The 903,187-nt window shown below is 66.8% G+C and carries 838 protein-coding genes, 13 tRNA genes, 1 other RNA gene, 5 pseudogenes and 2 riboswitches (2 of these 859 only partly in view); of the genes and pseudogenes, 476 read left to right on the top strand and 381 right to left on the bottom strand.

Translation table 11 applies throughout. From position 1 onward, the window contains the following. Positions 1-298, bottom strand: the beginning of a protein-coding gene (locus E6C72_RS06605; RefSeq protein ID WP_109443770.1) for a ribonuclease E/G. The gene continues 2,735 nt to the left of window position 1, outside the view; 298 of the gene's 3,033 nt are visible here — the first part of the coding sequence; its start codon is at positions 296-298; its stop codon lies off the left edge, out of view. A gap of 695 nt (positions 299-993) precedes the next feature. On the opposite strand from E6C72_RS06605, the gene E6C72_RS06610 reads away from it, so the two are divergent. Beyond that, positions 994-2,487 (top strand): N-acetylmuramoyl-L-alanine amidase, encoded by a 1,494-nt coding sequence (locus E6C72_RS06610; RefSeq protein WP_109443771.1) that lies wholly within the window; start codon positions 994-996, stop codon positions 2,485-2,487. A 219-nt stretch (positions 2,488-2,706) separates the two neighbouring features. Beyond that, positions 2,707-5,244, top strand: a complete 2,538-nt coding sequence (locus tag E6C72_RS06615; protein ID WP_109443772.1) for a penicillin-binding protein 1A — start codon at positions 2,707-2,709, stop codon at positions 5,242-5,244. A gap of 80 nt (positions 5,245-5,324) precedes the next feature. On the opposite strand, the gene E6C72_RS06620 is transcribed toward E6C72_RS06615, so the two are convergent. Continuing rightward, positions 5,325-6,389 (bottom strand): hypothetical protein, encoded by a 1,065-nt coding sequence (locus tag E6C72_RS06620; protein ID WP_109443773.1) that lies wholly within the window; start codon positions 6,387-6,389, stop codon positions 5,325-5,327. 18 nt (positions 6,390-6,407) lie between these two features. Continuing rightward, positions 6,408-7,844 carry an MBOAT family protein gene (locus tag E6C72_RS06625; RefSeq protein WP_109443774.1) on the bottom strand — a complete coding sequence of 479 codons (1,437 nt, stop codon included), beginning with the start codon at positions 7,842-7,844 and terminating at the stop codon, positions 6,408-6,410. 318 nt (positions 7,845-8,162) lie between these two features. Between E6C72_RS06625 and prfB the strand changes: the two genes are divergently transcribed. Both prfB and E6C72_RS06635 read left to right on the top strand, forming a co-directional pair. Continuing rightward, a protein-coding gene (gene prfB / locus E6C72_RS06630) for a peptide chain release factor 2 (RefSeq protein WP_109443775.1) occupies positions 8,163-9,294 on the top strand; the annotation gives its coding sequence in 2 pieces (ribosomal slippage) (positions 8,163-8,231 and positions 8,233-9,294; 1,131 coding nt in all). A 141-nt stretch (positions 9,295-9,435) separates the two neighbouring features. After that, on the top strand, positions 9,436-9,747 hold the full coding sequence (locus E6C72_RS06635) for a peptidoglycan-binding protein (RefSeq protein ID WP_109443776.1): 312 nt from the start codon (positions 9,436-9,438) through the stop codon (positions 9,745-9,747). Positions 9,748-9,762: 15 nt separating this feature from the next. On the opposite strand, the gene E6C72_RS06640 is transcribed toward E6C72_RS06635, so the two are convergent. Together E6C72_RS06640 and otsB are read right to left on the bottom strand one after the other, a co-directional pair. Next, on the bottom strand, positions 9,763-9,999 hold the full coding sequence (locus tag E6C72_RS06640) for a hypothetical protein (RefSeq protein WP_109443777.1): 237 nt from the start codon (positions 9,997-9,999) through the stop codon (positions 9,763-9,765). A gap of 85 nt (positions 10,000-10,084) precedes the next feature. After that, the gene (gene otsB, locus E6C72_RS06645) at positions 10,085-10,882 is read right to left on the bottom strand and encodes a trehalose-phosphatase (protein ID WP_109443778.1); all 798 of its coding nucleotides are present in this window, start codon (positions 10,880-10,882) and stop codon (positions 10,085-10,087) included. A gap of 547 nt (positions 10,883-11,429) precedes the next feature. Between otsB and E6C72_RS06650 the strand changes: the two genes are divergently transcribed. Further along, entirely contained in the window at positions 11,430-11,627 is a 198-nt protein-coding gene (locus E6C72_RS06650; RefSeq protein ID WP_136700687.1) for a hypothetical protein, read from the top strand. 126 nt (positions 11,628-11,753) lie between these two features. On the opposite strand, the gene E6C72_RS06655 is transcribed toward E6C72_RS06650, so the two are convergent. Together E6C72_RS06655 and E6C72_RS06660 are read right to left on the bottom strand one after the other, a co-directional pair. Further along, positions 11,754-11,993, bottom strand: a complete 240-nt coding sequence (locus E6C72_RS06655) for a hypothetical protein (protein ID WP_247876024.1) — start codon at positions 11,991-11,993, stop codon at positions 11,754-11,756. 221 nt (positions 11,994-12,214) lie between these two features. After that, positions 12,215-13,105, bottom strand: a complete 891-nt coding sequence (locus E6C72_RS06660; RefSeq protein ID WP_109443780.1) for an ROK family protein — start codon at positions 13,103-13,105, stop codon at positions 12,215-12,217. A 218-nt stretch (positions 13,106-13,323) separates the two neighbouring features. Here E6C72_RS06660 and E6C72_RS06665 point away from each other — a divergent pair, with 218 nt between their 5' ends. Further along, complete coding sequence (locus E6C72_RS06665) at positions 13,324-15,735, top strand: ankyrin repeat domain-containing protein (protein WP_109443799.1); 2,412 nt, start codon at positions 13,324-13,326, stop codon at positions 15,733-15,735. Positions 15,736-15,766: 31 nt separating this feature from the next. Here the strand turns inward: E6C72_RS06665 and E6C72_RS06670 are convergent, their stop codons facing one another. After that, on the bottom strand, positions 15,767-17,494 hold the full coding sequence (locus E6C72_RS06670; RefSeq protein WP_247876025.1) for a caspase family protein: 1,728 nt from the start codon (positions 17,492-17,494) through the stop codon (positions 15,767-15,769). A 293-nt stretch (positions 17,495-17,787) separates the two neighbouring features. Here E6C72_RS06670 and E6C72_RS06675 point away from each other — a divergent pair, with 293 nt between their 5' ends. Then, positions 17,788-18,051, top strand: a complete 264-nt coding sequence (locus E6C72_RS06675; RefSeq protein ID WP_083897313.1) for a DUF3126 family protein — start codon at positions 17,788-17,790, stop codon at positions 18,049-18,051. A 37-nt stretch (positions 18,052-18,088) separates the two neighbouring features. Here E6C72_RS06675 and E6C72_RS06680 read toward each other — a convergent pair whose 3' ends face one another. Then, complete coding sequence (locus E6C72_RS06680; RefSeq protein ID WP_109443782.1) at positions 18,089-18,718, bottom strand: hypothetical protein; 630 nt, start codon at positions 18,716-18,718, stop codon at positions 18,089-18,091. A gap of 622 nt (positions 18,719-19,340) precedes the next feature. Here E6C72_RS06680 and E6C72_RS06685 point away from each other — a divergent pair. The 7 genes from E6C72_RS06685 to E6C72_RS06715 all read left to right on the top strand — a co-directional run bounded on the left by E6C72_RS06685 (position 19,341) and on the right by E6C72_RS06715 (position 25,394). Continuing rightward, positions 19,341-20,117 (top strand): ABC transporter ATP-binding protein, encoded by a 777-nt coding sequence (locus tag E6C72_RS06685; protein WP_109443783.1) that lies wholly within the window; start codon positions 19,341-19,343, stop codon positions 20,115-20,117. Continuing rightward, entirely contained in the window at positions 20,110-20,973 is an 864-nt protein-coding gene (locus E6C72_RS06690) for an ABC transporter permease (RefSeq protein WP_109443784.1), read from the top strand. Before E6C72_RS06685 ends, E6C72_RS06690 begins: the two co-directional genes overlap by 8 nt. Beyond that, positions 20,970-22,130, top strand: coding sequence for an ABC transporter permease (locus tag E6C72_RS06695; RefSeq protein ID WP_247876026.1), 1,161 nt, complete (start codon positions 20,970-20,972; stop codon positions 22,128-22,130). The genes E6C72_RS06690 and E6C72_RS06695 overlap by 4 nt, the downstream gene beginning before the upstream one ends. Positions 22,131-22,189: 59 nt before the next feature. Next, on the top strand, positions 22,190-22,522 hold the full coding sequence (locus E6C72_RS06700; protein ID WP_109443785.1) for a hypothetical protein: 333 nt from the start codon (positions 22,190-22,192) through the stop codon (positions 22,520-22,522). 191 nt (positions 22,523-22,713) lie between these two features. Continuing rightward, complete coding sequence (locus E6C72_RS06705) at positions 22,714-23,487, top strand: ABC transporter ATP-binding protein (RefSeq protein WP_109443786.1); 774 nt, start codon at positions 22,714-22,716, stop codon at positions 23,485-23,487. Continuing rightward, positions 23,480-24,307 carry an ABC transporter permease gene (locus E6C72_RS06710; protein ID WP_348981191.1) on the top strand — a complete coding sequence of 276 codons (828 nt, stop codon included), beginning with the start codon at positions 23,480-23,482 and terminating at the stop codon, positions 24,305-24,307. The genes E6C72_RS06705 and E6C72_RS06710 overlap by 8 nt, the downstream gene beginning before the upstream one ends. Before the next feature lie 49 nt (positions 24,308-24,356). Beyond that, positions 24,357-25,394, top strand: a complete 1,038-nt coding sequence (locus E6C72_RS06715) for an ABC transporter substrate-binding protein (RefSeq protein WP_247876027.1) — start codon at positions 24,357-24,359, stop codon at positions 25,392-25,394. Between the two features lie 13 nt (positions 25,395-25,407). Here the strand turns inward: E6C72_RS06715 and E6C72_RS06720 are convergent, their stop codons facing one another. The 6 genes from E6C72_RS06720 to E6C72_RS31700 form a co-directional block, all read right to left on the bottom strand. Beyond that, the gene (locus E6C72_RS06720; protein WP_109443787.1) at positions 25,408-26,121 is read right to left on the bottom strand and encodes an ABC transporter ATP-binding protein; all 714 of its coding nucleotides are present in this window, start codon (positions 26,119-26,121) and stop codon (positions 25,408-25,410) included. Then, positions 26,118-26,861, bottom strand: coding sequence for an ABC transporter ATP-binding protein (locus E6C72_RS06725; RefSeq protein ID WP_109443788.1), 744 nt, complete (start codon positions 26,859-26,861; stop codon positions 26,118-26,120). The genes E6C72_RS06720 and E6C72_RS06725 overlap by 4 nt, the downstream gene beginning before the upstream one ends. 26 nt (positions 26,862-26,887) lie before the next feature. Further along, a complete protein-coding gene (locus tag E6C72_RS06730; protein ID WP_109443789.1) occupies positions 26,888-28,720 on the bottom strand; it encodes an ABC transporter permease in 1,833 nt (610 codons plus the stop codon). Positions 28,721-28,747: 27 nt separating this feature from the next. Next, complete coding sequence (locus E6C72_RS06735) at positions 28,748-30,031, bottom strand: ABC transporter substrate-binding protein (RefSeq protein WP_109443790.1); 1,284 nt, start codon at positions 30,029-30,031, stop codon at positions 28,748-28,750. A gap of 140 nt (positions 30,032-30,171) precedes the next feature. After that, complete coding sequence (locus tag E6C72_RS06740) at positions 30,172-30,612, bottom strand: MarR family winged helix-turn-helix transcriptional regulator (RefSeq protein WP_109443791.1); 441 nt, start codon at positions 30,610-30,612, stop codon at positions 30,172-30,174. Positions 30,613-30,951: 339 nt separating this feature from the next. Further along, the gene (locus E6C72_RS31700) at positions 30,952-31,125 is read right to left on the bottom strand and encodes a hypothetical protein (RefSeq protein WP_158280230.1); all 174 of its coding nucleotides are present in this window, start codon (positions 31,123-31,125) and stop codon (positions 30,952-30,954) included. 406 nt (positions 31,126-31,531) lie between these two features. Between E6C72_RS31700 and E6C72_RS06745 the strand changes: the two genes are divergently transcribed. Together E6C72_RS06745 and E6C72_RS06750 are read left to right on the top strand one after the other, a co-directional pair. Next, on the top strand, positions 31,532-32,800 hold the full coding sequence (locus E6C72_RS06745; RefSeq protein WP_109443792.1) for an outer membrane beta-barrel protein: 1,269 nt from the start codon (positions 31,532-31,534) through the stop codon (positions 32,798-32,800). A gap of 352 nt (positions 32,801-33,152) precedes the next feature. Continuing rightward, on the top strand, positions 33,153-33,746 hold the full coding sequence (locus E6C72_RS06750) for a polysaccharide biosynthesis/export family protein (protein ID WP_109443793.1): 594 nt from the start codon (positions 33,153-33,155) through the stop codon (positions 33,744-33,746). 95 nt (positions 33,747-33,841) lie between these two features. On the opposite strand, the gene E6C72_RS06755 is transcribed toward E6C72_RS06750, so the two are convergent. After that, a complete protein-coding gene (locus E6C72_RS06755) occupies positions 33,842-34,102 on the bottom strand; it encodes a hypothetical protein (protein WP_109443794.1) in 261 nt (86 codons plus the stop codon). Between the two features lie 166 nt (positions 34,103-34,268). Here E6C72_RS06755 and E6C72_RS06760 point away from each other — a divergent pair, with 166 nt between their 5' ends. Further along, on the top strand, positions 34,269-34,631 hold the full coding sequence (locus E6C72_RS06760; RefSeq protein WP_109443795.1) for a hypothetical protein: 363 nt from the start codon (positions 34,269-34,271) through the stop codon (positions 34,629-34,631). Between the two features lie 128 nt (positions 34,632-34,759). Here the strand turns inward: E6C72_RS06760 and E6C72_RS06765 are convergent, their stop codons facing one another. Further along, the gene (locus E6C72_RS06765; RefSeq protein WP_136700688.1) at positions 34,760-35,035 is read right to left on the bottom strand and encodes a hypothetical protein; all 276 of its coding nucleotides are present in this window, start codon (positions 35,033-35,035) and stop codon (positions 34,760-34,762) included. Positions 35,036-35,312: 277 nt separating this feature from the next. Here E6C72_RS06765 and E6C72_RS06770 point away from each other — a divergent pair, with 277 nt between their 5' ends. Then, on the top strand, positions 35,313-35,753 hold the full coding sequence (locus E6C72_RS06770; RefSeq protein ID WP_136700690.1) for a hypothetical protein: 441 nt from the start codon (positions 35,313-35,315) through the stop codon (positions 35,751-35,753). A gap of 178 nt (positions 35,754-35,931) precedes the next feature. Here E6C72_RS06770 and E6C72_RS06775 read toward each other — a convergent pair. Both E6C72_RS06775 and rlmB read right to left on the bottom strand, forming a co-directional pair. After that, positions 35,932-36,007 (bottom strand) — tRNA-Thr (locus E6C72_RS06775). Between the two features lie 82 nt (positions 36,008-36,089). Beyond that, a complete protein-coding gene (gene rlmB, locus E6C72_RS06780; protein WP_109443796.1) occupies positions 36,090-37,016 on the bottom strand; it encodes a 23S rRNA (guanosine(2251)-2'-O)-methyltransferase RlmB in 927 nt (308 codons plus the stop codon). A 141-nt stretch (positions 37,017-37,157) separates the two neighbouring features. On the opposite strand from rlmB, the gene E6C72_RS06785 reads away from it, so the two are divergent. From E6C72_RS06785 to E6C72_RS06975, 39 genes are all read left to right on the top strand, one after another. Continuing rightward, positions 37,158-37,243, top strand: a tRNA-Tyr gene (locus E6C72_RS06785). A gap of 64 nt (positions 37,244-37,307) precedes the next feature. Next, positions 37,308-37,381, top strand: a tRNA-Gly gene (locus E6C72_RS06790). 80 nt (positions 37,382-37,461) lie between these two features. Then, positions 37,462-38,652 (top strand): elongation factor Tu, encoded by a 1,191-nt coding sequence (tuf, locus tag E6C72_RS06795; RefSeq protein ID WP_014246875.1) that lies wholly within the window; start codon positions 37,462-37,464, stop codon positions 38,650-38,652. Positions 38,653-38,844: 192 nt separating this feature from the next. Beyond that, positions 38,845-38,920, top strand: a tRNA-Trp gene (locus tag E6C72_RS06800). A gap of 71 nt (positions 38,921-38,991) precedes the next feature. Further along, the gene (gene secE, locus E6C72_RS06805; protein WP_014246876.1) at positions 38,992-39,189 is read left to right on the top strand and encodes a preprotein translocase subunit SecE; all 198 of its coding nucleotides are present in this window, start codon (positions 38,992-38,994) and stop codon (positions 39,187-39,189) included. Positions 39,190-39,192: 3 nt separating this feature from the next. Next, positions 39,193-39,723 carry a transcription termination/antitermination protein NusG gene (gene nusG / locus E6C72_RS06810; protein WP_012973192.1) on the top strand — a complete coding sequence of 177 codons (531 nt, stop codon included), beginning with the start codon at positions 39,193-39,195 and terminating at the stop codon, positions 39,721-39,723. A 161-nt stretch (positions 39,724-39,884) separates the two neighbouring features. After that, positions 39,885-40,319, top strand: coding sequence for a 50S ribosomal protein L11 (rplK, locus tag E6C72_RS06815; protein WP_042690902.1), 435 nt, complete (start codon positions 39,885-39,887; stop codon positions 40,317-40,319). A gap of 4 nt (positions 40,320-40,323) precedes the next feature. Beyond that, positions 40,324-41,031, top strand: a complete 708-nt coding sequence (gene rplA / locus E6C72_RS06820) for a 50S ribosomal protein L1 (RefSeq protein WP_109865358.1) — start codon at positions 40,324-40,326, stop codon at positions 41,029-41,031. A gap of 309 nt (positions 41,032-41,340) precedes the next feature. Then, positions 41,341-41,865: a 50S ribosomal protein L10 gene (gene rplJ, locus E6C72_RS06825; protein WP_014246881.1), complete on the top strand. Its 525-nt coding sequence runs from the start codon at positions 41,341-41,343 to the stop codon at positions 41,863-41,865. A gap of 58 nt (positions 41,866-41,923) precedes the next feature. Then, positions 41,924-42,301: a 50S ribosomal protein L7/L12 gene (rplL, locus tag E6C72_RS06830; protein WP_014246882.1), complete on the top strand. Its 378-nt coding sequence runs from the start codon at positions 41,924-41,926 to the stop codon at positions 42,299-42,301. 247 nt (positions 42,302-42,548) lie between these two features. Beyond that, positions 42,549-46,742, top strand: a complete 4,194-nt coding sequence (gene rpoB, locus E6C72_RS06835) for a DNA-directed RNA polymerase subunit beta (protein WP_109865359.1) — start codon at positions 42,549-42,551, stop codon at positions 46,740-46,742. Positions 46,743-46,842: 100 nt separating this feature from the next. Then, entirely contained in the window at positions 46,843-51,015 is a 4,173-nt protein-coding gene (rpoC, locus tag E6C72_RS06840) for a DNA-directed RNA polymerase subunit beta' (RefSeq protein WP_109865360.1), read from the top strand. Between the two features lie 325 nt (positions 51,016-51,340). Continuing rightward, positions 51,341-51,712 (top strand): 30S ribosomal protein S12, encoded by a 372-nt coding sequence (gene rpsL / locus E6C72_RS06845; protein WP_012973201.1) that lies wholly within the window; start codon positions 51,341-51,343, stop codon positions 51,710-51,712. Between the two features lie 12 nt (positions 51,713-51,724). Beyond that, positions 51,725-52,195 (top strand): 30S ribosomal protein S7, encoded by a 471-nt coding sequence (gene rpsG, locus E6C72_RS06850; protein ID WP_012973202.1) that lies wholly within the window; start codon positions 51,725-51,727, stop codon positions 52,193-52,195. 27 nt (positions 52,196-52,222) lie between these two features. Next, positions 52,223-54,295, top strand: coding sequence for an elongation factor G (gene fusA, locus E6C72_RS06855; RefSeq protein WP_109865361.1), 2,073 nt, complete (start codon positions 52,223-52,225; stop codon positions 54,293-54,295). A 38-nt stretch (positions 54,296-54,333) separates the two neighbouring features. Then, on the top strand, positions 54,334-55,524 hold the full coding sequence (gene tuf, locus E6C72_RS06860) for an elongation factor Tu (protein ID WP_014246875.1): 1,191 nt from the start codon (positions 54,334-54,336) through the stop codon (positions 55,522-55,524). Between the two features lie 536 nt (positions 55,525-56,060). After that, positions 56,061-56,369, top strand: a complete 309-nt coding sequence (gene rpsJ / locus E6C72_RS06865; RefSeq protein WP_012973204.1) for a 30S ribosomal protein S10 — start codon at positions 56,061-56,063, stop codon at positions 56,367-56,369. Positions 56,370-56,429: 60 nt separating this feature from the next. Beyond that, entirely contained in the window at positions 56,430-57,140 is a 711-nt protein-coding gene (rplC, locus tag E6C72_RS06870; RefSeq protein WP_063633867.1) for a 50S ribosomal protein L3, read from the top strand. Positions 57,141-57,145: 5 nt separating this feature from the next. Then, positions 57,146-57,766, top strand: coding sequence for a 50S ribosomal protein L4 (rplD, locus tag E6C72_RS06875; protein WP_109154401.1), 621 nt, complete (start codon positions 57,146-57,148; stop codon positions 57,764-57,766). Continuing rightward, on the top strand, positions 57,763-58,080 hold the full coding sequence (locus E6C72_RS06880) for a 50S ribosomal protein L23 (RefSeq protein ID WP_012973207.1): 318 nt from the start codon (positions 57,763-57,765) through the stop codon (positions 58,078-58,080). The genes rplD and E6C72_RS06880 overlap by 4 nt, the downstream gene beginning before the upstream one ends. A 16-nt stretch (positions 58,081-58,096) precedes the next feature. Beyond that, a complete protein-coding gene (gene rplB, locus E6C72_RS06885) occupies positions 58,097-58,924 on the top strand; it encodes a 50S ribosomal protein L2 (RefSeq protein WP_042694104.1) in 828 nt (275 codons plus the stop codon). A 12-nt stretch (positions 58,925-58,936) separates the two neighbouring features. After that, the gene (gene rpsS / locus E6C72_RS06890) at positions 58,937-59,215 is read left to right on the top strand and encodes a 30S ribosomal protein S19 (RefSeq protein WP_012973209.1); all 279 of its coding nucleotides are present in this window, start codon (positions 58,937-58,939) and stop codon (positions 59,213-59,215) included. A gap of 3 nt (positions 59,216-59,218) precedes the next feature. Then, positions 59,219-59,614, top strand: a complete 396-nt coding sequence (gene rplV / locus E6C72_RS06895; protein WP_012973210.1) for a 50S ribosomal protein L22 — start codon at positions 59,219-59,221, stop codon at positions 59,612-59,614. Further along, positions 59,614-60,363: a 30S ribosomal protein S3 gene (gene rpsC / locus E6C72_RS06900; protein WP_012973211.1), complete on the top strand. Its 750-nt coding sequence runs from the start codon at positions 59,614-59,616 to the stop codon at positions 60,361-60,363. Before rplV ends, rpsC begins: the two co-directional genes overlap by 1 nt. 12 nt (positions 60,364-60,375) lie before the next feature. Continuing rightward, entirely contained in the window at positions 60,376-60,807 is a 432-nt protein-coding gene (gene rplP / locus E6C72_RS06905) for a 50S ribosomal protein L16 (RefSeq protein ID WP_014246894.1), read from the top strand. After that, entirely contained in the window at positions 60,804-61,010 is a 207-nt protein-coding gene (rpmC, locus tag E6C72_RS06910) for a 50S ribosomal protein L29 (RefSeq protein WP_012973213.1), read from the top strand. The genes rplP and rpmC overlap by 4 nt, the downstream gene beginning before the upstream one ends. 12 nt (positions 61,011-61,022) lie before the next feature. Then, positions 61,023-61,277 (top strand): 30S ribosomal protein S17, encoded by a 255-nt coding sequence (rpsQ, locus tag E6C72_RS06915; protein WP_042694099.1) that lies wholly within the window; start codon positions 61,023-61,025, stop codon positions 61,275-61,277. 19 nt (positions 61,278-61,296) lie between these two features. Beyond that, positions 61,297-61,665, top strand: coding sequence for a 50S ribosomal protein L14 (gene rplN, locus E6C72_RS06920; RefSeq protein ID WP_012973215.1), 369 nt, complete (start codon positions 61,297-61,299; stop codon positions 61,663-61,665). Beyond that, positions 61,665-61,982, top strand: a complete 318-nt coding sequence (gene rplX, locus E6C72_RS06925; RefSeq protein WP_014246896.1) for a 50S ribosomal protein L24 — start codon at positions 61,665-61,667, stop codon at positions 61,980-61,982. The genes rplN and rplX overlap by 1 nt, the downstream gene beginning before the upstream one ends. Before the next feature lie 10 nt (positions 61,983-61,992). Further along, on the top strand, positions 61,993-62,535 hold the full coding sequence (gene rplE / locus E6C72_RS06930) for a 50S ribosomal protein L5 (RefSeq protein ID WP_012973217.1): 543 nt from the start codon (positions 61,993-61,995) through the stop codon (positions 62,533-62,535). 15 nt (positions 62,536-62,550) lie between these two features. After that, a complete protein-coding gene (gene rpsN / locus E6C72_RS06935; RefSeq protein ID WP_012973218.1) occupies positions 62,551-62,856 on the top strand; it encodes a 30S ribosomal protein S14 in 306 nt (101 codons plus the stop codon). Positions 62,857-62,869: 13 nt separating this feature from the next. Next, a complete protein-coding gene (gene rpsH, locus E6C72_RS06940; RefSeq protein WP_042694090.1) occupies positions 62,870-63,268 on the top strand; it encodes a 30S ribosomal protein S8 in 399 nt (132 codons plus the stop codon). Positions 63,269-63,281: 13 nt separating this feature from the next. Further along, positions 63,282-63,815, top strand: coding sequence for a 50S ribosomal protein L6 (gene rplF / locus E6C72_RS06945; protein ID WP_012973220.1), 534 nt, complete (start codon positions 63,282-63,284; stop codon positions 63,813-63,815). A gap of 5 nt (positions 63,816-63,820) precedes the next feature. Next, a complete protein-coding gene (gene rplR / locus E6C72_RS06950; protein ID WP_063633870.1) occupies positions 63,821-64,183 on the top strand; it encodes a 50S ribosomal protein L18 in 363 nt (120 codons plus the stop codon). Between the two features lie 12 nt (positions 64,184-64,195). Continuing rightward, positions 64,196-64,765 carry a 30S ribosomal protein S5 gene (rpsE, locus tag E6C72_RS06955; protein WP_014246902.1) on the top strand — a complete coding sequence of 190 codons (570 nt, stop codon included), beginning with the start codon at positions 64,196-64,198 and terminating at the stop codon, positions 64,763-64,765. 2 nt (positions 64,766-64,767) lie between these two features. Beyond that, positions 64,768-64,959, top strand: a complete 192-nt coding sequence (rpmD, locus tag E6C72_RS06960; protein ID WP_014246903.1) for a 50S ribosomal protein L30 — start codon at positions 64,768-64,770, stop codon at positions 64,957-64,959. A 4-nt stretch (positions 64,960-64,963) separates the two neighbouring features. After that, positions 64,964-65,449 carry a 50S ribosomal protein L15 gene (gene rplO, locus E6C72_RS06965; RefSeq protein ID WP_109051337.1) on the top strand — a complete coding sequence of 162 codons (486 nt, stop codon included), beginning with the start codon at positions 64,964-64,966 and terminating at the stop codon, positions 65,447-65,449. Between the two features lie 123 nt (positions 65,450-65,572). Beyond that, complete coding sequence (gene secY / locus E6C72_RS06970) at positions 65,573-66,913, top strand: preprotein translocase subunit SecY (protein WP_109442514.1); 1,341 nt, start codon at positions 65,573-65,575, stop codon at positions 66,911-66,913. After that, complete coding sequence (locus E6C72_RS06975) at positions 66,913-67,560, top strand: adenylate kinase (protein ID WP_109442515.1); 648 nt, start codon at positions 66,913-66,915, stop codon at positions 67,558-67,560. Before secY ends, E6C72_RS06975 begins: the two co-directional genes overlap by 1 nt. 90 nt (positions 67,561-67,650) lie before the next feature. Here E6C72_RS06975 and E6C72_RS06980 read toward each other — a convergent pair whose 3' ends face one another. The 3 genes from E6C72_RS06980 to E6C72_RS06990 all read right to left on the bottom strand — a co-directional run bounded on the left by E6C72_RS06980 (position 67,651) and on the right by E6C72_RS06990 (position 70,338). Then, positions 67,651-68,442, bottom strand: coding sequence for a FadR/GntR family transcriptional regulator (locus E6C72_RS06980; protein WP_247882029.1), 792 nt, complete (start codon positions 68,440-68,442; stop codon positions 67,651-67,653). 161 nt (positions 68,443-68,603) lie between these two features. Further along, positions 68,604-69,461, bottom strand: coding sequence for a DMT family transporter (locus E6C72_RS06985; protein ID WP_371298436.1), 858 nt, complete (start codon positions 69,459-69,461; stop codon positions 68,604-68,606). 172 nt (positions 69,462-69,633) lie between these two features. Next, positions 69,634-70,338 carry a hypothetical protein gene (locus E6C72_RS06990; protein WP_109442516.1) on the bottom strand — a complete coding sequence of 235 codons (705 nt, stop codon included), beginning with the start codon at positions 70,336-70,338 and terminating at the stop codon, positions 69,634-69,636. A 215-nt stretch (positions 70,339-70,553) separates the two neighbouring features. Between E6C72_RS06990 and E6C72_RS06995 the strand changes: the two genes are divergently transcribed. Both E6C72_RS06995 and E6C72_RS07000 read left to right on the top strand, forming a co-directional pair. Then, positions 70,554-71,339, top strand: a complete 786-nt coding sequence (locus E6C72_RS06995; protein WP_247875884.1) for an N-formylglutamate amidohydrolase — start codon at positions 70,554-70,556, stop codon at positions 71,337-71,339. A gap of 18 nt (positions 71,340-71,357) precedes the next feature. After that, positions 71,358-72,491, top strand: coding sequence for a carboxylate-amine ligase (locus tag E6C72_RS07000; RefSeq protein ID WP_109442593.1), 1,134 nt, complete (start codon positions 71,358-71,360; stop codon positions 72,489-72,491). 18 nt (positions 72,492-72,509) lie between these two features. On the opposite strand, the gene E6C72_RS07005 is transcribed toward E6C72_RS07000, so the two are convergent. The 3 genes from E6C72_RS07005 to E6C72_RS07015 form a co-directional block, all read right to left on the bottom strand. Beyond that, positions 72,510-73,589: an ABC transporter ATP-binding protein gene (locus tag E6C72_RS07005; RefSeq protein ID WP_109442517.1), complete on the bottom strand. Its 1,080-nt coding sequence runs from the start codon at positions 73,587-73,589 to the stop codon at positions 72,510-72,512. Next, positions 73,586-75,115, bottom strand: a complete 1,530-nt coding sequence (locus tag E6C72_RS07010; protein WP_247875885.1) for an iron ABC transporter permease — start codon at positions 75,113-75,115, stop codon at positions 73,586-73,588. Before E6C72_RS07010 ends, E6C72_RS07005 begins: the two co-directional genes overlap by 4 nt. A gap of 190 nt (positions 75,116-75,305) precedes the next feature. After that, complete coding sequence (locus E6C72_RS07015) at positions 75,306-76,349, bottom strand: iron ABC transporter substrate-binding protein (protein WP_109442518.1); 1,044 nt, start codon at positions 76,347-76,349, stop codon at positions 75,306-75,308. A 312-nt stretch (positions 76,350-76,661) separates the two neighbouring features. Between E6C72_RS07015 and E6C72_RS07020 the strand changes: the two genes are divergently transcribed. From E6C72_RS07020 to queC, 4 genes are all read left to right on the top strand, one after another. Continuing rightward, positions 76,662-77,987: an O-acetylhomoserine aminocarboxypropyltransferase gene (locus E6C72_RS07020; protein ID WP_109442519.1), complete on the top strand. Its 1,326-nt coding sequence runs from the start codon at positions 76,662-76,664 to the stop codon at positions 77,985-77,987. Between the two features lie 10 nt (positions 77,988-77,997). Further along, positions 77,998-78,825 carry an alpha/beta fold hydrolase gene (locus E6C72_RS07025; RefSeq protein WP_109442520.1) on the top strand — a complete coding sequence of 276 codons (828 nt, stop codon included), beginning with the start codon at positions 77,998-78,000 and terminating at the stop codon, positions 78,823-78,825. Positions 78,826-78,999: 174 nt separating this feature from the next. Then, positions 79,000-80,874, top strand: coding sequence for a PAS domain S-box protein (locus tag E6C72_RS07030; protein WP_247875886.1), 1,875 nt, complete (start codon positions 79,000-79,002; stop codon positions 80,872-80,874). 87 nt (positions 80,875-80,961) lie between these two features. Beyond that, positions 80,962-81,690 (top strand): 7-cyano-7-deazaguanine synthase QueC, encoded by a 729-nt coding sequence (gene queC, locus E6C72_RS07035; protein ID WP_109442521.1) that lies wholly within the window; start codon positions 80,962-80,964, stop codon positions 81,688-81,690. Positions 81,691-81,730: 40 nt separating this feature from the next. On the opposite strand, the gene E6C72_RS07040 is transcribed toward queC, so the two are convergent. Further along, a complete protein-coding gene (locus E6C72_RS07040) occupies positions 81,731-82,738 on the bottom strand; it encodes a tripartite tricarboxylate transporter substrate binding protein (protein ID WP_247875887.1) in 1,008 nt (335 codons plus the stop codon). A gap of 404 nt (positions 82,739-83,142) precedes the next feature. Here E6C72_RS07040 and E6C72_RS07045 point away from each other — a divergent pair, with 404 nt between their 5' ends. The 3 genes from E6C72_RS07045 to E6C72_RS07055 all read left to right on the top strand — a co-directional run bounded on the left by E6C72_RS07045 (position 83,143) and on the right by E6C72_RS07055 (position 85,469). Next, positions 83,143-83,619 carry a tripartite tricarboxylate transporter TctB family protein gene (locus E6C72_RS07045; RefSeq protein ID WP_109442523.1) on the top strand — a complete coding sequence of 159 codons (477 nt, stop codon included), beginning with the start codon at positions 83,143-83,145 and terminating at the stop codon, positions 83,617-83,619. Then, a complete protein-coding gene (locus E6C72_RS07050) occupies positions 83,616-85,118 on the top strand; it encodes a tripartite tricarboxylate transporter permease (protein ID WP_109442524.1) in 1,503 nt (500 codons plus the stop codon). The genes E6C72_RS07045 and E6C72_RS07050 overlap by 4 nt, the downstream gene beginning before the upstream one ends. 117 nt (positions 85,119-85,235) lie before the next feature. Continuing rightward, on the top strand, positions 85,236-85,469 hold the full coding sequence (locus E6C72_RS07055) for a hypothetical protein (RefSeq protein WP_109442525.1): 234 nt from the start codon (positions 85,236-85,238) through the stop codon (positions 85,467-85,469). Positions 85,470-85,493: 24 nt separating this feature from the next. Here E6C72_RS07055 and E6C72_RS07060 read toward each other — a convergent pair whose 3' ends face one another. Both E6C72_RS07060 and E6C72_RS07065 read right to left on the bottom strand, forming a co-directional pair. Beyond that, positions 85,494-85,856: a cupin domain-containing protein gene (locus E6C72_RS07060; protein WP_109442526.1), complete on the bottom strand. Its 363-nt coding sequence runs from the start codon at positions 85,854-85,856 to the stop codon at positions 85,494-85,496. Between the two features lie 12 nt (positions 85,857-85,868). Continuing rightward, positions 85,869-86,582, bottom strand: coding sequence for an HAD family hydrolase (locus E6C72_RS07065; RefSeq protein WP_109442527.1), 714 nt, complete (start codon positions 86,580-86,582; stop codon positions 85,869-85,871). Positions 86,583-86,895: 313 nt separating this feature from the next. On the opposite strand from E6C72_RS07065, the gene E6C72_RS07070 reads away from it, so the two are divergent. Continuing rightward, positions 86,896-87,108 carry a DUF1127 domain-containing protein gene (locus E6C72_RS07070; RefSeq protein WP_109442528.1) on the top strand — a complete coding sequence of 71 codons (213 nt, stop codon included), beginning with the start codon at positions 86,896-86,898 and terminating at the stop codon, positions 87,106-87,108. Between the two features lie 215 nt (positions 87,109-87,323). Here E6C72_RS07070 and E6C72_RS07075 read toward each other — a convergent pair whose 3' ends face one another. Continuing rightward, positions 87,324-88,460, bottom strand: a complete 1,137-nt coding sequence (locus E6C72_RS07075) for a type III PLP-dependent enzyme (RefSeq protein ID WP_109442529.1) — start codon at positions 88,458-88,460, stop codon at positions 87,324-87,326. 439 nt (positions 88,461-88,899) lie between these two features. Between E6C72_RS07075 and E6C72_RS07080 the strand changes: the two genes are divergently transcribed. Beyond that, on the top strand, positions 88,900-89,481 hold the full coding sequence (locus tag E6C72_RS07080; protein WP_109442530.1) for an MgtC/SapB family protein: 582 nt from the start codon (positions 88,900-88,902) through the stop codon (positions 89,479-89,481). Here the strand turns inward: E6C72_RS07080 and E6C72_RS07085 are convergent. The 5 genes from E6C72_RS07085 to E6C72_RS07100 form a co-directional block, all read right to left on the bottom strand. Then, the gene (locus tag E6C72_RS07085; RefSeq protein WP_348981184.1) at positions 89,421-90,650 is read right to left on the bottom strand and encodes a multidrug effflux MFS transporter; all 1,230 of its coding nucleotides are present in this window, start codon (positions 90,648-90,650) and stop codon (positions 89,421-89,423) included. The two genes, E6C72_RS07080 and E6C72_RS07085, sit on opposite strands and share 61 nt — an antisense overlap. A 97-nt stretch (positions 90,651-90,747) precedes the next feature. Next, positions 90,748-90,924: a hypothetical protein gene (locus E6C72_RS31705; protein ID WP_169055133.1), complete on the bottom strand. Its 177-nt coding sequence runs from the start codon at positions 90,922-90,924 to the stop codon at positions 90,748-90,750. 16 nt (positions 90,925-90,940) lie between these two features. After that, on the bottom strand, positions 90,941-91,882 hold the full coding sequence (locus E6C72_RS07090; protein ID WP_109442531.1) for a bifunctional riboflavin kinase/FAD synthetase: 942 nt from the start codon (positions 91,880-91,882) through the stop codon (positions 90,941-90,943). Between the two features lie 130 nt (positions 91,883-92,012). Next, complete coding sequence (locus E6C72_RS07095; RefSeq protein WP_109442532.1) at positions 92,013-92,462, bottom strand: MaoC family dehydratase; 450 nt, start codon at positions 92,460-92,462, stop codon at positions 92,013-92,015. Positions 92,463-92,928: 466 nt separating this feature from the next. After that, a complete protein-coding gene (locus E6C72_RS07100; protein WP_109442533.1) occupies positions 92,929-93,558 on the bottom strand; it encodes a septal ring lytic transglycosylase RlpA family protein in 630 nt (209 codons plus the stop codon). 169 nt (positions 93,559-93,727) lie between these two features. Between E6C72_RS07100 and E6C72_RS07105 the strand changes: the two genes are divergently transcribed. Then, a complete protein-coding gene (locus E6C72_RS07105) occupies positions 93,728-94,765 on the top strand; it encodes an alpha/beta hydrolase (protein WP_109442534.1) in 1,038 nt (345 codons plus the stop codon). Between the two features lie 30 nt (positions 94,766-94,795). Then, entirely contained in the window at positions 94,796-95,809 is a 1,014-nt protein-coding gene (locus E6C72_RS07110) for a DUF6352 family protein (RefSeq protein WP_109442535.1), read from the top strand. Between the two features lie 16 nt (positions 95,810-95,825). Here E6C72_RS07110 and E6C72_RS07115 read toward each other — a convergent pair whose 3' ends face one another. Continuing rightward, positions 95,826-96,986: an AI-2E family transporter gene (locus tag E6C72_RS07115; RefSeq protein ID WP_109442536.1), complete on the bottom strand. Its 1,161-nt coding sequence runs from the start codon at positions 96,984-96,986 to the stop codon at positions 95,826-95,828. Between the two features lie 125 nt (positions 96,987-97,111). Between E6C72_RS07115 and E6C72_RS07120 the strand changes: the two genes are divergently transcribed. Further along, on the top strand, positions 97,112-97,639 hold the full coding sequence (locus tag E6C72_RS07120; RefSeq protein WP_109442537.1) for a CreA family protein: 528 nt from the start codon (positions 97,112-97,114) through the stop codon (positions 97,637-97,639). Between the two features lie 24 nt (positions 97,640-97,663). Here the strand turns inward: E6C72_RS07120 and E6C72_RS07125 are convergent, their stop codons facing one another. Then, positions 97,664-98,617, bottom strand: a complete 954-nt coding sequence (locus E6C72_RS07125) for a succinylglutamate desuccinylase/aspartoacylase family protein (protein ID WP_109442538.1) — start codon at positions 98,615-98,617, stop codon at positions 97,664-97,666. A 263-nt stretch (positions 98,618-98,880) separates the two neighbouring features. On the opposite strand from E6C72_RS07125, the gene E6C72_RS07130 reads away from it, so the two are divergent. Beyond that, positions 98,881-99,747: an N-formylglutamate amidohydrolase gene (locus E6C72_RS07130; RefSeq protein ID WP_109442539.1), complete on the top strand. Its 867-nt coding sequence runs from the start codon at positions 98,881-98,883 to the stop codon at positions 99,745-99,747. A gap of 82 nt (positions 99,748-99,829) precedes the next feature. Here the strand turns inward: E6C72_RS07130 and E6C72_RS07135 are convergent, their stop codons facing one another. Next, on the bottom strand, positions 99,830-100,150 hold the full coding sequence (locus E6C72_RS07135; protein ID WP_109442540.1) for a DUF1476 domain-containing protein: 321 nt from the start codon (positions 100,148-100,150) through the stop codon (positions 99,830-99,832). Between the two features lie 189 nt (positions 100,151-100,339). Between E6C72_RS07135 and E6C72_RS07140 the strand changes: the two genes are divergently transcribed. The 4 genes from E6C72_RS07140 to E6C72_RS07155 all read left to right on the top strand — a co-directional run bounded on the left by E6C72_RS07140 (position 100,340) and on the right by E6C72_RS07155 (position 102,985). Then, entirely contained in the window at positions 100,340-101,113 is a 774-nt protein-coding gene (locus E6C72_RS07140) for an NRDE family protein (RefSeq protein WP_109442541.1), read from the top strand. 133 nt (positions 101,114-101,246) lie between these two features. After that, positions 101,247-102,011 (top strand): phosphoribosylaminoimidazolesuccinocarboxamide synthase, encoded by a 765-nt coding sequence (gene purC, locus E6C72_RS07145; RefSeq protein WP_042697247.1) that lies wholly within the window; start codon positions 101,247-101,249, stop codon positions 102,009-102,011. Positions 102,012-102,065: 54 nt separating this feature from the next. Further along, positions 102,066-102,308, top strand: coding sequence for a phosphoribosylformylglycinamidine synthase subunit PurS (gene purS, locus E6C72_RS07150; protein WP_109442542.1), 243 nt, complete (start codon positions 102,066-102,068; stop codon positions 102,306-102,308). Between the two features lie 44 nt (positions 102,309-102,352). Beyond that, positions 102,353-102,985, top strand: a complete 633-nt coding sequence (locus E6C72_RS07155; protein WP_109442543.1) for a DNA-3-methyladenine glycosylase — start codon at positions 102,353-102,355, stop codon at positions 102,983-102,985. A gap of 9 nt (positions 102,986-102,994) precedes the next feature. Here E6C72_RS07155 and E6C72_RS07160 read toward each other — a convergent pair whose 3' ends face one another. Next, positions 102,995-103,966, bottom strand: a complete 972-nt coding sequence (locus tag E6C72_RS07160; RefSeq protein WP_109442595.1) for a diacylglycerol kinase family protein — start codon at positions 103,964-103,966, stop codon at positions 102,995-102,997. Positions 103,967-104,187: 221 nt separating this feature from the next. Here E6C72_RS07160 and E6C72_RS07165 point away from each other — a divergent pair, with 221 nt between their 5' ends. The 9 genes and pseudogenes from E6C72_RS07165 (at position 104,188) to E6C72_RS07200 (ending at position 112,872) form a co-directional block, all read left to right on the top strand. Beyond that, on the top strand, positions 104,188-105,009 hold the full coding sequence (locus tag E6C72_RS07165; RefSeq protein WP_109442544.1) for a UDP-2,3-diacylglucosamine diphosphatase: 822 nt from the start codon (positions 104,188-104,190) through the stop codon (positions 105,007-105,009). Then, positions 105,006-106,004 carry a glycosyltransferase family 1 protein gene (locus tag E6C72_RS07170; protein ID WP_109442545.1) on the top strand — a complete coding sequence of 333 codons (999 nt, stop codon included), beginning with the start codon at positions 105,006-105,008 and terminating at the stop codon, positions 106,002-106,004. Before E6C72_RS07165 ends, E6C72_RS07170 begins: the two co-directional genes overlap by 4 nt. Positions 106,005-106,092: 88 nt before the next feature. After that, on the top strand, positions 106,093-106,704 hold the full coding sequence (locus tag E6C72_RS07175; RefSeq protein ID WP_109442546.1) for a LysE family translocator: 612 nt from the start codon (positions 106,093-106,095) through the stop codon (positions 106,702-106,704). Between the two features lie 151 nt (positions 106,705-106,855). Continuing rightward, positions 106,856-107,041 (top strand): annotated as a pseudogene (locus E6C72_RS32160) (IS630 family transposase); the annotation flags it as partial. 35 nt (positions 107,042-107,076) lie between these two features. Next, a complete protein-coding gene (locus E6C72_RS31980; RefSeq protein WP_199228832.1) occupies positions 107,077-108,705 on the top strand; it encodes a diguanylate cyclase in 1,629 nt (542 codons plus the stop codon). A 276-nt stretch (positions 108,706-108,981) separates the two neighbouring features. Further along, positions 108,982-110,268, top strand: coding sequence for a 3-deoxy-D-manno-octulosonic acid transferase (locus E6C72_RS07185; protein ID WP_109442547.1), 1,287 nt, complete (start codon positions 108,982-108,984; stop codon positions 110,266-110,268). 14 nt (positions 110,269-110,282) lie between these two features. After that, entirely contained in the window at positions 110,283-111,281 is a 999-nt protein-coding gene (gene lpxK, locus E6C72_RS07190) for a tetraacyldisaccharide 4'-kinase (RefSeq protein ID WP_109442548.1), read from the top strand. After that, positions 111,265-112,161 carry a lauroyl acyltransferase gene (locus E6C72_RS07195; RefSeq protein WP_109442549.1) on the top strand — a complete coding sequence of 299 codons (897 nt, stop codon included), beginning with the start codon at positions 111,265-111,267 and terminating at the stop codon, positions 112,159-112,161. Before lpxK ends, E6C72_RS07195 begins: the two co-directional genes overlap by 17 nt. A 48-nt stretch (positions 112,162-112,209) precedes the next feature. Beyond that, positions 112,210-112,872, top strand: a complete 663-nt coding sequence (locus tag E6C72_RS07200) for a LysE family translocator (protein WP_109442550.1) — start codon at positions 112,210-112,212, stop codon at positions 112,870-112,872. A 22-nt stretch (positions 112,873-112,894) separates the two neighbouring features. On the opposite strand, the gene E6C72_RS07205 is transcribed toward E6C72_RS07200, so the two are convergent. Then, positions 112,895-113,740 (bottom strand): BglII/BstYI family type II restriction endonuclease, encoded by an 846-nt coding sequence (locus E6C72_RS07205; RefSeq protein WP_109442597.1) that lies wholly within the window; start codon positions 113,738-113,740, stop codon positions 112,895-112,897. 187 nt (positions 113,741-113,927) lie between these two features. Between E6C72_RS07205 and E6C72_RS07210 the strand changes: the two genes are divergently transcribed. The 5 genes from E6C72_RS07210 (at position 113,928) to E6C72_RS07230 (ending at position 120,853) form a co-directional block, all read left to right on the top strand. Continuing rightward, a complete protein-coding gene (locus E6C72_RS07210; protein WP_109442551.1) occupies positions 113,928-117,038 on the top strand; it encodes a DUF3369 domain-containing protein in 3,111 nt (1,036 codons plus the stop codon). 238 nt (positions 117,039-117,276) lie between these two features. Continuing rightward, positions 117,277-118,128, top strand: coding sequence for an electron transfer flavoprotein subunit beta/FixA family protein (locus E6C72_RS07215; RefSeq protein WP_109442552.1), 852 nt, complete (start codon positions 117,277-117,279; stop codon positions 118,126-118,128). Positions 118,129-118,153: 25 nt separating this feature from the next. Further along, positions 118,154-119,233 carry an electron transfer flavoprotein subunit alpha/FixB family protein gene (locus E6C72_RS07220; protein ID WP_109442553.1) on the top strand — a complete coding sequence of 360 codons (1,080 nt, stop codon included), beginning with the start codon at positions 118,154-118,156 and terminating at the stop codon, positions 119,231-119,233. Positions 119,234-119,261: 28 nt separating this feature from the next. After that, complete coding sequence (locus E6C72_RS07225) at positions 119,262-120,563, top strand: FAD-dependent monooxygenase (protein ID WP_109442554.1); 1,302 nt, start codon at positions 119,262-119,264, stop codon at positions 120,561-120,563. Further along, positions 120,560-120,853, top strand: coding sequence for a ferredoxin family protein (locus tag E6C72_RS07230; protein WP_083897287.1), 294 nt, complete (start codon positions 120,560-120,562; stop codon positions 120,851-120,853). Before E6C72_RS07225 ends, E6C72_RS07230 begins: the two co-directional genes overlap by 4 nt. 102 nt (positions 120,854-120,955) lie before the next feature. Here the strand turns inward: E6C72_RS07230 and E6C72_RS07235 are convergent, their stop codons facing one another. Beyond that, a complete protein-coding gene (locus E6C72_RS07235) occupies positions 120,956-121,363 on the bottom strand; it encodes a response regulator (RefSeq protein ID WP_247875889.1) in 408 nt (135 codons plus the stop codon). A 272-nt stretch (positions 121,364-121,635) separates the two neighbouring features. Here E6C72_RS07235 and E6C72_RS07240 point away from each other — a divergent pair, with 272 nt between their 5' ends. Then, positions 121,636-121,938 carry a hypothetical protein gene (locus tag E6C72_RS07240; protein ID WP_109442555.1) on the top strand — a complete coding sequence of 101 codons (303 nt, stop codon included), beginning with the start codon at positions 121,636-121,638 and terminating at the stop codon, positions 121,936-121,938. A gap of 76 nt (positions 121,939-122,014) precedes the next feature. Here the strand turns inward: E6C72_RS07240 and nifW are convergent, their stop codons facing one another. The 6 genes from nifW to E6C72_RS07270 all read right to left on the bottom strand — a co-directional run bounded on the left by nifW (position 122,015) and on the right by E6C72_RS07270 (position 127,064). Continuing rightward, a complete protein-coding gene (gene nifW / locus E6C72_RS07245) occupies positions 122,015-122,350 on the bottom strand; it encodes a nitrogenase-stabilizing/protective protein NifW (protein WP_109442556.1) in 336 nt (111 codons plus the stop codon). Between the two features lie 13 nt (positions 122,351-122,363). Then, on the bottom strand, positions 122,364-123,200 hold the full coding sequence (cysE, locus tag E6C72_RS07250; RefSeq protein WP_199228833.1) for a serine O-acetyltransferase: 837 nt from the start codon (positions 123,198-123,200) through the stop codon (positions 122,364-122,366). Further along, complete coding sequence (gene nifV / locus E6C72_RS07255) at positions 123,197-124,333, bottom strand: homocitrate synthase (RefSeq protein WP_109442557.1); 1,137 nt, start codon at positions 124,331-124,333, stop codon at positions 123,197-123,199. Before nifV ends, cysE begins: the two co-directional genes overlap by 4 nt. 133 nt (positions 124,334-124,466) lie before the next feature. Next, a complete protein-coding gene (gene nifS / locus E6C72_RS07260; protein ID WP_109442558.1) occupies positions 124,467-125,672 on the bottom strand; it encodes a cysteine desulfurase NifS in 1,206 nt (401 codons plus the stop codon). Between the two features lie 15 nt (positions 125,673-125,687). Further along, a complete protein-coding gene (gene nifU / locus E6C72_RS07265; protein WP_109442559.1) occupies positions 125,688-126,611 on the bottom strand; it encodes a Fe-S cluster assembly protein NifU in 924 nt (307 codons plus the stop codon). 57 nt (positions 126,612-126,668) lie between these two features. Then, on the bottom strand, positions 126,669-127,064 hold the full coding sequence (locus E6C72_RS07270) for an iron-sulfur cluster assembly accessory protein (RefSeq protein WP_098740434.1): 396 nt from the start codon (positions 127,062-127,064) through the stop codon (positions 126,669-126,671). A 312-nt stretch (positions 127,065-127,376) separates the two neighbouring features. Between E6C72_RS07270 and E6C72_RS07275 the strand changes: the two genes are divergently transcribed. Continuing rightward, positions 127,377-127,901 (top strand): hypothetical protein, encoded by a 525-nt coding sequence (locus tag E6C72_RS07275; protein ID WP_109442560.1) that lies wholly within the window; start codon positions 127,377-127,379, stop codon positions 127,899-127,901. 142 nt (positions 127,902-128,043) lie between these two features. Here the strand turns inward: E6C72_RS07275 and E6C72_RS07280 are convergent, their stop codons facing one another. Next, positions 128,044-129,174, bottom strand: a complete 1,131-nt coding sequence (locus E6C72_RS07280; protein WP_109442561.1) for an alkene reductase — start codon at positions 129,172-129,174, stop codon at positions 128,044-128,046. 136 nt (positions 129,175-129,310) lie between these two features. Here E6C72_RS07280 and E6C72_RS07285 point away from each other — a divergent pair, with 136 nt between their 5' ends. Beyond that, entirely contained in the window at positions 129,311-129,973 is a 663-nt protein-coding gene (locus tag E6C72_RS07285) for a TetR/AcrR family transcriptional regulator (protein ID WP_247875890.1), read from the top strand. Positions 129,974-129,990: 17 nt separating this feature from the next. On the opposite strand, the gene rarD is transcribed toward E6C72_RS07285, so the two are convergent. The 4 genes from rarD to purB form a co-directional block, all read right to left on the bottom strand. Further along, positions 129,991-130,917 (bottom strand): EamA family transporter RarD, encoded by a 927-nt coding sequence (gene rarD / locus E6C72_RS07290; protein ID WP_109442563.1) that lies wholly within the window; start codon positions 130,915-130,917, stop codon positions 129,991-129,993. 156 nt (positions 130,918-131,073) lie between these two features. Further along, entirely contained in the window at positions 131,074-131,409 is a 336-nt protein-coding gene (gene grxD / locus E6C72_RS07295; protein ID WP_042697386.1) for a Grx4 family monothiol glutaredoxin, read from the bottom strand. A gap of 62 nt (positions 131,410-131,471) precedes the next feature. Continuing rightward, positions 131,472-131,711: a BolA family protein gene (locus E6C72_RS07300; RefSeq protein ID WP_063633921.1), complete on the bottom strand. Its 240-nt coding sequence runs from the start codon at positions 131,709-131,711 to the stop codon at positions 131,472-131,474. Positions 131,712-131,874: 163 nt separating this feature from the next. Beyond that, positions 131,875-133,170: an adenylosuccinate lyase gene (gene purB, locus E6C72_RS07305; RefSeq protein ID WP_109442564.1), complete on the bottom strand. Its 1,296-nt coding sequence runs from the start codon at positions 133,168-133,170 to the stop codon at positions 131,875-131,877. 424 nt (positions 133,171-133,594) lie between these two features. On the opposite strand from purB, the gene E6C72_RS07310 reads away from it, so the two are divergent. Further along, the gene (locus E6C72_RS07310) at positions 133,595-136,852 is read left to right on the top strand and encodes an EAL domain-containing protein (protein WP_109442565.1); all 3,258 of its coding nucleotides are present in this window, start codon (positions 133,595-133,597) and stop codon (positions 136,850-136,852) included. A gap of 22 nt (positions 136,853-136,874) precedes the next feature. Here E6C72_RS07310 and E6C72_RS07315 read toward each other — a convergent pair whose 3' ends face one another. Then, positions 136,875-137,633, bottom strand: coding sequence for a M48 family metallopeptidase (locus E6C72_RS07315; RefSeq protein ID WP_109442566.1), 759 nt, complete (start codon positions 137,631-137,633; stop codon positions 136,875-136,877). A 295-nt stretch (positions 137,634-137,928) separates the two neighbouring features. Here E6C72_RS07315 and E6C72_RS07320 point away from each other — a divergent pair, with 295 nt between their 5' ends. From E6C72_RS07320 to E6C72_RS07340, 5 genes are all read left to right on the top strand, one after another. After that, positions 137,929-139,509, top strand: a complete 1,581-nt coding sequence (locus E6C72_RS07320; protein WP_109442567.1) for an ATP-binding protein — start codon at positions 137,929-137,931, stop codon at positions 139,507-139,509. Between the two features lie 284 nt (positions 139,510-139,793). Beyond that, the gene (ugpB, locus tag E6C72_RS07325; RefSeq protein ID WP_109442568.1) at positions 139,794-141,149 is read left to right on the top strand and encodes a sn-glycerol-3-phosphate ABC transporter substrate-binding protein UgpB; all 1,356 of its coding nucleotides are present in this window, start codon (positions 139,794-139,796) and stop codon (positions 141,147-141,149) included. A 205-nt stretch (positions 141,150-141,354) separates the two neighbouring features. Continuing rightward, the gene (gene ugpA, locus E6C72_RS07330; RefSeq protein ID WP_109442569.1) at positions 141,355-142,239 is read left to right on the top strand and encodes a sn-glycerol-3-phosphate ABC transporter permease UgpA; all 885 of its coding nucleotides are present in this window, start codon (positions 141,355-141,357) and stop codon (positions 142,237-142,239) included. Further along, positions 142,236-143,084, top strand: a complete 849-nt coding sequence (gene ugpE, locus E6C72_RS07335) for a sn-glycerol-3-phosphate ABC transporter permease UgpE (RefSeq protein ID WP_109442570.1) — start codon at positions 142,236-142,238, stop codon at positions 143,082-143,084. Before ugpA ends, ugpE begins: the two co-directional genes overlap by 4 nt. 24 nt (positions 143,085-143,108) lie before the next feature. After that, positions 143,109-144,173 carry a sn-glycerol-3-phosphate import ATP-binding protein UgpC gene (locus E6C72_RS07340; RefSeq protein ID WP_109442571.1) on the top strand — a complete coding sequence of 355 codons (1,065 nt, stop codon included), beginning with the start codon at positions 143,109-143,111 and terminating at the stop codon, positions 144,171-144,173. Positions 144,174-144,194: 21 nt separating this feature from the next. Here E6C72_RS07340 and E6C72_RS07345 read toward each other — a convergent pair whose 3' ends face one another. Then, positions 144,195-144,395 carry a DUF1674 domain-containing protein gene (locus E6C72_RS07345; protein WP_109442572.1) on the bottom strand — a complete coding sequence of 67 codons (201 nt, stop codon included), beginning with the start codon at positions 144,393-144,395 and terminating at the stop codon, positions 144,195-144,197. Between the two features lie 114 nt (positions 144,396-144,509). On the opposite strand from E6C72_RS07345, the gene htpX reads away from it, so the two are divergent. The 3 genes from htpX to E6C72_RS07360 all read left to right on the top strand — a co-directional run bounded on the left by htpX (position 144,510) and on the right by E6C72_RS07360 (position 147,303). Further along, positions 144,510-145,508 carry a zinc metalloprotease HtpX gene (gene htpX, locus E6C72_RS07350; RefSeq protein WP_247875891.1) on the top strand — a complete coding sequence of 333 codons (999 nt, stop codon included), beginning with the start codon at positions 144,510-144,512 and terminating at the stop codon, positions 145,506-145,508. Positions 145,509-145,607: 99 nt separating this feature from the next. Continuing rightward, entirely contained in the window at positions 145,608-146,540 is a 933-nt protein-coding gene (locus E6C72_RS07355) for an exopolyphosphatase (RefSeq protein ID WP_109442574.1), read from the top strand. Positions 146,541-146,568: 28 nt separating this feature from the next. Beyond that, positions 146,569-147,303, top strand: a complete 735-nt coding sequence (locus E6C72_RS07360; protein WP_109442575.1) for a hypothetical protein — start codon at positions 146,569-146,571, stop codon at positions 147,301-147,303. A 19-nt stretch (positions 147,304-147,322) separates the two neighbouring features. Here E6C72_RS07360 and E6C72_RS07365 read toward each other — a convergent pair whose 3' ends face one another. The 3 genes from E6C72_RS07365 to E6C72_RS07375 form a co-directional block, all read right to left on the bottom strand. Then, entirely contained in the window at positions 147,323-148,285 is a 963-nt protein-coding gene (locus E6C72_RS07365) for a DMT family transporter (RefSeq protein WP_109442576.1), read from the bottom strand. Between the two features lie 119 nt (positions 148,286-148,404). After that, entirely contained in the window at positions 148,405-149,388 is a 984-nt protein-coding gene (locus E6C72_RS07370) for a cobalamin biosynthesis protein (RefSeq protein ID WP_109442577.1), read from the bottom strand. Positions 149,389-149,416: 28 nt separating this feature from the next. Further along, positions 149,417-149,992, bottom strand: a complete 576-nt coding sequence (locus E6C72_RS07375) for an ankyrin repeat domain-containing protein (protein ID WP_109442578.1) — start codon at positions 149,990-149,992, stop codon at positions 149,417-149,419. Between the two features lie 92 nt (positions 149,993-150,084). Here E6C72_RS07375 and E6C72_RS31710 point away from each other — a divergent pair, with 92 nt between their 5' ends. Next, complete coding sequence (locus E6C72_RS31710) at positions 150,085-150,258, top strand: hypothetical protein (protein WP_158280204.1); 174 nt, start codon at positions 150,085-150,087, stop codon at positions 150,256-150,258. 72 nt (positions 150,259-150,330) lie between these two features. Further along, the gene (locus E6C72_RS07380) at positions 150,331-150,963 is read left to right on the top strand and encodes a hypothetical protein (RefSeq protein ID WP_109442579.1); all 633 of its coding nucleotides are present in this window, start codon (positions 150,331-150,333) and stop codon (positions 150,961-150,963) included. Between the two features lie 30 nt (positions 150,964-150,993). On the opposite strand, the gene E6C72_RS07385 is transcribed toward E6C72_RS07380, so the two are convergent. From E6C72_RS07385 to E6C72_RS07395, 3 genes are read right to left on the bottom strand one after another with little or no spacing between them, the layout of a single operon-like run. Then, positions 150,994-152,394 (bottom strand): DUF1329 domain-containing protein, encoded by a 1,401-nt coding sequence (locus tag E6C72_RS07385; RefSeq protein ID WP_109442580.1) that lies wholly within the window; start codon positions 152,392-152,394, stop codon positions 150,994-150,996. Next, positions 152,391-155,075 carry an ATP-binding protein gene (locus tag E6C72_RS07390; protein ID WP_109442581.1) on the bottom strand — a complete coding sequence of 895 codons (2,685 nt, stop codon included), beginning with the start codon at positions 155,073-155,075 and terminating at the stop codon, positions 152,391-152,393. Before E6C72_RS07390 ends, E6C72_RS07385 begins: the two co-directional genes overlap by 4 nt. After that, positions 155,072-157,504 carry an ATP-binding protein gene (locus tag E6C72_RS07395; protein ID WP_247875892.1) on the bottom strand — a complete coding sequence of 811 codons (2,433 nt, stop codon included), beginning with the start codon at positions 157,502-157,504 and terminating at the stop codon, positions 155,072-155,074. Before E6C72_RS07395 ends, E6C72_RS07390 begins: the two co-directional genes overlap by 4 nt. 307 nt (positions 157,505-157,811) lie before the next feature. Here E6C72_RS07395 and E6C72_RS07400 point away from each other — a divergent pair, with 307 nt between their 5' ends. From E6C72_RS07400 to E6C72_RS07410, 3 genes are read left to right on the top strand one after another with little or no spacing between them, the layout of a single operon-like run. Beyond that, complete coding sequence (locus E6C72_RS07400; protein ID WP_109442582.1) at positions 157,812-158,117, top strand: STAS domain-containing protein; 306 nt, start codon at positions 157,812-157,814, stop codon at positions 158,115-158,117. A 45-nt stretch (positions 158,118-158,162) separates the two neighbouring features. Continuing rightward, complete coding sequence (locus E6C72_RS07405; RefSeq protein WP_109442583.1) at positions 158,163-158,990, top strand: ATP-binding protein; 828 nt, start codon at positions 158,163-158,165, stop codon at positions 158,988-158,990. 10 nt (positions 158,991-159,000) lie between these two features. Continuing rightward, complete coding sequence (locus E6C72_RS07410) at positions 159,001-160,191, top strand: PP2C family protein-serine/threonine phosphatase (protein ID WP_109442584.1); 1,191 nt, start codon at positions 159,001-159,003, stop codon at positions 160,189-160,191. A 21-nt stretch (positions 160,192-160,212) separates the two neighbouring features. On the opposite strand, the gene E6C72_RS07415 is transcribed toward E6C72_RS07410, so the two are convergent. The 5 genes from E6C72_RS07415 to E6C72_RS07435 all read right to left on the bottom strand — a co-directional run bounded on the left by E6C72_RS07415 (position 160,213) and on the right by E6C72_RS07435 (position 165,601). After that, positions 160,213-161,001 (bottom strand): NAD kinase, encoded by a 789-nt coding sequence (locus E6C72_RS07415; RefSeq protein WP_109442601.1) that lies wholly within the window; start codon positions 160,999-161,001, stop codon positions 160,213-160,215. Positions 161,002-161,252: 251 nt separating this feature from the next. After that, on the bottom strand, positions 161,253-163,568 hold the full coding sequence (clpA, locus tag E6C72_RS07420; protein ID WP_109051261.1) for an ATP-dependent Clp protease ATP-binding subunit ClpA: 2,316 nt from the start codon (positions 163,566-163,568) through the stop codon (positions 161,253-161,255). Between the two features lie 8 nt (positions 163,569-163,576). Continuing rightward, positions 163,577-163,903 (bottom strand): ATP-dependent Clp protease adapter ClpS, encoded by a 327-nt coding sequence (gene clpS / locus E6C72_RS07425; protein ID WP_045581898.1) that lies wholly within the window; start codon positions 163,901-163,903, stop codon positions 163,577-163,579. A 369-nt stretch (positions 163,904-164,272) separates the two neighbouring features. Then, positions 164,273-164,752: a phasin family protein gene (locus E6C72_RS07430; protein WP_109442585.1), complete on the bottom strand. Its 480-nt coding sequence runs from the start codon at positions 164,750-164,752 to the stop codon at positions 164,273-164,275. Between the two features lie 336 nt (positions 164,753-165,088). Next, the gene (locus E6C72_RS07435) at positions 165,089-165,601 is read right to left on the bottom strand and encodes a phasin family protein (RefSeq protein ID WP_109442586.1); all 513 of its coding nucleotides are present in this window, start codon (positions 165,599-165,601) and stop codon (positions 165,089-165,091) included. 522 nt (positions 165,602-166,123) lie between these two features. Here E6C72_RS07435 and E6C72_RS07440 point away from each other — a divergent pair. After that, the gene (locus E6C72_RS07440; protein WP_109442587.1) at positions 166,124-166,885 is read left to right on the top strand and encodes a peptidase; all 762 of its coding nucleotides are present in this window, start codon (positions 166,124-166,126) and stop codon (positions 166,883-166,885) included. 7 nt (positions 166,886-166,892) lie between these two features. Here the strand turns inward: E6C72_RS07440 and E6C72_RS07445 are convergent, their stop codons facing one another. Continuing rightward, positions 166,893-167,615, bottom strand: coding sequence for a hypothetical protein (locus E6C72_RS07445; protein WP_109442588.1), 723 nt, complete (start codon positions 167,613-167,615; stop codon positions 166,893-166,895). A 499-nt stretch (positions 167,616-168,114) separates the two neighbouring features. Here E6C72_RS07445 and E6C72_RS07450 point away from each other — a divergent pair, with 499 nt between their 5' ends. Further along, positions 168,115-169,383, top strand: a complete 1,269-nt coding sequence (locus tag E6C72_RS07450) for a D-alanyl-D-alanine carboxypeptidase (RefSeq protein WP_109442589.1) — start codon at positions 168,115-168,117, stop codon at positions 169,381-169,383. Between the two features lie 31 nt (positions 169,384-169,414). On the opposite strand, the gene E6C72_RS07455 is transcribed toward E6C72_RS07450, so the two are convergent. From E6C72_RS07455 to E6C72_RS07465, 3 genes are all read right to left on the bottom strand, one after another. After that, positions 169,415-170,191, bottom strand: a complete 777-nt coding sequence (locus tag E6C72_RS07455; protein WP_169055134.1) for a response regulator — start codon at positions 170,189-170,191, stop codon at positions 169,415-169,417. A gap of 85 nt (positions 170,192-170,276) precedes the next feature. Then, positions 170,277-170,768 carry an MmcB family DNA repair protein gene (locus E6C72_RS07460; RefSeq protein ID WP_109442590.1) on the bottom strand — a complete coding sequence of 164 codons (492 nt, stop codon included), beginning with the start codon at positions 170,766-170,768 and terminating at the stop codon, positions 170,277-170,279. A 115-nt stretch (positions 170,769-170,883) separates the two neighbouring features. Then, entirely contained in the window at positions 170,884-172,491 is a 1,608-nt protein-coding gene (locus E6C72_RS07465) for an ATP-binding protein (RefSeq protein ID WP_247875893.1), read from the bottom strand. A gap of 260 nt (positions 172,492-172,751) precedes the next feature. Here E6C72_RS07465 and E6C72_RS07470 point away from each other — a divergent pair, with 260 nt between their 5' ends. From E6C72_RS07470 to E6C72_RS07490, 5 genes are all read left to right on the top strand, one after another. After that, on the top strand, positions 172,752-174,197 hold the full coding sequence (locus E6C72_RS07470; RefSeq protein WP_109442604.1) for a hybrid sensor histidine kinase/response regulator: 1,446 nt from the start codon (positions 172,752-172,754) through the stop codon (positions 174,195-174,197). 300 nt (positions 174,198-174,497) lie between these two features. Beyond that, the gene (locus tag E6C72_RS07475) at positions 174,498-176,768 is read left to right on the top strand and encodes an ATP-binding protein (RefSeq protein ID WP_136700692.1); all 2,271 of its coding nucleotides are present in this window, start codon (positions 174,498-174,500) and stop codon (positions 176,766-176,768) included. 555 nt (positions 176,769-177,323) lie between these two features. Then, positions 177,324-178,712, top strand: coding sequence for a bifunctional enoyl-CoA hydratase/phosphate acetyltransferase (locus E6C72_RS07480; RefSeq protein ID WP_109442759.1), 1,389 nt, complete (start codon positions 177,324-177,326; stop codon positions 178,710-178,712). 14 nt (positions 178,713-178,726) lie between these two features. Next, a complete protein-coding gene (locus E6C72_RS07485; RefSeq protein ID WP_109442743.1) occupies positions 178,727-179,911 on the top strand; it encodes an acetate/propionate family kinase in 1,185 nt (394 codons plus the stop codon). Positions 179,912-180,017: 106 nt separating this feature from the next. Continuing rightward, positions 180,018-180,926 carry a LysR family transcriptional regulator gene (locus tag E6C72_RS07490; protein ID WP_109442744.1) on the top strand — a complete coding sequence of 303 codons (909 nt, stop codon included), beginning with the start codon at positions 180,018-180,020 and terminating at the stop codon, positions 180,924-180,926. On the opposite strand, the gene E6C72_RS07495 is transcribed toward E6C72_RS07490, so the two are convergent. Then, positions 180,913-181,164: a hypothetical protein gene (locus E6C72_RS07495; RefSeq protein WP_109442745.1), complete on the bottom strand. Its 252-nt coding sequence runs from the start codon at positions 181,162-181,164 to the stop codon at positions 180,913-180,915. The two genes, E6C72_RS07490 and E6C72_RS07495, sit on opposite strands and share 14 nt — an antisense overlap. Before the next feature lie 151 nt (positions 181,165-181,315). Next, on the bottom strand, positions 181,316-182,968 hold the full coding sequence (pgi, locus tag E6C72_RS07500; RefSeq protein ID WP_109442746.1) for a glucose-6-phosphate isomerase: 1,653 nt from the start codon (positions 182,966-182,968) through the stop codon (positions 181,316-181,318). Positions 182,969-183,171: 203 nt separating this feature from the next. On the opposite strand from pgi, the gene E6C72_RS31715 reads away from it, so the two are divergent. Further along, positions 183,172-183,339, top strand: coding sequence for a hypothetical protein (locus tag E6C72_RS31715; protein ID WP_169055135.1), 168 nt, complete (start codon positions 183,172-183,174; stop codon positions 183,337-183,339). Between the two features lie 33 nt (positions 183,340-183,372). Here E6C72_RS31715 and E6C72_RS07505 read toward each other — a convergent pair whose 3' ends face one another. From E6C72_RS07505 to ileS, 5 genes are all read right to left on the bottom strand, one after another. Then, positions 183,373-184,644, bottom strand: coding sequence for a pitrilysin family protein (locus tag E6C72_RS07505; protein WP_247875907.1), 1,272 nt, complete (start codon positions 184,642-184,644; stop codon positions 183,373-183,375). Positions 184,645-184,892: 248 nt separating this feature from the next. Then, positions 184,893-186,290: a pitrilysin family protein gene (locus E6C72_RS07510; protein WP_109442747.1), complete on the bottom strand. Its 1,398-nt coding sequence runs from the start codon at positions 186,288-186,290 to the stop codon at positions 184,893-184,895. A gap of 122 nt (positions 186,291-186,412) precedes the next feature. After that, the gene (locus tag E6C72_RS07515) at positions 186,413-187,015 is read right to left on the bottom strand and encodes a DUF3035 domain-containing protein (RefSeq protein ID WP_109442748.1); all 603 of its coding nucleotides are present in this window, start codon (positions 187,013-187,015) and stop codon (positions 186,413-186,415) included. Positions 187,016-187,121: 106 nt separating this feature from the next. Beyond that, positions 187,122-187,625: a signal peptidase II gene (lspA, locus tag E6C72_RS07520; RefSeq protein ID WP_109442749.1), complete on the bottom strand. Its 504-nt coding sequence runs from the start codon at positions 187,623-187,625 to the stop codon at positions 187,122-187,124. A 147-nt stretch (positions 187,626-187,772) separates the two neighbouring features. After that, positions 187,773-190,616, bottom strand: coding sequence for an isoleucine--tRNA ligase (gene ileS / locus E6C72_RS07525; protein WP_109442750.1), 2,844 nt, complete (start codon positions 190,614-190,616; stop codon positions 187,773-187,775). A gap of 355 nt (positions 190,617-190,971) precedes the next feature. Between ileS and E6C72_RS07530 the strand changes: the two genes are divergently transcribed. The 5 genes from E6C72_RS07530 to E6C72_RS07550 all read left to right on the top strand — a co-directional run bounded on the left by E6C72_RS07530 (position 190,972) and on the right by E6C72_RS07550 (position 197,408). After that, positions 190,972-191,949 carry a glycosyltransferase family 10 domain-containing protein gene (locus E6C72_RS07530; RefSeq protein ID WP_109442751.1) on the top strand — a complete coding sequence of 326 codons (978 nt, stop codon included), beginning with the start codon at positions 190,972-190,974 and terminating at the stop codon, positions 191,947-191,949. An 18-nt stretch (positions 191,950-191,967) separates the two neighbouring features. After that, a complete protein-coding gene (locus tag E6C72_RS07535) occupies positions 191,968-192,690 on the top strand; it encodes a hypothetical protein (RefSeq protein WP_109442752.1) in 723 nt (240 codons plus the stop codon). Positions 192,691-192,721: 31 nt separating this feature from the next. Then, entirely contained in the window at positions 192,722-195,364 is a 2,643-nt protein-coding gene (locus E6C72_RS07540; protein WP_109442753.1) for a tetratricopeptide repeat protein, read from the top strand. Then, positions 195,361-196,179, top strand: a complete 819-nt coding sequence (locus E6C72_RS07545; protein WP_109442754.1) for a galactosyltransferase-related protein — start codon at positions 195,361-195,363, stop codon at positions 196,177-196,179. Before E6C72_RS07540 ends, E6C72_RS07545 begins: the two co-directional genes overlap by 4 nt. A gap of 125 nt (positions 196,180-196,304) precedes the next feature. Further along, positions 196,305-197,408, top strand: coding sequence for an FkbM family methyltransferase (locus E6C72_RS07550; protein WP_247875908.1), 1,104 nt, complete (start codon positions 196,305-196,307; stop codon positions 197,406-197,408). 41 nt (positions 197,409-197,449) lie between these two features. Here E6C72_RS07550 and E6C72_RS07555 read toward each other — a convergent pair whose 3' ends face one another. The 3 genes from E6C72_RS07555 to E6C72_RS07565 form a co-directional block, all read right to left on the bottom strand. Further along, positions 197,450-198,133 (bottom strand): orotate phosphoribosyltransferase, encoded by a 684-nt coding sequence (locus E6C72_RS07555; protein WP_014247028.1) that lies wholly within the window; start codon positions 198,131-198,133, stop codon positions 197,450-197,452. A gap of 111 nt (positions 198,134-198,244) precedes the next feature. After that, on the bottom strand, positions 198,245-198,742 hold the full coding sequence (locus tag E6C72_RS07560) for a bacteriohemerythrin (protein ID WP_109442756.1): 498 nt from the start codon (positions 198,740-198,742) through the stop codon (positions 198,245-198,247). A gap of 148 nt (positions 198,743-198,890) precedes the next feature. Beyond that, positions 198,891-200,543, bottom strand: coding sequence for a methyl-accepting chemotaxis protein (locus E6C72_RS07565; RefSeq protein ID WP_247875909.1), 1,653 nt, complete (start codon positions 200,541-200,543; stop codon positions 198,891-198,893). Between the two features lie 270 nt (positions 200,544-200,813). Here E6C72_RS07565 and E6C72_RS07570 point away from each other — a divergent pair, with 270 nt between their 5' ends. Next, entirely contained in the window at positions 200,814-202,436 is a 1,623-nt protein-coding gene (locus E6C72_RS07570) for a S10 family peptidase (RefSeq protein ID WP_247875910.1), read from the top strand. 105 nt (positions 202,437-202,541) lie between these two features. On the opposite strand, the gene E6C72_RS07575 is transcribed toward E6C72_RS07570, so the two are convergent. Then, the gene (locus tag E6C72_RS07575; protein WP_136700694.1) at positions 202,542-204,407 is read right to left on the bottom strand and encodes a flagellin; all 1,866 of its coding nucleotides are present in this window, start codon (positions 204,405-204,407) and stop codon (positions 202,542-202,544) included. Positions 204,408-204,772: 365 nt separating this feature from the next. On the opposite strand from E6C72_RS07575, the gene E6C72_RS07580 reads away from it, so the two are divergent. Both E6C72_RS07580 and E6C72_RS07585 read left to right on the top strand, forming a co-directional pair. After that, a complete protein-coding gene (locus tag E6C72_RS07580; protein WP_109087231.1) occupies positions 204,773-205,240 on the top strand; it encodes a RidA family protein in 468 nt (155 codons plus the stop codon). A 95-nt stretch (positions 205,241-205,335) separates the two neighbouring features. Beyond that, on the top strand, positions 205,336-206,499 hold the full coding sequence (locus E6C72_RS07585) for a GNAT family N-acetyltransferase (protein WP_109087230.1): 1,164 nt from the start codon (positions 205,336-205,338) through the stop codon (positions 206,497-206,499). A gap of 3 nt (positions 206,500-206,502) precedes the next feature. On the opposite strand, the gene E6C72_RS07590 is transcribed toward E6C72_RS07585, so the two are convergent. From E6C72_RS07590 to E6C72_RS07600, 3 genes are all read right to left on the bottom strand, one after another. Beyond that, complete coding sequence (locus tag E6C72_RS07590; RefSeq protein ID WP_109087229.1) at positions 206,503-207,615, bottom strand: CaiB/BaiF CoA-transferase family protein; 1,113 nt, start codon at positions 207,613-207,615, stop codon at positions 206,503-206,505. A 7-nt stretch (positions 207,616-207,622) separates the two neighbouring features. Continuing rightward, positions 207,623-208,663 (bottom strand): GTP 3',8-cyclase MoaA, encoded by a 1,041-nt coding sequence (gene moaA, locus E6C72_RS07595; protein WP_109087228.1) that lies wholly within the window; start codon positions 208,661-208,663, stop codon positions 207,623-207,625. Between the two features lie 133 nt (positions 208,664-208,796). Next, positions 208,797-210,863, bottom strand: a complete 2,067-nt coding sequence (locus E6C72_RS07600; RefSeq protein WP_109087227.1) for a 4Fe-4S dicluster domain-containing protein — start codon at positions 210,861-210,863, stop codon at positions 208,797-208,799. A 343-nt stretch (positions 210,864-211,206) separates the two neighbouring features. Here E6C72_RS07600 and E6C72_RS07605 point away from each other — a divergent pair, with 343 nt between their 5' ends. Then, positions 211,207-213,117, top strand: a complete 1,911-nt coding sequence (locus E6C72_RS07605) for a methyl-accepting chemotaxis protein (RefSeq protein ID WP_109087226.1) — start codon at positions 211,207-211,209, stop codon at positions 213,115-213,117. Between the two features lie 7 nt (positions 213,118-213,124). Here E6C72_RS07605 and E6C72_RS07610 read toward each other — a convergent pair whose 3' ends face one another. Further along, positions 213,125-213,982 carry a substrate-binding domain-containing protein gene (locus E6C72_RS07610; protein WP_199228823.1) on the bottom strand — a complete coding sequence of 286 codons (858 nt, stop codon included), beginning with the start codon at positions 213,980-213,982 and terminating at the stop codon, positions 213,125-213,127. 110 nt (positions 213,983-214,092) lie between these two features. Further along, positions 214,093-214,791: an ABC transporter permease gene (locus E6C72_RS07615; protein WP_109087225.1), complete on the bottom strand. Its 699-nt coding sequence runs from the start codon at positions 214,789-214,791 to the stop codon at positions 214,093-214,095. 86 nt (positions 214,792-214,877) lie between these two features. Between E6C72_RS07615 and fdhD the strand changes: the two genes are divergently transcribed. The 11 genes from fdhD to E6C72_RS07670 all read left to right on the top strand — a co-directional run bounded on the left by fdhD (position 214,878) and on the right by E6C72_RS07670 (position 224,424). After that, positions 214,878-215,759: a formate dehydrogenase accessory sulfurtransferase FdhD gene (gene fdhD, locus E6C72_RS07620; protein ID WP_109087244.1), complete on the top strand. Its 882-nt coding sequence runs from the start codon at positions 214,878-214,880 to the stop codon at positions 215,757-215,759. Beyond that, the gene (mobA, locus tag E6C72_RS07625; protein ID WP_109087224.1) at positions 215,749-216,387 is read left to right on the top strand and encodes a molybdenum cofactor guanylyltransferase MobA; all 639 of its coding nucleotides are present in this window, start codon (positions 215,749-215,751) and stop codon (positions 216,385-216,387) included. The genes fdhD and mobA overlap by 11 nt, the downstream gene beginning before the upstream one ends. Then, positions 216,384-216,893 (top strand): DUF3305 domain-containing protein, encoded by a 510-nt coding sequence (locus E6C72_RS07630; protein WP_109087223.1) that lies wholly within the window; start codon positions 216,384-216,386, stop codon positions 216,891-216,893. Before mobA ends, E6C72_RS07630 begins: the two co-directional genes overlap by 4 nt. Further along, a complete protein-coding gene (locus tag E6C72_RS07635) occupies positions 216,890-217,411 on the top strand; it encodes a DUF3306 domain-containing protein (RefSeq protein WP_109087222.1) in 522 nt (173 codons plus the stop codon). The genes E6C72_RS07630 and E6C72_RS07635 overlap by 4 nt, the downstream gene beginning before the upstream one ends. Positions 217,412-217,869: 458 nt before the next feature. Continuing rightward, complete coding sequence (locus tag E6C72_RS07640; protein WP_109087221.1) at positions 217,870-218,496, top strand: molecular chaperone; 627 nt, start codon at positions 217,870-217,872, stop codon at positions 218,494-218,496. Between the two features lie 17 nt (positions 218,497-218,513). Then, on the top strand, positions 218,514-218,765 hold the full coding sequence (locus E6C72_RS32165; protein WP_247875866.1) for a formate dehydrogenase: 252 nt from the start codon (positions 218,514-218,516) through the stop codon (positions 218,763-218,765). A gap of 13 nt (positions 218,766-218,778) precedes the next feature. Further along, positions 218,779-221,679, top strand: a complete 2,901-nt coding sequence (locus tag E6C72_RS07650) for a formate dehydrogenase subunit alpha (RefSeq protein ID WP_109087220.1) — start codon at positions 218,779-218,781, stop codon at positions 221,677-221,679. An 18-nt stretch (positions 221,680-221,697) separates the two neighbouring features. Then, positions 221,698-222,375 (top strand): formate dehydrogenase FDH3 subunit beta, encoded by a 678-nt coding sequence (fdh3B, locus tag E6C72_RS07655; protein WP_109087219.1) that lies wholly within the window; start codon positions 221,698-221,700, stop codon positions 222,373-222,375. An 8-nt stretch (positions 222,376-222,383) separates the two neighbouring features. Further along, complete coding sequence (locus E6C72_RS07660; protein ID WP_136700695.1) at positions 222,384-222,569, top strand: hypothetical protein; 186 nt, start codon at positions 222,384-222,386, stop codon at positions 222,567-222,569. 10 nt (positions 222,570-222,579) lie between these two features. Beyond that, positions 222,580-223,638 carry a formate dehydrogenase subunit gamma gene (locus tag E6C72_RS07665; protein WP_109087217.1) on the top strand — a complete coding sequence of 353 codons (1,059 nt, stop codon included), beginning with the start codon at positions 222,580-222,582 and terminating at the stop codon, positions 223,636-223,638. Between the two features lie 90 nt (positions 223,639-223,728). Then, positions 223,729-224,424 (top strand): class II aldolase/adducin family protein, encoded by a 696-nt coding sequence (locus E6C72_RS07670; RefSeq protein WP_109087216.1) that lies wholly within the window; start codon positions 223,729-223,731, stop codon positions 224,422-224,424. A 7-nt stretch (positions 224,425-224,431) separates the two neighbouring features. On the opposite strand, the gene E6C72_RS07675 is transcribed toward E6C72_RS07670, so the two are convergent. The 10 genes from E6C72_RS07675 to E6C72_RS07720 all read right to left on the bottom strand — a co-directional run bounded on the left by E6C72_RS07675 (position 224,432) and on the right by E6C72_RS07720 (position 234,399). Next, positions 224,432-226,435: a HAMP domain-containing sensor histidine kinase gene (locus tag E6C72_RS07675; RefSeq protein ID WP_247875865.1), complete on the bottom strand. Its 2,004-nt coding sequence runs from the start codon at positions 226,433-226,435 to the stop codon at positions 224,432-224,434. Between the two features lie 210 nt (positions 226,436-226,645). Then, positions 226,646-227,443: a class III extradiol ring-cleavage dioxygenase gene (locus E6C72_RS07680; RefSeq protein WP_109087214.1), complete on the bottom strand. Its 798-nt coding sequence runs from the start codon at positions 227,441-227,443 to the stop codon at positions 226,646-226,648. A gap of 176 nt (positions 227,444-227,619) precedes the next feature. Further along, the gene (locus tag E6C72_RS07685; protein ID WP_109087213.1) at positions 227,620-228,099 is read right to left on the bottom strand and encodes a F0F1 ATP synthase subunit B; all 480 of its coding nucleotides are present in this window, start codon (positions 228,097-228,099) and stop codon (positions 227,620-227,622) included. Continuing rightward, complete coding sequence (locus E6C72_RS07690; protein ID WP_109087212.1) at positions 228,096-228,746, bottom strand: ATPase; 651 nt, start codon at positions 228,744-228,746, stop codon at positions 228,096-228,098. The genes E6C72_RS07685 and E6C72_RS07690 overlap by 4 nt, the downstream gene beginning before the upstream one ends. Positions 228,747-228,839: 93 nt before the next feature. Further along, the gene (locus E6C72_RS07695; RefSeq protein WP_012973363.1) at positions 228,840-229,064 is read right to left on the bottom strand and encodes an ATP synthase subunit C family protein; all 225 of its coding nucleotides are present in this window, start codon (positions 229,062-229,064) and stop codon (positions 228,840-228,842) included. Between the two features lie 79 nt (positions 229,065-229,143). Further along, entirely contained in the window at positions 229,144-229,887 is a 744-nt protein-coding gene (locus E6C72_RS07700; protein WP_109087211.1) for a F0F1 ATP synthase subunit A, read from the bottom strand. Positions 229,888-229,899: 12 nt separating this feature from the next. Further along, positions 229,900-230,268 carry an AtpZ/AtpI family protein gene (locus tag E6C72_RS07705; RefSeq protein WP_109087210.1) on the bottom strand — a complete coding sequence of 123 codons (369 nt, stop codon included), beginning with the start codon at positions 230,266-230,268 and terminating at the stop codon, positions 229,900-229,902. A 252-nt stretch (positions 230,269-230,520) separates the two neighbouring features. After that, positions 230,521-231,135 carry an SCO family protein gene (locus tag E6C72_RS07710; RefSeq protein ID WP_109087209.1) on the bottom strand — a complete coding sequence of 205 codons (615 nt, stop codon included), beginning with the start codon at positions 231,133-231,135 and terminating at the stop codon, positions 230,521-230,523. A 90-nt stretch (positions 231,136-231,225) separates the two neighbouring features. Then, positions 231,226-233,415, bottom strand: a complete 2,190-nt coding sequence (locus E6C72_RS07715; RefSeq protein WP_109087208.1) for a bacteriohemerythrin — start codon at positions 233,413-233,415, stop codon at positions 231,226-231,228. 228 nt (positions 233,416-233,643) lie between these two features. Next, entirely contained in the window at positions 233,644-234,399 is a 756-nt protein-coding gene (locus E6C72_RS07720) for a PhoH family protein (protein ID WP_109087207.1), read from the bottom strand. Between the two features lie 818 nt (positions 234,400-235,217). On the opposite strand from E6C72_RS07720, the gene minC reads away from it, so the two are divergent. The 8 genes and pseudogenes from minC to dgcA all read left to right on the top strand — a co-directional run bounded on the left by minC (position 235,218) and on the right by dgcA (position 243,522). After that, the gene (minC, locus tag E6C72_RS07725; RefSeq protein WP_109087206.1) at positions 235,218-235,985 is read left to right on the top strand and encodes a septum site-determining protein MinC; all 768 of its coding nucleotides are present in this window, start codon (positions 235,218-235,220) and stop codon (positions 235,983-235,985) included. Between the two features lie 94 nt (positions 235,986-236,079). Continuing rightward, on the top strand, positions 236,080-236,895 hold the full coding sequence (gene minD / locus E6C72_RS07730; RefSeq protein WP_014247062.1) for a septum site-determining protein MinD: 816 nt from the start codon (positions 236,080-236,082) through the stop codon (positions 236,893-236,895). After that, a pseudogene (gene minE, locus E6C72_RS07735) lies at positions 236,892-237,140 on the top strand (cell division topological specificity factor MinE); the annotation flags it as partial. The gene minD and the pseudogene minE, both read left to right, overlap by 4 nt. A gap of 403 nt (positions 237,141-237,543) precedes the next feature. Continuing rightward, positions 237,544-238,941: a CRTAC1 family protein gene (locus E6C72_RS07740; RefSeq protein ID WP_109087204.1), complete on the top strand. Its 1,398-nt coding sequence runs from the start codon at positions 237,544-237,546 to the stop codon at positions 238,939-238,941. Between the two features lie 256 nt (positions 238,942-239,197). Beyond that, a complete protein-coding gene (locus E6C72_RS07745) occupies positions 239,198-239,722 on the top strand; it encodes a PAS domain-containing protein (RefSeq protein WP_109087203.1) in 525 nt (174 codons plus the stop codon). Beyond that, the gene (locus E6C72_RS07750; RefSeq protein ID WP_109087202.1) at positions 239,697-241,022 is read left to right on the top strand and encodes a methyl-accepting chemotaxis protein; all 1,326 of its coding nucleotides are present in this window, start codon (positions 239,697-239,699) and stop codon (positions 241,020-241,022) included. The genes E6C72_RS07745 and E6C72_RS07750 overlap by 26 nt, the downstream gene beginning before the upstream one ends. A gap of 378 nt (positions 241,023-241,400) precedes the next feature. Further along, a complete protein-coding gene (locus E6C72_RS07755; protein WP_109087201.1) occupies positions 241,401-242,447 on the top strand; it encodes a methyl-accepting chemotaxis protein in 1,047 nt (348 codons plus the stop codon). A gap of 82 nt (positions 242,448-242,529) precedes the next feature. Continuing rightward, a complete protein-coding gene (gene dgcA / locus E6C72_RS07760) occupies positions 242,530-243,522 on the top strand; it encodes an N-acetyl-D-Glu racemase DgcA (protein WP_109087200.1) in 993 nt (330 codons plus the stop codon). Between the two features lie 9 nt (positions 243,523-243,531). Here dgcA and E6C72_RS07765 read toward each other — a convergent pair whose 3' ends face one another. Further along, a complete protein-coding gene (locus E6C72_RS07765; RefSeq protein WP_109087199.1) occupies positions 243,532-243,942 on the bottom strand; it encodes a 4a-hydroxytetrahydrobiopterin dehydratase in 411 nt (136 codons plus the stop codon). 137 nt (positions 243,943-244,079) lie between these two features. Between E6C72_RS07765 and E6C72_RS07770 the strand changes: the two genes are divergently transcribed. After that, entirely contained in the window at positions 244,080-244,685 is a 606-nt protein-coding gene (locus tag E6C72_RS07770) for a uracil-DNA glycosylase (RefSeq protein ID WP_109087198.1), read from the top strand. Here E6C72_RS07770 and E6C72_RS07775 read toward each other — a convergent pair. Next, entirely contained in the window at positions 244,675-245,334 is a 660-nt protein-coding gene (locus E6C72_RS07775; protein ID WP_109087197.1) for a methyltransferase, read from the bottom strand. The genes E6C72_RS07770 and E6C72_RS07775 overlap by 11 nt on opposite strands. Before the next feature lie 142 nt (positions 245,335-245,476). On the opposite strand from E6C72_RS07775, the gene E6C72_RS07780 reads away from it, so the two are divergent. Then, entirely contained in the window at positions 245,477-246,307 is an 831-nt protein-coding gene (locus E6C72_RS07780) for a CHAP domain-containing protein (RefSeq protein ID WP_109087196.1), read from the top strand. Between the two features lie 126 nt (positions 246,308-246,433). On the opposite strand, the gene ubiA is transcribed toward E6C72_RS07780, so the two are convergent. Continuing rightward, positions 246,434-247,381 carry a 4-hydroxybenzoate octaprenyltransferase gene (gene ubiA / locus E6C72_RS07785; protein WP_109087195.1) on the bottom strand — a complete coding sequence of 316 codons (948 nt, stop codon included), beginning with the start codon at positions 247,379-247,381 and terminating at the stop codon, positions 246,434-246,436. Between the two features lie 226 nt (positions 247,382-247,607). Here ubiA and E6C72_RS07790 point away from each other — a divergent pair, with 226 nt between their 5' ends. From E6C72_RS07790 to E6C72_RS07800, 3 genes are all read left to right on the top strand, one after another. Then, the gene (locus tag E6C72_RS07790; protein WP_109087194.1) at positions 247,608-247,997 is read left to right on the top strand and encodes a response regulator; all 390 of its coding nucleotides are present in this window, start codon (positions 247,608-247,610) and stop codon (positions 247,995-247,997) included. Between the two features lie 117 nt (positions 247,998-248,114). After that, positions 248,115-248,894, top strand: coding sequence for a 16S rRNA (uracil(1498)-N(3))-methyltransferase (locus tag E6C72_RS07795; protein ID WP_109087193.1), 780 nt, complete (start codon positions 248,115-248,117; stop codon positions 248,892-248,894). A gap of 48 nt (positions 248,895-248,942) precedes the next feature. Next, positions 248,943-250,307: a glutamate--cysteine ligase gene (locus E6C72_RS07800; RefSeq protein ID WP_109087192.1), complete on the top strand. Its 1,365-nt coding sequence runs from the start codon at positions 248,943-248,945 to the stop codon at positions 250,305-250,307. 143 nt (positions 250,308-250,450) lie between these two features. On the opposite strand, the gene fdxB is transcribed toward E6C72_RS07800, so the two are convergent. Genes fdxB through nifE form a run of 6 tightly spaced genes read right to left on the bottom strand, consistent with a single transcriptional unit; the run spans position 250,451 to position 254,724 of the window. After that, positions 250,451-250,744: a ferredoxin III, nif-specific gene (fdxB, locus tag E6C72_RS07805; protein ID WP_012973385.1), complete on the bottom strand. Its 294-nt coding sequence runs from the start codon at positions 250,742-250,744 to the stop codon at positions 250,451-250,453. Positions 250,745-250,800: 56 nt separating this feature from the next. Beyond that, a complete protein-coding gene (locus tag E6C72_RS07810) occupies positions 250,801-251,001 on the bottom strand; it encodes a CCE_0567 family metalloprotein (RefSeq protein ID WP_012973386.1) in 201 nt (66 codons plus the stop codon). 18 nt (positions 251,002-251,019) lie between these two features. Then, the gene (locus E6C72_RS07815) at positions 251,020-251,487 is read right to left on the bottom strand and encodes a NifX-associated nitrogen fixation protein (protein WP_109087191.1); all 468 of its coding nucleotides are present in this window, start codon (positions 251,485-251,487) and stop codon (positions 251,020-251,022) included. Between the two features lie 2 nt (positions 251,488-251,489). Next, the gene (gene nifX / locus E6C72_RS07820) at positions 251,490-251,948 is read right to left on the bottom strand and encodes a nitrogen fixation protein NifX (RefSeq protein WP_247882032.1); all 459 of its coding nucleotides are present in this window, start codon (positions 251,946-251,948) and stop codon (positions 251,490-251,492) included. Continuing rightward, positions 251,927-253,312 (bottom strand): nitrogenase iron-molybdenum cofactor biosynthesis protein NifN, encoded by a 1,386-nt coding sequence (nifN, locus tag E6C72_RS07825; RefSeq protein ID WP_109087189.1) that lies wholly within the window; start codon positions 253,310-253,312, stop codon positions 251,927-251,929. The genes nifX and nifN overlap by 22 nt, the downstream gene beginning before the upstream one ends. Before the next feature lie 5 nt (positions 253,313-253,317). Further along, a complete protein-coding gene (nifE, locus tag E6C72_RS07830) occupies positions 253,318-254,724 on the bottom strand; it encodes a nitrogenase iron-molybdenum cofactor biosynthesis protein NifE (RefSeq protein WP_109087188.1) in 1,407 nt (468 codons plus the stop codon). Between the two features lie 219 nt (positions 254,725-254,943). On the opposite strand from nifE, the gene E6C72_RS07835 reads away from it, so the two are divergent. Next, positions 254,944-255,519 (top strand): hypothetical protein, encoded by a 576-nt coding sequence (locus tag E6C72_RS07835; protein WP_136700697.1) that lies wholly within the window; start codon positions 254,944-254,946, stop codon positions 255,517-255,519. Between the two features lie 130 nt (positions 255,520-255,649). On the opposite strand, the gene nifK is transcribed toward E6C72_RS07835, so the two are convergent. The 4 genes from nifK to E6C72_RS07855 form a co-directional block, all read right to left on the bottom strand. Further along, positions 255,650-257,209, bottom strand: a complete 1,560-nt coding sequence (gene nifK / locus E6C72_RS07840) for a nitrogenase molybdenum-iron protein subunit beta (RefSeq protein WP_109087186.1) — start codon at positions 257,207-257,209, stop codon at positions 255,650-255,652. 31 nt (positions 257,210-257,240) lie between these two features. Beyond that, positions 257,241-258,680: a nitrogenase molybdenum-iron protein alpha chain gene (gene nifD / locus E6C72_RS07845; protein WP_109087185.1), complete on the bottom strand. Its 1,440-nt coding sequence runs from the start codon at positions 258,678-258,680 to the stop codon at positions 257,241-257,243. 186 nt (positions 258,681-258,866) lie between these two features. After that, positions 258,867-259,763, bottom strand: a complete 897-nt coding sequence (nifH, locus tag E6C72_RS07850; RefSeq protein ID WP_012973395.1) for a nitrogenase iron protein — start codon at positions 259,761-259,763, stop codon at positions 258,867-258,869. A 255-nt stretch (positions 259,764-260,018) separates the two neighbouring features. Next, positions 260,019-261,311, bottom strand: coding sequence for a hypothetical protein (locus tag E6C72_RS07855; RefSeq protein ID WP_109087184.1), 1,293 nt, complete (start codon positions 261,309-261,311; stop codon positions 260,019-260,021). 215 nt (positions 261,312-261,526) lie between these two features. On the opposite strand from E6C72_RS07855, the gene E6C72_RS07860 reads away from it, so the two are divergent. The 3 genes from E6C72_RS07860 to E6C72_RS07870 all read left to right on the top strand — a co-directional run bounded on the left by E6C72_RS07860 (position 261,527) and on the right by E6C72_RS07870 (position 263,855). Beyond that, positions 261,527-262,399 (top strand): NAD(+)--dinitrogen-reductase ADP-D-ribosyltransferase, encoded by an 873-nt coding sequence (locus tag E6C72_RS07860; RefSeq protein ID WP_247875863.1) that lies wholly within the window; start codon positions 261,527-261,529, stop codon positions 262,397-262,399. 77 nt (positions 262,400-262,476) lie between these two features. Further along, positions 262,477-263,415, top strand: coding sequence for an ADP-ribosyl-[dinitrogen reductase] hydrolase (draG, locus tag E6C72_RS07865; protein WP_109087183.1), 939 nt, complete (start codon positions 262,477-262,479; stop codon positions 263,413-263,415). A 2-nt stretch (positions 263,416-263,417) separates the two neighbouring features. After that, a complete protein-coding gene (locus E6C72_RS07870; protein ID WP_109087182.1) occupies positions 263,418-263,855 on the top strand; it encodes an ArsC/Spx/MgsR family protein in 438 nt (145 codons plus the stop codon). Positions 263,856-263,953: 98 nt separating this feature from the next. On the opposite strand, the gene E6C72_RS07875 is transcribed toward E6C72_RS07870, so the two are convergent. Continuing rightward, complete coding sequence (locus E6C72_RS07875) at positions 263,954-264,781, bottom strand: hypothetical protein (RefSeq protein ID WP_109087181.1); 828 nt, start codon at positions 264,779-264,781, stop codon at positions 263,954-263,956. A gap of 263 nt (positions 264,782-265,044) precedes the next feature. Between E6C72_RS07875 and E6C72_RS07880 the strand changes: the two genes are divergently transcribed. Together E6C72_RS07880 and E6C72_RS07885 are read left to right on the top strand one after the other, a co-directional pair. Next, the gene (locus tag E6C72_RS07880) at positions 265,045-265,815 is read left to right on the top strand and encodes a class II glutamine amidotransferase (protein ID WP_109087180.1); all 771 of its coding nucleotides are present in this window, start codon (positions 265,045-265,047) and stop codon (positions 265,813-265,815) included. A gap of 146 nt (positions 265,816-265,961) precedes the next feature. Then, on the top strand, positions 265,962-266,585 hold the full coding sequence (locus tag E6C72_RS07885) for an FMN-dependent NADH-azoreductase (protein WP_109087179.1): 624 nt from the start codon (positions 265,962-265,964) through the stop codon (positions 266,583-266,585). A gap of 40 nt (positions 266,586-266,625) precedes the next feature. Here the strand turns inward: E6C72_RS07885 and E6C72_RS07890 are convergent, their stop codons facing one another. The 8 genes from E6C72_RS07890 to E6C72_RS07925 form a co-directional block, all read right to left on the bottom strand. Continuing rightward, complete coding sequence (locus E6C72_RS07890) at positions 266,626-268,134, bottom strand: AMP nucleosidase (RefSeq protein WP_109087178.1); 1,509 nt, start codon at positions 268,132-268,134, stop codon at positions 266,626-266,628. A 101-nt stretch (positions 268,135-268,235) separates the two neighbouring features. After that, positions 268,236-269,492, bottom strand: a complete 1,257-nt coding sequence (gene ftsY, locus E6C72_RS07895; RefSeq protein WP_109087177.1) for a signal recognition particle-docking protein FtsY — start codon at positions 269,490-269,492, stop codon at positions 268,236-268,238. Between the two features lie 22 nt (positions 269,493-269,514). Then, positions 269,515-270,786: a tRNA (N(6)-L-threonylcarbamoyladenosine(37)-C(2))-methylthiotransferase MtaB gene (gene mtaB / locus E6C72_RS07900; protein WP_109087176.1), complete on the bottom strand. Its 1,272-nt coding sequence runs from the start codon at positions 270,784-270,786 to the stop codon at positions 269,515-269,517. Beyond that, complete coding sequence (gene dapF, locus E6C72_RS07905; RefSeq protein WP_109087175.1) at positions 270,783-271,619, bottom strand: diaminopimelate epimerase; 837 nt, start codon at positions 271,617-271,619, stop codon at positions 270,783-270,785. The genes mtaB and dapF overlap by 4 nt, the downstream gene beginning before the upstream one ends. A gap of 91 nt (positions 271,620-271,710) precedes the next feature. After that, positions 271,711-272,139, bottom strand: coding sequence for a GtrA family protein (locus E6C72_RS07910; protein ID WP_109087174.1), 429 nt, complete (start codon positions 272,137-272,139; stop codon positions 271,711-271,713). Beyond that, positions 272,139-273,200 (bottom strand): glycosyltransferase family 2 protein, encoded by a 1,062-nt coding sequence (locus tag E6C72_RS07915; protein ID WP_109087173.1) that lies wholly within the window; start codon positions 273,198-273,200, stop codon positions 272,139-272,141. The genes E6C72_RS07910 and E6C72_RS07915 overlap by 1 nt, the downstream gene beginning before the upstream one ends. 97 nt (positions 273,201-273,297) lie before the next feature. Next, the gene (locus E6C72_RS07920; protein WP_109087241.1) at positions 273,298-274,938 is read right to left on the bottom strand and encodes a hypothetical protein; all 1,641 of its coding nucleotides are present in this window, start codon (positions 274,936-274,938) and stop codon (positions 273,298-273,300) included. Positions 274,939-275,045: 107 nt separating this feature from the next. Next, on the bottom strand, positions 275,046-275,951 hold the full coding sequence (locus E6C72_RS07925; RefSeq protein ID WP_109087172.1) for a LysR substrate-binding domain-containing protein: 906 nt from the start codon (positions 275,949-275,951) through the stop codon (positions 275,046-275,048). Positions 275,952-276,055: 104 nt separating this feature from the next. On the opposite strand from E6C72_RS07925, the gene E6C72_RS07930 reads away from it, so the two are divergent. The 3 genes from E6C72_RS07930 to leuB all read left to right on the top strand — a co-directional run bounded on the left by E6C72_RS07930 (position 276,056) and on the right by leuB (position 279,241). Further along, positions 276,056-277,258 (top strand): MFS transporter, encoded by a 1,203-nt coding sequence (locus tag E6C72_RS07930; RefSeq protein WP_247875862.1) that lies wholly within the window; start codon positions 276,056-276,058, stop codon positions 277,256-277,258. 182 nt (positions 277,259-277,440) lie between these two features. Next, entirely contained in the window at positions 277,441-278,052 is a 612-nt protein-coding gene (leuD, locus tag E6C72_RS07935) for a 3-isopropylmalate dehydratase small subunit (RefSeq protein WP_109087170.1), read from the top strand. 73 nt (positions 278,053-278,125) lie between these two features. Continuing rightward, positions 278,126-279,241 (top strand): 3-isopropylmalate dehydrogenase, encoded by a 1,116-nt coding sequence (gene leuB, locus E6C72_RS07940; protein WP_109087169.1) that lies wholly within the window; start codon positions 278,126-278,128, stop codon positions 279,239-279,241. 119 nt (positions 279,242-279,360) lie between these two features. On the opposite strand, the gene E6C72_RS07945 is transcribed toward leuB, so the two are convergent. Then, a complete protein-coding gene (locus E6C72_RS07945; protein ID WP_109087168.1) occupies positions 279,361-279,651 on the bottom strand; it encodes a general stress protein in 291 nt (96 codons plus the stop codon). A gap of 529 nt (positions 279,652-280,180) precedes the next feature. On the opposite strand from E6C72_RS07945, the gene E6C72_RS07950 reads away from it, so the two are divergent. Further along, on the top strand, positions 280,181-280,576 hold the full coding sequence (locus tag E6C72_RS07950) for a response regulator (RefSeq protein WP_109087167.1): 396 nt from the start codon (positions 280,181-280,183) through the stop codon (positions 280,574-280,576). A gap of 72 nt (positions 280,577-280,648) precedes the next feature. Then, positions 280,649-282,094, top strand: a complete 1,446-nt coding sequence (locus tag E6C72_RS07955; protein WP_247882034.1) for a hypothetical protein — start codon at positions 280,649-280,651, stop codon at positions 282,092-282,094. Between the two features lie 13 nt (positions 282,095-282,107). Here the strand turns inward: E6C72_RS07955 and E6C72_RS07960 are convergent, their stop codons facing one another. After that, positions 282,108-282,977 carry a CoA ester lyase gene (locus tag E6C72_RS07960; protein ID WP_109087166.1) on the bottom strand — a complete coding sequence of 290 codons (870 nt, stop codon included), beginning with the start codon at positions 282,975-282,977 and terminating at the stop codon, positions 282,108-282,110. Between the two features lie 225 nt (positions 282,978-283,202). Here E6C72_RS07960 and pdxY point away from each other — a divergent pair, with 225 nt between their 5' ends. Beyond that, positions 283,203-284,063 carry a pyridoxal kinase PdxY gene (gene pdxY, locus E6C72_RS07965; protein ID WP_109087165.1) on the top strand — a complete coding sequence of 287 codons (861 nt, stop codon included), beginning with the start codon at positions 283,203-283,205 and terminating at the stop codon, positions 284,061-284,063. A 19-nt stretch (positions 284,064-284,082) separates the two neighbouring features. On the opposite strand, the gene E6C72_RS07970 is transcribed toward pdxY, so the two are convergent. Beyond that, positions 284,083-286,287 (bottom strand): ATP-binding protein, encoded by a 2,205-nt coding sequence (locus tag E6C72_RS07970; RefSeq protein ID WP_109087164.1) that lies wholly within the window; start codon positions 286,285-286,287, stop codon positions 284,083-284,085. A 278-nt stretch (positions 286,288-286,565) separates the two neighbouring features. On the opposite strand from E6C72_RS07970, the gene zapE reads away from it, so the two are divergent. After that, positions 286,566-287,738: a cell division protein ZapE gene (zapE, locus tag E6C72_RS07975; protein ID WP_109087163.1), complete on the top strand. Its 1,173-nt coding sequence runs from the start codon at positions 286,566-286,568 to the stop codon at positions 287,736-287,738. A 21-nt stretch (positions 287,739-287,759) separates the two neighbouring features. On the opposite strand, the gene E6C72_RS07980 is transcribed toward zapE, so the two are convergent. Beyond that, the gene (locus E6C72_RS07980) at positions 287,760-288,236 is read right to left on the bottom strand and encodes a hypothetical protein (protein ID WP_136700699.1); all 477 of its coding nucleotides are present in this window, start codon (positions 288,234-288,236) and stop codon (positions 287,760-287,762) included. A gap of 95 nt (positions 288,237-288,331) precedes the next feature. Here E6C72_RS07980 and E6C72_RS07985 point away from each other — a divergent pair, with 95 nt between their 5' ends. Beyond that, positions 288,332-290,002 (top strand): methyl-accepting chemotaxis protein, encoded by a 1,671-nt coding sequence (locus E6C72_RS07985; RefSeq protein WP_247875860.1) that lies wholly within the window; start codon positions 288,332-288,334, stop codon positions 290,000-290,002. Positions 290,003-290,166: 164 nt separating this feature from the next. After that, on the top strand, positions 290,167-290,631 hold the full coding sequence (locus E6C72_RS07990; protein WP_109087161.1) for a hypothetical protein: 465 nt from the start codon (positions 290,167-290,169) through the stop codon (positions 290,629-290,631). Between the two features lie 38 nt (positions 290,632-290,669). Here the strand turns inward: E6C72_RS07990 and lipA (E6C72_RS07995) are convergent, their stop codons facing one another. The 7 genes from lipA (E6C72_RS07995) to E6C72_RS08025 form a co-directional block, all read right to left on the bottom strand. Continuing rightward, complete coding sequence (lipA, locus tag E6C72_RS07995) at positions 290,670-291,590, bottom strand: lipoyl synthase (RefSeq protein ID WP_109087160.1); 921 nt, start codon at positions 291,588-291,590, stop codon at positions 290,670-290,672. Next, positions 291,590-292,699: a 2,3-butanediol dehydrogenase gene (locus E6C72_RS08000; protein WP_247875859.1), complete on the bottom strand. Its 1,110-nt coding sequence runs from the start codon at positions 292,697-292,699 to the stop codon at positions 291,590-291,592. Before E6C72_RS08000 ends, lipA (E6C72_RS07995) begins: the two co-directional genes overlap by 1 nt. A gap of 47 nt (positions 292,700-292,746) precedes the next feature. Further along, positions 292,747-293,532, bottom strand: coding sequence for an SDR family NAD(P)-dependent oxidoreductase (locus tag E6C72_RS08005; protein WP_109087158.1), 786 nt, complete (start codon positions 293,530-293,532; stop codon positions 292,747-292,749). Between the two features lie 93 nt (positions 293,533-293,625). Continuing rightward, entirely contained in the window at positions 293,626-294,750 is a 1,125-nt protein-coding gene (locus E6C72_RS08010; protein ID WP_199228822.1) for an acetoin dehydrogenase dihydrolipoyllysine-residue acetyltransferase subunit, read from the bottom strand. A 120-nt stretch (positions 294,751-294,870) separates the two neighbouring features. Continuing rightward, positions 294,871-295,905: an alpha-ketoacid dehydrogenase subunit beta gene (locus tag E6C72_RS08015; RefSeq protein WP_109087157.1), complete on the bottom strand. Its 1,035-nt coding sequence runs from the start codon at positions 295,903-295,905 to the stop codon at positions 294,871-294,873. 43 nt (positions 295,906-295,948) lie between these two features. After that, positions 295,949-296,932: a thiamine pyrophosphate-dependent dehydrogenase E1 component subunit alpha gene (locus E6C72_RS08020; protein WP_109087156.1), complete on the bottom strand. Its 984-nt coding sequence runs from the start codon at positions 296,930-296,932 to the stop codon at positions 295,949-295,951. Positions 296,933-296,964: 32 nt separating this feature from the next. Further along, positions 296,965-298,032 carry an ATP-NAD kinase family protein gene (locus E6C72_RS08025; RefSeq protein WP_109087155.1) on the bottom strand — a complete coding sequence of 356 codons (1,068 nt, stop codon included), beginning with the start codon at positions 298,030-298,032 and terminating at the stop codon, positions 296,965-296,967. Between the two features lie 332 nt (positions 298,033-298,364). On the opposite strand from E6C72_RS08025, the gene E6C72_RS08030 reads away from it, so the two are divergent. Both E6C72_RS08030 and E6C72_RS08035 read left to right on the top strand, forming a co-directional pair. After that, on the top strand, positions 298,365-299,768 hold the full coding sequence (locus E6C72_RS08030) for an FAD-linked oxidase C-terminal domain-containing protein (RefSeq protein ID WP_109087154.1): 1,404 nt from the start codon (positions 298,365-298,367) through the stop codon (positions 299,766-299,768). A gap of 155 nt (positions 299,769-299,923) precedes the next feature. Beyond that, entirely contained in the window at positions 299,924-300,196 is a 273-nt protein-coding gene (locus E6C72_RS08035; RefSeq protein ID WP_109087153.1) for a hypothetical protein, read from the top strand. Positions 300,197-300,279: 83 nt separating this feature from the next. Here the strand turns inward: E6C72_RS08035 and E6C72_RS08040 are convergent, their stop codons facing one another. After that, positions 300,280-300,759, bottom strand: coding sequence for a YaiI/YqxD family protein (locus E6C72_RS08040; protein WP_109087152.1), 480 nt, complete (start codon positions 300,757-300,759; stop codon positions 300,280-300,282). Between the two features lie 162 nt (positions 300,760-300,921). Between E6C72_RS08040 and ettA the strand changes: the two genes are divergently transcribed. Beyond that, positions 300,922-302,598, top strand: coding sequence for an energy-dependent translational throttle protein EttA (gene ettA / locus E6C72_RS08045; RefSeq protein ID WP_109087151.1), 1,677 nt, complete (start codon positions 300,922-300,924; stop codon positions 302,596-302,598). A 93-nt stretch (positions 302,599-302,691) separates the two neighbouring features. Here ettA and E6C72_RS08050 read toward each other — a convergent pair whose 3' ends face one another. The 4 genes from E6C72_RS08050 to E6C72_RS08060 all read right to left on the bottom strand — a co-directional run bounded on the left by E6C72_RS08050 (position 302,692) and on the right by E6C72_RS08060 (position 306,051). Beyond that, complete coding sequence (locus E6C72_RS08050; protein WP_109087150.1) at positions 302,692-303,789, bottom strand: YsnF/AvaK domain-containing protein; 1,098 nt, start codon at positions 303,787-303,789, stop codon at positions 302,692-302,694. Between the two features lie 5 nt (positions 303,790-303,794). After that, positions 303,795-304,235 carry a YsnF/AvaK domain-containing protein gene (locus E6C72_RS08055; RefSeq protein ID WP_109087149.1) on the bottom strand — a complete coding sequence of 147 codons (441 nt, stop codon included), beginning with the start codon at positions 304,233-304,235 and terminating at the stop codon, positions 303,795-303,797. Positions 304,236-304,254: 19 nt separating this feature from the next. Continuing rightward, entirely contained in the window at positions 304,255-304,395 is a 141-nt protein-coding gene (locus E6C72_RS31720) for a hypothetical protein (RefSeq protein WP_158280202.1), read from the bottom strand. A 156-nt stretch (positions 304,396-304,551) separates the two neighbouring features. Continuing rightward, the gene (locus E6C72_RS08060; RefSeq protein WP_109087148.1) at positions 304,552-306,051 is read right to left on the bottom strand and encodes a pentapeptide repeat-containing protein; all 1,500 of its coding nucleotides are present in this window, start codon (positions 306,049-306,051) and stop codon (positions 304,552-304,554) included. A 159-nt stretch (positions 306,052-306,210) separates the two neighbouring features. Between E6C72_RS08060 and E6C72_RS08065 the strand changes: the two genes are divergently transcribed. Continuing rightward, on the top strand, positions 306,211-307,482 hold the full coding sequence (locus E6C72_RS08065; protein ID WP_109087147.1) for an MFS transporter: 1,272 nt from the start codon (positions 306,211-306,213) through the stop codon (positions 307,480-307,482). A 65-nt stretch (positions 307,483-307,547) separates the two neighbouring features. On the opposite strand, the gene E6C72_RS08070 is transcribed toward E6C72_RS08065, so the two are convergent. Continuing rightward, positions 307,548-308,225, bottom strand: a complete 678-nt coding sequence (locus tag E6C72_RS08070) for a phospholipid-binding protein MlaC (protein WP_247875858.1) — start codon at positions 308,223-308,225, stop codon at positions 307,548-307,550. A gap of 200 nt (positions 308,226-308,425) precedes the next feature. Next, complete coding sequence (locus E6C72_RS08075) at positions 308,426-309,211, bottom strand: VacJ family lipoprotein (protein ID WP_169055136.1); 786 nt, start codon at positions 309,209-309,211, stop codon at positions 308,426-308,428. 478 nt (positions 309,212-309,689) lie between these two features. On the opposite strand from E6C72_RS08075, the gene E6C72_RS08080 reads away from it, so the two are divergent. The 9 genes from E6C72_RS08080 (at position 309,690) to E6C72_RS08120 (ending at position 318,720) form a co-directional block, all read left to right on the top strand. Further along, positions 309,690-310,685 (top strand): metalloregulator ArsR/SmtB family transcription factor, encoded by a 996-nt coding sequence (locus tag E6C72_RS08080; protein WP_109087144.1) that lies wholly within the window; start codon positions 309,690-309,692, stop codon positions 310,683-310,685. After that, on the top strand, positions 310,682-311,587 hold the full coding sequence (metF, locus tag E6C72_RS08085) for a methylenetetrahydrofolate reductase [NAD(P)H] (RefSeq protein WP_109087143.1): 906 nt from the start codon (positions 310,682-310,684) through the stop codon (positions 311,585-311,587). The genes E6C72_RS08080 and metF overlap by 4 nt, the downstream gene beginning before the upstream one ends. Positions 311,588-311,649: 62 nt before the next feature. Continuing rightward, the gene (locus E6C72_RS08090) at positions 311,650-312,123 is read left to right on the top strand and encodes a DUF29 domain-containing protein (RefSeq protein WP_109087142.1); all 474 of its coding nucleotides are present in this window, start codon (positions 311,650-311,652) and stop codon (positions 312,121-312,123) included. A gap of 48 nt (positions 312,124-312,171) precedes the next feature. Further along, positions 312,172-315,663 (top strand): methionine synthase, encoded by a 3,492-nt coding sequence (metH, locus tag E6C72_RS08095; RefSeq protein WP_109087141.1) that lies wholly within the window; start codon positions 312,172-312,174, stop codon positions 315,661-315,663. A gap of 67 nt (positions 315,664-315,730) precedes the next feature. Continuing rightward, the gene (locus E6C72_RS08100) at positions 315,731-316,063 is read left to right on the top strand and encodes a nucleotidyltransferase domain-containing protein (protein ID WP_109087140.1); all 333 of its coding nucleotides are present in this window, start codon (positions 315,731-315,733) and stop codon (positions 316,061-316,063) included. Between the two features lie 37 nt (positions 316,064-316,100). Next, complete coding sequence (locus E6C72_RS08105) at positions 316,101-316,457, top strand: HEPN domain-containing protein (protein ID WP_247875857.1); 357 nt, start codon at positions 316,101-316,103, stop codon at positions 316,455-316,457. Then, complete coding sequence (locus E6C72_RS08110) at positions 316,454-316,951, top strand: thioesterase family protein (RefSeq protein ID WP_109087138.1); 498 nt, start codon at positions 316,454-316,456, stop codon at positions 316,949-316,951. The genes E6C72_RS08105 and E6C72_RS08110 overlap by 4 nt, the downstream gene beginning before the upstream one ends. A 65-nt stretch (positions 316,952-317,016) precedes the next feature. Continuing rightward, positions 317,017-317,553 carry a pentapeptide repeat-containing protein gene (locus E6C72_RS08115; RefSeq protein ID WP_109087137.1) on the top strand — a complete coding sequence of 179 codons (537 nt, stop codon included), beginning with the start codon at positions 317,017-317,019 and terminating at the stop codon, positions 317,551-317,553. A 138-nt stretch (positions 317,554-317,691) separates the two neighbouring features. Further along, positions 317,692-318,720: a GGDEF domain-containing protein gene (locus tag E6C72_RS08120; protein WP_109087136.1), complete on the top strand. Its 1,029-nt coding sequence runs from the start codon at positions 317,692-317,694 to the stop codon at positions 318,718-318,720. A 16-nt stretch (positions 318,721-318,736) separates the two neighbouring features. Here E6C72_RS08120 and E6C72_RS08125 read toward each other — a convergent pair whose 3' ends face one another. The 3 genes from E6C72_RS08125 to E6C72_RS08135 all read right to left on the bottom strand — a co-directional run bounded on the left by E6C72_RS08125 (position 318,737) and on the right by E6C72_RS08135 (position 322,549). After that, complete coding sequence (locus tag E6C72_RS08125; protein WP_109087135.1) at positions 318,737-319,828, bottom strand: nitronate monooxygenase family protein; 1,092 nt, start codon at positions 319,826-319,828, stop codon at positions 318,737-318,739. 112 nt (positions 319,829-319,940) lie between these two features. Next, on the bottom strand, positions 319,941-321,563 hold the full coding sequence (locus E6C72_RS08130; protein ID WP_109087134.1) for an ABC-F family ATP-binding cassette domain-containing protein: 1,623 nt from the start codon (positions 321,561-321,563) through the stop codon (positions 319,941-319,943). A gap of 98 nt (positions 321,564-321,661) precedes the next feature. Next, positions 321,662-322,549 carry a LysR family transcriptional regulator gene (locus E6C72_RS08135; RefSeq protein ID WP_109087133.1) on the bottom strand — a complete coding sequence of 296 codons (888 nt, stop codon included), beginning with the start codon at positions 322,547-322,549 and terminating at the stop codon, positions 321,662-321,664. Between the two features lie 170 nt (positions 322,550-322,719). Here E6C72_RS08135 and E6C72_RS08140 point away from each other — a divergent pair, with 170 nt between their 5' ends. Next, on the top strand, positions 322,720-323,886 hold the full coding sequence (locus E6C72_RS08140; protein ID WP_247875856.1) for an MFS transporter: 1,167 nt from the start codon (positions 322,720-322,722) through the stop codon (positions 323,884-323,886). A 73-nt stretch (positions 323,887-323,959) separates the two neighbouring features. Here the strand turns inward: E6C72_RS08140 and E6C72_RS31985 are convergent, their stop codons facing one another. The 5 genes from E6C72_RS31985 to E6C72_RS08165 form a co-directional block, all read right to left on the bottom strand. Then, positions 323,960-324,592, bottom strand: coding sequence for a hypothetical protein (locus tag E6C72_RS31985; RefSeq protein WP_199228821.1), 633 nt, complete (start codon positions 324,590-324,592; stop codon positions 323,960-323,962). Between the two features lie 2 nt (positions 324,593-324,594). After that, positions 324,595-324,816 carry a DUF2188 domain-containing protein gene (locus E6C72_RS08150; RefSeq protein ID WP_109087131.1) on the bottom strand — a complete coding sequence of 74 codons (222 nt, stop codon included), beginning with the start codon at positions 324,814-324,816 and terminating at the stop codon, positions 324,595-324,597. Between the two features lie 169 nt (positions 324,817-324,985). Continuing rightward, a complete protein-coding gene (gene cysC, locus E6C72_RS08155; protein ID WP_109087130.1) occupies positions 324,986-326,854 on the bottom strand; it encodes an adenylyl-sulfate kinase in 1,869 nt (622 codons plus the stop codon). A 1-nt stretch (position 326,855) separates the two neighbouring features. Next, on the bottom strand, positions 326,856-327,653 hold the full coding sequence (cysD, locus tag E6C72_RS08160; protein WP_109087129.1) for a sulfate adenylyltransferase subunit CysD: 798 nt from the start codon (positions 327,651-327,653) through the stop codon (positions 326,856-326,858). Then, positions 327,650-328,357 (bottom strand): phosphoadenylyl-sulfate reductase, encoded by a 708-nt coding sequence (locus E6C72_RS08165; protein WP_109087237.1) that lies wholly within the window; start codon positions 328,355-328,357, stop codon positions 327,650-327,652. Before E6C72_RS08165 ends, cysD begins: the two co-directional genes overlap by 4 nt. A 262-nt stretch (positions 328,358-328,619) precedes the next feature. Here E6C72_RS08165 and E6C72_RS08170 point away from each other — a divergent pair, with 262 nt between their 5' ends. The 4 genes from E6C72_RS08170 (at position 328,620) to E6C72_RS08185 (ending at position 331,819) form a co-directional block, all read left to right on the top strand. Further along, complete coding sequence (locus E6C72_RS08170; protein WP_109087128.1) at positions 328,620-329,177, top strand: bifunctional precorrin-2 dehydrogenase/sirohydrochlorin ferrochelatase; 558 nt, start codon at positions 328,620-328,622, stop codon at positions 329,175-329,177. Positions 329,178-329,306: 129 nt separating this feature from the next. After that, the gene (locus tag E6C72_RS08175; protein WP_109087236.1) at positions 329,307-329,594 is read left to right on the top strand and encodes a DUF2849 domain-containing protein; all 288 of its coding nucleotides are present in this window, start codon (positions 329,307-329,309) and stop codon (positions 329,592-329,594) included. Between the two features lie 265 nt (positions 329,595-329,859). Beyond that, positions 329,860-331,332 (top strand): nitrite/sulfite reductase, encoded by a 1,473-nt coding sequence (locus E6C72_RS08180; RefSeq protein WP_371298437.1) that lies wholly within the window; start codon positions 329,860-329,862, stop codon positions 331,330-331,332. Then, positions 331,319-331,819, top strand: coding sequence for a DUF934 domain-containing protein (locus tag E6C72_RS08185; RefSeq protein ID WP_109087126.1), 501 nt, complete (start codon positions 331,319-331,321; stop codon positions 331,817-331,819). Before E6C72_RS08180 ends, E6C72_RS08185 begins: the two co-directional genes overlap by 14 nt. Positions 331,820-331,920: 101 nt before the next feature. On the opposite strand, the gene E6C72_RS08190 is transcribed toward E6C72_RS08185, so the two are convergent. After that, entirely contained in the window at positions 331,921-332,556 is a 636-nt protein-coding gene (locus E6C72_RS08190) for a DUF882 domain-containing protein (protein ID WP_247875855.1), read from the bottom strand. 558 nt (positions 332,557-333,114) lie between these two features. On the opposite strand from E6C72_RS08190, the gene E6C72_RS08195 reads away from it, so the two are divergent. Continuing rightward, a complete protein-coding gene (locus tag E6C72_RS08195) occupies positions 333,115-334,422 on the top strand; it encodes a pentapeptide repeat-containing protein (RefSeq protein WP_109087234.1) in 1,308 nt (435 codons plus the stop codon). A gap of 34 nt (positions 334,423-334,456) precedes the next feature. Here the strand turns inward: E6C72_RS08195 and E6C72_RS08200 are convergent, their stop codons facing one another. The 3 genes from E6C72_RS08200 to E6C72_RS08210 all read right to left on the bottom strand — a co-directional run bounded on the left by E6C72_RS08200 (position 334,457) and on the right by E6C72_RS08210 (position 339,004). Further along, on the bottom strand, positions 334,457-336,130 hold the full coding sequence (locus E6C72_RS08200; protein ID WP_247875853.1) for a sensor histidine kinase: 1,674 nt from the start codon (positions 336,128-336,130) through the stop codon (positions 334,457-334,459). A 169-nt stretch (positions 336,131-336,299) separates the two neighbouring features. Beyond that, on the bottom strand, positions 336,300-336,896 hold the full coding sequence (locus tag E6C72_RS08205) for a response regulator transcription factor (RefSeq protein ID WP_109087124.1): 597 nt from the start codon (positions 336,894-336,896) through the stop codon (positions 336,300-336,302). Next, entirely contained in the window at positions 336,893-339,004 is a 2,112-nt protein-coding gene (locus E6C72_RS08210) for a nitrogen regulation protein NR(II) (protein WP_109087123.1), read from the bottom strand. Before E6C72_RS08210 ends, E6C72_RS08205 begins: the two co-directional genes overlap by 4 nt. Positions 339,005-339,180: 176 nt before the next feature. Between E6C72_RS08210 and E6C72_RS08215 the strand changes: the two genes are divergently transcribed. The 10 genes from E6C72_RS08215 to E6C72_RS08265 all read left to right on the top strand — a co-directional run bounded on the left by E6C72_RS08215 (position 339,181) and on the right by E6C72_RS08265 (position 351,579). Continuing rightward, positions 339,181-340,203 carry a TRAP transporter substrate-binding protein gene (locus tag E6C72_RS08215; protein WP_169055137.1) on the top strand — a complete coding sequence of 341 codons (1,023 nt, stop codon included), beginning with the start codon at positions 339,181-339,183 and terminating at the stop codon, positions 340,201-340,203. A 318-nt stretch (positions 340,204-340,521) separates the two neighbouring features. Beyond that, complete coding sequence (locus E6C72_RS08225; RefSeq protein ID WP_199228819.1) at positions 340,522-341,091, top strand: TRAP transporter small permease; 570 nt, start codon at positions 340,522-340,524, stop codon at positions 341,089-341,091. Next, positions 341,088-342,386, top strand: a complete 1,299-nt coding sequence (locus E6C72_RS08230) for a TRAP transporter large permease (protein ID WP_109087122.1) — start codon at positions 341,088-341,090, stop codon at positions 342,384-342,386. Before E6C72_RS08225 ends, E6C72_RS08230 begins: the two co-directional genes overlap by 4 nt. Positions 342,387-342,576: 190 nt before the next feature. Continuing rightward, positions 342,577-344,628, top strand: a complete 2,052-nt coding sequence (locus E6C72_RS08235) for a molybdopterin oxidoreductase family protein (RefSeq protein ID WP_109087121.1) — start codon at positions 342,577-342,579, stop codon at positions 344,626-344,628. A 104-nt stretch (positions 344,629-344,732) separates the two neighbouring features. Next, complete coding sequence (recJ, locus tag E6C72_RS08240) at positions 344,733-346,529, top strand: single-stranded-DNA-specific exonuclease RecJ (protein WP_109087120.1); 1,797 nt, start codon at positions 344,733-344,735, stop codon at positions 346,527-346,529. A 108-nt stretch (positions 346,530-346,637) separates the two neighbouring features. After that, positions 346,638-346,713, top strand: a tRNA-Glu gene (locus E6C72_RS08245). A 144-nt stretch (positions 346,714-346,857) separates the two neighbouring features. Continuing rightward, positions 346,858-347,874: a tRNA dihydrouridine(20/20a) synthase DusA gene (gene dusA, locus E6C72_RS08250; protein ID WP_109444215.1), complete on the top strand. Its 1,017-nt coding sequence runs from the start codon at positions 346,858-346,860 to the stop codon at positions 347,872-347,874. A gap of 346 nt (positions 347,875-348,220) precedes the next feature. Then, positions 348,221-349,642 (top strand): threonine synthase, encoded by a 1,422-nt coding sequence (gene thrC, locus E6C72_RS08255; protein WP_109444201.1) that lies wholly within the window; start codon positions 348,221-348,223, stop codon positions 349,640-349,642. Next, complete coding sequence (locus tag E6C72_RS08260; protein WP_109444202.1) at positions 349,639-350,898, top strand: pitrilysin family protein; 1,260 nt, start codon at positions 349,639-349,641, stop codon at positions 350,896-350,898. The genes thrC and E6C72_RS08260 overlap by 4 nt, the downstream gene beginning before the upstream one ends. 87 nt (positions 350,899-350,985) lie before the next feature. Continuing rightward, a complete protein-coding gene (locus tag E6C72_RS08265) occupies positions 350,986-351,579 on the top strand; it encodes a GNAT family N-acetyltransferase (protein WP_109444203.1) in 594 nt (197 codons plus the stop codon). Positions 351,580-351,616: 37 nt separating this feature from the next. Here E6C72_RS08265 and E6C72_RS08270 read toward each other — a convergent pair whose 3' ends face one another. From E6C72_RS08270 to efp, 6 genes are all read right to left on the bottom strand, one after another. Next, on the bottom strand, positions 351,617-351,793 hold the full coding sequence (locus tag E6C72_RS08270) for a hypothetical protein (RefSeq protein WP_247882036.1): 177 nt from the start codon (positions 351,791-351,793) through the stop codon (positions 351,617-351,619). Between the two features lie 157 nt (positions 351,794-351,950). Beyond that, positions 351,951-353,345, bottom strand: a complete 1,395-nt coding sequence (locus tag E6C72_RS08275) for a peptidoglycan -binding protein (RefSeq protein WP_109444204.1) — start codon at positions 353,343-353,345, stop codon at positions 351,951-351,953. A gap of 36 nt (positions 353,346-353,381) precedes the next feature. Further along, the gene (locus E6C72_RS08280; protein WP_109444205.1) at positions 353,382-354,578 is read right to left on the bottom strand and encodes a flagellar motor protein MotA; all 1,197 of its coding nucleotides are present in this window, start codon (positions 354,576-354,578) and stop codon (positions 353,382-353,384) included. 48 nt (positions 354,579-354,626) lie between these two features. Continuing rightward, a complete protein-coding gene (locus E6C72_RS08285) occupies positions 354,627-355,436 on the bottom strand; it encodes an OmpA family protein (protein ID WP_247876091.1) in 810 nt (269 codons plus the stop codon). A gap of 96 nt (positions 355,437-355,532) precedes the next feature. Further along, the gene (locus E6C72_RS08290; protein ID WP_109444206.1) at positions 355,533-356,330 is read right to left on the bottom strand and encodes an inositol monophosphatase family protein; all 798 of its coding nucleotides are present in this window, start codon (positions 356,328-356,330) and stop codon (positions 355,533-355,535) included. 100 nt (positions 356,331-356,430) lie between these two features. Further along, positions 356,431-356,997 (bottom strand): elongation factor P, encoded by a 567-nt coding sequence (gene efp / locus E6C72_RS08295; protein ID WP_042695430.1) that lies wholly within the window; start codon positions 356,995-356,997, stop codon positions 356,431-356,433. A gap of 357 nt (positions 356,998-357,354) precedes the next feature. Between efp and epmA the strand changes: the two genes are divergently transcribed. After that, positions 357,355-358,437, top strand: coding sequence for an EF-P lysine aminoacylase EpmA (gene epmA / locus E6C72_RS08300; protein ID WP_109444207.1), 1,083 nt, complete (start codon positions 357,355-357,357; stop codon positions 358,435-358,437). A 51-nt stretch (positions 358,438-358,488) separates the two neighbouring features. Here the strand turns inward: epmA and E6C72_RS08305 are convergent, their stop codons facing one another. The 6 genes from E6C72_RS08305 to E6C72_RS08330 form a co-directional block, all read right to left on the bottom strand. Then, positions 358,489-359,823 carry an OmpP1/FadL family transporter gene (locus tag E6C72_RS08305; protein WP_109444208.1) on the bottom strand — a complete coding sequence of 445 codons (1,335 nt, stop codon included), beginning with the start codon at positions 359,821-359,823 and terminating at the stop codon, positions 358,489-358,491. Positions 359,824-360,072: 249 nt separating this feature from the next. Next, positions 360,073-360,879, bottom strand: a complete 807-nt coding sequence (locus tag E6C72_RS08310; protein WP_109444209.1) for a TSUP family transporter — start codon at positions 360,877-360,879, stop codon at positions 360,073-360,075. An 84-nt stretch (positions 360,880-360,963) separates the two neighbouring features. Continuing rightward, positions 360,964-361,635 (bottom strand): thiamine phosphate synthase, encoded by a 672-nt coding sequence (gene thiE, locus E6C72_RS08315; RefSeq protein ID WP_109444210.1) that lies wholly within the window; start codon positions 361,633-361,635, stop codon positions 360,964-360,966. Positions 361,636-361,638: 3 nt separating this feature from the next. After that, positions 361,639-362,568 carry a class I fructose-bisphosphate aldolase gene (locus E6C72_RS08320; RefSeq protein ID WP_109444211.1) on the bottom strand — a complete coding sequence of 310 codons (930 nt, stop codon included), beginning with the start codon at positions 362,566-362,568 and terminating at the stop codon, positions 361,639-361,641. Between the two features lie 165 nt (positions 362,569-362,733). Continuing rightward, positions 362,734-362,970 carry a hypothetical protein gene (locus tag E6C72_RS08325; protein ID WP_247876092.1) on the bottom strand — a complete coding sequence of 79 codons (237 nt, stop codon included), beginning with the start codon at positions 362,968-362,970 and terminating at the stop codon, positions 362,734-362,736. 110 nt (positions 362,971-363,080) lie between these two features. Next, positions 363,081-363,560: a hypothetical protein gene (locus E6C72_RS08330; RefSeq protein WP_247876093.1), complete on the bottom strand. Its 480-nt coding sequence runs from the start codon at positions 363,558-363,560 to the stop codon at positions 363,081-363,083. Positions 363,561-363,750: 190 nt separating this feature from the next. Between E6C72_RS08330 and E6C72_RS08335 the strand changes: the two genes are divergently transcribed. Next, entirely contained in the window at positions 363,751-364,095 is a 345-nt protein-coding gene (locus tag E6C72_RS08335) for a type II toxin-antitoxin system HicB family antitoxin (RefSeq protein ID WP_109444213.1), read from the top strand. Between the two features lie 176 nt (positions 364,096-364,271). Beyond that, positions 364,272-365,945 carry a methyl-accepting chemotaxis protein gene (locus E6C72_RS08340; protein ID WP_247876094.1) on the top strand — a complete coding sequence of 558 codons (1,674 nt, stop codon included), beginning with the start codon at positions 364,272-364,274 and terminating at the stop codon, positions 365,943-365,945. Positions 365,946-366,022: 77 nt separating this feature from the next. On the opposite strand, the gene gap is transcribed toward E6C72_RS08340, so the two are convergent. Both gap and tkt read right to left on the bottom strand, forming a co-directional pair. After that, positions 366,023-367,045: a type I glyceraldehyde-3-phosphate dehydrogenase gene (gap, locus tag E6C72_RS08345; protein ID WP_136700701.1), complete on the bottom strand. Its 1,023-nt coding sequence runs from the start codon at positions 367,043-367,045 to the stop codon at positions 366,023-366,025. A 59-nt stretch (positions 367,046-367,104) separates the two neighbouring features. Further along, the gene (gene tkt, locus E6C72_RS08350; RefSeq protein WP_109442401.1) at positions 367,105-369,099 is read right to left on the bottom strand and encodes a transketolase; all 1,995 of its coding nucleotides are present in this window, start codon (positions 369,097-369,099) and stop codon (positions 367,105-367,107) included. A 413-nt stretch (positions 369,100-369,512) separates the two neighbouring features. Between tkt and E6C72_RS08355 the strand changes: the two genes are divergently transcribed. From E6C72_RS08355 to ftsH, 19 genes and pseudogenes are all read left to right on the top strand, one after another. Continuing rightward, the gene (locus E6C72_RS08355; RefSeq protein WP_109442402.1) at positions 369,513-369,737 is read left to right on the top strand and encodes a hypothetical protein; all 225 of its coding nucleotides are present in this window, start codon (positions 369,513-369,515) and stop codon (positions 369,735-369,737) included. Positions 369,738-369,741: 4 nt separating this feature from the next. Further along, on the top strand, positions 369,742-370,050 hold the full coding sequence (locus E6C72_RS08360) for a cell division protein ZapA (RefSeq protein ID WP_109442403.1): 309 nt from the start codon (positions 369,742-369,744) through the stop codon (positions 370,048-370,050). A gap of 14 nt (positions 370,051-370,064) precedes the next feature. Further along, positions 370,065-370,228: non-coding RNA, 6S RNA (gene ssrS, locus E6C72_RS08365), on the top strand. 32 nt (positions 370,229-370,260) lie between these two features. Further along, a complete protein-coding gene (locus tag E6C72_RS08370) occupies positions 370,261-370,845 on the top strand; it encodes a 5-formyltetrahydrofolate cyclo-ligase (protein ID WP_169055138.1) in 585 nt (194 codons plus the stop codon). A 22-nt stretch (positions 370,846-370,867) separates the two neighbouring features. Continuing rightward, entirely contained in the window at positions 370,868-371,692 is an 825-nt protein-coding gene (locus E6C72_RS08375; protein WP_109442405.1) for a TIGR00282 family metallophosphoesterase, read from the top strand. A 171-nt stretch (positions 371,693-371,863) separates the two neighbouring features. After that, on the top strand, positions 371,864-372,616 hold the full coding sequence (locus E6C72_RS08380; protein ID WP_109442406.1) for a YebC/PmpR family DNA-binding transcriptional regulator: 753 nt from the start codon (positions 371,864-371,866) through the stop codon (positions 372,614-372,616). Positions 372,617-372,697: 81 nt separating this feature from the next. Beyond that, positions 372,698-373,165: pseudogene (ruvC, locus tag E6C72_RS32170) on the top strand (crossover junction endodeoxyribonuclease RuvC); the annotation flags it as partial. A 243-nt stretch (positions 373,166-373,408) separates the two neighbouring features. Then, positions 373,409-373,750 carry an endonuclease domain-containing protein gene (locus tag E6C72_RS32175; protein ID WP_247875870.1) on the top strand — a complete coding sequence of 114 codons (342 nt, stop codon included), beginning with the start codon at positions 373,409-373,411 and terminating at the stop codon, positions 373,748-373,750. Continuing rightward, positions 373,747-374,373, top strand: a complete 627-nt coding sequence (ruvA, locus tag E6C72_RS08390) for a Holliday junction branch migration protein RuvA (protein ID WP_109442407.1) — start codon at positions 373,747-373,749, stop codon at positions 374,371-374,373. Before E6C72_RS32175 ends, ruvA begins: the two co-directional genes overlap by 4 nt. Continuing rightward, positions 374,370-375,443 (top strand): Holliday junction branch migration DNA helicase RuvB, encoded by a 1,074-nt coding sequence (gene ruvB, locus E6C72_RS08395; RefSeq protein ID WP_109442408.1) that lies wholly within the window; start codon positions 374,370-374,372, stop codon positions 375,441-375,443. Before ruvA ends, ruvB begins: the two co-directional genes overlap by 4 nt. Continuing rightward, positions 375,430-375,921 (top strand): tol-pal system-associated acyl-CoA thioesterase, encoded by a 492-nt coding sequence (ybgC, locus tag E6C72_RS08400; RefSeq protein ID WP_109442409.1) that lies wholly within the window; start codon positions 375,430-375,432, stop codon positions 375,919-375,921. The genes ruvB and ybgC overlap by 14 nt, the downstream gene beginning before the upstream one ends. Before the next feature lie 57 nt (positions 375,922-375,978). After that, positions 375,979-376,713 (top strand): protein TolQ, encoded by a 735-nt coding sequence (gene tolQ / locus E6C72_RS08405; RefSeq protein ID WP_109442410.1) that lies wholly within the window; start codon positions 375,979-375,981, stop codon positions 376,711-376,713. 3 nt (positions 376,714-376,716) lie between these two features. Further along, a complete protein-coding gene (locus tag E6C72_RS08410; RefSeq protein WP_085088826.1) occupies positions 376,717-377,199 on the top strand; it encodes a biopolymer transporter ExbD in 483 nt (160 codons plus the stop codon). A 16-nt stretch (positions 377,200-377,215) separates the two neighbouring features. Beyond that, entirely contained in the window at positions 377,216-378,394 is a 1,179-nt protein-coding gene (locus tag E6C72_RS08415) for a hypothetical protein (RefSeq protein WP_109442411.1), read from the top strand. Between the two features lie 2 nt (positions 378,395-378,396). Then, positions 378,397-379,749 carry a Tol-Pal system beta propeller repeat protein TolB gene (tolB, locus tag E6C72_RS08420; RefSeq protein ID WP_109442412.1) on the top strand — a complete coding sequence of 451 codons (1,353 nt, stop codon included), beginning with the start codon at positions 378,397-378,399 and terminating at the stop codon, positions 379,747-379,749. 149 nt (positions 379,750-379,898) lie between these two features. Further along, the gene (gene pal, locus E6C72_RS08425; RefSeq protein ID WP_109442413.1) at positions 379,899-380,366 is read left to right on the top strand and encodes a peptidoglycan-associated lipoprotein Pal; all 468 of its coding nucleotides are present in this window, start codon (positions 379,899-379,901) and stop codon (positions 380,364-380,366) included. 242 nt (positions 380,367-380,608) lie between these two features. Next, a complete protein-coding gene (gene ybgF, locus E6C72_RS08430) occupies positions 380,609-381,463 on the top strand; it encodes a tol-pal system protein YbgF (protein ID WP_109442414.1) in 855 nt (284 codons plus the stop codon). After that, complete coding sequence (gene tilS, locus E6C72_RS08435) at positions 381,451-382,830, top strand: tRNA lysidine(34) synthetase TilS (RefSeq protein ID WP_247882038.1); 1,380 nt, start codon at positions 381,451-381,453, stop codon at positions 382,828-382,830. The genes ybgF and tilS overlap by 13 nt, the downstream gene beginning before the upstream one ends. A gap of 82 nt (positions 382,831-382,912) precedes the next feature. Next, the gene (ftsH, locus tag E6C72_RS08440) at positions 382,913-384,850 is read left to right on the top strand and encodes an ATP-dependent zinc metalloprotease FtsH (protein WP_109442415.1); all 1,938 of its coding nucleotides are present in this window, start codon (positions 382,913-382,915) and stop codon (positions 384,848-384,850) included. A gap of 83 nt (positions 384,851-384,933) precedes the next feature. On the opposite strand, the gene E6C72_RS08445 is transcribed toward ftsH, so the two are convergent. Next, the gene (locus E6C72_RS08445) at positions 384,934-386,022 is read right to left on the bottom strand and encodes a hypothetical protein (RefSeq protein WP_246193782.1); all 1,089 of its coding nucleotides are present in this window, start codon (positions 386,020-386,022) and stop codon (positions 384,934-384,936) included. Positions 386,023-386,232: 210 nt separating this feature from the next. Then, entirely contained in the window at positions 386,233-387,081 is an 849-nt protein-coding gene (fabI, locus tag E6C72_RS08450; RefSeq protein WP_109442417.1) for an enoyl-ACP reductase FabI, read from the bottom strand. Between the two features lie 118 nt (positions 387,082-387,199). Here fabI and E6C72_RS08455 point away from each other — a divergent pair, with 118 nt between their 5' ends. Continuing rightward, positions 387,200-388,561 carry a YihY family inner membrane protein gene (locus E6C72_RS08455; protein WP_109442418.1) on the top strand — a complete coding sequence of 454 codons (1,362 nt, stop codon included), beginning with the start codon at positions 387,200-387,202 and terminating at the stop codon, positions 388,559-388,561. 63 nt (positions 388,562-388,624) lie between these two features. On the opposite strand, the gene E6C72_RS08460 is transcribed toward E6C72_RS08455, so the two are convergent. The 3 genes from E6C72_RS08460 to E6C72_RS08470 form a co-directional block, all read right to left on the bottom strand. After that, positions 388,625-389,968 (bottom strand): bifunctional 2-polyprenyl-6-hydroxyphenol methylase/3-demethylubiquinol 3-O-methyltransferase UbiG, encoded by a 1,344-nt coding sequence (locus E6C72_RS08460; protein ID WP_136700703.1) that lies wholly within the window; start codon positions 389,966-389,968, stop codon positions 388,625-388,627. A 122-nt stretch (positions 389,969-390,090) separates the two neighbouring features. Beyond that, complete coding sequence (locus E6C72_RS08465) at positions 390,091-391,059, bottom strand: DnaJ C-terminal domain-containing protein (protein ID WP_109442420.1); 969 nt, start codon at positions 391,057-391,059, stop codon at positions 390,091-390,093. Between the two features lie 51 nt (positions 391,060-391,110). Continuing rightward, the gene (locus tag E6C72_RS08470) at positions 391,111-391,584 is read right to left on the bottom strand and encodes an RT0821/Lpp0805 family surface protein (RefSeq protein WP_109442421.1); all 474 of its coding nucleotides are present in this window, start codon (positions 391,582-391,584) and stop codon (positions 391,111-391,113) included. Between the two features lie 187 nt (positions 391,585-391,771). Between E6C72_RS08470 and pdxH the strand changes: the two genes are divergently transcribed. The 5 genes from pdxH to E6C72_RS08495 all read left to right on the top strand — a co-directional run bounded on the left by pdxH (position 391,772) and on the right by E6C72_RS08495 (position 397,267). Further along, the gene (pdxH, locus tag E6C72_RS08475; RefSeq protein WP_109442422.1) at positions 391,772-392,380 is read left to right on the top strand and encodes a pyridoxamine 5'-phosphate oxidase; all 609 of its coding nucleotides are present in this window, start codon (positions 391,772-391,774) and stop codon (positions 392,378-392,380) included. Positions 392,381-392,494: 114 nt separating this feature from the next. Next, a complete protein-coding gene (locus E6C72_RS08480; RefSeq protein WP_109442423.1) occupies positions 392,495-393,418 on the top strand; it encodes a cation diffusion facilitator family transporter in 924 nt (307 codons plus the stop codon). Positions 393,419-393,657: 239 nt separating this feature from the next. Further along, complete coding sequence (locus E6C72_RS08485) at positions 393,658-395,061, top strand: methyl-accepting chemotaxis protein (RefSeq protein WP_247875868.1); 1,404 nt, start codon at positions 393,658-393,660, stop codon at positions 395,059-395,061. Between the two features lie 90 nt (positions 395,062-395,151). After that, positions 395,152-396,264, top strand: a complete 1,113-nt coding sequence (hypD, locus tag E6C72_RS08490; RefSeq protein ID WP_109442425.1) for a hydrogenase formation protein HypD — start codon at positions 395,152-395,154, stop codon at positions 396,262-396,264. Between the two features lie 181 nt (positions 396,265-396,445). Continuing rightward, entirely contained in the window at positions 396,446-397,267 is an 822-nt protein-coding gene (locus tag E6C72_RS08495; protein ID WP_109442426.1) for a universal stress protein, read from the top strand. A gap of 58 nt (positions 397,268-397,325) precedes the next feature. Here the strand turns inward: E6C72_RS08495 and E6C72_RS08500 are convergent, their stop codons facing one another. The 5 genes from E6C72_RS08500 to E6C72_RS08520 form a co-directional block, all read right to left on the bottom strand. Next, a complete protein-coding gene (locus E6C72_RS08500; RefSeq protein ID WP_136700704.1) occupies positions 397,326-399,011 on the bottom strand; it encodes a methyl-accepting chemotaxis protein in 1,686 nt (561 codons plus the stop codon). Positions 399,012-399,365: 354 nt separating this feature from the next. Continuing rightward, the gene (locus tag E6C72_RS08505; RefSeq protein WP_109086440.1) at positions 399,366-399,833 is read right to left on the bottom strand and encodes a GNAT family N-acetyltransferase; all 468 of its coding nucleotides are present in this window, start codon (positions 399,831-399,833) and stop codon (positions 399,366-399,368) included. 7 nt (positions 399,834-399,840) lie between these two features. Beyond that, on the bottom strand, positions 399,841-400,251 hold the full coding sequence (locus E6C72_RS08510; RefSeq protein WP_109086441.1) for a hypothetical protein: 411 nt from the start codon (positions 400,249-400,251) through the stop codon (positions 399,841-399,843). An 81-nt stretch (positions 400,252-400,332) separates the two neighbouring features. After that, positions 400,333-400,752, bottom strand: a complete 420-nt coding sequence (locus E6C72_RS08515) for a hypothetical protein (RefSeq protein ID WP_109086442.1) — start codon at positions 400,750-400,752, stop codon at positions 400,333-400,335. 126 nt (positions 400,753-400,878) lie between these two features. After that, entirely contained in the window at positions 400,879-401,391 is a 513-nt protein-coding gene (locus E6C72_RS08520) for a ferritin-like domain-containing protein (protein WP_109086443.1), read from the bottom strand. A 152-nt stretch (positions 401,392-401,543) separates the two neighbouring features. On the opposite strand from E6C72_RS08520, the gene E6C72_RS08525 reads away from it, so the two are divergent. Together E6C72_RS08525 and E6C72_RS08530 are read left to right on the top strand one after the other, a co-directional pair. Next, a complete protein-coding gene (locus tag E6C72_RS08525) occupies positions 401,544-401,774 on the top strand; it encodes a hypothetical protein (RefSeq protein ID WP_109086444.1) in 231 nt (76 codons plus the stop codon). A gap of 374 nt (positions 401,775-402,148) precedes the next feature. Next, positions 402,149-402,583: a hypothetical protein gene (locus E6C72_RS08530; RefSeq protein WP_247875796.1), complete on the top strand. Its 435-nt coding sequence runs from the start codon at positions 402,149-402,151 to the stop codon at positions 402,581-402,583. A 172-nt stretch (positions 402,584-402,755) separates the two neighbouring features. Here E6C72_RS08530 and E6C72_RS08535 read toward each other — a convergent pair whose 3' ends face one another. Next, positions 402,756-403,199, bottom strand: a complete 444-nt coding sequence (locus tag E6C72_RS08535; protein WP_042701716.1) for a MucR family transcriptional regulator — start codon at positions 403,197-403,199, stop codon at positions 402,756-402,758. 577 nt (positions 403,200-403,776) lie between these two features. On the opposite strand from E6C72_RS08535, the gene rpiB reads away from it, so the two are divergent. The 3 genes from rpiB to nrdR all read left to right on the top strand — a co-directional run bounded on the left by rpiB (position 403,777) and on the right by nrdR (position 406,141). Then, a complete protein-coding gene (gene rpiB / locus E6C72_RS08540) occupies positions 403,777-404,214 on the top strand; it encodes a ribose 5-phosphate isomerase B (protein ID WP_109086446.1) in 438 nt (145 codons plus the stop codon). Between the two features lie 137 nt (positions 404,215-404,351). Further along, positions 404,352-405,653, top strand: coding sequence for a serine hydroxymethyltransferase (gene glyA, locus E6C72_RS08545; protein WP_109086447.1), 1,302 nt, complete (start codon positions 404,352-404,354; stop codon positions 405,651-405,653). A gap of 20 nt (positions 405,654-405,673) precedes the next feature. Then, positions 405,674-406,141: a transcriptional regulator NrdR gene (gene nrdR, locus E6C72_RS08550; RefSeq protein ID WP_109086448.1), complete on the top strand. Its 468-nt coding sequence runs from the start codon at positions 405,674-405,676 to the stop codon at positions 406,139-406,141. A gap of 58 nt (positions 406,142-406,199) precedes the next feature. On the opposite strand, the gene E6C72_RS08555 is transcribed toward nrdR, so the two are convergent. The 9 genes from E6C72_RS08555 to E6C72_RS08595 all read right to left on the bottom strand — a co-directional run bounded on the left by E6C72_RS08555 (position 406,200) and on the right by E6C72_RS08595 (position 414,534). Continuing rightward, positions 406,200-408,302: a sodium-translocating pyrophosphatase gene (locus tag E6C72_RS08555; RefSeq protein WP_109086449.1), complete on the bottom strand. Its 2,103-nt coding sequence runs from the start codon at positions 408,300-408,302 to the stop codon at positions 406,200-406,202. A gap of 243 nt (positions 408,303-408,545) precedes the next feature. Then, on the bottom strand, positions 408,546-409,001 hold the full coding sequence (locus E6C72_RS08560) for a hypothetical protein (RefSeq protein WP_109086450.1): 456 nt from the start codon (positions 408,999-409,001) through the stop codon (positions 408,546-408,548). 91 nt (positions 409,002-409,092) lie between these two features. Then, the gene (gene thiL / locus E6C72_RS08565) at positions 409,093-410,091 is read right to left on the bottom strand and encodes a thiamine-phosphate kinase (protein WP_109086451.1); all 999 of its coding nucleotides are present in this window, start codon (positions 410,089-410,091) and stop codon (positions 409,093-409,095) included. Next, the gene (nusB, locus tag E6C72_RS08570) at positions 410,088-410,678 is read right to left on the bottom strand and encodes a transcription antitermination factor NusB (RefSeq protein WP_109086452.1); all 591 of its coding nucleotides are present in this window, start codon (positions 410,676-410,678) and stop codon (positions 410,088-410,090) included. The genes thiL and nusB overlap by 4 nt, the downstream gene beginning before the upstream one ends. A 35-nt stretch (positions 410,679-410,713) precedes the next feature. After that, the gene (gene ribH / locus E6C72_RS08575) at positions 410,714-411,178 is read right to left on the bottom strand and encodes a 6,7-dimethyl-8-ribityllumazine synthase (RefSeq protein WP_109086453.1); all 465 of its coding nucleotides are present in this window, start codon (positions 411,176-411,178) and stop codon (positions 410,714-410,716) included. A gap of 22 nt (positions 411,179-411,200) precedes the next feature. Then, positions 411,201-412,340: a 3,4-dihydroxy-2-butanone-4-phosphate synthase gene (ribB, locus tag E6C72_RS08580; RefSeq protein ID WP_109086454.1), complete on the bottom strand. Its 1,140-nt coding sequence runs from the start codon at positions 412,338-412,340 to the stop codon at positions 411,201-411,203. Then, the gene (locus tag E6C72_RS08585) at positions 412,337-412,924 is read right to left on the bottom strand and encodes a riboflavin synthase (RefSeq protein ID WP_109086455.1); all 588 of its coding nucleotides are present in this window, start codon (positions 412,922-412,924) and stop codon (positions 412,337-412,339) included. The genes ribB and E6C72_RS08585 overlap by 4 nt, the downstream gene beginning before the upstream one ends. Positions 412,925-413,025: 101 nt before the next feature. Then, on the bottom strand, positions 413,026-414,117 hold the full coding sequence (gene ribD / locus E6C72_RS08590; protein ID WP_109086456.1) for a bifunctional diaminohydroxyphosphoribosylaminopyrimidine deaminase/5-amino-6-(5-phosphoribosylamino)uracil reductase RibD: 1,092 nt from the start codon (positions 414,115-414,117) through the stop codon (positions 413,026-413,028). 60 nt (positions 414,118-414,177) lie between these two features. After that, positions 414,178-414,534 (bottom strand): outer membrane protein assembly factor BamE, encoded by a 357-nt coding sequence (locus tag E6C72_RS08595; RefSeq protein ID WP_247882040.1) that lies wholly within the window; start codon positions 414,532-414,534, stop codon positions 414,178-414,180. Positions 414,535-414,803: 269 nt separating this feature from the next. On the opposite strand from E6C72_RS08595, the gene E6C72_RS08600 reads away from it, so the two are divergent. The 11 genes from E6C72_RS08600 (at position 414,804) to E6C72_RS08650 (ending at position 422,452) form a co-directional block, all read left to right on the top strand. Next, complete coding sequence (locus tag E6C72_RS08600) at positions 414,804-415,370, top strand: ubiquinol-cytochrome C chaperone family protein (RefSeq protein ID WP_109086458.1); 567 nt, start codon at positions 414,804-414,806, stop codon at positions 415,368-415,370. A gap of 149 nt (positions 415,371-415,519) precedes the next feature. Beyond that, on the top strand, positions 415,520-416,107 hold the full coding sequence (locus tag E6C72_RS08605) for a DUF177 domain-containing protein (protein ID WP_109086459.1): 588 nt from the start codon (positions 415,520-415,522) through the stop codon (positions 416,105-416,107). Between the two features lie 190 nt (positions 416,108-416,297). Further along, positions 416,298-416,486, top strand: a complete 189-nt coding sequence (gene rpmF / locus E6C72_RS08610) for a 50S ribosomal protein L32 (RefSeq protein ID WP_012973646.1) — start codon at positions 416,298-416,300, stop codon at positions 416,484-416,486. Between the two features lie 82 nt (positions 416,487-416,568). Next, positions 416,569-417,621 carry a phosphate acyltransferase PlsX gene (plsX, locus tag E6C72_RS08615; protein WP_109086460.1) on the top strand — a complete coding sequence of 351 codons (1,053 nt, stop codon included), beginning with the start codon at positions 416,569-416,571 and terminating at the stop codon, positions 417,619-417,621. A gap of 3 nt (positions 417,622-417,624) precedes the next feature. Then, positions 417,625-418,596 carry a beta-ketoacyl-ACP synthase III gene (locus E6C72_RS08620; protein WP_109086461.1) on the top strand — a complete coding sequence of 324 codons (972 nt, stop codon included), beginning with the start codon at positions 417,625-417,627 and terminating at the stop codon, positions 418,594-418,596. 157 nt (positions 418,597-418,753) lie between these two features. Next, on the top strand, positions 418,754-419,086 hold the full coding sequence (locus tag E6C72_RS08625) for an integration host factor subunit alpha (protein WP_085088899.1): 333 nt from the start codon (positions 418,754-418,756) through the stop codon (positions 419,084-419,086). Between the two features lie 100 nt (positions 419,087-419,186). Beyond that, positions 419,187-419,651 carry a MerR family transcriptional regulator gene (locus tag E6C72_RS08630; protein WP_109086620.1) on the top strand — a complete coding sequence of 155 codons (465 nt, stop codon included), beginning with the start codon at positions 419,187-419,189 and terminating at the stop codon, positions 419,649-419,651. Positions 419,652-419,745: 94 nt separating this feature from the next. Continuing rightward, positions 419,746-419,822, top strand: a tRNA-Pro gene (locus tag E6C72_RS08635). A 912-nt stretch (positions 419,823-420,734) separates the two neighbouring features. Beyond that, positions 420,735-421,154, top strand: coding sequence for an organic hydroperoxide resistance protein (locus E6C72_RS08640; protein ID WP_042704450.1), 420 nt, complete (start codon positions 420,735-420,737; stop codon positions 421,152-421,154). A gap of 151 nt (positions 421,155-421,305) precedes the next feature. Further along, entirely contained in the window at positions 421,306-421,761 is a 456-nt protein-coding gene (locus E6C72_RS08645; protein WP_109086462.1) for a MarR family winged helix-turn-helix transcriptional regulator, read from the top strand. Positions 421,762-421,849: 88 nt separating this feature from the next. Further along, positions 421,850-422,452, top strand: a complete 603-nt coding sequence (locus E6C72_RS08650; RefSeq protein ID WP_109086463.1) for an N-acetyltransferase — start codon at positions 421,850-421,852, stop codon at positions 422,450-422,452. On the opposite strand, the gene E6C72_RS08655 is transcribed toward E6C72_RS08650, so the two are convergent. The 3 genes from E6C72_RS08655 to arsC form a co-directional block, all read right to left on the bottom strand. Continuing rightward, on the bottom strand, positions 422,443-423,423 hold the full coding sequence (locus tag E6C72_RS08655) for an alpha/beta fold hydrolase (RefSeq protein WP_109086464.1): 981 nt from the start codon (positions 423,421-423,423) through the stop codon (positions 422,443-422,445). The two genes, E6C72_RS08650 and E6C72_RS08655, sit on opposite strands and share 10 nt — an antisense overlap. Before the next feature lie 109 nt (positions 423,424-423,532). Next, on the bottom strand, positions 423,533-424,465 hold the full coding sequence (prmB, locus tag E6C72_RS08660) for a 50S ribosomal protein L3 N(5)-glutamine methyltransferase (protein ID WP_109086465.1): 933 nt from the start codon (positions 424,463-424,465) through the stop codon (positions 423,533-423,535). A 36-nt stretch (positions 424,466-424,501) separates the two neighbouring features. Beyond that, positions 424,502-424,843 carry an arsenate reductase (glutaredoxin) gene (arsC, locus tag E6C72_RS08665; RefSeq protein WP_109086466.1) on the bottom strand — a complete coding sequence of 114 codons (342 nt, stop codon included), beginning with the start codon at positions 424,841-424,843 and terminating at the stop codon, positions 424,502-424,504. Positions 424,844-425,069: 226 nt separating this feature from the next. Here arsC and serA point away from each other — a divergent pair, with 226 nt between their 5' ends. Then, positions 425,070-426,314: a phosphoglycerate dehydrogenase gene (gene serA, locus E6C72_RS08670; protein ID WP_109086467.1), complete on the top strand. Its 1,245-nt coding sequence runs from the start codon at positions 425,070-425,072 to the stop codon at positions 426,312-426,314. A gap of 104 nt (positions 426,315-426,418) precedes the next feature. After that, positions 426,419-427,141: a hypothetical protein gene (locus E6C72_RS08675; protein ID WP_109086468.1), complete on the top strand. Its 723-nt coding sequence runs from the start codon at positions 426,419-426,421 to the stop codon at positions 427,139-427,141. Positions 427,142-427,148: 7 nt separating this feature from the next. Here E6C72_RS08675 and E6C72_RS08680 read toward each other — a convergent pair whose 3' ends face one another. The 3 genes from E6C72_RS08680 to E6C72_RS32700 form a co-directional block, all read right to left on the bottom strand. Then, positions 427,149-427,493, bottom strand: a complete 345-nt coding sequence (locus tag E6C72_RS08680) for an HNH endonuclease (protein ID WP_109086469.1) — start codon at positions 427,491-427,493, stop codon at positions 427,149-427,151. A gap of 119 nt (positions 427,494-427,612) precedes the next feature. Continuing rightward, a complete protein-coding gene (gene carA / locus E6C72_RS08685) occupies positions 427,613-428,785 on the bottom strand; it encodes a glutamine-hydrolyzing carbamoyl-phosphate synthase small subunit (RefSeq protein ID WP_109086470.1) in 1,173 nt (390 codons plus the stop codon). Between the two features lie 65 nt (positions 428,786-428,850). Further along, positions 428,851-429,066: a TetR/AcrR family transcriptional regulator C-terminal domain-containing protein gene (locus E6C72_RS32700; RefSeq protein ID WP_158280179.1), complete on the bottom strand. Its 216-nt coding sequence runs from the start codon at positions 429,064-429,066 to the stop codon at positions 428,851-428,853. 83 nt (positions 429,067-429,149) lie between these two features. On the opposite strand from E6C72_RS32700, the gene E6C72_RS08690 reads away from it, so the two are divergent. From E6C72_RS08690 to E6C72_RS08720, 7 genes are all read left to right on the top strand, one after another. Continuing rightward, positions 429,150-429,614: a GatB/YqeY domain-containing protein gene (locus E6C72_RS08690; protein ID WP_109086471.1), complete on the top strand. Its 465-nt coding sequence runs from the start codon at positions 429,150-429,152 to the stop codon at positions 429,612-429,614. Positions 429,615-429,705: 91 nt separating this feature from the next. After that, a complete protein-coding gene (locus tag E6C72_RS08695) occupies positions 429,706-430,302 on the top strand; it encodes a Uma2 family endonuclease (protein ID WP_109086472.1) in 597 nt (198 codons plus the stop codon). A 117-nt stretch (positions 430,303-430,419) separates the two neighbouring features. Beyond that, positions 430,420-432,327, top strand: a complete 1,908-nt coding sequence (gene dnaG, locus E6C72_RS08700; RefSeq protein ID WP_109086473.1) for a DNA primase — start codon at positions 430,420-430,422, stop codon at positions 432,325-432,327. A gap of 213 nt (positions 432,328-432,540) precedes the next feature. Next, entirely contained in the window at positions 432,541-434,541 is a 2,001-nt protein-coding gene (gene rpoD / locus E6C72_RS08705) for an RNA polymerase sigma factor RpoD (protein WP_109086474.1), read from the top strand. Positions 434,542-434,686: 145 nt separating this feature from the next. Then, positions 434,687-434,762 (top strand) — tRNA-Ile (locus E6C72_RS08710). A 318-nt stretch (positions 434,763-435,080) separates the two neighbouring features. Further along, positions 435,081-435,590 carry a sigma-70 family RNA polymerase sigma factor gene (locus E6C72_RS08715; protein WP_109086475.1) on the top strand — a complete coding sequence of 170 codons (510 nt, stop codon included), beginning with the start codon at positions 435,081-435,083 and terminating at the stop codon, positions 435,588-435,590. Then, positions 435,590-436,534 (top strand): anti-sigma factor, encoded by a 945-nt coding sequence (locus E6C72_RS08720; protein WP_109086476.1) that lies wholly within the window; start codon positions 435,590-435,592, stop codon positions 436,532-436,534. The genes E6C72_RS08715 and E6C72_RS08720 overlap by 1 nt, the downstream gene beginning before the upstream one ends. A gap of 30 nt (positions 436,535-436,564) precedes the next feature. Here the strand turns inward: E6C72_RS08720 and E6C72_RS08725 are convergent, their stop codons facing one another. After that, positions 436,565-437,209, bottom strand: coding sequence for an alpha/beta hydrolase (locus tag E6C72_RS08725; protein WP_109086477.1), 645 nt, complete (start codon positions 437,207-437,209; stop codon positions 436,565-436,567). 157 nt (positions 437,210-437,366) lie between these two features. On the opposite strand from E6C72_RS08725, the gene E6C72_RS08730 reads away from it, so the two are divergent. The 8 genes from E6C72_RS08730 (at position 437,367) to E6C72_RS08765 (ending at position 446,054) form a co-directional block, all read left to right on the top strand. Next, positions 437,367-438,158, top strand: a complete 792-nt coding sequence (locus tag E6C72_RS08730; RefSeq protein WP_109086478.1) for an SRPBCC family protein — start codon at positions 437,367-437,369, stop codon at positions 438,156-438,158. Then, the gene (locus tag E6C72_RS08735) at positions 438,155-439,336 is read left to right on the top strand and encodes a zinc-dependent alcohol dehydrogenase (protein WP_109086479.1); all 1,182 of its coding nucleotides are present in this window, start codon (positions 438,155-438,157) and stop codon (positions 439,334-439,336) included. The genes E6C72_RS08730 and E6C72_RS08735 overlap by 4 nt, the downstream gene beginning before the upstream one ends. An 18-nt stretch (positions 439,337-439,354) precedes the next feature. Continuing rightward, complete coding sequence (locus tag E6C72_RS08740; protein WP_109086480.1) at positions 439,355-439,609, top strand: hypothetical protein; 255 nt, start codon at positions 439,355-439,357, stop codon at positions 439,607-439,609. Positions 439,610-439,713: 104 nt separating this feature from the next. Beyond that, on the top strand, positions 439,714-440,436 hold the full coding sequence (locus tag E6C72_RS08745) for a DUF6683 family protein (protein ID WP_109086481.1): 723 nt from the start codon (positions 439,714-439,716) through the stop codon (positions 440,434-440,436). 122 nt (positions 440,437-440,558) lie between these two features. Continuing rightward, positions 440,559-442,556, top strand: a complete 1,998-nt coding sequence (treZ, locus tag E6C72_RS08750) for a malto-oligosyltrehalose trehalohydrolase (protein WP_169055139.1) — start codon at positions 440,559-440,561, stop codon at positions 442,554-442,556. A 12-nt stretch (positions 442,557-442,568) separates the two neighbouring features. Then, on the top strand, positions 442,569-444,620 hold the full coding sequence (locus E6C72_RS08755) for an amylo-alpha-1,6-glucosidase (protein WP_109086482.1): 2,052 nt from the start codon (positions 442,569-442,571) through the stop codon (positions 444,618-444,620). A 605-nt stretch (positions 444,621-445,225) separates the two neighbouring features. Continuing rightward, positions 445,226-445,573, top strand: coding sequence for a hypothetical protein (locus E6C72_RS08760; protein ID WP_109086483.1), 348 nt, complete (start codon positions 445,226-445,228; stop codon positions 445,571-445,573). Between the two features lie 118 nt (positions 445,574-445,691). Continuing rightward, the gene (locus E6C72_RS08765) at positions 445,692-446,054 is read left to right on the top strand and encodes a hypothetical protein (protein ID WP_109086484.1); all 363 of its coding nucleotides are present in this window, start codon (positions 445,692-445,694) and stop codon (positions 446,052-446,054) included. Between the two features lie 3 nt (positions 446,055-446,057). Here the strand turns inward: E6C72_RS08765 and E6C72_RS08770 are convergent, their stop codons facing one another. Next, positions 446,058-447,650 carry a polysaccharide deacetylase family protein gene (locus E6C72_RS08770; protein WP_247875781.1) on the bottom strand — a complete coding sequence of 531 codons (1,593 nt, stop codon included), beginning with the start codon at positions 447,648-447,650 and terminating at the stop codon, positions 446,058-446,060. A gap of 423 nt (positions 447,651-448,073) precedes the next feature. On the opposite strand from E6C72_RS08770, the gene E6C72_RS08775 reads away from it, so the two are divergent. Next, a complete protein-coding gene (locus E6C72_RS08775) occupies positions 448,074-448,442 on the top strand; it encodes a DUF2934 domain-containing protein (protein ID WP_109086486.1) in 369 nt (122 codons plus the stop codon). A gap of 20 nt (positions 448,443-448,462) precedes the next feature. Here E6C72_RS08775 and E6C72_RS08780 read toward each other — a convergent pair whose 3' ends face one another. Beyond that, positions 448,463-449,785 carry a L,D-transpeptidase family protein gene (locus E6C72_RS08780; RefSeq protein ID WP_109086487.1) on the bottom strand — a complete coding sequence of 441 codons (1,323 nt, stop codon included), beginning with the start codon at positions 449,783-449,785 and terminating at the stop codon, positions 448,463-448,465. A gap of 383 nt (positions 449,786-450,168) precedes the next feature. On the opposite strand from E6C72_RS08780, the gene E6C72_RS08785 reads away from it, so the two are divergent. Beyond that, positions 450,169-450,813: a DUF882 domain-containing protein gene (locus tag E6C72_RS08785; protein ID WP_109086488.1), complete on the top strand. Its 645-nt coding sequence runs from the start codon at positions 450,169-450,171 to the stop codon at positions 450,811-450,813. 580 nt (positions 450,814-451,393) lie between these two features. On the opposite strand, the pseudogene E6C72_RS08790 reads toward E6C72_RS08785, so the two are convergent. Further along, positions 451,394-451,649: pseudogene (locus tag E6C72_RS08790) on the bottom strand (helix-turn-helix domain-containing protein); the annotation flags it as partial. 585 nt (positions 451,650-452,234) lie between these two features. After that, positions 452,235-452,849 (bottom strand): hypothetical protein, encoded by a 615-nt coding sequence (locus E6C72_RS08795; RefSeq protein ID WP_109086489.1) that lies wholly within the window; start codon positions 452,847-452,849, stop codon positions 452,235-452,237. 211 nt (positions 452,850-453,060) lie between these two features. On the opposite strand from E6C72_RS08795, the gene E6C72_RS08800 reads away from it, so the two are divergent. The 13 genes from E6C72_RS08800 to E6C72_RS08860 all read left to right on the top strand — a co-directional run bounded on the left by E6C72_RS08800 (position 453,061) and on the right by E6C72_RS08860 (position 469,617). Beyond that, positions 453,061-454,533 carry a dynamin family protein gene (locus E6C72_RS08800; RefSeq protein WP_109086490.1) on the top strand — a complete coding sequence of 491 codons (1,473 nt, stop codon included), beginning with the start codon at positions 453,061-453,063 and terminating at the stop codon, positions 454,531-454,533. Positions 454,534-454,683: 150 nt separating this feature from the next. Continuing rightward, positions 454,684-455,580 (top strand): ABC transporter substrate-binding protein, encoded by an 897-nt coding sequence (locus E6C72_RS08805; protein ID WP_109086491.1) that lies wholly within the window; start codon positions 454,684-454,686, stop codon positions 455,578-455,580. Positions 455,581-455,777: 197 nt separating this feature from the next. After that, complete coding sequence (gene aroQ / locus E6C72_RS08810; RefSeq protein ID WP_014247329.1) at positions 455,778-456,227, top strand: type II 3-dehydroquinate dehydratase; 450 nt, start codon at positions 455,778-455,780, stop codon at positions 456,225-456,227. 22 nt (positions 456,228-456,249) lie between these two features. Then, positions 456,250-456,702 carry an acetyl-CoA carboxylase biotin carboxyl carrier protein gene (accB, locus tag E6C72_RS08815; protein ID WP_109086492.1) on the top strand — a complete coding sequence of 151 codons (453 nt, stop codon included), beginning with the start codon at positions 456,250-456,252 and terminating at the stop codon, positions 456,700-456,702. Positions 456,703-456,721: 19 nt separating this feature from the next. Further along, a complete protein-coding gene (gene accC, locus E6C72_RS08820) occupies positions 456,722-458,062 on the top strand; it encodes an acetyl-CoA carboxylase biotin carboxylase subunit (RefSeq protein WP_109086622.1) in 1,341 nt (446 codons plus the stop codon). 506 nt (positions 458,063-458,568) lie between these two features. Further along, a complete protein-coding gene (locus E6C72_RS32610; RefSeq protein WP_109086493.1) occupies positions 458,569-461,052 on the top strand; it encodes a methyl-accepting chemotaxis protein in 2,484 nt (827 codons plus the stop codon). Between the two features lie 312 nt (positions 461,053-461,364). Beyond that, the gene (locus tag E6C72_RS08830; RefSeq protein WP_158280180.1) at positions 461,365-463,764 is read left to right on the top strand and encodes a PAS domain S-box protein; all 2,400 of its coding nucleotides are present in this window, start codon (positions 461,365-461,367) and stop codon (positions 463,762-463,764) included. Further along, a complete protein-coding gene (locus E6C72_RS08835) occupies positions 463,761-465,407 on the top strand; it encodes an ATP-binding protein (RefSeq protein ID WP_109086495.1) in 1,647 nt (548 codons plus the stop codon). Before E6C72_RS08830 ends, E6C72_RS08835 begins: the two co-directional genes overlap by 4 nt. Continuing rightward, positions 465,407-465,844, top strand: coding sequence for a response regulator (locus E6C72_RS08840; protein ID WP_109086496.1), 438 nt, complete (start codon positions 465,407-465,409; stop codon positions 465,842-465,844). Before E6C72_RS08835 ends, E6C72_RS08840 begins: the two co-directional genes overlap by 1 nt. Before the next feature lie 12 nt (positions 465,845-465,856). Then, positions 465,857-467,284 carry a diguanylate cyclase gene (locus E6C72_RS08845; RefSeq protein ID WP_109086497.1) on the top strand — a complete coding sequence of 476 codons (1,428 nt, stop codon included), beginning with the start codon at positions 465,857-465,859 and terminating at the stop codon, positions 467,282-467,284. 30 nt (positions 467,285-467,314) lie between these two features. Next, on the top strand, positions 467,315-468,715 hold the full coding sequence (locus tag E6C72_RS08850) for a response regulator (RefSeq protein ID WP_199228771.1): 1,401 nt from the start codon (positions 467,315-467,317) through the stop codon (positions 468,713-468,715). Positions 468,716-468,865: 150 nt separating this feature from the next. Beyond that, positions 468,866-469,270, top strand: coding sequence for a response regulator (locus E6C72_RS08855; RefSeq protein ID WP_109086499.1), 405 nt, complete (start codon positions 468,866-468,868; stop codon positions 469,268-469,270). Beyond that, entirely contained in the window at positions 469,267-469,617 is a 351-nt protein-coding gene (locus tag E6C72_RS08860) for a hypothetical protein (RefSeq protein ID WP_109086500.1), read from the top strand. Before E6C72_RS08855 ends, E6C72_RS08860 begins: the two co-directional genes overlap by 4 nt. 6 nt (positions 469,618-469,623) lie before the next feature. On the opposite strand, the gene E6C72_RS08865 is transcribed toward E6C72_RS08860, so the two are convergent. Both E6C72_RS08865 and E6C72_RS08870 read right to left on the bottom strand, forming a co-directional pair. Then, positions 469,624-470,160, bottom strand: coding sequence for a nitrogen fixation protein NifQ (locus E6C72_RS08865; protein WP_169055140.1), 537 nt, complete (start codon positions 470,158-470,160; stop codon positions 469,624-469,626). Positions 470,161-470,341: 181 nt separating this feature from the next. After that, entirely contained in the window at positions 470,342-470,791 is a 450-nt protein-coding gene (locus E6C72_RS08870; RefSeq protein ID WP_109086501.1) for a CoxG family protein, read from the bottom strand. Positions 470,792-470,957: 166 nt separating this feature from the next. On the opposite strand from E6C72_RS08870, the gene E6C72_RS08875 reads away from it, so the two are divergent. The 5 genes from E6C72_RS08875 (at position 470,958) to E6C72_RS08895 (ending at position 476,759) form a co-directional block, all read left to right on the top strand. Next, entirely contained in the window at positions 470,958-471,377 is a 420-nt protein-coding gene (locus E6C72_RS08875; protein ID WP_109086502.1) for a secondary thiamine-phosphate synthase enzyme YjbQ, read from the top strand. A 167-nt stretch (positions 471,378-471,544) separates the two neighbouring features. Then, on the top strand, positions 471,545-473,161 hold the full coding sequence (locus tag E6C72_RS08880; protein ID WP_109086503.1) for a DegQ family serine endoprotease: 1,617 nt from the start codon (positions 471,545-471,547) through the stop codon (positions 473,159-473,161). Positions 473,162-473,266: 105 nt separating this feature from the next. After that, a complete protein-coding gene (locus E6C72_RS08885) occupies positions 473,267-473,956 on the top strand; it encodes a response regulator transcription factor (protein ID WP_109086504.1) in 690 nt (229 codons plus the stop codon). 30 nt (positions 473,957-473,986) lie between these two features. Further along, positions 473,987-475,420: a HAMP domain-containing sensor histidine kinase gene (locus E6C72_RS08890; RefSeq protein ID WP_109086505.1), complete on the top strand. Its 1,434-nt coding sequence runs from the start codon at positions 473,987-473,989 to the stop codon at positions 475,418-475,420. Between the two features lie 250 nt (positions 475,421-475,670). Beyond that, positions 475,671-476,759 (top strand): AI-2E family transporter, encoded by a 1,089-nt coding sequence (locus tag E6C72_RS08895; RefSeq protein WP_109086506.1) that lies wholly within the window; start codon positions 475,671-475,673, stop codon positions 476,757-476,759. A 25-nt stretch (positions 476,760-476,784) separates the two neighbouring features. Here E6C72_RS08895 and E6C72_RS08900 read toward each other — a convergent pair whose 3' ends face one another. The 3 genes from E6C72_RS08900 to E6C72_RS08910 all read right to left on the bottom strand — a co-directional run bounded on the left by E6C72_RS08900 (position 476,785) and on the right by E6C72_RS08910 (position 480,803). After that, entirely contained in the window at positions 476,785-478,341 is a 1,557-nt protein-coding gene (locus E6C72_RS08900; protein ID WP_109086507.1) for an MDR family MFS transporter, read from the bottom strand. A gap of 65 nt (positions 478,342-478,406) precedes the next feature. Then, positions 478,407-480,158, bottom strand: coding sequence for a signal peptide peptidase SppA (gene sppA, locus E6C72_RS08905; protein ID WP_109086508.1), 1,752 nt, complete (start codon positions 480,156-480,158; stop codon positions 478,407-478,409). A gap of 72 nt (positions 480,159-480,230) precedes the next feature. Continuing rightward, entirely contained in the window at positions 480,231-480,803 is a 573-nt protein-coding gene (locus E6C72_RS08910; RefSeq protein ID WP_109086509.1) for a peroxidase-related enzyme, read from the bottom strand. Positions 480,804-480,971: 168 nt separating this feature from the next. Here E6C72_RS08910 and E6C72_RS08915 point away from each other — a divergent pair, with 168 nt between their 5' ends. After that, on the top strand, positions 480,972-482,039 hold the full coding sequence (locus E6C72_RS08915; protein WP_109086510.1) for a response regulator: 1,068 nt from the start codon (positions 480,972-480,974) through the stop codon (positions 482,037-482,039). A 33-nt stretch (positions 482,040-482,072) separates the two neighbouring features. Here the strand turns inward: E6C72_RS08915 and E6C72_RS08920 are convergent, their stop codons facing one another. Then, the gene (locus E6C72_RS08920; RefSeq protein ID WP_109086511.1) at positions 482,073-484,145 is read right to left on the bottom strand and encodes a methyl-accepting chemotaxis protein; all 2,073 of its coding nucleotides are present in this window, start codon (positions 484,143-484,145) and stop codon (positions 482,073-482,075) included. 340 nt (positions 484,146-484,485) lie between these two features. Between E6C72_RS08920 and E6C72_RS08925 the strand changes: the two genes are divergently transcribed. From E6C72_RS08925 to E6C72_RS08945, 5 genes are all read left to right on the top strand, one after another. Continuing rightward, positions 484,486-485,760, top strand: coding sequence for an LL-diaminopimelate aminotransferase (locus E6C72_RS08925; protein WP_109086512.1), 1,275 nt, complete (start codon positions 484,486-484,488; stop codon positions 485,758-485,760). Then, the gene (locus E6C72_RS08930) at positions 485,760-487,064 is read left to right on the top strand and encodes a homoserine dehydrogenase (protein ID WP_109086513.1); all 1,305 of its coding nucleotides are present in this window, start codon (positions 485,760-485,762) and stop codon (positions 487,062-487,064) included. Before E6C72_RS08925 ends, E6C72_RS08930 begins: the two co-directional genes overlap by 1 nt. A gap of 66 nt (positions 487,065-487,130) precedes the next feature. Next, entirely contained in the window at positions 487,131-488,132 is a 1,002-nt protein-coding gene (gene glpX, locus E6C72_RS08935) for a class II fructose-bisphosphatase (protein ID WP_247875782.1), read from the top strand. 208 nt (positions 488,133-488,340) lie between these two features. After that, entirely contained in the window at positions 488,341-488,553 is a 213-nt protein-coding gene (locus tag E6C72_RS08940; protein ID WP_109086515.1) for a DUF1127 domain-containing protein, read from the top strand. A gap of 283 nt (positions 488,554-488,836) precedes the next feature. Beyond that, positions 488,837-490,048 carry a hybrid sensor histidine kinase/response regulator gene (locus E6C72_RS08945; protein ID WP_109086516.1) on the top strand — a complete coding sequence of 404 codons (1,212 nt, stop codon included), beginning with the start codon at positions 488,837-488,839 and terminating at the stop codon, positions 490,046-490,048. Between the two features lie 48 nt (positions 490,049-490,096). Here the strand turns inward: E6C72_RS08945 and E6C72_RS08950 are convergent, their stop codons facing one another. Beyond that, positions 490,097-490,414, bottom strand: coding sequence for a hypothetical protein (locus E6C72_RS08950; RefSeq protein ID WP_109086517.1), 318 nt, complete (start codon positions 490,412-490,414; stop codon positions 490,097-490,099). Positions 490,415-490,540: 126 nt separating this feature from the next. Between E6C72_RS08950 and cutA the strand changes: the two genes are divergently transcribed. The 3 genes from cutA (at position 490,541) to E6C72_RS08965 (ending at position 493,164) form a co-directional block, all read left to right on the top strand. Further along, positions 490,541-490,885, top strand: a complete 345-nt coding sequence (gene cutA / locus E6C72_RS08955; protein ID WP_109086518.1) for a divalent-cation tolerance protein CutA — start codon at positions 490,541-490,543, stop codon at positions 490,883-490,885. Positions 490,886-491,023: 138 nt separating this feature from the next. Continuing rightward, positions 491,024-492,262, top strand: coding sequence for a gephyrin-like molybdotransferase Glp (gene glp / locus E6C72_RS08960; RefSeq protein ID WP_109086519.1), 1,239 nt, complete (start codon positions 491,024-491,026; stop codon positions 492,260-492,262). After that, the gene (locus tag E6C72_RS08965) at positions 492,259-493,164 is read left to right on the top strand and encodes a LysR family transcriptional regulator (protein ID WP_109086520.1); all 906 of its coding nucleotides are present in this window, start codon (positions 492,259-492,261) and stop codon (positions 493,162-493,164) included. Before glp ends, E6C72_RS08965 begins: the two co-directional genes overlap by 4 nt. A gap of 10 nt (positions 493,165-493,174) precedes the next feature. On the opposite strand, the gene E6C72_RS08970 is transcribed toward E6C72_RS08965, so the two are convergent. Further along, on the bottom strand, positions 493,175-494,545 hold the full coding sequence (locus E6C72_RS08970) for a PepSY domain-containing protein (RefSeq protein WP_109086521.1): 1,371 nt from the start codon (positions 494,543-494,545) through the stop codon (positions 493,175-493,177). 50 nt (positions 494,546-494,595) lie between these two features. After that, a complete protein-coding gene (locus E6C72_RS08975; RefSeq protein WP_109086522.1) occupies positions 494,596-495,006 on the bottom strand; it encodes a hypothetical protein in 411 nt (136 codons plus the stop codon). A 206-nt stretch (positions 495,007-495,212) separates the two neighbouring features. On the opposite strand from E6C72_RS08975, the gene E6C72_RS08980 reads away from it, so the two are divergent. Further along, complete coding sequence (locus E6C72_RS08980; RefSeq protein WP_109086523.1) at positions 495,213-500,426, top strand: alpha-2-macroglobulin; 5,214 nt, start codon at positions 495,213-495,215, stop codon at positions 500,424-500,426. A gap of 18 nt (positions 500,427-500,444) precedes the next feature. Then, on the top strand, positions 500,445-502,514 hold the full coding sequence (pbpC, locus tag E6C72_RS08985) for a penicillin-binding protein 1C (protein ID WP_247875783.1): 2,070 nt from the start codon (positions 500,445-500,447) through the stop codon (positions 502,512-502,514). A 64-nt stretch (positions 502,515-502,578) separates the two neighbouring features. Here pbpC and E6C72_RS08990 read toward each other — a convergent pair whose 3' ends face one another. Then, positions 502,579-502,788: a hypothetical protein gene (locus E6C72_RS08990; protein ID WP_109086525.1), complete on the bottom strand. Its 210-nt coding sequence runs from the start codon at positions 502,786-502,788 to the stop codon at positions 502,579-502,581. Positions 502,789-502,973: 185 nt separating this feature from the next. Between E6C72_RS08990 and E6C72_RS08995 the strand changes: the two genes are divergently transcribed. Both E6C72_RS08995 and E6C72_RS09000 read left to right on the top strand, forming a co-directional pair. Next, positions 502,974-503,378, top strand: coding sequence for a hypothetical protein (locus E6C72_RS08995; RefSeq protein WP_109086526.1), 405 nt, complete (start codon positions 502,974-502,976; stop codon positions 503,376-503,378). Between the two features lie 71 nt (positions 503,379-503,449). Next, on the top strand, positions 503,450-504,985 hold the full coding sequence (locus E6C72_RS09000; protein ID WP_109086527.1) for a multicopper oxidase family protein: 1,536 nt from the start codon (positions 503,450-503,452) through the stop codon (positions 504,983-504,985). Between the two features lie 44 nt (positions 504,986-505,029). Here E6C72_RS09000 and E6C72_RS09005 read toward each other — a convergent pair whose 3' ends face one another. The 5 genes from E6C72_RS09005 to E6C72_RS09025 all read right to left on the bottom strand — a co-directional run bounded on the left by E6C72_RS09005 (position 505,030) and on the right by E6C72_RS09025 (position 512,148). Further along, on the bottom strand, positions 505,030-505,272 hold the full coding sequence (locus E6C72_RS09005) for a SlyX family protein (protein ID WP_109086528.1): 243 nt from the start codon (positions 505,270-505,272) through the stop codon (positions 505,030-505,032). 82 nt (positions 505,273-505,354) lie between these two features. Next, entirely contained in the window at positions 505,355-506,656 is a 1,302-nt protein-coding gene (locus E6C72_RS09010; protein ID WP_109086529.1) for an Nramp family divalent metal transporter, read from the bottom strand. Positions 506,657-506,883: 227 nt separating this feature from the next. Next, positions 506,884-509,085, bottom strand: a complete 2,202-nt coding sequence (locus E6C72_RS09015; protein WP_109086530.1) for a helicase-related protein — start codon at positions 509,083-509,085, stop codon at positions 506,884-506,886. Beyond that, on the bottom strand, positions 509,082-509,891 hold the full coding sequence (locus E6C72_RS09020) for an RNA methyltransferase (protein ID WP_109086531.1): 810 nt from the start codon (positions 509,889-509,891) through the stop codon (positions 509,082-509,084). The genes E6C72_RS09015 and E6C72_RS09020 overlap by 4 nt, the downstream gene beginning before the upstream one ends. Before the next feature lie 37 nt (positions 509,892-509,928). Continuing rightward, positions 509,929-512,148 (bottom strand): glycosyltransferase family 41 protein, encoded by a 2,220-nt coding sequence (locus E6C72_RS09025; protein WP_169055141.1) that lies wholly within the window; start codon positions 512,146-512,148, stop codon positions 509,929-509,931. Between E6C72_RS09025 and E6C72_RS09030 the strand changes: the two genes are divergently transcribed. Next, the gene (locus E6C72_RS09030; RefSeq protein ID WP_109086533.1) at positions 512,147-513,232 is read left to right on the top strand and encodes a patatin-like phospholipase family protein; all 1,086 of its coding nucleotides are present in this window, start codon (positions 512,147-512,149) and stop codon (positions 513,230-513,232) included. The genes E6C72_RS09025 and E6C72_RS09030 overlap by 2 nt on opposite strands. Positions 513,233-513,235: 3 nt before the next feature. On the opposite strand, the gene E6C72_RS09035 is transcribed toward E6C72_RS09030, so the two are convergent. Together E6C72_RS09035 and E6C72_RS09040 are read right to left on the bottom strand one after the other, a co-directional pair. Then, the gene (locus E6C72_RS09035) at positions 513,236-516,361 is read right to left on the bottom strand and encodes an efflux RND transporter permease subunit (protein WP_109086534.1); all 3,126 of its coding nucleotides are present in this window, start codon (positions 516,359-516,361) and stop codon (positions 513,236-513,238) included. A 15-nt stretch (positions 516,362-516,376) separates the two neighbouring features. Beyond that, a complete protein-coding gene (locus E6C72_RS09040) occupies positions 516,377-517,600 on the bottom strand; it encodes an efflux RND transporter periplasmic adaptor subunit (protein ID WP_109086535.1) in 1,224 nt (407 codons plus the stop codon). A gap of 345 nt (positions 517,601-517,945) precedes the next feature. On the opposite strand from E6C72_RS09040, the gene E6C72_RS09045 reads away from it, so the two are divergent. Further along, positions 517,946-519,070, top strand: coding sequence for a lytic transglycosylase domain-containing protein (locus tag E6C72_RS09045; RefSeq protein WP_247875784.1), 1,125 nt, complete (start codon positions 517,946-517,948; stop codon positions 519,068-519,070). Between the two features lie 211 nt (positions 519,071-519,281). Next, positions 519,282-519,422 carry a hypothetical protein gene (locus tag E6C72_RS31730; RefSeq protein WP_169055142.1) on the top strand — a complete coding sequence of 47 codons (141 nt, stop codon included), beginning with the start codon at positions 519,282-519,284 and terminating at the stop codon, positions 519,420-519,422. Between the two features lie 78 nt (positions 519,423-519,500). On the opposite strand, the gene guaA is transcribed toward E6C72_RS31730, so the two are convergent. Continuing rightward, entirely contained in the window at positions 519,501-521,069 is a 1,569-nt protein-coding gene (guaA, locus tag E6C72_RS09050; protein ID WP_109086538.1) for a glutamine-hydrolyzing GMP synthase, read from the bottom strand. Between the two features lie 37 nt (positions 521,070-521,106). Continuing rightward, positions 521,107-521,685, bottom strand: coding sequence for a GNAT family N-acetyltransferase (locus tag E6C72_RS09055; RefSeq protein WP_109086539.1), 579 nt, complete (start codon positions 521,683-521,685; stop codon positions 521,107-521,109). Between the two features lie 248 nt (positions 521,686-521,933). On the opposite strand from E6C72_RS09055, the gene lptG reads away from it, so the two are divergent. From lptG to pdxA, 3 genes are all read left to right on the top strand, one after another. Beyond that, entirely contained in the window at positions 521,934-523,028 is a 1,095-nt protein-coding gene (gene lptG, locus E6C72_RS09060) for an LPS export ABC transporter permease LptG (RefSeq protein WP_109086540.1), read from the top strand. 167 nt (positions 523,029-523,195) lie between these two features. Beyond that, positions 523,196-524,656: a peptidylprolyl isomerase gene (locus E6C72_RS09065; protein ID WP_109086541.1), complete on the top strand. Its 1,461-nt coding sequence runs from the start codon at positions 523,196-523,198 to the stop codon at positions 524,654-524,656. A gap of 38 nt (positions 524,657-524,694) precedes the next feature. Further along, complete coding sequence (pdxA, locus tag E6C72_RS09070) at positions 524,695-525,681, top strand: 4-hydroxythreonine-4-phosphate dehydrogenase PdxA (RefSeq protein WP_371298438.1); 987 nt, start codon at positions 524,695-524,697, stop codon at positions 525,679-525,681. 69 nt (positions 525,682-525,750) lie between these two features. Here the strand turns inward: pdxA and E6C72_RS09075 are convergent, their stop codons facing one another. Next, positions 525,751-526,353 carry an NYN domain-containing protein gene (locus tag E6C72_RS09075; protein ID WP_109086624.1) on the bottom strand — a complete coding sequence of 201 codons (603 nt, stop codon included), beginning with the start codon at positions 526,351-526,353 and terminating at the stop codon, positions 525,751-525,753. Positions 526,354-526,659: 306 nt separating this feature from the next. Here E6C72_RS09075 and rpoZ point away from each other — a divergent pair, with 306 nt between their 5' ends. The 8 genes from rpoZ to era all read left to right on the top strand — a co-directional run bounded on the left by rpoZ (position 526,660) and on the right by era (position 533,989). After that, positions 526,660-527,094 carry a DNA-directed RNA polymerase subunit omega gene (gene rpoZ, locus E6C72_RS09080; protein ID WP_109086543.1) on the top strand — a complete coding sequence of 145 codons (435 nt, stop codon included), beginning with the start codon at positions 526,660-526,662 and terminating at the stop codon, positions 527,092-527,094. Between the two features lie 154 nt (positions 527,095-527,248). Continuing rightward, positions 527,249-529,408, top strand: coding sequence for a bifunctional (p)ppGpp synthetase/guanosine-3',5'-bis(diphosphate) 3'-pyrophosphohydrolase (locus tag E6C72_RS09085; RefSeq protein ID WP_109086544.1), 2,160 nt, complete (start codon positions 527,249-527,251; stop codon positions 529,406-529,408). Between the two features lie 72 nt (positions 529,409-529,480). Continuing rightward, positions 529,481-529,861 (top strand): cytochrome c, encoded by a 381-nt coding sequence (locus tag E6C72_RS09090; protein ID WP_109086545.1) that lies wholly within the window; start codon positions 529,481-529,483, stop codon positions 529,859-529,861. Between the two features lie 178 nt (positions 529,862-530,039). Beyond that, the gene (locus E6C72_RS09095; protein WP_109086546.1) at positions 530,040-530,804 is read left to right on the top strand and encodes a pyridoxine 5'-phosphate synthase; all 765 of its coding nucleotides are present in this window, start codon (positions 530,040-530,042) and stop codon (positions 530,802-530,804) included. Further along, positions 530,801-531,280 (top strand): holo-ACP synthase, encoded by a 480-nt coding sequence (gene acpS / locus E6C72_RS09100; RefSeq protein WP_109086547.1) that lies wholly within the window; start codon positions 530,801-530,803, stop codon positions 531,278-531,280. The genes E6C72_RS09095 and acpS overlap by 4 nt, the downstream gene beginning before the upstream one ends. Then, on the top strand, positions 531,277-532,044 hold the full coding sequence (gene lepB, locus E6C72_RS09105; RefSeq protein ID WP_109086548.1) for a signal peptidase I: 768 nt from the start codon (positions 531,277-531,279) through the stop codon (positions 532,042-532,044). Before acpS ends, lepB begins: the two co-directional genes overlap by 4 nt. Continuing rightward, a complete protein-coding gene (rnc, locus tag E6C72_RS09110; protein WP_109086549.1) occupies positions 532,045-532,830 on the top strand; it encodes a ribonuclease III in 786 nt (261 codons plus the stop codon). It begins immediately after the preceding gene. A 253-nt stretch (positions 532,831-533,083) separates the two neighbouring features. After that, positions 533,084-533,989, top strand: coding sequence for a GTPase Era (gene era, locus E6C72_RS09115; RefSeq protein ID WP_109086625.1), 906 nt, complete (start codon positions 533,084-533,086; stop codon positions 533,987-533,989). A gap of 60 nt (positions 533,990-534,049) precedes the next feature. Here the strand turns inward: era and E6C72_RS09120 are convergent, their stop codons facing one another. Together E6C72_RS09120 and E6C72_RS09125 are read right to left on the bottom strand one after the other, a co-directional pair. Next, on the bottom strand, positions 534,050-534,355 hold the full coding sequence (locus tag E6C72_RS09120; RefSeq protein ID WP_042442658.1) for a hypothetical protein: 306 nt from the start codon (positions 534,353-534,355) through the stop codon (positions 534,050-534,052). 491 nt (positions 534,356-534,846) lie between these two features. Next, positions 534,847-535,146: a bacterioferritin-associated ferredoxin gene (locus E6C72_RS09125; protein ID WP_109086550.1), complete on the bottom strand. Its 300-nt coding sequence runs from the start codon at positions 535,144-535,146 to the stop codon at positions 534,847-534,849. A gap of 220 nt (positions 535,147-535,366) precedes the next feature. Here E6C72_RS09125 and E6C72_RS09130 point away from each other — a divergent pair, with 220 nt between their 5' ends. Further along, on the top strand, positions 535,367-536,338 hold the full coding sequence (locus E6C72_RS09130) for an SAM-dependent methyltransferase (RefSeq protein WP_247875785.1): 972 nt from the start codon (positions 535,367-535,369) through the stop codon (positions 536,336-536,338). A 24-nt stretch (positions 536,339-536,362) separates the two neighbouring features. Here the strand turns inward: E6C72_RS09130 and E6C72_RS09135 are convergent, their stop codons facing one another. Both E6C72_RS09135 and E6C72_RS32615 read right to left on the bottom strand, forming a co-directional pair. Next, positions 536,363-537,943, bottom strand: coding sequence for a matrixin family metalloprotease (locus E6C72_RS09135; protein WP_109086552.1), 1,581 nt, complete (start codon positions 537,941-537,943; stop codon positions 536,363-536,365). 107 nt (positions 537,944-538,050) lie between these two features. Next, the gene (locus E6C72_RS32615) at positions 538,051-539,037 is read right to left on the bottom strand and encodes a patatin-like phospholipase family protein (RefSeq protein ID WP_109086553.1); all 987 of its coding nucleotides are present in this window, start codon (positions 539,035-539,037) and stop codon (positions 538,051-538,053) included. Between the two features lie 339 nt (positions 539,038-539,376). Between E6C72_RS32615 and E6C72_RS32540 the strand changes: the two genes are divergently transcribed. The 5 genes from E6C72_RS32540 to E6C72_RS09160 all read left to right on the top strand — a co-directional run bounded on the left by E6C72_RS32540 (position 539,377) and on the right by E6C72_RS09160 (position 545,693). Then, the gene (locus E6C72_RS32540; protein WP_256379110.1) at positions 539,377-539,505 is read left to right on the top strand and encodes a hypothetical protein; all 129 of its coding nucleotides are present in this window, start codon (positions 539,377-539,379) and stop codon (positions 539,503-539,505) included. Positions 539,506-539,800: 295 nt separating this feature from the next. After that, a complete protein-coding gene (locus E6C72_RS09145) occupies positions 539,801-540,508 on the top strand; it encodes a protein phosphatase CheZ (RefSeq protein ID WP_109086554.1) in 708 nt (235 codons plus the stop codon). Between the two features lie 85 nt (positions 540,509-540,593). Then, a complete protein-coding gene (locus E6C72_RS09150; protein ID WP_247875786.1) occupies positions 540,594-541,394 on the top strand; it encodes a flagellar motor protein MotB in 801 nt (266 codons plus the stop codon). Beyond that, the gene (locus E6C72_RS09155; RefSeq protein ID WP_109086556.1) at positions 541,391-542,146 is read left to right on the top strand and encodes a flagellar motor protein MotB; all 756 of its coding nucleotides are present in this window, start codon (positions 541,391-541,393) and stop codon (positions 542,144-542,146) included. Before E6C72_RS09150 ends, E6C72_RS09155 begins: the two co-directional genes overlap by 4 nt. 1 nt (position 542,147) lies before the next feature. Beyond that, positions 542,148-545,693 (top strand): lipopolysaccharide assembly protein LapB, encoded by a 3,546-nt coding sequence (locus tag E6C72_RS09160; RefSeq protein WP_109086557.1) that lies wholly within the window; start codon positions 542,148-542,150, stop codon positions 545,691-545,693. Positions 545,694-545,761: 68 nt separating this feature from the next. Here the strand turns inward: E6C72_RS09160 and E6C72_RS09165 are convergent, their stop codons facing one another. The 6 genes from E6C72_RS09165 to E6C72_RS09190 form a co-directional block, all read right to left on the bottom strand. Beyond that, positions 545,762-546,307 (bottom strand): fasciclin domain-containing protein, encoded by a 546-nt coding sequence (locus E6C72_RS09165; protein ID WP_109047435.1) that lies wholly within the window; start codon positions 546,305-546,307, stop codon positions 545,762-545,764. A gap of 162 nt (positions 546,308-546,469) precedes the next feature. Beyond that, positions 546,470-548,368 carry a potassium transporter Kup gene (locus E6C72_RS09170; protein ID WP_109086558.1) on the bottom strand — a complete coding sequence of 633 codons (1,899 nt, stop codon included), beginning with the start codon at positions 548,366-548,368 and terminating at the stop codon, positions 546,470-546,472. Between the two features lie 218 nt (positions 548,369-548,586). Next, positions 548,587-549,375: a flagellar type III secretion system pore protein FliP gene (gene fliP / locus E6C72_RS09175; protein ID WP_109086559.1), complete on the bottom strand. Its 789-nt coding sequence runs from the start codon at positions 549,373-549,375 to the stop codon at positions 548,587-548,589. After that, positions 549,372-549,710, bottom strand: a complete 339-nt coding sequence (locus tag E6C72_RS09180) for a flagellar biosynthetic protein FliO (protein WP_109086560.1) — start codon at positions 549,708-549,710, stop codon at positions 549,372-549,374. Before E6C72_RS09180 ends, fliP begins: the two co-directional genes overlap by 4 nt. A 22-nt stretch (positions 549,711-549,732) precedes the next feature. Continuing rightward, positions 549,733-550,161: a hypothetical protein gene (locus E6C72_RS09185; protein WP_136700705.1), complete on the bottom strand. Its 429-nt coding sequence runs from the start codon at positions 550,159-550,161 to the stop codon at positions 549,733-549,735. Next, entirely contained in the window at positions 550,158-550,424 is a 267-nt protein-coding gene (locus E6C72_RS09190) for an EscU/YscU/HrcU family type III secretion system export apparatus switch protein (protein ID WP_371298425.1), read from the bottom strand. The genes E6C72_RS09185 and E6C72_RS09190 overlap by 4 nt, the downstream gene beginning before the upstream one ends. A gap of 310 nt (positions 550,425-550,734) precedes the next feature. On the opposite strand from E6C72_RS09190, the gene flgB reads away from it, so the two are divergent. From flgB to E6C72_RS09235, 9 genes are all read left to right on the top strand, one after another. Then, positions 550,735-551,139, top strand: a complete 405-nt coding sequence (gene flgB, locus E6C72_RS09195) for a flagellar basal body rod protein FlgB (RefSeq protein WP_109086563.1) — start codon at positions 550,735-550,737, stop codon at positions 551,137-551,139. 68 nt (positions 551,140-551,207) lie between these two features. After that, positions 551,208-551,618: a flagellar basal body rod protein FlgC gene (gene flgC, locus E6C72_RS09200; RefSeq protein ID WP_109086564.1), complete on the top strand. Its 411-nt coding sequence runs from the start codon at positions 551,208-551,210 to the stop codon at positions 551,616-551,618. A 52-nt stretch (positions 551,619-551,670) separates the two neighbouring features. Next, positions 551,671-551,970: a flagellar hook-basal body complex protein FliE gene (fliE, locus tag E6C72_RS09205; protein WP_109086565.1), complete on the top strand. Its 300-nt coding sequence runs from the start codon at positions 551,671-551,673 to the stop codon at positions 551,968-551,970. 45 nt (positions 551,971-552,015) lie between these two features. Then, a complete protein-coding gene (locus E6C72_RS09210) occupies positions 552,016-552,375 on the top strand; it encodes a flagellar biosynthetic protein FliQ (protein WP_109086566.1) in 360 nt (119 codons plus the stop codon). Beyond that, a complete protein-coding gene (fliR, locus tag E6C72_RS09215; RefSeq protein ID WP_109086567.1) occupies positions 552,372-553,142 on the top strand; it encodes a flagellar biosynthetic protein FliR in 771 nt (256 codons plus the stop codon). Before E6C72_RS09210 ends, fliR begins: the two co-directional genes overlap by 4 nt. A 13-nt stretch (positions 553,143-553,155) precedes the next feature. Continuing rightward, the gene (gene flhB, locus E6C72_RS09220) at positions 553,156-554,232 is read left to right on the top strand and encodes a flagellar biosynthesis protein FlhB (protein WP_109086568.1); all 1,077 of its coding nucleotides are present in this window, start codon (positions 553,156-553,158) and stop codon (positions 554,230-554,232) included. Between the two features lie 146 nt (positions 554,233-554,378). Continuing rightward, positions 554,379-556,910 (top strand): ATP-binding protein, encoded by a 2,532-nt coding sequence (locus E6C72_RS09225; RefSeq protein WP_109086626.1) that lies wholly within the window; start codon positions 554,379-554,381, stop codon positions 556,908-556,910. 152 nt (positions 556,911-557,062) lie between these two features. Beyond that, entirely contained in the window at positions 557,063-558,142 is a 1,080-nt protein-coding gene (gene recA, locus E6C72_RS09230; protein ID WP_109086569.1) for a recombinase RecA, read from the top strand. 94 nt (positions 558,143-558,236) lie between these two features. Further along, a complete protein-coding gene (locus tag E6C72_RS09235; RefSeq protein ID WP_109086570.1) occupies positions 558,237-558,533 on the top strand; it encodes a cupin domain-containing protein in 297 nt (98 codons plus the stop codon). Positions 558,534-558,581: 48 nt separating this feature from the next. Here the strand turns inward: E6C72_RS09235 and E6C72_RS09240 are convergent, their stop codons facing one another. Continuing rightward, the gene (locus E6C72_RS09240; protein ID WP_109086571.1) at positions 558,582-559,157 is read right to left on the bottom strand and encodes a hypothetical protein; all 576 of its coding nucleotides are present in this window, start codon (positions 559,155-559,157) and stop codon (positions 558,582-558,584) included. 89 nt (positions 559,158-559,246) lie between these two features. Then, on the bottom strand, positions 559,247-561,859 hold the full coding sequence (locus E6C72_RS09245; protein WP_109086572.1) for a glycosyltransferase family 2 protein: 2,613 nt from the start codon (positions 561,857-561,859) through the stop codon (positions 559,247-559,249). Positions 561,860-562,115: 256 nt separating this feature from the next. Between E6C72_RS09245 and E6C72_RS09250 the strand changes: the two genes are divergently transcribed. Next, a complete protein-coding gene (locus E6C72_RS09250; RefSeq protein ID WP_109086573.1) occupies positions 562,116-562,526 on the top strand; it encodes an HIT domain-containing protein in 411 nt (136 codons plus the stop codon). Between the two features lie 43 nt (positions 562,527-562,569). Here E6C72_RS09250 and E6C72_RS09255 read toward each other — a convergent pair whose 3' ends face one another. Next, positions 562,570-564,501 (bottom strand): di-heme-cytochrome C peroxidase, encoded by a 1,932-nt coding sequence (locus tag E6C72_RS09255; RefSeq protein ID WP_109086574.1) that lies wholly within the window; start codon positions 564,499-564,501, stop codon positions 562,570-562,572. Between the two features lie 195 nt (positions 564,502-564,696). On the opposite strand from E6C72_RS09255, the gene E6C72_RS09260 reads away from it, so the two are divergent. Next, the gene (locus E6C72_RS09260; protein ID WP_109086627.1) at positions 564,697-564,894 is read left to right on the top strand and encodes a hypothetical protein; all 198 of its coding nucleotides are present in this window, start codon (positions 564,697-564,699) and stop codon (positions 564,892-564,894) included. Between the two features lie 27 nt (positions 564,895-564,921). On the opposite strand, the gene E6C72_RS09265 is transcribed toward E6C72_RS09260, so the two are convergent. The 3 genes from E6C72_RS09265 to E6C72_RS09275 form a co-directional block, all read right to left on the bottom strand. Beyond that, entirely contained in the window at positions 564,922-565,875 is a 954-nt protein-coding gene (locus tag E6C72_RS09265) for an ACT domain-containing protein (protein WP_109086575.1), read from the bottom strand. 1 nt (position 565,876) lies between these two features. Continuing rightward, positions 565,877-569,518 (bottom strand): transcription-repair coupling factor, encoded by a 3,642-nt coding sequence (gene mfd / locus E6C72_RS09270; protein WP_109086576.1) that lies wholly within the window; start codon positions 569,516-569,518, stop codon positions 565,877-565,879. A gap of 86 nt (positions 569,519-569,604) precedes the next feature. After that, entirely contained in the window at positions 569,605-569,913 is a 309-nt protein-coding gene (locus E6C72_RS09275) for a succinate dehydrogenase assembly factor 2 (RefSeq protein WP_109086577.1), read from the bottom strand. A 249-nt stretch (positions 569,914-570,162) separates the two neighbouring features. On the opposite strand from E6C72_RS09275, the gene sugE reads away from it, so the two are divergent. Next, positions 570,163-570,480 (top strand): quaternary ammonium compound efflux SMR transporter SugE, encoded by a 318-nt coding sequence (gene sugE / locus E6C72_RS09280; RefSeq protein WP_109086578.1) that lies wholly within the window; start codon positions 570,163-570,165, stop codon positions 570,478-570,480. A gap of 16 nt (positions 570,481-570,496) precedes the next feature. Here sugE and E6C72_RS09285 read toward each other — a convergent pair whose 3' ends face one another. From E6C72_RS09285 to tldD, 4 genes are all read right to left on the bottom strand, one after another. After that, positions 570,497-571,036, bottom strand: a complete 540-nt coding sequence (locus E6C72_RS09285; RefSeq protein WP_109086579.1) for a glycine cleavage system protein R — start codon at positions 571,034-571,036, stop codon at positions 570,497-570,499. Between the two features lie 119 nt (positions 571,037-571,155). Continuing rightward, complete coding sequence (locus tag E6C72_RS09290; protein WP_109086580.1) at positions 571,156-571,443, bottom strand: immunity protein Tsi6 family protein; 288 nt, start codon at positions 571,441-571,443, stop codon at positions 571,156-571,158. A 31-nt stretch (positions 571,444-571,474) separates the two neighbouring features. Next, positions 571,475-572,035, bottom strand: a complete 561-nt coding sequence (locus E6C72_RS09295) for a polymorphic toxin type 46 domain-containing protein (RefSeq protein WP_109086581.1) — start codon at positions 572,033-572,035, stop codon at positions 571,475-571,477. A 134-nt stretch (positions 572,036-572,169) separates the two neighbouring features. Then, on the bottom strand, positions 572,170-573,603 hold the full coding sequence (gene tldD / locus E6C72_RS09300; RefSeq protein WP_109086582.1) for a metalloprotease TldD: 1,434 nt from the start codon (positions 573,601-573,603) through the stop codon (positions 572,170-572,172). Between the two features lie 261 nt (positions 573,604-573,864). Between tldD and E6C72_RS09305 the strand changes: the two genes are divergently transcribed. From E6C72_RS09305 to E6C72_RS09350, 10 genes and pseudogenes are all read left to right on the top strand, one after another. Continuing rightward, positions 573,865-575,244, top strand: coding sequence for a DUF3422 family protein (locus tag E6C72_RS09305; RefSeq protein WP_247875788.1), 1,380 nt, complete (start codon positions 573,865-573,867; stop codon positions 575,242-575,244). Positions 575,245-575,816: 572 nt separating this feature from the next. Beyond that, positions 575,817-576,677: a cytochrome c oxidase subunit II gene (coxB, locus tag E6C72_RS09310; RefSeq protein WP_109086583.1), complete on the top strand. Its 861-nt coding sequence runs from the start codon at positions 575,817-575,819 to the stop codon at positions 576,675-576,677. A 118-nt stretch (positions 576,678-576,795) separates the two neighbouring features. Further along, the gene (gene ctaD / locus E6C72_RS09315; RefSeq protein ID WP_109086584.1) at positions 576,796-578,430 is read left to right on the top strand and encodes a cytochrome c oxidase subunit I; all 1,635 of its coding nucleotides are present in this window, start codon (positions 576,796-576,798) and stop codon (positions 578,428-578,430) included. A 136-nt stretch (positions 578,431-578,566) separates the two neighbouring features. Further along, complete coding sequence (gene cyoE, locus E6C72_RS09320) at positions 578,567-579,478, top strand: heme o synthase (RefSeq protein WP_109086585.1); 912 nt, start codon at positions 578,567-578,569, stop codon at positions 579,476-579,478. Further along, positions 579,475-579,660 carry a hypothetical protein gene (locus tag E6C72_RS09325; protein WP_109086586.1) on the top strand — a complete coding sequence of 62 codons (186 nt, stop codon included), beginning with the start codon at positions 579,475-579,477 and terminating at the stop codon, positions 579,658-579,660. The genes cyoE and E6C72_RS09325 overlap by 4 nt, the downstream gene beginning before the upstream one ends. Next, entirely contained in the window at positions 579,660-580,304 is a 645-nt protein-coding gene (locus E6C72_RS09330) for a cytochrome c oxidase assembly protein (protein ID WP_109086587.1), read from the top strand. The genes E6C72_RS09325 and E6C72_RS09330 overlap by 1 nt, the downstream gene beginning before the upstream one ends. 21 nt (positions 580,305-580,325) lie before the next feature. Further along, positions 580,326-581,201 carry a cytochrome c oxidase subunit 3 gene (locus E6C72_RS09335; protein WP_199228773.1) on the top strand — a complete coding sequence of 292 codons (876 nt, stop codon included), beginning with the start codon at positions 580,326-580,328 and terminating at the stop codon, positions 581,199-581,201. Positions 581,202-581,259: 58 nt separating this feature from the next. Next, on the top strand, positions 581,260-581,667 hold the full coding sequence (locus E6C72_RS09340; protein WP_109086588.1) for a DUF983 domain-containing protein: 408 nt from the start codon (positions 581,260-581,262) through the stop codon (positions 581,665-581,667). Further along, positions 581,664-582,476, top strand: coding sequence for an SURF1 family protein (locus tag E6C72_RS09345; protein WP_109086589.1), 813 nt, complete (start codon positions 581,664-581,666; stop codon positions 582,474-582,476). Before E6C72_RS09340 ends, E6C72_RS09345 begins: the two co-directional genes overlap by 4 nt. Next, positions 582,454-583,940 (top strand): annotated as a pseudogene (locus E6C72_RS09350) (carboxypeptidase M32). The gene E6C72_RS09345 and the pseudogene E6C72_RS09350 overlap by 23 nt, the downstream one beginning before the upstream one ends. An 80-nt stretch (positions 583,941-584,020) precedes the next feature. Here the strand turns inward: E6C72_RS09350 and trpE are convergent. The 5 genes from trpE to E6C72_RS09375 form a co-directional block, all read right to left on the bottom strand. Then, the gene (gene trpE / locus E6C72_RS09355; protein WP_109086591.1) at positions 584,021-585,532 is read right to left on the bottom strand and encodes an anthranilate synthase component I; all 1,512 of its coding nucleotides are present in this window, start codon (positions 585,530-585,532) and stop codon (positions 584,021-584,023) included. 41 nt (positions 585,533-585,573) lie between these two features. Next, a complete protein-coding gene (locus E6C72_RS09360) occupies positions 585,574-587,454 on the bottom strand; it encodes a peptidylprolyl isomerase (protein WP_109086592.1) in 1,881 nt (626 codons plus the stop codon). Positions 587,455-587,686: 232 nt separating this feature from the next. Beyond that, positions 587,687-587,866 carry a CsbD family protein gene (locus E6C72_RS09365; RefSeq protein WP_109086593.1) on the bottom strand — a complete coding sequence of 60 codons (180 nt, stop codon included), beginning with the start codon at positions 587,864-587,866 and terminating at the stop codon, positions 587,687-587,689. 102 nt (positions 587,867-587,968) lie between these two features. Beyond that, positions 587,969-588,298 (bottom strand): hypothetical protein, encoded by a 330-nt coding sequence (locus E6C72_RS09370; RefSeq protein ID WP_109086594.1) that lies wholly within the window; start codon positions 588,296-588,298, stop codon positions 587,969-587,971. Between the two features lie 31 nt (positions 588,299-588,329). Continuing rightward, positions 588,330-588,545 (bottom strand): hypothetical protein, encoded by a 216-nt coding sequence (locus E6C72_RS09375; RefSeq protein ID WP_109086595.1) that lies wholly within the window; start codon positions 588,543-588,545, stop codon positions 588,330-588,332. A 186-nt stretch (positions 588,546-588,731) separates the two neighbouring features. Here E6C72_RS09375 and E6C72_RS09380 point away from each other — a divergent pair, with 186 nt between their 5' ends. Then, entirely contained in the window at positions 588,732-589,073 is a 342-nt protein-coding gene (locus E6C72_RS09380) for a YnfA family protein (protein WP_169055143.1), read from the top strand. Here E6C72_RS09380 and E6C72_RS09385 read toward each other — a convergent pair. After that, positions 589,045-589,290, bottom strand: a complete 246-nt coding sequence (locus E6C72_RS09385) for a hypothetical protein (protein ID WP_109086596.1) — start codon at positions 589,288-589,290, stop codon at positions 589,045-589,047. The genes E6C72_RS09380 and E6C72_RS09385 overlap by 29 nt on opposite strands. Before the next feature lie 593 nt (positions 589,291-589,883). Here E6C72_RS09385 and E6C72_RS09390 point away from each other — a divergent pair. The 3 genes from E6C72_RS09390 (at position 589,884) to E6C72_RS09400 (ending at position 594,212) form a co-directional block, all read left to right on the top strand. Beyond that, a complete protein-coding gene (locus tag E6C72_RS09390) occupies positions 589,884-592,034 on the top strand; it encodes a bifunctional diguanylate cyclase/phosphodiesterase (protein WP_109086597.1) in 2,151 nt (716 codons plus the stop codon). Positions 592,035-592,131: 97 nt separating this feature from the next. After that, positions 592,132-593,154, top strand: a complete 1,023-nt coding sequence (locus E6C72_RS09395) for a Fe(3+) ABC transporter substrate-binding protein (protein WP_109086598.1) — start codon at positions 592,132-592,134, stop codon at positions 593,152-593,154. A 2-nt stretch (positions 593,155-593,156) separates the two neighbouring features. Further along, the gene (locus tag E6C72_RS09400) at positions 593,157-594,212 is read left to right on the top strand and encodes an ABC transporter ATP-binding protein (RefSeq protein ID WP_109086599.1); all 1,056 of its coding nucleotides are present in this window, start codon (positions 593,157-593,159) and stop codon (positions 594,210-594,212) included. A 21-nt stretch (positions 594,213-594,233) separates the two neighbouring features. Here the strand turns inward: E6C72_RS09400 and E6C72_RS09405 are convergent, their stop codons facing one another. Continuing rightward, entirely contained in the window at positions 594,234-596,021 is a 1,788-nt protein-coding gene (locus E6C72_RS09405; RefSeq protein ID WP_109086600.1) for an ABC transporter ATP-binding protein, read from the bottom strand. 191 nt (positions 596,022-596,212) lie between these two features. Between E6C72_RS09405 and E6C72_RS09410 the strand changes: the two genes are divergently transcribed. Then, positions 596,213-597,220 (top strand): patatin-like phospholipase family protein, encoded by a 1,008-nt coding sequence (locus E6C72_RS09410; protein WP_109086601.1) that lies wholly within the window; start codon positions 596,213-596,215, stop codon positions 597,218-597,220. 8 nt (positions 597,221-597,228) lie between these two features. On the opposite strand, the gene E6C72_RS09415 is transcribed toward E6C72_RS09410, so the two are convergent. Continuing rightward, a complete protein-coding gene (locus E6C72_RS09415; protein WP_042700556.1) occupies positions 597,229-597,411 on the bottom strand; it encodes a hypothetical protein in 183 nt (60 codons plus the stop codon). A gap of 161 nt (positions 597,412-597,572) precedes the next feature. On the opposite strand from E6C72_RS09415, the gene E6C72_RS09420 reads away from it, so the two are divergent. Then, complete coding sequence (locus E6C72_RS09420; protein ID WP_109086602.1) at positions 597,573-598,076, top strand: RT0821/Lpp0805 family surface protein; 504 nt, start codon at positions 597,573-597,575, stop codon at positions 598,074-598,076. Between the two features lie 119 nt (positions 598,077-598,195). Then, positions 598,196-600,079, top strand: a complete 1,884-nt coding sequence (locus E6C72_RS09425; protein WP_109086603.1) for a potassium/proton antiporter — start codon at positions 598,196-598,198, stop codon at positions 600,077-600,079. A 2-nt stretch (positions 600,080-600,081) separates the two neighbouring features. On the opposite strand, the gene E6C72_RS09430 is transcribed toward E6C72_RS09425, so the two are convergent. Both E6C72_RS09430 and typA read right to left on the bottom strand, forming a co-directional pair. Beyond that, a complete protein-coding gene (locus E6C72_RS09430) occupies positions 600,082-601,755 on the bottom strand; it encodes an iron ABC transporter permease (RefSeq protein ID WP_109086604.1) in 1,674 nt (557 codons plus the stop codon). 96 nt (positions 601,756-601,851) lie between these two features. After that, a complete protein-coding gene (typA, locus tag E6C72_RS09435) occupies positions 601,852-603,678 on the bottom strand; it encodes a translational GTPase TypA (protein WP_109086605.1) in 1,827 nt (608 codons plus the stop codon). Between the two features lie 193 nt (positions 603,679-603,871). Here typA and E6C72_RS09440 point away from each other — a divergent pair, with 193 nt between their 5' ends. Together E6C72_RS09440 and E6C72_RS09445 are read left to right on the top strand one after the other, a co-directional pair. After that, positions 603,872-605,899, top strand: coding sequence for an autotransporter assembly complex family protein (locus tag E6C72_RS09440; RefSeq protein ID WP_247875789.1), 2,028 nt, complete (start codon positions 603,872-603,874; stop codon positions 605,897-605,899). A 67-nt stretch (positions 605,900-605,966) separates the two neighbouring features. Next, entirely contained in the window at positions 605,967-610,310 is a 4,344-nt protein-coding gene (locus E6C72_RS09445) for a translocation/assembly module TamB domain-containing protein (protein ID WP_247875790.1), read from the top strand. Positions 610,311-610,328: 18 nt separating this feature from the next. On the opposite strand, the gene E6C72_RS09450 is transcribed toward E6C72_RS09445, so the two are convergent. The 4 genes from E6C72_RS09450 to E6C72_RS09465 form a co-directional block, all read right to left on the bottom strand. After that, positions 610,329-611,186, bottom strand: a complete 858-nt coding sequence (locus E6C72_RS09450; protein ID WP_109086608.1) for a class I SAM-dependent methyltransferase — start codon at positions 611,184-611,186, stop codon at positions 610,329-610,331. Continuing rightward, positions 611,183-611,494, bottom strand: coding sequence for a hypothetical protein (locus E6C72_RS09455; RefSeq protein ID WP_109086609.1), 312 nt, complete (start codon positions 611,492-611,494; stop codon positions 611,183-611,185). Before E6C72_RS09455 ends, E6C72_RS09450 begins: the two co-directional genes overlap by 4 nt. A gap of 128 nt (positions 611,495-611,622) precedes the next feature. Then, the gene (locus E6C72_RS09460; RefSeq protein ID WP_109086610.1) at positions 611,623-611,958 is read right to left on the bottom strand and encodes a hypothetical protein; all 336 of its coding nucleotides are present in this window, start codon (positions 611,956-611,958) and stop codon (positions 611,623-611,625) included. Positions 611,959-612,159: 201 nt separating this feature from the next. Then, positions 612,160-613,422 (bottom strand): lytic transglycosylase domain-containing protein, encoded by a 1,263-nt coding sequence (locus E6C72_RS09465; RefSeq protein ID WP_247875791.1) that lies wholly within the window; start codon positions 613,420-613,422, stop codon positions 612,160-612,162. Positions 613,423-613,753: 331 nt separating this feature from the next. Here E6C72_RS09465 and E6C72_RS32200 point away from each other — a divergent pair, with 331 nt between their 5' ends. Next, positions 613,754-614,545, top strand: coding sequence for an RNA polymerase sigma factor (locus E6C72_RS32200; RefSeq protein WP_247875792.1), 792 nt, complete (start codon positions 613,754-613,756; stop codon positions 614,543-614,545). Positions 614,546-614,715: 170 nt separating this feature from the next. On the opposite strand, the gene E6C72_RS09475 is transcribed toward E6C72_RS32200, so the two are convergent. Next, positions 614,716-614,880, bottom strand: a complete 165-nt coding sequence (locus tag E6C72_RS09475; RefSeq protein WP_042689062.1) for a DUF1328 domain-containing protein — start codon at positions 614,878-614,880, stop codon at positions 614,716-614,718. A 343-nt stretch (positions 614,881-615,223) separates the two neighbouring features. Here E6C72_RS09475 and E6C72_RS09480 point away from each other — a divergent pair, with 343 nt between their 5' ends. Further along, positions 615,224-615,628 carry a hypothetical protein gene (locus tag E6C72_RS09480; RefSeq protein ID WP_136700707.1) on the top strand — a complete coding sequence of 135 codons (405 nt, stop codon included), beginning with the start codon at positions 615,224-615,226 and terminating at the stop codon, positions 615,626-615,628. A gap of 2 nt (positions 615,629-615,630) precedes the next feature. On the opposite strand, the gene E6C72_RS09485 is transcribed toward E6C72_RS09480, so the two are convergent. Then, on the bottom strand, positions 615,631-617,715 hold the full coding sequence (locus tag E6C72_RS09485; RefSeq protein WP_109086612.1) for a YjbH domain-containing protein: 2,085 nt from the start codon (positions 617,713-617,715) through the stop codon (positions 615,631-615,633). A gap of 88 nt (positions 617,716-617,803) precedes the next feature. Then, positions 617,804-618,223 (bottom strand): OsmC family protein, encoded by a 420-nt coding sequence (locus tag E6C72_RS09490; RefSeq protein ID WP_098741061.1) that lies wholly within the window; start codon positions 618,221-618,223, stop codon positions 617,804-617,806. Positions 618,224-618,394: 171 nt separating this feature from the next. Between E6C72_RS09490 and E6C72_RS09495 the strand changes: the two genes are divergently transcribed. Next, on the top strand, positions 618,395-619,351 hold the full coding sequence (locus E6C72_RS09495) for a cation diffusion facilitator family transporter (RefSeq protein WP_109086613.1): 957 nt from the start codon (positions 618,395-618,397) through the stop codon (positions 619,349-619,351). 4 nt (positions 619,352-619,355) lie between these two features. Here E6C72_RS09495 and E6C72_RS09500 read toward each other — a convergent pair whose 3' ends face one another. Together E6C72_RS09500 and metZ are read right to left on the bottom strand one after the other, a co-directional pair. Continuing rightward, positions 619,356-619,871: a phasin family protein gene (locus E6C72_RS09500; RefSeq protein ID WP_109086614.1), complete on the bottom strand. Its 516-nt coding sequence runs from the start codon at positions 619,869-619,871 to the stop codon at positions 619,356-619,358. 85 nt (positions 619,872-619,956) lie between these two features. Further along, positions 619,957-621,165 carry an O-succinylhomoserine sulfhydrylase gene (gene metZ / locus E6C72_RS09505; RefSeq protein ID WP_109086615.1) on the bottom strand — a complete coding sequence of 403 codons (1,209 nt, stop codon included), beginning with the start codon at positions 621,163-621,165 and terminating at the stop codon, positions 619,957-619,959. Positions 621,166-621,244: 79 nt separating this feature from the next. Beyond that, a riboswitch (SAM riboswitch) is annotated at positions 621,245-621,324 on the bottom strand. Between the two features lie 14 nt (positions 621,325-621,338). On the opposite strand from metZ, the gene E6C72_RS09510 reads away from it, so the two are divergent. Continuing rightward, a complete protein-coding gene (locus E6C72_RS09510) occupies positions 621,339-622,355 on the top strand; it encodes a GyrI-like domain-containing protein (RefSeq protein WP_247875793.1) in 1,017 nt (338 codons plus the stop codon). Positions 622,356-622,394: 39 nt separating this feature from the next. Here E6C72_RS09510 and murJ read toward each other — a convergent pair whose 3' ends face one another. Continuing rightward, the gene (murJ, locus tag E6C72_RS09515) at positions 622,395-623,969 is read right to left on the bottom strand and encodes a murein biosynthesis integral membrane protein MurJ (RefSeq protein WP_109086617.1); all 1,575 of its coding nucleotides are present in this window, start codon (positions 623,967-623,969) and stop codon (positions 622,395-622,397) included. 309 nt (positions 623,970-624,278) lie between these two features. Here murJ and E6C72_RS09520 point away from each other — a divergent pair, with 309 nt between their 5' ends. Further along, a complete protein-coding gene (locus E6C72_RS09520) occupies positions 624,279-626,756 on the top strand; it encodes an ATP-binding protein (protein WP_247875794.1) in 2,478 nt (825 codons plus the stop codon). 30 nt (positions 626,757-626,786) lie between these two features. Here the strand turns inward: E6C72_RS09520 and E6C72_RS09525 are convergent, their stop codons facing one another. From E6C72_RS09525 to E6C72_RS09555, 7 genes are all read right to left on the bottom strand, one after another. Next, positions 626,787-628,715, bottom strand: coding sequence for a PAS domain-containing protein (locus E6C72_RS09525; RefSeq protein WP_247875795.1), 1,929 nt, complete (start codon positions 628,713-628,715; stop codon positions 626,787-626,789). A gap of 106 nt (positions 628,716-628,821) precedes the next feature. Then, positions 628,822-629,712 (bottom strand): VOC family protein, encoded by an 891-nt coding sequence (locus E6C72_RS09530; protein WP_109086619.1) that lies wholly within the window; start codon positions 629,710-629,712, stop codon positions 628,822-628,824. A gap of 113 nt (positions 629,713-629,825) precedes the next feature. Continuing rightward, the gene (locus tag E6C72_RS09535; protein ID WP_136700708.1) at positions 629,826-630,752 is read right to left on the bottom strand and encodes an electron transfer flavoprotein subunit alpha/FixB family protein; all 927 of its coding nucleotides are present in this window, start codon (positions 630,750-630,752) and stop codon (positions 629,826-629,828) included. A gap of 52 nt (positions 630,753-630,804) precedes the next feature. Next, positions 630,805-631,554, bottom strand: a complete 750-nt coding sequence (locus tag E6C72_RS09540; RefSeq protein WP_136700710.1) for an electron transfer flavoprotein subunit beta/FixA family protein — start codon at positions 631,552-631,554, stop codon at positions 630,805-630,807. Positions 631,555-631,591: 37 nt separating this feature from the next. Then, positions 631,592-632,119, bottom strand: a complete 528-nt coding sequence (locus E6C72_RS09545; protein ID WP_109443447.1) for a thioesterase family protein — start codon at positions 632,117-632,119, stop codon at positions 631,592-631,594. 114 nt (positions 632,120-632,233) lie between these two features. After that, positions 632,234-632,626, bottom strand: coding sequence for a MerR family DNA-binding transcriptional regulator (locus tag E6C72_RS09550; protein WP_109443446.1), 393 nt, complete (start codon positions 632,624-632,626; stop codon positions 632,234-632,236). A 114-nt stretch (positions 632,627-632,740) separates the two neighbouring features. After that, the gene (locus E6C72_RS09555; protein WP_109443445.1) at positions 632,741-634,486 is read right to left on the bottom strand and encodes a long-chain fatty acid--CoA ligase; all 1,746 of its coding nucleotides are present in this window, start codon (positions 634,484-634,486) and stop codon (positions 632,741-632,743) included. 170 nt (positions 634,487-634,656) lie between these two features. Here E6C72_RS09555 and E6C72_RS09560 point away from each other — a divergent pair, with 170 nt between their 5' ends. Genes E6C72_RS09560 through E6C72_RS09570 form a run of 3 tightly spaced genes read left to right on the top strand, consistent with a single transcriptional unit; the run spans position 634,657 to position 635,989 of the window. Then, the gene (locus tag E6C72_RS09560; RefSeq protein ID WP_109443444.1) at positions 634,657-634,959 is read left to right on the top strand and encodes an SCP2 sterol-binding domain-containing protein; all 303 of its coding nucleotides are present in this window, start codon (positions 634,657-634,659) and stop codon (positions 634,957-634,959) included. Positions 634,960-635,013: 54 nt separating this feature from the next. Then, on the top strand, positions 635,014-635,670 hold the full coding sequence (locus E6C72_RS09565) for a DUF6134 family protein (protein ID WP_109443443.1): 657 nt from the start codon (positions 635,014-635,016) through the stop codon (positions 635,668-635,670). Between the two features lie 34 nt (positions 635,671-635,704). Further along, the gene (locus tag E6C72_RS09570; protein ID WP_109443442.1) at positions 635,705-635,989 is read left to right on the top strand and encodes a DUF1488 domain-containing protein; all 285 of its coding nucleotides are present in this window, start codon (positions 635,705-635,707) and stop codon (positions 635,987-635,989) included. Between the two features lie 9 nt (positions 635,990-635,998). Here the strand turns inward: E6C72_RS09570 and E6C72_RS09575 are convergent, their stop codons facing one another. Continuing rightward, positions 635,999-636,490: a flavin reductase family protein gene (locus E6C72_RS09575; protein WP_109443441.1), complete on the bottom strand. Its 492-nt coding sequence runs from the start codon at positions 636,488-636,490 to the stop codon at positions 635,999-636,001. Positions 636,491-636,769: 279 nt separating this feature from the next. Here E6C72_RS09575 and E6C72_RS09580 point away from each other — a divergent pair, with 279 nt between their 5' ends. The 6 genes from E6C72_RS09580 to E6C72_RS09605 all read left to right on the top strand — a co-directional run bounded on the left by E6C72_RS09580 (position 636,770) and on the right by E6C72_RS09605 (position 643,828). Beyond that, complete coding sequence (locus tag E6C72_RS09580; RefSeq protein WP_109443440.1) at positions 636,770-637,903, top strand: flagellar motor protein MotB; 1,134 nt, start codon at positions 636,770-636,772, stop codon at positions 637,901-637,903. Positions 637,904-638,110: 207 nt separating this feature from the next. After that, positions 638,111-639,574 (top strand): circularly permuted type 2 ATP-grasp protein, encoded by a 1,464-nt coding sequence (locus E6C72_RS09585; protein WP_371298426.1) that lies wholly within the window; start codon positions 638,111-638,113, stop codon positions 639,572-639,574. Continuing rightward, positions 639,571-640,548 carry an alpha-E domain-containing protein gene (locus E6C72_RS09590; RefSeq protein ID WP_109443438.1) on the top strand — a complete coding sequence of 326 codons (978 nt, stop codon included), beginning with the start codon at positions 639,571-639,573 and terminating at the stop codon, positions 640,546-640,548. Before E6C72_RS09585 ends, E6C72_RS09590 begins: the two co-directional genes overlap by 4 nt. A gap of 70 nt (positions 640,549-640,618) precedes the next feature. Then, on the top strand, positions 640,619-641,368 hold the full coding sequence (locus E6C72_RS09595) for an arginyltransferase (protein WP_109443437.1): 750 nt from the start codon (positions 640,619-640,621) through the stop codon (positions 641,366-641,368). Between the two features lie 388 nt (positions 641,369-641,756). Continuing rightward, positions 641,757-642,296, top strand: coding sequence for a TRAP transporter small permease subunit (locus tag E6C72_RS09600; protein ID WP_109443436.1), 540 nt, complete (start codon positions 641,757-641,759; stop codon positions 642,294-642,296). Positions 642,297-642,316: 20 nt separating this feature from the next. After that, the gene (locus tag E6C72_RS09605) at positions 642,317-643,828 is read left to right on the top strand and encodes a TRAP transporter large permease subunit (protein WP_109443435.1); all 1,512 of its coding nucleotides are present in this window, start codon (positions 642,317-642,319) and stop codon (positions 643,826-643,828) included. Positions 643,829-643,919: 91 nt separating this feature from the next. Here E6C72_RS09605 and E6C72_RS09610 read toward each other — a convergent pair whose 3' ends face one another. The 4 genes from E6C72_RS09610 to metC all read right to left on the bottom strand — a co-directional run bounded on the left by E6C72_RS09610 (position 643,920) and on the right by metC (position 647,415). Continuing rightward, entirely contained in the window at positions 643,920-644,405 is a 486-nt protein-coding gene (locus tag E6C72_RS09610; protein ID WP_109443434.1) for a PRC-barrel domain-containing protein, read from the bottom strand. Positions 644,406-644,531: 126 nt separating this feature from the next. Further along, positions 644,532-645,215: a calcium-binding protein gene (locus tag E6C72_RS09615; protein ID WP_109443433.1), complete on the bottom strand. Its 684-nt coding sequence runs from the start codon at positions 645,213-645,215 to the stop codon at positions 644,532-644,534. A gap of 558 nt (positions 645,216-645,773) precedes the next feature. Then, positions 645,774-646,208, bottom strand: a complete 435-nt coding sequence (hisI, locus tag E6C72_RS09620; protein ID WP_109443432.1) for a phosphoribosyl-AMP cyclohydrolase — start codon at positions 646,206-646,208, stop codon at positions 645,774-645,776. A 28-nt stretch (positions 646,209-646,236) separates the two neighbouring features. Further along, positions 646,237-647,415, bottom strand: a complete 1,179-nt coding sequence (metC, locus tag E6C72_RS09625) for a cystathionine beta-lyase (RefSeq protein ID WP_109443431.1) — start codon at positions 647,413-647,415, stop codon at positions 646,237-646,239. A gap of 375 nt (positions 647,416-647,790) precedes the next feature. On the opposite strand from metC, the gene E6C72_RS09630 reads away from it, so the two are divergent. The 5 genes from E6C72_RS09630 (at position 647,791) to E6C72_RS09650 (ending at position 653,402) form a co-directional block, all read left to right on the top strand. After that, positions 647,791-648,810, top strand: a complete 1,020-nt coding sequence (locus tag E6C72_RS09630) for an amino acid ABC transporter substrate-binding protein (protein ID WP_109443430.1) — start codon at positions 647,791-647,793, stop codon at positions 648,808-648,810. Positions 648,811-649,026: 216 nt separating this feature from the next. Further along, a complete protein-coding gene (locus E6C72_RS09635) occupies positions 649,027-650,226 on the top strand; it encodes an amino acid ABC transporter permease (protein WP_109443429.1) in 1,200 nt (399 codons plus the stop codon). A gap of 5 nt (positions 650,227-650,231) precedes the next feature. Further along, complete coding sequence (locus tag E6C72_RS09640; RefSeq protein ID WP_109443428.1) at positions 650,232-651,338, top strand: amino acid ABC transporter permease; 1,107 nt, start codon at positions 650,232-650,234, stop codon at positions 651,336-651,338. 30 nt (positions 651,339-651,368) lie between these two features. Further along, positions 651,369-652,154 (top strand): amino acid ABC transporter ATP-binding protein, encoded by a 786-nt coding sequence (locus E6C72_RS09645; RefSeq protein WP_109443427.1) that lies wholly within the window; start codon positions 651,369-651,371, stop codon positions 652,152-652,154. 162 nt (positions 652,155-652,316) lie between these two features. Next, positions 652,317-653,402, top strand: a complete 1,086-nt coding sequence (locus E6C72_RS09650) for a histidinol-phosphate transaminase (protein WP_109443426.1) — start codon at positions 652,317-652,319, stop codon at positions 653,400-653,402. 320 nt (positions 653,403-653,722) lie between these two features. Here E6C72_RS09650 and E6C72_RS09655 read toward each other — a convergent pair whose 3' ends face one another. The 8 genes from E6C72_RS09655 to E6C72_RS09690 all read right to left on the bottom strand — a co-directional run bounded on the left by E6C72_RS09655 (position 653,723) and on the right by E6C72_RS09690 (position 659,665). After that, complete coding sequence (locus tag E6C72_RS09655) at positions 653,723-653,965, bottom strand: hypothetical protein (RefSeq protein WP_247875989.1); 243 nt, start codon at positions 653,963-653,965, stop codon at positions 653,723-653,725. A 100-nt stretch (positions 653,966-654,065) separates the two neighbouring features. Then, positions 654,066-654,683 carry a GNAT family N-acetyltransferase gene (locus tag E6C72_RS09660; protein ID WP_109443424.1) on the bottom strand — a complete coding sequence of 206 codons (618 nt, stop codon included), beginning with the start codon at positions 654,681-654,683 and terminating at the stop codon, positions 654,066-654,068. After that, positions 654,659-655,087 (bottom strand): GNAT family acetyltransferase, encoded by a 429-nt coding sequence (locus tag E6C72_RS09665; RefSeq protein ID WP_247875988.1) that lies wholly within the window; start codon positions 655,085-655,087, stop codon positions 654,659-654,661. The genes E6C72_RS09660 and E6C72_RS09665 overlap by 25 nt, the downstream gene beginning before the upstream one ends. Further along, entirely contained in the window at positions 655,084-655,971 is an 888-nt protein-coding gene (locus tag E6C72_RS09670) for a sulfurtransferase (protein WP_109443422.1), read from the bottom strand. Before E6C72_RS09670 ends, E6C72_RS09665 begins: the two co-directional genes overlap by 4 nt. 56 nt (positions 655,972-656,027) lie before the next feature. Next, a complete protein-coding gene (locus E6C72_RS09675; RefSeq protein ID WP_109443421.1) occupies positions 656,028-656,735 on the bottom strand; it encodes an alanyl-tRNA editing protein in 708 nt (235 codons plus the stop codon). Positions 656,736-656,752: 17 nt separating this feature from the next. Beyond that, on the bottom strand, positions 656,753-657,754 hold the full coding sequence (locus tag E6C72_RS09680) for a cysteine synthase A (protein WP_109443420.1): 1,002 nt from the start codon (positions 657,752-657,754) through the stop codon (positions 656,753-656,755). Between the two features lie 151 nt (positions 657,755-657,905). Next, positions 657,906-658,517 carry an NUDIX domain-containing protein gene (locus tag E6C72_RS09685; RefSeq protein ID WP_109443419.1) on the bottom strand — a complete coding sequence of 204 codons (612 nt, stop codon included), beginning with the start codon at positions 658,515-658,517 and terminating at the stop codon, positions 657,906-657,908. 107 nt (positions 658,518-658,624) lie between these two features. Beyond that, positions 658,625-659,665, bottom strand: a complete 1,041-nt coding sequence (locus tag E6C72_RS09690) for a S1C family serine protease (RefSeq protein WP_109443418.1) — start codon at positions 659,663-659,665, stop codon at positions 658,625-658,627. 238 nt (positions 659,666-659,903) lie between these two features. On the opposite strand from E6C72_RS09690, the gene E6C72_RS09695 reads away from it, so the two are divergent. Further along, positions 659,904-660,083: a hypothetical protein gene (locus tag E6C72_RS09695; RefSeq protein WP_109443417.1), complete on the top strand. Its 180-nt coding sequence runs from the start codon at positions 659,904-659,906 to the stop codon at positions 660,081-660,083. A gap of 57 nt (positions 660,084-660,140) precedes the next feature. Continuing rightward, positions 660,141-660,383 carry a hypothetical protein gene (locus tag E6C72_RS09700; protein WP_109443416.1) on the top strand — a complete coding sequence of 81 codons (243 nt, stop codon included), beginning with the start codon at positions 660,141-660,143 and terminating at the stop codon, positions 660,381-660,383. Positions 660,384-660,416: 33 nt separating this feature from the next. Here the strand turns inward: E6C72_RS09700 and E6C72_RS09705 are convergent, their stop codons facing one another. The 3 genes from E6C72_RS09705 to E6C72_RS09715 all read right to left on the bottom strand — a co-directional run bounded on the left by E6C72_RS09705 (position 660,417) and on the right by E6C72_RS09715 (position 661,303). Beyond that, a complete protein-coding gene (locus tag E6C72_RS09705; RefSeq protein ID WP_109443415.1) occupies positions 660,417-660,668 on the bottom strand; it encodes a hypothetical protein in 252 nt (83 codons plus the stop codon). Between the two features lie 264 nt (positions 660,669-660,932). Then, a tRNA-Asn gene (locus tag E6C72_RS09710) sits at positions 660,933-661,008 on the bottom strand. A 221-nt stretch (positions 661,009-661,229) separates the two neighbouring features. Further along, positions 661,230-661,303, bottom strand: a tRNA-Cys gene (locus E6C72_RS09715). 305 nt (positions 661,304-661,608) lie between these two features. Between E6C72_RS09715 and E6C72_RS09720 the strand changes: the two genes are divergently transcribed. From E6C72_RS09720 to E6C72_RS09740, 5 genes are all read left to right on the top strand, one after another. Then, a complete protein-coding gene (locus tag E6C72_RS09720; RefSeq protein ID WP_109443414.1) occupies positions 661,609-662,265 on the top strand; it encodes a protein-L-isoaspartate O-methyltransferase in 657 nt (218 codons plus the stop codon). Positions 662,266-662,367: 102 nt separating this feature from the next. Beyond that, positions 662,368-662,694: a rhodanese-like domain-containing protein gene (locus E6C72_RS09725; protein WP_109047493.1), complete on the top strand. Its 327-nt coding sequence runs from the start codon at positions 662,368-662,370 to the stop codon at positions 662,692-662,694. A 2-nt stretch (positions 662,695-662,696) separates the two neighbouring features. After that, on the top strand, positions 662,697-664,100 hold the full coding sequence (locus tag E6C72_RS09730; protein ID WP_109443413.1) for a TolC family outer membrane protein: 1,404 nt from the start codon (positions 662,697-662,699) through the stop codon (positions 664,098-664,100). Positions 664,101-664,196: 96 nt separating this feature from the next. Continuing rightward, on the top strand, positions 664,197-664,889 hold the full coding sequence (locus E6C72_RS09735; RefSeq protein ID WP_109443412.1) for a DUF2497 domain-containing protein: 693 nt from the start codon (positions 664,197-664,199) through the stop codon (positions 664,887-664,889). A 66-nt stretch (positions 664,890-664,955) separates the two neighbouring features. Continuing rightward, complete coding sequence (locus tag E6C72_RS09740; RefSeq protein ID WP_199228905.1) at positions 664,956-667,604, top strand: valine--tRNA ligase; 2,649 nt, start codon at positions 664,956-664,958, stop codon at positions 667,602-667,604. Between the two features lie 55 nt (positions 667,605-667,659). Here E6C72_RS09740 and E6C72_RS09745 read toward each other — a convergent pair whose 3' ends face one another. The 3 genes from E6C72_RS09745 to purM form a co-directional block, all read right to left on the bottom strand. Beyond that, positions 667,660-667,803, bottom strand: a complete 144-nt coding sequence (locus E6C72_RS09745) for an aa3-type cytochrome c oxidase subunit IV (protein WP_109443410.1) — start codon at positions 667,801-667,803, stop codon at positions 667,660-667,662. Between the two features lie 125 nt (positions 667,804-667,928). Next, on the bottom strand, positions 667,929-668,582 hold the full coding sequence (gene purN / locus E6C72_RS09750; protein WP_109443409.1) for a phosphoribosylglycinamide formyltransferase: 654 nt from the start codon (positions 668,580-668,582) through the stop codon (positions 667,929-667,931). A gap of 36 nt (positions 668,583-668,618) precedes the next feature. Then, positions 668,619-669,680: a phosphoribosylformylglycinamidine cyclo-ligase gene (gene purM, locus E6C72_RS09755; RefSeq protein WP_109443408.1), complete on the bottom strand. Its 1,062-nt coding sequence runs from the start codon at positions 669,678-669,680 to the stop codon at positions 668,619-668,621. A gap of 97 nt (positions 669,681-669,777) precedes the next feature. Between purM and E6C72_RS09760 the strand changes: the two genes are divergently transcribed. The 7 genes from E6C72_RS09760 to E6C72_RS09790 all read left to right on the top strand — a co-directional run bounded on the left by E6C72_RS09760 (position 669,778) and on the right by E6C72_RS09790 (position 677,177). Further along, positions 669,778-671,169 (top strand): DUF2066 domain-containing protein, encoded by a 1,392-nt coding sequence (locus E6C72_RS09760; RefSeq protein WP_169055145.1) that lies wholly within the window; start codon positions 669,778-669,780, stop codon positions 671,167-671,169. Next, entirely contained in the window at positions 671,166-671,726 is a 561-nt protein-coding gene (locus E6C72_RS09765; RefSeq protein WP_109443406.1) for a CDP-alcohol phosphatidyltransferase family protein, read from the top strand. The genes E6C72_RS09760 and E6C72_RS09765 overlap by 4 nt, the downstream gene beginning before the upstream one ends. Next, on the top strand, positions 671,723-672,790 hold the full coding sequence (locus E6C72_RS09770) for an AI-2E family transporter (RefSeq protein ID WP_109443405.1): 1,068 nt from the start codon (positions 671,723-671,725) through the stop codon (positions 672,788-672,790). The genes E6C72_RS09765 and E6C72_RS09770 overlap by 4 nt, the downstream gene beginning before the upstream one ends. Positions 672,791-672,803: 13 nt before the next feature. Beyond that, positions 672,804-673,511: a DnaA ATPase domain-containing protein gene (locus tag E6C72_RS09775; protein ID WP_109443404.1), complete on the top strand. Its 708-nt coding sequence runs from the start codon at positions 672,804-672,806 to the stop codon at positions 673,509-673,511. Positions 673,512-673,533: 22 nt separating this feature from the next. Beyond that, the gene (locus tag E6C72_RS09780) at positions 673,534-674,313 is read left to right on the top strand and encodes an SDR family oxidoreductase (RefSeq protein ID WP_109443403.1); all 780 of its coding nucleotides are present in this window, start codon (positions 673,534-673,536) and stop codon (positions 674,311-674,313) included. A gap of 221 nt (positions 674,314-674,534) precedes the next feature. Further along, complete coding sequence (locus E6C72_RS09785) at positions 674,535-675,017, top strand: MarR family winged helix-turn-helix transcriptional regulator (RefSeq protein ID WP_247875986.1); 483 nt, start codon at positions 674,535-674,537, stop codon at positions 675,015-675,017. Between the two features lie 633 nt (positions 675,018-675,650). Beyond that, on the top strand, positions 675,651-677,177 hold the full coding sequence (locus tag E6C72_RS09790) for an ATP-binding protein (RefSeq protein ID WP_247875985.1): 1,527 nt from the start codon (positions 675,651-675,653) through the stop codon (positions 677,175-677,177). 91 nt (positions 677,178-677,268) lie between these two features. On the opposite strand, the gene hutG is transcribed toward E6C72_RS09790, so the two are convergent. Then, the gene (gene hutG, locus E6C72_RS09795; RefSeq protein ID WP_109443401.1) at positions 677,269-678,093 is read right to left on the bottom strand and encodes an N-formylglutamate deformylase; all 825 of its coding nucleotides are present in this window, start codon (positions 678,091-678,093) and stop codon (positions 677,269-677,271) included. A gap of 380 nt (positions 678,094-678,473) precedes the next feature. Here hutG and E6C72_RS09800 point away from each other — a divergent pair, with 380 nt between their 5' ends. From E6C72_RS09800 to E6C72_RS09820, 5 genes are read left to right on the top strand one after another with little or no spacing between them, the layout of a single operon-like run. Then, complete coding sequence (locus tag E6C72_RS09800; protein WP_109443400.1) at positions 678,474-678,989, top strand: hypothetical protein; 516 nt, start codon at positions 678,474-678,476, stop codon at positions 678,987-678,989. A gap of 34 nt (positions 678,990-679,023) precedes the next feature. Further along, the gene (locus tag E6C72_RS09805) at positions 679,024-680,238 is read left to right on the top strand and encodes a hypothetical protein (RefSeq protein WP_109443399.1); all 1,215 of its coding nucleotides are present in this window, start codon (positions 679,024-679,026) and stop codon (positions 680,236-680,238) included. Positions 680,239-680,257: 19 nt separating this feature from the next. After that, positions 680,258-681,538, top strand: a complete 1,281-nt coding sequence (locus E6C72_RS09810) for a glycosyltransferase family 4 protein (RefSeq protein WP_109443398.1) — start codon at positions 680,258-680,260, stop codon at positions 681,536-681,538. After that, a complete protein-coding gene (locus tag E6C72_RS09815; protein WP_109443397.1) occupies positions 681,531-682,514 on the top strand; it encodes a hypothetical protein in 984 nt (327 codons plus the stop codon). The genes E6C72_RS09810 and E6C72_RS09815 overlap by 8 nt, the downstream gene beginning before the upstream one ends. Beyond that, positions 682,511-683,602 carry a glycosyltransferase family 2 protein gene (locus tag E6C72_RS09820; protein ID WP_109443396.1) on the top strand — a complete coding sequence of 364 codons (1,092 nt, stop codon included), beginning with the start codon at positions 682,511-682,513 and terminating at the stop codon, positions 683,600-683,602. Before E6C72_RS09815 ends, E6C72_RS09820 begins: the two co-directional genes overlap by 4 nt. Here E6C72_RS09820 and E6C72_RS09825 read toward each other — a convergent pair. The 3 genes from E6C72_RS09825 to E6C72_RS09835 all read right to left on the bottom strand — a co-directional run bounded on the left by E6C72_RS09825 (position 683,512) and on the right by E6C72_RS09835 (position 687,751). Beyond that, positions 683,512-683,979 (bottom strand): helix-turn-helix domain-containing protein, encoded by a 468-nt coding sequence (locus tag E6C72_RS09825; RefSeq protein WP_109443395.1) that lies wholly within the window; start codon positions 683,977-683,979, stop codon positions 683,512-683,514. The two genes, E6C72_RS09820 and E6C72_RS09825, sit on opposite strands and share 91 nt — an antisense overlap. A 134-nt stretch (positions 683,980-684,113) precedes the next feature. Next, complete coding sequence (locus tag E6C72_RS09830) at positions 684,114-684,905, bottom strand: glycosyltransferase (protein ID WP_109443394.1); 792 nt, start codon at positions 684,903-684,905, stop codon at positions 684,114-684,116. Then, entirely contained in the window at positions 684,902-687,751 is a 2,850-nt protein-coding gene (locus E6C72_RS09835) for an SLBB domain-containing protein (protein ID WP_247875984.1), read from the bottom strand. The genes E6C72_RS09830 and E6C72_RS09835 overlap by 4 nt, the downstream gene beginning before the upstream one ends. Before the next feature lie 330 nt (positions 687,752-688,081). Here E6C72_RS09835 and E6C72_RS09840 point away from each other — a divergent pair, with 330 nt between their 5' ends. After that, positions 688,082-689,116, top strand: coding sequence for a histone deacetylase family protein (locus tag E6C72_RS09840; protein WP_109443392.1), 1,035 nt, complete (start codon positions 688,082-688,084; stop codon positions 689,114-689,116). Between the two features lie 89 nt (positions 689,117-689,205). Further along, entirely contained in the window at positions 689,206-689,787 is a 582-nt protein-coding gene (locus E6C72_RS09845) for a putative metalloprotease CJM1_0395 family protein (protein ID WP_109443391.1), read from the top strand. Between the two features lie 43 nt (positions 689,788-689,830). On the opposite strand, the gene aguB is transcribed toward E6C72_RS09845, so the two are convergent. Beyond that, entirely contained in the window at positions 689,831-690,739 is a 909-nt protein-coding gene (gene aguB, locus E6C72_RS09850; RefSeq protein ID WP_109443390.1) for an N-carbamoylputrescine amidase, read from the bottom strand. Positions 690,740-691,277: 538 nt separating this feature from the next. On the opposite strand from aguB, the gene E6C72_RS09855 reads away from it, so the two are divergent. Continuing rightward, positions 691,278-691,793 (top strand): MarR family winged helix-turn-helix transcriptional regulator, encoded by a 516-nt coding sequence (locus tag E6C72_RS09855; protein ID WP_109443389.1) that lies wholly within the window; start codon positions 691,278-691,280, stop codon positions 691,791-691,793. A 100-nt stretch (positions 691,794-691,893) separates the two neighbouring features. Here the strand turns inward: E6C72_RS09855 and E6C72_RS09860 are convergent, their stop codons facing one another. After that, positions 691,894-693,210 carry a pentapeptide repeat-containing protein gene (locus E6C72_RS09860; protein ID WP_109443388.1) on the bottom strand — a complete coding sequence of 439 codons (1,317 nt, stop codon included), beginning with the start codon at positions 693,208-693,210 and terminating at the stop codon, positions 691,894-691,896. 188 nt (positions 693,211-693,398) lie between these two features. Between E6C72_RS09860 and phoU the strand changes: the two genes are divergently transcribed. Together phoU and E6C72_RS09870 are read left to right on the top strand one after the other, a co-directional pair. After that, positions 693,399-694,118 carry a phosphate signaling complex protein PhoU gene (gene phoU, locus E6C72_RS09865; protein ID WP_109443387.1) on the top strand — a complete coding sequence of 240 codons (720 nt, stop codon included), beginning with the start codon at positions 693,399-693,401 and terminating at the stop codon, positions 694,116-694,118. A 277-nt stretch (positions 694,119-694,395) separates the two neighbouring features. Continuing rightward, complete coding sequence (locus E6C72_RS09870; protein ID WP_109443386.1) at positions 694,396-696,624, top strand: anthranilate synthase; 2,229 nt, start codon at positions 694,396-694,398, stop codon at positions 696,622-696,624. A 52-nt stretch (positions 696,625-696,676) separates the two neighbouring features. Here the strand turns inward: E6C72_RS09870 and E6C72_RS09875 are convergent, their stop codons facing one another. Then, entirely contained in the window at positions 696,677-696,925 is a 249-nt protein-coding gene (locus tag E6C72_RS09875; RefSeq protein WP_012973951.1) for a DUF2312 domain-containing protein, read from the bottom strand. A 396-nt stretch (positions 696,926-697,321) separates the two neighbouring features. Here E6C72_RS09875 and E6C72_RS09880 point away from each other — a divergent pair, with 396 nt between their 5' ends. The 8 genes from E6C72_RS09880 to E6C72_RS09910 all read left to right on the top strand — a co-directional run bounded on the left by E6C72_RS09880 (position 697,322) and on the right by E6C72_RS09910 (position 703,730). Then, on the top strand, positions 697,322-698,470 hold the full coding sequence (locus E6C72_RS09880) for a Re/Si-specific NAD(P)(+) transhydrogenase subunit alpha (protein ID WP_136700712.1): 1,149 nt from the start codon (positions 697,322-697,324) through the stop codon (positions 698,468-698,470). A gap of 26 nt (positions 698,471-698,496) precedes the next feature. Beyond that, complete coding sequence (locus E6C72_RS09885) at positions 698,497-698,916, top strand: NAD(P) transhydrogenase subunit alpha (RefSeq protein ID WP_136700714.1); 420 nt, start codon at positions 698,497-698,499, stop codon at positions 698,914-698,916. Positions 698,917-698,920: 4 nt separating this feature from the next. Continuing rightward, complete coding sequence (locus tag E6C72_RS09890) at positions 698,921-700,315, top strand: NAD(P)(+) transhydrogenase (Re/Si-specific) subunit beta (RefSeq protein WP_136700715.1); 1,395 nt, start codon at positions 698,921-698,923, stop codon at positions 700,313-700,315. 99 nt (positions 700,316-700,414) lie between these two features. Then, complete coding sequence (locus tag E6C72_RS09895; protein WP_109443705.1) at positions 700,415-700,702, top strand: DUF1330 domain-containing protein; 288 nt, start codon at positions 700,415-700,417, stop codon at positions 700,700-700,702. A 157-nt stretch (positions 700,703-700,859) separates the two neighbouring features. Then, the gene (locus tag E6C72_RS32545) at positions 700,860-700,988 is read left to right on the top strand and encodes a hypothetical protein (RefSeq protein WP_256379111.1); all 129 of its coding nucleotides are present in this window, start codon (positions 700,860-700,862) and stop codon (positions 700,986-700,988) included. Positions 700,989-701,161: 173 nt separating this feature from the next. Next, positions 701,162-702,190: an ABC transporter substrate-binding protein gene (locus tag E6C72_RS09900; RefSeq protein ID WP_109443704.1), complete on the top strand. Its 1,029-nt coding sequence runs from the start codon at positions 701,162-701,164 to the stop codon at positions 702,188-702,190. A gap of 32 nt (positions 702,191-702,222) precedes the next feature. Then, positions 702,223-702,975 carry an ABC transporter permease gene (locus E6C72_RS09905; protein WP_109443703.1) on the top strand — a complete coding sequence of 251 codons (753 nt, stop codon included), beginning with the start codon at positions 702,223-702,225 and terminating at the stop codon, positions 702,973-702,975. Beyond that, positions 702,963-703,730 (top strand): ABC transporter ATP-binding protein, encoded by a 768-nt coding sequence (locus E6C72_RS09910; RefSeq protein WP_109443702.1) that lies wholly within the window; start codon positions 702,963-702,965, stop codon positions 703,728-703,730. Before E6C72_RS09905 ends, E6C72_RS09910 begins: the two co-directional genes overlap by 13 nt. 10 nt (positions 703,731-703,740) lie before the next feature. Here E6C72_RS09910 and E6C72_RS09915 read toward each other — a convergent pair whose 3' ends face one another. The 3 genes from E6C72_RS09915 to E6C72_RS09925 form a co-directional block, all read right to left on the bottom strand. After that, the gene (locus E6C72_RS09915; RefSeq protein WP_109443701.1) at positions 703,741-704,955 is read right to left on the bottom strand and encodes a threonine ammonia-lyase; all 1,215 of its coding nucleotides are present in this window, start codon (positions 704,953-704,955) and stop codon (positions 703,741-703,743) included. Further along, positions 704,952-707,756 (bottom strand): penicillin acylase family protein, encoded by a 2,805-nt coding sequence (locus E6C72_RS09920; RefSeq protein WP_109443700.1) that lies wholly within the window; start codon positions 707,754-707,756, stop codon positions 704,952-704,954. The genes E6C72_RS09915 and E6C72_RS09920 overlap by 4 nt, the downstream gene beginning before the upstream one ends. Positions 707,757-707,918: 162 nt before the next feature. Next, a complete protein-coding gene (locus E6C72_RS09925; protein ID WP_109443699.1) occupies positions 707,919-710,294 on the bottom strand; it encodes an MHYT domain-containing protein in 2,376 nt (791 codons plus the stop codon). Positions 710,295-710,452: 158 nt separating this feature from the next. Between E6C72_RS09925 and E6C72_RS09930 the strand changes: the two genes are divergently transcribed. Then, a complete protein-coding gene (locus tag E6C72_RS09930; protein WP_109443698.1) occupies positions 710,453-711,034 on the top strand; it encodes a hypothetical protein in 582 nt (193 codons plus the stop codon). A 4-nt stretch (positions 711,035-711,038) separates the two neighbouring features. Here E6C72_RS09930 and cbiB read toward each other — a convergent pair whose 3' ends face one another. Next, positions 711,039-712,001: an adenosylcobinamide-phosphate synthase CbiB gene (gene cbiB, locus E6C72_RS09935; protein WP_109443725.1), complete on the bottom strand. Its 963-nt coding sequence runs from the start codon at positions 711,999-712,001 to the stop codon at positions 711,039-711,041. A gap of 67 nt (positions 712,002-712,068) precedes the next feature. Between cbiB and E6C72_RS32210 the strand changes: the two genes are divergently transcribed. The 5 genes from E6C72_RS32210 (at position 712,069) to E6C72_RS09955 (ending at position 716,397) form a co-directional block, all read left to right on the top strand. Further along, positions 712,069-712,314, top strand: a complete 246-nt coding sequence (locus tag E6C72_RS32210) for a hypothetical protein (protein WP_247882042.1) — start codon at positions 712,069-712,071, stop codon at positions 712,312-712,314. Next, a complete protein-coding gene (locus tag E6C72_RS09940) occupies positions 712,314-713,156 on the top strand; it encodes an aminotransferase class I/II-fold pyridoxal phosphate-dependent enzyme (RefSeq protein WP_247882044.1) in 843 nt (280 codons plus the stop codon). Before E6C72_RS32210 ends, E6C72_RS09940 begins: the two co-directional genes overlap by 1 nt. Positions 713,157-713,322: 166 nt before the next feature. Continuing rightward, a complete protein-coding gene (locus tag E6C72_RS09945; protein WP_282183308.1) occupies positions 713,323-714,789 on the top strand; it encodes a diguanylate cyclase in 1,467 nt (488 codons plus the stop codon). A 102-nt stretch (positions 714,790-714,891) separates the two neighbouring features. After that, positions 714,892-715,197, top strand: coding sequence for an STAS domain-containing protein (locus E6C72_RS09950; protein WP_158280229.1), 306 nt, complete (start codon positions 714,892-714,894; stop codon positions 715,195-715,197). Positions 715,198-715,200: 3 nt separating this feature from the next. Then, positions 715,201-716,397 carry a PP2C family protein-serine/threonine phosphatase gene (locus tag E6C72_RS09955; protein WP_109443694.1) on the top strand — a complete coding sequence of 399 codons (1,197 nt, stop codon included), beginning with the start codon at positions 715,201-715,203 and terminating at the stop codon, positions 716,395-716,397. Here E6C72_RS09955 and E6C72_RS09960 read toward each other — a convergent pair. Together E6C72_RS09960 and E6C72_RS09965 are read right to left on the bottom strand one after the other, a co-directional pair. After that, positions 716,360-717,280, bottom strand: a complete 921-nt coding sequence (locus tag E6C72_RS09960) for a response regulator (RefSeq protein WP_109443724.1) — start codon at positions 717,278-717,280, stop codon at positions 716,360-716,362. The two genes, E6C72_RS09955 and E6C72_RS09960, sit on opposite strands and share 38 nt — an antisense overlap. Before the next feature lie 121 nt (positions 717,281-717,401). Next, positions 717,402-720,917 (bottom strand): response regulator, encoded by a 3,516-nt coding sequence (locus E6C72_RS09965; RefSeq protein WP_247876019.1) that lies wholly within the window; start codon positions 720,915-720,917, stop codon positions 717,402-717,404. A 398-nt stretch (positions 720,918-721,315) separates the two neighbouring features. On the opposite strand from E6C72_RS09965, the gene E6C72_RS09970 reads away from it, so the two are divergent. Both E6C72_RS09970 and E6C72_RS09975 read left to right on the top strand, forming a co-directional pair. Next, complete coding sequence (locus tag E6C72_RS09970) at positions 721,316-722,125, top strand: ABC transporter substrate-binding protein (protein ID WP_247876018.1); 810 nt, start codon at positions 721,316-721,318, stop codon at positions 722,123-722,125. A gap of 82 nt (positions 722,126-722,207) precedes the next feature. Then, entirely contained in the window at positions 722,208-722,834 is a 627-nt protein-coding gene (locus E6C72_RS09975; protein ID WP_109443722.1) for a glutathione S-transferase family protein, read from the top strand. Positions 722,835-722,884: 50 nt separating this feature from the next. On the opposite strand, the gene E6C72_RS09980 is transcribed toward E6C72_RS09975, so the two are convergent. The 3 genes from E6C72_RS09980 to E6C72_RS09990 are packed head-to-tail and all read right to left on the bottom strand — an operon-like array spanning position 722,885 to position 724,759. Next, positions 722,885-723,211 carry a DUF1244 domain-containing protein gene (locus tag E6C72_RS09980; RefSeq protein ID WP_109443692.1) on the bottom strand — a complete coding sequence of 109 codons (327 nt, stop codon included), beginning with the start codon at positions 723,209-723,211 and terminating at the stop codon, positions 722,885-722,887. Between the two features lie 32 nt (positions 723,212-723,243). Next, positions 723,244-724,470 carry a DUF2478 domain-containing protein gene (locus E6C72_RS09985; RefSeq protein WP_109443691.1) on the bottom strand — a complete coding sequence of 409 codons (1,227 nt, stop codon included), beginning with the start codon at positions 724,468-724,470 and terminating at the stop codon, positions 723,244-723,246. Between the two features lie 46 nt (positions 724,471-724,516). After that, the gene (locus E6C72_RS09990; RefSeq protein ID WP_247876017.1) at positions 724,517-724,759 is read right to left on the bottom strand and encodes a sulfurtransferase TusA family protein; all 243 of its coding nucleotides are present in this window, start codon (positions 724,757-724,759) and stop codon (positions 724,517-724,519) included. Between the two features lie 221 nt (positions 724,760-724,980). Here E6C72_RS09990 and E6C72_RS09995 point away from each other — a divergent pair, with 221 nt between their 5' ends. Then, positions 724,981-726,012, top strand: coding sequence for an SDR family oxidoreductase (locus E6C72_RS09995; protein ID WP_109443689.1), 1,032 nt, complete (start codon positions 724,981-724,983; stop codon positions 726,010-726,012). A gap of 104 nt (positions 726,013-726,116) precedes the next feature. Continuing rightward, complete coding sequence (locus tag E6C72_RS10000; protein ID WP_109443688.1) at positions 726,117-727,367, top strand: Hsp70 family protein; 1,251 nt, start codon at positions 726,117-726,119, stop codon at positions 727,365-727,367. Positions 727,368-727,405: 38 nt separating this feature from the next. Here the strand turns inward: E6C72_RS10000 and apbC are convergent, their stop codons facing one another. After that, on the bottom strand, positions 727,406-728,563 hold the full coding sequence (gene apbC / locus E6C72_RS10005) for an iron-sulfur cluster carrier protein ApbC (protein WP_109443687.1): 1,158 nt from the start codon (positions 728,561-728,563) through the stop codon (positions 727,406-727,408). 172 nt (positions 728,564-728,735) lie between these two features. On the opposite strand from apbC, the gene hflK reads away from it, so the two are divergent. From hflK to E6C72_RS10020, 3 genes are all read left to right on the top strand, one after another. After that, complete coding sequence (gene hflK / locus E6C72_RS10010; RefSeq protein ID WP_109443686.1) at positions 728,736-730,004, top strand: FtsH protease activity modulator HflK; 1,269 nt, start codon at positions 728,736-728,738, stop codon at positions 730,002-730,004. 13 nt (positions 730,005-730,017) lie between these two features. Continuing rightward, positions 730,018-730,956, top strand: a complete 939-nt coding sequence (gene hflC / locus E6C72_RS10015; protein WP_109443685.1) for a protease modulator HflC — start codon at positions 730,018-730,020, stop codon at positions 730,954-730,956. A 185-nt stretch (positions 730,957-731,141) separates the two neighbouring features. Beyond that, a complete protein-coding gene (locus E6C72_RS10020; protein WP_247876021.1) occupies positions 731,142-732,791 on the top strand; it encodes a DegQ family serine endoprotease in 1,650 nt (549 codons plus the stop codon). Between the two features lie 87 nt (positions 732,792-732,878). Here E6C72_RS10020 and E6C72_RS10025 read toward each other — a convergent pair whose 3' ends face one another. Further along, complete coding sequence (locus E6C72_RS10025; RefSeq protein WP_136700717.1) at positions 732,879-733,103, bottom strand: hypothetical protein; 225 nt, start codon at positions 733,101-733,103, stop codon at positions 732,879-732,881. A gap of 472 nt (positions 733,104-733,575) precedes the next feature. On the opposite strand from E6C72_RS10025, the gene E6C72_RS10030 reads away from it, so the two are divergent. Then, complete coding sequence (locus E6C72_RS10030) at positions 733,576-734,265, top strand: response regulator transcription factor (protein WP_109443684.1); 690 nt, start codon at positions 733,576-733,578, stop codon at positions 734,263-734,265. A gap of 149 nt (positions 734,266-734,414) precedes the next feature. On the opposite strand, the gene E6C72_RS10035 is transcribed toward E6C72_RS10030, so the two are convergent. Both E6C72_RS10035 and E6C72_RS10040 read right to left on the bottom strand, forming a co-directional pair. Continuing rightward, complete coding sequence (locus E6C72_RS10035; protein ID WP_109443683.1) at positions 734,415-735,815, bottom strand: ATP-binding protein; 1,401 nt, start codon at positions 735,813-735,815, stop codon at positions 734,415-734,417. Then, on the bottom strand, positions 735,812-736,513 hold the full coding sequence (locus E6C72_RS10040) for a response regulator (RefSeq protein ID WP_109443682.1): 702 nt from the start codon (positions 736,511-736,513) through the stop codon (positions 735,812-735,814). Before E6C72_RS10040 ends, E6C72_RS10035 begins: the two co-directional genes overlap by 4 nt. A gap of 169 nt (positions 736,514-736,682) precedes the next feature. On the opposite strand from E6C72_RS10040, the gene E6C72_RS10045 reads away from it, so the two are divergent. Next, positions 736,683-736,928 (top strand): hypothetical protein, encoded by a 246-nt coding sequence (locus tag E6C72_RS10045; protein WP_247876016.1) that lies wholly within the window; start codon positions 736,683-736,685, stop codon positions 736,926-736,928. A gap of 36 nt (positions 736,929-736,964) precedes the next feature. Here the strand turns inward: E6C72_RS10045 and E6C72_RS10050 are convergent, their stop codons facing one another. Together E6C72_RS10050 and mbfA are read right to left on the bottom strand one after the other, a co-directional pair. Continuing rightward, the gene (locus E6C72_RS10050) at positions 736,965-737,477 is read right to left on the bottom strand and encodes a MarR family winged helix-turn-helix transcriptional regulator (protein WP_042695353.1); all 513 of its coding nucleotides are present in this window, start codon (positions 737,475-737,477) and stop codon (positions 736,965-736,967) included. A gap of 113 nt (positions 737,478-737,590) precedes the next feature. Beyond that, entirely contained in the window at positions 737,591-738,547 is a 957-nt protein-coding gene (gene mbfA, locus E6C72_RS10055) for an iron exporter MbfA (protein ID WP_109443681.1), read from the bottom strand. 279 nt (positions 738,548-738,826) lie between these two features. Here mbfA and tpiA point away from each other — a divergent pair, with 279 nt between their 5' ends. The 10 genes from tpiA (at position 738,827) to E6C72_RS10105 (ending at position 749,868) form a co-directional block, all read left to right on the top strand. Continuing rightward, positions 738,827-739,582, top strand: a complete 756-nt coding sequence (gene tpiA / locus E6C72_RS10060) for a triose-phosphate isomerase (RefSeq protein ID WP_109443680.1) — start codon at positions 738,827-738,829, stop codon at positions 739,580-739,582. 166 nt (positions 739,583-739,748) lie between these two features. Continuing rightward, positions 739,749-740,081: a preprotein translocase subunit SecG gene (gene secG, locus E6C72_RS10065; RefSeq protein WP_109443679.1), complete on the top strand. Its 333-nt coding sequence runs from the start codon at positions 739,749-739,751 to the stop codon at positions 740,079-740,081. Positions 740,082-740,285: 204 nt separating this feature from the next. After that, positions 740,286-741,917, top strand: coding sequence for a CTP synthase (locus tag E6C72_RS10070; protein ID WP_109443678.1), 1,632 nt, complete (start codon positions 740,286-740,288; stop codon positions 741,915-741,917). A gap of 170 nt (positions 741,918-742,087) precedes the next feature. After that, entirely contained in the window at positions 742,088-743,917 is a 1,830-nt protein-coding gene (locus E6C72_RS10075) for an autotransporter domain-containing protein (RefSeq protein ID WP_158280228.1), read from the top strand. Between the two features lie 74 nt (positions 743,918-743,991). Beyond that, positions 743,992-744,687, top strand: coding sequence for a dienelactone hydrolase family protein (locus E6C72_RS10080; protein ID WP_109443676.1), 696 nt, complete (start codon positions 743,992-743,994; stop codon positions 744,685-744,687). Between the two features lie 127 nt (positions 744,688-744,814). Next, positions 744,815-745,642 carry a 3-deoxy-8-phosphooctulonate synthase gene (kdsA, locus tag E6C72_RS10085; protein ID WP_109443675.1) on the top strand — a complete coding sequence of 276 codons (828 nt, stop codon included), beginning with the start codon at positions 744,815-744,817 and terminating at the stop codon, positions 745,640-745,642. A gap of 87 nt (positions 745,643-745,729) precedes the next feature. Then, positions 745,730-746,200 (top strand): DUF192 domain-containing protein, encoded by a 471-nt coding sequence (locus E6C72_RS10090; RefSeq protein ID WP_348981189.1) that lies wholly within the window; start codon positions 745,730-745,732, stop codon positions 746,198-746,200. Positions 746,201-746,298: 98 nt separating this feature from the next. Next, on the top strand, positions 746,299-747,933 hold the full coding sequence (locus E6C72_RS10095; RefSeq protein ID WP_247876015.1) for an efflux RND transporter periplasmic adaptor subunit: 1,635 nt from the start codon (positions 746,299-746,301) through the stop codon (positions 747,931-747,933). Beyond that, entirely contained in the window at positions 747,923-748,639 is a 717-nt protein-coding gene (locus E6C72_RS10100; RefSeq protein ID WP_247876014.1) for an ABC transporter ATP-binding protein, read from the top strand. Before E6C72_RS10095 ends, E6C72_RS10100 begins: the two co-directional genes overlap by 11 nt. Continuing rightward, positions 748,636-749,868: an ABC transporter permease gene (locus E6C72_RS10105; protein ID WP_109443673.1), complete on the top strand. Its 1,233-nt coding sequence runs from the start codon at positions 748,636-748,638 to the stop codon at positions 749,866-749,868. Before E6C72_RS10100 ends, E6C72_RS10105 begins: the two co-directional genes overlap by 4 nt. Here the strand turns inward: E6C72_RS10105 and E6C72_RS10110 are convergent. After that, a complete protein-coding gene (locus E6C72_RS10110) occupies positions 749,837-750,241 on the bottom strand; it encodes a hypothetical protein (RefSeq protein ID WP_109443672.1) in 405 nt (134 codons plus the stop codon). The two genes, E6C72_RS10105 and E6C72_RS10110, sit on opposite strands and share 32 nt — an antisense overlap. 165 nt (positions 750,242-750,406) lie before the next feature. On the opposite strand from E6C72_RS10110, the gene E6C72_RS10115 reads away from it, so the two are divergent. The 3 genes from E6C72_RS10115 (at position 750,407) to E6C72_RS10125 (ending at position 750,964) form a co-directional block, all read left to right on the top strand. Beyond that, a tRNA-Pro gene (locus E6C72_RS10115) sits at positions 750,407-750,484 on the top strand. Positions 750,485-750,560: 76 nt separating this feature from the next. After that, complete coding sequence (locus E6C72_RS10120) at positions 750,561-750,857, top strand: ETC complex I subunit (protein WP_014247573.1); 297 nt, start codon at positions 750,561-750,563, stop codon at positions 750,855-750,857. Between the two features lie 30 nt (positions 750,858-750,887). Next, a tRNA-Arg gene (locus tag E6C72_RS10125) sits at positions 750,888-750,964 on the top strand. A 157-nt stretch (positions 750,965-751,121) separates the two neighbouring features. On the opposite strand, the gene E6C72_RS10130 is transcribed toward E6C72_RS10125, so the two are convergent. From E6C72_RS10130 to E6C72_RS10145, 4 genes are all read right to left on the bottom strand, one after another. After that, a tRNA-Lys gene (locus E6C72_RS10130) sits at positions 751,122-751,197 on the bottom strand. A 129-nt stretch (positions 751,198-751,326) separates the two neighbouring features. Further along, on the bottom strand, positions 751,327-751,890 hold the full coding sequence (gene coaD / locus E6C72_RS10135) for a pantetheine-phosphate adenylyltransferase (RefSeq protein WP_109443671.1): 564 nt from the start codon (positions 751,888-751,890) through the stop codon (positions 751,327-751,329). Between the two features lie 23 nt (positions 751,891-751,913). Continuing rightward, positions 751,914-754,703, bottom strand: a complete 2,790-nt coding sequence (gene gyrA, locus E6C72_RS10140; RefSeq protein ID WP_109443670.1) for a DNA gyrase subunit A — start codon at positions 754,701-754,703, stop codon at positions 751,914-751,916. Between the two features lie 135 nt (positions 754,704-754,838). Further along, positions 754,839-756,212, bottom strand: a complete 1,374-nt coding sequence (locus tag E6C72_RS10145; RefSeq protein WP_109443669.1) for an MATE family efflux transporter — start codon at positions 756,210-756,212, stop codon at positions 754,839-754,841. Between the two features lie 281 nt (positions 756,213-756,493). On the opposite strand from E6C72_RS10145, the gene E6C72_RS31990 reads away from it, so the two are divergent. Both E6C72_RS31990 and E6C72_RS10155 read left to right on the top strand, forming a co-directional pair. Next, positions 756,494-756,679, top strand: coding sequence for an entericidin A/B family lipoprotein (locus E6C72_RS31990; RefSeq protein WP_199228923.1), 186 nt, complete (start codon positions 756,494-756,496; stop codon positions 756,677-756,679). 38 nt (positions 756,680-756,717) lie between these two features. Then, positions 756,718-756,906, top strand: a complete 189-nt coding sequence (locus E6C72_RS10155; RefSeq protein ID WP_109443668.1) for a hypothetical protein — start codon at positions 756,718-756,720, stop codon at positions 756,904-756,906. A 71-nt stretch (positions 756,907-756,977) separates the two neighbouring features. Here E6C72_RS10155 and E6C72_RS10160 read toward each other — a convergent pair whose 3' ends face one another. Then, positions 756,978-758,963: a lytic transglycosylase domain-containing protein gene (locus E6C72_RS10160; RefSeq protein WP_169055149.1), complete on the bottom strand. Its 1,986-nt coding sequence runs from the start codon at positions 758,961-758,963 to the stop codon at positions 756,978-756,980. 36 nt (positions 758,964-758,999) lie between these two features. On the opposite strand from E6C72_RS10160, the gene dapA reads away from it, so the two are divergent. Genes dapA through E6C72_RS10175 form a run of 3 tightly spaced genes read left to right on the top strand, consistent with a single transcriptional unit; the run spans position 759,000 to position 761,406 of the window. Then, a complete protein-coding gene (gene dapA / locus E6C72_RS10165) occupies positions 759,000-759,875 on the top strand; it encodes a 4-hydroxy-tetrahydrodipicolinate synthase (protein ID WP_109443666.1) in 876 nt (291 codons plus the stop codon). A gap of 30 nt (positions 759,876-759,905) precedes the next feature. Next, a complete protein-coding gene (gene smpB / locus E6C72_RS10170) occupies positions 759,906-760,379 on the top strand; it encodes an SsrA-binding protein SmpB (protein ID WP_109443665.1) in 474 nt (157 codons plus the stop codon). A 4-nt stretch (positions 760,380-760,383) separates the two neighbouring features. Continuing rightward, positions 760,384-761,406 carry a methyltransferase gene (locus tag E6C72_RS10175; protein WP_109443664.1) on the top strand — a complete coding sequence of 341 codons (1,023 nt, stop codon included), beginning with the start codon at positions 760,384-760,386 and terminating at the stop codon, positions 761,404-761,406. 48 nt (positions 761,407-761,454) lie between these two features. Here E6C72_RS10175 and E6C72_RS10180 read toward each other — a convergent pair whose 3' ends face one another. Next, positions 761,455-762,438 (bottom strand): aldo/keto reductase, encoded by a 984-nt coding sequence (locus E6C72_RS10180; protein ID WP_109443663.1) that lies wholly within the window; start codon positions 762,436-762,438, stop codon positions 761,455-761,457. A 95-nt stretch (positions 762,439-762,533) separates the two neighbouring features. Here E6C72_RS10180 and E6C72_RS10185 point away from each other — a divergent pair, with 95 nt between their 5' ends. Beyond that, complete coding sequence (locus E6C72_RS10185) at positions 762,534-763,196, top strand: TetR/AcrR family transcriptional regulator (RefSeq protein ID WP_109443662.1); 663 nt, start codon at positions 762,534-762,536, stop codon at positions 763,194-763,196. Here the strand turns inward: E6C72_RS10185 and E6C72_RS32220 are convergent. The 6 genes from E6C72_RS32220 to E6C72_RS10210 all read right to left on the bottom strand — a co-directional run bounded on the left by E6C72_RS32220 (position 763,168) and on the right by E6C72_RS10210 (position 767,657). Then, positions 763,168-763,407 carry a helix-turn-helix transcriptional regulator gene (locus E6C72_RS32220; protein ID WP_247876012.1) on the bottom strand — a complete coding sequence of 80 codons (240 nt, stop codon included), beginning with the start codon at positions 763,405-763,407 and terminating at the stop codon, positions 763,168-763,170. The genes E6C72_RS10185 and E6C72_RS32220 overlap by 29 nt on opposite strands. Next, positions 763,359-764,015, bottom strand: a complete 657-nt coding sequence (locus E6C72_RS10190) for a hypothetical protein (protein ID WP_247876011.1) — start codon at positions 764,013-764,015, stop codon at positions 763,359-763,361. The genes E6C72_RS32220 and E6C72_RS10190 overlap by 49 nt, the downstream gene beginning before the upstream one ends. Positions 764,016-764,048: 33 nt before the next feature. Then, on the bottom strand, positions 764,049-764,606 hold the full coding sequence (locus E6C72_RS10195; RefSeq protein ID WP_109443661.1) for a YbhB/YbcL family Raf kinase inhibitor-like protein: 558 nt from the start codon (positions 764,604-764,606) through the stop codon (positions 764,049-764,051). A gap of 91 nt (positions 764,607-764,697) precedes the next feature. Further along, the gene (gene hemB, locus E6C72_RS10200; RefSeq protein ID WP_109443660.1) at positions 764,698-765,702 is read right to left on the bottom strand and encodes a porphobilinogen synthase; all 1,005 of its coding nucleotides are present in this window, start codon (positions 765,700-765,702) and stop codon (positions 764,698-764,700) included. Positions 765,703-765,820: 118 nt separating this feature from the next. After that, a complete protein-coding gene (locus E6C72_RS10205; RefSeq protein ID WP_109443659.1) occupies positions 765,821-766,744 on the bottom strand; it encodes a metallophosphoesterase in 924 nt (307 codons plus the stop codon). A 19-nt stretch (positions 766,745-766,763) separates the two neighbouring features. After that, complete coding sequence (locus tag E6C72_RS10210; protein WP_109443658.1) at positions 766,764-767,657, bottom strand: diacylglycerol kinase family protein; 894 nt, start codon at positions 767,655-767,657, stop codon at positions 766,764-766,766. Positions 767,658-767,950: 293 nt separating this feature from the next. Here E6C72_RS10210 and E6C72_RS10215 point away from each other — a divergent pair, with 293 nt between their 5' ends. The 7 genes from E6C72_RS10215 (at position 767,951) to E6C72_RS10245 (ending at position 775,504) form a co-directional block, all read left to right on the top strand. Further along, on the top strand, positions 767,951-769,012 hold the full coding sequence (locus E6C72_RS10215; protein WP_109443657.1) for an enoyl-CoA hydratase/isomerase family protein: 1,062 nt from the start codon (positions 767,951-767,953) through the stop codon (positions 769,010-769,012). A gap of 252 nt (positions 769,013-769,264) precedes the next feature. After that, the gene (locus tag E6C72_RS10220; RefSeq protein WP_012974024.1) at positions 769,265-769,738 is read left to right on the top strand and encodes a MarR family winged helix-turn-helix transcriptional regulator; all 474 of its coding nucleotides are present in this window, start codon (positions 769,265-769,267) and stop codon (positions 769,736-769,738) included. A 241-nt stretch (positions 769,739-769,979) separates the two neighbouring features. Continuing rightward, positions 769,980-771,272 (top strand): sodium:proton antiporter, encoded by a 1,293-nt coding sequence (locus E6C72_RS10225; protein ID WP_109443656.1) that lies wholly within the window; start codon positions 769,980-769,982, stop codon positions 771,270-771,272. A gap of 210 nt (positions 771,273-771,482) precedes the next feature. Beyond that, positions 771,483-772,712, top strand: a complete 1,230-nt coding sequence (locus E6C72_RS10230; protein ID WP_109443655.1) for an ABC transporter substrate-binding protein — start codon at positions 771,483-771,485, stop codon at positions 772,710-772,712. Between the two features lie 104 nt (positions 772,713-772,816). Then, positions 772,817-773,704 (top strand): branched-chain amino acid ABC transporter permease, encoded by an 888-nt coding sequence (locus E6C72_RS10235; protein WP_109443716.1) that lies wholly within the window; start codon positions 772,817-772,819, stop codon positions 773,702-773,704. Positions 773,705-773,708: 4 nt separating this feature from the next. Then, a complete protein-coding gene (locus tag E6C72_RS10240) occupies positions 773,709-774,662 on the top strand; it encodes a branched-chain amino acid ABC transporter permease (RefSeq protein WP_109443654.1) in 954 nt (317 codons plus the stop codon). Positions 774,663-774,898: 236 nt separating this feature from the next. Beyond that, positions 774,899-775,504, top strand: coding sequence for a phasin family protein (locus E6C72_RS10245; protein ID WP_109443653.1), 606 nt, complete (start codon positions 774,899-774,901; stop codon positions 775,502-775,504). A 106-nt stretch (positions 775,505-775,610) separates the two neighbouring features. Here E6C72_RS10245 and E6C72_RS10250 read toward each other — a convergent pair whose 3' ends face one another. Then, entirely contained in the window at positions 775,611-776,453 is an 843-nt protein-coding gene (locus E6C72_RS10250; RefSeq protein WP_109443652.1) for a 23S rRNA (adenine(2030)-N(6))-methyltransferase RlmJ, read from the bottom strand. 58 nt (positions 776,454-776,511) lie between these two features. Then, positions 776,512-777,129: a transglycosylase SLT domain-containing protein gene (locus E6C72_RS10255; protein ID WP_247876010.1), complete on the bottom strand. Its 618-nt coding sequence runs from the start codon at positions 777,127-777,129 to the stop codon at positions 776,512-776,514. A 720-nt stretch (positions 777,130-777,849) separates the two neighbouring features. Between E6C72_RS10255 and E6C72_RS10260 the strand changes: the two genes are divergently transcribed. Next, complete coding sequence (locus tag E6C72_RS10260) at positions 777,850-779,142, top strand: tetratricopeptide repeat protein (protein WP_247882045.1); 1,293 nt, start codon at positions 777,850-777,852, stop codon at positions 779,140-779,142. A gap of 32 nt (positions 779,143-779,174) precedes the next feature. On the opposite strand, the gene E6C72_RS10265 is transcribed toward E6C72_RS10260, so the two are convergent. Then, entirely contained in the window at positions 779,175-780,650 is a 1,476-nt protein-coding gene (locus E6C72_RS10265; RefSeq protein WP_109443649.1) for a hypothetical protein, read from the bottom strand. A gap of 106 nt (positions 780,651-780,756) precedes the next feature. After that, on the bottom strand, positions 780,757-780,981 hold the full coding sequence (locus tag E6C72_RS10270) for an anti-sigma factor (RefSeq protein WP_109443648.1): 225 nt from the start codon (positions 780,979-780,981) through the stop codon (positions 780,757-780,759). 345 nt (positions 780,982-781,326) lie between these two features. Between E6C72_RS10270 and E6C72_RS10275 the strand changes: the two genes are divergently transcribed. Next, on the top strand, positions 781,327-782,211 hold the full coding sequence (locus tag E6C72_RS10275) for an SDR family oxidoreductase (protein ID WP_199228921.1): 885 nt from the start codon (positions 781,327-781,329) through the stop codon (positions 782,209-782,211). A 114-nt stretch (positions 782,212-782,325) separates the two neighbouring features. On the opposite strand, the gene E6C72_RS10280 is transcribed toward E6C72_RS10275, so the two are convergent. From E6C72_RS10280 to E6C72_RS10290, 4 genes are all read right to left on the bottom strand, one after another. Beyond that, positions 782,326-784,017: a methyl-accepting chemotaxis protein gene (locus tag E6C72_RS10280; protein ID WP_158280227.1), complete on the bottom strand. Its 1,692-nt coding sequence runs from the start codon at positions 784,015-784,017 to the stop codon at positions 782,326-782,328. Positions 784,018-784,383: 366 nt separating this feature from the next. Beyond that, positions 784,384-784,875 (bottom strand): sigma-70 family RNA polymerase sigma factor, encoded by a 492-nt coding sequence (locus E6C72_RS10285; protein WP_247876008.1) that lies wholly within the window; start codon positions 784,873-784,875, stop codon positions 784,384-784,386. Positions 784,876-785,024: 149 nt separating this feature from the next. Next, positions 785,025-785,192 carry a hypothetical protein gene (locus tag E6C72_RS31735; protein WP_158280226.1) on the bottom strand — a complete coding sequence of 56 codons (168 nt, stop codon included), beginning with the start codon at positions 785,190-785,192 and terminating at the stop codon, positions 785,025-785,027. A gap of 144 nt (positions 785,193-785,336) precedes the next feature. Continuing rightward, positions 785,337-785,777, bottom strand: coding sequence for a GNAT family N-acetyltransferase (locus E6C72_RS10290; RefSeq protein WP_158280225.1), 441 nt, complete (start codon positions 785,775-785,777; stop codon positions 785,337-785,339). Between the two features lie 263 nt (positions 785,778-786,040). Between E6C72_RS10290 and E6C72_RS10295 the strand changes: the two genes are divergently transcribed. The 6 genes from E6C72_RS10295 to E6C72_RS10320 all read left to right on the top strand — a co-directional run bounded on the left by E6C72_RS10295 (position 786,041) and on the right by E6C72_RS10320 (position 794,201). Beyond that, positions 786,041-788,539: a glycogen/starch/alpha-glucan phosphorylase gene (locus E6C72_RS10295; RefSeq protein WP_109443644.1), complete on the top strand. Its 2,499-nt coding sequence runs from the start codon at positions 786,041-786,043 to the stop codon at positions 788,537-788,539. Positions 788,540-788,817: 278 nt separating this feature from the next. Continuing rightward, positions 788,818-789,858: an aspartate-semialdehyde dehydrogenase gene (locus E6C72_RS10300; protein WP_109443643.1), complete on the top strand. Its 1,041-nt coding sequence runs from the start codon at positions 788,818-788,820 to the stop codon at positions 789,856-789,858. A 176-nt stretch (positions 789,859-790,034) separates the two neighbouring features. Next, complete coding sequence (locus tag E6C72_RS10305) at positions 790,035-790,280, top strand: phage tail protein (RefSeq protein WP_199228919.1); 246 nt, start codon at positions 790,035-790,037, stop codon at positions 790,278-790,280. 149 nt (positions 790,281-790,429) lie between these two features. Continuing rightward, positions 790,430-792,037, top strand: coding sequence for a peptide chain release factor 3 (locus tag E6C72_RS10310; RefSeq protein WP_109443642.1), 1,608 nt, complete (start codon positions 790,430-790,432; stop codon positions 792,035-792,037). A gap of 219 nt (positions 792,038-792,256) precedes the next feature. Continuing rightward, complete coding sequence (locus E6C72_RS10315; RefSeq protein ID WP_109443641.1) at positions 792,257-793,828, top strand: sensor histidine kinase; 1,572 nt, start codon at positions 792,257-792,259, stop codon at positions 793,826-793,828. Beyond that, on the top strand, positions 793,821-794,201 hold the full coding sequence (locus tag E6C72_RS10320) for a response regulator (protein WP_109443640.1): 381 nt from the start codon (positions 793,821-793,823) through the stop codon (positions 794,199-794,201). The genes E6C72_RS10315 and E6C72_RS10320 overlap by 8 nt, the downstream gene beginning before the upstream one ends. A gap of 28 nt (positions 794,202-794,229) precedes the next feature. Here the strand turns inward: E6C72_RS10320 and E6C72_RS10325 are convergent, their stop codons facing one another. The 3 genes from E6C72_RS10325 to E6C72_RS10335 all read right to left on the bottom strand — a co-directional run bounded on the left by E6C72_RS10325 (position 794,230) and on the right by E6C72_RS10335 (position 801,368). Then, the gene (locus E6C72_RS10325) at positions 794,230-795,162 is read right to left on the bottom strand and encodes a transglutaminase family protein (protein ID WP_109443639.1); all 933 of its coding nucleotides are present in this window, start codon (positions 795,160-795,162) and stop codon (positions 794,230-794,232) included. Positions 795,163-795,166: 4 nt separating this feature from the next. Continuing rightward, positions 795,167-797,722, bottom strand: a complete 2,556-nt coding sequence (locus tag E6C72_RS10330; RefSeq protein ID WP_109443638.1) for a circularly permuted type 2 ATP-grasp protein — start codon at positions 797,720-797,722, stop codon at positions 795,167-795,169. A 292-nt stretch (positions 797,723-798,014) separates the two neighbouring features. Next, complete coding sequence (locus E6C72_RS10335) at positions 798,015-801,368, bottom strand: DUF2126 domain-containing protein (RefSeq protein WP_109443637.1); 3,354 nt, start codon at positions 801,366-801,368, stop codon at positions 798,015-798,017. Positions 801,369-801,659: 291 nt separating this feature from the next. On the opposite strand from E6C72_RS10335, the gene E6C72_RS10340 reads away from it, so the two are divergent. After that, positions 801,660-802,532: a hypothetical protein gene (locus tag E6C72_RS10340; RefSeq protein WP_247876007.1), complete on the top strand. Its 873-nt coding sequence runs from the start codon at positions 801,660-801,662 to the stop codon at positions 802,530-802,532. Positions 802,533-802,563: 31 nt separating this feature from the next. Further along, positions 802,564-803,433, top strand: coding sequence for a lysozyme inhibitor LprI family protein (locus tag E6C72_RS10345; protein WP_109443636.1), 870 nt, complete (start codon positions 802,564-802,566; stop codon positions 803,431-803,433). Here E6C72_RS10345 and E6C72_RS10350 read toward each other — a convergent pair. Next, positions 803,430-804,326 (bottom strand): aldose 1-epimerase, encoded by an 897-nt coding sequence (locus E6C72_RS10350; RefSeq protein ID WP_109443635.1) that lies wholly within the window; start codon positions 804,324-804,326, stop codon positions 803,430-803,432. The two genes, E6C72_RS10345 and E6C72_RS10350, sit on opposite strands and share 4 nt — an antisense overlap. Before the next feature lie 357 nt (positions 804,327-804,683). Between E6C72_RS10350 and E6C72_RS10355 the strand changes: the two genes are divergently transcribed. Further along, positions 804,684-807,314, top strand: coding sequence for a serine/threonine-protein kinase (locus E6C72_RS10355; protein ID WP_109443711.1), 2,631 nt, complete (start codon positions 804,684-804,686; stop codon positions 807,312-807,314). 93 nt (positions 807,315-807,407) lie between these two features. Here E6C72_RS10355 and E6C72_RS10360 read toward each other — a convergent pair whose 3' ends face one another. Beyond that, positions 807,408-807,977, bottom strand: coding sequence for a peptidylprolyl isomerase (locus E6C72_RS10360; protein WP_109443634.1), 570 nt, complete (start codon positions 807,975-807,977; stop codon positions 807,408-807,410). A 212-nt stretch (positions 807,978-808,189) separates the two neighbouring features. Between E6C72_RS10360 and E6C72_RS10365 the strand changes: the two genes are divergently transcribed. The 4 genes from E6C72_RS10365 to E6C72_RS10380 are packed head-to-tail and all read left to right on the top strand — an operon-like array spanning position 808,190 to position 812,536. Then, the gene (locus tag E6C72_RS10365) at positions 808,190-809,860 is read left to right on the top strand and encodes a YdbH domain-containing protein (protein ID WP_109443633.1); all 1,671 of its coding nucleotides are present in this window, start codon (positions 808,190-808,192) and stop codon (positions 809,858-809,860) included. A gap of 8 nt (positions 809,861-809,868) precedes the next feature. Next, positions 809,869-810,117: a YnbE family lipoprotein gene (locus E6C72_RS10370; RefSeq protein WP_109443710.1), complete on the top strand. Its 249-nt coding sequence runs from the start codon at positions 809,869-809,871 to the stop codon at positions 810,115-810,117. Further along, entirely contained in the window at positions 810,117-810,485 is a 369-nt protein-coding gene (locus E6C72_RS10375; protein WP_109443632.1) for a YdbL family protein, read from the top strand. The genes E6C72_RS10370 and E6C72_RS10375 overlap by 1 nt, the downstream gene beginning before the upstream one ends. 11 nt (positions 810,486-810,496) lie before the next feature. After that, positions 810,497-812,536 carry a glycosyltransferase family 41 protein gene (locus E6C72_RS10380; protein WP_109443631.1) on the top strand — a complete coding sequence of 680 codons (2,040 nt, stop codon included), beginning with the start codon at positions 810,497-810,499 and terminating at the stop codon, positions 812,534-812,536. Here the strand turns inward: E6C72_RS10380 and E6C72_RS10385 are convergent. The 6 genes from E6C72_RS10385 to E6C72_RS10410 form a co-directional block, all read right to left on the bottom strand. Beyond that, entirely contained in the window at positions 812,527-813,252 is a 726-nt protein-coding gene (locus tag E6C72_RS10385; protein WP_109443630.1) for a hypothetical protein, read from the bottom strand. The genes E6C72_RS10380 and E6C72_RS10385 overlap by 10 nt on opposite strands. Before the next feature lie 124 nt (positions 813,253-813,376). After that, the gene (locus E6C72_RS10390; protein ID WP_109443629.1) at positions 813,377-815,764 is read right to left on the bottom strand and encodes an LPS-assembly protein LptD; all 2,388 of its coding nucleotides are present in this window, start codon (positions 815,762-815,764) and stop codon (positions 813,377-813,379) included. Between the two features lie 155 nt (positions 815,765-815,919). Continuing rightward, the gene (locus tag E6C72_RS10395; RefSeq protein ID WP_109443628.1) at positions 815,920-817,341 is read right to left on the bottom strand and encodes a homospermidine synthase; all 1,422 of its coding nucleotides are present in this window, start codon (positions 817,339-817,341) and stop codon (positions 815,920-815,922) included. Positions 817,342-817,484: 143 nt separating this feature from the next. Continuing rightward, positions 817,485-818,768: a type III PLP-dependent enzyme gene (locus E6C72_RS10400; RefSeq protein WP_109443627.1), complete on the bottom strand. Its 1,284-nt coding sequence runs from the start codon at positions 818,766-818,768 to the stop codon at positions 817,485-817,487. Between the two features lie 437 nt (positions 818,769-819,205). Beyond that, positions 819,206-819,769, bottom strand: a complete 564-nt coding sequence (locus E6C72_RS10405) for an acireductone dioxygenase (protein ID WP_109443626.1) — start codon at positions 819,767-819,769, stop codon at positions 819,206-819,208. 94 nt (positions 819,770-819,863) lie between these two features. After that, positions 819,864-821,072 carry an MFS transporter gene (locus E6C72_RS10410; protein ID WP_109443625.1) on the bottom strand — a complete coding sequence of 403 codons (1,209 nt, stop codon included), beginning with the start codon at positions 821,070-821,072 and terminating at the stop codon, positions 819,864-819,866. A 242-nt stretch (positions 821,073-821,314) separates the two neighbouring features. On the opposite strand from E6C72_RS10410, the gene serS reads away from it, so the two are divergent. The 4 genes from serS to E6C72_RS10430 are packed head-to-tail and all read left to right on the top strand — an operon-like array spanning position 821,315 to position 825,310. Beyond that, positions 821,315-822,586: a serine--tRNA ligase gene (serS, locus tag E6C72_RS10415; RefSeq protein ID WP_109443624.1), complete on the top strand. Its 1,272-nt coding sequence runs from the start codon at positions 821,315-821,317 to the stop codon at positions 822,584-822,586. Beyond that, positions 822,586-823,368, top strand: a complete 783-nt coding sequence (surE, locus tag E6C72_RS10420; protein WP_109443623.1) for a 5'/3'-nucleotidase SurE — start codon at positions 822,586-822,588, stop codon at positions 823,366-823,368. The genes serS and surE overlap by 1 nt, the downstream gene beginning before the upstream one ends. Beyond that, positions 823,365-824,018: a protein-L-isoaspartate(D-aspartate) O-methyltransferase gene (locus E6C72_RS10425; RefSeq protein WP_109443622.1), complete on the top strand. Its 654-nt coding sequence runs from the start codon at positions 823,365-823,367 to the stop codon at positions 824,016-824,018. Before surE ends, E6C72_RS10425 begins: the two co-directional genes overlap by 4 nt. After that, entirely contained in the window at positions 824,015-825,310 is a 1,296-nt protein-coding gene (locus E6C72_RS10430) for a LysM peptidoglycan-binding domain-containing M23 family metallopeptidase (protein ID WP_109443621.1), read from the top strand. Before E6C72_RS10425 ends, E6C72_RS10430 begins: the two co-directional genes overlap by 4 nt. On the opposite strand, the gene E6C72_RS10435 is transcribed toward E6C72_RS10430, so the two are convergent. Continuing rightward, positions 825,267-826,148: an ATP-binding protein gene (locus E6C72_RS10435; protein ID WP_109443620.1), complete on the bottom strand. Its 882-nt coding sequence runs from the start codon at positions 826,146-826,148 to the stop codon at positions 825,267-825,269. The genes E6C72_RS10430 and E6C72_RS10435 overlap by 44 nt on opposite strands. A gap of 225 nt (positions 826,149-826,373) precedes the next feature. Between E6C72_RS10435 and yajC the strand changes: the two genes are divergently transcribed. The 6 genes from yajC to E6C72_RS10465 all read left to right on the top strand — a co-directional run bounded on the left by yajC (position 826,374) and on the right by E6C72_RS10465 (position 830,525). After that, positions 826,374-826,799, top strand: coding sequence for a preprotein translocase subunit YajC (gene yajC, locus E6C72_RS10440; protein ID WP_109443619.1), 426 nt, complete (start codon positions 826,374-826,376; stop codon positions 826,797-826,799). A gap of 125 nt (positions 826,800-826,924) precedes the next feature. Further along, entirely contained in the window at positions 826,925-828,523 is a 1,599-nt protein-coding gene (gene secD, locus E6C72_RS10445; protein WP_109443618.1) for a protein translocase subunit SecD, read from the top strand. An 11-nt stretch (positions 828,524-828,534) separates the two neighbouring features. Further along, on the top strand, positions 828,535-829,491 hold the full coding sequence (secF, locus tag E6C72_RS10450; RefSeq protein WP_109443617.1) for a protein translocase subunit SecF: 957 nt from the start codon (positions 828,535-828,537) through the stop codon (positions 829,489-829,491). Positions 829,492-829,521: 30 nt separating this feature from the next. Then, entirely contained in the window at positions 829,522-829,899 is a 378-nt protein-coding gene (locus E6C72_RS10455; RefSeq protein ID WP_109443616.1) for an Mth938-like domain-containing protein, read from the top strand. Between the two features lie 61 nt (positions 829,900-829,960). Continuing rightward, positions 829,961-830,176, top strand: coding sequence for a type II toxin-antitoxin system PrlF family antitoxin (locus E6C72_RS10460; RefSeq protein ID WP_109443615.1), 216 nt, complete (start codon positions 829,961-829,963; stop codon positions 830,174-830,176). Continuing rightward, positions 830,163-830,525: a type II toxin-antitoxin system PemK/MazF family toxin gene (locus tag E6C72_RS10465; protein WP_109443614.1), complete on the top strand. Its 363-nt coding sequence runs from the start codon at positions 830,163-830,165 to the stop codon at positions 830,523-830,525. The genes E6C72_RS10460 and E6C72_RS10465 overlap by 14 nt, the downstream gene beginning before the upstream one ends. Before the next feature lie 64 nt (positions 830,526-830,589). Here E6C72_RS10465 and E6C72_RS10470 read toward each other — a convergent pair whose 3' ends face one another. The 4 genes from E6C72_RS10470 to E6C72_RS10485 form a co-directional block, all read right to left on the bottom strand. After that, positions 830,590-831,183, bottom strand: coding sequence for a superoxide dismutase (locus tag E6C72_RS10470; protein ID WP_109443613.1), 594 nt, complete (start codon positions 831,181-831,183; stop codon positions 830,590-830,592). Between the two features lie 5 nt (positions 831,184-831,188). Next, positions 831,189-832,577: a hydroxysqualene dehydroxylase HpnE gene (hpnE, locus tag E6C72_RS10475; RefSeq protein ID WP_109443612.1), complete on the bottom strand. Its 1,389-nt coding sequence runs from the start codon at positions 832,575-832,577 to the stop codon at positions 831,189-831,191. Beyond that, positions 832,577-833,479: a presqualene diphosphate synthase HpnD gene (hpnD, locus tag E6C72_RS10480; RefSeq protein ID WP_109443611.1), complete on the bottom strand. Its 903-nt coding sequence runs from the start codon at positions 833,477-833,479 to the stop codon at positions 832,577-832,579. The genes hpnE and hpnD overlap by 1 nt, the downstream gene beginning before the upstream one ends. Positions 833,480-833,549: 70 nt before the next feature. Further along, on the bottom strand, positions 833,550-834,422 hold the full coding sequence (locus E6C72_RS10485; RefSeq protein WP_109443610.1) for a squalene/phytoene synthase family protein: 873 nt from the start codon (positions 834,420-834,422) through the stop codon (positions 833,550-833,552). 123 nt (positions 834,423-834,545) lie between these two features. On the opposite strand from E6C72_RS10485, the gene E6C72_RS10490 reads away from it, so the two are divergent. Further along, on the top strand, positions 834,546-835,400 hold the full coding sequence (locus E6C72_RS10490; RefSeq protein WP_109443609.1) for a phytoene/squalene synthase family protein: 855 nt from the start codon (positions 834,546-834,548) through the stop codon (positions 835,398-835,400). Positions 835,401-835,422: 22 nt separating this feature from the next. Here the strand turns inward: E6C72_RS10490 and trmFO are convergent, their stop codons facing one another. From trmFO to E6C72_RS10515, 5 genes are all read right to left on the bottom strand, one after another. Further along, complete coding sequence (gene trmFO / locus E6C72_RS10495; protein WP_109443608.1) at positions 835,423-836,766, bottom strand: methylenetetrahydrofolate--tRNA-(uracil(54)-C(5))-methyltransferase (FADH(2)-oxidizing) TrmFO; 1,344 nt, start codon at positions 836,764-836,766, stop codon at positions 835,423-835,425. Positions 836,767-836,971: 205 nt separating this feature from the next. Continuing rightward, complete coding sequence (locus E6C72_RS10500) at positions 836,972-837,169, bottom strand: hypothetical protein (RefSeq protein WP_109443607.1); 198 nt, start codon at positions 837,167-837,169, stop codon at positions 836,972-836,974. Between the two features lie 62 nt (positions 837,170-837,231). Then, the gene (gene uvrA, locus E6C72_RS10505; protein WP_109443606.1) at positions 837,232-840,099 is read right to left on the bottom strand and encodes an excinuclease ABC subunit UvrA; all 2,868 of its coding nucleotides are present in this window, start codon (positions 840,097-840,099) and stop codon (positions 837,232-837,234) included. A 159-nt stretch (positions 840,100-840,258) separates the two neighbouring features. Next, positions 840,259-841,875, bottom strand: a complete 1,617-nt coding sequence (locus tag E6C72_RS10510; RefSeq protein ID WP_109443605.1) for a CYTH and CHAD domain-containing protein — start codon at positions 841,873-841,875, stop codon at positions 840,259-840,261. Positions 841,876-841,959: 84 nt separating this feature from the next. Continuing rightward, the gene (locus tag E6C72_RS10515; protein ID WP_109443604.1) at positions 841,960-842,478 is read right to left on the bottom strand and encodes a histidine phosphatase family protein; all 519 of its coding nucleotides are present in this window, start codon (positions 842,476-842,478) and stop codon (positions 841,960-841,962) included. A gap of 177 nt (positions 842,479-842,655) precedes the next feature. On the opposite strand from E6C72_RS10515, the gene E6C72_RS10520 reads away from it, so the two are divergent. Both E6C72_RS10520 and E6C72_RS10525 read left to right on the top strand, forming a co-directional pair. Beyond that, the gene (locus E6C72_RS10520) at positions 842,656-844,803 is read left to right on the top strand and encodes an RNA degradosome polyphosphate kinase (protein WP_109443603.1); all 2,148 of its coding nucleotides are present in this window, start codon (positions 842,656-842,658) and stop codon (positions 844,801-844,803) included. Positions 844,804-844,826: 23 nt separating this feature from the next. After that, on the top strand, positions 844,827-846,383 hold the full coding sequence (locus tag E6C72_RS10525) for a Ppx/GppA family phosphatase (protein WP_109443602.1): 1,557 nt from the start codon (positions 844,827-844,829) through the stop codon (positions 846,381-846,383). Positions 846,384-846,450: 67 nt separating this feature from the next. Here the strand turns inward: E6C72_RS10525 and E6C72_RS10530 are convergent, their stop codons facing one another. Further along, positions 846,451-847,215 carry an SDR family oxidoreductase gene (locus E6C72_RS10530; protein WP_109443601.1) on the bottom strand — a complete coding sequence of 255 codons (765 nt, stop codon included), beginning with the start codon at positions 847,213-847,215 and terminating at the stop codon, positions 846,451-846,453. Positions 847,216-847,476: 261 nt separating this feature from the next. Here E6C72_RS10530 and E6C72_RS10535 point away from each other — a divergent pair, with 261 nt between their 5' ends. Next, positions 847,477-848,682 carry a DUF2252 family protein gene (locus tag E6C72_RS10535; protein ID WP_247876006.1) on the top strand — a complete coding sequence of 402 codons (1,206 nt, stop codon included), beginning with the start codon at positions 847,477-847,479 and terminating at the stop codon, positions 848,680-848,682. Here the strand turns inward: E6C72_RS10535 and E6C72_RS10540 are convergent. From E6C72_RS10540 to E6C72_RS10550, 3 genes are read right to left on the bottom strand one after another with little or no spacing between them, the layout of a single operon-like run. Continuing rightward, complete coding sequence (locus E6C72_RS10540) at positions 848,658-849,917, bottom strand: CCA tRNA nucleotidyltransferase (protein ID WP_109443599.1); 1,260 nt, start codon at positions 849,915-849,917, stop codon at positions 848,658-848,660. The two genes, E6C72_RS10535 and E6C72_RS10540, sit on opposite strands and share 25 nt — an antisense overlap. 43 nt (positions 849,918-849,960) lie before the next feature. Continuing rightward, the gene (locus E6C72_RS10545; RefSeq protein WP_109443598.1) at positions 849,961-850,599 is read right to left on the bottom strand and encodes a CoA pyrophosphatase; all 639 of its coding nucleotides are present in this window, start codon (positions 850,597-850,599) and stop codon (positions 849,961-849,963) included. Between the two features lie 32 nt (positions 850,600-850,631). Then, positions 850,632-851,198, bottom strand: coding sequence for a DUF1285 domain-containing protein (locus E6C72_RS10550; RefSeq protein WP_109443709.1), 567 nt, complete (start codon positions 851,196-851,198; stop codon positions 850,632-850,634). Between the two features lie 301 nt (positions 851,199-851,499). Here E6C72_RS10550 and E6C72_RS10555 point away from each other — a divergent pair, with 301 nt between their 5' ends. The 5 genes from E6C72_RS10555 to E6C72_RS10575 all read left to right on the top strand — a co-directional run bounded on the left by E6C72_RS10555 (position 851,500) and on the right by E6C72_RS10575 (position 858,478). Beyond that, positions 851,500-852,465, top strand: a complete 966-nt coding sequence (locus E6C72_RS10555; RefSeq protein WP_109443597.1) for a MoxR family ATPase — start codon at positions 851,500-851,502, stop codon at positions 852,463-852,465. Positions 852,466-852,485: 20 nt separating this feature from the next. Beyond that, a complete protein-coding gene (locus tag E6C72_RS10560; protein ID WP_109443596.1) occupies positions 852,486-853,415 on the top strand; it encodes a DUF58 domain-containing protein in 930 nt (309 codons plus the stop codon). Between the two features lie 40 nt (positions 853,416-853,455). Continuing rightward, the gene (locus E6C72_RS10565) at positions 853,456-856,179 is read left to right on the top strand and encodes a DUF4159 domain-containing protein (protein ID WP_109443595.1); all 2,724 of its coding nucleotides are present in this window, start codon (positions 853,456-853,458) and stop codon (positions 856,177-856,179) included. Continuing rightward, entirely contained in the window at positions 856,179-858,284 is a 2,106-nt protein-coding gene (locus E6C72_RS10570) for a glutamine amidotransferase (protein ID WP_109443594.1), read from the top strand. The genes E6C72_RS10565 and E6C72_RS10570 overlap by 1 nt, the downstream gene beginning before the upstream one ends. Positions 858,285-858,403: 119 nt before the next feature. After that, positions 858,404-858,478: transfer RNA gene (locus E6C72_RS10575), tRNA-Gln, on the top strand. Between the two features lie 23 nt (positions 858,479-858,501). Here E6C72_RS10575 and E6C72_RS10580 read toward each other — a convergent pair. Then, positions 858,502-859,350 carry a helix-turn-helix transcriptional regulator gene (locus tag E6C72_RS10580; RefSeq protein WP_109443593.1) on the bottom strand — a complete coding sequence of 283 codons (849 nt, stop codon included), beginning with the start codon at positions 859,348-859,350 and terminating at the stop codon, positions 858,502-858,504. A 97-nt stretch (positions 859,351-859,447) separates the two neighbouring features. Between E6C72_RS10580 and E6C72_RS10585 the strand changes: the two genes are divergently transcribed. Then, the gene (locus E6C72_RS10585; RefSeq protein WP_109443592.1) at positions 859,448-860,212 is read left to right on the top strand and encodes a class I SAM-dependent methyltransferase; all 765 of its coding nucleotides are present in this window, start codon (positions 859,448-859,450) and stop codon (positions 860,210-860,212) included. A gap of 9 nt (positions 860,213-860,221) precedes the next feature. Here E6C72_RS10585 and E6C72_RS10590 read toward each other — a convergent pair whose 3' ends face one another. Continuing rightward, positions 860,222-861,403, bottom strand: coding sequence for an MFS transporter (locus E6C72_RS10590; protein WP_109443708.1), 1,182 nt, complete (start codon positions 861,401-861,403; stop codon positions 860,222-860,224). A gap of 130 nt (positions 861,404-861,533) precedes the next feature. Between E6C72_RS10590 and E6C72_RS10595 the strand changes: the two genes are divergently transcribed. After that, complete coding sequence (locus tag E6C72_RS10595) at positions 861,534-862,436, top strand: LysR substrate-binding domain-containing protein (RefSeq protein ID WP_109443591.1); 903 nt, start codon at positions 861,534-861,536, stop codon at positions 862,434-862,436. A 68-nt stretch (positions 862,437-862,504) separates the two neighbouring features. Here E6C72_RS10595 and E6C72_RS10600 read toward each other — a convergent pair whose 3' ends face one another. From E6C72_RS10600 to E6C72_RS10610, 3 genes are all read right to left on the bottom strand, one after another. Continuing rightward, a complete protein-coding gene (locus E6C72_RS10600) occupies positions 862,505-862,999 on the bottom strand; it encodes a single-stranded DNA-binding protein (protein ID WP_109443590.1) in 495 nt (164 codons plus the stop codon). Positions 863,000-863,319: 320 nt separating this feature from the next. Next, entirely contained in the window at positions 863,320-863,748 is a 429-nt protein-coding gene (locus E6C72_RS10605) for a response regulator (RefSeq protein ID WP_109443589.1), read from the bottom strand. A gap of 205 nt (positions 863,749-863,953) precedes the next feature. Next, positions 863,954-864,697, bottom strand: a complete 744-nt coding sequence (locus E6C72_RS10610) for a hypothetical protein (protein WP_247882047.1) — start codon at positions 864,695-864,697, stop codon at positions 863,954-863,956. A 304-nt stretch (positions 864,698-865,001) separates the two neighbouring features. On the opposite strand from E6C72_RS10610, the gene E6C72_RS10615 reads away from it, so the two are divergent. Beyond that, complete coding sequence (locus tag E6C72_RS10615; protein WP_247876020.1) at positions 865,002-866,702, top strand: hypothetical protein; 1,701 nt, start codon at positions 865,002-865,004, stop codon at positions 866,700-866,702. 135 nt (positions 866,703-866,837) lie between these two features. Here the strand turns inward: E6C72_RS10615 and E6C72_RS10620 are convergent, their stop codons facing one another. From E6C72_RS10620 to E6C72_RS10630, 3 genes are all read right to left on the bottom strand, one after another. After that, entirely contained in the window at positions 866,838-867,392 is a 555-nt protein-coding gene (locus E6C72_RS10620) for a hypothetical protein (protein WP_109443586.1), read from the bottom strand. Continuing rightward, positions 867,389-868,003, bottom strand: coding sequence for a hypothetical protein (locus tag E6C72_RS10625; RefSeq protein WP_109443585.1), 615 nt, complete (start codon positions 868,001-868,003; stop codon positions 867,389-867,391). Before E6C72_RS10625 ends, E6C72_RS10620 begins: the two co-directional genes overlap by 4 nt. Before the next feature lie 165 nt (positions 868,004-868,168). After that, on the bottom strand, positions 868,169-869,296 hold the full coding sequence (locus E6C72_RS10630) for an acetoin utilization protein AcuC (RefSeq protein ID WP_169055150.1): 1,128 nt from the start codon (positions 869,294-869,296) through the stop codon (positions 868,169-868,171). A 120-nt stretch (positions 869,297-869,416) separates the two neighbouring features. Beyond that, a riboswitch (TPP riboswitch) is annotated at positions 869,417-869,523 on the top strand. A 26-nt stretch (positions 869,524-869,549) separates the two neighbouring features. Between E6C72_RS10630 and E6C72_RS10635 the strand changes: the two genes are divergently transcribed. The 4 genes from E6C72_RS10635 to E6C72_RS10650 all read left to right on the top strand — a co-directional run bounded on the left by E6C72_RS10635 (position 869,550) and on the right by E6C72_RS10650 (position 872,994). Next, positions 869,550-870,302 (top strand): ABC transporter ATP-binding protein, encoded by a 753-nt coding sequence (locus E6C72_RS10635; protein WP_109443584.1) that lies wholly within the window; start codon positions 869,550-869,552, stop codon positions 870,300-870,302. Then, positions 870,299-871,066: an ABC transporter permease gene (locus tag E6C72_RS10640; RefSeq protein ID WP_109443583.1), complete on the top strand. Its 768-nt coding sequence runs from the start codon at positions 870,299-870,301 to the stop codon at positions 871,064-871,066. The genes E6C72_RS10635 and E6C72_RS10640 overlap by 4 nt, the downstream gene beginning before the upstream one ends. A 32-nt stretch (positions 871,067-871,098) precedes the next feature. After that, the gene (locus tag E6C72_RS10645) at positions 871,099-872,040 is read left to right on the top strand and encodes an ABC transporter substrate-binding protein (protein ID WP_109443706.1); all 942 of its coding nucleotides are present in this window, start codon (positions 871,099-871,101) and stop codon (positions 872,038-872,040) included. Positions 872,041-872,166: 126 nt separating this feature from the next. After that, positions 872,167-872,994, top strand: a complete 828-nt coding sequence (locus tag E6C72_RS10650; RefSeq protein ID WP_109443582.1) for a universal stress protein — start codon at positions 872,167-872,169, stop codon at positions 872,992-872,994. 46 nt (positions 872,995-873,040) lie between these two features. Here E6C72_RS10650 and E6C72_RS10655 read toward each other — a convergent pair whose 3' ends face one another. The 14 genes from E6C72_RS10655 to E6C72_RS10720 all read right to left on the bottom strand — a co-directional run bounded on the left by E6C72_RS10655 (position 873,041) and on the right by E6C72_RS10720 (position 886,799). Beyond that, positions 873,041-873,853 (bottom strand): inositol monophosphatase family protein, encoded by an 813-nt coding sequence (locus tag E6C72_RS10655; protein WP_109443581.1) that lies wholly within the window; start codon positions 873,851-873,853, stop codon positions 873,041-873,043. 37 nt (positions 873,854-873,890) lie between these two features. After that, on the bottom strand, positions 873,891-874,481 hold the full coding sequence (locus E6C72_RS10660) for a hypothetical protein (RefSeq protein WP_247882049.1): 591 nt from the start codon (positions 874,479-874,481) through the stop codon (positions 873,891-873,893). A gap of 111 nt (positions 874,482-874,592) precedes the next feature. Next, entirely contained in the window at positions 874,593-874,901 is a 309-nt protein-coding gene (locus E6C72_RS10665; RefSeq protein ID WP_109085466.1) for a hypothetical protein, read from the bottom strand. Between the two features lie 163 nt (positions 874,902-875,064). After that, on the bottom strand, positions 875,065-876,306 hold the full coding sequence (gene hflX, locus E6C72_RS10670; RefSeq protein WP_247875663.1) for a GTPase HflX: 1,242 nt from the start codon (positions 876,304-876,306) through the stop codon (positions 875,065-875,067). Positions 876,307-876,397: 91 nt separating this feature from the next. Beyond that, the gene (gene hfq, locus E6C72_RS10675; RefSeq protein WP_012974114.1) at positions 876,398-876,646 is read right to left on the bottom strand and encodes an RNA chaperone Hfq; all 249 of its coding nucleotides are present in this window, start codon (positions 876,644-876,646) and stop codon (positions 876,398-876,400) included. 62 nt (positions 876,647-876,708) lie between these two features. Beyond that, a complete protein-coding gene (locus E6C72_RS10680) occupies positions 876,709-877,437 on the bottom strand; it encodes an HAD family hydrolase (RefSeq protein ID WP_109085467.1) in 729 nt (242 codons plus the stop codon). A gap of 37 nt (positions 877,438-877,474) precedes the next feature. Continuing rightward, a complete protein-coding gene (locus E6C72_RS10685; RefSeq protein WP_109085468.1) occupies positions 877,475-877,882 on the bottom strand; it encodes a type II toxin-antitoxin system VapC family toxin in 408 nt (135 codons plus the stop codon). Positions 877,883-877,889: 7 nt separating this feature from the next. Then, positions 877,890-878,159, bottom strand: coding sequence for a type II toxin-antitoxin system Phd/YefM family antitoxin (locus tag E6C72_RS10690; RefSeq protein WP_109085469.1), 270 nt, complete (start codon positions 878,157-878,159; stop codon positions 877,890-877,892). 64 nt (positions 878,160-878,223) lie between these two features. Continuing rightward, complete coding sequence (locus tag E6C72_RS10695) at positions 878,224-879,624, bottom strand: sigma-54 dependent transcriptional regulator (RefSeq protein WP_109085470.1); 1,401 nt, start codon at positions 879,622-879,624, stop codon at positions 878,224-878,226. Then, positions 879,614-881,932 (bottom strand): PAS domain-containing sensor histidine kinase, encoded by a 2,319-nt coding sequence (locus E6C72_RS10700; RefSeq protein ID WP_109085471.1) that lies wholly within the window; start codon positions 881,930-881,932, stop codon positions 879,614-879,616. The genes E6C72_RS10695 and E6C72_RS10700 overlap by 11 nt, the downstream gene beginning before the upstream one ends. A 223-nt stretch (positions 881,933-882,155) precedes the next feature. Further along, complete coding sequence (ntrC, locus tag E6C72_RS10705; RefSeq protein ID WP_136700723.1) at positions 882,156-883,601, bottom strand: nitrogen regulation protein NR(I); 1,446 nt, start codon at positions 883,599-883,601, stop codon at positions 882,156-882,158. Next, positions 883,601-884,827 (bottom strand): nitrogen regulation protein NR(II), encoded by a 1,227-nt coding sequence (locus E6C72_RS10710; protein ID WP_109085473.1) that lies wholly within the window; start codon positions 884,825-884,827, stop codon positions 883,601-883,603. The genes ntrC and E6C72_RS10710 overlap by 1 nt, the downstream gene beginning before the upstream one ends. Further along, positions 884,827-885,813: a tRNA dihydrouridine synthase DusB gene (gene dusB / locus E6C72_RS10715; protein ID WP_109085474.1), complete on the bottom strand. Its 987-nt coding sequence runs from the start codon at positions 885,811-885,813 to the stop codon at positions 884,827-884,829. Before dusB ends, E6C72_RS10710 begins: the two co-directional genes overlap by 1 nt. Positions 885,814-885,968: 155 nt before the next feature. Then, the gene (locus E6C72_RS10720; RefSeq protein ID WP_109085475.1) at positions 885,969-886,799 is read right to left on the bottom strand and encodes an inner membrane protein YpjD; all 831 of its coding nucleotides are present in this window, start codon (positions 886,797-886,799) and stop codon (positions 885,969-885,971) included. Positions 886,800-886,973: 174 nt separating this feature from the next. On the opposite strand from E6C72_RS10720, the gene E6C72_RS10725 reads away from it, so the two are divergent. Genes E6C72_RS10725 through E6C72_RS10735 form a run of 3 tightly spaced genes read left to right on the top strand, consistent with a single transcriptional unit; the run spans position 886,974 to position 888,916 of the window. Further along, complete coding sequence (locus E6C72_RS10725; RefSeq protein WP_109085476.1) at positions 886,974-888,146, top strand: bifunctional 2-C-methyl-D-erythritol 4-phosphate cytidylyltransferase/2-C-methyl-D-erythritol 2,4-cyclodiphosphate synthase; 1,173 nt, start codon at positions 886,974-886,976, stop codon at positions 888,144-888,146. 36 nt (positions 888,147-888,182) lie between these two features. Beyond that, positions 888,183-888,686, top strand: a complete 504-nt coding sequence (locus tag E6C72_RS10730) for a CinA family protein (protein ID WP_109085477.1) — start codon at positions 888,183-888,185, stop codon at positions 888,684-888,686. A 41-nt stretch (positions 888,687-888,727) separates the two neighbouring features. Next, positions 888,728-888,916: a 4-oxalocrotonate tautomerase gene (locus E6C72_RS10735; protein WP_109085478.1), complete on the top strand. Its 189-nt coding sequence runs from the start codon at positions 888,728-888,730 to the stop codon at positions 888,914-888,916. Between the two features lie 30 nt (positions 888,917-888,946). Here E6C72_RS10735 and E6C72_RS10740 read toward each other — a convergent pair whose 3' ends face one another. From E6C72_RS10740 to E6C72_RS10780, 9 genes are all read right to left on the bottom strand, one after another. Then, positions 888,947-889,402, bottom strand: coding sequence for a type II toxin-antitoxin system RatA family toxin (locus E6C72_RS10740; RefSeq protein ID WP_109085479.1), 456 nt, complete (start codon positions 889,400-889,402; stop codon positions 888,947-888,949). Between the two features lie 36 nt (positions 889,403-889,438). Then, a complete protein-coding gene (gene lipA, locus E6C72_RS10745) occupies positions 889,439-890,395 on the bottom strand; it encodes a lipoyl synthase (RefSeq protein WP_109085480.1) in 957 nt (318 codons plus the stop codon). Between the two features lie 62 nt (positions 890,396-890,457). Beyond that, positions 890,458-890,943 carry a DUF29 domain-containing protein gene (locus E6C72_RS10750; RefSeq protein WP_109085481.1) on the bottom strand — a complete coding sequence of 162 codons (486 nt, stop codon included), beginning with the start codon at positions 890,941-890,943 and terminating at the stop codon, positions 890,458-890,460. Positions 890,944-890,999: 56 nt separating this feature from the next. After that, positions 891,000-892,397 (bottom strand): dihydrolipoyl dehydrogenase, encoded by a 1,398-nt coding sequence (gene lpdA / locus E6C72_RS10755; RefSeq protein ID WP_109085482.1) that lies wholly within the window; start codon positions 892,395-892,397, stop codon positions 891,000-891,002. 15 nt (positions 892,398-892,412) lie between these two features. Further along, positions 892,413-892,715 carry a chorismate mutase gene (locus E6C72_RS10760; protein ID WP_109085483.1) on the bottom strand — a complete coding sequence of 101 codons (303 nt, stop codon included), beginning with the start codon at positions 892,713-892,715 and terminating at the stop codon, positions 892,413-892,415. A 19-nt stretch (positions 892,716-892,734) separates the two neighbouring features. Continuing rightward, the gene (locus tag E6C72_RS10765) at positions 892,735-894,066 is read right to left on the bottom strand and encodes a pyruvate dehydrogenase complex dihydrolipoamide acetyltransferase (protein WP_109085484.1); all 1,332 of its coding nucleotides are present in this window, start codon (positions 894,064-894,066) and stop codon (positions 892,735-892,737) included. Positions 894,067-894,082: 16 nt separating this feature from the next. Next, a complete protein-coding gene (locus E6C72_RS10770) occupies positions 894,083-895,471 on the bottom strand; it encodes a pyruvate dehydrogenase complex E1 component subunit beta (protein WP_109085485.1) in 1,389 nt (462 codons plus the stop codon). Positions 895,472-895,589: 118 nt separating this feature from the next. Continuing rightward, positions 895,590-896,609, bottom strand: a complete 1,020-nt coding sequence (gene pdhA, locus E6C72_RS10775) for a pyruvate dehydrogenase (acetyl-transferring) E1 component subunit alpha (RefSeq protein WP_109085486.1) — start codon at positions 896,607-896,609, stop codon at positions 895,590-895,592. A gap of 190 nt (positions 896,610-896,799) precedes the next feature. Continuing rightward, the gene (locus tag E6C72_RS10780; RefSeq protein WP_199228730.1) at positions 896,800-897,171 is read right to left on the bottom strand and encodes a septum formation initiator family protein; all 372 of its coding nucleotides are present in this window, start codon (positions 897,169-897,171) and stop codon (positions 896,800-896,802) included. A 357-nt stretch (positions 897,172-897,528) separates the two neighbouring features. Between E6C72_RS10780 and E6C72_RS10785 the strand changes: the two genes are divergently transcribed. Beyond that, positions 897,529-897,840 carry a hypothetical protein gene (locus E6C72_RS10785; RefSeq protein WP_109085487.1) on the top strand — a complete coding sequence of 104 codons (312 nt, stop codon included), beginning with the start codon at positions 897,529-897,531 and terminating at the stop codon, positions 897,838-897,840. Positions 897,841-897,887: 47 nt separating this feature from the next. Here E6C72_RS10785 and modC read toward each other — a convergent pair whose 3' ends face one another. From modC to modA, 3 genes are read right to left on the bottom strand one after another with little or no spacing between them, the layout of a single operon-like run. Then, positions 897,888-899,009, bottom strand: coding sequence for a molybdenum ABC transporter ATP-binding protein (gene modC / locus E6C72_RS10790; RefSeq protein WP_109085488.1), 1,122 nt, complete (start codon positions 899,007-899,009; stop codon positions 897,888-897,890). A gap of 2 nt (positions 899,010-899,011) precedes the next feature. Then, positions 899,012-899,707, bottom strand: coding sequence for a molybdate ABC transporter permease subunit (gene modB / locus E6C72_RS10795; protein WP_109085489.1), 696 nt, complete (start codon positions 899,705-899,707; stop codon positions 899,012-899,014). 10 nt (positions 899,708-899,717) lie between these two features. Beyond that, entirely contained in the window at positions 899,718-900,527 is an 810-nt protein-coding gene (gene modA / locus E6C72_RS10800; RefSeq protein ID WP_109085490.1) for a molybdate ABC transporter substrate-binding protein, read from the bottom strand. 227 nt (positions 900,528-900,754) lie between these two features. Here modA and rpe point away from each other — a divergent pair, with 227 nt between their 5' ends. Both rpe and E6C72_RS10810 read left to right on the top strand, forming a co-directional pair. After that, positions 900,755-901,408 carry a ribulose-phosphate 3-epimerase gene (rpe, locus tag E6C72_RS10805; protein ID WP_085089452.1) on the top strand — a complete coding sequence of 218 codons (654 nt, stop codon included), beginning with the start codon at positions 900,755-900,757 and terminating at the stop codon, positions 901,406-901,408. Between the two features lie 228 nt (positions 901,409-901,636). After that, entirely contained in the window at positions 901,637-901,894 is a 258-nt protein-coding gene (locus tag E6C72_RS10810) for a GlsB/YeaQ/YmgE family stress response membrane protein (protein WP_109085491.1), read from the top strand. A gap of 91 nt (positions 901,895-901,985) precedes the next feature. Here E6C72_RS10810 and E6C72_RS10815 read toward each other — a convergent pair whose 3' ends face one another. Both E6C72_RS10815 and E6C72_RS10820 read right to left on the bottom strand, forming a co-directional pair. Then, positions 901,986-902,786: a PhyR family response regulator anti-anti-sigma factor gene (locus E6C72_RS10815; protein ID WP_109085492.1), complete on the bottom strand. Its 801-nt coding sequence runs from the start codon at positions 902,784-902,786 to the stop codon at positions 901,986-901,988. A 214-nt stretch (positions 902,787-903,000) separates the two neighbouring features. Beyond that, positions 903,001-903,187: the final stretch of a thermonuclease family protein gene (locus tag E6C72_RS10820; RefSeq protein ID WP_109085493.1), read on the bottom strand. It continues 386 nt past the right edge of the window; 187 of the gene's 573 nt are visible here — the last part of the coding sequence; its start codon lies off the right edge, out of view — the gene reads right to left on this strand; it ends in the stop codon at positions 903,001-903,003.

A 903,187-nucleotide genomic window follows, 5' to 3' on the forward strand; every position in this document is an offset into this window, starting at 1 on the left:
CCTGCTCCTCCAGCCGGCGTTCCTCGGCCAGCAGGGCCTCGCGGTCGGCCATCGGAATGCGGTAATAGTCGGGATGAATTTCGGAGAAGGCGAGGAAGCCGTGGCGGTTCCCGCCATATTCCACGAAGGCCGCCTGGAGCGAAGGCTCGACCCGCGTCACCTTCGCCAGGTAGATGTTGCCTTTCAGCTGCTTGCGGCTGGCGATCTCGAAGTCGAGTTCCTCCAGCCGGTTCCCATTGACCACGGCGACCCGGGTTTCTTCCGGGTGCGTGGCGTCCACCAGCATGCGCTTGGCCATATACGTTCCTCAACGGCGCGACCCAGGGAACCCGCGCGACCGGTCGGGCCGCCTGGACGCAGCGTCTGTTGTGGGCGAAGCATACGGCACGACGGACCGGAACCGCCGAACGGCGCTGACGAGAGCAGCCAGGACGGCCCGGTCGACACGCGCCGGGCTGCCGCCTTGCGGCCACAGCCAGCTTCGAGGTTTCGTCCTCTCACCGCCAACCCGAACGCGCCACCCCGCGACGTCCCTCCGGCGCAAATGGCCGGACAGGCGGTGTCGAGGGCGACGCCGCAGCCCCTTGGGTAGGCCCCGTGACCGGCGATCGGCTGACCTTTGGATTGGGTGTCCGTGGATCAGCGAATCGGCGCTCACCTTGGGAGTCCGACCCTGGTCTGGCGAATTGCGGTCTGTCGCAAAGATACCATAGACAAGCGATCCCTCTTGCACAACGCGGAAATGCGGCGATTCGGTGAACAAGTTGATCGCGGGGAAGCGGGGGTGCGTCCTTCCACCGGGACGGCCTGTCCGGGTGCCGTGCCGGCCACGCTCCCATTCACTGTTGCAGGAACGGCACCCCCGGCCGGAATTGACTCGGAGCCTGACGATCCGCGTTGAGAGCGTTGAATTGGCTGGGCTATAGCTGGTCGTCCGGCGCTCGTTTCCGCCACCTCTTTCCGTCCTGGTCCCTCTGCCGCCGAGGAGATTTGATGCCACGGCCGCCCAGCCTGCCGACCGTCTTGCCCGATCGCCTGCCGCGTTCCGCCCGTTCGCCGCGCGGGCTTATTGCCCATGGCCTGGGCATGGTTCTGCTGGCGCTGGTGTTGCTGGGCTTCGGCGCGGCCGGGATGATGGCCGGAACGGCGGCGGCGCAGGCCACGGCGGCCCTGCCGTCGGCGCCGCCGCGCACGGCGGTGGTCGACGCGCGGCTTGGCATCCACCCGGACAAGACCCGTTTCGTGCTGGAACTGAGCGATCCGGTGTCCTTCACCGTCTCGGTTGCCGCCGATCCCTATCGCGTGATCGTCGATCTGCCCGACCTGATCTGGCCCGGCGGCTCTCTGCCGGTGGAGGGCAAGGGGGTGGTCGCGCGCTACCACCATGCCGGGGGGCCGCGCGGCACGCGGCTGACCTTCGAGACGGTCGGCCCGGCCCGGCTGCGCGAGGGCTACATGATCTCGCCGCGCGACGGCCACCAGCCGCGCCTCGTCCTCGATCTGGAAAAGACCACCGCGGCGGAATTCCGGCAGATTGCCGCCGGGAAGGACGCGAAGGAAGTTGGCGCCAAAGGTGCGCTGACGATGTCGTCCATCGTCTCGTCGGCGATGGCGGTTCCGCCGCCTGTTCCGGCGCCGCAGCCTTCTCCGTCCGCCGTCGAAGCCAACGGCACCGTCACGGCTCCGCCGCCCTTCGTGCCGCTGCCGCCGCTCCCGCCGGCCCAGCTGATCCCGGCCGCTCTGCCCGCCGCTCCGCCGGCGCCGGAGAACAAGCCGCCGACGGTGGCGGAAAAGCCGCTGATCGTGCTCGACCCCGGCCATGGCGGGCAGGACCCCGGCGCCATCGGCGTCGGCGGCATCTATGAGAAGGACATCACGCTCGCCACCGCCAAGGAGGTGAAGCGCCAGCTGGAGGCGACCGGCCGCTACCGGGTGAAGCTGACCCGCGACAGCGACGTTTTCATCCGCCTGCGCGACCGCGTCGCCATCGGGCGCGAGGCGGGTGCCGACCTGTTCATCTCGCTGCATGCCGACAGCATCAGCAGCGGCGACACACGCGGCCTGTCGATCTACACCCTGTCCGACAAGGCGTCCGACCGCGAGGCGGAGATGCTGGCCGCCAAGGAGAACCGGGCCGACGCGCTGGTCGGGCTCGACCTGTCTGGCGAGAACCAGCTGGTCGCCAACATCCTGATCGATCTGGCTCAGCGCGACACGATGAACCATTCCAAGCGCTTCGCGACGCTGGCTTTGCAATCGCTGGGGCGCGACGTGCCGCTGATCGCCAACCGGCCGCACCGTCAGGCCGGCTTCGCCGTGCTGACCGCGCCCGACGTTCCGTCGGCGCTGATCGAGATGGGGTACCTGTCGAACCGGCAGGATGTCGGTTTGTTGACCTCCGGCAGCCATCGCGAGCGGTTGGGCAAGGCGCTGGCCCGCACCATCGACAGCTATTTCCGCTGGCTGCACGGATCGCAGCGCAGCTGAGGCGTGGCATTGAAAGGGGGTGCGGTCTACCCCGTCTGTGCCGGCAATTTCTCGCACGCGCCCTCTGCGCGTCACATTTCCCTGACATGACGGGAACGGGGGCGGCGCTTCGCGGCGAGGCAGTGTAGGATGCGCCGCCCTGTCAGGCACGGCAGCGCTCCGCACCCTTGAAAATGCGGACTCCGGCCGCGCCCTTCGTCGTTTCTTGCGGGATTGGTCATGCGCCTACTTCTGTCCTTGCTGATGGCTTTCGTGATGCTGGTTATTGCCGGCGCCGGGGGGCTGGTCTTCCTGTTCGAGCATTACGACCACGACCTGCCCGACTACACCAAGCTGGCCAATTACGAGCCGCCGGTGACGACGCGCATTTATGCCGGCGACGGGCGCCTGATGGCGGAATTCGCGTCCGAGCGGCGCATCTTCGTGCCGATCGACGCCATGCCGCGCATGGTCATGAATGCCTTCATGGCGGCCGAGGACAAGAATTTCTACGGCCACCAGGGTGTCGATCCAATCGGCATCCTGCGCGCGATCCTGACCAACATCGAGAATTTCGGCCGCGAGCGCCGGCCGGTGGGCGCCAGCACGATCACGCAGCAGGTCGCCAAGAACATGCTGCTGACCAACGAGGTATCCTTCGCCCGCAAGATCAAGGAAGCGATCCTGGCGGTCCGCATCGAGCGGGCCTTCACCAAGGACCGCATCATCGAGCTGTATCTGAACGAGATCTTCCTGGGCAACCGCTCCTACGGCGTGGCGGCGGCGGCGCTGAACTATTTCAACAAGGCGCTGGACGAGCTGAGCATCGAGGAGGTCGCCTTCCTGGCCGCCTTGCCGAAGGCGCCGTCCAACTACAACCCCGACCGCCAGCATGACGCCGCCGTCGCCCGCCGCAATTGGGTGATCGGCCGCATGGCCGAGGACGGCTACATCACCCCTGAGGAGGCGAAGGCAGCGCAAGGACGGCCGCTGGTCACCCGCAAGCGCGACGAGCAGGAGGTGGTGACCTCCGAATATTTCTCCGAGGAGATCCGGCGCGAGCTGGTGAAGCTCTATGGCGAGCAGGCGCTGTATGAGGGCGGGCTGTCGGTCCGCGCCTCGATGGACCCGGTGCTGCAGGCGACCGCAACCAAGGCGCTGCGCGACGGGCTGATCGCCTACGACCGCCGCCATGGCTGGCGTGGTCCGGTCGGGAAGATGGAGAATTTCGACAACTGGTCGAAGAAGCTGGCCGCCATGCCGCCTCCCGCCGGATCGGAAGGCTGGAAGCTGGCGGTGGTGCTGAAGGACGATCAGGCCGACGGGCTGGACATCGGGCTGGCCGACGGCAGCCGCGGCCGCATCCCGCTGTCCGAACTGCGCTGGGCCCGCGCCTCCAAGGACGGCGACGTCGCCGGCCCTGCGATCCGCAAGCCGTCCGACGTCGCCAAGCTGGGCGACATCCTGCTGGTCGAGGCGGTCAGCGGCCCGCCGGCCAAGGACGAGGACGAGAAGCCGGCCAAGAAGACCGACAAGTCCGCCGCCAAGGAATTGCCGCCGGGCAGCTACGGCCTGCGCCAGATCCCGCAGGTGCAGGGCGGTCTCGTGGCGCTCGACCCGCACACCGGCCGCGTGCTGGCGATGGTCGGCGGCTTCTCCCCGGCGATGAGCGTGTTCAACCGGGCCACCCAGGCGCTGCGTCAACCCGGCTCGTCCTTCAAGCCATTCGTCTACCTGACGGCGCTGAACCAGGGCTTCACCCCGTCGTCGCTGGTGATGGACGCGCCGTTTGAATACAGCCCGGGCGGCGGGCAGCCGGTCTGGCGGCCAGAGAACTACAGCCACGAGTTCTACGGCCCGACCCCGCTGCGCGTCGGTATCGAGAAGTCGCGCAACGTCATGACCGTCCGTCTCGCCCAGCAGATCGGCATGGACAAGGTCAAGGCGCTGGTCGAGAAGTTCGGCATCGTCGACAACCTCCAGCCCTATCTGCCGATGTCGCTGGGCGCCGGCGAAACCACGGTGCTGCGGCTCGCCACCGCCTACGCCATGCTGGACAACGGCGGCAAGCGGGTGGTGCCGACCTTCATCGACCGGGTGCAGGACCGCACCGGCAAGACCGTTTTCCGCCACGACAACCGCTCGTGCGAGGGTTGCACCAACGTCAGCTGGAAGGACGGGATGGCCGTCCCCGCCGTTCCCGACACGCGCGAGCAGGTGAACGACCCGCGTACCACCTACCAGATCGTCTCGATCCTGGAAGGCGTGGTGCAGCGCGGCACTGCGGCGGCGCTGAGGTCGCTGGGCAAGCCGCTGGCCGGCAAGACCGGCACCACCAACGACAGCCACGACGCCTGGTTCATGGGCTTCTCGCCCGATCTGGTGGTCGGCACCTACATCGGCTTCGACCAGCCGCGCTCGCTGGGCGGTCATGAGACCGGCGGTTCCGCCGCCGTCCCGGTGTTCAAGGAGGTCATGCAGGTGGCGCTGAAGGACAAGCCGGCGACGCCGTTCCGCGTGCCGCCCGGCCTGCGCCTCGTCCGCGTCAACCCGGCAAACGGCCAGTTGGCCCAGCCCGGCGACAACCGCGCCATCTGGGAGGCTTTCCTGCCGGGCACCGAGCCGAACCCCGACCAGCCGCAGGTGGTGCTGGACGGGTCATCCCAGGCGTCCGGCGCCCTGGTGGGCGATCCGAACGCCGCCGGCTTCGGCACGCCACAGCCGGGCGTCCCCACTGCGCCGGCCGCGGCAACGCTGGGAACCGGCGGGCTGTACTGAGCCTTCTGAGCCGAACGAGAAAGGGGCGCCCACTGCGGGCGCCCCTTTTTCCGTTCATCGCAATGATCGCATCGCGGCGTTCAGTGCGTCGTATTCCCCGCCCCCGTCAACGAGGCCATCGCATCGACCGGGCAGTTGCCGAGCGGGCGCAGGTCCGCTTCCAGTGCCGCGAACATTGCGCGTACGCCGTCCTCGTTGACGTGCAGGGCGTCCATGAACAGCTCGTCCTTGTCCACGGCGCGGCGGGCGTCGATCACGGTGGCGCCGGCGGGCAGGCGGGCCTTCAATTCGGCGAAGAAGGCGTCGAAATTCTTCAGCTTGCCGGCATAGGTCGGGAAATAGGGGGTGATGACCACCGCCACCCGGGTGCCCTGGGCCTGGGCGCTGCGGACGATGTGCTCCAGCGCCTGCCAGTTCGCATCGTCGGCGGTCATCATCTCCTCATGCGCTGCGGCAAGCTGGGCCTTCAGCGGATCGGGGATGGCGCCCACCAGCGTGCGGTCACCGGCAGGTTTCAGCAACCCGGCGACCAGCCGCATGGTCTGATTGTTGTTGAAGGTCATCAGGTTGAAGGCATGGTTGGCCATCCACAGTTCGTGGTTTTCCTGACGGACGAAGGCGTCGATCCGCGGCGAGTAGTAGGCCAGCAGCGGCAGGTCGGCCAGATCATGGGGGTTGTCGACCACGCCGGTCGGCTCCAGCACCAGCAGGCGCGGGGCGCCGTGCCGCTCGACGTAATCGTCCCACAGCAGAGCCGACAGGACGGTCGGCGCCCCGCCCATGCCGAGGTTCAGCGCCCGGCCGCAGGTCATGTCCTGAAGCGCGGACACCGGGAAGTGGTTGTCCGCCCGCGAATTGCCGAGCACCAGCACGTCGGCGGGACCGCTGGCTACGGTAGCAGCCGGGCCTTTGGCTTGGCGGGCCTCCGTCGTCAGGGCTGCCTTCACCAGCAGGGCGCTCGGCTGTTCTTCCTGCTTGGCTGGCGGCTTGACGGCCGGCTGGGCCTCCGGCTCGAAGGGGCGGTAGACCGTCATGAAGCGGTCGCTGGAACGCAGCAGCAGGTCGCCCAGCGCCGAGGCCAGGACCCGGTCCATCGCCGTGACGGTGGCGAGGATCAGCGCGATGCAAGCCAGAAGGCGGTACATGGGACACTCTCCGTCCGGTCAGAACTGGAAGTAGATGAAGGCGTGGTTGGCGAAGCTGCCGAACAGCAGCATCACCAGGATCAGGGCCGAGCAGGCCATCGAGCGGGCCACCACATTGGTCCCGGCATAGCGGCGGCCGGCGCCGCGCTCGACCATCGCATCGACCAGCAGCACGATCAGCCCGGTGACGGCGACGCGGATCAGCGAACTGGCCTGGAGATTGCCCTGCTGAAGGCCGAAGTCGCCGTGGGCGATGATGCCCAGGATGGTCCAGACGGTTTGCAGGTTGTCGGCGCGGAAGGGCAGCCAGGTCAGCGTCACCACGGCGAAGACCAGCCCGATCATCACCAGCCGGCCGGCGGCCAGCACCGGCCCGCTGAGCCGCACCGGGCTGAGGGCGGCCAGCCGGCGCATGCCGTCCTCCACCAGCATCAGGCCGCCATGCATCGCGCCCCACAGGACGAAGGTCCAGTTGGCGCCGTGCCACAGGCCGGAGACCAGCATGGTGATGACGACGTTGCGGATGCGCAGCCAGCGCGTGCGGCTGCCGCCCATTGGCACATAGAGATAGTCGCGGAACCAGGTCGACAGCGAGATGTGCCAGCGCCGCCAGAAATCGCGCATGCCGGTGGCGAAATAGGGCCGGGCAAAATTCTCGCACATGGTGTAGCCGAAGATCTGCGCCAGCCCGATGGCGATCAGCGAATAGCCGGCGAAGTCGCCGTAGATCTGCAGGGAGAAGCAGAACAGCCCGATCACATGCTGGAGCGCATTGAAGAACTCCGGCTGGTGGAAGCGGGCGTCGACCACCACGGCGGCGTTGTCGGCCAGCCCGATCTTCAGGAAATAACCCCAGATCACCTTTTCCAGACCGGCGAAGCGCTCCTCGAACGGTATGTCGCGCGGGCGCTGCTGGATTTGCGGCAGCAGGTCGCGCGCCCGGACGATAGGGCCGGCCACCAGCTGCGGGAAGAAGGCGACGAAGGTGGCATAGCGCATCAGCGAGCGCTCCGGCTCCTTCACCTCGCCGGTGTAGAGGTCGATGCCGTAGCTGAGATTCTGGAAGGTGTAGAAGGAGATGCCGACCGGCAGCAGGATGTCGAGCGTGCGACGCCCGATCTCCACCCCCAGCGAGGCCAGCGCGATCTCGGCGCTGTCGGCGAAGAAGTTGTAGTATTTGAAAAAGAACAGCATGCCCAGGTTGGCGCCCAGGCTGATGAACAGATACATCTTCTTGGTGCTGCGGTCGGGCGAATCGGCGATCTTCAACCCGCAATAGAAGTCGATGAAGGTGCTGAGCGCCAGCAGCCCGCAGAACCGGTAATCCCAATAGCCGTAGAAGATGTAGCTGGCCGCCAGCAGGAAGGGTGTGAAGGCGCGCGTGCGGGCCAGCGCCATGAAGCCGGCGCTGAACACGGTGATGAACAGCAGGAAATTCAGGCTGGTGAAGCTCATCGTGCCCCCGGCAGAGGTGATCGCGCAAGAAAGGTGCGGAACGCCGCAGAACATAAGCTCGATTTCGGGGAATCCCGGCTGCCGCGGTAGGGTTGTGGTCCCGGATATGGGACGTACTCTGAAATGAACCGTCCCGATGATTCCAAACGGTTAGGACCTCCAAGCAGGGGCTCGGCCATACTCGAAAGTGGCAAGCCGTCCCGGCGCGGAGTCCCGGCGGGCAAGGGGCTGCTCATTAAGGGGGTGCAAGGCGGGGGGCGAGCGGCTACATATGCAGCCGACAAACCTTTCAACTCTGGCTGACGAGGAGGCACCGCCATGCGGGCCGAGATCGAAGCGGCCGCCGGCGAGATCAGAGAATCGCTGGCGCTGCTGAGGAGGCATCTTTGACTGGGACAATGCACTGCGGCGTCTCGACGAACTGAACAACCTCGCCGAGGATCCCAAGCTTTGGGACGATCCGGCGCGGGCCCAGACCATCATGCGCGAGCGTACCCAGCTCGACACCTCCGTTGCGGGCTATCGCTCGCTGGAGCGCGATCTGTCCGACAGCCTGGAACTGATCGAGATGGGCGAGGCGGAGGGGGATACCACCGTCGTCGCCGATGCGGAGGCCCAGCTCTACGGCCTGCGCGACCGGGCCAACAAGCTGCAGATCGAAAGCCTGCTGTCGGGCGAGGCCGATGCCAACGACTGCTTCGTCGAGGTGAATGCCGGCGCCGGCGGCACGGAGGCCCAGGATTGGGCGCTGATGCTGATGCGCATGTACACCCGTTGGGCGGAGCAGCACGGCTACAAGACCGAATGGCTCGACGAGACGCCGGGCGAAGAGGCCGGCATCAAGTCGGCAACCGTGCAGATCAAGGGCCACAACGCCTATGGCTGGCTGAAGACCGAGGCCGGCGTGCACCGTCTGGTGCGCATCAGCCCGTTCGACAGCCAGGCGCGGCGCCAGACCAGCTTCGCCGCCGTCTCGATTTCCCCGGTGATCGACGACAAGATCGACATCGAGATCAACGAGAAGGACTGCCGCATCGACACCTACCGTGCGTCGGGCGCCGGCGGCCAGCACATCAACAAGACCGACTCGGCGGTGCGCATCACGCACATCCCGACGAACATCGTGGTGAGCTGCCAGCAGGAACGGTCGCAGCACAAGAACCGCGCCAAGGCGTGGGACATGCTGCGCGCCCGCCTGTACGAGCGTGAGCTGAAGATCCGCGAGGATGCCGCCGCTGCGCTGGAGGCCACTAAGACCGACATCGGCTGGGGTCATCAGATCCGCTCCTATGTCCTGCACCCCTACCAGATGGTGAAGGATCTGCGGACGGAGGTGGAGACCTCGCAGAGCCAGGCGGTGCTGGACGGTGCGCTCGATCCCTTCCTGGAGGCGGCACTGGCCTCCCGCATCAAGGGGCAGAGCGACGACGCCCACGCCGCCGGGGGCTGACCGGTCGGAACGTCAAAAGGGCGGCCGCTTGCGGCCGCCCTTTTCGATTCGGCGGGTTTTGGGAATGGCCTTCTTTGGAATGGAAGGGTGGGCTCGGCTGTTTCACAGGCTGCAACTCCAACGATCCGGAGCAATCAATCCATGAACAGACTTCTTCTTCCGGTCCTTTGCGCCGCCATGCTGCTGGCGACGCCGGCCTTCGCCGCTTGCGAAACGGACAATCTGCCGGACGAGATGCGCCGCGCCTTCATCTCCGGCGCCCAGGAAGCGCTGAACGATCATGGCTTCAATGCCGGGTCCGTGGACGGAAAGATGGGATCGCGCACCCGCACGGCGATCCGTTCCTACCAGCGCGCGGCCAAACTGCCGGTGGACGGCTGCGCCACCCAGGGGCTTCTCGACCACCTTAACTTCAGCCAGCCCAAGATCTACGGGCCCAACAAGCCGCGCTGACGTGGCGGACTGGTCTCAGGCCAGCATGTCGAGCAGGTGCTGGCTGTTCTCCTGCGTCGCCTTCAGCACCTTGGCGTTCGCAGCGAAATCCACCTGGGCGGAGGTCAGGTCGAGCACCACAGCCGGGTCCAGGTTGCCGGAGGCAATCTGCTCCGACGCCGCCTCGGTGCGGGCCTGGGCGTCCTGCAGTCCGTCGACGGCGCTGGCCTGTGGCCGGTAGGGCGTGGCGGAGGTGGCCGATCCGATGTCCATGGCGCGCTGTCCGGCTGGTTGAAACGCAAGGATAGCGGGGCAGGGGTTTAGGGTTGGTGAATCGGGTGGATGCGCCGAAGCGGCCTTACCCCGCCAGCCAATCCGCCAGCCGGTCCAGGAAGGCCGTGACCTCCGCCGGATCGTGCAGGCTCCAGGTCGCTGCCGTCTCCGCCGGCCCCTCCATCACCCGGATGCCGATCCCTCCGCCGTATCCCCGCTCCGCCAGCGTGCGGAAGGCATCCTCGTCGGTCTCGTCGTCGCCGATGTAGATCGGCATGGTGATGGCTCCTTCCAAACCCAGCGCGTCCAGCAGGGCGAGAACCGCGCGGCCCTTGTCCCAGGGCAGGTTGGGGCGAAGCTCGAACAGTTCCTTGCCGCCGGTCATGCGCAGGCGTGGCTGGGCCTCCACCACCGCACGGACTGCATCGGCGACCATGGACTTTTCGGGTGCAGCGACCTGACGGGTGTGGATGGCGATGGCGAAGCGCTTGCGTTCCACCAGGGCGCCGGCAATGCCGTCGAGCCGGCCGTGCAGACTCCGTTCGGCGATGTCGAGATCGGCGACATACTCCACGCCGACCTGCCGGCGCAGGTCCGGCCCGCGCAGATCGAAGCCATGGCTGCCGGCATAGACCAGCCCGTCCACCGCCACCATCGCGGTCAGATCGTCGAGGTCACGCCCGCTGACGAAGGCGACCGGGCAGAGCGCCGACAGCCGCCGGACCACCATGCGCGCCTCGGCGGGCATCACCGCCAGTTCAGGACGCGGCGCGATAGCAGCCAGCGTGCCGTCATAATCGAGGAAAAAGGCGGGGGTGCGGCCGCCCAGCGATGCGGCGAAACTGTCGAACTCCGCGAATGCGGATGGGGGGGGAAGGGTCAAGACGGGATCCTCGGAACCACTGCCTGTCGGAATGAGGCGGCGGACCGGGGCCGGAACGCCTCGGCTATGTAACGGGCGGTACGCGGAAGCGGCTCGCGTTTCAATCAAAGGAATGGATCGGATGTGGCCGATCCGCAACAGATCTGTCCAAAAGCTGCGGCCCCGTACAGGGGCCGCCTTTGGGGGTTGCGGGCCCCCCGGGTTCTGGTACTGTTGCAGTGCAGCAAGCGATTGCTGCTTCGCCCTTCTTGGGCGTTTCCTCCCTAAACTCAAGGCCGCTGTTTCCAGCGGCCTTTTTCTTGCCAGAAAGCGCCCAGGGAAGGCAACCCCTTACAAAAGTCATAGCGCTGCGATTTTCTGGCGCAAAACCCTGCATTGCAGGGATTGCCAAGCCGACGGGCAGGGCCGGCGCTTGATGCCGGCGGTGCGGAATTTCAGGAAAAATCTTTTTTTCGCATAGGGTTGCCCTTGCCGGTCGGGCCTGCCCGACGGCCTGTGTCTGGCCGGGCGTTCAACGCGCCGGCTTTGTCCGCATGCCGGAATTTTTTTGCCCATCGCCGTCGGATCGGGTGGGGGAGTGAAAAACCGCCGCAGGGGAACGGAAGCACTGCCGCCGGACTGCGAACTGTCGTATAGATCGGAGCGAAACGCCTATCCGCCGTCATCCACAGGAGCCGTTCCCATGGACATCGCCATCATGGTCCTCGCCGTCGCCTTCTTCTTCTGGCAGACCATCACCGATTGATGCAGGCACCGACCGGGCGGGTCTCCGCCGGTCAATCGAATGAAGAAGGGCGGTCCTGTCGGGCCGCCCTTCTTCATGTCGCGCTCATATCGCTTGAGTCCCGTCGCCGATCGGTGGGAGTGACCGTCAGTCGGCAGCGATGGGCGGTTCCAACCGGGCATGGGCGGATGCGATCAGTTGAAGCGTCTCCATGATCGACCCGATGGCTTCATGCAGGTCAGCCTGTTCTTCGCCGGGCAGGGTGGCCAGCACAGTCTCCAACTCGACAGCCGCGTCCTGCAACCGTGCGCAGGCATGCTCCAGATGGCGGCTGGTGCCCTGGACGGCAGTCTGGTCATGGTTGGCGGAGTCATTTGCAGAATGCAAACGCGCCGCTGGTTTCCCGGCCCGCGTTGCGTTCCGGTTTGCAAAATGCAAATGAACGCTGTTGCCCGTGGCCCGCGTCCCCAATTTCTTCCGCATCATGGGCGTACCCCCGTTCGGTCTGACCGGAGAATGCGCAAGTCCCGTGCCATCCTGTGACCGTTGGTTGCGGTCGCTTTCCCGAAAGTGGTGGTGTGATGCGGGTGCGGTTCGGTTGGACCTGGTCAGCCGGGCCAAAGGCGGGCGGCGCCGCGCATCCCGCTTTCCGCACCATGGCGGGCGACCGCCATCCGGGTGCGCGGTTGGGCCGCCAGCGACCAGGCGCCCCAGCGCCGCGTCACCGCCTCGCACAGGCCGGGCAACGCTGACAGGCCGCCGCCGACCACCACCATGTGGGGGTCGAGCAGGTTCAGCACCGGCGCCAGCGCGCGGGCCAGGGCATCGGCATGCCGGGCCAGGGTGCCGGCCGCGGCGGCATCGCCGGCTTGGGCGCGGGCGGCGATCTCCGGCGGCTCCAGCGCCTCGCCGGTCAGATGGCGGTGCAGGCGCGACAGCCCGGCCCCGCACAACATGGTTTCCAGGCAGCCTGTCTTGCCGCAGCCGCAGGACGCCGGCGGGCCATCGGCCTCCTCGCGCCAGGGAAGCGGCGCATGCCCCCATTCCCCGGCAAGCCCGTTGGCGCCCGGCAGAATGCGGCCATCGACGACGATGCCGCCGCCGACCCCGGTGCCGAGGATGACGCCGAACACCACCGACCCTCCTCCCGCCGCCGCCCCGTCGGTTGCCTCCGACAGGGTGAAGCAGTTGGCGTCGTTGGCGATCCGCACCGGCCGGCCGATCCGCCGCGCCGCGTCGGTGGCAAAGGACTGTCCCTCAAGCCAGGGCAGGTTGACCGCGCGCACCCGTCCGGCGGCGGCATCGACCACGCCGGGCAGACTGATGCCGATTCCCCCGTTTCCCGCCGGGTTCAGGGCGGCCACCGTTTCCGCCAGGGCGTTCAGTGTCCCATCATAGCTGCGCGGTGTAGGGCAGCGGTGGCGGGCCAGCTCCGTCCCATCGCGGTCCAGCGCCACGGCGGCGATCTTGGTGCCGCCCAAATCGATTCCGACTCGCATGCCTGTCGCCGTCCGGATGGTGGGGAATGACCGATTTTCGCGGGCAACCCTATACCCCTCCCCCGTCCGGCGGACCAGGGTTGCTTTCGTGCCGGAAGGGTCAGTCCACCCACCCCGGAAGAGAGGGGACAACCGCCCTTTGCTCCGTCGGGCCTTGGGGGGCGCATCACTAGAGTCTCATCAGCGCATCCTTCACTGATCGGCGTCTTGAGATGTCCATGGACCGTTCTGCCCCGAAACACTCCTCGCGCGCCCGGCGCGCCGCTCCGGGCCACCACGATCCCGTTTCCGAGCCCGCCGGCGTCACGGCGGCCGAGATCCGCGATGGACTGGTTCTGGCCTTTCTGGCGCGTAAGAGGCTTCTGGTGCTGGTCGGCGATGCCGGTTCTGGACGTCCTGCCCTGTTCCGCCAGCTGGTCGAGCATATCGACGCCGACGGCGCCATGGTGCTGCCGGTCGCGGCGTCGATCGGTGCGGAGATCGAGGATCTGGTCGCCGCCGCCGGCACCGGCGCGCTGCCCGATCTGGTTGCGGGAGGAGACGGCGAGGCCGATTTCGACACGCTGATCGCGGCGCTGGAGGAACGGCTGGAGCTTGCCGGGTCCGGGCTGCTGGCGGTCGACAACGCCGCCGTGCTGGCGCCGCCGGTGCTGGCGGATCTGGTCGACCTGACCCGGGCGGAGACGGCGGCTGGCCGCTTCATGCAGGTGCTGCTGTGCGGCACCCCCGAGCTGGAAGGAACGCTGGCGCGCGCCGGGCTGACGGACGAACTGCGCGACATGGGCGTGATCTACCGGATGACGGCGGGCAACGGCCCCGTCGAGCATGTCCGGGAGGTTCCTCCGGCGTCGAGGCCTGCGCCGATGCTGGCGGTTCCCCCCCAGCCCCAGCAAATTCCCGCGCAGTCCGCCGCGCTTCCGCCCGCGAACGACTGGTCGGTCGGGCGACAGCAGGAGCGCTGGCACGACGAGAGCCTCCAGGATGGCCGGGACTGGACCGATCGCGCTGCCGGGCCGGGAAGCTCCGGACCGGGCCAGGGCGTCGCCATGCGCGCGCCGCGCCGGACCGCGCTCTATGCCGGGGCGGCGCTGACAACCCTGGTGTTGCTGGGCGCCGCCGGTGCGGCGATCGCCACCGCGGTGCCGGGTGTCCTCCCCGATCGTGCGCTGGTCACGGTCGAGGAGGGCTGGACCAAGGCACGCGACGCAATCGAGCGGACCGTCCAGGGACTGACCGGGACGGCGCCGACTGACCGGCGGCATGCCGCCGATGTGGCGGCCACGCCCACTCCCGATCTGCCGGCCTCTTCCGCGGTCAACCAGTCAACCGGCCAGCCCCCGGCTCAAGCCACGGCTCAACCCATGGGCCAGCCCACGGTGACGGCCGCCCTCCCTGCGCAGGCGCCTCCCCAGGCACCTTCCCAGGCGACAGTGGTGCCGCCGCCTGCCACCGGCACCCAGACGGTGTCGAAACCGGCGACTGCCGTTCCGGTCGAGACCGCGGTCCTGCCGCCGGCCCAAACGCAACCGGCCGCCGCCGCCAAACCTTCCGCGACCGGCGTTACGGAAGCAGCTCCGGGTGTCGCCTCTCTGCCGCCGCTGGAGGATCCGTCGGCGACCGCCGTGGTGCCGGCTGCGCCGTCGCAGGCCGCCGTTCCGGATGCCGATGCCACCCAACGGGTGCGGGCGATGGTCGATCAGGCCCGCCGCCAGATCGCCGGCAAGCGCCTGACCACCCCGCCGGGCGACAACGCCTATGAGACGGTGCAGCGCATCCGCCAGATCGCGCCGACCTCGCCGGAGGCGACGGAACTGCTGACCACCATGACGGACACCTATCGCCGCTGGGCGATGCTGGCCGAACGCGACGGCGACTGGTCGGAGACCAAGCGCTTTTACGAGCGGGCGCAGATGATATCGCCCGACAGCCCAGATCTGGCGGAACGCATCCGCGCGGCGAGCGAGCAGCGGACCTACACCGGTTCCGGCACGGGAACGGCATCCGGCACCGTCCCCGGAAGCGCCCCTGGAAGCTCGGTGGCGCCGGTGAAGGCGGCGCCGGGGCTGGGCGACCGCGAATCGGTCCTTGCCCTGCTGCGCAACCCTGCGGAGCTGTCGCGCACGCTCCAGGCCGGGGCCAACGCCGACACGCGTCTCGACAATGGCAAGACCCTGCTGATGATCGCCGCCGAGCAGGGGCTGGCCGATGCGGTGCGCGTGCTGCTCGACCGCCACGCCCGAACCGACCTGCGCACCTCCGACGGCGCCACGGCGGTGATGTATGCCGCCTGGGGCGGGCATGACGCCGTGGTCCGGGCGCTGGCCGATGGCGGCGCCGACCTCGACACCACCAACAGCGACGGCAAGACCGCGCTGATGGCCGCGGCCGCCCGCGGCCACGAGGATGTTGCGCGCACGCTGATCCAGCGCGGGGTGATGGTCGACCGCACCACCGCCTATGGCTGGTCGGCGCTGATGTACGCCGCCAACAACGGGCACGAGGCGGTGGCGAAGCTGCTGCTCGACAGTGGTGCCAACCCCTACCGCATGGATGCCAACGGCAACTCCGCGCTGACTCTCGGCGCCTTGCAGGGGCATGTCCAGGTGGTGGAGGCGTTGAAGCCGCGCTGATTCTTGCCGGCTGATCCTTACTGGCTCAGCTTTACTGATCAAGGCGGACGGAGCCGCGCCACATCCCGGCGCTCTGTCCGCCGTTGGCGTAGTGGAAGATGCCGGGACCGTCCGGCTGGCCGTCGCGGAAACGCCCGGCGAAGCGGCTGCCGTCGGTGAAGGTCATCACGCCGTAGCCGGACATCAGGTCGCCCGACCATTCCCCCTCGTATGTCTGGCCGTTGACGAAGCGGTAGACGCCGGTTCCCTGCCGGATCGGCCGGCCCAGTGCCGGATTGCTTCCCGAATTCGACGAGGATTGCGCCCAGGCCCCTTCATAACGGTCGCCGCCGGAAAAGCCGTAGCTCCAGTACCGGCTGTCGGGGCGGCTGCGCGCCCGTTCCGCCGCCGTGCGGGCGTCGCCCAGCGCACGCATCGCCAGCTGTTCCGCCTCCACCGCCGCGCCGTCCGGCGTGGAGAAGCCGGTGCCTGGCGCGGCACTGGGGAAGCTGCGCGGCTGTTCGGCCTGGAGCGGGTCGGATTTGCCGGCGGCCGGCGGTTCGACGCCCTGCTCCATACCGGGATCGCCGAAGGACGGGCCGGTCTCGATCGGCCCACGGGCGCGGGCGGCCTGCGGCGACGGGTCGGCCCAGCGGGCGGCGAGCGCGCCCGCCGTGAGATAGCCGGTCCGGCCGACCGAGTCGCGGACGCGCAGCCAGCTTCCCTCCGGCACCGGCTCCAGCACCGTCACGGCGCTGCCGGCGGCCAGTTGGGCGACGCCGCGGGCGCCGACGGCCGGCCGGTCGAACAGGACGCCGGCCTTCGCCATCTCATACGCGCCGGGCGGAAGGCTGGTGGTGGTGACCGCAGGCGGCTCCTTTGTCGGCGTGGTGGCGGAGGGAGCGGGCGACACGGGCGGAGCGTTTTGCGGCTTCGCAGGAGCGGCGGCGACGGCCGGCATGAGCACCAGAGTGCTGCCCAGCCGGTCCTGCAGCCAGGGCAACTGCCGGCCGTCGCTCCGTTCGGCGACCGCACGCGCCACCTCGGCCAGCGAATCGCGGAAGGTGACGCCGGGCTTGACCATTTCGCGCGCCAGGGCGGCGGTGAAGGCATCGGGGCCCTTGCCCGGCTTCGGAGCCACCGGCGGAATGCCCGGACGGTGGGCATAGACGATGAACAGGCCGTCCGCCTCCATCGGCGTGCCCAGCGCGCCGCCGCCCACCCGCTGGGCCAGCGCCTCGGCGACGGCGGGGTCGATCACCACCACCGCCTTGCGCCCGCTGTCACGCAGGTCGCTCAGCAGACCGTCGAGATCCAGCGCGCTGCGTGGCAGATCGTCCGCTCCGGTCGGAGCGGCGTCGGCGGGCAGCAGGAACTCCCGCTCTCCCACCCCGACCGCGAGGCCGGTGTAATAGACGAAGCCGAGTTCGGCCCCCGACAGTGCTTCGCGGAAGCGCTCCAGCGCCGACTCCATGGCGACCCGCCCGACATTGTCGGCCCGCGTCACCGAAAAGCCGGCGCTGCGCAAGGCCGCCGTCATCGCTGAGGCGTTGGCGGCCGCCTGGTCGGAGCGGCTGTCGAGTGCGGTGTAGCGGCCATTGTCGATGACCAGGGCCACGCGCTTTCCGGTTTCCGCCAAGGCACGCCCCCCCTGCATGCCGTCGAAAGGCAGGGCGGCCAGCAGTGCCGCCGTCAGGACGGTCGCCTTGAGGCGGCGCCTCCACCTGCCGGCCGGGCGGCGGTCTGTATGGCTTGCGGTCGGCGTTGCGGTCTTCGTCACGGCGTTCCATCCTTCGTAGTCGCGGCAGCCTCTTGCCATGGAAATGGGCATGAGCCTGTGCGCCGCCCGTTGCCGGGAAGCGTACCGCCGCCGGGAGCATAGCCTTTTCCGCCGTTCGGAAGCGCCGCTCATTCGGAGCGTCGGACGGTGCCGGCGTTACCCCGCGTGGACGAGGGTGCGCTTTGCGCACGCGCCACACCTTGCGATGGCCGCGCGTGAAGCGGCGATGTATCGCTTTCCCTTCGCGGCGAAGCCGCCTATATGACGCTCCTTCGCAGACAACGAGGTTCGCCATGCCGCCCGCCAAGCCGTCCGCCGTCCGGATGTCCGACACCGAAATCGCCCGCGTGCAGATGTACCTGCGCAAGACCCTGGGCAACCCCAAGATCGTGATCGAGCCGCCGGCCAAGGCCGGCCAGTCGGCCGAGGTGACGGTGGATGGCGAGTTCTTCGGCACGCTGAACCGTGACGATGACGAAGGCGAAATCTCCTACGCCCTCAACGTTGTGATTCTGGAAGAGGACCTGCCGGAGCCGCCGGCCATTCCGCGCCGCTGAGCCTTTCGGTCTTTTCCGGTCTTTCGCCCTGGGCCCCCTAGCGGCTGTGAGCGCGAAGCTCCGCCGCCAGGGCGGCCAGCAGGGTCTGCCCGCCCGACAGGGTCAGGCCGCGGACCAGGACGATCGCCTTGTGCCCGCCGCGCCGATGCATGACCAACCGCACGTTTCGGCTGCCCGCGGCCTTCAGTTCCGCCTTCACAGCGTCGTTGGGCGCCACATTGCCGGCGACCAGTGTCATCTCCGCCTTGTGGCGGTACTCGTGCGCCGGATCGATCCAGGCCACGAACAGTGGCTTGCCGCCCACCATCGGATAGATCGCCAGATCCCGGATCGTCTGGTGCGGATGGATTCGCGCGCCGTCCACCGTCAGCCCGCGTTCCGTCACGCCAAGCCGCACGGCGCGGCGCTGCACCGTCTCCGACAGTGTCACCACCCAAAGCAGCAGCACCGGCACCGCGCAGAAGACGGCCAGCCATTGCAGCATTCCGGCCAGCTCGTCGGGCGCCAGACCGGCCCCGGCGATGAAGCCGGTCGCCAGCAGCCCCGCGATCAGCAGATAGCGCGTGCGGATCACCGGGGTCAGCACCGGTGTCGCCACGAACACGGCACCGGCCGCGCTGTCTTCGCGCGTGACTTCCAGACTGGGGAGCGGCTTGGCGGCGGGCATGTTGCGGGCGGACTGGGGGAATGGGGCGTGATCCTGTTCCGGCGGAGTGTCGCCCGTCCAGTTCTTTCGCCCTTGCCTTGAAAATGAACCGGGGGGCGCTAATCTGCGGCGCAGGAGGTGACGCGAGCCGCTTCATGGATGGCGGGACCGGTTTCCCGGCCCCACCAAGTCTGGCTTTACCTGCCCTGGTCCCTGTTGAAGCCCGCTTCCAACTCGAACTTCAGCTTCAATCAAAAGCGGCGGAGCCATTTCAGGAATTTTTTCACTCGCGTCACCTCCTTTCGGTGGTCGTCGGCGCATTGTGCGTGTCCGGCGGCGCGAGAATACGGGGCGCACATGTGTGTACCAATCTCGCTTGGGAAAAGGCCTCCCTTAAAGTTGCGTTACGATTCCCTTGGGCGAGAGGGTTGGGCTTTTGCAACCCTGGTGCCTCGATCAGGGTGATGATAGTTTGCGAGTTGGATGATTTCTGACCAAACCGTCAGGTCCGCTTTCCAATTCCGCACCCTATCCGCCCTGTGAAGGACCGCCGCCCGTGACCTTCCCAAATCCGCTCGATGTCCGGGAGGCGACCGCTCCCCGACAAGGCTCGGACCGGGCCGCTTCTTCGGCCAAGTCCCCAGTGGTTGTCGAGGCGCGCAAACTCTCGCTGGTCTACCCGACGGCGGACAAGCCGGTCACGGCGCTGAGCGAGGTCGAGCTGACCATCGCCCGCGGCGATTTCGTATCGCTGATCGGTCCCAGCGGCTGCGGCAAGACCACCTTGCTGCGCGTCATCGCCGATCTGGAGCGGCCGACCTCCGGCCACATCGCCATCGAAGGCATGACGCCGGAGCAGGCGCGGTTGAAGCGGCTCTACGGCTACGTCTTCCAGGCGCCGGCGCTCTATCCGTGGCGGACGGTTGAGCGCAACGTGATGCTGCCGTTGGAGATCATGGGAATCGCCCGCACCGAACGGCAGGCAAGAGCCCGCGAGCAGTTGGAACGCGTCGGCCTGTCGGGCTTCGAGCGCAAGTTCCCCTGGCAACTCTCCGGCGGCATGCAGCAGCGCGTCTCCATCGCCCGCGCTCTCGCTTTGCAGCCGGACCTGCTGCTGATGGACGAGCCGTTCGGCGCGCTGGACGAGATCACCCGCGACCATCTGAACCTGCACTTGACCCAGCTGTGGCGGGCGACCGGCAAGACCTGTGTCTTCGTCACCCATTCGATCGCCGAGGCGGTGTTCCTCTCCACCCGCATCGTGGTGATGAGCCCGCGTCCCGGCCGCATCCTTGATGTCATCGACTGCGACAGCCTGCCGCGCGAGCGCACGCTGGACATCCGCGAGTCGCCGGAATTCGCCGCCATCGCTCACCGCGTACGCGAGGGGCTGAAGGAGGGGCACAGTTACGATGACTAGGCGTGCGCTTCCCGTCACCGTGATGACGCTGCTGTTGCTGGCGGCCTGGTACGTCGGTGCGGCCTGGCTGAACTGGCCGCAGGCGGTGGAGACGCTGATGCGTGCAAGCAAGCCAACCGGCGTCGCGGATGTGCTGGCCCAGGCCTACGCGATGAAGCGGCCGATCCTGCCCACCCCCGATCAGGTGGTGGTGGAACTGTGGAATTCCCTGACCGGCTACGCGCCGACCAGCCCGCGCAACCTGCTGTTCCATGCCTGGGTGACGGCGGAGGCGGCGCTGACCGGTCTGGCGATGGGCCTTGTTCTGGGCATCCTTCTCGCCGCCGGCATCGTCTACACCCGGACCCTGGAGGCCAGCCTGCTGCCCTGGGTGATCGCCTCGCAGACGGTGCCGATCCTGGCCATCGCACCGATGATCGTCGTCATCCTCGGCAACATCGGGCTGACCGGGCTGCTGCCGAAGGCGGTGATCTGCATGTATCTCTGCTTCTTCCCGATCACGGTCGGCATGGTGAAGGGTCTGCGATCCGCCGATCCGCTGTGGCTCGACCTGATGCGGACCTATTCGGCCGGCGGGCTGCGCGCCTTCTGGTCGCTGCGGCTGCCGGCCTCCATGCCGTTCCTGTTCGCCAGCCTCAAGGTCTCGGTTGCCATCAGCGTGGTCGGTGCCATCGTCGGCGAATTGCCGACCGGCGGTCAGGCCGGGCTGGGGGCGCGGCTGCTGTCGGGGTCCTATTACGGCCAGACGGTACAGATCTGGGCGGCGCTGATCATGGCCTCGCTGCTGTCCGTGGCGCTGATCGCCGTGGTGCGTGGACTGGAGCTGGTCCTGCTGGGCCGGGCGGGGGCGCGATGAGCAATTTGACGAGCGATGAGGCGACGAACCCCTACCGCACCAACCTGCGCAGCGCGGTCGATTGGGGGTTGATCGCCATAGGTCTGCCGATCTTGGCCGGGCTTGCCTTTCCGATCGCCGATCGGAGCGGCGAGCCCGTCGGCTGGTTCGATGGCACGAACGCGCCCTTCTTCCTCGTCGGCTTCGTGCTGGCGGTGATCGCCGCCGCCTTCGCGCCGAAGCGCGTCTGGGGCGCCTGGGTGGAACTGGCCGGCGTGGCCTTCGCCTGGCTTCTGCCCCTCCATCTGATGAATGGCGGGCTGATGCTGTCGGACGCCTGGGGACTGTGGCTGTTCCTGTTTGGAACGATGGTTCTGCTGTGGCGGGTGATGGCGGTGTTTGCCGGCGTGCCGGGCTGGACCCGTTCGGTGCTGGTGCCCGGTCTGTTCGGCCTTGGCCTTCTGGTCGCATGGGAACAGCTGGTGACGGGATTTTCGGTGCCGGCCATCCTTTTGCCGGCGCCATCCCGGATCCTCGTCGCGATCATCCACAACGCCCCGGTGCTGTGGGACGATTTCCGTCAGACGGTCCTGACCTCCGTCCTGCGTGGCTATGTCATGGGGTGCAGTGCCGGCTTTCTGGTGGCAATCCTTGCCGACCGCGTGCCGTTTCTTGCCCGCGGATTGCTGCCGCTCGGCAATCTCGCCAGCGCCATTCCGGTGGTGGGCATCGCGCCGATCATGGTGATGTGGTTCGGCTTCGACTGGCAATCCAAGGCCGCGGTCATCGTCGTCATGACCTTTTTCCCGATGCTGATCAACACGCTGGCGGGCCTCGGCAACTCGGAGCGAATCCAGCTCGACCTGATGCGATCCTACGGCGCCGGCTATGGCACGACGCTGGCCAAGCTGCGGCTGCCCAACGCGCTACCCTTCCTGTTCAACGGGTTGAAGATCAACTCCACCCTGGCGCTGATCGGCGCCATCGTCGCGGAGTTCTTCGGCACGCCGGTGGTCGGCATGGGTTTCCGCATCTCCACCGAAGTGGCGCGGATGAATCTGGACGTCGTCTGGGCCACCATCGCCGTGGCGGCGCTGACGGGTTCCGGCCTTTACGGCGCGCTGGCGGTGCTGGAGCGGGTGACGACGGCTTGGCATCCATCGATGCGTGGACGCTGAGCGGCTCTGGCACGGTCATTGCTTTGATCCCGCCGTTCCAGCCGGGAGGGGAGGTGGGCATGGCCGACATCGTCGTTCTGAAGCATGTCCGCCTGACGCGGGCCTTGCAAGCCATCGAGACGGCCGCGGCCTCGCTCGATGGTGAACTCGTCGCCCTGCGCACCGCTGGGCAGGCCGGTCTGCTGGGCGACCATGCCGAGGAAGCCACGCTGCTGCGCACCTATGTTCGGACCCTGCGCGTCCTGTTGCAGGCAATGACCCCCGACGAGGTGGATGAGGCTGGGTTGAGCGAGCGTCACGCCCTGGCCGAGGCGGCGGTCAGCCGCTGTGCCGTTGCGTTGCGGGTGCTGGAGTTGCCGGCTGGTGGGGGATCGCTGAGCGGCATCGCCTGAACTGGTCTGTTTTGCCTGGGCCTGTCGCGAAGCCGACAGCCCCTTGACGCCTTCCCGCCACTACCATACTGCCGTATGGCTGGGATGCGGAAAGCCTTTCCCCTCTCCGCTGCCGGGACGCCGCGCTATAGTGGCAGGCCCAACGAACAGTCGGACACCACCGACACAGGTGCAGGCACAAAAAGGGCGCGATGAGGCTTCTCGTTTCCGATCTGACCCACTGCTACGACGATCTGACCGTGCTGGACGGCGTCAATCTGACATTGGCGGAGGGCGAAATCCTGGCGGTGATCGGCCCCAGCGGCTGCGGGAAATCGACGCTGCTCGGCATCGCCGGCGGCATCGTCGCCCCCACATCCGGCAGCATCCGGGTCGAAGGGGAGGTGCCGGACGGCTGCCTGAACCCGATCACCTTCATCTTCCAGGACTTCGCCCTGCTGCCCTGGCGCACGGTGGAGGACAACATCGCCCTCGTGCTGGAGCATCACCCGCTCTCCGCCGCCGAGCGGCAGGAGCGGATCGACAGCGGCCTGCGCCGCATGGGGTTGTGGGAGTTCCGCAAGGCCCTGCCCAAGCAGCTGTCCGGCGGAATGCGCCAGCGGGTCGGTATCGCCCGCGCGCTGGCAGTGCGTCCTGCCATGCTGCTGCTGGACGAGCCGCTGTCGGCGCTCGACGCCCAGACGCGCGAACTGCTGATGGACGATTTCCTGGAGCTGTGGCGGCGGGAGAAGACCACCGCCCTCTATGTCACCCACAATCTGGACGAGGCGCTGCGGCTCGCCGACCGTGTCTGCGTGCTGAGCCGCCGCCCCGGCCGCATCCGCGAACTGGTCACCATCGAGGAGGCCCGCGACCGTCGGCAGGAGCCGTCGGCCCAGGCCCATCTTGCCGAAGTGCGCGACCGCCTGTGGCACCTGATGAAAGCCGAGGCCCAGATGGCCGACCGGGAGATCGCCCGTGCCTGACAGCCTGAACCCGTCCGCCGCAGCCGCTGCCTCCGCGATGGACCAGCCCGTCCGCTTCCGTGGCGGCGGTTTTACCGTAAAGCGCCATCCCTGGGCCGCGCTGGCCGCCTTCGCCCTGCTGATCGGGCTGTGGGAGGGGGCTAGCCGCCTCGGCCTCGCCAGCCCGCTGTTCCTGCCGCCGCCGAGCGCCGTCGCCAAGGCGCTGGCCGGCATGGTGGCGGACGGATCGCTGTGGCTGAACCTGAAGGCGTCGCTGGCGCGTATCGCCGTCGGCTGGGTGCTGGGCACGGCGGGCGGCATGCTGGTCGGCTTTGCCATGGGCATCTTCTCCACCGCCCGCGCGGTCGGCGTGCCGCTGGTGTCGGCCTTCTTCCCCATCCCGAAGATCGCGCTCTTGCCGCTGTTCATCCTGTGGTTCGGCATCGGCGAGCCGTCGAAATTCGCCACCATCGGCTTCGGCGTCTTCTTCCCCACCGTCATCGCCACCTACAGCGCCATCGACCAGGTGCCGCGCAACCTGATCCGCATGGCGCAGAGCTTCGGTCTGCCCTGGCGCTCGATCCTGCGCTCCATCGTCCTGCCGGGCGCCCTGCCGGGCATTCTGGCCGGTTTCCGCATCACCGCCTCCATTGCGCTGATCCTGGTGGTGGCGGCCGAGATGATCGGCGCGGAGTATGGCATCGGCGCCTTCGTGCTGATGGCCGGCAACCTGATGCAGACCGACACGCTGCTGGCCGGCGTGCTGGTGCTGTCGCTGCTGGGGCTCGCCATCGGCACGGTGCTGTCGCAGCTGGAGCGGCGCTTGCTCAACTGGCGTTGACCGCCTCATTCCAAGAAACATGAACCATCGATCGGGAGGATTTCCGTCCATGACCGCCGCCATGACCGTGGCCCGCCTCACCCGGCGCGCTCTGATCGCCACCACCGGTGCTGTCTTCGCCGCCGGCACCCTGATGTCCGCCGCGCTGGCTCAGCCGCTGGAGAAGGCGACGGTCGGCGTGCTGGCGCTGTCCTCCTCCGGGCCGATCTTCATCGCCAAGGCCAAGGGCTATTTCGCGAAGGAAGGGCTGGACGTCGAGCTGAAGATGTTCACTTCGGCCCAGCAGGTGCCGGTCGCCGTGACCTCGGGCGATGTCGATTTCGGTGTCACCGGCCTGACCGCCGGCTTCTACAACCTCGCCTCCAAGGGGGCGGTCACCATCATCGCGGCGCAGAGCCGCGACGAGCCGGGCTTTCCCCTGAGCGCCTATCTCGCTACCAACGCCGCCTATGACGCCGGCCTGAAGGCGCCGGCCGACCTGAAGGGCAAGCGGGTCGCCATCACCACCATCGGTTCGACCTTCCACTACATGATCGGGCTGCTGGCGCAGAAGCACGGCTTCACGGTCAAGGACGTGACCATGGTGCCCTTGCAGGACGTGCCGAAGATGGTCGCCGCCTTCCGGGGCGGGCAGGTCGATGCCATCATCGCGCCGTCCACCGTGTCGCGGCAGCTGGTGGCCGACGGTGCCGGCAAGATGCTGGGCTGGGTCGGCGACGAGACGCCCTGGCAGCTCGGCGCCCTGTTCACCGCGCCCAAGACGATGAAGGACCGGCGTCCGCTGGTGGAGAAGTTCGTCCGCGCCTACAAGACCGCGCTGGCCGAATATCACGCCGCCTTCAACGGCAAGGACGCCTCGGGCGCTCTGGTCAAGGGCCCCGGCTATGACGAGCTGCTGACCATCATCGCCGACGCGACCAAGCAGAAGCCGGACATCGCCGCCGCCGGCCTGCCCTATGTCGATCCGCAGGCCCGCTTGCTGGTGGATGACGTGATCAATCAGGTGAAGTTCTGGCAGTCGGAAGGCCAGGTCGACAAGGCGCTGGATCCGAAGTCGGTGATGGATCTCAGCATCGCCGGGCAGTGAGAGGAGGGGGCGGTCAAACCGCCAGATAGGCCGCCCTCACCCCGTCATCCGCCATCAGCTCCGTCATCGTGCCGGTCCAGCGCAGGCGGCCGGTCTCGATGACGCAGGCGCGGTCGGCGACCGACGAGGCGAAGGACAGGCTCTGTTCGGACAGCAGCACCGAAAGCCCCTCCGCCTTCAAGCGCCGCACCGCGTCAGCCATCTGCCTGACGATCAGCGGCGCCAGCCCTTCCGACGGTTCGTCGAGCAGAAGCAGCGACGGGTTGCCCATCAACGTGCGGGCCAGCGTCAGCATCTGCTGCTCACCGCCGCTCATCCGGGTGCCGCGCCGCCCGCGCATCTCCGCGAGGTTGGGGAACAGGGCGAACAGCTTCTCCGGCGTCCAGGCCGGGGCGCCGGGGCGGGGCGGCTGGCGGCCGACCTCCAGATTCTCCTCCACCGTCAGGTCGGCGAAGATGCGGCGATCCTCCGGCACATAGCCGACGCCGAGCCGGGCGATGCGGTGGGCGGGCAGGGCCGATAGGTCGAGCCCGTCGAAGCGCAGGGTCGTGGCGTGCCGCTCCACCAACCCCATGATCGCCTTCAGCGTGGTGGTCTTGCCGGCACCGTTGCGGCCCATCAGCGCCACCACCTCGCCACGTCCCACCGTCAGGGCGATGCCGTCGAGGATATGGGCGCGGCCATACCAGGCCTGGAGGCCGTCGACCGTCAGCAGGGGTTCGCTCACGCCTCGCCTCCCAGATAGACCGATTGCACGCGGGGATCGGCGCGCACCCGATCCGGCGGGCCCTCCGCGATCAGCCGGCCACGGTCGAGCACCAGCACGCGGGTGGCGTGGCCGAAGACGGCATCCATGTCATGCTCGGTGAACAGCACGGCGAGGCCGCGCTCGCGCACCAGCTCCGCGGTCAGCGCCATCAGGGCGAGCCGTTCGGCGGGCGCCATGCCGGCGGTCGGCTCGTCCATCAGCAGCACCGTCGGCTCGCTCGCCAGCGCCATTGCCAGCTCGACCCGCTTGACGTCGCCATAGGCCAGCACGCCGCAGGGACGGTCGGCTTGCGCCACCATGCCGACGCGCTCCAGCAGGGCCAACGCCGGTTCGCGGAATTGGGCGGCGGCCGGGCGCCACAGCCCCAACAGCCGGCGGGCACGCGACAGCAGAACCATCTGCACATTCTCCGCCACCGTCATCGAGGCGAAGGTCGCGGTGATCTGGAAGGTGCGCCCGATGCCCAGCGCCCAGATGCGCCGGGGCGGCAGTCCGACCAGTTCGGTGCCGTCAAGCCGGACCGATCCCGAATCGGGACGAAGCTGGCCGTTCAGCAGGTTGAAGCAGGTGCTCTTGCCGGCGCCGTTCGGGCCGATCAGCGCCAGCAGGTCGCCGGAGCGCAGGGTGAAGGATACGCCGCCAACCGCCTGCACCCCGCCGAAGGAGCGTTGCAGGTCGCGCACCACCAGTTCACTCATGGGCAATTCGCTTCTGGGCAACTCGCTCATGCCCGTCTCCCGATGCCGGACAGGAAGCCGACGATCCCCTTGGGGAAGACCAGAACCAGGGTGACGACGATCAGGCCCAGCACCAGCCGCCACCAGTCGGTCAGGCTCATCACCTCCGATTCGAGCAGATGGAAGACCGCCGCTCCGGCCAGCGGCCCGGCGACGGTCTGGATGCCGCCCATCAGCACCATCACCAGCGCGTCGACCGACTGCGGCACCGCCAGCAGGGTGGGGAAGACGCTGCCCTTGGCGAAGGCGTAGAGCCCGCCGGCCAGACCCGCGGCGCTGCCGGCGAACACGAAGGCCATCCACTGGAAGCGGCGCACGTCGATGCCGACCGATTCGGCGCGCAGGCCCGAGTCGCGTCCCGCCCGCAATGCGTATCCGAAGGAGGCGAAGGCCGCCCGTCGCAGCAGCCACAACGCGCCGCCGCACAGCGCCAGCGTCAGCCAATAGTAAGCCGCCTTGCCCGCCGCCCAGGCCGACGGCCAGACGCCGAGGATGCCGTTGTCGCCGCCGGTCACCGCATACCATTGGAAGGCGATCGACCAGACGATCTGCGCGAAGGCCAGCGTCAGCATGGCGAAATAGAGCCCCGAGCGCCGGACGCAGAACCAGCCGGCCACCAGCGCCCCCAGCCCGGCCAGCACCGGCGCGCCGGCCAGCGCCAGCGGCATCGGCGCGCCCAGATGCCTGACCAGCAGGGCCGAGCCATAGGCGCCCAGCCCGAACCATGCCGCATGGCCGAAGGACACCAGCCCGCCCAGCCCGATCAGCAGATGCAGGCTGGCGGCGAACAGGGCGAGGATCACCACTTCGGTCAGCAGGATCAGCGCGTAATCGCCGGCGACCAGCGGTGCGGCGGCCAGCAGCGCCAGCAGGGCCAGCGCCCACAGCCCGGCATGGCGGCCGGCCGACAGCGGCACGGTCACCGTGGCGGGTGCGGTCGGCGGCACTTCCTCGGCCCGGCCGAGCAGGCCGTGCGGGCGCAGGACCAGGACCACCGCCATGAACAGGAAGACGATCACCAGCGTGATCTGCGGGAAGATCAGGATGCCGAAGGCCTGCAATTGTCCGATCAGCAGCGAGGCGAGAAAGGCGCCGGTCAGGCTGCCCATGCCGCCGACCACGACGACGACGAAGGCCTCGACCACGATGGCCATGTCCATCTGCAAGGTCACCGCCTCGCGCGGGACCTGCAGGGCGCCGCCCAGCCCGGCCAGCGCGCAGCCCAGGAACAGCACCCCGGTGAACAGACGCGCCGGATCGACGCCGAGCGCGCTGGTCATCTCGCGGTCCTGCGTCGCCGCGCGCACCAGCGTGCCCCAGCGGGTGCGGTTGAACAGCAGCCACAGCAGCCCGAGCACCAGCGGCCCCAGCCCGATCAGCACAAGGTCGTAGAGCGGGAAGGGCTGGTCGAGGATGTCGATGGAACCCTTCAGCCCCGGCGCCCGGCGGCCCAGCAGATCCTCCGGACCCCAGGCCCAGGCGGTCAGATCCTGCACCACCAGCACGATGCCGAAGGTGCCGAGCAGCTGGAACAGCTCCGGCGAGCGGTAGAGCCGGCGCAGCAGCCCGATCTCCATCGCCGCCCCCAGCAGGCCCATCGCCAGCGCCGCGGCGGCGACCGAACTCCAGAAGCCGGCTGGCGTGCCGCCGAACCGCTCGATCAGCGACCAGCCGGCATAGGCCCCGACCATGTAGAAGGAGCCGTGCGCGAAATTCACGATCCGCGTCACGCCGAACACGATGGTCAACCCGGACGACACCAGGAACAGCGTCGCCGCGGTCGCGAGGCCGCTGAGGGCCTGGACGAGGAGGAAGGACATGAGGCGGGGCGCCGGAAGCCGGGCGCCTTACTCCGCCGGCCGCATCTTGCGCGCCGCGTCGTCGGGCGGCAGGTAGTTGGCGCCGTCGGCATAGCGCCAGTCCTTCATGGTGCCGCGGCCGTCCTTCACCGTCGTGGTGCCGACATAGGTGCCCATCGTCGCCTGATGGTCGGAGGCGCGGAAGGTCACCGGGCCGACGGGGCTGTCGATGGTCAGGCCGGCCAGTGCATCGACGATCGGCTCCGCATTGGCCGACTTGGCCTTGGTGATCGCTGCTGCGACCGCCTTCATGGTGGTGTAGCCGACGATGGATCCCGCCTTGGGCGATTCCTTGAAGCGCGCGGTGTAGGCGGCGACGAAGGCCTTGTGAGCGGGGGTGTCGATCTGCTCCCAGGGATAGCCGGTGACGATCCAGCCTTCCGGCGCCTCATCCTTCATCGGCTCCAGATATTCCGGCTCGCCGGTCAGCAGGCTGACGACCTTGCGGTTCCGGAAAAGGCCGCGGCCCTCGCCCTCGCGCACGAACTTGGCGAGGTCGGCACCAAAGGTGACGTTGAAGATGGCATCGGGCTTGGCGGCGGCCAGTGCCTGCACGGTCGGACCGGCCTCCAGCTTGCCCTGCACCGGCCACTGCTCGGCAACGAACTCGACGTCCGGGCGCCTTTCCTTCAGCAACTGCTTGAACCACGACACCGCCGACTGCCCGTATTCATAGTTTGGGGCGACGGTGGCCCAGCGCTTGGCCGGCAGTTTCGCCGCCTCTTCCACCAGCATCGCCGCCTGCATGTAGGTGCTGGGGCGCAGGCGGAAGGTGTAGCGGTTGCCCTTCGACCAGGTGATGGCGTCGGTCAGCGGTTCCGCCGCGACGAAGGGCATCTTGTTGCGTGCGGCAAAATCGGCGACGGCCAGCCCGATGTGGGAGAAATAGGTGCCGGCCAGCACGTCCACCGCCTCGTTCGTCACCAGTTCCTGCGCGACGCGGACGGCGTCGTCCGGCTTGCCGGCGTCGTCGCGCGAGACGACCTGAAGCTCGCAACAGCCGATCACGCCGCCCGCGGCGTTGATTTCCTCAAGCGCCAGTTGCCAGCCCTGGCGGTAGGGAATGGTGAAGGCGGGCAGGCCGGTATAGCTGTTGATCTCGCCCACCCGCACCGGCGCGCCGGAGAAGGTCACCGGCGGCTTGGCCGATTGAGCCGCGGCCGGAGTGGCGGAGAATGCTGCGACGGACACGGCAGCAGACACGGCAGCGAACAGAGCGGCCGGGCGGAGAACCTGCGCCAGCGGCGAGGCGGTCGGGTGACGGTGCTTCATCCTGCGGGAACCCCGGTTCGTAAGAGACCAGCGGCGTGTCCGGGTCGCGGTGCGACGCAACACATCGCGTTCATAGCAAACCCGGCGCAAAAGTCACCGCCTGATCGGGAATTTCCCGCCCGTGCCCCCTTGGGTGGCGTCTACATCAGGCGCGCCAGCAGGGCCATGAACTGTACCCGTTCCTCCTCGCTGAGCGGCGCCAGGGTCTGTTCGTGGGCGGCGGCGGCGTTCGCCATCAGGTCGATGACAAGGGCCTGACCGATCCGGGTCAGCCGGACGCTGGTGCGGCGCCGATCCTGCGGGTCGGGCTGGCGTTCGACCAGATTGCGCTCCACCAGACGCAGGATCACCCCCTGGGTCGTCGCCGGGTCCATGTAGGTCAACCGGCCGAGCTGATTCTGCGACAGCGGTCCTTCCGCATGCAGGGTGGCCAGTGCCCCCCATTGGGTGGGAGTCAGCAGATGATCACCGATCAGGGCGATGAAGATCGCCGACGCGCGCTGATGGGCGCGGCGAAGGCGGTGGTGAACCTGGCCGGCCAACAGGTAGTCGTCGGGAGGCAGTCGTCCGAAGTCGTCCATGGCAGCAGGCCCGTGGTTCGCGCCCGCCTTCGGTCCGGGGCGAAGGCTGGGGCGGGCACGGACCGCCGCTCCCGGCTGCGTGGGCAGGGATGGCGCGGCGTTTCCCGCCTGTCACCATCCGCTGGGTCCATTATGCGTTCCTCATGGAAAGGGTAGAAAACGCAATGCCCGCAGTGCAACCTTCGCAGATGCGTCATAGAGCCACAGGAATGCGCATGTTGCGACTTGCGCAACAAAAGAAGCGCCGTAAGCCTGAAAATAAGCCATGGGCGAAATTTGCCGCAACTCGGGCCGCCATTCGGATGTTCTGTACGGCGGCTTCTTGTCGGCTGTTCTTCGTCAGGGTTTACGTTTGGGCGGATAGCTGTCGGGCGGGGCGGTCTTCTCGGCCGGGCTTATCGCATCGTCCTTTTCAGGGGGCGTCACGCCGCCCGGCGTGTAGGGCGGCGTGGTGGCGTCGGGCGGGCGGTCGGTCGAAGGCGGCGCGGGTGGCGTGTCGAGTCGGCGTGTCATGTGGCACCTTTTCTGGCCAAGAAACGTGATGAACAACCCGGTGCCGGGCAGGGGGTTCCAAAGCAGGCGCCGTGTCCCATCGCCAGTTCCGGCCTGTCGTTCTATGACCTTCATCTTAGGACCACTTGAAAAAGGCGCAGAAATCAAGCGGGTCATCGCTGCCGACATCATTGCCGGACCGGCGGCTTTTTGTTGCGGCCACACCACAGGACCCGGCAAAAGCGGCAGGACGTGGGCTTCACTGTTGCGTGGGAAGCACGGTTTGTTGTGTCTTTGCCGAGGATGCGTCCGCATCGGCCCCGGCCTGGGTTTCAAGCCGGATACCGGTGCCGGGCCGTGTCCCACCAAGGAGCCGGACCCCCGGCCCAGTGAGCCGACCGAACCCAGCCAAGCGCGGTGACTCCAGATGAAGACCAGCACCCTTTCCCTCCTCGCCCTCGCTCTCGCCTCGACCGGGCTGACGTCGCTTCCCGCCGCCGCCCAGGACGACCTGCAGCGTGGCGAAACCGTGCTGGAGCGTCGCCGGCCGGAACTGGAGCAGCTCGGGCTGCGCGCCGGCTCCTTCCTGTTCCTGCCGCGGGTGGAAACCGGTGCCACCTATGACACCAACGTCTACGCCACGCGTGACAACCATGAGGACGACGTCATCTGGACGGTCCGTCCGCGGCTGGACATCAAGTCGGATTTCTCGGCGCACGCGCTGAACTTCTCGGCCTCGGCCGATGCCGGCCGCTACAGCGACCATTCAGGTGAGAACTACACCGATTATACCGTACAGGCCGACGGACGCTTCGACGTGAACAAGGGCGGCGCGCTGGACGGCCAGCTGTTCCACCGCCGCAACCATGAAGGCCGCGGCGACATCAACAGCCTGCAAGGCTATGCCGAGCCGGTGAAATATTACACCAGTGGCGGCGAGGCCGGCTATACCCAGCGCTTCAATCGCCTGCGCGCCCGCGTTTCCGGTTCGGCCCAGTACATCTCCTATGACGACGTCGATCTGATCGGCGGCGGCGTCGCCCGCCAGGGCGACCGCGACCGCTGGGAATATGCGACGGTCGGCCGTGTCGGCTATGAGTTCATCGCGGGCTACGAGGCCTTCGTCCAGGGCACCTATTCCTGGACCCGGCACAAGAACGACCGCGACGCCTTCGGCCTCGACCGCGACTCCGACGGCTACGAGGTGGTGGGCGGTCTCGCCACCGACCTGACCGGCCTGATCACCGGCGAGGTCTTCGCCGGCTATCTCGCCCGCAACTACAAGGATTCACGGCTGGAGGATTTCAACGGCCTGTCCTTCGGCGGGCGCCTGAACTGGGCCGTCACCCAGCTGACCGGCATCAGCGCCACCGCCAGCCGCCAGGTGCGCGAGACCTCGGCCAGCCCCGGCTTCGGTACGGCCTCCAGCTACACCCGCACCCTGTTCGCGTTGGGTGTCGATCACGAGTTGCTGCGCTCGCTGGTGCTGAACGGCCGTCTGCAATACCGCCAGGACGACTTCAACGGCAATGACCGCAACGACAAGGTCTATACGGCCGGCGTCGGCGGCACCTATCAGATGAACCGCAACTTCTATCTGACCGGCGGCTACACCTACGAAAAGCGCAACTCCAACCTGAGCTCCGCCGAGTATAGCGACAACCTGATCTATCTGCGCGTCGGCGCCCAGATGTAATCCAGGCTGTAATCTGGCGGAATCGGATCGGCCGACCGGGAAAGTCCCGGCCGAACGTCCTAAAGGTTCCGCTGAACAGGGCAGGGCGTCCGTTCTATGACGGGCGCCCTTTTCTTATGCCTGTTTTTATTATCGACGGTGTTGTACTGGGCAGATCCGAAGGCGGTAATTCCTCTCCACTTTTTCCCAAGCGCTTGCGAGTTGCTAGTCTCCACCCGAATTCAGGTGCATGACCAAAGGGCGCCGCTGCAAGGCGGCCGGCGGATGGGGCGGTTCCGGTGGAACGGCTCCGTCGAACAGGGCCGGGCCGGCGCTGTGGCAGGCATCCACCAGCCAGGGAAGGGGTTTAGGGATGAATCGACGTCAGGTGATCCGTGCGCTGGGCCAGGGGATCGGACGTGGGATCGCGGTGACCGCGCTCGCCGTTGCCATGGTCGGCTGTGCCGGCAACGACGCGCCGATGGAGACCGCCAGCGCCGGTCAGATCGGCGAATACCGTCTCGGCCCGGGTGACGCGCTGCGTGTCATCGTGTTCGGCGAGGAACAGCTGTCCGGCGAATTCCGCGTGGACGGCACCGGCAAGGTCGCCATGCCGCTGATCGGCGAGGTCTCCGCCAAGGACCGCAACACCCGGGACCTGGAAAAGGAAATCGCCACCCGCCTGTCCGCCGGTTACGTGAAGGATCCGAAGGTCAGCGTCGAGGTGCTGAACCACCGCCCCTTCTTCATCCTGGGCGAGGTGCGCAACCCCGGCCAGTACCAGTATGTCAACGGCATGACCGCTCTGTCGGCGGTGGCGATGGCCGGTGGCTACACCTACCGCGCCAAGGAGGATTATGTCCTCATCACCCGCGGCAGCGATCCCAAGAAGGAAATCCGCAAGGCGCCGATCACCACCTCGGTGATGCCGGACGACGTGGTCCGCATTCCGGAGCGTTATTTCTAAGCGACGCGGTCCGGCGAACGGCAGCGCGAGGCAGAATCGCAGGAAGCCCGGTCAGGAATCATCCGGCCGGGCTTCTTGCCGTCTGGAAAGGGCGATCAGGTGTCGAGCGTGTCGCCGCCCTTCTTCTGGCCCGGCGGCATGCGCTGGTTGCCGGGAACCACCGCATCGCGCGAGATGCCGTGCGGCGGGGTGGTGCCCGCCGCTTCGTCGTCGGTGCCGAGCGGCGCCGCGGCGGGATCAATGGCCGGAACCTTGTCGCCGGTCAGGCCGCGGTCGATGTCGGCACGCATCCGATTTGCCTCCGCGCTGGGCGTGGTGGGCGTATCGCCGTCCGAGTCGGGATGGGGCTTGGTCATGGTCGGCCTTTCGCGCAAACTGCCAATGGGGGGCTTCAGATGCCTTTCCCAACCGATGCGTTCCGTAGAGGGTTCCCTGGCGGGGAATTCTCCGGGCAAGAAGTCCCTGCCGGACGCATCGGTCAGCTGATCCGCATTCTGACCCTGCGGCCATGGGGGGTGCCTGATGTCCGACACCGGCCTTGCTCTGTTGGCGTTCGGTATCCCGGCAATCACGGGCGCCCTGTTCCTCGCGGCAACCATCCTCATGGTCCGTCTCCGTGGATGGCGGCGGCTCTACTGGGCCTGCTGCGCCATCATGATCGCAGGCGGCAGCGCCGGAGCGGTCAGTGCCTTGTGCTGCCTGCCTCCGATGATCCTGCCCGACGGCTCGGTCAGCGGAGAGATGCCGCCGACCTTCGGAGCCGGTCTGACGATGGCGGTCACGGGATGCGGGAGCGCGTTGCTTGGCCTCCTTGTGTTTTGGTTCATGAACCGTTCCGGCATGCGGCGGCGAACCCACCGGCCGCGGTCACGGGTTTGGCTGTAGGCAGGCAAATCCCTGGGGGAGACGTGGGCGATCAACGCGCTACGACCAGCAATGACGGAAAGGATTTTGTGACCGTAACCCCGGGGCAAAGAGAGATGGAACCGGCCTTGGGCGTGGCAGGGGTCGTGTCAGTCTCCGCTGGCCCGTATCGTGGCGAAGGAGCCCGGTATCCGCTCCGTCGGCTGTAGGCACAGCCAGAGCGCGGCTGGCGGGGGCGCTTGGTCGGGCTCAATCAGCGCAGCGGGGCTGCGGTGATGATTTCCTTGTGACGATGGTCGGGCGATCAGGCGCGTTGCCACATCCTCCGACACAGCCGCCAGCAGTTCAGCAATGAGTTCTGCCGTGTGGTGTTCGCGGTCAGCCTTACGACGGCTCCACTGCTTCTGCCGTTCAGCATCGGTCATCGACTTGCCGTCAAGTAATGGCCGGATCACGGAACGTCCGAAACGCGGTGTGACATTGAGACGTATGGACGAGGCCGGCGACATCCACATACGTCCAGGCGTAGCGCCCTTTTGTCGCAGAGGGTGCTTCACCTTCGAGGTAAGCTGCTACTTTTGGTAACGTTGCCGAAGCAGTTGAAATGGCAACTCAAACCTGACCTCGCTATAACCATGGGTAAATTGCGATATGCCTAATATTTCCGCGGAAGAGCGTGATCGGCTAGGCCCAGTGTGGGATATGAGCCAAGAACGCGCCTTTGTTGAAAATCTTCTAAATCAACGCGTAAATATGTTTCTCGTGTTGTTCTCGGTGACGATGGGGGCGACTATACAGTTAAGGGGTACGGGAACATTGCAGGCAATTGTTCTAACGATTGGAACTTTTTTGCTGTCAATTATGCTGTTGAGCATTATTCGAGCTCAGCAGAAGCTTGATGTAATATTGGGGGTTCTGTTTCAGGACGATACGCACCCCGCAAAGATTGCTGATAATCTGGCGATTCCTAAAATAAGTGCCAGAAAGGTTGTGGGGTATGGTCTGCCAATTACGTGCGTCACAATTCTGATTGTCACGTCTGGTTTGGCGTGGACAGGATACATTGATGCAATTTTGAAGACTTCGGTTCCAAGTCCCGCGATACATTGCCAACCCAACGAACAGACAGCGCAACAAAAATAGAAAAGATATTAATCTGCGTTTAAAGCAGTTTCACGCTCAGCCGTCCTCTGCATGCTCTGTCCATACACCTCCACGTCCCAGTGTGTCAGGTTCGCGAACCACAGTGCGGACACAAAAGCAAAGGCCCCGGCGGAACGCTCGGGGCCTTGCCATAAGTGCTTGATATTCAAGCCAAAACTGGTGCCGGATACAGGAATCGAACCCGTGACCTTCTGATTACAAATCAGCTGCTCTACCAGCTGAGCTAATCCGGCGCGCCCATCGTTTGACGCGGGCACACCTTAGCGTCCCTTTTCCGCGTAAACAAGCACTTGGCCGCTCCGGTCCCGCAGCCGGTCACTCGCGCAGGCGGGCAACCTCATACAGAGCCACCGCCGCGGCGTTTGAGACGTTGAGGCTGCCCACCGGACCGCCGGTCGGCAGGCGGGCGATCGCGTCGCAACGCTCCATCGTCAGCCGGCGCAGGCCGCTGCCTTCCGCACCCATCACCAGTACCGTCTTGCCGGTCAGGTCCAGCTTTGCCAGCGTCGATGGCCCCGATTCGGCAAGCCCGACCGACCAGAAGCCGTTCTGCTGCAGATCTGTCAGCGCGCGGGCCAGATTGGTGACGCGGACCAGCGGGACCGCCTCCAGCGCGCCCGACGCGCTCTTCGCCAGCACGCCGGTCGTCTCAGGTGCATGGCGTTCGGTCACCACCACGGCACGGGCGCCGAAGGCGGCGGCGGAGCGCAGGATGGCGCCGACATTGTGCGGGTCCGTCACCTGATCGAGGGCGACGATGACTGCCGACGTTTCCGAAGCCAACTCGTTGCACAAATCCTCGATGCCCAGCTCGGGCAGGGGAGAGGCGTCGACGACGATCCCCTGATGCACCGCACCAGGCGGCAGCATCCGATCAAGCTCCATCCTGTCGACCGGCGAAGCCTCCGGCCGTTGCAGGCCCCGAGCGCGGGCGGCGGCGATCGCCGGCTCAAGCGCGGCGCGGCCCGAGTCGGTCACCAGCAGCCGGTGGATGCGCCGCTCTGGATTGGTCCAGGCGGCGGCAACCGGGTGCAGTCCATAGAGCAGCACGCCCCGCGCTGCCGGCCCCCGACCACCCTTCGCAGCGCCCCGTCTGCCACGTCCGGACTCCTCCGAAAGCTCCTGCCGCGGCGCCGCGACCTGCTGCGGCCTGGAGCCCGGCCGCTCGGCGTTGCGTTCCGAGTGAGGGGCGGAGGGACGGGTGGAGGAGGGGCCGGAACCCGGGTGCCTGGAGCGCGTCATGATACCCACGAAGAAGGGGAGGGGACCGCAGCGGACTGCGGCCGAATTTTTTCTGGTGTGAACCGCTTAACCCGTGTTGACAAGGTCTGAAAAATTCGCATATTGCCGAACTCCGCGGCGGGCACTGCCAGGCTGCGGACTGGAAGGGTGGCCGAGTGGTTAAAGGCAGCAGACTGTAAATCTGCCCGCGTTAGCGTACGCTGGTTCGAATCCAGCCCCTTCCACCACTACTTTCCACGGCTTGTCCGTGATCGCGTTTGCCCCGGACGGTCGCGCCGGCGGGATGCTTAGGCGGGTGTAGCTCAATGGTAGAGCAGAAGCCTTCCAAGCTTACGACGGGGGTTCGATTCCCCTCACCCGCTCCAATCCCGCGTGCGCCACGGAAAACGGATCTCGGCCGGGCCATTGTGTGCGTCCGGAACGTCGGGAACGAAAGACCAAAGCGATGGCGAAGGCAAAGTTTGAGCGGAACAAGCCGCACTGCAACGTTGGCACGATCGGCCACGTCGACCACGGCAAGACGTCGCTGACGGCGGCGATCACGAAGGTGCTGGCGGAGTCCGGCGGCGCCACCTTCACCGCTTACGACCAGATCGACAAGGCGCCGGAAGAGAAGGCGCGCGGCATCACGATCTCGACGGCGCACGTCGAGTACGAGACGACCAACCGCCACTACGCGCACGTCGACTGCCCCGGCCACGCCGACTATGTGAAGAACATGATCACGGGCGCCGCCCAGATGGACGGCGCGATCCTGGTCGTGTCGGCCGCTGACGGCCCGATGCCGCAGACCCGCGAGCACATCCTGCTGGCCCGCCAGGTTGGCGTTCCGGCGCTGGTCGTGTTCATGAACAAGGTCGACATGGTCGACGATCCGGAGCTGCTGGAGCTGGTCGAGCTGGAAGTTCGCGAGCTGCTGTCCTCCTACCAGTTCCCGGGCGACGACATTCCGATCACCAAGGGCTCGGCCCTGTGCGCCCTGGAAGACCGTCAGCCGGAGATCGGCCGTGACGCCGTCCTGGCGCTGATGAAGACGGTGGACGAGTACATCCCGCAGCCGGAGCGTCCGAAGGACCGTCCGTTCCTGATGCCGATCGAAGACGTGTTCTCGATCTCGGGCCGCGGCACCGTGGTGACCGGCCGTGTCGAGCGCGGCATCGTGAAGGTCGGTGACGAAGTCGAGATCGTCGGCCTGAAGGCGACGGTGAAGACGACGGTGACCGGCGTCGAGATGTTCCGCAAGCTGCTCGACTCGGGTGAGGCCGGCGACAACATCGGCGCGCTGCTGCGCGGCACGAAGCGCGAGGACGTCGAGCGCGGCCAGGTTCTGGCCAAGCCGGGTTCGATCACCCCGCACACCAAGTTCAAGGCCGAAGCCTACATCCTGACGAAGGAAGAGGGCGGCCGCCACACCCCGTTCTTCACCAACTACCGTCCGCAGTTCTACTTCCGTACGACGGACGTGACGGGCATGGTGTCGCTGCCGGAAGGCGTCGAGATGGTGATGCCGGGCGACAACGTCGCCATGGAAGTGGCGCTGATCGCCCCGATCGCCATGGACGAGGGCCTGCGCTTCGCCATCCGCGAGGGTGGTCGCACCGTGGGCGCCGGCGTCGTTGCCAAGATCGTCGAGTGATGCTATAAGCCTGCCTCCCCCGTCGAGCCGCCGGTTCGACGGGGGAGTTTTATCTGCGCGAAGAGTAAGGTTGGGCTTCTGGTAAGCCGATCTGAACGTTCTTTCGAAAGTCGGGTCGAAAGGCCTTGACACCGCCGCCGAAAGAATGGTTTAAGCGGCCTCCCACGCCGGAAGGTGTGGTTGGACGGAGATAGGAGTGTAGCTCAATTGGTAGAGCACCGGTCTCCAAAACCGGGGGTTGGGGGTTCGAGCCCCTCCACTCCTGCCATCCCGTCCCAATAACGATCAGGGTAAAAGCGGCGCCCTTACAGTCGCTCCGGAGCTCGCACGGTTCGCACGATGGCAAAAGTCAATCCCGCAGAATTCGCGCGCGAGGTCCGCCGCGAGGTAGCCAGGGTCACCTGGCCGACCCGCAAGGAAACCGGCATCACGACCGCCATGGTGTTCGTCATGGTCGTGCTCGCCGCCCTGTTCTTCCTCGTCGTCGATCAGGTGCTGGCGGTTGCCGTTCGCTTGATCCTTGGGCTGGGAGGCTAAGACATGGCTGCGCGCTGGTACGTCGTTCACGTCTATTCGGGTTTCGAAAAGAAGGTCTCTCAGGCCATCCGCGAAAAGGCGGCTCAGAAGGGTCTGGAAGACAAGTTCGAGGAAATCCTGGTCCCGACCGAGGAAGTGGTCGAAGTGCGCCGGGGTTCCAAGATCAACACCGAACGCAAGTTTTTCCCCGGCTATGTCCTCGTCAAGATGGACCTGACCGACGAATCCTGGTCGCTGGTGAAGAACACGCCGAAGGTCACGGACTTCCTGGGTGGTGGCGGTAAGCCGCAGCCGATTTCCCAGCGCGAGGCCGAGCGGATCATCCATCAGGTGCAGGAAGGCTTTGAGCGCCCCAAGCCCTCGATCACCTTCGAGGTGGGCGAGCAGGTTCGAGTGAGCGACGGCCCCTTCACCTCGTTCAATGGTGTCGTCGAGGAAGTCGACGAAGAGAAGTCCCGCCTCAAGGTGGCGGTGTCGATCTTCGGTCGGTCCACGCCGGTTGAGTTGGAATACACGCAGGTCGAAAAGATCTGAGCGCAAGGTTCCAAAAGTGTTTCGAGTCGGAGCTGCCGGTGCCTGCATCGGTGGCTCCATTCTGTTGCGGGAGGCTCGCCATGGCCGAACCGCAAAACCCCGCGACGCCGCGCCGGACCATCCGGTCACAGGCGTGAGGCGTCGTCCCAGGAGGTTGTGAGATGGCGAAGAAAATCGTCGGTTACATCAAGCTGCAGGTCCCGGCCGGCAAGGCCAACCCGTCGCCGCCCATCGGCCCGGCGCTCGGTCAGCGCGGCCTGAACATCATGGAGTTCTGCAAGGCGTTCAACGCCAAGACGGCGGACCTGGAAGTCGGCATGCCGATTCCGGTGGTCATCACCGCCTATGGCGACCGCACCTTCACCTTCGTGACCAAGACCCCGCCGGTCAGCTACTTCCTCAAGAAGGCTTCGGGCAAGGACAAGGGTTCGACCACTCCTGGCAAGGGCGGTTTCGTCGGCCAGGTCACGACCTCGCAGATCCGCGAGATCGCCCAGAAGAAGATGGCCGACCTGAACGCGCACGACGTCGAAGCCGCCGCGAGCATGATCGCCGGTTCCGCCCGCTCGATGGGCCTCGAAGTGGTGGAGGGCTGATCCTATGGCGAAGCTGGGCAAGCGTCTGACCGACGCCTACAAGACCGTTAACCGCGACTCCTTCTACTCGCTGGAAGAGGCCGTCACCCTGGTGAAGGGCGCCGCCAAGGCCAAGTTCGACGAGACCATCGAGATCGCGATGAACCTCGGCATCGATCCGCGCCACGCCGACCAGATGGTCCGCGGCGTCGTGAACCTGCCGAACGGCACCGGCAAGACCGTCCGCGTGGCGGTGTTCGCCCGTGGCGCCAAGGTCGATGAGGCCCTGGCCGCCGGCGCCGACGTTGTCGGCGGCGACGATCTGGCCGAACAGATCCTGGCCGGCAACATCAACTTCGACCGCTGCATCGCCTCGCCCGACATGATGGGCGTGGTCGGCAAGCTCGGTAAGGTGCTCGGCCCGCGCGGCCTGATGCCGAACCCGAAGCTGGGCACCGTGACCCCCGACGTGGCCGGCGCCGTCAAGGCCGCCAAGGCCGGCGCGGTGGAGTTCCGTGCGGAGAAGACCGGTATCGTCCATGCCGGCGTCGGCAAGGTCAGCTTCTCGGAAGAGGCGCTGGTCCAGAACATCCGCGCCTTCGTCGATGCCATCAGCCGTGCCAAGCCGACCGGCGCCAAGGGTCAGTACCTGCTGAAGGTCTCGCTCTCGTCGACGATGGGCCCCGGCCTGAAGCTCGACCTCGCCAGCGTGTCGGCTCCGGCCGCCGCCTGACGACCCGTTTCGCCACCGCCGTCCTCGGACGGCGGTGGCGACAGGGTGGATTGCTTGCGGGGGAAACCTCAAGGGCACCCACCCACCCCTGTCCGAGACCGCTGGTGTCCAACCCCGACCGCAGGGAACGGGAAGGGCTTAAAATTCACCCGCGCAGACAGGAGTTGAACCCGTTTACCCCTCCGGCTCCGCAGCACCCGTGCGACGGCATCCGGTTCAGGAACGGCTTGACTTCTGGGACAGGTTCGCCGGATCTCCGACCCTTCGGGGGCGGGGGTCCATGTACACCTCTGTGCAAGGAGGCGATCCGTGGATCGTACACAAAAAGAAGCGACGATCGCGGCTCTGCAATCGAAGCTCCAGGACACGGGCCTGGTGGTGGTCACCCACCATCTGGGCCTGACGGTGAAGGAAGTCACCGACCTGCGTGCGAAGGTTCGGGCTGCTGGCGCCAGCTTCAAAGTGACGAAGAACCGGCTCGCCCGTCGTTCCCTTCAGGGGACGCAGTTCGAAGGTCTGGACGGTCTCTTCAAGGGACCGACGGCGATCGCCTTCTCGAAGGATCCCGTTGCGGCCGCCAAGGTGGTGGCCGACTACGCGAAGACCAATGAGAAGCTGAAGATCGTCGGCGCCAGCCTCGGCACCCAGATTCTGGACGCGGAGGGGGTCAAGGCCCTCGCCTCGCTCCCGTCGCTGGACGAACTGCGTGGCCGCCTCGTGGGCATGATCCAGACCCCGGCGACCCGTATCGCCGGTGTTCTCCAGGCTCCGGGCGGCCAGGTCGCCCGCGTGCTGGCTGCCTACGCGAAGAAGGACGACGAGGCGGCGGCCTAACCAGGCCTAGTCACTCGTTTTTTCCATCCCCAGAACTCAAGTTGTTTGGAGTAGTAAAATGGCTGATCTGCAGAAGCTCGTCGACGATCTGTCGGCCCTGACCGTCCTGGAAGCCGCCGAGCTGTCGAAGCTCCTCGAAGAGAAGTGGGGCGTCTCCGCCGCCGCTCCGGTGGCCGTTGCCGCCGCCGGCCCGGCCGCTGCCGCTGCCGCTCCGGCCGAAGAGCAGACCGAGTTCACGGTGATCCTCGCCGACGCCGGCGACAAGAAGATCAACGTGATTAAGGAAGTCCGTGCGATCACCGGCCTGGGCCTGAAGGAAGCCAAGGACCTGGTCGAGGGCGCTCCGAAGCCGGTCAAGGAAGGCGCCACGAAGGACGAGGCCGCCAAGATCAAGAAGCAGCTTGAAGAAGCCGGCGCCAAGGTCGATATTAAGTAAGACCTTGTTGCGTACGGATCACACAGTACCAAGCCGGACGGCGGTCGGTTCCCCAGGGGGCCGGCCGCCGCACGGCATTTTCTGCCTTCCGCCGGACCGGGCTCGCCCGGCCCGGCTCTTTCCGTCCCCATCATGGGGATGGCCCGCGCGGGCGCCCTCGGGACCGGTCGACAGCAGTCGGCTCGATCCCACGGTCGGTTGAACGGTCGGTATAACGCGCATCACGTACAGACGTTTGGGGACATCCATGGCCAAATCCTTTACGGGTCGTAAACGTGTTCGGAAGAGCTTCGGGCGCATCCCGGAAGTCACCCAGATGCCCAACCTCATCGAGGTGCAGCGCAGCTCCTACGATCACTTCCTGCAAATGGACGTCGCCCCGGAAAAGCGGGCGAACCTGGGCCTGCAGGAAGTCTTCAAGTCGGTCTTCCCGATCAAGGACTTCTCCGACCGCGCGGTGCTGGATTTCGTCAAGTACGAGCTTGAGCAGCCGAAGTACGACGTCGAGGAATGCCAGCAGCGTGGCATGACCTTCGCCGCCCCGTTGAAGGTCACCCTGCGCCTGTCCGTGTTCGACGTCGAGGAGGACACCGGCCTCCGCTCGATCCGCGACATCAAGGAGCAGGACGTCTACATGGGCGACATGCCCCTGATGACGGCCAACGGCACCTTCGTCATCAACGGCACCGAGCGCGTCATCGTCTCCCAGATGCACCGCAGCCCGGGCGTCTTCTTCGACCATGACAAGGGCAAGACGCACGCGTCGGGCAAGTATCTCTTCGCCGCCCGCGTCATCCCCTACCGCGGTTCCTGGCTCGACTTCGAATTCGACGCCAAGGACCTCGTCTACGTCCGCATCGACCGCCGCCGCAAGCTGCCGGCGACCACGCTGCTGTTCGCCCTGGACGGCGCGGAGACCGAGGCGCTGCGCGCAGAGCGCAAGGCGAACCGCAAGGACCTGCTGCCCTACGAGGCGCAGGGCATGTCGAAGGAAGAGATCCTCAACTACTTCTACGACACCATCACCTACACCCGCTCCGCCGGCGGCTGGAAGACCCCGTTCAGCGCCGAGCGCATGAAGGGCGTCAAGCTGATCTCCGACCTCGTCGATGCCGCCACCGGCGCCGTCGTCGCCGAGGCTGGCGCCAAGATGACGCCGCGCGCCATCAAGAAGCTGGTCGAGGCCGGCCTGACCGAGCAGCAGGTCTCCACCGAGGAGCTGACCGGCCGCTACCTCGCCGTCGACATCATCAACGAGCGCACGGGCGAAGTCCTGTTCGAAGCCGGTGACGAGCTGTCGGCGAGCGACCTCGACAAGCTGGAGAAGACCGGCGTCGACGAGCTGCCGGTGCTGGCGATCGACCATCTGAACGTCGGCGCCTACATCCGCAACACCATGAATGCGGACCGCAACGCCAGCCGTGAAGACGCGCTGATCGACATCTACCGCGTCATGCGTCCGGGCGAGCCGCCGACCCTGGAGTCGGCCGAGGCGCTGTTCTCGGGCCTGTTCTTCGACAGCGAGCGCTACGACCTGTCGGCCGTCGGCCGCGTCAAGATGAACGCGCGTCTGAACTTCCAGACAGACGACCAGATGCGTGTCCTCCGCAAGGAAGACATCCTGGAGATCCTCAAGGTTCTGGTGAACCTGAAGGACGGCCGCGGCGAGATCGACGACATCGACCATCTCGGCAACCGCCGCGTCCGCTCGGTCGGCGAACTGATGGAGAACCAGTACCGCGTCGGCCTGCTGCGCATGGAACGTGCGATCCGCGAGCGCATGAGCTCGGTCGAGATCGACACGGTGATGCCGCACGACCTGATCAATGCCAAGCCGGCCGCCGCTGCCGTGCGCGAGTTCTTCGGTTCCTCGCAGCTGTCGCAGTTCATGGACCAGACCAACCCGCTGTCCGAGATCACGCACAAGCGTCGTCTCTCGGCCCTCGGGCCGGGCGGTCTGACCCGCGAGCGCGCCGGCTTCGAGGTGCGCGACGTGCACCCGACGCACTATGGCCGCATCTGCCCGATTGAGACGCCGGAAGGCCCGAACATCGGTCTGATCAACTCGCTGGCGACCTATGCCCGCGTGAACCAGTACGGCTTCATCGAGAGCCCCTACCGCAAGGTCATCGACGGCAAGGTCACCAACGAGGTGGTCTATCTGTCGGCGATGGAGGAGGGCCGCTACGTCGTCGCTCAGGCGAACGCCGAGCTGAACGCCGACAACAGCTTTGCCGCCGATCTGGTGTCCTGCCGGCAGGGCGGTGAATACCTGATGTTCCGGCCGGAAGCGATCGACCTGATCGACGTGTCGCCGAAGCAGCTGGTGTCCGTCGCCGCGGCGCTGATCCCGTTCCTGGAGAACGACGACGCCAACCGCGCGCTGATGGGCTCCAACATGCAGCGTCAGGCGGTGCCGCTGGTGAAGGCCGACGCCCCGCTCGTCGGCACCGGCATGGAGGCGACCGTCGCCCGCGACAGCGGCGTGACCATCGTCGCCAAGCGCTCGGGCGTGGTCGATCAGGTCGACGCCACCCGCATCGTCGTCCGCGCAACCGACAGCTCGGACAGCACGGCGCCGGGTGTGGACATCTACAACCTGCTGAAGTTCCAGCGGTCCAACCAGAACACCTGCATCACCCAGCGTCCGCTGGTGAAGGTCGGTGACCGGGTGAACGCCGGCGACATCGTGGCCGACGGCCCGTCGACCGATCTCGGCGAGCTGGCGCTCGGCCGCAATGTGCTCGTCGCGTTCATGCCGTGGAACGGCTACAACTTCGAGGACTCGATCCTCATCAACGAGCGTATCGTCAAGGACGACGTCTTCACCTCGATCCACATCGAGGAGTTCGAGGTCATGGCCCGCGATACCAAGCTGGGCCAGGAGGAAATCACCCGCGATATTCCGAACGTGGGTGAGGAGGCTCTGAAGAACCTCGACGAGGCCGGCATCGTCTATATCGGCGCCGAAGTCCGTCCGGGCGACATCCTGGTCGGCAAGGTCACGCCGAAGGGCGAAAGCCCGATGACGCCGGAAGAGAAGCTGCTGCGCGCCATCTTCGGCGAGAAGGCTTCGGACGTCCGCGACACCTCGCTGCGCCTGCCGCCTGGTGTGGTCGGCACCATTGTCGAGGTCCGCGTGTTCAGCCGCCGCGGCGTCGACAAGGACGAGCGCGCGCTTGCCATCGAACGGGCTGAAATCGAGAAGCTGGCCAAGGACCGCGACGACGAGCGCGGCATCCTGGAGCGCAGCTTCTACACCCGCCTGAAGGAAGTGCTGCTCGGCCAGACCGCGCAGTCCGGCCCGAAGGGCATGAAGGGCGGTACGGTCCTGACCGACGAGGTGCTGGCCGGCCTGTCGAAGGGCCTGTGGCGTCAGATCGCCATCGCCGACGAGCAGGTGATGGAGACCGTCGAGAACCTCGCCAAGGTGTTCGACGACTCGATCAAGGCCCTGCAGGACCGCTTCGAGAACAAGGTCGACAAGCTGCAGCGCGGTGACGAGCTGCCGCCGGGCGTCATGAAGATGGTCAAGGTCTTCGTCGCGGTGAAGCGCAAGCTGCAGCCGGGCGACAAGATGGCCGGCCGCCACGGCAACAAGGGTGTCGTCTCGCGCATCATCCCGCAGGAGGACATGCCCTATCTGGAGGACGGCACCCCCGTCGATCTGGTGCTGAACCCGCTGGGCGTGCCGTCGCGCATGAACGTCGGTCAGATCCTGGAAACCCACCTCGGTTGGGCGGCCTCGGGTCTCGGCAAGCAGATCGGCCGTGCGGTCGACCAGTATCGTCTGGCGATCCGTCAGAAGGCCGAAGGCGCTCCCCAGCTGGAGGCTCTGCGCAGCACGCTGAAGTCGGCGTACGGCGAGGTGACCTACAACGAGGACATCGCCGACATGACCGACGGCGAGCTGCTGGAGCTGGGCGGCAACCTGCGCAAGGGCGTGCCCTTCGCGACGCCGGTCTTCGACGGCGCCCGCGAGGAGGATATCTGCGTCCATCTGGAGCGCGCCGGCTTCGACCGGTCGGGCCAGTCGACGCTGATCGACGGCCGCACCGGCGAGACCTTCGACCGCAAGGTGACCGTCGGCTACATCTACATGCTGAAGCTGCACCACCTCGTGGACGACAAGATCCACGCCCGGTCGATCGGTCCTTACTCGCTGGTCACGCAGCAGCCGCTGGGCGGCAAGGCCCAGTTCGGCGGTCAGCGCTTCGGTGAGATGGAGGTCTGGGCGCTGGAAGCCTACGGCGCCGCCTACACGCTGCAGGAAATGCTGACGGTGAAGTCGGATGACGTGTCCGGCCGCACCAAGGTCTACGAGGCCATCGTCCGCGGCGACGACAACTTCGAGGCCGGCATTCCGGAGTCGTTCAACGTGCTGGTCAAGGAGCTGCGCTCGCTCGGCCTGAACGTCGAACTGAACCAGCGGTCCTACTGAGCCGAATTGACGTGACCAAACCCCGGAACGGCGTTTTCGCCGGTCCGGGGCCATGCACTGCCCTTAACCGACAACGCGGCGATGCCAGCGGGAGACGGTCATGAATGAGTTGATGAACATTTTCGGCCAGGTCCAGGGGCCGCAGAGCTTCGATCAGATCCGCATCCAGATCGCGAGCCCCGAGCGGATCCGGTCCTGGTCCTACGGCGAGATCAAGAAGCCGGAAACCATCAACTACCGCACCTTCAAGCCGGAGCGCGACGGCCTGTTCTGCGCCCGCATCTTCGGCCCGATCAAGGATTACGAGTGCTTGTGCGGCAAGTACAAGCGCATGAAGTATCGCGGCATCATCTGCGAGAAGTGCGGCGTCGAGGTCACGCTGTCGAAGGTCCGGCGCGAGCGCATGGGCCACATCGAGCTGGCGTCCCCGGTCGCGCACATCTGGTTCTTGAAGTCGCTGCCGAGCCGCATCGGCCTGCTGCTCGACATGACGCTCAAGGATCTGGAGCGCATCCTTTATTTCGAGAACTACGTCGTCATCGAACCGGGCCTCACCCCGCTCAAGCTGCATTCGCTGCTGAGCGAGGAAGAGTACATGAACGCCCAGGACGAATATGGCGAGGACGCCTTCACCGCGTCGATCGGTGCCGAGGCGCTGCGCATCATGCTGTCGGCGCTCGACCTCGACGAGGAGAAGAAGCGCTGCCGTGAGGATCTGCGCGACACCAACTCCGAGGCGAAGCGGAAGAAGCTGGTCAAGCGCCTGAAGCTGATCGACGCCTTCCTGGCCTCGCAGTCGCGCCCCGAATGGATGATCCTGGAAGTCATTCCGGTGATCCCGCCCGAGTTGCGTCCGCTGGTCCCGCTCGACGGCGGCCGCTTCGCCACGTCCGACCTGAACGACCTGTACCGCCGCGTCATCAACCGCAACAACCGTCTGAAGCGGCTGATCGAGCTGAAGGCGCCGGACATCATCGTCCGCAACGAGAAGCGCATGCTGCAGGAGGCCGTCGACGCTCTGTTCGACAACGGCCGCCGTGGCCGCGTCATCACCGGCGCCAACAAGCGTCCGCTGAAGTCGCTGTCCGACATGCTGAAGGGCAAGCAGGGCCGCTTCCGTCAGAACCTGCTCGGCAAGCGCGTCGACTACTCGGGCCGTTCGGTCATCGTCGTCGGTCCGGAGCTGAAGCTGCACCAGTGCGGCCTGCCGAAGAAGATGGCGCTGGAGCTGTTCAAGCCCTTCATCTACGCCAAGCTGGAGCTGTACGGTCTCGCCTCCACCATCAAGGCCGCCAAGCGGATGGTGGAAAAGGAGCGTCCCGAGGTTTGGGATATCCTGGAGGAGGTGATCCGCGAGCATCCGGTGATGCTGAACCGGGCGCCGACGCTGCACCGTCTCGGCATCCAGGCGTTCGAGCCGACGCTGATCGAGGGCAAGGCGATCCAGCTCCACCCGCTGGTCTGCACCGCCTTCAACGCCGACTTCGACGGCGACCAGATGGCCGTGCACGTCCCGCTGAGCCTCGAGGCCCAGCTGGAAGCGCGCGTCCTGATGATGTCGACCAACAACATCCTGTCGCCCGCCAACGGCAAGCCGATCATCGTGCCGTCGCAGGACATCGTGCTCGGCATCTACTACATCTCGATGGACCGCCCGGCTGAGAAGGGCGAGAACATGGTGTTCGCCAACGTCTCGGAAATCGAGCAGGCGTTGAACGCCAAGGTCCTGTCGATCCATGCGAAGATCAAGGCGCGCTATGTCGGCGTCGACGACGAGGGCAACGAGAAGATCAGCATCGTCGAGACGACGCCGGGCCGCATGCTCCTGTCGGAGATCCTGCCGCGTCACCCGAAGGTGCCCTTCTCGCTGATCAACCGCGTCCTGACCAAGAAGGACGTCGGCAACGTCATCGACGCCGTCTACCGCCACTGCGGCCAGAAGGAGACGGTGATCTTCGCCGATCGCCTGATGAAGCTCGGCTTCGGCCACGCCTGCCGCGCCGGCATCTCCTTCGGCAAGGACGACATGGTCATCCCCGCCGCCAAGGAGAAGCTGGTCAACGAGTCGAAGGAGCGGGTGAAGGAGTTCGAGCAGCAGTATCTCGACGGTCTGATCACCCAGGGCGAGAAGTACAACAAGGTCGTCGACGTGTGGTCGGAGTGCACCGAAAAGGTCGCCTCCGAGATGATGAAGTCGATCTCGACCACCGAAGCGGGCAAGCCGGTCAACTCGGTGTACATGATGGCCCACTCCGGTGCGCGTGGTTCCGCCGCGCAGATCCGTCAGCTGGCCGGCATGCGCGGCCTGATGGCCAAGCCGTCGGGCGAGATCATCGAGACACCGATCATCTCGAACTTCAAGGAAGGCCTGACCGTGCTGGAGTACTTCAACTCCACCCACGGCGCCCGCAAGGGCCTGGCCGACACCGCCTTGAAGACGGCGAACTCGGGTTACCTGACCCGTCGTCTGGTCGACGTGGCGCAGGACGCCATCATCGTCGAGCATGATTGCGGCACCGAGCGCGGCATCACCGTCAAGGCGGTGATCGACGGCGGCGAGGTCATCTCCCCGCTGGGCGACCGCATCCTCGGCCGCACCGCGGTAGGCGACGTGATCGATCCGCTGAACGGCGAGCTGATCATCGAGGACGGCGGCCTGATCGACGAGCCGACGGTCGACCGCATCGAGCGGTCGGGCATCGATTCGGTCAAGATCCGCTCGGTCCTGACCTGCGAGACCCGCGACGGCGTCTGCGCCAAGTGCTATGGCCGTGATCTGGCCCGCGGCACGCTGGTCAACACCGGCGAGGCGGTCGGCGTCATCGCGGCGCAGTCGATCGGCGAGCCGGGCACCCAGCTGACGATGCGTACCTTCCACATCGGCGGTGCGGCGCAGCGCGGTGCGGAGCAGAGCCAGATCGAGGCGGCGTTCGACGCGACGGTGCGGATCAACAACCGCAACGTCGTCATGAACTCGTCGGGCATTCCGGTCGTCATGGGCCGCAGCACCGAAGTGATCCTGCTCGACGAGCAGGGCCGCGAGCGGGCGCGTCACCGTGTGCCGTACGGTGCCAAGCTGTTGGCGGACGAGGGCGTCAAGGTCGAGCGCGGCGCCAAGCTGGCCGAGTGGGATCCCTACACCCTGCCGATCATCACCGAGCGCGCCGGTACCGCCCGCTACATCGACCTCGTGGAAGGCATCTCCATGCGCGAGGTGATGGACGAGGCGACGGGCATCAGCTCCAAGGTGGTGGTGGACTGGCGTCAGCAGCCGCGCGGTGCCGATCTGAAGCCGCGCATCGCGCTGGTGGATGACCGGGGCGAGCTGATCACCCTGCCGAACGGTCTGGAAGCCCGCTACTTCATGTCGGTGGACGCCATCCTGTCGGTCGAGAACGGCGCCGAGGTGAAGGCCGGTGACGTGCTGGCCCGTATCCCGCGCGAGTCGTCCAAGACCCGCGACATCACCGGCGGTCTGCCGCGCGTCGCCGAGCTGTTCGAGGCCCGTCGTCCGAAGGACTTCGCCATCATCTCGGAGATGAGCGGCCGCGTCGAATTCGGCAAGGACTACAAGACCAAGCGCCGCATCGTCGTCCGCAACGACGAGACCGGCGACGAGAAGGAGTATCTGATCCCGAAGGGCAAGCACATCTCCGTGCAGGAGGGTGACTATGTCGAACGCGGCGATCTGCTGATGGATGGCAACCCGGTGCCGCACGACATCCTGGCGGTGATGGGTGTGGAGGCCTTGGCCGACTACCTGATCAACGAAATCCAGGACGTCTATCGACTGCAAGGCGTGAAGATCAACGACAAGCACATCGAGGTGATCGTTCGCCAGATGCTGCAGAAGGTCGAGATCACCGACGCCGGCGAGACCACCTTCCTGGTGGGCGAGCAGGTCGACCGTCAGGAGTTCGACGAGGAGAACGAGAAGACCGTTGCGGAAGGCTTGCAGCCGGCGCACGGCCACCCGGTTCTCCAGGGCATCACCAAGGCCAGCCTGCAGACGCGGTCCTTCATCTCGGCCGCGTCGTTCCAGGAAACCACCCGCGTCCTCACGGAAGCGGCCGTCGGCGGCAAGGTCGACAACCTGGAAGGCCTGAAGGAGAACGTCATCGTCGGCCGTCTGATTCCGGCCGGCACGGGCTCCGTGGTGAACCGCCTGAAGCTGATCGCCGCCGAGCGTGACCGCGAAGCGGCCCTGGAGGCCGGCGCTCCGGAGGAAACTCCGGCCCTGCCGACCCCGGGTGAGGAAAGCTCCGCGGCCTGATCCGTCAGAGTGATTGAGCAGGGAAGGGGACGCGTTCCGAGAGGAACGCGCCCTTTTTCTTTGGGCTTTGCCGATTGAGAGCGGGGGCTTATTCAAGCCGCAATACCGTCCTTGACTCTCTCTCGACCTTTCCCTAAAGTCCGCGAACTTCAAAGGACCCATGGGGGAACCCGTGTGTCCGCTTGAATCCACCGATCCCGCCGGTCGGAGTCCTCCGATCGGCTTTCGCTCATTCAGCCCGCTCGGAACGGCAACGTTTCGCAGGCGGGCTTTTGCTTCGTCCGGCTCGTCCGGCCGAGTGATCTTGAAGGGATGAAGGGCAGATATGCCGACGATCAACCAGTTGATCCGTAAGCCGCGCGAGCCGTTGGCCGCGCGCAACAAGGTTCCCGCGATGGAGGCCTGCCCGCAGAAGCGTGGCGTCTGCACTCGCGTTTACACCACCACCCCGAAGAAGCCGAACTCGGCGCTCCGTAAGGTCGCCCGCGTTCGTCTGACGAACGGCTTCGAGGTGACGAGCTACATCCCTGGCGAGGGTCACAACCTCCAGGAACACTCGGTGGTCATGATCCGCGGCGGTCGTGTGAAGGATCTTCCCGGCGTTCGCTACCACATCATTCGCGGCACGCTGGATACCCAGGGCGTCAAGGATCGTAAGCAGCGTCGTTCGAAGTACGGCGCGAAGCGTCCGAAGTAAGGAGAACTCACGATGTCCCGTCGTCATCGCGCCGAGAAGCGTGAAGTCCTGCCGGACGCCAAGTATGGCGACCGCGTCCTGACGAAGTTCATGAACTGCCTGATGCTGGACGGCAAGAAGTCGGCCGCCGAAGGCATAGTCTATGGTGCGCTCGGCCGTATCGAGGTCAAGACCAAGAACGATCCCGTTCAGGTCTTCCACGACGCCCTCGCCAACGTGAAGCCGCACCTCGAAGTCCGCTCGCGCCGCGTCGGCGGTGCGACCTACCAGGTTCCGGTCGAGGTCCGTTCGGACCGCGCCCAGGCCCTGGCCATCCGGTGGCTGATCAGCGCCGCCCGCGCCCGCTCGGAAAACACCATGACCGAGCGTCTGTCGGGTGAGCTGCTCGACGCCGCCAGCCAGCGCGGCACTGCCGTGAAGAAGCGCGAAGACACGCACCGCATGGCGGAAGCCAACAAGGCGTTCTCGCACTACCGCTGGTAAGGTTCACGCCTGTCCTGGTGATTTTGCATGCCCCGTTCGCACGCCCTCGACCGTTACCGCAACATCGGCATCATGGCTCACATCGATGCCGGCAAGACGACGACGACCGAGCGCATCCTGTTCTATACCGGCAAGTCCTATCGCATGGGCGAGGTCAATGACGGCACCGCCGTCATGGACTGGATGGAGCAGGAGCAGGAGCGGGGCATCACCATCACTTCGGCGGCCACGACCTGTTTCTGGCGCGACCACCGCATCAATATCATCGATACGCCCGGCCACGTGGATTTCACCATCGAGGTCGAGCGGTCGTTGCGTGTTCTGGATGGCGCCGTTGCCATCTTCGATGCGGTTGCGGGGGTTGAGCCCCAGACCGAGACCGTGTGGCGGCAGGCCGACAAGTACGGCGTGCCCCGCATGGCTTTCGTCAACAAGATGGACCGCGTCGGCGCGGACTTCGCCGGCTGCGTCGCCAAGATGGCCGATCGATTGGGCGTGAAGCCGCTGGTTCTTCAATTGCCCATCGGCAGCGAAACCGGCTTTGCCGGGGTCGTCGATCTTGTGGCAATGCGCGCCACGATCTGGAAGGCCGAGACCCTCGGCGCCGAATTCGAACACAGAGACATTCCCGAGGAACTGGCCGGATCGGCAGCAAATGCCCGTCAGGCGCTGCTGGAGGCTGTACTCGACCTCGACGAGGCGGCAATGGCCGCCTATCTGGAGCGCGGCGAGGAGCCGGCGCCCGATGCGTTGCGCGCGCTGATCCGCAAGGGTACGATTTCCGGCGCCCTTGTCCCGGTTCTTTGCGGTTCCGCCTTCCGCAACAAGGGCATCCAGCCGATGCTCGATGCCGTGGTCGATTACTTGCCGGCGCCGAACGACATCGGCGCCGTGAAGGGCCACGCCGTTGGCGGCGAGCGGTCGGAAGAGCGTGCGGCCAACGACAGTGCTCCGTTCTCCGGCCTCGCCTTCAAGGTGATGAACGATCCCTATGTCGGGACGCTCACCTTCTGTCGCATCTATTCCGGTACCGCCAGCGTCGGCGATTCGCTGCTGAACCCGGTGAAGGGTGAGCGCGAGAAGATCGGCCGCATGTTGTTGATGCACGCCAACAGCCGCGAAGACATCGAGCGCGCCCATACCGGCGACATCGTGGCCTTCGCCGGTCTGGAGCAGACGGCGACCGGCGATACGCTGTGTGATCCGGCCAAGCCGATCGTGCTGGAACGCCTTGATGTCCCCGAGCCGGTGATCGAAATCGTGGTGGAGCCGCGAACCAACGCCGACCATGATCGGATGGCGGCTGCTTTGAACCGTCTTGGCCATGAGGACCCGTCGCTTCAGGTCTCGGTCGATCGAGAAAGTGGCCAGACGGTGATCCGCGGGATGGGCGAACTGCATCTCGACATCATCGTCGACCGCATGAAGCGCGAATTCCGCGTCGATGCCGCCGTCGGCGCCCCGAAGGTCGCCTATCGCGAAACCGTGATGCGCTCCGCCGAGATCGACCATGTCCATGCCCGCCAGACCGGTGACCGCGCACAGTTCGCGCGCGTGACGCTGAAGCTGGAGGCATTGGAGCGCGGCGCTGGTTTCGTTTTCGAGAACCGGGCGGCCGGCTTGCCGCGCGAGTTCGTCGCCGGCGTTCAGAAGGGGCTGGAGGCGGCGAAGGACAGCGGCGTCGTTGCCGGCTATCCGGTGGTCGACGTGAAGGTGACCCTGACCGGCGGCGAGGCGCATGACGTCGACAGCTCGCCGCTGGCCTTCGAACTTGCGGCGCGGACTGCCTTCCGCGAGGCTATGACAAAGGCTGCTCCGGTGCTGTTGGAACCGCTGATGCGGGTCGAAATCATCACGCCGGACGACTATATGGGCGATGTCATCGGTGACCTGAACGGTCGCCGCGGACAGATCACCGGCATGGATCAGCGCGGGAACGCGCGAATCGTCACGGGACTGGTTCCCTTGGCGGCCATGTTCGGCTATGTGAACTCCCTGCGCTCCATGAGTCAGGGCCGTGCGCAGTACAGCATGCAGTTCGACCATTATGAGCCGGTGCCACAGGCCATCGCGGACGGCGTCCGCGCCAAGGTGGCCTGAAGACCGCTGGAACGATTGAGAAACGGAGAGACCACCCCATGGCGAAGGCAAAGTTCGAGCGGAACAAGCCGCACTGCAACGTTGGCACGATCGGCCACGTCGACCACGGCAAGACGTCGCTGACGGCGGCGATCACGAAGGTGCTGGCGGAGTCCGGCGGCGCCACCTTCACCGCTTACGACCAGATCGACAAGGCGCCGGAAGAGAAGGCGCGCGGCATCACGATCTCGACGGCGCACGTCGAGTACGAGACGACCAACCGCCACTACGCGCACGTCGACTGCCCCGGCCACGCCGACTATGTGAAGAACATGATCACGGGCGCCGCCCAGATGGACGGCGCGATCCTGGTCGTGTCGGCCGCTGACGGCCCGATGCCGCAGACCCGCGAGCACATCCTGCTGGCCCGCCAGGTTGGCGTTCCGGCGCTGGTCGTGTTCATGAACAAGGTCGACATGGTCGACGATCCGGAGCTGCTGGAGCTGGTCGAGCTGGAAGTTCGCGAGCTGCTGTCCTCCTACCAGTTCCCGGGCGACGACATTCCGATCACCAAGGGCTCGGCCCTGTGCGCCCTGGAAGACCGTCAGCCGGAGATCGGCCGTGACGCCGTCCTGGCGCTGATGAAGACGGTGGACGAGTACATCCCGCAGCCGGAGCGTCCGAAGGACCGTCCGTTCCTGATGCCGATCGAAGACGTGTTCTCGATCTCGGGCCGCGGCACCGTGGTGACCGGCCGTGTCGAGCGCGGCATCGTGAAGGTCGGTGACGAAGTCGAGATCGTCGGCCTGAAGGCGACGGTGAAGACGACGGTGACCGGCGTCGAGATGTTCCGCAAGCTGCTCGACTCGGGTGAGGCCGGCGACAACATCGGCGCGCTGCTGCGCGGCACGAAGCGCGAGGACGTCGAGCGCGGCCAGGTTCTGGCCAAGCCGGGTTCGATCACCCCGCACACCAAGTTCAAGGCCGAAGCCTACATCCTGACGAAGGAAGAGGGCGGCCGCCACACCCCGTTCTTCACCAACTACCGTCCGCAGTTCTACTTCCGTACGACGGACGTGACGGGCATGGTGTCGCTGCCGGAAGGCGTCGAGATGGTGATGCCGGGCGACAACGTCGCCATGGAAGTGGCGCTGATCGCCCCGATCGCCATGGACGAGGGCCTGCGCTTCGCCATCCGCGAGGGTGGTCGCACCGTGGGCGCCGGCGTCGTTGCCAAGATCGTCGAGTGACGACCCGTCCGGCTCCGCCGCAGGGTGACGGCCGGAAGGGAAGGGCGTTGGGAGCGATCCTGCCGCCGGTTGTAAGTAGAGACGGGCCGTCTTCCCCGCGCAAGCGGGATGAGCGGCCCGCCCGGTTCTAGCCATCGGGCGTCGGTGTTCGGAGCCGTCCGCCTGTCAAGCCAGCTTCCTCCGATCCGGGGGGAGATTCAGGATTGACACGCGGGCGCTGAACGCCTAGAGATTACGCCCTCTGGATTTGGGTTGGTGGTAGGCAGCTTCGGCCTAGACGCAGCCCGAGACGAACGGCACGGCGCGCCTCCCAGTGGGGCGCGCCGTCTGCTGATCGAAACATCCCCTCCGCGCGATCCGCGCAGGGGATGTTTCTTTTCGTATCGGCCCGTCGCATCGGTCACAGTGCCGCCCGTCAACCCCGCTTCGGTGGTTCGGCGCGCGGCCTTGCGCTGTCGGCGATGCCCCAAAGCAAGCTCGTGGAGTTCCGGTGACGCGTCCGCGTCATCGCTAGAAGGTGCAAGGGACGTTTGGACATGGACAGCCAGAACATCCGCATCCGTCTGAAGGCGTTCGATCATCGCGTGCTCGACCAGTCGACCAGCGAGATCGTCAACACCGCCAAGCGGACCGGCGCGCGCGTGCGGGGCCCGATTCCCCTGCCGACGCACATCGAAAAGTTCACCGTGAACCGCTCGCCGCACATCGACAAGAAGTCGCGCGAGCAGTTCGAGATCCGCACCCACAAGCGCCTGCTCGACATCGTCGATCCGACGCCGCAGACCGTGGATGCGCTGATGAAGCTCGACCTCGCCGCCGGCGTCGACGTCGAGATCAAGCTCTGATTTTGGTTGGTAAGGGACCTCTCCGGTAAGCGGATGTCCCTGGTCAGGAGATAAAGAACAATGCGATCCGGTTTGATCGCGCAGAAGGTCGGCATGACCCGCGTCTTCACGGACGACGGCCAGCATGTTCCGGTCACTGTGCTGAAAGTCGACAGCTGCCAGGTCGTCGCCGTTCGTACCGAGGACAAGGATGGCTACACCGCCGTCCAGCTCGGCGCGGGCGCCATCAAGGTCAAGAACGTCAACAAGCCTGAGCGTGGGCATTTCGCCAAGGCGCGTGTGGAACCGAAGCGCAAGCTGGTCGAGTTCCGCGTCGATGCCGATGCCCTGATCGAGGTCGGTGCCGAGCTGTCGGCCGCCCACTTCGTCGCCGGCCAGTACGTCGACGTCACCGGCACCTCCATCGGCAAGGGCTTTGCCGGTGCGATGAAGCGCTGGAACTTCGGTGGTCTGCGCGCCACGCACGGCGTGTCGGTGTCGCACCGTTCGCACGGTTCGACGGGTAACCGTCAGGATCCCGGCAAGGTCTTCAAGAACAAGAAGATGGCCGGCCATCTCGGTGACGAGCGGGTCACGGTCCTGAACCTGCAGGTCGTCGCCGTCGACGAAGCCCGTGGTCTGATCATGCTCAAGGGTGCCGTCCCCGGCGCCGAGGGCGGTTGGCTGCGCATCCGTGACGCCGTCAAGAAGAAGGCTCCGGAAGGCCTGCCCTTCCCGGCCGGCATCAAGTCTGCTCCGGCGGCGGAAGCCCCGGCCGAGACGCAGGAGTGAGCGCCATGAAGGCCACGATCAAGAATCTGAACAACGAAGCCGTCGGCGAGATCGAGCTGTCGGACGCCGTGTTCGGTCTGCCGGCCCGCACCGACCTGCTGGCCCGCATGGTGAACTGGCAGCTGGCCAAGCGCCGCTCCGGCAACCACAAGACCAAGGGCATCAGCGAGATCAGCGGCACGACCAAGAAGCCCTACGGGCAGAAGGGCACCGGCCGGGCTCGTCAGGGCTCCATCCGTTCGCCGCAGTTCCGCGGCGGTGCGACCATCTTCGGGCCGGTGGTGCGTTCGCACGCCCACGACCTGACCAAGAAGGTCCGCAAGCTGGCGCTCAAGACCGCCCTGTCGGCCAAGGCCGCCGAGGGCAAGCTGATCGTCCTGGAGGCTGCGGCCGCCGAGACGCACAAGACCAAGGAACTGGCGGCCCGTCTCGCCACCCTCGGCCTGACTTCGGCGCTGATCATCGATGGCTCGAACCTGGACGAGAACTTCGCCAAGGCTTCGCGCAACATCCCGCTGATCGACGTGCTGCCGGAGCAGGGTGCGAACGTCTACGACATTCTCCGCCGCGATACGCTGGTCCTGACCCGCAACGCGGTCGAGCAACTGGAGGCTCGCCTGAAATGAGCAAGCAGTCGAAACCTGCGGTGAGCCAGGAGCGGATGTACGACCTGATCCTCGCTCCCGTCATCACCGAGAAGTCGACGTTGGTGTCGGAGCACAACCAGGTCACGTTCCGCGTGCCGCTCACGGCCTCCAAGCCGGAGATCAAGGCCGCCGTTGAAGGTCTCTTCAACGTCAAGGTGACCGCGGTCAACACCCTGGTTTCCAAGGGCAAGACCAAGCGGTTCCGCGGCACCATCGGCCGTCGCTCGGACTTCAAGAAGGCCGTCGTCACCCTCGCCGAGGGTAACAAGATCGACGTGACCACGGGCATCTGAGCGGGAGTGTGATCCGATGGCTCTGAAGCAATACCGCCCGATTACTCCGTCGCTCCGCCAGTTGGTCATCGTCGACCGCTCGGAGCTGTGGAAGGGCAAGCCGGTCAAGACCCTCACCGAGGGCCTGACCAAGTCCGGCGGCCGCAACAACACCGGCCGCATCACTGCGCGCCGCATGGGTGGCGGTCACAAGCGTACCTACCGTCTGGTGGACTTCAAGCGTCGCAAGTTCGACGTTCCGGCCACCGTCGAGCGGCTGGAATACGATCCGAACCGCACGGCCTTCATCGCGCTGATCAAGTACCAGGATGGGACGCTGTCCTACATCCTGGCGCCGCAGCGCCTGAAGGTCGGCGACACCGTGATCTCCGGCGAGCGCACCGACGTGAAGCCCGGCAACGCGATGCCGCTGAAGAACATCCCGGTCGGTTCGATCGTGCACAATGTCGAGCTGAAGGCCGGCAAGGGTGGTCAGGTGGCTCGGTCCGCTGGCACCTACCTGCAGCTGGTCGGCCGCGACGGCGGCTATGCCCAGCTGAAGCTGCCCTCGGGCGAGCTGCGCATGGTTCGTGGCGAGTGCATGGCCACCCTGGGTGCCGTGTCCAACCCGGACCAGATGAACACCAACCTTGGCAAGGCCGGTCGCAACCGCTGGCTCGGCGTGCGTCCGTCGGTCCGTGGCGTCGCCATGAACCCGATCGACCACCCGCATGGTGGTGGTGAGGGTCGCACCTCGGGCGGCCGTCATCCGGTCACGCCGTGGGGCAAGCCGACCAAGGGCAAGAAGACTCGTCACAACAAGAAGACGGATGGCCTGATCCTGCGCCGCCGTCATTCGAAGTAAGGAGGTCGAACGATGGCACGCTCCGTTTGGAAGGGCCCGTTCGTCGACGGCTATCTGCTGAAGAAGGCGGACAAGAGCCGGGCTTCGGGCCGCAACGAGATCATCAAGATCTGGTCGCGTCGTTCGACCATCCTGCCGCAGTTCGTCGGTCTGACGTTCGGCGTCTACAACGGCCACAAGTTCCTGCCGGTTCTGGTTACCGAGCACATGATCGGTCACAAGTTCGGCGAGTTCGCTCCGACGCGGACCTTCTATGGCCACGCGGCGGACAAGAAGGCGAAGAGGAAGTAAGCCATGGGCAAGTCTGCCAACCCCAGCCGGGTCGCGGAGAACGAGGCTCTGGCCCGCAATCCGATGATCCGCACCAGCCCGCGGAAGCTCAACCTCGTCGCCCAGCTGATCCGGAACATGGATGCCAGCCGCGCCGTGGCCGAGCTGACCTTCTCCAAGCGCCGCATCGCCGGCGAAGTGAAGAAGGTTCTGCAGGCCGCGATCGCGAACGCCGAGAACAACCACCAGCTCGACGTCGACCGTCTCTACGTGTCGTCGGCGACGGTCGGTCGCGCTCTGGTGATGAAGCGCTTCCACGCCCGTGCCCGCGGTCGCGGCGCCCGGGTCGAGAAGCTGTTCAGCAACCTGACGATCATCGTTCGCGAGCGTGACGCCGCCGTTGCCGAGGGGGCCGAGTAATGGGTCAGAAAATCAATCCGATCGGGCTGCGCCTCGGCATCAACCGGACCTGGGACAGCCGTTGGTTCGCCAAGCGCGACTACGCCAATCTGCTGCATCAGGACCTGAAGCTGCGCGGCTATCTGCAGGGTCGCCTGCAGCAGGCCGGTTGCTCGCGCGTCGTGATCGAACGTCCGGCCAAGAAGGCCCGCATCACCATCCACTCGGCCCGTCCGGGCGTGGTGATCGGCAAGAAGGGCGCGGACATCGAGAAGCTGCGTCTTGAGCTGTCGAAGATGACCGGCAGCGAGGTGAGCCTGAACATCGTCGAGATCCGCAAGCCGGAAATCGACGCTCGCCTCATCGCCGAGAACATCGCCAGCCAGCTCGAGCGCCGTGTGGCATTTCGTCGCGCCATGAAGCGCGCCGTGCAGTCCGCCATGCGTCTGGGCGCCCAGGGCATCCGGATCAACTGCTCGGGCCGCCTCGGCGGTGCGGAAATCGCCCGCATGGAGTGGTACCGCGAAGGCCGCGTTCCGCTGCACACCCTGCGCGCCGACATCGATTACGGTGTGGGCACCGCCAAGACCACCTACGGCACCTGCGGTGTCAAGGTGTGGGTGTTCAAGGGCGAGGTCATGGCTCACGATCCGATGGCGCAGGACAAGCGCATGGGGTCCGAGCCGGTGTCGACCGACGGCGAGCCGCGCCGCGAGCGGCACGATCGCCGCGACCGTCGCGAGCGCTCCGAGCGCTCCGAACGCGAGTAAAGGGGCCGAGCGATGCTTTCTCCCAAGCGCACGAAATTCCGTAAGGCCCACAAGGGCCGCATCCACGGCAACGCCAAGGGCGGCACCGCCCTGAATTTCGGCTCCTTCGGCCTGAAGGCCCTGGAGCCGGAGCGCATCACCGCCCGTCAGATCGAAGCGGCCCGCCGCGCGATCACCCGCGCGATGAAGCGTCAGGGCCGCGTCTGGATCCGCATTTTCCCGGACCTCCCGGTCTCCACCAAGCCCGCCGAAGTCCGCATGGGTTCCGGTAAGGGTTCGCCGGAGTACTGGGCGGCCCGCGTGAAGCCCGGCCGCATCCTGTTTGAACTGGACGGCGTGCCGGCAGATGTGGCAAAAACCGCCTTCGCTCTGGCGGCCGCGAAGCTGCCGATCAAGGTGAAGCTGGTGACCCGCCTGGGCGGTGTCGAGGAGACCGCGGCATGAAGGCCGTAGACATTCGTACGAAGAGCGCGGACGAGCTGAACGATCAGCTCCTCCAGCTCAAGAAGGAGCAATTCAACCTGCGTTTCCAGAAGGCCTCCGGCCAGCTGGAGAACACCGCGCGGGTGAACACGGTGCGCCGCGACATCGCCCGCATCAAGACCATCCTCGGCGAGCGTGCCCGCTCCGCCGACGCCGGCAAGTAAGGGGGATCATCCATGCCTCGCCGCGTTCTGCAGGGCACGGTGGTCAGCGACAAGTGCGACAAGACCGTTACGGTTCTTGTCGAGCGCCGTGTCATGCACCCCGTGTACAAGAAGTTCATTCGTCAGTCGAAGAAGTACGCCGCCCACGATGAGGGCAACCAGTTCAAGGTCGGCGATACCGTTTCGATCATCGAATGCCGCCCGATCTCGAAGTCCAAGCGTTGGACGGTCGTGACGGAGTCCGCCGCCGACAGCGGCGCCGCGTGATAACGAAAGGTCGTAAACAATGATCCAGATGCAAACCAACCTGGAAGTCGCCGATAACAGCGGGGCGCGCCGGGTGCAGTGCATCAAGGTGCTTGGCGGGTCCAAGCGGAAGGTCGCGACCGTGGGCGACGTCATCGTCGTCTCGGTCAAGGAGGCCATTCCGAAGGGCCGCGTCAAGAAGGGCGACGTGCATCGCGCCGTCATCGTCCGCACCGCGAAGGAACTGCGTCGGGAGGACGGGTCGGCGATCCGTTTCGACCGTAATGCCGCCGTGCTGATCAACAAGCAGGGCGAGCCGATCGGCACCCGTATCTTCGGGCCGGTCACTCGCGAGCTGCGCGGCAAGAAGTTCATGAAGATCATCTCGCTGGCGCCGGAGGTGCTGTAATGGCCGCCAAGATCAAGACCAAGGACAAGGTCGTTGTCCTGACCGGCCGTGACAAGGGCAAGACCGGCGAGGTGTTGAAGGTTTTCCCCAAGGAGAACCGTGCCGTTGTGCAGGGCGTGAACGTGGTGAAGAAGCACCAGCGTGCCAGCGCCCGCTCGCAGGGTGGCATCATCGAGATGGAGGCGCCGATCAACGTCTCCAATCTCGCTCACGTCGATCCCAAGGATGGCAAGCCGACCCGCGTCGGTTTCAAGATCCTTGAGGATGGCCGCAAGGTGCGTGTCGCCAAGCGGTCCGGCGAAGTCATTGACCTGTGAGGACCCGGGCATGACCGCACGTCTGAAAGAAGTTTACGATTCCAAGATCCGCGCCGCTCTGAAGTCGGAATTCGGCTACAAGAACGACCTGGAAGTTCCGCGGATCGAGAAGATCGTGGTCAACATGGGTGTTGGCGAGGCTGTCGCCGACTCCAAGAAGATCCAGCTCGCCGTGGCCGAGATGGCCGCCATCACCGGCCAGAAGCCGGTGGTGACCAAGTCGCGCAAGTCGATCGCCCAGTTCAAGCTGCGCGAAGGCATGGCGATCGGCTGCAAGGTCACGCTCCGTCGCGACCGCATGTACGAGTTCCTGGATCGCCTGGTGACGATTGCGTTGCCGCGCGTCCGTGACTTCCGTGGCATCCCGGGTGACAGCTTTGACGGCCGTGGCAACTATGCCATGGGCGTCAAGGAACAGATCATTTTCCCGGAGATCGATTACGACAAGATCGATCAGATCCGCGGCATGGACATCATCATCGTCACTTCGGCGAAGACCGACCAGGAAGCCAAGGCTCTCCTGAAGGGCTTCGACATGCCGTTCGTGAGCTGAGGCTGGAGCACGACCATGGCTAAGACCAGTGCCATCGAAAAGAACAAGCGTCGCGCCAAGCTGGCCAAGCAGTACGCGAACAAGCGTGCGCGCCTTAAGGCCATCGCGAACGACAAGACCCTCCCGCCGGAAGAGCAATTCGCTGCCCGCCTCAAGCTGGCCGAACTGCCGCGCAACTCCTCGAAGGTGCGCATCCGGAACCGCTGCGAAATGACCGGGCGTCCGCGCGCGTTCTATCGCAAGTTCAAGCTGTCCCGCGTCACGCTCCGTGAACTGGCCTCGACCGGCCAGATCCCGGGCATGACGAAGTCGAGCTGGTAAGGAGGGTCCGAGAATGTCTTTGAGCGATCCGCTCGGCGATATGCTGACCCGCATCCGCAACGGTCAGCACGCCCGCATGTCCGTTGTGGTTTCCCCGGCGTCTAAGCTGCGTGTCAATGTCCTGGAAGTTCTGAAGCGTGAAGGCTTCATCCGCGGCTGGTCCGAGGAAGAACTGCGTCCGGGCGTCAAGAACCTGAAGATCGAGCTGAAGTACCACGAAGGCGAGCCTGTCATTAAGCAGATCGCCCGTGTGTCGAAGCCCGGCCGTCGCGTCTATTCGAAGATCGCCGACCTGCCCCGTGTCTACAACGGGCTCGGTCTGTCGATCCTGTCGACCCCGCGCGGCGTGATGTCGGACAATGAGGCCCGCGCCGCCAACGTTGGCGGTGAAGTCCTCTGCCGCGTGTTCTAAGGGGGATTGGCAGATGTCGCGCATTGGCAAGCATCCCGTGCCGGTCCCGGCTGGCGTCGACGTGAAGGTCGACGGTCAGCAGGTCACGGCCAAGGGCAAGCTGGGGCAACTCAGCCTGACCCTGATCGACGACATCACCGCCTCGCTGGAAGACGGCAAGGTGGTGGTGAAGCCGGCAAACGACAGCAAGCGCGCCCGCGTCATGTGGGCGACCTCGCGCACCCTGATCAACAACATGGTCACCGGTGTCAGCCAGGGTTACACGATCAACCTGGAAATCAACGGCGTCGGTTACCGCGCCGCCGTGCAGGGCAAGGAGCTGGTTCTCCAGCTCGGCTTCTCGCACGACGTCAAGTACCCGATCCCGGAAGGCATCACGATCAAGTGCGACAAGCCGACGGCCATCTCGGTCAGCGGCTACGACAAGCACAAGGTCGGCCAGGTTGCCGCCGAGATCCGCGGTTGGAAGAAGCCGGAGCCCTACAAGGGCAAGGGCATCAAGTACGAGACCGAAACCATCCTGCGCAAGGAAGGTAAGAAGAAGTAACCGCCATGCTGAAGCCAAAGCAACTCCACGAGCGCCGCAAGCAGCGCGTGCGCGCGCAGATTGCCAAGAAGGCCGGCGGGCGCGTTCGCCTCTCGGTCTTCCGGTCCAATCTGCACATCTACGCCCAGATCATCGACGACGAAAATGGCAAGACGCTCGCGTCCGCCTCGTCGCTCGAGAAGGAGCTGCGCGAGCAGCTCAAGCACGGCGGCAACGTCGATGCTGCCAAGCGCATCGGCGGCCTGATCGCCGAGCGCGCCAAGGCCGCTGGGATTACCGAGGTCGTGTTCGACCGCGGTGGTTACATTTACCATGGCCGGGTCAAGGCCCTGGCCGACGCCGCCCGTGAGGGCGGGCTGTCGTTCTAAGGAGGCCCGGATATGGCACGTGAACGTGGGGAGCGGGACAACCGCGACCGGCAGCCGCGCGAGCGGGAAGAAAGCGAGCTGATCGAAAAGCTCGTCGGCATCAACCGCGTCGCCAAGGTGGTCAAGGGTGGTCGTCGCTTCGGCTTCGCCGCTCTGGTCGTCGTCGGCGACGGCAAGGGCCGCGTCGGCGTCGGTTCGGGCAAGGCCCGCGAGGTCCCGGAAGCCATCCGCAAGGCGACCGATCAGGCCAAGCGCGGCATGATCCGTGTTCCGCTGCGCGAAGGCCGCACGCTGCATCACGACACCAACGGTCACTTCGGTGCCGGCAAGGTCGTGCTGCGGGCCGCTCCGGCCGGTACCGGCATCATCGCCGGTGGTCCGATGCGCGCGATCTTCGAGGCTCTCGGCGTCGCTGACGTCGTGACCAAGTCGATCGGCACGTCGAACCCGCACAACATGATCAAGGCGACCTTCGACGCCCTGACCCAGGTCACCAGCCCGCGGTCGGTCGCGGCGCGTCGTGGTCGTCGCGTGAGCGACATCCTCGGCCGTCGTGAGGCCGGCGCCGGACAGGAGGCCTGATCATGGCGGAGAAGAAGACCGTCGTCGTGACCCAGATCGGCAGCCCGATCGGCCGCAAGCACGACCAGCGCGAAACGCTGGTCGGTCTGGGTCTCAACAAGCTGCACCGGACCCGCGAGCTGGAGGACACTCCAGCCGTGCGGGGCATGATCGCCAAGGTCGCGCACCTGGTCCGCGTCGAGAACGAGGGCTGAGATCATGACCAAGCTGAATGACCTGCGTGACAACGCCGGTGCCCGCAAGGCGCGCATGCGCGTCGGTCGCGGTATCGGTTCGGGCAAGGGCAAGACCGCTGGCCGCGGCGTGAAGGGTCAGACCTCGCGCACCGGCGTGGCGATCAACGGCTTCGAAGGCGGGCAGATGCCTCTGCACCGCCGCCTGCCGAAGCGCGGTTTCCGGAACATCTTCGCCAAGGAATACTCGGTGGTTAACCTGGGCATGGTCCAGAAGGCCATCGACCTGGGCAAGCTGAACGCCGCCGAGACCATCGATGCCGCGGCGCTCAACGCCGCCGGCGTCACCGGCAAGGTGAAGAAGGACGGTGTCCGTCTGCTGGGCAAGGGCGAGCTGACCGCGAAGGTGTCCTTCACGGTCGCCGGCGCGTCCAAGTCGGCGATCGAGGCCGTCGAGAAGGCGGGTGGCAGCGTCACGCTGACCGCTCCCGCCGCCGAAGCCGCCGAGTAAAGTTCCGCGACAAGCCCGTGCTTGCGTACGGGCTTTCGGGGCACTACAAAAAGCGAAGTCGCGAGGGGCGGCCTGCGTCATGCAGTGCCGCCCCGTTCGCGCTTACGGGACAGGGATTGGACCATGGCATCAGCGGCCGAGCAGCTTGCCGCCAACATCAATTTCGGGGCTTTCTCCAAGGCGACCGAGCTGAAAAAGCGGATTTGGTTCACCTTGGCGGCCCTGATCGTCTATCGGCTGGGCACCTACATCCCGATTCCGGGCATTGATCCGCACATCCTGCAGGACGTTTTCAAGCAGCAGGGCAGCGGCATCCTCGGCATGTTCGACATGCTGGCCGGTGGTGCGCTCCACCGCATGACCATCTTCGCGCTCAACATCATGCCGTACATCTCGGCGTCCATCATCGTGCAGTTGCTGACCGCCGTGTCGCCGCAGATGGAAGCCATGAAGAAGGAAGGCGAGGCGGGGCGCAAGAAACTGAACCAGTATACCCGATTCGGCACCGTCGTCCTCGCCACCGTCCAGGCTTACGGCCTCGCGGTCGGGCTCGAGGCGATGCGCGGCTCCACGGGTGCGGCGGTTCTCGATCCAGGGCTGTTCTTCCGCATCGCCACGGTCATCACGCTGGTCGGCGGCACCATGTTCCTGATGTGGCTGGGCGAGCAGATCACCGCGCGCGGCATCGGCAACGGCACCTCGCTGATCATCTTCGCCGGCATCGTCGCGGAACTGCCGCGCGCGCTGGTCAACACGCTGGAACTCGGCCGGCAGGGCGCGTTGTCCACGGTCTTCATCATCCTGATGCTGGTGATGGCGGTCGGTGTGGTGTTCTTCATCGTCTTCATGGAGCGCGCCCAGCGCCGCCTGCTGGTGCAGTACCCGAAGCGTCAGGTCGGCAACCGGGTGTTCGGTGGCGAAGCGTCGCACCTGCCGCTGAAGATGAACACGGCCGGCGTCATCCCGCCGATCTTCGCGTCGTCGCTGCTGCTGCTGCCGCTGACCGCGGTCGGCTTCGCCGGCGGCGAGGGGCCGGAGTGGCTGCAGGCGGTGTCGCGCTACGTCGCGCACGGCACGCCGCTCTATATGCTGCTCTACGCCTCGCTGATCGTGTTCTTCTGCTTCTTCTACACCGCCATCGTCTTCAACCCGACGGAGACGGCCGACAACCTGCGTAAGTATGGCGGCTTCATCCCGGGCATCCGTCCGGGCAAGAACACCGCCGACCACATCGACTATGTGCTGACGCGGCTGACGGTCATCGGCTCCGCCTACCTTGTGGCGGTTTGTCTCCTCCCCGAAATCCTGATATCCCAGCACTCGGTTCCGTTTTATTTTGGCGGCACCAGCCTGCTGATCGTGGTCACCGTCACGATGGACACGGTCGCGCAGATTCATTCCCACCTGCTGGCCCACCAGTATGAGGGATTGATCAAGAAATCGAAGCTTCGGGGGAGAAAGTAATGAACCTCATACTGCTCGGTCCGCCGGGCGCCGGGAAGGGGACCCAGGCGCGCCGTCTGGAAGACACTCGTGGTCTGGTGCAGTTGTCGACCGGCGACATGCTCCGCGCCATGGTGGCGGAAGGCGGGCCGCTCGGGCAGCAGGCGAAGGAGATCATGGCCGCCGGCAAGCTGATGCCGGACGAGCTGATGGTCAGCATGATCGCCGAGCGCATTTCCAAGCCCGACGTCAAGAACGGCTTCATCCTCGACGGGTTCCCGCGCACCGTGGCCCAGGCCGAGGCGCTCGATCGGATGCTGGACGAGAAGGGCCTGAAGCTCGACCATGTGGTCGAGATGCGGGTGGTCGACGACGTGCTGGTTGAGCGCATCACCGGCCGTTACACCTGCGCCAAGTGCGGCAAGGGCTATCACGACAGCTTCGAGAAGCCGAAGGTCGAGGGCGTCTGCGATGTCTGCGGCAGCACCGAGTTCAAGCGGCGCGCCGATGACAATGCGGAGACGGTGACGACCCGTCTGGCCCAGTACCACCAGCAGACAGCGCCGATCCTGCCCTATTACCAGGGCCGCGGCGTGCTGAAGGTGGTTGACGGCATGGCCGACATCGATGAGGTGACCAAGCAGATCGAGACGATCCTCGCCAGCTGAGGACAGTCACCGATCGCAAGGTAAAGGCCGCAGTCTCCGTCGGGAGGCTGCGGCCTTCTCGTTTTGCGGACAATTCAGGGCGCGAGCGGGTCAGGCGCCGGCGCTGTCGGAGGAGGGCGTGGCGTCGGTCGCGCCTTCCGTCCCGCCATTCGTCCCGCCGGCGGGATGCTCCGACATGGTGCGGTAGCGCGCCAGGATCCAGCCGAGATGCGCGGTGACCGCACTGGCGGCTGCATCGGGATCGCGCCGGGCGATGGCCTGATGGATGGCACGGTGGTGCTCGATCATCAGCGCCTCATGGTTTTCCATGAAGGGCTCGGTGTGCTTCATCTCGACCATGTTGCCGAGGATGTCGCGGATGGTCGACAGCAGGTGCAGATAGACCGGGCTGCCGGAAGCCTGGGCGACGGCGACGTGGAAGTCCATGTCGTCCGCCGCGCGTCCACCGTCGCGGTTGGTCTCGCTCATCGCCGCCAGGATGCGGCCGATGGTGTCGATCTGCTCCTGCGTGGCCCGCTCTGCTGCACGCCGGGCGGCCCAGCTTTCCAGCGCCATGCGGATTTCCACGAGGTCGCAGAGGTTCTGGTGGGTGCTGCGCACCATCGCGGTGAGGGCGCCGTCCATGACGCCGGCCGAGGAGACCACGCGGGTGCCGCCGCCCTGGACGGCGGTGAGGAAGCCCTGGGTCTTCAGCTTTTGCAAGGCGGCGCGGACGGAGACGCGGCTGACATGCAGCTGCTCGGCCAGCTGGCGTTCCCCCGGCAGACGCTCGCCCGGCACCAGCTCGCCACGCGCGATGCGGTCGAGAAGCTGTTGTGCCACCCACTCCGAAATCCGCTGGGAAGAGGAGGGGACGTGAGCGCTGTCGTCGGTGCCGGGCACGGGTTGTTCCCCTTTGGTCGGAAAGCGGTTCATGGCTGATTGGTCATACCGGTAACGGTCCCGGCGGGTGCGGTCAATGGGCCACAGACACGCTGCGGCGCCTTGCCCGTGCGATGGAAAAACATGCCGGTTGTGGCGCCGGCCCTTCCGGATGTGGACGCTTACCGGCCGCCGGGGCGGGCCAGCAGGATACCCACCAGAATTACGGCGGCGCCCAGCGCCTGCAAGGGGCCCAACGGTTCGTTCAGCAGAACCCAGGCGAGGATGGCGGCGGCGGCCGGTTGAAGCAGCAGGCTGACCGACGAGAAGGAGGCCGGCAGATGGGCCAGGGCGTAGGCGATCAGGCTCTGGCCGCAGGCATGGCTGAACAGGGCGAGCCCCGCCAGCACGGCCCAGCCGGTGGCGGTCGCCGGCAGCATCGCCTCGCCGTCATAGAGGCCGATGGGCAGCAGGACCGCGGCCGAAATGGCGCCGCTCCAGGTCATGATGGTGGCGGTGGAGAATTCGCTGCGCAGGCGCCCGACCGACAGGATGTAGCCGGCATAGAAGGCGGCGGTCAGCAGGGCCAGCGCGTCGCCGAACAGATGATCGGCATCGAGCTGAAAGCTCTCGCCCATCAGCACGATAGCCCCGGCCAGCGCCAGCAGCATGCCCATGACGAAGCGGCGGGTGATGCGCTCCTTGAACAGGAACCAGGCGGCGGGCGCCACATAGAGTGGGGCGAAATTTGCCAGCAGCGTGGAGTTGGCGACCGAAGTGTAGCGGATCGAGGTGTGCCAGATCGCGAGGTCGCCGGCGAAGCAAAGCCCGGCCAGCGACAGACGGGCATAGTCACCGATGGAGGAGGGGCGGCGGCTGGCACGCCCGCTCCGCTGACGCGACTCGGCGGCCATCCACAGCGCCAGCGCCGGCATTGCCAACGCGGTCCGCCAAAAGCCGATGGCGACTGGACCGACATCGGACAGCCGGACGAAGATGGGCGCGAAGGCAATGCCCAGAGCGCCGATCAGCAGCGCGATAAGGGCGATGCGTTGTGTCCGGTACGCATGGTCGACTGGGATGGCACTGGCGTCTGGCATGGTGCGCTTATAATGACGCCCCGGCTGGGGGGCCAGCCGGTTGCCAGTCATGGCTGCCGTGCGCCTCCGGGATTCTCCCGGAGGCTGCCGACGGGGGAAACGCGACGGCGGATCAGCGCGGACGGATGCGGCGCAGCGCGACCAGCTCGTCGTCCTCCGATCCGTAATCGTCGTAGTGGACCGGGCAACGGCCGTCATTGCGGGGATGGTCCTTGACGGTGGCTGGGTACCAGTCGCCCTTCCACTCCACAGACACCCGCATGCCGGGCTGGCACAGCGAGGCGCCAGCCGGATAGCCGCCGCTGTTGGACATCGGAGCCGATCCCATCGGGGCCTGCATCATCGGCGCCTGGGTGCCGCCCTGCGGCACCGGGCTCAGCCTCGGGGCGGCGGCGGCCGGCTTTTCCTGATCGCAGAAGGCGGTGCAGACGCTTTTGGCGATCACCTGTCCGCCACAGCTTCCGCCGAAACAGTCGCGATAGTCGGATTCACAGCGCGCTTCGCAGCTGCTGTTGCCACAGGAGTAGGATCGGTCGAAATCGCCGACCGACTTCTTGATCGGCTTCTTCTCCGCCTGTTGGCGGTTGACGTAGGCCTGATAGTCATAGAGCGCGCGCGACCGCGCCTCGTTCACGCAGGCCTGCTGCGACATGCCGCAATTCTGACGGCAGTAATTGCGGTTCTGCTGACACTGGTTGACGCAGAGCCGGCCTTCAGCCGAACTTGGCGGGATGAGGCTGTACTGCGTCTCGTAAATGGGGCCGCAAGCGCTGAGCAGCGCCATCACGGCAAGGCAAAGGGTGAGCAGGCGAAGCATGCGGGTCTTCTTCCGGGTGGGTTCGCGCGGAGACGGAGGGGAAGCCTAGCAGTTTGCCGTTCGGACTACCACCATCGGCGGCGCCTCCGCCCGGCATGGCCCCCAGTGTGGCGTCCTGCGTGGAGGTTGCGTTACTGTGTCGCATGTCTTCCCATCCCTCCGAACATCGCCAGCCCGTCACCGCTCCCGCACCGGCGCCGCGTGCGACGAGCCCCTTGCTTGGTCCTGACGATCCGCCGCCGGCGACCACGCTGAATCCGGATGCCGGCGGACCTCTGCTGCTGGTATGCGACCATGCGTCCCGCGCCATTCCACGGTCGCTCGGCGACCTCGGTCTGCCGGAGGAGCAGCTCTGCCGCCACATCGCCTATGACATCGGCGCTGCCGAAGTGACGCGGCGGCTGGCGGCGCGATTCGGCGCCACAGCAGTGCTGTCGGGCTTCTCGCGGCTCGTCATAGATCCGAATCGGGCGCTGGAGGATCCCACCGCCATTCCGGTGGTCAGCGACGACGTGGTGATCCCCGGCAACCGCGCGCTCGATGCCGAGGCCCAGGCCCAGCGGGTGGAGGCGCTGTTCAAGCCCTACCACGCCGCGGTTGCGGCGGCGGTGGTGGCGATCCGATCCCGTGGGCAGGTGCCGGTGCTGGTGTCCGTGCACAGCTTCACGCCCGCGATGCGCGGGGTGGCACGGCCCTGGCACATCGGCGTGCTGTGGGACAACGATCCCCGCCTGCCGGTGCCGCTGATCGGGGCGCTGAAGGCCGACGGCCGCTGGTGCGTCGGCGACAACCAGCCCTATTCCGGTCGCGGCACGCTGGGCGGCACGGTGGAAACCCATGCCACCCCCGCCGGCTACCCCAACGTGCTGCTGGAGGTGCGGCAGGACCTGATCGCCACGCCGGAAGGCGCCGATCTGTGGGCGCAGGTGATCGGCGATGCGTTGGAACCGTTGCTGTCCCTGCCGTCGCTGACCGCCATCCACCATTACCCCCGGGCCTGACGAGCTATGGAACGCGCCGTGACCGAACCGTCCTTCACCCTCGGCCTGGAAGAGGAATATCTGCTGGTCGACCGCGGCACGCGCGACATCGTGCCGAGCCCGCCGGACGAGATGCTGGAAGCCTGCCAGGAGCAGGCGCCCGGCCGCATCCATCCCGAGTTCCTGCGCTGCCAGATCGAGGTGGGAACGCCGGTCTGCGAGACGCTGGAGGAGGCACGGGCCGAACTGGCGGCGCTGCGCGGCACGGTGGCCGGTGTCGCCGACCGCTATGGGCTGGCGCCGATCGCCGCCTCCACCCATCCCTTCGCCGCGTGGGAGCCGCAGAAGCACACCAACCGCGACCGCTACAACATGCTGGCCCGCGACCTGGGTGCACCTGCCCGCCGGCTGATGATCTGCGGCATGCATGTCCATGTCGGGATCGAGGATGACGACCTGCGCATCGACCTGATGAATCAGGTCCGCTATTTCCTGCCGCATCTGCTGGCGCTGTCGACCTCCTCGCCTTTCTGGCGCGGGCGCGACATGGAACGCCGCTCCTACCGGCTCAGCGTCTGGCACGAGCTGCCGCGCACCGGCATGCCCGCCGGCTTCCAAAGCTATGGCGAATATCAGAGCCATGTCGCCGTGCTGGTGAATGCCGGGGTGATCGAGGATGCCAGCAAGCTGTGGTGGGACATCCGTCCGTCTTCCCGCTTTCCGACGCTGGAGATGCGCATCACCGACATCTGCACCCGGCTGGACGATGCGGTGACGGTCGCCGCACTCTACCGCTGCCTGCTGCGCATGCTGTGGCGGCTGAAGGCGCGCAACGTCACTTGGCGGCCCTACAAGAACCTGCTGATCGAGGAGAACCGCTGGCGGGCCCAGCGCTATGGCCTGGACAGCGGGCTGGTCGATTTCGGCCAGGGGCGGATCGTGCCCTATGCCGACCTGCTGGACGAGATCATCGATCTGACACGCGAGGACGCCCTGCATTTCGGCTGTACGGCCGAGGTCGAAAGGGCCCGCGAGATCCTCAAGCGTGGCACCAGCGCCCACCGGCAGATCGCGATCTTCCAGGCGGCGCTCGCCGACGGCGCCAGCGAGGACGAGGCGCTGCGGCGGGTGGTAGACTGGCTTGCGGAAGAGACGATGGTGGGGGTGCGCTGACGGCTCCTGTGGAGGCCGTCAGCGCAGAGGCGTGTCGAAGAGATGCGCCTCGCCCTGGACATGGATGCGCACGCGGCTGCCGATCCGCGGCAGATCCATGCTGGAATGGCGCAGAAGCAGCGGGCCGGGCTGGCCCGGCGCATTGCCCAGCGTGACCGCTACCTTGCAGACCGAGCCGCCGAACTCGACATCGACGACGCGGCCCCAGCCTGTGGCGCCACCGTCCCCGCCGTTGTGGGAGTGGTCGTGATCCACCACCAGCCGGAGCTGTTCCGGGCGCAGCATGATCTCGGCGGCGCCATTCCGCGATCCGCCGGCGACCGTCAGCCGGCCGAGGCTGCAACTGGCCCAGCCATTCTCGACCTCGGCCGGCAGGATGATGGCGTCGCCCAGGAAGGTCGCCGTCTCGCGGTCGCGCGGCCGGTGATACAGCTCCTGGGGCGGACCGGCCTGGGTCAGGCGGCCTTCGCGCATCACCGCCACCTGATCGGCGAAGGACAGCGCTTCGGCCTGATCGTGGGTGACGAGGATGGTGGCGATGTCGGCTTCGCGCAGCACGCGGGCGACGGTGCGGCGCAGTGAATCGCGCAAGCCGGTGTCGAGCGCCGAGAAGGGCTCGTCCAGCAGCATCAGCGCCGGCTTGCGGGCCAACGCGCGGGCCAGCGCGACGCGCTGCTGCTGGCCGCCCGACAGCTCATGCGGGCGGCGCTCCAGCATCTGCGGGTCAAGCTCCACCGCCTCCAGCAACTCCAAAATGCGGGTCCGCCGGGTCGGGTCGTTGCGCTCCAGGCCGAAGGCGATGTTGTCGGCGATGCTGAGATGCGGGAACAGGGCGCCGTCCTGCGGCACATAGCCGATGCCGCGGCGGTGGGCCGGCACCATCGTGCCGGCTTCGACCAGCGGCCGGCCGTCCAGCAGGATGCGGCCGCCGTCGGCGGTCTCGAAACCGGCGATGATGCGCAGCAGCGTGGTCTTGCCCGACCCGGAGCGGCCGACGATGGCGGTGCGGCTGCCGGCGCGCACCGACAGTGCGACGTCCTCCAGGGCCACCGCGTCGCCGTAGCGTTTTCCCAGTCCCTGAACCTGAAGGAAGCTCATCGTCCGGCGGCCCGTTTCGATTGGATGTGGAGAAGGATCGTCATCGGCAGCGACGCGGCGACCATCATCACCGCGTAGGGTGCCGCCCCGGCATAGTCGATCTCGCTGGTCAGCGCCCAGAATTCGGTGGCGAGCGTGCGCGTGCCGCTGGGTGCGAGCATCAGGGTCGCCGTCAGTTCGTTGGTGATGCCGAGCGCCACCATCGCCATGCTGGCGGCCGCACCGGGAGCGGCGAGCCGGAAGGTGATCTGGCGCACCGCCTGCAACGGCGTCCGGCCCAGCGCCATGGCGGCGCGCTCCAGCTCGACCGGCGCCTGGGCGATGCTGGCCCGCAGGCCAACCAGGGCGCGCGGCAGGAACAGCAGCATATAGGCCAGCAGCACGGTGCCGACGGTCTGGTAGAGCGGCAGGGCGACCCGGACGGTGATCGTCACCAGCGCCAGCGCCACCACGACGCCGGGCAGCGAGCCGACATAGTAATGGCAGGCTTCCAGAACCCGTTGCAGCCGGCTGGGCGCACGCACCGACAGCCACGCCATCGGGGCTGCGGCCAGTGTGGTCAGCAGGGCGCCGGCCAGCGCCAAGGCGACGGTCTGGACGATCGCGCCGCCAATGTCGGCACCCTGCCAGATGCGGGCGCCGCCGATCGCGAGCCAGCGGCCGAGCGTCAGCATCGGCACGCCGAGCGACAGGGCGGCGAACAGCAGCGGGATGGCCAAGCAGGGCAGGGTGGCCCGGCCGAGCTTGGCCGGTGCGGCCTGCCGCGCGGCGCCGCTGCCGACGCGGGCATAGCGCTCCTGCCCACGCAGCAGCGCCTCGCCGCCCATCAGTCCCATGCAGAGCAGAACCAGCACGCCGGCCAGCATGTTCGCCGCCGGGCCGTTGTAGGCCGACTGGAACTGGTCGACGATGGCGGTGGTGAAGGTGTCGAACTGGATCATCACATAGAGGCCGTATTCGGCCAGCAGATGCAGGCCGATCAGCAGGCAGCCGCCATAGACCGCCACCCGCAGCTGCGGCAGCACCACGGTCAGGAACACCCGCCAGGGGCCGTGGCCGAGCGAGGCGGCGACATCCTCCATGGTCGGGTCGAGCCGGCGTAGCTGCGCCGCCACCGGCAGATAAAGGAACGGGGAATAGGCCAGGACCGAGACCAGGACGGCGGCGGCCAGACCATGCATGCCGGGCGCGACGGTCACCCAGGCATAGCTATGGACGAAGGCGGGAACCGCCAGCGGCGCCACCGCCAGCCAAGCCCAGAAGCGCCGTCCGGGCAGGTCGGAGCGTTCGGTCAGCCAGGCCAGCGTCACCGCCACCACGACCGACAGCGGCAGGGTCAGCAGGACCAGCAGCAGCGTGTTTCCCAGCAGCTCGCCGACCCGGCGGCGGAACACCAGCTCGACGACGGTATCCCAGCCCGTCTGGATGGTGACCCAGACCACGAAGGCGAGTGGCATGAGGGCGAGCGCCGCGACCAGGGAGGTGACGGCGAGCACCGGCAGCGGCGCACGCCCGGTCCTCCGCACGGCAATGAGGGACGCCGCGGCGGGAAAGGCGGTGCTGCCACCGTTGGGCGGGCCATCCGGCGGGTGCTGCGTATGTTGCGTGTTGAGAGTGATGACGGCGAACTCCGGAACCGGCCCCTGGTCCGCCCGGATGGACGGACCTCGACCGCCGTTGCCCGCGATCCGATGCCGCGGGCAACGGCAGCAGGGATTACAGCAGGCCGGCCGCAGTCATCAAGTCGGTGACGGCCTTATTGTTGAGGGCCTCCGGCTTGACCTTCGGCGCCTGGAGCTTGTCGAGCGGCTCCAGCCGCTGGTTGGAGGCGATGCCGCCGGCGACGGCATATTCGTAGGAGTCGCCGTCGCGCAGCACTTCCTGGCCGCCCTTGCCGGTCAGGAACTTCACGAAGGCCTCGGCCTCGCCCTTGTGTTTGCTCGACGCCAGGACGCCGGCGCCGGAGATGCTGACGAAGGCGCCGGGATCGCCGTTGCGGAAATAATGCAGGGCGACGTTCTTGCTGTTCTCGCCGCCGGTGCGGGCCTGATCGCCGATGTAATAGTAATGGTAGATCACAGCGCCTTCGACTTCGCCGGCATTCACCGCCTTCATGGCGACGCTGTTGCCGCGATAGGGCTTGGCGTTCTCCTTCATCGCCTTCAGCCAGGAGGCGGTGGCCGCCTCGCCCTTCAGCTGGAGGAGCGCGCCGACGATGGCCTGGAAGTCGGCGCCGGCCGGCGAGGCGGCCCACCGGCCCTTCCACTCGGGGTTGGCGAGGTCGAGCAGCGACTTAGGCAGCTTGTCCTGGGGCAGCTTGCCGGTGTTGTAGGCGAAGACGGTGGAGCGGGCGGCGATGCCGACCCAATGTCCGCTGGCCGGGCGGAAGTTTTCCGGCACGGGAGCCAGTGTCTCGGGGCTCAGCGTCGCGAAAAGGCCGGCATTGTCGACCAGGGCCATCGCCGGCGAATTCTCCGTCAGGAAAACGTCGGCGGGGGAGGCAGCCCCCTCCTGCACGATCTGGTTCCCCAGCTCCATGTCGCTGCCGTTGCGCACGGTCACCTTGATGCCGGTCTCGCGGGTGAAGCGCTCCACCCATTCCTTGGTCAGGCTGGCATGCTGGGCGTTGTACACCGTGATGCCGTCGGCACTCGGCGTGGTCTGGGCCGAGACGGAGCCGGTCAGGGCGACGGCCGGCAATGCGGCGAGAGCGGAGGCAAGGGCGAGCGAACGGACGAACCGGGAGCGGGAGATCTTCATTCCAACCTCTTCTGCGGGCAGGCACGGCCTGTCGGGCCATGCCACCCCCGCCTTTTAGTCCTTGCGCCAACTTGTTGCAACTTGTTCTCATTCGCGCGGGGCGGCCATGATTTTGCCCATCCTCGCCGTTCATGCCGGTTCAACCACCTTGACGCGCGCGTCATGCCTCCATACGCTTCCGCACCGTCGATACCGCTGGAATGCGGGTTGAACAGGGCTGGCAAATAAGACGCTGAAAAGCAAAGGAGGGCCGCTCGACCACAGGCGGCCCTCTTTCAATTTCCGGTTCCAACGATAAGGGGAGGGAGGAGCATGGCGGGCGCCAAGTTCCTGAAGTTCGACACGCAGAGCCTGCATGCGGGCCAGAAGCCCGATCCGGCCACCGGGGCGCGGGCGGTTCCGATCCATCTGACCTCCTCCTACGTCTTCAGCGACGTCGATCAGGCGGCGGCGCTGTTCAACCTGGAACGGCCCGGCCACATCTATTCCCGCATCTCCAACCCCACCGTCGCGGTGCTGGAAGAGCGGCTGGCGACGCTGGAAGGCGGGGTGGGGGCGGTCTGCACCGCCAGCGGGCAGGCGGCGCTGACGCTCGCCATCATGACGCTGATGGATGCGGGCGGGCACATCGTCGCCTCCTCCTCGATCTATGGCGGCAGCCGCAACCTGCTGGCCTACACGCTGCCGCGATTCGGCATCACCACCAGCTTCGTTCATCCGCGTGACCTCGACGGCATTCGTGCCGCGATCCGCCCCGAAACGCGGCTGGTCTTCGGCGAGGTGCTGGGCAATCCGGGGCTGGAGGTGCTGGACGTGCCGAAGGTGGCGGCCATCGCGCACGAGGCCGGCATCCCGCTGCTGATCGATTCGACCTTCACCACGCCCTATCTCTGCCGGCCGTTCGAGCATGGCGCCGATCTGGTCATGCATTCCTGCACCAAGTGGCTGGGCGGCCACGGCACCGCCATCGGCGGTGTGGTGATCGACGGCGGCCGTTTCGATTGGGAGGCGTCCGGCAAGTTCCCGACCCTGACCGAACCCTATGCCGGCTATCACGGCATCGATTTCGCCGAGGAATTCGGTCCCGCCGCCTTCATCGCCCGCGCCCGCGCCGAAGGCCTGCGCGATTTCGGCGCCTGCATGAGCCCGATGAACGCATTCCAGATTCTGCAGGGGGTGGAAACGCTGCCGTTGCGGATGAAGTGCCACATTCACAACACCCGCAAGATCGTCTGCTTCCTGGAAGGGGAACTGGCCGCCGAGAAGGGCGCCGTCGCCTGGGTCTCCTACCCCGAGCTGGTGGACCACCCCGACCATGCGCTGGCATCCCGGCTGCTGCCGCATGGTGCCGGCTCCATCATCTCCTTCGGCATCCGGGGAAATGGCGAGGATGGCGGCCGTGAGGCCGGGCGACGTTTCATCGAGTCGCTGACGCTGTTCTCGCACCTTGCCAATGTCGGCGACGCCAAGTCGCTGGTCATTCATCCCGCCAGCACCACCCATGCCCAGCTTGATGCTGCCGCACTCGCCGCCGCCGGGGTGGGGGAGGACATGATCCGCCTGTCCATCGGGCTGGAGGATTGCGACGACCTGATCGACGATCTGAAGCAGGCGCTGCGCGCCGCCACCAAGGGCTGAGGGCCGCGCCATGCAGCTGACCGTCAACGGGAACCCCGTCTTCGTCCACACCGGCGGCCGGGAGATCGATCCCGCGCGTCCCCCGGCCCGTCCCGCTGTCGTGCTGATCCACGGCGCCGGCATGGACCACAGCGTGTGGAGCCTGCAAAGCCGTTATCTCGCCCACCATGGCCGTTCGGTCCTGGCGGTCGACCTGCCGGGCCATGGCCGTTCCGGCGGTGAGCCGCTGGGCAGCATCGCCGCCATCGCCGACTGGCTGGTCGCTCTGCTCGACGCCGCCGGGCTGGAGCGCGCGGCGCTGATCGGCCATTCGATGGGCGCCCTGGTGGCGCTGGATGCAGCCGCCCGCCATGGTGGACGGGTGGAGGCGGTGGCATTGCTGGGCGTGGCGGAGCGGATGCCGGTCCATCCCGACCTGCTGGCCGCCGCCCATGCCGGCGAACAATCCGCCATCGAGATGGTGATCGGCTGGGGCCATGGTCCGCGCGGCCATGGCGGTGCCCAAGGTGGCGGCTGTCCGACGCCGGGTCTGGCCCTGATCCCCGGCGGGCGCCGGCTGATGGCTTCGGTCCGGCCGGGGGTGCTGGGTGTCGACCTTGCCGCCTGCAACGAGTACGGGCAGGGGGCCGAGGCAGCGGCGACGATCGCCTGTCCGGCGCTGTTCCTGCTGGGCGCGCTCGACAAGATGACTCCGGCAAAGGCCGGGCGGTCGCTGGCCGCCCGCGTCAAGGCGTCGCAGGTCGTCGTCCTGCCGCAGACCGGACACATGGTGATGACCGAGGCTCCCGACGCAGTTCTGGAGGCGCTGACATCTTTCCTGTCCCTGCGGCGCGGCTGAAGATTTCACTGTGGAAATTAATCCGCTTGGAGTCGGGTTTATCCTGACATGAACCATTAACGACGCTCGACTACCCTGATCGGCGGGGTTGTGGATAGCCCCGCCGTTCGTCGCAGGTCCGGGGGTGTCGTCTTGCAGAATGGCGCGTTTGGGGACATTGGGGCAGACGCCCTGTTGCAGGATCGCCGCGAGGTCGTCGCGGTTCTTTCGCCGGACGGGCGCGTGCGCCACATCAGCGAGTCCGTCGCCGATCTGTTGGGCCACAGGCCGGAGATGCTGACCGGCGCCTCCCTCGACAGTCATATCCATCCCGACGATGTGGAGGAGGTGCACCGCCGCCTCCATCTCCGCAGGAGTGCCCCCGCCGGCAGCAGCAGCCGCGCTGCGTTCCGTTTCCGCCATTCCGACGGCGGTTGGCGCTGGCTTGAGGTCACCACCCGCAACGAGATGGCCGATCCTGTCATCGGCGGGCTGGTGCTTAACATCCGCGACGTCAGCGACCACATCGCCCTGTCGGAACGGCTGCGAGCGAGCGAGGCGCGTTACCGCACCCTGGCGGAGGCGGTGCCGGTCGGCATCCTGCAGGCCGATGCCGGCGGACAGGTGTTGTTCGCCAATGCCCGGCTTGCCGGGATCACCGGGCTGGAGCCCGACCGGCTGCTCGGCGAGGGCTGGCTCGATGCCGTCCATCCGGAGGACCGGGCGCGGGTGGCGGCAGAGTGGCGGCTGGACCCGGACGGTGAGTCGGTGACGACCGATTTCCGTTTCCATGATCCCGACGGGTCGGGGGCCGACCGGCGGGTGTTGTGCCAGCGCATCCGCCTGGAGGATGGCGGCACAATCGCCACCATCACCGACGTCAGCGAATATGTGCATACCGCCAACGCTCTGCGCCTGTCGGAGGCGCGCAACGAGGCGATCCTGGACACTGCCGCCGAAGCGATCCTGATCATCGACGAGGCTGATGTGCTGATCAGCTTCAACCGTGCGGCGGAGGCGATGTTCGGTGTCGCCGCCGGGGAGTTGCTGTGGCGCCCGCTCGACCGCCTGATTCCGTTGTCCGACCTGCGCGAGGAGGGCGGTGTCCGGCTGGAGTTCGCACCTGGCCAGACCACCGCGCTGGTCGCCCGCGATCGCGCGGCGGAAGCGGAGCGTGCCGACGGCACGCGCTTTCCGGTCGAACTGTCGGTCAGCGCCAGCGAGGTGGAGGGGCGGCGGCTGTACACCGCCATTCTCCGCGACGTGACCGACCGTCGGCGGGCGGAAGCCGAGCTTCTGGCCGCCAAGGAGGCGGCAGAGGCCGGAAATCATGCGAAATCGACCTTCATCGCCGCCATGAGCCACGAGTTGCGCACCCCGCTGAATGCGGTGATCGGCTTTTCACAGCTGCTGGAGGCACAAGTCGGGACCGTTGCGGCGGACGGGCAGCGGAATGGCCGGCCGGACGACTGCGTCGGTGCGATCCGGCAGGCGGGCGAACAGCTTCTGGCGATCATCGACGACATCCTCGACATGGTGCGGATCGATGACGGCGGGCTGTCGCTGGCGGAAGGAACCGTGGACCTGTCCGCGCTGGTCGAACGGACCGTGGCGGACCTGCGCTTCCACGCCAATCGCCAGCGGGTGATGGTGGGGGTGGTGGTCGACGGCGACCTGCCGCCGCTTCGCGGCGACGAGCGACGCCTCGGCCAGGCGTTGGGGAACATCCTGTCGAACGCCATCAAGTTCAGTCATCCGGAAGCCGCCGTCGGTCTGACCGCCGGCCTTGCCGCCGATGGCTGGGTGGAGTTGTCGGTGCGCGACCAGGGCATCGGCATGCGGCCGGAGGATATCGAGAAGGCGCTTACCCCCTTCGCCCAGATCGATCAGGGCACCAACCGCCGTCACGAGGGCGTCGGTCTCGGCCTGCCGCTGGCGTTGCGTCTGGTGGAGGCACATGGCGGCACGCTGAGGCTGGACAGCGCGTTGGGGCAGGGCTGTACCGCCACCATCCGCCTGCCGCCGTCGCGCATCATGACCATCGCGGAATTGCTGGCGCTGATGTCCTGATCTGGTCTGTACCGTCCGGATGTGCCAGAAGCTGTCGCAGGATGTTCGCATCGAGCGGGCGGACGGCTTCGGAAAGGCAGGTGTGCGATGGCAGGGCAGAGCGGTATCCGGGACGCGGTGGTGCTGGTCAGCGGCGGGCTCGACTCGACGACGGTGCTCGCCATCGCCAAGGCCGAGGGCTATCGCGTCAATGCGCTCAGTTTCCGCTATGGCCAGCGCCATTCGGTGGAGCTGGAAGCGGCGCACCGGGTGGTCGCCGCCATGGGCGTCGAGCGGCATGTGATCGCCGACATCGACCTGCGCGCCTTCGGCGGCTCTGCCCTGACCGACAGCATCGCGGTGCCCAAGCACGACAGCGCCGCCGAGCTGGAGGCCGATCTGGGCGAGGGCATCCCGGTCACCTATGTCCCGGCGCGCAACACCGTCTTCCTGTCCTTCGCGCTGGCCTGGGCCGAAACGCTGGGCGCGTCCGATCTGTTCATCGGCGTCAACGCGCTGGATTACTCCGGCTATCCCGACTGCCGTCCCGAATACATCGCCGCCTTCGAGACGCTGGCCAACCTCGCCACCAAGGCGGGGGTGGAAGGCACCAGCCGGTTCAAGATCCATGCGCCGCTGATGACCATGGACAAGGCCGCGATCGTCCGTCGCGGCCTGGAACTGGGAGTCGACTACGGCCTGACCCACTCCTGCTACGACCCGACGCCGGAGGGGCTGTCCTGTGGGGCCTGCGACAGCTGCCTGCTGAGATTGAAGGGCTTTTCCGAGGTGGGAACGGCCGATCCAATTCGTTACGCTGCCGGAACCAAAGCGTAATGAAAGGGATCATTGCGGACCCGGTCTTGTTTTTCCTGTCTCATTTCCAGGGCATCTCGGCCCACAGGGTGCGGAACTCGCCATCCAGTTGCTTCAGTTCGGCGGCGAAGGTGTCCGGGCCGACGATGCGCAGCGGCTGGAAGGTCTCGCGCGCCTTGGCCTGGAATTCCGGGTCCATGGCGGCCTTGGTGATCGCCTCGATCAGGGTGCGGCGGATGTCCTGCGGCAGGCCTTTCGGCGCGCCGATGCCGCGCATCGACACCATGTCGATGGCATAGCCCTGCTCGCGGAAGGTCGGCAGGTCGGGCGCCATGTCCCAGCGTGACCGGCTCATCACCCCCAGCATCCGCACCGGGTCGCCGCCGGCGATCCCGCGCAGACCTTCGCCGAGATTCTGGTCGCAGATCTGGATGTGCTGGCCCAGCATCGCCCGGTAATTCTCCGCGCTGCCGGGGAAGGGGACGTGGATCAGCTTCGCGCCGGATTGCCGTTCCAGCAGAAGCATGGCGAGATGATCGTCCGATCCGATTCCGGTCGAGCCGACGGTGAGGGTGCGGGGATTGGTCTTGGCATGCTCGACCACGTCGGCGACCGAACGGAAGGGGCTGTCGGCGCGGACGGTCATCACGCCGGGGTCGTCGACGATGTTCACCAGCGGGTCGAGCCGGTCCAGGCCGTAGCGCGCCTGCCGTTCGATCGGGATCGTGACGAGGTTGGGCGTGTTGATGAAGCCGATGGTGTAGCCGTCGGGCGCCGCATCGGCGATGGCCGCGAAACCGATCTCCCCACCGGCGCCTGGGCGGTTCAGCACGATGATCCGCCCGCCACCGAGATAGCGTTCGATGTAGGGCGCCAGCATGCGGGCCGTCACGTCGGTGGAACCGCCGGCCCCATAGGCCACGATCATGGTGATCGGCTTCTCCGGATAGGCGGCCATCGCCGCCGGACCGCCAGCGGCGCTCAGGGCAATCGCCGCCAGCGCGGTGCCGAGAAGGGATGCGGCACGGCCGCCGGCCATGCGCAGAAATCGGGTCGCTGCTGTCATCATTCCGTCCGCTCCATCGGGCCAGCTCTCAGGATGCCGATCCAGACCATGGTGACGTCAAAGACCCGGGGTCGGCGATATTGCGTGCATTGATATAGCAGATGTGTACCGTGACGGGTAATATGCTGCGAGACTCCGTCAGGACTGTTTGAATTTTATCAATTTCGCCGAACGCTGGCGCGCGATACGGCGCAGAAGGCGCTCGACTACGATGCTATGCATGATGATAATGCAACCCATGGATTCGGGGTGCTGGAGGCTCGGACCGGCGGGCGCGCCCGGCCGGCCCGGTTCGGCAGGACCGCTCCGATCCGGGTTTCCCGCCCAACGGACTCGTCCCACGAAGCAAAGAATGCCGCAGCCGGTTCCTTCGCCGTCGCGTGCTTGAGAGAGCGGACATCCATCGAATGACAAACACCCTGAGATCGCCGCGGCCGGCCGCCATCCGGCTGAGATCGCCCCAGGACCTTGCGGCCGGGCTGCTGCTCGCCGCCATCGCGCTCGGCGGATTGTGGTTGGCGCGCAAGTGGGATGCCGGGTCGCTTGCCATGATGCAGGCAGGCTTCTTTCCGCAGCTCATCTGCTATCTGCTGTTGGCGTCGGGGCTTGCGACGATGCTGCGCGGCCTGACCACCGACGCGCCGGCTGCGCTCGGTTGGGCATGGCGGCCATCGGTTGCCATCACCGTCGCTGTGGTCGCCTTCGCCACCCTGCTCGACAAGCTGGGGCTGGTGCTCGCCATCCTGGCGTTGATCGGGATCGGCGGACTGGCCGGCCGGCCGCTGCGTCCCGGCCCCTTCACCGCGCTGTGGGCCACACTGGCCTCCGCATGCGTCGCCATCTTCTCCTGGGGGCTGGGCCTGCCGCTCCAGATCTGGCCATGATCGACGTGTTCGCCAATCTCTGGCTCGGGCTGGGCGTGTCGGTCGAGCCGATGAACCTGCTCTACTGCTTCATCGGCGCCCTGATCGGCACGCTGATCGGTGTTCTGCCTGGTTTGGGCCCGACGGCGACGGTGGCGCTGCTGCTGCCGATCACCTTCTACCTGCCGCCGGTCGGCGCGCTGATCATGCTGGCCGGCATCTTCTACGGTGCACAGTATGGCGGCTCGACCACCGCCATTCTGGTGAAGCTTCCGGGCGAGTCGTCCTCAGTGATGACCTGTCTGGACGGCAACGCCATGGCGCGCCAGGGTCGCGGCGGCGTGGCGCTGGCGACGGCGGCGCTTGCCTCGCTGTTCGCCGGCGTCGTCACCACGCTGGTGATCGCCGTCGCCGGCCCGCCGCTTGCCGGGGTGGCGCTGGCCTTCGGCCCGTCGGAGTATGTGGCGCTGATGCTGGTCGGCCTGATCGGCGCGGTGATCCTCGCCCACGGTTCCGTCGTCAAGGCTGTGGCGATGATCCTGATCGGGCTGTTGCTGTCGATGGTCGGCACCGACGTCAATTCCGGCCAGATGCGCTTCACCTTCGACATTCCTCAACTTTACGACGGGCTGGACTTCGTGCCGCTCGCCATGGGGCTGTTCGGTCTGGCCGACATCATCATCAATCTGGAGGAGACGGAGGGGCGCGGCATCGAACCGTCACCGATCCATCGGCTTTGGCCGACCTGGGCGGACTTCACGGAAGCCTGGCCGGCGGCGGTGCGCGGCACGGCGCTCGGCGCCTTCCTTGGCATCCTGCCGGGGGGCGGGGCGACGCTCAGCGCCTTTTCCTCCTATGCGCTGGAAAAGAAGGTGGCGCGCGATCCGGCTGCCTTCGGCAAGGGCGCCATCCAGGGCGTCGCCGGGCCGGAGGCCGCCAACAATGCCGGCGCCCAGGCCAGCTTCATCCCGATGCTCAGCCTCGGCATCCCGTCCAACGCGGTGATGGCGCTGATGATCGGCGCCATGATGATCCACGGCATCACGCCCGGCCCGCAGATCATGACCAAGCAGCCGGAGCTGTTCTGGGGCATGATCGCCAGCATGCTGGTCGGCAACATCATGCTGGTGGTTCTGAACCTGCCGTTGATCGGCATCTGGGTGCGGCTTCTGCGCGTGCCTTACGCCTATCTGTTCCCGGCCATCCTGGTCTTCTGCTGCATCGGCACCTACAGCCTGCGCAACGACGTCTTCGACGTGGTGATGATGGCCGGCTTCGGCCTGTTCGGCTACGTGCTGAAGAAGCTGGATTGCGAACCGGCGCCGCTGCTGCTGGGTTTCGTCCTCGGCCCGTTGCTGGAGGAGAATCTGAGCCGGGCGATGCTGCTGTCGCATGGCGACCTGACCATCTTCGTCTCGCGGCCGATCAGTGCCGGCCTGATGGCGGTTGCCGCCGGATTGCTGGCCCTGATCCTGCTGCCGGCCTTCCGCCGTCAGCGCGAGGTGGCTTTCAAGGAATAGGTGCCGGTCCTATCGAAGGAGTCCTGTGGCAATCCGCTGCAGGACTCGTTCCTTGCTCAACAATATAAAATTTGATACAAAAGCATATCGATTGTTTGGGATGACGGGGAGCGCATCATGGCCGCCACCGCCTGGATGGGACAGCGTCTGAACGCCCGTGCCGCGCAGGCCGTGCTGCGGGAACATCGCCGCGCCAACGCCCGCAAGCGTGGCTGGGCCCGTGACATCGCCCGGCTGATGCTGGTCGCTTCCGTCCTCGTCCTCGGCGTGCTTGCGGTGGAGATCGGGCGCAAGGCCGTCACCATCCTCGGTCACAATGCCGCCCAGCATTCCATCGAGATCACCGGCTGACGAGATCACCGGCTGACGCCATCGTCAGGGCAGGATCACCACATAGCGCTTGGTCGTTGTCTCAACCGCCGTCCAACTGCCTTGGAACCCCGGCTCGATGATGAAGCGGTCTCCCGCCTTCAGGTGCCATGACCGGCCGTCGTCATGGGCGACGATGCTTTCGCCCTCCAGGATCTCGCAATATTCCCACTCGTCATAGACGATGCGCCAGGAGCCGGGCGTTGACCGCCAGGTGCCTGCGAACCGTTTTCCATCGGGCGACTCGTAGCCGTTCCATGTGGTGAAGACCGGGGTTCCCGAGAGCATGCGATCGGCGGCCGGAGCGCCGGCCTCGGGCGTGATGCCGTCGAGGTCGGGCAGGGTAAACAGGGAAGCAGGCAGGGTCATCGTCAGAACTCCTCACCAATCCGCCAGCAGCGCCGGTAGATCACGGACCGACTCCAGCCGGCGGTAATGCTCGTCCGGCACCTCGGCCTCTTCATGCGCCCAGGTGATGGCATAGGGAATGTGGACGGCATGGGCGCCGGTCGCCAGAACCGGCAGGATATCGGAGCGGGCCGAGTTGCCGACCATCAGGAAGCGGGCCGGGTCGATGCCGTGGCGGGCCATCACCCGGCGATAGGTGGCCGGGTCCTTCTCGCTGACGATCTCCACCGCGTGGAACAGCTCCGACAGGCCGGAGCGGGCGATCTTGCTCTCCTGGTCGAACAGGTCGCCCTTGGTGATCAGCACCAGCCGGTGGCGGCGGGCCAGCGTTTCCACCACCTCCTGCACGCCGGGCAGCAACTCGACTGGATGCTCCAGCATCGCCTTGCCGAAGTCGATCAGGCTTTGCAGGTCGCGCGCCGGGACATGGCCGTCGGTGACGGCGATCGCCGTCTCGATCATCGACAGCACGAAGCCCTTGATGCCGTAGCCATAGACGCGGAGGTTCGCCCGTTCCGCTTCCAGCAGGCGGCGGTCTAGATCGGTCGGGTCGGCGGCATGGGCCAGCAGGGCGCGGAAGCGGTCCTGCGTCATCGAAAACAGCGATTCATTGTGCCAGAGCGTGTCATCGCCATCGAAGCCGATGGTCTCGAACTGCTGGCTGGCGGTGGGGAGGGTGCTGCTCATCAGCCTGTCCACTGGTCCGCAGGATTGATCCGTAAGTAAAACAATACATCACCCAAGTCGGTCTGCCTTGTCCAGGGGGTGTCTTCGCGAGGCTTCTTTATTGTCAGTGTAGCGAACCGTAAGTATCCACAATGACGATTTTGCCACAGATCGGTGACATTCCATGGCGAGTTCTTCGCTGCCTGCAAAGCGGGCATGTTGCCGAGAGGGGTGGCAACAGGGCTCGAAGGAGCGTAATTATATTTCCACACAAGGAGGACGTGATCGCCGACCGGCGGACCCTCCAAAACAAGACATCTCAGGAATCTCCATCATGGCAACCCTTCTGCATTCGGCCGAGACCGGCCACTCCACCACCACCTTCGGCCACATCGTCGAAGTCGCCTCGAACCTGCTGGGCCTGTGGCGCCAGCGCGTTGTGACCCGCCGCGAGCTGGGTTATCTGGACGACCGTATGCTGCAGGACATCGGCTTCAGCCGCCTGGACGCCGAGCGCGAGATGTCGAAGCCGTTCTGGCGCGAATGAGCGCCTGTACGCCGGCCGGCGAACGCACCGGAAAAGGCCGCTTCCGTTGATCGGAAGCGGCCTTTTTCTTTGTCCGTCAGTCGGTCATGCTGAAAAATTAGGCTGCACAAAAAACACCCTGCTGGAAAGGAAAAAGCCCGCCGCCGGGAGAACCGGCAGGCGGGCTTTTTCTTGACGGGCTGAAGAAGGAGCAGGGCGCTGCCCCGCCGCCATCCTCAGATGCAGTAATGCTTGAGCGGCTCGAAGCCGTTGAAGCAGACGGCCGAGTAGGTCGTGGTGTAGGCGCCGGTGGCATGGATGCGCACGCGGTCGCCGGCCTTCAGACCCATCGGCATCTTGTAGTCGGCACGCTCATACAGCACGTCGGCGCTGTCGCAGGTCGGGCCGGCCAGGATCACCGCTTCGCGGTCCTCATCCTCCTCATCGCCCAGCACCTCGATCGGGTACTGGATCGCCTCGTCCATCGTCTCGGCCAGGCCGCCGAACTTGCCGATGTCCAGATAGACCCAGCGCTTGGTGTCCTCGGCCGACTTGCGCGACACCAGGACCACTTCGCTCTCGATGATGCCGGCGCTGCCGACCATGCCGCGGCCGGGCTCGACGATGGTCTCCGGCAGGTGGTTGCCGAAGTGGGTGCGCAGCGAGTCGAAGATCGCCTGGCCGTAGGCGGTGCATTCCGGCACGTCGGTGCGGTAGCGGGTGGGGAAGCCGCCGCCCAGGTTGATCATGCCCAGATCGACGCCCAGCACCTCGAGTTCGCGGAACAGCTGCGCCACCTGGAAGATGGCGTGGTCCCACTGCATCAGGTCCTTCTGCTGCGAGCCGACATGGAAGGACACGCCGTAGGGCTGCACGTCCATGTCGCGGGCCTTCAGCAGCAGCTCGCGCGCCATCTTCAGGTCGCAGCCGAACTTGCGCGACAGCGGCCATTCGGCGCCCTCGCCCGAGGTCAGGATGCGGCAGAAGACGCGGGCACCGGGGGCGGCGCGCTCGATCTTCTCCAGTTCTGGCTCGCTGTCGAAGGCGAACAGGCGCACGCCCAGCTCGAAGGCGCGGCGGATGTCGCTTTCCTTCTTGATGGTGTTGCCGAAGGAGATGCGGTCCGGCGTGGCGCCGGCGGCCAGCGCCATCTGGATTTCCGGGACCGAGGCGCAGTCGAAGGCGGAGCCGAGACGGGCCAGCAGGCTGAGGATTTCCGCGGCCGGGTTCGCCTTCACCGCATAGAAGATGCGGGCGTCGGGCAGGGCGTCATGCAGATCGTTGTAGTTCTGCTCGACGACATCCAGATCGATGACAAGGCAAGGGGTCTGCGGGCGCTGCTCTTCGAAAAAGCGCGCAATCTTCTGGGTCATCTCAGTCTCCTGGGACGCAAGATGATGGAACGGAAAGGGCGAAGTCGGGGGGAACGGAGCGGCCGAGCGTGCCGATCAGCAACTGAAAAAGCTGATCAGGCGCTCAGGCCGCAAATACTGGATTGCCCCGTACAGAACCCTGTTCTGTCCGTATGGTCCAGGAGCGGCAGATTTCGGAGACGGGTGAGCACGCGCCCACCCACAACAACATCAACCATCGTAACCTCCAAGTCGCCGCCTTGTTTAAGGGACGGTCGGGGATCACGCGTTACGTCGTTGCATAACCACATCTCGGAGACGCCGAGGGGCGGGCCAGCGGCACGTGCGCTTGCGAGTTCGCGTTACATAGATCCAACGCGATCGAATGCAAAGTGAAAAATGCGGTCCGACCCAAAAAAGTGGCAGACCGTTTGGGAGGCTGAAAAACCGGAGCAATTTCATGGGCTTGACTAATGTTCTGACTGCGGAGGAGATCGGGTTGCGGTTGCTGGCGGCCGCCTTTTGCGGTGCCTTGCTGGGACTCGACCGCGAGATGCGCGGCAAGGCGGCAGGGTTGCGCACGCATACGCTGATATCCATCAGTTGCGCGCTGACCACGCTGGTGGCGCTGGAACTGTTCGCCGGCTTGCAGGCGACGGGGGACGACCGGCCGAGCGATCCGGTGCGCGTCATCCAGGGCGTGGCCCAGGCGGTCGGCTTCATCAGCGCCGGGGTGATGTTCCGCTCCGGCGACAGCGTGCGCGGAGCGACCACCGCGGCGGTGATCTGGGTGGCTGGGGCGCTGGGGATCGCCTGCGGCGCCGGATACTACCTGCTGGCGGGGATGACGCTGGGCCTGTGCCTGATCGTGACGATCCTGTTCACCATCCTGCTGGACCGCTTTCCGCAGTTGGGAAAGGAAGATGGCGATGACGACGGCAAGACGCGGGAGCGCCGACGCGCAGCCCGCCATTCCTCACATCAGGGCCATTCCCAACAGGGCCGGATCAGGCGGATCGCCCGCCCGTCGCCGCGGGGATGACCAGCAGCCGGTGCGCCAGCAGCGCGCCCAGACCCACCAGCCCGATGGCGCCCATCATCGGCACGGCGGTGCCGTTGTTCAGGTGGCCGACCACGATGCCGATGACCGCGGCGATGGGCCATCTGCGCGAAACCCAGCAGCGAGGAGGCCAGCCCGGCCATGGAGGGGTAGGGGCCGACGGCGTTGGCGCTGGCGTTCGGCAGGGTCAGCCCGGCACCCAGGATGAACAGGAAGACCGGCACAACGATCGCCAGCAGGTGCAGCACACCGGCCAGCGCCAGCGCCGCTCCCGCCAAGCCGCCGCCAAGCGACAGCAGTGTGCCGATCCGGATCATCCGCGCGCCGCCCAGCCGCGGTGTCAGCCGCCCGGCCAGGAAGGTGCCGAGCATGTAGCCCAGCACCACCGCGCCGAAGCTGGCGCCATACTGCGCTGGGGTCAGGTGCAGCTGCTCGATCAGGACGAAGGATGAGCCGGAGATGAAGGAGAAGATGCCGCTGTAGGAGAAACCCACCACCAGCACATAGCCGACGAAGCCGCGGTTGCGCAGCAGAAGCAGGTAGTTGGCGGCCAGCCGGCCGGGCAGCAAGGCCTCCTCGTCGCGATGGGCGTTGGTCTCGCCCAGCAGCGACCAGACGGCGCCGAGAATGCCGCAGGCGAAGATCGTCAGCAGCACGAAGTTGGCGCGCCAGCCGAACCACTCCGTCAGCACGCCGCCCAGCATCGGCCCCACTGCCGGGGCCAGCGCCATTGCCATCGACATGTAGGCCAGCACCGTCGCCGCCCGGTCGCGCCCGAACACGTCGCGCACCACCGCACGCGCCACCACCGGGCCGCAGCAGGCGCCCAGCGCCTGGAAGAAGCGGGCGGCGATCAGTGCCTCGACGCTGCCGGTCATGGCGCAGACGGCGCTGGCCGCCAGATAGATCGCCACCCCCACCAGCAGGGTCGGGCGGCGGCCGAAGCGGTCGGACATCGGGCCATAGACCAGCTGCGACACCGCGAAGCCGACCAGGAAGATTGACAGGGTCAGCTGGACCGTGGCGACATCGGTGCCGAACACCCGCACCAGTGTGGGCAGCGACGGCAGATAGAGGTCGGTGGACAGCGGGCCGAAGGCGACGAGCGCCGTCAGCAGAACGCGGATGGTCAGGGAGTCGGGACGTGGCATGGATGGGGCGGGTGGTGACTTGCGGCGGGAAGCGGGGACGGGGCCGCACTGTATCAGATGAAACCACCGCCGCCAGCGCGGATCGCCAACTGTCCGGTCACTTCGCCGGCAGCACCATGCGGATGCAGCGCGAGAGCACCGTGTTGCCGGTCATCTCGCGGTAGTTCTGGATGATGATCGGCTCTGCCGCCTTGCATTGCTCCAAGCTGGAGAATTCCAGCGTCGTCGGGCCGCCCTGGTTCAGCATGAACAGCAGCATCAGCACCCGTTCCATCACCCAACCCCTCCGGTCAGCCGGCCGCCAGCACGGCGCGGGCGGCGGCGGCATCCTGCACGATCTGGTCCTTCAGCGCGTTGAAGCTGGGGAACTTCATTTCCGGCCGCAGGAAGTCGATCATCTGGACCCGCAGATGCAGATCGTACAGGTCGAGGTCGACATCGAACAGGTGGGCTTCCAGCCGCGCCACCGTGCCATCGACGGTGGGGCGGGCGCCCAGGTTGGCGACACCCGGCAGCCAGACGGTCTCGCCGCCGCGATCGATGCCGGCGCGCACCGCATAGACGCCAAAGGCCGGGCGCAGATATTCGCCCAATTCGATGTTGGCGGTGGGGAAGCCGATGGTGCGGCCCCGCTGGTCGCCATGGACGACCCTCCCCTCGATCTCCCAGGGATGGCCCAGCACATAGGCGGCCTCGCGCGGGTGGCCGGCGGTCAGCGCGTCGCGCACGCGGGTGGAGGAATAGACGCCGCCCTGCTCGTCGGACACCGGCCCGACCTCGGTCACGCCGAAGCCCTGGGCGCGCCCGGCCTGCAGCAGGACGGCGGGATTGCCCGACCGCTTGTGCCCGAACAGGAAGTCATAGCCGCAGACGACGTGGCGCACGCCCAGCCCGGCGACCAGCACCTCGTCGACGAAGTCCTGCGCGGTCTTGTGCCGGAAGCCGTCGTCGAAATGGCAGACGATCAGCTGGTCGACGCCCAGCGCCTCGATCTGGCGGGTCTTGACGCGGAAGGGCGTCAGGCGGAAGGGCGGATCGTCGGGACGGAAGACGCTGCGCGGATGCGGCTCGAAGGTGACGACGGCCGAGGGTGCGCCCATCTCCGCCGCAAGGCGCTGGGCGGTGCCGATGACCGTCTGATGCCCGCGATGGACACCGTCGAAATTGCCGAGCGCCACGACGGCGCCCCGCTCTTCGGCCGGCAGGTCGGCGGTGTGTCTGTACAGTCGCATGCGCGCCCCGGTGCTGTGGGCGGATCCCGGCGGGTCCGCTTGCTCGGGCGTCTATATAGACCGACGCCGGCGCGGGGTAAACGCGCCGGCGTGTTTTACGCTTCCAAGCAGGCCAATCAGCGGTCTCCGGTCAGCCGCGCGACGGGACCATCAGCAGTGCCTCGCCCTCGACCACCACGGTCTCGCCGACGGTGCAGACGGTCTTGATGACGCAGCGGCGCTTTTCCGGGATCAGCTCGGTGATGGTGGCGCGGGCGGTGACGGTGTCGCCGGCGCGGACCGGCGCCTTGAACTTCAGCGTCTGGCTCATGTAGATGCAGCCCGGCCCCGGCAGCTTGGTGCCCAGAACGGCCGAGATGAAGCCGACCGTCAGCATGCCATGGGCGATGCGGCCCTGGAACATGGTGGTGGCGGCGTATTCCTGGTTGATGTGGACCGGGTTGGTGTCGCCGGAAATGCCCGCGAACAGGACGATGTCGGCTTCCGTCACCGTCTTGGCGAAGCTGGCCGTCATGCCGACGGTCAGGTCTTCGATGCAGTAGCCTTCGGTATCCTTGCGGACCTGACGCACGTCGTCCATCGCAGCAATTCCTCTTTCTCTCGGTGCCTGTTCCGGCATCTGACGCAAAGCGCGCCGTGCCGTTCGCTGCAATGCGTCGTGTGCGCCGCAGCGAGGGGAATGGCACCACGTCTCCTCCAAAAATGCAAAAAAATCTCTAACGTTCCGCGCAAGTCCGCAGGAAAGCCGATCGCCCCATCCGGCAGGCATCGCTCCAATGCCAACGGGTCCGACGGTAATGGATTACTTGTGGGGTCAGGTAATGCAAGGGAAATTGTGGCAGATCATAGGCTTATCGGAAAAGCTCATGCCGCTCCCGCCAACGCGGCGCCATGGGTGCGACTTTTCCACCACCGGCTGGACAGCCGGTGGCGAAGTCCCGTTCTTTTCAACAGCTTGACCGTATGGTGACTGTTGGTTCGGCGGCGCAATAAAAATTCGGCAGCGAATGCGGCGAATCGGGAGACCTCTTCGCCGCGCCGCAGCATTACTTTCCCGAGCCGGAGTGCGACACTGTGTCGCTTCTGCTCCCGCCTGTGTTGCCGCTGGTGCCGGTCCGGCCGGATCCGCCCTGGGCGACTTGGCCCTGGGCGACCTGCCCCTGGGCGACCTGCCCCTGGGCGACCTGATTGCCGGGTGTCAGCTGGTCCACCTTTTCCTCCACTTTTTCACGGGCGGTGTCGGTCGGCTGCTCCGACGGTTTGACCTCCACCTTCACCGGGGCGGTGCCGTCCTCGATCATGTCGAGTTTCCTGGCGGCGGAGCGTGACAGGTCGATCACGCGGCCATCGACATAGGGGCCGCGGTCGTTGACGATGACGTCGACGCTCTTGCCGTTCTCCTGGTTGGTGACGGTCGCCTTGGCGCCCAGCGGCAGGGTGCGCGAGGCGGCGGTCGGCTTGTTCTGATTCATCGTTTCGCCGCTCGCCGTGGTGCGGCCGTGGAACTTCTGGCTGTAGAAGGACGCTTCCCCCTTGTGGACGAGGATCTCCTCGCCATCCTCATGCTCGACATGCACGGGGGGAACCTTGGCCTTCTCGTTCGCCAATACCGGGACGGCAGTCCCGCTCAGGGTCGTGGCGGTAAGCGCCAGGACGATGATGCGTTTTGTCTTCATCGGTACACCTCCAACGGCGCACCAACGCCATTCAAGGAAAAGAGTTCCCTGGCGGAATCGATGCAAGACGCCACCACTATTTCTGGTTTCTAATATCTTGACGAATTCGGAGTGGTTGGCCCTTCCCGGCGCCATTCCGGTCCACAACACAACGGTCAGGGGAGAAAGCATGGCCGATGATGCCGCCTGGACTGCATCCGAATTTGCGGCGGATCACGTCTCCAATGGCGCGGGTGCGCCGGTGGAGATGCGTCGCATCGCAATGCCCGACGGGGTGCGGCTGCGCGTCGCCGTCTGGCCGAAGCCGGAGCGGGCCCGCGGCACGGCGCTGGTGCTGACCGGCCGGGCGGAGTTCATCGAGAAATATGCCGAGACCGCGGGGGCGCTGACCGCCCGCGGTTTCCGCGTGGTGGCGCTCGACTGGCGCAACCAGGGCCTGTCCGACCGGCCGCTGCCCAACCGTCAGATCCATCATCTGACCGATTTCATGACTCTGGTGGACGATCTCGACGAGGTCCATCGGCAGGTGGTGGCGCCGGTGGCGGCGGAGACGGGTGGTCCGGTGATCCTGCTGGCCCATTCGATGGGGGGGCTGGTGACGACGTTGGCGATGGCCCGCCATGTCGACGACGATCCCGGCCGCTACGCCGCCGTCCTGCTGGCGGCGCCGATGTACGCCATCCACAGCGGCCTGCTGCCGCGCTGGCTGGTGCGGGTGCTGGCCAGCCTCGGGCTCGCCTGCGGCTGGGGTGCCCGCTATGCGCTGGGGCAGGGTGATTATGATCCGGCGGAGGGGCGCTTCCGCCTCGACAACAAGATCACCGCCGATCCGCGGCGCTATGCCGCCTTCCACAGCCCCTTTGCCGAGCGGCCGCAACTGCGCGTCGGCGGCGTCAGCTTCGCCTGGGTCGCCGCCGCGCTCGATGCCGAGGAGGCGTTGCGTGACGGCCTGCCGTTGGAGCGGGTGCGCACGCCGGTGCTGCTGCTGAGCGCGCCGGGGGACCGGGTGGTGCGGGCGAAGGTGCACCGGGCGGTGGCCGCGCGGCTCGGCAACGCCCATCTTGTCGAGTATCCCGACGCGCGGCACGAGCTGCTGATGGAGTGCGACGTCATCCGCGACCGGGTGTGGGCCGACATCGACGCCTTTCTCGACCGGACGCTTCAACACAAGACACTTGCGCCGGCCGACGGCTCTGTCGTCGGATAGGCTCCTTCAGGACCAGAGGTGCCCAGCAGCATGACCGATTTCTGGACGGCGTCCGGTTTCCACCTGTTGACCCGCGACGCCGACAACCATCTGGCGGTGACGCCCGATTTCCTGCGCGCCTATCTGCTCCGGCCCGAGATGCGACCGCCGGAGGAGGCCTGCGACGCCGAGCGCACGCTGCACGCCGCCCTGCTGGACGATCCGGCGCGCGTCGTGCCGGTCCCGCTGATCGACGCCATCGCCGATGCGGACGCGCGGGAGAATTTCCAGGTCTGGCTCGCCTTCCGCGACCGGCTGCTCGCCGCCGGGACGTTGGAGGGCTGCTACATCCGACTGTTCCGCGAGGGCGCTCGCGGCGTGCCTGGCCTGTTCATCGACCAGCTGGCCCATGCCATTCTGCGCGGCATCCTCGACGAGACGCCGTCCGGCCTGCGGGCGCGGGCGGGGGAGCTGTTCTTCCGCGAACAGACGGTGTCGGTGGAGGACGGCCGCGTCCGCGTCGCCGATGCCGAAATTGTGGAGACGATGGCGGCGTCCGGCGGCTTCGGCTCGCTCGGCCGGCTGGTGGTGGAGGCCGGTACGGCGCCGCGCAGCGTCGAGCTGGACATCCTGGACGAGACCAACCACCCGCTCTACTGGGGCCGAGACGCCCGGCACGACACGGTGCTGGACATCACCTTCGCCGCCGCCGGGCTGGATGCTCTGGCCCGCGTGCTGGAGGTCTGGGTCGCGCATTTCCTCGGCGTGACGGTCAACATCCAGCCGGTGCAGAACATCCGCGACGACCGCTGGGTCTGGCATGTCGGGCTGGACAGTTCTGCCACCGCGATCCTCAACGACCTGTACAACGGCATCGAGGTCGGGGAGGACCGGCTGGCCCGCATCCTCGCCCTGTTCCGCCTGGACTTCGCCGACCCCGCCGCGATGCGTCCCGACCTCGCTGGCCGGCCGGTCTATCTCGGGCTGGCGATGACGGAGGGCAAGCGGCTGAAGCTGAAGCCGCAGAACCTGCTGGTGAATCTGCCGCTGGCGTCGGTGGCGTGAGGGGGCATCCGCCGCCTCACCCGCCCAGCAGCGCCCCCACCGGCTTCAGCGGCTCGTGCGCGTCGAACAGGATCTTCAGGATCGCCAGGATCGGCACGGCCAGCAGCGCGCCGGGGATGCCCCACAGCCAGCCCCAGAACAGGATCGACACGAACACCGCGATCGGGTTCAGCGACAGGCGGCGGCCGACGATCATCGGGGTGAGGAAATTGCCCTCGATCGTCGTCAGCGCCACGAAGGACAAGGGCGGCAGGATGATGGTGCCGATGCCGTCGAAGGTCAGGACCGACACCAGGAAGAACACGCCGGTCATCACCGCGGGGCCGATGAAGGGGATGTAGTTGGCCAGCGCCACCATCACCCCCCACAATGCCGGGTTGGGCAACCCCCACAGCCACATCACCAGCCCGGTCGCCACACCGAGTACCGTGTTGATAAGCGTGATGGTCAGCAGGTAGGCGGCGATGTTCTGCTGCAGGGTCGCCGCCACCATGGCGTAATGCACGCGGTCGTCGACGTTGCGCATGGTGCCGATCAGCGCCTCCAGCGAATGGCGGCCCCGGGCCAGAAAGAAATAGAGCAGAACCTGCAGGATCACGACATTGGCGAGCACCGATTCGACCTGGCTGACCGCCTGCTCCATCAGCGTCGGGCCGCGCACCACCACTTCGCGGACCGGACCGGCCTCGTTGCCGGTCTCCTTGGTGATCTGTTCGATCTGGCGGGAGGCCTCGCGGGCGCGCTCGATGCCGGCGCGGACGTCGCCCAGCTTGAATTCCAGCTCGTGCAGGACGCGCGGCATGCGGTTCACCCATTCCGCCGCCGGGGCGGACAGGGTGTAGACCGCCAGCAGCACGCCGCCGAACAGTGTGATCACCATGATGGCGGCGCCGATTCCCTCCGGCACGCCGATGCGATAGAGCGCGCGTACCAGCGGCCGCAGCAGGAAGCTGAGGATCAGCGCCAGCATGATCGGCAGCAGCACGTCGCGCCCGAAATACAGGGCGAACAGCACGGCGATGACGAACAGGCCGACGACGCCGACGGTCAGCGGGTCGCGGCGGTGGCCGGGCGGGGGCAGGGGCTGGGTCACCGGTTCCGGCGTGCCGGCGAGCGGCGCCTCGGGCGCTGGCGGGAGCGTAGGGGGGATCGTGGCGAACTGGCTGCGGTCTGTCATCGCGGTGGCCGGACCTCCGAAGGACGACGCTTGACGGTGGCGCCCGACCCTCCGATCTAGGGGAGTGTTTTGCCGGACCGCGTCGCTCGCGGTCCCCGCCCGTCCTTGCCGGAGACCCAGTCGCAATGCGCAGTCCGTTTCCCCTGATGAACGTTTCCGCCGGCCTTTTGGTTCTGGGCCTGCTGGCCGCCGGGCTTCCGTTGCGCCCGGCGCTGGCGGCGGACGACGTGGTCGGCCGCTTTTCCAACGACTGGACCGGCAACGGCCTGCAGGTCCAGGCGATCGAGGATCCCAAGGTAAAGGGCATCACCTGCCATCTGGTCGATTTCGACCGCAGCCTGATCGACCGGCTGAGCAAGGGCAACTGGTTCGAGGATCCGTCCAACGCCTCCATCGCCTGCCGCCAGACCGGGTCGGTGACGGTCGGTGACATCGACCTGTCGCAGAAGGGGGAGGAGGTCTTCTCCGAACGGAAAAGCCTGATTTTCAAGTCGATCGCCATCCGTCGCATCTACGACCGGCCGAACGACACGCTGGTTTATGTGGTGTACAGCCGACAGGTGAAGGACGCCTCGGCCAAGACCTCGATCTCCACCGTGCCGCTGTTCAGCGCCAACGCGACCTGGACGAAGGGCAAGCCGGCGGCGAAGTGAGGGCGGGGGCGGCGCTCGTCGTCTTTACCCCGCGATCCGCCCGAGCCTTACCGCCGTCTGGCCGATCTTCACGCGGCGGGCGGGCATGATCAGGACGCAGTCGTCATAGGGGGTGACGATCGCGTGGCCGTCGTCCCAGCCGATGACGGTTCCGGCGCGGCCGATTACCTCCATGCCGACGAAGGGGGCGGTGAAGCGGAAGCGTTCGCTGGCGGCGGTGATGGCCTCGGTCACCTCGACCACCCGCTGCGGGTCGGTGCGCGGGCGCATCTTCGGACCATGCGCGGGGGGCTCGATCATCTCCAGGCCGAGCAGCAGGCGCAGACAGCTTTCCAGCGCCACCGTCGCCGTCTCGGTCCGCCAATGCTGGCCGCATTCGACCAGAATGGCGGTGTGGGATCCCTCCGGCTCGGCGAAACTGCCGTAATCGATCAGCCGCTTGCCGCCGGCGTGGCCGCCGTCCGCCACCACCCAGGCCGGATAACCGAGCCCGAGCGCCAGATCGCGCCCGCGCGTGGTCCGTCCGCACAGGGTCAGGGGTGCGGTGTCCGCCGTCATCGAATGCAGGTCGAGCAGCAGGTCCGCCGACTCATAGACCGGACGCAGCACACGGGCGCGGCGAAGCTCGACGCTGTCGCGCCGGCCGTCCAGTTGGTCCGGTGACCACAGGCGGTTGAAGTCCTCGTCCAGATAACGCGAGGCGTAGGGGTTCTGGCGGTCGAAAGTGGCGTAGGCTGCGGTGTTGGCGAAGACGAAGGTCAGCCGTCCCCGCGTCGGCCGCAACCCCATGCGCAGCAGGGCGTCCAGAGCGATGGCACCGCACAGTTCGTTGCCGTGGACGAGCGCGTTTAGCACCACATGTGGCCCCGGTTCCGCCGCGGACAGGCTGGTGACGTGGTCGATGCCGGTGTTGCCGCGCCGGTAGGGCGCGATGTCCGGCGGGATGAGTTCGACGGGGGCGAAGAGCGGGTCGGTCAAGCGGCAAGCTCGCCAGCGGTGGACGCTTCAAACAGTATGGCGAACCAAGCGACTCCACGCCAGTACGGGCCGGTCGGGGGCTGCGGTTTTTTTGGCTGATTCGCATGGCGCGATGTTGCTGCGGCATGGCAGGATCATGACGAATTGCCGTCGACTGGGGGTTGACGCTTGGGTTATAGGGTCCGCCATTATCAATGATGGCGGCCAGGGCGGCGGTTGAACGTGAGGTTGTTATTCCCGGGTTGTCTGGTCGGGGCCGGTCGATGAGCTTCGTGATCGATGACGTTCTTGTCCGCAACGACCCGGTCGGCCGGCGCCTTCCGGTGCTGTTCGACTCGCCGCACAGCGGCTGCGTCTATCCCGCCGATTTCCGGGTGATCTGTCCACATCCCCTGTTGCGGCAGGCCGAGGACAGCCATGTCGAGGAGCTGTTCGCCACCGCTCCCGACCATGGCGCCACGCTGCTGTGTGCGCTGTTTCCCCGCACCTGCATCGACGTGAACCGCGCTGTCGACGACATCGACCCGGCGATGATCGATGGTGACCTGCCGATGAGGCTGCGGCCGACACCGCGCAGCACGCTCGGCATGGGGTTGATCCGCGCCATGCTGCGGCCGGACGTGCCGCTCTATGACGGGAAGCTGCCGGCCGCCCTGGTGGCCGACCGCATAGACCGCTATTACCGCCCCTATCATGCCCAGATGCGCATGGCGCTGGATGGACTGGCGGAGCGGTTCGGTGCCGTGTGGCACGTCAACTGCCATTCGATGCCGTCGTCGCTGCGGCCGGACGGGCGCGACCCGCTGGCGGTGGATTTCGTCATCGGCGACCGCGATGGCACCACCAGCGAGCCGGGATTCGTCCGGCTGGTGGCGGACACCTTGCGCGGCTTCGGCCACCGCGTGGCGATCAACGACCCGTACAAGGGGGTGGAACTGCTCGCGCGCTACGGCGAGCCCGCGCGCGGCCGCCATTCGATCCAGCTGGAGATCAACCGGCGCCTCTACATGAACGAGGAGACGCTGGAACGTCACGACGGCTTCGCCCGGCTGAAGGGCGAGATCGATGCGCTGATTTCCCGCATTGCCGACTATGCCGGTCAACGCGTCCTGAACCGCGCGGCGGAGTAGGCGGCCCGCCGAGACAGGGTCGGCGGGGCCGCGAAACCATTGTCAGGCCCTCAGGATTACGTCCCGAGGATCATTCCCCAGGTTACGCCTGGGTGATCTGCTGGCGTGCGATGTCCAGGAAATGCGCCATCTGCTTTTCAACCCGGTGGTCGGAGATGTCGACCCCGCGGGCGTGAAGGTCGGCGGACAGCTTGTCCCGGATGTCGTGCGGGCCGGGAGTGGCGATGTCGGTGTCCACGATCTGGCGGGCATAGGCCTCGGCCTCCGCCCCGGACAGCCCCATCAGGTCGGCGGCCCATTCGCCGGCCAGCCGGTCGCGCCGGGCGCGGATGCGGAAGAGCAGGTCCTCGTCGTGTTGGAACTTGTTCTCGAAGGCCTTTTCGCGGTCGTCGAAGGTCGTCATGGGGACCCAGGCTCCTTTATTGGTTTCGCTCCCGTTTCCAGAGATTATATAGCCCGGAAGCGGTTGTCGTCACTGCCTCGCCGCGTCGCAGCCGCGGATATTGTGCGGAGTTTCCCCGGCCGGCCGGATAGGATCCAGAGCCTCGAAAGACACGGACCGCAAAGACTCAAACGAAAGACAGGGCATGGCATGTGCAGCGTGATCCTCCTGCGGCGACCCGACGCAACCTGGCCGCTGGTTGTCGCCGGAAACCGTGACGAGATGAAGGGGCGCCCCTGGTTGCCCCCGGCCCGCCACTGGCCCGACCGGCCCAACGTAGTCGCCGGGCTCGACGAGCTGGCCGGCGGCTCTTGGATGGGGCTGAACGACGAGGGGGTGGTGGCGGTCATCCTCAACCGCTTCGGCACGCTGGGGCCGGAGGCCGGCAAGCGGTCGCGCGGCGAACTGGTGCTGGACGCGCTGGACCATGCCGACGCGGCCGACGCGGCGCGCAGCTTCGCCGACCTCGACATCCGTGCCTACCGCCCGTTCAACCTTGTGATCGCCGACAACCGCGATGCCTATCTGGTCGTCCACCGCGGCGCCAACCCGCGCCACCGGCCGGAGGTGTCGTCGATCCCCACCGGCGTCCATATGCTGACCGCCTTCGAGATGGACGACCCGCAGGACCCGCGCACGTCCTTCTACCGCCCGCTGTTCGAGCATGCGGTGCCGCCGACTGTTGACGCATCCGACGCGAAGTCCTTCGCCTGGGGCGGCTGGCCGGAGCTGATGGGCAGCCGCATATGGGAGGGCACGTCGGACGAACGCGGCGCCATGGACTTCCTGCTGCCCAGCGGCTTCGGCACCTCGTCCAGCTCGCTGCTGGCGGTGCCGCGGGTGGAGCGGCCGGACCTGAACCCGATCTGGCACTTCGCCCCCGGCCGGCCGCACGCGGTGGACTATGCGCCGGTGGAGCTGTGAGCCGGCCACCGCACAATCCTGCCCTCCAGCCCCCGTCGTTGTGTTCGTGCACCCGGCTTGCTATATCACTCAGGCACATTCCTGGGCCGGCAAGCTCGCTTGACCGGTCCTTACGTATTTGGACGAAGACGCGATGACACGACGCCGGCGCATCTACGAAGGCAAGGCCAAGGTACTCTTCGAAGGGCCGGAGCCGGGCACCCTGGTGCAGTACTTCAAGGACGACGCCACCGCCTTCAACAACCAGAAGAAGGGCGTCATCACCGGCAAGGGGGTGCTGAACAACCGCATCTCCGAGTATCTGATGAGCCGTCTGTCCGAGATCGGCGTGCCCACGCACTTCATGCGCCGCCTGAACATGCGCGAGCAGCTGGTGCGCGAGGTGGAGATCATCCCGATCGAGGTCGTCGTCCGCAACGTCGCCGCCGGCAGCCTGTCGCGCCGCTTCGGCATTCCCGAAGGCACGCCGCTGCCGCGGTCCATCATCGAATACTACTACAAGTCGGACGAGCTGAACGACCCGATGGTCTCGGAGGAGCACATCACCGCCTTCGGCTGGGCGGCTCCCCAGGATCTCGACGACATGGTCGCGCTCAGCTTGCGCGTGAACGACTATCTGTCCGGCCTCTTCCTCGGCATCGGGCTCAAGCTGGTGGACTTCAAGCTGGAGTTCGGCCGGCTGTGGGAGAACGAGGAGATGCGGATCGTCCTGGCGGACGAGATCAGCCCCGACAACTGCCGGCTGTGGGACGTCAAGACCAACGAGAAGCTGGACAAGGACCGGTTCCGCCAGGATCTCGGCCGTGTCGAGGAAGCCTATCAGGAGGTCGCGCGGCGCCTCGGCATTCTGCCGGAAGGTGGGCCGAGCGACGTCAAGGGCCCCAAGACGATCCAGTGACCGTCATTCAGTAACCACCCCCTCCACCAACACCCCAAAGCGAGCGGACATCCGATGAAGGCCAAGGTTCACGTCACCCTCAAGCGCGGCGTTCTCGACCCCCAGGGCAAGGCCATCGCGCACGCGCTGCACACGCTGGGCTTCGACGGCGTCGAGGACGTCCGCGCCGGCAAGGTGATCGAGCTGCAGCTCAAGAGCACCGACGAGGCGACCGCCCGTCGGGAAGTCGAGGCGATGTGCAGCAAGCTGCTCGCCAACACCGTGATCGAGGATTACGCCATCGAGCTGGTGGCCTGATCCACTGGTCTCGGGCAATGGGGCGCGGCCGATGAGCGTCGAGCATGAACGCTGAGCATCTGGCCGCGCTCGACCCAATTTTCGCCGAATGCTTGCGCGTCGGCGGTCCGGTGGTTCGCGATTTCACCCGGCCGACCGGCTTCGTCGGCCTGCTGCGCATGGTGATGGAGCAGCAGCTCTCCACCAAGGTGGCGCTGGCCCTATGGGCCAAGTTGCAGGACCGGCTGGGTGGTGCCGTCACCCCTGACGCCATCCTGGCGCTCGACGACGAGAGCTTGCGCGCCTGCGGCTTCTCCCGCCAGAAGATCGGCTATGCCCGCGGTCTCGCCGAGGCGGTGGCGAGCGGCCGCCTCGATTTCGACATCATTCACGGTTTGCCCGACGAGGAGGCGATTGCCCGGCTCGTCGCGCTGAAGGGCATCGGCCGCTGGAGCGCCGAGGTTTACCTGATGACCACGCTCGACCGGCCGGACATCTGGCCCATCGGCGATCTGGCGATCCAGCTGGGCGTCCAGCGGCTGAAGGGCTGGTCGGACAAGCCGACGGCCAAGCAGCTGATCGAGGTTGCCGAGCCGTGGCGGCCCTATCGTTCGCTGGCGGCACGGCTGGTCTGGCACCATTACGTGGCCTTGCAGGAGCAGGCGAGGGCGGCGCGGGGCCTGCCGCCCGGGCGGTGATTGTTCCTTTTACCCCGCCAGCACCGGCAGCCTCCATCCCGCCAGCGTGATCTCCACCGGCAGTCGGGCCAGCACGTCGCCGTCGCCCTGCACCGCGTCGGCGAACAGTCCGTCGCCCGCCGGCCCCTCGATCCGCACGCGCTTGGCCGTCACCACGCGATAGTCCGGAAAGTGCGCCAGCCGCCCGGCGGTGACGCCCCAGACATAGCGCAGCGTGTTCAGCCGCCCGCCGCGCGGGAACAGGCAGACATGCAGGTCCGGCTCGGTCAGCCGGGCATCGGGGGCGCAGATGAAGCGTCCGCCATAGAAATGCCCCTTGGCGACGATGACCGATGCCACCTCCTGCGGTTCGCCGTTATCCAGCGTGACGCGGTAGCGATGGTCCGGCCGGGTCGCCAGCTGAACCAGGGTTTCCGCCACATAGGCGCCCTTGCCGATCAGCCGCTTCACCCGGGGATCGACCCGCTCCACCACCCGGGCGTCCAGCCCGACCCCGGCCATCAGCGAAAACACCCGGCCGTTCGCCAGCGCCGGCCAGATCGCCGTTTGCCGCCCGCCGGCAATCGCGGCGGCGATGCGCCCCGCATCCGTCGTCAGGCCCAGTTCGGCCGCCAGCACATTGGCGGTGCCCATCGGCACGATGCCCAGCGGCAGCGGCCGGCCCGCGTCGGCATGAACCGCCAGCCCATTGATGACCTCGTTGATGGTGCCGTCGCCGCCGGCCGCCACCACGGCGTCGACGTTGGCGGGATCGGCGGCACCGGCGAACTCCTCGGCATCGCCGCGCTTGCCGGTCGGCCTGACGGTGACGCCGATGCCACGCGCCTCCAGCCGGGACACCACCGCACGCAGCCGGCGTGCCCGCCGCCCGCCGGCGGTCGGGTTGTGGATCACCAGCAGCCGCCGCACCTTGATCGCCGCATCCCCGCCATCACCGGCTTCGATCGCCGGGCTTTCGTCCATCAGCACCGTGTCGCGCACCGATTCGCTCTCCCTGGCCGGCGCATGGAGCGCCATCTGTTGCAGAACAGTGAAGGGCCCGCGACGGTAGCGTTACAGTAAAACTGCGACGTTATGACGATTGCCCAAAATGTTGTGACGAATAGGTGCGATGGTTCCAAATCATTGTCAAGATGGATGGCTTTCGATTATACGGCAGTTGTCTTGATGGCCAACCGGCCATGGCGACGACGGAGCGGAAGATGGACGCCGTCCCAGCGGTCAAGCGTTACCGCAGCATCTGGATATCCGACGTTCATCTGGGAACGCGCGGCTGTCAGGCGGAACTGCTTCTCGATTTCCTGAAGCACACCGAATCGGAGCACCTGTTCCTGGTCGGCGACATCGTCGACGGCTGGCGGCTGAAGAAAAGCTGGTATTGGCCGCAGGCCCACAATGACGTGGTGCAGAAGATCATGCGCCGCGCCCGCAAGGGGGTCGAGGTCTATTACATCCCCGGCAATCACGACGAGGCGGCGCGCGATTACGTCGGGTTGCAGTTCGGCGGGGTGCATGTGGTGGATGAATGGGTCCACACCACCGCCGACGGCCGGCGCCTGCTGATCACCCACGGCGATAAATTCGACGCGGTGGTGCGTTACGCCAAGTGGCTGGCCCTGCTGGGCGACCACGCCTACGTCACGCTGCTGCACGTCAACACCCTGTTCAACTGGGGGCGCCGCAAGCTGGGCTTCAATTACTGGTCGCTGTCGGCCTACCTGAAGCACAAGGCCAAGACCGCGGTGGAGTTCATCGGCAAATACGAAGAGGCGCTCGGCGAGGAAGCCCGCCGCCGCAAGGTCGACGGCGTCGTCTGCGGCCACATCCACACCGCCGAGATGCGCGATATCGAAGGAATCCTCTATTGCAACGACGGCGATTGGGTCGAGTCCTGCACCGCCTTGGTCGAGCACGACAGTGGCGCGCTGGAGATCATCCACTGGACGGAGGTCATGGCGCAGCGGCTTCCGGTCCCCGGTTCCGGTGCGGGCAAGGTCACGGCGAAGGAACGGGAAGCGGCGTGAACATCCTGATCGTCAGCGACGCCTGGCATCCGCAGGTGAACGGCGTCGTGCGCACCATCGGCACCGTCCGCGGCGAGCTGGAGGCGATGGGCCACAGCGTCGAGGTGATCGGCCCAGACCGCTTCCGCACCCTGCCGATGCCGTCCTACCCGGAAATCCGGCTGGCGGTCGGGGCGAAGCGGCGGCTGTGGGCGATGATCGAGGGACTGCGGCCCGACTGCATCCACATCGCCACCGAAGGGCCGCTGGGCTTCGCCGCGCGCTCCTATTGCCTGAAGCATGGCAAGCCCTTCACCACCGCCTACCACACGCGTTTTCCCGAATATGTGCGCGACCGCGCGCCGATCCCGCTGGCGCTGTCCTATGCGGTGGTCCGCCGCTTCCACAAGCCGTCCTCGGCGGTGATGGTGGCGACCCAGACCATCGAGGATGCGCTGAAGACCCGCGGCTTCGCCAACATCCGCCGCTGGACCCGCGGCGTCGATACCGAACTGTTCCGTCCCCGCGACAAGGACTTCCTCGATCTGCCGCGCCCTGTGTCGATGTATGTCGGCCGCGTCGCGGTGGAGAAGAACCTGGAGGATTTCCTGCGCCTCGACCTGCCCGGCACCAAGGTGGTGGTCGGTGACGGTCCGGCGCGGGAGGAGTTGCAGCGCAAATACCCCGGCGTCCATTGGGTCGGCGCCAAGCATGGCGAGGAGCTGGCCAAGCACTACGCCGCCGCCGACGTCTTCGTCTTCCCGTCGCGCACCGACACCTTCGGGCTGGTGCTGCTGGAAGCGCTGGCATCGGGCGTGCCGGTGGCGGCCTATCCGGTGCCGGGACCGCTGGACGTGGTCGACGGCTCCGGCGCCGGTTGCCTGGACGAGGATTTGAAGCGCGCGGTCGAAGGCGCCCTGACGATCCCGGGGCAGGCCTGCCGCGACTATGCGCTGGGCTATTCCTGGCGCCGGTCGGCCGAACAGTTCCTGTCGAACCTGCGGCCCTTCACGTAAGGGGGCGTCTGGTCATTCGAGCTTGGCGAAGCTTGTGGGCCATGGTTCCATGCGGGGGAGGCATCACCCCCGCGCGAGTTTACCGGCCATGACCCCCGACTTCCTCATCACCTCCCTGATCGTCGTCGCCTCGCCCGGCACCGGGGTGCTGCTGACGCTGGCGGCAGGACTGTCGCAGGGCGCGCGGGCCAGCGCGGTGACGGCCTTCGGCTGCACGCTGGGCATCCTGCCGCACATGGCGGCGGCGGTGCTCGGGCTGGCCGCCCTGCTGCACACCAGCGCGGTGGCGTTCCAGGGGCTGAAGATCCTGGGAGTGCTCTATCTGCTCTACATGGCCTGGGCGACGCTGAAGGAGCGGGGGGCACTGAGCGTAGAGGCTGACAGGACGCAGCGCACGGTTGGACGCATGATCCTGCGGGCGGTGCTGGTCAATGTGCTGAATCCGAAGCTGTCGATCTTCTTCCTGGCCTTCCTGCCGCAGTTCGTCAGCGAGGCCGATCCGCAGCCGCTCGCCCGCATGCTGGAACTCAGTGGCGTGTTCATGGCGCTGACCTTCGCGGTCTTCGTCGTCTACGGCCTGTTCGCCGCGGCGGTGCGCGATCAGGTGGTCTCCCGTCCGCGGGTGATGGCCTGGATGCGCCGCAGCTTCGCCGCCGCCTTCGCCGCGCTCGGCGCCAAGCTGGCGCTGGCCGAGCGGTAAGACGGCAATTGGCGATTGTAACGAGCCGTAACGACCACGAAACACGGCGCTTTGGCCACCGGGTGGAACGAAGTGTCTTTCCCGCAGGCCTTCGAGGAGGATATGCTCCGCCCTCAGAGGGGTGGGTATGCCGTCCGCCCGGGATCCCGGCGAACCCAATGCCGTCAGGCGGCTCCGTATAGGGCTGTGCGTTACCGTCTTGTCCCACCGCCTGTTCACCGGCACCAAGCGCATCATCGACGCCCGCTGTCGAATCCGGAACGTCTTCATTCGCCAGCCGGGACGCATCCGCTCTATCTGTGGATACTTGTGGGCTCTTCAGGTCGAAACTTCCTGAACTTGCCATGAAACGCAGCAGGAGCAGACGGGGGTATGATCGCAGTGCCGGATCGTCCTCGATGGACTCTCAGCATCCGTTCCCGCATCGCGGCGCTGGTGGTGGTCTGCCTGCTGCCGGCATCCATGGTTGCCGGTTTCCTGGTGGTCCTGTCCCATAACCGGGGCCGTGCCGAGCTTGAGCAGGTCATCCTCGCGGCCTCGCAGGCACTGGTGTTGGTGGTCGAGCGTGATTTCGCCGGAGTTGAGGCCGCATTGCGCGCCCTGTCCACGTCGCCGAGCATCGACGAGGGAAACCTCGCCGCCTTCGACCGCCAGGCACGGGAGGTGCTGTCGCAGTCCCCCGGCCTGAACATCATTTTCAACAATCTGGACGGGCAGCAGCTGCTCAACACGGCCCGCCCCTTCGGCACCCCGCTGCCGCTGGAGAGGCCAAATCCGCGCGTGCTGCAGGTGCAGAGAACCGGCAAACCGCTGGTATCGAACCTTTTCAACGGGCCGGTTCTGCAGAAGCAGCTTGTGGCTTTGGCGGTCCCGGTGCTGCGGAACGGCATGGTGGTGTCGGTTCTCGCCATGTCGCTCGATGCGACGCATCTCGACGCCGTACTCGCCAGGCACAGCCTGCCGGCGAATTGGGTGGTGACCGTCCTCGACGGCAACGGGAAGATGGTCACGCGCAGCCGGTCGCCGGAAAGCGTCGTCGGTACCGCCGGCACACCGGCGATTCTCGCCGCCGCGGAGCGCGCGCAGCAAGGCGTGCTGCCTCTCGCCGGAGAGGGCGGCGCCCCTGCGATGCTCGCCGCATACACGCGCTCGCCGACACTCGGCTGGACCGTGGTGGTCGAGGTTCCCGAAGCGCTGATGGATGCGGAACTGGTCCGCTCGCTGTGGCTGAACCTTGCGGGTGGAGCGATCCTGCTGGTGCTCGGGCTGGTGCTGGCCCACCGGATCGGCCTCGGCATTGCGCAGCCCATCCGGGCGTTGATCGCGCCGGCCCTCGCGATCGGCCGGGGCGAGCCGGTGGACATCCCGCAGCTGGGGTTGGTTGAGGCCGATCAGGTCGGCCGGGCGCTGATGATGGCTGGGGCGCTGCTGCGCCAGCGCGAAGACGAGCGCAACCGCGCCCAATGGGAAGCGACCACGGACGCGCTCACCGGGCTGGACAACCGCCGCAGGTTCGACGCGGTGCTGACGGCGGAGGTCCAGCGCCTGCGGCGCAGTGGGGCGCCGTTGTCCTTGATCCTCCTCGATGTCGATCACTTCAAGGCGTTCAACGACACCTATGGGCATGTTGCCGGTGACGACTGCCTGCGCAGCGTCGCCACCGTCATCCGGAACACCATCAAACGCGCGTCGGACCTGGCCGCGCGCTACGGGGGTGAGGAGTTCGCGATCATCCTGCCCGACACCAATCTGACGGGTGCCGTCGCGGTGGCCGAAAGCCTGCGCCAAGGCATCATCAGTCTGAACATCCCCCATCGCGCGTCGGGCGTGGCCCCCATGGTCACCGCCAGCTTCGGCGTCGTCTCGGTGCCGGTGGCGACCGGAACCACTCCGGAAGCAGTGATCGCCGTGGCCGACCAGCGGCTCTACGAGGCCAAGAAGCAGGGGCGCAACTGGGTCACGGCCGGCGAAGAAGCGGAAGACGTCGGCGCGGCCGGATAAGCGAGCCTTGAGTGCGCTGTTTCAAGCGGTATCGCTTGAAACGTGAACCCCATGCAAACGTTGCGAGTGCTCCCTTCGGTTCGGGCCGGGCAATCACGGCCCAGGAATTTGGCGGTCCGCAAGGGCCGGTCCGGTGGCCGAAACCTCTTCATCGCACCCGCCCCTGTTACGGAGCGGTCACCGCGTGCTAAGGTGCCGCCGGGCGCGCGGCCGGTGTTCCGTACCAGGGGGACCGGCAACGCGCCCGTTGTCGTACGTCTCCTGTTCCGGACCTTGATGCTGCATTCCCTCTACCGTGGCCTGACGACCGTTGCCGGGCCGGCGGTGCGCCTCTATCTCGACCGTCGCCGCGCCGCCGGCAAGGAAGACCCCGTGCGCCAGACGGAACGGTTGGGCATGGCCTCGCGTACCCGGCCGGCGGGGCCACTGGTCTGGATCCACGCGGCCAGCGTGGGAGAGGCGAATTCGGTCCTGGTTCTGATCGGCCGTCTGCTGGACAGCGCGCCCGACCTGACCGTGCTGATGACCACTGGGACCGTCACCTCGGCCGAGCTGATGGGGAGGCGGCTGCCGGAACGGGCGATCCACCAGTATGTGCCGGTCGATCTGCCGGGAGCGGTCGACCGCTTCCTCGGCCATTGGCGGCCCGATGCGGTGCTGTGGACGGAATCGGAGATTTGGCCGAACCTGCTGGCCGGCATCCGCGCCCGTTCGATTCCGGCCGCCCTGGTCAACGCCCGCATGTCGGAGCGCAGCTTCTCGCGCTGGCGCAATGCGCCGGGGCTGATCGGCGGCCTGCTGTCGACCTTCCAGGTCACGCTGGCCCAGACCGAAGGCGATGCGGAGCGGCTGCGCCGGCTTGGCGCCTCCGGCGTCGCCAGCGTCGGCAACCTGAAATTCTCCGCCGAGCCGCCACCCGCCGCGGACGACGCGATGGATCCGCTGCGGGCATCCTTGGCCGGCCGGCCGGTCTGGCTGCTCGCCAGTTCCCATCCGGGGGAGGACGAGATCGCCGCCGCGGTCCACAGCGCGCTGGCGCCGGTGCTGCCCGGCCTGCTGACGGTGATCGCCCCGCGCCACGCCCATCGCGGCGACGCCATCGCTGAGCTGATGCGGGCGCGTGGGCTGCCGGTCCTGCAACGCACGGCAGACCATCGGCTGCCGGGCTCCGAGCACGCCGTCTATATCGCTGACACCATGGGGGAACTCGGGCTGTTCTACCGGGCGGCTCCGGTGGTGTGCATGGGCGGCTCCTTCATTCCCCATGGCGGGCAGAATCCGGTGGAGCCGGCGCAACTGGGCTGTGCGGTGCTGTACGGCCCGCACATGTTCAATTTCGGCGAGATCACCCACATGCTGGAGGCCGCCGGCGGCGCCCTGCCGGTGGCGGACGGCGATGCCCTGACCCGCGAGACCCGCCGGCTGCTGACCGACGAGCGGGCGCGCCACCGCATCGTCGCCGGTGCGGCAAGGGTGACGGCGGACAACCGGCGGATCATCGACCGGGCGCTGGGCGCGCTGGCTCCGGTGCTGGGCGCCGCCGGCATCCGGACCGCCGCCTGAGGGGACCTGCCGCCGTGAAGACCCCTGCCTTCTGGTACCGGCCGCCCGGTCTGGCCTCCACCCTGCTGGCTCCGCTGGGAGCGCTCTATGGGCTGGCGGGGCGGCGGCGGATTGCCGGGACCGTCCCACGCCGTGTCGGTGTTCCGGTGGCCTGCGTCGGCAATCTGGTGGCGGGCGGGGCCGGCAAGACGCCGGTCGGGCTGGCGCTGATCGCGGCCTTGCAGGCGCGCGGCGTGATTGTCCATGCTCTGACCCGCGGCCATGGCGGGCGGGAGGCCGGTCCGCTGGCTGTCGATCCTCGCCGCCACAGCGCCGCCGATGTCGGGGACGAGGCACTGTTGCTGGCCGGGGCGGCGCCCTGCTGGGTGGCGCGCGACCGGCTGGCTGGGGCGGAGCGTGCCGCAGTGGCCGGAGCCGGCGCCATCGTCATGGATGACGGGTTCCAGAACCCGGCCCTGCACAAGGATCTGGCGCTGATCGTCGCCGATGGCGCGGTCGGCTTCGGCAATGGCCGGCTGGTGCCGGCGGGGCCGCTGCGCGAACGGGTGGCTGACGGTCTCGCCCGCGCCGACGCGCTGGTGATCCTGGGCGAGGACCGTCACGGTCTGGCGGCGCTGGCCGGCGGGCGCCCGGTGCTGTCGGCCCGGCTGGAGCCCGATCCGGAGGCTGCCACCCGGCTTGCCGGCCGCGACGTGCTGGCCTTCGCCGGGATCGGCCGGCCGGAGAAGTTCTTCGCCACCCTGGAGGCGCTCGGCGCCCGCCTCAAGGAGCGGGTGCCTTTCGCCGACCACCATCCCTACCACCCGACCGAGGTCTCGGCCCTGATCGACCGTGCCGCGGCGCTGGGCGCCGTGCCCGTCACCACCGCCAAGGACGCCGTCCGTTTCCCGTCGGAGCTGAGGGCAAAGGTCGCCGTCCTGCCGGTGTCGGTGCGCTGGGCGGATGAAGCCGCGCTTGCCGTGCTGCTGACGCATCTGTTGCTGAAAGGAAGCCCCGATGGCCAAGCCGCGTAGCCCGTTGCAGCGATGGCTGACGCGCCGCATCGGCTATCCGCTGGAGGCGGTGCTGGTCCATGGCGTCTCCCGGCTGTTCCAGGCCTTGCCGCTCGACCGCGCCTCGGCGCTCGGCGGCTGGATCGGACGGACGGTGGGGCCGTGGCTGCCCAACAATGCCCGCGCCCGGCGCAACCTGACCCGCGCCTTCCCGGAGAAGGGCAGGGCGGAGATCGACGCGATCCTGCGCGGCATGTGGGACAATCTCGGCCGCACCATCGCCGAATACCCGCATCTGGAGCAGATCGGCCGCGAGCGGATCGAAGTGATCGGCTCTGAACATGTCGACGCGCTGCGTGACGATGGCAAGGCCGGCATCATGGTCTCCGGCCATCTGGCCAACTGGGAGGTTCAGTCGGTCGCCGCCCGCTTGCGCGGGCTGGAACTGGGGCTGGTCTACCGGGCGCCCAACAACCCGATGGTCGGCGACCTGCTGGTGAAGCTGCGGGGGGCGGCGTCTGGAAATCAGATTCCCAAGGGGCCGGATGGCGCCCGGATCCTGCTGCGCCACCTGACCAAGGGTGGCCATGTCGGCATGCTGATCGACCAGAAGATGAATGACGGTATCGCGGTCCCCTTCTTCGGCCGCGACGCCATGACCGCCCCGGCCGCCGCCGTCCTCGGCATGAAGATGAAGCTGCCGCTGTGCCCGGCGCGGACCGAGCGGCTGGAGGGCGCGCGGTTCCGCGTCACCGTCCTGCCGCCGGAGGAATACCCGACCAGCGGCGACCGCAATGCCGATGCGCGAATTCTTATGGAAAGGCTGAACCGCCTGTTGGAGGATTGGATCCGCGACAAGCCTGCGCAATGGCTGTGGATCCATCGCCGCTGGCCCGACTGAGAACCAGACCCCCTCCACTGAGCCCCTCGCCCGAAGGCCCGTCCCGCGATGACCCTGCCGCTCGACCTGCATCTGCTGCAACTCTATATGGTCGCCGTCTGCGTCCTGGTCCTGGCACCGGGACCGGATTCGCTTCTGGTGCTGACCCGCAGCATCGCCGATGGCCGGCAGGCCGGCGTGGTGGCGACGATCGGCATCTGCGTTGGCAACACCGTCCATTCCCTTCTGGCCGCTGCCGGGATTTCCGCGCTGATCGCGGCGTCTGCCTCGCTGTTCGACCTGTTGCGCTATGCCGGCGGCGCCTATCTGGCCTGGATCGGCCTGCGCTCGTTGTGGAGCGTCTGGACCAGCCGCAACGCCGGACCCGCGGCGGCGATTGAGCTCCAGGCTCCGGCACCGACGGCCCGCGTCTTCGTCCAGGCGCTGCTGACGAACCTGCTGAACCCGAAGATCATTCTGTTCCAACTGGCCTTCGTTCCGCAGTTCATCGCCCCGGAGCTGGGCCATGTGGCATTGCAGACCTTCATTCTCGGCAACATCATCTCGGTGCTGGGCGGTCTCTATCTGATCGCCATCGCCGCCCTCAGCGCCGGTGCCGCGCGTCGGGTGCTGTCCAGCCCGCGTGTGCGCAGGGCGATGGACGGCCTCGCCGGCGTGCTGTTCCTGGGCTTCGCTGCAAGGCTGCTGCTGACGGACCGCAAGTTCGCGTGAGGGACTGCCGCGTGGCGCCCGCTCACCACAGATCGTCCTCGTCCTCCACCCCGGTGTCGACGTCGAAGGTCGCCGTGTGGCGCACCACCGGGTGGCTGTCCTTCCACTCCTCGAAATCCGACACCACCGCCGGGCGGATGCCGAGCGCCAGCACCGGGCAGCCGCCGCCGCGGCCGGCGTCCAGCCGGTAGAGCAGCTTCTTCATCCAGGTGGTGCTGGCTCCGTACTTGTTCTGGAAGTTCTTCATCTCCACCCGCCGCGCCACCTCGGTGAACAGCGGGATCAGTTCGGCGCTGCGGGTCAGCAGGACGCCGGCGTTGATGATGCCGCATTCGTAGAAGGTGCGGGCGGCATAGAGGTCGCGGTCGAAGGTCTGGTCCTTGCTGTTCCATTCCAGATCGAAGGATACGCGCTCCTTCACGAAGTCGATCTTGTGCCCGTCGATGAAGCCGTTGACCTTGTACAGTTCCTCGCGCTGGCGCTGTTCGGTGACGGTCTGGCCGCGGTTCTTGCCGGCGACGCGGCGCTTTTCCTCGTGCGTCACGATCATCTTGGTGATGAACAGGTCGCCGCGGATGCGCGTCTCGTTCCAGCCCAGCGGGTTCAGCATCCGCTCCATCGTCTTGGCGATCTGCGATTTGTTGCCGCCCGACGCCACGATGTCCTCGGTGCGGATGCGGAACTCCATCAGCCGTTCGGTGATCTCGCGGAACTCGGCGGTGCAGGCATGGGCCAGGATGCGCGCGGCGTTGCGGTAGCTGTGCACCTCGTACAAATCGAGAAAGCCGGGCGGGAACAGGTCGCCCAGGTCGGGATCCCGCGCCTCGATCAGCGGGGCCTTGTCGTGGATGCAGGCAAGCAGGGTCATGACGGCACTTGGGCGATGGAAAACGGCGCCACCATGGCGGCTGCCGCCCGGCAAATCCACCCTTTCCGCCGCTCGGTGGGGAGGGGAGCCGAACTGGCGGCCGTTCACCGACATATGGTAAGGTCGCCCGCATGTTGGGCCACCCGTTGGGGTGGAAAGAGTGCGGCCAGTTCGCCGGGGGACCGTGATGAGCGACGAATTCCTGTTCGCAGAGGAGGAGCCCGCCGTCGAGGCGGTGGCCGAGGCTGTCGAACCGGTCGAACCCTGGCTGGTGCTGATCGTCGATGACGACCCCGCCATTCACGCCACCACCAAGATGGTGCTGCGCGGCTTCACCTTTGAAGGACGCCCGGCGCAGTTCCTGTCGGCCGCCACCGCGGCGGAGGCGCGCGGCGTGCTGCGCGACAACCCTGCCATCGCGGTGATCCTGCTCGACGTCGTCATGGAATCCGACGACGCCGGCCTGCGGCTGGTCCGCTACATCCGCAGCGACCTGCACAACCGCCGCGTCCGCATCATCCTGCGCACCGGCCAGCCGGGGCAGGCGCCGGAACGCGACGTCATCCTCAGCTATGACATCAACGACTACAAATCCAAGACGGAACTGACGGCGCAGAAGCTGTTCACCTCGGTCGTCGCGGCGCTGCGGGGCTATCAGGACATCACCGCCATCGAGGACCATCGGGAGGGGCTGGAGCGTATCCTGGACTCCTCCTCCACCCTGCTGGGCAAGCGGACGATGGCGGAGTTCGTTCGCCATGCCGTGTCCCAGATCGTCGGCGTCTGCACGCCGGCCAATGGAATGACGGTGGGCGGGGTCGCGCTGGTCAGCCGCCTGTGTGAAGGCCCGCGTCCGGCCGAGCCACTGGTGCTGGGTGGCGCCGGTTGCCACGTCGGGATGGAGGGAACGCCGCTGTTACTTGCGCTGCCGCCAGACGCGGCGCAGGCGGTGACCGCGGCGCTTGCCGACGGCCGCAACCGGTACGAGCGCGGGCACAGCGTGCTGGTCTTCCGATCCGCCACCCGCCGGCACGACACCGCGGTCTATCTCGGCCATGGCCGCGCCCTGACCGCCGACGAGCGGCGGCTGCTGGAGGTGTTCTGCGCCAAGGTCGCCATCGGCTTCGACAACGTCCATCTGTACGAGGAACTGACCGAGCTCAACCGCAGCCTGGAACGGCAGGTGACGGAGCGGACGCAGGATCTGGTGGCGGCGCGCGAAGCGGCGGAGGCGGCGCGCTCGGAAGCCGAGGCGGCCAACCAGGCCAAGTCGCTGTTCCTGGCGACGATGAGCCACGAGATCCGCACGCCGATGAACGGCATCCAGGGCATGCTGGAACTGCTGGAGCACACCAGCCTGACCGGCGACCAGCGCGAACTGGTCAGCGTGGTGCGGGAGTCGGCCGGCGCCCTGCTGACCATCATCAACGACATCCTCGACTTCTCGAAGATCGAGGCCGGGCGGCTCGACCTGGAGCGGGTGCCGGTGGCGCTCGCCAATGTGGTGGAGGGGGTGGCAGACACGCTGGCGCCCAGCGCGCGGGCCAAGGGGCTGTCGCTGGTCACCTACATCGACCCCGATCTGCCGGGGGAGGTCGTCGGTGATCCGGTCCGCATCCGGCAGGTGCTGTTCAACATCGCCGGCAACGCGGTGAAGTTCACCCAGTCCGGCTCGGTCACCGTGCGGGTGGAGCTGGCACAGTTCGACGGCGACCGCGTCACCATCCGGGTCGCGGTGACCGACACGGGCATCGGCATTTCCAGGGAAAGCCAGACCCGCCTGTTCCGTCCCTTCACCCAGGCGGAGGCGTCGACCACCCGCCGCTTCGGCGGCACCGGGCTGGGTCTGTCGATCTGTCGGCGTCTGGCCGAACTGATGGGCGGCGATATCGGGGTCACCAGCGAGGTCAATGTCGGCTCCACCTTCTGGTTCACCTTCGCCGCCGATCTGGTGCCGGCGGCGAACGATCCGGCCGTGGTGCAGCGGGCGCCGCTTCAGGGCGTGACCGTCCTGCTGCTAGCCGCCGATGCGCAGGAGCGCGGCTTCCTCGCCCGCTATCTGAATGCCGACGGCGCCCAGGTGGTGGAGGCTGCCGACGCCGCCGCCGCCTTGCGTACCCTGCTGCCGACCGCGGCCTGCGACGTGCTGGTCTCCACGCTGGGCACCGACACGGCGGCGCTCGACCGCGACCCGCGCGGCCGGGTGCGTGGGCGCGTGCTGATCGGTGGCGACGCGCTGAGCGCCGGCGACGCGGCGGAGCTGGGGGCCTCCAGCCCCGGCACGGTGGTTCTCGGCAGGCCGGTGCGGCGGGTCGGGTTGGTCCGCGCCGTGCTGGCCGCCGCCGGGCGGATGGCGGCGGGGGAAGGGAGCCGCGCCGACCTGCGCCCCGAACCGGAACCCGCTGCCCGGGCCGCCGGACGCCGCCGCCTGCCCACTGTGGAGGAGGCGCGGGCGCGGGGCCGGCTGATCCTGGTGGCCGAAGATCATCCGACCAACCGTCAGGTCATCCAGCGCCAGCTGACCCTTCTCGGCCACGTGATGGAAACGGCGGAGGACGGCGTTCAGGCGCTGGAGCTGTGGCGGGCCGGTGGCCATGGCCTGCTGCTGACCGACTGTCAGATGCCGGAGATGGACGGCATGGAGCTGGCCCGCAGCATCCGCGCCGCCGAGGCGGCCGCCAAGGGAGCCGCCGAAGGCCCGCGCCTGCCGATCGTCGCCATCACCGCCAACGCGACTGAGAACGAGGCCCAGCTCTGCCTGCTGTCCGGCATGGATGACACGCTGGCTAAGCCGGTCAGCCTCGCCGACCTGCGCCGTGTGGTCGACCGCTTCCTACCCCCGCCGGACGGCGAGGCCTGGGGCGGGGAGGAGCCGTGCGAACCATTGCAGGAGGTGGAGGCGGTGACCGAAGAGTTGCAGCAACCACCCCCTCAGCCGTCCTCTCCGCCAACTCCCGTGACCGCCGACCTGCCGCCGCTAGACCTTGAGGCGCTGACCGCCCTGTTCGACGGTGATTGCGAGTTTGTCCGGCATCTGCTGGGCGAGTTCGTGACCTCCAACAGCACCTCGCATCGCTGGCTGACCGATGCGTTGGCCGGCGAGATCTGGGATGAGGTGCGGCAGGCCGCCCACAAGCTGGCGGGCTCCTCGCGCACCGTCGGCGCCCGCGACCTCGCCGCCGCCGCCGATGCGGTGGAACTGGCGGTGATCGACCAGCGGCTGGAGGGCATCGCCACGATGGTTGCCCGCGTCGGGGTCGAGCTGGACCGCGTGATCGCCCATATCGGGACGGTCTGATCCCGCTCCCTGACGGCTGTGCCGGGGGGCTGTAGCGAAACCGACATGAGCGTCCCCTTGTCGCCTTTGCGACAAGGGGACGGTGCTTTCCACCTTCTGAAAATCTCCAGTGTTTTCCGTGGCTTGGTCGGTCTTCGCCGGCTGGCACGCCGCTTGCTGTTCTGGGGGTGTCCCGGCCCGGTGCCGGCCCCAAACCCACATGCGCGCCACAGCGAGAGCGGAAGCCAAGGAGAACGGGATGCACATCGTCGTCTGTATCAAACAGGTGCCCGACAGCGCCCAGATCCGCATCCATCCCGTCACCAACACCATCATGCGGCAGGGCGTGCCCGCCATCATCAACCCGTTCGACCTGTTCTCGCTGGAAGAGGCGCTGCGGCTGAAGGACAAGGTGGGCGCCCGCGTCACCGTGCTGACCATGGGGCCGCCGATGGCGGAGACCTCGCTGCGCAAGGCGCTGTCGCTGGGGGCTGACGACGCGGTGCTGCTGACCGACCGCAAGTTCGCCGGTTCCGACACGCTGGCGACCTCCTATGCCCTGACTTCGGCCATCCAGAAGCTGGCGGAGGAGGATCCGGTCGACATCGTCTTCTGCGGCAAGCAGACGGTTGACGGCGACACCGCCCAGGTCGGCCCCGGCATCGCCACCCGTCTCGGTTTCGAGCAGCTGACCTACATCACGAAGATCGAGGATCTGGACATCGCGTCCAAGGAGATCGTGGTGCAGCGCCGCTCCGAAGGCGGGGTGCAGGTACTGAAGACGAAACTCCCCTGCATGATCACCATGCTGGAGGGCACCAACACCATCCGCTTCGGTAAGATGGACGACCTGTTCCGCGCCGCCCGTTACGAGCTGAAGACCTGGAGCCGCGACTTCACCGGCGCCGAGGAGGGCCGTGTCGGCCTGAAGGGCTCGCCGACCGTGGTGTCGAAGGTGTTCGTGCCGAAGCCGCGGGCGGAGAAGGCCAAGATGATCGAGGCCGCATCCGATACCCCCGACGCGATGGCCGCCGCCGCCATCGACGCCATCTTCGCCGCCCAGCCCAAGCTGGCCGGTGACCTGCTCGCCCGCGCCGCGGCCGGGCTCTGACGATTTACCCGCGGGAGACCCGACGATGAGCGAACCGAGCAAGCCCCAGGGCCGCAAGTTCCAGCTTCCCGAACATCTGAAAATTTACCAGAACGTCTGGGTGATCGTGGAGCAGGAGCGCGGCATCGTCCATTCCGTGTCGTTGGAATTGCTGGGCGAGGCCCGCAAGCTGGCCGACAAGCTGGGGGTGGAGGTGGGTGCCGTTGTGCTGGGCGCCGAAAGCCCCGACCTGAACCGCATCTGCGGCGACGCCATCAGCTATGGCGCCGACATCGTCTACAAGGTGACCGACCCGGCGCTGGCCGATTACCGCACCGATCCCTATTGCCGCGTGATGACCGATGTGGTGAACACCCACAAGCCGGAAATCGTGCTGCTGGGTGCCACCACGCTGGGCCGCGATCTGGCCGGTGCCATCGCCACCACGCTGGCGACCGGCCTGACCGCCGACTGCACCGAGCTGGACATCTACGCCGACAACCGCTCGCTGGCCGCCACCCGGCCGACTTTCGGCGGCACGCTGCTCTGCACCATCCAGACGCTGGCCTATCGACCGCAGATGGCGACGGTGCGCCCGCGCGTCATGGCGATGCCGGAACGCGACGACGCCCGCACCGGCCGCGTCATCGAAATCCAGCCGGACCTGCGTGAAGAGGACATCGTCACCAAGGTCCTGAACTTCATCGCCGACCGCGAGCAGAACGAGGCGCAACTGGCCTTCGCCGACATCATCGTGTCGGCCGGCAAGGGGCTGGGCAAGGTCGAGAACATGAAGCTGGTCTTCGACCTCGCCAAGGTGCTGGGCGCCGAGGTCGGTGTGACCCGTCCGCTGGTCCAGGCTGGCTGGGCGACCAACGACCGTCAGGTCGGGCAGACCGGCAAGACGGTGCGGCCGAAGCTCTACATCGCCGCCGGCATTTCCGGGGCCATCCAGCATCGGGTCGGCATGGAGAAGTCGGACCTGATCCTGGCGATCAACACCGATCCGAATGCGACGATCTTCGACTTCGCCCATCTCGGGCTGGTCGGCGACGCGCTGAAGATCCTGCCGGCGCTGACCGATGCCTTCGGCCGCCGCCTGTCCGTCAACCGCATGGCCGGCTGATCGCCGGACGAGAAAGGAGCCTGTCGACATGGTCGAAAAGTTCGACGCCATCGTCATCGGTGCCGGCCCGTCCGGCAACGCCGCCACCTACACGCTGGCCAAGCAGGGGCTGAAGGTGCTCCAGCTGGAGCGCGGCGAATATCCCGGCGCCAAGAATGTCCAGGGCGGCATCATGTATGCACATGAGCTGGAGAAGATCATCCCGGATTTCCGGGAGGATTGCCCGACCGAGCGCCACATCATCGAACAGCGCGTCTGGCTGCTGGGCGACGACAATTACGTCGGCACCAACTACCGCTCGGAAGCCTTCAACAGCGACAAGCCGAACCGCTACACCATCATCCGCGCCAACATCGACAAATGGTGGGGCGAGCAGATCCGCAAGGTCGGCGGCCTCCAGATCTGCGAGACGACGGTGACGGAGCTGATCCGCGATCCGTCCGGCAAGGTGATCGGCGTGCGCACCGACCGCGAGGGCGGGGAAATCCTGGCGGATGTCGTCATCATGGCCGACGGTGTGAATGCCCTCCTGGCCAAGCGTGCCGGGCTTCAGGCCGAAGCGGCGCCGGAGAATGTGGCGCTGGCGGTCAAGGAGATCCTCTTCATCGATCCGGAGCTGATCCAGCAGCGCTTCGGCATCAAGGAGGACGAAGGCGTCGTGATCGAGATCATGGGCAAGGTGACCAAGGGGATGGTCGGCACCGCCTTCCTCTACACCAACAAGGAATCGCTGACGATCGGCATCGGCTGCCTGATCTCCGACTTCAAGAACGGCTCCTGCCCGCCTTATAAGATGCTGGAGGACCTGAAGAACCACCCCGTCATCAAGCCGCTGATCGAAGGGGCGGAGATGAAGGAATATGCCGCCCACATGATCCCGGAGGGTGGCTACAAGGCGGTTCCCCAGCTCTACGGCGATGGTTGGATGGTGGTCGGCGACGCCGCCCACTTCAACAACGCCGCCCACCGCGAGGGCTCCAACCTCGCCATGGCCTCGGGCCGGATGGCGGCGGAGACGGTGATCGAGCTGAAGGCCGCCGGTAAGGCCTACAGCGCGTCGAACCTCGCCGCCTACAAGAAGAAGCTGGACGACAGCTTCGTCATGAAGGACCTGAAGAAGTACCGCGAGCTGCCCGGCATCATGCACGGCAACAAGCAGTTCTTCGGCGCCTATCCCGACGAAATCACCGCGGCGGCCCACAACTGGTTCACCGTGGACAGCATCGACAAGAAGACGAAGGAAAAGCAGATCATGAAGTCCTTCATCAAGCGCCGCTCGATGATGGGACTGGTCGGTGACGCAATCAAGCTGGTGAGGGCCGTGCGATGAGCATCATGGTCAAGGTCGAAGAGAAGCTCTATCAGAACCGCTACATCGTCGACGAAAGCCGACCGCACATCCAGATCAAGAGCGTGGAGGCCTGCCAGACCTGCGAGAAGCAGGCTTGCACCTTCTGCTGCCCCGCCGCCTGCTACAGCAAGAACGAGACCGGCGGCGTGACTCTGGTGACCGACGGCTGCCTGGAATGCGGCACCTGCCGGGTCGTCTGCCAGGACAAGGGCAACATCGCCTGGGACTATCCGCGTGGCGGCTACGGCATCAGCTACAAGTTCGGCTGATCCGGTCTTTCGCTGTCTTCCTCCGGCGCTGCCTTCCCCGGACTTCGACGGCCTCCGCGTGGCGACGCGCGGGGGCCGGTTTGTGTTTGGGGTTGGGCCAGGTCAGCGACCTCTCAATATTTCCACCGCATGTCCCAGCGCCCGCTGAAGCTCGGCCGGGAAGTAGGGTTTGCGAACGAAGCCGAAGGGATCGCATTCGGCGGCGCGGTGGCGGGTTTCCGGGTCGCCGAAGGCGGAGGTGAAGATGCAGCGGATACCGGTCCGCTTGCGGATTTCCGCCGCCGCCTCGATGCCGTCACGGGGCCCCAGCAGGCGGATATCCATCATCACGACATCCGGACGCCACCGTTCCGCCGCCGCGATCGCGCCGTCGGCATTGTCCTCGATTCCGACGACGGTGAATCCGAGCATGCCCAGAACCTCTTCCAAAGCCATGGCGGCAAGGCTCTCGTCTTCCACGATGAGGATGCGAAGGGGCTGGTCGGAGGCGGACGAAGGGTCGGTCATCATGATCGCGTAAGGGGTGTCACAAGGATTTTACAGGAGTCGCGCAACCAGCGAACCCGAAAAGCGCAGGATTATGACCAATGGCGAAGTCTGCATCGGCTGCATGGGTCAGGGTCGGAAAGCGTCGCCCTGGCTGTGGGCTGACACTTGTTTTTCACACCTGCGGCGTACCATCTCTGTATCACGGCTGTTTTAACGAGCGAACGTTGCGGACCCGCGCCCATCCCTTGTGGTGCAATAGCGGGGCCGCTGCCTTTTCCATGAGGAGACCGGCGATGGACCTGCGTGTCTGCTTCGAGAACATGGAAAGCGTCAACGTCAACGACGCGGCGATGATGAAGCACTACACCAAGAGTTATCTGGCCGATTTCGACCCGGAATGGGCGGGCTTTATCATGCTGCCCCATGACGAGACGCAGCGCGCGACGATGGAGCCCGCCTGGCAGGTGCTGATCCGCGACGCCAGCCAGCGGACGGAGCAGGATCTGCTGCGCTATCTCGACGAAAACCCGATGGCGGCCTACCACGTTCATGTCTACCGGCGCGACGGTGGACGGAACGAGAGCAAGATCCACTGACGAAGAAGGGGGCGCGGCGGGCGCCCCCCTTGTTCCTCATCGTCTTCTTTTGACGGGCATCATCGGCGCCGGCGGCTCAGCCCGCCGGCGTGCCCAGCAGGCTGTCCAGCGGAACGAAGCGGTCGGCCATCTTGCGAGCCTCCTCCTTGTGGACCTTGAAGGTCTTTTCCGCGATGGCGTTGGAGACGACGAAGTCCTGGTACGCCCGTTCCAGATGGAAACGGTAGCGCGCCGACGTCCCCTCGTCGTCCAGTCCCTCCATCCCATGGTCCGCCGACAGGTAATCGTGGAAGCGTTGCAGGATGTGCAGGCGGTTTACATTCACCACGCGCTGATCATAGGTGACGTGGAAGAAGCGCAGGAAGTCTTCCGCGGTTTCCAGATCGTCGAGGTCGTCGGTGAAATCGCTCATCGTCGAAGGCTCCTCACGCGTGCTGCTGGGTGGAAGGGGAGGGGGCGCACCCCTCCTGGTCGCAGATGTTGCCACAAGAGTTGCAGGCCACACCGTCCAAACGTATATCGTTCAGCCGAAATTCCGACAGGCGGATGCTTTTAGCAGGAAACTGTGACGTTTCGGTTGTGGTCTGGGCTTCAAGCCGGGCTTCGATCCGGTTGATGTGCTCGATCAGGCAGGCGATGGCCTTGCCGACCGGGTCGGGCATCAGGTGATGTTCCAGGTCGATGCCATGCGGGGACAACTGGCGCTGGGTTTCCGGCCGCATCACGCGGCCGGGGATTCCGATCACGGTCATGCCCGGCGGCACCGGCTTGGTCACCACCGAATTGGCGCCTATCCGCGCGTTGGCGCCGACGGTGATCGGCCCCAGGATCTTGGCGCCGGCACCGACCAGCACGCCATTCATCAGCGTCGGATGCCGCTTGCCCTTGGTCCAGGAGGTGCCGCCCAGCGTCACACCGTGATACAGCGTGACATCGTCGCCGACTTCCGCCGTCTCGCCGATCACCACGCCGGCGCCATGGTCGATGAAGAACCGGCGGCCGATGCCGGCGCCGGGATGGATGTCGATGTTGGTCAGCGCACGGGCGACATAGGACAGGAAGCGTGCCGGCCAGCGCAGCCCCCGCCGCCACGCCGCATTGGCGAAGCGATGGAATACCAGCGCATGGATGCCGGGATAGCAGGTGAGCACGTCGAAGACGTTGCGCGCCGCCGGGTCGCGGTCGAACACGCAGGCGACGTCTTCGCGCAGCAGGGCGACGACGCCCAATGAGCAGGTGGGCGAACTGGTGGGGTTCATCATGTCGCCGCCTCCAGAAAGGCGTGCAGCTCCTCGGCCGTCGGCGGCCGTTTTGCACGGGTGGCGAGAGCCCGGACGCGCGGCAGCACAGCCTGGGCCGTGACGTCATCGCAGGCGATGCCGAGCCGCTCGTAGGCCAGCTTCACCGCCGCGGTGCCGGAATGTTTGCCCAGCACGATGCGGTGCTCACGCCCGACCTCGGCCGGGTCGAAATTCTGGTAGGTGGCGCGGTCGCGCAGCAGCCCGTCGACATGGATCCCGGCCTCGTGGGTGAAGACGGCGGCGCCGACGATCGACTTGTTGACCGCCACCGGCCGGTTGGACGCCCGCTCCACCAGATCGCTGATGGTGCCGAGCGCCCGCGTCTCGATGCCGGTGTCGATGTGGTAGAGGTGCTTCAGCGACACCACCACCTCTTCCAGCGGGGCGTTGCCGGCGCGTTCGCCCAGGCCGTTCACCGTGGTGTTGACGTGGGTGGCGCCGCCCAGCACCGCCGCCAGCGAATTGGCGTTGGCGAGGCCCAGATCGTCATGGGCGTGGATCTCGATCTCCAGGTCGGTCGCCCGGCGGAGCCGTTCGATGCAGGCGCGCGTCTGGAAGGGGTCGAGCACGCCCAGCGTGTCGGCGAAGCGGAAGCGGCGGGCCCCGGCCTCCTGCGCCACCGTGGCGGCGGCGATCAGGAAATCCATGTCGGCGCGGGAGGAATCCTCGCCGCCGACGCTGACCTCCATCCCATGATCGCGCGCCTGTTTCACCCGGCGCTCGATCTCCGCCAATGCCCAGGCGCGGCTGCGCTTCAGCTTCCTCGTGATGTGGATGTCCGACACCGGCATCGACAGGTTGACGAAGCCGGTATTGCAGGAAAGCGCCGCCTTCAGGTCGGCGTCGTGCATGCGGCACCACACCATCAGCCGGCCCTTCAGCCCCAGCGACGCCACGGCGCGGATGCCCTCGCGCTCCTCCTCGCCCATGGCGGGGATGCCGATCTCCTGTTCCGGCACGCCGGCGGCGTCGAGCGCCTTGGCGATGGCGATCTTCTCGTCGAGCGTGAAGGCGACGCCGGCGGTCTGCTCGCCGTCGCGCAGCGTGGTGTCGTTGATGGTGGCGAAGGTGGTGGTGGCGAAGGTGATGGGCATGGGGGCACCTCGCGCGCGGGGAACACCTGTCCCCTTTGAGAAGTGTCGCAGGCCGGGCCGGGGACCCGCCCCGACGGGGTGTCGTCGGGCGGGGTGCCGGGACGGGCCATCGACCCGGCCTGCGATCTCGGTGTTAGGAATAAACGGGTGCGAACTCTTTCGGCCGTCCGGCTTCCTGCTGCCAGTAGGGCGACAGGCTGCGCAGCTTGGCGATGATGCCCGGCACCACGGCGATGACCCGGTCGATCTCCTCCTCCGTCGTGTCGCGCGACAGCGAGAAGCGGGTGGCGCCATGGGCGGCGGTATAGGGCACGCCCATGGCGCGCATGACGTGGCTGGGCTCCAGCGAGCCCGAGGTGCAGGCGGAGCCGGAGGACGCGGCGATGCCGGCCTCGTTCAGCAGCAGGAGGATCGCCTCGCCCTCGATATACTCGAAGGCGATGTTGCAGGTGTTGGGCAGACGGTCGTCCGGGTTGCCGGTGACGAAGCAGCTCGGCACCGCCGCCAGGATCGCCTGTTCCAGCCGGTCGCGCAGCGCCTTCACCCGCGTGTTCTCCTCGCCCATATGGACGAGCGCCAACTGGGCGGCGGCGCCCAGCCCGACGATGGCGGGCGCATTCTCGGTGCCGGCGCGCCGGGAGCGCTCCTGATGGCCGCCGCGCAGCATCGGGCGGAAGCGCAGGCCGCGCTTGACGTAGAGCGCGCCGATGCCCTTGGGGGCGTGCAGCTTGTGGCCGGACAGCGACAGCATGTCGATGGCGCTGTCGGCCAGCTTCATCGGGATCTTGCCGACCGACTGCACCGCGTCGGTGTGGAAGACGGCGCCGACCTCCTTGGCCATGCGCGCCAACTCCTCGACCGGGAAGATCGTCCCGGTCTCGTTGTTGGCCCACATGATGGAGACGATGGCCACCCGGTCGGACAATGCTGCGCGGTAGGCCTCCATGTCGAGGTTGCCCTTGTTGTCCACCGGGATGCGGTGGACGGTGTAGCCGCGCTTCTTCTCCAGATACTCGCAGAGCGCCAGCACGCCGGGGTGCTCGACCACGCTGGTGACGATCTCGCGCTTTTTCGGATAGGCTTCCAGCGCCGACAGGATGGCGGTGTTGTCGCTTTCCGTCCCGCCGGAGGTGAAGACGATCTCGCTGTCATGGGCCGCGCCCAGCAAGGCCTGGACCTGCTTGCGCGCCCATTCGATCTTGCCGCCCACCGCGGCGCCGAAGCCGTGCATCGAGGACGGGTTGCCGAAATGCTCGGTGAAGAGCGGCAGCATCTCCTGCAGCACTTCCGGATCGACGCGGGTGGTGGCGTTGTTGTCGAGATAGATTCCCTGGCTCATGGTCTGGCGCTCCCCTTAGCCCGCATGGGCCGGCATGAGGGACGCGGGTTTGACCCGCACGAACTCGCCGAGCTTCTCGACCAGCTTCATCTGCACGCCCATCATCGTGCCGGCCGACTGCGAACAGCCGGAGCAGGCGCCGGAGAGCCGCACATAGATGTCCTTGCCGTCGATGTCGACCAGCTCCACGTCGCCGCCGTCGCGCTGGATCTGCGGGCGCATCTCCTCGATGGCGCTCATGATGGCCTGCATGCGCTGGACGTTCGTCAGCTTCGGCGCCGCAGCCGGTTCCGCCTTGGGTTCCAGCGGCTTGATGGCGTCCAGCCCGACGGTGCCGGGGGCATGCCTGGCGGCGGGCTTCAGGGCGCCGGTCTTCGCCAGCACCTCCTCCAGCACCTCCTCGATCTTCTCGTGACAGGTCTGGCAGGAGCCGCCTGCCTTGGTGTAGTGGGTGACCTCCTCCAGCGTGGTCAGGCCGTTGACGGTCACCGCGCGCTCGATCATGGCGGCGTCGACGCCGAAGCATTTGCAGACCAGCTCGCCTTCCTCATGGTCGTCTTCCCACGCCTCGCCCTTGTAGTTGGCGATGGCGGCACGCAGCGCCTCGGCGCCCATGACGGAACAGTGCATCTTCTCCGGCGGCAGGCCGCCCAGATACTCGGCGATGTCACGGTTGGTCAGTGTCAGCGCCTCATCCACCGTCTTGCCAATGATCATCTCGGTCAGCGCGGAGCTTGAGGCGATGGCCGAGCCGCAGCCGAAGGTCTGGAACTTCGCATCCAGGATGATCTGGGTGTCTGGATCGACCTTCAGCATCAGACGCAGCGCGTCGCCGCAAGTGATGGAGCCGACCTCGCCGACCGCGTTGGCGCTGTCCAGGACACCGGAGTTCTTCGGGTTGAAGAAGTGTTCCTTGACCTTGTCGGTGTAGTTCCACATGTCGCTGCTGCCTTTCCGTGGGGTGCGCGCCTAGGGGAAGAATGTCCGGGAGCGGAATCAGTGAGTGGAGTAGGGGGCCGACGAGCCGCAGCTCGACGAAGAGGTCGAGCAGGAGCCGCCCCCGCCTTCGCCAGCCGAGAAGGACTTGCCGCAGCCGCAGCTGCTGGTCGCGTTCGGGTTGTCGAACTTGAAGCCGGAGCCTTCGATGCCCTCGACGAAATCGACCACCACGCCGCTGAGAAAGGGCTGGCTGTTGGCGTCGACGAAGATGGTGACGGGACCGAAGCTGAGCACCGTGTCATCGTCGCCGGCCGCCGCCTCCAGGCCCATCTGGTATTTCAGGCCGGCGCAGCCGCCGTCGGTCACCGCGATCCGCAGGCCGGCCGCCGCACCGCCGGATTTCGCCAGGACCCGTTCCAGAGTGGAAACCGCCGCATCCGTCAGAGTCACCATGTCCCGCCTCCTCAAGCCGCGTTGCCGGGGATGCCGGCCGATCTGACGAGGAGTAGAGCAAGGGCTGTGCCAATCAGGTAAGCAATTGATTTTCAATAATTGTCAGGTCGGGCGGCCGTGGTGAAAGTCTGACAATGTTCTGAACACGAACCATTTTGTCGGGTTTGGCGCGTGTCGCTTTTGCGACAGCCGCGACACTTCGCCGCACAAAAATAATGTGGTCTTTCCCTGTGTCTGCGCGCGTACCATTGGGACGTCGTCGGTGCGTCGGATGATTGATTGCGTCAGCGGGAAATACAGGCGAGGGAAGCGATGAGCGACGAACCGATCGAACTCAGGATGTCGAACGGCCGCATGGCCTTCGGCGACGTGCCGGAACAGATCGACGAGCTGTTGCAGGAGGCAGTGAAGGCCCGTGACGTGCCTGACGCCTGCGAGGCCTTGCTGTGGGAAGCCCATCGCAAAGGACCGCGGGTGCTGCCGGTCTTCTACGCGCTCTACAAATTCTACTTCAACCGCAAGAAGCTGGCGGAGGCGGAACGGGTGGCCCGCATCGGGCTGGATGCCGCCGCACTCCAGGGCGGCTTTTCCGCCGACTGGTCGCGGCTGACGGCGGGCTCCACCGACTGGACGGCGGCCGGACCGGCGCGCTTCTTCCTGTTCACCATGAAGGCGCTGGCCTTCATCGAACTGCGCCGCCACAACCGTGACAAGGCGCTGGCGATCCTTGGCAAGATGGCGGAGATCGACCCGGTGGATCAGGTCGGCTACGGCACCATCGCCGCGCTTGCCCGTGGACTGGGCAATGGAACGGAGGGAGAGGGCGGGGCGGCGTAGCGGCGCCCACAAAAAAAGCCCCCCGGCCCAGGGGGGAACCGGGCCGGGGGCAGCGGGGATTTGCGTCTCACGACGCTCTCACGACGCGCTCTCACGTCGAGAGCTATTGCGGCCCCGCCGGGGTCGTGGGGCCGCAATTCCGTCAGGCGGCGACGGACTCCAGGGCCGGATAGTCGGTGTAGCCCTTGACGTCGCCGCCGTAATAGGTGGTGCGGTCCGGTTCGGCCAGCGACGCGCCGACGCGGAAGCGGGCGGGCAGGTCCGGGTTGGCGATGAAGGCCTCGCCGAAGCTGACCGCGTCGGCCTCACCCTTGGCGAGCGTGGCATCGGCGTCACTGCGGCTGTAGCCGCCATTCAGGATGAACGGACCCTTGAAGGCGGCGCGCAGGGCGGACGCCACATGCGGCGTGCCCTCCGGCGGAGCCATGTGATGGCCGGGCCGCCCCTCGATCACATGCAGATAGGCGAGGTTGAACGGGTTCAACGCTTTGGTGATCGCCAGGAAATGCGGCAGCGGGTCGCTGTCCTTCATGTCGTTGAAGGCACCGGTCGGCGACAGGCGGACGCCGATGCGGCCGGCACCGACGGCATGGGCCGTGGCCTCCAGGATCTCCAGCAGGAAGCGGCAGCGGTTCTCCACCGTTCCGCCATACTGGTCGGTGCGGGTGTTGGTGCCGTCGCGCAGGAATTGGTCGATCAGATAGCCGTTGGCCGCGTGGATTTCGACGCCGTCCAGGCCGGCGTCGAACACCGCGCGCTTGGCGGCATCGGCGAAATGGCGGACCAGAGCGGGGATCTCGGAGGCTTCAAGGGCGCGCGGCACCGGAAAGGGCTCCATGCCGGCGCCGGTGTAGAGCTGGCCCTTCGCTGCGATGGCCGAGGGGGCGACCGGGGCGGCGCCGTTCGGCTGGAAGCGCGGGTGGGAAATCCGGCCGACATGCCAGAGCTGGGTGACGATCCGCCCGCCGGCGGTGTGCACGGCGTCCGCAACCGCGCGCCAAGCCAGGGTCTGGGCATCGGTGTGGATGCCCGGCGTGTTGGGATAGCCCTGGGCGGTGTCGCAGACCTGCGTCGCCTCGGTGATGATCAGGCCGGCCGAGGCGCGCTGCGCATAATATTCGGCGGTCAGCGCGGTCGGGCAGTTGCCTTCGCCGGCGCGGCTGCGGGTCATCGGCGCCATGACCACGCGGTTCGGCAGCTCGATCGCGCCGAGGCGCAGCGGGGTGAACAGGTCCGGGGTTGCGGTGCTGTGCGGATCGGTGCTGTGCGGCATGGCGGGACTACCCCCTGTTGGGCAAATCAGCTTGTATGTATGTGAGTACATACTTGAACCCAAGCCTGCCGCTTGTCAAGTATGTATCTGCATACTTATTATGACGCTGACGGGACGCACCGGAGAGGGACGGGTTTTGGACGCAAGCAAGGAAGCTGACGGCTGTTGCCCCGGTAACGGCACCGAGGGTGCCTGCGAGGGCGGGGGGCGCAAACGCGACCGGGCCGCGACCGAGGGGGCGCTGCTCGACGCTGCCAAGCTGGTGTTCGCCGAACGCGGCTTCGACGCGGCGACGACGCGTGAGATTGCTGGGCGGGCCGGGGTCAACGAACAGCTGATCCAGCGCTATTTCTCAGGCAAGAGCGGGCTGCTGCTGGCGGTGGTGGAGCGCTATTGGCGCGAGGAATCGGGCGGCTGCGCCCTGCCGCCTCCGCACGAGGATCTGGAGACCGACCTCGCCCGCTTCCTGCACGCCCAGCTGAAGCACAGCTGGGAGTGCCGCGACTTCACCCGTGTCGTGCTGGCCCGTGCCCTGGTCGATCCGGCGATCGCCGATGAGATGGCCCGAACCCTGTCGCAGAGCCGCATCCCCTGTCTCGTGAAGCGGCTGGAGGGGCATCGCGACCGTGGCGCCATCGCCGCCGACGCCGACCTCGCCAATGTGGCGGCCGGCATCGCGACGCTCAGCTTCGGTTTGGGCTTCCTCGATCAGGTGGTGTTCGGCCGTGACGATGCCGGCATCTGCGCGATGGTCGGCACGCTGGCCCACACCATCGCCCATGGCCTGACGCCGCGGTAGGCCGCAAGTTCTAACGGTTACTCCGCAGCGGCGGCCGCGCGGGTGGTGGCGCGGTGGCTGTGCACCGCGTCGGCGGTGAAGACGGCCAGCGCCACCCAGATGCAGGCGAAGGTGATGGCGTGGCCGCGCGTGAACGCCTCGCCATAGACCAGCACGCCCAGCAGGAGCTGCCCGGTCGGCCCGACATATTGCAGCAGCCCCATGGTGGTCAGCGTCAGCCGTCCCGCGCCGATCATGAACAGCACCAGCGGCACCGCCGTCATCGGCCCGGCCAGCACCAGCAGGGTGCTCTCGCCCCAGCCATGACCGAAGGCGCCGTCACTGCCCACCCACAGCAGATAGCCGAGTGCGGCCGGCAGCAGCAGGGCGGTTTCCACCAGCAGGCCGATCACCGGATCGATCGCCGCCTTCTTGCGTACCAGGGCATAGAAACCGAAGGATAGCGCCAGCGACAGGGCAACCCAGGGCACGGCGCCATAGCTGGCGACGAGGCTGCCGACGCCGGCCGTGGCGATGGCGACCGCCAGCATTCGCCCGCGGCTGAGCCGTTCATGCAGGAACAGCACGCCCAGCAGCACATTGATCAGCGGGTTGATGAAATAGCCCAGGCTGGCCTCGACCAGCCGGTTGTTCACCACCGCCCAGATGAAGACCGTCCAGTTGATGGTGACCAGCAGGGTGGTGACCACCAGGATGCCCAGCCGGCGCCAACTGCCCACCGCCAGGACGACGGCCGCCGGTCCGCGCGTCACCAGCACGATGACGCCGACCAGCAGCACCGTCCAAACCACGCGGTGGGCGACGATCTCCACCGCGCCGACATCGCCCAGCGATTTGAAGAAGACCGGGTTGACCAGCCCCCAGATCAGGTAGGAGGAGAGCGCCGCGACGAACGCCGCGGTCGTGGAGGTCGGGGCCTTGGCGGGCGGCAGGGTCTGAACCATACCGTCCGTTTAGCACATTGTTTGTGCAATCCGGCAGCGGGCCGCCGAACATGGCCGGGCTGCGCGGTCGGCATCGCTGTCTGCCACCCTCGGTCCTTGCATGAAAAAGCCCCGCAGAAGCGGGGCTTTCTCGCAGCCGTCGGACCGGCGACGCGGTCAGGCGGCGGTGGCGACGCCCTTGTCGGCCAGCAGGGTCTGCAGCTCGCCCGACTCATACATCTCGCGGACGATGTCGCAGCCGCCGACCAGCTCGCCCTTGACGTAGAGCTGCGGGAAGGTCGGCCAGTTCGAGTATTCCTTCAGGCCCTGGCGCAGGCCCGGATCCTCCAGGATGTTGACGCCCTTGAACTTGACGCCGGTGTGGCTCAGCACCTGGACGACGGCGGCGGAGAAGCCGCACTGCGGGAACACCGGGGTGCCCTTCATGTAGAGCACGACATCGTTGTTCTTGATGTCCTGCTCGATGCGCTCGACGACGTTCTGATCGACCATGACTTGGGTAACCCTTCCGATTGGGCCCGGCGGTGCCGCGGCCTTGTCCGTTGCGACTTTGATCAGGCGCCTTCCGGCACCGCGGTGGTCAGCGCCAGGGCGTGCAGTTCGCCGCCCATCCTCCCCTGAAGGGACGCGTAGACCATCTGGTGCTGCTGCACCCGGCTCTTGCCCTTGAAGGCCGCGGAGGTGACGAGCGCGGCATAGTGGTCGCCGTCGCCCCGCAGATCCGCGATCTCCACGACCGCGTCCGGGATGCCTTCCTTGATGAGCTTTTCGATCGTGGCGGCTTCCATCGCCATGGGTACGGTCCTCGCTCTGTTCAGGATTGCCCCGCCCGGGCACATGCTTCTCGAGATAGAGTAGGTGCGGGCGGGCCGTTTGTCATCCACCGGCAAAGATTTGCCGGAATGCGGAAGACGCGGGAACCGCCCGGGACACCCTTTATTCAACAGGAAAGATCCGTTATTCGCCGAACACGCGCTTGAACACCGTGTCGACATGCTTGGTGTGGTAGGACATGTCGAACATCGGCTCCAGCTTGTCGCGGCCGATGTGCTTGGCGATGTCGGCGTCGCTCGACAGCAGGTCCAGATAGTTGCCGCCCTTCTCCCACACCTGCATGGCGTTGCGCTGCACCGCCTTGTAGCTGTCCTCGCGGCTCATGCCGGCCTGGGTCAGCGCCAGCAGCACGCGCTGCGAGAAGACCAGCCCGCCCAGATCGTCCAGGTTCCGCTGCATGCGCTCCGGATAGACCACCAGCTTTTCCATCATGCTGGTCAGGCGCACCAGGGCGAAGTCCAGCGTGACGGTGGCGTCGGGGCCGATCATGCGCTCGACCGAGCTGTGCGAGATGTCGCGCTCGTGCCACAGCGCCACATTCTCCAGCGCCGGGACGACGGCGGAGCGGACGATGCGGGCCAGGCCGGTCAGGTTTTCCGACAGGACCGGGTTGCGCTTGTGCGGCATCGCCGACGAGCCCTTCTGGCCGGGGTGGAAGTATTCCTCCGCCTCGCGCACCTCGGTGCGCTGGAGGTGGCGGATTTCCGTCGCCAGATTCTCGATGCTCGACGCGATCACGCCCAGCACGGAGAAGAAGAAGGCGTGGCGGTCGCGCGGAATGACCTGGGTCGACACCGGCTCCACCGACAGGCCCAGCTTGGCGGCGACATGCTCCTCGACCCGCGGGTCGATGTTGGCGAAGGTGCCGACGGCGCCGGAGATGGCGCAGGTGGCGATGTCCTGGCGCGCCTGGACCAGACGCTCGCGCCCGCGGGCGAAGGCGGCGTAATGGCCGGCCAGCTTCAGGCCGAAGGTCGTCGGCTCGGCATGGATGCCGTGGCTGCGGCCGATGGTGACGGTGTTCTTGTGCTCGTATGCCCGGCGCTTCAGCGCGGTCAGCAGGGCGTCCATGTCGGCCAGCAGCAGGTCTGCCGCCTGGGTCAGCTGGACGGCGAGGCAGGTGTCCAGCACGTCGGACGAGGTCATGCCCTGGTGGACGAAGCGGGCCTCGGGGCCGACATACTCGGCGAGATTGGTCAGGAAGGCGATGACGTCATGACGGGTCTCGCGCTCGATCTCGTCGATGCGGTCGATCTGCCACTTGCCGCGCTCCCACACCGCCTTGGCGGCTTCCTTCGGGATCACGCCCAGCTCGGCCTGCGCGTCGCAGGCGTGCGCCTCGATCTCGAACCAGATGCGGAAGCGGTTTTCCGGCTCCCAGATGCGGGCCATTTCGTGGCGGGTATAGCGGGGGATCATCGGCACTCTCCGGAGGAAGCGGGCGCTGGATTGCAGGTGGCTAGCGGGTCTCGTAGCACGCGCGCGCGACCATAGCGGTGCCGGAGTGCGTTTTAAAGCGTCGCGATGACCCGATCCCATCAGCCCAAAGCGGGCCACCGCCGGGAGCATTAATCTTCGCCGCCGAATTGTTGTCAGCCTAAGGGAATCCGCGCCTAATGCTTGACAGGCGCACTTTGCGGCAATTCCCTGTCGGTATACAGTCCTGCACCCCAACGGCCATCCAGAGGTGAGGAAAACAGTCAAAGAGTCGCGCCCGGGTGGATTTCCTTTGCTTGCAGTTGAATCCGCGCGAGCATTAAGCAACACTTGCGCAGCGCATCGGGGCCGGCCCCAGCCGGCATCCGCAATTTCCATCCGACAGGCCATCCGAAGGGAGCCCTTCTTGTCCGACCCCGTCGCCGAGCTGGTCCGTGCGCCGTCGCGCTCGTCCGACGAGGCCCGGCTTTACCGGCTGCAATTCCTGGCGTCGATGGCGCTGGTGGCGGCGCTCGTCCTCGGGCTTGGGCTCTACTTCGTCTGGCAGCATTGGGCCGACCTGGAGCACGACCTGCAGCAGAGCGAGGCGCGCTACGTCCAGGAGCAGCATCAGGCCCTGGTGCAGGAGGTGGAGAATGCGCAGTCATATCTCGCCTACATGCGCTCCCGCGTCGAGCCGCTGCTGAAGGAGCAGCTGCGCGCCCAGGTGGACGAGGCCTATTCCATCGCCCGCAGCGTCCATGATCGGGAAAAGGACATCCTGCCCGAAGCGTCGGTGAAGGAGTCGATCAAGGAGACGCTGCGGCCGCTGCGCTTCTCTGGCGGTCGCGGCTATTACTTCATCAACGACCTGAACGGCGAATCGGTGCTGATGCCGGTCGACCCGGCGCGGGAAGGCACCTCGGCCTTCGCCGCCCCCGATCCGCAGGGCGCCGCAGTGGTGCGCGAGCTGATGCGGGCGGCCCAGGACCCCAGCCTGCGTGGTTTCGCCCGCTATCGCTGGCGTATGCCGGACGACCCGGCCCAGGCCGTCGACAAGCTGGCTTTCGTCCGCCGTTTCGAACCCTATGACTGGCTGATCGGCGCCAGCGATTCGCTGGGCGCGGTGGAAGCGCGCCTGCAGCATGAATCGCTGGAGCGGCTGCGCGCCTTCCGCTTCGGGGAGACCGGCTATGTCGGCGTGCTGCGCCAGGACGGGCAGGTGCTGCTGTCGCCGACCGCTCCGGCATCGGAGGGCATGAACGCCCGCGACCTGCCGTGGAAGACGGAACGCGACCTCGTCACCCGGCTGCTGGAGCTCGGGCGCCAGGGCGGCGGGGAGCTGCGCTACGACTGGATCCATCCGGTCACCGCAAGGCCGACGCCGAAGATGGCCTATGTCTCGGCGCCGAGCGTCTGGGGCTGGATCCTGGTCGCCGGCTTCTACATCGACGATGTCGGCAAGGAGATGGAGATGCGCCGGGCCGAGATCAGCCGCGGCGTCAACCAGCGGGTCTGGACCACGGTGGCGGTGCTGGGCGTGGCGCTCGCCGCATCGGTCGGCGTGTCGTGGCTGGTCACCGGCTGGATCCGGCGCATCGTCGGCAGCTACCAGCTGCGGGTCCGCCATAGCGACAGCATGCTGCGCGAGCGGGCGCGCCAGCTCTATCTCGCCAATTTCTTCGTCGACCATGTGTCGGAGATCGTCGTGCTGGCCGACGCCAGCCTGCGCATCGCCTACATCAACCCCTTCGGCTGCCAGGCATTGGGCGGGACGCTGGAGGATCTGGTGATGGGGCAGGCCGACCTGCTGAAGCGCTTCGCGTCCGAGGGCGACGACGCGGCCAGCCATTACGAGACCGTCTATCGCACCGTCGACGGCCGCACGCTGGAGCTCGAGGTCACCGCCAGCCGCATCACCTATGAGGGTGAGGTCTATTACTCCGCCATCGCCCGCGACATCAGCGAGCGCAAGCGGGCAGAATGGCAGCTGCGGCTGTCGGCGAAGGTGTTCGACAACGCGGCGGAGGGCATGTTCGTCGCCAACGAGCAGCGGCAGATCGTCGCCGCCAACGATGCCTTCTCCCGCATCACCGGCTATGACCGCGACGAGGTGCTGGGCCGCGGTCCGGAGTTCCTGCGTTCGGACCGCAACCCGCCCGGCTTCTACGAGGAGCTGTGGCTGCAACTGATCGCCGAGGGCCATTGGGCCGGCGAGATCTGGAGCACCCGCAAGAACGGCGAGGTTTTCCCGGAATGGCTCAGCGTCAAGCTGGTCCGCAACGAGGACGGCGCCGTCGCCAACTACATCGCCGCCTTCACCGACATCACCGCGATCAGGGCGCAGGAGGAGCGCATCCGCCATCTGGCGCAGTTCGACTTCCTGACCGACCTGCCCAACCGCTTTCTGCTGCGCGACCGGCTGGAGCGCGCCATGTTGGCCGCCGGGCGCCACGGCACCAAGGTCGGGCTGCTGTTCGTCGATCTCGACCGCTTCAAGACCATCAACGACAGCTTGGGCCATCAGGTCGGCGACGATCTGCTGCGCAAGGTGGGAGAACGGCTCACCGGCACCGTGCGGGCCAGCGATACCGTCAGCCGGCAGGGTGGCGACGAGTTCATCATCCTGATCAGCGACATGGACAGCCCCGACGCCGCCGGCATCGTCGCGCGGAAGGTTCTGCACACCCTGTCGGAGCCCTACCTGATCGAGGGGCACGAGTTGCAGGTCACGCCCTCCATCGGCATCGCCGTCTACCCCGACGACGGCACCGGCATCGACGGGCTGCTGAAGAGCGCGGACATGGCGATGTACGCGGCGAAGGAGGCCGGGCGTGCGACCTACCAGTTCTTCACGCCGGAACTGAACCGCCGCGCGTCCGACCGGATGTGGACGGAGAGCAACCTGCGCCGGGCGCTGGCCAACAACGAGTTGGAGCTGCATTTCCAGCCGCAATTCTCGCTGGACGGCCGCCGTCTGGTCGGGGCGGAGGCGCTGGTGCGCTGGCGTCAGCCCGACGGCACGCTGATCATGCCCGGCCAGTTCATCCCGATTGCCGAGGACACCGGCCTGATCCTGCCGCTGGGCGACTGGGTGCTGGGCGAGGCCTGCCGCCGCGCGGCGGAACTGCTGCGGCACCAGACCCTGGTGATCGCCATCAATCTGTCGGCGGTGCAGGTGCGCCGCCCCGGGCTGGCCGAGCGGGTGGCCGGCTGGCTGTCCGCCTACGGCATCCCGCCCTCGGTGCTGGAGCTGGAGGTGACGGAAAGCGTCCTGATGGACGAGTCCGACGTGGTGTCGGAAACCTTCTCGCAGCTGCGCGAGATGGGGGTGCCGCTCGCCATCGATGATTTCGGCACCGGCTATTCGTCGCTGGCCTATCTGAAGCGCTTCCGTGTCGACAAGCTGAAGATCGACCGCAGCTTCGTCAGCGGCCTGCGTGCGGGCAACCCGGACAGCGGCGCCATCGCCGAGGCGATCATCAGCATGGCGCGGTCCTTGCGCATGCAGACGCTGGCCGAAGGGGTGGAGACGGAGGAGCAGTACGACTGCCTCGTCGAACTGGGCTGCGACCAGTGCCAGGGCTATCTGCTGGGCCGTCCGATGCCCTACGAGGATTTTCTCGAATTCGTCCGGCGCGACGCCGCCGCCGCCGAACCGCGGCTGGCCGAGGCGGTGGAATAGGCGCCGGGCTTCCCCGCGACCGTCAGCCGTACCGCAGCAGCCGCGTTCCGTTCGCCTTCAGCCAAGCCCGTGGCCATTCCACGCCCGAGCCGTCCGTCAGGCTGGCGCACAGCGCCCAGAAACGCTGGGAATGGTTCATCTCGCGCAGATGCGCCACCTCGTGCCCGACCACATAGTCGAGCACCTGTTCCGGCGTCAGGATCAGCCGCCAGGAGAAGGACAACCGTCCGGTCGACGAACAGCTGCCCCAGCGGCTCCTGGTGTCGCGGATGGTGACCGCCGCCACCCGGGCGCCGATGGTCGCCGCCTTCTGCCGGGCGCGGGTCGCCAGTTCGCGCTTGGCCTCCGCCGTCAGGAAATCGCGGACGCGGCGGGCAACATGCTCCGGCTGGCCGCCGACCAGCAGGACACCGTCCTCGATCCGGCTCGGGCCGCGCAGGGCCGGGTCGTGGCGGATGACGTGTTCGACGCCGAGATAGGGCACACTGGCGCCGTCGGCGAAGGGCAGCGAGGGCGGCATTGCCGCCAGCCGAGCCCGCAGCCAGCCGTCATGGCGGCCGACGAACTGGCGGGCGTCGGTTTCCGACACGCCGACCGGCACCACCACCTGGACCAGCCCGCGCCCGGCGTCGACGCGCAGGGTCATGCGGGTCGCACGCACGCTTTCCCGAAGCTCCAGCGGGATCGGCAGGCCGGAAATCTCCAGCGCGCGCGGCGGCTGGGGGGGCCGGGCGGCGGATCGCTTGCGGCGACGCAGAAGGGCGGGAAGGCGTTGCACCATGCCGTCTTATAGCGCGGCGGCCGCCGAATGCGGAAGCGTCCTCCGCCCTTTGTCGGAGTGGTGCAACGGCGCAGTTTCGGCTTAAAGAATTAGGGCTTTCGAACGATCCCATGCCATGGGGTCGACTGAGGTCACATTTGACACGATCGATCGAGGCACAAAATAAAGCAGGGGTAACGCGGTGGTCTGGTGGCCTCCCACTTACCGCCAATTCTGTCGCCGTTTTTTCATCGGGCGGTCTTCCGCTTATCCTTGCCCCTCAGCCTTGCCCCTCAGCCTTGCAGAGTATACGCCGATGCCCCTCATCCCAGGACAAACGCCGACACGCGAGGATTGGCTGGACGCGCTGCTGTCGGCCAACGGGTCCCCGCAGGTTCTGCTTGGCGAGGACGGACGCGTGCTGGTGGCGAACCTTGCCTTTGCCGACCTGATCGGCCATGCGCCGGAGAGGGTGGAGGGGCGGACGCTGGCGGAGGCCGGGCTCGTGGCGGAAACGGCCGGCGGGATCGACCGCCTGCGGCGCCAGGTGATGGCGACCGGCACGCCGGCCTCGACCCCCGGACCTCTCCCCGGCTTTCCCTGCGCGCTGGTGCTGAAACCGGTGACGGAGGCCGGGGGGCGGATTCGTGCGGTGGCGCTGGTTGCCGACGCCGGTGCCGCCGCCTTGGCGGACGCGCGGGCGGAGGCGGCGCAGGCCCGTGCCGATGCCGAGCGGGCCCGCACCGCCAAGGGCAAGTTCCTGTCGGCGGCCAGCCACGATCTGCGCCAGCCCTTCCAGGCGATGCATCTGTTCCACCATCTGCTCAGCGGCCGGCTGACCGATCCCGCCTCCATCGAGCTGGCGAACAAGCTGGAACAGGCGATCATCGGCGGCGAGACGCTGCTGCGTGCCCTGCTGGAGGTTTCGGCGCTGGAGGCCGGGCTGGTCACCGCCAAGCAGCAGACCTTCCCGGTCGATGATCTGCTGGCCAAGATGCTGGAGGAATTCGGGCCGGAAGCGGAGGCCAAGGGCCTGCGCTTCAATGTCCATCCGCTTGATGCCCAGGTCATCAGCGACCCGGTGCTGATGGAGCGGCTGCTGCGGCCGCTGCTGGCCAACGCCCTGCGCTACACGCTGACGGGCGGCGTCCTGCTGGCCGCGCGGCGCCGCGGTGACCGGCTGCGCATCGAGGTGTGGGACACCGGCGTCGGCATCGACCCGTCCAACCATGCGGTCATCTTCGAGGATTTCCACCAGCTCGGCAATCCGGGGCGTGACCGCAAGCAGGGTCTGGGCCTTGGCCTCGCCATCGTGCGGCGGCTGGCGCAGGTGCTGGGGCATCCGGTGACGGTGCGCTCCAGGCCCGGCAGGGGCTCCGTCTTCGCGGTGGAGGTGCCGCTGGCCGGCAATGACGGCGACCGATCCGGCGACGACTCCGGCGACAGCGAGCCTGAACCGGCAGCCGGGCAGTCTTCCGCCGCCGGGGCTCCTGCGCCGGCCGGCACGGTGCTGGTGATCGAGGACGACGCCATGCAGCTGGAAGGCATCGGGCTGCTGCTGCGCGGCTGGGGCTACGCCGTCATTCCCGCCCGGGGCATCGACGAGGCCTGTGCCGGGCTGGACGGCGGCGCCCCCGTCCCCGACCTCGTGCTGTCGGACCTGCGCCTGTCGGGACCGGAAACGGGTATCGACGCCATCCAGGCGGTCCGCGCCCGCTGCGGCCGGCGGGTGCCGGGGGTGATCGTCACCGGCGACACCGATCCCGACCGGCTTCGCATCGTCGACCGCAGCGGCATTCCCCTGGTCCACAAGCCCTGCGATCCGACCGCCCTGCGCCGCCTGCTCAGCCGCAGCCTCCCGGCCGTTCGCCGGGCGGATGCCGCCCGCCCACGTTAGCTTTTCCGCGCCCGCGCATTTTCGCTCCGCAACATTCCGGCGCTGCGCTTTTCACGTCATAAAACTGTAAAGCGGCGACTTGACAGACCCTGGTATGCGTGCGCAGTGTGACGGTTAGAGCAACCAAACAATTTCGGAAACGATCATCGCGCCGCCGGTCTTTTTCGCAACCGCACACAACGTCTTATGCAGTTGCCATTAAAACTTCACGAAAGCGTCGCGGGACGGCAACCCGTTGCCCTCATGACAACCGCGAACCATACCGGGACAGGGAGACCCACCGCATGTTGACCCGCCGCAAGCTTGCCCTCCTGACGGGCGCCGCCACCACCAGCGCCCTGCTGTTCGCCGCCGCCCTTCCGGGTTCGGCCCTGGCGCAGCAGAAGACGGTGGTCGATTTCTGGCACGGCCTGCCGCAGCCGCTGGGCGGCCAGCTGGAGCAGATCGTCAAGGACTTCAACGACAGCCAGCAGGCGGTCCAGGTCAACGCCTCCTACAAGGGCAGCTATCCGGAGACGATGCAGGCGGCGATCGCCGCCTTCCGTGCCGGCAACGCGCCGCACATCGTGCAGATGTTCGAGGTCGGGACCGCCACCATGATGGCCGCCGGCCCGGCGGTGAAGCCGGTCTACCAGCTGATGCAGGAGACGGGCGCCTCCTTCGACGCCGACGCCTACATCCCGGCGGTGAAGGGCTACTACTCGTCCAAGGACGGGAAGATGATGGCGCTGCCGTTCAACAGCTCCACCGCCATCATGTTCTACAACAAGGACGCCTTCACCAAGGCCGGTCTCGACCCGGCCAAGCCGCCGGCGACCTGGCCGGAGCTGATCGACGCGGCCAAGAAGCTGAAGGCGTCGGGCTCCAGCTGCCCCTTCACCACCTCCTGGCCGACCTGGGTGCAGCTTGAGCAACTGGGCGCCATCCACAACACCCCCTTCGCCACCCAGGCCAACGGCTATGGCGGGCTGAACGCCGAGCTGAAGATCGACGCCCCGGTCTACGTCAAGCATGTCCAGACCCTGATCGACATGCAGAAGGAGGGGCTGTTCAAGTATGGTGGCCGTGACAACAAGCCGGACGCCCTGTTCCCGTCGGGCGAATGCGCGATGATCCAGGGCTCGTCCTCGCTGCGCAGCCGCATCATCAAGGAGGCGACCTTCGCCTGGGGTGCGGCGCCGCTGCCCTACTGGCCGGAATTCGCCAACAACGATCCGAAGAACGGCATCATCGGTGGCGCCGCCTTCTGGGTGATGACCTCGCCCAAGCGCACGCCGGCCGAATACAAGGCGGTGTCCCAGTTCTTCACCTATCTCGCCAAGCCCGAGGTCGACGCCAAGTGGCACATGGACACCGGCTATGTCCCGGTGACGCTGAAGGGCATCGAGATCGCCAAGGCGCAGGGCTATTACGAGAAGAACCCCGGCGCCGATGTGCCGGCCGCCCAGCTGACCCGCACGCCGACCACCGAGAACAGCATGGGCCTGCGCCTGGGCAACCTGCCGGAAATCCGCAACATCATCCAGGAAGAGCTTGAGAAGGCCTTCCAGGGCCAGCAGGACGCCAAGCAGGCCCTCGACGCCTCAATCAAGCGCGGCAACACCGTGCTGCGCAACTTCGAGCGCGCCAACAAGGGCTGATTTCGGCCGTAACCTCCCCTTGGTCCCCTCTCCCCCCCGGGGAGAGGGTTAGGGTGAGGGGGATGCGCGGCGTGGCTTAGTTCAGTGGGACACGCTTCGCATTTCCCCCAATCCACCGCATGCCTCCCCCTCACCCCGACCCTCTCCCCGGGGGGGAGAGGGGGGAGCACCCTTACGCCACGCATAACCGACGAAAGACCATCCTGTGCAGCGTCGCGTCACCTTCGACAACCGGCTGTTGCCTTACCTGCTGCTGGCGCCGCAGGTGGCGGTGACGCTGGTGTTCTTCATCTGGCCGGCGGCCAATGCCATCTGGCAGTCGGTGCATCTCCAGGACGCCTTCGGCATCCGCAGCGAGTTCGTCTGGTTCGAGAACTTCACCCATGTGCTGAGCGACCCGAACTATCTCGACACGCTGAAGGTCACGATCATCTTCAGCGTCGCGGTGACCGTACTGGCGATGGGGGTGGCGCTGCTGCTGGCGGTGTTGGCCGATTCGAAGATCAAGGGTGCCCGCGCCTACAAGACGCTGCTGATCTGGCCCTACGCGCTGGCTCCGGCCGTCGCGGCGGTGCTGTGGATGTTCATCTTCAACCCCGACATCGGCTCCTTCGGTCAGGCGCTGCGGGCGCTGGGTTATGACTGGGACTACCGGCTGAACGGCGGGCAGGCGCTGGTGATGGTCATCATGGCCGCCAGCTGGAAGCAGGTGTCCTACAACTTCATCTTCTTCCTGGCCGGCCTTCAGGCGATCCCGCGCTCGGTGATGGAGGCGGCCAGCATCGACGGCGCCGGTCCGATGCGGCGGTTCTGGACCATCACCTTCCCGCTCTTGTCGCCGACCACCTTCTTCCTGCTGGTGGTCGACATGGTCTACGCCTTCTTCGAGACCTTCGGCACCATCCACGCCCTGACCCAGGGCGGGCCGGGCAAGGCGACGGAGACGCTGATCTTCCGCGTCTATCAGGACGGCGTGGTCAACAACGACCTCGGCGGATCGTCGGCCCAGTCGGTGATCCTGATGGTGATCGTCATCGCGCTGACCGCGGTGCAGTTCCGCTTCGTCGAGCGCAAGGTCCATTACGCATGAAGCCGACCCGTTTCATCGATCTGCTGCCGCACATCGTCCTGATCGTCGGCGTCCTGATTTTCGCCTATCCGATCTATGTGACGCTGATCGGCTCCACCTGGGATTCCGGCACCATCGGGCGCGGCGGGCTGCCGCTGTGGCCGGGCGGGCAGGGGATGGCCAACTACGCCCAGGCCTGGGCCGGGGAAGCCGGCGAGCGGGCGCTCTACACGCCCGTCCGTACCATGATGCTGAACAGTCTGGTGATGGCGCTGTCCATCGCGGTGGGCAAGATCGCCATCTCGATCCTGTCGGCCTATGCGGTGGCCTTCTTCCGTTTCCCGCTGCGCATGGCCTTCTTCTGGCTGATCTTCATCACGCTGATGCTGCCGGTGGAGGTGCGGATCATCCCGACCTACAAGGTCGTCGCCGATCTGGGCCTGATCAACAGCTATGCCGGTCTGGCGATCCCGCTGATCGCGTCGGCCACCGCGACCCTGCTGTTCCGCCAGTTCTTCCTGACCATCCCGGACGAGCTGCTGGAGGCGGCGAAGATCGATGGCGCCGGGCCGGTGCGCTTCTTCATCGACGTGGTCCTGCCGCTGTCGCGCACCAACATCGCGGCGCTGTTCGTCATCCTCTTCATCTATGGCTGGAACCAGTATCTCTGGCCGCTTCTGGTCACCAGCAGCGGCGACATGGAAACCATCGTGACCGGGATCACCAAGATGATCGGCACCGGCGAATCGGCCAACGACTGGCACATCATCATGGCGACCACCGTGCTGGCGATGTTGCCGCCGGTGGCGGTGGTGGTGTTCATGCAGCGCTGGTTCGTCAAAGGTCTTGTGGACAGCGAAAAGTAAGCGCGGGCGAAGGGAAAAAGAACAATGGCAACCGTTGAAATCCGCGACGTCCGCAAGTCTTACGGCCCGGTCGAAGCGATCAAGGGCATCGACATCGCGATCCAGGACGGCGAATTCCTCGTCCTGCTCGGCCCATCGGGCTGCGGCAAGTCCACCCTGCTGCGCATGGTCGCCGGGCTGGAGGGCATCACCGGCGGTCAGATCGCCATCGGCGGTCGCGTGGTGAACGATCTGGACCCCAAGGACCGCGACATCGCGATGGTGTTCCAGAACTATGCGCTCTACCCGCACATGACGGTCTTCGACAACATGGCCTACGGCCTGAAGATCCGCGGGATCCCGAAGGCCGAGATCCGGGCGCGCGTCGACAAGGCAGCCGCCATCCTTGAACTGGGGCGTTTCCTAGACCGCCGGCCGAGCCAGCTGTCGGGCGGCCAGCGCCAGCGCGTCGCCATGGGCCGCGCCATCGTGCGCGAGCCGGCCGCCTTCCTGTTCGACGAGCCGCTGTCGAACCTCGACGCCAAGCTGCGCACGCAGATGCGGGTGGAGATCAAGCGGCTTCAGGACCGGCTCGGCATCACCAGCCTCTACGTCACCCACGATCAGGTGGAGGCGATGACGCTGGCCGACCGCATCCTGGTGATGAACCATGGCGTCGCCGAGCAGATCGGCACGCCGCTGGAGGTCTACCAGCGCCCGGCCAGCCTGTTCGTCGCCGGCTTCATCGGCTCGCCGCCGATGAATGTGCTGGACGGCCGCATCGACGACCGGGGTGAGGCGGTGCTGGTGCCCGGTGGACAGCGCCTGCCGCTGTCGCAGCCGCGTCCGACCGACGCCGGCCGGGCGATCAAGCTCGGCATCCGGCCGGAGCATCTGGCCGTCGCCGCCGAGGGCTTTTCGATCGAGGTCGAATTGGTGGAGGCGCTGGGGGCCGACACAGTGGTCTATGGCCGCCTGCCGGACGGCGAGACCCTGCTGGTCCGCATGGCCGGCATCCCCACCGTCCGCGAGCGTGACCGCCTGACGGTTGCCCCGCAGGACGGCGCCCTGCATCTGTTCGACGCGGTGACGGGGCGCCGGGTGGAATGACGGGCTGGAATTGATCTTCGCTCAGAAATCCGAACAGCGCCCTTTGAACTCCCAGTCGCCGTAGCGGGTCGGCTCCGGCCCCTTCGGGCCGCCGATCTCGCCGGGCTTCTGTTCGGGGCCCTTGGTTTCGGTTGCGTCCGGAGCGGCCTCGGTGGTTGAGGTTTCGGCCACCGCGTCGGCGGCGTCCTGCTGCGGCTTGGTTGGTTCGGTCATCATATCCATCGCAAAACTGCGGGCATTTGGGCGGGTATCTTGAACGCCGGCGCGGCCCGGCCCCATATCTTGGACCGGAGCGGGTTACCCCGCTTCGGCCCATCCTGAACCGATATGGCGATCATGACCAGCTATCTGAAGACCACCATCCTCCTTGCCGGCCTGACGGCGATCTTCATGGCGGTCGGCTTCCTGCTGGGCGGCAAGACCGGCCTGATCATCGCCTTCGTCATGGCGCTGGGCATGAACCTGTTCAGCTACTGGAATTCCGGCGACATGGTGCTGTCGATGTACGGCGCCCGCGAGGTCGACGCCTATTCGGCGCCCGAGTTCCATGGCATCGTCGCCCGGCTGGCGGAGCGCGCCGGCCTGCCGATGCCGCGCGTCTACATCATCCAGAACGACCAGCCCAACGCCTTCGCCACCGGACGCGATCCGGAGCATGCGGCGGTCGCCGCCACCACCGGCCTGCTGCAACGCCTGACGCCGGAGGAGATCGCCGGCGTGATGGCGCATGAACTGGCCCATGTGAAGAACCGCGACACCCTGATCATGACGATCACCGCGACCATCGCCGGTGCGGTGTCGATGCTCGCCAATTTCGGGCTGTTCTTCGGCGGCTCCAGCAACGACGAGCGCGGCGGCAACCCGCTGGGCATGGTCGGCGGCATCCTGGCCGCCATCCTCGCCCCCATCGCCGCGACCCTGGTGCAGATGGCGATCAGCCGCACCCGCGAGTTCGAGGCCGACCGCATCGGTGCGGAGATCTGCGGCCGTCCCAACTGGCTTGCCGATGCGCTGACCAACATCCACAACAGCGCCAACCACATCCCCAATTATCAGGCGGAGGCGCATCCGGCGACCGCCCACCTGTTCATCGCCAACCCGCTGAGCGGCGCCAGCATGGCCAGCCTGTTCTCCACCCACCCCGACATGGGCGAGCGGGTGGCGCGGCTCCGCGCGATGGCGGCCCGGAGCGGCAGCTCTACCGGTGGCTTCGGCGGTGGGTTTGGGGGCGGCCAGACCCCGCCGCGCGATGGCCGCTCGCCCTGGGGCGCGCCGCCGCAGGGGAGTGGGCAGGGCGGCTTCATGCCGCAGAACCGCCGCGGCCCCTGGGGCTGATCTCCGCAGGCTCACTCTGGTAAAGGATTGCCGCCGAAGGGGTAGGCGACTACCCTTCCGGCACGCGCTCAACCATGACGGTCGCCAGGGGAAGTTTGCATGTCCGACGCCGCGAAGTACCGCCTTGTCACCCGGTCCGATTTCGACGGGCTCGTCTGCGCCGTCCTGCTGAAGGAACTGGGCATCCTCGACGAGATCAAGTTCGTCCACCCCAAGGACATGCAGGACGGCAAGATCGAGATCACCGGCCGCGACATCACCACCAACCTGCCCTACGTCGACGGCGCCCATCTGGTGTTCGACCATCACCTGTCGGAGACCATGCGCGTCGGCGAGAAGCCCAATTACATCATCGACCCCAAGGCCCCCTCCGCCGCTCGTGTCGTCTATGACTATTACGGCGGGAAGGGGCGCTTTCCCACGATCTCCGACGAGATGATGGCGGCTGTCGATCAGGCCGACTCGGCCCAGTACCAGCGCGATGACATCCTGAACCCGACGGGCTGGACCCTGCTGAACTTCATCATGGACGCGCGCACCGGGCTCGGCCGTTTCCGCGAGTTCCGGGTGTCGAACTACCAGCTGATGATGGACCTGATCGACTATTGCCGCAGCCATTCCATCGAGCAGATCCTGGAATTGCCGGACGTGAAGGAGCGGGTGGAGCTCTATGTCCAGCATGCCGAGCTGTTCGTCGACCAGCTGAAGCGCTGCGCCACCGTGCGCGGCAACGTCGTCGTGCTCGACCTCCGCAAGGAGGAGACGATCTATGCCGGCAACCGTTTCATGATCTACGCGCTGTTTCCCGATACCAACGTGTCGATCCATGTGCTGTGGGGCCTGAAGCAGCAGAACACCGTGCTGGCCTGCGGCAAGTCGATCCTGAACCGCAGTTCCAGGACCGACATCGGCCCGCTGATGCTGCAATATGGCGGCGGCGGCCATCAGGCGGCCGGCACCTGTCAGGTCGACAATGACCGGGCCGAAGAGGTATTGGAGGCGATCGTCGCTCGCATGCGCGCGGACGGCTGACCTCCTTCACCGACCGGGCCCTGAGCGATTGAGCGTCTTTCTTCACTTCCCCGACGGTGCCTTGTTCGACGTCGACTGGCTGTCCGCCCTGTCCGACGAGGTGTCAAGGATGGAGGCTGTCGACCGCGCCCGTCCGGTGGTGGCCGACGCCATCGCCCGCACCGACGCGGCGGGGACGGCGGCGCTGGCCCGCATCGACGGGCTGGTGTCGGGGGCGGCGCTCGACGCCATCCCGGCCCTGCTGGCGGCGGAGACGGTGGAGCTGCCCGATGCCGCCGCGGCGAGCGAGCGCTCGATCCATGACCTGATGAGCCGTGTCGCCTACAAGCGGCGCGAGCTGATGCCGCTGTTCCCCGACCTGATCGAGCGTGTCGCCGCCGTCCATGCCGCCGCCATCCGCGCATGCGGTACGGCGCGCTGGCGGCTGATGGCGGCGCGGGCACGGATGCAGCCCGGCCGTCCGTCCAGCCCGATCCAAGGGGCCGGTACCCGCTATGTGAAGAGTGACCGCTTCGACGCCCGCGCGGCCGAGAGCCTGCCGTCGATCGACCGCACCCGTGCCGACCGCATCCTGAAGCGGTTGGGCGAAGCGCCGGTGCCGGACGAGCTGGAGCTTCATCCGCTGGATGACGGCGGCGACCTCTGGACCATCAAGGCCGGCGGGAGCAGCCGCTTCATCCTGCGGGTCGAGCGCGACCGGCGCGGGCCGTTCTACATGGTGGAGGATGTCGGGCCGCAGGCCGCTGGAACGCTTCCGGTTTGAACGCTTCCGGCCCGAAGGCTCACGACGCCTGCCGCGAGCGCACCTGTTCCCGATAGAAGATATAGACGCCGCTGCCGACGATGACGGCGGTGCCGATGACGGTCGACAGGCGGAGGTCCTCGCCGAACAGCATCAGCGAATAGACAGCCGCCCACACCAGCGTGGTGTAGCCGAAGGGCGCCACGGTGGCGGCCGGGGCAGCGCTATAAGCGCGGATCAGGCAGAAATGGCTGATGCCGCCCAGCGTCCCCAGCAGGATCATCAGCGCCGCACCCGTCAGGTCCGGTGTCACCCAGTTGAAGGGCAGGGCCAGCGTGCAGGCCACCGTTCCGGCCATGCCGGTGTAGAAGATGGTGGTGGTCGGCGAATCGGCACCCCGCAGCTTGCGCGTCGCGATCTGGTACAGCGCGTTGCAGAAGGCCGCCGCCAGCGGCAATGCCAGCGCCCATTGGAAGGTGCCGCCCACCGGCCCGACGATGATCAGCGCGCCGGCCATGCCGGCCAGCACGCCGACCCAGCGCCGCCAGCCGACCTTTTCGCCCAGCAGCGGCACCGACAGCGCCGTGATCAGGACCGGCACGGCCGCGGCGATCGCCTGCACCTCGGCGAAGGGGATGCTGCGCAGGGCGAGCACCGCGAACAGCGTGGTCGCCAGCAGCAGGCAGGAGCGGACGAGTTGCAGGGGCAGCCGGTGCGACACCATCAGATGCGGGCTGCGCCACGCGACGACCAAACCGACCAGGGCCATGTGCACGGCGAACCGGGCCCAGGCGACCTCCACAACCGGATAGCTTTTGGTCAGGATCCGGATGGTGGCGTCCTGGGTGACGAACAGCAGGGTCGTCAGCATCATCCAGAAAATGCCGGCCCGGCCCGACCGCCGTTCCGCCAGGGATCTTTCCGTCAGGGACCGTTCCGCCTTGGCGGCCTCTTCGGCTGCGGTCGGACTGGCCGTGGCCGCCGTCGTTTCCCCCGTACTCATCGCCCCCGCTTTCCCAGCCTCGTCATATTAGTATACGGGGGGAGCGCGGGTGGTGCCTTGCCAAGGGCGGGACATTGCCGTGCCCAAGGCGCAGGGCTGATGCCAAGGGTTGCGGAACGTCAGATCCCCGCCACGCCCCACAGCAGCAGCGCCACCAGCCCGACCAGCAGCAGGGCGGCGACGGCGGAGAGAGCGAGCGCCCGCCCGATGTCGGCAGGGGTGGCGCGGGCGCGGCCGTCGCCGATCCAGCTCTCGGTGATGACCACGCCGCCGTCGCGGTGTGGGCCACCCAGCGCCAGCCCCAGCGCGCCGGCCATCGCGGCGATCGGCCAGCCCATGTTCAGCGACGGGTGCTTGCGCGCGTCACGGCTCAGCGCGCGCAGGGCGGCGCCCGCCTTCGCGGTGCCGATGAAGGGGGCCGCCAGCGCCAGCAGCAGGCCGGCCAGCCGGGCGGGCAGGGCGTTCAGCGCGTCGTCCAGCGTCGCCGCGGTCGAGCCGAAGCGGCCATGGCGGACGCCGGGGCTGCCCAGTGCCGCGTCGGCCCCATCCATCGCGGTCCAGACGAACAGGCCCGGCACGCCGAGCAGGGCATAGCCGAAGACCGGAGCCACCAGCTTGCGGTCGAAGGCGCGGGCCGCGGCCTCCACCGCCGCGCGGGCGATGCCGTGTTCGTCCAGGCCATAGACATGGCGGCGGGTCAGCGACTGTATCGCCTCCTGTCCGGCGACGACCCCGCCGCCTTCCAGCGCGCGGCGCACCGCCCGCACCCGGGTCCAGGCCGCGCGGCCGCGCAGGCCGCAGAGCAGGGCCAGCAGTTCCACCATCCAGCCGCGGCCGATGGAGCCGATCCACTCCACCAGCAGCCCGGCCGCGACGGCGATCAGCAGCAGTGCCAGCACCACCAGCGCCCCGCGGATGACCTGGGCCGACTTGCCGCGCTCCGCCCGGTTCAGCCGGGCGTCTGCGGCGTTGCAGAAGCGCCGGGCAAGACCCGCGGGGTCGGGCAGGATGCGGTCCAGCCAGTCGCCGAACAGCGCGTCGATCCCCAGCGCCAGCAGCAGGAGCAGCAGCGGACCGGGACCGCCGAAGGCTGAACCGAACATGAGGTCTCCGCGGTGTAGAGTCTGGTGGTCAGCGGGCGCCGGCCTGGCGCAGCAAGGTTCCTACGCGGGAGTTGCGGCTTTCCTGCGACCAGTTCAGCGCGGTGCGGCCGGTGAAGTCGGAGCGGTCGACCTTGGCCCCGGCCTTCAGCAGCCGCTCGACCACATCGGCTCGGCCGTTGCGGGCGGCGACCATCAGCGGGGTCATGCCCTCGCGGTTCTCCAGATCGACCTTGGCGCCCTTCTTCAGCAGCAGGTCGATCAGCTCCGGATTGCCGCCTTCCGCCGCGACCAGCAGCGGGGTGTTGCCCGCCTTGTCGGCGCGGTTCACGTTGGCGCCGCTGTCGAGCAGCAGGGCGGCGATGGCCGGGCTGGAGCGGTCGACGGCGGCCAGCAGCGCGGTCTTGCCATGGATGTCGGCCTGGTTGGGGTTCTCGCCCCGCAGCAGGGCGCCCTTCGTCTTGGCGACGTCGCCGTCATTGACCGCCTGCATCAGACCGGTGTCCTGAAACAGGCTGATCTGGGCGAGGGCCGGGGCGGCGGTGCCGACCGACAGGCCGGCCGCAAGCAGAGGGGCGAACAGGGTGGCGAGCAGGAGCCGCTTCATGGCGGGTGTCCTTCCTTGACAGCATGGGTGCCGGATACTAGCCAGAAGACCGGTGCTTTTGCCAGATCGGCCTTCATTGCCGGACCCGGCGCATGCAGCTCCGCATCGACAGGTTGAAACCCATGTTGCGCAATCTGCTCGCCCGCCACATCGCGCTGTTTCTGCTGGTGAAGGCCGTGCTGATCGGGCTGGGACTCTGGTGGTTCCTGGGCGCCATGCCGGAACCGCGCGGTGCCGTCCCGCCCCCTGCCGCATCACGATCCTGAGCGGAACCTTGCCCCCGCTTTCCGGTTGGATCCGGATTGTTCGGACTTCCTGCCAAGCGAAGGGGTGGAGGCATGATCGAGAGCCGCGACCAGAACCCGACCACGATCGATTCCAGTGCCTGGACGGGAGACTCCGGAAGCACGGGCGCAGACGCGACCATTCGCGAGGCCGTGGCGGTCTTCGACAGCCGCGACGCCCTGCAGAGCGCCATCGACGACCTGACCCTGGCCGGCTTCCAGCGCCACGAGCTGAGCCTGCTGGCCAATGACGAGACGATCCGCGAGCGGCTGGGCGGCGTGCCGAGCGATGTCGGCAGCCTCGCCCACGATCCCGACGCACCGCGGCAGGCCTACATCTCGCCGGAGGATGTCGGCAGCGGCAAGGGCGTTGCGGTCGGCTTCCCCGCCTATGTCGGCGCCATCATCGCCACCGGTGCGGTGCTCGCCACCGGCGGGACGGCGCTTGCCGCCGCCGCCGCGGCCGCGGCGGCCGGCGTGGGAAGCGGGGCGGCCGGCTCCTTCCTGTCGCAATGGATCACCGACAAGCGCAACGAGCCGATGCTCCAGCATCTCGACAAAGGCGGCATTCTGCTGTGGGTCAATGTCGGCGACGCCGCGCGAGAACGCATCGCACTGGATGTCCTGAACCGCCACGCCGCCCGGCCGGCCGAAATTCACGACGTGAGGCAGACCGGGTCGATGTAAGCGGGCGCTGCCGTTTCGTCCCCGCCCGAGCTACCCCCGCCTCCCCCGGCGAACCAGGGCGTCGGCGGTGAAATCCTCGGGCTTCAGCGGGGCGTCGAAGCGTGGCGGGGCCAGGCCGTTCTCCAGGCCGCGGGCGGCGTAGCGGTCGGCCGTCAGGTCGAAGGCGAACTCCGCCGTCGGCATCAGGGCCGGGACCTGCCAATAGGGCATCGGATGGGCTTCGGCATAGCGCAGAAGCTCTCCCTTGCCGTCGTAATGTTCCGACGCCAGGATCTGCCAGCTGTCCTCGTCCAGGTAATAGGTGCGATCGGGAAGCGAATGCTTGAAGTTCGGCTTCAGCCGGGCGTCGACCACCCAGACTCGGTGCATCTCATAGCGCAGGAACTGCGGGTTGGGATGGTGCGGCCACAGGATGTCCCGCATCGACAGGCTGGGGTTGGTCAGCCGGTGGGCGTTGTACGGCATGTACATCTCCCGCCGCGTCACCAGCGTGTAGTCGAAGCGGTCGAGCGCGCCGCTGAACATGTCCAGCATGTCGGCGGTGCAGATGCCGCCGGTCACCGGATCCGCCGTGTCATAGGAGAAGCCGGGCGCCGGCGTCACGCGCCCGCGCTCTCCCTCCCGAGCCCAGGCGCGGGTGCGGGCGGCGATGGGATCGAGGGTTCCCTGCACGATCAGGCTGCTGCCCGCCTGTTCCTTGGGGTCCAGGATGGTGCGGCGGTAGAGCAGCGGTGGTGCTGCGGCATCCCCGGCGGCATAGGGGGAGGCGAAATCCTCACGCAGTCTGGTCAGCGACCGGGTGCCGTCGCCGGACTGGACCACGGTCAGGCTGGTGCGCGACACATTGCCGCCGCGCCAGCGCAGCTTGTGGTTCCACATCGCCTGCACGCCGTTGGCCGGAATGGGGAAGGGCACGCCCACCGTCGCGTCGCGCAACGCCAACCCGTTCTCGCCCAGCCTGGCGCGGTCGGCATTGGCGAGCGAGGCGTCATAGATCCGTTGTGGTGCGGCGGCGCTGCGTCGGCAGGGGAACAGCGCCAAGTCGAAGCTGTCCGGGTATTTCGCCAGAAGGGCCTGCTGCCCGGCGGTCAGCCGGATCTTGTATCGCTCGACATCGGCGGCGCCGACGGTGAACCAGCGGACATCCTCGATGTAGGGATCGGGCGAGGGGCGATCCGGCACATAGCCGCGCGGCGCCTCGGTCAGCCCGCCTGTCCAGGGCGGGATCGCCCGCGTGCCGTTGCCGGCCCTGACCGCCCCGAAGGGCGTCAGCTCCTCGCCCAGCCGCGGTACGCCGGCATTGGGCACGCCAATTTCGGGTGGGGCGGCGCCCTGGGCGAGGGCGCCGGTCGTGGTTGCCGTCGCGGCGGCGCCCAACAGCAGTCCAAGGGTCTGTCGCCGGTCGGGGCGGAAGTCAGTCGGGTCGTTCATGCCGTCGGCCGCTCCGCAAAAGCCAGTTCCCGTTCGATCGCGGCACAGGTGGCGGCGAAGACCTCTTCCAACCGGGCGGCTTCCTCCTTCAGCCGGGTGAGGGCAGCGCCTTCGGTGGCGGATCGTTCCAGCACGCGGGCAGCCTCGGCCAGCGGCTTGGCGCCGGCATTGCGGGCAGAGCCCTTCAGATTGTGGGCGCTGGCCCGCACCCGGTCACTGTCGCTCTTGTTCAGCGCCGTCCCGTCCAATGCCTTGCGCAGGTCGGCGATCACGTCGCGGCCGATGGTGACGAAATCACCCAGCAACTCCGCCAGCATCGCCGCATCGCCGCCGCACAGGGCGCGCAGGCCGCCGAGTTCGATCAGCGGGTCTGCATCCGCGCCGGCGGCCGGCGGCGGAGGCAATGGCGGAGATGGCGGCGTGACCGCATCGTCCGGTGGCGGCATCCAGCGCGCGAGCGTCGCCGCCAGCTGCGACAGCTCCAGCGGCTTGCTCAGCACGTCGTCCATGCCGGCGGCACGGTAGCTTTCGATGTCGGCAGGGGCGGCGTTGGCGGTGATGGCGACGATCGGCAGGCGGCGACCGGCCGACGGCTCGTCGCCGCGAATCCGCCGGGTCAGCTCGAACCCGTCGATCTCCGGCATCTGGACGTCGGTCAGCAGCAGGGCGAAGCGTCGCCGGCCCTGACGCATGGCCTCCAGCGCCTCCAGCGCCTCCGCCCCTCCGGGGGCCATCTCCGCGGCATAACCCAGCGCCTGCAACTGCATCAGCAGGACCTTGCGGTTCACCGCGTTGTCCTCCGCCACCAGGATCAGACGCCCCTGCGCTTCCGCCTCCTCCATGCCGGATGCGTCGGCGTCCGGGCCGATGGCGGTCTTTGCCCCGTTGGGTGAGGGCGGAATGGAGGGCAGGGTAGAGGCATGCGCGTGGGCATGCCGGGGAAGCAGCCGTCCGGCGGCGATCGCCACGGCGCGCAGCAGGACCAGCCGGCGCAGCGGCCGGCTCAGCACCACGGTGCCGGCCTCCGCCCCGCGGGTGGCAGGCCGGGAGGAGGGACAGGGCATTCCGCCGGTCTCGTGGCAGAGCAGGACCACCGGCGGTCGTGCCTCGCCGCTGCGTCGGCCAAGCTCCTCCGGCGCGCAGGCGGCTGCGGGGACGTGAAGCGCCTCGTCGACGGTGACGACGCCGACGGCACAGCCGGCCTCGCGCGCGATACGGGCCTGCGCCGCCAGCTCGGACGGGGAGGCGGCGGGCAGCACGCGGGCGCCGGCCTGCTCCAGATAGCGGGCGAGGAAGCCGCGCTCGGTATCGTCCGGAACGCCCAGCAGGACGGTCAGCCCATCCAGCTCGACAGTGCCCTGGCCGTCCTCCACCGTCTCCGGGGCCGTGGTGCTGGCCAGCGGCAGGCGCAGCCAGAAGGTGGAGCCGATGCCGGGCTCGCTTTCGACCCCGATCTCGCCGCCCATCAGCGCCGCCAGCCGCCGGCTGATCGACAGCCCCAGCCCGGTGCCGCCGAAGCGCCGGGTTGTGGAGCTTTCCGCCTGGGTGAAGGGCTGGAACAGGCGCTGGCGGGTGGTCTCGGCGATGCCGATACCGGTGTCGCAGACGGCGATGCGCAGCAGCGGTTCGGCCACCGCGGGAGATGATTCCAGTTCGGCACGCAGCACGACGCGGCCAGCCTCGGTGAACTTGATGGCATTGCCGGCCAGATTGAACAGGATCTGCCGCAACCGCACCGGATCGCCCAGCAATGCCGATGGAATCGCAGGATCGACATAGGTCAGCAGCGCCAGCCCCTTGGCTCCGGCGGCGGGAGCCAGTGTTTCGGCCACCCCCTCCACCAACGCCGGAACCGACAGCGCCACCCGCTCCAGATCCATCTTCCCGGCTTCGATCTTCGAGAAATCCAGGATGTCGTCGATGATGCGCAACAGGGCATTGGCCGATTCGCGCATGGTGCCGACGGTGTCGCGCTGGTGGTCGTCCAGCTCCGTCCGTTCCAGCAGGCCCAGCATTCCCAGCACCCCGTTCATCGGCGTGCGGATCTCGTGGCTCATGGTGGCGAGGAAGGCCGACTTGGCCTTGGTCGCCTCCTCCGCCTGTTCGCGGCTTTCGCGCAGCTCACGCGTGCGCTCCGCCACCCGGGTCTCGATCGACTGGATCTGGTCGAAGGCGCGCAAGGCTGCGATCACCGCGGTGAACAGGCTTTCCGCCGACAGGTCGGCCTTCGGCTTGTAGTCGTTGATGTCGTAATCGACGATCACGTCGCGCTGCGGCGCCTGTCCGGGCTGACCGGTGCGCAGGATGATGCGGACGTCGCGGTTGCCCAGCCCGTCGCGGATCCAACGCACCAGCTTCAGGCCCGAATCGTCCTCCTCCATCACCACATCGAGCAGAACGACGGCGATGTCGCGCCGGTGTTCCAGGACATTGCGGGCATCCGTCGCGGTGAAGCTGCTGATCAGATCCAGCCGCCGTCGCTGGAAGGTGACGTCGGCCAGCAGCAACCCGGTCATCGAATGGACGTCGGATTCATCGTCCACCACCAGGATCGCCCAGGGCGGGGCCGCCGGATCGATCATCGCCGCGCGTGCGGCGGCCTTGCCGGGTTCCGCGGCGGCGCCGTCCGTCTCCTCGTCCGCGAACAGGATCTCGTCGTCGTCGTAGGCGCCGATGTTCATGCGGGTTGGGTCTCCAGCGTCACCGCGGGCGGCGCGGGGTTGGGGGTGGCGGCCGGGGTGATGGCAGGTGTAATGACGGTCTTCGGGATGCGAAGGGTGAAGGTAGTTCCATCGCCGGGAACGCTGTCAACCGAGATCCGCCCGCCCAGTGACTGGGTGACCAGATTGAACACGATGTGCAGCCCCAGCCCGCTGCCGCCCGACCCGCGCCGGGTGGTGAAGAAGGGCTCGAATACCTTGGGCAGGTTTTCCGCGGCGATGCCGACGCCGTCGTCGGCGAAGCGGATCTCCACCTCGCCGTCCGTCGCCTCATCGACGTCGATGACCATGTGGCCCTTGCCGTCGGCCGGGAAGGCGTGGGTCAAGGCGTTCATCACCAGATTGGTCACCACCTGGCTCAGCGCGCCAGGAAAGCTGTCCATCAGGATGCCGGGCGAGCAGGCTATGGCGACACGGTGCGGGCTCTTGCGCAGGGTGGGGCCGAGCGAGGTCACCACCTCCTCCAGATAGGCCAGCAGGTCGAAGCGGCGGCGTTCCTCGCTGGTCTGGTCGACGGCGACGCGCTTGAAGCTCTGGATCAGCTCCGCGGCGCGGGTCAGGTTCTGTTCGATCAGGCGGGAAGATTCGCTGGCGGTGGCGACATAGGCGGCAAGGTCGGACTTCTTCATCGTCCCCCGCTCGAACGCCTCGGCCAGCACGCCGGTGCGGCCCGACAGGTGGGTGGCGCAGCCGAAGGCGATGCCGATCGGGGTGTTGATCTCGTGCGCGACACCGGCGACCAGCAGGGCGAGGGAGGCCATCTTCTCCGCCTGGACCAGATTGGCCTGCGTCTCCTTCAGGTCGGCATAGGCCCGTTCCAGCTCCTGCATCGCGTTGAAGATTTCCTCGGCCGACCGTGCCTCCACCGTCACGTCGGTCAGGGTGCGGACGAATCCGCCCTCCGGCAGCGGGTTGGTGCGCACCTCGACGATGCGACCATCGGGACGGCGGCGCTTGAAGGTGAAGGGCTGGTCGATCAGCCCCGCCGGCTCGCCCGGCGGCATGCTCAAGCCGCTATCAGAACCGCTGTCAAAGCCGCCGTCCTGATTCTCGCCGAAACCGGTTCCGTCACCTGCCTGACCGATCCCGTAGCTCAGATACAGATCCGGGTCGTCGGCCATCTCGCCGAATTCGCCCTGGCGTCGCTGGAGCGCCACCAGATCGGCGAAGCGCGGGTTGCCGGCCAGCACCTCCGGCGGGATGTTCAACAGTTCCGCCGCACGGCGGTTCGCCGTCACCACCCGGCCGTCGCCGTCGACCTTGATGATGCCCTGGTCCGTGTTGTCCAGCGTGACCTGCAGCACATTGCGTTCATGCGCCAGATCCAGCTCCGCCCGCACCCGCTCGGTGATGTCGGACATGGTTCCGGTCAGGCGGCGGGCGCGGCCGTCCGGATCGCGCTGGGCAGTGGCGCGGTCCTCGATCCAGGCCCAGTGGCCGTCGCGCCGGCGCATGCGGTAGATGGCGGTGTAGGCCATGGCGCGGTCGCGCACCCGGCGCCGCGACTCCTCCATCACCCGCCCCGCCTCGTCGGGATGCAGCAGCGAGGACCAGGTCTCCGTGGTCATCGGCAGATCGCTCGGGCCATAGCCGAGCAGGGCGGGAAACTCCTTCGACCACCAATATTGTCCGGTGTGCAGGTCGTAATCCCAGACGGAGGAGCGGGTGGCGGTGATGGCAAGCGCCAGCCGCTGCTCGCTCTTGCGCAGGGCGGCTTCCTCCTGCCCCAGCCGGGCGAGCATGGCGTTGTGGGCCTCGATCACCCGTCCAAGTTCGTCGGCGGCGCGCCAGTCCACCGGTTGGTGGCCGCCACCCCGTTCAGATTCCAGGATGGAGGCGATCAGCCGGCCCAGCGGCCGGCCCACCGTCAGCCGCAGCGCCGCCAGCGCCGCCGCGACGGTGCCGGCCAGCATCAGCAGAAGCAGCACCGCGGTGTTCACCACTTCCTGCCGCAGCTGCTCGCGCACCACGTCGTGGCTGTAATGCAGGGTGATGGTGCCGACCTGAAGATGCTGGACCCGGATCGGGCGCCGTTCGATGTTGGCGTCGCTGCTCAACGGACAGCTCGGTCCCGGCCAAGCGAACAGCCCGTCGGCCAGATCGTCGGTCACCTCGACGCAGACGAGCTCCCGGTTGGCGCCGATCGCCTGGATGACGTTGCGGATCGCCTGGACGTCGAAGGTCCAGAGATTGTTGGACAGCGCCGCCGCGTTGATGTCGGCGATGGTCGCCACCTTCTCCCGCAGCGCCGTCTGAAGATCCTTGTAGCGGTCGTAGAAGAACAGGGCCGAGAACAGCGAGACCGCGACCACGAGGCTGGGCACCAGGATCAGCAGGAACTTGGCCGATACCGTCGGCACGCGCCGCCATGCCTCAGCGATCCTGGTCATGCAGTGCCGTTCCGGAGGTGCGTTGAAAAAGATTGGCGGGCGATAGTGTCCGGCAGTGGCGCGGCACGCCGGACGCGTGCTGCCCATTAGAGCTTCTACCCTGTTGCGCGGTGTCCGTCCATGCAGGTCGGTCCCGGGGACGGGCGCCTGGGGAAAAGTGTCGCGCGCAGAGGGAATGGATGCCTCGCCATGGCATCTGGACTTGAGGCCGGGCGAGAGCTTGCACTACTGTGCATAAGCAAAGGTTCTTGGTTTCACGCGCATTTGTATGGGCATGGCCAGGACCGGGGAGCGGTTGAGAGGATCTATGGATTTCAAGACTACCAAGACACCCGACGCGACCGAGGTCTGGCTGACCGGCCGTCTGGAGTTCACCGACCATGACCGGCTCAGCGACATCATCTCGCTGGTGGAGCAGTCCACGGCGCGGCGCTTCGTCCTCGACCTGTCGGGGTTGGAGTTCATCGACTCCGCCGGTCTCGGCATGCTGCTGATTCTTCAGGACGAGACCGAGAGCCGCAACATCAGGATGATCGTCCGCGGGCCGGCCGGTGACGTCAGGCGGTCGATCGAACTGGCGCGGTTGAGCGAGATCATCACCGTCGAGTTCTGAACCGCCGGCCCGCATGCTGGTCTCTGTCCCAGGGGAGTTTGCCGCATGGACGCCGCCCATCACGATCGCACCGCCGAATCGTCCGTCCGCGGCTTCAGCCTGCTGCGCGACCGGGTGCCGGCCGACATGGCCGCCCGCGTCGCGTCGCGCTTCGCCGGGACGGTACAGGATCACCCGGACGAGCCTGCCGCAAGCCGGACGCCGGGGGTCGGGCAGGGGAGGGGGCATGCTGGCATGCGCGCGGTGGAAACGCTGCTGATGGAACGGGCCGACCGCGACCGGCTCCGCGCCGCCTTCGACCACAGCCCCTTCCTGACGGTGGAGTTGGGCGAGGACGCCGACGAGGGTGCGGCTCCGCTCGACGACTGGTCGGGCGCGCCGGTGGCGGACCATCCCGATCTTCCCGGTTTCTACCTGTCGCTCACCACCGGCACCGCCTATGGCCTGCAATGTCCGGTGCTGGTCTGCGACGAACTGGTGCGGCGCGGGGTTCTGGATCCGCAGCGTCGGTCCAATGTGGAGCTTTGCCTGCACGAGGCCGTCGCCAACGCCATCGTCCACGGCAATCTGGGCCTGTCGAGTGCGGTGAAGGGGGAACCCGGCGGCTACCGCCGTTTCAGCGAGATGATGCGCGACCGGCTGGGCGACCCTGCCGTGACGCGGCGGCGGCTCGACATCTTCTGCCGCTGGAACGACCGCTGCATCGCCATCGCGGTGGTGGACCAGGGTGGCGGCTTCGATACCGAGCTGGCTCCCGCGACCACCGGCAACAAGGCGCGGTCGGGCCGCGGCTTCGTCTTCATGCGGACTCTGGCCTCGCGCGTGACCGTGACCGATGGCGGACGCTGCACCGTCCTGCAGTTCGACCGTTGACGGAGCATCCATGGCCGCGCCCGCCCTGTCGCTGTCGCTGTCGGACTGCCGCGTCCTGATCGTCGACGACAACGAGTTCAATCGGAAATCGCTTGCCCTGGTGATCCGCCGCGCCGGGATCACCCAGATCGCCTTCGCCGAGAATGGTCGCGAGGGGCTGGCGGCGGTCGACCGCTTCCGTCCCGACCTCGTCCTGCTGGACGTCGACATGCCGGTGATGAACGGCTTGGAGATGTGCGAGGCGCTGCGTCGCAACGCGACGCACGAGGAGCTTCCAGTGCTGTTCCAGACCGCCCTGGACAGTGACGAGGAGCAGGTCCGCTGCTTCGAGGCTGGTGGCAGCGACTTCATCTCCAAGCCGATCAAGCCCGGCGAATGCGTGGCCCGAGTCCGCCATCAGCTGGAAAAGCGCAAGCTGTTCAATGACCTCGCCGCGTTCCGCGAGCGGGTCCAGCGCGAGCTGTCGCATGCCCGAGCCATGCAGACCTCGCTTCTGCCGGAAGATCGCCGGCTGGCCGAGGTCGCGGACCGCTATGGCCTGACGCTGGATGCCCATTTCGAGACATCGTCGGAACTTGGCGGCGATTTTTGGGGCATCTATCCGCTGGGCGATGGGCGTCTGGGGCTGCTGATGGTCGATTTCGCCGGGCATGGCATCACTGCGGCGATCAACACCTTCCGCCTGCACACGCTGATCGACCGCTTGCCGATGCAGCATATGGCGCCGTCGCAATGGCTGACGCAGCTGAATGCCGCGCTGAACGACGTGCTGCCGCGGGGGCAGTTCGCCACCGCCTTCTTCGGCATCCTCGATCTTGCCGTCGACACGCTGACCTTCGCCGCAGCGGGCTCGCCCAACCCGGTGCTGGGGACGCCGGCCGCGGTGAGGGAAAACGGGCCGGACATCCGCCTGCTCGATTCGGCCGGGCTGGTGCTGGGCGTCTCGCGCCGGGCGCAGTATGTCGACCAGACCTATCGGCTGCCGCGCGGCGGCTTCCTGTTCCTCTACAGCGACGCCCTGATCGAATGCGGCGGCGAGGTCGGGCCGCTGGGGCAGGATGCCGTGCCCGATTTCGTCCGCGACGCGCTGGCCCGCGACCGCCAGCACCCGCTGCGGCCGATGATGGACAGCTTCTATGCCCGCACCCGCCTGCCGCTGCGCGACGACCTGACCGCGGTGTGGGTCGCCCGGCGGGCGTGACGCAGGGGGGCGTGAGGGCCGTTACGGCGCGAATTGTTCCTTCAGGATGCGCTCCTCAAAGTTCAGTTCGGGGTCGAACAGCAGGGTCAGGCCGACCTCGCGGCACTCCTGCACCTCGACCCGCATGACCTCGCGCACCTCGGTGAAGTCGGCGACGGCGCTGACCGGGCGCTTGCCTTCCTCCAGCACGTCGAAGGTGATCTTGGCGGCGTGCGGCAGCAGGGCGCCGCGCCAGCGCCGCGGGCGAAAGGCGCTGATCGGGGTCAGGGCCAGCACGCCGGCATTCAGCGGCACGATCGGGCCGTGGGCCGACAGGTTGTACGCGGTACTGCCGGCCGGCGTCGCCACCAGGGCGCCGTCGCAGATCAGTTCCGGCAGGCGGACCACCCCGTCTATGGTGATGCGCAGCTTGGCCGCCTGCCGTGTTTCGCGCAGAAGCGAGACCTCGTTGATGCCCAAGGCTTCCACCCGTTCGCCATTCACCCGCGTTGCCACCATGCGCAGCGGGTGCAGGCGGACATGCTGGGAGGCGACGATCCGTTCCGCCAGATCCTCCTCGCGGTAGGCGTTCAGCAGGAAGCCGACCGAGCCGCGGTTCATGCCATAGACCGGCGTCGGCCGTTCCCGGTTGCGGGTCAGCGCCCGGTGCAGGGTTTCCAGCAGGAAACCGTCGCCGCCCAGCGCCACGATCACGTCGGCCTCGGTAGCGACGGCATTGCCATAGCGATGGACCAGCCGGGTGCGGGCGGCGCGCGCCTCGTCCGTGTCGGCACAGGCGAAGGCGATGCGCAGCGCGTCGGGGGCCGGCATCAGCGGCGCCTGCGCATCTGCGGACTGGACGAGGCCGGATTGAGCGGCGGCGGACGACATGGCGGCATGATCGGTCATGGCGCGACCATAGCGCAGTCCGGCCTTCGGGCAAAAGGATCGCGCGGTGACGATCCGATGCAAAAGAGCGCATCCGTCGGCAGCCCCCATTGGCCGCGCAACGAAAAAGGGGACCGCGGACGGTCCCCCCTTTTTTACGATGTGGAACGCATGGGCGAAGCGGAACGGGCGCGTTACTCGACCATCTCCGAAACCATTTCCTCGTCATCGTCGCCGGAGGTGCGCTTCGGCCGGTTGCCTTCGGTATAGTCGAAGGCCGGCTTGTCATCCTTGACGGTGACCTTGACCAAGCCGCCCTTGCTGAGCTTGCCGAACAGCAGTTCTTCCGCCAGCGGCTTCTTGATGTACTCCTGGATCACGCGCCCCAGCGGGCGGGCGCCATAGAGCGGATCATAGCCCTTCTTGCCCAGCCACTCGCGCGCCTCCTCGTTCAGCTCGATGGACACGCCGCGGTCTTCCAGCTGTGCTTCCATCTGCATGATGAACTTGTCGACAACGCGGTTGATGACCTCCTGCGTCAGCGGCGCGAACGGGATGATCGCGTCGAGACGGTTGCGGAACTCCGGCGTGAACATCTTCTCGACCGCTTCGATGTCCTCGCCGACCCGGCGGTCACGCTCGAAGCCGATGGCGGGCTTGGCCATGTCGGCGGCCCCGGCGTTCGAGGTCATGATCAGGATGACGTTGCGGAAATCGACGATCTTGCCGTTGTGATCGGTCAGCTTCCCGTGGTCCATGATCTGCAACAGGATGTTGAACAGATCCGGATGGGCCTTCTCGATCTCGTCCAGCAGCAGGACGCAGTGCGGGTGCTGGTCGATGGCGTCGGTCAGCATGCCGCCCTGGTCGAAGCCGACATAGCCCGGCGGGGCACCGATCAGTCGCGACACCGTGTGCCGTTCCATATACTCCGACATGTCGAAGCGGGTCAGCTCGATGCCCAGCGTCATGGCGAGCTGACGGGCCACCTCGGTCTTGCCGACACCGGTCGGGCCGGTGAACAGGTAGTTGCCGATCGGCTTCTCCGGCTCGCGCAGGCCGGCCCGCGCCAGCTTGATCGCCGAGACCAGCGCGTCGATGGCCTTGTTCTGGCCGAAGACCATGGTCTTCAGGTCGCGCTCCAGATTCAGGAGCGTTTCCTTGTCGTCGCGGCTGACCGACTTCGGCGGGATGCGGGCGATCTTGGCGACCACCGCCTCCACGTCCTTCACGCCGATCTTCTTGCGGCGCTTGTTCTCCGGCAGCAGCATCTGTGCCGCACCGACCTCGTCGATGATGTCGATGGCTTTGTCGGGCAGCTTGCGGTCACCGATATACTTGGCCGACAGCTCCACCGCGACGCGGATGGCGTCGTTGGTATAGGTGACCTTGTGGTGCTTCTCGTAGTAGGGCTTCAGGCCCTGGAGGATCTTGATCGCATCCTCGACCGACGGCTCGTTGACGTCGATCTTCTGGAAGCGGCGGACCAGCGCCCGGTCCTTCTCGAAGTAGCTGCGGTATTCCTTGTAGGTGGTCGAGCCGATGCAGCGCAGCGAACCCGACGCCAGGGCCGGCTTCAGCAGGTTCGAGGCGTCCATCGCCCCGCCCGAGGTGGCGCCGGCGCCGATCACCGTGTGGATCTCGTCGATGAAGAGGATGGCCCCCTCCGTCGCCTCAAGCTCCGACACGACGGCCTTCAGACGCTCCTCGAAATCGCCGCGATAGCGGGTACCGGCCAGCAGCGAGCCCATGTCGAGCGCGAAGATGGTGGCGTTGCGCAGCACCTCCGGCACTTCCTGCTGGACGATGCGGCGGGCGAGGCCCTCGGCGATGGCGGTCTTGCCGACACCGGGATCGCCGACGTAGAGCGGGTTGTTCTTCGACCGCCGGCACAGGATCTGGATGGTCCGTTCGACCTCCTGCTCCCGGCCGATCAGCGGATCGATCTTCCCGCCGGACGCCTTCTTGTTCAGATTGACGCAATACGCCTCTAGCGCTTCGCTGCCTTTTTTCACGACCTTCTCCGCCGCCGCCTCGTCGTCAGCGCCCGAGACACGCTTTGTTTCCGAGCGGCCCGGAGCCTTCGCGATTCCGTGAGAGATGTAGTTGACCGCGTCGAACCGGGTCATCTCCTGCTCCTGCAGGAAGTAAACCGCGTGGCTCTCGCGTTCAGAGAACAAGGCAACGAGCACGTTTGCTCCCGTCACCTCCTCACGTCCCGACGACTGGACGTGGATGGCCGCACGCTGCAGAACCCGCTGGAAACCAGCCGTCGGCTTGGCGTCATCGGGCCTGTTCGTGATAAGGTTCGCCAGTTCGTTGTCGAGGTAATCCGACAGTTCCGCGCGCAAACGGTCGAGGTCGATTCCGCAAGCGCGCAAGACGGCGGTAGCATCGGAGTCTTCGGTCAACGCGAGAAGCAGATGTTCGAGCGTCGCGTATTCATGCCTGCGCTCGTTCGCGTGGGCCAGGGCTCGGTGCAGCGTCTGTTCCAGGTTACGCGACAGCATGTGTGGGTCTAATCCTTTTCTAACGTGCATTGCAGCGGGTGCTGGTTCTGGCGCGCAAAGTCCATCACCTGCGTGACTTTCGTCTCCGCCACCTCGTAGGTGAACACGCCGCACAACCCCACACCCCGCCGGTGCACATGCAGCATGATCTGTGTCGCTTCCTCACGCGATTTGCTGAAGAAGCGTTCGAGAACGAGAACGACGAACTCCATTGGAGTGTAGTCGTCGTTCAGCATCAACACCTTGTACATCGACGGCTTTTTGGTCTTCGGTTTGGCCTTTACGACCACGCCGCTGTTCGTGCCGTCGTTGCCCCGCTTGTCAGAGTCGGCCATGGTCCCAGTCGAATGTCATCGCGATGCACTGTCACTGAGAATGATATGGTCATTTCGGGCGCGGTGGGAAGGGGCCGTTTTCAGTCTCTCTCCATTTGGCAGACCCTCCTTTGGTCCGGCTGGCCTTCCGTTACCCCGAAATAGGAGACACCTCTTCCGGCCGGGCTGCAACCGGCGGGAAACCCTAGATCGGATCGCATGGAAATCGGAATCGATTTGGAGCATGCGGCCCGTCACCAAACATAAGGCCAAGGCTTCGCCGTGCCGCCCCAGTGGGGAAACCGTGAACGCGAAACGGCCCGGCACCCCTGTCCGGGATGCCGGGCCGTTCCAATGCGGCTTGTCAGATGGACAGCGGCTGCCTGCCGGTCAGGCGGCGACCTGCTTCTTCGCCAGAACCTCGACCGTGGCGTTGACGCGGGCGTTCAGCGGCGCGAGCGCCTCGTTGGCGATCTTGACGGTCAGCTCCTGCAGCTTGGTGCTTTCCGACACCAGCGCGTCGATGCTGGCCTTGGCATAGGCGTTCTGCAGTTCGACCAGTTCCTGGATCGTCTTCACCGCCAGCAGGGCCTTGGCGTTCGACACACCCTTCTCCAGCGAGGACTGCGTGAAGGCGGCGACCTGCTTGCCAGCCTCTTCCGCGCCCTTGGCGACGACGGTGCCGGACTTCACGAGCGCATCGACATTCTCCTTGGTGAGAACGGTCAGCTCGTCATAGTTCTTCAGCACCTGGGCGGAGGCCTTCTCGATCTGCTCCTGCTGGGCCTTCACCAGGCCTTCCAGGTTCTGCTTGGCAGTGGCGATGGCGTCTTCGACGGACTTCGTGACGGCGGTGATCTGATCGGACATGGCTATGCTCCTCGCGCTCTCTTAAGGGGTCAACCGCGCGGCCCCGACGATGCGGCGGCCGGTTGCGGAGTGGGTTGAAACCCTCGGACCCCGTCAGGGCGGGCGCCCGAGATATGCTGCACTGCAACATGAGCAGAAGATAAGGGAGCCTCGGGGCGGAGTCAATGGGAATTGTGCGCTGCACAAAAACCCTCGGCGCGAAACTCCAGAGCCACCTGGGCCAGTCGCCTGAACGCAGAACGGCCCGGCAACCGCGTGGAGGTTGCCGGGCCGTTTGCGAAGCCGGGGCCCATCTCTGAACCCTGGCCGTCAGCCTCTGACGGGACCGATCGCCGATCAGGCGGCGAGCGGCTTGGAGAAGGTCTCGACCGTTGCGGTGACGCGGGCGTTCAGCGGGGCCAGCGCCTCGTTGGTGACCTTGGTGGTCAGCTCCTGCAGGCGGCTGGTCTCGGCCAGCATCGCGTCGAAGCTGGACTTCAGGAAATCGTTCTGGAGCTCGACCACTTCCTGGATGGACTTGGCGGTCAGCAGGGCCTTGCCGGTGGTGATCGACTTGTCCAGCGCCGACTGGCCGTAGGCGACGACTTCGCGACCCAGATCCTCGGCGCCCTTGGCGGCAATGGTGCTGCTGGCGATCAGCGCCTCGACATTGGCCTTGCCGGTGGCCTGCAGGTCCTCGTAGCTCTTCAGCAGTTGGGCGGCAGTCTTCTCGAACTGCTCCTTGGCGGCGGTCGCGGTCTGCTCGAACTGCTTGACCGTCTGCTCCTGGCCGGCCTTCACCAGACCCTCATACTGTTCCTTGGCCTGGGCGGCGACGTTTTCGAGCGACTTCGGCGTGAACTGGTTCATGACGCGCGTTCCTTCCTGGCTGATGCCGGCGTTTGAAGTGGGCCCCGTCCGCCGCAAAGCGTGGCGGGAAGCCTGCCGGCAGCGGTGTGCGTTGCGTTTTTTACGTTGTGCAGACGTTACCGCGTGTTTTCCGGCGCCCGCAGAACGGTGCCAGAAGATGCTGCACTGCAATATAAGGATTTTATGGGCTAAGCAGGGCGCGGTGTCAACAGTCCGTTCGGCGGGTATCCGGCTTAATCCATTGCGCCGCAGCATACCCCCATCGCGTGAAACTCCGATGACTCCCTATCGCCGGAGCTGTCGGCCCCCTCCGCTTTCGCGGCAACCGGGGCCAAGTCCTTGATCATGGCCCTGATGGCGGCCCTGATGGCGGATGTCCTTAACGAAGGCTTTACCGACGCTGGGACAAGTGTAGCGTGGCCGCGGGCGGGATTCGCCTCGGCCAATGGTCAGGTGCGGCGCTTGGACGCGGCGCGCCGGGCCATCCGCTCTCCAGGCCGCATATTCGGGACCATTTCGATCATGACCTATTGCCTTGGCATCAAGACCCGCGACGGCCTGATCGGTCTGTCGGACGGCCGGATCACCAGCGGATCGCAGCTCTCGTCGGCCCGCAAGGTCACGATGATGGGCAGCGGCGGCGACCGCTTCTTCATCATGAACTCCGGCCTGCGCAGCGTGCGTGACAAGACGCTGGCCTATCTGCGCCGCGACATGCAGAAGCGGCGGGGCGAATCCTATTCGACCATGCTGGATGCCGTTTCGGCCTTCACCGCCTGCCTGCGGCAGGTCGCCACGGAGGACAAGGAATCGCTGGAGGCGTCGAAGCTGCACTTCAACCTCCATGCCATCATCGGCGGCCAGTTGGCCGAAGACCGCGAACCCTACATGTTCCTGGTCTATCCGGAGGGCAACTGGATCGAGGTGGACGAGCGCACGCCCTACCTGTCGATCGGCGCCACCGCCTATGGCAAGCCGATCCTGGACCGGGCGCTGACATACGGCACGGACATGCAGACGGCGCTGAAGCTGGCCTACCTGTCCTTCGACAGCACCCGCTTCTCCAGCAACGACGTCGGCTTCCCCATCGACATGGTGTCCTACCACGCCGAATCGCGCAGCTGGCGCCAGTCGAACTACGACTATGACGACCTCAGCGAACAGCGCCAGTGGTGGAACCGCAACCTGACCGAGCTGGCCCGCCGCATGCCGGACGGTCCCTGGGTCGAGACGCTGGTTCCGGAAGACATGCGTCCGCAGCGGATCGCCGAAGAGACCGTCTGACCTGGTCTCAATTCCCCGGAAGGGCGCTCAGCAGCAGCGCCCCGAAGGGGGCGGCCGGGCCGACCAGACCGTAGTGGCCGGAGCCGTCACGCCCGATCTGGACCTCGAAGAACACGCCGCCGTCCGCCAACTGGCCGGAGGAGGGCAGGGTCCGCGGCGCCTCGTCCGGGGGCGGCAGGCCGGGAAAGGCGACGCCGGTCGGATCGATGCTGCGCAGAAGCTCCGGGAAGCGGGCGTCGGTGAAGCGGCTGGACGGGTAGGGGTAGGCGGTGAAGAACCACTGCCCGGCCCGGCAGCCGTTGATCAGCCAATAGAAGCCGTTTGACGGCAGCCGCAGCCCCTGGGGCGGCGGATCGAACACCCCGTCCTCGCGCAGGCGGCCGATGAAGCTGTCGAACTGCGTTGCGCTCAGTTGCAGGGTCGCCGTATTGCCCCGCGCGGACGAGAAGGGATCGGCCAGCGTCAGCCGGGCGAGGTCGGTCGCCTCGATCACATGCGCCTCGACCGCCGCACCGCCGCGATCGGGATCGCCGACGATGTCGTAGGTACGCACGTGCCGATTGTAGTCGGCATTGAAAATCAGGCGGTAGCGGTCGGCACCATCCTTGCCGCAGCGCGACCGCAGGTCGTCGCCGTTGAGATAGCTGAACCAGGTCAGCTTGCGTGCCAGCGGGTTGTCGGTCGGCCCGACCGAACTGCAGCCGGCGAGCGCCATCAGCGAGACGGCCATGGCCGCCGCCGCACCATGTCGGAAAGCCCGGCGGAAAAGGGTGGCCGGAACAGGTCCCCGAACGCTTCTTTGATGACCACGGCTCATTGTCGCTTGCCTCGCGTCAGCGGCCCCTGGTAGGTGGAGAACGAAGGACGTGGCGGCAAGAGCCGGCATGCAGGCTTCGGTGGGCTTCGGCCTGTCGAAGGGCGCCGGTAACCCGTTTGCCCCCTGCCGCGATCCGTCCACCGTGCCCCTGTCTGCCGTGCCGTTCCCGCCGTTCCTTCCCTCTTCATGCAGGACCCGCGATTTTGGCCACAGAAACTGCGAAAAGCCAAAGCAGTAAATTAACGAATTCATGCTAGACACTGATTTCGCACGAATTTACCATTGAACCAAGCACCAGGATCTAGCGGTTGGCGGGGCCATCATGAGTGTAACGCGCAACACCGTTCGTAACGGATTGTTTCCGTTCGCCTTTCGCGCGGCGGATACGGCCGGCGGGCGGAGTTCGGCGGGTGTGGGTCGCAATTTCCTCGCGGCCGCCGCGCTGCTGGGCATGGTGGCCGTCGGATCCGGCCTGTCGGCGGCCGAAGCGCTGGCGGCCAAGGCGGCGGCGATCGTCGTAGATGCCCGCACCGGGCAGGTGCTGATCGATCAGGATGCCGACGCGATCACCCATCCGGCGTCGCTGACCAAGATGATGACGCTCTACCTGACCTTCGACGCGCTGGATGACGGTCGCCTGACCCTCGACCAGCAGTTGCCGGTGTCCTCCTGGGCGGAGAGTATGTCGCCGACCAAGCTCGGCCTGCGCGCCGGCCAGACGCTGAAGGTGGAGACGGCGATCCTCGGCCTCGTCACCAAGTCGGCCAACGACGCCGCCGTGGTGCTGGCTGAGGCGCTGGGCGGCACCGAGTCGCGCTTCGCCGAGATGATGACGCGCAAGGCCCGCGAGCTGGGCATGCGCCACACCGTCTACCGCAACGCCTCCGGCCTGCCGAACATGGAACAGGTGACGACCGCCCGCGATTACGCGGCGCTGTCCCGCGCGCTGATGCGCGACCATGCCAAGTATTATCCCTATTTCAGCCGCCGCAACTTCGTGTATGGCGGCCGCACGCTGGCCAATCACAACCACCTGATGTCCCGTTACGAGGGCATGGACGGCATCAAGACCGGCTACACCGTCGCGTCCGGCTTCAACCTCGCCGCCTCGGCTGTGCGGGATGGGCGGCGGCTGGTCGGCGTGGTGCTGGGTGGCAAGTCGGCGGTGTCGCGTGACAACAAGATGGCGGCACTGCTCGACCAGGCATTCGGCCGGCCCAACCGTGGCCGCGACGATGCGCCGGTGATGGCGAGCCTCGACACCAGCCGCTCCGACGCCGTTGATGGCGAAGGTGACGACGATGATGAGGACGAGACGGAGGTGAAGGCCAAGCCGGTCCGTGCCTCGTTGCAGACTGCTGCGGTTCCGGCGGCGATCCCTGCGGCACCGGCGCGGGAGGAAAAGTCGGCTCGCGGCGGCAACTCCTCGCATTGGGGCGTGCAGGTCGGCGCCTTCTCCAGCAAGGCGGCCGGCAACAAGGCGGTCTCGCAGGCGGTCAAGCAGGCGCCCTTCCTGCTGCGCGGCGCCAAGGCCAGCGTGGTGGAAGCCAAGACCGGCAAGGAAACCGTCTATCGTGCCCGTCTGACCGGCCTGGACGAGAAGGACGCCCGCAAGGCTTGCGCCGTGCTGACCAAGCACGGCCATCACTGCGTCGCCGTTTCCCCCGGCGAGCGCGGCTGACCGGCAGGCGGCTGACCACCGGCGGGGAAAGTCATTCCCGTTTGGCGGCGTAGCGATCCAGAAACACCAGCGCCGCCGTCAGCAAACCGCCGACTTCGTCGGTCCGGCGGGTGGTGTCTTCGGTTGGCTGCTCCAGTTCCGTCTCCAGCGCACGGGCGGCCCGGCGCAGGGCGATGCAGCCATATTGGCCCGATACCCCGGCGATCTTGTGAGCCATCGCTCCGGCGGTCGCCCGGTCCCCAGTCTTCAGCGCTTCATCCAGCGCCTCTCCATGCTGGCGCAGCACTGCCGCCGTCTTGCCGATCAGCTCGGCGACGCGGGCGGCTGGCAGCATTTCCTGCATCGTCCTGATGGCGCCTTCATCGAACGCGGGTTCTGCCGCCGGGGACACGGCCTGCGCCCCACCGTTCCGATCACCTTTCCCACTGCCGCCGAGCGCTGTCGACAGCGCCTCCAGCCGCAGCGGCTTGATCAGCGTGCCGTTGGCGCCACAGGCCGCACAGCGGTCCTGGCCGTCGGCGGTGGCGCTTGCGGTCAGCATCAGGATGCAGGGAGCTGCGCCGTTGGGCTGGCGCCGTATGGCGCGCACCGCTTCGTCGCCCGGCAGGCCGGGCAGGCCAAGATCCATCAGGATCAGGTCGAAGGCACCGTCCGCAGCGGCGGCGACGGCCGCGTCCCCATCCTCCACCGCCACCACCCGGTGGCCGGCACGTTCCAGCAGCACGCGGGCGGCGAGGCGGGTGACCGTCTCATCCTCCGCCAGCAGGATGTGCAAGGGGGGCGTCGTGCGTGTCTGGTCCGCCGGCATACCGGTCCGCTCTTCCCGGTTGATCCAAGGATCTTACTTTAGCCGCTTCAGCGCCGAGGCGCATCCCCGCGGACGGGAGATCGGGTCACACGGTTGGCGAGGATTGGGTGAACATCGGATCCTCGATCCGGTGCAGGCGGCCGGCGCCGGTCATCGCGGCGCGCAGCAGCAGGGTCTTGCGGCGGGCAGCGGCCAGCTTGGCGACCGGCGCCTCGCGCAGGATTTCCGCGCCATAGGCATCGGCGACCATCAGGCCGCACCCCTCCGGGATCAGTTCGGTTGGAAAATTGTCGTCAACGGCGAAATAGAAGGCGTCGCACCATTCGCGATATTCCTGCCATTTCTGGTCGGATCGGAAATCGGGGACGCCGCTCTTCACCTCGACGATCAGGATGTTGCCGGCTTCGTCGATGGCGAGCACATCGGCCCGTCGGCCACTCGCCAGCCGGAATTCGGTCAGGGTCGCATAGCCGCGGGTCGCCAGCGCCCGCCGGACGCCGCGGAAGATCGGTGGCGCCCCTCCGGCCAGCAGGGCTGGCTCGGCGTCGGAAACCGGAACGGCAATGTCGTCGCTCATGGTGCGGTGCCACCATTGAAACGGGAACGTGTGGAGAACGTGCGCCCCACAATGACCCGTCGCCGTGTTTTCGCCAAGGGGCAAAAGATGGATGGCGGCGATCGGGATTTCAGGGTCAGGCCGGAAGAATGACCGGAGGCAGAGGGGATGGCCGGCAACGGTCGCGCGGCAGGCTGCGGTCGGCGGGGAAGACCAGCACGACTGCGGTGCCGACACCGGGCTGGCTGGTCAGTTCCAGCCGCCCGCCATGCAGCTCCACCAGCCGTTTGACGATCGGCAGCCCCAGCCCGGTCCCGCGGGAGTTGCGGGCGATGGTGGAATCCGGCGGATCGAACGGATGGAGGATGCGCGGAAGCTCGGCGGTCGGGATGCCGACGCCGGTGTCGGCCACCATCAGCCCGATCCCGCCGTCGGGCATCAGATGGGCAGTCAGCACCACTTCGCCGCCGGGGCGGGTGTGGGTGACGGCGTTCGACAGCAGGTTGGTCAGCATCTGGGTCAGCGCCTGGGCGTCGCCCTGCAACAGCGGCAGATCGTCCGGCACCTCGCGGCGCAAGCGGACGTCGCCTTCCGTTGCCGCTTCCTGAAGGGCGGAGACGACGCGCAGCGACAGCGTGCCCAGATCCACCCCTTCCTCGGCAATCGGCATGCCGCCGCTGTCCAGGCGGGACAATTCCAGGATGTCGTCGATCAGTGCCAGCAGATGGGTGCCGGCATCGCGGATGTCGCCGGCATAGCTGCGATAGCGTGGGTTGCCGAGCGGCCCGAAGGGCTCCGACAGCAGCATCTCCGAAAAGCCCAGGACGGCGTTCAGCGGCGTGCGCAGCTCGTGGCTCATCTGGGCAAGGAAGGCGCTTTTGGCCCGGCTGGCGCTTTCCGCCTCGGCGCGGGCGGAAAGGGCCTCCGCCTCGCGGACGCGCAGCCGTTCCTCGTTCAGCTTCAGCGTGGTGACGTCGGTGTAATGGACCAGCACGCCGCCCGGCACCGCATGGTCGCGGCTGAGCAGCCAGCGCCCGTCGGACAGCGGCACCACCATCGGCGGTTCAAGGCGCCGATGCCGCTCCAGCCGCGCCGCCATCCAGGCCCCGCGCTCCTCGTCCGTGGTCAGGCGCGGGTCGGCCAGGGCGAAGCAGCGGACCAGTTCCTCGAACGGTACGCCGGGAACCAACCGATCGGCCAGACCGGGCAGATCCCGTTTCAGCCGGCCATTGGCATGGACCAGCCGGTCCGCATGATCGAACAGGGCGAAGCTCTCCCCGCTGTGCTCCAGCGCCGCCGTTAGGCTTTCGGCCAGCGTCTCGGCCAGCGTCGGTGTCTCGGGACCGAGATCAGTCAGCACGGCGCACAGCCCGCCCGGGGCCGGGCCGGCCGCCACCCGCCAGCGCACCGGGGTCGTGCCGCGCCGGGCCGCGACGGTGCACTGCACCGGGCCGTTCAGCGCGTCGGCCAGAGCGTTGAACAGTCCGGGACAGGCTGTGTCTGTGCCGCCGCCACGCAGCCGCCGCCCGGCCAGTGGGGCGATGCCCAGCAGCCGCTCCGCCGCCGGATTGGCGCACAGCCATTCGAGGTCGGTCAGAGCCCCGCTGCAATCATTGTGCGGCCTGAACAATGCAACCGCGTCCGGCAGTTGCAACATGGCGGACAGCAGCGGATCGGCAGGTAGGGATTCCCTGGCGATTGTTCCGTCGCGCGAGTCGGCGCAAGTCTGCGTGTCGCATTCCATCGCGCCATCATTGCGACCTATTCCTAACAAAGGCTGAAGGCCAAGCCTGTAATGTCACCGAATATTTGTCGAAATGTAACGTAACTCGAGGTGAGCCCTTCATCTGCTTTGAATTTACCAAAAAAGCAACGAAAGGTTTGATTGAGATGGTCGTTATGATCTTCGCCTTCGATCTGCCCAATGGCGGGCTTTGCAACGGATCGTGCCTTCCATAGTCTTGATGGCCGTCGGACCATGAGATTTGGGATGAAGGTGTGACCGTGAGCGGCAGCCACGATGACGTCGGCGGCGGGGGGCCGGCCCTTCTGGTGTTCGGAGGCGACGGACGGCTTGCTGACTGGACGCCGGCGGCGGCGGTCCTGCCGTTTCTGGCCGGACGCCTGACCACCGGCCTGTCCGCCGGCGCATTGGAAGCCGCCCTGCTCTCCGTCGCGGGATCGGACGCGCTGTGCGGTCGGGAGGTGCTGCGGCTTGCCGGCGGTGGCGTGATGTGGCGGTTCGGCGATCCGTCCTCTTCAACTCCTTCAGGGGTCAGCCCCCCCGAAGCGCGGTCGATGCCAGATCCGGCCGGTCGGCTTTTCGCGGCGGCGAGCCACGACCTGCGTCAGCCTCTCGCCGCGCTCTCCCTGCTCATCGGCACGCTGGACGGTCGGCTCGGCGCCAAGGCGGGGGAGGGACGCGATCTGCTGCATTCAATGGCCCAGGCGGTCGAATCGATGCGCAGCATGGTCGATGGTCATTTCGACCTCGTCCGCCTGGAAAGCGGCCTGATCGAGCCGGACATCCGCCCCCATGCGGTGAACGGCGTTCTGATGCGGCTGGCGCTGGAGGTGGCGCCGCGCTTCGCCGACCGTGGGTTGCGCTTCACCGTGATGCCCTGTTCGGCGGTGGTGCGGACCGATTCCGCCCTGCTCGAACGCCTGCTGCACGGGCTGGTCGCCAACGCCTTGCGCGGTGCGGTGCGGGGACGCGTGCTGCTGGGCTGCCGGCTGTGCGGCGACCGTCTGCGCATCGAGGTGTGGGACAGCGGGCGTGGCCTGTCGCCGCAACGGCTGGCCGCCCTGCGGACGGATTTGGCGAAGCCGGCCGGTGAGGCGGGGGCGGCGCTGGGGCTGGACCTGACCCTTGTGCGCGGCCTCGCCCGCAAGCTCGGCCTTGGTCTCGATGTCTGTGCCGCGGAGGGGCGGGGCACCGTCTTCGCCGTGCTGGTTCCCCTGTCGGTCGAACTGCTCGCGGAGGGCTCTGCTGGCGGTGGGGAGGCGCCCGGACAGGCGGACGGGGCGGCAACTCCGCAGGCGGCGTCCGACAGCGGCACCACCGACATCAGCCGCACCCGGATCCTGGTGATCGAAGACGACCCGATGGTGCTGGCGGCGCTGGAGGCGTTGCTCGGCCAATGGGGATGCAGCGTCGTCGGCGCCGAATCCTACGACATGGCGGTCGAGCGGATCGGTCCGGTCCCGGGGCGCTTCGACCTCATCATTTCCGATCTGCGGCTGAAGGGTGCGGCCAACGGCATCGTCGCGATCCGGCAGATCGCCAAGCTGTTGGATCGTCCGGTTCCAGGGATGATCCTGACTGGCGATACCGATCCCAAGCGGCTGCGTGAGGCGCGCCTGTCCGGCTATCCTTTGCTGCACAAGCCGGTGGCCCCGCTCGCCCTGCGTGCCGCCGTCATCCGTCTGCTCGGACATGATCCTCTTTGACAACAATGGCCGTAAGTTGGCGAATGAAGCCCGGAGCAGTGCACAAAAAATGGAGTGTCGAAACTGTCGGGATTTTATGCATTGCAATGACATTCCTGAAACAGTGACTGATGAATCCGGCAAAGTGCGACAGGATTTTTCCCATTCTCATCGCTGGATTAGTCCGTCATCTCTCCAATGGTTAGATGTATCTCCTCCTTTCGTTTGAATTTGAAGTTTCACATACCCATTTATGTCTTCTCTCCGGTATGATCGTTTCCGACGCGTCGCTGTCAGGACGGGCGGGTGGAGGTCGTGCGGATGTACCGGCGGTATCGGGAGGGGGGGTGGGCGAGAACGCTGACGGTGATCGTCACCGCCGGGCTGTTCCTATCCTTTTCCGCCTTTCTGATGATCCGGAGCGCCACCCGCGATGCCGAGCTGACATTGGCCGACCGGCAGGCGATACAGCTTCATGACGAACTGAAGTCGAGTTTCGAGGATCAGAGCGTGCTTCTGCGTGCGCTCAGCGGTCCACTGGCCGGTCCGGCTCCGGTCACCGACGCGAGCTTCGCATCGGCCGCCGGGCCGCTGCTGCCGCTTTATCCGAACCTGCATGCTGTTGCCTGGGCGCGCCGGATCGCCGAACGGGACGTTTCACTGCTGGAGCGCGCCATGCACGCGGCCGGCCACAGCAGCTTTGCCGTCCGTGGCGCGGATGTGGAGAGCGGCCGTGAAACCAGCGGGGTGAACAGAGGGCTGGGGGCCGACCGGTTCGTCAATGTACTGGCCGAACCGCGCTCCGCCGCCGGGCTGGTCGGGCTGGACATGGCCGACCTTCCCGGCCAGCGCGACCTGCTGCTCCGGTCCTGTGCGGCCAACCGCATCGTCGTGGCCGATGGCGAACCTTTGAAGGCGCAGCTGGGCAGGGGGGCCGTGCTGATCTATCTGCCGGTCTATTCCCGCGAGGTCGATCCCGATGACGGCCCCGGCTATGGCGGCGGACGCATCCTCTGCGATGTGCTGACGGGCTTCCTGTGGACCAGCTTCGATGTCAGGCAGCTGTTGCGCGATTCGGTGCGCCGGGTCGGGCTGACCGTCGGCGATGCCTATCTGCTGGAACCGCCGCTCGGTCCGGATTTGGGAGAGCCGCGTCTTCTTGCCGCCGAAGGAGCGATCAGCCGTCCCGGCGAACTGTCGCATCCGCCGATCCATGCCCTCACCATGAAGGAGCTGACCGGTCCGGCGGCGCCCCATGCCATTGTCCGCGACATCGCTTATGGCGGCCGAGTCTGGCGGCTCCATGTGGTGCCCTATGCGGCAGGTCTGTTCAGCGCCGGTGACCGGCTCGCCTGGACGATGCTGATCGGCGGGCTCCTCCTGACCGCCGGCAGCGCGGCCTATGTGCTGCGCGAGGCGAGGACCAAGCGCCTGCTCCAGACCGAGGCGCGCGCCCGCGCCGCCATGGCCCGCGCCCTGCGCGAGAGCGAGGAGCGGTTCCGGATCGCCCTGCGCTATTCCAAGGTGACGCTGTTCAGCCAGGACCGGGATCTGCGTCATCTCTGGATCTACTGTCCGCGCGCCGATCTTCATCCGGAGCGCATGATCGGCCGGACCGACGCCGACCTGTTTCCGGCGGAAGAGGCGGCGCGGATGGTTGAGCTGAAGCGGTCGGTGATGGATGGCGGGATCGGCACGCGCCGCGAACTGGAACTGACCTATGGCGGCCACCGCCGGGTGCTCGACCTGTCGGTGGAACCGATGCGCGACGAGACGGGGGCGATTGCCGGCGTCATGTGCGCTGCGATCGACGTGACGGAATCGGCCGACATCCGCGAGGCGCTGGCCCGCGCCCATGCCGAGGCGGAGCGGGCCAACCAGGCCAAGAGCCGCTTCCTCGCCGCCGCCAGTCACGACCTGCGCCAGCCCTTCCAGGCCATGAGCCTGTTCCACCACATCCTGATGTCAAAGCTGGACGATCCCCAGCAGCTGGAGGTGGCCAGCAAGCTGGGTGAGGCGCTGACGGCGGGAAACACGCTGCTGTCCACCCTGCTCGATACCTCCGCGCTGGAGGTCGGCAACGTCAAGCCGCGGATCGTCGATTTCGAGGTTCAGGAGATCCTTGGCCGGCTGGCGGTGGAGATCGGCGATCAGGCGATTGACCGCGGTCTCGTGCTGCGGACGGTTCCCTGTTCCGTCCGCGTGCAGAGCGATCCGATCCTTCTGGAACGGATGGTGCGCAACCTGCTGGTCAACGCCCTGCGCTACACAACCGAAGGACGGATCCTGCTGGGCTGCCGGCGCCGGTCCGACGCCGACGGCGGGATGCGCCTGTCCATCGAGGTGTGGGACACCGGCCCCGGCATCGCCGAGGCGGAAATGGCGGCGATCTTCGAGGATTTCTATCGCTGCGGCACCGACCAGCGTGACAGCGGACGCGGACTTGGGCTTGGCCTGTCCATTGTCCGCCGCATGTCCCAGATGCTGGACCATCCCGTCACGGTGCGCTCGCGCGTCGGGCGCGGCACCGTCTTCGCCGTCAGCGTGCCGCTGGTCACGCAGGATTGCTCCTGCTCCGCCGCCGCCGACTGAGAGTCCGGCCACGCCGGCCCATTCCGCAGCGCGCAATGGAGGCAGTCCCGACCCGCGGCCCGCTTTTCCTGTCCGAGTCCGCGCAAGTTTCGGTTATGCTGCGTCTGCTCACTGAATCGAAACGATCCCAGTAACCCAGCTGCAACAATGGCTTGACGACTTTATTGATGTAGGTCATTGGGCCCCTTCGCCATAGGGGCTATTGCTTTCGCATAAGCGCACTCCTTGGGAAATCCTTGGAAGATGAAGGTTCCGTTTCAAAGGAACCCAACAAGACGGAGTTCGGCCCGCCACCATGGCATGCCCTGTCGGGCGCCGACGGCAACGGGAACCGGGCTTGGGAGGATACGGCCTGCCGCCGCGACGCATGCCCCGGCAAACAGGGCATGCGGTCCGGTCACCGGCATTCGGGCCTCCGCCGTTCCGGCGGGGTCCGTTGGTCGGGCGCCGCGATCCTTTTCAGGAGCACAGAGTATGGACACCGCCATCGCCGCCCCCTCCGCCGCCCAGGCGGGTCGCAGCGGCATCGTTCCGACTGGCAAGAACGGCAGCCCCATGATCGAAAACGTCACGTTCGAGGAAATCCGCATCGGCCAGCAGGCGAGCCTGTCGCGCCGCCTGACCATGTCCGACATCGAGCTGTTCGCGACGGTGTCCGGCGACCTCAACCCGTCCCATGTGGACGAGGATTACGCCGTCGACCACAAGGTGGTCGGCCATGGCATGTGGTCGGGCTCGCTGATCTCCGCCGTTCTCGGCACCCTGCTGCCCGGTCCCGGCACCGTCTATGTCGGCCAGGATCTGCGGTTCGAGCGTCCGGTCCTGCTGGGCGACATCGTCACCGTCACCGTCACTGCCCGCTCCAAGGACGCAGCGCGCAAGACGGTCGTCTTCGACTGCCTGTGTCTCAACCAGGACGGCCGGACGGTCGCGACCGGTGTCGCCGAGGTGATCGCCCCGACCGAGAAGGTGCGGCGCGCCACGGCGGAACTGCCGCAGGTGCAGGTGATCCGCCATGACGGCCACGAGCTGATGCTGAAGAAGTGCGAGTCGCTGCCGCCGGTGCCGACCGCCGTCGTCCATCCCTGCGACGAAAGTTCGCTGCGCGGCGCCGTCGAGGCTGCCGAGGCGAACCTGATCGACCCGGTGCTGGTCGGGCCGGAGTCCAAGATCCGTTCGGTCGCCGACGCCCATGGTCTCGACATCTCGCGCTACCGCATCGTCGACGTCGCCCACAGCCATGCCTCCGCCGAGACCGGCGTGCGGCTTGCCCGCACCGGCGAGTGCGAGGCGGTGATGAAGGGCAGCCTTCACACTGACGAGCTGATGGGCGAGGTGGTGAAGAAGGAGACCGGCCTGCGCACCGGCCGCCGCCTGAGCCATGTTTTCGTGATGAATGTCCCGACCTACCCGCGGCCGCTGCTGATCACCGATGCGGCGATCAACATCTATCCCACGCTGGAGGACAAGGTCAGCATCGTGCAGAACGCCATCGACCTCGCCAAGGTCCTGGGCACCGAGGTTCCGCGCGTCGCCATCCTGTCGGCGGTCGAGACCATCAACACCAAGATCGCCTCGACGCTGGAAGCGGCGGCCCTCTGCAAGATGGCCGACCGCGGCCAGATCACCGGCGGCATCCTCGACGGCCCTCTGGCCTTCGACAACGCCATCAGCCGCGAGGCTGCCATCACCAAGGGCATCAAGTCCGAGGTGGCCGGTCAGGCCGACATCCTGCTGGTCCCCGACCTGGAGGCCGGCAACATGCTTGCCAAGCAGCTGTCCTTCCTGGCCCATGCGGATGCCGCCGGCATCGTGCTCGGCGCCCGCGTGCCGATCATCCTGACCAGCCGCGCCGACAATGTGCGCACCCGTCTGGCGTCCTGCGCCGTGGCCGTCCTGTCGGCCGCCGCCCGCCGCCGCGGTGCCGCCGCCGCGGCCGAGTGAGAAAGCCAGACGCCATGTCCAACGCGATCCTCGTCATCAATGCCGGCTCCTCCAGCCTGAAATTCTCGGTGTTCCGGGATCACGGCGGCGGGGATCCGGTGGTCACCATCAACGGCCAGATCTCGGGCATCGGCACCCAGCCGGTGTTCGAGGCCAAGGACGCCCAGCGCCGTCCGCTCGCCGAAAAGAGCTGGGCTGCGGGGGAGGCCAGCGACCGCACCGCCCTGCTGTCCTATCTGCTCGACTGGATCGAGGAACGGCTGGAGGGGGCGACGCTGATCGCCGCCGGGCATCGGGTGGTGCATGGCGGCGTCCGCCACGCCGCTCCGGTGCTGCTGACCCCCGCCGTGCTGGACGAACTGGACGGTCTGGTCCCGCTCGCCCCGCTGCACCAGCCGCACAACCTCGCCGCCATCCGCGCGCTGGCCGAGGCGCATCCGGAACTGCCGCAGGTCGCCTGCTTCGATACCGCCTTCCACCGCAACCAGCCCTGGCAGGCCCAGACCTTCGCCATCCCGCGGGAACTGACGGAGGAGGGCGTGCGCCGCTACGGCTTCCACGGCCTGTCCTATGAGTACATCGCCCGTCGCCTGCCGGAAATCGCGCCGGAACTGGGTGATTCGCGGGTGGTCGTCGCCCATCTCGGCAGCGGCGCCAGCATGTGCGCCATCCATGGCGGGCGCAGCGTCGACAGCACCATGGGCTTCACCGCGCTCGACGGGCTGCCGATGGGCACCCGCTGCGGCACCATCGACCCCGGCGTGCTGATCTACCTGATGCGCAAGGGCATGGACGCCGGCGCCATCGAGAAGCTGCTCTACAACAAGTCCGGCCTGCTCGGCGTGTCGGGCATCTCCAACGACATGCGCGCCCTGCTGGACAGCAGCGACCCGCATGCGCAGGAGGCGGTGGAGCTGTTCTGTTTCCGCATCGCCAAGGAGACCGGCGCGCTGGCCGCCTCGATGGGCGGGGTGGACGCCGTGGTGTTCACCGCCGGCATCGGCGAACGCTCCGCCCCGGTGCGGGCGCGGGTCGGCGACAAGCTGGCCTGGATGGGCGTGGAGATCGACGCGGCGGCCAACGAGGCCAATGCGTCAAAGATCTCGACCGCCGGCAGCCGTCTGCCGGTCTACGTCATCCCGACCGACGAGGAAGGGATGATCGCGCTGCACACCCGCAAGGTGCTGACAGGACGGTGAGTGTTTCGTGGGGTGGCGTCGGCTGACGGCACCCCACATCTCCCTGGAGCCCGACCCCATTCGGTGCTAGCACCCCTCCGGCATCACGCATCGTCCGGGGGAAATTTTGGTCCGCCCCTATCTGCCGCTGAACGCCCTGCGTGCCTTCGAGGCGTCTGCGCGACATCTCAGCTTCACCCGCGCCGCCATCGAGCTGTGCGTGACCCAGGCCGCCGTCAGCCATCAGGTCAAGCTGCTGGAGGAGCGGCTGGGCGCCAGCCTGTTCCACCGCCTGCCGCGCGGCCTCGCCCTGACCGACGAGGGGCGGGCGCTGCTGCCGACGCTGGAGGAGGCGTTCGACCGCATCGGTGGCCTGCTCGACCAGTTCGAGGGCGGGAGATTCCGCGAGGTGCTGACGGTCGGCGCGGTCGGCACCTTCGCCGTCGGCTGGCTGCTGCCGCGGCTGAGCCGCTTCCGCGAGGCGCATCCCTTCGTCGATCTGCGCCTGTCCACCAACAACAACCGCGTGGACATCGCGGCGGAGGGGCTGGACTACGCCATTCGCTTCGGCGATGGTGCCTGGCACGGTACCGACGCGGTCCGCCTGTTCGACGCGCCGCTGTCGGTGCTGTGCGCTCCGGACATCGCCGGGCGGCTGCGTGAGCCGGCCGATGTCGGGCGCGAGACGCTGCTGCGTTCCTACCGTTCCGATGAATGGACGGGCTGGTTCGCCGCCGCCGGGATTGAGCCGTCGGCCATGCCGCCGGTCAAGGGGCCGGTCTTCGACTCCTCCTCCCTGATGGTGGAGGCGGCGATCCAGGGCGCCGGAGTGGCGCTGGCTCCGGTGGCGATGTTCCGCCGGCCGCTGGCCGTGGGCCTGATCGAGCAGCCCTTCGCCGTCACCGTGTGCAAGGGCGCCTATTGGCTGACGGCGCTGAAGTCGCGGCCGGAGACACCGACCATGCGCGCCTTCAGCGACTGGCTGTTCGCCATGGTCGCGGAGGACGCGGCGGACCGAGCGGTCAGGACAGGGTGACCCGGCGCGGCGCCTGCTGCCGTTCCCGCTGCTGCCAGAAGCGCAGCCGCAGCCGCGGCGCCACGAACCACGCGATGGGTGCTGCGAGCACGATGCTGAGGATCACCACGGTCGGCATCAGCGTCATCGCCTGTTCGGAAAAGCTGGGGACCGCAAGAACCAGGACAGTGCCGATGCCGAAAACCACACCCTGGATCATGCCGTAGATCAGGATGGCGAGGCGTAAGCGGGTGGACATTGGACTGCTCCGATGAAGTGGGTTGGTGCATAGACCGTTTCCCTCTTCAACCGGAGCGATGCCGCACTGTTCCGAACGCCATCGGGCCGGATTTCACCAACCCGATTGCGACCGTACACATACGATTATTGGGCGTAAGCCGCGCCGCTCCTTACCGGTGCGCCCGCCACCACGCCATCAGCCCGGTGGTGGAGCTGTCATGCGCTCCGTCGGCCGGACCATTCTCCATTTCCGGCAGGATGGTGTTGGCCAGCTGCTTGCCCAGCTCGACGCCCCACTGGTCGAAGCTGTTGATGTCCCAGACGATGCCCTGGACGAAGACCTTGTGTTCGTACAGCGCGATCAGGGCGCCCAGTGTCGCCGGGGTCAGGCTTTCCATCAGGATGGTGTTGGACGGGCGGTTGCCGGGGAAGACGCGGTGGGGGACCAGCGCCTCGACCTCTGCCGCCGGCTTGCCGGCCCTGGTCATCTCCGTCCGCACCTCGTCGGCGGTCTTGCCGCGCATCAGCGCCTCGGCCTGGGCGAAGACGTTGGACAGCAGGATGCGGTGATGGGCGCCGGCCTCCGCCCCGATCGGGTTGTGGGTGGTCGCCGCCGCCACGAAGTCGCAGGGGATCAGCGAGGTGCCCTGGTGGATCAACTGATAGAAGGCGTGCTGGCCGTTGGTGCCCGGCTCGCCGAACAGCACCGGGCCGGTCTGGTAGTCCACCGGTTCGCCGCCGCGGGTCACCGACTTGCCGTTGCTCTCCATGTCCAGCTGCTGGAGATAGGCGGGGAAGCGGTGCAGATACTGGTCGTAGGGCAGCACCGCGTAGGACGAGGCGTCCCAGAAATTGCGATACCAGACGCCCAGCAGGGCCAGCAGCACCGGCATGTTGCGCTCAAGCGGCGCGGTGCGGAAATGCTCGTCCATCGCGTGGGCGCCGGCCAGCATCTCGGCGAAACGCTCCGGTCCGATGGCGATCATGATCGGCAGGCCGATGGCCGACCACAGCGAATAGCGGCCGCCGACCCAGTCCCAGAAGCCGAACATGTTGGCCGGGTCGATGCCGAACTTGCGCACCTCCGCCTCGTTGGTGGAGACGGCGACGAAATGCTTGGCGACATGCGCCTCGTCCTTCGCGGTCTCCAGGAACCAGCGGCGGGCGGAATGGGCGTTGGTCAGCGTCTCCTGCGTGGTGAAGGTCTTGGACGCGATGACGAACAGCGTCGTCTCCGGATCCAGCCATTTCAGCTGCTCGGCCAGATGGGTGCCGTCGACGTTGGAGACGAAATGCAGGGCGACATGGGCATGGGCGAAGGGCTTCAGCGCTTCCGTCGCCATCACCGGGCCGAGGTCGGAGCCGCCGATGCCGATGTTGACCACGTCGGTGATCGGCTGGCCGCTGTAGCCGCGCCACTCGCCGTCGCGCACCGAAGTGGCGAAGGCGTCCATCCGCTCCAGCACCGCACGCACGCCCGGCATCACGTCGCGGCCATCGACGGTGACGGCGCGGTCGGAGCGGTTGCGCAGCGCGGTGTGCAGGACCGCACGCTTTTCGGTCAGGTTGATCGGCTCGCCGCCGAACATGCGGGCGCGGGCGCCCTCGACATCCTGCTGGCGGGCGAGGTCGAGCAGCAGGCGGACCGTATCCTGCGTGATGCGGTTCTTCGAATAGTCGAGGAACAGGCCCGCGGCTTCCATGGAGAAGGCATTGAACCGGCCGGGATCGGCGGCGAACAGGTCACGCATGTGCGTACCGGCCATGTCCTGGCGGTGTTGGGCGAGAGCGGCCCAGGCGGAAGAACGGGTCAGCGCAGTCATGATGCTTTGGACTCCTTGACGTCAGCGGTCCTTTGACGCGGCCCTCTGCGGGGCGTGCGGAGCCTAACACCGACCGCCGGCCACGGCCACGGCCCAAAACGCGGCGTTGGATGCTGCTGAATGGCCTATGCGGGGTGGCCAGGGGTGCAACTGCATGGCGGGCGGGGTGTTGTGGTGTTCAGGAATTGCGACAGGAGGACACCATGTCGGGCAAGCCTGCCACCCCGCCGCTGGAAGAGCGGGAGGAGCAACGCGACCGCGACGACACCGCGCGGCCGGATCAGGTCGGGATCATTCCCGGTAAGGTGCCGGGAAGTCCGGTCGATCCGAGTGACCCACGCTTTCCGGGGAGCCAGCCGGATCTGGCATGAGGGGAGGCTGGGGGCGTTAAGCCCCCGGCTTGCTCAACTGCCCCCTTCGATCGTCCGTGTCGGCGTCACGCCTTCCGGCTTGCCGACCAGCACGGTCAGCAGCTTGGCCGGGTCGAGCAGACGTTGGGCGACGCGCTTGATGTCGGCCTGCGTCACCGCGTTGATGTAGCGGTCGCGCTGGTTCAGATAGTCGATGCCGAGATTGTCGCGCTTCACCTGCAGCAGGATGCGGGCGATCGCCTGGGTCGAGCCCAGTTGCAGCGGGAAGGAGCCGGTCAGATAGGTCTTGGCATCGGCCATCTCCCGGTCGGTCAGACCGTCCTTGGCCATGCGCGCCCATTCCTGGCGGATGATGTCCAGCGCCTGACCCGCCTTGGCGTTGACGGTGGAGCCGCCGGCCATCACCAGCGCCGCATGGTCCATCGGGATCAGGTAGCTGTAGACTCCATAGCTGAGCCCGCGCTTCTCGCGGACCTCCTCCATCAGACGGGAGCCGAAGCCGCCGCCGCCCAGCACATAGTTCATCACCGTGGCGGCGTACCAGTCGGGATCGTCGCGCTTCACACCGGGCTGGCCCATCAGCATCACCGTCTGCGCGGTCGGGCGCGGCAGCAGGATGGTCTGGCCCAGGCCGGACATGGCCACGTCGGGGATCGGCTTCGCGTCGGCCTTGGCCGGCAGACCGCCGAACAGCCTGTCCAGCGCCTTGCCCAGATCATCGGGCGAGATGTCGCCGGCGGCGGCCACCACCAGCCGGTCGCGGCCGAACTGCCCCTTCACGAAGGCACGCAGATCGTCGGGCGTGATGGCGGGCAGGCTGTCCAGGCTGCCGCGGCTCTCACTGCCATAGGGATGGCCGGGGAAGGCGGTGGCGTAGAACTGGCGCCGTCCGACATAGTTGGGGTCGGCGAGGTCGCGCCTCAGGCTGGCCATGACCGAGGCACGCATGCGGTCCAGCGCCTCGGGCGTGAAATGCGGTTCGGTCAGCGCCAGCCGGGTCAGCTCGAACGCCTCCTCGCGGTTCTCGCCCAGGGTGCGCAGCGAACCGCTGAAGCCGTCGCGGCCGGACTCGAAGCCCAACGCGATGGCCTTGTCCTGCAACCGCGCCTGGAAGGCCTGCGAATCGTAGGGGCCGGCGCCCTCGTCCAGCATGGTGGAGGCGAGGTTCGCCAGCCCCTCCTTGCCCTTGGGATCGGTGCCGCCGGCCCCGTCGAAGACCCATTCCAGCGCCAGCACCGGAACCTTGTGGTCCTCGACCAGCCACGCCTCGATCCCGCCGGGGCTGACCACGCGCTTGATGTCCATGGCGTGAGCGGGGGAGAGGAGGGCCAGCGCCGTGGCAAAGAATACCGCAGCAGTCAGACGCAGATTCCCTCTCCCCCCCGGGGAGAGGGTTAGGGTGAGGGGGAGCCACAGCGAGGAGAAAGTCTTGGGCATATGCTTCGCCAGCCGGAAAAAGGCACGCAGTGCATCCCCCTCACCCCGACCCTCTCCCCGGGGGGGAGAGGGAGGAAGCCCGCGGGCAGATGAAACATCGTGAAACACGCTCATCCTCAACTGTCCTTTCCGGTCGGGGGCAGCAGCAGGCCGGTGACGTGGTTGGTCTGGCTCAGCACGGCGCGGGCTGCGGCGTTGACCTGATCGGCGGTGACGGCGTCGATGCGCACCGGCCAGTTTTCCACGTCGTCGATGCTCTGGCCGGTGGCGAGCGCCGCACCCAGCGTCTGGGCCGGCCCGGTCAGGCTGTCGCGGGCGTAGGCGGCAGAGGCCAGCATGCGCTTGCGGGCGGTGGCGACCTCCTCCTCCGTCACGCCGGACTTCAGCAGCCTGTCGACTTCGGCCCACAGCGCCGATTCGAGCTTGTCCATCGGCACGCCGGCGGCCGGGCTGGCGCCGACGCTGAGCGTCGCCATGTCCCAGGCGGTCGGGCCGTAGCCGAGCCAGGCCGAAGTTGCCAGCTTCTGGTCCACCACCAGACTGCGGTAGAGGCGTGACGTGGTGCCGCCGCTCATGATCTCCGCCAGCACCTGCAACGCATAGGCCTGGCTGTTCTGGTCGAGGCGATAGGACGGCGCGACCCAGATGCGGCGGACTGACGGCTGCCGCACCTCGTCGTCACGCAGGACCACCTGACGGGAGGAGGTGAGCGGCGGCTCTGCCACCCGCTTGCGCTCCGGCACCGGACGGGCGGGGATGGTGCCGTAATAGCGCTCGGCCAGCGGCTTCAGCTCCGCCGCGGTCACGTCGCCGGACACCACCAGGATGGCGTTATTGGGCGTGTACCATGTCTTGTAGAAGCGCTCCGCCATTTCCCGCGTCAGGGCCGACATCTCCTGCGGCCAGCCGATCACCGGGGTGCCGTAGGGGTGGTGGACGAACAGGGTGGCGTTGATCTGCTCGCCGATGCGGTCGGCCGGCTCGTTCTCGATGCGCTGGCGCCGTTCCTCGATGATGACGTCGCGTTCGGGATAGACCACCGCGTCGGTCAGCTTCAGATTGGCCATGCGGTCGGACTCCATCCGCATCACCATCTCCAGCCGGTCGCGGGCGACGTTCTGGTAATAGGCGGTGTAGTCGTAGCTGGTGAAGGCGTTGTCGCGACCGCCATTCTTGGCGATGATCCGGCTGAACTCGCCGGGCTGGATCGTGTCCGTGCCCTTGAACATCAGGTGTTCCAGGAAATGGGCGATGCCGGACTGGCCGCGTTCCTCGTCGGCGGCGCCCACCTTGTACCAGACCATGTGGGTCACGACCGGCACGCGGTGGTTGGGGATCACCACCACCTGCATGCCGTTGGACAGGGTGAAGCTTTCGGGGAAGAACACCCCCTTTTCCGCCGCATGGGCGGGCTGGAGCCCGAGCGGAAGCGGTGCCAGGGGGGCCGCGACGGTCATCGTCAGGGCGAGAAGTCCGGCCGTGGCGAGGCGGCGGGCTGGAAGGCAGGCGGGCATGGGGGCTCCCGGATCAGGAGGTCCGAATCGAAAGGGCGCCCTTCGCTGGGAAGGACGCCCCCGGAAACTGGTGTGATGACTGGTCCCGGACAAGGCCGAAAGACGGCCGAACCGGCTGTCGCTTAGAACAGGCCTTCCAGCGGCGCCTTGCGCTTGCGCTCGATCGTCGGGGTCGCGGCGCCGTCGACTGCCTTGCCCTGGGCCTGGGCCTCGCGCAGGCGCTGCTGCTCCTTGGCCGGATCGACGACGGAGACGGGCGGCTCCTGCGTCTGCCAGAACAGCAGCGAATCGATCCAGCTCTTGTCGGCGACGATCAGCTGGGTGGTTTCCTGATCGACCTTGGCGCGGATGTTCGGGTCGATGCCGTCGCGGGACGAGGCCTGGGCGACCAGCGACTTCTCGCCCGCCGTCGAACCGGCCGTCTTGGCGCCACGCGCGGCAGAGCCGAAGACGGCGCCGGCTGCGGCCTGGGTCGGGGTGGTGTCCTGCGGGCGCGGGGCGCCGGGGCGGGGCTTCGGCAGATCCTGCATGCTGGGCGGCAGGGTCAGCGGAGCGCGGGAAACGACGGAAAATTCGTCGGGGCTCTGGCGGTCGAGACCGATGGACCGGCGCACATCCGAGCAGCCGGCGAGCGTCAACGCCGCAAGCGCCAGCCCGATGAGCGGCAGCCGCGCCAAAGGAAGCCGGGTCCGGGGGAAGGAGAGGGCGGAGGAGATGCTGGTCACGTTCGGAGGATCCCGTCGTCAGTCACGTCGTAGCGACCCGGCCCGGAGGTCGAGGCCGCGAGGTCAGCGCTCGCCGGCGGTTATAACGCCACCGGCGACGGAACTCTTACGACTTTTCGCGGCCCGCGAACAGTCCGTCGATCAGCAGCAGCACCACGCCGACGCTGATTCCGCTGTCGGCCACGTTGAAGGCCCAGAAATGCCAACCGGCGACATGGAAATCGAGGAAGTCGACAACCGCCCCATGCATCAGCCGGTCGGCGACGTTGCCCACCGCCCCGCCGATGATGAAGCCCAGCGCCAGAGCCACCAGCCGCCGTTCGGCCTGCCGCAGCCATGAGATCAGGCAGACGGCGATCACCGCGGCGACCGCGCTGAGGATGTAGGGCATCATCGCTCCACCGCCGGCGAAGGTGCCGAAGCTGACGCCGAAATTCCACACCAGCACGAGGTTGAAGAAGGACGTCACCTCGATGACATGCGGCACCGGCTGCATGACCTGTTCGAGGATCCACCATTTGCTGCCCTGGTCGAGCACGACCACCACGACGGCGACGATCAGCCCGAACAGCCAGTAGGACCGGGATTGGTTGGCGACGAAGGCATTCATCGGGCGAGGGATCCTCCCTCTCCCCCCCGGGGAGAGGGTCGGGGTGAGGGGGATGCGCGGCGAGAGGCGTCCGGCAGGCGGACCCCCCTCACCCTAACCCTTTCCCCGGGGGGAGAGGGGATAGAGCCGCGGTTTGGGTGTATGGCGTCATGCCACCGCGTCGGAGCAGCGGATGCAGAGCGTCGGATGGTCGGGGACCGTGCCGACCTCCTCCAGGACCTTCCAGCAGCGCTCGCACTTTTCGCCTTCGGCCAGAGCCGGAGCGACGGCGATGCCGGGGACGTCGGGAAGGGTGAAGGCCCCTTCCGGCGCCGCGGCATCCGTCACCTCGATGGCGGAGGTGATGCAGACATCCTGGAAATCGACATCGGCCAGCAGGGCCTTGGTCGCGGCATCCACATACACGGTCGGATCGGCCTGAAGCGAAGACCCGATGGTCTTGTTGGCGCGCTCCAGCTCCAGCGCCCCGGTGACGACGCGGCGGACGGTGCGAACCGTCTCCCACTTCGCGGCGAGCGCGTCGTTGCGCCAATCGGCCGGAACCTCGGGGAAGCCCCGCAGATGCACGCTCTCCTCGGTCCAGCCCGACCCTGCCGTCAGACCTTCCGGCCGGGCCAGCCACGCCTCTTCCGCGGTGAAGCAGAGGATCGGGGCGAGCCAGGCGGTCAGGGTGGAGAACAGATGCTCCATCACCGTCCGCACCGACCGGCGGCGCACCGAATCGACCGCATCGCAATAGAGGCTGTCCTTGCGGACGTCGAAGTAGAAGGCCGACAGCTCCACCGCACAGAAGTTGTGCAGGGCCACGAACAGGGCGTGGAAGTCGTAGGCCTCGACCTTCTCGCGGACCAGCGTGTCCAGCTCCGACAGGCGGTGCAGAACCCAGCGCTCCAGCTCCGGCATCTCGGCGGCGTCGATCCGCTCGGCCGGGCTGTAGTCGGCGAGCGCGCCCAGCAGGTAACGCAGCGTGTTGCGCAGGCGGCGATACAGGTCGGCCTGGGTCTTGATGATCTCCTTGCCGATGCGGAGATCCTCCGAATAGTCGGAGTTGATGATCCACAGGCGCAGGATGTCGGCGCCATACTGGTCGCAGACCTCCTGCGGGGCCACGACATTGCCCAGCGACTTGGACATCTTGCGGCCCTGCTCGTCGAGCACGAAGCCGTGGGTCAGCACCGCGTTGTAGGGCGCCCGTCCACGGGTGCCGCAGCTTTCCAGCAGCGAGGAGTGGAACCAGCCGCGATGCTGGTCCGAGCCCTCAAGATAGAGGTCGGCCGGCCAAGCCAACTCCTCCAGCCGCTGTTCCAGCACGAAGGCGTGCGAGGAGCCCGACTCGAACCAGACGTCGACGATGTCCTTGACCTGCTCGAACTCGTCGGCGGAGTAGCTGTTGCCGAGGAAGTCCTGCGGGTCGCGGGCGAACCAGGCGTCGGCGCCTTCCTGCTGGAAGATGTCGGCGATGCGGGCGAACACCGCCTCGTCGCGCAGGATCTCGCCGGTCGCCTTGCGGACGAACAGGGCGATCGGCACGCCCCAGGCGCGCTGGCGGCTGATGCACCAGTCCGGCCGGCTCTCGATCATCGAGCGGATGCGGTTCTCGCCCTGGCCCGGGATCCAGCGGGTGTCGGAGATCGCCTGCAAGGCCACCTTGCGCAGGTCGTTCGTCTCCATCGAGATGAACCACTGCGGCGTGGTGCGGAAGATCAGCGGCGCCTTCGACCGCCAGCTGTGCGGGTAGCTGTGCTTGATGCGGTTGCTGGCCAGCAGCGACCCGGCTTCCTCGAACGCCTCCAGCACGGCCTTGTTGGCGGGGCCGGTCTTGCCCTGGTCGGTGTAGACGGCGAGGCCGGCGAACAGCGGCACATGGGCGTAATAGCGCCCGTCCTCGCCCACCGTCTGCGGCACCTCGATGCCGTTGGCCTGACCCAGGCGGAAGTCGTCCTCGCCATGGCCGGGGGCGATGTGGACGAAGCCCGAACCGGCATCCGTCGTCACGAAGTCGCCGGCCAGCAGCGGCACCTTGAAGTCGTAGCCCTTGCCGTGCAGCGGATGACGGCAATAGGTGCCGGCGAGGCGCGAGCCGGGGAAGCGGTGCAGCTGCTTCCACTCGGTGATGCCCGTCTCCTTCAGCACGCTCTCGGCCAGCGCGGTGGCGAGCACGAGGCGCTCGCCGACCATCGCCTTGCTGCCCTCGGCGACCGCCGTGACCTTGAAGGTCGCGTATTCGATCTCGTCGCCATAGGCGATGGCGCGGTTGCCCGGCAGGGTCCAGGGGGTGGTCGTCCAGATGACGATGTTGGCCTCGTCCACCTCCGGCGCCGACGATCCCCAGACGGGGAAGCGGGCGAAGACGGTGGTCGAGGTGTGGTCGTGGTATTCCACCTCGGCATCGGCCAGCGCGGTCTTCTCGACCACCGACCACATCACCGGCTTGGAACCCTTGTAGAGGCCGCCGTTCAGCGCGAACTTGTGGATCTCGCGGACGATCTGCGCCTCGGCCGGGAAGGTCATGGTGGCGTAGGGATGCTTCCAGTCGCCCTCCACGCCCAGACGGCGGAACTCGGCGGCCTGGATGCCGACCCACTCCTCGGCGAACTGGCGGCATTCGGCGCGGAACTGGATGAGCGGCACGTCATCCTTGTTCTTGCCGGCCTTGCGGTACTTCTCCTCGATCTTCCACTCGATGGGCAGGCCGTGGCAGTCCCAGCCGGGGACATAGTCGGCGTCGAAACCCTGCATCTGGCGGAAGCGGACGATGACGTCCTTCAGGATCTTGTTGACGGCATGCCCAATATGGATGTTGCCGTTGGCATAGGGCGGGCCGTCATGCAGCACGAACTTCTTGCGGCCCTTGGCGCCGGCGCGCAGCTTGCCGAACAGGTCCATCTCTGCCCAGCGCTTCAGCAGCTCGGGCTCCTTGGTCGGCAGGCCGCCGCGCATGGGGAAGTCGGTGCGGGGCAGGAAGACGGTCGATTTGTAATCGCGGGTCATATCGGATCCCTGGGGGAAAGCATCACCGTCGGGCGGCGGCATGGAGGCCACCCGGAACACAGCAGGTCTCTATCCCGGCCCTCCTCAGAGAGCCGGGCCGGTAATTCGCGCGCGATGCGTCGGGACACGCATCATCATCGGGATCCGCAACGAGACATCCATGGCGCCGGATATTAGCTGCGTGTGCGGTGCGGTCAAGGACGGCTCACGCCGGCCGGAGGCACGGCAGGGTCCGAAATTACCGCTGGCCTCGGGAAGGTGGCAAATTTACGGTATCGCCACCGGGAGGGTCCGGGACAGGGACGGTTACAGGTGGCAGGCACGCCAGCAAGCACGCATAAGGGCATCGCCGGGTATGATCGATCGACGGACAAGCGACTTCCTGGCCGAATTTCTTGCGTCCGCTAACAAGGACCCGGCGGTTCTCGACCGTTTTCTTTTGCATGGGCCGGATCGGGGGGGCCGCAGCGCCAAGCCGCGGCTGAAGATCGCCTTCTTCGATTTCTGGCCGGAATTCGATCCGGCGGCGAATTTCTTCGTCGAGATCCTGTCCGCCCGCTTCGACCTGTCCGTCGTCGACAATGACAGCGACCTTGCCATCGTGTCGGTGTTCGGTATCCGCCACCGGGAGGCTCGGACGGCCCGTTCGCTGTTCTTCACCGGCGAGAATGTGCGGCCACCGCTCGACGGCGTCGACATGTCGGTGTCGTTCGACCGCATCGACGATCCCCGGCACTACCGGCTGCCGCTCTACGTCATGCATGCCTGGGACCACCGGCGCGAAGGGGCGACGCGGCATTTCTGCCATTCGGTCCTGCCGCCGGTGCCACCGACGCGGGAGGAGGCGGACAGGCGGAAATTCTGCGCCTTCCTCTACAAGAATCCCAACTGCGAACGCCGCAACGATTTCTTTCGGATGCTCTGCGCCCGCCGCCATGTGGAGTCGGTGGGTTGGCTGCTGAACAACACCGGCAGCGTGGTGAAGATGGGCTGGCTGCCGAAGATCCGGGTCTTCTCGCGCTACCGCTTCGCCTTCGCCTTCGAGAATGCCAGCCATCCCGGCTATCTGACCGAGAAGATCCTCGACGCCTTCCAGGCCGGCGCAGTGCCGCTCTACTGGGGAGATCCCGGCGTCCTGCGGGATGTTGCCGCCGGCAGCTTCATCGATGTGTCGCGCTATTCCTCGGACGAGGAGGCCATCGACGCCATCCTGGCGATCGACGATGATTACGACACCTATCGCCGCCATCGCAGCACGGCACCCTTCCTCGGCACGGAGGATTTCTACTTCGATGCCTTCCGTCTGGCCGAATGGATCGAAAGCCGTCTTTGAGCGGCGGGAGAACGAACGATGAAACGCGTGCTGCTGAACTATGCCGACGGGGCCTTCACCACGGCGCAGAAATACAACGGCAAGACCGGCCTGGGGATCGGCGGCTTCGACGGGGTCGCCTTGATGGGGCGCCGGCACATCGATGCCGCATTCGCCGCCCGCAATTCGCACATCCTGAACCAGCCCCGCGGCGCCGGCTATTGGCTGTGGAAGCCCTACTTCATCGACCTGCTGCTGCGTGAGCATCTGCAGGACGGCGACATTCTCTTCTACAGCGACAGCGGCGCCCATTTCGTCCACAGCGCCGAACCGGTGATCGAGCTGTGCCGGCAGCGGCGCGACCTGCCGATCCTGTTGTTCGGCTTGGAGGATCATCACCGCAACAGCGTCTGGACCAAGCGCGACTGTTTCCATTTCATGGGGCTGGACCAGCCGGCCTTCGCCGATGCCCCCCAGATTCTCGCCAGCTTCGTCGTGTGCGAACGCGGGCCCGCAAGCATGGCCTTCGTCGCGGATTGGCTGCGTCATGCCCAGGACGCCCGGCTGATCACCGACGCCCCCAATGAATGCGGTCTGCCGAACTACCCGGACTTCCGCGATCACCGCCATGACCAGAGCATTCTCAGCCTGCTCGGCCGCAGCCGCGGCGTGACGGTGGTCCCCGATATCTCGCAATGGGGGGACGGCCGCCGTCCGGCCGACATTCCCCGCATCATGGAACACACGCGCTGGCGCGATTAGGAGCGGCCATTGCAGAGGAAAGACCCGGCCGATGACCGTATTCGCCGCCGCCGCGGCGGCCGAAACCAGCGGCGATTTCCAGCGGGCGAGGGAGTTGTATCTCCGGCTGTTGCGGGCCGAGCCGCGCAACGCGGCGGCGCTGCACCGGCTGGGCGTGGTGGAACTGCGGCTGGGCCGGCCGGGCGAGGCGGTGCCCCTGTTCCAGAAGTCGCTCGCCATCGCCAAGAACCTGGAGGTCTATCTCGATTTCGGGATGACGATGGCCGGCCTGTCCCGCTGGGATGCGGCGGCGACCGTCTATGCGGCGGCACTTCGTGTCGCCCCGGAGTCGGCCGACGCCCATTACGGGCTGGCGCTTGCCCTGCACAGCCAGGGACGGCCGCAGGATGCCGAACCCCATTACCGCAAGGTGCTGGCCACCCATCCCCATTTTGGCGAGGCCCACAACAATCTCGGCGTCGCCCTGTTCAGCCTCGGGCGCGTCGCCGAGGCTGCCGAGGCCCATCGCGCAGCTGCCGGGCTCGACGGTGGCGATGCCACGGCCTGGGGCAAGCTTGGCGTGGCGCTCCATGGCCTCGGGCGGACCGGGGAGGCGGAGGCGGCCATCCGCAAGGCCGCCGGCCTCGCTCCCGAGAGTGTGGAGAACTGGTACAATCTCACTGGTCTGCTCGATGCGGACGGGCGGGCCGAGGCGGCGGTCGCCGCCGGACGGATCGCCGTCTCCCTCGACCCGGCGGGTCCGGCGAACTGGCTGGCCCTCGGCAATGCGGCGCAGGCGGCGGACCGGCGGCAGGAGGCATGGCGGGCGGCTGCGGCGGCGGTGCGGCTGATGCCCTCCGACCCGGCGGCGCGCAACAATCTCGCCAACGCCCTGCGGTCGCTGGGCCGCCTGCGGGATGCCGTGGCGGAGTACCGGGCGGCTCTTTCCCTCCGGCCGGACTTCCCGGTGGCGGAAGTGAATCTCGCGCTCGGCCTGTCGATCCTGGGCCAGCCGGAGGACGCGCTGGAGGTGCTGCGCGGCCTGATCGCCCGGCAGCCGATGAACGGCGACGCATGGCTGCGGATGGGGCGCGTGCTGGTGGAGGCGGTGCGGCCCGACCGCGCCGTCGCCGCCCTGCGCACCGCCGTCGCCATCGCGCCGGGGGACGCGGAGTCCCATGCCGATCTGGCGATGGCGTCCGCCATGTGCGACTGGAACGCCCAGTCCGCGGTCGCCTGCCGGCGGGTGCTGCGGCTGGTGCCGGACCACGCGGCTGCCCTCGGCCAGCTCATCCACCAGCAGCGGGCGCTTTGCGACTGGCGCGACCTGGACAGGCTGGAGGCTCTGCTTCTTCTGCGGGTGCGGGACGGGGCGGGCGGTGTGGCGCCGTTCGACCTGCTGTCCTGTGATTCGACCCTTGCCGACCAGCAGGCCGCCGCGTCCCGTTGGGCGGCGGCGAAGTCCCGCGACGCGATTCCCGCCGTACAGCCCGCCGCGTCGTCCGGCGACCGGCGTCTGCGCATCGGGTATCTGTCGTCGGATTTCCGGGAGCACGCGATGGGCCATCTGATGGTCGATGCGCTGGAAACGCACGACCGCTCCCGCTTCGCCGTCACCGCATATTCAACCGGACCGGACGATGGCAGCGCGCTGCGCCGGCGGTTCGAGCGGTCGATGGAGCGGTTCATCGATCTGCGCCGCCATTCCGATGCCGCTGCGGCGGCGGTCATCGCGGCCGACGGCATCGACATCCTGGTCGATCTGACCGGTTTCACCACATTCTCGCGCACCGCGATCCTTGCCGCCCGCCCGGCGCCGGTGCAGGTCAACTGGCTCGGCTATCCGGGGACGCTGGGCGCGTCCTTCGTCGATTACATTCTGGCCGATCCTGTGGTGATCCTTCCGGGCGAGGAGATGTTCTTCACCGAGCGGGTGGTGCGGCTGCCCGATTGCTACCAGCCCAACGACCGCCAGCGCGCCATCGCCGGCCCCACCCCGTCGCGCGCCGATTGCGGGCTGCCGGAGGACGGCTTCGTCTTCTGCTGTTTCAACAGCTCCTACAAGCTTACGCCCGCTCTGTTCGACGGCTGGGCGCGCATCCTGACGGCGGTGCCGGGCAGCGTGCTGTGGCTCTATGCCGGAAATCCGCAGGTCGCCGCCAACCTGCGGCGCGAGGGCGAGGCCCGTGGTCTGGATCCCCGCCGGCTCGTCTTCGCCCCGCCCTTGCCGCATGCCGAGCATCTGGCGCGCCACCGGCTGGCGGACCTGTTCCTCGATACGCTTCCCTACAACGCCCATACGACGGCCAGCGACGCCCTGTGGGCGGGGCTGCCGGTGCTGACGCGCAGGGGGACGGCCTTTGCCGGGCGGGTGGCGGCCAGCCTGCTGCTGGCGGCCGGACTGCCTGAACTGATCGTCGACAGTCAGGAGGAGTATGAGGCGGCGGCGGTGGCGTTGGCCCGCTCGCCCGACCGGCTGCGTGCCTTGCGGGAGAGGCTGGCGGGCAACCGGCCGACCTGTCCGCTGTTCGACACGCCGCGCTTCACCCGCAATCTGGAGACGGCCTACCGGACGATGTGGGACATTCACCGCTCCGGATCGGCCCCGAGGCACATCGCCGTCGCCGCGGATGGAACCGCCGGCCCAGCGGAAACCAACCCGGCGGAAACCAACAGGGGGAGGGAAGGCACATGACGGTCGATGCCGGCGCCGGACAGCGGCTCCACATCGTCGTTCCCTATCGGGATCGCGAAAGTCATCTCGGCCAGTTCGTTCCATGGGTGAGCGCCTATTTCGACCAGCTGAGGCCGCCGATAGACTATCGTGTCACCATCGTGGAGCAGGAGGCCGGGCTGCCTTTCAACCGCGGGGCGCTGAAGAATGCCGGCTTCCTTCTCGGGGAAGGGTGGAGCGACTACACCTGTCTGCATGACGTCGATTACCTGCCGATCGACGCCGATTATTCCTGGGCCGACTGCCCCACTCCCATTCTCTGGTACGGGGCGGAACAGCGGCCGGTGGCGCCGGGCATCTCCGACAAGACGGTGACCACCAACCTGGAGAGCACGATGGGCGGAGCGCTGCTGGTGCCAAACCCGGTCATGCGGCAGGTCGACGGCTATTCCAACGCCTTTTGGGGGTGGGGATACGAGGATTTCGATTTCTCCTTGCGCATCCGGGCGCGGCGGATCCCTACCGGCCGGCGCAAAGGCCGCTTCCAGCCGCTCGACCACCGCAACGACGGCTTCACCCCCGATGCGGTTCCGTCGCCGATCTCCCATGTCAATCGACGCCTGTTTCAGCAACTCTGGTCCACCGGAAAGATCCCGGCCGGCGACGGGCTGTCCTCACTGTCCTTCGAGGTGGTGGACCGCAGGCCCTGCGACGGTTGCGTCAACGGTGGGGAAAGCCGCTGGGAGATCGTCCGGGTGCACTTCGCCCATGCCCCAAGCCCGGATCAAGTTGAGGCGGACCGCGTCGCTCCCGCCTCCGGTCGGCAGGGCAGCTGACCCTCGAACAGGCCGTGGCAGGCTTGTCTTTTTCCATGCGACCCGACTTTATGGCCGGGCTGGGGTCGTGTATCCCTGGGAAAGCGGCAAGGACGGCGCAGGGAGACCTGCCAATTTGAGAGTGGATGAGTATGAACGGTGCGCCGGAAAAGACCCTGTTGCAGCATTTCCTGACCGGTCGGGTCACCGTCGTTGCGGTAGGGCGGGGTGCCGAGGACTGGTCCGCGGTCCTGGCTGCGGCCGAGCGGACGGTGATCGCGGCGGCGGTGCCCGCATCCTTCGACGATTGGTGCCGGCGGAATGGTCTGCGGCATGTCGACGGGCTGCTGCTGCACCGGGCGGGTGGTGCGCTGGCCATGCTCGACGGCGCGGACGAGATGCTGCGTCTGCGCCGCATCGACTTCATCCAGTTCGATCAGATGGAAGCCGGGGGCGACCTGCCCGCAATCTATGGGCGATTGCAGCGCCACGGCTATTCACTGTTCCGCTTCACCGACCGGAACTTGCAGTTCTGCCCGCAGCCGCCCCTGGATGGCAGGGACGCGACCCATCTGGCGGTCGCGCCGCGTCATTGGAAACGGCTGTTCGCCCGCGATACCTCGATGTTCCGCTATGCCGACCTGTTCCCGCGATACGGCATCCTCCCTCGTGGGGTCATCCATATCGGTGCGCATGAGGGCGAGGAATACCCGCACTATGTCGAGGCGGGCTGCCGCCGCGTGCTGTTCATCGAGGCCGATCCGAACACCTTCGCCCGGCTGGCTCCCAAATTCCGGGACAATCCGGACGTCACCTGCATCAACCGCGCGGTGTCCGACCGTGCCGGCCGGCTGCCCTTCTCGCGGATGAGCGGCAGCCAGTCCAGTTCCCTCCTGCCGCCGAAGGAGCATCTGGACATCTATCCCGGCATCACGCTGACCGAGACGATCGAGGTCGAGGCCGCCCCGCTGCCCGACATACTGGCGGAGTTCAGGCTAGATGCCGTCGGCTACAATGTCCTGGCGATCGATACCCAGGGGGCGGAGCGGATGATCCTCGCCGGCTGCGGCCCGCTGCTGTCCCGCTTCGATGCGGTGTCGGTGGAGGTGAATTATGCCGAGCTGTACGAGGGCTGCGGCCGCATCGCCGACATCGACGATCTGCTGTTCGCCCAGGGTTACGAACGGGTGGAAGAGATCAGCCCCTTCCATCACAGTTGGGGCGACGCCTTCTACGTTCGCCGCGGCTGATCGGCCGCAGTAAGGGGCGGCTCCTGCCGCCCCCGTCCGGCTCACATGCTCGACTTGCCGCCGTGGGCGGAGGACCAGCCGACCGGGTCGTTCAGGAACTTTTCGACCTCGGACAGGGTGTTCTCGTCGAAATAGCGGTTGTCGCGGGCGACCTTCAGCACGTCCCACCAGGTGCACAGCGCGTGCAGCCGCACGCCGATGGCGTCCATGTTGACCTTCGACTGCGGGAAGATGCCGTAGTGGAAGATCACGAAGGTATCGGTTACCTGGGCGCCGCCGTTGCGCAGAGCGGTGACGAAGTTCTCCTTGCTCTTGCCGTCGGTCGCCAGATCCTCGACCAGCAGGACGCGCTGTCCTTCGGTCAGCAGGCCTTCGATCTGGGCGTTGCGGCCGAAGCCCTTCGGCTTCTTGCGCACATACTGCATCGGCAGTTCCAGCCGGTCGGCGATCCAGGCGGCGAAGGGGATGCCGGCGGTCTCGCCGCCCGCCACCGCGTCGATGGCCTCATAGCCGATCTCGCGCTCGATGGTGGCGACGGCGAAATCCATCAGCGCCTTGCGGGCGCGCGGGAAGGAGACGATGCGGCGGCAGTCGGTATAGACCGGGCTCGCCCAGCCCGAGGTAAAGATGAAGGGCGTCTCGGCGTTGAAGTGCAGCGCCTTGATCTCCAGCAGGATCTTGGCCGCGGTGGCGGCGATGGTGGCCTGATCGGGCAGGGTCGACATGGAAAAAGGCTCCGGAAAACGGGATGGCTCGCGCGGATGTCCCCTGTGTAGCGGCGCTTCCGGCGATTCGCAACGGCGGGTAGGCCCGCTCGGACCCGATAGACGGTGGAATCAGACGGGAATGTCGCCGAACACCCGTCCGTCGGGGCCGGCCGGGGTGCCAGGGGCGGCGGTGCCCTTCAGCCAGCGGGCGAACTGGCGATCGGCCGTGTTGATGTGCAGCATCAGCCACTGCGGCAGGAATTCGGCCAGGCTGCGGCGCATCTCGTCGTCCGTCACGTCCCCCGTCACCTCGCCGGAGGCGAAGGCGTGCACCCGGTCCCAGGCGAGCTGGTGCTGGCCGATATGATCGTCGAGGAAGGGGTAGCCGGACTCCTCCATCACCCGCTGTTCGTCGGCGAAATGCGACTCGGTGTAGGCAACGGCGGCGGCGAGGGTGCGGCGCATCTCCTCATCCGGCCGGCCTTCGCAGACGGCGCGTTCGAAAGCCTGGACCAGGCCGATCCATTCGCGGTGCTGTTCATCGATGGCGCCGACGCCGAGAAGGAGGTCGTCGCTCCAGACAAGGCGGCCATAGTCGACGGTATCGGTCTTTTTGCTGTCGATCATGGCGGACCCGTGACGGTCGGAAGGGGCATCCGGCGGCTGGCTCGCGCGGGATTTGCGGTGGCCGGAGTTCTCCTAGAGTCCCCGGCCGCCGCCCGCAAGCACGGGCCTTGCCACCTTTTGCCGCATGGCCGCCTTGGATCTGCGGGCCTCAGACCTTGCCGCGCACACTGCCGAGGAAGCGCTCGACCTGGGTGTGCAGCAGTTCCGCCTGTTTCGACAGTTCTCCGGAGGAGGAGAGCAGACGCGAAGCGCCGCTTCCGGTTTCCGACGCCGCCTGCAACACGCCGCCGATCGAGGAGGAGACCTCGTTGGTGCCGGCCGCGGCCTGCTGGACGTTGCGGGCGATCTCCATGGTGGCGGCGTTCTGGCCGTCGACCGCCTGCGCGATGGTGCCGACGATTGCGTTCACCTCGCCGATGGTGGCGGCGATGCTCTGGATCGCCTGGACGGCATCGGCCGTCGCCGTCTGGATTTCCGCGATCTGCTGCGAGATGTCGCCCGTCGCCTTGGCGGTCTGGTTGGCGAGGCTCTTAACCTCCGACGCCACGACGGCGAAGCCCTTGCCGGCCTCGCCGGCGCGGGCCGCCTCGATCGTCGCGTTCAGCGCCAGCAGGTTGGTCTGCCCGGCGATCGAGTTGATGAGATTCACCACGTCGCCGATCTGGTTGGCCTTGGCCGACAGGCCGTCGACGATGCGGTTGGTGCCATCGGCCTGATCGGCGGCCTGCTTGGCCTTGCGGCTGCTCTCGCCGATCTGTCGGCCGATCTCAGCAATGGAGGCGGCGAGCTCCTCGGCGGCGGCGGCCACGGTCTGCACATTGACCGAGGCCTGTTCCGACGCGGCGGCGACGGTGGTCGCCTGGCTCTCGGTATGGTCGGCGGTGGTCGCCAGCGACTGGGCGAGCGACCGCACCTCGGTGGAGGAGGAGGCGACGCTGTCGACCACGCCCTTCACCTCATTCTCGAACCGGTCGGCCAGTGCCGCCATCTCGGCCCGCTTGCGTTTCTCGGCGGCGTGTTCCGCCTCGGCCTGCCGGCGGCGGAAGGTGTCGGCCTCCACGGCGTTGGCCTTGAACACCTCGACCGCGCCGGTGATCTGCCCGATCTCGTCCTTCGAGTCAGACGCCGGGACGGTAACGGTCAGGTCGCCGCGCGCCAGGGTCAGCATGGCGTCGGTCAGCCGGCGCAGCGGGCGCAGGGCCGCAACGGTCCACAGGCCGAAGGCGGCGGCCAGCAGCAGGGCGGCTCCGCACAGCGACAGCATCAGCGTCTGGAACCCCTTGGCAACGGTGCGCGCCCGGGCGGCGATGGTCTGGTTCTTATGCTCCTGCAGGTCGATGAAGGCGTTGATGCGTTTCAGCCATTCATTGAAAGCCGGCCGGGCGTCCTGCATCAGACCCTTCTGGGCCGCCGCCATGTCGTTCGCCTTGCGGGCGGCGATGACCGACTTGATGGTCGGCAGGGTCTTCGCCTCGATCTCCTTGATACCGGCCAGCAGCTGCCGCTCTTCCGGCTCGATGTCGGTCATGCTGGCGAACATCGCGTCGAGCGGCTTGGCGGACTCCTCGTAGAAGGCGGACAGCCGGTCGATGTCGGCCAGCACGAGGGACAGGATCGCCGGGTCCGTGGTCAGAACCACGTCGCGCAGCGCGATTGCCCGGTCATGCACGCTGCCGCGGAAATTGATGGCATAGCGCTGTTTGACGCTGTTCACGTCGTTGATGCGGGTAAGATCGGAGTCGATCTTCCGCACCTCGCGGACCCCGATGACGGTCAGGCTGAGCAGAAGCACAAGGACCACGCCGAAACCGAGAAACAAACGTGTGCGTATCGTGGCGTGCCGCGGAAGGAACATGTCGGCGCATCCCGTCGAAGTTGGCCCACAGGGGCGGTAAACGGACTTTATCCCAAAAGATGTTACCCTTTCGGGTTAGTCAAGATGTGCATTTTCGTCGGCGCTGCAAGGTCGACTGCGCACGCCTCCGGGAGAATGTGCGGGTTGCGGATCGGAAGTCCCGCCGCAATATGCGGGTCTCGGAGACCGATCCGAAAACCGCCGTTGGAATTGCCGATGCAGCCTCTGTCCGCGCGCCCCCGTTCCCGCAGCCTGCCCCGTCTGGTGGCGACGGCCCTGCTTCCGGCCCTGCTGATGCCGCCCCTGATCCCCGGTTCCGCCATTGCCGCCGGCGCGGACGGGAGCGCCGAACAGGAACGCCCGGAGCACGGCAAATCCGAGGGCGTGAAACCGGAAGCCGGGAAGGCGGAATCGGCGAAGCAGGATGACCTCCAGGGCTTTGATCCGCAGCGCAGCGTCACCCGGCATAGTCTGCCGTTGCCGGACGGCGCGCTGGCTTACACCGCGACCGCGGAGTTCCTGCCGCTGCGTGACGGCGTGAAGGAGGAGGTGGCGGCACGCATCTTCACGGTGACCTATACCGCCGATCCGAAGACGCCGGCCGGCGGGCCGCGCCCGGTCACCTTCGTCTTCAATGGCGGGCCGGGAGCGGCGTCGGCCTACATGCATCTGGGGGCCGCCGGCCCCAAGGTCGTCGCCTTCGGTCCCGACGGTGCTCTGCCGGCGCCGCCGGCGCGGCTGGTCGACAACCCCGACAGCTGGCTGGCCTTCACCGATCTGGTCTTCATCGATCCGGTCGGCACCGGCTTCAGCCGCGCGGTGAAGCCTGACGAGACGGAAAAGCGCTTCTGGTCGGTGGAGGGCGACGCCCGGTCGATGGCGGAGATCGTCCGGCTCTGGCTGACCCGCAATGGCCGCTGGTCGTCGCCGACCTTTCTGGCCGGGGAAAGCTATGGCGGCTTCCGCATCGCCAAGATGGCGGACGAGCTGATCGAACAAGTCGGGCTTGCCGTGAACGGCCTGATCCTGGTCTCTCCCGTCGTCGATTTCGCCGCCATCGACGAGGACGGCATCCTCGGCCCGGCCTGGAAGCTGCCGTCGATGGCGGCATCCGCCGCAGCACTCGGCCGCACCGCCGGCACGCCGGAGCAGGCTGCCGAATCGGCGGAGCGTTTCGCGCTCGGCGCCTATCTGACCGGGTTGGCCGGGCTCGATTACGGCCGGCTCGACGCCGCGCAGGATGTCTTCGCCGAAGTGGCGCGCGTCACCGGCCTGCCGGTCGAGACGGTGCGGCGCCAGCGCGGGCGCGTGCCCATGGGTGTCTTCACCCGTGAGCTTCTGCGCGACCGCGGCCGGGTCCTCAGCATCTATGACGGCACCTTTACCGCGCCCGATCCCGACCCGGGGGCGGCGCGCCTGCCCTTCGATCCTTTTTTGAAGGGAACGGTGCCGACCTATACCACCGCTTTCGCCGCCTATGCCCATGATGCGCTGGCGGTGCGGGCGGAGTCGCCGTACCGGCTGCTCAGCGACCGGGTGAACCGGAACTGGGATTGGCCGCGCATGACGGTGCCGAGCGCCGTCGATGCGTTGCAGACCGCGCTGACCCTTCAGCCGGCGCTGCGGGTGCTGATCGTCCATGGCCGCACCGACCTGATCACGCCCTATATGGCGTCGCGCTGGGTGGCGTCCCGGCTGGAACTGCCGGAGGGGGAGCGCGGCCGGGTTTCGGTGACGGTGCATCCCGGCGGCCACATGATGTACACGCGGGCGGAGGGCCGCGCCGCGCTGGCCGCCGATGCCCGCGCGCTGATCGCGGAAAGCCTTCGGGCACGCTGACCGGAGCCCGGCGGTCGCGGCCCCGGCGGTCGCGGCAACTCTGGAATCGGAAAGGGGCGCCCCGGCGGGGGCGCCCCTTTCCGTGTGTCGGATCGCCGTTCCCGATCAGAACAGACGCAGGATCGACTGCTGCGACTGGTTGGCCAGCGAGAGGGCGATGGTGCCGAGCTGCTGGCGGGTCTGCAGCATCAGCAGGCTGGCGCCTTCCTCGTTCTGGTCGGCCAGCGTCAGCTTGCTGGCGCCTTCCGTCAGCACGTCGCTGAACTCCTTGGTGAAGGTCTCGCGGGTCGTGATGATGTTCAGGTTGGTCGACAGCTGCTGAGACGCGGAGCGGATCGTCGCCTTGGCGTGATCCAGGCCGGCCACCGCCTTGTCGATGTCGGCGCGGTCCATCCAGTTGTTCTGGGCGGCGTCCATCTGCAGGCCCTGGCCGCTGGTCGTCAGGTTGACCGCGGTCACGGTGATCGAGTTGGTGTTGCGCTCGTTCAGCTGAACGGTCAGGTCGTTCGACGTGTTGGCGTCGGAGATCTGCTTGGTGACGATGTTGGCCGAGCAGTTGGCCGAAGCGGCCTTCTTGATCGTCTTCGCATCGATTTCCATGCGAACGGTGCCGCTGTCGAAGGTGAAGGCCTGTTCACCGCCGGTCAGCTTCCCATCACCGCGATCGTTCATGGCGTCGCGGGTGACCTGGGCGCCGTTGGAGTTGGTGACCTGGATTTGCAGGTCGACCTTCTTCTCGATGACCGAGACACCGTTGCCCTGGTTGTTGGCCGCTTCCAGCAGACGACGGTCGACCGTGAAGGACACGATGGTGCCCGACGCGAAGCTTTCAGAGATCTTCTTGGTCAGCGCGTTGGTGGCGGCGGTCGTCACCGTCATTTCGCGCACCGCGCCGGCGGTGCTGTTGCCGGTGAGCGTGATGGTGCCGCCGCTGGCGTTGACCGAGACGGACGCGACGTCCTTGCCGACCAGGCGGCCGGTGCCGATCAGGGCGGTGCTGATCGAGTTGCGGAGATTGGTGGCGACGTTGACCGAGGCGTTCTGGCCGACGGCCACGTCACCCTTGGTCGCCGTGTAGCTGAAGGACTGGCCTTCCACCGTGATGGTGAAGATGTCGCCTTCTTCGATCGTGCCGCCGACATTCACCGTCGACACCTGGGCCACGCCCGTCGCGGCGGCCGTCGTCAGTTTCGCTTCGATGGTCTGGGTGTTGTCGAAGTAGGAGATCGTGCGGCTCTCGTCACCGTCCGTCACGATGAAGTCGCGGCTGCGGCCGTTGGCGCCGCGCACCTCGATCTGGACGTCGGAGAAGCTGCCCAGCGTACCGGACATCGTGCCCGACAGCTTCAGGCCGACGAAGCCGTGCGCGTTTTCCGTCTTGGAGATGTCGGCGGTCTTGCCTTCGATCGAGCCGTCGCCCTTGATGCGAACGGCGTAGGTGTCCGACGAGATGACGTTGGTGACGCGGGCGTTGTCGACGCCGGTGATGGTGTTGACGGCGGCACGGGACGCGCTGGTGCTGTCCATGCTCATGCCGTTGCCGGCGATCAGGTTCTTGCCCTGATAGCCGCTGTCACCGGCCAGCTTGTCGATCTGGTCCTTCAGCGTGTTGAACTGGGCGGCCAGTGCCTTGCGGGTGGAGATGGAGGCGGCGTCGTTGCCCAGTGCGGCGTAGGCGGCGGTGGTCAGGCCCTTGGCCTGGTCGACCAGCGAGTCGATCGAGGTCAGGCCCTTGTCGGCGGCCTGGATGGTGCTGATCGACTGGCCCATCGCGTCCTTCAGCGAGGACAGGTCGCCGGCGCGCTGGTTCAGACCCTTGGCGGCGAAGAAGGAGGTGGGACCATCCAGAGCCGAATTGATCTTGTTACCCGTCGACAGGATGTTCTGCTTCTTGTCGATCTGCGACTGCGTGCTCTGCAGCTGCAGCAGGTTGGTGCGCATCGAGGCGGTCAGGGTCACATTTCCGGCCATGGTCCTAGTCTCCTTCTGAGGCTGTCCCCGCCCCTGGTCATTTGACCGGCGAGGCAACGTGCGTTTTCCTGACACCACTCTTTCAAGCGCCGTGCCAACTGCCTCGGCGTGCCATAAGTGTATGATTTTGCTGTGGAATAAAAATAGGTCGGCAAAAAGGGCAGGGGTGGGCCGATGCCCTCCGGCTCGGTCTCCGAAAAACTTTCCCGGAATCTTTTGCCGCTGACGGACGGTTCTGCCGGTATGCCGGGCGGCAAGAATCTTCCCACCACCCGGCAGGCACGGCTATGGTCGGGCTCCAAACCACGTCCCATACATCGAACGCATGGCCTTGCACGGGCCAAAGCAGGGAAGGGAGAAGCATCATGACCGGTCGGATCGACGCGCGCCTGGCGGAGCTGGGCATCGAGTTGCCGCAGGCCGCCGCCCCGGTGGCCGCCTATGTGCCCTACACCCGTTCGGGCAACACCCTTTACATCTCCGGCCAGGTGACGGTCTGGAACGGCGAGCGAAAGTTCGTCGGCAAGGTCGGCCAGGACTTTACGGTCGAACAGGGCAAGGACGCTGCGCGTTTGTGCGCTCTGAACATCCTGGCCCAGGCCAAGGCCGCGCTGGGCGGCGACCTCGACCGCGTCACCCGCGTGCTGCGGCTGGGCGGCTTCGTCAACGCCGGCCCCGACTTCCACGACCATCCGCTGGTGATCAACGGCGCGTCGGAGCTGATGCGCGACGTGTTCGGCGAGGCCGGCCAGCATGCCCGCGCCGCCGTCGGCGCCCCGTCGCTGCCCGGCAACGTCGCGGTCGAGATCGACGCGATCCTGGAAGTCGCCTGAGCCAATGACGCCTGAGTGAATTGTGGCGGTGACGGCGTCTTGCTGTCCTGCGGCATGAGGCCTACCTCCTTGCCATCGTTCAAGGAGACGCATGCATGCCCGACGGCAACGATGCCATCACCGTAAAGGTCCTGACCGGGATCGGCGAGGCGGACCAGCAGGGCTGGGACGCCTGCGCCGGTGCCGGCAACCCCTTTCTCTCCCACGCCTTCCTGCTGGCGCTGGAGGAGTCGGGCTCGGCAACCGGCAAATCCGGCTGGCAGCCAAGCCATCTCGCCGCCTATGACGGGTCCGGCCGCCTGGTCGGCGCGGTGCCGGCCTATCTGAAAAGCCATTCCTACGGCGAGTATGTGTTCGACCACGCCTGGGCCAATGCCTATGAGCGGGCGGGCGGCAGCTATTACCCCAAGCTTCAGGTGGCGGTGCCCTTCACCCCGGTGCCGGGGCCGCGCCTGCTGGTGGCGCCGGGGCCGCGCGCCGACGCGGTGGCCGATGCCCTGGTCGGCGCGCTGGAGCAGGTGGCGGAGCGTTACGGCGTCTCCTCCGCCCATGTCACCTTTCCGGAACGCGGCGACTGGGACCGGCTGGGGCAGGCAGGCTGGCTGCGGCGGCTGGGCGTGCAGTACCACTGGCACAACCATGGCTATGACAGCTTCGATGCGTTTCTGGAGGCGCTGAACTCCCGCAAGCGCAAGGCGATCCGCAAGGAGCGTCGGCAGGTTGCGGAGAGCGGCGTCCGCCTGCACACCCTGACCGGCGACGACCTGAAGCCGGAGCATTGGGATGCCTTCCACCGCTTCTATCTGGACACCGCCGACCGCAAATGGGGCGGCGGCTATCTCAACCGCCGTTTCTTCGACCTGCTGGGCCGGACCATGGCCGACCGGGTGGTCTTGGTTATGTGCGAGGACGGCGGGGAGTGGGTTGCCGGCGCGCTGAATCTGCTGGGCGACGATGCGCTGTACGGCCGCAACTGGGGTTCGGACGGCAGCTACCGCTTCCTGCATTTCGAGGCGTGCTATTACCGGGCGCTGGATTTCGCCATCGAACGCGGGCTGGCGCGGGTCGAGGCCGGCGCCCAGGGTGAGCACAAGATCCAGCGCGGTTATCTGCCGGTGCCGACCTACAGCGCCCACTGGATCGCCGATCCCGGCTTCCGCCGTGCGGTGGAACGCTATCTGGAGCAGGAACGTCCGGCGGTGGAGGCGGAGATTGAAGCGCTGGACGAGGAACTGTCGCCCTATCGGCGGGAGGGCTGAACGTTACGCCCAGCCGGCCAGCACCGCCGCGGCGTCGCTTTCCAGCAAGGACGCGCGTGCCGGCGGCGGGGCCCCGTCGACGCGAAGGCCCATCAGCGTCTCGACCAGTGGTTCCGGCTCCGGCGTGACGCGGACCTGTCCGCGGGCGGCGACGTGCGGATGGGCGTGGACCTCCGCCAGTTCCGGCAGAGCCTCGAAACAGCAATCGACCGGGTCGAGCAATTCCTTCCACTCTGCCTGCGTCCGGCTTGCGAACAGGGAGTCCAGTTCGGCCGTCAGTTCGGTCTGGGGCAGGGGATCCTCCTGCCGGGCGATCCAGTCGGGACGGCCCACCGCCTCGCAGAAGCCCTGCCAGAATTTGACCTCCAGCGCCGACAGGGTGATGAAGCGCTCGTCAGCGGTGCGGTAGATGCGGTAGCAGGCGGCGCCGCCCGACAGCAGCGCCTCGCCCCGCTTCGGCAGGGTACCGCGGGCCGCCGCGGTCAGGGTCATGCCTTGCCAGCCCAGCACCGATTCCATGATCGACAGGTCGAGGAAGCAGCCCTGACCGGTCCGCTCGCGCCCCAGCAGCGCGCCCGCCACCGCCAGGGCCGTCTGCTGGGCCGAGGCGAAGTCGGCGACCGGCAGATAGCTGATGACCGGCCGTTCCGGCAGTCCGGATGCGTCCAGCCCGCCGCCGACCGCCATATAGTTCAGGTCGTGCCCGGCCCGTGTCGCATAGGGACCGTCATAGCCCCAGCCCGACAGGCTGGCATGGACCAGCCGCGGATTGATCTGTCGCAGCCGTTCGCGGCCAAGCCCGAGCTTGTCCATCACGCCCGGCCGGTAGCTTTCGATCAGCGCGTCGGCCTTCGCCAGCAGCCCTTCCAGCGCCGCGCGCCCCTCGGCCGATTTCAGGTCGATGCGGACGACGGTCTTGCCGGCGTTCAGCAGCTTGTAGGCGGCGGTGGTGCCGTCGCTGTCGGTTGGCCCGAGCCGGCGCAACGGGTCGCCGGTCGGCGGCTCCACCTTCACCACCGTGGCGCCGAGGTCGCCGAGAAGCTGCGCCGCATAGGGGCCGGGCAGATATTGCCCAAGGTCGATGATCCGCAGTCCGGACAGGAAGGGAAGGGGCATGGCGTGGTCAGCCCCCGGTGACGCTCATATGCCGGCCGACGGCCGGCCCCTGGTGGCGGCGGTCGATGATGAAGTCGTGGCCCTTCGGCTTGCGGGTGATCGCCTCGCGCACCGCATCGATCAGCGGACCGTCCTCGTCGCTGACGCGCAGCGGCGTGCGCAGGTCGGCGGCGTCCTCCTGGCCCAGGCACATGTACAGCGTGCCGGTGCAGGTCAGCCGCACGCGGTTGCAGCTTTCGCAGAAATTGTGCGTCAGCGGCGTGATGAAGCCGACGCGCTGGCCGGTTTCCTCCACCCTGACATAGCGGGCGGGACCGCCGGTGCGGTGGTCGCTCTCGGTCAGGGTCCAGCGCGTCTGCAATTCGGCCTTCAGCATGGTCAGCGGCCAATATTGGTCGAGCCGGGCGCCCTCGCCGATGTCGCCCATCGGCATCACCTCGATGAAGGTCAGGTCGAAGCCCTGCTCGCCGCACCAAGCCACCATACGGTGGATCTCGTCGTCGTTGACGCCCTTCAGCGCCACAGTGTTGATCTTGATCTTCAGCCCGGCTTCCTTGGCCGCCTGGATTCCGCCCAGGATCTTGTCCAGCTTGCCCCAGCGGGTGATGGCCTGGAACTTGTGCGGGTCGAGCGTATCGAGCGAGACGTTGATCCGTCGCACCCCGGCCTCATACAGCCCGGCGGCATGCTTGAACAGCATGGTGCCGTTGGTGGTCAGCGTCAGCTCGTCCAGGTCGCCCGATTTGATGTGGCGGCCCAGCGAGTGGATCAGCCGCATCACATCGCGCCGCACCAGCGGTTCACCGCCGGTCAGCCGCAGCTTGCGCGTGCCCAGCTTCACGAAGGCGCTGCACAGCCGGTCCAGTTCCTCCAGCGTCAGCACCTCCGCCTTCGGCAGGAAGCTCATGTCCTCCGCCATGCAGTAGACGCAGCGAAGGTCGCAGCGGTCGGTGACCGAGACGCGCAGATACTCCACCTTGCGGCCGAACGGATCGATCAGCGGTGCGGTGGCGGCTGACGGCAAGGTTTCGGACACTGGGTTGGTCATCACTGGACTCCACGGGCGGCCGCTGACAGGCCGCCACAGTATATGTTCGCCACACGCACGATGTGCAACGGTGGCGGGACCGTATTCCACATCACGGTATGCCGACTTTGACGCCGATCAAGAGGTCTCCGCGTCACGTCAGCTTTTGCCGCACGGCCGCAAGTTGTGCGTCCCGCTGGGCTTCCTCGCGTTCACGCAGGTCGTCGTCGGTGGTGCGCGGCACCGGCCGCTGGCCCAGGGCGAAGGGCTCGTTCCCGCGCTCGAACTGGTCGCGGACGCGGCAGTCCTCGCACATGCGGATGCGGTTGGCCGCCTCCGGCGTGGCGAACATCCAATGCTTGCCGGCCAGCGTCGTCACGATCTTCTCGATCGAGGATTTGGTGGCGAAGGGCTTGCCGCAGGACACGCAGCAGAAGGGCTCCTCCTCCTTCACCACCACGGCACCGCGGGCCTGATCGCGGAAGTCGATCTCCGGCACCAGGGAGATGACCTTCTCCGGGCAGGTGGTCTTGCACAGGCCGCACTGCACGCAGGCGTCCTGGGCGAAGGACAGCATCGGCTTGTCGGCATTGTCCAGCAGCGCCCCGGTCGGGCAGGCGCCGACGCAGGACAGGCAGAGCGTGCAGCCGGCCAAATCCACCGACACCCGGCCGAACGGGGCACCCGGCGGCAGCGGCAGGACCTCTACCGGAGCGGGGGCGGTCTTGTGCAGGTGGCGCAAGGCCAGCATGGTCACCGTGCGCTTCGGTCCCATCGGCAGGAACATCCCCGCTTCGAGGGCGTCGGCAGGGAGCGCCCACAGCTCGTCGGCCACCGCGTCGGGGTCGGCGGCGTCGATCACCGCGACACGGCCGGAGCCGTAGCCGAGCCCGCTGAAGGCGGCCTCCGCCAGCCCGATCTGCGAGGCGAGGCCGGCGGTCTCCCCCTCATTCTCCGGCCCGGTCAGCACGCGGACATGGGTGCAGCCATAGGCCAGCGCCAGCGCGAACAGGTCGAAGCCGACCTGCGTCACCTCGTTCAGCGCGAAGGGCAGCACGCGGGCCGGCAGGCCGCGGCCATGGCGGGCCATCATGCCGACCAGAGCGTCGCCATGGCGCGGGTCGTGGATCAGCAGCGCCGGCGCCGCACCGCCCGCCTTGCCGTAGGTGGACAGCAGCGTGCGCAGCCGCTCGTACACCGTGGCTGCCGGCGGCAGGGCATAGGTCGCGGCCCCGGTCGGGCAGACCGCGGCGCAGGAGCCGCAGCCGGCGCAGACATGCGGGTCGATGGCGACATGGTCACCGTTCGGCGTGACCGCCCCGGTCGGGCAGACGTCCAGGCAGCGGGTGCAGCCTGTCTTGCGGCTGCGCGAATGGGCACAGAGGTCGGCCTTGAAGTCGACGAAGCGCGGCTTCTCGAACTCGCCGACCAGATCGGCGATGTCCAGCAGGGCCTTGGCGACCTGGGCCGGGCTGTTCGGGTCGGGACGCAGATAGCCGTCGCGGCGCTTGTGATCGGGGAACAGCGGCGTGCCGCCGGTCAGGTCGAGGATCAGGTCGCAGCGGGCCGACGCCCCCTGACGCACCGGCTCAAATCCCAGCGCCCCGCGCGAGGAGGGCAGGGCCGGGGCGTAGTCGTCCACCACGATCTCGAAGGCGCCGACCCAGCCGCGGGCGGTGCGGATACGGCCGCGGAAGATCGCGACGTCCATCACCGGCGGCGGCGGGATGTCCCTGGCGCTGGTCAGCAGGATGGTGACGTCCAGCCGCTTGGCCAGTTCCCGGCCGGCCTCGATGGCGCGCTCGTCGTTGCCATAGACCAGACAGGTGCCCTGGGAGGTCAGGGTCAAGGCGCCGGTCGGCGGGATCGGCAGGGCGGCCTCGGCCAGCAGCGCCGCGATCTTGGGCAGCGCCTGGCCACCTTCGTCCGACCAGCCGGCGCGCTCGCGGATGTTGGTGAAGGTCAGGACGGTTTCGGGCGCCACCTCCGCCGCGATCTCGCTGAAGAGCGGCGCTTCCTGGGTGCAGGCGACCAGCAGCGGCTGGCCGGTGGCGACCGCCGCCTCGAAGCGGTCGAGCTGCGCCCGGCACAGCTGGGTGTGCACGGTGGCGGACATGGTGGCGGCGTTGCCGTCGCCGCACGCCTTGCCCAGCGCCGTCCCATCCAGCGCGATGCTGTGCGCACAGTCGCAGACGAGCACCGTCCGTTCGCCGATCTTCATCGTCCCCAAAACTCCTGTCGCTTGGGGCTGACGCCCCTGGCCTGAGGACACTCATATGGGGGAATGCGGCGCGATGGGAATGGGAATCTTGTCAGGGTCGGCCCCAACCCCCTGTAGCGAAGGCGCGAGGTCATCGATGGCAAGGATTATGAAATATCCGTTCTGAAAATATGGTAATGCCTCCGAACAAAAACGTTACAATTCGTTAATTTTAATGCCTGGATGATGTGTGTATGGGTCTCGGCAGCGGGAATGGATATGACGCCTCAGCCGAAAAGGTGTGCCCATGGGGAACGCGCTCAGTTTCTTCAGGATGAGGACGCAAATCAGCCTCATCAGTATCGTGAGCGTCCTCGGACTGGCTCTCCTGGGCTTGGTATTCTATGTCGAAAGCTCCAAGCAGGATGCCGTTCGGCAACTTGCCGAGCAGGCGGTGACACGCACTGAAACGCTGAAGACCCTGCGCATCCAGCTGCTGAACGGCCGGCGGGTCGAGAAGGACTTCCTGCTGCGCCGCGACGGCGAATTGCCGGCCCGCCATGCCGCCCTGGTGGCGGAGATGCAGCGGACCCTGGACGGGCTGGCCGCCGCTCTCCCGCCGGGCGTCGGCGCCGACCGGCTTGGAAAGGCGCGGGCGGAGCTAGCCGATTATGGCCGGCAGTTCGCCGAGGTGGCGGACCGCCAGACCCGCATCGGCCTGGACGAGAACAAGGGGCTGCTCGGGACCTTGCGCGGTGCCGTCCATTCGGTCGAGTCGGCGCTGGCCCGGTATGACGATCCGCGGCTGATGGCCGGCCTGCTGATGATGCGTCGGCACGAGAAGGACTTCCTGGCGCGGGTCGACGGCAAATATATCGACAGCTTCACCGCGTCGGTCGCCGCCTTCCTGACGGCTCTCGATGGGGCGCCGGTGCCGGAGATCGACCGGGCGCCGGTCCGCGCCGCCATCGAGACCTACCGCCGTGACTTCACCGAACTGGCACGTGCTGTGCTGGATATGACGGGCGAGGTCCGCAAACTGTCGGACAGCTATGGCCGGCTGGAGCCGGTGCTGCTGGAGGTGGAAGAGCGGCAGAAGGCGGAACGGGCGGCGGCGGAGGCGAGCTATTCCGCGATCCGCGATCAGGTCAAGCAGATCACCTGGATGTCGCTGGCCGTGGTTGGCGTGCTGGGTCTGGCCGGGGCGCTGCTGGTCGGCGGTTCGATCGCCGGGTCGGTGACCCGGCTGACCCGGTCGATGCAGCGCATCGCCGGCGGCGAGTTGGAGGTGGCGGTGGACGGGGCCCGCCGCCGCGACGAGATCGGCGAGATGGCGCAGGCGCTTCTGGTCTTCCGCGACAACGGAGCCGAACTGCGCCGCATGCAGGCGGAACAGGAGGCGCAGAAGGAGCGCAACGAAGCGGAGCGCAAGCGCCAGACGCACGAGCTGGCCGACCGTTTCGAGACGGCGATGCGCGGCGTGGTGGCGCAACTGTCGGCCTCGGCCGGCCGGATGCAGGACAGCGCCCGCTCACTGTCGGCGATGGCGGAGGATGGCCGCAGCCGCGCCACCTCGGTCGCCGCGGCGACGGAACAGACCTCCGCCAATGTGCAGACGGTCGCCGCCTCCTCGCAGCAGATGGCGGCGTCCATCGGTGACCTGACCCGGCAGATCGCCGAATCGGCGGCCATCGCCCAGCGGGCGGCCGACTGCGCCCAGACGACGAATGGCAGCATCCGCGCCCTGTCCGATCAGGCCCAGCGCATCGGGGAGGTCATCACCCTGATTTCCTCCATCGCCGGCCAGACCAACCTGCTGGCGCTGAACGCCACCATCGAGGCGGCACGGGCGGGCGAGGCGGGCAAGGGCTTCGCCGTCGTCGCGCAGGAGGTGAAGAACCTCGCCAGCCAGACCGCCAGGGCGACCGAGGAGATCGCCGCCCAGATCTCCGCCATGCAGCAGGCGACCGGCGGAGCGGTCGACTCCATCGGCGAGATCGACCGCACCATCGGCGAAATCAACAGCATCGCCACCGGCGCCGCCTCCGCCATCGAGGAGCAGGATGCGGCGATGCGCGAGATCGCCCGCAATGTCCAGCAGGCGGCGGGAGGCACCCAGGACATCGCCACCAGCATCGGTGGCGTCCAGCGCACCGCCGATGGCACCGGCTCGGCGGCGCAGGAGGTGATGGAGGCCGCCACCGCGCTCTATCGCGACACGGAAGGCCTGTCGCAGGAGGTGGACCGCTTCATCCGGACGATCCGCGCGGGGTGAGGGGAGCTTACGCCCCCGGCTCGTTGGCGTTGGGGAAGAACAGCTGTTCACCGTTGATCTGGTAGTCGGCGATCGCCTTCTGCCCGTCGGCCGAGACCAGCCAGTCGACGAAAGCCTGCCCGTCGGCCGCCTTGACGTGGGGGAACTTGGCCGGGTTGACCAGCATCACGCCGTATTGGTTGAACAGGCGCTTATCCCCCTCCACCAGCACCGTCAGCGGGCCGCGGTTCTTGAAGTTCAGCCAGGTGCCGCGGTCGGTCAGGGCATAGCCGTTCATCGCGGCGGCGGTGTTCAGCGTCGGGCCCATGCCCTGGCCGATCGAGCGGTACCAGCCCCCGTCCGCCTTGGCCGGGTCGAGGTTGGCGGTCTTCCACAGGGCGAGTTCGGCCTTGTGCGTGCCGCTGTCGTCGCCGCGCGACACGAAGGGCGCCTTGGCCCCCGCGATCTTCGACAGCGACTGGGCGACGTCCTTGCTGCCCTTGACGCCGGCCGGGTCGCTGGCGGGGCCGACGATGACGAAATCGTTGTACATCACCGGCTTGCGCACGGTGGAGAAGCCTTCGGCGACGAACTTCTCCTCCGATGGCTTGTGGTGGACGAACAGCACGTCGGCGTCGCCGCGCTTGGCGAGGTCGATGGCCTGCCCGGTGCCCTTGGCGACGACCCGCACCTCGATCCCCGTCCTGGCGGTGAATTTCGGCAGGAGCGAGCCGAACAGGCCCGAATCCTCGGTCGAGGTGGTGGAGGCGACCGTGATGAAGCGGTCGGCGGCCAGCGCGGCGGACGGGGCGGCGGCTTCTACCAGAGCGACCAGGGCCGCGGCGGCACAGCCCAGCACGCCAAGCACGAATGAACGGCGCAGCATCCCTCAATTCCTCCCACATGCGTTGTTACCCGATTGGCATATCGCAGTCGGGCCGGCGTTGCAAAGGCTTGCCGAGCGTCCGTCCACTCGGTCGCAGGCTGTCCGCCCGCTCAGGCTTTGGCGGCCGTCTCCGTCAGCAGCGACGCGGCGAGATTGACCGTCAGCGACAGCGTCATCAGCACCATGCCCAGCCCCAGCGCCATCGGCAGGTCGCCCTTGCTGGTCTCCAGCGCGATGGCGGTGGTCATGACGCGGGTCACATGTTCGATGTTGCCGCCGACGATCATCACCGCCCCGACCTCCGCCGAGGCGCGGCCGAAGCCGGCCAGCACGGTGGTGACGAGGCTCCAGCGCGCCTCCGCCAGCAGGGTGGCCAGCCGGCGGACCGGACCGGCACCGGTGACGCGCAGCAGGTCGTCATAGTCGACCAGCAGATCCTCCACCGTCTGGCGGGCGAGCGAGGCGACGATGGGCACGATCATCACCGTCTGGGCGACGATCATCGCCGTCGGGGTGAACAGCAGCCCCAGCACGCCGAAGGGGCCGGAGCGCGACAGCAGCAGATAGACCACCAGCCCGACCACCACCGGCGGCAGCCCCATCATCGTGTTCAGCGCGATGGCGACGGCGCGGCGGCCGGGAAAGCTGAGCGCCGCGACGGCGGCACCCAGCGGCAGGCCGATCAGCGTGGCGATGGCCACGGCGGACAGGCTGACGCGCAGCGACAGGCCGATGATCCGCATCAGACCGTCGTCCATCGACAGGATCATGGAAAAAGCAACGGCCAGGGCTTGGGAAAAATCCTGCATAAGGTCCAAATCACTTCTCGAATCGCTCCGGCGGGGGCTTGTCCGAAGGACGCCGCTCGCCCACACTCGCGCGCATGAGCCCGACCATGAGCCTGAAGACCTTCACCATAGCGCCGGATCCGGCCAACCCCAAGCTGACCGAGCGCGTGCGCGGCCTGGACCAGGACGGCCGCGAGATCGAGACGGCCGTGACGGTCGAGCGGCCGTTGACCCTGTACCTGAACGGGCAGGAGATCGTCACCATGATGACGATCGGCGATTATCCTGACTGTCTGGCGGTCGGCTATCTGCTGAACCAGAACATGCTGCGGCGCGACGACCGCATCACCGGCATCGACGTGGACGAGGAGACGGACACCGTCGTCGTCCGCACCGAACGCGCGACCGACTACGAAGCCAAGCTGAAGAAGAAGACGCTGACCTCCGGCTGCGCCCAGGGCACCGCCTTCGGCGACGTGATGGAGACCTTCGAGTCCGTCAGCCTGCCGGCCGATGTGCGGCTCCGCACCTCGTGGATCTACGCGCTGTCGAAGCAGATCAACCTGCAGCCCAGCCTGTATCTGGAGGCCGGCGCCATCCATGGCTGCGTGCTGTGCCAGCAGGACCGGCCGCTGGTCTACATGGAGGATGTCGGCCGCCACAACGCGGTGGACAAGGTCGCCGGCTACATGCACCTGAACGGCGTTTCCGCCGGCGACAAGATTTTCTACACCACCGGCCGCCTGACATCCGAGATGGTCATCAAGACGGTGCAGATGGGCATTCCGATCCTGGTCTCGCGCTCCGGCTTCACCGCCTGGGGCGTGCAGCTGGCGCGGCAGGCCAACCTGACGCTGGTCGGCCGGGCCAAGGGCAAGCGCTTCATCGCGCTGGCCGGCACAGACCGGCTGGTGTTCGACGCCGACGCCGCGGGCGCCGACGAGGAGGATCGCCGGCATGGACGCAAGGGAAGCCGCGATGACGATTGACTCAGCTCACCCGGATATTGGCGGCGTTCTGCTGGCCGGCGGCCTGTCGCGCCGGATGGGCGGCGGCGACAAGTGCCTGCGCCCGCTCGGCGACCGCAGCATCCTGGAACGCATCGTCGCCACCGTCCGGCCGCAGGTCGGCCCGCTGGTGCTGAACGCCAATGGCGACCCCGCCCGCTTCGCCCATCTCCACCTGCCGGTGGCGGCCGACGTGGTGGAAGGCTATGCCGGGCCGCTCGCCGGCGTACTGACCGGCATGGAGTGGCTGCGCGGCACCGCTCCCGGCATCGGCTGGGTTGCCAGCTTCGCCACCGATGCGCCGTTCATCCCGCGCGACCTCGTCACCCGCATGGTGGCGGCGCTGGAGCATGAGGGCGCCGACCTCGCCTGCGCCCGGTCCGGCGGGCAGGACCACCCGGTCTTCGGGCTGTGGCCGATCCGTCTGGCCGGCGACCTGCGCCGCGCCATGGTGGAGCAGGGCGTCCGCAAGGTCGATGCCTGGACCGCCCGTTACCGGCTGGCCGTCGCCGAATTCGCCATAGACCCTGTCGATCCCTTCTTCAACACCAACCGGCCGGAGGATCTGGCCGAGGCGGAACGCCTGCTGGCGTCGGGACATGCGTCATGACGGAACCGCCCGTTACCCAATCCCTTGAGCGTATCGAGACCATGCCGCTCGGCATCGTGGTGGAGCGTCGGCGCGGCGTCACCGCCTGGGCCGACTGGAGTTGGCGCCCGATGTCGGTCATTCCTGGTGCCGGCCCGGTCGAGCCGCCCGGCCGCCTGCTGATGGAGGGCGAAGGCTGGACCCACAGCCATGCGGCTACCCTGACGCTGGAACTGTTCCGCACCGACACCGAGGGCTATCGCCTGAACCTGTCGCAGGATCCGCCGCGGCTTTGGGTGGTGATGCGCCCCGGTCCGGATGGCGAGGAACTGGTGCCTTTCACGGTCACCGCGTCCGCCCATGAAGGTGAAGGCTATCAGGTCGGCGCCGATGTGGTGGAGACGGTGCCGATGCCGCCGGAGGTGATCGCGCTGGTCCGCGATTTCGTCGAGCAGCACCATGTCGACGTTCCCTTCCACAAGCGCGAGCGCAAGCGCCACTTCGAGAAGGAGGATCGGAAGCGGTGAGCGGCGAAGCCTTCCTGTCGCGCTGGTCGCGCCTGAAACGCACGGCGGTCAAGCCGGAGCCGGTGCCTGCCGATCTTCCTCCGGCCGGCGAAGAGGCCGCGGAGCTTCCGGTCCCCGTGGCCGAGGACAGCCCGGCCGATGCCATCCCGCCGGAAGCCGAAGACCCGCTGAAGGACCTGCCTCCGGTCGAGGAACTGACCGGCGAGTCCGACTTCACCCCCTTCCTGCGCGCCGAGGTGCCGGAGGATCTGCACCGCCAGGCCCTGCGCAAGCTTTGGACCTCCGACCCGATCTATGCCAATGACGACGGGCTGAAGGACTACGCCGACGACTATGCCAGCCTGTTTACCGGCGGGGTGCCGGTGAAGACGCTCTACCGAGTCGGCAAGGGCTTCCTCGACACGCTCGACGAGGTGGCGGAGGGGGGCCTTGAGGCTCCGCCCACGGCTGACGCCGAGGTTTCCGAGGTAAGCGACACCCCCTCTCCCCAACCGCCAATCCCCTCTCCCCCCGGGTGAGAGGGTTGGGGTGAGGGAAAGCGAGGCTAGACCTTGTCGATCCGCGCACAATTCCCACCTCCCGCCTCTTTCATCCCATACATCCCCCTCACCCCAATCCACTCCCCCCGGGGGGAGGGGGCTTTCCTCCAGCGCACTCCCTCGCAAAATCACTTTCAAAATGCGACGGATCGCCGCGCCAATTTAGACCCCCTCAAAATTAAGGACCGCTCTGTTAGCGCGAGCATAGCGCCGTGATAAAGTTTCATTTGCCCTCACTTCCGGGCGCGTCCTTAGTTGACAAAGGGATAGGTTCAGTCCTTTTATTATCTATCCGTGAATTGCTAAGCCACTGTAAGGCAACAGCTTTTCGCAGGTGCATCAAAAGGGGTGATGGACCGGTTCCAAAAAGAACGGCGCGCGGCGGGACCGCAGACGCCGACACCCCGCCTTGTGTGTCCGGGAGGAGTTAGCGGCGCGTGTCCATTGCCGTCGATCACACCGTGCCCCCCGCGATCGCGGAGGAGGAGCTGTTCCGTGCGCAGGTCTATGCTCTGCTGGCGCGCCTGCTCGCGCGTGCGCCCGATGCGGCGTTCCTGAGCGCGCTGGGCGAGCTGGCTGGGGAGGGCGGCGAGTTCGGTGCGGCGCTCGACCGGCTGGCCGACGCGGCGCGCGGCAGCGACCCGGCGGCGGTGGAAGAGGAATTCACCACCCTCTTCATCGGTGTCGGTGGCAGCGAGCGCACCCCCTACGGGTCCTTCTACCTGACCGGTTTCCTGAACGAGAAGCCGCTGGCGGAGCTGCGCGCCGACATGGCGCGGCTGGGCATCGCCCGTGCCGACGACGTGTCGGAACCGGAAGACCACATCGCCGCCCTGTGCGAGATGATGGCCGGCCTGATCGGCGGCGAATTCGCGCCGGAGGAGGACGGCATCGTTGGCCTCGACGGACAGCGGACATTTTTCGATCGCCACGTCGGCTCCTGGGCCGGGCGGTTCTTCGCGGATTTGGAGACCTCGCCGTCGGCCCGCTTCTATCGGGCGGTCGGTGCGGTCGGACTGGGTTTTCTGGCGGTCGAGGCGCGCGCCTTCGACCTTGCGGCCTGAAGGTGAGGAGCGAAGCCATGACGCGGAACGCGGTCAAAGCCACGGATGAAGCAGTCAAACAGGGCAGGGATACGCAGAGCAAGGACAAGGGGCTCGCCCGGCGCGACCTGTTCCGCGTCGCCGGTCTCGGGGCTGGCGCGCTCGGCGCCGTCGCCGCCGGCGTGACCGCCACCGGTGGCGCGGCCGAGGCCGCCCCGGCTGAGACGACCTCCACGGGCTACCGCGAGACCGACCATGTCCGGAAGGTCTACGAAGTCAGCCGCTTCTAAGAGGAACGCCCCGATGCTCATCAAGAAAAGCTCGGCCACCTCCGGCGGCCGCCGTCTCGCCCGCACCCTGACCCAGACGCTGGCATCATCCACCGGCGTCACTGTCGACCGCCGCGCCTTCCTGCGCACCTCCGGCATTGCCGCCGGCGGCGCCGCGCTGGCCTCCGCCATGCCCTTCGGCATGGTGAAGAAGGCCGACGCCGCCACCGCGGCCGCCGTCGCCGGCGCGCCGGTGAAGCAGGTCAAGTCGGTCTGCACCCACTGCTCGGTCGGCTGCACCGTGGTGGCCGAGGTGCAGAACGGCGTCTGGATCGGGCAGGAGCCCGGCTTCGACAGCCCGATCAACCTGGGTTCGCACTGCGCCAAGGGCGCTTCGGTGCGCGAACACGCCCATGGCGAACGCCGCCTGCGCTATCCGATGAAGATGGTAGACGGCAAGTGGACCCGGATCAGCTGGGATCAGGCGATCGAGGAGGTCGGTTCCAAGCTGCTGGCGATCCGCGAGCAGTCCGGCCCGGATTCGGTGTTCTGGCTCGGCTCGGCCAAGCACAGCAACGAGCAGGCCTATCTGTTCCGCAAATTCGCCGCGCTGTGGGGCACCAACAACGTCGACCATCAGGCGCGCATCTGCCACTCCACCACCGTGGCCGGCGTGGCCAACGTCTGGGGCTACGGCGCCATGACGAACAGCTACAACGACATCCAGAAGTCGCGGGCGCTGTTCTTCATCGGCTCCAACGCCGCCGAGGCGCATCCCGTCGCCATGATGCATGTGCTGAAGGCGAAGGAGCAGAACGCCGCTCCGCTGATCGTCGCCGATCCGCGCTTCACCCGCACCGCCGCCCACGCCAACGAATATATCCGCTTCCGTCCCGGCACCGATGTGGCGCTGGTCTGGGGCATCCTCTGGCACATCCTCCAGAACGGCTGGGAGGACAAGGACTATATCGCCCGGCGCGTCTACGGCTTCGACGACATCCGCGCCGAGGTCGCCAAATGGACGCCGGAAGAGGTGGAGCGTGTCACCGGCGTTCCGGGTTCGCAGCTGCACCGCGTCGCCCGCACGCTGGCCTCCAACCGGCCGGGCACGCTGGTCTGGTGCATGGGCGGCACCCAGCACCACATCGGCAACAACAACACCCGCGCCTATTGCGTGCTCCAGCTGGCGCTGGGCAATGTCGGCGTGTCGGGCGGCGGCACCAACATCTTCCGCGGCCACGACAATGTGCAGGGTGCGACCGACTTCGGCGTCACCTCGGACAGCCTGCCCGGCTATTACGGTCTGGCGGAGGGCGCGTGGCGCCACTGGGCGCGCGTCTGGGATCTCCCCTATGATGGCCTCCAGAAGCGCTTCGGGTCGAAAGCGCTGATGGAGAGCACCGGCATCCCGGTGTCGCGCTGGTTCGATGGCGTGCTGGAAGCCAAGGAGAATCTGGACCAGCCGAACCCGGTCAAGGGCATGGTCTTCTGGGGCCACGCGCCGAACAGCCAGGTCCGTCTGCCCGACATGAAGAAGGCGATGGAGAAGCTGGAGCTGCTGGTCGTCGTCGATCCCTATCCGACGATGACCGCGGTGCTGCCCGACCGCAAGAACGACTTCTATCTGCTGCCGGCGGCGACCCAGTTCGAGACCTCCGGCTCCGCCACCGCGTCGAACCGGTCTGTCCAATGGCGCGACAAGATCGTCGAGCCGCTGTTCGAGGCGAAGACCGACCACGAGATCATGTATCTCTTCGCCAGGAAGTTCGGCTTCGCGGCGGATCTCTGCAAGAACATCAAGGTCAACGGCAACGAGCCGCTGGTCGAGGATATCACCCGCGAATGGAACCGCGGCATGTGGTCGGTCGGCTACACCGGCCAGTCGCCGGAGCGTCTGAAGCTGCACATGCAGCATCAGGCCACCTTCGACAAGACGACCCTGCGCGCCGTCGGCGGCCCGTGCGACGGCGATTACTTCGGTCTGCCCTGGCCCTGTTGGGGCACGCCGGAGATGAAGCATCCGGGCTCCGCCAACCTCTACGACACCTCGCTGCCGGTCGCCCAGGGCGGCGGTGCCTTCCGCGCCCGCTTCGGGGTTGAGCGCAACGGCGTGACGCTGCTGGCCGAGGGCTCCTATCCGGAAGGGTCGGAGATCAAGGACGGCTATCCGGAAGTCACCATGGCGATGCTCCAGAAGCTGGGCTTCGACGCCGACCTGACGCCGGAGGAACTGGCGGTCATCCAGAAGATCGGCGGTGACAAGATCGGTGCGGTGTCCTGGACCACCGACCTGTCGGGCGGCATCCAGCGCGTGGCGATCAAGCACGGCCTGAACCCGCCGGGCAACGCCAAGGCCCGTTGCGTCGCCTGGAACTTCCCGGACCCGGTTCCGATCCACCGCGAGCCGCTCTACACCCCGCGCCGCGATCTGGTGGCCAGCTATCCGACCTACAAGGACACCAAGTCCTGGCGCGTGCCGACGCTCTACAAGTCCATCCAGGACCGCGACGTGTCGAAGGAATACCCGATCATCCTCACCTCCGGCCGTCTGGTCGAATATGAGGGCGGCGGCGACGAGACGCGGTCGAACCCCTGGCTGGCCGAGTTGCAGCAGGACATGTTCGTCGAGATCAACCCGTTCGACGCCAACAATGCCGGCGTCAAGGACGGCCAGCTGGTCTGGGTCGAAGGCCCGGAAAAGGGCAAGGTGAAGGTCAAGGCGATGGTGACCGAGCGTGTCGGCCGCGGCGTTGCCTTCATGCCCTTCCATTTCGGCGGCGTGTATCAGGGGCAGGATCTGCGCTCGAAATACCCGGCCGGGGCCGACCCGATCGTGCTGGGCGAGGCCGCCAACACGGCGACCACCTACGGCTACGACTCGGTGACCCAGATGCAGGAAACCAAGACCACCCTTTGCCGCATCCAGGCGGCCTGACGCGCGGGAGTTTGAACCATGGCCCGGATGAAATTCCTGTGCGACGCCGAACGCTGCATCGAGTGCAACGCCTGCGTCACCGCCTGCAAGAACGAGCATGAGATCCCCTGGGGCATCAACCGCCGCCGCGTCGTGACCATCAACGACGGCAAGCCGGGGGAGCGGACCATCTCGGTCGCCTGCATGCATTGCTCCGACGCGCCCTGCAAGGCGGTCTGCCCGGTCGACTGCTTCTATCAGACCGACGAAGGCGTGGTGCTGCACAACAAGGACCTGTGCATCGGCTGCGGTTACTGCTTCTACGCCTGCCCGTTCGGCGCGCCGCAGTATCCGCAGGCCGGCAATTTCGGCACGCGCGGCAAGATGGACAAGTGCACCTTCTGCTCCGGCGGTCCGGAGCCCGACAATTCGGAGGCCGAGTTCAAGAAGTACGGCCGCAACCGTCTGGCCGAAGGCAAGCTGCCGCTCTGCGCCGAGATGTGCTCGACCAAGGCGCTGCTGGCCGGCGATGCCGACAAGGTGTCGGACATCTACCGCGAGCGCGTCGCCGCCCGTGGTTTCGGGTCCGGCGCCTGGGGCTGGGGCACCGCCTACCAGACCAAGTCGGGCCAGGAGCGCGGCCAGCCCGGCGGCTCGCTGTTCCAGGGCACCGGCGGTCCTGCCGGCGGCCCGCCCCTTCAGAAGCAGGGGCTGTGACGGTGGCGGTGACCGTCATTCGGACCGTTCTGGCGTTCGGCGCCGTCATCCTGCTGGCGGGTTGCCAGGAGGATGGGGCGCCGCGTCCGGTCCATCTGGACAAGGGCGTCTATCAGGGCGCGGCCGACACGCCGCGCACCGCGGACGAGGTGCGGGCGCTGCAACAGCGCACCGCCTATCAGGGTGTGCGATAGGGAGCGTCCGATGGAAGGTCATCGCATCAAGGCGGCACTCGCCGCCCTGCTGATCGGGATCGGTCTTGCCGGTGGCTCCGCGCTGCCGGCCGCCGCCCAGTCAAGCGTCCGCATCGGCGGGCCGGTGGCGGAGCAGCAGGTCGACCGCGACGGGCCGATGGTGCCGACCCAGATCCCGGGCCAGAGCCGTGGCGACAGCTGGCACGGCATCCGCCTGGGCGAGCAGGGCACCGTCTCCATTCCCAACAAGCAGGCCGGCGTCCTGATCCAGTCCGAAGGCGAGGCGTGGCGCGCCGTGCGCAACGGTCCGCTCAGCCAGTATGGCAGCTGGGTGCTGGGCGGCATCCTGGCTCTGCTGGTGCTGTTCTTCGTGGTGCGCGGGCGCATCCGCATCGACGGCCAGAAGACCGGCCGCACCATCGAGCGCTTCAACGCCTTCGAGCGTGGCGTCCATTGGATGACCGCCGGCAGCTTCGTCGTGCTCGCGGTTTCCGGCCTGAACCTGCTCTACGGCCGCCATACGCTGCTGCCGCTGATCGGGCCGGAGCCCTTCGCCGCGCTCAGCTATTACGGCAAGCTTGCGCATAACTTCCTGGGCTTCGCCTTCATCCTGGGCGTGGCGCTGATCTTCGTCATGTGGGCCAAGCACAATATCCCGTCGCGCCACGACCTGATCTGGTTCCTGAAGGCGGGCGGCCTGTTCTCCAGGGGCGTCCACCCGCCGGCGCACAAGTTCAACGGCGGCCAGAAGGTGATCTTCTGGTCCACCGTGGTCGGCGGTGCGGCGCTGGGCTTCACCGGCGTCCAGCTGGTCTTCCCCTTCAGCTTCGCCACGCTGGAGGAACTGCAACTCTTCCAACTGGCGCATGCCGCGATCGCCGTGATCATGATCGCCATCATCCTGGCGCACATCTACATCGGTTCCGTCGGCATGGAAGGCGCCTTCGCCGCCATGGGCGACGGTCAGGTCGAGCTGCAATGGGCGCGCGAGCACCATTCGCTGTGGGTCGAGGAGGTGACTGGCGAAAAGGTGCGCCATGGGCCTCACCACGGGACTCCGGCGGAGTAGGGGGCTGTCTGATCGTCCGCGTCGGTTCCCCTTGACCCTTATCGCACACCGTGGCCCCCTGGCGCTTCCGCCACCCCGGAAGCGCCTGCCATGACCTCGCACCTCATCGAACGCCAGGCCGTCATCGACGGCTGCCTCGCCATGAACCGGCTGGGCATCAATCAGGGCATGTCGGGGAACCTGTCGCACCGGATCGACGGCGGTTTCCTGGTCACGCCGACCAGCATGCCCTATGACGCCATGACCCCGGCCGACATCGTCGAGATGGGTTTCGACGGCACCTATCTCGGCGACCACCGCCCGTCATCGGAATGGCGCATCCACCGCGATATCCTGCGGGCAAGGCCGGACGTGACGGTCGTCCTCCACGCCCACCCGACCTTCGCTACCGCACTTGCTGTGCATGGCCGCCCCATTCCGTCCTTCCATTACATGGTGGCTCTGGCCGGCGGTGACTCGATCCGTTGCGCGCCCTACGCCACTTTCGGCACGCAGGAACTGTCCGACCACGCCCTGGCGGCGCTGGAGGGGCGGCTGGCCTGTCTGCTGGCCAATCACGGCATGATCGTGCTGGGCAGCAGCGTACAGTCCGCCCTGTCGCTGGCGGTGGAGGTCGAGACGCTGGCCCGCCAGTATCTCTATGCCCAGCAGTTTGGCGAGCCGGTGATCCTGCCGCCGGAGGAGATTGCGCGGGTGGCGGAGAAGATGCGGCGGATGAAGTACGGCCAACCGGTGGACGACGGCGACGCGCCGGACGATACGGCGCGTCCGCGCTCCTCTGATTAAGGGCCGATCAAGGACCGATTTGCGTCATCGACGCGCTGCCGGCGAGGTGCCCGGCCGGCTTGAGTGCCGCGACGCGCAGCAGTGGCCTGGACGTACCGACCGCTTCCACCTGCAACGGACGCTCCTCCGCCGGCGGTTCATAGACGGCGGGCAGGGCGATGGTGATGCGGGTGCCCTGGCCGGGCTCGCTCGCCACCTCGATGTCACCGCCCAGCATGGCGGTGTAATGTCCGACCAGCGTCAGCCCAAGCCCGGCGCCGCGCGGTTTGCCCTGGCCGCGGGTCGCCACGGTCCCGTTGCCGGCGCCCTGGACGAAGGGCTGGAACAGCCGGCCGGTCTGGGCGGTGGGAAAGCCGCGGCCGGTGTCGGCGACGGTGAAGCGGTACCAGCGGGCGCCGTCGCGCTCCATCGTCTCGGCCGACAGGGTGACGGTGCCGTCCTGGGTGAACTTGCAGGCATTGTCCAACAGGTTCAGCAGCGTCTGCCGCACCTTGGTGAAGTCCGAATGCATCTGGCCCAGCCCACCCGTGGCCGAAAGCTCCAGCGTGTTGCCATAAAGGTCGGCGGCCGGCATCGACCGCTCACGCGCCTCGGTCAGCAACCGGTTGACGTCGAAATCCTGCAGGCACACGTCCATCGCCCCGGCCTCGACCTTGGCATAGTCGAGGATGGCGTCAACCAGGGTGGTCAGCTGTTCGCCGGTCCACTGGATATGCTCGACATCTGTCGCCAGTTCGTCGACGCCCAACCGGTGCAGGTCGGTCATCAGCGTCTGGCTGGCATTGACGATCTCGGTCAGCGGACCGTGCAGCTCATGGCCCATATTGACCAGGAAATCGCTCTTGGCCTGGCTGGCGGCCTCGGCCAGCGCCTTCTCGCGCAGCAGGCGGGTGTGCTCGATTTCCGCCTCGCGCCGCTCGCGTTCGGTGTCCTCGGCGTTGCCGCGCAGCACATCCAGCGCGCGGGCCATGGTGGCGATCTCGTCCTGCCCGGACAACGCCGGCAGCGTCAGGTCGGTGCGGCCGGCGGCCAGCGCCGTCACCGCGGTCGCCATCGTCCTCACCGGACCGGTGACGCTGCGCTGCACCAGCCACAGCGCGATGAGCCCGGCGAGCAGGACCAGCCCGCCGATCCACAGCGCCACGCTGGTGTAGCCGGACAGGCCGCTGGTCAGCGTGCCGCGCAGCGCCTGGGTTCCGGCCTCCGCCCGGCGACGGATCTCGCCCAGATTGGCGGCGATGCCGGCTGCGTTGGCGGCCATCGCGTCGGCACGCAGATTGTCTTCCTCGACCACCGAGCTTTCGATGGCCGATAGCACGCCGCCCGCCTTCGCCAGCAGGGCAGCGACCTCGTCGATCGACTGCTTGGTGCCGGGCACCCAGAGATAGCGGTTCATTTCCGCCAACCGGTCGCGGGCGGCGGCCAGCTGGCTGCGCATCGCCTCGGCATCCTGCGGATCGCGGCGATCGACGTAGCGGGTCAGATGCTCCTGCATCAGCAGGGTGGCAATGGCGGCATCGCTGGCCAGCGCCGTCGAATCGACGCCGCCGGCATTCTTCAGCTGGTCCAGCTTGCGGCGGGTCTCGGCCACCAGCGGCTCAAGCACACCGGTCATCTGGCCATTGCGGTCGCTGCGCAGAGCGATCAGCTTCTGAACCGCCGCCCAATAATCCTCCAGCGAGGCGCGGGCCTTGTCGACGCCCTGGCGGTCAGCACTCTCCACAACGCCCTTCGACAGCGCATCCAGCCGTTCGCGCAGGGTGTCGTGCCGCCAGGAAGCGTCGAGCAGGCTCTGGTCGTCGCCGTAGGTCAGATGGTCGCGCACGGCGACTTCCATGTCGCGCAGGCTGACATCGGCGTCCGCCGCCGCCTGCGACAGGTCGGCGCGGCCGGAGAAGGCGCCGATGTCGCGCGACACCGCGTAGAACCAGCCGAGCCCGACCAGGGCCAGCAGGACCACCAGCCCAAGCGCAATGCCGAAACCGGCGCCGACCCGCGCCGACACGGTCATGTCGCGGAATCGGGTCCGGCGGCCGCTTGGGGACAGAATGCCGTTCCGCTTCACACCGACTCCCGCTCGCGCTGTGCCTGACGATTTTCGCTTCCGACCGGCCACAACCATTGAGACAGGGATTAGCGGGCCGGTCGCCGCGCGCGCGGATTGTAGCTTGGCTATCCCCCCAGGCAAACAGACAAGTGTGCGACGGAGTACCGCCAAAGGTCAGGCGGTATCTCCCGTGGTATCCTGGGCGGTGAAGGCGTAGGCGTGCATGCCCAGGCTGCCATGCTCGAAGCCGGCATGCAGCCTTTCCGTCTTCGGCCGCGCACCGGCGGCACCCAGCGCCACCGGCAGCGGCAGGAAATGCTCGTCGGTCGGGTGGGCGCGACGGGCGTCCGGGCAGGCCTCCAGCCAATTGCCCACCGCCTGCGTGTCGCCGTCCTCCAGCGCCTTGTCCAGCCAGCCGGCGAAGCCGGTCGCCCAGGGAGCGGCGCTGTTGCCGCCGAAGCGGAACTCCCGCAGATTGTGCACCGCACCGCCGCTGGCCAGGATCAGCACGCCCTCGCGCCGCAGCGGCTCCAGCAGGCGGCCGAGCGCGATGTGGTCGGCCGCGCTACGGTAGGGCATCACCGAGAACTGAGCCACCGGGATATCGGCCTCCGGATACATCAGCATCAGCGGCACCCAGGCGCCATGGTCCAGCCCCTGCGACGGATCGACGACCGCCCCGGTCAGTTGCGCCGCACGCTCCGCCAGTGCCGGTGCGCCCGGCGCAGCGTAGCGCATACGGTAGAGCGCGTCGGGGAAGCCGTAGAAATCATGGACTGTCTCCGGTGCAGCGGCGCCGCTGACCGCCGGCACCCGGGTGGTCCAATGGGCGGAAACCGCCAGGATCGCACTTGGCCGGCCGAGCTTGCGGCCGAGACCGGCAAGGAAGTCGCGGCCGGCGCTGTTCTCCAGAATCAGCGTGGGGGCGCCGTGGGAGACGAAGACGGAGGGAAACGCAGTGGTGTCGGACATCGGTGAACGGAACTCCGGCCGGACGATGGGGGAGGGCGGTGGTGAGGGTCATGCGTGGCGGGGGCCGACCGTTCCATTCGACCAAAGAAAAACCCCGGCGCCAAGGCCGGGGTTTCTCCAAAGTCCGTTGTTCGGACCACAACAATCGTCGCGGTTGAACAGCGTTGGCTGACCGATCAGTGCAGGTGCTTCGGCAGCTCGCCGATCGACTGCTCGATCAGCTTGTCGGCCTGGGCCGCCGGAAGGCCAGCGGACAGGACGCGCCGGCTGGCGCCGATGGCGACGTCGACCGTCAGGTTGCGGACCTCGGCCAGCGCTGCGGCTTCCGCCTGGGCGATGCGGTCCATGGCCTGGGCCTCGCGGCGCTTCAGCGACGCTTCCAGGTCGGTGGTGGCCTGGGCCTGCAGACGGGCGGCTTCCTCGCGGGCGTGAGCCAGGAAAGCCTCGGCGTCCTTCTTGGCATCTGCAAGACGGGCCTGATAGCCGTTCAGCAGGGCCTGGGCATCCTTGTGCAGGCGCTCGGCCTCGTCCAGTTCGGAACGGATGCGCTCGGCGCGGCCGTCAAGTGCGGTGCCGATGGCGGCAGACGCCTTCTTCCAGACCAGGGCGACGAAGATGACGAAGGCGATTGCGACCCAGAATTCAGGTGCGTTCATCCCCGGCGCTCCTCAAGCACGGCCGCGACGGCGGCGTCCGCCTGGGCCTGATCGACGTCGACGCCGGCCAAGCGGCCGGTGATGTCGCGGACGATACCGACCGACTCGGCACGGATGTTGGCCAGGGCCTGCTCCTTCGCCGTGGCGATCGAGGCCTCGGCGGTGCGCAGGCGTTCGGCGATGTCGGCGTTCAGCTGGGCCTGACGGGCCTGGCTGTTCGCCTCGATCCCGGCGGCGGCCTCGGCGATGACGCCCTGGGCCTCGGCGCGGGCGCCGGCGAGGGACTTCTCGACCTGGGCCAGAATGGCCTCGGCCTCTTCCTTCAGTTGGGCGGCCTTCGCCAGATCGCGCGAGATGCGTTCCTGACGCGCTTCCAGAACCTCGGCCACGCGCGGGAGCGCCTTCTTGGACATGAGGTAGTAGAGAACGCCGAAGGTCAGAGCCAGCCAGAAGATCTGGGTCGGGAAATTGGCGGGATTGAGCTGCGGCAGGCCGCCGGAAGCGTGCTCGCCGCCGTGCGCCGCGTTCGGAGCGTGCTCCGCCGCGGCCGCCAGGACGGTGCCGGCCATCGTGGTGAGGGTAGCGAGCGAAGCGCCCGCCACGCCCGACCAGCGGGCCAGCCGGCCTTTGGCCAACAGGTTCGGCATGATCGGTCCCCCTAGGCAAAGGAGCGGCGCCGAAACTTCGGTGAGGAAGCCCGGCGCCGCGTCAGAGCTGTTTTTTTGAAAGCCGCTCTGGCCTTAGGCGAACAGGATCAGGAAGGCGATCAGCAGGGCGAACAGCGCGACGGCTTCCGTCAGCGCGAAGCCCAGAATGCCGATCGGGAAGACCTTCGGCTGGACGGCCGGGTTGCGGGCGATCGAGCCGATCAGGGTCGAGAAGATGTTGCCGATACCCAGGCCGACACCGGCGAGGGCGATAACGGCCAGACCGGCACCGATGAACTTGGCGGCTTGAGGATCCATAGTACTCTCTTCCTCTAGGTAAGGGTGAACTTGTTGGAACTGTTTGGTGAACTAAGGTCCGGCGAACGTCAGGCGCTGCTCAGTGCAGTTCCAGGGCGTCGCGGATGTACAGGCAGGTCAGGATCGAGAAGACGTAGGCTTGCAGGAAAGCCACCAGGAACTCGAAGCCGGTCAGGGCGACGTTGATCGCCAGCGGGACGAGGCCGGTGACGAAGCCCAGGGCGCCCATGCCGCTGATCATCATGACCGTGAAGCCGGCAAAGACCTTCAGCATCGTGTGACCGGCCATCATGTTGGCGAACAGTCGGATCGAGAGGCTGACGGGGCGCATCACGTAGGAGATCACCTCGATCGGGATGAGGATCGGGGCGAGCGCGATCGGAGCGCCATGCGGCATGAAGAAGGAGAAGAAGTGCAGGCCATGCTTCAGCAGGGCCAGGATGGTCACGAACACGAACACCGTCGCCGCCAGCGCGAAGGTCACGATGATGTGGCTGGTGAAGGTGAAGGTGTACGGGATCATGCCGATCATGTTGCCGATCAGCACGAACATGAAGATCGAGAACACGAACGGGAAATAAGGCTTGGCGTCGTGGCCGGCGTTGTCGCGCACCAGGTTCGCGACGAACTCGTAGAACATCTCGGCCAGCGACTGCAGGCGGCCCGGAACCATCGACTTGTTCGCCACGCCCATGACCAGCAGGGCGTAGATCGCCGCCACGGCCACGACCATGAACAAGGCCGAGTTCGTGAAGGACACGTCGTAGCCGCCGAGCACGATCTGGAACAACGAATTGATTTGGAACTGGTGCAGCGGATCCAAGGTCGTCCTCGCTCAGTGTGCGTCGCCGTCTTGGCGCTCGTTGTCGTCCCCAGGGGGCCGGCGGTAGCCGGCGGCGATGCCGAAGCCGGTGACGGCCCGGTAGACGTTCAGCACTCCCGCCGCAGCCCCCAGGAAGAACATGACGATCAGTCCCCAGGGCGCGGTGCCGAGCCAGCGATCGAGCAGAAGCCCGCCGCCGACGCCGACGATCATGGCGGCGACCAGTTCCGTCCCGATGCGCCAGGCGGTGCCGAGAGCGCCCTGCGGCGGACGGTGGTATTTGCTACCGGGTCCGCCTGACCAGCCGCGCTGTCCCTCACGCGCCTTCCGCAACCGGGCCTCGAGGTCATCCAAGGGATCGGGGGGCGATTTGTCGGACATTCCGCCTCTCAATCACTCTCGGCTCGCAGCCATGCGAAAGCGGCGAGACCATACGGGCGGGGCGTTACCCTGTCAAGTCGCAAAACCTGTGGTGTAAGTCATTGAAAAGAATGGAAAAGAGCCGAAAAGTCACCGATTTTGCCGCGCTGCGGCGCGTTGTCCCGCTCCAGCATGCGAAAAAACCCGGTGGTATGACCGCTTTTCAGGGTTTTTCCGCCGCTTTTCGCCCGGTCCGCCCCCGGTCCGCCCCGATCAGCCCGCGATGCGTCCGGAGAGATCCTGCACGATCTTGTCGGCGCTGGTGCCGCCCGGATACACCCCGACGAATTTACCGTCCGGCCCCATCAGATAAATAAAGCTGGAGTGATCCATCAGGTACTCGTCCGGCTTTCCGTCCTTTTGCGGTGCCTTGGCATAATAAACACGATAGGCGCGCGCGGCGTCCCGCACCTGCTCCGCCGTGCCGGTCAGCCCGACCATCCGGGGGTGGAACAGCGCCACATAGTCCTTCATGTGCGCCACAGTGTCGCGGTCCGGGTCGATCGTGATGAAAACCGGGCGGACCTGCTCCGCTTTCGGCCCCAGCTGGTCGAGCGCCTGGGTCATCACCCCCAGTTCGGTCGGGCAGACGTCGGGGCAATAGGTATAGCCGAAATAGATCAGCATATACTTGCCGCGGAAGTCGGCGTCGGTGACCGTCTTGCCCAGCTGGTCGGTCAGCGTGAAGGGACCGCCGATGGGTACGGCGGACTTGGTGCCGCTTTCCACCGTGGTGGCGGCGCTGCGCACCTGCCACCAGGCGATTCCGGCGGACACGGCGATGGCGAGGACGGAGGCGGCGGCGATGCGCAGGAGTCGTGTTTTCATGGTCCGTCAGGAATGGGGCCGCACGCCGTCCTGGTCAAGAGGAGTGCAACCGCCGGGCAGGACATCGCGCAGGACGATTGCGGGTCGTCCTCACGCAGCCTTGGCCGACGGCACGCGTCCGCCGGCGGCCAGATGCTCGCCGATGCGTTTGTCGGTGCGCTGGATATGCTCGAACAGCCATTCGCGCACCAGCGCCAGCAGTTCGTCGACCACGGAGTCGCCGGCGTCCAGGCGGCGTCGCAGTTCGCCGGCGCGGGTACGCAGCGCCTCGTGCTGCGTCTTGTGGGCCTTGGCGTCGGGATAGCCGCACTGGTCCATCAGCCGTTCCTCCTGCGCGAAATGCAGATCGGTGTAGGCCAGCAGCCGGCTGACGGCCTCGCCCAAGGCCTTGCGGCCGGCCGCAGCATCGCCGCGGGGGGCGGCCTTGGCGTGTTCGGCCAGCGCCGCCGCTTCATTCATCAGGGCGATCAGGATCATGTGGTCGGTGTCGATGGCGTCTTCGCCGACCGCCAGCGCGTCGGTCCACGGCATGAACACGCCCGCTTCTGCCGATGGCGCGTTGTGCAGGTCGGCGAGCGGTGCGGCGTTGATCGCTTCGACATTGACCAGGAAGGCATCGACCATGCCGCGCAGCCCCTGCGCCTGCCGCGACAGCCCCCCGGCGGCGTCGAGCAGGGCGTCGGCCGAGCGTTCGGTCTCCAGTGCTGCGCCGGACACCGCGTCGATGCTGGTCGAGACCTGACGGGTACCCTCCGCGGCCTCCCCGGCGCTGCGGGCGATCTCGCCGGTGGCGGTGCCCTGCTGCTGGACCGCGGCGGCGATCGAGGTACCGATCTCGTCGCTGCGGGCGACGATGGAGCCGATCTCGCGGATCGCCGCCACCGCGGCGCGGGTTGCCTCCTGCACCTCGGCGATGTGGCGGGCGATCTCCTCGGTGGCCTTGGCGGTCTGGTTCGCCAGGGTCTTCACCTCGCCGGCCACCACGGCGAATCCCTTGCCCATCTCGCCGGCACGGGCGGCCTCGATGGTGGCGTTCAAGGCCAGCAGGTTGGTCTGCGCGGCGATGCCGGCGATCAGGTCGGCCACCTCGCCGATCTTCTGGGCGGCATGGCCCAGCCCGTCGATCCGCTCGCCCGCCTTCTGCGAGGCCTCGACCGCCTGGGTCGAAATGGCCGACGAGGTCACCACCTGCTCGCCGATCACCGCGATGGAGCCGGTCAGCTGCTCGGCCGCCGAGGCGACCGTCTGCACGCTGCTGGAGGCCTGCTGGGACGCGCTGGCGACGGAGGTCGCCTCGCGCCGGTTGCGGTCGGCGGTGGCGGACAGGGCCCGGGCGGTGGTCTCCAGCGTGCCTACGGCGGTGCCGACGCTGCGGATGGTCTCGGCGATGGTGGCGTCGAAGCGGTCGGTCAGCCGCTTCAGCGCATGGGCGCGCTGCTCGGTCACCCGATGCTCGATCTTCTGCCGGTTCCAATGGCGGGCGAGGTCGATCTGCTGGACGCGGAAGATCTCCACGGTGCGGGCCATGGCGCCGATCTCGTCACCGCGCCTCAGGCCGGGGACGGCGACGGCGCTGTCGCCACCGGCCAGGTCCTGCATGACCCGGCCCAGCCCGTCCAGCGGCCGGACGATGGCGCGGCTGACCAGCAGCGCCAGCAGCACGGCGGCCAGCCCGATCAGCAGCCCGGTGCCGGCCAGCCGCAGCGCGGCCTGACGGAAGGCGACATCGACGTCGTCAATATAGATGCCGGACCCGATCAGCCAGCCCCAGGGAGCGAAGCCCTTGACGTAGGACAGCTTCGCCACCGGCTGTGCCGATCCCGGCTTGGGCCAGAGGTAATCGACGAATCCGGCGCTGTCGGCCTTCACCACCCGGACGAACTCCTGGAACAGCAGCTTGCCGTTGGGATCGGCGTTGCGCGACACGTCGGTGCCGTCGAGCTCGGGCTTGATCGGGTGCATGACCATGCGCGGGGCGAGGTCGGTGATGAAGAAATACTCCTCGCCGTCATGTCTCAGGGCCTTCAGCGCCGACTTGGCCTGCGCCTGTGCCTGGGCCCGGGGCAGGGTGCCGGCGCGCTCCTGCGCCTCGAAATGGGCGATCAGGCTGTGGGCGACCTCCACGACGTTGCGGGTCTTGTCCTGGCGGTCGGCCATCATCTCGGCGCGCAGGCTCATCAGGCTGACCACGGCGACCAGCAACAGCCCAAGGCCGGCAGCGGCCAGGATCAGTGCGATCTTTCCCTTGATGCTGATGCGTTCGAACAAGGCAACGGTCACGGCTGCAACCCCCTTCGACAACGAAACGGCGATGTCCCTAAAATTTTCGGGACTTTTCCCCTGTCCGCGGCGAAGGTCAAGCCATATTGTTCGTATATCCTACGTTTTGTTCAACGAAATGTCATAATTGCAACCATAGTGGGGTGTGCCCGGTGAAGGTCGCTGCCGGAGTCTGCGGGAGAAGCGGCGGTCGCCCCTCCCGCGCAACCTGTCGGAGAGTGATGCCGTTCAGAGCACCGTCAGCATGCTGGCGACCAGCGGATGGCGGACGATGTCCTTCTCGGTCAGGCGGGCGACGGCGATTCCCTCGACCGCCTCCAGCCGGTTGGCGATGTCGGCCAGTCCGGACAGGTTGTCCAGAAGGTCGGTCTGGTCCGGATCGCCGGTCAGCACCATGGTGGAATGCCAGCCCAGCCGGGTCAGCAGCATCTTGATCTGGGAATAGGTGCAGTTCTGCGCCTCGTCGATCACCACGAACGCGTTGTTCAGGGTGCGGCCGCGCATGAAGCCGACCGGGGCGATCTCGATGGTGCCGTCGGCCATCATGGCGCGCAGCCGCTTGGACCCCAGCCGGTCGGTCAGCGCGTCGTAGAGCGGCCGCAGGAACGGCGCCATCTTCTCGTGCATGTCGCCGGGCAGATAGCCGATGCTCTCTCCCGCCTCGATGGCCGGGCGAGACAGGACGATCCGGTCGACGCTGCCCGATTCCAGTGCCTCCACCGCCGAGGAGATGGCGATGTAGGTCTTGCCGGTGCCGGCTGGCCCCAGCGCCACCACCAGATTGTGCGTCTTGATGGCGTCCATCAGAAGCTTCTGGTTCGGGTTCTGCGGCTTTACCTTGCGGAGATAGCTCTGGTCGCGGCGATCCTCGCTCCCACCGAGCGGATCCCAGCCGAAGGCGGCCGGGGCGGTCATAACGGGGAAAAGCGGGTGGACGGTGGAGTCGCCCGCCGCGGCGATGCCTTTGCTCGAACGCTTGGCCATGTCGCATCTCCTCGAATGGTGGGGGTGGCGCCGAATCCGGAACCATGACGTCTGGGCACAAAAAAACCTCCCGCAGGGGGGAGGCTCGACCGGTCGCATGGATGTGCGCTGATGAGTGCTTCGCCGGGGGCTGCGGCCGTGCGCCGTGCTGTCTCTATACATGCCGGATCCGGACATGCCGGTGCGGGCCGACGGGGAAGGTGCTCTGTGGGCGAAGCAAGGTGCAAGAGAACCTCGTCGTCGTTGGAAGCCACGCAACCTGACTGTACCGGTCATAACGCGGCGCGTCAGGCAAAATTGCGGCCGACGCAAAATATTCATACCAGATGTGGTGTGGGTGCCGCAGGAATGCCGCCGGAACGGGCTCGGTAACCCTTTCCGCCGAGCCGGACCGGTCGCCGGATTAGCCTTCCGGCTGAGGCGTCCGAAAGGCTTTGCCGCTGCCGCGGGCTTTCATTACTATGGACGGCCACGGGGGAAATCGAACGTCATGATGCAACCCAGGCCTGTCCTTTCGAGGGGTGGGCCGCGATCTCAGGTCGTCGTTTCCGACGATGGCCGGGGAGGTTGCTTGCCGGAGGGCGGGCGGCGGCATGGTGTCGGGCGGCGCAGCTTGCGGCGGGGCTTCCGGCAAGGCTGGCGATTGTCACCCCCATGGGCGGGGAAACTCTTGAATCCGACCGGTGTGGACGGCTAGAAGGCGCTGATTGGCTGGCTCGATGCCGGGGCTGCGCAACGGCGGTTCCTGAGGCGGAACCGGGAAAACGGGCGGACCGGATGCACGGCACGGGGCGGCAGGAACGAACGGGAAGGCTACGGTGAGCAGCGCCAGTCAGGTCGCCGAACGGGATGTGCCGTTCCAGTTGCGTGGCAACTCCTTCACCATGATGGTGCTGAAGGTTTTCGCCCCGACATCGCCGGATTTCTTCACCCAGCTGTCCGTCAAGGTGCGCCAGGCGCCCAACTTCTTCCGCAACGCGCCGGTCGTGCTGGACTTCGACGATCTGCCGGAGAGCATCGTCTTCGATCTGGCTGCCTTCGTGGCGCAGGTGCAGGCGCTGCATCTGCTGCCGGTCGGCTTCCAGGGCGGGCCGCAGCCGGTGCGCGAGGCAGCGGCGGCCGTCGGGCTGACGCCGATGCCGTCGGGCCGCGCCGCCAAGCTGGAAGAGGTGGTCAAGGCCCCCGACCCGCGTCAGCAGGATCAGCAGACCCCGATCCCGGCGCCGCAGGTGCTGATCGAGGTCGTCCACCGCCCCGCCGTGGTGGTCACCGAGCCGGTGCGCTCCGGCATGCGGGTCTATGCCGAGAAGACCGACCTGATCGTCACCAGCTCCGTCTCTCCGGGTGCGGAGCTGCTGGCCGACGGCAACATCCATGTCTATGGCGCGCTGCGCGGCCGGGCGCTGGCCGGTTTCTCCGGTGACGCCAACGCCCGCATCTTCTGCCACAGTCTGGAGGCGGAGGTGCTGTCGGTCGCAGGCAATTATCGCGTCAGCGAAGACATCGGCAGTGACTTTTATAAGAAAGCCGTGCAGGTTTTCCTGCGTGACGGCGTTCTCAGCATGGACCTGCTGAAGACCGCCTGAAGGCTGTAGCGACGGAATCTTGTCTGAAGACGGCAATCTTCGGATGGTGTTTGGTACCGGTGACGGCAACTTTGGGATTATGGGAGAGGCTCCGTTGAGCAAGATCATCGTCATGACCTCCGGCAAGGGCGGTGTCGGCAAGACGACCTCGTCCGCGGCCTTCGCAACCGGGCTGGCGCTTCGCGGCTTCAAGACGGTCGTCATCGATTTCGACGTTGGCCTGCGCAACCTGGATCTTGTGATGGGTTGCGAACGCCGGGTGGTCTTCGACTTCATCAACGTCATCAACGGCGAAGCGAAGCTGAACCAGGCGCTGATCAAGGACAAGCGGATCGAGAACCTCTACATCCTCCCGACCTCGCAGACGCGCGACAAGGACGCGCTGACCCGCGAGGGGGTGGAGAAGGTGCTGAACGAACTGTCGAAGGACTTCGACTACATCCTGTGCGACAGCCCGGCCGGCATCGAGCGTGGCGCCCTGATGTCGCTCTATTTTGCCGACCACGCGATCATCGTCACCAACCCGGAAGTCTCGTCGGTGCGCGACAGCGACCGCATCCTGGGCGTGCTGAACTCGCGCTCCCGCCGGGCCGAGCAGGGGCTTGAGCCGGTGACCCAGCAGCTGCTGCTGACCCGCTACGACCCCGAGCGCGTCGAGAAGGGCGAGATGCTGAAGGTCGACGACGTGCTGGAGATCCTGGCGATTCCGCTGCTCGGCGTCATCCCGGAAAGCCAGGCGGTGCTGCGCGCCTCCAACGTCGGCATGCCGGTGATCCTGGACGAGGTGTCGAACGCCGGTCTGGCCTATTCGGACGCGGTCGGCCGCTTCCTGGGCGAGGACATCGAGCACCGCTTCGTCACCCCCCAGAAGAAGGGCCTGTTCAGCCGGCTCCTGCGGAGGAGCGCATGAGCATCTTCAACTTCTTCCGCGCGGCACCCCGCGCGTCGGCCGTCCAGGCCAAGGAGCGTCTGCAGATCGTCATGGCGCACGAGCGTGCCGGGCGCAGCGGTCCCGACTATCTGCCGATGCTCCAGCAGGAACTGCTGGCGGTCATCGCCAAATACGTCAACATCGACGAGAACAAGGTCGAGGTGAAGCTCGACCGCGGCGGCGACTGCTCGACGCTGGAGGTCAATATCGAACTGCCGGCGCGCGAGCAGGCCAAGGCTGCCGCGGCGGCCAAGGCGGCGGAAAAGCCGGCCGGCAACGATGATGCCGCGGCCAAGCGCCCGGCCGGTGGCGCCGTCGGCAATGCCGGCAAGAAGCGCATCTGATCCGACGTGTCGTCCGACCAGACGAAATCCCTCCGGAGCCGCCGTGCCCGGGGGGATTTTTCGTTCCGGGCCAGCCATTTCCCGCCGGGTATTCGGGATGCGGCATCGGACATAGGCCGTCCCTGATCCTCCGTCCGGGTTTACGGCCGGGCGGGGACGGGGTATCAACAGAGATACGCCGCACGAAAGCCCAATGGCTCCAAGGGCCTGTTCTGAAAGGCCTGTCTTTCACGGAGTGTCTGGGGTGACGGTCGCGGACCGACAACGGGACAAGAGGGTGCCGATGTTCCTCGATTGCTCGTCGCTGATCGCCGAGAACCCGCCGCGGCCGTCGAACGGGATTGCGGTCACGGACGTCGACGGCGACGGCGCCTTCGAGCTGGTCGTGGCCGGCTACCGAACCGCCAACCTCGTCCTGAAATGGGTCGACGGCCGTCTGGTCGATGTCGCCAACCCGCTCCTCGCCGATCCTGCCGGCCCGGCGCTGGGGCTGGCCGCCGCCGACATCGACGGCGACGGGCGGGAGGAGCTTTACATCGTCAATTCCGACCGCGCCACCGGCACCAAGGATATGGCCGACCGGCTGTTCGCCTGTTTCGGCAAGCACTGGATCGACCTGTTCGCGCAGGCGGAGAATGCCGGGGCGGCCAACCACACGGTGGCCGGCGCGGTGGCGGCGATCGACCGTTGGGGCCATGGCCGCTACGGCTTCCTGGTGGCGACCGATGGCGGGCCCTTGCGCCTGTACGAACTGACCCGCCGCGGCCGGCTGGAGGATGGCGCGGAGGAGGCCGGGCTCGACTCCATCGGTGCGGCGCGCGGCGTCACCGCCCTGCCCATCGTGTCCGACCATATGGATGTGGTGACGGTCAACGACGGCGGCCCCAACCAGCTGTTCCGCAACCTGGGCGACGGCAATTTCGAGGAGATCGCCGAGGAGCGCGGCATCGCCGACTCGCGCCCGTCCGGACGGGCGGTGGTGGCGCTGGACGTCGATGGTGATGGCCTGTTCGATCTGGTGGTCGGCACCTGGGATGGGGCGCAGCGGCTGTTCCACCAGCGCATGGGCGGCGCCTTCGTCGAATCGGCCGACGCCGATCTGTCGATGCCCGGCCGCATTTTCACCGTCGTTGCCGCCGATTTCGACAATGACGGTTATGAGGAGCTGTTCTTCCACGCCCATGGCGAGCCCAACCGCCTGTTCGGCTGGCGGAACGACCAGTGGCAGGAGCTGGAGTTGGGCGACGCGGCGGAGCCGAAGGGGTTCGGCACCGGGGCCGTCGCCGCGGACATCGACGGCGACGGCCGTCTGGAACTGGTGCTGGCGCATGGCGCTTCACACGGCAACAGCCATGGCGCCGCCGACGGTGCGGCCCAGCCGCTGTCGGTCTATCGGCCGGCGGCCACCAACAACGGCTGGCTGCGCGTGCAGCCGCTGACCCCCTTCGGTGCTCCGGCCCGTGGTGCCGTGGTCATCCTGATCGCCGGCGGGCGGCGCCAGCGCCGGGCGGTCTCCGCCGGGTCCGGCTATCTCTGCCAGGGCGAGCCGGTCGCCCATTTCGGTCTCGGCGCGTTGCACGAGGTCGAGCAGGTCGAGGTGCGCTGGCCCGACGGCACCGTGGTCACGGTGGACAACCCGCCGGCCGACCGGCTGTTGACCATCCCCTATCCGCCGGAATAATCCGTCCTCAGCCGAACGGATGATGGCCACCCAAATATTTCGGCCTCGCAATGGGTAGGGCCTTTCCTGTCGCCTTCCGTCACATTACAGTGCATTTCGTTGCGGCTCCCGCGGTGCGGGATATCGCGCGGCATGTCGATCCGGACATATTCCGTTACCGCCGCCGCGTTTCGCCGCTGTCGTTTTGCCGCTGTCGGGCGCTTGAGGCGGGCGCTTGAGACCGCGCGGGTTCGGGAAGCGGGAGACCGGAAGGCACATGGCACGACGCGACGTTCCCCTGACGGGGGTGGAACGCTTCTTCGATCCGGATGAAGTCATCGTTTCCAAGACCGACCTGAAGGGGCGGATCACCTACGCGAACCGGGTGTTCCAGCGGGTGGCCGGCTATGGCGAGGCCGACCTGATGGGCGCCCCCCATTCCATCGTCCGTCATCCCGACATGCCGCGCTGCGTGTTCAAGCTGCTGTGGGACACGCTGGCGGCCGGGCAGGAGATCTTCGCCTATGTGGTCAACCGGGCCCGCAACGGCGACCATTACTGGGTCTTCGCCCATGTCACGCCGAGCTTCGACGCCGCCGGACGGGTGATCGGCTACCATTCCTCCCGCCGGGTGCCGGAACGGTCGGCCCTGGACAAGGTCATCCCGCTCTACCGCCAGCTTCTGGACATCGAGAACAGCCACGCCGACCGCAAGCAGGGGATGGAGGCGGGTTTCGCCGCCGTCCTCGCGCTGCTGGCGGAGAAGGGGATCGGGTATGACGAATTCGTCTTCTCCCTTTAAGTCTTCCCTGGCGCAGGCCGGCGGACTGGCCCTGCTGGGCGGCGTGGCGCTGGCGGTGCTGCCGGTCGTCGATCTGCTGGGCCTGGGCGGGGTTGCGTTGCGGGTCGGGTTGGCCGTCGCCGGACTGGCGGCCCTGGCCGGGGCGCTGGTCTCCCTGCGCCGCGTCGGCGCGGTGGTCGATCAGCTGACCCGGGTGAACCGGGCCATCGCCGCCGGCGATTTCGAGGCGCGCGTGATCGGCATCCGCGAGGGCGGGGCGCTGGGCGAGCTGATGCACGCCACCAACGACGCCATCGACCGCACCGACGCCTTCGTGCGCGAGGCGACCGCCTCCATGCACAGTGTGTCGGAACACAAATATTTCCGCCGCATCATGCTGCGCGGCATGCAGGGCGGCTTCCTGCACGCCAGCCGCACCATCAATGCGGCGACGGAGAGCATCTCGCAGAAGGTGGCGGGTTTCGCCGGGGTGACCCGGCGCTTCGAGGGACAGATCCAGAGCGTGTGCAGCGAGGTGGCCGACACCGCCCACCGGCTGGAGGTCTCCGCCCGCACCATGGAGACTGACGCGACCCAGGCCACCGGCAAGGCGTCGTCGGTCGCCGCGTCCGCCGCCCAGACCGGCAGCAATGTCGGCAGCGTCGCCGCCGCGACCGAGGAACTGTCCGCCTCCATCGCCGAGATCGCCCGCCAGATCGGCGATGTCGCCCGTGTTGCCGAGACCGCGGCCGGCGAGGCCGAACGTTCCAATGCCCTGGTTGGCACCCTGTCCGGTGCCGCACGCACGGTGGGCGATGTCGTCACCCTGATCAACGACATCGCCAGCCAGACCAACCTTCTGGCGCTGAACGCCACCATCGAGGCGGCCCGCGCCGGCGAGGCGGGGAAAGGCTTCGCCGTCGTGGCGCAGGAGGTCAAGCGGTTGGCCGACCAGACCGCCAAGGCCACCGGCGACATCGCGGCGCAGATCGCCGGTATCCAGTCCTCCACCGACGAGGCGGTGACTTCCATCGTCGGCATCGGCCGCACCATCCAGTCGATCAACCAGATCGCCGCCGGCATCAGCGCCGGGATCGAGCAGCAGGGGTCGGCGGTGCGCGAGATCGTCGTGAACATGGAACAGGCCGCCGCCGGCACCCGGGCGGTGTCCGACGACATCCGTGACGTCACCGACGCTGCCGACCGCACCAGCGGCACCGCGCACGAGGTGTTCGCCGCCTCCGAACGCATGGCCGCCGAAGCGGACCGCCTGACCCGTGAGGTCCAGCACTTCCTCGAAGAGATGCACCGCGTCGCCTGACGGTGGTTCGCCGGTGCGGAGAGGCGCCTTGCATCAACTGCCCGGCGAATGTGCACAGGATGTGGATGGGATTTTTGCAATGCGGAAGCGATCTGACGCGCGGCGCCGCAGATAAGAATTTTTATTGCGAATTCGTGGCGAATTCATGTTACGTGTCGGCAACAAGACTGCCGCGCTGATGGCAAGTCTGCAACCGGTTGAGCAACCCGACGCCAGTATGCCTGCTGTTTCAGCAGCTTAACCGTAGACCACCCCCCATTGGCCGGGCTTCGGCATTCCGCCCGCGGCCAAGTGCCGCGGAAACCGGGCGGGCGGGTGGTTCACGGAGCGCCTGCGACCGTTGGCACGGCTTTTGATTTGGAGGACGCAGGGACGGTCATGACGGGGGACAAGACGATGAGCATGGCAGGCACCGATCTGTTCGAGCTGTCGCGGGGCGTGCTGGATGTTGCCTCGAAAAAGGTGTCCTTGATCGAGGACATCACCCGGCGCACCAAGATGCTGGCCATGAACGCCCTGATCGAGGCGGCGCGGGCCGGCGATGCCGGGCGCGGCTTCGCCGTCGTCGCCAACGAGGTTTCGGAGATCTCGACCCAGGTCAACAGCATCACCAAGGAACTGCGGTCGGAGATCGTCGCCCGCGTCGACCACCTGACCACCACCGGCAGCGCCATGGTGCAGGAGATGCACGGCAAGCGGCTGGCCGACCTGTCGCTCAACATGATCGAGATCATCGACCGCAACCTGTATGAACGCTCCTGCGATGTGCGCTGGTGGGCGACCGACAGCGCGGTGGTCGATTGCGCCGCCGACCCGACCGAGGAGGCGCGCCGCCATGCCTCGCGCCGGCTGGGCGTGATCCTGGAATCCTACACCGTCTATCTCGACCTCTGGATCGCCGACCGCAACGGCACCGTCATCGCCAACGGCCGGCCCGACCGCTATCCCGGTGCCCGCGGCGCCAACGTGTCGGACGAGCCGTGGTTCCGGCAGGCGTTGGCGACCCGCAACGGCGGAGAGTTCACCGTCGGCGACGTCGCCCGCAACCGCAGCCTGGACGACCGTGTCGTCGCCACCTATGCCACGGCCATACGCCGCGACGGCGAAGCGGATGGCGATGCCATCGGCGTGCTCGGCATTTTCTTCGACTGGGAGCCGCAGGCCGCCGCCGTGGTCGAGGGCGTGCGGCTGGAGGCCGGCGAGCGCGAGAAGTCGCGCTGCCTGCTGCTCGATGCCCGTCACCGGGTCATCGCCTCGTCCGACGGTCGCGGTCTGCTGACGGAGACGGTGCCGTTGCGCCGCAATGCCGGTACCATGGGCCATTATATCGACGACAAGGACCGTCTCGTCGGCTATGCCCTGACGCCCGGCTATGAGACCTACAAGGGGCTGGGGTGGTACGGGGTCATCATCCAGGAGCGGTGAGGCCGCTCTCCGCAAGCCTGTCGCCTTCAGGGACGGGGCCGGGATACACTCCCGGCCCTGTTCCGTTTCGGGGTTCCAGAGCATGTCCGCTCAGCAGTTGACCGTCCGCCGGGAGAGTTTCCCCATCCGCGGCGCTTTCCGCATCTCACGCGGGGCCAAGACCGAAGCCGCCGTGGTGGTGGCGGAGGTGGCCGACGGCGACCATCGCGGCCGTGGCGAATGCGTGCCCTATGCCCGCTATGGCGAGAGCGTCGACGGCGTCGTCGCCGCGCTGGAGGCGATGGGCGATGCGGTTGCCGCCGGACTCGATCGCGACTCGTTGGCCCGGCGGATGCCGCCGGGTGCCGCCCGCAACGCCCTGGATTGCGCCTTGTGGGACTTGGAGGCCAAGCGCTGCGGCGTGCCGGCCTGGACACTTGCCGGGCTGGTCGAGCCGCCAGGGCCGCTCGTCACCTGTTACACGCTGAGCGTCGACGAGCCGGAGGCGATGGCCGCCGCGGCGCGGGAGCGGGCGCCGCGCCATCCGCTGCTGAAGATGAAGCTGACAGGGGAGGGCGACCTCGACCGTGTCCGCGCCGTCCGCGCCGCCGCGCCGTCCGCCCGGCTGGTGGTGGACGCCAACGAAGGCTGGACGCTGGACCAGCTGCATGATTTCGCCCCGGTGCTCGCCGGTCTGGGCGTCGAGATGATCGAGCAGCCGCTGCCCGCCGGCCAGGACGAGGCCTTGCGTGGCGTGAACTGCCCGGTGCCCTTGGGCGCCGACGAGTCCTGCCATGGGCTGGACTCGCTTGAGCCGCTGCGCGGGCTCTATCGGGTGGTGAACATCAAGCTGGACAAGACCGGCGGCCTGACCGAGGCGCTGGCGATGAGCCGGGCGGCGCACGCCATGGGCTTCGAGGTGATGGTCGGCTGCATGGTGGCGACGTCGCTGGCAATGGCGCCGGCGATGCTGGTGGGGCAGGGCGCGCGCTACGTCGACCTGGATGGCCCGCTGCTGTTGGCCCGCGACCGCGAGCCGGGGCTGGTCTATGAGGGTGCGGTGGTCCAGCCGCCGGTCGCGGCGCTGTGGGGGTAGCCGTCTACTTCACGCCCCCTGAACGTAAGGCGGTGGGGAAGTCCCTACCGACGCCGGCACGGAGGGCGCCTCGGCCAGGCCATTGACCTTCGCCGCCATCACGAAGTCGTTCTCGTGCAGTCCCCTGATCTTGTGGGTCCAGAAGGCGACAGAGCAGTGGCCCCAGCCGAAACGGATCTCCGCATGGTGGCCTTCCGCTTCACAGAGATCGCCGACCTGATTTGCGAAGGCCTGGGCCTGGACGAAATCGGGAAATTTGAAGTCGCGCTCGATGCGGTCTGGATCCTCCTTCAGGGCCCAGCCTGGCACTTGCACCAGATAGGAGGAGGCCATCGCGCGGTCCATCGGCGGTATTCCGCCGCGGCAGGGTTCGCAGGTCTTGCCGGCCAACTCCTGCATCGTCGGCGCTTGCGGTGTCATCCCGATCTCTCCCCTGTTGGTTAGGTTGTCCGGTCTGGGCTAGAACCGTCCCACCTACAAGCTTGGGGTCGGGCCGCCGCTTCGGCAAGCCCGGTGCCCCGCCCGCGTCTGCCAGATGCCCTTATGGAAGCGATCCGATGACCGACCTGCGCACCGACCTGCCCTTCGCCGACTACCAGTATCCGACCCGGCCGGTGGACGGGCCGCGGCTCGCCATCGTCGGCGAGGCGCCGGGGGCGGAGGAGGCGCGGCAGGGCACCCCCTTCGTCGGGCGCAGCGGCAAGCTGCTGGACGATTCGCTGGCAGCAGTCGGGATCGAACGGGCTGAATGCCTCGTCGCCAACGTCTTCCGCTACCAGCCGCCCGGCAATAAGGTCGGGCACTTCTTCTCTTCGCGCGCCCGCGCCCGCAAGGAGGGGCGGGAGATCGACGAGAGCTGGGGCGCCTTCGGCACCTCGGACCGGCTGCTGGCCGAGTTCGCCGGCGAGGTCGGGCATCTGCGCGCCACCCTGGCCGCCTACCGGCCGTCGGTGATCGTCGCGCTCGGTCGGACACCCACCTGGGCGCTGACCGGGGAGAACGGCATCCTTCAACTGCGCGGCAAGGTGCTGCCCTGCCGCCTGCTGGAGGGGGTGGAGGTGGTGCCGACCTTCCACCCCAGCTATCTGCTGCGCGGCCAGCTGGTGGAGCAGCCGACTTTTCTCGCCGACCTGCGGCTGGCCGTTTCGCGCCTTACCCGTTAGGGAGAAGGCGCCAGATCGTCGTTTCGCGCGTCTCCCGATCCTCCAGCTCCAGAGAGGTCGGGACGGTGTAGCTCGCCACCTTCTCGACTCCGCTCCCGGGGAAATAGGCGCGGCCGGGGTCGCCCAGCAGCACCAGCGTGCCGGTGGCGGCGATCCCGCGCAGCCATGCCGTCACCCGTTCGGCCATCGGCCGCTCGTAACAGACGTCGCCGGCCAGCACCACGTCGATGCCCGGCAATGGCCGGTCGACCAGATCGGCGCTGACCGGCTTGACCTCCACCCCGTTGGCCTCGGCGTTCAGCGCGATGGCGGCCAGTGAGAAGCGGTCGATGTCGCAGGACTGCACCCGCGCCGCTCCCGCCTTCATCGCGGCGATGCCGACCAGCCCGGTGCCTGCGGCAAAATCGAGCACCGACCTGCCGGCCACCAGCTCCGGCTGGTCGAGCAACAGCCGCGCCACAGCTTGCCCGCCCGGCCAAGCGAAAGCCCAGTATGGCGGTGGCAAATTTGTGGCGGCCAAGGTTTCCTCTGTCGCCTGCCAGAGTGGCGTCACCTCGGTGGCAAGATGAAGCTTGATTTCCGGCAACAGCGGCGTGGTCGTCAGCGTGGTGTTGTCGCGGACGAAATCTGGGGGGGATGCGTTGTTCATACGAGGATTCCCAAGGGACTCCGCTGTTGCGAGGATGGCAGCCGATGCCTTATGAATGTTACATAATTCAAACGGTGTAGACACAGCTGCGAACCCGTGTTACCCGTTTCCACCAGGGGAAAACAGAGGGATTGGGGGAGTCATGCGGCAGAGGGGAACCGCCATCGGCCTTTCGTTTGCGGCTTTGATCGCGCTGAGCCCCCTTGCCGTTTCGACGGCTGCCGCGCAAGACGGCGACTGCGTTCGTACGGTCCGCTCCATTTCCGATTTCACCATTCGCGGCGATGCCTGGACCTGGTGGGATCATGCCGCCGGTCAGTATGACCGTGAACACCGCCCCGCTGTCGGCTCCGTCCTCGTCTTCAAGCGCACCGGCCACATGCGCCGTGGCCATGTCTCGCTGGTCAGTGCTGTGATCGACCGCCGCACCATCGAGGTGGACCACAGCTGGCTCGATGGCGACGGGCTGCGTCGCGGCATGCGGGTGGTCGACGTGTCCCGCAACAACGACTGGTCTGCCGTTCGCGTCTGGCACGAGCCGACCGATCAGCTCGGCCTGCGCGTCTATGCCGCCTATGGCTTCATCATGCCGGAAGGCGAGTCGGATGCCCCGCGCGGCGGCCGCATGCTCGACGCCGGCGACCGCGGCATGGATCAGGGTTTCGCCAGCAGCCCGCGCGGCCGCGTCAAGGCCAATGGCCCGCGCATGATGGAAGCCTCGCTGCATCAGCAGAAGGGCCACAGCGTCTCGGTTCCCGGCCGCAAGCCGCAGAGCCTGTCGACGACCGCCGTCGCCTCCCACGCCCCGCAGAAGCCGCAGCGCATGGACGTCGCCGTCCTGCCGTCGCGCAAGCCGGCCAGCGCTCATGCCGCTCCGGTGACGGTTGCGGAGGTTCCCCGCACGGTTGCTCCCAGCCGCAAGCCCGGCTCCACCAACGCCGTCGCCCAGCTGGCCGATACCAGCGAACGCTGAGCAGGGCGGAATTGAGAATTTCGGGGGGCGGGGCTTTGCTCCGCTCTTTTTGTTTGCGCGTCTTGTTTTTGCGGGAAGGGGGGCGGTTCACAGCCTCCCCGCCATGCCCGGTTATATCTTCCCTGGCTATATTTTTCCGGCCAGGATCGCCGCCAGCACCAACCAGCCGAACCAGCGGTTGGACTTGAACTTGTCCAGGCAGTCGCCCTGGTCGTCGGGCCGCCACGTCGCGACCTGCCACGCCAGTTGCAGCGCCGCCAGCGACAGCACCGGCAGGAACAGACCGCCCAGGCCCGCCAGACGGCCGGCAATGCCGATACCGACATAGGTCAGTGTATAGAAGCCGTAGATCCAGATCTTGCTCTGGTCGCCCAGGCGCAGCGCGGTGGACTTCACGCCGATACGGGCGTCGTCCTCCTTGTCCTGGTGGGCGTAGATGGTGTCATAGCCCAGCGTCCAGGCGATGCCCGTGACATAAAGCACCAGCGCCGGCCAGCCGACAGTGTCCTGCACCGTTGCCCAGCCCATCAGGGCGCCCCAGTTGAAGGTCAGCCCCAGAAAGGCCTGCGGCCACCAGGTGATGCGCTTCATCAATGGATAGGTGAAGACCAGCAGCAGCGACAGCACGCCCAGCCCGATGGCGGTCATTCCCAACTGCACCAGCACCAGCAGCGACACCAGAAGCTGGACGATCAGGAAGACCAGCGCCTGACGCACCGACACCTGTCCCGACGGAATCGGACGCGAGCGGGTGCGCTCCACCATGGCATCGAACTTGCGGTCGAGGATGTCGTTGACCGTGCAGCCGGCGCCACGCATCAGCACCGCGCCGATGCCGAACAGAGCCATCAACCACAGCAGGGAAGGCCAGTCGCGGAAGGGCTGCGGCATTGCCAGCGCCACGCTCCACCAGCAGGGGAACAGCAGCAGCCATGTTCCGATCGGGCGATCGAGTCGCGCCAGCGTGACATACGGGCGCAGACGGGCGGGAAGCCGGCGGGCGATCCAGCCATCCTGACGGATGTCGGTGAAGCCGGACTCGGGAAGGGTGGGGCCGGTGGAGGCAGTGGGCATGACGGCGGCGGTTCCGCTGTGCTATGAGAAGGTCCGAACAGGCAATCGGTGCGGCAATAACGGCCACGATCTGGGGGAACCTATCGGGCTGTCATCCGTGCGGCAAGTGCGGTGCGGCGAAACAGCCGTGCTGAAGCCATGAGAAATTGCAGTTCCGGATCTTGCACGCGTCAAAATCGTACCAATACTGTTTCTTTGTCATAACCTCAGCGGCTTGCAATCGCAAATGGACATAAGCGCGACACCGGACCGTTTCGCCGTCGTCATTGATGATGAGTCGATCATCCTGGCCGGGATGGAAATCATGCTGGACACCTGGGGTTACCAGGTGCTTGCCGCCGAGGATGTGGAAACCGTCCTGACGAAGTTGCCCGGCAGTCCGGTTCCGTGCGTGATCCTGTCCGATTACCGGCTGCGCGACGGCTGGTCGGGCATCACCGCCGTGCGGGCGGTGCGCGAGGCCGTCGGCACCAATGTGCCCGCCATCATCCTGACGGGCGACACCGGGGCCGAGCTGTTGGCCGCGGCCAAGGCGGACCAGATCCGCATCCTGCACAAGCCGGTCCAACCCAATGACCTGCGCCGCCAGATCGACGCGCTGATCGCCGCGACCTGACCGCGATGCGGCGGGAGTGCGCCCAGCCGCCGCGTACCCGCATGACTGGTTTCTCGTCTGCTGACTTGCGCGTCCGCGCCCGGCTATAGTCGGGGCCGCCCCGCGGAGACGAGTGCAATGGCCGACCCGATCAAGACCCGCCTGTATGTCGACAGCCCGCTGGCCGAAGGCCAGTCGGTCGGTCTGGACCATGAACGCGCGCATTTCCTGCGCCATGTCCTGCGGCTGGACCGCGGCGATCCGGTCGCCGTGTTCAATGGCCGCGACGGCGAATGGCGGGCGGTGATCGACGGCTTCGGCAAGGGCTGGTGCTCGCTGACAGTGGCGGAGCAGCGGCGGGAGCAGGACACCACCCCCGACCTGTGGCTGCTCTTCGCCCCGCTGAAGAAGGGACGCATCGACTTCGTCGCAGAGAAGGCGACCGAGATGGGGGTATCGCGTCTGTGGCCGGTCTTCACCCGCCGCACCGATCCCAACCGGGTCAACCTCGACCGGCTGCGCGCCAATGCGGTGGAGGCGGCCGAGCAGTGCGAACGCCTCAGCGTGCCCGAGATGGGTGATGCCGTGCCGCTGGACCGCGCGCTGGCCGGCTGGCCGGCCGACCGCAAGCTCTATCTGTGCGCCGAGGCCGGGTCCGCCCGTCCGGTTGCCGAGGTGTTGCGCGACGCGCCGCCCGGTCCCGCAGCCCTGCTGGTCGGGCCGGAGGGCGGCTTTGACCAGTCGGAACTTGACGAACTCGCCAAACTTCCCTTTGTTGTTCCGGTGGGATTGGGTCCGCGCATCCTGCGGGCCGACACGGCGGTGGTGGCGGCGTTGGCTTGCTGGCAGTCCTTGGCCGGGGATTGGACTGCCGGGGGAAGCGACCGGCGTCCGCCTTTCCGCGCGCCGATCCCGTAACCGGCCGTCACCCGGCCGATCCCCTGTCCACTTCCCGCGAGAGACTTCATGTCCGCACCCCCGACCACGCGCGGCGAACCCATCACCGACCGCCGCCAGCTTGCGGCCTATCTCGAATCCGGCTGCAAGCCGGCGTCCAACTGGCGCATCGGGACCGAGCACGAGAAATTCGCCTACCGCACTTCCGACCTGCGGCCGCTGCCCTATGACGGGCCGGACGGCATCCGCGAGCTGCTGACCCGGATGACCCGCTTCGGCTGGCAGCCGGTGGAGGAGAAGGGCAACATCATCGCGTTGGTCCAGGACATGGCCAACATCACTTTGGAGCCCGGCGGGCAGGTGGAACTGTCCGGCGCCCCGCTGGAGACCCTGCACCAGACCTGCGCCGAGGTGCACCGCCACCTGCGTCAGGTGAAGGAGGTCGGGTCCGAACTGGGCATCGCCATGATGGGGCTGGGCTTCCAGCCCAAATGGACGCGGGACGACATCCCGTGGATGCCGAAGGGCCGCTACAAGATCATGCGCGACTACATGCCGAAGGTCGGCTCGCTCGGCCTCGACATGATGACGCGGACCTGCACCGTGCAGGTCAATCTGGACTTCGCGTCCGAAGCCGACATGGTGAAGAAATTCCGCGTCTCGCTGGCCCTCCAGCCGATCGCGACGGCCCTGTTCGCCATGTCCCCCTTTACCGAGGGCAAGCCGAACGGCTTCCAGAGCTTCCGCAGCCACATCTGGACCGACACCGATCCCGACCGCACCGGCGACATCCCCTTCGTGTTCGAGGACGGCTTCGGCTTCGAGCGCTATGTCGACTATCTGCTCGACACGCCGATGTACTTCGTCTACCGCGACGGCACCTACATCGACGCGGCCGGCCAGTCCTTCCGCGATTTCCTCGACGGCAAGCTGCCGGCCCTGCCGGGCGAGCTGCCGCTGATCACCGACTGGGCCGACCACACCACCACCGCCTTCCCGGAAGCGCGCCTGAAGAAGTATCTGGAGATGCGCGGCGCCGACGGCGGCCCGTGGCGCAGCCTGTGCGCCCTGCCGGCCCTGTGGGTCGGGCTGCTCTACGATCAGGTGGCGCTGGATGCTGCCTGGGATCTGGCGAAGGACTGGACGACGGCCGAGCGGGCGCATCTGCGTGCCGAGGTGCCGCGGTCGGGCCTGCGCACGACGTTCCGCAAGGGGACGGTGCGCGATGTCGCGCTGGAGATGGTGGCGATTGCCCGCGACGGTCTGGCCCGTCGCGCCCGCAACGACAATTGGGGCGACGACGAGACGCATTTCCTCGACACGCTTCAGGTCATCGCGGAAAGCGGCCGCAGCCCCGCCGACGAGCTTCTGGAGAAATTCAACGGTCCCTGGGGCGGCAGCGTCGATCCGGTGTTCAAGGAATACGCCTACTGAGAAGGCGTGTGGGGCTGGCGCCTGTGCGTCAGCCCCCGTTTTTAGAGTCTGTCCAATGCTTCAATAAGCATCGGACAGACTCTAAGCTTTTGGTTTTCCGTGTGATTCACGCTTCAAGCGATTCCGCTTGAATTGATCGCACTCTAGGCCGCCACCGGCGCATGGGTGATGCAGCTCTTCGAGCACACCTTGGAGCAGCTTTCGCAGCCGATGCAGTTGGCCGCTTCCTTGACCGTCATGATCTTCTTCTCGGCCTCGTCGTCGAAGGCATCGACGATGTCGCCGTCCTCGGTCAGGCCGATCATGTCGAGCACGCCGCGCCCGCACACCTTGAAGCAGCGGCCGCAGCCGATGCACTGCTTCTGATCGATGGATTGGACGAATTTCGGGGTCCAGCTCTGACCACCGCGGGTGGTGCCGGTCAGGAACTCAGCCATGGGAATGCTCCTCTCGGGAAAGGCTGCGCCTAAGCTTGTCTTTGGGAAGGGAGGGGTTATGCCGTCTCCAGCGCCTTCAGCGCCGCCCGCTTCTCGGTCAGGGTCTTGAAGGCGTCATAGGTTTCCTGCGCCACCGTCAGGATGCTCTGCCAGTTCTGCGGAAGCTCTTCCGACAGATCGTGCAAATCCATCTTCTTCTGGGTGGCGCGGGCGTTCAGCTTCTTGATCTCGTCCTTCAGGGCGTCGATGTCGCTCACGGTCGTGCTCCCGGTCGATCAGAGATTGGCGACGTCGGGATATTCCCGGATCAGCGCCACCGCTTCCTCGACCAGCTTGGCGCCGTCGGCGGCCAGCTTCTCGATGCTGGGGAAGCCGAAGCGGTGGACGTCGCGCAGCGACTTCGACACCACCACCAGCCGGCCGGTGGTCAGGATCATGCGGCCGAAACCCTCATGGCTCATCTTCATCATCGGCGAGGCCATCATCCCGGTCTGCTTTTCGACCGTTACACCGACCGCCTTGTAGAACAGCTCCAGCCGCCACAGCGTGTCCGGATCGGGATCGCCGATGATCGGGATGGCGGCCCGTGCCTCCTTGTCCAGGATGAAGGGGGCGAGCAGGGCCTCGTCCGGCTTGCCTTCCCAGGCGCCATAGCTGTCCTCGGCCCGGAACAGCAGGACCAGCGTCTTCACGAACTGGTCGGCGACGGACACTTCAGCCACATCAGCGCTCTCTGCAGCCATGCTCAAACCTCCTCCTCGTCGAAATGGAATTCGGGCGTTTCGCCCATCGCCTTGCGCAGCCAGGGCGGCGGGTTGCCGTTCAGCGTCTGGACCAGCTTGTCGAGCAAGGCCGGGATGGACTCGGTGGCCTCGACCTTCACCGGATGGATTTTCTTGGCCACCACGCGGGCGGCAGCCGAGGCACCGATGGCCGACAGATAGAGGATGGCGACGTCGGCCAGCGCCTCCAGCTTGGGCACCAGCTTGTCCTCGTTGCCGTCCTCGAACATCGAGCCGCCGAACTGGAAGGTTTCCAGAAAGGCATGGCCCTGGCGGTCGACCTGATAGACGGCGATGTTCTTGGCCCAGCCGAAATGCGCATCGACGTGCTGCATGTCCTGGGTGCAGAAAGCGACCTTCATCGATCCTCCTTTGGTCGGGCGTGGGGCCTGCACCACGCTCAGACGGCGTTGCATCCGCATGATCCGCCTCCGCAGCCATGAGATTCCCCGTGGTCGTCGTGCCCGTGGTCATGGCTCTCGTGGTCCATCTCACGGGCAAGGAACAGATTGCCGATCCCGCACAGCAGCTCGCGCGTGCCACGGTAGCCGACCTGGACGCGCAGGCCCGCCCCGAGCCGGTCGAACATCGGCAGGCCCATGCGGTGCAGCGGCACGCCGATCCGTGCGGCACCCTGCCGCCCGTGCGAGTTGGAGACGATCAGGTCGGCATCGCGGGCCAAGGTTTCCACGTCGGAATGGTCGCCGACCATGATGGTGGCGGCCTTCAGCCGCTCCAGAACCGGGCTTTGCGTCGGCGACACCGCGGCGACAACCTCCGCCCCCATGTCGGCGAGGAAGCCGGTGACGGCGTAGAGCAGGTCGGGTTCCAGCGCGACGGCGATACGCTTGCGGCTGAAGAAGAAATGCCCGTCCAGCATCGCGTCGACCAGGCTTTCGCGCTGGCGCCGCAGCCGGGCGGGCGCCGGCCGGCCCGACAGCTCCATCAGCAGACGGACCAGCTTGTCCGACGCCGCCAGCCCGGTCAGCCGGCTGTAGAAATGGCTGGGCACATCGGTTTTCAGCTCCAGCGCATTGCCGGCGACCCGCATATGCTCGCCAACCACGATGGTGGCAGCCGAGGCGCCCATGGCACGGATCTGCTCCACCGTCACGCCGCCAAGCGAGGTGGCGGTGAAGTCGGTCGGCTGCCGGCCGGCCATCGACAGCGACAGGTCGGGCAGGAAGATCGGCGACAGGCCGAAGCCTTCGATGATGTCGCGCAGTTCCTCGACGTCGCCCGGCGACAGATGGCAGCCGGCCAGCACATTGACCTGGGTCGGGATGCGCACCGGCGACGGTTCGACCAGCCGCTCGACGATGGCGGTGACGGCGGCGGCGAAACCGTCCTCGAAACCGCCGGCGAAGTCGGGGGTGCTGGCGAAGACAAGCGCGGTGTCGGCCATGTCGGGGTTGCGCTGGCGGAACTGCGTGTACTGGCCGCCCATGTCCTCGCCCTTGGTCTCGGTGACGCCGGTGGTGGCGACGCCGATCATGGCGGGCTTGTTGCGCTCGACGATGGTTCGGATCGCCTGTTCCAGATTGTCGTAGCCGCCGAGGATGGTGGAAACCTGATCCATCGCCGTCGTTTGCAGCGGGATCGCCTCGCGGAAATGGCGGACCAGCAGCACCAGCCCGAAGGCGGTGCAGCCCTGTGACCCATGGAACAGCGGCAGACAGCGGTCGACGCCGAGATAGGCAAGCGCCGCGCCAATCGGCTGGCTCATCTTCAGCGGGTTGGTCGAGGCGGCCTTGGCGGCGGAGGGGAAACGCTGGATGTGCGACATCAGCCTTACTCCGCCGCCAAGAGAGTGGAGGAGGGGCCGGATTCCCACGGCGCCGGCTGGCGGACCTGCCGCCAGATCGGGTTCGACAGCGTCTTGTCGATCTCCTCGCAGAGATTGACGATGCCGTCATAGCCGGCATAGGCGTGGTGGCGCTCCTGGTTGATGTCGAGCCAGGGAACCTTGGCCTTCAGCGAGATGAACTGCGACCGTCCGCCGGACATCATGATGTCGGCCTGATTGTCGGCCAGCATCCTGTAGATGTCGCGCGGCTTCAGGTCGTCCCACTGGTGGAACTCCTCACCCTTCATCTTCTTGATGCGCTCCTTGTCCTCCTTGGTCGATTTCTTGGTGGAGGTGCCGAGGATGGTCAGACCGGCGCCCTCCAGCGCGCTGACCATTGACCAGCTCTTGACCCCGCCGGTGAACAGCAGGACGCGCTTGCCCTCGAAGCGCGGCTTGTAGGGTTCCAGGCGGCGCCAGACGCGGCTTTCCTCGCGGGCTATGACGCCTTCGGCGCGGTCGATCAGGCTCTTGTCGGCGCCGCGCTCCACCAGCATGCGGGTCATGGTGCGCAGGGTGTCCGACATGTCGGAGACGCCGTAGAAGGAGCCCTCGAAATAGGGGATGCCGTAGCGCTCCTCCATCTTGCGGCCGACATTCACCAGCGCCTGGCTGCACACCATCATGGTGACGCGGGCGCGGTGGGCCTGGGCAACCTCGTTGTAGCGGCCGTCGCCGGAGATGCAGGACAGCAGGCGGATGCCGATCTCGTCCAGCAGCGGCTTGACCAGCCACAGCTCGCCGGCGAGGTTGTATTCGCCGATGATGCAGACATCGGTGGGCGTGGTGTGGTCCGGCTCCACCGTGCCGATGACGTGGTCGAGCAGGGCTTCGCCGGCGAGCTTGTTGCCGAGATTCTTCGATCCGACGAAGCCGGGGGCATCGACCGGGATCACCGGCTTGCCCAGCTTCTGCGTCGCGAACTTGCAGACCGCGGCGATGTCGTCGCCGGTCATGGCGGGCACGCAGGTCTGATAGACGAAGACGGCCGGAGGGTCGTATTGCTGAACGATCTCCTTGATGGCGCGGTAGAGCTTCTTCTCGCCGCCGCCGATGACGTCCAGCTCCGACAGGTCGGTGGTGAAGCCGGTGCGGTAGAGCTGCGAACCGGAGGATTTGGAGCCGCGGTTGTCCCAGCTGTTGCCCAGGCAGGCGATGGGGCCATGAACCAGATGGGCGGCGTCGGCGATCGGTTGCAGCACGATCATCGCCCCGTCATAGGCGCAGCCGCCGGCGGCCGCCCCCGGCTTCAGCGACTTGGTGCAGCCCTTCTTCTTCTCCTTGGCCGACTTGGCCTGATTGGTCGCGCAGCCCGGTTCGTTGAAGACGTCCTGGATCTTGTCCTGGAGCATGCCCGCTTCTCCCATCCTGGCGCCGGAAATGGCTCTGCATCGGCGTGATGCAGGGGGCGTGCCATCTGATAATGCATTGATGAAAAAGGATTGTCGGATTCTCGGACTCTGTCCGATAGATGACAATCGGGGAGCTGTCCGGGATGCTTGTCGGGTGTCGCACATCCTGCGCAGGGACAGGGCGGGACCGGCCGTATCAGAACGCTCGCAGGAATGCGCATGCAGGAATGGAATGGAACGATGGTCGGGATCGGACGGTGCTGCCTTGGGATGATCGCCGGGGCGCTGATGACCTTGCCGGCCATGGCGGCGCAGGATGAGGCGGCGCAGAAAGGAGCGACGCGGGATGGCGCCGTGATCCGGCTGGCGCAGGAGCCGGGGCGCGAGATTGGGGTTGCCTGCCGCTACCTCGATCTCAATGAGCGCCCGGCGCCGCCTGAAGCGACGCTGCTGTGCGATGCGGCCGCCGATCTCGTCGTGCGGAAGCTGTCCGGACAGGGCAGGTCGGTGGTCCGCCTCGGCCTGCGCACGGTAGCCGCCGATGCCGAACCTGCCGAGGATAGACCTCCCATCGTCGATGGTCCGATCCTGCTCGTGGTTCTGGAGGGGCGTCAGGACTGGAATGGCACCGGACGTCCCCGGCTGCTGTTGCGCGCCCGCCCGGTTCGCGACAATGCCGCCGCCCCCTCGGTCGGCCTGCCGCCGGTAGTGATCGAGCTGGGCGGCGAGGGTTGGCAAGCGGCCGCCGACCGCGCGCTCGAGCGGGTCGTGGGGTTCGCCCTGCGGGACGGCTGAAGCAAAAAAACCGGAGCGCGCCGTCGCCGACGCACTCCGGGTTTGGGAGGTTGCCGTCGGATCGGGGGGATGGAGATCCCGGGCCGACGGTTGGGCTGAACCGATGCCTGATGGGCTGCCGGCGGGCCGGTCAGCGGATCAGGTCGAACGAGTAGTCGGTCTGGCCGACGATGTTGGTGTTGGCGTCGATGTCCTCGAAGATCCGGTCCAGAATCCGCACCAGCACGTTCAGCGCGCCCTGGTAGCCCCAGGTCGGATAGCGGTGGTGGTGGTGACGGTCGAAGATCGGGTAGGTCAGGCGGATCAGCGGGATCTTGGTGTCGCGCTCCAGATACTTGCCGTAGCTGTTGCCGATGATGTAGTCGACCTTGTCGGTGAACACCAGCGAGCGCAGGTGCCACAGGTCCTTGCCGCCATGGGCCGCGCCCGAGGCGCCGAAGGGCGAGGCGTCCAGAGCCTTCTGGACCTGCTTCTCCCACTTCTTGGAACCGGAGGTCGACAGGATGTGCACCGGCTCCGCACCCAGTTCCAGCAGGAAGCGGGTCATGCCCAGGCAGAAGTCCGGGTCGCCGTAGACGGCGAAGCGCTTGCCGTGCATGTGGGTGTGGCTGTCGGCAATGGCGTCGACCAGACGGCCACGCTCCAGCTTCAGGCTGGCCGGCACCGGCTTGCCCGACAGTTCCGCCAGCTTCAGCAGCAGCTCGTCGGTGGCGGTGACGCCCATCGGGTAGTTGAACTTGGCGACCTGCTGGCCCTTCTCCTTGCAGAATTGCAGGGTCTGGGTGGTGTTGTATTCCTGCATGGAGAGGGTGGCCTTGGCGTGCAGGGCCTCCTTGGTCTCCTCGATGGTGGTGCCGCCGTCATACATGCGGTACTCGCCATCCATCGGCGTGTCGAAATTGTCGGACACGTCGGACAGGATCTGCAGCTTCACGCCGAACTCGCCGGCGATGCGCTTCAGTTCGCGGTTGTTGCCGACGGCGAAGCCGTCGAAGCCCGGGATCAGGTTGATCTGCTCGGTCTTGGGCGTGTCGAAATTCTCCGACGTGCCCCAGAAGTTGGTCAGGATCCCCTTGATCATGTTGTCGTAGCCGACGATGTGGCTGCCGACGAAGGCCGGGGTGTGGGCGTAGGGCACCGGGAAGTCGGCCGGGACGCTGTCCTTGTTCTTGGCGTTGGCGATGAAGCCCTGCAGGTCGTCGCCGATGACTTCAGCCATGCAGGTGGTCATCACCGCGATCATCTTCGGCTTGTAGAGCGCATAGGCGTTCGCCAGGCCGTCGATCATGTTGTTCAGGCCGCCGAACACCGCCGCGTCCTCCGTCATCGACGAGGAGACCGCGCTGTTCGGCTCCTTGAAGTGGCGGGTCAGGTGGGTGCGGTAATAGGCGACGCAGCCCTGGGAGCCATGGACGAAGGGCAGGGTGCCCTCGAAGCCCTGGGCGGCGAACATCGCGCCGATCGGCTGGCAGGCCTTGGTCGGGTTGATGACCACCGCTTCACGGGCGAAGTTCTTCGCCTTGTAGTCCTCGGACTTGGTCCATTCGGAGACGCGGGCGACTTCCTCGTCCGAATGCCCGTACTCGAACTCGGTCTTCTTCTTCTCGAACATCGCCGCGTATTCGGGCTGCCGGAAGAGGGTGTAGTGGTCGAGGACCTTGTCGGCGCTCTGCGAAAGCTTATCGGTCATTCTCAAATTCTCCTGTTCCAGAGGCCGATGGTCAGAACGGGGCCTTCATCACGCCCCAGACGGGGTTGTTGATGGCCAGGTCCATGTCGCGGGCGAAGATCGCGAAGCCGTCATAGCCGTGGTACGGGCCGGAGTAGTCCCAGCTGTGCATCTGGCGGAACGGCAGGCCCATCTTCTGGAACACGTACTTTTCCTTGATGCCCGACGCGACGAGGTCGGGACGCATCGCCTCGACGAACTTCTCCAGCTCGAACGCGGTGACGTCGTCGTAGATCAGCGTGCCTTCCTTCACATAGTGGGGCGTGCGCTGATAGTCGTCGTTGTGGGCGAACTCGTAACCGGTGCCGATGATCTCCATGCCCAGGTCGTGATAGGCATCGACGACGTGGCGGGGACGCAGACCGCCGACATAGATCATCACCTTCTTGCCGTTCAGCCGCGGCTTGTACTTGGCGATGACGGCATCGACCATCGGCTGGTAGCGGGCGATGACCTTCTCAGCGTTCTCCTTGATCTTGTCGTCGAAGAGTGCCGCGATCTTGCGCAAGGACTCGGCGATCTGGCTCGGACCGAAGAAGTTGTATTCCATCCAAGGAATATTGAACTTCTCTTCCATGTGGCGCGCGATGTAGTTCATCGAGCGGTAGCAGTGGATCAGGTTGACCTTGGCCTTCGGAGTGTTCTCCAGCTCGGCGAGCGTGCCGTCGCCCGACCACTGGGCGATCACGCGCAGGCCGATCTCCTCCAGCAGGATGCGGGACGACCAGGCATCGCCGCCGATGTTGTAGTCGCCGATGATGGTGACGTCATAGGGGGTGGAGACGAAATCGGCCTTGGGTTCCGTCTTCTCGAACACCCAGTCGCGGATGGCGTCGTTGGCGATGTGGTGGCCCAGCGACTGGGACACGCCGCGGAAGCCTTCGCAGCGCACGGGGATGACCGGCTTGCCGATTTCCGCCGACTTGGCGCGGGCGACAGCCTCGATGTCGTCGCCGATCAGGCCGATCGGGCATTCCGACTGGATCGAGATGCCGTTCACCAGCGGGAACAGCTCGTTGATTTCCTCGATGACCTTGTGCAGCTTCTTGTCGCCGCCGAAGACGATGTCCTTCTCCTGGAAGTCCGAGGTGAAGTGCATCGTGCCCCAGCTGTCCACACCGGTGTCACCGATGTAGTAGTTGCGGCGGCCGGACCATGAGTAGTAGCCGCAGCCCACGGGCCCGTGGGAGATGTGGATCATGTCCTTGATCGGACCCCACACCACGCCCTTGGAGCCGGCGTAGGCGCAGCCGCGGATGGTCATGACGCCGGGGATGGACTTGACGTTCGACTTGACGCCGCAGTCCTTGGCCTCGGCCTCCAGCACGTTCAGGTGCTTGGCGCGGCGCTTGCGGGATTTTTCGGGATAGGCTTCGAGGACTTCGTTGACGAGGTTCTTGACGTCGACCGTGGTGTTCTCGGACAGGCTCATAGCCGGCCTCCTGCTTGAATATTCGCGCCACTGCAGCGCGTGACCGAGCCCCTCCCTCCCACGCCGTCGCCCCTATGGTGGTTGGGTCGGCGTTGTGCGGGGCTGGGGATGGGGCCAGTGTTCAGGCGGTCCCCCCTGCGCCGATGGGGCAGGGGGGCCGGTAGGCAACCGTCGCTACGCCTGGGATCAGGCGCCGGCCTTCGCCGCTTCCTTGGCAGCCAGCTCGGCGAGCTGCTGCTCCTCGGTCTTCATGATGCCGAAGTCCATCAGCATCTCTTCCAGCTCTTCCATGGTGATCGGGGTCGGGATGCAACCCTGGCCGGAATTCGCATGGATCTTGTTGGCGAGCGCGCGGTATTCGCCGGCCTGCTTGCTGTCCGGGGCGTACTCGATGACCGTCATGCGGCGCAGCTCGGCGTGCTGGACGATGTTGTCGCGCGGCACGAAGTGGATCAGCTTGGAGCCCAGGCGCTTGGCCAGCGCGTCGGCCAGATCCCATTCCTTGTCGGTCTGGCGCTCGTTGCAGATCAGGCCGCCGAGGCGGACGCCGCCGCTGTGCGCGTACTTCAGGATGCCCTTGGCGATGTTGTTGGCGGCGTAGAGCGCCATCATCTCGCCGGACATGACGATGTAGATTTCCTGGGCCTTGTTCTCGCGGATCGGCATGGCGAAGCCGCCGCAGACCACGTCGCCCAGCACGTCGTAGGACACATAGTCCACATCGTCGTAGGCGCCGTTCTCTTCCAGGAAGTTGATCGAGGTGATGACGCCGCGGCCGGCGCAGCCGACCCCCGGCTCCGGACCGCCGGACTCGACGCACTTGATGTTCTTGTAGCCGACCTTGAGAACGTCCTCGAGCTCCAGATCCTCGACCGAGCCGGCCTCGGCGGCCAGATGCAGGACGGTGTCCTGGGCCTTAGCGTGCAGGATCAGGCGGGTCGAGTCGGCCTTCGGATCGCAGCCGACGATCAGGATCTTCTGATCCAGCTCGACCAGCGCGGCCAGCGTGTTCTGAGAGGTGGTGGACTTGCCGATACCGCCCTTGCCGTAAAAGGCGATCTGACGCAGAGGCGCTTTGGCCATGTGGGTCGCTCCTGTGCTTGGGTCGTGGGTGTGTGCTTCGATCCGGTACGGCCGGTTCGTGGCCGCTTCGGATTTCATGGATTGCACGACCCGTGCCAGAGCGGAAAGACGACCTAATACACTGATATAAATATATATTTTCCGGAAACAGCTCCTCCCGGCTCTTTGTCGGGGTCCTGACACACACGACAAAGCCGGACATTTTTTGTGGTCTTTGTTGCGGGAAGGTTCACGGACCCTGTCAGGCGGGAAATCCTACCGCCCCTCGCCCAGCGCTTCGGCCGCAACGACGATGCGGAGCGCCAGCTCCTCCACCGCCTCGTCGCGGTTCATGTCGTAAAGCAGCTGCGCCAGCAGCCGGCCGCGCGCCAACAGGCGGCGGGCCAGCGCCGGATCGGCGGGTTTCGCCAGCAGCACCTCGACCAGCCGTTCACCGGTCTGGCGGGCCAGCGCATCGCAACGCTCGACCAGCCGCTGCTTCAGCGTGTCCACGGCGGCCGGCCGGCCGGCATGGGTCAGGTCGGCGCAGAAATGATGGAGGCTGCGCAACTGGCGCAGCAGCGCCGCGAACAGCAGGTCGTCCAGTTCGCCGCCCGCCGCCGCCTTGCCGACAAGATCGAACAATGTGTCGGAAAGCCGCCATGCCGCCGACAGCCAGTCGTTCATCGCCTTGCGGTCGGCCGGCTCGACGAAGGGGCCGGATTCCTCCTTCGTCTCCTCCTGGTCGTCCAGATTGCGCAGCGCGATGACGATCAGCCCGTCGGCCTGGGCCAGCGTGGCGAGGCTGGCGTGCAGCGTCTTCAGTCCACGGTCGGCGACGAAGCCCTCGATCGCCTCCGTTGCCCGGCGCAGCGAATAGCGCGCCAGCCGCCGCGACTGATAGACGACATCCTGCAAGGCGCTGCCGCCGCCGAGAGCCTCCAGCGCCATCCGCCGCACCTCGAAGCGCAGCAGCGCGCGGGCCAGCCGGTCGATCCCGCCGACGTCGATGGGGCGGCTGTCCCTGGTCAGGGTGTCGGCGGTGGCGCGGGCATCGGTCTCGATGGCGGCGATGACGGCCTGGAGATGGCCCTTGCCGGCGCCGCGCATCCGGCTGACCAGTGCCCGCATCGCCTCGGCGAGGTCGACGGCACCCGGCAGGCTTTCCTCATGGTCGGTGCGGCCGGTCACCAGCCGGTCGATCAGATGGTCGCGCACGCCGGGCAGCAGCACGTCGGTGACGATCTGCCCGATCGGCCGCAGCAGCGCGTCGATCATCTGTCCGGGCGGCTTGCCGACCATCGCCGGCAACGGATTGACCGGCTTGGGCACCAGCCGTGGCCGGTGCGGTTCCAGCAGTTCGAGAACGGCGTCGCCGCGAAGCGGCGTGATGGTGCCGCGCAGAAGCTGGGCGAGCCGTAGAACCGTACGCGCCTCGGCGGTGCCACGCGGCGGGCTGTCGGCGGGGGTGACGGGCGTTTCGGCGGGCGTGCGGACAAGCGCCTGGGGGGGCAGCGGCGGAGTGCGCCGGCGCCGGCTGTCGTCGTACTTGGTCGGCCAGAAGGCCATGCGGGTGCCGCCGGATCGTAAGCGTCGCTGTATTGAGTATGGGGATGGATCGTTCGGCTGCAAATGGACAATGTTGCGACATGCGGCGCGACGATTCCGCAGATCGCGCCGGTGAGGGCTTGGCACGCGTTCGCTTATGCAATATCCATATAAGAAGTAATGATATTCGGGTGGAGCGAACCGGCGTGGCCGATGGGGTGACGGACGGTGTGACGATGCGCGATGCAAACGGTCGGATCCCGGCGTCCGACGCGCCGCCCGATTCCCCGCTGGCCTTGCGCGCCCATCGCACCAACCTCGTGAATGTTCCGGCCGCATTCCTGTGCGGCGAAGCCTACAATGACGAGCCGCGGCGCCTGCGCATCGGTGCCACCCGCAGCGAACACGCCGCCCTGTTCGAGGCGCTGGACGAGTGCCGCGACGCGCTGACGGCGTCCGACATCTTCCAGCGCCATATGGCGGAGGTGTTCGGGGTGAACCCCGACTTTTCCGGGATCGAAGGGCCGGACGGCAAGCGGCGTTTCCGCGCCAGCTACCTGCGTCTGCTGAAGGGCTGGCTGTTCGACAGCAACCGGGCGGAAGGGGCGGTGCTGAAGGGCTGGGTCGAAAGCCGGTTCGGCCTGCTGCCGACCTTCCATGGCGGGCCGCTCCGCCGCTTCGCCTCCGACGCCTGGGCCGCCTATGGCGAGCAGAAGCAGTCGACCCGCTTCCACAACAACAACATCCACCTGCAACTCGACCTTCTGTACGAGTTCTGCCAGTGGACGATCCGCCGCGGCTGGCCCGACGCGCCGATGCCCAACTGGGCCTCGCACATCCGCCTCTTCCGCGGCGTCAACGATTTCGAGGAACACCACATCGTCGCCCGGCCGGACAAGCGCACCGCGGTGCTGCGGCTGAACAACCTGTGTTCCTTCTCCATCGACCGCGACATCGCCGGCCAGTTCGGCGACTACATCCTCGATGCCTGGGTGCCGCTGTCCAAGGTGGTCTTCTTCCGCGACATTCTGCCGCGCTACCCTTTTCAGGGCGAAGGAGAATACTTGGTGATCGGCGGGGATTACCGGGTGGGTGTGTCGCTTCTCTGACAACCTCACGCCCGGCGGCGGCCTGTGGGCCGTCTCGCGGGGCGCACCAGGAAAGGGCGGGCTCTGTGCCCGATGGCATGACCGATCCGACGATTCCGACGCCCGACATCCGTTCCGCTGAAATCCTGTCCTCAGACATTCGTTCCAGGGCGCTCGGCGCCTATCTCGGACTCGCCTGTGGCGATGCGCTGGGGGCTACGGTGGAGTTCCTGACCAAGGGCGAGATCGCCCATCAATATGGCGTTCACAAGCACATCAAGGGCGGCGGCTGGCTGAAGCTGACGGCCGGACAGGTGACCGACGATACGGAGATGTCGCTGCATCTCGGCCGCGCCATCCTGTCGGGGCCGGAGTGGGAGGCCCGCCGCGCCGCCGAGGAGTTCGCCATCTGGCTGAAATCGGTGCCGGTCGATGTCGGCGACACGACGCGCCGCGGCATCCGCCGCTTCATCATGCATGGCACATTGGAGGAGCCGGAGTCGGAGTATCATGCCGGCAACGGGGCGGCGATGCGCAACCTGCCGGTGGTGCTGGCGACGCTGGGCGATGACGCGGCTTTCGAGCGCTGGTCGGTGGAACAGTCGCACATCACCCACTGCAACGAATTGTCCGACTCCGCTGTGATCGCGTTGGGCCGGATGGTGCGGCGGCTGGTGCTGGGCGGCGGCATCGTCGCCGCGCGGGAGGAGGCGAACGCCCTCATCGCCAGGCACCGCCAGTTCAAGTTCGAGCCTTATCGCGGACTGTCCACCGCCTTCGTGGTCGATACGGTGCAGACCGTCTTCCACTATTACTTCCAGACCGATTCGGTCGAATCCTGCGTGGTCGAGACGGTGAACCAGGGTGGTGACGCCGACACCACCGGCGCGATCGCCGGCATGCTGGCCGGCGCCACCTATGGCGTCGAATCCATCCCGTCGCGCTGGCTGCGCAAGCTGGACCGCAAGGTCCATGACGAGATTTGTCAGCAAACCGACGCGCTGCTGGCCCGCGCGCCGCTGTTCCGGGGGAAATGACCATGGCCGACGTGATCTTCTTTGAAAAGCCCGGCTGCGGTGGCAATGCCCGGCAAAGGGCCCTGCTGGAGCGGGCCGGCCACCGGGTGATCGCCCGCGACCTGCTGGCCGAGCCCTGGACGCCGGAGACCCTCCGGCCCTTCTTCGGCGACCGGCCGGTGGCCGACTGGTTCAACCGCGCCGCGCCGGCGGTGAAGAGCGGCGAGGTGGTGCCGGAAGCGATGGACGAGGCTGCGGCGCTGGCCGCGATGGTCGACCGGCCGCTGCTGATCCGCCGCCCGCTGATGCAGGTCGGCGACCGCCGCGACTGCGGCTTCGAGACCGGCCGGGTGGATGCCTGGATCGGGCTGGGCGGCGCTGCGCCGGCGGAGGGGAAGATGGAGGGCTGCCTGCGACCGGACATGTCGCCCTGTTCCGCCCCGAAATCCGGCGGCAACTGAGCAGCTCCCTTCCCCAAGGCGCCGGGGTGCGGCGCCTTGGGTGTGACCGTGCAGCAGAGGCGGGCCCGGCAGGCCGGCCGGCGTCCGAACTGTGTGCGTCAGGCGACCTTCGCCGCCGTCATGTAGGTGTAGGTGCTGCCGCCCATCAGGCTCAGCGTCCCGCCAGACGCCTGGGCGGTGTAGAACTCCAGGTAATCACTGGTTCCGTTCAGATAGATCAGATCGGAAACGGCGACCGCCTGCATGGAATTGGCGCCGGGGCCGTACTCGGCCCGGCTGACCACCGCACCGTTCTTGTAGATCGCCGCGTTGAGCTGGACATTGCCGGCGGACAATGTGAAGGCGCACTGGAGGAAGAGGTTGTAATAGCCGGCGGCCGTCGGCTTGAACCAGCTGTTGGTGGTATCGAAGCCACCGCCGACATTGATCGGGGCGTCGTTGAACAGCACCTTCTGCAGCGACCCGTTGACGATACCGGTCTGGTCGGTGGTGCGGCCAGCCCGGCAGGCGACCGGGGTGGCAGCGGTGGCGGCCGCATCCGCCAGCACTCGCTCATCGAAGATTGCGTCGGCTGTGATCGCCGGCATGGTGGAGGTCAGGAAAACTCGGGCACAGGGGAAGCTGTTGGTCGGAATGGCAGGCGGAGCCATGCTGCCATCGGTGCCGGAAACCACCGAGATCAGGCCGGTGCCGCGATCGATCACGATCCGGTCCACCCGGACGCTGGCGGGCCGGACGAGGGTGGGCGTGGACTGGGTGCCGGTCTCCACCAGCACGCCGCTCTTCAGCAGGGCGCCGGGATCGACGGTGACCGCCATGGTCGCGGGGTTTTGCGGATGAGGGGCGAAGGGAGCTGCCATGCGCTGGGCGACCTGCCAGTTGGCGCTCTGCCAAGCGTCGCCGGCAAGGGTGAAAGTCTGCGTCATCCTGCTTCTCCATACGCTGCATCGGCTTCCGACGTCCGGAAGCAAGGCTTATTTACCTATATGCAGGATGAAAGTCATTGAAGCTTTATTTAAAAAACTAATTCTTTTCAATGGCTTATGGTTTCTTGATCCATCGCTTGGTTTCGGTTGCCAACTGAGCTCGCCAATCCGGCTCGTCCCTCGCCGTCAATGCGTGACCTCAAGCACCACCTGTCGTAGCTTGTCGCTCCCACGGGCGATGACAAGCGGCGGACGAGGACACCATGTGCGAACTCCTGGGCATGAGCGCCAACGTGCCCACGGACATCTGTTTCAGCTTCGCCGGCCTGATGCGCCGCGGCGGGCAGACCGGCCCGCACCGCGACGGCTGGGGCATCGCCTTCTATGAGGGGAAGGGGTGCCGCACCTTCCACGATCCGGCACCCAGTGCGGAGTCGGAGATCGCCCGGCTGGTCAGCCGCTATTCGATCAAGTCCTGTACGGTGATCTCGCACATCCGCCGCGCCAACCGCGGCCGGGTGTCGCTGGAAAACACCCATCCCTTCACCCGCGAGCTGTGGGGACGGGTGTGGACCTTCGCCCACAACGGCCAGCTGAAGGGGATCAAGGATCGCATCCTCACCTTCTACGAGCCGGTCGGCAGCACCGACAGCGAGCATGCCTTCTGCTGGCTGCTCGACCAGATCCGCATGCAGTATCCGGAGCCGCCGAAGACGACGGGCGGGCTGATGAAGCTGATCCGCCATCTGGCTGCCGATCTGGGCACACTGGGCGTGTTCAACATGCTGCTCAGCGACGGGCGCTATCTGTGGTGCCACTGCGCCACCAACCTTGCCTGGCTGACCCGCAAGGCGCCCTTCGGCGCCGCCACCCTGCTCGATGCCGACATGAGCGTCGATTTCTCCCAGGAGACGACGCCCAACGACGTGGTCACCGTCATCGCCACCCGGCCGCTGACCAGGGACGAAGCCTGGACGGTGATGCAGCCGGGCCAGATGGCGGTTTTCCGCAGCGGGGCGCTGGTGACGCGCTGACGCCGCCGGCCGGGCTGATTGTTGCTTCTCCAGAGACGATCTTTCGCGCACAGCCCGGCTTAACCGACGGAAAACAAAGGGGCATCTTGGGCGTCAGAAACCGGCCGGTCCCAGACCGCCGCAACAACCAAGAGGCTCCTTCCGCCATGACCAAGATCCTGCATGTCGACTCCAGCCCGCTCGGCACCGCCTCCGTCACCCGCCAGCTGACCGCCTCCATCATCGAGGCTCTGGTGAAGGCCGATCCGGTGGCCAGCGTCGTCACCCGTGACGTCGCCGCCAACCCGCCGGCCCATCTGGATGGCGAGCTGCTCCAGGTCGTCAAGCTCGGCGTCGTCGAGGGTCTGAGCCCGCGTCAGAGCGAAGAGCTGGCCCTGACCAACGCCCTGGTCGACGAGTTCCTGGCCGCCGACGTCGTCGTGGTCGGCGCGCCGATGTACAACTTCTCCGTCCCGAGCCAGCTGAAGGCCTGGATCGACCGCCTCGCCCAGGCCGGCCGTACCTTCCGCTACACCGAGAAGGGCCCGCAGGGTCTGGCCGGCGGCAAGCGCGTGATCGTGGCTTCGGGCCGTGGCGGCGTCTATTCGACCAACCCGGCGCTGGCCGGCCTGGACCACCAGGAAGCCTATCTGCGCACCGTGTTCGGCTTCTTCGGCATCACCGATGTGACCTTCATCCGCGCCGAGGGCGTCGGCATGGGGCCGGAGGCCAAGGACAAGGCGCTGGCCGGCGCGGCGAAGGAAATCGAGGGGCTGCTGGCGGCTGCTTGAGTCTGACGAGGGGGCGGGTCTTGCACCCGCTCCCTCTTCCTTACTGGAACGCCACTTCCGCCAGACTGCGCAGCTTGCGGGAGTGCAGCGTCTCCATCCCGTGCTCGCGCAGCAACTCCATCGCCAGCACGCCGATCTTCAGATGCTGGTCGACCCGCTCGCGATAGAAGCGGTCCGCCATGCCCGGCAGCTTCAGCTGCCCATGCATCGGCTTGTCCGACACGCACAGCAACGTCCCGTACGGCACGCGGAAGCGGAAACCGTTCGCGGCGATCGTTGCGCTTTCCATGTCCAGCGCGATGGCGCGGCTCTGGCTGAAGCGCATCAGCGGTTCGCGGTGGTCGCGCAGTTCCCAGTTCCGGTTGTCGATGGTCGCCACCGTGCCGGTGCGCATGATCCCCTTCAGGTCGAAACCCGACAGCCCGGTCACCCGTTCCACCGCCGTTTCCAGCGCCCGCTGCACCTCGGCCAGCGCCGGCACCGGCACCCACAGCGGCAGATCGGCGTCCAGCACATGGTCCTCGCGGACATAGCCGTGGGCCAGCACATAGTCGCCCAGCCGCTGGGTATGCCGCAGGCCGGCGCAATGGCCCAGCATCAGCCACGCATGCGGTCGGAGCACCGCGATGTGGTCGGTGATCGTCTTGGCGTTGGACGGGCCGACGCCGATGTTCACCAGCGTGATGCCGTTGCCGTCCGGCCGTTTCAGGTGGTAGGCCGGCATCTGCGGCATGCGTGCCAGCTTGCCCGCAGGAACTTCGGCGAAACCGCCCCGATTCTGGTTGGTGGTGACGATGTCGCCGGGCTCGACGAAACTGTCATACTGCGCCCGGTAGGCCGCCAGATCGGCATCGCCGGTCGGCTCCATGATCTCGCGCGACAGCCGGATGAACTCGTCGACATAGAACTGGTAGTTGGTGAACAGGACGAAGTTCTGGAAATGCTCCGGCGCCGTCGCGGTGTAGTGGCGCAGCCGGTGCAGCGAGAAGTCCACCCGAGGAGCCGTGAACAGGGCCAGCGGCTTCACCGCGTCCGGCCCGCCGTCGAAGGTGCCGTTGACGATGGTGTCGTCCATCCGCGCCAGATCGGGCAGGTCGAACAGGTCCGGCAGCTTGGTCAGTCGGTCCGGCGGCAGGTCGCCTTCGACATACATGCCGTTCGGAAAGGCGAAGTGGATCGGGATCGTCTCCTCGCTGACGCCGACCTCCAGCGGGACGCCGTGGTTGCGCAGCAAAAGCGTGAACTGTTCCAGCAGATAGCGCTCGAACAGATCGGGCCGTGTCACCGTGGTCGAATGGACGCCGACCCCCTCGACGAAGCCGTATGACAGCCGGGTATCGACCGCCACCCCGGACACTGCGGTCATCCGCACATAGGGATAATAGGCCCGGTTCCGCCCGCCTTCCTCCTCGCCCTGGGTGTAGGCGGAGAAACGGTCGCGCAGGTAGGCCGTGTTGCGTTCGTAAATGTCGCGCACACAGGCCAGCGCGGCTTTGGCATCGGTGAAGCGCCCGGCCGACCCGGGCTGGAGCGGGGCTTTATCAGTCATGCCGTCAAAGATGGAGTACGAACGACCGGCTGGGAAGGCCGAATTTCGGCCAACCCCCAGCATTCAGCCATTCGGCGATGACGGAGACCGCCTCCCGCCGGTCAGTCGGCGCCCAGCCCCATCAGCGACTTGGCGAAGGCATCGGCATCGAACGGGCGCAGGTCGTAGACGCCCTCGCCGACGCCGATGGCGTGGACCGGGATCCTGAACTTCTCGGCCAGCGAGACCAGAACGCCGCCGCGGGCGGAGCCGTCCAGCTTGGTGAGGATCAGGCCGTTGACGTTGACCATGTCGCGGAAGATCTCCACCTGGCTGTGCGCGTTCTGGCCGGTGGTGGCGTCCAGCGTCAGCAGGGTGGTGTGCGGCGCCGTCTCGTCCAGCTTCTTGATGACGCGGACGATCTTGCGCAGTTCCTCCATCAGCCCGGTCTTGTTCTGAAGCCGGCCGGCGGTGTCGATCAGCAGGACGTCGACGCCTTCGGCCTTGGCGCGTTCCAGCGCGTCATAGGCCAGACCAGCGGCGTCCGCCCCGGTGTCGCGGGCGACGACCGGGCAGCCGGTGCGCTCGCCCCAGATCTTCAGCTGGCTGACCGCGGCGGCGCGGAAAGTGTCGCCGGCGGCCAGCATCACGCTCCTGCCTTCCGCCTTGAACTGGCGGGCCAGCTTGCCGATGGTGGTGGTCTTGCCGGTGCCGTTGACGCCGACGACCAGGATGACATGCGGCTTCAGCGCCGGGTCCAGCACCAGCGGCTTGGCGACCGGCGTGACGATCTTCGACACCTCGGCGGCGAGCGTCGCCTTGACCTCCTCCGGCGAGACCTCCTTGCCGAAGCGGGTGCGCGCCAGTTCCGCCGTGACCTTGGCCGCGGTGGCCGGGCCGAGGTCGGCGGTGATCAGCAGCTCTTCCAGCTCCTCCAGCGCCTCGTCGTCCAGCTTGCGCTTGGTGAAGATGCTGGTGATGCCGTCGGTCAGTTTTGAGGAGGACTTCGACAGCCCTTCCTTGAGCTTGGCGAACCAGCCTTTCTTGGTCGGCGGCGCTTCTTCGGCGGCGGCAACGTCCGCCGGGGCGGCAGTCGCGGCGACTGGCACCGGGATGGCAACAGGCGGCGGCTCGACCGGTTCGGCAACGGCGGGTGGGATGGCCGGAGTCAGCGCGATGGGAATCGGCGGAGCGGGTGCCGATTCGGGCTCCGGCTCGGCTCCCGGCTCGGGCGGAGGGGCCGGCGGTTCCGTCGTCCTTTCCGGCTCCGGTTCCGGCGCGGGGGTGGCGGACTCCTGGGTGACCGGTTGGTCCTTCGCCGCCTCGTCCTGCGGAGCGGTCTCTTCGGGCTTCTTGCGGCCGAACCAGCGGAAAATCATGGAGTGTCCACTATAAGAGAGGTCAGAGCGGGGTGCCGGTCAGCACGCCGTCCTTGAGGCCGGTGATGGCGGCGGGCACCAGCGAGCCGGGCGGGAAGGGCTGGCCCAGGCGGATCGCGGCGAAATGCTCGGTGCGGCCCAGATCGTCCTTTTCCACCAGCACCGTCGCGGTGCGGCCGACGAGGCTCGCCAGCGTACGGGCCTCCGCCGCTTCGCCGACGGCGCGCAGCCGGGCGGCGCGCTCCTTGCGGATGGCGCCATCAACCTGTGGCATGCGGGCGGCCGGCGTGCCGGGGCGCGGGCTGTAGGGGAAGACATGCAGCCAGGTCAGGCCGCACTCCTCCACCAGCCGCATGGTGTTCTCGAACATCTCCTCGGTCTCCGTCGGGAAACCGGCGATGAAATCGGCGCCGAACACCACGTCGGGGCGGATCGAGCGCACCCGCTCGCAGAACGCGATGGAATCGGCGCGGCCATGGCGGCGCTTCATCCGCTTCAGCACCATGTCGTCGCCGGCCTGGAGCGACAGGTGCAGGTGCGGCATCAGGCGCGGCTCGTTCTCGATCAGGCGCCAGAGGTCGTCGTCCATCTCGATGCAGTCGATGGAGGACAGGCGCAGCCGCGGCAGATCCGGCACCAGCGCCAGCAGCCGGCGCACCATCTGCCCCAGCGACGGCGAGCCCGGCAGGTCGGGGCCGTAGCTGGTGATGTCGACGCCCGACAGCACCACCTCGTTGTAGCCGGCCTTCACCAGCGCCTGCACCTGCTCGACGATGCCGCCGATGGGGACGGAGCGCGAGGGGCCGCGGCCATAGGGGATGATGCAGAAGGTGCAGCGGTGGTCGCAGCCCTGCTGCACCTGGACGAAGGCGCGGGCGCGGTCCTCGAAGCCGCCGATCAGGTGACCGGCGGTCTCCTTCACCGACATGATGTCGTTGACCAGCACCTTCTCGGCCGGCGGCAGCCCCCAGCTTTCCGGCTGGAGCTTTTCCTGGTTGCCCAGGACCTGATCGACCTCCGGCATCGCCGCGAAGCGCTGCGGGTCGATCTGGGCGGCGCAGCCGGTGACGACGATGCGGGCGTCCGGCCGCTCGCGCCGCAGCTTGCGGATGGTCTGCCGCGCCTGCCGCTCGGCTTCCGACGTGACGGCGCAGGTGTTGACGATCACGACGTCGTCCAGCCCGGCGCTGCGCACATGGTTGCGCATCACCTCGGACTCGTAGGTGTTCAGGCGGCAGCCGAAGGTGACGATCTCGGGGCCGGTCTGCGTCGTGCTGTCCGCGCTGTCGCTCATACTGAAACCAGATCAGCGGAAAGCCGCCCGCTGAAGCTCAGTGCTATCGGGCCGGTCATCAGGACGCGGTTGTCCTCGGTCCACTCGATGGTCAGCGTGCCGCCGTCGAGGATGATGTCGGCCTTCCGGCCGGTCAGGCCGCGGCGCACGGCGGCGACCAGCGTGGCGCAGGATCCCGAGCCGCAGGCCTGGGTGATGCCGGCTCCCCGCTCCCACACCCGCATGCGGATGGCGGTGGGCGACAGCACCTGGGCGAACTCGATGTTGGCGCGCTCAGGGAAGGCCGGGTGGTTCTCGAAAACCGGACCTACCTCGTCCAGCGGCACCGCCTCGGCATCGTCGACGAAGAAGACGGCGTGCGGATTGCCCATGTTCACCGCGACGGGCGCGGCGAAGCCGCCATGCTCGACCGTCTCCACCCGCAGCGTGTCGGCCGGAGCGGCCAGCGGGATCGCAGCCCAGTCGAGGCGGGGAGCGCCCATGTCGACGGTGATCCGGCCGTTGTCGGCCCGGGTGGCGCGCAGCAGATCCGCGGCGGTCTGGAAGCTGGCATGGTCGCGCCCGCTCTGCTCCATCAGCAACCAGCCGACGCAGCGCGACGCGTTGCCGCAGGCTGCCGCCTCGCTGCCATCGGCGTTACGGATGCGCATGAAGGCATCGACGCCCGGCGCGTCGGTCTTCTCCAGCACGATGAACTGGTCGCACCCAACGCCGGTCCGGCGGTCGGCGATGGCGCGCACCTCCGCATCCGACGGGCGGTAAGGTTCGGAACGGGCGTCGATCACGACGAAGTCGTTGCCGAGGCCGTGCATCTTCAGGAATTCGCGGGTCATGGCCGCCGTTATATGGCGAGCCGTGGGAATAAGTCCATAAGGTGCCGCGCAAGGCAGATTCGCGGGCGCATCCGGCTGCCTGCGCGCGCGGCTATGCTCCTTTGAACACCAGATGCTTCGACGCGGCGAAGTTGAAGAACATGCCGGCGATGGAGCCTGCGGCCACCGCCAGGAACGGATGCTCGGCGACCGTCTGGACACCCGATTCCAGTCCGACCGAAACGCCGTAATTCACCACGCCGCCGATGGCGTTGGCGGCGATGAACTTGGCCCACTGCCGATGCAGTGGCTCGTTCACAGCACCGCGGAAGGTGAAGGCGCGGTTCAACGCCCAGGTCGCCGTCGCCGCCGCGAAGAAGGACGGCACGCGGGCGGCGAAGAATTGCAGGCCCAGCGCAAGGCCGGCATAGAGCACGGCGGTGTCGACCACCAGCCCGATGACGCCGACGATGCCGAACTTGGCGAACTGTACCCCCAGCCGGCCGAGCCGGCTGTCCAGGAGGCTCGAAACCGATGCCATCACCGGCGCCCGTCCTCGCAGGTGCCGGCCCCGCGATCCGCTGCCAGCGGCCGGTGGTTGCCCGGCGCACGCAGCGACAGGTAGCTCATGCGCTTGGCCTCGCGGCGGCCATGGGTGACGGTGTCGAGGATCAGACCGCAGGTCAGGCTGAGGAAGGCCAGCAGCATCAGCCCGGTGGCGAGCAGGGCGGTGGGGAAGCGGGGCACCAGCCCGGTCTGGAAATAGGTGGCGATCACCGGTACGCCCAGGATCACCGACAGCAGGGCCAGCAGCCCGAAGGCCGCGGAGAAGAAGGGCAGCGGCCGCTCCTCCTTCACCAGGATGATGATGGTGCGCAGGATGCGGATGCCGTCGCGGATGGTGTTCAGCTTGCTGTGCGACCCGGGCGGACGGTCCTTGTAGGGGGTCTTGACCTCGGCGATCGGCATGCGCAGCTCCAGCGCATGGACGGTCAGCTCCGTTTCTGTCTCGAAACCGCTGGCCAGCGCCGGGAAGGACTTCACGAAGCGGCGGGAGAACACCCGGTAGCCCGACAGCATGTCGCCGATGCGGCTGCCGAAGATCTTGGCGACCATGCCGGTCAGCACGAGGTTGCCGAAGCGGTGGCCGGGGCGGTAGGCGGCGACGATCTCCGTCACCCGCGCGCCGTTGACCATGTCCAGCTGCTCGTCCCACAGGCGCTTCACCAGTTCCGGCGCGCTGGGGGCATGATAGGTGTCGTCGCCGTCGACCAGCACATAGACGTCCGCCTCGATGTCGGCGAACATGCGGCGCATGACGTTGCCCTTGCCCTGCAACGGCTCGCGGCGGACCACGGCGCCCGCGGCTTGCGCGACCTCCACCGTCCGGTCCTTCGAGTTGTTGTCGTAGACATAGACGACGGCGTCCGGCAGGGCCGCACGGAAGTCCTGCACCACCTTGCCGATCGCCGCCTCCTCGTTGTAGCAGGGGATCAGCACCGCGATGGTTGGGGCCGGGCCGGCCTCCGCCGCCACCGACGGCGTTCCGGAAGCGTCGGCAGCCGGGGTGAGGGCGGGGCGGTCGATGGTGGATACGGTCATGGCGCTGGCTTCTGGCTGTACATGGGGTAGGCGCGGGGGGCAGTCACGGCGAGGCGGACACGGCTTTCAGCGGCGATAAACAGCACAAACGCCGCGATTATTCCACTGTCTCCCTTTTGTCGCCCGCCCGGTCAACGGCGCATAGGTTCAGGGTCTCACCCAGATTGTTGGGGATCGGCCGGCAGCGCTGCTGGTCCACCCGCAGGCCGAGCAGCTCGGCCGCCTTCGCCGCGCCCGGCGTGTCAGGGATGGTGCTCAGCATCAGGACGGGGCCGCGGTGCGAGGCGACCTTGTCCTTCATGATGGCGAGATAGCCGTTGCCGACCGAATCCGGCTGCAGGAAGTTGGACTGGATGCGCACGAAGGTGACCCGCTCCGGGAAGGATGGGATGACGTGCGAAATCGCCCAGTAGCCGGCCATCAGCACCATGGTGTCGTCCGGATTGCCGATCGGCGGCACCTCGGCCGTCACCCACCTGCCGTCTGCACCATTCGGCCAGGCGACCCGCCCCCAGTCGGCCGGCTGCACCGTCAGCTGCACCAGCGCCAGCAGCGCAACGGCCAGTCCGATGCGCAGTCGCCGTGCCAGCGGCAGCAGCCCGACCGCCATCACCAGCCCCAGCGGGGCCAGCATCTCCAGCGGCACCAGATAGCGGTAGATGCAGAACATCACCACCCACAGCGCGTAGGTGACGGTCATCGCCGTCAGCAGGAACCGCGTCGCCGGCGCAGCCGTCAGCCAAACGTTCCGTTTCCCCGACAGGCCGGCGCCGATCGCGCAGACGACCCCGGCCGGCACCAGCACGAACAGCGCCAGCACCCGCAGGTCGAAGAACGGCACCTCGCCCACCGTCAGGGGAGAAAAGGTGAAGACGAAGGGGAAGAACAGCCGCTGCCACAGGCCGGGAGGGAAGAAGCTGACATTGACATAGTCGGACAACGCGGCGAAGGGCGACTTGAAGATGTGGTTCATGTGCGGGAAGACCGGGTTCCCGTAATCGTGCCAAAGATGGGCCATCCACACGCCGCCGCCCAGCGCCAGCCCGACCAGCACGCCGATGCCGAAGAAGAAGGCCAGCCACAACCGACGCCACGGCCGGGCGGGCAGGGCCAGGAAGCCCAGGCACAGCCCGACCGCATAGATCACGGTCGGGTTCTTCAGCCCCATCGCCGCCCCGGCCAGCAAACCGGCCGCGGCGACCCGGGCGAAGCTGGACAGCGCCCGGCCGTCGAGGATGCCCGGTAGGCTGCCGGCGACCACCGCCGCCGCACCCAGCACGCCCAGGCTGACCACATTGTCCTGGAAGGTGGTGCCGATCAGCCCCAGCGTCCCGCCGCCCAGCCCGCCCATCACCGCGAGCGCCATGGCGACCAGCGTCCGTTTCAGGGCCGGAACGTTTCTCAGGCAAAATGATGCCAGCAGATACAGCAGCGACAGATTGATGCCTTGAAGAGTTCCCCACAGGAAGCCCGCCACCCGCGCCGGCAGATGGGTCGCCAGCCAATAGAAAGGCACGTCGAGGAAGGGGCTGTAGAAGGTCGGCATCTGCGCCGCCAGCAGATCGCGGCCGATCCGCCCGGTCAGCATCGCATAGCCGTTGTACCAGTGGTAATTCCGCAGATCCCAGTTGGCATCCATCCCGAAGGCCAGCGTCAGCAGCCCATAGGCTGGCGGTGCCAGCAGCAGGAAGGCGATGCCGATCAGGCGGGCGCTGTGGTCGTCATCATGTCTCGGCATCGGATCGGGCATCGATCGGGCGGGCCTTCGTTCGTTCAGGTGGGCACGGCAGATTGGCTGGCGCCTTGGTATGCGGCCCGGCCGCCGGCCGCAAGGGGCGGTGCGGGTCAGCCCGAAATTGCCGGGCCGTCCTGCCCGCGTAGCCAGTCGGCCAGACCGGGCAGGGCGACATGGTCGCGGTGGCGGTGCTCCAGCAGGAAATAGCGACCGGTCTCCGCTGCCGGACAGCCGGGGACCGGCACCAGCCTCCCGTCAGCCAACTGCCGCTCGATGAACAGCAGCGGTACCAGGGCTATTCCCAGACCATCCTCCGCCGCCTGGATGGCGACATAGGTATGGTCGACCTCCAGCCGGTTGCGCAGCCGGTCGGCTCCGATGCGGTTGGCGGCGCACCAGTGCGGCCACAGGTCCGGCCGCGCCCGAATGGCGATGACGGTGTGGCCGGCCAGCCCGTCCGGCATCGCGGCGCCATCCAGCTCCGCCAGCAGCCGCGGGCTGCATACCGGCGCCGACCGCTCCGCCATCAGCGGATGAGGCGTGAGTCCGGCGAAATGTCCGGGATCGCGGCGGATGGCGTAATCGAGCGGGCGCGACAGGTCGATGCGGTCGGGGGCGGTGAACAGCGACAGCTCGACATCGGGGAAGGCCGCCTTGAAGGCGGGCAGGCGCGGCAGCAGCCAATGCATGGCGAAGGTCGGGATGCAGTCCAGGTGCAGGACACGCCCGTCGCCGGCCTCGCGCAGGCTGCCGGTGGCCGTCGCCAGCTGGTCGAACAGCTCGGCCACCCGAACGAAATAGCGCGCGCCGACCAGGGTTAGACGCACCTGCCGCCGCGAGCGGTCGAACAGGTCCAGCCCCAGCCACTCCTCCAGCAGGCACACCTGCCGGCTGACCGCCCCGGTGGTGACGCACAGCTCCTCGGCGGCGGCGCGGAAGCTGCCGTGGCGGGCAGCGGCGACGAAGGCGCGCAGCGCATTGAGCGGGGGAAGCGAAGTGTTCGGTCGGTCGGCCATCCGTTGAATTTTTCTCAACGGTCATCGCAGAACAAGTCGTTTTTCGCGCCATCGCCCTGCCGTTACCGTAGGGCTGTGGCGCGATCGGCAGAAAGTGGCGGAGCGTGGACGGAAAAGCGGGACCGGTGGTGCCGGCGCGGCTGGTGTGGGCGCTGGGGACGTCGCAGCTTCTCTGCTGGGGCGTGTCCTATTACCTGATCGGCCTGTTCGGCGAGGTGATGGCGGCCGACCTGGGGCAGGGGTTGCCGGCGATCCATGGCGGCTTCACCCTGGCCCTGGTGGTGATGGGGCTGGTGTCGTCTGCCGTCGGCCGCGCCATCGACCGGCGGGGCGGCCGGGCGGTGATGGTCGCCGGCTCCCTCCTGATGGCGGCGGGCTGCGTCGGGCTGGCGCTGGCCCACGGGCTGGTCCTTTACTATGCCTCCTGGGTGCTGCTCGGCCTCGCCATGCGGATGGCGCTGTACGATGCCGCCTTCGCCGCGCTCGCCCGCATCGGCGGTCGGGCGGCGCGTACGCCGATCTCGCAGATCACCTTGCTGGGCGGCCTGGCCTCCAGCCTCATGTGGCCGGTCGGGCAATGGTTGGCGGACGGCCTGGGCTGGCGCGGTGCGCTGTGCATGTACGCGCTGCTGGCGCTGGCGACCATACCGCTTCACCTGTTGATCCCGCCGGATCGTCATGCCGAACCGGTGCCGGCGGACGGTCGCATGCCCGGAATGCCGGCCCCGGCCCCGCCGTCCTCCACGCTCGCGGCCATCCTCTATGCGCTGATCATGGCGCTGACCGGCATGCTGAATTCCGGCCTGTCGGCCCACATGATCGGCATGCTGGCCGGGCTGGGCATGCTTCCGGCGCTGGCAGTCTGGGTGTCCACCCTGCGTGGCGTCGGCCAGTCGGCGGCACGGCTGGCGGAGATTCAGTTCGGCAAGCGGCTGTCGGCCTTCGGCCTCGCCATCCTGGCGACCGGGCTGATCGTGCCCTGCTTCCTGCTGCCGGTGGGATTCGGCGCGGCGCCGGCGGCGGGCATCGGCTTCGCGCTGCTGTTCGGGGCGGGCAACGGGTTGGTCACCATCGTGCGCGGCGCCCTGCCGCTGGCCCTGTTCGACCCGGCCCGCTATGGCCAGATCGTGGGGCGCCTGATCACCCCCGGCTTCTTCGTCTCCGCCCTGGCGCCGCTGCTCTACGCGCTGGTGATCGAGCATTTCGGCGATGCGGCGGCGCTGTGGATGTCTTTCCTGCTGGCATTGGCGGCACTGGCGGCGGCGCTGGTCCTGGCGCTGCGTTTCGGCGGGCGAAACCGGGCCTGATCGCGACGATCCGCAAGGGTTCGCGCAACAATGATGCGTGACGGTGCATTCATGCATGCCTGTTCGCTCATTGCGTGCCGGGAAAAGGGCAAGCTTCCTCTGGCAATGGCCTGTTCGGTCTGCTATTCACCACGCTCTGCATGCGCACGCTTGCGCCTTCTTGCGCGACAGGATTTCTGGCGATGGAAAAGTTCACGGTTCTCACCGGCGTTGCGGCGCCGCTGCCGATGATCAACGTCGACACCGACATGATCATACCCAAGCAGTTCCTGAAGACCATCAAGCGGACGGGGCTTGGCAAGCATCTGTTCGACGAGATGCGTTACACCCCCGATGGGCAGGAGATCCCGGACTTCGTCCTGAACAAGCCGGCCTACCGCAAGGCCAGCATCATGGTGGCGGGTGACAATTTCGGCTGCGGCTCCTCGCGCGAGCATGCGCCGTGGGCGCTGGCCGATTTCGGCATCCGCTGCATCATCGCCCCCAGCTTCGCCGACATCTTCTACAACAACTGTTTCAAGAACGGCATCCTGCCGATCAAGTTGCCGAAGGAGCAGGTCGACCTGCTGCTCGACGACGCATCGCGCGGGTCGAACGCCGTCATCACGGTCGACCTTGAGAAGCAGACCATCACCGGCCCGGACGGCGGCACCATCTCCTTCGAGCTGGACCCCTTCCGCAAGCATTGCCTGCTGAACGGCCTGGACGACATCGGCCTGACGCTGCAGCAGTCGGCCCATATCGACGGGTACGAGGGCAAGCAGCGCGCCGGCCAGCCGTGGATGTGGGGCTGACCGCCTTACGTCCTCCTCCGATCCTCTTCAACTTCTGTCTTCTTGACGTCTGACATTTGGGAGTGCGCCCGCCATGGCCGCCAATAAGAAGCTTCTGTTCCTCCCCGGTGACGGTATCGGCCCGGAGGTGATGCGCCAGGTTCGCCGGGTCATCGACTGGATGGACCGCAAGCGCAAGATCACCTTCGACGTGTCCGAAGGGCTGGTCGGCGGCGCGGCCATCGACGCCCACGGCGTTCCGCTGTCCGACGCCACCCTGGCCGAGGCGCTGGCGGTGGATGCGGTGATGCTGGGTGCGGTCGGCGGTCCGAAGTGGGACAATCCGACCGACTACACCAAGCGTCCGGAAGCCGGCCTGCTGACGCTGCGCAAGGAACTGGGGCTGTTCGCCAACCTGCGCCCGGCCGTGGTGTTCGACGCGCTGGTCGACGCCTCGACCCTGAAGGCCGACGTCATTCGCGGCCTGGACATCCTGATCGTCCGCGAGCTGACCGGCGGCGTCTATTTCGGTGAGCCGCGCGGCATCACCGACATCGGCAACGGCGAGCGTCGCGGCGTCAACACCCAGGTCTACACCACGTCGGAAATCCGCCGCGTCGCCCGCGTCGCGTTCGAGCTGGCCCGCAAGCGCGGCAACAAGCTCTGCTCGATGGAAAAGGCGAACGTCATGGAGTCCGGCCTGCTGTGGCGGCAGGAAGTGACCAAGCTGCATCAGGAAGAGTTCCAGGACGTCGAGCTGAGCCACATGTACGCCGACAACGGCGCCATGCAGCTGCTGAAGAACCCGAAGCAGTTCGACGTGATCGTCACCGACAACCTGTTCGGCGACATCCTGTCGGACGAGGCGGCGATGATGACCGGCTCGCTCGGCATGTTGCCGTCGGCCTCGCTGGGCGCCCCGGATGCCGCCGGCAACCGCAAGGCCCTGTACGAGCCGGTCCACGGTTCCGCTCCGGACATCGCCGGCCGCGATCTGGCCAACCCCTGCGCCACGCTGCTGTCCTTCGCGATGTGCCTGCGCTACTCGTTCAACCTGGACGAGGATGCCAAGCTGATCGAGCGGGCCATCCAGAACGTGCTGGGCGGCGGCATGCGCACGTCCGACATCATGGCTCCGGGCATGGCGCGCTGCTCCACCACCGTGATGGGCGACTCGATCCTGCGCGAGCTGGACAAGCTGGCCTCCTGATCGGTCCTCTGAACGGCGTTCAGAAAAAAGCCCCCGTCCGCGAGGATGGGGGCTTTTTCGTCTGCACGGGTCGCAACACTTCAATCTTCCCGGTTAATCGCCGCACTCAATCGCCGCGGTCAATCGCCACCCGCCGGACGCTCGGCCGTGCGTCCGCCATGGCTCGCCTGTCCGCCCTTGCGGCCGGCTTCCGCCGCCAGCGACGGGTTCTTGGAGAAGCTTCGCGAGGATGCGGGCACGCTGCGCCCACCCTTGCGACCGGCTTCCGCCGCGAGTTCCGGGTTCTTTGAAAAGCTGCGCTTGTCGGCCGGTACGCTTTCACCGCCCTTGCTGGCGATTTGGCGTTGCCGATCAGGGTCCATCGACGCGAAGCCGCGGCCCGACGTCCGATTGCTCTCTTTCGAGGCCATAACCAACCTCCGACTGTGCCTTGCTGAATTGACAACCAACGGGCGGCTGGCTGGTTCCTGCTTCGTCGCATTAAAATCGCCCGTTCCGTCCGCAGGCCCGAACGGTCGCACCAGGGGTTGCTCTTCCCTTTATTGGTCGGTTGTATAGTTTTCCGGCTGGCGCATTTTTCCGATAGAAGGCGAAGAATTTTATCTCGCACTCGATGGTGCTCGGCAAAGTGATCCAGGCATAGCCACCAGGGGCTACAAGCTCTGCTGTTGAAATATTTCTTGTCAAATTTCCGGAAAACAATTCAATTCAACGGAATTTCCACGAAATAACATAAAAATACCTCAGCAAGTCGGCTCGGAATATCTCGGTGATATGACAATGTTTCCGAAAACTAATACTTTGTCTTTCCAAAAAACATGACGATTTTTCTGGATTTTTTGAAGATATCTTTAAGAAATTAGAAATGCATTCTGACGCTTGATTGTGGGGTTGGTGGATCCGATGCCGGGCGGGGTTCATTGGGCGGGGGAGGGTGCCATGCAGACCGTGCTGGTGGTTGACGACGATCCCGTGCTGCGGCTGACGTTGCGTCGCCTTCTTGAAAGTGCGGGAGTGGGGGTTGCCGAGGCGCAGAATGGTGAAGAGGCCATGCGGCTGTTCCGGGCCAATCGGCCGGATCTGGTGATCTGCGATCTGGTGATGCCATTCGCCGACGGTCTTCAGACGATCATGCGCATGCGGCGTTTGGAACCCGCGGTCAAGATCGTCGCCATTTCCGGCGGCGGCCGCAGTAAGGCGATGGAGTTGCTGGCGGTCGCGCGGCAGATGGGGGCCGATCATGCGCTGGCGAAGCCGATCGAACGCAGCCAGATCGCGCTGATCGTGGATTTCTGCGGGCGCGATTGCGGCAGTCTGCCTTCGGGTCGTCTGTAAAGCAGCGGCGGCAGGGGGGTAGCCGGAAGTTTCAGGAGGAGTTATCGGGTGGTGAGGCGGACGATGGCGTCCATGCGGCGACTGGTGCGCCGATGGTTCAGTCAGACCGGAGCGGCCGGTCCGCTGCCCTCGTCGGCCGCCGGGCATTCCGCCAATACGCCAAGGACGATGCCAACGGAGGAAAGCCGGCAGGAACTGCGCGCGCTGGAGCAGCGGCTGTGGCGCTTGCTGATGCAGCCGTCGGTCGCATCGACCGGCAGGGTCCATCTGCTCGATCTCGGCATGATGCGGGATCGTTTGGGGGTGGGGTGGCCGGCCTTGCGGCCGCGGGTTCTGACCGCCGCCGACACCATCATCGATCGCTATCTGACCCGCAACGACATCCGCTTCCGAACCGCCGGCGATGACTACATCCTGGTTTTCGCCTCGCTCGAACGTCATGCGGCTGCGCTGGTCTGCGCCAGGGTTGCGCAGGAATTGCTGCAGCTCTTTCTCGGCGACGACCGTGCGGCCGACCTCCGCGTTTCGACCGCCGTCGGCGTGTTGGATGGAAAAATCCGGTTCGAGCATGCCCTTGCGACGGTCCTTCTCGCCGAGGCGCGTCTAGGGGTGGAGCCCGCGGGCGCGCGATCCCACGAGCAGGAGAACGCCTCTGCGTCGGCCATCGGGGCGGGACAGGACGGCTTCCCCTTGATGTCCGGCGCGATCCTCTACGCCGACGATGGGGGTGGCAAGGCCAAGCCCGTCCTGCGCCAGCTGAGGCTGTCGCCCGACGATGCCGGCCGGTTCGGCATCCGATACCGGCCGGTCTGGGACATCGGCCAGCAGGTGATCTCCACCTACATGGGCACGCCGGTGCGCATCTTTCCCGACGAATCCTTCATCGAGGGCGTGGCGGCGCTGAATTCCCTCACCGATGCCATGGAGATCCTGCAACTGGATGCCGATGCCCTGGTCGGGTCGGTGGAGATCCTGAACGGCCTGTTCCGCAACAAATCGCGGTTGATGATGTCGGTGCCGATCTGTTTCGAAACGCTGGCGGCCCGCCGGACCCGGCTGCCCTTCCTGGAGATCTGCCAGTCGATCCCCGACTATCTGCGCCGCTTCCTGATCTTCGAGCTTCTGCGCTTTCCGCCGGGGGTGCCGACCGGGCGGCTCAGCGAGCTGCTGCACGAGGTCAGGCCCTATTGCCGCTGGACCTTCATGCGGATGGACTTCAAGCCGCAGAGCTTTTCCGGTCTTGCCGGCACCGGTTTGAACGGAATCACCGTGGCGATGCCGGCCGACCGCTCCGCCGAAGCCCGGCTGATGGAGGAGATGAACGGCATCGTCACCGCGGCGGAGCGCGCCGGCCTGATGATCTGCGTTACCGGCCTGTCGACCACCAGCATGGTGGTGGCCGCGCGGGCGTCGGGGGTCAAGCTGGTCGCCGGAAACCGCATCGGCCCGCCGCAGGACCGGCCGCGGTCGATGATCCGCTTCGACTGGCCCGACCTGTTCCGCGACGAGGAAGAATGACGGCCGGCTTTCCTCAGAGTGCAGCGATCGCCTCCGCCAGAGTCACCAGCCGGCGGGCATTCTCGACATGCAGGTTCTCCACCAGCTTGCCGTCGACCAGCACCACACCCTTGCCGGATGCCGCGGCCTCCGCATGGGCGGCGATGATGCGATGGGCCTGGGCGATCTCCTCCGCATCGGGGGCGAAGGCGGTGTTGCAGGCGGCGATGGTCTTGGGGTGGATCAGCGTCTTGCCGTCGAAACCCAGCTCGCGCCCCTGTCGGCATGAGGCGGCGAAGCCTTCGTCGTCGTTCAGGTCCAGATGCACGCCGTCCAGCACGGCAAGCCCATAGGCCCGCGCCGCCAGCAGGCACAGCCCCAGGCTGGTGATCATCGGCAGCCGCTGTGCCGTGTGGGCGGCATGCAGATCCTTGGCGAGATCGGAGGTGCCGAGCACCAGCCCGCCGACGGCGGGGGAGGATGCTGCGATCTCCTTGGCGTTCAGGATGCCGAGCGGCGTCTCCATCATGCACCAGACCGTCTGTCCGGCCGGCGCGCCGGCCGCGCGCAGCACCGCCTCGGCCTGCCGCACCGCGTCGGCGCTCTCCACCTTCGGCAACAGCACGGCATCGGCGCCGCTGGCCGCCGCCATGCGCAGGTCGTCATAGCCCCACGGGGTGTTCAGCCCGTTGACGCGGATGATCAGTTCCCGCCCGCCATAACCGCCGGCGGTCAGAGCGGCGGCGATGGTGTCGCGCGCCGCCACCTTGGCATCGGGAGCGACCGCATCCTCCAGGTCGAGAATCAGCCCGTCGGCGGGCAGGCCGCGCCCCTTCTCCAAGGCGCGGGCGTTCGAGCCCGGCATATAGAGCACGCTGCGGCGGGGGCGGACGGTCGTGGCCATGGCGGTATCCCGGAAATACGGATGATGGGGGGAGCCAGCTTTAGCCGCGTGTGATCACCCTGTCCATGGGCCACGCTGCCACGGCACCGCCCTGGCGTCCACCGCCCTGGCACTCATCGCCACCCATCACGCGATCCGGCGCATGGCAGCCATGCCGCCTACCCTGGCCGTAGCAGCGGAGTCGGCGGCTTTACGGCCGGCGGACCGTCGCTTACGCTCGGGCTCATGAAAAGCGTCCTGACCATCCAATCGCACGTCGCCTATGGCTATGTCGGCAACCGCGCCGCTGTCTTTCCGTTGCAGCGGTTGGGGATCGACGCCACGGCGGTGAACACCGTCCAGTTCTCCAACCACACTGGCTATGGCGCCTGGACCGGACAGGTCTTCACGGCGGAGCACATCGCCGACGTCGTCGACGGCATCGCCGCCCGCGGCGTGCTGCCGGTGCAGGACGCGGTGCTGTCCGGCTATATGGGGGCCGTCGAACTGGGGCAGGTGATCGTCGAGACGGCGGCGCGTGTGAAGGGCGTCAATCCGAAGGCGATCTACTGCTGCGACCCGGTGATGGGTGATGTCGGCCGCGGCTTCTTCGTGCGGCCCGGCCTGCCGGAATTCATCCGCGACCATGCGGTGCCCGCCGCCGACCTGATGACGCCGAACCAGTTCGAGCTGGAATATCTGACCGACCGCAAGGTGGCGACGTTGGACGACGCGCTGGCCGCCACCGCGGCTTTGCGCGCGCGCGGGCCACGGCTGGTGTTGGTCACAAGCCTGACGCGCAGTGATGCCGATCCCGACAGCATCGAGATGCTGGTGGACGGCACCGACGGTGCCTGGCTGGTGGCAACGCCGCGCCTGACCTTCGATCCGCCGCCCAACGGCTCGGGCGACGCGGTGGCGGCGCTGTTCCTCGCCCATTACCTGGCCGCTTTCGATCCGGCCGACGCGCTGGAGAAGGCGGCGGCGGCGATCTTCGCCATTTTCGCGACGACGCGGCGAATGGGCACGCGGGAGCTTCAGCTGATCGCCGCCCAGGATGATTTCGTCAATCCGCCCAGGCGTTTCAGTGCTACGCGCCTGCGCTGAACGCCTCCCCCTGGCGGCTTCAGGCCGCTGGAACCTTGGCGCGGCTGCCGATATCGCTTGAACGGTCGATCACCCGGCTCGCCGGCAGCCGCAGGGTCATGGTCGTGCCGGCGCCCGGGGTGCTGCTGCAGCTCAGCGTGCCGCCATGCAGGTCGACGAAGTTCTTCGAGATCGACAGCCCCAGCCCGGTGCCCTCGTAGCGGCGATTTGCGGCGTTCTCGGCCTGACGGAAGGGCTGGAACAGGTCGGCCATGAAGTCGGGCGGGATGCCGATGCCGGTATCGGCGACGGTCAGCACGAAGCCGCCATCCTCTTCCCGCATGGCGGCGATGGTGATGCCGCCACCGTCGGGCGTGAATTTTACGGCATTGGACAGCAGGTTCAGAATGACCTGCTTGAAGGCCCGCCGGTCGACCCACAGGGTGGCGACGGCGGCCGTCACCTCGTTGTGGATGGCGACCCCGCCGGCGGCAGCGCGGTCGCGCACCATCATCAGGCATTGTCCGACCGCCCCGTGCGCTTCAACCGCCTCCTCGCACAGCTCGAACTTGCCGGCGTCCAGCTTAGACATGTCGAGCACGGCGTTGACGATGTCCAGCAGATGCCGGCCGCTGTCGTGGATGTCGGCGATGCAGGACTTCTGCCGTTCGTTGATGGCGCCGAAGAATTGGCTGTCCAGCACCTCCGCGAAGCCGATGATGGCGTTCAGCGGGGTGCGGAGTTCGTGGCTCATGTTGGCGAGGAATTCGCTCTTCGCCCGGTTCGCCAGTTCCGCCTGGGTCTTGGAGGCGATCAGTTCCGCCTCCTGCTGCTTGCGCCGGGTCATGTCGCGGATGACGCCGACATAGATGCGCGGCTCGTCGGGACGCAGGGCGCCGACCGCAGCGGAGAAGCTGGCCGCGGCGCAGGGGCCGCTGCCCAATCGCAGATCGCTGACGGTGAAGCCCACCGGGAAGGCACGGCCGTCATGGCGCAGAGCGGTCAGGTCGCGATCGTTGGCGCCGCCGCGCGCGTCGGGGATCAGCGCCTCGATCGGCTGGCCGATCATCTCGCGTTCCGGAACGCCGAACATCATCTCCGCCGCGCGGTTGAAGGTGACGATGCGCCCGGCCCCGTCGAAGGTCACGACCGCGTCCAGCATGGAATCCAGGATGCCGCGGATCCGGCGCGAGGCGCGGGTGAGCCGGGCCTGATCCTGCTCCCGCCGGGCATGCTGGCGGACGACGAAGGCGGTCAGCAGGGCGATGGCGATTGTCATCACCGTGCCGATGGAGGTCCAGGCCGCTGTGTCGCGCCGCCATTCGACCAGCGCCGCCGCCACCGGCAGGGTCGCGACGATGACGAAGGGATAGCCCTGTACCCGCCGCACGCTGACCAGACTGTCGGTGCCAGCCCCCGGGGCCGATCCCGGACCGGGAACGGTGTCGCGGATGGTGGCGACGTCATGCGTGGCAAGCGCGGCCCACACGGCCGGCCAGTCGGTCAGCCGCGCCGGTCCGCCTTGGCCTTGCGGCCGTTGCAGCAGGATCGTGCCGTCTCCCAGTGCCAGGATCGCACCGCCCTTGCGGTCGATGTCCCGCGACTCCAGCGTCGCTGCCAGCCGTGTCGGATCGACCATGGCGACCAGCACGCCGCGGAATCCACCATCGGTATCCAGCCAGCGCCGGCTGAACGGGATGACCTGTGTTCCCATCACCCGGCTGGTGATGGCGGGGACGACATGCAGCCCCTGGATGCCGCCGTCGCGCGGACCGGTGAAATAGCTGCGGTCGGCCAGCGAAATCGTCGGAAGCGGCGCCTCGGCCGAGTGGTGCAGGGCGAAGCCGTCACTGTCCACCACCACCAGATCGGCCAGTTCCGTGAAGGCATCGCGCCGCTGGCGCAGATGGTCATGAATGGCCGTACTGCCGCGGCGGGCACCGTCCGGCAGCATGTCGAGCGCGAAGGACAGGTCGCGCAGCATCTGGTCGACTGCGAAGGCCGTCCGCAGAGTCTGCGATTCCAGCATGCGGGCAAGATCGCGGGTGGCGCGTTCGCCGGAATCCAGCGCCTCGCGCCGGCCCTGGACGATGCCGTAGCCGATCAGCGCGTTCACCACCACGATGAAGGCAAGGCCGGAGGCGGTCATCAGGAAGCGCACCGACCCCAGCCGGCCACGCAGCGCCCGTGCCAGACCGGCGGCAGAGCGGAGCAGCGTCGGGGAGGCGGACCCGGGAACGGGCATCGGCGTCGGGATTTCCTGTGGGGGTTGCGGCCGGTCGGCCAGTCCTGATTAATCGCGCCGACACCCTAAAGAAAGTGTAACCGGACGGAAATACGGGGTTTCCCACTGCGCGCAGATGCCGCGCTACAGGCAGACGCCGGCGAAGGTCTCCGAAGGGCTTTCCCGGTACTACCCCGCCGCCCTGCCATTCCCGCATGGCCGCCCCGTCTGCGGTTGCCGCGAGCGGCGCCATCCGCTAGGTAAGGGGCCATCTTGGCAGCCGGATCGCGCATATCCCCATGACCGACGGACCGCTTTCGCTCTACCGCGCCCGCCGCGGCAGCGGCACGCTTCGCCCTGATCCCGACCAGGAACTGGCGGCGGAGAAGTTCCAAAGCCTGTATCAGGCGCTGAAAGGCTATCAGCCGCAGCCCGCCGGCGACGACAGGCCCTCCGGGGGAGGCTGGCTGGAGCGGTTCGGTCTGGGCCGCCGCCGCGCCGCGCCGCCGCCGCCCGACATCGCCTCCACCGCACCGCAGGGGCTGTACATCTACGGCAGCGTCGGGCGCGGCAAGTCGATGCTGATGGACCTGTTCTATGAGACCGCTCCGGTCGACAAGAAGCGGCGCGTCCATTTCCACGAATTCATGCTGGAGATCCACCAGCGCATCCATGACCACCGCCAGTCGGGCAAGGGGAAGGGCGACGGCCCGGACGAGGCGCTGCCCGAACTGGCCCGTGCCCTGGCCAACGAGGCGTGGCTGCTCTGCTTCGACGAGTTCCATGTTACCAACATCGTCGACGCGATGATCCTTGGGCGGCTGTTCACCAACCTGTTCGACCTTGGCGTGGTGGTGGTGGCGACTTCCAACTGGCCGCCCGACATGCTGTACAAGGACGGTCTCCAGCGCGAGTTGTTCCTGCCCTTCATTGCGCTGCTGAAGGAGAAGCTGGACATCCTGTCACTGGACGGTCCGACCGACTACCGGCTGGACCGTTTGAAGGGCGTGCCGATCTATCACCATCCACTCGGGCCGGCGTCGGACGCCGCCCTCGCCAAGGCCTTTTCCGACCTCACCGGCGGTGCGGCGGGCGAGCCTTGCAGCCTGACGGTGCAGGGCCGACGGGTCGAGATCGACCGTGCCGCCAAAAGCGTCGCCTGGGTCGATTTCTGGAACCTGTGCGGCAAGCCGCTGGGGGCGGCCGATTATCTTGCCATCGCCACCCATTTCCACACGGTTCTGATCAACCATGTGCCGACGATGAAGGACGAGCTGCGCAACGAGGCCAAGCGCTTCATGACGCTGATTGACGCGCTGTACGAGCACAAGGTGAACGTCGTCATCGCCGCCGAGGGGCCGCCCGAGCGTCTCTACCCCGAAGGCACCCATGCCTTCGAGTTCGAACGCACGGTGAGCCGCCTCATGGAGATGCAGAGCGAGGACTACCTGCAACGGCAGCATCTGACTTAGGTCCGGGGCGCTCCGGCGCCACTATTTTCCGAACCGGATGTTTCGGCCGCCGGAAACGTCCACCTCCAATGACCTTGCGGCGGATCGTGCGAAAGCCAACGCGATCCGCCTTTTCTTGCCCGATCCTGCCGGCCCTGGCAGTGCGCCGTCGGCTGGCGAAGCCATGCCTTTGAGTGTGATTGGTTCAAGTGGGATCGCTTGAAGCCTGCACCCATGCCGAAAGCCAAAAATTTGGGCATCTGACCATGGCACGGCGATTCCGCGTTTTGGCGGACCGATCGAGGGATCTTGCGGTTTGGAAAATGGAATGAAAATTATTGTGTTCCGGAATGAAATTTCGCAGAAAGGGGTGAAGACAAACGGAGGTAAGGATTCACCTTGCCATTTCGCGGAATATTGCAACTTGCAACAAGGATAAACAGAAAATGTTGCCGCATTGAAATGTGGATTTTCCGAATTCTGCGATGCCTGGGGTTTGCCCCAGTTGATGAATTCCATGGGCAGAATAGCCTAATTGATTAGTTGGTCTTCCAAAGACTGTTTGGATTTACGCCGGGGGGCGACCGATGATTAGGTGGTTTGGCAATCAAAAGATGATCGTGAAGATCCTCGTACCCGTGATCATGCTGTTGATCTTCATGGGAGCGATCGCCGCGACGGCGCTCCAGCGTCTGGAAACGGTTCAGAAGGTTTCCAAATATGCGCTGACCGTCGAGGCGTCGCGGCGCGCGACCATTCTCGATATCGGCCGTCATCTCAATGCCGCGACCATCGCCGAAAAGAACGCGATCCTAGAGAAGAGTAACGATGAGACGCGTCGCTTCGCCGCGATGTTCAACGAGTCGATGGCGCTGGCGGACAAGGCGATCGCCGACCTCGCCCAGACGGCGGACAGCGATGTCCGTCGGGAAACCGGTGTGAAGATCAAGGCTCTGGTCGATGCCTACCGCCAGAACGCCTTGAAGGTCATCGACCTGGCAACTCAGGGCAAGGACGATGACGCCTTCGCCCTCAGCGCCGGAGAGGGTGCGAAGACCCGTCGTGCCGCGTCGACCCTGATCGACGAGCGTGTCGAGATCAACCGCCAGGGGGTTGAGAAGTCCATCCAGCAGGCTCGCGCCGTTACGGAAGAGACCCATGACACCGTCCTGGCCCTTTCGATCGCCGGCGTGCTGATCGGGCTGGCGCTGTCGCTGTCCATCGTCGTCTATCTGATCGTCCGTCCGCTGGGCCGGATCACCACGGCGATGGCCCGTGTCTCGCAGGGCGAACTGGACTTCGCGATCGACGGGACCGATCGCCGTGACGAGGTTGGACTGCTTGCCCGTACGCTGGATGTGTTCAAGGGCAATGCGCTGGAGGTCCGGCGCCTGACGGCCGAGCAGGAGGAGCAGAAGGCGCGTGCGGAGGCGGAGCGCAAGGCCGAGATGCGCCGGCTCGCCGACCGGTTCGAGGGCAGCGTCAGCACCATCGTCCAGAATGTCGCGTCTTCCGCCACCCAGATGCAGGGTGCGGCCGGAACCCTGTCCTCCTCCGCAACCCAGTCCACCGCCCAGGCGACGGCCGTGGCGGTGGCGTCGGAGCAGTCCAGCGCCAACGTCCAGACGGTCGCATCGGCAACCGAGGAACTGGCCGCTTCCATCCTGGAAATCGGGCGTCAGGTGTCGAACCAGAGCGCCATTTCGGCGACCGCGGTGCAGGAGGCCGACCGGACCAACGCCAGCATGCAGTTGCTGGTCGATACCGCCAACCAGATCGGCGCGGTGGTCGATCTGATCAACTCCATCGCCGGACAGACCAATCTGCTGGCCCTGAACGCCACCATCGAAGCGGCGCGTGCCGGTGAGGCCGGCAAGGGCTTCGCGGTGGTGGCCAGCGAGGTGAAGGCGCTGGCCAGCCAGACCGCCCGCGCGACCGACGAGATCCAGGCCAAGGTGAAGGAGATCCAGACCGCCACCACCGGCGCGAAGGAGGCGGTTGCCGGCATCTCCGGCATCATCAGCCGGATGAGCGAAATCTCGTCGGCCATTGCCGCCGCCATCGAAGAGCAGAATGCGGCGACCGCCGAAATCTCCAGCAACGTCAACCAGGCGGCCCGCGGTACCGAGCAGGTGTCCACCAACATCGTCGGCGTGACCAGGGCCGCCACCGAAACCGGTGCCGCCGCCGATCAGGTGCTGAGCACCGCCAATGTCCTGGCGACGGAGGCCGACCGGTTGAAGGCGGAGGTCACGAACTTCATCGCCACCGTCCGCGCGGCCTGACGGGGCCGTCCGATCGGCACCTTTTTTCGTTTCTGCCTTCGCTTCCGGGTTGCCGTCCATCGGCGGTGCGGTCCGCTTCTGCGAAATCCACGCCGCCGATGGATGAGTGCGTGTCGGTGGGCTGTTGATACCAAGTGACGGTAATCCACAGCGGGGCACCCACCATGATACGGCGTTCCATTCTGCTCGGCTGCCTGCTGGCCGCCGTGACGGCCGCTTGCACCCCAAGTCCACGGTTCGAGACGACGACGAACTATTTCTCGCCGGTCAGCGAGGCCGGGAAGCTTTGCGTCGCCCAGTGTCGACAAGCGCAATCCATCTGTGACTCCGCGAAGGAGCTTGCCCTGCAGACTTGCCGGGCAGAGGGGCTCACCCGCGCCCATGCCGACTATCGTGCCTATCTCAAGTCATTGCCTAAGGATTACAACAAGAAGAAGATGAAGACTCTCAGCGATTTCGAGCGGGAAATCAGCTGCTCCAGCAATCTTTATTGCTCTTCCGATTACGATCAGTGCTTCAAGGCCTGCGGCGGCCGGATCGAGCAGCAGACCTTTTGCGTCAAGGATTGCAAGCTGATGAAGCCGCCACAGCCGGACGGGGTCGCGGTCGGGCCGAAGACCGCCCTTTGAAGACCGCCCTTTGAAGACCGAAGACCGCGCTGTGAAGCTCAGCCCTTCGTTCCCGCCCGCCGCCGCAACTCGTCGAAGTCGCGGCCGGCATGGTGGGAGGAGCGGGTCAGCGGCGTCGCCGACACCATCAGGAATCCCCTGGCGCGCGCAACGGTGGCATAGCGCTCGAACTCCTCCGGCGTGACGTGGCGGGCGACCGGGTGATGATTGGGGGTAGGGCGGAGATACTGGCCGATGGTCAGGAAATCGACGCCCGCCGCCCGCAGGTCGTCCATCACCTGCAACACCTCCGCCGGTTCCTCGCCCAGTCCGACCATGATGCCCGACTTGGTGAAGATCGACGGATCGCGCTCCTTCACCCGCTCCAGCAGGCGGAGCGAGCCGTAGTAGCGCGCCCCCGGCCGCACATCGGCATAGAGCCGCGGCACGGTTTCCAGATTGTGGTTGTAGACGTCCGGCCGGGCATCGGCGACCGTCTCCAACGCTCCCGGCTTGTTGCGGAAATCGGGGGTCAGCGCCTCCACGGTCGTTTCGGGTGCGGTCTCGCGCAGGCGGCGGATGCAGCGGGCGAAATGCGCCGCACCGCCGTCCGGCAGATCGTCGCGGTCGACCGAGGTGATGACGACATGGGCGAGGCCAAGCTCGCCCACCGCCTCGGCCAGCCGGTCTGGCTCGTGGGGGTCGAGTGCGTCCGGCCGGCCGGTGGCGACGTTGCAGAAGGCGCAGGCCCGCGTGCACACGCTGCCCAGGATCATCACCGTCGCATGCCGCTTGCTCCAGCATTCACCGATGTTGGGGCAGGCGGCCTCCTCGCAGACCGTGTTCAGGCCGTGGCGGCGGACGAGCGACTGCGTGTCCTCGAACGCCGCCCCGCCGGGGGCGCGGGCGCGGAGCCAGACCGGCTTCTCGGCCCGGTGTTCCGGGCGGGCGGCTTTCATGTGCATCACGGGCAGGGCCATCAGTGGACGAGCTCCGGCTGTTCGGCGGCAAGGGCCGCCTGGGGCTGGACGATGATCTTCACGTTGCGGTCCTTGTGGGCGACCAGTTCCTCGAAGCCGCCGCTGACGATGTCGTCCAGCGTGATGCGGCCGGTGATCAGCGGCTGCACGTCGATGCGGCCGTCGGCGATGAAGCGGATGACGTCGGCGAACTCGCCATTGTAGGCCAGCGAGCCGATGACCTGCTTTTCGGTGGCGACGATCTCGAAGAAGTTGAAGGAGCTGGGTTCCTCGAAGATGCCGACCAGCACCGCCTTGCCGGCCTTGCGGATCACGTCGATGGCGAGCTTCGCGGTGTCGCGGTGGCCGATGCACTCGAACGACACGTCGGCGCCGTAACCGCCGGTCAGCGCCTTCACCTCCGCCACCGCATCGCACTCCTTGGGGTCGAGCACGATGGAGGCACCGACCTCCAGCGCCTTGGCCTTGCGGGCGGCGGACATCTCCAGGACGATGATCCGCCCGGCGCCGGCCGCCTTCGCGCACATGATCGTGCACAGGCCGATGGTGCCGGCGCCGACCACCACCACGGTCTCGCCGACGATGCTGCCGGCCTTCTTCACCGCATGCATGCCGACCGCCAGCGGCTCGATCAGGGCGCCGGCCTCGGTCGGGAAGCCGTCGGGCAGCTTGTAGAGCAGTTCGGCCGGGACATTGACCAGGCTGGCGAAGGCGCCGTTGTTCATCAGGCCCGTGAAGGCCAGCTTCTCGCAGATGTTGTACATGCCGTGCTTGCAGTAATAGCACTCGCCGCAATGCTGGCAGGCGTCGGCCGCCACCCTGTCGCCGACGGCAAAGCCGGTCACGCCCTCGCCCAGCGTCGCGATCTCGCCGCTGAACTCGTGGCCGAGGATGCATTGCCCCTTCAGGCCGGTCAGCGGGTGGGGCGTGTCGACGGGGATGAAGACCGGGCCGGCGACATACTCATGCAGGTCGGACCCGCAGATGCCGCACCAATGGACCTTGATCTGCACCCAGCCGGCGGGCGGGGCGCCCGGCAGCGGCACGTCTTCGACCCGGATGTCCTTGCGGCCATGCCAGACGGCGGCCTTCATCGAAGTGGCACTCATGGTGTTGTCCTCCGGTTTTATCGTTGTGGGGCGAGCGGTCGGGACGGTCAGGCGAACACCATCCCGCCATCGACCAGCAGGGACTGGCCGGTCATGAAATCGCTGTCGGACGAGGCGAGGAAGCGGGCGACGCCGACCAGATCGTCGGGGCGCGACGGCCGGCCCAGCACGGCGCCGGCGGCGAACATGTCGAAGGCCTCGTTCTCCGACTTGGTGATGCCGGTGTCGCGGAAGCCCTGGTCGATGATCTTCCACATCTCGGTCGCCACCACGCCGGGGCAGATGGCGTTGGCGGTGATGCCGTCCTTGCCGAAGCCGCGGGCGGCGGCCTGGGTCAATGCCACGACGGCGAATTTGCTGGCGGAGTAATGGGCCAGCGGTTCGTAGCCCTGCTTGCCGGCAATCGACGCGGTGTTGACGATCTTGCCGCCGCCGCCTTGCTTCTTGAACGTCTTGATCGCTTCCTGCATGCCGATCAGCACGCCGAGCGCATTGACGTCGTTGACCGTGTGCCAGTCGTCCTCGGTGATGTCGAGGAAGGGCTTGGTCTGGGCGATGCCGGCATTGTTGAAGAGGACGTCCAGCCGGCCGTGCGCCTTCACCGTCTCGTCGATCATGCGGCGGACGGCGGCGCGGTCGCGGACATCGACGGTGACGGCGATGGCGCTGCCGCCGGCCGCACGGATGGCCTCGGCCACCTGTTGTGCGTCGGCCGCGTTGCGGTCGGCGATGGTCAGCTTGGCACCGTCAGCGGCCAGCGCCTTGGCGATGGTGGCGCCGATGCCGCGGCCGGCGCCGGTGACGATGATGCTCTTGTCCTTGAGATCGGGCATGAACGGTCTCCTGCCGACGCGCGGACGGGTGGTCCGCACGCCGGTGGCGAGGGTTTCAGGAACCGGAAAAGGGGCGGGAAGGGGCTGGCCTCCTCAGTCCGCCTTGGCGATGTGGTCCTTCAGCAGCGCGTTCACTTTGCCGGCCGCCTCCATCTGCACCATGTGGCCGGCGCCGGGGATGACGGCGACCTGGGCCGTGTTCGCCAGCGCCTGGGCATGGTCGGCGGGGATGACGCGATCCTCCTCGCCCCACACCACCAGCGTGGGCGTCCCGGCGTCCGCGATCCATGAGGCAAGCACGCTGGCCTGCCGGCCCTCGGCGAACAGCGATGCCGACAGCGCCCGCAGCGCCTCGTCCACCCCGTCGAGCCGCTTGTACTTCAAGAGGTCGTCAACCATCTGGCGGCTGACAAGACCGCGGTCGGCGAACAGAGTCTCCAGGACCGGCTTCAGGTCGCGGCGCGATGTCGCACCGACGAATCCCTGGATGTAGCCATGGTCGATCTGCTCGCCGAGGCCGGCCGACGCGATCAGCGACAGCGACGCCACCCGGCCCGGCGCGTCGAGCGCGGTGCGCATCGACACCGCCCCGCCCATCGAATGGCCGACGAAATGGGCGCGCTCCACCCCGACCGTATCGAGGAAGCCCAGCACTGCCTTCGACAGGCCGGACAGGCTGGGGTCGGCGATCTGCTTGTTCGACTGGCCGTGGCCGGGCAGGTCGAGCGCGTAGACGGTGGCCTTCTCCGCCAGCGCGTCGATGGTGAACAGCCAGTTGTCGAGGTCGCCGCCGAAGCCATGGACCAGCAGGACGGTGGGCCCGCCATCGCCGCGTTTGGCATAGCGGATGGTGCCGGCCGGGGTTTCGGCGGTGTGGTATTGCGGGCCGGCCTCGGCCTCGCCGTCGTCTTCGCTGGCCGGGACGGCATAGGCGTTGATGAAGGCATCGATGTCGTCGTCCGGCACGTCGGGTTCGGCCAGAACCGCGATCAGCGCCTTGACCGGATAGACGGTGCCGGGTTCGCCCAGCACCCGGCGCAGCACGCCGGTCTCGCCCGCTTCGACCACATTGGTGATCTTGTCGGTCTCGACCTCCAGCAGCTCATCGCCGATGGAGATGGTGGATCCCGGCCGCTTCAGCCAGCCGGTGACCTTGCCCTCCGACATGGACAGGCCCCATTTCGGCATGACGATGGGCTTGATGCGCTCGTTCAACATGGAACTCGGTCTCCTGGGAATGCTTTTTTGCTTCGCGCACACCCCTCCCGTCACTCCCACGGAGGCGGGAATGAGGGAGCGGGGCGGTTCATGCGTGCCGTGTGGTGTGAGGCCGGTCTGTCAGGCCGCGATCCGCGGCGACGCGCCCTTGGGCGACAGGGTGCGCTTCACGGCGCTGGCGATGCTGTCGGCGCTGGGGACGTAGAGATCCTCCAGCGACGGCGCGAAGGGCACCGGGGTGTGCGGCGCCGTCACCATCTGGATGCCGGCCTTCAGCGCACCGAAGGCGTTCTGCCCGACGAAGGCGGCGATGTCGGTGGCGAGGTTGCAGCGCGGGTGCGCCTCGTCTACAACCACCAGCCGGCCGGTGCGCTCGACGCTCTCGACGATGGTGTCCCAGTCGATCGGCGACAGGGTGCGCAGGTCGATCACCTCGGCCTCGGTGCCGTCCTTCGCCAGCGCCGCCGCGGCTTCCATCGCGCGATGAACGGTCAGGCCGTAGCTGACGATGGTCACGTCGTCGCCGTCGCGCAGCACGTTCGCCTCGCCGAACGGGATGGCGTAGCTCTCGGTCGGAACCTCGCATTCCAGGCCGTAAAGGTTCTTGTGCTCGCAGAAGATGACCGGATCGTTGTCGCGGATCGACTGGATCAGCAGTCCCTTGGCGTCATAGGCGTTGCTGGGGCAGACCACCTTCAGGCCGGGAATGTGGGTGAACAGCGGGGTCAGCATCTGCGAATGCTGGGCGGCGGCGCGGAAGCCGGCGCCGACCATGCCGCGGATCACCACCGGCGTCTCGGCCTTGCCGCCGAACATGTAGCGGAACTTGGCGGCCTGGTTGAAGATCTGGTCGAAGCAGACGCCCATGAAGTCGAGGAACATCAGCTCCGCCACCGGTCGCAGCCCGCAGGCGGCGGCCCCGATGGCGGCCCCGATATAGGCGGATTCCGACAGTGGCGTGTCCATCAGCCGGTCGCCATGCTTGGCGTACAGCCCCTTGGTGACGCCCAGCACGCCGCCCCAGGCATCGTCCTCGCCCTTCGCACCGGTGCCGCCGACGATGTCCTCGCCCATGACGATGACGGTGGGGTCGCGGCGCATCTCCAGGTCCAGGGCCTCGTTGATCGCCTGCTTCATGCTGATCTTGCGGGACATGTGTTTCCTCCGCGCGTTTCGCGTCTCTTGGATTGGGGTTGGCTCAGTAGGCGACGTAGACGTCGCGCAGCAGGTCTTCCGGTGCCGGCAGCGGGGCGGCCTTGGCGGCGCGCGTGGCGTCCTCGATCAGCGCGTTCACCTCGCGGTCGATGGCCTGCAGCTCGTCGCGGCCGATCACCCCGGCCTCGATCACCCGTTCCGACAGGATGGTCAGGCAGTCGCGGGACGCGCGGATCGCCTCCAACTCACCTTTGGCACGGTAGGTCTGGGCGTCGCCCTCGAAGTGGCCGTAGAAGCGGACCATGTTGCATTCCAGCAGGGCCGGGCCGCCGCCGTCGCGGGCGCGGCGGATGATCTCGCCCGCCGCCTCGTACACCGCGAAGAAGTCGGTGCCGTCCACCGTGACGCCCGGCATGCCGAAGCCGGTGGCGCGGTCGACGTAGCTGTCACAGGACACCGCCCATTCCATCGCCGTGGATTCGGCATAGCCATTGTTCTCCACCACGAAGACCACCGGCAGGTTCCAAACCGCGGCGAGATTCAGGCTTTCCAGGAAGGTGCCCTGGTTGGACGCGCCGTCGCCGACGAAGGTGATGCCGACGCCGCGGTCGCCGCGCACCTTGGCCGCCAGCGCCGCGCCGCAGATCAGCGGCGCCCCGGCCCCGAGGATGCCGTTGGCGCCCATCATCCCCTTGGACAGGTCGGCGATGTGCATCGACCCGCCCTTGCCCCGGCAGGCGCCGGTGCTGCGGCCATAGATCTCCGCCATCATCGCGTGGACATCGACGCCCTTGGCGATGCAGTGGCCGTGGCCGCGGTGGGTGGAGGCGATGCGGTCGTTGTCGTTCAGGTGCATCATGATGCCGGTGGCGCAGGCCTCCTCGCCGGCATAGAGGTGGACGAAGCCGGGGATGTCGCCCTTGGCGAAATCGACGTGCAGCCGCTCCTCGAACTCGCGGATCGTCCGCATGGTGCGGTAGGCCTTCAGCAGCTCGTCCTTGCCGAGGGGAAAGGGATTCTGGGCCATGAGGTGTTTTCTCCCTGATTGATGTTTGGTGGTTAGAAGGCGGCGGCGACGGGCACCGGGGTGCCGGTCAGCAGCCTGTTCTGGCCGGCGTGCCGCATGACTGCGGCGACGTTGACCGTGCGGAAGGCGTCGTCCCTCAGCGTCAGGGACAGACGGTCGCGTTCGCTGAAGGACAGTTCGCGCTCGCCATCCAGCGCGATGGAGCCGGCGGTGACCTCCGGCACGAAGGCCACGTCGGCCGGCATGCGGCGCCAGTCGGTGATGCCGACCTGGGCCATCATTCCAGGCGCGATGGGGGCGTGGAGGGTGGTGGTGCCCTTGCGGCAATCCCCGTCCGGCGACAGCCGCACCATCAGGCCGCCGCTCTCGTCGCGGCCGACGGGTTCCAGCAGTCCGGCGATGGCCGACATGCCGATCACCTCGGGGTCGGCGAAGGTGACGTAGAGTTCGCGGAAATTCTCGGTCCGCCACAGGGCGCGGGCGCCGATGTAGCGCTCCGTCACCAGGGCGACATCGACCAGCGCCATCTCGGTGACGGCGCCGCCGTTCGCCCCGTTGATGAGGGAGACGTCGATGCGCTTGTTGGCGGAAAACGCGATGTGTGGCGGCACCCGGCCGGTGACCGCCAGCCCGGTGGCGAGCCCGGTGATCGTCGGCTCCCGATGTTCGGGGAAGGCGTTGTTGGTGCCGGTGGAGATGCCGGCGATGGGAACCGTCCCGCAGTCCGCCGCCACCGCCCGGTGGGTGCCGTCGCCACCCAGCACCACCAGCGCCGACACGCCGGCCCGCCGCATCTCGGCGGTGGCGCGGTGGGTGTCGGCGACGGTGCCGGTGATCGGCATGGCGACGGGATGGAGGGCCGGGTAGATGCCCTCGCCTTGCGACCTCGCCCGCATCATGCCACGCTCGACATGGGCGCGGATGCCGCCATTCTCCGGCATCATCAGAACGTCGCGGACGCCGCAGGCATGCAGGGCCGCCAGCACCCGCAGCAGGATGTTCGCCCGGTCGGCGATCTGCAGGCTGGTGGCGTTGGCGACGACCCGGCGGATGTCGCGGGCGGAAACCGGATTGGCGACAATGCCGACGACCGGAGCCAAGATGACACCTCCCCCTCAGTGCGGCGCGCCGCTGATCGACGCGCGGTTCGAGGGGGTAAGAGCAACCGCCGTGCCAGATGGTCAGTTCAGCGGATTTTCTTGATTTTCAACGGTTCAAGGCGATGCGGTGGGGTGGGGCGTTGCAACAGGTGTTGCAGGGACTGTTGCGCCGCCGGTGCAACAGGTGTGGCGGTGCGCTCCTGCATCTGCGGCCAACCTGTGGCACCCCGGCATTCCACCCTTGCGCATCGCCTGTCTTGCCAAGCACTTGCCCGCCGCCTTAGCCTCGCTTGGTCATACCAATGAACCACCGACCGGGGAGGACAACACCCATGACCGTCATCGCCACCACCCAGCCGCGCGCGGCCCTGACCGAGGAGGCTCGGGCCGAGCTGACGGCTCTGCTGGGCGACCGGTTCACCACCTCCCTGCCGGTGCGCGAGCATCACGGCAAGGACGAGTCCTATCACACCCCCTGTCCGCCGGATGGCGTTGCCTTCGCCAACTCGACCGAAGAGGTCAGCGCGATCGTGAAGATCTGCGCCAAGCACAAGCTGCCGATCATCCCCTTCGGCACCGGCACCTCGCTGGAGGGCGGCATCGCGGCGCTGGCCGGCGGCATCACCATCGACCTGTCGGGCATGCAGCAGATCCTGCGCGTCAGCGCGGAGGATCTGGACGTCACCGTCCAGGCCGGCGTGACCCGCAAGCAGCTGAACGAGCATCTGCGCGACACTGGCCTGTTCTTCCCCATCGATCCCGGTGCCAACGCCTCGCTGGGCGGCATGTCGGCGACACGGGCCAGCGGCACCAATGCCGTGCGCTACGGCACAATGCGCGAGAATGTGCTGGGCCTGACCGTGGTGCTGGCCGACGGCCGCGTCATCAAGACCGGCGGCCGGGCGCGCAAGTCGGCGGCCGGCTATGACCTGACCCGCCTGTTCGTCGGCTCCGAGGGTACGCTCGGCATCATCACCGAGGTGACGCTGAAGCTCTACGGCATCCCGGAAGCGATCTCGTCGGCCGTCTGCGCCTTCCCGACCATCAAGGGCGCGGTCGACACGGTGATCCAGACCATCCAGGTCGGCGTCCCCGTCGCCCGCATCGAACTGCTGGACGAGGTGCAGATCGACGCCGTCAACAAATACTCCAAGCTCGACTACGCCGTCGCCCCGACCCTGTTCTTCGAGTTCCACGGCACCGAGGCCGGTGTGAAGGAGCAGGCGGAGATGGTGGCCGCCATCGCCGCCGAGCATGGCGGGATGGAGTTCGCCTGGGCCACCCGGCCGGAGGACCGGACGAAGCTGTGGCAGGCCCGGCACGACGCCTATTACGCGGCGCTGGCTCTGCGTCCGGGCTCGAAGGGCTGGCCGACCGACGTCTGCGTGCCGATCTCGCGGCTTGCCGACTGCATCCTGGAAACCAAGCAGGATCTGGCCGAGTCCAACATGCTGGCGCCGATGGTCGGCCATGTCGGCGACGGCAACTTCCACCTCGTCTATGTGCTCGACCCCGAGAATCCGGCCGAACTGGCGGAGGCGCAGCGCCTTGCCGACAAGATGGTGGGCCGTGCGCTGGCGATGGGCGGCACCTGCACCGGCGAGCACGGCATCGGCTATGGCAAGATGGCGTTCCTGGAGCAGGAAACCGGGGAAGCATTCGCCGTCATGGGCGACCTGAAGCGGGCTTTCGATCCGGATAACCTTCTTAATCCGGGCAAGGTCGTCAGGGTCTAATCACAAGCGAATCTTTGTGCGCTTACAATGTTCGGGCTAATCCTTAAGGATTAGTCTTTGCTTGTTCGACGTTGATTATCGCTCCTACCATTGGGGATGCCGACAGTCGGCGCGGTGCAGCGATCCCGCTGCGCCGCCCAATGTGGAGTCCGGTCATGAAATCTGCCGCTCTCGCTCTTTCCTTTGGTCTCCTGTCGCTCGGCCTGCTGTCCGCCGGTGCGCCCGCCATGGCCGACGACAACGCCAAATGGGTGGCCCAGTGCATGAAGGACAATGCCGACGCCAAGGTCCCGGAATCGGTCGTGAACAAGTATTGCGTCTGCATGAACGACAAGATGGACAACAACGAGACGCGCACCATCACCCAGTGGGAAAAGGCCAATCCCGAAGCCCGCAAGGCCTGCGAGAAGGTCGCCGGCTGGGAGTGATCGGCGGTTTCTTCCGTCGCCAGATCGGATAGGAAGGCCCGGTTCCCTCCGGAGCCGGGCTTTTTCCTTTCACCGTCAGCGCATCACCGGAACTTCGGCCGCCGTCCCGCCTTCAGCGCCTGCACTGCCTGATCCAGCGTCTGGAGGAACTGCGACTTGTCGCGCTGGCTCATCGGTGCGTTGCCGCCACTGACCACGCCCATGTCGCGCAGATCCTGCATCAGCGCGCGGGTCGCCAGCGCCGAACCGACGCTGTCCGGGGTGAAGGGCCGCCCGGTCGGGCCTATCACCACCGCGTTCCGCTTCACGCAGCGGTCGGCCAGCGGGATGTCCGCCGTCACCACAACGTCGGTCGGGCCGGCATGTTCGGCGATCCAGTTGTCGGCGGCGTCGAAACCGTCGCTGACCACCACCAGTTCCGCCAGACACTCCGTTGGCAGGCGCAGCGGCGCATTGGCGACCAGCCAGACCTTGCAGCCGGTGCGGCCGGCGACCTTGTAGACCTCGGCCTTGACCGGACAGGCGTCGGCATCGACGTAGATTTCGACCTTGGGGCTGACCAATCCTTTTCCTCCCGATTCGGCCCGATCCCGGCCGGGCGGCTCAACAAGGTTTCATGAAAGCCCCTTATGCGCTAAAACCGGACCCTAGCGACAGGGTGCCGTAGAACCGCAAGGACTGGGCGGCGCCAATTCTCACATCTTTTCGGAAGGTCGGAGCGGCGCATGGCGTCCTACCAGTATGTCTATGTCATGAAGGGCCTGACCAAGGTCTATCCTGGCGGCAAGAAGGTTCTCGACAACGTCTGGCTCTCGTTCCTGCCGGGTGTGAAGATCGGCGTGCTCGGCGTCAACGGCGCCGGTAAGTCGACCCTGATGAAGATCATGGCCGGTCTGGACAAGGATTATTCGGGCGAGGCCTGGGCCGCCGAGGGCGCCAAGGTCGGCTACCTGCCGCAGGAGCCGCAGCTCGACCCGACCAAGAACGTCCAGGAAAACGTCATGGAGGCGCTGAAGGAGACGAAGGCGCTGCTCGACCGCTTCAACGAAGTGTCGAACCTGATGGCCGATCCGGATGCCGATTTCGACGCGCTGCTGGCCGAACAGGGCGAGCTGCAGGAGAAGATCGACGCCGCCGACGCCTGGGACATCGACCGCACGGTCGAGATCGCCATGGACGCCCTGCGCTGCCCGCCCGGCGACGCCGACGTGAGCAAGCTGTCGGGCGGTGAGAAGCGCCGCATCGCGCTCTGCAAGCTGCTGTTGGAAAAGCCCGACCTGCTGCTGCTCGACGAGCCGACCAACCACCTCGACGCCGAATCGGTCGCCTGGCTCCAGAAGCATCTGGAGGACTACAAGGGCACCGTCGTGCTGGTCACCCACGATCGCTACTTCCTGGACAGCGTCACCGGCTGGATCCTCGAACTCGACCGCGGCGCCGGCATTCCGTGGGAGGGCAACTACTCCTCCTGGCTGGAGCAGAAGCAGAAGCGTCTGGAGCAGGAAGGCCGCCAGGAAGAGTCGCGCCAGAAGCAGCTGGCCACCGAACTGGAGTGGATCCGGCAGTCGCCGCGTGCCCGTCAGGCCAAGAGCAAGGCCCGCATCACCGCCTACGAGACGCTGCTGGCCGAAAGCGGCAAGGAGCAGTCGGGCGAGACGCGGATCGTCATCCCGGTGCCGCCGCGCCTGGGCAACGTCGTCATCGAGGCGGAGAACATCGCCAAGGGCTTCGGCGACCGCCTGCTGATCGACGGCCTGTCCTTCCGCCTGCCGCCGGGCGGCATCGTCGGCGTCATCGGCCCGAACGGCGCCGGCAAGACCACGCTGTTCCGCATGATCACCGGGCAGGACGGGCCGGACGCCGGCACCTTCCGCGTCGGCGACACGGTGAAGCTGGGCTATGTCGACCAGAGCCGCGACAGCCTCGACGCCAAGAAGACGGTGTGGGAGGAGATCTCCGACGGGCTGGATCTGGTGGAACTGGGCAAGAAGACCATGCCCAGCCGCGCCTATGTCTCCAGCTTCAACTTCCGCGGTCCGGACCAGCAGAAGAAGGTCGGCCAGCTGTCGGGCGGTGAGCGCAACCGCGTCCATCTCGCCAAGATGCTGAAGTCCGGCGCCAACGTCCTGCTGCTCGACGAACCGACCAACGATCTGGACGTCGACACGCTGCGTGCCCTGGAAGACGCGTTGCAGACCTTCGCCGGCTGCGCCGTGGTCATCAGCCACGATCGCTGGTTCCTCGACCGCATCGCCACCCACATCCTGGCCTTCGAGGGCGACAGCCACGTCGAATGGTTCGAAGGCAACTTCCAGGACTACGAGGCCGACAAGAAGCGCCGCCTGGGCGCCGACGCCGACCAGCCGCACCGCATCAAGTACAAGCCGCTGGTGCGCAGCTGAGCCCGGCTGCCGATCCTGTAGGCTGAACGGAAAAGGCCGCCCCCTCCGGCTGGAGGGGGCGGCCTTTTTCATGCCTGCGAACGGTTGGGCCGGTCAGCGGGTGACGTCGTCCGTCCGGTCTGTGCGGCGGTCGCGCAGCTTTTCATCCCGCGTGTCCTCGATCTCGACCTCGGTGCGGCGGACGGTGTCGCGGACGCTCTGGGCGCGTTCCTCGACATCCTTGCGGACCACGACCGTCTCGCGGACATGGGCGGTCTTGCTGACCACCGCCTCCTCGTCGGTCTCCGTCACCTCGATGGTGCGCTCGCGGAAGGCGTCGGCGGGAACCTCGGCGCTTCCCTCTGCCAAGCCGCCGGGGCGGCGTTCGACGGTGACGGTCTCGTCGCGCAGGCGCACCTGCTCCTCGACCGGGGTCTCGACGACATAGCTGCGGACGCGGACCCCGCCGCGCTCGACGCTGCGCTTGCCGACGGTGACCTTCTCCTCGACGATCGGGATCTGCTCTTCCCGTCCCACTTTGCCGGTGCCGGTGCGGGTGCTGTCGGTGTTCACGTCGCGCATGGCGGCGGCGGCACCGGTCAGGCCGGTTCCGGCGGTGGTGCCGCTCGTGGTATCGATGGCGGTATGGCCCGGCGAGTAGCGCAGCCGCTCTTCCTCGGCCGACTGCTCGTCATAGTAATCGGCGGTCTCGTCGTAGCCGGTCCAGCCGGCTGTGCGATAGGCGCTGCCGCGTTCCTCGACATCGACCACATTGCCGCGCTCCAGCACCTCCATGGCGCGGTCGACATCCTCTTCGTCCAGTTGGACCTTCAGCAGCGAGCCACCGCGGCGCACCCCCTCGGCATAGACCTCCGCATCCCGGTTCGGAATGCCCCAGCCGGCCAGCCGGGTCAGCATGCCGCCGGTGCCGGTCGTGGTGGTGCCCAGCCCGGACTCCAGCGCGTTTCCGGTGCCCGGCACCGTGTTGGGCGAGGCGACATAGCCGGTGGCGGCGGAAGCAGCCCCCGTATAGGTGCCGCTGCCGCTCCAGCCGCCGCTGGACAGGTCGCCCCTGGACAGGTCGCCCCTGGACAGGTCGCTGTGCGACAGGATCTCGATGGCGCCGGACTCGAAGCCGGCCGCCTGCAACTCGCGGGAGGCGGTTTCGGCTTCGGATCGGTGGTCGTAGAGGGCGACGATGGTCTTGGTCATCGGCTTTACTCCTCAGACGGTGTTTGATTGGGGAATTGGGCGGGGGAGGGCGGGGTGATCACACGCTCCACCACCGCGTCTTCGGAACGCAGGGTCACGGGCTGCTCGACCTCGACGGTCCGCCGACTCTTGCGGATGTGCAGTTCCTCGCGGAGCACCAGACGGCGTTCCACCACCAGCACCTCTTCGACCAGCGGGATCACCGTCACGTCCCCCTCCTGGCGGATACCGGGGTGGGCGTCGATCTCCCGGTCGATGGGAATGCGGGTGACGGTGGCCTCTTCCTGCTCCAGCGTCTGGCGGACCATCTCCTCGCGTTCGCTGACGCGCGTGGTGACGCGGACGCGGCTTCGCTCCACCTGCTGCTTGCCGACGGTCACCGACTCGTCGTGCAGGGGAATGACCGCATCGCCTTCATCGTGGGGCGGTCCCTGATCGGCCGTCATGGCGGCAGGTGCGGCCGGATCAGCGGAACAGGAGGTAAAGGACGATCGCGACCACGATCAGGCCGAGGATGATCCACATCCAGTTCATGCCCGAACTGCCGGCTCCGCCGTCGGCGCCGTCATACACACCAACTTTTCTGGGCTTCTGCTCGTCTGCCATGGGAGCCTCCATTCGGGGATCGACCGGCGGGTTGTGCCCCCATCCGGCATGCTCCCTTCAAACAGGAGGTACCTTGGATCGTTCCGCGATCGTTTCGGAGAATCAACGATCCTGTGCAATCGAACGGTCCGGTGGAATGCCGAAGAACTGTCGGCGTCAGCCCGCCATCTTCTGGTGTTCCAGGAAGGCGGTCTTCAGCAGCGCCTTCAGGTCGTCGCCATACTGGTGGAAGCGGACCGACAGCTGCCCACGCTCCTCGTCACGATGCAGGACGACGAGGTTGGCGACGGCGGCGACCTCCTGCCGGTCGGTCAGGACGACGCGGGCCTGGAAGGTCTGACCGCGCTGGTAGGGCTGGTTGACCGCCAGCAGGCACAAGCCCCCCACCGACCAGTTGCGCGCCGGGAAGCTGCCATGGTCGGTGTGGACGACCATGCCGGGCCGGACGAAGCGCTTCTGCCGCCGCCGCTCTTCTGGCGGAGGAGGAGGGAAGGGGCTGGAGGCGCCGGGCATGTCGATGCCGGACCGGTCGGTCAGCGCCTTGGTGAACACCGCTCCGCGTACGATCGCCGACCCCATCATGGAGTCGCGCAGGTCCGCGTCGGAGAAGTCGGCGCCTTCGAAATTGGCCGGCCAGTCACGCCCGCCGGCCAGCGGTACCGGGCGGGCATCCACCCCGTTCATCAGCGTGTGCGCCAGATAGGCGCGGCGCAGGGTGGCACCGCGCAGCACGGCGTCGCGCAGGTCGGCCTCATCGAGGTCGATATAGGACAGCTCCGCCATCTCCAGGCTGGCCTTGGTCAGGCGGGCACCGGGCAGCCGGCAGCGGCGCAGCCGGGCGGCCGCCAGCGTCCGCCCATGCAAATCCGCCCCCGCCACCGACACGAGGTCGAGGTCGAGCCGCGCCCCCTCCGCCCCGCCGCTGTCGACCCAGCGTTCGTGCCGTTCCACCAGATCCATGAACTCGGCGACCGGCATGGCCGTATAGCTCGGCCGGACGATGGCGTCGGGAGGAAGGGCGAAGGGGATGAAGGTGCGGGTCAGGGTGGCGTGGTCCATCACCGTGTTGCCGAACACCGCCCCATCAAGGTTGGCGCCGCAGAAATCGGTGCCCATCAGCACGGCGGAGGTCAGTTCCGCCCCGGTCAGGTCGGCATCGTTCAGGTCGGCGCCGGTCAGGTCGCAGCCGGCGAAGTTGGCGCCGGCCAGGATCGACCGTTCCATCTTCGCCTCGGTCAGCCGGGTGGTGCCGGTGCCGCGCGCTCCCTTCTGGCCCCCATCCTGCATGCCGCTGTCCACCAGCTCGCCCGCGCGGAAATCGGCGCCGCGCAGGTTGGCGTCGGTCAGCAACGCGCGGTGCAGGTTGGCGCCGCGCAGATCCGCTCCGGTCAGGATGGCGGCGGACAGGTTCACCGCCTCCATGTCGGCGCCGAACAGGTCGGCCTGCGACAGGTCGGCCTTGACCATGCGGGCGTTGCTGAGATTGGCGCCGGCCAGTTTGGCGCCGGCCAGCGAGACCCGCTCCAGGTTCAGCCGCGACAGGTCGCGGAAGCTGAGATCGGCCCGCCGGCCGCTGGACGGCCGTCTCAGCCACGCCTGATGCGCCTGGATGATCGTCCGGAGTTCGTCGATCTCTTTCGGATCGCGTTCGGCCATGGCGTCGGGTTCCCGGATCCACCGTATGACGAAAGACAGCAGCGTCGCCGCAACGATAGCCCGTTCGTGCAGGCGCGTCACGGATTCTGAACGGCCGGACCCAAACGGCTCCGCCGGCGTTCTGCTGCCGGGGCTCTCCGTACCGATCCTGGGTGACGAATGACCGACGCCGCCGCGACCCACCGGTCGCTCGACCTGCTGAACTTCTTCCTGGCCGATGTGCGGGACGGGCTCGGCCCCTATCTGGCGATCTATCTGCTGACCGTCCAGCATTGGAACGAGGCCGACATCGGGCTGGTGATGACACTCGCCGGGCTGGCGGGGATCGCCGCACAGCTGCCGGCCGGCGCGCTCGTCGACGGCACCCGGTACAAGCGCGCCGTCATCATCGTCGCGGCGCTGCTGGTCACGGTGGGATCGCTGGCCTTGCCCTGGCTGCACGGCTTCGCCGTCGTCGCCGGTCTGCAATCGGCCGTCGGTGCCGCCGGCGCGGTCTTCCCGCCAGCCATCGCGGCGGTCACGCTGGGCTTGCTGGGACCGCGCGCCTTCGTCCGCCGGGTCGGCCGCAACGAGTCCTTCAACCATGCCGGCAATGCGGTGGCGGCGCTGCTGGCGGGGGGCGCTGCCTATGCGTTCGGACCCGTCGCCGTGTTCTGGCTGATGACTGCGATGGCGCTGTGCAGCATCGCGGCGACCGCCGGCATTCCCGCCGACGCCATCGACCACGCAGTCGCCCGCGGGCTGCATGCCTCCGCCCGGGAGGGCGGCCGCGAGGCGCCGTCCGGCCTGCGCGTCATCCTGGGCTGCCGCCCGCTGCTGATCTTCGGCGGCTGTGCCGCCTTGTTCCATTTCGCCAACGCCGCCATGCTGCCCCTGGTCGGGCAGAAGCTGGCCATGAAGGACCCGGCGCTGGGCACCAGCCTGATGTCCTTCTGCATCGTTGCGGCACAGCTGGTCATGGTGCCGATGGCGGTGCTGGTGGGGGCCAGGGCGGACCGCTGGGGGCGCAAGCCCCTGCTGCTGGCGGCGTTCCTGGTCCTGCCGTTGCGTGGCGTCCTCTACACCCTGTCCGACCACGCCGCCTGGCTGGTCGGTGTCCAACTGCTGGACGGGGTGGGCGCGGGTCTGTTCGGTGCCCTGTTCCCGCTGGTGGTCGCCGATCTGACCGAAGGCACCGGGCGTTTCAACGTCAGCCAGGGCGCCATCGCCACCCTCCAGGGAATCGGCGCCTCGCTCAGCACCGCCGCCGCCGGGCAGATGGTGGTGCGGGAGGGCTACAGCGCCGCCTTCCTGATGCTGGCCGGGGCCGCCGGGGTGGCCCTGCTGCTCGCGGCGCTGCTTCTGCCGGAAACCCGTGGCATCGCCATGACCGAGGCCGGCGAGGGGGACGCCGTACCGGGGAACACCGCGAAGGCGGCGTCGGAGGCCTGAAAAGACGAAGCCCGGCTCCTTTGCAGGGGCCGGGCTCGCTGGAAAGCAACGCTGCGGTGGAAAGGTCAGCCGGCGCGGCTGCCAACCTTCTGGCGCAGAGCCTGGATCAGTCCGTCGACCCGGCCGCCATTCTGTTCGATGACGGATGCGAATTCCTGCCGCTGGGTCACGCCCATGCTGACATTCTCCACCACCACGTCGATGATCTTGTAATCGGCGCCGTTCTTGCGCACACGCCAGCTGACATTCACCGGCGGGCCGCTTGGGCGGACGATCTGTGTCGTCACCATGCTGTCCGCCTCGCCGGCGGCAGCGACGCCGGTGATCTTGAAGGTCTCGCCGGAATACTCGACGAACCGCTCGGCATAGGTGTTGACGATCAGCTGCTCGAACAGCTTCTGGTATTCGGTCCGCTGCGCCTCGTTGGCGCTGTTCCAGTAGCGGCCCAACACCCAGCGTCCGATGTACGGCACGTCGAAGCCGGCGTACAGCAGAGTGCGGAAGCGCTGGATCGCCTGATCGCGCGGCAGGCTCTTGTCCGAGAAGGTTGCGATGGCGTCGTTCCCCAGCTTCTGGATGAACGCGCTTGCCCCCTGGTCCGCGGTCTGCGCCGCAGCGGGAGAGATGAAAGAGTGCCCGGCCCAACCGCTCACCGCGAGCAGGGCAGCGGACGCGACAAACTGGCGGCGTGTCAGCATGATGGGGCGAAAAGTGGCTGTTGCTGGGGCTTTGTCAATGGTCATTCGGCGATCATCCGGCAGTCAGCTGACGGTCATCTGGCCTTTGGAGAGCGCCGAGGACGCTTTCGGCCAGTCGTGGCGGTCCGCCTTTCGCGCCGGAAGCCGCCGCAGTCGTCCGGTCGGGACTGTCTGCGGCGGACCGCCGACGGTGTTCCATCGACGGCATCCCATCGATGGCGCCCATCGGTGGCATGGCCGGACGATCAGGGCTTCGGAGCGGTCGTGAAGTCCGGGAATTCCTGGGTCGACGGACCCTTGCTGTTGGAGATCGCCGCCTGACGCTGCTGCTGATAGAGGCTGCGCACGGTGGCGTAGAAGTCCAGCGAGTTGCGGCGCAGGTCATCCACCGACTTCAGCACTTCGGAGCGGCGGTCGACGGCGCTCACGCCGGCGCGGGTGTACATCAGGCCCTGGCCGTTGTGGGCGTAGGCCCAGATGCGGACCGGGTCGCCGACGGTGTCGACGCCATAGCCGACGGTGTCGCGCAGGTTCGAAGGGCCAAGCAGCGGCAGGACCAGATACGGGCCGTCGCCCACGCCCCAGACCGCCAGGGTCTGGCCGAAATCCTCCGGCGCGTGCGGGATGGCCGCCTGCGAGGCGACGTCGGCGATGCCGCCGGCGCCCAGGATGGTGTTGGTCAGGAAACGGCCGGTGGCGTCGGTGGCGCCATCGAAGTTGCCCTGAAGCAGGTTGTTGGCGATGTAGAGCGGCGCCATCAGGTTGTCGATGAAGTTATGGATGGCGTCGCGGATCGGATCGGGAACCACGGCGACATACACTTCGGCTGCCGGGCGCAGCGCCACGGTGTCGACGGCGTCGTTCACGGCGAAGACGACGCGGTTCGCACCTTCCAACGGATCGTTGACCTGATAGGCCCCGTCCTTCGCGCCCGAGTCGCCCGGGTTGGTCGCGCAGGCCGTGGCCGTCAGGGCGAAGGCCAACACGGTGGCCGTACGGAGGAGGGAGCGGGAAAGGCTGGCCAGCTTCATGTGCGACGGCTCTTTATCTGTGGGCTCGACTCGGTGCGGGTCGCCGCATCTCCTGTCCACAACCGAAGACCCCGATGACTGGTGTCCTCAACCCTGGCAAGGTGGCTAGGCGGTCCGGAGGAAGATTGGGCGAGATATCGCAGAATTTCCACCGTTTCCTGACCTAACACAGGCTTGGCCTTTTGACCAGCATGTGCCGGCACGGTACCGGAAGGGCGTCGGCGATTGTGTCGGCTTTGCCGCAACACGGCCGGAAAGCTTCCGTTCCACCGCATTTCGCCGCGGACCGCCTGCATCGGATGGCCTCCAGGTGGCCCTTCGGTGACCTGGTACGGAGTGTCGGCGGCGCCGGCCGCGAAAAGCGGTTTACGAGGCATAAAGATATCTTTATATCTGTATCCGGATCGGCCGGGCATGGTGCGGCGGCCGGGCATCTCCTTTCCAGGCCCCTTTTCAGGCCCGAATCGGACGTGAGGCGATGGACGATCTGCTTGCGACGCTGAAGGCGGCGGCCGAAACCACGCGGCTCAGGCTGCTGGCGCTCTGCGCGCATGGCGAGCTGACGGTGACGGAACTGACCCAGATCCTGGGTCAGAGCCAGCCGCGCGTCTCGCGCCATCTGAAGCTTCTGTGCGACGCCGGCCTGCTCGACCGCTTCCGTGAGGGCACCTTCGCCTTCTACCGCCTGGCCGAGAAGGGGCAGTCCGCCGAGCTGGCGCGCGTTCTGGTCGCCGCCATCCCCGCCGACGACGCGACCCTCATCCTCGATCTGGAGCGGCTGGACGCCATCAAGCGCTCCCGCTCGGAGACCGCCGCCGCCTATTTCCGTGAGAATGCCGCGCGCTGGCACGAAATCCGCTCCCTTCACGTTGCGGAAGGCGAGGTCGAGGCCGCTCTGCTGCGCCTGTTCCCGAAAGAGGGGGTGGAGGAGCTGCTGGATATCGGCACCGGCACCGGACGGATGCTGGAGGTGCTGGCCGGGCGCGTCCACCGCGCGATCGGGGTAGACCAGTCGCGCGAGATGCTGGCCGTCGCCCGCAACCGGCTGGAGGAGGCGGGCCTGCGCCATTGCCATGTCCGTCAGGCCGACATGTACCAGCTGCCCTTTCCCTCCGGCTCCTTCGACGCCGCGGTGATCCATCAGGTGCTGCATTACACCGAATCTCCGTCCGGCGTCCTGGCCGAGGCGGCGCGGGTGCTGCGTCCCGGCGGGCTGCTGCTGATCGTCGATTTCGCCCCCCACCATCTGGAAGCCCTGCGCGAGGAGCATGCGCACCGCCGCCTGGGCTTCGCCGACGCCGAGGTCGCCGGCTGGTGCCGCCAGTCCGCCCTCGACTGCGGCCCGGTGGTGCATCTGCCGGGCGATCCGCTCACCGTTTCCATCTGGCCGGCCACCCGTGTTGCGGCCGGCGTGCAAATTCCTTCCCCGCAAATCCAGAAGCCAGCCCACTCGCTCAGCGGAGTTCCGTCATGACCGCGCCCACCTCTGCGCTGCCGTCCATCAGCTTCGAGTTCTTCCCGCCCAAGTCGGAGAAGATGGAGCAGAGCCTGTGGCAGTCGATCCGGCGGCTGGCTCCGCTGTCGCCCGGCTTCGTGTCGGTGACCTACGGCGCCGGCGGCTCGACCCGCGAGCGCACCCACGCCACCGTCTGCCGCATCCAGGCGGAGACCGGCATTCCGGCCGCCGCCCACTTCACCTGCGTCGGCGCCACCCGCGATGAGATCGACGCCATCGCCCGCACCTATTGGGATGCCGGCATCCGCCATCTGGTGGCGCTGCGCGGCGACCCGCCGGAAACCGCGGGCGGTGTCGGCGGCAAGTATGAACCCTTCCCCGGCGGCTACGCCTATGCCGCCGATCTGGTGGCGGGGATGAAGCGCATCGCCGACTTCGAGATTTCGGTGGCGGCCTATCCCGAAGCCCATCCGGAGGCGCCGAGCGCCCAGTTCGACCTCGACAACCTGAAGCGCAAGGTCGATGCCGGCGCCACCCGCGCCATCACCCAGTTCTTCTTCGACAACGACGCCTATTTCCGTTTCCTCGACCGCTGCGCCGCGGCCGGCATCCATGTGCCGATCGTCCCCGGCATCCTGCCGATCACCAACTTCGCCCGTGCAGTGGAGTTCGCCGGCAAGTGCGGCGCGTCGATGCCGGCGAAGCTGGCCGAGACCTTCGAGGGCCTGGACGACGACCCGGAAACCCGCCATCTCGTCGCCGCGACGGTGGCGGCGGAACAGTGCCAGGCCTTGCAGGCACAGGGCGTGAACGACTTCCACTTTTACACGCTGAACCGCTCCGACCTGACCATCGCCATCTGCCGCATGCTGGGGGTGAAGGCAAAGGCCGCGCCGGCGGCGGCAGCGGTGGCCGGGTAGGGCGCGGCCGTCACGGTTTCGTGCTAGAATCGCCGCACATCCGCGGAAGAAGGGCTCGCGCCATGGACAGCCGGATCGGATACGACACGGATTTCCTCGCCTGGACGGAGGAGCAGGCCCGCCTGCTTCGCGAGGCGTCGCGCGAGCGCATCAACATGCCGATCGACTGGGAGAATGTCGCGGAGGAGATCGAGAGCATGGGCCGGTCGGAATTGCGCGCGGTCGAAAGCGCGCTGGTCCGTGTGATCGAGCATCTGCTGAAGCTGGAATATTCCCCGGCGGCCGATCCGCGCGGCAATTGGCGCCGCACTGTCCGCGAGCAGCGTGACCAAGCGAATGACGGTCTGGAGGCCAGCCCCAGCCTTCGTGGCAAGATCGACCTTGCCAAGGCTAACCGGCGTGGCCGCGACTATGCGACGGAGGGATTGGAGCAGGATAGACTGTCCGCCGATCTGCTTCCGGCCGACTGCCCCTACTCGCTGAACCAGCTTCTTGACGAGGACTGGTGGCCCGCCAACCGCCACGGCCTCACCTGATCCCGCCTTTGCCCCGAACCCGCCAAATAACGGACAAGACGCATTCCCATGGCCCACATCCTCGACACCCTGCGTGACCGCGTTCTGCTTTGCGACGGCGGGTTCGGCAGCCGCATCCAGGCGCTCGACCTCGACGTCGAGAAGGATTACTGGGGGCACGAAAACTGCACCGACATCCTGCCGCTGTCGCGCCCCGACATCGTCCGCGACATCCACCGCGGCTATTTCGAGGCCGGCGCCGACATGGTGGAAACCGACACCTTCGGCGCCTCGCCGGTGACCTTGGGCGAGTTCGGCATCTCCGAGAAGGCCTTCGAGATCAACCAGCGCGCGGTCGAGCTGGCGCGCGAGGCGGCGGAAGGCTTCAAGGACGGGCAGCCGCGCTTCGTCATCGGCTCGATCGGGCCGGGCACCAAGCTGCCCAGCCTGGGCCACATCGCCTACCAGCCGGCGGAGGACAGCTTCTATGTCCAGGCTGCCGGGCTGATCGCCGGCGGGGCCGACGCCATCCTGGTCGAGACCTGCCAGGATCCCTTGCAGATCAAGGCCGCCGTGAACGGCATCAAGCGCGCCCGGCTTGAGGCCAACAGCGACACCCCGGTCTTCGTCCAGGTGACGGTGGAGACCACCGGCACCCTGCTGGTCGGCACCGACATCGCCGCCGCCGCCACCGTCATCCAGGCGCTGGACGTGCCGCTGATGGGCCTGAACTGCGCCACCGGCCCGCTGGAGATGAGCGAGCATGTGCGCTGGCTGTCGCAGAACTGGCCGGGCCTGATCTCGGTTCAGCCCAATGCCGGCCTGCCCGAACTGGTCGACGGCAAGACCCACTACCCGCTGCGCGCCGACGACTTCGCCCATTGGCTGGAGCGCTTCGTGTCGGAGGACGGGGTCAATCTCGTCGGCGGCTGCTGCGGCACCAACGTCCCGCATATCGCGGCGGCGAACCAGATGCTGCGCAAGCTGGCGCCGGCCGGCTCGCACCGGCCCAGCCCGAAGGGCCGCACCGTCCATTGGGTGCCGGCGGTGGCCTCGCTCTACTCCCAGGTCACGCTGCGCCAGGAGAACGCCTTCTTCGCCATCGGCGAGCGCTGCAACGCCAACGGTTCCAAGAAGTGGCGCGAGCTGCAGGAGAAGAACGACTGGGACGGCTGCGTCGAGATGGCGCGCGAGCAGGTCAAGGAAGGCAGCCACTCGCTGGACGTCTGCACCGCCTTCGTCGGCCGCGACGAGGTGGCGGAGATGAACGCGGTCATCTCGCGTTTCGCCGGCTCCGTCACCGCGCCGCTGGTCATCGATTCCACCGAGTACAAGGTGCTGGAACAGGCGCTGGCGCTCTATGGCGGCAAGGCGATCCTCAACTCGATCAACTTCGAGGATGGCGAGGAGCCGGCGCGCAAGCGTCTGGAACTCGCCAAGAAGTTCGGCGCCGCCGTCATCGCCCTGACCATCGATGAAGAGGGCATGGCGAAGACGCCGGATCGCAAGCTCGCCATCGCCAAGCGGCTCTATGACCTTGCGGTGAACGAGTACGGCCTCGCCCCGTCCGACCTGCTGTTCGACCCGCTGACCTTCACCATCGCCACCGGCAACGAGGACGACCGCAAGCTCGCCATCTGGACGCTGGAAGGCATCGAGGCGATCGCCCGCGAGATGCCGGGCTGCCAGATCATCCTGGGCCTGTCCAACGTCTCCTTCGGCCTGAATGCCGCGGCGCGCCATGTGCTGAACTCGGTCTTCCTCGACCATGCGGTGAAGAAGGGGATGACGGGCGCCATCGTCCATGTCTCCAAGATTCTGCCGCTGCACCAGATCCCGGAGAAGGAGGTCAAGACCGCCGAGGACCTGATCTTCGACCGCCGCGCTGATGGGTACGACCCGCTCCAGGCCTTCATCGCCCTGTTCGAGGGCCGCAAGGCGGCGGACGCCAAGAAGAAGGCGCGTGCCGAGACGGTCGAGGACCGGCTGAAGGAGCGCATCGTCGACGGCGACCGCACCGGGCTGGAGGACGATCTGGCCGAGGCGATGAAGACCCACCCGCCGCTGGAGATCATCAACACCTACCTGCTCGACGGCATGAAGGTGGTGGGCGAGCTGTTCGGCGCCGGCAAGATGCAGCTGCCCTTCGTGCTCCAGTCGGCGGAAACGATGAAGGCCGCCGTGGCGTGGCTGGAGCCGCACATGGAGAAGGTGGAGGGCCAGCAGAAGGGCACGCTGGTGCTCGCCACCGTGAAGGGCGACGTCCACGACATCGGCAAGAATCTCGTCGACATCATCCTGACCAACAATGGCTACAAGGTGGTCAATCTCGGCATCAAGCAGCCGGTGAGCGCCATCATCCAGGCCGCCAAGGAGCACAAGGCCACCGCCATCGGCATGTCCGGCCTGCTGGTCAAGTCCACCGTGGTGATGCGCGAGAACCTTGAGGAAATGACCCGCGAGGGGCTGGAGGTGCCGGTGCTGCTCGGCGGCGCCGCGCTGACCCGCGCCTATGTCGAGGGCGACTGCGTGGCCTCCTACGGCTCCGGCCGCGTCGCCTACGCCGGCGACGCCTTCGATGGCCTGACCCTGATGGACAAGGTGGTGGAGGGCAGCTTCGACCAGCAGCTCGCCATCCAGCAGGCCAAGCGCGCCGGCAAGGCGACCAACCGCCGTCGCGTGCTGGGGCAGGCGACCAGCGCCGCCACCGGCCCGGTCGACAAGGACGCCGTCCGCGCCCGCCGTCACCGGCTGGCCGAGGGCGTGCCGGTGCCGACCCCGCCCTTCTGGGGGCCGAAGCTGATCGACCATGTGCCGTTGAAGACGCTGGTCACCTACCTGAACGAGCGGATGCTCTACCAGCTGCAATGGGGCTACCGGAAGGATGGCAAATCCTTCGAGGAGTTCAAGGAGTGGGCGAAGAAGGAGCTGCGGCCGGTGCTCGACCGCATTCTCCGGATCGCGGCGAAGGAGGAAATCCTGCGCCCGACCGCCGTCTACGGCTATTGGAAGGCGGCGGCCGACGGCAACGACGTCATCCTGTTCGAGGAGGACGGCACCACCGAGGCCGCCCGCTTCTCGCTGCCCCGTCAGGCCAAGGAGGATGGCGAGTGCATCGCCGACTTCCTGCGTGACGTGACCGATCCGGAACGCGACGTGATCGGCCTCCAGGTCGTCACCATGGGCCAGCATTGCGCCGACGTGGCGCGCGAGTGGTTCGCCGAGAACCGCTATCAGGACTATCTCTACCTGCATGGCCTGTCGGTCGAGATGACCGAGGCGATGGCGGAATATGTCCATGCCCGCATCCGTGCCGAGCTGGGCTATGGCGCCGAGGACAGCCGCGATAAGGAGAAGCTGTTGCAGCAGTCCTACCGCGGCAGCCGCTACAGCTTCGGCTACCCCGCCTGCCCGAACCTGAAGGACCAGGAACAGTTGCTGAAGCTGCTGGACGCCGGCCGCATCGGCATCGAGATGTCGGACGAGGACCAGCTCCATCCGGAGCAGAGCACGTCGGCCATCGTCCTGCACCACCCGCGGGCCAAGTACTTCTCGGTGTGATGTCCTCTGCGTGAGCGATGATCCTCCGCCGCCCGTTCCGTGTTAGGATGGGCGGCGGAGGAACCCGATGGCTGTGGTCGACACGCGCAACGACGAGAAGCTGCAAATCCTGCTGGACCGGATCGTTCCGGCTCTGCAGCCGGAAGCCGTGTACCTGTTCGGCAGCCGGGCGCGCGGCGATTTCGACGAGGACAGCGATTACGACCTGCTGGTGATCGTCCCGGACGACGCACCGAAGGAACGGCGGTCGATCCGCTATGCCTATGCGTCCAAGATCGGCACCGGCATTCCGGCCGACATCATTCCTTGTACGCGCACCAATTACGAAGTGTCCAAAGACGTCGTGGGCACCTTGAGTTACGAGGTCAAGCGCCGGGGACTCAGGGTCTATGGCGCGTAGGGAAGTTCTGGCATGGCTGTCAGTTGTGGAGCGCGATGTGAAGGCGATCCGCAACAACCTTTATGGCCCCGAGCCGGAGCCCCAAATGGCGGCCTATCACTGCCAGCAGGCGGTCGAGAAGCTTGCCAAGACCCTGCTTGTGGCAGCCGGCACGATGCCGCCGAAGACCCATGACATCGATAGCCTGGTTGGCCGACTTCCAGTTGTTCATCCAATGGCGCACCGCGTCGCCACCCTGGCTCATCTCACCACATTCATCAGCGCGTCTCGTTATCCGGGAGCCGGCATTTTCGACGATCCGCTCCCCGAACTGCCGATTTCGGAGGTCGCCGGCTGGCTGGCGGAGATCGAGTCGCTGCGAACCGAAATCATCCGCTTCCTCGGGATCCCATGACCCCTACCACCCCCCTGACCCTCCACCGCGAAACCGTCCGTCCGGAGTGGATCGACTACAACGGGCACATGAACGTCGCCTATTACCTGCTGGCCTTCGACCATGCGACGGACGCCGTGCTGGACCGGTTCGGGATCGGCAAGGCCTATGTCGTGGCGGAGAACCGGTCGGTTTTCGTCGTCGACGCGCATCTGACCTACGCCCGCGAAGTGACGGAAGGGACGGCTCTGCGCTTCGAGTCCCTGCTGCTCGGCGCCGACGCCAAGCGCCTGCACCTGTTCCACGAGATGCGCCATGCGGAGGAGGGATGGCTGGCGGCGACGGCGGAGGTCATGCTGCTGCATGTCGATCTCGGCACGCGCAAGACATCTCCCTTCCCGTCGGGCGTCGCGGCAGCACTGGCCGAACAGGCTGCGGCGCATGCCGGGCTTCCCAGGCCACCGCAGGCCGGGCGGGCGGTTGCCCGGCTGGATGGTTCCCGCGCCGCCGGGTAAGCGCAAATCCCACCTGCGGCGGCCGGGTGGTTGAGTTGGCAGTTGGTAGCCCCATCTATCGAGGAATGAGAACCGCACCCGTCCCGCCCATTCGCTTCTGCGTCCGTTCCTGCGTTCTTGCCACCGCCGGTGTGCTGACCATACTCGCGGCGGCCGGCCCGGCGCTGGCCGATTGCACCGAGGCGGCGCAGCCGAAGGTCAACTGGCGGCGCTGCTCGCTGGAGGGGCAGACGCTGACCGGTGTCGATCTCAGCGGCGCCATGCTGCGTGATGCAAGCTTTCAGCGCGCCAGCCTGGGCGAGGCGAAGCTGATCGACGCCGATGGCTACCGCGCGAAATTCATCAGCGCCAGTGCCCCCGGTGCGCTTTTCGACAAGGCCCGCCTGATCGAAGCGGATTTCACCCGCGCCGACCTGACCGGCGCCAGTTTCCGTGAAGCCGACCTGCGCAATGCCAAGATGGTGGGGGCGTCGCTGGCGCGTGCCGATCTGACGGGAGCGAAGCTGTCCGGCACCGACCTGCGCCATGCCGATCTGTCGGGTGCGCGCTGGACCGACGGGAAGCATGTCTGTGCCGAAAGCTCGGTCGGCCAGTGCAACTGACATGACGTGCCGCAATCAAACGGATGGCATGCAACCAGGGCGTTTGCAGTGTCTTCCAATGCTCCCAAAAACCTTCTTGCCGTAAGGGCTTCCTCCGCGTACCGTTCGAAACCGAATGATTTTGGACGGACGGCGGTCGTGGCAACTGCGGAGGATTTCGAGCGTTCCAGCGGCCTCGCCGCGAAGGCCATGGACCGGATGCTGTCCGACCGGCTGCCGCCCACTCCGGAAAATTTCACGCTCTGGTACGTCTATTTCAGCGGCAACAACCCCGACCTGACCCGCGCCATCGATCTGGCTCGCCGCGACGGGCTGGCCGCCTCGCAGACGCTGTGCGACGAGCTGTATAAGCGCTTCTTCACCATGGACGCAGAAGCCCAGGCGATCCGTGAGACTTCCGACAAGGCGCGTTATGCTCTCGGACGCATATTGGAGCAGCTTGGCAATGTCGGGTCGGAGACGGAGCGCTACGGCAACGCCCTGTCCGGCTTCCGGGAGGAGCTGGACCAGCCGCTCAGCCTGCCCGAACTCCGCGCCATGATCGCCGCCATCGCCGCGGAGACGAAGGAGATCGTCGACCGTCAGACCGCCCTGCAATCGCAGCTTCAGGAATCGAGCCAGCAGTTGGCGGAGATGCGGGTCAGCCTAGACAGCGCCCGGCGTGAGGCGTTGACCGACGGGCTGACCGGCATCGGCAACCGCAAGGCCTTCGACATCATGCTGGACGAGGCGATGGAGGCTGCCGTACGCGACGACCAGCCGCTGTCGCTGCTGATGGTCGACATCGACCATTTCAAGACCTTCAACGACACCCACGGTCATCTGGTCGGCGACCATGTGCTGAAGCTGGTCGCCCGCATGCTGACCGAGTGCATCAAGGGTCGTGACACCGCCACCCGCTTTGGTGGAGAGGAGTTCGCGATCATCCTGCCGCGCACCAGCCTGGAGAACGCCAGCAAGCTGGCCGAGCAGGTGCGTGGCTTCGTCGGCGCCCGTCAGATCGTGAACAAGGCGCGCAATGCCAATTACGGCACCGTCGCCCTGTCGGTCGGCGTCGCCCAGTACCGGCCCGGCGAACCGGCCCTGTCACTGGTCCGCCGCGCCGACCAGGCGCTCTATGCCGCCAAGCGGGGCGGTCGCAACCGCGTGATGCTCGAAACCGTCTGAGCCGCCAACCAGTCGATCAGCCGGCCAAGCCGCGCCGCACCGCGTCCGCCCCGATCAGCAACTCCCCAACCAGTTCCGCCGCCCGGCGCCGCCGCGCCAGCCGCAACCCCTGGCCGGCCCACAGCGACAGGAATTCCGCCCGCCCCGCCTTGCCGGCGGCGGTGCGCAAGGGGCGGGTCAGCGTGTTCTGCAAGGGGAAGGGCAGCACCGCGTCGGGAGCGTTCGGATCTTCAACCGCCTCCATGAAGCGGTTGACGATGCCGCGTGCCGGCCGGCCGGAGAAGGCGCGGGTGATGCGGGTCTGGTCCTCGCGCGCGGCCAGGATGGCGGCCTTGTGCGCCTCCGGGATGCCCGCCTCCTCGGTGGTCAGGAAGACGGTGCCCATCTGCACCGCCGTGGCGCCCAGCGCCAGCGCGGCAGTGATGCCGCGCCCGTCCATGATGCCGCCCGACGCGATCACCGGCACGTCCACCGCATCCGCCACCTGGGGCACCAGCGCCATCGTGCCGATCAGATTGGCCCCGCGGTCTTTCCAGGCATCGCCGAGGAAGCTGCCGCGATGCCCCCCGGCTTCGCCGCCCTGCGCGATGACCGCATCGACGCCGGCCTGCGCCAGCGCCACCGCCTCCGCCACCGTGGTGGCGGTACCCAGCACCCGCATGCCGCGCGCTTTGGCCGCGGCGACACTGTCGGCCGGCGGCAGCCCGAAGGTGACGCTGTAGAAGCCGGCCCCGCTGTCGAGCACCGCCGCGAACTGCCGGTCGAACCCGTCGCCGGCGTAAGCGGGCTCCTCCGCTTCCTGCAACCCAAGTTCGGTGTGGAAGCCGGCCATGCGGCCCAATGCCTCGGCCATCATCGGTGCCGGTCCGGGTGCCGGGGTCGGCGCGAACAGGTTGACGCCGAAGGGCAGGGCAGTGCGCTGGCGAATGGCGAGCGCTCGCTCGGCGATCTGCGCCGGGGTGAGGTAGGCGGCGCCGACGAAACCCAGCCCGCCGGCCTCGTTGACCGCGGCCACCAGGGCTGCCGTATCGCCGCCGCCCGCCATCGGCGCCTGGATCACCGGTGACCGCAGCCCCAGCCGTTCAAGGGAGTCCGTGTGAGAGGGCATGTCCGCCTCCGTCGCTTCGACAACGGAGGCGATGCTACGCCCCGGCGCCCTTCACGACCAATGACTTGTTTTGAAGGGGACGTTCACTTGAAGTGAAGGGAGAGCCCGGAGCTCAGCTGTGCAGCCCCGGGGCTTCATGGCCGGTGCGCTCGACATACTCGGTATAGCCGCCACCATACTGGTGGATGCCTTCCGGCGTCAGTTCCAGCACGCGGTTGGACAATGCTGCCAGGAAATGGCGGTCGTGCGACACGAACAGCATGGTGCCCTCATAGGCGGCCAGCGCCTGGATCAGCATCTGCTTGGTGTCGAGATCCAGGTGGTTGGTCGGTTCGTCCAGCACCAGGAAGTTGGGCGGATTGAACAGCATGATCGCCATCACCAACCGGGCCTTCTCGCCGCCCGACAGCACCCGGCATTTCTTCTCCACATCGTCGCCGGAGAAGCCGAAGCAGCCGGCCAGTGCCCGCAGCGAGCCCTGGCTGGCCTGCGGAAAATGCGCCTCCAGCGATTCGAAGATGGTCTGGTCACCGTCCAGCAGTTCCATCGCGTGCTGGGAGAAATAGCCCATCTTGACGCTGCCGCCGACGGTGACGGTGCCGCTGTCCGGCTCGGCTGCCCCGGCGATCAGCTTCAGCAGGGTCGATTTGCCGGCGCCGTTGACGCCCATCACGCACCAGCGCTCCTTGCGGCGGATGGTCAGGTCCAGCCCCTCATAGATGGCGCGGCTGCCATAGCCCTTGTGGACGTTCTTCAGAACCGCCACGTCGTCGCCGGAGCGCGGCGCCGGCGGGAAATCGAAGGTCACGACTTGGCGGCGCTTGGGCGGCTCGAAGCGTTCGATCTTGTCCAGCTTCTTCACCCGGCTCTGCACCTGTGAGGCGTGCGAGGCGCGGGCCTTGAAGCGTTCGATGAACTTCAGCTCCTTGGCCAGCATCGCCTGCTGGCGCTCGAACTGCGCCTCCTGCTGCTTTTCCTTCAGTGCCCGCTGCTTCTCATAGAAGCTGTAGTCGCCGGAATAGCTGGTCAGCGTTCCGCCATCGATCTCGATGATCTTGGTGACGATGCGGTTCATGAACTCGCGGTCGTGCGAGGTCATCAGCAACGCGCCCTCGTACCCCTTCAGGAAGCCTTCCAGCCAGATCAGGCTTTCGATGTCCAGATGGTTGCTCGGCTCGTCGAGCAGCATGGCGTCGGGACGCATCAGCAGGATGCGGGCCAGCGCCACGCGCATCTTCCAGCCGCCCGACAGCCCGCCGACGTCGCCGTCCATCATCTCCTGGCTGAAGCTGAGGCCGGCCAGCACCTCGCGGGCCTTGCCCTCCAGCTCATAGCCGCCAAGCTCGTCGAAACGGGCCTGCACCTCGCCGTAGCGTTCGATGATGGCGTCCATCTCGTCGGCTCGGGTAGGATCGGCCATGGCGGCTTCCAGTTCCGCCAGTTCGGCGGCGACGACACTGACCGGGCCGGCGCCGTCCATCACCTCCGCCACTGCGGAGCGGCCGGACATCTCGCCGACATCCTGGTTGAAATAGCCGATGCTGACCTGCTTCTCGATCGCAACCTGACCGCCGTCCGGCTGTTCCTCGCCGGTGATCATGCGGAACAGGGTGGTCTTGCCCGCGCCGTTGGGACCGACCAGCCCGATCTTTTCACCCCGGTTGAGCGCCGCGGAGGCCTCCAGGAACAGGATGCGGTGGCCGTTCTGCTTGCTGACGTTATCGAAGCGGATCATGGGCGGCAGGGGTCCTTAAGGCGTGATGCTGGCGATGGCGGCCTCTTATGCCACAGGATGTGCGCTGCGGCAGAGTCCTGATCGAACCGACGGCACTCCTACCGTCCGCTCTCCCGCGCGAGATCCAGGAACCCGGCGATGTAATCGACGGCCTCCTCGCCGCGGCGGATGCCGAGATGGATGCTCTTGCCGATCCCGTCGGCGCCGAGCCGCAGCGTGCGGACGGGCAGGCCGCCCCCGTCCTCCCGCACCAGCCAGTCGGGCAGGACGGTGACCCCGCGCCCGGCGGCGGCCAGCTGCAGCATCAGGTCGGTGGTCTCCGCCGTCCGGTGGCGGCGCGGCCGGCACTGGCCGGGAACCAGGAAGCGGGTGTAGATGTCCAGCCGGTCCAGGCTGACCGGTACGGTGATCAGGTTCTCGTCCAGCAGGTCCTGCGGCTGCACGATCCCGCGCGCGGCCAGCGGATGGGCCTCATGCACCACCAGCACGAGCTGGTAATCGAAGACCGGCGTGAACAGGATGTCCGGCCGGTCGACCGGATCGGGGGTGATCAGCAGATCGATCTCGTTGTCCGCCAGCGCCGCGACGCCGTCGAAACGGAATTCGGTGCGCAGGTCGAAATCCACCTCGGGCCAGCGCGTCAGATACACCCCGGTCATCCGCATCAGCCATCGCTCGCAGGGGTGACATTCCATTCCGACCCGCAAGGTGCCGCGCCGGCCCGTCGCGAAGTCGGTCAGCACCCGCTCCGCATGCTCGAACTGCGGCAGCACCCGCTGGGCCAGCGCCAGCAGATGCATCCCCGCCTGGGTGAAGCGGAGGCTGCGCCCCTTCTTCAGCCAGATCTCGACGTCGTGGCGTTCCTCGAACTTGGCGATGGTGTGGCTCAGCGCCGACTGGCTCAGGTTCAGCCGGCCTGCGGCGGCGGTGACGCTGCCCGTGCGGTCGACCTCGCGCAGGATCGCGAGGATCTGGCGATCGAGCATCCATGACTCCTGTTCATCGAACCATGAAAACAAACCATTTCCGCTCATAGTGCTGGGTCGCTAAGCCTTGCTCAACCATTCGCCGTCACATCGTCCCAGGAAGTTCCATGCCGCAAGCCGAAGCCATTGCCAGGACCGAACCGGCGCCCGCGGCCTCCCAGGTACATGAGGTGAGCAACGTTGCCCGGCTGGTCGTCGCGCAGGCGCTTGCCGGCGCCAATGCGGTGGTCGTCTATGCCACCGGCGCCATCGTCGGCAACGCGCTGGCGCCCAGCCCGGCGCTGGCGACCCTGCCGATCTCCATCTTCGTGGTCGGCATGGCGGTCTGCACCCTGCCGGCCGGCAGCATCGCCCGGCGCTTCGGCCGCCGTACGGCGTTCCTGAGCGGGACCGGATGCGGCGTTCTCGTGGGGCTGCTGTCGTCGCTCGCCATCCTGCTCGGGTCGTTCTGGCTGTTCTGCGCGGCGATGATCCCCGGCGGAGCCTATGCCGCCGTGGTGCTCTCCTTCCGCTTCGCCGCCGCCGACTGCACCTCGGTGGAACGCCGGCCGCGCGCCATGTCGGCGGTGATGGCGGGAGGCGTGGTCGCCGGCATCGTCGGGCCGCAACTGGTCACCCACACCATGAATCTGTGGCCGCCGTACCTGTTCGCCGCGACCTATCTGGCGCAAGCCGCCGTCGCCGCGCTGTCGGCGCTCGTCCTGATGGGAGTCCGCCTGCCCAAGCCCACCGAGGCGGAGGTCGCCGGCGGCCGGCCGCTGGGCGCCATTCTGCGCCAGCCCCGCTTCATCACCGCGGTGATCTGCGGCGTGGTGTCCTACCTGCTGATGAACTTCCTGATGACCGCCGCCCCGCTGGCGATGCGGCTGTGCGGACTGCCGCAGGAGTCGGCCAACCTGGGCCTGCAATGGCACGTCATCGCCATGTACGGCCCCAGCTTCTTCACCGGGCGGCTGATCACCCGTTTCGGCGCCCCGCGCATCGTCGCCATCGGGCTGGCGCTGATCGCCGCTGCGTCCGCCGCCGGGCTCGCGGGGCAGGAGGTCGCCCATTTCTGGGTCAGCCTGATCCTGCTGGGGGTGGGGTGGAACTTCGGCTTCCTCGGTGCTTCGGCCCTCGTGCTGGACTGCCACCGGCCAGAGGAGAAGACGCGGGTGCAGTCGCTGAACGACTTCCTCGTCTTCGGCACCATGGCCTTCGGCTCCTTCGCCTCGGGCAGCCTGCTGACGAGTTACGGCTGGGACACCGTGCTGCGCCTCTCCTTCGTGCCGCTGGTGCTGGCGATTGCGGCGCTGGTGGTGACGGCGATATATCGGTCGGAGCGGAAGGCTGTGTGAAATTTAGGCCGAAAGTTGCGTTGCTTCTCTATAAAGTTGCGTTGCTTCTCTATTTTGTAGAAGATACGAGGGTCTACGACAATGGCTCTCCCATTCCGACCCAACTCTTCATCGCATCCAACAGCTCCTTTGTTGGATAATCTTTGATATCTTCCTCGCTGCACCCGGATAAAAGCTTTGTTTCGTAATTCCATTCCTGGAAATCGGCATATCTCGCGAGTATTAAGGCAGGGCCTTTCGATGCCGCACCTGCTTCCGCTACCAGCCAGTTCCGGACTTTCCGGACCGCCTTCTGAAAATCGGCTTCATGAAACTCAATATCGCATCCGGCGAGGTCGGAGATAGCGGAACGGTAGCGGAATTGCTTTTCTTCAAGTATCAGAATTTTCTTTGTTTCTCGGCCGTTCCCAAAATATTTCATGCACCCGTAATCGATGCCAAGTTCAAAGGGCATGTTCAGGCGGGAAATCTGATTTTTCTTTGTCGACTGGCAGCGGCTTAAGTCATGAATGGAATATTTGCTCGCCTCTATCAGGCTGCAAATTTTCGCGAGCCGGCTTTCCGCGGAGTCGATCCGTTCGGTTGCCAGCCTTGGATTGAATCCCAGATAAACAATGCAGAATAAAATTGCCTGAAGAATCGGTTCGTAGTCTTTGTCGAGTGGACAATTAATGAAGACTGATTTCTCAAAATCTTCTTGAGGCACGATTATCCCTTTGGTGGATATGGATCGTTCCCAAATGAAATCCGATCACGAATCCGACCGTCACGGCCGTGTATATAAAGCTCGGTCTTTTGCTTTTGCGCCATCTCCCTGGCGCGATTTATCGCTTCCTGTTGAGTATCGTATATACCGGACGCACGCAGGGCTCCGGCGCGCCGGACGCTCCACTTGCTTCCATTCGGTACGACATGCTGTCCTTTGGACATCGCTCAACAACCTTCCTTAATGAGCGTATTGATAATACGCATCGGCTGGCCGGCTTTCCAGCCGGATTCACGCTGTCGGCCCACCTCTCCGCCCCGGCTTCTCTCCCTGAAAACACGACGGGCGCGGTCTTTCCCCCGCGCCCGCAGCATCACCCTATAAGACCGACCCTCAGATGACGTAGGTCAGTTCCTTCTCCGACTTCAGGCTGTTCTTGCCCAAGGTCTCGTCGACATAGTCCAGCAGCTGGGCCAGCGCCTCGCTGCGGCTCAGCGCGTCGGTGTCGATCACCAGTTCGGGCTGGTCCGGCGCCTCGTAGGGGGCCGAGATGCCGGTGAACTCTGCGATCTCGCCGGCGCGCGCCTTCTTGTAGAGGCCCTTCGGGTCGCGCTCCTCGCAGGTGGCGAGGTCGGCGGCGACATGCACCTCGTGGAAGCGCTCGCCGCCGATCACCCGCGCCCGGGCGCGGTCGGACTTCAGCGGCGAGATCAGCGAGGCGATCACCACCATGCCGGCGTCGGCGAACAGCTTCGCCGTCTCGGCCACCCGGCGGATGTTCTCCGCCCGGTCATCCGACGAGAAGCCCAGCCCGGCGTTCAGCCCGTTGCGGACATTGTCGCCGTCCAGCACGAAGGTCTGCCAGCCGCGGTCGAACAGCGCCCGTTCCAACGCCATCGCCAGCGTCGACTTGCCGGCGCCCGACAGGCCGGTCAGCCAGACGATGCCGCCCTTGTGACCGTTGGCCTGGGCGCGCTCCTCCAGCGAGACGGTGTGCGACACCTCGGTGATGTTGGCCGCCGCGGCGTCCTCGATCTCCACCACCAGGCAGCCGCCGACCACGTCGTTGCCGTCGATCAGGGCGCCGCGGCCGGTGCGCGGCAGGTCCGACGCCAGATCCAGCGCGATCGGCGAGCGCGAGCGCAGGACGACCTCGGCCACCTCGTTGCGGCGAACCGCCTTGCCGGGGGTGCTGGACAGATCCTCGACATCGATGACCGCCGTCACCTGCTCCACCGTCACCCGATGCTCACCGGTGGCGATCTTCAGCGTGTAGGTCTTCCCCACCACCAGCGGGTCCGACACCAGCCAGAACAACCGCACGCTCAGCCGGTGGGCCAGCGTCGGGGCGTCGGCCTGATGGTGGGCGATGTGGCCGCGCTCGGCGAAGATGCGCTTGTCCAGCGTGATGCCGATGCTCTGCCCGGCCTGGGCCGACAGCACGGTTTCCGGATGGTTCCACGCCTCGATGCTGACCACCTTGGCGCTGGCGCCGGTGGGCGAGAAGTGCAGGGTGTCGCCGACGCGCAGGCGCCCGCTTTCGATGCGGCCGGCCAGGATGCGGCGGTCGTCCGGCTTGTAGACGTCCTGCAGCGGGAAGCGCAGCGGCTGGTCGGGCGAGGTCTGCTGCGGACGGAAGGCGTCCAGCTGCTCGATCACCGTGGGGCCGAGATACCAGTCCGACTGCTCGCTGCGGCTGACGATGTTGTCGCCGTTGCGGGCGGACACCGGGATCACCGCCTTGGGCTGGAGGCCGAGCTCGGCCAGATAGTCCTTGATCTCCTGGGCCACGGCTTCATAGCGGCGGCTGGAGAACTCGACCTTGTCCATCTTGTTGACGACGACCGCGACCTGACGGACGCCCAGCAGATGCAGCAGGAAGGCGTGGCGGCGCGACTGTTCCAGCGCACCCTCGTCGGCGTCGATCACCAGCAGCGCGGCGTCGGCTTGGCTGGCGCCGGTCACCATGTTCTTCAGGAACTCGGTGTGGCCCGGCGCGTCGATGATGACGTAGGGGCGCTGCTTCGTCTTGAAGTGGATCTGCGTGGTGTCGATGGTGATGCCCTGGTCACGCTCGGCCTGGAGCGCGTCCATGACGAAGGCCCACTCGAACGGCATGCCGCGCTTGCGGCTCATTTCGCGGACCTGCTCCACCTTGCCGTCGGGCAGGCTGCCGGTGTCGTTCAGCAGGCGGCCGATCAGCGTGGATTTGCCATGGTCGACATGGCCGACGATGACGATGCGGAGTTGAGAATGCGGCATCTTACATGTACCCCACGCTGCGCAGGCGCTCGAAGCTGTCTTCGGATTCGTTGTCCATCGCGCGGCCGGCGCGCTCCGGAATGCGGGTCACCTGAAGCTCGGCGATGATCTCGTCGATGGTCGAGGCATTGCTGTCGACCGGGAAGGTGATGTTCTTCTCGCCCAGCGAGCGATAGCGCTTGCCGTCACGGGCGAAGTACAGCGGGACGATGGGAATTCCCTCGCGCTGCGAATAGCGCCAGATGTCCAGTTCGGTCCAGGCCAGCAGCGGGTGGATGCGGACATGGACGCCCTCCGGGAAGCGCGTCTTGTAATGGTCCCAGAACTCCGCCGGCTGGTCCTTGACGTCCCAGTCGCCTTCCAGCGAGCGCGGCGAGAACACGCGCTCCTTGGCGCGGGTCGCCTGCTCGTCGCGGCGGATGCCGACCATGACGCCCTGATAGGCATGGTCGCGCAGCAGGTTCTTCAACCCTTCCGTCTTGCGCGCGGCGGCGCGGGTCAGCGGCGGCAGGGTCTGGTCCATCTCCTCCTCCGGCGGGCACTGCTCCACCTTGAGGTCGAGGTTCCATTCCTTGGTGATGCGGTCGCGGAACTCATAGACCTCCGGCAGCTCCATGGCGGTGTCGAGCTGCACGACGGGGAAGGGGATGCGGCCGAAGAACGCCTTGCGGCAGAGCCAGAGCAGCGCGTTGCTGTCCTTGCCGATCGACCAGAGCATCGCGAGCTTGTCGATGCGGTTGTAGGCTTCGCGCAGAATATAGATGCTCTGGTTTTCGAGCTGGTCGAGATCGGCGCTCATCGGGCGGTTCCAATCATGGTGGTGTGTATGCCGCATTCGGTCTTGGCGCTGCCGGCCCAACGGCCGGAACGCGGGTCGGCACCGGGCGCCACGCGCTCGGTGCAGGTGTAACAGCCGATCGACAGGAACCCGTCGGCTTCCAGCGGGTGGCGCGGCAAATCGCGCCGGGTAAACTCTTCCTCCAGCCGATCCTTGTCCCAGTTGGCCAGTGGGTTGACCTTCACGCGGCCGCCTTCGGCCTCGAACAGGGGCAGGGCAGCGCGGGTCGCCGACTGGAAGCGCTTGCGGCCCGTGACCCAGGCTTCCAGCCCGGCGGTGGCCAGCGCGCGGTCCAGCGGCACCGTCTTGCGCAGATGGCAGCAGGCGTCGTAATCGCGGTTGAACAGCAGGCCGTCCTTGTCGCCGGCGGCGAGGTCGTCGGCGGTCGGGCCGATCTCCCGCACATCGGTCAGGCCCAGCCGCTTCACCAGCTGGTCGCGGTAGCGCAGCGTCTCGCCGAACAGCTTGCCGGTATTCACAAACAGAACGGGGAAATCCGGCGTCGCTTCGGCGGCCAGTGCCAGCAGCACCGCGGATTCGGCGCCGAAGGACGACAGCAGCGCGATCCGCCCGCCGAACACCCCATGCATGGCGGCGAGCAGCGGGGCGCCTTCCAGCATGCCGTAGCTGTCGGTCAGATGCTTCACCCGTGTTTCCGCGTCCATCATCGGCTGCCTTTCGCGGTGGCTCAGAAGTCTACTTATCAAGTAGGTTGATTGACTGTGTTTGCACATTAACACCGGCGGAAAACCTGCGCAACGTAAATACATTCTCTACTTGTTTAATAGGTTTGTGCTGCGTTGCAAAGCGTTGTGTGAAATATGTTGATTGTCGTGCGACGGCTGGGCTAAATACCGCCATGCACAGGATCCCGGTCATAGGCGCCGCAAGCGGCCGCTCGTTTTCGCCAGTTCCGGCGAGGCTCGCATGATTCCGCTGGCGCTCGACCCGGCGCGGGTGGTGATCGCGCTGGCCGGCAACGGCCCGCTCGCGGTGCGCCGCCTGACGCAGCTGCGCGAGGGCGGGGCGGACCCGCAGGTCTTTTCACCGGAACCGGACGGGGAATTGGCTGCACTCGCCGGCGACCGTCTGGTACGGGCTCTGCCGGAGGCCGCCGATCTGGACAAGGTCGGTGTGCTCTATGTGATGGGGCTGGGGCCGGACACCGAGACGGTGCTGGCCGAGCTGGCGCGTCAGCGCCGCGTGCTGGTCAATGTCGAGGACGTCATCCCGTTGTGTGATTTCCACTCCCCCTCCGTGGTGCGGCGTGGCGATCTGGTGATGACGATCTCCACCGGCGGCCGCAGCCCGACGCTCGCCAGCCTGCTGCGCCAGCGGCTGGAGGACCTGTTTCCGGAGGAGTGGGCGGAGCGGCTGCGCAAGATCGCCGAGCTTCGCAACCGCCGCCGGGCGGAAGGGGCGTCGATGTCGGAGGTCGCCCGCGAGAGCCGCGAACTGATCGACCGGGAAAAATGGCTGCCGTGACCGTCTGACTATAAAGCGCCGAATTCACTGCCGGACCGTCACCGGTTCGGGTTAAGACACCAAACGCGTTCGAGAACGACCAGCCAGGAGAGCCAGATGTCGGCCAAGGATCGATCGAAGGAAGGATCGATGAAAGCCATCACCGCCAACCGCCTGCGCGACGGGGAGGTCGTGTTCCTGGGCGAGGGCGGCGTGTGGGTCGAGTCCTTCGCCGAGGCCGCGCTGTTCCAGCGCGCCGAGGCCGATGCCGTGCTGGCCGAGGCGAAGGCGAAGGCCGAGCGCGAGCAGTTCGGCGTCGACATCTACGCCTTCGAGGTGGTGGAGCAGGACGGCGTGCCGGTCCCGGCGACGATGCGTGAGCGCATCCGCACCGCCGGCCCGACCGTCCGCCTCGATCTCGGCAAGCAGGCCGCCTGAGTCAACGAACGCTGGCCGTTCCGGCGGCCCTTTAGGGTTTATCGACATGAACCACATCGCGCCCGGCGCCCGCGCCGGCATCTATCACTACGACGAGATCGACCGGCAGTTCGTCGCCGAGCGCGTCGAGCAGTTCCGCAAACAGGTCGAACGCCGCCTGTCCGGCGAACTGACGGAGGAGGAGTTCAAGCCGGTCCGGCTGATGAACGGCCTGTACCTCCAGCTGCACGCCTACATGCTGCGCATCGCCGTGCCCTATGGCGTGATGTCGGCCACCCAGCTGCGCAAGCTGTCGGCCATCGGACGCAAGTACGACCGCGGCTACGGCCATTTCACCACCCGCCAGAACCTGCAATACAACTGGATCAAGCTGGAGGACACCCCGGCGATCCTGCATGAACTGGCCGAGGTCGACATGCACGCGTTGCAGACCAGCGGCAACTGCGTGCGCAACGTCACCACCGACCCCTTCGTCGGCGCCGCCAGGGATGAAGTCGTGGATGGCCGCGTCTATGCCGAGATCCTGCGGCAATGGACGACGATGCACCCCGAGTTCACCTATCTGCCGCGCAAGTTCAAGATCGCCATCTCCGGCGCCGAGAGCGACCGCGCGGCGGTGCGCATCCATGACGTCGGCCTGCTGGCGCGGCGCAACGACGAGGGGGAGGCCGGCTTCTCCTTCTATGTCGGCGGCGGTCTCGGCCGCTCGCCCTTCGTCGGCAAGCTGGTGCGCGAGTGGGTGGCCGAGGAGGATTTCGTCGCCTATCTCGAAGCCATCCTGCGCGTCTACAACCAGTATGGCCGCCGCGACAACATCTATAAGGCCCGCATCAAGATCCTGGTGCACGAGCTGGGGTTGGAGAAGTTCACCCAGGAGGTCGAGGAGGAGTTCGCGCGGCTGCGCGGGCCCAAATACCGCCTGGATCCGGAGATCGTCGAGGGGGTCCGCCAGCACTTCGCCCCGCCGCCCTTCGAGGAGCTCCCCGACCATTCCGAAGCCCTGGAGCGTGCCAAGGCGTCCGACCCGGCCTTCGCCAACTGGCTGGCGGTCAATGTCGCGGAGCACAAGGCGCCAGGCTATGCCATCGCCACAATCTCGCTGAAGCCGGCCGGCGGCATCCCCGGCGACGCCACCTGCGACCAGATGGACCTCGTCGCCGATCTGGCCGAGCGCCACAGCTTCGGCGAGCTGCGTGTCACCCATGTCCAGAACCTCGTCCTGGCGCATGTGAAGAAGGACGAGCTGTACGACCTGTGGAAGCAGCTCGACGCCGCCGGCCTGGGCAGCGCCAATGCCGGTCTGATCGGCGACATCATCGCCTGCCCGGGGCTGGATTACTGCGCGCTCGCGAACGCCCGCTCGATCCCGCTGGCGCAGGCGATCTCCGCCCGCTTCGCCGATCCGGTCCGCCAGCGCACCATCGGTGAGCTGGGCATCAAGATCAGCGGCTGCATCAACGCCTGCGGCCATCACCATGTCGGCGCCATCGGCATCCTCGGTGTCGACAAGAAGGGCACCGAGTATTACCAGATCACCGTGGGCGGCGACCCGACGCTGACGACGGCGATCGGCGACATCCTCGGCCCGGCGGTAACCGAGACCGAAGCGGTGGACGCCATCGAGGCGATCGTCGACGTCTATCTCGCCAACCGGTCGAACGAAAGCGAGCGCTTCATCGACACGCTCAAGCGCGTCGGCCATGCCCCGTTCAAGGAGAGAATCTATGCCGCTGATTGAGAATGGGCGCATCGGCGAGGACGCCTGGAGCTTCATTCCCGATGGCGAGCCGGTCCCCAACGACCGCCCGGTCATCATCAGCTTCGAGCGCTGGCAGGCGGAGCGCGACAGCTTCGAAGGCCGCAACGCCCGGCTTGGCGTGCGGCTGAAGAGCGGGACGCTGGCGGGCGCCATCGCCGCCGATCTCGACCGATTCTCGCTGGTGGCGCTGGAGTTCCCGAAGTTCCGTGACGGCCGCGGCTTCTCGACCGCGCGCGAGCTGCGGGAGCGCTATGGCTACACCGGCGAGATCCGCGCGGTCGGCCATGTCATCCCCGACCAGTATCTGTTCCTGGTCCGCACCGGCTTCAGCTCGGTCGAGGCGCCGGAAGGCACCAACCCGGACAGCTGGGCCAACGCGCTGAAGGAGATCACCATCGCCTTCCAGCCCAGCCTGGACGACACCGCGCCGCTGTCGCTGCTGCGCCGCAAGCTGAAGGTGGGATAAGCGTGGATGGGTGAGGGCCGGTTCCGGCCGTCCTTCCACGACGAAAAAGGCGCCGTCCCGGCTTCGGGAGGCGCCTTTTTCCTGGTTCGTAACCGGTCCGCTCACCAGTGACGGAGCGGCCCCACGTCGACATGGACGAAATTGCTGTCGGGATAATACCCGACGCCGCCGCCGCGCAGGCTGAGCGCCGCGCGCTGCAACTGGCGGGTCGACAGACCCTCGACCCGCAGGTCGATCGCCATTCCGCGCATGTGGTAGCTGTTCTGGGCGACGCCGCTGCCGTCGGCCTCGCGCAGCATCGCGTTGGTCTCCGGAGACCGGTAGCCCGAGATGATCTCGATCGGGCCGCGCCGGTTGATCTTGCGGCTCAGCGCATGGACCAGATCCAGCAGCTTCGGATCCATCGCATGGACCGAATTGTTGTGGTGGTCGCGCAGCACACGGTTCAACGCCCGCATCGCGTCGCGGACATATTTTCCCTTCGACCAGTATTCGGCGTTGATTCGCTCGCCGGTGTGCAGGTTCACCAGGGACAGCACGCGCGGCGGCGCGCGCAGCGCCGCGGCCTCCGCCTCCTCGCTGGTGAACAGGGTTCCACCGGCGGAGGCGACCGCCGCCAGGCCGAGGCCGGCGCGCAGAAGATGGCGGCGATCGAGATGATGACGTTCGGTGGCGTGGCTCTCGCCAGCGCTCGGGCGTGCGGTCGTGATCGACCGGGCGTCCGCATCCTTCATCATTCTTCCTTCATAGTCCGTTTTTCCGCTCCGGTACCCGGCGTCCATCGTCTGGACTCCGTCGTCCCGGTTACGGCCAAAGTCACACCCTGGCTAAGGTCAAGGCGCGCTGCGGTGCGTTAATCCGAAAGGTGGGACACTTTTAGGATGTCCGTGGCCTTTTCTGTCAAGCAACCATTGCTTAACCGATGCTGTTTTTTGGAGGAGTCCAGGGATTCCGCCGACTTGCGGCACATCGGGGAGAAAGGCCGAGTCGCAGCCGTTCGCGACCCGTTCGCAACTGGTTCGATTACAGAACCGTAACCGACGCGACTCGGCGAGATCGCCCCGAAGACGCGGTCGGAAAGCGGCGGGCCCTATGGCCGTTGCCATGGCCAAGCTTCTGTTTTTCGTAGTCAACCCGGTCCTATCGTCCCATGGTCCGCCGGCGGGGCCGGCCGGTGGCCCGCCAAACCGCCTCCTCCAAAAGAGGGTGCGCAAAAGGGGGATTCATTCAGCCTTCGGTAAGGAATGAATCGCATGATTGTCGTGATGTAACCTTTTCACGGCGTCGAGTTGTCCGTGCCCACAGCCACCTCACCGATCGCCTCGTCCGTGTCCTTCTTTCGGCCCGACCAACTGGCCGAGGTGCTGGAGCGGCACGCCCGCTGGATCAAGGGTCAGCCGGGTGGTGCCCGCGCCAACCTCGCCATGGCCGATCTGGAGGGGGCGGACCTGTCGCAGCGCGACCTGCGCGGCGCCCGTCTGGTGGGGGCGCGGCTGGCGCGCGGGCGGCTGAACGGCACCAATCTGGCCGGCGCCGACCTGTTCGGTGTCGATCTGCGCGATGCCGACATCAGCCGCGCCAACCTGATGCAGACCGATCTGCGCGGCGCCCGCCTGCGCTCTGCCGATTTCTCCAACGCCAACCTCAAGGGCGCCGACCTGCGCGCCGGAACGCTGGAGCCGGGCGGCACCGCGCGCCGCGGCAACGGCCCTGACGCGCAGGACGCCGAAAGCGCCCGCCAGATCCACAAGGCGGCCCTCGCCCGTCTCCAGAACGGCATGACGGCGGAGGGCGGCATTCCCACCGACTTGACCGGTGCGGTGCTGCGCGGCGCCAACCTGTCCGACGCCGACCTCAGCGGTGCGGTGATGCAGAACGCCGACCTTTCGGGGGCGGTGCTGACAGGAGCGGACCTGACCGGTGCCCGTCTGAACGGCGCCAACCTGTCGGGGGCGGCGCTGGACGGCACCCGCTTCGACAAGGCCGATATGGTCGGCACGCGGATGGCCGATTGCGACCTGTCGGCCACCCGGATCACCACCGCGCAGATGACCCGCCCGATCGACAGCATGGGATCGGAAATCCAGCGCGCCATCTTCGACCATGAACGCTGGATCGACAGCTTCGGCCAGCGCGGCCAGCGGGCCGATCTCGACGGCACCGACCTCAGCCGTGCCGACCTGCGCAACGTCAATCTCAGCGCCGCCTCATTGCGCGGGGCGAACCTGTCGGCGGCGGCGCTGACCGGCGCGCGGCTGATGATGACCGACCTGTCCGGCGCCAATCTGGAGGGCGCCAATCTGATGGGCGCCGACCTGTCCGGCGCCAACCTCAGCTATGCCGTGCTGACCGGCGCCGATCTGACGCGGGTGCGGCTGGGACCGGCGGCGATCAAGGATCCCTCGGGCCGCCCCACCGGCCGCTCCTGGGCCGCCAACCTGATGGGGGCCGATATGCGCGGCGCCCTGCTGGTCGGCACCTGTCTGGTCCAGGCCAACCTGTCCGACGCCAATCTCGACAGTGCCGATCTGGACGGCGCCGACCTTGCCGGCGCCAAGCTCCAGCGCGCCATGCTGCCCGGACGTCCGCCCCGCCGGGGATAAGGCCCGGCCGCCTTCGGACAACCGGCAATTCCCTCTACGGCAGGATGATCGTCACCGTGGTGCCGACGCCGGGCGCGCTGTCCAGGGTCAGGCTGCCGCCATGCGCCTCGACGAAGCGTCGGGCCAGCGGCAGGCCCAGGCCGGTGCCCGACTCCGCCTTGGTCAGATAATTGTGGACCTGGCGGAACGGCTCCATCGCGATCAGCATCTCGTCCGCGTTCATGCCGACGCCGGTGTCGGCGATGACGATGACCGCACCGCTGCCGCCGGGACCCGGGCTGGCCTGGACCCGCACCGTGCCGCCGGGCGGGGTGAACTTGACGGCGTTGGACAGGACGTTCAGCACCGCCTGACGTATTCGGACCCCGTCCACCGTGACCCGCAGGTCCGGCATGACGGCGCTGCGGGTCAAAGCCACCCCCTTGCGCATCGCAAGCGCCTCCATCAGGGCCATGCAGTCGTCCAGCAATTCGTCCAGCGCGACGCGGGCGGGGAACAGTTCCAGCTTGCCCGCCTCGATCTTCGCCATGTCCAGCAGTTCATTGACCAGATCCAGCAGATGGCGGCCAGACTGGTGGATGGCGGCCAGATATTCGCTGTGCTTGGGCGGGGAGGGGCCGAAGATGCCGGACATCAGCGCCTCGGCGAAGCCGATGATCGCATTCAGCGGTGTGCGCAGTTCGTGGCTCATGTTGGCCAGGAAGTCGCTCTTGGCCCGGTTCGCCGCCTCGGCATGTTCCTTTTCCGACTCCAGCCGGCGGCGCTGTTCGATCAGCACCGCCTCGCGGGCACGGCGGACCTCCTCCTCGGCGCTGCGACGGCGGCGATAGGCGCGCGACACCAGCAGCGCCAGCATCAGCGTCGCCGCGCAGGCGGCGGCTGCACCACCGATCACCGTCATGCGGGTGGCGTTCAGCTTCTGCTGCACGATGGAAGACGGCACGCCCAGCACCACAGTCCAGCCGGTTTCGGGGGAGCGGTGGATGACCGAATGGACCTCCACGCCCTCCCTGTTGTGGCCGGTGAACATGCGGTTGCTGCCGGCCCTGATCCGTGCCTCCAGCGAGGCATAGACCTTCTGGCCCAGATAGGCGGCGGCATCGTGCGAGCGGGCGGCGATCAGCATGGTCGGATCGACCACCGTGACCGTCCATTCCGGCGGGGTGTCGCGGGTCCGCAGTGCGCTGGACAATCCTTCCAGCCCGAGCGCCAGCGACAGGATGTAGCGCACCCGGTCGCCCTGGCGGGTGCCGTCGAACTGGACGATCGGCGCCCGCAGGATCAGCGACGGCCGCCCAGGCGGTCCGCCGGGTGGCAGCACGCCGCCGATCGTCGCATGGCGGCTGTCGATGACACGGCGGGTGATCTCGTCCAGCCGCGGCGGCGGCAGCGGCTGGACCCCCAGCGGGTAATGGGTGTGGAAGACGAACCGGCCGGTGTCGGCATCGATCATCCCCATCGCCAGCCAGCCGGGCTGGCTGTGGGTTGCGGTTGTCGTTTCCTGATACAGGGCTCGCAGGTCGTCGGCATTGGGCTGGAGCAACGAGGCCAGCAGTTCCAGGGGCCTCAGCTGGCTCGCCAGCTCGCGGTCGACGGCCAGCGACAGCGACTGCGCCACCGATTGCAGCGCGTCCTCGGTCTCGGCCTGATCGCGGGCGTCGAGCTGCCAGACCATGACGGCGCCGAACAGCAACAGGGGCGCGGTCACGGCCAGACCGATGGCAAGGATTGAGCTGGGTAACCGAAACCTCAACCGTTGATGCTCCAAGGCGCCGGAGGGTGGCCACCGCAGTGGTGGAAACAGACTAGTACGGGAGCGAAAGGGACTCCAGGCGCCACCTCCAGCCTCCGGGTTTTTCCCCTGTCGGGGACCAGGATCACGACGCTCCGGTCAGCAACCGCGTCAGTTCCACCGCTGTCTTCACCCGCATCTTCTCGAAAACGTGGCTGCGGTGGACCTCCACCGTGCGCATGCTGATTCCCAGTTCGTCGGCGATCACCTTGTTCAGCCGGCCGGCGACGACCAGCTCCATCACCTGCCGCTCGCGCTGGGTCAGGGTGGCCAGCCGGGCGGTCAGCCCGGCCTGTCCGGCCTCACGTTCGCGCTGTTCGGCATCGAAGGCCAGCGCGTCGATCACCCGGTCGACCAGCTCGTTGTCGTTGAAGGGCTTTTCCACGAAATCGCGGGCTCCCTTCTTCAGGGCGCCGACGGCGATCGGCACGTCGCCATGGCCGGTCAGGAAGATCACCGGCATGCGGCACCCCTTGGACAGCAGCCGGTCGAACAGCTCCAGACCGCTCATCCCCTCCATCCGGATGTCCAGCAGAAGGCAACCGGCGGTGTCCGGCCGCCAGGACTCCAGGAAGGATTCGGCCGACGGCCAGCCCGCCACCGGAACGTTGCGCGACTGGAACAGCCAGCCGAGCGCGTCGCGGATGGCCTCGTCGTCGTCGACGATGTGGAGGGTGGTCATTCGGCAGCCTCGGCGCTGTGGTCGGGGATCGTATCGGTTGTCCGGTCCGGCGTTTGGGCATGGACGGGCAGGGTGAACAGGAAGCGGGTGCCGGCCGCCGCCGTCTCGAACCACAGCCGTCCGCGGTGGTGTTCGACGATGGAGCGGCAGATGTTCAGGCCCATGCCCATACCTTCGCGCTTGGTGGTGAAGAAAGGGGAAAACAGGCGGTCGGCCACCTCGGGCGCGATGCCGCAGCCATGGTCGCGGATCTCCGTCAGCAGCAGGCGTCCAGCCTCCTCGCCGCCATCGCCGCCTGTCTGGCGGACGGTGACGGTCAGGCGGCGGTCGGCGCGCGGCGTGCGCGCCATCGCCTCGATGCCGTTGCGCATCAGGTTCAGCACCACCTGTTGCAGCAGGATACGGTCGCCGGTCACCAGCGGCAGGTCGGCCGGGGCATCCAGCTCCACCCGCACGCCCAGCCGGGCGGCGTCGCTGCCGGCAAGCCCGACGCAATCCTCCAGCACTTCCGCCAGCGAACAGGGGGCGACCTTCGGGTCGCGCTTGCGCACGAAATCATGGATGCGGCGCACCACCAGCCCGGCGCGCTTGGCCTGGGCGGCCAGTTTCTCCAGCGCCCCCGAGACTTCCGCCACCACCTCCTGGGTGTCGCAGCGGTCGGAGCGCAGCCGGTTCAGGCAGCCGGTGCAGTAGCTGGCGATGGCCGAGAGCGGCTGGTTCAGCTCGTGCGCCAGGGTGGAGGCCATCTCGCCCATGGTGATCAGGCGGGAGGTCTGCTGCAACCGTTCCTGCTGCTGGCGGGCCAGCTCCTCGGCATGCTTGCGCTCGGTGATGTCGAGGACGGAGCCCATCCAGCCGGTCTGCCGGCCGTTGGCGTCGATCAGCGGCGCCTCGTAGATCAGTGCCTCGAACCGTTCGCCGTTGGCGCGCTGGAAGCGCATCTCCAGCCCGCTTTCCGGCGCGCGGCCGGCCAGCACGTCCTGCAAGGCGGCCTCCGCCCGGTCGATCTCCTCCGGCAGCCAGTAGGGCATCGGCGGACCGCGCCCGACCAGCTCCTCCTCCGTCAATCCGACCATGCGGCAAAAGGCCGGGTTCACGTAGGTGATGCGGCCGTCCAGGTCGCGGGCACGCATGCCCACGGTCAGGCTGTCTTCCATCGCCTTGCGGAAGGCATGCTCCTCGCGCAGGGCCTCCTCGGCGCGCAGACGGCCGGCGATGTGGCGGCGCAGCGACCACAGGCTCCACAGCGCCGAGCCGGTCAGCGCGAAGATCGCCGCCACCAGAACGGTGCGGGTGACGTTGGAGTCGGTGGGATAGGCGGTGGCGACCAGCGCCAGCCCATGGCCGGGCGGATCGAAGGGGATGACGTGGCTGCGCGCCGGGTCCGGTGCCGAGCCGGCCATGGAGCCCGGCACCATCATGCGCGACTTGGATCCCAGCGCCACGCCGGTGGCGTCGATCACCTCCAGCTGGTAGCGCTGGGCGAACCACCAGGGCACATGGTGGGTCAGCATCGCCTCGAACGAGAAGACGCCGACCAGCGCGCCGACATAGGTCCCGTCGCGGAACAGCGGGAAGGCGGCGTCGAAGCCGCGGTCGGTGGCGTCGATCCGGTATGGCCCGCCATAAGCGCGCAGCCCGGAGGAGCGGGCGATTCGCACGGCATCGTCGCGGGTCATCCCATCGGTGCCGGCCGTCTCCTGTCCCTCTTTCCCCGGCCCCTCCTTTCCGGAGAGCGGCGGCTCGGCCAGCAGGGTGCGGCCCTGGGCGTCGAGCCACAGCACCCGCTCGATTGCCGGGTTGGTGTTCACCACAAGCCGGGCCATCGCGGCGAATTGCCGGAGGTCCACCTCGGTCCGGCCCAGACTCTCCGCCAGCCTTTCCAGCTTGTCCTCGTCCGACGCCAGCTGAAAATGCAGGTTCTGCTCCACCCACAGCGCGTCCTTGATCAGGGCCAGCGCCTCCTCCTCCCGCTCGTTGCGCTGCAACAGCCACAGGAAGGCACCCAGCAGCACGACGACCAGCGCCATCGCCACCACCGGCATGGCATGCGGCACCGCCCGTCCGGTGCGGGCGGCGAAGCTGGGTTTGCGGGGCGGTTTCGGCATCGGGATGGGTACGAAAGTGTGGGGATGGGGGATGGCTGGTCCGGTCGAAAGTGGAATAGGCCGACTCTGCGGATATCCACAATAGCCGCAATTCGTCGGATCATGAACAATGCGCAACAAGTACGGGGCCGAACATTCCGTCCCGTCGACAATGAATACCAGAGGGGGACGCACCTATGAAACTCATGAAGCTCCTGTGCGCTGCGGCGGTCGGCTGCATGATGTCGGCGCCGCTGGCCGTGTCGACCGCCTGGGCCCAGGACCAGATCGTGATCAAGTTCAGCCACGTCGTCGCGCCGGAGACGCCGAAGGGCAAGGGTGCCGAAAAGTTCAAGGAACTGGCCGAGAAGCTGACTGCCGGCAAGGTGAAGGTCGAGGTCTATCCGAACAGCCAGCTCTACAAGGACAAGGAAGAGCTTGAGGCGCTTCAGCTGGGCGCGGTGCAGATGCTGGCTCCGTCGCTGGCCAAGTTCGGCCCGCTGGGCGCCAAGGAATTCGAGGTCTTCGACCTGCCCTACATCTTCCCCAGCAAGGAAGTGCTTCAGCGCGTCACCAAGGGCGAGATCGGCAAGAAGCTGTTCCAGAAGCTGGAGTCCAAGGGCATCGTCGGGCTGGCCTATTGGGACAACGGCTTCAAGATCATGAGCGCCAACAAGCCGCTCATCAAGCCGGAGGACGTGAAGGGCCTGAAGATGCGCATCCAGTCGTCCAAGGTGCTGGATGCCCAGATGCGGGCGCTGGGCGCGCTGCCGCAGGTGATGGCCTTCTCCGAGGTGTATCAGGCGCTGCAGACCGGCGTCGTCGACGGCACCGAAAACCCGCCGTCGAACATGTACACCCAGAAGATGCACGAGGTGCAGAAGAACGCCACCCTGACCGACCATGGCTATCTCGGCTATGCGGTCATCGTGAACAAGAAGTTCTGGGACGGCCTGCCCGCCGACGTCCGCGGCAAGCTGGAAGAGGCGATGAAGGAGGCGACCGACTATGCCAACGACATCGCCCAGAACGAGAACGACGTCGCGCTGGCCCAGATGAAGGCGTCCGGCAAGACCGAGTTCCACACCCAGACCAAGGAAGAGCGCGAAGCCTGGATCAAGGCCCTGAAGCCGGTCCACAAGGACGCCGAATCCCGCGTCGGCAAGGATCTGATCGAAGCGATCTACAAGGAAGCGGCCGCGGCCGGCTTCAAGATGTAAGGGTCTGCGGGCGGGTGATTATTCCCTCTCCCCCGCTCACGCGCAAACTTCGTTTGCGCTGACGCGGCAGGCGGACCTCCGGTCCGCCGAAAGCGGGGAGAGGGTCAGGGTGAGGGGGCAGCACAGGCGGAAGCCTGTGCCAGGGGATTGCCAAGGGGCAGTATGCCCCTTGGCGGCGCGCGTAGCGCGCCGGCCCCCTCACCCTCCCCACCGCTGCGCGGCGGGTCCCCTCCCTCTCCCCGGGGGAGAGAGGGCTGGTCGCGGTTGCAGAATGTATGTGAATCCAGACCATCTCCGCCGACCGGGAGATCCCCCGACATGTTCTTGAAAATCCTCGACCGCCTTGAGGAGACGCTGATCGCGTCGCTCATGGCCGGGGCGACGCTCGTCATCTTCGCGTCCGTCGTCCACCGCTACTTCTCCGGCGTCCCCTACATCCAGGACTATGTGCTGCACTGGAATTTCGCCTGGGCGCAGGAGCTGTGCATCTACATGTTCGTGTGGATGGCCAAGTTCGGCGCCGCCTATGGCGTGCGCACCGGCATCCATGTCGGTGTCGATGTCATCATCAACCGGATGGAGCCGGGCCTGCGCGGCAAGTTCGTGCTGTTCGGGCTGGGCGCCGGCGCGCTGTTCACCTTCATCGTCGGCTCGCTCGGCGCCCGCTTCGTCTACCACATCTCGGAGACCGAGCAGGTGTCGGCCGATCTGGAATGGCCGATGTGGATCATCTATCTGGCGGTGCCGCTCGGCTCCTACCTGATGTGCTTCCGCTTCCTCCAGGTCGCCTGGGCCTTCATCCGCACCGGTGAACTGCCCCATCACGACCATGCCCAGGTCGACGGCATCGACCCGGTCGAAGCCGCCAAGGAAGGAGGTCCGGCATGAACGCCGCCATCATCTTCGGGCTTCTGCTGGCCCTCATGCTCACCGGCATGCCGATCTCGATCTCGCTCGGCCTGACCGTTCTGTCCTTCCTGTTCTTCATGACCCAGGTGCCGATCGACGCGGTCGCGCTGAAGCTGTTCACCGGCATCGAGAAGTTCGAGATCATGGCGATCCCGTTCTTCATCCTGGCCGGCAATTTCCTGACCCATGGCGGCGTCGCCCGCCGCATGATCAATTTCGCCACCTCGATGGTCGGACACTGGCATGGCGGCCTCGGCCTCGCTGGCGTCATGGCCTGCGCGCTCTTCGCGGCGGTGTCGGGCTCCAGCCCGGCGACGGTGGTCGCCATCGGCTCCATCATCCTGCCGGCCATGGTGGCGCAGGGCTTCCCGAAGAATTTCGGCGCCGGCATCATCACCACCTCCGGTGCGCTGGGCATCCTGATCCCGCCGTCGATCGTGATGGTGATGTACTGCGTCGCCACCACCGGCCATCCCCAGGCCGCCTCCATCGGCCAGATGTTCATCGCCGGCGTGGTGCCGGGCATCCTGCTGGCTTGCTTCCTCGGCTTCACCACTTGGTTCCGCGCCCGCAAGTTCGGCTATCCCCGCCTGCCGAAGGCGAGCTTTGCCCAGCGGATGGCGGCCCTGCGCGAAAGCTTCTGGGGCCTGCTGCTGATCATCGTCGTCATGGGCGGCATCTACAGCGGCATCTTCACCCCGACCGAGGCGGCGGCGATGGCCGCGGTCTATGCCTTCATCGTCGCGGTGTTCATCTACAAGGACATGCCGCTCAGCCGCGTGCCGAAGGTGCTGCTGGACAGCGCCAGCATGTCGGCGATGCTGCTCTACATCATCACCAACGCGGTGCTCTTCTCCTTCCTGATGACGTCGGAGCAGATCCCGCAGAACATGGCGGCCTGGATCCTCGACCAGAACATGGGCGTGTGGGTCTTCCTGCTGGTGGTGAACATCATCCTGCTGGCCGCCGGCAACTTCATGGAGCCGTCGTCCATCGTGCTGATCATGGCGCCGATCCTGTTCCCGGTCGCCATGAAGCTGGGCATCGACCCGGTGCATTTCGGCATCCTGATCATCGTGAACATGGAAGTCGGCATGTGCCACCCGCCGGTCGGCCTGAACCTCTACGTCGCCTCCGGCATCACCAAGATGGGCATCACCGAGCTGACGGTGGCGGTGTGGCCGTGGCTGCTGACGATGCTGATCTTCCTCGGCCTCGTCACCTATGTCCCGGCGATCACGTTGTGGTTCCCGCGCCTGCTCGGCTTCATGTAAAGCCACAAGGTCGTCAGGGGATTGCCTGTTGAATCGGCGGGGGCCGCGAAGTCCGGAACCGGACTTCGCGGCCCCTTCGCTTGTGCAGCCCATCATTATTATACCCATACATTGTTGTGCATTGAAGCGGGCGCGCGGCCGGGCCTAAACTTCCGCCTTCTCCCGCCGCCAGCCAGACCAGAGGTTAGCCTTGTCGGCCCAGTTCCTGCCCACCGCCTGTCCGCACGACTGCCCCAGCACCTGCGCGCTGGAGGTGGAGCGCCTCGCCCCCGACCGCATCGGCAAGGTGCGTGGTGCCGCCGACAACAGCTACACCGCCGGCGTCATCTGCGCGAAGGTCAGCCGCTATGCCGAGCGGGTGCATTCGCCGGACCGGCTGAAGACCCCGCTGCTGCGCAGCGGCCCCAAGGGTTCCGGCCAATGGACGGAAATCGGCTGGGACGAGGCGCTGGACCGCATCGCCGACGCCTTCCTGACCGCCGAGCGGACCTATGGTCCCGAAGCCGTCTGGCCCTATTTCTACGCCGGCACCATGGGTCTGGTGCAGCGCGGCGGCATCCAGCGCCTGCGCCATGCCAAGGGCTATTCGCGTCAGACCAGCACGGTCTGCGACACGCCGGCCAACATGGGCTGGCTCGCCGGTCATGGCGACATCCGCGGCGCCGACCCGCGCGAGATGGCGGAGAGCGACCTTATCGTCAATTGGGGCGGCAACCCGGTGGCGACCCAGGTCAACGTCATGACCCATGTCAGCCGCGCCCGGAAGGGCCGTGGCGCCAAGCTGGTCACCATCGACCCCTACCGCACCGGCACCGCCGAGGTCTCCGACCTGCACCTGATGCTGCGGCCGGGCACCGACGGGGCGCTGGCCTGCGCGGTGATGCATGTGCTGTTCCGCGACGGCCACGCCGACCGCGCCTATCTGGCCCGCCTCGCCGCCGGCACCGACCGGCTGGAGGCGCATCTCGCCAGCCGCACCCCGGAATGGGCCGCCGCCATCACCGGACTGACCGTGGCGGAGATCGAGGAGTTCGCCCGCCTCTACGGCACCACCAAGCGCAGCTACCTGCGTATCGGCTACGGCCTGTCGCGCGCCCACAACGGCGCCGCCCAGGTCCATGCCGTCTCCTGCCTGCCGGTGGTCACCGGGGCGTGGCAGCACAAGGGCGGCGGCGCGCTCTACTGCTCGTCCGGCATCTACAAGCTGGACAAGACCCTGTCGGAGGGGCTGGACCGCCTCGACAAGTCGGTGCGCAGCTTCGACCAGTCGCGCATCGGCGCGGTTCTGACCGGCGACCCGCGCGACCTGACCAGCGGCCCGCCGGTGACGGCGATGCTGATCCAGAACACGAACCCGGTGACGATCTGCCCGGATTCCAACCGTGTCCGCCAGGGCTTCCTGCGCGAGGATCTGTTCGTCGCGGTGCATGAGCAGTTCATGACCGACACGGCCAAGCTGGCCGATCTGGTGATCCCCGCCACCACCTTCCTGGAGCATGACGACATCTACCGCGGCGGCGGCCAGATGCACATCCTGATCGGCCGCAAGGTGATCGAGCCGCAGTTCGAGGCGCGCGAGAATCACTGGGTCATCTCCGAACTCGCCCGCCGCGTCGGCGCCGAGCATCCCGGCTTCAACATGACCGCGATGGAGATCATCGACGCCATGTTGAAGGCGTCCGACCTCGGCGACGCGGCGACGCTCACCGCCGACCGCTGGATCGACGCCCAGCCCGATTTCGAGACCTCCCACTTCCTCAACGGCTTCGCCCATCCCGACGCCAAGTTCCGCTTCGCCCCCGACTGGGCCGCACTCGGCCCCTATGGCGGCATGCCGGAACTGCCCGACCACATGGCCCCCGGCCGCGACGCCGATGCGGAGCATCCCTTCCGTCTCGTCACCGCCCCGGCACGCCAGTTCCTCAACACCTCCTTCACCGAGACGCTGACCGCCCAGAAGCGCGAAGGCCGTCCCACCGCGCTGATCCACCCGGACGATGCAGCGGGGCTGGGGCTTGCCGATGGCGATGCGGTACGGCTGGGCAACCCGCAGGGCAGCGTGGTGGTCCATGCCAAGCCCTTCGCCGGGGTGCCGCGCGGCGTGGTGATCGTCGAAGGCATCTGGCCCAACGGCGCCTTCGTCGAGGGCATGGGCATCAACAGCCTGACTTCGCCGGAACCGGTCCCGCCCGCCGGCGGGGCGGCCTTCCACGACACGGCGGTGTGGATGCGGGCGGCGTAAGCCCCCGCACGCTCATCCCACCCCTGCCCACACCCACCCGTGCGCCGCACGCCCATCTCTGCTATGGCTGTGCCCCCATCCCAGAGAGACCGTGCAGCACCGCCATGACCGAAGCCGCCGCCTTCCTCAACGTCGCCAACTCCCTGTCCGGCAAGCGCTGGCAGGCGCGGCCCTGCGACGAGCGGCAGGCGCAGGCGCTCACCCAGGGGCGCGGGTTGCCGGAGATCGTCGGCCGGGTGCTGGCCGCCCGCGGCGTTACCGACGAGACCTGCGACACCTTCCTGAACCCGACGCTGAAGGCTCTGCTGCCCGATCCTTCGCGCTTCCGCGACATGGATCCGGCGGCCGAGCGCATCGCGCGGGCCATCCGCGACGGCGAGCCGGTGGCGGTCTTCGGCGACTACGACGTCGACGGCGCAACCTCCGCCGCCTTGCTGCGCCGCTTCTTCCGTTCGCTCGGCGCCGACATCCGCGTCTATGTCCCCGACCGCATCAAGGAGGGCTACGGCCCCAACGCTGCGGCTCTGCTGCGTCTGAAAGGGGAGGGGGTGCGGCTGGTGGTGACGGTCGATTGCGGCATCTCCGCCTTCGCCGCCCTGGAAGCCGCCGCCGAGGCCGGGCTGGATGTCGTCGTCCTGGATCACCATGCCGCAGAGCCGCGCCTGCCGCCCGCCGTCGCCCTGGTCAACCCCAACCGGCTGGACGAGGACGGCGCCTACCGCACGCTTTGCGCCGCCGGTGTCACCTTCATCACCATCGTCGCGGTCAACCGCGTGCTGCGCCAGTCGGGTTTCTATAGCGACCGGGCGGAGCCCAACCTGATGGAGTGGCTCGACATCGTGGCGCTCGGCACGGTGTGCGACGTGGTGCCCCTGACCGGCCTCAACCGCGCGCTGGTGTCGCAGGGGCTGAAGGTGATGGCGCGGCGTGCCAACCCCGGCCTTGCCGCCCTGTCCGACGTGGCGGGGGTGAAGGAGAAGCCGGACGCCTACCATGCAGGCTATGTCCTCGGCCCGCGCGTCAATGCCGGCGGCCGGGTGGGGGCGTCCGACCTCGGCGCCCGCCTGCTCTCCACCGACGATCCCATCGAGGCGATGGAACTGGCCCAGCGGCTGGAGGGCCACAACGCCGAGCGCCGCACCATCGAGCAGGCGGTCCTCGACGAGGCGCTGGAGCGTGTCGCCGCCGAAGCCGGGCGCGAGACCGATCTGGTCTTCGTCACCGGTGCCGGCTGGCACCCCGGCGTCATCGGCATCGTCGCCGCCCGCCTGAAGGAGCGCTACAGCCGCCCCGCCTGCGTCGTCGCCCTGGAGGAGGCCGCCGACGGCACCGTCATCGGCAAGGCGTCCGGCCGTTCGGTGCGCGGTGTCGATCTCGGTGCCGCAGTGATCGCCGCCCGGCAGGAGGGGCTGCTGCTGGCCGGCGGCGGCCACCGCATGGCGGCGGGCTTCACCGTGGCCGGCGACAAGATCGACGCGCTGCGCGACTTCCTGCACAGCCGCATCTCCGAACAGGTGGCATCCGCGCCGCTGGTTCCGACGCTGGAACTGGACGGCGCGCTGTCGGTCGGCGGCGCCAGCGTCGGTCTGGTGACCATGCTCGACAAGCTCGGTCCCTACGGCACCGGCAATTCCGAGCCGCGCTTCGCCATCGCCGACGCCCGCGTCGTTCGTGCCGATGTGGTGGGTGCCAACCATGTCCGCTGCATCCTGCAAGGCAACGACGGCGCCCGGCTGAAGGCCATCGCCTTCCGTGCGCTCGACAGCGACATGGGCCAGGCCCTGCTGACCGGCCGCGGCACTCCCTTCCACCTCGCCGGCGTGCTGCGGATCGACCGCTGGAACGGGTCCGAGGGCGTGCAGTTGCTGATCGACGACGCCGCACCCGCGCGCTCGGCGTAGAGTGTCCAACGGTTCTGCGGGGCAGGGCGCAAAAAAGTATCGGGCGATGCGAAAAAGCGCTTGCGCTCTCCGGCTCCGGTCTTTAGAAAGCGCGTCACCGCGAACGACGTCCCCGTCGTCTAGAGGCCTAGGACACCGCCCTTTCACGGCGGCGACACGGGTTCGACTCCCGTCGGGGACGCCACCTCCTCAAAGGTGCGCGACAAGCTTAGAAAGGCCCGGCTGCATAGCCGGGCCTTTTGCGTTTACCGGGATTTGCGCCCGGCGGTTGCCCGTCGATCCGGTTTCGCCCATCCTGATTTTTCCGGCCGCAGCAGAGCTGACCGCGATGACCGCCCCGACCCCCGTCACCTCCACCATCCCCCTCAGTGTCGCCCCGATGATGGACTGGACCGACCGGCATTGCCGGTACTTCCACCGTCTGCTGTCGCGCTCGACCCTGCTCTATACCGAGATGGTGACCACGGGCGCCGTGCTGCATGGCGACCGTGAACGGCTGCTGGGCTTCGATGCGGCGGAACATCCGGTGGCGCTCCAGCTCGGCGGCTCCGACCCGGCGGATCTCGCCGCCTGCGCCCGCATCGCGGAAGAGTGGGGCTATGACGAGGTGAACCTCAATGTCGGCTGCCCCAGCGACCGCGTGCAGTCCGGCCGCTTCGGCGCCTGCCTGATGGCCGAGCCCGATCTGGTGGCCCGGCTGGTCGGCGCCATGCGCGATGCGGTCTCGATCCCCGTCACCGTCAAGTCGCGCATCGCCATCGACGAGATGGAGGAGTGGCCGACGTTGAACCATTTCATCCGCACCGTCTCGGCCGCCGGCTGCACCCACTTCATCGTCCATGCCCGCAAGGCGTGGCTGAAGGGACTCAGTCCCAAGGAGAACCGGGACATCCCGCCGCTGCGCTACGACCTCGTCCACCGGCTGAAGGCGGAGTACCCTGAGCTGACCATTGCCATCAACGGCGGCATCCGCACGCTGGACGAAGCCGAGGAGCATTTGGGCCGGCTCGACAGCGTGATGATCGGCCGCGCCGCGTATGAAACCCCCTATCTGCTGGCCGACGCCGACCGCCGCCTGTTGGGCGGGGAACCCGGGCCCGACCGCCATGCCGTGATCGAGGCGATGCTGCCCTACATCGAGGCGCGGATGACCCTCGGCACGCCCTTGTCAGCCATCACCCGCCACATGCTGGGCCTGTTCCAGGGACTGCCCGGCGCCCGTGCCTACCGCCGCCACATCGCCGAGAACGCCCACCGCCCTGGCGCCGGCCCGGAGGTGCTGGAACGCGCCGCTTCCCTGGTGCGGGGGCGTGGGGCGGACGAGGCGGTCGAGGAGGCTGCGTGAGAGGTTCCGGCCGGGATGGAACGATGGAACATCTCCGGGAAGCTGTTTCACTCTGTTCCATGCCGTCCATCCGGAGCCGACGGGGGAACGGGCGGGCCGGAATGGAACGATGGAACATCTCGGGGAAACTGTTCCACGCCGTTTATCCGGAGCCGCCTGGGAAACGGGTCGGCCCGGATTGAACACTGAACACACCCCACGAAACCGTTTCATGGTGTTTCAGACGTTCCACCCGAAGCCGCCGCCCGCCCCAACCGGACGGAATATGCGCCGTGCGTCCCGCACCGCTTGCGTGCGGGCGGGCACCTCGCTAACTATGCCCACTTCATCGGACGGAGTGTAAGCGGTGCGGTACGTCAGCACGCGGGGCGCGGCCCCGGTCTTGGGTTTCGAGGACGTCCTTCTTGCCGGGCTGGCGCGCGACGGCGGCCTCTACGTGCCGGAGACCTGGCCGCAATTCACGGCCGACGACATCCGCGCCCTGCGCGGTCTGCCCTACAGCGAGATCGCCGTCCGTGTGATGCTGCCCTTCCTGGGCGGCTCCATCGCCGAGGACGAGTTCCGCGCCATCGTGCGTGACGCCTATGCCAGCTTCGACCATGCCGCGGTGACCCCGCTGGTGCAGGTTGACCCGACCACCTGGGTGCTGGAGCTGTTCCACGGCCCGACGCTGGCCTTCAAGGACGTGGCGCTGCAACTGCTCGGCCGCCTGTTCGATCATGTGCTGGCCAAGCGTGGGCAGCGGGTGACCATCGTCGGCGCCACCTCCGGCGACACCGGCTCGGCCGCCATCGAGGCCTGCCGTGACCGCCAGAACGTCGACATCTTCATCCTGCACCCCAAGGGCCGCACGTCCGAGGTGCAGCGCCGGCAGATGACCAGCGTGCTGTCGTCCAACGTCCACAACATCGCGTTGGACGGCACCTTCGACGATTGCCAGGACCTGGTTAAGGCGATGTTCAATGACGGCGCCTTCCGTGACCGGATGGGGCTGTCGGCGGTGAACTCGATCAACTGGGCCCGCATCATGGCCCAGATCGTCTATTACTTCACCGCCGCGGTGGCGCTGGGCGCGCCGGACCGCAAGCTCGCCTTCACCGTGCCGACCGGCAATTTCGGCAATGTCTATGCCGCCTATGGCGCCCGCGCCATGGGGCTGCCGATCGAGACGCTGGTGGTCGGATCCAACAGCAACGACATCCTGGCGCGCTTTTTCGCCAGTGGGAGCATGGTCGCGGCGCCCGTGGTGCCTACCTTGTCTCCCAGCATGGACATCCAGATCTCTTCCAACTTCGAGCGGCTGCTGTTCGACCTGCTCGACCGTGACGGCGCCGCGGTGGCGGAGGCGCTGAACCGCTTCCGCACCGACGGCAAGTTCGCGGTGACCGACGCGCAGCTCGCCCGCGCGCTGGCCATCTTCTCCGGCCACCGGGTGGACGAGGCCGCCACCATGGCGACCATTTCCGACGTCTGGAAGGGCAGCCTCTATCTGCTCGACCCGCACACGGCGGTCGGCATCGGGGCGGCCAAGGCGGCGGTTTCCGCCGGCCGGGTCGATCCGTCCGTTCCCATGGTGGTTCTCGCCACCGCCCATCCCGCCAAGTTCCCCGACGCGGTGGAAAAGGCGACCGGCCGCCGGCCGGAGCTGCCGCCGCGTCTGTCCGATCTTTATGTGCGCGAGGAGCGCCTGTCCGACCTGCCGAACGATCTGGCGGCGGTCCAGGACTTCGTCACCAAGCGCGCCCGCGCCGCCCAGGAGGCCGCATGAGTTCCATTCGTGTGACGACGTTGCCCAACGGGCTTCGCGTCGCGACCGACACCATGCCCGACGTGCAGTCCGTTTCGCTCGGCTGCTGGGTCGGGGTTGGCACCCGCAACGAGGCGGCGAGCGTCAACGGCGTCGCCCACCTCGTCGAGCATATGCTGTTCAAGGGCACCCGCCGCCGCTCGGCCTTCCGCATCTCCGAGGAGATCGAGAATGTCGGCGGCCAGCTGAACGCCTACACCACCCGCGAGCAGACCGCCTATTACGCCAAGGTCCTGCACGAGGATGCGCCGCTGGCGCTCGACATTCTCTCCGACATGATCCAGCACTCGACGCTGGACGCCGAGGAGCTGGTGCGCGAGCGCACGGTGGTTTTGCAGGAAATCGGCCAGAGCGCCGACACGCCCGACGACATCATCTTCGACCATTTCCAGTCCACCGCCTATCCGGGCCAGGCCATCGGCCGTCCGGTGCTGGGCTCCGCCGAGATCGTCGGGGCCCTGCCGCGCGAGGCGCTGGTCGACTACATCGCCGGCCATTACGGCGCCCCCGGCATGGTGCTGAGCGCCGCCGGCCGGATCGAGCATGACCGAATGGTCGATCTCGCATTCAAGGCGTTCGGCGACCTGCCGAGCGGCGCCCCGCCCAAGCCGGAGACCGCCCGCTACACCGGCGGCGACTTCCGCGAGGACCGCGACCTGGAGCAGATGCACCTCGTGCTCGGCTTCGACGGGGTGGGGGTGCACGACCCGGACTTCTACGCCCATTCGGTGCTCTCGACCCTGCTCGGTGGCGGCATGTCGTCCCGCCTGTTCCAGGAGGTGCGGGAGAAGCGCGGGCTGGTCTATTCCATCTACACCTTCACCGGCGGCTACCATGACGGCGGGCTGTTCGGCGTCTATGCCGGCACCGGCGAGGACGAGGTGGCGGAACTGGTCCCGGTCGTCTGCGACGAGATTGCCAAGGTCGGCGCCGACGTCACCGAGGACGAGGTCGCCCGCGCCCGTGCGCAGTTGAAGGCCGGCACGCTGATGGCGCTGGAAAGCACCATGTCGCGTTGCGAGCAGCTGGGTCAGCAGATCCTGATCTACGATCGTCCGGTCCCGGTCGAGGAGATCGTGGCGAAGATCGACGGCGTGGACCGCGATGCCGTGGTCAAGGCCGCCACCCGTCTGCGCGCAAGCCGCCCGACCGTGGCCGCTCTCGGCCCCATCGCCAAGCTGGAGAGCTACGACCGTATTGCGGAGCGTCTCGCCTGACGATGAAGACGGTGGCAGCATCTCCTCTCCCCTTGCGCTTTTCTCCCTCTCCCCCCGGGGTGAGGGGCGGGGTGAGGGGGATGCTCAATGATCCGCCTTCTTCGCAGCGGCCTCATCAGCCCGCCCGCGATCCGGCTCGACGGACCGCACTGCTACATCCGGCCGCCGCTTCCGCGCGACTGGCGGGAGTGGTCCGATCTCCGCGCCGCCTCGCGCGCCTTCCTGACGCCCTGGGAGCCGACTTGGCCTGCCGACGCCCTGACACGCACCGCCTTTGCCCGGCGGCTGCGGCGGCAGGCGCAGGAGTGGCGGGACGATCTCGGCTACAGCTTCCTGATCTTCGATCGGGCGACCGACGCCCTGGTCGGCGGCCTCGGCCTGACCAACATCCGCCGCGGTGTCGCGCAGATGGGCACGCTCGGCTACTGGGCCGGCCAGCCTTATGCCCGCAACGGCTATGTGTCGGGCGGGACCCGGCTGGCTCTCGAGTTCGCCTTCAACCAGCTCGGTCTGCATAGGGTCGAGGCGGCCTGCCTGCCCACCAACCTGCCAAGCCGCGGTCTGCTGGAGAAGGTCGGCTTCACCCACGAAGGCTATGCCCGGGGTTACCTGCGCATCGACGGCGCATGGCGCGACCACGTCCTCTACGCCATTCTGCGAGAGGAGTGGAAGGGGAACTGACTGAAGTGCCCTGCCGCTCCATCCCGCTTGGCGAGGCTCACTTCGAAGGCTGATTGTTGCCGTGGGCGTCCTGCTGCTGGTCGGCCTGCTTCTTGGTGTCGTCCTTCTTCTTGGCTTCGTGATGGCCGACCGCGCAACCGACGGCGGCCCCGGCGACCCCGTGACCTGATCCGACCATATGGCCGGCGACGCCGCCGACGGCAGCGCCCTTCACGCATCCCTTGGCCTCGACCGGGCGGGGCAGGGCGGCGATCCCCCTGTCAGGACGGCGACCGACAAAGCGGCAATGACTGTCTTCATCATGGCTGATCCTTCGCTTCGACAGGAGTGTCGACGGAAGGAAAACAGCCGCCCACGTGCTGCGGTTCCGGTCAGCGCTGGTCCAGCTTGATCTCGATCCGGCGGTTCTTCGCCAGCGCCTCGTCCGACGTGCCGGGGTCGATGGGCTGGAACTCGCCGAAGGCGGCGGCAGCGAGCCGCTCAGCCGGAATGCCCTGATCGATCAGGAACTTCACCACCGACAGGGCGCGGGCGGACGACAGTTCCCAGTTGGAAGCGAACTGGAAGCGCACCGGCTTTATGTCGGTGTGGCCGTCCACCCGCAGGACCCAGTTGATGTCTGACGGGATCGCCTTGCCGATCTCGATCAGGGTGCGGGCGAGGTCGGCCAAGCGCTGCTTGCCAGCGTCCTCCAGCGTTGCCGAACCGGATGGGAACAGCAGTTCCGACTGGAAGACGAAGCGGTCGCCGACGATCCGGACATCCGGCCGGTTGCCCAGCGCCTCGCGGACGCGGCCGAAGAACTCCGACTTGTAGCGGGCGAGATCCTGGACCTTGGCGGCGAGCGCCTGATTGAGCCGGGCGCCAAGCTCGGCGATCTGCACCTTCTGCTCGGCCGATGCCTTCTCCGATGCCTCCAGCGCCGCACCGATGCGGGCCAGCTGGTCGCGGAGAGCCAGCAACTGCTGGTTCAGCAGGTCGATCTGCTGCTTGCTCTTGGTTCCCTCGGCCTGCTCACCAGTCAGGGAGGCCATCAGGTCGCGGATCCGCAGATCGCGCTGGACCAAATCCTTTTGCGCCTGAGACCGACTGTCGACCAGCTGCGATTCCAGCCCCTTCAGCCGGATGTCGCGCTGGTCGATCTCCTTCTGTGCCAGCATCGTCTTTTCGGCGGCTGACGCCAGTTCCGACTCCAGAGCCTTGGCACGGTCGCGGGTGGTGCCGAGTTCGGTCAGCAGGGCTTGACGCTGCTGCTCGGTCAGTTTGGTGGCGGCGACCGCTGCGGCGAGTTCCCCTTCCAGCTTCTGCCGGGCGTCCCGCAGGGCCTTGATGTCGGCTTGGAGGCTGAGGATTTCCTTCAGTTTCAGGTCCAGCGACTCGCGGTCGACACGGACATTGCGCTGAAGCTCTTCCAGGGTGCGGGTGGTGCGGTCGCGGTCCTCCTGAAGCTGGCTCAGCTTCAGGGTCATGTCGTCACGGGCGGTGACGGAGGTCTGCAACTCGGTCGACAGCTGGGTGATGTTGACGCGCAGGTCGGCGTTGGCGTCCCGCTCCATCGCCAGCAGGTCGTTCATCTCCGCGATCTTGTGGTTCAGCGCAGTCAGCTGCTCGTCACGGCCGGTCAGTGCGGTGGCGAGGTAGAACTGCGCCACGACGAAGACCATCAGCAGGAAGATGACGACCATCACCAGCGACGACAGGGCGTCGACCCAGCCGGGCCAGGCGCTGGCGTCGCGATGGCCGTTGCGGCGGCTGATGCTGGCCATGGGGACTCCCGGCGTTGGCCTATCGTGGTGTGGACGTCAGCGCGGCTGTTGCTGGTCGGCTTCTTCGGCGAGCGCGGCGATGGTGCGGGCCAGCAGCTTGATCTCGCTGCGAATCTCCTGCACCGCCTGGACCCGGCCGTTGGAGGATTCCTCGACGATGCGGGCGAGGTAGATGTCCATGTTGCGCAGATGCTGGCGCGAGGCGTCGTCGAAGCCGGCGCCGGAATTTTCCGCCAGCCGGTCGAGCAGCCCTTTCACCTCCAGCTGGTTTTCGCCGAGGCGAAGGAGAAGCTGCTGTTCGGCGCGCATATGGTCGGTGAGGCTCGACAGCCGTTCGGTCAACGCCATCAGGTTGGCGTTGGCGGCACGGCGGCCCTCCTCGGCGGTGGCGACGGTGCGCTGGAGCGAGTCGAGATTCTCGGCGGTCTGCTCAAGCAGGGCGGTCAGATAGGCCGAGGCGGCATGATCGCCCGACTCGAGCCCACCGGCGGCGCCGCTCGACAGGCGGGTGGCGCTGGACAGCCAGTCCTCCAGATCCTGGAAGAAGCGGTTGTGGGCCTGACTGGCCTGGAGTTCGAGGAAGCCCAGCACCAGCGATCCGGCCAGACCGAAAAGCGAGGAGGAGAAGGCCGTGCCCATGCCGACCAGCGGCGCTTCCAGCCCCTGTTGCAGGTGGGAGAACATGGTACCGACATCGCCGCCCTGGACCGACAGGCTGCCGATGACGCCGCCGACCGATTGCACGGTGTGCAGAAGACCCCAGAAGGTGCCGAGCAGACCGAGGAAAATCAGCAGGCCGATCAGGTAACGCGACAGCTCCCGCGATTCGTCGAGGCGCGAGGCGATTCCGTCCAGCAGCGAGCGCATCGACAGCGCCGACAGGGTCAGCCGGCCGCGCCGCTCGCCCAGCATGCGTGCCATCGGCGCCAGCAGCACCGGTTCCTGCAAGGAGGCGGGGGCGACGCCGCTCTGATACTGCTCCAACCACGCCACTTCGGGGCGGAGCATCAGAACTTGGCGGAAGATGAAGGCGATGCCGGCCAGCAGCGTCGCCAGAATGACCCCGTTCAGCGGTGCGTTGTTGAGAAAGGCCGAGCGCAGGGCGGGGAACAGCAGGCCGGTCACCGCGCCGACCACGACCAGGAACAGGATCATCCGGGTCAGGAACCGCTCCGGGCGTGTCATGAGGGCGGATACCTCCAGCGGTCGGGTCGTCGGGATGGTGGCGGTCATGATGCTCCGAAGGTGTGTTCCGATCAGACCTCGCGCACGGGGTGGGCGCTATTCATTCAGAAAGACGGCGTCGATGCGGTCGGAAACCCCACCGCCCTCGTCGAGACCCAGCGCACGAACGTCGACGCGCGTGCTGCGGATCCCGAAGGCGCTCAGCCGCTCGCGCAATGCCAGCGCCCTGGCCAGGGCCCGCTGCCGCGCCTCGCGTGCCGTGTCGGGCGTTCCGCTGGCATAGGAGCGGAGTTGGAGCCTCGCGGTGTCGCTGGCGCGCAGCCGCTCGACGATCCGGTCGACCACGGCGTCCGCCGCATCCGGCAGATTGGTGGCATCGGCAGGGAACACAAGGCTCAAAACGCTCGAAGGTGGCAGGTTAGCCACCGGAGGTGCCGCCTCCGGGGGAGGGGGCAATGCTGCCGTGTCGGTCCGCGGAGTCCCCGCAGTTGGAGGCGGAGCGGGAGCAACGGGCACTGGTTCGGCAGCTTTGCCCTGCGCAGCGGGTTGCTGCGGCTGGGCGGGAGTTGCCGCCGGGGGCTGGGTGCGCACGATGGTGGAGCGGGGCGCCGGTTGGGCCGGACCCTCGGTCAGCGTCGGCGGCGGTGGTGCTTCCAGCGGCTGCGGCAGGTTCAGGCGCGGCGGCGCCTTTACCGGCGGCGGGGTGCGCAGGCTGGGACGGGGCGGCACCGACAGCGGAACCGCATTCTCCAGCGTCAGGCCTGCGGGTGCGGCTGTCGTCGTGCTGGCCGGGGTAGCCGCCGACAGGGCAGCCGGAGAGAGCGTCCAGACCGCGCACAGCGCGGCGGCGGCAAGGTGCTTGCGGTCGGCGTGTCCCCAGCGGCGCAAAACGATGTGTCCCGTCAAACCTTTGTTCTGCGAACCATAGCCTATCGATCGCTCCAGCCACAACCGCTCATCCGCCGTCTCCATTCGGGAGGCGACGGAGGAGCGGTTCGGCGATCAGCCCTTGGCGCCCTTCAGCAGGCGGGCGACCGGAACCTGGAGGTGGCTGTTGGCGGCGAGCACGTTGCCGGTGAAGACCGGATTGCGGCCACCCTCGATCTCGCCGACGAAACCGCCGGCCTCGGTGACCATCAGAACGCCGGCCGCGCAGTCCCACGGAGCCAGACCGCGTTCCCAATAGGCGTCGAATCGGCCCGCGGCGGTGTAGGCGAGATCGAGCGAGGCGGCGCCGAAGCGGCGGATGCCCGCGACCTCCTTCATCACCGCTTCCTGTTCCTTCAGGAAGGTGGCGTGGTCGCCGCGGCCCTTGAAGGGGATGCCGGTGGCGATCACGCAATCCTCCAGCCGGCGGCGTTCGGAGACGCGCAAGCGGGTGTGGTTGACGAAGGCGCCGGCGCCCTTCTCGGCCCAGAACAGCTGGTCGCCGATGGGGGCGTAGATCACGCCGGCGACGATCTCGCCATTGCGCTCGGCGGCGATGGAGATCGCCCAGTGCGGCAGGCCGTGCAGGAAGTTGGTGGTGCCGTCGAGCGGATCGACGATCCAGCGCGCCTCGGCATCGCTGCCCTTGGACGCGCCGCTCTCCTCCATCAGGAAGCCGAATTCGGGCCGCGCCTTTTGCAACTCCTCGCGCAGGGTGCGTTCGGCCTTCAGGTCGGCGGCGGACACGAAGTCGGCCGGCCCCTTGCGCGACACCTGGAGGTGTTCGACCTCGCCGAAGTCGCGGACGAGACCCCGGGCGGCCTTTTCGGCGGCGCGGACCATGACGTTGATGAGAGCGGAGCGGGTGGCCATGGGTGTTGATGTACCGTTTCGTGCAGCAGGAACCAGAAAACAATACACCGGCCTCCGCGCGTGGCGAAGACCGGTGATGGCAGGACGGACCTGGGAAGGATCAGTCCTTGGCGCGCTCGACGTATTCGCCGCTGGCGGTATCGACGACGACGCGGGTCCCGGCCTCGATGTGCGGCGGAACCAGGATCGACACGCCGTTCTCCAGCTTGGCCGGCTTGTAGGAGGAAGAGGCCGTCTGGCCCTTCACCACCGGGTCGGACTCGGTGATCAGCAGGGTGACCTTGCCGGGGATCTCGACGCCCAGCGGCGAGCCTTCATGGCTCTGCACCGTGACTTCCATGCCGTCCTGCAGGAAGACGGCCGGGTCGCCGATGATGTCGCGCGGGATCGAGACCTGCTCGAACGTTTCCTTGTCCATGAAGGTGAAGCTGTCACCTTCGGCGAAGAGGAAGGTCATCTCATGCTCGTCCAGGCGAGCGCGCTCAACGGTCTCCTGGGTGCGGAACCGCTCGATCGACTTGGTGCCGGTGCGAACGTCCTTCATTTCCAGCTGGATGAAGGCGCCGCCCTTGCCAGGCTGCACGATGGCGGTTTTGGTGATGACCCAGAGCTTTCCGTTGTGCTCCAGCACATGGCCGGGGCGCATCGTGTTGGCATTGACCTTCATGGCTTACTCGTGAATTCCAGAATACGGGCGGCGCGGACCCTACCAGCTTGACCGCCCATAGGCAACGGCGCGGAACGCTAACGGCGTGCGATCCGGGAGATTGTCGGGCGATTCTTCGCCGAACCGGCCCGCGCAGTTTAGAATGGCTCCAGCAATGGGACGTTTGGAACGTTTGGAACGTTTTTGGCGACCCTGTTCAGTGTTCCTTTCGTCCCGTGCGCACACCCGATCCGGCGATGACCCGAGTTTACCATGGGAGGAGGCTGTGACCAATGCCGAGCCGGCTTGAGTACGCCGGTCCTGAATGCTCAGATGCGCCCGCACCCCTTTCGACCGTCCATCAAGAGCGCACCCTTCATGTCCGCCCCGATCCGCTCCGTCTCGATCTCCTCTGGCGATCTTCCCCCCTGGCATCCCGAGGCGCTGGCCCGCCGCCGGCCCTATCTGGCGGCGCGCGGCCGTGTGCTGAACGCCGTCCGCCGCGTGTTCGAGGAACTGGCCTTCATCGAGGTCGACACGCCGGCCCTGCAGGTGTCGCCGGGCATGGAACCGCATCTCCAGGCCTTCGCCACCGAACTGCGGGGACCGCATCCGGACGACCGCCGGCCGCTCTACCTGCACACCAGCCCTGAATTCGCCATGAAGAAGCTGCTGGTCGCGGGCCTGCCGCGGCTGTGGCAGCTGGCGCATGTCTATCGCAACGGCGAGCGGTCGGGCACGCATGCGCCGGAATTCTCGATGCTGGAATGGTATCGCGCCGGCGACGGCTACCGCACGCTGATCGACGACTGCCGCGACCTGCTGTGTGCCGGGGCCGAGGCCGGCGGGCGGCGGAGCTTCAGTTTCCGCGGCATGACCTGCGATCCCTTCGCTGCGTGGCGGGTGCTGACGGTGCCCGACGCGTTTCAGGAGTATGCCGGCATCGATCTGATGGCGACCTATGACGGCAGCCACGATCCCGACCCGGGGGCCCTGGCGGCGGAAGCGGGGCGCATCGGCATCCAGCCGCATCATGGCGACCGCTGGGAGGACATCGTCTTCCGCATCATGTTCGACCGCATCGAGCCGCATCTGGGTGAGGGCGTGCCCTGCGTGCTGACCGACTATCCGCTGTGCATGGCGGCGCTGTCGCGGCCGAAGCCGGAGGACCCGCGGCTGGCCGAGCGCTTCGAGTTGTATGCCTGCGGGCTGGAACTGGCCAACGCCTTCGGGGAACTGACCGATCCGGCGGTGCAGCGTGCCCGCTTCGAGGCGGATATGGCGCTGAAGGAGCGGCTCTATGGCGAGCGCTTCCCGGTCGACGAGGATTTCCTGGCGGCGTTGGACCATGGCATGCCGCAGAGCAGCGGAATCGCCATGGGTTTCGACCGGCTGGCGATGCTGTGCAGCGGGGCCGAGAGCATCGAACAGGTGCTGTGGCTGCCGGTGGCGGGGGTTTGAGGAGGAATGCGTCCCTCTCCCGCCTGTATAGGCGGGAGAGGGCAAGCGTTCTCAGAACGTGAACTTCGCCTGCAGGCCGATCAGGTCGATGCTGCTCTTGTAGTCGACGTTCAGGTTGCCGCGGCCGGCTTCGGCACCGGTCAGGTCGTCGGTGAGGGCGACCGAGGTCTTCGGGATGAAGACGTGCGAATAGGCGGCATCGATGCGCAGGCTGTCGGTCACCTGATAGCCGGCGCCGGCCGACACCCAGTAACGGTTCTGCTCCGGAATGCGCGGCGTGCGGTATTCGACGTCGACCGACCCCTTGTCGAAGGCGACGCCGGCGCGCAGCGTCAGCTTGTCGGTCACCTTGTAGGAGGTGCCGAGCGCGTAATACCAGCTGTCCTTCCAGTGCTCTTCGGTGACGGAGTTCAGCGCCGGGTTGGCGACATTGACCCGCAGCTCGCGGAAGCGCGACCAGTTGGTCCACTGCACATCTGCCATCACCGCCCAGCGGTCGGTGACCTCGTGGTACAAGCCGATGGAGGCGATGTCCGGCGTGGTCAGGTCGGCGTTGATGCTCTGGCTGGGCAGGGCGCCGGCAAGCGAGGCCGGCAGGCCGGTGAAGGAAATGGTGCCGGTCAGCGTGTGCTTCACCGCCGAGCGGTAGGAGAGGCCGACGCGGGTGCCCTTCACCGGTTCGATCAGGGCGCCGAGCGTGAAGCCCCAGCCCCAATCGTCTCCGGTCATGTCGCTCTTGACGTCGAGCGAGCCGGGGCGGCCGAGGCGGCTGGCGCCGAAGTCGGAGGCCTGGGACAGCTTGGCCTTCGCATACTGGATCTGGACGCCGCCGCCCAGCGTGATCATCGGGTTGATGCGGTAGGACACCGACGGCGAGAAATTATAGGTGCGCAGGTCGGAGCGGATGCCGTGATAGCGGCCGATCCAGTTGTCGCCGTAATCGGTCACCAGACCCCAGGGGCCGTTGGCCGACAGGCCGACCTTCAGATCGTCATTGATCGAATAGACGAAATAGCCGGCCGGGACGATGGCGTCCTGGGCGATGTCGCCCGGCGAGGCGTTGCCGCTGATCGAGGTGCCGCCGAGCCGCCGGGCGCGGGTGGCGCTGGCGCTGTCGACCTTCGACTTCACGATGACGCCGGTGGCGGTCTGGACCACTTCGATCCCGGTCACCAGCCCCATGGTCGCCGGATTGTAGAACATCGAGCTGGCGTCGCCGTTGCCGCCGGCGGTCACGCCGGCATAGGCGGTCCCCTGGCCGGATACGCTCTGCTCCTTCAACGCAAAACCAGCGGCGAAGGCCGTGGAGGCGGTCGCGATCGGCGCGGTCACCGCGATGGCGGCAGCGGCGGTCATCAGGCGTGTCTTGAGCGTCGTCGGAGACATTCGTTCCTTCCCCAAATTGTGTTATTGACGCAATGATACACGAACTGACGCTTACGTAAAGAGGGGCGCACCACTTTTTGTTGGCTCTACGAACAGCTTTGCGGAGCCTGTTGCAAATCGAAAGGGGGGAAAGGCGAATGCGCACAGGGCGTCATCCCCAACCGAAGGAGCTACTCCGGTTGGGGATGACGCCCTGTGGCGAAATGTCGCAGGAGATAATTGGGGGAGAAGGGCGGCGGCCGCCCTCCGTCAGGCGATCCAGGCGGTGGCGGCGGTGAACAACTCGCGCAGGATGTTGTGCTCGTCGGTCCAGACAAGCTTGGCGGTGATGACGATGGAGGCGACGACCAGCATTGGGCGCACGACTCGGGCGCCATTGCGGATCACCATGTGGGCGCCGGCCTGGGCGCCGATGTACTGCGCGACACCCATCAGCAGACCGACCGTCCACAGCACATGGCCGCCGGCGATGAAGAACAGCAGCGACGCCAGGTTGCTGGTCAGATTCAGCACCTTGGTGTGGGCGGTCGCCTTGCGCAGGTTGTAGCCGAGCAGGGAAACGAAGGCGATGGCGAAGAAGGTGCCGGTGCCCGGCCCGAAGAAGCCGTCATAGAAGCCGATGCCGGTGCCGATGCTGAGCGCGAAGGCGTGTTCGCCGATGCGCTGGTGAGCGTCGACGTCGCCGGCCTTGGGCGACAGCAGCAGATAGAGGGCGATGCCGATCAGCAGGATCGGGATGACGTCGCGCAGGAAGCTGGGGTCGAGCATCTGCACCAGCGTGGCGCCGGCGCCGGCGCCGACGAAGGTACAGAGGATCATGGTGCGCATCGCGCCGGGATGCACTTCGCCGCGGCGGACGAACTTGATGGTGGCAGACAATGATCCGAAGCTGGATTGCAGCTTGCCGGTCGCCAGAGCCTCGGCCGGGGACAGGCCGGCGGCCAGCAGAGCGGGGATGGTCAGCAGACCGCCGCCACCGGCGATCGAATCGACGAAGCCGGCCAGCAGACCGATGGCGAACAGGATGCCCAGCGCCTCGGGCGTCAGAAGGTCCATGATATGTGGGAAATCCGCGTGGGAGCCGCTTGCCGGCAAGGCCGGCTCATCCTCGCGACAGCCGGTGGGGCGGAATATCTACAATCAGCCGGCTCCACCGGCAAGCGCGGTTTCTACTGCGGCGTTCAGCGCCCGGACCCCGGCGCCCGGACCCTGGGGATGGCCCCAGACGGCGTTGACCACGGCCAGAAAATCGGCGCCTGCGGTGACCAGCGGCGCGCAATTGTCGGCGGTGATGCCGCCGATGGCGACGCAGGGGACCTCCATCAGCTCCGACCACCAGCTCAGCAGTTCCGGCTCGGCCTTGTACTCGGCCGTCTTGGTGGTGGTGGGGAAGAAGGCGCCGAAGGCGACGTAATCGGCCCCTTCCTCGCCGGCGATCATGGCGAGATGGCGGCTGTCGTGGCAGGTGACGCCGACGATGGCGTCGTTGCCGAGAATCTTGCGGGCGTCGCGATAGGGCGTGTCGGTCTGGCCGACATGGACGCCGTCGCAGCCGGCCTCGCGCGCCAGGCGCGGATGGTCGTTCAGGATGAAGGCGACGTCACGCTCCTGCGCGATCGGGCGCAGCACGTCGCAGGCGCGGCGGATGTCGTCCTCGGAGCAGTCCTTGAGGCGGAGCTGCACGCAGGCGACATCGCCCGCATCCAGCGCCTCCGCCAGAAGTGGCGCGAACGCCGCCGGCACCAGGGCCGGCGGCGTCACGAGGTACAGTCGGCAGGCAGGTTCCGCCTGCGTCGGCTTTCCCTTGGCCAAGTGTTACTCCCGGCCCTGGTAGATCTTCATGATCCGGTCGAGCAGCTTGAGCGCATCCTCGCGCGGGCGCTGGAAGGCGTTGCGGCCGATGATCGAGCCGTTGCCGCCGCCGTCGCGGATGGCGCGGGCGTCCTCGAACACCGCGTCCTCGCCCTTGGTGGCGCCGCCGGAGAAGACCACGATGCGGCGGCCGTTGAAGGTGCACTGCATGATGTGCTTCACCCGCTCCGCCTGGGTGGCGATCGGGATGTTCTTCGACTCGTAGATCTTCTTGGCTTCCGGCTGCTCCAGCGTGGCCGACGGCAGCTTCACCTTGATGATGTGGGCGCCGAGCAGAGCGGCCATGTGGGCGGCGTAGCCGATCACGTCGATGGCCAGCTCACCGTCCTTGGTGACGGCGCCGCCGCGCGGGTAGGACCACAGCACGGTGGCGAGGCCGTAGGACTTGGCCTCCTTCGACAGCTCGCGGAACTCCTCGTACTGATTGTACATGGAGTCGGAGCCGGGATAGATGGTGAAGCCGATGGCGGAGCAGCCGAGGCGCAGGGCGTCCTGGACCGAGGCGGTGACGGCCTGGTCGGCGTTTTCCTTCTGGGTGGACAGCGAGTTGGCGCTGTTCATCTTCAGGATCAGCGGGATCGACCCGGCGAAGGTGCCGGCGCCGGCTTCCAGCGAGCCCAGGGGAGCGGCGTAGGCGTTGCAGCCCGCGTCGATGGCCAGCTGGTAGTGGTAGTGCGGATCGTAGCCCGGCTCGTTCGGGCCGAAGCTGCGGGCCGGACCATGCTCGAAGCCCTGGTCGACCGGCAGGATCACCAGCTTGCCCGTACCGCCGAGCTTGCCTTCCATCAGGATGCGGGCGAGATTCGCCTTGGTGCCGGGATTGTCGCTCTCGTAGTTGGCGAGAATGTCTTTGACGCGGCGCGTGAGCTTCATTGTGGCTCTTCCCCTGGGCATTCTTGGAAATGGCGCCGTCTTAGCCCGGATTGGCCGCATTTGCAACGGCGGGAGGGGCATAAAGCGGCCATTTGCCACGCCTGAACGGCCTAGGGCATGCGGCCGGGGCTGGCCCGTGGGGGTGGAAAGGCCCTGTCCTAGGGGTTAGGGCAGAAGAGAGCCGACCAGCGCGTAGAGCCCGTAGCCGGCCCCGCCGAGAACCGCCCAGGATCCCACGGTCAGCCCGACCCAGACCGCGATCAGCCTCAGGCCGCGCATCTTCTCGGGCCCGGTGGCGGGGCCCTTGCCCATCCGTTCGGAATGCCGGCCGCCGGTGGTGTGCCCCGGACGGTCAGGGTGTGCGATCGTCTGGTCCGGCGTGGTGAGGGAGGTGATGCTCATGGGGGGCTCGTCCGGCATCGGGGGGAGGGCGGCGTGTCACAAAAATATCCTTAGGTGACGTTACACCACCTTTGCGCGGCGAGGCTGTGCGAAAAAGCGGTAGTCCGACCCTAACCTTCGGTGCGCGTCAGCCACCGGCGGCATAGCGCCTCCAGCCGTTCCGGGTGGGTGCCGCCCCGGCTTTCGGCGGCGAGGTCCAGCAGGGGCGGAGTGGCGGTCAGCAGGGTGGCGCCGCGGGCCGCGGCGATGGCCGCCAGCCGGGCGGCCGCCAGCGGATGGCCGGTGAACAGCAGGACCGGTACCCCGGCCGCCAGCGCACCCTGCGCCTCCCCGGCGCGGTCCCCGCAATCGAGCAGGCCGGTCAGGTCGAGCGTGGGGTGGGATCGGCGCACCCGCTCCAGCACGCCGAGCAGCCACAGCGCTCCGCCCGCCGGCGGTGCCATCAGGACGAGGCCTGCTCCAGCCGATTCCTTGGCCGATTCCCCGGCGGATTTCCCAGCCGATTCGGCCGCCTTCGCCGCGGCCAGCGCGTCGGCGAGGCTGCGGATCAGAATGGGGCGGGAGAGCGGAGGGGCTGTCATGATCGGCATCGGCGTCTGAATCCGGGGGGACGAGCATCCTAGCCGGGCCTGCCGGACGGCTCCACCCCACAGGCGGTTGAGAGAATTGAGGCAGGTCAAACCCTGCGGTCGCCGTCCCGGAGTATGGTCAGTCACAGAGGGCGGAAGGCCGCAGCGCCGGCATCCGTTTCATTGGAATACCTCCCCCGGGAATGCCGCGATGATGGAATACAAGGGTTACAAGGCCCAGATCGACTTCGACAACGACGCAGGCGTCTTTGTCGGCGAAGTGATCAACACCCACGACGGCATCACCTTTTCCGGCCGCTCTGTGGACGAGCTGCGGGAGTCCTTCAGGCAGGCGGTGGACGATTATCTCGATCTGTCCTGCGACATGGGGGGCGACGGCGAACAGCCCTTCTCCGGACAGCTCGCCATCCGCATCAACCCGATCCTGCACCGCGCCGTCGCCGATTGCGCGGCGCGGGAGGGCAAGAGCGTGTCGGCCTGGATCGCCGAATGCCTGGGCCGCGCCGCCGGCGTCGCCAACCTCAAGGCCGGCTGAGGATTCGCAAAATGCGATGCTGATTGCGTGCGTCCTGTGAGCCGATTGGCGGAATGGCGAGCAGGCTTCCCGTCAAACGTTTTACCTCTCCTGGTGGCACCACACCCGTAACTGGCATTGTCCTTGCTCTGCATCCCTTGAACGATAAGGGGGGATGCCTCATGAGCGGATATAAGATGACTTTGCGTGCAAAGCTGTGGGCACTCGTGGCGCTGGCCGGCGCCGTGTCCGTCGCGATTGCCGCCGCCGCCCTTTGGCTCGACCAGCGCAACATGCTGGAGGAGCGGAAGGAGACCTTGCGCTCCGTCGTGCATACCGCCCATGGGCTGGCCACCGGATATGAAGCCGAAGTCAAGGCCGGACGTCTGACGCGCGAGCAGGCGTTCGAGCGGTTCAAGGCCAATCTCAACACCATGTTCTACAACGGCAAGGACTACATCTTTGCCCAGAATCTGAACTACCAGACCGTCATCCACCCGGTCCGGCCCGACGTGATCGGCAAGGATCAGCGCGACAACAAGGACTCCAACGGCGTCTTCTTCGTTCGGGCGCTGGTCGACACCGCGCGCACCAAGGGCGACGGGTTTGTGGAATACATGTACCCCAAGGCGAACAGCGACGTTCCTTTGCCCAAGCTGAGCTATGTGAAGATGTTCGAGCCGTGGCAGCTGGCCATCGGCACCGGCGTCTACATCGACGACCTCGACACCCGCTTCACCCACAGCCTGTGGACCATGGCCGCGATCGTCGGCGGGCTGGCCCTGCCGGTGGTGGCGCTGATCGCGCTGGTCGGCAACTCGATCAGCCGGCGCATCCGCCGCCTGTCCGATGCCATGCGCACGCTGGCCGACGGCAACCTGTCCGCCACCGTTCCGGAGATCGCGAGCGGTGACGAGCTGGGCGACATGGGGCGCGCGGTGCAGGTGTTCCGCGTCAATGCCGAGGCAGGCCGCCGGCTTGAGGCGGAGCAGGCCGAGGCCGCCCGCAGGGCCGAGGAGGAAAAGCGGCAGTCGATGGACCGGCTGGCAGCGCGCTTCGAAGGGACGGTCGGCGGGATGATCCGTTCCGTCTCGTCCACCACCGACCAGCTCGGGCAGAAGGTGCAGGCGATGTCCCAGGCGGCCGCACAGACCAGCCAGTTGGCCGGCATTGTGGCGAGTGCGAGCGACGGCACCGCTGCCAATGTCCAGACCGTCGCCGCCGCATCGGAGCAGCTGTCCAGCTCCATCGTCGAGATCGGTCGGCAGGTGTCGGAAGCCAGCCGCGTCGCCGGCGAGGCGGTCGGCATGGCGCAGGAGGCCACCGGCCGCATCGGCAGCCTCGCCGAGGCGGTCGAGCGGATCGGCACCGTGGTCGGGCTCATCAACTCCATCGCCGGCCAGACCAACCTGCTGGCGCTGAACGCCACCATCGAGGCGGCGCGGGCCGGTGAAGCGGGCAAAGGCTTCGCCGTCGTCGCCAGCGAGGTGAAGGCGCTGGCCAACCAGACGGCCAAGGCGACCGACGAGATCGGCGGCCAGATGAGCGGTATCCAGGCGGTGACCGGTCAGGCGGTGACGGAAATCCAGAAGGTGTCGGCGGTGATCGAGCGGCTGAGTGCTATTGCCACGGCGATTTCCGCCGCGGTCGAACAGCAGAACGCCGCCACCGCGGAGATCACCCGCTCGGTCCAGCAGGCTGCCGCCGGCACCGGCGAGGTGTCGTCCAGCATCTCCGGTGTCACCGCGGCGTCCGACGAGAGCGGCCGCACCGCCCGCGAACTGGTCGACGCGCTCGGCAAGCTGACCAGCGAAGCGGCCGGGTTGAACGCGCAGGTCGGCGATTTCCTGGCGACGGTGCGGGCGGCGTAGAAGCTGCCGCGCGTTTGCCCATAACGAAAAAGGGCGCCTTCCGCGAGGAAGGCGCCCTTTCCCTGTCGAAGCGAGGCTTACTTGGCGTTCGCCATGGCGACGGCGGTGTCGCTCATGCGGTTGGAGAAGCCCCACTCGTTGTCGTACCAGGTCATGATGCGGACGAAGTTGCCGTCGATGACCTTGGTCTCGTTCAGCGCGAAGATCGAGCTGTGCGGATCATGATTGAAGTCGGTCGAAACCAGATCCTCGGTGTAGGCGCCCAGCACGCCCTTCAGCGGGCCGTTGGCGGCATCGGAGATCGCCTTGGTGATCTCCTCGACCGAGGTGGCGCGCTTGGCGGTGAACTTGAAGTCGACGACCGACACGTTCGGGGTCGGGACGCGCATGGCGGTGCCGTCCAGCTTGCCCTTCAGATCCGGCAGGACCTTGCCGACGGCCTTGGCCGCGCCGGTCGAGGTCGGGATCATGTTCAGGGCCGCCGCGCGGGCGCGGTGCAGGTCCTTGTGGTTGGTGTCGACGATCCGCTGGTCACCCGTGTAGGAGTGGATCGTGGTCATGAAGCCCTTCTCGATGCCCACCAGATTGTGGAGGACATGCGCGACCGGGGCCAGGCAGTTGGTGGTGCACGACGCGTTGGAGACGATCTTGTGCTCGGCGGTCAGCTTGTCGTGGTTGACGCCATAGACGACGGTGATGTCCTCGTCGGTGGCCGGGGCCGAGATCAGCACCTTCTGCGCACCGGCTTCCAGATGCTTGGCGGCGTCGGCGCGCTTGGTGAAGATGCCCGAGCATTCCATGGCGATCTCGACGCCGAGATCCTTCCACGGCAGCTTGGCCGGGTCACGCTCCTGGACAACCTTGATCGAGTGGCCGTTGACGATCAGCACGCCATTTCCGTTTTCATCGGCGCCGGTCTCGATGGTGCCGGGGAAGCGGCCGTGGACGCTGTCGTACTTCAGCAGGTGCGCGTTGGCCTTCAGATCGGCGAGGTCGTTGATCGCCACGACCTCCACGTCCTTACGGCCGCTCTCGTAGATGGCGCGCAGAACCAGACGGCCGATGCGGCCAAAACCGTTGATCGCTACCCGTACAGCCATGACTTCCTCCAGTTGGATGTGGGGCGTCCGGAATAGGCTGGACGCCCTTTCGGCTTCTCTCAGAGACGCGCCTTAACGGCGTCCACGACCGCTTCGGCGGTGATGCCGAAGTGCTTGTACAGTTCCTGGTAGGGGGCCGATTCGCCGAAGCCGGCCATGCCGACGAAGGCGCCCTTGTCGCCCAGCCAGCGGTCCCAGCCCAGACGGATGGCCGCCTCGACGCCGACACGCACGCCGGTGCCGAGCACCGACGCCTTGTAGGCGTCGTCCTGGCGCTCGAACAGTTCCCAACTCGGCATAGACACAACGGCGGTGCCGATGCCCTGGGCCTGCAGCGCCTTGCGGGCCTCCACCGCCAGCGACACTTCCGAGCCGGTGGCGAGGATGGTCGCCTTGCGCTCGCCCTCGGCCTCGACGATCACGTAGGCGCCGCGGGCCGACAGGTTCTCCGCCGTGTGCTCAGTGCGTAGGGTGGGGACGTTCTGGCGGGTCAGCGCCAGCACCGACGGGCTGCCGGTTGCCTCCAGCGCGATCTGCCAGCATTCGGCGGTCTCGACCGCGTCGGCCGGGCGCAGCACCAGCAGGTTCGGGATGGCGCGCAGCGCCGCCAGATGCTCGACCGGCTGGTGGGTCGGGCCGTCCTCGCCGAGACCGATCGAGTCATGGGTCATCACGAAGACGGTGCGCTGCTTCATCAGCGCGGCCAGGCGGATCGACGGGCGGCAATAGTCGGCGAACTGCATGAAGGTGCCGCCGTAGGGGATGATGCCGCCATGCAGCGTCATGCCGTTCATCAGCGTCGCCATGCCGTGCTCGCGCACGCCGTAGCGGACGTAACGGCCGGCGAACTCGCCCTTGCCCTTCACGTCGGCGGTGTTCTTGACCTTGGTGTTGTTCGACGGGGTCAGGTCGGCGGAGCCGCCGACCATCTCCGGGATCGCCGGCACCAGGACTTCCAGCGTGTTGCCGGAGGCGACGCGGGTCGCCCAGCTCGGCTTCTCGGCGCTGATCTTCTGCTTGAAGGCGACGATGGTGTCGGTCAGCGCGGAGGGCACGCCGTGGCCAAAGGCCTCGTCGAACGCCTTGCCGGCCTCGGCGGTCAGGGTGGCGCGGCGGCTGCTCCAGGCGGAGTAGGCGTCGGCGCTGCGGGTTCCGGCGGCGCGCCAGGCGGACAGAACCTCGTCGGGAACGACGAAGGGCTCATGGGTCCAGCCGATGGCGCTGCGGGTCGCGGCGATCTCGTCGGCGCCCAGCGGCGAGCCGTGGCAGGCGTGGCTGTTGGCCTTGTTCGGTGCGCCCTTGCCGATGATGGTGCGGCAGGCGATCAGCGTCGGCTTGTCGGTGGAGGTGCGCGCCTGGGCGATGGCCTTCGACACGGCGTCGGTGTCGTGGCCGTCGACGGCGATGGTGTTCCAGCCGTAGGAGCGGAAGCGCGCCTGGGTGTCGTCGGTGAAGCTGAGGTCGGTCGCGCCGTCGATCGAGATGTGGTTGTCGTCCCACAGCACGATCAGGCGGTTCAGCCCGAGATGGCCGGCCAGCGAGCAGGCCTCGTGGCTGACGCCCTCCATCAGGTCGCCGTCCGACGCGATCACGTAGGTGTAATGGTCGATCAGCTCGTCGCCGAAGCGGGCGTTGGTGATCCGCTCCGCCAGCGCCATGCCGACCGCGGTGGAGACGCCCTGGCCGAGCGGGCCGGTGGTCATCTCGATGCCCAGCGTCGGATCGACTTCCGGATGGCCGGGGGTCAGGCTGTGCAGCTGGCGGAAGCGCTTGATCTCGTCGATGGTCATGCGCTCGTAGCCGGTCAGATAGGCCAGCGAGTACATCAGCATCGAGCCGTGGCCGGCCGACAGCACGAAGCGGTCGCGGTCGGGCCAGGTCGGGTTCTTCGGATCGAACTTCAGGAACTGCGTGAACAGCACCGTGGCGACGTCGGCCATGCCCATCGGCATGCCGGGGTGGCCGGACTTCGCGGCCTCGACCGCGTCCATGGAGAGCGCGCGGATCGCGCTGGCCATCGTGTGGAGGGAGGGCTGGGCGGAGTCAGCGGGCATCTGGCGTTTCCTGCGGAGTCGGGCGCGGTTGCGGCGTCGGCAACGATCGTTGCGCGGTCACCTAATAAGGCGCCGCGAAACGGGCGCACCATGCAGAACCGCTGTCCGCAGGTCAACATGGGAATGGGGTAGGAAATGGCATGGCAGCGGCCCCTCTTCCGTGTGGCCCATGTCCCGTGGGATGTTTCCTGTACGACATCGTCGTCGTATTGGCCCGTCCGCTGCGGCCTTCCGTCACGCCCCGGTATTCCGTGTGGTCAATTGGTGGAACAGACCGTCGTTGTGGTTGACGAGGTCGGCGTGCCGGCCCAACTCTAGGCGCTCCGATAAGGCAGCGGCTCGGCTTGGCGGACAGCCGGGGAGGGGCCGATGCCCGGCGAACATGACGTGCCCACAGGTCGAGGTAGACGTCCATGGATTCCCTGAAAGCCGCTCTCGACCGTCTCGGCCGTGCCGTGGACCGGCTGGAACATGCCGCGATCGCCCGTGACGAGCGGGTGATCCGGCGCGAGCAGGACTTGTCGCAGGCCCTGGAGACCGCGCGCGCGGACCGGGCGACCGCCCAGGCCACCGCCGAGGCGGTGTCTCAGCGGCTGGAGGTCGCCATCGCCCGCCTGCAACAAGTGCTGGAGAGCTGACGCCATGGCCCAGGTCGATATCGAAGTGAACGGCCGCTTCTATCGCATGCTGTGCGAGGACGGGCAGGAGTCGCGGCTGCGGGAGCTGGCGGCCTATGTCGACGACCGGCTGCGCCGGCTGACCGGCGGCGGGCGCAACGGGTCGGAGGCGCAGATGATGCTGATGACCTGTCTGGTGCTGGCCGACGAGCTGCAAGACGTGATGGCCGGCAAGGGAATTGCCCCATCGGTGGACGAGGGCGCGGTGGTCGGCGAACTCGATCGTGTGGCAAAACGCATCGAAGAGGTTGCCGCGCGGCTCGAGCGCGCCTAGATTGGTACACGGAAGGACCGCTGCCTGGTTCGACAGGCTGCAATAATCCCCAGGGCCGATAACCTTGATCTCTAGGGAGCTGTCCCTGTCCGGCCCATCGGGCCGGGTACACGGCGCCCACCTGCTCATGCAGGCCATGGAGGATAGGCACATGGCCACCGGCCGAGGCGGCACCTTCCACCCTATTCTTCCCTCCGCATGCAGTCCGCGATGACCGATCCGCAAGCCAAGGACGCCGCCCGACGCGAGGCGCGCGTCCGGCGCGACGCCATCGCCGACTCCGACCGCCCCACTGCATCGGCCGCCCTGCGCGACCGCATCGCCGAACTGGCGCGCGACGGCCATCTGCCGCGCGGTGCCGCCGGGGGATATTGGCCGCTCGGCTCCGAACTCGACGCGCGGCCGGCTTTGCTCCATCTTAAGCAACTTGGTCATCAGGTCGGACTGCCGGTGTCGGGGCCGCGCGGCACCGCGCTGGTCTTCCGCGACTGGGATCCGCAAGCGCCGATGGCGGTCGGCCGTTACGGCATCCAGGAGCCGGCGGAGGGGCGTGCCGTGCTACGCCCGTCGCTGCTGCTGGTGCCTCTGCTGGCCTTCGACCGCTCCGGCCACCGGCTGGGCTATGGCGCCGGCTATTATGACCGGACACTGGACGCCCTGCGGGCGGCGGGAACAGTGGTCGCGGTCGGCGTGGCCTTCGCCGTACAGGAGATGGCGGCGGTGCCGGTGGACGGCCATGACCAGCCGCTGGACTGGATCGTGACGGAGCGCGAGACGCTCCGCATTCGTAAGTGAGCATTTCTGGAAGGTTGGGGCGATGCGGATTCTGTTCTTCGGCGACGTGGTGGGCCGGGCCGGGCGTGAGGCGGTGCTGGCGCACATGCCGATGCTGCGCGAGACGCTGGACCCCGACCTGACCGTGGTGAATGGCGAGAATGCCGCCGGCGGCTATGGCGTCACCGTGAAGATCGCCGAGGAGTTCTTCGAGGCCGGCATCGACGTGGTGACACTGGGCAACCACACCTGGGACCAGAAGGAACTGGTCTCAACCATCGAGCAGCAGCCGCGCATTGTCCGCCCGGTGAACTACCCGGAGGGAACGCCCGGCCGCGGCTTCGTCCTGTTGCAGGCGCGCGGCGGGCGCAAGGTGCTGGTCGTCAACGTGCTGCTGCGGCTGTTCATGGAACCGATGGACGACCCGTTCGCCGCGGTCGACCGGGTGCTGAAGGCGCACCGGCTCGGGCCTGGCGGGGTGGATGCGGTGCTGGTCGACATGCACGGCGAGGCGACCAGCGAAAAGATGATCATGGGGCATTTCTGCGACGGCCGCGCCTCGCTGGTGGTGGGCACCCACAGCCATGTGCCGACCGCCGACCATATGGTCCTGCCGAAGGGCACCGCCTATCAGTCCGATGCCGGCATGTGCGGCGATTACGACAGCGCCATCGGCATGAAGAAGGAGGTGGCGCTGGCCAAGATGGTGCGCAAGCTGCCGACCGAGCGGCTGTCTCCGGCGGAGGGCGAGGGCACCGTCTGCGGCTGCTACGTCGAGACCGACGACCGCACCGGGTTGGCCGTCCGCATCGAGCCGCTACGCATCGGCGGGCGGCTGAGCCGGACTTTGCCGGAACGGATGCAGTAGGGCGTTCACAGCGCGACCCCGGCCGCGCCGCAATCTCGCCATATTGACTTTCTAATCCCGTGGGTGTCGTCTCCCGCGCCGAAAAGGTGCGGTGGGGCGGCAGACCTGTTACATGTGTCGTGCGCTCACCCCGCCCGATTGACCAATTCCGTTTCGAGGCTCGTTCGACCCATGGCCGGTCATTCCCAGTTCAAGAACATCATGCACCGCAAGGGCGCGCAGGACGCCAAGCGGTCCAAGATCTTCAACAAGCTCGCCCGCGAGATCACCGTGGCCGCCAAGAGTGGCCTGCCGGACCCGGCGGCCAATCCGCGCCTGCGCGCCGCCATCCTGGCCGGACGCGCGCAGAACATGCCGCGCGACCGCATCGACCGCGCCATCAAGCAGGGCACGCCCGGCGGCGGCGACGACGCCAACTACGAGGAGGTGCGGTACGAGGGCTACGGCCCCGGCGGCGTCGCCCTGATCGTCGAGGCGCTGACCGACAACCGCAACCGCACTGCCGCGGAAGTGCGCTCCAGCTTCACCAAGTATGGCGGCAGCCTGGGCGAGACCAATTCGGTCAGCTTCATGTTCAGCCGCATCGGCGCGATCTTCTACCCGGCCGCCGCCGCGGATGCCGACGCCGTGTTCGAGGTCGCGCTGGAGGCCGGTGCCGACAATGTCGAATCCGACGAGAACGGCCATGAAGTCACCACCACGGTGGAGAATTTCGGCGCCGTGCGCGATGCGCTGGAGGCCAAGTTCGGCGGTGCGGAAAGCGCGCGTCTGACCTGGCGTCCGCTGAACACCGTCGCCCCAAGCGAGGATGCCGCGGCCAGCCTGCTGAAGCTGCTGGACGTGCTGGAGGACAACGACGACGTGCAGGTGGTCGAGGGCAACTTCGACATCTCCGACGAGCTGATGCAGAAGCTGACCGCGTAACAGCGACGCGGGTCTTGCAGGCGGAGAGCGGGTGCCGTGTTTGCGCGGGCAGGACGACGTGAGGCGGAAGTGCCGTCGCCGGTGCGGCTGCTGGGGATCGACCCCGGCTTGCGCCACACCGGCTGGGGCATCATCGACGTGGCCGGCAACCGCCTGAGCCACGTCGCCGATGGCGCGGTGCATTCCGACGACCGCTGTCCGCTGGCCGAGCGGCTTTTACAGCTCCACGATGCGTTGTCGGCGGTGGTGGAGCGCTACCACCCCGACGAGGCGGCGGTCGAGGAGACCTTCGTCAACAGCAACGCGGTCTCGACGCTCAAGCTGGGGCAGGCCCGCGCCGTGGCCCTGCTGGTGCCCGCCCAGGCCGGGCTGGCGGTGGCGGAATACGCCAACAACATGGTCAAGAAGGCGGTCGTCGGCCAGGGCCGCGCCGAGAAGGCGCAGGTCCAGACGATGGTGCGCCTGCTGCTGCCCGGCTGCGAGATCGGCACTCCGGACGCCGCCGACGCGCTGGCCGTGGCGATCTGCCACGCGCACCATCGTGCGAGCTGGACGATGTGGCGGCGTGGGGATGATGCGTCGCGGCATACCCTCTCCCCCCCGGGGAGAGGGTTGGGTGAGGGAGGCGCATTGCGTGCCTCTCCCAAGGCTCCACGCAGTGCCTCCCCCTCACCCCGACCCTCTCCCCGGGGGGGAGAGGGGGATGGTCCCCTGGGGCGCGTGGGGGATATGGCACAAGTTGCGAAAAGCAAACCGACTGACTACATAACCGGGCGCGCGCGCGATCTGCGGATGAACGCCACGGATGTGGAAAAGATCGTCTGGCAGAAGCTGCGCAATGCCCAGCTTGGCGCGAAATTCCGTCGGCAGGAGCCGATCCTGGGCTTCGTCGCCGATTTCGTCGCCCATGACCATCGCCTGATCGTCGAACTGGACGGCGGCCAGCATGCCGAGCAGCGCGCCGCCCATGACGAGCGGCGGGCGCGCATGCTGGAGCAGGCGGGCTTCCGGATCCTGCGCTTCTGGAACACCGACGTGATCGACAATCTTGACAGCGTGCTGGAGACCATCCGTGCGCGTCTCGAAGAGACCCCCATTCTTCGCAGCCAGCCCTCGGGCCGGGAGTTCCCATGATCGCCAAGCTGACCGGCATCGTCGATTCCACCGGCACCGACTGGGTCGTGCTCGACGTCAACGGCGTCGGTTACCTGCTGTCCTGCTCCAACCGCACCCTGTCGCGTCTGGCGGTGGGCGAGCGGGCGTCGCTGGTCGTCGAGACCTTCATCCGCGAGGAGCGCATCGTCCTGCACGGCTTCGGCGATCAGGCCGAGCGGGACTGGTTCAAGCTGCTGACCACCATCCAGGGCGTCGGTGCCCGGCTGGCGCTGTCGATCCTCGGCGTTCTCGACCCCGACCAGCTGACCCGCGCCATCGCCTCGCAGGACAAGACCGCGCTGGTTCGGGCCGACGGCGTCGGGCCGAAGGTGGCGGCGCGCATCCTCAACGAACTCAAGGACAAGGTCGGCAATCTGGCGCTCGGTCCGGCGGCAAGCGCGGGCGCGCCGGCCGGCAAGGGCGCTCCCGCCGCCGTTCCGGGCGCCAGCCCGGCGCTGGCCGATGCGGTGTCGGCGCTGGTTAATCTCGGCTATGGCCGGTCGGAGGCCTTCGGCGCGGTCGTCGCCGCCGGGCGCGTGCTGGGCGATGAGGCCGGCGTGTCCGATCTGATCCGCCAGGGTCTCAAGGAACTGAGCCAATGAGCGATCCCCAAAACGATCGTCTGGTCCAGCCGGGCCAGGGCCACGGCGATTCGGCCGAGGCGTCGATCCGCCCGCTGTCGCTCGCCGAGTTCATCGGCCAGCGCCAGGCGCGCGAGAACCTGTCGATCTTCATCCAGGCCGCCCGTTCCCGCAACGAGGCGCTGGACCATGTGCTGCTGTTCGGGCCGCCCGGCCTGGGCAAGACGACGCTGGCGCAGATCGTCGCGCGTGAACTGGGAGTCGGCTTCCGCGCCACCTCCGGCCCGGTCATCGCGCGGGCCGGCGATCTGGCGGCGCTGCTGACCAATTTGCAGCCGCACGACGTCCTCTTCATCGACGAGATTCATCGCCTTAATCCCGCCGTGGAAGAGGTGCTTTATCCCGCCATGGAGGATTTCCAGCTCGACCTCATCATCGGCGAAGGCCCATCGGCGCGGTCCATCCGGATCGACCTGCCGCCCTTCACCCTCGTCGGCGCCACGACGCGCAGCGGCCTGATCACGCGCCCCTTGCGCGAACGCTTCGGCATTCCCGTGCGCCTGCAATTCTACGAGCCGGACGAGCTGGAACTGATCGTGCGCCGCGCCGCCGGTGTGCTCGGCATGGGCATCACGCCGGAGGGCGCCCGCGAGATCGCCAACCGCTCGCGCGGCACGCCGCGCGTCTCGGGCCGCCTGCTGCGCCGGGTGCGTGATTTCGCCGCGGTGGCGGGGGTGGAGGAGGTCGACAAGCGTGTCGCCGATGCCGCGCTGACCCGGCTGGAGGTCGACCGGCTTGGACTCGACAGCATGGACCGCCGCTATCTCGGGCTGGTCGCCACCAATTACGGCGGCGGGCCGGTGGGCGTCGAGACGCTGGGGGCGGCGCTGGGCGAGCAGCGCGACGTGCTGGAGGAGGTGGTCGAACCCTACCTGATCCAGCAGGGCTTCCTTCAGCGCACGCCGCGCGGGCGCATGCTGACCGACCAGGGTTTCCGCTATCTCGGCCTCAACCCGCCGAACGCGCCGCTGCGGCAGCTCGACCTGCTGGACCGCGCGCCCGATCCGACGGAGGGGGATGGCGATGAGTGACGCTCCCGCCCTCTCTCTGTCCGGATGGTTCGCGGAGGATGGCACCCACCGCTATCCGCTGCGGGTCTATTACGAGGATACCGACGCCGGCGGCATCGTCTATCACGCCAATTACCTGCGATTTGCGGAACGGGCGCGGACGGAGATGCTGTACCTGATGGGCTTCCGTCAGAAGGAGATGGCCGAGGGCTCGGGCGATGTCACAGGTGTGTCATTTGCGGTACGGCGCCTGACCATCGATTTTGACGCCCCTGCCAAGCTGGAGGACGTGCTTGAAGTGGAAACCCGAATCGTCGATATCCGCGGTGCCTCCTTCGCAGTTGCACAAGTCATCCGCCGCGACGGTCGCGTGCTGGCGCGCGCCGACCTGCAGCTGGTGACGATCAACCGGGCCGGACGGGCCGTGCGCCTTCCCGAACCGGTGAAAGCGGCGATGGAGACGCTGCATGCCAAGCAATCCACGCCTGCCCACTCATAACCGACCGCTTTCCTTCCACATCCCCGTGCCAACAGCGCAACCGCGAGACTGACTGCGATGGACGCCCTGCAAACCGCCCAACTGGCCGGCAATGCCGCCGCCACGACGGCACATGAGATCACGATCCTCGGCCTGTTCTGGCAGGCCGACGCGGTCGTCAAGATCGTGATGATGATGCTTGTCGTCGCCTCGATCTGGTGCTGGGCGATCATCATCGAAAAGCTGATGCGCATCCGCCGCCTGAACGCCCAGGCCGATGCCTTCGAGGAGGCGTTCTGGTCCGGCGGTTCGCTCGACGCGCTGTACGACCGCATCGGCCAGACCCCGGCCGACCCGATGGCCGCGACCTTCTCCGCCGGCATGCGCGAGTGGCGCCACGCCGCCGACCGCGGCATCGGCGGCACCATGAAAAGCTCGCTGCAGCAGCGGGTGGAGCGGGTGATGGCGGTGACCATCGGCCGCGAGATGGCGCGGGCCGAACGCTACATGACCTTCCTGGCCTCGGTCGGCTCGACGGCCCCCTTCATCGGCCTGTTCGGCACGGTGTGGGGCATCATGAACTCCTTCACCTCGATCGCCGGATCGGGCAACACCAGCCTCGCCGTGGTGGCGCCCGGCATCGCCGAGGCGCTGTTCGCCACCGCCATGGGCCTGCTGGCCGCCATCCCGGCCGTGCTGTCCTACAACAAGTTCTCCACCGACCTCGGCCGCTACGCCGACCGGTTGGACACCTTCTCGGGCGAGTTCTCGGCGATCCTGTCCCGCCACCTCGAGGAGCGGGGAGCCGCCTGAACCATGGCCGGACAACTCGCAGGCAAATCCCACGGGCGCGGCAAGCGCCGGGGCTATCGCGCGATGGCCGAGATCAACATGACGCCGTTCATCGACGTCATGCTGGTCCTGCTGATCGTCTTCATGGTCGCCGCCCCGATGCTGACCGTCGGCGTACCGGTCGACCTGCCCAAGACCAATGCCGCTCCGCTGGAGCAGCAGAAGGATCCGCTGTTCGTCACCGTGCAGACCGACGGCCGCGTCTTCGTCCAGGAGACGCCGGTCGAACTGACCAACATGGTGCCGCTGCTGATCGCGGTGACCAACAACAACCCCGAGGCCCGCATCCTGGTTCGTGGCGACGCCAAGATCGCCTACGGCAAGATGCTGGAGGTGATGGGCACCATGAGCGCCGCCGGCTTCAAGAAGGTCGGTCTGGTCGCCGAGATGCCGAACGGCCCGACCGCGTCCAGCGCGCGGGTCGGCGCCCCCAAGCCGGCGCGTTGAGGCGGGCGGAACTCCCATGCGCAAGCCCCTGATCGCCTCGGCGGTGCTGCACGTCGCGCTTGTCGCGCTGATGGTGCTCGGCCTGCCGCCCAGCGATCGCAAGCTGGAAATCGCCGCCTCGATCCCGATCGAGATCGTCGACGTCGGCGAGATCACCCAGGCTGCCCGCGTCGAGAAGGGCGAGCCGAAGCCGGCCAACGCCGCTCGTCCGCCGATGCCCGAGGCCAAGCCCGCCCCGCCGGCTCCCGAACCGCCGGACGAGGAGGACGAACCTCCTCCTCCGCCCCCGCCGCCCACGAAGACGCCGGAGCCACCCAAGGTCGCCCAGGTGCCTCCGCCTCCGCGCGAGCCGACGCCGCCGCCCAAGCCTGCCCCGACGCCACCACCTCCTCCTCCGCCGCCTCCTCCTCCGCCCCCGGATCCGGCGCCGTCGCCGACTCCGAAGCCGCCCGAGCCTCCCAAGCCCGAGCCTCCGAAGCCGGAACCGCCCAAACCGGAACCGCCGAAGCCCGAGCCTCCGAAGCCGGAGCCGAAGAAGCCCGAGCCTCCCAAGCCGGAACCGCCCAAGGCGGAGCCGAAGAAGCCGGAACCGCCCAAGGAAGTGGCGAAGGCCGAGCCGCCGAAGGATTCCAAGGCCGAGACGAAGAAGCCGGATGCTCCGGCCAAGCAGCCGGAGAAGCCGTCGGCCAAGACCGATCCGCTGTCCGACCTGCTGTCGAACGTCGGGAAGATCAAGCCGTCGGACAACCCGAAGGCGGACGGCAAGGCATCGGCCAGCGCCAACAGCGACGCCAAGCCCAGCCAGAAGACCGCGTCGGCGGCTCCGGCCGGCGCGGCGAAGGCGACGAACGGCCCCGACAAGCCGTTCAAGCCGTCGGGCCGCGCGCTGGACGCCATCCGCGGCCAGCTGAGCAAGAACTGGAACTTCGACAGCGGCCGCAAGGACGCCGGTTCGATGCAGATCGAGATCCACGTGGAGGTCGGCCGCGACCACAGCGTGGTCCGCGCCTGGATCGACGACAAGTACCGGTCGCGCTACATGTCGGACGCCGCCTTCCGGGCGTCGGCCGACGCGGCGGTGCGGGCCGTCAAGCGGTCCAGCCCGCTGGAATTGCTTGCCAGCGAGTTCACGCCGCAGACTTATGAAGATTGGCGCTTCATCGTGTTCAATTTCGACCCGAGGGACATGTTCTGACCATGACGACGAAGACGAGGCTTCTGTTGAAGCTGGCCGGGGCCACCGGCGCGCTTCTGCTCTCCCTCGGCGTTGCCGCTCCGCAGGAGGCGCGCGCCGAGTTGCGCATCGACATCACGCGGGGCGTGTCCGAGCCGCTGCCCATCGCGATCACCAGCTTCGCCGGATCGGGCGGGCGTGACGCGCAGATGGGCGCCGACATCTCCAAGGTCATCTCCGACGACCTGGAGCGGTCGGGCCTGTTCCGTCCGCTGGACCCGCGCGGCTTCCTCCAGACGCCTGACCAGCTGCGCAGCGGCGAGCCGCGCTATCAGGACTGGAAGGCGCTGGGCGCGCAGGCGCTGGTCGCCGGCAACACCACGACCGGCGGCGACGGCCGCATGAAGGTCGATTTCCGCCTGTGGGACGTTGCCGCCGGCCAGTATATGCAGGGGCTGAGCTACAGCGCCTCGCCGCAGGAATGGCGCCGCATCGCCCACATCGTGGCCGACGCCATCTACAAGCGCCTGACTGGCGAGGACGGCTATTTCGACACGCGCATCGTCTATGTCGCCGAATCCGGCCCGGCGAACGCGCGCAAGAAGCAGCTGGCCATCATGGACCAGGACAGCGCCAACCATCAGTTCCTGACCGACGGCCAAACCCTGGTCCTAACGCCGCGCTTCTCGCCGACGTCGCAGGAAATCACGTACATGTCGTACTTCAACAAGAAGCCGCGCGTGTACCTGTTCAACATCGACACCGGCCGCCAGGAGGTCCTGGGCGACTTCCCCGGCATGACCTTCGCCCCGCGCTTCTCGCCGGACGGCAACAAGGTCATCATGTCGATGGCCCAGAACGGCAACACCGACATCTACACGCTGGACCTGCGCACCCGCCGCCAGACCCAGCTGACCGACGCGCCGGGCATCGACACCGCCCCCAGCTATTCGCCGGACGGCCAGCGGATCGTCTTCGAGTCGGACCGCGGCGGCACCCAGCAGCTCTACGTCATGGGTGCCGACGGTTCGGGCGTGAAGCGTCTGACCTTCGGCGAAGGCCGCTACGGTACGCCGGTGTGGTCGCCGCGCGGCGACCTGATCGCCTTCACGCGCCAGCGTGGTAGCAGCTTTGCAGTGGGCGTAATCCGTCCGGATGGGTCGGGGGAACGAATCCTGACCGAAGCCTTCCATGTCGAAGGTCCGACCTGGGCGCCGAACGGCCGTGTTCTCATGTTCTTCAAGGACTTGCCGTCGGGTGACGGCCGTGGCCGCAACGCGAAGCTGTACAGCATCGACATCACCGGCGCCAACGAGCGTCGCGTGAGCACCCCGGTCGATGCGTCGGACCCCGCGTGGTCGCCCTTGATTCCCTAGTGGAGTAGCCCTATTTTGCGGCCACGCGGGAGCAATGCTCAAGACAAAGGTCGGACGTCGTCTTTTCGTCGGGGATTGGCGGAAAGAAGCGGCTCCCGCTCAGACAATGTTCGACCATCCAACAAGTTTCGTTCAAGGGGTCCCTGAACATGCGCATGAAGTTCCTTGCTCTCGCCGCGGTCGCTCTGCTCGCCGCTTGCGAATCCACTCCGAACGACGCCGCCAACGGCGCCAACACCGGTGCCCAGCAGTCGATCCGTCCGGGCTCGGCGGAAGATTTCGTCGTCAACGTCGGCGACCGCGTCTTCTTCGGCCTCGACCGCTTCGACCTGTCGCCGGAGGCTCGCGCCACCCTCGACCGTCAGGCCAAGTGGCTGCAGACCTACGGCTCGGTCACCGTCACCGTCGAGGGCCATGCCGACGAGCGCGGCACCCGTGAGTACAACCTGGCCCTGGGTGAGCGCCGCGCCAACTCGGTGAAGAACTACCTGGCCGCCAAGGGCATCCCAGCCAACCGCGTCAACGTCGTCTCCTACGGCAAGGAGCGTCCGGCCGTGGTTGGCTCGAACGAGGCCGCCTGGTCGCAGAACCGCCGTGGCGTGACCGTCGTCAACTGATGACGCCGGTCCCCGCCTGATGGGGAACAGGGAAGGGCGCCGCCGCCGGGCAACCGGGGCGGCGCCTTTTCTTTTTGGGCGATGCGTCCCCGGCTCTTCCGGTGGCCGGATTTCCGGCGCTGTCGGTTCTTTGCGCCGGCGCGCAAGTTCTGCTAAACAGCGGCCATCGCGTCGCCTTTTTCGTTCGCCATGGTCGCCGTGGGTGCTCCCCCGGCATCAGATCTCCTCAGGATCCCACGCGCATGACCAACATCCGTCCCGTCGCCGCCCTGCTGCTGGGTGGCATGCTCGCGGCAAGCCCCGCTCTGGCCCAGTCCAAGGCGCAGATCGAGCGGCTGCAATCGCTGGAAACCCAGGTCGCGGTGCTGGGCGGTCCGGTGGAGGTGGCGCAGCTGTCGCCTTCCGTCGCCGCCGACTTCGAGATCCGCCTGCAGAACCTCGAACGCACCATCCAGGATTTGACCGGCAAGTACGAGGAATCGACTTATCAGGTCACCCAACTGCGCGAGCGTCTGGAGAAGGTGAATGCCGACGTCGATTTCCGCCTGAAGGAACTGGAGAAGGGCGGTGGGGCGACCGGCGGTGCGATGGGCGGCGCCATGTCCGATGCCGCGCCGAGCAAGCCGTCCAAGGCTGCCGCGGCTGACGACAAGAAGGCCGACAAGCCGGCGCAGACTGCATCGGCCAACCCGCCCTCCACCGCTGGCCTGTCGCCGGAAAAGCAGTATGAGCAGGCATTCGAGCTGCTGCGCAACTCCGACTATGATCGGGCGGAGAAGGCGTTGCAGGAGTTCATCGCCAAGAACAAGTCGCATGCCTATGCCGGCAACGCGCAATATTGGCTGGGCGAGAGCTATTACGTCCGCAACAAGTTCCCGGAGGCGGCCCAGGCCTTCGCCGAGGTGCTGTCCAAGTACCGCACAAATCCCAAGGCGGCGGACAGCCTGCTGAAGCTGGGCATGACCTTGCAGCAGATGAACAAGAAGTCGGACGCCTGCACCGCCTTCGGTCAGCTGTTGACCAAGTTTCCCGAAGCCTCGGCCAGCGTGAAGCGCCGCGCCGATACGGAGCGCAAGCGCATCAATTGCCCGGCCTGATGGATGGCGACTCCGGCGACGGCACTGGCGAAGGTCGGCCGGTCTCGCCGGAGGAGTTTGCCCGTGCCCTGGCGGCGCTGGGCGGATTCGAACCGGCTCCGGCCGTCGCTGTCGGCGTTTCCGGGGGCGGCGACAGCGTGGCGCTTGTCCTGCTGCTGCGGCATTGGGTCGCGGAGCGGGGCGGAAGCCTGCTGGCGCTGACCGTCGATCATGGACTGCGGCCCGAGTCCGCGGCTGAAGCAGCGGCGGTCGGACAGGCGATGGCCCGGCTCGGCGTTCCGCATCGAGTGCTGCGCTGGGACGGCGCGAAGCCGGCTGGGGGGCTTCAGGCGGCAGCGCGGGCGGCGCGGCACCGGCTGCTGGGCGCGGCCTGTTCCGAGACCGGTATCCTGCATCTCGCGCTTGCCCACCATCGCGACGATCAGGCGGAAACGGTTCTGCTGCGCTTGGCGCGTGGTTCCGGCATCGACGGTCTGGCCGGGATGCCGCCCGTTCGCGCCGATGGTGCGGTGCGGGTGATTCGACCCCTGCTGAATTTTTCCCACGTCCGGTTGCTGGCGACCTGTCGCGCCGAGGGCGTCGACTGGATCGAGGATCCTTCCAATCACAATCCCCGCTTCGCCCGCGCCCGGCTGCGGGCCGCCTGCGATCTGCTGGGCCGGGAGGGGTTGGATGGCGCGCGGTTGGGCGAGGTTGCCCGGCGGGCCGGACGGGCCCGTGCCGCGCTGGAGCAGGCGACGGCCGCGCTGCTGGCGGAGACTGCGGCCATCCATCCGGAAGGCTGGATCACGCTGGCACCCGAATCCCTGCTGGCGGCACCGGCGGAAATCGCGCTGCGGGCGCTGGGGCGGGCGCTGGCTGCGGTCGGTGGGCCGGTGCATCCGGTGCGCGATGAGGCGCTGGAGCGGCTGCTTGGCGGGCTGGCGGACGGTCAGGGCGGCACGCTGGGCGGCTGCGTGGTGCGGATGCGGCGTGGCACCGTGATGATCGCGCGCGAACCGGCGGCGGTGACCGAACGTCCGACGGTCCCGCCGGGTGGGGCGGTTCTGTGGGATGGCCGATTCGATCTTCGGGTGTCGTCGCGGTGGAAACTGCCCGTCACGGTCGCGGCGCTGGGAGCCGCCGGCTGGCGCGAATGGGCAGGGCGGCAGGCGCCGGAGACGCTGCCCAACCTGCCGGTTCCGGTGCGGGAAACCCTGCCAAGCCTTTGGTCGGGCGCAGATTTGCTTGGTGTGCCGATGGTTGGTATGTGCTACGGGTTTGGCGCGGATGGACAGGAGCCGGTGGATCGCGCGAAGTTTCGTCCGCTTTCGTCCTTGGGAAGACCAGCTTTTACGGTTGTTTCGGACCGGGGCGGCATTATTTAATCAGGGAACGTGCCCGTAGGAGTCCGGGGTGCGGCCTTGTCGGCGCACCGCATGGCGATGGGTTCGCAGAAAGGCGTGTGACGTGAACAATTTCGGCAAGAACCTCGCGCTCTGGATCATCATAGGGCTGCTGCTCGTGGCCCTGTTCAACCTGTTCCAGAGTTCCTCCACCCGCAGCCCGCAAACGACCGTTCCGTTCAGCGAGCTTCTCGCCGAAGTGGACCGGGGCCAGGTCGCCGACGTGACGATCAAGGGCAACCAGGTTTCGGGCCATTTCTCCGACGGCCGCTCCTTCAGCACCTATGTCCCGCCCGAAGCGGGTCTGGTGGAGCGCCTGACCAACAAGAACGTCCGGATCAACGCGGTTCCCGACGATAGCAACGTGCCGTCGCTCTTCTCGGTGCTGCTGTCCTGGTTCCCGATGCTTCTGCTGATCGGCGTCTGGATCTTCTTCATGCGCCAGATGCAGTCCGGCGGCGGCAAGGCGATGGGCTTCGGCAAGTCGCGGGCCCGCCTGCTGACCGAGAAGGTCGGCCGCGTCACCTTCGACGACGTCGCCGGCATCGACGAGGCCAAGCAGGAGCTGACGGAGATCGTCGAGTTCCTGAAGGACCCGCAGAAGTTCCAGCGGCTGGGCGGCAAGATTCCGAAGGGCTGCCTGCTGGTCGGTCCTCCAGGCACCGGCAAGACGCTGACCGCCCGCGCGGTGGCCGGCGAAGCCAATGTGCCGTTCTTCACGATCTCCGGTTCCGACTTCGTCGAAATGTTCGTCGGTGTGGGTGCGTCCCGCGTCCGCGACATGTTCGAACAGGGCAAGAAGAACGCCCCCTGCATCATCTTCATCGACGAAATCGACGCGGTCGGCCGCCATCGCGGCGCCGGCCTGGGCGGTGGCAACGACGAGCGTGAGCAGACGCTCAACCAGCTGCTGGTCGAGATGGATGGCTTCGAGGCGAACGAGGGTGTGATCCTGATCGCCGCCACCAACCGTCCGGACGTTCTCGACCCGGCGCTGCTGCGTCCGGGCCGCTTCGACCGTCAGGTCGTGGTGCCGAACCCCGACGTGCTGGGCCGCGAGAAGATCCTCAAGGTCCACATGCGGAAGGTTCCGCTGTCGCCGGACGTCGACGCCAAGGTCATCGCCCGCGGCACCCCCGGCTTCTCCGGCGCCGATCTGGCGAACCTCGTCAACGAGGCCGCTCTGCTGGCCGCCCGCATCGGCAAGCGCGTCGTCGGCATGGCCGAGTTCGAGGCCGCCAAGGACAAGGTCATGATGGGTGCGGAACGCCGCTCCATGGTCATGACCGAGGACGAGAAGAAGCTGACCGCCTACCACGAGGCCGGCCACGCCATCTGCGCCATCCACTGCGTCGACAGCGATCCGGTCCACAAGGCAACCATCATCCCGCGCGGCCGTGCGCTTGGCATGGTGATGCGCCTGCCGGAAGGCGACCGCATCAGCCTGTCGCAGGCCAAGCTGCTGGCTGACCTGACCGTCGCCATGGGTGGCCGCATCGCCGAGGAACTGATCTTCGGCAAGGAGCGGGTGACCACCGGCGCTTCGGGTGACATCAAGATGGCGACCGAGATGTCGCGCCGCATGGTGACGGAGTGGGGCATGAGCGACAAGCTCGGCCCGCTGCTGTACGGCGAGCCGACGCAGGAGGTGTTCCTGGGCCATTCGGTGACCCAGCACAAGAACATGTCCGACCGCACCGCCCAGCTGGTCGATGAGGAAATCCGCCGCATCGTGGACGAGAGCTACGACCGCGCCCGGACGATCCTGACCGAGAACATCGACCAGCTGCACACCCTGGCCAAGGGCCTGCTGGAGTACGAGACGCTGAGCGGTGACGAGATCAACCGTCTGCTGCGCGGCGAGCCGATCCTGCGCGACGACGATCGCGAGACGATGGCCGTCCCGCCGCGCCCGACCACGGGCACCGGCCGCCGGTCCTCCGTTCCGCCCAGCACCGGGCAGGAAAGTGGTGGCATCGGTCCGGAACCGCAGGGCACCTGACGGTTCAAGGTTCGGAAATGAAGAAGGCGGCGCTGTGAGGCGCCGCCTTTTTGCTGGGTGGTTTTGGGTTTGGCGGGAAGCGCCTACAGCGCGCCCTTCTGCTCGCGGCGGCGGTCCAGCGCCACGTCGAACTGACGCAGCAGCTTCTGCATGCCCTCGAAGTACAGCTTGCGCGACGGGGTGTTCTTCATGCAGCGGGCGTCCAGATGGGCGACGCTGGTCAGAGCCGACACGCAGTAGCCGAGCAGCCAGTAGCGCGAGCGGATGCTGCGCAGATAGTCGCGGAAGGGCTCCGGCTGGCCGTTCATGAAGCTGCTGAACGAGGTCTCATAGTCCGACAGGATGGTGCGGATGTCGAGCAGCGTGGTTTCCAGCAGCTTGCCCACCTTTTCGATGTGCATCAGCAGCTGGGTCTCGTAGGGCTTGTGCATGCGGATGTCGACCGGAATGCACTCGCGCGACTTCAGCCAGGTCAGGATGGTGCGGGCGCGCGGAGCGATGCGGCGCAGCTGGTACTCGTAGAAGGTGGTGCCCTTCCACGCGCTGAAGATGGTGTCGGCCTCCGACCGTTCGATGCCGAAGGCGGAGACGAACAGGCCGGCCTCTTCCAGGTTGGGGTTCCAGATCGCTTCCAGGAAACGCTCGATGCTCTGGGCGCTGCCCTGGCTGCCGGACAGGGCCTTGCGGACGATCGGTTCGATGCGGGCGCGGATCAGGCGGCGGAGCTGGTGGTCCTCCTCGTTGGAGATCAGCCAGTGGCGCGGATCGACGGCGATCTTCTCCGCCTCGAAGCAGGTCTTCAGCAGGAAGGCGTCGAGCGACGGCACGTCGTCGATCATCTGCAGCATCTTCATGTCGCCGATGATGCCGTTTTCCTGCGGCCCGTGCTTGATGCCGAACTGCTCCTCCAGAAGCGATTCGGCGTTGCGGCCACGCAGATAGATGGCGATGCCGCCGGCTTCCGGCGCACGGGCGTTGTGCGGCACATAGATGCCGGTCTCCACCGGGCGCTCGCCGCCTTCCAGATCCTCGTCCTCGGCGATGGGATCACCACCGTCGTCGTCGCGGTCGTCGAAGTTCGGGTACTTGAACAGGATGCAGTTGTTCAGGCCCTGCGCCTTGAACATGCGCTGCTCTTCGGGGATCTCGCGCGTGATGGCGATGAGATTCATCGACACGCTGGACCCGCCGTAAAGGATCTGCTCAAGGATCGGAGAAACCGAGTCCATTTTCTTGCGAGCGCGCATGAATATTACCCAAATCCGCGAATATTGCTCAAATCATAAACGCCACTTTCGCAAACGCAAAGAGGGATCGGTGGACCGATCCCTCTCTTCATCATGCGATTGCAGGCGCCTTTCCGCCGCTCAACCCTGCTGGCCTCAGCCGGCCTTCGGCGTGCCGCCCAGCGAGCCGAGCAGGCTGGCGACTTCCGCCGCCTCGTCCACCGCGACCATGCCGACGGTGTGATAACCGCTGTCGACATGCATCACCTCGCCGGTGACGCCGCTGCCCAGATCCGACATCAGGAACAGGCCGGCGCCGCCGACCTCCTGGATGGTGACATTGCGCTTCAGCGGGGCATTCAGCTCGTTCCACTTCAGGATATAGCGGAAGTCACCGATGCCGCTCGCGGCCAGAGTCTTGATCGGGCCCGCGGAGATGGCGTTGACACGGATGTTGCGGCCACCCAGATCGACGGCGAGGTAGCGGACGCTGGCCTCCAGCGCGGCCTTGGCGACGCCCATCACATTGTAATGGGGCATGACGCGCTCGGCGCCGTAGTAGGATAGAGTGAGCAGGCTGCCGCCGTCCTTCATCAGCGGCACGGCGCGTTGCGCCACCGCGGTGAAGGAGTAGCAGGAGATGTCCATGGTGCGCAGGAAGTTGGCCCGCGTCGTGTCCAGATACAGCCCGTCCAGTTCGTTCTTGTCGGAAAAGGCGATGGCATGAACCACGAAGTCCAGCCCGCCCCATTCCTGTTCGATGGCGGCGAAGGTCGCGTCGATGCTGGTCTCATCCGTGACGTCGCAGGGCAGGACCAGCTTGGCGTCGACCTGCTCGGCCAGCGGCTTCACCCGCTTCAGCAGCGCATCGCCCTGGTAGGTGAAGGCAAGCTCCGCCCCGTGCTGGGCCAGGGTGGAGGCGATCCCCCAGGCGATCGAACGATCGTTGGCCACGCCCATGATCAGGCCACGCTTGCCGGCCATGAGCGGCATCGGATTGGACATCGGAACCTCGTGAACGACAGATGTGCTGCGGCTCCAGCCGCGAAAAGTGCGGGGCATCCTACACGAAAGCGCCCAATGGTCAAACCGACGCGGGCTGTCTCACCGCAGGAGGCGACGCATGTCTCGCCCTGAGGACAATACCCGCCACGGGGAGGAGGAGCGCAGTCGCATCCTGACCAGCCTGCGGGAGCTTGGCGGCTTCTTCGGTCACTCGATGCTGCGCTTCTACAACGACAACTGCTTCCAGACCGCGGCGGCGCTGACCTACACCTCGCTGTTGGCCATCGTGCCGATGATGACCATCGGCTTCGCCATCTTCTCGGCCTTCCCGGCCTTCAGCGCCCTGCAGCTGCGGATCCAGACGGCGCTGGTCAAGAATCTGGTGCCGGAGATCGGCGACGCGATCCTGGAATATCTCGGCCGCTTCATGGCGAATGCCGGGCAGATGCCGATCTTCGGCGTGATCGGGCTGGCGGTGTCGGCGGTGCTGCTGATCTGGACGATCGAAGGTTCCTTCGCCACCGTCTGGCGCGTGCGCGAGCCGCGATCCTACGTGACGCGCATCCTGTCCTTCTGGGCGGTGGTATCGCTGACACCGCTGTTCGCCGGCGCCAGCCTGTCCCTGTCCAGCACGCTGTGGACGGCGCTCGAGGTGGCGCATCTGGAGGGCGTTGTCCACCCGCTGGCGGGAATTGGCATGCTGCTGCCCTTCGCCCTGCAATTGGTCGGCTGTTCGCTGCTGTATCTGGTGATCCCGAATCGGGACGTGTTCTGGCTGGACGCGCTGTGCGGCGGAGCGATCGGGTCGATCCTGCTGGAAGGGTCGAAGGCGATCTTCGGCTGGTACATGCGCGAATATCCGGCCTACCAGACCATCTACGGCGCCCTTTCGGTGGTGCCGATCTTCCTGTTCTGGCTCTATATCGCGTGGTCGACGGTGCTGTTCGGCGCGGTGGTCACCGCGTCGCTGCCGGAATGGCGGGCGGGCAAGGTCACCCGCGGCGGCATGGAGGGGCTGCTGCCGGCCCAGCGGCTGGCGCTCGCCCTGGCGGTCCTGCATGAGCTGATGGAGGCGAGCCGGCTGGGCGTTGGCATGCGCCGCCGGACGCTGGTCGGCCGGGTGCCGGTGGGCACGCTGCTGATCGACGGCATCCTGGAACAGCTGCGCGATGCCCACTGGGTCGCCCACACCACCCGTGACGCCTGGGTGGTTACCCGCGACATGGGCGAGGCGACTCTGCTGGACCTGATGAAGGCGCTGGGCATCGGCATGCGCGGCTCCGTCCATGGTCTTGGCGGACTGGATCTGCCCTGGCAGGAACGCACCGCCCGCCTGCTGGACGCCGCCGAGGCGCGGCAGAGCGACCTGCTCAACGTGCCGCTGAAGACCCTGCTGAACGACGATTTTCCGCCAGAAGGGCAACCGGCGGGACAGGGGACAGGGCAGGGCGCGGTGTCGTTGCGGGCCGTGAAGTCGTAAATCCCGCCGGCGGGTCGATGCCCGGTGGAACCATGACCTCCGCGTCGATCAGGCCCGTTGGTGTCAGAGTTTGCGGAAATGAGGCAATGTGCAGGTCCATGTGTCGGAGCCCCTGATCTTCACGCGGGCTTCGACGTTCCGGCATTCATGGTCGAGCGTGAAGTGCTTCTCCACCAGAAGGAGGGCATCCCGTCCGGTGGAATAGGACTGCTCCGCAAGGATGATGTCGTTGCCATGGTTGCACACGACGTCGAACAGGGCGCACGAGTCGGGTGCGGCCTGCTCCTGACCGTCCGAGCGCTCCAGCAGCAGCGACACGCTGTAGCGCCCGGGATCCAGGGTCATATAAGGGCCGAAGCACAGGTAACCGCCGTCGCTTTGCGGAACGCAGGTGCGTATCGCCGGGCGTCCGCACAGCTCGGACGTCTGGCCGATCTGGCTGTGGTAGCGTTCGACGGGCTTCGACTCGCTGCCGGCTTTCCTGACTTCGACATGGCCGAGCGCTTGGGCGCGCTCGCGGATGGCTGCCAGCCGGTTCCGATCGGCGGACGCGACGGCAAGTTCCCCGCCGCCATGCCCGCCGCTGAAGAACAGGAGTTCCATCGAGTTCCGCTCGAAGCAATCCCGGATGAACCTGTGGGACCATCCGGATTCGAACCAGCCATACTTCCGTGCGACATAAACGGATTCATAATCCAGCCTGATTCCCCAGTGCCGCCACCAGGCGGTCTGGGTCGGCTCTCCCGTGAAGCCGATGATCCCGCCGTCAACGATCGTCTCGGACAGGGCACCGATCAATTCCCATGGCCTCAGGCAGTGGTGAAAGGATTGGAAGAAATACGCCGCATCATAGGTCTTCCTGGGCAGGCTTGCGGCGTCGTCGAAATTCATCGTGCTTCTGTTGATGGAATTTCCAAATCTCTGGCTTCTCAGCCTGCTGAGTTCCGAAAGGGCCGGATCGATGTCGACCGCGTGCACCTGTGCGCCGCAGAAAGAAAACACTTCGGAGCTGAGCCCATGGCCCGCCCCCATGTCGAGGATGTTCGGAGCAACTCCCAGTCCGGAAACCGACATCAACGCGGTCAGGGCGCGAACCATTTCGGACGCATGCGAGACATTGAAAATCCCCAGGGGATTCGGCGCATGGAGCAGCGCTTGTATATTGACCGGATGAAGCTCTCCGTCCGACTGGTTCAGCGGCCGGCCTGAAACTTCCTCGTAAACTGCGAGCTGTTGTTTGAAGTACTCCTCCGAAAACGGACAGAGGCTTTCATCGATCTCCGCTTTCAGAGAAATCCGGAAATCCCCGAACTCCTGAAGGAAATCCGGGGTCCCCATAACGCCGCCATATTTGTTATCAACCAAACGAACCCATTCATCCAGGTCGCTGCTCGGAATGATAGCCACCTGATCATCCTTTGGTTGTCTATTGCGTCGAGCCAGCCTCAGCCGGGGCCATCATACCCTCGCATGCGCATGAATTGCCGACCAGGATCCCCAGTGCCGACCGGCATCCGGGGCGCCGGTCCCTACTCCAGCCCGGCCTTCTTGCGGACGTCATAGCTGCGGGTCTTGGCCCATTGCTCGACGAACTTGACCAGTTCGGCGTCGGGCGGGTCGGGGAGGACGACCTTCAGCTTCACATACTGGTCGCCCGGCTGCTTCGTGGCCTGGTTCATCACGCCTTTGCCGCGCAGCCGCAGGACGGAGCCGGTGTTGGCGCCCGGCGGCACCTTCACCGCCACCTTGCCGCTGATCGTCGGCACATTGACGGTCGCACCCAGAACCGCCTCGTTCAGGGTGATCGGCACCTCGACATGGATGTCGCTGTCCTGCCGGGTGAAGAAGGGGTGGGATTCGACATGCACCTCGACGATGGCATCGCCGTTTGGCATGCCGCCCATGCCGGGCAGGCCCTGGCCCTTCAGCCGCAGCTTCGTCTCGTTCTCCGTCCCCGGCGGGATGGCGACGTCGATGCTCTTGCCGTTGGACAGGTTGATGCGCCGCTTGGACCCGTTGGCCGCCTCCACGAAGGGGACGGTGACGGAATAGGAGATGTCGCTGCCCCGCACCTTGGGCCCGGCGGAACCGCCACCGGCTCCGGTCCCCGCTCCCCCTCCGGCCCCGCCGGGGCGGCGCCGGCCGCCGCCGAACAGGTCGGAGAACCAGTCGTCGCCGCCGCCGAAGAAACTGTCGTCGGCGGTGCTGCTGTAGGCCCGGCCGCGGCTGCCGGCGGTCCGGCCGCGCGAGCCGAAGCCCGCGTGCCGTTCCTGCCCCGATGGGTCGATCTCGCCGCGGTCGTAGCGGGCGCGCTTCTCGGCATCCGACAGCAGCGTGTAGGCGGCCGAGATTTCCTTGAACCGCTCCTCGTTGGCGGCGTCGCCCGGTTTCAGGTCCGGGTGATGCTGCTTGGCGAGCTTGCGGTATGCCTTCTTGATGTCGTCGGCACTGGCGGACCGGCCGACGCCGAGAACGCTATAGGGATCGCGCGTAGCCACGGGCAGAGAGTTCCCGCCCCAACGGGGCCTTAAAGGTTGCGGGTCGGTTTGTTACGAGTTGCCGACGATCTTCCACGTACCATCGGCCTGTTTGCAAGCGGTTCCGTACGCCTGCTCCGTCCGGCCCTTGACGACGATGGTCTGCTGGAACTCGCGGCAATAGGTTCCGGAGTTGCTGTAGCCGTCGCGCGTGGTCACGATGGTGCCGGAATTGCCCGACTGCGGGTTGTTCCAGTTGATGCGATCACCGACCGGGGCGGCATAGGCCTGACGGGCCGCGGTCTCGGCATAGCCGGCGTCGGCCTTGTCGAGCGAGCTGCCGACCTCGCGGCCGATGAAGGCGCCCAGCAGCGTGCCGACGCCGGTCGCCACCAGCTTGCCCGTTCCGCCGCCGATCTGTGAACCGATCAGGCCGCCGGCGACCGCACCGCCGACCGTGCCGACCGTTTCCTTCTGACCGCCCGTCTGGCACCCGGCCAGCAGGCCCACGACGATCACGGCCGGAACGACTTTCTTCACGAACATCCTTGCGCCTCGAAAAGGTTGGTTGCCGCGGCACCCAATCGGTGGCTTCGCGGTGGACAGTGATATAAGCGACCCTATGCTTGCTGTGAATTGTGATGAGGCTGTGACCCTTACGCTTTTGCACGGAAGCCCGTCCCCATGCCCGCCCCTCCGGCGGCCGGGGACCCATCGGAACAGGACCACAGGCATGACGGACAGCAACGACCGCGACCCATACGATCTCTTCGCCGACTGGATGAAGGAGGCGGAACAGAGCGAACCCAACGACCCCAACGCCATGGCGCTGGCCACCGCCGATGCCAACGGCATTCCGTCGGTGCGCATGGTGCTGTTGAAGGGGATCGATCCGCGCGGCTTCGTCTTCTACACCAACACCGAAAGCCGCAAGGGCACCCAACTGCTGGCGAATCGCAACGCCGCCCTGTGTTTTCACTGGAAGAGCCTGCGCCGTCAGGTGCGGGTGGAGGGGGCGGTTGAGATCGTCACCGACGCCGAGGCCGACGCCTATTTCGACAGCCGCCCGCGCGAAAGCCGGATCGGCGCCTGGGCATCCCTGCAATCGCGCCCGCTGGAAGGCCGGTGGGAGCTGGAGAAGCGGGTGGCGCAGTTCGCCGCCAGATACGCCATCGGCACCGTGCCGCGGCCGCCGCACTGGACCGGCTTCCGCGTGCTGCCGTCACGGATCGAGTTCTGGCGTGACCGCCCGTTCCGGCTGCACGACCGGCTGGTTTTCCAGCGGGTGGAGGGATCGGAGGGGACGCCGGCGGGTTGGACCACCGAGCATCTTTATCCGTAAATGGTGAGCGGCAACTGGGTGCCGGCCGTAAGCGACCTGTAAGGATCGGCCGCTACGGTCACGCGCCGGCCCGGGGCGGCCCTGGCATGACCAAGTGATTCGATCGGGGGGCCTGTGAGCGACATTGCGGAAAACGCGGCATCGGCGGACCGTCTGCGCCGCTATGCCACCTATGCCAGCGTGTCGGTGGCCTCCACCCTCATCGCGGCGAAGCTGGGTGCCTATCTGCTGACCGAATCGGTCAGCATCCTGTCGTCGCTGATCGATTCCTGTACCGATCTGATGGCCTCGGTGGTGACGCTGCTGGGGGTGCGACATGCCCTGCGCCCTGCCGACGCCAACCACCGCTTCGGCCACGGCAAGGCGGAAGCGCTGGCGGCTCTGGCCCAGGCGGCCTTCATCGGCGGTTCGGCGGTCCTGCTGAGTGTCGAGGCGGTGCGGCGGCTGGTCCGGCCGGAACCGATCACCGAGGGAACGATGGGCATCGCCGTGATGGTGCTGTCGATCCTGCTGACCGCTGGGCTGATCACCTTTCAGCGCCGGGTGCAGACCGCCACCGGCTCCGTCGCCATCGGGGCGGACCGGCTGCACTATTCCGGCGACCTGCTGATGAACGGGGCGGTCATCGTCGCCATCCTGCTGACCGAGGCGACCGGGCTGACCGTGGTCGATCCGCTCTTCGGCATCGGCATCGCGCTGTTCCTGCTGAACGGCGCCCGCGGGGTGGCGCGCGACGCGCTCGATGTGCTGATGGATCGCGAACTGGGCGGGGAGGAGCGTGGCCGGATCGCCGAGCTGGCGCTGGCCGAGCCCGGAGTGCGCGGCCTGCACGACCTGCGCACCCGGAACGCGGGCACCGGCTGCTTCATCGAGCTGCATCTGGAATTGGACGGCGGCCTGACCCTGACCGCCGCGCACGAGATCGCCGACCGTGTCGAAATTCGGCTGCGCGAGGCTTTCGCCAATGCCGAGGTGATGGTCCACCAGGAACCGGCCGGTCTGGCCGACGAGCGGCTGGACCATCGGATCGCTGGCTGACCTCAAGCGGAATGGGTGCGGCGGAGGGCTCCGTAATACGGATCCGCATTGTGGGATAACCCTCATATCGCGTCCAAACGGCATTGCTGCACAATCTGAGGGCGTGGCTTCTCCTAAAGGTTATCCGACCAAAGGACAGGGGTGCCGGGACCGACTCGGTCGCCCCGTTCGTTGCGAATCTGTATCAAAAGCGCAATAATAGTTCCTGGGAGTAAGCGCTCGGTAACAAAACAGCAAAAATGGTGGACATAATGGATGGCGGCTTTGGGCTTCGTCCGCATCTGATCGCGGACATCGCGGAAGAGGCAGGCAATCTCGGCATCGAGATCGCGGATATCGCCGGCCACATCGAGGATGTGAACGCCCGGGTCACCCACCAGTCGGAGGTGTTCACCCAACTGCGCGACACCGGCGCCAAGATGTCGCGCAGCACCGAGCGGATTTCGCACGCGTCGGCCATCGCACGCTCAGTCACCGAGCAGGCCCGGCAGGAGGTCGACAGCTCCCATGACCGGGTGCAGCAGTCGCTGTCCGACATCCACGCGCTGGTATCTTCGGTGACCGGGATCGAGGGGCAGATCGCCGGGCTGCGCGACGCGCTGGACCGCGTCGGCAAGGTCGCCAAGGAGATTTTCACCATCGCCAAGCAGACCAACCTGCTGGCGCTGAACGCCACCATCGAGGCGGCGCGGGCAGGGGAGGCCGGGCGCGGCTTCGCCGTGGTGGCGAACGAGGTGAAGTCGCTGTCGACCAAGACCAGCGAGGCGACGACGGAGATCGACGCGACGCTGAAGGTGCTGAACGAACAGGCCCAGCGCCTGATGACGGAGAGTGCCGCCAGTGCCGCCAAGGCCCGTGCGGTCAGCGAGGGCACCACAGCCATCGGCACGGTGATCGAGACGGTCGGCCGCGCCATGCGTGAGCTGAACGGCGAGACCGACAAGATCGATGCCGCCTCGGCCGAGATCGGCGGCAACTGCGGCGAGCTGGAGCGCGAAATCGCCGATCTGGCGGTGGGCGTGAAGCTGTCCAGCGAGAATTTGGCCCAGGCGCGCGACCGGGTGAACAGCCTGGTCGGCATGAGCGAGCGGCTGATCGGCGTCACCGCGGAGTTGAACATCGAGACGGTCGACACCCCCTTCATCGCCGCGGTCAAGGACGCCGCCGCCAAGGTGTCCGCTGCCTTCGAGGAGGCGCTGTCCCGCGGCGACATCAGCGAATCCGACCTGTTCGACCGCAATTACCAGCCGGTTGCCGGATCGGACCCGCAGCAGGTGATGACCCGCTACACCCAGCTGTGCGACCGCGTCCTGCCGGGCATCCAGGAACCGGTGCTGTCGGCCAACGGCCGCATCGTCTTCTGCGTGGCGGTGGACGAGAACGGCTATCTGCCCACCCACAACAGGCAGTTCAGCCAGCCCCAGGGCCGCGATCCGGTGTGGAACGCCGCCAACTGCCGCAACCGCCGCATCTTCAACGACCGTGTCGGCCTGGCCGCCGGCCGCAGCACCAAGCCCTTCCTGTTGCAGACCTACCGGCGTGACATGGGCGGCGGGAAATTCGCCCTGATGAAGGACGTCTCCGCCCCCGTCACCGTGCGGGGGCGCCATTGGGGCGGGCTGCGGCTGGCCTATAAGGTGTGAGCAGCCACCGGGTGCCGGCCTTCCCTCTTGATCCGTATCAACGCATAGGATCAGCCTTGCGGGTGAAATGGCGGGGCAGAGGGAGCGACCATGAAATATGTCGAAGAGTTCCGCGATCCGGTTCTTGCCCGCAACGTCGCCGCCGCCATCGCGCGGGAGGTGCGGGCTGACCGCTCCTATCACCTGATGGAGTTCTGCGGCGGCCACACCCATGCCATCTCCCGCTATGGCATCCCGGATCTGCTGCCCGACAATGTCCGGATGATCCATGGGCCGGGCTGCCCGGTCTGCGTCCTGCCGGTCGGGCGAATCGACGACGCCATCGCGCTCGCCCGCCGGCCGGAGGTGACGCTGTGCACCTACGGCGATGTGATGCGGGTGCCGGGGTCGGGACGGCTCAGCCTGCTGAAGGCCAAGGCGCAGGGCGCCGACGTCCGCATGGTGGTGTCGGCCGATGCCGCCGTGCGCATCGCCGTCGAGAATCCGGAGCGGCAGGTGGTGTTCTTCGCCATCGGTTTCGAGACGACGACCCCGCCCACGGCGCTGGCCGTCCGCGCCGCCGCCGCGCAGGGGCTGACCAACTTCTCCGTCTTCTGCAACCATGTGCTCACCCCGTCGGCCATCCAGGGCATCCTGGCGGGAGCGGATGAGGGGCTGTCGCTCGACGGCTTCGTCGGGCCGGCCCATGTCTCCGTCGTCATCGGGTCGGAGGCCTATGCCCCGGCCGCGGTCGAGCATGGCAAGCCCGTTGTGATCTCCGGCTTCGAGCCGCTCGACGTGCTGCAATCCATCCTGATGCTGGTCCGTCAGATCAACGACGGGCGGGCCGAGGTCGAGAACCAGTTCACCCGCGCCGTCACCGCCGAGGGCAACCGCAAGGCCCAGGCGCTGGTGCTGGAAATCTTCGAGACCCGGCCATCCTTCGAGTGGCGCGGGCTGGGCAGCATCCCGCACAGCGGGCTGAAGCTGCGCGACGCCTATGCCGCCTTCGATGCCGAGCGGCGGTTCCCCATCGCCGGCGCCAGCGTGCCCGACCACAAGGGCTGCGATTGCGGCGCCATCCTGCGTGGGGTGAAGCGACCGGTCGACTGCAAGCTGTTCGACACCGTCTGCACCCCGGAAAACCCGATGGGATCCTGCATGGTGTCGGCCGAGGGCGCCTGTGCCGCGCATTACACCTATGGACGTTTCCGCGACGCCTGACCGGTTCCGGGCGGTGGGTTTGTTCCCTTGCGACCTTTCACCGCAGGCTGGATGAACGCTGCTGGACGAACGCCGCCCGGTTAAACATGATGCATATGAAACAATCCGTTTGGCCTTCGATCGGCCGTGCGGAGAACGGCAGACGTCGCAAGACATCGCATTTCACACCGGGAGGGCCCGCATGACCTACAAGCATATCCTCGTCCATCTCGACAGCAGCCCGCATGTCGAGGCGCGGCTCGACGCCGCCATCGCGCTGGCCCAGCGCCATGGCGCCTTCCTGCGCGGCCTGTTCGCCCAGGGCGACCGCAACGCCACCAGCGTGATCGCCCGCCGGTCGAGCGAGCATCTGGGCGAAGCCGCTGCCCGCAGCGAGGCGCTGTTCAAGGAAAAGATCGCCGCTTCCGGGCTCCAGGGCCACTGGCACGGCCTGACGCACGGCGAATACAACCACGTCATCCGCGAGGTCATCATCTGGTCGCGTTTCGCCGACCTGACGGTGCTCGGCCAGTATGACCGCGAGGCCGGATCGCAGGCGGCGCCGGAGGAGCTGAACGAACAGGTGGTGCTGAATTCCGGCCGCCCGGTTCTGGTCATCCCCTATGCCGGCCGCTTCGCCACCATCGGCAAGCGCGTCGCCGTCGCCTGGAACGCCGAGCGCGAGGCCGCCCGTGCCCTGTCGGACGCCATGCCGATGCTGGAGAAGGCCGACGAGGTGACGGTCATCACCGTGCTGACCCAGGCTTCGTCCTCGTCTCCGGAGGCGCCGCGGGTCGGCGTGCTCGACCATCTCGCCTTCCATGGCGTGACGGCGGAGCAGACCCATTTCACCGTGACCGACATCGGCGCGATGGACGCCCTGCTGGCCCGCGCCATGGACACCGGCGCCGACCTGCTGGTGATGGGCGCCCACGGCCACTACGGCTTCCCGTTCCTGCACCGCGGCAGCGGGACGCGGCATGTCCTGCGCACCTGCCCGGTGCCGTTGCTGCTGTCGCATTGAACGGGGTGGGATAGGTTCGGGAGAGGGGGGCGTCGGCTTCGATGCCCCCTATTGTCGCTTACGCTGCCTTCACCCCGCTGAGGAAATTCTCCACCTCCCGGCGCAGGCGGGTGGATTCGGTGGTCAGATGGTCGGCGACGCTGCGGACCTCGCCCGCGGCGCGGCCGGTGTCGCCGGCGGCGCGGGTGACGCTGACGATGTTGCTGGTCACCTGCTGCGTGCCCTGCGCCGCTTCCTGGACGTTGCGGCTGATCTCCTGGGTCGCGGCGCTCTGCTGTTCCACTGCCGAGGCGATGGTGGCGGAGATCTGGCTGATCTCGGTGATGATCCGGCTGATCTCCTCGATGGCGGAAACCGCCTCGCGCGTCGCGCCCTGGATGGTGGCGATCTGGCCGGTGATGTCCTCGGTCGCCTTGGCGGTCTGGTTGGCCAGGCTCTTCACCTCGCTGGCGACGACGGCGAAGCCCTTGCCGGCCTCGCCGGCGCGCGCCGCCTCGATGGTGGCGTTCAGCGCCAGCAGGTTGGTCTGCGCCGCGATGTTGTTGATCAGGTCCACCACCTCGCCGATCTTCTGCGCGCCTTCGGCAAGGCCGGAAACCACGCCGTTGGCCCGGTTCGCGCCGCTGACCGCCTGTTCGGCGACGCGGGTCGACTGGCTGACCTGACGGCCGATCTCGGCGATGGAGGAGGACAGCTCCTCCGCTGCGGCGGCGACGGTCTGGACGTTGGCGGAGGCCTGTTCGGCGGCCGACGCCACCGTGGTGCTCTGACGGTTGGTCTCGTCGGCGGTGCCGGTCAGGGAGCCGGCAGACTGCTGCATCTGGGTCGCCGCACCCGACAGGCTCTGCACCACCGCGGTGACGTTGCCTTCAAAGGCGCGCATCAGCTCCTCCAGCCGGACGGCACGGCGAGCCTTGGCCTCCTCGTCGGCGCGCCGGGCGGCGGCGAGGCGGTCACCTTCGATGGCGTTGCGCTTGAAGACATCCACGGCGTCAGCCATGGCGCCGACCTCGTCCCGGCGACCGACGCCGGGCACCTCGACCGCACGGTCGCCGCCTGCCAGCCGCCCCATGGCGGCTGTCATGGCGACGATCGGCGTGGCGATGGAGCCGCGCAGCACCATCCCGGCGGCCGCGGCGACCAGCAGGGAAATGAGCGCGCCGACGATGGCGGTGACGTAGCCGGTGGAGAAGGCGGCCTTCTGTTCCGTGTCGCGCATGGCCAGCAGGGCATGTTCGGCATCATCGATCTCACGGACCAGCCTGCGGATGTTGTCCATCGACGCCTTGCCGAGCGCCTTGGCTTCCATCGCGCGGGCCTCCTCGCGCGTTTCCGCCTTCGCCATCAGGGCGATTTCCTTGTCCGCCACCGTCTGGCGCCAGGTGGCGGCATGCCTGCGCAGTTCCTCCAGCCGGGCCTGCTGCTGCGGATTGTCGGCAGTCAGCGACTTCACCTCTGCCAATGCACGGTCGAACGCCTGCGCACCCGAGCGGTAGGGTTCGAGGAAGGCGTCGTTCCCGCTGACCAGATAGCCGCGCAACCCGGTCTCCTGATCGACCATCGCCGCCATCGCCGCGTCGGTCGTCTGGATCATGCGATAGGTGTGGATCGTCCACCCGATGGAGGACTGGATCGAAGACAGGGTGGAATAATTGGCGATGCTGATTGCGCCGATGATGACGATCAATATCGCGAATGAAGTCAGCAGTTTTCCGCCGATGCGGAGATGGGTGAACCAGGACATTTTTTGCGCCTCGTATGACCGGATAGGCTTTTGATGAGCGCGAACGGTCGTCTCGCCTTCGGGAACTTCGTTCGATTGGGTAAGTGTCCAACCAAATCGAAGGCGAAGGCTGATACGTCGGACAATTCGACGTCGATCATCGAAAATTCGATGTATGACGGATGCATGGGTCTCTCACCCAGGCTTATACGCTTGGTTGGAGAACATATAATTTACAATTTAATATTTTATCGCTTGCTGCCCGCTGAAAGCAAAGCGGGAGAGGTTGGGCGCTTGGAGGCATTTTGACGCATCATGGCGTCAATGGCATGCAATTGAAGGTTTTGGCACGATTGCGGAAAGGTCGCCGCAAGATCAGCGCCGCAGCCGCATGTCGATGTGGGGAATGCCGAAATCATCATAGGGCTCGGTGTCGCGCACCAGCCCGAAGCCGCCATAGAAACGTTCCAGGTAAAGCTGCGCGCCGATGACCACATCGCGGTCTGGCCAGCGCTCCGCCAGCACCGCCAGCGACTCCGCCACCAGTGCCCGCCCCAGCCCGGTCGAGCGTTGCGACGGATCGACCGCCAGCCGGCCGAAGGAAACCGGCTCTTGCGGACCTTCGCCATCAGGTCCAAGGCAGCGGGCGCAGCCGATAACGGCGCCGCCGGCGTCCGACGCGATCAGGTGAAGCGCCCCAGGGTCGCGCCCGTCGATGTCGGGATAGGGGGAGGCCTGTTCCACCACGAACACCCGGCTGCGCAAGGCCAGCAGATCGTGCAGTTCGGTCAGGGTCAGGGCGTTGAACTGAACGCGGCGGATGGGAGGGGGGGATGTCGTCACCGGAGGCTCAGGCCATCGCGTTGCGGATCATGTAGTCGGCGATGTCCTTGGGCTTCACCTTGATTTCGGTCAGCGGCTCGTCGGCGGTCATCGCCTTGGCGACCAGCAGGCTGTTCTGAACATTGGTCAGAGTGATGCGGAACACGCCGGCGGCGCCCTTCAGGCGTGGGTAATAGGTGGGGTCGATCACCTTCTCGCGCCGGCGAAGCCGGGCCAGCGCGGTCCCTTCGTCCAGTTCCTCGACCGGCTTTGATTGCACGAGCTTCCAGTCGGATTCTCCGCCCCAGCCGGCGGTGATGGCGACTTTGGCCGCGGCCTCATCCTCCGCCACGCCCAGCTTGTAGATGTGTTTCCCCTGTCCGACGTCGGACGCCCATTTGGTCAGGGCGGCACTGCGCGCGACATAGACGAGGGCCATGACGACTCGATCCTTCCGGCGGAAGCATTGGGTTTGTTGCGGTGGGGTTTTACCGGACCGAAAGCTTATTGCAATGAAGACCTATTGCAACGAAGACTGCCGCGCGATCGGCGTGATGAGGATGCGGGTGACCACGTCCTTGCCGAACATGGCAATCACCGATTCATCGATGCGGCGGCGCAGGGCAGGGACGTTGGCGATGTTGCCGCGGACGATCCATCCCTCGTCCACCCCCTTGTAGATGGCGGTCAGGATGGCGTCATGCAGGCGGGGAATGCTGAGTTGGACCTCGCCCAGCTTCAGGGCGTCGCCGACTTCCAGGTTCACTTCGACCTGGGTATATTTCTCGATCCGGCCGGCATTGACCACCGGGACCATCAGCGGCTTGATCCGCACCGACGGCGGCAGGGCGCCTGCCGCACCCTCGTTGGCGGCAGCCGGCGGCGCCGACGGCAGCGTCAGAAGCAGGGCAAGGCAAAGGGCGGACAGAAATCCACGCATGGCAGGGCACCACAAAGGACCGGATGGCGGCGATGCTACCGGTCCGACGCGGCGCTTGCAACCGGGCCCGGCCCCTATTCGGGGCCGGAAGCGATTGGTCACGGCGGAGGTGGGTTGCGCAAGCGATCAGGCGGCCTTCTTGCCGCTGGCGGCCATCGCCTTCTTGTTGACGTCGCCGATCGCCAGCTTGTTGAGCAGGCTGTCGGTTTCCTTTTCCTCCTGCAGGGTCTCGTCCAGAAGCTGGGCGACCTTGTCGAGGCCGCAGGCGGTGGCATAGGCGTGCAGCGTGCCGTAACTGGCGATCTCGTAATGCTCGACCTTCTGGGCGGCGGCGATCAGGGCGGCGTCCTGCACCTCGGGCGCCAGACCCATTTCCAGTATTTCCTGGGCCTCGCTGATCAGCCCTTCCATCGCATCGCAATGCTTGCCACGCGGGCGGGTGTCCAGTTCCTCGAACACCTGCTGGAGCCGTTCGATCTGGCCGTTGGTCTGTTCCAGATGGGTTTCGAACGCCTGGCGCAACTGGTCGGAACTGACGGCCTTGGCCATCTTGGGCAGAGCCTTCGCGATCTGCTTCTCGGCGTGGTAAATGTCGCGAAGATCCTCGATCAGCAGATCCTGCATCGTCTTGGCGGCCATTGTGGTGGTCCTTCCTCGCTGTGGGTGTTGGCGGAGCGGGGCTCGCGCGCGCCGGATGGCAGCGTGGACAACAGCGATGGCCGCCGGCCGTTGCGGTCTCGAACGGGGATTGGCCTTCCGGTAAGGGAAGGCCGGGCAGGAGGGACGTGAGCATGACCGACGGAGACGTGCTGTTCGAATTCCAGCGGGTCGGCAGCTATCTGCGGGTGACCGCCATCGACGCGAAAACCGGCGTCGAGGTGACGGTGGCCGGTCCGGCCACCGGCAGCCAGGAATTGCTGAAGCGGACGGCGATCAACAAGCTGCGCTTCGTCCAGAACAAAGGAAGCGGATCTGCGGCGCCGGCCAAACCGGGGCCGAAGCGGGATGGCGGACTGTACTGACCGCACATCGCGCAAAGAAAACGCGCCGCCGGACGGGGCCGGACGGCGCGGATCGAAGTCTGGCTTTTGCTGATGGTGAGCGCCGGCATGCCTTCGCCGGCAATCCCGGCACAGGGCCGGACCGCCGGTCGTAGAGCGAACCGCTCGACCCCGACAGTAGACCTATGCCTGCCCGTTGACACTGGCGCAGGGGGTGTAACGCTTGTAGAACCGCGCATCTCTGAACGAATGGCGCATAAGAAAAGCCCCCCTTTTCCAGCGCCCTTCGGCCGGTTGAGCGGGGTATCGGCCGGACAGATATCCCGTGCCGGCCTTCGGGCAGAAGAACGAAACACCAGAGGATCGAGGCTATGAAGGGTGTTCGGGCGGTGGGTATGAGAGCGGCGGCGGTGACGGCAATCGCCTTGATTGCGGTCCTGCCGGTGCTGGCGGTCCCGCAGGCGGCGCTGGCTGCTTCATCCCAGGCAAGCCAGAAGCCTGATCATGGCGCCAAGGACCATGGCGGCCGCCAGCCGACCCCCGGTGCGGGTGCACCGGCGGGGGGAGCGGTCTCGACCGCCCCGCAGCCGACGACGCCGGCCGCCGGGTGTCTGAAGCCGGGCGTGCCGCTGTGCATGGATGATCAGGCGACCTTCCTCAACGCCGACAAGATGTCGTCCTGTCAGGGCGAGGTGAAGGAGTATGTCGACAAGTCGATGGCCTATCTGACCTGTCTGAACGAAGAGAATGTGACGACCGGGCGGGAATTGAGCCGCAATGTCGACCGCTTCAACTGTCGATTGTCGGGCCGGAAAGGCTGCGCGAACTGAGGCTGTTTGATTTCAGGATGCTGCCGGGAAAGTTGGGGTGCGACCGGCTCGCATCTTCAACCAATCGGATGGCTTGCCGTTTAAAAATCCAATGGCTTGCCATCGACTGGACACGCACACGGGCCGACTCCCTTGTAAGGAGCGGCCCGCGTTGCATACGGACTTTTCTCGATCAGCCGGCCTTGCGGCGGGTCTGACGGCCGGAGCTGCGGCCCAGGCCGATGCGCTTGGCGAATTCCGAACGCTGTGCCGCATAGTTCGGTGCAACCATCGGATAGTCGGGCGGAAGTCCCCAGCGGGAGCGATATTCGTCCGGAGACATGTTGTAGGTCGAACGAAGATGCCGCTTGAGCATCTTCAACTTCTTCCCATCTTCCAGGCAGACGATGTATTCGGGCGTCACCGACTTGCGAATCGGAACGGCCGGCTTCAGCGGTTCCGCCGCGACCTCACGAGGCTGACCATTCAGGCCGGTCAGCGACGAGTAGACCGTATTGATCACGTCGGGGATTTGCTGAGCAGGCAACACGTTCTTGCTGACATACGCCGATACGATGTCGGCGGTCATCCGCAGCAGCGCATTGTCCGGTACATCGGCGCGAAGCTGGTCGCTCATTGCACTGTGTCCTGGTTTTTCATTTGTCCGTAGGAACCAAGTTGCATACCGTGATTTAGGTGTCAATATAATTTCGGCAAGCAGCAAATTAGTTGCTCTTGCCTGCCAGAACAAAGGACCGCCGTGCAAATCAGCTTTCGCTGAAAATCGTTGCGCGGTTGTGGCTGTGCCGCAGCTTTAAGGGGCGTCTAGTAAGCGCCGGCTTGCGATTTTCCCCCGAGTCTGCCGCGGCAATTGGCTGATTTCCCGCTCATATATCGAACCGGCTATCTCCCTTGTTTCCAGCCTTCGGCAACGAAGAGGTGAAAACCGACACCGAACTTTCTCGGTGGTTGGGCGACATGTCGGCACGACGGCCGGAAAAGCACCCGTCGCGCCGAGGCCGCCAAGTTTGACGCCGGATGCAGTGCTGGGTTTGGCGCCGGATTTAGCTATGCATCCACGTCATGGTGTGGCTGTGGCGGTTGGCACCGACATCTGGTAGGGTGCCGGCGTCTTTCGCCGCATTGCCGGCCGCATCGCCGGCCCTCTTGCGGATTGTGCATCCGTTACCGCACGCACCGGAGTTTCCGCCGTCATGACCGTCCGCACCGTGGCACTCGCTTCCGATCACGCCGGCTATGAGCTGAAGGCTCAGATCGCCCGGCAGCTTGAGGGCGCCGGCTACACCGTCCTCGATCTCGGCACAGACGGACCGGCCTCGGTCGATTACCCGGACTTCGCCGCCGCCCTGGCGGCTGCGGTCACCGACGGGCGGGCGCAGCGCGGCGTGCTGGTTTGCGGCAGCGGCATCGGCATCAGCATCGCCGCCAACCGCCATCCCGGCGTCCGCGCCGCCCTGGTGCATGACGTGACCACCGCGAGGCTGTCGCGCGAGCATAACGACGCCAACGTGATCGCGCTGGGCGCCCGCGTCATCGGGCCGGAGATCGCCAAGGATTGCGTCGAAATGTTCCTTAAGACCGATTTCGAGGGCGGCGAACGCCACAGCCGCCGCATCGCCAAGATGGGCTGAGCGCGACACTTCGCCGCTCCCCTGCTCGGACCTTCATTTGGCCGTCAAGGCCCGCAACCGGGACGCGACAGTTCCCGGATCGACCTGTCGGGACTTCCAACCGGCTTTGCGCCCTTCGATTTGAGGAACTTTCCGCCATGACCAGCAGCAACACCGCCGAGATCGGCCGCTTCTTCGCCGCCTCGCTCGCCGAGACCGATCCCGAACTGGCCCGCGCGGTGCGCGACGAGCTGGTCCGCCAGCAGGAGCAGATCGAACTGATCGCCTCCGAGAACATCGTCTCGCAGGCGGTGCTGGAGGCGCAGGGTTCGGTCCTGACCAACAAGTATGCCGAAGGCTATCCGGGCAAGCGCTATTATGGCGGCTGCGAGTTCGTCGACGTCGCCGAGAACCTGGCGATCGAGCGCGCCTGCAAGCTGTTCAACTGCGATTTCGCCAATGTGCAGCCGAATTCCGGCAGCCAAGCCAACCAGGCGGTGCTGCTGGCCCTGCTTCAGCCGGGTGACTGCGTGCTCGGCATGTCGCTGGCCGCCGGCGGTCATTTGACCCACGGCGCCGCGCCCAACATGTCGGGCAAGTGGTTCAAGGCCGTGCAGTACGGCGTCCGCAAGGACGACCATCTGATCGATTTCGATCAGGTCGAGGCGCTGGCCCGCGAGCACAAGCCGAAGCTGATCATCGCCGGCGGCTCCGCCTATCCGCGCGTTCTGGATTACCAGCGCTTCCGTGCCATCGCGGACGAGGTCGGCGCGATCTTCATGGTCGATATCGCCCACTATGCCGGTCTGATCGCGGGTGGCGTCTATCCGAACCCGTTCCCCTATGCCGACGTGGTCACCACCACCACCCACAAGACCCTGCGCGGCCCGCGCGGCGGCATGGTGCTGACCAACAAGGAAGACATCGCCAAGAAGATCAACTCGGCGGTGTTCCCCGGCCTTCAGGGCGGCCCGCTGATGCATGTCATCGCCGCCAAGGCGGTGGCCTTCGCCGAGGCGCTGCGTCCGGAGTTCAAGACCTACGCCCAGGCGGTGGTCGACAACGCCCAGATCCTGGCCAAGACGCTGATCGCCGGCGGGCTGGACATCGTGTCGGGCGGCACCGACAGCCACATCGTGCTGGTCGATCTGCGTCCGAAGAACCTGACCGGCAAGGCGGCGGAAGCCAGCCTGGAGCATGCCGGCATGACCTGCAACAAGAACGGCGTCCCGTTCGATCCGCAGAAGCCGATGATCACCTCCGGCGTTCGTCTGGGCAGCCCGGCGGCGACCACCCGCGGCTTCGGCACTGCCGAGTTCAAACAGGTCGGCGAGATGATCGTCGAGACGCTGGACGGGCTGGCCGCCAGCAACTCCGGCGACAACACGGCGGTCGAGGCGGCGATGCGCGAGCGCGTCCGCGGCCTGTGCCGTCAGTTCCCGATTTATCCGACTCTCTGATCCGATAAGGTGATCGACAGATGCGCTGCCCGTTCTGCGGAAACGAGGATACCCAGGTCAAGGACTCGCGCCCGACCGAAGACAACTCGGCAATCCGCCGGCGGCGCTTCTGTCCCAGTTGCAGCGCCCGCTTCACCACCTTTGAACGCGTCCAGCTGCGTGAACTGACGGTGGTGAAGAGCAACGGCCAGCGCGAACCGTTCGACCGCGAGAAGCTCTTGCGGTCGATGAGGATCGCCCTGCGCAAACGCCCGATCGATGGCGACCGCATCGACCGGGTGGTGAACAGCATGGTCCGTCAGCTCGAGTCCTCCGGCGAAAGCGAGATCCCGTCGAAGCAGATCGGCGAGAAGATCATGGAGGCGCTTCAGACGATGGATCAGGTGGCGTATATCCGGTACGCCTCGGTCTACAAGGACTTCCGGGAAGCGTCCGACTTCAACGAGTTCGTCGAACAGCTGGCGCCGGAAGCGTCCCCGGGGATGTGAGCCTTCGGATGCGGGGCAGGTGGTTGTCCCGCCCCGCATCAACCTCTCAGCCGAACCCTCACCCAACCTGGGCCAGGATCGCCAGCAGCAGGATCGCCACGATGTTGGTGATCTTGATCATCGGGTTCACCGCCGGGCCGGCGGTGTCCTTGTAGGGATCGCCGACCGTATCGCCGGTCACCGCCGCCTTGTGGGCGTCGGATCCCTTGCCGCCATGGTTGCCCTCCTCGATGTATTTCTTGGCGTTGTCCCAGGCGCCGCCGCCCGACGTCATCGAGATGGCGACGAATACGCCGGTGACGATGGTGCCCAGCAGCATGGCGCCCAGCGCCGCGAAGCCAGCCGCCCGCCCGCCGATGGCGGCGATCACCACATAGAGGACGACCGGAGCCAGCACCGGCAGCAGCGAGGGGATCACCATCTCCTTGATCGCGGCCTTGGTCAGCATGTCCACCGCGCGGCCATAATCGGGTTTCGCGGTGCCCTCCATGATGCCGGGGATTTCGCGGAACTGGCGCCGCACCTCCACCACCACCGAGCCGGCGGCGCGGCCGACGGCGGTCATGCCCATGGCGCCGAACAGATAGGGCAGCAGGCCGCCAACCAGCAGCCCGACGACGACATAGGGGTCGTTCAGCCGGAACTCGACCGGGATGTTCGGGAAGTAATGGCCCAAATCCTGGACGTAAGCGGCGAAGAGAACCAGCGCGGCCAGACCGGCGGAACCGATGGCGTAGCCCTTGGTCACCGCCTTGGTGGTGTTGCCGACGGCGTCCAGCGCGTCGGTGGTGACGCGGATGTTGGCGGGCATGTCCGACATCTCGGCGATGCCGCCGGCATTGTCGGTGACCGGCCCATAGGCGTCGAGCGCCACCACCATGCCGGCCAGCGCCAGCATCGTTGTCGCGGCGATGCCGATGCCGAAGACGCCGGCCTGCCCATGGGCGATCAGAATGCCGGCGCAGATGACGATCACCGGCAGGGCGGTCGATTCCATCGACACGGCAAGGCCCTGGATGACGTTGGTGCCATGCCCGGTCTCCGACGCCTTGGCGACGCTGCGCACCGGGCGGAAGGATGTGGAGGTGTAGAATTCGGTGATCCAGACCAGAAGGCCGGTGACGCCGAGCCCGACCAGCGCCGAGACGAACAGGTTGAAGCCGGTGATCGATACGCCGTCGGTCATGGTGATGGCGCGGGTGAAGCCGAACAGGATGGCGGTGACGATCAGGATCAATACCAACGAGATGCCCGCCGCGACGATCAGCCCCTTGTAGAGCGCCTTCATGATGGCGTTGTCGGGGCCGAGCTTCACCGCGAAGGTGCCGGCGACCGAGGCCAGGATGCAGACCGCACCGATCAGCAGCGGATAGACCAGCATCATCCGCAGCACGCTGCCGGAAAAGAAAATCGCCGCCAACAGCATGGTGGCGACGATGGTGACGGCGTAGGTCTCGAACAGGTCGGCGGCCATACCGGCACAGTCGCCGACATTGTCGCCGACATTGTCGGCGATGACCGCCGGGTTGCGCGGGTCGTCCTCCGGGATGCCGGCCTCCACCTTGCCAACGAGGTCCGCACCGACGTCGGCGCCCTTGGTGAAGATGCCGCCGCCCAACCGGGCGAAGATCGAGATCAGCGAGGCGCCGAAGCTGAGCGCCACCAGCGCCTCCAGCACGGTGCGGACCTCGACGGGGTCGTTGACGCGGTAGACCAGCGTCAGGATGCCGAAGTAGCCGCCGACCCCCAGCAGCCCCAATCCGACCACCAGCATGCCGGTGATCGCTCCCGACTTGAAGGCGATGTCCAGAGCCGGGGCCAGCCCGTTGGTCGCCGCTTCCGCCGTGCGGACATTGGCGCGGACCGAGACGTTCATGCCAACATAGCCGGCGCTGCCCGACAGCACGGCGCCGATCAGGAAACCGAGCGCCACCGGAAAGCCCAGCGTCACCCACAGGATGACCAGCAGGACGAGTCCGGCGATGGCGATGGTGGTGTATTGGCGGTTCAGATAGGCGCGTGCCCCTTCCTGCACCGCGGCGGCGATGGCCTGCATCCGCTCGGATCCAGGCGACGCGGCCATGACTTCTTTTCCGGTACGAAAACCGTAGGCCAGCGCGAGCAGGCCGGCGGCGATGATGACGATGAACGCTAGAGCCATCGCATCCCCCGATTGCTTTTAAGGACGCGCCCCGGAAAGGCTGGTCCCACCACGCATTCAAGTGGGGGAGAAGTCGGGCGCAAGTATTATCAGAAAAAGCATGCGCCCGGTCCCGCCGCTTTGCAACCGCTGGACGGGCGGACGCGACGCGGCGAAATGGCCGGGGGTACCCCTGGCCTTTGTGGGTAGTGCCAGGATTCTGCACCGCAAAAAGGCGCAAAATGCGGAGGTGCGGGGCGGTGGTTAGAGATTGCGTTGCGTAACCGCCTGGACCAACACGTCATAGACCGCATCCTTGCCCACGACTTTGATGGCCGCCTCCACCAATTTGGTCTTTACGGCAGGAATATTGACCAAAGCGCCGTTCAGGATCGATTGGTCGGCAATTCCGCCGTACAGCGCGGTCAGGAAGGCGTCGGTCAGGCGCGGCTGGTTGGCCTGGACGATCGGCTGCTTTTCCAGAATCACCTCCACCGCGACCACGACGGTGACGAACTGCTCGACTCGGGACGGGCCGATCATCGGCACCACCAGCGGCGGCAGGCGGACGAAGGCGGTCGGCGGCTTGGGTGGCGGCTCGACCTTCTTCGGCTCTTCCGGATGTGGAACGAAGTATTTCTGATAGACGAACCAGCCGCCGAAGCTGGCTCCGCCCAGCAGCACGATGCCGAGCACGAGGACGATCAGAGCCTTGACCACGGCAACACACCTTACACAGACGGTGACCCGCCGAACCCTGCGCCGCGGATGCTTTCGATTGTCTTAAATGAATGGCGCCAGGGACGGCTGGTCAGAAATGGTCCCAGCCCCGCCTGGCCAGCGGCAGGGGCGAACCGGTGGCATCCAACACGGAAACCTCGCCGGGGGTACCGGGGCGGAGTTCGCCGATCTCGGTGATCTCGACCCCGCAGTCGGCGGACAATGCCGCCAGGGCCTCGCGGGCTGCCGGCGGGGCGGCGAACAGAAGCTCGTAATCGTCGCCGCCTGTGATGGCGAGGGCCAGCCGCGCCGGGTCGCCGTCGATGGCGCCGCGGGCGGCGTCCGACAGCGGCACGGTCCCGGCGTTCAGCAGGGCGGCGCAGCCGGATTCCTCGCAGAGATGGCCGAGATCGGCAACCAGCCCGTCCGATACATCCATGGCGCCGCTGGCCAACCCGATCAGGCGGGGCCCGACAGTCATGCGCGGGTCCGGCCGGTGCATGCGGCGCAGCAGATGGGCGCGGGTTTCCTCGTCCGGGATGTCGAGCCGGCCATAGGCGATCTCCAACCCCAGGGCGGCGTCGCCGATGTTGCCGGTGACGAAGACGCGGTCGCCGGGCTGCCCACCCCAGCGCGGCAGGGCGCGGCCGGCGGGAACCAGCCCGAAGGCGGTCACCGAAAGCGTGATGGGGCCGCTGGTGGAAACCGAATCGCCGCCGGCCAGCGCGATGCCGAACTGCCGCTGCTCCTCGCCGAGGCCGGCGGCGAATGCCTCCAGCCAGGATTCGTCCAGGCCGCGAGGCAGCGCGGTCACCAGCGTGTAGGCCAGTGGCTCCGCCCCCATGGCGGCGAGGTCGGACAGGTTGCTGCGCATCAGCTTGGCGGCGATGTCCGCCGGAGCGTCATCGGGGAAGAAATGCACCCCCGCGACCATGGCGTCGGTGGTGACGACCAGTTCCCGCCCCTCCGGCACGCCGAACACGGCTGCATCGTCCCGCAGGCCGCGGGCACCGGGGAAACCGGCGGCCAGCGGCTTGAAGAAGCGGGTGATGCGGCCGAACTCGCCGAGGGGTTGGCTTCGGGATGTCACTCCTCGGCCGCGCTGCGGCCGGGGTCGGGCTTGGCGAGGTCGTCGGCGCGCAGTGCGCGGGCGACATGGTCGAGCACGCCGTTCACCATCGCCGGCTCGCGACCGGAGAAGAAGGCGCGGGCGACGTCGACATACTCGCTGATGAGGATGCGCGGGTGGGTGTCCGTGTGGACCGCGATCTCATAGGCGCCGGCGCGCAGGATGGCGCGCAGCAGCAGTTCCAGCCGGTCGAGCGGGAAGCGGGGGTCGAGCGCCGCGCCCAGCACGCCGTCGACCTCGGCACGGCGGTGGATCGCACCGCGGACGATGTCAGCGAACAGCTGCGGATCGCCGGAGACGAACTTGTCGCCGTCGATCTCTTCGCCCAGCCGGTGGGCGACGAACTCGCCGACGACATTCTCGACCGGGGCCTGGGCCAGATCGATCTGGTACAGCGCCTGAGCCGCGGCCAGACGGGCGGCCTTGCGGCGCGCCTTGGCGGAGCCGCCGCCGGTCTTGTTCTTGCGGGACTTCGATTTGCCCTTGGAAGCGCCACCCTTGGGGGCGTGATCGGGTGTCACGGGGCTGCCCGCGTCGTCGTTGCTCATGATCTGCAGTCGCTAAAAGAGAGGAGATGTCGGGGTCAGCGCGGATAGAGGCGGAATTTGCGCTTCAGGTCAATCATGTCAAGACAGGCCCGCGCCGCACGCCCGCCCGTATTGACCGATCCGACATTGGCCCGGGCCCAGGCCTGTTCGCGGTTTTCCACCGTCAGGATGCCGTTTCCGACGGCCAGGCTGTAGCGCAGAGCCAGATCCTGCAATCCGCGGGCACTTTCGGCACAGATCGTTTCGTACCGCGTTGTCTCGCCCCGGATCACGCAGCCCAGCGCGACGTAACCGTCGAAGCGCTTGCGGGCGGTGAAGAAATCCATCGAACGGATGGCGTACATGATCGCCGCCGGCAACTCCAGACAGCCGGGCACGCCATAGCGGATGTGCGTGGCGCCGGCGCGGTCCAGTTCCGCGACGGCGCCACGCGCCAGCTCGTCAGCGATGTCCTCGTGGACACGGGCGTCCACGACCATGATGTGGGGCGTGTCGGTCATCCGGCGGTTTTCGGCCCCTCGTTCAATCGTCGCCCGGGTCGGCGGCGCCCGGGTTGATCGCGCGGTGGCCGACCACGGTCAGGCCGTAGCCCTCCAGCCCGATGATCGGCTTCTTGCGGTTGGAGATCAGCACCATCTTGCGCACGCCGAGATCCAGCAGGATCTGCGCGCCGATGCCGTAGTCGCGCAGCTCGGGTACGCTGCCGGCCTGACCCTCCAGCCGGGCCTTCAGTGTCACCGACAGACCGTTCGGGTTCGGCTCGCGCAGCAGCACGACGACGCCACGGCCTTCCTTGGCGATCAGCTCCATCGACGCTTGGAGGTCGTTCTCGCGGCCGGAGTTGCGGTCGCCCAGCACGTCGTCCAGCACCGACTGCGCATGCATGCGCACCAGTACCGGCTCGTCGCCGGAGATGTCGCCGCGCACCAGCGCGATATGCTCGGCATACTGGATCTTGTTGATATAGACGTAGGACTGGAAACGGCCTCCGAAGCGGCTGTCGAGATTACCGGCCAGAACCTGTTCGACGATGGTCTCGGTGCGGCGGCGATAGGCGATCAGGTCTGCGATGGTGCCGACCTTCAGACCGTGGAACTGGGCGAACTGCACCAGATCCGGGAGGCGGGCCATGGTGCCGTCGTCGTTCATGATCTCGCAGATCACGGCCGAGTTGGAATGGCCGGACAGCCGGGCGATGTCGACCGACGCCTCGGTGTGGCCGGCACGGACCAGTACGCCGCCGTCACGCGCCAGCAGTGGGAAGATGTGGCCGGGGGTGGCGAGATCCTGCGGGCCCGACGCCGGGTCGATGGCTACGGCGATGGTGCGGGCGCGGTCGGCGGCCGAGATGCCGGTGGTCACGCCCTCGCGCGCCTCGATCGAGACGGTGAAGGCGGTCTGGTGACGCGAGGCGTTCTGCTGCGCCATCAGCGGCAGGCGCAGCCGCTCGATGTTCGGCCGGTCCATGGTCAGACAGATCAGGCCGCGCCCGTGCTTGGCCATGAAGTTCACCGCTTCCGGCGTGGCGCAGGAGGCGGGGATCACCAGATCGCCCTCATTCTCCCGGTCCTCGTCGTCGACCAGGATGAACATCCTGCCCTGACGGGCCTCTTCGATGATCTCTTCGGCACTCGACAGGTATTGATGAAACTCGGACGTCATTCCTGCCCCGCGAGCCGGGCGACATAGCGCGCCAGCATATCGATTTCGAGATTGACCGCATCGCCCTCCTTCAGACCGCCGAAGGTGGTGGCGGTCTGGGTGTGGGGGATGATGTTGACGCCGAAGCGGTTGCCGTCGACCTCGTTGACGGTCAGCGACACGCCGTCGATGGCGACCGAGCCCTTGGGCGCGATGTATTTGGCAAGGGTGGCCGGCGCCTCGAAGGTCAGGCGCAGCGATTCGCCTTCGGGACGGATCGACAGCAGCCGGCCGACGCCGTCGACATGGCCGGACACGATGTGGCCGCCCAGTTCGTCGCCGACCTTCAGCGCGCGTTCCAGATTGACGCGCGTGCCGGGTTCCCAGCCGCCGAGCGTCGTCTTCGACAGGGTCTCGCCAGAGGCCTGGATGACGTAGGTCCCCGGTCCCTTTTCGATGACCGTCAGACAGACGCCGTTGTGGGCGATGGACGCCCCGATCGCGATCGTCTCCGTGTCGAAGGCGGTCTCGATGGTGAACCGGGTGTCGCCCTGCCGCTCCACGGCCCGGACGCGCCCGACATCGGTGATGATTCCGGTGAACATGCGGGGAATTTAGCAGGTTTCGCGCCCAGGGGAAGCGCGCGCGACAGCGCGGGCGGCGCAACGGTCTGTTGCGTGTGCGGGATCGGTCGTGAAACCGATCGTCAGGAGGCGATTCGGCGGTAGCTTTCGGCCATATCGGCGCCGGCGCCGCACACGGCGGTGCGTTCGAAGCGCGCCATGGCGGTCAGTGCCTCGACTCCGAAGCCGGCGACCGCCGGCAATCCGTCGCCGCCGATCAGCGAGGCGGCGCGGAACCATTCCAGCCGGTCGACCAGCCCCGCGCCCAGCAGGGCGCCGGTCATCGCCGCACCGCCCTCCACCAGCAGGCGGGTGACGCCATGGGCGGCGAGCGCTGCCATGGCGGCGGCGGGATCGACGCGGCCGTCGGGGGTGGCTGCGACCGGGATCACTTCGACGCCCAGTGCAGTCAGGGGCTCCGCGCGGGCGGAGTCGGGGGAGGGGCCGGTGACGATCCAGGTCGGGATTCGGCGGGCGCCGGTGGCCAGCTTGGCCGTGGGGGGCAGGCGCAGGCTGCTGTCGACCACCACGCGGACCGGACTGCGGTCTTCCAGGCCCGGCAGGCGGCAGGTCAGTTCGGGATCGTCGGCCAGGGCGGTGCCGATGCCGACCAGGATGGCGTCATGGCTGGCGCGCAGCCGATGTCCCCAGGCGCGGGCTGTGGGGCCGGTGATCCACTGCGACTCGCCGGTTACGGTGGCGATGCGTCCGTCCAGCGTGCTGGCGACCTTCAGCGTGACCAGCGGTCGGTTCAGGGTGATCCGGTTGAAGAAGCCCTCGTTCAGGGCCAGCGCCTCGGCCTCGCAGAGGCCGGTGACGACTTCGATGCCGGCGCCGCGCAGACGGGCGAACCCGCCGCCGGCGACCCGCGGGTCCGGGTCCTGACAGGCGACGACCACGCGGGCCACCTTGGCCTCGACCAGCGCCAGGGCGCAGGGCGGCGTCTTGCCGTAGTGATTGCAGGGTTCCAGAGTGACGTAGGCGGTGGCCCCCTCTGCGCCGCCGGACAGACTGCGGGCGCGGGCCAGTGCCTCGGTCTCGGCATGGGGGCGTCCGCCGGGCTGGGTCCAGCCGCGGCCGATCACGGCGCCGTCGCGGACGAGCACGCAGCCGACCGCCGGATTGGGCCAGGTCCGCCCCAGCCCGCGCGCGGCGAGCGACAGGGCGGCCTTCATGTGGCGCAGGTCTGTTTCGGTTGATGCCGGCACGGAAGGGCCGCGTTATCCGCTACGCGATCAGCTGCCGGGGCCCTTGCCCTTGGTGTCCTTGGCGGAGAAGCGGCCGACGTTGCCCATCATCTGTTCCAGGAAGCCCATCTCGCGGCCGGCGGTCGGCGTCGTGCGCTCCACCAGATCGATGTCCTGGCCATTCGACTTGTCGAGCGTCTTGATCTCGCGCAGGACGCCGTTGTTGTCGAAATGGGCGACGACGACGCGGCGCTCCGTCACTTCCGGCTCGAAGAAGGCGGTCTTCTCGGTCTTCTGACCGATGTAGTACCAGACGTTCGGATCGAAGGTGCCAACCGAGGTCGGCGTCCCCAGCACGGCGGCGACGTCGTCGCGCCGGCTCTGGCCAGGCTGCAGCTCCGCCACCAGCTGCGGATCCGTCAGATTGCCGCGGGTGGCGACGATGGGCGAGCAGCCGGTCGTGGCGACGCCGGCGAGCAGCAGGCTGCCCAGCAGGGCGGTGCGGATGACGGTGCGGGGGCGGAAAAGTTCGATCTGATCATGGTGCTCGGGCTATGATGGAGCCGGCGGGGCAAGGAGGCCGTCCGCGGCTGTGGACAGTCTCCGGGCGGGACAATCGCACCGGCTGCTTCGCCCTGTCAACGAGACTCCGAGTCGGGGAAGGGCTGCCGTTCGTGTCAGGAAGCTTTATCGGCCGTCTGCTGGGCCAATTTGGTGGCGGATCGCGCTCCCGCGCCGCCGCGGTGGGTGGGCTGTTCACCGCCATCGTCCGTCAGGCCCGTGAGCCGGGCTTCTACAGGGTGCTTGCCGTGCCCGATACCCTGGACGGGCGCTTCGAGATGGTGGCGCTGCATCTGCTGCTGGTGATGCGCCGGCTGAAGGGGCAGGGGTCCGAGGCGGGCAAACTGTCGCAGCGCCTCTATGAGACGATGGTCGACGATTTCGAGAAGTCGCTGCTGGAGATGGGGGCAGGCGACAGCGGCATCGCCCGGCGGGTGAAGACGATGGCGCGCGGCATGGCCGGACGAATCCGTGCCTATGACGAGGCGCTGGCCGACTCCGACGGCCGCAGGCTGGAGGTGGCGCTGGACAACAACCTCTATGGCACGGTCGATCCGGTGCCGGAGGGGGTGCTGGCGGCGATGGCCGCCTATGTCCGCGCCTGCGCCGCAGTGTTGGACGCCCAGCCGCTGGAGTCGTTGATGACGGGCGAGGTCCGCTTCGGGCAGGCGCCGGCGTGAGCGCTTCACTATATATTTAGAGTATCGCCTGTTCCTGACGCCGCGTCTGAGGGCTTGCCTTTCCGGCGTGGCGGCTGCATGTGACTCGGGAGAATGCCGGGCGTCCGCCGTGCCGGCCATTTTGCTTTTCGATCAGAAAGTCTTTCGCCATGAGCCCTGTCAACGGCGTCGTGCCGGCCCCGGAATTCTCGCGCGTCGTCCATGCCGACACGGTGCGCCGCGCCGACGTGACCGAGACCATCGAAGCGACCGAGGCGGAGCGCCGCGCGCTCGCCGAGCGGCTGGAACTGGAGTCGATCGGCAGCCTGACCGCCACGGTGAAGCTGCGCGCGGTGCGCGGCGGCCAGATGATTCGGGTTTCCGGACGGCTGGAGGCCGACGTGGTCCAGACTTGCGTCGTCACGCTGGAGCCTGTACCGGCCCATGTCAGCGAAAGCTTCGAGGCGCTGTTTGCCCCGGCGTCGATGATCGAGGATCCCGGACTGGAGGTCGATTTCGACGCCTCCCTGTCGGACGAGGACATTCCCGAGCCGATGGAGAACAACCGAATCGACATCGGCGAGCTGACGGCGCAGCACCTGTCGCTGGGGCTCGACCCCTATCCGCATGCCGAAGGGGTGGAGTTCGAGGACCATCGCGAGCATGAGGACGGTGAAGCGACGGAGGAAGAGGCGGCTGCGGAGCCTGAAAAGCCCAATCCCTTCGCCGTCCTGCAGCAGTTGAAGTCGCGCAACTGATCCGGCTGTTGCTTTCTCCGCCGCGCCTTGTATAAGGGCCGGCATTTCCACCCCCACCAATGAGCGGCGCGGGGTTGCGAAAAGGGGGTTGTTCGGGCTTGCCCTTCGGGGACATTTGCCTTATTGAATGCCGCTCGCGCTGGGCGGCCCCTGTTCGGGCCGCCCTTTCCAATGAAGAGAGTTTACGGTCATGGCTGTTCCGAAGAAGAAGACCTCCAAGTCGCGGCGTAACATGCGTCGTTCGCACCACGCTCTGCCCACCTCGGCCTACAACGAGTGCCCGAACTGCGGCGAGCTGAAGCGTCCGCACCATGTCTGCGGGTCTTGCGGCCACTACGACCAGCGTGAAGTGGTTCAGAGCGGCACCGCGGCCGCTTGATCCGCATCGCGTTGTCTGAGGTCCCGTTGATCGGGGGTGCTGGTCACCCCTGCCGGGGTCCTAGCCGGGGAGCCTGTTCGCGGTGAGCCAGCGCCTGACCATCGCCCTGGATGCCATGGGTGGCGATCACGGTCCCGACATGGTCATTGCCGGGGCGGACATCGCGCGGGAACGCCATCCCGACGTGCATTTTCTGCTGTATGGCGACCGGCAGCGGCTTGAGCCCCTGCTGAACCAGCGGCCCGCGTTGAAGGCGGTGGCGGAAATCCGCCACACAGCCGACTTCGTGGCCGGTGACGCCAAGCCGGCGGTGGCGCTGCGCGCGGGTCGCCAGTCCAGCATGAGGCTTGCCATCGACGCCGTCGCGGCGGGTGATGCCGCCTGCGTGGTATCGGCCGGCAACACAGGCGCCCTCATGGCGATGGCCAAGTTCGTGCTCAAGACGCTGCCGGGCATCGACCGGCCGGCGATGGCCTCCTTCTTCCCGACGCAACGGGGCGAGAGCGTGATGCTGGACCTCGGCGCCAACGCCGAGTGCCAGCCGGAAAATCTCGTCCAGTTCGCCGTGATGGGGGCCGTTTTCGCGCGCGCCATCCTGGGGCTGCCGGAACCGTCGATCGGCGTGCTGAACATCGGTTCGGAAGACATGAAGGGCAACGAGGTGGTGCGTGCCGCGGCGGCCAGCCTGCGCGACATGCCGCTGCCCGGCCGCTTTCACGGCTTCGTCGAGGGCACCGACATCGGCCTGGGCACGGTGGACGTCATCGTCACCGACGGCTTCACCGGCAATGTCGCGCTGAAGACGGCGGAAGGGACGGCGAAGCTGTTCTCCGAATTCCTGCGCCGCACCTTCGCGACCTCCTTCCTGGCGCGGATCGGCTATCTGCTGGCACGCGGCGCCTTCAAGCGCTTCCGCGAACGGATCGACCCGCGCCGCTACAACGGTGCGATGTTCCTGGGCCTGCGCGGCGTCTGCGTGAAGAGCCATGGCGGCACCGACGCCGTCGGCTTCGCCAATGCCGTGGCGGTCGCCATCAATCTGGCGACGCACGGCTTCAACGAACGCATCAAGGAAGAGATGGGACGCATAGCCGACGCGACCCCTCTTCCCGACACGAAGGCGGCGGCGGGCTGAACAATGGTCATGCGTTCCCGAGTTCTGGGTTGCGGTATCTTCCTGCCGTCCAACGTCGTCACCAACCAAGATTTGGAACAGCGGGTCGACACGTCGGACGAATGGATCGTCCAGCGCACCGGCATCAAGTCCCGCCACATCGCCGCGGAGGGGGAGAAGACCTCCGACCTCGCCATCGCGGCGGCCACGCGGGCTCTTGAGCATGCCGGCGTGCCGGCCGGCAGCATCGACTGCATCATCCTGGCCACCACCACGCCCGACAACACCTTCCCCGCGACCGCCACCAGGGTGCAGGCGGCGCTGGGGACCAAGGGGTTCGCCATGGACATCCAGGCCGTCTGCGCCGGGTTCGTCTATGCCATGTCGGTGGCCGACAATTTCCTGCGCAACGGTCAGGCGCGCCGCGCGCTGGTGATCGGGGCGGAGACCTTCTCCCGCCTGCTCGACTGGAACGACCGCACCACGTGCGTGCTGTTCGGCGACGGTGCCGGCGCCATCGTCCTGGAAGCCTATGAGGCCGAGGGCGATTCGTCCGACCAGGGCGTGCTGTCCACCCATCTGCATTCCGACGGCACCCAGTACGACCTGCTCTATGTCGACGGCGGCGCGTCGTCGACCGGCACGATCGGCCATGTCCGCATGCACGGGCAGGAGATCTTCCGCCACGCCGTGTCGAAGCTGTCGGCGGTGGTCGAAGAGGCGCTGGCCGCCAACGGCCTTGAGTCGACCGACATCGACTGGATGGTTCCGCATCAGGCGAACCGCCGCATCATCGACGGGCTGGCCCGCAAGATGAAGCTGTCGCCGGAAAAGGTGGTGCTGACGGTCGACCGTCACGGCAACACCTCGGCCGCGTCGATTCCGCTGGCGCTCGGCGAGGCGGTGGCCGATGGCAGAATCAAGCGCGGCGACCTGATCCTGATGGAAGCCATCGGCGGCGGCCTGACCTGGGGATCGGCGCTGATCCGCTGGTAAGGCGGCAGGTTCGTCCGTCGACCTGTCTTTCCGATTGCTGCACTGCACGCCCGGCCGGGCTTCGGCCGGGCCGTTATGATGTGCCAAGCTTTTGAATTGACGGACCTTCTTTGCCCGGATTACCGTCTTTACAACGGTTGCGGGGGGAGGTCGAACAATGTCGCAAAATACCGTAACGCGCGCTCAATTGAGCGAAGCCGTCTACCAGGAGGTCGGACTTTCGCGCAACGAATCGGCCGATCTGGTCGAAACCGTCCTGGACGAGATTTCCGACGCGCTGGCCCGGGGGGAGATGGTGAAGATCTCCTCCTTCGGCAGCTTTCAGGTTCGCCAGAAGGGCGAGCGAATCGGTCGCAATCCCAAAACCGGGGAAGAGGTTCCGATCCTGCCGCGCCGGGTGTTGGTTTTCCGCGCCAGCCATGTGCTGAAGAACCGGATCAACGAGGTTCAGGAGGGTGGGGCTCCGACGCCCGCGCGGGCGCTGTCCTGACGCCGGCCGCCATCGATAATGCGGATTTTCTGTCCATCGCCGTGCCGTGCCTTCCCGCGGCCTGTTTCCCGCGGTCATCGGCGGATGGCCTGATCTCACCATGAAATCCGCCACGGCCTATCGCACCATCAGCGAGGTGTCGACCGACCTCAACGTGCCCCAGCATGTGCTGCGGTTCTGGGAGACCAAATTTCCCCAGATCCGCCCGCTGAAGCGGGGCGGTGGCCGGCGCTATTACCGGCCGGAGGATGTCGAGCTTCTGCGGCGCATCCAGTCTTTGCTGTATGAGGACCGCTACACCATAAAGGGGGTTCAGCGCCTGCTGAAGGAAGGACGCATGTCCGACCCGACGCCGCCGCTGCCGGAGGACGACGAGGATGGCGGCGGGACTGCGGACGGCGAGGAGTTCACAGGCGATGAAGCGCAGGACGGCGGGGAGGGTGAGGCCGATCAGCCGCCCCTGTCGGATGCCGTCCGGCACGAGATCACCATGGTGCTGGACGAGCTGAAATCGCTGCGATCGGTGCTGTCCCGCCTGTCCGAAATAGGGAGCAAAAAAAGCTGAAAAATCATCACGGGAGATGTTGCATCGGCGAAAGTCCGCGGCTATAGTCCCGTTCCCTTCCGGAGCCAAGCCGCAAGCACTGCGGTGAAGTTGACGGAGCGTAGCGCAGCCTGGTAGCGCATCAGACTGGGGGTCTGGGGGTCGCAGGTTCAAATCCTGTCGCTCCGACCAGTTCCGGAAGGATCAAAAAAGGCCTTGGAACCTAATGGTTCCAGGGCCTTTTTCTTTGTTCGATTCATCGGGCGCCATCGGATCAACTATCGACGCGGTATGGAAGTCTTGTGAGGAAGTTGCGCTGTTTCCTCACGCCGTGCTGCCCTCCACCGCCGATCTTCGCCACCATCACCCGACCGCTGCACGACGGGGTCTCGTATCGTAGCGAGGTGTTGTCGCCGGACCTTGAGCATTGCGAGGGCCGGTCGGGTGCGGTATCGCGCACTGACATCAGAAACCGCTGTTCGGTCGGTCGCTTGCGGTGACCATCGGTTCTTGCTTCGGTCTTCTTGCGCGAGACCTTCCTATTGCCCTCCGGCTTTCGGAAATGAGGGCGCGGGCTATGTCCACCTGCTCTTGTCGTCTGGCGATGATGGTTCGCCGGACCTCCATGTCGAGACGGAACTGGTCCAGCAAGGATAGGAAATCCGGGCGTGGTGATTTTTCTCTCATTCCTTGAATTATTGGTTGTAGGCGTGCGTCTGCAATTGCCTCAAAGCCGAATGCCGGAAGTCGAGCCTGAACGCGGCGGCACTGATCATCTTTCCCGCTGATTACGTCCTCCGCGTCGTTGCACTCCCCGGCATAACGCCTGGAAAACAACATGCTCGTCTCCTCATTCACCGGCGCGATGGCACTGATGCGTCGGCGCAGCTTCGTCCGCGGACGGGAAAACTCGCGTCGAAGGTCCGTGCTATGCACGAGATGCATTGCGCGCAATTGAATGACGCACGACTAAATACATTGCGCACAATTGAATTGCGCATTATGTTTTTTCTCACGAGATCGATGGGCGCCGGTTCAAACCGCCGCCCCGGAAGCCAAAGCCCGCTACCCCTAAACTCATCACTCAATGAAGGAGCACACGTCATGAAGACCCTGTATTCGACCAAGGTGACCGCGACCGGTGGCCGTGACGGCAAGGCCGTCAGCGAGGATGGTCTGCTGTCGGTCGCGCTGGCCGCGCCGAAGGAACTGGGCGGCCAGGGTGGCGCCACCAACCCCGAGCAACTGTTCGCCGCCGGCTATTCCGCCTGCTTCATCGGCGCCATCAAGTTCGTCGGCAACCGGGACAAGATCGCCGTTCCGGCCGATCTGACGGTGAATGCCAAGGTCGGCATCGGTGCGCGTGACGATGGCGAGGGTTTCGGCCTGACGGTCGACTTCGTGGTCTCGCTGCCGGGCATGGACAAGGCCGCCGCCGAGGATCTGCTGGCCCGCGCCCACAAGGTTTGCCCCTACAGCCATGCCACCAAGGGCAATATCCCGGTCACCACGACCGTTGCCTGAGGATGAGTCTTGAAGACCGGGCCTGAGGCCATCGCCTGAGGCGAAAAGTCTTCGGCATTGCGCCGCCGGGCTGTTGCGCGCGATTGTGCTGGGCACGATCGACCGACGCGCGGCATCTCGGCGGCGCGCCGCTTTTCAAGGTTCAGACATCATGGCAGCCGACAAGGACGACCCACTTCTGCTCTCCAACCAGGCTTGCTTCGCGCTCTATTCGGCAAATCTGGCGATGAGTCGGATCTACCGCCCGATGCTGGAGAAGCTCGGCCTGACCTATCCACAGTATCTGATCATGCTGCTGCTGTGGGAGGAGGACGGCCAGTCGATGAAACTGCTGGGCGAACGGCTGGGGCTGGACAGCGGCACGCTGACCCCGCTGTTGAAGCGGATGGAAGGTCAGGCGCTGCTGAAGCGCAGCCGCGATCCGCAGGACGAGCGGCTGGTGCGCATCTGCCTGACCGCCGACGGGGCGGCACTGCGGGCACAGGCCGAATGCCTGCCGACGCGGATTGCCGCCGCCGCCGGCTGGTCGGCCGCCGAATTGACCTCGCTCCGCGAGACGGTGTTGCGGCTGCGCGACGACCTGAACCGGAGCGCCGACCAGGACTGAGGGACCGGCCTCGCGCGAAAAGGGGCTGGAAAACGGCGGCGGGAGAGCCTTTTCTATCCAGCCGCTCTCCCGATCGAAGGTCCCCGCCGTGAGCCTTGCCCTGAATGACGACCGTCTCCGCCTTCGTCCGGCCGATGCCGACGACGCACCGGATCTGGCGCGGCTGATCGACATCGCCGGCGGCGGGGTCTACGAGTTTCTGCTCGACGGGCTGATGCCAGGGATGACCGCGGCCGAGATTCTGGTGCCTGGGCTGGCCGGGCGCAGCGGTTCGCTGTCGCACCGGCAGAGCGGTGTGGCGGAACTGGACGGGCGGGTGGTCGGCATCGCCCATGGCTATCCTACCGACTGGATCCGGACCGAGGATTACAGCGGCCTGCCGCCGGACCGCGTCGCCCATATGGCCGAGTTCTCCGAAACGCTGGACTGGGGCAGCTATTTCCTGTCGGCGCTGGCGGTCGATCCCGAGTTGCGGCGCCACGGCATCGCCGGGCGGCTGCTCGGCTGGTTTTACGAGCGGGCGCGGACCGGCGGCTTCGACCGCGTGACCCTGCATGTCTGGGCCGACAACGAACCGGCCCGCCGCCTTTATGCCGGCGAAGGGTTCGAGGAGATCGGCCGCGCCGCCATTCCCTGGCATCCCCGGCTGCCGCACCAGGGCGGCAGCATCCTGCTGCGGCGCTATCTGTGAGCGGCGATCTCCCCGACGATTTCTTCGGCTGACAGCTCGTCGATACGGCGCACCACCAGCTCCGGATCGGCATAATGCACCATGTGGCCGGACTCCGGCACCCAATGCAAAGTGCTGTCGGGCAGGACATGGTGAAGCCGGCCGCTTTGCTCCTCCTGCTCCACCACGCGGTCGTGATGGCCGGCGAAGATCGCCACCGGGACCGCCAGCTCGGCATAGCGGTGCTGCAAGCGCTCAGCGGCAGGCACCATGGTGACGCCGTCCTGGGCATTGGCGCGCAGCTGGCCGGGCCGGGTGGTCAGGGCGGCGGGAAAACTCTCCGTCAGATGCTCCGGTACCGGGCGCGGCGAGAACAGCGTCTTCAGCAGTCCCGGCATCATTGCCTTGGAAACCGGCGGCGACAGGGTGTGGCGCAGCAGGCCGCCCAGCACCGGCGTCGTCAACGGCGCCACCAGAACCGTGTCGACCCGTCTGGTCGGGAAATAATAGCCGGCCAGCAACACCAGCCCCTTCACCACGCGGTGGTGGTCGAGCGCCAGCGCCAGCGCCACCAGGGTGGCATAGGAGTGGCCGACCACCACGGCCTTCTCGATGTTCAGCGCGGCAAAGGCCCGGGCCAGGAGATCGGCCTGATCCTCAGGCGTCCATTCGCGGTCGTGGGGCCGCTCGCTGTGGCCCATGCCGGGGCGGTCGAAGGCGATCACCCGGTGGCTCCGTGCCAGCCGTTGGAACAGCCCGCTCGCCAGCGAATCACCGAGGGCGGAGACATTGCCATGCAGCAGCACGACCGGCGGACCTTCGCCGGCTTCCATATAGTGCAGCCGGACGCCATCGACGGTGAGGAAGCGGCCTTCCGGGGGATAGCGACGCTCGGCTGCGCGCGCCGCCAGGCTGTTGGCGATGGCCAAGCCGCCCAGGGTCAGCGCGGTGAGGCCCAGAGTCGTGAGCATGGTGGAGTGGCGGTCGGTCATGGCGGTTGTCCTCTCAGGCTGCTGCTGCGGCGCAGCATCGCGAGGGGACAACCGGCGGGCGGGGAAAGGGTTCCGGGGAGGGGCTTCCGCCGTCTCCCCAACCCCCACATCACTTCCCAGCCTTCAGCTGATCCCGCGTCAGCCAGAACACCTCGCCGAAGCTGTTGGCTGTTTGCAGCCACAGGAAGTCCAGATGCGGATACTCCGCCTCCAGGATCTCGCGGCCGGTGCCGAACTCGCACAGCAGGCCGCCCTCCGGTGTCAGGTGCTTGGGTGCTTCCTTCAGGATACGGCGGACGATCTCCAACCCGTCGTCGCCACCGGCCAGCGCCATCTCCGGCTCGGCACGGAATTCCGGCGGCAGGGCATCCATCGACTCGGCATCGACATAAGGCGGGTTGGTGATGATGACGTCATACTTCCGCGTTTTCAGCGGAGCGAACAGGTCGCCGTGATGCAGGGCTATGCGGTCCTCGAAGCCGCTGTCGGCGACGTTGCGCTTCGCCACCTCCAGCGCGTCGGGCGACAGGTCCACCGCGTCGACCTGGGCCTCGGGGAAGATGCGGGCGGCCAGGATGGCGAGGCAACCGGACCCGGTGCACAGATCCAGCACCCGCTCGACCGAGGTCGGATCCTCCACCAGCGTGAAATCATCGCCGCCGAACAGGTCGGAAAACAGCAGTTCGCCGATGTAGGAGCGCGGGACGATCACCCGCTCGTCCACATAGAAGGGAATGCCCTGGATATAGGCCTTGTTCAGCAGGTAGGGCGCCGGCTTGCGGGTGTCGATGCGGGCATGGAGGATGCCGGCCACCGCCTCGCGCTCCGCCGCGGTCAGGCGGGCGTCCAGATAGGGGTCGAGCTGGTCGACCGGCAGGTGCAGCGTTTCCAGCACCAGGAACACCGCCTCGTCGAAGGCCGTGGTGGTGCCGTGGCCGTAATCCAGATCGGCCTCGTTGAAGCGGCTGACGCCGTAGCGCAGGAAATCGCGGATCGTCTTCAGCTCGGCGGCCGCGGCGGCTGGGGTGTGTTTGGTGGTCACGGGCGGCTGGCTCCGGTCAGAGGCGGGAATGAGGGGTCAGAGCAGGTCGAGGACCGACTCCGGTGGGCGGCCGACGCGGGCGCGGTCGCCCTTGACCACGATGGGGCGCTCGATGGCGGCCGGGTTGGCGGACAGAGCGGCGACCAGCGCCTCGCCATCGAGATCCTTGGGCAGACCGGCCTCCGCCGCTTCCTTGGCACGGGTGATGTCGCGCGGCCCCTTGCCCAGCTTGGCGAGGAGGACCGACAGTTCCGCCGTGCTGGGCGGGGTCTTCAGATACTCGATCACCGTCGGCTCGACACCGCGGGAGCGCAGAAGCTCCAGCGTCTCGCGCGATTTGCTGCAACGCGGGTTGTGATAGATCGTCACGTCGCTCATGACAGGGTTTCCAAGTTTGAAGAGCGGTCAGACTGATACACCCAACCCGCGTTGCGCGCCAATCCGGCATGCGGAAACGGACGCCGCGGCGCAACATCCCTCAGGTGACAAGGGCCGGCTTTGGTATTATTTTGCGCGCTCGCTTTTCCGAAGGGCCCAGACGCGCCGTTTTCCCGGTGGGCGGGCCTTGCGGAACAGAACCGATGCCCAGATACGGAAGCCGGCCGTGACCAAGCTCTCGCTCTCCAAGGACAAGATCAACATCCTTCTGCTGGAAGGTGTTCACGACAACGCCATCGACGAGCTGGCCCGCGGTGGTTACGCCTCCGTCGAGCGGCTGCCGCGCGCGCTGGACGAGGATGAACTGCTGGAGCGCATCGGCTCGGTCCACATCCTGGGCATCCGCTCGCGCACCCATCTGACCGCCAAGGTGCTGGAGGCGGCGAACAAGCTGATCACCGTCGGCTGCTTCTGCATCGGCACCAACCAGGTCGACCTGAAGGCGGCGCGGCGCCAGGGCGTGCCGGTGTTCAACGCCCCCTATTCCAACACCCGGTCGGTGGCGGAGCTGGTGATCGGCGAGATCATCATGCTGATGCGCGGCATCTTCGAGAAGTCGCAGCTGGTTCATGGCGGCGGCTGGATGAAGTCGGCCAAGGACAGCTACGAGATCCGCGGCAAGACGCTGGGCATCGTCGGCTATGGCCATATCGGCACCCAGGTGTCGATCCTGGCCGAAGCCATGGGCATGCAGGTCCGCTTCTACGACACCGTGCGCAAGCTGGCTCTCGGCAATGCCCGCGCCTGCGACTCGCTGGAGGAGCTGCTGTCGGTGTCCGACGTGGTGACCCTGCATGTGCCGGATACCCCGCAGACCCGGAACATGATCGGCGAGCGCGAACTGGCCGCCATGAAGAAGGGCAGCCACCTGATCAACGCCGCCCGCGGGCAGGTGGTGGAGATCGAGGCGCTGGCCGCCGCGATGAACTCCGGCCACATCCTGGGTGCCGCCATCGACGTCTTCCCGGTCGAGCCCGGCTCGGACAAGGAAGAATTCCAGAGTGCGCTGCGCGGCATCAAGACCGCCATCCTGACCCCGCACATCGGCGGCTCGACGATGGAGGCCCAGGCCAACATCGGCACCGAGGTGGCGCAGAAGCTGCTCGAATATTCGGACAACGGCTCCACCGTCGGCGCGGTCAACTTCCCGCAGGTGGCGCTGCCGGTCCAGGCCGGCTGCACCCGCTTCCTGCACGTCCACGAGAACCGCCCCGGCATCCTGCGCAAGGTGAACGAGGTGTTCTCCGGCCGTGACCTGAACATCGCCGCCCAGTATCTCCAGACCGATCCGGAGCTGGGCTATGTGGTGGTGGACGTCAACGGCGACGTCGAAGAGCTGGAGGTCGTGAACGACCTGCGCGCCATCGAAGGCACGCTGAAGGCGCGCTTCCTGTTCCCGTCGCAGCATTGAGAAGGTGAGGGGAGGAGGGCCTGTCAGTGGCGCCCCTCTTCCCCTTCGTCTCTCTTGCCGTCAATTCTCTTGTGGGCGAAGGGTTTCCCGGTAACAGTGCCGGAATGACCGTTCGCCTCCTGTTCCTTGCCATTCTGGGCATGCTGCTGGCAGCCTCACCGGCCGCGGCACAGGCCAGCGGTTGCTCCGGTTTTCCGCCGGCTAAGCTGGATCTCGAAACCGTGCTGGCGCCGATCCAGCGCGACGATGCGCTGACGATTGCGCAGCTCACCCGCCTGCCGGGACGCACGCCGGGACCGGTCAGCGCCGCCGACAGCCATGTGCTCGGACTGACCCAGGCGCGTTATGGTGAACAATCGCAAGTGTCCGCCCTGTTCAAGACGATGGGCGACGGCACCTACTGCGCGTCGGCCAGCGCCCTGACGATCAGCTTCGGCTTCCAGCAGCGCGTCGTCCATGTCGCCAGGGAGATACCGGCCAATTCATGTCTGTATGGCGAGGTTCTGGCCCACGAGATGCGCCATGTCGCGGTGGACGAGGCTCTCCTTCAGGAGATGATGCCGCAGATCCGCAGCCAGTTGGATCAGGTGATCGCGGGGATGGCGCCGGTCCGGTCCCGCAGCCAGTCGCAGGCGATGGCGGCGATCCGCCGTCCGCTCGAATCGGCGATGCGGCGGATCATGCAGGACTTCGGCCGCGAACGCGACCGTCGGCAGGCCCAGGTCGACACCGTCGAGGAGTATGAGCGGGTCAGCCGGGTGTGCAACGGCGAGGCGCGCAATTACCTGCCGAAGCCCGCCACGCGGCGGACCGTTCGCCAGGGCTGAAGACCCCTCAGCGCTTGCGCCGCCGGCGGTCGGTGGCGTGACCGTCAACGTACTCTGGCGGTTTGCGGCGGACCCAGCCGATGAAGGCGGCGATGTCGGGATGGCCGCGAAGCGCATCGATCCCGTGATACTGGTCGCGCAACTGCTGTTCGGTCAGCACCGCATGGATCTTCGCATGGCAGATGCGGTGCATCGTCACCGTCTCCCGTCCGCCATAGGTGCGGGGGACGAGATGGTGTTCGTTCAGGCTGGCGCCGGGCACCATGGGCCGGCCGCAGAGCGGGCAGGCGGGACGGTCGGACCGGGTCACCGGCGCAGGACTGGTGGCGAAGCGATGATCTGGCAGGCGCATTCCAAACCATATGGTCTGATCGGTCGGCCGGCCAAGATGGCTGTGACAGGTCGGTACTCCAATGAAAAAGGGGAGCCGCCATCGCGACTCCCCCATTCTCCAACGAACCCTGTCCGGTTTCAGGCCGCCTTCTTCTCGGCGATCAGCTGGACGAAGCGGTCGAACAGATAGTGGCTGTCCTGCGGACCGGGCGAGGCTTCCGGGTGGTACTGCACCGAGAAGACAGGCTTGCCCTTCAGGCGGATGCCCTCGTTGGTGCCGTCGAACAGGCTGACATGGGTGACCTCGGCGTCGGCCGGCAGGGTTTCCGGCACCACGACGAAGCCGTGGTTCTGGCTGGTGATCTCCACCCGGCCGCTGGCGAGATCCTTGACCGGATGGTTGGCGCCGCGGTGGCCCTGCTGCATCTTGGTGGTCTTGGCGCCCAGCGCCAGCGACAGCATCTGGTGGCCGAGGCAGATGCCGAACATCGGCACACCGGTGTCGAGCAGGCCCTTGATGGTCGGCACGGCATATTCGCCGGTGGCGGCGGGGTCGCCGGGGCCGTTGGACAGGAAGACGCCGTCCGGCTGGTGGCGCATCACGTCCTCGACCGTGGCGGTGGACGGAACCACCGTCACCTTGCAGCCGGCGGCGGCGAGGCAGCGCAGGATGTTGCGCTTGGCGCCATAGTCGATGGCGACGACATGGTACTGCGGCTTGTCCTGGGTGGCGTAGCCGCCGCCGATGGTCCAGCCGGCCTCGGTCCAGTCATAGGTCTGGCGGCAGGACACGTCCTTGGCCAGATCCATGCCCTCCAGACCCGGCCAGCCCTTGGCCTTGGCGACCAGCGCCTCGATGTCGAACTTGCCGTCAGGCGCATGGGCGACGACGCCGTTGGGCGCGCCCAGATCGCGGATGCGGCGGGTCAGCCGGCGGGTGTCGATGCCGGCCAGGCCGACGAGGCCGTAGCTCTTCAGCCAGTCGTCCAGATGGCGGGTGGCGCGCCAGTTGGACGGGTCGGTGATGTCGGCGCGCAGGATCAGGCCGCGTGCGGCGGGCGTGATCGTCTCGATGTCTTCGGCGTTGGCGCCGGTGTTGCCGATGTGCGGGAAGGTGAAGGTGATGATCTGGCCGGCATAGCTGGGATCGGTCAGGATCTCCTGATAGCCGGTCATGGAGGTGTTGAAGCACACCTCGCCCACCGAATCCCCCGTGGCGCCGATGCCTCGGCCGCGGAACACGGTGCCGTCGGCCAGGACCAGGACGCCGGTGTGAACCGCATTGTCGGAGGGGGGAGTGGCGAGAGTCATTCCAGTGAACCTTCCCAAAAACCGCGGCCGGCGACGGATCGGGTGATCGGCGGAACGGCGACGGCCTAGCGTCCCGCCGGGCGCGCACACGTAGCCGCTCGCACCCCACCTCCGCCGGAATGGGCGATGACGTGGGATCGAGTGGGCTGATCGGATGGGCCGGACATCCTATATGACGATTGGACGCCCGATTTCCAGCAATAGCTTTGCAAGGCGGCCCTGATCCGCCGACAAAGTCGGGTGGTGCGGGCCGCCCATTCGCTGGCCGGGGCTTTTGCCATGGAAATCGGCGGCCATTTTCGGAATAGTCGGCTGTCCGGCTGGAGCCTCCTTTCCCGGCCCGACGAAGCAAGGAAGACAGGACATGACGCTGCGCACGCAGTTCACCGACAGCCTCAAGGATGCGATGCGCGCGAAGGACCAGCGCGCGGTGTCCACCATTCGCATGATCCTCGCCGGCCTGAAGGACCGCGACATCGCCGCCCGCACCCGCGGCGTGACCGACGGCATTGACGAGGCGGAGATCCTGTCGATGCTGCAGACCCTGGTGAAGCAGCGCAACGAATCGGCGGGGCTGTACGAGCAGGGCGGCCGTCCCGAACTGGCCCAGCAGGAGCGCGAGGAGATCGCGGTCATCGAACGCTTCCTGCCGAAGCAGATGAGCGACGAGGAGGCCGGCGCCGCCATCGACGCCATCGTCACCGAACTGGGTGCGGTCAGCATCAAGGACATGGGCAAGGTGATGGCCGAGCTGAAGGCCCGCCATGCCGGCCAAATGGACTTCGCCAAGGCCGGCGGTCTGGTGAAGGCGCGGTTGTCCGGCAAGTAAGGCCGGGCCGAAGGGGCGCTGGCCGCCGAGGGGGAACCCGAGGCTAGGCTTGCGCCCCGGGGTGGCGTGCAGCAGTCGGGAGGACGGTGGAATGGTCGCGGTCCGCAAGCCCACTTTCTCACGCATGACCGTCGCGGAGTTCCTGGACTGGAACGGCGACGGCACCGACACGCGGTACGAGTTGGTGAATGGCGAACCGCGCGCCATGGCGCCGGCGAGCATCACCCACGGCATCCTGCAAAGCACGGTCGCCCGTCTGATCGGAAATCATCTGGCCGACCGGGCGCCCGGCTGCCACATAGTGACCGCGCCCGGTGTGCAGCCCCGAGTCCGCTCCAGCCACAACATGCGTATCCCTGACCTGGGCGTGACCTGCACCCCCGACGAACGGGGACTGCGGACGCTGCCCGATCCGGTCCTGCTGATCGAGATCCTCTCGCCCAGCAACGAGGCCGAGACCTGGGAGAATGTCTGGACCTACACCACGCTGCCGTCGGTCCGTGAGATTTTGGTGCTGTGGACGGCCGGGATCGGTGCGGAGCTTCTGCGCCGGCAGGCGGACGGAAGCTGGCCGGAGAGCCCATCGGTGATCATGGCGGATGATGCGCTGGGTCTGGAAAGTATCGGCTATGAGGTTCTCCTGAGCAGACTCTATGCCGGGACGCATCTCGTCAGGCAACCTGACTGACCTGCGCCATCTGCGCCCTTGGGGGCGGCGGCGCTGGTTCCCATACTATGCCTCTGCTATAGCCTAGCGCCCATCGCCTCCGCCTGATGCCCTCTGTAGCCCGGTGACCGTTCGACCATGGCCTTCCCGCCCCAATTCCTGGAAGAACTGCGCACCCGGCTGACCCTGTCGGAAGTGGTCTCCAAGCGGTTGCGGCTGATTCGCGCCGGGCGGGAGTACAAGGCGCCCTGTCCCTTCCACAATGAGAAGTCGCCGTCCTTCTACGTCAATGACCAGAAGGGCTTCTTCCATTGCTTCGGCTGCGGGGCCCATGGCGACATCATCGGCTTCGTCATGCGCCACGACAATCTCGGCTTCCCCGAGGCTGTCGAGCATCTGGCGGGAGAGGCCGGGCTGCCGGTGCCGCGTCCGACCGAGGAGGACCGGCAGCGCTACGAGAAGCGCAAGACCCTGCATGACCTTGTCGAGCAGGCGACGCGCTGGTTCGAGCAGCAGCTTCACACAGCCGCCGGGCGGCCGGGGCTGGACTATTTCCTGCGGCGCGGGCTGGATGGCGAGACCATCGCCCGCTTCCGGCTGGGCTTTGCGCCCGGTGATTCGAACGCGTTGCGGACCTATCTCGGCAAACAGGGCTTTTCCGACGACGACATGGTCAATGCCGGGCTGCTGAAGCGGCCGGACGACGGCCGGTCGCCCTACAGCTTCTTCCGCAACCGCGTCATGTTCCCGGTCACCGACAGGCGCGGGCAGGTGGTCGCTTTCGGCGGCCGCATCCTGGAGGGTGACGGGCCGAAATACGTCAACACCGCCGACACGCCGCTCTTCCACAAGGGCACGCTGCTCTACGGCCTGTCGCGGGCCCGGCAGGCGGCGGCGGACGGCAAGCCGGTGATCGTCGCCGAAGGCTACATGGACGTGATCGCGCTGGTCCGCGCCGGATTCGAGGGGGCGGTGGCCCCGCTGGGCACCGCGCTGACCGAGACCCAGGTGCAGGAGTTGTGGAAGCTGATCCCGGCGGCGGAGAAGGTGCCCTTTCTGTGCTTCGACGGCGACAATGCGGGCCGGCGCGCGGCGTGGCGGGCGGTGGAGCGCATCCTGCCGCACCTCGCCCCCGGCCAGTCGGCCCGCGTCGCCTTCCTGCCGGATGGGGAGGATCCCGACAGCCTGATCCGCGCCCAGGGTCCGAAGGCGATGGGGGCGGTGCTGGAAGCGGCGATCCCGCTGTCCGACGCGCTATGGCGGATGGAGAGCGAAGGCCGGCCGACCGATACGCCGGAGGCCAAGGCCGCGGTGAAGGCGGCGCTGGAGGCCCGCGTCGCCACCATCGCCGACCGCGACGTCCAGAGCTTCTACCGCACCGAGATGCGCCGCCGCGTCGACGAGGCCTTCGCCCCGGTGCGGCAGGGCTACAACCGCGGGCCGTGGGTGCCGGGGCAGGGGCGGGGTCGCTTCGGCGAAGCGCCGCGCCGCCATGTACCGGGCACGCCGGGACGCCTGACCTCCAAGCCGGTGGGGGAGGGGCGCGGCCGTGCGTCCCGCCTTGCCTCCATGCGGGAGCGCGTCCTGCTGGCGACGCTGATCAACCATCCGGACCTGTTCGGCGAACTGGCCGAGCCGCTGGGGCTGTTGCCATTCGGTGACCCGGAACTGGAAAAACTGCGCTGGGCGGTCATGGAATGCCTCTCCGACGACCGCAACCACGACTCGACACTTGACGCCGCTGCGCTTTGTCGCCACTTGTCATCCGCCGGCCATGAGACGATGGTCGGTGCTTTGCTAAGCGAGTCGACCTATGTCCATGCCGGCTTCGCCCGTCCGGACGCCTCCACGGAGGATGCACGGAAGGGATGGTGGCCTGCGTGGCGGCATCTGCATCACGAGCGGGTGCTCGACGATCTTAGGGAAGCGAAGGCGGCTCTGACCCGTGACAACAGCGAGGCCAACTTCGCGAGGGTCGTGGCTCTTCAGCAGGAGGTCATAAAGTCCGGCCTGGGTATCGCGGACAGTGACTTTGACGATGTCTGACGGTTGACGATGCATATCGTCGCCAATCGGTCATCGGTTGATGAGTACTCGGTTTACGGGTACAGGGCAACAGGACGGGGCCGCATGACAGGTTCTGTGATGGCGGGTTCTGGGTAGATACATGGTTTGGGGGTGGGGCGGACGGGCCGGGCAACCGGGACCGGGCGCTCCTTTCGTCTTTATTCACTGGGGTAATGCGGGGGCACCGATCGCATGGCCACGAAAGCTGCGAACAGCGTGGAAGTTTCCGAAACGCGGGAGGAATCCGCAGACGGTCCTCTGATGGACGGCATGGGTTTGGCCGTCAAGAAGATGATCGCCCGTGGCAAGGAGCGCGGGTATGTCACCTATGACGAGCTGAACGCAGCGCTGCCGCAGGATTCGTCCTCGTCCGAGCAGATCGAAGACACGATGGCGATGCTGTCCGAAATGGGCATCAACATCGTCGAATCGGAAGAGCAGGATTCGGAGAACAGCGGCGAGGCCGGCGGCGAGGGCGAAGGCCGTTCGTCGGGCAACCTCGACGATGACGACATCGGCCGCACCGACGACCCCGTGCGCATGTACCTGCGCGAGATGGGTTCGGTGGAGCTGCTGTCGCGCGAAGGCGAAATCGCCATCGCCAAGCGGATCGAAGCCGGCCGCGAGATGATGATCGGCGCGATCTGCGAATCGCCTCTGACCATCCGCGCCATCCTGGAGTGGCATGATTCCCTGATGGAAGGGAAGATGCTGCTGCGCGACATCATCGATCTGGACGCCACCTATGGCGGCGGGCCCGATGGTGAGGAGATGCCGGAGGGTCTGGCCGAGGCGGTCGAGACCGCTGGCACCGCCGGCGCCACTCCCGCCGATGCGCCGGCCGACGAGGAAGGCGACGAGCCGCGTCCGCCGCGCGCCGAAGGCGAGGGCGAAGAGGGCGAGGAAGGCGAAGAGGGCGAGAACAGCCTGTCGCTGTCCGCGATGGAAGCCGCGCTGAAGCCGCAGGTCATCGAGACCTTCGAGAACATCAAGGCGACGTACGACAAGCTGCACAAGCTGCACGAGGCCCGCATGGGCGCGATGCAGCGTGGTGAGGATGTCGCCAAGCAGACGGACAAGAAGTACGACAAGCTGAAGCTCGAAATGGTCGAGCTGATGAACACCGTCCGCCTGAACAACCAGCGCATCGAACAGCTGGTCGAGCAGCTCTATGGCCTGAACCGCAAGCTGACCGGCTTTGAAGGCCGCCTGCTGCGCATGGCCACCGAGTGCCGGGTGAAGCGCGAGGACTTCCTGAACCAGTATTTCGGCCACGAGCTGGACCCGAACTGGCTGGAGCGCATCCGTGGCCTGAACCCCAAGACCTGGGGCAAGTTCGCGGAGAAGTACGACGGCGACATCCGCAAGACGCGCGAGGCGATCTCCAACGTCGCCGAGGAAGCGCGCCTGCCGATCAACGAGTTCCGCCGCATCGTCTCCACCGTCCAGAAGGGCGAGAAGGAAGCGAGCCGTGCCAAGAAGGAAATGGTCGAGGCCAACCTGCGTCTCGTCATCTCCATCGCCAAGAAGTACACGAACCGCGGCCTTCAGTTCCTGGACCTGATCCAGGAGGGCAACATCGGCCTGATGAAGGCGGTCGACAAGTTCGAGTACCGGCGCGGCTACAAGTTTTCGACTTACGCAACCTGGTGGATTCGTCAGGCCATCACCCGCTCCATCGCGGACCAGGCGCGGACCATCCGCATCCCGGTCCACATGATCGAGACGATCAACAAGCTGGTCCGCACCAGCCGCCAGATGCTGCACGAGATCGGCCGCGAGCCGACCCCGGAAGAGCTGGCCGAGCGTCTGATGATGCCGCTGGAGAAGGTCCGCAAGGTCCTGAAGATCGCCAAGGAGCCGATCTCGCTCGAAACGCCGATCGGCGACGAGGAGGATTCGCATCTCGGCGATTTCATCGAGGACAAGAACGCGGTCCTTCCGCTCGATGCCGCCATCCAGGCGAACCTGCGCGAGACGACGACCCGCGTCCTGGCCTCGCTGACGCCACGTGAGGAGCGCGTCCTGCGCATGCGCTTCGGCATCGGCATGAACACCGACCACACGCTGGAAGAGGTCGGCCAGCAGTTCAACGTGACCCGCGAGCGTATCCGCCAGATCGAGGCGAAGGCGCTGCGCAAGCTGAAGCATCCGTCGCGGTCGCGCAAGCTGCGCAGCTTCCTGGATACCTGATTGGCATACCTGATCCGGGACAGTTGTCTTCGAGACGGAGCGGGGGCCATTCGGCCCCCGTTTTCGTTTTCGGGCTTCCGCGTCGGAACGGTGAACGAGGGGTTGCATTTCCCCGAAGCTTTGTCGCAAAGTGCGCCCCGCGGTAGGGCCTGTAGTTCAGCGGTTAGAACGCGCCGCTCATAACGGTGTTGTCGTCGGTTCGAATCCGGCCGGGCCCACCAACCATCCTCCCCCTGCGGCAAGTCGATGACGGAGTGATCGCTATCTCCGGCGGTTACCGACATGCCCGGTTGAAGCCTTTTCGGCACAAGCGTGGCCGTATCGCACAAATTTTGCTGCAAGCCTCACAAAGTCTGGAATAAAGGATGCGCGGCGCGCGTTCGCACCCATATGCATCGGGTCTCCCCATCGGCCTTAGGGTCGAATGAGCCGGCCCGGCCCTGGAGTTGCGGCGCCGTGTCGTCCCGTCCGTCCTTTCGGGAGGAGGGGGGAGGCCATGGCGTGAGCCGTGGCGTGATCGGTAAGGATCGGGTGCGCGGTTGAGCAAATTCGGGGTCGATCTGGAAGTCCACATCGCGTCCTTGCGGCGCTATGCGCGTGCGCTGCTTCGCAACGGCGCGGATGCGGAGGATCTGGTGCAGGAAGCGCTGACGCGCGCGGTGGCGCGCGCCGACAGCTTCCAGGCGGGGACGAACCTGCGGGCATGGCTTTTCACCATCCTGCACAACGTCCACGTCAATCAGGTCCGTTCCAAGGCCGCCCGACCGCAGGAGGTCGATGTCGACGACGTCGAATCCAAGCTGGTCAGCCCGCCTCGGCAGGAAGAGCGCGTCGAGTTGCGCGAAATGATGCGTGCGGTCGACGAGTTGCCGGAGGAACAGCGCAAGGTGCTGCTTCTGGTGGCGCTGGAGGGCCTGAAATACGACGAGGTCGCCGACATGCTCGGCGTGCCGATCGGGACCGTCATGTCGCGCCTGTCCAGGGCGCGCGAGGCGGTTCGGGCGAAACTGGCGAACGAGGGTGGCGTCACCCTCCGGCGGGTGAAGTGATGAACGCGCATCAGGGAATGGGACGGGTCACGGAGGACGAACTCCACGCCTATGTCGATGGGCAACTGGATGGCAACCGCCGTCTGGCGGTGGAGCGATGGCTGGCCGAGGATCCGGAGGCGGCGCGCCGGGCGGAGGATTACCGCGCCCAGGCGATGCTTCTGCACGAGATGTTCGACACCGTCCTGCGCGAACCGCCGAGCGACAGGGTTCAGGAGCTGTCCGACCGGCTGAAGGGACGCATCGCCTTCAACGACAACCGTCCCGCCTGGTATGCACGTCCGTTGGTGCGTTTCGCCGCGGCGGTGATGCTGGTGGTCGCCGGTGCGGCCGGCGGCTGGATGGGCCGCGGCGTCGACCAGCAGGCCGGCGCTCCCGTCGCCCAGCAGCGCCAGACGCTGGCGACCTTCGCCCAGGAGGCGACGCAGGCCCACCGCTTCTACACGTCGGATGAACGCTTCCAGGTGGAGCTTGGCGCCGACAACCAGGATGAACTGAACGGCTGGCTGTCCAAGCGGATGGGCCGCGACGTGTTCGGTCCGGACCTCGGCCGTGTCGGCTATCGCCTGATCGGCGGCCGGTCATTGCCGACCGACCTCGGCGCCGGCGCGCAGTACATGTACGCCAACGACGCCAACAAGCGGATCACCCTGTTCGTCGGCGCCCCCCAGGGCGGCAACCAGTCCAACTTCAGCTTCACCCAGAACGGCGATGTCGCCACCTTCTACTGGGTCGAAGGGCCGCTGGCCTATGCGCTGGCCGGCCGCCTGTCGAAGGAGGAGCTGCTGGAGATCGCCAAGGCGGTCTATCAGGACGTGAAGGCCGGCCCGCCGCGCCGCGAGGCACCGCCGGAGCAGCCGCAGCAGCAGCAACCTCAACCGCAGCAGGAGCAGCCGGCGGGTGTGCAGCCGATCAGCGACACGCACAAGGCCAAGGAGAGCTGAGAGGAAATTGGGGGGCGCCGGTGGCGCCCCTTATGGTTCCAGCAGATGGGCCTTCAGCCAGTCGCGCACCTCGCGGCAGACCGCCTCCGAAGCCTCCTCCAGCGCGTGGCCGGTGCCGGGGACCAGAACCAGCTTCTTCGGGTCATGCGCATTGCGGTGGACGTGGATGGAGCAGTTGGCCGGCAGGATCTCGTCGGCCTCGCCATGGATCAGCAGAACCGGGCAGGACAGGTCGCCGACCGGGTCGGTGCCATAGCTCTGGGTCGCCAGCGTCACCACGGTACAGACTGCTCCCCGGTTCGACGCCGCCGCCTGGATCACCACCGCGCCGCCGAAGGAGTGGCCGACCAGCGCCACATGATGGATGCCCTGGCGGCCCAGGAAGCTCAGCCCGCACAGCACGTCGTACACCGCCTCTTCCAAGTCGCGCGGATCGCGGAAACGCAGGCGTAGCGAGGCGATGCCGTGGCCGGTGAAATCGGCGGCCAGACGGGGATAGAGCCCGCGTGCCGGCGTGTCGAATCCGCCGGCGATACCGCCGACCCACAGCACGGCCAGTTCTCCATCCGGCACCGGGTAATAGCGCGACTGGACCGGGCCGCGGTCGGTTTCCAGCGTCACCGGCCGAAAGCCTTCGGCGTCGGTGATGCCCATGGTGGCGTCCAGCAGAGGCACGGCCTCCTCCCTTCCGATCTTTGCTGCTGTAAGGCTAACAGCGCGGACGCCCTGCGGTTGCCGCTTACCACGGCGGGTGAGCGGCGGGGGAAGCAACGAAGCCGCAACCCGGCTGTTCTCCGTCCATGGTCTATGCACAGACGGGAAAGGAGCGGCGATGGCGTCGAACAGTTTGACCGGGCGGGACCGCTGGCCGCAGCCGGACTCTTTTCTTTCCGGGATCGGACCGGGCGATGCCGCGACCGGCGGCCGCTGGCTCGCCATGGTCGGTGGCACGGCGCTCGGCGTGCTGGGATTGCAGCGGTCGGGATGGGGTGGGGCGATGATGGCGCTGGGCGGCGCCGGTCTGTTCGCTGCCGGTGCTCTGGGGTTGCGGCCCTTCGGCGAGCGGTCGCTCGGTGCGGTGCCCAATCCCGGGGCGTGGCGCAGCCATGGTCCGGCCACCCGTCGGCGGTCGCTGACGCCGGAACGGACGCAGGCGGTGGTCACCATCGCGTCGGATGCCGGGACGATCTTCCGCTTCTGGCGCAACTTCGCCAATCTGCCGAAGCTGATGCCGCAGTTGGAGCGGGTCGACGTGCTATCGGGCACCGAAAGCCGCTGGATCGCCAAATCTTCGGGAGAAGTTCTGAGTTGGCGTTGCGTGCTGGACCGCGTCGATGAGGACCGGTTGCTGACCTGGCACACGGTGGGCGAGACGGCGCTGCCGCACCGCGCCTCGCTGATGATGAGCCCGGCGCCGGGCGACCGTGGGACGGAGGTGCGGCTGACGCTGGTCTACCGCGTGCCGGCCAGTGAAGTGGCGGCGCTGCTGGGCACCACGCCAGCGGGGCAGGCCGAGGAGGCATTGCGCCGGCTGAAGCAGCGGGTGGAAACGGGCGAGCTGTCGACCATAGAGCGCCAGCCGCGCGGCGGCACCTCCGGCTCTTTCCGGGAGGCGACGGAATGAAGGCGCTCTGCTGGAACGGACCCAACGACCTGCGGGTGGAGCGCGTGCCCGACCCGGTGCTGGTCAATCCGCATGACGTGATCGTCAAGGTGGCGCTGTCGTCGGTCTGCGGATCGGACCTGCATCTGATCGACGGCTATGTGCCGACCATGCGGCCCGGCGACATCATCGGCCACGAATTCCTGGGCGAGATCGTCGAGAAGGGGCCGGAGGTCCGCCATCTCAATCGCGGCGACCGGGTCATCACCGTCTCGATCATCGGCTGTGGCCATTGTGGACACTGCCGGCACGGCGAAAGCTCGCTGTGCGACAACTCCAACCCCAACCCGGACTATGCCCGCACCGCCTACGGCCATTGCGGGGCCGGAATCTTCGGCTACAGCCACGCCTTCGGCGGCTATGCCGGCAGCCATGCCGAGTATGTCCGCGTGCCCTATGCCGACTTCAACGCCATCCGCGTGCCGGAGGGGGTCAGCGACGAAAAGGCGGTCTTCGTGTCGGACGCCGTGCCGACCGGCTACATGGCCGCCGACATGGCCGGCATCAAGCCGGGCGACGTGGTGGCGGTGTGGGGCTGCGGCGGTGTCGGCCAGATGGCGATGCGCAGCGCCGCTCTGCTGGGGGCGGAGCGGGTGATCGGCATCGACCGTATCCCCGACCGGCTGCGCGCCGCCCAGATGAAGGCGGGGGCGGAGACGCTGGATTACAGCCGCGTCGACATCTTCGACGCGTTGCAGGCGATGACCGGCGGGCGTGGTCCCGACGTCTGCATCGACGCCGTCGGCATGGAGGCCGACAGTGCCTCGAACGCGGTGGAGGATCTCTATGACCGGGCGAAGCAGGCGGTCGGCTTGCAGACCGACCGGCCGGCGGTGCTGCGCCAGATGATCGAGAGCTGCCGCAAGGGTGGCACCCTGTCGATCGTCGGCGTCTATGGCGGGCTGGTCGACAAGTTCCCGATGGGGGCGGCGATGAACAAGGGCCTGACCTTCCGCATGGGCCAGCAGAACGGCCAGCGCTATGCCGAGCGGCTGTTCGAGCACATCGGTAAGGGCGACCTGGACCCATCCTACCTGATGACGCACCGGCTGCCGCTGGACGACGGGCCGCAGGCCTACCGCATGTTCAAGGAGAAGGCCGACGACTGTTTGCGTGTCGTCTTCGCCCCTCAGGGATAGTGGAGAAGGGAGAGTTCCATGGAACTGGTCTATGCCTATCCCGCCGAACGCGGACGCGGCGTGGAGGCCGAGATCGTCGGCAGCCTGCGCGACCGCTTCGGCCATGTCGTGCAGCGGGGGCGTGAGGAGCGCGACGCGGAGCGTGGCGACCGGTCCGACGTGCTGGTGACGCTGGAGGTCACCGACAACAAGGCCGAAGCGGCGCTGACCGCGCTGCGCGCCCACCCGCTGGTGATCGACGCGGCGGCGCGGAGCTTCGGCGAGCGCGTTTGAAGGGGGCCGTCCTCCTCCATGATGGTACCGCCATCGCGTCCCTTCCCAGGGAAAGCGGGCTGTCGTCCGCTCTCCCATTTCTTGCCGCGGGAAAGGGAGCCGGGATGAGGAAGCTTCTGAGTGTGGTCGCCCTGGCCGTCGCGCTGGGCGGGGGCGACGCGGTCGCGCAACAGTCCATGATCGACGGCTGGTCATGGAGCACCCTCGTGCCATCGATTGCCCAGACCGATGTCCTCGGCACCCATCTGCGCGAACTGAGGAACGAGCAGGAACGGCGCAACACGCCGCCGCCAGACGTCTCGCGGTTGGGCTACACGCCGTCGAAAGCCCGGCGCGGCGCCAATCTCGCCGCCTTCGTCGAAAAGACGCGGTCGGTCGATCCGAACGGTGCTGCCGATCTGCGACGGCTGTTCGCGGAGGGTGATTTGATCGAGCGGATCGGGGCGGCGATCGCCCCTGTCGGCTTGCGGGTTGACAATCTCGCGGATGTCTATGCGCTGTGGTGGATCACCGCTTGGCAGGCGACGCGCGGCGACAATGGCACGCTGGGCCGCGACATGTACGCCGCCGTCCGTGCCCAGGCCGCAAGGGCGCTGAATGGCGCCGGCAACCCCGCCAGGGCGTCCGATGCCGAAAAGCAGGAATTGGCCGAGGCCCTGCTGGTCCAGACGATGCTGATCGACACCGCGGTGGAGCAGGCCAAGGGCAATCCCGCGCTGATGCGGCAAGTCCGCGCGGCCGTCGCCAAGGGGGCGCGGGGAATGGGACTCGACATGGCCGCGATGGAGATCACCGCCGGAGGATTCGTTCCCAACGGCAAGCGGTGAGGGGAAGCGACATCGCTTTGACTCCGAAACAATTTCCCGATCCTGCGTGACCACGCCGCCCCACCCCTGTTGACCATACCCGCGGTGCAAGTCCGCATCACTCATCGGGGGGCCATGCCGTGATGATCTCCGCCGCAGTTCCGCCTGTCGAACAAGCGCAGGCCACCGTCAAACGCCGCTGGCCCATCGGGGTGGAACTGATGCCCGGCGGCGCCCATGCGCGGGTCTGGGCACCCAAGGCCAAGCGGGTGGAACTGGTCGCCGAAGCGGACGGTCTGGCGACGCCACTGGACGACGAGGGGAGCGGCTATTTCTCCGGCACGGTGCCGGAGTTGGAGGCGGGTGGGCTCTACCGTTTCCGGCTGGACGACAAGGAGATGCTCTATCCCGACCCGATGTCGCGCTTTCAGCCGGAGGGACCGCACGGATCGTCGCAACTGGTCGATCCGCATCGCTTCACCTGGACCGACCAGGGATGGCTGGGCCGCCCTATCCGGGGGCAGGTGATCTATGAAATGCACATCGGCACCTTCACGCAGGACGGGACCTGGGACGCTGCGCTGAAGGAGTTGCCGGCGCTGGCCGATCTCGGCGTGACGGTGCTGGAGGTGATGCCGGTGTCGGAGTTTCCCGGCCGCTTCGGCTGGGGCTATGACGGGGTGAACCTGTTCGCGCCGACGCGGCTCTATGGCGATGCGGATGCCATGCGGCGCTTCGTCGATGGGGCGCACCGGCTGGGGCTCGCCGTCATTCTCGATGTCGTCTACAACCATTTCGGTCCGGACGGCAATTACCTGAAATGCTTCGCCGAGGATTACTTCACCGACCGCTACAGGAACGAGTGGGGCGAGGCGATCAACTTCGACGGCCCCAATTCGGAACCGGTGCGGGAGTTCTTCCTGACCAACGCCGCCTTCTGGATCGAGGAGTATCACCTGGACGGACTGCGTCTGGATGCCACCCAGTCGATCCATGACAACAGCGAAGCGCGGGGCAAGCCGCACATCCTGACCGAGATCTCGCGCGCCGTGCGCAAGGCCGCCGGCGGGCGCGCCACGATCCTGGTGGGGGAGAACGAGCCGCAGCACGTCAGCATGGTGAAGCCGGCTGAGGAGGGCGGCTGCGGGCTGTGTGCCATCTGGAACGACGACCTGCACCATTCCGCGATGGTGGCGCTGACCGGCCGGACGGAGGCCTACTACACCGACTATCGCGGCACGCCGCAGGAATTCGTGTCGGCGATGAAGCATGGCTTCCTCTATCAGGGGCAGTGGTACCGCTGGCAGGGCAAGCGGCGCGGCATGCCGGCCTTCGGGGTGCCGCGCCCGGCCTTCGTCAGCTTCCTGCAGAACCACGACCAGATCGCCAACTCCGCCCGTGGCCTGCGGCTGCATGTGCTGACCACACCGGGGCGGCTGCGGGCGATGACGGTGCTCATCCTTCTGGGGCCCGGCACGCCAATGCTGTTCCAGGGGCAGGAGTTCGCCGCCAGTGCTCCCTTCCTCTATTTCGCCGACCACAAGCCGGAGTTGGCTGGGCTGGTCGAGAAGGGCAGGGCGGAGTTCCTGGCGCAGTTCCCCAGCATCGCCGAGCCGGCGATGCGGGCGCGGCTGGCCAGGCCGCATGCCGGGGACAGCTTCACCCGCTGCAAGCTCGACCACCGGGAGCGCGAGGTGAATGCGCCTGTCTGGGCGCTGCACCGCGACCTGTTGCGCCTGCGCCGCGAGGATGCGGTCTTTGCCGCCCAGCGTATCGGCGGGCTGGACGGCGCGGTGCTGGGGGAGGAGGCCTTCGTCCTGCGCTTCTTTGGGGAGGAGGAGGGCGACGACCGGCTGGTGCTGGTCAATCTGGGACGCGACCTGACCTTGCGTGTGCTGGCCGAGCCGCTGCTGGCGCCGCCGTTGGATGGTGCCTGGGCCGTGCTGTGGTCAAGCGAGGACCCCATCTATGGCGGCGGTGGCACGGCACCGGTGGAACAAGCGGACGGGGCCTGGCGGTTGCCAGGGCATGCGGCGCTGGTTCTGGCGCCCGCGCATGATTTTCCGACGAAAAGCGACGATGCCGGAGGCAACACAACCCCGGTCATCGCGGTTTCCAAAGGGTCGGAAACCGATAGCTGAGCGTAGGTCACCATGGCTGATTTCGTCCGCACCCTGTCGCGCGAGGTCCTGAACACCGGTCCGAACGGCGCCGAAACCCGTGAATGGCTGGTCGCCAACGGGCTTGGCGGCTATGCCTCCGGGTCGGTGTCCGGGTCGGTGACGCGGCGCTATCACGGGCTGTTGATCGCCGCACTGCCGGCGCCACTCGGCCGCGTGCTGATGCTGAGTCAGCTGAGCGACGTGGTCATCGACGCCGACGGTCACCATTACCGGCTGAGCTGCCGCGATACCGGGGGCGATCCGACGGGTGGCGAAGCGGGTGAGGAGGGGCAGACCGCCGCATTGCAGGAATTCCGCATGGAGGCCGGGCTGCCGGTCTGGCGCTTCCGGGCCGGCGGGGCGGTGATCGAGAAGCAGGTCGTCTTGCCGCACGGCCAGAACATCGTCCACGTCACCTACCGGGTGATGGAGGCGAAGGCGCCGGTGCAGCTGCGGTTGCGGCCGGTGCTGGCCTTTCGCACGCTGGAATCGGCAGTCGACCGGCCGCTGGCCGGTGCCTATCGCGTCACAGCTTCGGGGCAGCGCTATGAGGTGTCGGCCGGACCCGACCTGCCGGTGCTGCGCATGGCGATCGAGGGCGGAGATTTCCCGATGACGCTCGACGGCGGCATCCGGCGCGACGTCTATTACCGGGTGGAGGACGAGCGCGGCTACCAGTCGCGCGGCTCGCTGTGGACGCCCGGCTATTTCAGCGGTGAGGTCGGGGCGGGGCAGAGCATCACTTTCGCCGCCGCGACCGAGGACTGGTGGCGGCTGGAGGCGCTGCCGCCGGCCGACGTGCTGGGCTTCGAGGCGGAGCGGCGGCGGCGCATCATCCAGAATGCCCATCCCAGCTTGCGCGACGGCGCAATGGCGGAACTGGTGTTGTCCGCCGACAGCTTCCTGTTCGTGCCGGCCGGCCGTGTCGCCGACCAGATGCGGGCGCGGGCGGAGGGCGACGAGGTGCGGACGGTGATCGCCGGCTACCACTGGTTCACCGACTGGGGCCGCGACACCATGATCGCGCTGGAAGGGCTGACGCTCGCCACCGGGCGCCAGCTGGAGGCTGGCTGGATCCTGCACACCTTCGGCCATTACATCCGCGACGGCCTGATCCCCAACATGTTTCCCGATGGCAAGGACCGTGGGCTGTACCACACTGCCGACGCCACGCTGTGGTTCTTCCATGCTCTGCACCGTTATCTGGGCGCCACCGGAGACCGTGATACGCTGCGCCTGCTGCTGCCCAAGCTGCGCGAGGTGATCGACTTCCATCGCCGCGGCACCCGCTTCGGCATCGGCGTCGATCCCAAGGACGGGCTGCTGCGCCAGGGGCAGGAGGGCTACCAGCTGACCTGGATGGACGCCAAGGTCGACGACTGGGTGGTCACGCCGCGCCGGGGCAAGGCGGTGGAGATCAATGCGCTGTGGCACAACGCCCTGCGGCTGATGGCCGGCTGGCTGCGCGAGGAGGACGGCGAGGCCGCCGCCCGTCCGTTGACCGAGTTGGCCGATCAGGCGCGTGCCTCTTTCAACGCGCGCTTCTGGTGTCCGTCGGCCGGGCATCTGTTCGATGTGGTGGATGGCGAGCACGGCGATGACATCGCCTGCCGGCCCAACCAGATCTTCGCCGTCTCGCTCGATCATCCGGTGCTGGAGCGCGAGCGCTGGGCCCCGGTGGTGGAGACGGTGCGCAGCCGCCTGCTGACCCCGGTCGGACTGCGGTCGCTGGCGCCAGGCTGCCGCGACTACAAGGCGAAATACTTCGGCGACCTGCGGGCCCGCGACGCCGCCTATCACCAGGGTACCGTCTGGGGCTGGCTGATCGGGCCCTATGTCGATGCCTGGCTGAAGCTTCACCCGGACGACAGGGCGGAGGCACGCCGCCTGCTGGAAGGTTTCCTGCCCCATCTGGACGAAGCCGGGATCGGCACCATCAGCGAGATTTTCGACGCCGAGGCTCCCTTCACCCCGCGTGGCTGCATCTCCCAGGCTTGGAGCGTGGCGGAGGTGCTGCGCTGCTGGGTCAAGACGGAAAGCTAGGCGTTGTCGGGGGTTGCGAATGCCGCCCACCCGAAGGTCATAGGGCGGCCGATGGAGGCCGCCCCACCCGCAACGATGGTGCAATGCCCTTGGGGGCAGTTGTCAACAGGGCACAACAGGGTGTGAAATCAGAGGGTCGGGCGGAATGTGACAGATTCCAGTTGACACGCCGTCGGCGCCCTGACAGGCAGAAAAACGTGATTTTTCTTATAAATCAGTCGGTTGCGTAGATTGCCTATCTTTTGGGCAAACACCATCGGGCCCTTGAATCGCCTTGAGCGAATCGGGACTGACCACGGCTTGCCCACATAGTTATCCACAGCCTCTGTGGAGACCGCGGATTTGGTCTGCGGCCATGGCCTCCGTCGTGTCCACCATCCGGACCTGTACGTTCGATGCCTATACTTTGGGTAAGCTTTCCGACGCTGCTCTGCGCAACGGGGTAGCCGTATTGGATTTTAGCCAGACCGGAGAAAGCATCCTATAGTTCACCCACCGGTTCCTTCGGTACCCCGACTGAGTCGGTTGATTGCGAGCCTGCGGAGTGCGGGGGAACAGGCAGAGCGGAGGTGCCAATGCGGAGCGTTGTGCGAAGCGTCGCAGGCATGCCGTACCCGGCAGTCCGGACCGGGTGGGCCGATGGCGATACCGTTGCCGCTGCCAAGTCGACCGAAGTTCCGTCGCGCAGGTTGCTGGGCGGGCTGCCGCGGGTGGTCGGTCCGCTGCTGGGGGCATCGGTGCTGGGGGCGCTGATCCTGCATCTTCTCGCTGATCTGGTGGCGCGGCTTCCCGCCTCCGATGCGCTGGGCGCCTTGTCGGTGATGGTTGGCATGGCAGTGGTCCTCGTCACCCTTCTGCCTTTTGCCCTGCTGTCGGTCCGCCGGGCGCAGCGGGCCTGGGCCGGCTTGCAGAGCTATGGGCGGGGCAACGGACAGGGCTCCGGCCGCAGCTGAACCGCAGGATTTCGCAAGGATTTCATTGCTACGCGAAGCGTGCCTGCGTTTAATCGCAGGGGAGGGCGGCGTTCGCCCTTTCGCCCGCTGGACGGCGGCGGCTTTCCGGGAGCACAGGATGGGGCTTTTCGATTTCCTGAAGGTCACGGTGGCCGACAAGAAGACGGCCAAGCCGGCCGACCGCATGCCGGTCAGCGTGATCCAGTGCGACGGAAAGAGCTTTCCCATCGTGTCGCTGACGCCCAAGGGATTCGTCGCCCGCGGGTTCGACGGATCGCTGGTGGTTGGCCAGAACGCCAAGGTATCGGTGCGCGTCGACGATGCCGCCGGCAAATTCACCTTCAACGCGACCGTTTCGGTGGTGGAGATCAAGGGCGACACCGTCGGTGCCACCTGGAGCATCCTGCCGACGGAAATCGAGGCGGTGATCCGCCAGTATGCCCAGAACCGCAAGAAGCCGGACGGCAAGCCCGCCCGGTAAGCGTCACTGGCGGCCGGTCGCCCCGTCCGCCGCCGGCGCGGGCATGCCGGCATTGACGATCTTCGGCAGCGCCAGGACGCGCGCCCGCTCCAGCCATTCCGACAGGGTGACGAACTCGCAGCCCTTGGCCCTCAGCTCCGCGATGACGCGGGGCAGGGCCTGCGCCGTGCTGGGATAGGTGGAGTGCATCAGGAAGACGTTGCCCGGCAGGCCGCCCAGCTTGATCTGGCTGACGATCTTGTCGGCGTTGCGGACCTGCCAGTCCCGCGTGTCGATCGACCACAGCACGGAGCCCATACGCTCTTCCCGTGCGATGGTCAGCAGTTCGTCCGAATAGCGGCCATAGGGCGGGCGGAACAGCACCGGGTTGGCGCCGAAGCTGCGCAGGATGCGGTTGGTCTCGGCGATCTCGTAGCGGGCCCCGGCCGCGTCCATCTTGCGCAGATCGGAATGGGTCAGACTGTGGTTGCCGATCTCGTGCCCGCTGGCGACGAAATCATGGATCAGGTCGCCCTGGCGCTCGGCGATGCGACCGACCGGGAAATAGGTGGCGCGCACGCCTTCCTGGTTCAGGATGTCCAGGATCTGACGCGTCACCGTGCGGTGCGGCCCGTCGTCGAAGGTCAGGGCGCAGAGGTTCCAGTTCTCCCGCTTCAGGGTCGCCGGCATGACGTCATAGCGTGAATCCGGCATCACCGAGCGCAGCCGGCCCTTGCGGCGGCTGTGCTGCTCGATGTCCGCCATCGTGCGGGCATCTTCCTCGTTGTAGATGATGAGCCCGTCCACCGGCGGCGTGGCGGCCGCAACCGAAGGAGGCGGTGGAGGCGCCAGCGGAGCGGCGATAGCCGAACCGATCGGCGCCAGGACGGAGGAGGTGGTGGTCGTCACCATCTCACGGTTACCGGCCGGCTGCGGCTGCGGCTGCGGCTGCGTTTGGGGCGGCTTGGCATCGGCCGGTGCCGGTGCTGGCGCAGCGGCCGTTGCAGGGGCAGATGCGGGAACCGGCGCCGGTGCGGCGGCGGCGGTCACGGCCGGCGGCTTCGCCGCTGCCTGGGGGGGCGCCGTGGGTGCCGCCATGGGAGCCGTCGGCACTGCCGACGGTGCAATCGGTGCGGCGGCGCTGGCGGTGACCGCCTTCTCCGCCGGCTTCTCGGCCGGCGCCGGGCGGTCGACGACGAGGCAGCCGAAGCCGGCGCCGACGATCCGCCGGCATAGCGCCCGTGCGTCCGTGCCTTTGGCGACCTGGGCGTAGAGCGCGACGCCGGCGCCGCTTTTCGCGTCCAGCGGCATGACGGAGGCGGTCAGGCCGGCCGTCAGGTCACGTTCGCGTTGCTGCAAATTCTTCCAGCTCAGCCAAGCGTCGCCGTCGCGGGAATAGATGCCCAGTTGCAGCAGCGGACCATCGGGCGCCGGTGTGGCGGCGGGCGTGGCGCCGGGCGTGGTGACGGCGGAACCGGCGGAACCGGCGGAGCGTGGCGGAACGGCCGGCTTCGCCTCCACCTTGGTGGGGTGCGTGCGTTTGGCGGCCGGTTCGGCGGCGACTGACGGCAGGGCAGGCAGGGCAAGGACACAGACCAGCAAGGCGACCTTGAGCATGCCCGCGCGACCCGGCGGGACGAGAGCGCCGCCGTGGCCTTCGACGACATCGGCCGCCTGGGGTCGGGTGCTGGTGGGCGCAGCAATCGGCCTGAAAATGCGCAACATATCGGTCCCGTCGCTTGGCCCAGCCACTATCTGCGGACCACCGGTTGATGGCGGTGCAATATCATCACGATGGGGTTAATTCAAACGACAAGCGGCGTAATTGTGGCGGCTCCGCCGCTTTTCACAGGGGCGTTGCCGTTCGGAAACGGTGGCCGGCAGCAGTGGCCCGGGATCAAACAACGCGGACACTCCGGAACCGGTGGGGGAGCGGCGGGGTTCAATAGGGGACCGGCATGGCGGACGGGGCGGCGAGCCCCGCCGCGCGCCGCCTCTACCGCTCCCTATCAAGGCTTACCCGTAAAGGAGAAGACCCGTATGGCCGAGGATTTGGAAAGCCGCATCCGTCGGCGCGCGCATGAGATCTGGGAACGCGAAGGCCGTCCGGAGGGCCGTTCCGATGCCCATTGGGAGTTGGCCAGCGAAGAGATCGCGATCCAGGACAATTACCGCGACACGCTGAAGCCCAACCCCGCCGGCGGTCCGGAAGCGACGGCGATGCGCACCGAGCCGGTCGAACCGGTGCTGAGCATCGCGAATCAGGGCGAGCAGCCGGGCCTTGCCGATCAGGGCGACGAGATGGGGATCCCGATGCGTGGCGACCGCGACGTCTGGCCAACGCCGGAAGAGGCGGCCTCCACCGCTGTGCCACCCAACCGCAGCAGAAAGGCACGGCGCCGGGTTTGAGGCGGGCAGCTTGTCCCGCGTCAGACGCTGGACTTGTCGGTGGCCTTTTCCGCCGTGCCGCTCTTGTTGATCGGCATGGCGGCGCGGCCGGCGTCGGGCTGCACACCGGCAGGCGGCGCGGCCGCGGGAGCCGGTGCGGCGGCGGGTGTCGCTGCCGGAACGGTCCCCGGTACAGGCGCCGGAGCGGACACGGCGGCCGGCGCGTCGTCCAACCGGTCATAGATGTCCGGATGGAGACGGACCGCACCGTCGGCCTCCACCGTCGCAATCCAATAGACGAACTGCACCGGCATCGGGGTTTGCAGCTTGACCCATTGCGGCTGGGGCTTGTCCAGCATGCGGTCGATGCGTTCCGGCGTCACGCTGGTGCCTTGCAGCAGCAGTTCGGCCAGCCGGCGCGGTTCCTCCAGGCGGACACAGCCGGAGCTGATCGAACGCAGCTCGCGGGCGAACAGCCGCGGCTCGTTGGTTCCATGCAGGTAGATGTCGTATGGATTGGTCAGGTTGAACCGGAAGCGGCCAAGTGCGTTATGGTCGCCCGGCTGCTGCACGATGCGGACGCGGCCCGGCGTGACATCGTGCCAGTCGACCGTTTCCGGCGCCACCTCCTGCCCGTCGAGATAGACGATGGCGTTCTGGATGCCTGGTGTGCCCTTGGCCCGCAGCATCGGCAGCTTGTCTTCCTTCAGGACGGTGGGCGGCACCGTCCAGGTCGGGTTGACGATGATGTGGGTGATGCGGTCGGTCAGCAGCGGCGTCTCGCGTGACGGCCGGCCGACGATGGCGCGCATCGTCAGCTCCTCCTCCCCGCCGCGGACCAGCGTGGTGGTCTGATTGGTCAGGTTCACCACCAGGACATTGTCGGGCGCCGTGTCGCGGAAGCTGCGCATGGCGGTGGCGCTCTGCCGCATCAGCGCCGCGGCTTCCGCCGGCGTGCGGTCGAGCGCGGCGCGGGTGCCGGCGCCGATCAGCCCGTCGGGCTTCATGCGCTGGGCGAGCTGGAAAGCCTTCACCGCGTGGTCGATGTCGGCGGTGAAGACCTCCGACACCTTGTCGGCCGGCAGCAGGCCGAGTTCGACCAGCCGCTGGGCCAGCCGGCCGACACGCTCGCCGCTGCTGCCCAGCTTCATCAGTCCGCCGTCACCGATCCGGGTGGAGGTCTGCACCGGCGCGCGGTCCAACTCCACCGCAGCGGCGTCCAGCCGGTCGGCCCACTGGGTCAGTGTGTCGCGGTAGGGCAGGGCGTCCGCCGGCCCGGCTCCCAGCAGCGCCAACGCCGATGCGGCGGCCAGCGCCAGCATGGCCAGCTTATGGGGCTTGCGGATGTCGGCGGATACGGTCATGGCGGAACCCTCTGTCTCTCCTGGGCAGGCGGACCATCGGAACGGATGAACGGCTGCCCTTCCGATCAATTTATGCAACGCAATAATGGAAGGCGAGGCGCGCGGCGCGAAATCCCGTCGATCATTCTTCCGGTGTGATCTTCCTGCCGCCGTCCTATGACCAGCCTATGCAAGAAGGTCACACTGCAAAATTTTTTGATTGCCTCAGCCGATGACCTTCCTTATACGAATATGCGTCCGCAGACGATCCACACCAGACGGGACGCTTCGGATCAGCGTTGGTCATAAGGTTCATAATACCACCGCGGGCGCCGCGCGACCCGCCAAACGCCGAACGGCCACAGCGTAGAACGGCCAAAAACGTAAGACGACGAGGTTCGGGGATGCATTTGGGGGATGAAGAGCGTGCCGCTCCGTCCATCGGGCGGCGCGGGTTCCTGGGTTTTGCCGCTGCGGCGGTGTCGGCGGCCCTTCCGGCCGCATCCGGGGTGATGACGGGGGTCGCCACCAGCGTGGTGACGGGAGTCGCGACGGCGCCGGTCCTTCTGGGGTCGGGTGCTGCGGAGGCCGCTCCCCTCGCCGGCAGCGTGCGGCGCATCAGTCTGCACAACATCAACACGCAGGAACGGTTCGACGGCGTCTACTGGGCTGACGGCAATTACAAGCCGGAGGCACTGCGCAAGCTGGACGTGCTTCTGCGCGATCACCGCGCCAAGCAGGTCTGCCACTACGATCCGCGCCTGTTCGATCTGCTCGCCCGTGTGCACCAGAGCGTCGGCTCCGACGACCCGTTCGAGGTGATCTGCGGCTACCGTTCCCGCCGCACCAACGCGATGGCCCGGCGCCGGTCGCGCGGCGTCGCGAAGGAGAGCTATCACACCCGCGGCATGGCCATCGACATCCGCCTGCCCGACACGCAGTTGCGCGCCATCTCCGAGACGGCGAAATCGATGCAGTCCGGCGGCGTCGGCTATTACCCGCGCAGCGGTTTCGTCCATCTCGACGTCGGTCCGGTCCGCAGCTGGTAAGATTGCGGGCGGCCGCGCCGGTCGCAGAGACGCGAAGGATAAAGAAAAGGCTCCGCATTGTCAGACGCGGAGCCTTTTCCATGTGCCCGTGCAGATCAGTTTCGTGGGGACGGCTTCGACGCGCGCAGGATGTCGGTCGGATCCCACACCGCCCCGTGACGGCGGCGCGCCTTGTTCTGACTGGTGGCGTCCGCGGTCTTCAAGGCCTTGACCCGCGTCCCGTCGCCTCGCGCCGCCCGGCCGGACTTGCGGACGCTTTCCCCATCCAGACCAGTCGCGACGATTTCGCTGTCGGCAAGGCTGCTTCCGCTGCCGGGGGACGACTGCTGGCTTCCGGATGGCATGCCCGATGACGGGGATGCATCCGGTTCACCGTCCTCACCCTCACCCGGGTCTTCGGGCGGCTCCTTGATCTCGGGAGAGAGGGCGGAGAGCAGGGACAGCATCTCGTCCGATACGTGGGACGGCGCAGCGCGCCACAGACGCAGCAAACGCGCCTCCCGCCGGCTGATCTGACTGTCGGTGTCGCCCGGTTCCTCAAAGCCGCCACGCAGGCGGCGGGTGCTGTCGGGATCGTTGTAGGTGTCGAAGAAGAAACTGACGGGAACGTCCAGAACCTGGCTCAGGCGATACAAGGTGCCTGCTGAAATTCGGTTGGAGCCGCGTTCATATTTCTGGACCTGCTGAAAGGTAAGGCCGATCGCTTCGCCCAGTTTTTCCTGGCTCATGCCCAGAAGGGTCCGGCGCATCCGCACGCGCTGCCCGACATGGGCGTCTACAGACCAGGATTCCGGCGATCCGCGTCGTCCTCTTTTGCGCGCCGTCGGCTCACTCATGTCCATTGGTCTCCGATGCCCAGTCGTTCGCGGCCTCTCTTTGCGAGAATGAAAGGATTGTTTGCACATTCTTTGGTGGGTTTCAAGAGAAAACTTCTGAATATTGATGTGCTGCCGTCATATTCCGATAGGCATTGGTGGTGTGCCAGCATTCGTGGGAGTTGTCCTGTTACAGCTTTGTATTAAATGATCGTCATCGAGAGCGGATTGCGACAAGGCTCTGCCTTATCCCTGCCGTCATCGTTTTGCGGAAATCTCCGAGTCTTGCGACTCACCCATTGGTTGGAACGACAGCTTTTTGTTTACAGGAATTTTGTGTTCGAGAGGGGATGGGTTTTATACCTCCACAAATGGTGGCTAAGAAGCCCCTGGTTGTAATTAATATTCGACTGGGCATCGTTAAACTTTCTGCTCTTGAGGCCGATACACATGGTCACGCGGCGCCCATCCCCGCGCGGACGTGGGCAATCGTTGGGCATACGGCCGTTAATATATAATTAACCTTGATGGGGCGGCCGGCGGAGCCCCGAAGAGGCGGAATCCGGCGGTGAAGGGCTGCGGTGCGTGACCATCCATATCGGCCTTTCAGACGCTCCTCGTTCGGGCGTCGCCGGACGGGTGTGGGGGCGCCACGGCCCATGGACCGCCGGTGGCTGCAAAGGCCTCCACATGGTCGCGCAGCTTCTGGACCTGGGACGGCGTAACGCTGCGGCCGAAGCGGGACTTCAGCAGGGCGGCCAACGCGCCGCGGGTCGGCCGGCCGCCGCCGGCCGACAGGGTGCGATAAGCGACGAAGGCCTCGGCATAAAGCCGGACGCGGTCAGGTCGCCTGCGCAGCTGCGCTGCCTGCGCGGAAGAAGCGTGGTCCAGATGATCGCTCAACCGGGCCGCCGCCTGCGCTTGGGTCAGGTCGGGCAGCGGGACGGCAGGTGTTTCCGGCGCTTCGGGTCTGCCGATGGAGTCGCGCAGGCGTCGCCGGCGCTGGCGTTCGCGGTCTCCGGCGCGCAGCCGCTCGGCATAGGCTGGATCTGCCGCCCGCCGTTCGGTCCGGCTGCGGTTGGAACGGACGGCACGCTCCGCCTCCTGCGCCCGCAGCAGCGGGTCGCGCAGCAGAAAGGTCAACTCCTCCGCGGTCAGCCGATGCGTCTGATCGGTGTCCGCAGGCGGGGCGCTTTCGTCTTCGCCGTCGGCGTCGTTCATCGCGGAGGAACGCGCCGCCGCCGTTCCTGTTCCCGCCGTCCGCCGTCGAGACCCTTGGCGGGAGTCCCCGCCTCGAAATCCTTGCTTGAAATCCCTGCCATCAAATCTCCGCTTGGATGATGAGGGAGATTTCATGTCCGGTGGCGGTCCCGCCCGTGCTAGAGAGGGGCCGTCATTTTCGGCCCCGTGCAACAGTGGAATTCACCCGCCCATGACCCCCCGGCAAGCCCTTCAGCAGCGCCTTGCGGCTTTGGATGCCCATCTGCGGGCGGAAAACCCCAATCTGCTGCCGGTCCTCCCGACCTTCCGCGCCTTCGATCGCATCCTGGCCGGGCTGGGGCTGATCGACCGTCATGAATCCTTGACCACCCGGATTCCCTGGTGGCCGATGGTCGCGGTGCTCGGCACCTTCTCGGCCGGCAAGTCGACCTTCCTCAACGGATATCTCGGCGAGGCGCTGCAGAACACCGGCAATCAGGCGGTCGACGACAAGTTCACCGTCATCTGCCACGGGCCGGAAACCCGCAAGGAGGCGCTGCCCGGCACCGCGCTGAACGCCGACCCGCGCTTTCCCTTCTATCGCATCGCCGACGAGATCGAGAAGGTGGCGGCCGGCGAGGGCAAGCGGATCGACAATTACCTGCAACTGAAGACGTTGGCCGGTCCGCGGACCAAGGGCAAGATTTTCATCGATTCGCCGGGTTTCGACGCCGACGATCAGCGCCGCTCCGTCCTGCGGCTGGTCGACCATATCGTCGAGCTGTCGGACCTCGTGCTGGTCTTCTTCGACGCCCGCCATCCGGAACCGGGCGCCATGCAGGACACGCTGCGTCATCTGGTCGCCAAGACGGTCAACCGGGCCGACGCCCGCAAGGTCTGCTACATCCTCAATCAGGTCGACACCACCGCCAAGGAGGACAATCTGGAGGCGGTGTTCGGTGCCTGGCAGCGCGCCATCGCCCAGGCCGGGCTGGTGTCGGGCCGCTTCTATGCCATCTACGACCAGCGCTCGGCCGTCGACATCGAGGATGACGGCCGCCGCGCCCGCTACGAAGCGCGGCGCGACCATGATCTGGCCGAGATTCAGACCCGCATCAACGAGGTGGAGGTCGCCCGCGCCTACCGCATCATCGGCTCCATCGACAGCCTGACCAAGGAGCTGGAGGGGGAGGTGCTGCCCAAGCTGCGCGAGGCGATGGCGACGTGGCGCCACCGCGTGCTGACGGGCGACGCGGTGTGGGGCGTGCTGCTGCTGTCCTTGCTGGCGGCTGTGGTGCAGACGGCCGGCGGTGGCTTCGGCGCCTTCCTGGGCTGGCTGTCCGAGACCGGCGACAGCGGTCTGCCGCTGCACCTGATCGGCACCGTGCTGTTGCTGGGTGGGCTGTTCCTCGCCGGGCACTTCAAGATCCGCCAGTTCTTCGCCCGCCGCATTGCCGCAGCCTTGAGCGACCGCTTCGGCGACGTCGATTTGAACCTGCGGCAGGCCTTCGTTAAGAACACGCGCTTCTTCCGCTCGATCTTCGCCAAGCAGCCTGCGGGCTGGGGCGGGCGGGCGCGCAAGGCGATCTTCGCCATCCGCGAGGCGACGGCGGTGCATGTTCAGCGCGTCAACGACCTCTACACCGACCCCGCCGGCCGCCGCGCCAGGGAGGCGGCGACCGGCCCTGCCGCCGCGGCGGAATGACCGCAGGGTGCAAAAGATGCCGGGCACTCTTTACATGGTGGCATACTGGCCGTTAGATCCCGGTCTACGGCGCGCGGCAGCGGCGCTGGAACCACCAGTGAACGGCCAGTGGACGTGCGGCAATCAGCGCTTGGGCAATCGGCGCCCGGCATGTCAATCGGGGTAGGGGCGACCGCGCAGGGCGTGGCTCTCGCCGCATTGCTTGTGTGCGTGGCTCCGGCCCAGTTGCGGGCACTGGACAGCGTTGCGGGAACCGCCGGGCCGGTCTCCGGCCTGGCTCCGGCCCCGGCGCCCTATACCGGGCTGGATCTGGTGACCGGCAGCGATTACGCCCCCTATACCGGTGACGATCTGCCGGCGGGCGGACTGGTGACCGAACTGGTCCGCCGGGCCTTCGCAGTCGGCGGACGTCGCTACGACGTGCGCTTCATGCCATGGAAGCGCGGCTATGACGGCGTGGTCGCCGGGCGCTTCCTCGCCACCTTTCCCTATATCCGCACGCCCGAGCGAGAGCGGGAGGTGCTGTTCTCCGACCCGGTGCTGGAGGTGCGGCAACTCGTCTATCTGTCGAACGGGTCGGGAATGGATTTTCATGGCCGCAAGGGGGGCCTTGATACCGACCGCGATGGGGCGGCGGAGAGGGGCGACTCCGATCCGCTGGAGGATTTCCGCGGCCGGACGGTCTGTCAGCCGGTCGGCCATGCCCTGCCGGTGGAGTTGGAGGCGATGGTCGCCCAGGGGCGCCTGACCCGGCAGACCCCATCCGACCTGGGCGCCTGTGTGCGCATGGTGGCGACCGGCCGGGCCGATGCGCTGGTGACTGACGAATTCAGCGGCGCGGCCGCCATCGCGAAGTCGGGGCTGGCCGACGACATCCGGGTGTCCGAGCGGCCTTTCGCCATGGTGACGCTGCATCTGGTGGTCGGGCGCGCCACGCCGGGGGCCGAAGCGACGGTCGCCGCCTTCAACGACGGGCTTAGGAGCTTGAAGCGGCAGGGCGTTTACAGCCAGCTGCTGATCAGCCACACGGTTCAGCCCCCCCCATGATGCCACGCTGATTCCGTCCTGCCCACCCTGATCCGTCGCGGCAATTTCCCTGGATTTCGCGCGGTCTTTCGGCCGGTCCGGGTCGATTTTCCAGCTTGCGACGCGCTTTTCGACGCAGAAGGCCCCCGTCGCCATGGACAGGACGGTGCTTCGTGCTATAAACGCGCGGTTTCGATCATGGAAAAGGGGCGCGGGCTGTGGCCATCGACGCGTCGATTCTGGTCCTCAATGGGCCGAACCTCAACATGCTGGGTGTGCGGGAGCCGCAAATCTACGGGTCGATGACCCTGGACGATCTGGAGGCCGCCTGCCACGAGCGCGCCGACCAGCTGGGTCTGACCGTGGATTTCCGGCAATCGAACCACGAAGGCGAACTGGTTTCGTGGATTCAGCAGGCCCGTACGGAGAATGACGGCATCGTCATCAACGCCGGCGCCTACACCCACACCTCGGTCGCGATCATGGACAGCCTGATCCTGTCGGAGCTGCCGGTGATCGAGGTCCATCTGTCGAACATCTTCAAGCGCGAGCCGGTCCGCCATCACTCCTACATCTCGCCGGTGGCGAGGGGGATGATCTGCGGGTTCGGGCCGCACGGGTATCTTCTGGCGCTGGACGCCATCGCGAACATCATCGACCGCGATTAAGGAAACGGGAACGACTGACATCATGGCGAGCTTCGACATCGACGGCGATCTGGTCCGCAAGCTGGCGGACCTCCTGCGTGAGACGGGCTTGAGCGAGATCGAGTTCGCCGAGGGCGAAAAGCGCATCCGCGTCACCCGCCCGACCGCCGCCCAGACGGTCGCCGTCCAGGCCGCCCCGGTCCTGGCGGCCGCCCCGGCCGCCGCCGCGGCGGCGCCGGCCGCCGCAAAGCCGGCCAGCCACCCTGGTGCGGTGACCTCGCCGATGGTCGGCACCGCCTATCTGGCGGCCGAGCCGGGCGGCACGCCCTTCGTCCGTCCGGGCGACGTGGTGAAGGCCGGCCAGACCATCATGATCATCGAAGCGATGAAGGTCATGAACCCGATCAAGGCGCCGCGCGGCGGCACGGTCGCCGAGGTGCTGGTGTCCGACGCCCAGCCGGTCGAATTCGGCGAAGTTCTCCTCATCATCGAGTAAGCGGGGCATTCCCTTGGCGATGTTCGAAAAGGTCCTGATCGCGAACCGTGGCGAGATCGCTCTGCGCATCCACCGCGCCTGCCGCGAGATGGGGATCCAGACCGTGGCGGTGCATTCCACCGCCGACGCCGACGCCATGCACGTCCGCCTCGCCGACGAAAGCGTGTGCATCGGCCCGGCGTCTGCGCGCGACAGCTACCTCAACATTCCGGCCATCCTGTCGGCGGCGTCGATCACCAATGTCGACGCCATCCATCCCGGCATCGGCTTCCTGTCGGAAAACGCCCAGTTCGCGGAGATGGTGGAGGAGCACGGCTTCACCTTCATCGGCCCGACGCCGGATCATATCCGGATCATGGGCGACAAGGTCACCGCCAAGAAGACGGTGATGGAACAGGGGCTGCCGGTGGTGCCCGGCTCCGACGGTCCGGTCTCGACGCTGGAAGAGGCGGAGAAGGTCGCCCACGAGACCGGCTATCCGGTGCTTATCAAGGCGGCGGCCGGCGGCGGCGGCAAGGGCATGAAGGTCGCCCGCAACCCCGACCAGCTGAAGGAAGCCTATCAGCTGGCCCGTGGCGAGGCGCGCGCGGCCTTCGGCAACGACGAGGTCTATCTGGAGAAGTATCTCGGGCGCCCGCGGCACATCGAGATCCAGCTCCTGGGCGACACCCATGGCACCTGCGTCCATTTCGGCGAGCGCGACTGCTCGGTCCAGCGCCGGCACCAGAAGGTGATCGAAGAGGCGCCGAGCCCGGCGCTGAACGCCGAGCAGCGCGCCTTCATCGGCGAGCTGGCGGCGAAGACGGCGGCGGCCATCGGCTATCGCGGCGTCGGCACGATGGAGTTCCTCTACGAGGACGGGCAGTTCTATTTCATTGAAATGAACACCCGCCTGCAGGTCGAACACACCATCACCGAGATGATCACCGGCATCGATCTGGTGCGCGAGCAGATCCGCGTCGCCGCCGGTGCGCCGCTGGGCTATGGCCAGTCGGACATCCGCTTCGAAGGCCACGCCATCGAATGCCGTGTGAATGCCGAGAATCCGGAAACCTTCATCCCGTCGCCGGGCAAGATCGACGGCTATCACGCGCCGGGCGGCCTGGGCGTGCGCGTCGATTCGGCGCTGTATGACGGTTACCGCGTGCCGCCGCATTACGACAGCCTGATCGCCAAGCTGGTCGTCCACGGCACCACCCGCAACGAGTGCCTGATGCGACTGCGCCGTTCGATCGAAGAGTATGTGATCGGCGGCATCCAGACGACGTTGCCGTTGCATGACCGCATCATCGCCGAGCAGGCCTTCATCGATGGTAACTACGACATCCATTGGCTGGAACAGCTGATGGCGAAGTCCTGACCGTCGCCGGCTTATATTGGGCGATTGAAGATATTGCGTCAAAATGCCGCAGTGCTGAGGCCCCTCTCTCGAAGTTGAGAGAGGGGCTTTTCTTTTTTCGCGACTCGCTCATGCGTGTAACTGTTTTGCAATCGGCGATCTGGTCTTTTGCAATTTGGTAATTCTTCCTTTGAGTCGCGTTTCCGTTTGCAAACTGCAAAGCCGGTCGCGGTGTGTCGGCATGGGGGGGCGCACGCCCTTTGGGGCTGTGGGCGTTGCTGTCCATAGGGGTTTCGCCGGAACGGCTGTTTCCGAAGATTTTATTGTGCATGGCACGCCGCTTGCTGACTTGATCTGCATCAGTGCGGAGGGCGCCTACTCAGAGTAGATGAAACCCAATTTCGCTATCCGTGCCGAACCATCGCTTTTCCCGGCGGTGTGCTGTCCCCCGGTCCGCCTTCCGGTCGCGCCCCGTCGCGCCGCCGGTCGTGATCCGAATGTGCCCATTGTCTGACGAGGCCCCGTCCATGCGACTGAACGAACCGATCACCGACCGCGAAATCGTGATGGAAGACGGCGTCCTGCTGGTGTCGCGCACCGACACGGGCGGGCGCATCACCTTCGTCAACAAGGCCTTCGTCGACATCAGCGGCTATGCCGAAGCCGAGCTGATCGGGGCGCCGCACAATCTGATCCGCCACCCCCACATGCCGGAGGAGGCCTTCGCCGATCTGTGGGCGACGATCAAGGATGGCCGGCCGTGGGAAGGGCTGGTGAAGAACCGCACCAAGTCGGGCGATTTCTACTGGGTCCGCGCCAACGTCACGCCGGTGATCGAGGACGGCGCGGTGACGGGCTTCATCTCCATCCGGACCAAGCCGTCGCGTGAGCAGGTGGCCGCGACGGAACGGCTCTATACCGACATCCGCAACGGCCGGGCGCGCCATCTGGCGGTGCGCGAGGGGCAGGCGGTCGGGCTCAGCGCCGGGGCGGCCTTCCGGCGCTGGCTCGCCACCGTGACCGGGCGGCTGACCATGATCTTCGCCTTCATGATCCTGTCTATGCTGGTGGTCGGCGGGGTTACGCTGCGCGGCATGTCCGACAGCAACGCCTCGCTGAAGACGGTGTACGAGGACCGGACGGTGCCGGCGGTTCAGATCGGCGAGATTCTGGACCATATGCGCGACAATGTGCAGACCTTGCAGCGCCTGATCATCGACACCCGCGATGGCACCGATCCCAAGGCGATGGCGCAGCGTGAGGAACGGATCACCAAGAACGATACGGTCATCGACCGGCTGTGGGCGGACTATCTCACCACCTATCTGACGCCGGAGGAGAAGACGCTGGCGGAGCGCTTCGCCAAGCAGCGCGCGGCTTTCCTTAACGAAGGCCTGAAGCCGGCGGTGGAACTGGCGCGGCAGGGCGATTCGCTGCGCCTGGAAGTTCTTGTCCGCGACCGGATCGATCCATTGTTCCAGGCGGCCTTCCAGACCAACAAGGATCTGCTGCAACTGCAGCTGACCGTCGCCAAGGCCGAGTATGAGGGGGCGCTGGAGGACTTCCAGTGGCATCTGGTGTTCGCCGTGGCCGCCGGTCTCGCCGTCCTGCTGGCGGCGGTGTTCTGCGGGCTGCTGCTGCTGCGCACCGTGCGCCGGCCGCTGGCTGCCTTCTCGGCCGATTTCGACGCCATCGCCCGCAACGACCAGACCCACATCATCGACCTGCCGGCGGCGGCCGAGTTCCATCCGATCGCCGGCCAACTGCGCGGGCTGAAAGCCCGGCTCTGCTACGCCGTGCAGGAGCGTGTCGAGCGTGCCCGTCAGGCTGACGAGGAGCGCCGCCGTGCCCTGGAAACCATGGCCTCGACCGTGGAGCGCGAGGCCGGGCGCGCGGTGGAGGAGGTGGCCCAGCGTACCGGCGCAATGGCCGATGATGCCGAAGGCATGTCCGGCTCGGCCGAGCGGGTCAGCATCAATGCCCAGACCGTGGCCTCGGCTGCGGGGCAGGCGCTGGCCAACGCCCAGACCGTGGCCGCCGCCAGCGAGGAACTGGCCGCCTCGATCCGCGAGATCTCCTCGCAGGTCGCCCATTCCAGCGCAGTGACCCGCCGCGCGGTGGAGAGCGGCCATCACACCCAGGCCACCATCCGTTCGCTGTCGGAAACGGTGGCGAAGGTTGGCGAGGTGGTGAACCTGATCCAGTCGATCGCCGGCCAGACCAACCTGCTGGCGTTGAACGCGACCATCGAGGCGGCGCGGGCGGGCGAGGCCGGCAAGGGCTTCGCCGTGGTGGCGCAGGAGGTCAAGAACCTCGCCAACCAGACCGCGTCCTCGACCGAGGAGATCACCCGCCAGATCACCGCCATCCAGGCGGTGACCGACGAGGCGGTGCAGGCCGTCAAGGAGATCGGCGAAACCATTGCCGAGATCGATCACATCGCCGGTTCCATCGCCGCAGCGATGGAGGAGCAGGCGGCCGCCACCCAGGAGATCAGCCGCAACGTGGTCGAGACCTCCACTGCTGCGCAGGAGGTGTCGCATCGCATTGCCGCCGTGTCGGAGGAAGCCGACCGCACCGGGGCGCAGGCCACCCAGGTCAAGAACGGCTCCGGGGACGTCGCGCGCTCGATCGAGAGCCTGCGCAAGGTGCTGGTCCGCATCGTCCGCACCTCCACCGGCGATGCCGACCGGCGGCGCAAGCCGCGCTTCCAGGTGGAAGAGACGGGAACCCTGCTGATCGGCGGCGACCGGTTGGCGGTGACCGTGCGCAACCTGTCGATGGGCGGCGCCATGATCGATCCGGTGACCGCGACCGACGGCCGTTCGCTGGCGGGGGCCACCGGTCATCTGCGGCTCGACCGCTATGGAACGGAAGCGATGGTCGCGGTGAAGGCGGTGGAACATAACCGCATCCATCTGGCCTTCGACGCCGAGACGATGGCGGGCGACTTCGCGCGGGCGGTGGAAATCGCCACCAAGGACCGGCCGCCGGTCGACATGGCGGCCTGACCTGCGGACGGATGAACGGACCGGCAGGGCGATTCGGTTAAACCGAATGTCGGGCGTCGTCTCCATCACAAGGGTTGAGAAGTGATCCCCTGTGACAATTTCTCTGGGGGATTCACTGCCGGCTGTTGGAGTATGGTTGCGGTCATCACCAGTGATGCACGCATGTTCATGCATCCCGTCCCCGCATGGAAACGAGGTCGGACCGCGGTCATGGTCAACAGCACAACCTTGTCTTCCCAACCGGGGTGTTGCGAGCTGGAGCATCCCCGTCCCGGGATCGGGTCTGCGGGAACCGCTGCGGAAGCCGTGCGAATGCCCCGGACCCGCCTGCGCTGGCGCCGCGGGCGGACGGGTACGGCGGTTCCACGGCTGCATCTGGCGACCGATGCCGCCGGCGATGGGCTGTGGGACTGGGACATGGCGACCGGCGCGGTGTGGTACAGCCCTGGCTGGCAGACGATGCTGGGCTTCACGCCGGGGGAGGTTCCGCCGACGGTGGAGTTCTGGCGGTCTCGCGTCCATCCCGAAGATCTCCCCATGGTCGAGGCCGCTCTGGCGGCTCATCTGGCGGGGGACCGGTGCTATTATGAATGCGAGCATCGCGTCCGCGCCAAATCAGGCGACTGGTTGTGGATCCTCGACCGCGGTCGGGTGGTGGCCTGGGACGCGGAGCGCCGGCCCCGCCGCATGATCGGCACCCATGTCAACGTCACCGCCCGCAAGCGGATGGAGGACGAACTGGCGGAAAGCCGGCTGCAGCTGGATGCCATCCTCGACAACGCGCCGATGGGCGTGCTGCTGGTCGATCGCGACCGGGTGATCCGCCGCGTCAACAAGGCGGTCGCCGCCACTTTCCAGCACCGGCTGGAGGACATCATCGGATGCAGCGCCCGCGTCATCTATGGTGACGACCGCGTGTTCGATGAGGTCGGCCGGCGTGCCTATCCCCAGATGCAGGCCGGCGGCCAGTTCGACGAGGAGGTGGTTATGCGCCGGGCCGACGGCGCCGACATCCGCTGCCGTCTGATCGGCCGCTCGGTGAAGGTTGATGATCCGGAGCGCGGCTATGTCTGGGTGGTGGAGGACATCACCGTCCGCTGGCGCGCCGAACAGGCGCTGAACGACCGCGCCGGCTTCCAGCGCGTGCTGCTGGACACCGTGCCGGTGCCCATCTTCGTCCAGGACGTGATGGGCCATTACGTCGATGCCAACAGCGCCTTTGAACGCTGGATGGGCATCGACCGCCAGGCGCTGTTCGGCCGCACCGTCTTCGACCTCGCCCCGCCGGACATCGCCGAGGCGGACGAGGTGGTGGACAGGGCCCTGCTGGCCGACCAGACGCCGCAAAGCTACGAGACGCGGCTGCGCTGTGCCGATGGGACGCTGCGCGATGTGCTGTTTTCCAAAGCCGTCTATTGCCGCACCGGCGGCAAGCCGGCCGGCATCGTCGGCGCGCTGATGGATATCAGCGAGCGCAAGCAGGCCGAACAGGCCCTGCGCGAACGCCAGCAGCTGTTCGAGCAGATCTTCGTCGCCAGCTGTGCGGTGAAGCTGCTGATCGACCCGATCGACGGGCGGATCGTCGACGCCAACCCGGCGGCGGCGGAATTCTACGGCTATCCGCTCGACCGGCTGCGCAGCCTGCACATCCAGGACATCAACGCCGCCCCGCCCACCGACGTGCGGCGGGAGCTGCACCAGGCGAGCCGTGCCGAACGCCGGCAGTTCCAGTTCCGCCACCGGCTGGCGTCGGGCGAGGTGCGCGACGTCGAGGTCTATATCAGCAACATCGTCGTCCATGGCCGCACCATGCTGATGTCGCTGATCCACGACATCACCGAACGTTGCCGCGCGGCCGACGCGCTGGGTCGCAAGACGCGCGAGCTGGAGAGGTCGAACGCTGAGTTGGAGGCTTTCGCCTATGTCGCCTCCCACGACCTGCGTCAGCCCTTGCGCGTCATAACCAGCTACCTGACCCTGCTGGAACGGGGCCTGGGCAAGTCGCTGGGCGAGGAGGAGCGGGAGTGCATCGACTTCGCCCGCGACGGCGCCCAGCGCATGGACCGGCTGATCGTCGACCTGCTGGACTATTCGCGGGTCGGGCGCAAGGCCAGGCCCTTCCGGCCGGTGCCGCTGGACGAGCCGTTGCAACTCGCCCTGCTGAATCTGGAGGTGGCGGTGCAGGATGCGGGGGCGGCGGTCAGCGTCGAGATTCCGGACGGCGGCAGGCCCGCGATGGTGGCCGGCGATGACAACGAGCTGATGCGTCTGTTCCAGAATCTGATCGGCAATGCGGTGAAGTACCGGGCATCTGGGCGGCCGCCGGTGGTGCGCGTGACCCTCGCGCCCGATCGGCTGGGTTCGGCAGACCGGCCGTGCGGAACTCCGGCCTGGCGCATCGACATCCGCGACAACGGCATCGGCATCGCGCCGGAAGACCGCGAGCGCGTCTTCGGCATCTTCCAGCGGCTGCACCGCCGCGACGAGTATGAGGGAACCGGCGTCGGTCTGGCCGTCTGCAAGAAGATCGTCGACCATCACGGCGGCCGGCTGTGGGTCGATGATGCGCCCGGCGACGATCTCCGCGACGCGGACGGGCGCCCCTGCGGCAGCCTGTTCCGCCTGATCCTGCCGGCGTTGCCGGCGCCCGATCAGGGTGTGGCGGAGCAGGCTGTCCCGGAGCGAGCCGGGGAGGCTGGGGTCCGGCCATGACGGCGCAGCCCTTGACCGCGCCGCGCCGGCCGGTGTCGGCGGTCCTGCGCCGCCTGCTGTCCGGCGGACTGCGAATCTGGCGGCCGGCCGCGGTCCAGCTGGCGGTGACGCTGGTGCTGGCGCTGGGTTATCTCTGGATGAGCGACGTCTATGCCCGCGTCCTGGTGGCCGAACACCGTGCCAATGCCGCGCTGACCGCCTCGTCGCTCGCCAGCACCCTGTCGAGCGCGCTGAACGAGCGGCTCGCCCTGATCCGCGGACTGACCGCCTTCGTCGAGGTCGCATCCGGCACCGGCAACCTCACCGACCAGTTTCCGCGCTACGCGGAGGCGTTGCGGCGGTCGGTGGTGGGGGTGCGCAACATTTCCGCAGCACCCGATTTCGTCGTCCGCATCGTCTACCCGGTGGAAGGCAACGAGAAGGTTCTGGGCAACGACCTGCTGCGGGATTCCCGGCCCGGCTTTGCCGATACGGTGCAGCGCGCCATCGTCAGCCGCGACGTGACCTTCCATGGCCCGGTCACCCTGTTGCAGGGCGGGCAGGGGCTGATCGCCCGCCAGATCGTCTTCGGGCCGGGCAAGCCTTGGGGCGCGGTCGGGCTGGTGTTCGACGTCGGCGCCATCCTGAACGAGGTGCGGTTCGACCGCGTGCCGGCGTATCTTGGCTTCGCCGTGGTGACCGACACCGGGCAGCAGGTGGCCGGCGATGCCCTGGCCCTGACGGGCGACCCGTTCGTCGAGCGGATCGCCCTGCCCGACGGCCATTGGCATCTGGCGCTCGCTCCGCGCACCAGCTGGGACGCGCTTGCCCACGACGACCCGACCTTCCGTGGCTTCCAGATCGCCTTTCTGCTGCTGTCGCTGCTGATCGAGGCGGTGACCTTCATGGTGATCGGCCGCCGCCACATGCTGGAACGGCAGGTCGACCTGCGCACCGCCGAGCTTGGCCGGGCCAAGAACGAGCTGGAGCAGTTCGCCTATGCCACCGCCCATGATCTGCAGGAACCGCTGCGTGCCATCGCCAGCTATGCCCAACTGCTGGAACGGCAGCAGAAGGGCAAGCTGGACGAGGAAAGCGAGGGCTTCATCCGCGAGATCGTCGACGGCGCCGGGAGGTTGAAAATGCTGCTGCGGGACGTCCAGCTGTTTCTGGCGGAGGATCGGGTGCCGCTCAGCTGCGGCGTGATCCCGGCCGGCGATCCGCTGAAGGAGGCGCTGTCCGCGCTGAGGCGGCGCATCGCCGATGTCGGCGCCACCGTGACGGTGACGGAACTGCCGTCGGTGCAGGCGGACGAACGGCGGCTGCGCGAGATCTTCGTCGTGCTGATCGCCAACGCGGTCGAATACCGCCATCCCTACCGTGCGGCGGAGGTGCAGGTGTCCCATCGGCGGGTCGACGGCTATGACGTGATCGACGTGCGCGACAACGGCATAGGCATCGAACCGCGCTATCGCGACCAGATTTTCGAGGTGTTCCGGCGCCTGCATTCGCGCGACGAACATCCCGGTACCGGCATGGGGCTGGCCATCGCCCGCAAGATGGTGGAGCGGCTGGGCGGCCGGATCACCGTCGTCTCCAGCCCGGGCGTCGGCAGCACCTTTTCCATCCATCTGCCCCATCCCGTCTTCCGAGGATTCCCCTGATGCAGGACCCGACGGCCCCCTTCGAGATCCTGCTGGTCGAGGATGATCCGGCCGACGCCGGCCTTGCCAAGCGCGCCCTGCGCGACGGGCGCATCCTGTGCAATGTCGGCCATGTCCGCGATGGGGTGGAGGCGATGGCCTATCTGCGCCGCCAGGGGCCTTTCGCCGAGGCCGTCCGTCCGGACCTGATCCTGCTGGACCTCAACATGCCGCGGATGGACGGCCGCGAGGTGTTGCAGGAACTGAAGGCGGACGAGGAGTTGAAGACCATTCCGGTGGTGATCCTCACCACCTCCGACGTCGACCGCGACGTGAACGCCAGCTATCTGCTGGGCGCCAACAGCTTCATCACCAAGCCGATGGACATGGACGCCTTCTTCGACGCGGTGAAGGGCATCGAGGAATACTGGTTCCGTGTCGTCCGGCTGCCGCGGTGAGGGAGGTCCGCCATGTCCATCACCCTGCCGGGCAAGCCGGCCTTGTCCCGTGGTCCCCTGTGCGAAGACGGACGCACCGCGATCCTGCTGGTCGAGGATGACGACGCCGACGCCCGTCTGGTGATCCGGTCGCTGACGCCCTATGCCCGCCGCTCCAGCGTGGCCCGCGCCACCTCGCTGAAGGAGGCGCGGGCCTGGCTGCTTCGCAATGCCTGCGACGTCGTGCTGCTCGACCTGTCGCTGCCCGACAGCTTCGGGCTGGAGACGGTGACCCGGCTGCACGCCGACGCGCCGTCGCTGCCGCTGGTGGTGCTGACCGGCTATGACGACGAGGATTTCGCCCTGGAGATCCTGGCCCATGGCGCCCAGGATTATCTGGTGAAGGGGCAGACCGACGGGCCGCTGATGTGGCGCGCAGTGCAGCATGCCATTGCCCGGAAAAGGCTTGAGGAGGAACTGCGCCTGTCGGAAGAGCGGCTGCAGGGCATCATCGGGCTGGCGCAGGACGCCATCCTGACCACCGACGCCAACCTGGAGATCACGCTGTTCAACCGGGCGGCGGAGAACCTGTTCGGCTATGAGGCCGCCGACATCCTGGGCCGTCCACTGTCGCTGCTGATCCCCGAACGCTTCCGGCCGGACCACGACGCGCACATCGCCGGTTTCAGCGCCTCGGAGGTGCAGGCCCAGGTGATGACCAACCGCCGCGAGGTCGAGGGTCTGACCGCCGATGGCCGGGAATTTCCGGCGGAGGTGTCGATCGCCAAGCTGCACCATGCCCATGGCCTGCTGTTCACCGCGGTGATCCGCGACGTGTCGGAACGCAAGCGGGTGGAAAGCGAGTTGCGCCGGATGGCGACCACCGATCCGCTGACCGGTCTGAACAACCGCCGCCGCTTCATGGAGTTGGCCGAGATCGAGATGGCGCGGCTGCGCCGTTATGGCCGGCCGGTGTCGGTGCTGATGCTGGACATCGACCGCTTCAAGGTGATCAACGACACCCATGGCCATGCGGTGGGCGATCAGGCGCTGGTCTGGCTGGCCGAGATCTGCCGCAGCGAATTGCGCAACACCGATCATATCGGCCGGCTGGGCGGTGAGGAATTCGCGATCATCTTGCCGGAAACCCCGCTGGCATCGGCGGCCGAGGTGGCGGAGCGGCTTCGCCAGCGTTTGGCTCTGGCCGACGTGCCGCTCCGGCACGACGACCCGAGCAAAGGCCTCTATCAGGATCATGGACACGCCGGCCTTCGGATGACCGTCAGCATCGGCGTCGGCATGTGTGGCGAAGAGGATGCCAGCATCGAGCGGGCGCTCGGCCGTGCCGATCGCGCGCTGTATGAGGCGAAGGTGGCGGGCCGCAACCGGGTGGTCGTTGGCGGCGGTTGTCCCGGCCCCGCCTTCGCCGCCGCCTCCGTTCCAACCTCCATGGCCAGCTGACGGCCCGGACGAGGACATATGGCCGAAGGAATGAAGACCCCAAACAGGCCGGAGGCGATGGCGATGGCGATGGCAACGGAACCGGTGCTGCTGGTTTCTCGGGATGCGGTGCGCGGCCGGTTGCTCGCTCCTTTTTTCGGGGAGCTGGTACAAGTGGATACGCTGGCTGCGGCGTTGGACCGGCTGCGCAGCCGTGGTACGGCCTCGGGTGAGACCGTGCTGCTGCTTGACACTCCCGCAGTGGTGGCAGCGGTTGCGGCGGTCGAGGCGCTGTCCCTGCTGGAACCCGCCCCGGCGGTGGTGGTGCTGTTGCCGGAGGGGCCAGGGCAGAGCCAGGAGCAGGACATTGGCAGCCTGATCGCGGCGGGGGCGCAGGATGCGCTGCCGGCCGGCAATGGCGGTGCCCTGCGCATCGCGGTGTCGGCAGCCCGCCGACGCCAGATGCGCGAGAACCGGCTGCGCGTGGCGCTGGCCGAGGCGGAGCGGGGCGGGGCCGAGGCGGCAGCGCTGCTCGACGCTGCGGGAGCCGCGGTCGTGGCTGCGCTCGACCCGATGTTGGCGCTGACGGCCGCCGCGCTGGAATCGCCGCTCCTGCCGCGCCAGCAGGACCGGCTGGCAGTCGTCCGGACGGCAGGTGCCGCTCTGCGCTCCACGGTGGCGGCCCTGCGTCCCGTCGGACGGTTGGCGCCGTTTGAGGAGCCCCTGACGCTGAGGACGCTGGCTGCCCACGCGAAGACGGTGACGGTCAAGGGCGGAGCGGAGGAGGCGTTTGCCGGCGATACGGCCGGACTGCGCGCTCTGCTGTCGCTGCTGACCGCCGAGGCCGGCGCGTCGCTGTCCCTGTCGCTGCGGCCGGCCGGGGGCGACGCCGCCGAACTGACCATGCGCCGCCGGGGCGTGGCGCGCCTGCGCCCCCTGGTGCTGGCCGCGGTCCATCCGCTGGTGCGGCGTCTGGGCGGACTCCTGCTGGCCGATGGTCCGGATGGCGAGGCGGGCGAGGAGCTGACCATCCGCGTACCGTTGCGGACCATGCCGCGTCCGGCCGCGCTCTCGGTTTTGCTGGTGGAGGACAACCCGATCGGCCGTCTGGTCGCCGCCGGCTTTTTCAAAGCGCTGGGCCACGGGGTGACGACGGCGGAGGATGGAGCGCAAGGGCTGGCCGCCGCGACGGCCGGCCGGTTCGACCTGATCGTGATGGACGTGCAGATGCCGGTGATGGACGGACACGAGGCCGCCCGCGCCATCCGCGCCCTGCCAGGCGAGGCCGGCCTCGTGCCCATCGTCGCATTGACCGCCGGCACCGATGCCGAGGACGATGCGCAGTGCCGCGCCGCCGGGATGGACGATTGCCTGCACAAGCCCCTGACCATGGATCGTCTGCGCGTGGTGCTGGAGCGTCTGTTCCCCGGCCGGGTTCAGGTCGGCGGATGACGGCCGGCTGATGTCGGCCGGGCAATGCAAATTGTCGAAAAATTTACAGAGTTAAAATCATATTCCACACGCCGGTAACCGACCTTCGGTTGCCCGCCGCCGATTCGGACTGTATCAGTGGAATGCGGCGATTTGTCTGGAGGATCGGGAATGGACATGCAAGCGACAGACTATTCCCAGCATCGTATCCTGGTGGTGGAGGACCAGCCCTTCGTACGCCGGACCATCGTCCAGATCCTCAGCCAGATCGGCTTCCGCGATGTGGCTGAGGCCGACAATGGCGAGTCGGCGATGTACGAATGCATCCGCGTCGATCCCGACCTGATCGTCTGCGACATCGACATGAAGCCGGTCTCCGGCCTGCAGTTCCTGGCCCGCCTGCGCGCCAGCACCGAGGCCGCCAATCCCCGCGCCCCGGTGGTGTTCCTGACCAACCACACCGAATCGGAGATCGTGAAGCAGGCGATGGCGCTGGGCGTCAACGGCTTCGTGGTCAAGCCGCCCTCCTTCGCCGCGCTGAAGGAGCGGGTGGACCGGCTGCTGGGGGGACGGTGAGGCGTTTCGTTCCGTTCGCCGCCCTTCTTCCCGCCTTGCTGCTCGCCGCCTGTTCGGGCGAGCCGTCGGAAGGCGACATGCGCAAGCTGGTTGAGGCCCATACCCGCCGCACGCTTGAACGGCAGGGCAACGCGGCCTTCCGCGCCTTCGACGACTTCCGAAAGCAGGGCTGCGTCGAGGCGAAGCCGAAGGGCGGCCCGGTCGAGAGCGGACAGTATGACTGCTATTACGCCGCCACTTTCAGGCCGCAGCCGGGTCAGCCGCCGCTGACCGTCAACGGCAAGGGCCGCTTCCGCCACACCGAAAAGGGCATGACCTTCGAGGATCTGGGCGCCCAGCCGCGCTGAGGCGCGTCACCCGCCACGGGCTAGGCGGGCGAGGCTGGACAAGGGATCGCCGCTTTCCTCGCCGAAACAGACCTCCACGTCGTCGCACACCTCGCAGTTGGGGGACTTGCACAGCATCAGCCCCTCGCGCTCGCAAAGCTGGCGATAGAAGAACTTCTTCCACTTCATGTCGCCGGAATTCATCGTCACCAACGCCGGGAAATGCCGCCGGAACATGGTGTTGAGTTCACCGCGGTCGTGGAATCCCATGTCCTGCCACAGATGGTTCGGCTCCAGCGACCGGCGGGCCAGAATAGTGGCGAGCCATCGCTCCTCGTCGGCGCCCCTGGCGCCATGCTCGACCAGGAGGGCGCGCAAATCACCCTCCTCGATGGCGTCCTCTCCGGACTCATCGCTGTCGGGCAGGGCGGCGACGGCATCGGCCCATTGGGGGGCATGGCGTGCGGTCAGCTCTGCAAGGTCTGCCTTGGTCAGCGCCAGCGCCTGGACCATCGTCCGCACCGGATCCGCGGCGGCGAGCGCCAGGATGCGGCCGAAGATCATGCGGTCTGCCTCAGGGTTGGGCCGGGCAGGGCACTGGGCAAGGTTCGGGGCAGTGGGCTGGGACAGGACCACTCGGCATCTCCACCGGCAAAGAGCACCCGCGACGCCGGATATCCTGACCCATGATGCTGCATCCGCGAAAGACGCTGCGCCGCCATTTGGCCTGCGGCATTGCGCCGCATCACTCGATGCGGGCGTCGACCTCGTCAGCGAAGCGTTCAAAGAAGTTGGCGAGCACGCGGTCGGTCTTGGCCTGCACCAGCTTCACCGCCAGCCGCCCGACGGCCCCGCCCAGCGCCACCGACAGGCTGTAGGTCAGCCGGGTGCGACCGTCCTCCTCCTCCAGCACAACCAGGGCCTCGCCCTTCACCGCGCCGGCCAGCCCGCCACTGCCCTGGGCGATCAACCGGTAGCGGTGGGCGCCATCCTCCGGCTCCAACCGCAGCCGGCCGGAAAAACGCGCCTTCATCGGGCCGAGAGTGGTGCGCACCCGCGCGGCATAGTCAGTGGCCGACAGGCGTTCCATCTCTTCCAGCACGGGGATGCAGCGCATCAGCACCGCCGGGTCGCAGAGTGCCGCGAACACGCGGTCGCGCGGTCCGGGAACGCTGTGGATGCCGGTGATATCCATGCGCTGTCTTCCTCCTTTGTCGTCCCGCTACAACAGCGTGCCTTGCGGATCCATGCGGGCACGCCCGTCCGGGCGGGGACATTCCGGGCAAAGACATCTGGTATTGCTTGGCGCCGGAACCAAGCCAGCGAAATCCGCCGACGAAAACCGAAGGAGAGCGACCCCTATGCGACAAGCCGCCACGACGCTGACCGTCCCCACCCGCGGCGCCGGGCTGGTCGAGGTGACCGCCCCGGTGCGGCGCTGGGTGACGGATCAGGGAATGGAGACCGGGCTGCTGACGGTGTTCTGCCGCCACACCTCGGCATCGCTGACCATCCAGGAGAATGCCGACCCCGATGTGCAGGCAGACCTGCTGCGCTTCTTCCGCCGTCTGGTTGCGGAGGATCCGTCGCTCTATGCCCACACCACCGAGGGACCGGACGACATGCCAGCGCACATCCGCTCGGCCCTTACCGGCGTCAGTCTGTCGATTCCGCTGATGGAGGGGGAGCCGGCGCTGGGCACCTGGCAGGGGATCTACCTGTTCGAGCACCGCGCCCGGCCGCACCGGCGCGAGATTGCGCTGCATCTGATCGGGGAGTAGGGCGGCGGCCTGACATGCCGCGAGCCTGAAATTTCTTTCATCCGGTCGCAAGGCGGCGGTCAAGGGGCGGTTCCTATGTTGGGGACAACAGCGGTGAGGTGCTGCGCGGTCGGATTTCCGGCACCACCTCCCCACAGTCGGAATCGCCTGATTGGAGTGTCGCCGTCATGACCACCCTTCCTCCCGCCAATTCGCAGTCGAAGCCCCAGCGCGAGATCGGGCGTTCGGGTCGCCTCCGCCGGACCGTCGCCGCCCTGCTCCTGGGCTCTACGGTGCTGACGGCTCCGGCGCTGGCCGGATGGGCGGCGTCGCAGGCACAGCAGAACGCCACGGCACCGGCCGTTTCCCCAGCCGTTTCCATGGTGCAGGACACGCCGGCCAGCTTCGCCGACCTCGCGGCCAAGGTCAGCCCGGCCGTGGTCAACATCGCCGCCACCCAGGAGGCCAAGGCCGAAACCCGGACCCAACGCGGTCCGGCCATCCCCGGCTTCCCGCCCGGCACCCCGTTCGAGGAGTTCTTCCGCCAGTTCCAGGACCAGATGGGCCGGAATGGCGGACCCAACGGGGGGCCGGACGGCGACCAGGATCAGGACCAGGGGCCGCGCGGCAAGACCGGGGCGCTTGGCTCCGGCTTCATCATCGATCCGGCCGGCTATGTCGTGACCAACAACCACGTCATCGACGGCGCCAGCGAGATCACCGTCACCCTGCAGGACGGCACCGCCATGCCGGCGAAGCTGATCGGCCGCGACGCCAAGACCGATCTCGCCCTGCTGAAGGTGAAGTCGGACAAGCCGCTGCCCTCGGTCGACTGGGCGGACAGCGACAAGACGCGCGTCGGCGACTGGGTGATGGCGGTCGGCAACCCGTTCGGGCTGGGCGGCACCGTCACCAAGGGCATCGTCTCGGCCCGCGGCCGCGACATCCACAGCGGTCCCTACGACGACTACTTCCAGCTCGATGCCGCCATCAACCGTGGTAATTCGGGTGGTCCGACCTTCGACCTCAGTGGCCGGGTGATCGGCATCAACACCGCCATCTACTCGCCCAACGGCGGCTCGGTCGGCATCGGATTCGCCATTCCGTCCAACCTCGCCAAGGAGGTGGTGGCCCAGTTGAAGGAGAACGGCAAGGTCGAGCGCGGCTGGCTCGGCGTGAAGATCCAGGAGGTGACTCCGGACATCGCCGACAGCGTGGGGCTGCCCGGCGCCAAGGGCGCCCTGGTGGCCGAGGTGACCGCCGACAGTCCGGCCCAGCGTGCCGGCCTGCATCAGGGCGACGTCGTGCTGTCCTATGCCGGCAAGCCGGTCAACAACCTGCGCGACCTGACCCGCCATGTCGCCGATACCAAGGCCGGCGACACGGTGGAGCTGAAGATCCTGCGCGACGGCCGGGAGAAGACGGTGCCGGTGCGCATCGACCGTCTGTCCGAACAGCAGCAGATGGCGTCGGCCGACAGCGACACCGGCAAGGGTTCCGCCGAGCATGAGGAGGTGGCGCCGGTGAAGGGGCTGAAGCTCGCCCCGCTGGACCGGGCGGCGCGCAAGCGGCTGGGCATCGGCGAGGATGTGCAGGGCGTGGTGGTGACCGGGCTGTCCTCCAGCGTCGACGTGCCGGTCCGTCCCGGCGACGTGATCGAGCGGGTTGGCGACACCGAGGTGAAGAGCCCGGCCGACGTCCGTCGTCAGGTGACGGAGGCCGAGAAGGCGGGGCAGAAGGCACTGCTGATGCTGATCAACCGGCAGGGCAACGAGTCCTTCGTCGCGCTGAAGCTGAAGGCTTGAGGCAACGCGTCGCCCGAGCAACGGGACGGTGAGTGACGGGAAGTCCGGCCGGGCACGACACCCTCGTGCTTGGCCGGGCTGTTTTGGGAGGCTACACTCGTGCTCATGAAGATTCTCGTCATCGAAGATGATCGTCAGGCCGCCAGCTACCTCGCGAAGGGGCTGAAGGAGGCCGGCCATGTGGTGGACGTCGCCAACGACGGGAAGGACGGCCTGTTTCTGGCCGGAGCCGAGCATTACGACGTGATGATCGTCGACCGCATGCTGCCGGGACGCGACGGTCTGTCGCTGGTCCAGGTGTTGCGTGCGGCCGGCAATGACACGCCGGTGCTGTTCCTGTCGGCGCTGGGCAGCGTCGACGACCGGGTGAAGGGGCTGAAGGCCGGCGGCGACGATTACCTGACAAAGCCTTTCGCCTTCTCCGAGCTGCTGGCCCGGATCGAGGTGCTGGTGCGCCGGCGGGGTGCCGCCCAGCCGCAGACCCGTCTGTCGGTGGGCGATCTGGAACTGGACCTGCTGTCGCGCAGCGTCAAGCGGTCCGGCAAGCCCATCGACCTGCTGCCGCGCGAGTTCTCGCTGCTGGAATATCTGATGCGCAACGCCGGCAGCGTGGTCACCCGCACCATGATGCTGGAGAATGTCTGGGACTATCATTTCGATCCGCAGACAAACGTGATCGACGTGCACATCGCCCGTTTGCGCCAGAAGATCGACAAGGACTTTCCCACACCCCTGATCCACACCGTGCGCGGCGCCGGCTACAGCCTGCGTGCGGCGGAGACGCAAGGGGCTTGATGGAGTTGCGTGACTTATGAAGCATGCCCAATGAAGCATGATGGCGCGGCCGCCAGCGGCCTGCACGGCTTCGTCGCCGCCGGGTCGCGGCTGGTGCGGGCCACGGCGTTCCGGCTGGCGCTGCTCTATCTGGCGATGTTCGTCCTGTCGGTCGGGCTGATTCTTGGCGTCGTCTACCGCACAACGGCGGGATTCCTGGAGCAGGAGATCGGTGAGACCATCGCGCTGGAGGTCGCCGGCCTGCAGGATCATTACCACAACTATGGGCTGCCCGGCCTCGTCGACGTGGTGCGGACGCGCAGCGCGGTGGCGAACAACAATTCGATTTATCTGCTGACGACGGCAGCCGGGGTGATCCTCGCCGGCAACCTGTCGGGCTGGCCGGCTGCGGTGCCGAACGCCAGCGGCTGGACCCATTTCAAGGTCGCCGATTATGGTGGTGTCAACGACCGCCCCTCCACCGCTCAGGCCGTGACCTTCACGCTGCCGGGGCAGTTCCGCCTGCTGGTCGGCCGCGACATGAGCGAGATCGACCAGCTGCGCACCCGGATGTTCCGTTCGCTGGGCTGGATCCTGGGGGCGACCGCCCTGCTGGGGCTGGGTGGCGGGCTGTTGATGAGCCGTGGCGCCATGCGGCGGATCGAGGCGATCAACCGCACCACCCGCCAGATCATGAGCGGCGATCTGAGCGACCGCGTGCCGCGTTTCGGCGGCGGTGACGAAATGGACCGGCTGGCCGGCAACCTCAATGCCATGCTGGACCGCATCGAACGGCTGATGACCGGCATGCGGCAGGTGACCGACAGCGTCGCCCACGACCTGCGCACGCCGCTGACCCGCCTGCGTTCCCGCATCGAGCTGGCTTTGCTGCATGAGACGGAGGACCCGGAAGTCTACCGGACCGTCTTGCAGGACACCATCGTGGAGGCCGACCGGCTGCTCGCCACCTTCACCGCCCTGCTGTCGATCGCAGAGGCGGAGTCAGGGGCCAAGCGGCAGGATTTCGTGCCGGTCGATCTGGCCGAAGTGGTGGAACTGGCCGCCGACCTCTACGAACCGGTGGCGGACGAGCGGGGGCAGCGGCTGTCGGTCGATATCCGCGGCAAGCCGGTGGTGCATGGCAACGGCCAGCTTCTGGCCCAGGTGGTGTCTAACCTGCTGGACAATGCGATCAAATACACGCCGGATCGCGGCACCATCACGCTGGTCCTCGACGGTCCGGCTCCCGGCCGCGCCGCCTGCATCGAGGTCGGCGACAGCGGGCCCGGCATTCCGCCCGAAATGCGCGACAAGGTGCTGCAACGTTTCGTCAGGCTGGACACCGCCCGCGCCTCGCCTGGCAACGGGCTGGGATTGAGCCTTGTCGATGCGGTGGCGACGCTGCATGGCGCAAAGCTGGAGTTGAGCGACAATCAGCCGGGATTGAAAGTCAGTCTGGTTTTCCCGCCGGAGGCGCGCCGCTGAGGGGGGCGTCGCGGTCCAAGAGTGATGGGCAAAAAAAAGCCCGCCGGTGGGCGGGCTCTTGAAGTGACATCAGCGAGAATGACTCCTTGGCGTCATGACCGATATGGGGTGGATCTGAGCATTTTCCATACCGATCTTCGGACTACCGCCGACGGCCTAGCCTGCCGAAGGTCCGCAACGTCTGCGGACTTGGGGCGTTCCTCCCCCGGAGCCGCCCGTCCGGTGGCCGCGAGTGCGGGAGTTTGAAGAGATGGCGACATCCAGCCGGCCCACCGCCTATCATGCCGCCATACCCGGCGGCGGGGCGACGCAGAGCGAACCGCCGGCCAGAGCCGGGCGCGGCGAACTGGCGGTCTTCACCTGGAAAGTGCTGATCGTCGCCGGGGTGGCGGCGCTGGGCATCTTCCTGTGGCGGATTTCCGGCACGCTGCTGCTGATCTTCACCGGCGTGCTGTTCGCCATCCTGTTGCAGCGGCTGACCGGCTATGTGAAGCGGGGGAGCGGGTTGGGCCATGGCTGGTCGCTGGCCATCGTGCTGCTGGTTCTGATTCTGCTGGTCGGCGGCGGAATCTGGCTGATGGGCACCTCAATGGCGGCACAACTCGGCCAGTTGCAGGAGCAGGTGACCAGGGCGATGGGCATGCTGCCCGACGGCTGGCGCGAGCGCATCATGGAGCAGGGCAAGGAATGGCCCTGGATGAACCAGCTGAGCAGCTTTGCCTCCGGCCTCGTCTATGTCGTCGGCGACGCGGTGGTGGTGATGTTCGCCGCGCTCTATCTGGCGGCGTCGCCGGGGGTGTATCAGCGCGGCGTGGTCCTGCTGGTCCCGCCGCGCGGGCAGAAGCGGGCCTGCGAGGTGATGGAGGTCGCCGGCGACAGCCTGTGGAAATGGCTGATCGGCCAGCTGGTGGCGATGGCGGCGGTGGGTACGATGATCGGGGTCGGGCTCTGGCTGCTCGGCATCCCGTCGGCGCTGGCGCTCGGCATCGTCGCCGGTTTGCTGGAGTTCATCCCGCTGGTCGGCCCCTTTCTGGCGGCGGTGCCGGCGATTCTGATCGGCTTCGCCCAGTCGCCGCAGGATGCGCTGTGGGTCGCCGGGCTCTATCTGGTCATCCAGCAGGTGGAGGGGAATCTGATCACGCCGCTGTTGCAGAAACGGGTTGTCGACCTGCCGCCGGTGGTCACCATCGGGGCCATTGCCGCCGGCGGCGTGCTGTTCGGCATCATGGGCATGTTCCTGGCGACGCCGATCGCCGTGGTCGTCCTGGTGCTGGTCAACCTGCTCTACATCGAGGACAAGCTGGGGCAGCCCAGGCACTTCCCCAGCGATCATTCCTGACGGCTGGCTGCTCAGCCCGATCTTATCAGCCTTCCGCTGCCGGCGCGGTTTTCGGCCGGCCGGGATTGGCGGAGCGCAGCGGCAGTTCCTTCAGGAACAGGGTCATGGCGAAGGAGACGACCGCCAGCGCGGCGGCCAGCAGGAACAGGGTGGCGAAGCCATGCTCCAGCGTCGCCACCACTCCGCCGCGGGCGGCGGCGGGCAGGCTGGCGAGGGCGGCGGCGCCATGCTCCAGAACGGCTCGGCCCGACAGGCCTGCACCTTCCAGCCGCTCCGACACCACGGCGTTGAAGACGGCGCCGAACACGGCGACGCCGACCGAACCGCCGAGCGAGCGGAAAAAGCCGACCGAGGCGGTGGCGGCTCCGAGGTCGCGCTGGTCCACCGCATTCTGCACGGCGACGGTCATCACCGGCATCACCAGCCCCAGCCCCATGCCGAGCGGCACCAGGATCAGCGTCGACCACAGACCGTCCGCCGCCAGTGCCGGCAGGGTGCCGAGCAGCGCATACATCACGCCCGACAGCGCCAGACCGGCCAGCGGGAAAGCCTTGTAGCGCCCGGTCTTCGCGATAAGCCGGCCGCCACCGACCGAACCGACGGTCATGCCCAGCACCAGCGGCAGGAGCAACAGGCCCGACACCGTGGCGCTGGTTCCCTGCACCAGCTGGAGATGCAGCGGCAGATAGACGATCCCGGCGAACAGCACCATCGCCGAAACGGCGACCACCGGTGTCGCCACCGCCACCACCGGGCGGCGGAACAGGTGCAGCGGCAGGATCGGCTCCTCGATCCGGCGCTCGTGCCACAGGAAGACGAGGAGCATGACGAGGCCGCCAGCCAACAGGCCGAGCGCCGCCGGGCTGCCCCAGCCCATGGCTTCACCGCGGGTGGCGACGATCAGCAGGCTGGTCACGGCCCCGGTCAGCAGCGCCGCCCCCGCCAGATCGATGCGCGGCCTGACCCGGCCGGCGGGCAGGCGCGACAGGGTGCGGCGGGTCATGGCGAAGGCTGCGATGCCCAGCGGCAGGTTGATCAGGAAAATCCAGTGCCAGCCGATGGTTTCGGTGAAGATACCGCCCAGCAGCGGTCCGGCGACGCTGGCCAGCGCGAAGACGCCGCCGATCATGCCCTGGTAGCGCCCGCGCTCGCGCGGGGCCACCACGTCGCCGATGATGGTGAAGGCCAGCGACATCAGCCCGCCGCCGCCCAGCCCCTGCAAGCCTCGGAACAGGATCAGCTGGGTCATGCTCTGCGCCGCTGCGCACAGCACGGAGCCGACCAGGAACAGCAGGATCGCCGTCTGCAGCACGCGCTTGCGGCCATAGAGGTCCGACAGCTTGCCGTAGATCGGCGTCGTGGTGGTGGAGGTCAGCAGATAGGCGGTGACCACCCAGGGCAGCATCTCCAGCCCGCCGAACTGGCTCGCCATCGTCGGCAGCGCAGTGGCCACGATGGTCTGGTCCATGGCCGCCATCAGCATCGCCAGCGCCACTCCGCTGAAAACCCGCAGGATCTCCTGATGGGTGAAGACGGTAGGGGCCTGATCGGGCTGAGCAGGGTGGGCGGCGGTCTCGGTCATGGTCAGGCGTCTCGGACGTTGAGGTCTTTGAACCGGGCAGGGGATTTCGTTCAGGCTCGTGCCTTTCAACGCCCGAGCGACATCGACGGCATGCGGGCCTGCACGCCTTCGCCCTGCGTCGCGGCGAGCAGCGGGCGGAGCTGGGCCAGCAGCGGGCGCAGTTCCGCCACGGCGGCAAGGGCGCCCACCAACTCGCCCTTTCGGGACACCAGATCCAGGATCTGGTCAGTCACCGATTTCGGCGGCGGGTAGGGCGCCAGCGTCACCGGGGCGTCGGCGGACAGGCCGGCGGCGGTGCGGGCGAGGGTCAGCGCCTGCTCCTGGCCGCCAAGATCGTCGACGAGGCCGAGTTCGCGGGCCTGGGCGCCGGTCCAGACGCGGCCCTTGGCGATGCCGCGCGCCTGTTCCGGCGTCATCCGCCGGGCCTCGGCGACGCGCTGGAGGAAGTTGGCGTAGGTGTCGTCTATGATGGCGTTCAGCCGTTCGGATTCACTGTCGTCGAACGGGCGCAGCGGCGACCACATGCCGGCGTTCCGGGCTCCCCGTACCCCGTCCCAATGTATGCCCAGCTTGTCGGTCAGGCCGCCGATGGCGAATTTGCCGGCGACGACGCCGATGGAGCCGGTGACGGTGGCAGGGGAGGCGACGATGCGGTCTGCTGCCAGCGCGATCCAATAGCCGCCGGACGCGGCGGTGTCGCCCATGCTGGCGATCACCGGCTTGCCGCTCTGCCGCGCCTTGACCAGCGCCCGCCGGATGGCTTCCGAGGCCGATACCGCCCCGCCGCCGCTGTCGATGCGGAACAGGATGGCGCGCACGTCCGGATCCTCGGCGGCCTCCTCGATGGCCTTGACGATTGTTTCCGATCCGGCCGACACGCCCATCGGCGTCGGCTTGCCGCTCTCGCCGCCGGTGATGGTGCCGACGGCGTGGATCAGGGCGATGGTCGGTCCGCTGTCGTTGGGGCCGCCGGCGACCGACAGGTAGTCGGCCGGCTTCACCGTCTCCGCCCCGGCGCCCGCCCGTTTCAGCGCCTCGTCCCGCGCCTCGTCGGCATAGCCGAGCCGGTCGACGAACTTCTGGTCCAGCGCCTCCTTGCTCAGCAGCGGCGCCTTGTCCATGGCGGTGCGCACCGTGGCGGGGGCGAGGCGTCGGCTCTTGGCGATGCCGTCGACCAGCTGGTTGCCGAGGTCGGCGACCAGAGCCTCCATCATCTCGCGGTTGGCCGGGGTCATGCCGGACTTGGTGAAGGTCTCGGCGAAGCTCTTGTATTCCTCGCGCTGGGCGAAGCTGGGCTGTACGCCCAGCAGGTCGAAGGCGTCGCGGGCGAAGGGCAGCTCCGCCGACAGGCCGGTGATGCCCAGTGTGCCCAGCGGCTGCAGCCAGACCTCGTCGAAGGCGCTGGCCAGCAGGTAGGAGCGGTTGCCGGCGCCGGCCCCACCATATTCCTCGGCGAAGGCGACGGCGAAGCGTCCTGATGCGCGGAAGCGCTCGATGGCGGCGCGCAGTTCCTGCGTCTGGGCGAAGCCGATGCTGTCGTCGCCGAAACGGGCCAGCACGCCCTTCACCTTCGGATCGCGCCGGCCGCCGTCCAGCGCGTCTAGCACCTCACGCAGCGTGGCCTGGTGCTCGAACAGGCTGCCGATCTTGCCGTCGTCGCTCTCCGCCAGCGGTTTGGTCAGGTCGAGTTCCAGCACCACCGCGTCGGGCAGGGTGGGTTCATGACGGACCGCCAGCACCACCACCGTCACCGCTCCCACCACCAGCAGCAGGCCGATGAGCGCGAACAGTCGGACGAAGAAACGGACGATCGCCATGATTCCTACCCTGTGTGGCCTCGACTGCACCGACGAAAGACCGGGAATATCCGATCCTTGACGGTCCCGCCCTTAACGGTCCTGGCTGTGGTACTCGCGGTTCGGCATCATGTCCACCGCGGTCGCCACGCGGTTGGACATGTTGTAGAAGCCGACCGTGTCGGCAATGTCGAAGATGTCCTCCGCGCTGAAGCCGACGGCGCGCAGCGCCTCGCGGTCGGGCTCGCCCACCGACATCGGTTCCTTGGTCAGCTTCCAGGCGAAGTCGAGCATGGCGCGCTGGCGCGCTTCCAGCGGGGCGACGCGGTGATTGGCGACCAGCATCTCGCCCAGTTCCGGATCACCGGACAGTTTGCGCACCGCCTGCCCATGGGCGACCAGACAGTAATAGCAATGGTTGGCTGAGGAGACGACCACCGCGATCATCTCGCGCTCAAGCTTGCTGAGGCCGCTCTCACCCAGCATCAGTTCGTTGTAGAGCATCGCGAAGTTACGCAGTTTCTTCGGCCGCAGGCTGTAGGCCTGAAGCACGTTGGGCACGAAGCCCAGCTTTTCCACGCACTTGTCGAACAGCGCCTGCATGTCGGGGTCGAGATCCGGCGTTTCCGGCAGGGGCAGGGCCATGACGTGATCAGGTTGCGGCATCGGGTGATTCCTCGTCATTCTTGTTTTCGGGCCTTGACGGCCGGGGGAGGGTAACCGCGACCGCGTGGTTTGTCTTCCGTTCCGCTTGTCGCTCGCCAATCGGGCCCGGCTGTGCCAGAAGTGGGTCATGAATGCGCGGATATGGCCCGGTTGGGGAAGCAGAGGGCGATGACCCAGCCGAAGCTCGATCTTCTATCGGTCCTGGTGGTGGAGGACAGCGGCTTCATCCGCTCGGTCCTGACCGCGACCCTGCGCACGATCGGCATCGGCCGGGTCGAGGGGGTGGCGAGCGGCGCCGACGCCGTCCGCTGGCTGGAGGAGCGCCGTGCGGCGCTGCCGCCGGGCACCGCGCCGGTCGACCTGATCCTGTCCGATCTGGTGATGCCGGAGGTGAACGGGCTGATGCTGCTGCGCTGGCTCCGCTTCAGTCCCAAGAGCCCCGACAAGTTCCTGCCGGTGCTGATGCTGTCGGGGGCGGCAGACCGGCATTATGTGGAACAGGCGCGTGATCTCGGCGCCACCGACTTCATCGCCAAGCCGTTTTCCGCCCAAACCATCGCCAGCCGCTTGCTGTTCGCCATCGCCCGGCCGCGCCGCTTCGTGCTGGCGAAAGGCTATTTCGGTCCCGACCGCCGCCGCGCCGACAAGCCGGTGGCGATGGATTGCCGGATGACATCGCCGTCCGAGATCCTGGTCGTGCACAGCGCGTCGAAGGCACGGGGCATCGACCGCTTCCCGGTCATCTATTTCGACCTGCCCAACCGGCTGGGCGCCAAGGTCGGCCTCGCCCCGCGCGATCCGGTCCCGACCCTGCCGCCGGAGGTGCTGGCCGCCGCGGAGGAGGAGATCCTGAACCGCGCCGGCGACTATGCGGTGTGGATCGGTGCGGAGGTGGAGGAGATGGGCCGCCGCATCGACCGCCTTCCGCGCGAGCCCGAGGCGGTGCCCGGCCTGCTGGCCCAGGTCAACCGCTCCGCCCACGAGATGCGGGGGCAGGGCGGCATCTTCGGCTATCCACTGATCACTCACATCGCCAAATCGCTCTACGAGGCCACCCGCAGCGGCCTGACCATGGTGACCGCCAATGAACATCTGCTGTTCAAGGCTCATGTCGATGCGATCAAAGCGGTGATGACCGGCCGCGTCAGCGGCGACGGCGGTGCCACCGGCCAGCAACTGCTGGCGTCCCTGGAGGTGGCGAAGCGGAAATACGCCAAGGCGACCGGAATGGGGTGAGTGGGCATCCGGAAGTCGAAATGCCCCGCCCCCTCATGCCGTCCGGATCTTCCCGATGAAGGCGGCGACGTCGCTGCGCAGGCCGTCGGCGTTCCGCTTCAGGGCGTCGGCCATCGACAGCACTTCCTTCGCCATCGCGCCGGCCCGGCTGGCTTCGGTACCGACAAGGGCGGCATTGTGGGAGACCTGATCGGTGCCGTCGGCGGCCTGACGGACGTTGCGGCCGATTTCGGCGGTGGCGGCGTTCTGCTCCTCCACCGCGGCGGCGACCGCGGAGATGTTCTCCTCGATGTGGGTGACGATGGTGCCGATGCCGCCGATCGCGGTGACGGTGTGGCTGGTCGCCGACTGAATTTCGGACACCTTGGCGGTGATGTCCTCCGTCGCCTTGGCGGTCTGGTTGGCGAGCTGCTTCACCTCCTGCGCCACCACGGCGAAACCCTTGCCGGCATCGCCGGCACGGGCGGCCTCGATCGTGGCATTGAGGGCGAGCAGGTTGGTCTGGCTGGCGATGTCGGTGATCATCCGGACGATGTCCCCCACCTGCTGGGCGGAATTGCTGAGATCGGCGATGACGTCGGCGGTGTGCCGGACGTCGCTGACCGCCTGCTCCGCCATTTCGGTGGAACCGGCCATCTGCCGCCCGATCTCGGCGATGGAGGCGGTCAGCTCTTCCGTTGCGGCGGCGACGGCCTGGACGTTGTCGGAGGCTCCCTCCGAGGCACGGGCGACGGAGAGCACATGTGATTCGGTGTCCGACGCGATGCGGCTCATCTGCTCGGCATTGCCGCGAAGGCCGCTGGCGGCCCCCGCCAGCTGCTCGGCGACGGATTCGATATGACGGTCGAACTCCGTCACCAGCCGTTCAAGGCGTTCGGCCTCGCGCAGGCGCTCCTCCTGGTGCCGCTGCTGTTCGGCGGCGAGCCGGTCGGCCTCGGCGAGGCTGAGGCGGAACTGGTCCAGGCTGCGGGCCATGGCACCAAGCTCGTCGGCGCGCTCGGCGCCATGGATGGTCAGCTCGCGCTCCCCGGCTTCCAGCCGCGCCATGTCGCCGTTCAGGCGGGCGATCGGCCTTGTGATGTTGCGGACGACGAGGACCGCGATCAGCGTCATCGTCACCAGCAGGATTGCCAGACCGGCGGCCATCCCGATCAGCCGGTTCATCGAATCCTGCGCGTCGCGGCTGGCCAGACCGATCAGGTCGTTGGCCACGTGGGTCTCGACGCTGCGCAGCATGTCGATGGTGGTGGTGATGGTGTCGAACCACTTTCCGGCATCGACCCCCTGGTTGCCGGCCCCATAGGCGGAGGCGACCCCGATCCGCCGCATCCGCTCCACCTCTGCGACGGCCGGTCCGGCGACGGTCTGGTCATAGTAGCGTGCCTGCTCCGCCGTCAGCTTGTTCTTCAAGCCGCTCATCAGCGCCTTGTACTCGCCCGACAGTTCGATGAAGCGCTCATGCGCGTCGGCGGGGAAGCTGTCCTTGCGGAAGGCGCCGCCACCGACAGCGCGCTGCTGGCCCAGCCGTTCCTTAGCCTCCGACAGGGAGACCATGGCATCGGCGGCGCGCAGCTGGTCGCTGTCGTCTGACAGGGATCGGGCCTGTCCGGCGGCGTCCAGCAGCTTGCGGATCATGGCGGTGTAGTTCCCGACGGCCTCCAGGGAGGATTGCGCCATGCCGTCGACGCCTGTGCGCAGACCGGCCAGCTGCGACAATGCGTCGCGGGCACCCGCCATCGCCCCGGCCATCCGGGAATCGCGGATGCGGGTGTCGGCGAATTGCCGGTTCAAATCGGCGAGCCGCGCGTCGGAAACGGTCCGCACGGTCTGCATGCGCTGGCGGTCGTCGTCCCGCTTGCCGCTGAGGAAGATCGAAGAGGACCCGCGTTCCTTTTGCAACTCGTGCACCAGGCTCGTCATGTCCACCGACAGGCGAGTGACGGAGGCGAGATCGGCGGCCCGGCGGCTGGATTCGACCTGTTCCCACACCAGAAGCGATGACAGCACAATCACGCCCGCCATCGGAACCGACAGGGCAAGCGCCATCTTCCGCGTGAAACGCATGTTTCCGAGCAGGCCGTCAGCAATCTTCAGAAGCGAAGTCATGTCATCTCTCCACCCGGCAGGACCGTTCAGCACCAAAGGCCAGCACCTGGGGCCAGCACCTAGGGATTGTTATCAGGGGCCTAAGGACCGTCCCGAAGGGCGAGGGTATGAAAGCTAATCGGTTAAGACACAGTTAGGTTTGACCGCAATATGAATGAGGGAATTGCGTTATCCTTCGGTGGGGGCAGCCTTGGCGGGCAATCGGGAGCCAAGCGTGGCCGCATTGGCCTGCAACGCGAAATTTGCCTCGCTTCCGTCGCGTCGGGGCGGTAGAACGTCAGTCCCGGTCCGCAGGTCTCTTGGGTTCGTGGCGTGACCGGAGCGGTCTTCCGGAGCGTCCATGTCCAACACCGAATTCCATCGCATCAAGCGCCTGCCGCCCTACGTCTTCGCCGAAGTCAACGCGATGAAGGCGCGAGCCCGAGCTAATGGCGCTGACATCATCGACCTCGGCATGGGCAATCCCGACCAGGCGACCCCGCAGCACATCGTCGACAAGCTGGTCGAGGCCGTGCGCGATCCGAAGACGCACCGCTACTCGAATTCCCGCGGCATCCCCGGCCTGCGCAAGGCCCATGCCGCCTATTACAAGCGCCGCTTCAACGTCGATGTCGATCCCGAGACCGAGTGCATCGTCACCATCGGCTCGAAGGAAGGTCTGGCCAATCTCGCCCAGGCGATCACCAGCCCGGGTGACATCATCCTGGTGCCGAACCCGTCCTACCCGATCCATCCGTTCGGCTTCATCCTGGCCGGCGCCTCGGTGCGCCATCTGCCGGTGGGCATGGAGAACGGGGCGTCGACCGACATCGACAGCTTCATGATCATGCTGGAGCGCGCCGTCCGCCACAGCGTGCCGAAGCCGCTGGCGCTGGTGCTGAACTATCCGTCGAACCCGACGGCCGAGGTGGTGGGGCTGGACTTCTACCGCCCGATCGTCGAGTTCTGCCGCAAGCACGGCATCTATATCCTGTCCGATCTGGCCTATGCCGAGATCTTCTTCGACAACGACCCGCCGCCGTCGATCCTGGAGATCCCGGAAGCGCGTGAGATCGCCGTCGAATTCACCTCGATGTCGAAGACCTATTCGATGGCCGGCTGGCGCATCGGCTTCGCCACTGGCAACAAGACGCTGATCACAGCACTGGCCCGCATCAAGTCGTACCTCGACTATGGCGCCTTCACGCCGATCCAGGTCGCCGCCGCCGCCGCGCTGAACGGTCCGCAGGACTGCGTCCAGCAGGTGCGCGACATGTACAAGCAGCGCCGCGACGTGATGATCGAGGGGCTGGCCGCAGCCGGCTGGGAAGTGCCGAGCCCGAAGGCGTCGATGTTCGCCTGGGCGCCGATCCCGCCGCAGTTCGCCCATCTCGGCTCGCTGGAATTCTCCAAGCTGCTGCTGCAGCAGGCGGAAGTCGCGGTGGCGCCCGGCATCGGCTTCGGCGAATACGGCGATGGCCATGTCCGTCTGGCGATGGTGGAGAATGTCCACCGCATCCGCCAGGCGACCCGCAACATCAAGGAGTTCTTCCGCTCCAACGCCGGCGGCGTTGCGGCGAGCAAGGACCCGGTGGCCCGCGCCGCCCTTCTGGAATCCGAGAAAGCGAAAGCCTGATGCCGAACGCCCAGCAAGCCCCCCTGAAAATCGCCGTCGCCGGCCTTGGTACGGTCGGCGCCGGCGTCCTGAAGCTGCTGGACGCCCAAAGCTCGCTGATCGAACAGCGCTGCGGCCGCCGGATCGAGGTGGTCGCGGTCAGTGCGCGGTCGAAGGGCAAGGACCGCGGCGTCGATCTGTCGAAGGTCCAATGGTTCGACGATCCCGTCGCCATGGCGGCCCAATCTGGCGCCGATCTGGTGGTGGAGCTGATCGGCGGGTCGGAAGGCCCGGCGCGCGACACCGTCGCCACGGCGCTGGAGACCGGCAAGCATGTGGTCACCGCCAACAAGGCGCTGCTGGCCGTCCATGGCACCGAGATCGCCCGGAAGGCGGAATCCGGCGGTCTGACCGTCGCCTTCGAGGCGGCGGTGGCCGGCGGGATTCCGATCATCAAGGGGCTGCGTGAAGGTCTGGCCGGCAATGCCGTGTCGGAAATCCATGGCATCCTGAACGGCACCTGCAACTATATCCTGACGGAGATGCGGACCACCGGCCGCGACTTCGCCGACGTGCTGGCCGACGCCCAGGCGCTCGGCTATGCCGAGGCCGACCCCAGCTTCGACATCGACGGTGTCGATGCCGCGCACAAGCTGGCGATCCTCGCTTCGGTCGCTTTCGGCACGCCGGTCGATTTTTCCGCCGTCTATATCGAGGGCATCCGGCAGGTCTCGGCGGTCGATTTCGACTATGCCGACCAGTTGGGCTTCCGCATCAAGCTGCTGGGCATCGCCCGGCGTACCGATGCCGGCATCGAACAGCGTGTGCATCCCTGCATGGTGCCGAAGACAGCACCGATCGCGTCGGTGGACGGCGTGTTCAATGCCGTGGTGGCGCAGGCCGATTTCGCCGACCGGGTGCTGTTCGTCGGCCGCGGCGCCGGTGCCGGCCCGACCGCGTCCGCCGTGGTCGCCGACCTGATCGACATCGCCCGCGGGCGGTCCACGCCCACCTTCGGCGTTCCGGCCGATCGGCTGAGCGCGGCAACCCCCTCGCCGATGGAAGCGCGCCGCGGGTCGTACTACGTCCGCCTGATGGTCGTGGACCGCCCCGGTGTGATAGCGGATATCGCAGCGGCGATGCGTGACCAGAACGTCTCCATGGAGCAGTTCCTTCAGCGTGGCCGCTCGCCGGGCGAAGGCGTTCCGGTTGTCCTGACCACCCACGACACCGACGAGGCGGCCATGCAGCGCGCGCTCGCGACCATCGCGGCCAGTGACAGCGTGCTGGAGCCGCCGCGGATGATCCGGATCGAGCAGTTCTGATCGGGACCGTTTCCCACCATAACCAAACACAGCCTGATACGACCGAAGAGTCGGGGGGAGCACACGATGTCTACGCCGTCTACGCATGTCGACCTGTCCCACATGGACCGCAACCTCGCGCTGGAGGCCGTCCGCGTGACCGAGGCCGCCGCCCTGTCGGCCTCGCTGCTGATGGGCCGCGGCGACGAGAAGCTGGCCGACCAGGCCGCCGTCGATGCCATGCGCCAGGCGCTCAACACCCTTTACATCGACGGCACCGTCGTGATCGGCGAGGGTGAGCGCGACGAGGCCCCGATGCTGTACATCGGCGAGAAGGTCGGCGCCGGCATCGGCTCCGGCCCGAAGGTCGACATCGCGCTCGACCCGCTGGAAGGCACCACCATCTGCGCGACCGGCGGCCCGAACTCGCTGGCCGTCATCGCCATGGCGGAGGAGGGCGGCTTCCTGAACGCCCCCGACGTCTACATGGACAAGATCGCCGTCGGCGCCGGCCTGCCGGAAAACATCGTCGATCTGGACGAGACCCCGGCCAACAACCTGAAGGCCCTGGCAAAGGCCAAGGGCACCGAGGTGCAGGAACTGCTGGTCTGCATCCTGAACCGTCCGCGCCATGCCGAGCTGATCGCCCGCGTCCGTGAAGCCGGCGCCCGCATCATGCTGATCAATGACGGCGACGTGTCGGGCGTCATCGCCACCAGCCAGGCCGGCACCGGTGTCGACATGTATGTCGGTTCCGGCGGCGCGCCGGAAGGCGTCCTGGCCGCCGCGGCGCTGCGCTGCATCGGCGGTCAGTTCCAGGGCCGTCTGCTGTTCCGCAACGACGACGAGAAGGCCCGCGCCGCCAAGTGGGGCGTGACCGATCTCGACAAGAAGTACAGCCTGCATGAGCTGGCGCGCGGCAATGTCATGTTCGCCGCCACCGGCGTCACCGACGGCGCCATGCTGAAGGGCGTCCGCCGCTTCCCCGGCGGCGCCTACACCCACTCGGTCATCATGCGCTCCAAGTCGGGCACGGTCCGCTACATCGAGGCGCACCACAACCTGTCGCGCAAAGTCAGCGTGAAGTAAGCGAGGCAGCGGCCAAGCCACTGTTCCGAAAGGCGCGCGGAGGGAAACCTCCGCGCGCTTTTTTGTGCCCGCGTTGATTTGCCTACGAAGGTTCTATCGAATTCGCGCAGGTCTGCCGCCGCCGGGCCGCAGAGGGGTTGCCATTGATTTCGCGGGTGCAAAAGGCAAAATAGGCTCATGTAATTGGCGCCAAGCGCAGGAGATCAACATGGCCTACTCTTCGATGCAGTCTTCGTCCGGTGAATTGTTTGCGGCCGGAACAAAGGAAAGCACCCTCTTTCAACGTGTCGTTCATTGGGTTCGCGAGCGGGTTGAACTTTACCGCGCGGAAAGTGAGCTGAACCACATGTCCGACGCCGAACTGTCCGACATCGGACTGACCCGCGGTGAGATCCACATCGCGGTGCGTCGCGGTTTCTGACCGACGGTCTCTCGAAAGGTTTGCCCACGGCGTTTGGCACAAGGTCGCCAATCGAGTCCCGAATGCGGAGAGCCCCGGAAATTTGCCGGGGCTTTCGCATATGAACCTGCTTTAACCTTTTCTTCATGGACCCTGCCCATGCGGCACATATGCCTGGGAGGGGTTGCGCGCTGCAGCATGATTATGGTTAATGCAGTTTAACATTAACCCCGGTTCTGTTCAAAAATGGAAACGGGGCGCCTTCGGGAACCCCATCATCCTCCATGAGAGCCGTGGTCGAAGCATGAGTCTCATTCATCGCCTTCAGTCGCTGGAAGCGGAGCGCGATGCCGCCCGGGAGGAAGCCGAGCGCGCCAATCTCGCCAAATCCAAGTTCCTCGCTGCCGCCAGCCACGACCTCCGCCAGCCCCTCCAGGCCCTGTTCTTCCTGTCCGCTGCACTTGCCCGCCATGTCGGCGACCATAATGGCCGCGATCTGCTGTCCCGCCTCGACCAGGGGCTGGATACCATGAAGGGTCTGCTGGACGGGTTGCTGGAGGTGTCGCGTCTGGAGGCCGGCGTGGTAACGCCGGTGTTGGACACCTTCGAGGTCGGCGAGATCACCGACGCACTCGACGCCGCCTATGGCGAACAGGCGACCGCCAAGGGGCTGGTCTGGCGGGTGGAGAGCTGCGAGGCGGTGCTGCGCAGTGACCGCGGCCTGCTGATGCAGTTGCTGCGCAATCTGGTCGACAACGCGCTGCGCTATACCGAGGCCGGGGCGATCCGCATCCGCTGCCGAATCGATGCCGGGCCAGACGGCGACCGTTTGGCCATCGAGGTGCAGGACACCGGCATTGGCATCCCCCCCGAACACCTCGACCGCATCTTCGAAGAGTTCCATCAGGTCGGCAACCCGGAGCGCGACCGGCTGCGCGGGCTGGGCCTCGGGCTCGCCATCGTCCGGCGGCTGTCGCAACTGCTCGACCATCCGGTGCAGGTGCGCTCGGTACAGGGGCAGGGCTCGGCCTTCCGCGTTCTGGTGCCGCTGGCGCCGGCCCGTTTCCTGGCTGGACGGGCAGGGGGGCCGGAACGGCCGCCGGTGATCGACCGGCCGCGTCTGGCCGTGCTGGTCGATGACGACGCGGTGGTGCTGCTGGGCTTGCAGACGGTGCTCACCGAATGGGGCTTCCGCGTCGTCGCCGCCGACAGCGCCGACCGGGCGATGGACCGGCTGGAGTCGCTGGGGCGGGTGCCCGACATCGTCATCGCCGATTACCGGCTGCGCGAGGGGAGGGTCGGCACCGAAGTGATCCGCCGCGTGCGCGGACGTTATGGTGCGGAGGTTCCAGCCCTGATCCTGACCGGGGAGACCGGAGCCGACACGTTGGCCGATGCCTCGGCCCATGGCGTCGCTGTCTTGCACAAGCCGGTCACCCCGCGCCAGCTCCAGGCAGAGGTCGACCGCCAACTGCGGATCAAGCGCGATAAAGGTGTCGCCCAAGCGGCGCAATAAGGGGCGGTACAATAGGGAGCGGCGCAGCAGCTCCGCTTTGGCGGTTTCTCAAATCAGCGCACCCTGGCGCGCATCGTCCTCCGCCTCGTCGGCCGGGGTGACGTCACCGCGGCCGTGTGCTTCCAATGCGGTGCGGCCGGCTTCCGTCAGGCGGCAGACAAGCCAGTCCGGCTTCAGCGGGTTGTCGAACCAACGCTCCGCCCATCCAGCCTTCAGGCAGGCTTCCACCGTCGGCTTCTTCACCCGCTGCCCGCGCTCGTCGAACAGCGGCAGCTTGCCGCCCGGCTGGTCCAGGCCACGGCGCAGCCACGCCCCCTGGACGTCGGACGGGGTGCTGCGGGACGAGGAACGGCGGGGCTTGGCCATGGGACGGGCTGCTCTTGCGGTACGGGATCGGACAGGGCTTGCCGGCCCCGGTGGGGGCTGTGGCAAAGTGCGGGCATCCTACGCGAAAGCGCAGCACGGTGCATCGAAAAGGAGGGAGTCTTCCCTATGCCGGAAACCAGCCCCGATGCCGACACGGACGATCTGGTCCTCGCCTACATCACCGCCGGCTCGAAGGAGGAGGCCCTGCGCATCGGCCGCAGTCTGGTGGAGGAACGGCTGGCCGCCTGCGCCAACGTGCTGGACGGCATGACCTCGGTCTATCGCTGGAACGGTACGGTGGAGCAGGCCGACGAGGCGGTGCTGATCGCCAAGACCCGATCCTCCCTGTTCGACCGGCTGACCGCCCGCGTGCGCGACCTGCACAGCTACGACACGCCCTGCGTTGTCGAACTGGCTGTGGGACGCGGCAACCCGCCCTATCTGGACTGGCTGCGGGCGGAGACGGCCTGAGGCGCCGAATTGCGGGAAGATCGAAACGGAGTCTTGACGCCGATCAAAGGCGTGGGCTGCATTTGTCTCTAGGAAGGCCGCCGGCCCCCCTGATTCCGGCCCATTCATCCCGGCCCATTCATCAAGGACATCGAGATCATGGACGATTGCTCCGCACATGGCCCCATCCCCCTGTCGCTGGACGAGGCGGTCGCGCGCGTCGCGCGGGGCTATGGCGCGGTGACCGGGACGGAGGAGGTGCCGCTGCGCCAGGCGCTCGGCCGCGTTCTGGCGGAGGAGGTGGTGGCGCCCGTCAATGTGCCGCCGGCCGACGTGTCCGCCATGGACGGCTGGGCCTTCGCCGCCGAGGCGGGGGAGGGCTTCCGGCGTTTGGAGGTCGTCGGCCGGGTGCCGGCCGGCTCCCGGTTCGATGGTGCGGTCGCGGCAGGCAAGGCGGTGCGCATCTTCACCGGCGCGCCGATCCCGACCGGCGCCGACACCGTGGCGATGCAGGAGGATTGCCGGACCGACGGCGACGCCGTCCTGGTTCCGGCCTCGCTGAAGCGCGGTTCCAACGTCCGCCCGGCGGGGGAGGACATGACCGCCGGCGCCGTGGTGCTCCACCCCGGCCAGCGCCTGCGCGCGCAGGAGGTCGGGCTTGCCGCCGCGGTCGGCCGCAGCGGCCTGACCGTGCGCAAGCGACTGACGGTGGTGCTGTTCTCCACCGGCGACGAGCTGCGCGAACCGGGGACGCCCAAGCCCGACCATGCCATCTATGACGCCAACCGCTACACCTTGGCCGCTCAGCTCGATGCGCTGGGAGTGGAGGTGCGCGATCTCGGCATCCTGCCCGACCGGCCGGACGCCACCCGCGCCGCGCTGGCCGAGGCTGCCGGCACAGCCGACCTGATCGTCACCAGTGGCGGCGTGTCGGTCGGCGAGGAGGACCATGTCAAGGCGGCGGTCAACGCGCTGGGGTCGATCGATTTGTGGACGCTGGCGATCAAGCCGGGCAAGCCGCTGGCGCTGGGCCGGGTCGGCGACACGCCCTTCCTGGGGCTGCCCGGCAACCCGGTGTCGGCGATGGTCACCTTCCTGCTGGTCGGCCGGCCGCTGGTGCTGCGCCTGTCGGGGGCCAGCGGCATCGCCACGCCGCGCAGTCTGGTGGTCGCCGATTTCAGCTTCACCAAAAAGCCCGGCCGCCGAGAGTTTCTGCGCGCCCGGCTGGAGCGCGGTGCCGACGGCCGCCCGGTTGCCGTGAAGTTCCCTAGCAACAGCTCCGGCGTGCTGACCTCGATGGTGGAGGCGGACGGGCTGGTCGACATGCCGGCGGAGGCGACTGCGGTGCGGCCGGGCGATCTGGTCGATTTCCTTCCCTTCACCGGCCTGTTCGCGTGACGCTGGAGCAGTTGCGTATCTTCGCCACGGTGGCGGAGATGCTGCACTTCACCCGGGCGGCGGAGGTTCTGCACCTGTCCCAGCCGGCGGTCAGCGCCGCCATCGCGGCCCTGGAGGCGGAACATGGCCTGCGGTTGTTCGACCGCATCGGCCGCCGGGTGGAGCTGACCGCCGCCGGGCAACTGCTCCACGGGCAGGCCCGCGCCATCCTGGCGAAGGTGGAGGAGGCCGGCACCATGCTGGCCGAGCTGTCCGGCCTGTCGCGCGGCGCGCTGCGGCTGGCGGCCAGCCAGACGGTCGGCAATCACTGGCTGGGGCCGCGCCTGCTGCGCTTCGCCGAGGCCTATCCGGGGATCCGCGTCGATCTGTCGATCGGCAACACAGAGCAGGTGGCCGAGGCGGTGCGTGACGGCCGCGCCGAACTCGGCATCGCCGAGGGTGTGGTGACGGATCCGGCGCTTGTCAGCGAACCGATCGACGGTGACCGGCTGCGGCTGGTGGTCGGGGCCCGACATCCGTGGGCCGGGCTGGGCCGGGTTGATCGCGACGTGCTGGCGGCCGGGCGCTGGATCCTGCGCGAACCCGGCTCGGGCACGCGGGCACTGTTCGAGGCGGCGATCCGTGGTGTCGGGCTGGAGCCGGACGGGCTGGACGTGGCGATGACCTTGCCGGGTGGCGGGGTGATCCGCGCCGCGCTGCTCGCCGGGGTGGGCGCGAGCGTGCTGTCGGACCTGATCGTCGCCGAGGATCTGGCGGCGGGACGGATCGTGGCGCTGGAGGGGCTGGACCTGCCGGCCCGGCCCTTCCATCTGCTGCGGCACCGCGACCGTTACCGCAGCATCGCCGAACGGGCGTTCGTGCGCAGCGCCCTGGAAGCCGGGCAGGCTCCGGCTTCCGCGTGACGGATGTGGATCAAGCCGTCCGCAGGGCGCGGGTGCCGTAAACGGCCACCTCGATGACCGCGAAGGCGAGCATCGAAATGCCCACCATCGGGAAGAACAGGCCGCCCGCAGCCGCGATCAGGATCAACCCCCTTGGCACCGGCTGTCCCGCCGGCAGGCGCGGTGCGCCCAGACTGCCCGCCGGGCGGCGCTTCCACCACATCACGATTCCGGACACCGTCAGTCCGACCATGCCGACCAGTGCGGCGAGCAGGACAAGCTGGTTCGCCAGTCCGAAGGCCTGGCCCATATGGATGCTGATGCCCCATTCCGCCAGCCGGCCGAACAGCCCCAGGTCCTTCAACTGCATGTCGAACAGCACCCTGCCGGTATACTGGTCGAGATGGACAACCCGTTCCCGGCTGATGTCGTCCGGATAGACGGAGGCGGTGAAGACGCCGTCCGGCTTGGCCGGGATGACGACGGCGAAACCCGGTGCCATGCCCAGTGCCTCCACCGTGCGCACCACGTCGTCCAGCTTGGCGGGAACCCCGGCCGCCGCCGTGGACAGGGGCGTCGGCTGGTTTTCGACGATCCAGGGGGCGTGGTCGATGGTGTCCTTCAGCGGGACGGAGGAGACCGGGTACTTGTCCCAATAGCCGTCCGGCATGCCCATGCCGACCGCGTAGGCCGCACTGTAGAACTTCTTGCCCCAATAGCCGGACCAGGGCAGCCCGGTCATCGCCAGGAAGACGATGACGATGCTGACGAAGACGCCGGTGACGGCGTGCAGGTCGCGCCAGAACACGCGCTTGCCCGGTGTCCCGCGCACGGTGACGACACCGCCCCATTGGCCGCCCTTCTGCTGGCCGCGCGGCCACCAGAGATAGATGCCGGACGCGGTCATCAGCACCATCCAGCCGGCCACGGCCTCGACGATGCGCTCCGCGAACCAGCCGGCATATTGCAGGCTGTGCAGCTTGCGCACGACATACATGGTTGGGGAACCGGCGAATCCGCCGTCCCACAGGCTGCCCAGCACCCGGCCGTCATAGGGATCGACATAGACGATGTCCTTCAATCCGTCGGCACCGACGATCTTCACTTCGGCGGGGCGGTCGGGTGCTGCGGGCGCCCCGTAGCCCTTGAGCGTGCCGGGATGAGCGTCCAGTGCCCGGATGACGAGGGCGGACGGAGCCAGCCGCTCCGTCGATTGGGGAGCGACGAGGCGCAACTCGCGGTGCAGGCTGTCGTTGATCTCGTCCTTGAACAGATAGAGGGCGCCGGTGATGGAAAGCAGGATGACGATGGGGGCGCAGATCAGCCCGGCGAAGAAATGCCAACGCCACAGCGCACGGTAAAGGGCAGAGCCGAAGGCTCCGCCTTGCAGAGTTTGTGTCATGAATTGTCCATTCGGTCGTCGCGATGCGGTTCGCCCGACAGGCGGGCGGGTCAGTGCGTCGGATGGCGACCGGATGGGGGGGCTTGCGACTGAAAAGGCTTGAGGGGTTTCGGGTGGTGCGGCTGCTCAGGCTCCAGCAGTGCCGCAGGCAGACCCTGCGCCGTGGGCAGGACCAGCATCTGCAAGGCCGGCAGCAGGACGAGAAACTGTCCGAGCCAGCTGCAGGGCAGGTGTAGCGGCGGGAGGTCCGGCTTGTCGGTCTGCCCGCCGTCCGGCAGCGGCAGACCGTCATGGTCTGCCGGCAGATAGACGATTTCGCCGCCGGTGCAGATCGCGACATAGCCGTCGCGGTCGGCGGCGCCGGCGTAGGGTGCGGCAAGGCGAACGAACAGGCTGAGGCTGAGCGCGAGTGCAAGCGCCAGCCCCCACCGTTCATTCAGCTTGCGGCAATATGCCAGCATCGTTTACCGCTCGTGGCGCAATCCTGATGCGTCGAGCGTTACCGGATCTTCCATCGGCGGACAAGTGCCGGTGGAGTCAGCCGCGTCGGCAAGCGCGGTGGTAACCGCACAGCCGAACGGTGCATCGGCGGTTCGCCATATCGCCATGACCCGATTATCAGCGCTATAACCGGATGCACTCCCGCTTCCGGTTGTAAGGCGATAAGATGGCACGGCTGCTGACGCTGCTTTGGGTTCTGGTGGTGATGGTTTTCGCGGCCGCTCCGGTCCGTGCCGACTACACGCCGCCGGGGGCGCTTTCGGACGCCACCGCCTATGCCAACGGGCTGCTGCTGAAATCGCCGCCGCAGCCGAAGCCGCAGGTGATCGCCGACCTGCTGAAGCAGGCGCGGGCCGCCCGCGACCGCAAGGACATGGCCGGCGCCATCCAGGCCTATGAGAAGACCATCACCCAGGGCGGTGGTTCGCCGTCGGTCTGGCTGGAGCTGAGTGCGGCTTGGATGACCGCATCCCCGCCCAACAAGGACCGCGCGCTGCAAAGCGCCGTGATGGCCGGGCAGTTCAACCCGAAGGACGAGGAGCGCGTCGCCGTCCTCTGGCGCATCGCCACCCTGATGGATGAGCCTTTCGGCAAGCCGGACGAGGCGGTGAAGGCGCTGAAGGCGATCCGCGAACTGGCGCCGAAGATGGAGGCCGCTACTCTCGACACCCAGGCGCCGAAGCTGGAGGAGCGCATCATCGCGCTGCGCCGCAAGGCGGGGCTGGTGATGACCGGCGTTACCGTCAACCCGGAGGGCAGCAGCCCGCGGGCCTGCTTCCAGTTCAACGATCGGCTGAGCAGCAAGCAGGGCGTGCGTTTCGACGACTATATCCGCATCGAGCCGCCGACCAAGATCGCCATCGAGACCCGCGACAACGGCCTGTGCCTGCGCGGCGTCATCCATGGTGCCGGCTACACGGTCACCCTGCGCCAGGGGCTGCCCGGCGAGGACGGCGTGAACCTGAGGGCCGACGAGACCCAGCGCATCCGCGTGCCCGACCGGCCGTCGATGGCGGCCTTCCGCGGCTCCGCCTACATCCTGCCGCGCAAGGGCGCCGACGGCATCCCGGTGATCAGCGTCAACACCGACCGGCTCGACGTGTCGGTCTATCGCATCGCCGATCGGGCGCTGGTGTCCAACAAGTATGAAGGCAATATCTTCAACGAGCTGACCAGCTACTCCGCCGACCGGCTGGCCCAGGAGAATGGCGAGCTTGTGTGGTCCGGCTCGCTGGACGTGAAGGGGGAGCGCAACCGCGACACCACCGCGGCGATCCCGTTCCGTCAGGCGGTGGGTGACGATCCCAAGGCCGGCCTCTATGTCGTCACCGCCCGTCCGCATGACGTGGAGCAGGCCGACCGCTGGGAATCCCTGGCGACGCAATGGGTGCTGCTCTCCGACATCGGCCTGACCAGTTTCCGCGGTGCCGACGGGCTGACCGTCTTCGCCCGCTCCTTCGGCACCGCCAAGCCGCTTCCGGGGGTGGATGTCGCCCTGGTCGCCCGCAACAATTCCGAATTGGCCCGCGCCAAGACCGACGAGTTCGGCCGCGCCCGCTTCGCGCCCGGCCTGCTGAAGACCGGCGGCAATGCGCCTGAGATGGTGATGGCCTATCTCGGCACCGATTTCGCCATGCAGGACCTGACGGGTGCCGCCTTCGACCTCAGCGACCGCGGGGTCGGCGGACGTCCGGCGCCCGGGCCGATGGACGCCTTCGTCTATTCCGACCGTGGCGTCTATCGCCAGGGCGAGACGGTGAACCTGTCGATCCTGCTGCGTGACGACAAGACCGAGGCGGTGGATAACTTCCCGCTGACGGTCAAGGTTCTGCGCCCCAGCGGCACCGAATATTACAGCGGCGCCCTGAAGGGGCAGGAGGCCGGCGGCTTCTTCCTGCCGCTGACCCTGACGCGCACCGCGCCACTGGGCGGCTGGGAGGTGCTGGTCTACAGCGACCCGAAGGGCGAGCCGATCGGCCGCGGCTCCTTCCAGGTCGAGGATTTCGTGCCGATCAAGCTGGCGCTCGACGTGACCGCCAGCGCGCCGATCCTGGTGCCTGGCCAGCCTTTCGAGGTGACGGCGCAGGGCCGCTTCCTCTATGGCCCGCCGGCCGCGGGTCTGGAAGGCACCGCCGAGGTGGCGCTGAAGACCGACCCGATGCCCTATCCGGCCTTTAAGGACTATCGCTTCGGCCGGGTGCAGGACAACCCGACCGAGCGGCTCGACCCGCTGGAATTCCCGACCACCGACGAGCAGGGGGTGTCGCACATCGCCGTGACCCTGCCGGAGGTGCCGGACACCAGCAAGCCGCTGCGCGCCGACATCCGCGTCACCCTGTCGGAGCCGGGCGGGCGCCCGGTCCGCAAGTCGGTCAGCGTTCCGGTCCGGCCGAAGACCCATGCGCTGGGCCTGCGCCCGCGCTTCTCCGACGGGCGCGTCGGCGAGGGCGGCGAGGCCGCCTTCGATCTGGTCGCCGTGGCGCCGGACGGCAGCGCCGTGGCCAAGCCCGGCGTCAAGTGGGAGCTGGTGGAGGAGCGCGTTTCCTTCGTCTGGTTCCGCCGCGACGGCCGTTACAGCTACAACGCCACGGTGCGCGACGTGCCGCTGGCATCCGGTACCGTCGATGTCGGCGCCGACAAGCCGGCGCTGGTGGCGCTGGGCAAGCGCGACTTCGGCCGTTACCGACTGGAGGTGACGGACAAGGCGGCGGGGGTCGCCAGCTCCTACCGCTTCTATTCGGGTTGGGCGAGCGGCGACGAGACCGCCGACATCCCGGACAAGCTGGAGGTTTCGACCGACAGGCAGTCCTACAAGCCGGGCGAGACCGCACGCATCCGCGTGGCGCCGCCCTTCGCCGGAGAGATGCTGGTGACGGTGGCGACCGACCGCATTTTCGACGTGCGCACCATCTCGGTGCCCGCCGAGGGGGCGACGGTGGAGATCCCGGTCGATGCCGCCTGGGGGCCGGGCGCCTATGTCACCGCCACCGCCTACCGCCCGCCCGTCAAGGGCCGCGAGCGTCAGCCGGTGCGTGCCATGGGCGTCGCTTGGGTCGGGGTCGATCCGTCGGTGCGCACGATGACCGTCACGCTCGACGCACCGCAGGTGATGCGTCCGCGCAGCCGGCTTGAGGTCGGGGTGAAGGTCGCCGCCGCCGATGGCGGATCGATGGAGGACACCTATGTCACGCTGGCTGCGGTGGACGAGGGCATCCTGCGTCTGACCGATTTCGCCAGCCCGCAGCCGGAGAAGCATTATTTCGGCAAGCGCCGCCTTGGCCTGGACATCCGTGACGATTACGGCCGGTTGATCGACCCGCTCGATGGTCCCTATGGCGCCATGCGCCAGGGCGGCGATTCCAGCGGCGCCGGCCTGCCGGTGGTGCCATTCACCGTGGTTTCGCTGTTCCACGGGCCGGTGAAGGTCGGCGCCGACGGCACCGCCCGCATCGGCTTCGACGTGCCGGACTTCAACGGCGAGCTTCGGCTGATGGCGGTCGCCTACAGCCGCGGCCGCGTCGGCTCCGCCGCCGGGCCGGTGACGGTGCGCGATCCGCTGGTTGCCGACGCCATCCTGCCGCGCTTCCTCGCCCCCGGCGATGACAGCCGCGTGACCCTGTCCCTGCACAATGTCGAAGCGGCGGCCGGCACCTATGAGGTCGCCGTCACTGCCCAGGACGCGGTTGCGGTGGAGGGGGGAAACCTCTCCGTCCCGCTGGCGAAGGGCGAGCGCAAGACGCTGGTGGTGCCGCTGAAGGGTGTCGCCGCCGGCATCGGTCATGTCGCCGTGGCGGTGAAGGGGCCGGAAAATCTGGCGCTGAACCACGACTACGGCATCACCGTCCGCCCCGCCCGCGCGGTGGAGACCCAGTTCGTCACCCGCCAGATCGCGCCGGGCGAGAGCGTCCGCTTCGACGGGGCCGAGCTGGCGACCTACCTGCCGGGAACCACCAGCTGGTCGGCCAGCTTCACCACCGCACCGCCCTTCGACGTTGCCGGCATCCTGCGGGCGCTCGACCGCTATCCGTTCGGCTGTCTGGAGCAGACGGTCAGCCGCGCCCTGCCGCTGCTGGTGGTGCGGGACGTGGAACTGGCGCTGGGCAAGGACCGCAAACCGGACGATGGGCTGGAGGCCCGCGTCCAGCAGGCGATCTCCCGCACGTTGGACAAGCAGCGCTTCGATGGAGCCTTCGGCCTGTGGGGCGCCAATGACGAGGCTGATGGCTGGCTGAGCGCCTATGCCACCGAGTTCCTGGTCCGCGCCAAGCAGAAGGGCGAGGCGGTGCCGGACAAGCCGCTGACCGACGCCTTGAACTGGCTGCGCCAGCGCGCCATCGCCAGCGCGTCGGAGCCGAACGAGATGGCGGTGCGCGCCTATGCCCTGCACACGCTGGCCCTGGCCGGCGTGTCGCTGCCGGGGCCGGCGCGCTACCTGTACGACACTGCGCTGGAGAAGCTGCCGACGCCGCTGGCCAAGGGGCAGTTGGGAGCGGCGCTGGCCCGCATGGGCGACCAGGAGCGGGCGGCCGGCGCCTTCGACAGCGCGGTCGGTCATCTGGCGCGCGAGGAATGGCATGTCGATTACGGCTCCACCGTCCGCGACGCCGCGGCGCTGGTTGCGCTGATGACCGAGGTCAACATGGCGGGCAACCGCATCCCGGCGCTGATCGACCGTCTGCCCGCCTCCGCCACCGCCGCGAACCGCACCAACACACAGGAGAAGGCGTGGTCGGTGCTGGCCGCCGACGCGCTGCTGCGCGGCGCGCCGGCCAAGGCGGAGATGACGCTGGGCGGTGCGAAGAAGGACGGCGCGCGGGTCGATTTGACACCGACGTTGGCCCAGCTCAATGCCGGTATTCCGGTCGCCAATGCCGGCAAGGCGGCGGTCTGGCAGGCGGTGTCGTTGTCCGGCGTGCCGGTGGCGCCTCAGCCGGCGGCGCGCGAGGGGCTGCGCATCAAGCGCAACTTCTTCACCCGCAAGGGCGAGGTGCTGAACCTCGACACCATCAAGCAGAACGACGTGTTCGTCGTCGTGCTGGAGGGCGAGGCCAACACCAAGCTGTTCCACCAGGGCATGGTGACCCATGCGCTGCCCGCCGGCTGGGAGATCGAGAACGCCAAGCTGGGCGGCGGCACACCGGAGGAGATGGCGTGGCTGGGCGACCTGACCTACACCCGCACGACCGAGGCGCGCGACGACCGTTATGTCGCTGCGGTGGACCTGACGGAGGACCAGCAGACTTTCAAGCTGGCCTTCATCGTCCGCGCCATCACCCCCGGCACCTACGAGCTGCCGGGTGCGACGGTCGAGGACATGTACAAGCCGCGCTTCTTCGCCCGCCAGACCACCGGGCGGATCACGGTCCGTCCGGCGGAGTGAGGATTGGCGCGGGGTTGGGTGCGTAACGTCTGGGTAAGGCGGGCAGGATCGGCGGCCCTGGGCGCCGCCGCCCTGATGGGGGCGGCGCTGCTGCTCGACCGGCTGTTCCCGCCGCCGCTGGATCGACTGGCCGACCTGTCTGTGACCGTCACCGACCGCAAGGGCCAGCCGCTCCGCGTCTTCACCAACGCGGCCGGCGCGTGGCGGCTGCTGGCGACGGTGGACGATGTCTCGCCGCTGTTCGTCGAACTGCTGCTGGCCTATGAGGACCGGCGGTTCGAGAGCCATGCCGGCGTCGATCCGCTGGCCGTGCTGCGGGCGGCGGCGCAGAATCTGGGGGCGGGTCGGGTCGTTTCCGGCGCCTCCACCATCACCATGCAGGTTGCGCGCCTGCTGGAGCCGCGGCCGCGCACCCTCTCCGCCAAGCTGATCGAGGCGGCGAGGGCGGCGCAGCTGGAATGGCGCTATGGCAAGCGCGACATCCTCGGCATGTATCTGACCCTCGCCCCCTATGGCGGCAATATCGAGGGCATCCGGGCCGCTTCGCTGATGCTGCTGGGCAAATCGCCGCGGGAACTGGACGCGGCGGAGGCGGCGCTGCTGGTCTCCTTGCCGCAATCCCCCTCCCATCTGCGGCCCGACCGCTATCCTGAACGGGCACGGGCGGCGCGCGACAAGGTGCTGGACCGGGTGGCGGAGGCGAGCGCCCTGTCAGCCAAGGCAGTGGCAGAGGCGAAATCACTGCCTGTGCCGTCAACCCGCCTGCCCCTGCCGACCTCCGCCCCGCATCTCGCCGACCGTCTGCGTGGTGCCAATCCTGGCCGGGTGGAGATCGTCACGACCATCGACGGCACCCTGCAACAGGCGGTCGAGGCGCTGGGACGGCGGGCAGCGGAGACGCTGAACCCGCAGGCCGGGCTGGCGGTGCTGGTGGTCGACAACCGCGACCGCTCGGTGCTGGCCTATCTTGGCAGTCCCAATGCGCTGGACGAAACGCGGCAGGGGCCGATCGACATGGTGCGGGCGGTGCGCTCGCCGGGGTCGGCGCTAAAGCCCTTCATCTATGGGCTGGGCTTCGACGACGGCATCATCCACCCGCTGACCCAGATCGCCGACGTCTCCACCCGCTTCGGCGACTGGGCGCCGCGCAACTTCGACCGCAGCTTCACCGGCGACCTGACGGTGATGGAGGCGTTGCAGCGCTCGCTGAACGTACCGGCGGTTCTGGTGCTCGACCGTGTCGGGCCGCTGCGCTTCGCCGAGGCGTTGCGCAAGGCCGGCGCCCGGCTGGTGCTGCCCGGCCGGACGGCGCTGCCGGGGCTCCCGGTGGCGCTGGGCGGGGCGTCGATCAGCCTGTGGGATACGACGATGCTCTACAGCGGGCTGGCGCGCGACGGGTTGGTGGCGCCGCTGCGTGCCAGGCTGGATGAGGCCGTCGGCACGGAGCAGCGGCTGCTGTCGGCCACTGCGGCCCAGCAGGTGCGGGCGATCCTGGAAGGCTCCCCGCCCCCCCCAGGGGTGGTGCAGGCTCAGGAACTGCGCGGCAGCGGACCTGTGGCGCTGAAGACCGGCACCAGCTATGGCTTCCGTGATGCCTGGGCCTTCGGTGTCACCGGGCGCTATACGGTCGGCGTGTGGGTCGGTCGGCCGGATGGCACGCCCAGCCCCGACCATTACGGCCGCAACACCGCCGCTCCGCTTCTGTTCGAGGTCTTCGACCGGCTGCCGGCCGAGCGTGGCCGACCCGCCGGCCCGGTGAGGAGCGAGGCGCCGCCGGAGTTGCTGCGCCGCCTGCGGCCGGGCGAGGTGGAATTGGCCGGGCCGCGCCAGACCGACCGGCTGCGCCTGACCTTCCCGGTCAGCGACATGGTGTTGGAGGCGCTGGGGCCGGATGGCAGGGGGGAACCGATGACCCTGACGGCCAGTGGCGGGCGGCGTCCACTGTCCTGGCTGATCGACGGACGGCGGATCGCCCAGTCGCCGATCGCGCGGGAGGTGGTGTGGCGTCCGGACGGTCCGGGGGTGGTGCGGGTCACCGTGCTGGACGCCGATGGTCGCAGCGACAGCGCGACCGTGGAGATACGGTAAGGACTGGAGTCTGTTTTTCCGTGTGATCCACGCCTCAAGCGATTCCGCTTGAACCGATCACACTCTAGGAGGCGCGGCGCAGGCCGAAGGGAGCGTCGTCGCGCTGGCTCCATACCCGCGTGCGGACGCGCATCTGCTTCTGGCAATCCACCGAGCAATAGAGCGGTGCCGGCCCGCGCATGGAGGGACGAACAAAGGGGCGGCCGCAGCAGGCGCAATGCAGTTGGCGGGTCGCGATGTGCGGGGTGGCGGCCGGACGGGCGGAGGCGGACATCTCGGAAGCGGTCGGTTGGTTTCGTGTGAGCGCCAATATAGGCGCGGTGTGTTGCAGTTCCATGTTCGGGAAAACGCCTAGGGCTGAATGGGTAGAAGTCCTGCCCGACGGTTGGGGCGGTTGACCGGCTCCATCCGAAGACCTATCTGAAAAGGCTGAGAACAAGCGGGAGCGCTGCGGTGCCGATGCGCGTCGCCGACTGGATGTGGAGGCTGTGCGGGGGCACGGGGGTGTTGGTCCTCGTGATCCTTGGCCTGCTGCTGTGGTCGGACGCCGCCACCGCTGCCTGCCCGCATGACCGGCGGGCTGAGCCTGCCGCCGCCGCGGCGTACGGCATGTCCCACGCGTCGGATCCGAAGATGGCGGACGTGAATGGGATGAACCATGATCGACAAGCACCAGGGCGGACGCATCACGCGTTGCAGTCCTGCTGCGCCGGGATGGCCTGTGCCACCGTGGCGATCGGGCTGCCGAATGCGGAGGTTCTGACGCCGGTCGCGTCCACCGGGTCGCATCTGGGTTGGGCCGCCGGGCCGTTGCGTGAAGGGTTGGGTGTCAGGCCCGATCTGCCGCCGCCGCGACTGGGATGATGATCCCGCGCCGCTGAGCTTCCGCGGCACCTTCCTCCATCCTCCAAGCACCCGATCATTCGGAGTCCGTCATGACTCTTGCGCTTTCGCGCCGCCGTCTGCTGTCTACGGTGGTTGCCGGCGGCTGTGCCGCTTTGCTGCCCGCTTTTCCCCGCTCCGCCCTTGCCGCCGGTTCGGCTGCCGGCGAACCCATGCGTCTGACGGTCGACCGCCGCACGCTTGAGGTGAACGGCAAGGCGGCCAGCGTGTTCGGCATCCGCCAACCCGACGGCACCCACGGGTTGACGCTGGACCCCGGCCAGCGCTTCCTGCTCGATCTCGCCAACCGTGCGGGGGAGGATGCGGTCATTCACTGGCATGGCCAGACTCCGCCTTATGTCCAGGACGGTGTCATCGACCGGAACCGCCCGGCGATCCGCAGCGGCGAGTCCGTTCGCTACGACTTCACGCCGCGCAGTGGAACCCATTGGATGCATTCCCACCACGGGATGCAGGAACAGCTTCTGATGGCAGCCCCGCTGGTTGTCCGCCGCGCAGACGACCTGCGCGCCGACGAGCAGGAGGTAACCATCCTGCTGCACGACTTCACCTTCCGCGACCCGGCGGAGCTGCTGGCTGCGCTCGGTGCGCCGGCCGGCGGGATGGCGCATGGCGGGCACGGTCAAATGGATCACGGCTCCATTGGCCATGGTTCGATGGATCACGGTGCGATGAACCATGGCGGGATGAGCCAGGGCGGGATGAGCCACGGCCCCGGTCACGACATGGCCGGGATGTCCGGCGGCATGGCGATGGACCTGAACGACGTCGAGTACGACGCCTACCTCGCCAACGATCGCACGCTCGCCGACCCGGAGGTGGTCCGGGTGGAGCGGGGCGGGCGGGTCCGGCTGCGCGTCATCAACGGCGCCACCTCGACCGCCTTCCATCTCGACCTTGGGCGGCTGAGCGGGCAGGTCATCGCCGCCGACGGCAATCCGGTGCAGCCGGTGACGGGCAGCCGCTTCGGCATGAGCATGGGCCAGCGGCTGGACATTCGCCTGACCCTGCCGGCCGAGGGGGGCGCCTTCCCGATCCTGGCCTTGCGCGAGGGGGCGGTGCAGCGCACCGGCATCATTCTCGCCACCCCCGGTGCCGCGGTGGAGAAAATCGCAGCGACCGGCCCGGCGGCGACCGACCCGTTGGACCTGTCGCTGGAGCGGCAACTGGTTGCCAGGACTCCCCTGCCGGCGCGGCCGGCCGACCTGACGCAGCGGATCCAGCTGACCGGGTCGATGATGCCCTATGTCTGGAGTCTCGATGGGCTGACCTTCGGCACGCATCGGCCGCTGATGGTGCGCCAGGGCCAGCGGGTGGAGCTGACCTTCGAGAATGCCTCGATGATGGCGCATCCCATGCACCTGCACGGCCACCATTTCCAAGTCGTGGCCATCGACGGCCGGCCGGTGGTGGGGGCGGTACGCGACACCGTGCTGGTGCCGATGATGGGCAGCGTTACGGTCGCCTTCGACGCCGACAATCCCGGGCGCTGGCCGCTGCACTGCCACAACCTGCTGCACATGGCCACCGGGATGATGACCGAGGTTGTGTATGAGGGGTTCGTCTGAGGCGTTGGCATTGGGGGCGGACGACACCGCCCCCATCGTCTACTTCAATAATGCGGCGGCGGCCGCTCGTCCTGCGGGGAGGCGATGGCATATTCCGCCGCCTCCACCCGGTCGCGCATACGCTTCAGCTGGGCGGTCAGGCGGTCGATGGTCTGGCCCTGGGCGAAGATGACCTCCGACATCTCCTCCGCCATGCGCTCGTGATGGGCGAGACGGCTTTCGAGGTCGGCCAGACGTTGTTCAATAAGGCGTTCTTCAATAAGGCGTTGTTCGAGGGCGGGATCCATAACGGTACCGATCAGACAGGAGAAACGGGGAACGGCCCGCAAGATGGACCATTCCCGGTTCCGGGTCGAGGTGCCTTTCCGCTCATACCATCGCTGTGGTGCCGGCCAGCCAGCCGGACAGGCCGGTCAGTACCAGAACGGTCAGGCTCGCCAGCCTGAGGGTCAGCGGCGCCATCGCCAGCCCGCCCATCAGCTTGTCATTTCGCAGCAGCATCAGCATCGGGATCAGAATGAAGGGCAGGGTCAGGGCCAGAACCACCTGGCTCAGGACCAGCAGCCCGTCCACCGCCCCGTCTCCGGCGCTGCCCAGCACCGCCAACGCCGGCATCAGCGAAGCGCCGCGGGTGATCAGCGCGCGGGTGACCGGGCGCAGCCGCAGGTTCAGGAAGCCCTCCGTCACCATCTGCCCGGCCATGGTACCGGTGGTGGTGGAGCTTTGACCGGCGGCCAGCAGGGCGATGGCGAAGACCAGGGCGGCGACGCCGCCGATGCTGCTGCCCAGCAGGGCGTGTGCGTCCTCGATGCCGGGGGAGGCGCCTGCGGCGGCTCCCTGGAACGCCACGGCGGCGACCGCCAGGATGGCGCCGTTGACCAGACCGGCCAGCGCCAGGGCGGTCGACAGGTCGATGGTCAGCCAGCGGGCGGCCTGCCGGCGCTCCTCTTCGGTCCTCACCTCGGCCAGCCGGGCCTGCACCAGACCGGAATGCAGGAACAGATTGTGCGGCATGACGGTGGCACCGATGATGCCCAGCGACAGGTACAGCATCTCCGGATTCCGGGCCAGTTCGACGCTCGGCATCAGGCCGGCCAGCAGGGCGGCGGGGTTGGGGCGGGCAATCACCAGCTCCCAGGAGAAGCACACCACCACCACGCTCATCAGCGCGCCGACCACCAGTTCGGGGGCGCGGCCACGGGCACCGGGCAGGGCCAGGATGCCGAAGGTCAGCACGGCGGAGATCACCACGCCGGCCATGATCGGAATGCCGAACAGCAGCTTCAGCGCGATGGCGCTGCCCAGCAGCTCGGCCAGATCGGTGGCGATCATCGCCAGTTCCGACACCACCCACACCAGCATCGCCACTGGCCGCGGGAAGCGCTGGCGGATCAGCCGGGCCAGATCGGTGCCAGTCGCCAGCGTCAGCCGGACGATCAGCCCTTGCAGGAAGATGCCGGCCAGACTGGCGATCAGCACTGCCGACAGCAGGGCGAAGCCGAAGCTGGAGCCGGCCGCGATGTCCGTCGCCCAGTTGCCCGGATCCATGTAGCCGACCGCCACCACGAAACCGGGGCCGAGCATGGTCCAGAACCGGCGTCCCGCCACTGGGCTGTGGGCGGTGGCAGGGGTATGGACGGTGTCGGCGATGGTGGGGGATGCGGTCTTCACGCCGGTTGCTCCTGAACGGGACGGCCAGAGGCTTGGCCGCAGATGCAACAATGGCAGAGCCTTTCGATAGCGTCCAATCGATGTTTCTGAACACATCAATAGGCGACAGCTATCAATGTAAGGGTTCTGCCGAAGCAGGTCCAGTTCAGAACAGCGTGGCTCTCACGTCGTTCGCAGCGCAGCAGTGCCATGCGGACGAATTTCGCCGGGAACCAATCCCACCTGCCTCAGCGGCGACGTGGGCCGAAGCGCTTGCGGGGCGCGCCGCGGAACCCGGCGGCGGGCGGAGGCTCGCGGCGGCGGGCACGCGAGGCCAGCGCTTCCGACAGGCGCAGGCCGATGGCGTCGCGGGCGCTGCGCACCCGGTCGCGGTCGGGCAGGGTGTTGGGGAATTTGCGCGAGGCCCAGAAATAGAGGTCGCAGGCCCGCGAGGCCGCCTCCAGCACATCGGCGGCCAGCCCGTCGAACCGTGCCGGGATCAGGCGGGCGAGCGGCAGCCTCTCTCCCGATTCCACCGCGTCGAGGATGGCGGCGAAGACCTTGGCGTCCTCCGCATCCTCCAGATCGGCAGGGGCGAGCAGCAGGTCAAGCCTGGCGGACAGGGGCAGCCGGCGGGCGTCGAGCATCGGCGCGGCGCGGCGCAGCGCCGACAGGTCGGCCAGCCGGAAGGGGGAACCGGCGGTGGCCGCGCTGCCGAAGCACTCCACCAGCAATCGGGTCTCGTCGCTGTCGATGTGGCTGGCGAGGCGGGCCAGCATGGCGCGGGACGGGCGGACGGGCAGGGGTGCGTCGCTGCGCAGCCGACGGTCGGGCGCCTCCAGCAGACGCTTCAGCGCGGCGGGGGTGCCGCGGGCGATGACGCCGAAATGGCCCTCCTCGAACTGGCCGAAGCGGCCGGCGCGGCCGGCGATCTGCTTCACCTCCGTCGCGGTCAGCGGGCGGACGCTGCTGCCGTCGAACTTCTCCAGCGCGGTGAACAGCACGCGCCGGCAAGGCAGGTTCAGCCCCATGCCGATGGCGTCGGTCGCCACCACCACGTCGGCCTCGCCGGACAGGAAGCGCGCCGCCTCGCGCCGCCGCACCGCCGGGGCCAGCGCGCCGTAGATGGCGGCGACCGACAGACCCTGGGCCAGCAGCGTGTCGCGGACGCTGTGAACCTCGCGGCGGGAGAAGGCGATCAGGGCGTCGCCGTGCTCGACCTCCGCCCACTCCAGCCGGCGATCGAGCATCGACAGCGGGGTCTTGCGGTCAAGCTCGACGACTTCCAGCGCTTCGCCGAGATGGGCGGCGGCTCGTTCGACCAGCGGCCGAACCTCGGGAGCGCCGAGGATGTAGACGGTCTCGGCCGGCACGCCCATCAGGGCTGCGGTCCAGGCCCAGCCGCGCGCCGGGTCGGCCAGCATCTGGATCTCGTCGATCACCGCGACCTCGACCGGACGGTCCGGGTCCATCACCTCGATGGTGGAGGCGGTGTGGCGGGCGCCGGGGGTGCGGATTTCCTCTTCGCCGGTGATGAGGGTAGTGGGGGTGCCCTCCGCGTTCAGCCGCTCCATCACCTCCAGGGCCAGCAGGCGCAACGGAGCGAGATAGACGCCGTCGCGCGCCTCGCGCAACGCGGTGATGGCGCGGTGGGTCTTGCCGGAGTTGGTCGGGCCGATCACCAGCACCAGCCGGCGGCTCATGCCGCGCGCCACCGGGAACAGCCGCTCGAAGCGGGAGAAGTCGAAATGGCGGTCGACATAGAGCCGGCCGCGCGCCTCCGCCCGGTCGCGGCGCCATTGGTCGTACTCACGGTCCCAGCGGTCGAGCAGTTCGTCGGCGTCCGTGCGGTTGCGGGCGGCCTTGCCCAGGCGCTCGGCGAGGCTGACGAAGCCCCAGTCGGGATCGTCGCCGGCCCGCTCGGCCAGATCGCGCAGCCGGGCGGCGACGCGCGACAACGCCTCGTCCAGCGCGGCGCGCAGGGCTGGGTCATGGTCCAGCCGGGCCGACAGCTCGGCATCGGACAGGTCCGACAACTCCAACGCGTCAAAGGTCCGCGAGACCTGCAGTCGGATGGCCGGGGACAGTGCGGGCCAGGGCAACTCGTCGCTGCGCACGGCGCGGACGCGGGTGCGATCCTCGCAAGAGAGAAGGGCGGTATGGCTGCTCGCCAGCGCGCGGCGGCTCTGGGCCAGCAGCGCGTCGCGGCGGTGGGCACGGTCGATGCGTCCGGTGATTTCCAGCAGGATCGCTTCGCGCCGTTCCGCCGGCACCAGCAGGTCACGCTTGCCCTTCGGCAATGGCAGGCCGAGCGGCACCAGCCCACGCGCCTCGGCGTCAGGCATCCGCAGCAGGCCGGCGGCCCCCAGCGTCGTCACCTCCGGATGGGCGACGGCGAGGTCGTGGACCAGATGGGGGTCGGCGGCCGGCGTATCGGTGTCGTCTGTCATGGCACCTGTCCGGAAGCGATGTGGTGCAGCACGATGCCGCTGGTGGTCGCCACATTCAGGGAATCGAAGCCGCCGGCCATCGGGATGCGCACACTGCGGGCGCGGGCCAGCAGTGCAGAAGGCAGGCCGGGCCCCTCAGATCCGAACAGCAGGGCGGCACGGCGGGGCGAGGGCAGGGCGGCCAGAGTCTCGGCACCGGCGGGGCTGAGCGCCACCGCCTCGAACCCGAACCGGTCGAGCAGGGCGAGCGGGTCTTCGTCCGGGGCCAGCTTGGCGGTCGGCACCAGCAGCGTGGCACCCACCGAAACACGGATGGCCTTGCGGTAGAGCGGGTCGCAACAGCCGGAATCGAGGATCACCGCGTCGGCGCCGAAGGCAGCGGCGTTGCGGAAGATGCCACCCATGTTGTCGTGGTTGCCGATGCCGAACAGCATCACGATGCGGGCAACCGGGCCGCAGGCGGCCAGCAGCTCGGCCGCGGTGGGGATGGTGGTCTTCTCCCCCACCGCCAGGATGCCGCGATGCAGGGAGAAGCCGGCGATGCGGTCCAGAACGGTCTGGGTGGCGGTGTAGACGGGCGTGTCCGCCGTCAGGCCGGCCAGCATCGGCTCCAGCGTCGACGCCCGCTTGTCGGCGATCAGCAGCGAGCGGGCGCGGTAACGGGTGGACTGGACGAGGCTGCGCACCACCACCGCCCCCTCGGCGATGAACAGACCGTCACGGCCGACGAGATCGCGCTCCCGCACGTCGCGGTACGGTTCGATGCGCGGGTCTTCCGGGTCGGTGATCGGGATGATGGTGGGCAAGGGGATAGCCGGTGCTGCCATGTTTGCGGGTGGCGGGTCAGACCAAGGCCGACAAATGGTCCTGGAGGGAGAGAATTGCCTCCGGATCTTGCCAGCCCCGCTGTTTGCCCGCCCGAATCCGCGAAGAAATATCTGCCCGTCGCGACGAGTCCCGCGCCAGGGAACAGGCGAGCGCCGCATAGTCTTCGAGATTGTCGGTCACCAGATCATCCATGCCGATCTGATGAAGAATGCCGGATGCCAGCCGGCCGCGCAGAAACCGGCCCTTGGCCGAAACCACGGGGATGTCGAAGGACAAAGCCTCCTGCGCAGTGTTGAAGCCCGAAAAGCCCGGCGGGTCCAGGTAGACGTCGAACGCGCCGAGAATCCGGTAAAACTCCTCCGGTGTCGTCCGCGGCAGGAAACGGCAATGCTCGGCCCAATCCATGCCATGCTTGGAAAATGCCGCGGCCAGGCGCGACTGAAACACCGCGGTCAGAACGGGAGAGGGATCCTCGAAGAAGATCAGGCGGCAGGGTGCCGCGCCCTGCGCGATCCGTGGAAACAGCCAGTCATGGTCCGGAAGATATTTGTATAGGGAGTGGATGCAGGCGAACAGCGCCGTTTCCGGCGCCTCGTTCAGCCACTCGCGTCCATGGGGAACGATTCCCTGCGTTTCCAGGCTGTAGGAGGTGCCGAGATGGGCGATCCGCACCAGCCTCTCCCGGTAATGCGCCTGAGCATCGGCCGGCTCCATCGCATCCGCGCTGAGGAAGACGTCGAGAGTCGGCAAGCCCGTCGTGATCGGATGGCCCCAGCTGGCGCACTGCACGGGCGCCAGCCGCAGGGCGGACAGCCGATGGCTCAACTGGCCGATCGGGCCATCGGGATAGATCAGGATGTCGGCGGCGGTGGAGACGATCACCTTGGTCATGCCGTGAATGTTCGGTTCGGCCGTCACGATCCGATCGAAGGCGGAGCGTGCGATCTTGGCGTCGTCGGTCTCGTCCCTGGCCGCCGGGACGCCGATCACCTCGAAGCGCTTGCGGTCGAGACCATGAACCCAACCGGCAACCAGCCCCTTCCAGACGGGGTGCCGGCGGCGGAAGAACTCCGATACGATCGCGACCCGGATCCGACCGTTCCGGCGTGCCGGTGCCCTGGGGGCCGGTTTGGCGATCCGCGCCTGTCCGGCCGCGCTTACCTTGGACATGAGGTCGCCCTGGCGGGCCAGCAAGCCCGTCACGTCGGTCTCGCCATAGGCCAGCAGGAAGGTCTCCGGACTGTCCATCTGGTCGAACGCAATGGCCAGTTCTTCCGGGGAAGCGTCTGCGTAATGCGCCGTCAGATCGTTCAGACAGGTTTCATAGGCCGCCAGCGCCGCCTGCGCTTCCGCCTTGCCGGCCGGAACCGTCGGCATCAGGTTCCGGCGGATGTCATGCCGGACCGCGTCGGATCGCGGTGCCAGAAGAGCTGCCCGGTCATAGGCGCGCCCCGCCTCGTCGCGTCGATAGTCCATGGCGAGCGCTTTGCCGGTCTGGCGCCAGAACTCCGCTTCGGCCGGGTCGATGGCAAGGCAGGAGCGCAGGACCCTCCCGGCGCATTCGCCGTTCTCGGCATTCAGATGCAGGGTCGCCAGCGCCGTGCGTGCCGGCATCATCATCGGATCGGCGGCCAGCGCCGCGGTGAAGGACGAAGCCGCCTCCTGATGGCGTCCCGCCATCGCCAGGGAGTTGCCGAGATTGACCAGGGTGGGCGCGTGGTTGGGGCGCAGCCTGTCGGCCTGTTCCAAGGCGGTGATGGCTTCCGGCAGAAGCCCGCTCTCCTTCAGGAACACGCCGAAGGCGCTGAACGCGGCTGCGAAGTCTGGAAACAGCCTTACCAGACGGCGAAGCACCGGCAGGGCCTCTCCGGTGCGTCCGGTCTGACCGAGCAGAAGGGCAAAATTGTAGGTGACATCTGGATGATCCGGAAAGGATTTGCGGATCGCCCGGTACAGCATCTCCGCCTCGGAATGGTTCCCGGCTCGATGCAAGTCCAATGCGTGGGCGAAAGCCCTCTCCGCGTCCTGCTTGGCTATTCTCATCACCACGGTTCCAATCCGGATCTTTCCCGTCGGATCAATAGCAAAGTGGTGGGTCGAACTCCATCTTGCCGTTTCCCCATGGGACGCCGGATCCACTGTGCCGGGTGGCGTGTGGGTATGGATGCCTTGCCGGTGGTCAAGCCAATGCTCATATTGCATTGCAGCATGAAATGGCGAGGACGTGCCGACCATGACCATGATCCACAGGATGTGGAACCGGGTTCGCGGAACGCTGGGGACCAGCCGTTCGGCCGGGGTGCCGGACGAACCCGGACCTCAACCGATGCTGGCCCTGCCGCCGCCGAGACCGATGCTGGCGCTTGCGTTGCAGGGTGGTGGGGCACATGGCGCCTTCACCTGGGGTGTGCTCGACCGGTTGCTGGAGGAGGACATCCGGGTGGTCGGGGTCAGCGGTGCCAGCGCCGGGGCGATGAACGCCACCATGCTGGTGCAGGGCTGGGCGCGGGGTGGTCGCGCCGGGGCAAGGGAGGGGGCGCGGGCGGAACTGGCGAATTTCTGGGAGCAGGTCAGCGCCGCCGGACGGCTGGGGCCGATCCGGCCGAGCGTGACCGACCGGCTGCTCGGCCGCTGGAACGTCGACCATGCGCCTGGAACCCATCTGGTGGATTGGGCGCGGCGCTGGGTCAGTCCCTATCGCACGCAGTCGGCGGACTTCCATCCGCTGCGCGGGCTGCTGGCCGAGATGGTGGAGCCGGAGCTGATCCGGCGGAGCGGTCTGCGGCTGTTCGTCAGCGCCAGCAATGTACGCACAGGAGCCCTGAGGCTGTTCGACGAGGCGGAACTGGAGGTCGACCATCTGCTGGCCTCCGCCTGCCTGCCGACCCTGTTCCGGGCGGTGCGGATCGATGGGCAGGATTACTGGGATGGTGGCTATCTCGCCAATCCGCCGTTGTCGCCGCTGGCGGAGGCCTGTCCTGGTGCCGACCTGCTGGTGGTGGCGATAAACCCGTTCACCTGTGCCGTCACGCCGGAGGAACCCGCCGGCATCGCCGCCCGTCTGAACCAGATCACCTTCAACGCCGCCCTGTTGCAGGAGATGCGCTGCCTGTCCGCCCGCAGCGACGCGCCGCGCCTGCACCTGATCGGCGCCGACGAGCATTTGCAGGATCTGGGGCTCTATTCGAAGCTGATGACCGATTGGGGCTTCCTGAACTGGCTGCGCGATGCTGGACGGGAGGCGGCGGAACGCTGGGTGGAAGAGAATTTGCGCTCCGTCGGTGTCGAGAGTTCGGTGCGGACGCCGGCCCTGGCCTGACGCTCACTCCGCCGCTTGCTGCCGGGTGTCGGGATCGCCGTGGGCGAACCAGCGCTTCATGCGGCGCGACAACCCGTCGAGATAGGTCAGCGCCACTGGTACCACCAGCAGTGTCAGGATGGTTGAGGACAGCAGGCCGCCGATCACCGCATGGGCCATCGGTGCGCGCTGCTGCGCCCCTTCGCCGATGCCGAGCGCCAGCGGGATCATGCCGAAGATCATGGCGGCGGTGGTCATGACGATGGGGCGCAGGCGGATGATTCCGGCCTCCACCAGCGCATCATGCAGGTTGGCGCCGCGCTTGCGCGCCTGGTTGGCGAAATCGACCAGCAGAATGGCGTTCTTGGTCACCAGCCCCATCAGCATGATGAAGCCGATGGCACTGAAGATGTTCAGCGTCGATCCAGCCACCAGCAGGCCGAGGAACACGCCGACCAGCGACAGCGGCAGCGAGGCCATGATCGCGAGCGGTTGCAGGAAGCTGCCGAACTGCGAGGCGAGGATCAGGTAGATCAGGATGACGGCGAGCGCCAGCGCCTGGGCGGCATAGCCGCTGGTCTCCGCGATGTCCTTGGTCGAGCCGCCGAAGACGATGCGGTATCCCGGCGGCAACTCGATCTTTGCCAGCGTCGCCTGCAACTCGCGGCCGGCGTCGCCGGCGGCCCGGCCCTGGACGTTGGCCTGGACATTCACCTCGCGCTGAAGGTCGCGCCGGTTGATCTGCGAAGCACCGAGCGTCGTCGTCACCTCCGCCACCTGCGACAGCGGGATCATGCGCGGTGTGCCGTTGGCGTCGACCCCGCCGGAGAAATGGATGCGGTCGAGGTCGGCGCGGCCGGCGCGGTCGCCTTCCGGTAGGCGGACCAGCACGTCGTAGCTCTCGCCGTCCGGCGCCTTCCAGCTCGACACCGTATCACCGGCGAACAGCGGGCGCAGCGTGTCTGCCACCTTGGCGGTGCCGATGCCGAGGTCGCTGGCGAGGTCGCGTTCCAGCCGGACGGCCAGGGTCGGCTTGGCCGCCTTCAGCGTGCTGTCGACATCGACGAAGCCGGGGATGGCGCGCATGGCGCCGATGACCGTCTGCGACAGCCGGTCGAGTTCGGTGATGTCGCGGCCCTGGACCGAAACCTGGATCTGCTTCTGCACGCCGCCGACGCCGGGGATGGCGATGCCGATGGTGACGCCGGGGATCGCCGACAGGCGCTGGCGCAGCAGCGGAGCAAGGTCGTTGGGCGAACGCTTACGCTGGTCGATGGGGGTGTAGCGCAGATAGATGCTGCCGCGGTTGTGGCCGATCGACACCCCGGTGTTGACGGTGCTGTAGGTGTAGGCGATCTCCGGAAACTCGCGGATCGCCGCCTCCACTTGGCGGGTCTTGGCGGTGGTGGTGGCGAGCGAGGAACCGACGGGGGTCTCCACCTCGATGATCTGCTCGCCGAGGTCGGCGGCGGGGACGAACTCCACGCCGATGCGCGGCACCAGGAGGAAGCTGCCGAAGAAGATCGCCAGCGCCGCGACCACCACCACCCAGCGCCGGCGCAGGCCCCAGCGCAGCAGCCGGCCATAGCCGTGCGAGAGCGCATCGAAGCCGCGCCCGAACCAGGCCGCGAAGTGGCCGAAGATCGAGCGGCTGTGGCGGCCATGGGCGGCGGGGTCGTACCAGATGCTGGACAGCATCGGGTCGAGCGTGAAGGACACGAACAGCGAGATCAGCACCGCCGCCGATACGGTGATGCCGAATTGCAGGAAGAAGCGGCCGATGATGCCGCCCATGAAGGCGACCGGCAGGAAGACCGCGACGATGGTCAGGGTGGTCGCCAGCACCGCCAGCCCGATCTCCGCCGTGCCGTCCAGTGCCGCCTGACGGTGGCCCTGGCCGCGGGCGAGATGGCGCATGATGTTCTCGCGCACCACGATGGCGTCGTCGATCAGGATGCCGATGGCGAGCGAAAGCGCCATCAGCGTCATCATGTTCAGCGTGAAGCCCATCGCCGCCAGCATGCCGAAGGTGCCGAGCACAGCGACCGGCAGGGTCAGCGCGGTGATGACCGTGCTGCGCCAGGAGCCCAAAAAGACCATGACGATCAGGATGGTCAGGATGCCGCCTTCGACCAGCGTTTCCTGCACGTTGCTGAGCGAGTTGGTGATGCCTCGCGAGCTGTCGCGCACCACCGCCAGCGTCACGTCCGGCGGCAGCGAGCCGTTGGTCCGCAGATCCTCGATCGCCCGATGCAGGCCGCGCGCGACCTCCACTGTGTTGGCGCCCTGAACCTTCACCACATCGACCGCCAGCGCCGGGTTGCCATTCAGCAATGCCGCCGAGTCCTGCTCCTCCTGCCCGTCGATCACCTCGGCGACCTGGGAGAGGCGTACCGGGCTGTTGCCGCGCCGGGCGACGATCAGGTCCAACAGGTCGCGCGGGTTGCGCACGCGGCCCTCCACCTGGACCACGCGCTCCCGTCCCTGGCCGGTGACGGTGCCGGCGGGCACGTCCTGGTTCTCGTTCGTGACGGTGGCGATCACCTCGTCCACGCCGACGTTGAGTGCCTCCAGCTTTTCCGGCTTCAGGCGGACCAGGATCTGCCGCTTCACCCCGCCGGCGATGGTGGCCTTGCCGACGCCGCGGACATTCTGCAGGCGCTTCAGGATGATCTGGTCGGTGAGCGTGGTGAGGTCGCGCAAGGACCGCAGGTCGGAGGTGACGGCGATGGACAGGATCGGCTGGTCGTCCGGGTTGAAGCGGGTGATCTGCGGATCCTTCACCTCGTCGCGGAAACCGGCGCGGATGGCCGAGACCTTCTCGCGCACGTCCTGCAACGCCTGGACCGACGAGGTCTTCAGCTCGAACTCGGCGATCACCACCGACTGGCCCTCGTAGGAGCGCGAGGTCAGCGTCTTGATGCCGGCGATGGTGTTGATCGCATCCTCGACCGGCCGGGTGATGTCGGTCTCCACCGTCTCCGGGCTGGCGCCGGGATAGGCGGTGCTGACCACCACCACCGGGAAATCGACGTCGGGAAACAGGTCGACGCCCAGCCGGTTGTAGGAAAAGAGGCCGAGCACCATCAGCGCCACCATCATCATGGTGGCGAAGACCGGGTTGTCGACGCTGATGCGGGTGATCGGCATGGGAGCGGATCCGGGTCAGGTGCCGGCAGTCGAGACGGCGCGGCCGGCGGTCAGGCCGGGCAAATTGCCGGTGACGACGCGGTCGCCCGGCGCCAGCCCCTCCACCTGCACCAGATCGCCGCGTGCCCACAGCGCCACCCGCGTCACCGGACGCCGAACGGTGCGGCCGTCGGCGATCAGCAGCACGAAGTCGCCCTGGTCGTCATGGCGGACGGCGACCGGCGGCACGGCGATGGCGCTCGGCGCCTGCGCCACCCGAACCTCGCCGCTGGCGAACATGCCGCCGCGCAGCGCACCGTCCTTGTTGTCGATGGTCACATAGACGGGGATGGCGCGCGATCCCGCCCGCGCCATCGGGTTGATGCGGGCGACGCGGCCGGCGAACTCCCGATCGCCGAAGCCCTCGACCCGCAGGGCGGCGGTCTGGCCGACGGCGAGACGGGCCACCTGCTCCGCCGGGACCGTTGCCTCGACCTCCACCCGCGACAGGTCGACGATGGTGAACAGGGCGGCATTCACCGCGAGATTTTCTCCCGGGTTGACGGAGCGGGTGGCGACCATGCCGTCTATCGGGCTGACCACCACCGCGTCACGCAACGCCTTGCGCGCCAGCTCCACCTGCGCCGCCAGCGCATCGACCTGGGCACGTTGGAAGCCGAAGCTGCTTTCGGCCTGATCCAGGCTGGTGTCGGAAACGATGTTGCTGCGGTTCAGCGTGCGGTTCTTGGTCAGCGTCTTTTCGGCCAGCACCAGTTGGGCGCGGGCACCCTCCAGGTTGGCCTGCTTCTCGTTCAGGCGGGCGGTCAGTTCCACCGTGTCGAAGCGGGCGAGCACATCGCCGCGGCGCACCGCCTGACCCTCGCGCACCAGAACCTCGGCCAGTCTGGCAGCGACCTCCGCCTTCAGCGCCGACTGCTCCATCGGCGAAACGGAGCCGCTGAGCCGCACCGTTTCCGTCAGCGCGCGCGGAGCGACGGCGGTGACCTCCACAGCCGTCAATTCGATCGGACGCTCCGCCGCAGAAATGGCCGAAGCGGCGGAGGGAGCCGTAGGGCCACGGGTGTGCCACAGGACAAAGCCACCACCGGCCACCAGCAGCGCCAGAAGGAGCATAAGCAGGCGGCCGAACCATCGCCGCGGGTGGAGCAGGGGCGCGGGATCATCCTGCTGCGAGGGCAGCGGCTGTACCGGCTCGGCCGGCTGGGGGGCCGGAGGGAAAGTCCGTTGTGGGGCGGTCATGATCGTCGATCCGGTTCGGCCGGCCCTGCGCGATCGGAAGGGCATCGGTTGAGGGCGTGGCCGGCGCTCTCCATTAGGGGGGGCGTGGATGTTCCGTCAAGGTTCCCGGTGTCGCGCTTTGTGACGGCGGGATGATGGTCAGATGGGCAGCGAGGATTGGCATAGGGACATTTGCCGAAAATCCTAATTGCCGACCTCTTCACAAGAGATAAATCGGGCAATTTTAAGGCATCTTCGGGACAGGAATCAGCAAACGGCCGTGATGTCGCTTGACAGACGTGGCCTATACATTGAAAAGCGATCCATCTCTTGTCCCGCCTGCGCCAACTGCACGGAAATTCCCTCGTGGTCAAACGGAACCTCGCGACGATCCACGCCGCCGGTGCAATGCTGTGCCTGGCTCTCAGTCTGGCCGGCTGCGCCTCCGAAGCGCCGCAGGTGCAGACGGCTCCGCCGGTCGAAGCCGCCTATGTCCCTGACCCGAATGATCCGCTGTCCCGCTGGGTCCCGCATATCCGCGAGGCCTCCCAGAAATACGACATGCCGGAGAAATGGATCCGCGCGGTGATGATGCGCGAGAGCAATGGCCGGGCGACGACCAGCAGCGGCAAGGTGCTCACCAGCTCCGCCGGGGCCATCGGCCTGATGCAGGTTATGCCCGGAACCTACGAGTTGATGCGGTCGCAATATGGTCTCGGCCCCAACCCGGCTGACCCGCATGACAACATCATGGCCGGTACCGCCTATCTGCGCGAGATGTACGACCTGTTCGGGGCGCCCGGTTTCCTGGCCGCCTACAATTGCGGTCCGGCCTGCTATGCCCAGCATCTGGCCGGCAAGCAGCGTCTGCCGCGCGAAACGAAGATGTATCTGGCGGCCCTGACGCCGGTCCTGCGCGGTTCCGCTCCGCGTGAACCGTCGCAGGCGGCAGGCGCCTCGGCGATCGAGATCGCGGTGGTGCCGGACGACGCACCGAAGCCGCGCACCGGACAGCCGGCTGCTCCGGCACCCCAGCGGTCGGAACCAGCGCCGGTGGTCGTGGCTTCCGCCGCGCCGGAAACCCGTACGCCCGAATCCCGCGCCCCGGACTCCCGCGCCCCGGACTCCCGCGCTGTCGAACCACGGCGGATGGAGCCGCGTCCGGCCGAGCCGAAGGCCGCCGGACCGGCTCCCGCCGCGGCTCCGGTGGTCGTGGCGTCGCTGCCTGAACCCGCCCCGACGCCAACTCCGGCCCCGGCACCGGCTGTCGCTCCCGCCAAGCCGATTCAGGTCGCCAGTCTCGAACCGCCGGCGACCACGCATCGCGTCAACCCGCAATTCACCACCCAGGTCGCCGAGGCGCTGCTTCCTCCGCAGTCGGTCGGCAAGGGCGAGCGCGTGGTGATGCGCTTCGTTTCCCAGCGCGCGGACGGCTGCGGCAGCCTCGCCGGCCGTGACCGCGCCTGCGTCACGTTGGCCGACGCACGGTAATTGAGCGAAGGCGGTTGGTGCCAGCCGACCGCCTTCCATCACTCCAGCTTGAACCGAACTATTTTCTGCGCTCCTGCGGTCCGATTTGATCCGCATCACTTACGGATCGCTTCGCCACTGGCATAATGGTGAGATGGACCGGTTCGAACACACATCCAGCCCATATCCGCCCTGTGCCTGTTGCGGGGAAGAGGTTCTGCTCGGCGAGCCCATGTACTGGACGCCGGAACGGCCGGGCTATGTCTGGCACGACCTCTGTGCGCAGAGGGAGGGGCTCCTGCCGCTCAGCCCCAAGCCGGCCCGCGGCAAACGCCGCAAATCCAAGACGCAGACGGTGGAGTCGCTGTTCTGAGCGGCAGCCGAACGAACAAAAGGAAAGGGGCGGTTTCCCGCCCCTTTGTCTCTGATCAGCGAAGCCTTTCAGCCCGCCTCACTCCCACTCGATGGTGCCGGGCGGCTTCGACGTGATGTCGTAGACCACGCGGTTGACGCCGCGAACCTCGTTGACGATGCGGTTGGACACGCGCGCCAGGAAGTCATGGGGGAAGGGGTACCAGTCGGCGGTCATGCCATCGGTGGAGGTCACCGCGCGCAGGGCCAGCACATGATCATAGGTGCGGCCGTCACCCATCACGCCGACGGTGCGGACCGGCAGCAGCACGGCGAAGGCCTGCCAGATCGCATCATAGAGGCCGGCGTTGCGGATCTCCTCCAGATAGATCGTGTCGGCCTTGCGCAGGATCTCCAGCTTCTCCGGCGTGATCTCGCCGGGGACGCGGATGGCGAGGCCCGGGCCGGGGAAGGGGTGGCGGCCGATGAAGGCCGGCGGCAGGCCCAGTTCGCGGCCGAGCGCGCGGACCTCGTCCTTGAACAGCTCGCGCAGCGGCTCGACCAGCTTCAGCTTCATCCGCTCGGGCAGGCCGCCGACATTGTGGTGCGACTTGATGGTGACCGACGGGCCGCCGGTGAAGGACACGCTCTCGATCACGTCGGGGTAGAGGGTGCCCTGGGCCAGGAACTCCGCACCGCCGACCTTGGCGCTCTCTTCGTCGAAGACCTCGATGAACAGGCCGCCGATGATCTTGCGCTTCTGCTCCGGATCGGTGACACCGGCCAGCTTGCCCAGGAACAGGTCGGCCGCCTCGCGGTGGACCAGCGGGATGTTGTAGTGGTCGCGGAACAGCCGCACGACCTCTTCCGACTCGCCGGCACGCATCAGGCCGGTGTCGACGAAGATGCAGGTCAGCTGGTCGCCGATCGCCTCGTGGATCAGAACGGCGGCGACCGACGAATCGACACCGCCCGACAGGCCGCAGATCACCTTGCCAGTGCCGACCTGGGCGCGGATCTTCTCGATGGCCTGCTGCTTGAAAGCGGCCATGGTCCAGTCGCCCTTGATGCCGGCGACGCGGTGGACGAAGTTCGCCAGCAGCTGGGCGCCATGCGGGGTGTGGACCACCTCCGGATGAAACTGCACGCCATACATGCGGCGGCTGTCATCGGCGATGGCGGCGAAGGGCGCGCCGTCGCTGACCGCCACGGCGCGGAAGCCGTCGGGCAGGGCGGTGACGCGGTCGCCGTGGCTCATCCACACCTGCTCCTTCGATCCGACCGCCCAGAGCCCGTCGAACAGGGCGCAGGGCTCCTTGATCTCGATGAAGGCACGGCCGAACTCGCGATGGTCGGAACCGGAGACGTTGCCGCCAAGCTGCTGACACATCGTCTGCTGGCCGTAGCAGATGCCGAGCACCGGAACCTTCAGGTCGAACACCGCCTGCGGGGCGCGCGGGCCGTTCGCCTCGGTGACGGAGGCCGGGCTGCCCGACAGGATGATCGCCTTCGGGTCATACTCGCGGATGCGCTCGTCGCTCATGCCGAAGGGATGGATTTCACAATAGACCCCGCTCTCGCGCACACGGCGGGCGATGAGCTGGGTCACCTGCGACCCGAAATCGAGAATGAGGACGCGTTCGGCGGAAAGGGAGGCGGCGCTGGACATCGGCGAATCCTGATGCGTGGGGACTCAGGTCCCCTCACTACCGCACCTCCGGCCCCGCCGACAAGCGTGCAAGCGGCGTCAGGTCGCGCCAGCCATAGGCGATCTCGACCAGATCGCTGCCGGCAAACCGGATCGGCCGCTCCGCCACCTTGATTCCGCCCAGCCGCTCGTAGAACCAGCGTGACGGGTTGTCGCGCAGGCACCACACCGCGGCGGAGCGGATTCCGGCGGCCAGGAAACGGTCGGCCATCGCCGCCATCAACCGCCGGCCAATGCCGTAACCCTTTGCGTCGTCTAGCAGATAAAGCGCGTGGAACTCTCCCGCATGGCCCTCCACCGCGACCCGCCGCGTGCCGAAGGAGGCAATGCCGACGACGGTGCCGGGGGCGGCGAACCATCCGGCGACGTCCTCCGCGACGAAGGCACCCTGACCGGGGCCGCGCGTCTCGGCGATGGCTGCCCAGCGCTGGGCGGCGGGCGGTTCGGACAGGTTGACCAGGAATTGCGCCGGGATCAGGCCGGCATAGGTGGACCGCCAGCTCTGCACATGGACTCGGGCCATGCCGGCGGCGTCCGATGCGCGTGCCTGGCGGATTGCGACCGTGGTGTCCGTCATCGACCGACCCTCCCGTGCAGCCTCTCCCCAACAGTTTGGAGTGCCGGCGCTGGAAGTCCAGATGGAAAAGGAGGGAGATGTCCGGCCCGGGGCGGACAGCGGCCCGGTTGTCATCGCGCCGCAACGGAGGTAAACAGCGGGACTTGTTCCGGCGCAACTCCGCACCGATCCTATCGGGCGGGGCCGCGCCAGTCCGTCCCAGGTGCCATGGCGGTGCCGAGGGCGGGGCTCCGGAGACCGGACACCGCATGTATTCCTCGCCTACACTTTCCCGTTACATCGGCCGGCAGTTCGTCGTCTGGTTCTGCCTGCTGATGGTGATCCTGCTCGCCATCGTGCTGCTGCTGGACACGGTGGAACTGCTGCGCCGCGCCGGCACCAAGCCTCACGTCACCTTCGGGCTGGTCGTGGAGATGGCCTTGCTGAAGCTGCCGGAGATCGGACAGCAGATCTTCCCCTTCGTCATCCTCTTCGCCGGCATGTTCACCTTCTGGCGGCTGACGCGCAGCGCCGAGCTGGTGGTGGCCCGTGCGGTCGGCGTTTCGGCCTGGCAGTTCCTGATGCCGGTGATGTTTGCCGCCGCCGCCATCGGCGTGGTGAAAGTGACGCTGATCAACCCGGTCGGCGCCGTTTTCATCGCCAAGTACGAGCAGTTGCAGGACCGCTATCTCAAGCTTCAGTCCAGCACGCTGAACATTTCCCGCTCCGGTCTGTGGCTGCGTCAGACCAACGAGAAGGAGCAGTTCTTCATCCATTCGGAATTGGTGAACCCGGTGACCTTCGAGCTGTCGAACGTCATCGTCTTCCTGTTCGACGCCGATCAGAATTATCTCGGCCGTGTCGATGCGCCCAGCGCCGTGCTGAAGGACCGCAAATGGGAATTGCAGGAGGCGATCCTGAACCGGGCCAAGAAAGACCCGGAAAAACTGGATAGCTACACCATCCCGACCGAACTGGACATGGCGACCATCGAGGAAAGCTTCGCCCCGCCGGAGACGATTTCCTTCTGGGAGCTGCCGCGCTTCATTCACACGCTGGAGACCACCGGATTTCCGGCCGTGCGTCATCGGCTGCATTACCAGTCGCTGCTGGCCCAGCCCTTCCTGTTCCTGGCGATGGTGCTGTTCGCCGCCGCCTTCTCGCTGCGGCTCCCACGCCGCGGCGGGACGATGGCGATGGTTACCGGCGGCGTACTGACCGGCTTCGTGCTGTTCGTGATGACCGACGTCGTCCGCACCTTCGGCATGTCCGAGACGATCCCGATCATCATGGCCGCCTGGAGCCCCGCCGGCATCAGCCTGCTGCTGGGTACCGCCGCGCTTCTGCATCTGGAGGACGGCTGATGGCGAACTGGCAGGGTGAGGCCATTCGTCGCAAAGCGGGCGGTTATCCCGGTCGGTCATAATTCCGCCCTGTAGGTTTGGCACTGGATTGCCGGGTCCGATTCCGTTTGCAAGGGGCACCGGCCCCACCGTAATAACGGGCGACCCGTTTTTGGAGCTTGAGCACCATGTCGAGTTTGCGAGCCGTCCGGACCACCGTCGCCGTGGCGACCGCCTGCGCGCTTCTGGCCCTGCCCGCCGTGGCGCAGTCGAGCAAGGCTGCCGCCGGCGCCGCGGCGCCGCGGACGGGGGACGAGTCCATGCGTCCAGCCCGCGCGCCGGGGTCGGAAGGCATCGCCGCCGTGGTGAATGACGAGGTCGTTTCGGTTTCGGACGTCAATGCCCGCATCCGCATGGCGCTGCTGAATGCCGGCGCCTCCGCCAATCCGGAAACCGCACAGCGGCTCATGCCGCAGGTGATGCGGCTCCTGATCGACGAGCGCCTGCAGATGCAGGAAGCCAAGCGCCAGGGCGTCACGGTGTCGGCATCCGAGATCGATGAGGCCGTCAAGCGCATCGCCGAGCAGAACCGGATGAACGGCCAGCAGCTTCAGGACATGCTGAAGCGCCAGAATGTGCCGCTTTCCACGCTGAAGGACCAGATCAGGGCTTTGCTCGCCTGGCAGAAGGTGATGCAGCGCCGCATCCGCCAGGAGGTCGTGGTCGGCGAGGACGAGATCGATGCCGCGATGGAGCGGCTGAAGGCCAACATCGGCAAGCCGGAATATCTGGTCGCCGAGATCTTCCTGGCGGTGGACAGTCCCGATCAGGATGACGAGGTGCGGCGCAACGCCGACCGTCTGGTGGAAGAGGTGAAGCGCGGCGGCAACTTCGCGGCTCTGGCCCGCCAGTTCTCGCAGTCCGCCGGTGCCGCCGCGGGCGGCGATCTCGGCTGGGTGCGCAGCGGCGAACTGTCGCCGGAAGTGGACAAGGCGCTGTCCAGCATGCGCGGTGGGCAGCTGTCCACGCCGATCCGCACGGCCACCGGCTATCACATTCTGCTGGTGCGCGGTCAGCGGCCCTTCGGCAGCAGCGGCGGCGAGATGCCGATGCCGGCTGCCCAGCCGGTGGCTCCCCGTCCGCAGCCTCGGCCCGATCTGGCCAAGGCCACCGTCAACATGAAGCAGATCATCCTGCCGATCGAATCCAAGGAGCAGACCAAGGCCGTCAAGGAACAGGCCGAGAAGCTGCGCAAGTCGATCAAGAGCTGCGGCGACTTCCAGGCGCGCGCCAAGGAAACCGGCATGCCGGAATCGGGCGATATGGGCACCATGCGGGTCAAGGACATGGCGCCCGGTCTGCAGAATCTCGCGCTCGGCATTCCGCTCGGTCAAGCCAGCCCGGTGCTGATGAGCCCGGCCGCCGCGGTCATCCTGATCGTCTGCAAGCGCGACGTGCCGATGATCCAGCCGCCGCCGGAAGCCCAGCCGGCGCCGCCGCCACCGCCGGCCCCGACTCCGATCAAGGAGGCCAAGCTGCCTGGCCGCGACGAGATCGAGCGCGAACTGGTCAACGAGCGGTCGGAACTGCTGTCGCGCCGTTACCTGCGCGACTTGCGCCGCACCGCCTTCATCGAGACCCGGCTGTGACCGTCGCCCCGCCGGCCAGTTTGCCGCTTGCCCTTACCATGGGGGAGCCGGCCGGCGCCGGCGGGGACATCACCCTGAAAGCCTGGACGGTCCGGCACGAGGCGGGGCTGCCGCCCTTCATCGTGCTTGACGATCCTGCAAGATTGGCGGCGCTGGCCGCATCGCTTGGGCTTGCGGTGCCCGTCCAGTCGGTTTCCTCACCGCAGGAGGGGGCGGTGCTGTTCGACCGCGCGCTGCCGGTCCTGCCGGTCGCGCTTGCGAACCCTGTCATTGCCGGGAAGCCGGACCCCGCCAATGGCGCGGCGGTGATCGCCAGCATCGATCGGGCGGTCGCCCTGGTGCAGGGCGGACAGGCAGCCGCCGTGGTCACCAACCCGATCCAGAAATCCTCGCTCTACGCAGCCGGCTTCCGTCATCCCGGCCACACCGAATATCTGGCGCATCTGGCCGGCCTGACCGAAGAGCCGATCATGATGCTGGCGGCGGCCGACCTGCGGGTGGTGCCGGTGACGATCCATGTATCGGTGCGTGAAGCGGTGAACCAGCTGACCGCAGAGGCCATCATCCATGCCGGACGCGTCACCGCGGCGTCGTTGGTGCGCGACTTCGGCATCGCCCGGCCTCGTCTGGCCGTCGCCGGCCTCAACCCCCATGCGGGGGAGGGCGGGGCGATGGGACGGGAGGAGATCGACATCATCGAGCCGGCCATCGCGGCCCTGCGTGCCGACGGCATCGATGTGTCCGGACCGCGTCCGCCCGACACCATGTTCCATGCCGCCGCCCGCCGCGGCTATGATGCCGCGCTGTGCATGTACCATGATCAGGCGCTGATCCCGGTGAAGACAGTGGATTTCGACAGCGGCGTGAACATCACGCTCGGGCTGCCCTTTGTCCGTACCTCGCCGGACCACGGCACCGCACTGGACATCGCCGGCACGGGCAAGGCGAACGCGACCAGCCTGATTGCGGCACTGAAGACCGCCGACCGGATGGCGCGGAACCGGCAGCGCCTCTCCACCCCTTAAGCGCGGCGTTCCCAGAAAAGAAAAAGGAGCGCCTGTGCGCTCCGTTTTTCATGCCGGTTCCCGGTGCTGTCAGCCCCGATCGTCGGGGTCGTACATCGTCGGGCCGCCCTGGTGATCGTGATGCGAGGGTCCCTGTTCGCGGTGATGATGGGTGCGGGCGATGAAGGGTGCCAGTTCCTGCAGTTCGATGAAGTTGTCGGCCTGACGGCGCAACTCGTCGGCGACCATCGGCGGCTGCGAGCGCACGGTGCTGACGACGCTGAAGCGCACACCCTTGCGCTGAACGGCCTCAACCAGCCGACGGAAGTCGCCGTCGCCGGAGAAAAGCAGAATGTGGTCGACATGGTCGGCCATCTCCATCACGTCGATGGCCAGCTCGATGTCCATGTTTCCCTTGATCTTGCGCCGGCCCGAAGCGTCGGTGAACTCTTTGGTCGGTTTGGTCACCATGGTGTAGCCGTTGTAGTCGAGCCAGTCGACCAGCGGACGGATCGGAGAGTATTCCTGATCCTCGACCAGGGCGGTGTAGTAGAAGGCGCGTACCAGCCGGCCTTCCCCGGCAAAGCCGTCCCGCAACCTTTTGTAATCAATATCGAAGCCTAATGAGCGTGCTGCGGCGTAAAGGTTGGCGCCATCGATGAAAAGGGCGAGGCGCTCTTCCTTGTAAAACAACTTGCTGACATCACGCGGCAAAGTCGAATTCCGGTCCAATGTCAGGATCCTTTCGTCGCTGCTTGGTAAAAATTGATGGAACATGCGCAAATGCCCGCGTTCCAATTTTGAAATCTAGTGTATCGTCGGCAAACATACAAGAGGGCAGCAGTTGCCTACTGTCTCTGAAGGCCATACCGATACGGCTCACAAAGCCTCTTCCGGCCTTCCCCTGGCGCAATGCAGCAACGCTGTGGTTCGCGCTTGCACCTATCGGGCCACATCCATATAGTCTAGAGCCTCCTATGAATCCGGAGTTCGTCTGGCATGGCCCGCGTTACCGTTGAAGATTGCGTCCTGAAGGTTCCGAACCGTTTCGAGCTGGTCATGATGGCCGCCCAGCGCGCCCGCGAAGTCGCGAGCGGGGCTCCGCTGTCGATTGATCGCGACAACGACAAGAACCCGGTCGTGGCGCTCCGCGAGATTGCGGACGAGACGGTGTCGCTCGACTATCTGAAGAACGCCCTCATCAAGGGCCACCAGAAGCATGTCGAGCCGGATGAGCCCGAGGAAGAGATCGTCGAGCTGATGGCCGGCGAGAATGACTGGGCCGCCCGCGGCAACAACTCGCTCGGCGACGAAGACGGCATGAGCGAGAGCGATGGCGAAGAGCTGAGCGAAGACGATGACATCGCCGCCGACATGGATGCTGAGCCGGGCGCCGGTTTCGCCATGACCGAGGATCCCGACGGAGACCTCTGATTCTGGACAACGACCGCAGGACCCGGAGGGGGCGGAGCGTCCCCTCGCCGAACAAGAGGGTGGGGAGCATCCGGCTCCCCTTCGGTTCGTTGAGAACCGCCCTGGGAAACGCCACGCACACTTTTGAGGCGCCGCGCGCGCCGGGTCGGGCCCGATGATCCGGCAGTACGAGCTTGTCGAGCGCGTAAAGGCGTATGATCCCTCGGCGGACGAGGATCTGCTCAACCGCGCCTATGTCTTCTCGATGAAGGCGCACGGGTCCCAGACACGGGCGTCGGGCGATCCCTATTTCCTCCATCCGTTGGAGGTCGCCGGCATCCTGACCCAGATGAAGCTGGACGCCGGTACCATCGCAACGGCGCTGCTTCACGACACGGTCGAGGACACCGTCGCCACGCTCGAAGACATCGAGCGGGTGTTCGGCAAGGAAATCGCGCGTCTGGTCGACGGCGTCACCAAGTTGTCGCGGCTGGAGCTGAACAGCGAGCAGGCCAAGCAGGCGGAGAATTTCCGCAAGCTCGTCATCGCCATGTCGGAGGACATCCGAGTCCTGCTGGTGAAGCTGGCCGACCGGCTGCACAACATGCGCACGCTGTTCCACCTTAAGAAGCCGGAGAAGCGCCGCCGCATCGCCCGCGAGACCATTGAGATCTACTCGCCCTTGGCCGAACGCATCGGCATGCACAAGATCAAGGACGAGTTGGACGATCTCGCCTTCGCGGAACTGAACCCCGATGCGCGGGACAGCATCCTGGCGCAGCTGTCCCGCCTGCGCAGCGAGGGCGAAAACCGCGTCCAGACCATCATCACCGAACTGCGCGAGCTGCTGGCCTCCGAAGGGCTGCCCGACGTGTCGGTGTCGGGGCGCGAGAAGTCGGCCTATTCGATCTGGCGCAAGCTCCAGCGCAAGAATGTCAGCTTCGAACAGCTATCCGACATCATGGCCTTCCGCATCACGGTCGGCTCGGTCGGCGAATGCTATCAGGCACTGGGGATCGTGCACGCCCATTATCCGGTCGTACCGGGGCGCTTCAAGGACTACATCTCCACGCCCAAGCCCAACGGCTATCGCAGCCTGCACACCGGCGTGATCGGTCCCGGCCGCAACCGGATCGAGGTGCAGATCCGCACCCAGGACATGCATGAGATCGCCGAGCTGGGTGTGGCCGCACACTGGGCCTACAAGCAGGATCACCAGCCGCGCCCGAACGGCGGCGAATATCGCTGGCTGCGCGAGTTGCTGGACATTCTGGAACACGCGCAGAAGCCGGAAGAGTTCCTGGAACACACCAAGCTGGAGCTGTTCCAGGACCAGGTCTTCTGCTTCACGCCGAAGGGTGATCTGATCGCGCTGCCGCGCGGCGCCACCCCGGTGGACTTCGCCTATGCCGTCCACTCGCAGGTCGGCGACCATTGCGTCGGGGCGAAGATCAACGGCCGTATGCTGCCGCTGCGCACGCAGTTGCAGAACGGCGATCAGGTCGACATCGTCACGTCGAAGGCGCAGACGCCGGTTCCGGGCTGGGAGCGCTTCGTCGTCACCGGCAAGGCGCGCGCCCGCATCCGCAAGTTCCTGCGCACCCAGCAGCGCGCCCAGTATATGGAGCTGGGCCGCGGTATGCTGGTGCGGCAGTTCAAGTCGGAAGGCTACGAGTTCACTGAAAAGGCGTTGGAAAACGCCATCAAGATCTTCCAGCAGCCGACCGTCGACGATCTGATGGCGGGTGTGGGCTCCGGCTTGCACTCGGTGCGCGAGGTTTTCCACGCCGTCTTCCCTGGCCACAAGGCCCAGGCCGCCCCCGCCGTCCGCGAGACGGAGGAGAGCGCGCCGAAGCCGAAGGCAAAGAACCGCAAGGAATCGGCCCTGCCGATCCGCGGTCTGATCCCTGGTATGGCCGTGCATTACGCCCGTTGCTGCCACCCGCTGCCGGGCGACCGCATCGTCGGTATCGTCACCACCGGCAAGGGCGTTACGATCCACACCATCGATTGCGAGACGTTGGAAAGTTTCCACGAATCGCCCGAGCGCTGGATCGACGTGTCTTGGGAGACCGGCCCGGATTCGCCGGAGGAGCATGTCGGCCGCATCAGCGTCGTCATCGCCAATGAACAGGGCTCGCTCGGCACGCTGTTCACGGTGATCGGCAAGAACCAGGGCAACGTCATCCATCAGAAGATCACGAACCGCAGCACCGATTATTTCGAGCTGCTGATCGACATCGACGTGAAGGATGCCAAGCACCTGACCAACATCATGGCCGCCCTGCGCGCCACCCCCGCCATCCATTCGGTGGAGCGCGCGCGGGGGCGGTGACGCTCCCGCCGGCACGGAATAGCTTCGCACCACAAAGACGCACTATGACGTTGCGCGATGGGGGAACAGGAAATGCGGCTCGGTAAGCTGCTCCTGCCGGTTTCGGTTGCTGCCTTATGCCTGACGTCACTTCATGGAGCCAACGCGGACAATGGCGAGAGGTTGTTCGTGGAGAGATGCGCCATGTGCCACGGGGCGGATGCGAAGGGCTCGGGCCCGCTGGCGCACAAGAGCGACCCTCCGACCCCCGATTTGACGACGCCGGCCTTCAGGAAGCGCCTGGCGGACTATCCCGGCGTCATCGTGTCGTCGGTCATACTCCGCCCCAACGGGGATCTGATCCCGAGGACACTGAAGGAAAATGGCTATCGGGTGCCTCCGCACGCCTGGACCGTCAGGGACTTCCGCGATCTGAACGACTACATGAGCGGCCTGATCCATAGATCGAAATAAGCAAAATCCGCCGGGATTGCCGTTTCGGCCAATCGGCCGGGCGGGGGCGGAGACGGTAAATTCCCTGTCATTCGCGATTGCCTCGGTCGGTTCGGCGTGACGGATGGCGGACGCACCGCTATATAGACGGAATCGTCCCCGCCCGTTCCGGCGGGCGGCGGCGCTTTGGAGTCCTTGCATGTCCCGTCTTCTCCGCCTCGGCGTGAACATCGACCATGTGGCGACCGTCCGCAATGCACGCGGCGGGGCGCATCCCGATCCGGTGCGCGCGGCGAAGCTGGCCATCGAGGCCGGGGCCGACGGGATCACCGCCCATCTGCGCGAGGACCGTCGCCACATCGTGGATCGCGACATCGAGCGGCTGATGGCCGAGATCGACCGTCCGCTGAACTTCGAGATGGCGGCGACCGACGAGATGCTGGGCATCGCCCTGCGTCACAAGCCGCACGCCGCCTGCCTCGTCCCGGAAAAGCGCACCGAGGTGACGACCGAAGGCGGGCTGGACGTGATCGGCCAGTACGACCATCTGGTCCGCCCGGTCGGCGAGCTGGGCGCCGCCGGCATCCGCGTCTCGCTGTTCATCGATCCGGAGCCGGCGCAGCTCGACGCCGCCAAGCGCCTCGGCGCCCCGGTGGTGGAACTGCACACCGGCGCCTATTGCGATGCGCACAGCTCCGCGGAGCGCGAGGCGGAACTGGCGCGCATCGTCCGCGCCGCCGCCCATGCCGAGGCGATCGGGCTGGAATGCCATGCCGGCCACGGGCTGAGCTATGACACCGTCGGCCCGGTGGCGGCGATCCAGACCATCGTCGAACTCAATATCGGCCATTTCCTGATCGGCGAGGCGATCTTCGTCGGTTTGACCAACTCGATCGCCCGCATGCGCAAGGCCATGGATACCGCGCGAAAGGCCGCAGCCCAGTCCGGGACCGCATCCGCATGATGATGTCCGGCACCATCCTCGGCATCGGCAATGACCTGATCGATATCCGGCGGGTCGAAAAGTCGCTGGAGCGCTTCGGCAAGCGCTTCATCGACCGCATCTTCACCGATGTCGAGCAGGCCAAGTCCGAACGCCGCGCCGGCTCCGCCGCGAAGAACAACGCCCGCGCCTCCACCTATGCCAAGCGCTTTGCCGCCAAGGAGGCCTGCTCCAAGGCTCTCGGCACCGGTTTCCGCGACGGGGTGTTCTGGCGCGACATGGGGGTGGTGAACCTGCCGTCCGGCCAGCCGACGATGCGCCTGACCGGCGGGGCGCTGGCCCGGCTGGAGGCGATCACGCCGCAGGGCATGCGCGCCAGAATCCATGTGACGCTGACCGACGAATACCCGATGGCCGAAGCGTTCGTCGTCATCAGCGCCGAACCCATCCAGTCCGAAATGCCCGAAATGCCCACCAGGACGGCGACCCCAGAATGACCTTTCAGAAAGAAACGGCGCCCACCGCCAAGACCAAGGAATCCGGGTTCGCCGAAACCGTCAAGACGGTGATCTTCGCCGTGCTGATCGCCTTCGGCGTCCGGACCTTCGCCTTCGAGCCGTTCAACATCCCGTCGGGGTCGATGATCCCGACTCTGCTGATCGGCGATTACCTGTTCGTGTCGAAGTTCAGCTACGGCTACAGCAAATACACGGTCGGCTTCGGCCTGCCGCTGTTTGAGGGCCGCATCCTGGGCTCCGAACCGCAGCGTGGCGACGTGGCGGTGTTCAAGCTGCCGCGCGACAACAAGACCGACTACATCAAGCGCGTGATCGGCCTGCCGGGCGACACCGTTCAGATGATCGGCGGGATCCTGCACATCAACGGCCAGCCGGTGAAGCGCGAGCGGATCGAGGATTATGTGACCACGGATTCGCTGGGCCGCAGCATCCGCACGGCCCAGTTCATCGAAACTCTGCCCAACGGCCGCACCCACCGCATCATCGAGGAGTCGGACAACGGCCCGCTTGATAATACGCCGGTGTTCAAGGTGCCGCCGGGCCATCTGTTCATGATGGGTGATAACCGCGACAACTCGCTGGACAGCCGCGTGCCGTCGCAGGTCGGTTTCGTTCCCATTGAAAATCTGGTCGGCCGCGCCGAGTTCCTGTTCTTCTCGCTCGATGAGGGCACGCGCTTCTACGAGATCTGGCGCTGGCCGGTCGATCTGCGCTTCAGCCGCCTGTTCAACGGAGTCCGGTAAGTGTCCACCGTCACCAAGGCGTCCACCGATCCGGGCGCCGGCTCCGAACCCCAGGCCGATGGCGCCGTCCAGTCGGCAGACGTCTCAGGACTTGCCCGTTCGCTGGGCTATGAGTTTTCCGATCTGTCGCTCCTGCGCGACGCCGTCACCCATCCGAGCCTGATGGGGCTCGAGCGGACCGGCCGAAAATCGCACAAGGGGCCGGGCATCGCTTATGAACGGCTGGAGTTCCTCGGCGACCGGGTCGTCGGGCTGGTCGTTGCGCAGTGGCTGCTGGAACGCTATCCGAACGAGCGCGAGGGGGCGCTCGCCAAGCGGCACGCCGCGCTGGTGCGCCGGGAGTCTCTCGGCCGTGTCGCAGACGCCATCGGGCTGGGCGCCTATCTGCGCCTGTCGCCGGCGGAGGCGCAGAGTGGTGGGCGGGAGAACCGCACCATCCTGGGCGACGCCTGCGAGGCGGTGCTGGGCGCGATGTATCTCGATGGCGGACTGGAGCCGGTGACGCGCTTTGTCCGACAGGCGTTGGCCGGCGAGATCGACAAGGCGACGCCGCCGCCGCTGGATAGCAAGACGACCTTGCAGGAATGGGCGCAGGGGCGCGGCAAACCGTTGCCCCGTTATGAACTGATCGAACGCAGCGGCCCGGCGCACGAGCCGCTGTTCGTGGTTGCGGTGCATGTGGCGGGTATGGATCCGGTCTCCGGGTCGGGTTCGTCCAAGCGCATCGCGGAAAAGAAGGCGGCCAGCACATTGCTGCGCCAGGTGGGAGTACAAGTCGATGACTGACGGTCGCGACGACATCGACAAGAGCAAGATTGAGCCTGGTTCCGACGCTGCGGAGCCGTCACCGGACTCCGTGGGGGAGCCCGGGATGGACGACGAGGCGCTCAACCATGAGAGCGTTGGCGGCGAGGACGCCGAAGACGACGACTTCGACGACGAAGACGACGAAGACGGCGATTACGAGGATGACGAGGACGAGGATGATGAGGACTCCCCGCGCGGGCAGCCCATCTCCGTCCTGCCGCCTCTGCCGGCGATGCCGGAGCATCCGCGCTGCGGTTTCATCGCGCTGGTCGGCGCGCCAAATGCCGGCAAGTCGACGCTGCTGAACGCGATGATCGGCAGCAAGGTGTCGATCGTCAGCCCGAAGGTGCAGACCACCCGCACCCGCGTGCTGGGCATCACCATCCAGGGTGATGCCCAGATGATCTTCGTCGACACCCCCGGCATCTTCAAGCCGAAGCGCCGGCTGGACCGCGCCATGGTGGCGGCGGCCTGGCAGGGGGCGGAGGACGCCGACGTGATCGGCGTGCTGTACGACGTGTCGCGCCGCTCGATCGACGAGGACACCCGCAGCATCGTCGCCCGGCTGAAGGAGCAGGGGCGCGAAGCGATCCTGATCCTGAACAAGATCGATCTGGTGAAGCGGGACGTCCTGCTGGGCATCGCCGACGCCTTCCGGCAGGAAGGCATCTTCTCCGATATCTTCATGGTGTCGGCCTTCACCGAGGATGGCGTCGCCGATCTGAAGCAGTTCCTGGCCGACCGGCTGCCGGAAGGACCGTGGCATTTCCCGGAGGACCAGATCTCCGACATGCCGATGCGCCTGCTGGCGGCGGAGATCACCCGCGAGAAGCTGTTCCTGCAGCTTCACCAGGAGCTTCCCTATTCCGCCACGGTCGAGACCGAGGTGTGGGAGGAGTTCGAGGACGGCTCGGTCAAGATTTCCCAGGTCATCTTCGTTCAGCGCGAGAGCCAGAAGGCCATCGTGCTGGGCAAGGGCGGTCAGCGGATCAAGGCGCTGGGCTCCGCCGCGCGGAAAGAGCTGACTGAAATGCTGGAACGTCGCGTCCACCTGATCCTGTTCGTGAAGGTGCGCGAGGGCTGGGTCGATGATCCGGAGCGTTATTCGGCCTGGGGGCTGGATTTCGGGGCGTCTTGACAACGAAAAGGCCCTCTCCCGCGGGAGAGGGCCTTTTACTTTTTTAGGGCTTCGCCGGCCTTATGCGGCCAGCAGGCGCAGGTGGCCGTCGAAATCGTCGAGCGCACGCATCAGGTCCATCATCGCCTGATCGGCCTGGGCACGGGCGAAGGGCCATGCGTCGTCGTCGGCCATGTGAGCGGCCTCGATGCGGGCGATGGCGCGGTTGTTCAAGCCGCGGAGACGGTCGAGCGTGCGTTCCCACGTCTCTCGCCGATCGCTGTCGGCGCGCTCCACCATTGACCGCAGGGTTTCCATGCGGTCGGTGGCGCGTAGCACCAGATCACGGCTCAGAGTGTCGAACGCTTGCCGGTTGCGGCGGCTCATGAGGTGTCCTCCTTTGATCCTCAACCGATTTTGACCTCTCGGCCGATTTGCAGGATAGCCTCCAGCAGATGCTGCGAAAACGCACCCAAAGCGCAGTCGGCCCAGCCCGATTGGGAGATGCCGTCCTGTTTTGCGGTGCGATTTAGCAGTCGCGGGATACCTGCCTGAATCCAAATTCCGCCGGGCTGCCCGATCCATCAAGGAGAAAGCAAGCCCGGAGGCCGAGGAAGTCTTCCTGGTTGGATTGCGTTTCCTCCAGGGCTGGTTTCATCCGGCCCGTTGGCGTTCTTATACGCCGTCATTTTGACGACGTTCTTTTGTTTTGGTGACGCTTTTGTGCCGGATTGGCGATGCCGGGTCAATCCGCCCAAAAATCATAGACGGCGCGCAATCTGTCGCAGCCTAAAGGCGAGGTTGTAGACCCGATATTGAGCGGAAAGTCGGAAGTGGTAGAGCCGGGGGAGGGCAGTCCTAGACCGATATGTTCGTTGTCATTCGGCCGCGACGGCATAGGCGGGAATTGCCACGGCGTTGGCCGGCTCGGGAAGGGGCGAACCGCAGCAGGCGGCGGCCGGCGTCGCCGCGGCGGTGCTGACGGCAGTCGCGGCAGCGGCCTGCTGGGCGCAGTTGGCGCGGTATTCGCTGGCCATGCTGCGCATGGTGGACACGCATTTGCCGCACTGGACTTGGCAATTGTGATGGCGGAACACCGAGGCCGGGGTCGTGGCGCCCTGATCGAACGCAGCCTTGACCTTCTTATCGTTCAACGCGTGGCAGATGCAGATGTACATAAGCCCTCGGTGACGGTCGGTTTCAGTGAGATGTCCTGAGCCCAGCAATAGCTGAGAGTGAGAATCGTTGTCAACGTGGCAATTGCGAGCCAATCGCATATAAGAGCTCCCGAGACGCTTTGTCACAGCCCCCTTCGCGTGATGCCGAAAGGGGTGGTCAGGGAAGTTGGTCGCATCCTTGCGCTTGCATTCGCCGGCCGACGGCGGTAGCCCGTGAGGCATGGACGACAGCACCCCCCAAAATGCACCCGACACTGCTCCGCAAGCTTCTTCCGGCGCGGTGGTGACCCCGCTCGGCCAGACGGTCTATCTGGCGGCGGACGGCTTCCTCGACGATCTGGTGGCGGAGCTGGGGGACGTCACGTCGGTCGACGGCCGGCTGGTCTTCGTCGACGGCCCGGTGCGGCCGTCGGCCTGGGCGCAGAACATCTGGTACGACCCGGTGCGCATCGAGTTCGCATCTATCAAGGGCGGCGCCAAGGCCCTGCGCGGCATCCAGCGCAATTGGGCACTGTGGTCGCAGCTGCATCACCGCCGTGCCGCCCTGATCCAGGAAAATCTGCCGCACGTCTCGGCGAAGCCGGTGGTCTTCCCGTCACCGCTGCCCACCGCGCCGCTGGGGTCCTGGACGCTGACCGACGAGTCGACGATCATCGCCGCGGCGCGCTGCTCCAGCCCCTTCCGCAACGGTGAGGTCACCTTCGTCGAGAACCGCACGGCCCCGCCGAACCGCGCCTATCTGAAGCTGTGGGAGGCTCTGACCCTGTTCGGTGAGCAGCCGGGGCCGGGCAACCGCTGCCTCGATCTCGGCGCCTGTCCGGGCGGCTGGACCTGGGTGCTGCACGAGCTGGGGGCGTCGGTGGTCAGTGTCGACAAGGCGCCGCTCGATCCCGCCATCGCCGCTCTGCCGCGGGTGGAAATCCGCCAGGAGAGCGCCTTCGGCCTGAAGCCGGCCACGGTGGGGCCGGTGGATTGGCTGTGCTGCGACGTGATCTGCTATCCGACCCGGTTGCTGCGGCTGGTGAAGGAGTGGATGGACAGCGGCCTCGCCAAGCGCTTCATCTGTACGCTGAAGTTCCAGGCGGAGACCGACCACGAGACCGCCCGCGCCTTTGCTGCGATTCCCGGCGGTCGGGTGCTCCATCTCCACCACAACAAGCACGAGCTGACCTGGATGTGGCCGGCACAGTAGGGGCCGGCATCCAGGCCTGTCCGTTCATCCCACCGCTCGTCCCTCGGCATAGCCGAAGCTGACGTAATGCTGCTTGGCGGCGGTCAGGTTGCCGCCGACCGCACTGTTGACGTCCGGGTTGGCGGCCAGATAGGCGGCGGCGTTGAAGCGGGTCAGCGAGCGCCCCTCCAGCCGGCCGCTGACGATGTAATGCAGTTCCGCCGCTTCGCGGTTGCTGCCGAAGGCCGCGATCAGGTCGGGGTTGCTGGCCTGATAGGACAGCGTGTCGAACAGCGTGGAACTGCGGCCCTCGCGGTTGCCGACCTCGATGTAGTGGCGCGTCGCCGCGGTGACGTCTGTGCCGAAGCTGCCCAGCAGGTCGCCATAGCCGGCCAGATAATTGTAGGGGTCGAAGCCGGTCAGGCTGCGCCCTTCATAGACGCCGGCACCGGCGAGATGCTGCGTCGCCGCCGCAGTGTTGGTGCCAAGGGCCGCGATCAGGTCGGTGTTGGAGGCGACATAGCGCAGCGCGTCGAAACTGCCCGTCACCGCGGAGGACAGGGAGACGCTGCCGTCGGAGAAGCGCAGAAACTCGATGTTGGACAGGATGTCGTTGCCGTCGGCGCCGCTGACGATGTAACGGCCGGTGTCCAACTGCTGGACGCTGTACTGTGCCCGGCTGCCGCTGAACACCACGGTGTCGGTGCCGGCGCCGCCATCCAGGACATCGCCCAGGGTGTTGACGGTGAAGCTGTCGTTGCCGCTGCCGCCGGTCGCCTGCTGCACCTTGGTGCCGTAGGCCAACGCCAGGAAGGTGGTGCTGCCGGCACTGCTGAACTGGCCGTCGCGCAGGTCGATCGCCAGCGAGGCCGTCTGGGCGCTGCCGTTCAGGCTGTTACGGCCGTTGGGATCCCACAGGGTGGTGAAGGTGCCGGTGTTCAGCGTGTAGCTGGTGTCGCCGGCTCCGGTCGACATGTTGGCGCCGTAGAGATACTGGATCGCGGCAATGTCGTAGAGGCTCGGGCCGGTCAGATAGGTGCCGGACGGAAGCGCGTCGTTGTCGTTGTAGGACATGATGCTGTAGGCATAATTGTCCGTCGCCGTCGGCAGATACGGTCCCTCGGTTCCGCCATCGCTGCCGGCATTGTAGTTGCCGGGATGCTTCAGGCCCAGCGCGTGGCCGATCTCGTGGATGACGGTCATGTAGCTGTAGCTGCCGACCGTCGGGTTGGCGTTGCCCGAACTGTCGTTGGCCAGGAACACCTGACCGCCCTGGGCGCCGGTGGAGGGATAGTAGGCGTAGGCGGCCGACTGGCCGCTCTGCCGGTTGGTCCCGAAGGCGACCTCGGCGCTGGCTGCGTCGGAGATTTCGACGAAGGTGATGTTGGCGACGGCGCTCCAGGCCGCCAGCGCCTGCCGGACGGCCGTGCGCTGGGCGGTGTTCATCGCGGCGAAGCCTGTGGAGTCGGCGGAGGAGATCTGCCGTGAACTGGTCAGGAACCCATAGGTAACGGTAACGGCGCCGCCGACTGAACTGCCGTTCAGCACCGTGCCGTTGTTGCCCCAATGCGGCGTTCCGCTGGGGAGAAGGGCGGCGACGGTGCTGGACGGCGCAGATTGACTCATGGGCGCGGGCTCTCGCGGCAGTCGGGGAGGGGTAGCCCCGACGGATGTCGGGCCACTTTGGATATCCGACTGATACGGAAGACCAGATCGGCCTCCAGCGCAACAGGTCAGGCGCGGCGCAGGGCCATTTCGATGGATGGACGCAGCATGGAGGCGGCGGCATGGCCGATCTCCACCGCTTCGGCGGCGCGGTCGAACTCCAGGATGCCGATGTGGGCGAGCCGTGGCGCGATCAGCACATCCGGCGGCTCGCCGGCCAGGCGGGACCGTGTGATGCGGTCCTGCATGATGTCGATGGACCCGGCCATCACCTCCAGCGCGTTGGGCATCTGCCTGTGGGCATGGGCGTCGTCGATCTGGTCGGCCAGGAACTGGGTGCGCCGGCTTGGCTTGCGGCCAAGCCATGTGGAGATCTGGCTGGTCAGATGCGACAGCGCGGGGGATCCGGCATCACCGCCGGCCACCACCGGCTCCGGCGCCTTTGCCGACACCGCCTTTCCGTTGCCGCGGCCGTTTGGCCGACCAAGCGGAGACAGTTCGCTGTTGAGGTTGACCGCAACCACCACGTCTGCGCCCAGCGCCCGGCAGAGCGAGACCGGCACCGGATTGACCAGCGCGCCGTCCACCAGCAGGTGATGGTCGCGCCGCACCGCCGGGAACAGGCCAGGCATGGCGGCCGAAGCCAGGACCGCCGACATCAGCGGGCCGTCGCGCAACCACATCTCGCGCCCGGTCGACAGGTCGGTGGCGACCGTGGCGAAGGGCATGGGCAGATCCTCGATCAGGACGTTGCTGCGTTCGTTGTCGAAACGCCCGAACGCCTTTTCGGCGGCGACCAGGCCGCCGCGGCGGAAGGTGAGATCGATGATGCCGAGCATGCCGAGCCAGCCCATCTTCTGCGCCCAGGCCTGAAGCTCGTCCAACTGGTCGGTCAGGTAGGCGGCGGCCACTGCGGCGCCGATGGATGTGCCGCAGATGATGTCGGGCTTGATCCCGACTTCCTCCAGCGCGCGCAGGACGCCGATGTGGGCCCAGCCACGCGCCGCCCCGCTGCCCAGCGCAAGCCCGATCTTCAGGTCGGTTCCCTTCGCCATCCGCATCTCCCGTCGGCGCCCCCTGTCTGGAGGCCGGATGCCCCCGGGCATCGGAGGCTTGATCTAGAGCTTATCATCTAGGCGTTACCGCCCGATTTCGGAAGCGGCCGGAAGTGGCACGCCGCCGGAGACGGGGTCGTCGCCGCACGCGAGATGGGAAATGTGAAAAATTTAGCCGATCTTTGACCTGGATCAGCGGTCGCATCGTCGTGACTGTGGCATTTCTGTGCCAGTGGGCAGGCATGATCGTATCAGTCGGCGATTTTAACCATACGTCAACTGGACCTGATACAGTTTCGTTGCGTTGCAATGTAGTTCTCGAACCCCGGAAGGTCTGTCATGGCTGACGAACTGAAAAGCTTCCGAAAGGACTGGAAACGCTGGTCGCCGACGGAACGGTTGGTTGCCGTCACCGTGCTGGTCCTGATCGCTCTTCTTGGTGCGCCGGTCGCCGTCGGCCTGTTCTGATCCGCATCTCCGCCGACACCCGCGCCGATGCGGTTGCGCGGGCAACAGTGTGACGCGCCGGCAACTCAGGCGCAGTGATTAGGACCTCGGACAGGGTCATCTTTACGGGCTCTTAACCCTCCCGCCATAGGCTTGGTCGGCTCGGACAGTTCCTGGGACGGTTGGGCGCCACAAGCGGTCGGAGCATCGAACCTCCGCCACAAAGGGCACCGACGGTGCGCTCGCCGGAGGGCGCGGACCGGGGAGGTTCCGGCATATTCCGCCAAGGCTTTGCCCCTCTCGCTGGACACGCCCGATGACCTTCTCCGCCCAATCCGCCGTGACGGAACAGAAGCTCCTGAGACAGCGCCTCGACACTGCCTTCGCTGAGGCCGCGCAACCGCTGTCGCGCGAGGAGGTGACGGACATCGTCCGCAACATCCTGGGCAGCATGGACGGCGACATCTCCGCCACCGACCTGCGCCTGTACAAGGAGGTCGTCGACCTCGCCAAGTACATCGAGACGGCAAAGCAGGAAATCGCCGCTCTCCAGCCGGCCGAAATCCGCGACGAACACATCCGAACCGCGACGGACGAACTGGATGCGGTGATCGGCGCGACGGAGAAGGCGACCTTCGCCATCTTCGACGCCTGCGACGCGATTGGCGCCATCGCCGGGCAAACGGACACCGACACCTCGGCGAAGCTGAACGACCAGATCACGGCGATCTACGAGGCCTGCAACTTCCAGGACATCACCGGCCAGCGCATCAGCAAGGTGGTGCGGACGCTGAAGCATATCGAATCGAAAGTGGATATGATCGTTGCCGCCTTTGGCAGCGAGGTTCGCCAGAACCACGCCCCGAGGCTCGCCAAGCTGGCGGCGGAAGATGCGGAAGCTGCCGTCCATTACGAGCCGATGAGCGCGGAGGAGGCGGACAAGCAGCTTCTGCACGGTCCGCAGCTGCCGGGCAACGCCATGGACCAGGACGAGATCGACCGTCTGCTGGCCAGCTTCGACTGACGCCATGCTGCCCGGCTCCCCCTTCAACAGGTCCGGCGGCCATGCGGCCCAGGGTGCCGGAGCAGGTGCCGGGACGGCGGCTGGAATGTCTGGCGGTCCGGGGGCCGGGAGTGCCGGGCTGCCGCTGCTGCTGCGGGCCGGGCGCGCCGGTGGGGCGGACGGGCATGCCAATCCGAACAACGGCAGCATCCTGCTTCTGCTGTCGCTGTTCCTGCTGCTTCTGGTCTTCTTCATCGTGCTGAACGCCCATTCGGTGCAGACGGTGCAGAAGGTCAAGGCGGTCGCCGCCTCGCTGGAGCGAACCTTCCCCAGCTTCGTCATTGATCCCCGCCTGCGCGACGGAGCCGAACCGGTGGCCTCGCGCGCAGGGACCGTCTTCGCCGTGCAGCGGCTGGAGGATGTCGGAACCCTGTTCGCCACCGCGGTTGCGGTATCGAAGGTGGAGGTCGTCGCCCCCGGCCAACTGCTGGAAGTGCGTCTGGCCGCCGACGACCTCTTCCTTCCCGGCAGCATGACCTTGCGGGCGGATCGCCAGGGGCTGATCGACCGCATCGCAGATGCGCTGCGCCAGTCGCGGCAGGGCGAGCGGGTGGAACTGGACGCGCTGCTCGGCATCGGCCCGACGGGAACGCCCAGCCAGCCGCCGGGGCCGGTCGCCCGCGCCGGCGTGTTGGCCCGCGCGCTGGTCGAGGACGGCGCGCCGGCCCGCAACGTCACCGTCGGGATCGAACGCGGCGAGCCCGGCGGGGTCCGGCTGCTGTTCTCGCTGCGCTGGGACGAGGATGGTCCGGTGCGGCCGGTGGTGAAGGCGGCACCGGCGAAAGCGCCCGCGGCGAAGACGGCGCCGGCAAGGACGACACCGGCGAGCGGGGAGGTGCGCAAATGATCCGCGTCCCCGGAATGTCCAACAGGGCAGGGGCGGCGGCATCGGACGACCGCGGCGGCCATCGCAAGACGTTGTGGCTGATCAGTTTCACCGATCTGATCTCCTTGATGCTCGCCTTCTTCGTGCTGATGTATTCGATGAGCGAGCCGGAGGCGGAGCGTTGGACCCGTCTGGCGAAGGGCGTGTCGGAGGCGATCCCCGCCGCGCGGTCGACCGCCAGCACACCGTCCGATCGCCCGACCGATCCCGGAGCCGCCTTCAACGCCATGGCGGTCGAAGCCAGGGCGGCCATCGACCTGCATTATCTGGCGGCATTGCTGGGAAGCCAGCTGCGGTCGAATGCGGAACTGGCGGTGGTCGATGTGCGGCGCGAGGATGACCGGGTCGTCATCCGGCTGCCCGGCGAGCGGATGTTCGACCCCACCGGCGCCATCTTCACCGAGGAGGGGCGGCGGGTGCTGTTCCTTCTGGGCGCCGTCATCGGCCGCATCGGCAACCGCATCGAGCTGGTCGGCCATGCCGAACACGAGGATGCGACCGGCGGCGTCGCCTGGGAACGGGCGCTGACCCGTGCGGTCGCGGTGTCTGCGGCTTTGCGTGAAACCGGTTATCGCCGCGATCTGGTGGCGCGGGCGGTGATGATGCCGGTGGGTCGGGTGGGAAGCGCCGGCGGCGTGGCGGCGGTTGGTGAACTGGCCGGCGGCGGGCGCCTGCCTGTCGACATCGTGGTGCGAGAGGAAGGAGCGGATTGAGGTGACGGACCGGTCGGCCCATCGAAGGAAGCGTTGGCTGCGCGGCTGTGCCGCCGCGGTGGCGCTGCTTGCCGTGCCGGTCCTGTTGTCGCCCATGGCTGCGGACGCCGCCTCGGTACCGGTGCGCGGTGGTTCCCACAAGGATTTCGGCCGGCTGGTCTTCGACTGGCCGGGCAAGGTCGATTTCACCGCAGCGGTCGAGGGCGACCGGCTGGTCATCAGCTTCACCGAGACGATCGACGCCCCGTTGGACCGGCTGGTTCGGGCGCTGCCCGACTATCTGGCCGCGGGGAGGGTGGAGGCCGATGGCAAGACCGTCTCCTTCGACCTGAAGCGTCCGGTCGCGCTGAAGAGCTTCCGCAACGGCAACGCCGTCGCCATCGACCTGTCGCCCGCCCCGGCGGGGGGGCCGCCGCAGCAGGCGGCCGCCAAGAGCGAGAGTGCGACGCCCGCGCCTGTTCCCGCGCCCGCGAAGGCGGAGGCTGTGAAGCCGGTGCCGTCGGCCGGACGGTTGCGTGTAAAGGGAGCGGACCAGCCCGACCAGAGCCGCCTGACCTTCGATTGGCCGACGCCGGTCGGCTACAAGGTGAGCCGCGACGGTGCGGCAGTGACGGTCGCCTTCGACAAGGGCGGCACCGCCGACCTGTCGGGCCTGCCGAAGACGCCCCTGCGCAACATCCGGAACATCGAATCCTACCGCCAGCCCGACGGATCGCTGGCGGTGACGCTTGCCGTGCCGCAGGACGCCGAGGTGAACGACAGCGCGTCCGGCAAGTCGATGGTGCTGTCCGTCGGGAATCCCGGCTCCCGCGCCGGCCTACCCAAGAGCGAGGGTGCGTCTTCCCAAAGCGCTCCGGCCGGAAACCAGGGGACCAGCCAGCCGGCACCGGTGAAGGACGCCGTGAAGGAAGGTGGCAAGGACGCGCCCACGGTGGCATCGGCGACCTCTGGCCGCTCGGCCGCCTCCACATCTGCCACCCCTCCTGCCACCACCGCCGCGCCGCCGGCCGACGCCAAGACCGCGCCCGCAGCGCCTGCTGATGCGAAGGCACAACCGGCGGCCGGTCCGAAGGGGCCGATGCTGACCTTCGATACGGGCGGGCCGGCCTCCATCGCGGTCTATCCGCGGGCGGGCCAGCTGTATATCGTCTTCGACCGGCCGATGCCGATCGGCGCCGGCAAGCTCAGCGGAGCGGGGTCGGAACTGATGGGCGCGGTGGAGCCGGTACCGGCGACCGGCGGCAGCGTCTTCCGCACCAAGATCGGCCCAATGGTGTGGCCGACGGTGGAGCGGCAGGGCACCACATGGCGCATCCTGTCCTCCGCCCGCCCCGCCAACATGGGCAGTGCCGGTGACCTGCGGGTGGAGCCCGATCCCGATTTCCTGCTCGGCGCCCGGCTGCTGGTGCGGGCGCCCGATGCGGCCAATGTGGTGCAGTTCGCCGACCCCGATGTCGGCGACCGTATCCAGGTGGTTCCACTGCCCAGTCCCGGGCAAGGCGTGCCCGAACCCCACCGCTACCCGGATCTGGAAGTGATGGCCTCCTACCAGGGCGTGGTGGTGCGGCCGATCTCCGACAATGTGACGGTGCGGACGATCAAGGAAGGGGTGGAACTGACCACAGCCGGCGGCCTGCACATCTCGCCGGCCGCCGATGCCGGCAATCCGGCAGTCGCACCGCCTCCCTCTGCCCCGCCGCCTGCCGCGCCGCAGGCGGCTCCGCAGCCGGTTCCGGCACAGCTGGCCGCGGCGCCAGTTCCGGTTCCGCCGCCCCCCGGCGGCGCGTCGGCGGCTATGGAGCCGCCCAAGGCGCAGCCCGCCCAGATGCAGGGGCGCCGGCTGTTCAACCTGCCGGCCTGGAAGCGTGGCGACCTCGACCATTTCACCGAGGCGCGGCAGGACCTTCAGCTTGCCGTCGTCAACGCGCCGGATTCGGAGCGGGCCAAGGCGCAACTCGACCTCGCGCGCTTCTATTTCGCCAATGGCTTCGGACAGGAAACGCTCGGCCTGCTGGACGTGCTGCAACAGAACCAGCCCGATCTGGAAGGCTGGCCGGAGTTCCGGGCGCTGCGGGGTGCCGCGCGCGTGTTGACCGGCGATCTGGATGGCGGCGAGACCGACCTGTCGATCCCCGCGCTGGCCGGCAATCCGGAAGCCAACCTCTGGCGCGCCGCCATCGCCGCCGACCGCCGCGACTGGCCCAAGGCGATGGCCGGCTTCAAGGCATCCGGCCAGATCCTGAACAGCTATCCCGATCCGATGCTTGGCAAGCTCGGCCTGCGGGCGGCGGAGGCGGCGCTGGAGACGCGCGACACCGCCACCGCCAAGCGGCTGTTCGACCGCGTGATCGAGCATGGCGGCCCGGACCAGGAGGAGAACCCGCAGACCCAGTATCTGCGCGGCCTGCTTTATGCCCAGACCGGCGAGATCGATCAGGCGCGCCAGCAGCTGACCGCCGCCTACAACAGCTATGACCGGCTCTACCGCGCCAAGGCCGGGCTGGCGCTGACCAATCTGGAACTGTCGGAAGGCAAGATGTCGCCGACCGCGGCGGCGGAGCAGCTCGCCGGTCTGACCTTCACCTGGCGCGGCGACGATCTGGAAATGCAGATCCGCTCGCGCATGGGCGAAGTGCTGATCGCCGGTGGCGAATATGCCAAGGGTTTCAACACGATGAAGGAAACGGCGGCCCTGGTCGCCGATACCCCGCGGGCCGAGGCGATCACCAAGGAGATGTCGCGCATCTTCGCCGACCTGTACAAGGACGGGGCGCAGCGACTGCCGACGCTGGACGCCATGCAGCTCTATGACCAGTTCCGTGAACTGACCCCGGTGGGCGAGGCCGGCGACGAGATCATCAGGCAGTTGGCTGAACGGCTGATTTCCATCGACCTGCTGAACCGCGCTGCCGACCTGCTGCAGCATCAGGTGGAATATCGTCTGTCCGGTTTGGACAAGGCGCGGGTCGGAACGCGCTTGGCCTCCGTCCGGCTGCTCGACAACAAGCCGGAAGAGGCGCTGAAGGCGCTGGAGCTGTCGAATGTCGCCGGTTTGCCGGCCGATCTGGCGGCGGAACGCCGGCTGATGCAGGCCAAGGCGCTGGCCGAATTGAACCGCGGCGACGAGGCTATGCAGCTTCTTGCCCAGGACGACAGCACCAACGCCAACCTGCTGCGCGTCGACATCGCCTGGAAGGGGCAGAAGTGGGATGCGGCGGCGCTGGCGCTTAACAAGGTGATCGGGCCACCGCCAGGACCGGGCAAGCCGTTCGATCCCAACATGTCGCAACTTGTGCTGAACCGGGCCGTCGCGCTGGCATTGGCTGGGGACGGCAATGGGCTGAACCTGCTTAAGAAGGATTTTGAAGGGTCGATGAAGGGCGGGCCGAACGAGGATGCGTTCCGCATTCTGACCCGCCCCGAACAGGCGATGGGCCTGATCGACGTCGGCACGATCCGCTCCCGCGTCGCGGAAGTGGATATGTTCAAAAAGTTTTTGAAGCAGTATCGTGGCGGCAAGCAACCCACCGACAAGCCGACATCATAAGGCGGCGGGATGCCAGGCAGAGGAGTGCGGCATCCTGCCGCCCGCCTGCCGTAACTTGCCTGGGTCCATTATTTCGGCAGCAGAACCTTGTCGATGACGTGCACGACGCCGTTCGACTGCTGGACGTCGGCGATGGTCACACGGGCGGTGTTGCCGGAGGCATCGGCGACCATCACGGCATCGCCGGACTGTGTGAAGGTCAGCGGCATGCCTTCCACCGTCTTCAGCATCGCCTTGCCGTTGCCCTTCTTGATGTCCGCCACGATGTCCTTGGCGTCCAGCTTTCCGGGAATGACGTGATAGGTCAGTACCTTGGTCAGCTGGCCCTTGTTCTCCGGCTTCAGCAGGGTGTCGACGGTGCCGGCGGGCAGGGCGGCAAAGGCCTCATTGGTCGGGGCGAAGACGGTGAAGGGGCCCTTGCCGCTCAGCGTGTCGACCAACCCGGCGGCCTTCACGGCTGCGACGAGCGTGGTGTGGTCCTTCGACTGGGACGCGTTCTCGACGATGGTCTTGCTGGGGTACATCGGCGCCCCCCCGACCATTTTCTCCATGGCGGCATTGGCGCAACCGGCAAAAAGAAGGGTGGCGATCGCCACGGTGGCAACCTTCTTCATAGCATTCCCTCTTGTCGGTGAAGGTCCGCTTTCCGCGGACACATCACCGTTACGGAGGAGCCATTCGCTCGGATCACCGCCGTTTCTATGCGGCACAGCGATTTTTACCCGCGTGAAAGAGGTAATACTTTGGTGGTGCCGTGAGGCGCTTCCCAAAGTTTCCTACAGCTGTACCTGTGTGCCGAGCTCCACCACGCGGTTTGGCGGCAGCTTGAAGAAATCGGTGGCGCTGACCGATGTGCGCGACATCACGACGAACAACTTTTCCCGCCACAGCGCCATCTGGGAGTTCATCTGCGGGATCAGCGTCTCGCGGCCCAGGAAGAAGGAGGTCGCCATCACATCGAATTCCAGGCCGAAGGCCTTGCACAGGCGCAGCGCCTTGGGGATGTTCGGCTCCTGCGAGAAGCCGTAGCGCACGGTGATGCGGTAGAAGCCGTCGGCCAGCCCCTCCACCAGCACGCGGTCCTTTGCCGGGACGCGTGGCACATCGTCCACCACCACGGTGACAAAGACGACGCGCTCATGCAGGACCTGATTGTGCTTCAGATTGTGCAGAAGGGCGATCGGCACGGTGTTGGAACTGGAGGTCATGAAGACCGCGGTTCCCTTCACGCGATGGATCTCGCCCTTTTTTGCCTGCCGCTGGATGAAGGCGTCGAGCGGCAGCGATTCCTCGGCCAGCCGCTTGGTGAGCACGGCCCGGCCGCGGCGCCAGGTGGACATCAGGCCCAGCGTGACGCAGGCGATCACCAGCGGCACCCAGCCGCCATGGGGGATCTTCACCGCATTGGCGGCGAAGAAGGAAATCTCCACAGTCAGGAAGGACGCGCCGATGGCGACGCAGAGCGGCAGGCTCCAGTTCCAGCGGCGGCGGGCGACCACCATGAACAGGGTGGTGGTGATGATCATGTCGCCGGTCACTGCGATGCCATAGGCGGCGGCGAGACGGCTGGACGATTGGAACACCAGAACGAGGCCGAGCACCGCGGCCAGCAGGCCCCAGTTGGCGCGGGGGATGTAGATCTGCCCCTCCTCCTCGCTGGAGGTGTGGCGGATGTCGAGGCGCGGGCAGAGACCGAGCTGCACCGCCTGTCGGGTCAGCGAAAAGACGCCGGAGATCACCGCCTGGCTGGCGATGACGGCGGCGGCCGTGGACAGGCCGATCAGCGGATAGAGCGCCCAATCCGGAGCCAGCAGGTAGAAGGGGCTGCGCACCGCCGTCGGGTCGTTCAGCAGAAGCGCGCATTGGCCCAGGTAATTCAGCAGCAGTGCCGGCAACACCACGGCCAGCCAAGCCACCTGGATGGGGCGGCGGCCGAAATGGCCCATGTCGGCATAGAGCGCCTCGCCACCGGTCACCGCAAGCACCACCGCGCCCAGAACCAGGAAACCGGCGACGCCATGGTTCGCGAAGAAGGAAATGGCATAGAACGGGTTGAAGGCGACCAGCACGCTCGGCTGCTGGATCACTTCCAGCAGCCCCAGGACGCCGAGCGTGGTGAACCAGGCCAGCATGATCGGACCGAACAGTGCGCCGACGCGCGAGGTGCCGTGGCTCTGGATGGCGAACAGGGCGATCACGATGGCGACGGTCAACGGCACCACCGCCGATTCCAGCGCCGGTTCCGCCACGCCCAGGCCTTCGACCGCCGACAGCACCGACATCGCCGGGGTGATCATGCCGTCGCCGTAGAACAGTGCCGCGCCGAACAGGCCCAGCGCCGTCAGCACGGTCAGCCGGCCCGATGCGTCGGGCCGCGTCTTCGATGCCAGCGCCAGCAGGGAGAGGATGCCGCCCTCGCCCTTGTTGTCTGCCCGCATGACGAAGCCCACATATTTGACGGTGACGACCATCACCAGCGACCAGAACACGAGGGACATGATGCCCAGCACGTTGTCATGGGTCAGCGGCAGCCCATGTTCGCCGCCGAAGCATTCGCGCAGCGTGTAGAGGGGGCTGGTGCCGATGTCGCCAAAGACGACGCCCAGGGCGCCGAGGGTCAGCGTCGCGAGCTTGCCGGTATCGGGCTGCGCGGCCTTCAAAGCGGTATCAGTCATGCAGTGATTGCGGTCCGAAGTTGGTCCGTCGTGCGAAACGCGCCGTTCGATGTTGCCCGTTGGGCCGCGATGTCCCGGGCTGCTCATCCCGTCGACGCGCATCGCCTTTCCTCATACGCGCTTACGGCGCCCAACGCCAGCGTGGGCTTTCGCCCCTTCCCGCCAGCCCGGGGGATGCGACGAAGTGCGCAGGTCTTTTCCCGCCCGGCGTGTGGCCTTCAGAGCGTTCCGAAGCTGCGGGCCAGCGACCCGGCGATCAGATACCAGCCGTCGACCAGCACGAAGAAGATGATCTTGAACGGGATGGCCACCATGGTCGGCGGCAGCATCATCATGCCCATCGACATCAGGATCGACGACACCACCATGTCGATGATCAAGAAGGGCAGGAACAGCAGGAAGCCGATCTCGAACCCCCGCTTGATCTCCGAGATCATGAAGGCCGGGACCAGCACGTGCAGCGGCATGTCGTTGGCTTCCGGCACCGACTGGATGCGTGCCATGTCCATGAACAGGCGCAGATCCTTCTCGGCGGTGTGGTGCAGCATGAAATCACGCAGCGGTGCCACCGTGCGACGGAACGCCTCCATCTCGTCGATTTCCTGATTCATCAACGGCTGGATGCCCTGGGTATAGCTGCGCTCGAACACCGGGGCCATGACGAAGAAGGTCAGGAACAGCGCCAGCGACATCATCACCGTGGTCGGCGGCACCTGCTGCACGCCCAGCGCGTTGCGCAGGAAGGACAGCACGATGACGATGCGGGTGAAGGCGGTCATCATGATCAGGATCGACGGCGCCAGCGACAGCACCGTGATCAGTCCGATGGTCTGGACGATGCGGCCGGTGGCGGTGCCGCCGGCATCGCCCAGGTCGAAGGTCAGGCTCTGCGCCAGCGCCGGTCCGGCGCTGAGGCCCAATGCCAGGCCGACGGCGAGCGCCAGTGCCAAGCCGGCGGCGGCCGGCTTCCAGCAGGATTCGAGACGGCGGAGGATTGCCCGCGTCATCGCGCCTCGCTCCCCAGGGCGCCGGTCTCGGCGGGGCCGGCGTCCGTTCCGGCGAGTGCGCTGTCGAACCCGCCGGCCGGGGCGCTGTCGACCAGCAGGTCCCCGTTGGCCCCCAGCAGGATCAGATGCTCGCGATCGTCGCGGCGCACCAGGATCAGCCGGCGCTTGGCGTCGATCGGCAGGGTCTCCACCACGCTCAACCGGCGCTGGCGGGTGCGTCCGCGCACCGTGCCGCCGGCCATGCCGGCCCGGCGCATCACCCAGGCGACGACCATGATGAGCGCCACGACGAAGACGAGCGCCATCAGGAAGCGGATATACTGGTCGAGATCCATGGGGACGGCAGGCTTTCTCTGATTAATGCGTATCGTCCGGCAGGGCCGGAGCGCCCGGACCGGCTGTGCGGCCATAGGCGGCGGCCGCGCGTTGGCGGGCGGTGTGCGGATCGTCGCGGCCGGCCAGCGCGGCGGCGACGGCCTCCTCCCGCCGGCTTTGCTGGTCGGTCAGCGCGGCGGCCAGCGGCCCCAGTGCCGCCACCAGATCGCCGAGCGGGCCGAGCAGCGTGCGTGCCTCTCCCCGCGGCAGCGCTTCCGCGGCGAGGCAGAGATGGGCGACGCGATCCTCCAGCCCGGCGAGGTCGATCAGGACGCCAGCCTCCGCCTGCGCCCGGGCATCGTCGAGCGTGGCGCCCAATGCCGCCGCCTGTGCGGCGATCCGGGGGGCCGAGTCGGCGCCGTCGGTTGTCTGGGGAGGGGGTGTCTGGGGCGGGGATGGCGGACGTGTCATGGCTTGTCCTCCTCCGGAAAGTCCTCGGATCGCGGCTCCGGTGGCAAGGTGCCGTTGGCGCGGTAGACATGGGCCAGGATCTCCGCCACCGCGGCGATGGCCTCGACGGGGATATCGCTGTCGACCTCGATGGCGGACAGGATTTCGACCAGATCAGCGTCTTCGCGCACCTTGACGCCGTTGGCGAAGGCGACCTCGAGGATCTGTTCCGCCACCGTGCCCCTGCCGGTGGCGACGATCCTCGGCAGAGTCTCCGTACCCAATGCGTATTTCAGCGCAACCGCGACCGGCCGCCGGGCTGCAGGCTTCCTCTTGCCGGCGGACGGGCCGGCAGTCGGCGGAACGGGAGGGCGGGCTTGCGCGGACAACAGACGGCCTTGTCGAAGGGGTCCTTCCTGCGCCGCATCCTGGACCGGTAGGCTTAACGAACTGTAAAGGCGGCGGCGCCTGCCCACTTGCGTCGGAAGGGATTCATCCTTCGTTAACGCAAACGGGCGACCATTGCGGAGTGTGGAATGCCCGCATGGTGCGGCGTTGAGCGTGATCGCGGACAAGGGCGGCGGGATCAGGGCTATGGACCTCGGAAATCTCGGACTCTTCAAGCTGATGTCGCGCAAGATGGACTGGCTGACCCAACGCCAGGAAGTCCTGTCGCAGAACATCGCCAATGCCGATACGCCGGAATACAAGAGCCGTGACCTGAAGCCATTCAGCTTCCGCGATGCGCTGAGCGACAGCCGGAGGCTGACCCCGGTGGCGACCAACGCATCCCATCTGGCCGGCACCCGCGGTGCCGGCGGCATGGCTCAGGAGCAGAAGGTGCGCGATCCGTACGAGACGGCGCCTGACGGCAACAATGTCGTGCTGGAAGACCAGATGATGCGGATGAGCCAGAGTTCGATGGATTACCAGACCATCACCAACCTGTATAAAAAGCAGGTGGCGATGATCAAGTCGGCGATCCGTTCAGGCAGCTGAGCGGCTTCGAGGTGCCGGCTCGCGATCGGCGGTTTTTCGAGCCCGCGGGCTTTTGAGGAGGCGGTGCGATGGATCTCTACAAGTCGATGGCGGTTTCCGCCTCGGGCATGAAGGCGCAGGGTACGCGCCTGAAGGTCATTTCGGAGAATCTGGCCAACGCCAACACCACCGCCGAGACGCCGGGCGATCTGCCCTATCGCCGCAAGACGGTGATCTTCAAGAACGAGCTTGACCGGGCGATGGACGTCGACAAGGTCCGCGTCGCCAAGGTCGATGTGGACAAGAGCGACTTCCAGCGCCGCTACGACCCGTCCCACCCGTCGGCTGACGCCGAGGGCTATGTCCTGCTGCCCAACGTCAATTCGGTGGTCGAGGCGATGGACATGCGCGAGGCCCAGCGCAGCTATGAAGCCAACCTGTCGGCGATCGACACGGCGCGGCAGATGCTGACCCGCACCATCGACATCCTGCGCGCCTGACGCCCGCACCTCCCATCGCCATCCGCCCTCCTGACGCACCGGAAACGCCGCCATGATCAATCCGCTGAACGCCGCCGCGGCCTACGCCACCACCGCCGCCAAGACGACCGGCCCCGGCATGGCCGCCCGCGACGGTGCATCCTTCGGCGACGTGCTGGAACAGGCGGCCAAGGAGAGCATCGGCACCCTGAAGAAGAGCGAGGACATGTCGGCTCTGGCCGCCGTCGGCAAGGCTGATCTGAACGACGTCGTCCAGGCGGTGACCAACGCCGAGGTGACCTTGCAGACTGTGACCGCCGTGCGCGACAAGGTGCTGAACGCTTATCAGGAAATCCTGCGCATGCCGATGTGACGGCGTTCGCCCGCGTCCTCACGTCGTCATGCACCGTCTGCGATCATGAACGAGACCGAAGTCATCGAGCTTTGCCGCACCTCGATCGTCACATTGGTGATCGTCTGCGGGCCGATCCTGGTCATCATGATGGTGCTCGGCACCGTCATCTCCATCTTCCAGGCGGTCACCCAGATCAGTGAGCAGACGCTCGCCATGGTGCCGAAGGTGCTGCTGGTCTTCGGCCTCAGCATTTTGCTGATGCCCTTCATGCTGGGCAAGCTGACCGAGTTCTTCGAGCATGAGGTCGCCGACCGCATCGTCGCCATCGGCGTCGGCGCCACCGACAATGGCGGCGCCCCCTTCACGCCCGGTACCGGCATAACGCCTGCTCCGGCCCCGACCGCCGCCGCGGCGGGCCAATGAACGTCCTGCAACAGTTTCTGGGCGAACAGATCTTCGTCTGGATGTTGGTGTTCATGCGGGTGGGCACCGCCTTCAGTGTGATGCCGACCATCGGCGACGCCTTCGTGCCTACCCGCACGCGTTTGCTGTTTGCGCTGGCGGTCAGTACGCTGGTGGCGCCAACCATCCGGCCGATGCTGCCGCCGATGCCGGGCAACCCGTTCCAACTGCTGGTTCTGGCCGCCAGCGAGATGACCATCGGCATCTTCATGGGCACCATCGCCCGGTTGCTGATGGGGGCGCTGGAAGTCGCCGGCACCATCATCAGCCTTCAGAGCGGGCTGGCCAACGCGCAGATCTTCAACCCGGCTCTGGCGACGTCGGGGTCTTTGCCTGGTTCGCTGATGGGCTGGCTGGGGCTGCTGCTGCTGTTCGTCACCGACCTGCATCATCTGCTGATCATGGCGGTCGTCGACAGCTATTCAACCTTCACGCCCGGAGCGGCGATCCCGATCGACGACATGGCGAATGTGGTCGGGCAGCTGGTGTCGAAGACCTTCATGATGGGGGTGCAGATGTCCGCCCCCTTCCTGATCACCGGCATCCTGTTCGCGCTGGCGCTCGGGCTGCTGAACAAGCTGGCGCCGCAGGTGCAGGTGTTCCAGCTGTTCACCTCGGTCCAGGTGCTGCTGGGGCTGTTCATGTTCGCGCTGACGCTGGGGGCGATGATGCTGTTCTGGCTGTCGCGCTTCGAATCCACCTTCATCGAATTCCTGAAGCCGCTGTAGAGGGAGGGCGCCGGTGTCGGAAGATGCGGACGAATCCTCCAAAACAGAGGACCCGACATCCAAGAAGCTCGACGAGGCCCACAAGCAGGGCCAGTTCGCGATGACCCGCGAGGCCGCGAACTGGTTGATGGTCGCGGCGATGCTGGTGGTTCTGGTCTCCATCCTGCCCGGCACGATGAAGGGGTTGGTTTTCCGCCTGAACTACTATTTCGAGAATCTCGACCGCCTCACCTTCGACCGGGCCGGGGTCGGTGCCCTGCTGTTCCGGGTGATGAGCGACGTCATGTGGGCGCTGTGGCTGCCCATCCTGCTGTTCGTGGTGGCCGGCGTGCTGTCGACCATCGGGCAGACGGGATTCCACGTCTCCTGGGAACTGATCTCGCCCAAGTTCAGCAAGCTGAACCCGCTGCCGGGCCTGATGAACATGTTCAAGGCCAACCAGGGCGTGGAACTGCTGAAGAGCATCGTCAAGCTGGCGGTGGTCGGTGGCGTGGCCTATATGGCGCTGGTGCCGATGTTCGGCGGGATCGAGGCCTATATCGGCATCGACATCGTCGCCATGCTGTTGCAGATGGACGGGCTGGCCCACCGGCTGCTGGTCTGGGTTCTGGTTGTCCTCACCTTCATCGCTGCCGGCGACTTCCTCTGGCAGAAGCAGCAGTTCGACAAGAAGATGAAGATGACCAAGCAGGAGGTGAAGGACGAGCACAAGCAGCAGGAAGGCGACCCGGTGGTCAAGGGCCGCATCCGCCAGATCCGGTTCGAGCGCGCGCGCAAGCGCATGATGGCTGCGGTGCCGAACGCAGACGTGGTGGTCACCAACCCGACCCACTTCGCCGTCGCGCTGAAATACGATCCCAGCCAGATGGGAGCGCCGATGGTGCTGGCGAAGGGCGTCGATCAGGTGGCCTTCAAGATCCGCGAGATCGCCGAATCGAACAATGTACCGGTCATAGAAAATCCGCCCCTTGCCCGTGCGCTCTATGCCGCTTGCGATATCGACGAGGAAGTTCCATCCGAGCATTATCGGGCGGTCGCCGAAGTCATCACCTATGTCTTCAAGCTGAAAGGGCGGTCGCTGCGCAACTGATCCGGGGATAGCTGATCCGGGTGCAACTGATCCGGCCTCGCGACGGTTGACGGAACCGGGTGGGGCGACCGACGATCGCGGGCGGCGCGATGGGCAGTCCGGCCCGGGGCATCTTCCGGCGGGACCGTGTGGGGTTTGGAGTATTGGTGGACGACACAACTTCCCTTTCCGATACCGCGCGCAATGCAGTGAACCGCCGGGCTTCGTCCGGTGGGGTGTCGATGCTGGTCCAATATGCGCTGGCGCCCGCCGGGCTTCTGGTGCTGGCCGCCGGATTGCTGGTGGACCGTGACTCGGTCGTCTGGCTGGGGGCGGCGCTCGTGGCCGCGGGCGTGGTCTTGCTGATCGCCCGCAGTGTTTCGGTGGTGCGGCGGTCGGCGCGCATCGGTGCTCTTCTCGGTGGGGCGCTGGAAGGGATGCCGGCCGGCCAACTGGTCTGCGATGGGGCCGACGAGGTGGTGTTCGTCAATGCGGCCTTCCGCGAGCTGGCGGGGTGGCGCCGTGGCGAACGGCCGCTCGATGCACTGGCCCGTCAGTTTTCCGGCGACCCCGACAGCGCGCGAGAGTTCCGCCGTCTGCGCGAGCGGGTGAGGGCCGGGGCAGCCGCCTCGGCCGAGCTGGCGATCCCGGCGTTGGATCACAATCCGCCGGAATGGCGCAAGGTGCAGGGCCAGCCGGTGGCCGGCTTTCCCGGCTCCGTCCATTGGCGGATCGAGGATATCACCGCTCGGCGCGAGCTTGAGCATGTGATGCTGCGCGAGCAGGCCAAGCTTGCCGACTTCATGGAACATGCGCCGGTCGGCTTCTTCTCGGTCGACCAGAGCGGCCAATTCCTCTTCGTGAACGCCACGCTGGCCCAATGGCTGGACGCCGCGCCCGGCGACCTGACGGATGGCGAGGCGCGGTTGCACGGCATTCTGGCGGCACCGCCGCTCTCAGCCGCTCCCTATGACCTGTTCGACCATGGCGGCGGCGAGCAGCGCGGCGAGCTGACCATGGTCGGGCTGCGGGGCCGGCGGTTCCAGGTCGCGGTGGCTCAGAGTGTGGTGCATGCCGACGACGGCACCATCCACACCCGCTCGGTGGTGCGTGACCTGTCGCCCGAACGGGAGTGGCAGGAGGCGCTGCGCCTGTCCGAGCAGCGCTTCCAGCGCTTCTTCGAGGATGCGCCGATCGGCATCGCGCTGGTTGACGAGACCGGGCAGCTGACCGAATGCAACGAGGCCTTCCTGACGCTGATCGGCAGCGAGGCGGGCAGCGTCATCAACCGTCCGATGGCCGACCTGATCGTCCCGGCGGAGCGCGATGCGGTGATCGCCCGGCTGAAATCGGTGCAGGGCGGCGACGATCCGGCACACCCGCTTGAGGTGCGTCTGTCCGGCGGGCGGGAGTTGACCGCCCAGCTCTATGCCCGGCGCCTCGCCAATCCTGTGCGCACCGACGGCAGAGGGGACGGGACGCGCGGGGAGGGGGTCGGCCTGATCCTGCACTTCATCGACATGACCGAGCGCAAGAGCCTTGAGGCCCAGTTCGCCCAGTCACAGAAGATGCAGGCGGTCGGCCAGCTGGCCGGCGGCGTGGCGCACGACTTCAACAATCTGCTGACGGCGATGATCGGCTTCTGCGACCTGCTGCTGCTGCGGCACAAGCCGGGCGACCAGTCCTTCAGCGACATCATGCAGATCAAGCAGAACGCCAACCGCGCCGCCAATCTGGTGCGGCAACTGCTGGCCTTCTCGCGCCAACAGACCTTGCAGCCGCGCGTCATCAATGTGACCGACGTGCTGGCGGAACTGGCGAACCTGCTGCGCCGGCTGATCGGCGAGAACATCGAACTGAAGATGATCCACGGCCGTGACCTGGGGCTGGTCAAGGTCGACCAGAACCAGTTGGAACAGGTTATCATCAATCTGGTTGTCAATGCCCGCGACGCCATGGCCGGCGGCGGCAAGCTGACCATCAACACCACCAATCACGTCGTCAGCCAGCCGGAGCGACGGGAGCATGAGACGGTGCCGTCCGGCAGCTATGTCTCGATCGAGGTGATCGACACCGGCTGCGGCATCGCGCGCGAGAATCTCCAGCGCATCTTCGAGCCTTTCTATACGACCAAGGAGGTCGGGTCGGGCACCGGTCTCGGCCTGTCGACGGTGTACGGCATCGTGCGGCAGACCGGCGGCTTCGTGCTGGTCGATTCGGCGGTGGGGGAGGGGACGACCTTCACCATCCTGCTGCCGCACCACCAGGGGGAACTGCGTCCGGTCGACACGGCGGAGCCGCGCGAGCGGCGCGGCAGCGACCTGACCGGCAGCGGTACCATCCTGCTGGTGGAGGACGAGGACGCCGTGCGCGTCTTCTCCGCCCGCGCTCTGCGCAACAAGGGCTATCAAGTGCTGGAGGCCAAGAACGGCGAGGCGGCTTTGCAGCAGATCGAGACCAACGGTGCCTCGATCGACCTGCTGATCACCGACGTGGTGATGCCGCAGATGGACGGTCCGACCCTGGCCCGCCATGTCCGCAAGCTACGTCCGGAGATGCGGGTGATCTTCATTTCCGGCTATGCGGAGGATCGGCTGGGCGAGATCGATGGCGTCGAAGTCGCCCATTTCCTGCCCAAGCCCTTCTCGCTGAAACAGCTGGCGTCCAAGGTGAAGGAGGTCATCCGCGATGGGCGGTGAGAGGCAGAGCCGCCTGCAAAAGCATGCCTGGATATACCCCTTAAAATGGGAACGCACAGGCAACATCATCCCTTGCAAACAAGAACGAAGAGAGTACATTTAGCCTCGTTGCAAGAGCGCCGACCGTGTGTTCTAAGAGAGGGGTACCGGGCATGTCGTCCGCACAGCTTCGTTTGGTCGAGAAGGATTCCATGGACAAGCAGAAGGCGCTCGATGCCGCCCTGAGCCAGATCGAACGCGCGTTCGGCAAGGGCTCGATCATGAAGCTCGGCGCCAAGGAGAACTTGGTCGAGACGGAGGTTATTTCCACCGGCTCTCTTGGTCTCGACATCGCGCTGGGCATCGGCGGCCTGCCGAAGGGCCGCATCATCGAAATCTACGGGCCGGAAAGCTCGGGCAAGACCACGCTGGCGCTGCACGCCATCGCCCAAGCCCAGAAGGGCGGCGGCACCTGCGCCTTCGTCGATGCGGAGCACGCGCTCGACCCGTCCTATGCCCGCAAGCTGGGCGTCAACATCGATGAGCTGCTGATCTCACAGCCGGATGCCGGCGAACAGGCGTTGGAGATCGCCGATACGCTGGTGCGTTCCGGCGCCATCGACGTGCTGGTGGTCGACTCGGTCGCAGCCCTGGTGCCGCGTGCCGAACTGGAAGGCGAGATGGGCGACAGCCATGTCGGCCTGCATGCCCGCCTGATGAGCCAGGCGCTGCGCAAGCTGACCGGCTCGATCTCCAAGTCGAACTGCCTGGTGATCTTCATCAACCAGATCCGCCTGAAGATCGGCGTGATGTTCGGCAACCCGGAGACGACGACCGGCGGCAACGCGCTGAAGTTCTACGCGTCCGTCCGCCTCGACATCCGCCGCATCGGTTCGATCAAGGACCGCGAGACCGTCGTGGGCAACCAGACCCGCGTCAAGGTGGTGAAGAACAAGATGGCCCCGCCCTTCCGCGTGGTCGAGTTCGACATCATGTATGGCGAAGGCGTGTCGAAGGTGGGCGAACTGCTCGATCTCGGCATCCAGGCGGGCGTCGTGGACAAGTCGGGCGCGTGGTTCAGCTATGACGGCACCCGCATCGGCCAGGGCCGTGAGAACGCCAAGAACTACCTGCGCAACAACCCCGAGGTCGCCGACGCGATCGAGGCCAAGATCCGTGGAAACGCCGGTCTGGTCGCCGACGCGATGATGGGCACCCCGGAAGCCGACGGCGAGGCATCTACGCCGGAGTAAGGCCTTCGATATTTTTCGAGCCCGCCGCCTGTCAGGGTGGCGGGCTTTTTTTATGCGAGATCCAAAAGCAAATAGGAGCTCTAAAGGAGAAGCCATGATCAATCTGATTGCGGAATCTGCGACGCTGCCTCAGGCGTGGCGGTCGCGGGTCGTTGGCAAGATTGCTGGCGCCAATCTGAAAGTCATCCGCATGGATGAGGCCGGTATTCCATCGGAAAGCCATGCCGATTTCGACGAAGCGCTTTTTGTTCTGGAAGGCAGCATGACGCTCGACGTCGAAGGCGAACTGATCAGCATGGCGGCCGGTGACTTTTTCGTCGTCCCGGCGGGTAAAAGTCACAGGGTTCTGGAAGGAAGCCGAGGCGTCCTGTTCCTGATCGACGCAGAATAGGGGCGATGCGACATGAGCCCCGATCGAAATCCGTGAGAACCGGCTCCATCACACGTCCAACACCATATGCGGTCTGAACGCGCCCTCCAGCGTCAGCAGAAGATGGAGATAGACCGCCACCTTGCGGGCACTATCGCTGTTGCGGGACAGGCAGTCGCGCAGCTGTTCGGCCAGCCTCACGGTCTCCGGATCCTGTTCCGGTGCCGTTGAGGTCGCTGCCTTGACGATGTGTTCCGGATCGACCGGCAGCTGTGCCGTCGGGGCCTTCAGCAGCGCTTCGGCCAGTGCCTCCTCGTCATGTTGGATCTGAGAGGGAGCGGCTGGCGGCGGCGGGGCTTGCCGTGTCAGGTGGCTGCGGAGATTGTCCTTCAGCCGGGTCCGCTGATGATCGTCCAGCCCGTCGAGCTGATCGACCTCGTCGAACAGCAGATCGTAAAGCCGGCGGCGCTGGGGGTTGGGCGGGCTCCGGCCTCGCCGCTCCTGCTCGCGGTCCTGCTGTTCCTTGCGCGGATTGCGGCGGTGGTTGCGGTCGGTGGCGCTGCCGGCCCGCTCGACGCCCGCGGTGGTGCGGACGCTGAACTCCGGCGGGCCGATGCCGCGCCCGGATGTGAGATTGCCGGACATGAGCCGCCTCCCGGGACCGGTTACCCCTGGAGCCCAAGTCTGGCAGAGCCGGCGCTTTCGTCAATGCGAAAGCGCCGGTCATGCTTTTGTCAGTCGCCAGCCCCGGCGCCGACGGCGTCGTCGGTGGCTTCCGGCTTGCTCTTGCCGAAGCCGATGGTGGGGAAGACGTTGATCAGCGCGGTGATGAAGGCGGCCAGATAAGGCAGCGACTGAACCACCAGCAGGCCCGACCACATGAAGGCGTCGCGGTTCTCATGGCCGAAGACCATGACGATCGCCAGCGCAGCTCCCCACAGCGAGACCAGCAGCACCAGTTCCTCGCGCGCCATCAGGAAGGCCTGCATCAGCGCCGGCTGGTTCTCGCACTTCGGCGTGCGGACGAAGGGCCGGCCGGAGGTGAAGATGCCGAGCCACATGGCGCGGCCGACCGTGTGGGTCAGCGCCATGCCGGCCACCGCCGCCCCGACCTTGTCCCAGAAGCCGCACTTCACCCGCGCCTCGTAGAGCCAGAGCGAGGCGCCGACCTTGAAGGCGAAGACGCTGAGCGTCGGGATCATGAAGACGTTGGGCGGGAACTCGAAATATTTCGGGAAGGCCATCAGGCCGATCGACCACAGGATGCCGGCGATGCCGAACACCATGTGGGCGGCGTCGGCGAACCAGGGCAGCCAGCCGGTGATGAAGTGATATTTCTGGCCGGCGGTCAGCTCCTTGGCACCAGGCGACAGCTGGCGCCAATGGTGCTTCAGGATCTGCACGGCGCCATAGGCCCAGCGGAAGCGTTGCGTCTTGTAAGCGGAGAAGCTGTCGGGAACGAGGCCCTTGCCGTAGCTTTCCGGCATATAGACCGCCTCATAGCCATGCTCGAACAGGCGCAGGCCGAGGTCGGCGTCCTCGGTGATGCACCATTCGCCCCAGCGGCCGACCTTTTCCAGGGCCGACTTGCGGATGATGGTCATGGTGCCGTGCTGGATGATCGCGTTGCGCTCGTTGCGCTGGATCATGCCGATGTGGAAGAAGCCGGCATATTCCCAGTTGGTCATGCGCTGGAACAGGTCGTGTTCCCACTCGCGATAGTCCTGCGGCGACTGGACGAAGCCGACCTCCGGCCGGTTGAAGTGCGGGATGGTCGCCTTCAGCCAGTCGGGATGGACCTGATAGTCGCTGTCGATGACGGCGATGTGTTCGGCGTCGGGCGCTGTCTGCGCCAGACCGAAATTCAGCGCACCCGCCTTGAAGCCCGGCCAGTTGTCGAGGTGGAAGAAGCGGAACTTCGGCCCCAGCTTTTTGCAGTATTCCTCGATCGGGCGCCAGACAGCCGGATCCTTGGTGTTGTTGTCGAGCAGCAGGACTTCGTAATTCGGGTAGTCGAGTTTGGCCAGCGCGTCCAGCGTCTGCATGACCATGTGCGGCGGCTCGTTGTAGCAGGGCACATGGATCGACACCTTCGCGGCATTGGGCAGCGGGGCGGCAGAGCAGGGGATGAACTTGCGCTTGAACTTGTGCTGCCAGACGACCTCGGTCAGTTCCATGCCGTCGATCAGCATCACCGCGAACAGCACCAGCTGGCAGAAGATCAGCAGGCCCCAGGCGATTTCGGTGGTCAGCGCGAGGCCGGCGGCCGAGGCGGCGCTGACGGTGAAGACCAGGACGGAGGCGACAGCCTGGATCAGCGCGCCGTAGAAGATCTGGCCGCCGATCTTCAGGTCGCTGCGGCGCCACAGGAAGAACACCAGCGGCAGGAAACCCAGCGCGATGGCAGTGGCGCACTTGATCTCCCAGTTGCGGATCTCGTGCACCCCGCCGATCATAGGAAATTTGGGGTTGCGCTGATAGTCCCACAGGCCCCAGCTGGTGCCGGCAGTGCCTTCGATCTCCCGTTTCCAGGGCTGGTCGAAGGCCTCCATGATGAAATAGTCGAGCTTGTTCTGGGCGGCGACGTTCAGGAAATTGCGGATGAACTTGGCCTGATTGACCTGGCTGGCCTCGGCGCCACGGCGCCACGGGCCATCGGCCGGCCAGCCGATCTCGCCGATCAGGATGTGCTTGTTCGGATACTTCTGCTTCAGCTCGTTGTAGCGGAACATGGCGTAGTCGACCGATTGGTCGACCGGCACGCCTTCCCAATAGGGCAGCAGGTGGACGGCGAGGAAATCGACCGCCTCGACCAGTTCCGGATGCTTCAGCCAGACGTGCCACGGCTCCGCGATGGAGACCGGGACGTTGACCTTCTTCTTCACCCGCTTGATGTAGTCGATGGCCTGCGGAACGGTCAGATCGGCGCGCAGAATCGCCTCGTTGCCGACCAGCACGCGGCGGACGTTGCTGTTGGCGCGGGCGAGCTTGATCAGGCCGGCCAGTTCGGGCTCGTCGATCTCCGGCTTGCCCGTGGTCCAGGCGCCGGCTGTGACCGGCAGGCCATGCTTGCCGGCGATGGCCGCGACCATTTCGGAGCCGTCGGTGGTCGAGTAGGTGCGGACGGCCTTTACCGCGCCCTCCAGCGCGTCCATGTCCTTCTCGATATCGTCGGCGGACGCCTTGTCCCCCTTCGACGGGCTCTTGTCCGAGTGGAAGGGGGTATAGGCGACGCCGGTGATGGCGCCGGCCCAGGACCGCTCGTCCACCGGACGGTTCCACAGCGCCCAGAAGGCGATGTTGCCGAGGATCACCAGGATCAGAACCGCAAAGGCCGATTTGCGCATGTGGGTCGTTCTCGCTCGCCGCACCAGAAAACATGGATACGGCCCGTGGAGATGGCGCAAGGGGACCGTTGCCGCCCCGACCATGTCCTCGGACCGAACTCTACAATCGTCCAACGAAAGCCGCTGCGCCGTATGGCCGGCGCGCATGGCCTTCTATACAAGCTTCGCGGTTGCCCCGCCACTGCCGGCTACAACAGAGCAGCCCCCGGATTATTCCTGGATGATGCTTCCGGTCAGTGCCAGAGAGGAGTGAAGCATGTTTTCCCTTAACGAACGGCTACAGGCCGACACCTATCACGTGACCGATCTGGCGCTCTGCCGGGTTTTGCTGATGAACAACCGGCTTTGGCCGTGGCTGATCCTGGTGCCGATGCGCGAGGGGGGCGTGGAGATCCATCGGCTGGAGGAGGTCGATCAATTGATGCTCATGCGCGAGATCGCACAGGCATCCCGCGTGGTGGAGCGGCTGTTCGCGCCGGACAAGATGAATGTCGGGGCGCTGGGCAACATGGTGCCGCAGCTGCACATCCATGTGATCGGGCGGACGCGAGGCGATCCGGCATGGCCGGGCCCGGTTTGGGGTTCCGGCCATGCCGAGCCGTACGAGCCGGAAGCGGCGGCGGCCCTTGTGCAACGGCTGGCCGACGCCCTGCACGCGGAGGAATGACCGCCGGCCCGGTCGCGAGGCACGGGCCGGCGGGTGGCAGACGTTACAGGGTCTTCAGATATTCCACCAGATCCCAGCGCTCCTGCTCGGACAGGCCGCGTCCGATGATGCCGCTGCCGGCGACACCGGAGCCGACGAACTGGTGCCCGACATTGGTGTTGCCGGGGATGGAGGTGTCGAGGGTGAAGGTCCCGTCGGCGCAGTCGGTCTTGTAGCCGACCTTGACCGGATCGAAGCTGCGCAGGCCAAGGCAGAAGGTCTTCGGCCGCTCCGCGATCGGCGACAGCAGGTCGTAGAGGCTGGGCACCGAGCCGTTGTGCAGGTAGGGGGCAGCGGCCCAGATCCCATCCAGCGGACGGGCCTTGTAACCGGCCTCCGCCTGCAGGCAGTTGGGACGGAAGCCATTCATCTCCTGCCGCTTGGCGGGCGGAACCTTGTTCTCGTCATAGGCGGTATCGACCGTCTTCTGGACGACATAGCCGAGCGCCGCGGCGAAAGTGGTCCGGGTGACCGGCTCGCCCGGCTTGCCGTTGCACAGGCTGGACGGATCGACCTTCAGGAAGGTGGGAAGCTGGACCGTCCGGGTCTGCAGGATGTTGGCCTGGGCGGGATCGGTGCCGACATTGATCGGCGTGAGCTTCAGGTAGCTCTGCTTGGCCGCGTTCGGCTTGGTCCAGTATTTCGCGTCCCAGAAGGCCGGGGTGTTGACCGGCGGAAGATGGCATCCCTGGCACATCTCGCGGTACAGCCCCTCGCCGCGCGCCCGCTTGGCCTCGTCGACAGTGCCGAGCACCGCCTGCGGCCATTTCGGGGCGGTCAGGCCCTGGAAGCCGATCACGCCGCCGTCCGGCCTGCGGATGAACGGGTTCAGACCGGCCAGCAGTTCCTCCATCCTGTGGAGGTTGTCGATCGGCACGGAGGACGCATAGAGCTTGCGGTCCGGGTTGGACAGGTTCACCCGCGCGGCCACGCCCATCGCCTCGCCGGCGTTGCGCACCATCGGCTGCATGATCGAGGCGTCGTACTGAACCCAGTCGAACCAGGATGCGTTCCAGATGTGCGGGTATTTCACCGGTGCGGTGATGGCCGCCACGTTGGTGAAGGGGTCGAACTCCACCTTGCCGTTCAGCAGGTCGTTGGTGAAGACGGCGTTGCCGATGCGGGTCAGGGCATCCAGCCGGTTGAACCCCTCGACGACCGCCGGATTGCCGTTCTGCGCCGCGCCGCGCTTGGCCAGGGTTTCCAGGGTGGTCAGCGTCTGATCGAACTGCTCGCGCAGGGCGGCGGTCTGTTCGGCCGTGCGGTCGGGGCCGAGCACGCGGTCGGCGAAGCGGTCGAACCGCCCCGGCAGGATCTTGGTGTAGGCCAGGGAATAGCCCAGCGCGGCGGTCAGCGCGTCCAGATTGGTCACGGCCGGCGCGCCGTCGATTCGCAGGCTGACGCCGTTATACTCGATATGTCCGGTGTGGCAGGCGGCGCAGGTCAGGCCGATCTGGTCGGGCAGCGGCTTGCCGGTCGTCGGGTCGATGTAGCCCTTGGTGCGGGCGAAGCCCACCGGCAGCCCGTCCGGGTTGACCTCCTCCTCCGACTGGTTGTAGGTGGCCAGCACGGCCTTGGCCGATCCGGGCTCCGCGCCATAGCCGTAATCCCGCGCCGTCCCGCCGCCCAGCCGCTTCGGGCTGGGGATGAAGCCGAATCGCTGCATGTAGGATTCGTCGGCCAGCATCTTGGGTTCGCCGAAAACCTGGATCTCCGGTTGCTCCAGCGCCATGAACCAGGAATAGGGGACCGGGAAGGTCGATGTGCCCTGGCTGGCATGGTGGTACCAATAGCGTTCGCCGGGCTTCCAGTTCTGGTCGAGCCAGACGGCCTCCTTGATGGGGGCTGTCGTTGGCAATGATGGCGCACAGGCGCCGAGCAGGGTCAGCGGCAGCAGGCCGGCTGCCGCCAGGATCGACAGGCGAGACGCTTTCATGGGGAAACCTCTGCGCGCGGGGGTTGATGTTCGATGCCCCTACTGTCGCTGGGATAAATTGGCTGCGGCAACAGGAAAATTGTATTTCTTTTCGACATGCAATTTTACGAAAAGAAACCGGAGTCTGAGGAGCGGCCGGGAGGTTTTCGTGCCGTAACTGTTCATGTGGTCAGCGAAAATCTGGAGACTTCCGCCATGGCCACCGAAGATCGTTTCCAAGCCCGTACCTCCGACGCCCCCTCCGACGCGGCCCAGCGGATCGAGGACAAGCTGGTCGACCGTACCGGCAAGGCATCCGGAGATCCCGATAAGCCTGTCCAGAAGAAGTGGGAGGAGATGGGCGAGCGCGAAGAGATTGTCGAGCGGAACCAGCGGGAGGGTGGCGGCGCTTAGGAGAAGAAAGCGCCTAACCTTTTCCCCTTAGCGCTTTACCGTGCAGGTCAGCGCCAGAATGTCCGCCGCCTTCTCCAGGTCGTCGGCGCGGACCAGCACATAGTCGGTGTTGTAGGTGGAGATTGCGAAGATCGGCAGATGGGCCTGGGCCAAGGGCACGGCGATTCGGGCCAGGATGCCGAACAGGGAGAAATCGAGGACGCCTTCCACCCGGAAGGCGCGCCAGCCCCGTTCTGCCTTCACGCCGTCGGGCACGCGGTCCTCGCGGCAGAGGATCGACAGTTCCTCCCCGGTGCGGGTGGCGCCGACCAGCGGGTCGGTCCAGTCGAGCCAGTCGGGCAGACCACTGCCCGGCGGCAACTGGGCCACCGCCAGACGATCGGGCAGGATCGTCAGGGTCAGTCCGGTCTGCTCGCGCACCAAGGCGGCGGTCAGTGTCGCCTCGTCCACCTCGAAGGGCTTCAGGATGCGGCGGGCACGCGCGGCCAGCGACGGCACGCCGGAACGCATGGCGCGGCCCAGCATCTCCGCCGAGGTGGCGCGCAGGCCCGCGTCCGATTCGGCGAGATCGACCACGGCCTGCAAGGCGCTGGTCTGGACGATGCGGCTGGGGCTGTTCTCGAACCAGTCGGCCAGCAGGATGGCGGCCTGACGCCGCTGCTCATCGGTCATGGTCAGGCGCGGGATGATCTGGGCGATGTGCCAGCGCACCTCCGCCTGTTCGATGGCGACGGCATCGGTCAGCAGATGTTCGACATGGGCGTCTAGCCAGAGGGGATTGCCGCGCGACACCCGTTCCAGCGCGTCGGCGGCCCGCATGCGCACGCTGGCGTCGCCGTCGAACAGGCATCCGACCAGCTCTGCCAGCTTGCCCCTGTCGGCCGCCACCTCGTCGGCGACGGAGGGGGCGTCGCCCATTGCCCGCCGGTCGCCGATCGCCAGCCGGCGGGCGAGCGGGGCGTTGCGGATCAACTCATCCATTTCAGCGCCGTCCGGTCGGGCGGCCGAAGCGTGATGGCGTGCCGAAGCGTGAGGCGATCTTCGCGCCGGTCGGTTTGGGCGGCGGCGGGGGAGGCGGCGGCGGTGGGGTTTCGCCGCGCGGCACGCTGCCGCCCGACGCCATCTCCGCCAGATCCTTGACCAGCTTCTGCACGCTGCGCACGCGGGCCTGCGGATCGGGCCATTCGCGAACATAGACCAGCTTGTGGTCCGGCCGCAGCTTCATCAGCGTCAGGTGCTGGGCGATATAGGTCAGCAGCTTGGCTGGCTCGGCATAGAAATTATCGTGGAAGGCCAGCACCAGCCCCTTCGGCCCGGCATCGACGCGGTCGATGTTGGCCTGTTTGCACCAGCGCTTGATGGTGACGACGTCCAGCAGGTTCTCGACCTCCTCCGGCAGCTTGCCGAAGCGGTCGATCAACTCGGCGGCGAAGCCGTCCACCTCGGCGCGGTCGACCAGATCGGCGATGCGACGGTACAGCGACAGCCGCACCGTCAGGTCGGTGACATAGCTTTCCGGGATCAGCACCGGCGTGCCCAGGTTGATCTGCGGCACCCACTCCTGCGCCGCGGCGGCTGCGATGGCGCCCTCCTGCATGGATGCCCGGGCGTTGGCGACGGCCTCCTCCAGCATCTGCTGGTACAGTTCGACACCGACCTCGCGTACCTGACCCGACTGCTCCTCGCCCAGCAGATTGCCGGCGCCGCGGATGTCCATGTCGTGGCTGGCGAGCTGGAAGCCGGCGCCCAGGCTGTCCAGTGTCTCGATGACATGTAGGCGCTGCTGGGCGGTGGCGTTCAGCGGCTTGTTCGGCGCGTAGGTCAGATAGGCGTAGCCGCGCTTCTTCGACCGGCCGACGCGGCCGCGGATCTGGTAGAGCTGGGCCAGCCCGAACAGGTCGGCGCGGTGGACGATCAGCGTGTTGGCGTTGGGAATGTCCAGGCCGCTTTCGATGATGTTGGTGGCGAGCAGAACCTCGAACTTGCCCTCGTCGAAGGCGGTCATGACGTCTTCCAGCTCGCCGGCCGGCATCTGGCCGTGGGCGGTGACGATCTTGACCTCCGGCACCAGCTCGCGCACCCGCTCGGCCACCTTCGCCAGATCCTCGATGCGCGGGCAGACATAGAAGGTCTGACCGCCGCGGTAATGCTCGCGCAGGATCGCCTCGCGGATCACCACCGGGTCATAGGGCAGAACGAAGGTGCGCACCGCAAGCCGGTCGACCGGCGGGGTGGCGATCAGCGACAGCTCGCGAACGCCGGACAGCGCCATCTGGAGCGTGCGCGGGATCGGGGTGGCGGTCAGCGTCAGGACGTGGATGTCGGCGCGCAGCTCCTTGAGGCGTTCCTTCTGCTTCACGCCGAAATGCTGCTCCTCGTCGACGATGACCATCCCGAGCCGCTTGAAGTCGAGCCCCTTGGCGAGCAGGGCATGGGTGCCGACGACGATGTCGGCCGTGCCCTCCGCCAGTTCCTTCTTCACCAGCGTCTGTTCCCGGGCGGTGACCATGCGCGACAGTTGCACGACACGCACCGGCAGCCCGTTGAACCGGGTCGAGAAGGTGCGGAAATGCTGGCGGGCGAGCAGGGTGGTCGGCACGACGACGGCGACCTGCTTGCCGCTCATCGCCACCATGAAGGCGGCGCGCAGCGCCACCTCGGTCTTGCCGAAGCCGACGTCGCCGCAGACCAGCCGGTCCATCGGCCGGCCGCTGCCGAGGTCGGTGAAGATGTCCTCGATGGCCTTCAACTGGTCGTCGGTCTCGGGGTAGGGGAAGCGGGCGGCGAATTCCTGATAGACACCCTCCGGCGTCAGCACAGGATCGGCCTTCTTCAGCATCCGCTCCGCCGCAATCTTCAGCAGGGCTTCCGCCATGTCCTTCAGGCGCTTCTTGACCCGCGCCTTGCGGCCCTGCCAGCCGGCGCCGCCCAGCTTGTCGAGCTGGACATTGGCGTCCTCCGAGCCGTAGCGGGACAGAACTTCGATGTTCTCGACCGGGACATACAGCTTGTCGCCGCCTTCGTAGATGAGGCGCAGGCAGTCGTGCGGCGCGCCGGTTACCTCCAGCGTTTCCAGCCCGTCATAGCGGCCGATGCCGTGATCCATGTGGACGACGATGTCGCCTTCATGCAGGGCCGAATGCTCGGCGATGAAGTTGGCGGCCTTGCGCTTCTTCTTGGCCGGGCGGACCAGACGGTCGCCGAGGATGTCCTGTTCGGTGATGACGGCGAGGTCGGCGGAGGTGAAGCCATGCTCCATCCCCAGCACGATGGTGCCGATCACGCCGCGGTCGAAGCGGCGGACGTCATCCATGTTCTCCGCCGGCTCCAGGCCGGGGATACCATGGTCGGCCAGCACGTTGGACAGGCGGTCGCGCGATCCGGCGGAATAGCCGGCGATCAGCACGCGCCGCCCGTCGGCGCGCAGCGCGCGGATATGATCCTTCACCGCGTCGAAGACATTCACGTCGGGGCGGTTGCGCTCCTCGGCGAAATCGTGGCCGCGCTTGCCGCCGGCATCCACCGTGCCCTTGATGCCGGGTGGCGTGGAGAAAATCTGGAGTTGTGCCACCGCGCGCTCCGCCAGCAGCGCATCCCAGCCGGTGGCGTCGAGGAACATCGAGGCGACCGGCACCGGCTTGTAGACCGGCGAACCGGCCCGCTTCTCGATGGTCATCATGCCGTCGCGCGAGGCGTGGAAGTCGACCACCTGGGCGATGCGGGCGTCGCGCGCCTCGCTGGCCTGATGGTCCAGGCTGACGATGCCGCGCGGCAGATAGTCCAGCACCGTGTCCATGCTCTCATGGAACAGCGGCAGCCAATGCTCCATCCCGCCATAGCTCCGCCCGGCGGAAATCGCTTCATAGAGCGGGTCGTCGTCGGTCACCGCCCCGAACAGCTCGCGATAGCCGGAGCGGAAGCGGGCGATCCCGGTCTCGTCGAGGAAGACCTCCGACATCGGCTTCAGCTCGACGCTGTCGCGTTTGTCGGTGGTTCGCTGGGTCATCGGATCGAAGGCGCGCACGCCCTCCAGCTCGTCGCCGAACAGGTCGAGGCGCAGCGGCTCCTCCGTCCCCGGCGGGAACAGGTCGATGATGCCGCCGCGCACGGCGAACTCGCCCGGTTCCCGCACTGTCTGGGCACGGGTGTAGCCGTTGCCGGCGAGGTAGCGTTGCAGCTTCTCCAGGTCGATGCGGTCGCGAATCTTGGCCGAGAACACTGCGTTCTTGAAGGCGCTGCGCGGTGGCACCTTCTGCACCACGGCGTTGACCGTGGTCAGCACGATCAGCGGCGCCAGCCCGTCGCGGTTGGCCGCCGCATCGCGTCTTGCGATCAGCCGGGTCAGCGTGTCGATGCGCCGGGCGACGATGCCGCCGTTCGGCGATACCCGGTCATAGGGCAGGCAGTCCCAGGCCGGGAAGGTCAGCACCTCCAGCCTCGGTGCGAAGAAGGCCAGCGCCTCCGCCAGCAGGGCGCAGCGCGTGTCGTCCAGCGCCACATGCAGCAGGCCGTAGCCGCCGGCCTTCTGCGCAAGCTCCGCCAGGATGCGGGCGTCATGCCCCTCGGGCGCGCCGCCGATCAGGAGACGGCCGGCGCGGCCGGGCTGGAGATCGTAACTGACCAAAGGAAGATGCCTCGGAGATACGGGGGACAGGCGGAGAATGTCGGGAGTCTTGGCCGGCTTAATCGGGAGCCCTTTGACCAGATCCGTCAGGATCCTTGACGTGGTGTGTAGCGGAACGCCGTCAACAGGCGCATCACGTCATTGTCATGCTCGGCCGGCACCGGCTCGCGCCCAGACATCCAGTCGTAGAGGTCGGGATCGCCAAGCTCCAGCAGCGTCTCGAACCGGTCGAGCATGTCGTGGTCGAAATCGCCGACATGGGCATCGGCGAAGCTTCCCATCAGCAGATCCATCTCCCGCGTGCCGCGGTGCCAGGAGCGGAAGCGCAAGCGCTTGCGCCGGTTTTCGAGCGATTCGGTCTTCTCGGGGGCCGGGTGAGTGCCGTTTTCGGTCATTGATGTCCAACGTCGAAAGCCCCCAGCGCCACCAGCGGCGAAGGGGGAACCATTCAGGAACCCCATCCTGCACGGGCCGGCGCGGCGATGCAACCTTGGCTGCCTGCCTTGCCCGCCGTCTTTCTTCGCCGTCTTGACCCCACGTGGTTGAGGTCCTATCTGCCCCTTGGCCCGTGGGGACGACCCCGCCAGCGGCAAGAGGGTTACCGGGTGGGGACGACCCCGCCATTCCAAGACGGAGGCACCGTCATGGCGTGGGTCACGCTGTTCTTCGCCGGTGTGTTTGAAATTGGTTGGGCTGTCGGCCTGAAATACACCGAGGGTTTCACCCGCCTGATCCCGAGCATGCTGACTGCCGCCGCGATGCTGGCGAGCATCCTGCTGCTGGGCGCTGCGCTGAAGAGCCTGCCGCTGGGGACCGCTTATGCGGTGTGGACCGGAATCGGCACGGTGGGCACGGCCCTGCTGGGCATGATGCTGTTCGGCGAACCCGCCGGCGCGCTGCGGCTGCTGTGCATCGCGGCGATCGTCGGCGGGATCGTCGGGCTGAAGGTGCTGCATGGGTGAGGGGAGGCCCTCAATCTCACAGCGCCTCCGTCCGGCAGGTCAGCCCCAAGGTCTCCGCGGTGTTCGCCACCGCCGACAGGCAGACATCCGCCCGCTCCGCCGGGATCGACACCGAAAAGCGCAGGATGTAGCGCTCCCCGGCCCGGTCAGGCAGGGTCTGCGCGTCCAATCGGACGATGTTGGCGTCGAACTGGGTGAAGATTTCCGACAGGCGTGCGACAAGGCCGGGCTGGTCGCCGCCCGACACCTCGATCCGGTGGGTGACCATCGCCTGCGGACCCGGCTGGGGATCGAAGGCGAAGCGGGTGACCTTCACCTCGGCTCCGGCCAGGACGGGCAGGGACGACAGGCTGGCCTGGACATCCTCCACGGTCAGGTCGGCAGGCAGTTCACAGACGGCGGAAAACTCGGCCCCGGTGCCCAGCGAGGCGAAGGTGGCGTCGCGCAGGTTGATGCCCTGCTCGAACAGGTGGCTGGTGATGCCGGAAACCAGCCCGACCCGGTCAGGGCAGAATGTGGAAACCAGGGCCAAGCCCGCAGTCGAATCCGTCGCCATGCACATCTCCCGTATTGATCTTGTTCACGGGGCACGGGGTCGGCCGTGCCGTCCGGATGGGCGATCATCGAAGCGGGGTGCCGGGAACGCCAGCACAAAATGGCGGCCAACCCTCCCGATCAGCCGCCAAACAGTTGGCGGGTGGCGGCGCTGATGGCGTGCAGCTCCGCCGCGAGCGTCGGGTCGATGTCGTCGACGTAGTGGGAAGCGAGCAGGCCGAAATTCAGGTCGTCGGCGCGGTCCAGGCGCTTGGCTCCGTCCCGTGCCGCGCCGTCGACATACTCAAGCTGGCGCTGGATGCTGGTCAGCCAGCTGTTCTCCGGCTCCCGCCTTGCCAGCGCGGCAACACCGGACTGGGCCTGCGCGATGCGGCGGCGCAGTTCGTCGGTGGTGGCGATGTCGGGCATGGCGGGATTCCGGTGCGATGGGGGCAAGGAGTTACTGTACCAGTCCGCCGTTGGTGACGCCCGCCTTCACGCTGTTGGGCACCACGACCTGGGTGCAGCCGCCCTTGGTCTGCACGCTGGTGCCGGGGGTGGTCCAGCTGTCGACGATCGGGGCGGCGACCGACTTCAGGCCATGGCCGGCGGGCAGAACCGCCTTGTACTCGGCCCGGCCCGCGCCGGAAATGCCGAGGCAGTCGGGCGTCGCCGTCACCACTGGCGAGAAGAAATTGCCGAAGCGGATGCTGTCATAACCGGTGCGGACGAACTGGTACCAGCCGGTGCCGGCGGCGACCTCGATCACCTCCAGCGGCTTGGAAAAATCGATCCCCTTGGAATCGTCGACGTAGCGGGCGGAGGTAAGGTCGGTGGAGGCATAGAAATAGCTCGCCACCACGACACGGGCGTTCAGCTGATCGGCGCTTGAGCCGGGGGCCTTGGCGGCGGTCACCTGCTCGGCGGTCGGAGCGGTCTGGGCATGGCCCGGCAGTGCCGAAGCCAGCGCCAATCCCAAGGCGAGCGTAGCCGCCTTGAAAATGCTTGTGAGCGAATGCATTGGCGGTCAACCGTCTGAAAAATTGAAATTCTCAGACGGAACGATACCAACGCAATCGGCGGTTCCAAGCCCAAATACGCAAAGGGCCGGACCGCGAGCGCGATCCGGCCCAGCGCAGGAACTCTCCTCCGGTGTCAGGCGGCGGTACCGCCGACCGTCAGGCCTTCCAGTTTCAGCGTCGGCTGGCCGACGCCGACCGGCACGCCCTGGCCGTCCTTGCCGCAGGTGCCGACGCCGGGGTCGAGGCGGCTGTCGTTGCCGATCATCGAAACGCGGGTCAGGCTGTCCGGGCCGTTGCCGATCAGGGTTGCGCCTTTCACCGCCGGGCCCAGCTTGCCGTCCTCGATCAGGTAGGCCTCGCTGGCCGAGAAGACGAACTTGCCGTTGGTGATGTCCACCTGACCGCCGCCGAAGTTCTTGGCGTAGATGCCCTTCTTGACCGACGCGATGATCTCGTCCGGGCTGTGGTTGCCGTTGCGCATCACCGTGTTGGTCATGCGCGGCATCGGGTTGTACGCGAAGCTCTGTCGCCGGCCGTTGCCGGTCGGGCGCATGCCCATCAGGCGGGCGTTCATGCGGTCCTGCATGAAGCCGACCAGGATGCCGTCCTCGATCAGTGTGGTGCACTGGCCGGGCGTGCCCTCGTCATCGACGCTGATCGATCCGCGCGAGTTCTCGATGGTGCCGTCGTCGACGATAGTGACGCCGGGGGCGGCGATGCGCTGGCCCATCAGGCCGGAGAAGGCGGAAGTCTTCTTGCGGTTGAAGTCGCCCTCCAGCCCGTGGCCGATGGCCTCGTGCAGCAGGATGCCGGGCCAGCCGCTGCCAAGCACCACCGTCATCTCCCCGGCCGGGGCGGGGACGGAGGACAGGTTGACCAGAGCCTGCCGCAGCGCCTCGTCGACGAAGCCGCGCCAGGTTTCCGGCTGGATGTAATGCTCGTAGGTGACGCGGCCGCCGCCGCCGTAACCGCCGGTCTCCATCCGGTCGCCCTCGGCCACCACGACGGAGACGTTCAGGCGGACCAGGGGACGCAGGTCGGCGACGCGCACGCCATCGGCGCGGATGATCTGCACCGCCTGCCATTCGCCGCTGATCGAGCAGCTGACCTGCCGCACCCGCTCGTCCTTGGCGCGGGCATAGGCGTCGATGTCGGCCAGAAGCTTCACCTTCTCGGCGAAGGGGACGAGGTGCAGGGGGTTGTCGGGGATGTAGAGCGCGCGGTTGGTGCCGGCCGGCGGCTCGGCCAGCGTGCCGGTGTGGCCGGCCTGCACGGCGCGCACGGTGGCCGCGGCGCGGCGGATCGCCTCTTCCGACAGGTTGCTGGCATGGGCGTAGCCGGTCGCCTCGCCGGCGATGGCGCGCAGGCCAAAGCCCTGGGTGGTGTCGAAGCTGGCGGATTTCAGCTTCCCATCGTCCCAGCCGAGCGACTCGCTCTGGGCATATTCGAGGTAAAGCTCCCCATCGTCGGCACTGTGCAGGGCGTCCTGCACGACGCCTTCCACGCGGGCGCGGTCCATGCCGGCGCGGTTGAAGAAGAGATCGTCGGTGACGGCAAGCGCGCTCATGAAAACTCCGAACCTGTGATGGGGCGGAACCAGACCTGGGGCGATCCCCGGCCGGATTCCATCGCCTGATTCCAAGGTAGGACACAGTGTCATAGCGGGCGATCTCGCGCCCCGCTCTACGATGTGTTCTAACGGACAGACTATAGTGTGGCGACGCTGGCGCGATCCGGCAAGTTCGCCGATGCCTCAATGTGTAACCTGACGGCTGGCGGGCCCGGGGGCAGGCCAGGAGGGGGCGGTGCCGAGATGGCGGAGGGGAACATGACCGACGGAGCGGCGCGGACGATCGCGGATACTCTGAACCGAGCCGGCGCAGCCGGACCCGGTGCCGCCATGGGCGGCCCGCGCCCGTTGCGCGATCATCCGTTGCGCCAGACGCTGACCAACGAGGTCCATGCCCGGCCACCCGAATCGCTGACCTCACCGGTACGCGCCACCATGCTGGCGATGCTGTCGGGAGAGGCAGCGGCGGAGGCCGACCGACAGCATCTGGAGGCGCTGTGCGACTGGGCCGGCGTGGTGCGACCGCCGCAGGGCGCCACCCACCACAGCGCCTCCTTCGGCAGCTTTCATCTAAAATGGGAGCGGCACACCGAGTTTTCGACCTGGACCGTCTTCCGACCCAGCGCCATGCCTGCCAACGCCCTGGTCGATCCCTTCGTGGAGCCGGCGCTGCACGCCCTGCCGCGCGACTGGCTTGCCGGCTTGCCGGGCGAACTGCTGGTCGGCATCCATGTGGCGGTGCTCGACCCCGACACCCCTGAGCCGTCGCCGAACATGATGGCGGCGATGTTCGGATCGGAAAGCTATGTCGGGTCGCGAATCGCCGGCCGATCGGCCACCGCCTGGACCGATTTCCGCATCCATGGCGACGGCTTCTCTCGCATGCTGGTCGCCGACCATTCGATGACGCCGCGCCAGACCGGCCGCGTCGTCCAGCGCCTGCTGGAGATCGAGACCTACCGCGTGCTGGCCCTGCTGGCCTTGCCGATGGCGCGCGGCGTGCTGCCGCGCATCGGCCCGATCGAGGCCGGTCTGGCCGAGGTCACCGCCCGCATCGCCAGCCTGCGCGGTCTTCAGGATGAGCGCGATCTGCTGGACCGCCTGACCCTGCTGGCGGCGCAGACCGAGCAGATCGCCGCCGAGACCGCCTACCGATTCGGTGCCGCCCGCGCCTATCACGAGCTGGTGGAGCGGCGAATCGAGGAACTGCGCGAGATCCGGATCGAGGGATTGCAGACCGTCCACGAGTTCATGGACCGTCGCCTGACCCCGGCGATCCGCACCTGCGAGGCGGTGGAGGAACGGCTCGATTCGCTGTCGCAACGTGTGGCCCGGGCCAGCACGCTGCTGCGGACCCGTGTGGAAATCGCGGTTGAGGGCCAGAATGCCGAACTGCTCCAGTCGATGGACCGCCGGGCGCAATTGCAGCTGCGCCTGCAGGAGACGGTCGAGGGGCTGTCGGTGGTGGCGATCAGCTATTACCTCGTCGGCATCGTCGGCTATGCGGCCAAGGGGCTGAAAGGCTTCGGCTTCAAGGTCGATCCCGACATGCTGGTGGGCGTGATGATTCCAATCGTGATCGCCTTCGTCTGGTCGGGCGTGCGGCGGATTCGCAAGGTGCTGGTCGGGGGACACTGAGGCGTAGGCGACAGCGGTTGTCTGCTTATTTGCAGGCTCGTCAAAATCCCCACCCATGCTGTCCTGCCCAGTGTGGAGGATGAACAGGCGCGCGCCTATCACCTTCGACCAGCTGGCCCCTCGAGCGAGTCTCCCCCATCCTGATCTCCTGAGTCGCGCCCTGTCGCCGCAACAATCCTTCGGCCAGCTTGGTAAGCGCCCTCATATCCTTTCCGGACGTCCATCCCGAAAAATCAGCTGGTCCAACGGACTGCGGCGGAATGTCGCATGGCATGACCCCTGCATATGCTCAACCTTTGTTCCCACGGCGCATCTGAATGTGAGGAAAAGTCTATGCAATCGGTGGGAGAGAGGAAAGGCTTGTAACCCAGCGGCGCACGGGGATAAGCTCCGGCTGCGGGTATATGTCGCGCTAAGATGGCGTGATCCCTGCATAAACTGGCGTTCGCTGATAAGCCCAACTATGGACCGCGCGAACAGAAACCGGTCCGGATCAACAGGGCGGAGGGGGCGTCGGCGGGAAGAGACGACCGCGGGCCATGACGAGCGTCGCGGCTAAGAAGGGGTTGGGGATGAGAAGGCAAAGCCTGTACGCCGCCGGCCTGGCGGCGGTCCTGTCGATGGTGGGTGGCTGGAGCACGGCCGCCCTGGCGAACGAGCCGCGGCCGTGGGAGATGGGCATGCAGCCCTCCGCCTCGCCGGTCAAACACCTGATGACCTCGTTCAACGACCTGCTGACCGTCATTATCACGCTGATCGTGATCTTCGTCGCGGGTCTGCTGGCCTATTGCGTCGTCCGCTTCAACGCGAAGAGGAACCCGGTCCCGTCCAAGACCTCGCACCACACGCTGCTTGAGGTCGCCTGGACCGTGGTTCCGGTTATCATTCTGATCGTGATCGCCGTTCCTTCCTTCAAGCTGCTCTACGCGGCGGAACGCATCCCGCAGGCCGACATGACCATCAAGGTCACCGGTCACCAGTGGTATTGGGATTACGAATATCCCGACCACGGCAACATCACCTTCTCCAGCTACATGATCGCCGACGCCGACCTGAAGCCCGGCCAGAAGCGGCTGCTTGAGGTCGACAACCGCGTAGTCGTGCCGGTCAACACCACCGTGCGTGTGCTGGTCACCGCCGGCGATGTGATCCATTCCTGGGCGGTTCCCGCCTTCGGCCTGAAGAAGGATGGCGTTCCCGGCCGCATCAACGAGACCTGGTTCAAGGCCGAGCGCGAAGGCGTCTATTACGGCCAATGCTCCGAGATCTGCGGCACCAACCACGGCTTTATGCCGATTGCGGTGGAAGCCGTGTCGAAGGAGGCCTTCGACGCCTGGGTCGCCAAGGCCAAAACCGCCTTCGCGCCGGCCAACGCTCCCAGGGACGGTGACCGCGACGTGGCGCAGCGCCCGACCGGAACGCTGGTCGAGTAAGCGGACTTCGCACAGCCCTTAGCCGGGAAGACGCGATAAGAAGAACCCACCCAGCGGCCGACGCTTTACGGAAGACCGGAGCGGACGGTGGCCAGGGACAGCGACAAAGGGTAGAGACATGGCAAACGCCACACCGGGACATGGTGGACATGGGCATGGGGAGCATGGGGCGGACCATGCGCACGGGCATGACGATCATCACGTCCCCGGCTTCGTCCAGCGCTGGTTCTATTCGACCAACCACAAGGACATCGGCACGCTGTATCTGATCTTCTCGGTCATCGCCGGGCTGATCGGTGGCCTGTTCTCCGTCATCATGCGGGCGGAGCTTCAGTCGCCGGGGCTGCAGATCGTTTCCGACGGCCAGATGTGGAACGTGCTGATCACGGCGCACGGCCTGATCATGGTGTTCTTCGTGGTGATGCCAGCCCTGATCGGCGGCTTCGGCAACTGGTTCGTGCCTCTCATGATCGGCGCGCCCGACATGGCCTTCCCGCGCATGAACAACATCAGCTTCTGGCTGATCGTGCCGGCCTTCCTGCTGCTGCTGGGCTCCGCCTTCGTCGGCACCGGCGCAGGCACCGGCTGGACGATCTATCCGCCGTTGTCCTCGCCGCTGGGACATAGCGGGCCGTCGGTCGACATGGCCATCTTCGCCCTGCATCTGGCCGGCGCCAGCTCGATCCTCGGTGCCGTGAACTTCATCACCACCATCTTCAACATGCGCGCCCCGGGCATGACGCTGCACAAGATGCCGCTGTTCGTCTGGGCCATGCTGGTGACGGCCTTCCTGCTGCTGCTGGCGGTGCCGGTTCTGGGCGGCGCCATCACCATGCTGCTGACCGACCGCAATTTCGGCACCACCTTCTTCAATCCCGAGGGCGGTGGCGACCCGATCCTGTTCCAGCATCTGTTCTGGTTCTTCGGCCACCCCGAAGTCTACATCATGATCCTGCCGGCCTTCGGCATCATCAGCCACATCATCTCGACCTTCTCCAAGAAGCCGGTGTTCGGCTATCTCGGCATGGCCTACGCCATGGTCGCCATCGGCGTGGTCGGCTTCGTCGTGTGGGCCCACCACATGTACACGGTCGGTCTGGACGTCAACACCAAGGCTTATTTCACCGCAGCCACGATGATCATCGCGGTGCCGACCGGCGTGAAGATTTTCTCGTGGATCGCCACCATGTGGGGCGGCTCGATCGACTTCAAGGTGCCGATGCTGTGGGCGATCGGCTTCATCTTCCTGTTCACCGTCGGCGGCGTCACCGGCGTGGTGCTGGCGAACGGCGGCCTCGACAACTACATGCACGACACCTACTACGTGGTGGCCCACTTCCACTATGTGCTGTCGCTGGGTGCGGTGTTCTCGATCTTCGCCGGCTGGTATTACTGGATCGGCAAGATGTCCGGGCGCCAATATCCGGAGTTCTGGGGCAAGGTCCATTTCTACACCACCTTCATCGGCGTCAATCTGGTGTTCTTCCCGCAGCACTTCCTGGGCCTGTCGGGCATGCCGCGCCGCATTCCCGACTATCCGGACGCCTTCTGGGGCTGGAACATGATCTCCTCGCTGGGCGCCTATATCTCCTTCGCCTCGACGCTGCTGTTCGTGTGGATCGCCTGGAAGACTCTGCGCAGCGGCGAACGGGTGCCGGGCGCCTATTGGGGGCCGCAGGCCGGCACGCTGGAGTGGACGGTCAGCTCGCCGCCTCCGTTCCATGCGTTCGAGACGTTGCCCCAGGTCAAGTAAGCGTGCTAACGGGCGGGCGTCGCCGCGAGGAGGCGCCCATCCGATGAAAAGGGACCAGGCCCGAGCAGCCCGAAAATGGGCGCCGGTGTGGAGGGTGCCGGGGTGACGATCCGGGGTTAGAAGACAAGGACCAGATATGACGGACGTGACGAACGAACTGACGCTCAACCACACCGGAGGGGCGTCGGCCGGTGACTTCATCGAGTTGCTCAAGCCGCGGGTCATGTCGCTTGTGGTCTTCACCGGGCTGGCCGGCATCGTGCTGGCCCCCGGTCACATCCATCCCTTCCTGGCTGTGGTCGCCGTGCTGTGCATCGCCGTGGGTGCCGGCGCATCGGGTGCCATCAACATGTGGTACGACCGTGACATCGACGCGGTGATGACCCGGACGATGAAGCGCCCGATCCCGTCGGGCCGGGTCGAACCGGCGGAGGCTCTCGGTTTCGGCGTCACGCTGTCGGTTCTGTCCGTGGTGGTGATGGGGCTGGCGGTGAACTGGACGGCGGCGGCGTTGCTGGCGCTGACCATCGTCTTCTACGTCTTCGTCTACACCATGTGGCTGAAGCGCCGGACCCCGCAGAACATCGTGATCGGCGGGGCGGCCGGCGCCTTCCCGCCGATGATCGGCTGGGCCGCGGTGACCGGTACTGTCGACCTGCCGTCCGTCCTGCTGTTCCTGCTGATCTTCCTGTGGACGCCGCCGCATTTCTGGGCGCTGGCCCTGTTCCGGAACAGCGACTACACCCGCGCCGGCGTGCCGATGATGCCGGTGGTGGCGGGTGAGGCGGCGACCAAGCGGCAGATGCTGCTCTACACGCTGGTCCTGCTTCCGGTGGCCGCCGCGCCCTATTTCGTCGGCATCGCCGGACCGGTGTTTCTGGCGGCGTCGGCCATCCTCGGTCTGATGTTCGTCGGTTGCGCCGTCCGTGTCCTGCGGGCAGGTGACGACAAACCTGCGAAGAAGATGTTCGGTTTTTCGATCCTGTACCTGTTCCTGCTGTTCGCCGTGATGATGGGCGAGCGGCTGATCCTTGGAGGGTGGGCATGACGGTGATGGAACGCGAAGACCTGGCCGATACCCGCAACTCCATCGAAGAGCAGCGTCGGCAGGAAACCGAGCTGCGGGCGAAGAAGCTGCGTGGTCGCAATCTGGCGGTTCTGGCGGCTCTGCTGGCTCTGGTGGTCTTATTCTATGCCATCACGGTCGTGCGGATGGGCGGGGCGCACTGATGGCAAAGCCCGATGACAGGCTGCGCCGCCGCAACCGCCTTGTTCTTGGCTCCCTGTTCGGGCTGGTGGCGGGGATGATCGGGCTGACCTATGCGTCGGTCCCGCTCTATAACCTGTTCTGCGCGGTCACCGGTTTCGGTGGCACCACCCAGCGGGCGGAACAGGCCGCGGCGCGGGTCGTCGACCGCAAGGTGACCGTCCGCTTCAACGCCGACACCAACACCGCCCTTCCCTGGTTCTTCAAGCCGGAGCAGAAGGATCTCGAACTGAAGTTGGGCGAGACCGGCTTCGCCGCCTACCGGGCCGAGAACCGGGGCAAGACCGCCTCGGTCGGGACCGCCGTCTACAACGTCACGCCGGAAAAGGTGGGCGCCTATTTCAACAAGTTGCAGTGCTTCTGCTTCACCGAGCAGATCCTGGAGCCCGGTCAGGTCGTCGACATGCCGGTGACCTTCTTCGTCGACCCGTCGATGGCCGACGATCCGAACATGGACGACGTGAGCACCATCACGCTGTCCTACACCTTCTTCCGCGCCAAGGACAGCGAGGCCAAGCTGGCACAGCATACGGCCGGCGCAGCGACGTCCACGGCGCCGGACTCAGGAAAACAAAAGGCGGAGCCGGGGGCGACCGCCACAAACTGAACCATATGGGGTAGTGAGACGATGGCCGACATCACCCACGGGCAAATGCCGCACGCCGAACCATCAGCCCATGAACCGGGCGCCGGCATCCCGCATCCCTACCATCTGCTGAAGCCCAGCCCCTGGCCGCTGATCGGCGCCTTTTCCGGCGGGCTGCTGGCGACCGGGCTGGTCATCTTCATGCATGGCGGCGGCAAGCTGCTGATGATCCTGGGCGTACTGGCCATCCTGGTGACGATGTTCGGCTGGTGGCGCTCGGTCATCCGCGAGTCGGTCGTCGAGCATGCCCACACCCCGGTGGTCAAGATCGGCCTGCGTTATGGCATGGCGCTGTTCATCGCGTCGGAAGTGATGTTCTTCGCCGCCTTCTTCTGGGCCTTCTTCCATGCGGCGCTGGAACCGAAGGTATCGCCGATCAACCCCGGCGCCATCTGGCCGCCGCCCAACGTGCATGTCATCGATCCGTTCGACATGCCGCTGATGATGACGCTGACCCTGCTGCTGTCGGGCGTCACCGTGACTTGGGCGCACCATGCCATTCTGGAGGGGCAGAACCGGACGGCCGCCAAGGCGCTTGGCCTGACCGTGCTGCTTGGCGTGCTGTTCACCTTCTTCCAGGCCTATGAGTATGTCCACGCCGCGTTCAAGTTCACCGACGGCATCTTCCCGTCGACCTTCTACATGGCGACCGGCTTCCACGGCTTTCATGTGCTGGTCGGCACCATTTTCCTGGCGGTGTGCTGGGTGCGGACGGTGAAGGGCCATTTCACCCCGCAGAGCCATTTCGGTTTCGAGGCGGCGGCCTGGTACTGGCACTTCGTCGACGTTGTCTGGCTGTTCCTGTTCGTGTCGGTCTATTGGTGGGGTGGCCATGGCGGCGTGATCGCCATCCACTGATGCACCCATTTACGCCGCCCATTTACGCCATTGATACCGTGCTGTTCCGGCGGCCCCTATGTCTGCCGGAACGGTCCGATCGGGAGGTGATGGCGTGATCGATCTTTACCCGAGAGTTTCTCCCTTGTCGGCGGGGCTGCGCAGCGTCTGTCCGCGCTGCGGCAAGGGGCGTCTGTTCGACGGCTACCTGACGGTGGCGGAACGCTGCAACGTGTGCGACCTCGATTTCTCCCAGGTCGATAGCGGTGACGGACCGGCGGTCTTTCTGATCTTCATTCTGGGCTTTCTTGTGGTACCGGTGGCGCTGTGGGTGTCGATGACGGTCGACTGGCCGCTTTGGCTTCATGCCATCGTCTGGAGTATCGTTGTGCTGGGGCTGACGCTCGGCATGCTGCGTCCGGCCAAGGCCTGTGTGGTCGCTCTCCAGTACCGCTATCGCCGCAGCGAAGTGGAGAAGGGCTCTTGAGCGTCACCGCCGCGGAACCGGCGGAGCGGAAGCGCTTCAGGCCATCGCTGGGGGCGACGCTGTTTACGCTGGCCGGGCTGGCGCTGACCATCGGGCTCGGCACATGGCAGTTGGAACGGCTGCACTGGAAACAGGATCTGATCGCCCGGATCGCCCGGCAACTGGCCGAGCCGCCGGTTCTGCTGCCCGCCAGCATCGACGATCCCGCTGCGTGGGAGTTCCGGCCGGTGACGCTCACCGGCCGTTTCCTGAACGATAGGGAGATGCTGCTGATCGCCCGTCCGCACCAGGGGCAGGTCGGCTATGAGGTGCTGACACCGTTTCAGCGCGCCGATGGGTCTGGAATGGTGCTGGTCAACCGTGGCTTCGTGCCAATGGACCGCCGCGATCCGGCGACCCGCGCCGCCGGGCGGGTGGAGGGGGATACCACGGTAAAGGGCATCGTCCGCGTGCCGCAGCCTCCCGGCTTCTTCCAACCCGGCAACGGAACTCCGGCGCCCGGTTCCGCCTGGATGCGCCCTGATCCGGCCGCCATGGCGGCGGCACTGTCACTCAGCAGCGTGGCCCCCGTGGTCGTGGAGATGCTGCCGGTGCAGGGGGGCGGGCAAGGGAGTGGACTGCCCGGTGTGCCGGCCGGAACTCTGGCGGGGATAGAGCCGCGCGTGGAACTGCCGAACAACCACCTCCAGTATGCCTTGACCTGGTACGGGCTTGCGGTGACGCTCGCCGGCATCTACGTGCTGTCACAGCGCAAGCGCGCCGACACCGGAACCGACGGACGACCCGATGACCGCATATCAGGAGCTTGAACGCCGCCACGCCCGCATTGCCGCCATCGGCGATGCGCTCGGCATCCTTGGCTGGGACACCCAGACGATCATGCCGGAGGGTGCCAACGACAGCCGGGCGGAGCAGACCGCGACCCTGTCGGTGATCGCGCACGAACTGGCGACCGATCCGCGCATAGGCGATCTGCTGGCCGAGGCGGAAGGTGACGACAGCCTCACCCCCTGGCAGCGCGCCAACCTGCGCGAAATGCGGCGCCACCATATCCAGGCCACCGCCGTCCCCGCCGATCTGGTGGAGGCGACCAGCAAGGCGGTATCGGTCTGCGAAATGACCTGGCGTGCCGCACGGGCGGAAAGCGACTTCGCCAAGCTGCTGCCGTCCCTGACCGAGGTGCTGGCCCGCGTCCGCGAGGGGGCGGAGGCGTTGGGTGGGGTGATGGGGATCAGCGCCTACGACGCGCTGCTCGACAGCCATGATCCGGGCGCGCGGGCGGAGCGCATCGATGCGCTGTTCGCCGACCTGTCCGGCTTCCTGCCCGACCTGATCGGCCGCGTCCTCGACAGGCAGGCTTCGGCGCCGGCGGTGATCGAGCCGGAGGGACCGTTCCCGGTGGAGAAGCAGCGCGAGCTCGGCGTGCGCATGATGGAGCGGCTGGGCTTCGACTTCCGCCGCGGCCGACTGGACGTGTCGCTGCACCCCTTCTGCGGCGGGGCGACCGGCGACGTGCGCATCACCACCCGCTATGACGAGGCGAATTTCACCGACGCGCTGATGGGCATTTTGCACGAGACCGGCCATGCGCTGTACGAGCAAAATCGCCCGGCCGCTTGGCTCACCCAGCCGGTGGGCCAGTCCCGTGGTATGGCGGTGCATGAGAGCCAGTCGCTGCTGATGGAGATGCAGGCCTGCCGGTCGGCGGAGTTCATCACGTGGCTGGCGCCGGTGGTCCGTGAAGCCTTCGGGGGGAGGGCGCGGCTTGGGAGGCCGACAATCTGCGCCGCCTCTACAGCCGGGTGGAGCGCGGCTTCATCCGCGTCAACGCCGACGAGGTGACCTATCCCGCCCATATCATCCTGCGCTACCGCCTGGAAAAGGCGCTGATCGCCGGTGACCTGACCCTGCCGGACCTGCCGAGCGCCTGGAACGACGGCATGGCGGAACTGGTCGGGGTGGTGCCGCCGAACGATCGGCTGGGCTGCCTGCAGGACATCCATTGGCCCGGTGGCGGCTGGGGCTATTTCCCCAGCTACACGCTTGGCGCCATGACCGCGGCGCAGCTGTTCGACACCGCCCGCACCGCGGATCCGGAAATCGTCCCGGCGTTGTCGCGCGGCGAGTTCGCGCCGCTAGTGGATTGGCTGAGGGTGAACGTGCATGAGACGGGCTGCTTCCACGCCTCGGGCGATGAGCTGCTGATGGCGGCAACCGGCCGTCCGCTGGATGCGTCCGTGTTCAAAAGGCACCTGGAGCGGCGATATCTCTGACCGCCACTCGCGGGGTTATAGCCTCGGCAAGAAAAAGGCCGCCCAAATGGCGGCCTTTTAAATCCATCGCAAAGTGTTAATCATCCCCGCGCGGTCGTGCGCAGGGTCTCCTCGGCGGCGCGGATCAGCGCCATCGACTTGTTGACGGTCTCCTGATACTCGGCTTCCGGGTCGCTGTCGGCGACGACGCCGCCGCCGGCCTGGACATACATCATGCCGTCCTTCAGCACCGCGGTGCGCAGCGCGATGCAGGTGTCCATGGCGCCCGACGCGCCGAAATAGCCGACGCAGCCGGCATAGACGCCGCGCCGCGCCTTCTCCAGCTCGTCGATGATCTCCATGGCGCGGACCTTCGGCGCGCCGGACACGGTGCCGGCGGGGAAGCCGGCGACCAGCGCGTCGAGCGCGTCGAATTTCGGATCGAGCTCGCCTTCGACGTTGGAGACGATGTGCATGACGTGGCTGTACAGTTCCACGATCATCTTGGACGTCACCTTGACCGTACCGACTTTCGCCACCCGGCCGACGTCATTGCGGCCGAGGTCGAGCAACATCAGATGCTCAGCCAATTCCTTCGGGTCGCTCAGCAGATCGGCGGCCAGCGCCTCGTCCTCCGCCGTGGTGGCGCCGCGCTTGCGGGTGCCGGCGATGGGACGGACGGTGACCTTGCCGTCGCGCACGCGCACCAGGATTTCCGGGCTGGAGCCGACCACGGTCAACTCGCCGAAATCGCAATGGAACAGGAAGGGCGACGGATTCAGGCGGCGCAGCGTGCGGTACAGCGCCAGCGGCGACGGCTTGAAGGGGAAGCGGATGCGCTGGGACGGCACGACCTGGAAGATGTCGCCGGCCCGGATGTACTCCTTCGCCTTCTCCACCATCGCGTGATACTCCTCGCGCGTGGTGTTGGAGGTCCAGGCCAACGGCAACTCGGTTTCCGCCCGCGGCTCCCGCCGGTAGGGCAGGGGGCGTTCCAGATCGGCCAGCGCGTCGGTCAGCCGCTCCCGCGCGTCGGCATAGGCCGTGGCGGCATCCTTGCCGGCCGTCGGCCAGACCGGGGTCACCAGCGTGATCGAATCGGTATGGCTGTCGAAGATGGCGACGATGCTGGGCCGGGTCAGGATGGCGTCCGGGATGTTCAGCTCGTCCGGATTGTTGTCCGGCAGCCGCTCCATCAGGCGGACCATGTCGTAGGTCATGTAGCCGAACAGGCCGGCGGCCATCGGCGGCAGTTCTTCCGGCAGCGGGATCCGGCTTTCGTTGATCAGCGCGCGCAGCTCTTCCAGCGGCGCCCGGTCAAGTGGTTGGAAGGCGTTGCGGTCATGCAGGGCATCGCGGTTGATCTCCGCCTTGTTGCCGCGCGACCGCCATACCACGTCCGGCTTGAAGCCGATCACCGAATAGCGGTCACGCCGCGACCCGGCCCCGCGTTCGGCCGACTCCAGCAGGAAGCCGAAGGGACGGCCGTCCGCCAGCTTCATATAGGCGGAGACCGGCGTCTCCAGATCGCTGACCAGCGTGGTCCACACCACCTGCGGCCGACCTGCGGCGTAAGCGGCATCAAAGGTGGTGATATCGGGCTGGACCTTCACGGCACGAGACCTCTTGCGTTGCTGTCGGCTGAGCCGGAGCCTCAGTTGCTGGCGAAGAATTGGTCGATGCGCTGGCGATGGATGCGGACCGGGTACTTGTCGCGCAGCGCATTGGTGAATTCGGCCACCAGATCATTCTGCATCCCCTGTTCGACCGCAGCGCGGACCGGGGCCAGATCGGCGTCGGCCGCCTTCGGATCGGCAGGGATGATCTCCTTCAGCCGGGTGACGACCTGAGCGTCGGCGGTGTTGCCGGTGACGACCTCATTCGGCTTGGCGGCGAACAGCTTGGCGACCATCTCCGCCGGCAGGCCCTGAACCGACTGGGCATCGCGGGTGAAAGGGCTGGTCATGGCGAAGCTGGCGCCGGCCTGGGTGGCGACATCCTGGGCGGCGGCCTCGGCACCCTGCTTCAGGCGGGCCGCGATCTCCTCCGCCTTCTTGGCGGCCCGCTCGGCCCGCTGCTCCTGCTGCCAGTCGGCGATGACCTGATCGCGCACATCGGCCAGGGGGCGGACGGCGGCGGGAATCACGCTGTCGACGCGGACGGCGGCAAAATTGCTGCCTTCGCCTTCGGTCAGGTTGGAGGTGGCGCCGGTCTTCAGCTGGAAGGCGTTGGGGAGCAACGCCTTCAGGCCGGGCAGGTCGGGAGCGGCGTCCTTGCCGTCGGGAGCCTTGCCGGTGCTGTCGATGGCGGCAACCTTGCTCAGCACCAGACCCTGAGCCTGGGCGACCTCGTCCAGCGACGCGCCGCTGGCCAGCTGGTCTTCGACACGGTTGGCGATGGAGAAGACGGAGTCGAGCGCCTGTTCCTTCTTCAACTCGGCAGCCAACTGGTCTTTCACATCCTCGAAAGTCCGGGTGGAGGCCGGGGTGATGCCGGTGACGGCCATGACGTGCCAGCCGAGCGCGCTCTTGATCGGGTCGGAGGTCTTTCCAGCCTCCAACGCGAAGGCGGCGTCGCCGATCTCCGGCAGATCGGACTTGGCGATGTTGTCCAGGGTGACCGGCTCGACACCGGCATCCTTGGCGGCTTCGGCCAGACCCTTGGTCTTTGCCGCCTCGGCGATCTGCTTGGCCTTCGCCTCGTCGTCGATCACCACCATCTGGACGTTGCGCTTTTCCGGAGCGCCGAACTCGTTCGCGCGTTCCTCATAGGCCTTGCGCAGTTGGGCATCGTCGATCTTGATGTCCTTGGCCAGCACGTCGGGCGACAGGCGGGCGACCGTCAGGGCGCGGTATTCGGGGGCGGTGAAGCGGACCTGATGGTCCTCATAGGCCTGCTTGATCGTCGCGTCGTCCGGCACGCCGACATCGCCGATCGAGGCGTTGGGCAGCGTCACCACCTCGGCGACACGCTTTTCGCCGCGGTAGCGATAGAGATCCTGCACCAGCGGCTGCGGCGGGGTCAGACCGGCGGACACCGCACCAGCGACCAGCTGCCGCGCCGTTTCGCGCTGGACCATCGCGACATAGCCATCTTCGGTCAGCTGGTTGTTGCGCAGCACCGACCGGAAGATGTTCGGGTCGAACTGGCCCTGCTGGTTGCGGAAGGCGGGTTCGTCGGCGATGCGCATGCGGACAACCTCCGGCCCGACGGCGATTCCCATGTCGGAGGCGGCGAGGTCGAACAGGGTGCGCTGGATCAGTGATTGCAGCGACTGTTCCAGAAGACCGAAACGCTTGGCCTGTTCGGCGGTCAGGTTGCCGCCCAGCATCGGGCGCAGCCGTTCCATCTGCCGGCGGAATTCCTGGTCCAGCGCCTGCTGCCCGATCTCCACCTTGCCGACTTCGGCGACGGTGGTGGGGGTGGTGGAGCGGAACACGTCGCCGATCCCCCAGATGCCGAAGCTGAGGATCAACAGCACGAACAGGATCTTGACGACCCAGGAGCCGGCGAAATTGCGGATGAACTGGAGCATGGGACCCGAATCTAAGCGCGTCGTTCGGCCATCCGGCCGGGGCGGCGCATCATAGATAGGGGATGGTGGGGCGGCAACAGCCCATTTCCGGATCGGCGATCTCCGTGAGTGCCCGGCTTGCGGGTGGCCGTCCAAACGAAAGCCCCGGCCCCGCGTGCGAATGCGGAGCCGGGGCGTCCGATGCTCACGTCAACTCAGCGACGCCTTGCGGGCGCCGGGATCACGTCACCGATCACTTCAGCGCGTCGCGCACCGAGTCCTTGGCGCCGCCGATGGTGTTCTGCACCTTGCCGGCGGCCTTTTCGCCGCGGCCTTCGGCCTCGGTCTTGGTGTCGCCGGTCAGCTTGCCGGCGGCTTCCTTAATGGAGCCCTTGATGGAGCGGGCAGCGCCCTCGATCCGGTCCTTGTCCATGGTGGCAACCTCTTGTGTGTTGGTTATGCCGGGACAACAGGACGGAAGACGAAAGGGTCCATTAAAAATTATACACCAAAGACGAAAGGGCCGCTGTCTGGCTCAAGCCCGGCGCGGTCCGTCGATTCCACGGTTGGACGAGCGGGCGGGTGCGCCACCGCCGGTTCCGGTGTTCGGACTCGTCGGCCCTGCGCTGCGGCGGCGCAGGGCAGCCAGTTCCAGGGCGTGGTGGGTGATCTGGCTGCGGAAGTCATGGTCGACACGGCTGAACGCGCTGTAGGCCAGCCTCACCGCAGACGGGGACCGGTTGCGCAACGCCTCGTTCAGGGCATCGCGCAGGGTGCGCAGTTCCAGGATTCCGGGAACGAAAGCCATTTCGACCGCTTCCGCCAGAATCTCGACGGAACACAGTGTGGCTTCATCATCGAGCATCAGGCCCAATCCGCATACTCTCAAGCCGTGATCAGGAACCGAGCAGATCCACCACCGCCGTCAGGCAACGGGTCCGGGACAGGCAATCCTCGCAGCAACCGGTCATCGGACGGGGATCCGGGCAGTGCTGGTTCCGCAACGCCTCCAGTCCCTGGAACAGGATGTGCTTCTTCGCGTCCGAAATCACGTCGGTGGCCCGGATCGTTTCGATGGCATCCCGCATAGGGTTGGTCGCGTCAATGAACATCGCAGTATGCCTCCCTCAGGGGCGAATTTATGCCGCACCCCTATCCAAGTCCATGAACGCACTGAAATATTAGGGCGCCAAATTGAAACGAGCTGTGGCGCGTTTCAGCGGTGCGCAACGCATTGACGCCTGAAGATGCGGCCGGCAGCATCCTGTCGCGAATGACCGGCACGAAACGGAGCGACGATGGAGCGGGCGCTGGGTGCGACGCTGGTGGTATATGGTGCTGCGGCGCTGGCTGAGATCGCCGGGTGCTTCGCCTTCTGGGCATGGATCAGGCTGGGGCGGAGCGCGTGGTGGGTCCTTCCGGGCTTGGGCAGCCTATGCCTGTTCGCCTGGCTGCTGACGCGGGCCGACGCGGAATTCGCCGGGCGGGCCTATGCCGCTTACGGCGGAATCTATATCGCGGCGTCGCTGTTGTGGCTCTGGCTGGTGGAAGGGGCGCGGCCCGATCGCTGGGATGCGGTCGGTGCACTGATCTGTCTGGCCGGTGCGGCGCTTATTCTTGCCGGCCCGCGCGGGGGCTGAGCACGGACGACACCGGCCGGTTGACCGAATGCCGCAGGGCGGGGCCGTTCACCAGCACCAGCCTGCCGCCATCCACCCGCAGATAGGCACCGACGCGCACCCGGCGGCGGAGAATGTCGTCGTTCAGCATGATCTGCGCATCGGCCAGGGACAGCGGGGTGCCCTGGTAGTACGCACGGCCGTCGGCGTGTCGGATCTGGCTGAATGCGTTGGTCATGTCGGAATGCTCCCAATCGTTTCTTCTCGAACCGCGGACCGCTGGCGGACCCGGCGCGACGGTGCCGACCAACCGGCTGTCGGCTGTCGCGGCCGTTGTCGGGAAAACGCCTGGGGACTTCGGTTTATTCCTCCGTCAGGCGCAAAGAAGCAGGGCGTGCGATAAATCGCGGCTGCTTCCGGTTCATGGGGCTCATTTCACAGCCGTTGGCGAATAACCTGGAGCGGATACCGCCGCAGGTCCAGAAGGAGAAGGCGATGCCCTTGAATTGTCGCAGGCCGCACGCGCAAAAGCTGTGGTCGTGCGGCGCGGCATGGCTCTTTGTTCCAAAACCGCAGCTCGCATTGAACCATATCAATCGTGCACCGGACTCCAGCCGTTAGAGTGCGAAAGCATCACGGTGCGGCGGCTGCGGAAATGTCTGGCATCCACGCTTCCGCTTGGCGTTGGAAAAGATACCGGACGGGGTCATAATACCACCATCGGGTATCCGATTCAGCCGCCAGGACATCCTGCGGTGCAGCATCAGGCCAGCCTTCCCGGCCGGACAGAGAAAAGCGGATCGTTTCGTGGACCTACAACCGGCGGATCAGATGAACGGTTCCGAGTGCAGCGGTTCCAGTGTGGCGGAAGCCGCCGGAATGTCGCGCGATCCGGCCTTTCTGGCCTCGCTGGCCGCCAGCCTGCTCGACGATGGCGGTATGGCTCTCGTTTACCTCGACCGCGACTGCGTCTGCCGGCATGCCGATCCGCATTTCGCGGCGGCGCTCGACCGGTCGCCGGACGACCTGATCGGCCGTCCGCTGGCCGCGGTCGATCACCCGGTCACCACGGCGCTGGGAGCCGCCATAGCGGCCATCGGCGAGTCATCGTCCCACGGCTCCGCCCCGGTCGACTGCCCGACGGTCGGCTGCGACGGCCGTCGTTCGATTCTGAGCGGCAGCGTGATCGCCCACCGCGACAGCGCCGGGGCCACGCTCGGCTATCTCGGCACCTTTCACCAGACCGGTGATCCCGACCGCATCGCGGAGTTCGTGACCTGCCGTGACACCTTCGTCGCCACCCTGCTGGATGCGGCGGTCGACGGCATCATCGTGTCCGACCGCAGCGGCATCATCCGCTCCATCAACCGTTCCTGCTGTCGTCTGTTCGGTTATGAAGACAGCGAACTGATCGGCCGGAACATGGCCGTCCTGATGCCGCCGCCCTTCTCGCGCGATCACAACCGCTACATCGACACCTATATGCGGACGGACCGGGCCAAGATCATCGGTATCGGCCGCGACACGCTAGGCCAGCGCAAGGATGGCACGGTGTTTCCCATCCATCTCAGCGTCGGCGAAGCGCGGCTGGGAGACGAGGTCACCTTCGTCGGCATCATCCGTGATATTTCCGAACGTCTGGCGGCGGAGCAGCGCGCCTCCTATCTCGCGCGGCACGATCCGCTGACCGGGGTGCTGACCCGCACCGCCTTCCTGGAGGAATGCGAGGCCCTGTTCGCCGGCCACCGCGCCGACAAGGCGGGCGACGTGGCGACTGGCGGGTTGTTCGCGCTGTTCTCGCTGGACGTTGACCAGTTCAGCGACGTGAACGAAGCCTTCGGCTTCCATGTCGGCGACGCGGCGTTGAAGGCGATGGTCAGCCGGGTGACCGAGGTGCTGCCGCCGAACACCATCATCTGCCGCATCGCCGCCGACGAGTTCGCGGCGCTGTCACGGGTGAGCGACGGCGAACATGCCCGTACGCTGGCCGGCGTGCTGCACGACCGGCTGACGGCGTCGATCTACGCCGACCGACATTGGGTGCGGCTGCGGCTGTCGATCGGCGCCGCGGTGCAGGATGAGACGGTCAGCACGCTGGAGGATCTGAACGCCAAGGCCAAGCTGGCCTTGCAGGCTGTGCAGCACAATGGCGGCAACGCCGTCTGTTTCTACACACCGGAGATGGCGGCGGCGGCGACGCGGCGGATGATGCTGACCTTGCATCTGACCCACGCCATCGAGCGCAACGAACTGCGCCTCGTCTACCAGCCCATCGTCGACAGGGCCGGCCGGGTCCGTTCGGCGGAGGCGCTGCTGCGCTGGGACCATCACGCGCTGGGGCCGGTGTCGCCCGGGGAGTTCATCCCGGTCGCCGAGGAAAGCGGCCTGATCGTGCCGATCACCGACTGGGTGCTGTCCACCGCCATCGCCCAGATGTCGGCGTGGGAGGCGGAGGGCGTGCTGCCCGACCGCGTCTTCCTCAACATCTCCGGCCAGCAGTTCCTGCGCGGCAACCTGACCGTCCGGCTGGAGGAACTGCTGAGCGAGCATCCGTCGCTGCGCAGGCACCTGGGGCTGGAGATCACCGAACAGGCGGCGGTGCGCGACCTGAAGGTGGCGGTGCGGACGCTGGGCGAACTGGCCGAACTGGGCATCCAGGCCGCCATCGACGATTTCGGCTCCGGCTATTCCTCGCTCAGTTATGTGCAGCAGTTGCCGGTGGCGAAGCTGAAGATCGACCGTGCCTTCGTCATCGACGTGCCGGAGAACCCCAAGAGCAACGCATTGGTCCGTGCCGCAGTCGGCATGGCGCACGGTCTTGGCCTGACCACCGTGGCGGAAGGGGTGGAGACGGCGGAACAGCGCGATTTCCTGGTGTCGGTCGGCTGCGACATGATGCAGGGCTATCTGTTCGGCCGCCCGATGGTGCCCGAGTCGCTGGCCGACATGGTGCGTGCGCAGGCCGACCCGATCGCCGAATGATCCCATTAACCAGGGCGAATCCCGTCTCGACAGCACCGGCTGCAACTGATATCCATTCTCACGGATTTGAGAGACATTCGCAGTCCGGGAGTGATGGATGTTCATCGACAAGATCACTGGAGTTGCTTTTGCCGTCGGCGCCTTGACCGCCTTTTCGGTTCAGGCACAGGAAGTCAATGTATACAACTCGCGGCATTACAATACCGACCGCGCGATCTATGAAACCTTCACGAAATCGACCGGAATCAAGATCAATATCATTGAAGGCAATCACGATGAACTGATCCAGCGCATGAAGTCTGAGGGTGCCAGCAGCCCGGCCGACCTGTTCATCACCGTTGATGCCGGCCGTCTGGCCGCCGCCGCGCAGGAAGGGCTGCTTGCTCCGGTCAGCTCGCCGCAGCTGGATGCGGTGAAGGTTCCGGCCAACCTGCGCGACCCGAACGGCGCCTGGTGGGGTCTGTCGAGCCGCGCCCGCGTAATCGTCTACGCCCGTGACCGGGTAAAGCCGGAGCAGATCAAGGATTACGAGGATCTCGCCAAGCCGGAGTGGAAGCACCGTGTTCTGACCCGCAGCGGCACCCATCCCTACAGCCTTGCCCTGACCGCCTCGATGATCGAAGCGCTGGGCGAGGAGAAGACGGAGGAATGGGTGAAGGGGCTGGTCGCCAACCTCGCCCGTCCGCCGCAGGGCGGCGACACCGACCAGATCAAGGCGGTCGCGGTGGGGGAGGGTGATGTCGCCATCGCCAACACCTATTATGTCGGCAAGATGATCACCTCGGCAAAGCAGGAGGACCGCGAGGTCGCGTCCAAGGTCGGCGTGATCTTCCCCAACCAGGGCAACCGCGGCACCCATGTGAACCTCAGCGGCGCCGGAGTGGTGAAAACCTCCAAGAATCAGGAGAACGCCCGCAAGCTGCTGGAATATCTGCTGAGCCCGGAGGCCCAGCGGCAGTTTGCCGACGGCAACATGGAATATCCGGTCAACCCTGCGGTCCAGCCGCATCCGGAGCTGGTGAAACTGGGCAGTTTCAAGGCGGCCGAGGTGAACGCCGCCTCCTTCGCCGCCCACACGCCGCAGGCGTTGCGCATGATGGATCGTGCCGGCTGGAAGTAACGATGACCCAGTCTCTCCCTTCATCCGTCGTCCTGTCCGGCATCACCCATCGCTATGGGCAGCTGACAGCGGTCGATGACGTCTCGCTGTCGGTGGCACCGAAGGAGGTGGTGTGTATCGTCGGCCCGTCCGGCTGCGGCAAGTCGACCCTGCTGCGCCTGATCAGTGGATTGGAGACGGTCCAGAAGGGAGAGATCGCGGTGGACGGGCAGGCGCTCGCCACCGCGGGCCGGTCGCTCCCGCCGGAAAAGCGGCCGGTCGGCATGATGTTCCAGGACTTTGCGCTGTTCCCGCACCTGACGGTGGCCGGAAACATCGCCTTCGGCCAGACCGACCGTCCGCGTGCCGAACGCAGGCGCCGGGTGGCGGAGCTGCTGGAGACGATGGCGCTGACCCGCTATGCCGACGCCTATCCGCACACCCTGTCGGGCGGTCAGCAGCAGCGGGTGGCGCTGGCCCGAGCCATGGCGCGTGACCCCAAGGTCCTTCTGCTCGACGAGCCGTTCTCGGCGCTGGATGAGCAGCTTCGCCGCTCGGTGCGGGAAGAGGTGGTGCGGATCATCCGCGCCAGCGGCATCGCCACCATCGTCGTCACCCACGACCCGGAGGAGGCGATGGAGATGGGCAACCGCGTTGTGGTGATGGAGGCCGGACGCATCGTCCAGGCCGACACGCCGGTGACCCTCTACCGGCGCCCGGCCAACAGCTTCGTCGCCCGCCTGTTCGGCGAGGTGAACCGTTTTGAGGCGACGGTGCGCGACGGCCAGATCGTCACGCCGCTCGGCCGGATCCCGGCGCCCGGTCTGTCTGGCGGCACCAGGGTCGAGGTTGCCTGCCGGGTGGAGGATCTTGAACTGGTACCGCTCGGCGCCCGGCCCGACGCCGTTCCGGTGCGGGTGCGGCATTCCAGCTTTTTGGGGCCGGCGACGCGGGTCTGTCTGGATCTGGGTGGCTCTGAGGTCCACGCGCGCCTGCCGGGGCATGTGGACGTGCGCGCGGGAGAAGAGCTGTCCGCCGCGATGGCGGCCGAGCGGGTGATGGTGTTTCCGGCGGGGTGAGGCGGAGTCAAGCGGAACGCCTTACGCTCCCGCCCGCACCTCGTCCTCGCCGAACTGCAGCCGGCACAGCCGGGCATAGGCGCCGTCGGCGGCCAGAAGCGCCTCGTGCGTGCCCTGCTCGATGATGCGACCGCCTTCCATCACCACGATGCGGTCGGCATTGCGCACGGTCGCCAGCCGGTGGGCGATCACCAGCGTGGTGCGCCCCTCGGTCAGCCGCTCCAGCGCCGCCTGCACCAGACGTTCCGACTCGCTGTCCAATGCGCTGGTCGCCTCGTCCAGCAGCAGGATCGGCGCGTCCTTCAGGAAGGCGCGTGCCAGCGCCAGACGCTGGCGTTCGCCGCCCGACAGCTTGACGCCGCGGTCGCCGATCACCGTGTCGTAACCCTCCGGCAGCTTCGACACGAAGTCGTGGGCGGCCGCGGCCTTGGCGGCGGCGATCACGTTGTCCATGTCGGCGTCGAGACGGCCGAAGCAGATGTTCGCCCGCACCGTGTCGTTGAACAGCACGGTATCCTGGCTGACGATCGACACGGCACCGCGCAGGCTGCGCATCGTGGCGCCGCGGACATCCTGGCCATCGATCAGCACCTCGCCCCCCGTCACGTCGTAGAGGCGCGGGATGAGGTTGAAGACGGTGGACTTGCCGGCGCCGCTGCGTCCGACCAGCGCCACCGTGCTGCCGGCCGGAACGTCGAGGTCGATGCCCTTCAGGGTGTCGGCACCGGCCTCATAGGAGAATTGGACGTCGCGCAGAGCGACGGCGCCCTCGGTCACCGCCAGCGGCTTGGCGTCCGGCTGCTCGACGATGGTCGGCTGCTGGTCCAGCAGTTCGAAGATGCGCTGCGCGGCGGCCAGCCCTTCCTGCAGAGCGGCGTTCAGCGTACCGATGGCGCGCACCGGCTGGGCCGCCATCAACAGCGCTCCGACGAAGCCGGAAAAGGCGCCGACCGATCCTTCGCCCAACGTCATGCGATAGCCGGCGAAGGCGATCACTCCCGCCACCGCGACGCCGCCCAGCACCTCCATCATCGGGTCGATGCGCGAACGGGCGCGCACCGCCTTCATGGTCAGCAGGTAGTTGTCGTGGAATGCGCGACCGGCGCGGGCGCGCTCATAGTCTTCGAGGTTGTAGGTCTTGACCATGCGCGCGCCCGACAGGCTTTCGGTCAGCAGCGAGGTCATGTCGCCCATCTGCGCCTGGGTATCGCGGGAGACGCGGCGCAGGCGCTTGCCGATGCGCACGATCGGCACGGCGGCGATGGGATAGATGATGAAGACGATCAGCGACAGCAGCCAGTCGAGATAGAACATCGACCCGACCAGCGCGATCACCGTCAGGATGTCGCGCACCAGCCCGGTCAGCGTGCGGCTCAGCGCGTTGCGGATCAGGTCGACGTCGTTGATGAAGCGCGAGGTCAGCGACCCGGTCGGCGTTGCGTGCAGTTGGGCCATGTCGGCCGTTTGCAGATGGGCGAACATCGCCAGCCGGATGTCGGCGATGATGCGCTGGACGATGTCGCTGGTCACCACCGTCTGGGAATAGAGCGATACGCCCTTGATGATCGTCACCGCGACGATGGCGAGCGGGATCACCAGCAGCATGCCGCGGTCCTGGGCGGAAAACATGGCATAGGACTGGTCGATCAGCAGCGGATAGGCGCCGGTGGTCGCCGCCACCACTGCCATCAGCACGAAGGACAGCAGCAGCTTGCCGCGATAGGGGCGGACCCATTCGCGCCACATCCGGGCCGCCAGCCGTTCGGTCGCCGCATCCAGGCGCAGGGGCTTGCCGCTCTTGTTCGTCACGCTCGCATCCGATCTTTGGTCCGAGGGGCTCTTGTCCGATGAGGATGGCTTAGCCCATGGGCTTCGGCTTTGTCCACCGGTCGGCGCGATGGCTCCTGCGCTGGTTACAGGCTTCGTTTACCGGTTCCGTGCGAGGTTGCTGATGATCGGGGCGGTGAACAACGTGCCGCCGGGGAAGAGGGAGAAGGCGCATGCCGAACGGATTTGGCCCCACTGGCGGACTGAACGGCGGCTCACGGCGCCCGCGCGTCGGCTTGGCGCTGGGCGGCGGGGTCGCGCGCGGCTGGGCGCATATCGGGGTGCTGCGGGCTCTGAAGCGCTATGGCATCGAGGCCGACATCGTCTGCGGCTCCTCGGTCGGGGCGCTGGTCGGCGGCGTCCATCTGGCCGGCAAGCTCGACACGCTGGAAGAGTGGGTGCGCACGCTGACCCGCATGAAGATCGTCGGCTATCTGGATTTGCGGCTGCGCCAGGGCGGGGGGCTGATCGGTGGCGACCGGCTGCTGGCGGAGCTGCGCCTGCATCTGGGCGACGTGCGGATCGAGGAGCTGCCCTGCCCCTACGCCGCCGTCACCACCGATCTGGTGACAGGGCACGAAGTGTGGTTGCAACGGGGCGAGCTGGTTGACGCGATGCGGGCGTCCTTCTCGCTGCCGGGGGTGTTTCCGCCGGTGTCGATCGACGGGCGGTGGATGATCGACGGTGCGCTGGTCAACCCGGTGCCGGTGTCGGCTTGCCGGGCGCTGGGCGCGCAGATGGTGATTGCCGTCAATCTGGCCGGCGACATCCTGGGCAAGGCGCGCAAGCCGGGTGCCAGCGTGCCGACCGCCGCCGGCTTCGACCTGTTGCGGCTGGTCGAGGACGAGACGCCGGACCATCGCCCGCCGAGCGGCATCGGCGCCCTGACGCGCCGCATCTTCCGCCGCGACTATGAGGGGCCGAGCCTGTTCGGTGTGATGGTCTCGTCGCTGGGCATCGTCACCGACCGCATCACCCGGTCGCGGTTGGCCGGCGATCCGCCGGACGTGCACATCGTGCCGCGGCTGGGCCATATCGGGCTGACCGAGTTCGACCGTGCCGACGACTGCATCCGCGAAGGCGAGGCGGCGGTGGAGCGCGTCCTGCCGGACCTGCACGACGCGCTCGCCGTCTTCGCGACCGGCCCGCGGGAATCGACACGGGCGCCTTTGCGGGACTGACAGGCTTCTTAGTGGTCGATGGCGGTGCCCAGCGCCGCCCCGCCCAGGCCGCCGATCACGGCACCGCGGGTGCCGTCCACCGCATAACCGCCAGCGGCGCCGGCCGCACCACCGACCACGCCGCCGGTCGAGCAGGCGGCCAGGGAAAGAAGCGCGAACGCCGCACCGATCAGACGAAAACGGGACATCATGCTACCCTCCACATGTTGACTGTTCGATGTCTAAACACGCGGGAGCGCATTTTGCTTCCATCCTCCCCTGATCTTTTGGTCCTGCCCCTTGGGAGGAACTTCTTCACCCCTTGAGCGTTCACCGGACTTTGACCGTTAAACGTTGACACGGGGGAGCCATCATGCGGACCATCACCAAAAATCTGCGCGCCACCATGATCGCCGCCACTGCAGCGCTGTCGCTCGCCGCCTGCCAGACCGGCAATAGCGGGGGCGGCATCGGCGGCATGAACACGTCGGAGACCGTCGGCACGCTTGGCGGCGCCGTCGCCGGTGGCCTGCTCGGTTCGCGTTTCGGTGGCGGTGCGGGCAAGCTCGCGACCACCGCCATCGGCACGCTGGTGGGTGCCTATGCCGGCCAGCAGTTGGCCCGTCATTTCACCGCAGCCGACCAGAACCGGGCGTCGGATGCGGAGGAACGGGCGGTCGCCAACAACCAGACCATCACCTGGAACAATCCGCAGTCCGGCAACAGCGGCACCATCCAGCCGGTGCGGACCTATCAGGGCACCGATGGACAGACCTGCCGCGACTACAACCATACGGTCGTGATCGAGGGCAGGACCGAGGTTGCCCGCGGCACGGCCTGCCGTCAGGCTGACGGAAGCTGGAAGCTGGTATCGTAAGCGTACAGCCTATCCGAATGACCGCCTCCGGGTCCTACTCCTTGCGGATGTGGGAGCTTGCCGTCAAAATCAAGGAGTTCCGCCAAATGGCGGCCTGACAAGAACGGCGCGCGGGGCTTATGGAGGCGGTCAGCTACATCATCCTCATCGGATCAACCCTGCTGATCGTCAGCGTGCTGACCAGCTACCTCGCCTTGCGGGTCGGTGCGCCGTTGCTGCTGATCTTTCTCGGCATCGGCCTGCTGGCCGGTGAGGATGGGATCGGCCACATCTCCTTCAACGATGCCGGTTCCGCCTTCCTGATCGGGTCGATGGCGCTGGCGGTGATCCTGTTCGAGAGCGGGTTCGACACCAAGCTCGCCAGCTACAAGGCGGCGGCTTGGCCGGCGATGACGCTGGCGACCCTGGGGGTGGCCATCACCACCGGCGTGGTGGGAGTCGCCGCCCATTACCTGATGGGGCTGGGCTGGGGCGAGGCGCTGCTGGTGGGGGCGGCGTGCAGTTCCACCGATGCGGCGGCGGTCTTCTTCCTGCTGCGCGTCGGCGGCATCACTCTGCGTGACCGCGTCCGCTCCACCCTGGAGATCGAATCGGGCAGCAACGACCCGGTCGCCATCATGCTGACCATCCTGCTGGTCGAGGCGGCGACCCATGGTCTGGCCTCTCCCATCGCGATCGTGGGGGAGCTGCTGCTGGCCTTCGCGCTGGGCGGGGTGATGGGGCTGGCCGGCGGCTGGCTGCTGGTGACCTTCATCAACAAGGCGAATTTCGAGGCCGGCCTGAACCCGGTGGTGACGCTGACCTTCGCCCTGTTCATCTTCGCCGTCACCAACGTCATGGGCGGCAGCGGCTATCTGGCGGTCTATGCCGCCGGCCTCTATGCCGGGAACGTCAAGCTGCGCGGCGCGCTGGAGCTGCGGCGTTTCCATTCCGGGCTGACCTGGCTCAGCCAGATCGTCATGTTCGTGATGCTGGGGCTGCTCGCCACGCCGCGGGAGTTCGCCGGCATGATCCTGCCGGCGCTCGGGGTGGCCTTCGTCCTGATCGTCGTCGCCCGTCCGGTTGCGGTGTGGATGTGCCTGCTGCCCTTCCGCTTCTCGGTGCGGGAGACCAGCTTCATCGCCTGGGTCGGCCTGCGCGGTGCGGTGTCGCTTCTGCTGGCGCTGGTTCCGGTGCTGGGCGAACTGGAGAACGGGCAGCTGATCTTCAACACCGCCTTCATCGTCGTGGTCGTCTCGCTGCTGGTGCAGGGTTGGACCATTGGCACGATGGCCCGCGCGCTGGAGTTGATCGTTCCGCCCCGCCGCGGCCCGGTGGAGCGCGTGGAACTGGAGCTTCCCGGTAACGCCGACCAGGAACTGGTCGCCTACACCGTCCACGCCAAGAGCCCGGCCGCCCGCGGGCAGCGCATGCCGCGCTGGGCCAAGCCGTCGCTGGTCATCCGATCGGGCGCCGTGGTGCCGCTGCACAAGGCGAAACCGCTTCAGCCCGGCGACCATATCTATCTGTTCACGCCGCAACACCGTTTGCCGCTGATCGACAAGCTCTATGGCGGCAGCCGGGCGCTCGACCAGAATGACCGTGAGTTCTACGGCGATCTGGTGCTGAGCCCCGACGCGACGGTGGAGCAGATTGCCGAAATGTACGGCCTGCCTCTGTCGATGTCCAATGCCCGGCTGACACTGAGCGACCTGCTGCGCAACGAGTTCGGCGGCTCCTGCGAGCTGGGCGACCGGGTGCGTATGGGCGGGGTCGAGCTGATCGTCCGCGACATGGAGGACGACACCATCACCTCAGTCGGCATGGCGCTGGAGCCTGCCCGCGTCACCAGCCGGCGCCGGCCGCTCTACCAGCGGATCGCCGACATCGGCGGACGGCTGCATGGCTGGTGGAACGAGCATGCCTTCCGCCGCTGGAAGGAGCGGGAGAAGCTGCGGGCACGGCGCCCCGCCGATGCTCTGCCGGTGGCGGAGGCCAAGCACGAGGAACGGCTGGAAAGCTGACCTTAACCGCGGTGCCCCGGCCGCGACGTGGCGATGCTGCGGCTGAGATAGATCACCGGAGCCAGCCCGACCAGCACGATCACCAGGGCGGGCAGGGCGGCGTCGTCCAGCCGCTCGGTCGAGGCCATGCGGAAGGCCTCAATCGCCAAAGTGTCGAAGTTGAAGGGCCGCAGGATCATCGTCGCCGGCAGTTCCTTGGTGATGTCGACGAAGACCAGCATGGCGGCGCTGAGCAGGCTGGGGCGCAGCAGCGGCAGATGGACCCGGCGCAGCACCTGCAACGGCGTGTGGCCGAGCGAGCGTGCCGCCCCTTCCAGATTCGGGCCGATCTTGGCGAAGCCGGACTCAAGCGGGCCATAGGCGACGACGAAGAAGCGGATCAAGTAGCCATAGAGGATGCCGGCGATGGTGGTACCGAGGATCGCGCCCATCGGCCAGCCGGTCCAGTCGCGCGTGAGCCCGACGGTGATGAGGATGCCCACCGCGATCACCGTGCCCGGCGTGGCGTAGCCGAGCGAGGCGAGACGCGCCGCTCCGGTGGCAAGGCCGCTGCGGTCATGGCGCGCGCCGTGGATCACCGTCAGCGCCACTGCGACGACCAGCAGCGCGCCGCTGGCGCCGAGGATGAAGGTGTTCACCGTCAAGTCGGTGAAGCGGGCGAGCGTCAGCTCCGTGCCGCCGCGCAGGATCATGCGGATCAGCACCGCACCCGGCAGCAGGAAGCCGAACAGCACCGGCGTCAGGCAGACGATCCAGGCGACCATCGTGCCGCGCGCCGAGAGGCGCGGGGCGGGCAGGGCGCGGTAACGGCCGGTGGTCTGGTGGAACCGCATCCTGCCGCGCGACAGCCGCTCCAGCCCGACCAGCGCCAGAACCACCAGCAGCAGGACGGCGGCCAGCTGCGCCGCCGCAGCCGGATCCCCCAGCGCGAACCATGTCCGGTAAATGCCGACGGTGAAGGTGTCGATGCCGAAATAGCGGACCGCGCCGAAGTCGGCCAGCGTCTCCATCAGCGCATAGCCGACGCCGGCCACCAGGGCCGGACGAGCCAGCGGCAGGGCGACGCGGCGGAAGGCGCCGAATTGGGTGCAGCCCAGGGTGCGGCTGGCTTCCAGCACGCAGACCGACTGTTCGAGGAAGGCGGCGCGGGTCAGCACATAGACGTAGGGGTACAGCACCGACGACAGCACCAGCCCGGCGCCCCAGGCGGTGTGGATCTCCGGAAACCAATAGTCGCCACGGCGCCAACCGAAACTGGCGCGCAGGAAGGACTGCAGCGGCCCGGCATATTGCAGGAAGTCGGTGTAGGTGTAGGCCAGCACATAGGCCGGCATGGCCAGCGGCAGCAGCAGCAGCCATTGCAGGACCCCGCGCCCGCGGAAGTCGTGCATGGTGACGGTCCAGGCGCAGGCGACACCGGTCACCAGCGTGACGACACCGACGATGCCCAGCAGGATCAGCGTGTTGAGGATGTAGCCGGGAAGCACCGTCCGTGCCATGTGTCCCCACAGATCAGTGGAGACGCCGGCGGACTGGACGAAGACGACAAGGATCGGCAGGGCGATCAGCAGCGCGAGGATCAGGGCGAACAGGCCGGTGAAGCCGATGCGTGCCCACAGCTGGCGGGGAGAGAAGGACGGGGAGCCGGGAGACTTCGCGTCGGTCGCCATCGCCATGCAGAAACATCCTCGCAGTGGTTAAAAAGAAGGCGGCGCTTGCTCCCTGTCAGGGTGCAAACGCCGCCGGTACTCTAGCCTATATGCGAACCGTTATCAGCTGGCTTCGGCAGCGCGCTGGTGACGCTTGCGCTCGTTCGGGTCGAGGTAACGCTTGCGCAGGCGGATCGACTTCGGCGTCACTTCCACCAGCTCGTCGTCGGAGATGTAGGACAGCGCCTTTTCCAGGGTCATCTGGATCGGCGGAGTCAGGCGGACCGCCTCGTCCTTGCTGGTGGTGCGGATGTTCGTCAGCTGCTTGCCCTTGATGACATTGACCTCAAGGTCGTTGCCGCGGGTGTGCTCGCCGATGATCATGCCCTGATAGACCGGAACGCCCGGATCGATCAGCATCGGGCCGCGGTCTTCCAGGTTCCACAGGGCGTAAGCCACCGCGGTGCCATCGCTGTTGGAGATCAGAACGCCGGTGCGGCGGGCCGCGATGGTGCCCTTGAACGGGGCATAGCCGTGGAACAGGCGGTTCATGATGCCGGTGCCGCGGGTATCCGTCAGGAACTCGCTCTGGTAACCGATCAGGCCGCGCGACGGGGCGTGGAAGACGATGCGGGTCTTGTCGCCGCCGCTCGGGCGCATCTCGATCAGGTCGGCCTTGCGCTCCGACATCTTCTGGACGACGGTGCCCGAGAACTCCTCGTCGACGTCGACGACGACTTCCTCGATCGGCTCCAGGCGCTGGCCGTTCAGCGGGTCGGTCTTGAACAGCACGCGCGGACGGCTGATCGCCAGCTCATAGCCTTCGCGGCGCATGGTCTCGATCAGGATGCCCAGCTGCAGTTCGCCGCGGCCGGCCACCTCGAAGGCGTCGCCGCCCTCGGTGTCCGTCACGCGCAGAGCGACGTTGCCTTCGGCCTCGCGCATCAGGCGGTCGCGGATCATGCGGCTGGTGACCTTGTCGCCCTCGCGGCCGGCCAGCGGGCTGTCATTGACCGAGAAGGTCATCGCCAGGGTCGGCGGGTCGATCGGCTGGGCGGCCAGCGGCTCGGTCACTTCCGGGGCGCAGATGGTGTCGGCGACGGTGGTGTTGGTCAGGCCGGCCAGGGCGACGATGTCGCCGGCATGCGCCTCGTCCACCGGAACGCGCTCCAGGCCGCGGAAGGCCAGCACCTTGCTGATGCGGGCGTTCTCGACCAGCTTGCCGTCGCGGCTCATCGACTTGACGGCCATGTTGACCTTGACCGAACCGGTCAGGATGCGGCCGGTCAGGATGCGGCCCAGATACGGGTTCGCTTCCAGCGTGGTCGCCAGCATGCTGAAGGGCAGGTTTTCCTCGACCTTCGGGGCCGGGACATGGTCGCGGATCAGCTCGAACAGCGGGGTCAGCGTCTCGCGGGCGCCGTTCTCCAGGTCCGTGGTCGCCCAGCCGTTGCGGCCCGAGGCGAACAGGGTCGGGAAGTCCAGCTGCTCGTTCGACGCGTCGAGCGAGGCGAACAGGTCGAACACCTCGTCATGCACCTCGTGCGGACGGCCGTCGGGACGGTCCACCTTGTTGATGACGACGATCGGGCGCAGGCCGAGCTTCAGGGCCTTGCCCAGCACGAACTTGGTCTGCGGCAGCGGGCCTTCGGCTGCGTCGCAGAGCAGTACGACGCCGTCGACCATGGAGAGGATGCGCTCCACCTCGCCGCCGAAATCGGCGTGGCCGGGGGTGTCGACGATGTTGATGCGCAGGTCGTTCCACAGGACCGACGTGCACTTGGCCAGGATGGTGATGCCGCGCTCGCGCTCCAGGTCGTTGGAGTCCATGGCGCGTTCGGCGACCTGCTGGTTCTCGCGGAACGAACCGGCCTGCTTGAGGAGTTGGTCGACCAGCGTGGTCTTGCCATGGTCGACGTGGGCGATGATGGCGACGTTACGGAGATTCATGGAGCCTTCGATCTCGCAAGGGCACCCCCGACACGCAGCAGCGTCATGCCACAAACAACAAAAAGGCCCGCCGAAAGAAATCGGTGGGCGCTGTCGGGGAAACTGTTGCGGCGCAATATATGGATCCGCGGCAAAAACGCAAGCGTTGTACCCTTTGGTCTAGGGCGAATTTCCGGGATGGAGCCATGCGTCAATGGACCCTACATTGGGGACGATGATCCGCTTCGCTTCCGCTTCCTGCCGCCGGGCGACCGCCGCAACGAGGATTGCAGCCGCGCTGCTCAAGGCTCCCATCGTGGCACCGCTGGTCGCCACCCTGCTGCTGCTGGGGCCGGCGGGTGCTGGCCGTGCCCAGGATTCGCCCCCCGACAGCGTTCCCGGCGCTGTGCCAGCGGTCCCCCCGCCGGAAGGCACGCCGCCGGATGAGGAGGTGCGGCCTGCCGGCATCACCTATGAAGTGGACATCACCGGCGTCGAGGATGAGGCCCTGCGCGGCACGCTGCGCGACGCCTCTACCCTGGTGGAATTGAAGGACGACCATCCGCCCTCGCTGATCGGGTTGGAAAGGCGGGCCGACAGCGACCGTGACCGCCTGCAGACGGCACTGCGCTCCGCTGGCTACTACGATGCGAAGCTGGACATCCGTATCGAGGAACCGGCGGCAACCGGCACGCTGCCCGCCGGGGGGAAGGCGCCGCCGGTCAAGGTGACCGTGGCGGTGACGCCGGGGCCGCTCTACCACATCAAGACGGTGACGGTGCGCGGCGCCAACGGCTCGACTTTGCCGAAGGATGTCACGACCGACGATCTCGGCCTCGTCGCCGGCGCGCCCGCCGTGGCGCAGAAGGTGCTGGATGCCGAATCGGAGCTGGTCGGCCGGCTGAGCAAGCGGGGCTATGCCTTCGCCAAGGCGTCCGACCGCGAGGTGGTGGTCGACCATTCCGACCGGACGATGGATGTCGCCTACACAGTCGACCCCGGACCGCTTACGCGCTATGGCGCCACCCGCATCGAGGGGCTGGAGACGGTCGATGAGGATCTGGTGCGCGGCCGCCTTGCCTGGAAGGAGGGGCAGGTCTTCGATCCGGCCGCCACCGACAAGGCGCGCCAGGACATCGCCGCCCTCCAGGTCTTCGACACCGTCCGGGTGCGGATGGCCGACGAGCCGGGACCAGACGGCGTCACGCCGGTGATTGTCTCGGTCGGCGAGCGCAAGCGCCGCTTCATCGGCGGCGGCGTCACCTATTCGACCCAGGACGGGCTGGGCGCCAATGCCTATTGGGGCCACCGCAACCTGTTCGGCGGGGCGGAGCAGTTGCGCGTCGGCGTCGATGTCGGGCGTGTCGCCGGTTCGTCGGGCGGTACGTCGAGCAAGAGCAACGACCTGCCGGACCTGCGCTTCAGCGTCAATTTCCGCAAGCCCGATTTCCTGGCGGTGAAGCAGTCGCTGTTGGTCAATTTCGCCGTGGTCAACGACCAGCCGCCGGCCTACAGCCGCGTGGCGTCGGAACTGACGGTGAAGCTGGAACGACCATTGACCGACCAGCTGACCGTCAGCTACGGCCTGACCGGCGAGCGCGGGCGGGTGCGGACGGAGGACACCACCTACCAGACCTCCTTCATCGGCGTGCCGCTGGGCGCGGCCTGGAACGGCACCGACAATCTGCTGAACCCGACCTCCGGCCAGCGGGCGTCGTTGCAGGTGACGCCCTGGTTCCCGGTCGGCGGCGACACCAAGTCGCCCTTCACGTCGGTGCTGCTCAACGGCTCCACCTATTACGATCTCGGCACCGACGGGCGCTATGTCGCCGCGGCGCGGATCGGACTGGGCAGCATCCTCGGCACCTCGCTGGCCGACATCCCGCCGGATCACCGCTTCTATGCCGGCGGCGGCGGGTCGGTGCGCGGCTATGGCTTTCAGAAGGCGGGACCGCGCGACCGCTATGACGATCCGGTCGGCGGCCGGTCGCTGTTCGAGATCGGGGCGGAACTGCGCATCAAGGTGACGGAGAGCATCGGTGTCGTGCCCTTCGTCGATGCCGGCACGGTCTATGACAAGGCCTATCCCGACTTCAGCGAACCCTTGCGCGTCGGCGCCGGGCTGGGGCTGCGCTACTACACCGACTTCGGCCCGCTGCGTGTCGACGTCGGTGTTCCGCTGAATCCCGCCAGCGGAGATGCGCGCTGGCAACTGTATCTCAGCCTGGGGCAGGCGTTCTGATGGCGCAATTTCGTCCCAATCCTTCGGGACGATGACCGTCTATTGCGGTTGGGACACGGGGTGGCTGGTGAAAGGGCATGGTGTGACGGCGGTTCGCTTCCTTCTGGTCGGTCTGACGATCCTTGCCGGCCTGTTGGCCGGCCCACAGCCCGTTCGGGCCTTCTCGCTGTTCTCCGGCGACACCGCCCGCGAGTGGCTGATCGAGAAGATCGAGGGCGCTGTCGAATCGCCGGACATGCACCTGAAGCTGGGTGCGATCGACGGCAGCATCCCCACCGACTTCACCATCGCCACGGTCACTCTGGCCGACAGCCGGGGAGTCTGGCTGACGATCGACCGGCTGCATGTGGTGCTGTCGCCCTCCGCCCTGTTCCTCCGCAGCGCCCAGATCGACGCGCTGGAGGCGGCCTCCGTCATGGTAACCCGCGCGCCGGTGAGCACCCAGCCCGCCGTGCCGTCCGACCCCAACGCCCCGCTGTTGCCCAGCCTGCCGGTCGACATCGACCTGAAGAAGCTTGTGGTGGAGCGGCTGGAACTGGCTCCGGCGTTGCTTGGTGAGCAGGCAGTGCTGCGCATCGCCGGCGCCATGATGCTGGAGCACAGCGGTGGGGCGGTGAACGCCAATCTGTCGGTGGCGCGCATCGATGACAAGCCCGGCAAGGCTGATCTGGTCGCCGCCTTCGATCCTGGCAAGAACACGCTGAATCTGTCGGTCAACGCATCGGAGCCGGCTGGCGGTGTCATTGCACGCGCGTTGGCGATGCCTGGCCTGCCGCCGATCGAACTGGCGTTGAAGGGCGACGGCACGCTTGACGGCTGGACCGGCAAGCTGACCGCTATGGCCGGCGAGACAGCCTCGCCCACCGGCACGCTGAATGCCGACGCCACCATCAGGAAAGGGCCGGAGGGGCATGCGCTGACGCTTACTGCCGGTGGCAACTTCGCGCCGCTGATCGCCGGGCTGGCCGGAGATACGGTGACGCCGCTGATAGGCTCCAGCCCGACGCTGAACGCGACCCTGTTGCGGACGCCGGCGGGTGCCATCAGCCTGCGCCCGTTGGCGCTGACCTTCGCCGCCGCCAATGCGACGCTGAACGGCGACGTTGCCGCCGATTACAAGAGCCTGAACCTGCGCTGGAGCTTGCATGCCGGTCCGGACTCCACTTTGCACCCGCTGGTGCCGCTGTCCTGGCGCGAGGGGGTGGTCGAGGGCTCTGCCGAGGGGGCGCTGAACGCGCTGAACGTCGCGGTGAATGCCACTCTGCGGGACCTTGCCTCCGATGATCCGGCGCTGTCCCGTCTGACCGGGCCGGAGACAACGCTTGTCGCCAAGGCGCAGGTCGATACCGGCAGCGGCCGGATTGGGCTGGAGACCTTGGCGTTGACCGCCGCAGCCGCAAAAGCAGAGGCGAAGGGAACCGTCGGTGGCTGGGGCCAGACTGCCGATCTGACGCTGAGCGCCAATGCCGACGACCTTGCGCCTCTGTCGGGCCTCGCCGTCCGGCCGCTGGCGGGGGCGGTGGCGTTGAACGGGCCGGTGAAGCGCGGTGCCGACGGTCTGCTGACCGCCGATCTGACCGGCAGCCTCGACCGCCTGTCCACCGGCACACCGGCCGACGCGGTGCTGGGCGACAGGGCGACGCTGGCGCTGGCCGCCAGGATGGAGCCGGACGGCGCCATGCGGCTGACCGGCCTGACGGTCGATGGCCGCAACGGCAAGCTGACCGGCACTGCGGCTCTCGTGGACAACAAGGTCGATGCCCATACCACCCTGACCCTGGCCAAGCTGGAGCCCCTGGGCGGCGCGCTCGGCACGCCGATGGAGGGGGCGGCGACACTGGAGGCGACCGCGCGCGGACCGCTCGACGCCATCGAGGCGCAGGCGACACTGAACGCCCGCGATCTGGTGGTGCAAGGCCGCCGGCTGGGCGCTGCGGAAGTGAAGGCAACCGCCGCAGGGCTGCCGGCGACGCCGAACGGCACGGTTTCGGCGCGGACCAACCTGGACAGAACGCCGCTGTCAGTGGACGCGCGCTATGCGTTGCGTGAGCAGACGCTGCGGCTGGATGAACTGACCGTCGCCAACGGTACCAACCGCATCACCGGACAGGCGCAGGTGGCGCTAGACACGCTGCTCGCCACCGGGCGGCTGGAGGGCAAGTTGCCCAACCTGAACGGCCTGTCGGAACTGGCGGGGATGCCGCTCGCCGGCGGGGCGAGCTTCACCCTGGTGCTGGACAACAAGGGCGGCAGGCAGGCGGCCAACCTGACCGCCGACGCCGGCAACCTGCGGGTGGATGGCCAAGGCGGACTGCTGCTGACCGCTCGCCGCCTGACCGTGAAGGCCGATGTCGCCGACGCGCTCGGCATCCCCAGCGGCAAGGCGCGGGTGGAGATGACCGACGGCAATGCTGCCGGCACCGACCTGCGCAGCGTCACCGCGTCGGTCGACGGGTCGCTGGCGAAGGCCAGCTTCCAGGCCAATGCCGCCGGAGCGGGCACCCAGCCGGTCGCGCTGGACCTTGCCGGCAATCTGGCACGGGACGGGCAGGCGATGCGCATCCGGCTCGACCGCCTGCAGGCGCGCTATGCCGGGGAGGATCTGCGCAGCACGGCGCCAGCCACCATCCTGCTGGCGGACCGCCGCTATGAAGTGAAGGAACTGCGGTTGTCCTCGGGCAATGCCCGGCTGGCCGCCGACCTTGGCTTGAACGGAGACCGGCTGAGCGGCGAACTGACCATCGACCGGCTGCCGTTGGCGCTGGCGAAGCTGGCCAGCCCGACGCTGGCGCTGGACGGCGTTGCCAATGCGCGGGCGTCGCTCGGTGGGACGCTGCGCAACCCTCGTGCCGATGCCACCCTGCGGATCAGCGGACTGAAGGCGCAGCAAACCACCCAGGCCGGACTGCCGGGCATCGATGCGACGCTTGACGCGCAATGGCGCGATCGCCGGCTGGGGCTGAACGGCCGGATCGCCATGCCGAAGAATGCCGGCACGCTGACCGCCACCGCCGCCCTGCCTCTGGTGATGGACCCCGACAGCTATGCCGTCAGCGTTCCGCCCAGGGGTGCGATCGAGGCGGCTGTGAACGGCACGGTGGACTTGTCGCTGGCGAACGATTTGCTGTCCGCGTCGGGCGACCGGGCGCGGGGGGCGCTACGGCTCGACGTCCGGGTTGGCGGGACGGTGGAGAAGCCGTCGCTCGGCGGATCGGTGGTTCTCGCGAATGGTCGCTACGAGAACCGCGCCTCGGGTGCCGTCATAACCAACATCGAAGCGCGGCTGGTCGGCGACGGCGATGTCTTCACCATCCAGAGCTTCCGTGGACGAACCCGCAACGGCGGTGCGATCAGCGCCAGCGGTGTCATCCGTCCAGGTGCGCCCGCCGACCGGCAACTTGACATCGCGCTCCAGGCGGATAATGCCCGGCTGGTGGAGATCGATCTGGTGACGGCCGAGATCGGCGCGAACCTGACCCTGACCGGCGGCTTCGCGAACGCGCGGCTCGCCGGGCCGGTCGACATCCGCCGCGCCGAGATCCAGGTTCCCGACCGCATGCCGGCCAACGTGGTCGATCTGAAGGTGACGGAGGTCGGCAAGGGCCGCCGCGCCCGCGGGACGACACAGGTTTCCACCGCCGGCGGCACCCGCCGCGTGCCGCAGCCGGCGGAGGCTCGACCGGTGGCAACCACCTTCGTGCTGGCGTTGGACATGACGGTGAACGCACCGAACCAGATCTTCGTGCGTGGCCGCGGGTTGGACGCGGAGCTTGCCGGCAACTTGCGGGTCAAGGGCACCGCCGCGGCACCGGAGGTAACAGGCCGTTTCAGCATCCTGAAAGGCAGTCTGAACCTGCTGGCGAAGAACTTCGAGTTCAAGCGCGGCGTCTTCGACTTCGACGGCACCCAGCCGATCGACCCGCGGCTCGACCTGCTGGCAGAGGCGACGGCCAACGGCGTCACCGCCGACGTGGTGGTCAGCGGCACCGCCCGCCAGCCGAAGATCGAACTGACGTCTCCGCAAGGGCTGCCGCAGGACGAGGTTCTGGCAGGCGTGCTGTTCGGCAAGTCGGTTGGCGACCTGAGCGCGGCCGAGGCGGTGCAGCTTGCGCAGTCGGCGGCGGCGCTGGCCGGCGTCGGCGGCGGGGGCGGTGGCATCCTCGACAAGGTGCGCCGTGGCCTGGGCGTCGACCGTCTGGACTTTACCCAGGGCGAGAACGGCAAGGGCGGCGCGGTCCAGGCAGGCCGCTATGTCAGCGACCGTGTCTATGTCGGCGTCGAACAGGGCATCGGTGCCAACCAGAGTCGTGCCAAGGTCGAGGTCGACATCACCAAGAACCTGAAAGGCACGGCATCGGTCGGCGCCAATTCGGAAACGAAGTTCGGGGTGGTGTACGAGAAGGATTATTGAGGATCGGTGGGGGCTAGCTCACCACCCCACCACGATCCGGGCATGCGACGGCACCGGCACGATGCCGTCCACCGCCTGTGCCTCGAAGCGCCGGGCAATGTCCGCTTCCAATGCCAGGCGCCGGTCCGCACTCAATCCGCCCAGCCTGTGACCGAAGCTCATGTCGAGCGCGGCGCGCCAGAAGGGCTGGCCGGCCGGAGCCTTGCGGACCGGGGTCAGCTCGATCTCCGAGCTTTCCACAAAGCCGGCGGAGCGCATCAGGTCCGACAGCAGGCCCGGTGTTGCGAAGCGGAAAAGCGGATCGAGGCTGCCGTCTTCGCCGAGATGGTCGGCAACCGCGTCGCCGATCTCCGAGAACAGGCCGTTGCCGGCGCGCGGCCCCCACACCATGAAAGCGGCCTTGCCGCCCGGGCGCAGGATGCGGCGCACCTCGCGCAGCGCGGAATCCACCGCCGGTACGAACATGATGCCGAATCGGCAGGTCACCCCGTCGAAGGTAGCGTCGGCAAAGGGCAGGGCGGTCATGTCGGCGGCGGTGAAGGCGGGCGCCGGACCCTCCACGCTGCGGGCACGGCGGACGGCGCCTGCCATCATGCCGGGGACCAGGTCGCTGCCCACCACCAGCCCGTCCGGCCCGGCCCGCCGCGCGGCGCTCAAGGCCGGCTCCCCCGCGCCCGATGCGAGGTCCAGCAACCTCTGCCCCTCCGTCAGGCCGGCGGCATCGAGCAGCGGGCGGTTCAGCTTGTCGGCCAGATCGGCCATCGGATCGGCCCAGCGGTCCCAGGCGTCGGCACTGGCGGCCCAGCGGTCGCGCTCGCGGCTGGCATCCGGTGTGGCATCGGGCTGCGAGGTGTCGGGAAGGTTGGTTGCGCTCAATGGAGAAGCCTCGCCGTGCCGGCCACGCGCTGGACCGTGTCGGCGTCGCTCAACCGTTCGCCCAGCGCCGACAACTCGTCGGACAGCTTCCGGTTGGCGTCGGTCAATTGTTGGATGCGGGTCTGCGCCGCCTGCTGCTGCTGGGACAGGGTCGCCATCGTCTCCGTCAGCTTGCGAATTTGCTGGGACTGGCGGGCCGCCGCCTCGTTCTGGCTGCGGCGGATCGATCCGACGGCCACCAGCACGACAAGGCTGATGGTCACGCCGGCCGCAATGGCGACGATGCTGATCCCTGTGAACCAGTCCATGGGCGGAAAGCTTCCGCCCATTTCACCTATTGGTCAAGCAGCCTGACAATCCATCGGTGCAACCGACCCGGTGCCAAGATCGGCACAGGGGGTCCTATTATCAGTAAATGGATTGGGCGAGAGGTGGGTCAGCCGACCGACCCGCTGACCGGACGCTCGGCCTTCATGCGAAGTTCCTTCAGATGGTCACCGAAGGCACGCAGGACCGGCATGATCCGCTGCGTCTGATCGGTGGTGACGTGGGCGTCCGTCTTCAGAACGATGGTCGGCGCCTCCGCCATGAGGCGCTTGGCGCGCATCGGACCGACCTTGTCGTCGAGGAACATGGCCATGCCCATCAGAATGCCCAGCGTCACGTCGTCCGGAGCCTTGGGCAGGGCCAGAACGTCATGAAGCTCGTTCAGCAGCGTGTAGGCGACGATGGAGGTGCGTTCGATGGTGTCGACGTCGGCGGCCATGGGCATCGGGCAGGTCCTCGGGAAACGTTCGGATGAAACGTTGCAGGTGAGACGCTGGCGGGTGACGCGGGAAGGCGTCCCGTGGGTCGCCAGCGCTTGCGAAATCCGTCGTGCCCCGAGGGTAATCGTCAGTTTATAACCAAAGTGTTAACCAAACGCCACCCGAGTCGCCCGAGTCGCATTTTCCCGAGTCGCAATCTTCCGTTCTCATCGTTTTCCGCTGCTGCGCGCCTTGGTCGAAAGCGACAGCTCTGCCACTTCCTCTCGCGCGCTGCTGACGAGGCCGGCCGACTGTACGATGTCGCGGTTGAACGGGTGATAGGTCTGTGCATAGATGCCACGGATCTTGGTGACGTAGTCCTGCGTCTCGCGATAGGGCGGGATGCCCTTGTATTGCAGGACCGCCCCCTCACCGGCGTTGTAGCCGGCCAGCGCATAGGCGACGTTGCCGTCGAAATAGGCCAGCAGCCAGCGAAGGTACTTCATGCCGCCGCGCAGGTTCTGTTCCGCGTTGAAGGGATCGGACACACCAAAGCGCTCCGCCGTCTCCGGGATCAGTTGCATCAGCCCTTGGGCGTTCTTGTTCGACACGACGTCGACGCGATACCCGGATTCGACCGCGATGACAGCCAGCACCAGATCGGGGTCGAGCCCGTAGGTTGGCGCCATCTTCTGCACCATGGCGCGGATTTCGGCCGGCGGTTTGCGGATAATACCCCAGCGCAGGTTGGGCGGCTCGCAGCGGTCGGGCGTCTTGACCGTGCCGCCGGCACTGCCGATCAGACGCTCCGCCTGTTCGTTACCAAGGGACGCCGCCTTGCGCAGCCAGGCCCGGCCGAGGTCGGCATCCTTGGAGACGCCGCCCAACCCGGCCATGTGCATCCGCCCGGCCATCAGCGCGGCATCGGCGTAATCCTGCCGGGCGGCCCGGCAATACAGCGATAATGCCAGCCGCTGATCCGCCTTCACCCCGTCGGCGCGGTCATAATGCTGCGCCAGTTCATATTGGGCGCGGGCGCTGCCCTTGCTGGCCAGGGCTTCCAATGCGGCGACGGTCTTCTCGGCAATGCCGGCGCTGGCCGGTGGCGAAGCCAGCAGGCTGGGTAGAAATACCGCCGCGAGTGCCGCCACGCGCGTGGCACGGATCGGGCGTCGGGCATTGCGCCTGGAAGTTGCCGGAATGGATGGCTCGGACGGCGTACCGCAAAGGTTCGTGTGGGCTTCCACCGGACCCCCCTGTATGATTTTCTTCAAGCTTTTGGAGACCATCAGAAGGTCGGAAGCAGTACTTTCAGGAAGGACGCCACTGCATCCAACTGGCCGGGTGCCAGGCATGGCGGCATAAGCCGAAACGGAAGGCCGGTTGCCAGGAAATACATCGCCGTAACTGGTTGATGTGGCGCCGCCAATAAAAAATACATAGGCCGATCGACTGGTGTCGGTCGGTCTTTTTCTTTTCGGGATGGTCATGCGTCCTCCAATCGAGTTGGAGAAATAACGAACGATCATGTTTTAAGCCAATGCCCGAACGGTGATTGGGATGGAATAGCTGGGGTACTCTAGGGGTTAATTGTCTCCATTGTATGATCCATTAGCCTTTTTCCCAACTGGCAGCTCCTTTGTGCGCTCATTACGTACGGATCGGGCCAGATAATCGGCTGCGAAATTCGACGGCCCCGGACGATGGAAACCCTCCATCGTCCGGGGCCGTTGCGCCGGAGGCCCCGGCAAAGCCATCGGCATCCGTGAAGCCGGAGGCGCAGCCGTGGCGAACGGCATTGAAGGAGGCATCGTTTCACCGATGGCGAACCACGTCGCGACCACCTTGAGCCACCGACTGCGTGCCCCGGCCGAGCCGGTGCCCTTCGGCGCCGAGGCCGTTGGCCGGACCCGTTCGGACGGCCTGCCGACGTTCCCAAACCAAGACACCGTTGATGCCGGGGCCGATGCCAGTATGGAGACCCATTTGACTGTTGATGCGGAGGCCAGGGGGGCCGAAGCCAGCACCGCGATTGACGAGGCCCCGGCCGATGCAGCCGCCGATGCTGCCGTGGAGGAGGAGTTCCGTCCCGATCCGAACGCTCCGCCCGATCCGGCGGTGATCCGTCAGATCGAAGAGGAGATCCCGCGCCTCCGCCGTTTCGCCCGTGCCATGGTGCGTGATGCCACGCTGGCCGACGATCTGGTGCAGGAATGCCTGGAACGCGCGCTGTCGCGCCTGCATCTGTGGCGTCCCGGCACCAATCTGCGCGCCTGGCTGTTCACCATCCTGCGCAACCTGCACATCAATGGCGTGCGCCGCCGCCAGCCGGTGGTCGACATCGATGCCGAGGCGCAGGCCGCCATCGGCGCCGCTCCGGGCTCGCAATTCGTGCGGATGGAGCTGCGCGACCTGCGCCGGGCCTTGGCCCTGCTGCCGAACGAGCAGCGCGAGGTGGTTCTGCTGATCGGGCTGGAAGGCATTTCCTACAACGAGGCTGCCGATATCCTGGGCATCTCCATCGGCACCGTGAAGTCGCGCCTGTCGCGTGGCCGCCGCGCCCTGCGGCTGCTGATGGAGGGGCAGAACCCATCGGACGACGTGGACGCTTGAATTTGATGGTTTGCTGAATTCCGTGGGGTGCCCGGTCGCCGGGCGCCCCGTTTTCGTATCCACTGCCGAAACGAAAGGCGGCGCCCGCATGGGACGCCGCCGGAGGCTGGGACAATCGTGGCGTCGCCGGCTCGGACGGCACCTCAGGAGGAGAGAGTGAACCGGCCGACCTACCGTCGCCGGACCAGGCCCATGATCAGGCTGATGGCGAACAGGACCAGGAACAGGAAGAACAGGATCTGCGCGATGCCGGAGCTGGCCGACGCGATCCCACCGAAACCGAGCGCGCCGGCGATCAGCGCGATGACGAAGAAAACAAGAGCCCAATAGAGCATCATACCCTCCCTCGCTCGGCCGAATAGTCACCAAGGACTGCCGGCGTCACGCATGAGACAAGTCATGGCCGTACCCGCCGTCCGGTTGTCTTCGTCCCTTGGCCTCTGCTTGGCGGTGCAGGTTGGGCCACGGTGACGGTAAGCACAGCCGGTGCGGCGGCATTCGAAGACCAGAACAACGCCGTGGGCGCGATGTTCCCGGTTCCTGACCAACCGGAGCATCGGAGTGCCGCAGGGCTGGTGCAGACTGGCATTTATGCAACAACAGGGCTGCAGGCGCGTTTCCGCTTCCTGAGAGGCCCGGCATCCGCCGGCCACGAGGGCGACAACGAGCGAGGGCGCTATGAAGACTGGATTGATCCTGATGGCTATGGCCGGGTCATTGGCGGTGGTTCCGGCGGCGATGGCGCAGCAGACCTATTCGCAAAGCCACTCCACCTATTCGGGAAGCACCGGCGGCGATGTCTCCGGGCTGACGGGCTCGACGGGCGGCACCGTGTCCGACTTCGGCGGGCGCCGTGGCCGGGGGCAGAAGCCGATCGAGCTGCAACAGACGACGTTGCTGAACCAGCTCAGCGCCGCCGGTTATGTCTCGGTGCGCGACTTCCGCAAGGAGGGGGATCGCTACGTCGCCAATGCAATGACTCCGCAGGGGCAATGGACGACAGTGGTGCTTGATCCGCGCAATTCCTCGACGACGTCCGCCAGGGGTTCGGTCATCACTCCGGGCAGCAAGCCGATCCGCTGAGGTCAGTTCAGCAGTCGCGACCATGTGCCGGTGAGGCGGCCGACGCCTCCCGGCACACGGAGATCGTAGAGGGGAAGGGTCTGCTGCAAGCGCTGTCCGGCATCGCGGCCCAGGGTGCGGACCGCCGTTTCCACCGTGCCGCCGACCGGAAGCCAGCCCGACGCGGCGATCGGCACCACCAGCGCCAGTCCCCAGTCCATCCGACCGCCAAAACGGCTCTGGGCGCCGTCGGGCCCCTCGGTCCAGGTGGCGTGGGCGGTCAGGCCGATGCCGCCGTCGAAGCGCCGCATCACCTCCACCGTGCCGCCCCAGTCGCCGCCGAGATAGCGGCCGAGCCGAAGCGCGGTCGTCATATCGGCACTGGGGGATTCCCAATAGAGGCTGGCATGGCCGGTGCCGCGGGCATCCCCGCGGTCGATGGTAAACAGGCTGTCCGGCCGCCGCTTCCACATCTGATTGAGCTCGAGACCGAGCGCCCAACGGGCACCCTGCGGCTGCAAGAGGGCCTCCGCACCGATACCGCCATACATCTCTTCCTGATGGCCGACGGACAGCCGGGTGGTCAGCCCTTCCACCGGCTGGGCGAGCCACGCCGCATAGGCATGGTCGAGGGCAAGCGGACGGTCGGCATAGCGGGGCAGGTCGCTGCGTACCGGCTGGGCCGCCGGCAGGGCGTTGGTGTCCAGCAGTTCCAGATCGCTCGGCGCGTTGATGCGCAGCCCGCTGCCCAGCACCAACCCACGCAACGGCTCCGCCCGCAGCATCACATCGGTGTGGGTGCGCTGGGCCAGCGTGGTTCCCAACTCCGCCAGATCGAACGTGGCGACCAGCCGGGTGGAGAGGTCGAGGCGTGGGCGCCAGTCGGGTGGAGGTTCGGCCGAGTTGGCGAGTTGGGTGGTGTGCCATATCTCCTCCGCACTGCCGCGGTGGTTGGCCGCCCGTTCCAGGTCGCGGCGCAGCAGGGTCACGGTGGTCGTGTCGAGACCGGCGGCGCCGGTGACGATGCGTAGCCTCTCGACCTGTGGCGGGGCGAGGTCGGCCAGCAGGCGGGCGGCATCGCCGACTTCGCGCGCCAGTGGCATCCGTCCGCTGCCGGCCGGGTCGAGCCAGAGCGTCGCCATTTCCCCCTCGATCCTGGCCGCGCGCACGGGCAGGCCGCGGCTGCGGGCCACCAAGGCTATGGCATCGGCCGACAATGCCGATCCGGCGGAGGGACGCGGGCCGATGTCCGGGGGAGGGCGGTTCGGCCGGTCGGCATCCGCCGCGGGATCAAAGCGGACCGACAGGCGGAGCATCAACCGCCGTCCCTGTTCGTAGGCCGCACCCAAATCGGTCCAGGGTGCCGGACGCCAGGACAGGCCGACGCCGTAGCGGCTGCCGGGAACGAACCCTGGTTCGTCCTGCTGCTGGGCGCGGAAGCGGTCGCCGGAGGATTCCAGCTTCAGGCTCAGTCCATCGACCGGGGTGTGCCACTCGGCACCGCCGAACAGGGCCACCCTTTCGCCGCTGAACCATGCCCTGGGGCCGCGGGCGGTCGGCCAAGCGGAGGGGGCACGGTCGCGGTGGAACCTGCCACCGAGAACGCGTAATGGGTTGCGCAGATGGCCGGCCTCTCCCAACGTGCCCCAGCCCATGCCGAGCGTCAGGTCCAGGTCCCACCAGCGGCGCGACAGTGCGATGTATTCTCCGGCGAAGCGCCCCTTTCCCGGCAGGTCCAATCCCGATCCGGTGACGTCGCGTCCGCCGACGACGATCGCCGGTCCATGCTCATCCTCGCGCCGCAGGCGCAGCTTCAGGTCGAGGCCGGGTTCGCTGAGGCCGTAATAGCCGGGATAAGCGCTGTTGCGGGCGGTGACTTCCAGCCACGGCAACGGCTGGCCCGAGATCGTAAAGTGGCGGTGCAGGTCGCCGAGCGCGGTCAGCCCGCCGCTCATCGAGCCGTCCGGCGCCATCCGTGCGGTCGGCACCTGAAGCAGGCCAATCCCACCCCAATCCGACAGGCTGGTACGCGCCTCCTCGCCGAAGGCGGAGGTTAAGGCGGGGGCACACAGTGCTGCCAGAACGATGAGGATAGCAATCGGGCGCACGCGATGATCGCGAAGAATCGGGAGCTGCGCCCGATCCTTCGCCAATCATACGCATGAATGCAACTGAAAAGCTGTAGCTGCCGCTGTTTTACGGCGCTTCGACCACCTCGAAGTCATGGGTGATGGTGGCGGTCTGGCCCAGCATGATGGAGGCGGAGCAGTATTTCTCCGCCGACAGGGCGATGGCGCGCTCCACCTTCGCCGGGTCCAGTTTGCGGCCGGTCACGGTGAAATGGACGTGGATCTTGGTGAAGACTTTGGGATCGGTATCTGCCCGCTCCGCCTCGATCGCGGCGACGCAGTCGGTGATCTGCTGGCGGCCCTTCTCCAGGATCATCACCACATCGAAGCAGGTGCAGCCGCCCATGCCGATCAGCAGCATTTCCATTGGGCGGATGCCTGCATTGCGGCCACCGGCTTCGACGGCGCCATCCATCACCACGGCATGGCCGCTGCCGGATTCGCCGACGAACATCTTGCCGTCCACCCAGGTGACGCGCGCCTTCATGACCATTTCCTTCGTTCACTGTTGATCGTGAGTGACCGCGCGAAGCTAGGCGCCACGGCCGATCGGCGCAAGTGGGTGCTGCACCCCCATCGCCGGACTTGTCCAATGGCGCCGGCGCGCCCAAAGTCCCGGGATGCTGCGATGCGCCATCCGAGGACGGGATCAACCACCATGCCGCACGGCCACTCCCATGGCGGTTCCATTAATGCCGATCATGACCATTCAGAGCATCACCACGCCGACCATCATCACGGGCCTGTGCGCTACGACCGCTCCTTCGCGCTGGGGGCACTGCTGAACATCGGTTTCGTGGTGGTGGAAGCGGTTTATGGTCTGATCGCCAACTCGACCGCCCTGTTGGCCGATGCCGGGCACAATCTAAGCGACGTTATGGGGCTGCTGCTGGCCTGGGGTGCCGTGTGGCTGGGGCGGCGCATTCCGCAGGGACGCTACACCTACGGCTTCGGCAATGCCTCGATCCTGGCGTCGCTGCTCAACGCTATGATCCTGTTGATTGCCGTCGGCGCCATTCTGCTGGAGGCGGCCAACCGTCTCACCGATCCGGAGCCGGTGGGCGAGACAACCGTGATGGTGGTGGCGGTGATCGGCATCGTCATCAATGCCTGGACCGCTTGGCTGTTCATGGGCGGGCAGAAGCAGGACATCAACCTGCGCGGTGCCTATCTGCACATGGCGGCCGACGCGGCGGTGTCGCTGGGCGTGGTGCTGGCAGCGCTGGCGATCCGCTTCACCGGCTGGCTGTGGCTCGATCCGGCGACCAGCATCGTCATCGCGCTGGTGATCGTCGCCGGCACCTGGGGCCTGCTGCAAGAGTCAGTAAGGCTGGCGATGGACGCTGTGCCCGACGGCGTCGACCGGGCGGGTGTGGAACGCTATCTGGCCGGACTGACGGGCGTCATCGCCGTGCATGACCTGCACATCTGGCCGATCAGCACGACGGAAACGGCCCTGACCGCTCACCTCGTCCGACCCGGCATGAACCAGGACGACGCCCTTCTGCTGGAAATCTCCATGGTGCTGAAGGAGCGTTTCGGCATCGGCCATGCCACCATCCAGGTGGAGCATGACGGCAGTTGCTGCCGCCTTGCTCCTGCGGATGTGGTCTGACCCGTTATGCCTGTTCGCGGGCGAGGCGGCGGGCGTTGGCGCGCACCTTGCGGTAGGCCGGGTTCATGCCGGCGGCGGCGATGGCGGCCGTCGCCTCGATCAGGCGCAGGTTGGCGTGGATGCCGGCATCGACGACATCCGCCAGCAGCCGCTGTTGGACGTCGATGATCTCCGCCGGGTTCTTGCAGCTGGCAAGCCCGCCGATGGTGGTGGCGGCCGCCTGGGTCTGCTTGGTGATCATGGTGATCCAGGCCTGCCCGAATTCGCCAATGCCAGTGGCGACGGCATGGAAAGCCTCCACCGCCGCCTCAACTTTTTCCGCACCCATGCGGATGAATTCGGGATTGGCGAAGTCGATGGGGTTCGACAGCGCCGCCGTCATCATCGCGGTGCGATAGCCAATGGTCTGCGCCGCCGCGACGCCCATTTCGCTGCTGCGAAGACCGGTCTTGGTGAGCTGGCCCGCCACCGCCATGAGCCTGTCGGTGGGGTGGCCGTTGCCGGCGTTCTGTCGTGCCATGGGCGTCGCCTCTCTCAAAAGTATCGTTGCCGGAACCTGACTGCGGGGTCAACGCTGCACTGCAACATAAGTTCCGGCACGATCTTTACGCCTCGGCGAGCGCGCGGTCGAGATCTTCGATGATGTCCCGGGGGTCCTCAAGACCAACGGACAGGCGCAGCAGGCCGGGTTCGATCCTGGCCGCGACCTTTTCCTCATCCGTCAACTTGGAATGAGTGGTGGTCGAGGGGTGAGTGATCAGGCTCTTCGAATCGCCGAGATTGTTGGAGATCATCACCATGCGCAGGCCGTTCAGCAGGTTGAACGCCTCGGTCTTGCCGCCCTTCAGGAAGATCGACAGCATGTTGCCGCCGCCGGTCATCTGCTTGCGCACCAGATCATATTGCGGATGGCTGGGCAGCAGCGGGTACAGCACCTGGGCGACCTTCGGATGGCTTTCCAGGAACTCCGCGACCTGGAGACCGGCTGCCGACTGGGCCTGCACGCGCAGTTCCAGCGTCTCCATGCCCTTCAGCAGAAGCCAGGAGTTGAAGGGAGAAATGGTCGGGCCGGTGTTGCGCAGGAAGGGATGGATGACCTCCGATGCGTATTTCCTGTCCTTGGCCAGGATGACACCGCCCAGACAGCGGCCCTGGCCGTCGATGTGCTTGGTCGCCGAATAGATGATGACGTCGGCGCCGAAGTCGAACGGACGCTGGAGCACCGGCGTGGCGAAGGCATTGTCGACGACGACCACGGCCCCCGCCTTGTGGGAGAGATCGCAGACCGCCTGGAGGTCGACGACCTCAAGCCCTGGGTTGGACGGAGTTTCCAGGAAGACGGCCTTGGTCGGCTTCGACAGCGCCTCTTCCCACTCCGCCAGATTGGTGCCGTCGACGAACACCGTCTCGATGCCGTAGCGGCTGCACAGATCCTTGAGGATCCAGTAGCAGGAGATGAAGAGCGCCCGCGGCGCAACGACCCGGTCGCCGGTGCGCAGGCCGCTCATCAGCGCGCCATGGACCGCCGCCATGCCGCTGGCGGTGGCATAGGCCCATTCCGCCCCCTCATACTCCGCCAGCCGGTCCTCGAACATCGCCGAGGTCGGGTTGCGGAAGCGGGAATAGACATGGCGCGAGCCGTCGTTGGCGAAGGCGTTCTCAGCCTCTTCCGCCGAACCGTAGACGAAGCCGGAAGTCTGGTACAGAGCCTCGCAGGTTTCGTCGAACTGCGAACGGCGGATGCCGCCATGGACCAGCTTGGACCGCGGGCGCAGGCCCGCAACGTTTGGATTGCGATGATCGGTGCGCGACATTCCGCGACTCTCCCCTGATGACCGCCGGTGGGGCGAGGCCGGCCGCAAACAAAAAAGCCCCGACCGATCGGGTCGAGGCGCGGACGCGGCTCGGACCTTTTTAGCGGATTGTTTTACGTGGCCCGCAAGCCGGTCGACCAAATCACCACGTGGGTCCGCTTGTACGACTGCCTATGACCGCCGTCAAGAGGGGTAGCGCGGCATCTCCGTCTTCGGACGCCATCCCGCCTGGCTATCCGGAATCGCGGTCGATAGTCAGCAAGATGGGCCAGGACGGCGTCCGGACCCCCGGCTTATGGTTTCCTCCATCAACCGTGCAGGCCGGACCGACGATGAGCAGGCAAGATTATGAAGGGAGGTTTTCCCGGCTGTTCGACTACATCGAGCAGAATCTGGAGGGCGACCTGTCGCTCGACAGGTTGAGCGATGTCGCCTGTCTCTCGAAATTCCACTTCCATCGTCTCTTCTCCGCCCATTTCGATGTCAGCATCGGAAAATACATCCAGCTGGCACGGTTGAAGCGGGCGTCGTTCCGACTGGCCTTCTATCCGGCTGACAAGGTTATCGACATCGCCTTGGACGCCGGATTCGAAACGCCGGAATCCTTCGCCCGCGCCTTCAAGACCGCGTTCGGCCAGACTCCGTCCGAATTCAGGAAAGCTCCGGAATGGCGGCAGTGGCATGACCGCTATCGACACATCAAAAGGAAAAGGATCAGGACCATGGATGTCTCCATCGTCGACTTCGCGCCTACCCAGGTGGCGGCCTACTGTCATCGGGGACCGATTGAAGGCGTGAACGACTCCGTTCGCATCTTCATCGACTGGCGCAAGGGCAGCGGACTGTCGCCACGAGAGCGCTGCCGGACCTTTGGTGTCGCCTTCGACAACCCGGAAACCACCGAACCTGCCGACTTCCGGTTCGACATCTGCGGGGAGGTCGACGGCGACGTGCCGGAGAACCCCCAAGGGGTGGTGAAGAAGCTCATTCCCGGCGGGCGCTGTGCGCTGGTCAGGCACCGGGGAGCCCATGAGCAGATCGGGGAGGTCTTGCGCTTTCTCTATGGCCGGTGGCTTCCGGAAAACGGCGAGGAGCTTCGCGATTTCCCCGTATACTTCCATTATCTGAACTTCATCGGAGAAACGCCGGAGCATGAACTGCTGACCGACGTCTACCTACCGCTGAAGTAAGTACGGTACGGAAGTGGCGCCGCTTCCGCCGACCGCTGTTCAGCCGACCTGCTCTTCCCTTGCTTGCGGCTTTTTCGACAGCATTCCTTTCACGTCTCCCAAATTCGCCCCGCCCAGCAGCGCCGCCAGCGCGCCGAAGGCCACGACTCCTCCGGATACCAGCAAGGCCAGCGCCATGAACCGCAGTGCGGTGGAGGGGGCGGCCAGCCAGGGCAACAGCAGACGCTCGCCCGCCAGAAGTGCCATTCCCATGCCGGCAGCCGCCAGGGCGATGCGCGGGGCGCGGCGCGTCAACCTGTCGTCCAGATCGAACAGGCCGCGCCTGCGCATCGCCGCCACCAGCAGTCCGACATCCAGCCAGGCGGTCAGTCCGGTGGACAGCGCGATCCCGACATGCCCAAGCCATGGCATCAGCAGCAGGGCCAGCAGGGCGGTCGCCACCGTCACGATGACGGCCACACGCACCGGCGTCACCGTGTCGTGCCGGGCGAAGAAGGCGGCGTTCAGTGACTTCACGATCACATAGGCCGGGATGCCGACGGCATAGGCGGCAAGCGCCATCGCGGTGGCCTGAGCCTCTTCCGGGCCAAAGGCCCCGCGCTCGAACAGCACTGCGACGATGGGCCCCCCTGCCACGCCGAGTGCCACCGCCGCCGGCAGGCCGAGCAGCAGGCTGAACTCCAGCGCGCGGCTCAGGTAATGGCGGACCATCCGCTCGTCCCCGGCGGCGACATGGCGCGCCAGCACCGGCAGAAGGGCGGTGCCGATGGCGATGCCGATGATGCCCAGCGGCATCTGGTTCAGCCGGTCGGCGTAGTAAAGGAAGGACACCGCGCCCGACGGCAGCAGCGAGGCCAGCACGATGTTGAGGAACAGGTTGATCTGCATGACCCCGGCGCCGATGGCTCCCGGGCCGATCAGCCGGAACAGCCGCCGCATCCCCTCCGTCATGCGCGGCGGGCGCAGCCTCAGCACCACCCCGGACTTGGCGCAGGCCCAGGCCATCCAGGCGACCTGAACCGCCCCCGACAGCGTCACCGCCGCCGCCATGGCAGTGCCGGGCTCCAGCCCCAGCCGCGGGGCGATCAGCAGGGCGGCGACAAGCGTCAGGTTGAAGGCGATGGGGGCGGCGGCGAAGGGCCCGAAGCGGTCAAGCGCGTTCAGTACCCCACCGAGCAGCGCCACCAGCGAGATCAGCGCCAGATAGGGAAAGGTCAGTCGCGCCATGTCCACCGCCAGAGCGAACTTGGCCGGTTCGTCAACGAAGCCGGGGGCGAGGCCGTGCATCAGCCAGGGCATGGCGACGATGGCCGCCAGCGTGAATGGCAGCAGCATCGCCAGCAGCATCGCCAGAGCTTCCTCCGCGAAGCGGATGGCGGCGCTGCGGCCGCGGGTCTGTAGCTCGGCGGCGAACAGCGGGACGAAGGCGACGCCGAAGGCACCTTCCGCGAACAGCCGGCGGAACAGGTTGGGCAGTTTCAGCGCCACGAAGAAGGCGTCGGCCACCGGGCCGGCGCCCAGCACGGCCGCGGTCAGAATGTCGCGGGCAAAGCCGGCCAGCCGGCTCAGCAGGGTCAGGCCACCGACGGTGGCGATGGCGCGTGCGAAGTTCATCGCCGCGGTATAGCCGGCCGGGGCAGCGCGGCAAAGCCGGCTTTTCGGTGCGGTGCCCGGCCCCGGTCTCCGCTCTCCCTTGCCATCCCTTGCCTCCTGGTGCGCCGCAGCATGGCTCGGAACGCGATGGCTGCGATGGCGTGGCCGTTGGTCTGCCTGGGTGGAGCAACTGTCCTCTGCTGCCACCTTGCCGGTTACGGCGTTGCGTCGGCCTCCGCGTTGCGGCATGCTTCCGTCCGCCTGCCGCCGCCCTCCGCTTTCCCGCCGATGGACGTGGTCGGCGGACGATCCACTGCGTTCGGAGTTTACGTGAAGCGGGCGCTCTGGCTTTTTTCCGGTTTCGGCGGCCGTCTGGTCCTGCCCGCCCTGGCGGTTGCGCTTGCCATTGCCGCCCTGTGGTGGATTCTCCTCGACCGGCTTCATCGTGAAGAGCGGCTGCTCGACCTGACGGCCAATGAAAAGACCGCTGTCGTCGCCCGTCTGGTGGAGGAGCATGCGGTCTCCACCTTTCGCCGCGTCGACGACCTGCTGCTGGACCTGATCGCCAATACCGAGCGCAACCGTTCCATGCGCCTCGATACCCGCCGCGCCTTTGAAGAAGGGCTGGTGGTGGGGGTCCGTGTCTACGACGCTTCCGGCATGCTGACGATGGGCGGAGGGCGCGCCACCTTCCAGGGGGTGGTCACCGACCGCGACGAGTTCCGCATCGCCCGGGACAGCGCGCCGCGCGGTCTGGTGATCGGCATTCCCTATGCCTCGTCGGAGGTCCAGGATCTGCTGATCCCGGTGTCGCGGCGGCTGGAAAACACCGACGGCACTTTTGCCGGCATCGCGGTCGCCGATATTCCGGTCGAGTCCTTCGCCCGCTATTACCGTGTTCTCGGCCTGCCGCCGGACGGGGTGGCGACGCTGTTGCGATCCGACGGCGTCATCATCGCCCGCAATGCGGGATTCAGCGCTGCCGCCGCCGGCCGCGGAATGACCAGCAGCGAGCTTTGGCAGGCGATCCGGCAGCATCCCGTCGGCCACATGCGGATGGCCAGTCCGGTCGACGGGATAGAGCGGATCACCGCCTTCCGGTCGGCACCCGATTATCCGATCATCGCCATCGTTGGCGAATCGGTGGAGACGGTCTTCGGCCCCTGGCGCGACAACGCCCGTCTCTATATCGGCTGGGCGGTCGCCACCACGGTTGTGATCCTGCTGTTCGTTATCGCCTTCATCCTCGAACTGCAATGGCGCCGCCACACCGACCGGGCGCTCAGGGTGCGGAACCGGGCGCTGGCCTGGAGCAACGACGGCATCATGATCGCTGATGCTACCCAGCCGGGAATGCCCATCGTCTATGTCAATCCGGCACTCGAGCATCTGCTGGGTGCGTCGACCTCGGCCCTGATGGGCAGCGGCGCCCTGACGGCGCTGGAGCGGGCGACGAACGACCGGGTCGCCTTGCAGCCCTTGCGCGATGCCATCGTTGTCGGCCGTGACGCCCGGGTGGAACTGACCCGCCCCAATCCGAGCGGGGAGGCGCCGCGTTGCCTTGAACTCAGCGCGTCGCCGGTGCGCGACCACGACAACCGGCTGGTCAGCCTGATCGCCACCGTCCGCGATATCTCCGAACACAAGCGCGCCCAGGCGGCACTGGCTGACGCGAGGCGGGAGGCCGACCGGGCCAATGTCGCCAAGTCGAAATTCCTGGCTGCCGCCAGTCACGACCTGCGCCAACCGGTGCAGTCACTGCTGCTGCTGATGGAGGTGCTGTCCACCCGCGTCACCGATGGCATGAGCCGCAATGTCCTGGGCACGATGGAGCGTGCGCTGGGCGCGCTGAAGATGCTGCTGGACGGGCTCCTCGATGTCTCCCGGCTGGAAGCGGGCGCGGTGGTGCCGGAGGTGGAGGTGTTCCCGCTGTCCGAGGTGATGGAGCGTGTCGCCGCCAACAGCCGCCCCGTCGCTGTCCAGAAGGGGCTGATCCTGCACATTGTGCCGTGCAGCACCCATGTGCGCAGCGACCCGATGCTGCTTGGCCGGATTCTGCAGAATCTGGTGGAGAACGCCCTGCGCTATACCGACAGGGGCCGGATTCTCATCGGCTGCCGCCGCCGCGGCGAGACGTTGCGCATCGAGGTCTGGGACACCGGAATCGGGATTCCCGCCGACCAGCAGGAGGACATCTTCCAGGAGTTCGTGCAGGTCGGCAACGCCAGCCGCAACCGCGACCAGGGACTCGGCCTCGGGCTGGCGGTGGTGCGGCGGCTGTCGGTCATGCTCGGCCATGAGGTGACGGTTCGGTCGACGCCCGGCGAGGGATCGGTTTTCTCGGTCGAGGTCCCCGTCGCCGCCCGATGGGCGATGAAGGCCGTGCCCGCTCCGCACTCCGCCCGTCCGGCCTTCGCCACCACCGTGCTGGTGATCGAGGACGATCCAATCGTCCGTGAAGGGCTGCGCGCCATGCTGGCGGAGTGGGGCTATATCGTTCTGGCTGCCGAATCCTGTGCCGAGGCGCTGGATCTCGCCAATCGCGGGCCGACGCCCGACCTGATCGTCGCCGATTACCGTTTGCGCGATGGCCGCACCGGGACGGAGGCGATCCGCGAGGTTCGGCTGGCGCTGGGCCGGATCCTGCCGGGCATCCTGGTTACCGGCGACACCGCCCCGGCCCGTGCGCAGGAGGCGGAGGCCGGCAATTTCCGGGTGATGCACAAGCCGGTGATCGCCGCCGACCTGCGCCGGGCAGTGGCCGAGGCGCTGGAACCGCTGCTGCGCGACCGACAGACCGTCGCCTGACGAACAAGGCGAGGGGCGCGCCGGTGGGAATCAGCCGAGGTCCGGGGCCTGCCGAGGCACCCTCAGGATGAAGACGGCTCCCTGGCCGGGATTGTTGCGGACGCTCAGTTGGCCGCCCAAAGTCTGGGTCGCCAGATTATAGGCGATGTGCAGCCCCAGGCCGACGCAGCCGGCATGGCGTGCAGTGGTGAAGAAGGGATCGAAGATCCGCGGCAGGTCGGCGTCAAGGATGCCCTGCCCGTCGTCGCTGTGCACCACCTCGATCCAATCGTCGCCATCGGCGTGGATGTCGATGACGATCCGTCCGCTCTGCTCCGCACGGAAGGCGTGGGTCAGCGAATTGCGCACCAGATGGGTCAGCACGCGGGCGAAAGCGCCGGGAAAGCTTTCCAGCTGAAGCGCCTCCGGACAGGCCAGCTCCACCCGGTGGCCGGAGGAGCCGATCTGCGTGTGCAGGCTCAGCAGCACGTCCTCGGTGTATTCGCGCAGGTAGAACGTGCGGCGCTCGTCGCCGGTTTGGTCGGCGGCCACCTGCTTGAACATGTGGACCAGGGCGGCGATGCGTTCGGTGTTGCCGACCAGCAGTTGCCCGGCCTCCTGCGCCACCTCAAGGAAACCGGCCAGGGCCGACCGGGTCAGGGCATTGGCGGCGAACTGGCGCTTCACGTCCTCCGCCCGGCTCAGCAGATGGGAGGCGGTGGTGAGCGCCACGCCGACCGGCCCGTTCACCTCATGCGCCACCCCGGCGACGAGCTGGCCGAGGGACGCCATCTTCTCGGTCTGGACCAGGCTGTCCTGGGCGGCCTGCAATTCGCGATAGGCCTGTTCCACCCGGTCCTTGGCGGCGCGCAGGGCGTCGGCGGCACGTGCCCGCTCGGTGGTGTCCAGCATGACGCCGAACAGGTGGGTCAGCCGTCCGTCCAGATCGAATCGCGGCGCGCAGGAGGAGGAAACGTAGCGCACCTCTCCCACCGGATCGATCACCCGGTATTCGACATAGACGCGGCGGGAATTGCCGATGACGCTTTCCAGCATGTTGCCGAAGGACATGCGGTCGTCGGGGTGCAGGATGCCCAGCAGATTGTCGAAGGTCGGCTCGAACCGTCCGGCATCCTGGCCGTAGATGTCGAAAGCCTCACGGTTCCACACCAGCGTGCCGCTGTGGATGCCATATTCCCAATAGCCGAGATGACCGGTGCGGTAGGCTTCCTCCAGCCGCTGCTTGGCCGCCTCCAGTTGGGCGGCGGCCTCCGCGCGTTCGGTGCTGTCCAGCATGACGCCGAACAGGTGGGTCAGCCGTCCGTCGCCATCCAGCCGCGGCGCGCAGGAGGAGGAGACGTAGCGGACCCGGTCGTCCCGGTCATGGACGCGGTATTCGACATAGACCCGCTGGGGGTTGTCGACGACGCTCTCCAGCATGTTGCCGAAGCGCGGCCGGTCGTCGGGGTGCAGGATCCCCAGCAGGGCATCGAAGCCGCCGGTGAAGCGGTCGCGGTCGTGACCCAGCACGGCCAGCCCGGCATCGCTCAGCATCAGGTCGCCGGACCGGATGCCGTACTCCCAGTACCCCAGCTTGGCGGTGTGGTAGGCCTCCTCCAACTTCTCGGTCGCCAGCGCCAGCCCGCGGGCGGTATGACGCTGGTCGGTGACATCCTCCACCGTCGCGATCCAGGGCGGGCCGCCGACGCGGACCAGCAGGTCGCGCGAGTCGCCGGAGATGGACGTCGCGGTCACTTCCCGTTCGCTACCCGGGGCGGTATCGGCCAGATCGACCGGAAAGGCGTCGGTGCTGCCGTAACGGTCGAGGAAGCGGCGGTTGCCGCGCAGCCGTCCGTCCGCCTCGCGCATCAGAGCCGGAACGGGCAGGGCGTCGAACAGCGGGGCGAACGATGTCGGCACGGCACCGGTCTCCAGCCTCGGAGCCCCCGTCACGTCCATCGTCTGGCCCGCTGTCGTCATGTGCATCTCCACAGCCTGCACCCGTTCGCAGGCGCAACTGTCGGGGGACACTACACAAGCAACTCAACGGCTCCTATGCCCAATTAGGTGCAAATCGTCGCGAATTTCAGGGTATCAGGCTGTCGAGGTCGAAGTCCTGGGCGAACGCCACCATGGCGCCGCAGGCGCTGGCCGATCCGACCCGCATCACGCCTTCGCCGACCACCGTCGGAAATTTGCTTTTCTGCAAGGCCTGCTGGGTCTTCGCCGGATCGGCAACCCGCAGCACGAAACCGGCGAAGAAGGGCAGGGTGGCCTTGGTGAAGGCCGGATCGGCGGTCCAGGCCCAGTGCAGCCGGTCCGGGGTGGCGACCAGTACGGGAACCTGCCCGTCGCCCTGTTGCGCCGGCTCCACAACACGGGCGGAGCCACGGTCGGTGACGGTGCCGCCGAGCAGCCGGGCATAGGTTGTGGCGACCGCATCGGGATCGGCGGCGGCGATCACCAGCGCTGCCAGCCCGGTGGCACCGTTGGCGTGTTCCATCTGGTCGGGGCGCCAGACCAGATCGGGCGTATGGTGCTGGCACAGGAAGACACGTCCCGCCGGGGTGGCGGCCGGGTCGATCTGGGTGATGGTGAAATTGGCGTCACGGCTGCCGTCCGGCAACTCCACCGGCCGGCCGAAATCGACGGGATCCGACGCCGGGAAACCGGCGGCGGTCAGCGGACCGGCGGCGGCGCGGGCGTCCGGGGTCTTCAAGGCGACGGCGGCGATGCCCTCGCGTTGGCGCAGGAAGGCGGCGTAATGGGCGTTGACCGGCCGCTGTTCCTCAATGCCCAGCAGCTCCAGATAGGTGCCGGTGGGGAACAGAATGGTGTGGTTGGCCGACTTCAACTGGGTGTGGTGGCCACGCGGCGTCACGGTGAAACCGAGCCGGGCGTAGGCGTCGCGCGCCGCGTCGAGGTCGCGGGTGGCGATGACCAGATGGTCCAGTCCGGTGATGCCGTCGATGCTCATGGCGTCCTGCCGCTGTCGGGTTGCTGTGCCGCCAGCGATAGAACAGCCGGCCCGCCGCGGCAAGCGCGAAGCGGCCGGGCCCTCCCGTGCAGGGAAGAACCCGGCCTTGACGGTCACAGCGCCTGCTGGAGGTCCGGCAGGGCCTTGAACAGGTCGGCGACGAGGCCGTAGTCGGCGACCTGGAAGATCGGCGCCTCCTCGTCCTTGTTGATGGCGACGATGATCTTGCTGTCCTTCATGCCGGCCAGATGCTGGATGGCACCCGAGATGCCGACAGCGACATAGAGGTCCGGCGCCACGATCTTGCCGGTCTGGCCGACCTGATAGTCGTTCGGCACGAAACCGGCATCGACGGCGGCGCGGCTGGCGCCGACCGCAGCCCCCAGCTTGTCAGCGATCGCCTCCAGCAGGTGGAAGTTGTCGCCGGACTGCATGCCGCGACCGCCGGAAATGACGATGCGGGCCGAGGTCAGCTCCGGCCGCTCCGACTTCGACAGCTCGGCCGAGACGAAGCTCGACAGGGCCGGGTCGGCAACGGCGGCGACGCTCTCCACCGCGGCGCTGCCGGTTGCGGCGGCGGCCTCGAAGGCGGTGGTGCGGACGGTGATGACCTTCACCGCATCGGCCGACTGCACGGTGGCGATGGCGTTGCCGGCGTAGATCGGCCGCTCGAAGCTGTCGGCGGAGACCACCGCGGTGATGTCGGAGATCATCGCCACGTCGAGCAGGGCGGCGACACGCGGCAGCACGTTCTTGCCGGCAGAAGTGGCGGCGGCGAGGAGGTGGCTGTAGGCCGGGGCGAGCGAGACCAGCAGGGCCGCGACCGGCTCGGCCAGGGCATGCTCGTAGGCGGCATCGTCGGCGAGAAGCACCTTGGCGACGCCGGCCAGCCTGGCGGCCTGCTCCGCGGCCGGGGCGGCGTTGCAGCCGGCGACGAGGATGTGGACGTCGCCGCCCAGCCTGGCGGCGGCGGTGACCGCGTTGGCGGTGGCGGGCTTGAGGCTGGCGTTGTCGTGGTCGGCAAGGATCAGGATGGGCATGGGGGCTTCCTCTGTCGGGCGGGGGGGGCGAGCGCGGGCACAGGGCCGGCGCTCAGATCACCCGCGCCTCGTTCTTCAGCTTGTCGACCAGGGTGGCGACGTCCGGCACCTTGATGCCGGCCTGACGCTTGGCCGGCTCGGCGACCTTCAGCGTCTTCAGGCGCGGGGCGACGTCGACGCCAAGCACCTCCGGCGTCACGGTCTCCAGCGGCTTCTTCTTCGCCTTCATGATGTTCGGCAGCGAGGCATAGCGCGGCTCGTTCAGGCGCAGGTCGGCGGTGACCACCGCCGGCAGCTTCAGCTCAACGGTCTCCAGCCCGCCGTCGATCTCGCGGGTGACGGCGACCGTGCCGTCGCCGGCGGCGATCTTCGAGGCGAAGGTGCCCTGGCCCCAGCCCAGCAGCGCGGCGAGCATCTGGCCGGTCTGGTTGCAGTCGTCGTCGATCGCCTGCTTGCCGAGGATGACGAGGCCGGGGGCCTCCTTCTCGACCAGGGCCTTCAGCACCTTGGCGACGGCCAGCGGCTCGGTCTGCACGTCGGTCTGCACCAGGATGGCGCGGTCGGCACCCATGGCGAGAGCGGTGCGCAGGGTCTCCTGGGCCTGGGTCGGCCCGACGGACACGACCACGATCTCGGTCGCCTTGCCGGCTTCCTTCAGGCGCACCGCCTCTTCGACGGCGATCTCGTCGAAGGGGTTCATGCTCATCTTCACGTTGGCGGTCTCGACGCCGCTGCCATCCGCCTTGACGCGGATCTTCACGTTGTAGTCGACCACTCGCTTAACGGGCACCAGCACCTTCATGACGGCGTGTCTCCTCTCGATTGGTTTCTTGTACGACTTAGGCGGTGGACAGCGTCTGTCCGCGCAGGCCCGCGACCGCATCGGGGACCGGCGGCGAGGCGGCGGTGGTGCCGAGGACTGCCAGAACCTCGGCCGGGGCGACGACGCCCCTGGATCCGACGAATGCGCCCTGGACGACGGCCAGCGCCGCCAGCCCGCCTCGCGTTTCCATGCGGTGTTCGATGAAGATGTATTTGTCATCCCAGCACAGCACCCGGCTGACCAGGGTGAAGCGCTGGAACGGCCGCAGCGAGCGGCGGTAGCGGATGGTCGCCCCGCCCAGCACCGGCTGCCAGCGGTTGCGCAGGATCGCCGGACCCAGGCCGACGCGGATCATCAGGTCGGTGCGACCCAGATCCATCACGCTGAAATAGCGTGCGTTGGTCATGTGCAGGTTGATGTCCAGATCGGTCGGCCAGACCCGGAAGCGCAATGCCGATGGCTCAAGCAGTCCGGCACGTCGGCCCCGCCAAGCCGCGAGGATGGCGGCGGCGGCGACCGCCAGCAGGCGGAAGATCAGGTTCATGCCCGATCTCCCGGCCATATGGTTTTATCGGCGGTCTGCGGCTGTCGCTGTCCCATCATGCTCCGATCTCCCCTTGCCGGGCCGACCGGAGCGCTTTCAGGGGCGTCCGACCGGTCAGCTGTCCTTCGCGGCGGATTTCAGCTCCGCCAAGGTGTTGTTGACCTGCTCTTCGATGTCGCGCAGCTCCTGCACGGTCGCTTCCAGGTCCTCGCGCTGCTGGGCGAGGTCCTTCAGCCGCTTCTGCACGCGCTTCAACAGGTTCTTCTGCTGCTCGACCCCGCCATTGACGTTGTAGAGGTCGAGATATTCACGGATTTCCGCCAGCGAGAAGCCCAGGCGCTTGCCCCGCAGGATCAGCTTCAGCCGGGCACGGTCGCGCTTCGTGTAGACCCGGTTGTTGCCGACGCGGTTGGGCGCCAGCAGCCCCTTGACCTCATAGAAGCGCAGGGCTCGCGGCGTGATGCCCAGCTCCTCCGCAAGCTGGTTGACCGTGTAGAGCTGTTCCATCCCTGGGAAGACCTTTTGTTCGTGTCCGGCACAATGCGCCTTCCGTCTGGTAGCACAGCTGCCGTCGCGTGATAAGGCTTCCCTTTACGTTCGGGGCAAGACGGTGACTTCCGGTCATCCTCCGTTCGATAGAGCCTGCTGCGCCTCGGCGATCAACTCCTTCTTCGACAGCTTGCCGACGGCGGTTTTCGGAAGTTCCTCGCGGAATTCGATGGCCGTCGGCATCTCGATGCGGGAGATCTTGTCGCGCAGGAAGTCGCGCAGGGCCTCGGCCGTCAGGCTGGCGCCCGGCTTCAGCTGAACGAAGGCCTTCGGCGTCTGGCCGCGATAATCGTCGGGCAGCCCGATGACGCAGGCGGCGACCACGTCGGGATGCTGGTAGATCGCTTCCTCGATCATGCGCGGATAGACGTTGTAGCCGCTGCAGATGATGAGATCCTTCAGCCGGTCGAGCAGGAAGACGTAGCCGTCCTCGTCCATCGTTCCGACGTCGCCGGTCAGCAGGAAGCCATCGACCACGGTGCGGTCGCTCTCCTCCGCCCGGCCCCAATATCCGGCCATGACGTTGGGTCCGGAGATCGCCACCTGCCCCTTCTCGCCAATGCCGAGCTTGCGGGTCGGGTCTTCCAGATCGCGGATCTCGATGGCGATGCCGGGCAGCGGCAGGCCGATCGATCCCTCCTTGTTGATGCCGTTCAACGGGTTGGCGGCGCAGACCGGAGAGGCTTCCGACAGGCCGTAGCCTTCGATCAGCACGCAGCCGGTCGCCGTCTCGAATTGGCGCTTCAACTCCATCGGCAGCGGGGCCCCGCCCGAGATGCAGTAGCGGATCGAGGTCATCGGATAACGGGCGACCTGCGGATGGCCCAGCAGCGCCTTGTACATGGTCGGCACGCCGGGGACGAGCGTCGGCTTGCGCTTGGCGATGGTCCTCAATACCTGCTCGGTCTCGAATCGGGGCAGCATGATCAGCTCGGCTCCGCAGGCCAACCCCATGTTCAGCACCACGGTCATGGCGAAGACATGGAAAAAGGGCAGCACGGCCAACACCCTCTCCTGACCCAGGGCGACACCGGGGAACCAGGCCTGCACCTGCCGTGCGTTGGACAGCAGGTTGTGGTGGGTCAGCATCGCGCCCTTGGGCACGCCGGTGGTGCCGCCGGTGTATTGCAGCACGGCGACATCGCGCAGCCCGTCGATGCGCACCGGGCGCAGCATGCCATCATTGGTCAACAGGCTGTTGAAATCGACATGGCGGTCGTCCCGCGGGACCGCGGCAAGCTCGCCGCGCTTCAGCACGCTGAACAGCGCCTTCTTCACCGCCGGCAGGATTGTCGCCATGCGGCAGACGACGATCCGCTTCATCGGCGTGCGCGCCAGCATCGCGGCGACGCGTGGATAGATCTGCTTCAGATCCAGCGTCACCATGATTTCGGTCTGCGAATCGGTGATCTGGTGCTCCAGCTCCCGCTCAACATAGAGCGGGTTGTAGTTGACGACGGTCCCGCCGGCCTTCAGCACCCCGAAATAGGAGATGACGTAGGTCGGACAGTTCGGCAGGCACAGTCCCACCCGCACCCCCGGCCCGACGCCCAGGTCCTGGAAGCCGCGGGCGGCGCGGTTCACCAGATCAAGAACCTCGGCATAGCTGTAGCGGCGGCCCAGGAAGTCCAGGCAGGGGCGGTCGGCATAGCGTTTGGCCGCCTCATCGAACAGCATGTGCAGCGGCATCGGCGTGAACTGCTGGTCCCAGGCGATCCCCGTCGGGTAGTGCGTCAGCCAGGGATGGACGGCATCATTCTTAGCGCCATCTGCGGTGGTGATGGGCGGGTTGGCGCTCTGCGCAAGCGGCTCGGGCATGGTTCGCTCCCCTTGGCGGTGGCGCGTTCCGGATCACCTGACAGCCTGCACCGAATGGCGGCAACCGGGGCGGCGGGCGTCTGAAACGCTTTCGTTATGACGTTGACGTAAACGTAATGTGCGCCTACTGTCAAGACCAGTCCTACGAACAATCCTGAGGGCACGCTTTCATGGTCGACGACATTCTGCAGGAACTGCGCAGCCGCAGCGGCGATCTGCGTTCGCTCAACGCCTCTGTCCGCTTCCTGCTGGGCAAGGAGGGGGAGGTGATCCGGGTCGATGGCCGCACCAGCCCGATCAGCATCAGCCGCGAGGATGCCGACTCCGACTGCACCATCCGCATCTCGCCGGAAAACCTGCAAAAGCTGATCAACGGCAAGCTGAATCCGATGCTGGCCTTCACCATGGGCAAGCTGAAGGTCGAAGGATCGATGGGTGTCGCGATGAAGCTGGCCGAACTGCTGGACGATTGATCGAGCGGCCGGAAGAGCCGCCGAACAGACATACCCAACCGGGAGGAAAAGACCATGACGACGATGCGCAGCATATGCGCCACCCTGTCCGCTGTCCTGATGGCGGCCGCACTGCTGACCGGTCTGCCGGGAACGGCTTCAGCGCAGGCGACCGCGCGGACGCTGAATTACCAGATCCTGATGGGCGAGGACCCGATCGGCAGCGAACAGGTGAGGATCGAGCCGCAGGGCGACCGTACCAAGGTTACCGTCACCGCCACCACGCGGGTGAAGGTGCTGTTCATCAACTTCCGCTACGACCACAAACGGGAGGAGATGTGGAAGGGTGGCGCACTGGAATCGATGACCGCCACCACCGATGATGACGGCACACCACACGAGATCGAGATGGCACGCGATGCCGGCGGCTACCGCCTGACAGTGGACGGCAAGACCCAGCAGGCGTCGGCCGGCGTCCTGCCGCTGACCCTGTGGACGCCGGAAGTGCTGAAGCATCGGGAGCTTCTGTCGGTGATCGACGCGGCCCCCTACAAGGTGGCGGCGCGCAAGCTCGGGGCGGAGACGGTGGAGGCCGGCGGCAAGACGCAGGAGGCCGCCCACCACCGCATCGAGGGCGATGTGGAGCGCGACCTGTGGTATGCGGCGGATGGCACGCTGCTGAAGACGCGCTTCAAACGCAGCGGCTATGATATCACCTATATCCTGAAGTGATTTCTGCCGATGCTCCCTGGCGATTGAGGACCCGATGCCGATCTTCCTGTTTCCCGACGACCCCTTCTGGAACGAGGAGGCCGACGCCGTCGAGTTCGCGGTGCAGGTCGGGGAATATCAGGGCCGGGTCTTCGTCACCCGCCGTACCTTGCAGGGCATCGTCGGCCACACGCCGAAGCCGGACGAGGCGGTTCAGCAGGTCTGCCTGAACCGCCCCCTGTTCGAACGGGCGACCGAGCAGCGCATCATGGCCCGCGCGCTCGACCCCGACGCCAACATCCACCTGACCGGCCGCGACCTGCATAGGGCAGCGGGGTAGGGGAGACGATCAGCCCAGCCGGGCATAGCGGCCGCGGAAATACAGCAGCGGGTCGCCGCTGTCGCGCGAGGTCAGCTTGCGGACGCGTCCCAGCACGATGACATGGTCGCCGCCGTCCAGCAGATGCTCGCGGTCGCATTCCAGCGTAGCGAGGCAACCAGGCAGCAGGCGGACACCGCCGCGGCCGGTGACGACCTCAAGCCCGGTCCAGCGCTCCTGCAAATCACGGCGGGAAAAGCGGTTGGACAGGTCCTCCTGATCGGCGGCCAGAATGTTCACCGCGAAGTGCGGAGCGACGTTGAAGGCCTCGAAGGACATCGCCGCACGGCCCAGGCAGAACTGCACCAGCGGCGGATCGAGCGACACCGACGAGAAGGAGTTCACCGTAACCCCCAGCGGCAGCCCGTCGGGCGCAATGGTGGTGATAACGGCGATTCCGGTGGCGAAGCAGCCGAGGGCGGAGCGGAACGCAAGTGGATCGATCGGCTGGTCGGTGATCATGACATCCTGTGGTGTGGGCCGGAGTGGAGAGGGCTGCTCTGTACGGCGCTGGAGAGCGGCCGAAGGTGACACACAAGGTAGGAAATACCGGGAATTAATCCAGCACGCCACCCGGCGCAAGCCGCATCTCCGCCCCATCCCCACCCGGACAACGTCGTTAAACGGATCTTAATGAAACCCGGTCAGGGTTTTGCCGCGGTAGCCGGCCGCCGCTTTCACCGCGGCGCGGCGCACGAAAATCGGCCTCGATGGCCGTGAACCATTCGCCACGGCCAGGGCATGAGCGGGAATTCCGGCGGCAACGAGCAGCCGATCATCATCAAGAAGAAGAAGGGCGGGCACGGTGGCCACCATGGTGGCGCCTGGAAAGTGGCCTATGCCGACTTCGTGACCGCGATGATGGCCTTCTTCCTCCTGCTGTGGCTGCTGAACGTCACCACGTCGGACCAGCGCAAGGGCATCGCCGACTATTTCTCGCCGGTGTCGGTCAGCCGTGAGCAGTCGGGCTCCGGCGGCATGCTGGGCGGCAAGACCATCACCGTGCCTGGTGCGCAGGTGTCTCCCAGCTCGCCGATGTCGGCGGATGTGCCGGTTTCGGGTCCGCCCGGCTATTCGGCTCAGCAGACCGAGGACGCCGACGACCCGACCGAAGCCACCGCCGGGCCCGGCCAGGGCACCGGCCCCGGAAAACCGGGCGCGGCCGCGCCCGATGCCGACGTTGCCGACCAGAAGCCGAACGAAACCCGCGCCGAGTTCCAGAAGCGCATGGAGGAGATGGCCAAGCAACTGGGCATCCCCGGCCAGAAGCCCGGCGAGAAGCTGTCCGATTTCGGCGAACGGGTGAAGGAGGCGATGGACAGCCTGCAGGGGGCGGCCAAGGAGGCCCGGCAGTTCCAGCAGGCGGCCACCGAGATCCGTCAGGCCATCCAGTCGGTGCCGGAACTGGAGCCGCTAGCCCAGAACCTGATGATCGACCAGACGCCGGAAGGTCTGCGCATCCAGATCGTCGATCAGGACCGCGTGTCGATGTTCCCCGGTGGTTCCGGCCAGATGTACCCGCAGACGCGCCAACTTGTGCAGCAGGTGGCGAAGGCCCTGTCCAAGCTGCCCAACAAGCTGTCGATCAGCGGCCACACCGATTCCTCGCCATTCCCGGCGGGGTCGGGCCGCGACAATTGGGATCTGTCGACAGAGCGGGCCAACGCAACGCGACGCGCCCTTCTGGCCGGCGGAATCGACCCGACGCGAATCCAGGACGTCATCGGCAAGGCCGACCGCGACCCGCTGGTCGCCGACCAACCGAACAGCCCGCGCAATCGCCGCATCACCATGGTCCTGCTGCGCGAAACCCAGGCGGCACCGGCGGCCGGCGGCCAGTCCGGTGGCGGCGGCGCTCCCACCAAAGCACGATAGAACCTCGGTGTAACCGGTACTTTGGCGCTAATTTCCGCAAGCGCGCGCATCCGAATTCTTGCTTTGTCAGCGCGTCGCACAACGGAACGCGCGTTTGCCCTGTTCAAAGCGCGCGGCGATGGGTCATACTTCCTGCACAATGCGACATGGCCGGGGCGATGCCGCCCGGCCCGCGATGATCGGTCAGATACAAGCGCGGGGGAGTCTGTGAGCGTACCCGAGGGCAAACCGTCCGACCTTTTGTCATCCTACAATCCTGGCCTGTACTTCGACGAGCTGTTCGGAGCCATGGATTTGCCGGCCGAACACACGGCGCTCATACGCCAGAGGCTGGCCGCACTCGATTTCGATGAACTGCGCCGCCGCGCGCAGGATGCGGAGCGGGAGCTTTACAATCTCGGCATCACCTTCATCGTCTATTCCGACAAGGACGCCGTCGACCGCATCCTGCCGTTCGACGTCATCCCGCGGGTGATCTCCGCACCGGAATGGAAGCATCTGGAGGCGGGCGTCACGCAGCGGGTCGCCGCGCTGAACCTGTTCCTGCACGACATCTATCACGACCAGAAAATCCTGAAGGACGGGGTGATCCCGCGGGATCTGGTCGAAGGGAACCACAATTTCCGTCCGCAAATGATCGGGCTGGACGTTCCCTTCAACACCTACATCCACATCATGGGCACCGATCTGGTGCGCGACCGCCATGGCACCTTCCGCGTGCTGGAGGATAACGGCCGCGTTCCGTCCGGCGTCTCCTACGTCGTGGAAAACCGGCACATGATGCAGCGGGTCTTCCCCGACCTGATGCAGGACATCGGCATCCGGCCGGTGGACAATTACGGCCACAAGCTGCTGGACGCCATGGTGGAGATCGCGCCGGTCGACGATCCGCAGGTGGTGCTGCTGTCGCCGGGCACCTACAACTCCGCCTATTTCGAACACATCTTCCTGGCGCGCGAGATGGGCGTGCCGCTGGTGGAGGGGCGCGATCTGGTGGTGGACAACGACCGCGTCTTCATGAAGACGACCAACGGTCTGGCCCCGGTCCACTCGATCTACCGCCGCCTGGACGACGCCTTCCTCGATCCCAAGGCCTTCAACCCCGACAGTCTGCTGGGCGTGCCCGGCATTCTGGAGGCCTACCGCAAGGGCAATGTCGCGCTTGCGAACGCCATCGGCACCGGTGTCGCCGACGACAAGGCAGTCTACTGCTATGTCCCGCGGATGATCAAATATTACCTGGACCAGGATCCGATCATCCCCAACGTCGACACCCGCATCTGCCGCGAGCCGGACGCCCTGCAATACACGCTGGACAATCTGGCCGATCTGGTGGTGAAGCCGGTCGGCGAGGCCGGCGGCTACGGCATCACCATCGGTCCGCGCGCCAGCAAGGCGGAGTTGGAGGATTGCCGGGCCAAGCTGCTGGCCGATCCGTCCAACTACATCAGCCAGCCGGTGGTCGACCTGTCGGTCTGCCCGACCGTCTGCGACGACGCCATCGAGCCGCGCCACGTCGATCTGCGCCCCTTCGCCATCACCGGCAAGAGCACCTGGGTCCTGCCCGGCGGCCTGTCGCGCGTGGCGCTGAAGAAGGGAACGCTGATTGTCAACTCGTCCCAGGGCGGCGGCTCGAAGGACACCTGGGTTCTGGAAGGTGGTGCGGCATGAACCTGCTGTCCCGTTACGCCGAGTGCATTTTCTGGATGGCCCGCTACATGGAGCGGGCCGAGAATCTGGCCCGCATCCTGGACGTGCACGAAACCTTCGCGCGCGACACCCGCGGGGCCACCAACTGGTTTTCCATCGTTCAGCTTAACGCCGACGAGAAGGACTTCTTCAGCCGCCATGACCGCCCGACGGCGGAGGCGGTCATCCACTACTACATGTTCGACGGGCAGAATCAGAATTCTCTGCTGTCGATGCTGCGGATGGCGCGGGAGAACGCGCGGACGCTGCGTCCCTGGATCTCGACCGAGATGTGGACGCAGATCAACGTGTTCCACAACAAGCTGCTGGAGATGTCGGTCAAGGACGTGGCGACTCAGAACCTGTCTAAGGTCTGCACCTGGATCAAGGAGGAGTGCCAGACCCACACCGGCATCACCGAGGGCACGTTCTATCGCGACCAGGGCTGGTACTTCTACCAGATGGGCAAGTACATCGAGCGGGCGGACCAGACGACGCGTCTGCTCGACATCAAGTATCACACGCTGCTGCCGTCGCCGCTCGACGTCGGCTCCACGCTGGACGTCAGCCAGTGGACGACGGTTCTGCGCAGCACCGCCGGCTATCATGCCTTCCGCCGTGTCTATCCCCGCGGCATGTCGCCAACCACCGTCGCCGGCTTCATGCTGTTCAACGAGGGGTTCCCGCGGTCGGTGGTGATGTGCGTGCGGCAGATCGACGGGGTGCTGACGCGGATGCGCTCGCGCTACGACCTGCGCGGCGGATCCGCGGCGATGGAGCGGGTGGACGAGTTGCTGGCCGCCTTGCTGTCCCGCCCGATCGATGCGGTTCTGCGGGACGGTCTGCATGAGTATCTCGACTGGATTCAGCAGCAGCTGAACATCGTGACGACGGAGATCGCGCAGGCCTTCTTCGGTGTCCAGCCTCCTCTGGCGGTTCAGAGCCAGTCGCAGTAAGCTTGCGGCGGCGGAGGGGGCCTGAACCCCCTCCGCCTCCTTGTCATTGTCGTGGTGGTTGTCGCTCAGAATGTCGGTCATCCAGCCGCCGCAGCGTCCATTGCAGCAATTCTTCCGGTCGGGGCCGATGCCCTGCCCATATCTGCCCGGACGTGTGGAGCGCAAGCTGTTCACCCGTCTGATCGGGCCCTTCGCGACCGAGGTGAATTCCACCCTGTCGCGGGCCGGCTTCCGCCGCAGTCACGACATCGTCTATCGCCCGGTCTGCCCGAACTGCCAGGCTTGCGTTCCGGTGCGCGTTCCGGTCGCGGAGTTCGTACCGAGCCGGTCGCAGCGCCGGGTGCTGAAGCTGAACGAGGGGGTGACGCTGGCCGAACGGCCAGCCTATGCCACCTCCGAGCAATACAGGCTCTTCTCGCTTTATCAGAATTCCCGTCACGGCGATTCCGACATGGCCCGCATGGCGATGGGCGATTTCGCCGCAATGGTGGACGAGGGCAGGGCGGACACGAACCTGCTGGAGGCGCGCGACGAGCGGGGCCAACTGGTCGGCTGTATGCTGACCGACCGATTGGCGGACGGCTATTCGGCGGTCTACAGCTTCTACGATGCGGCACAGGACCGTCGCAGCCTGGGCACCTTCATGATCCTGGGGCTGATCGAACGGGCGCGGCTGGCCGGCATGCCCTTCGTCTATCTGGGCTACTGGATCGCCCACAGCCGCAAGATGGCCTACAAGGCTAAGTTCCACCCGTTGGAATGCCTGGGTGAGGACGGCTGGCGCCGCGCGGACATCGTGCCTGACGGGGACGCGGAGTAAGGGCATCGGGGTTGATGGTTCCGCCCCGTTCCGTTCGCAATTCTACCGGGACCTCACATTCTATCGACGCCGATCCTGAGGGATGACCGGCGATGCGTCGACGCATCGCCTCCCCACGCCTGCGTCACCGGAGCAGATCGTCTGCGGCTCGCCGGCAGGCTCCCGCCGGGCGTTCCGGCGCGATCCGCATCCGGCGTCTACGTGATTCTACGTAGCTCCAACGTAGCCCTTGCCGCTGTGGGGCGGGAAAGGAATAGTCCCTTCAAATCCTATCTTTTGGTATACCCTCCGAACGAGAGAGGGTTGCGACCTGCCGTGGCTATGCGGCTGCAACAAAAGCAAAAGGGGACGGCCAAGGCCGCGCCCCCGCAACAGGGAGGTTTCTCCTTTGACAGGTCTGCTCAGACTTAGCGGGCTGATCGATGCCGTGAATGAAGGCATCGGCAAGCTCGCCTACTGGCTCGTGCTGGTCGCCGTGGTGGTCAGCTCGGTCAACGCGGTCATCCGCTATGCGGCGAACATCAGCTCCAACGCCTGGTTGGAGTTGCAATGGTATCTGTTCGCGGCGGTGTTCCTGCTGTGCGCCGGCTACACCTTCCTGCGCAACGAACACATCCGCATCGACATCGTGCTGGGACGCTTCTCCAAGCGGGTCCAGGCCTGGGTCGACATTTTCGGCATCCTGGTCTTCATGTTCCCCATGACGATCCTGATCCTGAAGCTGTCGATCCCGATGTTCTGGGACAGCTTCCACACCAACGAGATGTCGAGCGATGCTGGCGGTCTGATCCGCTGGCCCGCGAAGCTTCTGATCCCGGTCGGCTTCTTCCTGCTCACCGCACAGGGTGTGTCGGAACTGATCAAGCGCATCGCTTTTCTCACCGGCCATCGTGACGAGCCCGGCGAGAAGATGCACAGCCATTCCTAAGGACCGGGAGCGCCCCCCAGATGGTAGAGTTCGTATCCGCCAATATGGCGCCGCTCATGTTCGGCGCCCTGGTGATTTTCCTGTTGATGGGCTTCCCGGTCGCCTTCGCCCTGGCAGCCAACGGTCTGGTATTCGGGCTGATCGGCATCGAGCTGGGTCTGCTGACGCCAGCCCTGTTGCAGGCGCTGCCGGAACGCGTGTTCGGCATCATGCGCAACGACACGCTGTTGGCGATCCCGTTCTTCACCTTCATGGGCCTGATTCTCGAACGATCGGGGATGGCCGAGGATCTGCTCGACACCATCGGGCAGCTGTTCGGGCCGATCCGCGGCGGTCTGGCCTATGCGGTGATCTTTGTCGGCGCGTTGCTGGCGGCGACCACCGGCGTGGTCGCGGCCTCCGTCATCTCGATGGGCCTCATCTCCCTGCCGATCATGCTGCGCTACGGCTATGATCGCCGGGTCGCGTCGGGCGTCATCGCGGCCTCGGGCACGCTGGCCCAGATCATCCCGCCGTCGCTGGTGCTGATCGTGCTGGCCGACCAGCTCGGCCGTTCGGTCGGCGACATGTATGCCGGCGCGCTGATCCCCGGTCTGGTTCTGACCGGCCTTTATGCCGGCTACATTCTGCTGACCAGCATCATCAAGCCGGAAATGGTTCCGGCCCTGCCGCCGGAAGCCCGCACGCTGCGTGGGGGCAAGCTGCTGCTGCGCGTCATCACCTCGCTGGTGCCGCCGCTGGTGCTGATCTTCCTGGTGCTGGGCACCATCTTCATCGGCATCGCCACCCCGACGGAGGGCGGTGCCATGGGTGCCGCCGGTGCCATCCTGCTGGCACTTGCCAAGCGGCAGCTGAGCTGGAGCCTGATGCGTCAGGCGATGGACTCGACAGCCAAGCTGTCGTCCTTCGTGGTGTTCATCCTGATCGGTTCGACGGTGTTCGGTCTGGTGTTCCGCGCCGTCAATGGCGACCTGTGGGTGGAGCATCTGCTGATCGGCCTGCCGGGTGGCGAGCTGGGCTTCCTGATCGTCTGCAACATCCTGGTCTTCGTCCTGGCCTTCTTCCTCGATTTCTTCGAGCTGGCCTTCATCATCGTCCCCCTGCTGGGGCCGGTGGCGGACAAGCTGGGCATCGATCTGATCTGGTTCGGCGTGCTGCTGGGCGTCAACATGCAGACCAGCTTCATGCACCCGCCCTTCGGCTTCGCGCTGTTCTTCCTGCGGTCGGTGGCGCCGAAGACCGACTATATCGACAAGATCACCGGCAAGAAGATCGGGAAGATCACCACCGGGCAGATCTATTGGGGGGCGGTGCCCTTCGTGATCATCCAGATCATCATGGTCGGCCTGGTCATCGGCTTCCCGCAGCTGGTCGACGCCGGCCGCGACAAGGGACCGGCGATCAACCTGAACGACGTGAAGATCGAGATCCCGGCCTTCGACAATCAGGATGTGGCCCCGCCCTTCGGCGCTCCGGGCCAGCCGGAACAGAACCCGGCGGACGACATCATGAAGCAGCTTCAGGGCAAGTGACGGATAGCGTCACGACGCCTGGACAGCAAAAGGGGGGGCCGGTTCGTCCGGCCCCCCCTTTCTTTTTGGTGCGTTTCCAATTGGGAAAGGGTCAGTGTGCCGGGGTCGTGGCTCCGGCCCAGTTGGTCGGGGCAGTACCTGCCGGCAACGCCCCCCCGTTGTTGCCGAGCGACACCATGCGGTCGCTTCCGGCAACCGGCGGCAGGTCGGCGAACTGCTCCGCCGTCATGCCGGTGAGGATCACGGCCTGACGGTTGCGGGCGTAGCGCAGATTGTCGCTGGCGACCGTCACCTTGTGCTCGGTCGGAAAGCGGGGGGCGCCGACGGTGACGATCGCCTGCTCCACCCGGTTGGTCGGCCCGATCACCAGATCGGTGACGTTGCCGAGGATGCGGCGGCCGTCCGGCGTCTGCACGGTCAGCCCGACCAGTTCCACCGGTGGCTCGGTCGCCACCTCCGCCGACGGGACGCCGCCCATATCGGAACTGGCGCAGGCACCCAATGTCAGAACCGGCAGGAGAGCAAGGACCGGCAGGGCGGGAAGCAGCGTGCGCTGGGAAAGGCGGCGATGGTCCATCGATGTTGGCCCTTTTGCTGACGGCGCGGAGATATCCGCTTTCACAACAGCACGGGCGTGGCCGGAGGTCTCTCGCGCCGATGGGGTGATCCCATCGCCCGCGAGAGAGCACCTCTTTCGGACAGGTCAGGTGAAGATATAGTCGTGGCCAGCCGTCAGCCCGACCTGATCCACGGTCAGCGACGAGCCGTCGGCGAAGGAGAAGACCGATTGGAAGCCGCTGGTGGTCACCGACATCTGGGCCGCCGTGTAGCCGTGGAACTCGATCTGGTCGATCCCGCGCTCGAAGTAATTGATGGTGTCGTGGCCAAAGCCACCGGTGGCCTGCTCCATCAGGAAGCGGTCGACCTGCCCGTCGGTGTAGCTGACCATGGTGTCGTCGCCAGTGCCCGGCCGGAACAGGTCCGCCCCGCCGTCACGGTAGCTGTCATACAAAGTGTCGTTACCGGCGCCGCCGATCATGGTGTCGTCGCCGCGCATGCCCTTCAGGATGTCGTCGCCGGTGCCGCCATCGAGCATGTCGTTGCCGTCGCCGCCGAACAACTGGTCGTTGCCGCTGTCGCCCCACATGGAGTCGTTGCCGGCCTCATTTCCGCCATAGGGGTCGCCGAGCCAGTCATTGCCGTCCCCGCCATGCAACTGATCGTTGCCCAGCCCACCGATCAGAGAATCATTTCCCCGTTCGCCGAACAGCTGATCGTTTCCGCCGGCGCCGTCGATGCGGTCATCGCCATCCAGACCGTCGAGACGGTCGTCAAAGACAGTGCCGGTCATGGCGTCGTTGGTCGAAGTCCCCCAGAACTGGCGCATGGCGTCTCTCCATCAGTTTCGTTAACGTGCTATTAACGATTAACCAGATGTTAACCATGAGGCCGGGGCGGTCGAAAAGCGATAAGGAGGCAATACAAAGGGGAGTGGGCGAGATGACACAGATAATTGAAACTTGATCGAATTAAAGAAACGAACTGTTTCTTCATTCGATGGATTTGTGGCGGAAAGCGGGATCTTTCTGTGATCGACTGAAGACTTTATCTCCCATCCGGACAGGTTTTGTCCGGCGGAAGGGCACAGGGGGCGTCGACGAAGGCGGTGTGTCGGCCGGCAGGGCGGTATGCCACAGGCCGAAAGCACTGTAGAACCGGATCGTCCGAAAGAGGTTCGGCGACGCAAACGCGCTCAAGGATGTCCGAAGTTGCGGGGCTCGGACCTCGCGCAAAAATAACCGGGCGTCCAAAGGAGCGCCCGGTGCAGTCATATACAGGGAGGGTTAGAGACAAGAAGGTGTGTATACCCTTCGGCAGGGTGCGGCGTTGACATGGATCAACCAACACTCCCGCAGAGGTGGTTCACCGTCTTGCCGCCCGCCCGTCAGCCGTGACTGTGCGAGTGACCGCCATAGAGAATGGCGGGATCGGTCTGGACCTCCTGGATCGTTTCCAGCCGTCCATCGCGCCACGCACGATAGAAGCAGCTGCGCCGGCCGGTATGACAGGCGACGCCGTCCTGCTCGACGATCAGCAGCAGGGTGTCGCCATCGCAATCCACCCGGAAATCCTTCAGGCGCTGCATCTGACCGGAGGTCTCACCCTTGCGCCACAGCCCGCCGCGCGATCGCGACCAGTAGCAGACCCGGCCGGTCGACAGGGTTTCCACCACCGCGTCGCGGTTCATCCAGGCCATCATCAGGATTTCGCCCGTGCCTTCGGCCTGGGCGATGGCGGGTACCAGCCCGTCGGCAGTGAAGCGGATGGCGGCCAGCACCTCGTCATAGGGGGCTGGATCGATCGACGGTAGGTCCGTCATGGCAAATCACTCCTCAACTGCTCCCTGCTTACAGGGCGGCGGCCATCCGGCGGAAGCCGGCCTCGAGATCGCGGATCAGGTCGTCGGGGCTTTCCAACCCCGCATGCAGGCGCAGCACCTGTCCCGGATCGGTCCAGCGGGTGGCGGAGCGCACCGCCGCCGGTCGGGTCGGCAGGATCAGGCTTTCGAAACCGCCCCAGCTGTAGCCCATGCCGAACAGCTCCATCCCGTCCAGCATCGCCGCCAGCGCCTGACGCGGCACCTGATCGATGATGATGGAGAACAGGCCGCTGGAGCCGGTGAAGTCGCGCTTCCACAGCTCGTGGCCGGGGAAGTCGGAGCGGGCAGGGTGCAGAACCCGCGTCACCTCCGGCCGGGAGGCCAGCCAGTCGGCGAGTACCAGCGCGCTTTCCTGGTGCTGACGCATCCGCACCGACAGGGTGCGCAGGCCGCGCAGGCCAAGGTAAAGGTCGTCCGGTCCGCCGCAGACGCCGAAGCGGGTGGCGGTCTTCTTCACCGCGGTCCAGCTCTCCTCGTCACGGCAGGTGACGATGCCCAGCATCGCGTCGGCATGACCGACCATGTATTTGGTCGCGGCATGGATCGACAGATCGACGCCATGGTCGAAGGGCCGGAAGAACAGCGGAGTTGCCCAGGTGTTGTCGATCATCACCGTGGCGCCGACCTTCTTGGCCGCGGCGGCGATGGCCGGCACGTCCTGGACCTCGAAGGTCAGGGAGCCCGGCGATTCGAGGAAGACCACGCTGGTGTTCGGCCGCAGCAGGGCCGAGATGCCGGCGCCGATGCAGGGATCGTAGAACTCCACCTCCACGCCATAGGGGATCAGCGTCTCCCTGGCGAAGCGGCGAGTGGGGCCGTAGGCGCTGTCGGTGATCAGCACATGGTCGCCGGCCTTGGTGAAGGACGACAGCGCGATGGCGATGGCGGCGAGGCCGGAGCCGGTGTTCACCGACTTGTAGCCGCCTTCCAGCTCCGCCGCCGCCTCTTCAAAGGCGAAGGTGGTGGGGGTGCCCATCCGGCCGTAATGCACGCCTTCGAGCGTGTTGCGGTCACTTTCCTCCAGCGCGTCCAGGGTCGGGAACAGCACGGTCGAACAATGATACACCGGCGGATTGACGATGCCGTGGTTGTTCCGCGGATCGCGGCCGGCATGAACGAGAATCGTGTCCTTCGTGACGTCCTTCATCGACTGTCCGTATGGCTGGAGCGGCAATCCGGCCCGACCGAGTCCGGTGTCATGGGGAGAACCCCAGGGCAGGCGGCGCGGGCGCGGCCGAACATTCTGTCATCCTGGACCGCTTGCCGCCATCGCCGATTGCGCGCGATGACCGTCAGCGGCCGGGATGTTCTGGTAACACCACCAATGCACAGAGGATTCGACAAGTCGGATCAAGTTGATACACTCTTGTCCCACGCGCATGGCTGCGTCGCGATCCTCACAGGACCGGTCCGGTGGGGGTTATCCCGCCTGATCACAGGGTGGGTCGGGAGGCCGGCGTGACCAGGCGCGTCGTCAGACCGCTCAATGCGAAGAACGCAAGAACAGGGTGGAGTTAATAATATGAAGTCAGGGTTCCTGGCCGCCGCCGCGGCGGCCGTGGTCGTTTCCGCCAGCGCCGTCGCCGGTGCGGCCACGCTGGACACCGTCAAGCAGCGCGGCTTCGTGCAGTGCGGCGTGAACGCCGGTCTTCCCGGTTTCGGCAACCCCGACAGCGCCGGCAACTGGACCGGCCTGGACGTGGATTACTGCCGTGCCGTGGCCGTCGCCATTTTCGGCGATGCCAACAAGGTCAAGTTTACCCCGCTGTCCGCCCAGCAGCGCTTCCCGGCCATCCAGTCGGGTGAAGTCGATCTGCTGTCGCGCAACACCACCGCCACGCTGACCCGCGACACCTCGGTCGGCCTCAACTTCGCCCCCGTCACCTACTATGACGGCCAGGGCTTCATGGTTCCGAAGAAGCTCGGCGTGAAGAGCGCCAAGGAGCTGAACGGCGCCACCGTCTGCGTCCAGTCCGGCACCACGACCGAACTGAACCTGGCGGACTATTTCCGCGCCAACAACATGACCTACAACCCGGTCGTCATCGAGTCGAACGACGAGGTGAACGCTGCCTACTTCGCCGGCCGCTGCGACGTGCTGACGACCGACGTGTCCGGTCTGGCCGGCACCCGCGCCGGTGTCGCCCCGGTTCCGGACGACCATGTCATTCTGCCGGAAGTCATCTCCAAGGAGCCGCTGGCTCCGGCCGTGCGCCATGGCGACGACCAGTGGTTCGACATCGTGAAGTGGACGGTCTACGCGACCATCCAGGCGGAAGAGTTCGGCATCACCTCGAAGAACATCGACGAGTTCGCCAACTCCAAGAACCCGGACATCCAGCGCTTCCTCGGCACCTCGCCGGGCATGGGCAAGGCTCTGGGCCTGGACGAGAAGTGGGCCTACAACGTCGTGAAGAAGGTCGGCAACTATGCCGAGATCTTCGACCGCAACGTCGGCCCGGGTACCCCGCTGAAGCTGGAGCGCGGCCTGAACGCCCTGTGGACCAAGGGTGGCCTGATGTACGCGCAGCCGTTCCGGTAAGGCACGACACCGTATGAAGTGCCGCCCGCGGGATCACTGCCCGGGAGGCGGCCTTCCGGTTCTTTGAGGAGCGGTCGCGAAGGGTGCCGTTGAAGCGCCCGCGCAGGGGACCGCATTGGGAGACATGTCGCATCCCCTACGGTGTGGGAAATGCCCGGAAGAACGTCCGGGACCGCGTGGGCACCGTGGGGAGCGATGGTTGGGGGAGAGTAGTCCGTGGCGACCGAGACCCGGACCACCCAAGGCGCTCCGCCGCCGGGTGGCGTATCGTTTTCCCTCAGCGACCCGACGTTCCGCGCCATCGTCTACCAGATCCTGGTGGTCGGCGCGGTCGTGCTGGTTGGCTGGTTCCTGATATCAAACACGCTCGACAACCTCGCGCGGCGCTCGATCGCGACCGGGTATCATTTCCTCGAGCGTGAAGCGGCCTTCGGCATCGGCGAGTCGCTGATCGACTATTCGCCGAAGGACACCTATGGCCGGGCCTTCCTGGTCGGCGTGCTGAACACGCTGAAGGTGTCGATCATCGGCGTCATCCTGGCGACGATCATCGGCACGATCATCGGCGTCGCGCGCCTGTCCAGCAACTGGCTGATCGCCAAGCTGGCCTCGACCTATGTCGAGATCATCCGCAACATCCCGCCGCTGCTGCAGCTGTTCTTCTGGTACGCGCTGGTGTCGGACGGACTGCCGCCGGTGCGTCAGGCGCTGAACCCGATTCCGGGCGTGTTCCTGTCGCAGCGCGGCCTGCGCGTGCCGGTGCCGGAACCGAGCCCGGTCTGGGCCAACATGGGCATCGCACTGCTGGTCGCCATCGTCGCCGCCTGGGGCGTGTCGCGCTGGGCGCGGGCACGGCAGGCGCGCACCGGGCAGCCGTTTCCCGCTGGCTGGGCCGGGCTTGGCCTGATCATCGGTCTGCCGGTCCTGACCTGGATCGCCGGCGGTGCGCCGATGGCGCTGGACATGCCGAAGCTGGCCGGATTCAATTTTTCCGGCGGCGCCGCGATTTCCCCGGAATTCTTCGCCATCCTGACCGGCCTGACGCTCTACACCGCAGCCTTCATCGCCGAAGTGGTGCGTAGCGGCATCAAGGCGGTCAACTGGGGACAGACAGAGGCATCCCGTGCTCTCGGCCTGCCGAGCGGCCCGACGCTGCGTCTGGTGATCCTGCCGCAGGCGCTGCGGGTGATCGTGCCGCCGCTGACCAGCCAGTATCTGAACCTGACAAAGAACAGCTCGCTGGCGCTGGCCATCGGCTATCCCGATCTGGTGTCGATCGCCAATACGACGCTGAACCAGACCGGTCAGGCGATCGAAGGCGTGACGATGATCATGGGCACCTATCTGGTCATCAGCCTCAGCATCTCGATCTTCATGAACTGGTACAACAAGCGCATCGCGCTGGTGGAGCGGTAACGGCCATGACCGACAACGTGCAAAGCGTCGGCCTGCCGGACGAGCGTCCGCCGGCCAACACCGTGGGCCCGCTGGCGTGGCTGCGGAACAACCTGTTCAACAGCTGGTACAACGCCATCCTGACCATTCTGGTCCTGGGGCTGCTGGCGTCGGCGATCCCGCCCTTCCTCAACTGGCTGCTCTTCCGCGCCCACGGCTTCGATGCCACCTCGACCGTCTGCCGGCAGGATGCCGGTGGTGCCTGCTGGGGATTCATCAGCGAGAAGCTGCGCTTCATCATGTTCGGCATGTTCCCCTGGGAACAGCAGTGGCGTCCGCTGGTGACCATCGCCGTCTTCATCGCCCTGCTGGTCGCCAGCTGCGACCGCCGCTTCTGGAAGCCGTGGTTCGGGCTGGTCTGGGCTGCCGGGCTGGCGCTGGTGGCGATCCTGATGTGGGGCGGGGTCTTCGGCCTCACCTATGTCGAGAATACGCTGTGGGGCGGTCTGCCGCTGACCATCATCCTGTCGGTGATCGGTCTGGCCGTGGCCTTCCCGGTGTCGATCCTGCTGGCGCTGGGCCGGCGGTCGAACATGCCGGCGGTGAAGGTGCTGTGCGTCACCTACATCGAGCTGATCCGCGGCGTGCCGCTGATCAGCCTGCTGTTCATGGCGTCGGTGATGCTGCCGCTGTTCCTGCCGAACGGGGTGTCGATCGACAAGCTGCTGCGCGCGCAGATCGCCTTCATCATGTTCGCCGCCGCCTATATGGCGGAAGCGATCCGCGGCGGTTTGCAGGCGATTCCGAAGGGGCAGTATGAGGCGGCTGACGGGCTTGGGCTCGGGTATTGGCAGAAGATGCGGAAGATCATCCTGCCGCAGGCGCTGGCCATCGCCATCCCGCCGCTGGTGAACACCTTCATCAGCTTCTTCAAGGACACCTCGCTCGTCATCATCATCGGCCTGTACGATCTGCTCGGCACTGCGAAGGCCGCGCTGTCCGATCCGTCCTGGCGCGGTTTCTACCGCGAGGCCTATCTGTTCATCGGCGTGATCTATTGGATCTTCTGCTTCAGCATGTCGAAATACAGCCAGAAGCTCGAACGCGATCTCAATCGCGGCCATCGCCGCTAGATCCTCGCCGTCAAGGGAGACACGAGACCCATGTCCCAGGCCATGTCCCAGGGCACCAAGCCGAAGCACACCCTGAGCGGCGAGGAGATCATCCGCTGCACGGGCGTCAACAAGTGGTACGGCGAGTTCCACGTCCTGAAGAACATCAACCTCAGCGTCCAGAAGGGCGAGCGCATCGTCGTCTGCGGCCCGTCGGGGTCGGGCAAATCGACGATGATCCGCTGCCTGAACCGGCTTGAGGAGCATCAGAAGGGCACGATCGTCATCGACGGGATCGAGCTGACCAACAATCTGAAGAACATCGAGCTGGTACGCCGCGAAGTCGGCATGGTGTTCCAGCACTTCAACCTGTTCCCGCACCTGACCGTGCTGGAGAACTGCACGCTCGCCCCGATCTGGGTCCGCAAGATGCCGAAGGCGGAAGCGGAAGAGCGGGCGATGAGCTACCTGAAGCGGGTGCGCATCGCCGAGCAGGCCAAGAAGTATCCCGGCCAGCTGTCGGGCGGCCAGCAGCAGCGCGTCGCCATCGCTCGGTCGCTCTGCATGAGCCCGAAGGTAATGCTGTTCGACGAGCCGACCTCGGCTCTCGACCCCGAAATGGTCAAGGAGGTGCTGGACGTCATGATCGGGTTGGCCGAAGACGGCATGACCATGCTGTGCGTCACGCACGAAATGGGCTTTGCCAAGTCGGTCGCCGACCGCGTCATCTTCATGGATCGCGGCGAAATCGTGGAGCAGGATACGCCGGACGCCTTCTTCTCGAATCCGAAGTCGGAGCGCACGCGCCTCTTCCTCAGCCAAATTCTAAACCACTGATATGGGCGGCAGGCCGGCGGTTCCAACCGGCCTGCCATCCGGAAACAAAACACCTCGACTCGTGGTGCGCGGCGCAATGTCCTGTGGCGTCGCGCACCGGTTTGCGGTTCAATCGGTCGCCTGACGTGCTGTTCGACCGATCCGCTACCGGAGACCGAGGTTATGGACCTGCTCAGCCCCCGTCCCAGCGTTGGCCAGATCAAGCCGTACCGTCCCGCTCGCCCGCCCCGCGACGGTCGCCGGTGGATCGACCTGTCGCTGACACACAATCCGCTTGGCCCCAGTCCCTTGGCGCTGGACGCCTATTGCGAGGCGGCGTCCCGCATCCACTGCTATCCCGACTGGGACCAGGAACCGCTGCGCCACGCCATCGCGCGTCGCCATTCCATCGATGTTGATCACATCGTCTGTACCGCCGGATCCGAGGAACTGATTCATCTGGTCGCCCAGGCCTTCGCCGGCCCCGGTGACGAGGTGCTGTGCCACGAACGCGGTTATCGCGGATTCCTCAAGGCGATCCGCGCCACCGGTGCCACCGCAGTCGTCGCTGCCGAACGCGACATGGTGGTGGATGTCGAGGCGCTGATCGACCGCGCCAGCGAGCGCACGAAGATCTGCTTTCTCGCCAATCCCAACAACCCGACAGGCACCTACATCCCGGCCGACGCGGTGCAGCGGCTGCGCGCCGGCCTGCCGCCGCACACGCTGCTGGTGCTCGACTCGGCCTATGCCGATTACTGCCGTCTGCCGGACTACAGCGATGGGACGGAGATCGTCGAGAATTCCGACAACGTCCTGCTGATCCGCACCTTCTCCAAGATGCATGGCTTGGCAGGCCTGCGGGTTGGCTGGGGTTATGGTCCTGCCACGGTGATCGAGGCGGTCAACGCCATCCGTGGCGCTTTCAACGTGTCGCTGCCCGCCCAGTTGACCGCCGCCGCCGCGCTGAGCGATGCGGAGCATGAAGAGGCGACCTTCGCCCACAATGCACAATGGCTGCCCTGGCTGTCGCGCGAACTGGAACGGGTGGGACTGCGCGTCTATCCAAGCGTCTGCAACTTCGTGCTTGCCCGGGTGCCAACCGATCCGTCGCTCGGCACCCAGGCGGTCATCGACCATCTCGCCCACCGCGGCATCCTGGTGAAGGCGGTGACCGAATACGGCCTGTCCGATTGCCTGCGCATCACTGTCGGCCGTGAGGAGGAGAACAAGGCGCTGATCGTGGCTCTGGCCGAAATCCTCGGCTGAAGACTGCGGCAGAACGACGCGAGCAGCCTGCCGGGCTTTTCGTCGCTTTTGATACAGATCAACGAACCGCCTATGCGTTTCCGGATAAGGTTCGTCCTGTCTCTAACCCTCCCTATATCACTGAGCCGGAGCGTCCGCATGGATCGCTCCGGCTTTTTCTTTTTGGGCGTGAGGGCGGGGGGGCGAATCTGGAAAGTACCGGTCGTTTGACATGCATCAACGCAGGGACCGGCGGGTGGGCGTAGACCTATGGCTGTCTCTAACCCTCCCTGTTTCACAGGAGGCTCCGGTTCCGGTGCCTCCTGTTTTTTTGTCCGCAATCAGGAGGGCGGGCGTGACCGGTTCCAGCGCAGGACCAGCCCGAACAGCGACAACGGCACCACCACGACCGCACCGATCAGGATATAGGGCAGGGCCCAGCGGCCGGCGTCGATCGCCAGTGCGGCGATATCCTGTACCGTCTGCCAGCTGTTCGTCAGGATGCTGGCCGGATCGATGTGCAGGAACGACAGCACGAAGCCGACGATGAAGCACAACACCAGCGTCCGAATGATCCAACCCACCAAGGCCCCACCTCGCACTCGTCATGGCGCAGGTCGGTAGATGGGGCGTGGTGGACGGGATGGTCAAGGGGGAGGTGTGGGCCGGCGATGCTTCTGCTCATCACCCTGCCAGCGGAATATGGTCCCCCGCACTGCGCGGCAGCACGCCCTCCAGACGCGGGTCGCGGACCTCGCGGGCGACGTGACGGGTGGGGACGAAGCCCATGCTCTGGTAGAGCGGCAGGGCCTTCGGATGGTCGAAGGTGCAGGTGTTGACGACCAGCTTCGATGCACCGCCGTCCCAGGCCTTGCGGATGATGGTGTCGAGCAGCCAGGGACCGAGCTTGTGACCGATAAAATCCGGGATCAGCCCGAAATAGGCGAGATCGGTTTCCTGTGAGCGGCGGTCCAGCTCGCCATAGCCGGCCGGCGTGCCGTCGACATACAGCACCCAGACCTCCACCCGCGGGTCGAGGATCGAGCGCTCCAGCTCCTTCCGCGGCATGCGGCGGCGTTCGTGCCACAGCCAGGGTTCGCCCACCGTGTCGTAGAGATAGCGGTAGAAGGACCAGCTCGGCGGGTGAGCCCGCGCCAAAGCGAGATTGCCGGCCGGCTGCCGCACGGGCGCATGGGCCGGCGGCGCGGTCATCTCCAGATAGGTGACGATCACCGGCAGATGGCCCGGCCGGCTGGCGGCGGACAGGGCGGGGCGGGTCAGGGAGAAGGGTTGGTCAGCCATTTCTGCATCAGCGTAGAGGATGGCTTGGCATAGCCCAACCGCTCATAGAAGGCCAACACCTTCTGGTTGGTGCTTCTGACCAGAAGTTGAACCTTCGGCATCCCGGTGGCGGCCAGCCAGGATTCGGCCTCCCCCACCATGCGGCGGCCAAGGCCGCGGCCCTGGTGGGCGGGGTCGACAGCGAGGTAATAGATCCAGCCGCGGTGGCCGTCCTGCCCGACCATGGCGGTGGCGATGATTCCGCCGTCGAGCAGGCACGCCAGGACAGTGGAATTGTCTTTCGACAGTGCAAGGGTAAAATCGGCTGCCGGATCGTTCCATGGCACCACCAATCCGCAGGCGTTCCACAGCGCGACGACGGCGTCGCGGTCTTCCACCGTGCAGGGGCGGACCGAGAGGGTCACGACTGCCGGGGCCCGGTTTCCAGCGGCAGATCCTCGCGCAGGCCCCATTCCGCCCAGGACCCGTCATAGATCGCCACGTCCGGCTTGCCGGCGCTGGCGAGGCCCAGTGCGATGACGCAGGCGGTGATGCCGCTGCCGCAGGACGCCACCACCGGCTGGTCCAGGTCGAGGCCGGCGGCACGCGCCTTCTGCGCGATGACGTCCGGCGGCAGCAGGGTTTTGCTGTCGGCGTCGATCAGGTCGGTGTGGGGCAGGTTGAAGCTGCCGGGGATGCGGCCGCTGCGCCGGCCGGGCCAGGGCTCCGCCACCGCGCCTTCGAAGCGGGGCTGGGCGCGGGCGTCGGTCACCTGATCGGCGCCGGCATCGATGTTGGCGAGCACCTGATCGGCGCTGCGGATCAGCTCCGGGCGTTTGCGGGCAGTGAAGGTCGCAGGCTGGACCGGGGCCGCTTCGCCCGATTCGGTTGGACGTCCCTCGGCCAGCCATTTCGGCAGGCCGCCGTCCAGAACCGCCACCCGGTCGAAGCCGAACAGCCGGAACAGCCACCAGATGCGCGCCGCCGCGGTCGCCATGCCGGCGCTGTCATAGACGATCACGGTATCGCCGTCGGCGATACCCAATGCGCCGATCTTCGCGGCGAAGGTCGCCTCGTCCGGAGCCATATGGGGCAGGGGGGCGGTGTTCGGTGCCGCCACCTCGTCGACGTCGCACAGACGGACGCCGGGGATGTGACAGGCTGCAAACTCCGTCCGGATGTCGCGCTTCAGGGCCGGCATGTGCCAGGATCCGTCGAGGATCTTCAGGCCCGGCCGGCCGAGATTGCGGGCCAGCCAGTCGGTGGAGACAACGGGGCCGGTCAGCGCTTCAACAATGCTGTCGCTCATGCTGCGCGTCCTTGAAAGATGGAGGGCTGTCGGGCAACGGATCGGCGAAAATGGGCTCAGTCCTTCAGCGCGATAACGACGCGCCGGTTCTGCTTGCCCTTGTTTTCGATCTTCGTCACCTCGATTCCGCCGATCTCGCCGGTGCGGGCGACATGGGTTCCGCCGCAGGGCTGGAGATCGACGCCGTCGATATTGAGCAGGCGGACCCGGCCGCTGCCGGTCGGCGGCTTCACCGACATGGTGCGCACCAGGTCCGGTTGGGCTGCCATCTCGTCGTCGGTTATCCACTGGGTACCGACGGGGGTGTCGGCGGCGATCAGCCGGTTCACCGCTTCGGTGATGGCGTCCTTGTCCAGCGACTCGGCCGGGACGTTGAAGTCCAACCGGCTCTTGTCGGCGCCGATCTGACCGCCGGTGACCGATCCCGGCACCACTGCGCACAGCAGGTGCAGGGCAGTGTGCATGCGCATGTGGCGGTAGCGGCGGTCCCAGTCGATCTCCGCCTCCACCGCGGTGCCCGGGCCGGGCAGGTCCTGCCCGTCTTCAGGCACATGGATGACGTCGTCGGGACCGCCGTCGCCCTTCACCGTGTCCTTGATGCGGACCTCGAACCCGTCGAAGCGCAGGACTCCGCTGTCGCCCGGCTGGCCTCCACCGGTCGGGTAGAAGACGGTGCGGTCAAGCCGGATGCCACGGTCATCCACCGTCGTGACGGTGGCGACGCAGTTGCGGGCGTAGGCGTCCTCGCGGAAAAGCGCGTCCATATCCCCCTCGGGAACAATCAGGCCAGCCAGTCTGGCACCGGAAGATTCTTCTCACGGAGGAAGTCAGGATTGAAGAGCTTCGATTGGTAACGCTGCCCCCCGTCGCACAGGATGGTCACCACCGTGTGGCCGGGGCCGAGGTCGCGCGCCACCCGAATCGCCGCGGCGATGTTGATGCCCGACGAGCCGCCCAGCACCAGACCCTGGCTCTTGATCAGGTCGAAGACGATCGGCAGCGCCTCCTCATCCGGAATTTGCACGGCATCGTCGATCGGCGCGTCTTCCAGATTGGCGGTGATGCGGCCCTGGCCGATGCCTTCGGTGATGGAACTGCCTTCCGACTTCAGCTCGCCCTTGGTGTAGTAGCTGAACAGGGCCGCCCCCATCGGATCGGCAAGGGTGATGCGGATGTTCGGGTTCCGCTCCTTCAGGGCCAGTGCGATGCCGGCGAGCGTGCCGCCGCTGCCCACGGCACAGGTGAAGGCGTCGAGCTTGCCGCCGGTCTGCTCCCAGATCTCCGGGCCAGTGGTGGTGCGGTGGCCTTCGCGGTTCGCTGTATTGTCGAACTGGTTTGCCCAGACGACGCCGTTCGGCTCGGTCTTCGCCAGTTCCTCGGCAAGGCGGCCGGAATAGCGGACGTAATTCTCGGGGTTGGAATAGGGGACCGCCGGGACCAGCCGCAGGTCGGCGCCGATCAGGCGCAGCATGTCCTTCTTTTCCTGGCTCTGGGTTTCCGGCATGACGATGACGGTGCGATAACCCAAGGCGTTGCCGACCAGCGCCAGTCCGATGCCGGTGTTGCCGGCCGTGCCCTCGACGATGGTGCCACCGGGACGCAACAGCCCGCGCTTCTCCGCGTCGCGCACGATGGCGAGCGCTGCGCGGTCCTTGACCGAGCCGCCGGGGTTCAGGAACTCCGCCTTGCCCAGGATCTCGCAGCCAGTGGCCTTCGATGGCCCGTCCAGGCGAATCAGCGGCGTGTTGCCGATGGCGCCGATGAAGCCGTTGCGGATGTCCAAGGCGGGTACTCCCAAAGTCAGGTGTGGATTTCTGGCGATACTATCAGGGCAGCAGGCGGCGGTTTCAAGGTGGGGGGTGTGAAATGCTGCATTGAACGTGTGGCCAGTGTGTAATCTGGATGCCGGGGAGGACTGTCTCTCAACCCGAACCTTACCCTTGGCCAAGCCAGCGCTTGCGCAGGGATTCGCGGTGACGGGCTAGCCAGCCGACGGCGATGATCGCTACGGAATTGCGCAGGCGGTTCTCGTCCATCATGCGGATCGCTTCGTCTACCGGCAGGGCCATGATGCGGATGTCCTCGTGCTCCTCCTCCAGCCCGCCGGTCGCAGCGAGATTGCGGCTGTCGACCCGACCGCAGAAGACGGCGACTTCCTCGGTGAAGGCGCCGGGGCTGACATAATAGTCGCAGATATGCTCGATCTCCCGAATGGCGCAGCCGGCTTCCTCGATGGATTCGCGGCGCGCCACATCTTCAGGCGTTTCACCTTCGCCGACCATGCCGGCGACGATCTCGGTCATCCAGGCCGGACCGCCCGCCGCGGCCGAGCCGACGCGGAACTGCTCGATCATCACGACGGTGTCGAGATCGGGATCGTAGAGCAGGACGGCGACCGCCGCGCCCCGGTCGCAAACCTCGCGCGGGGGCAGGACGTCGGTCCAGGTGCCGTCGAACTTCTTATGGCGCAGTCGGTAGACGTCGATCGTCAGAAAGCCCTTGTAAGGGGTCTTCTTGTCCAGAATCTCGATGTCGGGATGGTTCATGGTCGGCGGGGTCCCCAGGATGAACGGTTATGGTTGTTTCCCACAGGGTGCTACGCCGGGGCGCCGTCCACAAGCGCCCGGGAAGACGCCCGGTCCCAGGGTAAACGTCACAGCGTCGGGTTCAGCCGCAGGAACCGCACGCGGTCGGCCGAGGTCACCGCCACCGGAGTGAGGGTGGTGCCGCGCATCACCTCAAGCGGCACGACCGTCCCGGCCGGCCCCAGGCCCCAAAGCTTGCGGTAGAAGTCGGCCAGTCCACTGAAACGCTGGCCGCCGACACCGACGATCCAGTCGCCGGGCCGCAGGCCGGCCAATTCGGCGGGGCTGCGGGGTGACAGCTTTTCCACCAGCAGCCGCCCCATCTCCTCGCGCAACGTGACGCCCAGCCAGGGTCGGGCCGGTTCCTGCCGCCGACCATAGGCGAGAAGGTCGGCCAGGACGGGCTCCAGCGCCGAAACCGGAACGAACATGTTGCCGGGCAGGCTGCGGCCCTCCACCGCCTCGGACACCAGCAGCGATCCGATGCCGACCAGCCGGCCTTCGCGGTTGAGCAGGGCCGCGCCGTTGAAGGCGCGGATCGGCGGGAAGGTGAACAGCGCCTCGTCCAGCAGATACTCCCAATAGCCGGCGAATTCCCGCTTGCCGACCACCTTCACGGCGGTGGCCCCGCGATTGCCGCCACCGCTGAGCGCCAGCAGCGTGTCACCCTCCTTCACCGCGTCGGAGTTGGCCAGCCGCAGCCAGGGGGCCGAAAATCCCATTTCCGCACGCAGCAGCCCGAAGCCGCTGACCGGATCGTAGGCGACCATGTTGGCGGGGTAGCTGCGCCCGTCAGAGGTGGTGACCTGAATCTGCGAGGCCTCCATCACCGTGTAGCCGATGGTCAGGATCAGGCCGGACCCGTCGATGACGACGCCGCTGCCCTCCCGGTCGGTGCCCAGTGTCCGGGCGCTCTGGCTATCGGCCGGCACCGTTGCGCTGATGCCAACGATGGAGCGGACGACGCGCTCCGGATCCAGGCGTGCCGGCTCCGTTGCTTCGGCGGCCAGGGCGCCGGGCAAAGCGCCGGGCATGGCCAATTGCAGGCCGATCAGCGTGAAGATTGCGGCCGCCAGATGCGGCACGACCGATGTTGTGACGACCCGCATGACGCCGCACTCCCGCGCAAGGCAGGGCCAAGGGCACTCCCGGAGCCGCGCGGCCCTGTCCGTCGCGACTCGGGTGACACAAGCATGACATTGCGCTCGAGTCGCGGTCCATCAAGCCGTCATCGTGCAGTCGGCAAGCGCGGGCGCGACCGCAGCATCGAAACATACTGCCGCCGGTCGTTGTTGTCCTGTCCGGGTCCCGAAATCCAACCTGAAATCCAAGGGGAAAGGAGACAGCATGCCGATCGAGAGCGAGCAGGAGCTTGAACAGGCCGTTCAGGAGTTCCAGCGCCTGAGCGACGCGCCGGACGGCTCGGACGAGGGGCGTCGCCGCAGCGTTCTGGACGCGGACATCAAGGCGTATTACGCCAGATGCGCCAACACGATGCGGCCGGCCAAGCCGCCTTCCACCGGCTGAGTGGAAGGGGAAGTTTGTCCACGCGGAGGTTGACCATCAGAAGGAGACCGGTCCGCGATGAAGCGACTCGACACCTGCTACACCTGCCGCTTCTGGGAGGGCCAGGGCCTCCGCCAGCGCGGGCCAAAGGGAACCTGCCGGCGCTATCCGCCGGTGGTGACCCCACGCAGCCCCGAAGGCGACTTTCCGATCACCCTGTCCACCGACTGGTGCGGTGAATGGAAACGGGTTGCGATCGCCGCAACGGGCGGCGACCCGTCGGAGTCCGACGACACCATTTACGACGATCTGGTGGAGTAGGGCGCCCCCCACCGGCGCGTCGCTTCTGCTGCTTCACCGGGGATGGGGCGGGATCACCAGAACCGGCGTGTTCTCGTAGGCTTGCGGCCGGTGGTCGGCGGTGGAGAAAGTCCAGTCGGTGCTGAAGGCCAGCAGGGCGACCATCACCGCCGCCAGGAACAGCAGGACCGCGGTGACGCAATCCAGCGTACGGACCGGGTGTTCCTCCGGCTGGGAGGAACGATGGCCGGTGCCGCCGACCGGTGGGGCGGTGCGAAGATGTTCGGAATGGAGTGGCAGAAGCACGGCGATCCTCCATCGGCTGGAGACGCCCGGCCCAAGACTGAGGCCCGGTTTGTTATCAAGTCTAACTCCGCGTGGAGGCGCGCGGCATTTCGCTTCCGGCAAGGCTGGATCGTCTTTTGGGACTAGTTCATGCCGTGATGGGCGACCGTCAGTCCTAGCCCAACTGCTTTAAACCGAATTCGGTTACTTAAGGGCCACAGTCAAGCCGCAATATCCCGGAAATAAGAAAAGGCCGGATGCGTGTTGCATCCGGCCTTCTCGATCTGGCTCCCGGTGCTGGACTCGAACCAGCGACAAGCGGATTAACAGTCCGCTGCTCTACCAACTGAGCTAACCGGGATCGGTGACTGACCTTTCGGCCGCCGCCGTTGTTGGCGTGGCGGGTGTATAGCCGAACCATTTGCCCCTGCCAAGCCAATTCCGACAGGAAAATGAATTTTCTTCGGGCGGCGGGTGAAGGTCCGTTTTGCCAATGAAAACAACGCCAAAACGCAAAAAGCCCCGCTTTGGGCGGGGCTGCGCTCTACCGTTTGGTCGTATAATCCACTCTGTCGTCAGGTATGGAGGCACGGGCGGGAATCGAACCCACGTACACGGATTTGCAGTCCGCTGCATCACCACTCTGCCACCGCGCCATCCTGACCGGCACCGGCGCGCCGTTTCCGGTGCGCCCTCGGTGTGGAGCGGTGGTATAGCGGCCTGAAACCGGACGGTCAAGGCGAATGGTGACGAATTTTTCAACATCGCCGACCGGCCTGTCCGGACCTGCCTCCCTCTACCCTTCCTCCGGCGGTTTTCCCGGCCTTCGGCAAAGCCGGCACGCGGTGCCGTGTGGCGTTGTGTTCGTCAAGCCTTTGCGGCTATATACCGCCATGGCAGGAAGCCGTTCGCTGTTCGGCTTGGTGCCGGTGTCGTCACAACACATCAATAAGCGACCGCCATGACCGATTTCGCCGCCGCACGCTATTTCATGGTCGAGGGACAGATCCGCCCCAACAAGGTGACCGATCACCGTCTCGTCGATGTCCTGTCGGAGCTTCCGCGCGAAGCCTTCGTTCCTTCGTCGGCGCGTGGCGTCGCTTATGTCGACGACGATCTCCCCATCGGCAACGGCCGCTTCCTGCTGGAACCGATGGTCTTCGCCCGCATGCTCCAGGCCGCCGCCGTTCAGGAGACCGACCGCGTGCTTGATGTCGGCGCCGCCGGCGGCTACTCCACCGCAGTGCTTGCCCGTCTCGCCTCTTCGGTGGTCGGCATGGATTGTGACGAAGCGCTGACCGCTGCCGCGACAGCGGCGCTGGCCGGGCAGGGGATCGTCAACGCCAAGGCCGTAACCGGCCCGCTGGCGGAGGGGTACGCCCAAAACGCCCCTTACGATGTCATCGTCGTCGAAGGTACCGTTCCGGAGGTGCCGGCTTCGCTTATCGGCCAACTGGCGGAAGGCGGGCGCCTGGTCGCCATCGTCCAGGGCAAGGGCAGCGTCGGCGAGGTCCGCCTGTTCCAGCGCACCGCCGGGGTGGTGTCCAGCCGTATCCTGTTCGAGGCCCAGCCGCACGCGCTGCCGGGCTTCGAAAAGAAGGCGTCCTTCGTGTTCTGACCGGATTCGCCGGTTGGACAGGTCTTGAACTGAACCGTGCAGTTTACCTCTGCGCGGTTCTGCGCTACCGTCGCCATCGCCCTTGCACGAAAGTGAGCACCCATGGCCGCACCGTTTGAGATCGAGGTGGAAGAACTGGACCGCCGCCGCAAGGCCGGCGACGAACCGGTCGTCCTCGACGTGCGCGAACCTTGGGAGTTTGCGCTGTGCGCCATCGACGGCAGCCTGCACATTCCGATGAACGGGCTTCCCGGTCGGGTGGACGAGCTGCCGAAGGACCGCGATGTCGTCGTCGTGTGTCACCACGGTGGCCGCAGCGCGCAGGTCACCATGTGGCTGCGTTCCAAGGGCTTCGACCGCGCCATCAACCTGGATGGCGGTGTCGATGCCTGGGCGCGCCGAATCGACCCGAACATGAAGGTCTACTGAACATGACCGTGCGAAGCCGTTTTGCGCGCCGCTGGCTGCTGGCGACGGCCCTGACCCTGACCGCCACGATGGGCACAGCAGTGACCGGCGGTGCTACGGCCCAGGCCCAGTCGCTTGAACAGGCCCTCGCTCAGGCCTATGCCAACAATCCGACAATCGGCGCCCAGCGCGCCCGCCTGCGCGCCGTCGATGAAGGCGTGCCCCAGGCGCTGTCCGGTTACCGTCCGACCGCCCGCGTGACCGCCGGCATCGCTCGATCCACGAGCGACAGCAAGTTCAGCGGCGGCTCGACCGGGTCCGAAACCAATTCCAAGACCGTCGGCGTCACCGCGACCCAGCCGATCTACGACGCCACCGTCGCTCCGGCGGTCCGCCGTGCCGAACGGCTGGTCGAGGCGCAGCGCGCCACCCTGATCGCGTCGGAACAGTCGGTCCTGCTGGCTGCCGCCCAGGCCTATCTGGACATCGTCCAGAACCAAGCGATTCTGCAGTTGCAGATGAACAACGAGCAGGTGCTGCGCCGTCAGCTGGACGCTGCCCGCGACCGCTTCCGCGTCGGCGAATACACCCGTACCGACGTCAGCCAGTCCGAGTCGCGTCTGTCGGCCGCCATCGCCTCCAAGATTTCGGCCGAAGGTACGTTGCGTGCCTCCCGCGCCACCTACGAGCGTCTGGTCGGCGCCGCCCCCGGCGAGTTGAAGGCGCCGAAGCCGGCCTTCCGCCTGCCGAAGACGCTGGACGAGCTTGTCGAACTGGCCCGCGCCAACAACCCGAACGTCCTGTCCGCCTCCTACACCGAGGCAGCGCAGCGCGAGGCGGTCGATCAGCAGTATGGCCGACTTTTGCCGTCGGTGAACCTGTCGGCCAGCGGTACCCGCACCTATGATCCGGGTCGTTCGTCCGGCATTGAGTTGAACCGGACCGACAGCGCGCAGATCACCGCCCAGGTGACCATCCCGCTCTATCAGGCCGGCCAGCCGGAAGCCCTGGTGCGTGAAGCCAAGCAGACGGCAAACCAGGCCCGGCTGCAGATCGAGGAGTCCCGCCGTCAGGTGACCGAATCGGCGGTCAGCGCCTGGCAGGCGCTGCAGACCGCGCGTGCCAGCATCGAGTCCTACACGGCGCAGATCAAGGCGGCGCAGATCGCCCTGGAAGGCGTTCGCCAGGAGGCGCAGGTCGGTTCGCGCACCGTGCTGGACGTGCTGAACCAGGAACAGGAACTGCTGAATGCCCGCGTCTTTCTCGTCCGTGCCCAGCACGACGAGATGGTCGCGGCCTTCAATGTTCTGTCGGCCAGCGGACAGTTGACGGCCGACCGGCTGAACCTGCCGGTCCAGAAATACGACCCGCAGGCGAATTACGACAAGACGCGGGGCAAGTGGTTCGGAACTTCGGTGACCGAATGAACGAAACGGCCCGCGAAAGCGGGCCGTTTTTGTATTATGGCTTTTTTGCCAGCCCTGCCCTAGGTTTGGGGCAGGTTGACGTCTCGGGTTGCCAAGATGAGCGATAAGGGCCAGCAAGAACCTTCGATGGAGGAAATCCTCGCCTCCATCCGGCGGATCATTTCCGAGGATGGCGAGCCTGCCAAGTCGGAAACCCAGGCGCCTTCGCCGCCTCCACCTCCGCCGCCTCCACCACCCCCGCCGCCCCCGCCGCCTCCGATGGTGGAGGAGGACGACGACGTTCTGGAACTGACCCAGATGGTGGAGGACGAGCCTGACGAGCGGCCCGATTTCGGCCAGCCCGAGCCCGATCCATGGGCGGATGAGCCGTCCTTTCCGGAACCGTCGCCTCCCCCTCCGCCGCCCCGTTGGGAGGAGCCGGAGCCCGAACCGATGCCGCCGCCGCGTCCCGCCGCCCGGCGGCCGATGCCGGCCTTCGACGATTTCGAGGATGACGAGCCGCCGCCCCCGCCGCGTCCGCGCCGCCGCATGGTCGATCCCGATGACGGGTTGATCTCGCGCCGGACGGCAGAGGACGCCTCGCATCATCTGACCCATCTGGCGCGCGAACTGGGCGACGACCTGTCCATTGGCCCGATGCCGATCGGCATCCGCACGGTGGAGGAGGTCGTGCGCGAATTGCTGAAGCCGCTGTTGAAGGAATGGCTGGATGAGAATCTGCCGACCGTCGTCGAGCGGCTGGTTCAGCAGGAGATCGACCGCATGATCCGGCGGTCACAGAAGTTCTGATTCCGCCTTTTAGATCCCTGCCTCTTTGAGCCCTGGTTGAGACGTTCCTAGCGAAAGTTCGTGGTGATGTTGGAAAAGACGTACCGGCCCGCCGAGGTCGAGGAGAAGCACTACCGCCTGTGGGAAGAGTCGGGCGCTTTCGCCGCCCAGCCGCAGGGGAACGGCAAGCCCTACACCATCATGATGCCGCCGCCGAACGTCACCGGCAGCCTGCACATGGGCCATGCGCTGACCTTCACCATCCAGGACGTGCTGACCCGCTACAACCGCATGCGCGGCCGCGACGCCTTGTGGCAGCCCGGGACCGACCATGCCGGCATCGCCACCCAGATGGTGGTGGAGCGCAATCTGGCGAAGGATGGCAAGACCCGCCACGATTTCGGCCGCGACGCCTTCATCGACAAGGTGTGGGAGTGGAAGGCCGAATCGGGGGGCACCATCACCCGCCAGCTTCGCCGCCTTGGCGCCTCGCCCGATTGGCCGCGCGAGCGTTTCACCATGGACGAGGGGCTGAGCCGCGCCGTCCGCAAGGTGTTCGTCGAACTGCACCGCCAGGGGCTGATCTACAAGGACAAGCGGCTGGTCAACTGGGACCCGAAGCTGCACACCGCCATCTCCGACCTTGAGGTCGAGCAGAAGGAGATCAAGGGCAACCTCTGGCACTTCCGCTACCCCATCGACGGAGAGGAAGGCCGCTTCATTGTGGTCGCCACCACCCGTCCGGAAACCATGCTGGGCGACACCGGCGTGGCGGTTCATCCGGAGGATGACCGGTACAAGGACCTGATCGGCAAGATGGTCCGCCTGCCGCTGGTCGGCCGACTGATCCCGATCGTCGGCGACGAGTATGCCGATCCCGAGACCGGTTCGGGTGCGGTGAAGATCACGCCGGCTCATGACTTCAACGATTTCGAGGTCGGGAAGCGTTGCGGGCTCGAGCAGATCAACATCATGGATCGCGACGCCAGGCTGAACGACAACGTTCCCGAGGCCTATCGCGGGCTTGACCGCTACGAGGCGCGTAAGCGGATCGTCGCCGAACTGGAAGCGCTGGAGCTTCTGGAGAAGATCGAGCCGCACACCCACATGGTCCCGCACGGCGACCGCTCCGGCGTCGCCATCGAGCCGTGGCTGACCGACCAGTGGTATGTCGATGCCGCGACCCTGGCCAAGCCGGCCATCGAGGCGGTGGAGACCGGCAAGACGGTGTTCGTGCCCAAGCAGTGGGAGAACACCTATTTTGAATGGATGCGCAACATCCAGCCCTGGTGCATCAGCCGCCAGATTTGGTGGGGCCATCAGATCCCGGCCTGGTACGGCCCGGACGGCACCTTCTTCGTCGAGGAGACGGAAGAGGAGGCGCGCGCCGCCGCAAAGGTGCATTACGGCAGCGATGTCGAGCTGACGCGTGATGCCGACGTGCTCGACACCTGGTTCTCGTCGGCGCTGTGGCCCTTCTCGACGCTCGGCTGGCCCGACCGGACGCCGGAACTCGACCGCTATTACCCGACCGACGTGCTGGTGACCGGCTTCGACATCATCTTCTTCTGGGTCGCCCGGATGATGATGATGGGCCTGCACTTCATGAAGGATGTGCCCTTCCGCACCGTCTACATCCATGCCCTCGTCCGTGACGAGAAGGGGCAGAAGATGTCGAAGTCGAAGGGCAACGTCATCGATCCGCTGGAGATCATCGACCAGTACGGCACCGATGCGCTGCGCTTCACCCTGTCGGCGATGGCTGCCCAAGGCCGCGACATCAAGCTGGCGGTAAACCGGGTCGAAGGCTACCGCAACTTCGCCACCAAGTTGTGGAACGCCGCCCGCTATTGCCAGATGAACGGCTGCGAGCCGGTCGCCGGCTACAAGCCGGTCGGGCTGACGCAGACGGTCAATCGCTGGATCGTCGGCGCCCTGGCCGATGCGGCGAAGAAGGTCGCCGAGTCGATCGACGCCTACAAGTTCAACGAGGCCGCCGGTGCCGCCTACCAGTTCACCTGGGGCACCTTCTGCGACTGGTACATGGAGTTCACCAAGCCGATCCTCGCCGGCACCGACGAGGCGGCGAAGGCGGAGACGCGGGCGACCACCGCCTGGGTGCTCGACCAGATCCTGCACATCCTGCACCCGCTGATGCCCTTCATCACCGAAGAACTGTGGGAGCAGCTGTCGCCGGTCCGCGCCAACCGCCTGATCTCGGCGGAATGGCCGGAGTTCGCCGCCGACATCGTCGATCCCGCCTCGCGCGACGAGATGGACTGGGTGGTGCGGCTGATCACCTCGGTCCGCTCGATGCGGTCGGAGATGAATGTCCCGCCGGCGGCGCAGATCGAGCTGAAGCTGAAGGACCCGAACGCGGCCAGCCTGAAGCGGCTGGACACCCACCGCGACCTGATCCTCCGAATGGCCCGGTTGTCCAGTGTCGATCCGCTCCAGGGTGATGTCCCGAAGAGCAGCGTCCAGGCCGTGCTGGACGAGACCACGCTGGTGCTGCCGCTGGAAGGCATCGTCGATCTCGACAAGGAGAAGGCGCGGCTGTCCAAGGAGATCGACAAGCTGACGGGCGAGATCAAGAAGATCGACGCCAAGCTGTCGAACGAGCAGTTTGTCGCCAAGGCTCCGGAAGAGGTTATCGAGGAGCAGCGCGACCGCCGCGAGGCTGCCGATCAGGCCCGTGACAAGCTGCAGAAGGCGCTGGAGATGCTGGCGGGGTGATTGTTCTTAGGTGAGGGGGCGCCGCCGGGTGCCCCCTCCCTGACTTGCCTAAAATCTAGAGTGTAAAAAGTGCCAGGAGCACCAGCACGGCGATGACTCCCGCGATGCTGAGCTTCATGAATTTGGTGAAGGCGATCCAGGTCGCCTGATGGGAGCGGACGGTCTCTTCACTGACCGGGTTCGGGCTCACGGCCGCCATATCGATCAACCCTCCAACAGTTTCTTTTGTCCGCAATTTTTGACGCGGACGCACGGAAACGCAACAGATTCCGAGTGGAACCGTCAACCACGTCGGAAGGGAGGTGGTCGGAAGAGAAGGCGCGCTTAAAGCGGCGGATTCACAAGGGCTGCGAGTTCGGGAACCGGGCCCTCGACCCGTGCCACATCACCATCGACTCGGACATGGCCCTCGGCGATCAGGCGGACGGCGTGGGGGTAGAGTTTGTGCTCCGACTCAAGGACGCGGTCGGCCAGGCTATGGGCGTCGTCCCCCGGCAAAACCGGGACTGCGGCCTGGGCGACGATTGGCCCCTCGTCCATCTCCGGCCGCACATAATGCACGGTACAGCCATGGAAACGGACGCCGGTATCCAGTGCCCGCTGATGGGTGTCGAGACCCTTGAAGGAAGGCAGCAGCGACGGGTGGATGTTGATGAGCGCATTGCGCCATTGCCCGACAAACCAGGGCGACAGCAGGCGCATGAAGCCGGCTAGGCAGACCAGTTCGACACCGGACCCGCGCAGGGCGGCGTCCATAGCCGCCTCGAATGCCGGCTTGTCGCCGGGATAGTCGCGGTGGCTGACCACCGCGGTGGCGATGCCGGCTTTGGCTGCCCGCTCCAGACCGAAGGCATCGGCCTTGTTGGACAGCACCAGGGCGATCTCGGCCGGGAAATCGGGCGCGGCACAGGCGTCGATCAACGCCTGCAGATTGCTGCCGCGCCCCGATATCAGGACGCCGAGCTTCAACTTGCTCATCAAACGATCCTTGGGACTTTTCCTGGGCGGCGTCCCTTACGCGGTCCAGGCCGCATCCATGCCATTGACGGTCACGCGGGCATCGCCGTCCTTCAGCGCGGTGACGGTGCCGACGGTGAAGACCGTCTCGCCGCCTTCGCGCAGGATGTCGGTGGCTTCCTGCGCCTTGTCTGCCGGAACCACCACGACCATGCCGAGGCCGACGTTGAAGGTGCGCGCCATCTCGAACGGAGCGATTCCGCCGGTCTTCATCAGCCAGGAGAAGACGGGGGGCAGAGTCCAGGTCGAGGCGTCGAGAACCACACCCAGCCCATCCGGCAGGACGCGCGGAATGTTCTCGATCAGGCCGCCGCCGGTGATGTGGGCCATGGCACGGACCGTGCCGGCGCGCACCGCCTTCAGCGTGCTCTTCACATAGATGCGGGTCGGGGTCAGCAGCGCTTCACCCAGCGTCTTCGAGGCATCCCACGGGCAGGCGGAGTCGTAGCCGAGACCCGACGCCTCAACCAGCTTGCGCACCAGCGAATAGCCGTTGGAATGCACGCCGGTCGAGGCGAGGCCAAGAACCACGTCGCCCGCCTGCACGGCGGAACCGGTCAGGGCATTCTGGCGTTCCACCGCACCGACGGAGAAGCCGGCGAGGTCGTAATCGCCTTCGGAATACATGCCCGGCATCTCGGCGGTCTCGCCGCCGACCAGCGCGCAGCCAGCCTGACGGCAGCCTTCGGCGATGCCGGCGACGATGTCGCGGCCGGCGGCCACGTCGAGCTTGCCGGTGGCGTAGTAATCGAGGAACAGCAGCGGCTCGGCGCCCTGGACCACCAGATCGTTCACGCACATGGCGACGAGGTCGATGCCGACCGTGTCGTGACGGTTGGCGAGAATCGCCACCTTCAGCTTGGTGCCGACTCCATCGGTGGTCGCGACCAGAAGCGGATCCTGGTAGCCGGCGGCGCGCAGATCGAACAGGGCGCCGAAACCGCCCAGGCCCGCGTCGGAGCCTGAACGCGCGGTGGAGCGGGCAAGCGGCTTGATCGCTTCGACAAGCGCGTTGCCCGCATCGATGTCCACACCGGCCTGCTTGTAGGCGTCGGACATGTTATAGGACTGGGTGCTGATGGTATCCTCGCTTGGGCTGAGCTATATACCGGGCCTTGGGCTCGGGCCGAACATACTCGAATCGGAAGGCTTTGCAATGCTCCACCGCCGCCGCGCGCCGCTCCTCGCCGGTCTTGCTGCCATGTCCACCGCTCTGGTCCTGACCATGACCGGGCCGGCCGGGGCGCAGACCGGTTCCCCGCCGCCGGCCGCCGCTTCCGCCCCGTTGTCCGCCGCCTCTTCGTCCGCGGCGACACCATCCTCCGCGGATGCGTTCGCGGTGACCGGCGTCAAGGTCGACATCAACGGCAGCAACCCGACCACCGTGCGCGATCAGGCGATCCGCGAGGCGCAGGCCAAGGCCTGGGCCGAGCTGTATCGCCGTCTCGTCCCCGGCGGCGGCAACCCGCCCCGCCTGTCGGACAATGAGATCGCCAAGCTGGTCCAGGGCTTCGAGATCGACGAGGAGAAGGTGTCGGCCAGCCGCTATGTCGGCGCCATCACCGTGCGGTTCCGTCCCAATGCGGTGCGCGACGCCCTCGGCCAGAGCGGCGGTGCCGCCCAGTATGTCGAGCCGCCGGCGCGGCCCTTCGTCATCCTGCCGGTGACCCAGACCGACGGGCGCACCATCCTGTGGCAGGACCGCACCCCTTGGCGTGCGGCGTGGGAGGCCCGGCAGCCCGCCGCCTCGCTGGTGCCGTTGGTGGTGCCGGACGGCGAACTGTCCGATGCCCAGGCGATCAGCGGTGAGGACGCGGTGGCCGGCAATGCCGACGCGCTCGCCCGCATCGCCCAGGCCTACAAGGCCGGCGGAGTCGTCGTTGCCCGCACCGATCTGCCGGTGAACGGTCCCGATCCGGCGCGCGGCCTGACGGTCGACGTCACCCGCTACGGGCTGGACGGCACGCGCGACAACCAGACGGTCCAGGTGAAGAGCGGCGGCACCGCCGACGAGCTGCTGAATCGCGCCGTCGCCTCGGTCGGTACCCAGCTGGACGATTCGTGGCGGCGCGAGCACACCACCGCCACCGGGCCGGAGCAGAACACGCTGGTCCGCGTACCGCTGACCGCGGTGAATGATTGGGTGGAAACCCGCAAGCGCTTGTCCGGCGTGAACGCGGTGACTCGCACCAATCTGATGTCGATCAGCCGCAGCGAGGCGCTGATCACCCTGACCTATCGCGGCGCGCCGGAACAGCTGGCCCAGGCGCTCGCCCGGCAGGACCTGGGCTTCGCGCAGGCCACCCCGGCCACCGCCGGCTATCCGGGTGCACCGCTGCCGGTGCAGTCCGCCGACTGGCAGCTGACGCTGCTGCCGCGCGGGTCGGGTGCAGCGTCGGCTGGTGCCGTTCCAGGCTCCGCCACGCCGATGGCTACCCCGATGGCCGCTCCCACCTCGCTGGCGCCGTCGGCGCCGATTGACGGCACCACCACCATGGGGGCTCCGCCGCGCAATCTGGGTACGCTGCCGGCCAAGAGCGCGCCGTGAGCGTTCCCAACATCATTACCTTCCTGCGCATCGTGGCGGTCCCGGCCGCGATGTACATGATCCTGACCGGCCGGATGGAGTGGGCCTTCGCCCTCTTCGTCGCGGCCGGCCTGTCCGATGCGCTGGACGGTGCCATCGCCCGCATGTTCCGCGCCCGTACGGTGCTGGGCGGCTATCTCGATCCGCTGGCCGACAAGGCACTGATCGTCGGGGTGTACGTCGCGCTCGCCTGGGTCGGCACCATCCCGCTTTGGCTGGCGATGATGGTGGTCTTCCGTGACATCATGATCATCGGCGGCGTCATCCTGCTGTTCACGCTGAAGGAGACGCTGGCAATGCAGCCTCTCTACATCAGCAAGGTGAACACGGTGGTGCAGATCGCGCTGGCCGCCGCGGTGCTGGCGCCGCCGGCTTTCGGTCTGCCGGACGTCCACCTGTATGGCTGGGAACTGGTCGACCTGCTGGTGTACGCCTGTACGGTGACGACCGTGCTGTCCGGCGTGCTGTACGCGCGGCGCGGCGCCCTGCTGTTCAACCGGCTCGGTGGCGTTCCGTGACGCCGGCCAAGCAGCTCCGCTTCTGGCTGATCGGACTGGGGCTGTTCGTCCTGGCTCTTTGGCTGCTGGCGGACATGCTGCTGCCTTTCGTGGTCGGGCTGGCAATCGCCTATCTGCTCGACCCCGCGGTCGACCGTCTGGAGGCTGCGGGACTGCCACGTTGGCTCGGTACCACGGTGGTGTTGTTGGGCTTCGTCCTGGTCATGGTGCTGATGGCTCTGCTTCTGGTGCCGCTGGTGCAGGGGCAGGTGTCCCATCTGCTGGAGGTGTTGCCGACCTATGCGACCCTGGCGAAGGAGCGGCTGATCCCGGCGCTCAACCGCTTCATCCACCGCCTGCCGCACGACGACGTGGAGCGGCTGCGCGCCGCCGCCGGCAATTATGCCGGCGAGCTGGCGGGGCTGGTCGGCCGCATCGTGACACGCATCCTGTCGGGTGGGCTGGCGCTGTTCGACATCGTCACCCTGATGTTCATCACCCCTGTCGTCGCCTTCTACCTGATGCGCGATTGGGACCTGATGGTGGGCAAGGTCGATTCGTGGCTGCCGCGCCAGCATGCCGAGACGGTGCGCGAGCAGGCCCGCGAGGTCAACGTCACCCTGTCCGGTTTCGTGCGCGGGCAGGCGACGGTCTGCGTCGTGCTCGGCGTCTTCTATGCGCTGGCGCTGTCGGCGGCGGGACTCGATTTCGGACTGGTGATCGGTCTGATGGCCGGTCTGCTGTCCTTCATCCCTTATGTCGGCACTCTGTTCGGTTTCGTTGCCAGCACCGGCCTCGCCCTTCTGCAGTTCGACGAGTTCTGGCGTGTCGCCATCGTCGTCGGCATCTTCCTGTTCGGTCAGGCGATCGAGGGCAATGTCCTGACGCCGAAACTGGTGGGCGACAAGGTTGGGCTGCATGCGGTTTGGGTGATGTTCGCTCTGCTGGCCGGTGGCAGCCTTTTCGGATTCGTCGGCGTGCTGCTGGCGGTGCCGGTGGCGGCGGTGATCGGCGTGTTGACCCGCTTCGCATTGCGACAGTATCTCTCGAGCCCCTACTACCGCGGCACCGACGCGGAACGCTGATGGGTGTGTCCGCATGAGCTTGCCGGCGCAAATACCGCTCGACCTCGGGCACAGGACGGCGATGGGCTGCGAGGATTTCCTCGTGGCGCCCAGCAACGCCGACGCCGTTGCGTGGCTCGATCGCTGGCCGTCCTGGCCTGCCCCGGCGCTGACGCTGTTCGGCCCGGCCGGCTGTGGCAAGACCCATTTGTCCCAGGTCTGGCGCGCCCGCAGCCATGCCCTGGTGACGCGTGGCGACGCCCTCGAGTCGGGTCTCGTGCCGTCGCTGCTGGCGCCCGCCAACGCGGTCGTGGTGGAGGATGCCGACCTCGTCGTCGGCAAGCCCGAGCGGGAAGAAGCGCTGTTCCACCTCTACAACCTCGCCCGCGAACAGCGGGGATACCTGCTTCTGCTGTCGCGCAAGGCGCCGTCGCGCTGGCGGACGAAGCTTCCCGACCTGCGGTCACGCATCAAGGGAGCGCCTGCCGTGGAGGTCCGGCCGCCGGACGATGCGCTGCTGGCTGCGGTGCTGGTCAAGCTGTTCGCCGATCGCCAGTTGCGGCCGGGGATGGAGGTCATCACCTACCTGTTGGCGCGGATGGAACGGTCGCTGGATTTTGCCCGCCGTCTGGTGGCGGCGCTGGATCATGCCTCCCTGGCCGCCCATCGCGGCGTGACCGTTCCGCTGGCCCGCGAAGTCTTATCGGATCTCCAACGATCCGGTTCCAAAACGACCCTCTGAACCTAGCAGGGAAGCGACAGTCATGGATTTGGGAATCGCCGGCCGCCGTGCCATCGTCTGCGCCGCCAGCAAGGGGCTGGGCCGTGCCTGCGCCTTCGCGCTGGCCCGCGAGGGTGTGCATGTCACCCTGACCGCCCGCAGCGCCGAAGCGCTGGAGGCGACCGCCGAAGAGATTCGCAAGGCGACCGGTGTCACCGTCACCACCGCTCCCGGCGATATCTCGACCGAGGAGGGGCGGGCGGCGGCTCTCGCCGCCTGTCCGGAGCCGGACATCCTGATCAACAATGCCGGCGGTCCGCCGCCGGGCGACTTCCACGACTGGGACCGCGAGGACTGGATCCGCGCCCTGGACGCCAACATGTTGACGCCGATCTTCCTGATCAAGGCGACGGTCGACGGCATGATGTCTCGCGGCTTCGGGCGTGTTGTCAACATCACCTCGGCGGCGGTGAAGGCGCCGATCCCGATTCTCGGCCTGTCGAATGGTGCGCGCACCGGACTGACCGGTTTCGTTGCTGGTCTGTCGCGCCAGACGGTGAAGCACAACGTCACCATCAACAACCTGCTGCCCGGCCCGTTTGAAACCGACCGCCTGCGCAAGACGATGGAGGGGGGGGCCAAGGCCGCCGGCCGCAGCATCGACGAAGAGATGGAACTGCGCCGCAAGACGAATCCATCTGGCCGATTCGGTGATCCGGAGGAATTCGGGGCCGCCTGCGCCTTTCTTTGTGCCGCCCGGTCCGGTTTCATGACCGGCCAGAACATTCTTTTGGATGGTGGAGCCTTCCCCGGCACGCTGTGAGCCATCGAACCGGGGGTGGGAAAGCCCCCGCGTCTCAAGTTTGTCTCTCCAATTCGCAATAAAATCCGCCCATCGTCACAGGCCATTAAGAAACGGCAAAGGGAAGGGGGCTCGGGCATCGGCTCGGGCACCCGACTCCCGGTCCGCCGGTCGGTAAACACGGCAGTGCCGTGGCGACCGGACAACGGCTTTTGCGAGCCACTGGCACAGGAATGATGAGCATGCAGCAGAGTGTGGCGGCCCCCGCGGTCTACACCGATCTTGGCCGCGTCATGGAGAGCATCACCCGGCGCTTCCTTGACGTGCTTCGGATGGAGCTGGCCCGGATCGGCGTGACCGACCTCAGCCCGACACAAGCGCTGATGCTGCTGCACATCGGCACCGAGGAACTGTCGGTCCGCGACCTGCTGGAGCGCGGCTATTATCTGGGCTCCAACGCCTCCTATAATCTGAAACACTTGGTGGAGGCGGGCTATGTCGATCGCAGCCCCTCCCAGCGCGACCGTCGGGCCGCCCGGCTCAAGCTGTCGGACCGGGGGCTGGCCACCTGCGAGGCGCTGAAGAAGCTGGAAGCGATGCGCGCCGACAGCCTGCTGCGTACTGACAGCGACGGTGCGGATTTCGAGACCACCTACCGTACCCTGCGCCGGCTGGAGCGCGCCTGGACCGACCTGATCCGTTATGACGATGCCGATCCGGCCTGACTGCCAGCCGCTTTTGACACGAAACTTCCGGACCTCCTGTCCGTTCGATCTGTGTCCTGAATGGAACACCTGGGCTCATAAAGGGAACATATAAGGAACTGACCGGTTGCTGTTCTGCGTCCGTTCTGATAGCTCTATTGGAACAAGACGCGAACAGTGGAGGTTGGCATGTCGGTTCTGGCTTTCCTGCGTGAATGCATGACCCTCGCCTTTTTCCTGGCGGTGCTCTACGGCTGGGCGACGGTCGGGCCGATTTTGATCGGTTGAGGACGGTTGGGAGGCGCTGGAGGGTTTTCGGGGCGCATCCCATCGAAAGAGGTCTCTAAAGGGGGAATGCCGCGTCGGTATTATATCCGAAATCCCAGCCCACCCCGGCCGGCGCAGCGCTTACATCGGGAACACGCGGAGCCGTCCCTGGCCCATCAGAGAAGCCGAAAGGGGGCCGGTTCCGCGAACGCCGACAACGCGTGGGGATTGGGACGGATGCGGAATTTCTTTCGAAAGCGTCGTTCGACTGCGGTGGCGGACGAGCGCATGCCGGCTGCCGGCGGTGCCGACCTGGGCAGTGGTCTCGGCAATCCAGGCATCACTGGAGGCGGAGCTGGGGCCGGTCCTCTGACCGGCGGACCGGGCATGGCCGGTCCCGGTATCGGTGCGCCGGGGATGGGCAACGCCGGCGGCTTTTCCAACGCACCGGGATTCGCACGGCAGGGCGGGGTTCTTCTGCGCCCCGTGGACGGCAACATTGGTGCCGGAACTGCCGGGCGTGCCGGTTTCGAGGCGATGCGCGGCCCTGTTGCTCCGCGGTTGCCCGACATCATCGACAATGAGGCCACCGGCGACCGGCGCGGCCATATGTTCCCGCAGCCGGGCGGTCAGGATACCGACAGCGACCATGACCTGCCGCGCTTCACCATGTCGGTCAATGGCGGCTATCGCGGCGGTATGGGGGCCAATGGCGGCGCCAACGCGCCGGCCATGCTCAAGGGCCTGACGCCGGAGCTGAACGGTCTCCTGCGCGAAGCCTTCACGCCGACTCGGCCGAAGCAGCAGTTGAACGGCCTGTTCATCGGCCGTAACGACACGCTGCGCCGCATCATTTCGGCGATCGAAGAGGAGCGGGCGCACGTCATCCTCTACGGTGACCGCGGCCGCGGAAAGACCTCCGTCGCCAATGCGATCGAAAAGATCGCGGGACAGGCCGGCTATCTGTCGCTGAAGCTGACCTGCAGCGGCGAATTGAGCTTCGAGGACATCTTCAGGCACTTCCTGAAGAAGATACCGTCGACCTATTACCGCTCGGCGCTCGACAACCCATTCGCGGCGCGGCGCAACTTCGCCAGCTTCAACGAACTGCTGCCGGACGGCACCTTCAGCGTCACTGAACTGAACGAGGTGCTGGCGGGCATCCACGCCACCCACGTCCTGCTGATCCTGGACGAGTATGACCGCGTCCTGGACGAGGATTTCCGCAACAAGCTGGCGGAACTGTTCAAAAACCTGACGGACAGCTCGATCCCCGTCACCCTGCTGGTTGTCGGCGTCGCCGAGAACCTTGACCAGCTGTTGGGCAAGCATCCGTCGATCCAGCGCTCGCTGGTGCCGGTCCATCTGCCGCTGATGACTGATCAGGAGATCGGCCGGCTGATCCAGGCCGGTGCACAGAATGCCGGCATCGAGTTCGCCCCCGACGTTGTGCGGCGGATCGCCGAATTCGTGCGGGGACTGCCTTATTACGCTCAGCTTCTCGGTCTGCATGCGGCGCGCAGCGCCGTCAGCCGTGGCAGCAAACTGGTGGAGCGGCCGGATCTCGCCTATGCCGTCGCCCGCTGCCTTCAGGAGGCCGAGCGCGGCATCGTCGAGAGCTATGCCCGTGCGCTGGCCGCCGATCGCCGGGCAGAATTGGAAGATGCGCTGCTGGCGGCGGCGCTGTGTCCGGCCGATGCCTATGGCGTGTTCGATCCCAATGATCTGGCGGGTGACAGCGGCGAGCTGCCGAGCGTCGCTACGCTCGACCTGCTGAAACGCCTGACGCGGGAGGATCATGGCGGCGTTCTGGCCCCGGTGATTGAGCCCGGACTGGAGCGCTACCGCTTCCGCAATCAGATGATGCGCCAATACGTCCTGATGCGTCAGGCGAGCGAGCGCGGCCAGATCTGATCCATCCCCGATCAGGCCGTCCTTCGGCCCTTCCCCGGCGACGGGGAAGGGCCACTCTTTCATACCGGGTTTCCGGTAAGGTCGCGGGGCGTTACAGGAACGCTGCACGCCGCTGGCCACTGGCCTTCTGCCAGGACCATTCGACCACGACGCTCAGCAGCCGCTCCAGCGACGGCTTCACTTCTGCCGCCAGGGCGGGACGGAAGTGATAGGGGGCGTCCTCGTCCATATAGGTGGATTGGGTCAGCTCCAGCTGGATGGCGTGGATGTTCTCTTCCGGCTGGCCATAGCTGCGGATGATGAAGCCGCCGCGCAGTCGGCCGTTCAGTGCGGCGGAATAGCGTTCCGATGCCGAAAGGACGTTCATCAGCCGGACCACCAGCGGCTGGGCCGCGCTGCTGCCGTCACCGGTGCCCAGGTTGAAGTCGGGCAGGGTTCCATCGAAGAAGCGGGGAACGCTGCTGCGCACCGAATGGGCGTCGAACAGGATCGCGACACCGTATCGGTCGCGCAGGGCGCGCAGCTCGCTGCGAAGCTGTTCATGATAGGGACGCCAGTAGGCGCCGACCCGCCGATCGATCTCCGCAAGGTCGGGCTCCTGCCCGGGCTGGTAGATCGGTGTGCGGTCGAAGGTGGTCAGCGGACAGATCCCGGTCGGGTCCAGCCCGGGTTGCGGCACGATGCCGTCGGGATCACGATTCAGGTCCACCACGTAGCGCGAACAGAGTGCGGTCAGGAAACCGATTCCGAGTGCCGGTGCGAAGTGGTACAACCGATCCAGATGGCGGTCGACGTCGGGCTGCGCCAGTCCCGCCGGCGTCATCGTCGCGGCGATGTCCGGCGGAATCATGGTCCCGACATGCGGAATGCTGAGCAGAACCGGGGTTTCGCCCGGCTGGAAGCGGAAGGTTTCCATGGCTCGTCTCGTCATCGGAACGGCTTGCGCCGGACTGTGTGCAGTGCGGCAGGGCCAGCGATGGGACTATGAAGCGCGCTGCCGCACCCCGTCAAACAGATTGCGTTTTTTTGAAAGGATCGGGATGCCGCGCCGACGGAAACCTGTCCTTCCGCGCCGAATCGCCTATCCCGCTGCGCTGAATTGCCGGTTGACCTTGACCTGCGCTTGCCAGAGACTTCGGCCCAATCGGCGACCGCCCGGCAGAAGGTGTCGCCCCGCACCGGACAAGACTGTTCCTTGGATTATTCCCAGGCGACCGGACAAAAGACTTACACAATACACGGCGCCCCGATTTCGCAGCCCCGGTGACGAAGCAACGCAGCAGGGGAGAAGCGACCATGAACACCGCCACCCGTTTTGGCGCGGCCCTTGGCACGACCATGCCCGGCAGGCGCCAGTTTCTTTTGCCTCTTGCGCTCGCTCCCGTCGCCGGCTGGGCCGTTTGGGCCGCCGGAACGCCGGAGGCGCCCAGCCATCCCACCGGCCCCTTCCATTTGCCGCTGGACGAAACGACGGCGATCTGGCGCGACCTGGGGGCTGTGCGGATGGGCGGTCTTGCCGGCGATCCGCAATTCCCGGTGAAGGTCTCGGCTTTGGATGGCCGGCAAATCACCGTTCGTGGCTTCATGGTACCGTTGACAGACGGCACCACACACGATCGATTCATCCTTTCTGCCAATCCGTTGGGCTGTCCCGCCTGCCAGAGCCCCGGACCTGCGACCATGATGCATGTCCACACCGCCATCGCCTTGCCGGGCACGCGGGAACCGCTGACCCTCACCGGCACCCTGCGGCTGCGTCCGCAGGAAGGGCTGTTCTACCGTCTGGACAGCGCCGAACAGCGCTGGGCCTGAGCGGCAGGTCGGGTTTCCACAAGGTGCGGCCGTGATGGTGGCGGCCCGCAGGATCGGCGCGCTGCCGATGGCGGCGGCGTTGCTTCTGTATGGCGGCTTGAGCGTGCCGGCGCCTGCGGTCCTGCGCGGAAGCGAACTGTCCATCGCCTTGCTGATCCTCCTGTCGATCGGCTGGAAATGGCCGTTGGCAGTGGTGAGCGGCCATGCGCTGCGGACGCGGTCCGGCATGGAGTGGATGCCGGTTGCGGTCGTGGCGTTCGCCTGGCTTTTGTGGGTGCCGCTGCTGCGCGGGGCTGCGCTGGGCTGGGAGGCTGCCGACATTCTGCGTGATGTCGTGCCCCTGCTGTTCCTGTTCCTTCCCGTGCTTGTGGTGCCGGTGCTGCGGGGTACCGGGCAGACCGCCGTCCGCGCGCTGGCAGGTGGGTTGGCCATGGCTGGCCTGCTGTTCGCTTTGCGCTGGTGGCGGCAAGCCGATTGGGGGTTCGGCGCCATCGGACAGCGGGCGATGGCGGATGGTGGCGTCTATCTGCTCAACGCGCCATCGGTGCTGTTCGCCGCTGCGGTTCTGCCGGCGGTGGCTTTGTCGCTGATCGGGGCCGGCGGGCGGTTCCGCCATTGGTTCGCGTCAGTGCCTTGTGTCGCCGGCGGAGCGCTGTGCCTTGCCGCATTGGCCGGAGCGGTGCACCGCACGGCACTGGGACTGGCCCTGCTGTCGCTGTTGCTGACGGCGATTTGGTGGGCCCGCCGCCGTCCATGGCTTGTCTTGCCGTTGCTGTTGGGGCTCGGGCTGTCGGTTTCCGTCGGTGGGGATGCGCTGGTCGGTGCGTGGCAACAGGCGGCGGAGAAGACGCGGCTGACCGGAGTCAACGCCCGCTGGGAGGAGGCAATGGCGGTGATCGATCATGCCAACGCCACGCCTTGGACGCTGCTGTTCGGCGACGGCTGGGGCGCGCGGATCGCCAATCCGGCGGTTGGCGGCTGGCGGGTCACCTACACCCACATGCTGGCGAGCTACAGCCTGTTGAAGACAGGGCTATTCGGCATGATTGCGCTGGCGGCTTATCTGGGCGCGCTGGTCAGGCCCTGGTGCCGGCTGCTGGAGGCCGATCCGCCGCTGGCACTGGCGGTGGTGCCGCCATTGCTGATGGCGCTCTGCCTCCACACGAGTTTCAAGTATCTCGATACTGGCGTCATCCTGTCGCTGATGCTTTTGGCAGCGGAATGCAGGAAAGGGTTGTCGGTCTCCTAAAGGTTCATCATACTTTCGCGTGCAATTCACGCTGTGGTGCGCCGTGCTGCTCGACCCACCATCCATCCTGTTCATCAATCGGGTGTTCCCGCCGGACCGCGGGGCCACCGGTCGTTGCCTGTCGGATCTGGCCGTGCGAATCGCGGCCGCCGGCTGGAGGGTGACGGTGGTGGCGGATGGGGAGCGGTCCGGTGGCGAGCCCCCGGAGCACGCTACCTCAGCCGGAATTACCGTCATCCGCACCGGTGCCGCTGTGGCCGGGGGAGACCGTCCCGATGCCCGCGCCTATCTCGATTCGCTGCGGCGGCTCACCGCCCAGGCCCTGCGCCTTTCACGCCATGACCTTGTCGTGACGATGACCGATCCGCCGATGCTGGCGCTGGCAGGTCCGGGCCTGGCTGCGTGGCATGGCGCGGCATCGCTGCACTGGTGCCAGGATCTCTACCCGGATCTGCTTCCGGTTCTTGGCGTGCGGATGCCGGCCCCGCTCCGCCGGAGCGCCCAACATGGCATGGCGTGGGCATTGCGGCGGCATGATGCGGTGGCCGCCATCGGGCGCTGCATGCACAACCGAATCATCGCGGCCGGTGTGAAGGCGGACCGGGTCAACCTGTTGCCGAACTGGCCCGATCCGGCGATCCGCCCGGCAGGCAAGGCCGAAAACGGATTGCGCCATTCGCTCGGACTTCAGAAAGGCGACGGACGTTTCCTGGTGGCCTACTCCGGAACGCTGGGACTGGCCCATCCGATGGATGGCGTGCTGGAGGCCGCCGCCAGCCTGCAGGTCAGCAATCCTGACGTGCTGTTCCTTCTGGTCGGCGAAGGCAGGGGGTTCGCCGCTGTGGAGGAGGGCGCGCGTCGCCGGGGCTTGCGCAACATTCGCCGGCTTCCCTGGCAGCCGGCTGACCGCCTGGCGGAATGCCTGTCTGCCGCCGACCTGCATCTGGTGGTGATGGACCCAGCAGCGGTGGGAATGCTGGTGCCGAGCAAACTCGCCGGTGTGCAGGCGGCCGGCCGACCCTGCCTGTTCCTGGGACCAGCGGGAAGCGAGGCGGCGACCCGGGTGGAAGGCTGCGGTCTGGTGATCGACCCATTCGACGGCATGGCCATCGCCGACGCGGTGCGTGCCTATGCCGTCAATCCCGGACGCTGTGCTGCGGAGGGGGAGCGCGCGGCGCGATTGGCTCAGGCCTGGACCGCCGACCGTGCCGCCACGGCCTTCGTCGGGCTGGCCGAACGTCTGGTCGAGACTCGCCGGGCTGCCCGGCCGCTGTGGGGGAGGCCGCTGCCCCATGCCTGACGGCGCCATTTCCCAGCCGCAAGCCATGACCCTGGTCCTGCCCGCGGCGGCAGGAGAGGGGGATCTGCGGCCCCTCGTTCGCACCCTGCGGACGGGGTGGCGCTGGCTGCTCGGCGGGTGGTTGGGCGGGTTGGTTCTGGCGGTGGCGGCCTTTTGGCTGGTGACGCCGGCCTATACCGCGGCGATGGTCATCGGGCCGACGGCACGGGTCGGGTCCGCCGCGATGGGCGCCCGCGTACCGACGCTGAACGGCCGTGACTCCGCCGGTGTCGCAGAACCGGGAGCGGGCGATGAATCGCTGTCCGACTTCGCCCGCTATCTGGAACTGTTCGGCTCGGGACCGGTGGCGGACCGTCTGGCCTCCGATCCAGCCATCCTGCATGCCCTGTTTCCCGAGCGCTGGGATGCGGAGGCCGGACATTGGCGTCCAGCGACGGGACTGTTGCCGGCCGTGAAGCGGGGTTTGCTGGCATTGGTCGGGCGCCAGGACTGGATCGAACCGGACGGCGACCGTGTGGCACGCGCCCTGCGCGACCGGCTGGTGATCGACATGCTGCGGTCGGGGCCGATGCGGCGCATCACCATCCGCCATGCCGATCGGGCGACCGCGATCGACCTGCTCGGCCGGATTGCTGCCGCCACCGACACCCATCTGCGGTCGGAGGCGGCCCGGCGCAGCGCCGCGCAGATCGCCCATATCAAGCTGCGCCTCGGGGCCGTCACGGTGGCGGAACACCGGCAGGCGTTGAGCGACCTGCTGCTGGACCAGGAGCGGGTGGCGATGATGATCGGCGTCGATTTGCCCTTCGCTGCCGATTTGATCCAGCCGCCCGGTGCCGGCACCCTGCCGGACTGGCCCAATCCCGCCATTGTCGTTCCTCTGGCAGGATTTGTCGGGCTGGTCGGCGCCGGATTCGGCCTGTCCGTCTTCCACGCCGTGAGGGAGCGGACGACGGGTGCCGGGGCTGCGTCATGACAAATCGCCCTATTACCAGTCGCCCCACGGCCGCCAATCCTCTGAGCGCCATTCCGGTTTCCGTTGTGGTGATGACGCGCAATGAGGTGGCCAATCTTCCGCATTGCTTGCCGGCTCTCGCCAGATTTGCCGAGTGCTTCGTAGTCGACAGCGGCAGTGACGACGGGACACCGGACATCGCGCGGTCCCATGGCGCCCGATTGGTGCCTTTCTGCTGGAACGGCCGTTACCCGAAGAAGAAGCAATGGTGCCTGGACACTCTGCCTTTCGCCCATGACTGGGTTCTTTTCGTCGACGCGGACGAGCGGCCGACGCCGGAATTGGTCGAGGAAATCGCCCGGCTGATGGCAGGCGGCGCGGGCGATGGACCGGGCCATGCTGCATACTGGATTAACGGCCGGCCGATCCTGCGCGACCAGCCACTTCGTTTCGGCTGCTGGAACCGCAAGCTGGCCCTGCTCGATCGCCGATGCGTTCGTTTTCCCGATCTGCCCGACCTGGACATCGCCATGATGTGGGAGGTTGAAGGGCATTACCAGCCGCAGGTCACCGGTACCACTGGCCGGCTTCGCCATCCGATGGATCATCAGGATGCGAAACCGCTGTCGGCCTGGTTCGACCGTCACAACCGCTATTCGGACTGGGAGGCGGCCCTGCGTGCCGACGGCCGGATGGAGCGGCTGATCTGCGCCGAACCTGATTGCGGTTCCGGTGCCATTCCCTGGACCCGTGCCATCATCGGCCGGCGGGCGCAGAAACGGCTTTTCCAGCGCCTGCCGGGCCGGCCGCTCTGGGCATTCCTCCATGCCTATGTGCTGCGCCTTGGCATCCTCGACGGCTCGGCAGGGCTGGATCACGCGCTGTCACGCGCGTTCTATTACTGGCAGGTCGGGTTCAAGATGCGGTCATCCGTAGGACAAGCGGCGGCGGTTGCCAGCGCTCCGTCAGTCTGCACCGGTGCCGACCCTGTCCGGACTGCCCGTCCCGCAGGCGATCCCTATTCTTCGAGCAGCGCGATGCGGTCGCCGCCCAGCGCCTTCAGCAGGTCGAAGGTGCGCTTGCGCACGCCCGGATCCTCGATCCGGTAATAGGCGCGAACGAGTTCCAGCGTTTCGCGACGGGCCATGGATTCGAACTCGTCCGTCTCGCTCATCGTCTCGGCCGGGGCCTCGGCGGTGATCTGGTCGGGCGATGGCATGTCGTCGAAGAAATAGCTGACCGGCACGCCGAGAACCTGCGAGAGATTGTAGAGGCGGCTGGCGCTGATGCGGTTCGACCCACGCTCGTACTTCTGAAGCTGCTGGAAGGTGATTCCGACCGCTTCGCCCAGCTTCTCCTGGCTCAGGCCAAGCAGGGTGCGGCGAAGCCGCAGGCGGGCTCCGACATGGATGTCGATGGGGTTGGGACCTTCGCCGCGGCGCGACAGGGTGTGGGCGGGGGCGAGTTTGGTTTTGGTCGCGCTCATAAGTCGTACCTCGAAGGGAAAGCCGGAGGGAAGGCGCCGCGAGAATGCTTAGTTCAGAAAGTAAATTCTATGCAACCATTTGTGCGTATCAACGGTCCGTTTGGGTGGAAGCAGGAAGGAAAGTGCGAAAGACATTAAGTTTCCGGGCATCGGAAACGTAATTTCGCGTACGCAGCGGGCAGAAACCGGCGCACTGCCAGCGCGACTCGTTGAGCCATGGTGATCGCTGCCTCCTGCGCCGCTCCATGGCGGAGATGCAGCCGCCGAATCGCTGCCTGTTCCCGCCGGCCCGTGGTTGTGTCGCGTTGGGACAGTCCACCGGGTGCAAACAGGCACACCGGCCAGTGCAGCCGCACCGCCTGTCCGCGCTCCAGCACGGCCAATGTGAAGGCATAGTCCGCGGCGATCCGGTAGCCGGTGTCGAAACGAAGTCCTGCCAGAGCGGAAACGCTGTAGATCATCGCCTGATGGTGCGTAAACATGCCAAGCGATGCCCAGCGGTGGGAGCGGGCGCGCTTCAGAAGAATACGTCCGTCATCCTGCCGCTCCAGCGCATCGCCATAGAGAAGTGCGCAATCGGGATGCCGGGCGATGGCGTTCAGCAGCCGCTTGCTGCTGTCCGCCGCCAGCCGGTCGCCGGCGTTCAGAAACAGCACATGGCTGCAGCCGAGCCTGCACGCGGCGTCGAGCGCATCGTTCATGGCATGGTAGAGCCCCGAGTCGCGGGCCGAGCGCCACCAAGCCGGGACAGCGGCATGGTGCGCAAGCCAAGCCGCCGTGCCGTCGGTCGAGGCGCCGTCGGCGACCAGCCAGACGATGTCGGGGCCAAGCTGCCCGCGCAGGCTGTCGTGGGTGTCGGCCAGCCCGGCGCAGTCGTCGCGGACGACGGTCAGGATGGCGAGGCGGAGCGGTATCGGACCCTTCATCGCGTGATCACGGAGATCGACGCCGCAGTGATCGCCAGCTGGCTCAGAATGTTGCCGATCGCCTTGGTGGCGTCGAGCCCATCGAACGGGCGGGGATCGCGCGGCACCACGAGGATTGACCCTGGCGGGATCGTCTCGACCCGGTGGTTCCAGGAGGACAGCGCCAGCGGTCGGGCCCGTCCGTCGGGAAGAACCAGGAAGCTGCGGCCGGTATCGGCGTCGCGGGTCGCGCCACCTGCCTCGCTCAGGTAATCCTCCGCGGTCTTGCCGCTGACGAATTGCGCGGCGGTCGGATGCAGGACCTCGCCCGACACCGCCACGGTCAAAGGGCGTTTCGGTATGACGATGCGGTCATCGGGCTCCAGCAGCGGGTCGAGATCGGGCCGGCTGCGCAGGATCGCCGGGTCCGCCTCCACCACCACGCGGCCGAGGGGCTCGGCACCGCGCAGCTGTGAGGCAAGCTGGCGGGCCAGCGCGACATTCTCCGCCTTGACCGGTTCACCCTTTTCCACCTCCAGCGCCAGCGTGCGTTCCAGTTCACGGGCCTGACGCTGGAACTGCTCCTTCTCCCGCCGGCGTTCGCTTTCGCGTGTCAGCACGGCTCCGGCGGGATAGGCATCGTCGATCAGGCCGCCGGCCCGTGCGATCAGCGAGGACAGCGTCTCGCCGCGGCCGATGTCGTAGCGGCCGGGGCGGCGTACCGCCCCCTCGATGGCAACGGCGCGCGCCTCCAGTGCCTGTGGGCGGGGGTTGATCCGCAGCGCGTCACCCGGCCCGACCGCGCGGGTGCCGTCACGGTTCAGGTCGACGCTGCTGCGCGTGCCGTTCGCCGCCGTCAGTTCCGCCACCGTCGGATCGGCATCGGCTGACAATCCACCCGCCGCGGCGACCAAGGCCGACAGCGGCGTACGGTCCGCGACCGGATAGCCGCCGGGATCGCGCACTGCGCCGCGAACCTGAACAATCCGTTCACCAATGACGGCCAGGATGGCGGGATCAAGCACGGCCGCCAGCATTGGCGCTTCGGATATCGGAGAGTCGCTCTCGCTCTCCTCCTTGGTCAGAGTGCCGGGCTCGGCCGGTTTAACCAGACTGCGTAGGTCCTCGGTGGCGAACAGGTGGATGCGGTCGCCATCCTTGAGGGTGCGGTCCGCACGCCCGCTGGCGACCTCCTGGGGAGAAAAGGGCAGATGGACACGCGTCAGGCTTCGGCCATCATAGCGTTCGACGATGCCCAGCAGCGGATAGACGTCGCGCTTCAAGGCCTTCCCCTCCGCCAGGGCTTGGCGCAGCGTGGCTCCGGCCGTCAGCCGGCGGGTGCCTGGGCGGCGAACATGACCGATCAGCTCGTATCGGGGCGCTTCCGATTCGACGATAGTCTCGCGGGCGCCGGTGGCGGCGCCGACGCTTTCCGTTCCACCGGCAACCGGATAGAAGCCAGGACGCGGCACACCGCTCAGGCGCAGGACCGAATGGCGCAGCGCGAGCGGCAGCAGATCCGGGACCTTGGTGAACAAGGGCGTGCAGGGCATGCGGGACCCGGTCAGCGTGGCGGCGGCATGCGCCTGCGGACCGGTGGCGAGCTGGCCGTCCGGTTCCGCCGCCAGGATGCGGGCCAGCGCGACCAGACCGGGGCAGGCCTCCTGCGGTGGCTGGCGGTCGCCGCGCAACAGGGTCAGCACCGGTTCAGAGGTGAGAAAATCGACGTCGGCGGCACCTAGGACGTACAGGGTGTCGCCCTCCGCCACTTGGCGGCGGTCGCGCCCATTCAGGAGGGCCGAGAGATCGACCGGCCGCAGGCTGTGCGCCACCATGGTGCCGGAGGGGCTCTCCAGGGCTGCGAATGCCAGATAAGCCGCCGGGCGCAGATCGGCGCGGGACAGCAGTCCAGACAGGGTTTTGACCTGCGCCAGCGCGCGAGGGCCGGGACGCAGGACATGCCCCTCCAGCCGAACCTCGCCGCGGCGGTCCTCCCGCTCCGGGGCAATCAGCAGGAGGTCGCCGTCGCCGAACCGTTTGGCTCCGGCCTCTGCGATCTCCTCCGTCGTTTCCTCGCCTGCCGCGCCGATGCCGAATCGCAGAAGCCGGTCACGGCCGGGGCGCAGTGCGCCGCCGGCGAGGTCACGCAATTCCGCTGCGGAGAGCGGTCCGCCACCCGGCGGCAACTCGTAGATACCCGGCCGCTTCACCGGTCCGGCAACCGCGACGGTGGCGCCCAGCGGCGGCACGAACAGGCGATCACCGTCGCGCAGCGGGACATCCGCATTACCGGCGGTCCCGGCGATCTGAAGGGCATAGAGGTCGACAGCGATCGTGCTGCCGGTCCGCATCAGCATGACGGCGCGCAGGCTGCCGCCGCGATCCACGCCACCGGCCGCGGACAGCGCGTCGAGCACGGTGGCGAAGGCGCTGATCTCCTGCCGGCCGGGACGGCGGACGGCGCCGGTCACCAGCACCCCGATCTGCCGCACGTCAGCCAGCGAAGCGAAGGCTTCGGTGCTGGGCCATGTGGCGGCGGCCGTGGCGGAGAGGTCCCGTCGCAGGGCATCCAGTGTCAGGCCGGCGGCAGTCAGCGGGCGCAGGTCGTCCACCACAAGCTGACCGTTGCGGTCGATGGTGAAGCGCTTGCTGAAGGATTTCTGGCCGCGCAAGGTCACCAGCACCGCATCGCCGGTGTTCAGCACATAGTCGCCCTGGATGGCGCCGGGGGCGGCGCCCTGCACTCCGCCAGCATCCGCATTCGCGGCGAACAGGTCATAGCCGAACTGACGCAACGGCTCGCCGGCACGGGCGGAGAAGGCCGCTTCCAATGGAGAATCGGAGGGGGGCGACAATAGCTGCGGCAATGGACCATCGCTCCGCATCGGTCCCGCGGCCGACACGGTGCAAGCCCACAGAATCAGCGCCGCTCCCGGCGCAAAAAGGGCGAATATCCTGCACGCAGCAGCCAGCATCGATGTCTGTTTACCCCATCAATCACCCGCACAGCGCGAGTGATTTTTAGTGAACACTATCGCGTGCATTAAGCCGAAAGGCAATGCCCGGCGTCCGGGGCGCCATGCAAAAGCACGGCATCCACGGATGGAATGGAGGGACTATGATGCGGTCTCTTTCCGCAGGACCGAGAAGCTCGGCAGCGAAACAGTCGCGGCGGAACAATCAAGGAAGCCAACGGCGTGATCGTCATCCACAGCGAAGAACACCGGCTGCAGGCCGGCCGGTCCGAACTCAATGATGGCCAACTCGTCCCCTGCTACGAAAAGCCGGCTCGTGCCGACATCGTCCGGGCGCGGATCGAGGCGGTCGGGCTGGGATCGATCGTGGAGCCCACGCGTCATGGCACCGCCCCCTTGGAGCGGGTGCATGACGCGGGATATATCGGCTTTCTTCAGACCGCCTGGGACGAGTGGGTGGCGGAGCATGGCTCCGACATCGATGCGCTGCCGCTGAACTGGGTTGCGCCAGGCATGTCGCGGCGGCGGGTGCCGCGCAGCATCGATGGGCGGCTCGGCTTCTACTCTTTTGATGCGGGGACGCCGATCACCGCCGGGACCTGGCGGGCCGCCACCGCCGCCGCTGACAGTGCGCTGACCGGCGCCGACCGCCTGCGGGCCGGCGACCGCAGCGCCTTCGCCCTGTGCCGTCCCCCGGGCCACCATGCCGGCCATGCCTTCTATGGTGGCTATTGCTTCCTGAACAACGCCGCGATCGCCGCACAGTCCCTGCGCGACGGCGGGGCGGCGCGGGTTGCCGTGCTCGACGTCGACTATCACCACGGCAACGGCACCCAGGAGATTTTCTGGGAGCGCGGCGACGTGCTGTTCGTGTCGATCCACGCCGACCCGGCCGATGAGTTCCCGTATTTCTGCGGCCATGCCGACGAGACCGGGGGTGGTGCGGGGGAGGGGGCGAACCTGAACCTGACGCTGCCCTGGGGAACCGACTGGAGCGGTTATGCACAGGCGCTGGCGGCCGCGGTGGCGCGCATCCGCGATTTCGGCGCCGACGCGCAGGTGCTCTCGCTCGGGGCGGACACCTATGGCGGCGACCCGATTTCCCGCTTCCGCCTGTTGTCGGAGGATTTCCTGCGCATGGGTGCCGCCATTGCCGGCATCGGCCTGCCCACACTGTTCGTAATGGAAGGCGGCTATGCCGTCGACGATCTTGGCGTGAATGTCGCAAATGTGCTGACAGGCTTCGAGCAGGGGTGAGGCGAAGAGTTGGGCATGAGCATGGCCGCATCGTTGCCGGTGCGGCCGAATCGTCCTAAATTGATGGGAAGTTCGGCATCTGATTGAGGATGCAGGCGGTGGCTGCCGACCTTACCATTTCCGGTCTGTCGATCGGGTCCTATTCTACCCCGCGCAGCCTGCCGTTGCGTCGGGACGGGAAGGATTCTGCCGGCGCGCAGGATCGGAAGAGCGGCTCCACCGACAGCGTGACGCTGTCCGATGCGGCCCAGCAGCAGGTTCAGAAGCTCAAGCAGGCCGACACAAGCGTCCGCCAGCACGAAGCGGCGCATCAGGCGGCGGGCGGCGCCCATGCCGGCGGTGCCTCCTTCACCTTCACGCGCGGGCCGGACGGCAAGAACTACGCCACCGCCGGCGAGGTGCCGATCGACGTCAGCCCGGAATCGGAGCCGGCGGCCACAGTCGCCAAGATGGAACAGGTGAAGGCTGCGGCACTCGCTCCGGCCGACCCGTCACCGCAGGATTTGCGGGTTGCCGCGCAGGCCGACGCGGCGAAGCTGCAAGCCCAGTCCGAACAGCGCCGACAAGGTGGTGATACCGCATCCGGACGTGCGGCGGCCGCCTATGGAGCGGCACAGTCTCTTGGCAATGGTCGGAGCGATTTCGGAACGGGGAGGGGACTGACGGTCTGATGCCGCGGCAGCGGCTCCGACCGTCAGTCCCCTTCTGCTCGGATCAACGACGCGGAGTCGTTTCGCCGTCAAGCGTCAGCAGCGCGCCGTAAAGTTCCGGCCGGCGGTCGCGGAAGACGCCCCAGGAGGCGCGCTGGGCCGCGATGCGATCGAGGTCGAAGCTGGCGGTCAGGACCGCACGGCTTTCGCGGTCGGCCTGCGCCACGATTTCCCCCTGTGGCCCGGCGATGAAGGAGGAACCGTAGAAGGTCAGCGCGCAGCTTTCCCCCTGTTCCACCCCGACACGGTTGGAGGCGACCAGCGGCATCAGGTTGGCGCCGGCATGACCCTGCATAACCCGCGTCCAGTGGCCCTGGCTGTCGATGGAGGAGTCCTGCGGTTCCGACCCTATGGCAGTGGGATAGAGCAGAATCTCCGCCCCCTTGAGTGCCATAACGCGGGCGGTTTCCGGGAACCACTGGTCCCAGCAGATGGCGCAGCCGACAGTGGCGTAGCGGGTCTTGAACACCCGTATGCCGGTGTCGCCAGGGCTGAAATAAAACTTTTCCTGATAGCCGGGGCCGTCGGGAATGTGGGACTTGCGGTAGATGCCAAGCAAGCTGCCGTCCGCATCGACCATGGCCATCGAGTTGTAATAGGCGTTGCGCGCCTTCTCGAAGAAGCTGACGGGAATGACCACCGACAGCTCGCGCGCCAGAGCCTGCATCCGTTCGATCACCGGATGCCCCTCGGCGGGGGCGGCCAGCTCGAACAGCGACTGCTTTTGGTCCTTGCAGAAATAGGGGGTCTCGAACAGCTCCTGCGGCAGGATGATCTGCGCGCCCTTGGCCGCAGCCTCGCGGATCAGCGATTCGACGCCGTCGACGTTGGCGGCACGGTCCCAACTGCAGACCATCTGGGTGGCGGCGACGGTGACGGTACGGGACGAAGGAACGGTCGGCGAAGCGGTCATCGCGGGCACACGGCTCCTATGACGGTCAGGTTGCTGTTTGTGTGACCAAAGGTCGCGGCGGTTACAAGGGACCAAAAGGAAATTATCAACAATTTAACGAAATAATCACTTTCCCAGCTCGCTGATGTACGAATTGCCAAATAAAACCTACCAAAGCAGCAATCATCATACCGTTCATCATATGCGGATATGGTGTCCACAATCGGCGTCCGGAAGATGGGCGTGACACAAGGCGGCCATGCAACGAGTGGAGAGGGGCGTTCTGTTTGTTCTGGAGCCGAATCGGCAGCTTTGGGGTGACATATCATTGCATGTCGGCGATCGATGGCTGCGCAATTGATTTGCGCTTTGCACACAACACGTTATGATTGGATGACGCAGCCACGCCCCTTCGTGCCAAGGTGGTGTTACGAGACAGGCATGGACCCGGCGGATGCAAAAGCGGCGTCGTCGCCTCGACAGGCGGTCGTCCGATGCTTGCAGCCGGTGGGCCGGGGGTGGTTGGGGGCACGGGAACGACGGCAGAGAGATTGTCGGTATGGAGGCGTCTGTCAAGGGGTGGGAGCCGGAACGCCCCGGCGAGTCGGAGGACGCGGCCGGTTCGGCCGATGGTGCTTTATCGTTCGTCGTCCGGGAGGTGAATCGTGCTTTCGCCCGTGCTCTTCAGACGCGCATCGCGCGGTCCGGAGTCAATATGGGCCAATGGTTCTTCCTGCGCGCCCTGTGGGAGGAGGACGGCCTGACCCAGCGGGAGTTGAGTCACCGGGTGGGCATGATGGAGCCGACCACCGTCACTGCCGTCAATGTGATGGAAAGCCAGGGGCTGGTGCAGCGCGTGCGCAACAGCCATGACCGCCGCAAGATGAACGTCTTCCTGACCGACAAGGGGCGTGCGTTGCGTGAGACGATGATGCCCAGCGCTTCGGAAATCTCCCAAATCGCCATCGAAGGCATCGCGCCGGAGGATCTGGATCTGGCGCTGGACGTGCTGCGTCGTGTCGGCGCCAACCTCAACGCTGCCTGCGCGGCCGCCCGCGACGGCGAAGAAGGGTAATGCAGTAGGAAGATAAGTCGCGGTGGGCGGCGGGCGCTATGCCCGTCCAGCCCTAACGCGTCTATGGCAGTCCAGTCGCCCTGATTAGCCGCCGTCTCGATCAGTCGTCATCCGGCTCCGGTGGCGGGGGCAGGCTGGCACCTGTCAGGTTGGCGCCGGTGAACTTGGCGTCACGGATGTTGGCATCGCTCAGGATCGCGCCGGTCAGGTTGGCATTGCTGAAATCGCAGTCGGACAGGTTGGCGCCCCGCATGTTGGTGCGCACGCAGGAACTGCCGGTCAGCCGGGCACCGGTCAGGTTCGCCGCCCACAGACGGCCGGTCGGCTGTCCATCCGGTCCCTTTATATCGACCCAGCCGACGCCGGCCCCGTCCAGGCGTACCCCGTCCATGTTGGCGCCGCGCAGGTTGGCGCCGTCCAGGATCGCTCCGCTGAAATCCGCATCGGCGAGCACCGCTTCGGAGATGTCGCACATGATCAGCAGCGCCTCGCGCATTTTGGCGCCGCTGAGATTGGCCCGCTTCAGGTTGGCGCCCGACAGGTTCACCCCCGTCAGGTCGATGTGGCTGAGGTCGGCGCCGGTCAGATCGGCCCTGGCACCCATCGTCCCGTTGGTGTTGATCCAGGTGTAGTGGCTGTGCAGCGCCTGCTGGATCTGGACGGAGAAATTGTCGGCGGATCGCGCCAGATTGGCGCCGGTGGTGTCGGCGCCGGCCAGATCGGCGCCCTCCAGCTTCGCTCCCTGGAGGTCGGCGTTGCGCAGGTTGGCGCCGGCCAGCATCGCACCGGTCAGGTTGGCGTCGCGCAGCACTGCACCTTGCAGGTTCACGCCGGACAGGTTGCTGCCGCGCAGATCGGCGCGGGCGAGGTTGCAGCTTTTCATGCTGGCCCGCATCAGCGTGGCGCCTGTCAACAGCGCGCCTTCGCAATCGGCGCCATTCATCGACACATCCGTCAGGTCGGCGCCCGACAGGTTGGCGTTGTTCAGCGACGCATCGTCGAAATCCGTGCCCGACAGGTCGGAACGGACGAAGTCCAGTCCCTTGCCGCCCTTACTGCCGCCGGGCCCGCCATAGAGCAGGGCGCCACCGCGCAGGTCGGCCTCCTTCAGGATGGCACGCTTCAACTTGGCGCCGCGCATGTGGGCGCCGCGTAGGTCGGCGCGGTAAAGGTTGCATCCGGACATGTCCGCCTTCGTCAGGTGCGCGGCGAACAGGTCGGCGGTGCTGAGATTGGCGTTGGACAGGTCGCAGTGGGACAGGTTGGCGCCTGACAGCTTGCCTTGGGCCAGATTGACCCCGGACAGGTTGGACCCTTCCATGTTCGCCATGGTCAGGTTGGCGCGCGAACCGCCTGACTTGTTCTTCAGCCAGCGCTCGTGCTTTTCCAGCACGGCAACCAACTCGTGCGGTGTCATCGATCCTGTCCGGTCTGCATGGTTGCGTGGTCCATCGATAGACCAGTGTCCCGAAATAATCTATGCCAAAGGTTAAGGCCGCGTCCAATGCCGGGGCGGGTTGGCGCGGGCGGCCCCAGGTACCATTTGCGGGACGCCGGGCGTCGATCCGCCTGTAACAGTCCAGTCGGAACAAGGAGTTGGGTATCATGTCGGGTGGACACACGCTTGCAGCTTTCGACGCCGAACTGGCGGCCCTGCGCGGCGCCATCGACCGGATGGGTGAACTGGTGGAGCGTCAGGTCGGGCTCGCGCTCGATTCGCTGGCCGGTCCCGATGCCGACATCGCCGGCGAAGTGCTGAAAGGCGACGCCGAGATCGACCGCCTGGAGTCGGAGGTGGAGGCGATGACCGTCCGCCTGCTGGCCCTGCGCCAGCCGATGGCAAAGGATCTGCGCGAGATCGTCGCGGCGTTGAAGATCGCCTCCAACCTGGAACGGATGGGCGATTTCGCCGGATCGGTCGCCAAGCGGGCGGTCACGCTGGCCACCCTGCCGGTGGCGCCGCCGGTCGCCTCGCTGGTCCGCATGGGGCGGATGGTGCAGGCGATGATCGGCGACATGCGGCGCGCCTTCACCGAACAGGATGTCGAGCTTGCCATCTCCGTCCGTGACCGCGACGGTGAGGTCGACGCCGCCTATACCGCGCTGTTCCGCGAATTTCTGACCTACATGATGGAGACGCCGGCGCAGATCACCGGTTGCACCCATCTGCTGTTCGCCGCCAAGTCGATCGAGCGCATCGGCGACCACGCCACCAACGTGGCGGAGAACATCAGCTTCCTGGTCAAGGGCCGCCTGCCGTCGGATGAACGCCGCAAGGAGGATCTCAGCAGCTACGCCGTCGCCCCGCCGCGGGACGACGCGTAACAGGGAACACTTGACAGGCTGCCCCGCCCTGTGTTGCGGTTGCAGCCATGAACAAGTCCTCGCCCCTCCTGTCGCAGCATTGGTGGTGGCCCGTCTCCAACGGGCCGGCCCGGCGACGCGCGTGAGCGTGGATTGAAAAACAAAGGGCCGCCCGGTGCATCCGGAGCGGCCTTTTTCCTGACCCGGCACAACGGGTCACCCAGCGGAAGAACGGACAGGCAGGCGGAAGCACCGGGCGTCGTCATCGACAAGACGCACGAACCGGAGCAACTCCGCCATGATCCCGTCCCACCTGTTCCTCGCCGACCAAGCTTTTCTTGGCCCGTTCACCGCAACCACCGGCGGCGGCCTTGGCCTACACCGCACTGCCGAACCGGTGGGGCTGGCCGAGGCGATCGATGCGCTGGTCACTGCGCTCGACGAGCGGCGTGGCCTGTTGCTGTCCGGCGGGGTGGAGGCGCCGGGCCGCTACCGGCGACAGGCGCTGGGATTCGTCGATCCGCCGCTGTCGGTGACCGCCCGTGGCCGCAGCGTGCGCATCGATGCGCTCAACCCGCGCGGCCGGTTGTTGCTGCCCGCCGTGGCCGGCGCGTTGGATGGGCATGAGGCGATCGTCGGGCTGGAGGTCACCGCCGGCCGGGTCACGGCCCTGGTGCGCCGTCCGGCAGGCTCCTTCGCCGAGGAGGAGCGCAGCCGCCAGCCCTCCGTCTTCAGCGTGCTGCGGGCGCTGATGAGGCTGTTCGCCTGCCCGGACGAGCCCTTCCTGGGGCTTTATGGCGCCTTCGGCTACGACCTCGCCTTCCAGTTCGAGCCGATCCGGCGTCGGCTCGAACGGCCGGACGACCAGCGCGATCTTGTGTTGTATCTGCCGGACCGGCTGCTGGTGGTCGACCATGCCGCCGGGGTGGCGTGCCACTTCGCATATGAGTTCGTGGTGGATGGCGTCTCGACTGCGGGGATCGCGGGGGGCGGCCGGGTCCATGGCTATCGCCCCGACACCAACGCCGCCGCGGAGTGCGACCACGCCCCCGGTGAATATCAACGAGTGGTGCGGGCGGCAAAGGAGGCCTTCAATCGCGGTGACCTTTTCGAGGTGGTCCCCGGCCAGACCTTTGCCGAGCCCTGTGCCGACAGCCCGGCCACCATCTACCGGCGTCTGCGCGCCGCCAATCCGGCCCCCTATGAAGCGCTGATCAACCTGGGCGACGGCGAGTTCCTGGTCGCCGCCAGCCCGGAAATGTATGTGCGTGTCGGCGGTGGACGGGTGGAGACCTGCCCGATCTCCGGCACCGTGGCGCGCGGGAGCAATGCGTTGGCCGACGCCTCGCAGATCCTGACGCTGCTGAACTCGGCGAAGGATGCGGCGGAGCTGACCATGTGTACCGACGTCGACCGCAATGACAAGGCGCGGGTGTGCGAGCCCGGCTCGGTCCGCGTGATCGGCCGGCGGATGATCGAACTGTACTCCCGCCTGATCCACACCGTCGATCATGTGGAAGGCCACCTGCGCGAGGGCTTCGACGCGCTGGACGCCTTCCTCACCCACAGCTGGGCGGTGACGGTGACCGGTGCGCCGAAGCGCTGGGCCATGCAGTTCCTGGAGGACACCGAACGCTCGCCGCGCCGCTGGTACGGTGGGGCCTTCGGCCGCATCGGTTTCGACGGCGGGATGGACACCGGGCTGACCCTGCGCACCATCCGCATGAAGGACGGCTTGGCCTTTGTCCGCGCTGGCGCCACGCTGCTGGCCGACAGCGACCCGGATGCGGAAGATGCCGAATGCCGTCTGAAGGCGTCGGCTTTCCTCGACGCGGTGCGCGGCGCCGCTCCGCGGCTGTCGGTGGTCCAGAACACCGTCCGGCGGAGCGGCGAGGGCAGGCGGGTGCTGCTGGTCGACCACGATGACAGCTTTGTCCACACGCTGGCTGACTATTTCCGTCAGACCGGCGCCGAGGTGACGACCCTGCGCCATACCCATGCGCGCACCGTGCTGCGCAGTGATCCGCCCGATCTGCTGGTGCTGTCGCCTGGACCGGGGCGGCCGGGCGATTTCGATGTCGGCGGCAGTGTGCAGGCGGCGCTCGACCTTGGCGTGCCGGTGTTCGGCGTCTGCCTGGGCCTGCAAGGTATGGCCGAGCATTTCGGCGCGCAACTGGACCGCCTGCCGGAGCCTATGCATGGCAAGGCCTCCCCATTGCGTCACCAGGGCGGTGGTCTATTCGAAGGGTTGCCGCAGGGGATGCAGGCCGGCCGCTACCATTCGCTGGTGGCTCGGCGCGACAGCCTGCCGCCGGACCTGCGGGTCACGGCGGAGACGGATGACGGAACGGTGATGGCGATCGAGCACCGGACTCTGCCGCTGGCCGCGGTGCAGTTCCATCCCGAATCGATTCTGACGCTGGATGGAGGGACCAATGGAGGGGCAGGGCTCGCTCTGGTCGCCAATGTGATGGAAAAGCTGGCCGGGCGCGTGGCCAGGATGCCGGAACGCGAAGCGGCGGCCTGAGGGGGCCGCCGCGTTCGTAAAGATCCAGTGGTGGGAGTGACGGGGAACCCCGTTACTCCACCATGCCCAGGGCTTCCTTGTAGAGCTCCAGGATGGCTTCCTGCTCCTGGCGGTCGGCCTTGTCCATCTTCCGCAGGCGGATGATCTGCCGGATGATCTTGGTGTCGAACCCGGTGCCCTTCGCCTCGGCGTAGACCTCCTTGATGTCTTCCTGCAGACCGCGCTTTTCCTCTTCGAGACGCTCGATGCGCTCGACGAAGGACTTCAGGCGATCCGCCGCGATGCCGCCGACGTCGGACATGGCAAAACCTCAAACGATGGGGGTGTTCGTGAACGGGGCGGGACAATATCGGCGGGCGGGAGGAATGGCAAGCCGGCGATGCGACCCAAGAGCATAAGGCAGGCGCACGGCAGAGATCCGGCTGCGTCATCCGGTCGCGGCAATGCCTTCGTACAAGCTGGACCATCGCCGGGATTTGAACAGCTCGTGGCTCATTTGTCTTGTTGCATGAAACAATCGTACGATGGACTTACTTAGCCATTCCCTTTGTTGCGGCGCACCCAATAGGCTGGTATTACCATCGTTGGGTTCGGCTTCACAAAGTCACATGGATCCGGCATGTATGCGCGTCGTCTGTGCCGATAACCCATGGGGGATGCCGGGATCGGCGAATTTGAGGCAGGGGAGTTTAATCTAATGAAAGTCGCCATTCCAAAGGAGCGACGTGCGGGCGAACTTCGCGTGGCCGCCTCACCGGAAACGGTGAAGAAACTGAAGGGTTTGGGACTGGACGTGGTGGTTGAGAGCGGGGCCGGTCTCGGTTCCAGCATCACCGACGCCGCGTTCGAGGCGGCGGGGGCCGCCATCGCCGCCGACGCGGCCTCGGCGCTGGCCGATGCCGACATCGTGCTGAAGGTCCAGCGGCCGCTGATCGCCGCGGAAGGCGGCGAGGACGAGCTGGCGCTGATCCGCAAGGGTGCGCTGCTGTTCGCCATCCTCAATCCCTACAACAGCCGCGACCATGTGAAGGCCTATGCCGATGCCGGCGTGAATGCCTTCGCCATGGAGTTCATGCCGCGCATCACCCGCGCCCAGGTCATGGACGTGCTGTCCTCCCAGGCCAACCTCGCCGGCTACAAGGCCGTCGTCGATGCCGCCTCGGAATATGGCCGCGCCTTCCCGATGATGATGACCGCCGCCGGCACCGTGCCGCCGGCGAGAGCCTTCATCATGGGCGTCGGCGTCGCCGGCCTGCAGGCCATCGCCACCGCCAAGCGGCTCGGCGCCATCGTCTCGGCCACCGACGTGCGCCCGGCGGTGAAGGAGCAGGTGCAGTCGCTGGGCGGCAGCTTCGTCGCCGTCGAGAACGACGAGTTCCGCCAAGCCGAGACCGCCGGCGGCTACGCCAAGGAGATGTCCGACGACTATAAGCGCCAGCAGGCCGCCCTGGTTGCCGAGCACATCAAGAAGCAGGACATCGTCATCACCACCGCGCTGATCCCCGGCCGCAAGGCGCCGATCCTGGTGACGGCGGAGCATGTGGCGTCGATGAAGCCGGGTTCGGTCATCATCGATCTGGCGGTTGAGCAGGGCGGCAACGTCGAGGGTTCCAAGCTGGGCGAGGTGGTGACCACGGCCAACGGCGTGAAGATCGTCGGCCATGCCAACTACGCCAGCCGCATCGCCGAGAGCGCCTCGCTGCTCTACGCCAAGAACCTGCTGGCGCTGCTGACGTCGCTGCACGGCAAGGACACCGGCGTGGCCGTCAACTGGGACGACGAGATCGTCAAGGCCATCGCGCTGACCCGCGACGGCGCCGTCGTCCACCCCGCCTTCGCCGGCTGACCGGGCGCCCGAGGAGACTTACCGCAATGGATCAGACCCAACTGTCCGCCCGTATTGCCGAGCTGAAGGCGAACCTCGCGGCGCTCGGCCAGCAGGCCGACCAGCTGGCCGCCCAGGTCGCGCACGCCGCCCAGCCCGCCGCCGAGGCGGCTGGCGGTCACGGCAACTTCTTTGTCACCGGCCTGACGGTGCTCGTGCTGGCCTGCTTTGTCGGCTACTACGTCGTCTGGCGCGTCACCCCGGCCCTGCACTCGCCCCTGATGGCCGTCACCAACGCCGTGTCGTCTGTCATCATCGTCGGCGCGCTGGTCGCCGCCGGACCGGCCGGTTTCGACTTCTCCAAGGTTCTCGGCTTCCTCGCCGTCATCCTGGCGTCCGTCAACATCTTCGGCGGCTTCCTGGTGACCCAGCGCATGCTCTCCATGTTCAAGAAGAAGGGCAAGTAAGACCATGGAAACCTTGTCGGCCCTTCTCTATCTCGTCGCCTCCATCTGCTTCATCATGGCGCTGCGTGGGCTCTCCAGCCCGGAGACCTCGCGCCAGGGCAACATCTACGGCATGGTCGGCATGACCATCGCCATCCTGACCACGCTGGCCTCGCCCATCGTCCAATCCTATTGGATGATCGTGCTCGGCATCGCCATCGGCGGGGCCATCGGCTATGTGGTCGCCAAGAAGATCGAGATGACGGCGCTGCCGCAGCTGGTCGCCGCCTTCCACTCGCTGGTCGGTCTGGCCGCCGTCTTCGTGGCGCTCGCCGCCTTCTATTCGCCGGAGGCCTACGGCATCGGTCTGCCCGGTGCCATCGCCAAGGGCTCGCTGATCGAGATGGCGCTGGGCACCGCGGTCGGCGCCATCACCTTCACCGGCTCCATCGTCGCCTTCGCCAAGCTCCAGGGGCTGGTCACCGGCAAGCCGCTGGTCTTCCCGATGCAGCATCCGCTGAATGCGGCGCTGGGCGTGCTGACCGTCATCCTGATCATCTGGCTGGTGCAGTCCAACTCGACCGCCGCCATGTGGCTGATCATTCTGGTGGCGCTGGCCCTGGGCTTCCTGCTGATCCTGCCGATCGGCGGCGCCGATATGCCGGTCGTCATCTCGATGCTGAACAGCTATTCGGGCTGGGCGGCCTGCGGCATCGGCTTCACCCTGCAGAACAACCTGCTGATCATCACCGGTGCGCTGGTCGGCTCTTCGGGCGCGATCCTGTCCTACATCATGTGCAAGGGCATGAACCGCTCGATCTTCAACGTCATCCTCGGCGGCTTCGGCGGCGAGTCTGCCGCGGCCGGCGGTCCCGCCAAGGGCCCGCAGGGCTCGGTCAAGGCCGGCTCGGCCGAGGACGCTGCCTACATCATGAAGAACGCCCAGTCGGTCATCATCGTCCCCGGCTATGGTATGGCCGTCGCCCAGGCTCAGCATGCCCTGCGTGAAATGGCCGACGTGCTGAAACATGAGGGCGTCGATGTGAAGTACGCCATCCACCCGGTGGCGGGCCGCATGCCCGGTCACATGAACGTGCTGCTGGCCGAAGCCAATGTGCCCTACGACGAGGTGTTCGAGCTGGAGGACATCAACCGCGACTTCGGCACGGCGGATGTGGCCTTCGTCATCGGCGCCAACGACGTGACCAACCCGGCGGCCAAGACCGACCCGACCTCTCCCATCTACGGCATGCCGATTCTGGACGTGGAGAAGGCCAAGACGGTGTTCTTCATCAAGCGCGGCATGGCCGCCGGCTATGCCGGTGTCGAGAACGAGCTGTTCTTCCGCCCCAACACCATGATGCTGTTCGGCGACGCCAAGAAGGTCACCGAAGAGGTCGTCAAGGCGATGGAAGCCTGATCGGTTTTCACGAGCAGTTGACCGAAACGGGCGCGGGGGGCGAGGCTTCCCGCGCCCGTTTCTTTTGGGCCGATAACGAAAAGAGAGGATGCGGAAGCCATGACCGCTTACATCATCGCCGACGTTCGCGTGACCGATCCCGTGGCCTATGAGGTCTACAAGTCGCTGACCCCCGATGCGATCGCCAGGAACGGCGGGCGCTTCCTCAGTCGTGGCGGCGAGACGGCGGTGCTGGAAGGCGGTTGGCAGCCCAGCCGCATCGTCATACTGGAATTCCCGGACATGGCGACCGCCAAGGCGTTCTATGACAGTCCGGAATACCGAAAGGCCCGCGAGGCCCGGCGCGATGCAGCCGACTTCAAGATGATCGTGGTGGAAGGGCTGTAACAGCCTGTCCGCAACGACCGGCCGGCACGGTTACCAACCGTTACACAAGACCGTTTGCAGGACATACAGCCGCAACACGGCGCCGGTAACGCTTGTCGTCACCGGGAACCGGCGGAGGACAATCCGCCGGTTCCACCATAGTGACGGATGCCCGACCATGGACGATGACGATCTGCTCGACCCACTCGATTCGCACCCCAGGCTTTGGACACGCATCGCCATGGCGATCCTGATGGTGGGTGTATCGCTGTGCGGCGTGTCGCTCTACCTGCTGACGGAGACCTGAGCCCTGCCGATCCCGGCCGTGCTGCATCCACGTTTCCCGCGGCTTTATCCGGAAAAACAACTGCATTTCTTATGTGGTATGGTGAATTCCCTTTTCCTGTTATGTGGAAATCACTCTTCTCCAACCGTACAACCGTGCTAAATAGCGTCGGAACCTTAGCCGAGGACGATCCGATGCTCCGCCTGACCCGCCGAACCACTCTTGCCGCCCTGATCGCCCTTGGCACGGCTGCCGCCGTCATGCCCGGCACCGTGCGCGCCGCCGATCCGGTGAAGCTGGAAATCGGCTATATCCCGATCCTGGCGGCATCGCCGCTGTTCATCGTCGATGGGCAGGGCTGGGCCAAGGATGCCGGGATCACGCTGAAGCTGACCCGTTTCGAATCCGGCCCGCATGCCATCCAGGCCATGGCGGCCGGCCAGATCGACCTGCTTTATGCTGGCGTCGCTCCGGTCCTGGTCGCCCGCACCAAGGGTGCCGACATTTCGGTCATCGCCAACTCGGCGGTGGAGGAGATGGTGGTCGCCGCCCGCGGTCCCTTCGCCAAGGCGATGGGCGCCACGCCGACCGCGGAGTCCTTCAAGAAGTTCGCCGCCGACACCGGCCGCAAGGCGAAGATCGGCACGCAGCCGCCGGGCTCCGTTCCCGACACCGTGCTGAAGCACTGGCTGTTCAAGGTGGTCAAGGTCGATCCGGCCGACGTGGAGCTGGTGCCGATGGGCATCGAGAAGACGCAGCAGGCCCTGCTGGCCGGTGCGCTCGATGCTGCCACCATCCGCGAGCCAACGGTGACCGTCACCCAGCAGATGGACCCGAACGTTGCCCTGCTCGCCACCGGCGCGCAGATGTTCCCGGACCAGCCCGGCACCGTCGTCGCCGCCCGTGCGGAGGTGCTGAAGAAGAACCCAGACGCCATCAAGGCGCTGGTCAAGGCTCACATCCGCGCGGTCGAGCTGATCGCCAAGGATCCGGCGGGATCGGCCAAGATCGTGAACAACTATCTGGGCAAGGGCCTGATGGAGCCGGCGACGCTGGAGGCCGCCTTCAAGGGGCCGGGATCGAAGTTCGTCGCCGATCCGCACAAGGTCGTCCCGGCGGTCGAGCAGATGATGGCCTATACCAAGGAGATCGGATCGGCCAGCGAGACCGTTCCGGTGGCCGAGGCCTTCGACTTCAGCTTCTACGACGCCGCCGTCAAGTAAAGACGGCCGGGCCTGAGGACATCGACAAGCCGATGAAGACCACCAACAAGATCGCCCTGTCGGCGCTGGGCGTCGTCGTCTTCCTGCTGGCGTGGGAAGCGGTTGCGCGCAGTGGCGTCGTGCCGGCCCGGCTGCTGCCGTCACCGAGCGCGGTGCCCGCCGCCTTCCTGACCGAGTTCAACAGCGGTACGTGGCAGGCGATGGTGCTGGCCAGCCTGTCGCACTATCTGGTCGGGCTGTCGCTGGGCACTTTCCTCGGCGTATCCTTCGGAACGGCGGCTGCGCTGTGGGGCAAGTGGGACGCCTTCCAAGCCTGGGTGGTGCGCATGTTGCGCCCGATCCCGGCGATTGCCTGGATCCCCTTTGCCATCATCTGGTTCGGCGTCAGCGAAGGGGCGGCATCGTTCCTGATCGCGCTGACGGTGTTCTGGATCAACTATTACGCCAGCTACGCTGCGGTGCGTGGGGTCGACAAGGACCTGATCGAGCTGGGCTATGCCTTCGGCCAGGGCGGACTGATCCCGCGCCTGTTCAAGATCATCCTGCCGGGCGCCCTGCCGGGCATCCTTTCTGGCCTGCGCGCCGGTCTGGGCCAGGGCTGGATGACCGTGGTCGCGGCCGAACTGTTCGGCATCTCCGGCCTCGGCATGCGGATGATGGAGGCGTCGGGCCTGCTGGCCACCCACATCGTCGTCCTCTACATGGTCACCATCGCGCTGCTCTACGGCGTGTCGGATTTCCTGTTCATGCAAGTTCAGTCGCGGGTGCTCTCATGGCAGCGGTGACCCTTTCCAAGACCGCAGCCGCGTCGGTCATCGATCTTGTGGACGTGTCCATCGGCTACGGCAAGGACGCGCCGCCGGTGCTGGTCGACGTCAACCTGTCGGTCGAGCGCGGCAGCTTCGTCGCCATTGTCGGTCCGTCCGGAGTCGGCAAGTCCACCTTGCTGCGCGTCGTCGCCGGCCTGCACACCGCCCGCAGCGGCGGCGTCACCATCCATCAGGACCAACGCCCCGGCCACCGTCCGGTCGGGCTGGTGTTCCAGGATTCCCGTCTGCTGCCCTGGCGCCGGGTGATCCGCAATGTGGAGTTCGGGCTGGAGGGCCTGCCGGTCAGCCGTGACGAGCGCCGCCGCCGGGCCGAGGCTGCGTTGAAGCTGGTCCGGCTGGACGGCTATGCCCGCCGCTGGCCCTACGAGCTGTCGGGCGGCCAGCGCCAGCGCATCGGCATCGCCCGCGCGATGGCGGTGGATCCAGACATCCTGCTGATGGACGAGCCGTTCGGCGCGCTCGACGCCATCACCCGCCACAACCTTCAGGACGAGCTTCGCCGCATCCATCAGGAGACGGGCAAGACGGTTCTGTTCGTCACCCATGATCTGGAAGAGGCGGTGCATCTGGCCGACCGCATCATCGTGCTGGGCGGCACTCCCGCCCGCGTGGTGCGCGACGTGCGCAACACCGCCGGGCGGGATGGCTCGGTGTTCCGCGATCAGGTGGAACAGCTGCGTTCCGAGATCGCGGACAATTACAGCATCTGAGGGGTGGGGCTTACCCCACCTCCATCATCAGGCTGGTCGGATAGCCGGCGTCCTTCATCCGGCCGATCAGCGTGTCGACATGCGTCTGGTTGCGGGTTTCCAGCACCACGTCGACCTCGGCCATCTTCACTGGCACATTGTGGAACAGGCGCTGGTGGTGGACTTCGACGATGTTGGCGCCGGCCTCGCCCAGCAGGCGGGTGACACGAGCGAGAGCACCGGGGGCATCGGTGATGCCGATGCGCAGGCGGACGATACGGCCCTCATAGACCAGCCCGCGCATCAGTACCTGGGCCATGATGCGGGAATCGATATTGCCGCCTGAAAGGACGATGCCGACCTTGCGGCCGCGGTAGCGCTCCGGCTCCTCCAGAACGGCGGCAAGCGCTGCTGCACCGGCACCCTCGGCGACCTGTTTCTGCACGGTGGCGAGGCGGTAGACCGCCTCCTCCAGCCGGGCTTCGCCCACCTCCACCACATCGTCGACCAGGGTGCGGATGATCGGCAGGGTCAGGGCGCCGGGCGCCTTCACAGCGATGCCTTCGGCCACCGTCGCGCCGCCGCAAGTAATTGGCTGGCCGGCCAGCGCCTGACGCACAGCTGGGTAGAGGCTGCACTGCACTCCGATGATCTCAAGATCCGGCCGCAGTGCCTTGGCAGCGGTCGCCATGCCCGCGATCAGCCCGCCACCCCCGACGGGAATCACCAGCACGTCGAGATCCGGCACATCCTCAAGCAGCTCCAGCGCTGCGGTCCCTTGGCCGGCAGCCACCAGCGGGTCGTCATAGGGATGGACGAAGGTCAAGCCGTCGCGCGTCGCCAGATCATGGGCGAAGGCGGCGGCCTCGCTCAGCGTTTCGCCATGCAGCTCGACCGTGGCGCCGAGATTCTCCGTCCGCTCCACCTTGGTGAAGGGGGTGAAGGCCGGCATGACGATGGTCGAGCGGATGCCCAGCCGGGTGGCATGGCAGGCCACTGCCTGGGCATGGTTGCCGGCGGACATGGCGATGACGCCGGCGCGGCGCTCCGCCTCGCCCAGCGACAGCAGCTTGTTCAGCGCGCCGCGCTCCTTGAAGGAGGAGGTGGCGTGCAGGTTCTCCAGCTTCACATGCATCCGGCAACCCGCCATGTCCCCCAGGCGGGGCGCCGGAACCGTGGGCGTTCGGGACAGGTGCCCCGCGATGCGCGCCGCCGCGGCGCGCACGTCCTCCAGAGTTATGGTCATTTCTTGTCTGTCCCGGTGTTGCGTGGTGTGAGTGTCAGCACCTCCGCCCCTGCCGAGATCAACGTGCCACGGTCGCCGGCCAGACGCAACGAGCCGCCGTCGCGCCACAGGGTGACCAGATCGCCCCAATGGCGCGACCAGATGTTGCCGGACTGGCCGGTGGCGATCACGAACCGGGAATTGTCGAGGTCGGCCAGATCATAAACCGCGCGGAACCCGGCGCCCTGGACATGGCGGAACGGGTTCGCCGGATCGCGGATCGTGGTGGACCCGCGGTTGACGGTGAAGAAATCGCCGTCGGTCTCCACCGACAGATCGGCCCTGCCACCGATCAGCGGCAGGCGGCTCAGCATGCGGTGGACCAGCGCCACCGTATGGTCGTCGCCCCAGCGCCAGCTTTTCGGATTGGAGCCGTGACGCTCGGCCAGCGCCTTGACCGCCGTTTCCAGCGAGCGGCCGATGATGTCGGCGCAGCTTTCCTTCTGCGGGGTGGTGATGTCATCGCACCACTCCGGCCGCTCCTTCAGGACATGGCGCAACGCCTCCGGCCGGAGATCCCAGTAGGAGGCGAAGTCGGCACCCAGCTCGTCGGCGAAGACGGCGCGGACCAGCTCGCGCAGCCACATGTCGAAAATCAGCGGTTCCGGCCGGTTGCGGTCGATGCGGCCGTCCCAGCCGCGCAGCAGGGCCGCGGCGTCGCTGGCGAGGCCGGGCGGCGTCGGGTACTTCAGCAGTTCGGGCAGAAAGTCGCGGGCCGGCAGGGAGACGATGTCCATCTGCTGGCGCGCCACATCCTCGACCGAATGGCGTCCGTTGCCCAGCATCTCGACGATGCGCTTGGCGCGCGAAGGATCCGGCCATTCGGTGGCGAGGCGATAGGGATAATCGCGCCCGACCACCGCGTTGTTGGCGTTGACGAACTGGCCGGTCGGCGGGTTCACCGCCTGCGGCAGGGCGTAGTAGGGCAGGAAGCCGGTCCAGTCATACTCGCCGGTCCAGCCGGGAACCGGCACACGGCCGTCGCCTTTGCGGCGGATCGGCACACGGCCGGGGGTGATGAAGCCGACCTCTCCGGTCACGTCGGCATAGACCACATTCTGCTGCGGGGCGACATGCAGGCGCAGCGCGTCGCGCACCGCCTCCGCCGAACCGGCATGGTTCAGGCGGTAGAGTGCCTCGGCGCTGGTGTCGTCGTCGGCGAGGCCGGGGAAGGACAGCGCCAGCACCGGAGCGGGTGCATTGGGCGCGTTGGGCGCATTGACGGGGGCCGGCTGCGGATCGAGGTCGGAGATGACCGGGCCGTGCCGCGTGCTGCGGACGGTCAGCGTCTGCGACGTCTCCCCGGCAATGGCGATGGTCTCGGCGCGCGTCTCGAAGGGCTGGCTGCCGTCCGGAGTCAGGTAGCGGGCGGGATCCTGCGGGTCCGGCTTCTCGACGAAGAGGTCCTGGGTGTCGCTGTGGGTGGTGGTGAAGCCCCAGGCGACCTTGCCGTTGTGGCCGAGGATGGTCAGCGGCACGCCCGGCACGGTGGCGCCGGTGACGGTCAAGCCGGGCGTCACGATGCGGGCGAGGTACCAGAGGATCGGCGCCTCAAGCGCCAGATGCGGATCGTTGGCGAGGATTGGCTTGCCGGTGGTGGTCCGTGCCCCGGTCAGGACCCATTCGTTTGACGCGGTGTCGAAGCCCATCTGCGGCAGGGCCGCCAGCGTGCGGCGTACCGTTTCCCGCAAATCCATGCCGCGCAGGTCGCTCGCCAGCGTGGTGGGAGAGCCGGGGGCGTCTGGCGGGAACAGGTCGTCTACCTGCTGCGGCGACAGCCGTTCCAGAATGCGGGAGCGGAACAGCTCGTCGCGATAGTTGGCGGACAACTGCAACGCCATCAGCTTGGCCCAGACCAGACTGTCGGCCACGGTCCAGGGCTCCGGCGTGTGGCGCAACAGCTGGAATTCGATCGGCAGCGCTTCCGATCTGGTGGCGAGATAGGCGTTCACGCCGTCGGCATAGGCGTCGAAGGCGGTACGGGTCTCGGGCGACAGGGTGGCGGCCATCGCCTCGGCGGCGTGGCGAATGCCCAGCGTGCGCATCAGCCGGTCGGTGCGCAGGGCGAAGTCACCGTATTTGGTGCCGATCAGCTCGGCCAGCCGGCCAGCGCCGGCGCGGCGCATCGTCTCCATCTGCCACAGCCGGTCCTGGGCGTGGGCGTAACCCAGCGCGCGGTAAGCATCCCGTTCGGTCGCGGCGAAGATATGGACGACGCCCTGCTTGTCGCGGATGACCTCGGTTGGGGCGCCATTGCCGGGGATGGTCACGGATCCGCTGGTCTGCGGTTGCTGCGCCCGCATCCACCAATAGGCGCCGAGCAGACCAACCGGGGGCAGCAGCACCAGCACGCCGGCGACCGCCGCCACCTTGCCCCAACGGCCGCGCGGCAGGCGCAATCGGGGACGATGGAACGGGCCGTTGGGTTGCGTCGGCTGTATGCCATAGGGCGGCGCCGGCTGCTGGGGATAGGGCTGACCGGGTGGCGCCGTACCCATGGGATGCACAGATGGAGGGTAGATTTCCGCCGGATGGGCGCCGGGCTGATAGACCGGCTGCCGCGCTGCCTGCGGATAAGGCGTGCCGGGATAGGGCGCGCCCGGATACTGCTGCGTCTGTTGGGGGGGGGCCGGGTAGCCGTGGTGGTAGGGCGGAGCGGCTGGCGGAACGGGCGGGGCCGGGCGGGACAGCGCACGCGCCAGGGCGGCGCGGAGGCGGAAGGCGCAGGTCTCGCCGGCGCGGATCAGGGAACGGCGCAGCATCACGGTCCGTGAGAGAGAAGGGGGGCGGCGACGGGCGGGGGCCGCCGGGGGCTCGTTCGGGTGGCGGATGCTAGTCTCCCGGCCGCCGGCCCGTCCAGGGTTGCTTCGGTGGAGTCGGGCGCTTTTTGGCCTTGTTGCGGCTTCAAGGGACGAGCCCGCGTCTTACGCCGACGCGGTGAGGATCTCGCGGAGCATCGGGGCGGAGACCGGCTTGTGGATCAGGCGGTGGCCGCTGCGCTGGACCTCGGCGATGCGGGCGGGGTCGGTGTCGCCGGTCAGCACCACGGCCGGGACGCGTACGCCGCAGACCCCATAGATGTCGCGGATCGCCTCTACCCCCGTCCGCCCTTCACGCAGGCGATAGTCGGCGACGATCATCGCCGGCTGCCGGCCGAGATTGAGCAGCGAGGCGATGGCCTCGTCGGCCGACACGGCGGCGACGACCTCGTAGCCCCATTCCTCCAGCATCGCCCGCATGCTGAGAAGGATGATGGTATCGTCGTCTACGACCACGATCAGCCCCTTGGCGTCGGGCAACTCGACCGGGCTGCGCACCGGCTTCGGGATCGGGCGTGGCACCGCCGCCGGCAGGTCGAGGAAGAAGCCGCTGCCCCGGCCAGGAGTGGATTGCACCGTGACCCCATGTTCCAGCAGACCTGCCAGCCGTCGCACGATGGCAAGGCCGAGGCCGAGGCCCTTGCGGCGGTCGCGCTCCGGATTGGCGAGCTGGGTGAACTCCTGGAAGATGTCCTGCGTCTTGTCGGCGGGAATGCCGATCCCCTGGTCCAGCACCGCCAGCAGCAGGGTGCCTTTGCGGTGCAGGCAGCCGACGAGGATATCGCCGCGTTCGGTATAGCGGATGGCGTTTTCGATCAAGTTGCGCAGGATGCGTTCCAGCAGGGCGGGATCGCTGCGGGTCCAGGCGCAGGTCGGCACATAACGCAGCGTCAGCCCGGATTCGGCGGCGCGGATGCGATATTCCTCCGCCAGCCGGTCCAGCAGGGGACCCAGAGCGAAGTCGGTGAGGCTGGGCTTCACCACCCCGGCATCCAGCCGCGAAACGTCCAGCAGGCTGTCCAGCATCACCCGCAATCCGTTCAGCGAATCGGTCATGCTGGCCAGCAGCGGAGCCGTCGGATGGTTCTCCAGCTTGTCCGCCAGGGCATGGGCGAAGAAGAACAGCGATTGCAGCGGCTGGCGGAGGTCGTGGCTGGCGGCAGCCAGGAACTTGGTCTTGGCACGGTCGGCGCGCTGGGCGTCGTCGCGGGCCCGCAGCGCCTCGACCCTCGCCGCTTCCGCCTCGTCGCGGGCACGCAGGATCGCTTCCTCCGCCGCCTTGCGGGCGGTGATGTCGCGCATGATGCCGGTGTACATGCGGCGCCTGCCGACATGCCACTCGCCGACCGACAGGTCGAGCGGGAAAGTGGTGCCGTCCTTGCGCAGCCCCATCACCTCGCGGCCGATGCCGACGATCCTCCGCTCCCCGGTTCGGTGATAGCGGTCGAGATAGCCGTCATGGGCGCTGCGGTAGGGCTCCGGCATCAGCATCTTGACGTTGCGCCCGATCACCTCGTCGGCGCGGTAGCCGAAAGTTTTCTCCGCCGCATGGTTGAAGGACTCGACGATGCCGTGGTCGTTGATCAGGACGATGGGATCGACCGCGGTATCGACGATGGCGCGGTAGCGCGCCTCCTGCTCCGCCGACTGCTCCGCCTGTTGCCGGCGGCCGAGCAGCGAGGACAGCATTGCCAGAGACAGGAGAAGAAGGGTTCCCACCCCGGTCATGATCGCCAGAAGGGGGGAGGACAAGGCGACACCCTGGCCGGAATGCGTCGTGGCATGGGCCAGCACGGTCCGGTCGGCATCGCTGCCGCCGCCGATGGTCATGGCGCTCAGTTCCGTCACCGGCTCCATTCCGGCGGCAGCCATGCCGGTGTAGTGCATGGTCACCACCCCCAACCCGAGCAGGACGGCGCTGGCGGCGCGCTGAAGCGGGCGGCTGGTGCGAAAGGCCAGCCACAATGCCGCCGTGGAGGCGACGATGGCGACGATCACCGAGGCGGCGACCAGAACCACGTCATAGGACAGGTCAATGTCCATGCGCATGCCCGCCATTCCCACATAATGCATACTAACAATGCCGAGCCCGGTCAGGGTTCCTGCGACAGGCAATGTAAAGTGGTTTGGCCGCCGATTGCGCGCCACCGCGAACAGGCCGGCCCCCGAAACCCCGACGGCCAGCAGGAATGACAACGCGGTCAGACCTGCGTCATAGCCGATCGGCATGTCGCTGCGGTAGGCGAGCATGCCGATGAAATGCATCGACCATATCCCGGCGCCCAGGGCCAGCGCCGCACCAGCCAGCCGCCGGTTGTCGCATGGACCGCTGTTGCCGCCTTCGCTACGCCGATCCGCCGCCGGGAATGCGCCTGCCAGGCCGCCCCGGGCGTGATGGGCGAGATCCAACGCCACATAGCCGCCGAATACGGCGATCACGTAGGACAGCGCGACAAGAAGGGGGTCGTAGTGGCCGGGCACGATGGGTTTGGCTGTTGTGAAGGGGCGTTCGCGGAGGGAGCAGAATCGAATGTGCGTGTACAGGAACAATTTGGGTGAAGGTGCCAGCCCCTTCCCACGAACGAAAGACTCGCCTTCGTGGTAGACATGGACCTAGAACCTCCGGCGGGATATTTCCAATGAACAGCACTCTCCCTCCAGGGGCGCAGAACCGTTCCGCCGCCTCCGAACCGCTATCACGGCCGCGCCGGTTGCTGTCCCGGTTGCTGCGGCCGATCGCGACCCTGTTCGCCATCGGCTATTTCCTTCTGGACGCAGTGGCCTATTGGGTGGTGCGGCCGGTGGTCGGCCAACTCGCCCGCCTGCCGCTGTTCGCATGGTTCGGACGCTGGGTGGCGGGGCTGGGGCCTTATCCGTCGCTGGTTCTTGTCCTGGTGCCTCTGGCCCTGCTGGAGCCGGCGAAGCCGGTTGGCGCATGGCTGTTCGCCACCGGCCGCCCGATGGCCGGCGCCGCCGTGATCGTCGTGGCGGAACTGGTCAAGATCACGTTGGTGGAGCGGTTATTCCACATCGCCAAGCCGAAATTGCTGACCATCGGCTGGTTCGCCTGGGGGTATGTGCGGGTTACGGCCTGGCTCGCGTGGCTGAAGGAGACCGCTCCAGTCCGTGCCGCCCGCAGGCTGCTGGGGGCAGTCCGCGAATTCGCGAACCGCGTCGGCCGGCGGTTGTCACTGATGGTGCGACGGGCCGGGCGGGGGTAAGCGGTCAACCCAGCATGGCGAGCACGAGCGCTCCCGCGATCAGCAGCACGCAGGCGCGTCGGTAGAGCGCCAATGCCCGGCCGATGTCGTCCGGCGTTGCGGCGGTGCGGCCGGCACCGAGCCAGACATCCTCGACGCGCGTGTCGCCATAGACGCGTGGTCCGCCGAGCCGCAGGTCCAGAGCGCCGGCCATCGCTGCCTCCGGCCAGCCGGCGTTGGGGGAGCGGTGGCGGTGGGCGTCCTGCCGGACCGACGCCCAGGCCTGCCGCGCGTCGGCTCCTCCTGTCATCCAGGCGGCCCCCACCAGCAGCAGGGCGGTCAGGCGCGACCCCGGGAGGTTGACCAGATCGTCCAGCCGTGCCGCCGCCCAGCCAAAGGCCTCGTGCCGCGGGGTGCGGTGGCCGATCATGCTGTCCGCCGTGTTGATCGCCTTGTACAGCGCCAGACCGGGCAGCCCGCCCACCAGCAGCCAGAAGGCCGGGGCCACCACGCCGTCGGAGAAATTCTCGGCAAGGCTCTCGATGGCCGCACGGGCGACCGCCGGCTCGTCGAGTGTGGCCGGGTTGCGGCCGACGATCATCGACACCGCCTTGCGCGCACCCTCCAGCCCGCCGTTGCGGAAGCCCTTGGCGACGGCGGCCACATGGTCGTGCAGGCTGCGCTGAGCCAGCAGGGTGGAGGCCAGCACCGCCTCGATCAGCCAGCCGAAGGGCAGAAGCCGGCAGACCCAGGCCACCGCCACCGCGATCCCGCCCACCGTCACCAGAAGCGCCACGAGTGCCAGAACCCCGAACGCCTTGCGACGGTCGAAGTCATCCGTCTCGTGGTTGAGTGCGCCGTCCAACTGGGCGATAAGCGCTCCGATCCACACGACCGGGTGACGGATGCGGGCGTAGAGTGGATCGGGATAGCCGACCGCCGCTTCGATGATGAGTGCTGTGGCGAGCAGGAAGGGATGCAGCGGCACGGGAGGGGCGTTCCAGGCAGTGGGGCGGCCCGCCGGCCGCGCGATGATGGAAATGAGGAGCGCGATCATGGCCGAAGACAGCCCGGCGACCAAGCCGCACGTCACGCAGCATATGGTGGACCAGTGCGGGCAGGGGAGCATCGTCAAGGGCGCTCCTCTTCATGGCGGCGACCTGGATGGTGCCCGCGCCGCCTTTGCCGATGCGCCGGAGCCTTGGATCGACCTGTCCACCGGCATCAACCCCTGGCCCTATCCGCTGCCGCCGGTGCAGCAGGAAGCCTGGGCCCGGCTGCCCGGCCGGGGGCGGAGGTGATGCTGCGCGCGGCGGCGGCCGAGTGCTATGGGGTGCCGTCTGTGGAACTGGTTGCCGCGGCGTCGGGCTCTCAGGCGTTGATCCAGCTGCTGCCGCGGATGCGTCGGCCGGGCAGCGTCGCCGTGCTGGGGCCGACCTATGCCGAACATGCGCGCTGCTGGGCGCTGGCGGGCCACGATGTCCGGATGGTGGATGAGATGGCGGCGACCGACTCGCTGCCCGACGTGCTGGTGGTCGTCAACCCCAACAACCCCGATGGCCGGCGCTTGTCCGTTACCCGACTGCTGGAGCTTGCCGCAATACAGGCCGCTCGCGGTGGCTGGCTGGTGGTGGACGAGGCCTTCGCCGATATGCGGCCGGAGGGCAGCGTCGCGGCCCATGCCGGCCGGCCGGGACTGGTGATCCTGCGCTCCTTCGGCAAGTTCTTCGGGTTGGCGGGGCTGCGGCTCGGTATCGCGCTTGCCCCGGCCGATCTTGCGGCGGCATTGCGCGACGCCATCGGCCCCTGGGCCGTGTCGGGGCCGGGGTTGAGCATCGCCACGACCGCGCTGGGCGATCGCGACTGGATCGCGGCGACACGCGATCGGTTGGCGGCCGCCGCGGTGGAACTGGACCGCGTGCTTGTGGGGGCCGGATTGCGGGTCACCGGCGGGACCGAACTGTTCCGTCTTGTCGAGGATGTACAGGCGCAAGCGCTGTATCACGTCCTAGGTGCGGCCGGGATTCTGGTCCGCCGGTTCGAGCACAGGCAGGATTGGCTGCGCTTCGGATTGCCGGGAGCCGGGCCGGAGTGGCTGCGGCTTGGTGACGCCCTGGGCCGGGAACGGGCTTGGGCAGCGTAGCCTTGTAAAATGTACGCGTCTTGAACAATCGTGAGAAATTTTATATTCTCAACCGTGTTTAGAAGTTTGGTTCTTCCAGTTCGACCCTGTCGGAAACCGCTGGCGCTGCGGGGAAATAAAAGTCAATGGGACACCTTCGGCCGTGCCGGTTCCGGGTTGCATGGCAATGATCGCAAACTGCGATGCGCATGAGGAACGCGGTGCCGCGTTCTCCGTCCTCGATTGTCTTCCGGTCGGGGTTTGCGTCGTTGCGGCTTCGGGGATCATTCACCATGCAAATCCGGCACTGCATGAGCTGCTGGGCTGTGAACCCGGTGGCTTGCCGGGACGGAGTCTGTGCGAGTTCGGGCTGGAGTGTTGCGAGGCCGGCACACCGGTCGCCGATCCGGCGAGGGCACAGCGTGCGTTTCGGAACGACGGATCCAGCCGCTGGGTAACGGTGGCGGAAGCAGCCTTGACCAGGCCCCGGCCCGGCATGGAGGCCGGCTATGAGGTGGAGGGGCTCCGTCTGGTCACGGTGACCGACGTCGATTCGCTGCGTCGGCAGGGCGTGATCGTGGATGAGGGTGCGGCGCAGTCCGAACTGCCGGTTGCCGACACTTTGCTGGAGCATGGCGGCACCCGCGGGTACAAGGTTCCGGACCGTTTGGCACAGGGCGCCACGCGCTCTGCCAACCTGACCAGGGCGGCTTTTCGCGACGGATCCGACGAGCCTGCCGGCATCCTCGGCAGTCTTCGCGAACCGGGTGATCCGCAGCCGAACCATGAACGGCTGGAGGCGATCCTCGAACAGAGTCCGATCGGCGTTTCGGTGTCCCGCCGCGACGACGGGCGGATCATCTTCGTCAACACCCGCTTCGCCGAACTGATCGGCCTGCCGCGCGAGAAGCTGATCGGCAGCCGCGCCCGCGACTATTACCTGGACAGCCACCAGCGCCTGCGCGTGCTGGACGGGCTGCGGGACGGTGGCGGCGTCACCAACATGGAGGTGCAGTTCAAGCGGGCGGACGGATCGCCTTTCTGGACCCTGTTCACGGTGAATCAGGCGGTTATCCAGGGTACGGCGGTCAATCTTGCCTGGATCTACGACTACACCGAACGCCGCAGCATGGAAGAGGCATTGCGCGACATGGCGTCGCGCGATCCGCTGACCGGCATCTACAACCGGCGTTCCTTCATGGACATGGCGCGCGCCCAGCTGGCCCGTGCCCATCGCTTTCACGAGCCGCTTTCGGTCTTCGTTCTCGATGTCGACCACTTCAAGCGCATCAACGACACCTTCGGCCATGCCACTGGTGACGACGCGCTGCGCATGGTGGCGGCCGGCTGTCAGGCCATCCTGCGGGAATACGACATCCTCGGCCGGTTGGGCGGGGAGGAGTTCGTGGTGGTCCTGCCCGGTGCGACGGCCGACGAAAGCCGTGTTGTGGCCGAACGGGTCCGTCGCCATCTGGCCCGCATGCCGATCGAAGCGCCGGACGGCACCTTCCGCCTGACCGCCAGTATCGGCATCGCCGGGTTGGAGGGGGCCACCGACACGCTGGAGCGGGCGATCCACCGCGCCGACCTCGCGCTCTATCGCGCCAAGCACCTCGGCCGCAACCGTGTCGCGGTGTTCGAGCCTGGGATGTGAGTGGCTGGTTGGGGCGTGGTTTGAGACTTGCTATCCTGGGTAAGGCGGGCTCCGCAGCGAATGATCCGTCGGGGATGGCGGCTTGCAACGTGGGAAGCGGAAATGGACTACACGGTGCACGACAGCGGCAATCTGCGTGAGCTGGAGCTGCGCGGGCAGATCACATTCGAGGCCGACGCCGATTTCCGGACGATCCAGGCGGAATGGGAGCAGGGTGGCGTTGCGGACTGCGTCCTCAACCTGTCGGCCGTTGATTACATGGACTCCGCCGGCCTTGGGCTGTTGGTGATGGCGAACAAAGCCGCCAAACAGGCGGGCGTCACCTTCCGCCTGAAGCATCCGCGCGGTCAGGTCCGTGAACTGATCGAGATATCTGAGTTCCACACCATCATCCCCTGCGAGTTCTAGCCGGTGAGCGGCAGCCCACTGGTCGTCATCGGTCATCCGCGCCCATCGGCCGCCGGCCCGTTGCGCGATGCCCTGGGGCGGCTGGGGGTTCGTCGCATCACGGTGGTGGACGGCCATGAACTGGCGGATTGCCTGACCGCTGCGGCGGCCGACGTACCGCATCTTCTCCTTCTGCATGCCGGGTTGCCCGGCTTCGGCCCTGATCTGCTGGTGGGACTGCGGGCAGAGCCGCATCTGCGCGACGTACCAATTCTCGTCCTAGGCCGTTTTGCCGGCGGCCATCACCGCCGGGAGCTGATGGAGGCCGGGGCGAGCGATCTGCTGGCGCGCCCACTGACCCTGGCGGAACTTTCGGCCCGCCTGTCGGTGCATCTTGAAAGGCATCGGCTTGGCCGCTCCTTGCAGGAGGTCATCCGCAGTCTGCAGACCTACCATCACGGTGCCATGCAGCGGATGGCACTGGCGCGCGAGATGCAGCTTGGGCTGCTGCCCGACGCCACGATGTGTGGTCAGCTGGAGGAGCGGTACGGCGTCATGCTGGACAGTCATTTCGAATCCAGTTCGGAACTCGGCGGCGACCTGTGGGGCGCGCGTCCGCTCGACGACCGACGCTTCGGACTGTTCCTGTGCGATTTCACCGGTCATGGCGTGGCGGCGGCGTTGAACACCTTCCGGCTGCACGCGCTGCTGGCCCGCACCGATCTGCCGGCTGACGATCCGGCCGAGACTCTGGCGGCGCTGAACGCCCTGCTGGTCGGTCTGCTGCCGGAGGCGCAGTTCGCCGCGATGATCTATGCCGTGGTCGATGTGGCCGCAGACCGGCTGGTCTATGCGACCGCCGGCGCGCCCAAGCCGTTGATCCGCCATGCCGACGGCAGGATGGAGGTCGGGCCGAGCTGCGGTCTGCCCCTGGGGGTGGCGAACGGGGCGCGATACCGCAACCATTGTCTCGATTTTCCGCCCGGCACCACCCTGCTCCTGTTCAGCGACGCGCTGTACGAGGCACGTGGGTGGGATGGTGAGATGTTCGGTTATGGTGGCGTGACCGAACTGGTGCGGGGCCTCGGCGACTTCGCAGCGGGGCGGCCCCTGAACCAACTGCTGGATCGCTATTTCACGACGATGCCCCGGCTGCTGGCCGACGACCTGACCCTGGTCTGGATCAGCAGGACAGGCCGTCCGCCGTCCGGTCCAGATTGACGATCCCGACCACCCGGTTGCCGTTGCCGACATAGGTCAGCTGGTCGAAACCGACCATGCGTGCAAGCGCAATGCCCCGGCCATGGGTGGCATCCGACTGCGAGGCATCGACCGACAGGTAGCGGTTGAAATCGAAACCCGTTCCCATGTCGGTGACCGTGAAGATCACCCGGCTGTCGCTGCGCTCCACATGCAACGTGGCGTATTTGTCCCGATTCTCGGCGGAGGCCAGCCGCGCCTCGATCTCGCGCGCCAGCATCCCGCTGGCCTTCAGCCGGCCTTTGGCCTCGAAGCCAATGCCGAGATTGCCATGCTCCACCGCGTTCACCAGGATCTCCGAAAGGCCGAAGGTCAGGCTGTGGGCGGTGGCCGCGACAGACGACAGGGTGATGGCGAGGTTCTGCGCCTCCTGTGGCGTGCGGAAGCGGAAATGCCCGTCGCGCAGCAACCCGATGGCGTCGGAGCGGGAGCGCAGGTCGCCCTGCAGGCTCTTCAACCGACCGGTGGTTTCCTCCGCAGCCCGCACGACGGAGCGCAGCAGGGCGCCGTCATAGGGCTTGATCAGATAATAGAAGACACCGGCCCGGATCGCCGCAGCGATCTCGGAGCTGCTGTCGGAGATGGTCTGGACGATGACGGGGATATCGGCCAGATGAGGATCGCGCTTCATCCGCTCGTAGAGTTCCAGCCCGTCGCCGTCGGTCAGGCGGCGGTCGAGCAGCACGACATGGATGGCCGATCCGTTGGTGGACAGGATCTCCCAAGCCTCCGCCTTGGTCTCCGCCTCCAGCGTCCGATAACCGATGCGGGACAGATACCCGGCGACGATGGCGCGGGTCATTTCCTCGTCGTCGACGACCAGTGCGGTAACGGCATCGGCCATGGTCGGCGTATACTCCAGAGGTTCGGGAAGCGGGATCAGGAATTCCACAGCATTTTACCGAAACCGCGTCAACCGCACAATCACCGGCGGCACTGCGTCGCAGCATTGCCAGTTGCCGACATCAGCCGGCGGCGGCCTCCAGCGTCGCCGCGGCCTTTCTTGCGGTCGACAGCTCGTCGGCGACACGCTCGCCGGCGGTGGCTGTGAGGGCATCAAGGTCGCCGCGGCGGGCGGCGGCGACAAGATAATGGGCCGCGTCGGCAAGCCGGTCGAAGCCGACATTGGCGGCGGAGCCCTTCAGGATGTGCGCCTCCCGTTCGACGCCGGTGCTGTCGCCGCGCGCGATGGCTGCGCGCAGAAGGTCGAGATGCTGCGGGCTGTCGCTGAAGAAGGTTTCCAGCAGCAGCGCGAAACCGTCCTTGCCCAAGGCGTCGCGCAGCTCTTCGATCTTCTCCGAATTGACGGTGGCGGGCTCCGAATCCGTCTTCGGCGCTGGTGAGGTGGCTTCCCCGGTGGTTTCGGCTCGGTCGTTCATCGGCGGATGGACGAAGCGTGCGATGGCGTCCAGCAGCTTGCGCGCGTTGATCGGCTTGGACAGATAGTCGTCCATGCCCGCTTCCAGGCAAATGGCGGCGTCTCCCTGCATGGCGTTGGCGGTCAGCGCCACGACCGGGATCCGGGCCGCCGGTCCGGACAGGCGGCGGATCCGCCGCGTCGCCGTCAGCCCGTCCATCACCGGCATCTGGACATCCATGAGGACGAGGTCATAGGGGCGGGCGGTTACCGCCTCCACCGCCTCCTCGCCATTCGACACCGCTTCCGCGCTGTGGCCTGCGCGGCGCAGGAGAGCGAGGGTCAGTTGCTGGTTGACCGGATTGTCCTCGGCGACCAGAACGCGGGCACGTGGCGCCTGTTCCGGCTGCCTGCCGACCGTGACGCCGGGAGCGGCATCCGCCTTCGGGCCGGCGCTCACGGCGGCCGGGGCGCGGATGGGGAGGGGGACGACGTTGCTGGCGGGGGTGCCGCCCGGCGCGCCGTTCAGCCAGGATGTGGCGGGCGATCCCGTCAGTGACAGCGCCTGGGGCTCCAGCAGGCGGGCGAGGCACTGGCACAGGGTGCTGAAGCGGATCGGCTTGGGCAGGTGGGTGTCCACCGGCGCCCGCTGCGGCTCCTGTCCCTCAAGCCGTTGCGAGGAGGCGAGCGCCAGCCGGATGCCCGCCAGTTCAGGAATGGCCCGGATACGCTGCGCCACCTCCGGTCCGGTCATGCCGGGCATCCGGTGATCGAGGATGGCCGCGTCGAAGGGCTTGCCGAGACGAACGGCGGCGATCAACCGGTCGAGCGCCTGCCCCCCGTTCTCCGCCGTTTCCACGATGATACCGAAGCCGTCGAGTTGCCTGGTCAGCAGGTCGCGGTTGACGGCGATGTCGTCGACCAGCAGCAGGCGGCGCCCTGCCCAGTTCCCGGCGGGGGTGGGGGGATGGGCGCTGCCGGCCCCCCGCTTCAGCGGGACGGTCACCCAGAATACGCTTCCCATTCCCGGCTGGCTGTCCACACCGATCCGGCCGCCCATCAGTTCAGCCAGCCGCTTGCAGATCGCCAGTCCCAGGCCGGTACCGCCGTGGCGGCGGGCCGGGGACGAATCAACCTGGGTGAACATGGCGAACAGGCGCGGACGTTCCTCCTCCGGGATACCAATTCCGGTGTCGCGCACCTCGAAGCGGACGCAGACGATATCACCCGCCTCGCCACCCGCCTCGCCACCCGCCTCGCCGGCTGCCTGGGCGCCGCTTGCCGGTGCGCCATCGCCTTGCGCTTCCTCGCTCAGCAGGATGGTGACGCTGCCGGTATCGGTGAACTTCACGGCGTTGCCGGCGAGGTTCAGCAGGATTTGCCGCAACCGCCCGGCATCGCCCAGCAAGGTTCCGCGCAGCCCCAGTGGCACGAAGCTGGCGAGATCCAGCCCCTTCGCCGTGGCACGCGGCGCCAGGATCTCCGCCACGCTTTCAACCATCGGCACCAGCTCGAACTCTCCGATCTCCAGATCGAGGCGGCCGGCGTCGATCTTTGAGAAGTCGAGGATGTCGTTGATGATCACCAGCAGCGATTCGGCGGAATCACGGATCGTCTCGGCATAGCTGCGCTGTTCCGCCTCCATCGGCGTGTCGAGCAGCAGCCCGGCCATGCCGATCACGCCGTTCATCGGGGTGCGGATCTCGTGACTCATGGTCGCGAGGAATTCCATCTTGATGCGCTGGCCGTCCTCCGCCCGTTCCTTGGCGTCGCGGAGCGTGTGCTCCAGCCGCTTCTCCTCGGTCAGATCGCGCAGGATCGCGGCATAGAGCGGGCCGGCCGATGTCTTTACCAGCGCCATCGAATAGGCCAGCGGAAAGCTCTCCGTCCTGTCTCCACTCCTGTCTTCGTCCCCCTGCAACGCCGGCCGCAGCGCGATGGTCTCGCCGCGTGCGGTGGGGTCCATGCTGTGGCTGCCGCGGGCGATCCCGTCGAGCGCACGGGCGGCATCGGCCCGTTTGTCCACCGGCAGCAAATCCACCACCGACCGGCCGACCAGTTCGCCCGGCGCGCAGCGGAAGATGGCATGGGCGGCTGGATTCGCCGCCTCGATCACGCCGTCCGGCCTTGCGGTGACGATGCCTTCCGCCGCGGTGGCGACGATGGCGGACAGGCGGGCGTTGGCCTCCTCCAATTCCTTTCCCTGTTCGCGCTGCGCCGCGAGGGAGCGGGCCAGCAGCAGGCCGAACAGGCCGAGCAGCAGGATCATGCCGCCGGACAGCAGCGATGCCGTCCGCAGATTGTCGTGCCAGGCAGCCAGAACCGTATCGCTGCGCACGCTGACCGTCAGCACCAGCGGCCAGACCGGAGTCGTCCGGTAGGCGACGATGCGCGTCTCGGGGCCGGCGCCAATGTCCGTTCCGGAATGGCGGAACACGCCATATTCGGCCTGTGGCAGATATTGGCGGAACAGGGGTGTCGTGGCGAAGGACTTGGCGATCGCCTCTCCCGACTGCGGCTGGACGGTCAGCAGGGTACCGTCATAGCGATACAGCGCGATCCGGTCGCCGACGCCCGCACCGGTGCCGCCCTGCACCGCCCGGTACAGGCCCTGGAAATAATCCGGGTTGACGGTGGCGACGATCACCGCCTGCAGCGTGCCGTCGGCCTCGCGCAGGGCGCGGCTCATCGGCAGCAGCCAGCGTCCCGACCGCTCGCCGCCGGCGGTGCGGTCGATCAGCCCGCGTCCGGGGCGCGGATCGCCGATCTGCAGCCCGTTTCGCTGTCCAGCGGCCTGGAGGCGGAACACGTCCAGTTCCGTCAGATAGGTCCCGGCGGGATGTATGCCTTCCGTTGTGGCGATGATGCGGCCGGTGCGGTCGAGCAGCGTCAATCCGCGCAGGTGGGGCGACCGGCGCAGCCGATCGGTCAGCATGGCCGTAAGGTCGGGATCGGGTAAGCCGTCCTCCCCGGTCCAGTTGGCGTCCGACAGCGCGTCGACGATGGAGGACAGCGTCACATCCACCGACTGCACCGTGCGGGTGGTCGATACCTCCAGCGCCGCCGCAAGGCTCGAGAGGCTGGCCTCTGCCGAGTCCAGGGCAGCCTGACGCGCGGCGATCAACTGCTGGCCCTGGTTGATCAGCAGGGCGAAGACCGCGAGAAGGGCGAAGGCGATGATGCCGCCCCGCTTTTCGAAGAGACCCTTCAGATCCGCTTTTGCTGGGGACGGGGACAGGGCTTTCGTTCCGGACGGTCAGACGTGGTGGGGCGACCAAGCCAGGGGTTGCAGGGGGTGACGCCGTCCTCCAATTGCGCTCCGTCACCGGATCACAGTCGAATCAATGCGCTCGGCCCTTGGTCCTGGTTGAAGTTTGCGTCTGAGACAATAGCAGCTATACGCACCATACGCCAAGCATCCGCTGCCGTAAACGACCGGTCAATGCTAAGATACCGCCGCCGCTTCACGGCCCTGTGTTCGGGTCGTGAAGAACAGTGTGGTTGGTTAACGAAAGGTGTGACATGGCGACGCGCGTCCTCTGGGCAGTCGGCTTCTCAATTCTGTCGGTTCTATCGGCCGGATTCGCAGGTACCGCCATGGCGGCCGACGGGAGACTTCAGAAAATTGCAGAACAGAAGCAACTTCGTGTCTGTTCCTGGCCTGATTACTACGCGATTTCGTTCCGCAATCCACGCACCGGTGCGCTGGAAGGATTGGATGCCGAACTGGCACAGGCCTTCGCCGACGATTTGGGCGTTCGCCTGACGGTGGTCGAGAGCAGCTTCCCCCGCTTCATTGAGGATCTGTTGGCCGACCGCTGCGATATCGGCATGTTCGCCATCGGCGCCACCCCGGCGCGGGCGGAGCGCGTCGCCTTCAGCCAGCCCTATCTGCGCAGCGGCATCTATGCGGTGACCACCCAGACCAACGACGGTATCCGGCGGTGGGAGGATTTGGACCGTGCCGGCAACATCGTGGCGGTGCAGAAGGATACCTACATGGACGGCTATGCCCGCTCCGCGATGAAGGCTGCCCGCATCGTCGCCGTGAACCGCCCGCAGGAGCGCGAGGAGGAGGTGCAGTCCGGCCGTGCCGATGCGTTCCTGACCGACTATCCCTATGGGCAGCGCATGCTGGCCTTCCACCCCTGGGCCCGGCTGGTCGTGCCGGATGTTCCGGTACAGCCGACCCCCTATGCCTATGCAGTCGCACCCGGTGATGCGTCGTGGCTGGAGCGGGTGAACGGCTTTGTCGCCGCGATCAAGGCCGACGGCCGGTTGGAGCGCATCGCCGCCCGCTACAACCTGACCCCCATCGTGGCGCGGGACTGAGCCGCGCCGCACGAATGCGGATTCGGGATAAATCCGGGTTAGGATGCATGCCGTCTTCCACCATTCGGCAGGGAAATCCCCGATGATCCTGATCGGACAGTATGACTCGCCCTTCGTGCGCCGTGTCGCCGTTGCTTTGCGCCTTTACGGCATGGCGTACGAGCATCGGCCCTGGTCCGTCTTTTCCGATGCGGCGGAGGTCGCGCGCTTCAACCCGCTGAAGCGGGTGCCGACGCTGGTATTGGCGGATGGCGAGGTTCTGATCGAAAGCAGCGCTATCCTTGACCATCTGGACGAGGTGGCCGGGTCGGCCCGCGCGTTGATCGCCCGCCAGGGGCCGGATCGCCGTCGGGGATTGAAATTGTGCGCGCTGGCGACCGGATTGGCCGACAAGGCGGTGAGCCTCGTCTACGAACGGGTCCTGCACAAGGAACGGTCAGACCTGTGGATGGAGCGCTGCACCGGCCAGATCGGCGCCGTTCTCGACGTGCTGGAGGCCGAGCGTGCCGCCGCCCCTGGACCCTGGTGGTTCGGCGGGCACATCGGTCATGCCGACATCGCTGCCGGCTGTGCCCTGCGCTTCGTTGGCGAGGCCCACCCGGCGGTGTTTGATCGTTCCCGTTGGCCGGCGCTCGCCGCGCATTCCGACGCCTGCGAGGCGATGGCGGAGTTCCGGGCGGTGGTGCAGCCCTTTTCGGTAAGCGCCTGAGGCAGCGCCCTCTTTCCCGTGCGACAGCATGGGAAAGAGGGCATGGTGCCTTAGCGGTGGCCGCTGATCTCGGCGTGCAGCGGTTTGGTGTCCTCGAAGGTCTTCTGCTGTTCGGGGGTGGCTTCCTTCTGGTGCTTCTGCTTCCATTCGGAATAGGGCATGCCATAGACGGCAATGCGGGCGTCCTCGTCGGACAGAGGGACGCCGCGCTCCTTGGCGGCCGCGGCGTACCATTTCGACAGGCAGTTGCGGCAGAAGCCGGCGAGGTTCATCAGGTCGATGTTCTGCACGTCGGTGCGCTTGCGCAGATGCTCGACCAGACCGCGGAAGGCGGCGGCTTCCAATTCAATGCGGGTCTGGTGATCCAGATCGGCCATGGGGTCTCAACTCCTCCGGTGTTCTTGTTCAGTTAAGAATGGGGTGGCCGGTGCAGTGTGACCATCCGGCCATAGGGGTGGAAATCGCGTGATCCACCACCGCCGGCGATGGTGCGGACCACCGCCTCGCGGTCGGTGGCGACGAAGCCGGCGAGCGATTGGATGCCATAGTCGAACAGGCGCGGGGTCAGCGGCGTGCCGGGACCGATCATCGCTACCGTGGCACCCGCCGAAACGCGCAGCAGGCGTGGCAGGGTGCGGTTGGCGAGGGACGACGCGGTGACCGCCACCGCATCGGCGCCCGGCAAAAGCCAGTCGCAGGCCGCCTCGGGATACTCACCGTCCTGCGGGCTCATGTCGATCACCTGGGCGCGGGGCATCCGGCGGGCAATCTGCGGAAAACCGCCGACCACCACGACCCTCCCCTCGATCGAGGCGAACAGATCCAGCCCGTTGCCGGGGACGCCGGTCAGGTCGGGCCGGTTGTAGTGCGCGTTCAGCGCCGCGACGCCTACGGAGATTTCCAGCGGGTCCCAGGAGCGGGCGGCCATGGCGGCGAGATCGCACAGAGACCTGCCGGCCCAGCGCTGCGGATCGTCCGCCGCCGCCGGGGCCTGACGGGCGGCGACGCCGAGCCCGTCGTCGGTTTCGACCAGAACCCACTTGTCCCCTGTGACGACCCGGCGGACCTCGGCATCGGCGACGCCCTGGACCAGATCCTGGTACATCCGCTGTGGCCCCCACCAACGCCACAGCGAGTCCGGCACAGGCGACAGCAGGTCGCAAAAGCCGCCGGTCGCCGTCTGCCATTCGTTGAGATAGCGGCTGCCGACGCTGGTCAGCACCGGAATACCCTCGGCGATGGCGGTCAGCATCTCGTCGGAAAGGCCGTCGCCGTGGGATTCCAGCCCGGCGAACTTGTTGACCACCAGCAGGTCGACGCCAGACGAGACGGCGTTGCGGATCGCCTGGCTGGCCTCCGCCACTCCGGTCGGATCGACGCGGCAGGATTGGGATTCCCGGCCCAGTTTCTGGGTGATGTCATAGGCATGGCCGGTGGCGACGTCGACCAGTTCCATCCGCTCGGCGCAGTCGTCGCCCGGCCCGTGGTTGCGTTGAACCAGCCCGCCGACGCGGAAGCCACGCCGCTTCAGCTCTGCCGAAAAGCCGTCCAGCAATGCGTCGACGCCGTAGGAACCGGGCCCATGGATGACGGCACCGGGGCGCAGCGGCGGCAGGGAGGCGGGGAGTAGCGGCATCGGGGTGGACCTTTCGCGGGACGGCGGGCGTATGGCGACGGGCGCCTCAACCGCCGCGTCGGATGCGGTAGATGAAGACCGTCTTATGGACCTCGTCCGGCTGGGTCTCGTGCGACAGCAGCGCGTTGTCGGTCGTGTTGCAGAAATGCCTGAAGTCGATCACCGAGGCTGGATCGGTCGCATAGACCACCAGTTCCTCACCGGTCGCCATCCCGTTCAGCAGGGCGCGGGTGCGCAGGATGGGCAATGGGCAATGCAGCCCCTTCACGTCAAGCTCTCTCACCGGCACCACGCCCGCTCCACACTGGTTGAGGACGAATTCCTTAACAAGGACGTATGACTGTAGCGGGTTCGTCCACGCTTCTCCAGACCGGCGGCCGAAAGGTCGCATGCACGACGGGTGTCCCTGAACCGCGATTTTCCGCCGCCGGCGCTGTTGTACGGCGCAATCGCAGGGAACTTGCCCCTAGAAAACTTGCCCAGAGAAATTTTGGCGGAAGGACAGCGGTCATGGCGAAGCGGCACGGCAATGATATGAGCGAAAAGGTGGTGGTCATCACCGGTGCTTCCAGCGGCATCGGCCGGGCGACTGCCTTGGAGTTCGCCAGCCAGGGGGCGGCGGTGATCCTGGCCGCCCGGCGGATGGCCGCTCTGCACGAGGTCGCGGAGGACTGTATCAGCGCCGGCGGCCGGGCCATGGTGGTGCCGACCGACGTGACAGACCAGCGCGCGATGCAGGCTTTGGCCGACCGAGCCATTCAGGCCTTTGGTGGCATCGACGTCTGGGTGAACAATGCCGGCGTCATTGCTTTCGGCCGTTTCGAGGACATCCCCGACGAGGTGTTCGAGCAGGTGGTGCGCACCGACTTATTCGGCATGGTCCATGGCTGCCGCGCCGTACTTCCCCATTTCCTCGACCGCGGCGAGGGGATCATCATCAACACCGCGTCGATGGTGTCCAACATCGGCCAGCGCTATGCCACCCCCTACACCGCGGCGAAGTTTGCTGTGCGCGGCTTCTCCGAATCCCTGCGGCAGGAGCTGGTGGACGAACCGGACATCCATGTCTGCATGGTCATGCCGGCCTCCATCGACACGCCGTTGTGGCAACATGCCGCCAACTACACCGGCCGGGCGATCAAGCCGTTGAACCCGATCCATCCGCCGGAAGAGGTCGCCGCCGCCATCCTGTCGCTGGCGGCCAATCCCCAGCGCGAACTGTTCGTCGGGGCCGAAGGGCGCCTCGCTGCCGTCGGCAACGCCATGGCGCCGCAGATGACGGAACGGGCGGTGGCCCACACCATCGAGCGCGACATGTTCCAGAACCGTTCGGCACCCGACACGCCGGGTGGCGTTCTGACCGCCATGCCGGAATATCAGGGCGCCAGCGGTGGCTGGTTGGAGCGACGGCCAACCCGCAGCCGGGGCGGGGAAGTGGGGCGGCAGCGCTCTTTCTCCTGGACCAACCTGACGCTGTTCCTGCTGCCGGTGGTGCTGGCCAGCCGTCCGCTGGGTGGTGGCCGGATGCGCCACGTTTGGTGACCAGTCTGCAGCAGGCTTGATCCGGCGGTCCGGAGCCGTTATACGCTCGCCCCTTTTCCGGTGCGGCGGCTGGCCGCACCGGTCATCCGGGCAGGAGGCGGGACATGACGGCGTGCGGGCTCGATTTCGGCACCTCGAACACGACGCTGGGCGTGCAGGACGCCGATGGCTTCCGGCTGCTGGCGCTCGACGGCACACGGACGACCCTGCCGACCGCGGTGTTCTTCGATTTCGAGCATGACCGGACCACCATCGGGCAGGCCGCCATCGACGGCTATGTGTCGGGGGTGGAAGGGCGGTTGATGCGCTCCATCAAGTCGATGCTCGGCACCGACCTGATCGATGCCGATACGGCACTCCGCAAGGGCCGCATCAGCTTCCGCGCGGTGATCGGCACCTTCCTCGATCTGGTGAAGAAGCGGGCCGAGGATGCGCTGGGCGGCGAGCTGGGCGACGTGGTGGTCGGCCGGCCGGTCCATTTCGTCGACGGCGATGCGGCCGGCGATGCCTCGGCGGAAGAGACGCTGGGGCAGATCGCGCGCGCTGCCGGCTTCCGCAACGTCTCCTTCCAGTTCGAGCCCATCGCCGCCGCCCTCGATTACGAACAGCAGGTGACGGGGGAGGAACTGGCGTTGATCGCCGACATCGGCGGCGGCACCTCGGACTTCTCCGTCGTGCGCATCGGGCCGGAACGGCGCGTTAAGGCCGACCGGGCCGGCGACATCCTCGCCAACGACGGCATCCGCGTCGGCGGCACCGATTTCGACCGCGACCTCAGCCTTGCCACCGCCATGCCGGAGCTGGGGCTGGGCAGCGCCATGAAGCGCGCCGGGCTGCTGGCACCGCGAAGCATCTATTACGATCTGGCGACCTGGGCGAAGATCAATTTCCTCTACACCGCCAAGGCGATGGCCGAGCTGGAGCGTTTGCAACGCGATTCCGCCGAGCCGGAGAAGATCGAACGGCTGATCGGCATCGTCGAGCATCGCCAGGGCCATGCCCTGGCAATGGCGGTGGAGCGCACCAAGATCGCCCTGTCCGATCATGAGGCGGCGGAATTGGCACTGGATTGGGGCAACGGGGATCTGGCGCTGGCGGTGGACCGCGGGGCGCTGAACCGCGCGACGGGCTCGCTGGCGGCGCGGATCGGAACCCGCATCCGCGACTGTCTGTCCGACGCCGGCGTGACCGCCGACCGCATCGACGCGGTGTTCCTGACCGGCGGCTCCACCCTGCTGCCCCAGGTCCGCGCGGCGATCCTGGCCGAGGCTCCGGACGCGCGGGTGGTGGAGGGAAACATCTTCGGCTCCGTCGGCCTCGGGCTGACGGTGGAGGCTTTGCGGCGGTACGGCTGAAAGGACGGGGTGGGAGGTTGATTCCCACCCCTGACCGATCACTGCACCACGATGCGCGGCGCCGCACGGCCGCCGGTGCCGCCGCCGATCTTCTCCCACAGGCGGGTTGCGATCCGGCGATAGGCCTGGGCATGCTCCGAATCCGGCTGCGACACCACGATCGGCTGCCCCTGGTCGGAGGTCTCGCGGATCGACAGGTGCAGCGGAATCTCGCCCAGGAACTCCATGCCCAGATCGTCGGCCTCCTTGCGGGCGCCGCCGTGGCTGAAGATGTCGGTGCGGTGGCCGCAGTTGGGGCAGCAGAAATAGCTCATGTTCTCGATGATGCCCAACACCGGGACATCGACGCGGCGGAACATGTTCAGCCCCTTGCGGGCGTCCAGCAGGGCGATGTCCTGCGGGGTGGAGACGATCACGGCACCCGCCAGCGGCACCTGCTGCGCCATGGTCAGCTGGGCGTCGCCGGTTCCCGGCGGCATGTCCACCACCAGAACGTCGAGCGTGCCCCAGTTCACGTCGCGCAGCATCTGCTGCAACGCGCTCATCACCATCGGCCCGCGCCAGATCATCGGCGTGTCCTCTGCAACCAGAAAGCCCATGGACATCACCTTGACGCCGTAATTCTCCATCGGCTCCAGGCGCTTGCCGTCGGGGCTGTTGGGTCGCCCGGCGATACCCATCATCCGCGGCATCGACGGGCCGTAGATGTCGGCATCAAGCAGACCGACCTTCAGTCCGTTCGCGGCCAGCGCCAGCGCGAGGTTGGCCGACGTGGTCGACTTGCCGACACCACCCTTGCCGGATGCCACCGCGACGATGGCCTTCACGCCGGGGACCAGAGGCTTCTGCGGATCGTTCTGCGGTGCAGCCTGGGGGGCGCCACCATGGGAGTGACCATGGGAATGCCCATGCGAGTGGCCCTGTTGCGGTGCCGCCTGGGGCGCGGCCCGGTGGGCGGTCAGCACGGCGGTGACCGAAAGGACGCCGGGCAGGGCGTCGACCGCCTTCTCCGCCGCGTGGCGCAGGGGTTCCGCCTGGGCGCCGCGCTTGGGGTCCACTTCGATGGAAAAAGCGACATGCCCGTCGCGCACCACGAGGCCCGACAACATGCCCAGGCTGACGATGTCGCCGCCCCGGTCCGGGTCGATGACGGTCTTCAGCGCCTGCATGACTTGAGCTTCGCTGATCTGCGCCATGGTTGAAAACTCCGCTGTCTTCCCGATATTGGCGGATATCCGTTGGTGGAATCCTTGCCGAAGGGTATGGGGGACTATAGGACCGACGGACGAGATCGGTAAAGGGATGCGCGGGGCTTAAGCCATTGCGCTTCCACATGATGGGACGAATCGCAGAGGGGGACAGAGTCGGATGCCGTGGAACAATCAAGGTGGGGGCGGCGGTGGCGGCCCCTGGGGTCCCCCGCCGGGCAACAACGGCCCGGGCAATCCGTGGGGGCGGCCCCAGGGCGGAGGAAATGGCGGCGGTGGCGGCGGCCCGCAGCCTCCCGACCTTGAGGATCTTCTGCGGCGCAGCCAGGACCGCCTGCGCCGCGCCATGCCCGGCGGCTTCGGCAGCGGCCGCGGCGTTGCGCTGGTCGTCGGCGTGCTCGGCCTGATCTGGCTCGCCAGCGGCATATACCGCGTCGAGGCCGACGAACAGGGCGTCGTCATGCGCTTCGGCGAGTGGACCCGCACCGAACAGCCCGGCCTGCGCTACCGCCTGCCGTCGCCGATCGAGACGGTGCTGCTGCCCAAGGTGACGCGCGTCAACCGGATCGAGGTTGGTTACCGCTCCTCCGTCGGCGGCGGACGCACCGACCGCGACGTGCCGGACGAATCGCTGATGCTGACCGGTGACGAGAACATCATCGACATCGACTTCACTGTGTTCTGGGTCATCAAGGACGCCGGCAACTTCCTGTTCAAGATCCGCGAACCGGAAGTCACGGTGAAGAAGGCCGCCGAAAGCGCCATGCGCGAGGTCATCGGCCGTACCGACCTGCAACCGGCCCTGACCGAGGCCCGCCAGCAGATCGAAACCTCGACCCGCCAGCTTCTCCAGGCCATGCTCGACGAGTATCAGGCCGGCATCGAGATCACCCAGGTCCAGTTGCAGAAGGCCGACCCGCCGCAGCCGGTCATCGACGCGTTCAACGACGTGCAGCGTGCCCGCGCCGACCGCGAACGTGCCCGCAACGAGGCGGAAGCCTACCGCAACGACATCATTCCGCGCGCCCGCGGCGAGGCGGAGCGGCTGGTGCAGGAGGCCTCGGCCTACCGCGAGCAGGTGGTCAGCCTGGCGCAGGGCGACGCCGACCGCTTCCGCAAGGTTTATGAGGCCTATGCGCTGAACAAGGACGTCACCGCCAAGCGCATGTATCTGGAGACCATGGAGGAAATCCTCCGCGGTCGGAACAAGATCATCGTGGAGGGATCGGCTCAGAACGTCGTTCCCTATCTGCCGCTGAACCAGCTGACCCCGAACGCAACGCCGGCCCCGCAGCAACAAGCGCCGCGTCAGGCTCCGCCTGCCCAGAGCGGCAGCAACCAGGGGGGGGCGCGGTCCGGAACGCAGACGCAGCCGCTGTCTTCGCTGCCCCAAAACACCTCCCTGAACCCTTCAATGTCCGGCCAGTGAGGAGGATCGCATCATGAACCGCACCCTCGCCATCGCCGGCATCGCCATCGTCGCCCTCGGCGTCGTCGCATCGTCCGCCCTGTTCACCGTCAACGAGGCCCAGCAGGCGCTCGTCCTGCAATTCGGCGAGCCGCGCCGGGTGATCCAGGAACCGGGCCTGAAGGTGAAGATCCCCTTCATCCAGGAAGTCCGGCTGCTCGACCGTCGAGTCCTCGACCTCGACCCGCCTGTGGAGCAGGTCATCCTGGCCGACCAGAAGCGTCTGGACGTCGATGCCTTCGCCCGCTACCGCATCCACGACCCCCTGCGCTTCTATCAGACCGCCGGGACCGAAGCGGTTGCTGAAACGCGCCTGAACTCGATCGTCAACTCGTCGCTGCGCCGCGTCCTCGGCAACGTCACGGTGCTGGCCGTCCTGTCGGACGAGCGCGCCCGCATCATGACCGACATCAAGGGCCAGGTGAACGACGAGGCCAAGCGCTTCGGCATCGAGATCGTCGACGTCCGTATCCGCCGCGCCGATCTGCCGGAAGAGACCAGCCAGTCGATCTTCGCCCGCATGCGGTCCGAACGCGAACGTGAGGCGGCGGAGGCCCGCGCACAGGGCCAGGAGCAGTCGCAGCAGATCAAGTCGCGCGCCGAACGCGAACGCACGGTCATCATCGCCGAAGCCCAGCGCGACGCGCAGATTCTGCGCGGCGAAGGCGACAACTCGGCGCTGAAGCTGATTGCCGAGGCGACCTCGCAGGATCCCGGCTTCTATGGTTTCTACCGGTCGCTGGAGGCTTATCGGAAGTCGCTGAACGGCAACGATACCACCATGGTGCTGTCGCCGACCGGCGAGTTCTTCCGCTACTTCAACGGCGTTGGTCCGCAGGTCGGAGGTGGCGCGCCTGCGGCTCCGGTTGCGCCGGCACCTGCCCCGGCGCCGACGCCGACGCCGGTGCAGTAAGGCCGCGGCCACAGGTGAAAGAGGGTAGCGGCCGGGTCGGATTCACTTCCAACCCGGCCGCAGCCATGTCCGGCTTCCGTGGTCCGCAGAAATGGTTCGAAAGAAGGCTCCGGGCTTAAGATTTCCACTGGTGCCGACTGGACCGGCACGCCATCTTGCGGCCATACTCTTGGCTCAACACCTATATGGCCCAGAACTGGGCGGCCGCTCCCGTCCATGGAATCGGCCGGACGTCTGGTAGGGAGAGCACGTTGATTCGCATACCCAACTTCGAACCCGCCACGCGCGGCGCCGTGGCCGAGGCCCGGCCTCGCAAGGCGGGCGTCCGGCCGCTGGTCGCCGCCATCGTCTGGGGCATGACATCGCTCATGGCCGGCGGTGCGGTGATGGGCGGCTTCGCCGCTGCGCCGGCCCAGGCCCAGGCTGCCACGCCGAATCGCAATGCGCCCGGCAGCTTCGCCGATCTGGCGGAAAAGCTGCTGCCGGCGGTCGTCAACATCTCCACCAGCCAGAACGCGCCGCAGCGTCCGCAGGGCCAGCGGCCGGAGATCCCGCAATTCCCGCCGGGTTCGCCCTTCGAGGATTTCTTCCGGGACTTCTTCGACCGCCAGCAACAGCAGGACCAGCCGCAGCGCAAGGCGACGTCGCTCGGCTCCGGCTTCATCATCGACGCCAAGAACGGCTACGTGGTCACCAACAACCACGTCGTTCAGGACGCCGACGAGATCACCGTCATCCTGCAGGACGACACCAACATCAAGGCGGAGCTGGTCGGCAAGGACAGCAAGACCGACCTCGCCCTGCTGAAGATCAAGACCAGCCACCCGCTGGTCGCCGTTCCATTCGGCGACAGCGACGCCATGCGCGTCGGCGACTGGGTGCTGGCCATCGGCAACCCGTTCGGTCTCGGCGGCTCGGTCACTGCCGGCATCATCTCGGCACGCCAGCGCAACATCGATGCCGGACCGTATGACGACTTCCTCCAGACCGACGCCTCGATCAATCGCGGCAATTCCGGCGGCCCGATGTTCAACCTGAACGGCGAGGTCATCGGCATCAATACCGCCATCTTCTCGCCGTCGGGCGGGTCGGTCGGCATCGGTTTCGCCATTCCGTCCAACCTCGCCAAGCAGGTGGTGGCGCAGCTGAAGGACTATGGCAAGACCCGCCGGGGCTGGCTGGGCGTGCGCATCCAGGCAGTGACGCCGGAGATCGCCGAGAGCCTGGGTTTGCCCAACCACAAGGGCGCGCTGGTCGCCTCCGTCACCCCGGACGGCCCGGCCGCCAAGGGCGGCATCCAGGCCGGCGACGTGGTGACCAAGTTCGACGGCAAGGAAATCGACGAGATGCGCCGCCTGCCGCGCGTCGTCGCCGAGACCGGCATCGACAAGGCCGTTCCGGTCGAGGTGTGGCGCAAGGGCAAGGCGCAGACCGTCCAAGTCAAGGTCGGCGAGCTTGAAGCCGCCGAGGAGCAGGGCCTGCTCGCCGCCGGTCCGGACGAGAAGCAGCAGCCGAAGGACAAGGCTCCGGCCCAGAAGCCGACTGAATCGCTCGGCATGAAGCTGACCTCCATCACGCCGGAACTGCGCCAGCAGTACGAGATCAAGCCTGATATGAAGGGCGTGGTCATCACCGACGTGGCGGGCAACTCGACCGCGGCGGAAAAGGGCCTGCGCGCCGGCGACGTCATCATCGAAGTCGGCCAGGAAGAGGTCCGCAAGCCCGAGGACGTGACCGCCAAGGTCCAGAAGGCCAAGGAGCAGAGCAAGAAGTCCGTCCTGCTGCTGGTTGACCGCAAGGGTGATCTGCGCTTCGTGGCGATCCCGCTCAGTTGATCGCGCGCCGGTAACGAACAGGGGCGTCGGCGGGAGACCGCCGGCGCCCTTTTTGTTTGCCGGCGGCGGGAGCCGGAGATTGGACGCCTACGCACCGTCCATCAGCATCGCCAGTGCGACGGCGCCGGCCAGCAGGGCACAGAGCATGGCGACAATGGCGAGGCTGCGCAGATACTGGCGGAACTCGCCCTGCTTCCAGGCGCTGCGCCCCAGCAGCACCAGATAGCCCGCCATCGCGGCGACGATGATCTGCCAGCCCATCCTGTCCTCGTCCTGTTTCCGCCGGGCGCGGAAGCCGGCAGAGATGCACATGCGCGGCCTGGAGGCGTCAAGTCCAAGCCGATAGCCGCGAGCATTTCTATATCGAAAGTGCAGGCTCTCCATTCGGGTTATCTGATGGCATCACCCCACTGGCGACAGTCAGTGCAACTCGATGTGAGAAAAATGCGGCATCTCTCGCTTATGAGATGGTCCTATACGCAAATAAGTAGTGGTTAACAAAACAGTTAATTCCTTTGTGCAGAGTAATGTTCGCTGCTGTGATATCTTTGGATCTGGAAATCTTGGGGAGGCTTTGCGCATATGCCCAATGCGTTCTTCTTTTAACTCCGGAGAGTGGTACCGTAGGACACGACACGGGGGTAACCTCCCCCTAAATAACGGCCTGCCGAAGCTATCGAGGGGTAATCGCCGAATCGCCAAAGCGTCGGGACCTTCCTCTGTACAACGGCCTCCACCCTGGCCACGACGTCATGACGATCGACCAAAATTGCGGGAGCGGACGATGGACTCAGTGCGCGCATTTCTAATCGACTCGAACAAGCTGTTTCGCGAGGGGCTGAAGCGCCTGCTCGACGATTCGCCCTTCCAAATCGTTGCCGAGGCGGGAAACCTGCGGGAGGCGCTGGGGTCGGTTGAAAACGGCTTGCGGCCGCAGCTGGTTCTTCTGGACCTGCAGAATGGCGGCGACGAGGAAGCCGACGGGATGCGCCGCCTGCGCGCCCTTCTGCCGGAAACCCGCATGGTCATCCTGACCAGCGATCTGTGCACCCGCCGCCTCGCCAATGCGCTGGAGGCCGGTGCCGACGGCTACCTGATGAAGGATCTGTCGTCCGACGCGCTGGCCCAGTCGCTGAAGCTGGTGATGATGGGCGAGAAGGTGTTCCCGACCCATCTGGCGGCTCTGCTGATCTCCGGCCGCGTCAACGGCAACGGCACCGAAATGCCGGTGTCGCGCAAGGGCCTGTCGCAGCGCGAGGTGCAGATCCTGCGCTGCCTGCTGAACGGCGACAGCAACAAGATGATTGCCAACCACCTGAACATCACGGAAGCCACCGTGAAGGTTCACCTGAAAAGCCTGCTGCGCAAGATCAACGCCTCCAACCGCACCCAGGCCGCCATCTGGGCGCTGAACAACGGCATCGGCGGCGAACTGGCCGGCGCCAACGTCGTCGCCGCGGCGGCGAACCAGTAACCTCAGCACCTGTCCATTGCCCCATCCCCGCCTTGCCTGTTCACGGGTGAGGTGGGGGACGAGGCAGTCATTGCATGACATGAATTGCCCGCCTGAATGAAGGCGGGCTTTTTCATGGGCTTATTTCATTGGATCAGAATAGCCTGGGATCAGACTGGAAGCCGGATCACCGCACGCAGGCCGCCATAGGGGCTGTCGTCGAGCGTGATGTCGCCGCCATGGCTGCGCGCCACATCACGTGCGATGGTCAGACCGAGGCCTGAACCGCCGGTATCGAGATTGCGGCTGCTGTCGACGCGGAAGAAGGGCTTGAACACGTCGTCGCGCAGATAGGCGGGAATGCCGGGGCCATCGTCGTCCACCGTGATCTCGATCACGCCGTCCTTGCGTTCCGCCTTGACCCAGGCGGTACCGGCATGGCGACCTGCGTTGACCAGCAGGTTGGCGATGCAGCGGCGCACCGCGTTGGGACGCAAGGGCAGGGTCAGCCCCTCCGGTGCTGTCAGCGTCACCTCGGTGCCCTCACGGCGGGCGCCGGCGGCGACTTCGTTCAGCAGGCGGGTCAAGTCGGTCGGTTGCACAGCCTCCGTCCCCTCGCCGCGAGCGAAGGCGAGATAGCCTTCGATCATCTCCTCCATCTCGGCGACGTCGGCCTTCAGTTCCTCCACCTCCGGGTCGAGCTCGGGATCCCCGATCATGTCGAGCGCCAGCTTCATCCGGGTCAGCGGCGTGCGCAGGTCGTGGCTGACGCCGGCCAGCATTTCGGTGCGTTGGTTGATCTGACGTTGGATGCGCTCGCGCATCAGCAGGAAGGCCGACGCCGCCTGCCGCACCTCCGTCGCCCCTTCCATCTTGAAGTTGGAGACGTCGCGTCCCTTGCCGAGCGCGTCGGCGGCGATGGCCAGCCGCTTGATCGGCCGGATCTGGTTGCGCATGAACAGAATGGCGACCGCGAACAGCACGATGGCCGACCCGACCATCCACAGGATGAAGATGTAGCTGGTGGGGGTGAACAGCCGGCGTTCCGGCGACATCACCGACAGCACGCCGTCGGCCATCTGCACCCGGATCTCGTACCATTCATGGGCGACGCGGGTGTTGATGGTGAAGGGCCGGCCGACCCGATCGTCCAGCGCCTTGCCCAGCGTGCGCTCCAGAAGGCCGCTCAATGCTCGGCGTTTGTCCGGCAACGTCTGGTCGGGCTCGACCGTCACGATCAGGTCGGTGGTGCGGGCGGCGGTGGCGAGCGTCCAGTCGCGCCCGTCCTGCGACGGGTCGCGCTCCAGCATGGCGATGACGGTGGCGATGTCGCCGGCAACGGCATAGGCCAGCCGGTTCGTCACCGTGTCCCAGTGGCGGTCGTAGAAGATCCAGGTCGCCACCGCCTGGGCCAGGATCACCGGCGTGACGATGATCAGCAAGGAGCGGCCGAACAGTGTGCGCGGCAGGAAGCGCTTGAGAAAGGGCGTGCGTCGTCGCCGTTCCGCACGGCGGGCCGCCGCCCGGCCGGCCGCGGCGCCATCGGCGCCGGCCTGTCCGCTCGCCGTCACGGATCGGGCCTCAGCACATAGCCCTCGCCGCGGACCGTGTGGAGATAGCGGGGCTCGCGCGGATCGGCCTCGATCTTGCGGCGCAGGCGGGTGACCTGGACGTCGACGGTGCGGGCATTGCCGGCGACCTTGCTGCGTTCGGTCAGTTCGTCGCGGGTGAAGGTCACGCCGGGGGAGGCGGCGAGGATGCGCAGCAGGCTGGCTTCCGCCGTGGTCAGGCGGATCACCTCGTCACCCTGGCGCAACTCGTCGCGGTCGGGCAGGTAGGTGAGGGGGCCGAGGCGCACCGGGGCTGCCGGCGGAGCCGCCGGATCGGCCGGCCGGGCAGCCTGCCGGCGCAGGATGGAGTTGATGCGCAGCAGAAGCTCACGCGGGTTGAAGGGCTTGGCGAGATAGTCGTCGGCCCCGGCCTCCAGCCCGGCGATGCGGTCGTCCGGCTCGTCCCGGGCGGTCAGCAGCAGGATCGGCAGGTCGCGTTCGCGGCGCAGCGATTCGGTCAGCGACAGCCCCGATTCGCCCGGCATCATGATGTCGAGCACCAGCAAGTCGAAGGCCAATCCGCCCAGCTGCGCCCGCGCATCGGCGGCGTCACGGGCGGTGCTGACCAGAAAGCCGTTGCTGGCGAGATATTTGCGCAAGAGTTCGCGCAGGCGGGTGTCGTCGTCGACGACCAGGATGTGGGGCTGATCTTCGGTCATGGCGGGACTATAACGCGGCTCCCCGCAATGGACATAGAGGCGCCATGGGGGACTTATCCTGGGTATGCATGGCGGGCAGGCGTGTAAGCGCTTGGCCGTTTCGGCCCTGATCCGTGTTAGTCTCCATATGCCCTCCGCTGAGGGCCGAGAGACACGAGGAGCGATCACGATGGCCTATGACCACAGGTCCAACGACCCCAGGGACCTGGACGCCCAAGACCTCGCCGAAATGACCCGCGCCTTCCTGGCTAAGGGCGGGAACATTGTCCAATGCCCGCCGGGCGCTTCTGAAAACGTGGTGTATCGCAAGGGCGGTTTCCGCCGCCGCAATCCCAACGATGCGAAGGCCGCCGCGGAGAAGCCGGCCGACGCGACCGCAGCCTCTCCGGCAACAACCGAATCGAAAACCGGCTGATCCGGTTCGGCGTTCTGACGTTCAGCGGCCAATCGTTCAGCGTTTGACGGCAAGACGGGCAGGGGGAACGGGCGGAGCGAACTTCGCCCGGTCCTCCTCGTCTAGCATGCCCATCATGACCTTGCGGAATCCTTCCACCGCCTCGGCCCCTGCCATGCGATAGGCACGGGCGATGCGCTGTCGTTGGGTTTCCGACAGCTGGCGTTCCAGCTCCACACCCTTTTCCGTCAGCTCCAGCAGACGCTGCCGCCGGTCGCGGGCGCCGGTCTGCTGGTCGATGAAGCCCTGGCGCACCAGTTCGCCCAGCACGCGCGACAGGCTCTGCTTGGTGATCTTCAGGATCGCCAGCAGTTCCGACACCGTGATCCTGGGATACCGGCCGACGAAGTAGATCACGCGGTGATGCGCCCGGCCGAAGCCGATCTCCGCCAGAATTTCGTCCGGTTCGGCGGTGAATTCGCGATAGGCGTAGAAAAGCAGCTCCATCCCGGTGCGGAGTTCCTCCTCGCGGAGGAAGAGCTGGTTCACGCCCGCTTTAAGGTCAGCCATGGCGACGCGGTTGGTTCGATTTGTTCTAATTAGGACAGCAACTCAGACATAAACAATCGTACGCCCGGTTACAAGGACAAGCTCATTCCCGCAATCGGCTTTTCCCCCGCGCCTCAGGCGCTGCCGATCAGGATGCCGGTGCCGAAAACCAGCAGCCCGCCGACCACCACCTGGAAGGCGGCCGACAGCAGCGGCGTGTCCATGTAGCGGTTGCGGATCCAGGCGATGATCGCCAGTTCGACCACCACCACCGCAATGGCGACGGCGGTCGCCGTCCAGAAATGCGGGATCAGGTAGGGCAGGGCGTGGCCCAGCCCGCCCAGTGTGGTCATGGCGCCGCAGACCAGCCCGCGCAGCCACGGGCTGCCGCGCCCGGTCAGCGACCCGTTGTCCGACAGCGCCTCGGCGAAGCCCATCGAGATGCCGGCACCGATGGAGGCGGCGAGGCCGACCAGGAAGGTCTCGTGGCTGTCCTGGGTGGCGAAGGCGGCGGCGAACAGCGGGGCGAGGGTGGAGACCGACCCGTCCATCAGCCCGGCCAGACCCGGCTGCACCACCTGGAGCAGGAACAGGCGGCGTTCCGATTCGTGTTCCTGCTCGCGCACCTGCGGGGACACGTATTTGGCCTCAAGCCGTTCCGCCTTGGCCTCGTGCCGCCGCTCCTCCTCGGCCAGATCGCCCAGCAGCTGGCGGATGGCGGCGTCCTGGGATCGCTGGGCGGCGCGATTGTAAAAGCGCTTGGTCTCCGCCTCCATCAGTTCGGCCTGCCGGCGGACGGTGTCGAGCCCCAGCGGACGGGTCAGCCAGACCGGCTTGCGTTCGACGAACCCCTTTACGTCCTGGCGGCGGATCAGCGGAATGTGGTCGCCGAAGCGCTGGCGGAACAGCTCCAGCAGCCGGTGCCGGTGTCCGCTTTCCTCCGACGCCATGGCGCGGAACAGCTTGGCCGTGTCGGGGTAGTTGTCGGTCAGGGCATGGGCGAACTCGTCATAGATGCGGCTGTCCTCCTCCTCCAGGGCGATGGCGAGCGCCAGCAGTTCCTTTTCCGTCAGGTCCGAAAAGTTCTTCATGGGTCAGGCCTTCGCCGCAGGGAGATGGTGCGTTGCGAATGATGCTATTCCGGACAGGGGTATCCGCAACATGGCACTTCGTCTGATGGGGGTCCGCCATGGGGCCGATCGGCCTCCGCCCTGGGGCTGCTACAAGATGTCTCTTATGGCTGTCGGCGGCGCGATGCGCCGGTCGGGTGAGTGGAAATTCGCCGTCGGGCTTGCTATGGCCTTTGATCACGAGAGGCCAAGAACGTTCCGCAAGTTCCCTTATAAAGCCGAGACAAGAAGGAAACGACCATGACCGCCAACCGGAAGCTGATCGCCGGAAACTGGAAGATGAACGGGTTGAAGGCCGACGGGCTGGATCTCGCCTCCGACCTCGCCGGTCGGCTGAAGGGCGCCGGGCCGGTCGCCTTCGACATGCTGGTCTGCCCGCCCTTCCCGCTGCTGTTCCCGGTGGGCGAGGCGATCGCCGACAGCCCACTGGCGCTGGGCGGCCAGGATTGCGCGCCCAAGACCTCCGGCGCCCACACCGGCGACGTGGCGCCGACCATGCTGAAGGATGCCGGCTGCCGCTTCGTCATCCTCGGCCATTCGGAGCGCCGCGCCGACCACGGCGAGAGTGACGCCGTGGTGAACGCCAAGGCGGTGGCCGCCCACAAGGAGGGCCTCGTCGCCATCATCTGCGTCGGCGAGACCGAGACGCAGCGCGACGCCGGCCAGGCCGACGCCGTGGTGTCGGGCCAGCTGGCCGGTTCCATCCCCGCCGGCGCGACTGCCGAGAACACCGTCATCGCCTATGAGCCGGTTTGGGCGATCGGCACCGGCAAGACCGCGACTCCGGACGACGTGAAGGCGATGCACGCCCACATCCGCGCCGAACTGGACGGCAAGATCGCCGAATCCGCCAAGGTCCGCATCCTCTACGGCGGTTCGGTGAAGCCGAACAACGCGGCGGAGTTGATGGCGGTGGAGAATGTCGACGGCGCGCTGGTCGGCGGCGCTTCGCTGAAGGCCGACGATTTCTGGGCCATCGCCACCGCCTGCCGCTGATACGCCACGCCGGTGTCAGCCATGCCGCCAACGGATATGGCATGGGTATTTTGGCGCTGGCATATCGCGTGGTGGCGCGGTACAAACAGTGGGCGCGCGCCACGGGCCCTTAAGACGGCCTGTGGCGCGCTATTCGATTTTTGGGATGGTGTGGGGTGAGCATCGCATGGAATCGGTGATTCTGGTCATTCACCTGCTGATCGCCGTCGGGCTGGTCGGTGTGATTCTGATCCAGCGGTCGGAAGGCGGCGGGCTCGGCATCGGCGGCGGCACCATGGGCGGCATGATGAGCACCCGTGGCACGGCCAATCTGCTGACGCGGACCACCGGCATTCTGGCGGGCTGCTTCTTCGCCACCAGCATCGTGCTGGCGATTCTGGCCGGCGGTCATTCGCGCCCGGCCTCGATCATCGACACGCTGCCGGCCTCTCCGGTGGCTCCGGCCCAGCCGGCTGCCCCGGCCGCTCCGGCCCAACCCGCGCCGCCGGTGTCCCAGTAACGGGACAGTTCCAAGCGCACGGGTACGAAGCGGACAGCGAGGCGGCCTCCCCGAAGCCGCCTCTTTCTTTTGAGGGCCGACGACCGAGACACGAGGTTTCGGCGCCGACCTTTCGGGGGACGTTGAACAGCTCCTCCCTATGGGGGGATGGAAAATCCGTTCCCTCTGGGGACATGGAACAGCTCTCAAGCTCTTCGGACGGACATGACTCGCTACATCTTCATCACCGGTGGCGTCGTTTCTTCGCTGGGCAAAGGTCTGGCATCGGCGGCGCTTGGGGCGCTTCTCCAGGCGCGCGGCTACAAGGTGCGGCTGCGCAAGCTGGATCCGTATCTGAACGTCGATCCCGGCACGATGAGCCCCTATCAGCACGGCGAGGTCTTCGTGACCGACGACGGGGCCGAGACGGACCTTGACCTGGGCCATTACGAGCGCTTCACCGGCGTGTCGGCCCGCAAGGGCGACAACATCACCACCGGCCGCATCTACTCCACCGTGATCGCGAAGGAGCGTCGCGGCGATTACCTGGGCGGCACCGTCCAGGTCATTCCGCACATCACCGACGAGATCAAGGAGTTCATCCGCGCCGACGCCACCGACGAGGACTTCGTCCTCATCGAGATCGGCGGCACGGTGGGCGACATCGAATCGCTGCCTTTCCTGGAGGCGATCCGCCAGTTCGGCAACGAGGTCGGCCAGGAGAATGTGCTCTACATCCATCTGACCCTGCTGCCCTACATCCCGACCGCCGGCGAGCTGAAGACCAAGCCGACCCAGCATTCGGTGAAGGAACTGCTGAGCGTCGGCATCCAGGCCAACATCCTGCTGTGCCGTGCCGACCGTCCGATTCCGGAGAACGAGCGCAAGAAGATCGCGCTGTTCTGCAACATCCGTCCGGAGCGGGTGATCGCTGCGCTCGACGTCGAGTCGATCTATCAGGTGCCGATCAGCTACCACGAGGAAGGCTTCGACACCCAGGTCCTGAGCTATTTCGGCCTGCCGACCGACAAGGAGCCGGACCTGTCGCGCTGGACCCGCATCATGGACCGGGTGCGCAAGCCGCAGGGCGAGGTCACCATCGCGGTGGTCGGCAAGTACATCAGCCTGCTCGACAGCTACAAGTCGCTGGCCGAGGCGCTGACCCACGGCGGCATCGCCAACAACGTCAAGGTCAACCTCGACTGGATCGATTCGGAGATCTTCGAGGATGACGACGCGGCGGTGAAGCGGCTGGAGAATGTCCACGGCATCCTGGTGCCGGGTGGCTTCGGTTCGCGCGGGACGGAAGGTAAGATCCGGGCGGCCAAGTTTGCCCGTGAGCGCAAGGTGCCCTATTTCGGCATCTGCTTTGGCATGCAGATGGCGGTGATCGAAGCCGCCCGCAACATGGCGAAAATCGAGGATGCCGGTTCGACCGAGCTGGGCAAGCCGGGCAACCCGGTCGTCGGCCTGATGACCGAGTGGATGCGCGGCAACACGCTGGAGCGCCGGGCCGAGGCCGGCGATCTGGGCGGTACCATGCGGCTGGGCGCCTATTCGGCCAAGCTGCTGGAAGGCAGCAAGGTCGCCGAGATCTACGGCACCACCGACATCTCCGAACGGCACCGTCACCGCTATGAGGTGAACGTGTACTACAAGGAGCGTCTGGAGCGCTGCGGCATGAAGTTCAGCGGCCTGTCGCCGGACGGGGAACTGCCGGAGATCGTCGAGATTCCCGACCATCCCTGGTTCATCGGTGTGCAGTTCCATCCGGAACTGAAGTCCAAGCCGTTCGAGCCGCACCCGCTGTTCACCGCCTTCATCAAGGCGGCGATCGACCAGAGCCGGTTGGTCTGAGCAGTCAGGCATCGCGCAAACCACCGCATCGAAAGAGCCCCGCCCCCAAAAGGCGGGGCTTTTTCATGCCTGCAACCTTCCCCATACGTCACCTTTCTTGCGCGTCCGGCACCCTTGTGCGACGATCAGCGGAAAATCGCATAAACAAACAATCAGATCGGGGAAGGACCATGAATCGCGTCAGAATCGCCGCTCTCGCCACTTGCCTCACCGCGCTCGCCGCAGTCCAGGCCGGTGCGGCGGATTATTCCTCCACCATCTTCTTCGGCGACAGCCTGACCGACAGCGGTGCGTTCCAGTCGCTGCTGCCGGTCGGCGGCAAGTTCACCACCAATCCCGGTCCGGTGTGGTCGGAAAACCTCGCCGGGGCGCTCGGCACCTCCGCCACCACCGCGGCGCGGGGCGGCACCGATTATGCGGTTGGCGGCGCGCGGGTGAACACCTCCGTCGGTTTCCCGGCGACCGGTCCGACGGCGCTGGCCCCAAGCGTGGCAACACAGATCTCCGGCTACTTGGCCTCCACCGGTGGGCGGGCCGATCCGAACGCGCTCTATACCGTCTGGGGCGGGGCCAACGACATCTTCACCGCGCTCAACACTCCTGCCACCGCCCAGGCGACGGTAACCCAGGCGGCGAGCGATCTGGTGGCCCAGGTGTCACGGCTGCGTGCTGCCGGTGCCCGCACCATCCTGGTGCCGACGGTGCCGGACATCGGTTCGACTCCGTTCGGACTGGCGCAGGGCGCCACGGCGGCAGCGCAGATCACGCAGCTGGTCAGCGGCTATAACCAGTTGGTCACGCTGGGGCTGGCCAATGCCGGCGTCTCGGTCATCCCGATCGATACCTACTCCCTGCTGCGGGCGGCAGTCGCCAATCCGGCCTCCTTCGGCTTCACCAATGTGACCGGCACCGCCTGTACCACCAGCAGTTCACTGCTCTGCACCTCCGGGACCCTGGTGGCCCCCAATGCGGCGCAGACCTATCTGTTCGCCGACGGCGTCCATCCAACCACAGCCGGGCACCGCGCGGTGTCGGACTTCGTGCTGAATGCGCTGACCGCCCCCGGCAACGTGGCGCAGCTCGCCGAATCGCCGATCCACACCCGCGACCGCCTGACCGCCACAATCCTGGCCCAGGCGGCGACCAGCCTGTGGAGCCGGAAGCCCGGCACGACCGGGGCCTGGGTCAGCGGCGGCGTCGGCCGGCTGACCAGCGACCGCACCGGTGACCCTGGTGCCGGCGGGCAGGCGGAAGTTCGCGGCACGCCGCTTTCGGTCAGCGTCGGCATCGACAAGCGCTTCACCGAGAACCTGCTGCTCGGCGTCGCCGGCACGGCGTCGCATTATCGCGGAAGCTTCTCCACCGGTGGTGATTACAAGCAGCGCGAGTATGTTTTGAGCGGCTACGGCCTCTACCGCATGGGCGGCGCCTTTGTGAACGGCGTCGGGTCCATCGGCTTCACCGATTACGACCTGCGGCGTGGCGTCACCATCAATGGCACTGACCATTCCACCGGCGGCAACACCGAGGGCATCAACGCCTCCATCGGCGCCGAGGGCGGCTATGAGTTCATGACCGGCGGGCTGACCCACGGACCGGTGCTGGGCCTGCGCTACCAGCATGTCGAGGTCGAGGGCTTCAGCGAGGACAGCAGCCTGTTCGGCTTCACCTACCGCTCGCAGACCCGCAACTCGCTGGTCGGCAGCGTCGGCTATCAGGCGTCCTATGATTTCGGCAGTGTTCTGCCCTATGCCAAGGTGACGCTGAACCGGGAGTTCAAGGATGATCAGCGCAACATCACGGTGGAAAGCCGCAGCATTTCCACCCTGGCTTACGACGTGGCGGTGGCGAAGCCGGACCGCAGCTATGTCGACCTGACGGCCGGTGCCTCCTTCAAGTTGGCGGAGTCGGTGACCGGCACGCTCGGTCTGAACGCCCGGCTGGGTGAGGAGAACCGTCGCGATTATGGCGGCTTCGTCGGTGTCAGCGTCGGTTTCTGACGAAAGGCGGGGTGACCGGGGGCAAGTCCGCTCCATATCAGGGGCGGATTTGCCTACGGGAGGATAGGAGCACAATGTCCGACGTGATGATCGATGCCGCCGACGGCGGCCGCTTTTCCGCCTATGTCGCCAAGCCCACCGTAGCCCCGGCTGGCGGACTGGTGGTGATCCAGGAAATCTTCGGCGTCAATGCGGTGATGCGCGAGCAATGCGACTGGTACGCCGCGCAGGGCTTCCTGGTGGTATGCCCCGACCTGTTCTGGCGCCAGCAGCCCGGCGTGCAGCTGACCGACAAGACGCAGGAGGAGTGGAGCCAGGCTTTCGCGCTGTTGAACGGCATGGATCAGGACAAGGCCGTCGAGGACCTGAAGGCAGCGCTCGCCTGGGTGCGCGGGCAGGACGGCTGCACCGGCAAGGCCGGCACCGTCGGCTACTGCCTGGGTGGCCGGCTCGCCTTCATGATGGCGACGCGGTCGGACGCCGAGGCCAATGTCGGCTATTACGGTGTCGGACTGGAGGGACTGCTGGGCGAGGCCGATAGGATCGCCAAGCCCCTGATGCTGCACATCGCCGAGAACGACAAGTTCTCAAGCCCTGACAAGCGCGACGCGGTGGTGGCCGGGGTGAAGGACAACAAATGGGTGACCGCCAAGGTTTATCCCGGCATGGACCATGCCTTTGCCCGGCCGGGAGGCGAGCATTACGACCGGAACGCTGCCGACGAGGCGAACCGGCTGACGGTGGAGTTCTTCCGGACGCATCTGGCCTGACGCCAGCGCCGTTGACCGATTTCCTGAATAGTGGGATGCAAGGGTCTTCCGACCCTTGCCCGAACCCGTGTCGGGTGAGTGCGGGAGGGCGGCGCCCTCTCGCCTCTCTTCGCTCTGGAGCATTCCGATGACCACGCCGCGCGCCGTTCAGGTCGGCGACCTGACCATTGCCAACGACCGTCCCTTCGTCCTGATTGCCGGCCCTTGCCAGATGGAAAGCCGCGACCATGCGATGGAGACGGCGTCCGCGCTGGTGGAGATGACCCGCGCGCTGGGCATGGGGCTGATCTACAAGTCCAGCTTCGACAAGGCCAACCGCACCTCGATCACCACCGCGCGCGGGCTGGGCATGGACAAGGCGCTGCCGATCTTCGCGGAAGTCCGCGAGCGGTTCGGCTGCCCGGTCATCACCGACGTGCATGAATCGGCCCAGTGCGCCCCGGTCGCCGAGGTGGTGGACGTGCTGCAGATCCCCGCCTTCCTCTGCCGCCAGACCGACCTGCTGATCGCCGCCGCCGAGACCGGCCGGGCGGTGAACGTCAAGAAGGGCCAGTTCCTGGCGCCGTGGGACATGAAGAACGTCGCCGCCAAGCTGGTGGCATCGGGCAACGAGCGCGTGCTGTTGTGCGAGCGCGGCGCCAGCTTCGGCTACAACACGCTGGTGTCGGACATGCGGTCCTTGCCGATCATGGCGGAGACCGGCTTCCCGGTGGTGTTCGACGCCACCCACTCGGTCCAGCAGCCGGGCGGGCAAGGCACCACCTCGGGCGGCCAGCGGGAGTTCGTGCCCGTCCTCGCCCGCGCCGCCATCGCCGTCGGCGCCGCCGCCGTCTTCATGGAGACGCATGAGAACCCCGACTGCGCCCCCAGCGACGGCCCCAATATGGTGCCGCTGAAGGAGATGCCGGCGCTGCTGGCGAAACTCCAGGCCTTCGATCGTCTGGCGAAGTCCTAAACAGGCTTAATTTGGCTGGGGTGGGGCGCTGTGCTTCACTGGCGCCTCTCCCGCATCCACGGGTCAAGTCAGCCTTCGGGGACAAGCATGATGGTCGGTCGGCGTTTTCGGGGTGTTGTCGCAGCGCTCCTGTTGCTGGTGGTCGCCTTCCCGGCCCTGGCGCTGGAGAGCTTTCAGAAATCCAAGCTGACCATCGAGACGGCGGGCGGCGGCAAGTTCCGCTTCGATGTTGAACTGGCGCTGACGCCGGGCCAGCAGGCGCAGGGGCTGATGTTCCGCGAGTCGATGGCGGCCGATGCCGGAATGCTGTTCGTCTATGACCGGGTGCAGCCGGCCAGCTTCTGGATGAAGAACACGCTGATCCCGCTCGACATGCTGTTCATCGCCGCCGATGGCCGCATCGTGAACATCCACGATCGGGCGGTGCCGGAATCGCTGGACTCGGTCAACTCCGACGGGCCGGTGAAAGCCATCCTGGAACTGAATGGCGGCATGGCCTCGCGGCTCGGCATCCGCCCCGGCGACCGGGTGGTCTCGCCGGACATCGCCAAGCCGTAAGCCAAAAGCCCTGATGTTGAAAGACCGCCTTCGGCCCCTGACTTTCGCGTAAACTCCCCCAGATTCATCGCGCGGGTGGCGCGATGCGGAGGAGCGCAATGGGCAGGCGGTCGGCGATCTTTCTCGGACTGGCGCTCAGCGCCGCGGCCGGACTGTCCGCCTATGTCGTACTGGCACGGGCGGAGCCGGGACCGGCCTACCGGCTGGCGCGGGTCGAACAGGGCCCGCTGGTCAGCGCGATCACCGCGACCGGCACCATGAGTGCCCTGGTGACGGTGGAGGTCAGTTCCCAGCTTTCCGGTCAGATCGCCGAACTGTATGCCGATTTCAACAGCCGGGTCACCAGCGGCCAGATCCTCGCGCGGCTGAATGGCGACCAGTTGGCCGCCCGGCTGGCCCAGGCCGGCGCCGATGTCGATTCCGCCAAAGCGACGCTGACCCAGCAGCAGGCTTTGCTCGACAAGGCGCGGGCCGATCTCGCCAGTGCCAAGGCCAGCATCGCCAACGCCGACGCCCAGATCGTCCGCGCCGACCTCGCCCAGCGCGATGCGGAGCGCGACCTGCGCCGCCGGCGCGATTTGCAGGGTCGTGGCGTGGTCGCCGCCGCCGATCTGGAGAAGGCGGAGACCGCGGCGCACAGTGCCCAGGCCCAGCTGATCGCCGCACGCGCCCAGAAGCGGCAGGCGGAAGCGGCGGAGGCATCGGCCGATGCCTCGCTGGCGGTCGCCGCCGCCCAGGTGGAGGTCGCCCGTGCCCAGGTGGCCCAGCGCGAAGCCGCCTTGCAGTTGGTCCGCGTCGATCTGAACCGCTCCGTCATCCGCTCTCCAATCGATGGGGTGGTGGTGAATCGGGCGGTCAGCACCGGCCAGACGGTGGCGGCCAGCCTGTCGGCGCCGACCCTGTTCACCATCGCCCAGGATCTGCGGCAGATGGAGGTTCTGGCCAACATCGACGAGGCAGACATCGGCCGGGTCCGCGAGGGCATGCCGGTGCGCTTCACCGTCAATGCCTTTCCCGGCGACAGCTTCACCGGCCGGGTGGCTCAGGTGCGGCTGGCGCCGAAGGAGGACCAGACCGTCGTCACCTATATCGTCGTGATCACGGTGGAGAATCCGGAGCTCCGGCTGCTTCCCGGCATGACCGCCAATCTGCGGATCACGGTTGACGAGCGGCCTGCGGCAGTGAAGCTGCCGAATGCAGCCCTGCGCTTCCGTCCGCCCGGCGCCGAGGCAGCCACCGATGCGCCGGCGCCGACCATTGGCGGTCCGAATGGCGGGCGAGGTGCTGCGGCGCTTGAGGCGGCGGCGAAACGGGTAATGGACGGGCTGAAGCTGGACGAGACAAGGCGGCGCGACATCGCCGCCCTGGTGGCCGAGGCGCGGGAGCGGTTCGCAGCGCTGGACGCGGAAGGCGGCGACCCGGAACGGCGAAGGCTGGAAGCCAATGCGATCCGCACCGCGACTTTGGAACGCATCGCCGGGCTGCTCGAACCGGCGCAGCGCGACCGTTTCGATTCGCTGGTCGACCCCGGCCGGGCAGTCGAGGCGACTCGCACCGTCTGGGTGCCCGGTCCCGGCAATGGGAGCCCGGTTGGCGTCCAGGTACGGCTCGGCATCGGTGACGGCAGCTTCACGGAGGTGGTCGCGGGCGACCTGCGGGCAGGGCAGGAGGTCATCACCGGAATCCTCGCTCCCGACCGCGACACCCGACGGGGGCCGCGCCTTGGTTTCTGAATCGGCCAAGCCCCTGATCGCCGTTGAGCATCTCACCCGCCAATACCGCATGGGGCCGCAGGTCGTCCATGCGCTCGACGACGTTTCCCTTACCATCGGACACGGCGAGTTCGTCGCGGTGATGGGGCCGTCGGGGTCGGGAAAATCCACCTTTATGAATTTGTTGGGCTGCCTGGATCGTCCCGATGCCGGCCAGTACCGGCTGGACGGGCTGGAGGTCGCCGGCCTGTCCTCCGACGCGCTGGCGGCGGTACGCAACCGCAGAATCGGCTTCGTCTTCCAGTCCTTCAACCTATTGCCGCGCCAGTCGGCGCTCGACAACGTCATGCTGCCGATGGTCTATGCCGGCGTCGGCCGTGCCCAGCGGGTGGAACAGGCGCTGGCTGCACTCGACGCGGTGGGGCTGCGGGAACGGTCCAGGCACCGGCCGACCCAGCTTTCCGGCGGGCAGCAGCAGCGCGTCGCCATCGCCCGCGCCCTGGTCAACGACCCGCTGCTTCTTCTGGCCGACGAGCCGACCGGCGCGCTCGACACCGCCACCAGCCTGGAGATCATTGGCTTGTTCCAGCGGCTGAACCGGCGCGGCATCACCATCGTTCTGGTGACGCATGAGCCGGAGGTGGCGCGTTTTGCGTCCCGTGTCCTGCAATTCCGCGACGGTCGCCTGATCGACGACGCACGTCAGGCTGCGGAGGTCGCGGCATGACCGCCTGGGACGCGCTGCGCGCTGCACTCGATTCGCTGCGGGCGAATATGCTGCGCAGTGCGCTGACCATGCTGGGCATTGTCATCGGCGTCGCCGCGGTGATTGCCATGGTGGCGGTCGGGGCCGGGGCACGGGAGCAGGTGCTGCGTCAGATCGCCAGCCTGGGCACAAACCTGATCATGGTGGGGCAGGGCAGCATCGTCCGCGGCGGGGTGAAGTTGGGCGCCGGCACCGCCTCCTCCTTGACGGAGGATGATGCGCTGGCGGTGCTGTCGGAGATCCCCGGCGTGGTGGTGACGGCACCGTCGGTGCGCTGGGGCCTGCAAATCGTTGCCGGCAACCAGAATTGGGGCACGGTGCTTTTCGGCATCACGCCCGATTATATGGACGCCCGCGATTGGAGCATCGCCGCAGGGCGCGGCCTGTCGGACGTGGATGTGGCGCAGGCCAACAAGGTGGTCGTGCTCGGGCAGACGGTGGTGCGCAATCTGTTCGGTGGCGGCGATCCCATCGGGGAGCCGGTGCGGGTGTTCTCCACCCCACTGACCGTCGTCGGCGTGCTGGCGGAGAAAGGACAGAACACCCAGGGCCAGGATCAGGACGACGTCATCTTCGTGCCGCTGTCCACCGCCAAGCGCAACATCCCGGGCATGGCGAAGAGCAACCCCCGCTTTATCCACACCATGGTGGTGAAGATGCGCGACGGCGCCGACATGGCGGACGCCCAGGCGCAGATCCGCGACCTGCTGCGTCAGCGCCATCGGCTGATTCCCGGGCAGGATGACGATTTCTGGATGCGCGACCTGTCGGAGGTATCGGCAACCCGCGATGCGTCATCCCGCGCCCTGTCTTTCCTGCTGGCCGCCGTCGCGGCGGTTTCGCTGCTGGTCGGCGGCATCGGCATCATGAACATCATGCTGGTATCGGTGACCGAGCGCACGCGGGAGATCGGCCTGCGGCTCGCCATTGGGGCGCGGCGGCGTGACATCCTGGTGCAGTTCCTGATCGAATCGACCACCCTGTCTCTGATCGGTGCCGCCATCGGCGTCGCTCTGGGCATCGGCACCGCGGTGGGGGTCGCTGCGCTCGCGGGCTGGCCAATGCTGATCCAGATCGACTCCGTGGTTCTTGCGGTCGTTGTCAGCGGTCTGATCGGTGTGTTCTTCGGCCTCTATCCCGCCCGCCGCGCGGCACGGCTCAATCCCATCGAGGCGCTGCGGCACGAATAGCCGCAAGATCTGCCTCCGCTTCGCCTGTCAGCACGACCAGCTTCGCAACGCTGCGCGCCAGCATCAACGCCACCCGTCCCACCCACGCCACCTCCCTTGGCATCGCCAGCAGTGCCGGCCGCCGTTCCGACACCACGCGGGCCAGCGCCAGGGCGGAGGTCGCGGCATGGCGTTTCGCGAGGTCGATTTGTCCGATGGCCGGGTCCAGCGACGCACGCAGCGGTCCGCCGCCCATCGGCGCCACCACGTCCACTGCCGCGCCGGCATGCAGAAGTCCATGGGCGAGATCGACGGCGGCGCGCCGGTCGGGCCGGCTGGTAAGATCGGGCAGGAAAAGGGCGATGGTGAGCGGAGCGGAGGTCAGGGAGGGCAACGAAACGGATCCGGAATGGTGTTGACGACAGGCTGTTGAGCGACCGAACGCCGCACCGGACGACCAGGACGCCCCCGGCGCGGCAAGCGCGATCGAAAAGACCGCGAAAGCGATCGCCGTTCGCTTGCCGTGGGCGTGGCGTTCGTGTATCTCACAACGCGGCGACGGGGCGTAGCGCAGTCTGGTCAGCGCGCCAGTTTTGGGTACTGGAGGCCCCCGGTTCGAATCCGGGCGCCCCGACCATCGCCAGAGGACAAATCCGCGTCCAAGCCATCGGAGCCAGGACGCAACCGCAGGCATTTGGGGAGACGAGCGAGCCATGAACGTCCGGATCTATCAGCCGAGCAAGACGGCCATGCAATCCGGCCGGGCCAAGACTCACCGTTGGATGCTGGATTACGAGATCGAGACGCCGCGCCGTCCGGAGCCGCTGATGGGATGGACCAGCTCGGGTGACACGCTGAACCAGGTGCGCCTGTCCTTCGAGACGAAGGAGGAGGCGATCGCCTTCGCCGAACGTGAGGGCTGGAACTACACCGTTCAGGAAGCTCCGGTCCGCCGTGTCCGTCCGCGCAACTACGCTGATAATTTCCGCACCGACCGCCCCCGCTTCTGATCGCGAACCGGGATCGTAGGCCCAGGACAAGGCCCCATAGCTCAGTTGGATAGAGCAGCCGCCTTCTAAGCGGCAGGTCGCTGGTTCGAATCCAGCTGGGGTCGCCATCCTGGCAAGCCGGTACCGAACAAATAAAAGCCCCGCTTCGGCGGGGCTTTTTTGTTGCCTCCCTGCTCCCCGGCTGACAGGGAGCAAGCGTGCCCCAAATGCAAAAAGGGGCCGCGAAAGCGACCCCTTCAGGAAGGCTAAAGCCTTGAATTGGTTTGGTGATCCGGGTGGGATTCGAACCCACGGCCACATGATTAAAAGTCACGTGCTCTACCGACTGAGCTACCGGATCATCCTTTCGCGGCAGTGCCGAACTGGCCCCGCCGGAAGTGGGCGCACCATAGAAAGACGCGCACGAAAGGTCAACCACGGGCTTGATGGAAAACGCAGGATTTTGTCATCCAGCCCGCAGTCGCACAGATCAGGTTTGGCTGGTCGTCGGCATCGTGCCGTTGCCGGCCTCCAGGGCGAAGCGTTCGGCCAGCCGCTCGGCAACGCGGGCCGAGACGAAATGGCGAATATCACCGCCGAGCCGTCCGATCTCCTTCACGAATCGCGAGGAGATGAACTGATGCTTCTCCGACGACATCAGGAAGATCGTCTCGACCTTCGGGTTCAGCCGCGCGTTCATGCCCGCCATCTGGAATTCATATTCAAAATCCGAGACGGCGCGCAGACCGCGGATGATGACGCTGGCATTCATCTCGATGGCGAAATGCATCAGCAGATTGTCGAATGCCCGCACTTCGATGCTGGCCCCGCCGGCATTCAGCGCGGCCACATCCTCGCGAACCATGGCGACTCGCTCGTCCGTGGAATAGAGCGGGCCTTTGCCGGCATTCCGGGCGACGCCGATGATCAGGTGGTCGACCTGACGGGCGGCGCGCTGGATGATGTCCATGTGACCGTTGGTGATCGGATCGAAGGTGCCGGGATAGACACCGATTCGACGACCCTTGCTGGTCTCGGTCTGGCTGGTCGCCATGGGTTCCCCTTTAGGCCCGTCCGTTATTCGTTCGGCGCGGCGGTGCCGCCGGCTTCGCCGACCGACCCGACCGAACCGTTGGCGTCACCGCCGTCCTCGACACCAGTCTCCCCCCCGCCGCCAGTCTCGCCGTCTTCCTCGGCGATGGTGGCGACCGACACCACGCGTTCGTCCGCCCCCACGCGGAACAGCGTGACGCCCAGCGTCTTGCGGCCGGCCACCCGCACATCGTGGAGCGGCATGCGGATCACCTGGCCGCCGTTGGTGACCATCATCACCTGATGGTTAGATTCGACGGGGAAGGCGGCGACGATCGAGCCGTTGCGCTCGCCCATCTCCATGTTCCAGATGCCCTGGCCGCCGCGGCCGGCGGTGCGATACTCGTAGGACGAGCTGCGCTTGCCATAGCCGCGGTCGGAGACGGTCAGAATATACTGTTCCTTTTGTTTCAATTCTTCATACCGCTCCTGCGTCAGGGTGACGCTGTCGGTCGGCACCTCGTCCGCCTCCGGAGCGGCCTCGCCCTCCATCTCCAGCCCTTCGTCGCGCTTCATCTTGAAGAAGGCGGCGCGCTCCTCGGGCGTGGCATCGACGTGGGTCAGGATCGACAGCGACACCACCTCGTCACCATCCGCCAGCTTGATGCCGCGGACACCGGTGGAGGTGCGGCCGGCGAAGACGCGCACATCGTCCACGGGGAAGCGGATGCACTTGCCGCCGCGGGTCGCCAGCAGAACGTCGTCGGTCTCCGAACAGGTGTGAACGCCGATCAGGCGCTCGCCCTCCTCCTCCAGCTTCATGGCGATCAGGCCGTTGGAGCGGATGTTGGCGAAGTCCGACATGCGGTTGCGGCGGACATTGCCTTTCGACGTGGCGAAGACGACGTGCAGATCGGCCCAGGCGGCCTCATCCTCAGGCAGCGGCAGCACGGTTGTGATGGTCTCGCCGTCGATCAGCGGCAGCAGGTTGACGAAGGCCTTGCCGCGCGCCTGCGGGTTGCCCAGCGGCAGGCGGTAGACCTTCAGCTTGTAGACCATGCCGCGGTTCGAGAAGAGCAGCAGCGGCGTGTGCGTGTTGGCGACGAACAGGTCGCTGACCGCGTCCTCCGCCTTCATCGACATGCCGGAGCGGCCCTTGCCGCCGCGCTTCTGCGCCCGGTAGGTCGACAGCGGCACCCGTTTCACATAGCCGGACTGGCTGACGGTGACGACCATGTCCTCGCGCTGGATCAGGTCCTCGATGTCGGCCTCGAACTCCAGATCCTGGATTTCGGTACGGCGGGGCGTGCCGAACCGTTCCTTCATCTCCACCAGCTCGTCGCGCAGGATCCCCATCAGCTTCGGCCGGTTGGCGAGCGTGGCGAGGAAATCGGCGATCTGGTCGGTGACGTCCTTCAACTCGGCGCCGATCTTGTCGCGCTCCAGCCCGGTCAGGCGGTGCAGGCGCAGATCGAGGATGGCGCGGGCCTGGACTTCCGACAGGCGGTAGGTTCCCTGCTCGCTGACGCCGCGACCGGGCTCGTCGATCAGTTCGATCAGCGGGCCGACGTCATGGACCGGCCACTCGCGGTTCATCATCTCCTCGCGCGCCCAGACCGGGTCGGGGGCGCTGCGGATCAGCTCGATCATCGCATCCAGGTTGGCTACGGCGACCGCCAGACCGACCAAGGTGTGCGCCCGCTCACGCGCCTTGCCCAGCAGGAACTCGGTCCGGCGGGTGATGACCTGCTCGCGGAAGCGGACGAAGGCGGTGATGATCTGCAGCAGATGCATCAGTTCCGGACGGCCCCCGTTCAGCGCCAGCATGTTGACGCCGAAGGAGGTCTGGAGCTGGGTGTGGCGGAACAGCTGGGCCAGCACCACGTCGGGGACCGCGTCGCGCTTCAGCTCGATCACCACGCGCACGCCGTCGCGGTCCGACTCGTCACGCAGGTCGGCGATGCCCTCGATCGTCTTGTCGTTCACGACCTCGCCGATGCGTTCCATCAGCTTGGCCTTGTTGACCTGATAGGGGATCTCGGTCGCGACGATGGCGGTGCGGTCCTTGCGCACCTCCTCGAAATGGGTCTTGGCGCGCAGGATGATCGAGCCGCGCCCGGTCTGGAGCGCCGCCCGGCTGCCCGAGCGGCCGAGGATCAGGCCGCCCGTCGGGAAATCGGGGCCGGGCACATGCTCCATCAGCTCTTCGAGCGTGACGTCGGGATTGTCGATGTAGGCGCAGCAGGCATCGATCACCTCGCCCAGATTGTGGGTCGGGATGTTCGTCGCCATGCCGACGGCGATGCCGCCGGCGCCGTTCACCAGCAGGTTCGGGAAGCGGGCCGGCACCACGGTCGGCTCGCGACCGGAATCGTCGTAGCTGGCCTGGAAGTCGATGGTGTCCTTGTCGATGTCGTCGAGCAGCGCTTCCGCCGCCTTGGCCAGACGCGCTTCGGTGTAGCGCATCGCCGCCGGCGGATCGCCGTCCATCGAACCGAAATTGCCCTGACCGTCGATCAGCGGCAGGCGCATGGAGAAGTCCTGCGCCATGCGGACCATGGCGTCGTAGATCGCGCTGTCGCCGTGCGGGTGGTATTTACCCATCACGTCGCCGACGATGCGCGCCGACTTCTTATAGGGCTTGGTCGAGTCGTAGCCGCCCTCCTTCATCGCGTAGAGGATGCGCCGGTGCACCGGCTTCAGCCCGTCTCGGACGTCGGGCAGGGCACGGCTCACGATCACGCTCATCGCGTAGTCGAGATACGATTTCCGCATCTCGTCTTCGATGTTGATCGGCGCGATGTCGGAGGCGGGAGGAAGGGGCGTATTGCTCAAGCGGACACTCATTTTTAGAAGGTGCCGCCGCTTGCGGATCCGCGGCAGTCACTGGCCTTGCGGGCCGAAGTTTAGCCGGAGAAATATAGCAACTCTCGCAATTGCACACAATGATTCGGGGCTGAAAAGCCCGTTTCAGCGCCGGCTCAGATGTGCGAACCGCAGCGAGAGGATGGTGACGGATACCAGGCTGGCGATCAGGATTCCCTCGAACAGCCCATGTGCGCCATGGTCCAGCCCGAAAACCAGGAAGGCGGAAACCGGAATCATCACCACCGCGTAGGAGAAGAAGTGGAGCGCGGTTGGAATCCAGGCATCGTGCCGGCCGCGCAGGGCATTCGCCATCACCGTCTGGCCGCCGTCGGCGATCAGGATCCAGGCGGCGAAGGCGATCAGCGGCACCACCGCCTCCAGCAACTGCGGGTCGTTGGAATAGATGGCCCCCAACGCATCGGGCAGGCTGCGGTAGAGGATGCCGACGCCGGCCAGAATGGCGCTGGTGACACCCAGCCCGGTCCAGCCGGCCAGCGCCATGTCGCCGCGGTCGCCGCGGCCGTAGGCGACACCCACCCGTACCGCGGTGGCCGACGCAAGCCCGACCGCCGCCATGAAGGGCAGCGCGGTCAGGTTCAGCCCGACCGTGTAGGCGCCCAGCGCCAGCGGGGAAATCATGCCGGCGAACAGGCCGAGCGCGGCGAAGGCGCCGCTCTCCACCCCGATGCTCAGCCCGGCGGCATAGCCGAGGTGACGCTGGCGTGCCGCCCCGCTCCACCAGTCGGCGACCGGCCGGCGCACCTGCCAGCGGTCGTGGTCGTGCATCCACCACACATAGGCGACCAGCCCCAGACCCATGCTCCAGCGCACGATGCTGGTTGCCCAAGCCGACCCGACCGCCCCCAGCGGCTCAAGCCCGGCATGGCCCCAAACCAGCGCCCAGGCGAGCACGGCATTGACGATGTTGCCGATCACCATGGCGACCATGCCCGGCAGCGGGCGCTTGATGCCCTCCAGGAAGAAGCCGGTGGTGATGTACAGCATCATGCCCGGCGCGCCGAGGCCGAGCACCGCCAGCACATGGGCGCCGCCCGCCGCCATCTCCGCTGTCTGGCCACCGGCCTGGAACAACGGGTCCCCCAGCAGCGAGACCAGGGCGAACAACGCCCCCAGCAGCAGCGCATAGGGGATGGAGCGCCGCCATGCCCGTCCGCAGTCCGCCTCGCTGCCTGCCCCGAAGGCGTGGGCGGTGATCATGACCGTACCCATCAGCAGACCGACGCCGGTGCCGACCATGATGTTGCCGGGCAGGTGGGCCAGCCCGTAATAGGCCAGTTCCTGGGCCGAGAAACGGCCGACGATGGCAGTGTCCACCGCCATCATCACCATCAGCCCGGCGCGGGAGATGATGACCGGCGCCGCCAGACGCAGCAGTTCGCCGACGTGGGCGGCGAGGCGTGCACGCAACGGCTCCGGGGCGTGCGGCTCCGGGGCGGGCAGAGTGGCGGTGCTCATGACGAAACCTGTGGTCGAAGAGGGGTGACGGCGGACTATGCCGCGCTGCCGGACCGTAAGGCTTGGCCGGAAAGCGGGCAGGCTGCGCAAAAGCTGGTCATTCTGCCCGGTGGGTGTACCGCGTCAAGGTTTTCGGGCGCCTCGAAAGGACCGTTGCATTTGCTGCATGGCGACGCGACCGGACGCGGAACCAAGCCGGCGCCACGCCGTTGTCGAAAGCAGAGACGAACGACGCCTCAATCTGAACCTCCAGCCCCCTCACCCCTGACCGGAGAGACGCCATGCAGCACGCCAAGAACAGCCGGCAGCGCGCCACCGCTCGCGCCATCCCGTTTCCCGCGCGCGAGGTGGTGATCCTGACCTTCCTGATGGCGCTGGCCGCCATGCTGACCGGCTGCAACACGGTCGAGGGTGCCGGGCAGGATGTCCGGGCCGGTGGCCGGGCGATCGAACGGACGGTCGATTGAGGCGTAACGCAACGGCCACCGACACAGGGAATTCCCGCATGAGCGATCAGCAGAAGCCGTCCACCCCCGGCGAGATTCCGCCGCCGTCCAACCCGAATCCGCCGCAACCCGATCGTCCCACGACGCCCGATCCCTATCCGGTCCCGGACAACCCCGGCGTCCTGCCGGAAGTCCCGCCGCCGGCCGACGAACCAATGCCGGGTATGCCCAACCCGACAACGGCTTGATAGCGGCGGCGTGATTTGACGTCGGGAGGAGGGGCTTCTTGCGCCGTCCCCCCTCCCGAATCCGACGCAACCTACCGCCGCAGATCCCGGTCCAGATTCGGTTCCGCCCGGTCGCCATTCAGGCGGGCACGATAGACCTGGACGGCTTCCAGCACGCGCTGGACATAGTTGCGGGTCTCCGAAATCGGGATCAGCTCGATCCAGTCGACCACGTCGACGGTTCCGCTGCGCGGATCGCCATAGGTCTGCAGCCACTGGCTCACGCGGTTCGGGCCGGCATTGTAGCCGGCGATGGCCAGCACCCAGGAGCCGTTGAAGCGGTCGATCAGATCGGCCAGATAGGACGAACCAAGGGTGACATTATAGCCGGGGTCGGAAGTCAGCCGGGCTGTCGTGTGCTTCAGCCCCAGCTTTCCCGCCACCTGCTGCGCCGTCGCCGGCATCAGCTGCATCAGCCCGCGCGCGCCGACGGGAGAGACGATGGCGGGGTTAAAGGTGCTTTCCTGCCGGATGATGCCGTGGATCAGCGCCAGTTCGGGCGCCGCAGGACGCGAATCGAGCATCGGATAACCGGCTTCGACCAGGAACACCTCGTTCTGCGCGGCGTCCTTGGCTGTGGCGACGGCCAGATCGCGGCGGCCCACGTCGGTCGCCAGCCGCGCGGCCAGCACGTAATCGGCCGGCGTCCTGGCATCCAGGCTGACGCGGCGGACGAATCCGGTCACCTGATCGGCCGCGTTGCCGCCGATTTCCGCCAGCAGGCGGGCAACCCGCACCACCTCCCGCTTGTTGAAGGCGGCCGTCTCGGCACTGGAGACCGTCGGTGGCGTCGGCAGGGTGACCGCCCCGCCGGAGACATGGCGGAAGGCCAGCTGACCGTAGAAGGTGGTGGGGTAGGTCGCTGCCTTGGCGTACCAGTCGCGCGCCGGCCCGGTCTGGCCCAGGGCCTCCGCCGCGCGGCCGCACCAGTAGGCGCCGCGTGCCTTGCTGATCGGGGCGGTGACGGAACGGTACAGCTTGTGGAAATGGGTGAAGGCCTCCGACGGCTTGTCGAGGAAGCGCAACGCCAGGAAGCCGGACAGGAATTCCGCATCGGCAAAGGAACTGCCTTCGCTCATGCCGTTGGCGCTGACCAGCCGGTAGGCGAGATTGTAGTCGCCGCGCTCCATAGCCCGGCGCGCCAGCAGATGGCGTTCCGACCACCAGGATTGCGGCCGGCCCATGTCGGTGCCGGCCTGGGCGATGATCTCCAGCGCACCGGCATCATTGCCCTTGCGTCGCAGATAGCGGGCACGGTCGAACATCAGGCCGGGATCGTTCAGCAGGCTGGACGGCACGCGCGACAGGGCCGCATCCGCACCGGCGCTGTCGCCGTCCAGCGCAATGCGCGCCTCGATCAGCTTGTCGTACGCCTCGTCGAAGAAGGGCAGCATCCGGCGGACCGGCGCCTCCTGTTTGGCCCACAGCAGCCGGTCGATACGCGCCTTGTGGTCCTGCTGGCGCAGATAGGGTGTGTAGTGGGAGAGAAAGGTCGACTCCTCATCCGGAGTGAAGGTCGCTTCGGCCCAATGCTTGCGGATCAGGGTGGTTGCGCGGTCGGCATCGCCTGTCGCGATCAGCGCATCGGCATGGCGGACGAAACCGTCGTTGGTAACCGGCGGGTTCTGGCGGAACCACTCAACCACCTCGGCCGGCGGGATATCCGGCATCGCCATCTCCGCCTGACGGCGCAGAGCCGCCATGTTCGGCCAGTCCGGATTCTCGCGGATGAAGGCGGCGATGTCGCTGAAGCTCCCACCGCCGGGGTTCGCCAGCGCGATCCAGCGCAGAACCTTCGCTGGCAGCGGATCCTGGGCGCGGGATGCCGCGGCCAGCGCCTCGGCAAGCCGCTCATCATCGGCGAGCTTGAACGCCTCGCGGTAGATCGCGATGTCCTGCGAACTCAGCGCCGCGGCGGGAAGGGCGCCGGGAAGGGCCGCAAGAAGGGTGAGGAGACCCGCGAAAACAGAGGTCCGGGCGCTCTTGCCGAGGGCGGCGGGGAGGGATAATGTGCGCAACTCTTTTTTCCAGCTAAGCCGACTGAGGAGGCAGCCATGTTCCACGGTTCCATCGTCGCCCTTCTGACTCCGTTCAAGGGCGGGAAAGTGGACGAGAAGGCCTTCCAGTCCTTCGTGGAGTGGCAGGTCGCGCAGGGTACGCACGGTCTCGTGCCCTGCGGCACCACCGGCGAGTCGCCGACCCTGTCCCACGAAGAACACAACCGCGTCGTGGAGCTGTGCATCGAGGCGGCCGGCGGCAAGGTTCCGGTGATGGCCGGCAGCGGCTCCAACTCGACCGATGAGGCGATCGCCCTGACCCGCCACGCCAAGAAGGCGGGCGCTCAGGCGGCGCTCGTGGTGACGCCCTACTACAACAAGCCGTCTCAAGAGGGTCTGTACCAGCATTTCAAGGCGATCCATGACGCGGCGGATTTGCCGATCTTCATTTACAACATTCCCGGCCGCAGTGTCGTGGATATGTCTGTGGCGACGATGGCGCGGCTTGCAAAGCTGCCCAACATCGTCGGCGTGAAGGACGCCACCGCCGACCTGTCCCGCCCGTCCCGCCTGTTGCAGGAGGTCGGTCCCGACTTCATCCAGCTGTCGGGCGAGGATGCCACGGCGCTGGCCTTCAACGCGCAGGGTGGTGTGGGCTGCATCTCCGTCACCGCGAACATCGCGCCGGCGCTGTGCTCCGCCATGCAGACCGCCTGGGCGAAGGGCGACCTGAAGGAGGCGTTCCGCCTGCGCGATGTGCTGTCGCCGCTGCACGACTCGATGTTCGTCGAGACCAGCCCGGCCCCGGTGAAGTTCGCCGCCAGCCTGCTTGGCCTCGGCACCGACGAGGTGCGCCTGCCGCTGGTTCCGGCGTCCGAGACCGCCCGTGCCGCCGTGCGTGGAGCCATGACCAAAGCCGGCCTGTTGTCCTGAGCGACGCAACGGGTCGTATAGGAGAGAGATTTGGCGACGCGCGAGGAAGCAAAAAAATATGCGGCGCAGAACCGCCGCGCGCGGTTCGACTTCTTCATCGATGATGTCCTCGAAGCCGGAATCATGCTGACCGGCTCCGAGGTGAAGTCCCTGCGCGGCGGCCGCGCCAGTGTGAACGAAGCCTATGCCGGCCTGAAGGGCGGGGAGCTGTACCTGTTCAACGCGTACATCCCCGAATATCTCCAGGCGGGCCGCGTCGATCAGCACGAGCCGAAGCGTCCGCGCAAGCTGCTGGTCCGCCGCCGCGAGCTGGACAAGCTCGCGGCCGGCATCAAGCAGAAGGGCGTCACGCTGGTGCCGATGTCGGTCTATTTCAACGACCGCGGTTATGCCAAGGTCGAGATCGGCCTCGCAACCGGCAAGAAGAAGCACGACAAGCGCGAGAGCGAGAAGGAACGCAGCTGGCAGCGCGACAAGGCGCGGCTGATGCGCGACAAGGGTTAATTCGTTGGCACGTCTCGACAACCGGGCCACGGACCGCGACCAGACGGTCGCTGCCGTGGCCGCCGAAGCCCTGTCCGAAATCCGGCCGCAAGGCCGGATTCTGGTGGCTTTCGACAGCGATGGCGCCATCGCCGAAGCCCTCCGCGATGGTGGGGCCGAGGTGGTGGTGTGGAACCGGCTCGCGATTGGCGGGCAGGTGGCAACGCCTTGGCCGGCCGAAGGGCCGTTCGATGGCGCGGTTCTGCGCCTGCCACGTGGCTGGGCCGGCTTCGAGATGGCCCTGCACGCGCTGGCATCGCGCCTCGCCCCCGGTGCCCCGCTGTGGATCGCCGGTGGCAATGACGAAGGCGTGACCAGCGCGCCCAAGCATCTCGACGGGCTGGCGGAAGAGCCGGAAACGCTGATCATCAAGCGGCGTGCCCGGCTGCTGCTGACCCGCCGCACGGATGCCCCTGCCAAGGGGGCGTTGGAGGACTGGAGGCAGACCGTCACCCTGACGCTGCCGGACCGGACGCTGGATCTGGTGTCCTATCCGGGCCTGTTCGCCCATGGCCATCTGGATGCCGGTACCGAATGCCTGCTGAAGGTGCTGCCGGAGGTGGCTGCCGGCACCCGCGTGCTGGATTTCGGTTGTGGCGCCGGGGTGATCGCGCGGGCGGTGCGTGAGCGCCAGTCAAACGCACCGCTGACCCTGCTCGACATCGACGCGGTGGCCCTTCACGCAGCCCGGCAGAACGTACCGGACGCCGAACTGGTGCTGAGCGATGGCTTGGCCGGGCTGGGCACCCGCGACCGCTTCGGCCTGATCCTGTCCAACCCGCCGCTTCACCGCGGCAAGGACGAGGATTTCGGCATGCTCGATGCCCTGGTGGCGGGGACGAAACAGTATCTGAAGCTGCGCGGCACGCTGGTGGCCGTCACCCAGCGGACGGCCGGTGTGGGCAAGCTGTTCAAGACCGCCTTCGGCCATAGCGACATGCTGATGGAGACCACGCAGTTCCAGGTCTGGTCGGGGACACCGAAATAACTGACGCGGTGGGGAGACGTCGACGAACAACGACTCCCCACCTCAACTTCATACATTCACGCCCCGCATTCCCTCAGCCGTGTAGCGGTCGCCCGCCGCCACACCCGGCGGCAGCGCATCGCCCAGCGCCGTGACCTCCGCTTCCGTCAGCGTCACCGCCGCCGCACCGACATTCTCCTCCAGATACTTGATCCGCTTGGTCCCCGGGATCGGCAGAATGTCCGGCCCCTGGGCCAGCAGCCAGGCCAGCGCGACCTGTCCCGGCGTGCAGCCCTTCTGCACCGCCAGCGCCTTCACCTGCTCGACCAGCGCCAGATTTCGGTCGAAATTGTCTCCGGCAAAGCGTGGCGCGATGCGGCGGAAGTCGTTCTCGGCGAACTGGTCGGGACTGCTGACCGCGCCCGTCAGCATGCCGCGGCCTAGCGGGGCGTAGGCGACCAGCGAAATGCCCAATTCCCGGCAGGCCGGCAGCACCGCCGCCTCCATATCGCGGGTCCACAGCGAATATTCGCTTTGCACCGCGGCGATGGGGTGGACGGCATGGGCGCGGCGCAGGGTGGCGGCCGACACCTCGGACAGGCCGAGTGCCCGAACCTTTCCCGCCTTCACCAGATCAGCCATGGCGCCAACTGTCTCCTCGACCGGGATTTCCGGATTCAGGCGGTGGGCGTAGTAGAGGTCGATGGTCTCCACGCCCAGCCGTTTCAGCGAGGCGTCGCAAGCCTGCCGCACATAGGCCGGGCTGGTGTCGACCCGGCGGGCATATTCACCGGGCTGACGAACGATGCCGAACTTGGTGGCAATCGTCACCCGGTCGCGCTTGCCGGCCAGAAAGCGGGCGAGCAGCGATTCGTTGTGGCCGCTGCCGTACATGTCGGCGGTATCGTAATGGGTCACTCCCAGTTCGAACGCCTTTTCGAGCGTTGCGAGCGACTGGGAATCGTCGGTCGGGCCGTAGAACTCTGACATGCCCATGCAGCCAAGACCGATTTCGGAAACCGAGAGAATGCCGCCGATGTTGCGCTGTTTCATCGCTTTACCCCTCCCGTGCCGCGGCCGGGCGGATTACCCTGGTAGCCTGCGGCAACAATTACACTACACTGTGCAGTGTACTTAGAGGGTTGGGAATGTCAACGTCTCAGGCGGGAAGCCGGATGGGGAGTGCCGCGCGCGGCTCGGTCAAGCGGGATGCGGTGGTGGAGGCGGCGACCCGCGCCTTCCTGATCCACGGCTACGAGGCGTCGTCGATGGACGCCATCGCCGCCGACGCCAACGTGTCGAAACGCACCGTCTACAACCACTTTCCCGGCAAGCGGGAGCTGTTCCAGGCCGTGGTATCCGGCCTGTATGAGGGCTTCCGCAGTGAGGACGGCCAAAGCCTGCTGCGCCATGATCGCCCGCCGGAGCAGGCTCTTCCGGCTTTCCTGCGATCCCTGCTGGTCCATACCGGCCGGCCGGAGGTGCGCGGACTGCTGCGCCTCGTGATCGCCGAACACCAACGCTTCCCCGAACTATCGCAGGACTATCTGGAGGGCGGAAAGAGCCAAGCCTATGCGCTGCTGGACGACTATATCGCTGCACAGCATGCGCGCGGCCGGCTGAATGCCCCGGACCCGCATGTGGTGGCGACCCAACTACTCGGCGGCATGAAGGAGGTGCTGTTCTGGCCGACCATGCTCGGCCTGCCGGTCACCGCCGATCCGGAGCGGGTGATTGCCGATTCGGTCGCGGCATTGCTCCGCGCCTACGCACCTGCGCCGATCAGCGTCCCCGCAGGTCCGACGGATTGACGCCCACCGCCGCCCGGATGCGGCGGGCGAAGTGGGAGCGGTTGGCATAGCCGCAGGCCTCCGCCGCCTCCTGCACACTCAACCCTTCACCTTCCAGCAGGGCGCGGGCATGGGCCACCCGCTCCTCCGTCAGGATGCTGCGGACGGAGCAGCCCTCCTCGGTCAGGCGACGGCGCAGCGTGCCGGTGCTGAGGTTGAGCGCACCGGCCACGCGTTCGGCTGTCCAGGGGATATCGGGCTGGGTGCGTAGAAGCTGACGCACCGCGTCGGCGCCACCGGACCCAGCCACCAGACGCCATCCTCCAGCAGGGCCAGCAGCACCTCCATGCAGCGGTGCTCCGCCAGCTTGGTCGGCAGCGACGGATCGGCGGTCAGGCCGGCGGCGGCGTGGTGGATGGCGTCGGTCAGCGCCGCAGTCAGGGTGACATGCCAGTCGCCCGGCCGGGTGCGCTGGATCAGCCCTTCGGTCCCATGGGCGCGCAGAAGCCGTCGCACCATCTCCGCCGGGAACTCCAGCACCAGCGCTCGGTACCGGCCACCTGTGCTGGGGTCGTTCACCACCGCGCCGCACCAGCCCGGCGGCAGCAGCATGGCGCTGCCGGCCTGGAAGCGGCGGGTGGTGCCGGATTGGTCGGTCAGTTCCTTGGTGCCTTCCAGAACTGCGATCAATGCCGTGCGCTCGATCCGCACTTCCGCCATCCGCTCGCGGTCATGGGCGACGAAGGCCCACAACTCCGGCCGATGCGGACGCTTGCCGCCCGTGGGGCGCAGGTCACGGGCGGCGAAGCGGGACAGGCGGGAGAGCAGATCTGGACCCATGCCCCTCATCCTAGGACCGGGCGCGGCAGGTGATCAACGGCCATAGTGTGCCGTCAAGGTTGCTTTGCCCAGGCTGGCGGCGTTCAGGTTGAAGCCGACCATGGCCGCCGAGGCATCGGGCGGCAGGGGAAGGCTGTCCACCTTCAGTGCATGGACGGTGACGACATAGCGGTGCGGCTTGTCGCCCTGTGGCGGGCAGGGACCGCCATAGCCGGGGGTACCGAAATCGGTGCGGCTCTGCACGGCGCCAGTCGGCAGGATGGGTTTCGCCGCATCGCCGGCTCCGGCGGGCAGGCTGCGGCTGTCGGCCGGCAGATTGAACACCACCCAATGCCACCAACCGCTGCCGGTCGGCGCGTCGGGGTCGTAGATCGTGACGGCGAGGCTTCGCGTCCCGGCCGGCGGCGCCGACCAGTTCAGGGCCGGCGACTGGTTGTCACCGCTGCAGCCGAAGCCGGCGAAGACATTGCGCGCGGGGATCGGCGATTTTTCGCTGAAGTCGGGACTGTGCAGCTCGAACGCCGCAGCGGGGGAGGCGGTCAGCAGCAGGGCTGCCAGCAAGGCCGGGCGGAAGGGGGATTGGGAGGTCATCCGGGCGTCTCCATCGATTGGGATGCCCTGACGGTAAAGGGCCGCAGATCGCTCCGCGGCCCCGAACGGTTCAAAGATGGCTCCGAACTGCTCAGCGTTGCGTGAGCAGCCTGGCCGCGTCCACCGCGCCATAGGTCAGGATGGCGTCGCAGCCGGCGCGCTTGAAGCCCATCAGCGTTTCAAGCAGCGCCTTGTCGTAGTTCAGCCAGCCGTTGGCCGCGGCGGCACGCAGCATCGCGTATTCGCCCGAGACATGATAGGCGAAGGTCGGCACCGCGAACTGGTCCTTCACCCGGCGGATGACGTCGAGATAGGGCAGGCCCGGCTTCACCATCACCATGTCGGCACCCTCCTGCAGGTCGCAGGCGACCTCGCGCAGCGCCTCGTCGGTGTTGGCAGGGTCCATCTGGTAGGTGGTCTTGTCGCCCTTCAGGAAGCCGCCGGAGTTCACTGCATCACGGAAAGGGCCGTAGAAGGCCGAGGCGTATTTGGCGGCATAGGAACAGACACGGGTCAACTGGTAGCCCTCGGCATCCAGCTTGTCGCGGATCGCGCCGATACGGCCGTCCATCATGTCGGACGGGGCGACGATGTCGACACCGGCCTCCGCCTGTGACAGCGCCTGCCGGATCAGCACCTCGACGGTCTCGTCGTTCTGGATGTAGCCGTCGCGCAGCAGACCGTCGTGCCCATGCGTGGTGTAGGGGTCGAGCGCCACGTCGCCCAGGATGCCGACGTCGGGAGCGGCCGCCTTCACCGCGCGGATGGCGCGGTTCATCAGGTTGTCGGGGTTGTAGGCTTCCGCCGCATTCTCGGACTTGCCTTCGGAACCGACCACCGGGAACAGCGCGATGCAGGGAATGCCGAGCGAGCCGGCCTCCGTCACCGCTTCGCACAGCAGGTCGATGGTCATACGTTCCACGCCGGGCATGGAGGCGACCGGTTCCCGGCGATTCTTGCCCTCGATCACGAAGACCGGCCAGATCAGGTCGTCGACGGTCAGCGTGTGCTCGGCGACCAGACGGCGGGTCCAGGCGTCGGCGCGGTTGCGGCGCAGACGGGTGCGCGGGAAGGCGGCGGGCAGGGTGATCGGCATCGGGAGAGACCATGCACTTAGAACGAGTGGGGCGATCCTACGCCCTCCCGGACGGTGAACTCAAGCCGCGGCGGCCGATCCGGACCTTTGGGACCGGGCCGGCTGCCTTGCGCGGGTCTCATGCCCCACGGCGGGCCTCTCCACTTGCATGGCGGGCAACGGAGTCCCATCGGGCTGCCAGCGGATCGGAGCTGGCGGGGTCGCCGCCGACAGGCCGGAAGCCACTGTCCTGCGCCTGAAGGGTCCAGCGGCTGCCCTCCTTGCGATAGCTGGATACCAGCCCGCCGGTGAAGGACGCCCCCTCCCACGACCGTACCTCGAACGTCACGATGGGATGGGCGACGGTAATGAGGTTGTATGCGTTGGCCTCGTTCCGCAGGCGGGTGGAGGTGGCGGTGGAGGCCTGAGCGACCAGAATGGATCGCGCCACCTGGGTGTGGAAACTCATGATGTCGCCGGAATAGGCTTTGTGCAGATGACCGGCCAGCAGCAGATCGACACCGCAGCTTTCCAGCGCCGGCAGGGCCAGCTTGTGGCGGCCCACCAATTGGGTCTTGGGCAGGTCGGGCGGCGGCAGGAAGGGATGGTGGGTGAACAGCACCTTGAACACCGTGTCCGGCATGCCGCAGAAGACCTCGCGCACCCGTGCGATCTGCCGCTTGTTCATCCTCCCTTCGGAAAAATCCATGATGACGGGGCGGGCGGTGTTGATGCCCAGCACCGCGACCTCGTCATCGATGTGCAGCGGACTGAAATCGCTGGTGATGTAACGCCGGTAATGGCCGAACGGATCGGTGAAGCGCTTGAACACGTTATAAACCGGTATATCGTGATTTCCCGGTACAGCCATGTAAGGAAAGGGTAATTTGCGCAGGAAGGCACGTGCCTCCTCGAAGTGCCGTGCCTTGGCCCTCTGCACGAAGTCACCGGAGATGACGATCAGATCGGGGGCCTGCGCCGTCAGGTCGGCCAGCAGGCCGTCGACCACGCGCTGATCGATCCGCCCGAAATGCAGGTCGGAAATGTGAGCGAGCCGTTTCACGCCATCTTCATCCCTTCTATCAGCCGGGTGCCAGAACCTTCAGTGCCCCTGGAAGGATCCGGTAGTGAAGCGGGGCGTGCAGCTTCCGGATCTCGCCATCATTGACCATCTTCAGGTGATGTCGGCGGCTGTGAACCGTCAGGCTGGTCACCGCATAGGTCTCCAACCCCTCGTCCTGCTTCCAGGAACCGGCGACCAGCCGTCCCATCAACCGCAACATCGCGAAGGCGTTCCGTTCGCGGGCCACATATACGCCGAGTTTTCCGGCATCGAGCGCCTCCCGCGTCAGGACGAGGCCGAAGCCGTCGTCATAGACGTTGTTGGAAACCACCAGGATCGGCGTGCGCATCCGTCGCGGTCCCTCGCCCCAGTCCAGACGCACATCCAGCATCGGCAGCCGGTACAGCGTCTTGGCCAGGGCTACGGCGGCGCCCGGCCATTTCAGCAGCCGGTGCTGCTTGCGCTGGCGTTCGCGTTCCTGAACCACCTGCGGGTAAAAACCCAGGACCGAGCTGTTGGTGTAGGGCTCCCCATTCACTTCGGCGATGTCGATGGCGCGGACCCGTCCGGCGGCCAGTGCCTCCGCAGCCTGCTCAAGCTCAAGTGGAATATGAAGATCGCGAGCTAGCAGATTAAGAGTGCCTAGAGGAATCACGCCCAACGTCTTGGACGACGGCAGTGCCAGCTTCACGGCGCTGTGCAGCGTGCCATCGCCGCCGCCGACCACGACCGTCTCGGCATCGGAGTCCAGCACCCGCCGGATTGTTTCGGTGCATTGCGCGCCGTCGACGCTGTGCAGTTCCACCGTGGCGCCATGCCGCTCGAACGCCGCGCGGATTGCCGCCTCCGCCCGGTCGATGGGACGGTCGACCAGCGATCCCGCCTGCCGGTTCAGGATGATTCCGATCTTCATGGGGCACGCGGCAGGATGTTGAGCGGCATCGGCATGTCATCTTCCCTGAGCAGTCGATGGGGGCTCGCCTTCAGATGAGAGCGTGAGCGCAACGGTCCAAGAGGGGCGATGTTCCTGATCGGCCGGTCCGGGCCTCAAGGACAGAACATCCGGATCCGTATGGTTGATTTGACAGTGACACAGGCTCCCGTATCATCGCTGCGGCCAGTCCCGCCTCCCCAATGCACGGCGGGGATGGCGAGGCCAGCCCGCCACCGCCCGATTCGCAACGATAATAGAGAAAATACAATACGATGAGCGACGCTGCTGAGATTCTGTTTGAACGTCGGGGCGCCATCGGCCTCGTCACGCTCAACCGACCCAAGGCGCTGAATGCGCTGACGCTGGGCATGATCAGGCTGTTCAACCCGCAACTGCGGGCCTGGAACGCCGATCCCGAGGTGAAGGCGGTCGTGATTCGGGGTGCCGGTGAAAAGGCCTTCTGCGCCGGCGGCGACGTGGTCAGCCTGTATGAGGCCGGCAAGGCGGCGAAGGAAGGGCGTGGTGATACCGGACCGGTCCGTGCCTTCTTCAGCGAAGAATATGTGCTGAACCGGATGATCAAGCGCCTGTCCAAGCCCTATGTCGCCTTGATTGACGGCATCTCCATGGGGGGCGGCGTCGGCCTGTCGGTGCATGGTACCCATCGTGTCGTCACGGAACGCACGCTGTTCGCCATGCCGGAGACCGGCATCGGCCTCTATCCCGATGTCGGCGGAACCTATTTCCTGCCGCGTCTGCCTGGTCAGGTCGGCATCTGGCTGGGGTTGACCGGTGACCGGCTGAAGGCGGCCGACCTGCTGGCCATCGCTGCCGCCGACGCCTTCGTGCCGAGTGCGAAGATCGACACGCTTATCGAGGATCTGGCCGCCGGCGTGCCGGCCGACGAGGCGATCGCGGCCCACCGCGGCGAGGCCGGGGAGGCGGCGGTCGGCGCGATTCGCGCTGCGGTCGACCGGTGCTATGCCTTCGACAGCGTCGAGGCCATCATCAAGGCGCTGGAGGCCGAGGGGACGGATTGGGCGGCCGGCCAGCTCGCGACCCTGCGTCGGGTATCGCCGACCAGCCTCAAGGTCACGCTTGCCGCACTGCGTCGCGGGGCCAAGCTGGATTTCGAGGGTTGCATGGTGCAGGAACTGCGTCTCAGCCTCGCCTGCCTGGCCGGCGACGATTTCTACGAGGGCATCCGCGCTGTTCTGGTCGACAAAGACAAGAACCCGAAATGGAAGCCGGCGGAGCTTGCCGATGTCGGCCCGTCCGATGTCGAGCGGCATTTTGCCGAACCGGCCGGCGGCGATCTGGTGTTCCGCGACTGAGGACGGCAGGGTGACGGGGCATGGTCGTGCAATCGCCGGGCGACCATGCCTTTTTGTATATGACCAGATGCCGGACGGCAGAAATGCTTTCGCTTGGGGCTCTCGGCGAAGGGGACCTGTACAGACGGGTTGTGCCTGACTTTTTCCGGAATTATTAGGATGATTGCCGACGAATGATCGGTTAATCTCGATTTAAGGTCCCGGTATCGTCCTTGCGCGGGGAACGGCCGGTTAGAGCCAAAGGAGACCGCGGTGCGCAAACCCTATTACGAGAGCATTCTGTTGATCGAGCGGCTTCACCGCCACTTTCTTGAAGTGCTCAAGACTGAGTTGGACCGGCTTGGCATCCAGGACATCAACAACGTCCAGAGCCTGATCCTGTACAACATCGGCGAAGACGAGATGACGGTCGGCGAACTGACCGCGCGCGGTTATTATCTGGGCTCCAACGTCTCCTACAACGTCAAGAAGATGGTCGAGAACGGCTATCTCGGTCAGGAACGCTCTCCGCACGACCGGCGTTCGGTCCGTGTCCGACTGTCGGAAAAGGGGCTGGACCTGCGTGAGAAGATCAGCGTGATGTTCGAACGTCATCTGGCCGCCCTGGAAAAGGCCGGCTTCAGCGACGAGGAACTGACCAAGGCCAACGAGACCCTGCGCAAGCTGGAACGCTTCTGGTCGGCCTCGCTCGACTACAGCGGTTTTCCGATGACCTCAGCGGCCTGATCCGCCGGTTTTGCGACGGCCCCCCGCGGTTCCGGCTCCCGCGGGTGGTATCGGGTTCAAGCTTCCCTTGTTGATCCTCTTTTCAGGCAGGGAAGCCTGACCGAATGAGCCGGCACCCTCGACTATAATCCAAACCGTTCTGTGCCTGACGTGAACCCATTCACGTCATTGCGTGTTGTCGTGGATTGTCCTTAGCGCGGCACGGGTACCGTGTCGACGGGATCACGGCTACAGGCGGCGCATGTCTTATACCGTCATGATGGTGGGGCTAGGGTTCCTGATCCTGTTGGTGGCATGGCTGCCGATGGTGCTGAGGGAGTTGCCGCTTTCCCTGCCGATCATTTGTGTCGGCCTTGGCTTTGCGGTGTTCGGGTCGCTGGAACTGGAAAGCCCCGAACCGTTGGCCTTCCCGGAGGCAACCGAGCGGCTGACCGAACTGATCGTCATCATCTCCCTGATGGGAGCAGGGTTGAAGCTGGACCGCCGCATCGGCTGGCGCCGCTGGATCATCACATGGCGGTTGCTGGGCATCACCATGCCGCTGTCGATTCTGATGATCGCGCTGATCGGCTGGTACTGGCTCGATTTTCCGTTGGCTGCGTCGATCCTGCTGGGGGCGGCGCTGGCGCCGACCGATCCGGTCCTTGCCTCCGACATTCAGGTCGGCCCGCCGAAATCGGGGGAAGAGGACGAAATCCGTTTCAGTCTGACTTCCGAGGCAGGTCTGAATGACGGGCTGGCCTTCCCCTTCGTCCACCTCGCAGTCGGTGTCGCGCTGCTGAATGGAAACCCGCCCTGGGACCTGCTGGGACACTGGGCCTTGCTGGACGTGGTGTGGAAGCTGGTGGCCGGTGTCGGGGTAGGCTGGCTGGTGGGGCGGTTCCTCGCCTATGTCACCTTCCGCGTTCCGAACCGGGCCAACCTGTCGCGGACCGGCGACGGCTTCGTGTCCCTCGGCATCACGATGATTGCTTATGGCCTGACCGAGCTTGCTGACGGTTATGGATTCGTTGCCGTTTTTGTCGCGGCACTGGCTTTGCGCGATGCGGAGCGCAACAGCGAGTATCACGAACGCCTGCATGATTTCGTCGAGCAGACCGAGCGGCTGCTGATGATGGTCATGCTGGTGCTGTTCGGCGGGACGCTGGCGCACGGCTTGATCGACGCCCTGTCCTGGAGTGCGGTTGGCGCGGCGGCGGTCATCCTGCTTCTGGTGCGGCCGGTGGCCGGCTTGGTCGGGCTTACCGGCGTGGCGATGCCGCTTGGCGAGAAGCTCGCCATCGGCTTCTTCGGCATCCGCGGAATGGGCAGCATCTATTACATCGCCTATGCGTTGAACGCCGCCGAGTTCGACGTGCCGAACGCGCTTTGGGCGGTCACCGGCTTGATCGTGCTTCTCTCGATTCTCGTTCACGGCACCACGGTAACGCCGATCATGCAGCGGATCGACAGGCGGCGGCAGGCGGCGGGCCTGCCGTCCGACCCCTCCATACACCAGCGAATGGAAAAAGCGGGCGTTTCGGCCGACCCTTGATGAAAATTGTTTGCGAGGCTGAAATTCAGCTTTTCGCACAAGGTGATGCGCCTGCATAGTGGATGGGAAGGGACGGCGCGGATGGCCTGACGGTTTCGGATGAAACCAAAAAATCAGGTCCGGACGACCGTCCGGGATCCTCCGGACGAACCGATCCGGACGGTAGCCCGCAACATGCGCAACGCAACGCTGAGGGGGAGGAATTCACGCATGATCGCACGTCTTCTGACTGGTGCCGCCCTGGCTGCCCTGACGGTCGGTGTCCTGTCTGCCGGCCCTGCCGCGGCCCAGCAGGGCAAGCTGTCCGGCGACATGGTCAAGATCGGTGTGCTGAATGACCGTTCGGGCCTCTATGCCGATCTCGGTGGCGAGGGTTCGGTCATCGCCGCCCGCATGGCGGCGGAGGAATTCGGCAACAAGATCCTGGGCAAGCCAATCGAGATCATCTCCGCCGACCACCAGAACAAGCCCGATATTGGCGCCAACCTCGCCCGACAGTGGATCGACCAGGATGGCGTCGACGTGATCGTCGACGTGCCGAATTCCGGCGTTGCGCTGGCCGTGCAGGAGGTGACGAAGGAGAAGAAGAAGATCTTCCTGATGGAAGGTCCGGCGACCTCGCGCCTGACCGGCGATGCCTGCTCCCCCACCGGCTTCCACTGGCCCTACGATACCCATGCGCTTGCCGTCGGGACGGGGCAGGCGATGGTGAAGGAGGGCGGCGACAGCTGGTTCTTCATCACGGCAGACTATGCCTTCGGCCACCAACTGGAGGCCGATACCTCGGTCGAGGTGAAGAAGGCCGGCGGCAAGGTGGTCGGTTCAGTGAAGGCCCCGCTGAACACCGCTGACTTCTCCTCCTTCCTGCTGCAGGCCCAGGCATCGGGCGCCAAGATCGTCGGCCTTGCGAATGCCGGCGGCGACACCATCACTTCGATCAAGCAGGCCTCTGAATTCGGCCTGACGCAGACTGGGCAGCAGAAGCTCGCCGGCCTGCTGATCTTCCTGTCGGACGTGCATGCGCTGGGTCTTCAGGTCGCCCAGGATCTGGTGCTGACCACCGGATTCTATTGGGACCGCGATGATGAATCGCGCGCCTGGTCCAAGAAGTTCTTCGACCGCTACGGCAAGATGCCGACGATGGTGCAGGCCGGCAGCTATTCCGCCGTCCGTCATTATCTGAAGGCGATCGAGGCCGCAGGGACCGATGACGGGCCGACCGTCGCCGCCAAGATGAAGGAAATGCCAGTCAACGACATGTTCGCCAAGAACGGCACGATCCTGCCGAACGGCCGCATGGTCCACGACATGTATCTGGCCCGCGTGAAGAAGCCGTCGGAATCCAAGGGTCCCTGGGACTATTACCAGATCCTGCGGACCATCCCTGGCAAGGAAGCCTTTGCCAGCTTCGAGGAAAGCGGCTGCAAGCTGCCGAAGTGATGAAGCGGTACAAGCCGTGACGTGACGGAGCGGCATCTCCGGCCAAGGGCTTGCCTTGAACGGGCGCCATGGCCGGGATGCCGTTGGGGAGAGTGACTCTCATGATGGGAACGATTTTCGGCATTCCGCCCCAGGCGCTGTTCGGCCAGCTCCTGCTGGGGTTGATCAACGGATCGTTTTACGCGCTGCTCAGCCTTGGGCTGGCGGTGATCTTCGGCATGTTGAACGTCATCAACTTCGCCCATGGCGCGCTTTACATGATGGGTGCCTTCGTGGCGTGGCTGATGTTGAACCTGCTCGGCATCGGTTACTGGTGGGCGTTGCTGCTGGCGCCGATGGTCGTCGGTCTGTTCGGGGTATTGCTGGAAAAGACGCTGCTGTCGCGGCTGTACAAGCTCGACCATCTCTATGGCCTGCTGCTGACCTTCGGCTTGGCGCTGATCGTCGAGGGGGCGTTCCGGCACCAGTATGGTGTCTCCGGGCAGCCCTATCCCATCCCCGATGCGCTGAAGGGCGGCCAGAATCTGGGCTTTATGTTCCTGCCCAATTACCGCGGCTGGGTGGTGGTGGCTTCGCTGATCGTCTGCGTCAGCACCTGGATCGCCATCGAGAAGACGAAGCTGGGCGCGTACCTGCGGGCGGCGACGGAGAACCCGGTTCTGGTGCAGGCCTTCGGCATCAACGTGCCGCGGATGATCACCCTGACCTATGCCTTCGGCGTGGCGTTGGCCGGGCTGGCCGGCGTGCTGGCCGCACCCATCTATCAGGTGTCGCCGCTGATGGGATCGAACCTGATCATCGTGGTGTTCGCGGTGGTGGTGATCGGCGGAATGGGGTCGATCCTCGGTGCGGTGCTGACCGGTTATGGGCTCGGCCTGTTGGAAGGGCTGACCAAGGTGTTCTACCCGGAGGCCTCCAACATCGTGGTCTTCGTCATCATGGCGGTGGTGCTGATGATCAAGCCCGCCGGCCTGTTCGGACGGGAGAGGTAAGCGCATGAGCCTTCATTCGCAGAGCGGGTCGGCCGCAACCAGACTTGGCGCGGTCGTGGTGCTGGCGGTCCTGCTGGTCGTGCCTTTCCTGCTCTATCCCGTCTTTCTGATGAAGGTGCTGTGCTTCGCACTGTTCGCCTGCGCCTTCAATCTGCTGATCGGCTTCGGCGGCCTGCTCAGCTTCGGCCACGCCGCCTTCTTCGGCAGCGCCGCCTATGTCACCGCCCATACGGTGAAGGTGTGGGGGCTGCCGCCGGAGCTTGGGATTCTGCTGGGCACCGCGGCCTCGGCCTTTCTCGGGATTCTGTTCGGCAGCATCGCCATCCGCAGGCAGGGCATCTATTTTGCAATGATCACGCTGGCGCTGAGCCAGATGGTCTTCTTCCTGGCGCTGCAACTGCCTTTCACCCATGGCGAGGACGGCATCCAGGCTGTGCCACGCGGCGTGCTGTTCGGCGTCTTCGACCTGAACGATCCGTTGGCGATGTATTACACGGTGCTGGCCGTTTTCCTGATCGGCTTCGCCATCATCTGGCGGACGGTCCATTCACCCTTCGGGCAGGTGCTGAAGGCGATCCGCGAGAATGAGCCGCGCGCCATATCGCTCGGGTACCGCACCGACCGTTATAAGCTGGTGGCCTTCGTTCTGTCCGCGTCTTTGGCCGGGCTGGCCGGCGGCACCAAGGCGATCGTCTTCCAACTGGCCACGCTGACCGACGTGACGTGGCAGATGTCGGGCGAGGTGGTGCTGATGACGCTGCTGGGCGGCATGGGAACGCTGACAGGGCCGGTGATCGGTGCCGCCCTTGTGGTGACACTGGAGAATTATCTGGCGGCGACCAGCCTGCCGGTGCCGGTTGTGATCGGCTGCATCTTCGTTGCCTGCGTTCTGGTCTTCCGTCGCGGCATCGCCGGCGAGATCCTGGTGCGTCTGGGTAAGAAAAGCCAGAATGGCTAAGATCCTGTTTAAAAAGGGTCGGATACGCCAGGAAATATTTCGCACAGAAGACAATACGATTTCAAATCGCCGTATAACCCGAAAGAAGGGGTGCGGCGTTATTATTTTGCGTCCTGGAACGTTCTGCTTACCGGGTGTTATAGGACTGAACTCGTTCGGCGGTGCAGCAAAATGACCGACGCGAGCTTTGGGAAGAAGCGTCCTCCCGGACGAACGTATTCGAGGAGCATCCCCGCATGGCTATGGACAAGGACACCACGACCGGTGTGCGCGAGACCGCCAACCTGGCGAAGGGCACGGTCGAGGAAATGACGCGCGCCAGCGAGGCCACCACCCGCCGCGCCGCCGATGCCGTCCGCTCGATCGGCGAGACGACGGTGGAGACCAGTGCCCAGGCGGTGGACGCTGGTTTGGATGCCGGACGGAAGGTGATGGACGCCGCCGATGTCGCCGGCCCCAGGACGGAACAGTTCCAGCGCCTTATGGGCCTCTCCAAGGAGGCTCAGGGTGAGGTCGCCAGCCAGACCCGCGAGACCATGGATGTCATGGTCCAGTGTGGCAGCGTTCTGGCCGATGGCCTGCAAAATGCCTGGCGCGAATGGATGGGGCTGGCGCAGGACGTCGCCTCGCGCAACGCGGAGGGTATGAATGCCCTTATGCGCAGCCGGAGCGTTCCCGACTTCTACGCCACGCAGAGCCGCATGCTGAAGGACAACATGCAGCTTGTCCTCAGCCGGAGCGTCAAAATCTCCGAGTTGTCGGCGAGCACGGCCAACACCGCCATCGCTAAGCTGAACGCCCGCCTCGAGGGCGCCGCGCAGCAGACGGAGCGTCGGTTCTGACCACCGCGCAACCGATGACGACCCGTCATCGATAACGAACGGTCTCCATCCTGACTGAACCCCGGTCCGCAAGGACCGGGGATTTTTCCATGTCCAATGGCGGTCGTCATCCCGCCTCGGGAGACAGCCAGTTCACCGCCGTTCCACCGCCAGTGGAGGGCAGGGCGTCATGCAGGGCTGGCAGCATTTTCTTCAACGTCTCGTCCAGCTTCCAGGGCGGGTTGACGATCAACAGGCCGGAGCCGTTCAGCCGCAGATGGGTATCTTCGGGATGCCAAGTCAGTTCGGCGATCAACACTTTCGGAATCCCGGTCTTCTCCACCGCATCCTGGAAGCGCCAGACCGCGGCACGCTCCTTGATCGGGTACCAGAGCGCGAAAATCCCGGTGGACCAGCGCCGGTGCGCCAGCGCCAGCCCCTCCGCCATGCGGGCGAACTCGTCCGGTTGCTCGAAAGGCGGATCGATCAGCACCAGCCCGCGCTTCTCCCTGGGCGGAAGATGGGCCTTCAACGCCGTATAGGCATCCGATTGGTGGACGGCTACGGCGCGATCGCCCGCGAACTCGTCCTTCAGGCTGCGTGCGTCATCCGGGTGCAGTTCGACCAGCACCATGCGATCCTGTGGGCGCAACGCCGCCCGGGTGATGCGGGGCGAGCCCGGGTACCAGCGCAGTGCATCGTCGGAGTTCAACGCCTGGACGGCGTCCATATATGGCGCGAGCGCCGGGTGCGGCAGCGGATGGCCGAACAGTCGGCCGATGCCTTCGTCGCTCTCCGCAGTCTTGCGGGCTGCCTCGGAAGTCAGGTCGTAGCGGCCGATCCCGGCATGGGTATCGAGCACGCAGAATGGTGCCGGCTTGGCGCGCAGATGATCCAGGATCAGCGCCAGCACGGCATGCTTCATAACGTCGGCCGGGTTGCCGGCGTGGAAGATGTGACGATAGTTCATGCGTCGGGGTTTACCCGATCATGCAACGCTGCGCCAGCGCGGTCGAATGTCAGTCCACTCAGTTGATGGCCGCGACCTGCTGAGCGTTGCGGAAGCTGCGACGGGTGCGCGGGGCGACGCTGACAGGATCGCTGTCCTCGCAGCGGGAAGAAGCCAGCAGCTTCGCACTCTGTGTGTCGAGTTCCGACAGGCTCTGCCAGATCTTGCAGACATAGGCCTGGGCGCGTCGGCCGGAGCTGCCGTTGTAGCGGGTCAGCGCGGTCTTCCAGTTGCCTTCCTCACCGTGGAAGCGGACGAGGAGCTGGCCAGCATAAAATACGTTGTCGCGCGGTTCGACGATCTTTTCCAGCGGCTGGAACTCACCCCGGTGGGTGGCGACCGACAGCTGCATGCAGCCGACGTAGGTGTTGCTGCGAAGCTGGCCGCGATGGTCGCGCAGATGGCGGGCGGCGTCGCTGACGTTGCGTGCGTAATAGGGTCGACCCGCAACGCTCATCGCGAAGGGGTGAGGTGCGCCGTCCTGGCCGCTTTCCACCAGGGCGATGGCCACCAGCATGCCGGACGGAATGCCGAGCTTCTGTTCGGCTTCCACCGCGTGGGTGACGCAGCTTTCCTTGGAAGGTGCCTGGGTCGCGGTTTGTGCATGGGCGGTGCCGGACACGGTCAGAGCGACCATGGAAGCCGTCAGCAGTCCCGCAGCCAGTGCGAAGCGTCCACACCCTGTGGCGCCTACGCGCTGATTTCGTCCCCGCATCCCAAACCTCCTTCTGCTGTCGCCCCGTGTTCTACGGCGGCTGTTTGACCCCCCGCGCGGGGCCGTTGTTCCGGTCACCGAGTCGCTTACGGCGACCGCCTCCTACCCAGATGTTCAGCGCCTCCCAATCGGGCGCCGGGGCCACACTTCCAAAAATTTGATCCATCGTCAACCCGCTTGCACCCTGGTAATACCACAGCTTTCGTCCGTTGGATGTCACCCAGCCCCCTGGGACGGACGGTTTAGGCCCTTCGTTTGGGGGATAAGCCATTGAATCGCCACATTTGCTGGCGATAACGATTGGGCTAGCCAAACCGTCCTGACTGTCCTTTCGGACAGGGGTCGAAAAAGGGGCTACTGCGACCGCGTGTCGCCGGAATCACACTTCGGAAGGATTTTCGCTACCCCCTTGCGCGCCGCAGCATGTTGGGGCAGTAAACTCCGCCGCTTTGTTTTCCCGGGACTCGGATACCGGGTTCCTGGCGGTGCCGCAGCGTCGCCCGGGACGGCCCGATGGCGGACGGAGACGGGTTATCCGGGCCGGCGGCATTCCCCTGGCCGAAGCCCGACACCAGAGGAAATTCATCCGTGTCCGCGGATCCCTGCGTTGGCCAAGAGCCGGAAATCTACAATCTCGATCAAATGTTCCGGGTTGGATACGATCGGCTCTATGCCGGAGACCATGCCGGGGCAGGGCGTGCATTCGCCATCGCCGTCACTGTCGATCCCGGCAATGGAGAGGCTTGGTCCGCATTGGCCGAAGCGGACGGTGGCAGCGGGGCGGTGGTGCATTCGGCAGCCTGCTATCGGTGGGCTGTTGCTCTGGAACCGGGCAACTGGGCATGGCGGCTGATGCTGGCCGATGCCCTGCGGCAGTGCGGCGAAATCGATGCTGCACATGCGCTTTTTCAGGCTCTGGCGACGGAGCGGAGCGATTCGGCCGATGCGCGACTCGGGCTTGCCCGCAGCCTGTCCGCACTCGGCCGTGCTGAGGATGCGCTGGAGGAGTACCGGGAGGCGGTGGCCCTGCGCCCCAACGACCGTGACGCCGTCCTGGCCTTGGCCGAAGCGCTGACCGTCTCCGGCGATGCGTTGGCGGCGGTCGAACTGCTCCAGCCGCTCGCCCGCCGGTATGAAGACGATGCCACCGTTCACCATGCGCTGGGCCGTAGCTGGCTTGCCCTGCGCGAACCGGTGAAGGCCCTTGCCGCCCTCCGGCAGGCCCGGGATCTTGCAGACGGTGACGAGGCGGCGGCTATAGAAAGGCTGATCGCCGCCCTGGAAGCCGGGGAGGGTACCGACCTGTCCGCCGCCTATGTCCGCGCTCTCTTCGACCGTTATGCCGACCGCTTCGATCAGGATTTGGTCGGCAAGCTCGGCTATGCGGCACCGGATCTGCTGCGCTCGGCGATCGACCGGGTCATGCCGGGCGCCACGGGCCTGCGGATCCTCGATCTCGGCTGCGGCACCGGGCTGGCGGGGGTGACCTTCAAGCCACTGGCGGCACATCTGGCCGGTGTCGATCTGTCTCCGCGGATGGTCGAGAAGGCGCGCCAGCGGACACTCTATAATGAATTGAGCGTTGGCGACGTGGTGGAGGCGATGGAGCGGACACCCGCTGGCTGGGATCTGCTGGTGGCGGCGGATGTCCTTGTCTATATCGGCGATCTGGTTCCCGTCTTCGCGGCGGCGGCCCGCGCCCTGCCACCCGGCGGCCGGTTCGCCGCTACCGTGGAGCGCCTGTCTGACGAAACGGTGACGGATGCTTTCATCCTTGGCGCCACCCGGCGCTATGCCCATGCCGAGAGATATGTCCGGGAGAGTGCCGATGCTGCCGGCTTCGCCATACGGCTGATGGAGCCCTGCACGCCGCGCCGGGAAAAGGGTATGCCGGTTCCCGGCCTGCTGTTCGTGGTTGAACGGGCGGCACCCTAGGCCCAGGTGCTGCGGGCCTGGGCGACAAACCGTCAGATCGCCTGGGCGTAGCGGCCGTTGTCCCCCGGCAGGCACCAGCGCACATGCAACTGCCCCTTGGCGTCGAAGCTGCATGTGACCCAGCCGGGGCCATGCAGCAGGCGCCGGCCATTTTCCGCGAAGGGTGGCATTTCGAACCGGTGGGCGGGCAGGGGGTGATCGGGGCGGATGGCCAGCGGCTCCACCAGACGGGAGCGCCAGCCGCCTGGCCGTTCCGCGGCGGTGAAGTTTGGGGTGTAGAGCTGCCACATCTCCAACCCGCCGCCGCGCAGCACTCCCCGTGCTCCCGCACCGCCGACTAGGCCGCGCGAGGCGATGGTAATGCGGCAGCCGCTGCGCCGGGAGAAATCGCCCAGTGTCCGCACCATCCGCTCCCAGTCGGCATGGCGTCCGGGCGACGACCAATGGTCGCCCAGCCTGCTGCGCAGCCGGGCCGGGAGCATACCCCCCAACCGGTCGAGCAGGGCGGCGGCAGGGGTCAACAGCGGCCCGCCGCTGACCAGGATCAGATGTCGGCATCCGGCGAAGCGGTCGAGCCAGTCCGGCAACATGCCCCAGTCCCGTTCGGACAGCAGACGCCGGCTGTTGCGGTCGCTCCAGAGATCGAGAGCGAGAAGGCCGGCCTCTCCCAGGACGAAGCCTTGGGCCAACGTTCCGCAAGCCGATCCCCACAGGCAGTCCGGCGGACTGTCGGCCACTGATCCGGTCTGGAACAGTTGGACTTGGCGCCGCGTCGCCACAAGCAGCGGACGCAGGCTGCGTGAGGCGGCGTCGCCTTCCTCCCGATTGCCCCAGGCAGTGGCGAGCAACCGGCCGAGATCGGCACCATCCCACATCATCACCGATGGGATGGTGGCCAACGCCGACGCCGCGGCGGCACCGCTCCAGGCTCGCAGCAGACGCTCGAAGCCGGCCGCCATCAGTTCCTCCGCCACGCCGGGCAGGGCGGGACCGAGCCGCCGGGAGGCATCGGAAAGCAGGGCGTGTGCCTGGGGGGAGACCGACATCACGGCATCGCCGTCGATCTGCCCGCCCGCCTGGATTAGCAGGTGATAGCGGTCGGAGGCATGTCGGCCGAGCAGGTCCTGCCAGAGCGTCGTCGGGGCCTCGCCGTCCGAGGCATCGCCGCCACTCATTCCGCTTCCGTAAAGAATGGCGAACCGCGGATATGATTGGCGGCCCGGAACGACAATGCTCCAGCGTGGACCGCCGGGGAAGCCGTAGGTGACGTCAGTGTCGCGCATGCCGCGGGGAACGGCGAAGTCAAAGCGCCAGACATGACGGCGGCGCCAGACCGTCAGATGACGTGGCGGGACGGGCAGGGTGACGCCATCCACCCGAAGATCGTCGGGTTCGACCTCCCCATCCAGAACGAACAGCGCCGACAGCCACCAGCGGTCGCGCTGTTCACCACGGAAGTAAAGGACAGGGCCGAGCAGGATGCTCGGCTCCGCTCGTCTGGGTGCCATGCTTCATCCGTCCGAACCGGCCCCTCCCCCAAAGATGGGCCTAGCGCATGCAATAGCGCAATGTGCTTCCGGACGGAGAAAAAATAACGCGATCCGAAGCGGACCGTCAGGTGTTCCGCTTGCGCAACAGCTCCAGCATTCGGGATGGCACCGCTTCGGTCAGGACAGGGTCGTACAGGCGATGAAGCTCCTCGACATGCTGGCGGTGCTGGGCGAGCAGCGCCTTCGCGTCGGGATCGCTCTCGACCACGCTTTCGAATTCAGCGCGCTCCCGCTCGTCCAGGGCGCCGTCCAGATAGGCGTTGATATCGGTCATCGTCACACGCTTCATCTCTGTCGTTCCCGGATGGGTCGCCGGGGTTCTCCCCTGGGACACGATCAACCGTGACACGTCCGGTGGCTCCGCCGTTGGTGGACAGATCGGCCGAAAGGACGCCCGCCCAATCTTATGGGCATGATCCTCAGCCATACCAGTCCGACAAACGGCTCGATCATTGCTCACTTTAGAGGCGAACAAACCGGCACGGCCATCCTCTTTCGCGTCGCCCGGGCAAGTAACAGGGCAATGTTGCTGATTGTTCCGGCGGACTTCCGGGCGGAACGCCGGGCAAAGGGGACTGTTGTGAATGTGCAACTGATCCGATCCGCAGCCTGAAAGGGTTGCCGAAGAAGGAGAATGCCCGTGGCTCAGCAGGAGAGCAGGCAGCCGCCCCAGCATCAGAACACCCAGCCGGGTCATCAGGCGCCAATGACGCCGCAGCCATCCGAAACCCGGCCCGGCTACCGTGGCAGCGGCAAGCTGCGCGACAAGGTGGCGCTGATCACCGGGGGCGACAGCGGAATCGGCAGGGCCATCGCCGTGCTGTACGCGCGCGAAGGCGCCAAGGTCGGTATCCTCTATCTGAACGAGGACGATGACGCCCGCGAGACCCGCCGGCTTGTCGAGGCGGAGGGGCAGGCCTGCACGATTCTGAACGGCGATGTCGGCGATGTCGGCGATGTCGGCGATGAGGAGACCTGTCGCAAGGCGGTGGAACAGGTCATCGCCGAGCATGGCAGGCTCGACATCCTCGTCAACAATGCAGCAGAACAGCATCCGCAGAAATCGATCGAGGACATCACCACCGAACAGCTGGAGCGGACCTTCCGCACCAACATCTTCAGCCAGTTCCATCTGGTGAAGGCGGCGCTGCCCCACATGCATGAAGGAGCCTGCGTCATCAACACCACCTCGGTCACCGCTTACAAGGGCAGTGCGGAATTGCTGGATTATTCGGCGACCAAGGGTGCCATCGTCGCCTTCACCCGGTCGCTCTCAATGGCACTGGCCGATCGCGGCATCCGCGTCAATGCGGTGGCTCCCGGTCCGATCTGGACCCCGCTGATCCCGTCGACTTTCGACGAGAAGAAGGTCGAGAGCTTCGGCGGGAACGTGCCGTTGAAACGTGCCGGCCAGCCGGACGAGGTGGCGCCGGCCTACGTGTTCCTCGCATCGGACGACTCTTCTTATATGTCGGGCCAGGTGCTTCATCCGAATGGCGGTACGGTGGTGAATGGCTGATGCGTCGTGACCGCTGGTTCCGGCAAAACGAAAGGCCCCGGCACGAGCGGTGCCAGGGCCTTTCGTCCATTTGGGGCGGACGGGGGCACCACAGGATGCGCGGCGGGGATCGCCTCAGGCTGCGCGGATACGGGCTATGAAGGCGTTCACCGACTCCCGCAGGTTCTGCGCCTGGGCGCCGAGGCTGTCGGCGGCCTGCAGGACTTCATTGGCCGAGCGTCCTGCCTCTTGCGAAGCATCGTTCACCCCCATGATGCTGCGCGACACTTCCGCCGTGCCTTGGGCGGCCTGCTGGACATTGCGGGAGATCTCGCCGGTGGCGGCCGTCTGCTCTTCCACCGCCGAGGCGATGGAAGTGGCGATCTGGTTCACCTGCTGAACCGTATCGGCGATTCCGCGGATGGCTCCGACTGCACCCTGGGTCTCACGCTGGATCGCCAGTATCTGGCCGGAGATCTCTTCAGTCGCCTTTGCCGTCTGGTTGGCGAGGCTCTTCACCTCGCTGGCGACCACGGCGAAGCCTTTGCCGGCTTCACCGGCGCGTGCCGCTTCGATGGTGGCGTTCAGCGCCAGCAGGTTGGTCTGGCTGGCGATGTCCTGGATCAGCTGTACGACGCTGCCGATGTGCTCTGCCGCTTGGGCCAGGCTTTCGACCGTGGAGTTGGTCCGTTCCGCCTCGTCTACCGCCGACCGGCTCATCCGGGTGGCTGATTCCAGCTGACGGGCGATTTCGCTGATCGAACTGGCCAGTTCCTCCGCGGCGGAGGCCACTGTCTGCACGTTGCTCAGCGTCTGGTCGCTGGCGGCGGCGACCGCAGTGGCCTGACGGGTCGTCTCCTCGGCGGTCGAGGACATGCTTTGCGCATTGCTCTGCAACTGGTTGGCGGCGGACGACACGGCACCGACCACACCCTGCACGCTGGCCTCGAAGCTGTCGGCCAACGCGTTCATCGAGCGGGCCTTCTCCACCGCGGCACGGGCCTCGGTATCCCTGACCTCCTGTTCCATCTGGCGGTTGCGGATGAGGTTCTCCTTGAAGATCTCGACCGTGCGGGCCATCGATCCGACCTCGTCACGGCGGTCGATGCCGGGCACGTTGGTCGAGGCATCGCCGGTGGCAAGCTGTTCCATGGCGCCATTCAATACGGTGATCGGGCGGCGGATGCCGATGACGGCGATGACGACCGAGATGGCCCCGGCAAGGAGGATGCCGGCGATCATCGCACCGACGGCCCAGCTGATCACCGATTGGGTTTCGTTGCCGAGCCGTTTTGAGGCGTCCCGGACCGTGGCATTCACCTCGTCCGAAAGCTTGGCGGCCGCGTTGAAGGTCTCCACCACGAGCGGCCGGGCTTCTTTGGCATAGAGATCAAAGGCGGCGTCGTGGCTGCCCTTTTCCTTCAATGCTATGACGGAAGGCAGCGCACGCTTGATCACAGCGATCGTCTCGGTCAACCGGGCCACCGTAGCTTGATTCTCCCGCTGCACGAGCGTTGCGATGATCGCGTTGTTTCGCGCGATCGCATCAATCGTCTCGTCGAGAGATTTGCCCAACGCGGGAACTTTGCTGGGGTCCTGCTGGAGCAGAACAATATTCGCCTGCCTACCGAGATTCGCGACATCACCCCGCAGACGCTCAAGCTTCAGCGAGAATTCAATATCTTTAGTAATTAGATTGGAATAACTCATACTTACCCGATTTAGTGTGCTGGCCATGAAGAGTCCCAAGCCAACCGCAACCAAACCGAGAAGGAAAACGACAAGATATATCTTGGGACCGATACCGATTCTCGCCATCACACTCATGATCATCACTCACATTTAAGAAAAATATGAAATTCTGTACCGTTGATGCATTCATCCAAGTGATTGCACCTTTCCAAGCTTTAAAGATTTAAATTATGAAGATTAAATTAACATATGCAGCGTGCCGAGTCCTGTTACCCATGCAGTTCAAACAGGTCTCTGTATATTAGAGACTCCTTCATAGGGCCGTGGGCAGCCATTCTGGTCTGTCGTTTGACGGAGATCGGTAGCCGTATCCTGCGGCGACTGGGACGGCTATTTTGACAGATGGCTTAGTCACGAATTCGAAACGACGCGCCCCCCGCAACAGCTCGCGGAAGGGGCGCCCATTTCGGTCGTTGGTGAGGGCCGTGGAGGGAAAAGCGATCAGGCCGTCATCAGGTTGTTCAGGCGTTCCCGCGCGCGGCACAGGCGGGACCGGATGGTGCCGATGGAGACATTCAACGTCTCCGCCGCCTCCTGATAGGGGCGCCCTTCAATGGCGACAAGCTTCACGACCTTGCGTTGGCTGGGGGTGAGGGATGAAAAGGCACGGTCGACATCGCGGAAGACCAACCGCGACATCTGCGCCGCATCGACCGACATGGCGCCATCCCACAGTTCCACCTTGGTCACATGGCGGTCGCGCTGCAGGTTGTTGAAATGCAGATTTTTCAGCATGGTGGTCAGCCACGCTTGCATGTTCGTGCCGGGTTCAAAACGATGCTGGCGTGACAGCGCGCGGGCCAGACAATCTTGCAGCAGATCCTCTGCGGCATTGGCGTCTCGGGTCAACTTGCAGGCGTAGCGTTGCAGGTTCGGCATGCAGCGGATCAGTTCGTTTTCGAACGAGTACGCCATGGTCTTTCCTTCCTCCACGGTCTGTGTACGTCTCCCGCCGGCCGGATCGGCGGCGCCCCTTGCCGTTCGGGCGGGGCGTGGAGCGGGGACGGCGTTGGGCTTTCCGGCGCGCAAAGGCTGCGCCACCGGTTCCGAAGGGCTGATGGTGTCTTTTCGGTCTTGAACGCTCAGAACGTCCTGGGGATGGGCACCAGGCTGTCCATGGGCCGGCCCGTCATCTGCTGCGGACAGGCGGCTCCTGCGGAGTGTTGCGGAACGATCCGGTCGGCGGTGGCGTCATTGCGGCGGTCCCGTTGTTGCCCGTCGTTGATCGTGTCGGGAGTCAAACGCGCCATGCACCGGGGATGTTCCACCACAGGATCGGGAAACAGTGACATCGGTGGCAGATTGCGGCGATTCCGGTCCAGGTCCCGCTTGCCGGGCTTACCACCATCGAACGCGCCCTGCGGTGCGCCGCCGCAACAGTCGTGCGGCTGGGATCAGCCATGTCTCGTCAGCGTCTTTTCAAGGCGCAGCGCCGCCATCCCGTCCTCGTAATAATCCGGATACTCGGCGAAGCGGCGGTAACCGGCGGCGGTGTAAAGCGCGATGGCTGCGGCATTGTCCGCCCGCACCTCCAGCCTCATGCCGCGGCAGCCATGGCCGGCGGCAGCCTGTTCCAGCACGGTCAGCAGGCGGCGTCCCAGTCCCTGCCCGCGCTGGTCCGGTGCGACCGCGAAGGAGGTCAATCGGGCGAAGGGCGTGCCGGCATGGAAACCGACCACTCCATAGGCGCCCGGTTGAGGGTCATCTTGCGCGTCCTGCACGTCGGGTGCTTGGCGGTATGCCACAAGCACCACACCTTTTGCTTGCCGGATCGCATAACGGAAGTTGCGCTGCGTCATCCTGTCGGTGGCGAAGCTGCGCTCCTCGATCGCCATCAGGGCCGGGATATCGCCAGTTTCAGCGTGGCGAATGACGATGGATGTTGCATCGCAGTGGACAGGATCGGATTCGTGAAGCATCGTTGACGGGAAAAAGGGGAGGGGATGACAGCCTACTCCCTTTTACCACAGCGAAACGACGGTGCGTTCGATGTGGGGAAAGCTTTGCTTAACCAACAGGGCAGACACTTTCCCCATGTTTGGAGCGCCGTATTTCCAGCCGCCCGCTCCTATAGGCCTTTCACGCAGAAAGTCAGGACATGGACGCTCGGTTCAAATCTCGCGACATCGAACGCCGCAGCCTTGATGTCGATGGCCTCAAACGGTCGTTCCTGGAATGGCTGGTTTATTCGGTTGGCAAGGATGCCCGTGCCGCCACGCGCCGTGACTGGTTCCACACTGTGGCGCTGGCCGTGCGCGACCGCGTCGTCGACCGCTGGATGGACACGACGCGCAGCTATTACCAGGAAGACGCCAAGCGCGTTTACTATCTCTCCCTGGAGTTTCTGATCGGGCGCCTGCTGACCAACAGCCTGTCGAATCTGGGCATCGTCGACGAGTGCCGTCAGGCGCTTGACCGCCTCGGCCTGTCGATGGAGGACGTGGTCGACGCGGAGCCGGACGCGGCGCTGGGCAACGGCGGCCTCGGCCGTCTGGCCGCCTGCTTCCTTGACAGCATGGCCTCCCAGGGACTGCCCGGCTACGGCTACGGCATCCGCTACGAATTCGGCCTGTTCGAGCAGCGCTTCGAGAACGGCTGGCAGGTCGAGTATCCCGAACAGTGGCTGCAATTCGGCAACCCGTGGGAATTCGCCAGGCCGGAGGTGCTGTATCCGGTCCAGTTCTATGGCCGCGTCGAGGAGTTCCGCGACAGCGTCGGCGAGCGTGCCTATCGCTGGGTCGATGCCGACCGCGTGCTGGCGATGGCCTATGACACGCCGGTCGTCGGCTATGGTGGCGACACGATCAACACGCTGCGCCTGTGGTCGGCCCGCGCCACCCGCGACTTCAACTTCGGCCACTTCAACGACGGCGCCTATATGAAGGCGGTCGAGCAGAAGATCCTGTCGGAGAATCTCAGCCGCGTTCTCTATCCCAACGACGCGACGGAGACCGGTAAGGAACTGCGGCTGAAGCAGGAGTATTTCTTCACCTCCGCCTCCTTGCAGGACATCCTGCGCCGCTATCTGCAGCACCACACCACCTTCGACAATCTGCCCAACAAGGCGGCGATCCAGTTGAACGACACCCACCCGGCCATCGGCATCGCCGAGCTGATGCGCCTGCTGGTCGATCAGCACGCGCTGCGCTGGGACGATGCGTGGGAGATCACCCGCGCCACCTTCGCCTACACCAACCACACCCTGCTGCCAGAGGCGCTGGAAGCCTGGCCGGTGCGGATGATCGAGCGGGTGTTGCCGCGCCACATGCAGATCATCTACGAGATCAACGCCAAGTTCCTGAACCGGACCAAGGCGAAGGCCGCGGGCGACAACGCGAAACTGTCGCGTCTGTCGCTGATCGACGAGCGCGGCGAACGCCGCGTCCGCATGGGCAATCTGGCCTTCCTCGGCTCGCACAAGGTCAACGGCGTCTCGGCCCTGCACACCGACCTGATGAAGCAGACGGTGTTCGCCGACTTCCACGAGGAATTCCCGGACCGCATCAACAACAAGACCAACGGCATCACCCCGCGCCGCTGGCTGAAGCAGGCCAACCCGGCCCTGTCGGATCTGATCACCACCCGCATCGGCGAAGGCTGGATTTCCGACCTGTCGCAGATCGCAGCCCTGCGCGAGAAGGCCGACGACGTGGTGTTCCGCGAGGAATTCCGCCGGGCCAAGCGCAAGAACAAGAAGCGTCTGGCCGCCTACATTGCCCGTCAGACCGGCGAGGAGGTGCTGGTTGACAGCATCTTCGACGTGCAGGTCAAGCGCATGCATGAGTACAAGCGCCAGTTGCTGAACGTCCTGCACACCATCGCTCTCTACAATGAGATGCGCGACAACCCGACGGTCAGCTGGGTCCCGGTGACCAAGGTGTTCGCCGGCAAGGCGGCGCCGTCCTACCACATGGCCAAGCTGATCATCAAACTGATCAACGACGTGGCCAAGGTGGTGAACCACGACCCGTCGGTGCACGACAACCTGAAGGTCGTGCTGCTGCCGAACTACAATGTCACCGCAGCGGAGATCATCATCCCGGCCGCCGATCTGTCGGAGCAGATCTCCACCGCCGGCATGGAGGCGTCGGGCACCGGCAACATGAAGCTGGCGCTGAACGGCGCGCTGACCATCGGCACGCTGGACGGCGCCAACGTCGAGATCCGCGAGCATGTCGGGCCGGACAACATCTTCATCTTCGGCATGACCGCGGACGAGGTGAACGACCTGCGCGTCAGCGGCGGCTTCAACCCGCGCGAGGTGATCGCGTCGAACCCCAGCCTGAAGCGGGCGCTCGACATGATCTCGACCGGCACCTTCTCGCCGGACGACCGCAATCGCTATCACCCGATCGTCCAGGCGCTGACCGACGGCGGCGACCATTTCCTGGTGACGGCTGACTTCGCCGATTACTGCCGGGCCCAGGAAGCGGCGATGCAGCTGTACCGCGATCCGGAGGAATGGACCCGCAAGGCCATCCTGAACACCGCCAGCATGGGCTGGTTCTCGTCCGACCGTACGGTCAACGAGTACGCCGAGGAGGTCTGGGACGTACACCCGGTGCACCCGAACCATGACGGCGAGGGGTTCCGATAATCTATGATCGGGCGAATGCGCAGGCGCTTTACAATGCCTGCGCATTCGGATAAGAAGGCGTTATGAACCGCAAGGCCATCACCATCACTACGACCAAAAAAGCGACTCGCTTCGGCGGGCAGCGTCGTGGTGCGTGCTGATCGGATCGACCAGCGTTTCTTCCACGAGGCAGGCCCCGCCGGACAACGGACGGGGCCTCGTCGTATCCGGGGTCCGCTGTCCGAACGACCGATAGGCCGGTCCGATCAACAGTGCGATAGACAGGACGGAACCCCGCTATGAGCAGCAGCAACGCCTCCGCTTCTTCCAAATCCCTCCGCGTCGCCGTGGTCGGCGCCACCGGCGCCGTCGGCCGCGAGATGGTCAAGGTCCTGCACGACCGCAACTTTCCGGTCGCCGAACTCGGCCTGTTTGCCTCCGAACGCTCCGCCGGCAAGGTGCAGGATACCCCCTACGGCGCCCTGACCCTGAAGGCCTTCGATGCCGCGGAGGTGAGGGGCTATGACGTTGTCCTGCTGGCGGTGTCGGGCGACTTCGCCAAGGCCCACGCCAAGGATCTGGCCTCGGCTGGCGCGCTGGTGATCGACAACAGCTCGGCCTTCCGCTACGACGCCGACATCCCGCTGATCGTTCCGGAAATCAACGCCCACGTCTTCCGCGAGGCGTACGCTGCCGGTTCCCGCCTGATCGCCAATCCGAACTGCACCACCGCCATCGCCGTCGTGGCGCTCGGCCCGCTGCACAAGGCCTTCGGCATCAAGCGCGCCATCGTTTCCACCTATCAGGCCACCAGCGGCGCCGGTGCCGAGGGCATGGCCGAGCTGGAGGAGCAGACGCGCAACCAGCTGGACGGCAAGCCGGTCACAAACAGCGTGTTCCGTCATCCGATCCCCTTCAACCTGATCCCCCAGATCGATGCCTTCCAGGAGAACGGCTACACGAAGGAGGAGATGAAGGTGACCTGGGAGACGCGGAAGATCATGGAGGTGCCGGACCTGCCGGTCAGCTGCACCGCCGTCCGCATCCCGACCTACCGCGCCCATTCCGAGGCGATCACGCTGGAGACCATCCAGCCGGTCACGCCGGACGCCGCCCGCGCCGTTCTGGCCGATGCCGCGGGCGTGAAGGTGGTGGACGATCCCGCCAACGGCGCCTATCCGATGCCGCTGAACGCCACCGGCCAGTATGACGTCGAGGTCGGCCGTATCCGCAACAACATCGTCTTCGGCGACCACGGCCTGGACCTCTTCGTCTGCGGCGACCAGCTGCTGAAGGGTGCTGCCCTTAATGCGGTGCAGATCGCCGAACTGGCTCTCTGATTGGCTTCATTCTGCGGGACGGCTCTCCGTCCCGCGGAATTATTGAAATGAATGCGCCCGTATTTTGATTTCCCGGTTGCGCTCGATTTATTGCGCGTCTCGTATGTTTTCGACTGGGCTTCGGACCGTCCGGGGTAACCCGCAAGTCCGTCGCCGTTGGATCGGAACGGGAGGCGATGATGGAATATCTGATCAGCGACATCATTCTGCTTGGCTGCAGCTACGTCCCCGAGGGATTTCTGCCGTGCGACGGCAGCATCGTCCCCATTGCGCAGTATCAAGCGCTCTATACCCTGATCGGCGCGCAGTATGGCGGTGACGGCAAGACCACTTTCGGTCTGCCGAACCTGAAGGGCAAGGAACCGCTGCCCAGCCTCCACTATGTCATCTGCTACAACGGCTATTATCCGCCTCGGCCGTGACGAGCCTTGGCCGGGATCGGACTGGCGGAACGCTCTGGAATCCGCCCGACGCTGCTGCTATCTAATCGACGGGGGCCGATGGGCGTGTTTCGCCTGTCGGCCCTTTCGCCGTTCTCACGATCACCTTCTCTTGTCACGGGACCCCGCGCATGTCCGAACTTCAGGACGCCGTCTCCCGCCGTCGGACCTTCGCCATCATCGCGCACCCCGACGCCGGTAAGACCACGCTCACCGAAAAGCTGCTGCTGTTCGGCGGCGCCATCCAGATGGCCGGTGCCGTCAAGGCGCGTGGCGAGCAACGTCGCGCCAAGTCGGACTGGATGAAGGTGGAGCGCGAGCGCGGCATCTCGGTGACCGCCTCCGTCATGACCTTCGACTTCGACGGGCGCACCTTCAACCTGCTCGACACGCCGGGCCACGAGGACTTCTCGGAGGACACCTATCGCACACTGACCGCGGTCGACAGCGCGGTGATGGTGATCGACGGCGCGAAGGGCATCGAAGCGCAGACGCTGAAGCTGTTCGAGGTCTGCCGTCTGCGCGACGTGCCGATCATGACCTTCTGCAACAAGATGGACCGCGAGGCCCGCGATCCCTTCGACCTGATCTCGGAGATCGAGAGCGCGCTGGCGCTGGAGGTCACGCCGGCCAGCTGGCCGATCGGTATGGGTCGCGATTTCCTCGGCTGCTACGACCTGATCCGAGACCGGCTGATCCTGATGGACCGCAGCAAGGGCGACGAGATCGACGAGGGCATCGAGTGCAACGGACTGGACGATCCCCGTCTGGACGAGCTGCTGCCCGCCCACGCCGTTGCCAAGCTGCGTGAAGAGGTGGAGATGGCGCGCGGTCTGATGCCCGCCTTCGATCTGGAGGCCTACCGCGCCGGCCATCTGACCCCGATCTATTTCGGCTCCGCCATCAACAATTTCGGCGTGCGCGAGCTGCTGTCCGGTCTGGCGGAGAACGCCCCGCCGCCGCGTCCGCAGCCGGCAGATCCCCGCACCGTCCAGCCGGACGAGGACAAGGTCACCGGCTTCGTGTTCAAGGTCCAGGCCAATATGGACCCCAACCACCGCGACCGCATCGCCTTCGTCCGCCTCTGCTCCGGCCGCTACAAGCGCGGCGCCAAGCTGAAGCACATCCGTTCCGGCAAGCTGATGGCGGTGAACAACGCCGTGCTGTTCCTCGCCCGTGACCGCGAGGTTGCGGAGGAGGCTTGGCCCGGCGACATCATGGGCATCCCCAACCATGGCAGCCTTCGCATCGGCGATACGCTGACGGAGGGCGAGGATCTGCGCTTCACCGGCGTGCCGAGCTTCGCGCCGGAACTGCTTCAGCGGGTCCGCCCCGATGACCCCATGCGGGTAAAGCACCTGCGCAAGGCTCTGGAGCATTTCGCCGAAGAGGGCGCTTCCCAGGTGTTCAAGCCGCTGACCGGTGCCGACTGGGTCGTCGGCGTCGTCGGCCAGTTGCAGTTCGAGGTTCTGGCCTCGCGCATCGAGGCGGAATACGGCATCGCCGCCCGCTTCGAGGGGGCCGGGCTCGATGCCGCACGCTGGGTCGAGACCGACGACAAGATCCAGCTTGAGAAGTTCATTGAGCTGAACCGTTCGGCGCTGGCGGAAGACCATGATGGCGCCCTGGTCTTCCTGGCCCGCAACGCCTGGCATCTGAACCGCGCGCAGGAGGATTTCCCGGCGCTGCGCTTCCTGAAAACACGCGAGCAGAACCGCAAAGTCCACACCGCCGCGTGATATCGAAGGCCCGCCCTTTCGGCTGCCCCTGCGGCCGGCCGCCTGGCCGCTGCCGTAGGGCGGGCATCTTTCAGTAGAGAAACCTTACAGACTTGCCCCTGACGGATTGACGGCTTGACGGAGTCGGTCCGGTGGCGGAACGTGTGCGGGCGTGTCCGACAGTTTCGACACGTTATCAATGGCCTCCGTCGGACGGGGATGGTCGGAAGAGAGGCGGACATGGCGGTGGGATTGGAAGAGTTTCTGGACACCGGCGGTTTCGTGCCCCATGGCGTCTGCCTCCTCTGGCGTCCCGACATCCTGATGCTGCATGTCGCGTCCGACATGCTGATCGGCCTTTCCTATTTTTCGATTCCGGTGGCGCTGACCTATTTCGTCATGCGACGGCGCGACGTGGCTTTCGGGTGGATGGCGCTGCTGTTCGCGCTGTTCATCATCGCGTGCGGCACCACCCATCTCCTGTCGGTCTGGACCTTGTGGAACCCCGATTATGTGTTGGAAGGGCTGGTGAAGCTGATCACCGCTCTCGCCTCGCTGGCGACGGCCGCGGTGCTCTGGTGGCTGATGCCGCGCCTGCTCGCCTTGCCCAGCCCGCGGGAACTGGAGGCCAGCAACCGCGCACTGGAGTTGGAGGTTGCGACCCGTCGGGAAATGGAAACACGCTATTCCAGCTTTTTCAACAATCTGGCTGAGGCGCTGTTTATCGTCCGGGTTGAGCCCGACGGTGAGTTCGCTTTTGAGGCGATCAACCCTGCGTTGGCGCGGGCGACTGGGCTGGATCCGGAATTGCTGCGAGGCAAACGTGTCGGCGACGCATTGGAACCCGAGGTGGCCGACGCCATCATTCCTCGCTACACGATTTGCCGCGACCGCGGTGAGAGCATTGATTATGAAGAGACTCTTGAACTGCCGGTCGGGCAGAGGGTCTTTCATACCGTTCTGGTGCCGGTGAAGGACGCGGCTGGGCGGGTCGTCCAGATCCTCGGCAGCGGCCGTGACGTAACCGAGCGCAAGCGGTTGCAGGAGGAGGTGATCCAGACCTCCAAGCTGGCGACGCTGGGGACGCTGGCCGCCGGTATGGCGCATGAAATGAGCCAGCCGCTGAACGTGATCCGCCTGTGGACGGAAAACACCCTGACCCGCCTGCATGAAAATCTGCTCGAACCCGCCCGTGCGGAGCGGGCTTTGAAGCTGGTGATTGAGCAGACCGAGCGCATGGGCAAGCTGATCGATCATGTCCGCACCTTCGGTCGGCGTGACGGCGGCGGCATGCGGGCCTTCCATCCCGCCCAATGTGTCGAAAGCGCGGTCGAGCTTGTCCGTCATCAATATGCCCTGGAAGACATCAAGATCATCGAGGATGCCGGTCCGGCGCAACTGCCGGTAACCGGCCGTCCCCTTGAATTGGAGCAGGTCATCCTCAACCTGTTTTCGAATGCACGGGATGCGATCGTCGCACATCGTGCATCCGGTGGAGCGGCGGGGCGCATCATGGTGGCGGTCAGCGAAGATCCGGACAGGCAGAGCGTGGTCATCCAGGTGACCGACGATGGCGGTGGTATCGATCCATCCGTGCTGCCCCAGATCTTCGATCCGTTCTTCACCACCAAGGAGGTCGGGAAAGGCTCCGGCCTCGGCCTGTCGATCGGCTACGGCATCATCGACAGCATGGGGGGACGGATCGAGGCGCGCAATGTCGAGTTGGAGGGTGGAGGCCGTGGCGTCCGCTTCACCATCACCCTGCCAGGTCAGCCGGTCTCCTCATCCGACAGGGAGTTCTCCCATGCCTGATCCGTTCCACATCCTGATCGCGGAGGACGAGGTGCTGGCGGCCATGGCGCTGGAGGATTTCCTGTCCTTCAAGGGCTTCCGCGTGACCGTCGCCGCCAATGGAGTGGAGGCGCTGGAGCGGTATGCCAGCGAACGGGTGCACGCGCTGGTCACCGATCTGCGCATGCCGCGGATGGACGGCCAGACGTTGATCCGGGAGATCCGCGAACGCGACGCCACCTTGCCGGTCGTCGTCATGACCGGCTACCTGACCCAGGACAGCGACCTGAAGCACGAGCGCTGGAAGCCGCTTGAGATCCTCAGCAAACCCGTCAACCCGCGCACCATCTGCAACACGCTGAACCGGATGCTTGGCCTGCCGCAGGAGGTTTGACGGCGTCTTCCCTCGCGATCGTCTCCCCTCAATCTTCCAAGGGTTCGACATCCACGCTGACGGTCAGGCCATGACCGGCCCCGCCCAACAGGACCCCGCGGGCCGGGCTGACATCGTCGTAATCGCGGCCCCAGGCCACGGTGATGAAATCGCGGTTGGCGACGCAGGCATTGGTCGGGCAAATATCGAGCCAGCCGGCCATCGCCCCACACCAGACCGATGCCCAGGCATGACTGACGTCGGCACCGACCAGCCGTGGCCGGCCTGGCGGCGGCAGGGTGCGCAAATAGCCCGAGACATAGCGCGCCGGCAGACCGACGGCGCGGACGCAGCCTACGGCGATGTGGGCGAAATCCTGGCAGACGCCGCGGCGGTTGCGCATCACCGATGCCAAAGGGGTCGCGACCGTGGTGGCCGCGGGGTCGAAGGCGAACTCGCGATTGATGCGGTTCATCAGGTCGATGACCGCCGCCACCGCCGGACGGCCGGGCGTGAAGCTGCCGCGTGCATATTCAAGAAGCTCCGGACTGGAGGCGACCAGCGCGCTGTCGAAGCAGTATTGCGTGATCTCCGCTCCGTCGTCCGGTCCGGTCAGGCCGCGCAGGCCGTCGCGCACCTGCTCCCACGGTGCCGAATCGTCGGGTGCCAGTGCCGGCGGCTCGAACACCTCGACCTCGCTTTCGGCGATCACGGAGAAGGTCCGGTGCGGCTCCTGCACGGCGACATAGGTAACGGTGTTGCCGAAATAGTCCACCCGCTCCGTCCGCACCGCCGGAACCGGATCAATTGTCAGCAGGCTGCGCCGGATGCGCTGGCGCGGGTGCGGCCGGGCGGTCAGGTGCAACAGATGGTGGGAAATCGGTACATCTTCGCCATAATCGTACGAAGTGGCGTGGCGAACGCGATAGCGGGTGGAGAGACCGCTGCTGTCGGAAGCGGGAGTGGAGGGCGGGGGCGTCATCGCGTCAGGCCGATCTTGCGAAGGCATGGCTGAAATAGGCGTGCGCCAGGAAATTCGACACGTCCGGGAGAGACATTGCCAGCGTGTCCAGCAGTGTCCGCAGCGCCTCGCTGGAGGCCATGGCGTCGGTACGTTCCAGGCTGTTGCGCGCTGCGGCGACGATGGCCAGCGCACCGCCTGTCGGGTCCGTCCCGGTGCCGACTCCCTGGCTGGGCAGCGCCCGCATGTGGCGGTCCAGTGCGGCAAGCTGGAAGGCCAGCGCACGCGGATTTGCCTCCTCTCCCAGCAGCAGGTCGAGCACGGGGGTGCGCAGCACGCTGGTCAGATGGCGCGCGCGATAGGTCATCACGCTTTCGCCCAGCTCCAGCAGCACCGACAGGGTGGCGGCCTGCATCGGCTCTTCCTGGTGGTCGAGATCGGCGACATCGACCCCGCGCATCAGCGCCACCATATGCAGCGACCGCTCGATCCGCCGACCGATGTCGAGGAAGCGCCAGCCGGCCCCGCGGGTCATGCTTTCCTGTTCCAGACCGGAGAAGGCGGCGAGCGTGATCATCACGTCGTCCAGCCGCAGCAACAGCGAGGCCGCGTCCATCCGGCTTTTCGGCGGCTGGGTCTGGCGATCGATCGCCGACACCACACGCCACATGTCCATCGACAGGCGGTCGCGCACCGAATAGGCGGTGCGGTGCAGGCGCAGAACCTGGGAGCGCAGGCTGTTGGGATGGTCGGGGTCTGTAACCGCCGCATGCAACGCCTCGCGCAGGCCGCGGTTGGCGCCGCTTTCCGTCACCCGTGCCATCTCCGCCGGGATCATGCCGAGCGAGCTGAGCAGATCGAGCAGCGGGTGAAGCTGTAGACCGGCACCCGGCATGTTGCTGTCGATCAGCCGGCTTTGCGTCGCCCGCAGCAGACGCAGCACGCCCTCGGCCCGTTCGGCATACCGACCGAGCCAATAGAGCCCGTCGGCGACGCGGCTGGGCAGGTCGTTGGCGGACGGGCGGGCGCCGCTGGCGGTCGGCTCCGTCGCCAGTGCCGGGCGAGATTGGGCGGAGGTCACGTCGGCACGCCGCGGCGCCAGGATCCAGGTGTCCTTGCTGCCGCCGCCGCTCTGCATCGATACGACCAGACGGCCGGATTCGCTGGACACGCGGGTCAGGCCGCCTGGCATCACCGCATAGCCGCCGCTGGGCGTGGCGCAGAGGAAGACGCGCAGCACCAGAGGACGCGGCTGGAGCCTGCCATCCTGCCAGACCGGGGCGGTGGAAAGGGCCATCTGCTCCTGCGCCACGAAATACCAGGGGCGGCGCCTGATCCGTTCGACCAGGGCGGAGCGTTCGGCGGCCGACAGCTGGGCGCCGAAGATCGGCTCGAAGGATAGCGACGGGAAGGCCGGCTTGATCACCAGACCGTCGAGATGGTCGATGACATAGGCGCGCTCCGCATCGTTGCCGCACCACCAGCTGGCGACGCCGGGCAGCCGCAGCTCTTCCCCCAGCAGATGGCGGCAGAGCGTCGGCAGCGACGACTTCATCGCCATCGATTCCATCAGGCCGGAGCCCAGCGCGTTGGCCATCACCACAGTGCCGGCCCGCACCGCCTCGATCAGCCCGGCGACGCCGAGCGAACTGTCAGCGCGCATTTCCAGCGGGTCGGCGAAATCGGCATCAAGACGGCGCAGGATGACGTCCACCTGCTCCAGCCCCGACAGGGTCTTCAGATAGACCGTCCGGTCACGCACCGTCAGGTCCGCCCCCTCCACCAGGGTCAGGCCGAGATAGCGGGCGAGATAGACGTGCTCGAAATAGGTCTCGTTGTAGGGGCCAGGGGTCAGCAGCACGACGCGTGGCAATCGGCCAACCGCGCTGCTGCGCGGCGCAATGGACAGCAGCGTTTCCTTGAAGGTGTCGAAGAAGCCGGTCAGCCGCTCCACTTGGCATTGGCGGAAGCTGTCCGGCAGCACCTTTGCGATGACCGCGCGGTTTTCCAGCGCATAGCCGCTGCCGCTGGGGGCCTGGGTGCGGTCGGACAGCACCCACCAGCGCCCGTCGGGCGCCCGGGCGAGGTCCACGGCATAGAAATGCAGGTGAACGTCGTTCGGCACCCGGATGCCATGCACTGCACGGCGGAATCCCGGGTCGGCATGGATCACCGCCGGCGGCAGCCGGCCATAGCGGGTCAGGGTCTGCGGCCCATAGATGTCGGTCAGTATGGCGTTCAGCAGCGAGGCCCGCTGGATCAGCCCCGATTCAATCGCCTTCCATTCATGCGCCGGCAACAAAAGCGGCATCATGTCGAGCGGCCAGGGCCGCTCCATCCCGTTGGGGTCGCCGTAGATGTTGTAGGTGACGCCGTTCTGGTGCAGCAGCCGGCGTGCTTCTTCCCAGCGCTGCGCCATCTGTTCGGCGTCCAGCGGGCCCAGCGTGCTCATGAAGGTCTGCCAGTGCGGCCGTAGCCGGCCCTGACCGTTCACCATCTCGTCATAGACCTGACCGGAGCCATAGCCGATGGCGTCGGCCTCGCCGAACAGCGATCCCTGGGTGAAGGGGACCGGCGGCATCCCGGACGGGACCACGGATGCCGGCGCGCGGAATGGCTGATCGGGCTGGGACAAGGTCGGACTGGTGCGTATTGCCTATGAACGAAGCAACAGTCTGAACGTCCCCGCCCGGCGATGCAAGGCCGCCGGCCGCATGATCCATCCGAAAGAGGAAAGATTCCGTGGCGATCCAGTCCCGGATGGGCCGATCGCAGGCCAATGTCCGGAATGAAAAAACCGGAGCGCCGCGTAAAGCGACGCTCCGGCTTGCCGGATGTTGCGAAGCGATCGGATGCCGTCCCGGAGTCCGCGCTCAGCCCCGACGCAGGTCCAGCGTCATCGGGAACTGCGGATTGCGTTCCTCCGCCGGGGTATCCATCGGGCCGGGAGTGTGGCCGAAGGGGAAGAAGCGGGCCAGACGGCGCCCTTCCGCCTCGTTGGCGTTGACCGGGAAGGTCTCGTAGTTGCGGCCGCCCGGATGCATGACGTGATAGGTGCAGCCACCGATCGATCGGCCGGCCCAGCTGTCGACGATGTCGAAGATCAGCGGCGTATGGACGGGAATCGTCGGATGCAGGCAGGACGGTGGCTGCCATGCACGGTAACGCACGCTGCCGACGAACTCACCCTCAACCCCGGTTGGAATCAGTGGAACGCGCCGGCCTTTGCAGGTGATGACGTGGCGGGCATCGATCAGGCCGGTGACGCGCACCTGCACCCGCTCCACCGAGCTGTCGACATAACGCACCGTGCCGCCGCCGCCCGGCTCCTCGCCCAGGACATGCCAGGGCTCCAGCGCCATGCGCAGCTCCATGGTGATGCCGCGCTGGCTGACATGGCCGTAAACCGGGAAGCGGAAGTTGAAGTGCGGCGCGAACCAGCTGTCCTCCAGCGGATAGCCATGGTCACGCAGGTCCTGCAGCACGTCGGCCATGTCCTGCTGGAGGAAGTGCGGCAGCATGAAGCGGTCGTGCAGATCCGTACCCCAGCGCACCAGCCGGCCCTTGTAGGGATGCTTCCAGAAGCGGGCGACCAGTGCCCGCATCAGAAGCTGCTGGGTCAGGCTCATCTCGGCATGGGGGGGCATCTCGAAGGCGCGGAACTCGACCAAGCCCAGACGGCCGGTCGAGCTGTCCGGCGAATATAGCTTGTCAATGCAGAACTCCGCCCGGTGGGTGTTGCCCTGCACGTCGACCAGCAGGTTGCGCAGCACCCGGTCGACCAGCCACGGCGGGCAGTTGCCGCCGGCCGCCGCCTGATCGATCTGGTTGAAGGCGATTTCCAACTCATAGAGTTGGTCGTCGCGCGCCTCGTCCACCCGCGGCGCCTGACTGGTGGGGCCGATGAACAGGCCGGAGAAGACGTAGGACAGGGCGGGGTGGTTCTGCCAGTAGGTGATCAGGCTGCGCAGCAGGTCGGGCCGGCGCAGGAAGGGGCTGTCGGCGGCGGTTGCACCGCCCATCACCACATGGTTGCCGCCGCCAGTGCCGCAATGGCGCCCATCGATCATGAACTTCTCCGCCCCCAGGCGGGATTGGCGCGCATCCTCGTACAGAGCGATGGTGTTGCGCACCAGATCGTCCCAGTTGTGGGCGGGATGGATGTTCACCTCGATCACGCCGGGGTCCGGAGTAACGGCCATGGAGTTCAGGCGCGGGTCCTTTGGCGGCTGGTAGCCTTCAATGACCACTGGCATGTCCAGTTCGACCGCCGTCGCCTCGATCTCGGCCAGCATCGCCAGATAGTCCTCAAGCGTGCTCATCGGCGGCATGAACAGGTGCAGGCGCCCGTTGCGCGCCTCGCAGCTCAGGGCGGTGCGCACCACCCACCAAGCCGACTTGCCTTCCTCCGGCAGTTCGTCGCGGATTTCCGCCATGATGCGCTGGCGCTGGGCGATCCGCTTGTCGGTATGGACGCCGCGGTCGGATTCCTGGATGGCGCCGCGGATCTCCTGTCGGCGCTGAACCGGATGAGGCGGCAGCGGGCCACGCTCCTCGAACGGGTCGGTCTCCCAGCCATAGGGATAGTCGGACTTCGACACCCAGGGGAGCGAGCCCAACGGCAGGCGATAGCCGACCGGGCTGTCGCCGGGAATCAGCAGCAGCTTTTCCTGACGCAGCGGCCATGTGCTGGACAGCCAGACCGGCCCCTGCTGGGTCATGCGCCGGTTGATCGGCAGGACGAAGCCCACCGGCTCTGCCAGACCGCGGGTGAAGACGCGTGTCAGCCGCTCGCGCTCCTCCTTGTCGTCCAGCTTGCTGTTCAGCGGATCGACATTGATCGGAAGTTGCGACTCCTTGCGCAGGTAATGCCAGGGGTCCTCATAGGCGCCGAGCACGAGGTTCGGGTCGAGGCCCAGCCGCTTCGCCAGCGCCATCAGGAACACGCCGGCATCCTGGGCGGTGTGGCCGTAATCGGTGTCCTCGCGCGCCAGCAGGTCGCTGTTGGCCCACAGGGCTTCCCCGTCGCGTCGCCAATAGAGGGTCATCGCCCAGCGCGGCAGTGATTCGCCGGGATACCATTTTCCCTGGCCGAAATGCAGCAGGCCACCGGGAGCGAAGCGGGCCATCAGCCGATGGATCAGATCGGCGGCCATCTTGCGCTTCTGCGGACCCAGCGCGGCGGTGTTCCACTCGGCGCCGTCCATGTCATCGATGGAGACGAAGGTCGGCTCGCCGCCCATGGTCAGGCGGACATCTTCGGTCTTGAGATCCTCGTCGACCCGATGGCCGAGCGCCTCGATCGCGGCCCATTGCTGCGGGGTGTAGGGCTTGGTGACGCGCGGCGCCTCATAGATGCGGGTGACTGACATCTCGTGGCCGAACTCCACCTCCGCCTCATCGACGAGGCCCGAGATGGGAGCGGCTGAGGAGGCGTCGGGCGTGCAGGCCAGCGGGATGTGCCCCTCGCCGGCCAGCAGGCCGGAGGTGGGGTCCAGCCCGACCCAGCCGGCACCGGGCAGGAACACCTCCACCCAGGCATGCAGGTCGGTGAAGTCGCTCTCCGGACCGGACGGGCCGTCCAACGCCTTCTGGTCGGCAGTCAGCTGGATCAGGTAGCCGGACACGAAGCGGGTGGCGAGCCCCAGATTGCGCAGGATCTGCACCAGCAGCCACGCCGAGTCGCGGCAGGAGCCCGTGCGCTTTGTCAGCGTCTCCTCGCAGGTCTGGATGCCGGGCTCCAGGCGGATGACGTAGCCGATGTCCTGCTGAAGCCGCTGGTTCACCGCGACCAGGAAATCGATGGTCGGCGTCTTGTCCCGCGGGATGTCCTTCAGATAGACGGCAAGCTCCGGCCCGGGTTCCTCCGTCTCCAGATACGGGCGCAACTCACGCTGCAGCCAGTCGTCGTAGGTGAAGGGGATGTGGGTGGCCTTCTCCTCCAGGAAGAAATCGAACGGGTTGATCGCGGCGATCTCGGCAACCAGATCGACCTCGACGATGAACTCGCGCGTCTTTTCCGGGAAGACGAAGCGGGCCTGGAAATTCGATTGCGGGTCCTGCTGCCAGTTCAGGAAATGCTGCTTGGGCGTGACCTTCAGGGAATAGCTGAGGATCGGTGTCCGGCAATGGGGCGCCGGGCGCAGCCGGATGATCTGCGGGCCGAGGGACACCGGCCGGTCGTAGCGATAGATCGTCTTGTGGTTCAGCGCGACGTGGATCGCCATGGAAAACCCCGCCTCATGCCTGTTCGAGGATGTTCGCGCCCCGGTTTGCTCCAAGGTCGCCGGTGCAACGGTAACACCGATAAATCCGCCCCGACAGGGTGGCCCGCCGCCGATCCTACCGCAGTTGCGAAAAAGTCACGAAGTTGCCTTTGACGCGCGCTGCGGCTTTCTTCCGTTCGCGTTACCCTTTATATCCTAAGCGAACAGGGTATCGCTGCGACGGGAATTCGCGTCTGGATGGTGTCTGTGGCGGCTTTTTCACCAATGGGCGGCAACCACGGTTCTGGTGGAATGGGCGAGGCCGGCCGTGGCGTCGTCACCGGGAAGTATTTCAATTTCAAGCCGATGCCGCCCCCGGCCGATATCCTGGGCAACCCGCTGGTCGTTCCCAACCTGCCGACGCACAAGCTGCCGAAGGAGACGTTCGGCAGCCGGGTGAAGCGGTTTCTTGCCCGGATGAACCTGGGCAGCCAGTCGGCCGAAACCCGGATGCGCTGGAAGCTGCACGACATGATCCAGGCGACCATGGCGTCGCTGTCGCCGGCGGTCACGCTGGTGGCGGAAAAGCGGGCGCCGGCGAAGAGCAGGAAGCTGTCGGTTCCGGTCGTCATCGTGCGCCATCCCTATCATCTGCGTCACGTGTTCGAGATGCTGCCGACCATCCCCGACGCTCTGGCGGCGGAACGGCGCTTTCTCGAACTGCTGATGACCCGCGCCTTGAAGCGTTATGGCGAGCAGATGACGCTGATCAAAGGCAGCGCCTTTTCCTTCGAGCATGAGGCGCGTGAGTATTTTTTTGCCGGCTTCCGTCTGGAAAAGCAGATCAAAAAGGTCAATAGTCCCGACGAACGATTCGCGGCCTTGCAGGCGATCCACACCAGTTATTTCCACGGCCGCAATTATTATTATTTCGCATTGCTGAGGCGTGAGAAGCTGGCGCCTGATAACAAGCTGTTCATGCTCTATGCCCGTGCGGTCTATTTCATGGCGCGCATCGATTGGAACGGCGAGCTGCTGGACAAGCCGAACCCGCGCATGCTGCCGAGGCGCGACGACATGATGTTTTTCGTGGAACGTGACAAGTCGGTCGTGACGCGCTATCGCACCGACCAGGATTTCCAGCGTCAGGTCAAGTCGGTGCTGGAGGCTTTCCCCGCTTCGTGATGTTCCGTTTCCTCTTCCAAGGTTTCCTGCGATGCGCCCCCTGTCCCTGGTTGGTGGTCTTCTGGCCGCCGGCTCCCTGCTCGCGGTGCTGACTGCGGTTCCGGCCCTCTCGGCTCCGGCGGACACTCCTTCGCCCGAGGCGGCAGCTCCGGAGGTGGCTCCGACAGCACTCGGCTGCGATTCGGCGGAGACGCCGGTGGCGCAGCTGATATGCCGCGATCCGAAGCTGGCGGCGGCCGGCGAGGCCATGGACGCGGCGCTGGCCGCGCTCGGTGAGACCACCAATGATACCGGGCGCGCGGCGATCGAGGACACCCAGACGGTCTGGCGAGCGCGGCGGGACGAGGCCTGTCCGGTCAGCGCGGCCGACCTGGCCGATGCCAAGATGACGAAGACGCGCGGCGACTGCCTGCTGCGCGTCATCCGCCAGCGCACGATGGCGCTGGAGACGGAACGCAATCTGCGCTCCCATCCGGTCGCCGATCTGCCGCTGTCGGTCACCGGCGCCGCCGCCCGTCGTTTTGACGCGCCGGAATCGCAGCCGGCTCCCTTCAACCGCAAAGTGGCACTGTCGACTCTGGTCGGCCGCTGGGCCAAGGCCGACCCGGCCGATCGCGCGGCCATCGACGACTGCCGCAGTTCCTACCTGGAAATAGGGACCGACCGTGCCCTGCACGCCGTGGATTCGCGGCTGCCGCTGTTCCCGCTGAACGGTACGCTGGCGGGCGATGGCGACCCGGTGCAGGGGATTCCCCTGTTGCCAGCCGGCCCGGCGGAGGGGGCACCGGCCCCCCTGGCGACTCTGCGGCTTCTGCCCGCCGATTCGCCACGTCTCGACCGGCTGATCCTGCGCATGGAGCCGCCGGCGACTTTCGCCGCCGAACTGGTGCGTTGCCGCTAAAGCCGCGACAGCAGGAAACGGATGGTCACCGACAGCCGTTCGCCGGGGGGGAGGGCAATGACGCCGGCGCCAGGCTGCTGCGGACGATTCAGCGCGTCGGTCATATGGGTGACCGGTTCCAGGCACAGATAGGGTTCGCCCGGCGGGGCATAGACGATCAGGTGACCGACCGGCCCATCTGCGAGCATCGTCAGGCGCAGCCGCTCCTGCGGTCTGTCCACCGTTGCCGAACCGTTCCAGCCGGTGAAGCCATTGTCCAGCGCAACATGGTCCATCATCACGCCATGGCGGAAATCCCAGGCCGCCGGTAGCGGCCGGTTCCGGGATGGCAGGATGGTCTCGTCATTCTCCCACATCGTCTGGACGTCGGCGGTCACGCGTGTGCCCGGCGTCCGGACGAAATAGGGGTGCAGCCCCAGCCCGGCCGGCATGTCGCTGTCGGATTCGTTGACGAGGTCGAGCCTGACGGTCAACCCCTCGCCGTCCAGTGCGACGGTCTGGGTCGCTCGGTAGTTCCAGGGCCAGTCATCCGCCCGGTGGCGGAAGTCCATGTGCAGCGCGTCATCGGTGGCGGCCTCCACCGTCCAAGGGGTGGACCAGCCATGGCCGTGGATGCGGTGCGGCGATCCGGGGTCCGTGGCCAACACCACCTCCCGCCCCTGGAAGACGAACCGGCCGCCGCCGATGCGGTTGGAGAAGGGTACCAGCGGGAAGCAGGCCATGTCCGGAGCGAAGCTGCCCGCCAGCGCACGGTCGGACGCCCGCCGGAACAACTCCACCGGTCCATCGGGGGTCGACAGGCTCCAACTCGCCAGCGAGCCGCCGCAGTGCGGGGCCGCGGTGAGCCTCATCGGCCCGTGCCGCAACGCGATGATGGTGCCGTTCCGGATCATGCGTTTCTCCCATCGTCAGCGCCCCGATTCTTATCGCACATGCGAAGACGGAAGGGAACGGCCGCAGCCCCTGATGGCCGGGATGGCAGGCGGATGGCGCAACCTCGACACAACTCATATGCTTTTGATGAAAAATGTGGATATCGTACACCCGTCATTTACCCTCGTTGCGCAATTATGCTCCACCGGCGGTACGCTCCGGCGATATGCCATGGCCGGTGAGGCATCCCGCTTCGATCGACAACGCAGGCGGGGCACCGTTGTTGCAGCACGGCTGCACCATCCGCCAACCCGATGGAAAGGCCCGGAGTGTCCAGTCCCCAGCTCAGCCGCGCGACGCCGACGCCCCAGGTGGCCATGAGTACGCTTGACGAGGCGGAGCTGTGCGGCGCGTTGCCGGATTATCACGCGCTGCCGGCGCGTCTGGTGATCGGGGCGGTGATGCGATCGTTTCTGGACCCGCTGATCCTGACCCCGACTGAACTGATCCACCTCGCCAAGCCGCTGAAGTCGTGTTTGGAACAGGGCTCCCTCGTCGAGGCGGCCATCACCAGGATCGCGACGATCCAGGCGCGAGCGCCTGGGCAGGACCTTCAGGTGCGGCGTCGCGCCATCCGTGCGGCAGTGGACGAAAGCTGGGCCAAGGCGCGGGTCGCGCAGGCCGCCTTCGCCGCCATGCCGCGTGGCCGCACGCCGGTGGACTGGCTGTTGTCCCAGGGAGCCAAGACCCCGACCGGTGATGCGGATTACGATCTCCGTGTCGCCATCGGCCTGGAGCTGGTTGAGATCAAGAGTTGGAACGGCAAGCTCGACCGGCTGCTGGAGCTGTATCAATGGGACAAGGACGAACGGCTGGCGTCGGCCGTCGATGGGGTGATCGGCGATATCCTGGCCTCCACCGCCGCGGGGGCGGAGCTGTTCGGGGCCAATCTGCTCCCTGGGACTCTTCTGTCCAACCTGTGCGACCTCCTGTTCGGCCGCATCGGCATGGAGGCGATCGGGCCGAACCGCGTCGGTGTGCTGAACGCCCTGTTCCGCCAGAGCAAGCTGCCGCAGGCAAAGGCCGCGGTGCTCGATCGCATCCGCCGCCAGTTGAAGGCGCCCCAGCCGCTGGGGCGCGGCGCCTTCGATCAGGAAGCGGAGATGCTGAAGACCCTGGTCGGCCATCTGCTGACCCGCGACGGTCTGGTCGGCGGCGCGGCGATGGCCGATGCCCTGACCGTTCGCTATTCGCGCCGGCTGGAGCAGGGTGGGGCCAGTGCCTATCGCCGGTCGATCGTCGGGCTCGGCGAAGGGCAGTCGGACCTGATCTGCCGTATCCATTACCTGATCCGGGTGGCGGCGGTGCCCGCGGCGGAGCGCCATGCCGACGAGATTCTCGCCTCTCTGGAGGCGGCCGTCTGCAACGAGCTGCTGATCGAGAACATGCTGGTCCAGACGCCGGACACGGCTCTGCTGGAGCGCGACTTCGCCCGCGCACTGGCGGGCATCCGTTCCGCGCCGCTGCCGGCAGGCGTTTGCGAGCGGATCGCGGCGAAAGCCGAACGGTCGGTGGACGACTATGTGAAGACCGGCCAGCTTGCCGTCCGCCTGCGGCAGGTGGAGCCAGTCCTGCGTCGTCGCACGATCCGGCTGGCCGAGGTCGCCTGCTCCGGCCTGATCCGCGAGGACGGCGCCCTTCCGCTGATGCGTCAGCATATCCTGGAGATCGTCCGCCAGCCCCAGTTCCAGGCCGAGCTTGCCCAGCCTGAAAGCGAGGTGGCGCAGGCGGAGGTCCGCCGGCTGCTGGAACTGCTCGACCGGCTGCGCCAGATGGCCACTGCCCCCGCGCCCCCGCCGGTTCTCCCCCCTGTTCCGCCGGCAGCGATGCAGCCGACCGTCGAGGTGGCCTCGCTTCAACTGCGGGGCACTCCGCCCCAGGCGATTCCAGGCAAGGGCAATCGGGGTGCGGAGACAATCCTGCACCCGGTCAGCCGTCAGTTGGCCGGAGCGGCGGGATCGAAACCGGTATCCGGTGTCACGGCCGGTCTTTGCCCGAGCTGCTATGCCACTCATGAGGGCGCCGGCCCCTGCGCCGCCTGTGGCTTCCCCGCGAAGTCCGACAACCGGCCGGGCGTGCATCTGGTGCCCGGAACGCTGCTGCATGGGCGCTATCGCACCGGGCGGGTGCTTGGTCAGGGCGGGTTCGGCGCCACCTATCTGGGCTGGGATGACCGGCTGCGGGTGAAGGTGGCGATCAAGGAGTATTACCCCGCCAATCTGATCGCCCGGATTCCCAACGCCGCCGCCGTCTCCCCCTTCTCCGACGAGCACGCTGAGACCTTCGCCGCCGGGCTGGAGAAATTCCTGGAGGAGGCGCGGACGCTGGCCCGCCTGCGTGACGTGCGCGAGATCGTCGGCGTTCAGGACTTTTTCGAGGAGAACGGCACCGCCTATCTGGTCATGGAGCTGCTGGAGGGCCGCACCATGAAGAAATACCTGACCGACTGCGGCGGGCGGATCGACGTGAAGCGGACCCTGTCGGTGGTGATGCCGATCGCCAAGGCGCTGCAGGTCATCCACGACCAGGGACTGATCCATCGCGACATCAGCCCGGACAACATCTTTCTGACGAATGCCGGTGACCGCAAGCTGCTGGATTTCGGCGCCGCGCGGCAGACAGCCCGGCCAGGTGCCGGCCTGACCGTGATTCTGAAGCCGGGCTACGCCCCGCCGGAGCAGTATTCCAATGAAGGACGGCAAGGGCCATGGTCCGACGTATATGCGCTCTGCGCCACCATCTATCTGGCGTTGACCGGCCGTACCCCGCCCGACGCCACCGCCCGTTTCATGAACGACAAGGTGCCGAAACCTTCGGAACTGGGCGTTGCTTTGTCTCCCGGGTTCGAGAGGGTGCTGCTGTCGGGGCTCGCCATGCGCTGGCAGGACCGGCCGCAATCGATGAAGGACCTGCTGCGGGCGATGACCAACGCCCTCTCCGTCGGCTGACAGCAAATGCGAAGACCGCCTGTAGACCGTCTGGGCATGAAAAAAGGGACCGGCGAACCGGTCCCCCTTTCCTGATCGGCTGATGCGGCGACGTTACTTCACGTCGGCAGCGACCTGCATCTTGATGATCTTGTCCGGGTTCGAGACCTGACCGTTGCGGGCCTGATCGCCCTTCTTGATCATGTCGACGAACTCCATGCCTTCGACCACTCGGCCCCAGACGGTGTACTGACGGTCCAGGAACTGGGACGGGGCGAAGCAGATGAAGAACTGGCTGTCGGCGCTGTTCGGATCCTGCGCGCGGGCCATCGACAGGGTGCCGCGGATGTGCGGGGCGCTGGAGAACTCGGCCTTCAGCTTCTGGCCGGAACCGCCCATGCCGGTGCCGGTCGGGTCGCCGGTCTGGGCCATGAAGCCGTCGATGACGCGGTGGAAGACGACGCCGTTGTAGAAGCCCTGGCGGGTCAGTTCCTTGATGCGGGCGACGTGGTTCGGCGCCAGGTCGGGCCGCAGTTCGATCACCACGCGACCGTCCTTCAGGTCGAGGTAAATGGTGTTTTCCGGATCCAAGGCCTTCGCCTCCCCTTGAGAAACTGTAAAGAACGAGACAGTGAAGATTGTGGCGAAAAGCGCCGCCAGCAATGCGCGGGTCCACCGCTTCATGCGAAACACTCCGATGAGCCGAAATCCGCGCACCGGACCATAGGGGAAAACTGCGGGAATGCAAAGCCGTGCCGGCGGGGAGGCCGGTCGGCCGGCACATCCGTGGGAGGATCCGCCAAAAGTCACGGATGACAACCGCTTGTCCGGGTGTTCATCCGGGCATGGACGTGGCATGCCGGTCCTGACGGACATGCGGGAAGGGAAGTCGGGCTTTGAGGCTGGGACGGGCGATCGCGGGTACGGCGGCTGTTGCGGTGACGCTTGGCGTCGTCGGGCTGGGTGGGGTGATCCTGGCAGGACCGGCCCTGATCGGCGCGACGGCGACGGAGACGTTGCGCGGCGCCGGCCTCACCGGTGCCGCGGTGACCGTCACCGGCATGCGGATCGCCGACGGCTGGCGTGGCCTGCGGCTGGAGTTCACCGGCGACAGTGGCCCGCTGGAGGCTGCGGCCAAGGCGCTGGACGTGCCTTTGACGGGGCGGCTGACGCTGTCCGGCGCGTTTGTGGTGGGGATCGATGGCGGTGCCGTATCGGTGACATCCGCCGAATGCCTGCCTGCCGGGGCGGAGCGCTTGACGGTCTCCGGCCAGCCGATCGAACTGCCTCAGGGGGCGACGGTCTGCCCGGTGCCGGGCACCCCGCTTCTGCGCCGGGCATCCGATGCCATGGCTATTGCGGCGGAGCTACAGGTGCCAAGGCTCGACGCCCCCGCCAGTGCAGTGCGTGCCGAGCAGGTCGTACTGAAGCTGGGACAGGAGGGGACCGGGCGTCGGGCCGACGCCACCATTGCGCGCCTGATCAACACCGCCAAGCCGGCGCCCGTCGTCCCGCTCGCCGTCGCCATGCGGGCGGTCCAGGTGGGAGACCGACCATGGGACATCGACGGATCGGCCAAGGGCGCCAATGGCCTTCTCACTGTCACCCTCGGCGGCACCTACGACCAGATCGCCGGCACCGGGCAGTTGGAGGCGGTGGTGAAACCGATCCGCCTCGCCGAGAATGGACCCGGGCTTGCCGCCATTTCGCCGCTCGCCGCGACCTTCCTGGGAAAGGCATCCGGTACGCTGTCGGGCAAGGCGTCGTTGACCATGACGCCGAAGAGGCTTGCCACGGCCGGTCAGGCGGTGATCAAGGGGCTTGCTGGTGCCGTGGGGCCAGTGACGGTGGCCGGGGTCAGCGGCACCATCGCCCTATCCAGCCTGTTGCCGCCGGTCATCCCGGATGGGCAGAAGCTGTCGATCGGCCTGCTGGACGTTGGCATTCCGTTGACCGACGGCATGCTGCTGTTCGGTTACGGCCGCGATGGGCGGCTGGATGTCGACCGGGCGGAATGGCGCTGGGCCGGCGGCACGCTCCATGCCGATCCGTTCGATCTGGCGCCTGACAAACCCACGGGCACGGTCACCCTGCATGCCGACGGCATCGACGCCGCCAAGTTGCTGGAACTGATCGCCGTCGATGGGCTGGAAGCGTCTGGCAAGCTGGCCGGCACCCTGCCGGTGGTGTTCGCCAATGAAACGGTCACGCTGAATGGAGGCATCCTCGAATCGGCCGGTTCCGGCACCTTGCGCTACGATCCGGCCCAACCGCCCTCCGGCCTGAAGGGAGAGGAGGGCAGCCCGACCGCCATGCTGATGGGGGCGCTGACCGACTTCCGGTACGACACCCTGCGGATCACCATCGACGGGCAGGCCGGCGGCGAACTCAGCGCCGGCTTCTCCCTGCGCGGAGCCAACCCCTCATTCTACGATGGCTATCCGGTTGCGCTTAACCTTAAGCTGGCCGGCGCGCTCGACCGGATTCTGCGCCAGAACCTCGACGTCTACCGGATCCCCGACACGCTGCGGGACCGCATGACCGGCTCCGACCAGAAGGACCATTGACCGCCACCATGGATATCAAGTTTCCGCCAAACGGCCTGACGGCTGGCCTGCTGATTTCGGCTGTGGTTGCCGCCTGCGCCCCGACCGTGAAGATCGAGGCGCCGGACAAGCCCATCGAGATCAACCTGAACGTCCGGATCGAGCAGGAGGTGCGGGTCAAGCTGGAGCGCGACGTCGACGACGCCATCCGCAACGATCCGGCTCTGTTCGGCCTTCCCACCGACACCGCGCCCTCTTCGACGAAGGGGAAGAAGTGATGAAGAACCAATCCATCAGCCGCCGGCATTTCAACCGGCTTGCCCTTTCCACCCTGGCCGCCGGACTGCTGACCGTGGCGCTGCCGTCACTGGCACTGGCCCAGGATGCGCTGGCCGCCGCCAAGGCCGCCGGTCAGGTGGGTGAACGTCCGGACGGGATGGTCGGCGTTGTTCCCGGGGCGCCGGCGTCCGCCCAGGCGCTGGCGCAGCAGGTGAACGCCCAGCGCCTTGCCCGCTATCAGGAGATCGCCAACGGCAACGGCACGGCGCTGGACAAGGTCCAGGCGGTCGCCGGCCAGCAGTTGATCGAGCGCACCCCTGCCGGGCAGTATGTGATGACTGCCGCAGGTCAGTGGCAACGCAAGTGACACCGCCATCCATGGCGGGCAAGGGCCCGATTGCCGACCTGCGTCGCCGTCTGGACGGCAAACCCGGTGACGCGGCACTGCTGTCAGCGCTGTTCTCGGCACTCGACACGCTGGGACAGGTGGGCACGCCGGAGGAGGCGGTCGCCCGCTCAAACCTCGGCGAGGCCCTGCGGCGCCAGGGCCGCCTTGCTGAGGCCGAGGCGCATCACCGCAAGGCGCTGGCATGGCTGCCTGACTTCGGCGGCAATCATTACAATTGGGGCGTGACCCTGCAAGCGCTTGGCCGCCCGGCTGAGGCCGCCGCGGCATATGGCGAAGCGGCAAGGCTGATGCCGAACTTCGCCCCTGCGCCCTGTAACCAGGGTGTCCTGCTGCGCGATCTCGGGCGGCTGTCCGAGGCGGAGCCGGCTCTGCGCCATGCCTTGCAACTCGACCCCATGCTGGTGCCGGCCCGGCTGGCTCTGGCCGCCCTGTATCGCGACCGTGGCGACCTTGACCGCGCTGCCACCGGCTTCCGCACCTGCCTGTGTCTGCGGCCCGATCTGGCGGAAGGGCATGCGAATCTTGCCCTGACGCTGAAGGAACGGGGGCAGCGGGGCGGTGCGGCGGAGGATGGCGCGGCGAGCATCGTCGGCTTCGAGCGCGCATTGCGCATCGGCCTGCCCGATGCCGGTGGCGTGCTGGCGCAACTGGTGCAGCAGCGCCGTCATCTCTGCCGCTGGGATGGGCTGAGCGCCTTGTCCAGCCGGCTGGTCGGGCTGGTGCGGGAAGGACGGACGCAGCAGGCCCATCCCTGGATTTTCCTGGGGGAGGGGGCCGGGCCGGCGCTGGAGCGCGCCTGTGCCGAACGCTATTGCGGCTGGAAGACGCGCGGCATCAGCCCAGCCTTTCCGAATCGCATCAATCGCGGCGCGAAGCTGCGGATCGGCTATCTCTCCGCCGACTTCCACGAGCATGCGACGGCGGTGTTGATCGCCGAACTGATCGAACAGCACGACCGCGGTCGCTTCGAGATCGTCGGCTGTTCCTATGGAGCCGACGATGGTGGTCCGCTGCGCCGACGTCTGGTGGCCGGATTCGACCGTTTCCTCGACCTGTCCACCCTTACCGATGAGGCCGCGGCGCGGCTGATCTATGAGGCTGATATCGACATTCTGTTCGATCTGAAGGGCCACACCCAGAACGCCCGGCCGGGAATCGCCGCCTATCGCCCGGCGCCGGTGCAGGCTCAGTGGCTCGGCTATCCGGGCACGCTGGGAAGTGCGGCCATCGACTATGTCATCGCCGACCCGGTGGTGGCGCCCACCGATCACCAGCGCTTCTACAGCGAGCGCATCGTCCATCTGCCCTACAGCTACCAGCCGAACGACCGCAAGCGCGCCATCGGGCCGGTGCCGTGCCGTGCCGATTGCGGACTGCCGGAAGGCGGCACGGTGTTCTGCGCTTTCAACGCGTCCTACAAGATCGGGCCGGAGCTGTTCGGCCGCTGGTGCCGGATTTTGCAGCGCGTTCCGGACGCGGTCCTGTGGTTGCTGGATGGCCCGGCCGAGGTCGCGGACAATCTGCGGCGCGCAGCTGTGGAGCGGGGGATCGCGGCTGAGCGCCTGATCTTCGCCCCGCGCCTGCCGGGACCGGCGCATCTGGCGCGCCACCGGTTGGCTGACCTGTTCCTGGATTCAGGCCCGGTCGGGGCCCATACCACGGCGAGCGACGCGCTATGGGCCGGGTTGCCGGTGTTGACGGTTCCCGGCCGGTCTTTTGCCGGTCGGGTTGCAGCCAGTCTGCTGTACGCAGTCGGAATGCCCGAACTGGCTGTGGCGGACTGGGATAGCTATGAGGCGACGGCAAAGCGCTTGGTCGAACAGCCCGACGAACTGGCTGCACTGAAACGGCGGCTGGAGCAGGCGTGCACCACCGCCCCCCTGTTCGACACCGACCGCTTCGCCCGTGCGATCGAAGCGGCCTATGTCACGATGTGGGACATCCACGCGGCGGGGGAGTCGCCGCGTGGCTTCGCGGTTCCGCCTCAGAGATCAGGGGCTCAGGGGTAGGCGCAGCGGTCGGCGGTGACCTCGACGAAGGAACGCTGGGAGGCGGCGATGGTGAAGCGGTACTCGCTGTTGTCGACGACCAGCGACTGATGCAGCGGCAGCACACCACTGACCGTGGTGCCCTTGCCGCCCATGCCGGTGATGCGGATCGTCACGGGCTGGCCCGGATCGAACCAGCTTTCGGCATTGCCCTGCTGGTTGTGGGCCGACTGTCCTTCACCGGTGACGGTGACGGTGCCGTTGCCGAAGGTGACGCCGCGCGCTCCGCCCTTCAGCAGCGGCGTGCTGAGCGTGAAGCGCTTGGTATCGGTTGGCTGGCAGTTGCGCGGAACTTGGGCCTGCAAGATGACGAAGGCGAGGCGGTTGGCGTCCAGGCCCCCCTTCAGCCGTTCCGACACCAGTTGCGTCAGCTTGGCGAGGTCGCCGGTCGGCACCTCGCGCTGAAGGCGGCCGTCCAGTTCGGCCACGCGCGCCTCTGCTGTGCGGGCTGCATGCTGCATCTGGCTGGCCAGCAGTTCTAGCTCTGCCTTCTGACGCGATAGGGTGGCGATCTCCTCGCGCAGGGTCACGTCGCGGCCCTTCAGCTGTTCGATTCCCATCTGGTAGGAAAAGAGACCGACCCCCAGCACGAATGCCGCCGCCAGCACAAACTTGATCACGCCGGCCCGCAGGCGTTTGCGGTAGCGTCTTTCGTAGTCGTAACGTCCCAGGGTCATGATTTCGGTCGCGGCGGGCTGTCTCGTCGGGCCTTAATGGCTAATGGCAACGGCCAAGGGATGCAACCCCTGGCCGTTGGTTTTCGCCAGCTTTTGCCGCGGCCTCCTGTCCGCCTCGCTCCGATTACTGGTTGGCCGATCCGCCGCCCAGGAAGCCGGCGCTGATGCCGGGGCTCTTGAACTCGCCGACATTCTTGAAGACCAGACGGAAGAAGATGGTATTGCCGTCCTTCTCGCCGGTGGTGCTGATCGTGTAGTCGCGCCGGGCGATCGTCTGGAACAGGAGGCATTCGTCGCCATAGGTCAGCACGGCAAGGCTGGCGCGCGGACCCGGCTGCGGTTCCATCGCCTGGGTGTGGCTGATGCCGATGTTCCAGTGGTCGGTGAATTGCGACGAGACGCCGAAGCTCGCCTGCTCCACCCGGTTGCGGGTGACGGCGGTGCGGGAGGTGGTCTGGTCGACATAGGTGTAGGAAGTCGACAGCCGTAGCAGCGGGACGCCGGCCGAGGCATTCAGCGAATGGCGGCGCGGACGGAAGGTTTCGTGATCGACGCGGAAGCCGTAATTCACGTCCAGCCAGTCAGCAGGTTGCAGGTCGAGACGGCCGACATAGTCGGACACCCGCTCTTCCAGGCCCGAATCGCCGGTGAAGCCGGCGCTGCTGTCCGTTAGGCGGATGCTCTGCCCCAGGAACAGGCTGGCCGATCCCTGGTTGTAGCCATAGATGGCGCCCCGCAAGCCGTACGTGACGCGCATGCCGTCGTCCAGCCGGTCGATGCCGGTGAAACGGTTGGGCTGCAGCAGGTTCACGTCGTCGAACTCAACGTCCAGGCTGTCCTCATTTGGGAAGATGCGGCCGTTCGGCAGCTTCGGCGCGAAGGTCAGCTGGCCGATCGGCTCGATCAGCTGGGAGGAGCTTTCGCCATAGCGCACGAACGGATAGCGGACGGTCGCCTGTCCCTGCGGGAAGAAGCGGAAGCGGCTGATGTTGTCGTTGCCGCGGACCGTCGGGTCGTTGTTGTTGAACTGCTGCGCCTTGTAGCCGGCGACCAGCACGCTGCCCGACAGGGTTGTCACAAAGCCGGCATTGGAGACGATGTTGCGCTCCCAACCCGGCTGGGCCATGACGCGCTGTGTGTCGGGGCCGGCGTTCTTGAAGCGCGACACCGCCAGCAGGCTGGTGTCGAACGACCAGCGGCCGCCCAGCAGGCTGCCTGGCTCGCCCAGCGCGTTGTACTGCGCGTAGGGCAGGGTGACCGGTTCGGGGATGCTGTTCCCGTACCGCATGTCCTGGAAGCTGTAGCCGGTGATCGCCGCGTAGTTCCGGCCGCGGAAGCCTTCGACGAAGACCTTGCTGGTCAGGTAATCCTCGCGGAAATCATAGTAGCGCCGCAGGAAGGTCGGGTCGCTGGCCCGCTTGATGTCGAAACCGGCCCGCCAGGTATCGTCGATGTCGAACAGGCCGCGCGCTGCGACATAGCCGCGGTTGCGCGTTTCCTTCGGCACCGTCGTGGTGTTGGCCACGTCGCCGCGGGTGATGGCGCCTTCCAGTTCCAGCCGGCCGCTTTCAAACCGCTTGCGGTACTGACCGCCGAGCAGCGGCCCCTGCTGCGAGTAGTAGTGCAGGTCGAAGGTCGCGTCCTGGTCCGGCGCGATGTCCCAGTAATAGTGGGTCTTGAGGATCGCTCCGAGATTGGAGTTGTTGCCGAAGGATGGCGTCAGGAAGCCGCTCTTGCGGTCGACCGACGGATCGGGGTGCGACAGATAGGGCGTGTAGGCGACGGGGATGCCGAAGATCTCCATCGTCGCGTCGCGATAGCGGACCTCATGCTCCTCGTTGTCGTGCACGATGCGCACGGCACGGATCTGCCACAGCGGCGGACGGGTCGGGTCTTCCTTGCACAGGTCGCAAGGGCTGTAGACGCCCCGGCTGACGCGCGTCAGGCGGCCTTCGCGCCGCTCGCCCTCGTTGCCGGCCATGCGACCATTGTCGGTCATCAGGACGCGGATGTTCTCGATGAACACGTCCTTCAGATTATCGGTCAGCTCGGCGTAATCGGCGAAGACGATGTCGCCCGACGGTTCCACAAGCCGGATCTTGCCGGTGGCTGTGACGACCTTGGTCTTCTGGTTGTAGGTGATCTTGTCGGCGTGGACACTGCGTTTGCCCTGGGCGAGTTCCACGTTGCCGCTGGCGGTGACGACACTGTTCACCTCGTCGAAGGTGACCTGATCGGCCGTGAGAAGCACCGGCTCCTGCTTCGATTCGGTGCCGTTGGCGCCGGCCTGCGCGGCTGGAGCGGCAGGCTTGGCGCCGGGAAGCGGTCCCTGGGAAGGCTTCGGGGAGGGTGTTTGCTTGGCCGGTGATTGGGCGTTGGCCGAATCCGGAATGGCCAGATCCACGGCGGCGACCCCACACGCCACCATCAGCCCGACGATGCCGGAGCGCAGGATGGGGTTGGCGACGGTCGGAGCTTTGGCGCGGGCGCGCCGGGAGACGTGCTTGGGCATATCGGAACGATTGGGGGAAGCGAAAGCCCAAGTCAACGGTTTCAAGGCCCCTCCGTGGCCAATGTCACCGTGTCGCCGTGGCCCCTGTGGCAGTGCTGCCGCAGCCGCCGCGCCGGAACCGGCTTTGGGGGCTGCGGCACTTCATCCAACCTCTGTCAAACCACCCGGAAGTTCTTGAACTGCCAGGGGTCGTCCTCGTCGATGTCCTCCGGGAACAGGACGTTGCGGTCCTGCAGCGGAGTCCAGTCGCCATAGGCGCCGACCACCTCGCCGAGATAGGGGGTGGCGATGTCCAGCACCCGGCGGAAGTCCACCTCGTCCGGTTCCACCACGCCCCGATTCGGGTTCTCCAGCGTCCAGACGATGCCGCCCAGGACCGTGGAGGTCACCTGCATCGAGGTGGCGTTGTTATAGGGGGCCAGCGACCGCGCCTCCTCGATCCCCAGGCGGGATCCGTACCAGTAGGCGCCCTTCGGATTCCCCATCAGCAGGACGCCCAGCTCGTCCATCCCACCGGTGATCTCGTGCATCATCAGCCGCTGTTCGGCCTGCATGTTGAAGTTCTTGCCGGCCAGCTCGTGCAGCGACATCACCGCATCGTCGCAGGGATGATAGGCATAGTGGCATGTCGGCCGGTACACGACCTTGCCGCCCTCGCGCACGGTGAAATAGTCGGAAATCGAGATCGCCTCGCTGTGCGTGATGAGGAAGCCGTGGAACGGCCCCTCCAGCGGGGTCCAGGTCCGCACGCGGGTGGCGGCACCGGGGCGCATCAGATAGATCGCGGCGTCGCAGCCGAATTCGTGCCGACGTCCGTCGGGCGGCAATCCCTTCTCGTGGGTGCCCCAGCCGAGTTCGGCCGGCTGGCAGCCTTCGCTGACGAAGCCGTCGATCGACCACGTGTTGACGAACTCACCGATCTGCTTGGGCTGGTTCGACACCTGGGTGTCGCGTTCCGCGACATGGATGGTCTTGATCCCCAGCTTCTGCGCCAGCCGGCCCCAGCCGTCGCGGTCGGTCGGGACATCGGTCGCGACGCCGGTGTCGGCGGCGATGTTCAGCAGCGCCTGCTTGACGAAATGCGACACCAGACCCGGATTCGCCCCATGGGTGATCAACGCGGTGGGGCCGCCGTCGAAGCGGCCGCGCAGCGCCAGAGCCGATTCGCGCAGCGCATAATTGGAGCGCAGCGACGGCGACAGGCTGGAATCGGTATAGCCGCCCGCCCACGGTTCGGTGCAGGTGTCGGTGTAGAAGGCGCCGACCCGCTGGCAGAACTCGATCAACGCGATCGACGATACGTCGACCGACAGGTTGACAAGGAAATCGCCCTTGTCGATCAGCGGCTTCAGAACCTGGAAGAAATTGTCGTTGTCGAGCGGATTGTTGTGGAAGGCGACGCCGTAAAGCTCCGCTTCCTCCCGTCCGCGCTCCTCGGCGGTGACGATGGTGATTCGGTCGGCCGTAAGTCCGTCGATGTGACGGAGAAGCAGCGGCAAGACACCCTGGCCGATCGAACCGAATCCAACGATGACCATGCGGCCTGTGAACGTGCAGAGCTTCGTGTCCAGGGCCATGATTTTTTGTCTCCCCGAGGTAGTTTAGGCCAACGACATAGCCCGGCGCTCCCGCCCACTTCGGAGAAGAGGAAACGGGACACGCCGGGCGACTGAATGTTACGGATGTCTTTACGCTTTATCCACAGAATCCGGCTTCGCCTTCAGGCAGCACAGGAGCGAAGCTCGTAACCGGGAGTGGCGAGCAGCGGCGCGTCCGACACCTCGACGACCCGCGCCTGATCGAAGCCGTTGAAGGCGGTGCGCAGGCAGGAGCCATAGGCGCCGAGTTGTCCCAGTTCGATCCAGTCGCCGGCCTTCACATCGGCCGGCAGGTGGAAGGGGCCGGCCATCCTGTCGGCGCTGTCGCAGGTCGGGCCGTAGAAGCTGAACGCCTCGTCCGGGGCATCGGTCATCGCCTCGAACGGGCGGATCAGCCGGGCCGGGAAGCGGAAGCCGGGCACGCCTGCGTCCGACAGGGCACCATAGACGCCGTCATTGATGAACAGCTCCGTGCCGCGCCGCTTCACCACCTGCACCACCAGCGAGGCGCCGGGGGCGACCAAGGCACGGCCGGGCTCGCACCACAGGCGGCAGTGCGCCGGCAGGTCGATGGACGCAATGCCACGGGCGATGGCGGCCATGAAGTCGTCGAGCGGCGGCGGGGTGACGCCCGGATAGGACACCGGGAAACCGCCGCCGACATCGAGCACGTCTATGGCCACGCCGCTCTCGGCGATGACGTAGCCGGCGAGCGCGATGGCGCGCTCATAGGCCGACGGGTCGAGCATCTGCGAGCCGACATGGAAGGACATCCCGACCTTCGGCGCCACGGCGCGGGCGGCGCGCAGCAGGTCCACCATGTCGGTCAGGGAGGCACCGAACTTGCCGGACAGGTCGTAGACGGCATTGCCCTTCGGCAGTGCCAGCCGGACGACCAGACCAAGATCGGCGGTGCCGTCGGTCTCCTCCAGGATCTTGTCCAACTCTTCCCGGCTGTCGAGCACGAAGTCGCGCACACCATACTGGTGATAGGCGTTGCGGATCGCCTGACGGCCCTTCACCGGGTGCATGTAATGCAGGACGGCATCCGGGAACATCTGGCGGATCAGGCGAATCTCACCGGGCGAAGCGACATCGAAATGGCGCACGCCGCCGGCCCACAGGGCACGCAGCACCGCCGGTTCCGGATTGCACTTCACGGCGTAGAGCACGTCCCCGCCACCACCGACCGCGTCGGTCGCACCGGCGAAGGCCTTCAGAAAGCTGTCGGCGGTGTCGGCCAGAACGCCGGGGCGGATGCAGTGCATCGGCTCTTCGGGGCGGTGCAGGGCGACGGCCTGCGCTACGGTGGAGCGACGGCCGGAGGTCAGCGAAACGGCGCTGCTGTCGTTCAGGCCGACGCGGCGGAGCGGGGTGACGGCGGAACGGGAACGCAGGAAACCCATGGCGCACTCCTATCCCCGGACAGCGGCGGTCAAACCGGTCCGGTGAGCAGACGACGATCCCACGCCGCACCACGAACCAACCAGCAGAAGGCTGGGGCGCGGTTGTTGAAGCGGGATCGGCGATTGATCGGATTTGGGAAGGGGGGAGACGGAGATAGCCGGTGCGAGCAGCGGCCCCGGGCTGTGAAGCTCCAGGCAACAGCGCGTCGTTTACCGGCTAACGGGCTACCGTCTCACAGCCCCACCGTGGGCAGCGTACATACTGACCTCCCTCTCGGGACCGACCCACTGGAATGGTCGGTTCTGCCAAAAAGGACGCGGTACGTCGTAGCATAACCACAGAGGGCCATAGGCACGTGCGGGTGCGTCGTGCCGTTTGATTTACGCTTTTCCGCCCGTGATTCAAGTGAATTTTTTGAGGCGGGAATGGGGCGGATTCAGGCTGCCTGAGCAGTATCCGGCCCAAAGAACGGGAAGCGCGCGGCGATGGTGTCGCCGGTCGGCGTGGCCGACCAGCCGTCAGGGCGGCCGAAGAATCGGATGGTGGTGAAGCAGGGCGTCGCTCCCATGTCGAACCAGTGCGGCGTGCCGGCGGGAATGCTCAGCAGGTCGCCGGCCTCGCACACGACGCGGAAGACGCGGTTGTCCAAGTGGATGTAGAAGGCGCCGGCCCCCTCGACGAAGAACCGCGCCTCGTCCTCGTCATGGGTGTGTTCGTTCAGGAATTTGGCGCGTAGGGACGCCACGCCCTCCGTCTGCAGGGTCACGCGCACCACGTCGGCGGTGCAGAAGCGCCGCGCGTCCTTCAATCGTCCGATGGGGACGGCATAGGCGTCCAGCACCGCGTTGGCATCGGCGGACGCGGGCAGGGGGGTGTCGGCATTCCAGCGTTCAAACAGGATGCCGATATGGGCGAGATGAGCGGCCATCAATGCCGGGTCGGCGGTGCGGAGTTCCGGCCTGCGGGCATCGCTTTCCAGATATACGGTCAGGTCACTCACCGGGCGCACTCCTGCCGAACGAACCTGTACAGCGTGAAGCGCTGCCCGGCGCAACGCAATAAGCCGAATCGCAAGCGCGACCGTTCGTCGCGCATCAGCGGCTGCGTTGCAGCCCGGCGGTAACCCCCACTGCGACGACCAGCAACAGCCCGACGAAGGCGGCCACCCCGGTCCAACCATAGCCGTGCCAGAAAAGCCCGCCCAGCGTTCCGGCGAGCGTCGAACCCAGATAGTAGCAGAATAGATAGATGGAGGAGGCCTGCCCCCGTGCCACCGCCGCCCGCCGGCCGATCCAGGCCGAGACGATGGAATGGGCGCCGAAGAAGGCGAAGGTGAGAAGAGCAATGCCGGGAGCGATGGCGAACAGGCTGTCGATCTCCATCAGCGCCAGCCCTGCCACCATCAGTGCCACCGCCGCCGCCAGGGTGCGGTTCGACCCGAACCGGCCCGACCAGCCGCCGAACAGCGGCGAGCTGACGACGCCGAAGCTGTAGACCAGGAACACCGCGCCGACGATCGCCGGCCGCAGCTCGAACGGCGGTTCGCTCAGGCGGAAGCCGATATAGTTGAAGACGGTGACGAAGCCACCCATCAGCAGGAAGCCCAGAGAGAACAGCCCGAGCAGCGCCGGGTCGGTCAGCAGTCCGCGCCACGCCCGCACCAGCGCCGACAGCCCGGCGGCGCGGCGGACGAAATGGCGCGACGGCGGCAGGGCGAACCAGACGGTGACGGCGGCCGCCACCGCCAGTGCGCCGACCACCCCGACCGCCAGCCGCCAGCTGCCGAGGTCGGTGACGATGGCGGTCAGCACCCGGCCGGACATGCCGCCGATGGCGGTCCCGCCGATATAGAGCCCCATGGCGACGCCGGCCGATTTCGGGTCGACCTCTTCGGAGACATAGGCCATTGCCACCGCCGGCAGCCCACTCAGCGCCAGCCCCTCCAGCGCCCGGACGGCAAGAAAGCCGTGCCAGCCCGGCATCAGCGCGCCGACAATCCCGAGGACGCCGGCGCCGAGCAGGGCCGCGACCATCACCGGCTTGCGCCCGATCCCGTCGGAGATGGCGCCGGCCACAAGCAGTGCCACCGCCAGGATGCCGGTGGTCAGCGACAGCGACAGGCTCGATTCCGCCGGCGTCACCCCGAACTCCCGCACGAAATCGGGCAGCAACGGCTGGACGCAATAGAGCGTGGCGAAGGTCGAGAAGCCGGCGACGAACAGGATGCGGCTGGCGCGGCGATAGGCGGGGGTGCCGGCCTGCAGATAGGCGGCCTCGTCACCGGTGTCGATCTCGTCGCGCACGCGCTCGGCTCCTGATTCTCACGCTTGGCACCGTCGGTTGCGGCGCAGCGCCGACATTGCCCTGCCGTGCCCGTCCATTCCAACAATTGCCGGGGCACGGCCGCCATGCCGCCCGCGCAAGTCCGCTTGCAAGTCGCCTTCATATCATTATCAGGAGAGGTGCGGAGGCGGCCTTGCACTGGACCTTGGCGGGGTCGCGCCGTATAACCAGTGCCCCACACAATTCGTTGATTGTTCGAGCCATGCACGACCTTCGCGCCATCCGTGAGAATCCCGAAGCCTTCGACCGCGGCCTTGGCCGCCGGGGACTGGCGCCGATGTCGTCCTCCGTGCTCGACCTCGACGGCCGCCGCCGCGCCGCGCAGACCCAGATGCAGGAGATGCAGGCCCGCCGGAACGAGGCGGCAAAGGAAGTCGGCCTCGCCAAGCGCGAAGGCCGCGATGCCCAGCCGATCCTTGACGAGATGGCGACCCTGAAGGACCGCCTGCCCCAGGTCGAGGAGGAGGAACGCGCGCTCGGCGCCGAGCTCGATGCCATCCTGGCCGGCCTGCCCAACATCCCGGCCGACGACGTGCCGGACGGGCCGGACGAGACCGCCAACGTCGAGGTGCGCCGCTGGGGCACCCCCGCCGACATCGCCAACCCCAAGCAGCATTACGAGTTGGGCGAGGCGCTGGGCCTGATGGATTTCGAGGCGGCGGCCCGTATGTCCGGCGCCCGCTTCACCGTGCTGAAGGGTGGGCTTGCCCGTCTGGAGCGTGCACTCGCCGACTTCATGCTGGACATCCACACCAGCGAGCACGGCTTCACCGAGATTGCCCCGCCGCTGATGGTGCGCGACACCGCCCTGTTCGGTACCGGCCAGCTGCCCAAGTTCGAGGAGGATCTGTTCAAGACCACCTCGTCCGACCATTACCTGATCCCGACCAGCGAAGTGCCGCTGACCAATCTGGTCAACGACCAGATCGTCGCGGCGGAGGAGCTGCCGCTGCGCTACACCGCGCTGACCCCCTGCTTCCGCGCGGAGGCCGGGTCTGCCGGGCGCGACACCCGCGGCATGATCCGCCAGCACCAGTTCTGGAAGGTGGAGATGGTCGCCATCACCAATCCGGAACAGTCGGAAGACGAGCACCAGCGCATGACCCGCTGTGCCGAGACGATCCTGGAGCGGTTGGGCCTGCCCTACCGCACCATCGTGCTGTGCACCGGCGACATGGGCTTCTCCTCGCGCAAGACCTATGACGTCGAGGTCTGGCTGCCGGGCCAGAACGCCTACCGCGAGATCTCCAGCGTTTCCAATTGCGGTGATTTCCAGGCGCGGCGGATGAAGGCCCGTTGCCGGGCCAAGGGCGAGAAGCAAACTCAATTCGTCCACACCCTCAACGGATCGGGTGTGGCGGTCGGGCGCTGCCTGATCGCGGTGCTGGAGAACTACCAGCAGCCCGACGGTTCGATCCTGGTTCCCGAAGCGCTCCGCCCCTACATGCGCGGAGTGGAGAGGATTTCCATCTGATGTTCGACCTGCCGCTCGACCTGTCCCAGGCCCGGATCCTCGTCACCAACGACGATGGCATCCATGCCCAGGGATTGAAGGTCCTGGAAGCCATCGCACGCGAGCTGTCCGACGATGTCTGGGTCGTGGCGCCGGAGATGGAGCAGTCGGCGGCCAGCCATTCGCTGACCATCAACCGCCCGCTGCGCCTGCGCAAGCTGGACGAACGCCGCTTCACCGTGGACGGCACGCCGACCGACTGCGTGCTGCTGGCGGTCAACCATGTGATGAAGGACGCCCGTCCGACGCTGGTTCTGTCCGGCGTCAACCAGGGCTCCAACATCGGCGAGGACGTGACCTATTCCGGCACCATCGCCGCTGCGATGGAGGCGACCCTGCTGAACGTGCCGGCCATCGCCATGAGCCAGCATTACGAACCGGGTCAGCCGATCGACTGGTCCGCCGCCATCGTCCATGGCGCCGATGTGGTGCGCAAGGCGGTGACGGTGGCCTGGCCGAAGAACGTGCTGCTGAACGTCAACTTCCCGGCCCGCCCGGCCGCAGAGGTGACGGGCATCCAGGTGGTGCGGCACGGCAAGCGCAAGATCGGCGACGAGTTGCTGGAACGCGTCGACCCGCGCGGCAAGCCCTATATCTGGATCGGCACCCTGCGTGGCGAGGCCGACGTGGCGGACGACACCGACATCCATGTCGTGTTCAACGGCGGCATCTCGGTGACGCCGGTCTATCTCGACCTCACCCATACGCCGACGTTGCAGACGTTGAGGCAGGCCTTCGTGTGACATACAACCCGCGCAAGATCCGCTTGCTGATGGCCCTTCGCGGGGCCGGCGTCACCGACACGAAGGTGTTGGCGGCCATCGAGCGGATCCCGCGCGAGCTGTTCGTCCCGGAGGCCTTCCAGGATCGGGCGTGGGAGGACACGGCGCTGCCGATCGATCTGGGTCAGACCATCAGCCAGCCGCTGGTGGTCGGCCTGATGACCCAGGCGCTGGAACTGCACCCGCGGCATCTTGTCCTCGAGGTCGGCACCGGCTCCGGCTATCAGGCGGCGGTGCTGTCGCGGCTCTGCCGCCGGGTCTTCACGATCGAGCGGCTGAAACCGCTTCTGTGCGAGGCGGAGGAGCGGTTCAGGGCGCTCGGCATCCACACGATCACGACGCGGCTTGGCGACGGGACGCGGGGCTGGCCGGAGCAGGCACCCTTCGCCCGCATACTGGTCACAGCCGCCGGCGGGCCGGAGCCGCCAAAAGACTTGACGGATCAACTCGCCGTTGGTGGTGTCTTGGTCATTCCGTTGGGGACCGATCACCGCGACCAGAGGGTCGTGCGTTTCCGGCGCTCCGAAGCTGGCCTTATCCGGGAGGACCTGTGGCCCGTCCGTTTCGTTCCGCTGCTGTCCGACCCGCCGCAATCGGTCCGTTCCGCATGAAACCCTCATTTTCCAAGCGCGTTCTGTCCGCCCTGGTCCTGTCCACCGCCGTCCTGGCGCTCGGCGCCTGCGAGCGGGTGGGCGGGCTTGCGCCCTTCACCCATGTCTCCGAGGTACCGGAATCGGCCGGCGGCGCCATCACCGTGCAGAAGGGCGACAGCGCCTACACCCTGTCGCGCCGCTACAATGTGCCGCTGCGCGACCTGATCGAGGCGAACAAGCTGGCTCCGCCCTACCGGCTGGAAGTCGGCCAGCGGCTGGTCCTGCCCACCTCCCGCCAATACATCGTGCAGAAGGGCGACAGCCTCTACAGCATCTCCCGGATGCACAATGTCGATGTCAGTGAACTGACGCGGCTGAACAACCTGACGCCGCCCTACGCGGTGCAGGTCGGCCAGCCGTTGCGCCTGCCCGGCAGCAACGACAGCAACGGGACCGTGATTGCATCCGGGGCTGCCTCCGGCGGTGCCGTGCCGCTGACGCCGCAGGGTTCGCCTGCCGGACGAGGATCGGTTCAGGCCGCCGAACTGCCGCCGCCGGGAGCGTCTTCGTCCTCCGGGACCGTTTCCTCAGGCGGTATCGCCGCCACGCCGCTGCCGCCGCCTTCCAAGCCCGGCGTCGCTCCCGAACCGGTTCCGGCCGCTGCGCCGACTGCCGCTGGCGATACAGCCTATCAGCCGGGCCAAGCGCCGACCATGCTGCGTCCGCCCGGGAGCAAGCCGGCGGCGACGCCGATACCGGCCCCAGTCCCTGCCACGCAACCGGCCCCCGCTCCGCAGGCCGCACCTCCGCAGCAGGAGGTCGCGGCAGCGGCCCCGCCGCCCAAGCCGGAGCCGAAGGCCGACGTCGGCGCCCCGCCGCCGCGCGGCGGCGCCCGCTTCCTGTGGCCGGTGAAAGGCAAGCTGATTTCCGGCTATGGTCCAAAGCCGGACGGGCTGCACAATGACGGCCTGAACATCGCCGCGCCGAAGGGCACCGCCGTGGTCGCCGCCGACAACGGCGTGGTCGCCTATGCAGGCAACGAACTGCGCGGTTTCGGCAACCTGCTGCTGCTGAAGCATTCCGACGGCTGGATCACCGCCTACGCCCACCTCGACAAGATCGAGGTGGAGCGCGGCGCGTCGGTGAAGCGGGGACAGGTGATCGCCCGGGTCGGCCAGACCGGCGGCGTTTCCTCGCCCCAGCTGCATTTCGAGCTGCGCAAGGGCAGCCAGGCCGTCGACCCGAGCGATCAGATGGACCGCAAGGTCAGCGAAGGGGCTTCCCGAGGCGGCCAGCCAAGTCCTGGATGAACTGCCAGGCCACCCGGCCCGACCGGCTTCCGCGCGTGACCGACCATTCGACGGCCTCGGCGCGCAGCCGGTCCTCCGGGATCTCCAGGCCGAAATGGCGGGCATAGCCCTCGATCATCGCGAAATAGGTGTCCTGGTCGCAGTTGTGGAAGCCCAGCCACAGCCCGAACCGGTCGGACAGCGACACCTTCTCCTCCACCGCTTCCGCCGGGTTGATGGCGGTCGACCGCTCGTTCTCGATCATGTCGCGCGGCATCAGGTGTCGGCGGTTGGAGGTGGCGTAGAACACCACGTTGTCCGGCCGCCCCTCGATCCCACCGTCAAGCACCGCCTTCAGCGACTTGTAATGGGCGTCGTCATGGTCGAAGGACAGATCGTCGCAGAACAGGATGAAGCGACGCGCCTCGCCTTTCAGCCGGGTCAGCAGGCGGGGCAGGGTGGGAATATCCTCGCGGTGGATTTCCACCAGAGCCAGTTCGCCCGGCCGTTCCAGACAGATGGCGGCATGGGCGGCCTTGACCAGCGAGCTTTTGCCGGTGCCGCGGGCGCCCCAAAGCAGGGCGTTGTTGGCCGGCAGCCCGGCGGCGAAGCGGCGGGTGTTGTCCAGCAGGATTTCCCGCTGCCGCTCGATTCCCTGAAGAAGCATGATGTCGACGCGGTTGACCACCGGCACCGCTTCCAGCCGGTCGGGATCCGGGTGCCAGACGAACGCGTCCGCCGCGCCGAAATCCAGCGGCCGGTCGGGCGGCGGAGCCAGGCGCTCCAGCGCCTCGGCGATGCGGGTCAGCAGGGGGACGAGCGCCTGATCGGCACCGGAAGTACTGGTGGATTGCGACATAATTTTCCGGAAATTTTTTCTGGATGTTCCATGGAAAGCGGGTGCCCGCGCAGCCATCTTTCCGACGCCTTCGCACGGTAACACAGCAGGGCAAGCACACAAGCCGTGGCCACCCCGCGGATTGTGGCGCATCACCATTGCATCCCGGTCATGGGCGGCTATAGTCGCGGCGTCCCGGCGGAACGCCGATCCGGTGCCGAGACCAAACCTGTAAGGAGCTTCCAGATGTTCGTTTCGACGGCTTATGCACAGACGGCGGCCCCGGCTGGCGGCGGCGGTGACATGCTCGTCCAGTTCGCGCCGCTGATCCTGATCTTCGTCGTCTTCTACTTCCTGCTGATCCGTCCGCAGCAGAAGAAGATGAAGGAGCATAAGGCGATGCTGTCGGCAATCCGCCGAGGCGACCGCGTCGTGACCGGTGGCGGCATCATCGGCGTCGTCACAAAGGTCGGCACCGACGACGAGATCACCGTCGAGATCGCGGAGAATGTGCGCGTGCGCTGCCTGCGCTCCACCGTCAATCTGGTGCTCGCCAAGACCGAACCGGCCGGCAAATCCGGCGGTGACGCCGCCCCGGCAGCCGAAGGCGAGGCGAAGCCGGCCGATGCCCCCGCCGCCGGTGGAATCGGCAAGCTGTTCGGCCGCAAGTAAGCCGCAGCCGGGCCCCTCTTCCGCGGGTCGGCCCGAAGGCGCTTCCCGTCCGGTCCGGCCGGCCGCCTCTCTGACAGGGCGGACCGGTCGCCCGGACCGGGTGTCTGATCGGATTCGAGTGACGCATGCTCTATTTTTCGCGCTGGAAGATTTACCTGATCCTGGCGACCTGCCTCGCCGGGCTCATCCTGATGCTGCCCAACTTCCTGGGCCGCGACACGCTGGCGGCGCTGCCGTCCTGGTATGCCAACACCCGGGTGTCGCTGGGTCTCGACCTGCGCGGCGGATCGCATCTGTTGCTTGAAGTCGACATGGCCACCGTCATCCGCGACCGGGTGGAAGGCCTGGTCGATGGCGCGCGGCAGCAGCTGCGCACCGCCAATGTCGGCTACACCGCGCTGAACGCCGGCGAGCGCGCCGTGACGGTCCAACTGCGCGACCCGGCCCAGGCCGACGAGGCGGTGAAGGCTCTGCGCCAGCTTTCCAGCCCGGTCGGTCGTACGGCGCTCGGCGTCGGGCAGCCGGATCTCGACGTGACCGTCAACGGCGGCACGGTGACCGTTGCGCTGAGCGAGGTCGCCCTGCGCGACCGGGCCACCCAGGCCATCGAGCAGTCGATCGAGATCGTCCGCCGCCGCATCGACGAGACGGGTGTGAACGAGCCGACGATCGCCCGCCAGGGCAACGACCGTATCCTGGTCCAGCTGCCCGGCGTCGAGGATCCGGACCGCATCAAGCGGCTGCTCGGCACCACCGCCAAGATGACCTTCCGGCTGGTCGATGTGAACGCCGATCCGAACACCGGGCGCGCTCCACCGGGGTCGGAGATCCTGCCCTCGGCCGAGGGCGATCGCTACCAGTCCAAATACGTCATCCGCAAGAAGGTCGAGGTCGACGGCGCAACGCTGCAGAATGCGTCGGCCGGCACCAACCCGCAGACCGGCGAATGGGTGGTGAATTTCGAGTTCAACACGGCAGGCGCCAACCGCTTCGCCGAGGTGACCAAGCAGAATGTCGGCCGGCCCTTCGCCATCGTGCTCGACAACAAGGTCATCAGCGCCCCGGTCATCCGAGAGCCGATCACCGGCGGCCGTGGCCAGATCAGCGGCAACTTCACCGCCGCCAACGCCAACGATCTCGCCGTGCTGCTGCGCGCCGGCGCCCTGCCGGCGCCGCTGAAGGTGATCGAGGAGCGGACCGTCGGTCCCGACCTGGGCGCCGACTCGATCCGCGCCGGTCTGACCGCCGTCGTCGTCGGCTTCCTGATGGTCTGCGTCTACATGATCGCCTGCTACGGGCTGTTCGGCGCCTTCGCCTGCTTCGCCCTGCTGGTGAACATCGTGCTGACCATCGCGGCGCTGTCGCTGCTGCACGCCACGCTGACGCTGCCGGGCATCGCCGGCATCCTGCTGACGCTGGGTCTGGCGGTCGACGCCAACATCCTGATCAACGAGCGCATCCGCGAGGAGACGAAGAAGGGCCGCGGCGTCTTCGCCTCGATGGAGGCCGGCTTCAGCCGCGCCTACAGCACCATCGTCGACTCCAACCTGACGACCGCCATCAAGATGGCGCTGCTGTTCGTCTTCGGCACCGGCACCATCAAGGGCTTCGCCGTCACCATCACCTTCGGCATCCTCATCTCCATGTTCACCGCCACGGTGCTCGTGCGCCTGATGATGGTGACCTGGCTGCGCCGGACCCGTCCGGCTGCGTTGCCGGTCTGAGAGGTCTCACGATGTTCCATCTCCGCCTCGTTCCCGACAACACCAAGATCCCGTTCATGAACGGCCGCATCGCCGGCCTCGTCGTGTCGGCGGTCCTGTCCATCGCCTCCATCATCCTGTTCTTCCATCCTGGCCTGAATTACGGCATCGACTTCCGTGGGGGCATCGTCATCGAAGCCCGCACGCCACAGGCCGCTGACTTTGCCTCGCTGCGCCACACCCTGTCCGGCCTCGGCATGGGGCAGGTGGCGTTGCAGGAGTTCGGCTCGCCGCAGGACGTGCTGATCCGCCTGGAACGCCAACCCGGCGACGACGCCGCCCAGCAGGTCGCCGCCGACAAGGTGCGCAACACGCTGGCCCAGTCCATCCCCGGCACTCAGGTCCGCCGCGTCGAGGCGGTCGGCGCCTCGGTCAGCGGCGAGCTGTTCGCCAACGGCATGCTGGCGCTCGGCCTCGCCATGCTGGCGATGCTGGTCTACATCTGGTTCCGCTTCGAATGGCAGTTCGGCTTCGGCGCGGTGGTGACGCTGATTCTCGACATCACCAAGATCGTCGGCTTCTATGCCATCACCGATATCCAGTTCAATCTGACGGCCGTGGCGGCGATCCTGACCGTCATGGGCTATTCGGTGAACGACAAGGTCGTGGTCTATGACCGCATGCGCGAGAATCTGCGTATCTACAAGAAGATGCCGCTGCGCGACCTGATCGACATGTCGATCAACGAGACGCTGAACCGCACCGTCGGCACCTCCGTCTGCACCCTGCTGTCGATTATTCCGCTGGCGCTGTTCGGTGGCGAGGCGTTGCAGGACTTCGGCATCGTGCTGATCTTCGGCGTTATCCTTGCGACCAGCTCGTCGGTCTTCATTGCCGCCCCCATCTTGCTGTTCCTCGGCGAGAATCGTCTGCGTCGCGGTTCGCCGGATGCCGCCTCGGCGGGCAACACCCCGGCGACCACTCCGTAACGCCGGGCGTTTGGGGAAGGAGAGGGTAGCATGGCCGATATCATGCCCATGATCCCGTCGGACCGTCAGGTCATCGACGGCTACGGCCCGGGGCAGTTCTGCATTTCCGGCCAGTGGCGCGTCGGCGCGGTGATCGTGCTGCCCGACCGCACCCTGCCGTGGGAGGCGGCCGATGTCGCCTCCCTGTCGGTGGGGGATTTCGGGCCGGTGCTGGCGGCCGAGCCGAAGGTGGAAATCCTGCTGCTCGGCACCGGTGGCACTATGCGCATGATCCCGAAGGCGCTGCGCCTGGGACTGCGCGAGCAGGGCATCGTGGTGGAGCTGATGGACAGCCGCGCGGTGTGCCGGACCTACAACGTGTTGTTGGCCGAAGGTCGGCGGGTGGCGGCGGCGATGCTGCCGGTGTAACGGACATTGAAGCTGTAACAAGCAAGTATTACTGTAAGGATATTCCTTACAATGGTGTCCTATGATCACCAGCAAGCTGACCAGCAAGGCCCAGACAACCATTCCACAGCCGGTACGGGCAGCCCTGGGCCTGCATGAGGGCGACGAGATCGCCTACAGGATCGAGGACGGCCGCGTTATCCTGACCCGCGCCGCTCCGGCTTTTGTCGACGATCCCTTTCGCTGCTTTACGGAATGGGATAGTGAAGCGGATCGGCAGGCCTATGCCGACCTTTGAAACCTGGAATGTCGTAAAGGTTCCGTTCCCTTATGCCGATCGCCCGGTTCGCCAACGTCGGCCGGCGTTGGTCATTGCCGCAGACGATCTGCAAGCAAGCCACAGCCTGATCTGGGTATTGATGATCACCAGCGCCGATAACCGGAGCTGGCCGTCCGACGTGCCTGTTAACGATCTCGGTACTGCAGGGTTGCCCTCTCCGTCCGTCGTACGGACGGCGAAGGTCGCCGTGATCGATGCGCGTGACGCTGAACTGCTTGGTACCCTTTCGGTCAGCGACCGCCGAACGGTCAGTCTGCAGGTTGGTCACCATCTTGAAGAGATGCTGAAGGTCGGACGAAACGCATAGCATCGCAAACGACAAAGGCGCCCTTTCGGGCGCCTTTGCGTTTTCGAACCCTCGACGGGACACCTTACGCGGCCAGCTGCTCGGCGGCGAAGTCCCAGTTGGCGAGGTTGTCGATGACCGCCTTCACGAAATCGGCGCGGCGGTTCTGGAAATCGACGTAGTAGGCATGCTCCCACACGTCGATGGTGAACAGCGGCTTCTGGCCGTGCGCCAGCGGGGTGTCGGCGTTGCCGGTCTTGCCGACCTTCAGCTTGCCGCCATCCAGGTACAGCCAGGCCCAGCCCGAGCCGAACTGGGTCAGGGCGGCCTGGGTCAGTTCTTCCTTGAACTTCTCGACGCTGCCGAAGTCGGCGACGATGCGCTGCTCCAGGGCGGCCGGCATCTTGCCGCCATCCTTCTTCAGGCACTGCCAGAAGAAGGTGTGGTTCCACACCTGGGCGGCGTTGTTGAAGATGCCGACCTTGGACGAATCGCCGGCGGCGGCCTTGATGACCTCCTCCAGGCTGGCGTCGGCCAGCGGGGTGTCCTTGGTCAGGTTGTTCAGGTTGGTGACGTAGGTCTGGTGGTGCTTGTCATGGTGCAGGTGCAGGGTCTCCGACGAGATGTACGGAGCCAGAGCGTCGTACGCATACGGAAGCGGCGGAAGTTCGAACGCCATTTGATTTACCCTCTCTTCTTTGATTGTCCTTCCGGGCCGGGCCTTGCGAGCACGGCACCTCCGTCCGTCCAAATAGGCCGATGACGGAAGCTTGTGAAGGCCGGAAACACTCTCGAACGTCGTATAGGGTTATTTCCATTCGACAAAGTGGCCTGCGCCGCCCGGTTGCCGGAGCGCACGGCAGCCTCCAACGTGGCGGGAAGTCCCGTTTCCGTCCAATCGCCGGCCAGCATCAGGTTGCTCCAGCGGGTGCGCGTTTCCGGTCGGCGCGCGACCGAGTCGGAAGACTGGTCGGGGGTCGCCCGCCGCTCCTTCACCACGCGGAAGGGCGGAATCGTGGCCCCGAGTCGCGGTGCCGGGCGCAGGTGGGGGGCGATCTCCGCCCACAGCCGGCCGGCGATCTCCTCGGCCGGCAGATTGGCCAAGGCATCGGCGTCGCTGATGGTGACCGACAGCAGGTCGTCGCGGAGGAACAGCCATTCCGCCATGCCACCGACCAGCCCGACGAAGGGCAGGCCGCCCGGCAGCCCCGCCGGTCCGTCGAGCTGGATGTGCAGATTGACGATGGCCGGCCCCGGCGGCGGCACCGTCAGCCCGGGGAGGAGCCGCTCTGCCACCCAGGCCGGCGTGGCGAGAATCATGCTGTCCGCCGGGCTGAGAGAGACGGCGCTTCCGCCGGCTGAGAAGGAGGTGATGCGATCGTGCTCGACGGTCAGCCCATCGACCCGCGCCCCGAGATGCAGCGCCGCGCCAGCGGTTCGCAGACAGGCCAGGGCTGGATCAACGAAAGCGTCGGACAGGCCCCGTGGTGCCAGCACCGGCCTACAGGCCGCCTCTCCGCGCAGCAGCGTCTCGCGAAGCACCGCACCGAACAGGCGGGCGGAGATCCGCTCCACCGGCCCATTCAGAGCGGACACCGCCAGAGGGCGCCACAGCGGCTCGAACAGGGGTCCGGATGTCGGCAGGCGGTCGGCGACGGAGTGATGTCGGCCGGCAGTCAGGCAGCGCAGGGCGGCCAGATAGTCGAGCGGCCGGCTTCCCGGCACCCGGCGCCCCGGGTCGAATAGCCACAACCCGCCGGGGCGCAGGGTCCAGGTCCTGCCGTCGCGCAGATCGAGAAAGGGGAAGGCCGCCGGCCGCAGTTCCTTCAGTGCATCGGCCCCGCCGGTCTTCCGGGCGTAGTCGAGCAGTGTCCGGTTGCCGCTGAGCACCATGTGGTTGCCGTTGTCGATCGACCGGCCCAAAGCGGGGTCATGGAAGCTGCGGCAACGTCCGCCCGCCTGCGGAGCCTGTTCATAAAGCGCGACGCGTCGTCCCGCCTCCGTCAGCCGGACCGCGGCGGCCAGCCCGGCGAGACCCGCACCGATGACATGGACGATCCCGCTGTCGCTCATCAGGCGGCCGGTGGAATGCCGAGCATGCAGCGCACCGCCACCCAGGCGCTTTCCCGCCGACCGACCCGCACCCGGGCCGTCAGGTCGCGCCAGCCGGCTGCCCGCAGGCGCTTCAGCAGCCGGTGATAGAGAACCATCATCGCCGTGGCAGCCCACAGAGATCCGCGCGCCTGTCCGGCGATGGCGGCCTGTGCCTCGGCGAAGCGCACCTCGGCGAGATCGGCCAGCGCCGCACAGGCTTCCGGCAGAGCCGGATGGGTCAGGACCGCGTTCGGATCGCTGCCGTCGATGCCGGCCGCCGCCAGCAGCTCACGCGGCAGGTAAAGCCGGCCCAGTTCGGCGTCCTCGGCGAGATCGCGCAGGATGTTGGTCAATTGCAAGGCCTCGCCCAGTGCCAGGGCAAAGCGTTCGGTGGCGGGATCGGCGCGATCGAAGACGCGGATCGCCAGCATGCCGACGGCACCGGCGACGCGCCGGCAATAGAGCCGCAGTGCGTCGAGGTCGGGAGCCCGCATCCCATCGGAACCGGACTCTTCACCCGCGACATCCATCGCCATCCCGTCGATCAGCGCCTCCAGTTCGGCTCTTGGCAGGCCGTAGCGCTCGATGGCGCCCTTCAGGGCGGCGGTCAGCGGACCGTTGGGGGCACCGCCGATGTAAAGATCGCGGATGTCGCGCCGCCAGACATCCAGCGCGACCCGCTTGGCGGCGGGCTCGCCCGGTTCGTCGGCGATGTCGTCGATGCGGCGGCAGAAGGCATAGATGGCAAACATCGCCGCCCGCTTGGAGGCGGGCAGCAGACGCATCGGCCAGTAGAAGGTGCTGCCCGACCTGGCGGTGACGGCGGTCGCCGTATCAGGCACCTTCTTGTCCGGAGCCGTCTCCAGCGGCGGAGGAGTCATCAGCGGAATCCTGGGCATTGCACGTCGTAGCGTGCCTGTCGGTGCACGTCGCGACATGCGGCCCCGGAGTTTATGCGGCGGAGAAGCTCCGCGCCAGTCCCCGCACCACGGCGGCCAGCTTGTGGTGCGCCCCCAGCGTCACCCGCGCCTTCATCGGATCGCGGGCCTTCAGTCGCCGGGACAGCGACTCGGCGAGGCTGAGGATAACTGCCGCCTCCATCCGCAGGCCGCGATGCTGGATCAGGCCGGGCAAGGCCGCAGCACGTTCCAGCAGACGGTCGGTGTGCTCCAGCGCCTGATCGAAGATGGTGCGCAGGCGAACGTCGCTCTCGGCTTCCACCAGACGCTCGACACTGATGCCGGCCTCGTCGAACCAGCCGAGCGGGATGTAGCAGCGGCCGAGCCGGGTCCAGTCCTCCCGCGCGTCCTGGAGATGGTTCAGCACCTGCAAGGCCGAGCACAGCGCGTCCGACGCCGGTCCGGCCGCCACCCCTTCGCCATGCAGATCAAGCAGGTAACGGCCGACCGGATTGGCGGAGAAGCGGCAGTAGAGCAGCAAGTCGCTCCAGCTATGACAGCGGGCGCCGACCGAATCGCGGCGGAAGGCGCGCAGAACCTGCCGGGCGTGGCGGTCGCTGACGCCGGTCTTCTGCAGGCTCTCCCGCAGGTCAGTGGCCGGCTTCAGATACGCATGCTTGGCCTGGCCGGAGGTCAGCGCCCGTTCCAGTGCCTCCAGATAGGCCAGCTTGGTCTCCGGTTCGAGGTCCGGATCATCGGCGATGTCGTCGGCCAGACGGACGAAGCGATAGAAGGCGATCACATGCGGACGCAGATGCTTCGGTATGAGACGCGACGCGACGGGGAAGTTCTCTCCCGATTCGTCCTTGCGTGCGACCGGGCCGGTCTTGCGGGGTTTCGTCGGAGCGATATTGAAATCCGTCATGGGATCCCTGCCTGCTGCGCGTCGGGGCTGGCGGTGCGACCGTGTGTGCTTCATATAGGCGTAGCAACAGGCTTTGGCCCGTCCTTCCATCAATCCTCCCCTCTTTTTCCAATCGGGCATCCCATGGTGAAGGCTGCGACCGACCTGTCCTATTGCGGACGGGAGGTTCGGAAATATGACAACGACCACTTTCTGGCAGGTCTGTTCACCCCGGCCGACAGGCGAGAGGCGATTTTCGCGCTCTACGCCTTCAACCTTGAGATCGCGAAAACGCGGGAGGTGGTCAGCGAACCGATCCTTGGCCAGATGAGACTGCAATTCTGGCGCGACGGCATCGAGGCCGTCTATGAGGATGGACCCGTACCGCGCCACGAGGTGATGGAACCGCTCGCCCAGGCCGCGCGTGGGCTAGGGCTCAGCCGTGCCCTGTTCGACCGGCTGATCGATGCGCGGGAAGCCGATCTGGACGACACCCCGCCGGCCGACCTGACCTGTCTCGTCAACTATGCCGAGGTGACTGGGGCGCCGCTGGTCCAGCTGGCGCTGGAGATTCTGGGTGTGCGGGATGCGGCGGCGATGACGGCCGGCCGTCATGTCGGCATCGCCTACGCCCTCTCCGGCATCCTGCGCGCCGTACCGTTCCTGGCCCGCCAGCACCGGCAGCGCCTGCCGGAAGACCTGATGCAGCGGCACGGTGCCAGCAGCGAGGACCTGTTTGCCGGCCGCTCGATGCCGGCGCTGCGTCCGGTGGTGGGGGAGATCGCCGATGTCGCCCTCAAGCATCTGCACAAGGCCCGTGCCCTGCGCCGCGACATCCCGAAAGCGGCGGTTCCGGCACTGCTGCCGGCGACCCTGGCCGACCTGCATCTGTCAGTCATCGCGCGGGAAGGGAACGACGTGTTCGCCCCGCGCGTGCTGCTGACGAATCCGTTCCGGCAGATCAGGCTGGGTTGGGCGGCGATGCGCGGGCGTTACTGACGCCCGCGCTTACCCCTGCCGATCAACCCTTCAGCCAGCCGTCCAGGTCTGCCAGTGCCCGGCGGGTGTAGGCCAGCTTTCGGTCACGGCCGCGGATCTTGTCGTCAACCGGCGGGAACAGGCCGAAATTGACGTTCATCGGCTGGTAAGTCTCGGCCTCCGCCCCGCCGGTGATGTGGCCGAGGATGGCGCCGAGCGCCGTCGTCACCGGCGGCGTGCTGATTTCCCGGCCCAGCCGTTCGGCAGCGGCGAAGCGACCGGCGAGCAGACCGACGGCGGCGCTCTCCACATAGCCCTCGCAGCCGGTGACCTGTCCGGCGAAGCGCAGGCGGGGCAGCGACTTCAGTCGCAGCGCGGCGTCGAGGATGCGCGGGCTGTTCAGGAAGGTGTTGCGGTGCATGCCGCCCAGCCGCGCAAACTCCGCGTTCTCCAGGCCGGGGATCATGCGGAAGATGCGCGCCTGTTCGGCATGGCGCAGTTTGGTCTGGAAGCCGACGAGGTTGTACAGCGTGCCCAGCGCATTGTCCTGGCGCAGCTGGACCACCGCATAGGGGCGGCGTTCCGGCTTGTGCGGGTTGGTCAGGCCAACCGGCTTCATCGGACCATAGCGCAGGGTGTCGACGCCACGCTCCGCCATCACCTCGATGGGCAGGCAACCCTCGAAGTAGGGGGTGTTCTTCTCCCACTCCTTGAAGTCGATCTTCTCGCCCTCGATCAGCGCGGCGATGAAGGCGCGGTATTCGTCCTTCTCGAAGGCGCAGTTGATATAGTCCTTGCCGGTGCCGCCGGGACCGGGCTTGTCGTAGCGCGACTGGAACCAGGCTTTCGACAGGTCGATGCTCTCCAGATAGACGATGGGAGCGATGGCGTCGAAGAAGGCCAGCGATTCTTCGCCGGTCTGGCTGCGCACCGCTTCCGCCAGGGCGGGGGAGGTGAGGGGACCGGTGGCGACGATGACGCTGTCCCACTCATCTGGCGGCAGGCCGGCGACCTCCTCGCGCTGGATGGTGATGAGCGGGTGGGTGGACACGGCTTCCGTCACCGCATCGGCGAAGCCGTCGCGGTCCATGGCGAGCGCCCCGCCGGCCGGCACCTTGTGCGCGTCGGCACAACGCAGGATCAGCGAGCCGCAGCGCCGCATTTCCTCATGCAGCAGCCCCACCGCATTGTATTCCGCGTCGTCCGACCGGAAGGAGTTGGAGCAGACCAGTTCCGCCAGCTTGTCGGTGTCGTGGGCCTCGGTCTTGCGGACCGGCCGCATCTCGTGCAGCACGACAGGCACGCCGCGCGAGGCGAGCTGCCACGCGGCTTCCGAGCCGGCGAGACCGCCGCCGATGACATGGACGGGACGAAGGGAGTCGGTCATGGAGCTGATGTTCCAAACAAAAGACTGCGGACGATTCGCGCGCAATCTAGGCTGTCCGCTCCGAAAACGACAGTCCTCAAACGGCATCGATCAGACACAGATCAGCCGGCCTTCGTAAGGAAGGCCGGCTGCAAGTCGATCAGGAGTCAGTCAGAACATCGATCCAAGCCAAACAGAGGCCAGAGGCGTCAACCAGGGCAGCCGCTCACTCGCTCTTCGTCGTCGTGCTGCGTTCGATGGTTGTCGACCCGGTCGGGGCCGGCGTCACGGTGGTCGAGCCGTAGCTCGGGGTTGTCGTCGTCGTGGTCGTCGTGCTGGTGGTGGATTTGTCGGATCCGCAGGCCGCCAGCAGCAGGGCCGCACCCAGGGCGGCCCCCACACCGGTCAGAAGCGTCTTGCTCATGCCCCTCGTCTCCCATTCAGTGCGAACTCTGCCGGGGATAACGCGGCGCAGCTTGTGTTTGTTCACGCCCTCTTTCGGGTTGCCGATTTCCGCACCGCCGGCTTCGCCTTCAGGTAAGGGGCAAGGTACCGGCCGGTGTAGCTGCGCTCCACCTTCGCCACGTCTTCCGGGGTGCCTTCGGCAACGATCTCGCCGCCGCCGGTGCCGCCCTCCGGCCCCAGGTCGATGATCCAGTCGGCGGTTTTGATGACCTCCAGATTATGTTCGATCACCAGCACCGTGTTCCCCTGATCGACCAGGGCATGCAGCACCTCCATCAGCTTTTCGACGTCGGCGAAGTGCAGGCCGGTGGTCGGTTCGTCGAGGATGTACAGCGTGCGGCCGGTGGCGCGGCGGCTCAGTTCCTTGGACAGCTTGACGCGCTGCGCCTCGCCGCCCGACAGCGTCGTCGCCGCCTGCCCGATGTGGATGTAACCGAGTCCGACCCGTTCCAGCGTGTCCAGCTTGTCGCGGATGCCGGGAACCGCCTTGAAGAACTCCTTGCCCTCCTCGACCGTCATGTCGAGCACGTCGGCGATGGTCTTGTCGCGATAGGTGACTTCCAGCGTCTCGCGGTTGTAGCGCTTGCCGTGGCAGACGTCGCAGGTGACGTAGACGTCGGGCAGGAAGTGCATCTCGATCTTGATGACACCGTCGCCCTGGCAAGCCTCGCAGCGCCCGCCCTTGACGTTGAAGGAGAAGCGGCCGGGGCCGTAGCCGCGTGCCTTTGCCTCCGGCAGGCCGGCAAACCAGTCGCGCATCGGCGTGAAGGCCCCGGTGTAGGTCGCAGGGTTGGAACGCGGGGTGCGGCCGATCGGCGACTGGTCGATGTCGATGACCTTATCGAGATGCTCCAGGCCAAGCACCGCGTCATGCTCAGCCGGATGCTCGCGGGCCCCCATCAGCTTGCGCGCCACCGCCTTGTACAGCGTCTCGATGATGAGTGTCGACTTGCCGCCCCCGGACACGCCGGTCACGCAGGTGAAGGTGCCGAGTGGAATCTTGGTCGAGACGTTCCGGAGGTTGTTGGCACGGGCGCCCTGCACCTCCAGGAACTGGCCGGGATGGCCGGGCCGGCGGGTGTCTGGCACCGGAACGAAGCGGGTGCCGTTCAGATACTGGGCGGTGATGCTGTCGGGGTTCTTCTGGACCTCCTCCGGCGTTCCCTGGGCAATGACCGTGCCGCCATGCTGGCCGGCACCGGGACCCATATCGACCAGATAGTCGGCGCTGCGGATCGCGTCCTCGTCATGCTCTACGACGACCACCGTGTTACCGATGTCGCGCAGGCGTTTCAGCGTCTCCAGCAGCCGGTCGTTGTCGCGCTGGTGCAGGCCGATGGACGGTTCATCCAGCACATAGAGCACGCCTGTCAGGCCGGAGCCGATCTGCGAAGCCAGCCGGATGCGCTGGCTCTCGCCGCCCGACAAGGTGCCCGAGCCGCGGCTGAGCGTCAGATACTCAAGCCCGACGGCGTTAAGGAAGCCGAGCCGCTCGTTGATCTCCTTCAGGATTCGGTAGGCGATCTCGCGGTCTTTCGGACGCAGATGCTCGTTCAACTCGCTGAACCAAACGCCGGCGCCGGCAATGGAAAGCTCCGCCGCTTCGGAGATGTTGCATCCACGGATCTTGACCGCCAGCGCCTCCGGCTTCAGCCGCGCGCCCTTGCAGACCTCGCAGGGCTGCGAGGACTGGTATTTCGACAGCTCGTCGCGTGTCCAGGCGCTGTCGGTCTCGCGGTAGCGCCGTTCCAGATTGTTGACGATTCCTTCAAACGCCTTGTTGGTCTGGTAGCGCCGCAGGCCGTCGTCATAGGTCATGGTGATCGGCGAGCCGTCGGACCCGAACAGGATGGTCTGGCGTACCTTTTCCGGCAGATCCTGCCACGGCGTGGTCATCGACACGCCGAAATGCTCGCAGATGCTGTCCAGCGTCTGGTCGTAATATTTGGAGGTCGAACCGGCCCACGGCGCGATGGCGCCCTTGGACAGCGACAGCCGCTCGTCCGGCACCACCAGCATCGGGTCGAAATAGATCTTGCTACCCAATCCGTCGCAGGCCGGGCAGGCACCGAACGGGTTGTTGAAGGAGAACAGCCGCGGCTCGATCTCTGGAATCGTGAAGCCGCTGACCGGGCAGGCGAATTTCTGCGAGAAGACGGTCTGCTCGTTGGTCTCGGCATTCTCGACCCAGACAATGCCGTCGGCCAGACCCAACGCGGTCTCCAGCGAATCGGCCAGACGGTTGCCCAACCCCTCGCGGACCACGATGCGGTCGACCACCACCTCGATGTCGTGCTTCAGCTTCTTGTTGAGCGCCGGCACCTCGTCGATCTCGTACATGGTGCCGTCGACCCGCACGCGCTGGAAACCGCGCTTGCGCAGATCCTGGATCTCCTTCTTGTACTCCCCCTTGCGGCCTCGCACGAAAGGGGCCAGCAGCAGCAGGCGCGTGCCTTCCGGCATCGCCATGATGCGGTCGACCATCTGGCTGACCGTCTGGCTTTCGATCGGCAGGCCGGTGGCCGGCGAATAGGGGATGCCGACCCGCGCCCACAAGAGGCGCATGTAGTCGTAGATCTCCGTCACCGTACCGACGGTGGAGCGCGGATTCTTCGAGGTCGTCTTCTGTTCGATGGAGATGGCCGGCGACAGCCCCTCGATCGAATCGACGTCCGGCTTCTGCATCAGCTCCAGGAACTGCCGCGCGTAGGCCGACAGGCTCTCCACATAGCGGCGCTGCCCCTCGGCATAGATCGTGTCGAAGGCGAGCGACGACTTGCCCGATCCCGATAGGCCGGTGATGACGATCAGCTCGTCGCGCGGCAGATCCACGTCGACGTTCTTCAGGTTATGTTCCCGCGCGCCGCGGACGCTGATGTACTTGTTCATGGAGTGTTCTTTTACCCGAAGCTTTTCCGGATGGAAAGCGGCAAGGCGCCGCGACGCATGACGAAAAGCGGCTGGAAGAGGAATTGATCCCCTGCCACCGGTCGGCTGACGATATATGCGCCGGTTGCGCCATTGCCACCGGCGCCCGGCGCGGGGCGGTCATGACCAGAAGGGCGGCACCGCGCGGAAACGTTTCCACAACTCCGGCAGCGCCTTGCGCCGCTTGTCCGACTGGCGGTCGATCCAGACGGCCACCGCGCCAATCGTCTTCGGATCCGCCCCGGTCAGCGATCCCAACATGCGGGCGCTGGTGACTGCATCCTGATCGGCGTCCAGCGCCGCCTGCAGAGGTTCCAGCACCGCGAAGAAGGGCAGGGTGGCGGATTCCGGATAAAGACCACGGAAGAAGTCGGCGGTGTAGCGCAGCAGGCGCAGGCGCCGGCGCAGCTTGTCGCGCCCCTTGGCGTCCTCCGGCGGCTTCACAGTCTTGCCGAGCTTCGCCATCCGTGCCGACAGCCAGCCGCCGGCCAGCGTCGTGACCGGTGCCGACAGCGCCATTCGCCGATCGCCGTCGGCGTCCGACAGCCAGCGGCCATGTTCCAGCCATGCGGCGAGGCTCAGGACCATGGTGGTGCAGCCGGGGGCCAGGATCGCCGCCATGGCCTCCCGCGCCGGACCGGCGCCGGCGGACCGGGCCAGCGCCGCCAGCCGCTCCAGCGCCGCGCGGTCGATCGTCGAGGCGGCCTTTGGATCGGCGAGAAGCGGGTCGATGACGCCGGACAACAGAACGTCCCAGCCACGGGCCGGCCCCAGCCGCTTGGCCAGCGCGCGGCTTTCCTCGACCAGCCGGTCGGCCTCGGGCGAGGCGACATGCGGCGCGAAAAGCCGATGGGCGATGCGCAGCCGGCGCAGCGCCACGCGCATGCGGTGCAGCCCCTCGACGTCGGCACCGCCCAGCGCGCAGGATTCGTTGGCAAGGAACTGGCGCAACGCCTGACGCAGGATGTGGCGATAAGCCTCCGCCACCGTGGTCAGCGGCGACAGACCAAGCGGTTCGGCTTCCACCGGTCCCGGCGCCTTGCCGGTGACCAGCCGCAGACCGGCCTCCGCCTTGCTGTCGGTGCCGATCCGCATTGGAATGGCCGCTTGCAGGGTCAGCGCCAGATCGAACAGGCTGGCGACCTTGCCCGCCTTCAGTTCCAGTTCGACTTCGCTGATCGGCAGGGACTCGCCACCGGCATAGATGCCGCCGTCATCCACCGCCAGTTCGACCGCCGTCAGCGGATCGGGACGCAGCAGAAGGGTGGTGCGGCGGAAATCGGTGATGAACAGGCAGTCCAGCGCGTCGAGCGCCGCCGCCGGCACAAGTCCGGCGACGCCTGGATCGGTCAACGCACCGATATCGACCGCCTCGCCGGCAACGATCCAGTCCCACTCCCGTCGCACCGCGACCGCGGCGGAATCGCCTGGGCTGGCGCTGTTGACCGTCTTCAAGGTCTGGACGAAGCGGTCGCCCTCCTGCCGGACGCGCAAGGCCACGCCGTTGGCGGCGAGCTTCAGGTCCGGCGTGTCGAAATAGGCGGTGCGCAGCCTCTGTGTCGCCGCCGGGCCATCGGCAATCGCCACCAGCCCCGGCAGCGCCGCCACCCGTGCCAGATCCGCCGGCGCCGCATGCAGCTTCAGCTCCACCTCGCGGAAGGCGGGTGTGGAGGGCTGCGCATCGGGAACAGGCTGCTGGCTGCCGGGCGGTGCCGTGGGGGGGCTGACGGGGGTCAAGGGGCGGCTTCCTCCCGAATCCGGCCGGGGAACGGCGTGGAACTGTTCAGGTGGATCCGTGGATACCCCAACCGCCGCCGCAGGTTAAGAGAGTTTACGCGGTTGCACAAAATCCGCCAGCCGGCCGGCACCCAGTTCGAGGTGTGCCCAATGCAGCGTCTCGAAGACCAGGACGGCGCAGGTGCCGGTCGGGAACTTGTCGGTTAGGTCATGGCGGAGACCATGATCGCCGCTGCCGGTCAGGGCATTCGCCAGCTCGTGCAGGTCGGGGTTGTGCGCCACCAGCATCAGGCCGGTCGCAGAATCCGGCGCGTCGCGCAGCCGTTCCAGCAGCGTACGGGCGCCGCACAGATACAGGCCCCGTTCATGCTCCACCGGCGGATAGGGGGCACCCATGGCCATCATCACCCGCTTGCGAGTTTCCACCGCCCGCAAGGCGGTCGAACAGAGAACGAGGTCGATGTGCGCGTGATGCTTGCCCAGATAGGCGCCGACCAGGGTCGCCGCCTTTTCCCCACGGGCGTTCAGCGGACGGTCGTGATCGCCCAGCGACGGATCGTCCCAGGAGGATTTGGCGTGGCGCAGCAGGAACAGCGTCTTCATGGAGGAAATCGGCCGTCAGGGGAGGGGCGGGGAGGGAGAGTGCGCAGTCTTTAACCAAATGGGAGTCCTGAAACCGTAACGCATATGGGATACTCTGTCTGCCCACCATATAACCGGTGTCGGCACCGCCCAAAAGCGGCTGACGGCGTTCGGGGTTTCAAGATTTCAGAGGTCGACGTGACGCATCTCCAGGAACTCGATTCGGTCGGTATCGAGCCAAACGCTCCGGAACGCTTCATCAACCGTGAGCTTTCGTGGCTGGCCTTCAACCAGCGCGTTCTGGACGAGGCGGCCAACCCGCACCACCCGCTTCTGGAGCGGCTGCGCTTCCTGTCGATCTCCGCCAGCAATCTCGACGAATTCTACATGGTCCGCGTCGCCGGCCTGAAAGGGCAGGTGGCCGCCGGCGTGAAGGCGCCCAGCCCTGAGAATCTGACGCCCGCTCAGCAGCTCGTGGCCGTGAAACAGCGCATTGCGGCGCTGATGGACAGCCAGCAGACGATGTGGCGCTCGCTGAAGGGCGAACTGCGCGATGCCGGCATCTCGGTCGTCGATCCGGCCGACCTCAGCGAAGGCGAACTGGATTGGCTGGAAGCCAAGTTCCTGGACGACATCTTCCCGATTCTGACGCCGATCGCCGTCGACCCGGCCCACCCCTTCCCGTTCCTGCCGAATCTCGGCTTCTCGCTGGCGCTTCAGCTGCACGATCCGGTCAAGGGCCGGCACATCGACGCGCTTGTGCCGCTGCCGACGCAGCTGGAGCGGTTCCTGCGCCTGCCGGGATCGGACATCCGCTTCATCCAGTTGGAAAAGGTGGTGATGCAGTTCATCGACCGCCTGTTCCCTCCGTTCCAGGTCAAGGCGCACGGCGTCTTCCGCGTGCTGCGCGACAGCGAAATCGAAATCGAGGAAGAGGCCGAAGACCTCGTCCGCACCTTTGAAAGCGCGCTGAAGCGCCGCCGCCGCGGCAGCGTGATCCGGCTCGCCACCGACAGCGGCATGGCGGCCGACCTGCGCGAGTTCCTGCGGCATGAGCTGAATGTCGCGTCGGACGACGTCTTCATCCTGGACGGGCTGATCGGCCTGACCGACACCAAGCAGTTGATCGTCGACGAGCGGCCGGATCTGGTCTTCCGCCCCTTCAACGCCCGTTTCCCGGAGCGGATCCGCGATTTCGGCGGGGATTGCTTCGCCGCGATCCGCCACAAGGACATCGTCGTCCATCACCCCTACGAATCCTTCGACGTGGTGGTGCAGTTCATCCGTCAGGCAGCGCGCGATCCGCAGGTGGTCGCCATCAAGCAGACGCTCTACCGCACCAGCAAGGACAGCCCGATCGTCGCCGCCCTGATCGAGGCGGCGGAGGCCGGCAAGTCGGTGACGGCGCTGGTCGAACTGAAGGCCCGATTCGACGAGGAGGCGAACATCCGCTGGGCGCGCGATCTGGAACGCGCCGGCGCCCAGGTGGTCTACGGCTTCGTCGACCTGAAGACGCACGCCAAGGTGTCGCTGGTGGTGCGGCGCGAGAAGAGGGCGTTGCGCAGCTACGTCCACTTCGGCACCGGCAACTATCACCCGATCACCGCCAAGGTCTACACCGACCTGTCCTTCTTCACCTGCGACCCGGCGCTGTGCCACGATGCCGCCGTCATGTTCAACTTCATGACCGGCTATGCCACGCCGAAGGTGCTGGAAAAGATCGCCATCGCGCCGATCACCCTGCGCCAGCGCCTGTCCGACCTGATCGAGGCGGAGATCGCCCATGCCGCCGCCGGCCGTCCGGCGTCGATCTGGGTGAAGCTGAACTCCCTGGTCGATCCGGTCATCATCGACAAGCTGTACAAGGCCTCGCAGGCCGGCGTTCAGATCGACATGATCATCCGCGGCATCTGCTGCCTGCGGCCGGGCGTGAAGGGCCTGTCGGAGAACATCCGCGTGCGCAGCATCGTCGGCCGATTCCTTGAGCATGGCCGCGTCATCTGCTTCGGCAACGGCCATCCAATGCCCAGCAATCAGGCGAAGGTGTTCATCTCCTCGGCCGACTGGATGACCCGCAACCTGGACCGCCGCATCGAAACCCTGGTTCCCATCGAGAATCCGACGGTGCATGAACAGGTGCTCGACCAGATCATGGTCGCCAACATGAAGGACGACGCAAGCACCTGGAAGCTGGGCCCCGATGGCGTGTACCATCGTATCAAGGCTGGCCCGGACGCATTCAGCGCCCATAATTACTTCATGACCAACCCCAGCCTGTCCGGCCGGGGCAGCGCGCTCAGCAGCAAGCGCACGCCGCCGCGGCTGATGCTGCACACGGTGTCCTGAGGGCGGGTGACGGGAGCGAGAGTATGAGCAAGGACAAACGCGCCGCCGCCTTCCCGGGCGACGTTGGGCAGGCGGGCGTCGGCGGAATCGGCATGGCCGCTTCCGCCGAGCGTGTCGGCGTGATCGATATCGGGTCGAACTCCATCCGTCTCGTCGTCTATGACGGGCTGACCCGGTCGCCGCTCGCCCTGTTCAATGAGAAAGTGTTGTGCGGTCTGGGCCGTGGCGTTGAAAAAGCGGGCGTACTGAACCCCGACGGCGTCGCCCAGGGCCTGGCGGCGCTGGAGCGCTTCGCCACGCTGGCCCAGGGCATGCGCGTCGGCCGTCTGGACGTGATTGCGACCGCCGCGGTGCGCGACGCCCGCGATGGGGCGGCTTTCGTCGACGCCATCCGCCGCCGCGCCGGCTTGACCGTCCGTGTCATCAACGGCGAGGAGGAGGCGCGGCTGTCCGCCATGGGCGTGCTGTCCGGCACCCCCGGTGCCGATGGCCTCGTCGGCGATCTCGGCGGCGGCAGCCTTGAGCTGGTGACGCTCGACCGCGGGGTGATCGGCAAGCAGGTGACCCTGCCGCTCGGCCCGCTGCGGCTGATGGAGGTCGGATCGGCCAAGGGTGGTCCGGCCAAGCTGATCGACCAGCATCTGGAATCGCTGCCCTGGCTGCCGGCCATGAAGGGTCGGCCCTTCTACCCGGTCGGCGGAAGCTGGCGCGCCATCGCCAAGCTGCATATGGAGCAGTCCGGCCATCCGCTGCACATCATCCACCACTACACCATCCCGTCGGCCGACGCCCGGGAGTTCACCGGCCTGATCGGCCGGCAGAGCCGGTCATCGCTGGAGAAGATGGCGGGGTCGCGTCGCCGGCTCGACACGCTGCCGTTTGCCGGGCTGGTCCTGGAACGGCTGCTGCGCATCGCCCAGCCGTCGAAGCTGGTCTTTTCCGCCTACGGCCTGCGCGAAGGGCATCTCTATTCGCTGCTGTCGCCGGAAGGCCAGCGCGAGGATCCGCTGATGGCGTCGGCCGCCGATTGGGCACGCCGCTTCGTGCGGATGGGCGATCCGGCCCTGCTGATGTCCTGGACCGCCGGGCTGTTCGCCGGCGAGGACGACAATTCCATCCGCCTGCGCCATGCCGCTTGCCTGCTGAGCGACGTCGGCTGGGCCGACCATCCCGATTACCGGGCGGAGCATGCCTTCCTGCGTGTGTTGCGCTATCCGTTCCCGGCGTTGGACCATGATGAACGCGCCTTCCTGGCGCTCGCAGCCCATGCCCGCTATGCCGGCACCATCGACGTGCCGCTGACCGCGGCAATTCGGACGCTGCTGACCGAAGGGCAGGGGATGAAGGCGCTGGTGTTGGGTTTGGCGCTGCGTCTTGCCCACACACTGTCCGGCGGCGCGACGGCCTTGCTTGAGCGCACCAGCCTGAAGGTCGGGGATGGTCGCATCGTGCTGACCCTGCCAGACGACGGCAGCGTTCCGGCCGGCGAGGCGGTCCAGCGCCGCATCGATTCGTTGGCCAAGGCGATGAATCTCAAGGGTGACGTGATACAGCCGCTGCGTCCGCAGGCGGCGGAGTAGAACAGGGAAGACGGGCCGACCGCTGGATGGCAGGACGATCGGCCCCTACCCCGTAACATTTGTCCCGTCAGGTTCGGGTGATCGAAACGCCGCCATCCACCAGCAGCGCGGTTCCGGTGGTGAAGCTGGACATGCCCGACGCCAGATAAAGCGCCGACTGTGCGATTTCCCGCGGTTTGGCCAGCCGCTTCAGCGCGTGCAGACCCTGAACGAAGGCCAGAGCCTCCGGCGTGTTCGACACCGCCCGTCCCATCGGCGTGTCGGTGCCGCCCGGCAGCAGGGCGTTGGCGCGGATCCCCCGTTGTCCATACTCGGCCGCGATCACCTGCATCAAGCCGATCAGCCCGGCCTTGCTCGCCGCGTAGGCCGCCATTCCTGGAAAGCCGACGGTATGGCCGACGAAGGTCGAGGTGAAGATCAGCGATCCGCCGCCACGGGCCAACAGGGCCGGAATCTGCTGTTTGGCGGCGTGAAAAGCGCTGGTCAGGTTGGTCTCAATCACCTCATGCCAATTTTCCGCTGTCATTTCTGGAAGCGGGACCTGGGCCCCGGTGGTTCCGGCATTGTTGAAGGCGATATCCAGACCGCCGAACTGGTGCGTCGCAACCTGAACGGCTTCGGATGCGACCACTGCATCCGCAACACTGCCCGCCACCGCGACGGCTTGGCCGCCATTGTCCCGAATCCGGTTCGCCAGTCGCTCCAACTCGTCATGCCTCCGGGCCACGAGCACCAGCTTCGCGCCATGTTCGGCGAACAGCAGAGCAGTCTCGCGTCCGATTCCGGAGCTGGCGCCAGTGATGATTGCAGTTTTCCCGTCGAGCTGTCCCATTGCCATTCTCCCTTGCGATGAACTGTCCGAGACTTGCGAAAACGGCAGCGTCCGGGCTATCCGGTTCTTGCTTTCGAATTCGCAACGCGACGGCGATTTGTATTTCCATAATCTAACTTATGTGTTTTCTGTCCGCTCTCGCCGGCATCCCTTAAGCATGCATGGCTGGGTCCTTGTGGGGTGGCCGGTTGTGGCATGGCGGATGGTCGATGCATTGCCCATTTCCGGCATCGCACCCTCTGACCCGGATGGATGATGCCGTTGAAGAACAAGCCCACCCTGCCCGATCAGCGTCAGGCGGTCCTGTCCCAGCGTCGCAATCTCAAGATGGCCGAATCCGCCCACGCCTATGTTAGGGGCAGCACGGTGAAGTTCTATGAATGGCTGGAGCAGTCCGGCGGCAAGGTGCCGGACGGTCCACCGGTCTGGATCTGCGGCGACTGTCATGTCGGCAATCTGGGGCCGGTCGCCAACGCCAAGGGCCGCATCGACATCCAGATCCGCGACGTCGATCAGACGGTGATCGGCAATCCCGCCCATGATCTGATCCGTCTTGGCCTGTCGCTCGCCACCGCGGCGCGCGGCTCCGACCTGCCCGGCGTCACCACGACGCTGATGCTGGAGCAGATGATCGAAGGCTACATGATGACGCTCGACGGCGATCTTGGCGGCGATGCCGTGAAGAAGAAGCCGTCCGTCGTCCGCGTCGGCATGCGTCAGGCGGTCGGGCGCACCTGGAAGCATTTGGCCAAGGACCGCATCAAGGACATTCGGCCGACCATTCCCCTCGGCAAACGCTTCTGGCCGCTGACCGATGAGGAGCGCGCGGCGGTCGAAGAGCTGTTCGCCAGGGATCAGGTTCGCCGTCTTGTCACCGCCCTGCACTCCCGCGACGACAATGATCGGATCGAGCTTCTGGACGCCGCCTATTGGGTCAAGGGTTGCAGCTCGCTCGGCCGCTTGCGGATCGCGGTGCTGCTCGGTGTCGGCGAGGGCCATTACGACGAGGGCGGCCTGAGCCTGATAGACATCAAGGAGGCGGTGCAAGCCGCCGCTCCACGCGCCAAACAGAACGGAATGCCGCGCGACAATGCCGAGCGCGTGGTGACCGGCGCCCAGAATCTTTCGCCCTATCTCGGCGATCGCATGCGCCCTGCCCGCCTGCTCGACCGTGCCGTCTTCCTGCGCGAGCTGCTGCCGCAGGACATCAAGCTCGATTTCGATCACCTGACACGGGAGGAAGCGACCCGTGCCGCCTTCTTCCTGGCGGCCGTGGTCGGCAAGGCGCACGCCCGCCAGATGGACGAGGCGACGCGCAGGTCATGGCGGGGTGAGCTTGCGCGCAACCGGACCAAGAGCCTGGATGCACCGTCCTGGCTATGGTCCAGCATCGTCGATCTGATCGTTGGCCATGAGGCGGCCTATCTGGAGCACTGCCGCCGCTATGCCGAGCGGCCGGACGGCTGACCGATAAGGCCGCGCGCCATCTCCAGACAGGCGTCGCGGTCGGGCTGGAAATCTCCGGCGATCCACCATGCCTCGACCCGTTTCAGAGCCTCGCCGACCGCCGGGCCGCGTGGAACCCCGAGTTCCAGCAGGTCGCGGCCGGCGATTGGCAACTTCAGCCCCGGCAGATCGTCGGCCACGGCCTGTGCCCGGCGCATGGTCGTCAGGTCCAGTGGTCCGTCGTGGATGGTGGTGGTGATCAGCAGCAGGTCGCCGAACAGGTCGGCGTCGTTCAGCCGATAGAGTGCCTGACGCAGGGTCTTGCGGTCGTCGGAGAGCGACAGGGCCACTGGCGGCTCGATCAGGGCCAGCAGCCGGTCACGCTCATGGTTTGACAGGCGTAGAGCATCGGCGGTCCGCAATGCGCCCGGCCGGTCGCTGTCCAGCACGGCGGCCAGACGGCGTGTGGGGTCGGGCGCTACGCCCAGATCGCGTTCGACTCCGATAAGCCGCTCCAGCCGGTCGGTGTCCATCGCCTCCGGCAGCAGATGGGCCATGATCCCCTGCCCCATCATCAGCCGCCAGACCGCAGCGGCGCCGGGGGCGGTCAGCAGACGGAACAGCTCGCCCCGTACCCGCTCGCCCGACAGGGTCGGCAGGCGCGGCGCCAGTTCCCGGCAGGCCGCCAACGCCTCGGTATCCGGCTCACCCCGGCCGTAATGGGCATGGAAGCGGAAGAAGCGCAGCAGGCGCAGCACGTCCTCCTCAATCCGCCGCCGGGCCTCGCCGACGAACCGGACACGGCCAGCGGCCAAGTCGGCGAGACCGCCGAACGGGTCGAACATCGCGCCGTCCGGCGCGCAGCTCAAGGCGTTCATGGTCAGGTCGCGGCGTGCGGCGTCCTCGATCCAGTCGTCGGTGAACTCGACACGGGCATGGCGGCCGAAATTTTCCACGTCGCGTCGCAGCGTGGTGATCTCATAGGGCTTGCCGCCGCACAGCGCGGTGACGGTGCCATGGGCGATGCCGGTCGGGATGACGCGGATCCCGGCCGCTTCAAGCAATTCCATCACCCGCTCCGGCGGAGCGTGGGTGGCGATGTCGATATCCTTCACCGGCCGGCCGAGCCATGCATCGCGCACGCAGCCGCCGACGAATCGCGCATCGGCGCCGCCCGATGCCAGGGCGTCGAACACCGCGCGGCTTTCGGGAGCGGTCATCCAGGGTTGGGGCGACAGGCGTGCGGCAACGGTCATGGTGCGCGACGCTATCCGATTCCTACCGTGCTCGCCACTGCAGTCAGCCCGTCCCGTCCCCCGTCTCTCCGGCAGCGGCCCCCAGCACGTCACGCAGATTCACCAGCATGCCGGCGGTCGCACCCCAGATGTAGCGCTGCGGATAGGGGAAGGCGTAGAACCAGCGCGGCTTGCCCAGGAATTCACGGCTGTGGCGCTGCGGGTTCGACGGGTCGAGGATGAAGGACAACGGCACCTCGAACACCTCCGCCACCTCGGTCGGATCGGGTGTCAGGATGAAGGGCGGAGTCACCACCCCCACCACCGGCGTCACCCGGAAGCCGGTACGCGTGACATAGGTGTCCAGCCGGCCGACGATCTCGATCCGGCCGCGCTCCAGCCCGATCTCCTCCGCGGTTTCGCGCAGCGCGGTTTCCTCCGGGCTGCCGTCCTCCGGCTCCCTGCCGCCGCCGGGAAAGCTGATCTGGCCGGCATGGGAACTCAGCGTCGCGGTGCGCTGGGTGAAGATGACGGTCAGTTCCTCCGGCCGGTCGACCAGCGGGACCAGCACCGCCGCCTCGCGCAGGGTGGACGGCGGACCCATTTCCGGATTCAGGTCGTGGTCGCCCCGGACCTTGGGGACCAGCTTGGGCGGCACACGGTTGGACCGGACGGCGCTCTCCACCGCCGCATCGGTGCTCATCGCCGGAAAGCGCCGGCGGACCTCCTCAAGACTCAGTCGCCAGGCAGCCTGCCCAGCGCGAAGAAGACCTTGTTGCTCCATAGACCCACCTCGGACTCGCCGGCTTCGGTGCGGCGCGTCTCGCTGCGCTCCACCATGTCGTAGAACACGGACCGCAGGATACGCGCCTCCAGCCGGCTTCTGATTTCGATGTAGGGTGCCGGCTCCCCGGTTTCAGGGTTCACGGCGACGCGGATCGGATGTTCGGGACCGGCCTCCACCCAGTGATCGAGGTTGGTGCGGAAGGAAAGGACCTGATCGGCCCCGCAGCCCGCCACCGTCATCTCCACCGCAACGAAGGGGGCGTCCTCCACCACGATCCGGCCGCGCTCGACCGGCGTGATCAGCCAGTAATCGCCGTCGTCGTCGCGCTTCAGGACGGTGGAGAACAGCTTCGCCAGTTCGATCCGTCGGATGGGATCGCCATTGTGGAACCAGGTGCCGTCGCGCGCAATGCGGATGTCGTACTGCTCCAGCGTCGGCATCCGTCCCAGCGCTGACGGCAGGTCCGACGGCGTCTCCGAAGCGGTTTGCCCATCTGGGCGCTTGTCATTCGCCATCGCGTTACCGACCTTCATTGGATTGGGAGCCGTTTTGTCCCCGGACATGCGCATTTTCGCCACACTCGGCCGTTAGGTCCACCCCAATGGTCCTTGCGCCTCCACCCGTCCGGCGGCGGGATTTGGAAAATGGGTGTCGACAAGGTGCCGGAACAGGGCCAACCATGCGGATCCCGTGTTTCGCGTCGCGGACTCCTGCGACCAGGACACTGATCGGCCCACCATCGGGGAGCAGCACACCTTGAGCGCACAGGACATCCTGAGGGGGCAGCCTCCCGTGCCGGAGGACCCGCAACGGCTGATGGAGGAGATCGAGGCGCTGGGCGACCGCCTTGCTTCGGTCCGCGACCGCATCGGCCGCGTCATCTTCGGCCAGCAGGAGGTGATCGACCGCACGCTGGTCACCCTTCTGGCGGGCGGCCATGTCCTGCTGATCGGTGTTCCCGGCCTTGCCAAGACGCGGCTGGTGGAGACGCTGGGCACCGTTCTGGGGCTCGCCGAAAAGCGAATCCAGTGCACGCCCGACCTGATGCCCGCCGACATCCTGGGCTCCGAAGTGCTGGAGGAGGGCGACAATGGCCGCCGGTCCTTCCGCTTCCTGCCCGGCCCGGTGTTCAGCCAGCTGCTGATGGCCGACGAGATCAACCGCGCCAGCCCGCGGACCCAATCGGCCCTGCTCCAGGCGATGCAGGAACACCGGGTGTCGGTCGCCGGCCAGTACCATCCCCTGCCCCAGCCCTTCCACGTTCTGGCCACGCAGAACCCGCTGGAGCAGGAAGGCACCTATCCGTTGCCGGAAGCCCAGCTCGACCGCTTCCTGATGCAGATCGACGTCGACTATCCTGACCGCGAGGCCGAACGGCGGATGATGATCGCCACCACAGGATCGACGGACGAACGCGCGGTGACGGTGCTGTCGGCCGCCGATCTTCAGGTCGCCCAGCGCCTCGTCCGCCGTGTGCCGGTCGGCGAGGGGGTGGTGGATGGCATCCTCGACCTCGTCCGTCGTGGCCGGCCCGAGATGTCGGAACTGATGGAGGTGCGCCAGCATGTCGCCTGGGGCCCCGGCCCGCGCGCCAGCCAGGCCCTGATGCTGGCCGCCCGTGCCCGTGCCGTGCTGGATGGCCGGCTGTCGCCGTCGCTGGACGACGTGGTGGCGCTCGCCAAGCCGATCCTGAAGCACCGCATGGCGCTGAACTTCGCCGCGCGGGCCGACGGGGTGACGCTGGACGACGTCATCGACCGCCTCTGCGCGCCCCTGATGTGACCCCCCGCAGCGGAGCCGCAATGCCGCGAAGCACGACCTCCCCGCAGAAGAGCCAGCCGTCGGGTCAGCTGTCGAACACCCTGCTGGCGCGGCATCGCGCGGAGGAGCTGGCTTCCGCCCTGCCGCCGCTGCTCGTCGCGGCGGAGCGGGTGGCCGCCACCGTCGCCCAGGGCGTTCATGGCCGCCGCCGCGTCGGTCTGGGCGAGACCTTCTGGCAATTCCGCCGCTACCAGCCGGGCGATGCGCCATCGATGATCGACTGGCGCCAGTCGGCCAAGACCCAGCCGGTCTATGTACGCGAGAATGAATGGGAGGCGGCGCAGAGCGTCTGGCTGTGGCGCGACCGCTCCGCTTCCATGGATTTCCGCTCCGCCGCCGGCCTGCCGACCAAGCGGGAGCGGGCGGATCTGCTGACGCTCGCCACCGCCGTCCTGCTGGCCCGTGGTGGCGAGCGGGTGGCGCTGCTGAACAGCGGCGTCAGGCCTGACCATGGCAAGACAGCCATCGACCGCATCGCCCGGCTGATGACCGATCCCCGCGCCGCAGCCGCACCCGATCCGCTGCCGCGGGTGGAGCCCCTGCCCCGCCATGCCCAGACTGTCCTTTTCGGCGACCTGCTGTCTCCCCTGTCGGAGATTCACGCCACCGTCGCCGGCCTTACCGGCCGCGGCCTGCGCGGCCATCTGGTCCAGATCCTCGATCCGGCGGAGGAGACGCTGCCCTATGACGGCCGCGTCGATTTCCACGGCATGGAGGGCGAGCAGAATCTGTTGGTCCCGCGCGTGGAGGCCGTCCGTGAAGCCTACCGCGAGCGTCTGAAGGGGCAGCAGGATGGGCTGGCGGCGCTGGCCCGCACCGCCGGCTGGAGCTTCGCCGTCCACCGCACCGACCGCTCCCCGCAATCCGCGCTGCTCACCCTGTGGGGTGCGATGGCGATGGAGGCGGTGTGACGGGCACACCCAATTTCTTCTCCCTCGTGAAGACGTGCCAATGCTGGGTCTAGGACCGATCGCCTTCGCCGCCCCCTGGGTCTTGACCGCACTGGCAGCCCTGCCGGTCCTGTGGTGGCTGCTGCGCGTCACGCCGCCGGCGCCGCGTACGATCCAGTTCCCGGCCATCCGCCTGCTGCGCGACCTGATCGCGCGGGAGGAGACACCAGCCCGAACCCCCTGGTGGCTGCTGCTTCTGCGGCTGATCGTGGCGGCGTTGATCATCCTGGCGCTGGCCGGCCCCCTGCTGAATCCGCGCGCCGCACTGCCCGGCGGCGGGCCGCTGTTGCTGGTGATCGACAATGGCTGGGCCGCCGGGCGCGACTGGCCGACCCGCAAGCGCACGATGGACGAACTGATCGCCCAGGCCGACCGCCTGCAGCGCCCAGTGATCCTGCTGCCCACCGCCGCGCCTGCGGACGGCCAGCCGATCCACGCCAGCGCTGTCCTGCCGGCCCCCGAAGCCCGCCGTCTGGCTCAGGCAATCGTTCCCCTGCCCTGGCCGACCGACCGTGCCGCGGTGCAGGAAGCCCTGAAAGCGGTAGCAATCCAGACCAGCGGCCGCGGTTCGATCCATGCCGTGTGGCTCAGCGATGGCATCGGCGACAGACAGGCCGCCGCCCTCGCCGCAGGCCTTCAACGGCTTGGCTCTGCCGACGTGCTGGACGATTCCGCCGAGCATCCCCCGCACCTGCTGCTGCCGCCGTCCAGCGAGGGCACCGCTCTGACCGCCCGCGTCGTTCGCGCCGATCCGTCCAAACCGGAACCAGTGACGGTTCGCCTCGCCGCTGCCGATGGCCGGCTGCTGACCCGCCAGACCGTTACCTTCGAGCCCGGCCAGAAGGTCCGCGAGGTGCGGCTGGACGTGCCGACCGAACTGCGCAACGACGCCGCCAGCCTGCGGGTGGAGGGAGACACCACCGCCGGGGCCACCGTGCTGCTGGATGAACGCTGGCGGCGCCGACCGGTCGGCCTCGCCTCCGGCCGGTCGGAGGGAGAAAGCCAGCCCCTGCTGTCGGACCTCTATTACCTTGAACGCGCGCTGTCGCCCTACAACGAGGTGCGGCGCGGCGAAACCCTGGATCTGCTGAAGCGCGATCTTGCCGTGATGATCTTGTCCGACATCGGCGCCCTGACCGGCACCGAGGTGCAGGACATCGAGGATTGGGTGAAGAAGGGCGGCGTGCTGGTCCGTTTCGCCGGTCCACGCCTCGCCCAGCATGCCGACACGTTGGTTCCGGTGCGGCTGCGGATCGGCGACCGCGCGCTGGGCGGCGCCCTGTCCTGGTCGGAGCCGGCGCGGCTCCAACCCTTCCCGCCGAAATCGCCCTTTGAAGGGCTGGCCATCCCGCCCGACGTGCAGGTGAATCGGCAGGTGCTTGCCGAACCGGCCCTGGATCTGGCCGACCGCACCTGGGCGAGGCTGGCCGATGGCACGCCGCTGGTCACCTCGCAGAAGCGTGGCGACGGCTGGATCGTGCTGGTCCACACCACGGCCAGCCCGGACTGGTCGAACCTGCCTCTGTCCGGCCTGTTCGTCGACATGCTGCGCCGGTTGGTGGCGCTCAGCGGCGGCGTGACGGGAACGGCGGCGACAGCTTCGCTGGACCCGGTCGAGGTTCTGGACGGCACCGGGCGGCTGGTTCCGCCGCCGCCGACGGCCTTCCCGATTCCCGGCAATGCCGCCGCCGACGTGATTGGGCCGCGTCACCCGCCGGGCTTCTATGGCACCGACGACGCCCGGCGCGCGCTGAACCTGTCGGCCGCCGTCACCACCATCGATCCGCTGCCGGCGATGCCTGCCGGTGTGGGGCGCGACGGTTATGGCGGCCGCGGCGAGGTTCCGCTGAAGCCGTCGCTGCTGGCGGCGGCCTTGGCTCTGCTGTCCATCGACCTGCTGATCGCGCTTGCCCTGCGCGGCTTGCTGCGCCCGCCCAGCCTGCGGCGTGGTGCCGGGGGCGCCGCGGCCGGCTTGGTGCTGGCACTGGCTCTGTCCTCCGCGCCACAACCTGTCCGCGCGCTCGATCAGGACAAGGCGGTCAAGGTGACGGCAGAAACCTACCTCGCCTATGTCCAGACCGGGGACAGCAGCGTCGACGACACCGCCCGTGCCGGGCTGGAGGGGCTGGTCAGCGTGCTCGGCCTGCGCACGGCGGTTGAGGCCGCCGGCGCGGTGGGTGTCGACCCCGAGCAGGACGAGCTGGCCTTCTATCCCCTGCTCTACTGGCCGGTGTCCGACCGCCAGAAGACGCTGTCCGATCAGGCGCGCCAGCGGGTCAACGAGTATATGCGCAATGGCGGTACCATTCTGTTCGACACCCGCGATCAGGCGCCGGGTGGTGGTCCGGCCGTGCTGCAACGGCTGGTACAGGGGCTGGACATTCCACCGTTGGCCCCGGTGCCGCAGGACCATGTGCTGCGCAAGTCCTTCTACCTGCTGACCGACTTCCCGGGCCGCTACGCCGGCGGGCAGCTGTGGATTGAAGCGCGGGAGGGGCCGGCGAATGACGGCGTGTCATCTGTCGTCATCGGTGGCAATGACTGGGCGTCGGCCTGGGCGGTCGGCCGCAATGGGCAGCCGCTGTTCGCGGTGATTCCCGGCGGCGAGCGCCAGCGCGAGATCGCCTATCGCTTCGGTGTCAACCTCGTGATGTATGCCCTGACAGGCAACTACAAGGCCGATCAGGTCCATGTGCCCGCCATCCTCGAAAGGCTTGGCCAGTAATGCCCGTCGATCTGCTTTCCGGACTGTCCGTGGCGCTGGCGCCCCTGCTGCCCTGGCCGCTGCTGGGCGCGCTGGTCGGCTTCGCCTTGCTGGTGGTGCTGATCGCCGCACTGCGCCGGGCGCGCGGTACCTTGCTGCGCCTGCTGGCGGTGGCGGTGTTGGCGCTGGCGCTGATCAACCCGTCGTTGGTCCAGGAAAAGCGCGCCCCGATCAAGGACGTCGCCATCGTGGTGATCGACGATTCGCCGAGCCAGTCCATCGGCGACCGCCGCGCCCGCACCGAACGGGCAGCGCAACAGCTGGCCGAGCGCCTGAAGCGCTTCGACGATCTGGAGGTGCGGGTGGTCCGCAGCGCCGAAGGCGGCGAGAGTGGCGGCACCATCAACGAAACCCACCTGTTCGACGCGCTGAGCCGCGCCATGGCCGACGTGCCGCGCCGCCGTATGGCCGGCGCCGTGTTCATCACCGACGGTCAGGTGCATGACGTTCCGCAAGTGCCGGGCAAGCTGGCCGACATCGGCCCGATCCACACCCTGCTGACCGGCGACCGCGATGAGGGAGACCGCCGCATCGCCATCGTGCAGGCGCCCAATTACGGCCTCGTCGGCAAGCCGGTGGAACTGACCATCCGTGTCGATGACATGCCCGGCCGGCAGTCCGCCGACGCTGCGGTGACCTTGCGCCAGGATGGTGGCACCCCCAGCACCCTCCGCGTGCCGGTCGGCCGCGATGTGCGTGTCGATCTACCGATCACCCACGGCGGCCAGAATGTGCTGGAATTGGAGGTCGAGGCCGCGAAGCAGGAGCTGACGCTGGCCAACAACCGCGCGGCGGTGGTGGTGAACGGCGTGCGCGACCGTCTGCGCGTGCTGCTGGTTTCCGGCGAACCCCATGCCGGCGAGCGCACATGGCGCAACCTGTTGAAGGCCGACCCGGCGGTGGATCTGGTCCATTTCACCATCCTTCGCCCGCCGGAAAAGCAGGACGGTACGCCGATCCGCGAGTTGTCGCTGATCGCCTTCCCGATCCGCGAACTGTTCGAGGTCAAGCTGGACGAGTTCGACCTGATCATCTTCGACCGCTACCGCCGCCGTGGCGTGCTGCCGCAGATGTATCTGGAGAACATCGCCGACTATGTCCGCAAGGGCGGCGCCCTGCTGGAGACCTCCGGCCAGGGCTATGCCGGTCCGCTGTCGCTCTACCGCACACCGCTGGGTTCGATCCTGCCGGCGGCCCCCAGCGGCCAGACGGTCGACCGCCCCTTCCTGCCGACCGTCACCGATGTTGGTCGCCGCCATCCTGTGACCGCCGGCCTGCCCGGCGACCGGTTGGACGCACCGCCGACCTGGGGCCGCTGGTTCCATCAGGTCGACGTGGCGCCGAACAGCGGCACGGTCGTGATGCAGGGTGCCGAGAACCGGCCTCTTCTGGTGCTGGACCGTGTCGGCAAGGGCCGGGTGGCGCAACTTGCCTCCGACCAGATCTGGCTGTGGAGTCGCGGCTTCGAAGGCGGTGGCCCGCAGGCGGAGCTTCTGCGCCGCCTCGCCCACTGGCTGATGAAGGAGCCGGAGTTGGAGGAGAACGATCTGCGCGCCCATGTGGACGGCAGCCGCATCACGGTCGAACGCCGGTCCCTGACGCCGGATCCGCGCTCCGTCACCATCACTGACCCGTCCGACCAGACCAGCACGCTGCAACTGACCGACGACCGCACCGGCCGTGCCATTGCCACAGTTACCGCCGGGGCCCCCGGTATCTACCGCATCTCCGACGGGGACAGGACGACACTGGCGGTGGTTGGTGCCGTGAACACGCCCGAGCTGGCGGATGTGCGGTCCACCGGTGACCGCATGAAGCCGGTGGCGGAAGCGACCGGCGGCGGTATCCATTGGGTGACCGACACCGACAATGGCCCCAATCCGGGGATCGATGTCCGGCGCACCCAGCCCGACCGCAGCCAGACCGGCGCCGGCTGGATCGGCCTGCGCGCCAATGGCGACTACACTGTGACCGGAGTGACCGACGTTCCGCTTCTTCCTGTCGGCGCGGTTCTGGCCCTGGTGCTGGGCGGTCTTCTGATGGCATGGCGCCGGGAGGGTCGCTGAGCGGCTTTCCCGATGCCTGCCAATCCATGAAAATTTTCTGAAAACAGCCTGTTGCCTTCGGCCGGGCTTCCGATTATGGTGCCGCTCCTTCCGGCGATACGAACGATCGCCGCGCCGGTTGGGGCGTCGCCAAGCGGTAAGGCAGCGGTTTTTGGTACCGCCATTCCCAGGTTCGAATCCTGGCGCCCCAGCCAACTTTCCCCAAGCGAAAAATCAGTCATTCGTGCTGTCCGGCGCCCTCCGGATCGAGCAGCATGACCAGCGCGTAAGCTGATCGGCTATTGGGACGCAGGGTCAACTGTTCCAGCGTCAGTGAACCATCCAGCGGATGCTCGAAGTGGCGCAGCCCCCCTTCCCGCTCCAATACGCCATGATCGTCCCACATCCGGGTGAAGAGTGGGCTCTCCCGCCGCAGCCCGGCGACCAAAGCCTGTGCCGCCGAATCTTCAGGATGGCGGGCGGTTTCGGCGCGGAACTCCGCCAGCAGACGGCGGGCCCGATTCTCCCAATCCTGGATAAAGTGTCGGGCAGCTGGGTCGAGAAAGACATAGCGCAGCAGGTTGCGTTCCCCACCGCCGCTCCCGAGCCAGCCGCCGAACAGCCGCTCCGCCGCCGGGTTCCAGCCGACTGCTGTCCATAGCCGGTCGAGAAGATATGCCGGCACCGTCATCGCTCCCAACGCCGTGAGCAGTGACGCAGGCGGCTGATCGGCGGAACCGCCCGACGGTGCGTCCGGGTCGCGCTTGCGCGTCATCTCGAACAGATAGGCCCGCTCCGCTCCGGTCAGGTGCAGCGCCACGGCCAGCCGCGCCAGTGCGGCAGGAGAGACCGATACGTCGCGCCCCTGTTCCAGCCAGCTGTACCAGGTCGGGCTGATGCCGCAGAGTTGGGCCAGTTCCTCCCGTCGCAGGCCGGGGGTACGGCGACGGGTGGAGCCACCCTGCAAACCGGCATCCGCCGGAGTCAGGCGCTCGCGATGGCGACGCAGGAAGGAACCCAAAAGGCGCCGCCGTTCGGCGGATGGATCGGTCGCGGTGGTCGGTGAAGCGGTGGCGGCAGAAGTCATGGTGGCAGTGTTTATACCAGGATAACCACCCTCCTTGTACCCGGTTAGGAATGGCGCGACGCTCATGCCATCAGCCACCCAACAAGGACTGCCATCCATGAGCCAGAACCACCACGGCGTCGTCGCCGAGAATTACGGACCGCGCGCCGACGCCTATGTGTCCAGCGCCGTCCATTCCGGGGGGGCCGACCTGGACCAGATCGAACAGGTTCTGCATGGCCGTTCCAATGGCCGGGTGCTGGACCTGGGCTGCGGCGGCGGCCATGTCAGCTACCGCGCCGCTCCCCATGTGGCGGAGGTGATTGCCGTCGACCTGACGCCGGAGATGCTGGAGGTGGTCGGCCGCACCGCTGCGGAACGCGGCCTGACCAACATCATCACGCGGCAGGCTCCGGCTGAACGGCTGCCCTTCGAGGATGGCCATTTCGACGTGGTGCTCTGCCGCTTCACCGCCCATCACTGGCGGGACTTCGAGGCTGGTTTGCGGGAGGCCCGTCGGGTTCTGGGGCCGAATGGCATGGCGGTCTTCGTCGACTGCATCGCACCAGCCGCCGCCGTCCTGGACACCCACCTGCAGGTGGTCGAAGTGCTGCGCGATCCGTCGCACGTCCGCAACTATACGGCGGCCGAGTGGATGGCGGCGCTGGCGCGGGCGGGCTTTGCCGTCCGGTCGCTGACGCCGCGTCGCCTGCGCATGGAATTCCCGGTCTGGACCGCCCGCACCCGTACGCCGGAACTGCATGCCCAGGCCATCCGGTCGCTCCAGCGCAGCGTGGCGGCAGAGGTCCGCGCCCATTTCGATATCACCGAGGACGGCAGCTTCCTGCTCGATACGTTGACGCTGGAGGCTGATCCGGTCTAACGGGCTGGTCTAGCAGGCTGCCGGTACGGCCATCTCCCGCCGGTCGAGGGCGCCACTCGCCAGCGTCAGAACCAGACCGCCCAGCACGAAGAGACCACCGACCCACGGTGTGGCGCCAAGGCCGAGCGGGGAGGACACCACCTGTCCGCCAAAGAAGGCGCCCGCCGCAATGCCCAGGTTGAAGGCGGCAATGTTCAACGCCGACGCCACATCCACCGCCCCCGGCGCATGGCGCTGCGCCAGTTGGACGACATAGAGCTGGAGCCCCGGGACATTGGCGAAGGCCAGCGCCCCCATGCCGGCCAGCGTGACCAGTGCCGGAACCTTGGCGTCGGCGGTGAAGGTGAAGACGATCAGAACCAGGGCCTGCAAGGCGAACAGCCATGCCAGCGCCCGCACCGGACGTCGGTTGGCGAGACGGCCGCCGATGATGTTGCCGACGGCGATGGCGGCTCCGTACAGCACCAGAACGAGGCTGACGGTCGAGTTCGAGAATCCGGTGATCGTCTCAAGGATCGGCGCCAGGAAGGTGAAGGCGACGAACGTGCCTCCATATCCCAGCGCCGTGATGGCGAACGCCAGCAGAAGCCGCGGCTTGGTCAATACGCCGACCTGCGCCCCCAGTCCGGCGGCCGGCGGCTGGCTGAGCCGCGGCGGCACCAGTGCGGCAACGCCCAGCCCGCCGACCACGCCCAGCGCCGACACCGCCAGAAAGGTGGCGCGCCAGCCGAAGGTCTGGCCGATCCAGGTGCCCAGCGGTACGCCGGTGACGATGGCGATGGTCAGGCCGGAGAACATCATGGCGATGGCCGAGGCGCGCTTGTCCTCCGGCACCAGATCGGCGGCGATGGTCGAGCCGACCGAGAAGAAGACGCCATGGGCGAAGGCGCTCAGCACCCGTGCGACCAGCAGCGTCTCGTAATTGGGGCTGACGCCGGCCAGCAGGTTGCCGATGACGAACACGCCCATCAAGCCCAGCAGCAGCGGCTTGCGTGGAAGCCGGCCGGTCAGCGCGGTCAGGATCGGTGCCCCAAAGGTGACACCCAGTGCATAGACGCTGACCACCATGCCGGCCAGCGGCAGGCTGACGTTCAGATCGCTCGCTACGGTGGGAAGCAGGCCGACGATCACGAACTCCGTCGTCCCGATCGCATAGGCGCTGATTGCCAGCGCCAGCAGTGCGAGAGGCATCTCGAAACTCTCCATATCTGGAATGGCTGTGCTGGAGAGACGATGTGCGCCATAAGGTCAGAAACGGGAATGCCCGCGCTGTTCCGATGATTTTGTCATTGAAAGACAAGGCTGAGACGGAGATGCCGGTATGAGCGATGCACGCGCCTGGGAAATGCGGGTTTTCCTCCGGGTTGCCGCCCAGGGCAGCTTCAGTGCGGCAGGGCGCGATGTCGGCATGACGCCGTCATCCACCGCGAAGCTGGTCGGGCGGCTGGAGGAGCGGCTTGGTGTGCGGCTGGTCGAACGGTCCACCCGGAAGTTGCGCCTGACTGCGGAGGGGGAGCTTTACCGGGAACGGGCCGCAAGCCTGTTGGGCGAGATGGACGCATTGGATGCGGAGATCGCCGGCGGGGCCCGTGCGCCGACCGGCCTGATCCGGGCCAATGCCTCTGTACCGTTCGGCCAGCATTGCCTGTTGCCTTTGTTGCCCGATTTCCTGCGCGACCATCCCGGCATCACGATGGACGTGACGATGACCGACGAGGTGGTGGATCTCTACGCTGCGCGTGTCGACGTCGCGTTCCGCGCCGGGCCGTTGAGCGATTCTGCCCTGCTGGCGCAGAGGCTGGGCGTCGTTCGGCGCGTGATCGTCGCCTCTCCCGCTTATCTGGACCGAAAGGGCGTGCCGATCACCGCCGCGGATCTGGAAGCGCATGATTGTCTTGGCTTCAACTTCCGCCGCGCAGCCGCAGTCTGGCCGTTGAAGTCCGGCGGACGGCTGGTGGATCGTGAGGTGCCGACCCGTGTCCTTGCGAACAATGGCGAGACGGTACGCCATTTGGCGCTGCTGGGCCTGGGGCTGGCGCGGCTTGCGGAATATCATGTCCGCGACGACTTGCGCGCGGGGCGCCTGGTGGCGGTGCTGGAGGACACCTTGGTCGATACCGAGGAAATGCACGCCGTCTACACCGGACGCGATCGGGCGCCGCGCCGGGTCCGCGCCTTCCTCGACCATATGGCTCCGCGCATGCGGGCGATGCTGGCCGGCTGACAGCAAAATCAAAAAAATCGGCCGGATGACGGGCATCCGGCCGATGGAACTCACTGTTGTGGCTTGCCTCAGAAGGGGATCTCGTCGTCGAGATCCTCATGACGCGGCGGAGCGCCACCACCACCACGGTTGCCGCCCGACGAGCCGCCGCCGTAGTTCCCACCACCGCTGCCGCCACCATAGCCGCCGCTGCTTCCGCCGCCACGTGATTCGTAGCCGCCACCGCCGCCGTAGCTTCCGCCGCCGCCCTCTTCACGGGCGCCGCCGGTAAAGTCGATCTCGGCCACGCGGACCGACAGGCCCGCACCACGGGTACCATCGCGCTTTTCATACTCGCGCAGGGTCACTTCGCCCGAAACGACGACGCTCTTGCCCTTGGTCAGGTGCGGCGCGAGCGACTCGGCGCGGCGGCCCCAGATCGAACAATCGACCCACTGGGTCGTCTTGCGATCGCCAAAGCCGACATCGTTGGCAACGCGGAAGCCAAGCACCTTTTCGCCGCTCTGGGTCGTGCGCAATTCGCCGTCCGCGCCCAGGCGTCCCGTAAACGTCCAAACATTCATCGCTCGTTGCTCCTAAGCGCGAGTGTCCCAGCATCCATGCCGACCCATCAGGATGCCCGGCAGAGGCACCCAGATGCCGAGGGTTCCCATTCGCAGGGCCGGCTGTTCAATGGCGACCATCCCCCCGGTCACGCGCAACGAAGCACGAGGGACCGACGCTGGTCAACCGCCGTCGGACATGCTCCGGCGATGTCCGGACCGGCGCACTCGCCCTGCCGTTCCGCACCAGAACACTCCATGAACAAATATAGCAGAGGAACAGGCTTGGGAAAACCAAATCCTTTGGCGTAGGGCCGGAACCCCACTCCTCCCGATGCCGGTCAGCGCAGGCGGCGCGCCGCCAGATCCAGGGCGATCTTCAACTGGGAATGGGAGAACGGCTTGTGCACCACGCCGAGCGGATAGGTCTCGGTGATGCGGGCCATGGTGCCGTGATCGCTGTTTCCGGACAGGAAGATGGAGCGCAGGCCATGGTGCAGGTTCAAACGCCGCGCAACCGCTATGCCGTCCCCGCCGCCCAACCGCACGTCGGTCAGCGCCAGATCCGGACGTTCGCGCAGGGCAAGGTCGACCGCCTCGCTTTCCGTCTGCGCAATTCCGCAGATGCTGTGCCCAAGGTCCGCGATCAGCACCGACAATGCGTCGGCGATGCCGGGATCATGCTCCACCAGGATCACGCGCAACGGCTGCCCGGGTGTGCGGCTGCGGTGGGGCATATGCGGTTTGGCGATGCTGTCGATCCGGAGCATGTGACCGACCTCGGGCGTTCAGACTGTTGTGCAGGAAACGGCGAATTTTGGTAAAAATATATTTGCTGATATGCCGTTTGTATTAGAACTGCTCCGAATTTGCAAGCTCAATCGTTCAGATTCTGACCTTTTCGTCCGGACGAACACAGGAGTTCGTACCCGAGTCGCGGTGCGCCCGGCTGCCGATCACTTTTGTTTACCGAAGTCAGCGGCCAGCCGGTCCCAGCCAGTTGATCCCGCCTGTGGGACGCTGACCGCCGGTGCCATTGGCCCGCACTGTCGCGGCACGGGACGGCGGCGGTGCCGGTACCGGTTCGCTGGCAAGCCAGGACGCCTGTCCGTCCACCGCACGTCCAGGTACCGATGGTGAGGTGGATTGGAATGGACTTGTTGGCGCCGTGGACGGGGAAAGGGGCAGCGGTGACGGCATGGGCGGAGCCGGCACCGCCAGCACCGGCTGTGGAGGAGGAGCCGGCCTTTCGGCTGCGCGCGGTGGTCGAGAATTGAGCCGAACCGCCTCGTTGCCGGAATCCGGCGCGTCGCCATCGTCTCCGCTGTCGGGCTCCCCGTCCCAGTCCAGCGATTCCAAATCCGGCGATTCCCAGGCTGGCGCGGCAGGCTGGCGCAGACGCCGCGAGTCGGCGGCCCCCAGCCAGGACGGACGCTCATCATCCGACAGCGGGCCTGTCTGGGTGTTCAACTGGCGGGCCTGCTCACGAATATCCAGCAGAGTGGTGACCGCCAGTTGAAGCAGCGGCGCCAGCACCATCGGGTCGGCCATTTCCTCCGCGGTCAGCGCGGCGAAACGGTCACGCACGGTTTCCACCGCCTGCTCGACACTGTCGCGCAGTGCGCCGGCTTCATGCGCAAGCCGTTCCAAATCTTCCCGCAGGGCCGATATCTCGCACGCCTGCCGCAACTCGTGAAAGCCGATGCCCGCCCCTGCCAAGGGTGCGGGTCGCCGGTCCCGTGACGAACCAAAATCGTGAGGCATCCTGGCCTTACCCCGGTTCCAAGCCCAGCCTGATGAAGACGCCCGACCTGTCGGAAACGGCGGCGCCCTTTTCCCGTATGGTAACCATGGCAACCCGCGCGACCGATGGGCGGTTCCAAAAGCCATCATCATGATGCCATCTGCCATCATGGCGTCGTCTGGCGGAACGTCGGCGAAGTCGCCCGGCGTTACGAGATGATCCCCAATCGGGCAACGATGTTTAGCGCCGTTGATGTCGTTTGGAAACCGTTTGCGCGTGATGGCCGCTTGTACTATTTTTTCGGCCACAGGGGAATGGATTCCTTGCAATCCAAACATCCGGGCGCTTCCCCGCCGCCGTTTCATCTTGCCGGAATCCCATACGGTGTCGATCGACCGCTCGGAACTTGAACGGCTCCTTGCCGATCGCCCGGCTGGCAACCGCAGCGCCATGCAGGCGGTGCGCGAAAGCTATGCCGATATCGGGCTGATGCGCGAACGTGGCCTGTCCTGGGCCGAAATCTCAGACCTGCTGGCCAAGCTGGGCGTGACCGCCCGCGACAATCAGCCGATTTCCCCCGTCACTTTGCGGTCCGCTTTCTTCCTCGTCGGGAACGAGGGCCGTGGCGAAGCCGCCGGCGACCATTCCGCTGCCGCCGCCCTTCCCGCTGAAACGCTGGCCGCTGTCCATCAAGCCGCGCTGTCCGCCGGCCAGAAGGATGAGGCGGATGAGGATGAGTCACCCGACTCCGGCGCCGTTGCGGCGGTCGTGGCCACGGTCGGCGATACGGAACCGCCGGCGGAAGCCGCCGGGGATGCCGGTGACGACGCTGTCGACGAAGCCGCTGCGGATGCCGTGCCGGCCGCCATCGCCGACGAACCGACGATGGAAGCCTCGGCATCTGGCGGCGGCAGCGAAACGGTCGTCCCTGCCCTTGACCTGCTTGTCCCGGACCTGCTTGCCCCGGCAACCATGGCCGCCGAAGACGGATCGGCAGAGAGTGGTGCCGGGGAGGCCCCCGAGGCGCAGCAAACGTCTCCCCAACCCGCAATGACCGAGCCGGCCGTGCCGCCGGCTTCCCACCAGACGTCCACGGCGGTTGCGCGGGGCACCGGCTCTCCTGTATCCCAGCCGATGCCTCCCACGATGACCCAAGACGATTCAACAAACGCATACTGGAAAGGCGATCGCATGCTGGGCACGATCTTCGTCCTCAATGACCGCGGCGGCGTCGGCAAGACGCTGCTGTCCCATCACCTGATGGCGACCGCCATGCTGGAAGGCCTGCAACTGAAGGTCGTCGAGTACGAGGTGAACGAGCGTCTGGCCCGCCTGTTCGGCCCGGATGTGGTCGAACACCGCCGCATCACCCAGGACTTCATGAACATGATGGGCTCGGGCGACGGCTTCTACGAGTTCTGGGACCTGATCGGGCCGGAACTGCAGCGCGGCGGCCGCCTGTATGATTTCGGCGGGAATATTTCGCAGTGGTTCTTCAACTGGGCCGAGGTGTCGGGCTTCGACTATTACGTTGGCGACGGCGAACGTCTGACCTTCATGGTTCCGGTCACGGTCGACCTCGCGTCGCTGTCCACCGGCATGACGACGCTGGAACGCGTGGCGACCATCGCCCCGAAGGCCAAGCGCGTGCTGGTGGAAAACGGCTTCTCCGGCCCGTTCTCGCAGTTGGAAGACAGCCAGTACGCCCGCCGCAAGGCAGAGATGGTGGAGCGCGAGGGCCTGCAGGTCATCTCCATGTCGCCCTGCACCGCCCCGGCCTGGGCACGCCTGACCGGTCACCGGCTGGATCAGGTTGCGACGATGACGCGCGAGGATCTGGTGAAGCTGGGCATGACCCCGCCGGTCGCCTCGCGCTCGCTGATCATCATCCACGAGTGGCTGCGCAACATGCGCCAGGCGCTGTCGCCCTATCTGCACGACGCCTTCCGCCAGACCCAGACCGCCGCCAAGGCGCGCTGACGTCGTCGCGGCCAGTTTTCAGGGACGTTCTAAAAAACCCTTCTTCCCCGGTGGGAGAAGGGTTTTTCATGCCTGGATTGGATCACGCAAGATCGGAATCGATTTGAAGCGCCTATCCGATCCCCGCACATAGGCTTAAGCGGCGCTGCGCGCCGCGTTCGCGGTGTAGAGGTCTTCCTTCACCGGCGCCACCGACCGCACCTGATAGCCGGGCCGGGCGCTGAACCGTCGGGTGGCCCGTTCGGCGGCCTCTCGGTCTGATTCCGCCCAGACCAGATAGTCGCGTCCGCGTGCCCATTCGACGGCAAGCGGATGGGCGGCATCGATCTCGCCGATCTGCTGATTCACCACTGTGACAAGCCATTCCTTGTCGCCAGGATTGCGCCGGTCGGTCAGGATCAGGATCTGCGGACGTCGTTTCGACTGCGCTTCGGTCAGGCGCTGCTGCACCTCCATCTGCTTCTTGCGCAGTTCGACCATCTCCTTGGTCAGTTCCTCGATCTCGGCATGGAGGCTTTCCTCCTCGCGATGCAGGCGGTGGATGGTGGCATCCAGCTTGTCGAGGTTGTTGCGAACCCCACGGACGCGCTGGCGTGCCTGCGATACCCGCTGCTCCACGGTCATCAGAATGTTGCCGAGCCAGGCACCGATCGCGATGATCGCCAGGACGATGATGAAGTTGATCATCATGTGGCGGCACCCGCCTTCGCCCGTGCCGTGGCGGGAGGTGTGGGCACACCCTTGCCGCCCCCGCCCTTGCCGCCAGCCTTCGCATCGCCGCGCATGAACGACTTCTGGAAGCCGAGTTTGAACGGGAAGGCCACATCGCACATCTGCTTGGCCTCATCGAAGCTGGACGCCCAGACCTCGGCCACATTGGTGCAGCGCCAGATGGGATTCACCTGCGCCCGTTCGCCGGCGGCGCGCGCGGCGGCAGACGCCTTCTCCTGGGTTACGGTGGCGACGAACTTCATCAGTCCGGCCTGCGGATCACCGACCTCGTGAACGAACATCGGCGGCTGGTCGGCAAGATCGCGGATCAGCTTTTCGGCCTTGCGGATGTCGCTCTCCAGCCGGTTACGGTCGGAAAACTGGCTGTTGCGGCGCTGAACCAGATGATTGACGCGGTTCTGAAGCTCCTGCGCCTCGGCATGCAGCACGTAGACGCGGTTTTCGATCTGCTCCAGACCACCGCTCTTTTCCATGATGTTCGGCAGGAAATCCTTCAGCATCATGGCGACCGGTACACCGGCCAGCATGATGATGACGATGGCGATCAGGAACAGGGTCGTGTTCGACATCCGCCCGCCCGTTCTCCTACCCAAGCCCACGCCGTCAGACGCGGAAGCTGCACCGGCGCAGTGGAAAGAGAATCACCGAACAATCCGACCCCGTCAACGAATCGTCACAGGACCTTTCGAAATTCATCGGAATGAGTCGATCTGCCACGGCTCGGGACACCATGGTCAAGACACGGCCAACGCCGCCACCCTCTTCACCGCATCCCGCACCAGCCCAGGCCGCCGTTCGTCACCAAGCGTGGTGAACCAGTGTTCCGGCGGGTTGCGTCCGGCGGCGCGATTCCAGGTCAGGGCACGCAGGACCGCCTCGGCTTCCGCGGTGGGACGCACGGCGGGATCGATGCCGTTCATCACCGCCCAGATCCCGGCCCAGCAGCGCCCGACCGACCAGGGATTATAACCGCCGCCACCGACCACCAGCACCCGCGGCGCCAGCGGAAGCAGGGCGGCCACCGCATCCCACAGCGCGCGGTTGGACAGTTCCAGACGGCTCAGCGGGTCCTCGGCCAGCGCGTCGGCGCCGGTCTGGATCACCATCGCCTGCGCACGGAAGGTTCGGGCCAGCGGCAGGACAGCCGCCTCCATCACATGCTCCATCTCGCTGTCGTTGAAGCCCGGCGGCACCGGCAGGTTGCGGGCCATCCCGCCGGCGCGATCCTCCGCCTTGCCGGTGTAGGGCCAGCGGCCATCCTCGTGGATCGAGATCGTCAGCACCCGGTCGTCGTCGGCAAAGGCCTCCTCCACACCGTCGCCGTGGTGTGCGTCGAGATCGACGTACAGCACCCGCTCCAGCCCATGGTCCAGCAGTTCCAGAATCCCCAGCACCGGTGCGTTGAAATAGCAGAAGCCGCTGGCGCGGTCGCGCCGGGCATGATGGGTGCCGGCCGCCGGGGCATAGACCAGCCCGGCCGGCCGGTCACCCAGGATGCGGGCGGCCTGCAACGCCGATCCGCTGCTGTGGGCGGGCCGCCGGTACATCTCGGCGAAGACCGGGTTTTCCAGCTTGCCCAGATTGTGGCGGGCGGCGGTGGCCTCATCCACCCGCTGCTCCGCCTCCGCGCGTTTCAGTGCCGCTATGTAATCGGAGGTATGGAAGCGGGCCAACTCGCGTTCGCTCGCCACATGGGTGTCGAGATAGACCTCGTCCGGCAGCCAGCCCATGGCACGGCTGAGATCGATGGCGGTCGAGACGCGCGGGATCGCCAACGGATGCTTCGGCCCATAGGTGGAACCGCGGTAGATCTCGCCGCCGATGAACAGCGGTGTGCGAAGGGGCGTGGTCAGGGTGTGCACTCCATGATGCCGGTCAGAAACTAGGCCCTGCGGCGGTCCGGTCAAGCCGCCAGCTTCCACCTGCCGGAAGCGGCTTCCGGCAATGCTTGCGGTCACGGATGGTCCGCGCCTATAGTCGCCGCCTTCACTGGGGGGAGCCGATGGGCGGCTGAGAGGTCCTGTTGCGGGACGACCCCTGGAACCTGATCCGGTTCATGCCGGCGTAGGGATCAGTGATGCGGGACCACACCCCTTTCACTTCCGCCAATCCACCATGCTCGCCCCGATGCTCGCGATGACGCCGCTGTCGGTGACCATTTCGCGCGCCCGGCTGACCTATGGCGGCACGCTGCTGTTCTCCGACCTGACGCTGGAGCTTCTGGCCGGCCGGACCACCTGCCTGCTGGGGCCGAGTGGCGTCGGCAAGACCACGCTGCTGCGCATCCTTGCCGGCCTGGCAGAACCGGAGCCGCCGACGGAGGTCGTCACCGGGGACGGGCTGCCGCTGGCCGGCCGCATCGCCTACATGGCGCAGCAGGATTTACTGCTGCCTTGGTTGACCGTTCTGGACAATGTCCTGCTCGGCGACCGGTTGCGCCACCGTCGTCCCGACCCGACACGGGTGGAACAGGCGCGCTCCCTTCTCGACCGCGTCGGACTGGCGGGGCGGGAGCGTGACCGTCCCGCCGCACTGTCTGGTGGCCAGCGGCAGCGCGTCGCCCTGGCCCGCACGCTGATGGAGGACAAGCCGCTGGTCCTGATGGACGAGCCGTTCTCCGCGCTGGACGCCATCACCCGGCTGCGCCTGCAGGAGACGGCTGCCGGGACGCTGGCCGGCCGCACCGTCCTGATGGTCACCCACGACCCGCTGGAGGCGTTGCGCATCGGTGACCGCCTGCATGTGATGACCGGTCGTCCGGCCGTCATGGGTCCGGCGCTGGAGCCCTCCGGCCCGGTGCCGCGCCGGGTCGACGATGCCGGGCTGTTGGCCCATCAGGCGGAGCTTCTGCGGAGGCTGGCGGAATGAAGGCGCTGCTGCGCGCGGCGGTGACCCTGTCGGTGCTGGTCGCCTGCTGGCAGGCGCTGGTTTGGGCCACCGGCCTGCCGCGCTATCTGCTGCCCAGCCCGCTGGCCGTCGCGGATGCCATGCAGCGGCAGGCTCCACTCCTGTGGACCCACGGCCTGACCACTCTGGCCGAGATCCTGATCGGACTTGTTGCCGGCGTGGCGCTCGGCGGGGTCAGCGCGCTTGTGTTGGCGCGTTTCCGCACCGCAAGACGCTGGCTGATGCCGCTGCTGTTGGTCAGCCAGGCAATTCCGGTCTTCGCCCTGGCACCACTGCTGGTGCTTTGGCTGGGCTACGGCATGGCGTCGAAGATCGCCATGGCGGTTCTCGTAATCTATTTCCCGGTCACGACCGCCCTGTTCGACGGGCTGCGCCGCACCGATCCCGGCTGGCTCGACCTTGCCCGCACCATGGGCGCCTCGCCCGCCGCCATCCTCTGGAGCATCCGCCTGCCGGCGGCCCTGCCCGCCTTCTGGTCCGGCGTGCGCGTCGCCGCCGCCGTGGCGCCGATCGGTGCGGTGATCGGCGAGTGGGTGGGGTCGTCCTCCGGCCTCGGCTACCTGATGCTGCACGCCAACGCCCGCATGCAGATCGACCTTCTGTTCGCTGCCGTGCTGGTGTTGGGGCTTTTCGCGGTGACGCTCTATGCCGCCGTCGATGCGCTGGCCCGCCGCGCCCTGCCCTGGCAACCCGATACCCAACCCGCCGAAGACGCCAACCCTTGAAGGGGGAAAGACACCCGATGAAGCACCTGCCGATGAAGCACCTGCTTACCGCCGGCCTGATGGCCGCCAGCCTGATGACCTCGCTTCCGGCATCGGCCCAGGAAAAGCTGTCCGTGATGCTGGACTGGTTCGTCAACCCGGACCACGCCCCGCTGGTGGTGGCGCAGGAAAAGGGCTTCTTCAAGGATGCCGGGCTGGAGGTCACCCTGACCGCCCCGGCCGATCCCAACGACCCGCCGAAGCTGGTCGCCGCCGGCGGCACCGACATCGCCGTGTCCTATCAGCCGCAACTGATCCTTCAGGTGGACGAGGGGCTGCCGCTGGTCCGCATCGGCACGCTGGTGTCGACACCGCTGAACTCCGTCGTCGTCCTGCGCGACGGACCGGTGAAGTCGCTGAAGGACCTGAAAGGCCGCAAGGTCGGCTATTCGATCGCCGGCTTCGAGGACGCGTTGCTGGGCGCCATGCTGGAGAAGCAGGGGCTGAGCCTGAAGGACGTCGAGCTGGTCAACGTCAACTTCTCCCTGTCGCCGTCGCTGCTCTCGGGGCAGGTCGACGCGGTGGTCGGCGCCTTCCGCAACTTTGAACTGAACCAGATGGAGATCGAGAAGCACCCCGGCCGTGCCTTCTACCCGGAGGAGGAGGGTGTTCCCCCATATGACGAGCTGATCCTGGTCGCCCGCAAGGACAAGGCGAACGATCCGCGATTCAAGCGCTTCCTGGCGGCGGTGGAGCGTGCCACGCTCTACATCCTGAACCATCCTGAAGAATCGCAGGCCGCCTTCGTCAAGGGCCGGCCGGAGCTGAACGACGAGCTGAACCGCCGCGCCTGGGCCGACACGCTGCCGCGCTTTTCCCACAGCCCGGCCGCCCTGGATGCCGAGCGCTACACGCGCTTCGCGGAGTTCCTGAAGGCACGGGGGCTGATCAAGGCGGTGGCGCCGATCGACCAGTATGCGGTGGTGGTGAAGTAACCGCCTGCCCCCATCGTCCGGCCCCATCCAGCAGCGTTGCCATAAGCCCCGGCGGAGCGTTACCTAGAGGGAAACCGCTCCGCCGGCTGATGGCGGACCAAGCATAAGATTGGGAGACGCGAGGGCATGCCGATCAAGACCATCCTGCTGCACATGGCCAACGACGACGCCCATGCCAACCGTCTGGCGGTGGCCGCGTCCCTGGCCAAGCGCTTCTCCGCCCATATCCAGGCTCTCTATATCGCTACCCCGGTGTCGATGCCGGCTGGCGCCACCGGCCGCGCCGCCTCCTACGGCTTCATGGCGGAAGCGACCGCCATCGCCCATGAAAATGCCGAACGGATAGAGCAGGAGGTCCGCCAGTCGCTCGATGGTCTGCCCTATGACTGGACAATCGAGGAAGGCGACCATGTCGAACTGTTGGCCGAGCGGGCGTCCTACGCCGACCTGATCGTGGTTGCGCAATCGGCGGCGGTGCGCGCGGGTGAGCGCGTGTCGCTCCACCACATTCCTGATCGCCTGCCACTGGAGACAGCCACCCCGGTCCTGGTCCTGCCGCCGAGGCAACCCGCCAAAGCCCCCATCGGCCGCCATGTGCTGATCGCCTGGAAGAACAGCCGCGAATCGGCCCGCGCCGTCCGCGCCGCCATGCCCTTCCTGGAGAGCGCGGAGTCGGTGAGCGTGCTGACCGTCGAACCGCTCGGGCAGCAGAGCAACGAAGCGGCATCCCTGGTCGACTGGCTGCACCGTCATGGCATCGCCGCCCGTCCGCAGTCGGTCATCGCGTCGGGTGGCGAGGTCGGAGACATGATCCTGTCCTGCTGTACCGACCAGGGCGCCGACCTGCTGGTGATGGGCGCCTACGGCCACTCCCGCCTGCGCGAACTCGTGCTGGGTGGGGCGACGCGCACGGTGCTTGACGGTCTGGCCCTGCCGGCATTGCTGGCCCATTGAGGATTGGGGACGGGGGCAAGATCGCCCCCGCCTTCACCTCCCGTACTCACCCAAACAGCTGCGCATGCAGCGCCTGCCAGCTATCGTGGTCGGGCGCCAGCAGGATGCTGCCGTCCAGCAGCCCCGGCCGGTAGGGCGTGCCGTCGATCAGGGCCGAATAACCGCCAGCTTCCGCATGCAGAAGCACGCCGGCCGCATGGTCCCACGGCATCAGCCGATGATAGAGCGAGTAGTGCGCCCGTCCTTCGAGCAGCCGCAGATATTCCTGCGCCGCACTCGACAGGCACACCCGCTCGGCGACCCCCGCGCTGCGCTCCTCCAGCTTGAGCCTCATCTCTTCGCTGCAGAAGCGGGTCGACAGCGCCCCCACCATCTGCGGCAGCGGCACCGCGGGCGCGACATGGACACGGCGTCCGCCGAGCCAAGCGCCCTGCCCCTTCATCGCCGTCGCCATCCGCCCATCGACCGGGTCGTGGATCCAGCCGGCGACCGTCTCGCCCTTGCAGGCGAGCGCGACGATCACCGCGAACATCGGCCGGCCCTGGGCGAAATTGATCGTGCCGTCCACCGGATCGATGATCCACACCGGATCATCGCCGTGGATGCGGTCGAGCACCCGTTCGTCTTCCGACGCCGCTTCCTCCCCAATCACGCGGCTTCCCGGCAGCAGGGCCGACAGCGCCGGGGTCAGGGCCCGCTCCGCCGCCTCGTCCGCCAGCGTGACGAGGTCGGTTGGTCCGGTCTTCTGCCGGATGCCGGCGGCGTCGAGCTTCTGGAAATAGGGCATGATCTCCGTCTGCGCGACCGAGCGGATCAGGTCGGACACGCGGTCGATGTCGGGGAGCGGGAAACCCGTCATGTCTGGTTGGCCTCTAACGGTTCGAGGATGGTGACGATCAGCGCTTCGCCGCCGGCTTGCTGCCGGGCGCGCTATCGAGTTTCAGCACGGGATCGCCAGCCTTGGGATCGGTCAACAGAACCTTGCCGTCCAATCCGCTGTCCTTCAACGCCTTGGATAGCGCATCGAGGGTGGCGCGGTCTGCCGCAGCCGCTGCGGCCTCCTTGGCCGGATCGGGCGGAGGCGGTGGCACCGGTCCGCCCTGCGCGGGCTGGCGCGGCGCCTTGGGATCGGGCGGCGGTGGGGGTGGGGGTGGGGGGGGCGTGCCGGCGGTTTCCTTCTCCGGTTCCGGTTCCGGCGGCGGCGGCGGCGGCGGTGGTTGCCACATGCGGAAGCAATCGGTGAAGGTCGTCTGCTTGCATTCCTTCAGCAATCCGGCGGCATCCGGTGCCACAACCTGCGGTTCGTCGGGTGCCACCGGCAGCGGCCTTGGCGGAGGAGGAAGCGGATCTTCGGGCGGAGTTTCAGGCTCTTCCACATAGCCGGGCGGCAGCGGCATTCCCGGACGCAACGGCACCGCCGCCGCCAGTGGCTGGGAGAATGCCAGCAAAAGCGGCAGCGCCGGCATCAGACGGCCGACACCGGTCATAAGGATACGGGACGGGAAGCAGAGCACGACGGAACCGCGGCGATGGCGAACGGCCCATTATGGCCCGCCATCGCAGGTGCCGTCATCCCTCAAGCGTGTGTCAAATCACCATCACGCCGCGGCACGGTGATCGTGATGAGAGCGATGCTGCGGTCCACCGCTGAAGCCGCCATAGCCCCACGCCGCCAGTTCACGGCAGATCGCGGAGATTTTCGCGGCCTCATCGGCATTCGGCTCCCGCTCGGCAGCCGCTTCGATCAGGTGCATCAGGGTATCGCGTCCCTCGGGCGTGCGTGAAAGCTCCTGCAGGCGCAGCAGGGCAGCACCCGGCGGCAACTTCTCCTGACGGGCGACGAGGGCAACCTGATCAGCGAGAAAGGCCGTGATCGAGAAGCACGACGGATCGGTTTGCAACCGCATTGGCAGTCCTCCTCAAGGGGGAGCACGACCGCTCCCTTCCCATCATCGGACCCCAACGGCTGAATGACCACGCCGCATTCGTCTTAAGACCGGAGTGGGGTGCAACAGGTCATAGTTGTGGATTGCACCCCATTCCGTTTGGCCAGACACCCAACCACGCCGCCTAAGGTTGCGGCTCGGCCTGGATAGAGGGTTGGAAGCGCTTTTCGAACCGGGCGAGGTCGACGGGGTCGATCGAGACATGCAGGTGCGCATGCTCCTCGTCGTCGTAGCGGTCCAGCACCTCCCCTTTGGCATAGAGCCAGGCAAGCGCCGCCCCGTCGCCGAGGTCGACCGACAGGTCGACGACCTGCCGGTTGACGTTCATCCGCTGGTCCAGCAGGCGGTCGAGATCGTCGATCCCCTCACCGGACAGAGCGGAGACCGCCACGGCCTGCGGGTTTCGGCTGGTCTGGGCCAGGATCGCCGCGCGGCTTTCCTCGTCCAGCGCATCGATCTTGTTCAGAACCTCGATCACCCGGTCGTCCGTCTCCGGGTCGATGCCCATGTCGGACAGCACCTCATGGACGTCGGCCTTCTGGGCCTCGCTGTCGATGTGGGCGATGTCGCGGACATGCAGGATGATGTCGGCGGCGTCCACCTCCTCCAGCGTGGCGCGGAAGGCGGCGACGAGTCCGTGCGGCAGATCGGAGATGAAGCCGACCGTGTCCGACAGGATCACCTTGCGCCCCGACGGCAGGGTGACCTGCCGCATGGTGGGATCGAGCGTGGCGAACAACAGATCCTGGGCGAAGACGTCGGCATTCGCCAAGCGGTTGAACAGTGTCGATTTGCCCGCGTTGGTGTAGCCGACCAGCGCCACCACCGGGTACGGCACCTTGGCACGTGCCTTGCGGTGCAGGCCGCGGGTACGCCGGACCTCCTCCAGTTCCTTCTTGATCTTGATGATCCGGTCGCCGATCAGGCGGCGGTCAAGCTCAAGCTGCGATTCGCCCGGGCCACCGAGAAAGCCGAAGCCGCCGCGCTGGCGTTCCAGGTGGGTCCAGGACCGCACCAGCCGGGATTTCTGATAGGTCAGGGAGGCCAGTTCGACCTGAAGCATGCCTTCCCGCGTCCGGGCGCGGGCACCGAAGATCTCGAGGATCAGGCCGGTGCGGTCGATGACCTTCGCCTTCAGCGCTCGTTCGAGGTTGCGCTGCTGGACTGGCGACAGGGCGTGGTCGAGGATGACAAGCGTCGCCTCCGCCTCCTCCACCACCTGTGCCAGATGCTCCACCGTGCCGGAGCCGAGCAGGGTCGATGGCTGCGGCCGGTTCACCTTGGCGCATTCGGCATGGACGACGTCCAATTCGATGGCCTGGGCAAGACCGACCGCTTCCTCAAGCCGGGATTCGGGAGGGCGCATGTCCCCGTCCGCCTCACTGCGGAGGACGGGGTGGACCACGATGGCCCGCGCGGCGCCTTCAGGGGCCGCGCCGTTACCATTGGTCAAGGGATCAGACGCTTTCACCTTCCTTGGGCGGCTCGAAAAGTTGAATGGGATGGGCCGGCATGACCGTTGAAATTGCGTGCTTGTAGACGAGCTGGGAATGCGCGTCGCGCCGCAGAAGTACCGAGAAGTTGTCGAACCAAGTAATGATGCCCTGGAGTTTCACGCCGTTCACGAGAAAGACGGTTACGGGAGTCTTGTTCTTACGGACGTGATTTAGAAACACGTCCTGCACGTTTTGGCTTTTTTCAGACATTTTTCATGCCCCCTTCTTCAATGTTCTTGGGACCCCTTCGTTTAGGCGGTCCGCTCCCCGTTTCACGGTGCAGGTGTGGTGCGCGTTGGTACCGTCTCGACAGCCGTTTGCAGGGATATGGTATCACCATTGCCATCCACCAAGCCATACAGCGCGCTGTAAAGCGCGGTGCAGTCGGTGTGGCGATGGGCAGGGGGAAAGCGGTCGAAGCCACTCCCCTCGCCCAGCCCTATTAGCACCGGAACGAGCCCGGCGCCATGGGCGCATTCCATATCGATGTCGGCATCGCCGAGAAACCAGACATCGGCACCGGCTTCGATGCCTGACGGCTCCAGCGCCATCCGCACCGGGGCTATATGGGGCTTATCGAATTCCGCATCCTGGGCGCCGACCAGCCTGCCAAAATAGCGGCTCCACCCCAGTGCCTCAGCCTCGGCCCGCAGGAACTTGCCATTTTTGTTGGAGACCACCGCCTGATAGACGCCAAGTTCGTGGAAATGGCTCAGCAGGGTCTCGGCACCCGGCAGCGGCTTCAACCCATCCAGATGATGGGCGGCGAAATAGGCGTAGAACAGATCGCGCGCGTCGGTCCAGTGCTCGCCGAAGATGCGCGGGAAGCTGTCGCGCAAGGACGCCTTGATCCGCTCGCGCGCCTCCTCAGCACTCCAGGGGGCAAGGTCGAAGGACACCAGCGCATGATTCAACGCCTCGCGCACCGTGTCCCAGTTGCTGACCAGGGTGTTGTCCCAGTCATAGACGACGGCGCGCGGCAGGGTGATGGAGGCGGACAAGGGGAGTGCTCCGAAGGTCAGAAATTGCAGCCACAGATCAGCAGGAGTGCACACGGATTGTCCCCGATGCGGCTGCATAGTCATGGATCACCCTATCCCGGGTCATGAGAGGGACGCCGAGTTCGCGGGCGGTGGCAATCAACAGCCGGTCGGCCGGATCGTTGTGGAGAGGTTCCGGCAGGCTCGACGCGCCGAGCGCCGCTTCCAACGAAAGCGGCAGGCAGCGCAGCCCGGCAGCGGCAAGAAACCGCTGTATCCAGGCCGAGGGCTCGAGATCCAGGCGAATCCGGCCTTTGCGGACCAGCGTTCCAATTTCCCAGGCAGAGACCGTCGACACCAGGATGCCGCCGGTCGATCTTTCCTGTTCTATGCGATCGCAGGCATCGGGAGAAAGTTCAATTCCGGCGTCGAGCCATAGAACCACATGGGTATCGAGCAGGATCATTCGGCTGTCACCGGTGAAGAATCCCGCTTTCCGCATCGAAGACATCGTCGCCGAAGGTTGGCCGGGTCAGGTCGTACTCTGCAACCACCTCCACGGATCCGGGATGGGCACCGAACAACGGCGGCAGCTCGCGGTCCGGCGGGTTCAGTTCAGCCACAGGGCGGCCATGTCTGGTCACCACGATCTTGGCGACGCGGTGATCCTCAAGGTCGTCGAACAGCGACAGGCATTTCGCCTTGAATTCGGTCACGCTGACCGTCACCACCGGCAGTCCCATTTTCGTCTCCGCCAAACTGGTCAAGTTTATATGACCAGTTTGGCGTCGCGATGCAAGGCACTGGTCACTCGATGAACATCTTCCCCTTCTCGCTGCCATGGACGCCGAGCGACTTCAGCTTGCGGTGAAGGGCGGAGCGCTCCATGCCGACGAACGACGCGGTGCGGGAGATGTTGCCGCCGAAGCGGGTGACCTGGGCCAGAAGATACTCGCGCTCGAACACCTCGCGCGCCTCGCGGAGCGGCAGCCCCATGATTTCGCCACCCTTGTCCCACTTCAGCACTGTCGGCGTGATGGCGCCGATTTCCGGCGGCAGGGTGTCGGCGCGGATCGGTTCCTTGGGGTCGCCATGGGCCATGATCAGCAGCCAGTCCACCACGTTGCGCAGCTGGCGCACGTTGCCCGGCCAGTCATAGGCCTGGAGTGCGGCCATCGCGTCCTCGCCGAACTCGCGGGTCGGCAGGCCGGACGCCTCGGCGGAGCGTTGCATGAAATGGCGGGCCAGCACCGGGATGTCCTCGCGCCGCTCGGCCAGCGACGGTACGCGGATCGGCACGACCGACAGGCGGTAGAACAGATCCTGGCGGAAGCGGCCCTGCTCGATCTCCGCTTGAAGGTCGCGGTTGGAGGTGGCGATGACGCGCACGTCCACCTCGACCCGCTGGCCGCCGCCGACGCGCTCGAACACCTGCTCCTGAAGGGCGCGGACGATCTTGCCCTGGGTTTCCAGCGGCATGTCGGCGACCTCGTCCAGCAGCAGCGTGCCGCCATGGGCCTGCTCGAAGGTGCCGATCTTGCGGCCGGGTCCGTCGACGCCGGCCTCGGTACCGAACAGCTCCATCTCCAGCCGCTCCGGCCGCATGGTGGCGCAGTTCAGACCGACGAAGGGCCCGCCGGCCCGGCGCGAGCGGGCATGGATCAGCCGCGCGACAACCTCCTTGCCGGCTCCGGGTGGGCCGGAAATCAGCACGCGGCTGCCGGTCGGCGCCACCTTGTCGATGGACTGGCGCACCTGATTGACCGCCGAGGACTTGCCGATCAACTCGACATCGCCGCCGGCGCGCAGTTTCAGTTCCTGATTCTCGCGCTTCAGCCGCGCCGCCTCGATCGCGCGTTCCACCATCAGCAGCAGGCGGTCGGCCTTGAACGGCTTCTCGATGAAGTCGTAGGCGCCGATCTTGATCGCCTGGACCGCGGTCTCGATGTTGCCGTGGCCGGAGATCATGATGACCGGCAGGTTGGCATGATCCCGCATCAGCTGTTCCAGGATCTGCAGGCCGTCCAGTCTGCTGCCTTGCAACCAGATGTCGAGCACGACGAGGCTCGGCCGGCGCGCCGCAACCTGGGCGAAGGCCTGATCGGCGTCGGCGGCCTCGCGCGTCTTGATGCCTTCGTCGTTCAGGATGCCGGCAATCAGCATCCGGATATCGGCTTCGTCGTCGACGATCAGAATATCATGCGCCATGGGCTTCGTGCCTCATCTCTCCGCCGGTCTCCGCCGGCCTGTCGTCACGGCCGCCCGCGTCATTCGCGACCGTAACCGGGTGTGGAATGACCAGGGTCACGCGCGCCCCAGGTCCGCCTTCGCGGTCCTCCAGGGTCAGCACGCCGCCATGGTCCTCCATGATCTTCTTGACGATGGCGAGCCCGAGCCCGGTGCCCTTGGCCCGCGTAGTCACATAGGGTTCGGTCAGCCGGTCGCGCTGTTCGCCGCCGGGCAGCCCCTTGCCGTTGTCCTCGACGGTGACGACGACCTTCTCGCCGTCATCCTCCACCGCGATCGCCACCTCTCCCGGCGGCAGCTCCGACCCGTCCGCCGTCGGTGTACGCCCTTCGATGGCGTCGGCCGCATTCTGCAACAGGTTGGTCAGCACCTGGGAAATCTGCCGGCTGTCGCAGGCAATCGTCAGCGGTCCCGACGGCAGCCGCGTGTCGAAGCGGATCTTCCCGGAATGCGCGCTCGATTGCAGGAAGACCGCCTGCCGGACCAGATCGTTGATGTTGACCGGCTTCATCACCGGCTGTGGCATCCGCGCGAAGGCTGAGAACTCGTCCACCATCCGTCGGATATCGTCGACCTGTCGGACGATGGTGTCGGTGCACATGGTGAAGACCTCCGTATCGCTGGAGATCTCCTTCAGATATTTGCGTCGCAGCCGTTCGGCGGACAGCTGGATCGGAGTCAGCGGGTTCTTGATCTCGTGTGCGATGCGGCGGGCCACGTCGGCCCAGGCCGCCTTGCGCTGGGCAGAGACCAGTTCGGTGATGTCGTCGAAGGTGACGACATAGCCCCGCACAGTGCCGTCACGCACCTCCGCCGCAATGCGGACCAGCAGGGTCAGTGTCGGCTTGCCAGGACGCCGGATCTGGATCTGGTCCTGCACCACGCGGCCGGGCTTCTTCGGCGCATTGTCCAGCAGGTCGCCGATGTCGGGCAGCAGTTCGACCAGCGGCATGCCGACCAGCCGTTCCGGATCCTCCTCGTCCAGCAGGCGGGCGGCGGACAGGTTCGGCAGGTTGATGGCGCCATCGGCATCGACGCCCAGCACGCCGGCGGACACGCCGGACAGCACCGTCTCGGTAAAGCGGCGCCGCTCGTCCAGCAGCCGGTTCGTCGACAGCAACTCGCGACGCTGCCCCTCGATCTCGGTTGTCATGCGGTTGAAGGCGCGTGACAGCAGGACGAACTCGTCCTCGCCCGGCGGTTCGGACACACGGACCGTCAGGTCGCCGGCGCGCACCCGCTCGGCGGCGCCGATCAGCGCGCTGATCGGGCGGACCAGCCGGGTGGCGAAATTCAGCCCGGCCCACACCGCCGCCAGCAGCAGCAGCATCGCCACCACCAGGAAGATCAGCGTGAAGGTGATCTGAAGGCTGCCGCGCTGATTCTCCAGCGCGGTGTATTCCTTCACCGCCCCTTCGGCCGACGCCATGTGCTGGAGCACCCGCGGCTCCACCATGCGGCCGACATAGAGGAATGTGTCGGACACGCGGTCCAGGCTGACCAGGGCGCGGACGCGGTCGTCGGATTCCTTGACGATCAGCGCGACCTCGCCGCCACGGGCCTGCTGGATCTTGTCTTCCGGGATCGGCTCGAATTCCAGGGTGAAGGTGTAGCCGGCCCGTGCGACGATGGCGCCGGTGGTGCCGTTGAAGACGATCGCCTCGGACAGCGCGCGCAGCATCGCCTGGGTGGCCACCACCTGCTCGAACCGCTCGGGGTCGCTGGAGAAGCGGGCCTCCTGCGACAGGTCGTTGGCCATGGCGAGCGCGTCGGCGCGGATGTTCTGTTGGTGCTCGTGCAGATAGGCACTGGCCACCACCAGGGATTCGTTCACCGCCGTCCGCACCCGGTCGCTGAACCAGCTCTGCACCCCGACATAGAAGAACAGGGTCGAGAAGACGGTCATGATGATGGCCGGCGCCACCGCCAGCACGCTGAACACCAGAACCAGCCGGGTGTGCAGCCGCGACCCCGCCAGCCCGCGCCGCCGTCCGATCAGGATGGCGACGATGCGCCGGGCGATCAACACGCCCAGCGTTAGCAGGATGGCAAGGTCGAGGGTTAGCAGAAGCGTGACGGTCCGCGGGTTGGCCTGTCCGAATGGCGCACTCTCCGTCATCGCCGCATAGGTGGCGAAGCCGGCGGCCAAGGCGGCGAGCGAAAGGGCAAACGCAAGCCGTTTGCCCAGCCCGACCCGGCGGGACCATTGGAGAATCTTCTGCCAGACCGGTCTTTGGCCGGCTGCTGCGATGTCGGTGTTGGGTGGCATGGTCCGGCGCTAATCTGTTGCCGGAAAGATACACCTCTGTTGCGGCCCTGCCAAGCCGCAATGAATCTGCCTTTCGGACAGCACTGGTTACGCCAGAAGGCTTCAGAGCAACCGTGCGTTCGATGCGCTGTGGTTTGCCGCCCTCCAGGTACAGGCTGTGTCGCAATTTTGGCACGGATCGGCTGCGGCGGCGGGGGCACCGCCACGCGCCGCCGGATGCCGTTTATTTGATGCCGCGCATCACCTGGATGTCCAGATCGCGGATTTTCTTGCGCAGCGTGTTTCGGTTCAGGCCGAGCAGCTGGGCCGCCTTGATCTGGTTGCCCCGCGTCGCCGACAGGCTGAGCGAGATCAGTGGCCGTTCGATCTCGCGCAGCACCCGATCATAGAGACCATTGGACGGCATGCCGTCCTTGTGGGCGGCGAAATAGTCCTTCAAATGGCGCTCGACCGCGGAGGAGAGGCCTTCGCTCTGTGGCTCCTCCACCGGCTGGGCGGCAGGAGTGGCATCGGCAAGCTCCGCTTCCACCACATCCAGCCCGATGACCTCCTGCGAATAGAGGGCAGCCAGACGACGGACGAGGTTTTCCAGCTCGCGGACGTTGCCGGGCCAGCGGTAGCGCTTCAGCCGGTCCATCGCCGCCTGATCGATGCTCTTGGCCGGAAGCCCCTGGCTGATGCCGAGATTGAGGAAATGGCGGACCAGCAGCGGGATGTCCTCGGTCCGCTCACGCAGCGGCGGCAGGCGGATCGGCACGACGCACAGGCGGCAGAACAGATCCTCGCGGAACAGGCCCTGACGGATCAGGGTACGCAGGTCGCGGTGGGTCGCCGCGATGATGCGCACATCGGTCTTGATCGCAGTGCGCCCGCCGACCGTGGTGTATTCGCCCTCCTGCAACACGCGCAGCAGCCGGGTCTGGGCGTCGAGCGGCATGTCGCCGATCTCGTCCAGGAACAGGGTGCCGCCCTGCGCCTGCTCGAACCGGCCGGTCGACCGGTTGGTCGCACCGGTGAAGGCGCCCTTCTCGTGACCGAACAGCTCGGATTCGATCAGCTCGCGCGGGATGGCCGCCATGTTGATGGCGACGAAGGCGCCGTTGCGCCGCTTGCCGTAATCGTGCAGCGCACGGGCCACCAGTTCCTTGCCGGTACCGCTCTCGCCGGTGATCATCACCGTCAGGTCGGTGCCCATCAGGCGGGCCAGCACCCGGTAGATTTCCTGCATGGCGGGCGAGCGGCCGATCAGCGGCAGCTGTTCCTCGCCCTCCATGTCGCCGCCGGGCATGGTGGCCGGCGGCGTGTTGGTGTTCAGCGCCCGTTCGACGACCGACACCAGTTCCTTCAGGTCGAAGGGCTTGGGCAGATACTCGAAAGCCCCGCGTTCCGCCGCCTTCACCGCGGTGATCAGCGTGTTCTGCGCGCTCATCACGATCACGCGCATTTCCGGCCGCAGCTTCTTGATGCGGGGGATCAGATCCAGGCCGTTCTCATCCGGCATCACCACGTCGGTGATGACCAGATCCCCCTGCCCGTCCGCCACCCAGCGCCACAGCGTCGCGGCGTTGCCGGTGGTGCGCACCTCGTGCCCCAGCCGGGCGAGGGCCTGCGTCAGGACGGTGCGGATGGCGCGATCGTCATCCGCGACGAGAATGGTCGCCGCGCTCATCACCGAGTCCCCCGGCCGCCCTTGGACTGCAAGCCAGCATCAGAAATTTTCGAGTCCCCGGAAAGCTTCGGTTCATCGTATTTCGAATCATCGTACATCGGCAGCGACACCTTGAAGACGGTCCGGCGAGGCTGGCTGTCGAACTCGATGGTTCCGCCATGGTCGCCTATCAGTTTCGCCACCAATGCAAGACCAAGGCCAGTCCCGTTCACTTTGCTGGTCACGAACGGATCGAACAGGTTGGATTGCAGGTCTTCCGGAATACCGTCGCCATTATCCTGAACCGTCACCAGCAGGGGCAGATGCCGACGCGCATCGCCACCGGGCAATGCCATGCGCACACCATGCTGGTAGGAGGTGGTCAGCGTGATCTCGCCGCCTGATTCTGGTGCAGCCTCTGCCGCATTTTTCACCAGATTCAGGAAAACCTGCACAAGTTGGTCGCGATTGCCGTAAACAGGAGGCAGCGACGGGTCGTAACGCTCGACAAAGCGTATTTTTCGGGCAAAGCCGCTCTGGGCGACCTTGCGCACATGTTCCAGCACCGTATGGATGTTCACCGCGGCGCGTTCCAGCGGCCTCTCGTCGGAGAACACCTCCATCCGGTTGACCAGGGCGACGATGCGGTCGGCCTCGTCGCAGATCAGGCGGGTCAGAACCCGGTCCTGGTCGCTGGCGTTCTCCTCCAGCAGTTGAGCGGCGCCGCGGATGCCCGACAGCGGGTTCTTCACCTCATGCGCCAGCATCGCCGCCATGGCGGTCACGGAGCGCGCGGCATGGCGGTGGGTCAGCGAATGATCGATCTTGCGGGCCAGCGACCGCTCATGGATGGTCAGCACCACATGGTCGGGCGGGTCGCCCATGGTCGCCACCTGCACCGTCACATGGTGCGGACCGATCCGGGGGGTGTCGATGACGACGCCGTCCTGGGACACGCGGCGGCTGCCGCGGCGGACCTGCTGAATCAGGCCCATCACCGGGCTGTCCGGCGGGAGCAGGTCGGGCAGCGGCATGCCCTCCATGGCATTGGCCGACAGATCGAAGAACTCCTGTCCCTCCAGATTGACGAAGCGGATATCGCCGTTGCCGTCCACCACCAGCACAGGATCGGGCAGGCTGTTCAGCACCACCAGGGACTCCAGCCTGGGCGACCGCGCCGCTGACGACCGGTTGCGGCCACGCTGACTCTGGGCGGTCCCGGGGCTGGTTGTGGAAACGGGATCCATCAGGCGGCCATCCTTTCGATTGCCGGTTCGTAAAAGGCACGGATGCGGTCACGCACCGCGTTCGGGTCGCCCAACTGGTTGACCTCCTGCCGAAACTCGTTGGAGCCGCGCAGGCCGGTCGAATACCAGGAGACATGCTTGCGGGCGACCTTGATGCCGCCGTCGCTGCCGTAATGGCTCAGCATACTGTCGAAATGCTCCAGCAGCGTGTCCATCTGCTCATGCAGCGGTGGATCGGTCAGTTTCTCGCCGGTGCGCAGGTAATGCATGACCTGCGACGGGAACCAGGGCCGGCCATAACTGCCGCGCCCGATCATCACGCCGTCGGCACCGGATTCGGCGAGCGCGCGGTCCACCGCCTCGAAGCTGGTGACGTCACCGTTGACCACCACCGGGATCGATACCGCCTCCTTCACGGGACGGACGGCAGTCCAGTCGGCGGTGCCGGTGTAGAACTGCATACGGGTGCGGCCATGGACCGTCACCATCCTGATGCCGCATTGCTCCGCGATGCGGGCGAGGTTCGGGGCATTGCGGTTGGTCTCGTCCCAGCCCAGCCGCATCTTCAGCGTCACCGGAATGCTGACGGCCTTCACCACCGCTTCCAGAATTCGGCCGGCCAACGCCTCGTCCCGCATCAGCGACGAACCGGCGTGGCCGTTGACCACCTTCTTGACCGGACAGCCGAAATTGATGTCGACGACGGCAGCGCCACGGTCTTCGTTCAGCTTCGCCGCCTCGGCCATCACCTCGGGTTCGCAGCCGGCGAGCTGGACCGCCATCGGGAACTCTTCCGGCTCGGTCTCCACCATGCGCAGGGTCTGGCGGTTCTCGCGGATCATCGCCTGGCTGGCGATCATCTCCGACACGACGAGGCCGCAGCCCGCGCGCTTCACCAGACGGCGGAACGGCAGGTCGGAGACACCCGACATGGGCGCCAGGATCACCGGTCCGGCGAGCGTGATGGGTCCGATTTGTATGGTCATTCTCACCTGCCCGATTGATGGGCAAATCAACAAAGTGCCGTCAATTTGGGCAGATTATCACGCCGCTACAGTCGTGTGCAAGCGCGAAGCCCAAAGGGCACGCCCAAGCCTCGGCCGAAACATCTTTTCTTCCACCAGCTTGCCGCTAGGAAGGCTCAGTTCCAGGTCCACTGTCCGATCAGCACGTTCGACACGAACTTGACGCCGGGGTAGGCAAGCGTCGCCAGCAGATAGACGATCAGCATGGTGCGCGCTGCCGTCCGTCCGCGCACGCCAGTGCGGTACTCCGCCAGCAGAAGAATGCCAATCACGATGAAGGTCGCCAGCGACAGCAGGCTCTTATGGTCGGTGCGGAATAGCATCCCCTGCTCGAAATAGAGCACAGCCATGCCGGTGGCGAGGCCGGCGCCCAGCACCACCTCCGAGGCGATCAGCAGACGCAGTTGCAGCCGTTCGCTTTCCGCGACCGGGGGCAGGAACCGGCTGAGCGGAGTCGGCCGCTTGGTCTTCAGCGCGCGGGTCTGGATCACCGCCGCGAAGGATGACACGGCACTGAGCGTCAGCAGGGCATAGGTGAAGACGGACACCGCGATATGGAGATCGATCCAGACGCCCGGCGCGTTGCCGCGCAGGATCGGCGCCGGCGCGTCCTCGGTCAGCGTCGCCAGCAGGCAGACGACCAGCAGGTAGGGCAGCAGCAGCGGCGCCAGCCTCCAAGCAGTGGCGTGGAACAGGCTGAGCCCGATGAACAGGGCCATGCAGGCGGCGGTCGTCACCCAAAGCGCGGTCGAGAAGCCGGTCTGCCACTGGCCGGCGACCTGAAGGATCGCCCACATGCCGGGTCCGGCGGCAGCGAGCAGCAAGGCACCCCAGAAGGACCAGCCGCGCCCCTCCACCCCCTGCCCAGCGATGCGCCGGTAGGGATAAAGGGCGGCAGGCACCAGGGCCACCAACGCCGTCAGGCTCAAAAGGATGTTCTGCGACATGGACCCGAATGCACTCCCGTCTTTCCGCCATCCTGCTGCCGGAACACGCCGACCGGCCCTGGACATGGTCCGGGGCTTGGGGACGGCAAGGCTCGGCACTTGGCGGAACCACGGCGACAGGCTAGGCTCCGCGACGTTTCCGTCAAGTGGCTATCATATCTTACGGTTTGCCTCATGCCCACCTGCATCGCGCCCACCTGTGTCGCCCTGATCGTGGCCGGCGGATCCGGCCAGAGATTCGGGGCCGAACGGCCGAAGCAATATCTCGACCTCGCCGGCAAGCCGGTGCTGCGCCGGACGGTGGAGGCTTTCCTCGGCCATCCCCAGCTCACCGGCGTGCGCGTCGTCATCGATCCGACCTGGCGCGAGACTTATGACGCCGCCGTCTCCGGTCTCGGCCTCCCAAGCCCGGTGGCAGGCGGCGCCAGCCGGCAGGAGTCGGTGCGCAATGGGCTGGAGGCTCTGGCCGCCGACGGCGCGCCAGATCTCGTGCTGATCCACGACGCCGCCCGCCCGCTGATCGACGCGTCCACCATCGGCGCGGTCATCGCCGCCCTCGACAGCACGCCGGGCGCCATCGCCGCGGTACAGGTCGCCGATACGCTGAAGCGCGGCAGCGAATGCGTCATCACCGGCACGGTCGACCGCGAGGGGCTATGGCGGGCGCAGACCCCGCAGGGCTTCCGCTTTCCTGCCATTCTGGAGGCGCACCGCACCGCCGCCGGCCTAACGCTGACCGACGATGCCGCCGTAGCGGAGCAGGCTGGGCTGGCCGTCGCCCTGGTGCCGTCCAAGGAGGACAATTTCAAGGTGACCACCCCCGACGACCTCACCCGCGCCACCCGCGCGGTCATGAGCAGCCTGTGGGATGTGCGGACCGGCAGCGGCTTCGACGTCCACCGCTTCACCGATGGCGACTTCGTGACGCTCTGCGGCCTGCGCGTGCCGCACAGCCACGGGCTGGAGGGGCATTCGGATGCCGACGTCGGCCTGCACGCCCTGACCGACGCCATCCTTGGCGCCCTGGCCGCCGGTGACATCGGCAGCCACTTCCCGCCGACAGACCCGCGCTGGCGCGGGGCCGACAGTTCCAGGTTTCTGCGGCACGCCGCCGATCTGGTTGCGGAACGCGGCGGCGTCATCGCCCATGCGGACGTCACCATCATCTGCGAACGGCCGAAGGTCGGACCGCACCGCGCCGTCATGGCGGAGCGCATTGCCCAAATCCTGGGCATCGAGGTCGGGCGGGTCAGCGTCAAGGCGACCACCACCGAACAGCTGGGCTTCACCGGCAGACGGGAGGGCATCGCGGCACAGGCGGTGGCGACGATCAGGCTTCCCGGTTAACATCCGAACCAACCAGACGAACCGGGAGAGGCCGTCATGTTTCCCGAGATCATCCGCGACCTCGCCGCACAGACGCTTGCCGAGTATGGCCTTGCGGGCTTCATGCTGGCGACGGCCGAATCCTGCACCGGCGGCCTGATCGCTGGCGCGCTGACCGACATCGCCGGTTCATCCAAGGTGGTCGACCGCGGCTTCGTCACCTATACCAACATCGCCAAGACGGAACTTCTGGGCGTTCCCGCCAGCCTGCTGCATGCCCATGGCGCCGTCAGTCCGGAGGTCGCCGTCGCCATGGCCGTTGGTGCCCTGGCAAAGTCGCGGGCCGACGTGACGGTGGCGGTGACCGGGATCGCCGGTCCGGGAGGGGCCACGGAGAACAAGCCGGTGGGCCGGGTCTATGTCGCCACCGCCGTACGCGGTGGAGCGGCGAAAGCCAAGGAATATACCTTCCCTGGCGACCGTGACGCCGTGCGGATGGCGACGGTTCAGGCGGCGCTGGAGCGGCTGCGACTGGCCCGGCCGACCGGAAGCCTGCGCTGAGAAAACGCTTGTAAGCTCTTTATAACGAAGGAAAAGACCTGATGCCGACCATCAACATACAGCTGTTCGAGGGCCGCACCGTCGAGCAGAAGCGGGAGTACGCCAAGGCGCTGACCGAGGCGACCGTGAAGGTTCTCGGTTGCTCGCCCTCGGCGGTGGACATCATTTTCCAGGACGTGAAGAAAAGCGACTGGGCAAGCGGCGGACAGCTTTGGTCTGACAAGACCTGACCGCCCGCATCCATCCATCCGCAGCCGGCGTCAGGCCGGTTGCGTCGCCCGGCCCGGCCCGTAAAGCTGGGCCGCACGCGTTTCAAAGGCCTGCACCATGCGGCGCACCGCCTCGTTGAACAGCAGGCCCATGATCTTCTGGAGCATCTTGGAGCGGAACTCGAAGTCAACGAAGAAGTCGACGCAGCAGCCGCCGGGATGGTCGTTGAAGATCCAATGATTGTTCAGATACTGGAATGGCCCGTCGGTATACTGCACGTCGATGCGGCACCCGGGCTCATTCAGCTCCACTCGCGAGGTGAAGCGTTCGCGGACCATCTTGAAGCCGATGATCAGGTCCGCAAACATCACATTGCCTTCGCGCTTGCGGATGCGGGCCGCCAGGCACCAGGGCAGAAACTCCGGATACTTCTCCACATCCGCGACCAGGTCGTACATCTGCTGGGGCGTGTAGGGAAGAACCTTCTTTTCCGCGTGCGTCGGCATGCCCGTACCATATCCTTTCTTATTGAACCGCCTGCATCAGGCGGCGGCGACCCCCAGCTTGCGCAGCCGGGCTTCACGCAGCTTCTCGAAATCCGCGCCCGCATGGTAGGACGAGCGCGTCAGCGGCGACGAGGCCACCAGCAGGAAGCCCTTGCCGCGGCCAACGGTGGAATAACCGTCGAACTCCTCGGGAGTCACGAAACGATCCACCGCCGCATGCTTGGGCGTGGGCTGGAGATACTGCCCAATCGTCAGAAAGTCCACATCGGCGGAGCGTAGATCGTCCATCACCTGCCCGATCTCCTCCTTCGTCTCGCCCAGACCGACCATCAGGCCGGACTTGGTGAAGATCGTCGGATCCAGCTCCTTCACCCGCGCCAGCAACTGCAGCGAGGCGAAATAACGGGCACCTGGGCGGATGTTGGGGTACAGGCGCGGAACGGTTTCCAGATTGTGGTTGAAGACGTCGGGCTTGGCCTCAACCACCACCTCGACCGCACCCTTCTTCTTCTGGAAGTCGGGGGTCAGGATTTCGATGGTGGTCGTCGGCGACGCGGCACGGACGGCGCGGATGGTGCGGGCGAAATGCTCGGCACCACCGTCGGCCAGATCGTCGCGGTCGACCGAGGTGATGACGACGTGGCTGAGTTTCAGCTTGCCGACCGCTTCCGCCACATTGTCCGGCTCATGCGGATCCAGCAGGTCCGGGCGCCCGGTCTCGACATTGCAGAAGGCGCAACCGCGCGTGCAGATGGAACCCAGGATCATGAAGGTGGCATGCTTGTGCTTCCAGCACTCCCCGATGTTGGGGCAGGCGGCCTCTTCGCACACCGTGTTCAGCTTCAGCCCGCGCATCAGTTGGCGGGTCTCGTTGTATTCCTGGCTCATCGGTGCCTTGACCCGGATCCAGGCCGGTTTGCGCTGGATCGGGTTGTCGGGCTTGTGGGCTTTTTCGGGGTGGCGCAGCTTCTCGGTCTGGTCGACGAGGGTCATGGTTTAAAGCTCCCGATGGCCGACGCGATGCCCCGGCCCCGACAATAGGTGCGATGAGGATGTCAAACCCGCCATTCCGGCGGAAACAGCTCGGCCGGATAGGCCGGATCGAGCGCCTGGTCAAGTGTGAAAGGCGACTCGACCGGGAAATGGCCGTCAGGGGCATCCGCCTCGACGGCGGCCCGCAAGCGGGCATCCGAGTAAACCTCGGCGAAGATGTCGGCAATGTATGGCCGGAGGCTGGGGCTGTCCTTGATCTCGCGGATCAGTTTCTTCCGCTGCTCCCGGACGGTAAGGCGCCAGCCGCGCTCGCAACGTTCCCGCAGATCGGAACAGAACATCCACTTCAGAATATGGACCAGCAGAATGCCGAGGCGGCTGTCGATCTCGGATTTCTGGCTGCGGCCCATGCTCTCGATCTCCTCGGCGACGTTCTCCCAGTCGACCGGGGCATTGTTCCGTTCGGCGCCGGCACGGCGAAGCTCCTGCGCCTGGGCTTGGGTCCAGGCGTAGAAATCCTCGTCATACGCGGCACTGCTGCGGTCCATGGCTCCGTCCGGTTGGGAGAAACGACACCTCGGAAATCCCTGGCGGAAAATCCTAATTAAAAGTGGATCGCCCGGCCATAGGCATCAAGGACCGACTCATGCATCATTTCCGACAGGGTCGGGTGCGGGAACACCGTGTGCATCAGTTCAGCCTCGGTCAGCTCCGACGATTTGGCGATGCCGTAGCCCTGGATCAGCTCGGTCACTTCCGCGCCGATCATGTGGGCGCCCAGCATCTCGCCGGTCTTGGCGTCGAAGATGGTCTTGATCAGGCCTTCCGGCTCGCCGAGTGCGATGGCCTTGCCATTGCCGACGAAGGGGAAGCGGCCGACCTTGATCTCGTAGCCGGCTTCCTTCGCCTTCTTCTCCGTCAGGCCGACCGACGCGATCTGCGGGTGCGAATAGGTGCAGCCCGGGATGTTGCGGACATTCAGCGCATGCGGATGCTTGCCGGCGATGTGCTCGGCCACGATCACGCCCTCGTGGCTGGCCTTGTGGGCGAGCCAGGGGGCGCCGGTCACGTCGCCGATGGCGTACACACCCGGCTCGTCCGTCTCGCACATCGGGTTGGTCTGGATGTGGCCGCGGTCGGTCTTGACCTTGGTGTTCTCCAGGCCGAGGCCCTCCGTGTTCGGGCTGATGCCGACGGCGACGATGACGCGGTCGACCGTGATGTCCTCGGTCTTGCCGCCGGCCTCGACGGCCACGGTCACGCTGTCGGCGGCCTTGCGCAGGTTGCCGGCCTTGCCGCCGGTGATGATGCGCATGCCCTGCTTTTCAAAGGCTTTCCGGGCCATTGCCGAGATTTCCTCATCCTCCACCGGAAGGATGCGGTCCATCACCTCGACCACGGTGACCTTGGCGCCCAGGGCGTTGTAGAAGCTGGCGAATTCGATGCCGATGGCGCCGGAGCCGATGACCAGCAGCGACTTCGGCATGCTGTCCGGAGTCATCGCCTTGCGATAGGTCCAGACCAGCTTGCCGTCATCCTCCAGGCCCGGCAGTGTGCGGGCACGGGCGCCGGTGGCGATGATGATGTGCTTGGCGCCGAAGGTGCCGACCGGGGCCTCGCCCTTGGAAACCGCAACCTGCCCCTTGCCGAGCAGCTTGGCGGAGCCTTCGATCACCGCGACCTTGTTCTTCTTCAGCAGGTGCTTGACACCGCCATTCAGCTGGCCCGCGACCTTGCGCGAGCGGGCGACGACCTTGTCCAGGTCGAAGGACGGGTTCTGGATGACCAGACCATAGTCGGCGGCATGCTTGGCGAGATGCAGCACCTCGGCCGAGCGCAGCAGCGCCTTGGTCGGGATGCAGCCCCAGTTCAGGCAGATGCCGCCCAGGTTTTCACGCTCGATGACCGCGGTGTGCAGGCCCAGCTGCGCGGCGCGGATCGCCGCCACGTAACCGCCCGGTCCGCCGCCGATGACGATGACGTCGTAATTGATGTCGGCCAAGGGTGTTCTCCCCATTCAGGAGCGAGGCGCATCCTCGCGGCCGGCGGCAAAGATGCCTTCCTCGACCCGGCACGCCTCGTCGATGATCGTCTGGTACAGGGTGGCCATGAAGTCCGGATCCAGGCCGTAGGCCTTGCCCGCCTCGGCCGCCCGCCGTTTGACCGCTTCGACGCGGTCGGGTAGGACGGCCGGCAGGTTTTCCGTCATCTTCACCGCTGCGACGCGGTGGACGACGGACAGGCGCTTGCCCAGCAAGGCGACGATCTCGTCGTCGATGGCGTCGATTTCGGCGCGGAGCGGGGCAAGGGCTTTCGACATGGAACCGGTCCTCTAACCGTCAGAGCAGCATCGAGAGCGGATCCTCGAGCAGCTTCTTCACCGCTCCAAGGAATTCCGCACCGACGGCGCCATCGGCCACGCGGTGATCGAAGGTGCCGGTCAGGCTCATCACCGTGGCGATGGCCAGGGCGCCGTCCTTGACCACCGGGCGCTGCTCGCTGGCGCCGACCGCCAGGATGCAGGCCTGCGGCGGGTTGATGATCGCCTGGAACTGCTTGATCCCCATCATGCCCAAGTTGGAGATGGAGATCGTGCCGCCCTGATACTCTTCCGGCTTCAGCGCATTGTCGCGCGCCTTCTTGGCCAGCACCTTCATCTCGTTGGAGATGTCGGCCAGACCCTTGGTTTCCGCCTTCTTGACGATCGGGGTGATCAGCCCGGTCGGGGTGGCGACGGCAACCGAGATGTCGGCGTGCTGGAATTGCAGCATCGCCTCGTCGGTCCAGGCGGCGTTCAGTGCCGGGACCTTCTTCAGCGCCAGCGCCACGGCGCGGATGATGAAGTCGTTCACCGACAGCTTGTAGGCGTCGGAGCGGCCGTTCAGCTCGGCACGGACCTTCATCAGCGCATCGATCTCGACATCCACCGTCAGGAAGTAGTCGGGAACCGTGCGCTTCACCTCGCCCAGACGCTTGGCGATGGTCTTGCGCATGCCGCTGTTCGGCACGGCGGTGTAGGCCATGCCCAGCTTGTCGGCGAGCGCCTTGGCATCAACACCCTCGGCCTTCGCCGGGGCCGGAGCCGCCGCGGGAGCCGGAGCAGCGGCGGTCGGAGCCGGGGCAGCGGCCGGAGCGGCAGCAGCCTTGGCGGGACCGGCGGCCTTGGCTGCCTCGACGTCGGCCTTGACGATGCGGCCGTGCGGGCCGGTGCCCTTCACGGTCTTCAGGTCGACACCGGACTGCTCGGCGATGCGGCGCGCCAGCGGGCTGGCGAACACGCGGGCACCACCCGCCGCCGGAGCGGCGGCCGGGGCCACCGGAGCCGGAGCAGCGGCGGCCGGAGCGGACGTGGGGGCCGGGGCAGCGGCCGGAGCGGCGGCCGCCGGAGCCGGAGCGGAGCCGGCGGACGCCAGCGCGCTCTCGTCCTCGCCCTCTTCCAGCAGGATGGCGATCGGGGTGTTCACCGCGACGCCCTGGCTGCCGGCCGGGATCAGGATCTTGCCGATGCGGCCTTCATCGACCGCCTCGACTTCCATGGTGGCCTTGTCGGTCTCGATCTCGGCGAGAATATCGCCGGACTTCACCGTATCGCCTTCCTTCTTCAGCCACTTGGCGAGGTTGCCCTCGGTCATCGTGGGCGAGAGGGCGGGCATCAGAATCTGAACGGTCATCCTATCAGCCCTCCTCTCAACGGTAGCAGGCTTGCTTGGCGGCCTTGACGATGTCGGCGACCTGCGGCAGCGCCAGCTTTTCCAGGTTGGCGGCGTAGGGCATCGGCACGTCCAGGCCGGCCACGCGGGCCACCGGCGCGTCGAGATAGTCGAAGGCCTGCTCCATCATCAGCGCGCACATTTCCGAACCGATGCCGGCGAAGGGCCAGCCTTCCTCGACGGAAACGAGGCGGTTGGTCTTCTTGACGCTGTTGACGATGGTGGCGGTGTCGAGCGGACGGATCGTGCGCAGGTTGATGACCTCCGCGTCGATGCCTTCCTTCGCCAGCTCCTCGGCGGCGGCCAGGGCATGGCCGACCATGATCGAGAAGGCGGTGATCGTCACGTCCTTGCCCTGACGCTCGATCTTGGCCTTGCCGATCGGCAGGACGAACTCCTCGTCCTCCGGAACCTCGAAGCTCTGGCCGTAGAGAATCTCGTTCTCCAGGAAGACCACCGGGTTCGGATCGCGGATCGCCGCCTTCAGCAGGCCCTTGGCGTCGGCCGCCGACCAGGGCGAGACGACCTTCAGGCCCGGGCAATGCGCATACCACGAGGCATAGCACTGCGAATGCTGGGCCGCCACGCGGGCGGCCGCGCCGTTCGGGCCGCGGAAGACGATCGGGCTGCCCATCTGGCCGCCCGACATGTACAGCGTCTTGGCGGCGGAGTTGATGATGTGGTCGATCGCCTGCATGGCGAAGTTGAAGGTCATGAACTCGACGATCGGCTTCAGCCCCTTGAAGGAGGCGCCGACGCCCAGACCGGCGAAGCCGATCTCGGTGATGGGCGTGTCGATGACGCGACGCTCGCCGAACTCCTGCAGCAGACCCTGGGTCACCTTGTAGGCGCCCTGGTACTGCGCGACCTCCTCGCCCATGACGAAGACCTTCTCGTCACGGCGCATTTCCTCGGCCATCGCGTCGCGCAGCGCTTCGCGGACCGTCTTCTTCACCGTCTTGGCGAAGAACTTGTCCTCGTCCGAATCCGGAACCGAAACCGGGGCGGCCGGCACGGTCGGGGCCGGAGCCGGGGCGGCTTCGACGACGGGCGCCGGAACCGGGTTGGCAGGAGCGGCGGCGGTCGGGGCGTTGCCGCCCTTGGACAGCGCACTCTCGTCCTCGCCCTCTTCCAGCAGGATGGCGATGGGGGTGTTCACCGCGACATTGTCGGTGCCTTCCGGCACCAGGATCTTGCCGACGCGGCCTTCATCGACCGCTTCGACTTCCATGGTGGCCTTGTCGGTCTCGATCTCGGCGAGAATATCGCCGGACTTCACCGTATCGCCTTCCTTCTTGACCCATTTCGCCAGCTTGCCCTCGGTCATGGTGGGCGACAGGGCCGGCATCAGCACTTCGATCGGCATTCCTCAACCTCCGGCGGCGCGGGGAAACCGGTTGCGACTCCCATGATGGGGGCAACCCGTCCCTCTGGCGCCGCTCCTGCTTTTCGTTGACGTCAGGACCAGACGGTGGATTCGACGATCAAGTCTCGACCAGGATGTCGGTCCACAGTTCCGACGGATCGGGCTCGGGGCTCTGCTGCGCGAACTCGGCCGATTCGGTGACGATCGCCTTCACCTCGCGATCGATCTCCTTCAGCTTGTCCTCGTCGACGAGGCCGCCGCCCAGCAGCTTGGACTTCAGCTGGTCGATGGGATCGGATTCCGACCGCATCTTCTCGACCTCCTCCTTCGTCCGGTACTTGGCCGGATCGGACATGGAGTGGCCGCGGTAGCGGTAGGTCTTCATCTCCAGGATGACCGGGCCGTTGCCTTCGCGGATGTAGTTCACCCACTTGTCGGCGGCGGCCTTCACCTCGAGCACGTCCATCCCGTTGACCTGATAGCCGGGGATGCCGTAGGCGGCGCCGCGCTGGTGCAGTTCGCCGGCCGAGGCGCGCTCCTGCGAGGTGCCCATGGCGTACTTGTTGTTCTCGATGACGAACAGCACCGGCAGCTTCCAGAGAGCCGCCATGTTGAAGCTCTCGTACACCTGGCCCTGGTTGATGGCGCCGTCGCCGCAATAGACCGCGGAGACGCCGCCGTCATTGAGGTACTTGTGCGAGAAGGCCAGGCCGGTGCCGAGCGGGACCTGCCCGCCGACGATGCCGTGGCCGCCGTAGAAGTTCTTCTCGCGGCTGAACATGTGCATCGAGCCGCCCTTGCCCTTGGAGTAGCCCCCAATGCGGCCGGTCAGCTCGGCCATCACGCCCTTGGCTTCCATGCCGCAGGCCAGCATGTGGCCGTGGTCGCGGTAGCTGGTGATGACGTCGTCGCCCTCTTTCAGGGCGGCCTGCACGCCGACGACGACGGCTTCCTGGCCGATGTAAAGATGGCAGAAGCCGCCGATCAGGCCCATGCCGTACAGCTGGCCCGCCTTTTCCTCAAAGCGGCGGATCAGCAGCATCTCGCGGTAGTAATGAAGAAGCTCTTCGGAAGAGACGGCTTGAACGGGCGCGGTGTCGGTCTGCGCCTTGGTGGAACGGCGTCGGGACGCGGCCATGATTCCTCCCCAGGGTTCAAGCGGCAAGGTCTTTTAAATCCCCTGCCGCCGCGCGTTGCGGGCATGCGAGAGCCCGCACCGGAAGCGAATATGGCGCGCACAGTACACGAGCTTGATGATACGCGCAAACGTCTGTTTTTGCAGCGCTATTTTAGATTAACCGCGATTCGGTTAATCAGCTGATTTCCCCTTACTTCTGCTGGTTGACCCCTTCCTGGTCGGCCAGCTTGGGCAGCTTCACGATGACGTCGCGCGGATTTGAAAAATTCAGCATCAGCCGCGCCCGCTCCTCCAGCATGTCGCGGTCCAACCCGTCGCCGCGCAGCAGCTGGGCGCGGCGCTCCATATCCTCCCGCTCGGTGCGGAGCTGGTTGAGGACCCCTTCGGCCTGGGCGATCTCCCCCTGGATCTGCTTCATCGCCACCAGCCCGCGGTCGCCATGGACCGCATAGTAGGCGAAGTAGGCGACCACGCAGGCGCACAGCGCCGGCATGATGGCTTGGCGGAGCGCGCTTTTGGCGGCGCGGGCGAGCGTGTCGGTGAAATCGGCGATCATCGTCATGGTGGAACGATGGAATCACAGCGACTTTCCACCGGTCAAACGAAAAAGATGGAACAGGCAAGTCGCAAAAGGTTCGTGTTCTTTGCGCAACCCAGTAATGGGTATCCGTCACGCCCAAGCCACAAGTCGCCAGGGTGTTCCCGTTAAGTTCCTGCCAGTCACTGGAACGGAACCACCGGCCGTAAACCCGCTCATCGGCACAGACACCCACCCGGCATAGTACCAAGGTGGATGGAATGAAACCGGCGGTGGCGTGTTTGGACGCGTACGGCGTCGCCGGTTCCCTACCGAGTCTGTTTCGTACTCGTACAACAGGTCTCGCCGATGGCGCCGCCCACTGGCTGAGGAGCAACACTCATGCGCAGCAAGTTTCTGATCGTGGCCCTGCCCGCCCTGCTTCTGGGGCTGACCGCCTGCGATGATCACAACGCCCAGAACTCCAACGCGGCAAACCAGACCAACCCGACCACCAGCAGCGGGTCGAGCAGCGGCTCCACCACCGTCCCGCCGCCCTCGACCGGCGTTCCCGTTCAGGGCGGCACCTCCGGCAACTCCATGAACGAGACCAGCGGCGCCACCCGCACCCTGCCCGGCGGCTCGACTGCCGGTGGATCGGCGGGCGGTGGCGCCAGCACCGGCGGGTCGGCAACTCCGTCTGGCGGCCAATAACGGATGCAAACCGGCCCCTCCCCGAACAGTGGCGAGGGGCCGCCCGTTCAAACGTCCACCACCCGACCGCGCCGGTCGGATGCTACACCGCTGGTCTCCGGCTCGAAGGCGATGCCCTTGACCAGCGCCACCACCTCGCGTCCGGGCGCCAGTTCGAGTTCGCGCACAGCCGCACGGGTGATGCGCGCGATCAGGAACGCCCCACCCACCGCCAGCCGCACATCGGCGGAGGACGGTCCGGCTTCCGCCACCTCCACCACTTTGGCGGTCAGCGCGTTGCGCAGACTGACGCCGGCCAGCGGATGCAGGGCGACGATCACGTCGCGGGCGTGGATGTGCAGCCGCACCGCGGTACCGGGCGCGCGGTCGATCTGCGGCACGGTCAGCCGTCCGCCGTCGAAGGCCAGCACCGACAGCCCATCCTCCGGAACATGACGCTCGACCGTCAGGTCGAGTACGGCACCGGCATCCTGGGCACCGGTGACGGCCGACAGATCCAGCCGCCCCATCACCGTCCCGACCGGGCCGGCCGCCCGCACGCTGCCCTCCGCGATCAGCACCATGGTGGTGGCAAGCCGCACCACCTCGTCCAGTGCGTGGCTGACCAGGACGATGGGTATGTTCATCTCGTCGCGCAGCCGCTCGATGTACGGCATGATCTCCGCCTTGCGGGCAGCGTCGAGCGAGGCCATCGGTTCGTCCATCAGCAGCAGGCGCGGTTGCGCCAGCAGGGCACGTCCGAAGGCGACCCGCTGCTTCTCGCCACCTGACAGGCCGCGTGGCCGCCGGTCCAGCAGATGACCGAGCCCCAGCAGGTCCACCACCGGAGGGAGAGCGATGCGCCGTTCCGAAACGGGAACGCGGCGCAGGCCGTACTCCAGATTGCTGCGGACGGTCATGTGCGGAAACAGGCGCGAGTCCTGGAACACATAACCGACGCGCCGCTTCTCCACCGCCACGTCGATGCGCCGCGCACTGTCGAAGAACACGGTGTCGCCGACGCGGATATGCCCCTCGTCGGGCCGCGTCAGTCCGGCGATCGCGTTGATGACCGACGTCTTGCCCGAACCGGAGCGGCCGAACAGCGCCGTCACTCCGCGCTCTTCGGCGGTGAAGGCGATGTCGAGCGTGAAGGCGCCAAGTCTCTGGCGGATTTGCAGGTCCAGCATGGTCAGACCTGCCCGATCAGGCGGCGGACCCGGTTCGCCAGGACTTCCGACAGCATCAGCGCCAGCAGCGCCACGGCGAAGGAGATCGCCGCCAACCGCGCCGCCACGGCATCGCCGCCCGGTTCCTGCGTCGCGGCATAGATCGCCAGCGGCAGGGTCTGGGTCTTGCCGGGGATGTTGGACACGAAGGTGATGACCGCCCCGAACTCGCCCATCGCCGCGGCGAAGGCGACGATGGCACCGGACAGCAGTCCAGGCGCCATCAGCGGCAGCAGTATGGAGAAGAAGCGGTCGACCGGCCCGGCGCCCAGTGTGCGCGCCGCCGCCTCCAACCCGCCGTCGATGGCCTCGACCGACAGGCGGATCGCCCGCACCATCAGCGGAAAGGAGGTCACCGCCACGGCCAGGGACGCTCCTTCCGCCGTGAAGATCAGCTTGATCCCGAAGGTCTGGTAGAGCCAGCCGCCGACCACCCCCTTGGTGCCCATCGTCACCAGCAGGATGTAGCCGGTGACCACAGGCGGCAGGACCAGCGGCAGATGGACAAGCCCATCGAGCAGCGTCTTGCCCGGGAAGGAATAACGGCCGAGCACCCAGGCGGCGAGCACGGCGGCCGGCAATCCCAGCGCGATGGCGACACCCGCGACACGCAGGCTCAGCAGCAACGCGGTGGTCTCCATCGGCGTCAGGATATCCATGCAGCGGAGCTTACGGTGCTTTGGGCGCCGGAACGAAGCCGAATTCCTTCCATACCGTCATGCCATCCGGCGACTTCATGAAGTCGAGGAAGGCTGCGGCGGCCGGGTTCTTCGACGATGCCACCTGCGCCGCCGGATAGGTGATCGGCGGATAGCTGTCGGGCGGGAAGGCCGCGGCGACCTCCACCCCCGGATCGACGGCGGCATCGGTGCGATAGACGATACCGACCGGCACCTCGCCGCGGCTGACCAGCACCAGGGCGGCGCGCACGCTGTCGGCCCGCGCCAGCTTCGGTTCGACCGCCGTCCACTGGCCCAGCTTCTCCAGCGCCGCCTTGGCGTACTTCCCGACCGGAACGTTCGACGGGTCGCCGGTGGCGAGCCGGCCATCACCCAACTGGTCCGCCAGCTTGCCGCCCTTCGACAAGTCCGGCTTCAGCGTCGAGCCCTTCGGCACCACCACCACCAGTTCGTTGCCCAGCAGATTCACCCGGCTGGCGGTCTGGATCAGGTTGCGCTGCTGAAGATAGTCCATCCAGTCAAGATCGGCAGAAATGAAGATGTCGGCCGGCGCACCATTCTCGATCTGCTTGGCCAGCGCCGACGAGGCGGCGAAAGAAGAGGTTACGGAACTCCCGGTCTTCGCCTTGAACTGGGATGCCAGCTTTTCCACCGCGTTCTTGGTGGAGGCCGCCGCAAGAACCAACACATCCTGGGCCATTGCCGCCGGTGCCGCGAGTGTCAGCCCGACGGCCAGAATGGCCGCCGACACCGTAGCCCTGAACCGGTCGCCACCCAAAGCCTCACGCATCCCAACCATAGCCATCTCCTGCCAAGTTCGACGCTTTACCTATATTCAAACGGATACAGCGCTTCGCAATTGCGGTAAAGCGCAAACGGCCTGGCTGACGCTGAAACCACAGTCTCCACGCCTGTCGGGCGTTCACATCATGTCATGACTTGGCTCACAGGCCCGTGATAGGAAGTGCAGCGATTCGGACCGGTTCCAAACCTGCTCCCTTGCCCCTCCCGCACCAGGAAAGCCCCATGCGCGCCGTTAAGATTTCCCCCTCGATTCTCTCCGCCGATTTCGCCCGGCTGGGCGAGGAGGTCCGCGCGGTCGATGCCGCCGGCGCCGACTACATCCACATCGATGTGATGGACGGCCATTTCGTGCCCAACCTGACCATCGGGCCGGGTGTGGTGAAGGCGCTGCGTCCGCATTCCGCCAAGGTCTTCGACGTCCACCTGATGATCTCGCCTGTTGACCTGTTCATTCCCGATTTCGCCAAGGCCGGTGCCGACATCATCACCGTCCATCCGGAAGCCGGACCGCATCTGCACCGGACCATCCAGCTGATCAAGTCGCTGGGCAAGAAGGCCGGCGTGTCGCTGAACCCGGCGACGCCGGTGGATGCGATCCAGCATGTGCTGGAGGACATCGACCTCGTCCTGGTGATGACGGTGAATCCCGGCTTCGGCGGCCAGAGCTTCATCAAGAGCCAACTTCCGAAGATCCGCGACCTGCGCGCCCGCATCGATGCGCTGGGCAAGCAGATCGACCTTGAGGTGGACGGCGGCATCAACCCGGAGACCGCGCGTCTGGCGATCGAGGCCGGCGCCGACGTGCTGGTGGCCGGCACCGCCACCTTCACCGGCGGTCCGGAGCAGTATGCCGCGAACATCCGCGCCCTGCGCTAACGGCACTGCATCAGGCACAGGTTCCGCCGGAAACGCCACGGCCCCGCTCGCATTCCTTCGGGAGGCTGCGGGGCCGCTTTCGTTTCTGCCGGGTGGGTCCGCTGCACCGCAAGAGCGACGATCCGAAAGATACATTCGCCCAAAAGATCCTCCGGAACTGAGAACCAAATCCCTCTTTGCCCGTTATTGGGCATGGGAAGACGGTCCCGCAACGGAAGGGAAATCACCATGGGCATTCTCTGGACGATCATCATCGGCTTTCTCGCCGGCATCGTCGCCAAGTTCCTGATGCCGGGTCGCGATCCGGGTGGCTTCATCATCACCACCCTGCTGGGCATCGCCGGCGCCTTCGTGGCCACCTATCTGGGGGCTGCCGTCGGTTGGTACCGGCCGGGCGAGGGTGCGGGCTTCATCGGTGCCATCGTCGGCGCAATCATCATCCTGGCCATCTACCGTATGATCGTCGGCCGCCGCACGACGGTGTAAGCGCGGTTCAGAGACACGCCGGCCAGAAAGCCGGAAATGAGAAGGGACCCCGGACCACCGGCGGTCCCTTTCTCATGCCGAATGGAGAGCGTCAGACCAGCGCCACCGGCTGCGGCATGAAGATGGCACGCGAGATGGCGGCCTGGATGCCGGCGTTGGTGAAGGGCTTGCGAACGATCTGCCCCAGATGGCGGGCATCGCGGGCCAGAATGTCGTCGTCGAAGGCGGTGACGAAGATGGTGCGCAGATCGCGCACCCGCCTCAGCCGCCGCGCGATCTCGATCCCGCTGCCGCCGTCGGCCAGGCGTACATCCAGCAGCGCGAGTGTCGGCTTCTCCGCCTTCAGCAGGGCCAGCGCCTCCGACTCGTTGCCGGCGGTGCCGCAGACGACATGACCCATCTCGGCGACCAGAGCACCCAGCTCCATCGCCAGCAGGGCATTGTCCTCCACCACCATCACCCGCTGTACCATGGCGCCACGCACGCGGGTCCGGGCGGCCTTCAGCCGCTCTATCGCCTCCCCCACGCGCAATTGCAGCACCTTCGCCGCCTGCGGCAGCGTCAGTCCCTCCAGCGCCGTCAGCAGATACAGCCGGCGGTCCGGTTCTGGCAGTTCGGCGAGCGCCCGCTCGATGGGATGGGGTGACGGCAGCGGCCGGCCGGGCGTGCCGAATTCCTCCAGCCGGTCGAACAGCAGATTGAGCAGGGCATAGAGCGACAGACGGGCGCCATCGCCGCCACGGTCCAAGCCGAAGCGTGAGGGCGCCATCGCCGCCGCCTCGACACAGCGGGTCACCAGCGCGTCGCCACGGTCGGTGGCACCGGTCAATGCCCGCGCGTAGCGGCGCAGGACCGGAACCACCTCGAACAGTTCACATTCGTAGACCAGCATACCCGTGACTCCGCTCCCCGATGGGAGTTGCCGCTCTTGAATCGCGCCTCTCGAACCGTCCAGCGGGGAAATGCAACAGCCCACCGGATCATGCCGGGCTGCGGGCTCCGAAAACCGTACGTCGTCTTTGCCGAATCCTACCACGCCCGGCGGGCCGGTCGAATGGGAAATGGGGGTGCCGGACGCTGGCGACCAGCCGGGTGGCAACAGGGGTTCATTTCGCGGTCTGACGGATCTGCCGGCTGCGCCATTGCCAGGGCTTCTCCACCTGCCCGGCCCACAGCCCCAGCCGCTTGCTCTGGGCATAGGCCTCGCTCTTCTGGTAGGCCGGCGACAGGCTGGCATATTGAAACGCCCAGCCGCGCGCGACCATCGCAGCGCCCAGATCGACGCCGCGCACC

The sequence above is a fragment of the Azospirillum sp. TSH100 genome (assembly GCF_004923295.1).
Classification (GTDB): domain Bacteria; phylum Pseudomonadota; class Alphaproteobacteria; order Azospirillales; family Azospirillaceae; genus Azospirillum.

Bases quoted from the DNA above. Each gene is read 5' to 3' on its own strand.
- E6C72_RS06610 (WP_109443771.1), top strand. From the start codon at position 994: ATGCCACGGCCGCCCAGCCTGCCGACCGTCTTGCCCGATCGCCTGCCG.
- E6C72_RS06615 (WP_109443772.1), top strand. From the start codon at position 2,707: ATGCGCCTACTTCTGTCCTTGCTGATGGCTTTCGTGATGCTGGTTATT.
- E6C72_RS06620 (WP_109443773.1), bottom strand. From the start codon at position 6,389: ATGTACCGCCTTCTGGCTTGCATCGCGCTGATCCTCGCCACCGTCACG.
- E6C72_RS06625 (WP_109443774.1), bottom strand. From the start codon at position 7,844: ATGAGCTTCACCAGCCTGAATTTCCTGCTGTTCATCACCGTGTTCAGC.
- E6C72_RS06635 (WP_109443776.1), top strand. From the start codon at position 9,436: ATGAACAGACTTCTTCTTCCGGTCCTTTGCGCCGCCATGCTGCTGGCG.
- E6C72_RS06640 (WP_109443777.1), bottom strand. From the start codon at position 9,999: ATGGACATCGGATCGGCCACCTCCGCCACGCCCTACCGGCCACAGGCC.
- E6C72_RS06660 (WP_109443780.1), bottom strand. From the start codon at position 13,105: ATGCGAGTCGGAATCGATTTGGGCGGCACCAAGATCGCCGCCGTGGCG.
- E6C72_RS06665 (WP_109443799.1), top strand. From the start codon at position 13,324: ATGGACCGTTCTGCCCCGAAACACTCCTCGCGCGCCCGGCGCGCCGCT.
- E6C72_RS06675 (WP_083897313.1), top strand. From the start codon at position 17,788: ATGCCGCCCGCCAAGCCGTCCGCCGTCCGGATGTCCGACACCGAAATC.
- E6C72_RS06680 (WP_109443782.1), bottom strand. From the start codon at position 18,718: ATGCCCGCCGCCAAGCCGCTCCCCAGTCTGGAAGTCACGCGCGAAGAC.
- E6C72_RS06690 (WP_109443784.1), top strand. From the start codon at position 20,110: ATGACTAGGCGTGCGCTTCCCGTCACCGTGATGACGCTGCTGTTGCTG.
- E6C72_RS06695 (WP_247876026.1), top strand. From the start codon at position 20,970: ATGAGCAATTTGACGAGCGATGAGGCGACGAACCCCTACCGCACCAAC.
- E6C72_RS06700 (WP_109443785.1), top strand. From the start codon at position 22,190: ATGGCCGACATCGTCGTTCTGAAGCATGTCCGCCTGACGCGGGCCTTG.
- E6C72_RS06705 (WP_109443786.1), top strand. From the start codon at position 22,714: ATGAGGCTTCTCGTTTCCGATCTGACCCACTGCTACGACGATCTGACC.
- E6C72_RS06715 (WP_247876027.1), top strand. From the start codon at position 24,357: ATGACCGCCGCCATGACCGTGGCCCGCCTCACCCGGCGCGCTCTGATC.
- E6C72_RS06725 (WP_109443788.1), bottom strand. From the start codon at position 26,861: ATGAGTGAACTGGTGGTGCGCGACCTGCAACGCTCCTTCGGCGGGGTG.
- E6C72_RS06730 (WP_109443789.1), bottom strand. From the start codon at position 28,720: ATGTCCTTCCTCCTCGTCCAGGCCCTCAGCGGCCTCGCGACCGCGGCG.
- E6C72_RS06735 (WP_109443790.1), bottom strand. From the start codon at position 30,031: ATGAAGCACCGTCACCCGACCGCCTCGCCGCTGGCGCAGGTTCTCCGC.
- E6C72_RS06740 (WP_109443791.1), bottom strand. From the start codon at position 30,612: ATGGACGACTTCGGACGACTGCCTCCCGACGACTACCTGTTGGCCGGC.
- E6C72_RS31700 (WP_158280230.1), bottom strand. From the start codon at position 31,125: ATGACACGCCGACTCGACACGCCACCCGCGCCGCCTTCGACCGACCGC.
- E6C72_RS06745 (WP_109443792.1), top strand. From the start codon at position 31,532: ATGAAGACCAGCACCCTTTCCCTCCTCGCCCTCGCTCTCGCCTCGACC.
- E6C72_RS06750 (WP_109443793.1), top strand. From the start codon at position 33,153: ATGAATCGACGTCAGGTGATCCGTGCGCTGGGCCAGGGGATCGGACGT.
- E6C72_RS06755 (WP_109443794.1), bottom strand. From the start codon at position 34,102: ATGACCAAGCCCCATCCCGACTCGGACGGCGATACGCCCACCACGCCC.
- E6C72_RS06760 (WP_109443795.1), top strand. From the start codon at position 34,269: ATGTCCGACACCGGCCTTGCTCTGTTGGCGTTCGGTATCCCGGCAATC.
- E6C72_RS06765 (WP_136700688.1), bottom strand. From the start codon at position 35,035: ATGACCGATGCTGAACGGCAGAAGCAGTGGAGCCGTCGTAAGGCTGAC.
- E6C72_RS06770 (WP_136700690.1), top strand. From the start codon at position 35,313: ATGAGCCAAGAACGCGCCTTTGTTGAAAATCTTCTAAATCAACGCGTA.
- rlmB (WP_109443796.1), bottom strand. From the start codon at position 37,016: ATGACGCGCTCCAGGCACCCGGGTTCCGGCCCCTCCTCCACCCGTCCC.
- tuf (WP_014246875.1), top strand. From the start codon at position 37,462: ATGGCGAAGGCAAAGTTTGAGCGGAACAAGCCGCACTGCAACGTTGGC.
- secE (WP_014246876.1), top strand. From the start codon at position 38,992: ATGGCAAAAGTCAATCCCGCAGAATTCGCGCGCGAGGTCCGCCGCGAG.
- nusG (WP_012973192.1), top strand. From the start codon at position 39,193: ATGGCTGCGCGCTGGTACGTCGTTCACGTCTATTCGGGTTTCGAAAAG.
- rplK (WP_042690902.1), top strand. From the start codon at position 39,885: ATGGCGAAGAAAATCGTCGGTTACATCAAGCTGCAGGTCCCGGCCGGC.
- rplA (WP_109865358.1), top strand. From the start codon at position 40,324: ATGGCGAAGCTGGGCAAGCGTCTGACCGACGCCTACAAGACCGTTAAC.
- rplL (WP_014246882.1), top strand. From the start codon at position 41,924: ATGGCTGATCTGCAGAAGCTCGTCGACGATCTGTCGGCCCTGACCGTC.
- rpoB (WP_109865359.1), top strand. From the start codon at position 42,549: ATGGCCAAATCCTTTACGGGTCGTAAACGTGTTCGGAAGAGCTTCGGG.
- rpoC (WP_109865360.1), top strand. From the start codon at position 46,843: ATGAATGAGTTGATGAACATTTTCGGCCAGGTCCAGGGGCCGCAGAGC.
- rpsL (WP_012973201.1), top strand. From the start codon at position 51,341: ATGCCGACGATCAACCAGTTGATCCGTAAGCCGCGCGAGCCGTTGGCC.
- rpsG (WP_012973202.1), top strand. From the start codon at position 51,725: ATGTCCCGTCGTCATCGCGCCGAGAAGCGTGAAGTCCTGCCGGACGCC.
- fusA (WP_109865361.1), top strand. From the start codon at position 52,223: ATGCCCCGTTCGCACGCCCTCGACCGTTACCGCAACATCGGCATCATG.
- tuf (WP_014246875.1), top strand. From the start codon at position 54,334: ATGGCGAAGGCAAAGTTCGAGCGGAACAAGCCGCACTGCAACGTTGGC.
- rpsJ (WP_012973204.1), top strand. From the start codon at position 56,061: ATGGACAGCCAGAACATCCGCATCCGTCTGAAGGCGTTCGATCATCGC.
- rplC (WP_063633867.1), top strand. From the start codon at position 56,430: ATGCGATCCGGTTTGATCGCGCAGAAGGTCGGCATGACCCGCGTCTTC.
- rplD (WP_109154401.1), top strand. From the start codon at position 57,146: ATGAAGGCCACGATCAAGAATCTGAACAACGAAGCCGTCGGCGAGATC.
- E6C72_RS06880 (WP_012973207.1), top strand. From the start codon at position 57,763: ATGAGCAAGCAGTCGAAACCTGCGGTGAGCCAGGAGCGGATGTACGAC.
- rplB (WP_042694104.1), top strand. From the start codon at position 58,097: ATGGCTCTGAAGCAATACCGCCCGATTACTCCGTCGCTCCGCCAGTTG.
- rpsS (WP_012973209.1), top strand. From the start codon at position 58,937: ATGGCACGCTCCGTTTGGAAGGGCCCGTTCGTCGACGGCTATCTGCTG.
- rplV (WP_012973210.1), top strand. From the start codon at position 59,219: ATGGGCAAGTCTGCCAACCCCAGCCGGGTCGCGGAGAACGAGGCTCTG.
- rpsC (WP_012973211.1), top strand. From the start codon at position 59,614: ATGGGTCAGAAAATCAATCCGATCGGGCTGCGCCTCGGCATCAACCGG.
- rplP (WP_014246894.1), top strand. From the start codon at position 60,376: ATGCTTTCTCCCAAGCGCACGAAATTCCGTAAGGCCCACAAGGGCCGC.
- rpmC (WP_012973213.1), top strand. From the start codon at position 60,804: ATGAAGGCCGTAGACATTCGTACGAAGAGCGCGGACGAGCTGAACGAT.
- rpsQ (WP_042694099.1), top strand. From the start codon at position 61,023: ATGCCTCGCCGCGTTCTGCAGGGCACGGTGGTCAGCGACAAGTGCGAC.
- rplN (WP_012973215.1), top strand. From the start codon at position 61,297: ATGATCCAGATGCAAACCAACCTGGAAGTCGCCGATAACAGCGGGGCG.
- rplX (WP_014246896.1), top strand. From the start codon at position 61,665: ATGGCCGCCAAGATCAAGACCAAGGACAAGGTCGTTGTCCTGACCGGC.
- rplE (WP_012973217.1), top strand. From the start codon at position 61,993: ATGACCGCACGTCTGAAAGAAGTTTACGATTCCAAGATCCGCGCCGCT.
- rpsN (WP_012973218.1), top strand. From the start codon at position 62,551: ATGGCTAAGACCAGTGCCATCGAAAAGAACAAGCGTCGCGCCAAGCTG.
- rpsH (WP_042694090.1), top strand. From the start codon at position 62,870: ATGTCTTTGAGCGATCCGCTCGGCGATATGCTGACCCGCATCCGCAAC.
- rplF (WP_012973220.1), top strand. From the start codon at position 63,282: ATGTCGCGCATTGGCAAGCATCCCGTGCCGGTCCCGGCTGGCGTCGAC.
- rplR (WP_063633870.1), top strand. From the start codon at position 63,821: ATGCTGAAGCCAAAGCAACTCCACGAGCGCCGCAAGCAGCGCGTGCGC.
- rpsE (WP_014246902.1), top strand. From the start codon at position 64,196: ATGGCACGTGAACGTGGGGAGCGGGACAACCGCGACCGGCAGCCGCGC.
- rpmD (WP_014246903.1), top strand. From the start codon at position 64,768: ATGGCGGAGAAGAAGACCGTCGTCGTGACCCAGATCGGCAGCCCGATC.
- rplO (WP_109051337.1), top strand. From the start codon at position 64,964: ATGACCAAGCTGAATGACCTGCGTGACAACGCCGGTGCCCGCAAGGCG.
- secY (WP_109442514.1), top strand. From the start codon at position 65,573: ATGGCATCAGCGGCCGAGCAGCTTGCCGCCAACATCAATTTCGGGGCT.
- E6C72_RS06975 (WP_109442515.1), top strand. From the start codon at position 66,913: ATGAACCTCATACTGCTCGGTCCGCCGGGCGCCGGGAAGGGGACCCAG.
- E6C72_RS06990 (WP_109442516.1), bottom strand. From the start codon at position 70,338: ATGCTTCGCCTGCTCACCCTTTGCCTTGCCGTGATGGCGCTGCTCAGC.
- E6C72_RS07005 (WP_109442517.1), bottom strand. From the start codon at position 73,589: ATGAGCTTCCTTCAGGTTCAGGGACTGGGAAAACGCTACGGCGACGCG.
- E6C72_RS07015 (WP_109442518.1), bottom strand. From the start codon at position 76,349: ATGAAGATCTCCCGCTCCCGGTTCGTCCGTTCGCTCGCCCTTGCCTCC.
- E6C72_RS07020 (WP_109442519.1), top strand. From the start codon at position 76,662: ATGGCGGGCGCCAAGTTCCTGAAGTTCGACACGCAGAGCCTGCATGCG.
- E6C72_RS07025 (WP_109442520.1), top strand. From the start codon at position 77,998: ATGCAGCTGACCGTCAACGGGAACCCCGTCTTCGTCCACACCGGCGGC.
- queC (WP_109442521.1), top strand. From the start codon at position 80,962: ATGGCAGGGCAGAGCGGTATCCGGGACGCGGTGGTGCTGGTCAGCGGC.
- E6C72_RS07040 (WP_247875887.1), bottom strand. From the start codon at position 82,738: ATGATGACAGCAGCGACCCGATTTCTGCGCATGGCCGGCGGCCGTGCC.
- E6C72_RS07045 (WP_109442523.1), top strand. From the start codon at position 83,143: ATGACAAACACCCTGAGATCGCCGCGGCCGGCCGCCATCCGGCTGAGA.
- E6C72_RS07050 (WP_109442524.1), top strand. From the start codon at position 83,616: ATGATCGACGTGTTCGCCAATCTCTGGCTCGGGCTGGGCGTGTCGGTC.
- E6C72_RS07055 (WP_109442525.1), top strand. From the start codon at position 85,236: ATGGCCGCCACCGCCTGGATGGGACAGCGTCTGAACGCCCGTGCCGCG.
- E6C72_RS07060 (WP_109442526.1), bottom strand. From the start codon at position 85,856: ATGACCCTGCCTGCTTCCCTGTTTACCCTGCCCGACCTCGACGGCATC.
- E6C72_RS07065 (WP_109442527.1), bottom strand. From the start codon at position 86,582: ATGAGCAGCACCCTCCCCACCGCCAGCCAGCAGTTCGAGACCATCGGC.
- E6C72_RS07070 (WP_109442528.1), top strand. From the start codon at position 86,896: ATGGCAACCCTTCTGCATTCGGCCGAGACCGGCCACTCCACCACCACC.
- E6C72_RS07075 (WP_109442529.1), bottom strand. From the start codon at position 88,460: ATGACCCAGAAGATTGCGCGCTTTTTCGAAGAGCAGCGCCCGCAGACC.
- E6C72_RS07080 (WP_109442530.1), top strand. From the start codon at position 88,900: ATGGGCTTGACTAATGTTCTGACTGCGGAGGAGATCGGGTTGCGGTTG.
- E6C72_RS07085 (WP_348981184.1), bottom strand. From the start codon at position 90,650: ATGCCACGTCCCGACTCCCTGACCATCCGCGTTCTGCTGACGGCGCTC.
- E6C72_RS31705 (WP_169055133.1), bottom strand. From the start codon at position 90,924: ATGGAACGGGTGCTGATGCTGCTGTTCATGCTGAACCAGGGCGGCCCG.
- E6C72_RS07090 (WP_109442531.1), bottom strand. From the start codon at position 91,882: ATGCGACTGTACAGACACACCGCCGACCTGCCGGCCGAAGAGCGGGGC.
- E6C72_RS07095 (WP_109442532.1), bottom strand. From the start codon at position 92,462: ATGGACGACGTGCGTCAGGTCCGCAAGGATACCGAAGGCTACTGCATC.
- E6C72_RS07100 (WP_109442533.1), bottom strand. From the start codon at position 93,558: ATGAAGACAAAACGCATCATCGTCCTGGCGCTTACCGCCACGACCCTG.
- E6C72_RS07105 (WP_109442534.1), top strand. From the start codon at position 93,728: ATGGCCGATGATGCCGCCTGGACTGCATCCGAATTTGCGGCGGATCAC.
- E6C72_RS07110 (WP_109442535.1), top strand. From the start codon at position 94,796: ATGACCGATTTCTGGACGGCGTCCGGTTTCCACCTGTTGACCCGCGAC.
- E6C72_RS07115 (WP_109442536.1), bottom strand. From the start codon at position 96,986: ATGACAGACCGCAGCCAGTTCGCCACGATCCCCCCTACGCTCCCGCCA.
- E6C72_RS07120 (WP_109442537.1), top strand. From the start codon at position 97,112: ATGCGCAGTCCGTTTCCCCTGATGAACGTTTCCGCCGGCCTTTTGGTT.
- E6C72_RS07130 (WP_109442539.1), top strand. From the start codon at position 98,881: ATGAGCTTCGTGATCGATGACGTTCTTGTCCGCAACGACCCGGTCGGC.
- E6C72_RS07135 (WP_109442540.1), bottom strand. From the start codon at position 100,150: ATGACGACCTTCGACGACCGCGAAAAGGCCTTCGAGAACAAGTTCCAA.
- E6C72_RS07140 (WP_109442541.1), top strand. From the start codon at position 100,340: ATGTGCAGCGTGATCCTCCTGCGGCGACCCGACGCAACCTGGCCGCTG.
- purC (WP_042697247.1), top strand. From the start codon at position 101,247: ATGACACGACGCCGGCGCATCTACGAAGGCAAGGCCAAGGTACTCTTC.
- purS (WP_109442542.1), top strand. From the start codon at position 102,066: ATGAAGGCCAAGGTTCACGTCACCCTCAAGCGCGGCGTTCTCGACCCC.
- E6C72_RS07155 (WP_109442543.1), top strand. From the start codon at position 102,353: ATGAACGCTGAGCATCTGGCCGCGCTCGACCCAATTTTCGCCGAATGC.
- E6C72_RS07165 (WP_109442544.1), top strand. From the start codon at position 104,188: ATGGACGCCGTCCCAGCGGTCAAGCGTTACCGCAGCATCTGGATATCC.
- E6C72_RS07175 (WP_109442546.1), top strand. From the start codon at position 106,093: ATGACCCCCGACTTCCTCATCACCTCCCTGATCGTCGTCGCCTCGCCC.
- E6C72_RS31980 (WP_199228832.1), top strand. From the start codon at position 107,077: ATGATCGCAGTGCCGGATCGTCCTCGATGGACTCTCAGCATCCGTTCC.
- E6C72_RS07185 (WP_109442547.1), top strand. From the start codon at position 108,982: ATGCTGCATTCCCTCTACCGTGGCCTGACGACCGTTGCCGGGCCGGCG.
- E6C72_RS07195 (WP_109442549.1), top strand. From the start codon at position 111,265: ATGGCCAAGCCGCGTAGCCCGTTGCAGCGATGGCTGACGCGCCGCATC.
- E6C72_RS07200 (WP_109442550.1), top strand. From the start codon at position 112,210: ATGACCCTGCCGCTCGACCTGCATCTGCTGCAACTCTATATGGTCGCC.
- E6C72_RS07205 (WP_109442597.1), bottom strand. From the start codon at position 113,740: ATGACCCTGCTTGCCTGCATCCACGACAAGGCCCCGCTGATCGAGGCG.
- E6C72_RS07210 (WP_109442551.1), top strand. From the start codon at position 113,928: ATGAGCGACGAATTCCTGTTCGCAGAGGAGGAGCCCGCCGTCGAGGCG.
- E6C72_RS07215 (WP_109442552.1), top strand. From the start codon at position 117,277: ATGCACATCGTCGTCTGTATCAAACAGGTGCCCGACAGCGCCCAGATC.
- E6C72_RS07220 (WP_109442553.1), top strand. From the start codon at position 118,154: ATGAGCGAACCGAGCAAGCCCCAGGGCCGCAAGTTCCAGCTTCCCGAA.
- E6C72_RS07225 (WP_109442554.1), top strand. From the start codon at position 119,262: ATGGTCGAAAAGTTCGACGCCATCGTCATCGGTGCCGGCCCGTCCGGC.
- E6C72_RS07230 (WP_083897287.1), top strand. From the start codon at position 120,560: ATGAGCATCATGGTCAAGGTCGAAGAGAAGCTCTATCAGAACCGCTAC.
- E6C72_RS07235 (WP_247875889.1), bottom strand. From the start codon at position 121,363: ATGATGACCGACCCTTCGTCCGCCTCCGACCAGCCCCTTCGCATCCTC.
- E6C72_RS07240 (WP_109442555.1), top strand. From the start codon at position 121,636: ATGGACCTGCGTGTCTGCTTCGAGAACATGGAAAGCGTCAACGTCAAC.
- nifW (WP_109442556.1), bottom strand. From the start codon at position 122,350: ATGAGCGATTTCACCGACGACCTCGACGATCTGGAAACCGCGGAAGAC.
- cysE (WP_199228833.1), bottom strand. From the start codon at position 123,200: ATGATGAACCCCACCAGTTCGCCCACCTGCTCATTGGGCGTCGTCGCC.
- nifV (WP_109442557.1), bottom strand. From the start codon at position 124,333: ATGCCCATCACCTTCGCCACCACCACCTTCGCCACCATCAACGACACC.
- nifS (WP_109442558.1), bottom strand. From the start codon at position 125,672: ATGAGCCAGGGAATCTATCTCGACAACAACGCCACCACCCGCGTCGAT.
- nifU (WP_109442559.1), bottom strand. From the start codon at position 126,611: ATGTGGAACTACACCGACAAGGTCAAGGAACACTTCTTCAACCCGAAG.
- E6C72_RS07270 (WP_098740434.1), bottom strand. From the start codon at position 127,064: ATGGTGACTCTGACGGATGCGGCGGTTTCCACTCTGGAACGGGTCCTG.
- E6C72_RS07275 (WP_109442560.1), top strand. From the start codon at position 127,377: ATGAGCGACGAACCGATCGAACTCAGGATGTCGAACGGCCGCATGGCC.
- E6C72_RS07280 (WP_109442561.1), bottom strand. From the start codon at position 129,174: ATGCCGCACAGCACCGATCCGCACAGCACCGCAACCCCGGACCTGTTC.
- rarD (WP_109442563.1), bottom strand. From the start codon at position 130,917: ATGGTTCAGACCCTGCCGCCCGCCAAGGCCCCGACCTCCACGACCGCG.
- grxD (WP_042697386.1), bottom strand. From the start codon at position 131,409: ATGGTCGATCAGAACGTCGTCGAGCGCATCGAGCAGGACATCAAGAAC.
- E6C72_RS07300 (WP_063633921.1), bottom strand. From the start codon at position 131,711: ATGGCGATGGAAGCCGCCACGATCGAAAAGCTCATCAAGGAAGGCATC.
- purB (WP_109442564.1), bottom strand. From the start codon at position 133,170: ATGATCCCCCGCTATACCCGCCACGAAATGGCCCGCATCTGGGAGCCG.
- E6C72_RS07315 (WP_109442566.1), bottom strand. From the start codon at position 137,633: ATGGTGCAACGCCTTCCCGCCCTTCTGCGTCGCCGCAAGCGATCCGCC.
- E6C72_RS07320 (WP_109442567.1), top strand. From the start codon at position 137,929: ATGCCCCTCATCCCAGGACAAACGCCGACACGCGAGGATTGGCTGGAC.
- ugpB (WP_109442568.1), top strand. From the start codon at position 139,794: ATGTTGACCCGCCGCAAGCTTGCCCTCCTGACGGGCGCCGCCACCACC.
- ugpE (WP_109442570.1), top strand. From the start codon at position 142,236: ATGAAGCCGACCCGTTTCATCGATCTGCTGCCGCACATCGTCCTGATC.
- E6C72_RS07340 (WP_109442571.1), top strand. From the start codon at position 143,109: ATGGCAACCGTTGAAATCCGCGACGTCCGCAAGTCTTACGGCCCGGTC.
- E6C72_RS07345 (WP_109442572.1), bottom strand. From the start codon at position 144,395: ATGGATATGATGACCGAACCAACCAAGCCGCAGCAGGACGCCGCCGAC.
- htpX (WP_247875891.1), top strand. From the start codon at position 144,510: ATGACCAGCTATCTGAAGACCACCATCCTCCTTGCCGGCCTGACGGCG.
- E6C72_RS07355 (WP_109442574.1), top strand. From the start codon at position 145,608: ATGTCCGACGCCGCGAAGTACCGCCTTGTCACCCGGTCCGATTTCGAC.
- E6C72_RS07365 (WP_109442576.1), bottom strand. From the start codon at position 148,285: ATGAGTACGGGGGAAACGACGGCGGCCACGGCCAGTCCGACCGCAGCC.
- E6C72_RS07370 (WP_109442577.1), bottom strand. From the start codon at position 149,388: ATGTTCGGTTCAGCCTTCGGCGGTCCCGGTCCGCTGCTGCTCCTGCTG.
- E6C72_RS07375 (WP_109442578.1), bottom strand. From the start codon at position 149,992: ATGAAGCGGCTCCTGCTCGCCACCCTGTTCGCCCCTCTGCTTGCGGCC.
- E6C72_RS31710 (WP_158280204.1), top strand. From the start codon at position 150,085: ATGCAGCTCCGCATCGACAGGTTGAAACCCATGTTGCGCAATCTGCTC.
- E6C72_RS07380 (WP_109442579.1), top strand. From the start codon at position 150,331: ATGATCGAGAGCCGCGACCAGAACCCGACCACGATCGATTCCAGTGCC.
- E6C72_RS07385 (WP_109442580.1), bottom strand. From the start codon at position 152,394: ATGAACGACCCGACTGACTTCCGCCCCGACCGGCGACAGACCCTTGGA.
- E6C72_RS07390 (WP_109442581.1), bottom strand. From the start codon at position 155,075: ATGAACATCGGCGCCTACGACGACGACGAGATCCTGTTCGCGGACGAG.
- E6C72_RS07395 (WP_247875892.1), bottom strand. From the start codon at position 157,504: ATGACCAGGATCGCTGAGGCATGGCGGCGCGTGCCGACGGTATCGGCC.
- E6C72_RS07400 (WP_109442582.1), top strand. From the start codon at position 157,812: ATGGATTTCAAGACTACCAAGACACCCGACGCGACCGAGGTCTGGCTG.
- E6C72_RS07405 (WP_109442583.1), top strand. From the start codon at position 158,163: ATGGACGCCGCCCATCACGATCGCACCGCCGAATCGTCCGTCCGCGGC.
- E6C72_RS07410 (WP_109442584.1), top strand. From the start codon at position 159,001: ATGGCCGCGCCCGCCCTGTCGCTGTCGCTGTCGGACTGCCGCGTCCTG.
- E6C72_RS07415 (WP_109442601.1), bottom strand. From the start codon at position 161,001: ATGCCGGCCCCCGACGCGCTGCGCATCGCCTTCGCCTGTGCCGACACG.
- clpA (WP_109051261.1), bottom strand. From the start codon at position 163,568: ATGCTGTCGCGTAACCTGGAACAGACGCTGCACCGAGCCCTGGCCCAC.
- clpS (WP_045581898.1), bottom strand. From the start codon at position 163,903: ATGGCCGACTCTGACAAGCGGGGCAACGACGGCACGAACAGCGGCGTG.
- E6C72_RS07430 (WP_109442585.1), bottom strand. From the start codon at position 164,752: ATGTCCGATCAGATCACCGCCGTCACGAAGTCCGTCGAAGACGCCATC.
- E6C72_RS07435 (WP_109442586.1), bottom strand. From the start codon at position 165,601: ATGAACCAGTTCACGCCGAAGTCGCTCGAAAACGTCGCCGCCCAGGCC.
- E6C72_RS07440 (WP_109442587.1), top strand. From the start codon at position 166,124: ATGACCTATTGCCTTGGCATCAAGACCCGCGACGGCCTGATCGGTCTG.
- E6C72_RS07445 (WP_109442588.1), bottom strand. From the start codon at position 167,615: ATGGCCGTCTCGCTGATGGCGCTCGCCGGCTGCAGTTCGGTCGGGCCG.
- E6C72_RS07455 (WP_169055134.1), bottom strand. From the start codon at position 170,191: ATGCCGGCGGACCAGACACGCACGACGCCCCCCTTGCACATCCTGCTG.
- E6C72_RS07460 (WP_109442590.1), bottom strand. From the start codon at position 170,768: ATGAGCGACGACATTGCCGTTCCGGTTTCCGACGCCGAGCCAGCCCTG.
- E6C72_RS07465 (WP_247875893.1), bottom strand. From the start codon at position 172,491: ATGGAATGCGACACGCAGACTTGCGCCGACTCGCGCGACGGAACAATC.
- E6C72_RS07475 (WP_136700692.1), top strand. From the start codon at position 174,498: ATGTACCGGCGGTATCGGGAGGGGGGGTGGGCGAGAACGCTGACGGTG.
- E6C72_RS07480 (WP_109442759.1), top strand. From the start codon at position 177,324: ATGATCGAAAACGTCACGTTCGAGGAAATCCGCATCGGCCAGCAGGCG.
- E6C72_RS07485 (WP_109442743.1), top strand. From the start codon at position 178,727: ATGTCCAACGCGATCCTCGTCATCAATGCCGGCTCCTCCAGCCTGAAA.
- E6C72_RS07495 (WP_109442745.1), bottom strand. From the start codon at position 181,164: ATGTCCACCCGCTTACGCCTCGCCATCCTGATCTACGGCATGATCCAG.
- pgi (WP_109442746.1), bottom strand. From the start codon at position 182,968: ATGACTGCGCTGACCCGTTCTTCCGCCTGGGCCGCTCTCGCCCAACAC.
- E6C72_RS31715 (WP_169055135.1), top strand. From the start codon at position 183,172: ATGTCGGGCAAGCCTGCCACCCCGCCGCTGGAAGAGCGGGAGGAGCAA.
- E6C72_RS07505 (WP_247875907.1), bottom strand. From the start codon at position 184,644: ATGGACATCAAGCGCGTGGTCAGCCCCGGCGGGATCGAGGCGTGGCTG.
- E6C72_RS07510 (WP_109442747.1), bottom strand. From the start codon at position 186,290: ATGCCCGCCTGCCTTCCAGCCCGCCGCCTCGCCACGGCCGGACTTCTC.
- lspA (WP_109442749.1), bottom strand. From the start codon at position 187,625: ATGAATGCCTTCGTCGCCAACCAATCCCGGTCCTACTGGCTGTTCGGG.
- ileS (WP_109442750.1), bottom strand. From the start codon at position 190,616: ATGACCCGCGATTACAAATCGACCGTCTTCCTGCCCCGCACCGACTTC.
- E6C72_RS07530 (WP_109442751.1), top strand. From the start codon at position 190,972: ATGATCGATCGACGGACAAGCGACTTCCTGGCCGAATTTCTTGCGTCC.
- E6C72_RS07535 (WP_109442752.1), top strand. From the start codon at position 191,968: ATGAAACGCGTGCTGCTGAACTATGCCGACGGGGCCTTCACCACGGCG.
- E6C72_RS07540 (WP_109442753.1), top strand. From the start codon at position 192,722: ATGACCGTATTCGCCGCCGCCGCGGCGGCCGAAACCAGCGGCGATTTC.
- E6C72_RS07545 (WP_109442754.1), top strand. From the start codon at position 195,361: ATGACGGTCGATGCCGGCGCCGGACAGCGGCTCCACATCGTCGTTCCC.
- E6C72_RS07550 (WP_247875908.1), top strand. From the start codon at position 196,305: ATGAGTATGAACGGTGCGCCGGAAAAGACCCTGTTGCAGCATTTCCTG.
- E6C72_RS07555 (WP_014247028.1), bottom strand. From the start codon at position 198,133: ATGTCGACCCTGCCCGATCAGGCCACCATCGCCGCCACCGCGGCCAAG.
- E6C72_RS07560 (WP_109442756.1), bottom strand. From the start codon at position 198,742: ATGATCGACAGCAAAAAGACCGATACCGTCGACTATGGCCGCCTTGTC.
- E6C72_RS07570 (WP_247875910.1), top strand. From the start codon at position 200,814: ATGCAGCCTCTGTCCGCGCGCCCCCGTTCCCGCAGCCTGCCCCGTCTG.
- E6C72_RS07575 (WP_136700694.1), bottom strand. From the start codon at position 204,407: ATGGCCGGAAATGTGACCCTGACCGCCTCGATGCGCACCAACCTGCTG.
- E6C72_RS07580 (WP_109087231.1), top strand. From the start codon at position 204,773: ATGACCGGTCGGATCGACGCGCGCCTGGCGGAGCTGGGCATCGAGTTG.
- E6C72_RS07585 (WP_109087230.1), top strand. From the start codon at position 205,336: ATGCCCGACGGCAACGATGCCATCACCGTAAAGGTCCTGACCGGGATC.
- E6C72_RS07590 (WP_109087229.1), bottom strand. From the start codon at position 207,615: ATGCCCCTTCCCTTCCTGTCCGGACTGCGGATCATCGACCTTGGGCAA.
- moaA (WP_109087228.1), bottom strand. From the start codon at position 208,663: ATGACCAACCCAGTGTCCGAAACCTTGCCGTCAGCCGCCACCGCACCG.
- E6C72_RS07600 (WP_109087227.1), bottom strand. From the start codon at position 210,863: ATGAAGATCGGCGAACGGACGGTGCTCGTCTGCGACTGTGCGCACAGC.
- E6C72_RS07610 (WP_199228823.1), bottom strand. From the start codon at position 213,982: ATGCTGCGCCGTTCATTCGTGCTTGGCGTGCTGGGCTGTGCCGCCGCG.
- E6C72_RS07615 (WP_109087225.1), bottom strand. From the start codon at position 214,791: ATGCAGGATTTTTCCCAAGCCCTGGCCGTTGCTTTTTCCATGATCCTG.
- fdhD (WP_109087244.1), top strand. From the start codon at position 214,878: ATGAGCCTGAAGACCTTCACCATAGCGCCGGATCCGGCCAACCCCAAG.
- mobA (WP_109087224.1), top strand. From the start codon at position 215,749: ATGACGATTGACTCAGCTCACCCGGATATTGGCGGCGTTCTGCTGGCC.
- E6C72_RS07630 (WP_109087223.1), top strand. From the start codon at position 216,384: ATGACGGAACCGCCCGTTACCCAATCCCTTGAGCGTATCGAGACCATG.
- E6C72_RS32165 (WP_247875866.1), top strand. From the start codon at position 218,514: ATGACGCGGAACGCGGTCAAAGCCACGGATGAAGCAGTCAAACAGGGC.
- E6C72_RS07650 (WP_109087220.1), top strand. From the start codon at position 218,779: ATGCTCATCAAGAAAAGCTCGGCCACCTCCGGCGGCCGCCGTCTCGCC.
- fdh3B (WP_109087219.1), top strand. From the start codon at position 221,698: ATGGCCCGGATGAAATTCCTGTGCGACGCCGAACGCTGCATCGAGTGC.
- E6C72_RS07665 (WP_109087217.1), top strand. From the start codon at position 222,580: ATGGAAGGTCATCGCATCAAGGCGGCACTCGCCGCCCTGCTGATCGGG.
- E6C72_RS07670 (WP_109087216.1), top strand. From the start codon at position 223,729: ATGACCTCGCACCTCATCGAACGCCAGGCCGTCATCGACGGCTGCCTC.
- E6C72_RS07675 (WP_247875865.1), bottom strand. From the start codon at position 226,435: ATGACCGTGTCGGCGCGGGTCGGCGCCGGTTTCGGCATTGCGCTTGGG.
- E6C72_RS07680 (WP_109087214.1), bottom strand. From the start codon at position 227,443: ATGTCCGACACCACTGCGTTTCCCTCCGTCTTCGTCTCCCACGGCGCC.
- E6C72_RS07685 (WP_109087213.1), bottom strand. From the start codon at position 228,099: ATGAACGCACCTGAATTCTGGGTCGCAATCGCCTTCGTCATCTTCGTC.
- E6C72_RS07690 (WP_109087212.1), bottom strand. From the start codon at position 228,746: ATGCCGAACCTGTTGGCCAAAGGCCGGCTGGCCCGCTGGTCGGGCGTG.
- E6C72_RS07695 (WP_012973363.1), bottom strand. From the start codon at position 229,064: ATGGATCCTCAAGCCGCCAAGTTCATCGGTGCCGGTCTGGCCGTTATC.
- E6C72_RS07705 (WP_109087210.1), bottom strand. From the start codon at position 230,268: ATGTCCGACAAATCGCCCCCCGATCCCTTGGATGACCTCGAGGCCCGG.
- E6C72_RS07710 (WP_109087209.1), bottom strand. From the start codon at position 231,135: ATGAAAACACGACTCCTGCGCATCGCCGCCGCCTCCGTCCTCGCCATC.
- E6C72_RS07720 (WP_109087207.1), bottom strand. From the start codon at position 234,399: ATGGCCAAGCGTTCGAGCAAAGGCATCGCCGCGGCGGGCGACTCCACC.
- E6C72_RS07740 (WP_109087204.1), top strand. From the start codon at position 237,544: ATGTTCCTCGATTGCTCGTCGCTGATCGCCGAGAACCCGCCGCGGCCG.
- E6C72_RS07745 (WP_109087203.1), top strand. From the start codon at position 239,198: ATGGCACGACGCGACGTTCCCCTGACGGGGGTGGAACGCTTCTTCGAT.
- E6C72_RS07750 (WP_109087202.1), top strand. From the start codon at position 239,697: ATGACGAATTCGTCTTCTCCCTTTAAGTCTTCCCTGGCGCAGGCCGGC.
- E6C72_RS07755 (WP_109087201.1), top strand. From the start codon at position 241,401: ATGACGGGGGACAAGACGATGAGCATGGCAGGCACCGATCTGTTCGAG.
- dgcA (WP_109087200.1), top strand. From the start codon at position 242,530: ATGTCCGCTCAGCAGTTGACCGTCCGCCGGGAGAGTTTCCCCATCCGC.
- E6C72_RS07765 (WP_109087199.1), bottom strand. From the start codon at position 243,942: ATGACACCGCAAGCGCCGACGATGCAGGAGTTGGCCGGCAAGACCTGC.
- E6C72_RS07770 (WP_109087198.1), top strand. From the start codon at position 244,080: ATGACCGACCTGCGCACCGACCTGCCCTTCGCCGACTACCAGTATCCG.
- E6C72_RS07775 (WP_109087197.1), bottom strand. From the start codon at position 245,334: ATGAACAACGCATCCCCCCCAGATTTCGTCCGCGACAACACCACGCTG.
- E6C72_RS07780 (WP_109087196.1), top strand. From the start codon at position 245,477: ATGCGGCAGAGGGGAACCGCCATCGGCCTTTCGTTTGCGGCTTTGATC.
- ubiA (WP_109087195.1), bottom strand. From the start codon at position 247,381: ATGCCCACTGCCTCCACCGGCCCCACCCTTCCCGAGTCCGGCTTCACC.
- E6C72_RS07790 (WP_109087194.1), top strand. From the start codon at position 247,608: ATGGACATAAGCGCGACACCGGACCGTTTCGCCGTCGTCATTGATGAT.
- E6C72_RS07795 (WP_109087193.1), top strand. From the start codon at position 248,115: ATGGCCGACCCGATCAAGACCCGCCTGTATGTCGACAGCCCGCTGGCC.
- E6C72_RS07800 (WP_109087192.1), top strand. From the start codon at position 248,943: ATGTCCGCACCCCCGACCACGCGCGGCGAACCCATCACCGACCGCCGC.
- fdxB (WP_012973385.1), bottom strand. From the start codon at position 250,744: ATGGCTGAGTTCCTGACCGGCACCACCCGCGGTGGTCAGAGCTGGACC.
- E6C72_RS07815 (WP_109087191.1), bottom strand. From the start codon at position 251,487: ATGGCTGCAGAGAGCGCTGATGTGGCTGAAGTGTCCGTCGCCGACCAG.
- nifX (WP_247882032.1), bottom strand. From the start codon at position 251,948: ATGCGGATGCAACGCCGTCTGAGCGTGGTGCAGGCCCCACGCCCGACC.
- nifN (WP_109087189.1), bottom strand. From the start codon at position 253,312: ATGTCGCACATCCAGCGTTTCCCCTCCGCCGCCAAGGCCGCCTCGACC.
- nifE (WP_109087188.1), bottom strand. From the start codon at position 254,724: ATGCTCCAGGACAAGATCCAGGACGTCTTCAACGAACCGGGCTGCGCG.
- E6C72_RS07835 (WP_136700697.1), top strand. From the start codon at position 254,944: ATGCAGGAATGGAATGGAACGATGGTCGGGATCGGACGGTGCTGCCTT.
- nifK (WP_109087186.1), bottom strand. From the start codon at position 257,209: ATGACCGATAAGCTTTCGCAGAGCGCCGACAAGGTCCTCGACCACTAC.
- nifD (WP_109087185.1), bottom strand. From the start codon at position 258,680: ATGAGCCTGTCCGAGAACACCACGGTCGACGTCAAGAACCTCGTCAAC.
- nifH (WP_012973395.1), bottom strand. From the start codon at position 259,763: ATGGCCAAAGCGCCTCTGCGTCAGATCGCCTTTTACGGCAAGGGCGGT.
- E6C72_RS07855 (WP_109087184.1), bottom strand. From the start codon at position 261,311: ATGGCCTTCTGGCCGACCAAGTACGACGACAGCCGGCGCCGGCGCACT.
- E6C72_RS07860 (WP_247875863.1), top strand. From the start codon at position 261,527: ATGCGCGATGCAAACGGTCGGATCCCGGCGTCCGACGCGCCGCCCGAT.
- draG (WP_109087183.1), top strand. From the start codon at position 262,477: ATGACCGATCCGACGATTCCGACGCCCGACATCCGTTCCGCTGAAATC.
- E6C72_RS07870 (WP_109087182.1), top strand. From the start codon at position 263,418: ATGGCCGACGTGATCTTCTTTGAAAAGCCCGGCTGCGGTGGCAATGCC.
- E6C72_RS07875 (WP_109087181.1), bottom strand. From the start codon at position 264,781: ATGACGCAGACTTTCACCCTTGCCGGCGACGCTTGGCAGAGCGCCAAC.
- E6C72_RS07880 (WP_109087180.1), top strand. From the start codon at position 265,045: ATGTGCGAACTCCTGGGCATGAGCGCCAACGTGCCCACGGACATCTGT.
- E6C72_RS07885 (WP_109087179.1), top strand. From the start codon at position 265,962: ATGACCAAGATCCTGCATGTCGACTCCAGCCCGCTCGGCACCGCCTCC.
- E6C72_RS07890 (WP_109087178.1), bottom strand. From the start codon at position 268,134: ATGACTGATAAAGCCCCGCTCCAGCCCGGGTCGGCCGGGCGCTTCACC.
- ftsY (WP_109087177.1), bottom strand. From the start codon at position 269,492: ATGATTTTCCGCTGGTTCGGCCGCAAGAAGCCCGAAGAGACCGCTCCG.
- mtaB (WP_109087176.1), bottom strand. From the start codon at position 270,786: ATGAGCGACAGCGCGGACAGCACGACGCAGACCGGCCCCGAGATCGTC.
- dapF (WP_109087175.1), bottom strand. From the start codon at position 271,619: ATGACCCGCGAATTCCTGAAGATGCACGGCCTCGGCAACGACTTCGTC.
- E6C72_RS07910 (WP_109087174.1), bottom strand. From the start codon at position 272,139: ATGGCATCGGTTTCGAGCCTCCTGGACAGCCGGCTCGGCCGGCTGGGG.
- E6C72_RS07915 (WP_109087173.1), bottom strand. From the start codon at position 273,200: ATGACCGTATCCACCATCGACCGCCCCGCCCTCACCCCGGCTGCCGAC.
- E6C72_RS07920 (WP_109087241.1), bottom strand. From the start codon at position 274,938: ATGCCGAGACATGATGACGACCACAGCGCCCGCCTGATCGGCATCGCC.
- E6C72_RS07925 (WP_109087172.1), bottom strand. From the start codon at position 275,951: ATGGCCGACCGACCGAACACTTCGCTTCCCCCGCTCAATGCGCTGCGC.
- leuD (WP_109087170.1), top strand. From the start codon at position 277,441: ATGGAAAAGTTCACGGTTCTCACCGGCGTTGCGGCGCCGCTGCCGATG.
- leuB (WP_109087169.1), top strand. From the start codon at position 278,126: ATGGCCGCCAATAAGAAGCTTCTGTTCCTCCCCGGTGACGGTATCGGC.
- E6C72_RS07945 (WP_109087168.1), bottom strand. From the start codon at position 279,651: ATGGCCTCGAAAGAGAGCAATCGGACGTCGGGCCGCGGCTTCGCGTCG.
- E6C72_RS07950 (WP_109087167.1), top strand. From the start codon at position 280,181: ATGCAGACCGTGCTGGTGGTTGACGACGATCCCGTGCTGCGGCTGACG.
- E6C72_RS07955 (WP_247882034.1), top strand. From the start codon at position 280,649: ATGCGGCGACTGGTGCGCCGATGGTTCAGTCAGACCGGAGCGGCCGGT.
- E6C72_RS07960 (WP_109087166.1), bottom strand. From the start codon at position 282,977: ATGGCCACGACCGTCCGCCCCCGCCGCAGCGTGCTCTATATGCCGGGC.
- pdxY (WP_109087165.1), top strand. From the start codon at position 283,203: ATGAAAAGCGTCCTGACCATCCAATCGCACGTCGCCTATGGCTATGTC.
- E6C72_RS07970 (WP_109087164.1), bottom strand. From the start codon at position 286,287: ATGCCCGTTCCCGGGTCCGCCTCCCCGACGCTGCTCCGCTCTGCCGCC.
- zapE (WP_109087163.1), top strand. From the start codon at position 286,566: ATGACCGACGGACCGCTTTCGCTCTACCGCGCCCGCCGCGGCAGCGGC.
- E6C72_RS07980 (WP_136700699.1), bottom strand. From the start codon at position 288,236: ATGGAATTCATCAACTGGGGCAAACCCCAGGCATCGCAGAATTCGGAA.
- E6C72_RS07985 (WP_247875860.1), top strand. From the start codon at position 288,332: ATGATCGTGAAGATCCTCGTACCCGTGATCATGCTGTTGATCTTCATG.
- E6C72_RS07990 (WP_109087161.1), top strand. From the start codon at position 290,167: ATGATACGGCGTTCCATTCTGCTCGGCTGCCTGCTGGCCGCCGTGACG.
- lipA (WP_109087160.1), bottom strand. From the start codon at position 291,590: ATGGCCCTGCCCGTGATGCACATGAAAGCCGCCCGCCCGGAACACCGG.
- E6C72_RS08000 (WP_247875859.1), bottom strand. From the start codon at position 292,699: ATGAGTGCCACTTCGATGAAGGCCGCCGTCTGGCATGGCCGCAAGGAC.
- E6C72_RS08005 (WP_109087158.1), bottom strand. From the start codon at position 293,532: ATGCCCGATCTCAAGGACAAGAGCATCATCGTCACCGGCGCCGGCCGC.
- E6C72_RS08010 (WP_199228822.1), bottom strand. From the start codon at position 294,750: ATGTTGAACGAGCGCATCAAGCCCATCGTCATGCCGAAATGGGGCCTG.
- E6C72_RS08015 (WP_109087157.1), bottom strand. From the start codon at position 295,905: ATGTCCCGCAAGATCAGCATGAAGCAGGCGATCAACGAGGCCCTGGAC.
- E6C72_RS08020 (WP_109087156.1), bottom strand. From the start codon at position 296,932: ATGGCCCAGAATCCCTTTCCCCTCGGCAAGGACGAGCTGCTGAAGGCC.
- E6C72_RS08030 (WP_109087154.1), top strand. From the start codon at position 298,365: ATGACCGTCATCGCCACCACCCAGCCGCGCGCGGCCCTGACCGAGGAG.
- E6C72_RS08035 (WP_109087153.1), top strand. From the start codon at position 299,924: ATGAAATCTGCCGCTCTCGCTCTTTCCTTTGGTCTCCTGTCGCTCGGC.
- ettA (WP_109087151.1), top strand. From the start codon at position 300,922: ATGGCGTCCTACCAGTATGTCTATGTCATGAAGGGCCTGACCAAGGTC.
- E6C72_RS08050 (WP_109087150.1), bottom strand. From the start codon at position 303,789: ATGACCAAGACCATCGTCGCCCTCTACGACCACCGATCCGAAGCCGAA.
- E6C72_RS08055 (WP_109087149.1), bottom strand. From the start codon at position 304,235: ATGACGGCCGATCAGGGACCGCCCCACGATGAAGGCGATGCGGTCATT.
- E6C72_RS31720 (WP_158280202.1), bottom strand. From the start codon at position 304,395: ATGGCAGACGAGCAGAAGCCCAGAAAAGTTGGTGTGTATGACGGCGCC.
- E6C72_RS08060 (WP_109087148.1), bottom strand. From the start codon at position 306,051: ATGGCCGAACGCGATCCGAAAGAGATCGACGAACTCCGGACGATCATC.
- E6C72_RS08065 (WP_109087147.1), top strand. From the start codon at position 306,211: ATGACCGACGCCGCCGCGACCCACCGGTCGCTCGACCTGCTGAACTTC.
- E6C72_RS08070 (WP_247875858.1), bottom strand. From the start codon at position 308,225: ATGACCATTGACAAAGCCCCAGCAACAGCCACTTTTCGCCCCATCATG.
- E6C72_RS08075 (WP_169055136.1), bottom strand. From the start codon at position 309,211: ATGAAGCTGGCCAGCCTTTCCCGCTCCCTCCTCCGTACGGCCACCGTG.
- E6C72_RS08080 (WP_109087144.1), top strand. From the start codon at position 309,690: ATGGACGATCTGCTTGCGACGCTGAAGGCGGCGGCCGAAACCACGCGG.
- metF (WP_109087143.1), top strand. From the start codon at position 310,682: ATGACCGCGCCCACCTCTGCGCTGCCGTCCATCAGCTTCGAGTTCTTC.
- E6C72_RS08090 (WP_109087142.1), top strand. From the start codon at position 311,650: ATGGACAGCCGGATCGGATACGACACGGATTTCCTCGCCTGGACGGAG.
- metH (WP_109087141.1), top strand. From the start codon at position 312,172: ATGGCCCACATCCTCGACACCCTGCGTGACCGCGTTCTGCTTTGCGAC.
- E6C72_RS08100 (WP_109087140.1), top strand. From the start codon at position 315,731: ATGGCTGTGGTCGACACGCGCAACGACGAGAAGCTGCAAATCCTGCTG.
- E6C72_RS08110 (WP_109087138.1), top strand. From the start codon at position 316,454: ATGACCCCTACCACCCCCCTGACCCTCCACCGCGAAACCGTCCGTCCG.
- E6C72_RS08115 (WP_109087137.1), top strand. From the start codon at position 317,017: ATGAGAACCGCACCCGTCCCGCCCATTCGCTTCTGCGTCCGTTCCTGC.
- E6C72_RS08125 (WP_109087135.1), bottom strand. From the start codon at position 319,828: ATGCCCTCTCACACGGACTCCCTTGAACGGCTGGGGCTGCGGTCACCG.
- E6C72_RS08130 (WP_109087134.1), bottom strand. From the start codon at position 321,563: ATGATCCGCTTCGATAACGTCAGCAAGCAGAACGGCCACCGCATCCTG.
- E6C72_RS08135 (WP_109087133.1), bottom strand. From the start codon at position 322,549: ATGCTCGATCGCCAGATCCTCGCGATCCTGCGCGAGGTCGACCGCACG.
- E6C72_RS08150 (WP_109087131.1), bottom strand. From the start codon at position 324,816: ATGTCCAAAGGACAGCATGTCGTACCGAATGGAAGCAAGTGGAGCGTC.
- cysC (WP_109087130.1), bottom strand. From the start codon at position 326,854: ATGCCGCATTCTCAACTCCGCATCGTCATCGTCGGCCATGTCGACCAT.
- cysD (WP_109087129.1), bottom strand. From the start codon at position 327,653: ATGAGCGCCGATCTCGACCAGCTCGAAAACCAGAGCATCTATATTCTG.
- E6C72_RS08165 (WP_109087237.1), bottom strand. From the start codon at position 328,357: ATGGACGCGGAAACACGGGTGAAGCATCTGACCGACAGCTACGGCATG.
- E6C72_RS08170 (WP_109087128.1), top strand. From the start codon at position 328,620: ATGATTCCGCTGGCGCTCGACCCGGCGCGGGTGGTGATCGCGCTGGCC.
- E6C72_RS08175 (WP_109087236.1), top strand. From the start codon at position 329,307: ATGAAAGCCATCACCGCCAACCGCCTGCGCGACGGGGAGGTCGTGTTC.
- E6C72_RS08180 (WP_371298437.1), top strand. From the start codon at position 329,860: ATGTCGGCCACCCAGCTGCGCAAGCTGTCGGCCATCGGACGCAAGTAC.
- E6C72_RS08185 (WP_109087126.1), top strand. From the start codon at position 331,319: ATGCCGCTGATTGAGAATGGGCGCATCGGCGAGGACGCCTGGAGCTTC.
- E6C72_RS08190 (WP_247875855.1), bottom strand. From the start codon at position 332,556: ATGATGAAGGATGCGGACGCCCGGTCGATCACGACCGCACGCCCGAGC.
- E6C72_RS08205 (WP_109087124.1), bottom strand. From the start codon at position 336,896: ATGACCACCCTCCACATCGTCGACGACGACGAGGCCATCCGCGACGCG.
- E6C72_RS08210 (WP_109087123.1), bottom strand. From the start codon at position 339,004: ATGCCGAAACCGCCCCGCAAACCCAGCTTCGCCGCCCGCACCGGACGG.
- E6C72_RS08215 (WP_169055137.1), top strand. From the start codon at position 339,181: ATGAAACTCATGAAGCTCCTGTGCGCTGCGGCGGTCGGCTGCATGATG.
- E6C72_RS08225 (WP_199228819.1), top strand. From the start codon at position 340,522: ATGTTCTTGAAAATCCTCGACCGCCTTGAGGAGACGCTGATCGCGTCG.
- E6C72_RS08230 (WP_109087122.1), top strand. From the start codon at position 341,088: ATGAACGCCGCCATCATCTTCGGGCTTCTGCTGGCCCTCATGCTCACC.
- recJ (WP_109087120.1), top strand. From the start codon at position 344,733: ATGACCGAAGCCGCCGCCTTCCTCAACGTCGCCAACTCCCTGTCCGGC.
- dusA (WP_109444215.1), top strand. From the start codon at position 346,858: ATGACCGCCCCGACCCCCGTCACCTCCACCATCCCCCTCAGTGTCGCC.
- E6C72_RS08260 (WP_109444202.1), top strand. From the start codon at position 349,639: ATGAGTTCCATTCGTGTGACGACGTTGCCCAACGGGCTTCGCGTCGCG.
- E6C72_RS08265 (WP_109444203.1), top strand. From the start codon at position 350,986: ATGATCCGCCTTCTTCGCAGCGGCCTCATCAGCCCGCCCGCGATCCGG.
- E6C72_RS08275 (WP_109444204.1), bottom strand. From the start codon at position 353,345: ATGGCCAGCATCAGCCGCCGCAACGGCCATCGCGACGCCAGCGCCTGG.
- E6C72_RS08280 (WP_109444205.1), bottom strand. From the start codon at position 354,578: ATGACCGCCACCATCCCGACGACCCGACCGCTGGAGGTATCCGCCCTC.
- E6C72_RS08290 (WP_109444206.1), bottom strand. From the start codon at position 356,330: ATGGCCACCCGCTCCGCTCTCATCAACGTCATGGTCCGCGCCGCCGAA.
- efp (WP_042695430.1), bottom strand. From the start codon at position 356,997: ATGAAGGTCAATGCCAACACGATGCGCCCCGGCCATGTGCTGGAGCAC.
- epmA (WP_109444207.1), top strand. From the start codon at position 357,355: ATGTCCGCCCCGATCCGCTCCGTCTCGATCTCCTCTGGCGATCTTCCC.
- E6C72_RS08305 (WP_109444208.1), bottom strand. From the start codon at position 359,823: ATGTCTCCGACGACGCTCAAGACACGCCTGATGACCGCCGCTGCCGCC.
- E6C72_RS08310 (WP_109444209.1), bottom strand. From the start codon at position 360,879: ATGGACCTTCTGACGCCCGAGGCGCTGGGCATCCTGTTCGCCATCGGT.
- E6C72_RS08320 (WP_109444211.1), bottom strand. From the start codon at position 362,568: ATGAAGCTCACGCGCCGCGTCAAAGACATTCTCGCCAACTACGAGAGC.
- E6C72_RS08325 (WP_247876092.1), bottom strand. From the start codon at position 362,970: ATGAGCATCACCTCCCTCACCACGCCGGACCAGACGATCGCACACCCT.
- E6C72_RS08330 (WP_247876093.1), bottom strand. From the start codon at position 363,560: ATGCCGATCATGACAGCCCCTCCGCTCTCCCGCCCCATTCTGATCCGC.
- E6C72_RS08335 (WP_109444213.1), top strand. From the start codon at position 363,751: ATGATGGAATACAAGGGTTACAAGGCCCAGATCGACTTCGACAACGAC.
- E6C72_RS08340 (WP_247876094.1), top strand. From the start codon at position 364,272: ATGACTTTGCGTGCAAAGCTGTGGGCACTCGTGGCGCTGGCCGGCGCC.
- gap (WP_136700701.1), bottom strand. From the start codon at position 367,045: ATGGCTGTACGGGTAGCGATCAACGGTTTTGGCCGCATCGGCCGTCTG.
- tkt (WP_109442401.1), bottom strand. From the start codon at position 369,099: ATGCCCGCTGACTCCGCCCAGCCCTCCCTCCACACGATGGCCAGCGCG.
- E6C72_RS08355 (WP_109442402.1), top strand. From the start codon at position 369,513: ATGGATTCCCTGAAAGCCGCTCTCGACCGTCTCGGCCGTGCCGTGGAC.
- E6C72_RS08360 (WP_109442403.1), top strand. From the start codon at position 369,742: ATGGCCCAGGTCGATATCGAAGTGAACGGCCGCTTCTATCGCATGCTG.
- E6C72_RS08370 (WP_169055138.1), top strand. From the start codon at position 370,261: ATGACCGATCCGCAAGCCAAGGACGCCGCCCGACGCGAGGCGCGCGTC.
- E6C72_RS08375 (WP_109442405.1), top strand. From the start codon at position 370,868: ATGCGGATTCTGTTCTTCGGCGACGTGGTGGGCCGGGCCGGGCGTGAG.
- E6C72_RS08380 (WP_109442406.1), top strand. From the start codon at position 371,864: ATGGCCGGTCATTCCCAGTTCAAGAACATCATGCACCGCAAGGGCGCG.
- E6C72_RS32175 (WP_247875870.1), top strand. From the start codon at position 373,409: ATGAACGCCACGGATGTGGAAAAGATCGTCTGGCAGAAGCTGCGCAAT.
- ruvA (WP_109442407.1), top strand. From the start codon at position 373,747: ATGATCGCCAAGCTGACCGGCATCGTCGATTCCACCGGCACCGACTGG.
- ruvB (WP_109442408.1), top strand. From the start codon at position 374,370: ATGAGCGATCCCCAAAACGATCGTCTGGTCCAGCCGGGCCAGGGCCAC.
- ybgC (WP_109442409.1), top strand. From the start codon at position 375,430: ATGGCGATGAGTGACGCTCCCGCCCTCTCTCTGTCCGGATGGTTCGCG.
- tolQ (WP_109442410.1), top strand. From the start codon at position 375,979: ATGGACGCCCTGCAAACCGCCCAACTGGCCGGCAATGCCGCCGCCACG.
- E6C72_RS08410 (WP_085088826.1), top strand. From the start codon at position 376,717: ATGGCCGGACAACTCGCAGGCAAATCCCACGGGCGCGGCAAGCGCCGG.
- E6C72_RS08415 (WP_109442411.1), top strand. From the start codon at position 377,216: ATGCGCAAGCCCCTGATCGCCTCGGCGGTGCTGCACGTCGCGCTTGTC.
- tolB (WP_109442412.1), top strand. From the start codon at position 378,397: ATGACGACGAAGACGAGGCTTCTGTTGAAGCTGGCCGGGGCCACCGGC.
- pal (WP_109442413.1), top strand. From the start codon at position 379,899: ATGCGCATGAAGTTCCTTGCTCTCGCCGCGGTCGCTCTGCTCGCCGCT.
- ybgF (WP_109442414.1), top strand. From the start codon at position 380,609: ATGACCAACATCCGTCCCGTCGCCGCCCTGCTGCTGGGTGGCATGCTC.
- E6C72_RS08445 (WP_246193782.1), bottom strand. From the start codon at position 386,022: ATGAATCTCATCGCCATCACGCGCGAGATCCCCGAAGAGCAGCGCATG.
- fabI (WP_109442417.1), bottom strand. From the start codon at position 387,081: ATGTCCAATCCGATGCCGCTCATGGCCGGCAAGCGTGGCCTGATCATG.
- E6C72_RS08455 (WP_109442418.1), top strand. From the start codon at position 387,200: ATGTCTCGCCCTGAGGACAATACCCGCCACGGGGAGGAGGAGCGCAGT.
- E6C72_RS08470 (WP_109442421.1), bottom strand. From the start codon at position 391,584: ATGTTCGTGAAGAAAGTCGTTCCGGCCGTGATCGTCGTGGGCCTGCTG.
- pdxH (WP_109442422.1), top strand. From the start codon at position 391,772: ATGACGGACAGCAACGACCGCGACCCATACGATCTCTTCGCCGACTGG.
- E6C72_RS08485 (WP_247875868.1), top strand. From the start codon at position 393,658: ATGGTGGACATAATGGATGGCGGCTTTGGGCTTCGTCCGCATCTGATC.
- hypD (WP_109442425.1), top strand. From the start codon at position 395,152: ATGAAATATGTCGAAGAGTTCCGCGATCCGGTTCTTGCCCGCAACGTC.
- E6C72_RS08495 (WP_109442426.1), top strand. From the start codon at position 396,446: ATGACCTACAAGCATATCCTCGTCCATCTCGACAGCAGCCCGCATGTC.
- E6C72_RS08500 (WP_136700704.1), bottom strand. From the start codon at position 399,011: ATGTCCTGGTTCACCCATCTCCGCATCGGCGGAAAACTGCTGACTTCA.
- E6C72_RS08510 (WP_109086441.1), bottom strand. From the start codon at position 400,251: ATGGCCCTCGTCTATGTCGCGCGCAGTGCCGCCCTGACCAAATGGGCG.
- E6C72_RS08515 (WP_109086442.1), bottom strand. From the start codon at position 400,752: ATGCGTGGATTTCTGTCCGCCCTTTGCCTTGCCCTGCTTCTGACGCTG.
- E6C72_RS08520 (WP_109086443.1), bottom strand. From the start codon at position 401,391: ATGGCCGCCAAGACGATGCAGGATCTGCTGATCGAGGATCTTCGCGAC.
- E6C72_RS08525 (WP_109086444.1), top strand. From the start codon at position 401,544: ATGACCGACGGAGACGTGCTGTTCGAATTCCAGCGGGTCGGCAGCTAT.
- E6C72_RS08530 (WP_247875796.1), top strand. From the start codon at position 402,149: ATGAGAGCGGCGGCGGTGACGGCAATCGCCTTGATTGCGGTCCTGCCG.
- E6C72_RS08535 (WP_042701716.1), bottom strand. From the start codon at position 403,199: ATGAGCGACCAGCTTCGCGCCGATGTACCGGACAATGCGCTGCTGCGG.
- rpiB (WP_109086446.1), top strand. From the start codon at position 403,777: ATGACCGTCCGCACCGTGGCACTCGCTTCCGATCACGCCGGCTATGAG.
- glyA (WP_109086447.1), top strand. From the start codon at position 404,352: ATGACCAGCAGCAACACCGCCGAGATCGGCCGCTTCTTCGCCGCCTCG.
- nrdR (WP_109086448.1), top strand. From the start codon at position 405,674: ATGCGCTGCCCGTTCTGCGGAAACGAGGATACCCAGGTCAAGGACTCG.
- E6C72_RS08555 (WP_109086449.1), bottom strand. From the start codon at position 408,302: ATGGCTCTAGCGTTCATCGTCATCATCGCCGCCGGCCTGCTCGCGCTG.
- nusB (WP_109086452.1), bottom strand. From the start codon at position 410,678: ATGAGCAACGACGACGCGGGCAGCCCCGTGACACCCGATCACGCCCCC.
- ribH (WP_109086453.1), bottom strand. From the start codon at position 411,178: ATGACCGACACGCCCCACATCATGGTCGTGGACGCCCGTGTCCACGAG.
- ribB (WP_109086454.1), bottom strand. From the start codon at position 412,340: ATGACGTCCGAGTTTCATCAATACCTGTCGAGTGCCGAAGAGATCATC.
- E6C72_RS08585 (WP_109086455.1), bottom strand. From the start codon at position 412,924: ATGTTCACCGGAATCATCACCGATGTCGGGCGCGTCCGGGCCGTGGAG.
- ribD (WP_109086456.1), bottom strand. From the start codon at position 414,117: ATGAAGGCCGCCCTGTCGCTCGCCGCGCGCGGGCTGGGGCGGACCTGG.
- E6C72_RS08605 (WP_109086459.1), top strand. From the start codon at position 415,520: ATGAGCCCTGTCAACGGCGTCGTGCCGGCCCCGGAATTCTCGCGCGTC.
- rpmF (WP_012973646.1), top strand. From the start codon at position 416,298: ATGGCTGTTCCGAAGAAGAAGACCTCCAAGTCGCGGCGTAACATGCGT.
- E6C72_RS08620 (WP_109086461.1), top strand. From the start codon at position 417,625: ATGGTCATGCGTTCCCGAGTTCTGGGTTGCGGTATCTTCCTGCCGTCC.
- E6C72_RS08625 (WP_085088899.1), top strand. From the start codon at position 418,754: ATGTCGCAAAATACCGTAACGCGCGCTCAATTGAGCGAAGCCGTCTAC.
- E6C72_RS08630 (WP_109086620.1), top strand. From the start codon at position 419,187: ATGAAATCCGCCACGGCCTATCGCACCATCAGCGAGGTGTCGACCGAC.
- E6C72_RS08640 (WP_042704450.1), top strand. From the start codon at position 420,735: ATGAAGACCCTGTATTCGACCAAGGTGACCGCGACCGGTGGCCGTGAC.
- E6C72_RS08645 (WP_109086462.1), top strand. From the start codon at position 421,306: ATGGCAGCCGACAAGGACGACCCACTTCTGCTCTCCAACCAGGCTTGC.
- E6C72_RS08655 (WP_109086464.1), bottom strand. From the start codon at position 423,423: ATGACCGACCGCCACTCCACCATGCTCACGACTCTGGGCCTCACCGCG.
- arsC (WP_109086466.1), bottom strand. From the start codon at position 424,843: ATGAGCGACGTGACGATCTATCACAACCCGCGTTGCAGCAAATCGCGC.
- E6C72_RS08675 (WP_109086468.1), top strand. From the start codon at position 426,419: ATGACCGTTCGCCTCCTGTTCCTTGCCATTCTGGGCATGCTGCTGGCA.
- E6C72_RS08680 (WP_109086469.1), bottom strand. From the start codon at position 427,493: ATGCGCCTGCCAGATCATCGCTTCGCCACCAGTCCTGCGCCGGTGACC.
- carA (WP_109086470.1), bottom strand. From the start codon at position 428,785: ATGACTCTCGCCACTCCCCCCTCCGACAATGCGGTTCACACCGGCGTC.
- E6C72_RS32700 (WP_158280179.1), bottom strand. From the start codon at position 429,066: ATGGCAAAAGCCCCGGCCAGCGAATGGGCGGCCCGCACCACCCGACTT.
- E6C72_RS08690 (WP_109086471.1), top strand. From the start codon at position 429,150: ATGACGCTGCGCACGCAGTTCACCGACAGCCTCAAGGATGCGATGCGC.
- E6C72_RS08695 (WP_109086472.1), top strand. From the start codon at position 429,706: ATGGTCGCGGTCCGCAAGCCCACTTTCTCACGCATGACCGTCGCGGAG.
- dnaG (WP_109086473.1), top strand. From the start codon at position 430,420: ATGGCCTTCCCGCCCCAATTCCTGGAAGAACTGCGCACCCGGCTGACC.
- rpoD (WP_109086474.1), top strand. From the start codon at position 432,541: ATGGCCACGAAAGCTGCGAACAGCGTGGAAGTTTCCGAAACGCGGGAG.
- E6C72_RS08720 (WP_109086476.1), top strand. From the start codon at position 435,590: ATGAACGCGCATCAGGGAATGGGACGGGTCACGGAGGACGAACTCCAC.
- E6C72_RS08730 (WP_109086478.1), top strand. From the start codon at position 437,367: ATGGCGTCGAACAGTTTGACCGGGCGGGACCGCTGGCCGCAGCCGGAC.
- E6C72_RS08735 (WP_109086479.1), top strand. From the start codon at position 438,155: ATGAAGGCGCTCTGCTGGAACGGACCCAACGACCTGCGGGTGGAGCGC.
- E6C72_RS08740 (WP_109086480.1), top strand. From the start codon at position 439,355: ATGGAACTGGTCTATGCCTATCCCGCCGAACGCGGACGCGGCGTGGAG.
- E6C72_RS08745 (WP_109086481.1), top strand. From the start codon at position 439,714: ATGAGGAAGCTTCTGAGTGTGGTCGCCCTGGCCGTCGCGCTGGGCGGG.
- treZ (WP_169055139.1), top strand. From the start codon at position 440,559: ATGATCTCCGCCGCAGTTCCGCCTGTCGAACAAGCGCAGGCCACCGTC.
- E6C72_RS08755 (WP_109086482.1), top strand. From the start codon at position 442,569: ATGGCTGATTTCGTCCGCACCCTGTCGCGCGAGGTCCTGAACACCGGT.
- E6C72_RS08760 (WP_109086483.1), top strand. From the start codon at position 445,226: ATGCCGTACCCGGCAGTCCGGACCGGGTGGGCCGATGGCGATACCGTT.
- E6C72_RS08765 (WP_109086484.1), top strand. From the start codon at position 445,692: ATGGGGCTTTTCGATTTCCTGAAGGTCACGGTGGCCGACAAGAAGACG.
- E6C72_RS08770 (WP_247875781.1), bottom strand. From the start codon at position 447,650: ATGCTCAAGGTCGCCTTGCTGGTCTGTGTCCTTGCCCTGCCTGCCCTG.
- E6C72_RS08775 (WP_109086486.1), top strand. From the start codon at position 448,074: ATGGCCGAGGATTTGGAAAGCCGCATCCGTCGGCGCGCGCATGAGATC.
- E6C72_RS08780 (WP_109086487.1), bottom strand. From the start codon at position 449,785: ATGACCGTATCCGCCGACATCCGCAAGCCCCATAAGCTGGCCATGCTG.
- E6C72_RS08785 (WP_109086488.1), top strand. From the start codon at position 450,169: ATGCATTTGGGGGATGAAGAGCGTGCCGCTCCGTCCATCGGGCGGCGC.
- E6C72_RS08795 (WP_109086489.1), bottom strand. From the start codon at position 452,849: ATGAACGACGCCGACGGCGAAGACGAAAGCGCCCCGCCTGCGGACACC.
- E6C72_RS08800 (WP_109086490.1), top strand. From the start codon at position 453,061: ATGACCCCCCGGCAAGCCCTTCAGCAGCGCCTTGCGGCTTTGGATGCC.
- E6C72_RS08805 (WP_109086491.1), top strand. From the start codon at position 454,684: ATGTCAATCGGGGTAGGGGCGACCGCGCAGGGCGTGGCTCTCGCCGCA.
- accB (WP_109086492.1), top strand. From the start codon at position 456,250: ATGGCGAGCTTCGACATCGACGGCGATCTGGTCCGCAAGCTGGCGGAC.
- accC (WP_109086622.1), top strand. From the start codon at position 456,722: ATGTTCGAAAAGGTCCTGATCGCGAACCGTGGCGAGATCGCTCTGCGC.
- E6C72_RS32610 (WP_109086493.1), top strand. From the start codon at position 458,569: ATGCGACTGAACGAACCGATCACCGACCGCGAAATCGTGATGGAAGAC.
- E6C72_RS08830 (WP_158280180.1), top strand. From the start codon at position 461,365: ATGCCCCGGACCCGCCTGCGCTGGCGCCGCGGGCGGACGGGTACGGCG.
- E6C72_RS08835 (WP_109086495.1), top strand. From the start codon at position 463,761: ATGACGGCGCAGCCCTTGACCGCGCCGCGCCGGCCGGTGTCGGCGGTC.
- E6C72_RS08840 (WP_109086496.1), top strand. From the start codon at position 465,407: ATGCAGGACCCGACGGCCCCCTTCGAGATCCTGCTGGTCGAGGATGAT.
- E6C72_RS08845 (WP_109086497.1), top strand. From the start codon at position 465,857: ATGTCCATCACCCTGCCGGGCAAGCCGGCCTTGTCCCGTGGTCCCCTG.
- E6C72_RS08850 (WP_199228771.1), top strand. From the start codon at position 467,315: ATGAAGACCCCAAACAGGCCGGAGGCGATGGCGATGGCGATGGCAACG.
- E6C72_RS08855 (WP_109086499.1), top strand. From the start codon at position 468,866: ATGGACATGCAAGCGACAGACTATTCCCAGCATCGTATCCTGGTGGTG.
- E6C72_RS08865 (WP_169055140.1), bottom strand. From the start codon at position 470,160: ATGATCTTCGGCCGCATCCTGGCGCTCGCCGCCGCGGATCCGGTGCGG.
- E6C72_RS08870 (WP_109086501.1), bottom strand. From the start codon at position 470,791: ATGGATATCACCGGCATCCACAGCGTTCCCGGACCGCGCGACCGCGTG.
- E6C72_RS08875 (WP_109086502.1), top strand. From the start codon at position 470,958: ATGCGACAAGCCGCCACGACGCTGACCGTCCCCACCCGCGGCGCCGGG.
- E6C72_RS08880 (WP_109086503.1), top strand. From the start codon at position 471,545: ATGACCACCCTTCCTCCCGCCAATTCGCAGTCGAAGCCCCAGCGCGAG.
- E6C72_RS08885 (WP_109086504.1), top strand. From the start codon at position 473,267: ATGAAGATTCTCGTCATCGAAGATGATCGTCAGGCCGCCAGCTACCTC.
- E6C72_RS08890 (WP_109086505.1), top strand. From the start codon at position 473,987: ATGAAGCATGATGGCGCGGCCGCCAGCGGCCTGCACGGCTTCGTCGCC.
- E6C72_RS08895 (WP_109086506.1), top strand. From the start codon at position 475,671: ATGGCGACATCCAGCCGGCCCACCGCCTATCATGCCGCCATACCCGGC.
- E6C72_RS08900 (WP_109086507.1), bottom strand. From the start codon at position 478,341: ATGACCGAGACCGCCGCCCACCCTGCTCAGCCCGATCAGGCCCCTACC.
- sppA (WP_109086508.1), bottom strand. From the start codon at position 480,158: ATGGCGATCGTCCGTTTCTTCGTCCGACTGTTCGCGCTCATCGGCCTG.
- E6C72_RS08910 (WP_109086509.1), bottom strand. From the start codon at position 480,803: ATGCCGCAACCTGATCACGTCATGGCCCTGCCCCTGCCGGAAACGCCG.
- E6C72_RS08915 (WP_109086510.1), top strand. From the start codon at position 480,972: ATGACCCAGCCGAAGCTCGATCTTCTATCGGTCCTGGTGGTGGAGGAC.
- E6C72_RS08920 (WP_109086511.1), bottom strand. From the start codon at position 484,145: ATGACTTCGCTTCTGAAGATTGCTGACGGCCTGCTCGGAAACATGCGT.
- E6C72_RS08925 (WP_109086512.1), top strand. From the start codon at position 484,486: ATGTCCAACACCGAATTCCATCGCATCAAGCGCCTGCCGCCCTACGTC.
- E6C72_RS08930 (WP_109086513.1), top strand. From the start codon at position 485,760: ATGCCGAACGCCCAGCAAGCCCCCCTGAAAATCGCCGTCGCCGGCCTT.
- glpX (WP_247875782.1), top strand. From the start codon at position 487,131: ATGTCTACGCCGTCTACGCATGTCGACCTGTCCCACATGGACCGCAAC.
- E6C72_RS08940 (WP_109086515.1), top strand. From the start codon at position 488,341: ATGGCCTACTCTTCGATGCAGTCTTCGTCCGGTGAATTGTTTGCGGCC.
- E6C72_RS08945 (WP_109086516.1), top strand. From the start codon at position 488,837: ATGAGTCTCATTCATCGCCTTCAGTCGCTGGAAGCGGAGCGCGATGCC.
- E6C72_RS08950 (WP_109086517.1), bottom strand. From the start codon at position 490,414: ATGGCCAAGCCCCGCCGTTCCTCGTCCCGCAGCACCCCGTCCGACGTC.
- cutA (WP_109086518.1), top strand. From the start codon at position 490,541: ATGCCGGAAACCAGCCCCGATGCCGACACGGACGATCTGGTCCTCGCC.
- glp (WP_109086519.1), top strand. From the start codon at position 491,024: ATGGACGATTGCTCCGCACATGGCCCCATCCCCCTGTCGCTGGACGAG.
- E6C72_RS08970 (WP_109086521.1), bottom strand. From the start codon at position 494,545: ATGACACAAACTCTGCAAGGCGGAGCCTTCGGCTCTGCCCTTTACCGT.
- E6C72_RS08975 (WP_109086522.1), bottom strand. From the start codon at position 495,006: ATGCTGGCATATTGCCGCAAGCTGAATGAACGGTGGGGGCTGGCGCTT.
- E6C72_RS08980 (WP_109086523.1), top strand. From the start codon at position 495,213: ATGGCACGGCTGCTGACGCTGCTTTGGGTTCTGGTGGTGATGGTTTTC.
- E6C72_RS08990 (WP_109086525.1), bottom strand. From the start codon at position 502,788: ATGTCCGCCTCCGCCCGTCCGGCCGCCACCCCGCACATCGCGACCCGC.
- E6C72_RS08995 (WP_109086526.1), top strand. From the start codon at position 502,974: ATGCGCGTCGCCGACTGGATGTGGAGGCTGTGCGGGGGCACGGGGGTG.
- E6C72_RS09000 (WP_109086527.1), top strand. From the start codon at position 503,450: ATGACTCTTGCGCTTTCGCGCCGCCGTCTGCTGTCTACGGTGGTTGCC.
- E6C72_RS09005 (WP_109086528.1), bottom strand. From the start codon at position 505,272: ATGGATCCCGCCCTCGAACAACGCCTTATTGAAGAACGCCTTATTGAA.
- E6C72_RS09015 (WP_109086530.1), bottom strand. From the start codon at position 509,085: ATGACAGACGACACCGATACGCCGGCCGCCGACCCCCATCTGGTCCAC.
- E6C72_RS09030 (WP_109086533.1), top strand. From the start codon at position 512,147: ATGACCATGATCCACAGGATGTGGAACCGGGTTCGCGGAACGCTGGGG.
- E6C72_RS09025 (WP_169055141.1), bottom strand. From the start codon at position 512,148: ATGGTCGGCACGTCCTCGCCATTTCATGCTGCAATGCAATATGAGCAT.
- E6C72_RS09035 (WP_109086534.1), bottom strand. From the start codon at position 516,361: ATGCCGATCACCCGCATCAGCGTCGACAACCCGGTCTTCGCCACCATG.
- E6C72_RS09040 (WP_109086535.1), bottom strand. From the start codon at position 517,600: ATGACCGCCCCACAACGGACTTTCCCTCCGGCCCCCCAGCCGGCCGAG.
- E6C72_RS31730 (WP_169055142.1), top strand. From the start codon at position 519,282: ATGTACTGGACGCCGGAACGGCCGGGCTATGTCTGGCACGACCTCTGT.
- guaA (WP_109086538.1), bottom strand. From the start codon at position 521,069: ATGTCCAGCGCCGCCTCCCTTTCCGCCGAACGCGTCCTCATTCTCGAT.
- E6C72_RS09055 (WP_109086539.1), bottom strand. From the start codon at position 521,685: ATGACGGACACCACGGTCGCAATCCGCCAGGCACGCGCATCGGACGCC.
- lptG (WP_109086540.1), top strand. From the start codon at position 521,934: ATGTATTCCTCGCCTACACTTTCCCGTTACATCGGCCGGCAGTTCGTC.
- E6C72_RS09065 (WP_109086541.1), top strand. From the start codon at position 523,196: ATGTCGAGTTTGCGAGCCGTCCGGACCACCGTCGCCGTGGCGACCGCC.
- pdxA (WP_371298438.1), top strand. From the start codon at position 524,695: ATGGGGGAGCCGGCCGGCGCCGGCGGGGACATCACCCTGAAAGCCTGG.
- rpoZ (WP_109086543.1), top strand. From the start codon at position 526,660: ATGGCCCGCGTTACCGTTGAAGATTGCGTCCTGAAGGTTCCGAACCGT.
- E6C72_RS09085 (WP_109086544.1), top strand. From the start codon at position 527,249: ATGATCCGGCAGTACGAGCTTGTCGAGCGCGTAAAGGCGTATGATCCC.
- E6C72_RS09090 (WP_109086545.1), top strand. From the start codon at position 529,481: ATGCGGCTCGGTAAGCTGCTCCTGCCGGTTTCGGTTGCTGCCTTATGC.
- E6C72_RS09095 (WP_109086546.1), top strand. From the start codon at position 530,040: ATGTCCCGTCTTCTCCGCCTCGGCGTGAACATCGACCATGTGGCGACC.
- acpS (WP_109086547.1), top strand. From the start codon at position 530,801: ATGATGATGTCCGGCACCATCCTCGGCATCGGCAATGACCTGATCGAT.
- lepB (WP_109086548.1), top strand. From the start codon at position 531,277: ATGACCTTTCAGAAAGAAACGGCGCCCACCGCCAAGACCAAGGAATCC.
- era (WP_109086625.1), top strand. From the start codon at position 533,084: ATGCCGGAGCATCCGCGCTGCGGTTTCATCGCGCTGGTCGGCGCGCCA.
- E6C72_RS09120 (WP_042442658.1), bottom strand. From the start codon at position 534,355: ATGAGCCGCCGCAACCGGCAAGCGTTCGACACTCTGAGCCGTGATCTG.
- E6C72_RS09125 (WP_109086550.1), bottom strand. From the start codon at position 535,146: ATGTACATCTGCATCTGCCACGCGTTGAACGATAAGAAGGTCAAGGCT.
- E6C72_RS09130 (WP_247875785.1), top strand. From the start codon at position 535,367: ATGGACGACAGCACCCCCCAAAATGCACCCGACACTGCTCCGCAAGCT.
- E6C72_RS09135 (WP_109086552.1), bottom strand. From the start codon at position 537,943: ATGAGTCAATCTGCGCCGTCCAGCACCGTCGCCGCCCTTCTCCCCAGC.
- E6C72_RS32615 (WP_109086553.1), bottom strand. From the start codon at position 539,037: ATGGCGAAGGGAACCGACCTGAAGATCGGGCTTGCGCTGGGCAGCGGG.
- E6C72_RS32540 (WP_256379110.1), top strand. From the start codon at position 539,377: ATGGCTGACGAACTGAAAAGCTTCCGAAAGGACTGGAAACGCTGGTCG.
- E6C72_RS09145 (WP_109086554.1), top strand. From the start codon at position 539,801: ATGACCTTCTCCGCCCAATCCGCCGTGACGGAACAGAAGCTCCTGAGA.
- E6C72_RS09150 (WP_247875786.1), top strand. From the start codon at position 540,594: ATGTCTGGCGGTCCGGGGGCCGGGAGTGCCGGGCTGCCGCTGCTGCTG.
- E6C72_RS09155 (WP_109086556.1), top strand. From the start codon at position 541,391: ATGATCCGCGTCCCCGGAATGTCCAACAGGGCAGGGGCGGCGGCATCG.
- E6C72_RS09165 (WP_109047435.1), bottom strand. From the start codon at position 546,307: ATGAAGAAGGTTGCCACCGTGGCGATCGCCACCCTTCTTTTTGCCGGT.
- E6C72_RS09170 (WP_109086558.1), bottom strand. From the start codon at position 548,368: ATGACTGATACCGCTTTGAAGGCCGCGCAGCCCGATACCGGCAAGCTC.
- fliP (WP_109086559.1), bottom strand. From the start codon at position 549,375: ATGACGCGGGCAATCCTCCGCCGTCTCGAATCCTGCTGGAAGCCGGCC.
- E6C72_RS09180 (WP_109086560.1), bottom strand. From the start codon at position 549,710: ATGGATCTCGACCAGTATATCCGCTTCCTGATGGCGCTCGTCTTCGTC.
- E6C72_RS09185 (WP_136700705.1), bottom strand. From the start codon at position 550,161: ATGACACGTCCGCCATCCCCGCCCCAGACACCCCCTCCCCAGACAACC.
- flgB (WP_109086563.1), top strand. From the start codon at position 550,735: ATGGACCTCGGAAATCTCGGACTCTTCAAGCTGATGTCGCGCAAGATG.
- flgC (WP_109086564.1), top strand. From the start codon at position 551,208: ATGGATCTCTACAAGTCGATGGCGGTTTCCGCCTCGGGCATGAAGGCG.
- fliE (WP_109086565.1), top strand. From the start codon at position 551,671: ATGATCAATCCGCTGAACGCCGCCGCGGCCTACGCCACCACCGCCGCC.
- E6C72_RS09210 (WP_109086566.1), top strand. From the start codon at position 552,016: ATGAACGAGACCGAAGTCATCGAGCTTTGCCGCACCTCGATCGTCACA.
- fliR (WP_109086567.1), top strand. From the start codon at position 552,372: ATGAACGTCCTGCAACAGTTTCTGGGCGAACAGATCTTCGTCTGGATG.
- recA (WP_109086569.1), top strand. From the start codon at position 557,063: ATGTCGTCCGCACAGCTTCGTTTGGTCGAGAAGGATTCCATGGACAAG.
- E6C72_RS09235 (WP_109086570.1), top strand. From the start codon at position 558,237: ATGATCAATCTGATTGCGGAATCTGCGACGCTGCCTCAGGCGTGGCGG.
- E6C72_RS09240 (WP_109086571.1), bottom strand. From the start codon at position 559,157: ATGTCCGGCAATCTCACATCCGGGCGCGGCATCGGCCCGCCGGAGTTC.
- E6C72_RS09245 (WP_109086572.1), bottom strand. From the start codon at position 561,859: ATGCGCAAATCGGCCTTTGCGGTTCTGATCCTGGTGATCCTCGGCAAC.
- E6C72_RS09250 (WP_109086573.1), top strand. From the start codon at position 562,116: ATGTTTTCCCTTAACGAACGGCTACAGGCCGACACCTATCACGTGACC.
- E6C72_RS09255 (WP_109086574.1), bottom strand. From the start codon at position 564,501: ATGAAAGCGTCTCGCCTGTCGATCCTGGCGGCAGCCGGCCTGCTGCCG.
- E6C72_RS09260 (WP_109086627.1), top strand. From the start codon at position 564,697: ATGGCCACCGAAGATCGTTTCCAAGCCCGTACCTCCGACGCCCCCTCC.
- E6C72_RS09265 (WP_109086575.1), bottom strand. From the start codon at position 565,875: ATGGATGAGTTGATCCGCAACGCCCCGCTCGCCCGCCGGCTGGCGATC.
- E6C72_RS09275 (WP_109086577.1), bottom strand. From the start codon at position 569,913: ATGACCGAAAACGGCACTCACCCGGCCCCCGAGAAGACCGAATCGCTC.
- sugE (WP_109086578.1), top strand. From the start codon at position 570,163: ATGGCGTGGGTCACGCTGTTCTTCGCCGGTGTGTTTGAAATTGGTTGG.
- E6C72_RS09285 (WP_109086579.1), bottom strand. From the start codon at position 571,036: ATGGCGACGGATTCGACTGCGGGCTTGGCCCTGGTTTCCACATTCTGC.
- E6C72_RS09290 (WP_109086580.1), bottom strand. From the start codon at position 571,443: ATGCCCGACATCGCCACCACCGACGAACTGCGCCGCCGCATCGCGCAG.
- E6C72_RS09295 (WP_109086581.1), bottom strand. From the start codon at position 572,035: ATGCATTCGCTCACAAGCATTTTCAAGGCGGCTACGCTCGCCTTGGGA.
- tldD (WP_109086582.1), bottom strand. From the start codon at position 573,603: ATGAGCGCGCTTGCCGTCACCGACGATCTCTTCTTCAACCGCGCCGGC.
- E6C72_RS09305 (WP_247875788.1), top strand. From the start codon at position 573,865: ATGACCGACGGAGCGGCGCGGACGATCGCGGATACTCTGAACCGAGCC.
- coxB (WP_109086583.1), top strand. From the start codon at position 575,817: ATGAGAAGGCAAAGCCTGTACGCCGCCGGCCTGGCGGCGGTCCTGTCG.
- ctaD (WP_109086584.1), top strand. From the start codon at position 576,796: ATGGCAAACGCCACACCGGGACATGGTGGACATGGGCATGGGGAGCAT.
- cyoE (WP_109086585.1), top strand. From the start codon at position 578,567: ATGACGGACGTGACGAACGAACTGACGCTCAACCACACCGGAGGGGCG.
- E6C72_RS09325 (WP_109086586.1), top strand. From the start codon at position 579,475: ATGACGGTGATGGAACGCGAAGACCTGGCCGATACCCGCAACTCCATC.
- E6C72_RS09330 (WP_109086587.1), top strand. From the start codon at position 579,660: ATGGCAAAGCCCGATGACAGGCTGCGCCGCCGCAACCGCCTTGTTCTT.
- E6C72_RS09335 (WP_199228773.1), top strand. From the start codon at position 580,326: ATGGCCGACATCACCCACGGGCAAATGCCGCACGCCGAACCATCAGCC.
- E6C72_RS09340 (WP_109086588.1), top strand. From the start codon at position 581,260: ATGTCTGCCGGAACGGTCCGATCGGGAGGTGATGGCGTGATCGATCTT.
- E6C72_RS09360 (WP_109086592.1), bottom strand. From the start codon at position 587,454: ATGCTCCAGTTCATCCGCAATTTCGCCGGCTCCTGGGTCGTCAAGATC.
- E6C72_RS09365 (WP_109086593.1), bottom strand. From the start codon at position 587,866: ATGGACAAGGACCGGATCGAGGGCGCTGCCCGCTCCATCAAGGGCTCC.
- E6C72_RS09370 (WP_109086594.1), bottom strand. From the start codon at position 588,298: ATGCTCGATGATGAAGCCACACTGTGTTCCGTCGAGATTCTGGCGGAA.
- E6C72_RS09375 (WP_109086595.1), bottom strand. From the start codon at position 588,545: ATGTTCATTGACGCGACCAACCCTATGCGGGATGCCATCGAAACGATC.
- E6C72_RS09380 (WP_169055143.1), top strand. From the start codon at position 588,732: ATGGAGCGGGCGCTGGGTGCGACGCTGGTGGTATATGGTGCTGCGGCG.
- E6C72_RS09385 (WP_109086596.1), bottom strand. From the start codon at position 589,290: ATGACCAACGCATTCAGCCAGATCCGACACGCCGACGGCCGTGCGTAC.
- E6C72_RS09390 (WP_109086597.1), top strand. From the start codon at position 589,884: ATGAACGGTTCCGAGTGCAGCGGTTCCAGTGTGGCGGAAGCCGCCGGA.
- E6C72_RS09395 (WP_109086598.1), top strand. From the start codon at position 592,132: ATGTTCATCGACAAGATCACTGGAGTTGCTTTTGCCGTCGGCGCCTTG.
- E6C72_RS09400 (WP_109086599.1), top strand. From the start codon at position 593,157: ATGACCCAGTCTCTCCCTTCATCCGTCGTCCTGTCCGGCATCACCCAT.
- E6C72_RS09410 (WP_109086601.1), top strand. From the start codon at position 596,213: ATGCCGAACGGATTTGGCCCCACTGGCGGACTGAACGGCGGCTCACGG.
- E6C72_RS09415 (WP_042700556.1), bottom strand. From the start codon at position 597,411: ATGATGTCCCGTTTTCGTCTGATCGGTGCGGCGTTCGCGCTTCTTTCC.
- E6C72_RS09420 (WP_109086602.1), top strand. From the start codon at position 597,573: ATGCGGACCATCACCAAAAATCTGCGCGCCACCATGATCGCCGCCACT.
- E6C72_RS09425 (WP_109086603.1), top strand. From the start codon at position 598,196: ATGGAGGCGGTCAGCTACATCATCCTCATCGGATCAACCCTGCTGATC.
- E6C72_RS09430 (WP_109086604.1), bottom strand. From the start codon at position 601,755: ATGGCGATGGCGACCGACGCGAAGTCTCCCGGCTCCCCGTCCTTCTCT.
- typA (WP_109086605.1), bottom strand. From the start codon at position 603,678: ATGAATCTCCGTAACGTCGCCATCATCGCCCACGTCGACCATGGCAAG.
- E6C72_RS09440 (WP_247875789.1), top strand. From the start codon at position 603,872: ATGGACCCTACATTGGGGACGATGATCCGCTTCGCTTCCGCTTCCTGC.
- E6C72_RS09455 (WP_109086609.1), bottom strand. From the start codon at position 611,494: ATGGACTGGTTCACAGGGATCAGCATCGTCGCCATTGCGGCCGGCGTG.
- E6C72_RS09460 (WP_109086610.1), bottom strand. From the start codon at position 611,958: ATGCCCATGGCCGCCGACGTCGACACCATCGAACGCACCTCCATCGTC.
- E6C72_RS09465 (WP_247875791.1), bottom strand. From the start codon at position 613,422: ATGACCATCCCGAAAAGAAAAAGACCGACCGACACCAGTCGATCGGCC.
- E6C72_RS32200 (WP_247875792.1), top strand. From the start codon at position 613,754: ATGGCGAACCACGTCGCGACCACCTTGAGCCACCGACTGCGTGCCCCG.
- E6C72_RS09475 (WP_042689062.1), bottom strand. From the start codon at position 614,880: ATGCTCTATTGGGCTCTTGTTTTCTTCGTCATCGCGCTGATCGCCGGC.
- E6C72_RS09480 (WP_136700707.1), top strand. From the start codon at position 615,224: ATGAAGACTGGATTGATCCTGATGGCTATGGCCGGGTCATTGGCGGTG.
- E6C72_RS09490 (WP_098741061.1), bottom strand. From the start codon at position 618,223: ATGAAGGCGCGCGTCACCTGGGTGGACGGCAAGATGTTCGTCGGCGAA.
- E6C72_RS09495 (WP_109086613.1), top strand. From the start codon at position 618,395: ATGCCGCACGGCCACTCCCATGGCGGTTCCATTAATGCCGATCATGAC.
- E6C72_RS09500 (WP_109086614.1), bottom strand. From the start codon at position 619,871: ATGGCACGACAGAACGCCGGCAACGGCCACCCCACCGACAGGCTCATG.
- metZ (WP_109086615.1), bottom strand. From the start codon at position 621,165: ATGTCGCGCACCGATCATCGCAATCCAAACGTTGCGGGCCTGCGCCCG.
- E6C72_RS09510 (WP_247875793.1), top strand. From the start codon at position 621,339: ATGACCGCCGTCAAGAGGGGTAGCGCGGCATCTCCGTCTTCGGACGCC.
- murJ (WP_109086617.1), bottom strand. From the start codon at position 623,969: ATGAACTTCGCACGCGCCATCGCCACCGTCGGTGGCCTGACCCTGCTG.
- E6C72_RS09525 (WP_247875795.1), bottom strand. From the start codon at position 628,715: ATGACGACAGCGGGCCAGACGATGGACGTGACGGGGGCTCCGAGGCTG.
- E6C72_RS09530 (WP_109086619.1), bottom strand. From the start codon at position 629,712: ATGAGCATCGACGGCATCACCGGACTGGACCATCTGGTCATCGCCACC.
- E6C72_RS09535 (WP_136700708.1), bottom strand. From the start codon at position 630,752: ATGCCCATCCTGATCCTTGCCGACCACGACAACGCCAGCCTCAAGCCC.
- E6C72_RS09540 (WP_136700710.1), bottom strand. From the start codon at position 631,554: ATGAAGGTGCTGGTGCCCGTTAAGCGAGTGGTCGACTACAACGTGAAG.
- E6C72_RS09545 (WP_109443447.1), bottom strand. From the start codon at position 632,119: ATGAACCTGATCTTCCGCCTGCTGGCGGTCGCCGCCGCCGCCATCCTC.
- E6C72_RS09550 (WP_109443446.1), bottom strand. From the start codon at position 632,626: ATGGAACAGCTCTACACGGTCAACCAGCTTGCGGAGGAGCTGGGCATC.
- E6C72_RS09555 (WP_109443445.1), bottom strand. From the start codon at position 634,486: ATGCCCGAGCCGCTTGCGCAGAGCGCCAACCCGCCCATCACCACCGCA.
- E6C72_RS09560 (WP_109443444.1), top strand. From the start codon at position 634,657: ATGGTCGACGACATTCTGCAGGAACTGCGCAGCCGCAGCGGCGATCTG.
- E6C72_RS09565 (WP_109443443.1), top strand. From the start codon at position 635,014: ATGACGACGATGCGCAGCATATGCGCCACCCTGTCCGCTGTCCTGATG.
- E6C72_RS09570 (WP_109443442.1), top strand. From the start codon at position 635,705: ATGCCGATCTTCCTGTTTCCCGACGACCCCTTCTGGAACGAGGAGGCC.
- E6C72_RS09575 (WP_109443441.1), bottom strand. From the start codon at position 636,490: ATGATCACCGACCAGCCGATCGATCCACTTGCGTTCCGCTCCGCCCTC.
- E6C72_RS09580 (WP_109443440.1), top strand. From the start codon at position 636,770: ATGAGCGGGAATTCCGGCGGCAACGAGCAGCCGATCATCATCAAGAAG.
- E6C72_RS09590 (WP_109443438.1), top strand. From the start codon at position 639,571: ATGAACCTGCTGTCCCGTTACGCCGAGTGCATTTTCTGGATGGCCCGC.
- E6C72_RS09595 (WP_109443437.1), top strand. From the start codon at position 640,619: ATGTCGGTCATCCAGCCGCCGCAGCGTCCATTGCAGCAATTCTTCCGG.
- E6C72_RS09605 (WP_109443435.1), top strand. From the start codon at position 642,317: ATGGTAGAGTTCGTATCCGCCAATATGGCGCCGCTCATGTTCGGCGCC.
- E6C72_RS09610 (WP_109443434.1), bottom strand. From the start codon at position 644,405: ATGGACCATCGCCGCCTTTCCCAGCGCACGCTGCTTCCCGCCCTGCCG.
- E6C72_RS09615 (WP_109443433.1), bottom strand. From the start codon at position 645,215: ATGCGCCAGTTCTGGGGGACTTCGACCAACGACGCCATGACCGGCACT.
- hisI (WP_109443432.1), bottom strand. From the start codon at position 646,208: ATGACGGACCTACCGTCGATCGATCCAGCCCCCTATGACGAGGTGCTG.
- metC (WP_109443431.1), bottom strand. From the start codon at position 647,415: ATGAAGGACGTCACGAAGGACACGATTCTCGTTCATGCCGGCCGCGAT.
- E6C72_RS09630 (WP_109443430.1), top strand. From the start codon at position 647,791: ATGAAGTCAGGGTTCCTGGCCGCCGCCGCGGCGGCCGTGGTCGTTTCC.
- E6C72_RS09640 (WP_109443428.1), top strand. From the start codon at position 650,232: ATGACCGACAACGTGCAAAGCGTCGGCCTGCCGGACGAGCGTCCGCCG.
- E6C72_RS09645 (WP_109443427.1), top strand. From the start codon at position 651,369: ATGTCCCAGGCCATGTCCCAGGGCACCAAGCCGAAGCACACCCTGAGC.
- E6C72_RS09650 (WP_109443426.1), top strand. From the start codon at position 652,317: ATGGACCTGCTCAGCCCCCGTCCCAGCGTTGGCCAGATCAAGCCGTAC.
- E6C72_RS09660 (WP_109443424.1), bottom strand. From the start codon at position 654,683: ATGGCTGACCAACCCTTCTCCCTGACCCGCCCCGCCCTGTCCGCCGCC.
- E6C72_RS09670 (WP_109443422.1), bottom strand. From the start codon at position 655,971: ATGAGCGACAGCATTGTTGAAGCGCTGACCGGCCCCGTTGTCTCCACC.
- E6C72_RS09675 (WP_109443421.1), bottom strand. From the start codon at position 656,735: ATGGACGCGCTTTTCCGCGAGGACGCCTACGCCCGCAACTGCGTCGCC.
- E6C72_RS09685 (WP_109443419.1), bottom strand. From the start codon at position 658,517: ATGAACCATCCCGACATCGAGATTCTGGACAAGAAGACCCCTTACAAG.
- E6C72_RS09690 (WP_109443418.1), bottom strand. From the start codon at position 659,665: ATGCGGGTCGTCACAACATCGGTCGTGCCGCATCTGGCGGCCGCAATC.
- E6C72_RS09695 (WP_109443417.1), top strand. From the start codon at position 659,904: ATGCCGATCGAGAGCGAGCAGGAGCTTGAACAGGCCGTTCAGGAGTTC.
- E6C72_RS09700 (WP_109443416.1), top strand. From the start codon at position 660,141: ATGAAGCGACTCGACACCTGCTACACCTGCCGCTTCTGGGAGGGCCAG.
- E6C72_RS09720 (WP_109443414.1), top strand. From the start codon at position 661,609: ATGACCGATTTCGCCGCCGCACGCTATTTCATGGTCGAGGGACAGATC.
- E6C72_RS09725 (WP_109047493.1), top strand. From the start codon at position 662,368: ATGGCCGCACCGTTTGAGATCGAGGTGGAAGAACTGGACCGCCGCCGC.
- E6C72_RS09730 (WP_109443413.1), top strand. From the start codon at position 662,697: ATGACCGTGCGAAGCCGTTTTGCGCGCCGCTGGCTGCTGGCGACGGCC.
- E6C72_RS09735 (WP_109443412.1), top strand. From the start codon at position 664,197: ATGAGCGATAAGGGCCAGCAAGAACCTTCGATGGAGGAAATCCTCGCC.
- E6C72_RS09740 (WP_199228905.1), top strand. From the start codon at position 664,956: ATGTTGGAAAAGACGTACCGGCCCGCCGAGGTCGAGGAGAAGCACTAC.
- E6C72_RS09745 (WP_109443410.1), bottom strand. From the start codon at position 667,803: ATGGCGGCCGTGAGCCCGAACCCGGTCAGTGAAGAGACCGTCCGCTCC.
- purN (WP_109443409.1), bottom strand. From the start codon at position 668,582: ATGAGCAAGTTGAAGCTCGGCGTCCTGATATCGGGGCGCGGCAGCAAT.
- purM (WP_109443408.1), bottom strand. From the start codon at position 669,680: ATGTCCGACGCCTACAAGCAGGCCGGTGTGGACATCGATGCGGGCAAC.
- E6C72_RS09760 (WP_169055145.1), top strand. From the start codon at position 669,778: ATGCTCCACCGCCGCCGCGCGCCGCTCCTCGCCGGTCTTGCTGCCATG.
- E6C72_RS09775 (WP_109443404.1), top strand. From the start codon at position 672,804: ATGAGCTTGCCGGCGCAAATACCGCTCGACCTCGGGCACAGGACGGCG.
- E6C72_RS09780 (WP_109443403.1), top strand. From the start codon at position 673,534: ATGGATTTGGGAATCGCCGGCCGCCGTGCCATCGTCTGCGCCGCCAGC.
- E6C72_RS09785 (WP_247875986.1), top strand. From the start codon at position 674,535: ATGCAGCAGAGTGTGGCGGCCCCCGCGGTCTACACCGATCTTGGCCGC.
- E6C72_RS09790 (WP_247875985.1), top strand. From the start codon at position 675,651: ATGGCCGGTCCCGGTATCGGTGCGCCGGGGATGGGCAACGCCGGCGGC.
- hutG (WP_109443401.1), bottom strand. From the start codon at position 678,093: ATGGAAACCTTCCGCTTCCAGCCGGGCGAAACCCCGGTTCTGCTCAGC.
- E6C72_RS09800 (WP_109443400.1), top strand. From the start codon at position 678,474: ATGAACACCGCCACCCGTTTTGGCGCGGCCCTTGGCACGACCATGCCC.
- E6C72_RS09805 (WP_109443399.1), top strand. From the start codon at position 679,024: ATGGTGGCGGCCCGCAGGATCGGCGCGCTGCCGATGGCGGCGGCGTTG.
- E6C72_RS09815 (WP_109443397.1), top strand. From the start codon at position 681,531: ATGCCTGACGGCGCCATTTCCCAGCCGCAAGCCATGACCCTGGTCCTG.
- E6C72_RS09820 (WP_109443396.1), top strand. From the start codon at position 682,511: ATGACAAATCGCCCTATTACCAGTCGCCCCACGGCCGCCAATCCTCTG.
- E6C72_RS09825 (WP_109443395.1), bottom strand. From the start codon at position 683,979: ATGAGCGCGACCAAAACCAAACTCGCCCCCGCCCACACCCTGTCGCGC.
- E6C72_RS09830 (WP_109443394.1), bottom strand. From the start codon at position 684,905: ATGAAGGGTCCGATACCGCTCCGCCTCGCCATCCTGACCGTCGTCCGC.
- E6C72_RS09845 (WP_109443391.1), top strand. From the start codon at position 689,206: ATGCAGGCGGTGGCTGCCGACCTTACCATTTCCGGTCTGTCGATCGGG.
- aguB (WP_109443390.1), bottom strand. From the start codon at position 690,739: ATGACCGCTTCGCCGACCGTTCCTTCGTCCCGTACCGTCACCGTCGCC.
- E6C72_RS09855 (WP_109443389.1), top strand. From the start codon at position 691,278: ATGGAGGCGTCTGTCAAGGGGTGGGAGCCGGAACGCCCCGGCGAGTCG.
- E6C72_RS09860 (WP_109443388.1), bottom strand. From the start codon at position 693,210: ATGACACCGCACGAGTTGGTTGCCGTGCTGGAAAAGCACGAGCGCTGG.
- phoU (WP_109443387.1), top strand. From the start codon at position 693,399: ATGTCGGGTGGACACACGCTTGCAGCTTTCGACGCCGAACTGGCGGCC.
- E6C72_RS09870 (WP_109443386.1), top strand. From the start codon at position 694,396: ATGATCCCGTCCCACCTGTTCCTCGCCGACCAAGCTTTTCTTGGCCCG.
- E6C72_RS09875 (WP_012973951.1), bottom strand. From the start codon at position 696,925: ATGTCCGACGTCGGCGGCATCGCGGCGGATCGCCTGAAGTCCTTCGTC.
- E6C72_RS09880 (WP_136700712.1), top strand. From the start codon at position 697,322: ATGAAAGTCGCCATTCCAAAGGAGCGACGTGCGGGCGAACTTCGCGTG.
- E6C72_RS09885 (WP_136700714.1), top strand. From the start codon at position 698,497: ATGGATCAGACCCAACTGTCCGCCCGTATTGCCGAGCTGAAGGCGAAC.
- E6C72_RS09890 (WP_136700715.1), top strand. From the start codon at position 698,921: ATGGAAACCTTGTCGGCCCTTCTCTATCTCGTCGCCTCCATCTGCTTC.
- E6C72_RS09895 (WP_109443705.1), top strand. From the start codon at position 700,415: ATGACCGCTTACATCATCGCCGACGTTCGCGTGACCGATCCCGTGGCC.
- E6C72_RS32545 (WP_256379111.1), top strand. From the start codon at position 700,860: ATGGACGATGACGATCTGCTCGACCCACTCGATTCGCACCCCAGGCTT.
- E6C72_RS09900 (WP_109443704.1), top strand. From the start codon at position 701,162: ATGCTCCGCCTGACCCGCCGAACCACTCTTGCCGCCCTGATCGCCCTT.
- E6C72_RS09905 (WP_109443703.1), top strand. From the start codon at position 702,223: ATGAAGACCACCAACAAGATCGCCCTGTCGGCGCTGGGCGTCGTCGTC.
- E6C72_RS09910 (WP_109443702.1), top strand. From the start codon at position 702,963: ATGGCAGCGGTGACCCTTTCCAAGACCGCAGCCGCGTCGGTCATCGAT.
- E6C72_RS09915 (WP_109443701.1), bottom strand. From the start codon at position 704,955: ATGACCATAACTCTGGAGGACGTGCGCGCCGCGGCGGCGCGCATCGCG.
- E6C72_RS09920 (WP_109443700.1), bottom strand. From the start codon at position 707,756: ATGCTGCGCCGTTCCCTGATCCGCGCCGGCGAGACCTGCGCCTTCCGC.
- E6C72_RS09930 (WP_109443698.1), top strand. From the start codon at position 710,453: ATGAACAGCACTCTCCCTCCAGGGGCGCAGAACCGTTCCGCCGCCTCC.
- E6C72_RS32210 (WP_247882042.1), top strand. From the start codon at position 712,069: ATGGCCGAAGACAGCCCGGCGACCAAGCCGCACGTCACGCAGCATATG.
- E6C72_RS09940 (WP_247882044.1), top strand. From the start codon at position 712,314: ATGCTGCGCGCGGCGGCGGCCGAGTGCTATGGGGTGCCGTCTGTGGAA.
- E6C72_RS09945 (WP_282183308.1), top strand. From the start codon at position 713,323: ATGATCGCAAACTGCGATGCGCATGAGGAACGCGGTGCCGCGTTCTCC.
- E6C72_RS09950 (WP_158280229.1), top strand. From the start codon at position 714,892: ATGGACTACACGGTGCACGACAGCGGCAATCTGCGTGAGCTGGAGCTG.
- E6C72_RS09960 (WP_109443724.1), bottom strand. From the start codon at position 717,280: ATGGCCGATGCCGTTACCGCACTGGTCGTCGACGACGAGGAAATGACC.
- E6C72_RS09970 (WP_247876018.1), top strand. From the start codon at position 721,316: ATGGCGACGCGCGTCCTCTGGGCAGTCGGCTTCTCAATTCTGTCGGTT.
- E6C72_RS09975 (WP_109443722.1), top strand. From the start codon at position 722,208: ATGATCCTGATCGGACAGTATGACTCGCCCTTCGTGCGCCGTGTCGCC.
- E6C72_RS09980 (WP_109443692.1), bottom strand. From the start codon at position 723,211: ATGGCCGATCTGGATCACCAGACCCGCATTGAATTGGAAGCCGCCGCC.
- E6C72_RS09985 (WP_109443691.1), bottom strand. From the start codon at position 724,470: ATGCCGCTACTCCCCGCCTCCCTGCCGCCGCTGCGCCCCGGTGCCGTC.
- E6C72_RS09995 (WP_109443689.1), top strand. From the start codon at position 724,981: ATGGCGAAGCGGCACGGCAATGATATGAGCGAAAAGGTGGTGGTCATC.
- E6C72_RS10000 (WP_109443688.1), top strand. From the start codon at position 726,117: ATGACGGCGTGCGGGCTCGATTTCGGCACCTCGAACACGACGCTGGGC.
- apbC (WP_109443687.1), bottom strand. From the start codon at position 728,563: ATGGCGCAGATCAGCGAAGCTCAAGTCATGCAGGCGCTGAAGACCGTC.
- hflK (WP_109443686.1), top strand. From the start codon at position 728,736: ATGCCGTGGAACAATCAAGGTGGGGGCGGCGGTGGCGGCCCCTGGGGT.
- hflC (WP_109443685.1), top strand. From the start codon at position 730,018: ATGAACCGCACCCTCGCCATCGCCGGCATCGCCATCGTCGCCCTCGGC.
- E6C72_RS10020 (WP_247876021.1), top strand. From the start codon at position 731,142: ATGGCCCAGAACTGGGCGGCCGCTCCCGTCCATGGAATCGGCCGGACG.
- E6C72_RS10025 (WP_136700717.1), bottom strand. From the start codon at position 733,103: ATGTGCATCTCTGCCGGCTTCCGCGCCCGGCGGAAACAGGACGAGGAC.
- E6C72_RS10030 (WP_109443684.1), top strand. From the start codon at position 733,576: ATGGACTCAGTGCGCGCATTTCTAATCGACTCGAACAAGCTGTTTCGC.
- E6C72_RS10040 (WP_109443682.1), bottom strand. From the start codon at position 736,513: ATGACCGAAGATCAGCCCCACATCCTGGTCGTCGACGACGACACCCGC.
- E6C72_RS10045 (WP_247876016.1), top strand. From the start codon at position 736,683: ATGGCCTATGACCACAGGTCCAACGACCCCAGGGACCTGGACGCCCAA.
- E6C72_RS10050 (WP_042695353.1), bottom strand. From the start codon at position 737,477: ATGGCTGACCTTAAAGCGGGCGTGAACCAGCTCTTCCTCCGCGAGGAG.
- mbfA (WP_109443681.1), bottom strand. From the start codon at position 738,547: ATGAAGAACTTTTCGGACCTGACGGAAAAGGAACTGCTGGCGCTCGCC.
- tpiA (WP_109443680.1), top strand. From the start codon at position 738,827: ATGACCGCCAACCGGAAGCTGATCGCCGGAAACTGGAAGATGAACGGG.
- secG (WP_109443679.1), top strand. From the start codon at position 739,749: ATGGAATCGGTGATTCTGGTCATTCACCTGCTGATCGCCGTCGGGCTG.
- E6C72_RS10070 (WP_109443678.1), top strand. From the start codon at position 740,286: ATGACTCGCTACATCTTCATCACCGGTGGCGTCGTTTCTTCGCTGGGC.
- E6C72_RS10075 (WP_158280228.1), top strand. From the start codon at position 742,088: ATGAATCGCGTCAGAATCGCCGCTCTCGCCACTTGCCTCACCGCGCTC.
- E6C72_RS10080 (WP_109443676.1), top strand. From the start codon at position 743,992: ATGTCCGACGTGATGATCGATGCCGCCGACGGCGGCCGCTTTTCCGCC.
- kdsA (WP_109443675.1), top strand. From the start codon at position 744,815: ATGACCACGCCGCGCGCCGTTCAGGTCGGCGACCTGACCATTGCCAAC.
- E6C72_RS10090 (WP_348981189.1), top strand. From the start codon at position 745,730: ATGATGGTCGGTCGGCGTTTTCGGGGTGTTGTCGCAGCGCTCCTGTTG.
- E6C72_RS10095 (WP_247876015.1), top strand. From the start codon at position 746,299: ATGGGCAGGCGGTCGGCGATCTTTCTCGGACTGGCGCTCAGCGCCGCG.
- E6C72_RS10105 (WP_109443673.1), top strand. From the start codon at position 748,636: ATGACCGCCTGGGACGCGCTGCGCGCTGCACTCGATTCGCTGCGGGCG.
- E6C72_RS10120 (WP_014247573.1), top strand. From the start codon at position 750,561: ATGAACGTCCGGATCTATCAGCCGAGCAAGACGGCCATGCAATCCGGC.
- coaD (WP_109443671.1), bottom strand. From the start codon at position 751,890: ATGGCGACCAGCCAGACCGAGACCAGCAAGGGTCGTCGAATCGGTGTC.
- E6C72_RS10145 (WP_109443669.1), bottom strand. From the start codon at position 756,212: ATGAGCACCGCCACTCTGCCCGCCCCGGAGCCGCACGCCCCGGAGCCG.
- E6C72_RS31990 (WP_199228923.1), top strand. From the start codon at position 756,494: ATGCAGCACGCCAAGAACAGCCGGCAGCGCGCCACCGCTCGCGCCATC.
- E6C72_RS10155 (WP_109443668.1), top strand. From the start codon at position 756,718: ATGAGCGATCAGCAGAAGCCGTCCACCCCCGGCGAGATTCCGCCGCCG.
- dapA (WP_109443666.1), top strand. From the start codon at position 759,000: ATGTTCCACGGTTCCATCGTCGCCCTTCTGACTCCGTTCAAGGGCGGG.
- E6C72_RS10180 (WP_109443663.1), bottom strand. From the start codon at position 762,438: ATGAAACAGCGCAACATCGGCGGCATTCTCTCGGTTTCCGAAATCGGT.
- E6C72_RS10185 (WP_109443662.1), top strand. From the start codon at position 762,534: ATGTCAACGTCTCAGGCGGGAAGCCGGATGGGGAGTGCCGCGCGCGGC.
- E6C72_RS10190 (WP_247876011.1), bottom strand. From the start codon at position 764,015: ATGGGTCCAGATCTGCTCTCCCGCCTGTCCCGCTTCGCCGCCCGTGAC.
- E6C72_RS10195 (WP_109443661.1), bottom strand. From the start codon at position 764,606: ATGACCTCCCAATCCCCCTTCCGCCCGGCCTTGCTGGCAGCCCTGCTG.
- hemB (WP_109443660.1), bottom strand. From the start codon at position 765,702: ATGCCGATCACCCTGCCCGCCGCCTTCCCGCGCACCCGTCTGCGCCGC.
- E6C72_RS10210 (WP_109443658.1), bottom strand. From the start codon at position 767,657: ATGAAGATCGGAATCATCCTGAACCGGCAGGCGGGATCGCTGGTCGAC.
- E6C72_RS10215 (WP_109443657.1), top strand. From the start codon at position 767,951: ATGAGCGACGCTGCTGAGATTCTGTTTGAACGTCGGGGCGCCATCGGC.
- E6C72_RS10225 (WP_109443656.1), top strand. From the start codon at position 769,980: ATGTCTTATACCGTCATGATGGTGGGGCTAGGGTTCCTGATCCTGTTG.
- E6C72_RS10230 (WP_109443655.1), top strand. From the start codon at position 771,483: ATGATCGCACGTCTTCTGACTGGTGCCGCCCTGGCTGCCCTGACGGTC.
- E6C72_RS10235 (WP_109443716.1), top strand. From the start codon at position 772,817: ATGGGAACGATTTTCGGCATTCCGCCCCAGGCGCTGTTCGGCCAGCTC.
- E6C72_RS10240 (WP_109443654.1), top strand. From the start codon at position 773,709: ATGAGCCTTCATTCGCAGAGCGGGTCGGCCGCAACCAGACTTGGCGCG.
- E6C72_RS10245 (WP_109443653.1), top strand. From the start codon at position 774,899: ATGGCTATGGACAAGGACACCACGACCGGTGTGCGCGAGACCGCCAAC.
- E6C72_RS10250 (WP_109443652.1), bottom strand. From the start codon at position 776,453: ATGAACTATCGTCACATCTTCCACGCCGGCAACCCGGCCGACGTTATG.
- E6C72_RS10255 (WP_247876010.1), bottom strand. From the start codon at position 777,129: ATGGTCGCTCTGACCGTGTCCGGCACCGCCCATGCACAAACCGCGACC.
- E6C72_RS10260 (WP_247882045.1), top strand. From the start codon at position 777,850: ATGTTCCGGGTTGGATACGATCGGCTCTATGCCGGAGACCATGCCGGG.
- E6C72_RS10265 (WP_109443649.1), bottom strand. From the start codon at position 780,650: ATGGCACCCAGACGAGCGGAGCCGAGCATCCTGCTCGGCCCTGTCCTT.
- E6C72_RS10270 (WP_109443648.1), bottom strand. From the start codon at position 780,981: ATGAAGCGTGTGACGATGACCGATATCAACGCCTATCTGGACGGCGCC.
- E6C72_RS10275 (WP_199228921.1), top strand. From the start codon at position 781,327: ATGCCCGTGGCTCAGCAGGAGAGCAGGCAGCCGCCCCAGCATCAGAAC.
- E6C72_RS10280 (WP_158280227.1), bottom strand. From the start codon at position 784,017: ATGAGTGTGATGGCGAGAATCGGTATCGGTCCCAAGATATATCTTGTC.
- E6C72_RS31735 (WP_158280226.1), bottom strand. From the start codon at position 785,192: ATGGCGCGTTTGACTCCCGACACGATCAACGACGGGCAACAACGGGAC.
- E6C72_RS10290 (WP_158280225.1), bottom strand. From the start codon at position 785,777: ATGGCGATCGAGGAGCGCAGCTTCGCCACCGACAGGATGACGCAGCGC.
- E6C72_RS10295 (WP_109443644.1), top strand. From the start codon at position 786,041: ATGGACGCTCGGTTCAAATCTCGCGACATCGAACGCCGCAGCCTTGAT.
- E6C72_RS10300 (WP_109443643.1), top strand. From the start codon at position 788,818: ATGAGCAGCAGCAACGCCTCCGCTTCTTCCAAATCCCTCCGCGTCGCC.
- E6C72_RS10305 (WP_199228919.1), top strand. From the start codon at position 790,035: ATGATGGAATATCTGATCAGCGACATCATTCTGCTTGGCTGCAGCTAC.
- E6C72_RS10310 (WP_109443642.1), top strand. From the start codon at position 790,430: ATGTCCGAACTTCAGGACGCCGTCTCCCGCCGTCGGACCTTCGCCATC.
- E6C72_RS10315 (WP_109443641.1), top strand. From the start codon at position 792,257: ATGGCGGTGGGATTGGAAGAGTTTCTGGACACCGGCGGTTTCGTGCCC.
- E6C72_RS10320 (WP_109443640.1), top strand. From the start codon at position 793,821: ATGCCTGATCCGTTCCACATCCTGATCGCGGAGGACGAGGTGCTGGCG.
- E6C72_RS10325 (WP_109443639.1), bottom strand. From the start codon at position 795,162: ATGACGCCCCCGCCCTCCACTCCCGCTTCCGACAGCAGCGGTCTCTCC.
- E6C72_RS10330 (WP_109443638.1), bottom strand. From the start codon at position 797,722: ATGCCGCCGGTCCCCTTCACCCAGGGATCGCTGTTCGGCGAGGCCGAC.
- E6C72_RS10335 (WP_109443637.1), bottom strand. From the start codon at position 801,368: ATGGCGATCCACGTCGCGCTGAACCACAAGACGATCTATCGCTACGAC.
- E6C72_RS10340 (WP_247876007.1), top strand. From the start codon at position 801,660: ATGGGCGAGGCCGGCCGTGGCGTCGTCACCGGGAAGTATTTCAATTTC.
- E6C72_RS10345 (WP_109443636.1), top strand. From the start codon at position 802,564: ATGCGCCCCCTGTCCCTGGTTGGTGGTCTTCTGGCCGCCGGCTCCCTG.
- E6C72_RS10350 (WP_109443635.1), bottom strand. From the start codon at position 804,326: ATGATCCGGAACGGCACCATCATCGCGTTGCGGCACGGGCCGATGAGG.
- E6C72_RS10355 (WP_109443711.1), top strand. From the start codon at position 804,684: ATGAGTACGCTTGACGAGGCGGAGCTGTGCGGCGCGTTGCCGGATTAT.
- E6C72_RS10360 (WP_109443634.1), bottom strand. From the start codon at position 807,977: ATGAAGCGGTGGACCCGCGCATTGCTGGCGGCGCTTTTCGCCACAATC.
- E6C72_RS10370 (WP_109443710.1), top strand. From the start codon at position 809,869: ATGGATATCAAGTTTCCGCCAAACGGCCTGACGGCTGGCCTGCTGATT.
- E6C72_RS10375 (WP_109443632.1), top strand. From the start codon at position 810,117: ATGAAGAACCAATCCATCAGCCGCCGGCATTTCAACCGGCTTGCCCTT.
- E6C72_RS10380 (WP_109443631.1), top strand. From the start codon at position 810,497: ATGGCGGGCAAGGGCCCGATTGCCGACCTGCGTCGCCGTCTGGACGGC.
- E6C72_RS10385 (WP_109443630.1), bottom strand. From the start codon at position 813,252: ATGACCCTGGGACGTTACGACTACGAAAGACGCTACCGCAAACGCCTG.
- E6C72_RS10390 (WP_109443629.1), bottom strand. From the start codon at position 815,764: ATGCCCAAGCACGTCTCCCGGCGCGCCCGCGCCAAAGCTCCGACCGTC.
- E6C72_RS10395 (WP_109443628.1), bottom strand. From the start codon at position 817,341: ATGGCCCTGGACACGAAGCTCTGCACGTTCACAGGCCGCATGGTCATC.
- E6C72_RS10400 (WP_109443627.1), bottom strand. From the start codon at position 818,768: ATGGGTTTCCTGCGTTCCCGTTCCGCCGTCACCCCGCTCCGCCGCGTC.
- serS (WP_109443624.1), top strand. From the start codon at position 821,315: ATGCACGACCTTCGCGCCATCCGTGAGAATCCCGAAGCCTTCGACCGC.
- surE (WP_109443623.1), top strand. From the start codon at position 822,586: ATGTTCGACCTGCCGCTCGACCTGTCCCAGGCCCGGATCCTCGTCACC.
- E6C72_RS10430 (WP_109443621.1), top strand. From the start codon at position 824,015: ATGAAACCCTCATTTTCCAAGCGCGTTCTGTCCGCCCTGGTCCTGTCC.
- E6C72_RS10435 (WP_109443620.1), bottom strand. From the start codon at position 826,148: ATGTCGCAATCCACCAGTACTTCCGGTGCCGATCAGGCGCTCGTCCCC.
- yajC (WP_109443619.1), top strand. From the start codon at position 826,374: ATGTTCGTTTCGACGGCTTATGCACAGACGGCGGCCCCGGCTGGCGGC.
- secD (WP_109443618.1), top strand. From the start codon at position 826,925: ATGCTCTATTTTTCGCGCTGGAAGATTTACCTGATCCTGGCGACCTGC.
- secF (WP_109443617.1), top strand. From the start codon at position 828,535: ATGTTCCATCTCCGCCTCGTTCCCGACAACACCAAGATCCCGTTCATG.
- E6C72_RS10455 (WP_109443616.1), top strand. From the start codon at position 829,522: ATGGCCGATATCATGCCCATGATCCCGTCGGACCGTCAGGTCATCGAC.
- E6C72_RS10460 (WP_109443615.1), top strand. From the start codon at position 829,961: ATGATCACCAGCAAGCTGACCAGCAAGGCCCAGACAACCATTCCACAG.
- E6C72_RS10465 (WP_109443614.1), top strand. From the start codon at position 830,163: ATGCCGACCTTTGAAACCTGGAATGTCGTAAAGGTTCCGTTCCCTTAT.
- E6C72_RS10470 (WP_109443613.1), bottom strand. From the start codon at position 831,183: ATGGCGTTCGAACTTCCGCCGCTTCCGTATGCGTACGACGCTCTGGCT.
- hpnE (WP_109443612.1), bottom strand. From the start codon at position 832,577: ATGAGCGACAGCGGGATCGTCCATGTCATCGGTGCGGGTCTCGCCGGG.
- hpnD (WP_109443611.1), bottom strand. From the start codon at position 833,479: ATGACTCCTCCGCCGCTGGAGACGGCTCCGGACAAGAAGGTGCCTGAT.
- E6C72_RS10485 (WP_109443610.1), bottom strand. From the start codon at position 834,422: ATGACGGATTTCAATATCGCTCCGACGAAACCCCGCAAGACCGGCCCG.
- E6C72_RS10490 (WP_109443609.1), top strand. From the start codon at position 834,546: ATGGTGAAGGCTGCGACCGACCTGTCCTATTGCGGACGGGAGGTTCGG.
- trmFO (WP_109443608.1), bottom strand. From the start codon at position 836,766: ATGACCGACTCCCTTCGTCCCGTCCATGTCATCGGCGGCGGTCTCGCC.
- E6C72_RS10500 (WP_109443607.1), bottom strand. From the start codon at position 837,169: ATGAGCAAGACGCTTCTGACCGGTGTGGGGGCCGCCCTGGGTGCGGCC.
- uvrA (WP_109443606.1), bottom strand. From the start codon at position 840,099: ATGAACAAGTACATCAGCGTCCGCGGCGCGCGGGAACATAACCTGAAG.
- E6C72_RS10515 (WP_109443604.1), bottom strand. From the start codon at position 842,478: ATGAAGACGCTGTTCCTGCTGCGCCACGCCAAATCCTCCTGGGACGAT.
- E6C72_RS10525 (WP_109443602.1), top strand. From the start codon at position 844,827: ATGAGCAAGGACAAACGCGCCGCCGCCTTCCCGGGCGACGTTGGGCAG.
- E6C72_RS10530 (WP_109443601.1), bottom strand. From the start codon at position 847,215: ATGGGACAGCTCGACGGGAAAACTGCAATCATCACTGGCGCCAGCTCC.
- E6C72_RS10540 (WP_109443599.1), bottom strand. From the start codon at position 849,917: ATGACCGTTGCCGCACGCCTGTCGCCCCAACCCTGGATGACCGCTCCC.
- E6C72_RS10545 (WP_109443598.1), bottom strand. From the start codon at position 850,599: ATGAGCACCGATGCGGCGGTGGAGAGCGCCGTCCGGTCCAACCGTGTG.
- E6C72_RS10550 (WP_109443709.1), bottom strand. From the start codon at position 851,198: ATGGCGAATGACAAGCGCCCAGATGGGCAAACCGCTTCGGAGACGCCG.
- E6C72_RS10555 (WP_109443597.1), top strand. From the start codon at position 851,500: ATGGAGGAGATCGAGGCGCTGGGCGACCGCCTTGCTTCGGTCCGCGAC.
- E6C72_RS10560 (WP_109443596.1), top strand. From the start codon at position 852,486: ATGCCGCGAAGCACGACCTCCCCGCAGAAGAGCCAGCCGTCGGGTCAG.
- E6C72_RS10565 (WP_109443595.1), top strand. From the start codon at position 853,456: ATGCTGGGTCTAGGACCGATCGCCTTCGCCGCCCCCTGGGTCTTGACC.
- E6C72_RS10570 (WP_109443594.1), top strand. From the start codon at position 856,179: ATGCCCGTCGATCTGCTTTCCGGACTGTCCGTGGCGCTGGCGCCCCTG.
- E6C72_RS10580 (WP_109443593.1), bottom strand. From the start codon at position 859,350: ATGACTTCTGCCGCCACCGCTTCACCGACCACCGCGACCGATCCATCC.
- E6C72_RS10585 (WP_109443592.1), top strand. From the start codon at position 859,448: ATGAGCCAGAACCACCACGGCGTCGTCGCCGAGAATTACGGACCGCGC.
- E6C72_RS10590 (WP_109443708.1), bottom strand. From the start codon at position 861,403: ATGCCTCTCGCACTGCTGGCGCTGGCAATCAGCGCCTATGCGATCGGG.
- E6C72_RS10595 (WP_109443591.1), top strand. From the start codon at position 861,534: ATGAGCGATGCACGCGCCTGGGAAATGCGGGTTTTCCTCCGGGTTGCC.
- E6C72_RS10600 (WP_109443590.1), bottom strand. From the start codon at position 862,999: ATGAATGTTTGGACGTTTACGGGACGCCTGGGCGCGGACGGCGAATTG.
- E6C72_RS10605 (WP_109443589.1), bottom strand. From the start codon at position 863,748: ATGCTCCGGATCGACAGCATCGCCAAACCGCATATGCCCCACCGCAGC.
- E6C72_RS10615 (WP_247876020.1), top strand. From the start codon at position 865,002: ATGGCCGCTTGTACTATTTTTTCGGCCACAGGGGAATGGATTCCTTGC.
- E6C72_RS10620 (WP_109443586.1), bottom strand. From the start codon at position 867,392: ATGATGATCAACTTCATCATCGTCCTGGCGATCATCGCGATCGGTGCC.
- E6C72_RS10625 (WP_109443585.1), bottom strand. From the start codon at position 868,003: ATGTCGAACACGACCCTGTTCCTGATCGCCATCGTCATCATCATGCTG.
- E6C72_RS10635 (WP_109443584.1), top strand. From the start codon at position 869,550: ATGCTCGCCCCGATGCTCGCGATGACGCCGCTGTCGGTGACCATTTCG.
- E6C72_RS10640 (WP_109443583.1), top strand. From the start codon at position 870,299: ATGAAGGCGCTGCTGCGCGCGGCGGTGACCCTGTCGGTGCTGGTCGCC.
- E6C72_RS10645 (WP_109443706.1), top strand. From the start codon at position 871,099: ATGAAGCACCTGCTTACCGCCGGCCTGATGGCCGCCAGCCTGATGACC.
- E6C72_RS10650 (WP_109443582.1), top strand. From the start codon at position 872,167: ATGCCGATCAAGACCATCCTGCTGCACATGGCCAACGACGACGCCCAT.
- E6C72_RS10655 (WP_109443581.1), bottom strand. From the start codon at position 873,853: ATGACGGGTTTCCCGCTCCCCGACATCGACCGCGTGTCCGACCTGATC.
- E6C72_RS10660 (WP_247882049.1), bottom strand. From the start codon at position 874,481: ATGACCGGTGTCGGCCGTCTGATGCCGGCGCTGCCGCTTTTGCTGGCA.
- E6C72_RS10665 (WP_109085466.1), bottom strand. From the start codon at position 874,901: ATGCGGTTGCAAACCGATCCGTCGTGCTTCTCGATCACGGCCTTTCTC.
- hflX (WP_247875663.1), bottom strand. From the start codon at position 876,306: ATGCGCCCTCCCGAATCCCGGCTTGAGGAAGCGGTCGGTCTTGCCCAG.
- hfq (WP_012974114.1), bottom strand. From the start codon at position 876,646: ATGTCTGAAAAAAGCCAAAACGTGCAGGACGTGTTTCTAAATCACGTC.
- E6C72_RS10685 (WP_109085468.1), bottom strand. From the start codon at position 877,882: ATGATCCTGCTCGATACCCATGTGGTTCTATGGCTCGACGCCGGAATT.
- E6C72_RS10690 (WP_109085469.1), bottom strand. From the start codon at position 878,159: ATGGGACTGCCGGTGGTGACGGTCAGCGTGACCGAATTCAAGGCGAAA.
- E6C72_RS10695 (WP_109085470.1), bottom strand. From the start codon at position 879,624: ATGGCGCATGATATTCTGATCGTCGACGACGAAGCCGATATCCGGATG.
- E6C72_RS10700 (WP_109085471.1), bottom strand. From the start codon at position 881,932: ATGCCACCCAACACCGACATCGCAGCAGCCGGCCAAAGACCGGTCTGG.
- ntrC (WP_136700723.1), bottom strand. From the start codon at position 883,601: ATGAGCGCGGCGACCATTCTCGTCGCGGATGACGATCGCGCCATCCGC.
- E6C72_RS10710 (WP_109085473.1), bottom strand. From the start codon at position 884,827: ATGGATCCCGTTTCCACAACCAGCCCCGGGACCGCCCAGAGTCAGCGT.
- dusB (WP_109085474.1), bottom strand. From the start codon at position 885,813: ATGACCATACAAATCGGACCCATCACGCTCGCCGGACCGGTGATCCTG.
- E6C72_RS10720 (WP_109085475.1), bottom strand. From the start codon at position 886,799: ATGTCGCAGAACATCCTTTTGAGCCTGACGGCGTTGGTGGCCCTGGTG.
- E6C72_RS10725 (WP_109085476.1), top strand. From the start codon at position 886,974: ATGCCCACCTGCATCGCGCCCACCTGTGTCGCCCTGATCGTGGCCGGC.
- E6C72_RS10730 (WP_109085477.1), top strand. From the start codon at position 888,183: ATGTTTCCCGAGATCATCCGCGACCTCGCCGCACAGACGCTTGCCGAG.
- E6C72_RS10735 (WP_109085478.1), top strand. From the start codon at position 888,728: ATGCCGACCATCAACATACAGCTGTTCGAGGGCCGCACCGTCGAGCAG.
- E6C72_RS10740 (WP_109085479.1), bottom strand. From the start codon at position 889,402: ATGCCGACGCACGCGGAAAAGAAGGTTCTTCCCTACACGCCCCAGCAG.
- lipA (WP_109085480.1), bottom strand. From the start codon at position 890,395: ATGACCCTCGTCGACCAGACCGAGAAGCTGCGCCACCCCGAAAAAGCC.
- E6C72_RS10750 (WP_109085481.1), bottom strand. From the start codon at position 890,943: ATGGACCGCAGCAGTGCCGCGTATGACGAGGATTTCTACGCCTGGACC.
- E6C72_RS10760 (WP_109085483.1), bottom strand. From the start codon at position 892,715: ATGTCGAAAGCCCTTGCCCCGCTCCGCGCCGAAATCGACGCCATCGAC.
- E6C72_RS10765 (WP_109085484.1), bottom strand. From the start codon at position 894,066: ATGACCGTTCAGATTCTGATGCCCGCCCTCTCGCCCACGATGACCGAG.
- E6C72_RS10770 (WP_109085485.1), bottom strand. From the start codon at position 895,471: ATGCCGATCGAAGTGCTGATGCCGGCCCTGTCGCCCACCATGACCGAG.
- pdhA (WP_109085486.1), bottom strand. From the start codon at position 896,609: ATGGCCGCGTCCCGACGCCGTTCCACCAAGGCGCAGACCGACACCGCG.
- E6C72_RS10780 (WP_199228730.1), bottom strand. From the start codon at position 897,171: ATGACGATGATCGCCGATTTCACCGACACGCTCGCCCGCGCCGCCAAA.
- E6C72_RS10785 (WP_109085487.1), top strand. From the start codon at position 897,529: ATGCGCAGCAAGTTTCTGATCGTGGCCCTGCCCGCCCTGCTTCTGGGG.
- modC (WP_109085488.1), bottom strand. From the start codon at position 899,009: ATGCTGGACCTGCAAATCCGCCAGAGACTTGGCGCCTTCACGCTCGAC.
- modB (WP_109085489.1), bottom strand. From the start codon at position 899,707: ATGGATATCCTGACGCCGATGGAGACCACCGCGTTGCTGCTGAGCCTG.
- modA (WP_109085490.1), bottom strand. From the start codon at position 900,527: ATGGTTGGGATGCGTGAGGCTTTGGGTGGCGACCGGTTCAGGGCTACG.
- rpe (WP_085089452.1), top strand. From the start codon at position 900,755: ATGCGCGCCGTTAAGATTTCCCCCTCGATTCTCTCCGCCGATTTCGCC.
- E6C72_RS10810 (WP_109085491.1), top strand. From the start codon at position 901,637: ATGGGCATTCTCTGGACGATCATCATCGGCTTTCTCGCCGGCATCGTC.
- E6C72_RS10815 (WP_109085492.1), bottom strand. From the start codon at position 902,786: ATGCTGGTCTACGAATGTGAACTGTTCGAGGTGGTTCCGGTCCTGCGC.